This is a genomic window from Pseudomonas sp. CP4 (assembly GCF_047758505.1).
Lineage (GTDB): Bacteria > Pseudomonadota > Gammaproteobacteria > Pseudomonadales > Pseudomonadaceae > Aquipseudomonas > Aquipseudomonas fluorescens_AO.
On sequence record NZ_CP180489.1, the window covers coordinates 3909398 to 4823547 of the forward strand.

815 protein-coding genes, 16 tRNA genes, 6 rRNA genes, 1 other RNA gene, 15 pseudogenes and 1 riboswitch (2 of these 854 running past the window's edge) are annotated in these 914150 nt (G+C 59.7%); of the genes and pseudogenes, 485 read left to right on the forward strand and 368 right to left on the reverse strand.

The window, feature by feature from the left end:
• A protein-coding gene (folK, locus tag ACMYUN_RS17440) for a 2-amino-4-hydroxy-6-hydroxymethyldihydropteridine diphosphokinase (RefSeq protein ID WP_415761249.1) crosses the window boundary here: on the forward strand, nt 1-265 show its 3' portion. It extends 251 nt beyond the left edge of the window; 265 of the gene's 516 nt are visible here — the last part of the coding sequence; its start codon lies beyond the left edge, outside the window; it ends in the stop codon at nt 263-265.
• Nucleotides 266-355: 90 nt separating this feature from the next.
• Here the strand turns inward: folK (ACMYUN_RS17440) and ACMYUN_RS17445 are convergent, their stop codons facing one another.
• The 11 genes from ACMYUN_RS17445 to ACMYUN_RS17495 form a co-directional block, all read right to left on the reverse strand.
• The gene (locus ACMYUN_RS17445) at nt 356-1579 is read right to left on the reverse strand and encodes a multifunctional CCA addition/repair protein (RefSeq protein ID WP_415761250.1); all 1224 of its coding nucleotides are present in this window, start codon (nt 1577-1579) and stop codon (nt 356-358) included.
• Between the two features lie 63 nt (nt 1580-1642).
• Complete coding sequence (locus ACMYUN_RS17450) at nt 1643-3205, reverse strand: SpoVR family protein (protein ID WP_024014545.1); 1563 nt, start codon at nt 3203-3205, stop codon at nt 1643-1645.
• Nucleotides 3202-4473 carry a YeaH/YhbH family protein gene (locus ACMYUN_RS17455; protein ID WP_039757709.1) on the reverse strand — a complete coding sequence of 424 codons (1272 nt, stop codon included), beginning with the start codon at nt 4471-4473 and terminating at the stop codon, nt 3202-3204. The genes ACMYUN_RS17450 and ACMYUN_RS17455 overlap by 4 nt, the downstream gene beginning before the upstream one ends.
• 119 nt (nt 4474-4592) lie before the next feature.
• Complete coding sequence (locus tag ACMYUN_RS17460; RefSeq protein ID WP_039757710.1) at nt 4593-6515, reverse strand: PrkA family serine protein kinase; 1923 nt, start codon at nt 6513-6515, stop codon at nt 4593-4595.
• Between the two features lie 296 nt (nt 6516-6811).
• Nucleotides 6812-7141, reverse strand: a complete 330-nt coding sequence (gene glpE, locus ACMYUN_RS17465; RefSeq protein WP_016772893.1) for a thiosulfate sulfurtransferase GlpE — start codon at nt 7139-7141, stop codon at nt 6812-6814.
• Nucleotides 7142-7174: 33 nt separating this feature from the next.
• Nucleotides 7175-8056 (reverse strand): symmetrical bis(5'-nucleosyl)-tetraphosphatase, encoded by an 882-nt coding sequence (locus ACMYUN_RS17470; protein WP_415761251.1) that lies wholly within the window; start codon nt 8054-8056, stop codon nt 7175-7177.
• Nucleotides 8056-8436: a Co2+/Mg2+ efflux protein ApaG gene (gene apaG / locus ACMYUN_RS17475; protein ID WP_415761252.1), complete on the reverse strand. Its 381-nt coding sequence runs from the start codon at nt 8434-8436 to the stop codon at nt 8056-8058. Before apaG ends, ACMYUN_RS17470 begins: the two co-directional genes overlap by 1 nt.
• Nucleotides 8437-8549: 113 nt before the next feature.
• Nucleotides 8550-9368, reverse strand: coding sequence for a 16S rRNA (adenine(1518)-N(6)/adenine(1519)-N(6))-dimethyltransferase RsmA (gene rsmA, locus ACMYUN_RS17480; protein WP_415761253.1), 819 nt, complete (start codon nt 9366-9368; stop codon nt 8550-8552).
• Nucleotides 9365-10354 (reverse strand): 4-hydroxythreonine-4-phosphate dehydrogenase PdxA, encoded by a 990-nt coding sequence (gene pdxA / locus ACMYUN_RS17485; protein WP_310403634.1) that lies wholly within the window; start codon nt 10352-10354, stop codon nt 9365-9367. The genes rsmA and pdxA overlap by 4 nt, the downstream gene beginning before the upstream one ends.
• Nucleotides 10351-11673, reverse strand: coding sequence for a peptidylprolyl isomerase SurA (surA, locus tag ACMYUN_RS17490; RefSeq protein WP_200890450.1), 1323 nt, complete (start codon nt 11671-11673; stop codon nt 10351-10353). Before surA ends, pdxA begins: the two co-directional genes overlap by 4 nt.
• Entirely contained in the window at nt 11648-14449 is a 2802-nt protein-coding gene (locus tag ACMYUN_RS17495) for an LPS-assembly protein LptD (protein WP_415761255.1), read from the reverse strand. Before ACMYUN_RS17495 ends, surA begins: the two co-directional genes overlap by 26 nt.
• 130 nt (nt 14450-14579) lie before the next feature.
• On the opposite strand from ACMYUN_RS17495, the gene ACMYUN_RS17500 reads away from it, so the two are divergent.
• The 3 genes from ACMYUN_RS17500 to ACMYUN_RS17510 are packed head-to-tail and all read left to right on the forward strand — an operon-like array spanning nt 14580 to nt 17036.
• Nucleotides 14580-15599 (forward strand): aminoglycoside phosphotransferase family protein, encoded by a 1020-nt coding sequence (locus ACMYUN_RS17500; RefSeq protein WP_129997726.1) that lies wholly within the window; start codon nt 14580-14582, stop codon nt 15597-15599.
• Nucleotides 15596-16267: an N-acetylmuramate alpha-1-phosphate uridylyltransferase MurU gene (murU, locus tag ACMYUN_RS17505; protein WP_415761256.1), complete on the forward strand. Its 672-nt coding sequence runs from the start codon at nt 15596-15598 to the stop codon at nt 16265-16267. The genes ACMYUN_RS17500 and murU overlap by 4 nt, the downstream gene beginning before the upstream one ends.
• Nucleotide 16268: 1 nt before the next feature.
• Complete coding sequence (locus ACMYUN_RS17510; protein ID WP_039757727.1) at nt 16269-17036, forward strand: TerB family tellurite resistance protein; 768 nt, start codon at nt 16269-16271, stop codon at nt 17034-17036.
• A gap of 130 nt (nt 17037-17166) precedes the next feature.
• Here the strand turns inward: ACMYUN_RS17510 and ACMYUN_RS17515 are convergent, their stop codons facing one another.
• On the reverse strand, nt 17167-18153 hold the full coding sequence (locus ACMYUN_RS17515) for an alpha/beta hydrolase family protein (RefSeq protein WP_415761257.1): 987 nt from the start codon (nt 18151-18153) through the stop codon (nt 17167-17169).
• Nucleotides 18154-18226: 73 nt separating this feature from the next.
• On the opposite strand from ACMYUN_RS17515, the gene ACMYUN_RS17520 reads away from it, so the two are divergent.
• The 10 genes from ACMYUN_RS17520 (at nt 18227) to trpE (ending at nt 30788) form a co-directional block, all read left to right on the forward strand.
• Nucleotides 18227-20623, forward strand: a complete 2397-nt coding sequence (locus tag ACMYUN_RS17520; protein WP_415761258.1) for a PAS domain S-box protein — start codon at nt 18227-18229, stop codon at nt 20621-20623.
• 84 nt (nt 20624-20707) lie between these two features.
• Nucleotides 20708-21337 carry a response regulator transcription factor gene (locus tag ACMYUN_RS17525; protein ID WP_003228820.1) on the forward strand — a complete coding sequence of 210 codons (630 nt, stop codon included), beginning with the start codon at nt 20708-20710 and terminating at the stop codon, nt 21335-21337.
• 354 nt (nt 21338-21691) lie between these two features.
• On the forward strand, nt 21692-22816 hold the full coding sequence (locus tag ACMYUN_RS17530) for an ABC transporter ATP-binding protein (protein WP_039757731.1): 1125 nt from the start codon (nt 21692-21694) through the stop codon (nt 22814-22816).
• A gap of 48 nt (nt 22817-22864) precedes the next feature.
• Entirely contained in the window at nt 22865-23908 is a 1044-nt protein-coding gene (locus ACMYUN_RS17535; RefSeq protein WP_415761259.1) for an ABC transporter substrate-binding protein, read from the forward strand.
• A 277-nt stretch (nt 23909-24185) separates the two neighbouring features.
• A complete protein-coding gene (locus ACMYUN_RS17540) occupies nt 24186-25433 on the forward strand; it encodes an ABC transporter permease (protein WP_415761261.1) in 1248 nt (415 codons plus the stop codon).
• 12 nt (nt 25434-25445) lie between these two features.
• Complete coding sequence (locus tag ACMYUN_RS17545) at nt 25446-26270, forward strand: ABC transporter permease (RefSeq protein ID WP_016772909.1); 825 nt, start codon at nt 25446-25448, stop codon at nt 26268-26270.
• 213 nt (nt 26271-26483) lie between these two features.
• Nucleotides 26484-27632, forward strand: a complete 1149-nt coding sequence (locus tag ACMYUN_RS17550; RefSeq protein ID WP_039757733.1) for an iron-containing alcohol dehydrogenase — start codon at nt 26484-26486, stop codon at nt 27630-27632.
• A gap of 114 nt (nt 27633-27746) precedes the next feature.
• The gene (gene rpe, locus ACMYUN_RS17555) at nt 27747-28421 is read left to right on the forward strand and encodes a ribulose-phosphate 3-epimerase (protein ID WP_415761262.1); all 675 of its coding nucleotides are present in this window, start codon (nt 27747-27749) and stop codon (nt 28419-28421) included.
• Complete coding sequence (locus ACMYUN_RS17560; RefSeq protein ID WP_041476686.1) at nt 28418-29236, forward strand: phosphoglycolate phosphatase; 819 nt, start codon at nt 28418-28420, stop codon at nt 29234-29236. Before rpe ends, ACMYUN_RS17560 begins: the two co-directional genes overlap by 4 nt.
• A 70-nt stretch (nt 29237-29306) precedes the next feature.
• Complete coding sequence (gene trpE, locus ACMYUN_RS17565; protein ID WP_415761263.1) at nt 29307-30788, forward strand: anthranilate synthase component I; 1482 nt, start codon at nt 29307-29309, stop codon at nt 30786-30788.
• Nucleotides 30789-30961: 173 nt separating this feature from the next.
• On the opposite strand, the gene estP is transcribed toward trpE, so the two are convergent.
• Nucleotides 30962-32869, reverse strand: a complete 1908-nt coding sequence (gene estP, locus ACMYUN_RS17570; protein ID WP_415761264.1) for an esterase EstP — start codon at nt 32867-32869, stop codon at nt 30962-30964.
• A 407-nt stretch (nt 32870-33276) separates the two neighbouring features.
• Here estP and ACMYUN_RS17575 point away from each other — a divergent pair, with 407 nt between their 5' ends.
• The 4 genes from ACMYUN_RS17575 to ACMYUN_RS17590 all read left to right on the forward strand — a co-directional run bounded on the left by ACMYUN_RS17575 (nt 33277) and on the right by ACMYUN_RS17590 (nt 36600).
• The gene (locus tag ACMYUN_RS17575; protein WP_039757738.1) at nt 33277-33870 is read left to right on the forward strand and encodes an aminodeoxychorismate/anthranilate synthase component II; all 594 of its coding nucleotides are present in this window, start codon (nt 33277-33279) and stop codon (nt 33868-33870) included.
• Nucleotides 33871-33879: 9 nt separating this feature from the next.
• Complete coding sequence (gene trpD, locus ACMYUN_RS17580) at nt 33880-34929, forward strand: anthranilate phosphoribosyltransferase (RefSeq protein WP_039757740.1); 1050 nt, start codon at nt 33880-33882, stop codon at nt 34927-34929.
• On the forward strand, nt 34926-35762 hold the full coding sequence (trpC, locus tag ACMYUN_RS17585) for an indole-3-glycerol phosphate synthase TrpC (RefSeq protein ID WP_415761265.1): 837 nt from the start codon (nt 34926-34928) through the stop codon (nt 35760-35762). The genes trpD and trpC overlap by 4 nt, the downstream gene beginning before the upstream one ends.
• Nucleotides 35763-35898: 136 nt before the next feature.
• Nucleotides 35899-36600: a biotin/lipoate A/B protein ligase family protein gene (locus ACMYUN_RS17590; protein ID WP_129997720.1), complete on the forward strand. Its 702-nt coding sequence runs from the start codon at nt 35899-35901 to the stop codon at nt 36598-36600.
• A 9-nt stretch (nt 36601-36609) separates the two neighbouring features.
• Here the strand turns inward: ACMYUN_RS17590 and crp are convergent, their stop codons facing one another.
• Nucleotides 36610-37254 (reverse strand): cAMP-activated global transcriptional regulator CRP, encoded by a 645-nt coding sequence (gene crp, locus ACMYUN_RS17595; RefSeq protein WP_016772920.1) that lies wholly within the window; start codon nt 37252-37254, stop codon nt 36610-36612.
• Nucleotides 37255-37489: 235 nt separating this feature from the next.
• Here crp and ACMYUN_RS17600 point away from each other — a divergent pair, with 235 nt between their 5' ends.
• The gene (locus ACMYUN_RS17600) at nt 37490-37912 is read left to right on the forward strand and encodes an OsmC family protein (RefSeq protein ID WP_016772921.1); all 423 of its coding nucleotides are present in this window, start codon (nt 37490-37492) and stop codon (nt 37910-37912) included.
• Nucleotides 37913-38149: 237 nt separating this feature from the next.
• Nucleotides 38150-38944, forward strand: a complete 795-nt coding sequence (gene speD / locus ACMYUN_RS17605; protein ID WP_024014530.1) for an adenosylmethionine decarboxylase — start codon at nt 38150-38152, stop codon at nt 38942-38944.
• Between the two features lie 111 nt (nt 38945-39055).
• On the opposite strand, the gene coq7 is transcribed toward speD, so the two are convergent.
• The 6 genes from coq7 to hemJ all read right to left on the reverse strand — a co-directional run bounded on the left by coq7 (nt 39056) and on the right by hemJ (nt 43600).
• Nucleotides 39056-39703, reverse strand: a complete 648-nt coding sequence (gene coq7, locus ACMYUN_RS17610; RefSeq protein WP_039757746.1) for a 2-polyprenyl-3-methyl-6-methoxy-1,4-benzoquinone monooxygenase — start codon at nt 39701-39703, stop codon at nt 39056-39058.
• A 196-nt stretch (nt 39704-39899) separates the two neighbouring features.
• Nucleotides 39900-40238, reverse strand: coding sequence for a histidine triad nucleotide-binding protein (locus ACMYUN_RS17615; RefSeq protein WP_017128660.1), 339 nt, complete (start codon nt 40236-40238; stop codon nt 39900-39902).
• Nucleotides 40239-40294: 56 nt separating this feature from the next.
• Nucleotides 40295-41083, reverse strand: coding sequence for an SDR family NAD(P)-dependent oxidoreductase (locus ACMYUN_RS17620; protein WP_039757750.1), 789 nt, complete (start codon nt 41081-41083; stop codon nt 40295-40297).
• Nucleotides 41084-41144: 61 nt separating this feature from the next.
• Nucleotides 41145-42092, reverse strand: a complete 948-nt coding sequence (locus ACMYUN_RS17625; RefSeq protein WP_415761266.1) for a DUF805 domain-containing protein — start codon at nt 42090-42092, stop codon at nt 41145-41147.
• A 78-nt stretch (nt 42093-42170) separates the two neighbouring features.
• Nucleotides 42171-43139 (reverse strand): NAD(P)H-dependent flavin oxidoreductase, encoded by a 969-nt coding sequence (locus ACMYUN_RS17630; protein WP_415761267.1) that lies wholly within the window; start codon nt 43137-43139, stop codon nt 42171-42173.
• Between the two features lie 32 nt (nt 43140-43171).
• Nucleotides 43172-43600 (reverse strand): protoporphyrinogen oxidase HemJ, encoded by a 429-nt coding sequence (gene hemJ / locus ACMYUN_RS17635; RefSeq protein ID WP_415761268.1) that lies wholly within the window; start codon nt 43598-43600, stop codon nt 43172-43174.
• Between the two features lie 134 nt (nt 43601-43734).
• Here hemJ and argC point away from each other — a divergent pair, with 134 nt between their 5' ends.
• Both argC and erpA read left to right on the forward strand, forming a co-directional pair.
• The gene (gene argC, locus ACMYUN_RS17640; protein WP_039757758.1) at nt 43735-44769 is read left to right on the forward strand and encodes an N-acetyl-gamma-glutamyl-phosphate reductase; all 1035 of its coding nucleotides are present in this window, start codon (nt 43735-43737) and stop codon (nt 44767-44769) included.
• A gap of 168 nt (nt 44770-44937) precedes the next feature.
• The gene (gene erpA / locus ACMYUN_RS17645; RefSeq protein ID WP_007918905.1) at nt 44938-45288 is read left to right on the forward strand and encodes an iron-sulfur cluster insertion protein ErpA; all 351 of its coding nucleotides are present in this window, start codon (nt 44938-44940) and stop codon (nt 45286-45288) included.
• Nucleotides 45289-45357: 69 nt separating this feature from the next.
• On the opposite strand, the gene ACMYUN_RS17650 is transcribed toward erpA, so the two are convergent.
• Both ACMYUN_RS17650 and ACMYUN_RS17655 read right to left on the reverse strand, forming a co-directional pair.
• A complete protein-coding gene (locus tag ACMYUN_RS17650) occupies nt 45358-46449 on the reverse strand; it encodes an anhydro-N-acetylmuramic acid kinase (protein ID WP_415761269.1) in 1092 nt (363 codons plus the stop codon).
• A gap of 3 nt (nt 46450-46452) precedes the next feature.
• Nucleotides 46453-47877 carry a peptidoglycan DD-metalloendopeptidase family protein gene (locus ACMYUN_RS17655; protein WP_415761270.1) on the reverse strand — a complete coding sequence of 475 codons (1425 nt, stop codon included), beginning with the start codon at nt 47875-47877 and terminating at the stop codon, nt 46453-46455.
• Between the two features lie 212 nt (nt 47878-48089).
• Between ACMYUN_RS17655 and tyrS the strand changes: the two genes are divergently transcribed.
• The 56 genes from tyrS to bfr (ACMYUN_RS17935) all read left to right on the forward strand — a co-directional run bounded on the left by tyrS (nt 48090) and on the right by bfr (ACMYUN_RS17935) (nt 91766).
• Nucleotides 48090-49289 (forward strand): tyrosine--tRNA ligase, encoded by a 1200-nt coding sequence (gene tyrS, locus ACMYUN_RS17660; protein WP_415761271.1) that lies wholly within the window; start codon nt 48090-48092, stop codon nt 49287-49289.
• Between the two features lie 553 nt (nt 49290-49842).
• Nucleotides 49843-51379 (forward strand): 16S ribosomal RNA (locus ACMYUN_RS17665).
• 123 nt (nt 51380-51502) lie between these two features.
• A tRNA-Ile gene (locus ACMYUN_RS17670) sits at nt 51503-51579 on the forward strand.
• A 10-nt stretch (nt 51580-51589) separates the two neighbouring features.
• Nucleotides 51590-51665: transfer RNA gene (locus ACMYUN_RS17675), tRNA-Ala, on the forward strand.
• Between the two features lie 238 nt (nt 51666-51903).
• Nucleotides 51904-54797, forward strand: a 23S ribosomal RNA gene (locus ACMYUN_RS17680).
• 154 nt (nt 54798-54951) lie between these two features.
• Nucleotides 54952-55067, forward strand: a 5S ribosomal RNA gene (rrf, locus tag ACMYUN_RS17685).
• Together the 16S, 23S and 5S rRNA genes with 2 tRNA genes alongside form the textbook arrangement of a ribosomal RNA operon.
• Nucleotides 55068-55199: 132 nt before the next feature.
• Nucleotides 55200-56153 carry a bifunctional biotin--[acetyl-CoA-carboxylase] ligase/biotin operon repressor BirA gene (gene birA, locus ACMYUN_RS17690; protein WP_415761272.1) on the forward strand — a complete coding sequence of 318 codons (954 nt, stop codon included), beginning with the start codon at nt 55200-55202 and terminating at the stop codon, nt 56151-56153.
• On the forward strand, nt 56143-56895 hold the full coding sequence (locus ACMYUN_RS17695) for a pantothenate kinase (RefSeq protein ID WP_415761273.1): 753 nt from the start codon (nt 56143-56145) through the stop codon (nt 56893-56895). The genes birA and ACMYUN_RS17695 overlap by 11 nt, the downstream gene beginning before the upstream one ends.
• Nucleotides 56896-56902: 7 nt before the next feature.
• Nucleotides 56903-57334, forward strand: a complete 432-nt coding sequence (locus ACMYUN_RS17700; protein WP_039764221.1) for a hypothetical protein — start codon at nt 56903-56905, stop codon at nt 57332-57334.
• Nucleotides 57335-57476: 142 nt separating this feature from the next.
• Nucleotides 57477-57561: transfer RNA gene (locus ACMYUN_RS17705), tRNA-Tyr, on the forward strand.
• 25 nt (nt 57562-57586) lie between these two features.
• Nucleotides 57587-57660, forward strand: a tRNA-Gly gene (locus ACMYUN_RS17710).
• 27 nt (nt 57661-57687) lie between these two features.
• A tRNA-Thr gene (locus ACMYUN_RS17715) sits at nt 57688-57763 on the forward strand.
• Nucleotides 57764-57848: 85 nt separating this feature from the next.
• A complete protein-coding gene (gene tuf, locus ACMYUN_RS17720; protein WP_024014521.1) occupies nt 57849-59042 on the forward strand; it encodes an elongation factor Tu in 1194 nt (397 codons plus the stop codon).
• A gap of 53 nt (nt 59043-59095) precedes the next feature.
• A tRNA-Trp gene (locus ACMYUN_RS17725) sits at nt 59096-59171 on the forward strand.
• A 45-nt stretch (nt 59172-59216) separates the two neighbouring features.
• Nucleotides 59217-59585 carry a preprotein translocase subunit SecE gene (gene secE / locus ACMYUN_RS17730; protein WP_415761274.1) on the forward strand — a complete coding sequence of 123 codons (369 nt, stop codon included), beginning with the start codon at nt 59217-59219 and terminating at the stop codon, nt 59583-59585.
• Nucleotides 59586-59594: 9 nt separating this feature from the next.
• Nucleotides 59595-60128, forward strand: a complete 534-nt coding sequence (gene nusG / locus ACMYUN_RS17735; protein WP_007957598.1) for a transcription termination/antitermination protein NusG — start codon at nt 59595-59597, stop codon at nt 60126-60128.
• Nucleotides 60129-60246: 118 nt separating this feature from the next.
• Entirely contained in the window at nt 60247-60678 is a 432-nt protein-coding gene (rplK, locus tag ACMYUN_RS17740) for a 50S ribosomal protein L11 (protein WP_003176435.1), read from the forward strand.
• Nucleotides 60678-61373, forward strand: a complete 696-nt coding sequence (rplA, locus tag ACMYUN_RS17745) for a 50S ribosomal protein L1 (protein WP_024014523.1) — start codon at nt 60678-60680, stop codon at nt 61371-61373. The genes rplK and rplA overlap by 1 nt, the downstream gene beginning before the upstream one ends.
• A gap of 198 nt (nt 61374-61571) precedes the next feature.
• Nucleotides 61572-62072 carry a 50S ribosomal protein L10 gene (rplJ, locus tag ACMYUN_RS17750; protein ID WP_008081912.1) on the forward strand — a complete coding sequence of 167 codons (501 nt, stop codon included), beginning with the start codon at nt 61572-61574 and terminating at the stop codon, nt 62070-62072.
• A gap of 73 nt (nt 62073-62145) precedes the next feature.
• Nucleotides 62146-62511, forward strand: a complete 366-nt coding sequence (rplL, locus tag ACMYUN_RS17755; protein WP_007962228.1) for a 50S ribosomal protein L7/L12 — start codon at nt 62146-62148, stop codon at nt 62509-62511.
• Between the two features lie 221 nt (nt 62512-62732).
• A complete protein-coding gene (gene rpoB / locus ACMYUN_RS17760) occupies nt 62733-66806 on the forward strand; it encodes a DNA-directed RNA polymerase subunit beta (RefSeq protein WP_016772939.1) in 4074 nt (1357 codons plus the stop codon).
• Between the two features lie 64 nt (nt 66807-66870).
• The gene (gene rpoC, locus ACMYUN_RS17765; protein WP_016772940.1) at nt 66871-71070 is read left to right on the forward strand and encodes a DNA-directed RNA polymerase subunit beta'; all 4200 of its coding nucleotides are present in this window, start codon (nt 66871-66873) and stop codon (nt 71068-71070) included.
• A 216-nt stretch (nt 71071-71286) separates the two neighbouring features.
• Nucleotides 71287-71658, forward strand: coding sequence for a 30S ribosomal protein S12 (gene rpsL / locus ACMYUN_RS17770; protein ID WP_003186084.1), 372 nt, complete (start codon nt 71287-71289; stop codon nt 71656-71658).
• Nucleotides 71659-71765: 107 nt separating this feature from the next.
• Nucleotides 71766-72239, forward strand: a complete 474-nt coding sequence (rpsG, locus tag ACMYUN_RS17775; RefSeq protein ID WP_016772941.1) for a 30S ribosomal protein S7 — start codon at nt 71766-71768, stop codon at nt 72237-72239.
• A gap of 30 nt (nt 72240-72269) precedes the next feature.
• Nucleotides 72270-74375, forward strand: a complete 2106-nt coding sequence (gene fusA / locus ACMYUN_RS17780; protein WP_016772942.1) for an elongation factor G — start codon at nt 72270-72272, stop codon at nt 74373-74375.
• Nucleotides 74376-74406: 31 nt separating this feature from the next.
• Nucleotides 74407-75600: an elongation factor Tu gene (gene tuf, locus ACMYUN_RS17785; RefSeq protein WP_024014521.1), complete on the forward strand. Its 1194-nt coding sequence runs from the start codon at nt 74407-74409 to the stop codon at nt 75598-75600.
• A gap of 154 nt (nt 75601-75754) precedes the next feature.
• A complete protein-coding gene (gene rpsJ, locus ACMYUN_RS17790; RefSeq protein WP_003186070.1) occupies nt 75755-76066 on the forward strand; it encodes a 30S ribosomal protein S10 in 312 nt (103 codons plus the stop codon).
• An 80-nt stretch (nt 76067-76146) separates the two neighbouring features.
• Nucleotides 76147-76782: a 50S ribosomal protein L3 gene (gene rplC / locus ACMYUN_RS17795; protein WP_003228738.1), complete on the forward strand. Its 636-nt coding sequence runs from the start codon at nt 76147-76149 to the stop codon at nt 76780-76782.
• A gap of 12 nt (nt 76783-76794) precedes the next feature.
• A complete protein-coding gene (rplD, locus tag ACMYUN_RS17800) occupies nt 76795-77397 on the forward strand; it encodes a 50S ribosomal protein L4 (protein WP_003228735.1) in 603 nt (200 codons plus the stop codon).
• The gene (gene rplW, locus ACMYUN_RS17805; RefSeq protein ID WP_002555488.1) at nt 77394-77693 is read left to right on the forward strand and encodes a 50S ribosomal protein L23; all 300 of its coding nucleotides are present in this window, start codon (nt 77394-77396) and stop codon (nt 77691-77693) included. Before rplD ends, rplW begins: the two co-directional genes overlap by 4 nt.
• Nucleotides 77694-77707: 14 nt before the next feature.
• Nucleotides 77708-78532, forward strand: a complete 825-nt coding sequence (gene rplB, locus ACMYUN_RS17810; protein WP_016772943.1) for a 50S ribosomal protein L2 — start codon at nt 77708-77710, stop codon at nt 78530-78532.
• A 16-nt stretch (nt 78533-78548) separates the two neighbouring features.
• Nucleotides 78549-78824, forward strand: a complete 276-nt coding sequence (gene rpsS / locus ACMYUN_RS17815; RefSeq protein WP_011336172.1) for a 30S ribosomal protein S19 — start codon at nt 78549-78551, stop codon at nt 78822-78824.
• An 11-nt stretch (nt 78825-78835) separates the two neighbouring features.
• Complete coding sequence (gene rplV, locus ACMYUN_RS17820) at nt 78836-79168, forward strand: 50S ribosomal protein L22 (protein ID WP_003103908.1); 333 nt, start codon at nt 78836-78838, stop codon at nt 79166-79168.
• Nucleotides 79169-79181: 13 nt separating this feature from the next.
• On the forward strand, nt 79182-79868 hold the full coding sequence (gene rpsC, locus ACMYUN_RS17825) for a 30S ribosomal protein S3 (RefSeq protein ID WP_003176422.1): 687 nt from the start codon (nt 79182-79184) through the stop codon (nt 79866-79868).
• Between the two features lie 12 nt (nt 79869-79880).
• Nucleotides 79881-80294 (forward strand): 50S ribosomal protein L16, encoded by a 414-nt coding sequence (rplP, locus tag ACMYUN_RS17830; RefSeq protein ID WP_003228729.1) that lies wholly within the window; start codon nt 79881-79883, stop codon nt 80292-80294.
• Complete coding sequence (rpmC, locus tag ACMYUN_RS17835; RefSeq protein WP_002555481.1) at nt 80294-80485, forward strand: 50S ribosomal protein L29; 192 nt, start codon at nt 80294-80296, stop codon at nt 80483-80485. Before rplP ends, rpmC begins: the two co-directional genes overlap by 1 nt.
• 2 nt (nt 80486-80487) lie before the next feature.
• Entirely contained in the window at nt 80488-80754 is a 267-nt protein-coding gene (gene rpsQ / locus ACMYUN_RS17840; protein WP_003194644.1) for a 30S ribosomal protein S17, read from the forward strand.
• A 23-nt stretch (nt 80755-80777) separates the two neighbouring features.
• The gene (rplN, locus tag ACMYUN_RS17845) at nt 80778-81146 is read left to right on the forward strand and encodes a 50S ribosomal protein L14 (protein WP_002555479.1); all 369 of its coding nucleotides are present in this window, start codon (nt 80778-80780) and stop codon (nt 81144-81146) included.
• An 11-nt stretch (nt 81147-81157) separates the two neighbouring features.
• Nucleotides 81158-81472, forward strand: coding sequence for a 50S ribosomal protein L24 (gene rplX / locus ACMYUN_RS17850; protein ID WP_003186046.1), 315 nt, complete (start codon nt 81158-81160; stop codon nt 81470-81472).
• Between the two features lie 20 nt (nt 81473-81492).
• On the forward strand, nt 81493-82032 hold the full coding sequence (rplE, locus tag ACMYUN_RS17855; RefSeq protein ID WP_003210069.1) for a 50S ribosomal protein L5: 540 nt from the start codon (nt 81493-81495) through the stop codon (nt 82030-82032).
• 13 nt (nt 82033-82045) lie between these two features.
• Entirely contained in the window at nt 82046-82351 is a 306-nt protein-coding gene (gene rpsN / locus ACMYUN_RS17860; RefSeq protein ID WP_003186042.1) for a 30S ribosomal protein S14, read from the forward strand.
• A 208-nt stretch (nt 82352-82559) separates the two neighbouring features.
• Nucleotides 82560-82952, forward strand: a complete 393-nt coding sequence (rpsH, locus tag ACMYUN_RS17865; protein ID WP_016772944.1) for a 30S ribosomal protein S8 — start codon at nt 82560-82562, stop codon at nt 82950-82952.
• A 12-nt stretch (nt 82953-82964) separates the two neighbouring features.
• The gene (rplF, locus tag ACMYUN_RS17870; protein ID WP_007966176.1) at nt 82965-83498 is read left to right on the forward strand and encodes a 50S ribosomal protein L6; all 534 of its coding nucleotides are present in this window, start codon (nt 82965-82967) and stop codon (nt 83496-83498) included.
• Between the two features lie 10 nt (nt 83499-83508).
• Nucleotides 83509-83859 carry a 50S ribosomal protein L18 gene (gene rplR, locus ACMYUN_RS17875; protein WP_003186037.1) on the forward strand — a complete coding sequence of 117 codons (351 nt, stop codon included), beginning with the start codon at nt 83509-83511 and terminating at the stop codon, nt 83857-83859.
• Between the two features lie 3 nt (nt 83860-83862).
• Nucleotides 83863-84363 (forward strand): 30S ribosomal protein S5, encoded by a 501-nt coding sequence (gene rpsE, locus ACMYUN_RS17880; protein WP_007955637.1) that lies wholly within the window; start codon nt 83863-83865, stop codon nt 84361-84363.
• A gap of 2 nt (nt 84364-84365) precedes the next feature.
• On the forward strand, nt 84366-84542 hold the full coding sequence (gene rpmD, locus ACMYUN_RS17885) for a 50S ribosomal protein L30 (protein WP_003176408.1): 177 nt from the start codon (nt 84366-84368) through the stop codon (nt 84540-84542).
• A 3-nt stretch (nt 84543-84545) separates the two neighbouring features.
• Nucleotides 84546-84983, forward strand: a complete 438-nt coding sequence (gene rplO, locus ACMYUN_RS17890) for a 50S ribosomal protein L15 (protein ID WP_039761942.1) — start codon at nt 84546-84548, stop codon at nt 84981-84983.
• Nucleotides 84984-86312 (forward strand): preprotein translocase subunit SecY, encoded by a 1329-nt coding sequence (gene secY, locus ACMYUN_RS17895; protein WP_016772945.1) that lies wholly within the window; start codon nt 84984-84986, stop codon nt 86310-86312.
• A 27-nt stretch (nt 86313-86339) separates the two neighbouring features.
• The gene (gene rpmJ / locus ACMYUN_RS17900) at nt 86340-86456 is read left to right on the forward strand and encodes a 50S ribosomal protein L36 (protein WP_002555468.1); all 117 of its coding nucleotides are present in this window, start codon (nt 86340-86342) and stop codon (nt 86454-86456) included.
• Between the two features lie 130 nt (nt 86457-86586).
• Entirely contained in the window at nt 86587-86943 is a 357-nt protein-coding gene (gene rpsM, locus ACMYUN_RS17905; RefSeq protein WP_003186020.1) for a 30S ribosomal protein S13, read from the forward strand.
• 30 nt (nt 86944-86973) lie between these two features.
• Entirely contained in the window at nt 86974-87363 is a 390-nt protein-coding gene (gene rpsK / locus ACMYUN_RS17910) for a 30S ribosomal protein S11 (RefSeq protein WP_002555466.1), read from the forward strand.
• Nucleotides 87364-87381: 18 nt separating this feature from the next.
• Entirely contained in the window at nt 87382-88002 is a 621-nt protein-coding gene (gene rpsD, locus ACMYUN_RS17915) for a 30S ribosomal protein S4 (RefSeq protein ID WP_003176404.1), read from the forward strand.
• Between the two features lie 22 nt (nt 88003-88024).
• Nucleotides 88025-89026, forward strand: coding sequence for a DNA-directed RNA polymerase subunit alpha (locus tag ACMYUN_RS17920; protein WP_016772946.1), 1002 nt, complete (start codon nt 88025-88027; stop codon nt 89024-89026).
• A 42-nt stretch (nt 89027-89068) separates the two neighbouring features.
• Complete coding sequence (rplQ, locus tag ACMYUN_RS17925) at nt 89069-89455, forward strand: 50S ribosomal protein L17 (RefSeq protein WP_003176402.1); 387 nt, start codon at nt 89069-89071, stop codon at nt 89453-89455.
• A gap of 239 nt (nt 89456-89694) precedes the next feature.
• On the forward strand, nt 89695-91149 hold the full coding sequence (locus ACMYUN_RS17930; protein WP_415761276.1) for a catalase: 1455 nt from the start codon (nt 89695-89697) through the stop codon (nt 91147-91149).
• Between the two features lie 149 nt (nt 91150-91298).
• Complete coding sequence (bfr, locus tag ACMYUN_RS17935) at nt 91299-91766, forward strand: bacterioferritin (protein ID WP_039761939.1); 468 nt, start codon at nt 91299-91301, stop codon at nt 91764-91766.
• A 65-nt stretch (nt 91767-91831) separates the two neighbouring features.
• Here bfr (ACMYUN_RS17935) and uvrA read toward each other — a convergent pair whose 3' ends face one another.
• Entirely contained in the window at nt 91832-94666 is a 2835-nt protein-coding gene (gene uvrA, locus ACMYUN_RS17940) for an excinuclease ABC subunit UvrA (protein WP_415761277.1), read from the reverse strand.
• Between the two features lie 191 nt (nt 94667-94857).
• Here uvrA and ACMYUN_RS17945 point away from each other — a divergent pair, with 191 nt between their 5' ends.
• Together ACMYUN_RS17945 and ACMYUN_RS17950 are read left to right on the forward strand one after the other, a co-directional pair.
• Complete coding sequence (locus tag ACMYUN_RS17945; RefSeq protein ID WP_039761936.1) at nt 94858-96255, forward strand: MFS transporter; 1398 nt, start codon at nt 94858-94860, stop codon at nt 96253-96255.
• Between the two features lie 9 nt (nt 96256-96264).
• On the forward strand, nt 96265-96786 hold the full coding sequence (locus tag ACMYUN_RS17950; RefSeq protein WP_415761278.1) for a single-stranded DNA-binding protein: 522 nt from the start codon (nt 96265-96267) through the stop codon (nt 96784-96786).
• 193 nt (nt 96787-96979) lie between these two features.
• On the opposite strand, the gene ACMYUN_RS17955 is transcribed toward ACMYUN_RS17950, so the two are convergent.
• The 7 genes from ACMYUN_RS17955 to ACMYUN_RS17985 all read right to left on the reverse strand — a co-directional run bounded on the left by ACMYUN_RS17955 (nt 96980) and on the right by ACMYUN_RS17985 (nt 102230).
• Nucleotides 96980-98137 (reverse strand): glutathionylspermidine synthase family protein, encoded by a 1158-nt coding sequence (locus tag ACMYUN_RS17955; RefSeq protein WP_415761279.1) that lies wholly within the window; start codon nt 98135-98137, stop codon nt 96980-96982.
• Between the two features lies 1 nt (nt 98138).
• Nucleotides 98139-98840 carry a DUF1190 domain-containing protein gene (locus tag ACMYUN_RS17960; protein ID WP_415761280.1) on the reverse strand — a complete coding sequence of 234 codons (702 nt, stop codon included), beginning with the start codon at nt 98838-98840 and terminating at the stop codon, nt 98139-98141.
• An 18-nt stretch (nt 98841-98858) separates the two neighbouring features.
• Nucleotides 98859-99284 (reverse strand): DUF350 domain-containing protein, encoded by a 426-nt coding sequence (locus ACMYUN_RS17965; protein ID WP_016772952.1) that lies wholly within the window; start codon nt 99282-99284, stop codon nt 98859-98861.
• Between the two features lie 15 nt (nt 99285-99299).
• Nucleotides 99300-99950, reverse strand: a complete 651-nt coding sequence (locus ACMYUN_RS17970; protein WP_133339281.1) for a DUF2491 family protein — start codon at nt 99948-99950, stop codon at nt 99300-99302.
• Between the two features lie 197 nt (nt 99951-100147).
• Nucleotides 100148-100846, reverse strand: a complete 699-nt coding sequence (locus ACMYUN_RS17975; RefSeq protein ID WP_415761281.1) for a PspA/IM30 family protein — start codon at nt 100844-100846, stop codon at nt 100148-100150.
• Between the two features lie 17 nt (nt 100847-100863).
• Nucleotides 100864-101445, reverse strand: coding sequence for a YjfI family protein (locus ACMYUN_RS17980; RefSeq protein ID WP_225914461.1), 582 nt, complete (start codon nt 101443-101445; stop codon nt 100864-100866).
• A 230-nt stretch (nt 101446-101675) separates the two neighbouring features.
• Nucleotides 101676-102230, reverse strand: coding sequence for a cysteine hydrolase family protein (locus ACMYUN_RS17985; RefSeq protein WP_415761282.1), 555 nt, complete (start codon nt 102228-102230; stop codon nt 101676-101678).
• Nucleotides 102231-102331: 101 nt separating this feature from the next.
• On the opposite strand from ACMYUN_RS17985, the gene ACMYUN_RS17990 reads away from it, so the two are divergent.
• From ACMYUN_RS17990 to ACMYUN_RS18000, 3 genes are all read left to right on the forward strand, one after another.
• On the forward strand, nt 102332-103333 hold the full coding sequence (locus ACMYUN_RS17990; protein WP_415761283.1) for a GlxA family transcriptional regulator: 1002 nt from the start codon (nt 102332-102334) through the stop codon (nt 103331-103333).
• A 280-nt stretch (nt 103334-103613) separates the two neighbouring features.
• Nucleotides 103614-104723 carry a DUF3182 family protein gene (locus tag ACMYUN_RS17995; RefSeq protein ID WP_415761284.1) on the forward strand — a complete coding sequence of 370 codons (1110 nt, stop codon included), beginning with the start codon at nt 103614-103616 and terminating at the stop codon, nt 104721-104723.
• Nucleotides 104713-105471 (forward strand): alpha/beta hydrolase family protein, encoded by a 759-nt coding sequence (locus tag ACMYUN_RS18000; protein ID WP_039761927.1) that lies wholly within the window; start codon nt 104713-104715, stop codon nt 105469-105471. Before ACMYUN_RS17995 ends, ACMYUN_RS18000 begins: the two co-directional genes overlap by 11 nt.
• Nucleotides 105472-105582: 111 nt before the next feature.
• On the opposite strand, the gene ACMYUN_RS18005 is transcribed toward ACMYUN_RS18000, so the two are convergent.
• From ACMYUN_RS18005 to ACMYUN_RS18020, 4 genes are read right to left on the reverse strand one after another with little or no spacing between them, the layout of a single operon-like run.
• Nucleotides 105583-106569 carry a lysylphosphatidylglycerol synthase domain-containing protein gene (locus tag ACMYUN_RS18005; RefSeq protein ID WP_039761925.1) on the reverse strand — a complete coding sequence of 329 codons (987 nt, stop codon included), beginning with the start codon at nt 106567-106569 and terminating at the stop codon, nt 105583-105585.
• The gene (gene clsB, locus ACMYUN_RS18010; RefSeq protein WP_415761285.1) at nt 106566-107840 is read right to left on the reverse strand and encodes a cardiolipin synthase ClsB; all 1275 of its coding nucleotides are present in this window, start codon (nt 107838-107840) and stop codon (nt 106566-106568) included. Before clsB ends, ACMYUN_RS18005 begins: the two co-directional genes overlap by 4 nt.
• Nucleotides 107837-108634 (reverse strand): endonuclease/exonuclease/phosphatase family protein, encoded by a 798-nt coding sequence (locus ACMYUN_RS18015; protein ID WP_039761921.1) that lies wholly within the window; start codon nt 108632-108634, stop codon nt 107837-107839. The genes clsB and ACMYUN_RS18015 overlap by 4 nt, the downstream gene beginning before the upstream one ends.
• Entirely contained in the window at nt 108631-109557 is a 927-nt protein-coding gene (locus ACMYUN_RS18020; RefSeq protein ID WP_415761286.1) for a DUF72 domain-containing protein, read from the reverse strand. Before ACMYUN_RS18020 ends, ACMYUN_RS18015 begins: the two co-directional genes overlap by 4 nt.
• A gap of 291 nt (nt 109558-109848) precedes the next feature.
• Between ACMYUN_RS18020 and ACMYUN_RS18025 the strand changes: the two genes are divergently transcribed.
• Nucleotides 109849-111951 carry a mechanosensitive ion channel family protein gene (locus ACMYUN_RS18025; protein WP_415761287.1) on the forward strand — a complete coding sequence of 701 codons (2103 nt, stop codon included), beginning with the start codon at nt 109849-109851 and terminating at the stop codon, nt 111949-111951.
• Between the two features lie 124 nt (nt 111952-112075).
• Here ACMYUN_RS18025 and ACMYUN_RS18030 read toward each other — a convergent pair whose 3' ends face one another.
• The gene (locus ACMYUN_RS18030; RefSeq protein WP_415761288.1) at nt 112076-116362 is read right to left on the reverse strand and encodes a DEAD/DEAH box helicase; all 4287 of its coding nucleotides are present in this window, start codon (nt 116360-116362) and stop codon (nt 112076-112078) included.
• 302 nt (nt 116363-116664) lie between these two features.
• Between ACMYUN_RS18030 and ACMYUN_RS18035 the strand changes: the two genes are divergently transcribed.
• The gene (locus ACMYUN_RS18035) at nt 116665-117549 is read left to right on the forward strand and encodes a sugar nucleotide-binding protein (RefSeq protein WP_415761290.1); all 885 of its coding nucleotides are present in this window, start codon (nt 116665-116667) and stop codon (nt 117547-117549) included.
• Entirely contained in the window at nt 117542-118474 is a 933-nt protein-coding gene (locus ACMYUN_RS18040; protein WP_415761291.1) for an NAD-dependent epimerase/dehydratase family protein, read from the forward strand. Before ACMYUN_RS18035 ends, ACMYUN_RS18040 begins: the two co-directional genes overlap by 8 nt.
• A 183-nt stretch (nt 118475-118657) precedes the next feature.
• On the opposite strand, the gene ACMYUN_RS18045 is transcribed toward ACMYUN_RS18040, so the two are convergent.
• The 6 genes from ACMYUN_RS18045 to ACMYUN_RS18070 form a co-directional block, all read right to left on the reverse strand.
• The gene (locus tag ACMYUN_RS18045) at nt 118658-119356 is read right to left on the reverse strand and encodes an OmpW/AlkL family protein (RefSeq protein WP_415761293.1); all 699 of its coding nucleotides are present in this window, start codon (nt 119354-119356) and stop codon (nt 118658-118660) included.
• A 220-nt stretch (nt 119357-119576) separates the two neighbouring features.
• Entirely contained in the window at nt 119577-120095 is a 519-nt protein-coding gene (locus ACMYUN_RS18050; RefSeq protein ID WP_024014502.1) for a DUF3299 domain-containing protein, read from the reverse strand.
• An 11-nt stretch (nt 120096-120106) separates the two neighbouring features.
• Nucleotides 120107-121372: an ABC transporter permease gene (locus ACMYUN_RS18055; RefSeq protein WP_415761294.1), complete on the reverse strand. Its 1266-nt coding sequence runs from the start codon at nt 121370-121372 to the stop codon at nt 120107-120109.
• A 1-nt stretch (nt 121373) separates the two neighbouring features.
• Nucleotides 121374-122084 carry an ABC transporter ATP-binding protein gene (locus ACMYUN_RS18060; RefSeq protein WP_415761295.1) on the reverse strand — a complete coding sequence of 237 codons (711 nt, stop codon included), beginning with the start codon at nt 122082-122084 and terminating at the stop codon, nt 121374-121376.
• Between the two features lie 139 nt (nt 122085-122223).
• Nucleotides 122224-122814: a DUF2796 domain-containing protein gene (locus ACMYUN_RS18065; RefSeq protein ID WP_415761296.1), complete on the reverse strand. Its 591-nt coding sequence runs from the start codon at nt 122812-122814 to the stop codon at nt 122224-122226.
• A gap of 155 nt (nt 122815-122969) precedes the next feature.
• Nucleotides 122970-123536 (reverse strand): hypothetical protein, encoded by a 567-nt coding sequence (locus tag ACMYUN_RS18070; RefSeq protein WP_129999718.1) that lies wholly within the window; start codon nt 123534-123536, stop codon nt 122970-122972.
• A 128-nt stretch (nt 123537-123664) separates the two neighbouring features.
• Here ACMYUN_RS18070 and ACMYUN_RS18075 point away from each other — a divergent pair, with 128 nt between their 5' ends.
• Entirely contained in the window at nt 123665-124024 is a 360-nt protein-coding gene (locus tag ACMYUN_RS18075; RefSeq protein WP_415761297.1) for a hypothetical protein, read from the forward strand.
• Between the two features lie 112 nt (nt 124025-124136).
• Here ACMYUN_RS18075 and trxA read toward each other — a convergent pair whose 3' ends face one another.
• The 3 genes from trxA to ACMYUN_RS18090 all read right to left on the reverse strand — a co-directional run bounded on the left by trxA (nt 124137) and on the right by ACMYUN_RS18090 (nt 126311).
• On the reverse strand, nt 124137-125009 hold the full coding sequence (trxA, locus tag ACMYUN_RS18080) for a thioredoxin (RefSeq protein ID WP_129999719.1): 873 nt from the start codon (nt 125007-125009) through the stop codon (nt 124137-124139).
• A 187-nt stretch (nt 125010-125196) separates the two neighbouring features.
• A complete protein-coding gene (locus tag ACMYUN_RS18085) occupies nt 125197-125850 on the reverse strand; it encodes a class I SAM-dependent methyltransferase (RefSeq protein WP_415761298.1) in 654 nt (217 codons plus the stop codon).
• A complete protein-coding gene (locus ACMYUN_RS18090) occupies nt 125847-126311 on the reverse strand; it encodes a YbaY family lipoprotein (protein ID WP_039761899.1) in 465 nt (154 codons plus the stop codon). The genes ACMYUN_RS18085 and ACMYUN_RS18090 overlap by 4 nt, the downstream gene beginning before the upstream one ends.
• Before the next feature lie 128 nt (nt 126312-126439).
• Between ACMYUN_RS18090 and nrdR the strand changes: the two genes are divergently transcribed.
• The 12 genes from nrdR to ACMYUN_RS18150 all read left to right on the forward strand — a co-directional run bounded on the left by nrdR (nt 126440) and on the right by ACMYUN_RS18150 (nt 135254).
• Nucleotides 126440-126904, forward strand: a complete 465-nt coding sequence (gene nrdR, locus ACMYUN_RS18095; protein WP_007910946.1) for a transcriptional regulator NrdR — start codon at nt 126440-126442, stop codon at nt 126902-126904.
• Nucleotides 126901-128034, forward strand: a complete 1134-nt coding sequence (ribD, locus tag ACMYUN_RS18100; protein WP_415761300.1) for a bifunctional diaminohydroxyphosphoribosylaminopyrimidine deaminase/5-amino-6-(5-phosphoribosylamino)uracil reductase RibD — start codon at nt 126901-126903, stop codon at nt 128032-128034. The genes nrdR and ribD overlap by 4 nt, the downstream gene beginning before the upstream one ends.
• A 47-nt stretch (nt 128035-128081) precedes the next feature.
• On the forward strand, nt 128082-128744 hold the full coding sequence (locus ACMYUN_RS18105) for a riboflavin synthase (protein ID WP_039761896.1): 663 nt from the start codon (nt 128082-128084) through the stop codon (nt 128742-128744).
• Between the two features lie 21 nt (nt 128745-128765).
• Nucleotides 128766-129857, forward strand: a complete 1092-nt coding sequence (gene ribBA / locus ACMYUN_RS18110; protein ID WP_039761895.1) for a bifunctional 3,4-dihydroxy-2-butanone-4-phosphate synthase/GTP cyclohydrolase II — start codon at nt 128766-128768, stop codon at nt 129855-129857.
• A 90-nt stretch (nt 129858-129947) separates the two neighbouring features.
• Nucleotides 129948-130424, forward strand: a complete 477-nt coding sequence (ribE, locus tag ACMYUN_RS18115; RefSeq protein ID WP_258447870.1) for a 6,7-dimethyl-8-ribityllumazine synthase — start codon at nt 129948-129950, stop codon at nt 130422-130424.
• Entirely contained in the window at nt 130421-130921 is a 501-nt protein-coding gene (nusB, locus tag ACMYUN_RS18120; RefSeq protein WP_008053839.1) for a transcription antitermination factor NusB, read from the forward strand. The genes ribE and nusB overlap by 4 nt, the downstream gene beginning before the upstream one ends.
• 27 nt (nt 130922-130948) lie before the next feature.
• Nucleotides 130949-131914 carry a thiamine-phosphate kinase gene (thiL, locus tag ACMYUN_RS18125; protein ID WP_415761301.1) on the forward strand — a complete coding sequence of 322 codons (966 nt, stop codon included), beginning with the start codon at nt 130949-130951 and terminating at the stop codon, nt 131912-131914.
• The gene (locus ACMYUN_RS18130; RefSeq protein ID WP_039761886.1) at nt 131911-132414 is read left to right on the forward strand and encodes a phosphatidylglycerophosphatase A; all 504 of its coding nucleotides are present in this window, start codon (nt 131911-131913) and stop codon (nt 132412-132414) included. The genes thiL and ACMYUN_RS18130 overlap by 4 nt, the downstream gene beginning before the upstream one ends.
• Nucleotides 132415-132439: 25 nt before the next feature.
• A complete protein-coding gene (locus tag ACMYUN_RS18135; RefSeq protein ID WP_415761302.1) occupies nt 132440-133177 on the forward strand; it encodes a substrate-binding periplasmic protein in 738 nt (245 codons plus the stop codon).
• A 243-nt stretch (nt 133178-133420) separates the two neighbouring features.
• Nucleotides 133421-134038, forward strand: coding sequence for a GTP cyclohydrolase II (ribA, locus tag ACMYUN_RS18140; protein ID WP_024014485.1), 618 nt, complete (start codon nt 133421-133423; stop codon nt 134036-134038).
• Nucleotides 134035-134454 carry a hypothetical protein gene (locus tag ACMYUN_RS18145; RefSeq protein WP_039761883.1) on the forward strand — a complete coding sequence of 140 codons (420 nt, stop codon included), beginning with the start codon at nt 134035-134037 and terminating at the stop codon, nt 134452-134454. The genes ribA and ACMYUN_RS18145 overlap by 4 nt, the downstream gene beginning before the upstream one ends.
• Nucleotides 134454-135254 (forward strand): cobalamin-binding protein, encoded by an 801-nt coding sequence (locus tag ACMYUN_RS18150; protein WP_415761304.1) that lies wholly within the window; start codon nt 134454-134456, stop codon nt 135252-135254. The genes ACMYUN_RS18145 and ACMYUN_RS18150 overlap by 1 nt, the downstream gene beginning before the upstream one ends.
• 137 nt (nt 135255-135391) lie before the next feature.
• Here ACMYUN_RS18150 and ACMYUN_RS18155 read toward each other — a convergent pair whose 3' ends face one another.
• The 4 genes from ACMYUN_RS18155 to ACMYUN_RS18170 form a co-directional block, all read right to left on the reverse strand.
• A complete protein-coding gene (locus ACMYUN_RS18155) occupies nt 135392-137272 on the reverse strand; it encodes a TonB-dependent receptor domain-containing protein (RefSeq protein ID WP_415761305.1) in 1881 nt (626 codons plus the stop codon).
• A gap of 165 nt (nt 137273-137437) precedes the next feature.
• On the reverse strand, nt 137438-139336 hold the full coding sequence (gene dxs / locus ACMYUN_RS18160; protein WP_415761306.1) for a 1-deoxy-D-xylulose-5-phosphate synthase: 1899 nt from the start codon (nt 139334-139336) through the stop codon (nt 137438-137440).
• 91 nt (nt 139337-139427) lie between these two features.
• A complete protein-coding gene (gene ispA, locus ACMYUN_RS18165; RefSeq protein WP_039761874.1) occupies nt 139428-140315 on the reverse strand; it encodes a (2E,6E)-farnesyl diphosphate synthase in 888 nt (295 codons plus the stop codon).
• A complete protein-coding gene (locus ACMYUN_RS18170; protein WP_016772991.1) occupies nt 140312-140554 on the reverse strand; it encodes an exodeoxyribonuclease VII small subunit in 243 nt (80 codons plus the stop codon). The genes ispA and ACMYUN_RS18170 overlap by 4 nt, the downstream gene beginning before the upstream one ends.
• 498 nt (nt 140555-141052) lie before the next feature.
• Between ACMYUN_RS18170 and ACMYUN_RS18175 the strand changes: the two genes are divergently transcribed.
• The 6 genes from ACMYUN_RS18175 to ACMYUN_RS18200 are packed head-to-tail and all read left to right on the forward strand — an operon-like array spanning nt 141053 to nt 151235.
• Complete coding sequence (locus ACMYUN_RS18175; protein ID WP_095181922.1) at nt 141053-141844, forward strand: YfaP family protein; 792 nt, start codon at nt 141053-141055, stop codon at nt 141842-141844.
• 35 nt (nt 141845-141879) lie between these two features.
• Nucleotides 141880-143592, forward strand: coding sequence for a DUF2138 domain-containing protein (locus ACMYUN_RS18180; protein WP_415761307.1), 1713 nt, complete (start codon nt 141880-141882; stop codon nt 143590-143592).
• A complete protein-coding gene (locus ACMYUN_RS18185; protein ID WP_415763982.1) occupies nt 143577-144227 on the forward strand; it encodes a DUF1175 domain-containing protein in 651 nt (216 codons plus the stop codon). Before ACMYUN_RS18180 ends, ACMYUN_RS18185 begins: the two co-directional genes overlap by 16 nt.
• Nucleotides 144224-148798, forward strand: a complete 4575-nt coding sequence (locus tag ACMYUN_RS18190) for an alpha-2-macroglobulin family protein (protein ID WP_415761308.1) — start codon at nt 144224-144226, stop codon at nt 148796-148798. Before ACMYUN_RS18185 ends, ACMYUN_RS18190 begins: the two co-directional genes overlap by 4 nt.
• Nucleotide 148799: 1 nt before the next feature.
• Entirely contained in the window at nt 148800-150419 is a 1620-nt protein-coding gene (locus tag ACMYUN_RS18195) for a DUF2300 domain-containing protein (RefSeq protein ID WP_415761309.1), read from the forward strand.
• Between the two features lie 3 nt (nt 150420-150422).
• Nucleotides 150423-151235: a YfaP family protein gene (locus ACMYUN_RS18200; protein WP_415761310.1), complete on the forward strand. Its 813-nt coding sequence runs from the start codon at nt 150423-150425 to the stop codon at nt 151233-151235.
• Nucleotides 151236-151243: 8 nt separating this feature from the next.
• Here the strand turns inward: ACMYUN_RS18200 and ACMYUN_RS18205 are convergent, their stop codons facing one another.
• The 10 genes from ACMYUN_RS18205 to ACMYUN_RS18250 all read right to left on the reverse strand — a co-directional run bounded on the left by ACMYUN_RS18205 (nt 151244) and on the right by ACMYUN_RS18250 (nt 161488).
• Nucleotides 151244-151678, reverse strand: a complete 435-nt coding sequence (locus ACMYUN_RS18205) for a hypothetical protein (RefSeq protein ID WP_415761311.1) — start codon at nt 151676-151678, stop codon at nt 151244-151246.
• Nucleotides 151679-152086: 408 nt separating this feature from the next.
• A complete protein-coding gene (locus tag ACMYUN_RS18210) occupies nt 152087-152833 on the reverse strand; it encodes a S24 family peptidase (protein ID WP_415761312.1) in 747 nt (248 codons plus the stop codon).
• 320 nt (nt 152834-153153) lie between these two features.
• Nucleotides 153154-153681, reverse strand: coding sequence for an inorganic diphosphatase (gene ppa, locus ACMYUN_RS18215; RefSeq protein ID WP_003205933.1), 528 nt, complete (start codon nt 153679-153681; stop codon nt 153154-153156).
• Between the two features lie 112 nt (nt 153682-153793).
• A complete protein-coding gene (locus ACMYUN_RS18220; RefSeq protein WP_415761313.1) occupies nt 153794-154606 on the reverse strand; it encodes a zinc-dependent peptidase in 813 nt (270 codons plus the stop codon).
• 4 nt (nt 154607-154610) lie between these two features.
• Nucleotides 154611-155261, reverse strand: coding sequence for a DedA family protein (locus ACMYUN_RS18225; protein WP_016773001.1), 651 nt, complete (start codon nt 155259-155261; stop codon nt 154611-154613).
• Between the two features lie 228 nt (nt 155262-155489).
• Entirely contained in the window at nt 155490-155951 is a 462-nt protein-coding gene (locus ACMYUN_RS18230; protein ID WP_016773002.1) for a GNAT family N-acetyltransferase, read from the reverse strand.
• Between the two features lie 115 nt (nt 155952-156066).
• Nucleotides 156067-156891, reverse strand: coding sequence for an ethanolamine ammonia-lyase subunit EutC (gene eutC, locus ACMYUN_RS18235; protein WP_415761314.1), 825 nt, complete (start codon nt 156889-156891; stop codon nt 156067-156069).
• 5 nt (nt 156892-156896) lie between these two features.
• Nucleotides 156897-158291 (reverse strand): ethanolamine ammonia-lyase subunit EutB, encoded by a 1395-nt coding sequence (locus tag ACMYUN_RS18240; RefSeq protein ID WP_039761855.1) that lies wholly within the window; start codon nt 158289-158291, stop codon nt 156897-156899.
• A 52-nt stretch (nt 158292-158343) separates the two neighbouring features.
• The gene (gene eat / locus ACMYUN_RS18245) at nt 158344-159795 is read right to left on the reverse strand and encodes an ethanolamine permease (RefSeq protein WP_415761315.1); all 1452 of its coding nucleotides are present in this window, start codon (nt 159793-159795) and stop codon (nt 158344-158346) included.
• A gap of 172 nt (nt 159796-159967) precedes the next feature.
• Nucleotides 159968-161488 carry an aldehyde dehydrogenase family protein gene (locus ACMYUN_RS18250; RefSeq protein ID WP_122693043.1) on the reverse strand — a complete coding sequence of 507 codons (1521 nt, stop codon included), beginning with the start codon at nt 161486-161488 and terminating at the stop codon, nt 159968-159970.
• A gap of 302 nt (nt 161489-161790) precedes the next feature.
• On the opposite strand from ACMYUN_RS18250, the gene ACMYUN_RS18255 reads away from it, so the two are divergent.
• The 4 genes from ACMYUN_RS18255 (at nt 161791) to ACMYUN_RS18270 (ending at nt 166168) form a co-directional block, all read left to right on the forward strand.
• The gene (locus tag ACMYUN_RS18255) at nt 161791-163701 is read left to right on the forward strand and encodes a sigma-54-dependent Fis family transcriptional regulator (RefSeq protein WP_415761316.1); all 1911 of its coding nucleotides are present in this window, start codon (nt 161791-161793) and stop codon (nt 163699-163701) included.
• A 196-nt stretch (nt 163702-163897) separates the two neighbouring features.
• Nucleotides 163898-165247, forward strand: a complete 1350-nt coding sequence (gene mpl, locus ACMYUN_RS18260; protein ID WP_016773007.1) for a UDP-N-acetylmuramate:L-alanyl-gamma-D-glutamyl-meso-diaminopimelate ligase — start codon at nt 163898-163900, stop codon at nt 165245-165247.
• Complete coding sequence (gene ubiX, locus ACMYUN_RS18265) at nt 165244-165891, forward strand: flavin prenyltransferase UbiX (protein ID WP_024014462.1); 648 nt, start codon at nt 165244-165246, stop codon at nt 165889-165891. The genes mpl and ubiX overlap by 4 nt, the downstream gene beginning before the upstream one ends.
• Complete coding sequence (locus tag ACMYUN_RS18270; RefSeq protein ID WP_039761850.1) at nt 165884-166168, forward strand: YceK/YidQ family lipoprotein; 285 nt, start codon at nt 165884-165886, stop codon at nt 166166-166168. Before ubiX ends, ACMYUN_RS18270 begins: the two co-directional genes overlap by 8 nt.
• A 133-nt stretch (nt 166169-166301) precedes the next feature.
• On the opposite strand, the gene ACMYUN_RS18275 is transcribed toward ACMYUN_RS18270, so the two are convergent.
• The 3 genes from ACMYUN_RS18275 to ACMYUN_RS18285 form a co-directional block, all read right to left on the reverse strand.
• Nucleotides 166302-166943: an oxidoreductase gene (locus ACMYUN_RS18275; protein ID WP_016773010.1), complete on the reverse strand. Its 642-nt coding sequence runs from the start codon at nt 166941-166943 to the stop codon at nt 166302-166304.
• A 27-nt stretch (nt 166944-166970) separates the two neighbouring features.
• The gene (locus ACMYUN_RS18280) at nt 166971-168698 is read right to left on the reverse strand and encodes a C13 family peptidase (protein WP_415761317.1); all 1728 of its coding nucleotides are present in this window, start codon (nt 168696-168698) and stop codon (nt 166971-166973) included.
• A 102-nt stretch (nt 168699-168800) separates the two neighbouring features.
• Nucleotides 168801-169256: a MaoC family dehydratase gene (locus tag ACMYUN_RS18285; RefSeq protein ID WP_415761318.1), complete on the reverse strand. Its 456-nt coding sequence runs from the start codon at nt 169254-169256 to the stop codon at nt 168801-168803.
• A 191-nt stretch (nt 169257-169447) separates the two neighbouring features.
• Here ACMYUN_RS18285 and ACMYUN_RS18290 point away from each other — a divergent pair, with 191 nt between their 5' ends.
• From ACMYUN_RS18290 to ACMYUN_RS18310, 5 genes are all read left to right on the forward strand, one after another.
• A complete protein-coding gene (locus ACMYUN_RS18290; RefSeq protein WP_415761319.1) occupies nt 169448-169810 on the forward strand; it encodes a CidA/LrgA family protein in 363 nt (120 codons plus the stop codon).
• A complete protein-coding gene (locus tag ACMYUN_RS18295) occupies nt 169810-170526 on the forward strand; it encodes an LrgB family protein (protein ID WP_016773013.1) in 717 nt (238 codons plus the stop codon). The genes ACMYUN_RS18290 and ACMYUN_RS18295 overlap by 1 nt, the downstream gene beginning before the upstream one ends.
• A gap of 11 nt (nt 170527-170537) precedes the next feature.
• A complete protein-coding gene (locus tag ACMYUN_RS18300; protein ID WP_415761320.1) occupies nt 170538-171128 on the forward strand; it encodes an LON peptidase substrate-binding domain-containing protein in 591 nt (196 codons plus the stop codon).
• 110 nt (nt 171129-171238) lie between these two features.
• Nucleotides 171239-171469, forward strand: coding sequence for a hypothetical protein (locus ACMYUN_RS18305; protein ID WP_415761321.1), 231 nt, complete (start codon nt 171239-171241; stop codon nt 171467-171469).
• A gap of 68 nt (nt 171470-171537) precedes the next feature.
• Nucleotides 171538-172116, forward strand: coding sequence for a hypothetical protein (locus tag ACMYUN_RS18310; protein ID WP_415761322.1), 579 nt, complete (start codon nt 171538-171540; stop codon nt 172114-172116).
• Between the two features lie 45 nt (nt 172117-172161).
• On the opposite strand, the gene ACMYUN_RS18315 is transcribed toward ACMYUN_RS18310, so the two are convergent.
• From ACMYUN_RS18315 to ACMYUN_RS18335, 5 genes are all read right to left on the reverse strand, one after another.
• Complete coding sequence (locus ACMYUN_RS18315; protein WP_415761323.1) at nt 172162-174138, reverse strand: hypothetical protein; 1977 nt, start codon at nt 174136-174138, stop codon at nt 172162-172164.
• Nucleotides 174139-174245: 107 nt separating this feature from the next.
• Entirely contained in the window at nt 174246-177725 is a 3480-nt protein-coding gene (locus ACMYUN_RS18320) for a calcium-binding protein (RefSeq protein WP_415761324.1), read from the reverse strand.
• A 68-nt stretch (nt 177726-177793) separates the two neighbouring features.
• On the reverse strand, nt 177794-179659 hold the full coding sequence (locus tag ACMYUN_RS18325) for a hypothetical protein (protein ID WP_415761325.1): 1866 nt from the start codon (nt 179657-179659) through the stop codon (nt 177794-177796).
• Nucleotides 179660-180111: 452 nt separating this feature from the next.
• Entirely contained in the window at nt 180112-181428 is a 1317-nt protein-coding gene (locus tag ACMYUN_RS18330) for a bifunctional DedA family/phosphatase PAP2 family protein (RefSeq protein ID WP_415761326.1), read from the reverse strand.
• A gap of 126 nt (nt 181429-181554) precedes the next feature.
• Complete coding sequence (locus ACMYUN_RS18335; RefSeq protein WP_415761327.1) at nt 181555-182250, reverse strand: DNA-3-methyladenine glycosylase; 696 nt, start codon at nt 182248-182250, stop codon at nt 181555-181557.
• 177 nt (nt 182251-182427) lie between these two features.
• On the opposite strand from ACMYUN_RS18335, the gene ACMYUN_RS18340 reads away from it, so the two are divergent.
• From ACMYUN_RS18340 to ACMYUN_RS18400, 13 genes are all read left to right on the forward strand, one after another.
• The gene (locus ACMYUN_RS18340; RefSeq protein ID WP_415761328.1) at nt 182428-183699 is read left to right on the forward strand and encodes a glutamate-5-semialdehyde dehydrogenase; all 1272 of its coding nucleotides are present in this window, start codon (nt 182428-182430) and stop codon (nt 183697-183699) included.
• Nucleotides 183668-184390 carry a nicotinate-nucleotide adenylyltransferase gene (nadD, locus tag ACMYUN_RS18345; RefSeq protein WP_415761329.1) on the forward strand — a complete coding sequence of 241 codons (723 nt, stop codon included), beginning with the start codon at nt 183668-183670 and terminating at the stop codon, nt 184388-184390. The genes ACMYUN_RS18340 and nadD overlap by 32 nt, the downstream gene beginning before the upstream one ends.
• A 72-nt stretch (nt 184391-184462) precedes the next feature.
• A complete protein-coding gene (gene rsfS, locus ACMYUN_RS18350; protein WP_016773024.1) occupies nt 184463-184957 on the forward strand; it encodes a ribosome silencing factor in 495 nt (164 codons plus the stop codon).
• A 9-nt stretch (nt 184958-184966) separates the two neighbouring features.
• A complete protein-coding gene (gene rlmH, locus ACMYUN_RS18355; RefSeq protein WP_011063671.1) occupies nt 184967-185434 on the forward strand; it encodes a 23S rRNA (pseudouridine(1915)-N(3))-methyltransferase RlmH in 468 nt (155 codons plus the stop codon).
• A gap of 10 nt (nt 185435-185444) precedes the next feature.
• Entirely contained in the window at nt 185445-187340 is a 1896-nt protein-coding gene (gene mrdA, locus ACMYUN_RS18360) for a penicillin-binding protein 2 (RefSeq protein ID WP_415761331.1), read from the forward strand.
• A 31-nt stretch (nt 187341-187371) separates the two neighbouring features.
• Nucleotides 187372-188475: a rod shape-determining protein RodA gene (rodA, locus tag ACMYUN_RS18365; protein ID WP_051600793.1), complete on the forward strand. Its 1104-nt coding sequence runs from the start codon at nt 187372-187374 to the stop codon at nt 188473-188475.
• A gap of 17 nt (nt 188476-188492) precedes the next feature.
• Nucleotides 188493-189503 carry a lytic murein transglycosylase B gene (gene mltB / locus ACMYUN_RS18370; protein WP_039761819.1) on the forward strand — a complete coding sequence of 337 codons (1011 nt, stop codon included), beginning with the start codon at nt 188493-188495 and terminating at the stop codon, nt 189501-189503.
• Nucleotides 189503-190513 carry a septal ring lytic transglycosylase RlpA family protein gene (locus ACMYUN_RS18375; protein WP_129999747.1) on the forward strand — a complete coding sequence of 337 codons (1011 nt, stop codon included), beginning with the start codon at nt 189503-189505 and terminating at the stop codon, nt 190511-190513. Before mltB ends, ACMYUN_RS18375 begins: the two co-directional genes overlap by 1 nt.
• A gap of 187 nt (nt 190514-190700) precedes the next feature.
• Nucleotides 190701-191858: a D-alanyl-D-alanine carboxypeptidase family protein gene (locus ACMYUN_RS18380; RefSeq protein WP_016773028.1), complete on the forward strand. Its 1158-nt coding sequence runs from the start codon at nt 190701-190703 to the stop codon at nt 191856-191858.
• Between the two features lie 86 nt (nt 191859-191944).
• Nucleotides 191945-192220 (forward strand): DUF493 domain-containing protein, encoded by a 276-nt coding sequence (locus ACMYUN_RS18385; RefSeq protein ID WP_039761816.1) that lies wholly within the window; start codon nt 191945-191947, stop codon nt 192218-192220.
• A complete protein-coding gene (gene lipB / locus ACMYUN_RS18390; RefSeq protein ID WP_039761815.1) occupies nt 192220-192867 on the forward strand; it encodes a lipoyl(octanoyl) transferase LipB in 648 nt (215 codons plus the stop codon). Before ACMYUN_RS18385 ends, lipB begins: the two co-directional genes overlap by 1 nt.
• 25 nt (nt 192868-192892) lie before the next feature.
• Nucleotides 192893-193891 (forward strand): lipoyl synthase, encoded by a 999-nt coding sequence (lipA, locus tag ACMYUN_RS18395; RefSeq protein ID WP_160768663.1) that lies wholly within the window; start codon nt 192893-192895, stop codon nt 193889-193891.
• A gap of 132 nt (nt 193892-194023) precedes the next feature.
• Nucleotides 194024-194989, forward strand: coding sequence for a S66 peptidase family protein (locus ACMYUN_RS18400; RefSeq protein WP_415761333.1), 966 nt, complete (start codon nt 194024-194026; stop codon nt 194987-194989).
• Between the two features lie 103 nt (nt 194990-195092).
• Here ACMYUN_RS18400 and ACMYUN_RS18405 read toward each other — a convergent pair whose 3' ends face one another.
• The 5 genes from ACMYUN_RS18405 to leuS all read right to left on the reverse strand — a co-directional run bounded on the left by ACMYUN_RS18405 (nt 195093) and on the right by leuS (nt 201200).
• Nucleotides 195093-196415, reverse strand: coding sequence for a lytic murein transglycosylase (locus ACMYUN_RS18405; RefSeq protein ID WP_415761334.1), 1323 nt, complete (start codon nt 196413-196415; stop codon nt 195093-195095).
• A gap of 61 nt (nt 196416-196476) precedes the next feature.
• Entirely contained in the window at nt 196477-196641 is a 165-nt protein-coding gene (arfA, locus tag ACMYUN_RS18410; protein WP_016773035.1) for an alternative ribosome rescue factor ArfA, read from the reverse strand.
• Between the two features lie 181 nt (nt 196642-196822).
• The gene (holA, locus tag ACMYUN_RS18415; protein WP_415761335.1) at nt 196823-197860 is read right to left on the reverse strand and encodes a DNA polymerase III subunit delta; all 1038 of its coding nucleotides are present in this window, start codon (nt 197858-197860) and stop codon (nt 196823-196825) included.
• A 39-nt stretch (nt 197861-197899) separates the two neighbouring features.
• The gene (lptE, locus tag ACMYUN_RS18420) at nt 197900-198505 is read right to left on the reverse strand and encodes an LPS assembly lipoprotein LptE (protein WP_039761806.1); all 606 of its coding nucleotides are present in this window, start codon (nt 198503-198505) and stop codon (nt 197900-197902) included.
• Between the two features lie 88 nt (nt 198506-198593).
• On the reverse strand, nt 198594-201200 hold the full coding sequence (gene leuS, locus ACMYUN_RS18425; RefSeq protein WP_415761336.1) for a leucine--tRNA ligase: 2607 nt from the start codon (nt 201198-201200) through the stop codon (nt 198594-198596).
• A gap of 255 nt (nt 201201-201455) precedes the next feature.
• On the opposite strand from leuS, the gene ACMYUN_RS18430 reads away from it, so the two are divergent.
• Entirely contained in the window at nt 201456-201779 is a 324-nt protein-coding gene (locus tag ACMYUN_RS18430) for a hypothetical protein (protein WP_024014441.1), read from the forward strand.
• A gap of 104 nt (nt 201780-201883) precedes the next feature.
• The gene (locus tag ACMYUN_RS18435; RefSeq protein ID WP_415761337.1) at nt 201884-202645 is read left to right on the forward strand and encodes a YdcF family protein; all 762 of its coding nucleotides are present in this window, start codon (nt 201884-201886) and stop codon (nt 202643-202645) included.
• A gap of 117 nt (nt 202646-202762) precedes the next feature.
• On the opposite strand, the gene lnt is transcribed toward ACMYUN_RS18435, so the two are convergent.
• The 5 genes from lnt to miaB form a co-directional block, all read right to left on the reverse strand.
• Nucleotides 202763-204286: an apolipoprotein N-acyltransferase gene (gene lnt, locus ACMYUN_RS18440; RefSeq protein ID WP_415761338.1), complete on the reverse strand. Its 1524-nt coding sequence runs from the start codon at nt 204284-204286 to the stop codon at nt 202763-202765.
• Between the two features lie 17 nt (nt 204287-204303).
• Nucleotides 204304-205143, reverse strand: coding sequence for an HlyC/CorC family transporter (locus ACMYUN_RS18445; RefSeq protein ID WP_007909641.1), 840 nt, complete (start codon nt 205141-205143; stop codon nt 204304-204306).
• A gap of 5 nt (nt 205144-205148) precedes the next feature.
• Nucleotides 205149-205643, reverse strand: coding sequence for an rRNA maturation RNase YbeY (ybeY, locus tag ACMYUN_RS18450; RefSeq protein WP_039761795.1), 495 nt, complete (start codon nt 205641-205643; stop codon nt 205149-205151).
• Complete coding sequence (locus ACMYUN_RS18455; RefSeq protein ID WP_039761794.1) at nt 205636-206634, reverse strand: PhoH family protein; 999 nt, start codon at nt 206632-206634, stop codon at nt 205636-205638. Before ACMYUN_RS18455 ends, ybeY begins: the two co-directional genes overlap by 8 nt.
• A 215-nt stretch (nt 206635-206849) precedes the next feature.
• Entirely contained in the window at nt 206850-208178 is a 1329-nt protein-coding gene (miaB, locus tag ACMYUN_RS18460; protein WP_415761339.1) for a tRNA (N6-isopentenyl adenosine(37)-C2)-methylthiotransferase MiaB, read from the reverse strand.
• A gap of 132 nt (nt 208179-208310) precedes the next feature.
• Here miaB and ACMYUN_RS18465 point away from each other — a divergent pair, with 132 nt between their 5' ends.
• Nucleotides 208311-208640, forward strand: coding sequence for a DUF1820 family protein (locus ACMYUN_RS18465; protein WP_016773045.1), 330 nt, complete (start codon nt 208311-208313; stop codon nt 208638-208640).
• A gap of 191 nt (nt 208641-208831) precedes the next feature.
• Here ACMYUN_RS18465 and ACMYUN_RS18470 read toward each other — a convergent pair whose 3' ends face one another.
• From ACMYUN_RS18470 to ACMYUN_RS18485, 4 genes are all read right to left on the reverse strand, one after another.
• Nucleotides 208832-209386: a tetratricopeptide repeat protein gene (locus tag ACMYUN_RS18470; RefSeq protein WP_415761340.1), complete on the reverse strand. Its 555-nt coding sequence runs from the start codon at nt 209384-209386 to the stop codon at nt 208832-208834.
• A gap of 224 nt (nt 209387-209610) precedes the next feature.
• The gene (gene hemL, locus ACMYUN_RS18475) at nt 209611-210894 is read right to left on the reverse strand and encodes a glutamate-1-semialdehyde 2,1-aminomutase (protein ID WP_039761791.1); all 1284 of its coding nucleotides are present in this window, start codon (nt 210892-210894) and stop codon (nt 209611-209613) included.
• Nucleotides 210895-210909: 15 nt separating this feature from the next.
• Nucleotides 210910-211533, reverse strand: coding sequence for a thiamine phosphate synthase (gene thiE, locus ACMYUN_RS18480; RefSeq protein ID WP_415761341.1), 624 nt, complete (start codon nt 211531-211533; stop codon nt 210910-210912).
• A gap of 18 nt (nt 211534-211551) precedes the next feature.
• On the reverse strand, nt 211552-212349 hold the full coding sequence (locus ACMYUN_RS18485) for a hydroxymethylpyrimidine/phosphomethylpyrimidine kinase (protein ID WP_129999758.1): 798 nt from the start codon (nt 212347-212349) through the stop codon (nt 211552-211554).
• A gap of 346 nt (nt 212350-212695) precedes the next feature.
• On the opposite strand from ACMYUN_RS18485, the gene ACMYUN_RS18490 reads away from it, so the two are divergent.
• From ACMYUN_RS18490 to ACMYUN_RS18505, 4 genes are all read left to right on the forward strand, one after another.
• Nucleotides 212696-215047: a 7TM diverse intracellular signaling domain-containing protein gene (locus ACMYUN_RS18490; protein WP_415761342.1), complete on the forward strand. Its 2352-nt coding sequence runs from the start codon at nt 212696-212698 to the stop codon at nt 215045-215047.
• Nucleotides 215048-215142: 95 nt separating this feature from the next.
• On the forward strand, nt 215143-216792 hold the full coding sequence (locus ACMYUN_RS18495) for an acyl-CoA dehydrogenase family protein (protein WP_415761343.1): 1650 nt from the start codon (nt 215143-215145) through the stop codon (nt 216790-216792).
• A gap of 192 nt (nt 216793-216984) precedes the next feature.
• Entirely contained in the window at nt 216985-218484 is a 1500-nt protein-coding gene (amn, locus tag ACMYUN_RS18500) for an AMP nucleosidase (RefSeq protein ID WP_200890480.1), read from the forward strand.
• Between the two features lie 72 nt (nt 218485-218556).
• Nucleotides 218557-219192, forward strand: a complete 636-nt coding sequence (locus ACMYUN_RS18505) for a pseudouridine synthase (protein ID WP_039761782.1) — start codon at nt 218557-218559, stop codon at nt 219190-219192.
• On the opposite strand, the gene ACMYUN_RS18510 is transcribed toward ACMYUN_RS18505, so the two are convergent.
• The gene (locus ACMYUN_RS18510; protein WP_016773053.1) at nt 219187-219396 is read right to left on the reverse strand and encodes a DUF2788 domain-containing protein; all 210 of its coding nucleotides are present in this window, start codon (nt 219394-219396) and stop codon (nt 219187-219189) included. The genes ACMYUN_RS18505 and ACMYUN_RS18510 overlap by 6 nt on opposite strands.
• Nucleotides 219397-219566: 170 nt before the next feature.
• Nucleotides 219567-220046: an Lrp/AsnC family transcriptional regulator gene (locus ACMYUN_RS18515; protein WP_007909658.1), complete on the reverse strand. Its 480-nt coding sequence runs from the start codon at nt 220044-220046 to the stop codon at nt 219567-219569.
• Between the two features lie 451 nt (nt 220047-220497).
• Between ACMYUN_RS18515 and ACMYUN_RS18520 the strand changes: the two genes are divergently transcribed.
• Nucleotides 220498-221460: a DUF6515 family protein gene (locus tag ACMYUN_RS18520; protein WP_415761344.1), complete on the forward strand. Its 963-nt coding sequence runs from the start codon at nt 220498-220500 to the stop codon at nt 221458-221460.
• Between the two features lie 69 nt (nt 221461-221529).
• On the opposite strand, the gene ACMYUN_RS18525 is transcribed toward ACMYUN_RS18520, so the two are convergent.
• Nucleotides 221530-222438: a cation diffusion facilitator family transporter gene (locus ACMYUN_RS18525; protein ID WP_415761345.1), complete on the reverse strand. Its 909-nt coding sequence runs from the start codon at nt 222436-222438 to the stop codon at nt 221530-221532.
• 13 nt (nt 222439-222451) lie between these two features.
• Nucleotides 222452-222871: a hypothetical protein gene (locus ACMYUN_RS18530; RefSeq protein ID WP_016773056.1), complete on the reverse strand. Its 420-nt coding sequence runs from the start codon at nt 222869-222871 to the stop codon at nt 222452-222454.
• A 364-nt stretch (nt 222872-223235) separates the two neighbouring features.
• Here ACMYUN_RS18530 and hrpB point away from each other — a divergent pair, with 364 nt between their 5' ends.
• The 3 genes from hrpB (at nt 223236) to ACMYUN_RS18545 (ending at nt 226897) form a co-directional block, all read left to right on the forward strand.
• On the forward strand, nt 223236-225755 hold the full coding sequence (gene hrpB, locus ACMYUN_RS18535) for an ATP-dependent helicase HrpB (RefSeq protein WP_415761346.1): 2520 nt from the start codon (nt 223236-223238) through the stop codon (nt 225753-225755).
• 130 nt (nt 225756-225885) lie between these two features.
• Nucleotides 225886-226458 carry a hypothetical protein gene (locus tag ACMYUN_RS18540; RefSeq protein ID WP_415761347.1) on the forward strand — a complete coding sequence of 191 codons (573 nt, stop codon included), beginning with the start codon at nt 225886-225888 and terminating at the stop codon, nt 226456-226458.
• A 13-nt stretch (nt 226459-226471) separates the two neighbouring features.
• On the forward strand, nt 226472-226897 hold the full coding sequence (locus ACMYUN_RS18545; protein WP_415761348.1) for a hypothetical protein: 426 nt from the start codon (nt 226472-226474) through the stop codon (nt 226895-226897).
• A 12-nt stretch (nt 226898-226909) separates the two neighbouring features.
• On the opposite strand, the gene ACMYUN_RS18550 is transcribed toward ACMYUN_RS18545, so the two are convergent.
• Nucleotides 226910-227989, reverse strand: a complete 1080-nt coding sequence (locus tag ACMYUN_RS18550) for an endonuclease/exonuclease/phosphatase family protein (RefSeq protein WP_415761349.1) — start codon at nt 227987-227989, stop codon at nt 226910-226912.
• Nucleotides 227990-228064: 75 nt separating this feature from the next.
• Nucleotides 228065-228739 carry a YciC family protein gene (locus ACMYUN_RS18555; RefSeq protein ID WP_039761773.1) on the reverse strand — a complete coding sequence of 225 codons (675 nt, stop codon included), beginning with the start codon at nt 228737-228739 and terminating at the stop codon, nt 228065-228067.
• A gap of 177 nt (nt 228740-228916) precedes the next feature.
• On the opposite strand from ACMYUN_RS18555, the gene ACMYUN_RS18560 reads away from it, so the two are divergent.
• From ACMYUN_RS18560 to ACMYUN_RS18570, 3 genes are all read left to right on the forward strand, one after another.
• Entirely contained in the window at nt 228917-229678 is a 762-nt protein-coding gene (locus ACMYUN_RS18560; RefSeq protein WP_415761350.1) for a DUF2076 domain-containing protein, read from the forward strand.
• Nucleotides 229679-229911: 233 nt separating this feature from the next.
• The gene (locus tag ACMYUN_RS18565) at nt 229912-230391 is read left to right on the forward strand and encodes an NYN domain-containing protein (protein ID WP_056790604.1); all 480 of its coding nucleotides are present in this window, start codon (nt 229912-229914) and stop codon (nt 230389-230391) included.
• 35 nt (nt 230392-230426) lie between these two features.
• On the forward strand, nt 230427-231032 hold the full coding sequence (locus tag ACMYUN_RS18570; protein WP_129999770.1) for a PolC-type DNA polymerase III: 606 nt from the start codon (nt 230427-230429) through the stop codon (nt 231030-231032).
• A 43-nt stretch (nt 231033-231075) separates the two neighbouring features.
• Here ACMYUN_RS18570 and ACMYUN_RS18575 read toward each other — a convergent pair whose 3' ends face one another.
• Entirely contained in the window at nt 231076-232071 is a 996-nt protein-coding gene (locus ACMYUN_RS18575) for an IS110 family transposase (RefSeq protein ID WP_415761351.1), read from the reverse strand.
• A gap of 377 nt (nt 232072-232448) precedes the next feature.
• Entirely contained in the window at nt 232449-232901 is a 453-nt protein-coding gene (locus ACMYUN_RS18580) for an Lrp/AsnC family transcriptional regulator (RefSeq protein WP_129999771.1), read from the reverse strand.
• 163 nt (nt 232902-233064) lie between these two features.
• On the opposite strand from ACMYUN_RS18580, the gene yedA reads away from it, so the two are divergent.
• On the forward strand, nt 233065-234000 hold the full coding sequence (gene yedA / locus ACMYUN_RS18585) for a drug/metabolite exporter YedA (RefSeq protein ID WP_415761352.1): 936 nt from the start codon (nt 233065-233067) through the stop codon (nt 233998-234000).
• A gap of 51 nt (nt 234001-234051) precedes the next feature.
• Nucleotides 234052-235392, forward strand: coding sequence for a DEAD/DEAH box helicase (locus ACMYUN_RS18590; RefSeq protein WP_039761769.1), 1341 nt, complete (start codon nt 234052-234054; stop codon nt 235390-235392).
• A gap of 76 nt (nt 235393-235468) precedes the next feature.
• Here ACMYUN_RS18590 and ACMYUN_RS18595 read toward each other — a convergent pair whose 3' ends face one another.
• Both ACMYUN_RS18595 and ACMYUN_RS18600 read right to left on the reverse strand, forming a co-directional pair.
• Nucleotides 235469-236716 (reverse strand): TIGR03862 family flavoprotein, encoded by a 1248-nt coding sequence (locus ACMYUN_RS18595; protein ID WP_415761353.1) that lies wholly within the window; start codon nt 236714-236716, stop codon nt 235469-235471.
• Nucleotides 236717-237009: 293 nt separating this feature from the next.
• Nucleotides 237010-237930, reverse strand: a complete 921-nt coding sequence (locus ACMYUN_RS18600) for a histone deacetylase (RefSeq protein WP_039761766.1) — start codon at nt 237928-237930, stop codon at nt 237010-237012.
• Nucleotides 237931-238012: 82 nt separating this feature from the next.
• Here ACMYUN_RS18600 and ACMYUN_RS18605 point away from each other — a divergent pair, with 82 nt between their 5' ends.
• The 3 genes from ACMYUN_RS18605 (at nt 238013) to ACMYUN_RS18615 (ending at nt 240153) form a co-directional block, all read left to right on the forward strand.
• Entirely contained in the window at nt 238013-238582 is a 570-nt protein-coding gene (locus ACMYUN_RS18605; protein WP_129999773.1) for a GNAT family N-acetyltransferase, read from the forward strand.
• A 111-nt stretch (nt 238583-238693) separates the two neighbouring features.
• A complete protein-coding gene (gene tesB, locus ACMYUN_RS18610; protein ID WP_042610543.1) occupies nt 238694-239563 on the forward strand; it encodes an acyl-CoA thioesterase II in 870 nt (289 codons plus the stop codon).
• Nucleotides 239560-240153 (forward strand): HAD family hydrolase, encoded by a 594-nt coding sequence (locus ACMYUN_RS18615; protein WP_415761355.1) that lies wholly within the window; start codon nt 239560-239562, stop codon nt 240151-240153. Before tesB ends, ACMYUN_RS18615 begins: the two co-directional genes overlap by 4 nt.
• A 142-nt stretch (nt 240154-240295) precedes the next feature.
• On the opposite strand, the gene ACMYUN_RS18620 is transcribed toward ACMYUN_RS18615, so the two are convergent.
• Complete coding sequence (locus ACMYUN_RS18620) at nt 240296-241249, reverse strand: alpha/beta fold hydrolase (RefSeq protein ID WP_024014418.1); 954 nt, start codon at nt 241247-241249, stop codon at nt 240296-240298.
• Nucleotides 241250-242131: a neutral zinc metallopeptidase gene (locus tag ACMYUN_RS18625; protein WP_039761760.1), complete on the reverse strand. Its 882-nt coding sequence runs from the start codon at nt 242129-242131 to the stop codon at nt 241250-241252.
• A gap of 391 nt (nt 242132-242522) precedes the next feature.
• Between ACMYUN_RS18625 and ACMYUN_RS18630 the strand changes: the two genes are divergently transcribed.
• Nucleotides 242523-243401, forward strand: a complete 879-nt coding sequence (locus tag ACMYUN_RS18630) for a DMT family transporter (RefSeq protein ID WP_101160797.1) — start codon at nt 242523-242525, stop codon at nt 243399-243401.
• 142 nt (nt 243402-243543) lie between these two features.
• On the opposite strand, the gene ACMYUN_RS18635 is transcribed toward ACMYUN_RS18630, so the two are convergent.
• Nucleotides 243544-244881, reverse strand: coding sequence for an MFS transporter (locus ACMYUN_RS18635; RefSeq protein WP_415761356.1), 1338 nt, complete (start codon nt 244879-244881; stop codon nt 243544-243546).
• A 274-nt stretch (nt 244882-245155) separates the two neighbouring features.
• Between ACMYUN_RS18635 and quiC the strand changes: the two genes are divergently transcribed.
• Both quiC and ACMYUN_RS18645 read left to right on the forward strand, forming a co-directional pair.
• Nucleotides 245156-247057, forward strand: coding sequence for a 3-dehydroshikimate dehydratase QuiC (gene quiC, locus ACMYUN_RS18640; protein WP_415761357.1), 1902 nt, complete (start codon nt 245156-245158; stop codon nt 247055-247057).
• A 102-nt stretch (nt 247058-247159) separates the two neighbouring features.
• Nucleotides 247160-247837 (forward strand): TetR/AcrR family transcriptional regulator, encoded by a 678-nt coding sequence (locus tag ACMYUN_RS18645; protein ID WP_039761757.1) that lies wholly within the window; start codon nt 247160-247162, stop codon nt 247835-247837.
• A 118-nt stretch (nt 247838-247955) separates the two neighbouring features.
• Here the strand turns inward: ACMYUN_RS18645 and ACMYUN_RS18650 are convergent, their stop codons facing one another.
• The 4 genes from ACMYUN_RS18650 to ACMYUN_RS18665 all read right to left on the reverse strand — a co-directional run bounded on the left by ACMYUN_RS18650 (nt 247956) and on the right by ACMYUN_RS18665 (nt 251822).
• A complete protein-coding gene (locus ACMYUN_RS18650) occupies nt 247956-248810 on the reverse strand; it encodes a shikimate dehydrogenase (protein ID WP_415761358.1) in 855 nt (284 codons plus the stop codon).
• Nucleotides 248811-248815: 5 nt separating this feature from the next.
• Nucleotides 248816-249256: a type II 3-dehydroquinate dehydratase gene (aroQ, locus tag ACMYUN_RS18655; protein ID WP_415761359.1), complete on the reverse strand. Its 441-nt coding sequence runs from the start codon at nt 249254-249256 to the stop codon at nt 248816-248818.
• Nucleotides 249257-249450: 194 nt separating this feature from the next.
• Entirely contained in the window at nt 249451-250530 is a 1080-nt protein-coding gene (trmA, locus tag ACMYUN_RS18660; protein ID WP_415761360.1) for a tRNA (uridine(54)-C5)-methyltransferase TrmA, read from the reverse strand.
• Entirely contained in the window at nt 250527-251822 is a 1296-nt protein-coding gene (locus ACMYUN_RS18665) for an NCS2 family permease (RefSeq protein ID WP_039761753.1), read from the reverse strand. The genes trmA and ACMYUN_RS18665 overlap by 4 nt, the downstream gene beginning before the upstream one ends.
• 235 nt (nt 251823-252057) lie before the next feature.
• Between ACMYUN_RS18665 and ACMYUN_RS18670 the strand changes: the two genes are divergently transcribed.
• A complete protein-coding gene (locus ACMYUN_RS18670; RefSeq protein WP_415761361.1) occupies nt 252058-252489 on the forward strand; it encodes a DUF4879 domain-containing protein in 432 nt (143 codons plus the stop codon).
• A gap of 67 nt (nt 252490-252556) precedes the next feature.
• Entirely contained in the window at nt 252557-253108 is a 552-nt protein-coding gene (locus ACMYUN_RS18675) for a DJ-1 family glyoxalase III (protein WP_415761362.1), read from the forward strand.
• A 4-nt stretch (nt 253109-253112) separates the two neighbouring features.
• Here the strand turns inward: ACMYUN_RS18675 and ACMYUN_RS18680 are convergent, their stop codons facing one another.
• The 3 genes from ACMYUN_RS18680 to ACMYUN_RS18690 form a co-directional block, all read right to left on the reverse strand.
• A complete protein-coding gene (locus ACMYUN_RS18680; protein ID WP_016773085.1) occupies nt 253113-253400 on the reverse strand; it encodes a HigA family addiction module antitoxin in 288 nt (95 codons plus the stop codon).
• A gap of 14 nt (nt 253401-253414) precedes the next feature.
• Nucleotides 253415-253693 carry a type II toxin-antitoxin system RelE/ParE family toxin gene (locus ACMYUN_RS18685; RefSeq protein ID WP_038861219.1) on the reverse strand — a complete coding sequence of 93 codons (279 nt, stop codon included), beginning with the start codon at nt 253691-253693 and terminating at the stop codon, nt 253415-253417.
• A 100-nt stretch (nt 253694-253793) separates the two neighbouring features.
• Entirely contained in the window at nt 253794-255029 is a 1236-nt protein-coding gene (locus ACMYUN_RS18690) for an MFS transporter (protein WP_150742272.1), read from the reverse strand.
• 472 nt (nt 255030-255501) lie between these two features.
• On the opposite strand from ACMYUN_RS18690, the gene ACMYUN_RS18695 reads away from it, so the two are divergent.
• From ACMYUN_RS18695 to ACMYUN_RS18705, 3 genes are all read left to right on the forward strand, one after another.
• Complete coding sequence (locus tag ACMYUN_RS18695) at nt 255502-256947, forward strand: cytochrome ubiquinol oxidase subunit I (protein WP_039761747.1); 1446 nt, start codon at nt 255502-255504, stop codon at nt 256945-256947.
• Between the two features lie 3 nt (nt 256948-256950).
• Entirely contained in the window at nt 256951-257958 is a 1008-nt protein-coding gene (gene cydB, locus ACMYUN_RS18700; RefSeq protein ID WP_016773089.1) for a cytochrome d ubiquinol oxidase subunit II, read from the forward strand.
• Nucleotides 257959-258035: 77 nt separating this feature from the next.
• Complete coding sequence (locus ACMYUN_RS18705; protein ID WP_016773090.1) at nt 258036-258203, forward strand: DUF2474 domain-containing protein; 168 nt, start codon at nt 258036-258038, stop codon at nt 258201-258203.
• A gap of 72 nt (nt 258204-258275) precedes the next feature.
• Here ACMYUN_RS18705 and ACMYUN_RS18710 read toward each other — a convergent pair whose 3' ends face one another.
• Nucleotides 258276-259400 (reverse strand): methyltransferase, encoded by a 1125-nt coding sequence (locus ACMYUN_RS18710; protein ID WP_415761364.1) that lies wholly within the window; start codon nt 259398-259400, stop codon nt 258276-258278.
• Between the two features lie 174 nt (nt 259401-259574).
• Nucleotides 259575-260285, reverse strand: coding sequence for an autoinducer binding domain-containing protein (locus ACMYUN_RS18715; protein ID WP_415761365.1), 711 nt, complete (start codon nt 260283-260285; stop codon nt 259575-259577).
• A gap of 314 nt (nt 260286-260599) precedes the next feature.
• Here ACMYUN_RS18715 and ACMYUN_RS18720 point away from each other — a divergent pair, with 314 nt between their 5' ends.
• The gene (locus ACMYUN_RS18720; RefSeq protein ID WP_039761742.1) at nt 260600-261376 is read left to right on the forward strand and encodes a ferredoxin--NADP reductase; all 777 of its coding nucleotides are present in this window, start codon (nt 260600-260602) and stop codon (nt 261374-261376) included.
• Nucleotides 261377-261421: 45 nt separating this feature from the next.
• On the opposite strand, the gene mscL is transcribed toward ACMYUN_RS18720, so the two are convergent.
• Nucleotides 261422-261835 carry a large-conductance mechanosensitive channel protein MscL gene (mscL, locus tag ACMYUN_RS18725; RefSeq protein ID WP_024014404.1) on the reverse strand — a complete coding sequence of 138 codons (414 nt, stop codon included), beginning with the start codon at nt 261833-261835 and terminating at the stop codon, nt 261422-261424.
• A gap of 285 nt (nt 261836-262120) precedes the next feature.
• Between mscL and katB the strand changes: the two genes are divergently transcribed.
• Genes katB through radA form a run of 3 tightly spaced genes read left to right on the forward strand, consistent with a single transcriptional unit; the run spans nt 262121 to nt 265683 of the window.
• Nucleotides 262121-263662 carry a catalase KatB gene (katB, locus tag ACMYUN_RS18730; RefSeq protein WP_415761367.1) on the forward strand — a complete coding sequence of 514 codons (1542 nt, stop codon included), beginning with the start codon at nt 262121-262123 and terminating at the stop codon, nt 263660-263662.
• Between the two features lie 60 nt (nt 263663-263722).
• Nucleotides 263723-264268 carry an ankyrin repeat domain-containing protein gene (locus ACMYUN_RS18735; protein ID WP_122506661.1) on the forward strand — a complete coding sequence of 182 codons (546 nt, stop codon included), beginning with the start codon at nt 263723-263725 and terminating at the stop codon, nt 264266-264268.
• A gap of 47 nt (nt 264269-264315) precedes the next feature.
• Nucleotides 264316-265683, forward strand: coding sequence for a DNA repair protein RadA (gene radA, locus ACMYUN_RS18740; protein ID WP_003228407.1), 1368 nt, complete (start codon nt 264316-264318; stop codon nt 265681-265683).
• Between the two features lie 185 nt (nt 265684-265868).
• On the opposite strand, the gene ACMYUN_RS18745 is transcribed toward radA, so the two are convergent.
• A complete protein-coding gene (locus tag ACMYUN_RS18745) occupies nt 265869-266237 on the reverse strand; it encodes a PilZ domain-containing protein (RefSeq protein WP_039761738.1) in 369 nt (122 codons plus the stop codon).
• Nucleotides 266238-266396: 159 nt separating this feature from the next.
• Between ACMYUN_RS18745 and ACMYUN_RS18750 the strand changes: the two genes are divergently transcribed.
• The 3 genes from ACMYUN_RS18750 to yjiA all read left to right on the forward strand — a co-directional run bounded on the left by ACMYUN_RS18750 (nt 266397) and on the right by yjiA (nt 269800).
• Complete coding sequence (locus ACMYUN_RS18750) at nt 266397-268463, forward strand: carbon starvation CstA family protein (RefSeq protein WP_415761369.1); 2067 nt, start codon at nt 266397-266399, stop codon at nt 268461-268463.
• A gap of 15 nt (nt 268464-268478) precedes the next feature.
• Nucleotides 268479-268676, forward strand: coding sequence for a YbdD/YjiX family protein (locus ACMYUN_RS18755; protein WP_003228401.1), 198 nt, complete (start codon nt 268479-268481; stop codon nt 268674-268676).
• Nucleotides 268677-268828: 152 nt separating this feature from the next.
• Nucleotides 268829-269800, forward strand: coding sequence for a GTPase (yjiA, locus tag ACMYUN_RS18760; protein WP_095181860.1), 972 nt, complete (start codon nt 268829-268831; stop codon nt 269798-269800).
• A 123-nt stretch (nt 269801-269923) separates the two neighbouring features.
• On the opposite strand, the gene ACMYUN_RS18765 is transcribed toward yjiA, so the two are convergent.
• The 6 genes from ACMYUN_RS18765 to morA all read right to left on the reverse strand — a co-directional run bounded on the left by ACMYUN_RS18765 (nt 269924) and on the right by morA (nt 279005).
• Entirely contained in the window at nt 269924-270628 is a 705-nt protein-coding gene (locus ACMYUN_RS18765) for a GntR family transcriptional regulator (RefSeq protein ID WP_415761370.1), read from the reverse strand.
• Nucleotides 270629-270646: 18 nt separating this feature from the next.
• A complete protein-coding gene (locus ACMYUN_RS18770; RefSeq protein WP_415761372.1) occupies nt 270647-271351 on the reverse strand; it encodes a FadR/GntR family transcriptional regulator in 705 nt (234 codons plus the stop codon).
• Nucleotides 271352-271400: 49 nt separating this feature from the next.
• Entirely contained in the window at nt 271401-272714 is a 1314-nt protein-coding gene (locus ACMYUN_RS18775; RefSeq protein ID WP_310406968.1) for a C4-dicarboxylate transporter DctA, read from the reverse strand.
• A 238-nt stretch (nt 272715-272952) separates the two neighbouring features.
• Nucleotides 272953-273516, reverse strand: coding sequence for a hypothetical protein (locus ACMYUN_RS18780; protein WP_415761373.1), 564 nt, complete (start codon nt 273514-273516; stop codon nt 272953-272955).
• Nucleotides 273517-273740: 224 nt separating this feature from the next.
• On the reverse strand, nt 273741-274994 hold the full coding sequence (glyA, locus tag ACMYUN_RS18785) for a serine hydroxymethyltransferase (protein WP_415761375.1): 1254 nt from the start codon (nt 274992-274994) through the stop codon (nt 273741-273743).
• Between the two features lie 162 nt (nt 274995-275156).
• Nucleotides 275157-279005 carry a cyclic di-GMP receptor MorA gene (gene morA, locus ACMYUN_RS18790; RefSeq protein WP_415761376.1) on the reverse strand — a complete coding sequence of 1283 codons (3849 nt, stop codon included), beginning with the start codon at nt 279003-279005 and terminating at the stop codon, nt 275157-275159.
• Nucleotides 279006-279291: 286 nt separating this feature from the next.
• On the opposite strand from morA, the gene ettA reads away from it, so the two are divergent.
• Together ettA and gdhA are read left to right on the forward strand one after the other, a co-directional pair.
• Nucleotides 279292-280956 (forward strand): energy-dependent translational throttle protein EttA, encoded by a 1665-nt coding sequence (ettA, locus tag ACMYUN_RS18795; RefSeq protein ID WP_016773108.1) that lies wholly within the window; start codon nt 279292-279294, stop codon nt 280954-280956.
• Between the two features lie 356 nt (nt 280957-281312).
• A complete protein-coding gene (gene gdhA, locus ACMYUN_RS18800) occupies nt 281313-282650 on the forward strand; it encodes an NADP-specific glutamate dehydrogenase (protein WP_415761378.1) in 1338 nt (445 codons plus the stop codon).
• Here the strand turns inward: gdhA and ACMYUN_RS18805 are convergent.
• The 4 genes from ACMYUN_RS18805 to ACMYUN_RS18820 form a co-directional block, all read right to left on the reverse strand.
• Nucleotides 282647-283141: a GreA/GreB family elongation factor gene (locus ACMYUN_RS18805; RefSeq protein WP_415761379.1), complete on the reverse strand. Its 495-nt coding sequence runs from the start codon at nt 283139-283141 to the stop codon at nt 282647-282649. The genes gdhA and ACMYUN_RS18805 overlap by 4 nt on opposite strands.
• 70 nt (nt 283142-283211) lie before the next feature.
• On the reverse strand, nt 283212-283568 hold the full coding sequence (locus tag ACMYUN_RS18810) for a hypothetical protein (RefSeq protein WP_129999789.1): 357 nt from the start codon (nt 283566-283568) through the stop codon (nt 283212-283214).
• A 219-nt stretch (nt 283569-283787) separates the two neighbouring features.
• Complete coding sequence (locus ACMYUN_RS18815) at nt 283788-285641, reverse strand: DUF4105 domain-containing protein (RefSeq protein ID WP_415761380.1); 1854 nt, start codon at nt 285639-285641, stop codon at nt 283788-283790.
• Nucleotides 285642-285883: 242 nt separating this feature from the next.
• Nucleotides 285884-286372 (reverse strand): DUF3015 domain-containing protein, encoded by a 489-nt coding sequence (locus ACMYUN_RS18820; protein WP_016773112.1) that lies wholly within the window; start codon nt 286370-286372, stop codon nt 285884-285886.
• A 302-nt stretch (nt 286373-286674) separates the two neighbouring features.
• Here ACMYUN_RS18820 and ACMYUN_RS18825 point away from each other — a divergent pair, with 302 nt between their 5' ends.
• Nucleotides 286675-289113, forward strand: coding sequence for a Lon protease family protein (locus tag ACMYUN_RS18825; RefSeq protein ID WP_415761382.1), 2439 nt, complete (start codon nt 286675-286677; stop codon nt 289111-289113).
• Nucleotides 289114-289437: 324 nt separating this feature from the next.
• Complete coding sequence (locus ACMYUN_RS18830; RefSeq protein ID WP_016773114.1) at nt 289438-289758, forward strand: hypothetical protein; 321 nt, start codon at nt 289438-289440, stop codon at nt 289756-289758.
• Here the strand turns inward: ACMYUN_RS18830 and ACMYUN_RS18835 are convergent.
• A complete protein-coding gene (locus tag ACMYUN_RS18835) occupies nt 289755-291584 on the reverse strand; it encodes a hypothetical protein (RefSeq protein ID WP_415761383.1) in 1830 nt (609 codons plus the stop codon). The genes ACMYUN_RS18830 and ACMYUN_RS18835 overlap by 4 nt on opposite strands.
• Before the next feature lie 160 nt (nt 291585-291744).
• Between ACMYUN_RS18835 and ACMYUN_RS18840 the strand changes: the two genes are divergently transcribed.
• From ACMYUN_RS18840 to ACMYUN_RS18850, 3 genes are all read left to right on the forward strand, one after another.
• Nucleotides 291745-292233 carry a TIGR00645 family protein gene (locus ACMYUN_RS18840; RefSeq protein WP_016773116.1) on the forward strand — a complete coding sequence of 163 codons (489 nt, stop codon included), beginning with the start codon at nt 291745-291747 and terminating at the stop codon, nt 292231-292233.
• A gap of 131 nt (nt 292234-292364) precedes the next feature.
• The gene (locus tag ACMYUN_RS18845; RefSeq protein WP_415761385.1) at nt 292365-292670 is read left to right on the forward strand and encodes a DUF6482 family protein; all 306 of its coding nucleotides are present in this window, start codon (nt 292365-292367) and stop codon (nt 292668-292670) included.
• 119 nt (nt 292671-292789) lie between these two features.
• Nucleotides 292790-293407: an FKBP-type peptidyl-prolyl cis-trans isomerase gene (locus tag ACMYUN_RS18850; protein WP_016773117.1), complete on the forward strand. Its 618-nt coding sequence runs from the start codon at nt 292790-292792 to the stop codon at nt 293405-293407.
• Nucleotides 293408-293537: 130 nt separating this feature from the next.
• Here ACMYUN_RS18850 and ACMYUN_RS18855 read toward each other — a convergent pair whose 3' ends face one another.
• The 3 genes from ACMYUN_RS18855 to ACMYUN_RS18865 all read right to left on the reverse strand — a co-directional run bounded on the left by ACMYUN_RS18855 (nt 293538) and on the right by ACMYUN_RS18865 (nt 295469).
• Entirely contained in the window at nt 293538-293795 is a 258-nt protein-coding gene (locus tag ACMYUN_RS18855) for a hypothetical protein (protein ID WP_039761704.1), read from the reverse strand.
• A gap of 204 nt (nt 293796-293999) precedes the next feature.
• Complete coding sequence (locus tag ACMYUN_RS18860; protein ID WP_016773119.1) at nt 294000-294341, reverse strand: zinc ribbon domain-containing protein YjdM; 342 nt, start codon at nt 294339-294341, stop codon at nt 294000-294002.
• Between the two features lie 159 nt (nt 294342-294500).
• Nucleotides 294501-295469 (reverse strand): polyprenyl synthetase family protein, encoded by a 969-nt coding sequence (locus ACMYUN_RS18865; RefSeq protein ID WP_016773120.1) that lies wholly within the window; start codon nt 295467-295469, stop codon nt 294501-294503.
• 241 nt (nt 295470-295710) lie between these two features.
• Between ACMYUN_RS18865 and rplU the strand changes: the two genes are divergently transcribed.
• The 5 genes from rplU to ACMYUN_RS18890 all read left to right on the forward strand — a co-directional run bounded on the left by rplU (nt 295711) and on the right by ACMYUN_RS18890 (nt 299466).
• Nucleotides 295711-296022 (forward strand): 50S ribosomal protein L21, encoded by a 312-nt coding sequence (gene rplU / locus ACMYUN_RS18870; RefSeq protein WP_007924746.1) that lies wholly within the window; start codon nt 295711-295713, stop codon nt 296020-296022.
• A 35-nt stretch (nt 296023-296057) separates the two neighbouring features.
• Complete coding sequence (gene rpmA / locus ACMYUN_RS18875) at nt 296058-296315, forward strand: 50S ribosomal protein L27 (protein ID WP_016773121.1); 258 nt, start codon at nt 296058-296060, stop codon at nt 296313-296315.
• A 193-nt stretch (nt 296316-296508) separates the two neighbouring features.
• Complete coding sequence (gene cgtA, locus ACMYUN_RS18880; protein WP_016773122.1) at nt 296509-297732, forward strand: Obg family GTPase CgtA; 1224 nt, start codon at nt 296509-296511, stop codon at nt 297730-297732.
• Nucleotides 297733-297869: 137 nt separating this feature from the next.
• Entirely contained in the window at nt 297870-298988 is a 1119-nt protein-coding gene (gene proB / locus ACMYUN_RS18885; RefSeq protein ID WP_039761700.1) for a glutamate 5-kinase, read from the forward strand.
• 10 nt (nt 298989-298998) lie between these two features.
• Nucleotides 298999-299466, forward strand: coding sequence for a CreA family protein (locus ACMYUN_RS18890; RefSeq protein ID WP_039761698.1), 468 nt, complete (start codon nt 298999-299001; stop codon nt 299464-299466).
• 184 nt (nt 299467-299650) lie between these two features.
• On the opposite strand, the gene rpsT is transcribed toward ACMYUN_RS18890, so the two are convergent.
• A complete protein-coding gene (rpsT, locus tag ACMYUN_RS18895; RefSeq protein WP_003228351.1) occupies nt 299651-299923 on the reverse strand; it encodes a 30S ribosomal protein S20 in 273 nt (90 codons plus the stop codon).
• Nucleotides 299924-300175: 252 nt separating this feature from the next.
• On the opposite strand from rpsT, the gene murJ reads away from it, so the two are divergent.
• From murJ to ispH, 6 genes are all read left to right on the forward strand, one after another.
• Entirely contained in the window at nt 300176-301714 is a 1539-nt protein-coding gene (gene murJ / locus ACMYUN_RS18900) for a murein biosynthesis integral membrane protein MurJ (protein ID WP_129999797.1), read from the forward strand.
• Between the two features lie 129 nt (nt 301715-301843).
• A complete protein-coding gene (gene ribF, locus ACMYUN_RS18905; protein WP_016773125.1) occupies nt 301844-302782 on the forward strand; it encodes a bifunctional riboflavin kinase/FAD synthetase in 939 nt (312 codons plus the stop codon).
• Between the two features lie 13 nt (nt 302783-302795).
• A complete protein-coding gene (gene ileS / locus ACMYUN_RS18910) occupies nt 302796-305627 on the forward strand; it encodes an isoleucine--tRNA ligase (RefSeq protein WP_415761389.1) in 2832 nt (943 codons plus the stop codon).
• Nucleotides 305620-306132, forward strand: a complete 513-nt coding sequence (gene lspA / locus ACMYUN_RS18915) for a signal peptidase II (protein ID WP_415761390.1) — start codon at nt 305620-305622, stop codon at nt 306130-306132. Before ileS ends, lspA begins: the two co-directional genes overlap by 8 nt.
• Nucleotides 306125-306577: an FKBP-type peptidyl-prolyl cis-trans isomerase gene (fkpB, locus tag ACMYUN_RS18920; protein WP_016773128.1), complete on the forward strand. Its 453-nt coding sequence runs from the start codon at nt 306125-306127 to the stop codon at nt 306575-306577. The genes lspA and fkpB overlap by 8 nt, the downstream gene beginning before the upstream one ends.
• 206 nt (nt 306578-306783) lie before the next feature.
• A complete protein-coding gene (ispH, locus tag ACMYUN_RS18925; protein ID WP_016773129.1) occupies nt 306784-307728 on the forward strand; it encodes a 4-hydroxy-3-methylbut-2-enyl diphosphate reductase in 945 nt (314 codons plus the stop codon).
• Here ispH and ACMYUN_RS18930 read toward each other — a convergent pair.
• The gene (locus ACMYUN_RS18930; protein WP_073475505.1) at nt 307685-308254 is read right to left on the reverse strand and encodes a GspH/FimT family protein; all 570 of its coding nucleotides are present in this window, start codon (nt 308252-308254) and stop codon (nt 307685-307687) included. The genes ispH and ACMYUN_RS18930 overlap by 44 nt on opposite strands.
• A 130-nt stretch (nt 308255-308384) precedes the next feature.
• Here ACMYUN_RS18930 and ACMYUN_RS18935 point away from each other — a divergent pair, with 130 nt between their 5' ends.
• From ACMYUN_RS18935 to thiO, 7 genes are read left to right on the forward strand one after another with little or no spacing between them, the layout of a single operon-like run.
• Entirely contained in the window at nt 308385-308858 is a 474-nt protein-coding gene (locus ACMYUN_RS18935; RefSeq protein ID WP_039761684.1) for a GspH/FimT family pseudopilin, read from the forward strand.
• Nucleotides 308855-309304 (forward strand): type IV pilus modification protein PilV, encoded by a 450-nt coding sequence (pilV, locus tag ACMYUN_RS18940; protein WP_039761682.1) that lies wholly within the window; start codon nt 308855-308857, stop codon nt 309302-309304. Before ACMYUN_RS18935 ends, pilV begins: the two co-directional genes overlap by 4 nt.
• Nucleotides 309301-310014, forward strand: a complete 714-nt coding sequence (locus tag ACMYUN_RS18945; RefSeq protein WP_415761391.1) for a PilW family protein — start codon at nt 309301-309303, stop codon at nt 310012-310014. Before pilV ends, ACMYUN_RS18945 begins: the two co-directional genes overlap by 4 nt.
• Before the next feature lie 10 nt (nt 310015-310024).
• Nucleotides 310025-310504, forward strand: coding sequence for a PilX N-terminal domain-containing pilus assembly protein (locus tag ACMYUN_RS18950; protein WP_016773134.1), 480 nt, complete (start codon nt 310025-310027; stop codon nt 310502-310504).
• The gene (locus ACMYUN_RS18955; RefSeq protein ID WP_415761392.1) at nt 310491-313580 is read left to right on the forward strand and encodes a pilus assembly protein; all 3090 of its coding nucleotides are present in this window, start codon (nt 310491-310493) and stop codon (nt 313578-313580) included. The genes ACMYUN_RS18950 and ACMYUN_RS18955 overlap by 14 nt, the downstream gene beginning before the upstream one ends.
• Nucleotides 313581-313595: 15 nt before the next feature.
• Complete coding sequence (locus ACMYUN_RS18960) at nt 313596-313997, forward strand: type IV pilin protein (RefSeq protein WP_415761394.1); 402 nt, start codon at nt 313596-313598, stop codon at nt 313995-313997.
• Between the two features lie 57 nt (nt 313998-314054).
• Nucleotides 314055-315155 carry a glycine oxidase ThiO gene (gene thiO, locus ACMYUN_RS18965; protein ID WP_415761395.1) on the forward strand — a complete coding sequence of 367 codons (1101 nt, stop codon included), beginning with the start codon at nt 314055-314057 and terminating at the stop codon, nt 315153-315155.
• A 92-nt stretch (nt 315156-315247) separates the two neighbouring features.
• Here thiO and ACMYUN_RS18970 read toward each other — a convergent pair whose 3' ends face one another.
• The 4 genes from ACMYUN_RS18970 to ACMYUN_RS18985 form a co-directional block, all read right to left on the reverse strand.
• Entirely contained in the window at nt 315248-316594 is a 1347-nt protein-coding gene (locus tag ACMYUN_RS18970; protein ID WP_415761396.1) for a sigma-54-dependent transcriptional regulator, read from the reverse strand.
• Nucleotides 316591-318192, reverse strand: a complete 1602-nt coding sequence (locus tag ACMYUN_RS18975) for a sensor histidine kinase (RefSeq protein ID WP_415761397.1) — start codon at nt 318190-318192, stop codon at nt 316591-316593. Before ACMYUN_RS18975 ends, ACMYUN_RS18970 begins: the two co-directional genes overlap by 4 nt.
• Complete coding sequence (locus ACMYUN_RS18980) at nt 318161-318394, reverse strand: PP0621 family protein (protein ID WP_039761661.1); 234 nt, start codon at nt 318392-318394, stop codon at nt 318161-318163. The genes ACMYUN_RS18975 and ACMYUN_RS18980 overlap by 32 nt, the downstream gene beginning before the upstream one ends.
• A gap of 126 nt (nt 318395-318520) precedes the next feature.
• Complete coding sequence (locus ACMYUN_RS18985) at nt 318521-319537, reverse strand: outer membrane protein assembly factor BamD (RefSeq protein WP_016773139.1); 1017 nt, start codon at nt 319535-319537, stop codon at nt 318521-318523.
• A 151-nt stretch (nt 319538-319688) separates the two neighbouring features.
• Here ACMYUN_RS18985 and rluD point away from each other — a divergent pair, with 151 nt between their 5' ends.
• The 8 genes from rluD (at nt 319689) to ACMYUN_RS19025 (ending at nt 326567) form a co-directional block, all read left to right on the forward strand.
• Nucleotides 319689-320651, forward strand: a complete 963-nt coding sequence (rluD, locus tag ACMYUN_RS18990; RefSeq protein WP_016773140.1) for a 23S rRNA pseudouridine(1911/1915/1917) synthase RluD — start codon at nt 319689-319691, stop codon at nt 320649-320651.
• A complete protein-coding gene (gene pgeF, locus ACMYUN_RS18995) occupies nt 320648-321370 on the forward strand; it encodes a peptidoglycan editing factor PgeF (protein ID WP_415761399.1) in 723 nt (240 codons plus the stop codon). Before rluD ends, pgeF begins: the two co-directional genes overlap by 4 nt.
• A gap of 130 nt (nt 321371-321500) precedes the next feature.
• A complete protein-coding gene (clpB, locus tag ACMYUN_RS19000) occupies nt 321501-324065 on the forward strand; it encodes an ATP-dependent chaperone ClpB (protein WP_016773142.1) in 2565 nt (854 codons plus the stop codon).
• A 297-nt stretch (nt 324066-324362) separates the two neighbouring features.
• A tRNA-Asn gene (locus tag ACMYUN_RS19005) sits at nt 324363-324438 on the forward strand.
• Between the two features lie 9 nt (nt 324439-324447).
• A tRNA-Pro gene (locus tag ACMYUN_RS19010) sits at nt 324448-324524 on the forward strand.
• A gap of 5 nt (nt 324525-324529) precedes the next feature.
• Nucleotides 324530-324605: transfer RNA gene (locus tag ACMYUN_RS19015), tRNA-Lys, on the forward strand.
• 97 nt (nt 324606-324702) lie between these two features.
• Nucleotides 324703-324779: transfer RNA gene (locus ACMYUN_RS19020), tRNA-Pro, on the forward strand.
• Between the two features lie 162 nt (nt 324780-324941).
• On the forward strand, nt 324942-326567 hold the full coding sequence (locus tag ACMYUN_RS19025; RefSeq protein WP_039761656.1) for a methyl-accepting chemotaxis protein: 1626 nt from the start codon (nt 324942-324944) through the stop codon (nt 326565-326567).
• Between the two features lie 208 nt (nt 326568-326775).
• Here the strand turns inward: ACMYUN_RS19025 and ACMYUN_RS19030 are convergent, their stop codons facing one another.
• The 4 genes from ACMYUN_RS19030 to ACMYUN_RS19045 all read right to left on the reverse strand — a co-directional run bounded on the left by ACMYUN_RS19030 (nt 326776) and on the right by ACMYUN_RS19045 (nt 329512).
• A complete protein-coding gene (locus ACMYUN_RS19030; RefSeq protein WP_016773144.1) occupies nt 326776-328074 on the reverse strand; it encodes an NAD(P)/FAD-dependent oxidoreductase in 1299 nt (432 codons plus the stop codon).
• A 63-nt stretch (nt 328075-328137) separates the two neighbouring features.
• The gene (locus ACMYUN_RS19035) at nt 328138-328311 is read right to left on the reverse strand and encodes a DUF3094 domain-containing protein (protein ID WP_007909875.1); all 174 of its coding nucleotides are present in this window, start codon (nt 328309-328311) and stop codon (nt 328138-328140) included.
• A gap of 50 nt (nt 328312-328361) precedes the next feature.
• Entirely contained in the window at nt 328362-328889 is a 528-nt protein-coding gene (locus ACMYUN_RS19040) for an MOSC domain-containing protein (RefSeq protein ID WP_415761401.1), read from the reverse strand.
• Complete coding sequence (locus ACMYUN_RS19045; protein ID WP_007909887.1) at nt 328886-329512, reverse strand: DUF1780 domain-containing protein; 627 nt, start codon at nt 329510-329512, stop codon at nt 328886-328888. The genes ACMYUN_RS19040 and ACMYUN_RS19045 overlap by 4 nt, the downstream gene beginning before the upstream one ends.
• Before the next feature lie 117 nt (nt 329513-329629).
• Here ACMYUN_RS19045 and ACMYUN_RS19050 point away from each other — a divergent pair, with 117 nt between their 5' ends.
• On the forward strand, nt 329630-330319 hold the full coding sequence (locus ACMYUN_RS19050; protein ID WP_039761646.1) for an energy-coupling factor ABC transporter permease: 690 nt from the start codon (nt 329630-329632) through the stop codon (nt 330317-330319).
• 49 nt (nt 330320-330368) lie between these two features.
• Here the strand turns inward: ACMYUN_RS19050 and yacG are convergent, their stop codons facing one another.
• The 5 genes from yacG to pilB are packed head-to-tail and all read right to left on the reverse strand — an operon-like array spanning nt 330369 to nt 334980.
• Nucleotides 330369-330569, reverse strand: coding sequence for a DNA gyrase inhibitor YacG (gene yacG, locus ACMYUN_RS19055; protein ID WP_016773149.1), 201 nt, complete (start codon nt 330567-330569; stop codon nt 330369-330371).
• On the reverse strand, nt 330566-331189 hold the full coding sequence (gene coaE / locus ACMYUN_RS19060) for a dephospho-CoA kinase (RefSeq protein ID WP_415761402.1): 624 nt from the start codon (nt 331187-331189) through the stop codon (nt 330566-330568). Before coaE ends, yacG begins: the two co-directional genes overlap by 4 nt.
• Entirely contained in the window at nt 331186-332058 is an 873-nt protein-coding gene (locus ACMYUN_RS19065; protein ID WP_415761403.1) for a prepilin peptidase, read from the reverse strand. The genes coaE and ACMYUN_RS19065 overlap by 4 nt, the downstream gene beginning before the upstream one ends.
• A 1-nt stretch (nt 332059) precedes the next feature.
• The gene (locus ACMYUN_RS19070) at nt 332060-333277 is read right to left on the reverse strand and encodes a type II secretion system F family protein (RefSeq protein WP_415761404.1); all 1218 of its coding nucleotides are present in this window, start codon (nt 333275-333277) and stop codon (nt 332060-332062) included.
• Nucleotides 333278-333279: 2 nt separating this feature from the next.
• Nucleotides 333280-334980, reverse strand: coding sequence for a type IV-A pilus assembly ATPase PilB (pilB, locus tag ACMYUN_RS19075; RefSeq protein ID WP_415761406.1), 1701 nt, complete (start codon nt 334978-334980; stop codon nt 333280-333282).
• A 226-nt stretch (nt 334981-335206) separates the two neighbouring features.
• Between pilB and ACMYUN_RS19080 the strand changes: the two genes are divergently transcribed.
• Together ACMYUN_RS19080 and ACMYUN_RS19085 are read left to right on the forward strand one after the other, a co-directional pair.
• Entirely contained in the window at nt 335207-335644 is a 438-nt protein-coding gene (locus ACMYUN_RS19080) for a pilin (RefSeq protein ID WP_039761637.1), read from the forward strand.
• Nucleotides 335645-335942: 298 nt separating this feature from the next.
• Nucleotides 335943-336296, forward strand: coding sequence for a BON domain-containing protein (locus tag ACMYUN_RS19085; protein ID WP_039761635.1), 354 nt, complete (start codon nt 335943-335945; stop codon nt 336294-336296).
• A gap of 269 nt (nt 336297-336565) precedes the next feature.
• On the opposite strand, the gene ACMYUN_RS19090 is transcribed toward ACMYUN_RS19085, so the two are convergent.
• From ACMYUN_RS19090 to dksA, 14 genes are all read right to left on the reverse strand, one after another.
• Complete coding sequence (locus ACMYUN_RS19090; RefSeq protein WP_039761633.1) at nt 336566-336865, reverse strand: DUF2845 domain-containing protein; 300 nt, start codon at nt 336863-336865, stop codon at nt 336566-336568.
• On the reverse strand, nt 336862-339813 hold the full coding sequence (locus ACMYUN_RS19095; protein WP_415761408.1) for a DUF748 domain-containing protein: 2952 nt from the start codon (nt 339811-339813) through the stop codon (nt 336862-336864). The genes ACMYUN_RS19090 and ACMYUN_RS19095 overlap by 4 nt, the downstream gene beginning before the upstream one ends.
• Before the next feature lie 222 nt (nt 339814-340035).
• A complete protein-coding gene (locus tag ACMYUN_RS19100) occupies nt 340036-341052 on the reverse strand; it encodes a class I SAM-dependent rRNA methyltransferase (protein WP_415761409.1) in 1017 nt (338 codons plus the stop codon).
• Nucleotides 341053-341186: 134 nt separating this feature from the next.
• Complete coding sequence (gene acs, locus ACMYUN_RS19105) at nt 341187-343124, reverse strand: acetate--CoA ligase (RefSeq protein WP_415761411.1); 1938 nt, start codon at nt 343122-343124, stop codon at nt 341187-341189.
• A gap of 201 nt (nt 343125-343325) precedes the next feature.
• Nucleotides 343326-344990 (reverse strand): glucose-6-phosphate isomerase, encoded by a 1665-nt coding sequence (gene pgi / locus ACMYUN_RS19110; protein WP_415761412.1) that lies wholly within the window; start codon nt 344988-344990, stop codon nt 343326-343328.
• A gap of 359 nt (nt 344991-345349) precedes the next feature.
• Entirely contained in the window at nt 345350-346210 is an 861-nt protein-coding gene (gene panC, locus ACMYUN_RS19115) for a pantoate--beta-alanine ligase (protein WP_039761627.1), read from the reverse strand.
• Complete coding sequence (gene panB / locus ACMYUN_RS19120) at nt 346207-347007, reverse strand: 3-methyl-2-oxobutanoate hydroxymethyltransferase (protein WP_016773162.1); 801 nt, start codon at nt 347005-347007, stop codon at nt 346207-346209. The genes panC and panB overlap by 4 nt, the downstream gene beginning before the upstream one ends.
• A gap of 435 nt (nt 347008-347442) precedes the next feature.
• Entirely contained in the window at nt 347443-347928 is a 486-nt protein-coding gene (folK, locus tag ACMYUN_RS19125) for a 2-amino-4-hydroxy-6-hydroxymethyldihydropteridine diphosphokinase (RefSeq protein WP_415761413.1), read from the reverse strand.
• Between the two features lie 3 nt (nt 347929-347931).
• Nucleotides 347932-349332 (reverse strand): polynucleotide adenylyltransferase PcnB, encoded by a 1401-nt coding sequence (locus ACMYUN_RS19130; RefSeq protein WP_415761414.1) that lies wholly within the window; start codon nt 349330-349332, stop codon nt 347932-347934.
• A gap of 733 nt (nt 349333-350065) precedes the next feature.
• Nucleotides 350066-351502, reverse strand: coding sequence for a sigma-54-dependent transcriptional regulator (locus ACMYUN_RS19135; protein WP_039761623.1), 1437 nt, complete (start codon nt 351500-351502; stop codon nt 350066-350068).
• A gap of 22 nt (nt 351503-351524) precedes the next feature.
• The gene (locus ACMYUN_RS19140; RefSeq protein ID WP_161806084.1) at nt 351525-354479 is read right to left on the reverse strand and encodes a sensor histidine kinase; all 2955 of its coding nucleotides are present in this window, start codon (nt 354477-354479) and stop codon (nt 351525-351527) included.
• Nucleotides 354463-354639, reverse strand: coding sequence for a hypothetical protein (locus ACMYUN_RS19145; RefSeq protein WP_003176118.1), 177 nt, complete (start codon nt 354637-354639; stop codon nt 354463-354465). Before ACMYUN_RS19145 ends, ACMYUN_RS19140 begins: the two co-directional genes overlap by 17 nt.
• A 77-nt stretch (nt 354640-354716) precedes the next feature.
• Entirely contained in the window at nt 354717-355610 is an 894-nt protein-coding gene (gene gluQRS / locus ACMYUN_RS19150) for a tRNA glutamyl-Q(34) synthetase GluQRS (protein WP_415761416.1), read from the reverse strand.
• A gap of 127 nt (nt 355611-355737) precedes the next feature.
• Nucleotides 355738-356181 carry an RNA polymerase-binding protein DksA gene (gene dksA / locus ACMYUN_RS19155; RefSeq protein WP_016773167.1) on the reverse strand — a complete coding sequence of 148 codons (444 nt, stop codon included), beginning with the start codon at nt 356179-356181 and terminating at the stop codon, nt 355738-355740.
• Nucleotides 356182-356513: 332 nt separating this feature from the next.
• Here dksA and ACMYUN_RS19160 point away from each other — a divergent pair, with 332 nt between their 5' ends.
• Nucleotides 356514-357683, forward strand: a complete 1170-nt coding sequence (locus ACMYUN_RS19160; RefSeq protein WP_415761418.1) for a pyridoxal phosphate-dependent aminotransferase — start codon at nt 356514-356516, stop codon at nt 357681-357683.
• The gene (gene sfsA / locus ACMYUN_RS19165) at nt 357683-358396 is read left to right on the forward strand and encodes a DNA/RNA nuclease SfsA (RefSeq protein WP_415761419.1); all 714 of its coding nucleotides are present in this window, start codon (nt 357683-357685) and stop codon (nt 358394-358396) included. The genes ACMYUN_RS19160 and sfsA overlap by 1 nt, the downstream gene beginning before the upstream one ends.
• On the opposite strand, the gene ACMYUN_RS19170 is transcribed toward sfsA, so the two are convergent.
• The gene (locus tag ACMYUN_RS19170; RefSeq protein ID WP_415761420.1) at nt 358393-358710 is read right to left on the reverse strand and encodes a Rieske (2Fe-2S) protein; all 318 of its coding nucleotides are present in this window, start codon (nt 358708-358710) and stop codon (nt 358393-358395) included. The genes sfsA and ACMYUN_RS19170 overlap by 4 nt on opposite strands.
• Nucleotides 358711-358875: 165 nt before the next feature.
• Here ACMYUN_RS19170 and ACMYUN_RS19175 point away from each other — a divergent pair, with 165 nt between their 5' ends.
• From ACMYUN_RS19175 to ACMYUN_RS19190, 4 genes are read left to right on the forward strand one after another with little or no spacing between them, the layout of a single operon-like run.
• The gene (locus tag ACMYUN_RS19175; RefSeq protein ID WP_415761422.1) at nt 358876-359748 is read left to right on the forward strand and encodes a heme/hemin ABC transporter substrate-binding protein; all 873 of its coding nucleotides are present in this window, start codon (nt 358876-358878) and stop codon (nt 359746-359748) included.
• Between the two features lie 50 nt (nt 359749-359798).
• Nucleotides 359799-360782 (forward strand): FecCD family ABC transporter permease, encoded by a 984-nt coding sequence (locus tag ACMYUN_RS19180; RefSeq protein ID WP_164558310.1) that lies wholly within the window; start codon nt 359799-359801, stop codon nt 360780-360782.
• A complete protein-coding gene (locus tag ACMYUN_RS19185) occupies nt 360782-361549 on the forward strand; it encodes a heme ABC transporter ATP-binding protein (RefSeq protein ID WP_415761423.1) in 768 nt (255 codons plus the stop codon). The genes ACMYUN_RS19180 and ACMYUN_RS19185 overlap by 1 nt, the downstream gene beginning before the upstream one ends.
• A gap of 19 nt (nt 361550-361568) precedes the next feature.
• Nucleotides 361569-362417 carry a ChaN family lipoprotein gene (locus tag ACMYUN_RS19190; RefSeq protein WP_415761424.1) on the forward strand — a complete coding sequence of 283 codons (849 nt, stop codon included), beginning with the start codon at nt 361569-361571 and terminating at the stop codon, nt 362415-362417.
• Nucleotides 362418-362650: 233 nt separating this feature from the next.
• On the opposite strand, the gene ACMYUN_RS19195 is transcribed toward ACMYUN_RS19190, so the two are convergent.
• The 4 genes from ACMYUN_RS19195 to ACMYUN_RS19210 all read right to left on the reverse strand — a co-directional run bounded on the left by ACMYUN_RS19195 (nt 362651) and on the right by ACMYUN_RS19210 (nt 366013).
• Nucleotides 362651-363445: a Crp/Fnr family transcriptional regulator gene (locus ACMYUN_RS19195; protein ID WP_415761426.1), complete on the reverse strand. Its 795-nt coding sequence runs from the start codon at nt 363443-363445 to the stop codon at nt 362651-362653.
• Between the two features lie 15 nt (nt 363446-363460).
• Nucleotides 363461-363733 carry a TfoX/Sxy family protein gene (locus tag ACMYUN_RS19200; RefSeq protein WP_016773175.1) on the reverse strand — a complete coding sequence of 91 codons (273 nt, stop codon included), beginning with the start codon at nt 363731-363733 and terminating at the stop codon, nt 363461-363463.
• A 287-nt stretch (nt 363734-364020) separates the two neighbouring features.
• On the reverse strand, nt 364021-364365 hold the full coding sequence (locus tag ACMYUN_RS19205; protein WP_039761605.1) for a pentapeptide repeat-containing protein: 345 nt from the start codon (nt 364363-364365) through the stop codon (nt 364021-364023).
• 91 nt (nt 364366-364456) lie between these two features.
• A complete protein-coding gene (locus ACMYUN_RS19210; protein ID WP_415761427.1) occupies nt 364457-366013 on the reverse strand; it encodes an AAA family ATPase in 1557 nt (518 codons plus the stop codon).
• 116 nt (nt 366014-366129) lie between these two features.
• On the opposite strand from ACMYUN_RS19210, the gene mrcB reads away from it, so the two are divergent.
• The 3 genes from mrcB to ACMYUN_RS19225 are packed head-to-tail and all read left to right on the forward strand — an operon-like array spanning nt 366130 to nt 369555.
• Nucleotides 366130-368454, forward strand: coding sequence for a penicillin-binding protein 1B (gene mrcB, locus ACMYUN_RS19215; protein ID WP_310407033.1), 2325 nt, complete (start codon nt 366130-366132; stop codon nt 368452-368454).
• Between the two features lie 16 nt (nt 368455-368470).
• The gene (locus ACMYUN_RS19220; protein ID WP_415761430.1) at nt 368471-369220 is read left to right on the forward strand and encodes a tetratricopeptide repeat protein; all 750 of its coding nucleotides are present in this window, start codon (nt 368471-368473) and stop codon (nt 369218-369220) included.
• Nucleotides 369220-369555: a YqcC family protein gene (locus ACMYUN_RS19225; protein WP_039761596.1), complete on the forward strand. Its 336-nt coding sequence runs from the start codon at nt 369220-369222 to the stop codon at nt 369553-369555. Before ACMYUN_RS19220 ends, ACMYUN_RS19225 begins: the two co-directional genes overlap by 1 nt.
• Nucleotides 369556-369685: 130 nt before the next feature.
• Here the strand turns inward: ACMYUN_RS19225 and ACMYUN_RS19230 are convergent, their stop codons facing one another.
• Nucleotides 369686-370102, reverse strand: coding sequence for a DUF4124 domain-containing protein (locus tag ACMYUN_RS19230; protein ID WP_415761432.1), 417 nt, complete (start codon nt 370100-370102; stop codon nt 369686-369688).
• A gap of 398 nt (nt 370103-370500) precedes the next feature.
• On the opposite strand from ACMYUN_RS19230, the gene ACMYUN_RS19235 reads away from it, so the two are divergent.
• The 14 genes from ACMYUN_RS19235 (at nt 370501) to ACMYUN_RS19300 (ending at nt 385955) form a co-directional block, all read left to right on the forward strand.
• Complete coding sequence (locus ACMYUN_RS19235; RefSeq protein ID WP_415761434.1) at nt 370501-372225, forward strand: acetolactate synthase 3 large subunit; 1725 nt, start codon at nt 370501-370503, stop codon at nt 372223-372225.
• Between the two features lie 2 nt (nt 372226-372227).
• Nucleotides 372228-372719 carry an acetolactate synthase small subunit gene (ilvN, locus tag ACMYUN_RS19240; RefSeq protein WP_003176102.1) on the forward strand — a complete coding sequence of 164 codons (492 nt, stop codon included), beginning with the start codon at nt 372228-372230 and terminating at the stop codon, nt 372717-372719.
• Nucleotides 372720-372765: 46 nt separating this feature from the next.
• Entirely contained in the window at nt 372766-373782 is a 1017-nt protein-coding gene (ilvC, locus tag ACMYUN_RS19245; protein WP_003228216.1) for a ketol-acid reductoisomerase, read from the forward strand.
• A 148-nt stretch (nt 373783-373930) separates the two neighbouring features.
• Nucleotides 373931-374788, forward strand: a complete 858-nt coding sequence (gene pssA / locus ACMYUN_RS19250) for a CDP-diacylglycerol--serine O-phosphatidyltransferase (protein ID WP_016773182.1) — start codon at nt 373931-373933, stop codon at nt 374786-374788.
• Between the two features lie 63 nt (nt 374789-374851).
• Nucleotides 374852-375865 carry a protein-methionine-sulfoxide reductase catalytic subunit MsrP gene (msrP, locus tag ACMYUN_RS19255; RefSeq protein ID WP_415761437.1) on the forward strand — a complete coding sequence of 338 codons (1014 nt, stop codon included), beginning with the start codon at nt 374852-374854 and terminating at the stop codon, nt 375863-375865.
• The gene (gene msrQ, locus ACMYUN_RS19260) at nt 375865-376488 is read left to right on the forward strand and encodes a protein-methionine-sulfoxide reductase heme-binding subunit MsrQ (protein ID WP_415761438.1); all 624 of its coding nucleotides are present in this window, start codon (nt 375865-375867) and stop codon (nt 376486-376488) included. The genes msrP and msrQ overlap by 1 nt, the downstream gene beginning before the upstream one ends.
• Before the next feature lie 541 nt (nt 376489-377029).
• A 16S ribosomal RNA gene (locus ACMYUN_RS19265) occupies nt 377030-378566 on the forward strand.
• Between the two features lie 81 nt (nt 378567-378647).
• Nucleotides 378648-378724: transfer RNA gene (locus ACMYUN_RS19270), tRNA-Ile, on the forward strand.
• Nucleotides 378725-378754: 30 nt separating this feature from the next.
• Nucleotides 378755-378830: transfer RNA gene (locus ACMYUN_RS19275), tRNA-Ala, on the forward strand.
• A gap of 248 nt (nt 378831-379078) precedes the next feature.
• Nucleotides 379079-381972, forward strand: a 23S ribosomal RNA gene (locus ACMYUN_RS19280).
• A gap of 154 nt (nt 381973-382126) precedes the next feature.
• Nucleotides 382127-382242: ribosomal RNA gene (gene rrf / locus ACMYUN_RS19285) — 5S ribosomal RNA — on the forward strand.
• Between the two features lie 147 nt (nt 382243-382389).
• Nucleotides 382390-383049, forward strand: a complete 660-nt coding sequence (locus ACMYUN_RS19290) for a paraquat-inducible protein A (protein ID WP_039761234.1) — start codon at nt 382390-382392, stop codon at nt 383047-383049.
• Nucleotides 383036-383659: a paraquat-inducible protein A gene (locus tag ACMYUN_RS19295; RefSeq protein WP_039761236.1), complete on the forward strand. Its 624-nt coding sequence runs from the start codon at nt 383036-383038 to the stop codon at nt 383657-383659. The genes ACMYUN_RS19290 and ACMYUN_RS19295 overlap by 14 nt, the downstream gene beginning before the upstream one ends.
• Nucleotides 383652-385955: an intermembrane transport protein PqiB gene (locus ACMYUN_RS19300; protein WP_415761440.1), complete on the forward strand. Its 2304-nt coding sequence runs from the start codon at nt 383652-383654 to the stop codon at nt 385953-385955. The genes ACMYUN_RS19295 and ACMYUN_RS19300 overlap by 8 nt, the downstream gene beginning before the upstream one ends.
• Nucleotides 385956-386145: 190 nt before the next feature.
• Here the strand turns inward: ACMYUN_RS19300 and mksF are convergent, their stop codons facing one another.
• Genes mksF through mksB form a run of 3 tightly spaced genes read right to left on the reverse strand, consistent with a single transcriptional unit; the run spans nt 386146 to nt 390954 of the window.
• Entirely contained in the window at nt 386146-388986 is a 2841-nt protein-coding gene (gene mksF / locus ACMYUN_RS19305) for an Mks condensin complex protein MksF (RefSeq protein ID WP_415761441.1), read from the reverse strand.
• Complete coding sequence (mksE, locus tag ACMYUN_RS19310) at nt 388983-389684, reverse strand: Mks condensin complex protein MksE (RefSeq protein WP_415761443.1); 702 nt, start codon at nt 389682-389684, stop codon at nt 388983-388985. The genes mksF and mksE overlap by 4 nt, the downstream gene beginning before the upstream one ends.
• A complete protein-coding gene (gene mksB / locus ACMYUN_RS19315; protein ID WP_160768349.1) occupies nt 389674-390954 on the reverse strand; it encodes an Mks condensin complex protein MksB in 1281 nt (426 codons plus the stop codon). Before mksB ends, mksE begins: the two co-directional genes overlap by 11 nt.
• A 232-nt stretch (nt 390955-391186) precedes the next feature.
• Between mksB and ACMYUN_RS19320 the strand changes: the two genes are divergently transcribed.
• Together ACMYUN_RS19320 and rimI are read left to right on the forward strand one after the other, a co-directional pair.
• Nucleotides 391187-391933 (forward strand): energy transducer TonB, encoded by a 747-nt coding sequence (locus tag ACMYUN_RS19320; RefSeq protein ID WP_415763983.1) that lies wholly within the window; start codon nt 391187-391189, stop codon nt 391931-391933.
• A complete protein-coding gene (gene rimI, locus ACMYUN_RS19325) occupies nt 391926-392378 on the forward strand; it encodes a ribosomal protein S18-alanine N-acetyltransferase (protein WP_039761243.1) in 453 nt (150 codons plus the stop codon). Before ACMYUN_RS19320 ends, rimI begins: the two co-directional genes overlap by 8 nt.
• 25 nt (nt 392379-392403) lie before the next feature.
• On the opposite strand, the gene ACMYUN_RS19330 is transcribed toward rimI, so the two are convergent.
• Complete coding sequence (locus ACMYUN_RS19330) at nt 392404-393399, reverse strand: IS110 family transposase (RefSeq protein ID WP_310408833.1); 996 nt, start codon at nt 393397-393399, stop codon at nt 392404-392406.
• Between the two features lie 319 nt (nt 393400-393718).
• Nucleotides 393719-394123 carry a serine kinase/phosphatase gene (locus ACMYUN_RS19335; protein WP_415761446.1) on the reverse strand — a complete coding sequence of 135 codons (405 nt, stop codon included), beginning with the start codon at nt 394121-394123 and terminating at the stop codon, nt 393719-393721.
• Nucleotides 394124-394263: 140 nt separating this feature from the next.
• On the opposite strand from ACMYUN_RS19335, the gene can reads away from it, so the two are divergent.
• Nucleotides 394264-394908, forward strand: coding sequence for a carbonate dehydratase (gene can, locus ACMYUN_RS19340; protein WP_039761245.1), 645 nt, complete (start codon nt 394264-394266; stop codon nt 394906-394908).
• Between the two features lie 9 nt (nt 394909-394917).
• On the opposite strand, the gene ACMYUN_RS19345 is transcribed toward can, so the two are convergent.
• On the reverse strand, nt 394918-395442 hold the full coding sequence (locus ACMYUN_RS19345) for a lysine methyltransferase (RefSeq protein ID WP_415761448.1): 525 nt from the start codon (nt 395440-395442) through the stop codon (nt 394918-394920).
• Between the two features lie 175 nt (nt 395443-395617).
• Nucleotides 395618-396790, reverse strand: coding sequence for a hypothetical protein (locus tag ACMYUN_RS19350; protein ID WP_415761450.1), 1173 nt, complete (start codon nt 396788-396790; stop codon nt 395618-395620).
• A 217-nt stretch (nt 396791-397007) separates the two neighbouring features.
• On the opposite strand from ACMYUN_RS19350, the gene ACMYUN_RS19355 reads away from it, so the two are divergent.
• Together ACMYUN_RS19355 and ACMYUN_RS19360 are read left to right on the forward strand one after the other, a co-directional pair.
• Nucleotides 397008-397298 carry a nucleotidyltransferase family protein gene (locus ACMYUN_RS19355; protein WP_076564119.1) on the forward strand — a complete coding sequence of 97 codons (291 nt, stop codon included), beginning with the start codon at nt 397008-397010 and terminating at the stop codon, nt 397296-397298.
• On the forward strand, nt 397295-397639 hold the full coding sequence (locus ACMYUN_RS19360; protein ID WP_415761452.1) for a DUF86 domain-containing protein: 345 nt from the start codon (nt 397295-397297) through the stop codon (nt 397637-397639). Before ACMYUN_RS19355 ends, ACMYUN_RS19360 begins: the two co-directional genes overlap by 4 nt.
• Before the next feature lie 36 nt (nt 397640-397675).
• On the opposite strand, the gene ACMYUN_RS19365 is transcribed toward ACMYUN_RS19360, so the two are convergent.
• Nucleotides 397676-399094 carry a short-chain fatty acid transporter gene (locus ACMYUN_RS19365; RefSeq protein WP_016773194.1) on the reverse strand — a complete coding sequence of 473 codons (1419 nt, stop codon included), beginning with the start codon at nt 399092-399094 and terminating at the stop codon, nt 397676-397678.
• A 338-nt stretch (nt 399095-399432) separates the two neighbouring features.
• Here ACMYUN_RS19365 and ACMYUN_RS19370 point away from each other — a divergent pair, with 338 nt between their 5' ends.
• From ACMYUN_RS19370 to ACMYUN_RS19385, 4 genes and pseudogenes are all read left to right on the forward strand, one after another.
• Nucleotides 399433-400746 carry an MFS transporter gene (locus ACMYUN_RS19370; RefSeq protein WP_415761454.1) on the forward strand — a complete coding sequence of 438 codons (1314 nt, stop codon included), beginning with the start codon at nt 399433-399435 and terminating at the stop codon, nt 400744-400746.
• 203 nt (nt 400747-400949) lie between these two features.
• Nucleotides 400950-401588 (forward strand): annotated as a pseudogene (locus ACMYUN_RS19375) (PAS domain-containing protein); the annotation flags it as partial.
• Between the two features lie 150 nt (nt 401589-401738).
• Nucleotides 401739-402176 (forward strand): annotated as a pseudogene (locus ACMYUN_RS19380) (methyl-accepting chemotaxis protein); the annotation flags it as partial.
• A gap of 189 nt (nt 402177-402365) precedes the next feature.
• The gene (locus ACMYUN_RS19385; RefSeq protein WP_415761456.1) at nt 402366-402965 is read left to right on the forward strand and encodes a flavin reductase family protein; all 600 of its coding nucleotides are present in this window, start codon (nt 402366-402368) and stop codon (nt 402963-402965) included.
• Nucleotides 402966-403018: 53 nt separating this feature from the next.
• Here the strand turns inward: ACMYUN_RS19385 and ggt are convergent, their stop codons facing one another.
• Together ggt and ACMYUN_RS19395 are read right to left on the reverse strand one after the other, a co-directional pair.
• Nucleotides 403019-404851 carry a gamma-glutamyltransferase gene (gene ggt / locus ACMYUN_RS19390; protein WP_415761458.1) on the reverse strand — a complete coding sequence of 611 codons (1833 nt, stop codon included), beginning with the start codon at nt 404849-404851 and terminating at the stop codon, nt 403019-403021.
• A 190-nt stretch (nt 404852-405041) separates the two neighbouring features.
• Nucleotides 405042-405224 (reverse strand): hypothetical protein, encoded by a 183-nt coding sequence (locus ACMYUN_RS19395; RefSeq protein WP_415761460.1) that lies wholly within the window; start codon nt 405222-405224, stop codon nt 405042-405044.
• Between the two features lie 163 nt (nt 405225-405387).
• Between ACMYUN_RS19395 and ACMYUN_RS19400 the strand changes: the two are divergent.
• Nucleotides 405388-405725 (forward strand): annotated as a pseudogene (locus tag ACMYUN_RS19400) (DNA-binding protein).
• 185 nt (nt 405726-405910) lie between these two features.
• Here the strand turns inward: ACMYUN_RS19400 and ACMYUN_RS19405 are convergent.
• Nucleotides 405911-405987: transfer RNA gene (locus ACMYUN_RS19405), tRNA-Met, on the reverse strand.
• A 115-nt stretch (nt 405988-406102) separates the two neighbouring features.
• Entirely contained in the window at nt 406103-408160 is a 2058-nt protein-coding gene (locus ACMYUN_RS19410) for a methyl-accepting chemotaxis protein (RefSeq protein ID WP_415761462.1), read from the reverse strand.
• Between the two features lie 332 nt (nt 408161-408492).
• On the opposite strand from ACMYUN_RS19410, the gene ACMYUN_RS19415 reads away from it, so the two are divergent.
• Nucleotides 408493-409710: an MFS transporter gene (locus ACMYUN_RS19415; RefSeq protein WP_415761464.1), complete on the forward strand. Its 1218-nt coding sequence runs from the start codon at nt 408493-408495 to the stop codon at nt 409708-409710.
• Between the two features lie 182 nt (nt 409711-409892).
• On the opposite strand, the gene ychF is transcribed toward ACMYUN_RS19415, so the two are convergent.
• From ychF to ACMYUN_RS19455, 8 genes are all read right to left on the reverse strand, one after another.
• Complete coding sequence (ychF, locus tag ACMYUN_RS19420; protein ID WP_016773202.1) at nt 409893-410993, reverse strand: redox-regulated ATPase YchF; 1101 nt, start codon at nt 410991-410993, stop codon at nt 409893-409895.
• 22 nt (nt 410994-411015) lie between these two features.
• A complete protein-coding gene (gene pth / locus ACMYUN_RS19425) occupies nt 411016-411600 on the reverse strand; it encodes an aminoacyl-tRNA hydrolase (RefSeq protein WP_039761261.1) in 585 nt (194 codons plus the stop codon).
• A gap of 171 nt (nt 411601-411771) precedes the next feature.
• A complete protein-coding gene (locus ACMYUN_RS19430) occupies nt 411772-412374 on the reverse strand; it encodes a 50S ribosomal protein L25/general stress protein Ctc (protein ID WP_039761263.1) in 603 nt (200 codons plus the stop codon).
• A gap of 141 nt (nt 412375-412515) precedes the next feature.
• On the reverse strand, nt 412516-413457 hold the full coding sequence (locus ACMYUN_RS19435) for a ribose-phosphate pyrophosphokinase (protein ID WP_003171603.1): 942 nt from the start codon (nt 413455-413457) through the stop codon (nt 412516-412518).
• Nucleotides 413458-413502: 45 nt separating this feature from the next.
• Nucleotides 413503-413577 (reverse strand) — tRNA-Gln (locus tag ACMYUN_RS19440).
• 37 nt (nt 413578-413614) lie between these two features.
• Nucleotides 413615-414466, reverse strand: coding sequence for a 4-(cytidine 5'-diphospho)-2-C-methyl-D-erythritol kinase (gene ispE / locus ACMYUN_RS19445; protein WP_415761467.1), 852 nt, complete (start codon nt 414464-414466; stop codon nt 413615-413617).
• Between the two features lie 3 nt (nt 414467-414469).
• Complete coding sequence (lolB, locus tag ACMYUN_RS19450; RefSeq protein WP_042609700.1) at nt 414470-415087, reverse strand: lipoprotein insertase outer membrane protein LolB; 618 nt, start codon at nt 415085-415087, stop codon at nt 414470-414472.
• 3 nt (nt 415088-415090) lie between these two features.
• On the reverse strand, nt 415091-416815 hold the full coding sequence (locus tag ACMYUN_RS19455) for a tetratricopeptide repeat protein (RefSeq protein ID WP_039761275.1): 1725 nt from the start codon (nt 416813-416815) through the stop codon (nt 415091-415093).
• Nucleotides 416816-416997: 182 nt separating this feature from the next.
• Between ACMYUN_RS19455 and hemA the strand changes: the two genes are divergently transcribed.
• From hemA to ACMYUN_RS19485, 6 genes are all read left to right on the forward strand, one after another.
• On the forward strand, nt 416998-418284 hold the full coding sequence (gene hemA, locus ACMYUN_RS19460) for a glutamyl-tRNA reductase (RefSeq protein WP_016773209.1): 1287 nt from the start codon (nt 416998-417000) through the stop codon (nt 418282-418284).
• Nucleotides 418281-419363 carry a peptide chain release factor 1 gene (gene prfA, locus ACMYUN_RS19465; RefSeq protein ID WP_129997684.1) on the forward strand — a complete coding sequence of 361 codons (1083 nt, stop codon included), beginning with the start codon at nt 418281-418283 and terminating at the stop codon, nt 419361-419363. Before hemA ends, prfA begins: the two co-directional genes overlap by 4 nt.
• Nucleotides 419364-420194, forward strand: coding sequence for a peptide chain release factor N(5)-glutamine methyltransferase (gene prmC / locus ACMYUN_RS19470; protein ID WP_415761470.1), 831 nt, complete (start codon nt 419364-419366; stop codon nt 420192-420194). It abuts the gene before it with no gap.
• The gene (locus ACMYUN_RS19475) at nt 420188-420943 is read left to right on the forward strand and encodes a molybdopterin-synthase adenylyltransferase MoeB (RefSeq protein ID WP_039761279.1); all 756 of its coding nucleotides are present in this window, start codon (nt 420188-420190) and stop codon (nt 420941-420943) included. The genes prmC and ACMYUN_RS19475 overlap by 7 nt, the downstream gene beginning before the upstream one ends.
• Complete coding sequence (gene murI / locus ACMYUN_RS19480) at nt 420936-421727, forward strand: glutamate racemase (RefSeq protein WP_415761473.1); 792 nt, start codon at nt 420936-420938, stop codon at nt 421725-421727. Before ACMYUN_RS19475 ends, murI begins: the two co-directional genes overlap by 8 nt.
• Nucleotides 421728-421838: 111 nt before the next feature.
• Nucleotides 421839-422357 carry an acyloxyacyl hydrolase gene (locus ACMYUN_RS19485; protein WP_024014291.1) on the forward strand — a complete coding sequence of 173 codons (519 nt, stop codon included), beginning with the start codon at nt 421839-421841 and terminating at the stop codon, nt 422355-422357.
• Nucleotides 422358-422491: 134 nt separating this feature from the next.
• Here ACMYUN_RS19485 and ACMYUN_RS19490 read toward each other — a convergent pair whose 3' ends face one another.
• The 12 genes from ACMYUN_RS19490 to ACMYUN_RS19545 form a co-directional block, all read right to left on the reverse strand.
• Complete coding sequence (locus tag ACMYUN_RS19490; protein ID WP_039761282.1) at nt 422492-422797, reverse strand: YkgJ family cysteine cluster protein; 306 nt, start codon at nt 422795-422797, stop codon at nt 422492-422494.
• A gap of 52 nt (nt 422798-422849) precedes the next feature.
• Complete coding sequence (locus ACMYUN_RS19495) at nt 422850-423341, reverse strand: DUF2878 domain-containing protein (RefSeq protein WP_129997682.1); 492 nt, start codon at nt 423339-423341, stop codon at nt 422850-422852.
• Nucleotides 423334-424599 (reverse strand): class I SAM-dependent methyltransferase, encoded by a 1266-nt coding sequence (locus tag ACMYUN_RS19500; RefSeq protein ID WP_415761476.1) that lies wholly within the window; start codon nt 424597-424599, stop codon nt 423334-423336. The genes ACMYUN_RS19495 and ACMYUN_RS19500 overlap by 8 nt, the downstream gene beginning before the upstream one ends.
• Nucleotides 424586-425401 (reverse strand): DUF1365 domain-containing protein, encoded by an 816-nt coding sequence (locus tag ACMYUN_RS19505; protein WP_415761478.1) that lies wholly within the window; start codon nt 425399-425401, stop codon nt 424586-424588. The genes ACMYUN_RS19500 and ACMYUN_RS19505 overlap by 14 nt, the downstream gene beginning before the upstream one ends.
• Nucleotides 425398-426645, reverse strand: coding sequence for an NAD(P)/FAD-dependent oxidoreductase (locus ACMYUN_RS19510; protein ID WP_129997679.1), 1248 nt, complete (start codon nt 426643-426645; stop codon nt 425398-425400). Before ACMYUN_RS19510 ends, ACMYUN_RS19505 begins: the two co-directional genes overlap by 4 nt.
• Complete coding sequence (locus ACMYUN_RS19515; RefSeq protein WP_129997678.1) at nt 426642-427424, reverse strand: SDR family NAD(P)-dependent oxidoreductase; 783 nt, start codon at nt 427422-427424, stop codon at nt 426642-426644. The genes ACMYUN_RS19510 and ACMYUN_RS19515 overlap by 4 nt, the downstream gene beginning before the upstream one ends.
• On the reverse strand, nt 427421-427843 hold the full coding sequence (locus tag ACMYUN_RS19520) for a nuclear transport factor 2 family protein (protein WP_039761293.1): 423 nt from the start codon (nt 427841-427843) through the stop codon (nt 427421-427423). Before ACMYUN_RS19520 ends, ACMYUN_RS19515 begins: the two co-directional genes overlap by 4 nt.
• Nucleotides 427836-429281: a deoxyribodipyrimidine photo-lyase gene (gene phrB / locus ACMYUN_RS19525; RefSeq protein WP_415761481.1), complete on the reverse strand. Its 1446-nt coding sequence runs from the start codon at nt 429279-429281 to the stop codon at nt 427836-427838. Before phrB ends, ACMYUN_RS19520 begins: the two co-directional genes overlap by 8 nt.
• Before the next feature lie 16 nt (nt 429282-429297).
• Nucleotides 429298-430239, reverse strand: a complete 942-nt coding sequence (locus ACMYUN_RS19530; protein ID WP_415761483.1) for a MerR family transcriptional regulator — start codon at nt 430237-430239, stop codon at nt 429298-429300.
• Complete coding sequence (locus ACMYUN_RS19535; RefSeq protein WP_415761485.1) at nt 430239-431201, reverse strand: YbgA family protein; 963 nt, start codon at nt 431199-431201, stop codon at nt 430239-430241. The genes ACMYUN_RS19530 and ACMYUN_RS19535 overlap by 1 nt, the downstream gene beginning before the upstream one ends.
• A 198-nt stretch (nt 431202-431399) precedes the next feature.
• The gene (locus tag ACMYUN_RS19540) at nt 431400-431615 is read right to left on the reverse strand and encodes a TIGR02450 family Trp-rich protein (RefSeq protein WP_415761487.1); all 216 of its coding nucleotides are present in this window, start codon (nt 431613-431615) and stop codon (nt 431400-431402) included.
• Nucleotides 431612-432598, reverse strand: coding sequence for an NAD(P)/FAD-dependent oxidoreductase (locus tag ACMYUN_RS19545; protein ID WP_129997674.1), 987 nt, complete (start codon nt 432596-432598; stop codon nt 431612-431614). The genes ACMYUN_RS19540 and ACMYUN_RS19545 overlap by 4 nt, the downstream gene beginning before the upstream one ends.
• A 197-nt stretch (nt 432599-432795) precedes the next feature.
• On the opposite strand from ACMYUN_RS19545, the gene ACMYUN_RS19550 reads away from it, so the two are divergent.
• Complete coding sequence (locus ACMYUN_RS19550; protein ID WP_415761489.1) at nt 432796-433698, forward strand: TIGR01777 family oxidoreductase; 903 nt, start codon at nt 432796-432798, stop codon at nt 433696-433698.
• A 13-nt stretch (nt 433699-433711) separates the two neighbouring features.
• Entirely contained in the window at nt 433712-434737 is a 1026-nt protein-coding gene (hemH, locus tag ACMYUN_RS19555; RefSeq protein ID WP_123444168.1) for a ferrochelatase, read from the forward strand.
• 132 nt (nt 434738-434869) lie between these two features.
• Here hemH and ACMYUN_RS19560 read toward each other — a convergent pair whose 3' ends face one another.
• Together ACMYUN_RS19560 and upp are read right to left on the reverse strand one after the other, a co-directional pair.
• On the reverse strand, nt 434870-436144 hold the full coding sequence (locus ACMYUN_RS19560; RefSeq protein ID WP_016773229.1) for a uracil-xanthine permease family protein: 1275 nt from the start codon (nt 436142-436144) through the stop codon (nt 434870-434872).
• 2 nt (nt 436145-436146) lie between these two features.
• Nucleotides 436147-436785 (reverse strand): uracil phosphoribosyltransferase, encoded by a 639-nt coding sequence (upp, locus tag ACMYUN_RS19565; protein WP_024014279.1) that lies wholly within the window; start codon nt 436783-436785, stop codon nt 436147-436149.
• Nucleotides 436786-436950: 165 nt separating this feature from the next.
• Here upp and ACMYUN_RS19570 point away from each other — a divergent pair, with 165 nt between their 5' ends.
• The 3 genes from ACMYUN_RS19570 (at nt 436951) to ACMYUN_RS19580 (ending at nt 438522) form a co-directional block, all read left to right on the forward strand.
• Entirely contained in the window at nt 436951-437508 is a 558-nt protein-coding gene (locus ACMYUN_RS19570; protein WP_016773231.1) for a hypoxanthine-guanine phosphoribosyltransferase, read from the forward strand.
• 183 nt (nt 437509-437691) lie between these two features.
• Complete coding sequence (locus ACMYUN_RS19575; protein ID WP_415761493.1) at nt 437692-438171, forward strand: hypothetical protein; 480 nt, start codon at nt 437692-437694, stop codon at nt 438169-438171.
• Between the two features lie 63 nt (nt 438172-438234).
• Nucleotides 438235-438522, forward strand: a complete 288-nt coding sequence (locus tag ACMYUN_RS19580; RefSeq protein ID WP_129997669.1) for a PA4642 family protein — start codon at nt 438235-438237, stop codon at nt 438520-438522.
• A 60-nt stretch (nt 438523-438582) separates the two neighbouring features.
• Here the strand turns inward: ACMYUN_RS19580 and mqo are convergent, their stop codons facing one another.
• Complete coding sequence (mqo, locus tag ACMYUN_RS19585) at nt 438583-440091, reverse strand: malate dehydrogenase (quinone) (RefSeq protein ID WP_039761312.1); 1509 nt, start codon at nt 440089-440091, stop codon at nt 438583-438585.
• A gap of 703 nt (nt 440092-440794) precedes the next feature.
• Nucleotides 440795-441028 carry a hypothetical protein gene (locus ACMYUN_RS19590; RefSeq protein ID WP_415761495.1) on the reverse strand — a complete coding sequence of 78 codons (234 nt, stop codon included), beginning with the start codon at nt 441026-441028 and terminating at the stop codon, nt 440795-440797.
• A gap of 205 nt (nt 441029-441233) precedes the next feature.
• On the opposite strand from ACMYUN_RS19590, the gene ACMYUN_RS19595 reads away from it, so the two are divergent.
• Nucleotides 441234-441818 carry a YajG family lipoprotein gene (locus tag ACMYUN_RS19595; protein ID WP_039761315.1) on the forward strand — a complete coding sequence of 195 codons (585 nt, stop codon included), beginning with the start codon at nt 441234-441236 and terminating at the stop codon, nt 441816-441818.
• A gap of 190 nt (nt 441819-442008) precedes the next feature.
• Here ACMYUN_RS19595 and ACMYUN_RS19600 read toward each other — a convergent pair whose 3' ends face one another.
• Complete coding sequence (locus ACMYUN_RS19600) at nt 442009-442215, reverse strand: hypothetical protein (protein ID WP_415761497.1); 207 nt, start codon at nt 442213-442215, stop codon at nt 442009-442011.
• Nucleotides 442216-442408: 193 nt separating this feature from the next.
• Here ACMYUN_RS19600 and ACMYUN_RS19605 point away from each other — a divergent pair, with 193 nt between their 5' ends.
• Nucleotides 442409-442687 carry a hypothetical protein gene (locus ACMYUN_RS19605; RefSeq protein ID WP_101161925.1) on the forward strand — a complete coding sequence of 93 codons (279 nt, stop codon included), beginning with the start codon at nt 442409-442411 and terminating at the stop codon, nt 442685-442687.
• Nucleotides 442688-442819: 132 nt separating this feature from the next.
• On the opposite strand, the gene ACMYUN_RS19610 is transcribed toward ACMYUN_RS19605, so the two are convergent.
• Nucleotides 442820-443983 (reverse strand): 1-acyl-sn-glycerol-3-phosphate acyltransferase, encoded by a 1164-nt coding sequence (locus tag ACMYUN_RS19610; RefSeq protein ID WP_174823868.1) that lies wholly within the window; start codon nt 443981-443983, stop codon nt 442820-442822.
• A 141-nt stretch (nt 443984-444124) separates the two neighbouring features.
• Between ACMYUN_RS19610 and ACMYUN_RS19615 the strand changes: the two genes are divergently transcribed.
• The 3 genes from ACMYUN_RS19615 to ACMYUN_RS19625 are packed head-to-tail and all read left to right on the forward strand — an operon-like array spanning nt 444125 to nt 445236.
• Complete coding sequence (locus ACMYUN_RS19615; RefSeq protein WP_008045984.1) at nt 444125-444307, forward strand: CPXCG motif-containing cysteine-rich protein; 183 nt, start codon at nt 444125-444127, stop codon at nt 444305-444307.
• A gap of 9 nt (nt 444308-444316) precedes the next feature.
• A complete protein-coding gene (locus ACMYUN_RS19620; protein WP_039761322.1) occupies nt 444317-444577 on the forward strand; it encodes a putative signal transducing protein in 261 nt (86 codons plus the stop codon).
• A 35-nt stretch (nt 444578-444612) separates the two neighbouring features.
• Nucleotides 444613-445236: an SOS response-associated peptidase gene (locus tag ACMYUN_RS19625; RefSeq protein ID WP_039761324.1), complete on the forward strand. Its 624-nt coding sequence runs from the start codon at nt 444613-444615 to the stop codon at nt 445234-445236.
• Between the two features lie 99 nt (nt 445237-445335).
• Here the strand turns inward: ACMYUN_RS19625 and ACMYUN_RS19630 are convergent, their stop codons facing one another.
• Both ACMYUN_RS19630 and ACMYUN_RS19635 read right to left on the reverse strand, forming a co-directional pair.
• Nucleotides 445336-446178 (reverse strand): methyl-accepting chemotaxis protein, encoded by an 843-nt coding sequence (locus tag ACMYUN_RS19630; RefSeq protein ID WP_371918396.1) that lies wholly within the window; start codon nt 446176-446178, stop codon nt 445336-445338.
• Between the two features lie 60 nt (nt 446179-446238).
• Nucleotides 446239-447477 (reverse strand): annotated as a pseudogene (locus ACMYUN_RS19635) (methyl-accepting chemotaxis protein); the annotation flags it as partial.
• Nucleotides 447478-447726: 249 nt separating this feature from the next.
• Between ACMYUN_RS19635 and ACMYUN_RS19640 the strand changes: the two are divergent.
• Nucleotides 447727-448545 (forward strand): M48 family metallopeptidase, encoded by an 819-nt coding sequence (locus ACMYUN_RS19640; RefSeq protein ID WP_415761501.1) that lies wholly within the window; start codon nt 447727-447729, stop codon nt 448543-448545.
• Between the two features lie 75 nt (nt 448546-448620).
• Here ACMYUN_RS19640 and ACMYUN_RS19645 read toward each other — a convergent pair whose 3' ends face one another.
• The 3 genes from ACMYUN_RS19645 to ACMYUN_RS19655 form a co-directional block, all read right to left on the reverse strand.
• On the reverse strand, nt 448621-449205 hold the full coding sequence (locus tag ACMYUN_RS19645; RefSeq protein ID WP_016773243.1) for a TMEM165/GDT1 family protein: 585 nt from the start codon (nt 449203-449205) through the stop codon (nt 448621-448623).
• A gap of 89 nt (nt 449206-449294) precedes the next feature.
• A riboswitch (yybP-ykoY riboswitch) is annotated at nt 449295-449417 on the reverse strand.
• Between the two features lie 40 nt (nt 449418-449457).
• Entirely contained in the window at nt 449458-450456 is a 999-nt protein-coding gene (locus ACMYUN_RS19650) for a methyltransferase (protein ID WP_415761504.1), read from the reverse strand.
• A gap of 31 nt (nt 450457-450487) precedes the next feature.
• Complete coding sequence (locus tag ACMYUN_RS19655) at nt 450488-451453, reverse strand: 2-hydroxyacid dehydrogenase (RefSeq protein ID WP_415761505.1); 966 nt, start codon at nt 451451-451453, stop codon at nt 450488-450490.
• Nucleotides 451454-451694: 241 nt separating this feature from the next.
• On the opposite strand from ACMYUN_RS19655, the gene ACMYUN_RS19660 reads away from it, so the two are divergent.
• The 5 genes from ACMYUN_RS19660 to ACMYUN_RS19680 all read left to right on the forward strand — a co-directional run bounded on the left by ACMYUN_RS19660 (nt 451695) and on the right by ACMYUN_RS19680 (nt 460737).
• A complete protein-coding gene (locus tag ACMYUN_RS19660) occupies nt 451695-452324 on the forward strand; it encodes a LysE family translocator (RefSeq protein ID WP_129997663.1) in 630 nt (209 codons plus the stop codon).
• Between the two features lie 200 nt (nt 452325-452524).
• The gene (locus tag ACMYUN_RS19665) at nt 452525-454207 is read left to right on the forward strand and encodes a fatty acid--CoA ligase (protein WP_415761507.1); all 1683 of its coding nucleotides are present in this window, start codon (nt 452525-452527) and stop codon (nt 454205-454207) included.
• A gap of 337 nt (nt 454208-454544) precedes the next feature.
• On the forward strand, nt 454545-456434 hold the full coding sequence (locus ACMYUN_RS19670) for a DUF1302 domain-containing protein (protein WP_310406004.1): 1890 nt from the start codon (nt 454545-454547) through the stop codon (nt 456432-456434).
• 27 nt (nt 456435-456461) lie between these two features.
• Complete coding sequence (locus tag ACMYUN_RS19675) at nt 456462-457826, forward strand: DUF1329 domain-containing protein (protein ID WP_024014265.1); 1365 nt, start codon at nt 456462-456464, stop codon at nt 457824-457826.
• A 175-nt stretch (nt 457827-458001) separates the two neighbouring features.
• Nucleotides 458002-460737 (forward strand): LuxR C-terminal-related transcriptional regulator, encoded by a 2736-nt coding sequence (locus tag ACMYUN_RS19680; protein ID WP_415761510.1) that lies wholly within the window; start codon nt 458002-458004, stop codon nt 460735-460737.
• 103 nt (nt 460738-460840) lie between these two features.
• Here the strand turns inward: ACMYUN_RS19680 and ACMYUN_RS19685 are convergent, their stop codons facing one another.
• On the reverse strand, nt 460841-465256 hold the full coding sequence (locus tag ACMYUN_RS19685) for a M10 family metallopeptidase C-terminal domain-containing protein (RefSeq protein ID WP_415761512.1): 4416 nt from the start codon (nt 465254-465256) through the stop codon (nt 460841-460843).
• A gap of 199 nt (nt 465257-465455) precedes the next feature.
• Between ACMYUN_RS19685 and ACMYUN_RS19690 the strand changes: the two genes are divergently transcribed.
• Both ACMYUN_RS19690 and ACMYUN_RS19695 read left to right on the forward strand, forming a co-directional pair.
• Nucleotides 465456-466100, forward strand: a complete 645-nt coding sequence (locus ACMYUN_RS19690; protein ID WP_415761513.1) for an MBL fold metallo-hydrolase — start codon at nt 465456-465458, stop codon at nt 466098-466100.
• Nucleotides 466101-466219: 119 nt separating this feature from the next.
• Nucleotides 466220-466954 (forward strand): OmpA family protein, encoded by a 735-nt coding sequence (locus tag ACMYUN_RS19695; protein ID WP_041479972.1) that lies wholly within the window; start codon nt 466220-466222, stop codon nt 466952-466954.
• A gap of 255 nt (nt 466955-467209) precedes the next feature.
• Here ACMYUN_RS19695 and ACMYUN_RS19700 read toward each other — a convergent pair whose 3' ends face one another.
• Entirely contained in the window at nt 467210-467644 is a 435-nt protein-coding gene (locus ACMYUN_RS19700; protein ID WP_016773251.1) for a YhcB family protein, read from the reverse strand.
• Between the two features lie 144 nt (nt 467645-467788).
• Between ACMYUN_RS19700 and ACMYUN_RS19705 the strand changes: the two genes are divergently transcribed.
• The 3 genes from ACMYUN_RS19705 (at nt 467789) to zapE (ending at nt 470983) form a co-directional block, all read left to right on the forward strand.
• Complete coding sequence (locus ACMYUN_RS19705; RefSeq protein WP_415763984.1) at nt 467789-468418, forward strand: alpha/beta hydrolase; 630 nt, start codon at nt 467789-467791, stop codon at nt 468416-468418.
• Between the two features lie 24 nt (nt 468419-468442).
• Nucleotides 468443-469798 carry a tryptophan--tRNA ligase gene (locus ACMYUN_RS19710; protein WP_415761516.1) on the forward strand — a complete coding sequence of 452 codons (1356 nt, stop codon included), beginning with the start codon at nt 468443-468445 and terminating at the stop codon, nt 469796-469798.
• 90 nt (nt 469799-469888) lie between these two features.
• Nucleotides 469889-470983: a cell division protein ZapE gene (gene zapE, locus ACMYUN_RS19715; RefSeq protein WP_039761353.1), complete on the forward strand. Its 1095-nt coding sequence runs from the start codon at nt 469889-469891 to the stop codon at nt 470981-470983.
• A gap of 223 nt (nt 470984-471206) precedes the next feature.
• On the opposite strand, the gene ACMYUN_RS19720 is transcribed toward zapE, so the two are convergent.
• A complete protein-coding gene (locus tag ACMYUN_RS19720; protein ID WP_165368386.1) occupies nt 471207-472103 on the reverse strand; it encodes a GlxA family transcriptional regulator in 897 nt (298 codons plus the stop codon).
• Between the two features lie 250 nt (nt 472104-472353).
• Here ACMYUN_RS19720 and ACMYUN_RS19725 point away from each other — a divergent pair, with 250 nt between their 5' ends.
• The gene (locus ACMYUN_RS19725; RefSeq protein ID WP_129997655.1) at nt 472354-473490 is read left to right on the forward strand and encodes an acyl-CoA dehydrogenase family protein; all 1137 of its coding nucleotides are present in this window, start codon (nt 472354-472356) and stop codon (nt 473488-473490) included.
• A 157-nt stretch (nt 473491-473647) separates the two neighbouring features.
• Here ACMYUN_RS19725 and ACMYUN_RS19730 read toward each other — a convergent pair whose 3' ends face one another.
• Entirely contained in the window at nt 473648-474688 is a 1041-nt protein-coding gene (locus tag ACMYUN_RS19730) for an NADP(H)-dependent aldo-keto reductase (RefSeq protein ID WP_039761359.1), read from the reverse strand.
• 244 nt (nt 474689-474932) lie between these two features.
• On the opposite strand from ACMYUN_RS19730, the gene rplM reads away from it, so the two are divergent.
• The 7 genes from rplM to ACMYUN_RS19765 all read left to right on the forward strand — a co-directional run bounded on the left by rplM (nt 474933) and on the right by ACMYUN_RS19765 (nt 479821).
• Complete coding sequence (gene rplM, locus ACMYUN_RS19735; RefSeq protein WP_003228062.1) at nt 474933-475361, forward strand: 50S ribosomal protein L13; 429 nt, start codon at nt 474933-474935, stop codon at nt 475359-475361.
• Nucleotides 475362-475375: 14 nt separating this feature from the next.
• Nucleotides 475376-475768 carry a 30S ribosomal protein S9 gene (rpsI, locus tag ACMYUN_RS19740; protein WP_003228056.1) on the forward strand — a complete coding sequence of 131 codons (393 nt, stop codon included), beginning with the start codon at nt 475376-475378 and terminating at the stop codon, nt 475766-475768.
• A 272-nt stretch (nt 475769-476040) separates the two neighbouring features.
• Nucleotides 476041-476634 (forward strand): ubiquinol-cytochrome c reductase iron-sulfur subunit, encoded by a 594-nt coding sequence (gene petA / locus ACMYUN_RS19745; RefSeq protein ID WP_007917031.1) that lies wholly within the window; start codon nt 476041-476043, stop codon nt 476632-476634.
• Nucleotides 476634-477845, forward strand: coding sequence for a cytochrome b (locus tag ACMYUN_RS19750; RefSeq protein WP_039761369.1), 1212 nt, complete (start codon nt 476634-476636; stop codon nt 477843-477845). Before petA ends, ACMYUN_RS19750 begins: the two co-directional genes overlap by 1 nt.
• Nucleotides 477845-478627, forward strand: coding sequence for a cytochrome c1 (locus ACMYUN_RS19755; protein WP_415761520.1), 783 nt, complete (start codon nt 477845-477847; stop codon nt 478625-478627). Before ACMYUN_RS19750 ends, ACMYUN_RS19755 begins: the two co-directional genes overlap by 1 nt.
• Nucleotides 478628-478773: 146 nt before the next feature.
• The gene (locus ACMYUN_RS19760) at nt 478774-479391 is read left to right on the forward strand and encodes a glutathione S-transferase N-terminal domain-containing protein (protein ID WP_007961620.1); all 618 of its coding nucleotides are present in this window, start codon (nt 478774-478776) and stop codon (nt 479389-479391) included.
• A gap of 16 nt (nt 479392-479407) precedes the next feature.
• On the forward strand, nt 479408-479821 hold the full coding sequence (locus ACMYUN_RS19765; protein WP_016773263.1) for a ClpXP protease specificity-enhancing factor: 414 nt from the start codon (nt 479408-479410) through the stop codon (nt 479819-479821).
• A gap of 49 nt (nt 479822-479870) precedes the next feature.
• Here ACMYUN_RS19765 and ACMYUN_RS19770 read toward each other — a convergent pair whose 3' ends face one another.
• The 4 genes from ACMYUN_RS19770 to ACMYUN_RS19785 form a co-directional block, all read right to left on the reverse strand.
• A complete protein-coding gene (locus ACMYUN_RS19770; protein WP_024014250.1) occupies nt 479871-480449 on the reverse strand; it encodes a BON domain-containing protein in 579 nt (192 codons plus the stop codon).
• Nucleotides 480446-481039, reverse strand: coding sequence for a phosphoheptose isomerase (locus ACMYUN_RS19775; RefSeq protein WP_008082788.1), 594 nt, complete (start codon nt 481037-481039; stop codon nt 480446-480448). Before ACMYUN_RS19775 ends, ACMYUN_RS19770 begins: the two co-directional genes overlap by 4 nt.
• A gap of 101 nt (nt 481040-481140) precedes the next feature.
• Nucleotides 481141-481503 carry a YraN family protein gene (locus tag ACMYUN_RS19780; protein WP_415761523.1) on the reverse strand — a complete coding sequence of 121 codons (363 nt, stop codon included), beginning with the start codon at nt 481501-481503 and terminating at the stop codon, nt 481141-481143.
• The gene (locus ACMYUN_RS19785; RefSeq protein ID WP_122603712.1) at nt 481503-483314 is read right to left on the reverse strand and encodes a penicillin-binding protein activator; all 1812 of its coding nucleotides are present in this window, start codon (nt 483312-483314) and stop codon (nt 481503-481505) included. The genes ACMYUN_RS19780 and ACMYUN_RS19785 overlap by 1 nt, the downstream gene beginning before the upstream one ends.
• A 177-nt stretch (nt 483315-483491) precedes the next feature.
• On the opposite strand from ACMYUN_RS19785, the gene rsmI reads away from it, so the two are divergent.
• The 18 genes from rsmI (at nt 483492) to lpxC (ending at nt 503082) form a co-directional block, all read left to right on the forward strand.
• On the forward strand, nt 483492-484397 hold the full coding sequence (gene rsmI / locus ACMYUN_RS19790) for a 16S rRNA (cytidine(1402)-2'-O)-methyltransferase (RefSeq protein ID WP_016773267.1): 906 nt from the start codon (nt 483492-483494) through the stop codon (nt 484395-484397).
• Between the two features lie 73 nt (nt 484398-484470).
• Nucleotides 484471-484824, forward strand: an RNA gene (gene rnpB, locus ACMYUN_RS19795) — RNase P RNA component class A.
• A 402-nt stretch (nt 484825-485226) separates the two neighbouring features.
• Entirely contained in the window at nt 485227-485682 is a 456-nt protein-coding gene (gene mraZ, locus ACMYUN_RS19800; protein WP_007917012.1) for a division/cell wall cluster transcriptional repressor MraZ, read from the forward strand.
• Nucleotides 485679-486626, forward strand: coding sequence for a 16S rRNA (cytosine(1402)-N(4))-methyltransferase RsmH (gene rsmH, locus ACMYUN_RS19805; protein ID WP_415761525.1), 948 nt, complete (start codon nt 485679-485681; stop codon nt 486624-486626). Before mraZ ends, rsmH begins: the two co-directional genes overlap by 4 nt.
• Nucleotides 486623-486916 carry a cell division protein FtsL gene (gene ftsL / locus ACMYUN_RS19810; RefSeq protein WP_016773269.1) on the forward strand — a complete coding sequence of 98 codons (294 nt, stop codon included), beginning with the start codon at nt 486623-486625 and terminating at the stop codon, nt 486914-486916. The genes rsmH and ftsL overlap by 4 nt, the downstream gene beginning before the upstream one ends.
• The gene (locus tag ACMYUN_RS19815) at nt 486916-488655 is read left to right on the forward strand and encodes a peptidoglycan D,D-transpeptidase FtsI family protein (RefSeq protein ID WP_177433300.1); all 1740 of its coding nucleotides are present in this window, start codon (nt 486916-486918) and stop codon (nt 488653-488655) included. The genes ftsL and ACMYUN_RS19815 overlap by 1 nt, the downstream gene beginning before the upstream one ends.
• Nucleotides 488655-490118, forward strand: a complete 1464-nt coding sequence (locus ACMYUN_RS19820; RefSeq protein WP_039761379.1) for a UDP-N-acetylmuramoyl-L-alanyl-D-glutamate--2,6-diaminopimelate ligase — start codon at nt 488655-488657, stop codon at nt 490116-490118. Before ACMYUN_RS19815 ends, ACMYUN_RS19820 begins: the two co-directional genes overlap by 1 nt.
• A complete protein-coding gene (locus ACMYUN_RS19825; RefSeq protein ID WP_415761528.1) occupies nt 490111-491478 on the forward strand; it encodes a UDP-N-acetylmuramoyl-tripeptide--D-alanyl-D-alanine ligase in 1368 nt (455 codons plus the stop codon). The genes ACMYUN_RS19820 and ACMYUN_RS19825 overlap by 8 nt, the downstream gene beginning before the upstream one ends.
• Nucleotides 491478-492560 carry a phospho-N-acetylmuramoyl-pentapeptide-transferase gene (gene mraY, locus ACMYUN_RS19830; protein WP_016773275.1) on the forward strand — a complete coding sequence of 361 codons (1083 nt, stop codon included), beginning with the start codon at nt 491478-491480 and terminating at the stop codon, nt 492558-492560. Before ACMYUN_RS19825 ends, mraY begins: the two co-directional genes overlap by 1 nt.
• A 5-nt stretch (nt 492561-492565) precedes the next feature.
• Entirely contained in the window at nt 492566-493912 is a 1347-nt protein-coding gene (murD, locus tag ACMYUN_RS19835) for a UDP-N-acetylmuramoyl-L-alanine--D-glutamate ligase (RefSeq protein ID WP_415761529.1), read from the forward strand.
• Entirely contained in the window at nt 493909-495126 is a 1218-nt protein-coding gene (gene ftsW, locus ACMYUN_RS19840) for a putative lipid II flippase FtsW (protein WP_016773276.1), read from the forward strand. Before murD ends, ftsW begins: the two co-directional genes overlap by 4 nt.
• Complete coding sequence (murG, locus tag ACMYUN_RS19845) at nt 495116-496186, forward strand: undecaprenyldiphospho-muramoylpentapeptide beta-N-acetylglucosaminyltransferase (RefSeq protein ID WP_039761385.1); 1071 nt, start codon at nt 495116-495118, stop codon at nt 496184-496186. The genes ftsW and murG overlap by 11 nt, the downstream gene beginning before the upstream one ends.
• The gene (gene murC, locus ACMYUN_RS19850) at nt 496179-497639 is read left to right on the forward strand and encodes a UDP-N-acetylmuramate--L-alanine ligase (RefSeq protein WP_039761387.1); all 1461 of its coding nucleotides are present in this window, start codon (nt 496179-496181) and stop codon (nt 497637-497639) included. The genes murG and murC overlap by 8 nt, the downstream gene beginning before the upstream one ends.
• Nucleotides 497636-498610 carry a D-alanine--D-alanine ligase gene (locus ACMYUN_RS19855; protein WP_016773280.1) on the forward strand — a complete coding sequence of 325 codons (975 nt, stop codon included), beginning with the start codon at nt 497636-497638 and terminating at the stop codon, nt 498608-498610. The genes murC and ACMYUN_RS19855 overlap by 4 nt, the downstream gene beginning before the upstream one ends.
• 4 nt (nt 498611-498614) lie before the next feature.
• Entirely contained in the window at nt 498615-499481 is an 867-nt protein-coding gene (locus ACMYUN_RS19860; RefSeq protein WP_039761388.1) for a cell division protein FtsQ/DivIB, read from the forward strand.
• Nucleotides 499482-499496: 15 nt separating this feature from the next.
• Nucleotides 499497-500756: a cell division protein FtsA gene (gene ftsA / locus ACMYUN_RS19865; RefSeq protein ID WP_016773282.1), complete on the forward strand. Its 1260-nt coding sequence runs from the start codon at nt 499497-499499 to the stop codon at nt 500754-500756.
• 105 nt (nt 500757-500861) lie between these two features.
• On the forward strand, nt 500862-502058 hold the full coding sequence (gene ftsZ, locus ACMYUN_RS19870) for a cell division protein FtsZ (protein ID WP_016773283.1): 1197 nt from the start codon (nt 500862-500864) through the stop codon (nt 502056-502058).
• A 112-nt stretch (nt 502059-502170) separates the two neighbouring features.
• Nucleotides 502171-503082: a UDP-3-O-acyl-N-acetylglucosamine deacetylase gene (lpxC, locus tag ACMYUN_RS19875; protein ID WP_007916984.1), complete on the forward strand. Its 912-nt coding sequence runs from the start codon at nt 502171-502173 to the stop codon at nt 503080-503082.
• A 178-nt stretch (nt 503083-503260) separates the two neighbouring features.
• Here the strand turns inward: lpxC and ACMYUN_RS19880 are convergent, their stop codons facing one another.
• The 7 genes from ACMYUN_RS19880 to ACMYUN_RS19910 form a co-directional block, all read right to left on the reverse strand.
• Nucleotides 503261-504769, reverse strand: coding sequence for a sensor domain-containing diguanylate cyclase (locus ACMYUN_RS19880; RefSeq protein WP_415761532.1), 1509 nt, complete (start codon nt 504767-504769; stop codon nt 503261-503263).
• A gap of 185 nt (nt 504770-504954) precedes the next feature.
• Nucleotides 504955-506271 (reverse strand): OprD family porin, encoded by a 1317-nt coding sequence (locus ACMYUN_RS19885; RefSeq protein ID WP_415761534.1) that lies wholly within the window; start codon nt 506269-506271, stop codon nt 504955-504957.
• Between the two features lie 195 nt (nt 506272-506466).
• On the reverse strand, nt 506467-506688 hold the full coding sequence (locus tag ACMYUN_RS19890; protein WP_415761536.1) for a hypothetical protein: 222 nt from the start codon (nt 506686-506688) through the stop codon (nt 506467-506469).
• Between the two features lie 300 nt (nt 506689-506988).
• Entirely contained in the window at nt 506989-508353 is a 1365-nt protein-coding gene (locus ACMYUN_RS19895) for a heavy metal sensor histidine kinase (RefSeq protein ID WP_415761537.1), read from the reverse strand.
• A complete protein-coding gene (locus ACMYUN_RS19900; RefSeq protein ID WP_039761394.1) occupies nt 508343-509020 on the reverse strand; it encodes a heavy metal response regulator transcription factor in 678 nt (225 codons plus the stop codon). Before ACMYUN_RS19900 ends, ACMYUN_RS19895 begins: the two co-directional genes overlap by 11 nt.
• Nucleotides 509021-509027: 7 nt before the next feature.
• On the reverse strand, nt 509028-512141 hold the full coding sequence (locus tag ACMYUN_RS19905) for a multidrug efflux RND transporter permease subunit (RefSeq protein WP_415761540.1): 3114 nt from the start codon (nt 512139-512141) through the stop codon (nt 509028-509030).
• Nucleotides 512138-513298, reverse strand: coding sequence for an efflux RND transporter periplasmic adaptor subunit (locus tag ACMYUN_RS19910; RefSeq protein ID WP_415761541.1), 1161 nt, complete (start codon nt 513296-513298; stop codon nt 512138-512140). The genes ACMYUN_RS19905 and ACMYUN_RS19910 overlap by 4 nt, the downstream gene beginning before the upstream one ends.
• 296 nt (nt 513299-513594) lie before the next feature.
• On the opposite strand from ACMYUN_RS19910, the pseudogene ACMYUN_RS19915 reads away from it, so the two are divergent.
• Both ACMYUN_RS19915 and ACMYUN_RS19920 read left to right on the forward strand, forming a co-directional pair.
• A pseudogene (locus tag ACMYUN_RS19915) lies at nt 513595-513968 on the forward strand (hypothetical protein).
• A gap of 139 nt (nt 513969-514107) precedes the next feature.
• Nucleotides 514108-514347, forward strand: coding sequence for a hypothetical protein (locus ACMYUN_RS19920; protein WP_039761398.1), 240 nt, complete (start codon nt 514108-514110; stop codon nt 514345-514347).
• A 134-nt stretch (nt 514348-514481) separates the two neighbouring features.
• Here the strand turns inward: ACMYUN_RS19920 and ACMYUN_RS19925 are convergent, their stop codons facing one another.
• From ACMYUN_RS19925 to norR, 5 genes are all read right to left on the reverse strand, one after another.
• The gene (locus ACMYUN_RS19925) at nt 514482-515231 is read right to left on the reverse strand and encodes a YkgJ family cysteine cluster protein (RefSeq protein WP_415761543.1); all 750 of its coding nucleotides are present in this window, start codon (nt 515229-515231) and stop codon (nt 514482-514484) included.
• An 83-nt stretch (nt 515232-515314) separates the two neighbouring features.
• On the reverse strand, nt 515315-515641 hold the full coding sequence (locus ACMYUN_RS19930; RefSeq protein WP_415761544.1) for a hypothetical protein: 327 nt from the start codon (nt 515639-515641) through the stop codon (nt 515315-515317).
• 147 nt (nt 515642-515788) lie between these two features.
• Nucleotides 515789-516271, reverse strand: coding sequence for a GNAT family N-acetyltransferase (locus ACMYUN_RS19935; RefSeq protein ID WP_415761545.1), 483 nt, complete (start codon nt 516269-516271; stop codon nt 515789-515791).
• Nucleotides 516272-516274: 3 nt separating this feature from the next.
• On the reverse strand, nt 516275-517177 hold the full coding sequence (locus ACMYUN_RS19940; RefSeq protein WP_016773296.1) for a chemotaxis protein CheV: 903 nt from the start codon (nt 517175-517177) through the stop codon (nt 516275-516277).
• 96 nt (nt 517178-517273) lie between these two features.
• A complete protein-coding gene (gene norR / locus ACMYUN_RS19945) occupies nt 517274-518836 on the reverse strand; it encodes a nitric oxide reductase transcriptional regulator NorR (protein WP_415761546.1) in 1563 nt (520 codons plus the stop codon).
• A gap of 166 nt (nt 518837-519002) precedes the next feature.
• Here norR and hmpA point away from each other — a divergent pair, with 166 nt between their 5' ends.
• The 8 genes from hmpA to ACMYUN_RS19985 all read left to right on the forward strand — a co-directional run bounded on the left by hmpA (nt 519003) and on the right by ACMYUN_RS19985 (nt 527308).
• On the forward strand, nt 519003-520184 hold the full coding sequence (gene hmpA / locus ACMYUN_RS19950) for an NO-inducible flavohemoprotein (RefSeq protein WP_039761403.1): 1182 nt from the start codon (nt 519003-519005) through the stop codon (nt 520182-520184).
• A 222-nt stretch (nt 520185-520406) separates the two neighbouring features.
• Nucleotides 520407-520916, forward strand: coding sequence for a disulfide bond formation protein B (locus ACMYUN_RS19955; protein WP_039761404.1), 510 nt, complete (start codon nt 520407-520409; stop codon nt 520914-520916).
• An 828-nt stretch (nt 520917-521744) separates the two neighbouring features.
• Entirely contained in the window at nt 521745-522686 is a 942-nt protein-coding gene (gene cyoA / locus ACMYUN_RS19960) for a ubiquinol oxidase subunit II (protein WP_024014231.1), read from the forward strand.
• Nucleotides 522687-522689: 3 nt separating this feature from the next.
• Nucleotides 522690-524720 (forward strand): cytochrome o ubiquinol oxidase subunit I, encoded by a 2031-nt coding sequence (gene cyoB / locus ACMYUN_RS19965; RefSeq protein ID WP_039761405.1) that lies wholly within the window; start codon nt 522690-522692, stop codon nt 524718-524720.
• Between the two features lie 3 nt (nt 524721-524723).
• Nucleotides 524724-525347 (forward strand): cytochrome o ubiquinol oxidase subunit III, encoded by a 624-nt coding sequence (gene cyoC, locus ACMYUN_RS19970; protein ID WP_415761547.1) that lies wholly within the window; start codon nt 524724-524726, stop codon nt 525345-525347.
• Nucleotides 525347-525682 carry a cytochrome o ubiquinol oxidase subunit IV gene (gene cyoD / locus ACMYUN_RS19975; RefSeq protein WP_011335842.1) on the forward strand — a complete coding sequence of 112 codons (336 nt, stop codon included), beginning with the start codon at nt 525347-525349 and terminating at the stop codon, nt 525680-525682. The genes cyoC and cyoD overlap by 1 nt, the downstream gene beginning before the upstream one ends.
• A 10-nt stretch (nt 525683-525692) precedes the next feature.
• Entirely contained in the window at nt 525693-526580 is an 888-nt protein-coding gene (gene cyoE / locus ACMYUN_RS19980) for a heme o synthase (protein WP_016773305.1), read from the forward strand.
• Nucleotides 526581-526816: 236 nt separating this feature from the next.
• The gene (locus tag ACMYUN_RS19985; RefSeq protein ID WP_016773306.1) at nt 526817-527308 is read left to right on the forward strand and encodes a RidA family protein; all 492 of its coding nucleotides are present in this window, start codon (nt 526817-526819) and stop codon (nt 527306-527308) included.
• A 257-nt stretch (nt 527309-527565) separates the two neighbouring features.
• On the opposite strand, the gene ACMYUN_RS19990 is transcribed toward ACMYUN_RS19985, so the two are convergent.
• The 3 genes from ACMYUN_RS19990 to ACMYUN_RS20000 all read right to left on the reverse strand — a co-directional run bounded on the left by ACMYUN_RS19990 (nt 527566) and on the right by ACMYUN_RS20000 (nt 529764).
• Nucleotides 527566-528267, reverse strand: a complete 702-nt coding sequence (locus ACMYUN_RS19990; protein ID WP_016773307.1) for a hypothetical protein — start codon at nt 528265-528267, stop codon at nt 527566-527568.
• Nucleotides 528268-528400: 133 nt separating this feature from the next.
• Entirely contained in the window at nt 528401-528805 is a 405-nt protein-coding gene (locus tag ACMYUN_RS19995; RefSeq protein ID WP_415761548.1) for a GNAT family N-acetyltransferase, read from the reverse strand.
• A gap of 38 nt (nt 528806-528843) precedes the next feature.
• Nucleotides 528844-529764 (reverse strand): LysR family transcriptional regulator, encoded by a 921-nt coding sequence (locus ACMYUN_RS20000; RefSeq protein WP_415761549.1) that lies wholly within the window; start codon nt 529762-529764, stop codon nt 528844-528846.
• Nucleotides 529765-529866: 102 nt separating this feature from the next.
• On the opposite strand from ACMYUN_RS20000, the gene ACMYUN_RS20005 reads away from it, so the two are divergent.
• Nucleotides 529867-531048 carry an aspartate aminotransferase family protein gene (locus ACMYUN_RS20005; protein ID WP_415761551.1) on the forward strand — a complete coding sequence of 394 codons (1182 nt, stop codon included), beginning with the start codon at nt 529867-529869 and terminating at the stop codon, nt 531046-531048.
• Here the strand turns inward: ACMYUN_RS20005 and ACMYUN_RS20010 are convergent, their stop codons facing one another.
• The 4 genes from ACMYUN_RS20010 to ACMYUN_RS20025 all read right to left on the reverse strand — a co-directional run bounded on the left by ACMYUN_RS20010 (nt 531049) and on the right by ACMYUN_RS20025 (nt 534604).
• Entirely contained in the window at nt 531049-531240 is a 192-nt protein-coding gene (locus ACMYUN_RS20010) for a type II toxin-antitoxin system Phd/YefM family antitoxin (protein ID WP_129997634.1), read from the reverse strand.
• 169 nt (nt 531241-531409) lie between these two features.
• Nucleotides 531410-533329, reverse strand: coding sequence for an alkaline phosphatase D family protein (locus ACMYUN_RS20015; protein WP_415761552.1), 1920 nt, complete (start codon nt 533327-533329; stop codon nt 531410-531412).
• A gap of 71 nt (nt 533330-533400) precedes the next feature.
• Nucleotides 533401-534138: a hypothetical protein gene (locus ACMYUN_RS20020; RefSeq protein WP_415761553.1), complete on the reverse strand. Its 738-nt coding sequence runs from the start codon at nt 534136-534138 to the stop codon at nt 533401-533403.
• A gap of 100 nt (nt 534139-534238) precedes the next feature.
• Nucleotides 534239-534604 carry a hypothetical protein gene (locus ACMYUN_RS20025; protein WP_415761554.1) on the reverse strand — a complete coding sequence of 122 codons (366 nt, stop codon included), beginning with the start codon at nt 534602-534604 and terminating at the stop codon, nt 534239-534241.
• Between the two features lie 115 nt (nt 534605-534719).
• Between ACMYUN_RS20025 and ACMYUN_RS20030 the strand changes: the two genes are divergently transcribed.
• Both ACMYUN_RS20030 and ACMYUN_RS20035 read left to right on the forward strand, forming a co-directional pair.
• Complete coding sequence (locus ACMYUN_RS20030; RefSeq protein ID WP_415761555.1) at nt 534720-535469, forward strand: hypothetical protein; 750 nt, start codon at nt 534720-534722, stop codon at nt 535467-535469.
• Nucleotides 535470-535514: 45 nt separating this feature from the next.
• Nucleotides 535515-535883: a PH domain-containing protein gene (locus tag ACMYUN_RS20035; RefSeq protein WP_039761415.1), complete on the forward strand. Its 369-nt coding sequence runs from the start codon at nt 535515-535517 to the stop codon at nt 535881-535883.
• A gap of 18 nt (nt 535884-535901) precedes the next feature.
• Here ACMYUN_RS20035 and ACMYUN_RS20040 read toward each other — a convergent pair whose 3' ends face one another.
• Complete coding sequence (locus ACMYUN_RS20040) at nt 535902-536231, reverse strand: hypothetical protein (RefSeq protein WP_415761556.1); 330 nt, start codon at nt 536229-536231, stop codon at nt 535902-535904.
• A 221-nt stretch (nt 536232-536452) separates the two neighbouring features.
• On the opposite strand from ACMYUN_RS20040, the gene ACMYUN_RS20045 reads away from it, so the two are divergent.
• Nucleotides 536453-536671 (forward strand): DUF6429 family protein, encoded by a 219-nt coding sequence (locus tag ACMYUN_RS20045; protein WP_281876344.1) that lies wholly within the window; start codon nt 536453-536455, stop codon nt 536669-536671.
• A gap of 171 nt (nt 536672-536842) precedes the next feature.
• Nucleotides 536843-537199, forward strand: a complete 357-nt coding sequence (locus tag ACMYUN_RS20050) for a hypothetical protein (protein WP_415761557.1) — start codon at nt 536843-536845, stop codon at nt 537197-537199.
• 183 nt (nt 537200-537382) lie between these two features.
• On the opposite strand, the gene ACMYUN_RS20055 is transcribed toward ACMYUN_RS20050, so the two are convergent.
• Nucleotides 537383-537467: transfer RNA gene (locus ACMYUN_RS20055), tRNA-Leu, on the reverse strand.
• A 108-nt stretch (nt 537468-537575) separates the two neighbouring features.
• Here ACMYUN_RS20055 and queA point away from each other — a divergent pair.
• From queA to ACMYUN_RS20085, 6 genes are all read left to right on the forward strand, one after another.
• On the forward strand, nt 537576-538640 hold the full coding sequence (gene queA / locus ACMYUN_RS20060) for a tRNA preQ1(34) S-adenosylmethionine ribosyltransferase-isomerase QueA (protein WP_415761558.1): 1065 nt from the start codon (nt 537576-537578) through the stop codon (nt 538638-538640).
• A 14-nt stretch (nt 538641-538654) separates the two neighbouring features.
• Nucleotides 538655-539770: a tRNA guanosine(34) transglycosylase Tgt gene (tgt, locus tag ACMYUN_RS20065; RefSeq protein WP_160768392.1), complete on the forward strand. Its 1116-nt coding sequence runs from the start codon at nt 538655-538657 to the stop codon at nt 539768-539770.
• Between the two features lie 43 nt (nt 539771-539813).
• Nucleotides 539814-540152, forward strand: a complete 339-nt coding sequence (yajC, locus tag ACMYUN_RS20070) for a preprotein translocase subunit YajC (protein ID WP_016773317.1) — start codon at nt 539814-539816, stop codon at nt 540150-540152.
• A gap of 65 nt (nt 540153-540217) precedes the next feature.
• Entirely contained in the window at nt 540218-542086 is a 1869-nt protein-coding gene (secD, locus tag ACMYUN_RS20075; protein WP_016773318.1) for a protein translocase subunit SecD, read from the forward strand.
• Between the two features lie 9 nt (nt 542087-542095).
• Nucleotides 542096-543010, forward strand: a complete 915-nt coding sequence (gene secF / locus ACMYUN_RS20080; RefSeq protein WP_415761559.1) for a protein translocase subunit SecF — start codon at nt 542096-542098, stop codon at nt 543008-543010.
• Between the two features lie 121 nt (nt 543011-543131).
• Nucleotides 543132-543680 (forward strand): glycine zipper 2TM domain-containing protein, encoded by a 549-nt coding sequence (locus ACMYUN_RS20085; RefSeq protein ID WP_039761427.1) that lies wholly within the window; start codon nt 543132-543134, stop codon nt 543678-543680.
• Nucleotides 543681-543922: 242 nt separating this feature from the next.
• On the opposite strand, the gene suhB is transcribed toward ACMYUN_RS20085, so the two are convergent.
• Complete coding sequence (gene suhB, locus ACMYUN_RS20090; protein ID WP_415761560.1) at nt 543923-544741, reverse strand: inositol-phosphate phosphatase; 819 nt, start codon at nt 544739-544741, stop codon at nt 543923-543925.
• 145 nt (nt 544742-544886) lie between these two features.
• Between suhB and trmJ the strand changes: the two genes are divergently transcribed.
• The 21 genes from trmJ (at nt 544887) to ACMYUN_RS20195 (ending at nt 563707) form a co-directional block, all read left to right on the forward strand.
• Nucleotides 544887-545657, forward strand: a complete 771-nt coding sequence (gene trmJ, locus ACMYUN_RS20095) for a tRNA (cytosine(32)/uridine(32)-2'-O)-methyltransferase TrmJ (RefSeq protein ID WP_073473313.1) — start codon at nt 544887-544889, stop codon at nt 545655-545657.
• Nucleotides 545658-545660: 3 nt separating this feature from the next.
• Nucleotides 545661-546437 carry a serine O-acetyltransferase gene (gene cysE / locus ACMYUN_RS20100; protein WP_024014221.1) on the forward strand — a complete coding sequence of 259 codons (777 nt, stop codon included), beginning with the start codon at nt 545661-545663 and terminating at the stop codon, nt 546435-546437.
• Nucleotides 546438-546676: 239 nt separating this feature from the next.
• A complete protein-coding gene (gene iscR, locus ACMYUN_RS20105) occupies nt 546677-547168 on the forward strand; it encodes a Fe-S cluster assembly transcriptional regulator IscR (RefSeq protein ID WP_016773323.1) in 492 nt (163 codons plus the stop codon).
• A gap of 50 nt (nt 547169-547218) precedes the next feature.
• Entirely contained in the window at nt 547219-548433 is a 1215-nt protein-coding gene (locus ACMYUN_RS20110) for an IscS subfamily cysteine desulfurase (RefSeq protein WP_415761561.1), read from the forward strand.
• Nucleotides 548434-548533: 100 nt separating this feature from the next.
• Entirely contained in the window at nt 548534-548920 is a 387-nt protein-coding gene (iscU, locus tag ACMYUN_RS20115; protein WP_003227907.1) for a Fe-S cluster assembly scaffold IscU, read from the forward strand.
• A gap of 34 nt (nt 548921-548954) precedes the next feature.
• Nucleotides 548955-549278: an iron-sulfur cluster assembly protein IscA gene (iscA, locus tag ACMYUN_RS20120; protein ID WP_003227904.1), complete on the forward strand. Its 324-nt coding sequence runs from the start codon at nt 548955-548957 to the stop codon at nt 549276-549278.
• A gap of 8 nt (nt 549279-549286) precedes the next feature.
• The gene (gene hscB, locus ACMYUN_RS20125; protein WP_039761432.1) at nt 549287-549808 is read left to right on the forward strand and encodes a co-chaperone HscB; all 522 of its coding nucleotides are present in this window, start codon (nt 549287-549289) and stop codon (nt 549806-549808) included.
• 51 nt (nt 549809-549859) lie between these two features.
• Nucleotides 549860-551725 carry a Fe-S protein assembly chaperone HscA gene (hscA, locus tag ACMYUN_RS20130; RefSeq protein ID WP_415761562.1) on the forward strand — a complete coding sequence of 622 codons (1866 nt, stop codon included), beginning with the start codon at nt 549860-549862 and terminating at the stop codon, nt 551723-551725.
• A complete protein-coding gene (gene fdx / locus ACMYUN_RS20135; RefSeq protein WP_016773327.1) occupies nt 551725-552066 on the forward strand; it encodes an ISC system 2Fe-2S type ferredoxin in 342 nt (113 codons plus the stop codon). Before hscA ends, fdx begins: the two co-directional genes overlap by 1 nt.
• Before the next feature lie 14 nt (nt 552067-552080).
• Nucleotides 552081-552281: a Fe-S cluster assembly protein IscX gene (gene iscX, locus ACMYUN_RS20140; protein WP_016773328.1), complete on the forward strand. Its 201-nt coding sequence runs from the start codon at nt 552081-552083 to the stop codon at nt 552279-552281.
• A gap of 87 nt (nt 552282-552368) precedes the next feature.
• Nucleotides 552369-552794, forward strand: a complete 426-nt coding sequence (ndk, locus tag ACMYUN_RS20145; RefSeq protein WP_024014216.1) for a nucleoside-diphosphate kinase — start codon at nt 552369-552371, stop codon at nt 552792-552794.
• 28 nt (nt 552795-552822) lie between these two features.
• Nucleotides 552823-553971 (forward strand): 23S rRNA (adenine(2503)-C(2))-methyltransferase RlmN, encoded by a 1149-nt coding sequence (gene rlmN, locus ACMYUN_RS20150; RefSeq protein WP_024014215.1) that lies wholly within the window; start codon nt 552823-552825, stop codon nt 553969-553971.
• A 12-nt stretch (nt 553972-553983) separates the two neighbouring features.
• A complete protein-coding gene (gene pilW / locus ACMYUN_RS20155) occupies nt 553984-554742 on the forward strand; it encodes a type IV pilus biogenesis/stability protein PilW (RefSeq protein ID WP_016773330.1) in 759 nt (252 codons plus the stop codon).
• A complete protein-coding gene (locus ACMYUN_RS20160) occupies nt 554742-555761 on the forward strand; it encodes a helix-turn-helix domain-containing protein (protein WP_039761434.1) in 1020 nt (339 codons plus the stop codon). The genes pilW and ACMYUN_RS20160 overlap by 1 nt, the downstream gene beginning before the upstream one ends.
• Nucleotides 555762-555764: 3 nt before the next feature.
• Nucleotides 555765-556874, forward strand: a complete 1110-nt coding sequence (ispG, locus tag ACMYUN_RS20165; protein WP_016773332.1) for a flavodoxin-dependent (E)-4-hydroxy-3-methylbut-2-enyl-diphosphate synthase — start codon at nt 555765-555767, stop codon at nt 556872-556874.
• Between the two features lie 22 nt (nt 556875-556896).
• A complete protein-coding gene (gene hisS, locus ACMYUN_RS20170; protein ID WP_056790156.1) occupies nt 556897-558186 on the forward strand; it encodes a histidine--tRNA ligase in 1290 nt (429 codons plus the stop codon).
• 41 nt (nt 558187-558227) lie between these two features.
• The gene (locus tag ACMYUN_RS20175) at nt 558228-558869 is read left to right on the forward strand and encodes a tetratricopeptide repeat protein (RefSeq protein ID WP_016773334.1); all 642 of its coding nucleotides are present in this window, start codon (nt 558228-558230) and stop codon (nt 558867-558869) included.
• Nucleotides 558862-560013, forward strand: a complete 1152-nt coding sequence (gene bamB, locus ACMYUN_RS20180) for an outer membrane protein assembly factor BamB (RefSeq protein WP_039761439.1) — start codon at nt 558862-558864, stop codon at nt 560011-560013. Before ACMYUN_RS20175 ends, bamB begins: the two co-directional genes overlap by 8 nt.
• Before the next feature lie 135 nt (nt 560014-560148).
• Entirely contained in the window at nt 560149-561621 is a 1473-nt protein-coding gene (gene der / locus ACMYUN_RS20185; RefSeq protein WP_024014210.1) for a ribosome biogenesis GTPase Der, read from the forward strand.
• A 158-nt stretch (nt 561622-561779) separates the two neighbouring features.
• Nucleotides 561780-562928 (forward strand): pyridoxal phosphate-dependent aminotransferase, encoded by a 1149-nt coding sequence (locus ACMYUN_RS20190; protein ID WP_122699556.1) that lies wholly within the window; start codon nt 561780-561782, stop codon nt 562926-562928.
• A complete protein-coding gene (locus ACMYUN_RS20195; RefSeq protein ID WP_039761442.1) occupies nt 562916-563707 on the forward strand; it encodes an amidohydrolase in 792 nt (263 codons plus the stop codon). The genes ACMYUN_RS20190 and ACMYUN_RS20195 overlap by 13 nt, the downstream gene beginning before the upstream one ends.
• Nucleotides 563708-563886: 179 nt before the next feature.
• Here ACMYUN_RS20195 and leuA read toward each other — a convergent pair whose 3' ends face one another.
• From leuA to xseA, 3 genes are all read right to left on the reverse strand, one after another.
• Nucleotides 563887-565566 (reverse strand): 2-isopropylmalate synthase, encoded by a 1680-nt coding sequence (gene leuA / locus ACMYUN_RS20200; RefSeq protein WP_253495674.1) that lies wholly within the window; start codon nt 565564-565566, stop codon nt 563887-563889.
• Between the two features lie 478 nt (nt 565567-566044).
• A complete protein-coding gene (locus ACMYUN_RS20205) occupies nt 566045-566866 on the reverse strand; it encodes a peptidoglycan DD-metalloendopeptidase family protein (RefSeq protein ID WP_039761443.1) in 822 nt (273 codons plus the stop codon).
• A 3-nt stretch (nt 566867-566869) separates the two neighbouring features.
• On the reverse strand, nt 566870-568249 hold the full coding sequence (xseA, locus tag ACMYUN_RS20210) for an exodeoxyribonuclease VII large subunit (RefSeq protein WP_039761444.1): 1380 nt from the start codon (nt 568247-568249) through the stop codon (nt 566870-566872).
• Between the two features lie 221 nt (nt 568250-568470).
• Between xseA and ACMYUN_RS20215 the strand changes: the two genes are divergently transcribed.
• From ACMYUN_RS20215 to guaA, 4 genes are all read left to right on the forward strand, one after another.
• Nucleotides 568471-569238 carry a sulfite exporter TauE/SafE family protein gene (locus ACMYUN_RS20215; protein WP_415761564.1) on the forward strand — a complete coding sequence of 256 codons (768 nt, stop codon included), beginning with the start codon at nt 568471-568473 and terminating at the stop codon, nt 569236-569238.
• Nucleotides 569239-569422: 184 nt separating this feature from the next.
• The gene (locus ACMYUN_RS20220; protein ID WP_415761566.1) at nt 569423-569971 is read left to right on the forward strand and encodes a sugar ABC transporter ATPase; all 549 of its coding nucleotides are present in this window, start codon (nt 569423-569425) and stop codon (nt 569969-569971) included.
• Between the two features lie 105 nt (nt 569972-570076).
• The gene (gene guaB, locus ACMYUN_RS20225; protein WP_016773343.1) at nt 570077-571546 is read left to right on the forward strand and encodes an IMP dehydrogenase; all 1470 of its coding nucleotides are present in this window, start codon (nt 570077-570079) and stop codon (nt 571544-571546) included.
• A gap of 80 nt (nt 571547-571626) precedes the next feature.
• Entirely contained in the window at nt 571627-573204 is a 1578-nt protein-coding gene (gene guaA / locus ACMYUN_RS20230) for a glutamine-hydrolyzing GMP synthase (protein WP_016773344.1), read from the forward strand.
• Nucleotides 573205-573372: 168 nt separating this feature from the next.
• On the opposite strand, the gene ACMYUN_RS20235 is transcribed toward guaA, so the two are convergent.
• A complete protein-coding gene (locus tag ACMYUN_RS20235) occupies nt 573373-575583 on the reverse strand; it encodes a TerD family protein (RefSeq protein ID WP_415763985.1) in 2211 nt (736 codons plus the stop codon).
• 83 nt (nt 575584-575666) lie between these two features.
• Nucleotides 575667-576371 (reverse strand): trehalose operon repressor, encoded by a 705-nt coding sequence (treR, locus tag ACMYUN_RS20240; protein ID WP_415761567.1) that lies wholly within the window; start codon nt 576369-576371, stop codon nt 575667-575669.
• Nucleotides 576372-576606: 235 nt separating this feature from the next.
• On the opposite strand from treR, the gene treP reads away from it, so the two are divergent.
• The 7 genes from treP (at nt 576607) to tadA (ending at nt 585910) form a co-directional block, all read left to right on the forward strand.
• Complete coding sequence (gene treP, locus ACMYUN_RS20245; protein WP_415761568.1) at nt 576607-578049, forward strand: PTS system trehalose-specific EIIBC component; 1443 nt, start codon at nt 576607-576609, stop codon at nt 578047-578049.
• A gap of 21 nt (nt 578050-578070) precedes the next feature.
• The gene (gene treC, locus ACMYUN_RS20250) at nt 578071-579717 is read left to right on the forward strand and encodes an alpha,alpha-phosphotrehalase (protein ID WP_415761569.1); all 1647 of its coding nucleotides are present in this window, start codon (nt 578071-578073) and stop codon (nt 579715-579717) included.
• Between the two features lie 105 nt (nt 579718-579822).
• Nucleotides 579823-581046 carry a maltoporin gene (locus ACMYUN_RS20255; RefSeq protein WP_415761570.1) on the forward strand — a complete coding sequence of 408 codons (1224 nt, stop codon included), beginning with the start codon at nt 579823-579825 and terminating at the stop codon, nt 581044-581046.
• A 50-nt stretch (nt 581047-581096) separates the two neighbouring features.
• On the forward strand, nt 581097-583625 hold the full coding sequence (gene ptsP, locus ACMYUN_RS20260; RefSeq protein ID WP_415761571.1) for a phosphoenolpyruvate--protein phosphotransferase: 2529 nt from the start codon (nt 581097-581099) through the stop codon (nt 583623-583625).
• A 2-nt stretch (nt 583626-583627) separates the two neighbouring features.
• Nucleotides 583628-583918 (forward strand): PTS transporter subunit EIIB, encoded by a 291-nt coding sequence (locus ACMYUN_RS20265; RefSeq protein ID WP_415761572.1) that lies wholly within the window; start codon nt 583628-583630, stop codon nt 583916-583918.
• A 118-nt stretch (nt 583919-584036) separates the two neighbouring features.
• Nucleotides 584037-585413: a multicopper oxidase family protein gene (locus ACMYUN_RS20270; protein WP_415761573.1), complete on the forward strand. Its 1377-nt coding sequence runs from the start codon at nt 584037-584039 to the stop codon at nt 585411-585413.
• Nucleotides 585413-585910, forward strand: coding sequence for a tRNA adenosine(34) deaminase TadA (tadA, locus tag ACMYUN_RS20275; protein WP_415761574.1), 498 nt, complete (start codon nt 585413-585415; stop codon nt 585908-585910). The genes ACMYUN_RS20270 and tadA overlap by 1 nt, the downstream gene beginning before the upstream one ends.
• A 190-nt stretch (nt 585911-586100) precedes the next feature.
• On the opposite strand, the gene cmoB is transcribed toward tadA, so the two are convergent.
• The 9 genes from cmoB to ACMYUN_RS20320 form a co-directional block, all read right to left on the reverse strand.
• Entirely contained in the window at nt 586101-587057 is a 957-nt protein-coding gene (cmoB, locus tag ACMYUN_RS20280; protein WP_129997602.1) for a tRNA 5-methoxyuridine(34)/uridine 5-oxyacetic acid(34) synthase CmoB, read from the reverse strand.
• Entirely contained in the window at nt 587054-587797 is a 744-nt protein-coding gene (cmoA, locus tag ACMYUN_RS20285) for a carboxy-S-adenosyl-L-methionine synthase CmoA (protein ID WP_415761575.1), read from the reverse strand. Before cmoA ends, cmoB begins: the two co-directional genes overlap by 4 nt.
• Before the next feature lie 208 nt (nt 587798-588005).
• Nucleotides 588006-588398: a protease inhibitor I42 family protein gene (locus tag ACMYUN_RS20290; RefSeq protein ID WP_064364364.1), complete on the reverse strand. Its 393-nt coding sequence runs from the start codon at nt 588396-588398 to the stop codon at nt 588006-588008.
• Nucleotides 588399-588585: 187 nt separating this feature from the next.
• Nucleotides 588586-591000 (reverse strand): endopeptidase La, encoded by a 2415-nt coding sequence (gene lon / locus ACMYUN_RS20295; protein ID WP_415761576.1) that lies wholly within the window; start codon nt 590998-591000, stop codon nt 588586-588588.
• 254 nt (nt 591001-591254) lie between these two features.
• Entirely contained in the window at nt 591255-591629 is a 375-nt protein-coding gene (locus ACMYUN_RS20300; protein WP_129997600.1) for a DUF6124 family protein, read from the reverse strand.
• A 373-nt stretch (nt 591630-592002) separates the two neighbouring features.
• Complete coding sequence (locus ACMYUN_RS20305; RefSeq protein ID WP_129997599.1) at nt 592003-592380, reverse strand: hypothetical protein; 378 nt, start codon at nt 592378-592380, stop codon at nt 592003-592005.
• Nucleotides 592368-592823 (reverse strand): hypothetical protein, encoded by a 456-nt coding sequence (locus ACMYUN_RS20310; RefSeq protein ID WP_415761577.1) that lies wholly within the window; start codon nt 592821-592823, stop codon nt 592368-592370. The genes ACMYUN_RS20305 and ACMYUN_RS20310 overlap by 13 nt, the downstream gene beginning before the upstream one ends.
• Nucleotides 592824-593212: 389 nt before the next feature.
• Nucleotides 593213-595621 (reverse strand): glucose/quinate/shikimate family membrane-bound PQQ-dependent dehydrogenase, encoded by a 2409-nt coding sequence (locus tag ACMYUN_RS20315; RefSeq protein ID WP_415761578.1) that lies wholly within the window; start codon nt 595619-595621, stop codon nt 593213-593215.
• A 219-nt stretch (nt 595622-595840) separates the two neighbouring features.
• On the reverse strand, nt 595841-597202 hold the full coding sequence (locus ACMYUN_RS20320) for a carbohydrate porin (protein WP_415761579.1): 1362 nt from the start codon (nt 597200-597202) through the stop codon (nt 595841-595843).
• Between the two features lie 300 nt (nt 597203-597502).
• On the opposite strand from ACMYUN_RS20320, the gene ACMYUN_RS20325 reads away from it, so the two are divergent.
• Together ACMYUN_RS20325 and ACMYUN_RS20330 are read left to right on the forward strand one after the other, a co-directional pair.
• Nucleotides 597503-597733, forward strand: a complete 231-nt coding sequence (locus ACMYUN_RS20325; protein WP_016773359.1) for a VF530 family DNA-binding protein — start codon at nt 597503-597505, stop codon at nt 597731-597733.
• 1 nt (nt 597734) lies between these two features.
• Nucleotides 597735-598373: a Pr6Pr family membrane protein gene (locus ACMYUN_RS20330; RefSeq protein WP_415761580.1), complete on the forward strand. Its 639-nt coding sequence runs from the start codon at nt 597735-597737 to the stop codon at nt 598371-598373.
• Between the two features lie 120 nt (nt 598374-598493).
• Here ACMYUN_RS20330 and ACMYUN_RS20335 read toward each other — a convergent pair.
• Both ACMYUN_RS20335 and ACMYUN_RS20340 read right to left on the reverse strand, forming a co-directional pair.
• Nucleotides 598494-599278 (reverse strand): annotated as a pseudogene (locus ACMYUN_RS20335) (siderophore-interacting protein).
• Nucleotides 599275-599850, reverse strand: coding sequence for a PadR family transcriptional regulator (locus ACMYUN_RS20340; protein WP_415761581.1), 576 nt, complete (start codon nt 599848-599850; stop codon nt 599275-599277). The pseudogene ACMYUN_RS20335 and the gene ACMYUN_RS20340 overlap by 4 nt, the downstream one beginning before the upstream one ends.
• Before the next feature lie 499 nt (nt 599851-600349).
• Here ACMYUN_RS20340 and ACMYUN_RS20345 point away from each other — a divergent pair, with 499 nt between their 5' ends.
• From ACMYUN_RS20345 to ACMYUN_RS20370, 6 genes are all read left to right on the forward strand, one after another.
• Entirely contained in the window at nt 600350-600841 is a 492-nt protein-coding gene (locus ACMYUN_RS20345; RefSeq protein WP_039758453.1) for a CS1 type fimbrial major subunit, read from the forward strand.
• A gap of 112 nt (nt 600842-600953) precedes the next feature.
• The gene (locus tag ACMYUN_RS20350; RefSeq protein WP_415761582.1) at nt 600954-603476 is read left to right on the forward strand and encodes a CS1-pili formation C-terminal domain-containing protein; all 2523 of its coding nucleotides are present in this window, start codon (nt 600954-600956) and stop codon (nt 603474-603476) included.
• A gap of 4 nt (nt 603477-603480) precedes the next feature.
• Nucleotides 603481-604695, forward strand: coding sequence for a hypothetical protein (locus ACMYUN_RS20355; protein ID WP_415761583.1), 1215 nt, complete (start codon nt 603481-603483; stop codon nt 604693-604695).
• Nucleotides 604696-604739: 44 nt separating this feature from the next.
• Nucleotides 604740-605483: a molecular chaperone gene (locus ACMYUN_RS20360; RefSeq protein ID WP_415761584.1), complete on the forward strand. Its 744-nt coding sequence runs from the start codon at nt 604740-604742 to the stop codon at nt 605481-605483.
• Nucleotides 605484-605516: 33 nt separating this feature from the next.
• Nucleotides 605517-606011, forward strand: coding sequence for a CS1 type fimbrial major subunit (locus tag ACMYUN_RS20365; RefSeq protein WP_415761585.1), 495 nt, complete (start codon nt 605517-605519; stop codon nt 606009-606011).
• A gap of 5 nt (nt 606012-606016) precedes the next feature.
• A complete protein-coding gene (locus ACMYUN_RS20370) occupies nt 606017-607270 on the forward strand; it encodes a hypothetical protein (RefSeq protein WP_415761586.1) in 1254 nt (417 codons plus the stop codon).
• A 56-nt stretch (nt 607271-607326) separates the two neighbouring features.
• On the opposite strand, the gene ACMYUN_RS20375 is transcribed toward ACMYUN_RS20370, so the two are convergent.
• From ACMYUN_RS20375 to ACMYUN_RS20385, 3 genes are all read right to left on the reverse strand, one after another.
• Nucleotides 607327-612453: an NEL-type E3 ubiquitin ligase domain-containing protein gene (locus ACMYUN_RS20375; RefSeq protein ID WP_415761587.1), complete on the reverse strand. Its 5127-nt coding sequence runs from the start codon at nt 612451-612453 to the stop codon at nt 607327-607329.
• 191 nt (nt 612454-612644) lie between these two features.
• A complete protein-coding gene (locus ACMYUN_RS20380; RefSeq protein WP_415761589.1) occupies nt 612645-615782 on the reverse strand; it encodes a transglycosylase domain-containing protein in 3138 nt (1045 codons plus the stop codon).
• A gap of 1901 nt (nt 615783-617683) precedes the next feature.
• Nucleotides 617684-618142: an REP-associated tyrosine transposase gene (locus ACMYUN_RS20385; protein WP_129997588.1), complete on the reverse strand. Its 459-nt coding sequence runs from the start codon at nt 618140-618142 to the stop codon at nt 617684-617686.
• A 472-nt stretch (nt 618143-618614) separates the two neighbouring features.
• On the opposite strand from ACMYUN_RS20385, the gene ACMYUN_RS20390 reads away from it, so the two are divergent.
• Nucleotides 618615-620036 carry an amino acid permease gene (locus ACMYUN_RS20390; RefSeq protein ID WP_129997587.1) on the forward strand — a complete coding sequence of 474 codons (1422 nt, stop codon included), beginning with the start codon at nt 618615-618617 and terminating at the stop codon, nt 620034-620036.
• Nucleotides 620037-620113: 77 nt separating this feature from the next.
• Here ACMYUN_RS20390 and ACMYUN_RS20395 read toward each other — a convergent pair.
• A pseudogene (locus tag ACMYUN_RS20395) lies at nt 620114-621001 on the reverse strand (glutamate synthase-related protein); the annotation flags it as partial.
• Between the two features lie 41 nt (nt 621002-621042).
• On the opposite strand from ACMYUN_RS20395, the gene ACMYUN_RS20400 reads away from it, so the two are divergent.
• The 10 genes and pseudogenes from ACMYUN_RS20400 to ACMYUN_RS20445 all read left to right on the forward strand — a co-directional run bounded on the left by ACMYUN_RS20400 (nt 621043) and on the right by ACMYUN_RS20445 (nt 636262).
• Complete coding sequence (locus ACMYUN_RS20400; protein WP_415761590.1) at nt 621043-623070, forward strand: hypothetical protein; 2028 nt, start codon at nt 621043-621045, stop codon at nt 623068-623070.
• Between the two features lie 4 nt (nt 623071-623074).
• Entirely contained in the window at nt 623075-623833 is a 759-nt protein-coding gene (locus ACMYUN_RS20405) for a hypothetical protein (RefSeq protein ID WP_415761591.1), read from the forward strand.
• A 69-nt stretch (nt 623834-623902) separates the two neighbouring features.
• Nucleotides 623903-625144, forward strand: a complete 1242-nt coding sequence (locus ACMYUN_RS20410; protein ID WP_415761592.1) for a site-specific integrase — start codon at nt 623903-623905, stop codon at nt 625142-625144.
• Nucleotides 625141-626061 carry an AAA family ATPase gene (locus tag ACMYUN_RS20415; RefSeq protein ID WP_415761593.1) on the forward strand — a complete coding sequence of 307 codons (921 nt, stop codon included), beginning with the start codon at nt 625141-625143 and terminating at the stop codon, nt 626059-626061. Before ACMYUN_RS20410 ends, ACMYUN_RS20415 begins: the two co-directional genes overlap by 4 nt.
• Nucleotides 626062-626301: 240 nt before the next feature.
• The gene (locus tag ACMYUN_RS20420) at nt 626302-627303 is read left to right on the forward strand and encodes a tyrosine-type recombinase/integrase (RefSeq protein ID WP_415761594.1); all 1002 of its coding nucleotides are present in this window, start codon (nt 626302-626304) and stop codon (nt 627301-627303) included.
• 127 nt (nt 627304-627430) lie between these two features.
• Nucleotides 627431-628399, forward strand: a complete 969-nt coding sequence (locus ACMYUN_RS20425; protein WP_415761595.1) for a hypothetical protein — start codon at nt 627431-627433, stop codon at nt 628397-628399.
• A 558-nt stretch (nt 628400-628957) separates the two neighbouring features.
• Nucleotides 628958-631297, forward strand: a complete 2340-nt coding sequence (locus tag ACMYUN_RS20430) for a hypothetical protein (RefSeq protein WP_415761596.1) — start codon at nt 628958-628960, stop codon at nt 631295-631297.
• Between the two features lie 225 nt (nt 631298-631522).
• Complete coding sequence (locus tag ACMYUN_RS20435; RefSeq protein WP_415761597.1) at nt 631523-632431, forward strand: hypothetical protein; 909 nt, start codon at nt 631523-631525, stop codon at nt 632429-632431.
• Nucleotides 632432-632640: 209 nt separating this feature from the next.
• Nucleotides 632641-634595: pseudogene (locus tag ACMYUN_RS20440) on the forward strand (ATP-dependent nuclease).
• Nucleotides 634592-636262: pseudogene (locus ACMYUN_RS20445) on the forward strand (UvrD-helicase domain-containing protein). The pseudogenes ACMYUN_RS20440 and ACMYUN_RS20445 overlap by 4 nt, the downstream one beginning before the upstream one ends.
• A 154-nt stretch (nt 636263-636416) precedes the next feature.
• Here ACMYUN_RS20445 and ACMYUN_RS20450 read toward each other — a convergent pair.
• Nucleotides 636417-636872: a helix-turn-helix domain-containing protein gene (locus ACMYUN_RS20450; RefSeq protein ID WP_415761598.1), complete on the reverse strand. Its 456-nt coding sequence runs from the start codon at nt 636870-636872 to the stop codon at nt 636417-636419.
• Between the two features lie 117 nt (nt 636873-636989).
• Here ACMYUN_RS20450 and ACMYUN_RS20455 point away from each other — a divergent pair, with 117 nt between their 5' ends.
• The 4 genes from ACMYUN_RS20455 to ACMYUN_RS20470 all read left to right on the forward strand — a co-directional run bounded on the left by ACMYUN_RS20455 (nt 636990) and on the right by ACMYUN_RS20470 (nt 639228).
• Nucleotides 636990-637727 carry a metallophosphoesterase gene (locus tag ACMYUN_RS20455; protein ID WP_415761599.1) on the forward strand — a complete coding sequence of 246 codons (738 nt, stop codon included), beginning with the start codon at nt 636990-636992 and terminating at the stop codon, nt 637725-637727.
• 32 nt (nt 637728-637759) lie between these two features.
• Nucleotides 637760-638089 (forward strand): hypothetical protein, encoded by a 330-nt coding sequence (locus ACMYUN_RS20460; protein WP_415761600.1) that lies wholly within the window; start codon nt 637760-637762, stop codon nt 638087-638089.
• Nucleotides 638090-638138: 49 nt separating this feature from the next.
• Nucleotides 638139-638528: a DUF6957 family protein gene (locus ACMYUN_RS20465; RefSeq protein ID WP_415761601.1), complete on the forward strand. Its 390-nt coding sequence runs from the start codon at nt 638139-638141 to the stop codon at nt 638526-638528.
• 61 nt (nt 638529-638589) lie between these two features.
• The gene (locus tag ACMYUN_RS20470) at nt 638590-639228 is read left to right on the forward strand and encodes an HAD family hydrolase (protein ID WP_415761602.1); all 639 of its coding nucleotides are present in this window, start codon (nt 638590-638592) and stop codon (nt 639226-639228) included.
• Nucleotides 639229-639297: 69 nt separating this feature from the next.
• Here the strand turns inward: ACMYUN_RS20470 and ACMYUN_RS20475 are convergent, their stop codons facing one another.
• The 9 genes and pseudogenes from ACMYUN_RS20475 to ACMYUN_RS20515 all read right to left on the reverse strand — a co-directional run bounded on the left by ACMYUN_RS20475 (nt 639298) and on the right by ACMYUN_RS20515 (nt 646966).
• A complete protein-coding gene (locus tag ACMYUN_RS20475) occupies nt 639298-640464 on the reverse strand; it encodes a reverse transcriptase family protein (protein ID WP_415761603.1) in 1167 nt (388 codons plus the stop codon).
• Nucleotides 640465-640653: 189 nt separating this feature from the next.
• Nucleotides 640654-641955 carry a hypothetical protein gene (locus ACMYUN_RS20480; protein ID WP_415761604.1) on the reverse strand — a complete coding sequence of 434 codons (1302 nt, stop codon included), beginning with the start codon at nt 641953-641955 and terminating at the stop codon, nt 640654-640656.
• An 18-nt stretch (nt 641956-641973) separates the two neighbouring features.
• A complete protein-coding gene (locus ACMYUN_RS20485; RefSeq protein ID WP_415763986.1) occupies nt 641974-642906 on the reverse strand; it encodes an ImmA/IrrE family metallo-endopeptidase in 933 nt (310 codons plus the stop codon).
• Between the two features lie 135 nt (nt 642907-643041).
• Nucleotides 643042-643182 (reverse strand): annotated as a pseudogene (locus ACMYUN_RS20490) (helix-turn-helix transcriptional regulator); the annotation flags it as partial.
• A complete protein-coding gene (locus tag ACMYUN_RS20495) occupies nt 643179-643832 on the reverse strand; it encodes a hypothetical protein (RefSeq protein ID WP_415761605.1) in 654 nt (217 codons plus the stop codon). The pseudogene ACMYUN_RS20490 and the gene ACMYUN_RS20495, both read right to left, overlap by 4 nt.
• Nucleotides 643833-644213: 381 nt before the next feature.
• The gene (locus ACMYUN_RS20500) at nt 644214-645359 is read right to left on the reverse strand and encodes a hypothetical protein (protein ID WP_415761606.1); all 1146 of its coding nucleotides are present in this window, start codon (nt 645357-645359) and stop codon (nt 644214-644216) included.
• A 400-nt stretch (nt 645360-645759) separates the two neighbouring features.
• The gene (locus tag ACMYUN_RS20505) at nt 645760-646230 is read right to left on the reverse strand and encodes a GIY-YIG nuclease family protein (protein ID WP_415763987.1); all 471 of its coding nucleotides are present in this window, start codon (nt 646228-646230) and stop codon (nt 645760-645762) included.
• A 64-nt stretch (nt 646231-646294) separates the two neighbouring features.
• The gene (locus tag ACMYUN_RS20510; protein WP_415761607.1) at nt 646295-646456 is read right to left on the reverse strand and encodes a hypothetical protein; all 162 of its coding nucleotides are present in this window, start codon (nt 646454-646456) and stop codon (nt 646295-646297) included.
• 219 nt (nt 646457-646675) lie between these two features.
• Nucleotides 646676-646966, reverse strand: a complete 291-nt coding sequence (locus ACMYUN_RS20515; RefSeq protein WP_415761608.1) for a DUF2853 family protein — start codon at nt 646964-646966, stop codon at nt 646676-646678.
• 988 nt (nt 646967-647954) lie between these two features.
• Between ACMYUN_RS20515 and ACMYUN_RS20520 the strand changes: the two genes are divergently transcribed.
• From ACMYUN_RS20520 to ACMYUN_RS20530, 3 genes are all read left to right on the forward strand, one after another.
• Complete coding sequence (locus tag ACMYUN_RS20520) at nt 647955-648128, forward strand: hypothetical protein (RefSeq protein WP_173149720.1); 174 nt, start codon at nt 647955-647957, stop codon at nt 648126-648128.
• Nucleotides 648129-648158: 30 nt separating this feature from the next.
• Nucleotides 648159-650525 (forward strand): hypothetical protein, encoded by a 2367-nt coding sequence (locus ACMYUN_RS20525; protein ID WP_415761609.1) that lies wholly within the window; start codon nt 648159-648161, stop codon nt 650523-650525.
• 390 nt (nt 650526-650915) lie between these two features.
• A complete protein-coding gene (locus ACMYUN_RS20530) occupies nt 650916-651482 on the forward strand; it encodes a sce7726 family protein (protein ID WP_415761610.1) in 567 nt (188 codons plus the stop codon).
• Here ACMYUN_RS20530 and ACMYUN_RS20535 read toward each other — a convergent pair.
• Nucleotides 651479-652543: pseudogene (locus tag ACMYUN_RS20535) on the reverse strand (beta family protein). The gene ACMYUN_RS20530 and the pseudogene ACMYUN_RS20535 sit on opposite strands and share 4 nt — an antisense overlap.
• A gap of 691 nt (nt 652544-653234) precedes the next feature.
• Here ACMYUN_RS20535 and ACMYUN_RS20540 point away from each other — a divergent pair.
• Nucleotides 653235-654224 carry a hypothetical protein gene (locus ACMYUN_RS20540; RefSeq protein ID WP_415761611.1) on the forward strand — a complete coding sequence of 330 codons (990 nt, stop codon included), beginning with the start codon at nt 653235-653237 and terminating at the stop codon, nt 654222-654224.
• A gap of 459 nt (nt 654225-654683) precedes the next feature.
• The gene (locus ACMYUN_RS20545; protein WP_415761612.1) at nt 654684-655544 is read left to right on the forward strand and encodes a hypothetical protein; all 861 of its coding nucleotides are present in this window, start codon (nt 654684-654686) and stop codon (nt 655542-655544) included.
• Nucleotides 655545-655621: 77 nt separating this feature from the next.
• Here ACMYUN_RS20545 and ACMYUN_RS20550 read toward each other — a convergent pair whose 3' ends face one another.
• The 5 genes and pseudogenes from ACMYUN_RS20550 to ACMYUN_RS20570 form a co-directional block, all read right to left on the reverse strand.
• A complete protein-coding gene (locus tag ACMYUN_RS20550) occupies nt 655622-656527 on the reverse strand; it encodes a bacteriophage abortive infection AbiH family protein (RefSeq protein ID WP_415761613.1) in 906 nt (301 codons plus the stop codon).
• Nucleotides 656528-656564: 37 nt separating this feature from the next.
• Complete coding sequence (locus tag ACMYUN_RS20555) at nt 656565-657524, reverse strand: restriction endonuclease (protein WP_415761614.1); 960 nt, start codon at nt 657522-657524, stop codon at nt 656565-656567.
• Between the two features lie 254 nt (nt 657525-657778).
• A complete protein-coding gene (locus tag ACMYUN_RS20560; protein WP_415761615.1) occupies nt 657779-659221 on the reverse strand; it encodes a hypothetical protein in 1443 nt (480 codons plus the stop codon).
• 375 nt (nt 659222-659596) lie between these two features.
• A pseudogene (locus ACMYUN_RS20565) lies at nt 659597-660334 on the reverse strand (glutamate synthase-related protein); the annotation flags it as partial.
• A gap of 157 nt (nt 660335-660491) precedes the next feature.
• A complete protein-coding gene (locus ACMYUN_RS20570) occupies nt 660492-661292 on the reverse strand; it encodes a helix-turn-helix transcriptional regulator (protein ID WP_039758417.1) in 801 nt (266 codons plus the stop codon).
• Between the two features lie 125 nt (nt 661293-661417).
• Here ACMYUN_RS20570 and ACMYUN_RS20575 point away from each other — a divergent pair, with 125 nt between their 5' ends.
• From ACMYUN_RS20575 to ACMYUN_RS20595, 5 genes are all read left to right on the forward strand, one after another.
• On the forward strand, nt 661418-662242 hold the full coding sequence (locus ACMYUN_RS20575) for a carbon-nitrogen hydrolase family protein (protein WP_415761616.1): 825 nt from the start codon (nt 661418-661420) through the stop codon (nt 662240-662242).
• Between the two features lie 220 nt (nt 662243-662462).
• The gene (locus ACMYUN_RS20580; RefSeq protein ID WP_415761617.1) at nt 662463-663788 is read left to right on the forward strand and encodes an APC family permease; all 1326 of its coding nucleotides are present in this window, start codon (nt 662463-662465) and stop codon (nt 663786-663788) included.
• A gap of 68 nt (nt 663789-663856) precedes the next feature.
• Nucleotides 663857-664267 (forward strand): NUDIX hydrolase, encoded by a 411-nt coding sequence (locus ACMYUN_RS20585; RefSeq protein WP_415761618.1) that lies wholly within the window; start codon nt 663857-663859, stop codon nt 664265-664267.
• A 23-nt stretch (nt 664268-664290) separates the two neighbouring features.
• On the forward strand, nt 664291-664929 hold the full coding sequence (locus ACMYUN_RS20590; RefSeq protein ID WP_415761619.1) for a LysE family translocator: 639 nt from the start codon (nt 664291-664293) through the stop codon (nt 664927-664929).
• A gap of 1 nt (nt 664930) precedes the next feature.
• The gene (locus ACMYUN_RS20595) at nt 664931-665428 is read left to right on the forward strand and encodes a GNAT family N-acetyltransferase (RefSeq protein ID WP_415761620.1); all 498 of its coding nucleotides are present in this window, start codon (nt 664931-664933) and stop codon (nt 665426-665428) included.
• Between the two features lie 129 nt (nt 665429-665557).
• Here ACMYUN_RS20595 and metR read toward each other — a convergent pair whose 3' ends face one another.
• Nucleotides 665558-666475 carry a transcriptional regulator MetR gene (metR, locus tag ACMYUN_RS20600; protein ID WP_310406208.1) on the reverse strand — a complete coding sequence of 306 codons (918 nt, stop codon included), beginning with the start codon at nt 666473-666475 and terminating at the stop codon, nt 665558-665560.
• Nucleotides 666476-666691: 216 nt separating this feature from the next.
• Between metR and ACMYUN_RS20605 the strand changes: the two genes are divergently transcribed.
• The 3 genes from ACMYUN_RS20605 (at nt 666692) to ACMYUN_RS20615 (ending at nt 669432) form a co-directional block, all read left to right on the forward strand.
• Nucleotides 666692-667726 (forward strand): alpha/beta fold hydrolase, encoded by a 1035-nt coding sequence (locus tag ACMYUN_RS20605; RefSeq protein WP_415761621.1) that lies wholly within the window; start codon nt 666692-666694, stop codon nt 667724-667726.
• Nucleotides 667727-667831: 105 nt separating this feature from the next.
• On the forward strand, nt 667832-668527 hold the full coding sequence (locus ACMYUN_RS20610; RefSeq protein WP_039758400.1) for a hypothetical protein: 696 nt from the start codon (nt 667832-667834) through the stop codon (nt 668525-668527).
• Nucleotides 668524-669432, forward strand: coding sequence for a hypothetical protein (locus tag ACMYUN_RS20615; protein WP_415761622.1), 909 nt, complete (start codon nt 668524-668526; stop codon nt 669430-669432). The genes ACMYUN_RS20610 and ACMYUN_RS20615 overlap by 4 nt, the downstream gene beginning before the upstream one ends.
• An 18-nt stretch (nt 669433-669450) precedes the next feature.
• Here the strand turns inward: ACMYUN_RS20615 and ACMYUN_RS20620 are convergent, their stop codons facing one another.
• The 9 genes from ACMYUN_RS20620 to ACMYUN_RS20660 form a co-directional block, all read right to left on the reverse strand.
• Complete coding sequence (locus tag ACMYUN_RS20620) at nt 669451-669780, reverse strand: GlpM family protein (protein WP_415763988.1); 330 nt, start codon at nt 669778-669780, stop codon at nt 669451-669453.
• An 8-nt stretch (nt 669781-669788) separates the two neighbouring features.
• Nucleotides 669789-671114, reverse strand: a complete 1326-nt coding sequence (locus ACMYUN_RS20625; protein WP_042607381.1) for a sigma-54-dependent transcriptional regulator — start codon at nt 671112-671114, stop codon at nt 669789-669791.
• Nucleotides 671111-673012: a sensor histidine kinase gene (locus ACMYUN_RS20630; RefSeq protein ID WP_415761623.1), complete on the reverse strand. Its 1902-nt coding sequence runs from the start codon at nt 673010-673012 to the stop codon at nt 671111-671113. The genes ACMYUN_RS20625 and ACMYUN_RS20630 overlap by 4 nt, the downstream gene beginning before the upstream one ends.
• A gap of 160 nt (nt 673013-673172) precedes the next feature.
• Nucleotides 673173-673907 carry an amino acid ABC transporter ATP-binding protein gene (locus tag ACMYUN_RS20635; protein ID WP_007916729.1) on the reverse strand — a complete coding sequence of 245 codons (735 nt, stop codon included), beginning with the start codon at nt 673905-673907 and terminating at the stop codon, nt 673173-673175.
• A complete protein-coding gene (locus ACMYUN_RS20640) occupies nt 673904-674575 on the reverse strand; it encodes an amino acid ABC transporter permease (RefSeq protein WP_039758394.1) in 672 nt (223 codons plus the stop codon). Before ACMYUN_RS20640 ends, ACMYUN_RS20635 begins: the two co-directional genes overlap by 4 nt.
• A complete protein-coding gene (locus tag ACMYUN_RS20645) occupies nt 674575-675321 on the reverse strand; it encodes an amino acid ABC transporter permease (protein ID WP_039758393.1) in 747 nt (248 codons plus the stop codon). The genes ACMYUN_RS20640 and ACMYUN_RS20645 overlap by 1 nt, the downstream gene beginning before the upstream one ends.
• A 192-nt stretch (nt 675322-675513) precedes the next feature.
• Nucleotides 675514-676440, reverse strand: coding sequence for a glutamate/aspartate ABC transporter substrate-binding protein (locus ACMYUN_RS20650; RefSeq protein WP_039758392.1), 927 nt, complete (start codon nt 676438-676440; stop codon nt 675514-675516).
• 271 nt (nt 676441-676711) lie between these two features.
• A complete protein-coding gene (locus ACMYUN_RS20655; protein WP_415761624.1) occupies nt 676712-677122 on the reverse strand; it encodes a DUF4440 domain-containing protein in 411 nt (136 codons plus the stop codon).
• Nucleotides 677119-678471: an MFS transporter gene (locus ACMYUN_RS20660; protein WP_415761625.1), complete on the reverse strand. Its 1353-nt coding sequence runs from the start codon at nt 678469-678471 to the stop codon at nt 677119-677121. The genes ACMYUN_RS20655 and ACMYUN_RS20660 overlap by 4 nt, the downstream gene beginning before the upstream one ends.
• 105 nt (nt 678472-678576) lie before the next feature.
• Between ACMYUN_RS20660 and ACMYUN_RS20665 the strand changes: the two genes are divergently transcribed.
• Nucleotides 678577-679464 carry a LysR family transcriptional regulator gene (locus tag ACMYUN_RS20665; RefSeq protein WP_039758518.1) on the forward strand — a complete coding sequence of 296 codons (888 nt, stop codon included), beginning with the start codon at nt 678577-678579 and terminating at the stop codon, nt 679462-679464.
• Between the two features lie 77 nt (nt 679465-679541).
• Here the strand turns inward: ACMYUN_RS20665 and glpD are convergent, their stop codons facing one another.
• The 4 genes from glpD to ACMYUN_RS20685 form a co-directional block, all read right to left on the reverse strand.
• Nucleotides 679542-681077, reverse strand: coding sequence for a glycerol-3-phosphate dehydrogenase (gene glpD, locus ACMYUN_RS20670; RefSeq protein WP_415761626.1), 1536 nt, complete (start codon nt 681075-681077; stop codon nt 679542-679544).
• Nucleotides 681078-681389: 312 nt separating this feature from the next.
• Nucleotides 681390-682145: a DeoR/GlpR family transcriptional regulator gene (locus tag ACMYUN_RS20675; RefSeq protein WP_007953179.1), complete on the reverse strand. Its 756-nt coding sequence runs from the start codon at nt 682143-682145 to the stop codon at nt 681390-681392.
• Nucleotides 682146-682240: 95 nt separating this feature from the next.
• Entirely contained in the window at nt 682241-683743 is a 1503-nt protein-coding gene (glpK, locus tag ACMYUN_RS20680) for a glycerol kinase GlpK (RefSeq protein WP_024014162.1), read from the reverse strand.
• 77 nt (nt 683744-683820) lie between these two features.
• A complete protein-coding gene (locus ACMYUN_RS20685; RefSeq protein ID WP_016773396.1) occupies nt 683821-684672 on the reverse strand; it encodes an MIP/aquaporin family protein in 852 nt (283 codons plus the stop codon).
• Nucleotides 684673-685022: 350 nt separating this feature from the next.
• On the opposite strand from ACMYUN_RS20685, the gene ybaK reads away from it, so the two are divergent.
• Both ybaK and ACMYUN_RS20695 read left to right on the forward strand, forming a co-directional pair.
• Nucleotides 685023-685493: a Cys-tRNA(Pro) deacylase gene (ybaK, locus tag ACMYUN_RS20690; protein ID WP_415761627.1), complete on the forward strand. Its 471-nt coding sequence runs from the start codon at nt 685023-685025 to the stop codon at nt 685491-685493.
• 99 nt (nt 685494-685592) lie between these two features.
• Nucleotides 685593-686375 (forward strand): PhzF family phenazine biosynthesis protein, encoded by a 783-nt coding sequence (locus ACMYUN_RS20695; protein ID WP_415761628.1) that lies wholly within the window; start codon nt 685593-685595, stop codon nt 686373-686375.
• A gap of 112 nt (nt 686376-686487) precedes the next feature.
• Here the strand turns inward: ACMYUN_RS20695 and ACMYUN_RS20700 are convergent, their stop codons facing one another.
• Nucleotides 686488-687597 (reverse strand): ABC transporter ATP-binding protein, encoded by a 1110-nt coding sequence (locus ACMYUN_RS20700; RefSeq protein WP_415761629.1) that lies wholly within the window; start codon nt 687595-687597, stop codon nt 686488-686490.
• Nucleotides 687594-688514: an ornithine carbamoyltransferase gene (gene argF, locus ACMYUN_RS20705; RefSeq protein ID WP_039758373.1), complete on the reverse strand. Its 921-nt coding sequence runs from the start codon at nt 688512-688514 to the stop codon at nt 687594-687596. Before argF ends, ACMYUN_RS20700 begins: the two co-directional genes overlap by 4 nt.
• A 403-nt stretch (nt 688515-688917) precedes the next feature.
• Between argF and ACMYUN_RS20710 the strand changes: the two genes are divergently transcribed.
• From ACMYUN_RS20710 to grxD, 3 genes are all read left to right on the forward strand, one after another.
• Nucleotides 688918-689208, forward strand: a complete 291-nt coding sequence (locus tag ACMYUN_RS20710; protein ID WP_016773401.1) for a hypothetical protein — start codon at nt 688918-688920, stop codon at nt 689206-689208.
• A gap of 135 nt (nt 689209-689343) precedes the next feature.
• Nucleotides 689344-691449 carry a molybdopterin oxidoreductase family protein gene (locus ACMYUN_RS20715; protein WP_415761630.1) on the forward strand — a complete coding sequence of 702 codons (2106 nt, stop codon included), beginning with the start codon at nt 689344-689346 and terminating at the stop codon, nt 691447-691449.
• A 97-nt stretch (nt 691450-691546) separates the two neighbouring features.
• A complete protein-coding gene (grxD, locus tag ACMYUN_RS20720; RefSeq protein ID WP_016773402.1) occupies nt 691547-691888 on the forward strand; it encodes a Grx4 family monothiol glutaredoxin in 342 nt (113 codons plus the stop codon).
• Between the two features lie 290 nt (nt 691889-692178).
• On the opposite strand, the gene bfr (ACMYUN_RS20725) is transcribed toward grxD, so the two are convergent.
• Both bfr (ACMYUN_RS20725) and ACMYUN_RS20730 read right to left on the reverse strand, forming a co-directional pair.
• Complete coding sequence (bfr, locus tag ACMYUN_RS20725) at nt 692179-692652, reverse strand: bacterioferritin (RefSeq protein ID WP_039758367.1); 474 nt, start codon at nt 692650-692652, stop codon at nt 692179-692181.
• A 200-nt stretch (nt 692653-692852) separates the two neighbouring features.
• Nucleotides 692853-693071 carry a bacterioferritin-associated ferredoxin gene (locus tag ACMYUN_RS20730; RefSeq protein WP_003227725.1) on the reverse strand — a complete coding sequence of 73 codons (219 nt, stop codon included), beginning with the start codon at nt 693069-693071 and terminating at the stop codon, nt 692853-692855.
• A 312-nt stretch (nt 693072-693383) separates the two neighbouring features.
• Here ACMYUN_RS20730 and ACMYUN_RS20735 point away from each other — a divergent pair, with 312 nt between their 5' ends.
• Nucleotides 693384-693986 carry a peroxiredoxin gene (locus ACMYUN_RS20735; RefSeq protein ID WP_003227723.1) on the forward strand — a complete coding sequence of 201 codons (603 nt, stop codon included), beginning with the start codon at nt 693384-693386 and terminating at the stop codon, nt 693984-693986.
• Nucleotides 693987-694060: 74 nt separating this feature from the next.
• Here ACMYUN_RS20735 and rnt read toward each other — a convergent pair whose 3' ends face one another.
• Both rnt and pyrC read right to left on the reverse strand, forming a co-directional pair.
• A complete protein-coding gene (gene rnt, locus ACMYUN_RS20740) occupies nt 694061-694738 on the reverse strand; it encodes a ribonuclease T (RefSeq protein WP_090285860.1) in 678 nt (225 codons plus the stop codon).
• Entirely contained in the window at nt 694735-695781 is a 1047-nt protein-coding gene (gene pyrC / locus ACMYUN_RS20745; RefSeq protein WP_039758357.1) for a dihydroorotase, read from the reverse strand. Before pyrC ends, rnt begins: the two co-directional genes overlap by 4 nt.
• A gap of 160 nt (nt 695782-695941) precedes the next feature.
• Between pyrC and ACMYUN_RS20750 the strand changes: the two genes are divergently transcribed.
• A complete protein-coding gene (locus tag ACMYUN_RS20750) occupies nt 695942-696856 on the forward strand; it encodes a flagellar protein MotY (protein WP_415761631.1) in 915 nt (304 codons plus the stop codon).
• Between the two features lie 129 nt (nt 696857-696985).
• Nucleotides 696986-698203, forward strand: coding sequence for an argininosuccinate synthase (locus ACMYUN_RS20755; protein ID WP_415761632.1), 1218 nt, complete (start codon nt 696986-696988; stop codon nt 698201-698203).
• A gap of 118 nt (nt 698204-698321) precedes the next feature.
• On the opposite strand, the gene ACMYUN_RS20760 is transcribed toward ACMYUN_RS20755, so the two are convergent.
• On the reverse strand, nt 698322-699035 hold the full coding sequence (locus ACMYUN_RS20760) for a hypothetical protein (RefSeq protein WP_415761633.1): 714 nt from the start codon (nt 699033-699035) through the stop codon (nt 698322-698324).
• 429 nt (nt 699036-699464) lie between these two features.
• Between ACMYUN_RS20760 and ACMYUN_RS20765 the strand changes: the two genes are divergently transcribed.
• The gene (locus ACMYUN_RS20765; RefSeq protein WP_129997567.1) at nt 699465-700091 is read left to right on the forward strand and encodes a response regulator transcription factor; all 627 of its coding nucleotides are present in this window, start codon (nt 699465-699467) and stop codon (nt 700089-700091) included.
• An 88-nt stretch (nt 700092-700179) separates the two neighbouring features.
• Here the strand turns inward: ACMYUN_RS20765 and ACMYUN_RS20770 are convergent, their stop codons facing one another.
• The 8 genes from ACMYUN_RS20770 to metG all read right to left on the reverse strand — a co-directional run bounded on the left by ACMYUN_RS20770 (nt 700180) and on the right by metG (nt 706979).
• On the reverse strand, nt 700180-700359 hold the full coding sequence (locus ACMYUN_RS20770; protein WP_016773409.1) for a PA3496 family putative envelope integrity protein: 180 nt from the start codon (nt 700357-700359) through the stop codon (nt 700180-700182).
• A 107-nt stretch (nt 700360-700466) separates the two neighbouring features.
• Complete coding sequence (gene nth, locus ACMYUN_RS20775) at nt 700467-701105, reverse strand: endonuclease III (RefSeq protein WP_039758344.1); 639 nt, start codon at nt 701103-701105, stop codon at nt 700467-700469.
• Entirely contained in the window at nt 701102-701674 is a 573-nt protein-coding gene (locus tag ACMYUN_RS20780; protein ID WP_129997566.1) for an Rnf-Nqr domain containing protein, read from the reverse strand. Before ACMYUN_RS20780 ends, nth begins: the two co-directional genes overlap by 4 nt.
• Entirely contained in the window at nt 701671-702276 is a 606-nt protein-coding gene (locus tag ACMYUN_RS20785) for an RnfABCDGE type electron transport complex subunit G (RefSeq protein WP_415761634.1), read from the reverse strand. The genes ACMYUN_RS20780 and ACMYUN_RS20785 overlap by 4 nt, the downstream gene beginning before the upstream one ends.
• Nucleotides 702273-703256, reverse strand: a complete 984-nt coding sequence (locus ACMYUN_RS20790; protein ID WP_415761635.1) for an RnfABCDGE type electron transport complex subunit D — start codon at nt 703254-703256, stop codon at nt 702273-702275. The genes ACMYUN_RS20785 and ACMYUN_RS20790 overlap by 4 nt, the downstream gene beginning before the upstream one ends.
• Entirely contained in the window at nt 703243-704247 is a 1005-nt protein-coding gene (rsxB, locus tag ACMYUN_RS20795) for an electron transport complex subunit RsxB (protein WP_415761636.1), read from the reverse strand. The genes ACMYUN_RS20790 and rsxB overlap by 14 nt, the downstream gene beginning before the upstream one ends.
• Nucleotides 704244-704813, reverse strand: coding sequence for an Rnf-Nqr domain containing protein (locus tag ACMYUN_RS20800; protein ID WP_415761638.1), 570 nt, complete (start codon nt 704811-704813; stop codon nt 704244-704246). Before ACMYUN_RS20800 ends, rsxB begins: the two co-directional genes overlap by 4 nt.
• A gap of 114 nt (nt 704814-704927) precedes the next feature.
• On the reverse strand, nt 704928-706979 hold the full coding sequence (gene metG / locus ACMYUN_RS20805; RefSeq protein ID WP_415761639.1) for a methionine--tRNA ligase: 2052 nt from the start codon (nt 706977-706979) through the stop codon (nt 704928-704930).
• 152 nt (nt 706980-707131) lie between these two features.
• Between metG and apbC the strand changes: the two genes are divergently transcribed.
• A complete protein-coding gene (apbC, locus tag ACMYUN_RS20810; RefSeq protein ID WP_415761640.1) occupies nt 707132-708226 on the forward strand; it encodes an iron-sulfur cluster carrier protein ApbC in 1095 nt (364 codons plus the stop codon).
• Between the two features lie 131 nt (nt 708227-708357).
• Here the strand turns inward: apbC and ACMYUN_RS20815 are convergent, their stop codons facing one another.
• Entirely contained in the window at nt 708358-709116 is a 759-nt protein-coding gene (locus ACMYUN_RS20815) for an SDR family oxidoreductase (RefSeq protein ID WP_039758329.1), read from the reverse strand.
• A 164-nt stretch (nt 709117-709280) separates the two neighbouring features.
• On the opposite strand from ACMYUN_RS20815, the gene ACMYUN_RS20820 reads away from it, so the two are divergent.
• From ACMYUN_RS20820 to groL, 4 genes are all read left to right on the forward strand, one after another.
• Nucleotides 709281-710006 carry a HugZ family protein gene (locus ACMYUN_RS20820; RefSeq protein ID WP_415761641.1) on the forward strand — a complete coding sequence of 242 codons (726 nt, stop codon included), beginning with the start codon at nt 709281-709283 and terminating at the stop codon, nt 710004-710006.
• Nucleotides 710007-710077: 71 nt separating this feature from the next.
• A complete protein-coding gene (locus tag ACMYUN_RS20825; protein WP_415761642.1) occupies nt 710078-710554 on the forward strand; it encodes an FxsA family protein in 477 nt (158 codons plus the stop codon).
• A 258-nt stretch (nt 710555-710812) separates the two neighbouring features.
• Nucleotides 710813-711106 carry a co-chaperone GroES gene (locus ACMYUN_RS20830; protein WP_007916610.1) on the forward strand — a complete coding sequence of 98 codons (294 nt, stop codon included), beginning with the start codon at nt 710813-710815 and terminating at the stop codon, nt 711104-711106.
• A 50-nt stretch (nt 711107-711156) separates the two neighbouring features.
• Nucleotides 711157-712803, forward strand: a complete 1647-nt coding sequence (groL, locus tag ACMYUN_RS20835) for a chaperonin GroEL (RefSeq protein WP_064365078.1) — start codon at nt 711157-711159, stop codon at nt 712801-712803.
• Nucleotides 712804-713001: 198 nt separating this feature from the next.
• Here groL and ACMYUN_RS20840 read toward each other — a convergent pair whose 3' ends face one another.
• Nucleotides 713002-713745 (reverse strand): phosphatase PAP2 family protein, encoded by a 744-nt coding sequence (locus ACMYUN_RS20840; RefSeq protein ID WP_129997559.1) that lies wholly within the window; start codon nt 713743-713745, stop codon nt 713002-713004.
• A gap of 211 nt (nt 713746-713956) precedes the next feature.
• On the opposite strand from ACMYUN_RS20840, the gene colR reads away from it, so the two are divergent.
• From colR to ACMYUN_RS20865, 5 genes are all read left to right on the forward strand, one after another.
• Complete coding sequence (gene colR / locus ACMYUN_RS20845; protein ID WP_016773421.1) at nt 713957-714640, forward strand: two-component system response regulator ColR; 684 nt, start codon at nt 713957-713959, stop codon at nt 714638-714640.
• Nucleotides 714630-715913, forward strand: a complete 1284-nt coding sequence (locus tag ACMYUN_RS20850; protein WP_415761643.1) for a sensor histidine kinase — start codon at nt 714630-714632, stop codon at nt 715911-715913. Before colR ends, ACMYUN_RS20850 begins: the two co-directional genes overlap by 11 nt.
• Before the next feature lie 151 nt (nt 715914-716064).
• Nucleotides 716065-716733, forward strand: coding sequence for a class I SAM-dependent methyltransferase (locus ACMYUN_RS20855; protein WP_039758514.1), 669 nt, complete (start codon nt 716065-716067; stop codon nt 716731-716733).
• 3 nt (nt 716734-716736) lie between these two features.
• A complete protein-coding gene (locus ACMYUN_RS20860) occupies nt 716737-717453 on the forward strand; it encodes a lipopolysaccharide kinase InaA family protein (RefSeq protein WP_039758312.1) in 717 nt (238 codons plus the stop codon).
• Between the two features lie 2 nt (nt 717454-717455).
• Nucleotides 717456-717683, forward strand: coding sequence for a hypothetical protein (locus ACMYUN_RS20865; RefSeq protein WP_016773424.1), 228 nt, complete (start codon nt 717456-717458; stop codon nt 717681-717683).
• A 182-nt stretch (nt 717684-717865) separates the two neighbouring features.
• Here ACMYUN_RS20865 and ACMYUN_RS20870 read toward each other — a convergent pair whose 3' ends face one another.
• The 9 genes from ACMYUN_RS20870 to ACMYUN_RS20910 all read right to left on the reverse strand — a co-directional run bounded on the left by ACMYUN_RS20870 (nt 717866) and on the right by ACMYUN_RS20910 (nt 731582).
• Entirely contained in the window at nt 717866-720892 is a 3027-nt protein-coding gene (locus ACMYUN_RS20870; protein WP_415761644.1) for a multidrug efflux RND transporter permease subunit, read from the reverse strand.
• Nucleotides 720893-720905: 13 nt separating this feature from the next.
• Nucleotides 720906-722054 carry an efflux RND transporter periplasmic adaptor subunit gene (locus ACMYUN_RS20875; RefSeq protein ID WP_415761646.1) on the reverse strand — a complete coding sequence of 383 codons (1149 nt, stop codon included), beginning with the start codon at nt 722052-722054 and terminating at the stop codon, nt 720906-720908.
• Between the two features lie 268 nt (nt 722055-722322).
• Nucleotides 722323-723423 (reverse strand): DUF1513 domain-containing protein, encoded by a 1101-nt coding sequence (locus ACMYUN_RS20880; RefSeq protein ID WP_039758304.1) that lies wholly within the window; start codon nt 723421-723423, stop codon nt 722323-722325.
• Between the two features lie 14 nt (nt 723424-723437).
• Nucleotides 723438-724502 carry an imelysin family protein gene (locus ACMYUN_RS20885; protein WP_024014143.1) on the reverse strand — a complete coding sequence of 355 codons (1065 nt, stop codon included), beginning with the start codon at nt 724500-724502 and terminating at the stop codon, nt 723438-723440.
• Nucleotides 724503-724529: 27 nt separating this feature from the next.
• A complete protein-coding gene (locus ACMYUN_RS20890) occupies nt 724530-725957 on the reverse strand; it encodes a di-heme oxidoredictase family protein (RefSeq protein ID WP_415761648.1) in 1428 nt (475 codons plus the stop codon).
• 293 nt (nt 725958-726250) lie between these two features.
• Nucleotides 726251-727609, reverse strand: a complete 1359-nt coding sequence (locus ACMYUN_RS20895; protein ID WP_116659279.1) for an imelysin family protein — start codon at nt 727607-727609, stop codon at nt 726251-726253.
• Nucleotides 727610-727826: 217 nt separating this feature from the next.
• Nucleotides 727827-729878 carry a putative bifunctional diguanylate cyclase/phosphodiesterase gene (locus ACMYUN_RS20900; RefSeq protein WP_016773430.1) on the reverse strand — a complete coding sequence of 684 codons (2052 nt, stop codon included), beginning with the start codon at nt 729876-729878 and terminating at the stop codon, nt 727827-727829.
• 328 nt (nt 729879-730206) lie between these two features.
• The gene (locus tag ACMYUN_RS20905) at nt 730207-730803 is read right to left on the reverse strand and encodes a superoxide dismutase (protein WP_016773431.1); all 597 of its coding nucleotides are present in this window, start codon (nt 730801-730803) and stop codon (nt 730207-730209) included.
• 176 nt (nt 730804-730979) lie between these two features.
• Nucleotides 730980-731582, reverse strand: coding sequence for a LysE/ArgO family amino acid transporter (locus ACMYUN_RS20910; RefSeq protein WP_016773432.1), 603 nt, complete (start codon nt 731580-731582; stop codon nt 730980-730982).
• A 96-nt stretch (nt 731583-731678) separates the two neighbouring features.
• Between ACMYUN_RS20910 and ACMYUN_RS20915 the strand changes: the two genes are divergently transcribed.
• The 4 genes from ACMYUN_RS20915 (at nt 731679) to ACMYUN_RS20930 (ending at nt 735617) form a co-directional block, all read left to right on the forward strand.
• On the forward strand, nt 731679-732566 hold the full coding sequence (locus ACMYUN_RS20915; RefSeq protein ID WP_415761650.1) for a LysR family transcriptional regulator ArgP: 888 nt from the start codon (nt 731679-731681) through the stop codon (nt 732564-732566).
• A gap of 106 nt (nt 732567-732672) precedes the next feature.
• Nucleotides 732673-733665 (forward strand): NAD-dependent epimerase/dehydratase family protein, encoded by a 993-nt coding sequence (locus tag ACMYUN_RS20920; RefSeq protein WP_415761652.1) that lies wholly within the window; start codon nt 732673-732675, stop codon nt 733663-733665.
• A gap of 116 nt (nt 733666-733781) precedes the next feature.
• Nucleotides 733782-734639 carry an ATPase gene (locus ACMYUN_RS20925; RefSeq protein ID WP_415761654.1) on the forward strand — a complete coding sequence of 286 codons (858 nt, stop codon included), beginning with the start codon at nt 733782-733784 and terminating at the stop codon, nt 734637-734639.
• A 129-nt stretch (nt 734640-734768) separates the two neighbouring features.
• Entirely contained in the window at nt 734769-735617 is an 849-nt protein-coding gene (locus ACMYUN_RS20930; protein WP_415761655.1) for a cache domain-containing protein, read from the forward strand.
• Nucleotides 735618-735749: 132 nt separating this feature from the next.
• On the opposite strand, the gene ACMYUN_RS20935 is transcribed toward ACMYUN_RS20930, so the two are convergent.
• Both ACMYUN_RS20935 and pobA read right to left on the reverse strand, forming a co-directional pair.
• Nucleotides 735750-737267: an MDR family MFS transporter gene (locus tag ACMYUN_RS20935; RefSeq protein WP_415761656.1), complete on the reverse strand. Its 1518-nt coding sequence runs from the start codon at nt 737265-737267 to the stop codon at nt 735750-735752.
• 77 nt (nt 737268-737344) lie between these two features.
• Nucleotides 737345-738538 carry a 4-hydroxybenzoate 3-monooxygenase gene (gene pobA, locus ACMYUN_RS20940; RefSeq protein WP_415761657.1) on the reverse strand — a complete coding sequence of 398 codons (1194 nt, stop codon included), beginning with the start codon at nt 738536-738538 and terminating at the stop codon, nt 737345-737347.
• A 174-nt stretch (nt 738539-738712) separates the two neighbouring features.
• Here pobA and ACMYUN_RS20945 point away from each other — a divergent pair, with 174 nt between their 5' ends.
• Entirely contained in the window at nt 738713-739603 is an 891-nt protein-coding gene (locus ACMYUN_RS20945) for a helix-turn-helix domain-containing protein (protein WP_415761658.1), read from the forward strand.
• A gap of 131 nt (nt 739604-739734) precedes the next feature.
• Here ACMYUN_RS20945 and ACMYUN_RS20950 read toward each other — a convergent pair whose 3' ends face one another.
• Together ACMYUN_RS20950 and ACMYUN_RS20955 are read right to left on the reverse strand one after the other, a co-directional pair.
• Nucleotides 739735-739911 carry a hypothetical protein gene (locus ACMYUN_RS20950; RefSeq protein ID WP_016773438.1) on the reverse strand — a complete coding sequence of 59 codons (177 nt, stop codon included), beginning with the start codon at nt 739909-739911 and terminating at the stop codon, nt 739735-739737.
• A 112-nt stretch (nt 739912-740023) separates the two neighbouring features.
• Nucleotides 740024-740953, reverse strand: coding sequence for a LysR family transcriptional regulator (locus tag ACMYUN_RS20955; protein WP_415761659.1), 930 nt, complete (start codon nt 740951-740953; stop codon nt 740024-740026).
• 113 nt (nt 740954-741066) lie between these two features.
• On the opposite strand from ACMYUN_RS20955, the gene ACMYUN_RS20960 reads away from it, so the two are divergent.
• Both ACMYUN_RS20960 and ACMYUN_RS20965 read left to right on the forward strand, forming a co-directional pair.
• On the forward strand, nt 741067-741945 hold the full coding sequence (locus ACMYUN_RS20960) for an MBL fold metallo-hydrolase (protein ID WP_415761660.1): 879 nt from the start codon (nt 741067-741069) through the stop codon (nt 741943-741945).
• Nucleotides 741946-741990: 45 nt separating this feature from the next.
• The gene (locus ACMYUN_RS20965; RefSeq protein ID WP_415761661.1) at nt 741991-742605 is read left to right on the forward strand and encodes an NAD(P)-dependent oxidoreductase; all 615 of its coding nucleotides are present in this window, start codon (nt 741991-741993) and stop codon (nt 742603-742605) included.
• A 123-nt stretch (nt 742606-742728) separates the two neighbouring features.
• Here ACMYUN_RS20965 and ACMYUN_RS20970 read toward each other — a convergent pair whose 3' ends face one another.
• The gene (locus ACMYUN_RS20970) at nt 742729-743610 is read right to left on the reverse strand and encodes a LysR substrate-binding domain-containing protein (protein ID WP_310406308.1); all 882 of its coding nucleotides are present in this window, start codon (nt 743608-743610) and stop codon (nt 742729-742731) included.
• A gap of 225 nt (nt 743611-743835) precedes the next feature.
• Here ACMYUN_RS20970 and ACMYUN_RS20975 point away from each other — a divergent pair, with 225 nt between their 5' ends.
• Nucleotides 743836-745473: a 5-guanidino-2-oxopentanoate decarboxylase gene (locus tag ACMYUN_RS20975; protein ID WP_415761662.1), complete on the forward strand. Its 1638-nt coding sequence runs from the start codon at nt 743836-743838 to the stop codon at nt 745471-745473.
• The gene (locus ACMYUN_RS20980; RefSeq protein WP_415763989.1) at nt 745473-746921 is read left to right on the forward strand and encodes an aldehyde dehydrogenase family protein; all 1449 of its coding nucleotides are present in this window, start codon (nt 745473-745475) and stop codon (nt 746919-746921) included. The genes ACMYUN_RS20975 and ACMYUN_RS20980 overlap by 1 nt, the downstream gene beginning before the upstream one ends.
• A 124-nt stretch (nt 746922-747045) precedes the next feature.
• On the opposite strand, the gene ACMYUN_RS20985 is transcribed toward ACMYUN_RS20980, so the two are convergent.
• Nucleotides 747046-747975: an AraC family transcriptional regulator gene (locus tag ACMYUN_RS20985; RefSeq protein ID WP_042607330.1), complete on the reverse strand. Its 930-nt coding sequence runs from the start codon at nt 747973-747975 to the stop codon at nt 747046-747048.
• A 368-nt stretch (nt 747976-748343) separates the two neighbouring features.
• Here ACMYUN_RS20985 and ACMYUN_RS20990 point away from each other — a divergent pair, with 368 nt between their 5' ends.
• Both ACMYUN_RS20990 and ACMYUN_RS20995 read left to right on the forward strand, forming a co-directional pair.
• Nucleotides 748344-748697 carry a putative quinol monooxygenase gene (locus ACMYUN_RS20990; RefSeq protein WP_039758266.1) on the forward strand — a complete coding sequence of 118 codons (354 nt, stop codon included), beginning with the start codon at nt 748344-748346 and terminating at the stop codon, nt 748695-748697.
• A gap of 43 nt (nt 748698-748740) precedes the next feature.
• On the forward strand, nt 748741-748983 hold the full coding sequence (locus ACMYUN_RS20995; protein WP_039758265.1) for a hypothetical protein: 243 nt from the start codon (nt 748741-748743) through the stop codon (nt 748981-748983).
• Here the strand turns inward: ACMYUN_RS20995 and ACMYUN_RS21000 are convergent, their stop codons facing one another.
• On the reverse strand, nt 748984-749613 hold the full coding sequence (locus tag ACMYUN_RS21000; protein WP_415761663.1) for a flavin reductase family protein: 630 nt from the start codon (nt 749611-749613) through the stop codon (nt 748984-748986).
• Between the two features lie 275 nt (nt 749614-749888).
• Between ACMYUN_RS21000 and ACMYUN_RS21005 the strand changes: the two genes are divergently transcribed.
• Nucleotides 749889-750644 carry a membrane protein gene (locus tag ACMYUN_RS21005; protein WP_039758263.1) on the forward strand — a complete coding sequence of 252 codons (756 nt, stop codon included), beginning with the start codon at nt 749889-749891 and terminating at the stop codon, nt 750642-750644.
• Between the two features lie 149 nt (nt 750645-750793).
• Here the strand turns inward: ACMYUN_RS21005 and ACMYUN_RS21010 are convergent, their stop codons facing one another.
• From ACMYUN_RS21010 to ACMYUN_RS21040, 7 genes are all read right to left on the reverse strand, one after another.
• Entirely contained in the window at nt 750794-752113 is a 1320-nt protein-coding gene (locus tag ACMYUN_RS21010) for an MFS transporter (RefSeq protein WP_024014128.1), read from the reverse strand.
• A 368-nt stretch (nt 752114-752481) separates the two neighbouring features.
• Entirely contained in the window at nt 752482-753810 is a 1329-nt protein-coding gene (locus tag ACMYUN_RS21015; protein WP_415761665.1) for a sigma-54-dependent transcriptional regulator, read from the reverse strand.
• The gene (locus tag ACMYUN_RS21020) at nt 753810-755570 is read right to left on the reverse strand and encodes an ATP-binding protein (RefSeq protein WP_415761666.1); all 1761 of its coding nucleotides are present in this window, start codon (nt 755568-755570) and stop codon (nt 753810-753812) included. The genes ACMYUN_RS21015 and ACMYUN_RS21020 overlap by 1 nt, the downstream gene beginning before the upstream one ends.
• An 84-nt stretch (nt 755571-755654) precedes the next feature.
• Complete coding sequence (locus ACMYUN_RS21025; protein WP_415761667.1) at nt 755655-758351, reverse strand: RHS repeat domain-containing protein; 2697 nt, start codon at nt 758349-758351, stop codon at nt 755655-755657.
• A 69-nt stretch (nt 758352-758420) separates the two neighbouring features.
• Nucleotides 758421-761150: an RHS repeat domain-containing protein gene (locus tag ACMYUN_RS21030; RefSeq protein WP_415761668.1), complete on the reverse strand. Its 2730-nt coding sequence runs from the start codon at nt 761148-761150 to the stop codon at nt 758421-758423.
• Complete coding sequence (locus ACMYUN_RS21035; protein ID WP_415761669.1) at nt 761147-765619, reverse strand: SpvB/TcaC N-terminal domain-containing protein; 4473 nt, start codon at nt 765617-765619, stop codon at nt 761147-761149. Before ACMYUN_RS21035 ends, ACMYUN_RS21030 begins: the two co-directional genes overlap by 4 nt.
• 200 nt (nt 765620-765819) lie before the next feature.
• Nucleotides 765820-767343, reverse strand: coding sequence for a fumarate hydratase (locus ACMYUN_RS21040; RefSeq protein ID WP_007916251.1), 1524 nt, complete (start codon nt 767341-767343; stop codon nt 765820-765822).
• 436 nt (nt 767344-767779) lie between these two features.
• Between ACMYUN_RS21040 and ACMYUN_RS21045 the strand changes: the two genes are divergently transcribed.
• The 3 genes from ACMYUN_RS21045 to ACMYUN_RS21055 are packed head-to-tail and all read left to right on the forward strand — an operon-like array spanning nt 767780 to nt 770587.
• Nucleotides 767780-768886: a diguanylate cyclase domain-containing protein gene (locus tag ACMYUN_RS21045; protein ID WP_415761670.1), complete on the forward strand. Its 1107-nt coding sequence runs from the start codon at nt 767780-767782 to the stop codon at nt 768884-768886.
• Complete coding sequence (locus tag ACMYUN_RS21050) at nt 768879-769814, forward strand: iron-sulfur-binding ferredoxin reductase (protein WP_415761672.1); 936 nt, start codon at nt 768879-768881, stop codon at nt 769812-769814. Before ACMYUN_RS21045 ends, ACMYUN_RS21050 begins: the two co-directional genes overlap by 8 nt.
• Nucleotides 769815-769843: 29 nt before the next feature.
• Nucleotides 769844-770587, forward strand: coding sequence for an enoyl-CoA hydratase-related protein (locus ACMYUN_RS21055; protein ID WP_415761673.1), 744 nt, complete (start codon nt 769844-769846; stop codon nt 770585-770587).
• Between the two features lie 170 nt (nt 770588-770757).
• Here ACMYUN_RS21055 and pyk read toward each other — a convergent pair whose 3' ends face one another.
• On the reverse strand, nt 770758-772209 hold the full coding sequence (gene pyk, locus ACMYUN_RS21060) for a pyruvate kinase (RefSeq protein ID WP_415761674.1): 1452 nt from the start codon (nt 772207-772209) through the stop codon (nt 770758-770760).
• A 172-nt stretch (nt 772210-772381) separates the two neighbouring features.
• Between pyk and ACMYUN_RS21065 the strand changes: the two genes are divergently transcribed.
• From ACMYUN_RS21065 to ACMYUN_RS21100, 8 genes are all read left to right on the forward strand, one after another.
• Entirely contained in the window at nt 772382-772768 is a 387-nt protein-coding gene (locus tag ACMYUN_RS21065) for a tetratricopeptide repeat protein (protein WP_016773461.1), read from the forward strand.
• A gap of 229 nt (nt 772769-772997) precedes the next feature.
• A complete protein-coding gene (locus tag ACMYUN_RS21070) occupies nt 772998-773357 on the forward strand; it encodes a PilZ domain-containing protein (RefSeq protein WP_415761675.1) in 360 nt (119 codons plus the stop codon).
• 188 nt (nt 773358-773545) lie between these two features.
• Nucleotides 773546-776794: a hypothetical protein gene (locus ACMYUN_RS21075; RefSeq protein ID WP_415761676.1), complete on the forward strand. Its 3249-nt coding sequence runs from the start codon at nt 773546-773548 to the stop codon at nt 776792-776794.
• A gap of 140 nt (nt 776795-776934) precedes the next feature.
• Nucleotides 776935-780546 carry a Tc toxin subunit A gene (locus ACMYUN_RS21080; protein WP_415761677.1) on the forward strand — a complete coding sequence of 1204 codons (3612 nt, stop codon included), beginning with the start codon at nt 776935-776937 and terminating at the stop codon, nt 780544-780546.
• Between the two features lie 55 nt (nt 780547-780601).
• On the forward strand, nt 780602-784726 hold the full coding sequence (locus tag ACMYUN_RS21085) for a neuraminidase-like domain-containing protein (protein ID WP_415761678.1): 4125 nt from the start codon (nt 780602-780604) through the stop codon (nt 784724-784726).
• Nucleotides 784719-788444, forward strand: coding sequence for a hypothetical protein (locus ACMYUN_RS21090; RefSeq protein WP_415761679.1), 3726 nt, complete (start codon nt 784719-784721; stop codon nt 788442-788444). Before ACMYUN_RS21085 ends, ACMYUN_RS21090 begins: the two co-directional genes overlap by 8 nt.
• Nucleotides 788437-788709: a hypothetical protein gene (locus ACMYUN_RS21095; RefSeq protein WP_415761680.1), complete on the forward strand. Its 273-nt coding sequence runs from the start codon at nt 788437-788439 to the stop codon at nt 788707-788709. The genes ACMYUN_RS21090 and ACMYUN_RS21095 overlap by 8 nt, the downstream gene beginning before the upstream one ends.
• 298 nt (nt 788710-789007) lie before the next feature.
• Nucleotides 789008-789949 carry a hypothetical protein gene (locus tag ACMYUN_RS21100; RefSeq protein ID WP_415761681.1) on the forward strand — a complete coding sequence of 314 codons (942 nt, stop codon included), beginning with the start codon at nt 789008-789010 and terminating at the stop codon, nt 789947-789949.
• A gap of 48 nt (nt 789950-789997) precedes the next feature.
• Here the strand turns inward: ACMYUN_RS21100 and ACMYUN_RS21105 are convergent, their stop codons facing one another.
• Genes ACMYUN_RS21105 through ACMYUN_RS21130 form a run of 6 tightly spaced genes read right to left on the reverse strand, consistent with a single transcriptional unit; the run spans nt 789998 to nt 796699 of the window.
• Entirely contained in the window at nt 789998-791329 is a 1332-nt protein-coding gene (locus tag ACMYUN_RS21105; RefSeq protein ID WP_415761682.1) for a DUF58 domain-containing protein, read from the reverse strand.
• Nucleotides 791326-792327, reverse strand: coding sequence for an AAA family ATPase (locus ACMYUN_RS21110; protein WP_415761683.1), 1002 nt, complete (start codon nt 792325-792327; stop codon nt 791326-791328). The genes ACMYUN_RS21105 and ACMYUN_RS21110 overlap by 4 nt, the downstream gene beginning before the upstream one ends.
• On the reverse strand, nt 792324-793487 hold the full coding sequence (locus ACMYUN_RS21115; protein ID WP_415761684.1) for a DUF4350 domain-containing protein: 1164 nt from the start codon (nt 793485-793487) through the stop codon (nt 792324-792326). The genes ACMYUN_RS21110 and ACMYUN_RS21115 overlap by 4 nt, the downstream gene beginning before the upstream one ends.
• Nucleotides 793484-795022 carry a DUF4129 domain-containing protein gene (locus tag ACMYUN_RS21120; RefSeq protein ID WP_415761685.1) on the reverse strand — a complete coding sequence of 513 codons (1539 nt, stop codon included), beginning with the start codon at nt 795020-795022 and terminating at the stop codon, nt 793484-793486. The genes ACMYUN_RS21115 and ACMYUN_RS21120 overlap by 4 nt, the downstream gene beginning before the upstream one ends.
• Nucleotides 795009-795986 (reverse strand): stage II sporulation protein M, encoded by a 978-nt coding sequence (locus ACMYUN_RS21125; RefSeq protein ID WP_415761686.1) that lies wholly within the window; start codon nt 795984-795986, stop codon nt 795009-795011. The genes ACMYUN_RS21120 and ACMYUN_RS21125 overlap by 14 nt, the downstream gene beginning before the upstream one ends.
• Entirely contained in the window at nt 795983-796699 is a 717-nt protein-coding gene (locus ACMYUN_RS21130; protein ID WP_415761687.1) for an RDD family protein, read from the reverse strand. The genes ACMYUN_RS21125 and ACMYUN_RS21130 overlap by 4 nt, the downstream gene beginning before the upstream one ends.
• A gap of 335 nt (nt 796700-797034) precedes the next feature.
• On the opposite strand from ACMYUN_RS21130, the gene sbcB reads away from it, so the two are divergent.
• On the forward strand, nt 797035-798465 hold the full coding sequence (gene sbcB / locus ACMYUN_RS21135) for an exodeoxyribonuclease I (protein ID WP_415761688.1): 1431 nt from the start codon (nt 797035-797037) through the stop codon (nt 798463-798465).
• Nucleotides 798466-798562: 97 nt separating this feature from the next.
• On the opposite strand, the gene mvaT is transcribed toward sbcB, so the two are convergent.
• Nucleotides 798563-798940, reverse strand: a complete 378-nt coding sequence (gene mvaT, locus ACMYUN_RS21140) for a histone-like nucleoid-structuring protein MvaT (RefSeq protein WP_016773476.1) — start codon at nt 798938-798940, stop codon at nt 798563-798565.
• A 337-nt stretch (nt 798941-799277) separates the two neighbouring features.
• Between mvaT and purU the strand changes: the two genes are divergently transcribed.
• Nucleotides 799278-800126, forward strand: coding sequence for a formyltetrahydrofolate deformylase (gene purU / locus ACMYUN_RS21145; protein WP_016773477.1), 849 nt, complete (start codon nt 799278-799280; stop codon nt 800124-800126).
• A gap of 81 nt (nt 800127-800207) precedes the next feature.
• Nucleotides 800208-800384, forward strand: a complete 177-nt coding sequence (locus ACMYUN_RS21150) for a hypothetical protein (RefSeq protein ID WP_415761689.1) — start codon at nt 800208-800210, stop codon at nt 800382-800384.
• Between the two features lie 71 nt (nt 800385-800455).
• Here the strand turns inward: ACMYUN_RS21150 and ACMYUN_RS21155 are convergent, their stop codons facing one another.
• From ACMYUN_RS21155 to ACMYUN_RS21170, 4 genes are all read right to left on the reverse strand, one after another.
• Nucleotides 800456-801451, reverse strand: coding sequence for a lysylphosphatidylglycerol synthase transmembrane domain-containing protein (locus tag ACMYUN_RS21155; protein WP_310406344.1), 996 nt, complete (start codon nt 801449-801451; stop codon nt 800456-800458).
• The gene (locus ACMYUN_RS21160; protein WP_415761690.1) at nt 801448-802206 is read right to left on the reverse strand and encodes a DUF2334 domain-containing protein; all 759 of its coding nucleotides are present in this window, start codon (nt 802204-802206) and stop codon (nt 801448-801450) included. Before ACMYUN_RS21160 ends, ACMYUN_RS21155 begins: the two co-directional genes overlap by 4 nt.
• Before the next feature lie 4 nt (nt 802207-802210).
• Nucleotides 802211-803302, reverse strand: coding sequence for a glycosyltransferase family 4 protein (locus tag ACMYUN_RS21165; RefSeq protein WP_205884317.1), 1092 nt, complete (start codon nt 803300-803302; stop codon nt 802211-802213).
• Nucleotides 803303-803518: 216 nt separating this feature from the next.
• Nucleotides 803519-805408 carry a methyl-accepting chemotaxis protein gene (locus ACMYUN_RS21170; RefSeq protein ID WP_039758218.1) on the reverse strand — a complete coding sequence of 630 codons (1890 nt, stop codon included), beginning with the start codon at nt 805406-805408 and terminating at the stop codon, nt 803519-803521.
• 186 nt (nt 805409-805594) lie between these two features.
• Between ACMYUN_RS21170 and ACMYUN_RS21175 the strand changes: the two genes are divergently transcribed.
• Nucleotides 805595-807082, forward strand: a complete 1488-nt coding sequence (locus tag ACMYUN_RS21175; protein WP_415761691.1) for a helicase HerA-like domain-containing protein — start codon at nt 805595-805597, stop codon at nt 807080-807082.
• A gap of 133 nt (nt 807083-807215) precedes the next feature.
• Here the strand turns inward: ACMYUN_RS21175 and ACMYUN_RS21180 are convergent, their stop codons facing one another.
• A complete protein-coding gene (locus ACMYUN_RS21180; RefSeq protein ID WP_039758216.1) occupies nt 807216-807671 on the reverse strand; it encodes a DUF721 domain-containing protein in 456 nt (151 codons plus the stop codon).
• A gap of 314 nt (nt 807672-807985) precedes the next feature.
• On the opposite strand from ACMYUN_RS21180, the gene secA reads away from it, so the two are divergent.
• The 4 genes from secA to ACMYUN_RS21200 all read left to right on the forward strand — a co-directional run bounded on the left by secA (nt 807986) and on the right by ACMYUN_RS21200 (nt 813823).
• Nucleotides 807986-810727 (forward strand): preprotein translocase subunit SecA, encoded by a 2742-nt coding sequence (gene secA, locus ACMYUN_RS21185; RefSeq protein ID WP_415761692.1) that lies wholly within the window; start codon nt 807986-807988, stop codon nt 810725-810727.
• A 121-nt stretch (nt 810728-810848) separates the two neighbouring features.
• Entirely contained in the window at nt 810849-812066 is a 1218-nt protein-coding gene (argJ, locus tag ACMYUN_RS21190) for a bifunctional glutamate N-acetyltransferase/amino-acid acetyltransferase ArgJ (protein WP_041479803.1), read from the forward strand.
• Nucleotides 812067-812246: 180 nt separating this feature from the next.
• Complete coding sequence (locus tag ACMYUN_RS21195; RefSeq protein WP_039758210.1) at nt 812247-812879, forward strand: glutathione S-transferase family protein; 633 nt, start codon at nt 812247-812249, stop codon at nt 812877-812879.
• The gene (locus ACMYUN_RS21200) at nt 812876-813823 is read left to right on the forward strand and encodes a Nudix family hydrolase (RefSeq protein ID WP_415761693.1); all 948 of its coding nucleotides are present in this window, start codon (nt 812876-812878) and stop codon (nt 813821-813823) included. The genes ACMYUN_RS21195 and ACMYUN_RS21200 overlap by 4 nt, the downstream gene beginning before the upstream one ends.
• Nucleotides 813824-813936: 113 nt before the next feature.
• Here ACMYUN_RS21200 and ACMYUN_RS21205 read toward each other — a convergent pair whose 3' ends face one another.
• The 3 genes from ACMYUN_RS21205 to ACMYUN_RS21215 are packed head-to-tail and all read right to left on the reverse strand — an operon-like array spanning nt 813937 to nt 817524.
• Nucleotides 813937-814521, reverse strand: coding sequence for a cob(I)yrinic acid a,c-diamide adenosyltransferase (locus tag ACMYUN_RS21205; protein WP_186567653.1), 585 nt, complete (start codon nt 814519-814521; stop codon nt 813937-813939).
• A gap of 3 nt (nt 814522-814524) precedes the next feature.
• Nucleotides 814525-816561: a HAMP domain-containing sensor histidine kinase gene (locus tag ACMYUN_RS21210; protein ID WP_039758203.1), complete on the reverse strand. Its 2037-nt coding sequence runs from the start codon at nt 816559-816561 to the stop codon at nt 814525-814527.
• Nucleotides 816562-816606: 45 nt separating this feature from the next.
• Complete coding sequence (locus ACMYUN_RS21215; protein ID WP_039758201.1) at nt 816607-817524, reverse strand: putative 2-dehydropantoate 2-reductase; 918 nt, start codon at nt 817522-817524, stop codon at nt 816607-816609.
• A gap of 141 nt (nt 817525-817665) precedes the next feature.
• Between ACMYUN_RS21215 and ACMYUN_RS21220 the strand changes: the two genes are divergently transcribed.
• Both ACMYUN_RS21220 and ACMYUN_RS21225 read left to right on the forward strand, forming a co-directional pair.
• The gene (locus ACMYUN_RS21220) at nt 817666-818151 is read left to right on the forward strand and encodes a YajQ family cyclic di-GMP-binding protein (protein ID WP_016773491.1); all 486 of its coding nucleotides are present in this window, start codon (nt 817666-817668) and stop codon (nt 818149-818151) included.
• Nucleotides 818152-818310: 159 nt separating this feature from the next.
• A complete protein-coding gene (locus tag ACMYUN_RS21225; protein WP_415761694.1) occupies nt 818311-819153 on the forward strand; it encodes a mechanosensitive ion channel family protein in 843 nt (280 codons plus the stop codon).
• 108 nt (nt 819154-819261) lie between these two features.
• Here the strand turns inward: ACMYUN_RS21225 and ACMYUN_RS21230 are convergent, their stop codons facing one another.
• The gene (locus ACMYUN_RS21230; RefSeq protein WP_039758197.1) at nt 819262-820611 is read right to left on the reverse strand and encodes an OprD family porin; all 1350 of its coding nucleotides are present in this window, start codon (nt 820609-820611) and stop codon (nt 819262-819264) included.
• An 889-nt stretch (nt 820612-821500) separates the two neighbouring features.
• Here ACMYUN_RS21230 and ACMYUN_RS21235 point away from each other — a divergent pair.
• Together ACMYUN_RS21235 and ACMYUN_RS21240 are read left to right on the forward strand one after the other, a co-directional pair.
• Nucleotides 821501-821926, forward strand: coding sequence for an HIT domain-containing protein (locus tag ACMYUN_RS21235; RefSeq protein ID WP_125917131.1), 426 nt, complete (start codon nt 821501-821503; stop codon nt 821924-821926).
• Between the two features lie 3 nt (nt 821927-821929).
• Nucleotides 821930-822136 (forward strand): SlyX family protein, encoded by a 207-nt coding sequence (locus tag ACMYUN_RS21240; RefSeq protein WP_039758193.1) that lies wholly within the window; start codon nt 821930-821932, stop codon nt 822134-822136.
• Between the two features lie 64 nt (nt 822137-822200).
• On the opposite strand, the gene ACMYUN_RS21245 is transcribed toward ACMYUN_RS21240, so the two are convergent.
• Nucleotides 822201-822803: a cold-shock protein gene (locus ACMYUN_RS21245; RefSeq protein WP_039758192.1), complete on the reverse strand. Its 603-nt coding sequence runs from the start codon at nt 822801-822803 to the stop codon at nt 822201-822203.
• Nucleotides 822804-823114: 311 nt separating this feature from the next.
• On the opposite strand from ACMYUN_RS21245, the gene ACMYUN_RS21250 reads away from it, so the two are divergent.
• The 19 genes from ACMYUN_RS21250 (at nt 823115) to nadA (ending at nt 838169) form a co-directional block, all read left to right on the forward strand.
• Complete coding sequence (locus ACMYUN_RS21250; protein WP_016773497.1) at nt 823115-823585, forward strand: Dps family protein; 471 nt, start codon at nt 823115-823117, stop codon at nt 823583-823585.
• A 181-nt stretch (nt 823586-823766) separates the two neighbouring features.
• Entirely contained in the window at nt 823767-824105 is a 339-nt protein-coding gene (locus ACMYUN_RS21255) for a ribbon-helix-helix domain-containing protein (RefSeq protein ID WP_039758190.1), read from the forward strand.
• A 130-nt stretch (nt 824106-824235) separates the two neighbouring features.
• The gene (locus ACMYUN_RS21260) at nt 824236-824457 is read left to right on the forward strand and encodes an FmdB family zinc ribbon protein (RefSeq protein WP_016773499.1); all 222 of its coding nucleotides are present in this window, start codon (nt 824236-824238) and stop codon (nt 824455-824457) included.
• Between the two features lie 98 nt (nt 824458-824555).
• Nucleotides 824556-826331 (forward strand): aspartate--tRNA ligase, encoded by a 1776-nt coding sequence (aspS, locus tag ACMYUN_RS21265; protein ID WP_039758189.1) that lies wholly within the window; start codon nt 824556-824558, stop codon nt 826329-826331.
• Nucleotides 826332-826450: 119 nt separating this feature from the next.
• Nucleotides 826451-827197 carry a YebC/PmpR family DNA-binding transcriptional regulator gene (locus ACMYUN_RS21270; protein ID WP_024014089.1) on the forward strand — a complete coding sequence of 249 codons (747 nt, stop codon included), beginning with the start codon at nt 826451-826453 and terminating at the stop codon, nt 827195-827197.
• A gap of 155 nt (nt 827198-827352) precedes the next feature.
• The gene (gene ruvC, locus ACMYUN_RS21275; RefSeq protein ID WP_016773501.1) at nt 827353-827880 is read left to right on the forward strand and encodes a crossover junction endodeoxyribonuclease RuvC; all 528 of its coding nucleotides are present in this window, start codon (nt 827353-827355) and stop codon (nt 827878-827880) included.
• 114 nt (nt 827881-827994) lie between these two features.
• Nucleotides 827995-828603 (forward strand): Holliday junction branch migration protein RuvA, encoded by a 609-nt coding sequence (ruvA, locus tag ACMYUN_RS21280; protein ID WP_024014088.1) that lies wholly within the window; start codon nt 827995-827997, stop codon nt 828601-828603.
• Nucleotides 828604-829665 (forward strand): Holliday junction branch migration DNA helicase RuvB, encoded by a 1062-nt coding sequence (gene ruvB, locus ACMYUN_RS21285; protein WP_024014087.1) that lies wholly within the window; start codon nt 828604-828606, stop codon nt 829663-829665.
• Nucleotides 829666-829792: 127 nt separating this feature from the next.
• Complete coding sequence (gene ybgC / locus ACMYUN_RS21290) at nt 829793-830260, forward strand: tol-pal system-associated acyl-CoA thioesterase (RefSeq protein ID WP_129997507.1); 468 nt, start codon at nt 829793-829795, stop codon at nt 830258-830260.
• Complete coding sequence (gene tolQ / locus ACMYUN_RS21295) at nt 830250-830945, forward strand: protein TolQ (RefSeq protein WP_415761696.1); 696 nt, start codon at nt 830250-830252, stop codon at nt 830943-830945. Before ybgC ends, tolQ begins: the two co-directional genes overlap by 11 nt.
• Before the next feature lie 23 nt (nt 830946-830968).
• Nucleotides 830969-831421 (forward strand): protein TolR, encoded by a 453-nt coding sequence (gene tolR / locus ACMYUN_RS21300; RefSeq protein WP_160767866.1) that lies wholly within the window; start codon nt 830969-830971, stop codon nt 831419-831421.
• Nucleotides 831421-832497 carry a cell envelope integrity protein TolA gene (tolA, locus tag ACMYUN_RS21305; protein WP_039758184.1) on the forward strand — a complete coding sequence of 359 codons (1077 nt, stop codon included), beginning with the start codon at nt 831421-831423 and terminating at the stop codon, nt 832495-832497. The genes tolR and tolA overlap by 1 nt, the downstream gene beginning before the upstream one ends.
• Nucleotides 832498-832514: 17 nt before the next feature.
• Nucleotides 832515-833795, forward strand: a complete 1281-nt coding sequence (gene tolB, locus ACMYUN_RS21310; protein ID WP_415763990.1) for a Tol-Pal system beta propeller repeat protein TolB — start codon at nt 832515-832517, stop codon at nt 833793-833795.
• Between the two features lie 52 nt (nt 833796-833847).
• Entirely contained in the window at nt 833848-834345 is a 498-nt protein-coding gene (pal, locus tag ACMYUN_RS21315; protein WP_003178634.1) for a peptidoglycan-associated lipoprotein Pal, read from the forward strand.
• Nucleotides 834346-834351: 6 nt separating this feature from the next.
• Complete coding sequence (gene ybgF, locus ACMYUN_RS21320) at nt 834352-835191, forward strand: tol-pal system protein YbgF (RefSeq protein ID WP_039758178.1); 840 nt, start codon at nt 834352-834354, stop codon at nt 835189-835191.
• Nucleotides 835192-835358: 167 nt separating this feature from the next.
• Nucleotides 835359-836006, forward strand: coding sequence for a 7-carboxy-7-deazaguanine synthase QueE (gene queE, locus ACMYUN_RS21325; protein WP_016770671.1), 648 nt, complete (start codon nt 835359-835361; stop codon nt 836004-836006).
• Nucleotide 836007: 1 nt separating this feature from the next.
• Nucleotides 836008-836700: a 7-cyano-7-deazaguanine synthase QueC gene (gene queC / locus ACMYUN_RS21330; protein ID WP_415761698.1), complete on the forward strand. Its 693-nt coding sequence runs from the start codon at nt 836008-836010 to the stop codon at nt 836698-836700.
• Between the two features lie 62 nt (nt 836701-836762).
• Nucleotides 836763-836838, forward strand: a tRNA-Lys gene (locus ACMYUN_RS21335).
• Nucleotides 836839-837110: 272 nt separating this feature from the next.
• Entirely contained in the window at nt 837111-838169 is a 1059-nt protein-coding gene (gene nadA / locus ACMYUN_RS21340; protein ID WP_016773509.1) for a quinolinate synthase NadA, read from the forward strand.
• Between the two features lie 176 nt (nt 838170-838345).
• On the opposite strand, the gene ACMYUN_RS21345 is transcribed toward nadA, so the two are convergent.
• The 12 genes from ACMYUN_RS21345 to arcD (ACMYUN_RS21400) all read right to left on the reverse strand — a co-directional run bounded on the left by ACMYUN_RS21345 (nt 838346) and on the right by arcD (ACMYUN_RS21400) (nt 853006).
• Nucleotides 838346-838834 (reverse strand): RDD family protein, encoded by a 489-nt coding sequence (locus ACMYUN_RS21345; protein WP_415761699.1) that lies wholly within the window; start codon nt 838832-838834, stop codon nt 838346-838348.
• 97 nt (nt 838835-838931) lie between these two features.
• Nucleotides 838932-839144, reverse strand: coding sequence for a cold-shock protein (locus tag ACMYUN_RS21350; protein ID WP_003227496.1), 213 nt, complete (start codon nt 839142-839144; stop codon nt 838932-838934).
• A gap of 403 nt (nt 839145-839547) precedes the next feature.
• On the reverse strand, nt 839548-840672 hold the full coding sequence (gene gcvT / locus ACMYUN_RS21355) for a glycine cleavage system aminomethyltransferase GcvT (protein WP_415761700.1): 1125 nt from the start codon (nt 840670-840672) through the stop codon (nt 839548-839550).
• Nucleotides 840673-840723: 51 nt separating this feature from the next.
• Nucleotides 840724-842100, reverse strand: a complete 1377-nt coding sequence (locus tag ACMYUN_RS21360) for an L-serine ammonia-lyase (RefSeq protein WP_415761701.1) — start codon at nt 842098-842100, stop codon at nt 840724-840726.
• A gap of 177 nt (nt 842101-842277) precedes the next feature.
• Nucleotides 842278-845130 carry an aminomethyl-transferring glycine dehydrogenase gene (gene gcvP / locus ACMYUN_RS21365; protein ID WP_415761702.1) on the reverse strand — a complete coding sequence of 951 codons (2853 nt, stop codon included), beginning with the start codon at nt 845128-845130 and terminating at the stop codon, nt 842278-842280.
• Between the two features lie 11 nt (nt 845131-845141).
• Entirely contained in the window at nt 845142-845525 is a 384-nt protein-coding gene (gcvH, locus tag ACMYUN_RS21370; protein WP_039758162.1) for a glycine cleavage system protein GcvH, read from the reverse strand.
• A 450-nt stretch (nt 845526-845975) separates the two neighbouring features.
• Nucleotides 845976-847484 (reverse strand): sigma-54-dependent transcriptional regulator, encoded by a 1509-nt coding sequence (locus ACMYUN_RS21375; protein ID WP_415761703.1) that lies wholly within the window; start codon nt 847482-847484, stop codon nt 845976-845978.
• Nucleotides 847485-847691: 207 nt separating this feature from the next.
• Nucleotides 847692-848054 (reverse strand): DUF5064 family protein, encoded by a 363-nt coding sequence (locus ACMYUN_RS21380; protein WP_203419229.1) that lies wholly within the window; start codon nt 848052-848054, stop codon nt 847692-847694.
• Nucleotides 848055-848117: 63 nt separating this feature from the next.
• Nucleotides 848118-849047, reverse strand: a complete 930-nt coding sequence (gene arcC / locus ACMYUN_RS21385; RefSeq protein WP_415761704.1) for a carbamate kinase — start codon at nt 849045-849047, stop codon at nt 848118-848120.
• Between the two features lie 160 nt (nt 849048-849207).
• Nucleotides 849208-850218 carry an ornithine carbamoyltransferase gene (locus ACMYUN_RS21390; protein WP_310409746.1) on the reverse strand — a complete coding sequence of 337 codons (1011 nt, stop codon included), beginning with the start codon at nt 850216-850218 and terminating at the stop codon, nt 849208-849210.
• A gap of 69 nt (nt 850219-850287) precedes the next feature.
• Entirely contained in the window at nt 850288-851544 is a 1257-nt protein-coding gene (gene arcA, locus ACMYUN_RS21395) for an arginine deiminase (RefSeq protein ID WP_039758149.1), read from the reverse strand.
• 34 nt (nt 851545-851578) lie between these two features.
• Complete coding sequence (arcD, locus tag ACMYUN_RS21400) at nt 851579-853006, reverse strand: arginine-ornithine antiporter (RefSeq protein WP_129997500.1); 1428 nt, start codon at nt 853004-853006, stop codon at nt 851579-851581.
• A gap of 437 nt (nt 853007-853443) precedes the next feature.
• On the opposite strand from arcD (ACMYUN_RS21400), the gene arcD (ACMYUN_RS21405) reads away from it, so the two are divergent.
• Nucleotides 853444-854871: an arginine-ornithine antiporter gene (gene arcD / locus ACMYUN_RS21405; RefSeq protein ID WP_039758145.1), complete on the forward strand. Its 1428-nt coding sequence runs from the start codon at nt 853444-853446 to the stop codon at nt 854869-854871.
• A gap of 115 nt (nt 854872-854986) precedes the next feature.
• Here arcD (ACMYUN_RS21405) and ACMYUN_RS21410 read toward each other — a convergent pair whose 3' ends face one another.
• The 9 genes and pseudogenes from ACMYUN_RS21410 to gap all read right to left on the reverse strand — a co-directional run bounded on the left by ACMYUN_RS21410 (nt 854987) and on the right by gap (nt 865623).
• A complete protein-coding gene (locus ACMYUN_RS21410) occupies nt 854987-856333 on the reverse strand; it encodes a CoA transferase (RefSeq protein ID WP_415761705.1) in 1347 nt (448 codons plus the stop codon).
• 198 nt (nt 856334-856531) lie between these two features.
• On the reverse strand, nt 856532-857287 hold the full coding sequence (locus ACMYUN_RS21415; protein ID WP_371699605.1) for a methyl-accepting chemotaxis protein: 756 nt from the start codon (nt 857285-857287) through the stop codon (nt 856532-856534).
• A gap of 150 nt (nt 857288-857437) precedes the next feature.
• Nucleotides 857438-858670, reverse strand: a pseudogene (locus ACMYUN_RS21420) (chemotaxis protein); the annotation flags it as partial.
• A 169-nt stretch (nt 858671-858839) separates the two neighbouring features.
• Entirely contained in the window at nt 858840-859250 is a 411-nt protein-coding gene (locus tag ACMYUN_RS21425; RefSeq protein WP_415761707.1) for a YbaN family protein, read from the reverse strand.
• A 161-nt stretch (nt 859251-859411) separates the two neighbouring features.
• On the reverse strand, nt 859412-860008 hold the full coding sequence (locus tag ACMYUN_RS21430) for a biliverdin-producing heme oxygenase (protein WP_415761708.1): 597 nt from the start codon (nt 860006-860008) through the stop codon (nt 859412-859414).
• A 111-nt stretch (nt 860009-860119) separates the two neighbouring features.
• Entirely contained in the window at nt 860120-862705 is a 2586-nt protein-coding gene (locus ACMYUN_RS21435) for a TonB-dependent receptor (RefSeq protein ID WP_415761709.1), read from the reverse strand.
• A gap of 122 nt (nt 862706-862827) precedes the next feature.
• On the reverse strand, nt 862828-863793 hold the full coding sequence (locus ACMYUN_RS21440; RefSeq protein WP_039758132.1) for a FecR family protein: 966 nt from the start codon (nt 863791-863793) through the stop codon (nt 862828-862830).
• Between the two features lie 101 nt (nt 863794-863894).
• A complete protein-coding gene (locus ACMYUN_RS21445) occupies nt 863895-864422 on the reverse strand; it encodes an RNA polymerase sigma factor (RefSeq protein WP_016773525.1) in 528 nt (175 codons plus the stop codon).
• Nucleotides 864423-864621: 199 nt separating this feature from the next.
• Nucleotides 864622-865623: a type I glyceraldehyde-3-phosphate dehydrogenase gene (gene gap / locus ACMYUN_RS21450; RefSeq protein ID WP_024014065.1), complete on the reverse strand. Its 1002-nt coding sequence runs from the start codon at nt 865621-865623 to the stop codon at nt 864622-864624.
• A gap of 220 nt (nt 865624-865843) precedes the next feature.
• Here gap and edd point away from each other — a divergent pair, with 220 nt between their 5' ends.
• The 11 genes from edd (at nt 865844) to ACMYUN_RS21505 (ending at nt 879475) form a co-directional block, all read left to right on the forward strand.
• A complete protein-coding gene (gene edd / locus ACMYUN_RS21455; protein ID WP_016773527.1) occupies nt 865844-867670 on the forward strand; it encodes a phosphogluconate dehydratase in 1827 nt (608 codons plus the stop codon).
• Nucleotides 867667-868626 (forward strand): glucokinase, encoded by a 960-nt coding sequence (locus ACMYUN_RS21460; RefSeq protein ID WP_415761711.1) that lies wholly within the window; start codon nt 867667-867669, stop codon nt 868624-868626. The genes edd and ACMYUN_RS21460 overlap by 4 nt, the downstream gene beginning before the upstream one ends.
• Nucleotides 868627-868796: 170 nt before the next feature.
• The gene (locus ACMYUN_RS21465) at nt 868797-869528 is read left to right on the forward strand and encodes a response regulator (protein WP_039758123.1); all 732 of its coding nucleotides are present in this window, start codon (nt 868797-868799) and stop codon (nt 869526-869528) included.
• Nucleotides 869518-870987, forward strand: coding sequence for an ATP-binding protein (locus ACMYUN_RS21470; protein WP_415761712.1), 1470 nt, complete (start codon nt 869518-869520; stop codon nt 870985-870987). The genes ACMYUN_RS21465 and ACMYUN_RS21470 overlap by 11 nt, the downstream gene beginning before the upstream one ends.
• Before the next feature lie 232 nt (nt 870988-871219).
• Nucleotides 871220-872479 (forward strand): AGE family epimerase/isomerase, encoded by a 1260-nt coding sequence (locus tag ACMYUN_RS21475; RefSeq protein ID WP_415761713.1) that lies wholly within the window; start codon nt 871220-871222, stop codon nt 872477-872479.
• Between the two features lie 118 nt (nt 872480-872597).
• A complete protein-coding gene (locus tag ACMYUN_RS21480; RefSeq protein ID WP_024014061.1) occupies nt 872598-873899 on the forward strand; it encodes an ABC transporter substrate-binding protein in 1302 nt (433 codons plus the stop codon).
• A 119-nt stretch (nt 873900-874018) separates the two neighbouring features.
• Nucleotides 874019-874927: a carbohydrate ABC transporter permease gene (locus ACMYUN_RS21485; protein ID WP_042607263.1), complete on the forward strand. Its 909-nt coding sequence runs from the start codon at nt 874019-874021 to the stop codon at nt 874925-874927.
• Nucleotides 874920-875765, forward strand: a complete 846-nt coding sequence (locus ACMYUN_RS21490) for a carbohydrate ABC transporter permease (protein WP_039758116.1) — start codon at nt 874920-874922, stop codon at nt 875763-875765. Before ACMYUN_RS21485 ends, ACMYUN_RS21490 begins: the two co-directional genes overlap by 8 nt.
• A 2-nt stretch (nt 875766-875767) precedes the next feature.
• Nucleotides 875768-876928 carry an ABC transporter ATP-binding protein gene (locus ACMYUN_RS21495; RefSeq protein WP_400555936.1) on the forward strand — a complete coding sequence of 387 codons (1161 nt, stop codon included), beginning with the start codon at nt 875768-875770 and terminating at the stop codon, nt 876926-876928.
• Nucleotides 876929-877156: 228 nt separating this feature from the next.
• Nucleotides 877157-878506 (forward strand): carbohydrate porin, encoded by a 1350-nt coding sequence (locus ACMYUN_RS21500; RefSeq protein WP_039758111.1) that lies wholly within the window; start codon nt 877157-877159, stop codon nt 878504-878506.
• A 114-nt stretch (nt 878507-878620) separates the two neighbouring features.
• Nucleotides 878621-879475 (forward strand): D-hexose-6-phosphate mutarotase, encoded by an 855-nt coding sequence (locus ACMYUN_RS21505; protein WP_039758108.1) that lies wholly within the window; start codon nt 878621-878623, stop codon nt 879473-879475.
• Between the two features lie 41 nt (nt 879476-879516).
• On the opposite strand, the gene ACMYUN_RS21510 is transcribed toward ACMYUN_RS21505, so the two are convergent.
• The gene (locus tag ACMYUN_RS21510; RefSeq protein ID WP_169842436.1) at nt 879517-880377 is read right to left on the reverse strand and encodes a MurR/RpiR family transcriptional regulator; all 861 of its coding nucleotides are present in this window, start codon (nt 880375-880377) and stop codon (nt 879517-879519) included.
• 226 nt (nt 880378-880603) lie between these two features.
• Between ACMYUN_RS21510 and zwf the strand changes: the two genes are divergently transcribed.
• From zwf to ACMYUN_RS21530, 4 genes are all read left to right on the forward strand, one after another.
• Nucleotides 880604-882070 carry a glucose-6-phosphate dehydrogenase gene (zwf, locus tag ACMYUN_RS21515; protein WP_016773537.1) on the forward strand — a complete coding sequence of 489 codons (1467 nt, stop codon included), beginning with the start codon at nt 880604-880606 and terminating at the stop codon, nt 882068-882070.
• On the forward strand, nt 882057-882770 hold the full coding sequence (gene pgl / locus ACMYUN_RS21520) for a 6-phosphogluconolactonase (RefSeq protein ID WP_310405281.1): 714 nt from the start codon (nt 882057-882059) through the stop codon (nt 882768-882770). Before zwf ends, pgl begins: the two co-directional genes overlap by 14 nt.
• Before the next feature lie 17 nt (nt 882771-882787).
• Nucleotides 882788-883453: a bifunctional 4-hydroxy-2-oxoglutarate aldolase/2-dehydro-3-deoxy-phosphogluconate aldolase gene (locus ACMYUN_RS21525; RefSeq protein ID WP_016773539.1), complete on the forward strand. Its 666-nt coding sequence runs from the start codon at nt 882788-882790 to the stop codon at nt 883451-883453.
• Between the two features lie 170 nt (nt 883454-883623).
• Nucleotides 883624-884205: a hypothetical protein gene (locus ACMYUN_RS21530; protein ID WP_415761714.1), complete on the forward strand. Its 582-nt coding sequence runs from the start codon at nt 883624-883626 to the stop codon at nt 884203-884205.
• On the opposite strand, the gene ACMYUN_RS21535 is transcribed toward ACMYUN_RS21530, so the two are convergent.
• Nucleotides 884202-885383 (reverse strand): aminotransferase class V-fold PLP-dependent enzyme, encoded by a 1182-nt coding sequence (locus ACMYUN_RS21535; protein WP_415761715.1) that lies wholly within the window; start codon nt 885381-885383, stop codon nt 884202-884204. The genes ACMYUN_RS21530 and ACMYUN_RS21535 overlap by 4 nt on opposite strands.
• Nucleotides 885384-885413: 30 nt before the next feature.
• A complete protein-coding gene (locus tag ACMYUN_RS21540; protein ID WP_003227425.1) occupies nt 885414-885650 on the reverse strand; it encodes a DUF3820 family protein in 237 nt (78 codons plus the stop codon).
• A 206-nt stretch (nt 885651-885856) separates the two neighbouring features.
• On the opposite strand from ACMYUN_RS21540, the gene ACMYUN_RS21545 reads away from it, so the two are divergent.
• Together ACMYUN_RS21545 and ACMYUN_RS21550 are read left to right on the forward strand one after the other, a co-directional pair.
• Complete coding sequence (locus ACMYUN_RS21545; protein ID WP_016773542.1) at nt 885857-886324, forward strand: ferritin-like domain-containing protein; 468 nt, start codon at nt 885857-885859, stop codon at nt 886322-886324.
• A gap of 330 nt (nt 886325-886654) precedes the next feature.
• The gene (locus tag ACMYUN_RS21550; RefSeq protein WP_056786210.1) at nt 886655-887626 is read left to right on the forward strand and encodes an IS110 family transposase; all 972 of its coding nucleotides are present in this window, start codon (nt 886655-886657) and stop codon (nt 887624-887626) included.
• Between the two features lie 67 nt (nt 887627-887693).
• Here ACMYUN_RS21550 and ACMYUN_RS21555 read toward each other — a convergent pair whose 3' ends face one another.
• On the reverse strand, nt 887694-888164 hold the full coding sequence (locus ACMYUN_RS21555; RefSeq protein WP_003227420.1) for a MaoC family dehydratase: 471 nt from the start codon (nt 888162-888164) through the stop codon (nt 887694-887696).
• Between the two features lie 43 nt (nt 888165-888207).
• Nucleotides 888208-889152, reverse strand: a complete 945-nt coding sequence (locus ACMYUN_RS21560) for a lysophospholipase (protein ID WP_415761716.1) — start codon at nt 889150-889152, stop codon at nt 888208-888210.
• A 225-nt stretch (nt 889153-889377) separates the two neighbouring features.
• Between ACMYUN_RS21560 and fadD2 the strand changes: the two genes are divergently transcribed.
• Nucleotides 889378-891066, forward strand: a complete 1689-nt coding sequence (fadD2, locus tag ACMYUN_RS21565) for a long-chain-fatty-acid--CoA ligase FadD2 (protein WP_415761717.1) — start codon at nt 889378-889380, stop codon at nt 891064-891066.
• 348 nt (nt 891067-891414) lie between these two features.
• Nucleotides 891415-893112, forward strand: coding sequence for a long-chain-fatty-acid--CoA ligase FadD1 (gene fadD1, locus ACMYUN_RS21570; RefSeq protein ID WP_415761718.1), 1698 nt, complete (start codon nt 891415-891417; stop codon nt 893110-893112).
• 162 nt (nt 893113-893274) lie between these two features.
• On the opposite strand, the gene ACMYUN_RS21575 is transcribed toward fadD1, so the two are convergent.
• Entirely contained in the window at nt 893275-893652 is a 378-nt protein-coding gene (locus tag ACMYUN_RS21575; protein WP_016775519.1) for a hypothetical protein, read from the reverse strand.
• A gap of 194 nt (nt 893653-893846) precedes the next feature.
• Between ACMYUN_RS21575 and ACMYUN_RS21580 the strand changes: the two genes are divergently transcribed.
• The 3 genes from ACMYUN_RS21580 (at nt 893847) to def (ending at nt 895694) form a co-directional block, all read left to right on the forward strand.
• Nucleotides 893847-894038: a CsbD family protein gene (locus tag ACMYUN_RS21580; RefSeq protein WP_016775518.1), complete on the forward strand. Its 192-nt coding sequence runs from the start codon at nt 893847-893849 to the stop codon at nt 894036-894038.
• 163 nt (nt 894039-894201) lie between these two features.
• Nucleotides 894202-895158, forward strand: a complete 957-nt coding sequence (locus tag ACMYUN_RS21585; RefSeq protein ID WP_123443670.1) for a YihY/virulence factor BrkB family protein — start codon at nt 894202-894204, stop codon at nt 895156-895158.
• Entirely contained in the window at nt 895155-895694 is a 540-nt protein-coding gene (def, locus tag ACMYUN_RS21590; RefSeq protein ID WP_039758091.1) for a peptide deformylase, read from the forward strand. The genes ACMYUN_RS21585 and def overlap by 4 nt, the downstream gene beginning before the upstream one ends.
• Before the next feature lie 121 nt (nt 895695-895815).
• Here def and ACMYUN_RS21595 read toward each other — a convergent pair whose 3' ends face one another.
• Nucleotides 895816-896232 carry a GNAT family N-acetyltransferase gene (locus tag ACMYUN_RS21595; RefSeq protein WP_415761719.1) on the reverse strand — a complete coding sequence of 139 codons (417 nt, stop codon included), beginning with the start codon at nt 896230-896232 and terminating at the stop codon, nt 895816-895818.
• A 322-nt stretch (nt 896233-896554) separates the two neighbouring features.
• Between ACMYUN_RS21595 and ACMYUN_RS21600 the strand changes: the two genes are divergently transcribed.
• The 6 genes and pseudogenes from ACMYUN_RS21600 to ACMYUN_RS21625 form a co-directional block, all read left to right on the forward strand.
• Nucleotides 896555-897496, forward strand: a complete 942-nt coding sequence (locus ACMYUN_RS21600; protein ID WP_415761720.1) for a fatty acid desaturase — start codon at nt 896555-896557, stop codon at nt 897494-897496.
• Nucleotides 897497-897631: 135 nt separating this feature from the next.
• On the forward strand, nt 897632-898423 hold the full coding sequence (locus ACMYUN_RS21605) for a phosphate/phosphite/phosphonate ABC transporter substrate-binding protein (protein WP_415761721.1): 792 nt from the start codon (nt 897632-897634) through the stop codon (nt 898421-898423).
• A gap of 113 nt (nt 898424-898536) precedes the next feature.
• Nucleotides 898537-899064, forward strand: a complete 528-nt coding sequence (locus tag ACMYUN_RS21610; RefSeq protein WP_415761722.1) for a sigma-70 family RNA polymerase sigma factor — start codon at nt 898537-898539, stop codon at nt 899062-899064.
• On the forward strand, nt 899061-900074 hold the full coding sequence (locus ACMYUN_RS21615) for an ABC transporter substrate-binding protein (RefSeq protein ID WP_415761723.1): 1014 nt from the start codon (nt 899061-899063) through the stop codon (nt 900072-900074). The genes ACMYUN_RS21610 and ACMYUN_RS21615 overlap by 4 nt, the downstream gene beginning before the upstream one ends.
• 657 nt (nt 900075-900731) lie before the next feature.
• Nucleotides 900732-901355, forward strand: a pseudogene (locus tag ACMYUN_RS21620) (PAS domain-containing protein); the annotation flags it as partial.
• A gap of 165 nt (nt 901356-901520) precedes the next feature.
• Nucleotides 901521-901946: pseudogene (locus tag ACMYUN_RS21625) on the forward strand (methyl-accepting chemotaxis protein); the annotation flags it as partial.
• Nucleotides 901947-901999: 53 nt separating this feature from the next.
• Here ACMYUN_RS21625 and ACMYUN_RS21630 read toward each other — a convergent pair.
• The 3 genes from ACMYUN_RS21630 to ACMYUN_RS21640 form a co-directional block, all read right to left on the reverse strand.
• A complete protein-coding gene (locus ACMYUN_RS21630) occupies nt 902000-902374 on the reverse strand; it encodes a hypothetical protein (protein WP_415761724.1) in 375 nt (124 codons plus the stop codon).
• Between the two features lie 237 nt (nt 902375-902611).
• Complete coding sequence (locus ACMYUN_RS21635; RefSeq protein WP_415761725.1) at nt 902612-904036, reverse strand: MFS transporter; 1425 nt, start codon at nt 904034-904036, stop codon at nt 902612-902614.
• Nucleotides 904037-904161: 125 nt separating this feature from the next.
• Nucleotides 904162-904602, reverse strand: coding sequence for a PACE efflux transporter (locus ACMYUN_RS21640; RefSeq protein WP_129997476.1), 441 nt, complete (start codon nt 904600-904602; stop codon nt 904162-904164).
• 122 nt (nt 904603-904724) lie between these two features.
• On the opposite strand from ACMYUN_RS21640, the gene ACMYUN_RS21645 reads away from it, so the two are divergent.
• Nucleotides 904725-905597, forward strand: a complete 873-nt coding sequence (locus ACMYUN_RS21645; protein ID WP_415761726.1) for a LysR family transcriptional regulator — start codon at nt 904725-904727, stop codon at nt 905595-905597.
• Between the two features lie 139 nt (nt 905598-905736).
• Here ACMYUN_RS21645 and ACMYUN_RS21650 read toward each other — a convergent pair whose 3' ends face one another.
• Nucleotides 905737-906768 carry a LacI family DNA-binding transcriptional regulator gene (locus tag ACMYUN_RS21650; RefSeq protein ID WP_415761727.1) on the reverse strand — a complete coding sequence of 344 codons (1032 nt, stop codon included), beginning with the start codon at nt 906766-906768 and terminating at the stop codon, nt 905737-905739.
• A gap of 216 nt (nt 906769-906984) precedes the next feature.
• Between ACMYUN_RS21650 and ACMYUN_RS21655 the strand changes: the two genes are divergently transcribed.
• Both ACMYUN_RS21655 and ACMYUN_RS21660 read left to right on the forward strand, forming a co-directional pair.
• Nucleotides 906985-907518, forward strand: coding sequence for a gluconokinase (locus tag ACMYUN_RS21655; RefSeq protein WP_039758072.1), 534 nt, complete (start codon nt 906985-906987; stop codon nt 907516-907518).
• A gap of 82 nt (nt 907519-907600) precedes the next feature.
• Nucleotides 907601-908953 (forward strand): GntP family permease, encoded by a 1353-nt coding sequence (locus tag ACMYUN_RS21660; RefSeq protein ID WP_129997473.1) that lies wholly within the window; start codon nt 907601-907603, stop codon nt 908951-908953.
• Between the two features lie 180 nt (nt 908954-909133).
• On the opposite strand, the gene alaC is transcribed toward ACMYUN_RS21660, so the two are convergent.
• Nucleotides 909134-910351 carry an alanine transaminase gene (alaC, locus tag ACMYUN_RS21665; RefSeq protein WP_415761728.1) on the reverse strand — a complete coding sequence of 406 codons (1218 nt, stop codon included), beginning with the start codon at nt 910349-910351 and terminating at the stop codon, nt 909134-909136.
• 138 nt (nt 910352-910489) lie between these two features.
• Between alaC and ACMYUN_RS21670 the strand changes: the two genes are divergently transcribed.
• The 3 genes from ACMYUN_RS21670 (at nt 910490) to ACMYUN_RS21680 (ending at nt 912284) form a co-directional block, all read left to right on the forward strand.
• Nucleotides 910490-911152 carry a LysE family translocator gene (locus ACMYUN_RS21670; RefSeq protein WP_415761729.1) on the forward strand — a complete coding sequence of 221 codons (663 nt, stop codon included), beginning with the start codon at nt 910490-910492 and terminating at the stop codon, nt 911150-911152.
• Nucleotides 911153-911221: 69 nt separating this feature from the next.
• The gene (locus tag ACMYUN_RS21675; protein WP_415761730.1) at nt 911222-911707 is read left to right on the forward strand and encodes a GyrI-like domain-containing protein; all 486 of its coding nucleotides are present in this window, start codon (nt 911222-911224) and stop codon (nt 911705-911707) included.
• Nucleotides 911708-911795: 88 nt separating this feature from the next.
• Nucleotides 911796-912284 carry a GNAT family N-acetyltransferase gene (locus tag ACMYUN_RS21680; RefSeq protein WP_415761731.1) on the forward strand — a complete coding sequence of 163 codons (489 nt, stop codon included), beginning with the start codon at nt 911796-911798 and terminating at the stop codon, nt 912282-912284.
• 64 nt (nt 912285-912348) lie between these two features.
• On the opposite strand, the gene ACMYUN_RS21685 is transcribed toward ACMYUN_RS21680, so the two are convergent.
• Complete coding sequence (locus ACMYUN_RS21685; protein WP_415761733.1) at nt 912349-912834, reverse strand: GNAT family N-acetyltransferase; 486 nt, start codon at nt 912832-912834, stop codon at nt 912349-912351.
• Between the two features lie 142 nt (nt 912835-912976).
• On the opposite strand from ACMYUN_RS21685, the gene ACMYUN_RS21690 reads away from it, so the two are divergent.
• The 3 genes in view from ACMYUN_RS21690 to ACMYUN_RS21700 are tightly spaced (at most 40 nt apart) and all read left to right on the forward strand, a layout consistent with a single transcriptional unit that may run on beyond the window.
• On the forward strand, nt 912977-913402 hold the full coding sequence (locus ACMYUN_RS21690) for a YybH family protein (RefSeq protein WP_415761735.1): 426 nt from the start codon (nt 912977-912979) through the stop codon (nt 913400-913402).
• A 40-nt stretch (nt 913403-913442) separates the two neighbouring features.
• Nucleotides 913443-913787, forward strand: a complete 345-nt coding sequence (locus tag ACMYUN_RS21695) for a YciI family protein (RefSeq protein WP_039758054.1) — start codon at nt 913443-913445, stop codon at nt 913785-913787.
• On the forward strand, nt 913780-914150 hold the beginning of the coding sequence (locus ACMYUN_RS21700; protein WP_415761736.1) for an RNA polymerase sigma factor. 859 nt of this gene lie beyond the right edge of the window; only the first 371 of its 1230 coding nucleotides appear in the window; it begins with the start codon at nt 913780-913782; the stop codon falls past the right edge of the window. Before ACMYUN_RS21695 ends, ACMYUN_RS21700 begins: the two co-directional genes overlap by 8 nt.

A 914150-nucleotide genomic window follows, 5' to 3' on the forward strand; every position in this document is an offset into this window, starting at 1 on the left:
GGATCGCAAGGGTCTGCCGCTGGATATCGACGTGCTGCTGTATGGCGATCTGGTGGGTAACTTTGATGGATTGATTCTGCCGCGTGTGGAAATCCTGAAAAATGCTTTTGTACTGTGGCCGCTTTCGCTGATTGCGCCGCAGCGGGTTCACCCAGGGGTGGGCAAGAGCTTTGCGACGTTGTGGGCCGAGGCGCAGATTGATCAGGTGTTGGCGCCGGTTGCGTTCGAATGGAATGGGCAGCAATTGACTCCGTCGAATCTTTAAAGCAAAAGATCGAAGCCTTCGGCAGCTCCTACAGAGGAATTTGCGTTTTCCTGTAGAAGCTGCCGAAGGCTGCGATCTTTTGATCTTGCTTCAGGCGTTGTCTTTGTAGATTTTCAATGCTTTCAACCGTTCACGCTTCAGCGCTTCGCCCAATTCCGGCCCCTTGAATCCCTGCTCCAGCAAAGGCTGCACCGCCACCGCTCGCGCAGCTTGCGCCGCTCCGCGCAAATAATCCGCCTGTGGATAACTGCGCTGCTCCAGGCCCTTGCGGCCACGGGCGTCCATCTCGCACGCGACGATAAACTCTTCGAAGCGCTGCGGCCGGCGATAGATATCGAAGCTCTGCAATAACTCCAGCAGCGTCGAGGCTTTCAGCTCCAGCGCCCGGTGCCCATGGGTGTGATACTGCCCGACCAGCAGCGCCAGTTCCTGACAGTCCTTGGGGACCTTGAAGCGCTCGTTGACCGCTTTGATCAGCTTCAGCCCCGTGTGCTCATGGGCGATATGCCGGGGCCATTCTTCTTCCGGCGTCAGACCTTTGCCCAAGTCGTGCAGCAGGCAGGCCCAGCGCACCGTCAGCGGCTGCTTGTGCAGGGCCGATTGCTCCAGCACGCTCAAAGTGTGCAGGCCCGTGTCGATTTCCGGGTGATGAGTTTCCGGCTGCGGCACGCCGAACAAGGCGTCAACTTCCGGCATCAGTACTTTCAGCGCGCCACAGTCGCGCAATACCTGGATGAACACCTGTGGGTGATCTTCCATCAAGGCGCGGGAAATTTCCTTCCAGCTGCGCTCGGCAGTCAGCGCTTGCAGTTCGCCGGACTCACTGAGCTGCCGCATCAGGTCCATGGTTTCATCGGCGACCGTGAAGCCCAGCCCGGCATAGCGCGCGGCGAAACGGGCAACGCGCAGCACACGCAGTGGATCTTCGGCGAACGCCGGGGAAACATGGCGAAGGATTCGTGCTTCGAGGTCGCGTTGACCATGATACGGATCGGTCAGGTTGAGTTGATCGTCCTCGGCCATGGCATTGATCGTCAGGTCGCGGCGAATCAGGTCTTCTTCCAGCGTGACTTCCGGACTTGCATAGAAGGTGAAGCCACCGTAACCGCGACCGCTCTTGCGCTCGGTGCGGGCGAGGGCATACTCCTCGCCGGTTTTGGGGTGCAGAAACACGGGAAAATCTGCGCCGACCGGGCGAAACCCCTGGGCGAGCATTTCCTCCGTGGTAGCGCCCACCACGACCCGGTCGACATCTGTGACCGGCAACCCTAACAGGCGATCACGTACCGCGCCGCCAACCTTGTAAACCTGCATAAAAAACCTCCGTCAGTCCGACAGGATAACCCTTGCGTCAGACTTTCGGAGGCCGGAACCGGATCAAAGATGAATCACGGCCAGATCGAGCCGGCCGTAATCGCCCTCGCTGTGCTCACTGCGTGGCGGCACGTGATGGGTTTTCATGATCTGGTCGCCCTGCAGGGTTTCCAGATGAATGTCGAAGCCCCACAGCCTATGCAGATGCTTGAGCACTTCCTCGGTGGAGTCGCCCAACGGTTTGCGGTCGTGCTGCTGATGACGCAGGGTCAGCGAGCGATCGCCGCGCCGGTCAATGCTGTAGATCTGCACGTTCGGCTCACGATTGCCGAGGTTGTACTGCGCAGCCAGGGTTTCGCGGATGATTCGGTAGCCGCCCTCGTCATGAATGGCTGGCACCAGCAGGTCGTCCTTCTGGTCGTCATCGAGGATGCTGAACAGTTTCAGATCGCGGATGACCTTCGGCGACAGGTACTGCAGGATGAAGCTCTCGTCCTTGAAACTGCTCATGGCGAACTTGATGGTCGACAGCCAGTCGGAACCGGCGATGTCCGGGAACCAGCGACGGTCTTCTTCGGTGGGCTCTTCGCACATGCGCCGGATGTCGCGGTACATGGCGAAACCCAGCGCGTAGGGATTGATGCCGCTGTAGTACGGGCTGTCAAAGCCAGGCTGAAACACCACGCTGGTGTGCGAGGTAAGGAATTCCATCATGAAGCCGTCAGTGACCAGACCCTCGTCATACAGATCGTTCATCAGCGTGTAATGCCAGAACGTCGCCCAGCCTTCGTTCATCACCTGGGTCTGGCGCTGCGGATAGAAATACTGGGCGATCTTGCGCACGATTCGCACGATCTCGCGCTGCCAGGGTTCGAGCAACGGTGCGTGTTTTTCAATGAAATAAAGAATGTTTTCCTGCGGCTCGGCCGGGAAGCGGGCGTTGTCCTTGTCGCTGTATTTGTCAGCGCCCTTGGGGATGGTGCGCCACAGATCATTAATCTGTTTCTGCATGTGCTCTTCACGATCCTTCTGCCGCCGGCGCTCTTCTTCGGCGGAAATCGGATACGGGCGCTTGTAGCGGTCGACACCGTAATTCATCAGGGCGTGGCAGGAATCGAGCAGATCTTCCACTGCATCAATGCCGTGGCGCTCTTCGCACTGCATGATGTACTGCTTGGCAAACACCAGGTAATCGATGATCGAACTGGCGTCAGTCCAGGTGCGGAACAGGTAGTTGCCCTTGAAGAAGCTGTTGTGGCCATAGCAGGCATGAGCCACCACCAGAGCCTGCATGCAGATGGTGTTTTCTTCCATCAGATAGGCGATGCACGGATCCGAGTTGATCACGATCTCGTAGGCCAGGCCCATCTGACCACGACTATAGGATTTCTCGGTGCTGAGGAAGTGTTTGCCGTAGGACCAGTGGTGGTAACCCAGCGGCATGCCCACCGAGGCATAGGCGTCCATCATCTGCTCGGCGGTGATCACTTCGATCTGGTTGGGATAGGTATCCAGCGCATAGCGGGCCGCAATCCGGGCGATTTCGCGGTCGTAGGTCTGGATCAGCTCGAATGTCCATTCAGAGCCGGTGGAAATCGGCTGGCGTTTCTGCTCTTTGGCGGTCATGTCACTAACCTGCGCTGGAAGAGTTCACGGAAGACCGGATAGATATCTCCGGCCGAGACCAGTTGCTGCTGGGCAAATGTGTCAGAGAAGGCTTCGGCGATGCGTTCGTACTCGTACCACAAGGCCTGGTGTTCGCGCGGGGTAATCTCCACATAAGTGTAGTACTGCACAAACGGCATGATCTGGTTGATAAGGATGTCGCGGCAGATCGGCGAATCGTCGTTCCAGTTGTCGCCGTCAGAGGCTTGAGCGGCGTAGATGTTCCACTCGTTACTCGGATAGCGCTCGGCCATGATTTCCTGCATCAGCTTCAGAGCGCTGGAAACAATGGTGCCGCCGGTCTCACGAGAATAGAAAAACTCCTCTTCGTCCACTTCCCGGGCGCTGGTGTGGTGACGGATGAACACCACGTCGATCTTGTCGTAGTTACGCTTGAGGAACAGGTACAGCAGGATGAAAAAGCGCTTGGCGATGTCCTTGGTCGCCTGCGTCATCGAGCCGGAAACGTCCATGAGGCAGAACATCACCGCTTTGGAGCTGGGGTTCGGTTGCTTGACCAGCAGGTTGTATTTCAAGTCGAAGGTGTCGAGGAACGGCACGCGATGGATACGTGCGCTGAGTTTCTCTATTTCAGCTTCGAGTTCCTGGATATCGCCGAAGTTGTCCGGTTCTTCGCGTTTGAGCCGCGCCAGCTCTTCCTTGGCCTCGCGCAGTTTCGCGCGACTGCTGCCGGACAAGGCAATACGACGCGCATGTGCTGAGCGCAGGGTGCGGATGATATTGATGCGTGAGGGGTTACCTTCGTTGCTTATCCCCGCGCGTACGGTTTTGAACGTGTCGGTGCCGGTCAGGTTGCGTTTGACCAGGTTCGGCAGCTCCAGATCTTCGAACATGAATTCGAGGAACTCTTCCTGAGTGATCTGGAAGACGAACTCGTCCATGCCTTCGCCAGAATTACCGGCCTTGCCCGGACCTCGGCCACCGCCGCCTCCCGGTGGGCGGGCAATATGTTCACCGGCCGTGAACTCTTTGTTACCGGGATGCACCACAGTCTGTTTGCCGCCGCGTCCGTGATGAAGCACCGGTTCGTCGATGTCGCGACCGGGAATGCTGATCTGTTCACCATGCTCCATATCGGTGATGGAGCGCCGGCTGACTGCCTCTTCGACAGCCTTCTTGATGTGGTCACGGTAACGTCGCAGAAAACGCTGACGGTTCACCGTGCTCTTGTTCTTGCCATTGAGGCGTCGGTCGATCACATAGCTCATAAGGCCCCTCCGGGGAGCTTCAAGTTTTGAGCTGCAAGCTGCAAGTTGAAGCGATTGGGCCAGGATTCAGCCTCTGAGCGCTCTTTCTTGCAGCTTGTGGCTTATAGCTTGCAGCTGCCTCACTGCGACTTGCGGACCCGCAGGTACCATTCGGACAGCAGGCGTACCTGTTTATCGGTGTAGCCACGTTCAACCATTCGCGTAACGAAGTCGTTGTGTTTCTGCTGATCCTCCTTGCTGGCCTTGGCGTTGAAACTGATGACGGGCAGCAGGTCTTCGGTGTTGGAGAACATTTTCTTCTCGATGACCACCCGCAGTTTTTCGTAGCTGAGCCAGGTCGGGTTCTTGCCGTTGTTGTTGGCCCGGGCGCGCAGGACGAAGTTGACGATTTCGTTACGGAAATCCTTCGGATTGCTGATGCCGGCCGGTTTCTCGATTTTTTCCAGTTCTTCGTTCAGCGCCACGCGGTTGAGGATCTCGCCGGTTTCCGGATCGCGATACTCCTGATCCTGGATCCAGAAATCCGCGTACAGCACGTAGCGGTCGAAGATGTTCTGACCGTATTCGCTGTAGGATTCCAGATAAGCAGTCTGGATTTCCTTGCCGATGAACTCGATGTAGCGCGGCGCCAGGTATTCCTTCAGATAGCGCAGGTAGCGCTCGCGGGTTTCGGCCTGGAACTGTTCCTGTTCGATCTGCTGTTCCAGCACATAGAGCAGGTGCACCGGGTTGGCGGCGATTTCGTGCGGGTCGAAGTTGAACACTTTGGAGAGGATCTTGAAGGCGAAGCGGGTCGACAGGCCATTCATGCCTTCGTCGACACCGGCCGAGTCACGGTACTCCTGAATCGATTTGGCTTTCGGATCGGTGTCCTTGAGGTTTTCACCGTCGTACACGCGCATTTTCGAATAGATGTTGGAGTTTTCCGGCTCCTTGAGGCGCGACAGCACGGTGAACTGCGCGAGCATCTTCAATGTGTCCGGTGCGCAGTGCGCCTTGGACAGAGAACTGTTGAAAAGCAGTTTGTCGTAGATCTTCACTTCGTCGCTGACGCGCAGGCAGTACGGCACTTTGACGATGTAGATCCGGTCGATGAACGCCTCGTTGTTCTTGTTGTTGCGGAAGGTATGCCACTCCGATTCGTTGGAGTGAGCCAGCAGGATGCCGGTGAACGGAATCGCGCCGAGGCCTTCGGTACTGTTGTAGTTACCTTCCTGCGTAGCGGTCAGCAAAGGGTGCAGCACCTTGATCGGCGCCTTGAACATTTCGACGAATTCCATCAGGCCCTGGTTGGCCCGGCACAGCGCACCGGAGTAGCTGTAGGCGTCGGCGTCGTTCTGCGGGAATTCTTCAAGCTTGCGGATATCGACCTTGCCGACCAGCGCCGAGATGTCCTGGTTGTTCTCATCACCGGGTTCGGTCTTTGCCACGGCGATCTGATTGAGGATCGACGGGTACAGCTTGACCACGCGGAACTGGCTGATGTCGCCGCCGAATTCGGCCAGGCGCTTGGTCGCCCAGGGCGACATGATGGTGTTCAGGTAGCGCCGTGGAATGCCGAAATCTTCCTCGAGGATTGCGCCATCTTCGGTGGCGTTGAACAAACCCAGGGGCGATTCGAAAACCGGTGAGCCCTTGATGGCGTAGAAGGGCACCTTCTCCATCAATTGTTTCAGCTTCTCGGCTAGGGACGATTTACCGCCACCGACGGGGCCGAGCAGGTAGAGGATCTGTTTCTTCTCTTCCAGGCCCTGGGCCGCGTGGCGGAAATACGAGACGATCTGGTCGATGCATTCTTCCATCCCGTGGAAGTCTTCAAAGGCCGGATAGCGGCGGATCACCTTATTGGAAAAAATGCGCGACAGCCTCGAGTTGGTCGAAGTGTCGAGCAGTTCCGGTTCGCCGATAGCCATCAATAGACGCTCGGCGGCGGAAACGTAGGCGCTCCGGTCTTTCTTGCACAGCTCCAGGTACTCTTGCAGCGAGAGTTCTTCCTGGCGTGTGGACTCGAAGCGTTGTTGGAAGTGGCTAAAGATACTCATGACGTCACCTCGCTCGATACGTGGAGCCGACGCCGGATCACTCAGTCGATGCTGGCAGCAGTCGCTGTGGCAGCTGCTGTTTACCCCCCAGAATTCTTCCACGGTCGACAAACCGCGAAAGCTACTCCCGATGACCCGCGCGCCGGTGTACCGGCTCTCCCCTGTTTTGGATGGCCTGCGCTTAAGGATAGTTGGGAATTCGAGAGGTAAAGGCGAGATACGTAATTAGTTGTGGCAGACCGTTCGTCTGCCGCGCGCAGGCCCACGGCAGCCGGGGCCTGCGCCGCGCAAAAAAATTATTCGGCGGTGCCTTGCGCGGTTTCCGACGGATAAGTCGTACGCCACAGCTCAAAGCCGCCGTCCATGCTGTAAACGTCGGAGAAGCCCTGGCTGACCAGATAGGCGGCTGCGCCCTGGCTGGAATTGCCGTGGTAGCAGACCACCACGGTCGGTGCATCAAGGTCGGCACCTTGAATGAAAGCGTGCAGCGAATGGTTGTCGAGATGCTTCGAGCCGCTGATATGCAGCGCGGCGAAGGTCGCTGGATCGCGTACGTCGACTACGACTGCGCCCTGTTCACGCAGGGCCTGCGCCTGTTCTGGGGGGATTCGTTTGAATTCGCTCATGGCGGGTTCCTGTAGCTCAACTGAAAGTGCAGTCTAACGCGGTGCGCCGACTGGCGAAGATTCGGGGATAAGTGGCGCGACCGTGTGTGCAAGCCCGCCGTGTTCATCACATTTGCATGACAGACGTTCGCCGCTGTCGACGTTCATCAGTGTCAGGCTGCCGCCCCATACGCAGCCGGTGTCCAGCGCTGAAATGCCCGGCTCGTGGATGTTGCCTTCAAGCGCTGCCCAGTGGCCAAAAATGATGCGCAGGCCTTTGGTCTTGCGTTCTTTGTGCTGAAACCACGGTTTGTAGCCGGGCGGGGCGCTGTCGAGGCCTTCCTTGCTCTTGAGGTCAAGCTTGCCCTCGGCGGTGCAAAAGCGCATGCGCGTGAAGTAATTGGTGATCACCCGCAGGCGATCAATGCCTTTGAGGTCGTTGTCCCATTTTGTCGGCTCGTTGCCGTACATGCCGTCAAGGTAGGCCGGGAAGACGTTGTCGTCGCGCAGTGCGGTCTCGACTTCGGCGGCGCACTTAAGGGCACGGCGCAGCGACCATTGCGGCGGGATGCCGGCGTGGACCATGGCGACATCACGGATTTCGTCGTAGTGCATCAGCTTCTGCTGGCGCAGCCATTCCATCAGTTGCGGGCCATCGGGCGCCTCGATGATTTCGCGCAAGGTGTCGCTTTTCTTCAAACGCTCGATCTTTTTCGCGGCGGCCAGCAGATGCAAATCGTGATTGCCGAGGACACAGACCAGCGACTCGCGCATCTCATGGAGAAAACGCAGGGTTTCCAGCGACTGCGGGCCACGGTTCACCAGATCGCCAACCAGCCATAGCCGATCCAGCGCCGGGTCAAAGGCAACTTGCTTGAGCAGGCACTTGAGCGGCTCGAGGCAGCCTTGCAAGTCGCCGACGGCGTACGTCGTCATCAGTGCAGGGCTCCGGGTACAGCGAGGCGAAACGGTTTGATGACTGCATCGAAATGTTTACCGTCATCAGCGAGCATCTGATAGGTGCCCTGCATGGTGCCGACCTTGGTGGTCATCACCGTGCCGCTGGTATACGTGTGGCTCTTGCCTGCATCGATCAACGGTTGCTGGCCAACGACGCCTTCACCGCGTACTTCTTCGACATGGCCGTCACCATCGGTAATTACCCAGTTCCGGGCCAGAAGCTTGGCGGCAAGCTCGCCGTTGTTCTGCACGGTGATGGTGTAGGCGAAGGCGAAACGGTCGTGTTCGGGTTGCGATTGGTCTGCCAGATAGTGAGTGACGACGCTGACATCGACCTGATAACGGGAATCGGACATGCAAGAGGGCCTTAACGAAGCGGAACGCGGGGCGTAGCTGATGGGGAATCAGTCTAGGCAAGTATCGGGCAGTAAACCAGAGTGGTGTGCTGCCCGATAGCGTTCATCGCGGGTCAGTCGGAGGCGGGAGCTGCCGGGACCTGTATCGCGAGCTGGTCGGCCAGACGCACGAATGCGGCCAGATCCAGTTGCTCGGGACGCAGGCTGCCATCGACGCCAGCGGCTTCGATCTCGGCATTGCTGAGCAATTGCTTGAGGGTATTGCGCAAGGTTTTGCGGCGCTGGTTGAAAGCTTCGCGCACCACGCGCTCCAGCAGCTTGTGATCCTTGGCCGGGTGCGGCAGTACCGCGTGGGGCACGAGACGAACGATCGCCGAATCTACTTTCGGCGGCGGATTGAACGCGCCCGGTCCGACGTTGAACAGATGTTCTACACGGCAGTGATACTGAACCATGATCGACAGACGACCCCAATCACCGCCACCCGGGCCTGCGGCCAGACGCTCGACCACTTCTTTCTGCAACATGAAGTGCATGTCACGAATGATGCCGGCGTTGTTCAGCAGGTGAAAAATCAGCGGCGTGGAGATGTTGTAGGGCAGGTTGCCGACTACCCGCAGGCTGTTTGGCGCGGCGTTCAGCGAATTGAAGTCGAACTTCAGCGCATCGCCCTGATGCAGGTTGAAATTGCTCATGCCAGCAAACTGCTGATTGAGGATCGGAATCAGATCCTTGTCCAGTTCCACCACGTCGAGTTGCGCGCCAGAGCCAAGCAAACCTTGGGTCAGGGCACCCTGACCGGGGCCGATTTCCAGCAGGCGGTCGTCAGGCTTGGCGTGAATGGAGCGCAGAATGCGGTCGATAACGCCGGCATCGTGGAGGAAGTTCTGACCAAAGCGTTTGCGCGCCTTGTGTTGGTATTGCTCGTTCATAAACGGGTCTCGGCCATCTGGTAGGCGGTTTCCAGGGCGACTTGCAGGCTGCCGGTGTCGATCCTGCCGCTGCCGGCCAGATCCAGGGCGGTGCCATGGTCGACCGAAGTGCGGATGATCGGCAGGCCCAGCGTCACGTTGACGGCAGCGCCGAAGCCCTTGTACTTGAGCACGGGCAAGCCCTGGTCGTGATACATCGCCAGCACTGCGTCGCAGTGCTCCAGATATTTGGGGGTAAACAGAGTGTCGGCAGGCAGCGGGCCACGAAGGTCCATGCCCTCGCCGCGCAGGCGCTCTAATGTCGGTTCGATAATGTCTATTTCTTCATGGCCCAGGTGGCCACCTTCACCGGCGTGCGGGTTGAGGCCGCAGACCAGGATGCGTGGCCGGGCAATGCCGAATTTTTCTTGCAGATCGGTGTGCAGGATTCGCGTCACTCGCTCCAGCCGTTGCGGGGTGATCGCGTCGGCAATCTCCCGCAGAGGCAGATGCGTGGTGACCAGCGCCACGCGCAAACCGCGAGTGGCAAGCATCATCACTACTTGCGCGGTGTGCGTCAGATCAGCGAGGAACTCGGTGTGTCCGGAAAACGCGATGCCCGACTCGTTGATCACGCCTTTGTGCACCGGCGCGGTGATCATCCCGGCGAAGTCGCCGTTCAGGCAGCCATTGCCGGCACGGGTCAAGGTTTCGAGGACGAACGCCGCGTTGGCCTTGTCCAGTTCCCCTGCAACTACCGGTGCGCTGAGCGGAGTGTCCCAGACGTACAGGCTGTTGGTCGGCGCTGGAACATCTGGCCACTGCCCTGGCGCGACATCCAGCAGATTGACGACCAGCCCCAGTTGCGCGGCCCGCTCAAGGAGCAGGTCGCGGCTGGTAATGGCAATCAGGGGATGTGGCTGGGCTTGCGAGGCGAGCAGCAGGCACAGGTCGGGACCGATGCCGGCTGGTTCGCCGGGTGTCAGCGCGAAACGCTTGGGTTTCACTGCGCTGCCTGGTCTGCACCAGGGAGTTTTATTTCTACGTACGCTTCGTCACGGATCTGCCGCAGCCAGGTTTGCAGCTCTTCGTCGTATTTGCGGTTGCGCAGTACGGTCATGGCTTGCTGCTCACGGGCCTGTTCGGTGCTGTCGGTGGCGCGACGGCCGAGGACTTCCAGCACGTGCCAGCCGTATTGCGTCTGGAATGGCTTGGACAGCTGACCTTGTGGGGTCTTGGCCATCACCTCGCGGAATTCCGGCACGAGTACGTTCGGGTCGATCCAGTTCAGGTCGCCACCATTGAGCGCGGAACCCGGGTCTTCCGAGTAGTTCTTCGCCAGCTCGGCGAAGTCTTCGCCGGCAGTGATGCGGTCGTACAACGATTGCACCAGTGCCTTGGTCTTGGCCTCGTCGCGGATCGGGCTCGGCTTGACCAGGATGTGGCGCACATGAACCTCGTCGCGCATCTGCGCTTCGCCGCCACGTTTGCCCAGTAGCTTCAGAATGATGAAACCGCCCGGTGTACGTGCAGGTTGGGTGATGTCGCCGACGGCCATGCTGCTCAGTTCACGATCGAAAGGCGGTGGCAGTTGCGCGGCTTTACGCCAGCCCATGTCGCCGCCTTCCAGCGCATTGTCGCTGCCGGACTTGGCAACAGCCATCTGACCGAAGTCGGCGCCTTGCTTGAGCTGCTGGTAAACCTCCATGGCCTGACGCGCGGCGCTCTGAATAGCATCAGAGTTGGCGCTTTCCGGAGTCGGGATCAGGATGTTGGCCAGGTGCAGTTCTTCGGACAGCTGCATTTTGCCCAGGTCGGAGGCGAGGAAGTTTTTCACTTCCTGCTCGGAAACCTGAATACGTTCGGCCACACGACGCTGACGCACACGGCTGATGATCATCTCGCGCTTGATCTGATCACGGGCGTCGTCATAGTTCAGGCCATCGCGAGCGAGCGCAGCACGAAACTGCTCAACAGTCATGTTGTTGCGCTGAGCAATGGTGCCGACAGCTTGGTTCAGCTCTTCGTCAGTAATGCGGATGCCCGAACGTTCGCCGATCTGCAGTTGCAGGTTTTCTACGATCAAACGCTCGAGCACTTGCTGATCGAGCACGCCCGGAGGCGGCAGACCGCCACCGCGCTTGGCGATGGTCTGCTGAACTTCGTGAACGCGCTGGTCCAGTTGGCTCTGCATGACCACGTCGTTATCGACGATCGCCACCACTTTATCGATGGACTGTACGGCGGCGTTGGCTGCCGTACCCAGGAACAACGCGCCCAGCAGCACCGGGCGCAGACAATCAGAAAGCTTGGTCTTCACGTTCACGATAACCTTGAATGCCTTTGTCGAGGAAGCTCTCTACCTTGGCGCCAGTCAGGCCGCCGAGTCCCTTCAGAACAATTTGGAGGAAGACGCCATGGTCGCCTTTTTCGTTTTGCGGAGCTTCCTGGCTGAACTCGTCATAGGAAACCCAGTAACGGTTGATCAGGCGCAGTTTCCAGCAGCAGTTGTCGTATTCGAAACCACCGAAAGCTTCCAGCGTGCGATTACGGTTGTAGTCGTACTGCCAGCGGCTGATGGCATTCCACTGCGGAACGATCGGCCAGATGACCGAGAAGTCATGCTGCTGGATCTTGTAGTAGTCCTTCACGTAGCCAGGCTGCCCGGGAACGCCGTAGTCACCACCGCCCACCGACCACTGACCGGTGTTCTGGTCATAACGAATCTGATCGTTGCGATAGCGATAGCCGGCATTGATGACCTTGTTCGGGTTGTCGGCTGGCTGGTAGTGGAACATCGCACTGCCGGAGCGCGGGCTGCGGCTGTCCGGGTCCCAGTTGTAGTCGGCTGTGGCGCGCCAGTCGCGGTTCCAGCGGTATTCGTATTCAAGCGCGTATGGCGAGACACTGGATTTGGAATCTTCACGGGTTTTCGCATCGATGCCAGGCAACTGCACTTCGCGATTCTTGAAGTAATAAGCCTGGCCTACGCTGATTTTCTGACGCTCGAAACCGTTGTCTTCGATCCAGCGGCTGGTCACACCCAGTGACAGCTTGTTCTCGTCACCGACACGGTCGGCACCGGTAAAGCGGTTGTCACGGAACAGCGAGGAGTAGCTGAACGTCGTTTCGCTGGTATCGAACACCGGAATATCTTCCTGATCGACCTCAGGGACGTACAGGTAGAACAGGCGTGGTTCCAGAGTCTGGCGATAGTTCTTGCCGAAGTACGAAGTATTTCGGTCGAAGTAGAGGCCACTATCAATGCTGGCGATCGGTACGCCACGATTCTGGTTGCTGTCGAACTTGCCGTAGAGCTTCTGGTTTGCTGGCGACAGCGCATCGATCTGCGCTTTACCGGTGTTATCCAGATCAAGCTGATACTGCGTGTACTGGTACTTCAGCGATGGCTTGAGGAAGCCATACGTCCAGTTCATCGGCAGGCTGACGCCCGGCTTCAGATTCAAACGATCGCCGTTGGCGCGAGCCAGGCCAGTGATGTTGTTGTCCAGGCGCGACTCGGTTGTGATGCCGTCTTCCTGTACAAACGTGCCGCTACGCAGGTCGCGATCAAAGCGAACCAACTCGGTCTCGTAATCGAAATTCAGACCTTCCGGGTGATACGGCAGCTGACCATTGAAGGTGATCTGCGGCAGACGGCCATACGGTGTGATGTTCGAGACAGTAGCCAGTTGGTATTGCTGCGCGTTGAGGCGTGCGGTGTAGCTGTCGCCACGATAAGTGACCGAGCCCTGCTGGTTGACGAAATCGTCACTCTTGACGCCGATCTGGTCAGTTTGCAGGTCCTGGAAGTAATACGGATCGCTGATCTTGGTGTAGTCAACCTGGGTCAGCACGCGGGAGTCGAGACCGCCCTTGTGCTGCCAGTTGTACATGTAGCGAGTCTCGTTGTAGTCGGACTGGCGTTTGCGATCGTCGTTCTCGTCGTTGAGGTACGAGGCCCCGAACTGACCTTCACTCGACTTGGTCAGGTAACGGAATTCGCCTTCCACCAGCATGCCGCGCTTGCTCATGTAGCGCGGGTACAACGTGGCGTCGTAGTTCGGCGCCAGGTTGAAGTAGTACGGCGTGACCAGCATGAAGCCGGTGTCGCTGCCCGAGCCGATGGTCGGCGGCAGGAAGCCTGACTGGCGACGGTCGTCGATCGGGAAGTAGATGTACGGGGTGTACAGAATCGGGATGTCTTTGACGCGCAACGTCACGTTGGTTGCGGTACCGAAACCGGTCGCCGGGTTCAAGGTGATGTTGTTGCCCTTGAGCTGCCAGGCGTTGCTGTTCGGTTCGCACGTGGTGTACGTGCCGTCCTTCAAGCGGATGATCGCGTTTTCGGCACGCTTGGCATACAGCGCGTTACCGCGGATGCGCGATTTGTGCATCACGTATTCGGCGTTGTCGACCTTGGCTTCACCGGTGTCGAGCTGCACGTCGGCGTGGTCGCCGACGATCAGCGCACCGTTGTCGCGGATGCGCACGTTGCCGGCCAGTTCGCCACGGCTTTCGGCCTGATACAGGTTGGCCTCGTCGGCTTCGACCTGCATGCTGCCCTGACGCATGATCACGTCACCGGCAAGGCTGGCGACTTGAGTGTCCTGCTCGTAACGCGACGCTTTGGCACCGATGAAGGTCGGCGCGTCACTTTTATTCGTCTTGTCATTCATGCCAGGACGAATCGGTTCGATATAGGAACCAGAGCAGTAAGGACCGGTCTCGGCCAATTGCGCGGCAGTAAGCTTCTCGCGCGGAACCCAGTCGAGGTGACTGTAGTCTTCGCTACGGGATTTCAGGCCGCGGCCCTTGGACTCGGTGACCAGTGCGGTTTTCGCGCCGGTGTCGGCGTCGGAACCCTTGTCGGCCACAGTCTCGCCGGCGGCGCTGACGGCACTGCCGTCATGCACCGGACGCGGCGGCAATGCCGCTGCGGGCGACTTGGGCGCACAGTCCCAGCCACCCGTAGCCGAGACGGAGCAGTCATACTGCTCGGCGGCAACAACGAATTGACTGGCCAGAGGTTGCATAGCCAGCAGACTGCCGGTTACCAACAACGGAAATTTTTTACGAAACGCGGGGGATTTCAATGCCATCTTATTAGTCCGGGCTTCCTGCGTGCCATCTGCCCGCGGTGTGGGCCGCACGCCTCTCGATGGTCTGAAAAAGATGCTGGATAATAAAGCATGACCCGCTTGACGGCTAGCGCCGTCGGAGACCCTTGCAATGCCTGACCAAGATGTACGCTTGCAACACCTGAAAGTTTGGCTCGATGAGCAGTTGGCAAAGCTGTTTGCCGAACAGGGCTGGGGCACCGTGCCCCCGGCCACGTTGACTGCGGCCAGCAGCGACGCGAGTTTCCGCCGCTACTTCCGCTGGGAGGGCGATGGTCGCAGCTTCGTCGTGATGGACGCGCCGCCCCCCCAGGAAAACTGCAAACCGTTCGTGGATATCGCCTTTTTGCTGGCGAAATCCGGAATAAATGTGCCGAAAATTTATGCCGAGGACCTCGAGCGCGGTTTTCTTTTGCTCAATGACCTGGGCAACAAGACCTATCTCGACGTGATCGATGGCGAAAATGCCGACGCGTTATTCCACGATGCCCTGCAAGCGCTGTTGGCTTTTCAACAGTTGCCGATGGTTGCGCCGTTACCCAGTTACGACGTCGCCTTGTTGCGTCGCGAGCTGGAATTGTTTCCCGAGTGGTACGTCAAGCGCGAGCTGGGCATCGAGTTCGATGCGGCTCAGCAGCAACAATGGCAGCACATCAGTGAGCTGCTGATCGACAGCGCGCTCGCGCAGCCGAAAGTGCTGGTGCACCGCGACTACATGCCGCGCAACCTGATGCTCAGCGAGCCCAATCCCGGCGTGCTGGATTTCCAGGACGCGGTATACGGCCCGGTGACCTACGACGTGACTTGCCTGTTCAAGGACGCCTTCCTCAGTTGGCCTGAAGAACGCGTGCGCGGCTGGCTGGAAAGTTATTGGCAGCAAGCCTCGGCGCTGGACATCCCAGTGCAGCCCGACTTCGAAGACTTTCTGCGCGCCAGCGACCTGATGGGTGTGCAACGTCACCTGAAAGTCATCGGCATCTTCGCGCGCATCTGTCATCGCGACGGCAAGCCGCGTTATCTGGCGGACGTGCCGCGCTTCTTCGCTTATATAGAAGCAGTGATCGCGCGCCGCCCTGAACTGGCGGAGCTGCAAGCGCTGTTCAGCAGCTTGCGTGCTGGAGCGACGGCATGAAGGCAATGATTCTGGCCGCAGGCAAAGGCGAGCGCATGCGCCCGCTGACCCTGACCACGCCGAAACCGCTGGTGCGTGCCGCTGGCGTGCCGCTGATCGAGTATCACCTGCGTGCCCTCGCGGCCGCAGGTTTCAACGAAATCGTCATCAACCACGCCTGGCTCGGTCAGCAGATCGAGGATCATCTGGGTGACGGTTCGCGTTTCGGCCTGAGCATCCAGTACTCGCCGGAGGGCGAGCCGCTGGAAACCGGTGGCGGGATTTTCCGCGCGCTGCCGTTGCTCGGTGACGATGCGTTTCTGGTGGTCAACGGCGACATCTGGACCGATTACGACTTCAGCGTGCTGCACCAGCCGATCAATGGCCTGGCGCATCTGGTGCTGGCGGACAATCCGGCGCATCACCCGAACGGTGATTTCACCCTGATCGACGGCAAAGTGCAGGATGGCGAGCCTGATGCGCAGACCCTGACCTACAGCGGTATCGCCGTGCTGCATCCGCAGTTGTTCGACGGTTGCAGCGATGGCGCTTTCAAACTTGCGCCGCTGCTACGCAACGCCATGGCCAACGGTGAAGTAACGGGCGAGCGCCTGAAGGGGCATTGGGTCGATGTCGGTACCCACGAGCGCCTGGCCGAAGCCGAAGCCTTGATAGAAGCGAGTCGCTGAGATGCTGTGGCCAGGGACTCTGATTGGGGCCGGAGTGGGGTATGCGATTGCCAGCATTCCGGGGGCCATGCTTGGGGCGTTGTTGGGGCAGGCGCTGGATCGGCGCTTGCATTTGCAGAGCTGGGGACACTTACGTGAAAAGCTCGGCGGCCGGCCGATGCTGCGCAACGATGAGCTGCTGTTCGTGTTGCTCGGGCGTCTGGCCAAGAGTGACGGGCGCGTCACTGACGGGCATATCCAGCAGGCCCGCAATGAAATGCGTGCGCTGGAGATGAGCGAGCCGGCGACTCGACGGGCCATCGCGGCGTTCAATCGCGGCAAGTCCGGCAGCGATAATCTGCGCGGCTATCTGCGCCGGTTAAGTACTCAGCCCCATGCGGCCGAAGGCGTTTTGCGTGCCTGCTGGCGCATGGTCTGGGCCGATGGTCGCGCTGGTGTCAGCGAACGTGAGTTACTGGCGCAGTGGGGCAAATGGCTGGGCTGGACGCCGCAACAGGTGCAAGCGCTGGCCAGCGATTATGAACCGGGCAAGCGGCCGATCGTCAGTGCGGCGGTGAGCTATCAGGAGGCGATGAAATTGCTTGGGGTGTCGGCGAGCAGCGAGCCGGCACAGATCAAGCGCGCCTACCGGCGATTGCTTAGTCGCCATCACCCGGACAAGATCGCCGGCAGCGGCGCGACGCCGGCACAGGTGCGTGAGGCGACCGAGCGGACGCGGGAATTGCATAGCGCTTATACGTTGATTCGGGAGCGGCGGGATTTTCGCTAGGCATTGAAGATGTGACGCCTGCAATGGCCCCTTCGCGAGCAAGCTCGCTCCCACATTCGACCCGGGTCCCTCAGATAAAACACGGTTAGATGTGGGAGCGAGCTTGCTCGCGAATGGGGCGACTCGGTTATCAGTCAACAGCCTGAGGATTCAACCAGCCCCGCACCCGCCGAAACAATTGTTCCTGCTCAGCTTTCTTGTCCGGCAACACCTTCAGCGCCACCTGGCTGAACGCTGAGGTCTTCAGACGCTTGCTCGCTTGCATGCGCTCCAGCGCCGCGTTGCGATCCAGCGCTTTGTCCATATAAAAAATATCCACCGTCGGCAGCTTCAGCGTCGGCGTCAGTTCGGCGAGTGGCGGCAGGGCTTTGACCGGTGCTTGCGCGTCAACCATGACCAGTTTTTCCACCTGAGGCGTTTGTCGCTCGCTGAGAAAACGCGCCGCCCAGTAGGCGCCGGTGCCATGACCGAGCACGACAATGCTGCGCGCGCTTTGCTGTTCGGCGTGGGCAATCGCTGCGTCGATTCGCCCGAAAATGCGATCGGCATCAGCCTTGGCCTGTTCTTCGCTGGTCTCGGCGACCACCTGTTCGGCAACTTCCGCTTCACCACCAGCGGCTTGTTCGATCGGTTGCGCGGTGGTGGCGTCCTTGCTTGTGGTTTCCGGGGCTCTCGGCGCGGCGGCCGGTTCGATCACGCGCGGGGCGATAGCGTCGCCTTGCAGGTCCGGCAGGGTAATGCTCAGGCTGCTCCACTCGGCATCCGGCAATTTGCGTCGCAACGGGCCGACTGCCTGCGGCCAGTCAGCGGTTTCGCCGGCACCGGGAACGATGATCACCGCACCTTTGGGCTCGGCGCTGTTGGCCGGTTTCCACAGGGCGAGGAAGGTGTCGCTGCCAGCCTGCAGTTGTTGCTGCTCTTGCGCCGGCAGTTTACGTTGCAGTGCGGCGGCCTCTTCCTGACTACGCTCAAGCAGTGGCTGGCGCTCGGCCGGTTTTTCTTCGGCGGGTTTATCCGTGGCGGCAGGCGCCGGGTCGGCGGCTTCGACGGAAAACGCACAAGGCAGGATCAGCGACAGGCACAATGCTGGCAGTGCCAGGCGGTAGACAGAGGGCATCGGTTATTCCAGGCCAGAAAGTATCCCGGCAGCCTAATGGGTTGGTCAGAATTTGTCAGTGTATGAGACTTCAATGAAGCGATTTTGCTGCCTGTGGGTTATCGGCTGTTTGTGGTTTCCCTTGATGGGCTGGGCGGCGCCTGCGCCACCGGATCATGCCGCGCAATTGTCGCCAGAGCAGCAGCAATGGCTGGCGCAGCACAACGAATTGCGCGTCGGCCTGGTCTTGCAAGCACCCTACGCAACCTACGATCGGCGCTTGCAGCGATTGTCCGGGGCCAATGTCGAGTTGATGAAACTGCTGGCCAAAACCCTCGGCGTGGAACTGAGCTGGCGTAACTTTCAGGATATCGGGGCATTGGAAAGCGCTTTGCGCGAGGGCGAGATCGACATCGCTCCGGGCCTCAGCCAGACCCCGAGCGCGCTGCGCCTCTGGCAGTTTTCCGACCCGTACATGCGCGTGCCGCAACTGGTGGTCAGCGACGAGAAAAGCAGCGGCGCGGTCGATCTGGAAAAGCTCGACAGCCAGACCCGCGTCGCCGTGCGCATGCCGAGCAGCACCGCCGATTACCTGCGCAGCAACTATCCGCACTTGAATCTGCAAGGCGTACCGCTGGAGCGTCAGGCCTTGCAACTGCTGTTGAGTCAGCAAGCCTCCTACGCGGTGGTCGACGAAGCACAGTTGGGCCGGCTGTCGGTGGAGCCGGAATTTGCCGAACTGGTAGTGGTCGGCGATATCGGCCTGCCGCAACTGCTGCGCGTGGCCTCGCGGCGCGATTGGCCGGAACTGGCCGGCATCGTCCAGAGCGCCTTGCGCGCGATCCCGGCCAAGGATCTGGAACAATTGCACAACCAATGGCTACAGCCGAAATACCCGCGGCTGACCGAATCGCCGGGATTCTGGCAGAACCTCAGCCTGTTGTTTGCGGTGATGCTGCTCAGTTGCGCGGCGATCGTGGTCTGGCAGCGGCGCCAACAGCATAGCCTCGAACAACGCCTGCTCAGCGCCCGCGAAGACATTGCGTTGCGCGCGGCCAGTGAAGAGGCGCTGCGGCTGACACAGTTTTCCATCGACCAAAGCACCGTCGGCATTCTCTGGGTCAATTGGGACAGCCATGTGCGTTACGCCAACCGTGCGGCGGAAAACATGCTCGGCTATCCCTCGGGCGGGCTGATCGAACGGCCGCTGATCGATTTCGAGCCCGGCCTGCACATGGATCGCTGGCTCAATCTGTGGAAGCGTGCACGGGCCAGTGAAGAAGGGCCGCTGAGCTTCGAAACCAGCTGCCTGCGTGCCGATGGCAGCGTGTTGCCGGCTGACGTTTCCCTGAGCTTCCTGCGTTTTCGCGACAGTGAATATCTGGTGGTCTACCTCACCGATGTCACCGACCGTCGCCGTGCGCTCGCCGCGCTGCAGGAAAGCGAGGCGCGTTTGCAAGGCATCGCCGCCAACGTCCCGGGTCTGGTGTTCAGGCTGGAGCGGGCACCGGTCACTGGGCAGATCGACTTTGCCTACATCAGCGAAGGCAGCGAAAGTCTGGTCGGTTATGCGCCGGCAGCCATCGCCCATCGCGACATGGGCCTGCGCAGTCTGGTGCATCCCGACGACAAGGCCAGTTATCACCGCACCCAGGATCAGGCGCTGGACACCGACAGCGACTGGTCATGGCAGGGGCGCATCGTCACGCGCCAGGGCGAGCAGCGCTGGGCCGAGATCAAGGCGATCACCCGCCAACTGGAGGACGGCGCCTATGTGTGGGACGGCATCGTCTGGGACATCAGCGAAAGCAAACGCATCGAGCTGGAACTGGCGGCCTCGCGCGAGCAACTGCGTGAACTGTCGGCGCACCTGGAGAGCGTGCGCGAAGAAGAGAAGGCACGCATCGCCCGCGAAGTTCATGATGAGTTGGGACAAATGCTCACCGTGCTGAAACTGGAGACGTCGATGTGCGAACTGGCCTACGCGCAACTCGACCCGGGTCTCAACGAGCGGCTCAACAGCATGAAACGCCTGATCGCGCAGTTGTTTCAGCTGGTGCGCGATGTGGCGACGGCGTTGCGCCCGCCGATTCTCGATGCCGGGATTGCCTCGGCGATCGAGTGGCAGGCACGGCGCTTCGAGGCGCGCACGCAGATACCGTGTCTGGTGCAGGTGCCGGATAACCTGCCGGCGCTCAGCGACGCCAAGGCGGTGGGGCTGTTCCGGATTTTGCAGGAAGCGCTGACCAACGTGATGCGCCATGCTCAGGCGCATACGGTGGAATTGACGCTGGCGCTTGCGGGCGATGAATTGTGTCTGACCGTCAGCGATGATGGCGTAGGATTTGTCGCCGCCGAGGGTCGGCCGACGTCGTTTGGTCTGGTCGGCATGCGTGAGCGAGTGTTGATCATGGGCGGGCGGCTGGAGCTGGTGAGTGAGCCGGGGGAGGGCACCAGTCTGGTGGTGCGAGTGCCGGTGCGTGAGGTCTGAAAGTCTGTGGTGTTTGGGCTGACGCTATCGCGAGCAGGCTCACTCCTACAGGGATTGGTGTGTACCTGAAATCTGGAGAAGAACGTGATCCGTGTACTGGTAGCCGAAGACCACACCATCGTCCGTGAAGGCATCAAGCAATTGATCGGCCTGGCCAAGGATCTGCAAGTGGTGGGGGAGGCGAGCAATGGTGAGCAACTGCTGGAGACTCTGCGCAGCGTGCCTTGCGAGGTGGTGTTGCTGGACATCTCCATGCCCGGCGTCAATGGCCTGGAAGCGATCCCGCGTATCCGGGCGCTGAACAATCCGCCGGCGATTCTGGTGCTGTCGATGCACGACGAAGCGCAAATGGCCGCGCGAGCCTTGAAGGTCGGCGCGGCCGGGTATGCGACCAAGGACAGCGACCCGGCGCTGCTGCTCACGGCGATCCGCAAAGTCGCGGCGGGCGGGCGCTACATCGACCCGGAACTGGCCGATCGCATGGTCTTCGAAGTCGGCCTGACCGATACCCGGCCGCTGCATTCGCTGCTGTCGGAACGCGAATTCTCGGTGTTCGAGCGCCTGGCCCAAGGCGCCAACGTCAACGACATCGCCCAGCAATTGGCCTTGAGCAGCAAGACCATCAGCACGCACAAGGCGCGGCTGATGCAGAAGCTCAACATCACCTCGCTGGCCGAGCTGGTGAAATATGCGATGGAGCACAAACTCCTCTAAAAATCACCGCGGTCAAAACTGTGGGAGCGGGCTTGCTCGCGAAAGCGGTGTACCAGTCGCCGAATGAGTTGAATGACCCACCGCATTCGCGAGCAAGCCCGCTCCCACAAGGGATGTGCTTTGAGGCTGGCATCTTGGGCATATCTGTTAGCGACAAACGCTTTTGCCTGTTCTTGCCGCTTGCAGCTTGCCCCTTGCCGCTGCGTTTGCCCAAACGCGCCATCCTTGTAGGGCAATCCCTACCCCCAGCCTTCCATTACGCTTAAGCGATTCTCTCCTGCGCCCCGATTTGCGTGGCCGCCGCCAGCCACTAGGCTTGATGAACAAGCAGTCATCAACAACAAAGGTGTGGGTATGAGCCAGGTCGATACAAACGCAGGGACCGGTGATGTGCTGGTCAGCTTTCGTGGTGTGCAGAAGAGCTACGACGGCGAGAACCTGATCGTCAAAGACCTCAACCTGGACATTCGCAAAGGCGAATTCCTCACCCTGCTCGGGCCGTCCGGTTCGGGCAAGACCACCAGCCTGATGATGCTCGCCGGATTCGAGACGCCGACCGCCGGCGAGATTCTGCTGGCCGGGCGTTCGATCAACAACGTGCCGCCGCACAAGCGCGACATCGGCATGGTGTTCCAGAATTACGCGCTGTTCCCGCACATGACCGTTGCCGAAAACCTCGCTTTTCCGCTGTCCGTGCGTGGCCTGAACAAAAGCGACGTCAGCGAGCGGGTGAAGAAAGTCCTCAGCATGGTTCAGCTCGATGCCTTCGCCTCGCGTTATCCGGCGCAGCTGTCCGGTGGTCAGCAGCAGCGTGTGGCACTGGCACGCGCGCTGGTGTTCGAGCCGCAACTGGTGTTGATGGACGAGCCGCTCGGCGCACTCGACAAACAACTGCGTGAACACATGCAGATGGAGATCAAGCACCTGCACCAGCGCCTCGGCGTGACCGTCGTCTACGTGACTCACGACCAAGGCGAAGCGCTGACCATGTCCGATCGCGTTGCCGTGTTCCATCAGGGCGAGATCCAGCAGATCGCGCCGCCGCGCACGCTTTACGAAGAGCCGAAAAACACCTTTGTCGCCAACTTCATCGGCGAGAACAACCGTCTCAACGGCCGCCTGCTCAGCCAGAGCGGCGAGCGTTGCGTGGTCGAACTGGGCCGTGGCGAAAAGGTCGAGGCGCTGGCGGTCAACGTCGGCCAGACCGGCGAGCCAGTGACCCTGTCGATCCGTCCGGAGCGCGTCAGTCTCAACGGTTCGAGCGATCAATGCGTCAACCGCTTCTCAGGGAGGGTGGCGGAATTCATCTATCTGGGCGACCACGTCCGGGTGCGCCTGGAAGTCTGCGGCAAGACCGACTTCTTCGTGAAGCAACCGATTGCCGAGCTCGATCCCGCGCTCGCTGTCGGCGACGTGGTTCCGCTTGGCTGGCAGGTCGAGCACGTTCGCGCGCTTGATCCGCTTTTAGAGGCGCACTAAGCGCCCCGGCAATACCAACACCAACCCTGCACGTGGAGAGAACAATAAATGTTGAGATCCCTGAAGTTCACCGCCCTGACTCTGGGCCTGATGGGTGCGACCGGCGCAATGGCCGCCGGCCCGGACTTGACCGTGGTGTCGTTTGGCGGGGCGAACAAGGCGGCGCAAGTCAAAGCCTTCTATGCACCGTGGGAAGCGGCGGGTAATGGCAAGATCGTTGCCGGCGAATACAACGGCGAGATGGCCAAGGTCAAAGCCATGGTCGACACCAAGAGCGTGTCGTGGGATCTGGTCGAAGTTGAATCGCCAGAGCTGTCCCGTGGCTGCGACGAAGACATGTTCGAGCAGCTCGATCCTGCGCTGTTCGGCAAGACCGAAGACTACGTCAAAGGCGCCATTCAGCCGTGCGGCGTAGGTTTCTTCGTCTGGTCGACCGTGCTGGCTTACAACGCCGACAAGCTGAAAACCGCACCGACCAGTTGGGCGGATTTCTGGGACACGAAGAAATTCCCGGGCAAGCGCGGCCTGCGCAAAGGCGCCAAGTACACCCTCGAATTCGCCTTGATGGCCGACGGCGTGGCGCCGAAAGACGTCTACAAGGAGCTGGCGAGCAAGGGCGGTCAGGATCGCGCGTTCAAGAAACTCGACGAGCTGAAACCGAGCATCCAGTGGTGGGAAGCCGGCGCGCAACCGCCGCAATACCTCGCTTCCGGTGACGTGGTCATGAGTTCGGCCTACAACGGTCGCATCGCTGCGGTGCAGAAAGAATCCAACCTGAAAGTCGTGTGGAACGGCGGCATCTACGACTTCGACGCCTGGGCGATCCCGAAAGGCCTGGACGCCAAGCGCGCGGACGCGGCGAAGAAATTCATCGCCTTCTCCGTGCAGCCGCAGCAGCAGAAGACCTACTCGGAAAACATCGCCTACGGCCCGGCCAACACCCAGGCTGTGCCGCTGCTGGCCAAGGATGTCCTGAAGGACATGCCAACCACCCCGGAAAACATCGCCAACCAGGTGCAGATCGACGTCAGCTTCTGGGCTGACAACGGCGAGCAACTGGAGCAGCGCTTCAATTCCTGGGCGGCGAAATAACCACTGTTTTACCTGTATGGAGATGGCAAGGGCGCTTTTGTGGCGAGGGGATTTATCCCCGTTGGGTTGCGAAGCAGCCCCGAAGCCATACCCGCTCGGTGGGTCAGGTAAACCGCATTCTCAGGTTTTACGACTGCTGCGCAGCCGAACGGGGATAAATCCCCTCGCCACAAAGGTTCGCTGCCACAGGAGGACTCGCTCCCACAGGTAGCAGTGTTCCAACACAACAGAGGTGGTTCGCCACCTCTGTAACGATCAAAGATTTGCGGAGTACGTCATGGCCATCGCCGTTCCCCTGAACGAGGGCGCCAGCCCCACCTTGAAGCAGAAGCTCAAGCGCGCCGAGCGGGTCAACCGCTGGAAAGCCCAGGCGCTGATTGCGCCGCTGGTGCTGTTTCTGTTGCTGGTGTTTCTGGTGCCGATCGTGGCGCTGCTCTACAAAAGCGTCGGCAACCCGGAAGTGGTTGGCGGCATGCCGCGCACTGTCACCGCCATCGCCAGTTGGGACGGCCGTGGTCTGCCCGCCGAGCCGGTGTACAAGGCGGCCAGCGAAGACCTCGCCGAAGCCCGTAAAAACCAGACGCTGGGCGATCTGTCCAAGCGCTTGAATATGGAGTTGGCCGGCTACCGCAGCCTGCTGACCAAAACCGCCCGGGCGCTGCCGTTCGCCAACGAACCGGCTTCTTATAAGGAAGCGCTGGAAGCGCTCGACGAACGCTGGGGCGATCCGGCTTATTGGCAAGCGGTGAAACGCAACACCAGCAGCATCACTCCGTATTACCTGCTGGCGGCGGTCGATCACCGCATCGATGACCTCGGCGAACTGGCTCCGGCCACCCCGGATCAGGCGATCTACCTCGACATTTTCGCCCGCACCTTCTGGATGGGCCTGGTCATCACCGTGATCTGCCTGTTGCTCGCCTATCCATTGGCTTATCTGCTGGCGAATCTGCCTTCGCGCCAAAGCAACCTGCTGATGATCCTGGTGCTGCTGCCGTTCTGGACTTCGATTCTGGTGCGCGTCGCCGCGTGGATCGTGCTGCTGCAATCCGGCGGCCTGATCAACAGTGCGCTGCTGGCCATGGGCATCATCGATAAACCGCTGGAACTGGTGTTCAACCGCACCGGCGTTTACATCTCGATGGTGCACATCCTGCTGCCGTTCATGATTCTGCCGATCTACAGCGTGATGAAAGGCATCTCGCCGACCTACATGCGCGCGGCGATTTCCCTCGGTTGCCATCCGTTCGCCAGCTTCTGGCGGGTGTACTTCCCGCAGACCTATGCTGGTGTCGGCGCCGGCTGCCTGTTGGTGTTCATCCTCGCCATCGGCTACTACATCACCCCGGCGCTGCTCGGCAGCCCGAACGACCAAATGGTCAGCTACTTCGTCGCCTTCTACACCAACACCAGCATCAACTGGGGCATGGCCACCGCGCTCGGCGGGCTGCTGTTGCTGGCGACCGTGGTGCTTTATCTGATCTACAGCTGGCTGGTCGGCGCCAGTCGCCTGCGCCTGAGCTAAGGGGAATTTGCGATGCTGAGTCCTTACATGTCGCCCATCGAACGGGTGTGGTTCTACAGCCTGCGGATTCTCTGCGGCCTGATCCTGTTGTTTCTGATCCTGCCGGTGCTGGTGATTATTCCGCTGTCGTTCAACTCGGGGAGTTTTCTGGTCTATCCGCTGCAGGGTTTCTCGCTGCAGTGGTACCACGACTTCTTCGCCTCGGCGGAATGGATGCGCGCACTGAAAAACAGCATCATCGTCGCCCCGGCGGCAACGGTGCTGGCGATGATCTTCGGCACGCTGGCGGCGATCGGCCTGACCCGTGGCGACTTCCCCGGCAAGTCGCTGGTGATGGCGCTGGTGATCTCGCCGATGGTGGTGCCGGTGGTGATCATCGGCGTGGCGAGTTATCTGTTCTTCGCGCCGTTGGGACTGGGCAACAGCTTCTTTTCGCTGATTGTCGTGCACGCGGTGCTGGGCGTGCCGTTTGTGATCATCACGGTTTCGGCGACGTTGCAGGGTTTCAATCACAATCTGGTGCGTGCCGCTGCGAGTCTCGGGGCTTCACCGCTGACGGCGTTCCGCCGGGTGACCTTGCCGCTGATTGCGCCGGGGGTGATTTCCGGGGCGCTGTTTGCCTTTGCGACGTCGTTCGATGAAGTGGTCGTAACGCTGTTTCTTGCCGGGCCCGAGCAGGCGACATTGCCTCGGCAGATGTTCAGCGGCATTCGCGAGAACCTCAGCCCTACGATTGCCGCTGCGGCGACGTTGCTGATTGCTTTCTCCGTCATCCTGCTTCTGACCCTTGAATGGCTGCGCGGGCGTAGCGAGAAACTGCGTACCGCGCAGGTCTGACACCAGCCCCTCTGCCGGAACCGAATCGTCCTCTGCAGGAGCTGCCGAAGGCTGCGATCTTTTGATTTTGCTTTTAGATCAAGATCAAAAGATCGCAGCCTTCGGCAGCTCCTACAGTTTATCCGTTGGTCATTCATGACCTGAATAGCAGACAACCCCAAATCCCCAGCTAATCTTGTGCCCAGCTCCCACATCTATAAGAGGCTGCGCACCATGAGTCTGTCCCAGTTCAAAATCGCTCACAAACTGATCACCGGCGCCGCAGCCATCGAGCAACTGGCCGCCGAGCTCACGCGCCTTGATGTCGACAACCCGCTGATCGTCACCGACGCGGCGCTGGTCAAGTCCGGGACCGTCGAGCTGGCGCTGGTGCAACTCGGCGGGCGCGAGTACGAGATTTTCGACCGTGTGCTGCCCGATCCGGAAATCGCCATCGTCGAAGACTGCATGCGCGCCTATCGCGAGGGCGGGCATGACGGTTTGATCGGCCTTGGCGGAGGCAGCGCCATCGACATTGCCAAGAGTGTCGCCGCCTACGCCGGTTACCACGGCGCGCTGGAAGATCTGTTCGGCGTCGATCAGGTGCCGCGCAAAGGCCCGCCGCTGATTGCCATTCCGACCACCGCCGGCACTGGCTCTGAAGTCACCAACGTGGCGATCCTCTCGGACAAGGTCGCGCAGTTGAAGAAAGGCATCGTCAGCGACTATCTGCTGCCGGACGTGGCGCTGGTCAGTCCGCAAATGACCCTGACCTGTCCGCGCAGCGTCACCGCCGCCAGTGGTGTCGATGCACTGGTGCACGCCATTGAATCCTATCTGTCGGTGAATGCCTCGCCGATCACCGACTCCCTCGCCATTGGCGCGATCAAGTTGATCGCCAGCGCCTTGCCCAAGGCCTACGCCAACGGTGCCAACCTGCAAGCGCGCGAAGACATGGCCACCGCCAGCCTGATGGCCGGCATGGCGTTCGGCAATGCCGGCGTTGGTGCGGTGCATGCGCTGGCGTATCCGTTGGGCGGGCGCTTCAACATTGCCCACGGCGTCAGCAACGCCTTGCTGCTGCCCTATGTGATGACCTGGAACAAAATGGCCTGCGTCGAACGCATGCAGGATATTGCCGAAGCCATGGGCGTGAAGACCGCTCATCTGAGCGTCAGCGAAGCAGCGGACAAAGCCGTGCAGGCCATGACCGACCTGTGCGCGGCGGTGGAAATCCCTGCCGGGCTGCGCAGTTTCGGCGTGCCGGAGGAAGCGATCCCGGCGATGGCCGTGGAGGCCGCCGGCATCGAGCGGCTGATGCGCAACAATCCGCGCAAACTCAGCGCCGGCGATATCGAGAAGATCTACCGCGCGGCTTACTGAGGCGCGGTCGCTGAGGGCTCATGGCACAACCCAATCATCGCGGTCCCGGTGCGCGCGTGGAAACTTGAGGTATACAATGCGCGCCATCGTGATTTAGCTCAGCACAGGTGCGTCATGCAGCCCTTCGTAATTGCTCCGTCGATCCTCTCCGCCGACTTCGCCCGCCTCGGCGAGGAAGTGGACAACGTTCTCGCCGCCGGCGCCGACTTCGTCCACTTCGATGTCATGGACAACCACTACGTACCGAACCTGACGATCGGCCCGATGGTCTGCGCGGCGCTGCGCAAGTACGGCGTCACCGCGCCGATCGACGCGCACCTGATGGTCAGCCCGGTGGACCGCATCGTCGGCGACTTCATTGAAGCCGGCGCGACCTACATCACCTTCCACCCCGAAGCTACTTTGCACGTCGATCGCTCGCTGCAGCTGATCCGTGAAGGCGGCTGCAAGTCCGGCCTGGTGTTCAATCCGGCGACTCCGCTGGACGTGCTCAAGTACGTGATCGACAAGGTCGACATGGTCCTGCTGATGAGCGTCAACCCGGGCTTCGGCGGGCAGAAGTTCATTCCCGGCACCCTCGGCAAGCTGCGTGAAGCGCGCGCCATCATCGATGCCTCGGGCCGCGACATCCGTCTGGAAATCGACGGCGGCGTCAATGTCAACAATATCCGCGAAATCGCCGCTGCCGGCGCTGACACCTTCGTCGCCGGTTCGGCCATTTTCAACGCGCCGAACTATCAGGAAGTCATCGACAAGATGCGTTCCGAACTGGCACTGGCACGCCCATGAGCGGTTTTGAGCAGTTGTTCCCGGGGCAACTGCCACGGTTGGTGATGTTCGATCTGGATGGCACGCTGATCGATTCGGTTCCCGACCTGGCGGCGGCGGTGGACACCATGCTGCTCTCCCTCGGCCGTCCGCCGGCGGGCATCGAAGCAGTGCGCGAATGGGTCGGCAATGGCGCGCCGGTGCTGGTGCGTCGGGCCTTGGCCGGTGGCATCGATCATTCGGCTGTGGATGACGCTGAAGCCGAGCGCGCATTGGAGATTTTCATGGAGGCGTACGGCGCCAGCCATGAGCTGACCGTGGTCTATCCCGGTGTGCGCGACACGCTCAAGTGGCTGCACAAGCAAGGCGTGGCCATGGCGCTGATCACCAACAAGCCCGAGCGCTTCGTCGCGCCGCTGCTCGATCAGATGAAGATCGGTCGCTACTTCAAGTGGATCATCGGCGGCGATACCCTGCCGCAGAAGAAGCCTGACCCGGCAGCACTGTTTTTCGTGATGAAAATGGCCAATATTCCGGCCTCGCAATCGTTGTTCGTCGGCGACTCGCGCAGCGATGTGCAAGCGGCGAAAGCGGCGGGGGTCAAATGTGTGGCGCTCAGTTATGGCTACAACCATGGCCGGCCGATTGCCGAGGAATCGCCGGCGCTGGTGATCGACGATTTGCGCAAACTAATTCCCGGTTGCCTGGATCTGGCCGGTGGGATAACGTTGCCCGACGCTGTTCAACCCCCTTCTGGAAACGCCATCGTGGTGGTCACCCGCAAACTCTGGATGAAAGTCATCAAGGCCCTGGCCCGTTGGCGTTGGCGCGCCTGACTGATTCTGGCCGGCCCTGCCGGCGCGTTTGCATACCTGACTGATTGCACCTCACACCACGAGGCACCTTATGAATCGCGAAGAATTCCTGCGTCTGGCCGCTGACGGCTATAACCGCATCCCGCTGGCCTGCGAAACCCTGGCCGACTTCGACACGCCGCTGTCGATCTACCTGAAACTGGCCGACCAGCCCAACTCCTACCTGCTCGAATCGGTGCAGGGCGGCGAGAAATGGGGCCGTTACTCGATCATCGGCCTGCCGTGCCGCACTGTGCTGCGGGTGCACGACCATCACGTCAGCATCAGCGTGGATGGCGTCGAGACCGAGAGCCACGAGGTTGAAGACCCGCTGGCGTTCGTCGAAACCTTCAAGGCGCGCTTCAACGTGCCGACCATCGCCGGCCTGCCGCGCTTCAACGGTGGTCTGGTCGGCTACTTCGGTTACGACTGTGTACGTTATGTAGAGAAGCGTCTGGGCAAATGCCCGAACCCGGATCCGCTGGGCGTGCCGGACATTCTGCTGATGGTCTCCGACGCTGTCGTGGTATTCGACAATCTGGCCGGCAAGATGCACGCGATCGTCCTCGCCGACCCGGCGCAGGCCGATGCCTTCGAACAAGGCCAGGCGCGGTTGCAGGAACTGCTCGAGCAACTGCGTCAGCCGATCACCCCGCGTCGTGGCCTGGATTTCAGCAAACAGCAAGCGGCCGATCCGGTGTTTCGTTCCAGTTTCACTCAGGACGATTACGAAAAAGCCGTCGACACCATCAAGGAATACATCCTTGCCGGCGACTGCATGCAAGTGGTGCCGTCGCAGCGTATGTCGATCGACTTCAAGGCTGCGCCGATCGATCTGTACCGCGCGCTGCGGTGCTTCAACCCGACGCCGTACATGTACTTCTTTAACTTCGGCGATTTCCACGTCGTCGGCAGTTCGCCGGAAGTGCTGGTGCGTGTTGAAGACAATTTGATCACCGTGCGCCCGATCGCCGGCACTCGCCCACGCGGCGCCACCGAAGAAGCCGATGTGGCGCTGGAGCAGGATCTGCTCTCGGATGACAAGGAGATCGCCGAGCACTTGATGCTGATCGATCTGGGCCGCAACGATACCGGGCGAGTCTCGGAAATCGGTTCGGTGAAGCTCACCGAGAAAATGGTCATCGAGCGTTATTCCAATGTGATGCACATCGTCTCCAACGTCACCGGCCAGTTGAAAGAAGGACTGACCGCGATGGACGCACTGCGGGCGATTCTGCCAGCGGGCACCTTGTCGGGCGCGCCGAAGATTCGTGCGATGGAAATCATCGATGAACTGGAGCCGGTCAAGCGTGGCGTGTACGGCGGTGCGGTCGGTTACTTCGCCTGGAACGGCAACATGGACACCGCGATTGCCATTCGCACGGCGGTGATCAAGAACGGTGAATTGCACGTGCAGGCCGGCGGCGGCATCGTCGCCGACTCGGTGCCGGCGCTGGAATGGGAAGAAACCCTGAACAAACGCCGCGCGATGTTCCGCGCCGTGGCGTTGGCCGAGCAGACCCCGGACGCCTGATCCACGCAATTTCCCATGTGGGAGCAAGTCTGCTCGCGAAGATGGGATGTCAGTCACCGTTGATATTGACTGACCCAGCGCTTTCGCGAGCAGGCTCGCTCCCACATTGGGTTTTGTGTTGAGGCATAAAAAAAGCGGCGCCCTGTCAGGCGCCGCTTTTTTGCATCTACGACTCAGAAATCCAGCACGACCCCGACATTCACTCCCTGCTGCTTGAAGTCATCGTCCTTGCGGAACGTATAACCGCCACGCAGCGCCAGATCCGCCGTCAGCTTGTGACTGACACCGAGGCTCAAGCGGTTCAGGTGACTTGCCGGTGTGTAGCCTTCCAGGGTGAAGTCATTGGCCGGCAGGGTGTTGAGTGCGATGTTGACCTTCTGCACGTCATCTTCGTACTCACGCTCGTGGGCGTATTCGCCGTACACCTGGGTTTGCGCGGTGAAGTTGTACTTGCCCTGGATGCCCAGGCCCAGGCGTTTTGAATCGCGGCTCTGGTCATCGAAGGTCAGCGCGGTGGCGCGGTTGCTCTTTTCCGAGTAACCGTCGACATCGACACTGGCGTAATCGGCGCTGACAAACGGCGACAGGTGCCATTGGCTGCCCGGTTGCGCAATGTCATAGCCGAGACGCGTGCTGAACGCCCACAGGCTGCCGTCGGTATCGCCTTTCTCCGCGCCCTCGCTGGCGCCGAGGTCGAACTTGCGCTTGAGGTTGTCGTAGTCGAGTTTGCCGCCGGTCAGCGCCGCGTCGGCCCACCAGCGGTTCTGCTGGAACTGGGCAAACGCGGTGGCCATGTAGCTGTTGAGTTTGTAGTCGGAATCGTTGTGCCCGGCCTCGAGATTCTGTCGGTACAAACCGGCCGCTACGCCCACGCGCCAAGCCTCGTTCAGGCGATAGCTGCCGCCGACGTTGAGGTTGTAACCACTGCCATCGGCACTGGCGCCGCTGCTCTGGCTGTCGACATCCAGACGTTGTCCGCCGGCCGAGACAATCGCGCGCCATTGGCCGACCGCTTGCCAGTTCTCCCAGTCCGCCTGCCATTGGTTACGCAATTCATCCTGATGCGCACGCACAGTGCCGTGGGCCATTTCCGGCAACAGGCTCAGTTCCCACGGCGCTGCCAGTAGAGAGTAGGCGTAATCGGCGATGAGTTTCTGCCCGGATTCGGTCGGGTGCACGCCATCGTTGTAGATCAGCTTGGTCGGATCCGGCGTAGCACTGTTGATGCCGTAGCGGGGGTTTTCCGGGCAGTTATTGCCACTGAAGCAAGTCGCCGTGAGGTTCTGGTCGGTGGCCAGGCCAAAGCGCCCCGGGTCGGCGAAGACTTCCGAGAGCAGCACTGGAATATTCAGCGGAATGACTTCGGCATTGATGCCCTGCAGGCGCGTCACCAACTGGCTGTTGAACTGGTTGGCGAGGGTGCTGCTGAATGCTTGCAGCGGCGTGCCATTGAGGGCCGGGGTCAGGCCCACGTCGGGCAGCAGCCAGACCATCACGTATTTGGCGCCGGCGGTCTGCAGGGTTTGCACGCTGTCGGCCAGGCGATCGGCTGCGGCGTTGGCCTGGGGCAGGCTGAGAATGCGGCCCTGGAGGAAGTCGTTGCCGCCACCGGAAATGTAATACAGCGCATTCGGGTCGGCGCGCAGGCCGTTCGAAGGCAGGTAACCGGGCCGCGTACGTTCGCCAGTGGCCGACTGGGTAGTGATCGAGTCGAGAATCTGGTCGGTGCGATAACCGCCGACCGCCCAGTTGTTGCCGTCGGGCTGACCGTTTGCCGCGCGCACCGCAGAACTGGAGGAGGCTGTCTGGTCAGGCGAATAGCCCAGGCGGGCACCGAGCAGTTGCGTGGAATTCAACGAATAAACTTCGCCGCTGCCGTTCTGATACACCGGCCCGGTGCGGTTGGTGTAGCGCTCGGTGGAACCCGCGGGGCCGCCGGTGTCGGCGAAGGTCCCAGCATCGTTGAGGCTGTCGCCGAACACAATGAAACTGGAATAAGGATTGGGCGCCGCATTGGCCTGGGCGCACCCCAGTGCGAGCAAGCAACTGGCCAGCGGTACAAACAACGTCTGTCTGATCATGAGCAAGTCCGTTTATTTATTGTTGTAGGTGAACGAAACGACAGTACCAAAAACGTTCGGCATTTTGCCATCGGTCGCGAATCCTTCTGCCGTTTTATAACCCGCAGGCCCCGCCATATTGCACGGTCCGCCCAGCTAAGTTACTGTGCCGGAACGTATGAACGAGACCTTCCCCGTGTTGATCACCAGCAAACTCCTGGATCAAGTCATCAAGGCACACGCCCGCTGGCGTTGGCGCGCCTGAATCTTCTCTGCCGGCTCCGCCGGATCTGTATCGCTTTGCCTTCCTTGTCTGTTTGAAATGCCGCTGTGCTGGCGCTCTCTGCGCGTCCGACATCGCGCAGCGCCCTGCGGGCAAGTCATCTGAAGGCTGTCATCAAGTCAGAATTCAAGAGGTTCGAAACGCCATGTTGCTTATGATCGACAACTACGACTCCTTTACCTACAACGTTGTGCAATACCTCGGCGAGCTGGGTGCCGAGGTCAAAGTGGTGCGCAACGACGAACTGACCATCGCCGAAATCGAGGCGCTGAATCCCGAGCGCATCGTGGTTTCCCCCGGGCCGTGCACGCCTACCGAGGCAGGCATTTCCATCGACGCGATCAAGCACTTCGCCGGCAAATTGCCGATCCTCGGCGTTTGCCTCGGCCACCAGTCCATCGGCCAGGCCTTCGGCGGTGATGTGGTGCGTGCCCGCCAAGTCATGCACGGTAAGACTAGCCCGGTATTCCACGAGGACAAGGGCGTGTTCGCCGGCCTCAATCATCCACTCACCGTTACCCGTTACCACTCGCTGATCGTCAAGCACGACAGCCTGCCCGATTGCCTCGAGCTGACCGCATGGACCCAGCACGATGACGGCTCGGTCGACGAGATCATGGGCCTGCGTCACAAGACCCTGAACATCGAAGGCGTACAGTTCCATCCCGAATCGATCCTCACCGAGCAGGGTCATGAACTGTTTGCCAATTTCCTCAAACAAACCGGCGGCACGCGCTAAGGACTTCCCATGAATATCAAGACAGCCCTGAGCCGTATCGTCGAGCATCTCGACCTGAGCACCGAGGAAATGCGTGACGTAATGCGCGAGATCATGACCGGCCAGTGCACCGAAGCGCAGATTGGCGCGTTCATGATGGCCATGCGCATGAAGAGCGAGAGCATCGACGAAATTGTCGGCGCGGTGTCGGTGATGCGCGAGCTGGCCGATCAGGTCCAGCTGAAAACCCTCGATGGCGTGGTCGATGTGGTTGGTACCGGCGGTGACGGTGCGAACATCTTCAACGTCTCGACCGCGTCTTCCTTTGTTGTCGCGGCGGCCGGTTGCACCGTGGCCAAGCACGGCAACCGCGCAGTGTCCGGCAAGAGCGGCAGCGCCGATCTGCTGGAAGCTGCCGGCATTTACCTGAATCTGACTCCGGTACAGGTCGCGCGCTGCATCGACAACGTCGGCATCGGTTTCATGTTCGCCCAGACCCATCACAAAGCGATGAAGTACGCCGCCGGCCCGCGCCGCGAACTCGGCCTGCGCACGTTGTTCAACATGCTTGGCCCGCTTACGAATCCGGCCGGTGTGAAACATCAGGTCGTCGGCGTGTTCACCCAGACGCTATGCCGGCCACTGGCCGAAGTCTTGCAGCGGCTGGGCAGCAAGCACGTGCTGGTGGTGCATTCGAAGGACGGTCTGGATGAATTCAGCCTCGCCGCGCCGACCTTTGTCGCCGAGCTGAAGAACAACGAAATCACTGAGTATTGGGTCGAACCGGAAGACCTCGGCATGAAGAGCCAGAGCCTGCACGGCCTGTCGGTCGAAGGCCCGGAAGCTTCGCTGGCGCTGATCCGTGATGCCCTCGGCAAGCGCAAAACCGAAAACGGCCAGAAAGCTGCCGAGATGATTGTGCTCAATGCCGGTGCGGCGCTGTATGCCGCCGACCTGGCAAGCAGTCTGAAACAGGGTGTGGAGCTGGCGCACGACGCGCTGCACACCGGCCTCGCTCGAGAAAAGCTCGAGGAGCTGGGTGCCTTTACCGCGGTATTCAAAGTGGAGAATGAAGGATGAGTGTACCGACGGTTCTGGAAAACATTCTGGCGCGCAAGGTTGAGGAAGTCGCCGAGCGCAGCGCTTGGGTCAGCCTGAGCGAGCTGGAAAGTCTGGCCAAGGCGGCCGATGCACCCCGTGGTTTTGCCCAGGCATTGCTGGCGCAAGCGAAGAAGAAACAACCGGCGGTGATTGCTGAAATCAAAAAGGCCTCGCCGAGCAAAGGCGTGATCCGCGAAGACTTCGTGCCGGCCGACATCGCCAAGAGCTACGAGAAGGGCGGGGCGACCTGTCTGTCGGTGCTGACCGACATCGATTACTTCCAGGGCGCCGATGCCTATCTGCAACAGGCGCGCGCCGCCTGCAAATTGCCGGTGATCCGCAAGGACTTCATGATCGATCCGTACCAGATCGTTGAAGCCCGCGCGCTGGGCGCCGATTGCGTGCTGCTGATCGTCTCCGCGCTGGACGACGTGAAGATGGCCGAGCTGGCCGCGGTGGCCAAAGGCGTCGGTCTCGACGTCTTGGTGGAAGTGCACGACGGTGACGAACTTGAGCGCGCGTTGAAAACCCTCGACACGCCGCTGGTCGGGGTCAACAACCGCAACCTGCATACTTTTGATGTCAGCCTGGAAACCACCCTCGACCTGCTGCCGCGCATCCCGCGCGATCGCCTGGTGATCACCGAGAGCGGCATCCTCAATCGGGCCGACGTCGAGCTGATGGAAATCAGCGATGTGTACTCGTTCCTGGTCGGCGAAGCGTTCATGCGCGCGGAAAACCCTGGCGTTGAATTGCAGCGCTTGTTCTTTCCGGAGCGTGGTGTGCCGATCAGCGGGTCGACCCTCGACTGATATTCTTTCAGACCGAGTCGACCGTTTCGCGAGCGAGCTCGCTCCCACATTTGGAATGCATTTCCCTGTGGGAGCGAGCTTGCTCGCGAAGACGTCCTCATAACCTCTAAAGATTCCAGATCTTCCGGAGTTATCGATGTCGCTGCCAACCCCTCTGACCATCGAATCCGGCCTGCAAGCCGAACAGGACTTGCTGGCCTCGGTCTGCGCTGGCGACGCCGAATTTGGCCTGCTGTTCTGGCAACCCACCGACCGCGCCCTGGTCATGCCGCGCCGCCTCAACCGTCTCGCGCAATTCGACCACGCCTGCGAAGTCTCCGCTGCCGCTGGCTGGCCGGTGCTGTTGCGCGAGACCGGCGGCGAGCCCGTCCCGCAATCCGCTGCAACCATCAACATCGCCTTGGTGTATGCCCCGCCTCGCAGCGAAGGCGATCTGAACCGCATCGAAACCGGCTACCGCCGTCTGTGCGATCCGATCTGTCAGTTACTGGATGAGTTGGGTGGCACCTCGTCGGTGGGAGAAATCGACGGTGCGTTCTGCGATGGCCGCTTCAACGTCAATCTCGACGGCCGCAAGATGGTCGGCACCGCCCAGCGCTGGCGTCAGAGCCAGGGCGGACAACGTCCGGTGGGCCTGGTGCATGGGGCGATGCTGATGGAAGACGAACGCGAGTCAATGGTCGCCGCGGTCAATCGTTTCAATGAAGCCTGCGGCCTGGAGCAGCGGGTGAGGGCGCAAAGCCATATCGCCCTGCATGAAAAATTCAACGCGCCACAGGCGCTGGCGCGTCTCGATGAATTGTTTCGTTTGATGCTGGCGCAGATTTACAGCCCTTGATTCACGGGCTCAACGCGTGCCGAAGACCACCATGGTCTTGCCCTTCACGTCGACCAGATTGCGTTCTTCCAGATCCTTGAGCACGCGGCCGACCATCTCTCGCGAACAACCGACGATTCGACCGATTTCCTGACGGGTGACTTTGATCTGCATGCCGTCCGGGTGAGTCATGGCGTCCGGCTGTTTGCACAACTCCAACAGACAGCGGGCGACTCGACCGGTGACGTCGAAGAATGCGAGGTCACCGACTTTGCGCGTGGTATTGCGCAGGCGTTGTGCGATTTGTCCGCTGAGCGCGTAAAGAATGTCTGGATCCTGCTGCGACAGTTCGCGGAACTTGGCGTAACTGATTTCTGCGGTTTCACATTCGACCTTGGCCCGCACCCAGGCGCTGCGTTCCTGCTCCTGACCTGCCTGCTCGAACAGACCCAATTCGCCGAAGAAATCCCCGGCGTTGAGGTAGGCGATGATCATCTCGCGACCATCGTCGTCCTCGATGAGGATGGTCACCGAACCCTTGATGATGAAGTACAGCGTGTCCGAGCGATCGCCGGCGCAGATGATGTTGCTCTTGGCCGCGTGACGCCGGCGCTGGCAATGCATCAACAGCTTGTCGATGTTCTTGATTTTGGGTGTGGGGGTAATAGCAACCATGGTTGTATCCCGAAAAGACTGCACGGTGATGTTTGAGTTTTTATGAGGCGCTGAAGGCGGTCGCTACAGGGCTGACGAATGGGCACCAGCGAATTGGCGCCAGCTTACCAGACACTTCGTCGAAAATTCGAGAAATTACCTACAGCCAGAAAGCATCCGTCCTAGGACGTCGTTCCTGTCGGGACAAAGTGCTGTGCTAAGCTGGCGACCCTTTTTTTACAGTGGAGTCTGGGCGATGAAGGCACGCATCCAATGGGCTGGCGAAGCCATGTTCCTCGGCGAATCCGGCAGCGGTCATGTCGTGGTGATGGACGGCCCGCCGGACGCCGGTGGCCGTAACCTCGGGGTTCGTCCGATGGAAATGCTTTTGCTGGGTGTCGGCGGTTGCAGCAACTTCGACGTGGTCAGCATCTTGAAGAAGTCGCGTCAGGCCGTTGAAAGCTGCGAGGCTTTCCTCGACGCCGAGCGTGCGACTGAAGATCCCAAGGTCTTTACCAAGATCCACATGCATTTCGTGGTCAAGGGCCGCGGTCTGAAGGAAGCTCAGGTCAAGCGCGCCATCGAACTGTCGGCCGAGAAGTATTGCTCGGCGTCGATCATGCTCGGCGCGGCTGGCGTGGCGATTACCCACGACTATGAAATCGTTGAACTCGGCTGAACCGACATTCAACTATCATAAAAGCAGTGCAGACTCTGGCGATCCCCCGCTGACGTCTGCATAATGCGCCACTTTTTTCAGGGCAGTGATCGGTCAGCCGACGGGTCATCCGCCTGAACAGATAACCAAAATCGCCATCGCGAAGAGGTGTTAACCGTCCTACGCAGGTGCGTTGTTCGCACTTGACGGGCATGCTTGATCACGCGGCCGCGCCGCATACATAGAGAGTTTTTAACGGTGAAAAGCAAACTCAAGCTCCACGGGTTCAATAACCTGACAAAGACCTTGAGCTTCAACATCTATGACATCTGCTACGCGGAGACCCCGCAAGACCAGCAGGCTTACGTCGAGTACATCAATCAAGAGTACAACGCGAAACGCCTGACGCAGATTCTCACAGAAGTTGTCGAGATCATTGGTGCCAACATTCTGAACATCGCCAGTCAGGACTATGAACCCCAGGGCGCCAGCGTCACGATTCTGATTTCGGAAGAGCCGGTGACCCCGACTGACAGCCAGATCGAAGAATCGCCGGGCCCGTTGCCCGAAATCATTCTGGCCCACCTCGACAAGAGCCACATCACGGTGCACACCTATCCGGAAATCCATCCGGACGACGGTATTGCGACCTTCCGTGTGGATATCGACGTGTCGACCTGTGGTGTCATTTCACCGCTCAAAGCGCTCAACTTCCTCATTCACCAGTTCGATTCGGACATCGTGACCGTGGATTATCGTGTGCGCGGCTTCACCCGTGACGTTGAAGGCAACAAACACTTCATCGACCACGAGATCAACTCGATCCAGAACTACCTCTCCGAAGACACCCGCGACGCGTACCAGATGACCGACGTGAACGTGTACCAGGAAAACCTGTTCCACACCAAAATGCTGCTGAAGAACTTCGAACTGGACAACTACCTGTTCGGCGACGCGACCAGCAACCTCTCGCCCGAGCAACGTGCCCAGGTGACCGACCGTGTGAAACACGAAATGCTGGAAATCTTCTACGCGCGCAACATGCCGACCTAAGATTACCGGACACAAAAAAGGCGACCTCCTGGTCGCCTTTTTCATGCCTCACACAAAACCCCTGTGGGAGCGAGCCTGCTCGCGAAGAGGACATCAGCACCGACACAGATCTCAGATCCGATAAGTACTCTTGGTCATCACCTTCGCCAACAAACTCATGCCGAATTTCACCGGCGCCGGAAAACGAAACCCGCCCGCATCCAGGGCACTTTCCGCATGGTGTTCTTCATCGATACGCATCTGCTCGAGAATCGCCCGGGACTTCTCGTCTTCGGCCGGCAATTGCTCCAAATGTTCGTTCAAGTGCTTGCACACCTGATGCTCGGTCGCCGCAACGAAACCAAGACTAACCTTGTCACTGATCAGCCCGGCCACCGCGCCGATGCCGAACGACATGCCGTAAAACAGTGGATTCAGCACGCTGGTGTGGCTGCCCAGCTGATGGATGCGCTGCTCGCACCAGACCAGATGATCGACCTCTTCTTCAGCCGCGTGCTCCATGGCTTCGCGTACCTGCGGCAACTTGGCCGTCAGCGCCTGGCCCTGATACAGCGCCTGGGCGCAAACTTCACCGGTGTGGTTGATGCGCATCAGACCGGCGACATGGCGGGTGTCTTCATCGCTCATCTGCGTATCCGGCTGCAGAATCGCCGGCGACGGGCGGTACGGCTGGCCACTGAAGGGCAACAGCGTGCGCATCGCGGCATCGGCTTGCAGCAGCAGACGGTCTATGGGCGAGTAGTGACGTTGGGTAGTCATGCTGACCTCCGGGAAGAATCTCGGCGGCCAGTTTAACCGAATCGGCCGGCGAGGGTTTGCGCTGGGTCACTTGCTGGGCGGTCAGGCTTTTTTGTGGGAGCGAGCCTGCTCGCGAAAGCGGATTATCGGATACTGAAGTGTTGAATGTATCGGCGCCTTCGCGAGCAGGCTCGCTCCCACAGTTAGTTGTCGCCAATCAGCCCGGCGGCCAATTCATCTGGCGCTGCCCCAGCACGTGCATATGAATGTGATAGACAGTCTGCCCGCCAAGTTCATTGCAGTTCATCACCACGCGGAAGCCCTCTTCGCATCCCAGCTCCAGCGCCAGACGCTGGGCGGTGAACAGGATGTGCCCGGCCAGCGCCTTGTCGTCTTCGGTCAGGTCGTTGAGCGTGCGCACCGGTTTCTTCGGGATCACCAGAAAGTGCACCGGAGCCTGGGGGGCGATGTCGTGGAAGGCCAGAACCTGGTCGTCCTCGTAAATGATCTTCGCCGGGATTTCCCGGTTGATGATCTTGGTGAACAGAGTATCCACTGCTGCTTCTCCGTTGAGTTGGGCTGAAATGAGTGTACCGCTGCGAAGTTGTCTTGCTAGCGGGGGCAGTAAGCTTTATTGACCATGCCGACAATCGTCCGGTTAAGCCAGCGCGAACCCAGTCGCGGCAGGAACGCCAGCCAGCGGTTGCGTCGTCCCGGAATGATGATCGCGCGGTTTTTTTCCAATGCACGTACGGCATGCAGCGCCACTTCTTCCGGACTCATCAGCGAGTGGCTGCTTTCGATCTTCTCGCTAGTCATCTGCGCCGTACGGAAGAACGGTGTGCGCGTGGGCCCGGGGCACAGTACCGAGACTTTCACGCCGCTTTGTTTGAGCTCCACGCGCAAGGCTTCGGAAAAATGCAGCACATACGCTTTGCTGGCGTAGTACGTGCTCATCCACGGGCCGGGGCTGTACGCGGCCACCGAGGCGACGTTGAGAATCTGCCCGCCGCCCAGCAGCGCCATGCTGTTACCCAGCGCATGGCAGAGGCGGGTGAGGGCGAGGATATTGACCTCTATGAGGTCCTGCTCGGTCATCCAGTCTTGCGCGAGAAAGGGCCCGCAGGTGCCGATGCCGGCGCAATTGACCAGCAGATCGATCTGCCGGTCGCCTTCTTCCAACTCCAGCAAAAAGCCGGACAGGCGTAACGGTTCGCCGAGATCGCAGGCACGAAACAACACTTCGACATCGAAGCGCTGGGTCAGCTCGATGGCGATACTTTCCAGCTGATCACGCTGTCGTGCCACCAGAATCAGGCTGCGGCCGCGCCGGGCCAGTGCTTCGGCCATGGCCAGGCCGATGCCGCTGGAAGCGCCAGTGATCAGAGCGTAACGGGTCATGCAGTTCTCCATCGCAACAGCTCCGCGCCGGCGACGCGGTTGTCGCGGCGAAGAGCGCTGTTCATTCTTGCGCAGAGTCTACAGGGGCCTGCGCCGGTTCGGCTGCCTCGTCGGCGGAAATCGCTGGCGGTTCGACGACCTCAACTTCGTCGGTGATCACCGAGCCGCTGTCATAGCTGCTCTCCAGATTGCTTTCATATTCTTCCTGCACGGCCGAGAAACCGCCAAGCAGGCCTGCGGCAAAAATCAGTGCGAAGAATACGATCCACAACGAGCACAGCACTTTGACCGCCGTGCTGTTCGGCGGAGGTGGTGGGCCATAGCGGTTGGCGCCGGTATTGCCGGGAACAACCATGATCACCAGTGGGAAGAAGCTGCCCACGAACGGCACCAGATTCAACAGCCACAGCCAGCCCGACCAGCCGATATCGTGCAGGCGCTGAACGCTGAACAGAATGCTGACGATCATGAAGCCAATGAACAGGAATACCGCCAGGATCCCGCCGAGGATCAGGCCTGTGGTCGAGTCGCCACTGACCAGGCCCAAGGCAATCAAGGCGAACACACCGACGATGGGCAGGGTCACCAGGCTCAAGACCATGGTCCAGGCCAGAAAGCGCAAGCGACCGATACGGCCTTCGACGCTGAATGGCTTGAGCGTAGCAAACGCTGGCAGGCTTTCTCCGACGTTCGCCCGCGGTGGTGCGTAAGGCGAGTCCGGCTCAGCCACAGCTGCCGGGTTGTCGTGAACATCCGCCAGATTGAGCTCGATGGCAGTTTCCGCTTCTATCCGTGCGTCGATCCCGGTTTTGTTCAACGCTTGCAGATACGTCTGCGCATCGCTGTGGGACAGATCACGCTTGAGGGCGACGGCGCGGCCACTGAACAGGCGCTCGATGGCAGCCACATCGCTCTTGAACAGATCCGCCAGATTCAGTTTGGCGGTGGTGAGGTCGACGCCGGGTTGCAGCGCGCCGTCGAAGACGATCTTGTAACGGGGTTCGCTCATGGCCGAGGCATCCTTGTCGCGATTGGGTTTGCTGTATTCAGTTCAATGCCAGTCTGCCAGCGACTGGCCGGGGTATCTTCAGCGCGGCCAGCGTTGTGGCAGCTGTGCGGCGCGCGTTTGAGCTTGACGGTATTCAGCGTCCAGCCTTGCGATCAACTGATCGACGCTCGGCAGGTCGTCAATCTGTCCTACGCCCTGGCCTGCCGACCATACGGTCTTCCAGGCTTTGGCTTCATCGTTGATCGGCTTGAGCTTGTCGCCGAAATTCACCTCGCCTTTGCCTTGCAGGGCTGCCATGTCGAAACCGGCCGCCTCCAGACTCTGGCGCATGAAACTCGCCGGGACTCCCGACACCGCTGGAGTATGAATGATGTCGGCAGCCTTGGCTGTCAGCAGCATCTCTTTATAAGCGTCAGGCGCGTGACTTTCAGTGGTGCCGATAAATCGCGTGCCGAAGTAGGCCAAATCCGCGCCGAGCAACTGCGCGGCGAGAATCTCATGGCCGTGGTTCAAACATCCTGCAAGCAACAGGGTCTTGTCGAAAAACTCGCGGATCTCGGCAATCAGCGCAAACGGGCTCCAGGTGCCAGCATGCCCGCCGGCGCCGGCCGCGACGGCAATCAGCCCGTCGACACCCGCTTCAGCGGCTTTCTCGGCATGGCGCCGCGTGGTCACGTCGTGAAACACCAGACCGCCGTAGCTGTGCACCGCGTCGACCAGTTCCTTCACTGCGCCGAGGCTGGTGATAACAATCGGTACCTTGTGCTCGACGCAGATGTCCAGATCCGCCTGCAGTCGCGGGTTGCTGTGATGAACGATCAGGTTCACCGCATAAGGGGCCGGATTTTCCATCGTCGCCAGGCCCGCTTCGATCTGTTCCAGCCAAGCCTTGAACCCACTGCTTTCGCGTTGGTTCAGAGCCGGAAAACTGCCGACCACGCCGTTGCGGCAGCAGGCGAGCACCAGTTCCGGATTGGAGATCAGAAACATCGGCGCTGCTACTACGGGCAGACGCAGACGTTGTTCGAGCAGAGCGGGCAGCGACATTGTGAACCCCCAGGGATCTGTATCGATTGAAGTTAGAACGGCTTGACCACGACCAGAATTACGATAGCCAGCAATATCAGAACCGGCACTTCATTGAACCAGCGATAAAAGACATGGCTGCGGGTGTTTTCGCCACGGGCAAAGCGTTTTACCTGCGCGCCGCACATGTGGTGGTAGCCGATCAGCAACACGACCAGGGTCAGTTTGGCGTGGATCCAGCCGCCTTGGCTGAAAAGGCTTGGGTTGAGGTAGATCAGCCAGACACCGAAGATCAGCGTGGCGATCATCGCCGGGCCCATGATGCCGCGATACAGCTTGCGCTCCATGATGCTGAAGCGTTCCTGGCTGATCGTGTCTGCGCTTTGCGCGTGGTAAACGAAAAGGCGGGGCAAGTAGAACAGCCCGGCAAACCAGCAGACGATGCTGACAATGTGAAACGCTTTGAGCCATAGATAGAGCATTTTGGGTTATTCCCTCATTCACGGTAGCCAGATAGTAGAGGCTTGAGCGTCCGCGCGTCACCTTGGCGGTTGTCGCAGGCGCGCGCGGCCCCTATTATCGACGGCTTTCCAGTGGGTTCGTTGAGGGCAGGTTTATGGTCAAGGTCGGTATCGTCGGCGGCACGGGTTACACCGGTGTCGAACTGCTGCGTCTGTTGGCACAGCATCCGCAGGCAGAAGTGGTCGTCATCACTTCCCGATCCGAGGCCGGTCTGGCCGTGGCTGACATGTACCCGAACCTGCGTGGCCACTACGACGGCCTGGCGTTCAGCGTGCCGGACGTGAAAACCCTCGGCGCCTGCGATGTGGTGTTCTTCGCCACGCCACATGGTGTGGCACACGCCTTGGCAGGCGAGCTGCTGGCGGCGGGTACCAAGGTTATCGACCTGTCCGCCGACTTCCGTCTGCAAGATGCTGATGAGTGGGCCAAGTGGTACGGTCAGCCACACGGCGCCCCGGAATTGCTGGACGAAGCGGTCTATGGTCTGCCGGAAGTCAATCGCGAGCAAATCAGGAAAGCGCGCCTGATCGCGGTGCCGGGTTGCTATCCGACCGCAACGCAGTTGGGTTTCCTGCCATTGCTGGAAGCCGGTCTGGCCGACGCATCGCGTTTGATCGCCGACTGCAAATCCGGTGTCAGTGGTGCCGGGCGTGGTGCGGCTGTAGGTTCTTTGTACTCCGAGACGTCGGAAAGCATGAAGGCCTATGCGGTAAAAGGTCATCGTCACCTGCCGGAAATTCGCCAGGGCCTGCGTCGGGCGGCGGGCAAGGATGTCGGCCTGACCTTCGTCCCGCACCTGACGCCGATGATTCGCGGTATCCACTCCACGCTCTACGCGACAGTAGCGGATCGCTCGGTTGATCTGCAGGCACTGTTCGAAAAGCGCTATGCCAACGAACCGTTCGTCGATGTCATGCCAGCCGGCAGTCACCCGGAAACCCGTAGCGTGCGCGGCGCCAACGTCTGCCGCATCGCCGTGCATCGTCCACAGGATGGCGACCTCGTAGTCGTGCTCTCGGTGATCGACAATCTGGTCAAGGGCGCCTCGGGCCAAGCGGTGCAGAACATGAACATTCTGTTCGGACTGGATGAGCGCTTCGGCCTGTCCCATGCCGGCATGCTTCCTTAAAAGCAGCTACGAGCTTCAAGTCACAAGCGACAAGAGATCAGAGGCAAGCTTGAAGCTCACCGCTTGAAGCTTGCCGCTGCTCCTCTAATAGTTGACCAATTTTCTAGGACAAGCGGATAATGCGCGTCATCACGCATTATGGCGGCGTAACGCCGGGAGATAGTCAGCATGAGCGTCGAATCCTTCACCCCCACGGCTTTGCAATTCACTCAAGGTGCTGCGCACAAGGTGAAGAGCCTGGTCGATGAAGAGGGGAATGATCGCTTGAAGCTGCGCGTATTCGTTACGGGCGGCGGTTGTTCAGGGTTTCAATACGGTTTCACCTTCGATGAAGACGTGGCCGATGACGACACCATTGTCGAGCGCGAAGGCGTGAGCCTGGTGGTCGATCCGATGAGCTTCCAGTACCTGGCCGGTGCCGAGGTGGATTATCAGGAAGGTCTGGAAGGTTCGCGCTTCGTGATCAAAAACCCGAATGCCACAACGACTTGTGGTTGCGGGTCGTCGTTCTCGATCTGATCGCACTTCACTGCACACAACAAAACGCCGCAGAACCTTTCGGTTTTGCGGCGTTTTTGTATCTGAAGCTTATGCCGGGTAGATGGCGCCGAGTACGCGCAGGCCGCGAGCACCGGTGACGCTTGGCCGGTTAGCAGCGATGCCTTCGAGGCAGCAATGAGCCAGCCAGGCGAAGGCCATGGCTTCTACCCAGTCCGGATCCACGCCGTGAGTTGCGGTGCTGGCGACCTTTGTGTCCGGCAGTAGATCCGCCAGGCGTTTCATCAACGTGGCGTTATGCGCGCCGCCGCCACAGACCAGCAGTTCCATCGTGTCCGATTGAGCACTTTGCAGCGACTCGACGATGGTCAGCGCCGTCAATTCGAGCAGCGTGGCCTGAACGTCTTCGGCTGCGAAGGTTGGCAGGTTCGAAAGATGCTGTTCCAGCCATGGCAGATTGAAGACTTCCCGGCCGGTACTTTTCGGGCCTTTGGTGACGAAGAACGGGTCGCTTAGCAGTGCCGTGAGCAGGGCTGGTTCAACCTTGCCGGTCGCTGCCCATTTGCCGTCCCGGTCATAGTTTTCGCCGCGTTGCCGGTGAATCCAGGCGTCCATCAGAACATTCCCCGGGCCGCAGTCGAAACCGGCTACAGGTTTGCTTGGCTCAATCAGGCTGAGATTGCTGAATCCGCCGACATTCAAGACTGCCTGGTTTCCGCTACGCTCTTCAAACAACGCTTCGTGAAACGCTGGCACCAGAGGTGCACCTTGGCCTCCCGCCGCAACATCGCGGCTGCGGAAATCACTGACGACGGTAATACCGGTCAACTCAGTCAGCAGAGCTGGATTGCCGATCTGCACGGTAAAACCACGGGCCGGTTCATGGCGAATGGTCTGACCGTGGCTGCCAATAGCACGGATGGCATCGGGCTTGAGTTGTTGTTGTGCGAGGAGGGCGTGAGTACCTGACGCGGCAAGTTCAACCCAGTGTTGCTGGGCAATCGCCGAGCGGGCGATCTCGTCGGCGCCGCTGGCGCACAAGCCAAGCAGCTCGGCGCGCAGGGAGTCAGGCATTGGCAGGTAGTGGGTGGCGATCAGTTTGATCGCCGAGGTCTGCTCGATCAGGGCGATGTCCAGCCCGTCGAGACTGGTTCCGGACATCACACCGATATACAGGGCCATGACTTAGCGCTTGCTCGAAGCCAGCATCGTGGCCTTCTCTTGGTCCATGCGCGCCATCAGCGGCTGGCTTTGCGCAAGGAAGCGTGCGCGTTCGGACTTGGCGATCGGATCGGCCATCGGCAGCTTCTGGCCCAGCGGATCGACGTGAACGCCGTTGACCTGGAACTCATAGTGCAGATGCGGGCCGGTGGAGAGGCCGGTGGTACCGATGTAGCCAATGACTTGACCCTGCTTGACGGTGCCGCCGGTTTTCACGCCTTTGGCGAAGCCCTGCATATGGCCATAGAGCGTACGGTAAGTGTTGCCGTGCTGAATGATCACAGTGTTGCCGTAACCACCACGACGGCCGGCCAGCAATACTTTGCCGTCGCCGGCAGCCTTGATCGGCGTGCCCCGTGGCGCTGCATAGTCGACGCCTTTGTGGGCGCGAATCTTGTTGAGAATCGGGTGTTTGCGGCCCATGGAGAATTTCGAGCTGATGCGGGCGAAGTCAACCGGCGTACGGATGAAGGCCTTGCGCATGCTGTTGCCGTCAGCCGTGTAGTAGCTGCTGTTGCCTTGTTTGTTGGTGTAGCGAACGGCGGTGTAGGTCTTGCCGCGGTTGGTAAAGCGCGCGGACAGGATCGGGCCGGTGCCGACCGCTTTGCCGTTGATGACTTTCTGCTCGTAGATCACATCGAATTCGTCGCCCTGACGAATGTCCTGGGCGAAGTCGACGTCGTAGCCGAAGACGCTGGCCATATCCATGGTCAGGCTGTGAGAAAGGCCGGCACGCGCAGCCGACTGCGACAGTGAACTGTTGATCACGCCGTGAACGTACGCGGTGCGCACGGTTGGCTTGGCGGTAATGCGGTTGAAGGAGTAGCCCTTGTCGTTCTTGGTCAGGGTGATGGTTTCAACGTCGCTGACCTTGCTGTGCAGACTGGTCAACTGGCCTGCCGGATCCAGTTCGAATTCGAGTTTCTGGCCACGCTTGAGCTGGCTGAACTGTTTGGCTTGCTTGTCGCTTGCCAGTACTTCGTGCACGGAGGCTGCTGGGAGGCCGACTTTTTCAAACAGGGTAGACAGCGTATCGCCTTTGGAAACCACGACTTCGCGGTGACCAGGCTCTTTCGTTTTTTCAGCAGGTGCAACAGTTGCCGGCGCCGTTTCAGCGGTTTGCGCAGCGTTTTCGGCGCTGTTTTCGATTTGTGCGAACGGGGAAGCTGCGGGTTCGTTTGTGGCTTGAGCCGCATCAGCAGCGTCTTGATCTTGTGTCAGTTGTTCAGCAGGACTTTCCAGTTCAAGACTCAGAGTCGTCTTTTTGGCTTCAACATCGCTGGAGGGAAATACCAGCAGCGCCAGGCTGAGAAGGGCGGCGATTCCACTTGCGGCGAGCAGGTGGGTCTTCGGGTAAAGCGGGGGCGCTTTAGACGGTTCAGTGGTCATAGGTAATTTTTGACTTTGAAATAGATGAATTGGAAAAGATGAATGACATGATGAAGATGAAATAACTGTATAAAATATAACCAAATCATCGTTGAAGCAAGTCTGCAGACCTCGGGTCTGTGGATTGGTGTCCGTGCGCCGGGCAAAACTTGTAATTGGTGCGCGTTCTTGTATGGTTGGTTCCCTTTGAATCTGAGCCTTGCGGGTCTGTTATGAAGTCGGTTGAAGAGCAGCTAGCGCTGATTAAACGTGGTGCGGAAGAACTGTTGGTCGAGTCCGAGCTGGTCGAGAAGCTCAAGCGCGGCCAACCGCTGCGTATCAAGGCTGGTTTCGACCCTACCGCTCCGGACCTGCATCTGGGTCATACGGTGCTTATTAATAAGCTGCGTCAGTTTCAGGAGCTGGGGCATCAGGTGATCTTCCTTATAGGTGACTTCACCGGGATGATCGGTGATCCGAGTGGCAAGAGCGCCACGCGTCCGCCGCTGACACGTGAGCAGGTTCTCGAGAATGCCGAGACCTACAAGACTCAGGTTTTCAAGATTCTTGATCCGGCGAAAACCGAAGTTGCCTTCAACTCCACTTGGATGGACAAGATGGGGCCGGCGGATTTCATTCGTCTGACTTCGCAATACACCGTCGCTCGCATGCTCGAGCGTGATGACTTCGACAAGCGCTACACCACCAACCAGCCAATCGCTATTCACGAGTTCCTCTACCCGCTGGTTCAGGGTTATGACTCGGTCGCGCTGCGCGCGGATGTCGAGCTGGGCGGTACTGACCAGAAATTCAACCTGCTGATGGGGCGCGAGCTGCAGCGTGGTTATGGTCAGGAGGCTCAGTGCATTCTCACCATGCCGTTGCTGGAAGGTCTGGATGGTGTGAAGAAGATGTCCAAATCGCTGGGTAACTACGTCGGTATCCAGGAAGCGCCGGGCGTCATGTACAGCAAGCTGGTTTCCATTCCGGATGCGCTGATGTGGCGTTACTTCGAGTTGCTCAGCTTCCGCTCGATGGATGAGATCAACGCATTCCGGGCTGACGTTGAGGCTGGCGCGAACCCGCGTGATATCAAGATCAAGCTGGCTGAAGAAATCGTTGCGCGTTTCCATGGTGAAGAGGCAGCGGCAAATGCTCACCGTGGCGCTGGCAACCGCATGAAAGATGGCGAGCTTCCAGATGACTTGCCTGAGGTTGAGCTGGCTTCGGCTGAGGACATGCCAATCGCTGCCGTCCTTAATAAGGCTGGCCTGGTGAAGAACTCGGCGGCGGCGCGTGATCTGTTGGCGGCGGGTGGGGTGCGCGTTGATGGTGAAGTGGTTGATCGCTCCTTTATATATGTACTGGGCGCGACTCACGTTTGCCAGGCTGGCAAGAAGGCTTTTGCACGCATCACGCTGAAATCTCAATAAAGTTGGAATTAGGGCTTGACGGCGAATTTTAGAGGTCTATAATTCGCCCCACTTCCGGCGCAGTCGAAACGGAAAACTCCTTGAGATTCAAAGAGTTAGGCAGTTTTCGACAGTGGCTTGCTTCAGATCATCGAAGCCTGGAAGGAGTTGAAAGAGCATTGATTTGTAGCTCTTTTAACGGTTCGATCTTCTCGGTCGAAAGCGGAGAAAAAGAGGTGTTGACAGCAGCGATTAACGCTGTAGAATTCGCCTCCCGCTAACGAGAGATCGGAAGCGCAAGTGGTTGAAGTTGTTGAAGAATTCTTCGAAAACTTCTGAAAATAATCACTTGACAGCAAATGAGGCTGCTGTAGAATGCGCGCCTCGGTTGAGACGAAAGATCTTAACCAATAGCTCTTTAACAACTGAATCAAGCAATTCGTGTGGGTGCTTGTGCAGTCAGACTGATAGTCAACAAGATTATCAGCATCACAAGTTACTCCGCGAGAAATCAAAGATGTAACCAACGATTGCTGAGCCAAGTTTAGGGTTTCTTAAAAACCCAAAGATGTTTGAACTGAAGAGTTTGATCATGGCTCAGATTGAACGCTGGCGGCAGGCCTAACACATGCAAGTCGAGCGGATGAAAGGAGCTTGCTCCTGGATTCAGCGGCGGACGGGTGAGTAATGCCTAGGAATCTGCCTGGTAGTGGGGGACAACGTTTCGAAAGGAACGCTAATACCGCATACGTCCTACGGGAGAAAGCAGGGGACCTTCGGGCCTTGCGCTATCAGATGAGCCTAGGTCGGATTAGCTAGTTGGTGAGGTAATGGCTCACCAAGGCGACGATCCGTAACTGGTCTGAGAGGATGATCAGTCACACTGGAACTGAGACACGGTCCAGACTCCTACGGGAGGCAGCAGTGGGGAATATTGGACAATGGGCGAAAGCCTGATCCAGCCATGCCGCGTGTGTGAAGAAGGTCTTCGGATTGTAAAGCACTTTAAGTTGGGAGGAAGGGTTGTAGATTAATACTCTGCAATTTTGACGTTACCGACAGAATAAGCACCGGCTAACTCTGTGCCAGCAGCCGCGGTAATACAGAGGGTGCAAGCGTTAATCGGAATTACTGGGCGTAAAGCGCGCGTAGGTGGTTTGTTAAGTTGGATGTGAAATCCCCGGGCTCAACCTGGGAACTGCATCCAAAACTGGCAAGCTAGAGTATGGTAGAGGGTGGTGGAATTTCCTGTGTAGCGGTGAAATGCGTAGATATAGGAAGGAACACCAGTGGCGAAGGCGACCACCTGGACTGATACTGACACTGAGGTGCGAAAGCGTGGGGAGCAAACAGGATTAGATACCCTGGTAGTCCACGCCGTAAACGATGTCAACTAGCCGTTGGGAGCCTTGAGCTCTTAGTGGCGCAGCTAACGCATTAAGTTGACCGCCTGGGGAGTACGGCCGCAAGGTTAAAACTCAAATGAATTGACGGGGGCCCGCACAAGCGGTGGAGCATGTGGTTTAATTCGAAGCAACGCGAAGAACCTTACCAGGCCTTGACATCCAATGAACTTTCCAGAGATGGATTGGTGCCTTCGGGAACATTGAGACAGGTGCTGCATGGCTGTCGTCAGCTCGTGTCGTGAGATGTTGGGTTAAGTCCCGTAACGAGCGCAACCCTTGTCCTTAGTTACCAGCACGTTAAGGTGGGCACTCTAAGGAGACTGCCGGTGACAAACCGGAGGAAGGTGGGGATGACGTCAAGTCATCATGGCCCTTACGGCCTGGGCTACACACGTGCTACAATGGTCGGTACAAAGGGTTGCCAAGCCGCGAGGTGGAGCTAATCCCATAAAACCGATCGTAGTCCGGATCGCAGTCTGCAACTCGACTGCGTGAAGTCGGAATCGCTAGTAATCGCGAATCAGAATGTCGCGGTGAATACGTTCCCGGGCCTTGTACACACCGCCCGTCACACCATGGGAGTGGGTTGCACCAGAAGTAGCTAGTCTAACCTTCGGGAGGACGGTTACCACGGTGTGATTCATGACTGGGGTGAAGTCGTAACAAGGTAGCCGTAGGGGAACCTGCGGCTGGATCACCTCCTTAATCGACGACATCAGCTGCTGCATGAGCTCCCACACGAATTGCTTGATTCATTGAAGAAGACGATAGAAGCAGCTTTAAGCTCCAAGCTGATAGCTCTGAGCTAACAGTTACAAGCTCGAAATTGGGTCTGTAGCTCAGTTGGTTAGAGCGCACCCCTGATAAGGGTGAGGTCGGCAGTTCGAATCTGCCCAGACCCACCAATTTTGTTATGGGGCCATAGCTCAGCTGGGAGAGCGCCTGCCTTGCACGCAGGAGGTCAGCGGTTCGATCCCGCTTGGCTCCACCATAAACTGCTTCGAAGTTTGAGAGTTTAGAAATGAATATTCGCGTTGAATATTGATTTCTAGTCTTTTGATTAGATCGTTCTTTAAAAATTTGGGTATGTGATAGAAAGATAGACTGAACGTTACTTTCACTGGTAACGGATCAGGCTAAGGTAAAATTTGTGAGTTCTCTTAGTTGAGAAATTCGAATTTTCGGCGAATGTCGTCTTCACAGTATAACCAGATTGCTTGGGGTTATATGGTCAAGTGAAGAAGCGCATACGGTGGATGCCTTGGCAGTCAGAGGCGATGAAAGACGTGGTAGCCTGCGAAAAGCTTCGGGGAGTCGGCAAACAGACTTTGATCCGGAGATGTCTGAATGGGGGAACCCAGCCATCATAAGATGGTTATCTTGTACTGAATACATAGGTGCAAGAGGCGAACCAGGGGAACTGAAACATCTAAGTACCCTGAGGAAAAGAAATCAACCGAGATTCCCTTAGTAGTGGCGAGCGAACGGGGACTAGCCCTTAAGTGGCTTTGAGATTAGCGGAACGCTCTGGAAAGTGCGGCCATAGTGGGTGATAGCCCTGTACGCGAAAATCTCTTAGTCATGAAATCGAGTAGGACGGAGCACGAGAAACTTTGTCTGAATATGGGGGGACCATCCTCCAAGGCTAAATACTACTGACTGACCGATAGTGAACTAGTACCGTGAGGGAAAGGCGAAAAGAACCCCGGAGAGGGGAGTGAAATAGATCCTGAAACCGTATGCGTACAAGCAGTGGGAGCAGACTTTGTTCTGTGACTGCGTACCTTTTGTATAATGGGTCAGCGACTTATTTTCAGTGGCGAGCTTAACCGAATAGGGGAGGCGTAGCGAAAGCGAGTCTTAATAGGGCGTCTAGTCGCTGGGAATAGACCCGAAACCGGGCGATCTATCCATGGGCAGGTTGAAGGTTAGGTAACACTGACTGGAGGACCGAACCGACTACCGTTGAAAAGTTAGCGGATGACCTGTGGATCGGAGTGAAAGGCTAATCAAGCTCGGAGATAGCTGGTTCTCCTCGAAAGCTATTTAGGTAGCGCCTCATGTATCACTGTAGGGGGTAGAGCACTGTTTCGGCTAGGGGGTCATCCCGACTTACCAAACCGATGCAAACTCCGAATACCTACAAGTGCCGAGCATGGGAGACACACGGCGGGTGCTAACGTCCGTCGTGAAAAGGGAAACAACCCAGACCGTCAGCTAAGGTCCCAAAGTTATGGTTAAGTGGGAAACGATGTGGGAAGGCTTAGACAGCTAGGAGGTTGGCTTAGAAGCAGCCACCCTTTAAAGAAAGCGTAATAGCTCACTAGTCGAGTCGGCCTGCGCGGAAGATGTAACGGGGCTCAAACCATACACCGAAGCTACGGGTATCATCTTCGGATGATGCGGTAGAGGAGCGTTCTGTAAGCCTGTGAAGGTGAGTTGAGAAGCTTGCTGGAGGTATCAGAAGTGCGAATGCTGACATGAGTAACGACAATGGGTGTGAAAAACACCCACGCCGAAAGACCAAGGTTTCCTGCGCAACGTTAATCGACGCAGGGTTAGTCGGTCCCTAAGGCGAGGCTGAAAAGCGTAGTCGATGGAAAACAGGTTAATATTCCTGTACTTCTGGTTATTGCGATGGAGGGACGGAGAAGGCTAGGCCAGCTTGGCGTTGGTTGTCCAAGTTTAAGGTGGTAGGCTGAGATCTTAGGTAAATCCGGGATCTTAAGGCCGAGAGCTGATGACGAGTTACCCTTTGGGTGACGAAGTGGTTGATGCCATGCTTCCAAGAAAAGCTTCTAAGCTTCAGGTAACCAGGAACCGTACCCCAAACCGACACAGGTGGTTGGGTAGAGAATACCAAGGCGCTTGAGAGAACTCGGGTGAAGGAACTAGGCAAAATGGCACCGTAACTTCGGGAGAAGGTGCGCCGGTGAGGGTGAAGGACTTGCTCCGTAAGCTCATGCCGGTCGAAGATACCAGGCCGCTGCGACTGTTTATTAAAAACACAGCACTCTGCAAACACGAAAGTGGACGTATAGGGTGTGACGCCTGCCCGGTGCCGGAAGGTTAATTGATGGGGTTAGCTAACGCGAAGCTCTTGATCGAAGCCCCGGTAAACGGCGGCCGTAACTATAACGGTCCTAAGGTAGCGAAATTCCTTGTCGGGTAAGTTCCGACCTGCACGAATGGCGTAACGATGGCGGCGCTGTCTCCACCCGAGACTCAGTGAAATTGAAATCGCTGTGAAGATGCAGTGTATCCGCGGCTAGACGGAAAGACCCCGTGAACCTTTACTATAGCTTTGCACTGGACTTTGAATTTGCTTGTGTAGGATAGGTGGGAGGCTTTGAAGCGTGGACGCCAGTTCGCGTGGAGCCATCCTTGAAATACCACCCTGGCAACTTTGAGGTTCTAACTCAGGTCCGTTATCCGGATCGAGGACAGTGTATGGTGGGTAGTTTGACTGGGGCGGTCTCCTCCTAAAGAGTAACGGAGGAGTACGAAGGTGCGCTCAGACCGGTCGGAAATCGGTCGTAGAGTATAAAGGCAAAAGCGCGCTTGACTGCGAGACAGACACGTCGAGCAGGTACGAAAGTAGGTCTTAGTGATCCGGTGGTTCTGTATGGAAGGGCCATCGCTCAACGGATAAAAGGTACTCCGGGGATAACAGGCTGATACCGCCCAAGAGTTCATATCGACGGCGGTGTTTGGCACCTCGATGTCGGCTCATCACATCCTGGGGCTGAAGCCGGTCCCAAGGGTATGGCTGTTCGCCATTTAAAGTGGTACGCGAGCTGGGTTTAGAACGTCGTGAGACAGTTCGGTCCCTATCTGCCGTGGACGTTTGAGATTTGAGAGGGGCTGCTCCTAGTACGAGAGGACCGGAGTGGACGAACCTCTGGTGTTCCGGTTGTCACGCCAGTGGCATTGCCGGGTAGCTATGTTCGGGAAAGATAACCGCTGAAAGCATCTAAGCGGGAAACTTGCCTCAAGATGAGATCTCACTGGAACCTTGAGTTCCCTGAAGGGCCGTCGAAGACTACGACGTTGATAGGTTGGGTGTGTAAGCGCTGTGAGGCGTTGAGCTAACCAATACTAATTGCCCGTGAGGCTTGACCATATAACACCCAAGCAATTTGCTGACCTGAGAAGGCACCAGATTGCGGTGTGTGAAGACGAAACGAACCGAAAGTTCGAAGCGCACAAACACCTAGCTGTCACATACCCAATTTGCTGAAGCGAGACCATCTGGTCACGAGTCAGTACCCGAATTTCTTGACGACCATAGAGCGTTGGAACCACCTGATCCCATCCCGAACTCAGCAGTGAAACGATGCATCGCCGATGGTAGTGTGGGGTTTCCCCATGTGAGAGTAGGTCATCGTCAAGATTAAATTCCGAAACCCCAATTGCGAAAGCAGTTGGGGTTTTGTTTTGCCTTCGAGAAATGTGTCCGCTTGATTTCTATGCAACGGCTCGGGGCATGGCTATTATGCGGACCTCATTGTGAGGCGATACCTGCATGCTGACGTTGTTGAATCTACTGAAGGATGGACGATTCCATTCCGGACAGGACTTGGGCGTTGCCTTGGGAATTAGCCGAAGTGCTGTATGGAAGCAGCTACAACAGCTTGAAGCTGAACTTGGCCTGTCGATCCATAAAGTTCGCGGTCGCGGATATCAATTGTCGACGCCTCTGACGCTCCTTGATCCTCTTGAAATAACCAAGAAGATGCCTCAATGGCCGGTGCGTGTGTTCGACTCTGTTGACTCGACAAATGCCGAAGCTCTGCGCTCCATCAATGACGGTGCCCCCGCGCCGTTTTTGCTGCTCGCGGAGCGACAATTGGCAGGCCGTGGTCGTCGAGGTCGTAAGTGGGTAAGCCCATTTGCGGAAAACCTTTATTACAGCCTTGTGCTCCGTATCGAAGGCGGAATGCGCCAGCTTGAAGGGCTGAGCCTTGTTGTTGGCTTGGCCGTCATGCAGACCTTGCGAAGCTCGGGGGTGTCGAACGCCGGTTTGAAATGGCCCAATGATGTCTTGGTGGGAAACAAGAAGATTGCCGGGATCCTACTTGAGCTCGTCGGAGATCCGGCAGATGTCTGTCATGTTGTGCTGGGTATAGGAATCAATGTGAATATGCAGGTTGCACAAGAGGTCGACCAGCAGTGGACTTCCATAAGGCTTGAGTCTGGGCAGGCCTGTGATCGCAACGCTTTGGTGGTTGAGCTTAGCAATCAGCTGAACACCTATATCCGTAGGCACCAAACCCATGGATTCGCTGGTTTGCAAGCAGAATGGGCGGAAAATCATTTGTGGCAGGGTCGCACTGTTTCATTGATTGCGGGTAACAGTCATATCGAAGGGGTTGTGCTCGGCATCGATAATCAGGGCGGGTTGCGCTTGATGGTAGGCGGTGTTGAACAAGTCTTTAGTGGCGGAGAGCTCAGCCTGAGGTTGCGTGATGATTCTTGAGCTTGACTGCGGCAACAGTTTTATAAAGTGGCGCGTGCTCAATGGCTTGGCGAGCGAAGTGGTCTCGGAAGGGGTGGTAGATTCCGATCTGGCTTTGATTGAGAGCCTGCGCATCATAAATGCGCTGTCACTGCGCAACTGTCGTTTGGTCAGCGTTAGGACTGACGAAGAAACAGGCGCGTTAATCGATCTTATTGAGCGTGAATTCACTATACCTGTCGTATGTGCAAAATCCGCTCGTGAGGTGTCCGGCGTTCGTAACGGCTACGAGGATTATGAGCGTCTAGGGCTTGATCGCTGGCTAGCGATGCTTGGGGGTTTTCACCTGGCTGCCGGCGATGCTTGCTTGATTCTCGACTTTGGTACAGCGGTCACTGCTGATTTTGTTGCGGCTGACGGTGAGCATCTCGGTGGGTTCATCTGTCCTGGTTTGCCTTTGATGCGAAACCAGCTGCGCACTCATACTCGTAAAATTCGCTACGGGGATCAGGCGGCGGAGCGCGCCCTCTCCAGTCATGTGCCGGGGCGGACTACCGCAGAAGCGGTGGAGCGCGGGTGTTCGTTGATGTTGAGGGGCTTCGTGCTCACTCAATTAGAGCTGGCTCAAGCATATTGGGGTGAAAACTACCTCGTTTTCATTACGGGAGGGGATGCTGATCTGGTTGGTGGCGTCGTGCCTGATGCTCGGGTTGTACCCGATCTTGTTTTCGTCGGCTTGGCCATGGCGTGTCCCTTGTCCTGAGGTTTATATGCGTTGGTTGTTCCTGCTCCTCGTAGTTCTCAACGGTTTCTATTATGTCTGGCATCAGCAGGAGGCGCCCTTGCGAGCCAAAGACGTAACGCCTCTGAACCTGTATCGCGGTTCGCAGCAGGATATTCGTTTGCTTAGTGAAACAGCCGGTGATGGGCGCAGGATGGAGGGTGCTGCGCGTCAACAGTGTCTGTTCCTTGGTGGGTTTTCTGATGAGGATTCAATTGCCAAGTTGCAGCAGCGTCTGGGGACGATGAGGGTCAGTGTGCAATCCGTGCCGAAAGATGCTGCCGGAAGCGGTTACTGGCTGGCGGTTGCTCCGGACGGCCAGCGTTTGTTGGGCGATCAACAGTTGCAAAACCTTTCCAAGGAATTCAATGAGTTAAAACATAAAATAATGCTGTGTGAAGGGGTTGCACCCACTCAATAGTTTGCATAGAATGGCGCCCGCTCCACAGCGAACACCTTAAACGGAATTCGAAGTAGAGCGTGTCAACGCAGCTAACCTCAGGTTTTTAAATGAGAAAATGCTTGACAGGGGTTTGGCGTGATATAGAATGCCGGCCTGATTAGGAGGGGTTCCCGAGCGGCCAAAGGGATCAGACTGTAAATCTGACGTCTACGACTTCGAAGGTTCGAATCCTTCTCCCTCCACCAGATTTAAGCGTGAGCTGCAGGCTCCGCGGGTATAGTTTAGTGGTAGAACCTCAGCCTTCCAAGCTGATGATGCGGGTTCGATTCCCGCTACCCGCTCCAGGTTTGCAGGTTGTGCAAAAGGGTTTTGCTCTTGTAGCTCAGTTGGTAGAGCACACCCTTGGTAAGGGTGAGGTCAGCGGTTCAAATCCGCTCAAGAGCTCCATATAACAAGGCAGATATGAAAATATCTGCCTTTGTTTTAATGGTTGATATTGTTTGTCTAATTTCTTCTGTAGAGGGTGATATCGATGGCTAAGGAAAAATTTGATCGTTCCCTGCCCCACGTCAACGTTGGGACCATTGGTCACGTTGACCACGGTAAAACCACTCTGACTGCTGCTCTGACTCGCGTCTGCTCCGAAGTTTTCGGTTCGGCCGTCGTTGAGTTCGACAAGATCGACAGCGCACCAGAAGAAAAAGCTCGCGGTATCACCATCAACACCGCTCACGTTGAGTACAACTCGACTATTCGTCACTACGCTCACGTTGACTGCCCAGGTCACGCTGACTACGTGAAGAACATGATCACCGGTGCTGCCCAGATGGACGGCGCGATCCTGGTTTGCTCGGCCGCTGATGGTCCGATGCCGCAAACCCGTGAGCACATCCTGCTGTCCCGTCAGGTAGGCGTTCCGTACATCGTGGTTTTCCTGAACAAGGCTGACCTGGTAGACGACGCTGAGCTGCTGGAACTGGTTGAGATGGAAGTTCGTGACCTGCTGTCGACCTACGACTTCCCGGGCGACGACACTCCGATCATCATCGGTTCGGCTCGTATGGCGCTGGAAGGCAAAGACGACAACGAAATGGGCACCACTGCCGTTCGTAAACTGGTTGAAACTCTGGATACCTACATCCCAGAACCAGTTCGTATGATCGACAAGCCATTCCTGATGCCAATCGAAGACGTGTTCTCGATTTCGGGTCGCGGTACTGTTGTGACTGGTCGTATCGAGCGCGGTATCGTTCGCGTTCAGGACGCGCTGGAAATCGTTGGTCTGCGTGACACCACCACCACCACCTGCACCGGTGTTGAGATGTTCCGCAAACTGCTCGACGAAGGTCGTGCTGGCGAGAACTGCGGCGTTCTGCTGCGCGGTACCAAGCGTGACGACGTTGAGCGTGGCCAGGTTCTGGTCAAGCCGGGTTCGGTCAAGCCGCACACCAAGTTCACCGCAGAAGTTTACGTACTGAGCAAGGAAGAAGGCGGTCGTCACACTCCGTTCTTCAAAGGCTACCGTCCACAGTTCTACTTCCGTACTACTGACGTGACTGGTAACTGCGAGCTGCCAGAAGGCGTTGAAATGGTAATGCCAGGTGACAACATTCAGATGACTGTTACCCTGATCAAAACCATCGCGATGGAAGACGGTCTGCGTTTCGCTATCCGTGAAGGCGGTCGTACCGTCGGCGCTGGCGTCGTAGCCAAAATCATCGAATAAGCGGTTGTAATGTATTTTTCGGGCCGGCATAATGGTCGGCCTGATTTTGTTTTAGGTCAGTAGCTCAATTGGCAGAGCGACGGTCTCCAAAACCGTAGGTTGGGGGTTCGATTCCCTCCTGACCTGCCAGATTCACTTGGTGTGTCTGGCTTTCTTTTCACAGGATCTTCATAGATGACTCCTAAAGCTGAAGCTCAAGGCTCTCGCTTAGATCTGCTCAAGTGGCTTGTAGTAGTCGCTTTGGTAGTTGTTGGCGTTGTTGGCAATCAGTATTACGCTGCTTCGCCGATCCTGTACCGTGTACTCGCTTTGCTTGCCATTGCTGCTGTAGCTGCCTTTGTAGGCCTGCAGACTGCGAAGGGCAAGTCTTTCTTTGTACTGGTTAAGGAAGCTCGCACCGAGATTCGTAAAGTCGTGTGGCCAACTCGCCAAGAAACCACGCAGACCACGCTGATTGTCGTGGCTGTTGTTCTGGTTATGGCGTTGCTGTTGTGGGGTCTTGATTCCCTGCTCGGCTGGCTTGTTTCCTTGATTGTCGGCTAAGGGTGTCCCGTGGCTAAGCGTTGGTATGTTGTGCATGCTTACTCGGGTTACGAGAAGCATGTGATGCGCTCGCTGATCGAGCGCGTAAAGCTGGCTGGCATGGAAGATGGCTTCGGCGAGATTCTGGTTCCCACTGAAGAAGTGGTTGAAATGCGTAACGGCCAGAAGCGCAAAAGCGAGCGCAAGTTCTTCCCGGGCTATGTGCTGGTCCAGATGGATATGAACGAGGGTACCTGGCACTTGGTCAAGGATACTCCTCGAGTGATGGGTTTCATCGGCGGTACCGCTGACAAGCCTGCGCCAATTACCGATAAAGAGGCAGAAGCGATTCTGCGTCGCGTTGCTGACGGTAGCGACAAGCCGAAGCCGAAGACGTTGTTCGAGCCAGGCGAGACGGTACGTGTCAATGACGGTCCATTCGCTGATTTCAATGGCGTTGTGGAAGAAGTTAACTACGAAAAGAGCCGGATCCAAGTGGCAGTGCTCATTTTCGGTCGCTCTACTCCGGTGGAGCTCGAGTTCAGTCAGGTCGAGAAGGTCTAACTGGACAAGCAATCCCAACCCCGCAGCCTTAGGCTGTGGGGTTTTGTCGTCACTGGGATAAACGCGCAAGTAACCGGGGAGCCTTTCGAGGCGTTCGAACCCGTAATTGGAGTGCCTCATGGCCAAGAAGATTACCGCTTACATCAAGCTGCAAGTGAAGGCCGCTCAGGCTAACCCAAGTCCACCGGTTGGTCCTGCTCTGGGTCAGCACGGCGTGAACATCATGGAATTCTGCAAGGCTTTCAACGCCCGTACCCAGGGTCTTGAGCCAGGTCTGCCGACTCCAGTGATCATCACTGTCTACAGCGACCGTAGCTTCACTTTCGAAACCAAATCCACCCCTGCTTCGGTTCTGCTGAAGAAGGCGGCCGGTCTGACCAGCGGTTCCGCTCGTCCGAACACCGTTAAGGTTGGCACCGTTACCCGTGCTCAGCTGGAAGAAATCGCGAAAACCAAAAACGCGGATCTGACTGCAGCTGATATGGATGCAGCCGTGCGTACTATCGCCGGTTCTGCTCGTAGCATGGGCCTTAACGTGGAGGGTGTGTAATGGCTAAGCTGACCAAGCGTCAAAAGGCTATCGCCGGCAAAATCGAAGCAGGCAAGGCCTACAACATTGTAGACGCCGCTGCTTTGCTGGCCGAGCTGTCGACTGTCAAGTTCAGCGAGTCGTTCGACGTTGCTGTAAACCTGGGTGTAGACCCGCGTAAATCCGACCAGGTTGTTCGTAGCGCTACTGTGCTGCCACACGGCACTGGCAAGACCGTTCGCGTTGCTGTGTTCACCCAGGGTCCAGCTGCTGAGGCCGCTCTGGCTGCCGGCGCTGACCGTGTAGGTATGGACGACCTGGCTGCCGAAATGAAAGGCGGCGACCTGAACTATGACGTAGTGATCGCATCCCCGGATGCCATGCGCGTTGTAGGTCAGTTGGGTCAGATCCTCGGTCCACGTGGTCTGATGCCTAACCCGAAAGTCGGCACCGTGACTCCAGACGTAGCCAACGCGGTCAAGAACGCCAAGGCTGGTCAGGTTCGTTATCGCACCGACAAAAACGGCATCATCCACACTTCCGTTGGCAAGATCGGCTTCGACGCCGTCAAGCTGAAGGAAAACGTTGAGGCCCTGATCGCTGATCTGAAGCGTATCAAGCCAGCTTCCTCGAAAGGCATTTACGTCAAGCGCGTTACCCTGAGCACTACCATGGGCCCAGGTCTGGTTATCGATCAGAGCTCGCTCGACGCGTAAGACAAAGGTTGGCGCGGATTGCCGCGCCAATTGAAAGATTGGGGTCCCTGCCTGGCGGGGGCTATCCAAGACCGTAGGCGGCGCAAGCCTTAAACCTCAAGCCTACGCAGATGGTGCTCCCGGTTCCTTACCGAATCAGACACCAAAACGACATTCGGTTCCGATCGAATGAAACGGTAACAAGCAGGAGTTAAACCCGTGGCAATTAATCTCGAAGACAAGAAGGCCATCGTCGCTGAAGTCAACGAGGCTGCCAAAGTCGCTCTGTCCGCTGTCGTGGTTGATGCACGTGGCGTAACAGTAGGCGCAATGACCGGACTCCGTAAAGAGGCTCGTGAAGCTGGCGTTTACGTACGTGTTGTACGTAACACCCTGCTCAAGCGCGCCGTTGCTGACACTCAATACAGTGTCCTCAACGACGTGTTCACCGGCCCGACCCTGATTGCATTCTCGAACGAACATCCGGGCGCTGCTGCCCGTATCTTCAAAGAGTTTGCCAAGGGTCAGGACAAGTTCGAGATCAAGGCAGCTGCGTTCGAGGGCAAGTTCCTCGCAGCTAATCAGATCGACGTACTGGCAACTCTGCCGACCCGTGACGAAGCAATTTCCCAGCTGATGAGCGTGATTCAAGGCGCTACCAGCAAATTGGCTCGTACTCTGGCGGCAATTCGCGACCAGAAAGAAGCTGCCGCAGCCTAAGGCTCGTCACTTCTCGCGTTTTTTGTTTATTTCGATGGTCGCGTAGGCCGTCCCCCAATTCAGGAATTGAGTCATGTCTCTGACTAACGAACAAATCATCGAAGCAATCGGCCAGAAATCCGTAGTGGAAATCGTTGAGCTGATCAAAGCGATGGAAGAAACCTTCGGTGTTACCGCTGCTGCCGCTTCGGCTGGCCCAGCTGTAGCTGCTGCTGCTGTTGAAGAGCAAACCGAGTTCAACGTTGTTCTGCTGGAAGCTGGCGAGAAGAAGGTTAACGTGATCAAGGCAGTTCGTGAACTGACCGGTCTGGGCCTGAAAGAAGCCAAAGAGAAAGTAGACGGCGCTCCTCAGGTTGTAGCTGAAGGCGTTTCGAAAGAAGCGGCTGAAGACGCCAAGAAGAAGCTGGAAGAAGCAGGCGCTAAAGTCGAGCTGAAGTAAGCATCGACTTTGCTCCTCCAGCCCGAGCGTCAAGCGACAGGCTGATGGCTGGTGGCTCTTGCCACCGGCCTTTTTCCGTTATTGGCAGCCGACTGGGTCGGTGTCGATAAAGGCGCTGTAACCACCCGATGCGGTGGCGCAAACCATGGGGTTTGCACGATTTTCTGGCTGCTCCCGTCGGGAGGGGCCAAACAAGCAGGTGACCAAGCTGGGGAACGCTGATGGCTTACTCATATACTGAGAAAAAACGTATCCGCAAGGACTTTAGCAAGTTGCCGGACGTCATGGATGTGCCTTACCTCCTGGCCATCCAGCTGGATTCGTATCGTGAATTCTTGCAAGCGGGAGCGACTAAAGATCAGTTCCGCGACGTGGGCCTGCATGCGGCCTTCAAATCCGTTTTCCCGATCATCAGCTACTCCGGCAATGCTGCGCTGGAGTACGTCGGTTATCGCCTGGGCGAACCGGCATTTGATGTCAAAGAATGCGTATTGCGCGGTGTAACTTTCGCCGTACCTTTGCGGGTAAAAGTGCGCCTGATCATTTTCGACAAAGAATCGTCGAACAAAGCGATCAAGGACATCAAAGAGCAAGAAGTCTACATGGGTGAAATCCCCCTGATGACTGAGAACGGTACCTTCGTAATCAACGGTACCGAGCGTGTTATCGTTTCCCAGCTGCACCGTTCCCCGGGCGTGTTCTTCGACCACGACCGCGGCAAGACGCACAGCTCCGGCAAACTGCTGTACTCGGCTCGCATCATTCCTTACCGCGGTTCGTGGCTGGACTTCGAATTCGACCCGAAAGACTGCGTCTTCGTGCGTATCGACCGTCGTCGCAAGCTGCCGGCCTCGGTACTGCTGCGCGCGCTCGGTTACACCACCGAAGAAGTGCTGGACGCGTTCTACACCACCAACGTATTCCACCTGAGCGGCGAAACCCTCAGCCTGGAACTGGTGCCATCGCGCCTGCGTGGTGAAGTTGCGGTTCTGGACATCCAGGACGAGAAGGGCAAGGTCATTGTTGAGCAAGGCCGCCGTATTACCGCGCGCCACATCAACCAGATCGAAAAAGCCGGTATCAAGACGCTGGATGTGCCACTGGACTACGTCCTCGGCCGCACCACCGCCAAGGCTATCGTGCACCCGGCTACCGGCGAAATCCTGGCCGAATGCAACACCGAGCTGAACACTGAAGTCCTGGCAAAAATCGCCAAGGCTCAGGTCGTTCGCATCGAGACCCTGTACACCAACGACATCGACTGCGGTCCTTTCGTCTCCGACACGCTGAAGATCGACTCCACCAGCAACCAATTGGAAGCGCTGGTCGAGATCTATCGCATGATGCGTCCAGGCGAGCCGCCAACCAAAGACGCTGCCGAAACCCTGTTCAACAACCTGTTCTTCAGCCCTGAGCGTTATGACCTGTCTGCGGTCGGCCGGATGAAGTTCAACCGTCGTATCGGTCGTACCGAGATCGAAGGTTCGGGCGTGCTGTGCAAGGAAGACATCGTCGCGGTACTGAAGACTCTGGTCGACATCCGTAACGGTAAAGGCATCGTCGATGACATCGACCACCTGGGTAACCGTCGTGTTCGCTGCGTAGGCGAAATGGCCGAGAACCAGTTCCGCGTTGGCCTGGTACGTGTTGAGCGTGCGGTCAAAGAGCGTCTGTCGATGGCTGAAAGCGAAGGCCTGATGCCGCAAGACCTGATCAACGCCAAGCCAGTGGCTGCGGCGGTGAAAGAGTTCTTCGGTTCCAGCCAGCTGTCGCAGTTCATGGACCAGAACAACCCGCTGTCCGAGATCACCCACAAGCGTCGTGTCTCTGCACTCGGCCCTGGCGGTCTGACTCGTGAGCGCGCAGGCTTTGAAGTCCGTGACGTACACCCGACTCACTACGGTCGTGTCTGCCCGATTGAAACGCCGGAAGGTCCGAACATCGGTCTGATCAACTCCCTGGCTGCGTACGCTCGCACCAACCAGTACGGCTTCCTGGAAAGCCCGTACCGCGTGGTGAAAGAGGGTGTGGTCACCGACGAGATCGTGTTCCTGTCCGCTATTGAAGAAGCCGATCACGTGATCGCGCAGGCTTCGGCGACCATGAACGAGCAGAAAGTCCTGATCGACGAACTGGTTGCCGTACGTCACCTGAACGAATTCACCGTCAAGGCGCCGGAAGACGTCACCCTGATGGACGTTTCGCCGAAGCAGGTTGTATCGGTTGCAGCGTCGCTGATTCCGTTCCTCGAGCACGACGACGCCAACCGTGCGTTGATGGGTTCGAACATGCAGCGTCAGGCTGTACCGACTCTGCGCGCTGACAAGCCGCTGGTAGGTACCGGCATGGAGCGTAACGTAGCCCGTGACTCCGGCGTTTGCGTCGTGGCTCGTCGTGGTGGCGTGATCGATTCCGTCGATGCCAGCCGTATCGTGGTTCGTGTTGCCGATGACGAAGTGGAAACCGGTGAAGCCGGTGTCGACATCTACAACCTGACCAAGTACACCCGCTCGAACCAGAACACCTGCATCAACCAGCGTCCGCTGGTGCGTAAAGGCGATCGCGTTCAGCGTAGCGACATCATGGCCGACGGCCCGTCCACCGACATGGGTGAACTGGCATTGGGTCAGAACATGCGCATCGCGTTCATGGCATGGAACGGCTTCAACTTCGAAGACTCCATCTGCCTGTCCGAGCGTGTGGTTCAGGAAGACCGTTTCACCACGATCCACATTCAGGAACTGACCTGTGTGGCCCGTGACACCAAGCTTGGCCCAGAGGAAATCACTGCGGACATCCCGAACGTGGGTGAAGCTGCACTGAACAAACTGGACGAAGCCGGTATCGTTTACGTAGGTGCTGAAGTAGGCGCAGGCGACATCCTGGTTGGCAAGGTCACTCCGAAAGGCGAGACCCAACTGACTCCGGAAGAAAAACTGCTGCGTGCAATCTTCGGTGAAAAAGCCAGCGACGTTAAAGACACATCCCTGCGCGTGCCAACCGGCACCAAAGGTACGGTCATCGACGTACAGGTCTTCACCCGTGACGGCGTTGAGCGTGATGCGCGTGCACTGTCGATCGAGAAGTCTCAGCTGGACGAGATCCGCAAGGATCTGAACGAAGAGTTCCGCATCGTTGAGGGCGCGACTTTCGAACGTCTGCGTTCCGCACTGGTAGGCCACAAGGCCGAAGGCGGCGCCGGCCTGAAGAAAGGTCAGGACATCACCGACGAAGTCCTCGACGGTCTTGAGCACGGCCAGTGGTTCAAACTGCGCATGGCTGAAGATGCTCTGAACGAGCAGCTCGAGAAGGCTCAGGCCTACATCGTTGATCGTCGCCGTCTGCTGGACGACAAGTTCGAAGACAAGAAGCGCAAACTGCAGCAGGGCGATGACCTGGCTCCAGGCGTGCTGAAAATCGTCAAGGTTTACCTGGCAATCCGTCGCCGCATCCAGCCGGGCGACAAGATGGCCGGTCGTCACGGTAACAAGGGTGTGGTCTCTGTGATCATGCCGGTTGAAGACATGCCGCACGATGCCAATGGCACCCCGGTCGACGTGGTCCTCAACCCGCTGGGCGTACCTTCGCGTATGAACGTTGGTCAGATCCTCGAAACCCACCTGGGCCTCGCGGCCAAAGGTCTGGGCGAGAAGATCAACCGGATGGTCGAAGAGCAGCGTAAAGTCGCTGAACTGCGCACCTTCCTTGACGAGATCTACAACCAGATCGGCGGTCGTAACGAAGATCTGGACAGCTTCTCCGATCAGGAAATCCTCGATCTGGCGAACAACCTGCGTGGCGGCGTTCCAATGGCCACTCCAGTGTTCGACGGCGCCAAGGAAAGCGAAATCAAGGCCATGCTGAAATTGGCAGACCTGCCGGAAAGCGGCCAGATGCAGCTGACCGACGGCCGTACCGGCAACAAGTTCGAGCGTCCAGTTACCGTTGGCTACATGTACATGCTGAAGCTGAACCACTTGGTAGACGACAAGATGCACGCGCGTTCTACCGGTTCTTACAGCCTGGTTACCCAGCAGCCGCTGGGTGGTAAGGCGCAGTTCGGTGGTCAGCGTTTCGGGGAGATGGAGGTCTGGGCACTGGAAGCATACGGTGCTGCTTACACTCTGCAAGAAATGCTCACAGTGAAGTCGGACGATGTGAACGGCCGTACCAAGATGTACAAGAACATCGTGGATGGCGATCACCGTATGGAGCCGGGCATGCCCGAGTCCTTCAACGTGTTGATCAAGGAAATTCGTTCCCTCGGCATCGATATCGATCTGGAAACCGAATAACACGTGACGCGAATCGAGAGCGGGGCAGGATTGCCCGCTCTCTGCTCCGCCAGGAGGAAAGGCCTTGAAAGACCTACTGAATTTGCTGAAAAACCAGGGTCAAGTCGAAGAGTTCGACGCCATCCGTATCGGATTGGCCTCGCCGGAGATGATCCGTTCGTGGTCGTTCGGTGAAGTTAAAAAGCCGGAAACCATCAACTACCGTACGTTCAAACCTGAGCGTGACGGCCTGTTCTGCGCCAAGATCTTTGGCCCGGTAAAGGATTACGAGTGCCTGTGCGGTAAGTACAAGCGCTTGAAGCACCGTGGTGTGATCTGCGAGAAGTGCGGCGTTGAAGTTGCACTGGCCAAGGTTCGTCGTGAGCGCATGGCGCACATCGAACTGGCTTCGCCGGTTGCCCACATCTGGTTCCTGAAATCGCTGCCGTCGCGTATCGGCCTGCTGATGGACATGACCCTGCGTGATATCGAACGCGTTCTCTACTTCGAGAGCTATGTCGTTATCGATCCAGGCATGACCACCCTTGAAAAAGGTCAGCTGCTGAACGACGAGCAGTACTTCGAAGCGCTGGAAGAGTTCGGTGACGATTTCGACGCCCGCATGGGTGCCGAAGCTGTCCGTGAACTGCTGCACGCTATCGACCTTGAACACGAGATTGGCCGTCTGCGCGAAGAGATTCCGCAAACCAACTCGGAAACCAAGATCAAGAAGCTGTCCAAGCGTCTGAAGTTGATGGAAGCCTTCCAGGGTTCCGGCAACCTGCCAGAGTGGATGGTGCTGACCGTTCTGCCGGTTCTGCCGCCAGATCTGCGTCCACTGGTCCCGCTGGATGGCGGTCGTTTCGCGACCTCCGACCTCAACGATCTGTATCGTCGAGTGATCAACCGTAACAACCGTTTGAAGCGTCTGCTGGATCTGTCCGCTCCGGACATCATCGTGCGCAACGAAAAGCGTATGTTGCAGGAAGCGGTCGATGCACTGCTCGACAACGGTCGTCGTGGCCGCGCTATCACAGGTTCCAACAAGCGTCCTCTGAAATCCCTGGCTGACATGATCAAGGGTAAGCAAGGTCGTTTCCGTCAGAACTTGCTCGGTAAGCGTGTTGACTACTCCGGTCGTTCGGTAATTACCGTAGGCCCGACCCTGCGTCTGCACCAGTGCGGTCTGCCGAAGAAGATGGCTCTCGAGCTGTTCAAACCGTTCATTTTCGGCAAGCTGGAAATGCGCGGTCTGGCGACCACCATCAAAGCGGCCAAGAAAATGGTCGAGCGCGAGCTGCCAGAGGTTTGGGACGTTCTCGCTGAAGTGATTCGCGAACACCCGGTCCTGCTCAACCGTGCACCGACCCTGCACCGTCTGGGTATCCAGGCGTTTGAACCGGTACTGATCGAAGGTAAGGCTATCCAGCTGCACCCGCTGGTCTGCGCCGCGTACAACGCCGACTTCGACGGCGACCAAATGGCCGTGCACGTACCGCTGACGCTGGAAGCCCAGCTCGAAGCGCGTGCGTTGATGATGTCGACCAACAACATTCTGTCGCCAGCCAACGGTGAGCCGATCATCGTTCCGTCGCAGGACGTTGTATTGGGTCTGTACTACATGACCCGTGAAGCGATCAACGCCAAGGGCGAAGGTCGTGTATTCGCGGATCTGCAGGAAGTCGATCGTGTGTTCCGTGCCGGCGAAGCCGCACTGCACGCCAAGGTCAAGGTTCGTATCAACGAAACCGTCAACGACCGTGACGGCAACAGCGTGAGCGGTACTCGTATTGTCGACACCACTGTCGGCCGTGCGCTGCTGTTCCAGGTTGTGCCAAAAGGTCTGTCGTTCGACGTCGTCAACCTGCCGATGAAGAAAAAGGCGATCTCCAAGCTGATCAACCAGTGCTACCGCGTGGTTGGTCTGAAAGAGACCGTGATCTTCGCTGACCAGTTGATGTACACCGGTTTCGCTTACTCGACCATCTCCGGCGTTTCCATCGGTGTTAACGACTTCGTTATCCCGGATGAAAAAGCCCGCATCATCGGTGCAGCCACCGACGAAGTGAAAGAGATCGAGAGCCAGTACGCCTCCGGCCTGGTAACCCAGGGCGAGAAGTACAACAAAGTGATCGACCTCTGGTCGAAGGCGAACGACGAAGTTTCCAAGGCGATGATGGCCAACCTCTCGAAAGAGAAAGTCATCGACCGTCACGGCGACGAAGTTGATCAAGAGTCTTTCAACTCGATGTACATGATGGCCGACTCGGGTGCGCGGGGTTCCGCAGCACAGATTCGTCAGCTGGCCGGTATGCGTGGTCTGATGGCCAAGCCGGACGGTTCCATCATTGAAACGCCAATTACTGCGAACTTCCGTGAAGGTCTGAGCGTACTTCAGTACTTCATCTCGACTCACGGTGCTCGTAAAGGTCTGGCGGATACCGCGTTGAAAACCGCTAACTCCGGTTACCTGACTCGTCGTCTGGTAGATGTGGCGCAGGATCTCGTAGTAACCGAGATCGATTGCGGCACCGAACACGGTCTGCTGATGACTCCGCACATTGAAGGCGGCGACGTTGTAGAGCCGTTGGGTGAGCGCGTATTGGGTCGTGTCATTGCCCGTGACGTATTCAAGCCGGGTACCGAGGACGTTATCGTTCCTGCCGGCACTCTGGTTGATGAGAAGTGGGTCGAATTCATCGAGCTGAACAGCATCGACGAAGTGATCGTGCGTTCGCCGATCAGCTGCGAAACCCGCTACGGCATCTGCGCCAAGTGCTATGGCCGTGATCTGGCTCGTGGTCACCAGGTGAACATCGGTGAAGCGGTCGGCGTTATCGCTGCCCAGTCCATCGGTGAGCCGGGTACCCAGCTGACCATGCGTACGTTCCACATCGGTGGTGCGGCAAGCCGTACTTCCGCAGCTGACAGCGTTCAGGTGAAAAATGGCGGTACCGTCCGTCTGCACAACCTGAAGCACGTTGAGCGAGTGGATGGCCACCTGGTTGCTGTGTCCCGTTCCGGTGAGCTGGCAATCGCGGACGACTTCGGTCGTGAGCGCGAGCGTTACAAGCTGCCGTACGGTGCTGTGATTTCGGTTAAGGAAGGTGACAAGGTCGACGCTGGCGCAATCGTGGCCAAGTGGGATCCACACACTCACCCGATCGTTACCGAAATGAAAGGTACCGTGACCTACGTGGGCATGGAAGAAGGCATCACGATCAAGCGTCAGACTGACGAATTGACCGGTATGACCAACATTGAAGTACTCGATGCGAAAGATCGTCCAGCTGCCGGTAAGGAAATCCGCCCAGCAGTTAAGATGGTCGACGACAACGGCAAGGATCTGTTGCTGCCAGGCACTGACGTTATCGCTCAGTACTTCCTGCCAGCCAACGCCTTGGTCGGTGTGGCTGACGGTGCGAAGATTGCGATCGGTGATGTTATCGCTCGTATCCCGCAGGAAACTTCGAAGACCCGTGACATCACCGGTGGTCTGCCGCGTGTTGCCGACCTGTTCGAAGCCCGTCGTCCGAAAGAAGCGTCGATTCTGGCTGAAGTCAGCGGCACCATCGCGTTCGGTAAAGAGACCAAGGGCAAGCGCCGTCTGGTCATTACCCCGAACGACGGTAGCGATCCGTACGAGGAGCTGATTCCGAAGTGGCGTCACCTGAACGTCTTCGAAGGCGAGCAGGTAAACCGCGGCGAAGTTATCTCCGACGGTCCAAGCGATCCGCACGACATCCTGCGTCTGCTGGGTGTAAGCGCGCTGGCCAAGTACATCGTCAACGAGATCCAAGACGTTTATCGTCTGCAAGGCGTGAAGATCAACGACAAGCACATCGAGACCATCCTGCGTCAGATGCTGCGTAAAGTTGAGATCTCCGAGTCCGGCGATTCCAGCTTCATCAAGGGCGACCAGATGGAACTGACTCACGTTCTGGTAGAGAACGAGCGTCTGAGTGCGGAAGACAAGTTTGTCTCCAAGTTCACTCGCGTTCTGCTGGGTATCACCAAGGCGTCGCTGTCCACCGAATCGTTCATCTCGGCGGCTTCCTTCCAGGAAACCACCCGCGTACTGACCGAAGCGGCAGTCACCGGCAAGCGCGATTACCTGCGCGGCCTGAAAGAAAACGTAGTCGTGGGTCGTCTGATCCCGGCCGGTACCGGTCTTGCCTATCACAGCGAGCGCAAGCGTCGCCGTGATGCCGACAAGCCGTTGCGCGTAAGCGCCAGTGAAGTGGAAGCTGCACTGACCGAAGCGCTGAACTCGAGCGGTAACTGAGTTCTGCGATAAACGAGCGTGAGGCCCTGATCGCTCCGTTCGTCGAATCGAGACATTTAGTCGAGGTTCGATGGGTGGGGAGGTCGGGGCCTTGCCTTGACTGGAATCAAGATCCTCTTTAGACTCTTGATCCCCTAAATTTGGCGGGAATTCGTTCCTGCCATTTTGCTTTTCTTGCAAGACAATAGCGTCGCAAGACAACAGTGGAGCTAGTAGATGGCAACTATCAACCAGCTGGTACGTCAGCCGCGTAAGCGTATCGTCGAGAAATCCGACGTACCTGCGCTGCAGAACTGCCCGCAACGTCGTGGCGTGTGCACCCGTGTGTACACCACCACGCCGAAAAAACCTAACTCGGCACTGCGTAAAGTATGCCGTGTGCGTCTGACCAACGGTTTCGAGGTTTCCTCGTACATCGGTGGTGAAGGCCACAACCTGCAAGAGCACAGCGTGGTACTGATCCGCGGCGGTCGTGTAAAAGACTTGCCAGGTGTTCGTTACCACACCGTTCGCGGCTCCTTGGATACTTCCGGCGTTAAAGGCCGTAACCAGGGTCGTTCGAAGTACGGTACCAAGCGTCCGAAGTAATCGGCCGTTTTGCAGATTTTTATTTTATTGAGTCGATAAGAGTAAGGTCGGGCACGCATCCTCTGGATCTGTCCCGAGCTAACCTGAAGACCGCTTGAGGGCTTATCATGCCAAGACGTCGCGTAGCAGCAAAGCGTGAGATTCTGGACGATCCGAAATACGGAAGCCAGATCCTCGCCAAATTCATGAACCACGTTATGGAAAGCGGCAAGAAAGCCGTTGCCGAGCGTATCGTTTATGGTGCCCTGGAAACCGTTGCGGCCCGTAAGGCTGGCACCGATCCCCTGGAACTCTTCGAAAAAGCACTCGACGCCATCGCTCCGCTGGTCGAAGTGAAGTCGCGCCGCGTTGGTGGTGCTACTTACCAGGTTCCGGTCGAGGTTCGTCCTTCCCGTCGTAACGCTCTGGCAATGCGCTGGTTGGTAGACTTCGCCCGTAAGCGCGGCGAGAAGTCTATGGCTCTGCGTTTGGCTGGCGAACTGCTGGATGCTGCTGAAGGTAAAGGTGCTGCTGTTAAGAAGCGTGAAGACGTGCACCGTATGGCCGAAGCTAACAAAGCTTTCTCGCACTACCGCTTCTAATTTTAGCTTCACTAATTTTGCGAGGGCTTTATGGCTCGTACTACTCCGATTAGCCGCTACCGTAACATCGGTATCGTCGCTCACGTGGATGCTGGTAAAACCACCACCACCGAGCGCGTACTGTTTTACACCGGCAAAAGTCACAAAATGGGCGAGGTGCATGATGGCGCCGCGACCACAGACTGGATGGTTCAGGAGCAGGAGCGTGGTATTACCATTACTTCTGCTGCCATTACCGCCTTCTGGAAAGGTTCCGAGAAGCAGTACTCTCACGAGCACCGTTTCAACGTAATCGATACCCCGGGCCACGTTGACTTCACCATTGAAGTTGAACGTTCCCTGCGCGTACTCGACGGCGCTGTCGTTGTGTTCTGCGGTACTTCGGGTGTTGAGCCGCAGTCGGAAACCGTATGGCGTCAAGCCAACAAATACGGCGTTCCACGTCTTGTTTACGTAAACAAGATGGACCGTGCCGGCGCCAACTTCCTGCGCGTGATCGGTCAGATCAAGCAGCGTCTGGGTCACACTCCGGTGCCGATCCAGTTGGCCATCGGTTCCGAAGACAACTTCCAGGGTCAGATCGATCTGATCAACATGCAAGCTGTCTACTGGAACGACTCCGACAAAGGTATGGTCCCTGTTCGCAAGGACATTCCTGCCGAGCTCCAAGAGCTGGCTGAAGAGTGGCGCAACAATATGGTTGAAGCTGCTGCCGAAGCCAACGAAGAGCTGATGAACAAGTACCTGGAAGGCGAAGAGCTGTCGATCGAAGAGATCAAGGCTGCTTTGCGTCAGCGTACTATCGCCGGCGAAATCGTTCTGGCCGTTTGCGGTTCTTCGTTCAAGAACAAGGGCGTTCCCCTGGTTCTCGACGCCGTTATCGACTACCTGCCTGCTCCGACCGACATTCCTGCTATCAAGGGTTCCAACCCTGATAACGAGGAAGAAGAGATGGAGCGTCATGCAGACGACAATGAGCCTTTCGCGGCTCTGGCGTTCAAGATCGCTACCGACCCATTCGTGGGTACTCTGACCTTCGTCCGCGTTTACTCGGGCGTGTTGAACTCCGGCGACGGCGTGATCAACTCGGTCAAAGGCAAGAAAGAGCGCGTGGGTCGTATGGTGCAAATGCACGCAAACGCCCGTGAAGAGATCAAGGAAGTACGCGCTGGTGACATCGCGGCCCTGATCGGCATGAAGGACGTCACCACCGGTGAAACCCTCTGCAACGCTGACAAGCCAATCATCCTGGTTCGCATGGACTTCCCGGAGCCGGTTATTTCGGTTGCCGTAGAGCCTAAGACCAAGGATGACCAGGAAAAAATGGGTATCGCTCTGGGCAAGCTCGCTCAGGAAGACCCGTCTTTCCGCGTTAAAACTGATGAAGAGACTGGTCAGACGATCATCTCCGGCATGGGCGAGCTGCACCTGGACATCCTGGTTGACCGGATGCGCCGTGAGTTCAACGTCGAAGCCAACATCGGCAAGCCTCAGGTTTCGTATCGTGAGCGCATCACGAAGAACTGTGAAATCGAAGGCAAGTTCGTTCGTCAGTCCGGTGGTCGCGGCCAGTTCGGTCACTGCTGGATCCGTTTTGCTCCTGCTGACGAAGGTCAGGAAGGTCTGCAATTCGTGAACGAAGTTGTAGGTGGTGTGGTTCCTAAGGAATACATCCCGGCTATCCAGAAGGGTATCGAAGAGCAGATGAAGAACGGCGTTGTTGCCGGCTATCCGCTGATCGGCCTGAAGGCTACCGTGTTCGATGGTTCTTACCACGACGTCGACTCCAACGAGATGGCGTTCAAGGTGGCTGCTTCCATGGCGACCAAGCAACTGGCCCAGAAGGGTGGTGGTGAGTTGCTCGAGCCGATCATGGCGGTAGAGGTTGTTACGCCTGAAGACTATATGGGTGATGTGATGGGCGACCTTAACCGTCGTCGCGGCATGATCCAGGGTATGGAAGACACAGTGTCCGGCAAGGTTATCCGTGCCGAGGTTCCACTGGGTGAGATGTTCGGTTATGCGACCGACGTTCGTTCCATGTCCCAGGGTCGCGCAAGCTACTCTATGGAATTCAAAAAATACGATACGGCTCCGTCGCACATCGTCGAATCCGTAACCAAAAAACAAGGCTGATTCAGCCCCTTTAGGCTAGGAGTTAATTGTCGTGGCTAAAGAAAAATTTGATCGTTCCCTACCGCACGTCAACGTTGGCACCATTGGTCACGTTGACCACGGTAAAACCACTCTGACTGCTGCTCTGACTCGCGTCTGCTCCGAAGTTTTCGGTTCGGCCGTCGTTGAATTCGACAAGATCGACAGCGCACCAGAAGAAAAAGCTCGCGGTATCACCATCAACACCGCTCACGTTGAGTACAACTCGACTATTCGTCACTACGCTCACGTTGACTGCCCAGGTCACGCTGACTACGTGAAGAACATGATCACCGGTGCTGCTCAGATGGACGGCGCGATCCTGGTTTGCTCGGCCGCTGATGGTCCGATGCCGCAAACCCGTGAGCACATCCTGCTGTCCCGTCAGGTAGGCGTTCCGTACATCGTGGTTTTCCTGAACAAGGCTGACCTGGTAGACGACGCTGAGCTGCTGGAACTGGTTGAGATGGAAGTTCGTGACCTGCTGTCGACCTACGACTTCCCGGGCGACGACACTCCGATCATCATCGGTTCGGCTCGTATGGCGCTGGAAGGCAAAGACGACAACGAAATGGGCACCACTGCCGTTCGTAAACTGGTTGAAACTCTGGATACCTACATCCCAGAACCAGTTCGTATGATCGACAAGCCATTCCTGATGCCAATCGAAGACGTGTTCTCGATCTCGGGTCGCGGTACTGTTGTGACTGGTCGTATCGAGCGCGGTATCGTTCGCGTTCAGGACGCGCTGGAAATCGTTGGTCTGCGTGACACCACCACCACCACCTGCACCGGTGTTGAGATGTTCCGTAAACTGCTCGACGAAGGTCGTGCTGGCGAGAACTGCGGCGTTCTGCTGCGTGGTACCAAGCGTGACGACGTTGAGCGTGGCCAGGTTCTGGTCAAGCCAGGTTCGGTCAAGCCGCACACCAAGTTCACCGCAGAAGTTTACGTTCTGAGCAAGGAAGAAGGCGGCCGTCACACTCCGTTCTTCAAAGGCTACCGTCCACAGTTCTACTTCCGTACTACTGACGTGACTGGTAACTGCGAGCTGCCAGAAGGCGTTGAAATGGTAATGCCAGGTGACAACATTCAGATGACTGTTACCCTGATCAAAACCATCGCGATGGAAGATGGTCTGCGTTTCGCTATCCGTGAAGGCGGTCGTACCGTCGGCGCTGGCGTCGTAGCCAAAATCATCGAGTAAGACTTTTAAAGTCAGCTTGATGGATTGAAAAAGCCCCCGCTCAGCGGGGGCTTTTTTATTGGGTTGACACCTATCGGGGGCGTCTATAGAATTGCGCCTCCTTTTAACGGGCGTATTGCGCCCGGTGGGAATAGCAGCCGGAGTCTGAAATCCAATGCAAAATCAGCAAATCCGTATCAGGTTGAAGGCTTTTGACCATCGCCTGATCGACCAATCAACCCAGGAAATCGTGGAAACCGCGAAACGTACTGGTGCTCAAGTGCGTGGTCCAATTCCACTGCCTACCCGTAAAGAGCGGTTCACCGTTCTGGTTTCCCCGCACGTCAACAAAGACGCGCGTGACCAGTACGAGATCCGCACTCATAAGCGTGTTCTGGACATCGTCCAGCCAACGGATAAAACCGTTGATGCGCTGATGAAGCTTGATCTTGCGGCCGGTGTGGAAGTGCAGATCAGCCTCGGCTAAGACTCGGTCTTGGTCGTGTAACGCTCTGAAATGGGCGGCCATAGCGGGTGAAAGCCCCGTACACTCATGAGGTTTACAACATGACTATTGGTGTAGTCGGTCGTAAATGCGGTATGACCCGTATTTTCACCGAAGAAGGTGTCTCCATTCCGGTCACGGTCATTGAGATCGAGCCGAATCGCGTCACCCAGTTCAAAACTGAAGAGACCGATGGCTATCGTGCAGTGCAAGTCACTGTCGGCGAGCGTCGCGCTTCGCGTGTAACAGCAGCTCAGGCTGGCCACTTCGCTAAAGCGAACGTTGCCGCTGGTCGCACCACCATGGAATTCCGCCTTGAAGAAGGCGAGTACCAGGCAGGCGATCTGATCAACGCTGAAATCTTCGCCGCTGGTCAACTGGTTGATGTAACCGGTCAGTCCAAGGGTAAAGGCTTCCAGGGTACGATCAAGCGTTGGAATTTCCGCGGGCAAGATAACACCCACGGTAACTCCGTATCCCACCGCGTCCCAGGCTCTATCGGCCAGTGCCAGACTCCTGGTCGTGTATTCAAGGGCAAAAAAATGTCCGGTCATATGGGCGCTGAGCGCGTGACCGTGCAGTCCCTGGAAGTAGTGCGCGTGGACGCTGAACGCAATCTGTTGTTGGTCAAGGGTGCTGTTCCTGGCGCTACTGGCGGCAACCTGGTTGTACGTCCAGCAGCCAAGGCTCGCGGTTAAGGGGAAGCTGACATGCAATTAAATGTAAATGACGCTCAAGCGATCGAAGTTTCCGAACTGACATTTGGCGGCGAATTCAACGAGACGCTGGTTCACCAAGCAGTCGTGGCCTACATGGCCGGCGGCCGTCAAGGTAGCAAGCAGCAGAAGACCCGTTCCGACGTTCGTGGTGGCGGCAAGCGCCCATGGCGTCAGAAAGGTACTGGCCGTGCTCGTGCCGGTACTATCCGTAGCCCAATCTGGCGTGGCGGCGGTACCACTTTCGCAGCTCGTCCACAGGATCACTCCCAGAAGCTGAACAAGAAGATGTATCGCGCAGCAATGCGTTCCATCCTTGCTGAGCTGGTGCGTACTGATCGTCTGGTCGTGGTTCAGGATTTCGCTGTTGAAACTCCGAAAACCAAAGATCTGCTGGGCAAACTGAACAACATGAGCCTGACCGACGTTCTGATCGTGTCGGACGCTGTTGATCAGAACCTGTACCTGGCTGCTCGCAACCTGCCGCACGTAGATGTACGTGATGTGCAAGGTTCCGATCCAGTTAGTCTGATCGCATACGACAAGGTGTTGATCACCGTGTCGGCCGTGAAGAAATTCGAGGAGCTGCTGGGATGAACCAGGAACGCGTATTTAAAGTTCTGCTTGGCCCGCACGTTTCCGAGAAGGCTACGGTTCTGGCAGACAAGAAAGGCCAGTTCGTTTTCAAGGTTGCTACCGATGCAACCAAGCTGGAAATCAAGAAGGCCGTCGAAAGCCTGTTCAGCGTGAAAGTAGAGCGCGTCACTACCCTGAACGTTCTGGGTAAGAGCAAGCGCACTGCTCGCGGTCTGGGCAAGCGTAATGACTGGAAGAAGGCAGTTATCTCCCTTCAGCCAGGCCAAGATCTCGATTTCAGCAGCAGTGCTGAGTAAGGAAGGGGTGCATCATGGCAATCGTTAAATGCAAACCGACTTCCCCTGGCCGCCGTTTTGTGGTCAAGGTGGTCAACCAGGAGCTGCATAAAGGCGCTCCTCACGCACCGCTGCTCGAGAAAAAATCGAAGTCTGGTGGTCGTAACAACAATGGCCGTATTACCACTCGTCACATCGGTGGTGGTCATAAGCAGCATTACCGTATGGTCGATTTCCGTCGCAACGACAAAGATGGCATCGTCGCCACTGTCGAGCGTATCGAATACGATCCAAACCGTACTGCTCACATCGCACTGCTCTGCTACGCAGACGGCGAGCGCCGCTACATCATCGCCCCTAAAGGCGTGAGTGCTGGCGACCAGCTGATCGCAGGCGCTCTGGCTCCAATCAAGCCAGGCAACGCTCTGCAGCTGCGCAACATTCCAGTCGGTTCTACCGTACACGGCATCGAATTGAAGCCAGGTAAAGGTGCACAGATCGCTCGTTCCGCTGGGGCTTCGGCTCAGCTGATCGCTCGTGAAGGTGTCTACGTGACCCTGCGTCTGCGTTCCGGTGAAATGCGTAAAGTCCTGGCTGAATGCCGTGCGACCCTGGGTGAAGTCTCGAACTCCGAGCACAGCCTGCGTTCGCTGGGTAAAGCTGGTGCCAAACGCTGGCGTGGCGTTCGCCCAACCGTTCGTGGTGTTGCCATGAACCCGGTTGACCACCCACATGGTGGTGGTGAAGGTCGTACCTCTGGTGGTCGTCATCCGGTATCGCCATGGGGCTTCCCGACTAAGGGCGCGAAGACTCGTGGTAATAAGCGTACCGACAAAATGATCGTCCGTCGTCGCAAGTAAATAGAGGGATACGACAGTGCCACGTTCTCTGAAAAAAGGTCCTTTTATTGATCTTCACCTACTGAAGAAGATCGAAGTGGCGGCGGAAAAGAACGATCGCAAACCAATTAAAACCTGGTCGCGTCGTTCGATGATCCTGCCACAAATGGTCGGTCTGACCATCGCAGTACACAACGGTCGTCAGCACGTCCCAGTTCTCGTTAACGAAGACATGGTCGGCCACAAACTGGGCGAGTTCGCCGGTACCCGCAACTATCGCGGGCACGTGGCTGACAAGAAAGCCAAGCGTTAAGGGGTAAGGAAATGGAAGTAGCCGCTAAGTTGTCGGGCGCTCGAATCTCCGCCCAGAAAGCCCGCTTGGTCGCCGACCAGATCCGCGGGAAGAAGGTGGGCGAAGCGCTCAACCTGTTGGCTTTCAGCAGTAAGAAAGCCGCCGAGATCATGAAGAAAGTGCTGGAGTCGGCCGTAGCCAACGCCGAGCATAACGAAGGCGCAGACGTTGATGACCTGAAGGTCAGCACCGTTTTCGTCAACGAAGGGCGTTCGCTGAAGCGCATCATGCCACGTGCCAAAGGCCGTGCTGATCGCATCGTCAAGCGGTCTTGCCATATCACTGTCAAGGTTGCTGACAAGTAACGGAGTCGAAGAGATGGGTCAGAAAGTACATCCCATTGGCATTCGCCTGGGAATCGTCAAGGAGCACACCTCCGTCTGGTACGCAGACGGTCGGACTTATGCGGACTACTTGTTCGCAGATCTGAAAGTGCGTGAGTATCTCCAAGACAAACTAAAAAGCGCGTCCGTAAGCCGTATCGATATCCATCGTCCGGCCCAAACTGCACGCATCACCATCCACACCGCTCGTCCAGGTATCGTTATCGGGAAGAAAGGTGAAGATGTTGAGAAACTGCGTCAGGACCTGACCAAGCAAATGGGTGTGCCTGTGCACATCAATATCGAAGAGATCCGCAAGCCGGAGCTCGACGGTATGCTGGTTGCGCAGAGCGTAGCTCAGCAGCTGGAGCGTCGTGTAATGTTCCGTCGCGCTATGAAGCGCGCTGTACAGAACGCCATGCGCATTGGTGCCAAAGGCATCAAAATCCAAGTGAGCGGTCGTCTCGGCGGTGCTGAAATCGCACGTACTGAATGGTATCGCGAAGGTCGTGTGCCACTGCACACCCTGCGTGCCGACATCGACTATGCCAACTACGAAGCTCACACCACTTACGGTGTGATCGGTGTAAAGGTTTGGATCTTCAAAGGCGAAGTTATTGGTGGTCGCCAAGAAGAACTGAAACCACAAGCACCAGCGCCTCGTAAAAAAGCTGCTAAGTAAGGGGTACGCCAAATGTTGCAACCAAAGCGTACGAAGTTCCGCAAGCAGATGACCGGCCACAACCGTGGTCTGGCACTGCGCGGTAGCAAAGTCAGCTTCGGCGAGTTCGCGCTGAAGTCTGTTGCTCGTGGTCGTCTCACCGCTCGTCAGATCGAGTCAGCGCGTCGTGCTCTGACCCGTCACGTAAAACGTGGCGGCAAGATCTGGATCCGTGTATTCCCGGACAAGCCGATCTCCAAGAAACCTCTCGAGGTTCGTATGGGTAAAGGTAAGGGTAACGTGGAGTACTGGGTTGCCCAGATTCAGCCAGGCAAAGTCCTGTATGAAATCGAGGGTGTTTCTGAAGAGCTGGCGCGTGAGGCTTTCGCCCTGGCTGCTGCAAAGCTGCCGCTCGCCACCTCCTTTGTTAAACGGACGGTGATGTGATGAAAGCGAATGAACTTCGTGAAAAATCCGCACAGCAGCTGAACGAGCAACTGCTCGGCTTGCTGCGCGACCAGTTCAATCTGCGCATGCAGAAAGCAACTGGCCAGTTGGGGCAGTCTCATCTGCTCTCGCAAGTTAAGCGTGACATCGCTCGCGTGAAGACTGTGCTCAACCAGCAGGCAGGTAAGTGATCATGGCTGAAGCCGAAAAAACTGTCCGTACGCTGACTGGCCGTGTTGTCAGCGACAAGATGGACAAAACCATCACCGTTCTGATCGAGCGTCGCGTAAAGCACCCGATCTACGGTAAATACGTTAAGCGTTCGACTAAGCTGCACGCGCACGACGAAACCAATCAGTGCCACATCGGCGACAAAGTCACTATTCGTGAAACTCGTCCGATGGCCAAGACCAAGTCTTGGGCGCTGGTTGATGTTCTCGAACGCGCTGTGGAAGTCTAAGGGCTAGGGGTCGGAGAAATTATATGATTCAGACTCAATCCATGCTCGATGTGGCCGATAACAGCGGCGCTCGCCGTGTTATGTGCATCAAGGTGCTGGGTGGCTCCCATCGTCGTTACGCTGGTATCGGTGACATCATCAAAGTTACCGTGAAGGAAGCAATTCCTCGCGGTAAGGTGAAAAAAGGCCAAGTGATGACTGCTGTTGTAGTCCGCACTCGTCACGGCGTACGTCGTGCTGATGGCTCCATTATCCGCTTTGATGGCAACGCTGCTGTTCTTCTGAACAACAAGCAAGAGCCGATCGGCACCCGTATCTTTGGGCCAGTGACCCGTGAACTTCGTACTGAGAAGTTCATGAAGATCGTCTCGCTCGCCCCAGAAGTGCTGTAAGGAGATCCGACATGCAAAAGATTCGTCGTGACGACGAGATCATCGTGATCGCCGGCAAAGACAAAGGTAAGCGCGGTAAGGTGCTGAAGGTTCTTGCTGACAACCGTCTGGTTGTTGGTGGTCTGAACCTGGTCAAGCGTCATACCAAGCCTAACCCGATGTCGGGCGTACAGGGCGGTATCGTCGAGAAAGAAGCGCCACTGCACGCTTCCAACGTCGCCATCTTCAACGGCGAAACCAACAAGGCTGACCGCGTTGGTTTCAAAGTAGAAGACGGTAAGAAAATTCGTGTCTTCAAGTCGACCCAAAAAGCGGTTGATGCTTGAACACTGCTAGGTAGAAGACCATGGCACGACTAAAAGAGATTTACCGGAAGGAAATCGCTCCGAAACTTAAGGAAGAACTTAAGCTTTCGAACGTGATGGAAGTTCCGCGCGTTACCAAAATCACCCTGAACATGGGTCTGGGCGAAGCGATCGGCGACAAAAAAGTCATCGAGCACGCTGTTGCTGACCTGGAAAAGATCACCGGCCAGAAAGTCGTTGTGACCTACGCTCGTAAATCCATCGCTGGCTTCAAAGTCCGCGAAGGATGGCCGATCGGCGTCAAAGTGACCCTGCGCCGTGAGCGTATGTACGAGTTCCTGGATCGTCTGCTGTCGATCTCCCTGCCTCGGGTTCGCGACTTCCGCGGCCTGAATGCCAAGTCCTTCGATGGTCGTGGCAACTACAGCATGGGCGTGAAAGAGCAGATCATCTTCCCGGAAATCGACTACGACAAGATCGATGCTCTCCGCGGTCTGGACATTACCCTGACCACCACTGCCAAGAACGATGATGAAGGCCGCGCTCTGCTGCGTGCTTTCAAATTCCCGTTCCGCAACTGATTGGAGTAGGAAAATGGCCAAGAAGAGCATGAAGAACCGTGAGCTGAAGCGTCAGCTCACCGTTGCCAAGTACGCCACCAAGCGTGCAGCGCTGAAAGCTATCATCGTCGATCTGAACGCAAGTCCAGAAGCGCGTTGGGAAGCTACCGTAGCACTGCAGAAGCAACCACGTGACGCAAGCGCTTCGCGCATGCGTAACCGTTGCCGCCTGACTGGTCGTCCGCACGGCGTGTACCGCAAGTTCGGCCTCGGCCGTAACATGCTGCGTCAAGCTGCAATGCGTGGTGACGTGCCAGGTCTGGTTAAAGCCAGCTGGTAATAGTTGTCAAAGTCTCGATGTTCGGGTTCGCAAGAACCTGACCATCGGTGGCCTTGAATCTGAATCAAGCCCCTTTTGGGGCTTGATTCATTTCTGAGGTGTGTCTAGAATGACCGGCTCGCCTGAGCCCGTGTTTTTCTGCCCGGAAGTTCTCGGCGACAAGTAGTAGCCGCAAGGCTAATTTTTTTGTATTAGGAGCGTCTAGCCCATGAGTATGCAGGACCCGTTAGCGGACATGCTAACTCGAATCCGTAATGCCCAGATGGCTGAAAAGTCTGTCGTAAGCATGCCGTCTTCCACGTTGAAGGCAGCTGTAGCAAAAGTCCTGAAGGACGAAGGTTACATCGCGGATTTTCAGATCACCACCGACGCCAAGCCGTCGCTGTCCATCTCGCTGAAGTACTTCGAAGGCCGTCCGGTTATCGAAGAAGTGAAGCGCGTTAGTCGTCCAGGCCTGCGTCAGTACAAGTCCGTTGAAGATCTGCCGAAAGTTCGTGGCGGTCTTGGCGTGTCTATCGTCTCCACCAACAAAGGTGTGATGACGGATCGTGCTGCGCGCGCTGCCGGTGTCGGCGGCGAAGTTCTTTGCACTGTGTTCTAAGGGGGGATAAGCATGTCTCGCGTCGCTAAGAACCCCGTTAAGCTGCCAGCCGGTGTCGAAGTCAAATTCGCAGGCCAACAGCTTTCGGTGAAGGGTGCCAAGGGCACTCTTGAACTGAACATCCATTCGTCCGTTGAGATCGTTGAAGAAGCTGGTGAGCTGCGTTTCGCTGCTCGCAATGGCGATCAACAAACTCGCGCAATGGCCGGTACCACGCGTGCGTTGGTAAACAACATGGTCCAGGGCGTAAGCCAAGGCTTCGAGCGCAAGCTCCAGCTGGTCGGTGTTGGTTACAAAGCGCAAGCAAAAGGTCAGGTTCTGAACCTGGCTCTTGGCTTCTCGCACCCAGTGGATTACGAACTGCCGCAAGGCATCACCGCTGAGACTCCTAGCCAGACCGATATCCTGATCAAGGGCATCGACAAGCAGCTGGTAGGTCAAGTGGCCGCCGAGATCCGCGACTTCCGTCCACCAGAGCCGTACAAAGGCAAAGGTGTGCGCTACGCGGACGAAGTCGTCCGTCGTAAAGAAGCCAAGAAGAAGTAGGGCATAGCAAATGACCGACAAAAAAGTTACTCGACTGCGTCGCGCTCGCAAAGCACGCCTGAAAATGCACGAACTCGAAGTCGTGCGTCTCTGCGTGTTCCGCTCGTCGCAGCACATCTACGCCCAGGTCATCTCGGCCGACGGCAACAAGGTCCTGGCAAGTGCCTCGACTTTGGATAAAGAACTGCGTGATGGTGCCACTGGCAACATCGACGCGGCCACAAAGGTTGGCCAGCTGGTCGCTACGCGTGCTAAGGCCGCTGGCGTATCGCAAGTGGCTTTCGACCGCTCTGGCTTCAAGTACCACGGCCGCGTTAAAGCGCTGGCTGATGCTGCTCGTGAAGCTGGGCTGGAGTTCTAAGTTATGTCAAATAACGACCAAAAGCGCGACGAAGGCTACATCGAGAAGCTGGTTCAAGTTAACCGCGTAGCCAAAACCGTTAAAGGCGGCCGTATCTTCACTTTCACCGCGTTGACCGTGGTTGGTGATGGTAAAGGGCGTGTTGGCTTCGGCCGTGGCAAGTCACGTGAAGTGCCTGCTGCGATCCAGAAGGCAATGGAAGCTGCTCGCCGCAACATGATTCAAGTTGACCTGAACGGCACCACCCTGCAGTACGCAATGAAGTCCGCTCACGGCGCTTCGAAGGTGTACATGCAGCCTGCTTCTGAAGGTACCGGTATCATCGCTGGCGGCGCTATGCGTGCTGTCCTCGAAGTTGCTGGCGTTCAGAACGTTCTGGCCAAGTGCTACGGCTCGACTAACCCGGTAAACGTGGTTCACGCCACTTTCAAGGGTCTGAAGGCTATGCAGTCTCCTGAGTCCATCGCTGCCAAGCGTGGCCTGCGTGTTGAGGAGATCAAGTAATCATGGCTACCGTTAAAGTTACGCTGATCAAAAGCATGACCGGCCGCATCCCTAACCACAAACTGTGCGTTAAGGGTCTGGGTCTGCGTCGCATCGGTCACACTGTAGAAGTCCAGGATACTCCCGAGAATCGCGGGATGATCAACAAGGCTTACTACATGCTGCGTGTCGAGGGTTAATCGATGAAACTCAATGATCTGAGTCCAGCGCCGGGTTCCCGTCGCGAAAAGCATCGTCCGGGCCGTGGTATCGGTAGTGGTTTGGGCAAGACTGGTGGCCGTGGTCACAAAGGTCAGACCTCCCGCTCCGGTGGCACCATCGCTCCAGGCTTTGAAGGCGGTCAACAGCCGCTGCATCGTCGCCTGCCTAAGTTCGGTTTCGTTTCCCTGAAAGCCATGGATCGCGCAGAAGTGCGTTTGTCCGAGCTGGCCAAAGTGGAAGGCGACGTCGTTACTGTGCAGTCCCTGAAAGATGCCAACGTGATCAACGTCAACGTACAGCGTGTGAAAATCATGCTGTCCGGTGAAGTGACTCGCGCTGTCACTATCGGCAAGGGAATCGGCGCCACCAAAGGTGCGCGTGCGGCTATCGAAGCAGCTGGCGGCAAGTTCGAGGAATAAATGGCTAAGCAAGGTGCTCTCTCTGCGCTCGGCAAAGGCGGTATGTCTGAACTCTGGGCTCGTCTGCGTTTTCTGTTCCTGGCGATTATCGTCTACCGAATAGGCGCACACATCCCGGTTCCAGGTATCAACCCGGACCGACTCGCAGACCTGTTTCGACAGAATGAGGGGACCATTCTTAGCTTGTTCAACATGTTCTCCGGCGGCGCGCTGGAACGGATGAGCATCTTTGCACTGGGGATCATGCCGTACATTTCGGCATCGATCATCATGCAACTGATGACCGCCGTCAGCCCGCAACTGGAGCAGTTGAAGAAGGAAGGTGAAGCTGGCCGTCGCAAGATTAGCCAGTACACCCGCTACCTCACCGTCGCTCTCGCTCTGGTCCAGGCTATTGGCATGTCCATTGGTCTGGCCGGGCAGGGCGTCGCGTTCACTGGTGACTTTGGCTTCCATTTCGTCGCGGTAACCACATTTGTGGCTGGTGCGATGTTCATGATGTGGCTGGGTGAGCAGATTACTGAGCGTGGTGTTGGCAACGGTATCTCGATGTTGATTTTTTCGGGTATCGTCGCCGGTCTTCCGAGAGCAATCGGGCAGTCTTTCGAGTCTGCGCGTCAGGGTGATATCAACATCTTCGCCCTGGTTGCCATCGGTTTGCTGGCAGTAGCGATTATCGGTTTCGTGGTGTTCATTGAGCGTGGCCAGCGTCGTATCGCTGTTCACTACGCCAAGCGTCAGCAGGGCCGCAAGGTTTTTGCTGCGCAGACAAGCCACTTGCCGCTGAAGGTGAACATGGCCGGTGTTATTCCGGCTATTTTCGCGAGCAGCATCTTGCTGTTTCCGGCTTCGTTGGGTGCCTGGTTCGGTCAGTCTGAAGGTATGGGCTGGTTGCAGGACATCTCGCAGTCGATCGCTCCTGGTCAGCCGTTGAATATTCTGCTGTTTAGTGCAGGGATTATTTTCTTCTGCTTCTTCTATACGGCGTTGATGTTCAATCCGAAAGACGTAGCGGAAAACCTGAAGAAGTCCGGTGCCTTTATTCCGGGCATCCGTCCAGGTGAGCAGTCTGCGCGCTATATTGATGGCGTTCTGACCCGCTTGACCCTGTTCGGTGCTCTTTACATGACGGCCGTGTGCCTGTTGCCCCAATTCCTGGTGGTTGCAGCAAACGTTCCGTTCTACCTTGGCGGGACCTCGTTGCTGATCGTGGTCGTGGTTGTGATGGACTTCATGTCCCAAGTACAATCGCACCTCGTTTCGCACCAGTACGAATCCCTGATGAAGAAAGCCAACCTGAAGGGTTACGGCAGCGGCATGTTGCGCTGAGTACCCATAAGGTTCGAGGAGTTGGTGATGAAAGTTCGTGCATCGGTGAAAAAGCTGTGCCGTAACTGCAAGATTATTCGCCGCGAAGGTGTTGTTCGAGTAATTTGCAGCGCGGAACCGCGTCACAAACAGCGCCAAGGCTGAGTGTGATTGTGCTTCAAGCCCGGTAGCTAGTGCGCTACCGGGTTGATTATTTGTTATTACAGCGATATTATCTCGCGCCCTATTTCTTGGCTTCCGGGGCGTAGGTAGCTGTCAATTGGAGTCCCACTGAATGGCCCGTATTGCAGGCGTTAACATTCCAGATAACAAGCATACTGTTATCTCGCTGACCTACATCTATGGTGTTGGTCGCACTACTGCGCAGAAGATCTGTGCAGTGACTGGGGTAAACCCAGCAGCAAAGATCAAAGATCTGAGCGACGAGCAAATTGAACAGCTGCGTGGCGAAGTGGCGAAGTTCACCACTGAAGGTGACCTGCGTCGCGAAATCAACATGAAAATCAAGCGCTTGATGGACCTCGGTTGCTATCGCGGTCTGCGTCATCGTCGTGGTCTGCCAGTACGCGGTCAGCGTACCAAGACCAACGCGCGTACCCGTAAAGGTCCGCGTAAGCCGATCCGCAAGTAATCGCCCCAGCGAATCGACAGGAATTTAATCATGGCAAAACCTGCTGCTCGTCCTCGTAAAAAAGTTAAAAAGACAGTGGTTGATGGCATCGCCCACATCCATGCATCTTTTAACAACACCATCGTGACCATTACCGACCGTCAAGGTAACGCTCTTTCCTGGGCTACCTCCGGTGGTTCGGGTTTCCGCGGTTCCCGCAAGTCCACCCCGTTCGCTGCTCAAGTAGCTGCTGAGCGTGCTGGTCAAGCTGCGCTGGAATACGGCCTGAAAAACCTCGACGTCAACGTCAAGGGTCCAGGTCCAGGTCGTGAATCCGCAGTCCGCGCTTTGAACGGCTGTGGCTACAAGATCGCCAGCATCACCGACGTGACGCCAATCCCGCACAACGGGTGCCGTCCGCCGAAGAAGCGCCGCGTGTAATCCAGGAGATTGTAAAGAATGGCTCGTTACATTGGTCCAAAATGCAAACTCGCTCGTCGCGAAGGCACCGATCTCTTCCTGAAGAGCGGCGTGCGCGCGATCGAATCGAAGTGCAACATTGAAGCAGCACCTGGTATCCACGGCCAACGCCGCGGTCGCCAGTCCGACTACGGCACCCAACTGCGTGAAAAGCAGAAGGTCCGTCGTATCTACGGCGTTCTCGAGCGCCAGTTCAGCGGCTACTACAAAGAAGCTGCTGGCAAGAAAGGTGCAACCGGTGAAAACCTGCTGCAACTGCTCGAATGCCGTCTGGACAACGTTGTATACCGTATGGGCTTTGGTTCGACTCGTGCCGAATCCCGTCAACTGGTATCGCACAAGTCGATCAGCGTTAACGGTCAGACCGTAAACGTTCCGTCGTATCAGGTTCGTGCTGGTGACGTGGTTGCAGTTCGCGAGAAAGCAAAAAACCAACTTCGCATTGTCCAAGCTCTCGATCTGTGTGCCCAACGTGGCCGCGTAGAATGGGTAGAAGTAGACACTGAGAAGAAGTCGGGCGTTTTCAAGAACGTTCCTGCTCGCAGTGATCTGTCCGCCGACATCAACGAAAGCCTGATTGTCGAGCTCTACTCCAAGTAAGGGCTAGAAAATAGGTGCATCCATGCAGATTTCGGTAAATGAGTTCCTGACACCCCGCCACATTGATGTGCAGGTTGTCAGTCCAACCCGCGCCAAGATCACTCTCGAGCCTCTCGAGCGTGGTTTTGGCCACACCCTGGGCAACGCGCTGCGCCGCATCCTGTTGTCCTCAATGCCCGGCTGCGCAGTAGTCGAGGCCGAGATTGACGGTGTGCTCCACGAGTACAGCGCCATCGAAGGTGTACAGGAAGACGTAATTGAAATCCTGTTGAACCTTAAAGGTCTGGCCATCAAGCTGCACGGTCGTGACGAAGTTACGCTGACCTTGTCGAAGAAGGGTTCGGGGGTGGTTACCGCTGCCGATATTCAGCTGGATCATGATGTCGAGATCGTTAATCCCGATCACGTAATCGCTAACCTGGCGTCTAACGGCGCCCTGAACATGAAGCTCACCGTAGCTCGTGGTCGTGGTTATGAACCAGCCGACTCGCGTCAGAGCGATGAAGACGAAAGCCGCAGCATCGGTCGCTTGCAGCTCGACTCTTCGTTCAGCCCGGTTCGCCGTATCGCTTACGTGGTGGAAAACGCCCGTGTCGAGCAGCGTACCAACCTGGACAAGCTGGTTATTGATCTGGAAACCAACGGCACCCTGGATCCTGAAGAGGCTATCCGTCGCGCTGCAACCATCCTGCAACAGCAGCTGGCTGCGTTCGTCGACCTCAAAGGTGAAAGTGAGCCGCTGGTTGTCGAGCAGGAAGACGAGATCGATCCGATCCTGCTTCGCCCGGTTGACGATCTGGAACTGACTGTACGTTCGGCTAACTGCCTTAAGGCGGAAAACATCTACTACATCGGCGACCTGATTCAGCGTACCGAAGTAGAGCTGTTGAAGACTCCGAACCTTGGCAAGAAATCCTTGACTGAAATCAAGGACGTTCTGGCCTCCCGCGGTCTGTCCCTCGGCATGCGCCTCGACAACTGGCCGCCTGCAAGTCTTAAGAAGGACGACAAGGCGACTGCCTGATCGTCGTAATCACCGAACGTAGTGTTTGGTAAGGAATGAACCATGCGTCATCGTAAAAGTGGTCGTCACCTGAGCCGCACCAGCTCGCACCGCAAGGCCATGTTCCAAAACATGGCGGTGTCGCTGTTCGAGCACGAGCTGATCAAAACTACTCTGCCAAAAGCCAAAGAACTGCGCCGCGTAGCCGAGCCGCTGATCACTCTGGCCAAGACAGACAGCCTGGCTAACCGCCGTCTGGCTTTCGACCGTACTCGTTCGAAAGCTATCGTTGGTAAGCTCTTCAACGACCTGGGCAAGCGTTACGCTACCCGTGAGGGTGGCTACCTGCGCATCCTCAAGTGCGGTTTCCGCGCTGGCGACAACGCGCCTATGGCGTACGTCGAGTTGGTTGATCGTGCTACTGCTGGCGAAGCTGTATCCGCCGAGTAAGACGTCAGTCTGAAACAAAGAACCGGGCCTAGTGCCCGGTTTTTTGTGCCTGGAAGAAATGCGCCGTCCGTACAAGTTTCTGACATGGTTGAACTGCCACTATGTGCCGGGAAAACATAATTAGTAATTATCTATCGATGCCTGCAAGTTAATGAATTTGTAGCTGTAACGTCGATGATCAATACTTCCCGCCAAGCCCATTAGCCGGCAGTTCAAGACTGACAGAGGAAGAAGACCGCATGAGCCAGACCAAGACGCTTACAACCGCGAGTGGCGCGCCAGTTGCTGATAACCAGAATTCCCGCTCCGCTGGCCCACGCGGTCCGCTGCTGCTCGACGATTTCCATTTGATCGAAAAACTCGCACACTTCAACCGTGAAAACATTCCTGAACGCCGTGTCCACGCTAAAGGCTCGGGCGCTTACGGTACTTTCACCGTCACCCGTGACATCACTGAATACACAAGTGCAAAGTTGTTCGAATCGGTAGGCAAACAAACGCCAACCTTTCTGCGCTTTTCTACCGTAGGTGGCGAGCGTGGTTCGGCCGACACCGAGCGCGATCCGCGCGGTTTCGCCTTGAAGTTCTACACCGAGCAAGGCAACTGGGACATCGTCGGCAATAACACGCCAGTGTTCTTCATCCGCGATCCGCTGAAATTTCCTGACTTTATCCACACGCAAAAGCGTCTGCCGCAAAGCAACCTGAAAAGCGCGCAGATGATGTGGGATTTCTGGTCGCATTCGCCTGAAGCGCTGCACCAGGTCACCATTCTGTTTTCTGATCGTGGCATCCCTGACGGCTACCGCCACATGCACGGTTTCGGTAGTCATACCTACAGCCTGATCAACGCCAGAGGCCAGCGTCACTGGGTGAAGTGGCACTACAAGACTCAGCAAGGCATCAAGAATCTGGCGCCAGCCGAGGCCGCTCGTTTGGCCGGTACCGACCCGGACTACGCGCAGCGCGATCTGTTCGAGGCCATCGAGCGCGGTGAATTCCCGAAATGGCGCGTGTGCATTCAGATCATGACCGAAGCCCAGGCGGCGGCTCATTACGAGAATCCGTTCGACGTGACCAAGACCTGGTCGCAGAAAGAGTTCCCGCTGATCGAAGTTGGTGAGCTGGAGTTGAATCGCAACCCGTTGAACTACTTCGCTGAAGTTGAACAGGCTGCATTTGGCCCGAGCAACATGGTGCCAGGTGTCGGTCTGTCGCCAGACCGCATGCTGCAAGGCCGTGTATTCGCCTACGCTGACGCGCACCGCTACCGTGTGGGCACCAATCACCAGCAATTGCCGGTGAACGCTCCGCGCAGCCCGGTGAATACTTATCAGCGTGACGGCTCCATGGCTTTCGGCAGCAACGGCGGCGCGGCGCCGAACTATGAACCGAACAGCTACGTTGAATCGCCGAAACAAGCGCCACACTACGCTGAACCAGCGCTGGCCTTGAGCGGTGCCGCTGATCGTTATGATCACCGGGAAGACACCGACTACTACAGCCATGCCGGTGCCTTGTTCCGCTTGATGAGCGATGAGCAGAGGGCGTTGCTGGTCAGCAACATCGCTGGTGCCATGGCAGGTGTTTCCAGCGATGTCGTCGATCGCCAGCTGCAACATTTCTACAAAGCCGATCCGGCGTATGGAGAAGCAATCGCAAAGCTGCTTAACGTACAGCTTAACGAAGTCTAAACGAGAAGCAGAACCGCCCTCATTTGGGCGGTTTTTGCGTTATTTGGCCTGCTTTTCTCAGAATATCTTCGCTTTTATTGCGCTTCGTGAGTGACCTTCCGGTCATGTTGGTTCAAACTACAGACTTTCAGGAAGGGAGATGTAGGGCGATGCAAGGCCACCCAGATGTAATCGATTACCTCAATACGTTGCTGACCGGCGAACTGGCCGCGCGTGATCAATATTTCGTTCATTCGCGGATGTATGAGGACTGGGGGTTCACCAAGCTCTACGAGCGCATCAACCACGAGATGGAAGAAGAAGCCGGCCACGCCGATGCATTGATGCGGCGGATTCTGATGCTCGAAGGCACGCCGCGCATGCGTCCGGATGATCTGGATGTCGGCACCACGGTGCCTGCGATGCTCGAAGCCGATCTGCGCCTCGAATACAAAGTCCGCGCTGCGCTGTGCAAAGGCATCGAGCTTTGCGAGCAACACAAGGACTACGTCAGCCGTGAGATTCTGCGGGTTCAACTCAATGACACCGAAGAAGATCACACCTACTGGCTGGAAAAGCAGCTGGGCCTGATCAAACTGATCGGTCTCGAGAACTACCTGCAATCCCACGCGTCCTGATTGCAACGGCTATAAAAAAGCCCCTGTCACTTCAACGGTGACAGGGGCTTTTTCATGCCTGGCGGTCAGGCCCGATCGCGGATCAGCAGCGGCTTGAGATAATGGCCGGTGTGAGATTGCTTCATCTCGGCCACTTCTTCCGGCGTACCGGTGGCAATGATCTGCCCGCCTTTGGAACCGCCTTCAGGACCGAGGTCCACCAGCCAGTCAGCGGTCTTGATCACATCAAGGTTGTGCTCGATCACCACCACGGTATTGCCGTGGTCGCGCAGGCGATGCAGAACGTCGAGCAATTGCTGGATATCGGCGAAGTGCAGGCCGGTGGTCGGTTCGTCGAGGATGTACAGAGTCTTGCCGGTATCGCGTTTGGACAGTTCTCGCGACAACTTGACCCGCTGTGCTTCACCACCGGACAAGGTCGTCGCCGACTGCCCCAGCTTGATGTACGACAGGCCAACATCCATCAACGTCTGCAGCTTGCGCGCCAGTGCCGGCACCGCGTCGAAGAACTCCCGCGCTTCCTCGATGGTCATTTCGAGGGTTTCGTGGATGCTCTTGCCCTTGTATTTGATCTCAAGGGTTTCGCGGTTGTAGCGCTTGCTCTTGCACACATCACAGGGCACATAGATGTCCGGCAGGAAGTGCATTTCCACCTTGATAAGGCCATCGCCCTGGCACGCTTCGCAGCGACCGCCCTTGACGTTGAACGAGAAACGCCCCGGGCCGTAACCACGGGAGCGCGACTCGGGCACGCCGGCAAACAGTTCGCGGATCGGTGTGAACAGCCCGGTGTAGGTCGCCGGGTTGGAACGCGGCGTACGGCCGATCGGGCTCTGGTCGATGTCGACGACTTTGTCGAGATGTTCCAGACCTTTGATGCTGTCATGCGCGGCGGCTTCCAGCGTGGTCGCACCGTTGAGTGCCGTTGCGCTCAGCGGGAACAGCGTGTTGTTGATCAGTGTCGATTTGCCAGAACCGGAGACGCCAGTCACGCAGGTCAGCAGGCCGATCGGGATGTCCAGATCGACATTGCGCAAGTTGTTGCCACGCGCACCTTTAAGCGAGAGGTTGAGCTTCTTGTTGCGCGGCGTGCGTTTGGCCGGCACTTCGATCTTCACCCGGCCGGACAGGTATTTGCCGGTCAGCGAATCCGGGTGCGCCATGACTTCGTCCGGCGTGCCCTCGGCAACGATCTGCCCGCCGTGCACACCGGCGCCAGGGCCGATATCGACGACATAGTCAGCCAGACGAATCGCGTCTTCGTCGTGCTCGACCACGATCACCGTGTTGCCGATATCGCGCAAATGCTTGAGCGTGCCGAGCAGGCGGTCATTGTCGCGCTGATGCAGGCCAATGGACGGTTCGTCGAGGATATACAGAACGCCGACCAGGCCCGCGCCAATCTGGCTCGCGAGACGAATCCGTTGCGCCTCGCCACCGGACAAGGTGTCGGCGCTGCGATCCAGCGACAAATAGTCGAGGCCGACGTTGACCAGGAACTGCAGACGCTCGCGGATTTCCTTGAGGATCTTGTCGGCGATCTCGCCGCGGCGCCCGGTCATCTTCAGCGCGCCGAAATATTCGCAGGCATCGCCAATCGGCAGGTTGGTCACTGCCGGCAAGGTTTTCTCGCCAACCCAGACGTGCCGTGCTTCGCGGCGCAGACGCGTGCCACGGCAATCCGGGCAGGCCTGATGGCTGAGGAACTTGGCCAGCTCTTCGCGCACGCTCGCCGATTCGGTTTCGCGGTAACGGCGCTCCAGGTTCGGCACGATGCCCTCGAAAGGGTGCGAGCGTTTGACGATGTCGCCACGGTCGTTCAGGTATTTGAAATCGACATTCTGCGAGCCGCTGCCGTGCAGGATGAACTTCTGCTGCTCGGCGCTAAGGTTGTTGAATGGCTTGTCCAGACTGAACTTGTAGTGCGAGGCAAGTGAGCCGAGCATCTGGAAGTAATAAACGTTGCGCCGGTCCCAGCCGCGTATCGCGCCTTCGGCCAGTGTTAGCTCGCCATTGACCAGACGTTTGATATCAAAGAACTGCTTCACGCCCAGACCGTCGCAGGTCGGGCAGGCGCCGGCCGGGTTGTTGAAGGAAAACAGCTTGGGTTCCAGCTCGCTGATCGCGTGGCCGCAGATCGGGCAGGCGAAGCGTGCGGAGAAGATCATTTCTTCACCCGGCTCGTCGTCCATCGGTGCGACCAGGGCAATGCCGTCGGCGAGTTTCAGCGCGGTCTCGAAAGACTCGGCCAGACGTTGCTGCAGATCAGCGCGAACCTTGAAGCGGTCAACGATCACATCGATCGAATGCTTCTTCTGTTTATCCAGCTTCGGCAGCTCGTCGAGCTCGCAAATGCGTCCGTTGACCCGGGCGCGGATGAAACCTTGCGCACGCAATTCTTCGAATACCGACAGGTGTTCGCCTTTGCGTTCGCGGATCACCGGCGCCAGCAGCATGAGTTTGCTGCCTTCTGGCTGCGCCAGCACCAGATCGACCATCTGGCTGACGGTCTGCGCCTCCAGTGGAATGTCGTGATCCGGGCAACGCGGTGTACCGACGCGGGCATAGAGCAAGCGCAGGTAGTCGTAGATTTCGGTGATGGTGCCGACCGTGGAACGCGGGTTGTGCGAGGTCGACTTCTGTTCGATGGAGATCGCCGGCGACAGGCCTTCGATGGTGTCGACGTCGGGTTTTTCCATCATCGACAGGAACTGCCGGGCATAGGCCGACAGCGATTCGACATAGCGGCGCTGACCTTCGGCATACAGCGTGTCGAACGCCAGGGACGACTTGCCGGATCCGGACAGGCCGGTGATGACGATCAGTTTGTCCCGTGGCAGGGTCAGGTCGATGTTCTTCAGGTTGTGGGTACGGGCCCCACGTATCAGGATCTTGTCCAAAGTGGCCTCGCTCGGCGGGCGTCGAAAACGTAGGAGTATACGGGCAAATACTGGATGGATGCACACTATCAAACGAAGGGCGTTTTGCCGTTCATGAAGAGAGTTTCATCTATACGCGTCATAGCGTCGCGATATACCCCGTCTTCCGATGGGACTGGTAGAATCGCCGCCGGTTCACACGAGGTTTTTCCATGCACGATCCCCACAGCGAACGCATGAGTGGCAGCGAGACCCGCGCGGCGAGCGGTCTGGCCCTGGTGTTCGCCTTCCGTATGCTTGGCATGTTCATGGTGTTGCCGGTGCTGGCGACCTATGGCATGGATCTGGCGGGAGCGACCCCGGCCCTGATCGGGCTGGCGATTGGCGCTTACGGCCTGACCCAGGCAATTTTCCAGATTCCGTTCGGCATCATTTCTGACCGCATCGGCCGCCGGCCAGTGATTTACCTCGGCCTGATCGTCTTCGCTCTCGGCAGTGTTCTGGCTTCCCAGGCCGATTCGATCTGGGGCGTGATCGCCGGGCGGATCCTGCAGGGCGCCGGGGCGATTTCCGCAGCGGTGATGGCGCTGCTTTCCGACCTGACCCGCGAGCAGCATCGGACCAAAGCCATGGCGATGATCGGCATGACCATCGGCCTGTCGTTTGCCGTGGCCATGGTGGTCGGGCCGTTACTGACCAGCGCGTTCGGGCTGTCGGGGCTGTTCCTCGCCACCGGCGCCATGGCGCTGGTCGGTATCCTGATCATCATGTTCATGGTGCCGCAGTCCACCGGACCGTTGCAGCACCGGGAGTCCGGCGTCGCCCGGCAGGCACTGATGCCGACGCTCAAGCACCCGGATCTGCTGCGCCTCGATCTGGGCATCTTCGTCTTGCATGCCATGTTGATGTCGAGCTTCGTCGCCTTGCCCTTGGCACTGGTGGAAAAAGCCGGCTTGCCCAAGGAGCAGCACTGGTGGGTTTACCTGACCGCGCTGCTGATTTCGTTCTTCGCCATGATCCCTTTCATCATCTATGGCGAGAAGCGACGCAAAATGAAACGAGTTTTGCTCGGTGCCGTCATGACACTGATGCTGACTGAACTATTCTTCTGGCAGTTCGGCGACAGCCTGCGCACTCTGGTGATCGGCACGGTGGTGTTTTTTACCGCGTTCAATCTGCTCGAGGCCTCGTTGCCGTCGCTGATCAGCAAGGTTTCACCGGCAGGCGGCAAGGGCACGGCCATGGGCGTGTACTCCACCAGCCAGTTCCTCGGTTCGGCACTCGGCGGGATACTCGGCGGCTGGTTGTTCCAGCATGGCGGTCTGTCGGTTGTGTTCCTTGGATGCGCCGCGCTGGCTGCACTTTGGCTGGCCTTTGCTGTTACCATGCGCGAACCTCCCTACGTGACGAGCCTGCGCTTGCCGTTGTCGCCCGAAGCGATCCGCGAAGCGGGTCTGGTCGAGCGCCTCAAGGCCCTGGTAGGGGTAACAGATGCAGTGATAGTCGCGGAAGAGGCGGCTGTTTACATCAAACTGGACAAAGAATTAGTGGATCGCACCACCCTCGAACGCTTGGTCAACAACCCGGCCGGGGCTGCGTGCGACGCTTAGGAGAACGTTATGGCCCGTGGGGTTAACAAAGTCATATTGGTCGGCACTTGCGGCCAGGATCCCGAAGTTCGCTACCTGCCTAACGGTAACGCCGTGACCAACCTGAGTCTGGCCACCAGCGAACAATGGACCGACAAGCAGACCGGTCAGAAGGTCAAGAAGACCGAATGGCACCGTGTGTCGATGTTCGGCAAGGTTGCCGAGATCGCCGGTGAATACCTGCGCAAGGGTTCGCAGGTGTACATCGAAGGCAAGCTGCAGACCCGCGAGTGGGAAAAGGACGGCATCAAGCGTTACACCACTGAAATCGTGGTCGACATGCAAGGCACCATGCAATTGCTCGGCGGCCGTCCACAACAGGGCGACCAACAAGGTGGCGGCAACAACTACCAGCAGCAGGCGCCACGTCAGCAGGCTCCACGCCCGCAGCAGTCGGCTCCGCAGCAGCGTTCGGCTCCGCCAGCGCCACAGCAGGCCGCACCGCAACCGGCTCCGGATTTCGACAGCTTCGATGACGATATTCCGTTCTGATTCGCCGCTGTAACCGCTTTAAATGAAAAGGCCCGTCGCTTGAGCGACGGGCCTTTTTTGTTCAGGAAATTCCTGGCTATTCACAATCTCCTGTGGGAGCGAGCCTGCTCGCGAATGCGTCAGATCAGTCGATGCACCTGTAACTGACAGGACGCTTTCGCGAGCAGGCTCGCTCCCACAAGGTAACTTCGTCTTAATCCAGAATCAGATGCGGCAGGAAGCGGCTGGAGTCCTTGGTGATCAGGCTATTGTCCTCACGCACACCAATCCCTGCCGCGTCATCTCCAATCACCCACGAGCCAATCAGCGTGTAGCTGTCGCCAAACTTCGGCAGCGGTGCGAACTCCTGCAGGATGAATGGCGCATCGGTGTAGGGCCCGTCCTCTTTGACGATCAGCCCCTCCGCTGTTTGCAGTTCGATATTGGCGCCCTCGCGGGAAAAGTACGGCTTGCGCACCCAGCCCTTCGGCACCGCACTCTGCGGATTCGGATCAAGGTGCGCGGCGAGCAGATTCGGATGTCCCTTGTGCAATTCCCACAGCAGCGGCAGCGCACCTTTGTTCGACAGAATTGCCTTCCACGCCGGTTCGAAAAACTGTGTATCGCACTCGGCGATCGCCGCGCCGAACGGTTCGTGGAAGATGAATTCCCAGGCGTGCAGCTTGAACAGATGCGGGATCCAGCGATCTTGCAGATCGACGAAACGGCCCTCAGCCGTCAGGCCGATGTCTTCGATGTCGATGTGGCGTGATTCGATGCCGACCTTTTCCGCGATCAGCCGCAGGTAGTCGGTGGTGCCTTTGTCCTCGACCGAGTCCTTCATCGAGGCAAAGTAGAACGGCCGCTTCAACTGCAATTCGGCGAAGGCCCGATGCAGCTTGGTGTCGATGCTGTTGAACTGGTCGGCATGCCGGGGCAAGGTGCCGCGTTCGATGCATTGCTCCAGCCAGCCCCACTGAAACGCCGCCGCTTCATAGAGGCTGGTCGGTGTGTCGTAGTTGAGCTCCAACAGTTTCGCCGGCCCGCTCCCGCTGTAGGAAAAGTCCATACGACCGTACAGATGCGGATGACCTTCACGCCAAGAGGTGCGGATCATGTCGTAGTACGCCGCCGGGATACTCAGGCGATCAAGCAACTCCTCGCTGTTGACCACGCGATCAACCAGATCCATGCACATCTCGTGCAGTTCGGTGGTCGGGTCTTCCAGATCGTTTTCGATCTGCGCGAGGCTGAACTGGTAGTAGGCGCTTTCGTCCCAGTACGGTTCGTCGTCGATGGTGTGGAACAGGAAACCGAGGCTTTCGGCGGTGTGTTTCCAGTCGGGGCGCTCGGCGCAGTGGATCTTTTTCATGTCAGCTGCTCGAGCGTCCGGAACTGCTGCCCCAGCCACCCCAACCGCTGCGGGCGCTGGACTGGCTGCCGAAGCCGCCGCGCGACGTCGACGACGCAACGTTCACCGGTTTGCTCTTGCTGCTTTCGTAATCCGACTGGCTGCGCGAGGTTGTGTCAGCTCGGCGGTACTGTGTTGAGGTGTTGTACGGCTGGCGCGTTTCGCGATCACGGTAAACGCTGCGTTCGGCGTTGTTGCTCATGGCGTTGCCGATCAGCCAGCCGGTCAGCCAGCCATTGCCGCCGCCACCGGAGCCACCGGAATAATGCGAGCCGCCGTGGCTGGCACTGCTGCTGGTGGTGGTGTCCCCCGCCGGCATTTGCGAATTGGCGATGGCATCGAGATCCTGCGGCGTCTCGGCATTGCCCGGCACTTTGAAGCCGCCGAGTTTCGGCACAAAACGACCATCGGAATTTTTCTGACACCAGCCAGCGGCAAAGTCTGCGTCGCACTTGGCCTTGTCGGTGTAGGCCGGGGCGATGCGCCGATGTTCGTTCAGAGCGGCGACGTAGGCGCTGGAGCAGAGATCGGCGGCCACTTCGGCGTCGACACATTGTTCAACGCTCTGGAAATTGCGCGGCTGATCCAGCGCTGCTGCTTCACCGGAGATCGCCATCGCCACCGACGCGGCGAGGGACAACTGCACGTATTTGCTGCGTTTCATCGAGAGGCTTCCTGCCGGTCAGTGGGACGGGGTCATGCACGCGGCATTGAGCATGCCGACGCTGATCGCCACGGCGGCGACATAAATGCCGGCGGCGACTTCGCCGTTGGCGATGCGCTGGGAAGTGCCCTTGAGCACCAGCCCGGTAGCGACGAATGCCAGCAACTGCACAACGGCAGCGATGACAGCCCACAGCACGAAATCGAGCACGTTGACCGAGTAGGCGATCACGTTGCTCGCCGGAATGGCGAAACCGATGATCGCCCCGGACAGGGCAATGGCGGCGGCAGTGTTGCCGGCACGGATCAGTTCGAATTCCTTGTGCGCGGTAATGCGCGTGTAGACGAATTGAAACAGCATGAACAGCAACACGGCGCCGATCAGGTAGACGACAAAACCGACCAGCGCGGTTTTGTTCAGGGAAACGGCCAAGACTTCCAGCATGAAAAACTTCCTTTTTTAGATGGCGCTCAAATCAGTCGTGTACAGCGAGATGCCCAGCGAGGTGCTCAGGCTGACGGTGCCTTCTTCATCCTGTTCGACGGAGAACAGCAGCAGTTCGCGGCGATCGGTCAGGCCGGTGTCGCGGGCATACAGCATGGCGTGGTGCTTGATGGTGTAGGACTCGTCCGGGTTGACTACGTGTTCGGTCATCGGCACCAGTTCGGTCTGATGCAGTTCGGTGCCCCATTCACGGGTGTATTCGACACCGTCGTGGTTGTAGGTCGGCAGACCGATCAGGCTGTTCGGCCCGGCCAGACGCTGCAGTTCCACGTCACTGTTGACCGTTACATAGCTGAGGTAATTGAACAGGGTGACCGACTCGACCTGATCATCGCCGGTGACGTGGATCTGCACCCAGAAATCCTCGTCGTTCATGTAGTAGCGGTGCAGCTTGTTGGACTGGCCGAGATCGACCCAACCGGCGCTCCACACCGCTTGATCGAATGGCACCCGCACCGAAGTCGAGCCTTCCAGCAGCAATGCCAGGGTCGTGTCAAAGCGCACGCCTTTGCCTTGTGCCATGCCCAGTGGACCGCTGGCGCCGGTGCTCGTTGGCGCAGCGGTCTGCCAATTGCTGGTGCCGAGCAAGTCTTTAAACCATCCCATGGGTACGTTCCTTGAAGCGGGTGGAGGTGTTCGGGGTGAAAAAGTGGCGGTAGTGTAACGGGCGAAGCGGTGAACGACACGCCGCAAACCGTGTGGGAGCGAGCCTGCTCGCGAATGGGCCGTGTCAGTCACCATCAATTTTGACTGTCACGACGCTTTCGCGAGCAGGCTCGCTCCCACAAGTTACCGTTCAGTCATTACTGCGCGGACTTCTGCTTCAGCCGCTCAAGGATCGCGTTGGCGCTGCCTTCGTTCGGCGTGATGCCGGCGTCGCGCAGTTTGCGTTCCAGTTCGTTGCCGGTAGAGGCGTCGGCCAGTTCGTCTGCGGCGTTCAGTTCGGCAGCGCGTTGCTGCTGCTTGGCTTGCAGGCGGTTCAGGGTGCCGACCGCAGTTTCCAGTTTGCCGTTGGCGCCGCCGCTGGCAATCGAGGCGCTGACCTGGGCTTTCTGCACGCTGTCGCGGGCCTTGGCCATGTCCACTTGCTGGCGCAGGCTCTTGATTCGCGATTCGGCTTTGCTGATGTCTTTGCGCATGTTGTCGGCGTAGGCGCCGAATTCATCGCTGAGCTTCTTCTCGGCAGCGAGGTCGTTGGTCAGGGTCGAAATCGCTTCGGCCACTTCCAGCGCCAGGTCTTCACGGCCGGCATTCAACGCGGCAACGGCCTTGGCTTCGAGGTCCTTGATCTTGGCGTCGTACTCGCTGACGCGGTCGGCGGCGAGTTTGTGCTTGGCCATGATCGTCACCAGTTCGCGGCGGGCATTGGACAGCGCGGTGTCAGCGTCGCGGATTTCCTGATCGAGGATGCGCAGCGCCTGCTGGTCGGCGATGGCTTCGCCGACTTCATTGGCGCCGCCGCGCAGTGCGGTGAACAACTTGCTCCAGATGGACTGAGTCATTGGATATTCCCTGTTGATTACTTGAAGAAGTGTTCGAAGGCTTCGCTGGCACGCTGCACGTTGTCGACCAGGGTTTTCACCTCGGTGACCACGTTGGTCAGGCTCGAATCAGCACTGAGGGCGCCGAACATGTTGTAGACGGTCTGGCCGTTGGGCATCGACTCGATACCGATCGACGACAGCGGGAACATCTCGCGGCTGCGCAGCACGGCATCGTTGAACGCCTGGACATTGCTGATCGAATCGATGTCCACCAGCACGGTGTCGACGATGATTTGCTGGCCGGCCAGGGCGATGTGAATCGGCAGGCCGCCGAATTCGTTCATTTCCAGCTTGATGCTCGGCTCGGAGCTCTGGATCAGGGACAGCGAAATCTCTTGGGAAGCCACCTCGTCCAGCGCCTTGAGGGCATTGAAGAGGCTGTCGATGGTCCAGTTGTTGCCTGCGCTCATGTATTTCTCCGACATGAAAGAGCCAGCCAGAATCGGTTGGCGTAGCTGTTGCTCCATTTGCTTGAGCAAGCTTCGGTTTTCCGGAAGCACCCAAGTTTCGTGTTTCACATAACCGGCGGCGGCCAGGCCTGCGCGCATCTGCTTCATGTAGAAGCTCGACGGTTTTTTCGCCGACGTCTTGGCACGCTCACCCCTGGGGCTGGCTGCGGCAGTCGTCTGAGTGCGGCTTGTCATGGCTGTTTTCCGGTTATGAACGTCTCACGCGTGGGCCACACTACAACCAATGCAAAGAGCCATCAATGACTCACGCGTGAGATTTTCATGACAGACGCAAAAAGGCCCGCAACGTGGCGGGCCAGTGAGTTGTGCAGTTGTTGCTAGGCGTTGCTGCTCAGGAACTGGTCAGTCGATACCACGTTGGCATAGGCGAAACCCAGCGCCGCCATGAATGCTGCGTGCACCTGGGCGGCCGGCACCGTCAGGCCATTGAATTCCAGATCACGGCTGGCGCAGGCATCGTGAATCACTGTGACGCCGTAACCCATGTCCGCCGCCGCGCGGGTGATGCCATCGATGCACATATGGCTCATGCTGCCGGCCACCACCAGATCGGTAATGGCTTGTTCGTCGAGCACCGCTTTCAGTTCGGTCTCACGGAACGAGTTGACGAAGTGCTTGAGCACCACCGGCTCGTCGGCGCGGTTGAGCACTTTCGTATGCAGTTTCGCGCCCTCGGAGCCGGGAGTGAAAAACGGCGCATCGTCGGAGGTGAATTCATGCCGAATGTGTACCACCGGATCGCCCGCTTCGCGAAAGGCTGCGATCAGCTGAGCGGCGTTGTCGGCAGCGGCATCGGCGCCGACCAGCGGCCACTTGCCTTGGGGGAAGTAGTCGTTCTGGATATCGACTACGATGAGCGCTTGCTTGGCCATGGGATTGTCCTCGAGGCAGTGATTGGTTGTGGCCTCAGTATCGGCGCTGGCCGAGGATTCGGGGATTGGCCGCACCGACAATAGACGGGGGAAAACTGACAATGGCTGCACAAAAAGCCGCGACTGCTGAACTGGGCGTGCTGATTTACCCCGGCGCGCAACTGGCGGCCGTGCACGGTCTGACCGATCTGTTCGCCGTGGCCAACCGCATCGCCGCCGACTATCAGGCAGTGCAATTGCCGTTGCTGCGAGTCAGTCACTGGCAGGTCGAGGGCGAGCAGCTGCCGACGCGGGTTTTCGACAGTCATCCCGGTGCGGAAGACGCTTTGCTCGCCGTGCTGATTCCGCCGTCCCTCGGCGGGTTCGATGCGGCGCAGATGACTCCGAGCCTGACGCAATGGCTGCGCGATCAACATGCCCGCGGCGCAACCCTTGGTGGTGTGTGCGTAGGCTCGTTGATGCTCGCTGAAAGCGGCTTGCTCGATGGTCGCAGCGCCACCACCCACTGGACCTCGGCACAGGCTTTTGCCGAGCGTTACCCGAAGATCAAACTGAAGGCCGACACGCCGATTGTCGACGACGGCGACCTGATCACCACGGCCGGGCTGATGGCCTGGTCGGAACTGGGACTGCGCCTGGTCGATCGCTTGCTCGGCCCGAGCATCGCCACCGCGACCGCGCGTTTTCTGGTGATGGAACACAGCGACAGCGCCAGTGAATGCGGGAGCAATTTCGCGCCGATCCTCAGCCATGGCGACGCGGCGATTCTCAAGGTCCAGCACTGGCTGCAAAGCACCGGGGCGACGGATGTTTCGCTGAACGCGATGGCCGAGCGCGCGGGCCTTGAAGAACGCACTTTCCTGCGCCGATTCCGCGCCGCCACAGGCTTGAAACCGACCGAGTATTGCCAGCATCTGCGGGTTGGCAAGGCGCGAGAAATGCTCGAATTCACCCATGGCACGATCGATCACATCGCCTGGACGGTGGGCTATCAGGATCCGGGTGCGTTTCGTGCGATTTTCAAGAAGATTACCGGGCTGGGGCCGAGTGAGTACCGGGGGCGGTTTGGTGTGAACCCCGCTCCCAGAACGACGATGAACTAATGTGGGAGCGAGCCTGCTCGCGAAGGCGCTGGATCTACAGAATTGTAGTCGGCTGACACTACGCTTTCGCGAGCAGGCTCGCTCCCACAATGATCGCGGCGAGGATGAGAGATCGTGCAATTTGCCGGAATTTTGCGCGCCGTCGTGCAGTTTGAAACAGGCGTGATGCCAGCACTTCAGGGGCAAACACCCGATTACCGGGCGGTCCGTGGGCATCGTTGATTGGCCTGATCTCTGCACTTTCCCTGAGTGAACCCATCGACTGATAAAAGGGGAACGCATGACCCCGACACCCAGCAAGAAAATCGTCGTTGCTCATTCGGTGCGTACCGAGGCACCGCAACATGAAGTCGAGACCAACAAGGCCCTGGCGCGCTGGCTGGCGCAAATCCTGGGTTGCAAATTCGGCGGCAGTTACGATCCGGCCAAACATCAGGGCCGCGAGCTGTATCTGCTGCCAACGCAAACCATTGTTGGCGCTGCCCACGCTCAAGCGCTGGGAATCAAAGGCCCCGATGACTTGTGGGGCGGTTACGTCGAATACGATTTCATCTGCACCAAAGCCATCAGCCATGGCTTGCGCAGCCATCTGGCGCACGCGCCGCAAGGCTGGTCGCCGCTGTTTTCGGAGCGGGTGCGCAACGTCGTGCTCGACGGTCTCAGCGTATTCGCCCTGGAAGATGCGCGGCCCGCCGCCGAGCATCTGCTGTACGCCGGGCCGATTCGCCTGAAGCCGGTTCACGCTTGCGCCGGGCGCGGTCAGGAAGTGGTCAAAAGCCTCGACGCGTTCGATGAGATCCTCGCGCGGCCCGAGGCGCAAAGCCTGTTCAGCGACGGCGTAGTGCTGGAGCAGGACTTGAGCAACGTCGTCACCCACAGCGTCGGCCAGTCGTTCATCGGCGGCAAGGTGTTGAGCTACTGCGGCGAGCAGTACTTGACCGAGGACGGACAGGGCGAAGAGGTCTACGGCGGTTCGAATCTGCTGGTGGTGCAGGGCGGCTATGACCAATTGCTCGCGCTGGATCTGCCTGATGATGTGCGTCTGGCCATCGAACAGGCGCAGGTATTCGACAGCGCCGCCAACGAAGCCTACCCGCGCTTTTTCGCCTCGCGGCGCAATTACGATATCGCCCAAGGTCTCGACGCCAGCGGCAACCCGCGCAGCGGCGTGCTCGAACAATCCTGGCGCATGGGCGGCGCCAGCAGCGCTGAAGTGGCCGCGTTGCAAAGCTTCGTCAACGATCCACAGATGCGCGCCATCCGCGTGTCGTCGGTGGAAACCTATACCGATCAGGCGCTGCCGGCGGACGCCATCGAGGTCTATCGCGGCCCGGCGGAAAACAGCGCGTTTCTTCTCAAATACGTAACGGTCCAATCCTATGACGGCTAGAAGCGAAAGCATTCAAATCGACATCGATGACGAACAGATGAGCGGGACGTTTCTCAGTCCCAAATCGAAAGTCCCGGGGGTGTTGTTCGTTCACGGTTGGGGCGGCAGTCAGGAACGTGATCTGGAACGGGCCAAAGGCATCGCCGGCCTGGGTTGCGTTTGCCTGACCTTTGACCTGCGCGGGCACACTGGCGGCACCGGAATTCCGCTGACCCGCGTGACCCGTGAAGACAATCTGCGTGACTTGCTGGCGGCTTATGATCGCCTGTTGGCGCACCCGGCGCTGGATACCTCTGCGATCGCTGTGGTCGGCACCAGTTATGGCGGCTATCTGGCCTCGATCCTGACGTCATTGCGCCCGGTGCGCTGGCTGGCGCTGCGCGTGCCGGCGCTGTACCGCGACGAGCAATGGCACACGCCCAAGCGCGATCTGGATAAAGCCGATCTGCGTGACTACCGCAGCACGCTGGTACGCGCCGACAGCAATCGCGCCCTGCATGCCTGCTCGCAATTCACTGGCGACGTGCTGCTGGTGGAGTCGGAAACCGACGACTTCGTGCCGCACGCGACGATCATGAGTTACCGCGCCGCGTGTCAGCAGACTCACTCGTTGACGCACCGGATCATCGATGGCGCGGATCACGCCTTGAGTGATCCGGTGTCGCAGCAGGCCTATACCTCTATCCTGGTGGACTGGATTACCGAGATGGTGGTGGGGGAGCGGTTGAGCATTATCCAATCCAGATGATGTTTCGCATGTACCGGCCCCTTCGCGAGCAGGCTCGCTCCCACAGGTTGAGCGCATTTCAAATGTGGGAGCGAGCCTGCTCGCGAAAGGGCCATCAGCAGCAATGCATGGTCAGGAAGGTTTCTTCTCGATGCGCAACGCCTTGGCCTTGGCTTCCACCACCAGATACATCACCACCGTAATCAACAGCGGCAGCAGGAAATAAATCGCCCGATACGCCAGCAATCCCGCGACCAGACTGCCCCGCGATGCCTCATGTTGCAGCAACGCCACAAACACAGCTTCAAGCACACCCAGCCCCGCCGGAATATGCGTGATGACCCCGGCAATCGCGCTGATCAACAGCACGCCAAGCACCAGCGGATAATCCAGTTTGCTTGGCAGCAGAGTGAAGATTACCGCCGCCATCAGCGACCAGTTCAACGCGCCCAAGAGCAATTGCAGCACCGCCATGCGCAGCGACGGCAGGTTGATTTCCACGCCGCGTATCGACCACTCGCGACGTTTGGAAAACTGGCACGCCGCCAGATACCCGGCGCTGACCAACAGCAACAACACACCCACCAGTTGCAGCGCATCACTGCTCAGTTTCCAGCCTGGCGGCATACGCACCAGACCGCTGCTGAACACCACGCCGGCGATGGTCATGTAGCCGAACCAGTTGGTCGCCAGGCTCAGGCCAAGAATCTTGGCGATGTTGCCTTTGCTTACGCCGAGCCGCGAATACAGGCGATAACGCATGGCGATGCCGCCGACCCAGGCGCTGAGATTGAGGTTGAAGGCGTAACTGATGATGCCCACCGGCAGGATCTGCTTCCAGGTCAGATCTTGCCGAATGTAAGTGCGGCCGATCAGGTCGAAACTGGCGTACACCAGAAAGCTCAGCAGGGTCAGGCTGGCGGCGATGATCAGTGTGCGCACTTTGAAATCGGCGAGGGTCTCCAGCACCTCGGCCCATTCGATGCGGGTGGCGAACATCGTCAACAGGACGATCAACGCGAGGAAAAACAGGAGGGTCAGCGGACGTTTCCAGCGGCTCCATTTCGACGGCGCCGCTGGTGCCGAATGGTTATCGGAGTGCACTTCGGAATGACTCATGGACGCGCACCTCGAAAAGGCTTCAGACGCGGTTTATGCGCCGGCAGCCAACCGGCCATGGCCGGGAAGTGCCGCAGGAAGTGGAACACCAGAAAGCCCACGGTCATGTGCCAGATGCGCCCACGCGGCAACAGCTTGGCATCCATGGCTTTGCAGTGGTTCTGGCTGAGGTCTTCGAGACGCTCGTACAGGTGCTGATTGAACGCGCGATCGCGGATCAGCACGTTGGCTTCCAGATTCAACGACAGGCTCAGCGGGTCCAGATTGCTCGAGCCGACGGTGCTCCAGTCATCGTCGACCAGCGCGACCTTGCCGTGCAGCGGGCGCTGGCAGTATTCGTGAATCTGCACGCCGGCACGCAGCAGATAATCGTAGGTCATGCGCGCCGCCAGTTTCGCTACGAGCATGTCCGGCTGGCCCTGGAGGATCAGCCGCACCTCGACGCCACGGCGGGCGGCGTTGCGGATCTCGCGCAGCAAACGGTAGCCGGGGAAGAAATAGGCGTTGGCGATGATCACCCGGCGCTTGGCCTTGCGCAGCACCTGCAGATAGACGTCTTCGATATCGGTGTTGTGTTGATCGTTGTCACGGAACACCAGGCGTACCTGGCCATCGTGATCGGTGAAGGCCATTTCCTCCAGACGCTGGCGCCGGCGTTGCCACCAGAACCGCGCGCGTCCGGGGCGACCGCTTTGCAGCAGGGCGAAGTGGTGGATATCGGCGACCACCGGGCCCTGGATTTCCACCGAGTAATCCTGCTTGGCTTCAGGGCCGAAATCGGCCAGATGATCGCCGGAAAAATTGATCCCGCCAATGAACGCGATCAAGCCGTCGACCACCACGATCTTGCGGTGCAGACGGCGGAACCAGTTGGTGCGAATGCCCAGGTGCTTGGGCGCGGGATCGAAGATCTGCAGATGCACGCCGGCATCGCTCAAGGCCGACAGATAGCCGGTGCTCAGCTCGCCACAGCCGAAGCCGTCGAGGCTGACCGTGGTGCGCACGCCACGCTGGGCGGCTTCGATGAGGATCTGCTGCAACTCGGCGCCAACCTTGTCTTCGAAGACGATGAAGGTCTCCAGCAGGATCTCGCTCTTGGCCGCGCGCATCGCTTCGAAAACGCGCGGGAAATATTCCTCGCCGTTCTCCAGCAGCTCTACGCGGTTGTTGCTGTGCCATTGATACTCGACGTCAACGTGGCCGGGTTCGCGCACCGGCGGGTTCAGCGTGACCGGGTCGACGGCGGATTTCTCCAGTGGCGCACTGTTCATAGTTCAATCTCCACCGATAACGGTGCGTGGTCGGAAAGATGGGACCAGGGCCGGTTGGTCAATACTTTTGGCCGGCTGGCCTTGAGGTTGCGCACGTAGATGCGGTCGAGTCGCAGCGCTGGCAGCCGCGCGGGAAAACTGCGCGCCGGTTTGCCGTGGTGTTCAGCGAACACTTCACGCAGGCCACAGGGCTTGAGCTGCGCATCGGCACGCTGGCGCCAGTCATTGAAGTCGCCGGCGACGATCACCGGCGCATCGTCGGGCAGTTCGGCGAGGCGTTGCATCAGCAAATCCAGTTGCGCATTGCGATGGCTTTCGCGCAGGCCCAGATGCACGCAGATCGCGTGCACTTCGGTGCCGTCACCGGGCAGGCGCAGCACGCAATGCAGCAGGCCACGGTTTTCATGGCCGCTGATCGACACGTCGAGGTTGTCGTGGCGGATGATCTGGAATTTCGACAGCAGCGCATTGCCGTGGTCGCCCGCCGGGTACACCGCGTTGCGCCCGTAAGCGAACTGCGGCCAGAGGCTGTCGGCGAGGAACTCGTATTGCGGCATCGTCGGCCAGTTGTCGTAGCGTTTCGGATGCTGCTCGTGGGTGCCGTGCACTTCCTGCAGAAACACCACGTCGGCGGCGACGCTGCGCACCGCCTCACGCAGCTCCGGCAGAATGAAACGCCGGTTCAGCGCAGTGAAGCCTTTGTGGGTGTTGACCGTCAGTACGGTGAAGGTGCGCACCGATGGCGACACCACGGAGCCTTCGTCGGTGAAACCGACCGGTTCGGGAATGCTCATGACAGAACTCCTTCTGCGGCAACTTGCCCGGGAGTCGTGGCCAGGTCTTTATCGAGGTCGAAGCGCTGCAACAGGTTGCGTGCGTCGTAGGGCGCGCGGACTTTGATGTCGTTGTCGAAGTAGCAGAACACTTCGCGGGATTTGCGTGCGCGGGGTTTCAGGCGTGGCGCTATCAGGTGGGCGTCCTCTGGCTGTTTACCGTGATGCCAGGCGTCGATGCGCTCGGCCCAGCGCTTGAGCGCTTGCTCGGAATAACCGCTGGCGTAGAGCTCTTCGGCGCCGTGCAGGCGCAGGTAGACGAAGTCGCTGGTGAGGTCTTCGCGGTACGGCCATTTGCCGGCGGTGTCGGCGACCACCAGTGCCACGTTATGGCGCTTGAGCAGGCGTACGAACTCCGGGTCAATGAAACTTTCATGACGGATTTCCACTGCGTGGCGCAGCGGTTTTTTGCGCCAGACCTTGACGCTGGCGTGGCCGGGCAAATGGGAATCGTGCTGGCGGGCGAGGGCGGCTGCAGCCTCGGTATCGTGGGGCAGTTGCGCGAGAAACTGGTCGAAGCGCTCGGCGTCGAATTTGAAATTCGGCGGAAACTGCCAGAGGATCGGCCCGAGTTTTTCCTTCAGCTCCAGCACGCCCGAGGCAAAGAAATTCGCCAGCGGTTTTTCGATTTCGCGCAAACGGCGCACATGGGTGATGAAGCGCGGCGCCTTGACGCTGAACACGAAGTCATCGGGGGTTTCGGCGTACCACTGGGCGTAACGTTCAGGGCGTTGCAGGGCGTAGAACGATCCATTGATTTCGATGCTGTTGACTGCGCGGGAGGCGAACTGCAATTCGCGCTTCTGCGCCAGTCCCTTCGGGTAGAAATCCCCGCGCCACGGGGCGTAGCGCCAGCCTGAAATACCGATGTGAATCGTCGCCATCCCATCCTCCCGTAGAAAGTCCTCGTGTTGCCGATGTTCTGTGATGACTGCGGCGGGGGCGGGAAAGTTTCGGTGGTGTTACGGACGGTCGCGATTGGGAATTCCTTGCGACTCATTGTGGGAGCGAGCCTGCTCGCGAATACGGACTGTCGGTAAATGATCCGTTGACTGAGCCAGCGCTTTCGCGAGCAGGCTCGCTCCCACAGGGGCTGTGTGTGGCTCTGGTCGCTGAACTTGCCGCGCAATTACCGATCAGTTCCTTATCAGGGTCAGCCACGGGAGATCGGAGTTTTGCGCCATTTCAGGATCGCCATTGTGCTGGGAGCGCTGCTGTGCTTCAGCGTCAACATATCGCAAGCCGCCGCGCTGCCGGGCGTTCCAGCTCCCGCTGAGACGGCGGAAAAACCTGCCGAACCGGAGCCGCTGGTGCAGGGCGGTCTGCTCGGGGCGATCAGTACGAGCATTGACGATGTGCAAGAAAAACTCGATCTCAACGAACACTTGGTCGACGCCTGGCGTTTGCGCGCCGATCGCGCGGCGGATGAAGTCGACAGGCTGGTCAAGCAGCCATCGAACCGCTCGGGCTGGAGCGTGGCCGGGGATTTCCTCACGTTGTCGGGCGTCTGGCTGGGCAGTTTCGCCCTGCTGACGGTGCTCGGCAGTTTGCTGGCCAAGCGTCTGCGTGAGGGGCGCTGGCTGCGCACCCGCCAGCGCAGTCAGGATCTGCTCGGCTACGTGCTGCCGTTCACCGTGCCGGCGCTGATCTGCCTGCCGCTGACGCTGTATGTCAGCCATTTTCTGCAAGGTTCGGTGGGTCGGGCGCTGGCGTTGTGCCTGGCGTATGCCACCAGCAGCGGGATTTTTTCCACGTCGATGTTGCTGTGCGTGGTGGTGATGTTCAACGTCGGCCACAAGCGCACCGCCGCGCGAATCATCCGCGAATACTGCCCGCGCCCGCTGTTCCTGATCGGCTTTCTCGCCGCCCTCAGCGATGCCCTGACCAGCCCGCAGATCGCCCGGCAACTGGGCGGCAATATCACCAGCAGCATCGCCGTGTTCACCGGGCTGATCGCCTCGGTGATTTTCGGTTTGCTGGTGATTCGCCTGCGCCGGCCGGTGGCGCACCTGATCCGCAATCGCCCGTTGACCCAGCGTTTGAAACAACCGTCGCTGCAGGAGTCGCTGCGGATATTTTCCGGGCTGTGGTATTGGCCGATCGTGCTGATGGTGCTGGTCTCGGCGGTCAGCCTGATCGGCATCGGCGAGGACAATCAGAAAGCCCTGCGCTGCGCCTTGTTCACCACCGTGCTGCTGATCGCCACGGTGTTTCTCAGCACGGTGTTGCAGCACCTGTTCAAGTCGCGCAAGGCTGAGGCGATCCAGCGCAGCAGTGCCTACAAGGAACGCTTTCTCAGCCTGTTGCATGCGTTGCTGCGGATCGTCATGGCGATTGTGTTCATCGATATTCTCGGGCGGATCTGGGGCGTGTCGTTGCTCGATTTCGCCCAGAGCAGCACCGTCGGTCGAGCGATCAGCAATGCCTTGAGCAGCATCGGCCTGATCTTTTTGGTGACGTGGCTGCTGTGGGTGGTGCTCGACACGGCGATTCAGGAAGCGCTGAAGCCACCGGTCAGCAAACGCGGAGCACGCCAGCCGAGCACACGGGTGAAAACCATCCTGCCGCTGTTGCGCAACGCGATCAAAATCATCCTCGTGGTGATCTGCGCGATCACCACCATGGCCAATCTCGGCATCAACGTCGCGCCGCTATTGGCCGGTGCGGGGGTGGTCGGTCTGGCCATCGGCTTCGGTTCGCAGCAACTGGTGCAGGACGTGATTACAGGCCTGTTCATCATCATCGAAGACACCCTGTCGATCGGCGACTGGGTGGTGCTCGATTCCGGCCACGCCGGCACCGTGGAAGGCCTGACCATTCGCACCTTGCGCCTGCGTGACGGCAAGGGTTTTGTGCACTCGGTGCCGTTCGGCCAGATCAAGGCCGTGACCAACCAATCACGCCAGTTCGCCTTCGCATTTTTCTCGGTGCAGTTCACTTACGACACCGACGTCGACAAGGCCATCGAGCTGATCCGCGAGGCCGGCGATTCGATCCGCGAAGACCCGTTCCTCAAGTACAACCTGCAAGGGCCGCTGGATGTGTTCGGGGTGGACAAGATGGACCTCAACGGCGTGGTGTTGACGGCGCAATTTCGCACGGTGTCCGGTGGGCAATATGCGGTGAGCCGCGCGTTCAACCAGCGCTTGAAGAAGCTTGTGGATAACACCCCGAACGTGCATTTTGCGCAGACTTATCCACAGCAGGTGCTGTTGCCGAAGCGGCAGGAGGAGGGGGCGGTGGTTGCGGCGGATATGCCTCAGGAGTCGCGGACCTGATCTGAATTATGCGTGCATGTCCCGGCCTCATCGCGGGCAAGCCCGCTCCCACATTGGTTTTGTGTACAACGCAAAAAACCCTGTGGGAGCGGGCTTGCCCGCGATGAGGCCAGAACAGACACCCTCAATTGCGGATGAGTTTCCTGCCTATCTGCTCAACGACCACCTGATCCCATTCCCCCCAGATCTGCGGCTTGCCCGCAACCATCGCCGCCACCGGCACCCCATCGCGATACACCAGCCGATTGCTCGCCAGCGCCGGTACTTTCGCCCCCGGCAACAACGTCCCGGCCAGGTTCAATGGATCAACCCCGCAGACCGCCACCAGGCTGCCGTCCTGCGGGCGTCGGCGTACTTCGCGCAGCAAGGGAATGGCTTCGGGCAAGGCAAATTGCTCGCCAGCCAGACCACTGACAAACCGCCCGCCACGAATCTCGCCCCGCGCCTCCAGGCGATGAAAGGTGCGCAGCAATTCCCGCCAGCTCGGCAGCCAGTCCGCTTCGCGTTCCAGCAAGCGCCAGAACACCACGCCGTAGCGGCGCAGCAGGGTCATGGCGACATGTTCGAGCGTCTCGGCGGCGTCGGCTGACGAACCTCGGCGCAGCAATGCCCAGCGCCCGGCATCGTCCATACCTCCGATAAACGCGCCGCGCCCGCGACGACTGCTGCGCTGCTGGCGTTTGCTCGCCGGGGTGATCAGCGCGCGCAGGCCGGCGAAGCTGTCGGCGTTCACCAAACCTGCTGCGACCAGTTCCTGCAAGGCGATTTCCAGTTCGCTGCGCAGCAGGCGCGCTTCGTGTATCAGCTCATCAAAAAACAGCGCGCCTTGCTGACTCAGCGCCTCGAAGACTTTCTGTGTTTTCGGCGATAACTCGCTTACGGGCGTCTGTTCCGCCAATGCACTCCACAAACCCACCTGGCTGCGCGGCAGCAGCACAATCGGTGTACTGCGCAATGCCGAGCCGCTGACTTTCTGCCGCGCGCTGATGCGCGTCCACACCAGTTTGCCGTTGCGGCACAGGTCGTCCAGCCAGCTCGGCGAATAGTCCTTGAGGCGCGCCGGCAGGATGTCGCTGTCCCACGCCGAAGCTGCCGCCGGGTAGCCTTCGAACTGGCCGACAATCGCCGGCAACACCGCGCTGCCCTGACCTTGGGTGGCTGGCGTCAGATGCTGCCAGTCGAACAGAAAGCGCATGAAGTCCTGTAATGCCACCGGTTCGATTTCCCGGCGCAGGCGCTTGACCGTGTAGCGATGGATGCGCGCCAGCAGATGGCGTTCGCACCATTCTTCAATCGCGCTGTTCGGCGTGAACTGGCCGCGCAACACATAGCCTTCGCGTTCCAGTTGCGCGAGGGCCTGATTGACTTGCGCGGCTGGCAGAGCGAGCGGTTCGGCGATGGCGGGCAACGGGATCGGCCCAAAGGCGCCGAGGCGGGCGCGGATCACTTCGACCAACGCCTCATCGAATGCCCACGTGTCGTCGAATCCGGGCAGCGCGACTGCTGCGCTCGCCAACGTCGCCTGTGGATAAAGTGCTTGCAGACAACTCAGGCGTTCGCGGGCCAGCCATAACTGATGCTCGGCGTCGATCTGCAACAGGCAGGCGCGGCCGCTGGCCATCAGCGTTTGCAGCCAGTCCGGCCAGCCTGGGTTGGCACGCGCTTCGGCGTCGCTGATGCCGGCGAGGCTCATCAGCGCCTCGTGCATTTCATCCATGGAATCGGGCGACGGCCAGGCTTCTTCGCGCACTGCGGTGATCGCGTCGGCATCGAGCGCGCCGAGGTCATCGGTCGACTGCGGATCGCTCCAGCGTCGATTGATTACCGCTTGCGTGCGGCGTTCCTCAAGCGGCGCGTCGTCGAGAAACGTGTAGGGTCGGGCGCTGAGGATTTCTGCCGCCAGCGGCGACGGCGCCGGTAAATCCCGGGCTATCAGGCGCACCTCGCCACGCTCCATGCGCCGCAGCAGGGTCAGCCAGCCTTCGCTGTCCATGGCTTCGTGCAGGCAATCGTTGAGGGTCTGTTCTACCAACGGATGATCGGGGACTTCACGCTCGCCGGCGAGGTTTTCCAGGCAGGCGATCTGGTCGGGAAACACACTGGCGATGAGGTCTTCGCTTTTCATCCGTTGCAGTTGCGGAGCGACTTTGCGCCCGCCGGTGAAGCGCGGCAACGCCAGCGCCACCCCGGCATTCCAGCGCCAGCGCACGCCGAACAATGGCGCATCAAGCACCGCTTGAATGAGCGTGTGCTCAGCGCTGTGGCTGTGCAGGTAACGCCAGACTTCATCGAGCTCGAAACTGTGGCTGGTCGAGAGCGACAAGACGATCGCGTCTTCGCTGGCAGCGGCCTGCAACTCGAAGTTGAAGGTGCGGCAGAAACGCTTGCGCAGGGCCAGGCCCCAAGCGCGGTTGATGCGGCTGCCGAACGGCGTGTGAATGATCAGTTGGGTGCCGCCGGACTCGTCGAAAAACCGCTCCATCAACAGCGTGTCCTGCGAGGGCAGGGCGCCGAGGGTTTGCCGTGCGCGCGCCAGATATTCGACCAGTTGCTCGGCGCTGGCGAGGTTGAGGCCGAGTGTAGTGGTCAGCCAGTCGAGCGCCGGTTGCAGATTGCCGGGGCTGGCGCTGAGCAGCTCATCGAGTTGCGCTTGCAGGCGCGCGACGGCCGCCGACAGTTCATCACTGCGCCCCGGCGCTTCGCCGAGCCAGAACGGAATGGTCGGCGGCATGCCCTGCGCATCCTCGACGCGCACCTTGCCGCTCTCCACGCGCAGGATGCGATATGAGGTATTGCCGAGCTGGAACACGTCGCCAGCGATACTTTCCACGGCGAAATCTTCGTTGACGCTGCCGATGTTCAAACCCTGCGGTTCGAGCAGCACGCTGTAGTCGGCATTGTCCGGGATGGTGCCGCCGCTGGTCACGGCGGTCAGTTGCGCACCACGCCGGCCGCGCAAGGTGCGACTGACGGCGTCGCGGTGCAGGTAGGCGCTGCGAATGCCCTGGCGACCGTTGTAGCCTTCGGCGAGCATGCTCAGCAGGGCCTGATAGTGTTTTTCGTCGAGATCGCGATAGGGCCAGGCTTGGCGGAACATAGCCAGCAAGGCGTCCTCCGACCATTCCTGACAACTGACCTCGGCAATGATCTGCTGCGCCAGCACGTCCAGCGGCTTTTCCGGAATGTGCAGCGTATCGAGCTCGCCCCGGCGCACGCAGTCGAGCAGGGCGGCGCACTCGATCAGATCGTCGCGGGTAGTGGCGAACAAACGTCCCTTGGGCGTGCCGCCGACCTGGTGTCCGGAACGGCCAACCCTTTGCAGAAACGCGGCAATCGAACGCGGCGAACTGATCTGGCAGACCAGGTCGACTTCACCGATATCGATGCCCAGTTCCAGCGACGCGGTGGCGATCAGTACCTGCAACTCGCCGCGCTTGAGCCGTTGTTCGGCGTCGAGGCGAAGCTCTTTGGCGAGGCTGCCGTGGTGCGCCGCCACCGCCTGCTTGCCGAGGCGTTCGCTCAGATGGCGGCTGAGGCGCTCGGCAAGGCGTCGGGTGTTGACGAAAATCAGCGTGGTGCGGTGCTCGCGGGCGAGTTCGGCGAGGCGGTCATATACCAGTCCCCAGACATCAGTGGCCATCACCGCCGACAACGGCACCGGCGGCACTTCGATACCCAGGTCTCGCGGGCGGGCGTGGCCGATGTCGACGATTTCGCAGGGGCGATCGTGACCGACCAGAAACTGCGCCACGGCTTCCACCGGTTTTTGCGTGGCGGACAGGCCGATGCGGGTCAGCGGTTCGGTGCACAGCGCTTGCAGGCGTTCAAGGCTCAAGGACAGATGACTGCCGCGCTTGCCGGCGGCCATCGCGTGGATTTCGTCGATGATCACCGTGCGCGTGGTGCCGAGCATCCTGCGCCCGGATTCGGAGCCGAGCAGCACGTACAGCGATTCCGGGGTGGTGACCAGAATGTGCGGGGCGGTCTTGCGCATGGCGGCGCGGTCTTTCTGTGGGGTGTCGCCGGTGCGTACGGCGGTGGTGATGGTCAGCTCCGGCAGGCCCATTTCGCGCAACTGCGCCGTGATGCCAGCGAGCGGATTCTGCAGATTGATCTGAATGTCGTTGGACAGCGCTTTCAACGGCGAGACATAGACCACCAGGGTTTCGGCGGGCAAACCGTCAGGATGCTCCAGACCTCGGTGCACCAGCTCATCGAGCACGGCGAGGAACGCGGTCAGGGTTTTCCCCGAACCGGTGGGCGCGGCGATCAGCGTCGACCGGCGCTGGCGGATCAACGGCCACGCACGCGCCTGAGCGGCGGTGACCGCCGGGAAAGTCTTGTTGAACCAGGCGCTGACGGCGGGGTGAAAGCCGGCCAGCGCGCTGTTGGCAGGGAGGGGCAGATTCATGACGGAAGTTATGCGGGCGGGGGCGGGAAGATGCAAGTACCGCTGGGGATCTCAGAGACAGTCAGGCCCTTATCGTCGGCAAGCCAACTCCCACAGGATTCATGCCTGGCGCAAAACCTGTGGGAGCTGGCTTGCCAGCGATGAGGCCGGTTGCCTCAATACAAATCCCCGCATCTACACTTTACGGATGACGGTTGCGCACTAAACCCGCAAAATGCAACGATTCCGGCAATTATCGACGACGGTTCCACGAGATCCGTCGCCAAAGCCATCGTTCCAATCAGACTGGGCCTGCTGACTCTATGCGAATGCGCCTTATGTTACTGGGCGGCGGAAATGCCCTTGGGCAGGCGCTGATTCGCCTCGGTGCGGAAGAAGACATCGGTTTCCTCGCCCCCCGCCCGCCCGAAAACGGCTGGGATGCCGCGAGCCTCACCCAACTGCTCGACGACACCCGTCCCGATGCGTTGATCAACCTCGCCTACTATTTCGACTGGTTCCAGGCCGAGAGCGTCAGCGAAAGCCGCATGAGCGGCCAGGAACGCGCCATCGAGCGTCTGGCCGAACTGTGCCAGCACCACAACATTGTCCTCGTGCAGCCGTCGAGCTATCGCGTGTTCGACGGTTCACGTGCTACGGCCTACAGCGAAAAAGACGAACCGGTGCCGTTGGGCCTGCGCGGTCAGGCCTTGTGGCGCATCGAGCAAAGTGTGCGCGCGACCTGCCCGCAGCATGTGCTGCTGCGTTTCGGCTGGCTGCTCGATGACAGCGCGGACGGCACCCTCGGGCGCTTCCTCGCCCGTGCGGAAAAACCCGAAGAGTTGTTGCTGGCCGACGATCGTCGCGGCAACCCGACCCCGGTCGATGACGCCGCGCGAGTGATCATCTCCGTGCTCAAGCAACTCGACTGCGCCGCGCCGCTGTGGGGCACTTACCATTACGCCGGCCACGAAGCGACCACACCGCTGGCGCTGGGCCAGGCGATTCTCACCGAAGCACGCAGCCTGCATCCGCTAGCGATCGAAGCACCGACCGCGCAGGCCCACGCCGCGCGTCCGGACGCCGCCGAAGAACCGCAGCACGCGGTGCTGGCCTGCAAGAAAATTCTCCACACTTTCGGGATCAAGCCGCGCGCGTGGCGTGCCGCCCTCCCAGGCTTATTGGACAGGTTCTACCGACATGGCTGAAGGAACGGTTTTAATCACCGGCGGCGCCGGATTCATCGGCTCGCACCTGAGCGATGCCTTGCTCGCCAAGGGCTATGCGGTGCGTGTGCTCGACGACCTGTCGACCGGCAAGCGCAGCAACCTGCCGCTGGACAATCCCAAGGTTGAGCTGGTGGTCGGCGATGTCGCCGATGCCGCTTTGGTCGCCCGCGCCATGCAAGGTTGCAACGCTGTCGCGCATCTCGCGGCCGTGGCTTCGGTGCAGGCCTCGGTGGACGATCCGGTGAAAACCCACCAGAGCAATTTCATTGGCACCCTGAATGTCTGCGAAGCCATGCGCCTGGCCGGGGTCAAACGTGTGGTGTACGCCTCCAGCGCGGCGGTGTACGGCAACAATGGCGAGGGCGAGTCGATTGATGAAGACACGCCAAAAGCGCCGCTGACACCCTATGCCTCGGACAAACTGGCCGGTGAGCAGTACTTCGATTTCTACCGTCGCCAGCATGGCCTGGAACCGGCAATTTTTCGCTTCTTCAACATCTTCGGCCCACGCCAGGATCCGTCCTCGCCGTATTCCGGGGTGATCAGCATCTTCAGCGAGCGCGCCTCGAAGGGTTTGCCGATCACCGTGTTTGGCGATGGCGAGCAGACTCGCGATTTCCTCTATGTCGGTGATCTGGTCGATTTGCTGGTGCAGGCGCTGGAAAAGCCTGATGTACAGGAAGGCGCGGTCAATGTTGGCTGGAACCAGGCGATGAGCCTGAAGCAGATGCTCGAAGCATTGAAATCAGTGGTCGGTGAACTGCCGCCCGTGAGCTACAGGCCGGCGCGTTCAGGTGATATCCGCCATTCGCGAGCCGATAACCGACGCTTGCTGCAGCGCTTCGAAATGCCGCCGCAGACGCCGATGAGTGTGGGCTTGGCGCGCTTGCTCGGGCGCGGATGAAACAAGCTTTCGGACATGAAAAAGGCGCCCTTCATAAGGCGCCTTTTTCACGGCCGGAATATCGATATCCCTGTGGCGAGGGAATGTTATCCCCCGATCAACTGCGTACGGTCGTCGTCAGGTCTGAGCCTGCCCGTCACCAGGCCTCATTCACCACCACGTGAACGTTCGGTCAAAGTCAGCTTAGAACTTATAGCCCAGGCCGACCATGTAGATGAACGGATCGACATCCACATTCACCCGTGCACGGGTGCCCGGCGCGACGGCGTTGTTCTCGACGTTCGCGCGGGTGTCGATATCGATGTAGCGCACCTGGGCGTTGAGCATGATGTTGTCGGTGATCATGTAGTCCGCGCCGACCTGCCAGGCCAGACCCCAGGAGTTTTTCGCCTTGAAGTTGCTGAAGCCATTGGCGCTGGCTTCGCTGCCGACGTGTTCGTCGTAGATCCAGGTGTAGTTGATGCCGCCGCCGACGTAGGGCTGGAAAGCCGATTTCGAATCCAGCGGGTAGTAGACGACGCTGAGGGTCGGCGGCAGGTGTTTCAGGGTGCCGAGCTTGCCGTTGGCGGCGGGCAGCGCGGTGCCCTTGAGCTTGACGTCATGCTCGAACGGCGTGGCCGCCAGCAGTTCGAGGCCGACGTGATCGGTGAGCATGTAAGCGAAGTTGAGACCCAGTTGGGTGTCGCTGCTCATGGTCGCCTTGCCGCCCAGATTGGTGCCACTCAGCGGACCCTGATCGACCTTGACGCTGGAGCTGTCGGCCTTCGGGTTGACAGTGATCGCGCCAGCGCGCACAAGAATGTCACCGGCTTCGTGGGCGTGGGCGAGCGGGGCTGCGAGCGCGAGGGCAAACAGCGAGGCGCTGAGCAAGGACTTGTTCATGGGGGCTCCGAAAGGACATAAAAATTCGATGTCCTAGGGTACGAAGCCGTCTGATACGGTGTTTTGACTCAGCTCAATGAAACAGTGAAGGGGCGGGGTTTTGTGGAACCTTTGAGGGCCTATTCGCGAGCAGGCTCGCTCCCACCCTGGAATGTGATCACCTGTGGGAGCGAGCCTGCTCGCGAAGACGATAGACCAGCCAATACAAAACTACCGGGACTTACTCCGGCAGTTCATACGCATAAATCTTCTCCGCCTCCATCTGATACCCTGCATCGGCCAGCTCACTGCTGGAGGCTTTCACCTGCAACGGTCCTTCAACCCAGTACGGTTGATACAGCTCATCGAGCTTCACGCCCAGTTCGCTTTTGACATGGACGATCTGGTTCGACGGCGGTGGCGGTACGTGGATGCAGGCGCCGAAGTACGGCACCAGCAAGAAGTCGGTGGTGCGCCCCTCCTCGCTGACTTCCAGCGGCACGATGTAGCCCGGCAGGCGAATGTTCTGCCCGTCAAGGCTCTTCACTACCGGGGCATTGGGCATGTCCTGCTTCGCCGCCGGCGCGGACTCGGCGGAGAGTGCGTCGCCCATCTTCGACAGGTCATGCAGCGGGGTCATGTTGGGTACTTCCGGCGCGGCGTCCGGCGGGATCATTTCCGACCAGGTCAGGTCTTTCGGCGCTGCTGCCCACACGGGTAGAGCGACCAGCATCAGCAGCGCAAGCAGGGCGCGGGGCATGGTGAACATCCTCATAAACGGATCGACAGGCCATCGGCCAATGATTGGCGATACGCGCGCCAGGCCGGCACGCTGCCCATCAGCAGCGCGGCCGCCAGAATGCCACCGAGCAGCGTCCATTCATACTCGCTCGGCCATGCCAGTGGCAGGTACAAACCGTAATTGGCCTGCACGTACCCTTGCGCAGCGGCTATGCCGACGTACAGCAACGCCAGCCCGGCAATCACCCCGGTCAGCGCCAGGGCGAACGCTTCCAGCACCAGCAGGCTTGCGACGTGCCACGGCCGTGCGCCTACCGAGCGCAGAATCGCCATCTCGCGGCGGCGCTCGTTGAGGCTGGTGAGAATCGCCGTGAGCATGCCGATCAACCCGGTCAGCACAACGAAAAGCGAAACCACGAACAGCGCTTTTTCAGCGGTGCTCATCAGGCTCCACAATTCCTGCAACGCCACGCCCGGCAGGATCGCCAGCATCGGTTCGCCGCGGTATTCGTTGATCTCGCGCTGCAAGGCGAAGGTGGAAATCTTGCTGTTAAGGCCGAGCATGAACGCGGTGATCGCTTGCGGCGTAAGGTCCATGTTGCGCGCCTGATCGGCGCTGATCCGCCCGTTGCCGCGCGCCGGCACGCCGTTGTGCCAATCGATGTGAATCGCCTCCATACCGCCGAGGCTGATGTGCAACGTGCGGTCCACCGGGGTACCGGTGCGCTGGAGGATGCCGACCACGGTGAAGGGTTTGTCGTCGTGCTTGACCAGGCTGATCGCCGCCACGCCGTGGGCCAGTACCAGTTTGTCGCCGAGCTTGTAGTGCAGCGCTTCGGCGACTTCGGCGCCGAGCACCACTTCAAAAGGATCGGTCGCGAACGCGCGACCGTCGGCCAATGCCAAGTGCTGCTGGCGCCCGTATTGATAGTGCTCGAAGTAGGCTTCGGTGGTGCCCATTACGCGATAGCCGCGATGGGAGTCGCCGAGGGACATCGGGATTGCCCACTTCACTTTCGGGTTGCTGGCGAAATGTTCGAAGCTGTCCCAGCGGATGTTGTTGGTGGCGTTGCCGATGCGGAACACCGAATACAGCAGCAGGTTCACCGAGCCGGAGCGGGCACCGACGATCAGGTCAGTGCCGCTGATGGTGCTGGCGAAACTCGCCTTGGCTTCGGTGCGCACGCGCTCGACGGCGAGCAGTAGACACACCGACAGGGCAATGGCGAAAGCGGTGAGCAATGCGGTGAAACGGCGGTTGGCCAGGCTGGCCATGGCCAGACGAAACAGATACATCTCAGACCTCGGCGGACGTGGCGGCGCGATTGAGTTCGGCCAGGGACAGGTGACGGTCGAACAGCGGCGCCAGGCTCTGGTCGTGGCTGACGAACAACAGACTCGATCCGGCGTCGCGGCACTCGGCAAACAGCAGGCGAATGAAGTTCTCGCGGGCGTCGTAATCCAGTGCCGAGGTCGGTTCGTCGGCGATCACCAGTTCCGGTTGGCCGATCAACGCACGGGCGGCGGCGACCCGTTGTTGCTGGCCGATGGACAAGGAATCGGCGCGGCGACTGAGCAGGCTTTCGTCCTTCAGACCCAAGTGCGCGAGCAGGGTGGCGGCGGCCTGATCGACGCTGCCGTGGCGCTGTTTCGCTCGTTGCGCGCGCAGTTTCGAGAAGTGACACGGCAACTCAACGTTCTCGCGCACCGAGAGAAACGGCAGCAGGTTGAATTGCTGGAAAATGTAGCCGGTGTGATCGACACGGAAGGTGTCGCGGGCGCCAGCGGAGAGTTCGGTCAGCTCTTGGCCGAGGAGGCGAATGCTGCCGCGACCGGGCTTCTGCACTCCGCCGAGCAGGCCGAGCAGGGTGGTCTTGCCGCTGCCGCTGGGGCCTTTGAGAAACAGGGTTTCGCCGGCTTCCAGACGAAACGACGGAATGTCCAGCAGCGGCGGGTGACCGGGCCAGTTGAAGCCAAGGTCGGAAAGTTCGATGAGTGCTTGGGTCATGGCACCGATTTTCATGAAGTGAACACATAACCCTGTGGCAGCGAGCCTGCTCGCGAAAGCGCTGGGTCAGACACCCACATTTCAGCTGACACGCCGCCTTCGCGAGCAGGCTCGCTCCCACAGGGGATTTCGGTGGATCCTAGAATTTCAGTGCAGCCGATTTCGCCGTCACTTCGGTACCTTGCTGGCCGCTGGCGCTGATCAGTTGTACCTGAATCTTCTGCGTCGCCGGGAAGGTCTTGAAGATGTTCGCAAGATCCAGCGTGTTCAGCGCCCCCGGTGTGGCGCAGCTGAATTGGTAATGCGCATGGATTTCGCTGTGGTCGTGGTGATGCTCGTGACCGTCCTTGTCCGCTTCATCTTCGTCGTGATCATCGGCGTCCGGCTTGTCGCCGAACAGCGGGCTTTCCAGTTCCTGGCTGACCACCTTGCAACCGGCCGCAGCGGGCAGACTGAACAGGGCCAATGGTTTTTCCAGCTGCGCCCGAGCGGCAGCGACTTTGGCCTTGTCGGCGTCCGACGTGGCCGCGTGTTCAAAACCTACCAGATTCATCGCCGGGCTTTCCAGCTCCAGCTCCAGGGTTTGCCCGTCGAGCGCGGCGTTCAGCCGGCCCACACCATGCTCATGCGCACCGAGGCTGCCATGCTCATGATCGTGATCATGCTCATCAACCGCATGAGCGGCCAGCGGCAACAGGGCAAACGGCAAAGCAAGCAACAGACGACGCATGACGTACTCCGAGAAAAATGAAAAGTTTGTTATGTAATCTTATAACGAAAGTGCGCAGAGTGTGCCCGTGCGTTTGAGATTGCGCAAGACATGGCTAAGCACCGCCCGGGATGAGTTCGCGGGCGGTGCTGGGATTGGATGTCATGCTTGCAGAATCAGAAGCCTGCGCCGGGATAGTCGAACCAATAGTGTCCCGAAAGAACATCGTTGATCAGATTTGCGTCGAGCACGCTCGGGGCATCGCGACTGAAACGCTGTCGCCAAGCCGGAAGCCACCAGTAGTTGATGGCTGTTCCGCGCGGAAATACCACCAGAGTCAGCACCTCCTTATCCATTTTGCCCTGCGTGTAGAGTTGATGACTGCGATCCATCAGGGCCATGTACTGGTCGATTGGCAGTCTGAACATCAGTGCGATGGTGAAGATTTTTTCACTCTGACTGAACGCCGGACTCTGCAGTACCCGCAATGCTTCGCAAGTGTGTGAATTCGGTTGACTCGCTATGCTCTGGCCTTCGGGGGTTGAAAGTATGTCGAAACGATCATCCATGTCTCGCCAGTCGGTCCGGCTATTGCGCTCAAAGTAATCACGAATAACAAGGGTCAGTGGACCTCCAGTTTCCCCGTCAGCGGGACAAGCCGAAAGATCGGCAGGCAACCAGATGCGCCATGCCACGATGAGCAAAAACGGAATTATGAGGAAGAGCGAATAAGGGCGTTTCATTACATGGTGCTGTGAGAAAAAGAACACTGTAGATGAATGCCCGATAACCGCCACACTGGACGACTTTACTTGGCGTTGCACAAGTCCCATGGGAGCATGCAGGTCAGAAAAATGCAGGAGCGAACTTGATGTTGCGGATACGCGGAACGGTCGGCGAGTTGCCGGTGGATTTGACGGTGGAGCTGGATGACAGCGATTGGGCGAGGCTGGGTTCCGCGCTAAGCGGGCAGGCGCCGATTGCGCAGTCTGAGGCGGTTGCGCCGGCTCCGGCGGCGAAGCCAGTGAGTCAGGACGATGCGCTGTGGCAGGTGGCCAAAGACTTGTTGCGCAACGCCGGGCAACTTAGCGGGCCGGATCTGCTCGATCAGTTGGAGGCGCTCACCGGCAGTGCGGCGGCGGGCAAGCGTTTGCTCGTGCGTTTGCGCCACAGTGCCGATGTGAAAGTGGCGAGCGGCGGGGATACGCCGCTCTATAGCTGGATCGGGTGAACCGCTAAAGATCGCAGCCTTCGGCAGCTCCTACCGAATCAGCGTTCATCCACAAAAAACGCGGTGAACCCGATCCGATGTAGGAGCTGCGGCATCCTGCGATCTTTTGCTCTCAATAAAGCGCAGCAAACATCTTGCGGCGATACACCGTCACCAGCGGATGATCATTGCCCAGCAGTTCGAACACCTGCAGCAAGGTCTTGTGCGGCAGGCCTTCACCGTAGCTGCGGTTGCGGATGAACAGTTTGAGCAGGGCGTCCAGCGCCGCTTCGTATTGCTGGCGTGCCAGTTGCTGGATCGCCAGTTGATACACCGCTTCATCGTCCTGCGGATTTTGCGCCAGGCGGCTCTTCAGGTCGGCGGCGTCCGGCAGATCGCGGGCGAGGCCGAGGAACTGGATCTGCGCCTTGGCGCCAGCGAGTGCGGCTTTGTGTTCATCGCTCTTGACTGCGTCGAGCACGGTTTGCGCTTCGCCCAGCTCACCGCGTTCGGTCAGGCAGCGTGCATAGAGGATCAGCGCCTTGGCGTTGGTATTGTCTTCACTGAGCAGGGTCACCAGCACTGCTTCCGCCTCGGCGAAGTGACCGTCGTCGAACATCGCCTGAGCCTGTTCGAACGGGTCGGCGGCGGCCGGCGGCGGCATTTGCACATGCGGTTCCAGCAGCGCGCGCACGGCGGATTCCGGTTGTGCGCCAGCAAAGCCGTCGACCGGCTGACCGTCCTTGAACAGCACCACGGTCGGCAGGCTGCGAATGCCGAAGCGGGCGACGATGTCCTGCTCGATGTCGCAGTTGACCTTGGCCAGCAGCAACTCGCCCTGATAGCTCTCGGCAATGCCTTGCAACATCGGCATCAACGCCTTGCACGGCGCACACCATTCGGCCCAGAAATCCACCAGCACCGGTTTGTTGAAGGAGGCTTCGATCACCGACTGGTCGAAATCGGCAGTCGTGGCGTCGAAGATATACGGCGTTTGCTGACTCATGGGGGATCTCGTCGAAGAAGCTTGGAATGGGGCAACTATACGGCTTGGTGGGGGGTGGCCGGAAGCGGGGCGGGTTCGAGAGCTGTGTTGCATGGGCGGACGCCTTCGCGAGCAGGCTCGCTCCCACAGGGGATCTATGAACGACACAGATCCAGTGTGGGAGCGGGCTTGCCCGCGAAGCTTTTAGCTAGCGCCGCGCATGGTAGAGGCTGACATGTCTGAATTCCTCAGGCTCGGCCAGATCCGGCAAGGTCATCGCTTCGAGCATTTCAATTCGCTCATACAACGGATGACGAAAATCCCGCACCCGTGAATCCGCCACCAGCGCCTCGCGTCCGCGACTGAGAAACGCGTCGAGCAGCGGCAAGTTCGCCCGGTCGTACAACACGTCGGCAACCAGAATCAGATCGAAGCGATCGGCCTCGGCAAAGAAATCCGTCGAATAGCTCATCTGCGCATCGTTGAGCTCGGCGTTCGCCTTGCACGCGGCGATCGCCAGCGGATCGAGATCGCAGGCCACCACTTCCAGCGCTCCGGCCTTCACCGCCGCGATGCCGGCGATCCCGGAACCAGCACCGAAATCCAGCACGCGCTTGCCGCGCACCCAGTCGGGAAACTGCGCCAGATAACGCGCCACGGCCAAGCCGCTGGCCCAGCAAAAACTCCAATAGGGCGGTTCATGCAGGATGCGCTGGGTTTCTTCCTGGCTGAATTCGCGGGCCATGTTGTCGCCGTCGATCAACCACAGCTGCAAATCAGTGCCGGGCAACGCGCAGGCTTTCAGTCTGGCGTCGCCGAGCAATTCCCCCAAGGCCTGCTGCAGGTCGAGCGGTGCCTTCATGGCGCTTTGATGAATTGCAGCTGGCCCAACGCCTGAGTGGTTGGTTGCGTGATGGTTTGCGACGGCAGGTGCAGGATCAGCTGCCCGGACTGGCTGGCGCGACCGCGCAGCTCAACCCGTGCGCCGGCCGGAAATGCCTCGGGGTTGAAGCGCAGGTGAAACGGCAGGACCTGGTTGTTGCCGATCAGGCTGGAACTGGCGAGCAATTGTTGCGGGCGATCCTTTTCGTCGATCACCAGCAGCGCCAGTTCGACTTCGGCGCCGGCCGGCACGCCTTGCAGGGTGCCGCTCAGTTCGCGCTGATGCGCGGGCAGCGGGCCGAGTTCGGCGGCCTCTTTGGCTTTTTTCTGCGCCTGCTGCGGGGCGGGGCCCGGGGTTGGCGGTTGCGGCTTGGGTGCGTCGCTGCCACAGGCCACCAGCAGGCTGAAAAGACTGAGCAGAACGAGCGGACGTAACGGCATTGGAGGCTCCGGCAGAATGAATTCCATGGATCAGACGATCATGCCGTTCTGTATACCGCAAAGCCTATGGCTTGTCTTGCCACGGGGATGCGCTACCATGGCCCTCCCATTTTTTGTTGCCAGCCACCATGCACTGTCCCTTCTGCGGTGCCAACGACACCAAGGTCATCGACTCGCGTCTGGTCGCCGAGGGCGAACAGGTGCGCCGCCGGCGTGAATGCCTGGCCTGCGGCGAACGTTTCACGACGTTCGAGACGGCCGAACTGGTGTTGCCGCGCCTGATCAAAACCGACGGCAGCCGCCAACCGTTCGACGAAGAAAAACTCCGCGCCGGCATGCAACGCGCGCTGGAGAAACGTCCGGTCAGCGTCGAGCGCCTCGAATCCTCTCTGGTCCACATCAAGCACAAGCTGCGCGCCACCGGCGAACGCGAGGTCAAGTCCCTCGTGGTCGGCGAACTGGTGATGGCCGAGCTGCAAAAGCTTGATGAAGTCGCCTACATCCGCTTCGCTTCGGTGTACAAACGCTTCCAGGACCTCAATGAATTCCGCGAAGAGATCGACCGCCTCGCCCGCGAACCGGTGAAAGAATGACCACCGCCGCCGAGCAGGCGATCCTCGACGCGCATTTCATGGCCCGTGCGCTGGAACTGGCGCGCAAGGGCCACTACACCACCCATCCCAATCCACGAGTCGGTTGCGTGGTGGTGCATGACGGCCAGATTGTCGGCGAAGGCTGGCATGAGCGCGCCGGCGAACCCCATGCCGAAGTCCACGCCTTGCGTGCCGCCGGCGAGCAGGCCCGGGGCGCCACGGCGTACGTGACCCTCGAGCCTTGCAGCCATCACGGGCGCACGCCGCCGTGCGCCGACGCCTTGGTGACCGCTGGCGTTGCCCGGGTCGTGGCGGCGATGCGTGATCCCAATCCGCAGGTCGCCGGGCGCGGTTTGCAGCGTTTGGCTGACGCCGGTATCGCCACTGAAAGTGGTGTGCTGGAGGCTGAGGCACGCAAGCTCAATCAAGGTTTTCTGAAGCGCATGGAGCATGGCTTGCCATTCGTGCGGGTCAAGCTGGCCATGAGCCTCGACGGCCGCACAGCGATGGAAAGCGGCGAGAGCCAATGGATCACCGGCCCGGCGGCGCGTTCTGCGGTGCAGCGTATGCGCGCTGAGGCGGCGGTGGTACTGACTGGCGCCGACACGGTGCTGGCCGATGGTGCACGCTTGACCGTACGTCCTGACGAGTTGGGCTTGAACGCCGAGCAAACCGCGCTGGCCATGAGTCGCCCGCCACTGCGGGTGTTGATCGACGGCCGTCTGCGGGTGCCGCTGGATGCACCATTTTTCAAGGCCGGGCCGGCGCTGGTCGCCACCTGTGTCGCGGTCGAAGAGCAATACGCCAATGGCCCGGAATGCCTGATCGTGCCGGGTGACGACGGCCAGGTCGATCTGCATCAATTACTCATCGAACTGGCTCATCGTGGCACCAACGAGGTGCTGATCGAGGCAGGCCCGCGTCTGGCCGGAGCCTTTGCGCAACTGGGGCTGGTCGATGAATTCGTGATCTTCATTGCCGGCAAGTTTCTCGGCTCCACGGCGCGTCCGCTGCTCGACTGGCCGCTGGCGCAGATGAAAGATGCGCCGGAACTGAAAATCACTGAAATCCGCGCGGTGGGCGATGACTGGCGAGTCACTGCGATCCCTGTCCCTGCAGCCCGCGTATAATTCCCGGCCATCGCGTTAGCGCTGGCCTCGTTCTCAAGGAGAACCGCATGTTCACCGGCATCATCGAATCCATCGGCAGTATCCGCGCACTGACCCCAAAGGGTGGTGATGTGCGGGTTCACGTCGCAACCGGCAAGCTCGACCTGAGCGACGTCAAACTCGGCGACAGCATCGCGGTCAACGGCGTTTGCCTGACCGCCGTCGAATTGCCGGGCGACGGCTTTGCCGCCGACGTCAGCCGCGAAACCCTTGATTGCACCGCTATGAATGACCTGAAAAGCGGCAGCCCGGTCAATCTGGAAAAAGCCCTGACCCCGACCACTCGCCTCGGCGGGCATCTGGTCAGCGGTCATGTCGATGGTGTCGGCGAAGTGGTATCGCGCAGCGACAATGCCCGCGCCGTGGAATTTCGCATCCGTGCGCCGAAAGAGCTGGCCAAGTACATCGCCCACAAAGGCTCGATCACCGTCGACGGCACCAGCCTGACCGTGAACGAAGTCGATGGCGCCGAATTCATGCTGACGATCATTCCGCATACCCTCAGCGAAACCATCATGGCTGCGTACAAGCCGGGCCGCCGGGTGAATCTGGAAGTCGATCTGCTGGCGCGTTATCTGGAACGTCTGCTGCTGGGTGACAAGGCCGCCGAGAAGACTGCCGGCAGCACGATCACCGAAAGCTTTCTGGCCCAAAACGGCTACCTCAAATAATTCAAAAGAAGGGGGTGCCTTGTGGCGCTCAATAGCATCGAAGAACTGGTTGAAGACATCCGCCAAGGCAAGATGGTCATCCTCATGGATGACGAAGACCGCGAGAACGAAGGCGACCTGATCATGGCCGCCGAATGCTGCCAGGCCGAACACATCAACTTCATGGCCAAGCACGCCCGTGGCCTGATCTGCATGCCGATGAGCCGCGAGCGCTGCGAGCTGTTGAAGCTGCCGCTGATGGCGCCGCGCAACGGTTCCGGTTTCGGCACCAAGTTCACCGTCTCGATCGAAGCCGCCGAAGGCGTGACCACCGGCATCTCCGCCGCCGATCGCGCGCGCACTGTACAAGCGGCGGCTGCCAAGGACGCCAAGGCTGAAGACATCGTCAGCCCGGGCCACATTTTCCCGCTGATGGCCCAGGCCGGCGGTACGCTCGCTCGCGCCGGCCACACCGAAGCCGCTTGCGATCTGGCGCGCATGGCCGGTTTCGAGCCGAGCGGGGTGATCTGCGAAGTGATGAACGACGACGGCACCATGTCCCGTCGCGCTGAACTCGAAGCTTTTGCCGCTGAACACAACATCAAGATCGGCACCATCGCCGACCTGATTCACTACCGGATGATCCACGAACGTACCGTTCAGCGGATTGCCGAGCAGCCGCTGGACAGCGAACTGGGCCAATTCAACCTGGTGACCTATCGTGATTCGGTGGAAGGCGACGTGCACATGGCCCTGACGCTGGGCACTGTCTGCGCCGAAGAGCCGACTCTGGTCCGGGTACATAACATGGACCCGCTGCGCGACCTGCTGATGGTCAAGCAACCGGGCCGCTGGAGCCTGCGCGCCGCCATGGCTGCGGTCGCCGAGGCTGGCAGCGGTGTGGTGCTGCTGCTCGGGCACCCGCTCGACGGCGACGTGCTGCTGGCGCATATCCGTGAAACCGGTGAGCAGGCAGCGCCGAAAAAGCCGACCACCTACAGCATTGTCGGGGCCGGCTCGCAGATACTGCGTGACCTGGGCGTGCGCAAAATGCGCTTGATGTCGGCGCCGATGAAGTTCAATGCGATATCCGGTTTCGATCTGGAAGTTGTAGAATACGTGCCCTCCGAATAATGACCGGCTGTTTCCGGACTCCAATTCGCGGCAAATAATCACTGAGGGACGCGTAGCAGACGCGTCCCGGCTCTTTAAGAGAACTGACGAATGACCCTGAAGACCATCGAAGGTACCTTCATCGCCCCTAAAGGCCGCTACGCTCTGGTAGTGGGCCGTTTCAACAGCTTCGTGGTTGAAAGCCTGGTCAGCGGTGCCGTTGATGCCCTGGTTCGCCACGGCGTGAGCGAAAACGACATCACCATCATCCGCGCACCGGGCGCCTTCGAAATCCCGCTGGTTGCGCAGAAAGTTGCCCAGAAAGGCGAGTTCGCAGCCATCATCGCCCTCGGCGCGGTCATTCGTGGCGGTACTCCGCACTTCGAATACGTGGCTGGCGAGTGCACCAAAGGCCTGGCCCAAGTCTCCATGGAATTCGGCGTACCGGTCGCGTTCGGCGTGCTGACCGTGGACTCTATCGAGCAAGCCATCGAACGTTCCGGCACCAAGGCCGGTAACAAAGGTGCCGAAGCTGCCCTGTCCGCTCTGGAAATGGTCAGCCTGCTGGCGCAGTTGGAGGCCAAGTGATTAGCGACGAAAGCGATCGTTTCAACCCGCGCGATCCGAAACCTGCGGATGCCGGCAAGCCGTCGAAGAGCGTCAAGCGTCGCGAAGCCCGTCAGCTCGCGACTCAGGCGCTGTACCAGTGGCACATGGCCAAGCAATCGCTGAACGAGATCGAAGCGCAGTTTCGCGTTGATAACGATTTCACCGATGTCGACGGCGCCTACTTCCGTGAAATCCTTCACGGGGTTCCGCAGTTCAAGACCGAAATCGACACTGCCCTGACGCCTTGCCTGGACCTGACGATCGAAGAGCTGGACCCGGTTGAACTGGCGGTTCTGCGCCTGTCGACCTGGGAGCTGCTCAAGCGCGTCGACGTGCCGTACCGCGTTGTGATCAACGAAGGTATCGAACTGGCCAAAGTGTTCGGTTCGACCGACGGCCACAAGTTCGTCAACGGCGTGCTCGACAAGCTGGCCCCGCGCCTGCGTGAAGCTGAAGTGAAGGCGTTCAAGCGCTGATCGGCGCTTGAATACTTTTTCTCGGCCATGGGCGAGTTTGAGCTGATCCGCAATTTCTTCGCCGCCGTGCCTTGTGCGCAGGGCGGCGAAGGCGTTGCGCTGGGGATCGGCGACGACTGCGCCTTGCTGGCGGTTCCCGCTGGGGAACAGCTGGCGGTTTCTACCGATACGCTGGTGGCCGGTGTGCACTTCGCCGACCCCTGCGATCCGTTTCTGCTCGGTCAGCGCTCGCTGGCCGTCGCGGTCAGTGACCTGGCCGCCATGGGCGCCGCGCCCGTTGCCTTTACCCTTGCCTTGACCTTGCCGACGGTAACTGCCGATTGGCTGCAAGCCTATGCCCGTGGTTTGAACCGCATGGCGCAAAGCTGCGGCGTCGCGCTGGTCGGTGGCGACACCACGCGCGGGCCGTTGAGCCTGACGGTCACCGTGTTCGGCCGCGTACCCGCTGGCCAGGCGTTGACCCGCAGCGGCGCGCGACCGGGCGACCTGCTTTGTGTCGGCGGTGAATTGGGCAACGCCGCCGGGGCGCTGCCGCTGGTGCTGGGGCAACGCGACGCCGCGGCCGAAATCGCCCAGCCGCTGCTCGATCATTACTGGTCGCCGCAGCCGCAACTGGCCCTCGGTCAGGCCCTGCGCGGCAAGGCCACGGCGGCGCTGGACATCTCCGACGGCTTGCTCGCCGATTGCGGGCATATCGCGCTGGCGTCGAAGGTGCGACTTGAGATTGAACGCGAGCGTGTACCGTTGTCGGATGCTTTAGTCGCGTTTCTCGGTCAGCGCGGTGCCGAGCGTGCGGCATTGAGCGGTGGTGATGATTACGTACTGGCCTTCACCTTGCCGTCCGCCGGGTTGCCGGCACTGCTGGCCGACGGCTGGCCGATCCATGTGATCGGGCGCGTGGCGTCTGGCCAGGGCGTGGTACTGCTGGACCGCGACGGGCGCGACATCACTCCGCAGATTCGCGGCTACCAACATTTTCAGGAGACACCGTGACAGATCACCCGAAACAGGTCCCTGCCGAATTCGTGCCTCCTTCGGTCTGGCGCAATCCTTGGCATTTCCTCGCGTTCGGCTTCGGCTCCGGCACCCTGCCCAAGGCGCCGGGCACGTGGGGCTCGCTGGTGGCGCTGCCGTTCATTCCGTTGTGGCAGATGCTGCCCGACTGGGGCTACTGGCTGATGCTCGGCATCACCATGCTGTTCGGCTTCTGGCTGTGCGGCAAAGTCGCTGACGATTTGCGTGTGCACGACCACGAAGGCATTGTCTGGGATGAAATGGTCGGCATGTGGATCACCCTGTGGCTGGTGCCGGAAGGCTGGTACTGGTTGCTCGCGGGTTTTCTGGTGTTCCGTTTCTTCGATATTCTCAAGCCGTGGCCGATCCGCTGGATCGACAAGCATGTGCATGGCGGCGTCGGCATCATGCTCGACGACGTGCTGGCCGGTGTCTTCGCCTGGCTGGCAATGCAAGGGCTGGTATGGGTATTCGCCTGATTCGACTCACGTGAGGAAACACGCAATGCTGCGACGCGGGTTGGCGCTGCTGCTTCTGGCTCTGCTGGGCACGTTCGCCCAGGCGCAGGCCGCCGCGCCTGTGCCTGCGGCCATCCATCTGGCGAGCGAAGACTGGGAGGACTACACCGCCGCCGACGGCCATGGTCTGGCCTGGGACGTGTTGCGCAAAGTGTTCGAACCGGCCCGGGTCAAGCTGGATATCCGCACGGTGCCGTACACCCGTTCTATCGGCCTGGTGCAGTTGAAGGAAGTCGACGCATTGGTCGGCTCCTACCGCGACGAGGCCGAGCAGGTACTGTACCCGAAGTGGAATTTCGATTCCGATCACGTCTACGCGCTCGGCCTGGCCAGCAGCCCGCCGCCGACCCAGGCGACTTTGGGCAAATATCGTCTGGCCTGGGTCCGCGGCTACCGCTACGACAACTACCTGCCGAATATCAAACGTTTCAATCAGATCGAACGGCGCACCGGTATTTTGCTGATGCTCAAACAGGGGCGCGCGGACTATTACATCGACGCGCTGACCGAAATTCAGGCCGTCATGCGCGACGCAGCGGATCCAGCGCAGTACCGTTATTCGCATCTGGCCGAATTGCCGCTGTTTCTCGGTTTCGCCGATACCCCACAGGCTCGGGCGTTGATGGCGCTGTATGACCGGCGCATGGCCGAACTGGTGCAGAGCGGAGAGTTGAAGCCGATTTTCGAGAAGTGGCAGCAGCCGTATCCGTTCAACCAGAACTGAAGCCGACTCGACTCTCTTTAGGAGCTGCGGCACGCTGCGATCTTTTGATCTTGATATCAAGCCAGATCAAAAGATCGCAGCCTCGTTGCACTCGACAGCTCCTACAGGGAGCGGCGGTGCTGGCGGCAGTGTCATCAAACTTTTTGATGGTTATGCCCGATAATTCAGCCTAAGCGTCTACAGGAACCTGCTGTTACAATGCCGGCCTGCGAATTTTCAGTCTTCTAGATCAGGAGCACATCGGTGCCTGTCGTCTTCGTCGCCGCTTCCAAGCTGCCAACGCCTTTTGCGCAATTCACCATGCACGGCTTTCTCGATGAGAGCACCGGGCGTGAGCACGTCGTGCTCAGCCTCGGTGAAATTGCCGACGGCGCCCCGGTACTCGGTCGCCTGCATTCCGAATGCCTGACCGGTGATGCCTTGTTCAGCCAGCGCTGCGACTGCGGCTCGCAACTGGAAGCCGCGTTGCAGGCGATTGCCCGCGAAGGCCGTGGCGTGCTGCTGTACCTGCGTCAGGAAGGCCGCGGCATCGGTCTGCTGAACAAGATCCGCGCTTACGAGTTGCAAGACGGCGGCGCCGACACCGTGGAAGCCAACGAACGCCTGGGCTTCGCCGCCGATCAGCGCGACTACGCCATGTGCCTGCCGATGCTTGAGCATCTAGGCGTGAAATCCCTGCGCTTGATGACCAACAACCCGCGCAAGGTCAAAGCGCTGACCGACATGGGCATCGTCGTCGCCGAGCGCGTGCCGCTGCACACCGGGCACAATCCGCACAACAAACTCTACCTGGCGACCAAGGCCAGCAAGCTCGATCACATGATGGGCAACGAGCATCAGGGCGAGGTCGACCGCGCGTGACCCGTGGCCAGGTGCGGCGGCGGTTGGCGGTGGCCTGGTGGCAATACCTGGCGCTGGCCCTGTTGCCGCTGTTCGTGCTCAACGCGTTGTTTGGCGAAGGCCAAGGCCTGCTGCCAGTGCTGGCGATGCCCTTGTTCATCGCCGGCGTCGCCTCGATGTTTGTCAGCCTGAAGTATTTCTCACGTTACAAACATGCACTGATTGCCACGCAAAAAGCCCTCGATACCGCCGATGAGCCCGCTGCCTGGATCGCCCTTGCGGCGCGTCGGCGTGCGGCGTTGCTGGTGGCGTCTTTGCCGGCCTGGATTGGCGCACTGGCGGTGTTCATCGGCCTCGAAGCCGTGCCGTTGATGCTGCTGGCGCTGTCCACCGCCGTGCTGTTCTACCTCTACCGTATTCCGCGTCAACTCGGTTGATGCCTCGCCTGTGGCTGGCGCTTCTGCTGCTCGCCCTGAGCGGCCCGGTGCTGGCCGCATTGCGGGTGGTCAGCCTAGCCCCGTCGCTGTCTGAAATCGTCGTTGAGCTGGATTCCGCCGACCTGCTGGTCGGCGTGCTGGATGCCGGCGAGCGGCCGGCGGCGATTGCCGATGTTCCATCAGTGGGCCGCTATGGCCAGCTCGATATGGAGCGCTTGCTTAGCCTGAAACCGGATTTGTTGTTGCTCTGGCCCGGCAGTGTTGGCGCGGGGCAGCGTGATCAGCTCAAGCACCTGAACATTCCCACCTTCGTCGCCGAGCCGCACACCTTGACGCAACTCGCCGCGCAGATCGAAGCCATTGCCGAACAGCTCGGGCGTCCTGAACTTGGGGCGGAACGAGCGGCCGAATTGCGCAAGCAGCTGAATGACCTGCGCCAGCGTTATCGTCGTGATGAACCGCTGCGGGTGTTCTATCAGGTCTGGGACAAGCCGCTGTATACCGTCGGTGGCGGGCAGATCATCAGCGATGCGCTTGAGGTGTGCGGTGCGCGCAATGTGTTTGCCGACCTGAATCTGCCAGCGCCGCAGGTGAGTATCGAGGCAGTATTGCAGCGTGATCCCGAAGTGATTGTCGCCGGTGATCAGGCCCAGCTAGGGGCGTGGAAGGCCTGGCCGCAGGTGGCAGCAGTCAAGCAGGGGCGGTTGTTGCTGGCCACTGACAAAGGCCTTGAGCGACCGAGCGGGCAGATGATTAGCGCCACCGCCAAACTATGCCAATTGATCGCGCCGGATCGGTAGACCGCATCGCCTGTATTCGCGAGCAGGCTCGCTCCCACACTGGATTTGCGGTGGAAACAAAAGGTGTGGCCGCACTCAATCTACTGTGGGAGCGAGCCTGCTCGCGAAGAGGCCTGCCAACCAACACAAATGTTAGTTTAGAGTTCAGGAGTCCAGGTCACCCCAAACATCCACGCCCGGCCCTCCTCACGATAGCCATACTGCGCGCCGTCATAGCTGTAATTCGCCCGGCTGTAACCCTTGTCCAGCAGGTTATCCACCTTCAGATCCAGCTTGATCTCACGATTGAGCGCCCAACTGCTGCGCAGCCCGAGCGTGCCGTAGCCGCCCAGCGACTGGGTGTTGTTCAAGTCATCGTAACTGCCGCTGACCAATTGCCAACTGGCGCCGAGTCCCAAGCGATCGAATTGCCGATCCACATCCCAGCTGGCCGTGCGCCGCGCCCGTCGCGCCAAGGTATGCCCGGTATCGCGATCACGGGGATCGATGATTGCTACGCCAAGATTGCTCTGCCAGCCAAACAGCTCCTGCTTCAGTGCTGCTTCAAAGCCGTTGATGCGTGCTGACGCAACGTTCTCTGGGCGTGAGTTGCTGCCAAAGATGATCGCGTCTTCCAGGTCGGTGCGGTAAAACGAGGCTTCCACCCTCGCGCTGTCGCTCAACTGGCTGCGCCATTGCAGTTCGTAGCTTTTCGAAGTTTCCGGTTTCAGGTCGGGATTGCTGAAGTCCGGGTAGTACAGGTCGTTGAAGGTCGGCGCACGGAACCCTTCGCTGTAGCTCAGCAGCACGTCGTTGTCCGGGTTCAGCGGCAGGGTGAAGGTGCCGCTCCAGGTGTTCTGGCTGCCGAACTGCTGGTTGTCGTCGTGGCGCAGGCCGATCTCGGTAGAGAAGCTGTCGGCCTGGTAGCGATGCTGGATGAACGCGGCGCGATTCCAGCGGCTGTCCTCGTCAAACGCAGTGCTGCTGTTGACCCGGTCTTCATACCAGTCGCCGCCCAGAATCAGGCTGTTGCGCGCGTCCAGCGTCAGGTCGTTCTGCCAGTTCACCGAGTCGCGATAAGTGTTGAACACCGTGCGCTCGTCGCTGAGCTTGTCGAAGGTCTTTTCGCGGTTTTCGCTGTGGCCGAATTCGATGCGGGTTTTCAAGATTTCGTTGACCCGCGCATCGACATAACTGCTGAGGCTGCTGACATTGAAATCACTATAGGGCTGCTGTTGCACCGACTCGAACGTGTCCATATCGAAGCGGCCGAACGGGTTGTCGAATTCGCTCCGGCCACGGTTATCCAGCAGATTGGCGCCGATTTCGATGTCTTCGGTCAGCGCGTGGCTGAGGCTCAGGCTGAGGGATTTGCTGCGGTAGGCATCATGGTCGCGGTCGCTTGGATACGACTCGTGGGTACGGTCGATCCCGGCCGTTTCGTCGAGGCTGGCGCCGAGGTTGAAGCGGGTGTTCTCGTCGCCGCCGGACAAGCCGATGCTGCGTTCCCATGTCTGCTGACTGCCGAAGCCGAGGTGCAAGCGTGGCTGCAAGCCTTGCTCGGTGCCGCGTCGGGTGAAGATCTGGATCACCCCGCCAATCGCGTCGCTGCCGTAAATCACCGAGCGCGAACCGCGCAGCACTTCGATGCGCTCGATCTGCTCGATGTTCAGGTGCTGCAGGTTGCTGTCGCCGGAAGTCGAGTTGCCGATGCGCTGGCCATCGACCAGCACCAGACTCTGCGCCGATTGCGTGCCGCGAATGTAGATCCCCGGCAGACTGCCGCGCCCGCCGGTCTGCGCCACTTGCACGCCAGGCACGCGACGCAGCAGATCGGGCACGTCGCTGGGTTGCAGGCGATCAATGTCTTCGCGGGTGAACACGGTGTTGGCGGCGCTGCTGTCGTTGCGCGCTTCGACCTGACGATTGGCGCTGATCAGCGTGTCCGGCAGCTTCAGCGCCTGATCGCGTTCGAAGGTGTCGGCGAGGGCGCTGGCGGTTGGCAGCAGGAGGAAGGGCAGGGCGAGGCGGAGGTTCATCGGTGGTCCGTGAGAAATTGCAGATGTACACAAATTTTATGCTTCCACAAAACACTGTGGGAGCGGGCTTGCCCGCGAAGAGGCCGGTACATTCAACATCGAGGTTGAATGTGCCGACGCCTTCGCGGGCAAGCCCGCTCCCACAGGTATTGTGTGTTCAGCGAGTTAGCGGGCGAGCAATGCCAGGCGCTGGCGAATCGACGCTTCGATTCCGGCCTCATCGAGCCCGCATTCGGCGAGCATCTGCGCCGGTTTCGCATGCTCGACATAAATATCCGGCAAGCCCAGATGCAGCATCGACTTGAGGATGTTCTCGCGGGCGAGGAATTCGCTGACCGCGCCGCCAGCGCCGCCCATGATTGCGTTCTCTTCGATGGTCACCAGCAGCTCGTGGCTACCGGCGATCTCGCGCACCAGCGCTTCATCCAGCGGTTTGACGAACCGCATGTCGACCACGGTGGCGTTGAGTTTCTCGGCGACTTTCAAGGCTTCGCTCAGTTGCACGCCGAACACCAGCATGGCGACCTTGCTGCCCTGACGACGAACGATGCCCTTGCCGATTTCGATCGCTTCGAGATCTTTTTCGATGACTGCATTCGGCCCGCTGCCACGCGGGTAACGCACCGCCGCCGGGCCGTTGTAGAGGTGGCCGGTGGTGAGCATCTTGCGCAGTTCGTTTTCATCGCTCGGGGTCATGATGACCATCCCCGGGATGCAGCGCAGGTACGACAGGTCGTAGCTGCCAGCATGGGTCGGGCCGTCTTCGCCGACCAGACCGGCACGGTCGATGGCGAACAGCACGTCGAGGTTCTGCACCGCGACATCGTGCACCAACTGGTCGTAACCGCGTTGCAGGAACGTCGAGTAGATTGCCACCACCGGTTTCGCGCCTTCGCAGGCCATGCCGGCGGCGAACGTCACCGCGTGCTGCTCGGCAATCGCCACGTCGAAATAGCGCTCGGGGAAACGCTCGCTGAACGCCACCAGATCCGAGCCTTCCTTCATCGCCGGGGTGATCCCGACCAGACGCGCGTCAGCCGCGGCCATGTCGCACAGCCACTCGCCGAACACTGCCGAATACTTCGGCCCGCTGGCGACTTTCGGCGCAGCGGCCGGGGCGTCCAGAGGTTCGAGTTTGGTGATGGCGTGATAACCGATCGGGTCGACTTCCGCCGGGGCGAAGCCTTTGCCTTTCTTGGTGACGATGTGCAGGAACTGAGGGCCTTTGAGATCGCGCATGTTGCGCAGCGTGGCGATCAGGGTCGGTAGGTCGTGGCCGTCGATCGGGCCGATGTAGTTCCAGCCCAGTTCTTCGAACAGGGTGCCGGGGACCAGCATGCCCTTGGCATATTCTTCGGTGCGACGGGCGATTTCCCAGGCGCCGGGCAGGCGCGAAAGGACTTTCTTGCTGCCCTCGCGCATGCTCGCATAGGTGCGGCTGGACAGGATCTTCGCCAGATAATTCGACAACCCGCCGACGTTGCGAGAGATCGACATATCGTTGTCGTTGAGGATCACCAGCATGTTGGCGTTGACTTCCGGCGCATGGTTGAGCGCCTCGAAAGCCATGCCCGCGGTCAGCGCACCGTCGCCGATCACGGCGATGGCTTTGCGATCGCTATCCTGCAGGCGGGCGGCAATGGCCATGCCCAGCGCGGCACTGATCGAGGTGCTGGAGTGGCCGACGCCAAAGGTGTCGTACTCGCTCTCGGAGCGGCGCGGGAAGGCGGCAATGCCGTCCTTCTGACGCAGGCTGGCCATGCGCTCGCGGCGACCGGTGAGGATCTTGTGCGGATACGCCTGATGCCCGACGTCCCACAGCAGACGGTCGTCCGGGGTGTCAAAGACGTAATGCAACGCGATGGTCAGCTCGATCACGCCCAGGCCGGCACCGAAATGCCCACCGGTCTGGCCGACCGTGTAGAGCAATTCCAGGCGCAACTCATCGGCCAGGGTTTCCAGCTCGGCTTCGCCTAACCGGCGCAGGCCGTCCGGCGTGTTCGCACGGTCGAGCAGGGGCGTGGTCGGGCGCTTGCGGGGAATCTCATGAAACGTCGTGGGCATCAGGCGAATCGTTATAGGTATAAAAGATGCGGCAGTTTACCTGATGCATCGGCCCCTGCCCACGCGTTGGTCTTTTTTGGCCGATACGCCGTCAGTTGCGCCGCTCGACGATATACCGGGCCAGCTCGCGCAACGGCTCGGCGGCCGCGTCAAACGGTCGCAGCGCCTGCAGGGCCTGATCGCGCAGTTCCAGCGCATAAGCCTTGGCGGCGTCGAGACCGAGCAGGGCCGGGTAGGTCGGCTTGTCGCGGGCAATGTCGGCGCCCTGGCGTTTGCCGAGGGTGGCGGTATCGCTTTCCACGTCGAGGATGTCGTCCTGCACCTGAAAGGCCAGACCGATGGCCTGTGCATAAGTCTGCAGGGCCTGTAGCTGATCGGGTTGGGCGTGGCCGCTGGCCAGGGCGCCGAGCCTGACGCTGACTTCAATCAGCGCGCCGGTCTTGTGCCGGTGCATTTGTTCGAGAGCTGTTTGATCGAGCTTGACACCGACCGACCCGAGGTCGATGGCCTGGCCACCGACCATGCCGGCCGGGCCGGCTGCATGGGCCAGCGCCGTGACCATCTGCAGACGGATTTCGCTGCTGCAATCGCTCAGACGCGGGTCGAGCAGCGCGCTGAAGGCCAGGCTCTGCAAGCCGTCACCGGCGAGGATCGCGCAGGCTTCGTCGAATTTCTTGTGGGTCGTCGGCTGGCCGCGACGCAGATCGTCGTCGTCCATCGCTGGCAAATCGTCATGCACCAGCGAATAGGCGTGGATCAATTCGACCGCACACGCAGCGCCACTGGCCTGTTCAGCCTGGCCACCGAGGGCTTCGCACGCGGCGTACGCCAGCAATGGGCGCACGCGTTTGCCGCCGTTCATCACGCTGTAGCGCATCGCTTCGTAGAGCCGCGCCAGTTCCGGCAGCGGCGCGTTGAACAGCGTCTCCAGCGCCGCGTTGACCCGGGCCTGACTGCTCGCCGAATACGCCGCGATCATTCTGGCTCATCCGCGTCGAAGGGTTCCTCGGCGAGCTCGCCATCGCGCTCCAGCAGCACCTGCACTTTCTGCTCGGCCTGGGCCAGCGCCGCCTGGCAGTCACGGGTCAGACCGATGCCCTGCTCGAAAGCGGTCAGCGAGTCTTCCAGCGACAATTCACCGTTCTCCAGACGCTCGACCAGTGTTTGCAGGTCGGCGAGGGATTGTTCGAAATCCAGTGCAGCTTTTTTGCGGGCCATGGCGGCAATTTCCGGTAGACGTTAAACCGGCGCGACACTAGCAGATAGGGGGGGTATGGGCAAATGAGACGCCCCACCCAAAGCCGCGCACATGACCCCGTGGCGAGGGGATTTATCCCCGCTGGGTTGCGTAGCAACCCTAAAACCAGACAACCGATACTCTCAGGAAAATCGAAGTCGCCGGTTTTACGACTGCTGCGCAGCCGAGCTGGGATAAATCCCCTTGTCACAAAGTTAATGAGAAGTTTCGGGGCTGAGGCTTATTCGGCTCATTTTATGAGCCGAATAACTTCGCTATTCGGCTCACGCCCTCTCGAAAGCGCAATTCCTACAGCAATCACACATGTATCCGATTGTTAAAAAACTGCCGAATCGCTAATCTTCGCCGCTTCTACGGCCCCGACAGTTGGGGGGCACTCAGACGAAACGCAGTTCACCGCTGTGAAGTACCGAGGATCGGGTGCGAGGTTTCGTTCAAGGCATGGCAGGAGGCGTCACATGCGTTCATTTCTTTTGCTGCTGATCGGCTTCGCCTGCGCGCCTGTGCTGTGGGCCGCGCCGACTGCGCAATTGTCCGAGCCGGTCGGCGGCTGGCGTTATCACGGCTTGCTCGATCGTTCGGAAAATCCGCAGGTCGCCTACCCGACGCCGCCGATCGATCGCGGCATCCAGCGCAATCGCACGATGATCCAGGGCCAGCTCAAGGCTCTGGGGCACATGCGCCCGCCGCACAGCCTCGCCGTCAACGGCAATCCATTGAATCTGTACACCGATGATCAGGGGCGCTTCGCCCGGCCTTACGCGTTCGGCGCCGGCTCCAACAGCGTTGAAGTGATCAGCGCCGAAGGCCAGTCGCTCAAGCGCGTGCAATTTTATGAAGCAAATAATCTGCGCACGCCGGCGAAGATTCGTCTTGTCTTGGGATGGGACGACCCGAAAGCCGAACTGGATCTGCATATTGTCACCCCCGACGGCCAGCATGCCTTTTGGGCACGGCCGGCGCTGAGCAATGGCGGCGGCCTCGACCCGGATGGTGTCGACGGCCCCGGCCCGGAAATGTTCACCATGACCGCGCCGCTGCACGGCACGTATCTGGTCTACGTCAACTATTGGGGCAACTACGGCGATGGTGGCTATAACTTCGAGGAGACCAGCAATCAGAACGAGGTGATCACCTCGCAGATCACCCTGGTGCTCAACGAAAACACCGTCGACGAAAAACGCGAAACCTTCATCGTGCCCCTGCGGGCGATCGGTGATCTGTTGCTGGTCAAGACTTTCAACTATTAAGCATCCCGCCACGGATGAACTCGGATGTTGTGAACATGAGCGATAACACTGTGACTCCAACTGCCGCGACACCGGCGGCCAAACCTTCGCGGCGCTGGCCGCTGGTCGTGCTCGGCCTGTGCCTGGTGGCCGGTGTGGCGGGCGGTTTCGGCTGGCTGCTGCTCAAGCCCAAAGCGCCGCAGGCGACACTTGCCAGTGACAAGCTCGGCCTCGGCCGTCCGGACGCCTTGCTCGAAACCCGCTCGCTGAGTCAGTTGCCCAAGGACCTGCTGACGGTGCCGTTCCTCAAGGCCACGCTCACCGAGGATTTCGTTTTCTATTACGAAATCCACGCAGACCGACTTGGCCTGATCGGCAGCCTGCGCCGGATCATCTACGAGCATGACCTGAAGTTGCAGGACAGCCTGATCGAACAGCTTTTTGATCAACCGGCCGATGTTGCGCTGTGGCGTGGTGCGGATGGTCGCTTGAAGGATTTCCTGCTGGTGATGGATCGCGGCGGGTTGGCCAAGCTGCTCGAGCCATTGGCGAAAGTGGCGCTGGATGACACCCAGCTCAGCGTCTTCGGCAATCTCAAGGTCGGCAGCGACGAAGTGCCGCTGTATCAACTCAGCTACAACGCCAGCAAATCGCTGCTGTTCGCGTCGCGCGGTGACAAGCTGGTGGTGCTGTCCAATCCAGCCAAGTACTACGACCCCGAGAGCGGCGTCTCGGAAGAATCCGGCCGCGTCTCAGCGCAAGCGCTGGCGGCGTTGCTCAACGGTGAAAAACTCTTTCCGGAAGCGTTCGGCCTGCCAGCGAAGAGCCCGGAAACCAAACAGCGCCTGTCGGTCAATTCCAGCGTGCTCGCCATGGGCTATCAGCGCTTCATCCCGAATTTCGCCGGCCTGCGTTTCGACATGGACGACAAGGGCTGGCACAGCTATCTGGCCATGGATGAACTGGAAAACCAGCCGGACTTCGATTTCAAACCGGTCTGGCAGGCGATGCCGCTGGGGGCGAGCGCTTGCGTGACCCTGCCGGTGGCGGCCGAGCCGCAGAAACCGATATTGATGAAACTCGGTGCCGATGAAGCTGTTGCGCAAACGCTGACCGAACACGTCGCTGGCGCGGCCGGTCTGTGCTGGTACGCCGATTCGCGGCTGTACACGCCGTTGCTGGTTGCCAGTCTCAAAGACGAAGACAGCAGCAAGCTCGACGCTGATCTGGGCAAGTTGTTCGGTTCGATGGTCGGCGCGTTCGAAGCCAACGTCGCCGAAAACGTATTCCCGGTGATCGACAAGCAGGAAGGCCAAAGCCACGTCTGGCAGCGTCAGGTCAGTTCCAGTTTCGGCCCGTACGCGGCGAAGACCGCCGAGAACCCGGAGGCGATTTCCGGCAAGGCGTTCATGAAAGTCAGCCTTGCCCGTCACGGCTCGACGCTGCTGTTCTCCCTCGACGACAAACTCGTCGACAAAGCCCTCGGCACCCTCGACAAGCGCTTCCCGCCGATGGCCGATGTGCTGCCTAAAGACGTGCTGATGCCGATCTACTTCGGCCCGGACGCGATGGCGCAACTGATGCAGCGCGAAACCCTCGACAGCCTGCCGCAGGACATGGAACCGGTGTTTTATAACGCTGCGCAAACCTACCTGATGCCGAAACTGCGCACCCTTGGCGGTTACGGCAAATATGCCCTGACCCTGCCCGAAGGCAGCGAGCCGGACGGCCACTGGCAATGGCTGCCGCTGGAATGGAAGGCGCTGTGAACGCACTGATCCGCAGCCTCGGCCTGCTCGCGTTGCTGCTGAGCGCAGGCGCCCATGCGGTTGAGGCGCCAGCACTCGATCCGGCGCAATCACAAGTGTTTCGCGCCTGGTTTGTGCGTATTGCTCAAGAGCAATTGAGCCAGGGCCCTAGCCCGCGCTGGTATCAGCAGGACTGCGCGGGGCTGGTGCGCTTTGCCGCCAACGAAGCGCTGAAAGTCCATGACGACAAATGGCTGCGCAGCAATGGTCTGTCCAATCGCTATCTGCCGCCGGAACTGGCGCTGAGCGACGCGCAACGCAAACTCGCGCAACAGTGGCAGCAGGGCGGCGGCAAGGCCGGGCCGTACGTCAACGCGATCAAACTGATTCAATTCAACAGCCATCTGGTCGGCCGCGATATGTCGCAGGCGCGGCCCGGTGACCTGATGTTTTTCGATCAGGGCGACGACCAGCACCTGATGATCTGGATGGGCCGCTACATCGCCTATCACACCGGCACCACCACCCCCACTGACAATGGCATGCGTTCGGCAAGCCTGCAGCAACTCATGACATGGAAGGACACCCGATGGATACCCGACGCAGCCAACCCCAACTTCATCGGCGTCTATCGACTGAACTTTCTCTCCCAATGACCGGTGCCCGCATGTTGCGTATCTGTTCGCGAATTTCCTTGCTGTTGGCGTTGTTGCTACCGTTTACCTGCGTCAACGCCGAAGACTCGGTGGAACCGAGCAATTACACGCCGGTGGCCGGTGAGAGTTTCTTCCTGCTCGCCGACAGCAGTTTTGCCAGCGACGAGCCGGCGATGGTCCGCCTCGAAGCCCCGGGTCGTGACTACCGGCGTTTCCGCATGGAGCCGTACGGCGGCGCCGACATCCGCGTGTATCGCATCGACAAGCCGCTGGACTTTCTCAAGCGCCAGAAGAACCTGCACCGCGTCGTCAGTGACGGCCAGTTCAAGGGTGAAGGTTTGTCCAACACCCTCGCGTATCTGTGGGACAACTGGTATCGCAAATCCCGCCGGGTGATGCAGCGTGCGTTCTCTTACGAGTCGCGCAAGCAGGTCACCGAAGAAGTGCCGGAGCTGAAAATGGGCGAGGCCATGGCCGCGCCGACGCCGTACGACGCGCAGCCACAATTTGCCTTGATTCCGGGTTTGCCGGTGGTCAGCCAGTTTCGCTATCCGCTGTGGCAGGCCAAGCCGATTCAGCCACCGGCCGGGGTCAATCTGGCTGGGTCTTCGAGTGACTTTGTCAGCGTCGCACCGGGCAACGTGTACATCCCGTTGGGTAACCTGAAACCGGGGCTGTATCTGGTTGAAGCGCTGATCGGCAAGTACCGCGCGACCACCATGGTTTTCGTCTCCAACACCGTCGCGGTGAGCAAGATTGCCGGTGATGAGCTGCTGGTCTGGGCCGCACGCAAGCATGAAGGCAGCTCGGTGCCGAAGGTCAATGTGCTGTGGACCGATGGCCTCGGCGTGATGAGCAGCGGAGCTACCGATGCCGACGGTCTGCTGCGTCTGAAACACGTCAGCCCGGAGCGCTCGTTTGTCATCGGCGAGGACGAAGAAGGCGGCGTATTCGTCTCGGAGAACTTCTACTACGACAGTGAAATCTACGACACCAAACTCTATGCCTTCACCGACCGGCCGCTGTATCGCCCGGGCGATTGGGTGTCGCTGAAAATCGTCGGTCGCGAGTTCAAGAATGCCCGTGATTCGGTGCTGCCGGGCGCGGCGGATGTCGGTGTCAGCGTGCTTGATGCCACGGGGACCGAACTGCAAACCCTCGATCTGAAGCTTGATTCGAAAGCAGGAACCCAGGGCCGTTTCCAGTTACCGGATAACGCCGTGGCCGGTGGTTACGAAATCCGCTTCAACTACAAAGATCAGGCCTACAGCAGTGCTTTCCGTGTGGCTGAGTACATAAAGCCGCACTTCGAAATCTCGCTGAATCTGGCCAGGCAGGATTACCGCACCGGTGAGCCGGTGAAAGGCAGTCTGGTGTTGCTCTACCCGGACGGCAAACCGGTGGCCAACGCGAAATTGAGCCTGAGCCTGCGTGCCCAGCAACTGTCGATGGTCGACAACGAGCTGCAATACCTCGGGCAATTCCCGGTGGAGCTGACGAGCACCGAACTGACCACCGACAGCAAGGGCAACGCAACCCTCGACCTGCCAGCCGCCGACAAGCCAAGCCGCTACATGCTCACCGTATTCGCCAGCGACGGCGCGGCGTATCGGGTCAAGACCACCAAGGAAATCCTCATCGACCGTGGCGCGGCAAGTTTTCGCTTGAGCGCACCGCAGCGTTTCAGCGCGGTCGGCGACAAGGTTGCCTTCAGCTACGCCAACGAGGGTGGCACTGAACAAAGCAAAGCCGTGACGCCGAGCAGCTACGCCTGGGTGCGCCTGGAGGACCAGAGCACTGGCGAAGGCAAACTCGCCGCAACGGATAAAGGCTTCAGCCTCGCCTTCGAGCGCCCGGGCACCTACAACCTGACGCTGAAAGATCAACACGGTCGTGTTCTTGGTGCCACCGGCCATGCGGTCACCGGCGACGGTGTGAAAGCGGTGCCGGGTACCGTGGAAATCGTCCTCGACAGGCCTGAGTACAAGGCGGGCGAAGAAGCGCTGGCGCTGATCACCTTCCCCGAGCCGGTCAGCGATGCACTGCTGTCGCTGGAGCGCGACAAGGTAGAAGCGACCGCGCTGTTGGCCAAGGGCGGCGACTGGCTGAAGCTGGAAAAACTCAGCGACACCCAATACCGCGCGCGCATTGCGGTGAAGGATAACTTCGCGCCGAACCTGACCTTCTCCGTGCTCTACACCAAGGGCGGTCAGTACAGCTTCCAGAACGCCGGGATCAAAGTGGTCGCGCCGCAAATCGACGTGGCGATCAGCACCGATAAAGCTGTGTATCTGCCGGGCGACACGGTGACGGTCGACCTGACCACGCAGTTCGCCGGCAAAGCCGTTCCGGCGCATCTGACGGTCAGCGTGGTCGATGAAATGGTCTACGCGCTGCAACCCGAAGTCGCGCCGACCATCGACCAGTTCTTCTATCACCCACGGCGCAACAACGTGCGTACCAGTGCCAGCCTGTCGTTTATTAGTTACGACGTGGCGTTGCCGGGCAGCCCCGGCGCACCCGGTAAAGCCAATCGCAGCGAACGCGGCGTGAAAGTGCTCGAGCGTCCGCGCCGTGAAGACGTCGACACCGCTGCGTGGCAGCCGGAATTGTTGACCGGCGCCGACGGCAAAACCCGTTTCACCTTCAAAATGCCCGACTCGCTGACTCGCTGGCGCATCACCGCGCGGGCGATTGCCGATGACGGTCAGGTCGGGCAGAAGAAGCAGTTTGTCCGTTCGGAAAAACCGCTGTACCTGAAGTGGAGCGGGCCGAGCAAATTCCGCAAGGGCGATCAGCCGCAACTGGGGGTGTTTGCGTTCAGTCAGGCGGAGAAACCGGTCAAGGCGGAACTGGTGACTCACTATGCCGGTACCGAACAACGTCTGCCGGTGACCCTGAACAGCGGCATCAATTACCTGCCACTGCCGGCGTTCGCTTTGGCCTCTGGCGGGTGGACGGCGGAGCTGGTGCAGGACGGCAAAGTGGCCGATGCCCTGGCTGTGCGCTTGAGTGCCACCGGCGACGGCTGGCAGGTCACTCAGACGCAAAGCCTCGACGTGGCCAGCGGCGATACGCCGTTGAGTTTGCCGGCGGATGCCACGGATATTCGCCTGCGTCTGGATGACAGTCCGCAAGCGCTGTTCCGTTCCGCCCTCGACGATCTGCTCAGCTACCCGTACGGCGGCGTCGAGCAGACCGCCAGTCGCTTGTTGCCATTGAGCATCGCTTATCCATCGCTGGCGTCGAACCCGCAGATTCGCGATCGCTTGCGTCTGATCATGCAGAACAGTCGTCTGCGCCTGGTGCAAATGGCCGGGCCGTCGGCCAGCTTCACCTGGTGGGGCTATGAAGGCGAGCCGGATGCATTTCTCACCGCCTATGCCTATTACGCCGACTGGAACGCCAGCCGCGTACTCGAGCTGAACCTGCCGCCTGAGCACTGGCAGCGGGTACTCGAGGTGTACGCCAAGCAGGCACCGAACACGCCGTTGCTGCAGCGGGCGCTGATTCTGTCGTTCGCCAAACAGATGCAGTTGCCAGTGAACACGCTGCTCAGCGGTTTGATCGACGATTTGGTCAAGGCCGGTGAAGGCAGTGCCGAAACCTTGCTTGATGACGGCCAGGACAGTCTGGTGATGGGCGACCCGGTTTCGGCGCTCGGTCTGGCGGCGGCCCGGGTGCTTACTGCATCGTTGGCCACGCAGGCGAAAGTTGCTTTGCCGGAGGCGTTCAATCGGCAACTGGGCGTAGCGCAACAACGTCTGGCGACCAGTTCGCAGCCTTTTGTCGAAGCGCTGAACCTGTCGCTGCAACCGTTTGATCAGGCTCGCGCCACGGCATTGCTGCAACGCTTGCTGCCGCAGCAATCGACGCTGGAACGCGCACTGGCGCTAACCTGGCTGCAACGCAGCATCGCTCAGGCCTCGCCAACCATCGCGTTGATGCCGGGTGAGGGCTGGAAGAAAAACTACGGCGCCAGCGGCGAGATGTACTGGACATGGCAAGGCGCAACGCCGCTGCCGAATGTGCTGAGCGTGTCCGGCACGCAAGAGCGGCCGCTGCGTGCGGCGCTGAGCTTCCAGACTCAACAGCCGCAGGTCGATCCGATGGCCGTGACCATCACCCGGCGCCTGTCGCGTCTGGTGCCGGGCGACGAAGCGTTCACCTTCAAACTCGAGCCGGTCGGCACGAAGCCGCTGTCCAGCGACAGCCTGTACCTGGACGAGGTGATCCTCACCAGCAAGGCAGCGAAACCGCTGCGCTACGGCATGCTTGAAGTGCCGCTGCCACCGGGCGCGGATGTCGAGCGCACGACGTGGGGCATCAAGTTGCAGGGCAAGGACGGCACCGAACCGACCGCGCTGGAGAAGGCGCGTTTCGAGCCGGGTCAGTTGGCATACGCGGTGCCGGTCGACGCGCTGAGTGGCGAGTTGCGCCTGCGTCATCTGGTGCGCTTCTCGCAGAAGGGCCAGTTCAATCTGCCACCGGTACGCTTCAAGCAAGTGTATGCACCGCAGCATCAGGCCCAGGAGGCGAAAGCCGCCCTCGGTCAGGTCACGGTCAACTGACATGCGCCGGCCGCTGTTGTGGCTGCTGATGTGTGTGATGCCTGCGCTGGCGACAGCGCAGGACGAGCCATTGCGCGTGGCCTATCAGGGCGAGTTGTTGTCGTTGAGTCAGACGCAACTGATCAAGCGCGAACCGTTGCCAGCGTCGCTGGATGCGCCGCTGGGCAGTCTGTGGAAGTTGTTCGTCTACGCGTGGCTGGTGGATACCGGTGCACGGGAACCGGCTTATGAATGTCGCGGGCAGTCCAAAGAAGAAGTTTATTGTTGCTCGGCGGGCGGCAGGATCGAGCGGGATCAGGCGCTGGTGAAGTCCTGCGGTCTGTATTTCGAACCGACGCGGTTGGGCATCGCAGCGACGGATTGGCGAGCGTATTGGCAGGCGCGGCAGGCGCCGTCGTGGTTGCTGGATTTGCCAGCCGTGCAACCGGCAACAAGGGTTTCGGTTGCCGAGTTATTGAGCGTTCTGGCGTTGCTGCCAGCCCAGGATCAGATGCGTCGGGTGTTGCTCGATGTCGTACTGAACGCGGCGGACGGCAATGTCGTCGGCGAGTTGGGCGGGCGCCTGCGGGTGAAAACCTGGAGCTGGCTCGGCGACCTGGATGCACAATCGCGGCAAGGTGGATTCGCTGGCTGGACCGCCGACGGCGCGCCGATCTGGGCGGGTGGGCGCGGCACCAGTCAAATGGTTCTGCGTCATTACGCTCAGGCGCTGGCCAGCGTATTACCGACGGCTTGGCCAGCGGACGCAGGACGCTGTGTGGAAGTCGGGCTGTTCTCGAAATACCCGGTTTCGAAAGTTCTGGCCGGGGATCGTGTTGCCACGTCCGGGCCATTGCGCGGCGACTACCGCGTCGAGTTCGCCAACGGCAACGCGCTGGATATCCACAGCGACGGCGAACTGTTTCTGCTCGACGACAAACTCGTCGCAAGGCTTGATCGCGAAGAATATGTTGCCCGCGTCCTTGAGCGCGAAGCCAAACCGCAACCCGCCGAAGCCGCCAAAGCGCTGGCCGTAGCGATCCGCACCTATCTGCTGCAAAACGCCACGCGCAACGGCGATTGCCTGAGCATCGACGACAGCAGCAATCGCCAGCGCGTCGCCCCGCGTCCTGCTTCCGCCGAGTCGCGCAACATTGCGGCGTGGACGGCGGATCTGGTACTGGCCGGCAGCACCGTCACCTATCACTCCGACCAACCCGGTCCGGACAAACTCGCTTGGCAGCAAGCCGTCGAGCAAGCGAACGCCGGCCAGCGTTACGACGCGATTCTGCTGCACGCTTATCCGCGCGCCAGCCTCAGCCGCTGGGACAACCCGGTCGCCTCCTGCGAAGCATTGCCCGCCGCGCAAGACTGGCTGCAGAAACAGCGACGCGGCTGGCGTCCGAGGCTCGAAAGCGAAACCGGCTACAACGAAGTCAGCACGTTTGCCGTATGCAAACTGGCCTTCGGCCGGCCCTTCGTCGACCGCGAACGCCAGCGCATTTACGTGCGCGGCGTGCTGACCCTGCAGGATCGCCTCGACCTGACTCATGAATATCTGCACCTGGCCTTCGAAGCACACCCCCACGGCCAGGATGAAACCTACATCGAAGGGCTCGCCCGTCACCTTTTGCTGGAATAGACCATGACACTCCGTTATCCACAGGTCTTGCTGCTGCTCTGTGCCCTCAACGTGCTACCGCAAGCGTTCGCCGCCGAGGGCGTCAAACTCGACACTCCAATCGGCGGCTGGCGCAGCGGCGCGCCAGAAGGCGAGGGCGAGAGCTTTCGCCAGACCGTCAACTACCCGGCCTCGTCGGTCAACACACCGCTTGGTCAGGCCAATACCGCCAGAATCAGCGGTCAGATCAAAGCCGTGCCGAAGAACGACGAACCCGGACGCCTGATCGTCAACGGCGTCAGCATGCCGCTGAAAATCGACCCAACCGGCGGCTTCGATCGGCCGTTCTCCTTCCCCAACGGCAGCAACAGCGTCGAAGTGCGCAGCGCCGACGGCCAGCAACGCTACCGCACGCAGTTCCTCAACGCCCGCGGCGGCGCCACCCCGGCCAAATTGCGCGTCCTGCTGGCCTGGGACAGCGACGGCACCGACCTCGACCTGCACCTGATCACCCCCGACGGCGCCCACATCTGGTACGGCAACCGCAGCGCCGCCAACGGCGCCGCACTGGACGTCGACGTCACCACCGGCTACGGCCCGGAAATCGCCGCCATGCCCGCGCCGATCAAGGGGCAGTATCTGGTGTACGTGAATTATTACGGCGGCGGGTATCGCGGAGATGACGAAGGAGGGGATGAAGCGGTGCAGGCGCTGACCACGGCGCAGGTGACGGTGATTACTGAAGAAGGCACGCCGAGCGAGAAGATGGAGACGTTTGTAGTGCCGATGCGGACAGCGGGGGAGCTGACGTTGGTGAAGTCGTTCAGTTATCCGTGAATTCCCGGCTAATTTGGAAAAACGCCGCAAAGCGCGTTGCCCTGATAACCATGAACAATCGGCCCCAGCATCATGAACGGGCCGCAGGCGTAGAACGGCGACGGCACCGTTTGTTTTGAATAGAGCAAAACGATTTCATTTCCAAATTCGTCGCTGCCGAAGGACTGCTCGGAGTACGACGTACACACGGGCAATTTCAGCGGAACAGGAATGATCAACGCCCAAACCGTGACGCCACACCATTCTCGGGTAGGCGCTGATTGCACGGTTCGGGTAATCGCTGGCGTGAGCGAACGAGCACTTAGAGCTTTGTACTCGTCAGTTCTGAGTGTGGTTTTCTCAGGCAACGCCACGATGGCACCGACGCAGCCTGAGAGATAAAAACTTATCGCAGCGATCAGGATGACCGGTCCAAGCAGCGTGAAACGAGGGGCGAATCGCATGTTTTAACTTCCTTGTGAAGCGCTTCGGAATTGTAGTGCCCAGCTTGTTCGATTCCTTCCAAGCGAGAGGCGTATCCTTTTTGCAGGCATTAAAAAGCCGGCTTGTGGCCGGCTTCTCGGGGACTGGCTTGGTTTATTTTTGGTAAACCGCGCCAGCCTTCAAAACGTACATCCGGATCTTGCGTCCGGCTGTGGGACTTGGTCAGACGTTGGTCTGCCGCGTCGGGCGTCATCCGAGCCGCTGGGCGGGTCGATGCGCGAATGTGGGGCGCAGGATACTGAGTTTTGCTTTGGATTCCCAGCCTCAAGTGCGGTTTAGAGCGACTGAAGCGGTACAAAATCGGGATTTGTACCGATTGTCTGGGCCTCTTCGCGTGCAAGCCCGCTCCCACAGGTTCGAGTGAACTGTCATAGAAACGGCACCACCGGCCGGCGCTTGCCCAGTGTCGACCACCAGAACACCCAGCCAAGAATGTGAATCCGCTGCTCTTCGATCTGCGCCGGCCGGAAAACCTCGTCGGGGTATTCGGCGCTGTTGTGGCTGCGCATGCGCAGGCCGTTGCCGGGCATGCGGTGCAGGTATTTGATGCGCAGCATGCCGTCATGCTCTATGGCGTAGATTTCGCCGTCGACGACTTGGGTTAGGCCGCGGTCGATGGCGACGATAGAGCCGTCTTCGATGCGATCGGCCATGCTGTTGCCGATCATGTGCGCGCAGATGGCGTTGGCGTGCTGGATGTCGAGTTGATCGAGGTGGGCGCGGGGCAGGCGCAGGGATTGGTCGGGGTCGAGAATGACGTGGGTTTTGCCATCACCATTGGCGATCGGGGTTTCCTTGAAGAAGGCCAGATCGATGTCGCTGGGATTGATGACGGTGTAGACGCCGCAGATCGACTGGGCGTCGAACGTGTCGCCATTACTGGCGGGTGGGTGCAGGCGCGGGACCTCCTTGACGCCTTCACCGGTTTTCAGCCATTCACTATTGACCGACAACAGGCGTGAGACTTCTTCCATGCGATACGCCGGGACGCCCCGGGTGTACCAGTTATGAACGTTTTGGGCTTCCGTGCCCCAGAACCTTGCGAAATCCGTGGTGCTGATGTTCGCTGCTTCCAGGAGTGCCTTGAATCGTGGACCGCTAGTGTTCTTTCTCATAAACACGGAGTCTACGGCCGGACCAGAGCGGTTTGAATAAACCGGGCGTTCAAAAAAAGCCTGTATTTTGCGACGGGATGTAAGACGTGCTTGTGGGAAATTAAACAGATTAAAACTGCATGTAGGAATTTAAACGGTTTGTTTAGTCGGGCTTTTTCAAGAGGCCCTTACCCCAACCCTCTCCCGGAGGGAGAGGGGGCCGACCAGGGTGTATTTCGAGTTACATCGACCTGAACAACCGAGTCGATTATGCAGACGCCAATAACAAAAAACCCCGGAAGTCCGGGGTTTTTTTCAAGCGTCACGCGAAGCGCAATGGCTTAGCCCTTGTAGGCGGCAACCGACTTGGTGATCGCTTCGCGGGCAGCGTCTGCACCGGCCCAGCCTTCGATCTTGACCCACTTGCCTTTCTCGAGATCCTTGTAGTTCGCGAAGAAGTGCTCGATCTGCTGGATCAGCAGGGGTGGCAGGTCGGTATATTCCTTCACATCGACGTACAGCTGCGACAGCTTGTCGTGTGGCACTGCGATGACTTTGGCATCGCCGCCGCCGTCGTCGGTCATGTTCAGGATGCCGACCGGACGGGCGCGGATTACCGAGCCTGGCGCGACCGGGTAGGGGGTCACGACCAGCACGTCGAGGGGATCACCATCGTCAGCCAGGGTGTTCGGGATGTAACCGTAGTTGGCCGGGTAGAACATTGGGGTGGCCATGAAACGGTCAACGAACAGGCAATCGCTGTCTTTGTCGATTTCGTATTTGATCGGCGCGTGGTTGGCCGGGATCTCGATCGCGACGTAGATGTCGTTCGGCAGGTCTTTGCCAGCCGGAATCTTGCTGTAGCTCATTGGGCGTTGCCCCCGTAGTTGACCAAAAACACTTGGCCGGATTGACCAAAAAGTGGCGGCGATTATAGGCACATTCCTACGTCGACGCCACGTACCAGAAATCGTGCAGAGCTTAGTCGTGCGCCTGATAGACCGGGTCTGTGGCTTGAAGTTGCCGCAGTCTGCCCAACGGATCCTGCCGGTAGAAAAGCTGCAGTTGCAAGTAGACCTGTGGATAAGCCTCATGCAGCAGATCCGGGGCGCTGAAGAAGTATTCGCTGGTGACGGCGAAGAACTCCGCCGGGTTCTCGGCGGCGTAGGGATCGATGGCGGTTTCAGCGTCGGGATCGTGATCGAGCTGGCGGTTGAGGTCGTCGTAGGCGGCCTGCATCACTTCGGCCCAGTCGCTGACGCGCATGTCGGCGTGCAGTGGCGGCAGGCCGTTGGCGTCGCCGTTGAGCATGTCGAGCTTATGCGCCAATTCGTGGATCACCAGGTTGTAGCCTTCCCAGCCACCGCTGGCCTGTACGCCAGGCCAGGCGAGAATCACCGGCCCCTGCTGCCAGGCTTCACCGCTGTGTTCGCCATCCCACTCATGTTCGACGCCGCTGGCATCGCGATGGCGTTGCGGGCTGAGGAAGTCATCGGGGTATAGAACGATCTCGTGGAAGCCCTGATACCAGTTCAGATCGCCGAGATGCAGCAACGGCAACTGCGCCTGGGCGGCGAGCAGCAGGCGCTGTTCCTGATGCAGTTCGACGCCGGGCAGGGCGGTCAGGTGTTTGTCGTCGAGAAACAGCACACAGGCTTCGCGCAGCCACTGGTCTTCAGCCGCGCTGATGCCGTCGAGGAAGGAGAGTTGGTGGCGCACCCGTTGCCACAGGTCGTCGGCAATCGGGTGGCTGGCCAGGATGCGCCGGCGACGCCAGGCGCTCAGAGACCACATCGGATCAGTGCGATTGCACTTTGGTGCCGCCGAAACGGCTGCGCACCACGCCGATGATCATCGGCACCAGCGACAGCAGGATGATTGCCACCACCAGCAGAGAGAGGTTTTTCTTGATGAACGGCACGTTGCCGAAGAAATAACCCAGAGTGACCAGACCGCCGACCCAGAGGATGGTGCCGAGCACGCTGAAGCCGAAGAAACGCGGGTACGGCATCCGCGCCACACCGGCAACGAACGGCGCGAAGGTGCGGATGATCGGCAGGAAGCGCGCCATGGTCACGGTCTTGCCGCCGTGCTTGTCGTAGAAGTCGTGGGTTTTTTGCAGGTAATCGCGACGGAAGATTTTCGAGTTCGGGTTGCTGAACAGCTTCTCCCCGGCCGTGCGTCCGATCACGTAGTTGGTGCTGTCGCCCATGATCGCCGCCAGCATCAGCAGGCCGCCGAGCAACACCGGATCCATGCCGCCGCCGGCCGCCACCGCGCCCGCGATGAACAGCAGCGAGTCGCCGGGCAGGAACGGCATCACCACCAGACCGGTTTCACAGAAGATCACCAGAAACAGGATGGCGTAAATCCATGGCCCATAGTTGTTCACCAGCAAATCGAGGTACACGTCGAGATGCAGGATAAGGTCGAGCGGGTTGAAATCCATGGGGGCACCTGTATGACGGCCCGACTCGGCAGGCCTGTGCGGATGACTTCGTGTAAGCCTACAGCGGGGTGTAGTTTTTCTTACAAGCCGGAAAGATCGGGATTATACGGTCTGACCGCTGAAAAGCGCGCCGGTTTTGTAGCGGGGAGTGTCGCGAAGTGAGCAATTGTCAGGGAAGGGGCGGCCGTGGCGAGGGAGCGAACTCCCTCATCACCGAAGCCGTTGGAGTCAGAGCTCGTCGCTGATCGGCAGTACGTAGTTCTTGAACTCGGTGTCTTCCTTGAAGCCGATCGATTCGTAGGTTTTCTGCGCCACTTCGTTGTTCGCGCTGGTCGAGACGCGCATGCGCACGGCCTGGGTTTCCTTGGCCATTTTCTTCGCAGTGCGGATCAGGTTGTCGGCGACCAGTTGCCGGCGCGCGTCTTCAGCAACGTAGATATCGTTGAGAATCCACACGCGTTTGAGCGACAGCGACGAAAAGCTCGGATACAGCTGGCAGAAGCCCATGAGTTTCTTGTCGTCATCGTCGGCCAGGGCCAGATAGATCACCGACTCTTTGCGGCGCAGGCGTTTTTCGAGGAACGCGCGGGAGGAATCCGGGTAAGGCAGGGAGCCGTAGAACTCGCGATATTTGACGAACAAAGGAGTCAGCAAATCCAGATGTTCGAGGGTCGCTTGAATAATCCGCATGATAGGTCTCGTCTTCAAGTGGCTGTCTTCAACTGCTCTGACGGCGATGGGAAACCCGGGCGGCCGTGCGTCGATCCTGCCTGAAAGCAGCGCAGAAAGGCAATGCGGAAACGGTTCAGGCTGGCGGTGGATCGAGCAGGAAGTTGCCTTTCATGTCGACAGCGTCGTCGGCCTCCAATGTGTGCAACTGAGCTTCATCCTTCAGATTGACCCCCGACAGCTGCCGCCGACAGGCCTCGCGCATCAGATACAGCAAGCGATGCGCCGCCATGCCATAGCTCAAGCCTTCAAGCCGAACATTGGAAATGCAGTTGCGATACGCGTCGGTCAGGCCGACCTTTGGCGCATAGGTGAAATACAGCCCGAGGCTGTCCGGCGAACTCAGGCCCGGACGCTCGCCGATCAGCATCACCACCATCTTCGCCCCGAGCAACTGGCCGATCTCGTCACCGATGGCAACGCGACCCTGCTCGACCAGCACCACCGGCGCCACGGACCAGCCGTCGCCGCTCATCTGTTCTTCCAGGCGCGTCAGGAATGGCAGGGTGTGGCGGTGCACTGCCAGTGCCGACAGGCCATCGGCGACGACCATCACTAGGTCGACCCCGCCTGGGTGTTCGCTGGCATAGTCGTGCAAGGTCTGCGCCGACTCATCGCTGAGCTTGCGCCCCAGGTCCGGGCGTTGCAGATAGGTGTGTCGGTCCGGCGCGGCGCTTTGCAGCGCCAGGGTTTCGCGCCCGCGCTCGCTCAGTTGTGCGCTGATTTCGCTGTGATCGAAGGCCAGGTGCACGGCATCGCGGGCCTGGGCGTGGGCAAACTGAAAATCCAGCTGCGCCCGCGTCGGCAGACTGGTGCCGGTGCGGCCCAGGGCAATGCGTGCCGGCGTCAGGCGGCGCAGTTCCAGCCAGGGGTTTTGCGGATCGACCGGTGGTTTTTCCATAAGACTCATCCCAAATGCGCCAAGGCCTGGCGGAACGCCGGCGGCAGGTTGTTGCCGAAGCGAACCTTGCCGTCCGCCTGGGTGAAGATGCCCATGTTGGCCAGCCATTGCTCGAACTCCGGCGCCGGTTTCAGGCCCAGGGTCTGGCGGGCGTACAAGGCATCGTGAAACGAAGTGGTCTGGTAATTGAGCATGATGTCGTCCGAGCCGGGGATGCCCATGATGAAGTTGATGCCGGCAACGCCGAGCAACGTCAGCAGGGTGTCCATGTCGTCCTGATCGGCTTCGGCGTGGTTGGTGTAGCAGATGTCGCAGCCCATCGGCACGCCGAGCAACTTGCCGCAGAAGTGGTCTTCGAGGCCGGCGCGGATGATCTGTTTGCCGTTGTAGAGGTATTCCGGGCCGATAAATCCTACGACGGTGTTCACCAGGAACGGCTTGAAATGTCGCGCCACGGCGTAGGCCCTTGTCTCGCAGGTCTGTTGATCGACGCCGTGGTGGGCGTTGGCCGACAGCGCGCTGCCCTGACCGGTTTCGAAATACATCAGGTTCTGCCCGAGGGTGCCGCGCTTGAGGCTGAGCCCGGCGTCATAACCTTCCTGCAAGACGTTGAGGTTGATGCCGAAACTGGCATTGGCTGCCTCAGTGCCGGCAATCGACTGAAACACCAGATCCAGCGGCACGCCACGGTTGATCGCCTCGATCGAGGTGGTGACGTGAGTCAGCACACAGGCCTGGGTGGGAATGTCGTAGCGCTGGATGATCGCGTCGAGCATCTCCAGCATCGCGCAGATCGAAGCGATGCTGTCGGTGGCCGGGTTGACCCCGATCATTGCATCGCCGTTGCCGTAGAGCAGGCCGTCGAGAATACTCGCGGCAATGCCGGACGGCTCGTCAGTCGGATGGTTGGGTTGCAGGCGGGTCGACAGGCGCCCGCGTAAACCGAGGGTGCCGCGAAATTGGGTGACCACGCGGATTTTCTGCGCGACCAGCACCAGGTCCTGCACGCGCATGATCTTCGACACGGCGGCGACCATTTCCGGGGTCAGGCCGGGGGCGAGGGCGCGCAGGCTGGTTTCGTCCGCCGCATCACTGAGCAGCCAGTCGCGAAAGCCGCCAACGGTAAGGTGGCTGACCACGGCGAAGGCTTGTTTGTCGTGGGTGTCGATGATCAGCCGAGTCACTTCATCGGCTTCGTAGGGAATCAGCGCTTCTTGCAGGAAGTGGGTGAGCGGGATGTCCGCCAGGGCCATTTGCGCGGCTACCCGTTCGCCGTCGTTGAGCGCGGCGATCTCGGCGAGAAAATCCCCCGAGCGGGCGGGGCTGGCCTTGGCCATGACATCTTTGAGGCTGTCGAAGCGGTAAGTCTGCGCGCCGACCGTGTGAGCAAAACTGGCCATTCAGCGTTCTCCGTGACGGCGCAGAATGCGTCTGCGCCGTGGTTTTCGACAATCAGTGCAAGGCTTGTTCAGCTTTTTGAATCGCCGCGAATTCCTCTTCCGGCGTGCCTGCTACCAAGTGATGCCGACTGTAGAAAGCAAAGTAAGCAATTAACACTCCATAGATGATCGCGGCGCCGATCACCACCCGTGGATCGACGAGGAAGCCCGCCACCACGGCAATGCACGCCAATACCAGCGCCACACCCGAGGTGAAAATGCCGCCCGGCGTGCGGTACGGCCGGTCCATTTTGGGGCGACGGATGCGCAGGGTGATGTGCGCGGCCATCATCAGCACATAGGAAATGGTAGCCCCGAACACCGCGACCAGAATCAGCAGATCGCCTTGGCCAGTCAGCGATAGACCGAAGCCGATGATCCCGGGAATCACCAGGGCCAGCACCGGCGCCTTGCTCTTGTTGGTCTGCGACAGTTTGCGCGGCAGGTAACCGGCCCGCGACAGCGCGAAGATCTGCCGCGAGTAGGCGTAGATGATCGAGAAGAAGCTGGCGATCAGTCCGGCCAGACCGACGAGATTGACGAAGCTGCCCATCCACGTCGAGCCACCGTAGGCCTTGCTCAGTGCTTCGACCAGCGGGTTACCCGAAGTCAGCAGCGAATTCGCACCGGCGCCGCCGGGGCCGACGATCAGAATCAGCAGGGCGAACATCAGCAGCACCAGCATTGCCCCGATCAGGCCACGCGGCAGATCGCGCTTGGGGTTTTTGGTTTCTTCGGCGGCCAGCGGCACGCCTTCGACGGCGAGGAAAAACCAGATCGCATAGGGAATCGCCGCCCAGACGCCGACATAGCCGAACGGCAGAAACGCACTGGCGCCGACCGCAGTGGTCACCGGGATGTCGAGCAGGTTGGCGACGTCGAAGTGCGGCACCATCGCCACCAGAAACACCCCCAGCGCCAGCGCGGCGACAGCGGTAATGATGAACATCAGCTTGAGCGCTTCGCCGACGCCGAAAATGTGGATAGCGATGAAGATGATGTAGAACGCCAAATAGATCATCCACCCGCCAATGCCGAACAGCGACTCGCAATAGGCGCCGATGAACACCGCGATGGCAGCGGGGGCGATGGCGTATTCGATAAGGATTGCGGTACCGGTAAGAAACCCGCCCCACGGCCCGAACGCACTGCGGGCGAAACCGTAGCCGCCGCCAGCGGTGGGAATCATCGAGGACAATTCGGCCAGGGAAAAGCACATGCACAGGTACATCGTCGCCATCAGCAGCGTGGCGAGAAACATGCCGCCCCAGCCACCCTGGGCGAGGCCGAAGTTCCAGCCGGCGTAGTCGCCGGAAATCACATAAGCGACGCCGAGGCCGACCAGCAGGACCCAGCCGGCGGCGCCTTTTTTCAGTTCGCGTTGTTGGAAATAATCGGTGCCGACTTTTTCGAAGTCGACGGAGGAGCTGGTCGCCGGAGCTCCGGCCGGGGATTCGCTTGGCATAGGGTTCACCATTTTTATTGTTTTATTGGCCCGGCTACAGCCAGGAACCTGATCGTTCCCACGCTCTGCGTGGGAATGCAGCCCGGGACGCTCCGCGTCCCTTCGAAACCGAACGAGGAGCGTCCGTTGAGGCATTCCCACGCGGAGCGTGGGAACTATCAGCATCGCAGGATCAGAAGAATCCCAACGGATTGATGTCGTAGCTCACCAGCAGGTTCTTGGTCTGCTGATAATGGTCGAGCATCATTTTGTGGGTTTCACGGCCGACGCCGGACTTCTTGTAACCACCGAACGCGGCGTGCGCCGGATAGAGGTGGTAGCAGTTGGTCCACACCCGACCGGCCTTGATTGCGCGGCCCATGCGGTAGGCGCGGTTGATGTCGCGGGTCCACAGTCCGGCGCCGAGACCGAACTCGGTGTCGTTGGCAATCGCCAGGGCTTCGGCTTCGTCCTTGAAGGTGGTGATGCTCACCACCGGGCCGAAGATTTCTTCCTGGAACACGCGCATCTTGTTGGTGCCCTTGAGCAGGGTCGGCTGGATGTAATAACCGGTGGCCAGGCTGCCCTCGAGTTTTTCCACCTTGCCGCCGGTCAGCAACTCCGCGCCTTCGCCCTTGGCGATTTCCAGGTACGAGAGGATCTTGTCGAATTGCTGCTCGGATGCCTGGGCGCCGACCATGGTGTCGGTGTCCAGCGGGTCGCCACGTTTGATCTGGCTGACTTTCTTCATCACGGCCTGCATGAATTCGTCATAGATCGATTCCTGCACCAGCGCGCGGGAAGGGCAGGTGCACACTTCGCCCTGATTGAAGAACGCCAGCACCAGACCTTCGGCGGCCTTTTCGATGAAGCTCGGCTCGGCCTGCATGATGTCTTCGAAGAAGATGTTCGGCGACTTGCCGCCCAGTTCCACGGTCGATGGAATGATGTTTTCCGCTGCGCATTTCATGATGTGCGAGCCGACCGGGGTCGAGCCGGTGAAGGCAATCTTGGCGATGCGCTTGCTGGTTGCCAGTGCTTCGCCGGCTTCTTTGCCGAAGCCTTGCACGACGTTGAGCACGCCCGGGGGCAGCAGGTCGCCGATCAGCTCCATCAGCACGCAGATGCCCAGCGGGGTTTGCTCGGCAGGTTTGAGCACCACGCAGTTACCGGCGGCCAGCGCTGGCGCGAGTTTCCACGCGGCCATCAGCAGCGGGAAGTTCCACGGGATGATCTGGCCGACCACGCCCAGCGGTTCATGAATGTGGTAAGCCACGGTGTTGCCGTCGATTTCCGCAGCGCTGCCTTCCTGAGCGCGCAGGCAACCGGCGAAATAACGGAAATGGTCAGCGGCCAGGGGGATGTCGGCGTTGAGGGTTTCACGGATGGCTTTGCCGTTGTCCCAGGTTTCGGTGATCGCCAGCAGTTCGAGGTTTTCTTCGATGCGGTCGGCGATTTTCAGCAGGATCAGCGAGCGCGCCTGCACCGAAGTGGCGCCCCACGCATCGGCGGCGGCGTGGGCAGCGTCCAGCGCCTTGTCGACGTCTTCGGCGGTGGAGCGGGGGAATTCGGCAATTGGCTGGCCATTGACCGGCGAGGTGTTGGTGAAGTACTGACCTTTGACCGGTGCGACGAACTCGCCGCCGATGTAGTTACCGTACTTGCTCTTGAACGAGACTTTGGCGCCGTCAGTACCGGGGTGGGCGTAACGCATGATGATGTTCTCCTTGGCTTTGTACTTATTAGAGAAACGCGCAAGTGCGCTTGCTATAAGCGTAGAGCAAGGCTCGGGCCACTGCCGCGCAGGGCAGGCAAATCAAGGGCTTGGCCGGTTTGTCTCGGACGAATGGAGAGGCGCTGTGACGGATTCGGTACAACGCGGGTGACAATTTGTACCGCTTGCGACACAGCCTGTGACCGGGCGGTCTTGCCAGCATTGCATTGCCGGAGCCGCTGGAGGATGCTGGGCGTCACCTCATGCTTTGGGCCATCGCGCCCCGGGGAGAACAATAAGAAATGCACGACAACCATTTGAGTCGCCATGCCCGCCAGGTTCTCACCGTCACCCAGGGCAAACCGCACCTGCACGGCCCCGGCGCCGATCCATCGATCGCCCGTTCTTGGCTGCGTTGCCTTGAGGACTACCACCTCGATCCTTCCGTGACCATGGCGCCGACCGTGCTCGAGCATGGCCGGGTGCTGGAAAGCCGCGAACGTCTGCAGCAAGTGCTGCAAATAGCCGGCACGGAAATGAGCAGCCTGCATCAGCAACTCTCCGGCGCCGGCCACGCGGTGCTGCTGACCGACGCGCGTGGGGTGATCCTCAATTGCGTCACCGCGCCGGCGGAACGGAAGATTTTCGAGCGTGCCGGTCTCTGGCTCGGCGCCGACTGGAGCGAGGCCTGCGAAGGCACCAACGGCATCGGTACCTGCCTGGTCGAACGGCAGGCGCTGACCATTCACCAGGATGAACACTTTCGCGGTCGCCATACCGGGCTGACCTGCTCGGCCAGCCCGGTATTCGACCCGCACGGTGAATTGCTCGCGGTACTCGATGTGTCCTCGGCCCGTCCGGATGTTTCGCGACAGAGCCAGTTCCACACCATGGCGCTGGTCAATCTGTCGGCGAAGATGATCGAGAGCTGCTACTTCCTGCGCTGTTTCGACAATCAATGGTTGCTGCGTTTTCATCTGCAGGCCGAGTCCGTCGGCCTGTTCAGCGAAGGGTTGCTGGCGTTCGACGGCGAAGGGCGGATCAGTGCGGTGAATCAGAGTGCGCTGAACCTGCTCGGGCATATTCGCGGCGGTTTGCTCGGTAAACCGGTGGAAGCGTTTTTCGATTGTTCGCTGGATGACCTGCTCGGGCGGGCGAGTGCCAACGCCAGCGCCAGTTGGCCGCTGCGAACCCGTGATGGCCGGCATCTGTTTGCCGTGTTGCGCGGCGAATCGCGCAAGCCGACAGCCATCGTTCCAACGCCAATCGCTGCACCTGCGCCACGCCTGTCCGGCATCTGCCTCGGTGACGAAGCGTTGCAGGCGGAATTTCGCAAAGCCCTGCGCGTGTTCGAGCGCGACGTGCCGTTGTTGATCAACGGCGAAACCGGCTCGGGCAAGGAAGCGTTCGCCAAGGCTGTGCACCAAGCCAGCCAGCGCTCCGGTAACGCCTTCGTCGCGCTCAATTGCGCAGCCATTCCGGAAAGCCTGATCGAGAGCGAACTGTTCGGCTATCGCGGCGGCAGCTTCACCGGCGCGCGCAAGGACGGCATGCGCGGCAAGCTGCAACAGGCCGATGGCGGCACCTTGTTCCTCGACGAAATCGGCGACATGCCCTTGGCCTTGCAGACGCGCTTGCTGCGAGTGCTGGAAGATCGGCAAGTGGTGCCGATTGGCGGTGAACCGCAAGCGGTGGACGTGCGCATCATCAGTGCGACGCATCGCAATCTGCTCGAGCGGGTCGAGGACGGCAGTTTTCGCGAGGATCTGTATTACCGCTTGAACGGCCTGGAAGTGGCGCTGCCGGCGTTGCGTGAGCGCAGTGATAAATCGCAGCTACTGGATTTCCTGTTGGCCGAGGAGGCTGGCGGCGAAACGATTCTGATCGACGAACCGGCACGGCAGGCGCTGCTGGCGTTCAATTGGCCGGGTAATGTGCGGCAGATGCGCAATGTCCTGCGTACGCTGGCGGCGTTGTGTGATGGCGGGCGGGTCGGCGTTGAGGATTTGCCGGTGATGATTCGGCAGGCGCGGCCGGCGGTTGTGCCTGCGCAGACTGCCGCGCAGCCATTGGATGACGCCGAGCGCTTGGCATTGCTTGGCGCGCTGGAGCAGGCGCGGTGGCATATGAGTCGTACGGCAGAGCAACTGGGGGTCAGTCGCAATACGCTGTATAGAAAGCTTCGCAAACACGGTATTGCCCGCTCTGCCTGACCGACCTGATCGTTCCCACGCTCTGCGTGGTAACGCCCCCGGACGCTCCGCGTCCGCTTTGGGACGCAGAGCGTCCCGTGCTGCATTCCCACGCAGAGCGTGGGAACGATCAGGTCGAACAGGCCCACCCCTCAGCTAAAGAGTGCCATTTCCCCCTCCCTACGCTAACCTGCGGCCATGTTTTACGAGGTCGACTATGCACATTCATATTCTGGGTATCTGCGGGACTTTCATGGGCTCGATGGCCGTATTGGCCAAAGAGCTGGGCCATCACGTCACCGGCTCCGACGCCAACGTCTATCCGCCGATGAGCACGCAGCTCGAGGCCCAGGGCATTCAGCTGACGCAGGGCTATGACCCGGCGCAGCTCGATCCGGCGCCGGATCTGGTGGTGATCGGCAATGCCATGTCCCGTGGCAACCCGGCGGTGGAATATGTGCTGAACAAAGGCCTGCCGTACGTCTCCGGCCCGCAGTGGCTGGCTGACCATGTGCTGCAAGGTCGCTGGGTGCTGGCCGTGGCCGGTACGCACGGCAAGACCACCACCAGCAGCATGCTCGCCTGGGTGCTGGAACACGCCGGCATGAGCCCGGGTTTCCTCATCGGCGGCGTGCCGCAAAATTTCTCGGTATCGGCGCGCCTGGGCGGTACGCCGTTTTTTGTGATCGAGGCTGACGAATACGACAGCGCCTTTTTCGACAAACGCTCGAAGTTTGTCCATTACCGTCCGCGCACCGCCATCCTCAACAACCTTGAGTTCGATCATGCGGACATCTTCCCCGATCTGCCGGCCATCGAACGTCAGTTCCACCACTTGGTGCGGACCATCCCGAGCGAAGGGCTGGTCATCCACCCGACCACCGAGCCGGCCTTGCAACGGGTGATTGAAATGGGCTGCTGGACCCCGGTGCAAACCACCGGCGCCGGCGGTCAGTGGCAGGTCAAGCTGCTCAGCGAAGACGGTTCGGCGTTCGAAGTGATGTTCGAAGGCGTGTCGCAAGGCACCGTCGAGTGGGAATTGACCGGTCAACACAACGTCGCCAACGCCCTTGCCGCTCTGGCCGCAGCGCGTCACGTTGGCGTCGTGCCGTCGATGGGCATTGCTGGGTTGAGCGCGTTCAAGAACGTCAAACGGCGTATGGAGAAAGTCGCCGAAGTGCGCGGCATCACCATTTACGACGACTTTGCTCATCACCCGACCGCCATCGCTACCACCCTCGACGGCCTGCGCAAACGCATCGGCGACGCACCACTGATTGCGATCATCGAGCCGCGTTCCAATTCGATGAAGCTCGGCGCCCACCGTGACGGTCTGCCGGACAGCGTGGTCGATGCCGATCAGGTGATCTGGTATGCCCCGGCCAACCTCGGTTGGGACCTGGGCGCCACCGCAGCGTTATGCACCGTGCCCTCCATCGTCAGCGATTCCTTGGAAGGCATCATCGAACGCGTGAAGAGCCAGGCCCAACCCGGCACGCACGTGGTGATCATGAGCAACGGCGGCTTCGGCGGCCTGCACGGCAAACTCGCCGAGGCACTGCAATGAACACTTTTTCTCAGGCCGGCGGTCCGGAACGCATCACCCTGGCGATGACCGGCGCCTCCGGCGCGCAGTACGGCTTGCGCCTGCTCGATTGCCTGGTGCGCGAAGATCGCGAAGTGCACTTCCTGATCTCCAAGGCTGCGCAATTGGTCATGGCCACCGAGACTGACGTGTCGCTGCCGAACAAACCGCAGATGATGCAGGCGTTTCTCACTGAATACACCGGCGCCGCAGCCGGGCAGATTCGCGTGTACGGCAAGGAAGACTGGATGTCGCCGGTAGCCTCCGGCTCCGGCGCGCCGGCGGCCATGGTGGTAGTGCCGTGTTCGACCGGCACGCTGTCGGCGATTGCCACCGGCGCCTGCAATAACCTGATCGAACGCGCGGCGGACGTTACGCTGAAAGAGCGCCGTCAGTTGATACTGGTGCCGCGCGAGGCGCCGTATTCGAGCATTCATCTGGAGCACATGCTCAAGCTGTCGAATCTGGGCGTGACCATTCTGCCGGCCTCGCCGGGCTTCTATCACCAGCCTCAAACCATCGATGATCTGATCGACTTCGTTGTGGCGCGGATTCTCAATCTGCTCGGCATCCCGCAGGACATGCTGCCGCGCTGGGGCGAGCATCACCTGAGCAGCGATGAATAAGCTGCTGGTGCTTGTGCTGGCGCTGCAATTGGGCGGCTGCGCGACGGCGCGCACGCTGGATGCGGCGAAACCCGGCGCACCGGTGGTGTACGCCGGGACGCGGCTGGATTTGTATGCGTTGAACGGCGGATGTTGTGCAAAGGACAGGTTCGGTGCCGAGGCGCCGAGCTACCCGGGAGTGGACCTGCCGGCCAGTGCGCTGCTCGATACGTTGCTGTTGCCGTTGTCGTTGCTGACGGTGATTGGCGTGGGCTTTCAGGCGACTGGCGGATTGTAGGGGGCGGACAACCTCTGTGGCGAGGGGATTTATCCCCGCTGGGGTGCGAAGCGCCCCCCCCAAAAAAATTGTAAAAGCGACGACTGCTGCGCAGCCGAACGGGGATAAATCCCCTCACCACAAAGTCCCGGAGTTATTTGCCTAACTTGCGCAGCTCATCCGATTCAATCACCCGCACGCCATCCTGTTCTTCCAGCGCCAGCCGCCACATCGCTCGCGCCAACTGGCACGCTTCGATGCCGTGATATTTCCCCGGAATCAGCTTCGACAACGGCCCGGCCAGTTGCTCGACCAGACGCGGTTCGGTGCGTTCGCCGAGCAACAGCGAAGGTCGGCAAATGGTCAGCTGCGGCCAGTTCTGCGCGCGCAGGGCCTGTTCCATTTCGCCTTTGACGCGGTTGTAGAACACCGAGGAATTCGGATCGGCACCAATCGCACTGATCACGATCAGATGCCGCGCGCCCATCTCCCGCGCGCGTTTGGCAAACGCCACGACCATGTCCAGATCGACTGCGCGAAAGGCTTCTTCGGAACCGGCCTGCTTGATCGTCGTGCCGAGGCAGCAGTAGGCGATATCGACCCGGCCGCTGAGCTGCGGCAGAAACGCCTGCGGGTCGCCGACCGGGTTTTCCAGGTGCGGATGCTCGGCCAGCGGCCGGCGTGAAGGGGCGAGGACACGGGTAATCGTTGGCTCGTTGAGCAAACGGTCGAGCAGATGTTCACCGGTCAGTCCGGTGGCTCCGGCAAGCAATACGTGCTGAGGCGTCAAGTACATAGTGTCTCTCCCTTGATACTGTTCAGCTTAGTTGCCTTTTTTCGCCGCGTCGTTCAATGCGCTGCTTTGCAAAGCTTTGCGCGCCTGCTGTTTTCGCAGCATCTGCCAGTGCGACAGCACGGTTTTCGGCGCCCAGATCTGCGGCTCCGAGGCTTCAAAACCGTCGGCCAGTTCGCGCTCGGCGACGGTGGCCTTGGCCAGTTTGAATGCCTGCTCCAGATCATCAGTCTGGTTCAGCGCCTGGGCGAACAGCGCATCGCCGAAGTAGGTGAAGTTGGCTTCTTCCGAGCAACCGAACGACACCCGATCCGCGCGTGAGGCGGTCATGATCAGCGTGCGTTCGTCTTTCAGCGCCGGGATGAAACCGCCGGAATAGCACGAGGAAACCACGATGACCTTGTCGCGATGCTTCAGCGGCGCGAGCACGGCGGCGAGTTCATCGGCGGGCAGGTCTGCCAGTTCCATGCGCGGCTGATCGAGCACCAGTTCATGCTCGGCGGTGCCGTGGCTGGTTAGATAGATGAACAGCAGATCTTCCGGCCCGCTGCGTTCGGCAAGGGCTTGCGCGGCGCGGCGCAGGTTTTCCCGGGTGGCCATCGGCCGGTCGCCGAGATGATCGCGGTGATTGACCAAGCGGATCTGGCCGAAGGCGCCGAAGCGCGTATTGAGCATGTTGGCGACGTAATCGGATTCGCGCAGGAATACGCTTTGCTTGCCGTCGCCGCCAAGGGTCAGGGTGTACAACTCGACTGCCGGAGTCGAAGCGGGAATCGCCGCCAGTGCGTCGTCCAGCAACCGGCCTTGGGCCAGCAGACCAAGCTCTAGGGTGTCGGGGAGCAATTTGCCGTCGGCGTCGCGCACGCGTTGGCCGTTGATCCAGGTGCCACTGAGCACGCTGCCATCGGTCAGCACCAGCGTGCCGCGTCCTGAATAGCTGTCGTTGTCGAAGCCGCCGATGTAGAAGCTGCCATCGGCGAGGTTCAAGCGGCCCTGACCGGTGAAGCGCCAGTCATTGAATACACCGATGTAATGGCTGCCATCGGCACCGATCAATTCGCCCTTGCCAGTCAGCGCGCCTTCCTTGAACTGGCCGAGCCAGACGTCGCCGTCGGCGTTCTCGTAGCGGCCCTTGCCGTGCAGTTGATTGTTCTTGAAGCCGCCGACGTAGATATCACCGTCGGCGCTGGTGTAAGTGCCGTTGCCTTCCAGTTGGCCGTTGACGAAATGGCCCGTGAACGAATTGCCGCTGGCATCGCCGCGCTGGCCTTCGCCGTTGGGTTTGCCGTGGGCGAACTGGCCTTGATAGGAGCTGCCGTCGTCCATTTCCAGACGGCCGAGGCCGGAATACTGGTCAGCCTTGAACTCGCCGCGATAGGTCATGCCGTTTTCTTTCAGCGTGCCTTCGCCCTCGCGCCGGCCCTGCTTGAAACCACCGGTGTAGCTGCTGGCATTGGTGCTCAGGCTGCCCTGACCATCAAACAGACCTTGCTGGAACTGGCCGCGATAGACCTCGCCATTGCTGCCGTGCCATTCGCCTTGGCCGTGCCACTGACCCTTATCGAATTCCCCGGCGTACCAGCTGCCGTTGGGGTAATCGACGCGGCCCTGACCTTGCAGCAAGCCGTCGACCAGTTCCCCGCGATAGCGACCGCCATCGGGCAGGCGCGCATCCGGCGGCAACAGCGATTCGCCGTCGCCGCAAGCGGTAAGCATCAGGGTCAGGGCAAGGGGTGCAAGTCGAGCGATTGAGCGCATAGCGGGATCCGGGCAATTAGGCGACCGAGTATGCCGCAGCTATGCGTCGCATATATACAGACGTGACGCGAAACAGCGTGCGCTGCTTCGCATCCGGGATGATCAGACGAAGCAGAGCGACAGTGGCTCGGCGATGTAAGCCGGTTTGTCCGAGCCTTCTATCTCCAGTGTCGCGGTAGCCTTGAGCAACCACTGGCCGGGTTTTTTCTCGGTGACTTCGACCATGTCGACCTTCAGTCGGACTTTCGAGTTGACCTTGACCGGCTGGATGAAGCGCACGCTGTCCAGGCCATAGTTGACGACCATCTTCACGCCTTCGGGCAGCACGAGGATGTCTTCCATCAGTTTCGGCATCAGCGACAGCGACAGGAAACCATGGGCAATCGTGCTGCCAAACGGCGTTTCCGCAGCCTTGACCGGATCGACATGAATGAACTGAAAATCACCGGTGGCTTCGGCGAACAGGTTGATGCGCTCCTGATCGATGGTGAGCCATTCGGAACGTCCAAGTTCCTTGCCGACATAATCTTTGAGCTCTGCAACGGGAACATAGGGCATTGAGACTCTCCTTGGGTTCATCGGTTTTATAGTTTTTCAGGGCGGATTTGACCGGCCTGCGAACCACTGTAGATCATCATGGCGATTTGCTCAGGTCAACCGACCATGCTTTTGGCGAATGCCGGTCCATAGCGCCGGCATGCTTATAATGCCGAGCTCTGCTGGCTGAAAATGTAAGACGGAGATGTCGGATGTTGTTACGTGGCCTGACCCTGCTGGTGCTGTTCCAATTGCTCGGCACCGCGCTCAATCATTTGCTGTTGCCGATATTGCCGGGGCCGATCATCGGACTGCTGCTGATGCTGGTGTTCCTGATCATTCGCGGTGAAGTGGGCGAGCCGCTGAACCAGGCGGCGGGCAGCCTGCTGCGGTATCTGCCGTTGCTGCTGGTGCCGCCTGCGGTAGGCGTGATGGTGTATGCCACGGCGATTGCCGCCGATTTCTGGGCGATCGTCGGCGCGCTGGTGGTCTCGCTGATCGTGTCGATGGCCTTTGCCGGCGTGCTCATGCAACGGCTGGTCAAACGTCACGCGCCGCCGGCGGAGGAGTCCTGATGCTGTTCGACTGGCAAGGCGCGTGGGCGTCGGTGATTCATCATCCGCTGTTCGGCATTGGCATCACCCTCGGCGCCTATCAACTGGTGCTGGCGGCGTTCGAGAAAACCCGCTGGATCTTTCTGCAACCGGTGCTGGTCTCCATGTTGTTGGTGATCGGTGTGCTGGTCGGCTGCGGCCTGACTTACGCGGAGTACCGCAAGAGCACCGAGATCCTCAGCATTCTGCTGGGGCCGGCCACGGTGGCGCTGGCGGTGCCGCTCTACTTGAACCTGCGGCGCATCCGCCAATTGTTCTGGCCGATTTTTACTACGCTGGTGATAGGCGGGGTGGTCGCAACGGGCATGGGTGTGGCGCTGGGCTGGTGGTTCGGTGCCGATCACATGATCCTGATGACCATGGCGCCGAAATCGGTGACCTCGCCGATCGCCATGCTGGTCGCCGAGCAGATCGGTGGCGTGGCGGCGCTGGCCGCGGTGTTCGTGCTGATCACCGGGGTGATTGGCGCGATCTTCGGCCCGGCGCTGCTGACCCGCCTCGGCGTGCACAGCCCCGAAGCGCGCGGCATGGCGCTGGGCATGACCGCGCATGCGGTCGGCACGGCGGTGGCGATGCAGGAAAACGACGAGTGCGGCGCGTTCGCCGCGCTGGCAATGAGTCTGATGGGCGTGGCCACGGCGGTGTTCCTGCCGTTGGCGGTGTCGATGGTGGTGTAAGGAAAATGTCTATGAGTCTGCCGCTTTTCCCGCTGAACACGGTGCTGTTCCCCGGCTGCAACCTCGACTTGCAGATCTTCGAGGCGCGCTATCTCGACATGATCGGCCGTTGCATGAAGCAGGGCGTCGGTTTCGGTGTGGTGTGCATCCTTGAGGGCAGCGAAGTCGGTGTGGCACCAGAAGGTTTCGCAATGGTCGGCTGCGAGGCGCGGATCACCGATTTCCAGCAACAGGACAACGGCCTGCTCGGCATTCGCGTGCAAGGCGGACGGCGTTTCACGGTGTTGCGCACCGAAGTGCAGCGCGACCAGTTGATTCTGGCCGATGTCGAATGGCTCGACGACGAGCCCGAGCAACCGTTGCAGGAGGAGGATGCCGATCTGGTAGCGCTGCTCAAGGCACTGGCCGAGCACCCGATGGTCGAAGCGCTGGACATGGGCACCGAAGCCGGCGGGCAGCAATCGCTGGCCAATCAGCTTGCCTACCTGTTGCCTTTCGCTGAAGAAGACAAGATCGACCTGTTGCAACTCGATGATCCGCAGCAGCGGCTGGATGCGATTCAGGCGTTGCTTGATGAGTTGCAGGGGGAGTTGTTCGCCTAGTTTTACTTTGAATCAACTACTGCCACCTGCCAGCATTGTGTTGCTTTTGTCTTTGTCTTAATTTCGAGTTGCCCGCAGGACGCGGGTAATTCGATAACAAGGATGAAGTGATGACGTTATATGAAGATGAACGGGCGTTCTGGGACGATATTGCCGGCAAGTATATTTTGAAACACGCCGGCGCCGACCAGAACGTCAGTAAGCATATCGATGCTGCCACAACTTATGCCGACCGTATGGTCATCGCGCGACGTAAACGAAAGATAGAAAAAGTTCCGGTCAGCGATATTCCGCAGATGTCGGCTACTGCCAGCAAGACAGTAACCGCGAGCGCAGTTTAATTCATTCCCTTTTTTACTTTGCCTGCCGTTGCGGTTGAGCGGCGGAGCGTTTACAGGTGGGCGAGCCCATGTCTACAGCAATAATCAACAATGAAGAATTCACGGCAAATCTTTATCTGGATGGCCGGCCGTTAGTAATCAATCAGTACCGATTGCAAAAAATTGTGCGCGACCCGCGTATCACTCAACGCGAAAAGCTGGATGCAGAGGTCGGACTTGCGAGTCTGCGCCTCGCCAGCTTCATCACGCTGGCCGACCACGAAGATCACAAGCCGCTGCTATTCAGGTTCGTTTCTCAGAAGGATGGCTATGCGATCAGCGTGGTCCATTCTGGAAAGTTTGGAGGCGCACGGTTATTCATTGAAGACAAAACCCATAATTTGTTGGTGAGTACCGATGCGCCGCTCCAGCATTTCTCAATGAGCACGCTGGGCGCGACCAAAACCTCTCTCAGTCACATCGAGGCCGGGCCGGCCTATATTGAGTTGTGCAGTGAGCCGAAAAGCAAACCCATGTATCGAAATATCAGTGACGGCATGAGCACGTTTCTGGACGCCGACCCTAATCTCACGACGCACAACGCGTTCAATAACAAACCCGCTCAATTGGTGATCAAGGTGATCAAAGCCAGTCCTTCGGCTGCGTGACCAGAGGCGCCATTCACTCTGGAGTGAATGGCGCCGCGCCTTGTGTCAGGGCCTGTAATGTTCGGGGACTGGCCAGACGATGTCGTTGGCATCGGTGTCCGTGCCTTTGGGCAGTGTCAATACCACCCCGCCCGAGTGAGCGACGCCAGCGATGAGACCATCGTAGGGGGTCGATCGAGACCACACATCGAGGTCGGTGCCTTCCCAGGTCGACGTCTCGATAGCCACAGCATCCTCACCGGCTTGTCGGAACACATCCTCGACACGCGCCGCGAGACTGTGATCCGAATTCACCAGCCAGATCCGTTCTGCACTGATCCCACGGGTCGGCATGGAGATCCGGCCTTCCAGGCTGTCTCCATCAAAATCTCTGTTGATGAGGTAAAGATTTTCCACGCGAGGGACTACTTCGTTATTGCGAGTATCGATGATGTAGAGGAAGCCATTTATCTGTTTGCGCCGCAGCAACGGATAGTCGCGCGAGTTATCCATTTCAAACGATGTATCCGATTCTCCGTCGGTACTGTGCCGATGCCCGCTGGAGGAGTCACTGTCGGAAAAGTGCCCGGGATATCGATTGGCCTGACTGTTGTAATGCCGCGGGTTGGAATAGTAATCGAACCCCATGTAGTTCAAGGCGTCGGACAGAGCAAACGTCGCGCTGAACGCGCGTTTGCTGGTGGAATCCGAAGGGTTGCCGCGAAGTTTGACGAGCCGTTTGTCGCGGGCCAGTTCAAAAGGCGTGCGTAAATCGGCGCGAAACATGGCAGGGATGTCCGTGCGGTAAAGATAGTCATGCCTGTTGCGTTTATAACCGGCATGCGCCAGATAACCTTGCAGAAAATCATCTTCATAACGCTGATTGACTGGCGGTAAGTCGCCCTCATGGCCCTCGCCGTGATTGCGCAGTTTCAGCGTGAAAGGGCCGAGCTCCTCGGCGATATGCTCGAACCGTTTGGTGTCCAGTGCATTTCGGGAGAGATCTTTGTGCGTTTCGGCCCATTCCGGGAAGCCGTTTTCCATCTCCGGGCGCAAGCGTTTCTGCTGAGCGATGCTCAGGTTGTAAGTACGTAACAGTTCGGCGCATTCGCTGCGGGATTTCTGCGGGTGAGACCACTTCATGGAGTCCAGAAGAAACTTGTGGTCGTCCTCGGTATTTCTGCGCCTTGCCCAGGCCGGCGGACCGCCTCGGACCTCGGCCTCGGCACGAAAGGTGAGGATCTCTGCATCGCGCAGGTGGTAAACATCCCAGATTTCGGCATCGGTCCAGTGCGCCAGCTTCAGCGGCACTGAAGTGTCCCCGCGAGCTTCGCTCGGGTCGACTTTGATCATGCGACCGTATTTGCCCTGAAATGCGAAACCGACATTTGGCCGGGCAATCATTGGTTCCCGATTTGTCGTTTCCTTCCATTCATGTACCGCGTAATAGCCTTGCTCATCTGGTACGGGGGCGGAACGCGCCTTGGCCCACCCCAAGTCGTGCAGGGTGTAGCGATCCGGTGGGTACATCTCGATGGGCTTGTTCAAGCTCCACAAATCAGTGTCGGCGACTCGATAAAGCGGTGGGCCCGATGGCACTCGCTCGCTGGACAGTCTGGCCCGGTAGGCCTTGGTCAGGTCGTGGTAGGCAACCATCACCGTCAGCCCGGCGGCAGAACCGTCATCGTTGGCCATATCGGCGAACTGTCGCCCCTTGTAAGTCCTGAGACCTTGCGCATCGTGCCTCAAGTCGGCACTGACGCTTTGTACATAAGATTCAAGGGGCGATTTTGCTGGACCTCGCGGCGGCTTCTGCATATCAGGCATGCGGGTGACCGTGATGCCGGGCCGTAATGTCGCGTGGCTGGCGGCAGGAGCGATGGTTTCGATGCCCGCCAAAGCATTCGAGCCATCCTCTCGAATCCGGCCGGGCAGGCGCAGATCCAGATCGATCGGACGATCAGGGGAGGCCGGTCGCGCTGTCGAGCTGCCGGGCGTTTCGGTGGTTGGTGAAGGGCGCAAAGGCCCGGGTTTTTGGCGCATGAATAAACTCCTTCTTTATGAATCAGCCTGTCCGTCGGCTGAGGTGATCGAGTGCCAGCGCGGTGTTTGTCCGCGCTGGCACTGGGTTGCAGGCGCGCTGAGCGCACTCAGCTATCTGCCGGGATGTGCAAATCCTCTGGATTGATTCGCACCTGCGGGTTGTCAGTCAGTCCCCAATGCTGGCGCATCGAGTGATAAACCACGGTACTGACGGTGTCCTTGTATCCAATGTGGGTCACGTAAATCCGTGCCGCCAGTTCATTGCGCTGTCTGTGTTGTTCGATGTCGCTGTGCAGCGCCGCGACGCTGGCGTAGCGGCGAGCGTCGATGACGTACAACTGCAACACTTCGAACAGCAGCGAAACCTCATAGATATGGCCGGCCGAAGTCACCACACTCACCGATTCCACCGGCGTGTCCTCGTCAATGTCCGGCAGTTCGACGGTGACGCTAGCGATGCGCAGGCGATTGCCATCAAGGTGGATATCTTCGCGCTTCACCGTTTCGCTCAAGGCGCGAGTGAACAGATTCCACGTCGAGGCGTTAGCTGTTTTTGCAGCCGCAGCGGGTGTCGACAGGCGCACGATGCAGTTGCTGACCAGATGGATATCGTAAGTCGAGCTTTTGCCTTCCAGCAGATAAATCCCTGTGTGGGATCTGGACTCGATCACCACTTTGCAGGGGCGGTCGGTCAGCTCCGGCTTTTCGCTGACCACGGGGCGCGTGAACGGATACGTTCCGTTGCGCTGCTTCAGCCAGCTTCGGTTGCTGACCAGTCGTGTGCCGGGGGCCTTGGCGTCGGCTGCGTAATCCAGCTGCGGCAGTTGCAGGCGGTAGGAGACTTCGTCTCGCATGATCAGCACCAGATCTTGCGTCAGCAGCGGTGTGGTCACTTTCAGACTGTTGCGGCCGCCGTAACCGGTGGCGGCGGCGCTCGTCTTGATCACGCCTTTGAACGCAACCACTTTGGAGGGCAGTAGCAACGACAGGCAGATATCCTTGTAGGTCAGGTGCGTATTGCCCGATACACCCTGGCGAACTTCGACGTCATAGGTGATCACGACATCGACAATCTCGCTGGCCAGGTAATCGAGGTAGACACTCCCTTGCGTGGCAGTTTCGCTACGCTCGGCGGCAAACTCGACCCTGTGCGGCGTGCGTGACACAAAGTGTCGCGACGCTGCTTGCGCCTGCAAGGCCACCGTGCCGCTATTGACGATGGCAGGGGCCTGAGCGGGCTGACCGTTAACGGTGATGGCGACCTCGATATCCTGAATCAGCGCCTGGCCTGGCTGATTGGGCAGCAGAGCCAGCAGTTCATAATCATCCTGCGTGCGAAACAGCCACTGTGCATTCTTCAGGTGGCGCTGGCCGTCGATCGTCTGGTAGACGTTTCTCAGAGTCAGCACGTGTTCGGGATCACTGCCATCCTTGCCGCGCAACGAGGTGATCACCAGTGAAGTGTCGATGATTTGCCAGCGTTGAATGAGGGCTCGCGGCCAGCCGAACTCGACCCGGCTCGAGTGCTCGTCATTTTCGATGATCGTTGTGCGGGCGTTGGTATTGGCGATGTAATAACGGTCTTCACCGCTGCCACCATCCACCTCGCATTCGGTGCCGAAAATGGCAATGGTGTCGTTGCCGCCACCGACGCTGATGCGATCATAGCCATTGGCAGATATCTGGTTGGCCGCGTCGGTACCGGTAACGTGGCTGGTGCCCTTGCGCAGCGTCGAAGCGTTCTCGATCGAAGTCAGATGGGCGATTTCCAGCCCTTCGGCCGCCGGATCCAGACCGCGCAACGAGACCTTGCCGGTCTGCAGATTGATGTCATGGCCGACGTAGCGAGTGTCTCCGGTCGGGCGGCTGCCTTCGAACGCCACGGTGTCGGCGCCACCGCCGCCGTCCAGAATGTTGATGTGCGCGGGTTTGGCGGAGCGGTCGAGCTCCTGGTCCGAAATTTCTTGATAGAACGCATCGGTCTGGTCGCCACCGGTCAGGGCTTTGTGCCCTTCTCGGTAAGTGAACAGATTGGACTGCGCCTTGACGCCAGCGACCCGGTCGTTGCCATCACCCAGGCGCCAGAACACCCCTTTGCCTTCTCCGGCGCTGCCGCTGACCTTGCCTTTGAGATCTGCCGGCAAGCCATCGGCGGCATCGATCACATCGTCTGCGCCGACGATCACAGCCTGGCTGTCGCGTTTGAACGGTTCCTGGCCGGCGCTTTCATCCCACTGATAGCGCCACAGTTCGACCGATTGCAGTTCGGTGCGGAAGGCGCCGTTGACTACGTGTTCAATGGAGTTCTTATAGGCGCCTTCAAGCATGTCTCTGGCCGACAGCTCGAGGCGTTTTTCGTGATCGCTATAGCCTTTGGTCAGCTTGAAGCGATCCATCACTTGGTTATCCAGTTCCTGGCCGGTGAAGGCGAACCAGCCTGAGCGCAAGCGTTCCAGTGCGGTCAGTTCGATGTAGTCATCGATATCGTCCACGACCCGAGCGGCCTGATAAATCATCGAGCCGGCGATCAGCACAGCCGCCGCCGCGAGGCCGACCGGCCCGGCGACGCTGCCGAAACCGGCCAGTGCCGCGACGCCGAGCACCAGGCTGATGCCCGCTCCCGCTACGCTCAGGGCGCCGCTGACGTAATGATCCTGCGCGATTTTTCCCGACGAAGCGGCGGCAGCGTTGAACGCTTTGACCGCATCGATGATGTCGAACGGCAGGGTGATCGCGCTGGCGAACATACCGGCGCCCCGGCTCATGTATTTGCCCACCGAGGTCAGCGGGAAATATTTGAAAAGATTGCCGCCGTTGGTGAGCATCGCCTCGCCTGTCCTGGTCAAGCCGCGTTCGATGATCAGAGAGCCGAACTCGGCGGCAATGGAGCCACCCTGGAAGACCGCTTCGAGTTTTTCCCCTTTGCTGATCGCATCGATCATGGCCATGTAACCACTGTAGATGCCGAAGGCTTGCAGACCGACGCCGGCGCCGCTCATCAGGTAGCTTTTGCTTTTGTTGACCCAGCCGGGTGCGTTTTCAAAAGCGTCTACCTGATGAATGTCCAGCTTCTGCGCGGCTTTGCCCAACTGGTTGAGCCGGTCTACCGCACTGCCAGGGTCGATTGGTGCAGGGCTGACAAACATGGGGCCGGCGTCGACCGAGCGCTGGCAGGCAATTTCATAAAACAGCATCGCGGCCCTGCCGTTGTCAGCAACCTCAGCGGATCTCAAGTGGTTTTCAACGGCCGCTGATTCGAAATGCAGACCATCGAGAAACATCTGATCCGGGACTTTCAGATCGGCATTCGCCGGACCGATCGGTTGACCGTTGACCGCAGCACCCAGTCTTTGCAGCTCGACCCGACTGACTTTGACTTCCCCGATGGACAAGGGCCCGAAATGCTTGTCGAGCGATGCCAGCGTTTGTCGATGCCTGGCTTCAGCGCCCTTGCCGGCCGAGGGTGCAGGCATATGAGAGAGATTGGCTGTAGAGGGCGCATGGTCATTGGCCGAGGCATCAAGCGGCGTGACCTGAAGCAGGCGCACATTGGAAACATGCGCGGAAGGTAAGATGAGTTTCGACACGTCTTAATCCCTTAACGTTGTGTATGAACACCGGTTTCCTTACCGGTGGTGCGGGCAATCCCGGGGTTTCACGGCCAGACAATGTCATGACCAAATTCGTTTCTATTGCCGGACAGTCTGAGAATGGGCAGACCTGCTGCCTCGACATGGTCGATCAACGTGTCGTACTCGAAGTGGTTGGCATGCCCGGCGTGGGTGGCAGCTTCGATGCGTTCGGCACGGGCACCTGCCATGTCCTTGATGTCCGTTACTTTGGCGCCTTTGGTCTGGTCGGCGTTGAGCAACCAGATGCGCTCGGCGTCCAGTCCGCTGCGGGTAACTGAAATCAGCCCTTCAAAATCGTCGGAGGGAAACCAGGTAGGCGGCGTGTCGCGGGCGGTCGAATTGAACATCATGTTTTCTTCATGGGGTACGACCTCCAGATGGCGGGTGTCCAGGGCGTACAGGAACATGACCGTCTGCCGAGTGCGCTCGGATCGATAGCCGCGCTCGTGATCCCAGGCAATCGGCCGGTCGCCATCCGACCAGTCGGAGGAGGCGCTGCTGCTGGAATCGCTGGCGTCGCTCGCACCACTCTCCGAGCTGCTGTCACTGGCGTCGCGGCCGGGATATTTGTGGGTCTGGCTGTTGAATCGCAGGTATTCGGGATCAGGCGCGCTGGCATACGTCTGGCCTTCATTGAGGCTGAACGTCGCGCTGATGGGTTTGTGCGTGGTGGCGCCGGGTTCATGGTGGTAGCGCGGCAGCATGGTGCCGTCGTTGGCCAATTCGAAAGGTGTGCGTTCGTCACCACGAAACAGTGCCGGAATATCGGTGCGGTACAGACAGTTGTTCTTATTGCGCAGATAGCCGAGTTTTTTCAACAGTGCTTCACGCACCTCGAACGTCAGGCTGTTTTCAGGGTGATACCAATCGTGGCGGGCGTTGCGCTTGAGATTGAGTTGCTCGACGGCGTCCCTGGCAAATTGCTCGAGGCGTTGCGGGTTGTCGAGTTCGTCGAGCAGGCGCTTGTGCGCTTGCGCCCACGGCGGAATAGCCAATTGATTTTGCAGGTCCTGCTGTAATCGCGTCAGTTGGTGCGGCAGCAGGTTATAAGACTGTAGAAACGTTTCGCGCTCCTTCAAGGTCATGGCCGGGTGCAACCAGCGCAGGGTGTTGCGCAGCAAGTCGGTGACAGGGTTGCCGGTATTGGCCGCCTCGGCCCATTGCGGTGGGCGGCCGGTGGCCTGTGCTTCCGCCCGGAAGCGAGTGATGTCCTGGCCATGCAAGCCGTAGAGTTGCCAGATCTGTTGGTCAGTCCATTGTCGCAAGTGCGCAGGCTGCGCGCCGAACCCGCCCTGCGGTGCGTCGACTTGCATCAAATTGCCGAACTCATCGCGCAGCGCGAAACGGGTATCGGTGTCCTTCGTACCCGGCCGGGGTGTCATTTCGTGATACCCCTGAGAGTCCGGGGACCGCCACGAAGGGCGATAACGGCGTTGATCCAGCGGCACCGCTGCAGCAACCGGACGCGGGCGTTTGGCTGCAGATGCCTGGTCGGGTTGTTCGCTTGCGCTCACGGCCGGGCGTTTCGGCGCGACCTGTTCTGTCAGACGCCAGGTCGGGCTGTCGGCGTTTTTGTACAAGCGCGGGCCTGAGGGCAATCGCTCGGTCAGCAACTTGCTGCGCCAGGCTCCGGATTCATCCTGGCCGACGTGGGTCGTTTGCAATCGGCCGTCTACTTCTACGTCGGCAAATTTTCTGCCGACCACCCAGCGAAACCCGTCGGCATCGGCCGGCTTCATGCCGTGCAGAAAAGCCTCCGACAGCCAGTAGTTATTTACCCTGTCAGGTTGCAGCACAGCGGCGCCCGTTGTCGGCATGCGTGAGATTTCCACGGCCTGTATTGCCGACGACAGTCCGGGCACGTGAATATCCGCAGTACGGTTTGGCACTGCCAGATCGGTAAGAGTGGGAGGGCGAAAATAGTCGGAAACACCATCAAGCGGTAAGTTCTCGTTCCGGCGCGGTGCAGTATTGCTCGAATCAAATGGATGGGTAATCGTCGCAGTTGGCTTGCGAGGTATTTTGGGGCTCATTGAATGCTCTGAACTAGCGAAGTTTCATGAATTTAATTTCGATGTCAATTTGTAACTGGCTGAAGCAACATTGAAATTAATTGGCTAGTTCAATCTAACGCTTTTTAAATGATATGAAAGTCGATATTGGTGCGGTTTCAATTGTTTGTGTAACGTCAGTTTTATATTTGTTGCGGGCAGGGAATCATGCCGGTTTCAGTGTGGAAGTTTAACCGGGCAGGAGAAAGATCAAGTAGGCAACTAACGCCGCTCTTGTCGGAGTTTTCCGAAAGAGCGGCGCGAAACAAACAGTGCTTGCATGTCGATGTTCAGTAGGCGTAGCGCAACAGCGTATGAGGCAAATGACGCAGCACGAAGAAACCGAACAGCGCGATCATCGAAGGCAGGATCAGCCACCAGATCTTGAATGGCATCGGGTTGAGGGACGTCTGCCGTTGGCTCAACCACAGCATCCCGGCGCAGACGCAACTGGCGAGCATCGCGCCGGCGAGGATGTCGGTCGGCCAGTGCGCGCCGAGATAGACCCGCGACAAGGCAATCGCCAGTGCCGGGATGCAGGCAATCAACAGCCAGGTCAGGCGCATGCGCGGCGGCTGCCCACGGCCGGCGAGCACGCCCAGCGTCAGGAACAAGGCAAACGCGCCGGAGGCATGGCCGCTTGGCATGCTGAAAGTGGTCAAGGGATCACTGAGCACTTCCGGGCGCACTCGGGCGAAAAAGTATTTGGTTCCGGTGTTGGCCATGGCGGTGATCAGCATGGTGGCGCCGGCGAACACCGCCTGGCGCCACTGCTTGCACAGCAACAACAGCACGACGAGCAGGGCGCTGAACAGCAACATGTTGCGGAATTCGCCGATCAGGGTCAGCGTCACGGCGATTTCATCCAGCGCTGGCTGGCGATGTTCCTGCACCAGAGTCATCACGCCATTGTCGAGCGCGGTCAGGTAGGGATAGCCGATGAACAGACTGATCAGGATCAACAGACTCATGCTGCCGATCCAGATCGTCGCGCGACGATGGCGACGCACGCTGCTGTTGACGCTCAGGCCGACCATCACCGCGAGGCTGGCGGCGACGATCCCGGCCTCCAGCCAGAACCCTTCAGGCAATGGCAGGCGGAACGCTGCGCCCGTGGCCCAGCCCGGCAACAGATAAGCCAGGCTCCAGCCAGCGGCGGCGAGCAAGCTGACGGCGAAGAAACGCGGGAAGGGCATGTCGCACATCCCGGCGACCATCGGCAGCATCGGTCGCAGCGGGCCGATGAAGCGCCCGACCAATAGGCTGGCGATGCCGTAGCGCTGGAAGTACGACTCGGCGCGGGCCATCCATTCCGGGTGATGGCGTAGCCCGGGCAGGCGGCGTATGTTCTGGTGAAAATGGCGGCCGAGGAAATACGAAATCAGATCACCGAGGATGCCACCGAGAAAGCCCAGCAGCAGCGTTTCGCTCAAGGACAGCGCGCCGCTGCCGGCCAGTACCGCCACGGCAAACAACAGCACCGTGCCCGGCACGATCAGCCCGGCAATCGCCAGACATTCCACGCAGGCAACGATGAACACCGCTGCGGCCAGCCACTGTGGATTGGCGCCGAGCCATCCGGTGATGCTATCGAGCCATGGGCCCATACAGAAAAACTCCAGACTATTGATAATCCCGATGGGAGCGGCCGCAGGCTGCGATCTTTTGATCTTGTTTCTTTAAAGCAGAAGCAAAAGATCGCAGCCTGCGGCAGCTCCTACAGGAGTAAGCGTTTACAGAAGAATATAATCCCGGCCTTCGACCTGACCCCGTCGCAGCGGGTTCCGCGTGCACCATTGCGCATACGCGGCGTCAACGAAGCGGTACATCAAGTGTTCATCGCGACCCAGCGGGATGCCCAGCCGAATTGTTTGAATAATCTGCGAGGGCGCCGGTCCCGCGTCCTCGACCAGCAGCAATTCATGATCGAAACGCTTGGCGTCCCACATCGGTACTTTCAAACCGAGTGCCTTGCACAGCAAGGTCTGCCCGGCGCACAACTTCTGCGTCGAACGCGGCCGTCCCTGGGCATCGGGATTGTTCAGCAGCATTTGCGCCAGACTCGCCGGACCGCTGACTTCATCGACCCACGGATAGGCGGATTTGATCAGCACCGCATTGCCCGGACCTTGCGCGCTGAAATTCAGCGAATCACCGCCGCGGGCGTAGTACATATAGATGTGCCCGCCGTCCAGAAACAAAGCCTTACGCTTTTCTGTGTAACCGAGCGAGGCATGGCTGCCTTTTTCCGCGAAGTAATAGGCCTCGGTCTCGATAATTCGAGCGCTCAACCACAGGTCGCCGACGCGATGGCGGATGACTTTGCCGAGCAACGCCTGCGCCAGTACTTGGGCGTCGCGGTCGAAAAAGCTGTCCGGCAGGCCCACGGGCAGGCGCGCGGACTCGGGGCAAAGGGGCACGTTGGTCATGATGGGCAGGGTTTATCCAGGCTCAAGAGGCCTTGATGATAACAACGCTCAGCTTAATTACGTCTGAACGATGGCCAAACGCAGTTCATTTCGACCATCCGCCCGTCACCGCTGTTAGTCCCGGGACGCGACAGCTATAATCTGCCGCTTTCCTCTTTGCCAAGACCCCAGCAGACCATGACTGAGTCCGTTCTTGACTACATGACCCGATTGGGTCGCGCCGCCCGTAGCGCTTCCCGGGTCATCGGCCGTGCCAGCACCGCGCAGAAAAACCGCGCCCTGCAGGCCACCGCCAATGCCCTGGACGCGGCGCGCGCCGAGCTGGCCGCAGCCAATGAGCTGGATCTGGCTGCCGGTCGCGCCAGCGGTCTGGAGCCGGCGCTGCTGGAACGTCTGGAACTGACTCCGGCACGCATCGACGGCATGATCGTCGGCCTGCGTCAGGTTGCTGCACTGGCGGATCCGGTCGGCGCGATCCGCGACATGAGCTTCCGTCCGTCGGGCATTCAGGTCGGCAAGATGCGTGTACCGCTGGGCGTGATCGGAATCATCTACGAATCCCGGCCGAACGTGACCATCGATGCCGCCAGCCTGTGTCTGAAGTCGGGCAACGCGACCATTCTGCGCGGCGGCTCCGAGGCGATTCACTCCAACCGCGCGATTGCCGCGTGCATTCAGCGCGGTCTGGCCGAAGCCGAACTGCCCGCCGCCGTGGTGCAAGTGGTCGAAACCACCGACCGTGCCGCTGTCGGCGCGCTGATCAGCATGCCGGAATACGTCGACGTCATCGTGCCCCGTGGTGGCCGTGGCCTGATCGAGCGCATCAGCCGCGATGCCCGCGTGCCGGTGATCAAGCACCTGGACGGCATCTGCCACGTCTACGTCAGCGAACACGCCGACCTGGCCAAAGCCCAGCGCATTGCCTTCAACGCCAAGACTTACCGTTATGGTATCTGCGGCGCGATGGAAACCCTGCTGGTCGATCAGGCTGTCGCCAGGGATTTCCTGCCGTCGATGGCTACGCAGTTCCGCGAAAAAGGCGTCGAGCTGCGCGGTTGCGAACGCACCCGGGCGATCATCGAAGCGGTCGCGGCCAGCGAAGACGACTGGCACACCGAGTACCTGGCGCCGATTCTGTCGATCCGCGTGGTCGACGGTCTGGAGCAGGCGATCGAGCACATCAACCATTACGGCTCCCATCACACCGACTCGATCGTCAGCGAAAACCTCGCCGACACCCGCCGGTTCGTGGCGGAAGTCGACTCGGCCTCGGTGATGATCAACACCCCGACCTGCTTCGCCGATGGATTTGAATACGGATTGGGTGCCGAAATCGGCATTTCTACTGATAAGCTGCACGCCCGCGGCCCGGTAGGGCTTGAGGGGTTGACCTGCGAGAAGTACATCGTGGTCGGCGATGGCCAGTTGCGCGGCCAGGCGACGGTCTGACTTGACCGACTTCGACCTGACAGCGCCGCACACCGGCAGCGAGTCGCGCCCGCAGCGCATTGGCGTGCTGGGCGGTACGTTCGACCCGGTGCACATCGGTCATTTGCGTGGCGCGCTGGAAGTTGTCGAAGCGCTGGCGCTGGACGAGTTGCGCCTGATGCCGAACGCGCGCCCGCCACATCGCGAGACGCCGCAGGTGTCGGCGCTGGATCGGCTGGCGATGGTCGAGTGCGCGGTGGCCGGATTGCCGCCGCTGGTGGTGGACGCCCGCGAATTGCAGCGGGACAAGCCGTCCTGGACCATCGATACCCTGGAGTCGCTGCGCGCAGAGATGCCCGCCGAGACCCAGGTTTTTCTGCTTTTGGGCTGGGACGCATTTTGCGGCCTGCCCACTTGGCACCGCTGGGAAGAGTTGCTCCAGCATTGCCACATCCTGGTGCTACAGCGCCCGGACGCCGACAGCGAACCGCCGGATGCCTTGCGCAACCTGCTGGCAGCGCGTTCGGTGAGCGACCCGCTGGCCCTGAAAGGGCCGAGCGGACAGATTGCATTCGTCTGGCAGACACCGCTCGCGGTTTCCGCCACCCAGATCCGTCAACTGCTGGCCAGCGGTAAGTCGGTACGTTTCCTGGTGCCCGACGCGGTCCTGGCCTACATCGATGCGCACGGTCTGTACCGTGCGTCGAACTGAACAAGGCGTGCTTCACTGATACGAATCACCGTATCCCCAAGCCGCCGAATACATGAGCAAAACGAGTTTCATATGACTGATAAAGATCTACCGAAAGTAAAGCGCAAAGGCACGTTCAAGAGCGCGCCACTGCCGGAAGCCGTCAACACCAACGAGCCGCTCAAGGGCGACGAACTGGTCAAGATTGCCGTCGCTGCGCTGGAAGACGTCAAGGCCCAGGACATCCAGATCATCGATGTGCGCGACAAGCAGAGCATCACTGACTACATGATCATCGCCACCGGTACCTCCAATCGCCAGATCAACGCGATGCTCGACAAGGTCCGCGAGGAAGTGAAAAAGCAGGGCGCCAAGCCGCTGGGCGAAGAAGGCAAGGGCGACAGCGACTGGGTGCTGCTCGACCTCGATCTGGTGATCGTGCACATGATGACCGCCTCGGCGCGTCAGTTCTACGACCTGGAACGCCTGTGGGCCGGTGCCGAGCAAAGCCGTGCTGCCGATGCCAAGCACCACAGCCCGGAAAACACCCACGAGCATTTCACCAAGCTCAACAAAGACCAGTTCTAAGGGATTGCTGTGCGACTGCGCCTGATCGCCGTCGGTTCACGCATGCCCAAGTGGGTGGAAGAAGGCTGGCATGAATATGCCAAGCGTCTTCCGTCCGAGCTGGCGCTGGAACTGGTGGAAATTCCGCTCAATACCCGTGGCAAGAATGCCGACGTGGCCCGTTTCATCCGCCAGGAAGGCGAAGCCATGCTGGCCAAGGTCGGGCACAACGAGCGGATCGTCACGCTGGAAGTTCACGGCAAGCCCTGGAGCACCGAGCAACTGGCGGTCGAACTCGATCGCTGGCGCCTGGATTCGCGCACGGTCAACTTCATGGTCGGCGGCCCGGAAGGGCTGGCACCGGAAGTCTGTGCCCGCGCTGACCAGCGCTGGTCGTTGTCGCCGCTGACCTTGCCGCACCCGCTGGTGCGAATCCTGATCGGCGAACAGTTGTACCGTGCCTGGACCGTGTTGTCCGGCCACCCTTACCACAAGTAAGCCTGCCCTCATGTCTCAGCCGATCCGCATCAAGGACCACGAAAAGGACGCCCGTCTGGTGCGTAGCCGTGTCGTGTTCGGCGCGATCGTGATCGTGACGCTGATCTGTGTGCTGATCGCGCGTTTGTATTACCTGCAGGTGATCCAGTACGAGTACCACTCGACCCTGTCGGAAAACAACCGCGTCCACGTGCAGCCGATTCCGCCGACGCGCGGGCTGATTTTCGACCGCAACGGCGTGGTTGTGGCCGACAACCGGCCGAGCTTCAGCCTGAGCATGACCCGCGAGCGCTCCGGCGACTGGCAGCAGGTGCTCGACGTTATCGTCGAGGTGCTGGAGCTGACGCCCGAGGACCGGGTGATCTTCGAGAAACGCATGCGGCAGGGGCGTCGGCCGTTCGAGCCGGTGCCGATCCTGTTCGAGCTGACCGAAGAGCAGATCGCCCGCATCGCGGTGAACCAGTTCCGCCTGCCCGGGGTGGAAGTGGTCGCGCAACTGGTCCGGCATTACCCGCAGGGCGCGCACTTTGCGCACTCGGTGGGCTACATGGGGCGGATCAACGAGAAAGAGCTGAAGTCGCTGGATCCGGTCAACTACAGCGGCACCCACCACATCGGCAAGACCGGCATCGAGCGGTTCTACGAGCCGGAATTGCACGGTCAGGTCGGTTACGAGGAAGTCGAGACCAACGCCCGTGGCCGCGTATTGCGCGTGCTCAAACGCACCGATCCGATTCCCGGCAAGGACATCGTCCTGAGCCTCGACATCAAGTTGCAGGAAGCCGCCGAGGCCGCGCTGGGCGGGCGACGTGGTGCGGTGGTGGCGCTCGATCCGAAAACCGGCGAAGTGCTGGCGATGGTCAGTCAGCCAAGTTTCGACCCCAACCTGTTCGTCACCGGCATCAGCTTCAAGGCCTACGCCGAGTTGCGCGACTCCATCGACCGGCCGTTGTTCAACCGCGTGCTGCGCGGTCTGTACCCGCCGGGCTCGACGATCAAACCGGCGGTGGCGATTGCCGGTCTTGACGCCGGGGTGGTCACGGCGTCGAGCCGGGTGTTCGACCCGGGCTATTACATGCTGCCCAACTACGACCACAAATACCGCAACTGGAACCGTACCGGTGACGGCTTCGTCGACCTCGACACGGCGATCATGCGGTCCAACGACACCTACTTCTATGACCTGGCGCACAAGCTCGGCATCGATCGGCTGTCGACCTATATGAACAAGTTCGGTATCGGTCAGAAGGTCTCGCTGGACATGTTCGAAGAATCCCCCGGCCTGATGCCATCGCGCGAATGGAAGCGAGCAACGCGCAAACAGGCGTGGTTCCCCGGCGAAACCCTGATTCTCGGGATCGGCCAGGGCTACATGCAATCGACGCCACTGCAGCTGGCTCAGGCCACGGCGCTGGTGGCCAACAAAGGCATCTGGAACCGTCCGCACCTGGCCAAATCCCTCGACGGGGTGAAACCAGTGGATGAGAACCCGATGCCAAACATCGTCCTGCGCGACCCGTCCGACTGGAACAAGGTCAACCACGGCATGCAGCAGGTGATGCACGGTGCCCGGGGTACCGCGCGCAAAGCGGCGATCGGCGCGCAATACCGCATCGCCGGCAAGTCCGGTACCGCGCAGGTGGTGGCGATCAAGCAGGGCGAAAAATACGACCGCTCCAAGGTCCAGGAGCGCCATCGCGACCACGCCTTATTCGTCGGTTTCGCCCCGGCCGATGATCCGAAGATTGTCGTGTCGGTGATGGTCGAGAACGGTGAGTCCGGCTCCGGCGTGGCCGCGCCGGTCGTGCGCCAGGTCATGGACGCGTGGTTGCTCGACCAGGACGGCCATCTCAAAGCCGAGTACGCCAGCCCAATCACTGCGGAGGCCCCGGCCCGTGATGAATAATTTCGATCGCATGCTCTCCAGCGAGGATGTGATGCGTCGCCGCGCGACGTTGCTGCAAAGACTGCATATCGATGGCCCGCTGTTGATCCTGTTGCTGATCCTCGCCGCCGGCAGCCTGTTCGTGCTGTATTCGGCCAGCGGCAAGAGCTGGGATCTGCTCGGCAAGCAGGCCACATCGTTCGGTATCGGTCTGGTGGCGATGATCGTCATCGCCCAGTTCGAGCCGCGTTTCATGGCGCGTTGGGTACCGCTCGGTTACGTGATCGGCGTGGTCTTGCTGATCGTCGTCGACATCATGGGCCACAACGCCATGGGCGCCACGCGCTGGATCAACATCCCCGGGGTGATCCGCTTCCAGCCCTCGGAGTTCATGAAGATCCTGATGCCGGCGACCATCGCCTGGTATCTGTCCAAACGCACCTTGCCGCCGCAGCTCAAGCACGTCGGCATCAGCCTGATGCTGATTGGCGTGCCGTTCATTCTGATCGTGCGCCAGCCGGACCTGGGGACTTCGCTGCTGATTCTCGCCGGTGGCGCCTTTGTCCTGTTCATGGGCGGCCTGCGCTGGCGCTGGATTCTCAGCGTGCTGGCGGCGGCGGTGCCGGTATCGGTGGCGATGTGGTTTTTCGTCATGCACGACTACCAGAAACAGCGGGTCCTGACCTTTCTCGACCCGGAAAGTGATCCGCTGGGCACCGGCTGGAACATCATCCAGTCGAAAGCCGCGATCGGTTCCGGTGGCGTATTCGGCAAAGGCTGGTTGCTCGGTACCCAGTCGCACCTGGACTTTCTCCCGGAAAGCCACACCGACTTCATTATCGCCGTGCTTGGCGAAGAGTTCGGTCTGGTGGGAATTTGCGCACTGCTGCTGATCTATCTGTTGTTGATCGGTCGTGGGCTGGTGATCACTGCCCAGGCACAAACGCTGTTCGGCAAATTGCTCGCCGGTGCGTTGACCATGACTTTTTTTGTTTACGTTTTCGTCAACATCGGTATGGTCAGTGGCCTGTTGCCGGTCGTGGGGGTGCCGTTGCCGTTCATTAGCTACGGAGGAACTTCGCTGGTGACGCTGCTGTCAGCGTTTGGGGTTTTGATGTCGATCCATACCCATCGCAAGTGGATCGCACAGGTTTGAATAAGGTGAAGAGTGCAATGCAAGTAATGCGTGGCTGGGCGACTCGATGCGCGCCGCTGGTTGGCCTGGTGGGCCTGCTGGGAAGCGTGCAGGAAGCGCTGGCCGGCGACTATGAAGGCTCGCCCCAGGTGGCCGAATTCGTCGGCGAAATGACCCGCGACTACGGTTTCGCCGGTGAACAACTGATGGGTGTGTTCCGCGAGGCGCAACGCAAGCAGTCGATTCTCGACGCCATCTCCAAACCCGCCGAACGGGTCAAGCAGTGGAACGAATATCGACCGATGTTCATCACCGACGCGCGCATCGCCCGTGGTGTCGACTTCTGGCGTCAGCACGAGGCGACCCTGGCCCGTGCCGAGCAAGAATACGGCGTGCCGGCACAAGTCATCGTGTCGATCATCGGCGTCGAGACCTTTTTCGGACGTAATACCGGTAATTTCCGCGTGATCGATGCTTTATCAACCCTGGGCTTCGACTATCCTCCCCGTGCCGAATTTTTCCGCAAGGAACTGCGTGAGTTCCTCCTGCTGGCCCGTGAAGAGCAGGTCGATCCACTGACCCTCAAAGGCTCTTACGCCGGGGCAATGGGGCTGCCGCAATTCATGCCGAGCAGCTTTCGCGCCTACGCGGTGGACTTCGACGGTGACGGTCACATCAATATCTGGAACAACCCGGACGATGCCATTGGCAGCGTCGCCAGCTATTTCAAGCGCCATGGCTGGGTCGCCGGTGAGCCGGTGGTCAGCCGCGCCGATGTACGCGGCGAGCAGGCTGATGAAGGCCTGACCAGCGGTATCGAACCGGTGAAGACGGTTGCAGAGTTGCGGGCGCTGGGCTGGTCGAGTCATGATGCGCTGCGCGATGATATGCCGGTTACCGCATTTCGCCTCGAAGGCGACAACGGCCCTGAATACTGGATGGGCCTGCAGAATTTCTACGCGATCACGCGTTATAACCGCAGCGTGATGTACGCCATGGCCGTACATCAACTGTCTGAACAGCTGGTACAAGCACGGGGCGTCAAGTAATGCAGGCATTGCCTAACAATAAACCCCTGAAGCTGGTGGCTTTCGCTGCGTTGGCAGTCCTGGTTGCCAGTTGCACGACCAGCCGCACGCCGACGCAGAAATCCCCGTCCACCGCTGTCCGCGCCCAACCGGGCCTGGACATCAATCGCGCGCACAAAGACGGCGCGCCTTGGTGGGATGTCGATGTTTCGCGCATCCCCGATGCGACACCGACCCTGCACACCGGCCCGTACAAGGCCAACCCTTACACCGTGCTGGGCAAGACCTATTTCCCGTTGCAGGAATCCAAGACCTACGTGGCCTCAGGTACGGCGTCCTGGTACGGCACCAAGTTCCATGGCCAGAACACCGCCAACGGCGAAGTGTATGACCTGTACGGCATGAGCGCTGCGCACAAGACCTTGCCGCTGCCAAGCTACGTCCGGGTGACCAACCTGGACAACAACAAGACGGTGATCCTGCGCGTCAACGACCGTGGGCCGTTCTACTCCGATCGCATCATCGATTTGTCCTACGCGGCGGCGAAGAAACTCGGCTATGCCGAAACCGGCACCGCGCGGGTCAAGGTCGAAGGCATCGATCCGCAACAGTGGTGGGCAGCCAAGGGCCGTCCGGCGCCGCTGATGCTCAACGAGCCGCAAGTAGCGCAGAATAGCGCGCCAGCGATTACAGCGTCGGCCGGCACCGTCGAGCAATGGACACCGCCACCGCAGCAACACGCGGCGGCCGTGGTGCCGGTGCAGATCGATGCAAAAAAAAACGCTTCTGCACCAGCGTCTGGCCAGTATCTGCAGGTGGGCGCGTTCGCCAACCCGGACGCTGCCGAACTGCTGAGGTCGAAGCTCAGCGGGATGGTGAGCGCGCCGGTGTTCATCAGTTCGATCGTGCGCAATCAGCAGACCCTGCACCGGGTACGCCTGGGGCCGATCGGCTCGCCGGGTGAGATCGCCCAGGTGCAGAACAGTGTGCGTCTGGCCAATCTGGGTTCGCCCAGCGTGGTCAGCGAGTAATACGTAGACCTTGATTGACGGTTCACTTGCGGTATTCGGGGGGTGAACCAGGTTGTTGGCTCTTCGAAGAACAAAAGCCCGGCAAGGGTGACTGGAGTGAGCAACTGAACACGCGATGGCCCGTTAGAAGGCTGTCTGAATAAGTTTTGCCTTCGGGCAAGTTTCCATTAGCGATTTCGAGAGACGGATGAACATCACCACCTTTGCCAAACGCCTGTGTCTGCTAGTCCCGCTGCTCCTCTCGCCAGCCGCCTTCGCGGCCGAGATGATGCCGTCGCCACCACAACTGGCCGCCAAGGCCTATGTTCTGATGGACGCCAGCAGCGGCAACGTGCTGGTCGAAAACAACGGCGACCAGCGTCTGCCACCGGCCAGCCTGACCAAGCTGATGACCGCGTACATTGCGACCCTGGAAATCCGTCGCGGCCAGATCGGCGAGAACGACCCGGTGACCGTCAGCGAAAACGCCTGGCGCACCGGCGGTTCGCGGATGTTCATCAAGGTCGGCTCGCAGGTGACTGTCAGCGACCTGCTGCACGGCATCATCATCCAGTCCGGTAACGACGCCAGCGTCGCCCTGGCCGAGCACATCGCCGGCAGCGAAGACGCCTTCGCCGACCTGATGAACAAGACCGTCACCGAACTGGGCATGACCAATACCCATTTCATGAACCCGACCGGTCTGCCGAATCCTGAGCACTACTCGTCGGCGCACGACATGGCGATTCTGGCCCGTGCGATCATCCACGAAGACCCGGCTCACTATGCGATCTACTCGCAGAAAGAGTTCTTCTGGAATGGCATCAAGCAGCCTAACCGCAACCTGCTGCTGTGGCGCGACAAGACCGTTGACGGTCTGAAAACCGGCCACACCGACGAAGCCGGCTACTGCATGGTGTCCTCGGCGGTACGTGACGGCCAGCGCCTGATCGCCGTGGTGTTCGGCACCAACAGCGAAGTGGCCCGCGCCGCTGAAACCCAGAAGCTGCTGACCTACGGTTTCCGCTTCTTCGAAACCCAGACCTTCTATCAGAAGGGCACTGAGCTGGCGCAGGCGCCGGTATGGAAAGGCACCACCAGCCAGGTCAAGGCCGGCCTGGCGCAAGACCTGACCATGACTCTGCCAAAAGGCCAGTTGAAGAAGCTCGCTGCCAGCATGACCATGAACCCGCAACTGGTTGCGCCAATCGCCAAGGGCGACGTGATCGGTAAAGTCGAAGTCAAACTGGAAGACAAGGTGGTGCACAGCGCCGACCTGATCGCTCTGGATGGCGTCGAGGAGGGTGGTATCTTCCGCCGCATGTGGGATAGCATCCGTCTATTCTTCTACGGCTTGTTCAACTGATTCAGTGTTGACCTGCATGGCCCCGCCCCGATCCGGTGCGGGGCCATGTGCGTTACCACGGCTTGCACTCTAGAGGCCGTTACGCCATGACCGATACCGAAGTAAAGGCGCCAAAGATCGAATTCCCTGTCACGGACTATCCCGTCAAGGTGATCAGCGATACCGGTGTAGGCAACAAAGACAAGATCATCGACATCGTCAAGAAACACGCGACCATCAATGATGAGCGTATCGACGAACGTCAAAGCACCAACGGCAAATACACCACTATTCAGTTGCACATCGTCGCCACCGACCAGGATCAGCTGTACAACATCAACAGCGAACTGCGGGCGACCGGCTTCGTGCACATGGTGTTGTGATGCACGGCACGCTGGGCTTTCGCGAGCTGGGCCAGATGGCTTACGAGCCGGTCTGGCATGCCATGCAGCGCTTCACCAACGAACGCGGCAGCGATGCCGCCGACGAAATCTGGCTCGTCGAACACCCGCCGGTGTTCACTCAGGGCCAGGCCGGCAAGGCTGAACACCTGTTGCTGCCGGGAGATATTCCGGTGGTGCAGGTCGATCGTGGCGGCCAAGTGACTTATCATGGCCCCGGGCAGCTGGTGGCTTATCTGTTACTGGATGTACGCAAGCTGGGTTTCGGCGTGCGTGATCTGGTCAGCCGCATGGAAGCCTGCCTGATCGAACTGCTGGCCAGCTACGGCGTCACCGCCGCCGCCAAGCCAGATGCTCCCGGCGTGTACGTCGATGGAGCGAAAATCGCTTCTCTGGGTTTGCGCATTCGCCACGGTTGTTCCTTTCATGGCCTGGCCCTGAACGTGGATATGAACCTGGAACCGTTTCGACGGATTAATCCCTGCGGCTACGCCGGGCTGGCCATGACCCAGCTGAGCGATCACGCAGGATCGATTGAATTTGCCGAGGTAAGTGCCCGGCTGCGCGCGCAGCTCGTCAAACACCTCGACTATGCTGAGCAGACGACCCTCACGGGCGGAATCGACTGATATGACTACTGATGCAGTGCAAACCATGATCCCGACGCTCGACGTGACCGAGCGCCCGGCCCCGCGTCCCAAGGTTGAAGCCGGCGTCAAGCTGCGCGGCGCCGAGAAGGTTGCACGCATCCCGGTCAAGATCATCCCGACCACCGAACTGCCGAAAAAACCCGACTGGATCCGTGTGCGCATTCCGGTTTCGCCGGAAGTCGACCGCATCAAGAGCCTGCTGCGCAAGCACAAGCTGCACAGTGTCTGCGAAGAAGCGTCCTGCCCGAACCTCGGCGAATGCTTCTCCGGCGGCACCGCGACCTTCATGATCATGGGCGATATCTGCACCCGTCGCTGCCCGTTCTGCGACGTTGGCCACGGTCGTCCGAAGCCACTGGACGTCAACGAGCCGGAAAGCCTGGCGATCGCTATCGCCGACCTCAAGCTCAAATACGTGGTGATCACCTCGGTTGACCGTGACGACCTGCGTGACGGCGGTGCCCAGCACTTTGCCGACTGCATCCGCGAAATCCGCAAACTGTCGCCGAACGTGCAGCTCGAGACCTTGGTCCCGGACTACCGTGGCCGCATGGACATCGCCCTGGAAATCACCGCCGCCGAGCCGCCGGATGTGTTCAACCACAACCTGGAAACCGTGCCGCGCCTGTACAAGGCTGCGCGTCCGGGCTCGGACTACCAGTGGTCGCTGACCCTGTTGCAACGCTTCAAGCAGATGATGCCGCACATTCCGACCAAGTCCGGCCTGATGCTGGGTCTGGGCGAGACCGACGAGGAAGTCATCGAAGTCATGAAGCGCATGCGCGAACACGACATCGACATGCTGACCCTCGGTCAATACCTGCAACCGTCGCGCAGCCACTTGCCGGTGCAGCGCTTCGTCCATCCGGACACCTTCGCCTGGTTCGCCGAGGAAGGTTACAAGATGGGCTTCAAGAACGTTGCTTCGGGCCCGCTGGTACGTTCCTCGTACCATGCCGACGAGCAGGCGAAGCTGGTCAAGGCTGAGCTGCTGGGTTCCTGATTCAGGGCCGATGCAAAAATGCCCGCCGAGGACTGTCCTTCGGCGGGCATTTTTTTGCCTGAGACAAGGGGCTTTTGTTTGCCTCTTCAGCTGACTACTGTGTGTGCATGACTTTACCGCTGGAGCCCAAGGATGACCGTTCGACCGAGCCACACCCTGATTGCCCACCGACCCGTACCGGCGCTGCCCTCTGAGGGGACGATCGGCGTCATCGCGCCGGCCGGTCCCGGCGCCCTCGACACTGAAAAAGCGCTGCAATGGATGCGTGCGCGCGGCCATGGGCTGAAGGTGTATCCGGGTGTCTACGAGAAGGACGGCTATCTGGCCGGCAGCGACGACGTACGCCTGCACGATCTGCATGCGGCATTCGCTGATCCCGAGGTCGACGCGATCATATGCCTGCGCGGTGGCTACGGTACGCCGCGTCTGCTTGATCGCATCGACTACGATCTGCTCAGCCGCAACGCCAAACCCTTTATTGGCTACAGCGATATCACCGCGCTGCACCTGGCGATCAGTCGCTACGCCGGGTTTGTGACCTTCCACGGGCCGCTGCTCAATGCTGACCTGCTGGGCGACAAGGAGCCGCCGACCGTCACCTCGTTCTTCGCCATGCTGCGCGGGCAAATGAAGTCAGGGAGTGTGCTGAGCCATCCGGCGGCTTATCCGCTATCAACCGTCGAACCGGGTATTGCTCACGGACGTTTGCTTGGCGGCAATCTGGCGATGATCGCCGCGACCTTGGGTACGCCTTACGAAATTGATGTCGAAGGGGTGATCCTGTTTATCGAAGACATCAACGAGCCGCTGTATCGGATTGATCGGCTGCTGACCCAGATGCGCCTGGCCGGCAAGTTGGCCAGACTGCGCGGTGTGCTGGTCGGCGATATCGCCGGGGTGGATGTCGACGCGCTGAATCGCTTGCTCAAGCAAACCTTTGAGCCGTTGCGGATTCCGGTGTTGTCGGGTTGGCGCAGTGGTCATTGCGACCCGAACCTGACACTGCCGTTGGGCGCGCTGGTGCGCCTGGATGCGGGGAAACAGGAGTTGCTGCTGGAGCAGGATGTGGTGATCAAGGCTGAAACGGTTATTGCCTGACAGTCAGTCTTCGCGAGCAGGCTCGCTCCCACAGGTTTTGAGTCGAATTCACAATTGTGTTTCAACCAGAACCCCTGTGGGAGCGGGCTTGCCCGCGATGCTTTTATTGGTTGCGAAGGCTCTCGAGCAACTTATGCGTCGGGTAACCATCCGCCGGCCAGCCCAGCGCCTGCTGGGCACTGCGAATGGCCTTGCGCGTATTGGCGCCGATAATCCCGTCCGCCGTGCCGGCGTCATAATTACGCGCGCTCAATAGCGTCTGCAGTTCGATGCGCTCGGTGCGGCTCAGCGGCAGATCATCTTTCGGCCAGTCGCCATTGATCAGGCCCGCGCCTTCAAAGCGCTCGGACAGCAGACTCACCGCCAGCGCATACGACGACGAATTGTTGTACTTGAGAATCGCCCGGAAGTTGTCGAGGATCAGGAACGCCGGGCCACGATAACCGGCCGGCAGCAGCAGGGCAGCGGACAGTTGTTCGGAACCGGCTGGCACCTGCGCGCCGTTCGGCAGGTTCACACCCAGTTGCCGCCATTCGGCGACGCTTTTGCGAATCGTGCCATCGGCCAGCGTGTAGTTGAAACCGCTCGGCAATTGCACTTCAAAACCCCACGGCTGGCCACGTTGCCAGCCCGAGCTTTGCAGGTAATGCGCGGTCGAGGCCAGTGCATCGGCCGGGCTACCCCAGATGTCGCGGCGACCGTCACCGTCAAAATCCACGGCGTGGGTGTTGTAAGTGGTCGGAATGAACTGGGTCTGGCCCATCGCCCCGGCCCAGGAGCCGAGCATTTTCTCCGGGGTGATATCGCCTTGTTGCAGAATTTGCAGGGCGGCGATCAATTGCGCATGAGCAAAGCCCGGACGACGGCCTTCGTAGGCGAGGGTGGCCAGCGAGTTGATCACCGACTTGCTGCCCTGAAACTGGCCGAAGTTGCTTTCCATGCCCCACACCGACACCAGTGCCTGGCGATCAACGCCATAACGCTGCTCGATGCTTTGCAGAATATCGGCGTACTGATTGATCAGCGCCTGGCCCTTGCGTACGCGCAGTGGCGACAGCGCGCCATCGAGGTATTCCCACACCGGGCGGGAAAACTCCGGCTGACTGCGATCGGCACGGATCACGCTGGCGTCGAAGCTGATGTTGGCAAATGCCTGATCGAACAGCTCGGGACGAATCCCGGCGGCGAGGGCGTCCTTGCGGAAACCTGCCTGCCATTCGGCGAAGGTCTGGGTCGGTTGAATATCGAGCGGATCGGTGGACGGCACTACCGGCGGAATGATCGCTGGGGCCGTGGTGACCGGGGCAGCTTGAAGCGGTTGTGCATCGGCGGCGGTGGGTTTTTCCGCGCAGGCGACAAGCAGGATGAAGCTGGAGGCAGCGATCAATTGGCGCACGGGCCAACGACGGGAAAGACTTGGGGGCATGCACAGTTCCAGGGGAAACGAATCAGGTGCAGACCTTAACATGAGCGGGGGGTGGTGCGCTTCAGGCAGCCAGAAAGTAAAAAGCCTCCCGGTTGTCAGACCGGAAGGCTTCGCGGCGGTAGCTGCCTTTGCCCTTGGCTGGTCGTTCCTGGCGGCTGCGGAACAAGGGCTGGGCGACGATGGATTTGGCCTTGTTGGGGCCATGCTTTGCAGGCTTTTTGCTCATGAGGGTTCTCTCGGTGTGGTGGTTTTGCGCCGAGAATAATCTGCCGATGTGGCGCGTCTGTCCAGTAGCTCATGCGTAGGAATATTCTGGCGCTTTCGCGAGCAGGCTCGCTCCCACATTGGAACGCGGGCACCTGTGGGAGCGAGCCTGCTCGCGAATGGACGCTACGCGATCAAATGCCTTACTCGGCAGGCAATGACAGTCGCTGGCCTGACATCAATAAAGCCAGGCGGCTAAGGCTCATCCACGGCGAACCCGCCGCCTGGCCCTTGATCTGCGCATCGATACGCTGCGCTTCGAGCAGCAATTGCGCCCAGCGTTGCGCCGAGTAGCGTTGCAAAGCCTTGCTCATCAGCGGCTTGCGCTTGTCCCATACCGGCGGTTTCGATTGGCTGAAGCACTTGTCCAGTGGCGTGCCCTGGCTGTATTGCAGGGAGATGTTGGCCAGCTGGCGCAACTCCCGCGCCAGTGCCCAGAGGATCACGGGCGGCTCGACGCCTTCGCCGCGCAAACCCTCGAGCATGCGCAAGGCGTGGGCCGGTTCACCGTTGAGCACCGCGTCGGTCAGGCCGAACACGTCGAACCGCGCACTGTCGGCGACGGCGGCCTGCACGGTTTCGACGGTGATCTGCCCACCTTCGGCCATCAGTTTGAGCTTTTCGATTTCCTGCGCGGCGGCGAGCAGGTTGCCTTCGACACGCGCGGCAATCAATTCGACGGCGTCCTGACTGGCCGACAGACCGGCCTGAGACAGGCGCTGACGAATCCAGCTCGGCAGCTGATTGCCATCCACCGGCCAGATCTGCACGAACTGGGTTTGTTGGCCTTCGACCAGCGCCTTGCCCCACTTGGTTTTCTGCGCGCTGCCATCGAGCTTCGGCAAGCTGATCAGCAGCACGGTATCTTCAGCGGGGCGCGAGCAGTATTCGATCAGCGCGGCGGCGCCCTTGTCGCCAGGCTTACCGGACGGCAGGCGCAGTTCCAGCAGGCGTTTTTCGGCGAAGAGCGACATGCTCGCGCCGGCCTGCAACAACGTACCCCAATCGAAATTGGCGTCGGCGGCGAAGACCTGACGTTCGTCGAAACCTTGCTGGCGGGCAGCGGTGCGGATGGCGTCGGCGGCTTCCTGACACAGCAACGGGTCATCGCCGCTGATGATGTAGACCGGCGCGAGTGCACCTTGCAGGTGTTTGCCTAGTTGTGCGGGAGCGAGCTTCATAAGGAAGGGCGAGCGGGGCGCCTGGGCGCCCCGACCGTCTTACTGCTGCGGGATTTCGAGCGGCGACTGACGCGGAGTTTCCGCCTCGGCCTTCTGCGCCGCTTCCAGCGCATCGGCTTCAGCCTTGGCGCGGTCATTGGCGGTTTGCTGCAGTTGCTGCAACTGGCCCGGAGTCAGCTGCGACAGGCGCAGCATCATGCGCTGCACCAGCTCGCGGCGGATTTCATGACGGGCGTCATTGGCTTCCTGATCGGAGCCGACGAGGTTGTTGCCGTCGTGAATGAAGACTTTCTGCACTTCGAGCTTGTCGCTGACCAACGACAGGTTTTTCTCGCCGCGGATGTCATAGCTCAGCACGGTGCTGACCTGATACTCGCCTGTGCGACCGGCACCGGCATAGCTGAGAATTCGCTGGCTTTCCTGCTCGTCAGCCAGATACAACTTGTACGGCGCGCCGCTGTAAACCTTGACGCCGCTGGACTCCAGCGTCTGACGCAGCTGTGTCACGGTTTCGCCGTAAGCGTTACGCGCGCTCAGGTCGATTTCCTTGATCGACAGTTCGTTGGTGCCAGTACCACGCAACTGGAAACCGCAGGCGCTCAGCAGAACGGCGAGGCCCATCACCAGCAGATTGCGTTTGATCATTGTGTTGCTCCCCTTGAAACCAGGTGAGCCGACTCTGCGGCCCGAAAGGTTTTACTGGGTGCCAGGCGAGCCCGGCACCCGATCCAATTTAGCTGGCGACGATATTGACCAGTTTGCCCGGCACCACGATCACTTTGCGAATGGTCAGGCCGTCGACGAAACGCAGCACGTTTTCGTTGATGCGCGCGGCGGCTTCGATCTCTTCGCGAGTGGCGCTGGCCGGCATTTCGATCTGCCCGCGCAGCTTGCCGTTGACCTGAATCACCAGGGTCAGGTTGTCCTGCACCAGCGCACTTTCGTCCACAGCCGGCCAGCCCGCATCGATCACCGCATCGGCGTGACCCAACTGCTTCCACAGTTCATGGCTGATGTGCGGGGTGATCGGCGCCAGCAGCAGGGTCACCGCTTCCAGACCTTCGTGCAGCAATGCGCGGTCCTGTTCGGTGGCTTGCGCGGCTTTTTCCAGGACGTTCATCAGCGTCATCACCTGAGCGATGGCGGTGTTGAATTTGTGGTTCTGGCCGACGTCATGGCTGGCCTGTTTGATCGCCAGGTGAATCGCACGACGCACGGTTTTCTGCTCGTCGCTCAGAGCGGCGATATCCAGTTTGCCCGGCAAGCCTTGGGTGACGTGAGCCTGCGCCAGACGCCAGACGCGCTTGAGGAAACGGTGCGAACCTTCAACGCCGGAGTCGGACCACTCCGCGCTCATGTCAGGCGGCGAAGCGAACATCATGAACAGACGGCAGGTGTCGGCGCCGAACTGGTCGATCATCGACTGCGGGTCGACGCCGTTGTTCTTCGACTTGGCCATCTTCTCGGTGCCGCCGATTTCTACCGGCAGGCCGTCGGATTTCAGCTTGGCGCTGATGACCTTTGCTTTGCTGTCACGCTCAAGTTCCACGTCTGCCGGATTGAACCAGGTGTAGGCCCCATTGGCTTCGCGACGATAGTAAGTCTCGGCGATCACCATGCCCTGGGTCAGCAGGTTCTTGAACGGCTCGTTGGAGCTGACCAGACCTTCGTCACGCATCAGTTTGTGGAAGAAGCGCGCATAGAGCAGGTGCAGGATGGCGTGTTCGATACCTCCGATGTACTGATCCACCGGCAGCCAGTGATCGGCTGCGGTTTTCTCGACCAGGCCACCTTCAAAGTGCGGCGAGGCGTAACGCGCGTAGTACCACGACGATTCGACGAAGGTGTCCATGGTGTCGGTTTCACGCTTGGCCGGCGCGCCGCATTTCGGGCAGCTGCACTCGTAGAACTCGGGCATGCGCGCCAGCGGCGAACCGGCGCCGTCCGGCACCACGTCTTCCGGCAGGACGACCGGCAGTTGATCTTCCGGCACCGGCACATCGCCGCACGTGGCGCAATGGATGATCGGGATCGGGCAGCCCCAGTAGCGCTGGCGGCTGATGCCCCAGTCGCGCAGGCGGAACTGGGTACGCGAGGCGCCCAGTTGTTTCTTGATCAGGGCGACTTCCATGGCGTCGAACGCGCCGGCAAAGTCGAGGCCGTCGAACTCGCCGGAGTTGATCAGTGTACCGTGCTCGCCATAGGCGTCTTGCCACGGCGCCGGGTTGGTGTCACCGGAGCTGGTGCGCACCACCGATTTCACCGGCAGGTTGTACTTGTGGGCGAATTCGAAATCGCGCTCGTCGTGCGCCGGAACCGCCATGACCGCGCCGTCGCCGTAGTGCATCAGCACGTAGTTGGCGACCCACACCGGGAGCTTTTCGCCGGTCAGCGGGTGCTCGACGAACAGGCCGGTCGGCAGGCCTTTCTTTTCCTGGGTGGCGACATCGGCTTCAGCGACGCTGCCGCCCTTGCATTCAGCGATGAACGCTTGCAGCTCAGGGTTGTTCTGCGCGGCCAGGGTGGCCAGCGGGTGCTCGGCGGCGACGGCGACATAAGTCGCGCCCATCAGGGTGTCCGGACGAGTGGTGAAAACTTTCAGGGTGCCGGCTTCGCCGATCGAGTCGACGTTGTACGGGAACTGCACTTCCATGCCACGGGATTTGCCGATCCAGTTGCGCTGCATGGTCTTGACCTGTTCCGGCCAGCCAGTCAGTTCGTCGAGGCTTTCCAGCAGTTCATCCGCGTAAGCGGTGATCTTGAAGTAGTACATCGGGATTTCGCGCTTTTCGATCAGCGCGCCGGAGCGCCAGCCACGGCCATCAATGACTTGCTCGTTGGCCAGCACGGTCTGGTCGACCGGGTCCCAGTTCACGGTGCCGTTCTTGCGGTAGATGACGCCTTTTTCGAACAGGCGGGTGAACAGCCATTGTTCCCAGCGGTAGTAGTCCGGCTTGCAGGTGGTCACTTCGCGGGACCAGTCCACCGCGAGGCCGAGGCTGCGCAGTTGCGACTTCATGTAGGCGATGTTTTCGTAGGTCCACTTGGCGGGCGCTACGTTGTTTTTCATCGCGGCGTTTTCCGCGGGCATGCCGAACGCATCCCAGCCCATTGGCTGCAGAACGTTCTTGCCCTGCATGCGCTGGTAGCGCGAGATCACGTCGCCGATGGTGTAGTTGCGCACGTGGCCCATGTGCAGCTTGCCGCTGGGGTAAGGGAACATCGACAGGCAGTAGTAGGTTTCCTTGCCTGGTTGTTCACTGACTTCAAAGGACTTTTGCTCATCCCAGAACGACTGGGCGGCGGCTTCGATCTCACGGGGCTGATATTGTTCGTGCATGGCTACTTTTGTACTGGATAGGGGTGGCCTAATCCTCTTCGACGGCGGCATCCGGGATCGCCCGGGTGCGCTGGAAGTGGAATGACAGGAAGCGCCGTAGCATACATGACCGCGCTTGGCCGAGGGAAACCCTGATTACAGCTGATTGTCCGCGCGTTTGCGTGGCGAGGGCCGTTGGTCGCGGCGTGTAGCCGGTTCGTGCAGCGAAGCTAAGCTCTAACTGGGGAGTGAGTCTTATCTTCAATGAGGTGAGGGATGGTGGAGCAACGGAAAAAAAACGTAACGAAACCCGAGTTGTACGAAAGGTTGATCGATCGTCTGGGCATGGCGCTGGACGCCGTGAAAACCGCTGACCGGCTGCGCGACGAGCGCCCCCTGGAACTGGAATTGCGTGGCTTGAGCCCCGCCGAGTTCAAACTGGTCAAGGCCTATCTGGATCGCAGTGAACGTGAAACGCAGGGATGCCTGTCTCAAGCAGTGAAGCAGCTCGATGCGGCACATTCGGCCAAGGTCATCTGGCTCAAGGACAAGGCGCCGCGCAGAGACACCGGCAAGGTGCGTTCTGTGCAGGCCAAGTAAGCGCATGGCAGGTCATGAAACGGATCTTTTGCAACAGGATCCCGCCTATTGGTTGTAACTCGTAATTAACACTCTTAGGCTTCGGGCATCTTTGGAGATGCCCGATGCCCTTTCGCTATTTCATCAAACAACTTTTACTGCCGCCCGGCATTCTTTTGCTGCTGTTGCTGGCCGCCTGGTGGCTGCGCCGCTCCCGGCCGCGCCTGGCGGGCGTGTGTTTTGCCCTCGGTTTTGGCGGCCTGTGGTTGATGAGCCTGCCGGTGGTGGTGCAGTGGGGCGCGAAGGCATTGGAGCGCGAGCCACCGCTGGCCCGTCAGGAATGGGCAACCCTGGCGCAACGCGCCGATGCGATTGTGGTCTTGGGCTCGGGGCGTGAGCGCGGTGATCTGGCCTGGGGCGAAGATCAGCCGACCGGCGTCGGACTGGAGCGTCAGCGTTACGCCGCACGCCTGGCCAAGGCATCGGGCTTGCCGATCCTGACCAGCGGCGGTCTGCATTACGGTACGCCACCGACCGAGGCGAAATTGATGGCGGATTCGTTGCGTGATGATTTCGACGTAACGGTGCGCTGGCAAGAAGGCGCGAGCCGCACCACATGGGAGAACGCGAAGATGACGGCGGATATTCTCCTGCCGCAGGGGATCAAGCGGGTCGTCGTGGTGACGCAGGCGTGGCACATGCCGCGGGCGGTGTGGAGCTTTGAACAGGCGGGGTTTGAAGTGGTGCCGGCACCGGTGGGTTTCCTCGGTACCGATAACGCTCGCCCGTTTGGCGGCTGGTTGCCGGAATTCAAATCGATCTGGCAGAGCGGGCAGTTGCTCAATGAAGCGGTGGGGCAGGTGGGCTATTCGTTGTTTTACCGCTGAAGATCATTGTGGCGAGGGGATTTATCCCCGAATGGGGCGCGTAGCGGCCCCTCTCTTACCTTCAGAAGAGGGGACTGCTACGCACTCCAGCGGGGATAAATCCCCTCGCCACATTTCTCAGAGGGTCTTCGACATGCGGCTGGCCATCAACGCCCAGCCAAACAGCAGCAGGCACAATACGATCAGCGGCCACGAGCGCCACTGCAGATATGGCGTCAGGTCGTGCATCGGCACCACTTCGCCGTACAGCACACCTTGTTCGAACTGCGGAATCTGCTCGGTGATCTGTCCGAACGGGTTGATCAGGCCGGTAACGCCGTTGTTGGTCGCGCGGATCATCCAGCGTCCGGCTTCCAGTGCGCGCATCTGCGCCATTTGCAAATGTTGCAGCGGGCCGATCGAGGTGCCGAACCAGGTGTCGTTGCTGATCGTCAGCAGCAGATCGCTGCGTGCCGACAGGCCAGCAGCGAATTCCGGATAGACCACTTCGTAGCAGATAAAGGGTGCGATCTGGTAACCCTTGGCTTGCAAGAGCGCTTGATCCGACGGGCCGCGCGCGAAGTCTGACATCGGCAGGTCGAAGAACGCGATCAAACCGCGCAACACATCCTGCAACGGCACGTATTCGCCGAACGGCACCAGTTTTTGCTTCAGGTAAGTACCGTCGCCTTCGCCGACCACGGTGATGCCGTTGAAGAAGCGCCGCTCGTGATGCACGGTCTGACGAATCGGCACACCGGTGATCAACGCCGATTTACGCTCGGCGGCGAAGTTGCCCATCATCGTCAGGTAGCCCTCGGCGGACTCCTTCAACACCGGCACGGCGGTTTCCGGCCAGATCAGCAGATCGACCGGTTTGGAGCGGAAGCTCAGATCACGGTACAGCGCCAGTTGCGCGTTGAGCTCGGCCGGGTCCCATTTCATGCTTTGCGCGACGTTGCCCTGAATTGCGGCGACCGTCAGTGGTGCGCCGGACGGGCTGGTCCACGCGTGGCCTTTGAGGGCGATACCCGCCACCCAAGGGCCCAGCAGGAGTACCAGACCGGCCGCGATAAAGCCTTTGCGACGCGTCTGCAACAAGCGCCGCGCGTTGTAGATCAGCGCTGCGGTCAACGCTAGAACGAACGACACCAGCCACATGCCACCGACCGGCGCAAGCCCGGCCAGTAGCCCATCAAGCTGACTGTAACCGGAGTACAACCAAGGAAAGCCAGTGAGGAACCAGCCGCGAAACGCTTCCTGCCCGACCCATAACGCAGCGAATGCCAAGGCATCCGCCAGCGGTGCTTCGTTACGCCGCAACCAGCGCGCCCACAGCCAAGCGGGCAAGGCGAAGAACCAGGCAATCGCCGCGGTGAACAGCAGCATCAGGAACCCGGCGAGCAACACCGAAGCGCCGCCGAAATGGTGGATGCTGTAATAGATCCAGCTGGTGCCAGCGCCGAACAGGCCGAAGCCGAAGCACCAGCCACGGCCCAGCGCCTGACGCGGGCTCAGTTCGCGTAAACCGGCATAGAACAGACCGACCGCCAGCAACGCCAGCGGCCAGATGTTGAACGGGGCGAGAGCGAAGGTGGTGATTGCACCGGCCGCCACGGCCAGCAGGTTACCGGGCCAGCCGGGGCGGGTTGTCCAGCGCATTTCAGTCCTTAGATTTCTTACCGGGCGATTGGGGTCAGTCGCAGCAAATGAATCCGACGGCTGTCGGCATTCAGGATGCGGAAGCGATAGGCGCCGATTTCAGTGATTTCGTTGCGTTTTGGCAAGTGGCCGAACGCGCTCATCACCAGACCGCCGACAGTGTCGAATTCGTCGTCGGAAAATTCGCTGTCGAAGAACTCGTTGAAGTTCTCGATCGGCGTCAGCGCCTTGATCAGGAAATCACCGCTGGGCAGCGGCTTGATGTAGCTGTCTTCTTCGACGTCATGCTCGTCTTCGATATCGCCGACGATCTGTTCGAGGACGTCTTCGATGGTCACCAGACCGGCCACGCCGCCGTATTCGTCGATGACGATGGCCATGTGGTTGTGGTTGGCGCGGAATTCGCGCAGCAACACGTTCAGGCGCTTGGACTCCGGCACGAAGGTGGCCGGGCGCAGCAGGTCCTTGATGTTGAAGCTGTCGCCGTTCTCCTTGAGGATCAGCGGCAGCAGGTCCTTGGCCAGCAGCACGCCCATCACGTCGTCATGGCTTTCGCCGATCACCGGATAGCGCGAGTGGGCCGAGTCGACCACGGCAGGGAGGAATTCGCGGGGTGTCTGGGTCGCCTTGATGCTGATCATCTGCGAGCGCGGCACCATGATGTCGCGTACTTGCAGGTCAGCTACCTGGATGGCGCCTTCGACGATGGCCAGCGCTTCGCTGTCCAGCAGTTTGTTCTGATGTGCATCACGCAGCAGCTCGAGGAGCTCCTGACGGTTCTTCGGCTCGTGGGCAAAAGCCTGGGTCAGTTTACCCAGCCATGACTTCTGCCCGTTGCTCGATCGATCTTCGCTCATAGCGATTACTCTGAATCCTTTGTTGTAACGATGGGGGAATGTTCGGTTTCGTCGTCCGCGTACGGATCGGGATAGCCCAGTTCAGCAAGCAACTCGCGTTCCAGTGCTTCCATTTCCTCGGCTTCGTCGTCATCTATATGGTCGTAACCGAGCAGATGCAAGCAGCCGTGAATGACCAGATGAGCCCAGTGGGCCTTTAGTTCCTTGCCCTGCTCGGCGGCTTCGCGTTCGACCACGGCCGCGCAAATCACCAGATCGCCGAGCAGCGGGATATCGAGAAACTCATCAGGCACTTCCGCCGGGAACGACAACACATTGGTCGCGTAGTCCTTGTGGCGCCAGGTGTGATTGAGCTCGCGGCCTTCTTCCTCGTCGACCAGACGAATGGTCATTTCCGAGTCGGCGCTGCGCTGACGCAGGGCCAGCTCGCACCACTGGCGGAACTCGGCTTCACTCGGCGCGCTGGCCTCGGTGGCGATTTGCAGATCCAGCTCAAGCATCGCGCGAGGCTTCCTTCGCGGCTTCGGCACGGGTCTCGAAGCGCTCGTAGGCCTCGACAATCCGCTGCACCAACGGGTGGCGCACGACGTCTTTGGGCTGGAAGTGGGTGAAGCTGATGCCCGGCACGTCTTTCAATACTTCGATGACGTGATGCAGCCCGGACTTGGTGCCGCGCGGCAGGTCGACCTGGGTGATGTCGCCGGTGATCACGGCGGTAGAGCCGAAGCCGATCCGCGTGAGGAACATCTTCATCTGTTCGACGGTGGTGTTCTGGCTTTCGTCGAGAATGATGAAGCTGTTGTTCAGCGTGCGACCGCGCATGTAGGCCAGCGGCGCGACCTCGATCACTTGTTTCTCGATGAGTTTGGCGACGTATTCGAAACCGAGCATTTCGTACAGCGCGTCATACAGCGGGCGCAGGTACGGGTCGATCTTCTGCGACAGGTCGCCGGGCAGGAAGCCGAGTTTTTCACCCGCTTCGACCGCCGGACGCACCAGCAGGATGCGGCGGATCTGCTCACGTTCCAAGGCATCAACCGCACAAGCTACCGCCAGATAGGTTTTGCCGGTACCGGCCGGGCCGATGCCGAAGTTGATGTCGTTGCCGAGGATTTCCTTCACGTAGCGCTGCTGATTCAAGCCGCGCGGGCGAATCATGCCTTTCTTGGTGCGCAGGGCGACGGTCGGTTCGGCAGGGGCTGGATTGTCGAGATCGTCGCCGGCCGATTCCTGGATGAACAGGTGCACCAGATCGGGCGACAGCTCGGTACCCTTGGTTTCCCGGTACAGGCGGCGCAGCAGGTTTTCCGCGGACGTGGTGAGTTTTGGGTCGCCAATCAGCTCGAACTGGTTTCCGCGATTGCGGATCTCGATGGCCAGGCGCTGTTCGATCAAGCGCAGATGCTCGTCGAATTGCCCGCACAGATTGGCGAAGCGGCGAGCCTCAAAAGGCTCGAGGAGAAAACGATGTGGTTCGATAGGTGCGTTCAAGGTCGTATTTAGCCGCCCTGGGGCAATTAGGATGAAATCAAGGATAACGCCAGTGGCGTGGGTGCGAAAGCTCTTAAATATCTCAGCTTCAATCAGCATCCCTGTGGGAGCTGGCTTGCCAGCGATGGCGGTTCAGCAGGCGAATTGACTTTCCGACTGATGGCCCCATCGCTGGCAAGCCAGCTCCCACAGGTTCTCCAGTGCCGCTGATCTTTTTATTGGATCAGTGAGCCACGCAGTGAGTGCGGTTGCGCGGCGTCGATGTGCACATCGGCGAACTGGCCGATCAGCGTAGGATTGTCGCAGCGGAAGTTGACGATACGGTTATTCTCGGTGCGGCCCTGCAGTTCGCCCGGGTCTTTCTTTGAATAATCGGTCACCAGAATGCGCTGGATCGAGCCGACCATTTGTCGGCTGATTTCGAAACCCTGCTGATTCAAACGGTGTTGCAGCGCGTTCAGGCGTTCTTTCTTCAATTCCTCCGGGGTGTCGTCGGCCAGATCGGCAGCGGGCGTGCCCGGGCGCTGGCTGTAGACGAACGAATAGGAGAAATCAAAGCCGACATCGGCGATCAGCTTCATGGTCTGTTCGAAGTCTTTCTCGGTTTCGCCGGGGAAGCCGACGATGAAGTCCGAACTGATGCAGATCCCTGGTACGGCGGCGCGCAATTTGCGCAGCTTGGATTTGTACTCCAGCGCCGTGTGGTTGCGCTTCATCGCCGCGAGAATACGATCCGAGCCCGACTGCACCGGCAAGTGCAGGTGTTTGACCAGTTCCGGCACTTCGGCGTGGGCCTGGATCAGGCTGTCGGAGAACTCCAGCGGGTGCGACGTGGTGTAGCGAATCCGGTCGATGCCGTCGACGGCGGCGACCACACGAATCAGCTCGGCCAGATCGGCCAGACGACCGTCGTGGGTCTGGCCGCGATAGCCGTTGACGTTCTGCCCCAGCAGGGTGACTTCACGCACGCCGTGTTCGGCCAGGTGAATGATTTCCGCGATCACGTCATCGAACGGCCGGCTGACTTCTTCGCCGCGGGTGTACGGCACCACGCAGAACGTGCAGTACTTGCTGCAGCCTTCCATCACCGACACGTAGGCACTCGGGCCGTCGATACGCGGCTCGGGCAGATGGTCGAATTTTTCGATTTCCGGGAACGACACGTCGACCTGCGGCAGCTTGCTGCTGCGCGCGGCGTCGATCATCTCCGACAAACGGTGCAGGGTTTGCGGGCCGAACACCACATCGACGTACGGAGCGCGATCGCGGATTGCCGCGCCTTCCTGGCTAGCCACGCAACCGCCGACGGCGATGACCATGTCCGGATTGGCCAGTTTCAGTTCGCGCCAGCGGCCGAGCTGCGAATACACGCGGTCTTGCGCGCGCTCGCGGATCGAGCAGGTGTTGAGCAGAATCACGTCGGCGTCTTCCGCACGGGCGGTGACTTCCAGGGCCTGATGTTCGCCCAGCAGATCGACCATGCGCGAGCTGTCGTACTCGTTCATCTGGCAACCGTGGGTTTCGATGTAAAGCTTCTTGGCCATGGATTCGGGTCGTCACGTGATTCAAAGAACCGCGCATTATAGGGAACAAGCCGTCAGGTTCCTACCGCTGTGCGTCCGGTGGCTATGCTATAGTTCGCGCCCTCATTTTTACCCCGATGTTATCCGCCCGCCATGACCAAACGCGAAGCTCCAATCTACAAGGTGATTTTCCTCAACCAGGGCCAGGTGTTCGAAATGTACGCCAAGCAGATCTATCAGAGTGATCTGTGGGGTTTCCTGGAAGTTGAAGAATTCGTCTTTGGCGAGCGCACGCAAATGGTCGTAGATCCGAGCGAAGAAAAGCTCAAGGCGCAGTTCGAAGGCGTGGTACGCAGCTTTGTGCCGATGCATTCGATCGTGCGCATCGACGAGGTGGAACGTCTGGGCACACCGAAAATCAGCGAAGCCCGTGGTGCGGTCGGCAATGTCATGCCGTTTCCGATGCCGATGCCGGAAAAGTAACAGCGGATTCTGGATTGGAATGAGTTTGTGGTGAGGGGATTTATCCCCGCTGGGCTGCGAAGCGGCCCTAGACCCTACAATCAGGTTCTGTCTGACACATCTCGCTGAATGGATTTGCGTCTGCTTCGCAGCCGAACGGGGCGCTGCGACGTTTCGCTAAATCCCCTCGCCACAGGTCATCTCCACAGCGCTTATGGCAGTGGTGAAAACGGCGTACGCCCATCGGCGCTCTGCAGTTCCATCAGGTATTTGCGGAAAATCTGCCCCAGCACCTGGGTGGCGGTTTCGAGATCTTCGCGGGACATTTTTTCCGAGACTTCGTCGGCCGTGTCCAGCGCCTCTTCGGCACCGTTGACCGCTGCCATCTTCAGCACGATGTAGGCCTGGATATTGTTGGCCTGCACGCCTTCACCGTGGAAGAACATGCTGCCGAGCTTGAATTGCGCCTGGGCGTGGCCTTGCAGCGAGGCCTTTTCGAAATAGCTCAGGGCTTGATTGAGGTCGCGCGGCGCGTTCTTGCCGGCGTAGTAGAACTCACCCAACTCGTATTGCGCTTGCGCGTCCCCTTCGTCCGCCGCTTTCTGGCAGGCGGCCAATGCCTGCGTGACGTCTTGCGGCTGAGTATTGAGGGTGCAACGACCCATCGCCGGGATCAACAACGAGTTGCCGCCTGCTTGTGCATGCGCGAGCAGGGGCTGAAGGAGCAACAGGCAGCCCAATGCAAGGGTGCGGCCGGTGCGGTTCATGGGAATCGACTTACCTCTGAAGGGCACGCGGACCCGTCGAGGGATCCAATAAGCGCGCATTATGAAATAAGCGAGGCCAACCTTACAAAGTCTTTACTCGTTTTTCTGCTGCGTGGGGAATATATCGGCCGATTCAGGCAGGTTTTGCGCAGACACGTCGGAAAAACCGTGGCTATGTAGGTGAAAGCTGACGCTGGCTATAGCCAACGTCAGCGGTACGGCGATTATTTCAATGCGGCGAAGGCGCGCTCGGCAGCGTCCAGCGTCAGTTGCAACTCTGCTTCGCCATGGGCGATCGAGGTGAAACCGGCTTCGAACGCACTCGGCGCCAGGTACACGCCACCTTCCAGCATCAAGTGGAAGAAGCGCCCGAACAGTGCCGCGTCGCTGGCCATCACGTCGTCGAAGGTGACGATGTCGTCGGCGCCGCTGAAATACAGGCCGAACATGCCGCCGGCCTGAGTGGTCACGAACGGAATGCCGGCGGCATCGGCGCGCTGTTGCAGGCCGTCGAGCATGCGCGCGGTGTAGTCGGTCAGTTCGGCGTGGAAGCCCGGGCGGCTGATCAGACGCAGAGTCGTCAGGCCGGCGGCCATCGCCAGTGGATTACCCGACAGCGTACCGGCCTGATATACCGGACCCAGCGGGGCGATGCGCTGCATGATCTCGCGCTTGCCACCGAAGCAACCCACCGGCATGCCGCCGCCGATGATCTTGCCGAATGTGGTCAGGTCTGGCGTCACGCCGTAATGCGCCTGGGCACCGCCGAGGGCGACACGGAAACCGGTCATCACTTCATCGAAGATCAGCACCACACCATGTTTGTCGCACAGCGAGCGCAGGCCTTCGAGGAAGCCCGGCGCTGGCGGCACGCAGTTCATGTTGCCGGCGACCGGCTCGACGATGATGCACGCCACCTCTTCGCCCACTTCGGCGAGCATCGCTTCAACTGCGTCGATGTCGTTGAACGGCAGGGTCAGGGTGTGTTTGGCGAACGCTGCCGGCACGCCGGCCGAGCTCGGTACGCCCTGGGTCAATGCGCCGGAACCGGCCTTGACCAGCAGGCTGTCGGAGTGGCCGTGGTAGCAGCCTTCGAACTTGATGATGCTGTCGCGGCCGGTGAAACCACGGGCCAGACGAATCGCGCTCATGGTCGCTTCGGTGCCGGAGCTGACCATACGCACCATGTCCATCGACGGCACCAGCGAGCAGACCAGATCGGCCATCTCGGTTTCCATCGAGGTCGGCGCGCCGTAGGACAGGCCGTGTTGCAGCTGATTGCGCACCGCGTCGAGCACGTCCGGATGGCTGTGGCCGAGGATCATCGGCCCCCACGAACCCACATAATCGACATAACGCTTGTCGTCTTCGTCGGTGACGTAAGCGCCTTCGGCGTGTTTGAAGAACAGCGGGGTGCCGCCGACGCTCTTGAACGCGCGCACCGGCGAGTTTACGCCGCCGGGGATGTGTTTCTGAGCATTGGCAAACAGGGTTTCGGAACGAGACATGATCGGGCTCTCAAATCAGATTTTCAGAAGTTCGTTGAAGGCGCGGGCGCGGCGGGTCACTTCGGCGCTGCTCTCGGCGCCAAACAAACCGTGGATCACGGCGAGCAGATCGACACCGTGCTCGACCAGCGGCGCGGCGTTATCGAGGGTGATGCCGCCAATCGCGCAGACCGGGAGGTGCAGTGTGCGTTTGGCTTCGTCGAGCAAGTCGAGGCTGCAACTCGGTGCACCGGGTTTGGTGGTGGAATTGAAGAAGCGGCCGAAGGCGACGTAGCTCGCACCTTCTTTGGTGGCCTGTTCGGCCAGGGCGATCTGCCCGTGACAGGTGGAGCCTATGATCGCTTTCGAACCGAGCAGGGCGCGGGTCGGCGACAGCGGGCCGTCGGTCTGGCCCAAATGCACACCGACGTTGAGGCGCGCGGCCAGTTCGGCGTCATCGTTGATGATCAACTGCGTCTTGTAGCGCTCGCACAAGTTGCGCAGCGCTTCGGCCTCGCGCAGGCGGCGGGCCTCGTCGCTGCTCTTGTCGCGGTATTGCAGCAGGATGACGCCACCTTCCAGCGCCGCCTCCACGTAAGACAGAAACTTGCCGGCCAGCAACTGGCTGTCGGTGATGGCATACAGGCCACGTAGTTTCATCGGGCAGACCTCACGAGGTTACGAGCAGAAATCCAGCGGCAGGCGACGCGGCACGAACTGGCCTTTGCCCAGTTGTTCGGCATCGCGCAGCGTCCGCCAGGTGTAATCCAGCGCACTGCGCACGGCACTGGCCAGGTGTTCGCCCTGAGCGAGTCGCCCGGCCAAAGCGCTGGCCAGCGTACAGCCGGAGCCGTGATAGCTACCCGGCAGACGCTGGCAGATAAAGGTTTCGCGCAGGCCGTCGCGGCTGTACACGCGGTTGTGGATTTCAGTTTCGTCGCCGTGGCCGCCGGTGATCAGCAGATTTTTGATGAACGGCAGAAGTTTTTCCGCGCATTCGTCGGCCGTACCCTCGGGCAGTTCGGCAAGGATTCGCGCTTCGGGAAGATTCGGGGTAGCAATGATCGACAGCGGCAACAGACGCTCGCGCATCGCGTAGCCGACCTCGTCCTTGCCCAGGCGTCCGCCGCCGCCGGCACGCAGCACCGGGTCGCAGACCACCGGCAGATGCGGGTGCGCCGAGAGCAGTTCGACGACCGTGTCGACCATCTCCAGCGAGCCGAGCATGCCCAGTTTCACCGCCGCGACTTCGGAGTCGTTGAGCACGGCGTTGGCCTGGGCCAATACCCACTCACGGTCGAGGACGCGAAAGTCAGTGACGTTGACGGTGTCTTGCACGGTCAGGGCGGTGACGGCCGGAGCCGCATGGCAACCCTGCGCGAGCAAGGCTTCGATATCTGCCTGCAAGCCGGCGCCACCACTGGGGTCGTGGCCGGAGAGACAGAGGACAACGGGGCGGGAGCTGTAGATATTCATGGTGCGCGAGCTTACCACCAAAGCTGATTTTGGGGTGTGGGTGGCAGCGCAAGATCAAAAGATCGCAGCCTTCGGCAGCTCCTGCACCGGACCGCATTCCCCTGTAGGCGCTGCCGAAGGCTGCGATCTTTTGATCTTCCTGACCAATGCAACAGCTCTAGGCCGCTGCTTTGCCCTGGAACGCCCGTTCTAGAGCCGTTGTAGGAAAAATTTCCATGGTGCTCAATGGCCATCAACGGCTATGCTAGTCTGGATCCAAACAATCACAGGTAATACCGGTTTTACGTCTACTCAAAGGGAATGGGGGGCTTCCTGACACAACCGGACGAGCCACGCTGGGGCTTCAATGCGCTATTTGCTGATGTTGCTGTTCTGCTTGCCCCTCATGGCGAGCGCTGTCGAATTCGACGAATTCACCCAGAGCCTGCCGCTGGGCCGATCGCTGCAAGTGTTCGAAGACCCGAGCGGTCAGGCGACGATTGCCGACGTCCGCGCACAGGATGCCGCCGGCCATTTCAAAGCCCACGACAAGGCCACGCTCAATGCCGGTTACTCGCGTTCGGCGTTCTGGCTGAAGATCGATCTGCATTACCGCCCGAGCAACCCGGTCGCCCAGCGCACCTGGCTGCTGGAACTGGCGTATCCGCCGCTTGATCACCTCGATCTGTACTTGCCCGACGCCAGCGGCGACTACCGACTGGTGCGCCAGACCGGCGATGCTTTGCCGTTCGCCAGCCGCGAGATCCGCCAGAACAATTACCTGTTCGATCTGCCGTTCAAACCGAATCAGCAACAGACGTTGTACCTGCGCCTGGCCAGCGAAGGCTCGATCCAGGCGCCGGTGACGTTGTGGTCGAGCACCGCGTACCTCGAAGACCAACCGGTGCGCCTGTATGTGCTCGGCATCATTTATGGCGTGCTGCTGGGGATGCTGGTCTACAACCTGTTCATCTACCTGAGCGTGCGCGACACCAGTTACCTCTATTACATCTTCTACATTGGCTCATTCGGCCTCTATCAATTGTCGGTGAACGGCGCGGCGGTCGAGTATTTCTGGCCAGACAACCCGTGGTGGGCCAACGCCGCGACGCCGTTTTTCATCGGTTGCGCCGGGCTGTTCGGCAGCCAGTTCGCTCGCAGTTTCCTGCAGACCAAGACTCACAGCCCTTGGCTGGACCGTTTGCTGATCGGTCTGGTTGCCTTCAGTGCGCTGGTGATCGGTCTGTCGCTGATGACCAGTTACGCCCTGGCCCTGCGCCTGGCGACCACACTGGCGCTGACCTTCACTGTGGTGATCTTTGCCGCCGGGATTCTCGCCTGGTGGCGCGGCTTGCGGGTGGCGCGTTACTTCATCATCGCCTGGTCGGCATTTTTGCTCGGCGGCATCGTCAATACGCTGATGGTGTTGGGCCTGCTGCCCAACGTGTTCCTGACCATGTACGCCAGCCAGATCGGCTCGGCCATCGAGGTGGCTTTGCTGTCGCTGGCGCTGGCCGATCGCATCAACGCCATGCGCGAGCAGCAGGCGCAGACGCTGTACGACGCCGGGCAGAAACTCGAAGTGCTCAACCAGCAACTGGCCCACAGCAACAAGCTCAAGGACGAATTCCTCGCCACGCTGACCCACGAACTGCGCACGCCGATGAACGGCGTGATCGGTTCGCTGGAGCTGATGCAGACCGTCGACCTCGATCCCGAGCTTGAGCAATATCAACAGACCGCCGCCGGTTCTGCCCGCGACATGATGCGCATGGTCAATGGCATTCTCACACTCACCGAATTGCAGGCCGGCAAGCTCAAGGCGTCGCCGGGTACGTTCAGCCTGCGCGGCGTAGTCGAGGCATTGCGCGTGCAGTTCGAGGGGAATGCGACGAGCAAGTCGCTGGATTTCAAGGTCGAGGTCTTGCCGACCCTGCCGGATCGCTTGCTCGGCGACAGCGCGAAACTGGCGCAGTGCCTGGAATGCCTGCTGGACAATGCGATCAAGTTCACCCGCGTCGGCGGCCTGGCGCTACGCGTTACCGGGCGGCCGTCGACGGATAACCGCATGGCGCTGTCGTTTGCGGTGATCGACACCGGTATCGGTTTCACTGATCTGGGCGAGGCCACCCTGTATCAGCGTTTTTTCCAGCTCGACGGTTCGATGACTCGCGAATACGGCGGCCTGGGGGTGGGTCTGGCGATCTGTCGGCAACTGGTCGAATTGCTCGGCGGCAAACTCACCCACCGCTCCGAGCCCGGAAGCGGCAGCCGCTTCCAGCTCGATGTCGAATTCGAACTGCCGGTGATCGAAACACCTGCGGATCAGCCGAACCGCGATTGCACGCGTGCGCCGCAGGACTGCACGGTGCTGCTGGTGGACGACAACAGCGTCAACCAACTGGTGATGCGCGGCATGTTGCTCAAGCTCGGTTTCCGCGTGCGCAGCGCTGATAACGGCGCCGCTGCGCTGGACTGCCTGCAACGGGAAAGCTTCGATGCGGTGCTGATCGACTGCCAGTTGCCCAGCCACGAAGGCGCATCGCTGTGCTGCCAGATCCACGCGCTGCCGGGCTGCGCGCACCTGCCGGTGTTCATGCTGGCGCTGGGCGCGGATCGCGAGCAATGCGCGCCGGGCGCGGCGATCGACTATCTGCCCAAACCGGTGAAATTCGAGGATCTGCAAGCTGCATTGCAGCGCCGCGTGCTCAGCTGCTGATGGGGTAAAAGCGCCGCAAAAACGGCGCGTATGACACTTTGTTCAAAAAAGCACCAGTGCTTAACTGGTGCCATTGCTGAACACGGAGTGCCGTCATGAACCTGCATCAGTTCGCCGAAACCCACGAAGTCACCAATCAGCCGCCGTCGCTGGACGGCACCAACCTGTACCGCATCGACCTGCCGCTACAGGAGTGGTCGCGGCGTTTTGGCGCCGGTTGGGCCGAGTCGCGTATCGATGCCTACGGCGCACTGGCGGGCGGGCCTTTGATGGAGGCGGGGTTTCTCGCCAACCAGAACAAACCGGTATTTGCCAGCCATGATCGCTACGGTCACCGCATCGATCTGGTCGAATTTCACCCGGCTTACCACGAGCTCATGCGCAGCGCGATCGAGCATGGCCTGACCTCGCTGCCCTGGGCACACCCGCAGGACGGTGCCCATGTCGCCCGCGCTTCGATGACCTATCTGCATAGCCAGGCCGAAGCCGGCAGTGGTTGCCCGTTGACCATGACCTTTGCCAGCGTGCCGGCCCTGCGCTTGCAGCCGAACCTGGCCGAACAGTGGCTGCCGAAAGTCCTCGCCACCGAATACGATCCGCGCAATGTCGGCATGGCGCACAAGGCCGGCGTGACCATCGGCATGGCGATGACCGAGAAGCAGGGCGGCACCGATGTGCGCGCCAACACCACCAAGGCTTACCCAGTCGGCGCCAGCGGCCCGGGTCAGGCTTATGAGCTGGTCGGGCACAAGTGGTTCTGCTCGGCGCCAATGTGCGACGCCTTCCTCACATTGGCGCAAACCGACAAGGGCTTGAGCTGCTTCCTGCTGCCGCGCCATCGCCCGGACGACACGCGCAATCAGTTCTACATTCAGCGTCTGAAAAACAAACTCGGCAACCAGTCCAACGCCTCCAGCGAAGTGGAGTTTCGTGGCGCGCTGGCCTGGATGATCGGCGAAGAAGGGCGCGGCGTGCCGACCATTATCGAGATGGTGGCGATGACCCGTTTCGATTGCATGGTCGGTTCCAGCTCGCTGATGCGCCAGGCGCTGACCCAGGCCAGCCATCACTGCGCGCACCGCAAGGTTGGCGGCAAATTGCTCAGCGAGCAGCCGCTGATGCAAAACGTACTCGCCGATCTGGCCCTGGAAAGCGAGGCCGCGTTGGCCCTGAGTCTGCGCATGGGCAAGGCGCTGGATCATCTGGATGATCGCCACGAAGCGCAATTCGCGCGGCTGGTGACGGCGGTGGGCAAGTACTGGATCTGCAAACGCGCGCCAGGAATGATCAACGAAGCCGCTGAATGCATGGGCGGCGCCGGTTATGTCGAAGACAGCATCCTGCCACGCCTGTACCGCGAAGCGCCGGTGAACTCGACGTGGGAAGGTTCGGGGAATGTGCAATGTCTCGACGTGCTGCGCGCTCTTTCGAAGGAGCCAGGCGTGCTCGATGTGCTGTTCAGCGAATTGGGCGACGGCCATGGCGACAAACGTCTGGCCGCGCATATCCAGCAATTGCAGGCGCAGTTCAAGGACACCAGTGACATTCAGTATCGGGCGCGGCAGTTGACCGAAGACATTGCCCTTGGATTGCAGGCCAAACTCCTGTTGGAGGCGGGGAATTCAGCCGTCAGCGATGCTTTTATTGCCAGCCGTCTGAGCGGTGGAGGTCGCGTCTACGGCGCGTTGCCGCGTGGGCTGGACGTCGAAGCGATCGTCGCACGCTCGACCCCACAGCTTTTCTGACCGCAATTTTCCCGACACCACAAAACCCTGTGGGAGCTGGCTTGCCAGCGATGGCGGTCTGTCAGTCAACATCGATGTTGAATGTGACGGCCTCATCGCTGGCAAGCCAGCTCCCACAGGGATTCAAGTTACCTGAAAGATTTCGGTACACCCACAACGCCACTGTTCCCGTGCGTCCACGATGCAGGCAAGATGAAGCCCTGCAAGTCAGAACACAGGAAGCTGATCGTGACCGAAGCGTTTATTGTCGTTCAAACCGCCGAACAAGCCGTGGATCGTCTGGCCGAGCTGCATGAGCGGGCCACCACTGCGTTGAATTCCGCGCTCAAGCGTTACCTCAAGGACCGCGTCGAGCCCGACGCCGAACAGCGTGCCCTGTTTCGTTATCCCGAATTGCGTCTGACCTACCACTGCCAGGGTGAAGTGCCGCAGACCACCCGCGCTTACGCCAAGGTGCAGTTGCCGGGCACTTACAGCGTCACCGTCACCCACCCGGCGGCCTTTCGCAAATACCTGCTGGAACAGCTGACACCGTTGATGCATGACTTCACCGTGACCGTCGAAGTCGGCGTCAGCCAGCAGAACATTCCGTATCCGTACGTGGTCGAGCAGGGCGATGAACTGGCCGGCTCCGGTGTCACTGCGGCGGTGCTGGCGCGGGTGTTCCCGAGCACGGATCTGTCCGCCGCCACCGATGGCATTGCCGACGGCCTCTACGACTGGGAAAACACCGATCCGCTGCCGCTGGCCTTGTTCGACGCCGCGCGCGTGGACTTTTCGCTGCGCCGTCTGGTGCATTACACCGGCAGCGACTGGCGCCATGTGCAGCCGTGGATTCTGCTGACCAACTATCACCGCTACGTCGACCAGTTCATCGTTCATGGTCTTGAGCAGTTGCGCAACGATCCGCGTTTCGTGCGCATGGTCCTGCCGGGCAATGTGATCATCGAGAAGAGCATGGACCACGGCGAAGCTTCGGCAATTGCCGCCGGTGTGGTCTGGCACCGTTATCAGATGCCGGCCTATCACCTGATCGCCAGCGATGGCCACGGTGTGACGCTGGTGAATATCGGCGTCGGCCCGTCCAACGCCAAAAACATCACCGATCACCTGGCCGTGCTGCGCCCGCATTGCTGGCTGATGATCGGCCACTGCGGCGGCCTGCGTCAGTCGCAGACTATCGGCGACTACGTGCTGGCCCACGCCTACATGCGTCGCGACGGCATTCTTGATCGCGTGGTGCCGCCGAATATTCCGATCCCGGCACTGGCCGAAGTGCAGCTTGCTCTGCAGCAGGCAGCGGCGAATGTCACCGGCGAGAAGGGCGACGATCTGAAGAAGCGCCTGCGCACCGGCACGGTTCTGACCTACGACGACCGTAACTGGGAATTGCGCTGGGCTCAGGAACGGCCACTGATCAACCTGTCCCGCGCAGTGGCGGTGGACATGGAAAGCGGCACGATCGCCGCGCAAGGTTATCGCCTGCGGGTGCCCTACGGCACGTTGCTCTGTGTTTCGGACAAGCCGCTGCACAGCGAAATCAAACTGCCGGGCTCGGCCAATGCCTTCTATGAACGCGCAGTCAGCCAGCATTTGAAAATCGGCATCGAAGCGGTGGATCTGCTGCGCACCGAACTCAATTCGCTGCACTCGCGCAAACTGCGCAGCTTCGACGAGCCGCCGTTCCGGTAACGCTTAGTCGTGGTCATTTGGCGGTCGGGGCACTAGCATTGTCAGCCCTGATCGCTAAATGTTCTGTCTCTTATGTCCCGTCCCCCGCGTCCACCTTCCCGCCGCCCCGGCGCGAAGCCTCAGTCTTCTGCCCCGCGCCGTGTTGCCAAGGCACCACCGGCCGAGCCGAAACTGATCCTGTTCAACAAACCCTTCGATGTGCTGACGCAGTTCAGCGACGGTGAAGGGCGGGCGACGCTCAAGGATTACATCGATGTGCCGGGGATTTATCCGGCCGGACGTCTGGATCGCGACAGCGAAGGTTTGTTGCTGCTGACCAACGACGGCCAGTTGCAGGCGCGCATCGCCGATCCCAAACACAAGCTGGCGAAGACCTATTGGGTGCAGGTGGAAGGCGAGCCGACGGCCGAGCAGTTGCAGCGCCTGCGTGATGGTGTCGAGCTGAATGACGGCATGACCCTGCCCGCCGAAGCGCGACAACTGGCTGAGCCGCAATTGTGGCCGCGCAATCCACCGGTACGCTTTCGCGCGACCATACCCACTTCATGGCTGGAACTGGTGATTCGCGAAGGGCGTAACCGTCAGGTGCGGCGCATGACGGCGGCGGTCGGGTTGCCGACGTTGCGTCTGGTGCGGGTCAGGATTGGCGACTGGACCATTGAAGGGCTCGATCAGGGCCAGTGGCGGGAAGTACCGGCGCGCTTATAAGGCGCCGGATTCGATCAGGCCGATCACCACACTCTTGATGATGAACGCGGCCACGCCCAGGCCCAGCACGAAAAACAGGATGAACGAGCCGAACCGCCCGGCCTTGGATTTCTTCGCCAGATCCCAGACGATGAAACCCATGAAAATGATCAGGATGCTGACCAGACCGGTCATCATCCATTCTTCGAACAGTGCTGGATCCATTGGCGATCTCCGGCGCGGGCAGGGCTGAAAGGGCGGCGGCGAGTATACGCCATGGTCGGATGGCGAGGCATTGATCTGCGTCGCCTGTGCGGGCCCCTTCGCGAGCAGGCTCGCTCCCACAGATTGAAATGCATTCCCCTGTGGGAGCGAGCCTGCTCGCGAAAGCGATTTCAGCTACGCAAATGAGTCAGCGGCAGTTCGGTGCTGTTGAGCACCTGATTCAGCACGAAACTCGAGCGCACGCTGGTGACCCCCTCGATCCGGGTCAGATGCCCCAGCAGCAACTTCTGGTAGTGATCCATATCCGGCACCACCACTTTCAATTGGTAGTCGGCATCCACTCCGGTCACCAGGCTGCATTCCAGCACTTGCGGCAATGTGCGGATCGCCGCTTCGAAGTTTTCAAAGCGCTCGGGCGTGTGCCGGTCCATGCCGATCAGCACATACGCGGTCAGGCTCAAGCCAAGCATCTTGCGATCGAGCAGGGCAACCTGGCGCGAGATATAACCATCGTCTTCCAGCTGCTTGACCCGGCGCGAGCAAGGCGAGGGCGACAGACCGATGCGCTCGGCCAGTTCCTGGTTGGAAATACGGGCGTCGCGCTGCAATTCCGCCAAAATACTCAGGTCATACCGGTCGAGTTTGCTCATCAATCTGTCCTTGGTCGTAACTATTGCGGCGGATTATCTATCCAGGGTTAAAAATTGCGCAAGCAGTGTTTAATTGAGCAATTTTCGCAATCATCTGTCGCGCCCTCAGGCCTATTCTTATCACCAGAATCACTGCTCGGTAACACAGTCCACGCGGTTCGCCCAATCAGGCCCGCCGCGGCCGCCACCCCCACCGGGGATGTGCCGGCCCCCGAGCTGCACACTGTCCAGAAGACGGCGTGAGGTGAGCCGACGTCAAAAGCGTCGAGCCAGGACGAAGTATCTCCAGAAGGGAGGCCGACGGGTCTCCCTTTTTTCTTGCCTGCGATTTCATGTTGGCGCCTCAATAAATAAGTCGCGCGACTGATAACCTGTTGCAGAACCCGGTGGGGTAGTTCCGAGTCTCAGCAACAAGCCCTCCCAACGACAGGCTCCCGCAGTGAGGAAAAGCATGAATTCGCGCATCTGGCGTCTGGCCGGTGTTGGTTTGCTCTGTGTGGGTGTCAGTGCGCAAGCGCTGGCCGATGAGCCGCAGAACCGAGGGCCTGGCAACGGGCCGCAGAACGACGGGATCATTCGTGGCGACAATAGCCGTCAGTTCGAGCACAACGGCCAGCCGCATAACAATGACGGTCAATGGCAGAACCGTGATCACAACCGCCCGGCCTACAACCCCAACCCGGTTCGCCAACCGCCACCGCCGCCACAATTACCGGCCAACAGTCTGCCGATCCAGCCACGTCCCGACGCCGTGCGCCAGACCCAGGAGCCGCGTCAGGGTTACTACCGCGACGAGCGCCCGCAGAACGGTTACCACAATCAGCAATGGCAGACGCAGCCGCGTCCCGATGACAACCGCTGGCCGGGACGGCCGAACGGTCATGGCAATGGCTGGGGGCCGGGCCCGCAGTATCGTCCGGGCCATGTGATCGATCGCTTCCCGGATCGTGATTACCGCGTGCCGTATCGCGGTCAGGATTACTTCTACTCCGGCGGCTACTGGTATCGCCCGCAAGGCCCGCGCTACATCGTCGTGCAGCCACCGCGCGGGATTCGCATCCAGTATTTGCCGGATTACGCCAGTGAGGTATGGATCGGCGGCTCGCTGCTGTTCCTCGCCGCCGGCTCATATTACGCCTATCAAGAGGCGACGCAGGACTACGTGGTGGTCGAGCCGCCGCTGCAGCAACCGCCGCAACCGCAAGCTCAGGGCTATGACGTCGAAGCCTACCCGGCCAACGGCCAGTCGCCGCAGCAAGTGCAGCAGGACGGTTACCAGTGCTCTCAGTACGCCGTGCAGCAAAGCGGTTTCGACCCGCGCACCGCGACCTACCAACCGGCGCCCGAAGTGGTTGAGGCGTATCGCCAGGCGCAGGGCAACTGCCTGAGCAGTCGCGGTTATCAGGTCAGATAGGAGCAGCTGCAAGCTTTCAGCTACAAGCTACAAGCTACAAGCTACAAGCTACAAGCTACAAGCTACAAGCTACAAGCTTGAAGCTAGAGACTTTTCGCTTGTGGCTGCTTTTACAGGATCGGCGTGGACCAGTACCTCGGCTCTGGGATAAGCCTTGTGTATTGCCGCCGCTGCTTGATCGCTGATGCCATGGGCGACTGACAGGGTCAGTTCGCCCGGCAATTCCAGGTGCAATTGCACAAACCAGTGGTTGCCGGAGATCCGCGTGCGCAGGTCATGTGCACCGAGCACGCCGGGGACGCTGCAGGCCAGTTCGAGCATGTGCTGGCTGACATCGGTCGGCAGTTCCTCGTCCATCAGCACCGAAAAACTTTCCCGAGCGATCTGGATTGCGCTCCAGAAAATGTACGCGGCGATCCCCAGGCCGAACCACGCGTCCAGTTGCGCAAAACCCATTCCCGCCAATACCAGCGCGATGAGGATGCTGCCGTTGAGCAGCAGGTCCGAACGGTAATGCAACGAGTCGGCGCGTACCGCGTTGGAGCCGGTCTGCTTGATCACTCGATGCTGCAACATCAGCAGCGCCGCCGTCAGCAACAGCGAAAATACGATCACGCCGATGCTCAGCCACGGCGCGCCAAGCGGCTCCGGCGTATGCAAGCGTTGGTAGGCCTGAAACGCGATCAACACCGCGCTGCCACCGATGAACAACGCCTGCGCCATGCCCGCCAGCGATTCGGCTTTGCCGTGGCCATAACGGTGATCGTCATCCGCCGGGCGCAAGGCGTAGTGCACTGCCAGCAGATTGAGCATCGAGGTGACGCCGTCCAGCGCCGAGTCGGTGAGGCCGGCGAGCATGCTCACCGATCCACTGAGCCACCAGGCAATCGCCTTGGCGACGATCAGCGTGCAGGCGACGGCCACCGAGGCGCGGGTCGCCAGTCGCAGCAGGCGGGCGTGTTCGGGGCTGGAGGTCATTGAACGTCCTTATTCAAGCGGCGGGTTGCAGGCCGAACATCGCCAGTTGCTGAGTGCTGCCCTTGTGCTGGATCAAGCGTGGATCGTCGAGGGGAAAGTCTCTTCCCAGCTCGCTCTCAAGAATCGCCTGCAACTTGTGATTGTCGACCTGTCCATCCGGGCCGATGGCTTGCTTGAGCTTGGCCGGATCGATCTGCGCGGTGTGGCCCGGTTCGAAATAGATCGCGCCGGTGGCGAAGTCGACAGCAAACGCGATCAGTCCGGGAATGATGTAGAACAGCAGGCCGACGGCATCGAGCACGGCAATCGCCGGGTCGATCTTGCCGTCGATCTGGCCACGCCGGTCCGGGTAGAAAATCGAACCGCACGCCGACAGTTGCGTGAGCAGAGTGGCGACCAGAACACCGCCAATCAGGCGAGAGGGTAAGCGCATGGAAATGTCTCCTGAGTCATCAAATAACGAAGCTTCGTCTTGTGAAGTTAAGACCCTGACGAACGTCAGACAGTTCGTCGTTATACTCGCGGCGGGCAGGGCGTACCCACAGTAAATTGCGGCCTCGTCTCACCCCTACTGAAATACGTTGAGGATTGAAGTTGTTTTCTCCAGATCGACACCGCGTGAAGGCTGATGAATTCTATCGGGGTTCGGCCCTCCGGGCTAAAGCTGTGAACGCGCCATGCTGCGTTGCGGGACTTGGCAAGGAAACGACCCTTGCCCGCGTCCGGCGCCTTGCCTGGCACGCTCACAGCTTTAACGCGACTCGCAATTTACTGTGGGCACGCCCTGGGGAGCCAGCATGATTTCTTTGCCGATCGACGATGTTTTACCCGCCCTGCGTGAAGCCCTCGCGTCACGCCACGAAGCCGTGCTCGAAGCACCGCCCGGCGCCGGTAAAACCACCCGCGTGCCCTTGGCCTTGCTCAACGAAGCCTGGCTGGCCGGGCAGACCATCGTCATGCTCGAACCCCGACGTCTGGCTGCGCGGGCGGCGGCGGAGCGTTTGGCCAGCGAGCTCGGCGAGCAGGTCGGTGAAACCGTCGGCTATCGCATCCGCCTCGACAGCAAGGTTGGCCCGAAGACGCGTATCGAAGTGGTCACCGAAGGCATTCTCACCCGGCGCTTGCAGGACGACCCGGCGCTGGACGGCGTGGGTCTGCTGATCTTCGACGAATTTCATGAACGCAGTCTCGACGCCGATCTGGCGCTGGCGCTCAGTCTGAACGGTCGCGAGCTGTTTCGCGCTGAACAGCCGCTGAAGATTCTGCTGATGTCGGCCACCCTCGAAGGCGAGCGGTTGGCGGGGTTGCTTGATGACGCGCCGATCCTGCGCAGCGAAGGGCGCATGTATCCGGTGACGATGCGCTGGGGCCGGCCATTTCAGCCGGGCGAATACATCGACCAGCGCGTCACGCACACCGTACTCGAAGCGCTGCACGACGAAACCGGCAGCCTGTTGGTGTTCCTCCCGGGACAAGCGGAAATCCGCCGCGTGCACCAGCAATTGGCCGACGCCATCGGTGAGCGCAAAGACGTTCTGCTGTGCCCGTTGCACGGCGAACTTGACCTCAATGCGCAACGTGCAGCGATCGATCCGGCGCCCCCCGGTCAGCGCAAAGTGGTGCTGGCAACCAACATCGCCGAGACCAGCCTGACCATCAACGGCGTGCGCGTGGTCATCGATGCCGGATTGGCGCGGGTGCCGCGCTTCGACCCGGGCAGCGGCATGACCCGTCTCGACACCCAACGCATCTCCAAGGCCAGCGCCACCCAGCGTGCCGGCCGCGCCGGGCGATTGGAGCCGGGCGTGTGTTATCGCCTGTGGTCGCAGGATCAGCACGAACAACTGGCGGCTTATGGCAGCGCCGAAATTCTCTCGGCGGATCTGGCCAGCCTCGCTTTGCAACTCGGGCGCTGGGGCGTGACCCCGGGCGAACTGGTCTGGCTCGATATACCGCCGGCCGCCGCGTATGCCCAGGCGCAGGATTTACTGCAACGGCTCGGCGCCTTGCACGGCGACACGCTGACGGCCCACGGCCAGGCCATGGCCGAACTGCCGGCGCATCCGCGTATCGCGCACTTGTTGTTGCGCGGTCAGGCGCTGGGGCTGGCGGCGATGGCCTGCGATGTGGCGGCGCTGCTCGGCGAGCGCGATATCCTGCGCGACGCTGGCGCGGATCTGCACAGCCGATTGGTCCTGCTTTCAGGGGAAGAGCGCGCCGGTCGTGGCGCGCAGGGCGGGGTGCAACGCGCCCGGCAATTGGCCCGGCAGTATCGCGGCTACCTGCGCGGCAAGCCGAGTGAGCCGGTCAACGATCCCGAGCATCCGCGTTGGCTTGGCGCTCTGTTGGCGCTGGCCTACCCGGATCGCGTCGCCCAGCAACGGCGTGCCGGTGGTGCCGAATACCGTTTGGCCAACGGTCGCGCGGCGCTGTTCGCCGAGGCCGACAGCCTGATGAAGCACGAGTGGATCGTTATCGCCGACCTCGGCAGCCGTCAGGGCCAGCGCGAAGAACGCATTTATCTGGCGGCGGATTTCGATCCGGCGCTGTTCGATTCGGTGCTCGCCGAGCAAGTGCGCAGCGTCGATCAACTCGATTGGGATGAACGCGAAGGCGTGCTGCGCGCCGAGCGCCAGCGCAAGGTCGGCGAGCTGATTCTCAGCCGCGAACCGTTGACCGGTCTGGATGAAAACGCTCGCAGTCAGGCGCTGGTCAATCTGGTACGGCGCAAGGGCCTGGAGCTACTGCCGTGGACGCCGGAACTGCGCCAGTGGCAGGCGCGGGTGGGGCTGTTGCGTCAGCTCGATCTGGGCACTCAGGACGACAGCCAATGGCCGGATGTCAGCGACGCGGCATTGTTGAATATGCTGGAGGACTGGCTGATGCCGTATCTGGGCAAGGTCTCGCGGCTCAGCCATTTCGCCAACCTCGACCTTTCGAGCATCGTGCGCAATCTGCTGCCGTGGCCGCTGCCGCAGAAGCTCGACGAACTGGCGCCGCATCATTTGAGCGTGCCGTCGGGTTCATCGATTCGCCTGGATTACAGCGAACACCCACCGATACTCGCGGTGCGTTTGCAGGAGCTGTTTGGTCTGGCCGATACGCCACGGATCGCCGGCGGCCGGCAAGTGGTCAAGCTGCATCTGCTGTCGCCAGCGCGGCGGCCGGTGCAGGTCACGCAGGACCTGGCCAACTTCTGGCGCAGCACCTATGCCGAGGTGAAGAAGGATCTGAAGGGGCGTTATCCAAAACATTATTGGCCGGACGATCCCTTGGTGGCCGAAGCCACGGCGCGGGCAAAACCACGCGGCACCTGACCCGTAATGGCTGCGCGCCATTAGCCCATCCGTGCTAATTGCCCTTGGTTGTTCAGGCTCGCAGAATCGCCGCCTGAACAATAACAAGCCTTGTTGCCTGGCAACTTGTGCCCAAGGAACGGAACTGCCCATGACCTCTTTCTTCAAGCTCAAGAAGTTGATCTTCTTGTCGGCTGCGCTATTGGCCGCCTCCAATCCGGCCATGGCCGAAGAGCCCAACCCGATTGGCGACTGGTGGATTATCTACGGCAACGGCGTGCCCCAGAAAAACATCATGTACGTCGCCGATGCGACGTCGGTGGTGCCTTCGCAGAAAACCAAAGGCGCGACCATGGTCGCAGTGACCCTGGTGTATGAAGAACCCGGCAAACCGATGATCGACGTCTACAACCTCGAAGCCCAATGCTCTACGGGCAAGGTGCGTTTTATCAATGGCCAGTCCATCGAGCGTCTGGCCTACACCATGCGTCATCTGAAAGTTGCCAATCAATGGCAAGCCCCGAAAGAGTTCTGGGTCCAGCAAGCGCTGAAGTTTGCCTGCGCCCCTGACAGTCGCGCGAAAAACGACATGGCCGCCGTGGGCAAGATGGAATACCTGCAGATGATCGAGATGCTGCAGCAGATGTTCTTCAAACTCGCGCCGATCCAGCAAAAGAGCCAGATGATGGACAACATCGACAGCCTGCTCGAACTCAAGAAATAAGCCGAGGCATCCAATGACTTACACACGTTTATGGCTGGCAACCCTGCTGGCAGGATGGCTGTTGAGCGGCTGTTCCACTATCGCGCAAAGCCGCTGGGAAGGCCGTGATATGCAGGAAGCACTGGACCTGTTCGGCACGCCCGATTCGATGAAAAAAGAAATCGGCCCAAACGGCGAACCCTTGGCCGTGCTGACTTGGTACAAGTCCTCGAGCTGGACCACCACCGAAGCGGCTGGCACTTCGATGAACCATACTGGCAATGGCATGGTGTACACCGAGCATTACCAGCAGGTCGGGCACAGCTCAAACTGCAAGTTGCAGGCGAAGGTCAATCAGCAGAAGAAAATCGCCCAGTTTCTGATCGAAGACGGGCGAATCCTGCATGGCAAATGCACCAACGTTCGCTATGTTCCCGGCTACGTTCCGCCCGGCCTGTGAGGGCTACAGCGATTACGGCGCAGCGGGCAACAGGAACCGCGCAATCACCGGCAAGTGATCGGAGATGCGCAAGGTATCGTCCTGCCGCACCTGCGCTTGCACACGTTTGAGCTTGGGGCTGTAGAACAGATAATCGACGGTGCGATCCGGGCCATTGAGGCCGGGGTCGTTGGGGTAATGGGTCAGCCATTTGGCTCGATCGATACCGCCGGCCTCGTTGTTGGTCGGGATCATCGGGTACTTGTCCCACAGCAGATGCAGTTCGCTGTCGGCAGAGTAGGGCGTGCGGCGCTCGACCGGCAGGCGTCGATACTGGCCCAGCGGCAGCAGATTGAAATCGCCACCGATCAGCCACGGCAGGCCTTGGCTTTCATATTTGTCGAGGACTTTGGCCACGGCAGCCACTTGCGCCTGCACGTTGCCGTCGGCCTGGCTGGCGCGCTGCAAGTGGGTGTTGAACACGGTCAGTTGTCCGCCATCGCTGAGCGGCAGTTTGACGGCGAGCAAAGCGTCTTTGGGCTGGAACTGGCGGCTGATGAAGTTGCTCGGTGCGACGGGCAGTTGCAGGCGTTCGGCGTGTTCGATGCGATAGCGACTCAACGTGGCCAATTGGCGGCCGACGCTGCCGTAGATGTGGGGCTCGGGAACGAAATCGGCTTTCCAGTCGAAGGCGCTGGTGCTGCACGGGTAGAGGTCGGCGACGCGCTCCTGCAACAACTTGAGTTGATTCTGGTAATCGCTGGCCTTGGCGCCCTCGTCGAGCTCCTGCAACAGCACCACCTCCGGTTGTTCGTCACGAATCACCCGCGCTACTTCGTCGAGGCTGAACGCCATGTCTTCGGCGGTCGGCGCTTCATCGTCGCCTTCGGCCAGATCATTCCAGAATACGTAGCGCTTGCCGGCGAGGAACTGCACGTTCCAGGTCATGACTTTCAGCGCTTGCCCGGGCACCAGCGTTGGCGCGGTAGCGCCGCAACTGACCGGCAGGGTTTCGCGAGCGTCGGGGCGCCAGGTCAGGCTGAACAGCAGTACGCCGAACAGGACGACGGCGAGAATGATGAGGAGCAGGGTGTAGCGCAGCAGACGGGTCATGGCTCGGCTTATAGCGTTACAGAAAGTGGCCCCGAGCATACCTGACGGCAGCGGCGAAGCCCAAGCGCGGCGCGGTCAGACCGCTCCGTTACGTTTGTCAGGCAATTCGCTGATCAGCATGAACAGGCGGAACAGCACCACACTGGTGAACAGTTGCAGGAAGCTGTGAGCGCTGTCGATCAGCCCGGCGATCAGTGGATTCTGCGGCTCGGGATAGACCGCCAGCGTCGCGCCCTTGAGCAGCCACAGCGGCGTCATCACACAGAGAATGCACAGCAGAATGCGCCAGAAATGCCCACGGGTCAGGCGCAGGCTTTCCTTCATCGCCTGCAACGGGCCGAGGCCGCGCAGGACCAGCAGGTACTCGGCGAACGCGAGCATGACCATCAGCATCAGGCCCGGCAGGAAGTACAGCGACAGGCCGAGCAGAATCAGCAAGGTATTGAGCGCGGTGAGCACGGCGAAGCGCGGCCACAGGGTGGCGGCCATCGCCAACAGGTCGCGGTTGCGCGGCGCCTCGCCACGGCTGCGCGCATCGAGAAACAGTATCAGTGCGGCGGTGTACAGCGGATACACCAGCAGACCGACGATGATGCTGACGCCGGCAAAGGTGTCCGGCCCGGTGGCGTGATCGACTGCCTGCTGCAAGAAGGCTTCGACAATCACCAGCGGCAGGCACAGCTGCACGATGCTGCCCAGATGGCGTTTGAAAAAATACAAAGAGTCGCGCAGTACTTCGAGGGCATTCATCAGTCGGTATCGCAGGTCGAAAACAGTGGCTCACTTTAACCGATGCAACGCGGGGCGACACAAACGTAAACATTCGGTAAAGGCCATTGAAACGTTTTGTCACTGTCTCCATTACAGGAGAGCACCGCGCTCAGAGTGGGCACGGGCACGTTATTACCGGCAATCTACGAGGTCGCCATGAACAGCGAAGAGCAAACCCTGATCGATGGACTGTTTTCCCGGCTGCAACAGGCCGAAACGGAGGCAGCCCCGCGCGACGCCCAGGCTGAGGCGCGGATCAAGGAACACCTGACGCGCCAACCGGCGGCAGGCTATTTCATGACCCAGGCGATTCTGGTGCAAGAGGCCGCGCTGAAAAGCCTCGACGAGCAGAACAAGCAGCTGACCCAGCAAGTCCAGCGTCTGCAGGCCGAACTGCAATCGGCCAAGGCCCAAGGCGGCGCACCGGCATCCAGCGGTGGCGGCGGTTTCCTGTCGAGCATTTTTGGCGGCGGCAATTCGCGTCCGGCACCAAGCCAGAGCGCAACGCCGTCGTCCTCCGGCGGCTGGCGCGAACCAGCGCCGCAGCAGAGCTATCAGGCTCCGGGACCGCAACAGAGCTTCGGCGCCGCGCCGCCCAACTATGCGCAGCAGGCAGCCCCGGCGGCGGGCCCCAGCTTCCTCGGCGGCGCGCTGAAAACCGCCGCAGGCGTGGCCGGTGGTGTGATGCTCGCGCAGGGCATCAGCAGCCTGTTCCATCACAACCAAGCACCTGAAGAAATCGTCGAGATCATCAAGGAAGAACCGGCACAGGTCGCCGACCAAAGCAACAATGGCTTGGGCGTTGATCAGCGCGTGGCGGACAACGGTTTTTCTGGCAATGACCAGGGCGGTTTCAGCGACGCCGATTACAGCAGCGACAATTCGTCGTTTTTTGATGACGACGACTCCTTTGTCTGACATCGCCTCTGAAGGCTGACATAAACACTGTGGCGAGGGGATTTATCCCCGCTGGGCTGCGCAGCAGCCCAGCGGGGATAAATCCCCTCGCCACAACACCGTTTGTCAGGGACACCTCGGCGTCAGCCGGTGATTATTCGCTGAATCTTTCTCTTGGCTGGCATACTGAGCGCCTTTTTCGGGCTTGATCGCCTGACCCCGCTTCGTGCGCTTGCGCGCTCACAGGAACTCCGGTGAAAAAAATCGCAGTGTTCGCCGATGTGCAGAACCTCTACTACACCGTGCGTCAGGCCTATGGTTGCCACTTCAACTACGCCGCACTGTGGGCGGACATCAGCAAGAACGGGCAGATCGTCGAGGCCTACGCGTACGCAATCGACCGTGGCGACAGCAAGCAGCAGCAGTTTCAGCAGATCCTGCGCAACCTTGGTTTCACGGTGAAGCTCAAGCCCTACATCCAGCGCAGCGACGGCTCGGCCAAGGGCGACTGGGACGTGGGCATTACCCTGGACATCATGGACGCTGCCGACCATGTCGACGAAGTGGTGCTGGCCTCCGGTGACGGCGATTTCGACATGCTGCTCGAACGCATCATCAACAAGCACGGCGTGCAAGCAGTGGCCTACGGCGTCCCCGGCCTGACCGCAAACTCGCTGATCCGCGCCGCCAGCCGTTACGTGCCGATCGAAGGCGCGCTGTTGCTCAAGAGCTGAGCTGAACAATAGATTTGAACGGAGTACACCCCGGTTTGGAACGCATTGCAGTCATCGACTTTGAAACCACCGGCCTGTCGCCGAACAGCAGCTGCCGCGCCACGGAAATCGCCGTGGTCATGCTGGAAAACGGCCGCATCGTCGAGCGTTACCAGAGCCTGATGAACGCCGGGGTGCGCGTCCCGGCGTTCATCGAACAACTGACCGGAATCAGCAACGCCATGCTGCGCACCGCGCCGCCGGCCGAGCGGGTGATGGAGGAGGTCAACGAATTCGTCGGCTGCACGCCGTTGCTGGCGCACAACGCCTCGTTCGACCAGAAGTTCTGGGATTTCGAACTGGGCCGGATCAAACGCACACGCTTGCAGAATTTCGCCTGTTCGCTGCTGCTGTCGCGGCGCCTGATGCCGGCTGCGCCGAATCACAAGCTCGGCACGCTCACCACTTTCGCGCAGCTACCGCATACCGGCCAGGCTCACCGGGCCATGGCCGATGCCGAGATGGCGGCCAATCTGATGGCGCATCTGGCGCAAGAGTTGCGGGGCAAGCATGGGGTGCGCGAGTTGAATCACGACCTGCTGTGCAAATTGCAGAAAGTCCCCGCCGCCAAAGTGGGCGAGCATTTGCAGCGTTATCGCTGATGTCGGGCACCACACAGTAACCTTGTAGATACTCTGTTCACGGTCAAGCTTTTTGGACGTGTTTACCGCTAAAAAGCTTGGCCGTGTCGAAGTCTTCTCCGGCCTGCATGCAGGCCCATAGTCCGGTCAGGTATTTGCGCATGACTGCGACGATAGCTTGCATCTTCCTCTTTCCTCGGGCCACCAACGTTTCGTAAAACGCTTTCACGTTCGGGTCGCAACGTATGGCGGTCAGCGCAGGCATGTACATCGCTGAGCGCAAATAGGCATTGCCGCCCTTACTTATCCGGCCGGGTTTATCAATGCTGCTTCCTGATTGCGTGAGTCGGACATCGAGTCCGGCATGGCGGCTAACCTGCGCGGATTTAAGCGTCACCGGTAAGGTCGTCAGTTCAGCCAGCGCTGCAAATACTGAGATCTCACCCATGCTTGGAGCGGCAATCATGTGTCCAAACTGGGCGCTCAACATTGGGCAGTTGTCGATCAATGCCCGACCAGCGACACGGAAACGCTCGATTCGTTTGTCAAAGGCGTTGATGGCCTCTTCTTCATCCTCAATCAGCATCGGGAGTGTTGTTTGAGTAGCTTTTAGCGCATGCAGCTCGTTTTTGGCGCGGGTGCGGTGACCTGTCAAACGATTGATGTGGCGGCCGATAGCACGCAGCTCAAGCTGTATTGAAGTGGGCGGCGTCCACAACCTTGGGCTCATCCGTTCGCCGTATTCAGCTAATAATTGGGCATCGATTGCGTCCGTTTTGCTGTTTTTCAGCATCAGCTTTGCAAAGTTGTGAAAACTCTTCGGATTGATAACCGAGACTGGCAAACCCGCCGCAGCGAGCTCCATGGCCAAGTCCAGGTAGTAGATACCGGTGGCTTCCATCACCACAGATATCGGCTTGAGCTCAAGCAATTTGCCGACAGCAGCCTTGCGCCCCGCCGGCGTCTGGTCGATATTGCACTGACCTGCAAAGCGGCCGCCATTGCGCCAGCCCATCGCTGTAGTGCGAGATCCCACATCCAAACCGACGTGCATGTTCATGCTTTCAACTCCAAGAGAACTGAGTTAAAAATGCTTCCTGGTTCCCCTGACCTCGAACTTCATGCCACTGCAACCTTGTAATGCGAAGTCCGACTCGTCGGCTTCTCGATACTCTTCGTGGTGGGCAATGAGGCGGGGGGACCTCTCTACAGACAAGGTCAGGAGCAAGTCCTGCCTTAAGGAGCGATCGGTCTCCCCCAGAAACACATCTTCGTATGTCGCACCAGCGAGCTTAGATCTCATTCATGCTGGTGTCTGGGGAACATACAAGGAGTGAGCCTGCTCGCGATGACGGAGCATCAGTCGATGGAGATGTTAACTGCCACTCCGCCATCGCGAGCAGGCTCACTCCTACACTGGATCGGTGGTGATCCGAATTATTTACCGTTGCCTTCGATGTGTCCCAACGGCACACGCTTTTCGACTGCGCTTGAAAGCACAATCGACGTCTTGCTGAATCCGAACTTCGCCACCCGATCGATCAACTCTTCCAGCTCCGGCATCGAGGCCACCGCCGCTTGCATGATCACGCACGGGTCGCCGGTGACCCGATGGCATTCGGTGATCTGCGGGATTTTGATCAGTTCATCGTAGGCCTTCTGGTTGCCGTGCTGGTTCAGGCGCAGTTCGATCACGCACTGGATCGGCAGGCCGATTTTCGCCATATCGATTTTTGCTTGATAACCGGTGATCACCCCGGCCGCTTCCAGTTTGGCCACGCGCTCGGCGACGGCAGGGGCGGAGAGGTTAACCTTGCGCGCCAGATCAGCGTAAGACGCGCGGCCGTTGTCCAGAAGTGCGCCGAGCAGCATGCGGTCATATTTGTCCAAGGCGAACTCCTGAAATGGCCAGACTTTCGAAATCGCGGCTTAACCCGGCGATCTCCGTGTTTTCCAAAGTGTAGCGGCGCGAAAAACAGCTTTTGTAACTTATTTTTGCGCGGCAGCCTTTCTAGAATAACCCGTCCATAGAAATCTGACTGTCGAGCTGCCCATGCCTGCCTTGCGCCGTTTTTCGCTGCCGTTGATCGCTGCGTTTTTTGCGTTGTATGTGATTTGGGGATCGACCTATCTGGTGATTCGCATCGGCGTCGAATACTGGCCGCCGCTGTTGCTGGCCGGGGTGCGCTTCGTCATTGCCGGCAGCTTGATGTACGCCTGGCTGCGCTGGCGTGGTGCTCCGGCGCCGACCTGGGCGCAATGGAAAGCGGCGGGGCTGGTCGGCATTCTGCTGCTCAGTTTTGGTAATGGCGCTGTGAGCGTGGCGGAGCACACCGGCGTGGCGTCAGGTGTCGCTGCGCTGGCGGTGGCGACGGTGCCGCTGTTCACCTTGTTGTTCGGTTACTTCTGGGGCGCACGCAATACGCGGCTGGAATGGGCCGGTGTGGCGCTGGGGATCATTGGCATCGCCATGCTCAATATGGGTTCCAACCTGCAATCGAGCCCGCTCGGTGCGATGTTGCTGATTTTCGCGGCGGCGTGCTGGGCGTTCGGTTCGGTGTGGAGCAAATACCTGCCATTGCCGGCGGGGGCGATGGCCAGCGCGGTGGAAATGCTGGTTGGCGGCGTGGTCTTGCTGATCGGCAGTGCGCTGAGTGGCGAGCACCTGCAAGCCATGCCGCCGCTCGAAGGCTGGCTGGCGCTGGCCTATCTGATTTTCTTTGGCTCGATCATCGCCTTCAATTCCTACATGTATCTGCTCAAACACGTGCGCCCAGCGGCAGCGACCAGTTATGCCTACGTCAACCCGGCAGTGGCGGTGTTGCTCGGCGTGGTGTTTGTCGGCGAGACCATCGGCATCGAAGAAGCGCTGGCGATGCTGGTGATCATCAGCGCCGTGCTACTGATCAGCCTGCCGCAGTGGCGTCGACCGCCGCAGCTTCCGGTCGAAGAGGCGAAAGCCGTTCCGACGGAAGCGCGTACGAATTAGGGTAAACTGCGCGGCATTGCATCCCCGCGTCATTTTTCCTACGGTACTCCCATGACTTTCGCCTCCCTTGGCCTGATCGAACCCTTGCTGCGCTCCCTCGAGACGCTCGGCTACCAGACCCCGACGCCGGTGCAGGCGCAAGCCATTCCGGCGGTGCTGGCCGGTCGCGACCTGATGGCAGCGGCCCAGACCGGCACCGGTAAAACTGCCGGTTTCGCCTTGCCGCTGTTGCAGCTGCTGGCCATGGAAGGGCCGAAAGTCACCGCCAATTCGGCGCGTGCGCTGATTCTGGTACCGACCCGCGAGCTGGCCGAGCAGGTCCATGAAGCCGTGCGCCAGTACGCAGAAAACCTGCCATTGCGCACTTATGCGGTGTACGGCGGAGTCAGCATCAACCCGCAGATGATGAAGCTGCGCGGCGGCGTCGATGTGCTGGTCGCCACACCCGGTCGCTTGATCGACCTGTTCCGCCAGAACGCGCTGAAACTCAATCAGCTGCAAACGCTGGTGCTGGATGAAGCCGACCGTATGCTCGACCTGGGCTTCTCGGAAGAACTGGCGAACATTTACCGCATGCTGCCGAAAAAGCGCCAGACCCTGCTGTTCTCCGCGACCTTCTCCGATGACATCCGCCTGCTCGCCGGGCAGATGCTCAACGATCCTTTGAGCGTCGAAGTCAGCCCGCGCAACGTCGCTGCCAACACGGTCAAGCAGTGGATCGTCACCGTGGACAAAAAGCGCAAGGCCGAACTGTTCGTGCATTTGATGCGCAAGAACAAGTGGAAGCAGGTGCTGGTGTTCGCCAAGACCCGCAATGGCGTCGATGCGCTGGTGGAAAAACTTCAGGGCCTCGGTGTGAATGCTGACGGCATCCATGGCGACAAACCCCAGGCGACCCGCCAGCGCGCGCTGGACCGGTTCAAGCTCAGCGAAGTGCAGATTCTGGTGGCGACCGACGTCGCCGCTCGTGGTCTGGACATCGAAGACCTGCCGCTGGTGGTCAACTTCGACCTGCCGATCGTCGCCGAGGATTACATTCACCGCATCGGCCGCACTGGCCGCGCGGGTGCCACCGGTGAGGCAATTTCGCTGGTTTGTGCCGATGAAGTGAACATGCTCTCGGCAATCGAAATGCTCACGCGGCAGACCTTGAAGCGCCAGAACGAACCGGATTTCGAACCCGAGCACCGCGTGCCGGACACCGATGCCAGCGGTCAGGTGATCAAGAAGCCGAAGAAACCGAAAAAGCCGAAAGCCTCGGGTGGTGGCGGTGGTAAACGCAATCTGGGCAAGTGGGTCGACAGCGGCGAGACCTCGGCACCGGAGCCATCGATCAAACCGGTGCGCAAAGTGCCGGTGTTCAATACTGGACCGCGTAAGCGCAAGCCCTGAAAGCAGCTTCGAGCGTCCAGCTGCAAGCTGCAAGCTGCAAGTTAGAAGCGCTTTGCTTTGGCTTGCAGCTTGCGGCTCAGAACTGGCGGCTGCTTTTCAGCCACTGCACGATTCCCAGCCCTGCCGCGCGCCCGCTGGCGAAACACCCGGTCAGCAAGTAGCCGCCCGTCGGCGCTTCCCAGTCGAGCATCTCGCCGGCGCAAAACACCCCCGGCAACGCCTTGAGCATCAAGCGCTCATCCATCGCCTCGAACCTCACGCCTCCGGCGCTGCTGATCGCTTCGTCCAGCGGACGGGTTTTCACCAGGGTCAGCGGCAATGCCTTGATCGCTCGCGCCAAGCGAGCCGGATCAGCAAGCGTTTCGGCATCGGTTAGCTCACGCAACAACGCTGCTTTCACCCCGTCAATCCCGACCTGACTGTGCAGATGCTTGGCCATTGAGCGAGAGCCGCGCGGTTTGCTCAGCGCCGCCTGCAATTTATCCACAGGCCGGCCGGGTAGCAGGTCGATGTGGATAACCGCTGCGCCGTAGCGATTGATCGCCTCGCGTATCGGCGCCGATAGCGCATAGATCAGGCTGCCTTCAATGCCGGTCGCGGTGATCACGCATTCGCCCAGACGCGGGATATCGTCGTTCAGGCCGATGGCAATGTTTTTCACCGGCGCGCCGGCGAATTTGCTCACCATCAGCTCGCTCCAGGCCTGCACCTCGAAGCCGCAGTTGCTCGGCTGCAGCGGCGCCAGATCCACGCCGCGCTGCTCCAGCGGCAACATCCACGCGCCATCCGAGCCCAGGCGCGACCAACTGCCGCCGCCGAGTGCCAGCAGGGTGGCGTCGGGGTTTACGCTGATTTCGCCTTCTGGGCTGGCGATGCGCAATGCCCCATTTGCGTCCCAGCCGAGCCAGCGATGGCGGGTGTGGATAACCACGCCGCTGTCGCGCAGGCGCTTGAGCCAGGCGCGCAATAGTGGGGCGGCTTTCATGTCGGTGGGGAATACGCGGCCGGAACTGCCGATGAAGGTTTCGATGCCTAGACCGTGAATCCACTGGCGCAGCGCATCGGCATCGAACGCGCGCAGCAGCGGGGCGATGTGCGATGCGCGCTCAGCGTAGCGGGAGAGGAACGCCGGGTAGGCTTCGGAGTGGGTGATGTTCATGCCGCCGACACCGGCCAGGAGGAATTTGCGCCCGACCGAGGGCATGCCGTCATACACGTCGACGCGGATTCCGGCCTGGCTCAGCACTTCGGCGGCCATCAGGCCGGCGGGGCCACCGCCGATAATGGCGACGTGGGTGTTGGCGGGAGCGGAATTCTGGGTCATGGGCGTGCGCTGCGGTATGGCGGGACAAGGCGCGCATTCTAACAGCGCTGAACCCTGTGGGAGACCCCATGTGGGAGCGAGCCTGCTCGCGAACGCGGTCTGTCAGTCAATTAGATGTTGTGGGTGCTAAAGCTTTCGCGAGCAGGCTCGCTCCCACAGGGACGGCGGTGTATTTCGGCGCTGGTTAAAAAATAAACACTGCGCTGTACGCCACGCCTAGCATGGCCTGCAGTCCCTTTCGCTCAGGTTATCCACAGGCAGTTCCACAGCGATTGTGGGTAACGCAGCACGTTTCAGTGACAACCGTGTGAATCCCATACTCGTTGCGCGCTGTGATGGAGGATGCCGTGGCGGCGGGCGAGGGCGTGGCGGTCCTTGCTGTAGCCGCCGCCGATCACCCCGACCACCGGGATGTCGCGGCCCAGGCAATGGCGCATCACCCGTTCATCGCGCTCGGCTACGCCCTCGTCGGTCAGTTGCAGATAACCGAGGGCATCGTCCTTGTGCACATCAACGCCGGCGTCGTAGAGCACCAGATCCGGTTGATACAACGGCAACAGGTAGTTGAGCGTGTCATCGACCACCTGCAGATAATCGGCATCGCCCATGCCCTTGGGCAGTGGAATGTCCCAGTCACTTTCGGCTTTGCGCGCGGGAAAATTCTTTTCGCAGTGCAGGGAAACGGTAATCGCCTCCGGCGTGTCGTGCAGAATCCGCGCGGTGCCGTCGCCCTGATGCACGTCGCAATCGAAAATCAGCACGCGATTGACCCGGCCGCTCTGCAACAGGTACTGGCTGATGATCGCCAGGTCATTGAAGATGCAGAACCCGGCGGGGTAATCGTAGTGAGCGTGATGGGTGCCGCCGGCCAAGTGACAGGCCAGGCCATGCTCAAGGGCTTTCTCTGCCGCCAGGATCGAGCCGCCCACCGCGCGCACGGTGCGTCGCGCCAGCGCCTCGTTCCACGGCAGGCCGAGGCGCCGTTGGTCTTCGCGAGACAACTCGCCGCTCATGTAGCGTTCGATATAGCTGCGGTCATGGGCGAGGGCGAGGATGTCGTTAGGGCAGATCTGCGGGCGCAGCAGATCGGCGTCGCGGGTCAGGCCGCTGTCGACCAGGTGATCGCGCAGCAGCCGAAACTTGTCCATGGGAAAGCGGTGATCCGCGGGAAACTCGGGGCTGTAGTCTTCGTGATAGATCAACGGCAAGGGCATGGCTTGTTTCGCGCAGAACCAGGAAAAGAATGAACGATCCTACCAGCGATGTAGACTCAACGGCATGGAAATGGAGGGGACGATGGAGCCGATACTGGAGCTGCAAAGCGCGCGGTTGTTGATGCGTCAGTGGCAGGACGAGGATTTACCGGCATTCGCCGCGATGTGCGCCGATCCGCAGGTGATGCGCTACTTTCCGGCGCCGTTGACCCGGCTCGAAAGTGCCGCATTGATCGGCCGCGTGCGCGGGCATTTTGCCGAGCACGGCTTTGGCCTGTGGGCGCTGGAGCGCAAGGACACGGGCGAATTCATCGGTTTCACCGGGTTGGGCGTGGTCGGCTTCGATGCGCCGTTTACACCGGCGGTGGAAATCGGCTGGCGTCTGGCCAAGGAACACTGGGGCCTGGGCTACGCCAGTGAAGCGGCGTGGACAGCTCTGCGCGCAGGCTTCGATCGTTTGAAACTGGCGGAAATCGTCTCGTTTACCGCCGAGCAGAATGCGCAGTCGGAGAAAGTCATGCAGGCGATCGGCATGCATCACGATCCGCAGGATGATTTCGATCACCCCAGGCTTGCGCTCGATCACCCGTTGCGCCGCCATGTTCTGTATCGCATCAGCCGCGAACAATGGCTGCAAACCTTGCATGAATAAGCCGACACGGACGTTTACAATGGCCGCCATCGTATTTGGCCCGTGCCAGAACCTGAATCGTCCGCCGCAGCCAAGACTGCGCGGCCATTGCTTTGTGTGAGGAGAGTCTGAATGAGCCAAGTGCTGGAAGATCTGGTCGATCTGTTGACCCTGGAGCCGATCGAAGAAAACCTGTTCCGCGGCCGCAGCCAGGATCTGGGGTTCCGCCAGTTGTTCGGCGGTCAGGTGCTCGGCCAGTCGCTGTCGGCGGCCAGTCAGACGGTGGAAGAGGCGCGCCATGTGCACTCGCTGCACGGTTATTTTCTGCGCCCGGGCGATGCCAAGTTGCCGGTGGTCTATTCGGTTGATCGCGTGCGTGATGGCGGCAGCTTCAGCACCCGCCGCGTGACGGCAATCCAGAAGGGCCACCCGATTTTCACGTGCAGCGCTTCGTTCCAGTACGACGAACAAGGCTTCGAGCATCAGGGCCAGATGCCCGTGGTGGTCGGCCCGGAAAACCTGCCGTCCGAACTGGAACTGACCCAGCAGCGTGCGCACCTGATTCCCGAGCACATGCGGGAAAAACTGCTGTGCCCGAAACCGATCGAAGTACGCCCGGTCACCGAAAAGGACCCGTACAACCCGCAACCGGCCGATCCGGTGAAATATGTGTGGTTCCGTGCCGACGGCGCACTGGCTGACATTCCGGCACTGCACAAATACCTGCTGGCGTACGCCTCGGACTTCGGTCTGCTGACCACGTCGATGCTGCCCCACGGCAAGTCGGTCTGGCAGAAAGACATGCAGGTCGCCAGCCTCGATCACGCGCTTTGGTTCCACAATGATCTGCGCGCCGATGACTGGTTGCTCTACGCGATGGACAGCCCGTGGGCCGGCAACTCCCGTGGTTTTTCCCGTGGCAGCGTGTTCAACCGTGCCGGGCAACTGGTCGCTTCGGTGACGCAGGAAGGCCTGATCCGCCATCGCAAGGACTGGGCATGAGCCTGACCGAGGTTCGTCATTGGGTGTTCGACATGGACGGCACGCTGACCGTCGCCGTGCATGACTTTGCGGCGATTCGCGTGGCCTTGGCGATTCCTCCGGAGGACGACATCCTCACACATCTCGCGGCATTGCCAGCGGATGAAGCAGCGGCCAAGCATGCCTGGTTGCTGGAACATGAACGCGATCTGGCGTTGGGATCGACGCCGGCCGCCGGTGCGGTGGAACTGGTGCGTGACCTGCATGCGCGCGGTTACCGCCTGGGCATTCTCACGCGCAATGCGCGGGAACTGGCGCACGTGACGCTGGAGGCGATCGGTCTGGCCGACTGCTTCGCGGTCGAGGATGTGCTGGGCCGCGACGAAGCGCCGCCAAAGCCGCATCCCGGCGGTTTGCTGAAACTGGCCGAGGCCTGGCAAGTGGCGGCCAGTGACATGGTGATGGTGGGTGATTACCGTTTTGATCTGGATTGCGGCCGAGCGGCGGGGGCGCGGACGGTGTTGGTGAACCTGCCGGATAACCCGTGGCCGGAGTTGACCGATTGGCATGCGAAGGATTGTGTTGAGTTGCGGCGGATGCTGTTTGCCTGACATCTTCGTCGCCTGAGCCGGCCCCTTCGCGAGCAAGCTCGCTCCCACATTGGATCTTCAGTGCACACATATTTTGTGCATGTCGTAGAGCTATGTGGGAGCGAGCCTGCTCGCGAAGGGGCCGGTGGATTCAGCAAAAAACTTACTGATCAAACAAAGCCTTCTGCCCCTCCGCCGAAGTCAGCATTCCATCCCCGTCATGCCCAACCCCGGGCACTTCAATCAGCCGCTGATTGACCCCCTCAGGATGGCGACGCAGCAAATAACCGAAATACAGCTTCCCGCGCATCAACCGGTAAGCCCCTTGCGCCTCGGCCGCGCAGCTCTTGTCCAGCGCCGGATGTTCCGGGTCGACGTCCTGCTGCCCGAGCAGATAAATCACCTCGCGTTTGACGTAAGCACTCTCAACCTGCAACGGCGTTTGCCCACCGGCATACACCGGCATGTCCGCCAGCCCGTACTTCCAGCGATTGAAGCCCGGGCATTGCGCGTGGTCGAACGCCACTGGCCGCTGCTCGTTGAAGTACGCATAGGACGAAGGATTGGCCACCACATAGCGCAAGCGAATGCCGTTGGCCTTGAGCGCCGGCTGATCCTTGGCCAGCAAGGCGTAACGCTGCACCACCTGGCCCCCGCCGGAGTGACCGAAGATCACGATCTGCTTCACGTCCGGAAACTGTTTGCGATCGCTGACCCGCGCGACGATTTCATCCAGCGCCGCGTAGGAGCTCAGCGGATTCGGCCCGGTGGACAAGCCGCCGCCCATCCACTCGTTGCCCTGCCAGCGCAGTACCGTTGGCGGCAAGGAATACAGGGTGACGTCGCTTTCATTGAGAAACTGCGGAGCGATCACCAGCGTGTGCGCGGTCTGCCCGGCGAGTTCGGCGGCGCTTTCCGCGCTTTTGCGGTAGGTCTCGGCGTTGCGCAGGCGACCGTGAATGACGATCAGCACCCGCTCGATCTTCTCCGGTGCCGGGCCGATGCCCACCGCCATTTCCCCGGCCTTGAGTTGCAGGCGACCGGGGCTGATCGCATCGACGCCGGCCGCTTGCGCAGTGCCGGCGATGAACAGTAACGCCACAAGCCATTTATGCATTTACAAGGTTTTCGCCGCGAAGGTGTCGCACTGGCTTACCTGGCCTTGCGCGAATCCGGTTTTGAACCAGCGCACCCTTTGCGCTGACGTACCGTGGGTAAACGAGTCCGGCACCACACGGCCCTGACCCTGTTGCTGCAGGCGATCATCGCCGATGGCGTTGGCAGCGTTCAAGGCTTCCTCGATGTCGCCCGGTTCCAGCCAGTTCAGGCGTTTCTGCGCGTTATACGCCCAGACGCCGGCGAGACAGTCGGCCTGCAATTCCTGGCGAACCAGCAAGCCGCCGTCGCCCTCCATCTGCCGGCCTTGCTGACGCGCCGCCTGCATCTTCGCCGAGACGCCCAGCAGCGTCTGTACATGGTGGCCGACTTCGTGCGCAATCACATAAGCCTGAGCGAAATCGCCGGCGGCTTTGAAGCGCTGCGACATTTCCTGGAAGAAGGCCATGTCCAGATAGACCTTCTGGTCGGCCGGGCAGTAGAACGGGCCGGTGGCAGAAGTGGCCATGCCGCACGCCGAGTTTACCCGGTTGCTGAACAGCACCAGTGTCGGGTCTTTGTATTGGCGTCCGGCCTGCTGGAAGATCGGACCCCAGGTGTCTTCGGTGTCGCCGAGGATCGAACGGACAAATTCGGCCTGTTCATCATTGGCCGGCGGCGCCTGACGGGTCTGCGAGGTGGGCGCCGGTTGCTCCATCTGCCCGGTCAACTGGCCGAGGATCTGCATCGGGTCCTGGCCGGTGAGCCAGCCGATGCCGACGATCAGCACGATGGCGGTCAGGCTCAGGCCCTTGCCGCCACCGAAGCGCATGCCGCCACCGCCGGCATCATCACCCCGGGCGTCGACGACGTTGTCACTGCGTCGGCCTTTTTTCCATAGCATGTGGGAATCCTCTTTTATTGCCGGTGATGAATCTGCTGGTGATGAGTGTTGCCGCTGTGTGAGTGTGGCGCCAGTCCGGTCGTCCGTCCATGCGCACGCGCCCACATGGTGCGGGCCTGGTATTGACGGTCGAGCGGGCCGTGAATTCAATCCCGAGTGGAATTTCTTCCGTCGAATTCATGAACCCGCTGTTTCGACGGCAGTCTGTGATGTTGCACACTGGCCGGACGCCGAAGTGGCGGGAATCTTGCCTCAAGGTTTTGCCTGGCGGCGGTTTCCCGGCGAAGAAGAGTGCAACCTGTGCGGTTGCTGAAAGCTCTGCCGACTATGATTGCCACAACGATTGCCGCCAGCGCGAACGCTCGCCCGGATTTTTTTTCAGAGATTGCCAATGACCGTCAGCACCCCGCTCTCCGGTGTCAACCAGCCCTTCAAGGGGATCCTGCTGATTGTCGTGGCGACGTTCCTGTTTTCCAGCCACGACGCCTTGTCGAAATACCTCTCCGGTTTTTATCCGATCGTGATGGTGGTGTGGGCGCGCTATGTGGTGCACACCTTGTTGATGGCAGGGATTTTCCTGCCGCAGTCCGGCTTGCGTGTTCTGCGCACCAAGAAGCCGTTATGGCAGCTCGCCCGTGCCCTGTGTCTGCTCGGCACCAGCCTGTTTTTCACTACGGCGCTGCTGTATATCCCGCTGGCCGAAGCCACGGCGGTCAACTTTCTCGCGCCAGTGTTGGTGACCGCATTGTCGGTGCCGCTGCTCAAGGAACGGGTCACGCGCGGGCAGTGGATTGCGGTGATCTGCGGTTTCATCGGCGTGCTGATCATCGTCCACCCGGGCGGCGAGCTGTTCACCCCGGCGATCCTGCTGCCGTTCTGCTCGGCGCTGTTCTTCTGCTTCTACCAGCTGCTGACGCGCAAGCTTGCCGAAGTGGACAGCCCGACCACCAGCAACTTCTTTGCCGGCCTGTGCAATACCCTGGTGATGAGCGCGCTGGTGCCGTTCTTCTGGCAAGTGCCGACGTTGACTCACGCCGCGCTGATGCTGGCGCTGGGCAGTTGCGGGATGACGGCGCATCTGTTCCTGACCCAGGCCTTCCGCCACGCCGCCCCAGCCTTGCTGGCGCCGTTCGGCTATTGCCAGATCGTCTTTGCCGGGTTGTTGGGCTGGCTGCTGTTCAATCACACCCCGAGCGGGTTGACAGTGATTGGTATCGCGGTGATCTGTTGCAGCGGATTGGCGGCAGCGTGGCAACAGAGCCGGCGCTGATCAGCAAACGCCTTGGGCCTTTGGGAGAACCTGTGGGAGCGAGCTTGCTCGCGAAAGCGGTGTGCCCGTCAGCCTGTTAGTTGGCTGACTTGACGCCTTCGCGAGCGAGCTCGCTCCCACAGGGTTGACGTGTGTAGCGGGATTATTCGCTGACAGTCGGAATCTTGCGCGGTGCCATGAAGTACATCCACGTCAGTGCGAGGAAGTACATCGCCGGGATCAGCGTGAACAGCACCGTGTAGTTGTTGTTGGTGACGGTGAGGATGTGGCCGACGATCTGGGTCATGAACATCCCGCCGATCGCCGCGCACATGCCGCCGAAGCCGAATACCGTGCTCATCATGTGCTTGGGCGTGTAGTCCATCACCAGGCTCCAGATGTTCGCGGTCCAGGCCTGATGCGCGCCGATTGCCAGCGAGATCGCCGCCACCGCCACCCACAGGTTCGCCGAGCCGGCGGCCATGACCACGCCGATGATGCAGCAGGCAAACAGCAGCATCGACAGCAGCCGCGCCTTGATCGAGTTCATGCCGCGACCGATCAGGAACGAGGACAGAATCCCGCCGCCGACACTGCCGAAGTCAGCCGTCACGTAAATGATGATCAGCGGAATACCCATCTGCGTCACGTTGATGCCGAGGTTGTATTGCTGATTGAGAAACGGCGGCAGCCAGTACAGATAGAACCAGAACACCGGCGCGGTCAGCGAGTAGGCGAGGGCGAAGGCCCAGGTGCCGCGCATGCGCAGGATCTTGCTGAACGGCACGCGGGCCTGTTCCGGTTCGACTTGCTGCTGGATGTAATCGAGCTCCGACTGTTTCACCGTCGGGTGATCTTCCGGATTGAAATACTTCAAGCCCCAGAACAGCAGCCAGATGCCGCCGAGTGCCGCCATGCACAGGAACGCCGCTTGCCAGCCCCACACATGCAGGACCAGAGGCAGCAGCATCGGCGTGAACATCGCGCCGACGTTGGTGCCGGCGTTGAAAATGCCGGTAGCGACTGCACGTTCACCGGCCGGGAACCACAGGCGCGTGGTCTTCACGCAGGCCGGATAGTTGGCCGCTTCCGTCAGGCCGAGGATAAAGCGGCAGACCATGAAGCCGACCGCTGAGGTCGCCAGGCCATGGGCGCCGGTCGACAGGCTCCAGAGCAGCACGGCGCAGAAGAACACGCGCTTGACGCCGACCCGGTCGATCAAACGTCCCTGCAGGACAAACCCGATCGCGTAGCCGACCTGAAACCAGAAGTTGATGTTGGCGTAGTCCATCGCCGTCCAGCTCATTTCCTTGGCGAGGATCGGCTGCATGACGCCGAGGGCGGCGCGGTCGATGTAGTTGAGGGTGGTGGCAAAAAACACCAGCGCCAGCATGCCCCAGCGGGTCTTGCCGACGGCCATGGCGCCGCGGATCTTGTCGCCAATGCCACCCGTGGCAGTGCTCATGGCCGGAGCCATGCGGGAAGTCTGTGAAGGAATCATGTGTTCCACCCGTTTTTGGATTTGTTATTTGGTGTTCTTTTCTGTCGAACACCTTGCCCGGTGGTTAGTGGCCGGACTCGATGTGCAACCGATGTTGGGCAGTGAACAAAAAATCGTCAATTCGCCAAATCGCCTTAGTGTTCGATAATCGCACGCAAAACTAACCGGGTAGTACACTTTAAATTGCTGCGCGCAGGGATGCAGCCAATAATTTGCTCATCCTATAAAAGCGGCGCGGCTCACGCAGCCGCCGTCTCCAAACGGGAGTTGAAACATGCAGCGTTCCATTGCCACCGTTTCCTTGAGCGGCACCCTGCCGGAAAAACTCGAAGCCATTGCCGCCGCCGGGTTCGACGGAGTGGAGATTTTCGAAAACGATCTCCTGTACTACGACGGCAGTCCCCGGGAAATCAAACAGATGTGCGCCGATCTCGGCATCGCCATCACCCTGTTTCAGCCGTTCCGTGACTTCGAAGGCTGCCGCCGCGATCGCCTGGCGCGCAATCTCGAGCGCGCCGAGCGCAAATTCGATCTGATGCAGGAACTTGGCACCGACCTGGTGCTGGTCTGCAGCAACGCCTCGCCGGACAGTGTCGGCGATCAACAAATCCTCGTCGATGATTTGCGCCTGCTGGCCGAACGCGCCGGCGCCCGTGGCTTGCGCATCGGTTACGAAGCGCTGGCGTGGGGCCGCCACGTCAATACTTATCAACAGGTCTGGGACATCGTCCGTCAGGCTGATCACCCCAACCTCGGCGTGCTGCTCGACAGCTTTCACACCCTGTCGCTGAAGGGCGATCCGAGTGCGATCGCCGATATCCCCGGCGACAAGATCTTCTTCGTGCAAATGGCCGACGCGCCGATCCTGGCCATGGATGTGCTGGAGTGGAGCCGGCATTTCCGCTGTTTCCCGGGGCAGGGCGAATTCGATCTGCCGGGTTTCCTCGCGCCGATCATCAAGAGTGGCTATACCGGGCCGTTGTCGCTGGAAATCTTCAACGACGGCTTCCGCGCCGCGCCGCCACGGGCCAACGCCGCCGACGGTTTGCGCTCGCTGCTGTATCTGGAAGAGAAGACCCGTCAGCGTCTCGAGCAGGAAGCGACGCCGGTGGCCAACCGTGAAATTCTTTTCGAAACGCCGCCGGCCAGCGAATACAACGGTGTGGAATTTCTCGAGTTTGCCGTCGACGAAGCGCTGGGCGCGAAGCTCAGTCACTGGCTGCAACGCCTCGGTTTTGCCAAGGCTGGCCAGCATCGGTCCAAGAGTGTCAGCCTGCTGCGTCAGGGCGATATCAACCTTATCCTCAACTCCGAGCCGTATTCGTTCGCCCACAGCTTTTTCGAAGCCCACGGCCCGTCGCTGTGCGCCACGGCCGTGCGGGTCAAGGACAGCGCCAGTGCGCTGGCCCGCGCCGTCGCTTACAAGGGGCAGCCCTATCGCGGGCTGGTCGGGCCGAATGAACTGGAACTGGCGGCGGTGCGCGCACCGGACGGCAGCCTGATTTATCTGGTCGATGAAGACGCCGACGTTTACGGCACCGATTTCAATCTGTTGCCCGACGTGCAGACCGGCGGCGGCCTCAAGCGTATCGATCACATGGCCATGGCGTTGCCGGCGGACAGCCTCGACAGTTGGGTGCTGTTTTACAAAAGCCTGCTGGATTTCGAAGCCGACGATGAGGTGGTCTTGCCCGATCCGTACGGCCTGGTGAAGAGCCGCGCACTGCGCAGTCGCGACAGTTCGATCCGTTTGCCGCTGAACATTTCCGAGAACCGCAATACCGCCATTTCTCATGCGCTATCGAGTTATCGCGGCTCCGGTGTGCACCACATTGCCTTCGATTGTGACGACATCTTCGCCCAGGTCAGTCGCGCCAAAGGAGCCGGCGTGCCACTGCTCGACATCCCGCTGAACTATTACGACGACCTCGCGGCGCGCTTCGATTTCGACGATGAGTTTCTCAGCGAGCTGGCCTATTACAACGTCCTCTACGACCGTGATGCCCAGGGCGGCGAGTTGTTTCATGTTTACACCGAGCCGTTCGAGGGACGTTTCTTCTTCGAGATCATCCAGCGCAAGAACGGTTACGCCGGTTATGGCGCGGCCAACGTTGCCGTCAGGCTGGCGGCGATGGCTAAATCGCGCAGTGGCGCGGTGCGTCAGGCGAAGTTGTAGGGAATTCGTAAACGCGGGATCAAACACGGGCTGCGCGGCTTCCTTCACTGTCCCGCGCGGCCCATAATCGCCAGCTTGTGCAGTGATGGCCGTGAGCCCGCGATGACCATGAATTCAGAACTTTCCGCCGCTGCTGTCGAGTCCGACGCAGTGCCGCGCAAGAGTCGCAAGAACAACCCGGAAAAGACCCGCGAGAACATCCTGCAGGAGGCGATCGTCGAGTTCGTCCAGCAGGGCCTGTCCGGCGCCCGCGTCGACGCGATCGCCGAGCGCATTCACACCTCCAAGCGCATGATCTATTACTACTTCGGCAGCAAGGAGCAGTTGTATGTCGAGGTGCTGGAGAAACTTTACGGCGATATCCGCAGCACGGAAAACCGCCTGCATCTGGACGAATTGCCGCCCGAACTGGCGATCCGCCGACTGGTGGAATTCACCTTCGATCACCATGACCGCAACGTCGATTTCGTGCGCATCGTCAGCATCGAAAACATCCACAACGCCGAATACGTGAAGCGTTCCGATGCGATCAAGGCGCTGAACAACACGATCCTCGATACCTTGGGCGGGATTCTGCAACGGGGGGCGGACGAGGGTGTGTTCCGGCGTGGCATCGATGCGCTGGACGTGCACCTGCTGATCAGTTCGTTCTGCTTCTATCGCGTGTCGAACCGCCACACGCTGGGGGAAATCTTCCAGATCGACCTGCCGGATGAAACCATCAAACAGCGTCATCGCGAGATGATCTGCGAGTCGGTGTTGCGCTACCTGAAGGCCTGACTCGATGTCCCCTGTGGGAGCGAGCCTGCTCGCGAAAGCGGTGTGTCAGTCGCCATGTTCGTTGACTGACCCAACGCCTTCGCGAGCAGGCTCGCTCCCACAAGAGTTACCCTATTGTTCAGGCATTCATGCTCTGAAAATGCTCAAGCATGCGCTGCGCATCCGCCGCCACGCCGCTGAACAGTTCAAAGGCCTTTACCGCCTGAAACACCGCCATGTTGCCGCCATCCAGCGTGCGGCAACCCAAGGCACGGGCGTCGCGCAGCAGTTCGGTTTCCAGCGGGAAATACACGATCTCCGCGACCCACATTGCCTGGCGCAATAACCCGGCGGGCACCGGTGAACCCGGCAGCTTGGCCATGCCCATCGGCGTGGTGTTGACCAGACCCTCGGCCTGCGCCAGTGCCCCGGGCAAATCCAGTCCGGCCTGCGCGCGACCGGGGCCGAAATGTTGATTCAGGTTGTTCGCCAGGCTCTCGGCACGCTCGCGGTCGACATCAAAAATCGTCAATTGCCGTACGCCTTCACTGAGCAGCGCGTGGGCCACCGCCGCGCCAGCGCCACCGGCGCCCATCTGGACGACACGTTCACGGGCAGCGTCCGTCAGACCCCGGCGAAAACCCTCGGCGAAACCGAGACAATCGGTGTTGTGGCCGACGCGCTTGCCGTCCTTCAGCACCACGGTGTTTACCGCGCCGATGCCCCGGGCTTCCGGCGACAATTCGTCGAGCAGCGGGATGACGGCCTGTTTGCACGGGAAGGTGATGTTCAGCCCGGTGTAATTCATCCGCTCCGCCGCTTGCAGCAAGTCGGGCAGAGCCGTGCTGTCGAGACGCAATTGATCGAGGTCGATAAGCTGATACAGATAACGCAGGCCCTGCGCATCACCCTCGTGTTCGTGCAGTGCCGGCGTGCGCGAAGCCTGAATTCCCGCGCCGATCAGCCCGGCGAGTATCACTCTGGAACGTGACATGGCCTTCACCCCCGCAACCGCTGACTGAAATGCTCCAGCGCCAGGCGATAGCCATGGCTGCCGAACCCGCACATCACCGCCGTGGCAATGCCGGAAACAAACGAGTGATGACGGAACGGCTCGCGGGCATGCACGTTGGACAGGTGCACCTCGATCACCGGCAACTCACTGGCAACCAAGGCATCGCGAATCGCCACGGACGTATGCGTCCACGCCGCCGGATTGATCAAGATCCCGGCACAACGACCGCGCGCGGCGTGAATCCAGTCGAGCAGCTCGCCTTCATGATTGGTCTGGCGAAATTCTACGTTCAGGCCGAACTCGTCAGCCGCGCGACCACACAGCGCGGAAATATCCGCCAGGGTTTCATGACCATAAGTCGCCGGCTCACGCGTGCCGAGCAGGTTCAGGTTCGGGCCGTTAAGCACCAGAACGATAGGGGACATGGGGTAACTCCACTTATTGTTTTTGGCATCGGCCGAGAGGGTTCAGCCTGTGGAGGTAAAATGTACTAGATGGTTACATCGGTCAATTGGCGGGAAATGACCAAGGCGTTTTGTGTTCGGTGATCGCACGGATCAAAAGATTCCCACAAAAAAGCCGTCAATCACGACGGCTTTTCCGTATCAGCTACAGGCAATCAACGCCGGGTCAGCAGCACACCGGATTCCATGTGATGAGTCCACGGGAACTGGTCGAACAATGCGCACTTGGTAATGCGGTGGGTGTCATGCAACTGGGCGATGTTGGCCGCCAGGGTGTCCGGGTTGCAGGAGATGTAGAGGATGTTGTCGAAGCGCCGGGTCAGTTCGCAGGTGTCCGGGTCCATGCCGGCGCGCGGCGGATCGACGAAGACGCTGCCGAATTCGTAGCTCTTCAGATCGATGCCGTGCAGGCGACGGAACGGGCGCACTTCGTTGAGCGCTTCGGTCAGCTCCTCGGCGGACAAGCGCACCAGCGTGACGTTATCCACCGCGTTTTCGCTGAGATTGCTCAAGGCAGCGTTGACCGACGTCTTGCTGATTTCGGTGGCGAGCACTTTGCGCACGCGAGTCGCCAGCGGCAGGGTGAAGTTGCCGTTGCCGCAGTACAACTCGAGCAGATCGTCGCTGCGATCGCCCAAGGCTTCGTATGCCCAGTTGAGCATCTTCTGGTTCACCGTGCCGTTGGGCTGGGTGAACGCGCCTTCGGGCTGGCGATAGCTGAAGGTGCGGCCGCCGACTTCGAGTTTCTCGACGACATAGTCCTGACCGAGCACTTCGCGCTTGCCCTTGGAGCGGCCGATGATGCTCACGCCGAGATCGGCCGACAACTGAGTGGCTGCCGCGTGCCAGTGCTCGTCCAGCGGCCGGTGATAGCACAGGGTGATCATCGCGTCGCCGGCCAGCGTGGTCAGGAATTCGACCTGGAACAGCTTGTGGCTCAGCGCCGAACTGGCCTGCCACGCAGCCTTCAACTGCGGCATCAACTGGTTGATGCGCAGGCTGGCAATCGGGAATTGCTCGATGAGGATCGGCGTGCGCTTGTCGTCCTGAGAGAACATCGCGTAATGCCGTTCGCCGCCCTCGCGCCACAGGCGGAATTCGGCGCGCAGGCGGAAGTTCTGCAACGGCGAATCAAACACCGTCGGCGCGGGTGCATCGAACGGCGCCAGCAGATCACGCAAGCGCGTGACCTTGGCTTCGAGTTGTTCGGCGTAGGCTTGGGAATCGAAACTCATGCGTTGAACCAACCCAACTTGATCACAAACAGAATCGACAGAATCACCAGTGCCGGGTTCAGCTCACGGGCACGGCCGGACAGCAGCTTGATGGCGGTCCAGGCGATGAAGCCGAAGGCGATGCCGTTGGCGATCGAATAGGTGAACGGCATGGCCAGTGCGGTAACCACAACCGGCGCAGCCACGGTGATGTCGTCCCAGTCTATTTCCGCCAGGCCGGATGTCATCAGCACGGCGACGAACAGCAGCGCTGGCGCAGTGGCGAACGCCGGAACGCTGGCCGCCAGGGGCGAGAAGAACAGCGCCAGCAGGAACAGGATTGCCACGACGATGGCGGTCAGGCCCGTGCGGCCACCGGCACTGACGCCGGCTGCGGATTCGATGTAGCTGGTGGTGGTCGACGTGCCCAGCAGCGAGCCGGCCATGGCCGCCGTACTGTCGGCGATCAGCGCGCGACCCATTTTCGGCATGTGGCCGTCCTTGCCCATCAGGCCGGCGCGCTTGGCGACGCCGATCAGGGTCCCGGAGTTGTCGAACAGGTCGACGAACAGGAAAGCGAAAATCACGCTGACCAGACCGATGTCCAGTGCGCCTTTGATGTCCAGTTGCAGGAAGGTCGGCGCCAGCGACGGCGGCATCGACAGGATGCCGCCGAACTTGGTGACATTCAGCGCGATCGAGGCGATGGTCACAGCGAGAATGCCGATCAGCACCGCGCCGCGCACTTTCAGCGCTTCGAGGGCGACGATCACCGCGAAGCCGATTGTCGCAAGGATCGGTGCCGGTTTGGTCAGATCACCGAGGCCGACCATGGTCGCCGAATTGCCAACCACGATTTCCGCGTTGTGCAAGGCAATCAATGCCAGGAACAGGCCGATACCGGCGGCGATTGCCGAGCGCAGTGGCAGCGGGATGGCGTTGATGATCCATTCACGGATGCGGAAGATCGACAGCAGGAAAAACAGCACGGCGGAAATGAACACCGCACCCAGCGCCACTTGCCAGGTGTGGCCCATGTGCAGAACCACGGTGTAGGTAAAGAAGGCGTTCAGGCCCATGCCCGGAGCGAGGGCGATCGGGTAGTTGGCGATCAGGCCCATCACGGTCGAGCCGATGGCAGCCGCCAGACAGGTGGCGACGAAGATCGCGCCCTTGTCCATGCCGGTCTCGCCGAGGATGCTCGGGTTGACGAACAGAATGTAAGCCATGGCCAGGAAAGTCGTGACGCCCGCGAGAATTTCGGTGCGCACGTTGGTGTTGTGTGCCTTGAGTTGAAACAGCCTTTCCAGCATGTCTGCTCCCCGTGGCGCGCGTGGCGCCGTGAATGTATCGACCTCAACAGCAAAGCACAGACCGTCGCAAGCGCCTGGAAAATTGTCGTGGGCCGGAAAAAGCCGCGCATCATACCAGCCGCGTGAGGAATTTGGCGGATGTTGGTGTCGATCGTCGGCGAAGTTTTGCGCAGCCGATAACTGCGCCATACTGCGCGCTGATTTTTTGGAGTGGGCATGCATGGGCAACGGCGGGATGAAGATTTTCGGATGGATTGCAGCGCTAGTGGCGGCAGTCCCGGCTTTGGCAGCTTCTGCGCCGCCGTTGACCCAAGTGAAGGTGATCAAAGTGCAGTCGCCGTCGTGCGGCCTGGAAGATATCGCCGATAACCAGCCGCAAACCCAATGCGATCACAGCGGGCCGAATATCAAGGTCTACGTGCTGGAAGTCGGCTATGGCCAGAACCAGCCACACGTGACGCTGGATGGCTTCGAGGTCAACGGCACACGAGGCCCGGTGTGTGCCTTCGATAGTGGCAATCTCACCGAATGTACCCCAGGCAGCAAAACCGTCGGTTCTCTGTATACCTTCGATCTGGCCGGCAAACAGCAAGGCACCTTCAGCTTCAGCAACACCTCGATCAACGCTCCGCGCAACACGCTCTCGGCTCAGCTTTACATCAAGTAACGGCTGTCTGCGAACAGGCTGGGACAAAGCTGACTACGCTTTACAGACTACCCAGCGGAAAGCACCCATGACTTCCAGAGCCCTGATTGCCCTCGCCGAGGGCATCGATGATTTGCAAAGCGTGACCCTGATCGACGTACTGCGCCGCGCCGGCATCGAAGTGGTCGCCGCCAGCATCGAAGGCCGACGCATGCTGACCTGCGCTCGCGGCACCCGGTTGACTGCCGACGGCATGCTCGTCGATGTACTGGCACAGAGCTTCGACCTGATCGTCCTGCCGGGCGGCGACGTCGGTTCCCGGCATCTGGCGGTGCATCAGCCCTTGCAGCAGTTGCTCAAGGACCAAGCCAGCGCCGGCCGCCTGTTCGCTGCCATCGGCGAAGCCCCAGCCACCGCCCTTCAGGCATCAGGCGTGCTGCGCCAGCGACGCATGACCTGCCTGCCCGGCGCCAGCCACCAACTATCAGGCTGTACGTTTGTTGATCAACCGGTGGTGGTCGACGGCAACTGCATCACCGCCCAAGGCTCGGGCGCGGCACTGGAATTTGCCCTGACCCTGGTTGAGCAGCTTGGCGGCAAGGCGTTGCGGGCGAGGGTGGCGGGGGAGTTGATGGCCTGACGGGTCAGCCGTGGGCTGCGAGGGGTTCTATCATTGGTTGCTCACGGTGCTCCGCTTGCCAAAGATCGTAGTCGGTTTGGACGCCTAGCCAAACGCGCGCCTTGCCGATCCCTGCACGCTCAAGTCGTACTGCCAGATCCGGGCTGATTGGCGCGTGTCCGTGCAGTACGCGCGAAAGATGCGGGCGTGCAAAGCCAAGGTGCCGGGCCAATTCGCTCACGCTGATACCAAGCTCGGGCAAGACATCCAGCAGCAGGGTTTCACCGGGGTGTGGCGGGTTGTGCATGGGCATGAGCCTGCCTCCTGTCAGTGGTAGTCCAGATAATCGACCAATTCGATATCCGAACCGACAAAACGAAAGATCACTCGCCAGTTGCCTGAAACGCTGAGCGACCAGTATTCACTCAGCTCGCCTTTCAACGGATGCAGGCGCCAGCCCGGCAAGTCCAGATCGCCGGGAAGTGTCGCTCGATCCATGAACTGCAACATGCGCGACAGCCGTTTTGCATGGTCGGCACGAATTCCACGAGTCGTACCTGTTTCATAGAAGCCACGAAGGCCTTTGTGCTGAAAGGATTTGATCATGGCGGCGAGTGTAAGGCGATACATTACACTCAGTGCGGTAACTATGTACCGCACGTTGTCGCTTGATATGTGCTGAGCAGGTGCGTTTTTTCCAAAAACCTCAGACCTTCTCTTCCACCGGCACATGCATCCGATCCCGATTCGCCAACGTCGGAAACAGTTTGATCCACGTCCCCGTCACCACCAGCGTGCCGATCCCGCCCATGACCACCGCCGGCACGGTGCCGAACCAGTGGGCGGTGAGGCCGGACTCGAATTCGCCCAACTGGTTTGATGCGCCGATGAATAGCCCGTTGACTGCGCTGACCCGGCCGCGCATTTCGTCGGGGGTTTCCAGCTGTACGAACGAGGCGCGGATGACCATGCTGATCATGTCCGCCGCGCCGAGCACCACCAGCACCGCCAGCGAGAACCAGAACGAGGTCGACAGGCCGAAAGCGATGGTAGCGACGCCGAAGATGCCAACGGCGGTGAACATCACCCGGCCGACATTGCGTTCCACGGCAAACCGCGCCAGAAACAGCGACATCAGCAACGCACCCACCGCCGGCGCTGAGCGCAACAGGCCAAGACCCCACGGGCCGGTCAGCAGAATGTCCTTGGCGAACACCGGCAGCAGCGCCGTGGCGCCGCCCAGCAACACGGCAAACAGGTCCAGCGAGATCGCGCCGAGGATGTCCGGACGGCTGCGGATAAAGCGAATCCCCGCCAGCAGCGAGTCCAGCGTGGCTTTGCCTTTATTCAATGGCGTCTGGCGTGCTGGCAGGTTGAGCATCAGCGCGCAGGCGATCACATACAGCAGCACGGTCGGGCCGTAGACCCAGACGCTGCCGAACGCATAGAGCAAGCCGCCAAGTGCCGGGGCGACGATGGTCGCCGACTGTTGCGCTGATTGCGCGGCGGCAACTGCACGGGGGAAAAGTGCACTCGGAACGATGCTGGGCAGCAGCGCCTGGGTCGTTGGCATCTCGAACGAACGCGCCGCGCCGAGCAAAAAGGCGAGGATGAAAATCATCTCGCGAGTGACGTGATCGGTGGCACTGCCAATGGCCAGCGCCAAGGCGATCAGTGCCTGCAACGACTGACAGAGCGCGGCGACCTTGCGCCGATCGTAGCGATCAGCGACATGGCCGGTGTGCAGCATGAACAGCACGCGCGGAGCAAATTCCACCAGCCCGACCAGACCCAGATCCAGCACGTTGCCGGTCAGTTGATAGAGGTTCCAGCCAATCGCCACGGTGAGCATCTGAAACCCGCTGGCAGTGAATATCCGCGCCAGCCAGAAGGCCATGAACGGACGATGGTGACGTAACAGCAGGGGCTCTTGTATGGGCATCTGAAGGCAGGTCTTGGACGAGTGAACGGCGAGATTATCACCAGTCTGTAACAGGAAGTTGCTGCGAGAAACAATTCAGTTAGCCAGACATCGATCTCTCATGCTGACAATCAGCCCTGTGGTGAGGGGATTTATCCCCGTTGGGTCGCGCAGCGGCCCCAAAATCTCGAAACGACGACGACTGCTGCGCAGCCGGACGGGGATAAATCCCCTCGCCACAGGAGTGAGGCAACTTGCCACGCGGCAAACGACCACGCAGTTCATTGGCAAAAATGGGACTACTCTTTCAACGTTGCTTGATCCAGATCAAGACCGCATGCGGAACCGATCTGACGGCCAGTTGGCCAGACTCCCTACGTTGCGATGGTTGTAAAAAAAGAACGAATCCGAATTCGCCGCACTCCATATCCGTGGGGGCAGTGGTTGCAGGCCTCCGGGTCCGCTACCCGTACTACCTGACAGAGGAAGCCATATGTTCGGTTTAGAGGCTCTCGATCTCGCCCGAATTCAGTTCGCGTTCACCATCTCGTTCCACATTCTGTTCCCGGCCATCACCATCGGCCTGGCGAGTTACCTGGCGGTGCTCGAAGGCCTGTGGCTGAAAACCCGCAACGATACCTACCGTGACCTCTACCATTTCTGGTCGAAGATTTTTGCCGTCAACTTCGGCATGGGTGTGGTCTCCGGACTGGTCATGGCCTATCAGTTCGGCACCAACTGGAGTCGTTTCTCCGACTTCGCCGGCGCCGTCACCGGGCCGTTGCTGACTTATGAAGTGCTCACGGCGTTCTTCCTCGAGGCCGGTTTCCTCGGCGTCATGCTGTTCGGGTGGAACAAGGTCGGGCGCGGCCTGCACTTTTTCTCGACGGTGATGGTGGCGATCGGCACGCTGATTTCGACCTTCTGGATTCTCGCCTCCAACAGCTGGATGCAGACCCCGCAAGGTTTTGAAATCGTTAACGGCCAGGTGATTCCGACCGACTGGCTGGCCATTGTCTTCAACCCGTCATTCCCCTACCGCCTGATGCACATGGCGACTGCCGCATTCGTCGCGACGGCGTTTTTCGTCGGCTCTTCAGCGGCCTGGCACCTGCTGCGGGGCAGGGACAACCCGGCGATCCGCACCATGCTGTCGATGGCCATGTGGATGGCGTTGATCGTCGCGCCGATTCAAGCGGTGATCGGCGACTTCCACGGCCTCAATACGCTCAAGCATCAGCCGGCTAAAATCGCGGCGATCGAAGGCCACTGGGAAAACCATGGCGACGAAGCCACGCCGCTGATCCTGTTCGGCTGGCCGGACATGAAAGAAGAACGCACTAAGTTTGCCGTGGAGATTCCCTATCTCGGCAGCCTGATTCTCACGCACTCGCTGGACAAACAAGTGCCGGCGCTGAAGGAGTTTCCACCCGAAGACCGGCCGAATTCGACCATTGTGTTCTGGTCGTTCCGGATCATGGTCGGCCTCGGTTTCCTGATGATCTTCACCGGTCTGTGGAGCCTGTGGCTGCGCAAGCGTGACTCGCTGTACACCTCACGTCCGTTCCTGCATCTGGCCTTGTGGATGGGGCCGTCCGGGCTGATCGCGATTCTCGCCGGCTGGTTCACCACGGAAATCGGCCGTCAGCCGTGGGTGGTCTACGGCCTGATGCGCACTGCGGATGCTTCGTCCAACCACAGCTTCATGCAGATGAGCATCACCCTGATCATGTTCGTCGTGGTCTATTTCGCGCTGTTCGGCGCAGGTCTTGGCTACATGATGCGTCTGGTGCGCAAAGGGCCGAAGATCAGCGAAGGCAGCGACACGCCGGACGGTGGTCCAGGCAAGAAACGCACTCCGGCGCGTCCATTGTCCGCAGCCGACGATCCGGCCGAGGGCGAGCACGAAGACAACACTCGCTTGACCAAGGAGATTTGACTCATGGGTATTGATCTTCCGCTGATCTGGGCCGTGATCATCATCTTCGGCATCATGATGTACGTGGTCATGGACGGCTTCGACCTGGGCATCGGCATTCTCTTCCCGTTCGTGCCAGGCAAGACCGATCGCGACGTGATGATGAACACGGTCGCCCCTGTGTGGGACGGCAACGAGACCTGGCTGGTGCTGGGCGGCGCGGCGTTGTTCGGCGCATTCCCGCTGGCCTATTCGGTAGTGCTGTCGGCGCTGTACCTGCCGCTGATCTTCATGTTGATGGGCCTGATCTTCCGTGGCGTGGCTTTCGAGTTCCGCTTCAAGGCCAAGGATGAAAAACGGCATCTGTGGGACAAGGCATTCATCGGTGGTTCGATCGCGGCGACGTTCTTTCAGGGCGTGGCGCTCGGTGCGTTCATCGATGGTCTGCCGGTGGTCAATCGCCAGTTCGCCGGTGGTTCACTGGATTGGCTGACCCCGTTCACGCTGTTCTGCGGTGCGGCGCTGGTGGTGGCCTATGCCTTGCTCGGCTGTACTTGGCTGATCATGAAAACCGAAGGCAAGTTGCAGGAGCAGATGCATGACCTGGCGCGGCCGCTTGCGTTTGTTCTGTTGGCAGTGATCGGTATCGTTAGCCTGTGGACGCCACTGTCGCATCCGGAAATCGCCTCGCGCTGGTTCAGTATGCCGAACCTGTTCTGGTTCATGCCGGTGCCGATTCTGGTGCTGGTCACCTTGTACGGCCTGATCCGCGCGGTGGCACGCAATGCCAACTACACGCCGTTCCTGCTGACCCTGGTGCTGATCTTCCTCGGCTACAGCGGCCTGGGCATCAGCCTGTGGCCGAACATCGTGCCGCCGTCGATCTCGATCTGGGACGCCGCTGCGCCGCCGCAAAGTCAGGGCTTCATGCTGGTGGGCACGCTGTTCATCATCCCGTTCATCCTGGGTTACACCTTCTGGAGCTATTACGTGTTCCGCGGCAAGGTCACCCACGAAGACGGTTACCACTAAGCGAAACCCTGTGGGAGCGGGCTTGCCCGCGATGGCGTCGCCAGCGGCGCCATCAATTTTGAAGAGGTTTGAAGAAAATGACCGGCAAACATTCTCTGCACGACATTGAAGAAGCCGAAAAAAAGCCGCTGTGGCAGCGGCTCGGCTGGTTGGCCCTGATCTGGGTTGGCAGTGTCGGCGTGTTGTTCATCGCCGCCAGCCTGATGCGCATGTTCATGAATGCCGCAGGTTTGACCACTCACTGAGACATCCCGTCCCGGCGCCTTCGGATATGGACTCGCAACCCTCCTCACGGAGGGTTTTTTTATGCGCGAAATCTATTTGCGCGCCTTAAGGATGACGAATTTTGGCGTCGCCGCGACTTGCTCGACACCACGGAACAGGCGCGCCAGTTTGCTGTGATAGCCCAGATGCCGGTTGCCGACGATGTACAGCGCACCACCGACCACCAGCGCCTCGCGCGCCTGCTGGAACATGCGCCAGGCGAGGAAATCGCCGACCACCTGCTGCTGATGGAACGGTGGGTTGCACAGCACCACGTCCAGCGACTGTGGCGCCTGCCCGGCCAGACCATCGCCAGCGCGCACGATGACTTCGCGATCGCCCAATGCCGCGCGCCAGTTCTCGGCAGCCGATTGCACCGCCATCAACGATTCGTCGACCAGCGTGTAATGCGCATCCGGGTTCTGCAGGGCGCTGGCAATCGCCAGCACACCGTTGCCGCAACCGAGATCGGCGACCCGCGCGTTGCCAAGGTTCTTTGGCAGATGCGGGAGAAATGCGCGAGTGCCGATGTCCAGGCCTTCGCGGCAGAACACGTTGGCGTGGTTAAGCAGTTCGATCGCTGGTTCGTCGAGGCGATAGCGAGTCGGGTAGGGCGATGTGGCGAGCACTTTGGTTTCAGGCGTGGCGATCAGCAGTCGCGCCTTTTTTACCGCCAGCGATGCCTGCACCGGACCGACGTAGCGCTCCAGCAGATCGCCTGCGGCACGGGGCAGATGCTTGACCATGGCCGCCGCGATCACTTGCGCGCCGGGAGCGAGTTGCCCTTGCAGGCGGATCAACTGCTCTTCCAATAGCGCCAGGGTTTTGGGGACTCGGATCAGCACCCGATCAAACGGCCCGACCAAAGGCTCACTGGCCGGTATCGGGCGGATCGCGTCGAATGCCTGGCCATTGCGCAGCAGGTTCTTTTCCAGCCCGATAAAACCCAGGAACGAATCGCCGCTGCTGCTCACCTCGACCTTGCCCAGCAGACTGATCGCCAACGCCCCAAAGCTGTCATTGAGCACCAGCACGCGAGTGCTGCTTGCCGGTTGTTCGCTGGCGAGATAATTGAGCAGGTATTCGTCCGCCGCATCGAAGGCTTGCAGCGGTTCATTCTGCTGTTCGGGCTGGCGGATCAGGTCGAGTTGAGCGAAAGGCGTTTCGAGCAAAGGCATGGGGCGGGGACTCAGGATATTCGGCGGGTGTCCCGTTGCTGGCTGTCGTGCGACGGGATCCTACCGAGTGGACAGCGATGCAAGCAGGTTGCGTCATCACTCGGAGAGGCCGCAATGGTACGTTTTTTTGCGTGTAAATACATGCGGGATTGAGGCGCGTTACCCCTGGGTTATTCAGATGATTCCGGCACGGGCGGCCGCGATCACCGCAGAAATCTTGTTGCAGACGTTGAATTTCTCGATGACGTTTTGCACATGGTAGTTAACGGTGCGCTCGCTCAGGCTCAGGATCCGCGAAATATCGTGAGCGGTCTTGCCCACGGCGGACAATTTCATGATCTCCAACTCCCGAGACGATAGCCTGGGCCTGCTGGGCTTGGCCTGAACAGGAACGGTGCGGGCATACAGTTCGCTGAGGTGCCGGTTGGCGTAGAACAGATAACCATAATGCTCATACAGCTCGAGCGGGCTGATCGGGCAATGAGTACGCGCCAGGCTGATGATGCTGCACAAACCGCTGGCTTCGTCATGAAACGCTTGCGACCAGCCATGTTGCAGCCCGTTCTGTTTCAGCGCCTGCCACAGTTCGGGCGCGTCTGAAAACACGGTCTCCTCCCAAACGATCGGCAATATTGAGTGATTGCAGTGCGCTATTACCGGATCAATATTGCGGTAGTTCTGTTTTTTGTACTGGACGTTCCATTCTTTCGGATAGTTATTGATTTGCAAGGCGTTAAGATGCACTTCGCGATTCGGTGAGGTGACTGCGATTGCGCAGAAATTAAAGCCCAGGTTTTCGGCGAATCTCAGCAATATTGCGTAAGCTGATTCTATGCCCTTGGCAAATGTCAGTTGTTTCAATTGTGATTCCTTCCACGTTTCCATGAACTATCGCCTCCATAGCCTGATATCGGGGCGCCGAATGGATCCAAAAGATCCGGCACGAATCGAAGTGTAGGATCTTTCCTGCGAATCGCCTTACATTATTTCGAGATTGAAACTTTGATGTTTTTTATAAAGCGTTCTTAGCAATACATGCTGTTATATTTTAATTGGCATCTTAAAGTTATTGCTCTAGATCCAGGATTGACGAAAAGTCGAATGCGCGGTGCCGATCCTGTTAATACCATTACCAATGACAGGTGTTTGGCAGCGCGATTTTGCGGGACACTGAGGGTAATCGTTTCAAGGAGTGCCTCATGACTGCCAGCGCCGAGAAGTACACCAGCCAGACCTTGCTCGATGTGCAACCGTTGACCCCGAACCTGTTCACGCTGCGCACCAGCCGCGATCCCGGCTTTCGCTTTCGTGCCGGCCAGTTCGCCCGGCTGGGCGTGACCAAGGCCGATGGCAGCACGGTCTGGCGCGCCTATTCGATGGTGTCGTCGCCGTTCGACGAGTTTCTCGAGTTCTTTTCCATCGTTGTGCCGGGCGGTGAATTCACCAGTGAGTTGAGCCGACTCCAGGTCGGCGACACTTTGATGGTGGAGCGCCAGGCGTTCGGTTATCTGACGCTGGATCGCTTTGTCGACGGCCGGGACCTTTGGCTACTGTCCACCGGCACCGGGGTGGCGCCGTTTCTGTCGATCCTGCAGGACTTCGAAGTCTGGGAGAAATTCGAGCGGATCATTCTGGTTTACAGCGTGCGGGAGGCGCGGGAACTGGCCTATCAGGAGTTGATCGCCGGGTTGGCGCAACGTGACTATCTGAGCGAATACGCCCACAAGCTGCAATTCATCCCCACTGTGACCCGCCAAGCGCATCCCGGCGCGCTGCAGGGCCGGATCACCACGTTGATCGAAAATGGCGAACTGGAGCGAGCGGCGGGCGTTGAGCTCTCGCCAGAGCATTCGCGGGTGATGCTGTGCGGCAATCCGCAGATGATCGACGACACCCGCGCCTTGCTCAAGCAGCGCGACATGCGCCTGAGCCTGACGCGCAAGCCGGGGCAGGTCGCGGTAGAGAATTACTGGTAACGAAAACGGCACCCGCAGGTGCCGTTTCAATGTGAAGCAAATGCCTCAGGGCCGCTCGTTCTGCGCCTTGAGCAGGTCGCGGATTTCGCCCAGCAGTTGCTCTTCCTTGCTCGGGATCGGCGGCGCAGTGGGTGCTACGGCTTCTTCGCGCTTGAGGCGGTTGATGGCTTTGACGCCCATGAAGATCGCGAAAGCGACAATCACGAAATCCAGCACCGTCTGCAGGAATTTGCCGTAAGCCAACACCACGGCGGGCGCATCGCCCTGGGCGGCTTTGAGCGTGACGGCCAGATCACTGAAATCGACCCCACCGATCAACAGGCCGATCGGCGGCATGATCACGTCGCCGACAAACGACGAAACAATCTTGCCGAACGCTGCGCCAATGATGATACCGACGGCCATGTCGACCACATTGCCTTTGACCGCGAAGGCCTTGAACTCGCTAAGCACGCCCATAGTTATTTCCTTGTTACAGATGAGTTTGGTGTAGGCAGTGTAAATCAGCGAAACGCCTCCTGCGCGAAACACCTTCTTACAATGCCCGTTTTTATCGACACATCAATTGACGATTAGTTTGCAAAGTGCCAGCAATCGCGCGCGAAATACGCGCTAAAGCGCTGATTGCACAGCCAATTTCTTCAATCATGGTGTTACGTTCTTTCTATTTATGTTCCGCTGCACAGGCCTCTAGCCTTGGCGTGGCGCACCTGGATGCGCCCAATAAAACCAGAGGAACCTGATATGACATCCATTCCTGGACTGGGGGCTTTTCCCCATCGCCGCACCTTCGGTGTACTGACCGCCAGCCTGCTGACCTTTTCAGTCAATGCCGCTCCGCTGACCCGCGATAACGGCGCTGCGGTCGGTGACAATCAGAACTCGCAAACCGCTGGCGCCAGCGGCCCGGTACTGCTGCAGGATGTGCAACTGATCCAGAAGCTGCAGCGCTTCGATCGCGAACGCATCCCCGAGCGCGTGGTGCATGCACGCGGCACCGGCGCTCACGGCACGTTCACCGTGACCGATGACCTCAGTGACCTGAGCAAGGCCAAGGTATTCGCCGCCGGCCAGAGCACCCCAGTGTTCGTACGCTTTTCGGCGGTGGTGCACGGCAACCACTCCCCGGAAACCCTGCGCGATCCGCGCGGTTTCGCCACCAAGTTCTACACCGCTGACGGCAATTGGGATCTGGTCGGCAACAACTTCCCGACCTTTTTCATCCGCGATGCGATCAAGTTCCCGGACATGGTGCACGCCTTCAAGCCCGATCCGCGCACCAACCTGGACGACGATTCTCGCCGGTTCGATTTCTTCTCCCATGTACCGGAAGCGACCCGCACACTGACCGAGTTGTATTCCAACTACGGTACCCCGGCCAGTTATCGCGAAATGGATGGTAATGGCGTTCATGCCTACAAGCTGATCAATGCAAAAAATGAAGTTCACTATGTGAAGTTTCACTGGAAGAGCTTGCAGGGGATTAATAATCTGCGGCCGAAACAGGTTGGCAAAGTTCAGGGTCAGGATTACAGCCATATGACCAATGACTTGGTCAGCAATATCAATAAAGGCAACTTTCCGAAGTGGGACTTGTACGTGCAAGTTCTGAAGCCACAGGATTTGTCCAAGTTTGATTTCGATCCATTGGATGCAACCAAGATCTGGCCGGGTATTCCGGAGCGCAAAGTTGGACAGATGGTCTTGAACCGTAACCCGGCCAATGTCTTCCAGGAAACCGAACAAGTGGCCATGGCACCCGCCAACGTAGTTCCGGGTATCGAGCCTTCGGAAGATCGTTTGTTGCAGGGCCGAGTGTTCTCTTATGCCGATACGCAGATGTATCGCCTCGGTGCCAACGCATTGCAATTGCCGATCAACGCACCGAAAACCGCAGTGAACAATGGCAATCAGGATGGTGCGATGAATTTCGGCGCCAGCCAGTCCGGCGTCAACTACCAGCCAAGCCGTCTGCAACCGCGTGAAGAGACGCCATCGGCGCGTTACAGCCAATCGGCGCTGGCGGGCACCACCCAGCAGGCGAAGATTCAGCGTGAGCAGAACTTCAAGCAGGCCGGTGATCTGTATCGCTCGTACAGCAAGCAGGAACGCCGCGACCTGATCGACAGCTTCGGCGGCTCGCTGGCCACCACCGATGATGAGAGCAAGCACATCATCCTGTCCTTCCTGTACAAGGCCGACCCTGAGTACGGCAGCGGTGTGACCGAAGTGGCCAAGGGCGACCTCAGCCGTGTGAAAGCACTGGCGGCCAAACTGACCGACTGATAGCGATGCGGCGCACGCGAGGGTTTGTCTTGCCTCGCGTGCGTTCAAGGAGAGTGCTCGATGCGTATTTTTCTTTTATGCCTGGCCGGGTGCCTGTCGTTCAGCGCGTGGGCGGCACCGGTCGAGCAAAGCCCCGAGGCAATCAAGGCGCAGTTGCAGGATTACTACTTTGACGCCGCACGGCGTGGCGACGTGCCGATGCTCGAGACCTTTATCGACTCCGGCTATTCCCTCGATACCCGCGACAGCAAGGGTTACACCGCACTGATTCTGGCGGCTTATCACGGTCAGGTGCCGGCGGTTGAGCGACTGTTGGCAGCGGGCGCGGATGCCTGTGCTCAGGACCAGCGCGGCAACACGGCGCTGATGGGCGCGATTTTCAAAGGCGAGTTGCAGATCGCCCGGCGCCTGATGGCCACCGATTGCAGCCCCGACCAACGTAACGGCGCCGGGCAGACCGCGGCGATGTACGCCGGGCTGTTCAAGCGTCTGGAATTGCTTGATGCGTTGAAAGCCAAGGGCGCCGACCTCAATGCCGAGGATCCGCTGGGCAACAGTGCCGCGCGTCTGGCCAGCGGCGAAATCCGTACTGCCGCGCCGCGCTGATCGGCTATGGCTGCGTTATCATCGCGTCTTTTGTTCCGGGGGTTCTGATGGCCAAGGCCAAGCGCATGTACGGCTGCACCGAGTGCGGCGCAACCTTTCCCAAGTGGGCCGGGCAGTGCGGTGAGTGCGGTGCCTGGAACACCCTGACCGAAACCATGATCGAAAGCGGCGGCGCCACAGCTCCCACCGGGCGCACCGGTTGGGCTGGCCAGCAGGCACAGATCAAGACGCTCGCCGAAGTCAGCATCGAAGAGATTCCACGTTTTTCCACCGCGTCCGGTGAGCTCGACCGCGTGCTCGGCGGCGGGCTGGTCGATGGCTCGGTGGTGCTGATCGGCGGTGATCCGGGGATCGGCAAGTCGACAATCCTGCTCCAGACCCTGTGCAATCTGGCCAAAAGCATGCCGGCGCTGTACGTCACTGGTGAGGAATCCCAGCAGCAGGTGGCGATGCGCGCTCGCCGTCTCGGCCTGCCGCAGGATCAACTGCGGGTGATGACCGAAACCTGCATCGAAACCATCATCGCCACCGCCCGCCAGGAAAAGCCCAAGGTGATGGTGATCGACTCGATCCAGACCATCTTCACCGAACAACTGCAATCGGCGCCGGGCGGCGTATCCCAGGTGCGCGAGAGCGCGGCGTTGCTGGTGCGTTACGCCAAACAGAGCGGCACGGCGATCTTCCTCGTCGGCCACGTCACTAAAGAAGGTGCGCTGGCCGGTCCGCGTGTTCTGGAACACATGGTCGACACGGTGCTGTATTTCGAAGGTGAATCCGATGGTCGTCTGCGTCTGCTGCGGGCGGTGAAAAACCGTTTCGGCGCGGTCAACGAGTTGGGCGTGTTCGGCATGACCGACAAGGGCCTGAAAGAAGTCTCCAACCCATCGGCGATTTTTCTTACCCGTGCTCAGGAAGAAGTCCCGGGCAGTGTGGTCATGGCGACGTGGGAAGGCACCCGGCCGATGTTGGTGGAAGTGCAGGCGCTGGTCGATGACAGCCATCTGGCCAACCCGCGTCGGGTGACGTTGGGTCTGGATCAGAACCGATTGGCGATGTTGCTCGCGGTGTTGCACCGTCATGGTGGGATCCCGACCCACGATCAGGACGTGTTCCTCAACGTGGTCGGTGGCGTGAAGGTGCTGGAGACGGCGTCGGACCTGGCGTTGATGGCGGCGGTGATGTCGAGTTTGCGCAACCGGCCGTTACCGCATGATCTGTTGGTGTTCGGCGAAGTCGGCCTGTCCGGCGAAGTGCGCCCGGTGCCGAGCGGGCAGGAGCGGCTGAAAGAGGCGGCCAAGCACGGCTTCAAACGCGCGATTGTGCCCAAGGGCAACGCACCGAAGGAAGCGCCGGCGGGGTTGCAGATCATTGCCGTGACCCGTCTCGAACAGGCCCTCGACGCACTGTTTGAGTGAACGCCGAACCTCTGTGGTGAGGGGGGTTATCCCCGTTGGGCTGCGCAGCAGACCCGCTTTTCAGGGCCGCTGCGCGCCCCAACGGGGATAAATCCCCTCGCCACATAAATCCCCTCGCCACATAAGTCCCCTCACCACATAGATCCCCCTCACCACAGGGCATTCCAAATTGGGACTGGGGGGCCCTAGATCTCGATCAGCGCACCCAGTTCGCGCTCCAGCTCGGCCTCATCCGCCAGATTCAACTCGATCAAGCGGCGCAGGCGCTGGATCGATTCCAGGCTGATGTGCCGGCAGATGAACCCCAAGTGGCCGTTTTCCTCATGGGCCAGATGCACGTCCATCTCGATATCGACGTCTTCGCTCAGATGAATGTCGACGAAGAAGTCCTGGTCTTTATCCCCGAGCCACGGCTCCGGTCGCTCGATCAGCAGGCCCTTGAGCGACAGGTCGATCAGTTTGACCGGCCAGATGTACTCGCCCTGTTTCAGCTCGGTTCGGGCATCGAACGCAATACGTTTGAAACGACGTCGATTGGCGGGGTGCTCGCTCATGGCGCAATCCTCATGAAGGTTCGCTGACTATAGACCGCGAATGCGGGCGCCAGCCAATCGCTCAAGCGTCTAGACCTATGTCGGGGTATGGCCTTTGGCGCCGTAAGCGCTAAACTCGGGGTGGCTGTCTTTCTTGTCCACCCTGGCTGGAATAATAAAATGAAAAATAATAATAGCCTGCTGCGCCACTTACCCTGGCTCGTGCTGGCAATCGTAGGAGCGTGCGCCTTGGGCGTAGTGGCATTGCGCCGCGGCGAGGCGATCAACGCCTTGTGGATTGTGGTCGCTGCCGTGGCCATTTATCTGGTTGCGTACCGTTACTACAGTCTGTTCATCGCCAACAACGTGATGCAACTGGATCCGCGTCGGGCCACCCCCGCCGTGCTCAACAACGATGGTCTGGACTATGTGCCGACCAACAAACACATTCTTTTCGGTCACCACTTCGCGGCCATCGCTGGCGCGGGGCCGCTGGTCGGTCCGGTGCTGGCGGCGCAGATGGGGTATCTGCCCGGCACACTCTGGCTGATTGCCGGTGTGGTGCTGGCGGGCGCGGTGCAGGACTTCATGGTCCTGTTCATGTCGACCCGACGCAACGGCCGTTCCCTGGGCGATATGGTGCGTGAAGAGATGGGCCGGATTCCCGGGACCATCGCACTGTTCGGCTGCTTCCTGATCATGATCATCATCCTCGCGGTGCTGGCGCTGATCGTGGTCAAGGCCCTCGCTGAGAGCCCGTGGGGCATCTTCACCGTGATGGCGACCATCCCGATCGCGATGTTCATGGGCATCTACATGCGCTACATCCGCCCGGGTCGCATCGGCGAAATCTCCGTGGTCGGTGTGTTGCTGCTGCTCGGTTCGATCTGGCTGGGCGGGCAGATCGCTGCCGATCCGGTATGGGCCAAAGCCTTCACCTTCACCGGTGTGCAGATTACCTGGATGCTGGTCGGTTACGGCTTTGTCGCCGCTTCGCTGCCGGTGTGGCTGATCCTGGCACCGCGTGACTACCTGTCGACCTTCCTCAAGATCGGCACTATCGTCGCCCTGGCGATCGGCATCCTGATCACCATGCCGGAGCTGAAAATGCCGGCGTTGACCCAGTTCGTCGACGGCACCGGCCCGGTGTGGAAGGGTGGTCTGTTCCCGTTCCTGTTCATCACCATCGCCTGCGGCGCGGTATCGGGTTTCCACGCACTGATCTCGTCGGGCACCACGCCGAAGCTTTTGGATAACGAAACCAACGCCCGCTACATCGGTTACGGCGGCATGCTGATAGAATCGTTCGTGGCGATCATGGCCATGGTTGCCGCTTCGGTGATCGAGCCAGGCGTGTACTTCGCCATGAACAGCCCGGCCGCAGTCGTCGGCAGTGACGTCGCTTCGGTGGCGCAGGTTGTCACGAGCTGGGGCTTTGCGATTACGCCGGAAGCGCTGCAAGCGGTTGCCCATGACATCGGCGAAACCACCATCCTGGCTCGCGCCGGTGGTGCGCCGACGCTGGCGGTCGGTATTGCGCAGATCCTGCACAGTGTCCTGCCGGGTGAAAACACCATGGCGTTCTGGTACCACTTCGCGATCCTGTTCGAAGCGCTGTTCATCCTCACCGCTGTCGACGCCGGTACCCGTGCCGGGCGCTTCATGCTGCAGGATCTGCTCGGCTCCTTCGTACCGGCGCTGAAACGTACTGAGTCGTGGGGTGCCAACCTGATCGCCACCGCCGGTTGTGTGGCGATGTGGGGCTGGTTGCTGTATCAGGGCGTGATCGATCCACTGGGCGGCATCAACACCCTGTGGCCGTTGTTCGGTATCTCCAACCAGATGCTCGCCGGTATCGCGCTGATGCTCGGCACCGTGGTTCTGATCAAGATGAAGCGTCAGCGCTATATCTGGGTCACGCTGTTGCCGGCCACCTGGCTGTTGATCTGCACCACCACGGCTGGCTTCATCAAGCTGTTCGATGCCAACCCGGCGATCGGCTTCCTGTCCCTGGCCAAGAAGTACAGCGATGCGCTGGCCAACGGTCAGGTGCTGGCACCGGCAAAAAGCGTTGAGCAGATGCAGCACGTGATCTTCAACGCCTACACCAACGCCACACTCACCGCGCTGTTCCTGTTCGTGGTGTTCAGCATCCTGTTCTATGCGCTCAAGGTCGGCATCGCCGCCTGGGGCAAAAAAGAGCGTACGGATAAAGAATCGCCATTCCAGGCCCTGCCGGATGCGTAACCAGAGGATTGCAGCATGTTCAATGACCTGAGTCGCCTCGGTAAATACCTCGGTCAGGCCGCGCGCCTGATGGTCGGCATGCCCGACTACGACACCTACGTCGAGCATATGCAAACCAAACACCCGGACAAACCGGTGATGAGCTACGAGATGTTCTTTCGCGAACGTCAGGAGGCCCGTTACGGTGGCAAGGGTGGGCCGAAGTGCTGTTGAGCTGACAGCATCAGGTTGAGGTAATCCCCTGTGGGAGCGAGCCTGCTCGCGAATACGGAGTGTCAGTTGATGAATGATTTGACTGGCACACCGCTTTCGCGAGCAGGCTCGCTCCCACATTTGTTTTTGTGTTCTTTTCAGGAGATCGGGTTTTGTCTTCTCCCATTCCGGTAACGGTACTCAGCGGTTTCCTCGGCGCCGGCAAGACCACTTTGCTGCGTCATCTATTGAAAGCCGAGCACGGTCTGAAAATCGCCGTGATCGAGAACGAATTCAGCGACGCCGGCATCGACACCCAATTGCTGGGTGACGAGCCGGTGCAAGTCATGACTCTGGCCAACGGCTGCGTCTGTTGCACCATTCACACCGACTTGACCAAGGCGCTGTACTTGCTGCTCGAGCGCCTGGATAGCGGCGAGATTGCCTTCGACCGTCTGGTGATCGAGTGCACCGGTCTGGCCGATCCCGCGCCGGTGGCGCAGACGTTTTTCATCGACGAAGAGCTGCGCGAGCGTTACTTGCTCGACGGCATTATCACCCTGGTCGACGCTGCCCACGCCGATGTGCACCTGACTCAGACCATCGCCCAGGCGCAAATCGGTTTCGCTGATCGCTTGCTGGTGAGCAAGACTGATCTGGTCGATGAGCCGACGTTTACCGCGCTGAGCGAACGCCTCACCCGAATCAACCGCCGCGCGCCGATCCGCGTGGTCGAGCATGGCAACATCGATCTGGCCGAACTGTTGGATGTGCGTGGTTTCAACCTCAATGCTGATCTGGGCGGCGGTTTGAGCCTGCGTCCGGTGAGCAAGGCGCCGTCGATCGATCGCATCTCCAGTCTGGTGCTGCGCACCGATCAGGCGCTGGATATCGATCAACTCAGCGAATTCATGAACGAACTGCTGGAAGAGCACGGCAAGCAATTGCTGCGTTACAAAGGCGTGCTGAACATTGCCGGCGAAGACCGGCGGCTGGTGTTTCAGGGCGTGCTGAAACTCTATGGTTTCGACTGGGACACCGAATGGGCCGAGGGCGAGACGCGCGAGAGTGTAATCGTGTTTATTGCCGATGATTTGCCGGAAGAGAAGATTCGGGCGGGGTTTGCCAGGGTAGCTTCTGACTGATGATTTTTCGGTGTCAGCACTGACGCCATCGCGGGCAAGCCCGCTCCCACAGGTTTATTGGTGTACCCACAATCTGTGAGCGACAAATAACCCTGTGGGAGCGGGCTTGCCCGCGATGGCGATTTAACTCACAACACAATGTTGAAAGGTTGTGCCCAGCAGTGTCAGCTCAAGATGATCCAGATGCCGATTCATCAGCATCCCGGCCTTGGAAACATCACCTCGCTCCACAACCTCAACCAACGCCAAATGCTCCTGCCATGCGCAACAGCCCCGCGTCGAACACTGACTTCGCGCAATCGCCAGCGACGTCAACGGCACCAGGCTGCGCAGAAAATGCGCCAGCGGCAGATTTCCCGCCATCCGCGCCAACCTTAGATGAAACTCTCCCGACAAGCGAATCGCCGCCCCGCGCCGATCCTGCTCGACGGCGCGCTTCTCGCGCTCTACCAACGTGCGCAAGTATTTCAAATCGTCTGGCTGCGGACGCTGACACGCTAACCGCACCAAGGTGTTCTCGGCCAGCCGTCGCGCATGCAAGGTCTGCCGGATCAACTCCCGATCATGTGCGGCCACTCGCGGACGATGATTGGCGCGCAATACCACGATCTGCTCGTGGGACAACTGCGTCAGCACCCGTCGTACATCGGCGCGGCCGGCGCCGAACATCGCTTGCAGACTGTGCTCGGTAAACCGGCTGTCTTCATCGATACGCTGCTCGAGAATCGCTTCGAACAGTCGCGGATACAGATCTTCCGTCGGCGTGCCCAGGCGAGAGACGGGCAGGGCGGTCGATTGCGCGTGGGAGGCTGAAGCGAAACTGTTCATGGCCGTTCTCCTGGCAAATCAGGTGGGCAGGTTGTCGTCCGGGATGTTCAGCTCAACGCCCATGCGCTGGCCTTCGCGCAGAATGTGCCGGCGCATTTCGGCGCTGGCCTGGGCGCTGTTCTTGCTGCGGATCGCGCGGACCACAGCTTCGTTTTCTTCCAGGCGTTCGGCCAGATGCTCCGGGGAATTGCGCAACACTTCGGCACTTTGCTTGAGGGCATTGCTGGTCTGCTGCACCACGCTCTGGAAAATCGGGTTCGAGGTCAGGGTGAAGAGTTCTTCGTGGAAGGCGATGTAGGCGCTGACCCCGGCTTCACTGTCACCGGCCTCGAGGGCTTCGCGCATGTCCATCAGGGTCAGGCGCAACTGTCCGACTTCCTTGCTGCTGATCGATTGCGCGACCAGGCCAACGATGAACGGCTCGAGGGTGTAGCGCAGTTGCAGCACATCTTCGAGACTGGCGCCGGCCACCGCGCTGTCGTGGCTCTGAGTGTCGCTGAGTTGCGCGTCGAGTACGACCACGCCTTTGCCCGGCATGGAACGCACCAGACCGAGGGTTTCGAGGACGATCACCGCTTCGCGCAGGCTCGGCCGGCTGATGCCCAGTTGCTCGGCCAGTTCGCGCTGGCCCGGCAGCATGTCGCCGGAGCGCCACTGCCCTCGGGCCAACGCGGCGCGGAGTTTTTCCACCACTGAGTTGACGACGGTTGAAGTTGTAATCACGTACTGGCTCCCTGGGCCGTGCCTGCGCATTGGCAGGCACGGCACTCATTCAAAATTCTTTGGCCGCCGCCTGAGCGACGGTTTTTCGCGGTTGAAAGTTATAGCCCTGCTCGCCGTTGAGCACCTTGTTCGCGCGTTGTACGTCGATGTCCTTTTCCCAGCGGGCGATGGCCACGGTGGCGACGCAGTTGCCGATCAGATTGGTCAGCGCGCGGCCGATGCCCATGAACCAGTCCACGGCCAATACCAGCACCAGACCGACTACGGGAATCGCCGGGATCGCCGTCAGTGTCGCCGCGAGGATCACCAGCGCCGAACCGGGAATGCCATGGGCACCTTTGGAGGTAATCAGCGACACCAGCAGAATCGTCAGCAGATCGGTCATCGCCAGCGGTGTGCCGGTGGCATTGGCGATGAACACGATGGCCAGGGTCAGGTAGATCGAGAAACCGTCGAGGTTGAACGAGTACCCGGTCGGGATCACCAGGCCGACGGTCGAGCTGCCGATGCCGAGGTGTTCGAGCTTGCGCATGATCTGTGGCAGCACAGCGTCGGAGGAGGCGGTGCCCATGACAATCAGCAGTTCTTCACGCAGGTATTTGAGCAGCGGCCACATGCGCAGACCGGACGCGCGCATGACCAGGCCGAGAATCACACTGACAAAAGCAACGCAGGTCAGGTAGAACAAGCCGACCAGACTACCCAGGTGCTGCAGCGAATCGAGGCCGTATTTGCTGGTGGTGAAGGCGATGGCGCCGAACACGCCGATCGGCGCCAGCCGCACGATCATGCCCATGATGCGGAAGATCACATGGCTCAGTTCGTTGATCAGCCGCGAAATCCCGGAAGCGGCTTCGCCCACCAGATTCAGTGCACTGCCGAACAGCACCGAGAACAGCAGTACCTGCAGAATGTTGTTGTCGGCGAAGGCGCCGATCACCGAGGTCGGGATCAGATCCATCAGAAACTGCGTGGTGGTGTGCATGTGCTGGCCGCGCTCGGCGAGGTCGCCCATGTCTGCGCTGGAGAGCTGCTCCAGATGAATGTTCGCACCGCTGCCAATGCCGGTGCTGAAGGCGAACACCAGACCGATCACCAGAGCGATGGTGGTCAGCACTTCAAAGTAGATCACCGACTTGAGGCCGATGCGCCCGACCTTCTTCAGATCGCCCGCGCCGCTGATACCGCTGACGACCACGCAGAACACGATCAGGCCGATCAGCATCTTGATCAATTTGATGAAGCCATCGCCAAGCGGTTTGAGCTGGGCCGAGTATTCCGGAAGGGTCAGCCCGCAGACGATGCCGAGCATCAGTCCGAGAACCACTTGGAGGAAAATTGAACGCGAGCACCATCTGAGCATGGGAGGAATCCTGGGTCGGTGTCCTGGCTGCCGTACGCGTGGCGCAGCGGATTCAGGACTTAATTATTGTGGTCTTACCGGTATGTCCAGTGCAGGCGCAGTCTAGGCGCAGGTTTTCCAGGTTCGCAAGGAGAAATTTAGACAATTGGCATGACCGGTCTTACCAGTTGCCGGAAAGGCCCGGTCTTGAGCATTTGCGAAAAACGGTAAGGCTGTCTGTTGCCGGATGGGAAGTGGCTCACCTTTTGATGTCAGGTACATGTCTTTCGACAACGCTCAGGATGAAGGTGATTTTCGAGCGCTCTTCGGTTTTGCCCAGATAGACGTACGGCAAACTTCTGATTTTTATGCCGCCCAAGTAGTCGTGGCTTTCCAGTTTCAAACAAACGGGTGTGTGTTCGGCCTGTAAGTTGTCCCGGGTAATAGCGGTGCCATAACGGTCGAGGAGGACAAACTTGCTCGGGCTGTCAGTGTCTGGCTTAACGGCCTCGACAGTGTCCAGCCAGTGATTGCTGATCACCTGATTGAAATAGGGCCCCTGGTTTTTTACGGTGAGGATATAGCCGTCAGGGGTATGACCGAAGTGCAGCTTCAACGGCTTTATCCTGCCGCTCTGCTCGTTGATCCGGATGCCGAGCAAGTGGGATTGATCCCGTATTTGCGGACGTCCGGTATAAAAACCGCCGCTGAACAGACTGATGGTAGCCATCGCCGGTTTGCCGTACAGGTGTTCAAGAAAGCCGACTCTGTGGTCGAACATTCTCAATGTTGCAATGAAAGATTTTTCGATATTGCTCGTCATGACGAAACCCTTTTATCAAGTCGGGTTTCAGACTAAGCGGTTTTCATTTGTGGCGGTTTGCATCTGTGTTGCAAGAGTTTGGTTTGAAAAAAGGGATGAAAAGCCCTGCGGGACGGGATTAGCAGATTGCAGTTTTCTTCGGGTGGTATTGAGTTATCTGATGACTGGCCATAAAAAAACCGGCCAATGTTGGCCGGTTCTTTTATGCAGGTTAACGGGGCTTATCAAGCACCGTACACTGGCAGTTTCTTGCAGATGGTTTTGACTTTCTCACGAACGGCGTCGATTACCGCTTCGTTGTTCAGGTCAGCCAGGATGTCGCAGATCCAGCCGGCCAGCTCTTTGCACTCGGCCTCTTTGAAGCCACGGGTGGTTACAGCCGGAGTACCGAAGCGCAGGCCGGAAGTCACGAACGGCGAGCGTGGATCGTTAGGCACGGAGTTCTTGTTCACGGTGATGAACGCTTTGCCCAATGCGGCGTCGGCGTCTTTACCGGAGATGTCCTGCTTGATCAGCGACAGCAGGAACAGGTGGTTTTCAGTACCGCCCGAAACCACGTCAAAACCGCGCGCGATGAACACTTCGGCCATGGCCTTGGCGTTCTTCACCACTTGTTGCTGGTAAGCCTTGAATTCAGGCTGCAGCGCTTCCTTGAAGCAGATCGCCTTGGCCGCGATCACGTGCTCCAGCGGGCCACCCTGGGCGCCCGGGAATACTGCGGAATTGAGCTTCTTCTCGATCTCGGCGTTCGCTTTGGCCAGGATCAGACCGCCACGTGGACCGCGCAGGGTCTTGTGGGTGGTGGTGGTCACGACGTCGGCGAACGGCACCGGGTTCGGGTAGACGCCCGCGGCAACCAGACCGGCGACGTGAGCCATGTCGACGAACAGGTAAGCGCCGACCTTGTCGGCAATTTCGCGGAAGCGCGGGAAGTCGAGGATCTGCGAGTAGGCCGAGAAACCGGCAACGATCATTTTCGGCTTGTGCTCGACCGCCAGGCGCTCGACTTCGTCGTAGTCGATCAGGCCGTTGGCGTCGATGCCGTACTGGATGGCGTTGTACAGCTTGCCCGAGGAGGAAACACTGGCGCCGTGGGTCAGGTGACCGCCGTGGGCCAGGCTCATGCCCAGAATGGTGTCGCCAGCCGACAGCAGCGCCAGGTACACCGCAGCGTTGGCTTGCGAACCGGCGTGCGGCTGAACGTTGGCGTAATCGGCGCCGAACAGTTCCTTGGCGCGGTCGATGGCCAGTTGTTCAACCACGTCAACGTACTCGCAACCACCGTAGTAGCGCTTGCCCGGATAGCCTTCGGCGTACTTGTTGGTCAGGACCGAGCCTTGAGCTTCCATCACCGCTGGGCTGGTGTAGTTTTCCGAAGCGATCAGCTCAATGTGTTCTTCCTGACGCTGAGCTTCTTGCTCCATGGCGGCAAAAAGGTCGGCGTCGTACTTGGCAATAGTCAAATCACGGCTGAACATGGCGGTCCTCAAGGATCGGGGGCAGAAAAGGGGGGCATTCTAACTCAACCGCTTTTAGAAGGGCTATGAAACACAGTCAGGTTGTGGATAAGCGGGCTTCAAGCTGCAAGCTGCAGCTCCTCTTCATGTTCGACTGACCTGAGCCGCCCGAAGCGGCTCAGGTCAGTCGAACATGAAAAGCGCATCATTGCTGAACTGCGCCTCGAACCGTCCCGCCGGCATCGGCCGGCCGAACAGATATCCCTGCACTTCATCGCAACCGTGCTCACGCAGGAAGTCCAGTTGCTCGTGGGTTTCCACGCCCTCGGCGATCACCGCCAGATTCAGGCTGTGGGCCATGGCGATAATCGCGCGGGCGATCTGCGCGTCCTGTTCGCCGGACGGCAGGCCATCGACGAAGGTGCGGTCGATCTTCAGCACGTCGATCGGGAATTGTTTGAGGTAGTTCAGCGATGAATAACCGGTGCCGAAGTCGTCGACCGCGATACTCAGGCCGAGGTTTTTCAATCCGGCGAGAATCTGCATTGCCTCGCTGACTTCGCGCATCAGGATACTTTCGGTCAGCTCCAGTTCCAGACACGCCGGGGGCAGGCCGGTTTCGCGCAAGATCGTCGCGATTCGGGTGCCCAACTGGCCATCGGAAAACTGCCGTGCGGAGATGTTCACCGACACCTTCGGCACCCGCACCCGTTGCTGGTGCCAGGTTTTCAGCTGTCGACAGGCCTCGCTGATGACCCAGTCGCCAACATCCACCACCAGGCCGAGCTCTTCCAGCACCGGAATGAAATCCCCCGGCGGTACCAGTCCGCGACGGGGATGGCGCCAGCGCAGCAGTGCTTCGGCGCCGGTCAGACGTTTGCCGTCGCCGCTGAACTGCGGTTGGTAATACAGGACGAATTCGTTCTGCTCCAGCGCATGGCGCAAATCGCTTTCCAGCTCCAGACGCTCCAGCGCACTGGCGTTCATGTCGGCCTGATAGAACTGGAAGTTGTTCTTGCCGCGTTCCTTGGCGTGGTACATCGCCGTGTCGGCGTTCTTCATCAACTGGCTGAGTTCGTTGCCGTCCTGCGGGCTCAACGCGATGCCGATACTGGCGGTGACGAAGAACTCACGACCCTCGAGCACGAACGGCCGCACCAAGCTGGCGAGAATCTGCTCGGCGACATGAATCGCCCGGTTCAGCGCCAGTTCGCGGTTGGAGCGATGCTGCAGCAGCAAGGTGAATTCGTCGCCGCCCATGCGCGCCACGGTGTCGTCGTCATCGACGCAGGCCAGCAGGCGCGTGGCCATATCCTTGAGCATGCGGTCGCCGGCGGCGTGGCCCAAGGAATCGTTGATCGGTTTGAAACGGTCGAGGTCGAGGAACATCAGCACCACCCACGACTTCTGCCGTTCGGCCGCTTGCAGCGCGGTATGCAGCCGATCCTGGAACAGCGTGCGGTTCGGCAGGTGGGTGAGAGCGTCGTAATAGGCGAGGCGGTGGATGCGCTGCTCGCTGGCCTTGCGCTCGCTGATGTCGCTGAAGAAGCACACGTAACTGGCCAGATCGCCCTCGTCGTCGAGTACGGCAGTGATGCCGACCCACGCCGGGTAATGCTCGCCGTTGCGGCGCTTCATCCACACCTCGCCTTCCCAGGTGCTGTGCTCGTGCAACTGCTTGAGCACATAGCGCAGGTGGGCATCCTGCTGCTCGTCGACGGTGAGCATGTTTGGCAACTGGTCGAGGACTTCGAAGACGCTGTAGCCGCTGACCCGACTGAAGGCTTCGTTGGCCTGGACGATGTAGCCGGCCGGGTCGGTGATCAGGATTGCCGAAGTCGAGTGCTCGAATACCGTGGCGGCCATGCGCAAATCTTTTTCGGCACGGCGCTGTTGACTGATATCGCGGCCGACGCCGAGCACGCCTTCGAACGCGCCGTGTTCGTCCCACACCAGCACCAGGCGCAGCTCGATCGGAATCTTGCGGCCGTCGGCGCGCAGGCAATCGAAGAGGAACAACTGCGTTTGCACCTGATTGCGCAACAATGCCAGTTGCTCGGGCTTGTCCAGCGCTTTGCTGACGCGGTCCATCAGCGCGTAGATGCCGTTCAATTGCCCGGGGTTGGCGATGGTCGATTGCCAGCCGTTCTGGAAAATCCACTCGGCGTTGTAACCGAGCACGGCTTGCACCGAGGGGCTGACATAGTTCAGCGAGAGCTTGCTGTCAGTGGAGAAAATCACGTCGCTGATGCTTTCGGCGAGCATGCGGTAGCGCTGCTCGCTGTCACGCAGCGATTCGCTGGCCTCGATCTGTTCGGTGATGTCCTTGGCCACACCGATGATCCGCGTGACCTGATCGTGCTTGTCCCGCGCCAGCGCCTGTTCACGGATGTCGAAGCGCCGCCACTTGCCGTCGCGATGGCGGAAGCGCAACTGGCATTGCAACAACTGGCTGTAACCGGCGTGGCGCTGCAACTGCCGCGAACGATGGTAATAGTCGGCGTCTTCCGGGTGCAGGAGGATTTCCCAGAAGTACTCGCCCATCTGATGCAGTTCGGTGCGGTTGTAGCCCAGGGTCTGGCCGAGGTGGTGGTTGCTGAAAATCATCCGCTGGCTGATCACGTCCTGCACATACAGATGATCCGGAACGGTGCGCACCACGTCCGACCAGAAACCTTCACGCTCCAGCAGCGACAGCTCGATCAGCTTGCGGCTGGTGATGTCATTGATGCTGAGGATTACGGCTTTATAGTCGTGCTGCTCGCTCGGCAGGCGCAGGACCATCCACAAGTGCTGGTCGCGACCGTTGCTGTTGGGCAGTTTGATTTCCAGTTCCAGCTGCTTCTGCTGCTGCAGGACGGCGTCGAGAATCTGCTGACCGATCGCGCACTGCGGATGGCGCTGGCCGTCGATCAGCAGCTGCCAGGCATCGTCGCAGGAGTGCACATCGAGCAGTTGCAGGGCGACTTGATTGACCTCGGTGACGCGCATTTCCGCAAGCAACTGCTGGCGCTGCTGCGGCTGGTCGAGCCAGGCCTTGAGCTGGTCGCTGGTCTGGATCTGCGCCTTGTCAAACATCTGCTTGAGGCCGGAAAGGTCGAGTACGCACAAGGCCACGCCGGTGCCTTCGAAAATATCCTGATAGCGCCGCCGACCTTCATGCACTTGGCGCTGGCGCCGACGCATGTTCAGCAGCGCGATCACCGGCAACATCGAGAACGCCAGGCCGAGCAAACACTTGCCGATGAATGCCGGCAGCAATTCTTCCAGTACGCGCTGGCGGTCGAACAGCCCGCGCAGTTGCCAGTCGCTACTGCTCAGCGGCACGGTCAGCACGGTGTTGGCGACATCGTCGGGCGTTAACCCGCCAGCCTTGTTTGACGGCAGCCCGGCCTCGCGGCTGATGATCTGGTGGTTGAGGCGGTTTTCCACCAGCCACAGCGGGCGCAGGGCGGTGGCGTCCTGTTTGGTCAGCGAATCGAAGAAGGTCGGCGTCAAGCGCAACGCCCAGTAACCACGACTGCTGCCGCTGGCCTGATGCAGCAGCAGATGCACCACCGAGCCGTCATCGGCATTGCTGAAGTAGTGCGCCTGGGCGCGGCTGCGGCGCACCAGTTCGGACAGGTAATCGGCGTCGGAGCTGTCAGTGGCGCTGTCGCTGATGATCCGGCCGGAGGGCGAGAGCAGGGCCATGCTGCGCAGGTCGGGCAGCGAGCGTTGCAACTTGCGCAGGAGCATCTGCTGTTCGTCGGCGGTTTGCGGTTGTTCGACGATCGGTAGCAGGTTGAGGGCGATTTGCGCGTTCAGCGCCATGTTCAGGCTGACCTGGGCGGCAAGGTCGGCGGTGTAATCGATGGTGTACTGACGCTGATTCTTCTGGGTTTCGCGCAATTGATCGAGCAGTTGCCAGAACAGCAACGCGAGCAATAACAGCACGAGGGTGGCCAGCGCACCCTTTAATGTTCCGCGCAGGGGCGAGCCGGGCGCCGGTGGGGTGCTGCTCACAGAGGCTGGCGGAGTGACATTGGTCAAGCTGTGATCCTGCGATTTGGCTGGACTGGCGCGACGTGCACTATAAGCCGGACGCCCGAAGGGCGGCTAGCATGCCTTGACTCGTGGCTAAGTGCCAGCCCCTCTCGGCTGGACTGCCATCGGTCATTCAGGTAGCTTTGCCGGTTAGACGGGGGCGTTCCAGCCCCTACAATCAGACTTTTTCCAGCGCGCACGCATTGATCGTGATCAAGTGAACGACGCGCACAGTCTGGCCAGGCATCGCCTGCGCTCCAATCATTCATCTGTCACTGACCCAAGGTTCTCCATGGCTCAATACGTCTTCACCATGCATCGGCTGGGCAAAGTTGTTCCGCCGAAGCGGGAAATTCTCAAAAACATTTCGCTGTCCTTCTTCCCCGGCGCCAAGATCGGCGTGCTCGGCCTCAACGGTTCGGGTAAATCCACGCTGCTGAAAATCATGGCCGGCGTCGATACCGAGTTCGAAGGTGAAGCACGTCCGATGCCAGATTTGAACATCGGTTACCTGCCGCAAGAGCCGCAACTCGATCCTGCCAAGACCGTGCGTGAAGTGGTCGAGGAAGCGGTCAGCGTGATCAAGGATGCACAAGCGCGTCTGGACGAAGTCTACGCAGCCTACGCTGACCCGGACGCCGACTTCGATAAGCTCGCCGCTGAACAGGCCAAGCTCGAAGCGATCCTGCAGGCCAGCGACGGCCATAACCTCGAGCGCCAACTGGAAGTCGCCGCCGACGCGCTGCGTCTGCCGGCTTGGGACGCGAAAGTAGAACACCTGTCCGGTGGTGAAAAGCGCCGTGTCGCCCTGTGCCGTCTGCTGCTGTCCGCTCCGGACATGCTGCTGCTCGACGAACCGACCAACCACCTGGACGCCGATTCGGTGGCGTGGCTGGAGCATTTCCTCCACGATTTCCCGGGCACCGTGGTTGCGATCACGCACGACCGCTACTTCCTTGACAACGTCGCCGGCTGGATTCTGGAACTCGACCGCGGCGCGGGCATTCCTTACGAGGGCAATTATTCGGGCTGGCTCGAAGCCAAGTCCGATCGTCTGGCCCAGGAATCCAAGCAGCAGTCGGCTCATGAAAAAGCCATGAAAGAAGAACTGGAATGGGTGCGCAAAGGCGCCAAGGCCCGCCAGTCGAAATCCAAGGCACGTCTGCAACGCTTCGAAGAAATGCAATCGCAGGAATTCCAGAAGCGCAGCGAAACCAACGAGATCTACATCCCGGCCGGTCCACGCCTGGGCGACAAGGTCATCGAGTTCAAGAACGTCACCAAGGGCTACGGCGATCGCGTGCTGATCGACAACCTGTCGTTCTCCATGCCGAAGGGCGCCATCGTCGGCGTGATCGGCGGTAACGGTGCCGGTAAATCGACGCTGTTCCGCATGCTGATGGGCAAGGAAACACCGGATTCGGGCAGCATCGAAATCGGTGAAACCGTGCAGCTGGCCTGCGTCGACCAGAGCCGCGAAGACCTCGACGGCAGCAAGACCGTGTTCCAGCAGATTTCTGACGGTTCCGACCAGATCCGCATCGGCAACTACGAGATCCCGTCGCGCACCTACGTCGGTCGCTTCAACTTCAAGGGCGGCGACCAGCAGAAGTTCGTCAAGGATCTGTCCGGCGGTGAGCGCGGTCGTCTGCACCTGGCGCTGACCCTGAAGGAGGGCGGCAACGTCCTGCTGCTCGACGAACCGTCCAACGACCTCGACGTGGAAACCCTGCGTTCGCTGGAAGAAGCCCTGCTGGACTTCCCGGGCGCCGCCATTGTGATCTCCCACGATCGGTGGTTCCTTGACCGTGTCGCCACGCACATCCTGGCGTACGAAGACGACTCGCAAGCGGTGTTCTTCGAAGGCAACTACACCGAGTACGAAGCTGACCGCAAAAAGCGCCTCGGCGAAGCAGCGGCCCAGCCTCACCGGGTACGTCACAAGAAACTGGCCTGATGTCGGGTTGGTTACAGAAAGAGCGGAGCCTTCGGGCTCCGTTTTTTTTGCCCCGGTTTTTTTAGCGGGACCGAGGTGGATTCATCGCTGGCAAGCCAGCTCCCACAGGGATTGTGTGACGCCGCTAAAACTGTGGGAGCTGGCTTGCCAGCGATGGCGATGTAACTGCTGGTGCGTAATCTGAATCCGATCTCACCATTCAGGTGCAAAACTGGTCAAAAAACCGACCTGATTTATATCCTGTGCACCATTTAATTTCATAACTGCGACATTTTGCTCTGTTCCTGTGCGTAATTCGTTTGTTACAGTCCGGCCCAATCTCCTCCAACGACAATAAATTTGCCGAGACTTTGCCCATGATCGAATCCGTCGAATCCTTCCTTGCGCGCCTGAAGAAACGCGACCCCGACCAGCCCGAATTCCACCAGGCTGTCGAAGAAGTCCTGCGCAGTCTGTGGCCATTTCTTGAAGCCAATCCGCATTACCTGACTTCGGGGATTCTCGAGCGCATCTGCGAGCCGGAGCGTGCGCTGGTGTTTCGGGTGTCGTGGGTCGACGATCAGGGCAAGGTCCAGGTCAATCGCGGCTTCCGTATCCAGATGAACAGCGCCATCGGTCCGTACAAGGGCGGCTTGCGTTTTCATCCGTCGGTGAATCTCGGCGTGCTGAAATTCCTCGCCTTCGAGCAGACCTTCAAGAACTCGCTGACCTCGCTGCCCATGGGCGGCGGCAAGGGCGGTTCGGATTTCGATCCCAAGGGCAAGAGCGACGCCGAAGTCATGCGTTTCTGCCAGGCGTTCATGAGCGAGCTGTACCGCCACATTGGCGCCGACGTCGACGTGCCGGCCGGTGACATCGGCGTCGGTGCGCGGGAGATCGGTTTCCTCTTTGGCCAGTACAAGCGCCTGAGCAACCAGTTCACCAGCGTCCTAACCGGCAAGGGCATGACCTACGGCGGCAGCCTGATTCGCCCGGAAGCGACCGGTTTCGGCTGCGTGTACTTCGCCGAAGAAATGCTCAAGCGCCGTGGGCAGACCGTCGAAGGCAAGCGTGTGGCGATTTCCGGTTCTGGCAACGTTGCGCAATATGCGGCGCGCAAGGTCATGGATCTGGGCGGCAAAGTGATCTCGCTGTCCGACTCCGAAGGCACGCTGTATTGCGAAGCCGGTTTGAGCGAAGAACAGTGGCTGGCGCTGCTGGAGCTGAAGAACGTAAAACGCGGGCGCATCAGCGAACTGGCGAGCGCCCATGCTCTGGAATTCCGCGCCGGCCAACATCCGTGGTCGTTGGCGTGCGATATCGCATTGCCCTGCGCAACACAGAACGAACTCGACGCCGAAGCCGCGCGCACGCTGCTGCGCAACGGCTGCGTCTGCGTGGCTGAAGGCGCGAACATGCCGACCACGCTGGAGGCTGTGGATATCTTTATCGAGGCCGGCATTCTGTTCGCACCGGGCAAGGCGTCGAATGCGGGCGGTGTTGCCGTGAGTGGTCTGGAAATGTCGCAGAACGCCATGCGCCTGCTGTGGACGGCGGGCGAGGTCGACAGCAAGCTGCACGCGATCATGCAGTCGATCCACCACGCCTGCGTGCATTACGGCGAAGACAACGGTCAGGTCAATTACGTCAAGGGCGCGAACATCGCCGGCTTCGTCAAAGTCGCTGATGCGATGCTGGCGCAGGGCGTGGTTTAAGCCGATTCGATGCGGATCACTTCGATCAGTTGATCGCCGGCAGGCCGCTGCCAGAGCACTTCATCGTTGAGCCGGGCGCCGAGCAAGGCCCGGCCCAGCGGTGAGGCCCAGTTGATCAGGCCCTGACTGGCGTCGGCCTGATCCTCGCCGACCAGTTGCACGCGGTGTTCAGTGTCGTGTTCATCGGCAAAGGTTACCCAACTGCCGATCTGCACCTTGTCGGTGGAGGTCGCAGGGACTGCGACTTGGGCGCTGCTCAGACGTTGGGTGAAATAACGCAGATCCCGTTGCAGATCGGCCAGGCGCTGTTTGTCAGCCTGCTCGCCTTTGGCCGTTTGCTCGGCGTGCAGGCTCTGCAACTCGGTAACCTTCGCCTGCAACTGCGCCAGACCTTGCGGGGTGACGTAGTTGGGCTGCGTGCTGACCTGACGTTCGACCGGCTGATCGGCCTGCGCGGCGGCGTTGTCTTCGTTGACGAATGCGCGACTCATGAAGTCCTCCTGTTAAAGGATTTGGGCCATGATTACCGGCATTTGGTTTCAATGGATGTCTGCAGGCGACCTATTGCGAGCGATAAGCCCGCCCGGCGCCCTGGTCCTTCTGTTGCTGCCAGGCGCGCTCGCGCTCGTCCCAATGCTCGTTGCGATACTGTTCGCGATCCTTGTTTTCGAGCATCGCCTGACATTGGCGGAAGCCGTCGACCCAGCCGTCGGCGTATTGCTGGTCCTTGAGATAGCGCGGCACGTTCTTGCGAAACTCGCCGCTGATCGAGCCCGCCGCTTGCCGGCCGCTGACGCAACCGTCATCGAAACCGTCGGCGAAGGCCGGTGGATAACCCTTGGCGATCAAGTCTTCATGGGTGGTCTGGCAACCGCCCAGCGCCAATACAACGCCCAACAACCCCACGCACCGCCACATCGCACTCTCCCGCGCCGATACTCGGCTCATAAGGAAAGTCTAGAAGGGGATTCATGAGGCGGCTGTCGAAGGCCTGTGAAAAATCCATTGCACACCACAAAGCCCCTGTGGGAGCGAGCTTGCTCGCGAAGGCGTCCTGTCAGGCGATTCTAATATCGACTGACCCACCGCTTTCGCGAGCAAGCTCGCTCCCACATTGGTTCTGTGTTGTGTTCGAAGTCAGTAGTGATACCACTTCACTTCCAGCATCACTTCGGTCTCCGGCGTGGCGAGATGGCTGAATTCACGCTGTGCAGTCAGGCGCAAACCGAGGTTGCGCGACAGCTCCCACTGCTGATTCAGGCTCAGGCTGCGGCGCACTTCACCGTTGAAGAAGTAGTCGCCCTTGGCTTCCAGACTCAGGTTGCCCAGCGGGTTTTTCCACAGCACCCCGGTGTTGAAGCCACCGGCCGGGGAAACAAACTCGGCAAAGTCGTTGTTGTGCTCCACGCGCACCGTGCCCAGCGCGAAGCCGAGCACGTCTTCGCCCAATTGCCAGGTACCGCCGCCGCCGCCGTTGACATGGCTGACCAGTGTTTCGTCGTCATGCTTGCCCGGCACCCGCTCCAGGCCACCGGTGACTTGCCACGACAGCGGTTGCAGCAGCTCGTTGCGCGGAGTCAGCGAACGAATGGTCGCCAGATCCAGTTGCTGCAACTGCCAGTCATTGCCTTCGTACTGACGCAGCTTCAGTTGCAGGATCTCGATCTGTGCGCCGAGGGGAAAGCTCTCTGCGTTGTCGTTAAGGTCGTGATAGGCCATGCGCAAGCCGTATTCGCCAAATGCACGATCGCCGCGCGTACCGAGGCCGGCCTGCCAGGTGCGGGACTCGTGGCCATCTTCGGGCAGACCGGGTTGCGGTATTTCCAGCTCCGGCGCCGGGTTCTTGTTGATCGCCCGCAGCAGTTCGAAACTGCGCTGCGCCCGCTGTGGGTCGCGTTCCTGGCCATTGGCGCGGTAGCGCTCCAGACGATAGGCGGCATCGACGATCAACGCCTGACGCGCGCGGGGCAGCGCCTTGAACGTCGGCTCCTGCAAGACCTTCTGATCGGCGCTGACTTTCAGCACCCATTGCTGTTCATCATCGCTCAACGGCTCGGCGCGGCTGAGCAGTTCACGTTCGCGGGACGGGCGATACTCGATGTGCTCGACCAGCCCGGCCTCTTTCACCGCTTTGACGGTGTCGGTCGGGATTGCGGTGAGCGGGAATTGTTCGGTCAGGCGCAGGCTCGGCCGCGCCACTTGCAGCAGTTCCAGCAAGCGATACGAGCAATTTTCGTCGAAGAAGAAGTAGTCGAACTGGATCTGCTTGAGCTCCCACACATGTTCGACCATGCGTGCGGTTTCTTCCTGAGTCAGATTGAGCCTGTATTCCCACAGATCGCGGTTTTCCAGGCTGCGGTATTCCGAGAGTTTTTCCTGATACGGCACCAGCGCGAACAGCCCCGGGTAGCCGCCCATCAAGCCTTTCCAGGCGTACAGAATGCTGTTGTCCGAGCCTTCGATGTAGGCACCGAAATTGATCGCATAGCTGAGCAGCGAGGTCTTGTCGGCCTGCACATCCGCCTGATCGATGCGCAGCAAAGTGTGGCCGAACATCGACGAAGGACTGTTGAGATACGCCGCCGGGAAAATCATCACCGCGCTGTGCGGCGAGACATCCTTGAACCATTTCTTGTATTCGGCGCATTCGGGCGTTGGCAGGTCGGAGAGGGTGAGCTGCGCTTTCAGCCAGCGGGTACGCGCCGGATAAACGCACTGTGCGTGTTGCTCGCCGAGGCTGGCCGGGGCGTACAGCGCCTGCACCGTGGCGGCCAGTTCGCGGTCCGGATGTTCGTTGCCATCGGGGGCGAGAAAGAACTTCTTGTCGCTGACATAGCTGCGCCAGCCGCCGAGTTTGGCGGTTTCGTAATGACCGAGGGAAATCCAGAAGCGGTCGTTGGCCAGTTGCTGCAAACGTTGAGGATCGATGTGAGGCGCGGCGGACAGCGGGGCGCAGACACAGAGCGCCAGCCAGGCAAGGCGTTTGAGCATAGGTGGCAACTTAAGTCGAAAGAAAACAAATCCCGGATCGGGGGTAATCACACACCCTGTGGCGAGGGGATTTATCCCCGCTGGGCTTCGAAGCGGCCCCATAAGCTGTGTCACCAATGCATCGGATACATCGCATGCACAGGTTTTACGACTGCTTCGCAGCCGAACGGGGATAAATCCCCTCGCTACAGACTGTATTCAAAATAAAACCCGCTTCCCGAAGGAAGCGGGTGGGGTCGAGCTTAAGCCTGAGTTGCGTACTTGGCCAGACGTGGGTCCGATTTCAGTACTGCCAGGGTGTTGGTATGCACGTCTTCAGCGGTTACGTCAGCTTTGCTGAAGATCTGCTGGAAGTGCTCGTGGGTCACTTGCGCGAAGTGTGCGCGGTCTTCCGGTGCTACGCCCAGTACCACGGCATAGGTGGTCAGCGCTTCGCCGTTGCCTTTGGCCATGTCTTCGGACAGCTCGTTCATCATGCCATTCATGGCGAACCAGGATTTGCCGCCATAAGTCAGGGACGCGTTGGTCGAGCAGCCGTTGGTGCCGGAGGTCATACCGAAGGTAGCGTTACCGGAAGTGCCGTTGGTGGTGGAAGCAAGGAAGTGCGCCGGGGTGCCACGCTGACCTTCGAACAGCATGTTGCCCCAACCGCAATCCGGGCCGCCCGGGGCTTGCGCCATTGCGTTGATGGATACAGCGGTGAAGAGAGTACCGAGAAGAATCCGTTTCATAGCTTTGTTCTCTTTATGTGCATACCAATGGACAGGGTTCTGGCCTTTCGTACTCTGCCCGAGGACAGCGCCGAAAGTGTCAGTGGGCCGGTATTAGTTCCAGCCGCGCAGTTTGGAGTTTAGGCACGTTCCAGCGGTTCCGTGACTTTTTGCAAAATATTTGGAATAAACCTCTGATTTATCGGGACGCGTCGGCCGGCCGCGCGCTTGTCTATGCTTTGTCATGTGGCGCGCCTTGCCAGTGGGGCACGGGCAGCGCCAGAATGCCGCTACCTGCCCCGCCTGATTGTTAAGGAAGCCCGATGCCTGATCCTGTTGCTGCCAGCCTGCGTCTTGCGCCCGAAGCGCTGACTCGTCCGTTTTCCGCTGAACAGTTCAGCTTCACTACCACCAATGATCTGGAGCCCTTTCGCGGTGTGCTCGGCCAGGAACGCGCGGTCGAAGCCTTGCAGTTCGGTGTGGCCATGCCACGCCCCGGTTACAACGTGTTCGTCATGGGCGAGCCCGGCACCGGGCGTTTCTCGTTCGTCAAACGCTACCTGAAGGCCGAAGGCAAACGCCTGCAGACTCCGGCGGACTGGGTCTACGTCAACAACTTCGATGAGCCGCGCGAACCGCGCGCACTGGAGCTGCCATCGGGCACGGCGGCCTCGTTCATCGGCGACATCAACGGCTTGATCGACAACCTGCTGGCGACCTTCCCGGCAGTCTTCGAGCACCCGTCCTACCAGCAGAAAAAAAGCGCCATCGACCGCGCGTTCAATCAGCGCTACGACAAGGCGCTGGACATCATCGAGCGCCTGGCCCTGGAAAAAGACGTCGCCCTGTACCGCGACAGCAGCAACATCGCCTTCACCCCGATGCTCGACGGCAAGGCCCTGGACGAAGCCGAATTCGCCCAGTTGCCGGAAGCCGAGCGCGAGCGTTTTCACAATGACATTTCCGGCCTCGAAGAGCGCCTGAACGAAGAGCTCGCCAGCCTGCCGCAGTGGAAACGCGAGTCGAACAATCAACTGCGTTCGCTCAACGAGGAAACCATCACGTTGGCGTTGCAGCCATTGCTCGCGCCGCTGTCGGAAAAGTACGCAGAGAACGCTGCGGTCTGCGGTTACTTGCAGGCCATGCAGGTCTACCTGCTGAAAACCGTGGTCGAGCAACTGGTCGATGACAGCAAGACCGACGCCGTGGCGCGCAAACTGCTCGAAGAGCAATACGCACCGAGTCTGGTGGTCGGGCATCCGGCCAGCGGCGGTGCGCCAGTGGTGTTCGAGCCGCATCCGACCTACGAAAACCTGTTTGGCCGCATCGAGTACACCACCGATCAGGGCGCGCTCTATACGACCTATCGACAGTTGCGCCCGGGCGCGCTGCATCGCGCCAATGGCGGTTTCCTGATACTTGAAGCGGAAAAAATGCTCAGCGAGCCGTTCGTGTGGGACGCGCTGAAACGCGCCCTGCAATCGCGCAAGCTGAAAATGGAATCGCCGCTGGGCGAGATGGGCCGCTTCGCCACCGTGACCTTGAATCCGCAGCACATTCCGCTTCAGGTCAAAGTCATCATCATCGGCGCGCGGCAGCTGTATTACACGCTGCAGGACCTCGATCCGGACTTCCAGGAAATGTTCCGTGTACTGGTCGATTTCGACGAAGACATTCCGATGGTCGACGAAAGCCTCGAGCAATTCGCCCAGCTATTGAAAACCCGCACTTCGGAAGAAGGCATGGCGCCGTTGACCGCCGATGCGGTGGCGCGTCTGGCCACTTACAGTGCACGGCTGGCCGAACATCAGGGGCGCTTGTCGGCGCGCATTGGCGATCTGTTTCAACTGGTCAGCGAGGCGGATTTCATCCGTCATCTGGCCGGCGATGAAATGACCGATGCCGGGCACATCGAACGTGCGCTGAAAGCCAAGGCTACCCGCACCGGGCGGGTCTCGGCGCGGATTCTCGACGACATGCTCGCCGGGATCATCCTCATCGACACCGATGGCGCGGCAGTCGGCAAGTGCAACGGGCTGACGGTGCTGGAGGTCGGTGATTCGGCGTTCGGCGTGCCGGCGCGGATTTCCGCCACGGTGTACCCGGGTGGCAGCGGTATCGTCGACATCGAACGTGAGGTCAACCTTGGTCAGCCGATCCACTCCAAAGGCGTGATGATCCTCACCGGTTATCTGGGCAGCCGTTACGCGCAGGAATTCCCGCTGGCGATCTCGGCGAGCATTGCGCTGGAGCAGTCGTACGGTTACGTCGATGGCGACAGTGCGTCGCTGGGCGAGGCATGCACGCTGATTTCGGCGCTGTCGAAAACCCCGCTCAAGCAATGTTTTGCCATCACTGGTTCGATCAACCAGTTCGGCGAAGTGCAGGCGGTCGGTGGGGTCAACGAGAAGATCGAAGGTTTCTTCCGTCTCTGCGAAGCGCGTGGCCTGACCGGCGAACAAGGCGCGATCATTCCCCAGGCCAACGTCGCCACGCTGATGCTCGATGAGAAAGTCCTGGCCGCCGTGCGCGCCGGGCAGTTCCATGTATATGCGGTGCGTCAGGCCGATGAAGCGTTGAGCCTGCTGGCGGGCGAACCTGCCGGTGAGCCGGATGCCGACGGCGAATTCCCCGAAGGCAGCATCAATGCGCGAGTGGTCGAACGCCTGCGCGACATCGCCGAGATGGTCAGCGAAGAGGACTTGAAAGAGGCCGAAAAGGAACTGGCGCAGGAGGCTCTCGCCGAAGCCAAACCGGCCTGATCAGTTCACGCCAGACCCTGTGGGAGCGAGCCTGCTCGCGAAAGCGCTGTATCAGTCGACGAATGAGTTGGCTGATCCATCGTCTTCGCGAGCAGGCTCGCTCCCACAATTCTTTTCCAGATTGATCTCTGCGGGGATCTTCGGGGAATGTGCCACTACTCTGACGCCAAACTTCACACAATGACCATTCGGCGCCTTCTGGTTCCATTTGGCTTGCGCGGGACACTTTTCTTCTATTCTCAGGTCAAGGATATCGACAGTATCACTGGATCGAGCCAGTCCTCCCGTGGGGGCTGAATACCGGCTTTACCGAGGGTCGCCGCCATGTCGCGCAACCTCTGTCTCACCCGTCAATGCCTGGGTCTGGTGACCCGGATCGAATGCGCCGTCAAGCCGCTGGCCGGCGACAACGGCATGTGGACGCTGCTCTTCGCGGCCGGCATGGCCGGCGAACAACCTTCCGCGATCAAAGCCCAAGGCCCGTTCCACGGCCCGGTGGCGGCCGAGTCGATTCTCGACACGATTGTTGAAAGCCTGACCTTGCACGGCTACGAACTGGCCGATGATCCACAGATCTGGAGCCTGCACCTGCAAGCTCAGTTGCGGCAGATCAACGGCGGCCGGGGTCGCAGTCTCAACGGTTAAGGCGCCGTCTGGTCCGCCGGCGCCTTGTCGAGCTTGACCTCAAAGCCGTATTGCACGGTCGCGAGGTCGGTGCGCTGATAGGTTTCCACGCGAGTCGGGCGACCATAAAAGTAGTGCACGCCAAGCAGCGCCGGGCCTTCGGTGCTGGCGTCGTGGCTGACCGAAAGAATCTGCTTGAGGTAGTGGCCACTGTCGTCCTTGACGAAGAAACGCCATTCGTTGGCCGGGAAGGTTTTCAGGTCGACCACCAGCGTGTTGTCCTTGATCGCCAGGCCTTTGGGCAATGCCTGCGCGTCGTAGGATTGCTTGGCCACCGTGGCCAGGAACAACGGCATCGAACCTACGGCAATCGCCGGGGTTTCCGGAAACAGAGTCAGATCATAAGTAATCGTCGCATGCAGCGGATCGACCTGGTACGCCTCGGGCGGCAGTTCGATCGGCTCGTCGAGTTTGCCGCCGCGCTTTTCCGTGAAGAAAGTCACCGGGCTGACGCCGGGATTGAGTTCGTCGCCGAGCAGTTCGTCATTGAAGGTGCGGCGGTGGGAAAACTCGATCCGCGCCGCGCTCGGCTCTTCCACCGATTGATGAATGCGCACGCCGGCCTTCAATTGTTCCTCGGTCAGGTCCGCGCCTTTGAGCCAGTTGGCGGCGAGATCGTCATACACCACAACTGGCAGGTCCAGCGGCTGCACGGCTTTGGCCGTGGTGTGCGGATTGAAGGTGCGCACCGGGAGGTCCAGGGATTTGCGCGTCACCGTCGCCGAAGAGAAGTCGAGCACGCTGACCTCCAGGGTCTCGATCGGGCCGTGGAAATACACCTTGTTGTAGCGACGCGGGTGTTCTTTCTCGAAGGCTTGCTGGTCGTCGCTGAGCTGTTTTTCCAGGGCGTCGCTCCAGCTCATTTGCTTCTGTAGCTGAGCCAGTTGTTGCTGATAAAACTCCACCTGCTCCGGGCTTTCGTTGATCGAGCCGGCGCGCACCAGGTATTGGCCACTGGCGTCGCGGGCCTGAACGATCAGCGGATTGATCCGGGTTTCGGCGACTTCTGCGGCCAGCGGCAGGCTGTTGCTGACTTCGACCTCGGCATAGTTCTTTTCCAGTTTGAGCAGTTTGACGCTGAGGTTGTCGTTGCTGCGAGTCTGGCCGACGTCTTTCTGTGTCAGGTCGAAACTGTACAAGCGACGCGGCGCCATGACTTCGATCTGGCCTTGAAGGCTGACCGGTTGCGGCAGGCTTTTCTTCTCGACGTTGAGGCCATCGATAAACGGGTAGGTCACCGTCAGGTCATCGGGATTGGTCACGTTGGAACTGGACGGGCTGAGCTGAATGCCCGGATCGGTTTCCGACCACTCCGGCTGCCAGGCGATCACGCGTTTGTTGCTCAGCGTCACCGAATGCCATTCGATGCCGTGCGGAAACAGGAAACCGCCGGGAATGTTCAGGTTGAACGGGAATACCGGCTGCAGATCGGTGAGGTAATCGGAGCTGGCGTCCTTGTGCAGCACGAACAGGCCATTGATAAAGGTATCGACCAGCGCTTGCGGGGTAGGGTAGTGCTTGAGCACGGCGAGGGCGTCGGCGCCGTATTCGGTGTGCGGGGTGATGTCGTCGAGTTTGAGTCGGGCCCTTTCGAGCAACAGCAGCGAACCGCCGAGTTCGGTGATGGCGTCCTTGAGCTTCGGGTCGCTGATCGCGTCCAGTGACTGTTCGAAGGTGGCGGTCTTTTCGTCGAGGTTGGCGACGTGCTTTTCATCGCTCGGCGAGCAACCGCCGATGAGTAAAGCAATGCAGAATCCGGCAGTCGTCAAGGCTGATCGCACATCCATTTCCACGCGTCCTGTCCACTGTCATTGGGCTGTCAATGCTTTGGACACTAGCAGAAAAACTTTGTCACACACACGCAGGTGGCGGATTTTCCGGCGGTTTCTGGCTGTCACAGCGGGCTGTTATACTCGCCGCCATTTCCAGCCCCTTGTGTGAGAGTCAATGGAACGCTTTATCGAAAATGCAATGTACGCCACCCGCTGGCTGCTGGCGCCGATCTACATCGGCCTGTCCCTCGGTCTGCTGGCGCTGGCATTGAAGTTCTTCCAGGAAATCATCCATATCCTGCCCAACGTCTTCGCCATGGCTGAATCGGATCTGATTCTGGTGCTGCTGTCGCTGATCGACATGGCGCTGGTGGGTGGTCTGCTGGTGATGGTGATGATCTCCGGCTACGAGAACTTCGTCTCGCAACTGGACATCGACGAAGGCAAAGAGAAGCTCAGCTGGCTGGGCACCATGGACTCGTCGTCGCTGAAGATGAAAGTCGCGGCGTCGATCGTGGCGATCTCCTCGATCCACTTGCTGCGCATCTTCATGGACGCCAAGAACGTCGATCCCGAGCATCTGATGTGGTACGTGATCATTCACATGACGTTTGTGGTGTCGGCGTTTGCCATGGGTTACCTGGACAAGGTCACCAAGCACTGATCGACCGATCTATGCAAAAGAGCCGCCCGTCTGTTGCGAAACAGACGGGCGGTTTTGTTTGTGGCTTGTGCTTTCAAGCGCACCGGCCTATCCCTGTAACGGTGCGATTCGCCACGGTGTGAGGTGCTCCCATGAACCTGCAAGAGTTGAATGCGTTTGCCATCGCCGGCAAGGTCGATGAGTTGAATCTGATTTCCATGGAGGGCGGGATCTATTTGCTGGAAGCACGCATGCACGGCGCGGCTCATCCGCTGCATGGTCCGCTGGGGAAAACCCTGACTCTGCGCTCGGTCGAGCACGCGCGGGACGTGCTACACGCGTTTCCGGTGCTGCCGTTCAATCTGGTCCACACCTCGGTGCACGATGAAATGTGCGGGCTGGGCGGTGGCATCAATGAAAGCCTGAAAGTGCCGCTGGCCTGGCGTTCGGCCCTGTAGGCCCGGCCCCAACCCCGGGTATCTGTGCTAGTCTGCTCGCCCTTTTGGTTCCGGGCGCGCCGGGACGCGCTGTGCACGCACGGCAAGTCCTGTGGCCGCCCGCACAGCGGAGCAGTGTCATGTCCGAAGTAAATCTGTCCACCGACGAAACCCGCGTCAGCTACGGTATCGGCCGTCAACTCGGCGACCAGCTGCGCGACAACCCGCCACCGGGTGTCAGCCTGGACGCGATCCTGGCCGGTCTGACCGACGCTTTCGCCGGCAAGCCAAGCCGTGTTGGCCAGGAAGAGATGTCCGCCAGCTTCAAGGTTATCCGCGAGATCATGCAAGCCGAAGCCGCTGCCAAGGCTGAAGCCGCGGCTGGCGAAGGCCTGGCCTTCCTCGCCGAAAACGCCAAGCGTGACGGCATCACCACCCTGGCTTCCGGCCTGCAATTCGAAGTACTGACTCAGGGCGACGGCGCCAAGCCGACCCGTGAAGACCAGGTGCGTACGCACTACCACGGCACCCTGATCGACGGCACGGTGTTCGACAGCTCCTACGAGCGCGGCCAGCCTGCAGAATTCCCGGTTGGCGGCGTGATCGCTGGCTGGACCGAAGCCCTGCAACTGATGAATGCCGGCAGCAAATGGCGCCTGTACGTGCCGAGCGAACTGGCGTATGGCGCACAAGGCGTTGGCAGCATCCCGCCGCACAGCGTTCTGGTGTTCGACGTCGAGCTGCTCGACGTTCTGTAATACCGAGCCTGCTTGATGGCAGGCCAATGTAGGAATGAGCCTGCTCGCGAACGCGGTGTGTCAGTTGTTGATTGGCTATCTGACACACCGCTATCGCGAGCAGGCTCACTCCTACAGTTTTGACCGCGTTTCATATTTCGATCTTGTTGTGCAGCTCACTGGTCGGGCGCAACGCCCGGGCATAGCAGAACAGGAACAGATTGCGCACCAGCTCCTTGAGTACCAGCGGCTCGCTGGAATTGAGGCTGCTGACGTCCAGATCACCTTGATCCTGCAACTCATGCAAGGCTTCTTCTTCAAGTACCGCACAGACTTCGCCGGTTTCTCGATGGAGGATTCTGAGGTAAGGGTGTGGGCGATCCAGCCAGGCGTCGATCAAATAAGTCATGGGTCTCATCTCCTTGAAAGGTTTCAATGAGAATAATTCTTATTCATCAAATAGCAAGTGCCTATTGGCGGATCGTGGATTTTTCCGGGTAAAGGTTGTGTCAGGTCAAAATGGCTGGCTGATGGCCATGCGCGGATTCATTGAGCTGAAGCGGGGAAGGCAAAGCTCCATCCCACGGCTGGCGCGGGATGGCTGACGCAAGGCTCAGACTTTTCTGACGAACTCGGATTTGAGCTTCATCGGGCCGATGCCGTCGATCTTGCAGTCGATGTCGTGATCGCCATCGCACAGACGGATGTTCTTGACCTTGGTGCCGACCTTGACCACCAGCGATGTGCCCTTGACCTTCAGATCCTTGATCACGGTGATGGTGTCGCCGTCCTGCAGGACGTTGCCGACCGAATCTTTCTTCACGGCATCATCGGCCGCCACTTCGGCTTCGCCGCTGGCAGACCACTCGTGGGCGCACTCGGGGCAGACCAGTTGGGTGCCGTCTTCGTAGGTGTATTCGGAATTGCATTTCGGGCAGGGTGGCAGCGTGCTCACTAAGGTTCCTTGGGTATCAGGAGGACTAAAGGGCGCACATTGTATAGGGTTTTATCTTTTCAGACAGTCAAAAGCAAAAGATCGCAGCCTTCGGCAGCTCCTACGGTGATGTGCAGGAGCTGCCGAAGGCTGCGATCTTTTGATCTTGTTTCAGTAATATCAGTGTGTGCGCGCGACCGCGAACTCGCTCAGTTCCACCAGTGCATCGCGATATTCGCTGGCCGGCAGCGCCTCGAGGCACTTGATCGCGCGGGCTACGTAATCGCGGGCCAGTTGCGCGGTGTACTCCAGCGAGCCGGACGCTTCGACGGCGATGCGGATGCTTTCCAGGTCTTCGATCCCGCCTTTCTGGATCGCCTGACGCACCAGCGCTGCCTGTTCGGCGGTGCCTTCGCGCATGGTGTAGATCAACGGCAGGGTCGGCTTGCCTTCGGCCAGATCGTCACCGACGTTCTTGCCCAGGGTTTCCGCGTCGCCTTTATAGTCGAGCAGGTCATCAACCAGCTGGAACGCCACACCCAGGTGATCGCCGAAGGTGCGCAGGGCTTCGCTCTGCTCGGCGGTCGCGCCAGCCAGGGCGGCGGCGCTGTGGGTCGAGGCCTCGAAGAGCATCGCGGTCTTGCCGCGGATGACTTCCATGTAGGTTTCTTCGCTGGTGCTGGCGTCACGCACCTTGGACAGCTGCAACACTTCGCCTTCAGCGATGATGCGTGTGGCCTGGGAGAGAATCTTCATCACCGGCATCGAGCCCAGTTCGACCATCATTTCGAACGAGCGCGAGTACAGGAAGTCGCCGACCAGCACGCTCGGGGCATTGCCCCACATGGCGTTGGCGGTCGAGCGGCCACGACGCATGCCGGACATGTCGACGACGTCGTCATGCAGCAGGGTGGCGGTGTGCAGGAATTCGATGGTGGCGGCCAGCAGGCGCATGTCGTCGCCTTCGCGACCCAGAGCCTTGCCACACAGCAACACTAATAAAGGACGCAGGCGTTTGCCGCCGGCCGACGTGATGTAATCGCCGATTTTCGATACCAGCGGCACTCGAGACGTCAGCTGCTTCTTGATGATGCCGTCGACGGCGCTAAAATCGTCCGCCACCGCGCGGTAGAAAGCTTGGGGTTGCATCAGCGAGAGTCGCTCCAGAAGGGTTGCGCGGCATGCTAGGACCCCCGTCCAGACCTGTCAAGGCGCGATGGACGGCCACTTGCGCGAGGCAGATTGCTTGCGTACAATCGCGCACCCTGAACTTCCTGGGCAGCACCTGCCTTACGCAATTGCACTTGGGCCGTTCCAGCCCCATGCAGCCATGCCAGCCAATACCTCTTCTTATAAAGAGCTGGGTGAGCAGGATTATCGGAGAAATACCATGTACGCAGTAATCGTTACCGGCGGTAAGCAATACAAGGTCGCTGAAGGTGAATACCTGAAGATCGAAAAACTGGAAATCGCTACTGGCGAATCCGTGACTTTTGATCGCGTTCTGCTGGTCGCCAATGGCGACGACGTGAACATCGGCGCACCAGTTGTTGCTGGCGCAACCGTCAAGGCTGAAGTGATCTCCCAAGGTCGTCACGATAAAGTCCGCATCATCAAGTTCCGTCGTCGTAAGCACCACATGAAGCGTATGGGCCACCGCCAGTGGTTCACCGAGATCAAAATCACCGGTATTCAGGCTTAATTACAGCCTAATTCCTCACTAGGAGAATTGAACTCATGGCACACAAAAAAGCTGGTGGTAGTACCCGTAACGGTCGCGACTCAGAAGCCAAACGCCTTGGCGTGAAGATGTATGGCGGCCAGGTCATCAAGGCCGGCAACATCATCGTGCGTCAGCGCGGCACCCAATTCCACGCTGGCTACGGCGTTGGCATGGGCAAGGATCACACTCTCTTCGCTAAAATCGAAGGCGTGATCAAGTTCGAAGTAAAGGGCGCCTTCGGTCGTCGTTACGTGAGCGTAATCGCGGCTTAATCGCGAGATCGCTGGAGAAGCCCTGTCTTGCGACGGGGCTTTTTCGTTTGTGGGGTGAGTCTCTTGCAAAGCTGTTTGTATGGGCTGTCGGCGTGCGATGCAGGTCGTGTCTTGGGGTCGCTGCGCTCATTTTTGCAAGAGTCTTATGTCTTGATTGTTTTTCGGCTCGTCCGTACGGCGAGAGGCGTTGGTTATGAAGTTTGTTGATGAAGTATCGATTCGCGTAAAGGCCGGTGACGGTGGCAACGGTGCCATGAGTTTCCGCCGGGAAAAATTCATTGAAAACGGCGGCCCGAACGGCGGTGATGGCGGTGACGGCGGTTCTATCTACATGATGGCCGACGAAAACCTCAACACCCTGGTCGACTACCGTTACACCCGTCACTTCGATGCCGAGCGTGGCTCCAACGGCGGCAGCACCGACTGCACCGGCAAGAAGGGCGAAGACCTGATCCTGCGCGTGCCGGTCGGCACCACGGTGATCGATTCCGCCACTCAGGAAGTCATCGGCGACCTGACCAAGGCCGGTCAGAAGCTGATGGTCGTGCAGGGCGGCTGGCACGGTCTCGGCAACACCCGTTTCAAATCCAGTACCAACCGTGCACCGCGTCAGACCACGCCAGGCAAGCCGGGCGAGCAGCGCGACCTGAAGCTGGAAATGAAAGTGCTGGCCGACGTCGGTCTGCTGGGTTTGCCGAACGCCGGTAAAAGTACCTTTATCCGTTCGGTCTCGGCGGCCAAGCCGAAAGTCGCCGACTACCCGTTCACCACGCTGGTGCCGAACCTGGGTGTGGTCAGCGTCGATCGCTGGAAGAGCTTCGTCATTGCCGACATTCCGGGTCTGATCGAAGGCGCTTCCGACGGTGCCGGCCTGGGCATTCGCTTCCTCAAGCACCTGGCGCGTACGCGTCTGCTGCTGCACCTCGTCGACATGGCGCCACTGGATGATTCCAGTGCGCCGGACGCGGCTGAAGTGATCGTCAACGAGCTGATCAAGTTCAGCCCGTCGCTGGCCGAGCGTGATCGCTGGCTGGTGCTGAACAAGTGCGACCAGATTCTTGAGGAAGAGCACGATGCTCGCGTCAAGGAAATCGTCGATCGCCTGGAGTGGACTGGTCCGGTGTACGTGATCTCGGCCATCGCCAAGATCGGTACCGAGCGTCTGTGCCACGACATCATGCGCTACATGGAAGACCGTGCCGATCGCTTGGCTGCAGACCCTGCGTACAAGGAAGAGCTGGCCGATCTCGATCAGCGCATCGAAGACGAAGCCCGTGCGCAGTTGCAGGCGCTGGACGACAAGCGTGCCCTGCGCCGCAGTGGCGTGAAGTCGGTCCATGACATCGGCGACGATGACTGGGACGAAGAAGATGTGGATGACGAAGACGGTCCGGAAATCATTTACGTGCGTGACTGATCCGTTGCGATAAACTTGAACGCCGCTCAATCGAGCGGCGTTTTAGTATCCGGAAATCGATCGTTGGTCAGCAATCGCCACGATTAACGTCACGGGCAGTGCCAGGTCGCGCTGCCCTCAAGCTAAGGTTGAAGATGATGCGGAGCAAGGTGACAGGTGCGCAGCGTTGGGTCGTGAAGATCGGCAGCGCTTTGCTGACAGCTGACGGCAAAGGGCTGGATCGCGCGGCAATGAGTGTCTGGGTCGAGCAGATGGTGGCGCTGCATGAGGCGGGCGTCGAGCTGGTGCTGGTGTCCTCCGGGGCAGTGGCGGCCGGTATGAGTCGCTTGGGCTGGACCGCACGACCCAGTGCCATGCACGAGCTGCAGGCGGCCGCTGCGATCGGTCAGATGGGGCTGGTGCAGGCGTGGGAATCAAGCTTCGCCGAACATGGCCGGCACACCGCGCAGATTCTTCTGACCCACGACGACCTGTCCGACCGCAAGCGCTACCTCAACGCCCGCAGTACCTTGCGTGCGCTGGTCGAGCTGAAAGTCATTCCGGTGATCAACGAAAACGACACTGTGGTCACTGACGAAATCCGTTTCGGCGACAACGACACGCTGGCGGCGCTGGTGGCCAATCTGGTCGAGGCTGATCTGCTGGTGATTCTCACTGATCGCGACGGCATGTTTGACGCCGATCCGCGCAACAACCCCGATGCGCAGCTGATTTATGAAGCGCGCGCCGATGATCCGACGCTCGATGCGGTTGCAGGTGGTACCGGCGGTGCGCTGGGGCGCGGCGGCATGCAGACCAAGTTGCGTGCGGCGCGTCTTGCGGCGCGTTCCGGTGCGCACACGATCATCGTCGGCGGGCGGCTTGAGCGCGTGCTTGATCGTCTCAAGGCGGGCGAGCGCATCGGTACGCTGCTATCGCCGGAGCGCGGCATGCTCGCGGCGCGCAAGCAGTGGCTGGCCGGTCATCTGCAAACCCGTGGCACTCTGGTGCTGGATGAGGGAGCGGTGTCGGCGTTGTCCAAGGGCAACAAAAGTCTGCTGCCGGTGGGGGTGAAACTGGTTCAAGGCAGCTTCCGTCGTGGTGAGATGGTCGTCTGCGTAGCGCCGGATGGTCGGGAGATCGCTCGGGGCTTGGCCAATTACAGCGCCCTGGAGGCGCAAAAAATCATCGGTCAGTCGTCGGATGCGATTGTCGGTTTGCTCGGTTACATGGCAGAGCCGGAACTGGTTCACCGTGACAATCTGATTCTGGTCTAAGGAAAATTCGATGCGTGTAGCGAAAGGATTATTGGGTCTGCTGATGGCCATGCCATTGCTGGCCTCGGCCGAGGAAATCGGTCAGGTGTCGACCGTATTCAAGTTTGTCGGGCCGAATGACCGGATCGTGGTCGAGGCGTTCGACGATCCGAAAGTCGAAGGTGTGACCTGCTACCTGTCACGCGCCAAGACCGGTGGAGTGAAGGGTGGTCTCGGTCTGGCCGAGGATCGCGCAGAAGCGTCGATCGCTTGTCGCCAGGTCGGGCCGATCAAATTCAAGGGTGAGCTGAAGGATGGCGATGAGGTGTTCAAGGAGCGCACTTCGCTGGTGTTCAAGACCATGCAAGTGGTGCGTTTCCTCGACAAGAAGCGCAACACGCTGGTGTACCTGGTCTACAGCGATCGCTTGATCGAGGGCAGTCCGCAGAATGCGGTCACGGCCATCCCGATCCTGCCGTGGGTGCCGGTCCAGCAATAAGCCCCACCAATCCGAACTGTGGGAGCGAGCCTGCTCGCGAATTCGATCTGTCAGTTGATATTTGTATCGACTGACATGACCTCTTCGCGAGCAGGCCCACTCCTACATTTTTTTGCGTTGGATTCGTTAAATCACAGGCAATAAAAAACCGACCCTGAGGTCGGTTTTTTAATGACTACGTCGATTAAGCAGCTTCTTTCAGCGCTTTGACGTGGCCATTCAGGCGGCTCTTATGACGAGCAGCCTTGTTCTTGTGGATGATGCCTTTATCGGCCATACGGTCGATAACTGGCACAGCCAGAACGTATGCAGCTTGAGCTTTTTCAGCGTCTTTTGCGTCGATGGCCTTAACTACATTCTTGATGTAGGTACGAACCATGGAACGCAGGCTGGCGTTGTGGCTGCGACGCTTCTCAGCCTGTTTTGCACGTTTTTTGGCGGAAGGTGAGTTGGCCACCGTCGAGCTCCTCGAAAGACTTTTTAGGAAATAGCAAACAAAATAGGCCGCGAATCATGCCGATGAAGACTTGTCTTGTCAAGGGCACTTGAATCGTTCCGCTAAGTGGTAGGTATAAAGAGGCGGGATATTTATTTCCGGCGCTTGACCTGTAAACTCGCGAGCTTTGGCTCTGTGCTGTTGCGGCGCGGAGTATCGCACAAGTGGGCGCATTGTTCGCCTGCTGTTTATCGACAGGCACAAACTCTCTCAATGAATCTGCTCAAATCGTTGGCCGCCGTCAGCTCTATCACGATGCTTTCCCGGATTCTGGGTTTTGTTCGTGACACGCTGATCGCGCGGACATTCGGCGCCGGGATGGCCACGGATGCCTTCTTTATTGCGTTCAAACTGCCCAACCTGCTGCGGCGGATATTTGCCGAAGGGGCTTTCTCCCAGGCGTTCGTGCCGATCCTGGCCGAATATAAAAGCCAGCAGGGCGAGGAGGCGACGCGCACCTTTATTGCCTATGTATCGGGCCTGCTGACGCTGGTGCTGGCGATAGTGACGGCGCTGGGCATGATCGCCGCGCCCTGGGTGATCTGGGCCACGGCGCCCGGTTTTACCGATACCCCGGAGAAATTCCAGCTCACCTCCGATCTGTTGCGGGTGACCTTTCCTTATATATTGCTGATCTCGCTGTCGTCGCTGGCCGGCGCGATCCTCAATACCTGGAACCGCTTCTCGGTGCCGGCCTTCGTGCCGACTCTGCTCAACGTCAGCATGATCGTATTTTCGCTGTTCCTGACGCCGTACTTCGATCCACCGGTCATGGCCCTTGGTTGGGCGGTGCTGGTCGGCGGTCTGGCGCAGTTGCTGTATCAGCTACCGCACCTGAAAAAGATCGGCATGCTCGTGCTGCCACGCCTGAACCTGCGCGACAGCGGCGTGTGGCGGGTGATGAAGCAGATGCTGCCAGCGATTCTCGGCGTGTCGGTCAGTCAGATTTCGCTGATCATCAACACCATCTTCGCCTCGTTTCTGGTCGCAGGTTCGGTGTCGTGGATGTATTACGCCGACCGTTTGATGGAATTGCCTTCGGGTGTGCTGGGTGTGGCACTCGGGACGATTCTGCTACCCACGCTGGCCAAGACCTATGCCAGCAAGGATCGCCACGAATACTCGCGGATCCTCGATTGGGGGCTGCGCCTGTGCTTTGTGCTGGTGCTGCCGTGCGCGCTGGCGTTGGGGATTCTTGCCGAGCCGCTGACCGTTTCGTTGTTTCAGTACGGCCAGTTCAGTGGCTTCGATGCCGAGATGACCCAGCGTGCGCTGATTGCCTATTCGGTCGGGCTGCTCGGAATCATCGTGATCAAAGTGCTGGCTCCGGGCTTTTATGCGCAACAGAACATCCGTACACCGGTGAAAATCGCAATTTTCACCCTGGTCTGCACGCAGTTGTTTAACCTGGCGCTGATCGGCCCGCTGGCGCACGCCGGTCTGGCATTGGCGATCAGTGCCGGTGCTTGCCTGAACGCCGGGCTGCTGTTCTATCAACTGCGCAAGCAAAAGATGTATCAACCGCAGCCGGGCTGGGGCAAATTCGGCTTCAAGCTGGTCGTTGCAGTGACGGTGATGTCGGCGGTGTTATTGGCCGGCATGCATTTCATGCCCGCGTGGGATGAGGGCCATATGCTTGAGCGCTTCTTGCGCCTGGGCGCGCTGGTGATTGCTGGCGTGGTGGCGTATTTCGGTATGTTGTTGCTGTTGGGTTTCCGTCTGCGCGACTTCAATCGCAAGGCCTTGAGCTGAGGTTTCAGTCTTTATCGACGGGCATGGGCCGGCGGTTTTGTCGGCTCGTTCACTTTGCGTTACGGTGTTGCCTGTCGTCGGCCGTCGGGTGTGGTTATAATCGACCACTTTATGAGCAAGAAGCGCGTTATGCAGCTGGTTCGAGGCCTCCACAACTTGCGCCCCCAGCATCGGGGCTGCGTCGCCACTATTGGCAACTTTGACGGTGTTCACCGTGGTCACCAGGCTATCCTGGCCCGACTGCGTGAGCGTGCGCTTGAGTTGGGCGTACCCAGCTGCGTGGTGATTTTCGAGCCGCAGCCACGGGAGTTCTTTGCTCCCGACACCGCACCGGCACGTCTGGCGCGGTTGCGCGACAAGCTGCAATTGCTGGCCGCTGAAGGCGTTGACCGGGTCTTGTGTCTGGCTTTCAACCAGCGCCTGAGCAAGCTCAGCGCCAGTGAGTTCGTCGACACTATTTTGGTCGATGGCCTTGGCGTGCAGCATCTGGAGGTCGGTGACGATTTCCGTTTCGGTTGTGACCGCCTCGGCGATTTCGATTTTCTGATGCAGGCCGGGCAGGTTCACGGATTCACCGTCGAAGCTGCGCAAACCGTCGAGCTGGACGGCATTCGCGTCAGCAGCACGCAAGTGCGCAACGCTTTGGCTGCGGCCGATTTTGCCTTGGCCGAACGCTTGCTCGGGCGTCCGTACCGCATCGCCGGTCGCGTGCTGCATGGCCAGAAACTGGCCCGGCAACTGGGCACGCCCACTGCCAATATTCAACTCAAACGCCGTCGCGTGCCGTTCACCGGGGTGTATCTGGTGAACGTCGACATCGACGGCAAGACCTGGCCCGGCGTCGCCAATATCGGCGTGCGCCCTACGGTGCAAGGTGATGGCAAAGCCCACCTCGAAGTCCATCTTTTAGATTTTGCCGGCGATCTGTATGACCGGCGTTTGACGGTGGTTTTCCACCAAAAGCTGCGTGAAGAGCAGCGCTTCGCCTCTCTGGAGGCATTGAAAACGGCGATCAATGCGGATGTCGCCACCGCCCGTGCACTAGCCGCACCTAGCGCCCATCGCTAATGAAGAGCCTTAAATGACCGACTATAAAGCCACGCTAAACCTTCCGGACACCGCCTTCCCAATGAAGGCCGGCCTGCCACAGCGCGAACCGCAGATCCTGCAGCGCTGGGACAGTATTGGCCTGTACGGAAAGTTGCGCGAGATTGGCAAGGATCGTCCGAAGTTCGTCCTGCACGACGGCCCTCCGTACGCCAACGGCACGATCCACATCGGTCACGCACTGAACAAGATTCTCAAGGACATGATCATCCGCTCGAAAACCCTGTCGGGTTTCGACGCGCCGTACGTCCCGGGCTGGGACTGCCACGGCTTGCCGATCGAGCACAAGGTTGAAGTGACCCACGGCAAGAACCTCGGCGCGGATAAAACCCGCGAGCTGTGCCGTGCCTACGCCACCGAGCAGATCGAAGGGCAGAAGTCCGAGTTCATCCGTCTCGGTGTGCTGGGCGACTTCGCCAACCCGTACAAGACCATGGACTTCAAGAACGAGGCCGGTGAAATCCGTGCCCTCGCCGAAATCGTCAAGGGCGGTTTCGTCTTCAAGGGCTTGAAGCCCGTGAACTGGTGCTTCGATTGCGGTTCGGCGCTGGCTGAAGCGGAAGTCGAATACGAGAACAAGAAGTCGTCGACCATCGACGTTGCGTTCCCGATCGCTGATGAAGCCAAACTGGCTGCCGCGTTCGGTCTGGCTTCGCTGAGCAAACCTGCTGCGATCGTGATCTGGACCACCACCCCGTGGACCATCCCGGCCAACCAGGCGCTGAACGTGCACCCGGAATTCAACTACGCCCTGGTCGATATCGGCGACAAGCTGCTGGTGCTGGCTGAAGAGCTGGTCGAAGCCTGCCTGGCGCGCTACGGCGTGGAAGGTTCGGTCATCGCCACCACCACCGGTAAAGCACTTGAGCTGATCAACTTCCGTCACCCGTTCTACGATCGTCTGTCGCCGGTGTACCTGGCTGACTACGTAGAACTGGGCGCTGGCACCGGCGTGGTTCACTCCGCCCCGGCCTACGGCGTGGACGACTTCGTGACCTGCAAGAAATACGGCATGGTCAACGACGACATCCTCAACCCGGTGCAGAGCAACGGCGTATACGTGCCTTCGCTGGAATTCTTCGGCGGCCAGTTCATCTGGAAGGCCAACCCGGCCATCGTCGAAAAACTTACCGAAGTCGGTGCGCTGATGCACACCACCGTCATCGAACACAGCTACATGCACTGCTGGCGCCACAAGACCCCGCTGATCTACCGCGCCACTGCGCAGTGGTTCATCGGCATGGACAAGGAGCCAACCAGCGGCGACACCTTGCGCGTGCGCTCGCTCAAAGCCATCGAAGACACCAAGTTCGTTCCGGCCTGGGGCCAGGCGCGTCTGCACTCGATGATCGCCAATCGTCCGGACTGGTGCATCTCGCGTCAGCGCAACTGGGGCGTGCCGATCCCGTTCTTCCTCAACAAGGAAAGCGGCGAGCTGCACCCGCGTACCGTCGAGCTGATGGAAGAAGTCGCCAAACGCGTTGAAGTCGAAGGCATCGAAGCCTGGTTCAAACTCGACGCAGTCGAACTGCTGGGCGATGAAGCGCCGCAGTACGACAAGATCAGCGACACCCTCGACGTCTGGTTCGACTCGGGCACCACGCACTGGCACGTCCTGCGCGGTTCGCACCCGATGGGCCACGAAAGCGGTCCGCGTGCCGACCTCTACCTGGAAGGTTCCGACCAGCACCGTGGCTGGTTCCACTCATCCTTGCTCACCGGTTGCGCCATCGACAACCACGCGCCGTACCGCGAACTGCTGACTCACGGCTTCACCGTCGACGAGTCCGGCCGCAAGATGTCCAAGTCGCTGGGCAACGTGATCGCGCCGCAGAAGGTCAACGACACCCTGGGCGCCGACATCATGCGTCTGTGGGTCGCTTCGACCGACTACTCCGGCGAAATGGCCGTGTCCGAGCAGATCCTGCAGCGCAGCGCCGATGCCTACCGTCGTATCCGTAACACCGCGCGCTTCCTGCTTTCCAACCTGACCGGTTTCAACCCGGCCACCGACCTGCTGCCGGCCGAAGACATGCTGGCGCTGGATCGCTGGGCCGTGGATCGTACGCTGCTGCTGCAACGCGAGTTGCAAGAGCACTACGGCGAATACCGTTTCTGGAACGTGTACTCGAAGATCCACAACTTCTGCGTGCAGGAGCTGGGTGGTTTCTACCTCGACATCATCAAGGACCGCCAGTACACCACCGGCGCCGACAGCAAGGCCCGTCGCTCGTGCCAGACCGCGCTGTTCCACATCTCCGAGGCGCTGGTGCGCTGGATCGCGCCGATCCTCGCCTTCACTGCCGACGAGCTGTGGCAATACCTGCCGGGCGAGCGTAATGAGTCGGTCATGCTCAACACCTGGTACGAAGGGCTGACCGAGCTGCCGGAAGGCTTCGAGCTGGGTCGCGCCTACTGGGATCGCATCATGGAAGTGAAAGTCGCGGTCAACAAAGAGATGGAAATCCAGCGTGCGGCGAAAGCCGTCGGTGGCAACCTTCAGGCCGAAGTAACGCTGTTTGCCGAAGAGGCGCTGAGCGCCGATCTGGCCAAGCTGAGCAACGAGCTGCGCTTTGTCCTGATCACCTCGACTGCCAGCGTTGCGCCGTTCGTGCAGGCTCCCGCCGATGCAGTGGCCACCGAAGTCAGCGGGCTCAAACTGAAAATCGTCAAATCGGCGTTCCCGAAGTGCGCACGTTGCTGGCATTGCCGCGAAGACGTCGGCGTGAACCCGGAGCATCCGGAAATCTGCGGGCGTTGCGTCGACAACATCAGCGGCGCGGGCGAGGTTCGTCACTATGCCTGATGCCATTGGCCGTTTCGGACGGCTGAGCTGGCTGTGGTTGAGCTTGCTGGTTCTGGTCATTGACCAGGCAAGCAAGTTCTACTTCGAAGCCAGGCTCGAAATGTTCCAGCAGATCGTGATCATTCCCGATCTGTTCAGCTGGACCCTGGCCTACAACACTGGCGCTGCCTTCAGCTTCCTCGCCGACAGCTCCGGCTGGCAGCGCTGGCTGTTTGCCCTGATCGCCATTGTCGTCAGTGCGGTGCTGGTGGTCTGGCTCAAACGCCTGGGCCGCAACGACACCTGGCTGGCCGTCGCCCTGGCACTGGTGCTGGGTGGCGCGCTGGGCAACCTGTATGACCGCGTTGTCCTGGGCCATGTGATCGACTTCATCCTGGTGCACTGGCAGAACCGCTGGTATTTCCCGGCGTTCAACATTGCCGACAGCGCGATCACCGTTGGCGCGATCATGCTGGCACTGGACATGTTCAAATCGAAGAAAACCGAAGAGGCCGCTCATGACTGAACCGCTATCGACTGAGCAACGCATCGGCCAGAACACCGAAGTCACGCTGCACTTTGCCTTGCGCCTGGAAAACGGTGACACCGTCGACAGTACCTTCGACAAGGCCCCGGCGACCTTCAAGGTCGGCGACGGCAACCTGCTGCCGGGTTTCGAAGCCGCACTGTTCGGTTTCAAGGCCGGCGACAAGCGCACCCTGACCGTCGAGCCGGAAAACGCTTTCGGTCAGCCGAACCCGCAGAACGTGCAGACCATCCCGCGTTCGCAGTTCACCGACATGGAGTTGTCGCCGGGGCTGCTGGTGATCTTCAACGATGCGGCCAATACTGAATTGCCAGGCGTGGTGAAGGAATTCGACGACACGCAAGTGACCGTCGACTTCAACCACCCGCTGGCGGGCAAGACGCTGACCTTTGACGTGGAAATCATTTCCGTCAAAGCGATCTAAAAATGCAGGAGTGAGCCTCTGTGGCGAGGGGATTTATCCCCGCTGGGGAGCGAAGCGCTCCCAGACCAGTCAACGGATTCTGAGATAAGTCCGTTGATAGTCTACGACTGCTACGCAGCCGAGCGGGGATGAATCCCCTCGCCACAACAAGCAGGTCTCCACAGTCTGTTTTCCATTGTTTTCGCGCGCAAGACACGAGGCACAGCATGCAAATCAAACTCGCCAACCCCCGTGGCTTCTGCGCCGGTGTGGACCGGGCGATCGAAATCGTCAACCGCGCCTTGGAAGTCTTCGGGCCACCGATCTACGTGCGCCATGAAGTGGTGCACAACAAATTCGTCGTCGAAGACCTGCGCAGCCGTGGCGCGATATTCGTCGAAGAGCTCGATCAGGTGCCCGATGACGTCATCGTCATCTTCAGTGCCCACGGGGTTTCCCAAGCCGTACGCAACGAAGCCGCCGGTCGTGGCCTGAAAGTCTTCGATGCAACCTGCCCGCTGGTGACCAAGGTGCACATCGAAGTCGCCAAATACAGCCGCGACGGTCGCGAGTGCATCCTGATCGGCCACGCCGGTCACCCGGAAGTTGAAGGCACCATGGGCCAGTACGATGCCAGCAACGGCGGCGCGATCTACCTCGTCGAAGACGAAAAGGATGTGGCCGCATTGCAGGTCCGCGATCCGGAAAGACTCGCTTTCGTCACCCAGACAACCTTGTCGATGGACGACACCAGCCGCGTTATCGATGCCCTGCGCACGCGCTTCCCGGCCATCGGTGGCCCGCGCAAGGACGACATCTGCTACGCCACACAAAACCGCCAGGACGCCGTCAAGCAACTGGCCGACGAGTGCGACGTGGTGCTGGTGGTCGGCAGCCCGAACAGTTCCAACTCCAATCGTCTGCGTGAACTGGCTGAACGTATGGCGACTCCGGCGTACCTGATCGACGGTGCCGAGGACCTGCAACAGAGCTGGTTCGACGGCGTCGAGCGCATTGGCATTACCGCTGGCGCCTCGGCACCGGAAGTGCTGGTCCGGGGCGTGATCCAGCAATTGCAGGCCTGGGGCGCGACCGGTGCCGACGAGCTGGCTGGCCGTGAGGAGAACATCACGTTCTCGATGCCGAAAGAGCTGCGCGTCCGTTCGATCTGACGCTTCTGCGTTTGTCGCACAGCGCCTGTTCGGTCTCCTGACTGCTCAGGCGCACGCGACCGGTCGCCGCCAGCACGATCTGCCGCTGGCTGACCGGTTCGCGCGGCGAGCAGACGTGTATTGTCCCTGCCTGAAACCGCCTTCCCGGCATCAGCGGTTGCCCCAAATGACTGAACCGCACATAGCGGCTCACCCACCAGTTGCCGACAATCGGTACTTTCGCCTCACTGGCGCGTTCAACCAGCAGCGGATTGCTGCTGTCCTCCGGCCCCTTGCCGCTTCGATCCAGAATGATCCGCCAACCCTGACTCCAGTCACCGTCGATGCCATGGATCACCACGCTCTGATTGTGCGTGATGGCCAGTGTGCGAGCGTGGCGGATGCCTTCGAGCAGCGACTGCGCCGCGTGGTCGCGTTGAGTCGCCTGTTTGAGTGCGGCGAACGCCGGGCTGACCAGCAGCAGAACAATTGCGCCAATCGCCAGTCCCATAAGCAGTTCAATCAGGCTGAAACCGTGTTGCGGCATGAAAAATCCCTCCGTGGAATGGTATGAGCAGCGCAATCCGTGCGCCGCGCAGGGCAAATCAGTCGGCGCGTGCCGAGCGAATGTTCTAGCGTGTAAAAGCAGGTATAGCCGACGGCAACGGAGGGCATCGATGGATCTTCGTACAAAAGGTTTCACGCTGGTCGAGTTGCTGGTCGCCATCGCGGTGTTCCTGATACTGATCACGCTGGCGGTGCCGGCCTTTACCCGTACGATCCAGAGCAGCAAGGCGGATACCGAAGTCGGCGACTTGCAGCGGGCGATCAATTTCGCTCGCCTCGAGGCAATCAATCGCGGCGTGACCACGCGTCTGCGTCCGACCGCTGGCGGCAGTGTCTGGACCGGTGAGCTGGCGGTCTACGACAGTACTGGCAATCCGGCCAATGTGTTGCGGGTTGTTCCAGCGATGAGCAGTGGCGCAACTCTGACGCTACCCTCAGGAGTGACCGCACTGGATTTCAACAATCTTGGTGGTCTGGCGGCACCGTCGACGGCGGTGGCCATCGGTTACACGCTGGGCACGCAAAGCAGGACGCTGAACGTGTGTTTGAACGGACGCATTCAACTGGGTGGAAATTGCGGATGAGGGCAGGGAGCAAAAACGCACAGGAGGGCATGACGCTGATCGAAGTGCTGGTCGCGTTGCTGATTCTGACCGTCGGGCTGTTGGGCGCAGCGGCGGTGCAGCTCAATGCGCTGAAGTACACCGACAGTTCGCGGATGACCAGTCAGGCCAGTTTCATTGCCTATGACATGATGGATCGCATTCGCGCCAATTCTGGCGCCGACTACACCGTCACGCCGCCGACCTCGGGCAATCTCAATGTTGCTCGGGATCAGGATCTCTACGACTTCACCACCAATATCGCCAACTTTGGCGGCCCGACCGCGACGGGCAGCATCACCCTCAATCAGCGGGTCTACACCATCACGATCACCTGGAGCGATGCCCGCGCGGCCAACGCTGCCAGCGCTCAGCGCAGTTTCGTCCTGACCAGCCGTGCGGCGGTCGATCCGGTGGCGACGCCATGAGGCGCTCCAGCCGAGGTTTCGGCCTGATCGAATTGCTCATAGCTCTGGCTTTGGGGCTGATCGTCGTGCTCGGCGTGGTGCAGATTTTCATCGCCGCGAAAAACACCTACGTCAGTCAGAACAGCGCCGCAGCGATGCAGGAAGACGCGCGCTTCGTCCTCAGCAAAATGATTCAGGAAATCCGTATGGTCGGCATGTTCGGCTGCCTCGGCACCATCGTCGACTCCAGCTCAGCGGGGGATTTCAACGCCGCGCAGATCGCCCCGATCAGTTGGGATAACGCCAGCCTGAAACTGACCCTGGTCACTGCCGATGTCGGCAGCGGGGGAGGGACGCCAACCTGGACGGTGGTTTCCGATTGCCGTAACAGCGCGATCGCTTACAGTGGATTGCGCAGCCCGACCACGGGCCAGATCGCTTTCCCGATCCGGCGCCTGATCTACAGCTTCAGCAATAACCAGATCGTCATGGGCACAGGTAGCGGCAATCCGGCGCAGCAAGTGCTGGTGAACAACGTCAGCGCCTTCAACGTCACCTTTGGTATGGCCAGCTCGGCCACCGATGTGGCGGCCTCCACTTACAGCAGCAACCCCGGCGATCCAGCACGCATCCGCAGCGTGCGCCTGAGCCTGACCCTCACCGACCCGAACAATCGGGTACGCAATCAAACCTTCAACGTGGTTGCGGCATTGCGCAACCGCTTGCCATGAGGGCGCGTCGATGAGGATTTCCTTGCAGCAACGTCAGGCCCAGCGCGGCATGGTCTTGCTGGTCAGTCTGGTGTTTCTGCTGTTGCTCACATTGATCGGTTTGTCCTCGATGCAGAGCGCCAACCTGCAAGAGAAAATGGCCGGCAGCGTCAGCTTGCGCAATCAATCGTTTCAGGCGGCCGAAGCGGCATTGCGTGTCGGCGAAAGTGCAGTACAACTGGACAGCTATTCTTTGGCGGTGTGCAGCGGCACGAGCCAATGTCTGCCGCCGGCCGAATCGTCATCGGTCAGCTCGGCAGGTTTCAATTCGACCTCCGGGGTGACCTGGATCGCTGCCGGTAATGGCTTTTATGGCGTGCAGAACATCGGCACGACCCTGACGGCGGTGAACGTGCCGAGCAACACTTCGGCGACGTTGTATCGAGTCACTGCGGTCGGCATCGCCGGCAATTCGCGTAGCGTGGTGGAGAGTGTCTATGCGAAGTATTGAGCGCGGCCTGTCGCTGCTGATCGGCATGCTCCTGAGTTTCTATCTGGCGGCGCCGGCCTGGGCGTTCACGCCGTCCGATTCGCCATTGTTGAGCGCGGCTGCGGTGGCGCCAAACGTGATGCTGCTGATCGACGATTCAGGAAGCATGAACAGCATCATCTACGCCGCCGGATTTGACCCGAACGTCAACCGCACTCCAGCTAGGCAGTGCAATGCCTTCCTCGGATTGTGCACTGCGCTCAATGCCCCGCAGATAACCGGCGACACGGTATTTTTATCGAGCCTGCCAACCTCCGGTTGCTCGGGAGGCGCCTATGCGTTTTACAACAACAGTGTGGCGCCGTTGTGCCTGAAATTGCCCGATCCTGTAGGCAACGAGAACACTCGGTATTCCGCCGATTACATTTCCTACATCGTCAGCCTCGCCAACAGCAACGGCACCCGTGATTTCACAACTGGGGCGATCCCCAACGATTACCGGATGAACGTGGCGCGCAACGTTTCCACTGCGTTGGTGAGCAGCAACCGCACCTTGCGCATGGGCCTGTCGACATTCAATCCGGCCACCAGCAGCAACCCGGGCAACGGCGGTTTCATCGCTCGCTCGATCACCGATTTGTCACCCGTCGCGGGCAGCGTCACCCAGGCCCAGGCAGACACTAACTACAACGCGCTGATCTCATCGATCAACGGCTTGAACGCCGTGGCCAACACGCCATTGGCCGAGAGCTATTACGAAGTCACGCGCTACATGCGTGGCTTGGCGCCTTACTACAACGGCACACCGGCGACCTATACCAGTCCGATTCAATACCGCTGCCAGAAAAACTACGGCGTGGTGATTACCGATGGCTTGCCGACCTATGACCGTACCTTCCCGACCAACGACCCGCTGGGGGGCAGCCGCTTGCCGAACTGGGATGGCGTCAATAATGACGGTGACAATCTCAACGGTGATGGAGAAGGCGACACCCTTTATCTGGATGACATTGCCAAATTCGCCTTCGACATCGACATGCGCTCGACCGGCACCGACGCCGCCGGCAAGAGCTGGAACGCGGTGGATTTTCCGCGGCAGAACATGAATACCTACACCGTCGGTTTCGCTGCGGACAACGACATGTTGTCCGACGCCGCCAGTTATGGGCAGGGCAGGTATTACCAGGCGACCGACAGCTCCGGGCTCAATGCGGCGTTGTCGTCGGCATTGAGCGATATCACTTCCAAAGCCGGCTCCGGTGGCGCCGGTGCAGCCAGCAGCAGCACGTTGACCACTGGCAGCAGTTTCTACCAGACCACTTACGATCCCAAGGATTGGCGCGGCACGATCAGGTCGTTTGGCTTTACCTCGACCGGCACGGTAAATACCTCGGCGGCGCAATGGTCGACCGACACCACCATCGTGCCCTCCGCGACCGCGCCGACTTTCCAGTCATGGAACACCGTGAGCAATGCGCCGATAACCCTGGCATTCGGCAACTTTTCCCCGGCCCAGCAGACCACTCTGAATCAGGGCCTGCCTACCGGGATCAACGGTAATGATCTGGTGGAGTGGAGCAAAGGCACCAACAAGGCCGGGCTCAAAGTGCGCAGTGTGCTGCTCGGTGACATCATCAATTCGCCGCTGGTGCTTGCCTCGCCTGCAGACAAGACTGCGTCGGATCTGTCGGGCGATAGCAGTTACACCAACTACCTGACGACCAAGGCTGCGAACATGAATACCAGTCTGGTGGTGAACGCCAACGACGGCTTCGTCAATGTGATCAATTCGGCGAACGGCACGCGCCGTTATGCCTACATGCCTTCCAGCGTGCTGCCTTCCTTGCGGCTGATCGCGGATACGAACTACGTCAACGGCGTCAGCCACAAATTCCTGGTGGACGGTCAGGTCGGTGTGTTCGATGCGCAGGCCGGCACTGCGTGGAAAACTCTGGCCATTGGCGGGACGGGGGCAGGCGGCAAAACTTTCTATGGGCTGCAACTGTTCGATGCCTCGGCGGGTAACGTGATCAGAGCACTGTGGGAAATCAGTGCGCCGGTCACCGCCAACACGTCGAACGCGTTCAATGATCTGGGTTACGCCTACGCGCGTCCGGAAGTGGCACGCTTGGCCAATGGTCGCTGGGCGACATTCATCGCTAATGGTTACGGCAGCAATTCGGGGGTTGCGGCTTTGTATGTACTGGATGCAATGGATGGTTCGCTGATCAGGAAAATCGTCATCGATAGCACGGAAACCAGCAACGGTCTGTCATCGGTCGAACTCAGGGTCAACTCTTCGAACGTGGTACAGGCGGCGTACGGGGGAGACCTGAAAGGACGCATGTGGAAATTCGATTTGAGCGCGACGGCGCCGGAAAGCTGGGGCGTGGCGTTTGCCGGCAAGCCATTGTTCACCGCGCCGGGCGGGGCAACGCAGCCGATCACGGCGCAACCGCTGCTGGCGGATAACCCACAGGGCGGCAAACAGGTGTTTTTTGGCACCGGCAAGTTCAACGAGACCGCCGACAAGACCAACAAGGATCTGCAGGCGTTCTATTCAATCTGGGATGCAGAGGGTGGTGCCGGGCAGATCACCGTCAGCAGTTTGCAGTCGCAGGCGATCACCGGTTCGTTCTCCGGCAGCTCCGGGCAGTTCCTGACCACCAGCCAGAATGAAACGACGTATCCGGGAGAAAAAGGCTGGTACCTGCCGCTGGTGTATAACAACGTGCTGACCGGCGAGCGCGTGATCAATCAGGCCAGTATCGTGTTGGGGCGAGTTGTTTTTACCACTGCCAGCGTCGATACCACCGACCCGTGTTCGAGCTTTGGTACGGGCCGACTGGTCGAACTCGATGCGTTCAACGGTAAGATGCTCAACTACGCCGTGATCGACACCACCGGCGACCGTTTGGTCGACAGCAACGATACGATATCCAGCGGCGTGATTTTTACCGGCGGCATTCCGACCCTGAACTTCATCTCCGCTAACGGCGAGCGCAAGGGCACGACTGACACCAGCGGCGCGGTCACGGTCATTGTGGAAAAAGGTGGCGGCGGCAGCCGTCGTATCATGTGGCGACAAATCCAGTAAGCGAGAATTTGAGGCATGCGCAGATCCAGCCGAGGTTTTACCCTGATCGAGATCATGATCGTCATCGCGATTATCGGGATCATCCTCACCATCAGCATCCCCAGCTACAACGAATACGTGAAGAAGGGCCGTCGCGCCGAAGTGGTCTCGCTACTCTCGGAGCAGGCGCAGACTCTTGAACGCTTCTACACCCGCAACAATGTCTACACCGGCGTCACCGGACTGAGCGCGGGCAATGATTTCTACACCATCACCCCAACGCTGACCGACCAGACCTTTGTGCTGACGGCGATTCGTAAAACCGGTACGGCCATGGCCACCGACAAGTGCGGGGATTTCACCCTGACCAACACTGGGATGCGAAGCATGAACAACGCGACCACCGGAGTGACCGCCAAGGATTGCTGGGGCCGCTGACGCATTCTTTTTCGGGCGCCTTTTGCGCCCACTGTCTTTTTTACGGTTGGATCAAACATGACCAGGCAACAGCAAGTGGTGATTGTCGGTGGCGGAGTGATTGGCCTGCTCACCGCCTACAATCTCGCCTCCGAAGTGCGCAGCGTGGTGCTGCTGGATCGCTCGAATGTCGGCCAGGAGTCGTCCTGGGCTGGTGGCGGTATCGTTTCGCCGTTATACCCGTGGCGCTACAGCCCGGCGGTCACCGCACTGGCGCATTGGTCGCAGGATTTTTATCCACAGCTCGGCGAGCGTTTGTTTGCCGATACTGGCATCGATCCTGAAGTGCACACCACCGGCCTGTACTGGCTGGACCTGGACGATGAAGCCGACGCACTGGCCTGGGCCGAGCGGGAAAACCGGCCGCTGCGGGCTGTGGATATCTCGGCGGCGCATGACGCGGTGCCGGTGCTCGGCAGCGGTTTCAGCCGGGCGATCTACATGGCCGATGTCGCCAATGTGCGCAATCCACGGCTGGTCAAATCGCTGAAAGCCGCGTTGCTGGCGCTGCCCAATGTCGCGATTCATGAGCAATGCGAAGTTGGAGGCTTCGTCCGCGAGGGCGAGCGCGTGGTCGGCGTGCAGACTCCGACGGGCGTGATCAACGGCGACGATATTGTGCTGACGGCGGGAGCGTGGAGCGGTGATCTACTGAAGACGCTGAACCTGACGCTGCCGGTCGAGCCGGTCAAAGGCCAGATGATTCTCTACAAGTGCGCGGCTGAATTCCTGCCGAGCATGGTGCTGGCCAAGGGGCGTTATGCGATCCCGCGTCGCGACGGTCACATTCTGATCGGCAGCACGCTGGAGCATGAAGGCTACGACAAGGCCCCAACCGATGCAGCGCTGGAAAGCCTCAAGGCCTCCGCGATCGAATTGTTGCCGGCGCTGGCGGATGCCGAAGTGGTCGGGCACTGGGCCGGGCTGCGGCCGGGGTCGCCGGAAGGCATTCCGTTTATTGGCCGGGTGCCGGGGTTCGAGGGGTTGTGGCTGAACTGCGGGCATTACCGCAACGGGCTGGTGCTGGCGCCGGCGTCGTGTCAGTTGTTTGCTGACGTGATGCTGGGGCGGTCGCCGATTATTGATCCGGCGCCGTACGCGCCTGAGGGCCGGATTTAGTCAGAGGCTGGTAGACCGTCTTTGCGAGCAGGCTCGCTCTCACAGGAATACTCATTCCAAATGTGGGAGCGAGCCTGCTCGCGAAGGGGCCTTTAATCCAGGCCCAACTTCTTCAGCCGATAGCGCATCGACCGAAACGACAGACTCAACCGCTGCGCCGCCGCTGTGCGGTTCCAGCGGGTTTCCTCCAGCGCCTGCAAAATCAGTTTGCGCTCGACGCTCTCCAGATAATCCTCGAGATTGTCGATCTGCGTCAGATCGGCCAATGCGCCATCCGCCGAGCAATTGCCTTCGCTCAAGCGCAGATCCTGCGCTTCGATCGTGCGGTTTTCACACAAGGTGTGCGCGCGCTCGAGGACGTTCTCCAGTTCGCGCACGTTGCCGGGAAAGCGATAGTTCTTCAGCGCCTCCAGCGCCTGCGGATGCAGGCGCGCTTCGGGTTGTTCGGTGTCTTTGGCCAAGCGCTTGAGCACGTGCATGGCAAGCGCCTCGATGTCGTCGCGGCGTTCGCGCAGGGACGGCACGCGCAGTTCGATGACGTTGAGCCGGTAATACAGATCCTGGCGGAAGCGTTCGGCCGAAACTTCTGCTTCAAGGTCTTTGTGCGTGGCACAAAGGATACGCACGTCGACCACCGTTTCCTGCTGGCCGCCGACGCTGCGCACGGCTTTCTCCTGAATCGCCCGCAGCAGCTTGACCTGCATCGACAGTGGCAGGTCGGCGACCTCATCGAGAAACAACGTGCCGCCGTGTGCCGCTTGAAACAGCCCGGGCTTGTCTTCGACGGCTCCAGTGAAACTGCCTTTGCGGTGGCCGAAAAATTCGCTTTCCATCAGCTCTGATGGAATCGCCCCGCAGTTCACCGGCACAAACGGCTGGCTGGCGCGCGGACCTTGTTCGTGGATCAGACGGGCGACCAGTTCTTTGCCGCTGCCGGATTCACCGCTGATGTACACCGGTGCCTGGCTGCGCGCGAGTTTGTCGATCTGCTTGCGCAGGTTGGTCATCGGCTGCGAGTCGCCCAGCAGCCTTCGCTCGATCGCGGTGCTGAGCCCGCTCGCTGTCGGCATGCGCAGCGCCGAACTGACCAATTCACGCAATCGCGGCAGCTCCACCGGTTTGGTGAGGAAGTCGAACGCGCCGGCTTTCAGCGCATTGATTGCGGTTTCGAGGCTGCCATACGCGGTGATCATCGCCACCGGCAGGTGCGGATCGCGCTGCTGGATGTGCTGCACCAGTTCCAGCCCGGTGCCGTCGGGCAGGCGCATGTCGGTAAGGCACAGATCAAAGTGCTCGCGCTGCAACAGCGCCCGCGCCTCGCCCATATTGCGTGCGCTGAAGGTCTCGAGTTTCATCCGTCCCAGGGTGATTTCCAGGAGCTCGCGGATATCCGGTTCGTCGTCGACGATAAGAATTTTTTGCCGTGGGCTTGTATTCAACTTTGTTTCCGTCCGTGAGCAAAGGTGATGCGAAAGCAGCCGCCGCCTTGGCGTGATTTGAAGTCTAGGCGTGCCTGGTTGCTTTCGCACAGCTCACGGGACAGATAAAGGCCAAGACCGGTGCCTTGGCTGCTGGTGGTGAAGAACGGTTCAAAGAGGTGCGCCTGTTCATCGGCCGACACGCCGGGGCCGTTGTCCTGGACTTCGAGGACTGACAACTGGCTGTCGGGGTCGACGAACAGTGCCAGCCAGACGTCGGCCTGCTCGTGCAGTTGGGCACTGTGACGCCAGGCGTTGCGTATCAGATTGTCGAGAATCTGCCGCAGCTGGTTGGGGTCCATCAGCGTGGTGAAATCGCCGGAATTGATCCGCAGATGAATGTGCTGGCGCTCGTTGGCTTGCTCGCGGGTTTCGCCGACGAAGTTTTCCAGCCACGACTTGAGGTCCAGGCGTTGCGGTGCGCTTTGCTGGCGCCGGGACAGTTGCAGGACGTTTTCGATGACTCGGTTCATGCGCTGGGAGTGGTCTTGAATAATCTGCGTCAGACGCCGATCGGCGCTATCGAGTTCCTCGGACTCGGCCAGCAACTGCGCGGCGTGACTGATGGCGCCCAGCGGATTGCGAATTTCATGGGAGATGCCGGCGGTCAAACGCCCGAGCGCAGCGAGCTTGAGTTGCTGCGCCTGTTGGGTGATTTGCGCCAGGTCTTCGAGAAACACCAACGTCTGCTGGTTCGGACTCTGCTCAAGGGCGATGAAGCTGGGTTGCAGCTCAAGCCCATTGCCGGGGATTTTCAGGCTCTGCGGGCGCAAGGTCGGGTTGTTGCGCCACAGCTGCAGGCGATCGACTAGCGCGGGCGAATACTCGTCGATCAGATGTCCTTGCAGGTGGCTATGGGCGAGCAGGCTTTGTGCACTGTGATTGGCCAGTTGCACTCGGCGTTGTTCATCGAGCACCAGAATACCGGTGCGCATGCGTTGCAGGATCAACGCGTTGAGCGCCTCCAGGCTGACCACTTCGCTGGCGCGCCGTTCGGCCAGGGTCTCACTGACTTCCAGTCGGCGGATCAGCCCCTGCACCAGCAACGAGGCGGCAAAGCACAGTGCGCCGAGGGTGCCGGCTTGCAGGTAGGCGTTGGCGCTGAGGGGCTGGCTGAGACCCAGCAGAAAGCTCAGGCCGACAATGCCGATCGCCGCGATCGCGGCAATCAACAGGCCGATGCGCCTTCGCAGCAGCGTGTTGCTGATCGCCACCGAGACGACCAGCAAGTTGCCCAGCGCACTGGCCACGCCGCCGGCCGCGTAGAACAGGCCGCACAACAGCAGCACATCGACCAACGCCAAAGTGAACAGTTGCGCCGGGCGCCGTGTGTTTTCGAGGAACACCACCAGCAGCATGTTGATGATCAGGTACAGCCAGCTGCCGCCGCGCAGCAATTCGTCGTTGGCCGACGTCAGCAGGCGATTGTCCATGTTGCTGGAGATCAGCAGCACCAGGGTGATGCCAACACTCAAACGGTACAGATGATAAAGGCGCAGCAGACGCTGAGCCTGTTTTTGGTCGGTCTCAGCGACCACTGGCGCCCGGGCCTTGCTCAAGATGAGCCTGGCTGCAATACCACTGCTGTTGGTTGCCCAGCGCGCGGTCGCGTGGCAAATGCACGCCGCAGTGGGCGCAGCGCACCATCGGCGGCGCGTCCTGTTCGCGCGGCGAGCGGGTGGACGAGGCGGGGGCCTTGAATTTGCGCCAGAGCCAGATGGCGGCGAAGATCAGGGCAATCCAGAACAATAAACGAAGCATGATGAGCGGCTTTTCGACTGATGATCCGGCAGTTTAGCCAAGGACCCGATCAGCGCACAGCCAATTAAAGCGCGGCAATAAAAAAGGGAGATCCGCAGATCTCCCTTTTTCGTACCGCCGGTGTGATCAGTCGAACACGCCGAAGGTCATGTAGCTGAACCACGAGCGGTCGGTGTCGCTGGACTCCGGCTCTGGCTCTTCGATCACGTCGCCGTTTTCGTCCTTAGGCTTGAGCTCGTTCGGGATCGCATCTTTCGCGTCCTGGAACTGCTTCTGCACGTCCTGGTTGGCGCGGGTTTCGCCCGGCGGCAGCGGTGGACGCGATTCGATCAGGCCCAGAGTCGCCTTGCTCAGGAACGAACGGTTGTCGGCCTCGGCCACGCGTGGCACGAACTGGCCGTCCTGTAGGCTCGGGTGATCCGGGTAGTTGAGCTTGAGGGTTTCCAGGCTGGTGGCCGCCAGATCGTCGAGATGCAGACGCTGGTAAGCCTCGGTCATCACCGCCAGGCCGTCGCCGACCGATGGGGTTTCCTGAAAGTTCTCGACCACGTACTTGCCACGGTTGGCAGCGGCTACGTAAGCCTGACGGGTCAGGTAGTAGTCAGCGACGTGGATTTCGTAGGCCGCCAGCAGGTTGCGCAGGTAGATCATGCGCTGCTTGGCGTCCGGCGCGTAGCGGCTGTTCGGGTAGCGGCTGGTCAGCTGCGCGAACTCGTTGTACGAGTCACGGGCGGCGCCCGGGTCACGCTTGGTCATGTCCAGCGGCAGGAAGCGCGCCAGCAGGCCGACGTCCTGGTCGAACGAGGTCAGACCCTTGAGGTAGTACGCGTAATCCACGTTCGGATGCTGCGGATGCAAACGAATGAAACGCTCGGCGGCAGACTTGGCAGCTTCCGGCTCGGCGTTCTTGTAGTTGGCGTAGATCAACTCCAGCTGAGCCTGATCGGCGTAGCGACCGAACGGATAACGCGACTCCAGAGCCTTCAGCTTGGCTGTGGCGCTGGTGTAGCTGTTGTTGTCCAGATCAGTCTGAGCCTGCTGATACAGCTCGGCTTCGCTGAGGTTTTCGTCTACGACTTCCTTCGATGAGCAAGCAGCGGTCAATGCGAGGATGGCGATCAGCAGCAGGTGTTTCACTTGCATGGCGGCTTGCGTCCCTATGACGGCCGCTGTCTTGGGCGGGGCCGTCCTGTTATGATGAGCGCCCCGTTGAAAAGCCTCGGGGCAAAAGACGCCGTATTTAACCACAAGCGCGCAGCCGAAACCAAAGGCTGTGCCGACGCCCAGTCCGAGCATGTCCGATAAAATAGAACTTCGCGCAGAGGTGCCGTCCGAATTGGGCGGCCAACGCCTCGATCAAGTCGCCGCCCAACTCTTCGCTGAGCACTCACGCTCGCGCCTTTCCGCCTGGATCAAAGAAGGCCGCCTGACTGTGGACGGGGCGGTGATCCGTCCGCGCGACATTGTGCATGGCGGTGCCGTCCTTGAGCTGACTGCCGAGCAGGAAGCCCAGGGCGAGTGGATCGCCCAGGACATCGAGCTCGACATCGTCTATGAAGACGACGACATCCTGGTGATCAACAAGCCTGCGGGCCTGGTGGTGCACCCGGCTGCCGGTCACGCCGATGGCACTCTGCTCAACGCTTTGTTGCACCATGTGCCGGACATCATCAATGTCCCGCGCGCCGGTATCGTGCATCGTCTGGACAAGGACACCACTGGTTTGATGGTGGTGGCCAAGACCATTCAGGCGCAGACCAAACTGGTCGCGCAGTTGCAGAGCCGCAGCGTTAGCCGCATCTATGAGTGCATCGTGATCGGCGTGGTCACCGCCGGTGGCAAGATCAACGCACCGATCGGTCGTCACGGTCAGCAACGCCAGCGCATGGCGGTGATGGAAGGCGGCAAGCCTGCCGTCAGCCACTACCGCGTGCTCGAACGCTTCCGTTCGCACACCCACGTGCGGGTGAAATTGGAAACCGGTCGGACCCACCAGATCCGCGTGCACATGGCGCACATCAACTTCCCGTTGGTCGGCGATCCGGCGTATGGCGGGCGTTTCCGCATTCCGCCAGCGGCCAATCCGACCATGGTCGAGTCGCTCAAGCACTTCCCGCGTCAGGCCCTGCACGCGCGCTTCCTCGAACTCGATCACCCGACGAGCGGTGAGCGCATGAGCTGGGAATCGCCGCTGCCGGAAGATTTCGTCTGGCTGCTGACCCTGCTCAAGCAGGATCGCGAGGCCTTCGTCGGATGAACTGGCTGACGCCGGACTGGCCTGCGCCGGCCAGCGTCAGGGCCTGCGTCACCACACGTGAGGGTGGTGTCAGCGAGGCGCCGTTCGATAGCCTGAATCTGGGCGATCACGTCGATGATCGTCCGCAGGACGTCGCCGAGAACCGTCGACGCTTGACCGAATACTTCTCCATACAGCCTGCCTGGTTGCAGCAAGTGCACGGGGTCACCGTTGCGCATGCTGATCCGGGCGTCGTTGCGACTGCAGATGCCAGTTGGACCGCAACGCCGGGCATCGCCTGCGCGGCGATGACGGCGGATTGCTTGCCGGCGTTGTTCTGCAATCGTGCGGGCACCCGTGTAGCGGCGGCCCATGCCGGTTGGCGTGGTCTGGCGGCGGGTGTGCTTGAAGCCACGCTCGACAGCCTCAATGCTGCACCTGCAGACGTGCTGGTCTGGCTCGGTCCGGCGATTGGCCCGCAAGCCTTTGAAGTCGGCGCGGAAGTGCGCGAAGTCTTCGTCAAGCAGTTGCCGGAAGCGGCGACTGCCTTCGTGCCGAGCAGCAATGCCGGCAAGTTCATGGCTGACATCTATCAGCTGGCGCGCCTGCGTCTGGCTGAAAGCGGTGTTACCGCTGTTTATGGTGGCGGTTTTTGCACCGTGACCGATCCGCGCTTCTTCTCCTATCGCCGTGCGTCGCGCACTGGGCGCTTCGCCTCTCTCGTTTGGATCACCCGCTAGACTTGCCTGACCTGTATCAACTCTCCGACGCTTGAATCTTGCAGAATCGACCGCATCTATAGCGGTATCTGGCAGGTTTCTTTATTCAGGATGGTTTTTAGGTCCGGCCTGCTCAAAAGGAAGGTGACCCATGCGTATAGACCGTTTAACCAGCAAATTACAGTTGGCCCTGTCCGACGCCCAGTCGTTGGCGGTTGGCCACGATCATCCGGCCATCGAGCCGGCGCACTTGATGCAGGCCATGCTTGAACAGCAGGGCGGCTCGATCAAGCCGCTGCTGATGCAAGTAGGCTTCGACGTCAACAGCTTGCGTAAAGAGCTGACCAAAGAGCTCGATCAACTACCGAAAATCCAGAACCCGACCGGCGACGTCAACATGTCGCAGGATCTGGCGCGCCTGCTCAATCAGGCCGACCGTCTGGCTCAGCAGAAGGGTGACCAGTTCATCTCCAGCGAACTGGTGCTGCTAGCCGCGATGGACGAGAACAGCAAGCTCGGCAAGCTGCTGCTCGGCCAGGGCGTGAGCAAAAAAGCCCTGGAAAATGCGATCAACAACCTGCGTGGCGGCGAAGCGGTAAATGACGCCAACCACGAAGAGTCGCGGCAGGCGCTGGACAAGTACACCGTCGATCTGACCAAGCGCGCCGAAGACGGCAAGCTTGATCCGGTAATCGGCCGTGACGACGAAATCCGTCGCACCATTCAGGTTCTGCAGCGTCGCACCAAAAACAACCCGGTGCTGATCGGTGAGCCTGGCGTGGGTAAAACCGCGATCGCCGAAGGGCTGGCGCAGCGCATCATCAACGGCGAAGTGCCGGACGGCCTTAAAGGCAAGCGCCTGCTGTCGCTGGACATGGGTGCGTTGATTGCCGGCGCCAAGTATCGCGGCGAGTTCGAAGAGCGCCTGAAAGGCTTGCTCAACGAACTGTCGAAGCAGGAAGGGCAGATCATTCTGTTCATCGACGAACTGCACACCATGGTCGGCGCCGGTAAAGGCGAAGGCTCGATGGACGCCGGCAACATGCTCAAGCCAGCGCTGGCTCGCGGCGAGTTGCACTGCGTCGGCGCGACCACGCTCAACGAGTACCGCCAATATATTGAGAAGGATGCGGCGCTCGAGCGGCGTTTCCAGAAAGTCCTGGTGGACGAGCCGAGCGAGGAAGATACCATCGCAATCCTGCGGGGCCTTAAAGAGCGTTACGAGGTTCACCACAAGGTGGCGATCACCGACGGCGCGATCATTGCCGCGGCGAAACTCAGCCATCGCTACATCACGGATCGGCAGTTGCCGGACAAGGCCATCGACTTGATCGACGAGGCCGCCAGCCGTATCCGCATGGAAATCGACTCCAAGCCGGAAGTTCTCGATCGTCTGGAGCGGCGCCTGATTCAGTTGAAGGTGGAATCCCAGGCGCTGAAGAAAGAAAGCGACGACGCGGCGAAGAAACGCCTGGAAAAACTCCAGGAAGAAATCGAGCGTCACGAGCGTGAGTATTCCGATCTGGAAGAAATCTGGAACTCGGAAAAAGCCGAGGTGCAGGGTTCTGCGCAGATTCAGCAGAAGATCGAGCAATCGCGTCAGGAGTTGGAAGCCGCACGCCGCAAAGGCGACCTGAATCGCATGGCCGAGTTGCAGTACGGGGTGATCCCGGATCTGGAGCGCAGCCTGCAGATGGTCGACCAGCACGGCAAGAGCGAAAACCAGTTATTGCGCAGCAAGGTGACCGAGGAAGAGATTGCCGAAGTCGTGTCGAAGTGGACCGGTATCCCGGTGTCGAAAATGCTTGAAGGCGAGCGCGACAAGCTGATGAAGATGGAAAGCCTGTTGCACAAGCGGGTGATCGGTCAGGAAGAAGCGGTCGTGGCCGTGGCCAACGCCGTGCGGCGTTCTCGCGCCGGGTTGTCCGACCCGAATCGTCCGAGCGGCTCGTTCATGTTCCTCGGCCCGACCGGTGTCGGTAAAACCGAGCTGTGCAAGGCCTTGGCCGAGTTCCTCTTCGATACCGAAGAGGCGATGGTACGGATCGACATGTCCGAGTTCATGGAGAAACATTCCGTGGCTCGTCTGATCGGCGCGCCACCAGGCTACGTCGGTTATGAAGAGGGCGGTTATCTGACCGAAGCGGTGCGTCGCAAGCCGTACTCCGTGATCCTCATGGACGAAGTCGAGAAGGCGCACCCGGATGTGTTCAACATCCTGCTGCAAGTGCTTGAGGATGGCCGGCTGACCGACAGTCACGGGCGTACGGTGGACTTCCGCAACACGGTGATCGTGATGACGTCCAACCTGGGATCGATGCAGATCCAGGAACTGGTCGGTGATCGTGAAGCGCAGCGCGCTGCGGTGATGGACGCGCTGACGTCGCACTTCCGTCCGGAGTTCATCAACCGGGTCGACGAGGTGGTGATCTTCGAGCCGCTGGCGCGGGATCAGATCGCCGGGATTACCGAGATCCAGTTGGGTCGTCTGCGCAGTCGTCTGGCCGAGCGCGAGCTGAAGCTGGAGCTGAGCCCGGAAGCGATGGACAAGCTGATCGCGGTCGGTTACGACCCGGTGTATGGCGCACGTCCTCTGAAACGGGCGATCCAGCGCTGGATCGAAAACCCGCTGGCGCAGTTGATCCTGTCGGGTCATTTCATGCCTGGCGACACCGCCACCGGCAAGGTCGAGAACGACGAAATCGTTTTCGGCTAAGCCTTGGCGGCAATGAAACCGGGAAGGCCTCGCAATGCGAGGCCTTTTTTTCGCCAGGCTGTTGAACTCAAAGGAAAAGGCTTGTAAAGTGCGCCCCGCAGTCAGTCACCGGCAGCGTTTCAATCCACTGGGTTGGAATCTGAAATAAGTTGCAAATCATTAACTTGAAAGCAATTTAGGGGGTTGACAGAGGTGTTCTAGGTTGTAGAATAGCGCGCCTCAGACACACGAACGCAGCGATGCGAACGGGTGGCGAGATGCAACAAAGCTTCACCGTTTTAAATTGAAATATGTAGTTCCGTGATAGCTCAGTCGGTAGAGCAAATGACTGTTAATCATTGGGTCCCAGGTTCGAGTCCTGGTCACGGAGCCAATTTCAAACCGGGGTATAGCGCAGTCCGGTAGCGCGCCTGCTTTGGGAGCAGGATGTCAGGAGTTCGAATCCCCTTACCCCGACCATATTTGGGTCGTTAGCTCAGTTGGTAGAGCAGTTGGCTTTTAACCAATTGGTCGTAGGTTCGAATCCCACACGACCCACCATTTTTGAAACCAGTTTGCGCTGGGATCGAATCTTAAGATCAGAGGCCAAAAGCGCTGATCGAAGAAGGCGATCTTTGAAAGGTCGCCTTTTTTTTACCGGGGTATAGCGCAGTCCGGTAGCGCGCCTGCTTTGGGAGCAGGATGTCAGGAGTTCGAATCCCCTTACCCCGACCATATTGAAAATCCTCGTATCGAAAGATACGGGGATTTTTTTTGCCTGCCGAAAGCGGAATCGCTTCAAGTCGTCATACAACCTGCCGATAGCCCGCTAACACGAGGGGACTGCCAACGCTTCGCCCCTTGAACCTGGCCATTACAAGAATAAGGGCGTTCGTCATGTTGCTTCGTCAGTTGAATATTGCTCCCCGGGCTGCCCTGGGATTTGCCCTGATCGCGGTGTTGGTGGCCTTGCTCGGCGTGTTTGCGCTAGGGCAGATGTCGAGCATCCGCGACAGTGAGGTGGCGGTGGAGAACCGCTGGTTGCCGAGCATCCGTGGCGGCGACGAGATCCGTGAACTGATGCTGCGCATCCGCACTATCTCCCTGCGCATGGCGCTCGATCAGGATCCGGCCAACATCGCCACCTATCGCGGCCAGATGGACACCCGCGACAAGGAGTTGAGCGAGAAGATCGCCGCCTACGACAAACTGGTCGACACTGCCGAAGGCCAGCAGCTGTACGACCAGTTCAAGAAAACCTTCGCTGCGTACCGCACTGGCATTGCCCAGTCATTCACCCTCGCCGAGCAGGGCAAGCGTGACGAGCTGACCAAATTGCTGTTGGTCGATATGAAGACTGTGGTCGACGGCTCCGGCAAGCAACTCAACGATCTCGCCGATCTGTTCGCCCGCCAGGTCGCTGCCGAAAGCGAGAAGTCCGCCGCGCATTATGAAACCTCGCGCACCATCGTTACTCTTTTCATTGCCTTGGCAGCGCTGGCTACGGTGGCGCTGGCGATGTTGCTCACGCGCAGTATCGTGCGCCCCCTGAGCAGCGCTGTGGAGGCCGCTGAAAGTGTCGCCAAGGGCGATCTGACCCGACCGATCGAAACCCATGGCAATGACGAAGTCAGCCGCTTGCTCAAGGCCTTGGCGACGATGCAACAGAACCTGCGCGAGACCCTGCAAGGTATCAGCGGCTCAGCCACACAACTGGCCACTGCCGCTGACGAACTGAGCGCCGTCACCGTCGACAGCACCCAAGGCCTGCAAGAGCAGAACAACGAAATCGAGCAAGCCGCCACTGCGGTCAACCAGATGACCGCTGCGGTGGAGGAGGTCGCGCGCAACGCGGTGTCGACCTCCGATGCCACGCGCCAGTCCAGTCAGTCGGCGCAATTGGGCCAGGAGCGCGTCAGCGAAACCGCCAGCGCGATCAATGCGCTGGCCAGCGATGTGCAGAACACCGGTGAACTGGTGCAGTCGCTGGCCAATCAGTCGCAGGACATCGGCAAGGTTCTGGACGTGATTCGCGCCATCGCCGAGCAGACCAATCTGCTGGCGCTCAATGCTGCCATTGAAGCGGCACGTGCGGGTGAAAGCGGTCGCGGTTTTGCGGTAGTGGCCGATGAGGTACGCGCGCTGGCGTATCGCACCCAGCAATCGACGCAGGAAATCGAGCAGATGGTGCAAGGCATGCGCAGCGGTTCGAGCCAGGCGCTGGAGTCAATGCAGGCCAGCGCATCTCGTGCGGCGAGCACTTTGGTTCTGGCCGAGCGGGCGGGTGAGGCGCTGGTGACGATTACGGCGTCGGTGCACGAGATTCACGAGCGCAACCTGGTGATCGCCAGCGCTGCCGAGGAGCAGGCGCAGGTGGCGCGGGAAGTGGATCGCAATCTGGTGAACATTCGCGACCTGTCGGTGCGTTCCGCTGCCGGGGCCGATCAGACCAGCGCGTCGAGCCATGAATTGTCGCAGCTGGCCAATGCCCTGCAGGGCATGGTGCGACGCTTCCAGCTGTGATCGACAGCCAATAAAAAGCCCCGCGCGATGCGGGGCTTGGAATAAAGATCAAAGGTGGGAGCGAGCCTGCTCGCGAATGCGCCGGATCTTCGAGCAGCACGAAAACCTGTGGGAGCCGGGCTTGCCCGCGATAGCGGTGGGTCAGGCAACAGAAATATCAACTGACCCGGCGCCATCGCTGGCAAGCCAGCTCCCACAGATGTTGGCCTTAGTGCAGTTTCAGACGCGGTTCGGTGCCGCGGCCAATCTTGCTGCCCAACATCAGCATCGCCGTGCGAAACGGCCCGTACAGCGCCATCTGGTGCATGCGGTACAGCGACACATAGAACATCCGCGCCAGCCAGCCTTCGAGCATCACGCTGCCGGTCAGGTTACCCATCAAGTTACCCACAGCCGAAAAACGCGACAGCGAGATCAGCGAGCCGTAGTCGGTGTACTTGTACTCCGGCAGGGTCTTGCCTTCGATGCGCAGTTTCAGCGACTTGGCCAGCAACGAGGCTTGTTGATGCGCCGCTTGTGCCCGTGGCGGCACGTTGCGATCAGTGCCCGGTTGCGGACAGGCCGCGCAGTCACCGAAGGCAAAGATGTTTTCGTCGCGCGTGGTTTGCAGAGTCGGCAGCACTTGCAGCTGATTGATGCGGTTGGTCTCCAGACCGTCAATGTCCTTGAGGAAACCCGGTGCGCGGATGCCGGCAGCCCAGACTTTCAGGCTGGCCTTGATCTCGTTGCCATCGGCGGTGATCAGGCTGTCGGCAGTCACTTCGCTGACTGCTGCGTTGGTCATCACATTGACCCCGAGCTTCTCCAGGGTCTTGTGCACCGGCCCGCTGATGCGCTCCGGCAGGGCAGGCAGTACCCGTGGGCCGGCTTCGATCAGCGTGATGTGCATGTTTTCCGGTTTGATCCGGTCCAGGCCATAAGCCGCCAGTTCATGCGCCGCGTTGTGCAATTCTGCCGCCAACTCAACGCCTGTAGCGCCAGCGCCGACGATGGCCACGCTGATCTGCTCGACCACATCGGTCTGACCGGCGTGGGCGCGCAGATAATGATTGAGCAATTGCTGATGGAAGCGCTCGGCCTGTTTGCGCGTATCAAGGAACAGGCAATGCTGCGCCGCGCCCTGGGTGCCGAAATCGTTGGTGGTGCTGCCGACGCTGATCACCAGCGAGTCATAAGCCACTTCACGCGCCGGCACCAGCTCGACGCCGTTTTCGTCGTATGTTGCGGCCAACTGGATTTTCTTCTGCGCGCGATCAAGTCCGCTCATGCGCCCGAGCTGGAACTCGAAGTGGTTCCATTTCGCCTGGGCAACATAGTTGAGTTCGTCTTCAGAAGAGTTCAGGGAGCCGGCGGCCACTTCGTGCAGCAGCGGTTTCCAGATGTGGGTCAGGTTCGCGTCGACCAGCATCACGCTGGCCGTGCCGCGCTTGCCCAGGGTCTTACCCAGACGGGTAGCCAACTCCAGACCGCCGGCGCCGCCGCCGACAATGACAATACGATGGGACATAGGGATAACTCGCAAGGTTTTTAAAGGAAATCTTTGTCGTCACCCAAGCGAGCGCGATGCAGCTCATAGCGTCAGGTAACTGATAAATCGGCTCAACAGGCCCAGACCAATGGTCACTGCCAGCACCAGCACCAGGAGCATCCACGGCCGGAAAGGCCGGCGCTCGACACGGTGTTGGGACAGTTGCAGGTACTCTTCGACATGCTTTTGGTCTTCGGGGTTCAGGCGGCTGGTCATATTTGCCTCGTCAGGTAGACGTTACTGAATGAGCACAGGCTACAGCGGTTTCAGCCCGGGTTGAAGGCAGCGTAGCCGCTGTCCGGAACCGGTTCGACGCACACGCTATCGTCGAGGCGAATGATGCCGCTTTGTAACACCCGGGCGGTGATCCCGCCATGCCCGCGCACGGCCTGGAAAGTGCCCGGGCCAAGATTGTTCTGCAAGCGTGCGCAGGGCTGACACCAGCCAGTGGTTTCGAGTATCGCTTGCCCGATGCGAAAGCGCCGCCCCTTCAGGCTAAACAAATTGATTCCGCTTATAACGAGATTGCGCCGCAGATCTTCAGGCCGGATCGGCTGGTCATCGGGACGGCCCATCAATGCGTTGATTACCGCCAGGTGCTCCCACTGAATCAGCGTCACCTGTCGCGCATTGCGAATGCCCGGGCGGGCGTGGTCGCCGGTGAGCCCGGCTTCCAGCCGCGCCTCGACCGCGTCGAGCTCAAGCATCGGCCCACGGGATTCTGGACGCACGCCGATCCAGCGCACACGACCGGTTTGCGGAACCTCGGCGATCAGTTGCTGCAGCGGCGTCACAAGCTGATGCCCACGTCGAACACAATGCTGCGGCCGAGGTTGCTGCGCAGAAAGTCCGGTGCGTCGGGATGGGCGAACAGCACGCGGGCGAACGTCGGGCCGACCAGCGACAGCGAGCGCCAGCCCTGACGCAGATATTCGGTCGGTGGCGGGAAATGACTGTTGAGATCCAGCACTTCGCGCTTGAGGCTGGCGAAGGCGATGATGTCCAGCTCACCCAGATCCATGCCGCGTTCCTTGTAGTTGTGCGCCTTCTTGCGCAGGGTCGGCGCCAGACGCAGGAGAAATTCGTTGGCCGGGATGCGTTTGGGCTTGGCTTCGCGGCGCACCAGTTGGCTCAGGGAAAACGCGCTGCGCCGACGCTGCAATTCGTCGCGCCACTCGTCATTGAGACGGCGGCCTTCGTCGAGGACGAAAAAAACTTCGAAATTGGCATCGCGGAACAACACATCCGGCGGTTCACCCGCAGGGGCGAACTCATCGGCGCGGTAGGGGATGTTCAAACCTTGCAGCAGGCGCTGGCAGACCCAACGCTCACGCTCCCATTTGCGGGCATTGGACAGGAACGCATTGGCTTGCTCGGCCGCGATGGTCAGCAGGCGTAAATAATCTGAGTCATCCATAAGCCCAAGCTTAGCGTCCAAATGCGACAAGCAGAAAGCTTTGCATCGGCTGGTGCACATACATCGGCGGTGTAGACTGCGACAAAGCGGTAAGCCCATGGAGAAGGTGAGCGAATCATGATCGGTGCCGAACTGCTGTCCTCGGCAAGCCTGACGCTCGGCTGGCTGATTTATCTGCCGGTGCTGCTCTGGGCGATCATGCGTGCGCCATGGGTCGAGCTGTTCAGCGACAGTCGCCGGCAGCACTTGCTGTTCGGCACGGTGTTCGCGCTGTTTCTGCTGTGGCTGGTGCGCAGGGATTTCGATACCGGCGTGTCCTATCACTTCATCGGCATGACGGCGGTCACGTTGCTGCTCGATTGGCCGCTGGCGGTCGTCGGCGGGCTGGTTGCGCAGATTGGCCTGGTGCTTTTGGGGCGTCAGGATCTGGCTGCGGTGGGCGTCAATGGCGCGTTGCTGATTCTGCTGCCAGTGCTGATCACCGAGTGCGTGGCGATTCTGGTCGAGCGTGCGCAGCCACGAAATCCGTTCGTTTATATTTTCTGTTCCGGTTTCTTCGCCGCTGCGTTGTCCGGCCTGTTGTGCCTGATCCTCAGCCTGACGCTGCTGTGGTACGACGGCCTCTTCGCCATGCCGGAATGGCTGGAAGATTTCGTCGGCTACCTGTGGTTGCTGTTGTTTCCAGAGGCCTTTATCAACGGCATGGTTGTCAGTGCGTTGGTGGTGTTTTGCCCGGAATGGCTGGAGACCTTCAACCGCACCCGTTACCTTTCGGCGCCGTGGAAGGACGACGATCCGAAGTCTTGATCCACTCCGAACCGCCATCCTCGCGGGCATTACGCAACCTGATCAGCGATCAATGACGCGGATCGAAATCGCCGGAAAACAATTCGTCTTCGGCATCCGGTGCGACCGGAATCTTGTGCTCCTCCGACGCCCAGGCGCCGAGGTCGATCAGTTTGCAGCGGTCGGAGCAGAACGGACGGAATTTGTTTGCCGGGGTGAATTCGACAGGGGCGCCGCAGGTCGGGCATTCAACGGTTGGAATCTGGCTCATGCTTGGCCTCCGGATAAAGTCAGATAAAAGTGATGCAGACGCTCGGCCTCGCTGTGCAGCCAGGCGAGGTCGCGGTCATTGACGATAACGTCGTCGGCACGGCTCACGCGGTCTTCACGGCTCGATTGCGCCTTGAGGATCGCCTGCACCTGCGCTTCGCTGGTCTGGTCACGCTGCAAGGTGCGTTCGATCTGCAGTTGTTGCGGCGCATCGATGACCAGAATGCGCTGAGTCATCGCGTATTGCCCGGACTCGATCAGCAGCGGTGAAACCAGAATCGCGTAAGGCGATTTTGCCTGCGCCAGGTGATGAGCGATTTCCTCGCCGATCAACGGATGCAACAGCGCTTCGAGCCAACGTCGCTGTTCCGGGTCTTCAAAAATCAGTTTGCGCAGGGCGGCACGGTTCAGCGTGCCATCGGCCTGCAACACGCCAGAACCGAAGTGCTCGGCGATTTTCGCCAGCGCCGGACGCCCCGGTTCGACTACCCAGCGCGCCGCATGATCGGCATCCACCACATGCACACCGAGATCGATGAAGTGCTGCGCCGCTGCACTCTTGCCGCTGCCGATGCCGCCGGTCAGGCCGAGGATCCAGGGTTTTTCCACAGGGGTATTCATTTCAAACCGACAGACTGCCAATAGAAGTCGGTTATTTGACCACCCCAGAGCAAGGCAATCCAGCCGGCAATCGCCAGAAAGGGTCCGAAGGGGATCGGCGTCGAGGTTGCCTGGGCGCGCAGACGCAGCATGACGACGCCCAAAATCGCCCCAACCAACGATGACAACAAAATCGTCAACGGCAGAATCTGCCAGCCACCCCACGCGCCGAGCAAGGCCAGCAGCTTGAAATCACCATGACCGATGCCGTCCTTGCCGGTGAGCAGTTTGAACAGCCAGAACACCGACCACAGCGCCAGATAACCCGCGACCGCGCCCCACAAAGCATCGGGCAACGCCACGAACACGCCGAAGCTGTTGACGATCAGCCCCAGCCACAGCAGCGGCAGCACCAGTACATCGGGCAGCAGTTGATGTTCGCAGTCGATCAGACTCATCGCCAGCAAGCCCCACGTCAGCAAAATCAGCAAGCCCGCCGGCCAGCCGAAGCCTAGATGCCAGGCGATGAATGCCGAGAGCAGGCCGCAGGCCAGTTCGGTCAGCGGGTAACGTTTGCTGATCGGCGCCGCACAGGCCGAGCAGCGCCCGCGCAGGTACAGATAACTGAGCAGCGGAATGTTTTCCCACGGGCGGATCCGATGTCCGCAATGCGGGCACGCGGAGTGCGGCAGCATCAGGTTGTAGGTCGGCACGGGCGTTTCAGTGGGCAGGCCGAGCACATCATGGGCCTGCTGGCGCCAGTCGCGCTCGAGCATTTTCGGCAAGCGCCAGACCACAACATTGAGGAAGCTGCCGACCACCAGCCCGAGCAGCAGCGCGCTGACCACAAAGGCCAGCGGATACACGGCAAACAGTTCGTCGATAGGCATGTCAGATCGCTGAGCCGAGTTGGAAGATCGGCAGGTACATGGCCACCACCAGTCCACCGACGATGACCCCCAGCACCACCATGATGAACGGCTCCATCAGGCTGGTGAGGTTGTCGACCATGTTATCGACTTCCGCTTCATAAAAACCGGCGACCTTGTCGAGCATGTCATCCAGCGCGCCCGATTCCTCGCCGATGGCGGTCATCTGCACCGCCATGTTCGGAAACACACCGGTGCTGCGCATCGAGAAATTGAGCTGCATGCCGGTCGAGACGTCTTGCCGCACGCGCAGCACCGCGCGCTTGAACACCACGTTGCCGGTGGCACCGGCGACCGAATCCAGCGCCTCCACCAACGGCACCCCCGCCGCGAAAGTGGTCGACAGGGTGCGGGCGAATCGCGCGACGGCGGACTTGTACATCAAGGTGCCCACCAGCGGCAGCTTCAGCAGCCAGGCATCGCGACGGTCGCGCAGCGCCTGTGAAGTTTTCAATGCGTGGCGAAGGCCGAAAAAGGCTGCCACCAGCGCAAAAAGAATCGCCCACCACCACTGCTGCATGAACTCCGACAGGCTGATGATCATCAGGGTGAAGCCCGGTAATTCGGCGCCGAAGCCGGAAAACACCGACTGGAACTGCGGCACCACTTTGACCAGCAGAATGCCGGTCACCACCGCCGCCACCAGCACCACGGCGGTCGGATAGGTCATGGCTTTCTTGATCTTGGCCTTGAGCGCTTCGCTTTTTTCCTTATAAGTCGCGACCCGTTCGAGCAAAGTGTCGAGGGCGCCGGACTGTTCGCCGGCGTCGACCAGATTGCAGTACAACTCGTCGAAGTATTGCGGTTTCTTGCGCAGGGCGGTGGCGAAGCTGTTACCGGCGGCGACCTCCTGTTTGACCTCGTCGACCAGCTTGCGCATGGCCGGGTTTTCAAAACCTTCGCCGATGATGTCGAAGGACTGCAGAAGCGGCACACCTGCCTTCATCATCGTTGCCATCTGCCGGGTAAACAGGGCGATGTCCTGCGGTTTGATGCGTTTGCCAAAGCTCAGCAGGGACGCCGATTTCTTGCGCACCTTGCCCGGGTTGATCCCCTGTTTGCGCAGCTGCGCCTTGATCAGTGCGGGGTTCTGCCCGCTCAACTCGCCCGTGACCTTGCTGCCTTTGCGGTCCGTGCCTTCCCAGGCGTAAACGCTGACTTTCGCTGCCTTGACCGCCATGTTCAATCCTTGGTGACCCGGTTGATTTCCTCAAGGCTGGTGATGCCTTGCATGGCCTTGTGCAGCCCGGAAGTGCGCAGATCGGCGAAGCCGTCGCGACGCATCTGGATGTCGATTTCCAGCGAATTGCCTTCGGCCATGATCAGCCGTTGCAGGTCCGGTGTGTTCTTCACCACTTCATAAATCCCCACGCGTCCTTTGTAACCGCCATTGCAATGATCGCAACCGACCGGCTCGTAGATCGTGAAATGACCGATGCGTTCCTCGGGAAAGCCTTCCTTGAGCAAGGTTTCGTGCGGGATCTCCAGCGGCCGCTTGCAGTGCGCGCACAATTTGCGCGCCAGACGCTGGGCGATGATCAGGCTGACCGAGGTGGCGATGTTGAAACCGGGAATGCCCATGTTGTGCAGACGCGTGAGGGTTTCCGCCGCGCTGTTGGTGTGCAGGGTCGACAGCACTAGGTGGCCGGTCTGCGCGGCCTTGATCGCGATCTCGGCGGTTTCCAGGTCGCGGATCTCGCCGACCATGATCACATCCGGGTCCTGACGCAGAAACGAGCGCAGCGCCTGGGCAAAGTCCAGCCCCTGGCGGGGATTGACGTTGACCTGGTTGATACCTTCCATGTTGATTTCCACCGGGTCTTCGGCGGTGGAAATGTTGATGTCGACGGTGTTGAGGATGTTCAGCCCGGTGTACAGCGACACGGTTTTGCCGGAACCGGTGGGGCCGGTGACCAGAATCATTCCTTGCGGCTGTTTTAGCGCAGCGAGGTACAAGGCCTTTTGTTCGGCCTCGTAACCCAAGGCGTCGATGCCCATCTGCGCACTGGACGGGTCGAGAATCCGGATCACCACTTTTTCGCCCCACAGGGTCGGCAGGGTGTTGACGCGGAAATCGATGGATTTGCTTTTTGACAGGCGCATCTTGATCCGCCCGTCCTGCGGTTTGCGCCGTTCGGAAATATCCAGACTAGCCATCACCTTCAGGCGAGCGGCAATGCGCCCGGCCAACTGGATCGGCGGCTTGGCCACCTCGCGCAGCATGCCGTCGGTGCGCATGCGCACCCGATAGTTTTTTTCGTAGGGTTCGAAATGCAGGTCGGAGGAGCCGCTCTTGATCGCATCGAGCAGCATCTTGTGCACGAAGCGTACGACCGGGGCGTCGTCGGCATCGAGGCCGCCGATCACGTCCTGTTTGCTGTCATCGATGGACTCGACGTCGAGGCCGTCGAGATCGACATCGGCCATGTCTTCCAGACCCGAGGCGTGGCTGTCGAAGAACTTGTCGATGGCGTCGCTGAGCTTGTCGTCCTCGACCAGAATCGCTTCGGTGCTAAGGCCGGTGCTGAACTGGATGTCGCTGATCGCCTGCTGATTGCTCGGGTCGGATAGGCCTACGAACAGTTTGTTGCCGCGCCGCCACAGGGGCAGGGCGCAATGCTGGCGAACCAGTTTTTCGCTGACCAGCCCCTTGGGCTGGGTCTCCTTGTCGAGGCAGTTGAGATCCAGCAGGGCCATGCCGAAGTGTTCCGAAGCGATCTCGGCGATCTGTCGACTGTTGACCAGTTTGTTGTGCACCAGATAATTCACCAGCGACACGCGATTGCGCTGGGCCTGCGCCCAGGATTGCCGGGCGCTTGTTTCCGTTAGCAACTCGGCCTGGACCAATTGCTTGGCCAGACCGCTCAGAGCGATGTCATTCATGGGGATTCCGCACACTTGCCGTTCATGACTTATAGCCTAGTCAAGTCACAGCGCCAAACACGGCCGGTGCAGGTGACAAAAAGTGTCAGATAGTGCGGTTGCGGGTTGTAGGAAACGGCGCAGGAAATTGCGCGCGCCCAGCAGGCGGGGTCTGAAAGGCGTTGGCATGGGCTGTGCTGAGCCTTGTTCAGATCATGAGATTTCGACTCATGCATGGAGCGTGTCTATGAAAAAACAACAAGGTTTCACATTGATCGAGCTGCTGATCGTCGTGGCGATCATCGGCATTCTGGCGACTATCGCCTTGCCTCAGTATTCGAAGTATCAAGCGCGGTCGAAGGTGACGGCGGGGCTGGCGGAGATTAGTGCATTGAAAGTGCCGTTCGAGGACACGATTAATCAAGGCACAGCTCCAACTCTGGCCAACGTTGCTAATGGTGCGACTACTACTTCCAACTGTACGTTGGCAGTTACCGGTACAGCCGCGACTGGCGAAGGCACGCTTACCTGCACCCTGCTCAATGCACCAGGTCCGGTGTTAGGTAAAACCATTACGCTTTCTCGTTCCGGGGCGGCTACGGGGAATACCTCCGGTGTTTGGACGTGTGCGACGACGGTCAACGCTGATTATTCTCCGCGCGGTTGCACGGCCAGCGGTACGTAATCACAAAGGTGAATAACCAGAATGCCCCGCATTGCGGGGTATTTTTGTATCTGCGATCGCTTCACAAAAGCTCCAATAATTTCAGCAGCTTATGAACTTTCCAAAAAACCGCAACTTGCATGCGAAATTGCGTTGAGTCATGCATTTTGCATGAAAATGAAAATTAGCGTTTTTCATAACATGTTGTTTTTAAACGGTTTTATGCGGACGAAAAAGTTGGCACAGCGTTCGCAATATCTCTGGTAACCCTGCTGACAAGCGTTACAGCAGACTTCCAGTAAAAACAGGAGTTACTCGTATGAAGAAGTTCGCTATCACTGCCGCTGCTACCGCTCTGACCCTGACCATGGCTGGTGGCGCTTTCGCCCAGTCCGCTCAGGCTACCCAAGCGCCAATGGTTCTGGCTGCTGGTGAAGTTACCAAGGCTAAAGAAGCTACTTCCGACACCTGGATCACCACCAAAGTGAAAAGCGATCTGGTTACCGAAAAAGGTATTCCAGGCACCGACATCAAAGTCGAAACCAACAAAGGCGTAGTTTCCCTGTCTTCTGACGTAGCTGTTACCGAAGCTCAGAAAACCACCGCTGTGAACATCACCAAGAAAATCAAAGGCGTTAAAGCGGTATCCGCTGACGGCCTGAAAGCCGAGTAAGGCAAGACTTCTCGCCTGAACCGGGAGAAGACGCGACAGACGGGCCGAGTAATACGTCTGCCGCAACTTTAGAGTTCATGCGAACGGTCACACGGATGTGACCATTACAGGCCCCGGCACTTGTGTCGGGGCCTGTTCTATTTCAGGGATCACACAAAACAAATGTAGGAGTGAGCCTGCTCGCGATGGCGGTCTGTCAGTTGATTCATTGTTGACTGACAGACCGCCATCGCGAGCAGGCTCACTCCTACAGAGGGACGATATGTTGATCAGTTACCGCGTTTGCTGTTGATCTGCCGCAGGCGATTGCCTTCGAAGCGCAGATATTGGTACATGCCATTGTTCGGGCCGTAGGTCCATTCCTCGACCTGAAACTCCTCGCGGCGATTGGCACTGCGCTTGTAGCCAAGCACGTCACGGCTCACCGGCTCGCCACATTTTTGCAGCACCTCGCTTGCGCGGTCGCCAAGGCTGATCAACTGGCTGCCGCAGCGCAAGGTATCCGAGGCCGACGCGTGGCCAGCAGCGCACGTCAGCGCGAGCACGGCCAGCCAGTTACGCACGGTCATTCGGCATCCAGGTGCATTTGCGTGACCACGCGGCCATCGCTTTCGGCCTCGCCAAGGTTGGCATCGATGAAGTACACCCGGTCATCCTCAAGCTTGCCCTTGTCGACCAGATAATCCTTGATGGTGCTGGCGCGATCCTGGCCCAACTGGCGCAACAGCACATCGCTGCCGCTCCAGAACGCGATCACGCCCTGGCGCATTTTCGCCGTGCGTTCTTCCTTGCCCAGATCTTTCCATTCTGCCGGTGGCTGGGTCTTCAGGCGAGTGCGGTAGATGCCTTCGAGCAACGCGCCTTTCTCGCTCTCGGGCACTTGCAGCAGCGAGGCCTGGGCCGGGACTTTATCGCCACGGCGCTGGAGCATCTTGTAGTAGTTGTACTGATATTCGCGTTCCAGACGTTGCTCGGCCAGCAGTGGTCCATCGCTGCTCTTCGCGGCAGTGCCTTCGATTTCCAGGCGCAGCGCCGGACGTTCCTTGAGCGCTTGCGAGAGTTTTACCAGCGCCGCTTCGGCGTCTTTGTTCAAGTCGCTGGAACCCGGCGCGAAGGACACCGTGCCAAGGTCTTCGGAGCCACCGCCACTGACCAGCCCGCCGATCATTTTGAATGGCGCGGCGGCAGCTTTGACGATCAGGTTGCGCAGGGTTTGCCAAACGATCGGCATCACGCTGAACTGCGGATTGTTCAAGTCGCCGGTGACCGGCAATTCGATGGAGATCTTGCCGTCGACATCCTTGAGCAGGGCGATCGCCAGCTTTAGCGGCAGGCTGACTGCATCGGGGCTGTCGACTTTCTCGCCCAGTTGCAGTTGCTCGACGACGACTTTGTTCTCGGCTTTCAATTGTCCTTTGATGATCAGGTAGTGCAGGTCAAGGTTGAGCCGGCCCTTGCGGATGCGGTATCCGGCGAATTTGCCGGAGTAGGGCGTCAGGGTCGTCAGTTCGACGCGTTTGAAACTGGTGGCGATGTCGAGGCTGGCCATCGGATCGAACGGATTGACCGCGCCTTTGATAGTCACCGGCGCATAACGGTCGACTTTGCCTTTGATATCGACGCTGGCCGGCTTCGCCTGACGACTGTCGATGGTGCCGATCTGGCCGTTGAGCTGTTGCACGGCGGTGGCGAAGTTGGGTGTCAGACTGAAGTCGGCGAAGTTGGCCGAACCATCGTTGATCGCAATCGCGCCGATGTGAATGCCCAGCGGTTTGTCCTTGCCGGCCGGTTTGGCTGCGGTGCTTTTTGCACCGCTGTCGGCCGGTTGCGGGATCAGCAGGTCGTCGACGTTGGTAGTGCGATCGTCGTTGATCATGAAGCGCACATACGGCTGCAACAGGTTGACCTTGTCGATCGACAGGCTGTCGCCGTGCTGATAGTTGATGCCGTCGACCACGACTTGCTGCCATTTGAGGAAGTCGCGGGTCTTCAGCGTATCGAGGGTGTGCAGTTGATCGATCTGCGCGCGGCCGGTGACGCTGAGCGCCAGTGGCTCAGTGCTCTTCAGGTTGACCTTGAGGTCGCTGCCGAGCATGCCGCTGCGCAGTTCCAGGCGAATGAACGGGTTGATGTAGGACTGCGCGACACGCAGGTCGATGTCCTGGGTTTTGACGTTGAGCTGTGCGTTGACCGGGGCCAGGTTGACCGTACCGTCGGCGCTGATCTTGCCTTGCTTGCCCAGGCCGCTGTCGAGCTTGAGCTTGAAAGGCGAGCCGTTGAGGCTGTCGAAATCCTGCAGATCGACGTTCAGCGGAGTGATATCCAGCGCCACCGCCGGTTGCGCCGAGCGGTCGGCGAGATGGACCGTGTAGTTGCGCAGCTGCACATCTTTGACCAGCACCTGCCATGGCTTGCTCGGTGCGGTTGGCTCAGGTTTCGGCGAGTCGGCGGCAGCCGGTGCACCGACCGGTTCGGCAGCGGCTTTGGCCGCTGGTTTCGACGGTTGGCTGGCGAACAGTTTCTGCCAGTCCAACTGGCCGTCGGCTTCCAGCGCCGCCCAGGTTTCCAGCTTGTTGCTGCGGACCTTGCCGACCACCACTTGCTGCTTGGCCAGGTCCAGCGAGGTTTCGCTGACGTCGAGGCGTTCGAGCCTGGCCAGCGGACGTCCGTCTGGAGCCTTGATGGCGAACGGCGCAATGCTCACCGCGACGTTGTTGAGCAACAGTTCGGTCTGTTTCGACAGGTTGAGTTTGTAGTCGGTGCTGAGGCTGACAACGCCGTTTTCCAGCACCAGCGGCACTGCGTCGCGCACGTAAGGCCAGAAGGATTTCATCTGGCCATCGGTGACTTTCAGGGTGCCTTCGGAGGTAAAGGGAATCAGACTGAAATTGCCGGTCCAGTCGATCCGCCCGCCAGCGGGGCCGATCGCGACAAGGGTCATGTCGGCGCTGTCCTCGGGCAGGGTGCTGAGGTTTTTCAGCTCGAAACTGAGATCGTCGTAAAGAAATTCGATTGGCTCGCTAGGGCGTACATCCTCGAAATGCACCACGCCGCCAGCCAGTTTGATGTTGTCGATGCGCAGCGGGAATGGCTTGGCGTCGGGATCGGCGGGTGTCGGCTCGCTCGGCGGCACGTTGAACAGGCCCAGCAGGTTGAGCTTGCCGTCCTTGGCGAAGAGGATTTCGCTTTTGGGTTTGTCCAGTTCGATGTCGGACAGATGCAGCGCTTTGGTCCACAGGCTGTCGATTTGCAGGTTGGCATAGAGGCGATCGAAGCCGACCTGCTCCTTGCCCGGCTCGCCGATGACCAGGCCCCACAGGGTGACCTCAAGGCTGAAGGGGTTCAGTTCGATGCGTTGCAGATGCGCCGGCACCGTCGCGTAGTTGGCCAGTTGCTGGTTGGCCACGCGCAAGGCGATGCCCGGCAGGATCAGAAACCCCAGCAGGCTGTAGAGGGCCAGGGCTGTCAGCAGTGCGCCAATCGCGCGAATCAATCCTTTGGGCATGTGCGGCTTCATCTGTCTGAATCGGAGTGCCTTGGAGTATGGCACGCGATTCTGGTTCCGAAGTGCTTGATGTGGGACAGGATTGTTCAGAAATTTCTGTAGGAACAGATCTCCCTTGTGGGAGCGAGCCTGCTCGCGAATGCGGTGGTTCAGTGAAAAACAAGTCGACTGACACTGCGCTTTCGCGAGCAGGCTCGCTCCCACAGGGGAATGTAATCGCTCATGCCGGAGGGATCACAGCTGCAAGATCAGCGTCTTCAACGGTGGCTGCTGGTCCAGCGAAGGGAAGTCGGCGCCCGGGGGCATCACGCTCCATTCGCGTACCGGGCGGCCGGCTTTTTCGGCGCAGCGCAGCACTTGTTCGCGCCAGTCGTCCATGCTGACTTTCGCCAGGTTGTTGCAGCAGATCAGCACGCCGTCATCGGCGGTGGTCAGCAGCGCGGGTTTGAGCAGGCTCTGATAATCGCGCAGCAGATCGACGGTGCCGAATGCGCTTTTGGCCCAAGCCGGCGGATCGAGCAGGACCAGATCGTATTGGCGCTGTTCGAGGCGCTGATAGCTTGGCAGCTTCTGCCCGCGCCGCTGGCTGATGGGCAGGCCAGCGAGCTGACGGATCGCCGGAAAGTAATCGGACTGAATGAATTGCATCGGCGGCAGCTGCGGGTTGAGCAAACCATTCTCGCGACCGACCGCGAGATTGCCCTCGGCAAAATCGAGGTTGCACACCTCGCGCGCACCGCCCGCCGCTGCACTGAGGCCAACACCACAGGTGTAAGCGAACAGGTTGAGCACGCTTTTGCCTTGCGTGTGGTCCTTGACCCAGCCGCGCGTGTTGCGCAGGTCGAGGAACAGCAGCGGATCCTGCCCGGCATGGCGCCCGCGCACGCGATAGTTCAGGCCCCATTCATGCCCGACCAGATCCGCCAAAGCAGCGTCATTGGCCTTGTAGACGCTGTCCTCACGATCGATCCGCGAGTTGCCACGGGAGCGGTCGTTGTAGACCAGCAGGGTGTCGAAGCCCAGCGTCTGGTTGACCATGGCATGCAGTTGCAGCAGATCGTCGCGTTCGAGTGTCTGGTGAAAACTCTGCACCAGCAATTGCGGGCCGTAGCGGTCGATGGTCAGGCCGCCGGCGCCTTCCTGGCTGCCATGGAACAGCCGATAACAATCGGTGCCCTGGCTGTGCAGCACAGCGAGCAGGTCCTGGCGTTGATCGAGGGCGGCGCGCAGCGCCTGATTCAAGGAAGACATGCGGGCGCCTTGCTGAAAAAAACGCGAAGCTTAGCAGTCGCGGAGCTACAAGCGGCAAGTTTCTAGCTGCAAGCTAAAAGCGAAAAGCCGCGCGGACCGCTTTAGCTTGCGCTTGTAGCTAGAAACTGCAGCTCTCAAGTATTGAGCCGCTTGTCGACCAGATCCTGCACCACACTTGGATCAGCCAGCGTCGAAGTATCGCCCAGACTGTCGAGCTCATTGCAGGCAATCTTGCGCAGGATCCGCCGCATGATCTTGCCCGAGCGGGTTTTCGGCAGCGCCGGCGCCCACTGGATCAGGTCCGGTTTGGCGAAGCTGCCGATCTCCTTGCTGACATGCGCCAGCAGGTCTTTCTTCAGCTCTTCGTTGGCCTCGGTGCCGTTCATTGGCGTGACGAATGCGTAGATGCCCTGGCCTTTGACGTCGTGCGGATAACCGACCACGGCGGCCTCGGCGATGCTGTCATGCAGCACCAGCGCGCTTTCCACTTCGGCGGTGCCGATGCGGTGGCCGGAGACGTTGATCACGTCGTCGATGCGTCCGGTGATCCAGTAATCGCCGTCCTCGTCGCGGCGGGCGCCGTCGCCGGTGAAGTAATAGCCGGGGTAGGGTTTGAAGTAGGTGTCGATCATCCGCTGCGGATCGCCGTAGACGCTGCGGATCTGCGCCGGCCAGCTTGATTTGATCGCCAGCACGCCGCTGCCGGCGCCTTTGATTTCCTTGCCGACTTCGTCGAGCAACACCGGTTGCACGCCAAACATCGGTTGCGTCGCGCAGCCCGGTTTGATCCATTGTGCGCTGACCAGCGGGCTGAGCATGATGCCGCCGGTTTCGGTCTGCCACCAGGTGTCGACGATCGGGCAGCGCTGTTCACCGACGGCATTGAAATACCATTCCCACGCTTCCGGGTTGATCGGCTCACCGACGCTGCCGAGCAATCTGAGGCTGGCGCGCGACGTTTCCTTCAATGGTTCGGCGCCTTCGCGCATCAACGCGCGCAGGGCGGTGGGGGCGGTGTAGAAAATGTTGACCTTGTGCTTGTCGATAACCTGCCAGAAGCGCGAACTGCTCGGGTAGCTCGGCACGCCTTCGAACATCAGTGTGGTCGCACCGTTGGCCAGCGGCCCATAGACGATGTAACTGTGGCCGGTGACCCAGCCGACGTCGGCGGTGCACCAGAACACTTCGCCGTCGCGGTAGTCGAGCACGTACTTGAAGGTCATTGCTGCTTGCAGCAGGTAGCCGCCGGTGGTGTGCAGCACGCCTTTGGGTTTGCCGGTGCTGCCGGAGGTGTAGAGGATGAACAGCGGGTCTTCGGCGTCCATCGGTTCCGGCGGGCAATCGTCGTCGACTTCGCGTACGGCCTGGTGATACCAGAGGTCGCGGCCTTCGACCCAGTCGACCTGGCCCTGCGTACGCTCGACCACCACCACGGTGCTGACGTTCGGGCAACTTTGCAGGGCTTTGTCGACGTTGTTTTTCAGTGACACGAAGCGGCCGCCGCGCACGCCTTCATCGGCGGTTATCACGGTACGGCAGTCGGCGTCGAGAATTCGATCACGCAGGGAATCCGGGGAAAATCCGCCGAACACTACCGAGTGAATCGCGCCGATTCGCGCGCAGGCGAGCATGGCGTAGGCGGCTTCGGGGATCATCGGCATGTAGATGCACACCCGATCGCCTTTCTTCACGCCACGGCTTTTCAGCACGTTGGCCAGACGGCAGACGTGGTGATGGAGTTTGTTATAAGTGATCTGCGCCGATTCGGCTGGGTCGTCGCCCTCCCAGAGCAGGGCGGTCTGTTCGCCGCGTTGTTCAAGGTGGCGGTCGATGCAGTTGTAGCTGACGTTGAGCTTGCCGCCGGCAAACCAGACCGCTTCACCGGTTTTCAGGTCATAGCGCTGCACGGTCTGCCACGGCGTGCTCCAATCGAGGAAGCGCGTTGCCTGCTCGGCCCAGAAGGCACTGGGGTGTTCAATCGATTCGCGGTACAGGCGCCGATAGTCGTCCTGGCTCAACTGAGCGGCCTGGCGCACCGCATCGGCTTTGGGGAACGTGCTGATATCGAACATGACGGTTCCTTATTCTTGTGTTGCGACACGAATAAAGATGCGCCGAGCGCTGAACAGGTTCAAGTCATGTGCCAAAACAACTGTGGGAGCGAGCCTGCTCGCGAATACGGTGTCTCAGTCAACGAAGGTGTTGAATGAAGAACCGCTTTCACGAGCAGGCTCGCTCCCACAGGGGAACAGCGTTGTGCCCGGAGGCTTTGATCAGCCGCGATGACGCCCGCGGAAGTAGTTGATCAGGCCTTGAGTCGAGGCATCGTCAGCCACGGTCTCGTCGCTGCCGACCAGGCGGTTGTAGACGCCTTTGCCCAATTCCTTGCCCAGTTCCACACCCCACTGGTCGAAGGCGTTGATGCCCCAGACCACGCTTTGCACGAACACTTTGTGCTCATACATGGCAACCAGGGCGCCGAGGCGACGCGGGCTGATGCGTTCGACTACCAGAGTGTTGCTCGGACGATTGCCCGGGATCACCTTGTGCGGCGCCAGTTTGCGCACGTCGTCTTCGCCCATGCCTTTGTCGCGCAGTTCGGCTTCAGCTTCCGGCAGGGTCTTGCCGAGCATCAGCGCCTGGCTCTGCGACAGGCAGTTGGCGTACAGCCACTGGTGGTGGTCGGAGACCGGGTTGAAGCTGACGATCGGCACGATGAAGTCAGCCGGAATCAGCTGGGTGCCCTGGTGCAGCAACTGGTGGTAAGCGTGCTGACCGTTGCAGCCGACGCCGCCCCAGATCACCGGGCCGGTATCGGTCGACACCGAGGTGCCGTCCTGACGCACGCTCTTGCCGTTGGATTCCATGTCCAGCTGTTGCAAGTGCTTGGTGATGTTGCGCAGGTAGTGGTCGTACGGCAGGATCGCGTGGCTTTGCGCGCCCCAGAAGTTGCCGTACCAGACACCGAGCAGAGCCAGCAGCACCGGCATGTTCTGTTCGAATGGCGCGGTCTGGAAATGCTGGTCCATGGTGTAGGCACCAGACAGCAGTTCCTTGAAGTTGGACATGCCGATGGCCAGGGCGATCGGCAAACCGATCGCCGACCACAGCGAATAACGGCCGCCGACCCAATCCCACATCGGGAAGATGTTTTCTTCACGGATACCGAAGGCCACCGCAGCGGCGTTGTTGCTCGATACCGCGATGAAGTGGCGATACAGCTCGGCTTCCGAACCGCCCTGCGCCAGGTACCAGGCGCGTGCGGCCTGAGCATTCTTCAGGGTTTCGAGGGTGTTGAACGACTTCGACGAAACGATGAACAGCGTGGTCTCGGCGCGCAGTTTCTGCGTCAGCTCGTGGAATTCACTGCCGTCAATGTTCGCCAGGTAATGGCAACGCACGCCTTTCTGCGCATAGGACAGCAGCGCTTCGGACACCAGCTCCGGGCCGAGGAACGAACCACCGATGCCGATGTTGACCACGTCGGTGATCGGCTTCTCGGTGTAACCACGCCACAGTCCGTCGTGAATGCGGCCGACCAGATCGGTGATCTGGTTCAAGACCTTGTGCACTTCCGGCATCACGTTGACGCCGTTGACCGACAACTTGTCGCCGACCGGGCGGCGCAGGGCGGTGTGTAGTGCCGGGCGGCCTTCGGAAGCGTTGACGATTTCGCCGTCGAACAGCGCTTTGATCGCGCCCTTCAGATCGACTTCATTGGCCAGACCCACCAGTAGATTGCGGGTCTCGGCGTTGATCAAATTCTTCGAATAATCGAGAAACAGGCCGCAGCTGCTGAGGGTGAACTGATTGAAACGCTGCGGATCGGCGTTGAAGGCTTCGCGCATGCTGAAATCCTGCATGGCTTGGCGGTGATCTTTCAACGCTTGCCAGGCGGGCAGAGCGGTAACGTCGTTAGGAGTGCGGTAGTACGCCATCGCTGCGGTTTTCCTTTTTACTTGAACGGCCTTTTGAACACGGTGCAGATCAGCCATGCCCTTTTAGCGCATGGGATCAACTGCGTCGACACGATATCTGGACACAGGGCGAATACAGTAAACCTCGCGCTGCGTTCTGTCTTGACTTTGTCTGACCAGATCCCTGTACTTTTTTAACATCCGAACGGGGATTTGCCCGACAAACGGAGGTGCCCGGAAGAGTCTCGCCCAACCGGCATGCACCGAAAACACTTGTGGGAGCGAGCCTGCTCGCGAAGCCGTGGTGTCAGGCAACTTATAAGTCGCTGATACACCGTCTTCGCGAGCAGGCTCGCTCCCACAGGGACATTCGTTGCTGCTTAAATCGGGCTATCGAGATTCAGGTGCAGGTTGTCGATCAACCGCGTGGTGCCGAGGAACGCTGCCGCCAGAATCACCAGATCGCGGTCTTCCGCCGTCGCCGGACGCAAGGTCAGACCATGACGGATTTCCAGATAATCCGGACGCAGACCCGCCGCTTCCAGCACCTGCAACTGTGCAGCGATCAGCGCCGGGTAATCACGCTCACCTTGCTTGATCGCTTCGGCAATGCTGCTCAGCACGCGATACACCACTGGTGCCACGGCGCGCTGGTCTTCATTGAGGAAGCCGTTGCGCGACGACAACGCCAGGCCGTCCGCCGCACGCACGGTCGGCTCGCCGATGATCTGGATCGGCATGTTCAGGTCGTGCACCAGTGCGCGGATCACCGCCAGTTGCTGGTAATCCTTCTGGCCGAAGATCGCCAGATCCGGCTGGACCATGTTGAACAGCTTGCTGACCACCGTCGCCACACCTTCGAAGTGCCCCGGACGGCTCGCGCCACAGAGGCCTTCGGACAATTGCGGCACGCTGACCCGGGTTTGTCCGGCCATGCCGTCCGGGTACATCTCATCGACCGTCGGCGCGAACAGCAGGTCGCAACCGGCTTCGAGAAGTTTTTCCTGATCGGCGGCGAGGGTGCGCGGGTATTTGTCGAGGTCTTCGCCGGCGCCGAATTGCAGCGGATTGACGAAAATACTCGCGACGACGAAATCCACTCGCTGCGTAGCCTTGGTGATCAATGCGACGTGGCCGCTGTGCAGGTTGCCCATGGTCGGCACGAAGCCGATGCGCTTGCCTTCACTGCGCGCGCGGGCGACGGCGGCGCGTAGTTCGCGTACGGTTTTGACGGTGTTCATGCAGAGAATCCGTGTTCGATGCCGGGGAACGTGGTGGCTTTGACTTCGCTGACGTAAGCCTTCAGCGCGGACTGGATGCTGTCCTGACCCTGCATGAAGTTCTTGACGAATTTGGGGACGCGGCCGGTGATCGACAGGCCGAGCATGTCGTGCAATACCAACACCTGACCGTCGGTGGCGTTGCCGGCGCCGATGCCGATCACCGGAATGCCCACGGCCTGGCTGATTTCCGCCGCCAGTTCGCTCGGTACGCACTCGAGCAACAGCATGGCCGCACCGGCCTGCTCCAGCGCGATCGCATCGGCACGCATCTGCCGCGCCTGGTTCTCGTTGCGGCCCTGCACTTTATAGCCGCCGAGAATGTTCACTGCTTGCGGGGTCAGGCCCATGTGCGCACACACCGGCACACCGCGCTCGGCGAGCAAGCGGATCGACTCCGCCAGCCACAGTTGACCTTCGACCTTGACCATGTGCGCACCGGCCTGCATCAGCATGGCGCTGTTGGTCATGGTCTGTTCGAGGGTGGCATTGGCCATGAACGGCAGGTCGGCGAGGATCAGGGCATCACCATTGCCACGCTTGACGCTGGCGACGTGGTAGGCCATTTCCGCCGTGGTCACTGGCAGGGTGCTGTCATGACCCTGCAGAACCATACCGAGGGAGTCGCCGACCAGCAGCACTTCGACACCGGCCTCGTTGCAGGCGTGGGCGAAGGTCGCGTCATAGCAGGTCAGCATGGTGATCTTTTCACCTTTCTGCTTGAGGCTCTGGAGCGTGGTCAGGGTGATGGCTGGCATGTAAAAAATCCTCGTTCAGGCGCTCTGGAAACTGCTGCGAGTCACGCGCGTGATTCTTCATCTACTCAGGCGCACGGTCTTGTGTCGTGCTTTGAAAAGCCTGGATTGCGCCCGTTCATGCCGGGTTGGCGGCAGCGGGACGCCTATAGTCGTGATGAGCCAACCGGAAGTCAATTGCGTGTGTTACCGCATTGTTACGCGGGCGGTGTTACCGCCGTTACTGATGCGATTCAGCGGCGCTGCGGGCCTGATTCGGGGGATTTTTGTCTGACAAAAACTGGAGATGGGCAGGTGACCTGTGGCGAGGGGATTTATCCCCGTTGGGTCGCGGAGCGGCCCCATGTTGTATACAGCTTGGTCAGATTTGGGCCTGCTTCGCAGTCCAACGGGGATAAATCCCCTCGCCACATAACCAAATTTCACAGAAGATTTTTGTCAGGGCTGGGAGAGGCGCTCAAGACCGACGAACGGGCAAGCGGCCAGAAGGTCGGAGAGGGCGCGGCCATCGGTCAGCCGCAGGTCTTGCGGCGCCAGTTCAGCGAGGGGGTAGAGCACAAAGGCCCGCTCCTGAATCTGATAATGCGGGACTTTCAGCCGTGGCTCATCGATCAGGCGATCGCCGAACAGCAGAATATCCAGATCCAGCGTGCGTGGCCCCCAACGCTCCAGACGCTCGCGGCCCTGCTCATTCTCGATTGCCTGCAAGGCGTCGAGCAGCTCTAACGGTGCGAGCGCGCTGTCGAGGGCGACGACGGCGTTGGTGTAACGCGGCTGGCCCGGCAACAGCGAATCGCTTTGATAAAAGGCTGAGACGCCGGAAAGGGTGGTCTGCGGCAATTGCCCCAGCGCCGCAACGGCGCTGCGCAATTGTCCGGCCGGGTCAGCGAGGTTGCTGCCCAGACCGATGTAGATGCGCTCCATGACTTACTCGCCCGTCGCGCTCGAAGCGCCGGCGCGCTTGCGCTTGGAGCCGCCGCTGCGGCGACGTTTGCGTGGCGCGCCGCTGGCATCGTCACCCTTGCCGCTGAGGTTGCGGATCATGTCGCGGCGCTCGCTGTCGTTGGCGTCCTGATAATCGGTCCACCATTCGCCGAGGCCATCGGTCTCCTCGCCGGCGCTTTCACGCAGCAGCAGGAAATCGTAACCGGCACGGAAGCGCGGGTTGTCCAGCAGCAGATCGGCGCGTTTGCCGCTGCGCCGCGGCAGGCGTTCCTGCATGTCCCAGATTTCGCGGATCGGCATGGTGAAGCGCTTCGGAATCGCGATGCGCTGGCACTGTTCGGCGATCAGCTCGTGAGCGGCTTCCTGCATCGCCGGAATCGGCGGCATGCCACGTTCCTGCAGACGCAACACGCGGGCGGGCAGCGCAGGCCAGAGCAGGGCGGCAAAGAGGAACGCCGGGGTTACCGGTTTGTTCTGCTTGATGCGCAGGTCGGTATTGGTCAGTGCTTCGCTGATAAGCGTGTGGGTGTATTCCGGGTTGTATTCCAGCGCCTCGGCACTGGCCGGGAACAGCGGCGCGAACAGCTGCAGATCAACCAGCATTTCAAAGGTGATCGCGCCGTGGCCGGAGAGGAACAGCTTGAGCACTTCTTCGAACAGCCGCGCCGAGGGAATCTCGCGCAGCATCGGCGCCAGTTCGCGGATCGGCTGCACGGTGTGCTTCTCGATCCCGAAATTGAGCTTGGCGGCGAAACGCACGGCCCGCAGCATGCGCACCGGGTCTTCCTGGTAACGCTGCTTCGGGTCGCCGATCAGACGGATCAGGTGATTGCGGATGTCGTGCACGCCATTGGCGTAATCGAGGATGCGCTCGCTGACCGGATCGTAATACAGGGCGTTGATGGTGAAGTCGCGGCGTTGCGCGTCTTCTTCCAGGGTGCCATAGACGTTGTCGCGCAGAATGCGCCCGCTCTCGTTGCGCGAAGACTGGTTGCTGTCTTCCTCGTCTTCGTTGACCGGGTGATTGGCGCGGAAGGTCGCGACTTCAATGATTTCGCGACCGAAATGGATGTGCACCAGCTTGAAGCGGCGGCCGATGATTCGCGCATTGCGGAATTCGGCACGCACCTGCTCGGGGGTGGCGCTGGTGGCGACGTCGAAATCCTTGGGCGTGATGCCCAACAGCATGTCACGCACGCAACCGCCGACCAGATAAGCCTGGTAACCGGCACCTTGCAGGCGTTCGACAATATTCACCGCATAGCGGCTGAACTGCGTTTTCTGCAGCGAATGTTGGCCGCTGTTGAGCACTTCAGGGGTGCTGCGGATGTGTTGCGTACGACGCACGGGAGTTCGGAATGACTGGAACAGCTTCTTCAGCATGGGATGCACTGTTTGAAGGAATGTTCGGCCATACCAAAAGAATGACCGCATGATGGGCGCAGATTCTAGCATTTAGTCGGGGGATGGTGTAGGACGCAGCAGATATGAGCTGCAAGCCGCAAGCTGCAAGGGTCGAACGAGGGAAACAGGGGGGATTTCAGCGGGGGAGAAACTACAAGGGGAGCCGAAGCTCCCCAAGAAGTAGTTGCGTGCTCTTTTTATTATTGATTCGGGCTTCTTGTTTTTGTTGAGTGCCCTCGCCACGAAGTGTTTCCTTCGTGACCCTCCCAATCGGGAGCCAAGAGCAAACGGATTGCTTTGGTCGCTGAATTGCAGTGATCTCTCGATCCAACCAGTACAGGCTCTGTCTTAGGACAGTTTTTGTTGTTCTCGGCCTGGTCGTGGGGCAAGCCCCAAATACAACGCCTCTCCAAAAGAATCAGTTAGCTGCGCCTCTCGCCGTCTTGTTTTTATTGTGCGTGAGTCGATTCGTCTTATTTTTATTGTCTTGTGCATTGCTTGTTATTGTTCTTGTACCAAACATATAGCAGGGTGCGTGCCAACTTTTGCCAGGCCCAGCAAAACAAGGGGTTAGGTCGATATAGCCGTTTTGCAGGGGCGAAAAAAAGCCGGGGTTTCGTTACCGATAACCCCGGCTTCTGTTACGTGAATCGACTGCGGTAACAGTTTTTTCACATTGTCATGCGTTACCCGCGCACGCGGTGGGTAACGCTCAGCTCTCGCTGGCGACCCCGGTCTTGCGCCGTGGAATGCCCAGACGCTGGCGGCGTTCCCACAGACATTTACGGCTGACGCCGAGTTTGCGCGCCAGCTCGGTCTCGGTCATGTGGTCCTGGTGCTCGAGGACGAAGTGCTGGAAATAGTCTTCCAGCGAAAGGTCCTCGGTCGGCTCATGGCTGCTGTTGCTGGCGTTACCGCCGGTTTGCGGCGGCAGACCGATGAACTCGTCGTCTTCCAGATCGCTCAGCTCGATGTCGATGCCCAGCAGGTCGGCCGAAATCTCCGGGCTTTCGCTGAGAATCACCGCGCGCTCAACCGCGTTCTCCAGTTCACGGACGTTACCAGGCCAGGAATAGTGCCGGATCGCCTGTTCGGCATCGGCGGCGAATTTCAGGTCGGTGCGATTGATCCGCGCGCTCTGGCGAGCGAGGAAGGCATTGGCGATTTCGTTGACGTCGGCGCCACGCTCGCGCAGCGGCGGCAGCTTCAGGGCAATCACGTGCAGACGGTAATAAAGGTCTTCACGGAACTGGCCAATTTTCGCCAGGCTCTTCAGATCGCGGTGAGTTGCAGCGATCAGGCGCACGTCGACTTTCTGCGATTGCACAGAACCTACGCGGCGAATCTCGCCCTCCTGCAAGACCCGCAGCAAGCGAGCCTGGGCTTCGAGGGGCAGTTCGCCGATTTCATCGAGGAACAAGGTGCCGCCGTCCGCCGCTTCGACCAGACCGGCACGCCCGGCACTGGCCCCGGTGAACGCGCCTTTCTCGTGGCCGAACAGTTCGGACTCAATGAGGCTTTCCGGAATCGCCGCGCAGTTCACCGAGATCATCGGCGCCTTGGCGCGTTTCGATAGATTGTGCAGGGCGCGGGCCACCAGTTCTTTACCGGTACCGGACTCACCCTGAATCAACACGTTGGAGTCGGTTGGCGCGACCTTGCGGATCTTGCTGTACAGGTCCTGCATCGGTGGGCACGAACCGATGATGCCAATTTCACCATTGCTGTTATCCACAGCGGCTTTGCCGTTGCCAGCGGCAGGCTTGCTCGCCGTGGCTTCGCCGGCAGCCGGCGCCGACTGGCGATCGCGCAGAATCCGCGCAACCGCCTGGAGCATTTCATCGTGGTCGAACGGCTTGGCGATGTAATCGACCGCGCCCATTTTCATCGAGTCGACCGCCGAGCGCAGGCTGGCGTAACTGGTCATGATCAGCACCGGTGTGCCTTGCCCGAGCTTGATCAGCTCGGTGCCCGGAGCGCCCGGCAGGCGCAGGTCGCTGACGATCAGATCGAACGTAGGAATGGTGAAGCGTTCTTGTGCTTCCTGCACTGATCCGGCTTCGCTGACCTGGTACTGGTTGCGTTCCAGCAGGCGGCGCAAGGCGGAGCGGATAATGGTTTCGTCTTCGACGATCAAAATGTGCGGCATTGATTCGATACTCTCGACGGTCTCAGTTCACAGCGGACGTCGCTTCGACATGACGCGGTAAGGTCACCCGAATACGGGTGCCGCGTTGGCTTTGTACATCAGCCGGGCTGTCGATGGTGATTTGTCCATAATGCTCTTCAACGATGGAATAGACCAGTGCAAGGCCCAGACCGGTGCCTTCACCCGGGTCCTTGGTGGTGAAGAAAGGTTCGAACAATCGGTCCATGATGCTCGACGGAATGCCACTGCCTTCGTCTTCGACGATCAGATCGACCGTGTGTTCGCCGGCTTCGCTCTTGACCCGTACCGCACTGTGCGGCGGCGAGGCGTCGCGGGCGTTGGAGAGCAGATTGATCAGAACCTGGGCAAGCCGTTGCGGATCACCTTCGACCCAATGGTCGGGATCGCACAGGTTGTAGAACTGCACTTCGAAATTGCGCCGGTTCAGCGCCAGCAGGCCGATGGCGTCCTGCGCGACTTCGGCCAGACACACTGGTTCGTCGCTGTGCTGATGGCTGCCGGCATGGGCGAAGCTCATCAGCGACTGGACGATGCGCGAAACGCGTTTGGTCTGCTCGAGAATCTGCCCGCTGATTTCCGTCAATTCGCCGTCATCTTCGCGCTCCTCGCGCAGGTTCTGCGCCAGACAGGCGATGCCGGTGATCGGGTTGCCGATTTCGTGGGCCACACCTGCTGCGAGTCGGCCGATGCTGGCCAGCCGTTCGGAATGCACCAGTTTATCTTCGAGCATCTGCGTTTCGGTCAGATCCTCGACCAGTAACACCAGGCCACTGTTACCCGGGGCCAACGGCTCGTCGATTGCCGCTTTGTGCAGGTTCAGCCAGCGAGTCTGACCATCCAGCGCCAGGTGCTGTTTGTGCAAATGCTCGTCGGGCAGATTGATAAAACCTTGCAGCAATTCTTTCCACGGATTGGCGATGGTGCTCAGGCGCGAACCGACCACCCGTTGCGCGGCGATGCCGGTCAGCTCTTCCATGGCCTTGTTCCACATCAGGATCTCCTGATCCTTGGCCAGCGAGCAGACGCCCATCGGCAGTTCCTGCAAGGTCTGGCGGTGGTAGCGGCGCAGGGCGTCGAGCTCGGCGGCCAGGCCGGTGAGGCGCGAGTGGTAATCCTCGAGACGGCTTTCAATGAAGTGAATGTCTTCGGTGACGTAGTTTTCGCCGCCAGCCTTATAGGGCAGGAAGGTTTCCACCATATCCTGCGCAACGCTCGGGCCCATCAGGCCGGACAGGTTGGCCTCAATGCGGTCGCGCAACCGGCGCAAGGCATACGGCCGACGTTCATCGAAGGGCAGATACAAGTCGCGCAGCGCTTGCTCGACTTCTTTCTGCGCAGCCTTGGCACCCAGCGGCTTGGCCAACTGCGTGGCGAACTCCTGCGGCGAGGCGGCGTGCAGTTCGCGGCGTTGCGGGCGGCGCACGTTATCCACCGCACAGGCTTCGGCGGCGCTGGCTTCTTCCGGGCTGGCGTTGGTAAACAGCGAGATCAAAGTGAACATCAGGACGTTGGCCGCCAGCGAGGCGATGGCTGCCATGTGCCAACTGGTGTCGTCGAGCACGTAGATCATGTTCAACAGCGGGATATAGAAACCCTGCAGATTGCCGACCAGCGGCAGCAGCATGGTCACCACCCAGACCGTGATCCCCGCCAGCAGACCGGCAATGAAGCCACGGCGGTTGGCGGTCGGCCAGTACAGCACCGAGAGCACCCCGGGAAGAAATTGCAGGGTCGCAACAAACGCGACGATGCCGAGGTTGGCCAGATCCTGTTCGACGCCGAGCATCAGGTAGAAGCCGAAGCCGGCCATGATGATCGCCACGATCAGCGCTCGACGGGTCCATTTCAGCCAGCGGTAGATATTGCCCTCGGCCGGCGGCTGATAGAGCGGCAGCACCAGATGGTTCAGCGCCATGCCCGACAAGGCCAGGGTTGTAACGATGATCAGGCCACTGGCGGCCGACAGGCCACCGACGTAGGCGAGCAAGGCCAGCGGTTTGCTGTTGGCGGCAATGCCGATGCCAAGGGTGAAATATTCCGGGTCGGTGGTGGCGCCGAGTTTCAGACCGGCCCAGAGAATCAGCGGTACGGCAAGACTCATCAACAGCAGAAACAACGGCAGGCCCCAACTGGCGCTGACCAGCGAGCGCGGATTGAGGTTTTCGGTAAAGGTCATGTGATACATGTGCGGCATCACGATCGCCGAGGCAAAGAACACCAGCAGCAGCGTGCGCCACGGGCCTTCCTGTAGTGGCGTGTGCAGGGCGGCGAGGGCGGTCTGGTTTTGCAGCAACCACAGTTCGAGCTGTTGCGGGCCGTCGAATACGCCATACAGCGCGTACAGGCCAACGCCGCCGAGAGCGATCAGTTTGATGATCGATTCAAAGGCAATCGCGAACACCAGCCCTTCATGTTTCTCGCGCGTGGCGATGTGCCGGGAACCGAAGAAAATCGTGAACAGGATGATCAGCGCGCAGAACGCCAGCGCCACGCGACTCTGGACACGTTCGCCGGTGAGGATACCGATCGAGTCGGCCACGGCCTGAATCTGCAGGGCCAGCAACGGCAGCACGCCGATCAGCATGAAAATCGTGGTCAGCGCGCCGGCCCAGGTACTGCGAAAGCGGAAGGCAAACAGGTCGGCCAGCGACGACAGTTGATAGGTGCGGGTGATCTTCAGGATCGGATAAAGCAGCACCGGCGCCAGCAGAAACGCGCCGGATACGCCCAGATAACTCGACAGAAAGCCGTAACCGTACTGATAGGCCAGGCCCACCGTGCCGTAGAACGCCCAGGCACTGGCGTAAACCCCCAGCGACAGGGTGTAGGTCAACGGGTGGCGAATGATCGCGCGCGGGATCATGCCCCGTTCGCTGACCCAGGCAACGCCGAACAGCGCCGCCAGGTACGCGGCGCTGATCAGGATCATCTGGGTCAGGCTAAAGCTCATCGGCATCTTTTTGGCTCTGCAGGATGAAGGTCACGACAATCAGGATCAGCCAGAGCAGATAAGGGCGATACCAGGCGCCCGTCGCGTCGATCCACCAATCCATGATGGCGGGGGAGAACAGGTAGATCCCGACGACCAGAAGCAGGACCAAGCGATAGATGTACATCCCGGCCTCTCTTTTTTATGCGCGTGCCCGAAAACGTGCGGCGATGGTAACGGATGGGGGCGCGACTGCAAGTGTCGTCATTGCAGTTGCGCTTCAGGCAAGGTCAGTGTGCGCGGGATCCTGTCGGCATCCCAGTGCGCACAGCCCCAGGCCAGCAGTTCACGCGGCGAAGCGTGAGCCAGTTCGGTGCCGGGGTTCTGCCCCAGTGCGCGCAAGGCCCGCAGCAGCAATGGCGTGGCCTGATCGGCTTCAAGCGGCGGCGAGCGGTAGGACTTGCCGAGTTTGTTGCCGTCCGGCTGGGTGATCAGCGGCAGGTGCAGATAGCGCGGCTGTTTCAGGCCGAGCAGTTCTTGCAGGTACAGCTGACGCGGCGTCGAATCGAGCAGATCGGCGCCACGCACAATGTCGGTGATGCCTTGCCAGGCGTCATCGAGCACCACCGCGAGTTGATAGGCGTAGAGACCATCGCGCCGACGGATGACGAAGTCGCCGACATCGCGGCCCAGGTGCTGGCGGTATTCGCCCTGCACGCGATCAATAAAGTGGTATTCCAGCTCCGGCACGCGCAGGCGGATCGCGGCGTCGTGCTGATCATGCCCGGCATTGCGGCAAAACCCCGGATAAATCCCGTGATAGGGCTCCAGTTGTTTGCGCGAGCAGGTGCAGGCGTAGGCCAGACCATGGTTGAACAGGCTATCGAGCACTTCGGCATAAGCCGCATGTCGATCGCTCTGGCGGACCATTTCGCCGTCCCATTCGAAGCCGTAGCTTTCCAGCGCCTTGAGAATCGCCGCTTGCGCACCGGGCTCCTCGCGCGGCGGGTCGAGATCTTCCATGCGCACCAGCCAGCGTCCACCGACGGAGCGGGCATCAAGGTAGGACGCCAACGCAGCGACCAGCGAACCGAAGTGCAGGTGACCACTGGGCGTGGGGGCGAAGCGGCCGATGTAGGCGGGGGATTTGGCAGTCATGGAGGCGATAAAGGCTATTCAGAATTTGAGCAGGCTCGCTCCCACAGAGGCAGAAGCAGGTTCCGCGGGCAAAAGGCACAAACAAAAACGGAGCGTTCGCACGCTCCGTTTTTCGTTCAGGTCGAGATTACTTGCCGACCTGCTTTTCCTTGATTTCCGCCAGGGTCTTGCAGTCGATGCACAGATCCGCTGTCGGGCGGGCTTCGAGGCGCTTGACGCCGATCTCGATGCCGCAGGACTCGCACCAGCCGTACTCTTCGTCTTCGATCAGTTGCAGGGTCTTGTCGATTTTCTTGATCAGCTTGCGCTCGCGGTCGCGGGCGCGCAGTTCGAGGGCGAACTCTTCTTCCTGGCTGGCACGGTCGGCCGGGTCAGGGAAATTGGCCGCTTCGTCTTTCATGTGATCAACCGTGCGGTCGACTTCCTGCATCAAGTCCAGTTTCCACTTGTTCAGGATCTTGGTGAAGTGCGCGCGCATAGGAGCGCCCATGTACTCTTCACCCGCCTTCGAAACGTAAGGTTCGAAGCCGCTGATCGTGTCTTTCTGTTGTTGCTTTGCTTGGGTGGACATGAAATAGACCGCCTCTACTCTTGTAATCCATTGCGCAGGATTGCTCCATCACCGACACCTGCCGGCCCTGCGGCTGCAAGCGGGCGAACTTACCAGATCAAATCAGCCTGCGCTACTCCCGGATGTCGAGCCCCCGGCGGGTGGCGCTTGCAGATGTCTGACAAGCCGTGTCTGTGGGAATGGAGACCTGTTCAATCACTGATTTTAGTCAATCCTGGAGCGTACGTTCAGATCGTTACAGTCCAGCGTTCTTGAGGCTGTGACCTTCACGGGTTCTCGCTCGTTCCGGCAGACAGGTAGAATCGTCTCTTTTTTCCGTCGAAGGCATTCCAATGGGCCCCTACAGTGCGCGCAGTCGTGCGATCGAACCGTTCCATGTGATGGCGCTGCTGGCGCGGGCCAATGAATTGCAGGCCGAAGGCCACGACGTGATCCATCTGGAAATCGGCGAGCCGGACTTCACCACCGCCGAGCCGATCATTCGCGCCGGACAAGCTGCGTTGACTGCCGGCAAGACCCGTTACACCGCCGCCCGTGGCATTCCCGAACTGCGCGAGGCGATCGCCGGTTTCTACCATTCGCGTTACGGCCTGAATATCGACCCACGGCGGATTCTGATCACGCCGGGGGGCTCCGGCGCGCTGTTGCTGGCCAGTGCCCTGTTGGTCGATCCGGGTAAACACTGGCTGCTCGCCGACCCGGGCTACCCGTGCAATCGGCACTTTCTGCGCCTGGTCGAAGGCGCGGCGCAATTGGTGCCGGTCGGGCCGGAGGTGCGTTATCAACTGACCCCGGATCTGGTCGAGCGGCATTGGGATCACGACAGTGTCGGCGCCCTTGTCGCTTCGCCGGCCAACCCGACAGGCACTTTGCTGACGCGCGATGAACTGGCCGGGTTATCCACAGCGATCAAGGCCAGGCACGGACACTTGGTGGTGGATGAGATCTACCACGGCCTGACCTACGGCACTGATGCCGCCAGTGTGCTGGAAGTCGATGACAGCGCTTTTGTCCTCAACAGTTTCTCCAAGTATTTCGGCATGACCGGTTGGCGCCTGGGTTGGCTGGTGGCGCCAGACGCAGCGGTCAGCGAACTGGAAAAACTCGCGCAGAACCTCTACATCAGCGCGCCGAGCATGGCGCAGTACGCGGCGCTGGCCTGTTTCGAGCCGGCCACCATCGCGATTCTCGAAGAGCGCCGCGCCGAGTTCGCCCGCCGTCGTGACTTCCTCCTGCCAGCGCTGCGTGAACTCGGCTTCAACATCGCCGTTGAACCGGAGGGCGCATTTTATCTCTACGCCAATATCAGCCAATTCGGGGGGGATGCCTTCGCGTTCTGCCGGCATTTCCTCGAAACCGAGCACGTCGCCTTCACGCCGGGACTGGATTTCGGTCGTTATCAGGCCGGCCATCACGTGCGCTTCGCTTACACACAAAACCTCGCACGTTTGCAGGAAGCGGTGGAGCGTATCGCCCGCGGTTTGAAGAGCTGGCAAGGCTGATGCGCTTTTATCCTGCTCTGGAAGAAGCGCGGCTGATTCGCCGGTACAAGCGTTTTCTCGCCGATATCGAGACCGTTGGCGGCGAATTGCTGACCATTCACTGTCCCAACACCGGTTCGATGCTTAATTGCCAGGTCGAGGGCGGGCAGGTCTGGTTCAGTCGCTCCAATGACCCAAAACGCAAATTGCCCGGCACTTGGGAAATTGGCGAAACCCCGCAGGGCCGGCTGTTTTGCGTCAACACCGGGCGCGCCAATGGCTTGGTCGAAGAAGCGCTGCAGGCCGGCGTAATCACCGAGCTGGCTGGGTTTACCGCGTTAAAACGTGAAGTCGCGTACGGGCAGGAGAAAAGCCGCATCGACTTCCGCCTCGAATACCCCAGTGGCCCGGCGTATGTCGAAGTGAAAAGCGTCACGTTGGGCTTCGACGGTACGGCGGTGGCGGCGTTTCCCGATGCGGTGACCCAGCGCGGCGCCAAGCATCTGCGCGAGCTTGCGCATCTGGCGCGCGACGGTATTCGGGCGGTGCAGTTGTACTGCGTGAACCTCACCGGCATCGATGCCGTGCGCCCGGCGGAGGAGATTGATTGGGCTTATGCCGAGGCGCTGCGTGAAGCGGTCGCCTGCGGTGTTGAGGTGTTGGCATATGGCGTGCGCCTGGACCATGAAGAGATGGTCATCGACCGCCGACTCGATGTGCGGCTAAACGGTTAAACGTCGACCCACACGCCTTGTGTATCTTCGCGGCATTCAATGGCCGTGAGCGACTGCCCGGCGCAAGGTCCGGCAACACATTCGCCGTCCTCGATCAGAAACAGTGCGCCGTGGGTCGCGCACTGGATCAGACTGTTGCTCGGGTCGAGAAACTGGTCGGGCTGCCATTCGAGGCCGACGCCACGGTGCGGGCAGCGATTGAGATAGACATAAGCTTGTCCGCCGCGGCGCACGGCGAAGAGCTTTCTCCCATCTATTTCGAAACCGCGACTGCCGGCTTCGGCCAGATCGCCGCCGGCGCAGAGAAACTTCATGGCTATCCTCTAATGTCCGCTCGTGTCGGGATATGTCCGAGCTTGACGTTCAAATGCAAACAATTATCAAATGGCGGCCTTCTCCCACAGTGAGTCTGGCCGTTTGCCGAGGATACTTGGCTCGCTGCGCCGATGCCCGGGAAACCTTGTTCAAGGAAGCTGTGTATGCGCCTGAAAACCCGCGTTGTCGTGCTGTGCGCCGGCCTTTTGCTCTGCCATCAGGCGGCCGCAGCGGATTTACCGCAACGCTGGGTCAGCGCCGGCGGCGCGCTGTCGGAATGGGTCAGCGCACTGGGCGGCGAGTCAAAACTGGTTGGAGTCGACACCACCAGTCAGCATCCCCAATCGTTGCAGGCGCTGCCGAGTATTGGTTATCAGCGCAGTCTGTCGGCGGAAGGCATCTTGAGCCTGCGTCCGGACATTCTGATCGGCACCGAAGAAATGGGCCCGCCGCCGGTTCTGGCGCAAGTCAAAGCGGCCAAGGTCAAGGTCGAGTTGTTTTCAGCCCAGCCTGATCTGCCGACACTGGAAAAAAATGTCACTCATCTGGGCCAGTTGCTCGGCGCGCAAAGCCAGGCGGCGCAGTTGCTGCAGACTTATCAACAGCAACTCCAGGCGCAGAAAGCGCGCGTTGCCCAAGTGCAGACCACGCACAAAGCCCCCGGAGTGTTGCTGTTGCTCGGGCATGCGGGCGGCAAGCCGTTGATCGCCGGCAAGGACACTGCCGCCGATTGGCTGCTGCAACAGGCCGGCGGCCATAACCTAGCAACGCATACCGGCTACAAACCGTTTTCCATGGAATCTCTCGCCAGCCTCGATCCCGAGGTGCTGGTGTTCGCTGATCGTGCGCTAACCGGCGAAGCAGCAAAAGCGGCATTGTTCAAGGAAAACCCCATCCTCAATTCCAGCCGTGCGGCCAAGAGCGGGCGGGTGATGGAGCTGGATCCGACGCTGCTGGTTGGCGGTCTCGGGCCACGGTTGCCGGCTGCGCTGAAAACCCTGACTGACGGCTTCTACCCGGCCAAGGGTGGCCAATGACCACACTGGTCAAACCCCGTGGCTTGTTCATCGGCCTGACATTGCTGTGTCTGCTGGCGATCTGGCTGTCGCTGGCGCTGGGGCCGGTAAGCCTGCCGTTGTTCGATACCTTGCGCGCGGCGCTGCGTCTGATCGGCGTGCCGTTGGCGCCGCAAGGGTTGGAGCAGGCTGAGCTGATTCTCGGCCAGATCCGCCTGCCGCGAACCTTGCTCGGCTTGGCGGTCGGCGGCGTACTGGCGCTGTCCGGGGTGGCGATGCAAGGACTGTTTCGTAATCCGCTGGCCGATCCGGGACTGGTCGGCGTGTCCAGTGGCGCGGCACTTGGCGCGGCGATTGCGATTGTCGGCGGTTCGTTCTTTGGCGGCCTGCCGGAGTGGTTTGGGCCGTATCTGTTGTCGGTGTGTGCGTTTCTTGGCGGGCTCGGGGTGACGGCGCTGGTCTATCGGCTGGGCCGGCGCAACGGTCAGACCCATGTGGCGACCATGTTGTTGGCCGGTATCGCGCTGACGGCGCTGGCCAGTTCGGCGGTCGGTCTGTTCACATATCTGGCCGATGACGCCACGCTGCGCACCCTGACATTCTGGAACCTGGGCAGCCTCAACGGCGCCAGTTACGCGCGACTGTGGCCCTTGCTGATCATCACCATCGGCGTGGCGCTGTGGCTGCCGCGTCGTGCCAAGGCATTGAATGCCTTGTTGCTCGGTGAATCCGAGGCCGGTCATCTGGGCATCGATGTCGAACGACTCAAGCGCGAACTGGTGTTCTGCACCGCGCTGGGTGTCGGCGCGGCGGTGGCGGCGGCCGGCATGATCGGTTTTGTCGGGCTGGTGGTGCCGCATCTGGTGCGCCTGCTGGCCGGCCCCGATCACAAAGTGCTATTGCCAGCTTCGGTCTTGGCGGGTGCGAGCCTGTTGTTGCTCGCCGATCTGGTGGCGCGCCTGGCGCTGGCGCCGGCGGAGTTGCCGATCGGCATTGTCACCGCGTTCATCGGTGCGCCGTTCTTCCTTTATCTGCTGCTGCGAGGGCGTGCTTGATGTTGTCTGCACGCGATCTGCATGTCCGCCGTGGCCGCAAGACTGTGCTCAGCGGGGTCACGCTCGGGCTCGAACCCGGTGAAGTGCTTGGCGTGCTGGGACCGAACGGCGCCGGCAAAAGCACCTTGCTCGGCGCCTTGTGTGGAGAGTTACTCGCCAGTGACGGCAATGTCTCGCTCGATGGTCAGGCGTTAAGTCATTGGAGCGGAACGCAGCGGGCACAACGACTGGCGGTGCTACCGCAGGTGTCGACGCTGGATTTTGCCTTCGCCGTGGAAGAGGTCGTCGGCATGGGCCGTTTGCCGTACCAGACCGGGCGCGTGCGCGACGACGAGATTGTCGCGGCGGCGCTGGCCGCCGCCGACGCCGGGCACCTGAGTGGGCGCAGCTATCTGGCGTTGTCCGGTGGCGAGCGTCAGCGCGTGCATCTGGCGCGGGTGCTGGCGCAACTCTGGCCGGGCCAGGCCGGGCAAACCTTGTTGCTCGACGAACCGACATCGATGCTCGATCCGCTGCATCAGCACACCACCTTGCAGGCGGTTCGCGAGTTCGCCAATCGTGGCGCGGCGGTGCTGGTGATCCTGCATGATCTGAATCTGGCGGCGCGCTATTGTGATCGCGTGCTGTTGCTGGAGCAGGGGCGCCCTGTCGCGCTGGATACTCCGCAGCAAGTGCTGCGTCCGGATACGCTCAAAGCGGTGTTCGGCCTGGAGGTTTTGGTGCAACCGCACCCGGAGCGTGGGCATCCGCTGATCATCGCCCGCTGATCAATCATCGAGGTGTCGCATGCGTGGATTGTGGTTGTTGGCGCTGGTCTTGCTCGCGGGGTGTCAGCACGTGGCGGTTCCGCCAGTGGGCGGTGAAATCCGCGATCTGCGCAGCGGCGAGACGCTCACCGCGCAGCAACTTCTGGTGCGTCTCGCTGAACCGGAGCGTTTGATCATCGGTGAGCAGCACGACAATGCCGACCATCACGCGGCGCAATTGTGGCTGTTGCAGGCGCTCGGCGAGAAGCGAACGCAAGGCAGTCTGCTGCTGGAAATGCTCACGCCGAATCAACAAGCGAAAGTCGATGCGGCGCGCCAGGCGAAATACGCTGCGGCAGATCTGCCTGCGGCATTGGCCTGGCAAGAGGGCTGGGACTGGAATCTTTACGGGCCGATCGTGCGCTTCGCCCTGACGCAGCCCTATCCACTGCTGGCGGCCAATCTCGATGACAGCGAAATCCGCGCGTTCTACCGAAACCCACCGGCTCTCGTTGGTCCGCGCAGTAATGCGCTGGCGGTGAGAAATACATTGCTCGGACAAGTCAGTGAATCCCACTGCGGCTTGCTGCCCGAATCACAGATGCCAGCAATGCTGGCCATTCAGCAACAGCGTGATCAACGCATGGCCGAACGCATGCGGGCGGCACCGACGCCTGCGATCCTGCTGGCCGGTGCCTGGCATGCGCGCAAGGATGTTGGCGTGCCGCTGCATCTGCTGGATCTCGGTGCAGCGGAGGCACCGACCGTTTTGATGCTGGCCGAGCAGGGCGATGCGGTCACGGCGGCGATGGCCGATTACGTCTGGTACACGCCGGCCACGCCGAAGCCGGATTACTGCGAACAGATGCGCCAGCAATTCGCCAAATGACTTTTCCACAGGCAAAAAAAAGACCCGGTAAAAACCGGGTCAAATAACCGTGATTAGCCTGATGAGGAGATAATCTGAGAGTCCGAACCAAGGGCTTTTCAGAATATCGACTGATCTCGCGACCAGTTGTGATAATCATAGCGATTCTCATTACCGCGTCAACCGCTGATTTTGCAAATCTGTAATTTAGTTTTGCGAACGGTCGTGAGGCCCCGTGAGTAAAGGGCTTTGCGCTAGCTGCGATGCGCCGTCAATTGCGTGATCTGTCGATTCAACTGGCCAATGCGGCGAGCCATGCCCTCAATCAGGCTGTGGGCGATCTTCGGATTGCTGCGGGTCATGCTCAAAAATTGATCACCGGGAATCAATATCACTGTGCTCGGCTCTGACGTGACTACCGTGGCGTTGCGCGGCTCGCCGGTAAACAACGCCATGGCGCCGAAAATCTCGTCCCTCGGCACGTCGCCGACCTTGTGCCCGTCGACGAATGCCTCGGCGTGCCCATCGATGATCACGAACACATGATCCGCCGCATCGCCCTGTTGAATCAGCACGGCGCCGGCTTCAACGCGTTTGAAGCCGTTAGTGCTGCGAAACTCCCGGGGTTTCAACTCGGCCACGGCGTGGGCGAGCAGCGCCATTTGCCCAAGCAGATAGCTCAGCAACTGTTCCGCTCGATCAGGATCGGCGTACACGTGCTGCACAACCTCCGCGCGTCCGTAGGGCACCAGCCGCACAGTGCCCTCGCTGCGCAAGCGGCAGTCATTCCATTGCTCGCCACGTTGCAGGCCGAGCAGATCACCTTCCTGCCAGAAGAACAGCGCACGGCCCGCGATGCAGCCATGTACCACGCCCTCGCTCAGCAGAAACAACTGATCGCTCGGCACCTGTGCAAACAGATCGTCCGTTGCCTCCAGCTCGATGACCGGCGCGCATGGCGACAAATCCTCCAGCCACTGCCCGGGAAAATTCTGCAAGCGATTGATCAACGCGTCGGCGTGCGCCGATTGTTCCCCCAGTAAATACATGGCGTCAGCGCCTGTTCAGTTCTTGTGGCGCGCGGAAATGGCTTCGAGCTGTTTGTTCAAGGCGTCCTTGCGCTCGGCGGGGATGTCGTTCCAGTGCACGTCCATCAACGCGCCCTCGATCGCATACAACAACACCTTCGATGCGCGAAACCCCCGAGTACGCACGGCCCGGTAGGCATCCACCGCACCGAGGCGACGCAAGTCCGAGGCGCTGTGGATGCCCACGGCATGCAGCCACTGCGCCGACGTCTTGCCAAGATTTTTCAGGTGTTGCAGTTCATCATTCATCAAGCCTCCTTGCGACGGCCGAATGGTGCGTGGGCGAGCTTCTCAGCAGTGTAGCCATCAGTAGGAAAAGCGTGGTTGTTTGGTCGGATTCGACGCAAAAGCTTCTAAGAAAGGGGAGTGAAAGACCTGCGAACGCAGAGAGGAGGGGCGTAGCGCATACAACTGTAGGAGTGAGCCTGCTCGCGATAGCGGTATAACAGCCGACATCCATTTTGAATGTCAGTCAGCTATCGCGAGCAGGCTCACTCCTAGAAGGGGAGGGTGGTGTCAGGGGCTGACGATGATTCTCAACGGGTGCGATAGCGCAACCGAGTGCCGAAATTCATCGACATCAGGATCTCGTCGGCACTCAGCTCCGGCGGAAAGTACGCCCCGGAGATCTGCGCATGGGCCAGGCTGGCGCCTTCGAGCGAGGCCTTGCGGAAGTCGATGCCACGCAGATCGGCGGAGCGGAAGTACGCATCGCGGAAATCCACGCCGTCGGCGTTCAGTTCGCGCAGGTCGAGGCCACGGAAATCGCCGCCGACCATGTCGATCGGGCCATCCTGTGGGCGTTCCTTGTTGAAGCCTGCAACGTCGTCTTTGTGCAGCAGGGCGTAAAGCGGAGTGTCGAGCAGTTTTGGCTGGCTCATGTCAGATCACCTGTTGGTTTTATGACGCCAGTATAGTGCCACTATTTGACGGCCGTGAAGCGAGCGAGGGCTTCACGGCCGAAATAGTTTTTTACAGACCCGGCAGGCGCTGACGGATCTGCGCGACCACGGTGTCCAGCGTGCCGGATTCATTGGTCTGCACGCGTTTGCTGCGCAGGATTTCTTCCGGCGTCAGCGCTTCGCGATTGGCCTGTTGCGCTTCGATCACCGCAAGGGTGGCGTCGGACGGATCCTTCTGATCGGCCTGACGGATCGCCAGCCAGCTCTCGATCACTGCTTGTGGGGCGTTGCAGTCGAGGATCAGGAACGGCGTGCCGGTGGCTTCGGCAATCTTCGCCGCGTTGTCGCGCTGCTCGCGCTTGAGGTAAGTCGCGTCGATCACTACCGGGAATCCGGCGTGCAAAATCACCTCGGCGATTTCATGCAGGCGTGCGTAAGTCGCGGTATTGGCGTCGGCGCTGTAAATGCCGGCCTGCACGTCGTTGGCAACGGTCTGCTCACCGAACAGGCGCTTGCGCTCGACATCTGAACGCAGGCGAATCGCGCCCAGCGCCTCGACCAGACGCATGGCCACATGACTCTTGCCGACAGCGGAAACGCCGTGGGTGATGGCCATGAAACGCGAAGGAATGGTGCTGTAGCTTTCCGCCAGGTTGGCGTAGTTGCGGTACTGGCGCAGGGTGGTGGCGCGCTGCACCGCAGTCGCGTCCGCCGGCATGCTGAACAGCGCCACCTTGGCTCGCACCAGCGCGCGATAGGCTTTATAGAAGTTCAGCACTTCCAGGCCCTCATAGTCGCCGGTCAGTTCCAGGTATTGGCTGATGAGGCGACGCGCCAGCGATTTCAGGCCACGGTCTTCCAGGTCCATGGCGAGGAAACCGGTGTCGGCCCAAACGTCAGTGAAACGGAATGGCTCATTGAACTCGATGCAGTCGAAGATCACCACGTTGCCATCGATCACAGTGGCGTTGCCCAAGTGGATGTCGCCGTGGCATTCACGGGTGAAACCTTGCGCCTTGCGCTGGGCGAACAGCGGCTTGAGGCGTTCGAAGCTGCTTTCGGCCCAGGCTTTCAGGGCCTCGAGTTGCAGCAAATCGTTCTTGTCGCTGAGGAAGGGCAGGATCTGCTCGAAATTCTGCGCGACCGGCGCCATCACGCTGTCCGGCGTGCCAGCTTCGTGTTCGGCCGGGACTTTCGGGGCGTTGAGATGGAAATGGGCGATCTGCTCGGCCAGCGCATCGATGTGTTGCGTGGTCAGCTCGCCGTTGGCCTGCAGGGTGCTGAGCAAGCCGCTCTGGGGGAACTGGCGCATTTTCAGCACGTATTCCATAGCCGGGCCGTCGCCGCCCAGTTGCGGTGCTTCGATGCTGCCGGTGACCGGCAACACGTCCAGATACAAATCAGCAGTCAGGCGCTGGTTGAGGCGCAGCTCTTCGGCGCAGAAATGTGCACGTGCGTCGAGGCTGGTGAAGTCGAGGAAGCCGAAATTCACCGGCTTCTTCACTTTATAGGCAAAGGGACCGGTGAGAATCACCCACGAAATGTGGGTTTCGATGACCTGAAATCCTTCGACGGGATGCGGGTAGAGGGCCGGGTTTTGCAGGGCAGCGATCAGGGACTGGCTCACGGGCGATCCTTCAGAGACGGGGGAATTCGATGCGGCCATTATGGCTGCTTGCCCGCCTGACGCAAACCTCTGCGCGCGCCTGTTGAGGATCGATAAAGTGCGTATAATCCGCCGCCATGACTCGATCCCGATCCCCCCGTACCAAGAAAAAACCACCAGCCAAGGGCCTTAGTCCGTGGTTGAGCTGGGCCATTAAACTCAGCCTGGTCGGCCTTGTAGTGCTGGCCGGCTTCGCCGTTTACCTCGATGCCGTGGTGCAGGAGAAATTCTCCGGCAAGCGCTGGACAATCCCGGCCAAGGTGTACGCGCGCCCGCTTGAGCTGTTCGTCGGACAGAAGCTCAGCAAGGACGATTTCCTCACCGAACTCGATGCCCTCGGCTATCGCCGCGAAGCCGTGAGCAACGGCCCGGGCGCCGCAGCGGTTAGCGGCAACACGGTCGACCTCAACACTCGCGGCTTCCAGTTCTATGAAGGCCTGGAAAAACCGCAGCCAGTGCGTGTGCGTTTCTCCGGTGATTATGTTGCTGAGCTGTCCTCGACCAACGGTTCGAAACTGTCGGTTGTGCGCCTCGAGCCGCTGATGATCGGCGGCATTTACCCGAAAAATCTCGAAGACCGCATCCTGATCAAACTCGATCAGGTGCCGCCATACCTGCTCGAAACCCTGATCGCCGTTGAAGACCGCGACTTCTACAGCCACTGGGGCGTGTCGCCGAAATCGATCGCCCGCGCGGTGTGGATCAACACCTCCGGCGGCAAGATGACCCAGGGCGGCAGTACGCTGACCCAGCAGTTGGTGAAGAACTTCTACCTGACCAGCGAACGCAGCCTGACCCGCAAGCTCACCGAAGCGATGATGGCGTTGCTGCTCGAACTGCATTACGACAAGAAGGAAATCCTTGAGGCCTACCTCAACGAAGTCTTCGTCGGCCAGGACGGTCAGCGTGCGGTGCACGGTTTCGGTCTGGCCAGCCAGTTCTTCTTCGGCCAGCCGTTGTCCGAGCTGAAGTTACATCAGGTCGCGTTGCTGGTCGGCATGGTCAAGGGGCCGTCCTACTACAACCCGCGTCGCAACCCGGAGCGCGCGCTGGAGCGGCGTAATCTGGTCCTCGACGTGCTGGCGCAGCAAGGCGTGGCCACCGCCGAACAGGTCGAAGCGGCGAAGAAAATGCCACTCGGTGTGACGACTCGCGGCAAGCTCGCCGACAGCTCGTTCCCAGGCTTTATCGACCTGGTCAAACGTCAGTTGCGCGAAGACTACCGCGACGAAGACTTGACCGAAGAAGGTCTGCGCATCTTCACCAGTTTCGATCCGATTCTGCAGATGAAAGCCGAAGCCTCGGTCAACGACACGTTCAAACGTCTGGCCGGGCGCAAGGGCTCGGATGACGTCGAAGCGGCGATGGTCGTGACCAACCCGGAAACCGGCGAAGTCCAGGCAATGATCGGCAGCCGTCAGGCCAGCTACGCCGGGTTCAACCGTGCACTGGATGCGGTGCGCCCGATCGGCTCACTGATCAAACCGGCGGTGTACCTGACCGCGCTGGAGAAACCGAGCCAATACACGTTGACCAGTTGGCTGTCGGACGATCCATTGTCGGTCAAAGGCGCCAACGGTCAGGTGTGGAAGCCGCAGAACTACGATCGCCGCTCCCACGGTACGGTGTTCCTCTATCAGGGCCTGGCGCATTCCTACAACCTGTCGACCTCGCGTCTGGGCCTGGAAGTCGGCGTGCCGAACGTGCTCAAGACTCTCGGTCGCCTGGGCGTTACCCGTGAATTCCCGGCGTTCCCGTCAATGCTGCTGGGCGCCGGCGGCATGACGCCGATCGAAGTGGCGACCATGTACCAGACGCTGGCCAACGGTGGTTTCAATACGCCGATGCGCGGTATTCGCAGCGTGTTGACCGCCGAGGGCGAGCCGCTCAAGCGTTATCCGTTCCAGATCGAGCAGCGCTTCGATCCGGCCTCGATTTACCTGATCCAGAACGCCATGCAGCGGGTGATGCGTGAAGGTACCGGCAGTTCGGTTTATAACGTGCTGCCCAAGACCCTGACGCTGGCGGGCAAGACCGGTACCAGTAACGATTCGCGCGACAGTTGGTTTGCCGGCTTCAGCCAGGATCTGCTGGCAGTGGTCTGGCTCGGCCGCGACGACAATGGCAAGACGCCGTTCACTGGGGCCACCGGTGCGCTGCAGGTCTGGACCAGTTTCATGCGCAAGGCCGATCCGCTGCCGCTGGACATGCCGCAGCCGGACAACGTCGTGCAGGCCTGGGTCGATTCACGCACTGGCCAGGGTTCCGATGCCAACTGCCCCGGCGCTGTGCAGATGCCGTATATTCGCGGCAGCGAACCGCCACCCGGCGCCGCGTGTGCAAGCGAAACACCTGCCTCGCCGGAGTCGGTGATGGACTGGGTCAAGGGCTGGATGAATTAAGCAAAGAGGGTTTCAAGTGAACAAGTGGTTGATTCCAGCGGTGACCGCCGTGGCTTTGCTCAGCGGCTGCTCCACCGTACAGCGTGGTTCGATTCCGGTAGTGGATTCGGGTACGGCCGTGTCCAACAGCGAACGCATCGGCGCCAATGGCGGTTTCCGCCAGACCACGGTCAAGCGCCCGGCGGCTGGCCAGACTCAGGCGATTCCGCAAGGCGATACCGGCGTGGTGGTCATGGTGCCGGGCGGCGGTGCGGCGGTGTCGACACCGATCAGCTCTTCTCCGATCGTCCCGGGTCCGGCATCCGGCGGCATCACATCGGGGCCGTACAACCCATCGGCCGTTGAATCGGCACCGATCAATTCCGGCAGCTACAACATGCCTTCCACGCCGAGTGGCATCCCTTCGGCCAGCAGTGGCGGTGGCCTTTCGGCGGATGAGCAACTGGACGGTCCGGTACTCGCCTTGCTGACCACCGCGCAACAGCAACAGGCCGGTGGCGACCTCAACGGTGCTTCTTCCAGCCTGGAGCGGGCGCAACGTGTCGCCCCCCGTGAGCCACAAGTGCTTTACCGTTTGGCCCAAGTGCGCATGGCCCAGGGCGATGCGCCGCAAGCCGAGCAATTTGCCCGTCGCGCGTTGACCATGGCCAACGGTCGTCCGGATCTGCAAGCCAGTTTGTGGGAAATCATCGCTCAGGCCCGCGAGAAACAAGGCGACTCCGCCGGCGCCGCTCAGGCCCGTCAGAAGGCCAAGGTTTCCCTGTGATGGATGCGCGCTTCCCGAAAATCGCCGATCAGCTGTTGCTGATCGAGCGAGAACTGCGCACCCAGGGCTGGTGGGACGAGGTTGAGCCGTCGGCCGAAGCGCTGAGCAGTGTCGAGCCGTTTTCGGTCGACACGCTGGACTTCGAACAATGGCTGCAATGGATCTTCCTGCCGCGCATGAAGATGATCCTCGAACAGGATCTGCCGCTGCCGAACGCCTCGGGGATTCAGGAAATGGCGGAAATGGTCTTCGCCCAGCGTAATCTGGGCGGCAAGGATCGGCAGTTGCAGGTGCTGCTCAAAGAGTTTGACCTGCTGATCACCGCTTCGCGCTGAACTGGTTTTTGTAGGAGCTGCCGAAGGCTGCGATCTTTTGATTTTGCTGTTGAAGAGCAAGATCAAAAGATCGCAGCCTCGTTGCACTCGTCAGCTCCTACACAGCTCCTACACAGATACGGCAGCGAGCCTACGAACAGTTCTCGGCAATCTGCTTCTTCGCTTCGACGATGCGTTCCTGACGCTGTGTATCGTTGAGCCTGCGCAAATCCCCCTCGACCTCCTCACGCAAACGCGGATTGTTCTGCAGTTGCGCCAGGTTCGTGCGAGCCTGCTCGCAAAATGCCTTGAGCTGCGCCTGCTGCTCGGCGACCTGTTTCTTCACCTTGGCATCAATGGCTTTCTGATCGCCCAGTACGCCGCCGCCCGGCATCGGCGCAGCTTTCGGCGCGGGTGAGGAGGGCGTCTGTACGGTCGTCGACGGTTGGCCCTTCGGAGGCTGCGCATCGAAATGCGTGACGCCTTGGGCATCGACCCATTTGTAGATTTGAGCGGCCGAGCACCATGGGCTGAAGCCGATCAGTAATGTGAGGAGGAGCGTTCGCATGCTGATTCCTTGGCAAAAATGCGCAATTGACGCTAACAGAGTAGCGCTTTTCAGGTTTTTTCTTGCGTTCTCATGTGCTTACCCACAATTAACCTCACAGACGACTTGACTTGCAGAGGGCGAAACAGAAGAATCCAAAGTCCGCTGTAGAGGGACTGCCAGAAGCAGACCCACTCGGTAGATCATGAGGCGCACATCCGCGCCGACCTGTTACACCCGCAACGCGTTACCTCGCGCTGGGTGGGAAAGGCCCGCAACACTTGGGACGATCCCAATACTTGCTCAGTCAGTGCTGACGTAGTCGGCGACCACCGTCGCTCATGCTCTGCCGAGAAGTAAACCTATTAAGACCCGCCCCTTTTTGTGGACGGTATTCTGGCGTTTTAGAGGTGAACAACGTGGAGCTTTTATCTGGCGGTGAGATGCTCGTCCGCTTTTTGCGTGACGAAGGCGTCAAATATATCTACGGGTACCCGGGTGGTGCTCTCCTGCATGTTTACGATGCCCTGTTTAAAGAGCCGGAAGTGACCCACATCCTGGTTCGTCACGAACAAGCGGCTACCCATATGGCTGACGGCTACGCCCGTGCCACCGGTAAAGCCGGCGTGGTATTGGTGACTTCCGGTCCAGGCGCCACAAACGCCATCACCGGTATCGCCACCGCCTACATGGACTCGATTCCGATGGTGATCATTTCCGGTCAGGTGCCAAGCACCATGGTCGGCACCGACGCGTTTCAGGAAACCGACATGATCGGTATCTCCCGGCCGATCGTGAAGCACAGCTTCATGATCAAGCACGCTTCGGAAATCCCGGAAGTCATGAAGAAGGCTTTCTACCTCGCGCAATCCGGTCGTCCGGGCCCGGTCGTGGTCGATATCCCGAAAGACATGACCAATCCGGCCGAGAAGTTCGAATACGTTTTCCCGAAAAAAGCCAAGCTGCGCTCCTACAGCCCGGCCGTTCGCGGTCACTCCGGGCAGATCCGCAAAGCAGCGGAAATGCTGTTGGCAGCCAAGCGACCAGTGCTGTACTCCGGCGGCGGCGTCATCCTCGGCAACGGTTCTGCACAGCTGACCGAACTGGCGAAAATGCTCAACCTGCCAGTGACCAACACCTTGATGGGTCTGGGCGCTTTCCCAGGCACTGACCGTCAGTTCATCGGCATGCTCGGCATGCACGGTAGCTACACCGCGAACCTGGCGATGCACCATGCCGACGTGGTCCTCGCAGTGGGCGCACGCTTCGACGATCGGGTGATCAATGGGCCGGCGAAGTTCTGCCCAAACGCCAAGATCATCCACATCGACATCGACCCGGCGTCGATTTCCAAGACCATCAAGGCCGACGTACCAATCGTTGGTCCGGTCGAGAGCGTTCTGACCGAAATGGTCGCGATTCTCAAGGAAATCGGCGAGACCCCGAACAAGGAGTCCGTGGCCAGCTGGTGGAAGCAGGTCGATGAATGGCGCGGTGATCGCGGCCTGTTCCCTTACGAAAAGGGCGACGGCAGCAAAATCAAGCCGCAGACCGTGATCGAAACCCTCTGCGAAGTGACCAAGGGCGACGCCTTTGTGACCTCCGACGTCGGTCAGCACCAGATGTTTGCCGCGCAGTACTACACGTTCAACAAGCCGAACCGCTGGATCAACTCCGGTGGTCTGGGCACGATGGGCTTCGGTCTGCCAGCCGCGATGGGCATCAAACTGAGCTTCCCGGACGACGACGTTGCCTGCGTCACCGGCGAAGGCAGTATCCAGATGAACATCCAGGAGCTGTCGACCTGCCTGCAATACGGCTTGCCGGTGAAGATCGTCATCCTCAACAACGGTGTGCTGGGCATGGTTCGCCAGTGGCAGGACATGAGCTACGGCAGCCGTCACTCGCACTCCTACATGGAATCGCTGCCCGACTTCATCAAGCTGGCTGAAGCCTACGGCCACGTTGGCGTACGCATCACCGAATCGAAAGATTTGAAGTCGAAGATGGCAGAAGCGTTCGCCATGAAGGATCGCCTGGTGATCATCGACGTTGCGGTCGACACCAGCGAGCACGTCTATCCGATGCAGATCAAAGACGGCTCCATGCGCGATATGTGGCTGAGCAAGACGGAGCGTACTTAATCATGCGGCACATTATTTCCCTGCTTCTGGAAAACGAACCCGGCGCTCTGTCTCGCGTAGTCGGCCTGTTCTCGCAGCGCAACTACAACATCGAAAGCCTGACCGTGGCCCCGACCGAAGACCCGACCCTGTCGCGTCTGACGCTGACCACCGTGGGTCACGATGAAGTCATCGAGCAGATCACCAAAAACCTGAACAAGCTGATCGAAGTGGTCAAGCTGGTGGACCTGTCGGAAAGCGCTCACATCGAGCGTGAACTGATGCTGGTCAAGGTCAAGGCCACTGGCGCCCAGCGCGCCGAGATCAAACGCACCACCGATATCTACCGTGGACAGATCGTCGACGTCAGCGCCAGCGTGTATACCGTTCAATTGACCGGTACCAGCGACAAGCTCGACAGCTTCATTCAGTCCATTGGCACCGCATCGATTCTGGAAACCGTCCGCAGCGGCGTGACCGGCATTGCTCGCGGCGACAAAGTACTCAGCATCTAAACCAAATTAGCGCATGGCCTGAATGGCCGGATATAAGGGGAAATTCATGAAAGTTTTCTACGATAAAGACTGCGACCTGTCGATCATCCAGGGCAAGAAAGTTGCCATCATCGGTTACGGCTCGCAGGGCCACGCTCAAGCGTGCAACCTGAAAGATTCCGGTGTCGACGTAACTGTCGGTCTGCGTAAAGGTTCGGCCACCGTTGCCAAAGCCGAAGCTCACGGCCTGAAAGTGACCGACGTGGCCTCCGCCGTTGCCGCTGCCGATCTGGTCATGATCCTCACCCCGGACGAGTTCCAGTCCTCGCTGTACAAGAACGAAATCGAGCCGAACATCAAGAAAGGCGCCACTCTGGCCTTCTCCCACGGCTTCGCGATTCATTACAACCAGGTTGTTCCGCGTGCCGACCTCGACGTGATCATGATCGCGCCGAAAGCCCCGGGCCACACCGTACGTTCCGAATTCGTCAAAGGTGGCGGTATCCCTGACCTGATCGCGATCTACCAGGACGCCTCGGGCAACGCCAAAAACGTTGCACTGTCCTACGCCGCCGGCGTTGGTGGCGGTCGTACCGGCATCATCGAAACTACCTTCAAGGACGAGACCGAAACCGACCTGTTCGGCGAACAAGCCGTTCTGTGCGGCGGTACCGTTGAACTGGTGAAAGCCGGTTTCGAAACCCTGGTTGAAGCTGGCTATGCGCCGGAGATGGCCTACTTCGAGTGCCTGCACGAACTGAAGCTGATCGTTGACCTCATGTACGAAGGCGGTATCGCCAACATGAACTACTCGATCTCCAACAACGCCGAATACGGCGAGTACGTGACCGGCCCGGAAGTCATCAACGCCGAGTCCCGTCAGGCCATGCGCAACGCCCTGAAACGTATTCAGGACGGCGAATACGCCAAAATGTTCATCAGCGAAGGCGCAACCGGCTACCCTTCGATGACCGCCAAGCGTCGTAACAACGCCGCTCACGGTATCGAAATCATCGGCGAGCAACTGCGCTCCATGATGCCGTGGATCGGTGCCAACAAGATCGTCGACAAAGCCAAGAACTGAGTCGTCGTCCCTTGTACGAAAAACGCGGCCTCGGCCGCGTTTTTTCGTTTGGGCCGGTGCTTCTGGTATAAAGCTGCATCGTTTGTGGCCGAACTGTCGTCCTCAAGCCTCTGTCGAATTTTTTCCAAACCGTTGCAAGGTAATGTCCATGAGCGAACGTCCCGAAGAGCCGAACAAGGCTTCCGACGCCGAAAGCCTGCTGCCCATCGATGAGCACATCGAAGAAGGGCACGACGCTGAAGGTCGTAAAGTCCGGCATCGTGGTATCTATCTGCTGCCGAACCTGTTCACCACTGCCAACCTGTTCGCAGGCTTCTATTCCATCATCAACTCGATGAGCGCGCAGGCCGCCTTGAGCGCCGGCGACTCGGTTAATGCGAGCAAGTATTTCGCGTTCGCTGCGATCGCGATTTTCGTCGCGATGGTCCTCGACGGCCTCGATGGCCGCGTGGCGCGCATGACCAATACGCAAAGTGCCTTCGGCGCCGAGTACGACTCGCTGTCGGACATGGTCGCCTTCGGCGTCGCGCCGGCATTGCTGGCCTTCGGCTGGGCGCTGGGCGATATGGGCAAGGTCGGCTGGATGGTCGCCTTCATTTATGTCGCAGGTGCGGCGTTGCGTCTGGCGCGCTTCAACACCCAGGTCGGCACGGCGGACAAACGCTATTTCATTGGTCTGGCCAGCCCGGCGGCGGCAGGTGTGGTGGCCGGTATTGTCTGGGCGTTCAGCGATTACGGCATTCAGGGTTCGAAGATGTCCTTCCTGGTGGCCTTGATGGTGGCGGCGGCTGGCATGCTGATGGTCAGCAACATCAAGTACAACAGCTTCAAGGAGCTGGATCTCAAAGGGCGCGTGCCGTTCGTGGCGATCCTCGCGGTGGTGTTGGTATTCGCTGTCGTGTTCAGTGATCCGCCGCGCATTCTGCTGCTGGTATTCCTCGCCTATGCGGCGTCCGGTCCGGTGCAATATCTGTTGCGTCTTCGTCGTCACAAAAACGCCGAGTGATGTAATTTCGCGCATACTCCGCAGTCTATGGGTGCACCTGTCCTCCAAAGCTGCGGAGTTGTCATGTTGATCAAGATCCCCAAAGCATCCGACTGCCATGAGTCGGATGTCACGCCTGAAGCCATTTATCTCTCCCGCCGCCAATTGCTCGGTGCCACCGCTGCCGGTATTGCCATGAGCAGCTTGCCACGCTGGGCCAGTGCCGCCGATGCCCCGCGCTACTCTGATGTCGAATCCGGCAAGGCGCCGGCCTGGTTTGCCGAAAAGCTCCCTTCTACTCAATGGGGGGCGGTCAACGTCAAGGACGAGGCGATCACGCCTTATAAAGACGCCACGCACTACAACAACTTTTATGAGTTCGGTACCGGTAAGGGCGATCCGGCTTCGAATGCTGGCGACCTCAAAACCGAACCCTGGAGCGTAGTGATAGACGGGGAGGTGGGTAAACCGGGGCGTTATGCACTGGAGGACTTCATGAAGCCGTATCAACTGGAGGAACGTATCTATCGTCTGCGCTGCGTCGAGGCGTGGTCGATGGTCATTCCCTGGATCGGTTTCCCGATCTCGGCCTTGCTCAAACAGGTCGAGCCGACCTCCAAAGCCAAGTACATCCGCTTCGAAACCCTGCAGGATCCCAAGAGCATGCCCGGCCAGCGTTCCGGTTTTGCCTTGATCGACTGGCCGTATGTCGAAGGCTTGCGTCTCGATGAGGCGATGAATCCTTTGGCGATCCTGGCGGTGGGCATGTATGGCCGCGAACTGCCGAACCAGAACGGCGCGCCTTTGCGTCTGGTGGTGCCGTGGAAGTACGGCTTCAAAAGCGTGAAATCCATTGTGCGCATCAGTCTGGTGAGCGAGCAGCCGAAGACCACCTGGCAAAGCATTGCTGCCGATGAGTATGGCTTCTACGCGAATGTGAACCCGACGGTTGATCACCCGCGCTGGACGCAGGCGCGCGAGCGACGTCTGCCGAACAGTCTGTTCAAGCCGAATGTGCGCGATACGCACATGTTCAACGGCTACTCGGATGAAGTCGCTTCTTTATATGCAGGGCTCGATCTGCGGAAGAACTACTGATGCGCTATCCGTTCTGGCGAGTGGGCGTGTTCATTGCGGCAGCGATCTGGCCATTGCTGTGGTTCTATCAGGCGTTCGCTGATTTGCTTGGGCCTGATCCGGGCAAGGTATTGGTTGATCGTCTCGGGCTGGGGACGCTGGTGTTGCTGTTGATCACGCTGAGCATGACGCCGCTGCAAAAGCTGAGCGGCTGGGCCGGGTGGATTGCGGTCCGTCGGCAGTTGGGGCTTTGGTGTTTTGCCTATGTGACGCTGCATCTGTTCAGCTACATGGCATTTATCCTCGGATTCGACTGGTCTCAGCTGGGCGTTGAGCTACGCAAGCGGCCTTACATTATTGTCGGTGCGCTGGGCTTTCTCGGATTGCTGATACTGGCGGTGACGTCCAATCGTTATAGTCAGCGTCGTTTGGGGCCTCGCTGGAAGAAGCTGCATCGCCTGGTTTACCTGATTCTCGGACTGGGTTTGCTGCATATGCTGTGGATCGTGCGGGCTGATTTGGAAGAGTGGACGATTTATGCCTTTATAGGCGCTGTGCTTTTGCTGCTTCGTCTGCCGCCAGTGACGAGGCGAATCCCGCGGTTACTGGGTAAAAAGCAGAATCTGCAAGAAAAGCGAAATTAACGGTTGACGGCAGATTCCAGAGGTCTATAATTCGCCCCACTTCCGGCGCAGTCGAAACGGAAAACTCCTTGATATTCAAAGAGTTACGAAGTTTTCGACAGTGGCTTGCTTCAGATCATCGAAGCCTGGAAGGAGTTGAAAGAGCAGTGATGTGTAGCTCTTTTAACGGTTCGATCTTCTCGGTCGAAAGTGGAGAAAAAGAGGTGTTGACAGCAGCGATTAACGCTGTAGAATTCGCCTCCCGCTAACGAGAGATCGGAAGCGCAAGTGGTTGAAGTTGTTGAAGAATTCTTCGAAAACTTCTGAAAATAATCACTTGACAGCAAATGAGGCTGCTGTAGAATGCGCGCCTCGGTTGAGACGAAAGATCTTAGCCAACCGCTCTTTAACAACTGAATCAAGCAATTCGTGTGGGTGCTTGTGCAGTCAGACTGATAGTCAACAAGATTATCAGCATCACAAGTTACTCCGCGAGAAATCAAAGATGTAACCAACGATTGCTGAGCCAAGTTTAGGGTTTCTTAAAAACCCAAAGATGTTTGAACTGAAGAGTTTGATCATGGCTCAGATTGAACGCTGGCGGCAGGCCTAACACATGCAAGTCGAGCGGATGAAAGGAGCTTGCTCCTGGATTCAGCGGCGGACGGGTGAGTAATGCCTAGGAATCTGCCTGGTAGTGGGGGACAACGTTTCGAAAGGAACGCTAATACCGCATACGTCCTACGGGAGAAAGCAGGGGACCTTCGGGCCTTGCGCTATCAGATGAGCCTAGGTCGGATTAGCTAGTTGGTGAGGTAATGGCTCACCAAGGCGACGATCCGTAACTGGTCTGAGAGGATGATCAGTCACACTGGAACTGAGACACGGTCCAGACTCCTACGGGAGGCAGCAGTGGGGAATATTGGACAATGGGCGAAAGCCTGATCCAGCCATGCCGCGTGTGTGAAGAAGGTCTTCGGATTGTAAAGCACTTTAAGTTGGGAGGAAGGGTTGTAGATTAATACTCTGCAATTTTGACGTTACCGACAGAATAAGCACCGGCTAACTCTGTGCCAGCAGCCGCGGTAATACAGAGGGTGCAAGCGTTAATCGGAATTACTGGGCGTAAAGCGCGCGTAGGTGGTTTGTTAAGTTGGATGTGAAATCCCCGGGCTCAACCTGGGAACTGCATCCAAAACTGGCAAGCTAGAGTATGGTAGAGGGTGGTGGAATTTCCTGTGTAGCGGTGAAATGCGTAGATATAGGAAGGAACACCAGTGGCGAAGGCGACCACCTGGACTGATACTGACACTGAGGTGCGAAAGCGTGGGGAGCAAACAGGATTAGATACCCTGGTAGTCCACGCCGTAAACGATGTCAACTAGCCGTTGGGAGCCTTGAGCTCTTAGTGGCGCAGCTAACGCATTAAGTTGACCGCCTGGGGAGTACGGCCGCAAGGTTAAAACTCAAATGAATTGACGGGGGCCCGCACAAGCGGTGGAGCATGTGGTTTAATTCGAAGCAACGCGAAGAACCTTACCAGGCCTTGACATCCAATGAACTTTCCAGAGATGGATTGGTGCCTTCGGGAACATTGAGACAGGTGCTGCATGGCTGTCGTCAGCTCGTGTCGTGAGATGTTGGGTTAAGTCCCGTAACGAGCGCAACCCTTGTCCTTAGTTACCAGCACGTAATGGTGGGCACTCTAAGGAGACTGCCGGTGACAAACCGGAGGAAGGTGGGGATGACGTCAAGTCATCATGGCCCTTACGGCCTGGGCTACACACGTGCTACAATGGTCGGTACAAAGGGTTGCCAAGCCGCGAGGTGGAGCTAATCCCATAAAACCGATCGTAGTCCGGATCGCAGTCTGCAACTCGACTGCGTGAAGTCGGAATCGCTAGTAATCGCGAATCAGAATGTCGCGGTGAATACGTTCCCGGGCCTTGTACACACCGCCCGTCACACCATGGGAGTGGGTTGCACCAGAAGTAGCTAGTCTAACCTTCGGGAGGACGGTTACCACGGTGTGATTCATGACTGGGGTGAAGTCGTAACAAGGTAGCCGTAGGGGAACCTGCGGCTGGATCACCTCCTTAATCGACGACATCAGCTGCTGCATGAGCTCCCACACGAATTGCTTGATTCATTGAAGAAGACGATAGAAGCAGCCCGAAATTGGGTCTGTAGCTCAGTTGGTTAGAGCGCACCCCTGATAAGGGTGAGGTCGGCAGTTCGAATCTGCCCAGACCCACCAATTTTGTGTGGGAAACGCCTGTAGAAATACGGGGCCATAGCTCAGCTGGGAGAGCGCCTGCCTTGCACGCAGGAGGTCAGCGGTTCGATCCCGCTTGGCTCCACCACTACTGCTTCTGAAGTTTGAAAGCTTAGAAATGAGCATTCCACCGGTTCGGTGATGAATGTTGATTTCTAGTCTTTGGCTAGATCGTTCTTTAAAAATTTGGGTATGTGATAGAAAGATAGACTGAACGTTACTTTTCACTGGTAACGGATCAGGCTAAGGTAAAATTTGTGAGTTCTCTTAGTTGAGAAATTCGAATTTTCGGCGAATGTCGTCTTCACAGTATAACCAGATTGCTTGGGGTTATATGGTCAAGTGAAGAAGCGCATACGGTGGATGCCTTGGCAGTCAGAGGCGATGAAAGACGTGGTAGCCTGCGAAAAGCTTCGGGGAGTCGGCAAACAGACTTTGATCCGGAGATGTCTGAATGGGGGAACCCAGCCATCATAAGATGGTTATCTTGTACTGAATACATAGGTGCAAGAGGCGAACCAGGGGAACTGAAACATCTAAGTACCCTGAGGAAAAGAAATCAACCGAGATTCCCTTAGTAGTGGCGAGCGAACGGGGACTAGCCCTTAAGTGGCTTTGAGATTAGCGGAACGCTCTGGAAAGTGCGGCCATAGTGGGTGATAGCCCTGTACGCGAAAATCTCTTAGTCATGAAATCGAGTAGGACGGAGCACGAGAAACTTTGTCTGAATATGGGGGGACCATCCTCCAAGGCTAAATACTACTGACTGACCGATAGTGAACTAGTACCGTGAGGGAAAGGCGAAAAGAACCCCGGAGAGGGGAGTGAAATAGATCCTGAAACCGTATGCGTACAAGCAGTGGGAGCAGACTTTGTTCTGTGACTGCGTACCTTTTGTATAATGGGTCAGCGACTTATTTTCAGTGGCGAGCTTAACCGAATAGGGGAGGCGTAGCGAAAGCGAGTCTTAATAGGGCGTCTAGTCGCTGGGAATAGACCCGAAACCGGGCGATCTATCCATGGGCAGGTTGAAGGTTAGGTAACACTGACTGGAGGACCGAACCGACTACCGTTGAAAAGTTAGCGGATGACCTGTGGATCGGAGTGAAAGGCTAATCAAGCTCGGAGATAGCTGGTTCTCCTCGAAAGCTATTTAGGTAGCGCCTCATGTATCACTGTAGGGGGTAGAGCACTGTTTCGGCTAGGGGGTCATCCCGACTTACCAAACCGATGCAAACTCCGAATACCTACAAGTGCCGAGCATGGGAGACACACGGCGGGTGCTAACGTCCGTCGTGAAAAGGGAAACAACCCAGACCGTCAGCTAAGGTCCCAAAGTTATGGTTAAGTGGGAAACGATGTGGGAAGGCTTAGACAGCTAGGAGGTTGGCTTAGAAGCAGCCACCCTTTAAAGAAAGCGTAATAGCTCACTAGTCGAGTCGGCCTGCGCGGAAGATGTAACGGGGCTCAAACCATACACCGAAGCTACGGGTATCATCTTCGGATGATGCGGTAGAGGAGCGTTCTGTAAGCCTGTGAAGGTGAGTTGAGAAGCTTGCTGGAGGTATCAGAAGTGCGAATGCTGACATGAGTAACGACAATGGGTGTGAAAAACACCCACGCCGAAAGACCAAGGTTTCCTGCGCAACGTTAATCGACGCAGGGTTAGTCGGTCCCTAAGGCGAGGCTGAAAAGCGTAGTCGATGGAAAACAGGTTAATATTCCTGTACTTCTGGTTATTGCGATGGAGGGACGGAGAAGGCTAGGCCAGCTTGGCGTTGGTTGTCCAAGTTTAAGGTGGTAGGCTGAGATCTTAGGTAAATCCGGGATCTTAAGGCCGAGAGCTGATGACGAGTTACCCTTTGGGTGACGAAGTGGTTGATGCCATGCTTCCAAGAAAAGCTTCTAAGCTTCAGGTAACCAGGAACCGTACCCCAAACCGACACAGGTGGTTGGGTAGAGAATACCAAGGCGCTTGAGAGAACTCGGGTGAAGGAACTAGGCAAAATGGCACCGTAACTTCGGGAGAAGGTGCGCCGGTGAGGGTGAAGGACTTGCTCCGTAAGCTCATGCCGGTCGAAGATACCAGGCCGCTGCGACTGTTTATTAAAAACACAGCACTCTGCAAACACGAAAGTGGACGTATAGGGTGTGACGCCTGCCCGGTGCCGGAAGGTTAATTGATGGGGTTAGCTAACGCGAAGCTCTTGATCGAAGCCCCGGTAAACGGCGGCCGTAACTATAACGGTCCTAAGGTAGCGAAATTCCTTGTCGGGTAAGTTCCGACCTGCACGAATGGCGTAACGATGGCGGCGCTGTCTCCACCCGAGACTCAGTGAAATTGAAATCGCTGTGAAGATGCAGTGTATCCGCGGCTAGACGGAAAGACCCCGTGAACCTTTACTATAGCTTTGCACTGGACTTTGAATTTGCTTGTGTAGGATAGGTGGGAGGCTTTGAAGCGTGGACGCCAGTTCGCGTGGAGCCATCCTTGAAATACCACCCTGGCAACTTTGAGGTTCTAACTCAGGTCCGTTATCCGGATCGAGGACAGTGTATGGTGGGTAGTTTGACTGGGGCGGTCTCCTCCTAAAGAGTAACGGAGGAGTACGAAGGTGCGCTCAGACCGGTCGGAAATCGGTCGTAGAGTATAAAGGCAAAAGCGCGCTTGACTGCGAGACAGACACGTCGAGCAGGTACGAAAGTAGGTCTTAGTGATCCGGTGGTTCTGTATGGAAGGGCCATCGCTCAACGGATAAAAGGTACTCCGGGGATAACAGGCTGATACCGCCCAAGAGTTCATATCGACGGCGGTGTTTGGCACCTCGATGTCGGCTCATCACATCCTGGGGCTGAAGCCGGTCCCAAGGGTATGGCTGTTCGCCATTTAAAGTGGTACGCGAGCTGGGTTTAGAACGTCGTGAGACAGTTCGGTCCCTATCTGCCGTGGACGTTTGAGATTTGAGAGGGGCTGCTCCTAGTACGAGAGGACCGGAGTGGACGAACCTCTGGTGTTCCGGTTGTCACGCCAGTGGCATTGCCGGGTAGCTATGTTCGGGAAAGATAACCGCTGAAAGCATCTAAGCGGGAAACTTGCCTCAAGATGAGATCTCACTGGAACCTTGAGTTCCCTGAAGGGCCGTCGAAGACTACGACGTTGATAGGTTGGGTGTGTAAGCGCTGTGAGGCGTTGAGCTAACCAATACTAATTGCCCGTGAGGCTTGACCATATAACACCCAAGCAATTTGCTGACCTGAGAAGGCGCCAGATTGCGGTGTGTGAAGACGAAACGAACCGAAAGTTCGAAGCGCACAAACACCTAGCTGTCACATACCCAATTTTCTGAAACGAGGCCATCTGGTCACGAGTCAGTACCCGAATTTCTTGACGACCATAGAGCGTTGGAACCACCTGATCCCATCCCGAACTCAGCAGTGAAACGATGCATCGCCGATGGTAGTGTGGGGTTTCCCCATGTGAGAGTAGGTCATCGTCAAGATTAAATTCCGAAACCCCAATTGCGAAAGCAGTTGGGGTTTTGTTTTGCCTGCGAGAAAGTTTTCAGCGTTACGGCGAACAAAATTGCACAGTTATTTTCGAATCAGAACACTAGAATAGCCCCATCTTTATCGGAGCCAGAGCCTGTATGTCAGAATCGGTTGACGCCCCCGGGCTGTCAGATTTACCGCTGGAAGACTTGATAGCCTGCCACGAGTGCGACCTGCTGATGCGCAAGCCGACACTTGCCCATGGTGAGAAAGCGCTCTGCCCGCGTTGTGGTTATGAGTTATACGCCCACCGCCATAACGTGGTGCAGCGCAGCCTCGCCCTGGTGATCGCGGCGTTATTACTTTACGTACCGGCAAACTTTTTACCCATCATGCAACTCAATATCCTCGGGCAATCGTCGCAGGATACGGTCTGGAGTGGCGTGGTCGGCCTGTTCAACACCGATATGCAAGGAGTGTCGATTGTCGTCTTCCTTTGCAGCATGGCCATACCGTTACTCAAGTTGTTGTGCCAGCTGTTTGTGTTACTGACGATTCGTTTCGAAGTCGGCCGAAGCTACGGTTTGCTGCTCTATCGTATTTACCACCACCTCAGAGACTGGGGCATGCTCGAGGTCTACCTCATGGGCGTCCTCGTCGCGATCGTGAAGCTTGCGGACATGGCAGCCATCACCGTCGGCCTCGGGCTGGCATGTTTCATTGGCTTGTTGTTGGTACAAGTCTGGCTGGAGGTGGTGATGTCACCGCATCAGATCTGGCAGGCATTATCAGGAGAGGATGCCCATGCGGGCGATTGATGCGGGCATTCTGGTCTGCACCGAATGTCACGAGCTGAACAAGCAGGAAGCTGACGTCGACGAGCAGAACTGCACCCGTTGTGGCGCGCAGGTTCACGCTCGCCGCCCGAACAGCCTGACCCGTACCTGGGCGCTGTTGATCACGGCAGCAATTATCTACATTCCGGCGAATGTCTTGCCGATCATGACGGTCAGCTCTCTGGGTCAGGGTGATCCGAGCACCATCATGTCCGGGGTTATTCAACTGGTGCAGCACGGCATGATTCCGATCGCGGCCGTGGTGTTCATCGCCAGTATTCTGGTGCCGACCTTCAAACTGGTCGGCATCGCGCTGTTGCTGTTTTCTGTGCAGCGTCGGCAACCATTATCGGCCCGCCAGCGTATCTGGATGTACCGTTTCATCGAGTTCATTGGCCGTTGGTCGATGCTCGATATTTTTGTGATCGCCATTCTCGTGGCGGTCGTCAACTTCGGCCGGATAGCCAGTGTCGAAGCCAACCTGGGCGCCGTCGCCTTCGCCTCTGTGGTGATTCTGACGATGCTCGCGGCAGTTACTTTCGATCCCCGACTGATTTGGGATAACACGGAGTCGGACGACGACCATGACTGATTTGCCTGTAGCGAAAACCCGACCCGCTTCGAACTGGTCGGCCATTTGGGTGCTGCCTCTGATCGCGCTGATCATCGGCGGCTGGCTCGGCTGGCGTGCTTATTCCGAGACCGGTATAGAGATTCAGGTGCGCTTCGAAAGCGGCGAAGGCATCCAGGCCAACAAGACTGAAGTGGTCTACAAAGGCATGCCGGTCGGCAAGGTCAAAACGCTCAAGCTCGACGATGAAGGCAACTCCAAAGGCGTGATCGCCACCATCGAAATGAACAAGGACGTCGAGCAGTACCTGAAGACCAGCACACGGTTCTGGCTGGTCAAGCCGAGCGTGACCCTGGCCGGTATCACCGGTCTGGAGACATTGGTCTCGGGTAACTACGTTGCCATCAGTCCCGGTGAAGGCGAGCCGGTGCGCAAATTCAAGGCATTGGCCGAAGAGCCGCCGCTGTCCGACGCCAAGCCCGGTCTGCACCTGACCATCAAGGCCGATCGCCTCGGTTCTCTGAATCGTGGCAGCCCGGTGTTCTACAAGCAGATCAAAGTTGGCCAAGTCAAAAGCTATGTGCTTTCCGAGGATCAGAGCACTGTTGAGCTGAAAGTGTTCATCGAGCCGACCTACGCCAAACTGGTGCGCAAGCACACGCGTTTCTGGAACGCCAGCGGCATCAGCATCGACGCCAACCTGTCCGGCGTGAAAGTGCGCAGCGAATCCCTGGCCAGCATCGTCGCCGGTGGTATCGCGTTCGCGACGCCGGAGAATCGCAAGGACAGTCCGGCAACCGATCCGAGCCTCCCGTTCCGTCTCTATGAAGACTTTGACGCTGCCGCTGCCGGGATTCGCGTGAAGGTCAAGCTCAGCGATTTCGAAGGTCTGCAGGCGGGTCGCACGCCGGTGATGTACAAAGGTATTCAGGTCGGCAACCTGAAAGCGTTGAAGGTCGATCCTGACCTGAACAGCGCCACCGCCGAGCTGACCCTTGATCCGTTGGCCGAAGACTATCTGGTGGAGGGCACGCAGTTCTGGGTGGTCAAACCGTCGATTTCCCTTGCCGGTATTACCGGCCTGGAAGCGCTGGTAAAAGGTAACTATATCGCCGTGCGTCCGGGTGACAAAGGCGCCGCGCCAAAGCGGGAATTCGAAGCACGACCAAAAGCTCCGCCGCTGGACCTGCGATCGCCGGGCCTGCATCTGGTGCTGTTCACCGATTCGCTCGGCTCGATCGATGTCGGCAGCCCGATTCTGTACAAGCAGGTCAAGGTCGGTTCGGTGCAGAGCTACCAGTTCTCCCGAACCAAGAAGCAACTGGTCATCGGCGTACACATCGAGAAGGAATACGAAAACCTGGTCAACGCCTCGACGCGCTTCTGGAACGTCAGCGGCATTACCCTCACCGGTGGCTTGACCGGCGGCATTCAGGTGAAGAGTGAATCCCTGCAAACCCTGATGGCCGGCGGTATTGCATTCGAAACACCGCAAGCCAATGCGCCGTTGAAGAAACGCATCCCGCGCTTCCGTCTGTTCGCCGATCATGACGAGGCGAACAAGAAAGGTGCGGTAGTGACCATTAAAGTCGATCGCGCTGACGGTTTGAACAGCGGCACTCCGGTGCGTTTCAAGGGGCTAGATGTTGGCAAGATCGAGAGCGTGGATCTCACCGACGACATGCAGTCGGTGATCCTCACCGCACGCATCACCGAAGTGCCGGAGAAAATTGCGCGGGTCGGCAGTCAGTTCTGGGTGGTCAAGCCGGAGCTGGGCCTGATCAAGACGCAGAATCTGGAAACCCTGGTCACCGGCAAATACATCGAAGTCCAGCCAGCGGCGAAAAATCTCGGGCCGCAAAAAAACTTCGTTGCTTTGGCCGAGGCGCCGGAAGTCACCAAACAGGAAGCCGGTTTGAGTCTGGTGTTGAGCGCTGCACGTCGTGGTTCGCTGAAGCCCGGCGTACCAGTCACCTATCGTGAAATCACCGTCGGCAAGGTGACCGGTTATGAGTTGGGCCAGACCGCTGACCGTGTATTGGTGCACATCCTGATCGAGCCGAAGTATGCGCCATTGGTGCGCAGCGGCAGCCGCTTCTGGAACACCAGCGGTGTGGGCTTCGATTACGGTTTATTTAAAGGCGTGACGGTGCGAACCGAGTCGCTGGAGACGCTGATTCAAGGTGGTATTGCCTTCGCCACCCCGGACGGTGAACGCATGGGCAACCCGGCGCGGGCCGAGCAGACGTTCCCGTTGTTCGACAAGTTCGAGGATGAGTGGCTGACGTGGGCGCCGAAGATTCAGCTCGGTAAGTAACCTGAAGTTTATGGGGCGTCTATCAAGACGCCTTCGCGAGCAAGCTCGCTCCCACATTTTGTATGCGTTTCTATGTGGGAGCGAGCTTGCTCGCGAAGAGGCCCTCTGATTCAACCCAAATCCCAGGCGATAAAAAAGGGCCGCGATCCCAGCAGATCGCGGCCCTTTTTTTGCCTTCAGCTAAAGCCGATCAAACCGCATCCAGCTCCGGCTCATCCGCCTGCACATTCAGCGTGGCCTTGACCACATCGTGGCGGCGGATGTACTTCCAGTCCGCCTCATCGATGTAGATCCCGGCCGGGCCGCTGCCGCCTTCCAGGTCGATCGCGACACTGGCGCAGACCTGCGGCTTCACGCTCGCCAGAATCGGCACGAAGCCCAGTTGCAGACTGGTTTCAAGCAGCGCCGCCTGGTTCTTCTCGTCGATATCCGCCGCCTCGTCGAGGTAGTACGGTAGACGCACGCGACCGGCCAGATCGCGATCCATCAAATGCAGCAACAAGTACATGTTGGTCAGCGCCTTGATGGTCATGGTCGTACCGTTGGACGCCGCGCCGTCGATGTCGGTGTGGATGACCGGTTGGCCGTTGACCTTGGTGATCTCGAAGGCGAGTTCGAACAAGTCCTTGAGACCGAGCTGGTTGTGGTTGGCCGCCACCAGCCGTGCCAGATATTCCTTGGCCTCTTCGTTCTTGTTGTCCTGCTCGGCGCTCTGGCTGAGGTCAAACACCGACAGGGTTTCGCCTTCCTCATACTGCCCGGCGCTGTGGATGATCTGGTCGATGTGCTTGAGCGCTTCCTTGTTCGGCGCGAGGACGATGCGGAAGCTCTGCAGGTTGGAGACCTGACGCTTGTTGATCTCGCGGTTGAACAGCGCCAGTTGATGCTCGAGGCTGTCGTAGTCGCTGCGAATGTTACGCAGGGTGCGGGCGATGTCGGTGACCGCCGCGCGCCGCGCCTTGCCGAGGGTCAGGGCCTCATCGGTGCGGTGCGCGTAAGCGTTGATCAGCAGCGACAGACGCCGCTCCATGTCGTCTTCGCTGTCGAACTTGGCCACGCCTTTGAGACGCACCTGCGCATATAGCGCCTCGATCTGGCCATCGGCACGCAGCAGACCCTGCCAGCTGTCCTGATAGTCGTTGAGCAGCGGCAGCAGGTTGTCCATCGAATCGTCGACCGGATCCATGAACGGCGTACCGAACGGCAGATCCGCCGGCAGCAACTGACGACGGCGCAGCGCATCGTCGAGGGTGCGTTGCTTGGCTTCCATGTCGGCAATCTGCCGACCGACCAGTTGCAGCTTGGCCGACAGTTGCTGGACGCGCTCGGTGAACGCATCGCTGGAGCGCTTGAGTTCGTCCTGCGCGGCTTCCATCTGCGCCAGTTGCTCGAGCTTGTCGCCTTCTTCGGCGCTCAGCGTCTGGGTGCGACGGAAATCTTCCAGCGCCTTCTGTGCGTCCAGCACCTGCTGGTACAGCGCTTCGGTCTGGGTCTTGCTCGCGGCGCGGTCGGCGGCCACGGCTTGTTGGGTTTTCAGCTGCTTGAGTTCTTTTTCCAGACGTTCCTTCTGATCGCGCAACGCCGCGCGGTCAGCCAGCGCTTGCAGGGCCGGCGGCTCGATGTGCGAGATGTCGATCGACAGGCCCGGCACTTCGAAGCGCTCGCCTTTGAAGCCGTCAAGAATCAGCTCGACCGATTTGACCCACTCGCCGTTCTCGTCGAGGGTGATGCCGTGCTCGCCCAGCGGCAGGCTGAACAGCGCGCTATTGAACAGACGCATCAGGCGTTCGACGTCCTGTTGCGAGAACTCTTCGCGCAGGCGGGCGTAGCTGTTGTTGTCGGCATGATCGAGTTGCTGCTTCACCGACTTCAGGCGTTTTTCCAGATCGCGCAGACGCTCTTCGAGGTCTTCGGCGCTGAACTGACGCGACTGCGCCAAGGCACCGGCCAGTTCGTCGTGAGCGTCCTTGGCGGCGAGCAATTGTTGCTCGAGCACTTTGACGTCATCGACCAGGGCGAAACGGTTCTTCAATACCGACAGCTCACCGAGCCAGCGCTGAATGCCGGAAATTTCCCGCTCCAGACGCATCAGTTCCTGAGTGCCGCCGCGCTGATCGTTTTGCAGATCGTCCTGCTCGCGACGGTAGTGCTCGGCCTGGATGGTCAGCTCTTCCTGGCGCGCCGTGGCGTAGTCCGACCAGGTGCCGAGCAGGGAATCGAGTAGCGGCGACAGGCGATGCAGTTTGCCGCGCAGCACGTCGCGCTGTTTCACGCCGTTGGCCAAGGCTTCGACCAACGGGCCGGCGGCGACCAGCGAGTTGTAGTCCTGCTCCATGCGCCGCACGTCGCGGAAGGCTTCTTCGCACGCAGCGATGTAATCGACGCTGCCCGAACGCAGGCTGTGCTCGAAGGCATCGAGGAACAGCTGCTTGAGCTTGGCCGCGGTGATTTCGCGCATGTGCAGCAGGTTGATGAACAGCGCGCGGAAGGTCTTCAGGCTCTGCTCGCTGGTGGAGCGCAGCGGGATCAGCGTCAGGTCGAGCGGGATCGACGTGTGGCCGCCAACCAGCAAGCGGCGCAGTTCGTCCGGCTTGAGCTCGTAAGCCTTCAGGCCTTCTTTTTCGAGATTGCTGAACAGTTCTTTCTGGCGCAGGCAGGTGTCGTTTTTCTGGTAGTGGGCCAGATCGAGCTTGCCGGCGTAGGCGAAGAACTGGTGCCCGAAACCGCCCCCCGGGCCGCGACCGACCACGCCGATCACGTGCGGGCCGTGGGGCAGGTTGACTTCGACGAGGATGTAACTGGTATCGGAGGCGAAGTAGAAGCGCCGCGATTGTTCGAGGCTGTACTTGCCGAAACTCATGTCCGACATGCGCGCCAGAATCGGAAACTGCAAGGCGTTGATCGACGCCGATTTACCGAGGTTGTTCGCGCCATAGACCGACAGCGGTTCCTCCAGCGGGAACAGGCCAAGGCTGTAACCGGCGGTGTTCAAAAGGGCAAAGCGGCGGATGCCGTAGCGTTCCTGGCTCATGCATCGGACTCCTGTTCTTCGGCAATGGCGCGGGCCAGTGCGTCGTCTTCGCTTTCTTCTTCAAATTCGGAAAGATCGAGCGGATCGTCGGTTTCGAGGAATTTCGCTTCGGCTTCTTCGTCGATCAGCACCGGTGCCGGCAGCGGCAGTACGCTGTGCACGCTGGCTGCCAAGTCGCGGTCCTGCTGCACCGACAGGCACACGTCGAGGAAACGGTGCATTGGCGGCAGGAAGCGGTAGACACCGTTTTCTTCGCCGGCAAAACCGAGCTGAGTCATGCGGCGCATGATTTTTTCTTCGAGTTCTTCGACGGTCTGCACTTCGGCCTGAATGAACAGATCGCGGTACTTGTCCAGCAGCGACGGCAACTCTTCGCGGCCAAGGCTGCCGCCGTCGAGCACGGCAATCGGGTCGCGGCCCTGATCGGCCAGGTGCTCGACGAGGATGAAGGTGAACAGCGCCAGTCGCTGGGCGGTCTTGTTCACCGCTGCGGCGGCCATGTCCGGCACGAAATAGTAGAAGCCACGGGTGTCGCAGACCAGTTCAAAGCCCAGCGCCTTGAACAGCGTGCGGTACTGGTCTTGGAAATTCGACAGTTGTGCGTACAGCTCGGGATCACGGCGGCTGACGTGGTAACCCTTGAACAACTCGCGGAAGATCGGCGCCAGTTGCGACAGTTCGGAAAGATCAAGATGCATTTGGGATGCTCGCAGAATCCTCGGCGGCGGTATCGCTGGCCGAGAGCAGGGCGAAGGAGCGCAGGCTGACCTGGTGCTCGTGAGTGTGGTATTCGCGGCGTTCCAGACGCTCGCGCTTGAAGCGTTTTTCCCGCGACAGGCGCGAGAACCAGTAAAGCAATTCGTCGGTGGCGCCGTCCGGTTCCTGCTCCAGCAGCCAGGTCATCAGGTCCGGCATCGGCAACGATTCTTCGCAACGATCGACCATCTCGCGCACGGTGCGGGGGGCTCGTGGCGCGTCGCCCGCCTTCTGGGTTTTGTGCGCCTTGGGGAAGCGCGCCGGTTTCGGCTCGAAACGCGCCAGCGCGTAGACGTAGGCTTCGACCTGACTGGCGCTGCCCAGGAAGGTGCTTTGCGGACGGGTGAACAGTGGCATCGCCGCTTGCGGCACGGCGTCGATGCCTTTACGCCGGATCGCCGCCAATGCCAGTGCGGCGCCACGGGTCACGGCGTTGTGCCGACGCGCTTCTTCACGCAACGGCAGCAGCAGTTCGCGGGCATGGCGCAACGTGAGCTGGGCGCTGGTTTGCATTTCGAGAATGCGCGCGTGGGTGCGCAGGAGCATGTCGTCATCGACCAGATGGCCGAGGCGCTGCTGTTCGCTGAGCATTTTCAGCAGCACGGTTTCGACCTTGCGCACGCCTTGTTCGAAGGCGCCGTCGGCGTTGACCAGATCAATCATCGGCTCGACGTATTCGTCCCACGTCGCCAGCACTTCGGCGTAACGCTGACGCAATGGAATCTGCCGGTCGCTGGTCTTCGCCCGTTCGGCGACTGCCACCAAGGCCTGTTCATCGTTGTCGAGTTTTTTCAGTACGTCGCGCACGCGCATGTCGAGCAAACGCAGCTGGCGCGCCAGATCGTTGCCGTCGCGAACGTCGAAGGCGTCCTGGATGTAACCGGCCAGACGTTCGAGGTGACGCAGGTAGGCTTCGATTTCCAGGCACAGACCGAGGCGGTGTTCGCGGCGCAGATAGGCGAGGAAGTCGTGGATCTGCGCGTTGAGCTCGAAGCGGTTCGGGCTTTTCGCCACCGGAACCAGAATATCGAGGCGAATCCACACGTCGAGCAGGCTGGTGATGTCCTGCGGCGTGCTGTCGAGTTGTTGGGCGGCCAGTTGCGTGCGCAGTTCGTTGAGGCTCAGGGTGCCTTGGTCGAAGTGCTCGCACAGTGGCTCCAGAAGTGCCCAGTGTTCAGCGAGGGCGCGCAAGACGCGCTTGGGTTCGATCATCGGAATGGCCGGCTGGTTGGCGGTTAAAAGCGGCGATTGTACTGCATCACAGGCGTGGCGATTCACTCTCGGGACGGGCTGTCGCATTCTTTGCTCAAAGCGCAGTGGCGCAGGCTAGCGATCAACAGCAAGCGATCTTGTGCGAAGGGCGGTAGAATCAGCGCACTTTCCGTTATCCACAAGTGGCCGACCTTTGCTTATCGAGTCCCGCCGCCGCGCCTATTTGAACGCCATGCAGGTGGTCAACTGGCTGCCGCGCACCGAACTGCCTTTCGCCGCACCGTCGCGGCCCGAGCTGCTGGAGATGCCCGAGCCTGAGCTTGAGGTGCCGGTCGCTCCGGCACCCCAGGCCGAAGCACCGGCGCAGCCTGCCGTGCGTCAGGCCGAACGGCCGAAAGTCGAAGTGCCGCGCCCGTCGCTGGCCAGCACCCGCAACGGCGCCAAACCGGTGGAAGAAGTCGACGAGACGCCGGTGGTGGTCAAGCCTGCGCCAGTGCCGCCGCCGCGTTTCGCCCTGCAACTGCTGCGCGCCGGGCGCTGCCTGCTGCTGGTCGAGTTACCCACAGGCGAAGCGTTTCAAAGTCGCGATCCGGCCTACCTGCTGCTCAAGGACATGCTGCGCGCCGCTGGTCTGCCGGATGCGCCGCAAATCGTCGGCGAACCGGTGCGCTGGCCGTGGCTCAATCGCGGCACGCTGGATCAAGGCCCGGAAGCGGCGCGCGACTTCGTGCAGGGTTTTCTCTCGGTGCAGATGGAAGCGGCGCCCTGCGCCTGTCTGTGGCTGATCGGCCTGCCGGCGGTGAAATTTGCCGGGGAAGCGGACGCCGAAGCGTTCAATAGTGAATTGCAGATCGAAGGTCTGGGCCTGGCCTGGGCGATTCCCGGTCTGGAACTGTTAATGGAAGAGCCACAGCGCAAGGCCGCTGTGTGGCAAGCCATGCGTCGGCTGATGGCGCGCTGGAAACAATCCGATGAGTGAGGCTGTAACCTTTCGCCCGATGACCGAGGCGGATCTGGACGCTGTGTTGAAGATCGAATATGCCGCGTACAGCCATCCGTGGACCCGGGGCATCTTTCTCGATGGCTTGGGCAAATACCAGATCTGGCTGATGTTCGAAGGGCAGCAGCAGGTGGGCCACGGTGTGGTGCAGATCATTCTTGATGAGGCGCACCTGCTCAATATCACCGTCAAACCGGAAAACCAGGGGCGTGGGTTGGGCTTGACGTTGCTTGAGCATTTGATGTCGCGGGCGTATGCGGCCGAGGCTCGGGAATGCTTTCTCGAAGTGCGCGACAGCAACACGGCTGCGTTCAAGTTGTATGAGCGGTATGGCTTCAACGAGATTGGCCGGCGTCGCGATTATTATCCGGCGGTGGGTGGGCGTGAGGATGCGGTGGTGATGGCCTGTACCCTTGTTGACTGAGACCCTGTAGATACTCTGTTCACGGTCAAGCTTTTTGGACGTGTTTACCGCTAAAAAGCTTGGCCGTGTCGAAGTCTTCTCCGGCCTGCATGCAGGCCCATAGTCCGGTCAGGTATTTGCGCATGACTGCGACGATAGCTTGCATCTTCCTCTTTCCTCGGGCCACCAACGCTTCGTAAAACGCTTTCACGTTCGGGTCGCAACGTATGGCGGTCAGCGCAGGCATGTACATCGCTGAGCGCAAATAGGCATTGCCGCCCTTACTTATCCGGCCGGGTTTATCAATGCTGCTTCCTGATTGCGTGAGTCGGACATCGAGTCCGGCATGGCGGCTAACCTGCGCGGATTTAAGCGTCACCGGTAAGGTCGTCAGTTCAGCCAGCGCTGCAAATACTGAGATCTCACCCATGCCTGGAGCGGCAATCATGTGTCCAAACTGGGCGCTCAACATTGGGCAGTTGTCGATCAATGCCCGACCAGCGACACGGAAACGCTCGATTCGTTTGTCAAAGGCGTTGATGGCCTCTTCTTCATCCTCAATCAGCATCGGGAGTGTTGTTTGAGTAGCTTTTAGCGCATGCAGCTCGTTTTTGGCGCGGGTGCGGTGACCTGTCAAACGATTGATGTGGCGGCCGATAGCACGCAGCTCAAGCTGTATTGAAGTGGGCGGCGTCCACAACCTTGGGCTCATCCGTTCGCCGTATTCAGCTAATAATTGGGCATCGATTGCGTCCGTTTTGCTGTTTTTCAGCATCAGCTTTGCAAAGTTGTGAAAACTCTTCGGATTGATAACCGAGACTGGCAAACCCGCCGCAGCGAGCTCCATGGCCAAGTCCAGGTAGTAGATACCGGTGGCTTCCATCACCACAGATATCGGCTTGAGCTCAAGCAATTTGCCGACAGCAGCCTTGCGCCCCGCCGGCGTCTGGTCGATATTGCACTGACCTGCAAAGCGGCCGCCATTGCGCCAGCCCATCGCTGTAGTGCGAGATCCCACATCCAAACCGACGTGCATGTTCATGCTTTCAACTCCAAGAGAACTGAGTTAAAAATGCTTCCTGGTTCCCCTGACCTCGAACTTCATGCCACTGCAACCTTGTAATGCGAAGTCCGACTCGTCGGCTTCTCGATACTCTTCGTGGTGGGCAATGAGGCGGGGGGACCTCTCTACAGACAAGGTCAGGAGCAAGTCCTGCCTTAAGGAGCGATCGGTCTCCCCCAGAAACACATCTTCGTATGTCGCACCAGCGAGCTTAGATCTCATTCATGCTGGTGTCTGGGGAACATACAAGGAGCAGCCTTCGGCAGCTCCTACAGGGGGCGAACTTCAAATCAGCTGGTCAGCGCTTGCCATTCAGCGGATCCAGATCCGCCAGTTCCGCTTCATCCAGCCCGTCACCGCCGCCGATGTCGTTTTCACCGACCTCGCTCAAATCCCAATCCGCCGGATTGCCCTCGCCGAGTTCAGCGGCATCGCGCGCGCCGTCCTCGCGAATCAACGTTTCCGGGCTCAGGTCATCGTCGGTCGGCTGATGATCATCTACCGAAGCCCCGGTCATACCCGCCTCACGCACCCGCTCAGCCGGCATCAACTGGTCGCGTTCGCGTTCGGGCAGCTCATCACCGATTTTCGCACTGGGTTCTTCGTCGTCAAAATCCAGCTCGTGCACCGAGCCCATGCGGTCTTCGTTATCATCGATGGGTTCCGGTTGCACCGCATCATAAGGGCGTCGTGAATCAGTCATGGCAATTCCTCATAGTGTGGGCCTTACTGAGTGGACTCACCGGGCGCGCGAGAATTCCAACGGAAACACTTTGCGCTGGTGGCGTGACTTCGACGGGTGGTCGTCTATCAAACCTGCGCATCTTTCTTGAGGCCTTATCCATGCACGATCTACAAGACCTGATTGATAACAACGAGCGTTGGGCTGACGCGATCACCAAGGAAGACCCGGACTTCTTCGCCAAACTGGCGCGCCAGCAGACCCCGGAATATCTCTGGATCGGCTGCTCCGACGCACGCGTACCGGCCAACGAAATCGTCGGCATGCTGCCGGGCGATCTGTTCGTACACCGCAATGTCGCCAATGTCGTGCTGCACACAGACCTCAATTGCCTGTCGGTGATCCAGTACGCGGTTGATGTGCTCAAGGTCAAACACATCCTCGTCACCGGCCACTACGGCTGCGGCGGCGTGCGTGCTTCGATGCAGGATCGTCAGTTCGGCTTGATCGACGGCTGGCTGCGGTCGATCCGTGATCTGTACTACGAGAAACGCGAAGAGCTGGCCAAGCTGGCGACCGAAGAAGAGCAGGTCGACCGCATGTGCGAACTCAACGTGATCCAGCAAGTGGCCAACGTCGCGCACACCAGCATCATCCAGAACGCCTGGCATCGCGGACAGCCGCTGTCGATCCACGGCTGCATCTACGGCATCAAGGACGGCCGCTGGAAAAGTCTGAACACCACCATCAGCGGTTTCGAGCAATTGCCGCCGCAATATCGTCTGCGCCCGGTCGGCGCGCCGTAACCGTCGCTCTCAACCCCGCCCCGCGTGACGCCAGCGCTGTAAAAAGTGCTGGCCTTCAGGCGTGGGGTGCTCATCGTAACCGGTGATCCAGCCACGGCAGCGCGGCGAGCCGCAATCGCAGGCGAACTGGTGCAGCAGTTTGTCTTCGGTCGATGCGTAATCGATGCTCAGGCGCTCGCCGCTATGGATATCTTTCAAGGCCCACAGCCACAGTTCGCTCATGTCGAGAAAGGCATTCGGGTCGCAGGCGTGTTCCAGCACTCCGCAAAAGCGCGGATCGTAAACATGGATACCGGTTTGCAACTGACGGGTCTGTCGACCGCGGTAGGGCAGCAATTGCCCTGATACCCGACACATTCGGCTGATACGCAGAAATTCGCGGCGCGCGACCACTGCCGCGGCAACGCCTCGTTCGTTGTGGATGATCTGGAAGTCGTCGCAGGATGGAAAGCCCAGCCGCACGGGAAGTCCGGCGAAGGGATAGATGCCTTCGGTGTCGCGGGGCGGATGCCGGCCCATGGCTTGGTTGTTCATAACGATCCTTGTTGGTAAGTGTTGCCTCCGGGTTGTGCCCATGCCTCGCCTGCGGGACATGATTGGATCCAAGCGTCGCGTATTTGAAGCTACCGGTCTACTGTCAAACCTGACAGGCGCGATCACCGTTATCCCGCGTCAGCATTGGCTGACACGGGGGTTACTCCAGCAGTGCTTACAGCGCTGGTGCGGGCACGGCGGCCGCAGGCAAGGGCGCTTTCAACTGCTGCAGTTGTGTCTTTACCGGTGGCGTGGCGCACTTGGCAGCCGCTTCTTCGGCGCTGAGATCGCGGATCGAGGTGTAGAACAACTCGCAGGTTTTGACCTTTTGCGTCACCTGCCATGTTTGCGTGCAACTGTTCAGCGTGGTCTTGGCATCGCTGCCCGGTTTGCTGCCCATCGCCGCCTGCCAGCAGGCAGCACTCAAATCCTGGCCCATGACTTTCAGGCCCGCCGCGTCTGCCTTGGCCTGGGCATCGTCGCCGGTGTAGCTCTTCGGATCGGCGGCGTACCAGATATAGCTTGGATGATTCGAGCCGAGCACCGGCACATTCACCCCTTCGCTCGGACTGATGCTGGCCAGGCCCAAAACGCCAACCGTCGGTCCATATTGTTCCTTGATCCAGTTGCGCACTGGCGCCCCGAACGCAACCATCGGCAGCGTCGTGCCGCTGGCGGTCTGGCTGAACTGCCTGACCAGCGTGGTCTGGTAATCCTTGAAGTAGTCGTAGACGTCCTCCAGATCCCCGCCGGCATTGGATGGTGCGGCGATCGGCGCGATGTCGATGATGGTCTGGTAAGCCGGCGTCTGCCCGGTGGGGATGCCGTTATCGGTCAGCAAGGTTGCCCAGCGATCGGTGGTATTCGAGCGCAAATAGTCCTGCGCCTGCGTCAGCGGATAATCCGGGGGGAAGTGCAGTAGCTCGACAGTTTTGCGGTTTTCCAGCGCCATGCCCAGCGGCAGGAACAGATACCAGCTATAGGCCCATTTGCCATCGGCATTGAGCTTGCTGGCGCCGGCATAAGCCAGGTCGCCGGCGTCGAGCAACGCTGACAACGGTTTGTCGTAGCCGTCGGGGACACCGCTGATCTCGGCGTAGAGCTGATCGTTGTCGGTTTTCACCAGCACCTTGGCGTTGGCATAACCGTCGCGTTGCACGCTCTGGCTCAGGTAATGAGCGACGGTCTGCTCCAGCGTCCAGTTGCGGAAGCAGATCACGCTGCAGTTGTTGGGGTAGGCGAAGAGGCGGGTGACGCGCTCGGTGCTGCCCAGTTTCACGTCGACATCGGCGTGAGCGGCGGCGCTTAGCGTCAGTGCAGCGAGGGTAAGTCCTGCGAGTTTGAACATGCTCAGATCCTTTTCAGCGTGGGTTCCCCTCGATGTGGGGGCGCTTCATAGTGGATCAGTGGTGTTTGACAGAAAAGCGGTTGAGTGTGGATTCTTGTCTGAATGCGGTATTACCCAAGCAGCGCACATATTGTTACGGCTGTGCCAACAAGCACGCTGCCTGGTGCGCGTCCGCACTGCTAGACTGCAGCGACATCGAATTTTCCAAGGGTGAGTCATGAAGCCTTCTACTGCTCTCGACATGCAAAGGTCCGCCGTCCGCGAAGTCATCAGGCGCTTTCGTGTGGCCAACCCGCGTGTATTTGGTTCAGCATTGCTGGGGACGGATCTGGACGGTAGCGATCTCGATCTGCTGGTTGACCCGCTGCCCGGCACGACGCTTTTTGATCTGGGCGGACTTCAGGTTGAGCTTGAAGACCTGTTGGGTGTTGCGGTCGAGGTGCTGACCCCCGGCGACCTGCCAGTGAAATTTCGTCAGCAGGTGCTTGATCAGGCGCGACCCGTATGAACGAGAACCGGCGAGATGATTATCTTGAACATATTCGTCAGGCCGCGAGCGATGCGCTTATCTTCGTCGAGGGCCTGAACAAAGATGAATTCGCTGAAGATAAGAGAACGCAACAAGCGGTGATCATGAGCCTGATCATCATTGGAGAGGCAGCGACCAAGATCATGGATCGTTACCCTGAGTTCACTGTTGAAAACGCGCAGGTGCCGTGGCGCAGCATGCGTGGGATGCGTAATCGAATTGCTCACAGTTATTTCGGTATCAATCTGGACGTTGTCTGGGAAACCGTTCAGGTTGCGTTGCCTGCACTGTTGAAGTCCCTTCCGACCGCTCAAGGTTGAATACGCCTGTCCGCAGACAGGCGAATTAAAGTCTACCTACGGCATCACCGGCGGCGTATACGCCAATGTCGTCCCCAGCGCCCACAACAACAGCAGCACCAGTGGCGTGTGCACCAGCAGTTGCACGAACGAGAAACCGATCAGGTCCCGCGCCTTCAACCCGAGCACGCCCAGCAGCGGCAGCATATAGAACGGGTTGATCAGGTTCGGCAGAGCTTCGGCGGCGTTGTAGATCTGCACTGCCCAGCCGAGGTGGTATTGCAGGTCATTGGCGACTTGCATCACGTAGGGCGCTTCGATAATCCACTTGCCGCCGCCGGACGGTATGAAGAACCCGAGAATCGCCGAATACACACCCATCAGCAGCGCATAGGTGTCATGCGAGGCGATGCTGACAAAGAAAGTCGAGATGTGATGCGCGAGGGTTTGCGCATCGGCGCCTTTGACCGTGGTCATCAGCGCGGCGATCGAGCCGTACAGCGGAAACTGGATCAACACGCCAGTGGTGGTTGGCACCGCACGGGCCACCGCATCGAGGAAGCTGCGCGGGCGCCAGTGCAACAGCGCGCCGAGCATGATGAACAGGAAGTTGTAGGTGTTCAGGCCGGAAATCGCAGTGATCGCCGGTTTGGTCGAGAACTCGTGAAACAGCCATCCCGCCGCCAGCAGCACCAGCACGATGATCAGCAACGGGCTGTGTTCCAGCCATTCGCCGGGGCGAGTGCGCGGTTGCAGCGGTGGCAGATTGAACGCCGGGTCGATGCCACAGGCCTTGGCGTCGCGTGCCGAGTTCGGCCCCGGGGCGGTGGCGTAGGCGATGATGATCGAAATCACGATCAGTGCCAGCAGCATTACCCCGGACTGCCAGAGAAAAATGGTTTCGGTGAACGGGATCACGCCGGTGATCGACAGGATCGACGGCGGCAGGCTGCCGGGGTTGGCCTGCAACTGGGCGGCCGACGATGACAAGCCCAGCGCCCACACCGCGCCCAGACCTAGATACGCAGCGGCACCGGCGGCGCGGTAATCCATCTTCAGGTCGGTGCGGCGGGCGAGGGCGCGTACCAGCAGCCCGCCAAATACCAGCGACAGACCCCAATTGAGCAGCGATGCGACCATCGAGATCAACGCCACCCAAGCCACGGCGGAGCGGCCGTTCTTCGGGATGCGTGCCAGTTTGTCGATCAGCTTGACTGCGGGCGGAGAGCTAGCGACGACGTAGCCGCCGATCACCACGAAGGCCATCTGCATGGTGAACGGGATCAGGCTCCAGAAGCCGTCGCCGAAGGCCATCGCTGCAGCGGTGGGTTTGGCGCCCATGGCCAGAGTGGCCAGCGCAACGATGATCACGGCCAACGCGGCGAACACCCAGGAGTCGGGAAACCAGCGTTCGGCAAAACTGGAACAGCGCAGGGCAAAGCGCGCGGAGCGGCTATCTTCGATATCAACGGCCACGGGAAGTACCTCGGATTTTTTATGGTTATTTTGATCTCTGGCCACAATCTCAACATGGTCAGCGCCCCTTGTGGGAGCGAGCTTGCTCGCGAAGGCGTCAGGTCAGTCAACAGTGATGTTGAATATACCGGCCTCTTCGCGAGCAAGCTCGCTCCCACAGGGATTGATGGTGGTTTGTAAGCTGTGGCCCAGCAGACAGGCGCTAACAGTAAATCAAGCGCCGCCCTTTTGTTGAGCAGGTTTTCGCAAACCGAGACTATGGTCTGACGGGTTGTCGATCCGCGCATTTGCGTAGACCATGGGCGCCTTGGTTTTTGCCGATGCCTGAGTTCTTTGTCATGACTGCCAATTCTCCAGCCCGACCGGCGCCATTCAGCCGTGCCGACTACAAGACCCTCGGCCTTGCGGCGCTCGGCGGGGCGCTGGAAATCTACGATTTCATCATTTTCGTGTTCTTCGCGCTGACCCTGAGCCAGCTATTCTTCCCGCCGGAAATGCCCGAGTGGCTGCGCTTGCTGCAGAGTTTCGGCATCTTCGTCACCGGTTATCTGGCACGGCCGCTGGGCGGGATTCTGATGGCGCATTTCGCCGACCGTCTCGGGCGCAAAAAGGTGTTCAGCCTGAGCATCCTGATGATGGCGCTGCCGTGTCTGCTGATCGGGATCATGCCGACCTACGGGCAGATCGGCTATTTCGCGCCCTTGCTGTTGCTGGCGCTGCGCATCCTGCAAGGCGCTGCGGTGGGTGGTGAAGTGCCGAGTGCCTGGGTGTTCGTCGCCGAGCATGCGCCTGTCGGCCATCGCGGTTACGCCCTCGGATTTTTGCAGGCCGGCCTGACCTTCGGTTACTTGATCGGCGCACTCACGGCGACCTTCCTGGCGCAGGTTTTCACGCCCGCCGAAATTCTCGATTACGCCTGGCGCTATCCGTTTCTGCTCGGCGGCGTGTTCGGCGTAGTGGGCGTTTATCTGCGCCGCTGGCTCAGCGAAACCCCGGTGTTCATGGCCATGCAAGCGCAGCGCGAGGCGCGGGTCGAGCTGCCGTTGCGCACGGTGCTGCGTGAACATCGTCTGGCCATGCTGCCGGCCATGTTGCTCACCTGCGTACTCACCTCGGCAGTGGTGGTGTTCGTCGTCATCACCCCGACCATGATGCAGAAAACCTTCGGCATGACCGCCAGCCACACCTTCGGACTCAGTGCGCTGGGCATCGTCTTTCTCAACATTGGCTGCGTGATCGCCGGTCTGCTGGTCGATCGCATCGGCGCCTGGCGCACGGTCATGCTCTACAGCCTGTTGCTGCCGCTGGGCATTGGCGTTTTGTATGGCTGCCTGATCATGGGTGGGTATTGGATCGGCATGGCCTACGCGGTCGCCGGTCTGGCTTGTGGGGTAGTGGGGGCGGTGCCTTCGGTGATGGTCGGGCTTTTTCCGGCGCGGATTCGCGTGTCGGGCATTTCCTTCACCTACAACATTGCCTACGCCGCCTGGGCAAGTATCACACCGCTGTTGCTGATTGGTCTGATGCCGTGGAGCCCGTGGGTCTGCGTGATGTTCTGTGCAGTGATGGGCGCGGTGGGCATTCTGACAGCGGCGTATTTCGGTGCGCGCATGCCGCGCACCGGCCCGTGTCAGGCTGCCGGCGCGGCTTGAACCGACAGCGCCGGACTATTTTCGACTGACGGGTCTTGAGCCCGCTTCAGAAAAGCTGCGCAAGGCCGATGGCTAGGTTGTATCCGCTTACTACCTGCCATCGGTGCTTTCCCATGTTCAATAAACGCTTGAAGCAAGAGCTGGCCGCTCTCCGTGAAGAACTCTCCAGCCTTGTACAAGTGAAGGAAAGCCTGGAAAGCGAAATGCTCGCGCTGACCCTTGAGCCCGATGGGCGGATTCGTTCGGTCAACCAGAATTTTCTCGATGAAATGTTCTACAAGAGCCAGGACCTGGTCGGCCGGGCAATCGAAGACATCGTGCCGGCCCAGGTCAAATCCGACGAATTCCATCAGCGCTTCAAGAACTCGATGAGCCGTGGCGAGCACTTCGCCGGCGCCGTGCGCCTGTTACGCGGCAATGGCGACGAGGCGTGGCTGCGTTCCATCGTGCAACCGGTGCGCTCGTCCGATGGCCGGATCAGACACATTTCCTTCTACGCCAGCGACCTGACCCGCACCATCGAAGCCTCCCGCGAGCATGAGAACCTGATCGGCGCGCTGGTGCGCTCTACCGCCGTGATCGAGTTCGACCTCAACGGCAATGTGCTCAGCGCCAATGATCGCTTCCTCAACGGCATGGGTTACAGCCTGGCGCAGATCAAAGGAAAACATCACCGCACGTTCTGCGCCCCGGATGAGTACAACAGCGCCGAGTACCAAAACTTCTGGCGGCGCCTGAACAGCGGTGAATTTGTCGCTGGCCGCTTCAAGCGTATCGACAGCCATGGTCGTACGGTGTGGCTGGAAGCGTCCTACAACCCGGTGGTTGATGCCAACGACAAACTGTACAAAGTGGTGAAGTTCGCCACGGTGATCACCGATCAGGTCAACCGCGAGCAGGCGGTTGCCGATGCAGCGAGCATCGCTTACAGCACCTCGCAACAAACCGACAGCACCGCGCAACGGGGCACCACGGTGGTCACCGAAGCGGTGAACGTGATGCGTGATTTGTCGCGGCACATGCAAGCCGCTGGCGAAGGTATCGAGGCGCTCAACGAGCAGTCGCTGGTGATCGGCACCATCGTCAAAACCATCAGCGGCATTGCCGAACAGACCAACCTGCTGGCGCTCAACGCCGCCATCGAAGCCGCTCGCGCCGGCGAGCAGGGCCGTGGTTTTGCCGTGGTCGCGGACGAGGTCCGGCAGTTGGCCTCGCGCACCAGCCAGGCGACCGATGAAATCGTTGGCGTGGTACGGCAGAACCAGGAAATGGCCCGCAATGCCGTGGCGCTGATGACCGACGGCAAGCTTCAGGCTGAACAGGGCCTGGCGCTGGCGGCGGAGGCGGGCACGGTGATCGTCGAGATTCAGGACGGTGCGCAGAAAGTGGTGGATGCGGTGGGGCAGTTTGCCAATCAGCTGTCTCACTGACACCGCACTGATCGTTCCCACGCTCTGCGTGGGAATGCCGCCCGGGACGCTCCGCGTTCCTTCGCTGGCGTGGCGCAGAGCGTGGGAACGATCACCGAGGGGCAGCGCCGCATCTGCTCATTCCCACAGGTTCTGTGATTCTCCAGTGACAGCGCTACAATCGGCTCCTTTTCCTCCGGAGCAAATCCCATGAGCGCCTCCCACCGCCGTCCGGTGCCTCTGAACAAAGCCTACCGCCTGCTCAACCACGGCCCGACCGTTCTGGTCAGTGCCGCCCATGATGGCCAACGCAATATCATGGCCGCCGCCTGGGCCATGCCGCTGGATTTCGAGCCGCCGAAAGTCGCCGTCGTCCTCGACAAATCCACCTGGACCCGCCAGTTGCTCGAAGCCTCCGGCACTTTTGTGCTGAATGTGCCTTGCGTCAATCAGGCCGATATCGTGCAAACCGTCGGCAACACCTCCGGCCTGGAAATCACCCGCGCCCAGGGTCAGGACAAGTTTCAGGCGTACGGTCTGCAAACCTTCGCTGGCGAACAGGTTGAAGCGCCGCTGCTCGACGGCTGTGTCGCCTGGCTCGAATGCCGCCTGCTGCCGGAGCCGCGCAATCACGAGCAATACGACCTGTTCCTCGCCGAAGTCATCGCCGCCCAGGCCGACGAGCGAGTGTTCAGCGACGGCCGCTGGCATTTCGAAGGGCAGGATGGATTGCGCACGCTGCATCACGTTGCGGGCGGGCATTTTCTGACGATTGGGGATGGGGTGGATGGCAAGACGTTGGCGGTCTGATTTACTCCCGGGAGAAGGCCTGCTGCTCGGCAGGCCTTTTTCAATGCAGTGTTTCAGTCCCCCAACGCTTCTCCCTCACGCCGAGGATCGGCACCCCCCGCCAATTTCGCTTTGCCCTGCGCATCCTTCACCCGCACGATCGCCTGGGTACCGCTGGTCATGTCGATTTCGCTGACCGCGTGGCCCTTGTCCTTGAGTGCCTGGATCAGCGCCGGGCTGAACTGTCCCTGTTCCAGTTCGGTGGGGCCATTGCGGCTGCCGAAGTTGGGCAGGTTGATCGCACTTTGTGCGTCGAGGTTCCAGTCGAGCAGGCCGATGGTGGTTTTCGCCACGTATTCGATGATTTGCGAACCACCGGGGGAGCCGACCGTGGCGATGAGTTCGCCAGTGTTGCGATCAAAGATCAGTGTCGGCGCCATCGACGAGCGTGGGCGTTTGCCCGGTTCGACGCGGTTGGCAACTTTCTGCCCGTTCTCTTCGGGGATGAAGGAGAAGTCGGTCATCTGGTTGTTCAGCAGAAAACCCTGAACCATCAGGTGCGAGCCGAACGCGGCTTCGATGGTGGTGGTCATCGACACGGCGCCGCCGAGATCATCCACCGCGACCACTTGCGAGGTCGAGATGCGCAACGGCGAGCGGTCCGGTGCGTAGGCAATCTGCACGCCCGGCGGTGTGCCCGGTTTGGCGCTGCCCATGCTGCGCTCGCCGATCAGGCTGGCGCGGCTGGCCAGATAGCCAGGATCGAGCAGACCTTTGACCGGCACCGGGACGAAGTCGGTGTCGGCCACGTATTGCGCACGGTCGGCATAGGCCAGACGTTCAGCCTCGGCGATCAGATGCACCGCTTGCGGCGCCGGTTCGATGCCGGCCGGCCTGTTGGTGTTCACTGGTTTGAGCGGCGTCAGCGACAGGCGTGGGTCGCGAGTCTCCAGCGCCTGCAATGTGCCGAGAATCTGCGCCACGGCGATCCCGCCTGACGACGGTGGCGGCATGCCGCAGACCTGCCAACGCTTGTAGTCGGTACACAGCGGCGCGCGCTCCTTGGCCTGATAACGCTGCAAATCGTTCAGCGACAGGCTGCCTGGATTGGCGTGCTGTTGAACCCTGGCGACGATCTCTTCGGCGATCGGACCTTTGTACAGCGCATCGGCACCTTCGCTGGCGATGCGTTTGAACACGGCGGCCAACTTCGGGTTTTGCAGGCGCGTGCCGACGGCTTTGACGCTGCCATCGTCATTGAGGAAGTACGCGGCCATCTCTGGCGACTGGCGTATCAGAGGATCGGCAGTCAGCAGCGAATGCAGGCGCGGGGAAATCGCAAAGCCTTGCTCGGCCAGTTTGATCGCTCGCTCAAACAGCTTCGCCCATGGCAAGCGACCGTGTTGTCGATGCGCCAGCTCCAGGGCGCGCAATACCCCGGGCGTACCGACCGAGCGGCCGCCGATCTGCGCTTGCGTAAAGGCCATCGGTTTACCGTCAGCCTTCAGGAACAGCTTCTCGGTGGCCCCGGCCGGGGCCGTTTCGCGGCCGTCATAGGTGCGCACCTGCTTGCCATCCCACAACACAATCATCGCCCCGCCACCGATCCCGGAAGACTGCGGCTCAACCAGCGTCAACACCGCCTGCATCGCAATCGCAGCATCAATCGCCGAACCACCCTGACGCAACATCTCCCGCCCGGCTTCGGCCGCGAGTGGATTGGCAGCAGCGGCCATGTGTTTATTGGCGTGTCGGGCTTGCAGATCAGTGCGGTAACCGGAAGCGGCTTCCGGTGCCAGCGGCAACGAAGAAGAGGGCGGGGCGTTGCATGCGGTGAGGGTCAGAGCGCTGACAAGCAGTGTCAGGGCTGGCAGGCGAAAGCGCTTCAAGGGCTGGGCTGGAAACACGCGGGCTCTCCGTCCGTGGGGTAAAAGTCTTGGGGGACTTTATCGAGCGGGCCGGCGGGGTGCAAACTGCGTGAGGATTACAGCACTCCCGCTCAGCGGCCGCGCCAATCGATTGGCCGAAAACGATGCCCTTGTGGGAGCGAGCCTGCTCGCGAAAGCGGTAACTCGGATGGTGCGATCTTCTTGGTTCTTAGTCGGTGTGAAGCGTGCCGTCGGCCATTTTGCTCGGCAGCATTTCCAGCACGAACACGCTGGCCGGCCCGCCGGCGCCACGGATGGCCCAGTTCAGGCGCTGTTGCAAAAAAACGCCGCCGGCCAGACGTCCCAAAGCCAGGTGGGCACCTATCGCCGTCGCGACCGCCGGATTTCTCATACAGATTATTCAGGTCGACAGCCTACACGGCGTTGCCTGAGGATGGTTTCTGTACGGTTCCCAGGAGGGGCTTCACTTTTGCTGGGCGGTGGAACAAAACAAAGGCAGCAACACGACATCGACCAATCAAAAGAAATCTGGAAGGCCCTGAAGAGGTCGCTCAATGAAAAGCGTAAGCAATCACGAGGACAGTGTTCTCGAAATGCTGCGCACGAACGAGAATTTCGCTCTCGAATATCTCGTTGCAGCATTGGAAGAAATTGATGAAGAGGGCGGTGAGTCTGTGTTTCTCACCGCGGTGCGACGTGTGGTGGAAGCGAGAGGCGGTTTTGCCGCTGTCTCCAACGCAACCGGACTCAATAGAGGCAATCTTTACCGCCAATTTCAGCAGATGGAAACCCAGGCCTTTCTACGCTACCGAAGGTGCTGTCTGCTGTGGGGCTCGGTTTGTCGAAGGTGGTCGCTCACAGTCAGGATGATCAGGAACACACAGCAGCGTGATCCACCGTGGTAAGAAGCCCGGCTCGATGTCGGGCTTTCTGATTTTTTCCCTGCGGCATTTCTCTGATGGGGGAACGTGGAATTGATCCGCTGACATTAAGCGGTAGGTTGCGAGTGAAGCAGAGCGCAACTTTTCTCGAGGCATAAAAAAACGGCCTACCTTTCGGTAAGCCGTTTTTAGTACTTGGTGGCTACACAGGGACTTGAACCCCGGACCCCAGCATTATGAATGCTATGCTCTAACCAACTGAGCTATGTAGCCAAGTGGCGCGCATTATTCCCCTGAAATGGCAAAGCGTCAAGCGTAAATCGAAAATATTTCTTCCTGTTTTCAACCGCTTATCCTCCAGCCCCGAAAATTGGGGCCGGGGAGGGCGTCAGCGCAGTTGGAATCTGGCGGTATTTGCGCTCAGGGCCTCGCTGCCCTGGCTCAAGGTGTCCGCCGCGAGGTTAACCGCGCGTGCGCCTTCAAGCAAACGCACCGCCGCTTGATCGACCTGCTGGATATTGCCGCTGACTTCGTCGGCGGTGCTGGCCTGTTCTTCAACCGCCGTGGCGATTTGCGCCAGGGTGTCGGTGACACTCTGTACGGCGCTGGCGATTTCTCCCAGGCGTTCGCCGAGGCCGGTGACCGCTTCGGCATCCGATTGCGCCTGACCGCAGGCGGCTTCCATCAGGCTCACCGCTTCGTTGACCGTGGCGCGCAGACTGTCGACAGTGCCGGCGATCTGCGCCGTGGACGATTGCGTGCGTTGCGAGAGGCTGCGCACCTCGTCGGCGACCACGGCAAAGCCGCGACCCTGTTCGCCGGCGCGGGCGGCTTCGATGGCGGCGTTGAGCGCGAGCAGGTTGGTCTGCTCGGCGACGCCGCGAATCGTGTCCACGACCAGTTGAATTTGTTGGCCTTGCTCGCTGACCCGGCCGAGCGCGGCGGCAGTGTCGTTCAGGCGCTGATTGAGCTGCTGAATGCTGGCCGTGGTGCGTTGGCTGTCGCGGCTGCTGTCGGCGGCGATGCGTCGGGTTTGCTGGGCGCTGCCGGAAGCCTGTTCGCAACTCTGCGCGACGCCTTGCGAGGTCGCGGCCAATTGGGTGGCGGCAGCGGCGATCTGGCTGATCTGCAACTGCTGCGCCTCAACTTCACCGAGGGCGCCGCTGGAGTGTTGGTTGAGGCTGCGTACCGCGTTGCTCAACTGCGAGGTCTCGTGGTCGACGCCGAGCATGCTGCTGCGCAGTTGCACCACGGCGACGTTGAGCGCGGTGCTGATCGCTGCCAGCTCATCGCGCCCCACCACCGGCACTTGCAGGCTCAGGTTACCGTCGCGCAAGGCCTCAGCGAGCAAGGTGATGCCGCTGGCACTGCGGCGGATCGAGGCTTGCAGGCAGACGAACAGGTACAACGCGGCCAGCAGCAGGCAACCGAAGATTGCGGCGACAAGAATGAACTGGCGGATCGCCGAGCTGTAATACGCATCGAGCCGCTGATCCAGCGCGACCAGTGACTGCTGGCGCAGGGAAGCGAGGTCGGTGAGCAGCGCGTCGAGGCTGCGTTCGAAGTCCTCTGGCTTGAGGTTGATGCTGCCGCCAAACACACCGTCGTCGAGGACTTTCAGGCCGCTGTCGAGGTGTTTCAGGCTGTCGTGATACTGACCGGCCCAGGCTTGCAGCTCGACTGGCAGACGAGCCTCCAGCAGGCCGGCGGTTTTCACCAGTTGCTCGCGGGCGTCGCCGATGCGGCTGCGCAGGTCGCGCAACTGCAGGCGGCTCTGCAGGGTGAACTGCCCGGAGACCACCGAAGCCTGGCCGACTGCGGCGAGACGCCCGACCCGCTCGATCAGGTCAGGTGCGTGTTGCGTGGAAATCTGCGTCAGCAAGTAGGTTTCCAGCCACGGCGCTAGGGTCAGGCGATTGTCCATGACGATCTGCTCGCGCAAAGCTTGCAGCGCGCCCAGGGCATTGGTGAAGCGGTCATAACCGTCCGGCCACCAGCCGACACTGCTGAGGCTTTTCGAATCAAGGCCATTGAGTGCGGTTTGCAGCGCCTGAAAGCGCTCGAGGATTGCGCCGTCGGCGCCTTGCTGGTTCAGGGCATTGCCCAGCTCGGTGGTGGCTTGCAGCACCGCCGGTTGCACGCCATCGAAGGCAGCCATGGCGGCGAGGGTGGCCGGTGTCGGCTGACGATTGGTCTCGGTGGCGCGCCAGCGGGCGGCGCGGTCGCGTTGCGCGGCGAGCAGGTTGTCCAGCGCATCCAGCGCGAGCAATTGACGCACACCGGCACGTTCGCCGGAGATCAGATTGAGCTTCTCGCGATAGTCATGGCCGATCATCAACAGGCTGCCGGCCAGCGGCAGAATGAACAGCAGAAACAACAATTGGAATTTACCTGCGAAGCCAAACCGCCCCAGCAATTTGATCCCCGGTGAAAGGAAAGCCTGCATGCCTCATGACTCCTCTGGACACCACGCACCATTGGCGTGCATCGCGAACCTTTGGGCTGCGACCTGTGCCCTCTAAAAGGCCTCGAAAGTTCACCCATGCCCGCTCTGTAGGCCGGCTCTGTAGCGAAACTTCCCATTGTCGAGCGCCTTTGTAAGGCGATCGTGTTCAAGGGCAGAAGCAAGGCAAGATTCAGACCATGGCGTTGCGCTATCACCTTGCAGTCGACGACCAGTCAGTTAGTTAGCTGCCTAAGGGGATAGCGCGAGCGCACCGAAAAATGGCACATTGACGCACCTGCCTGCGGGCACTCATCTGCTGTCCGGAAATTTTCATGGCTATCAGCAACGTTCAGACCGCCGCTGCCTCGGCGACCGCTGCTCCGCAAAGCAGCCCCTTGGTGATGCGCATCATCGGCGCGGTGGCGCTGGCGCATTTGATCAACGACCTGATCCAGTCGGTGCTGCCGTCGATCTACCCGATGCTCAAAGCCAACTATGGCCTGACCTTCACCCAGGTCGGCCTGATCACCTTGACCTTCCAGTTGACCGCGTCGCTGTTGCAGCCGTGGGTCGGTTATTACACTGATCGCCACCCGAAACCGTGGCTGTTGCCGGCGGGCACGGTGTGTACCTTGATCGGCATTCTGATGATGTCGGTGGTCGGCAGCTTCCCGCTGATCCTGCTGGCGGCGGCGCTGATCGGCATTGGCTCGTCGACCTTTCACCCGGAAGCCTCGCGTGTGGCGCGGCTGGCCTCGGGCGGCCGCTTTGGTCTGGCGCAATCGACCTTTCAGGTGGGCGGCAATGCCGGCTCCGCGTTCGGCCCGTTGCTGGCGGCGGCGATCATCATTCCCTTCGGCCAGGGCAATGTGGCGTGGTTCGGTCTGTTCGCAGTGTTTGCGCTGTTTGTGCTGTACCGCATCAGCCGCTGGTACGCCAATCACCTCAACCTGTTCAAGCTCAAGGCCGGCCAGGCGGCGACGCACGGCTTGTCGAAGGGCAGGGTGACCAGTGCGCTGGTGGTGCTGGGGCTGCTGGTGTTCTCCAAGTATTTCTACATGGCCAGTTTTACCAGCTACTTCACCTTCTACCTGATCGAGAAATTCGACCTGTCGGTGGCCAGTTCGCAATTGCATCTGTTCCTTTTCCTGGGCGCAGTGGCGGCGGGGACGTTCTTCGGTGGACCGATTGGCGACAAGATCGGACGCAAGGCAGTGATCTGGTTTTCCATCCTCGGCGTCGCGCCGTTCACCTTGATCCTGCCGCATGTCGATCTGTTCTGGACCAGCATTCTCAGCGTGGTGATCGGCTTCATTCTCGCCTCGGCGTTCTCAGCGATCGTGGTGTACGCGCAGGAACTGGTGCCGGGTAATGTCGGGATGATTGCCGGGATTTTCTTCGGTCTGATGTTTGGTTTCGGCGGGATTGGCGCCGCGCTGCTCGGGCATCTGGCGGATGTGCACGGGATTGAGTACGTGTATTTCCTGTGCTCGTTCCTGCCGTTGTTTGGTGTGTTGGCGATCTTCCTGCCGCGTACTAAAAAGGCCTGATCAGACGAATCGAACTGTGGGAGCGAGCCTGCTCGCGAATGGGTGGGTCAGTTGACGAATGCTTAGCTGACACGCCGCATTCGCGAGCAGGCTCGCTCCCACAGGGAAATGTACTCAGTCACTGAATTTCAGGCACAAAAAAGCCGCGTATCAAACGCGGCTTTTTCTTGCCCGGCTGTTGCTTAGACGTTGAAACGGAAGTGCATCACGTCGCCGTCTTTGACGATGTAATCCTTGCCTTCCAGGCGCCATTTGCCGGCTTCTTTGGCGCCGGCTTCGCCCTTGTACTGGATGAAGTCGTTGTAGGCGATGACTTCGGCACGGATGAAGCCTTTTTCGAAGTCGGTGTGGATCACGCCAGCGGCCTGTGGTGCGGTGGCACCGACCTTGACGGTCCAGGCGCGGACTTCTTCGACACCGGCGGTGAAGTAGGTCTGCAGGTGCAGCATTTCGTAGCCGGCGCGGATCACGCGGTTCAGGCCAGGCTCTTCCAGGCCCAGAGCCTCAAGGAACATGTCCTTCTCTTCGCCGTCATCGAGCTCGGCGATTTCCGCTTCGATCTTGTTGCACACCGGAACGACCATGGCGCCTTCTTCTTCGGCGATGGCCTTGACCACGTCCAGGTGCGGGTTGTTCTCGAAACCGTCTTCGGCAACGTTGGCGATGTACATGACCGGTTTGGTGGTCAGCAGGTGGAAGCCCTTGATAACGGCTTTCTCATCCGCGCTCATGTTCTTCATCAGGCTGCGTGCCGGCTTGGCTTCGGTGAAGTGCGCGATCAATTGCTCGAGCAGTGCCTTCTGAACCACAGCGTCCTTGTCACCGCCCTTGGCGTTGCGCGCGACTTTCTGCAGTTGCTTCTCGCAGCTGTCGAGGTCGGCGAAGATCAGTTCCAGGTCGATGATTTCGATGTCGCGTTTCGGGTCGACGCTGTTGGAAACGTGAATCACGTTGTCGTCTTCGAAGCAGCGCACGACGTGAGCGATAGCGTCGGTTTCGCGGATGTTGGCCAGGAACTTGTTGCCCAGGCCTTCACCTTTCGAGGCGCCGGCGACGAGGCCAGCGATGTCGACGAATTCCATGGTGGTCGGCAGGATGCGCTTCGGATTGACGATGGCTGCCAGAGCTTCCAGGCGCGGATCCGGCATCGGCACGATGCCGCTGTTCGGCTCGATGGTGCAGAAGGGGAAGTTCTCGGCCGCGATACCGGATTTGGTCAGGGCGTTGAACAGGGTGGACTTGCCGACGTTAGGCAGGCCGACGATGCCGCAATTGAATCCCATGGTGTTTCCCCTCGGGTAAAAGTCAGGCCTTCTGGCTGTGCAGGTTTTTCATCGCGCGGTTCCATTCCCCGGCGAGGATATCCGGCAGCACGCCGAGGGCAAAGTCGATGCTGGCATCGAGTTTTTCCTGTTCGGCGCGTGGCGCACGACCCAGGACGAAATTTGAAACCATACTGGCAACGCCCGGATGGCCGATGCCAAGCCGCAGGCGGTAGAACGTATTCTGATTGCCCAGTTGCGCAATGATGTCGCGCAACCCGTTGTGACCGCCATGACCGCCGCCCTGCTTGAGCTTGGCAACGCCCGGAGGCAAGTCGAGTTCGTCATGCGCCACGAGGATTTCTTCAGGCTTGATGCGGAAGAAACCGGCGAGTGCCGCCACGGCTTGGCCGCTGCGGTTCATGTAGGTGGTGGGAATCAGCAGACGAACATCCTGACCCTGATGCGAGTAGCGCCCGGTCAGGCCGAAATATTTGCGATCGGCCACAAGAGTCACATTTTGTGCGTGGGCGATGCGCTCAACAAAAAGGGCCCCTGCGTTATGCCGGGTCTGTTCGTATTCAGCGCCTGGATTTCCCAGGCCAACGATCAGTTTGATGGCAGTCACGATAGGGGCCCTTCCTTGGAGTGGTGGATAACATCGCCGCGATCAGGGAAAGCGGCGAAAGTGGACGAAAAATGCTCATTTACCATGGATGTAAACTCCGCGTTCTCGCCCGCTTTCTCGCTACGTTCCAGTCCGCGATGTTACTTGCTCACTCCGGCATGACAGAGTGAATTACTCTGCTGCGCCTTCTTCGGTAGGTTCTGCAGCTACACGTGGAGCGTGGACGTTGGCAACAGCCTTGTCATCGCCGTGTGCCAGAGCAACGAACTCAACACCTTTAGGAGCTTTGAGGTCCGACAGGTGAATGATGGTGCCGATTTCTGCTTTCGACAGGTCGACTTCGATGAACTCAGGCAGATCTTTTGGCAGGCAGGAAACTTCGATCTCGGCAACAACGTGCGAAACTTCGCCGCCTTTCTTGACTGGAGCTTCTTCGCCAACAAAGTGCACAGGCACGATGGCGGTCAGTTTCTGGCCGGCAACAACGCGTACGAAGTCAGCGTGCATCACGTGGCCTTTGGCCGGGTGACGCTGCAGAGCCTTGATGATGACGTTCTGCTTGGTGCCACCAACGTTCAGCTCGATGATGTGGCTGTAAGCCGCTTCGTTTTCGAGCAGTTTGGCAACTTCTTTGGCCAGCATGCTGATGGATTCAGGGGCTTTGTCGCCACCGTAAACTACAGCTGGAACCAGGCTTGCGAGACGACGCAGGCGGCGGCTCGCACCTTTCCCCAGGTCGGAACGCACTTCAGCATTCAGAGTAAAATCGTTCATTTTGTATCTCCAAAATAGCCATGACCGAGTGGCGTTTGCGACCAGCGCCGAACACGGTATGGGCAAAAAAGCCCCGCCCCGACAGGAATGCCGGGGCGGGGCGCTTTTCGTCAACGAGACATTTCGTGAAGGGCAGGGCCCTTAACGGAACATCGCGCTGATCGATTCTTCATTGCTGATGCGGCGAACCGCTTCGGCAACAACCGGTGCGATATCCAGTTGACGGATACGTGCACAGGCTTGTGCTGCAGCGGACAGCGGGATGGTATTAGTGACCACCAGCTCGTCCAGCACGGAATTTTCGATATTCTCGATGGCCCGGCCCGACAGCACAGGGTGTGTGCAGTAGGCAAAGACCTTGGCTGCGCCATGCTCTTTCAGGGCCTTGGCCGCGTGGCACAGGGTGCCAGCGGTATCGACCATGTCATCGACGAGAATACAGGTACGCCCTTCGACATCACCAATGATATGCATCACTTCAGAGTGATTGGCTTTCTCACGGCGTTTGTCGATGATCCCGAGATCGACGCCCAGCGACTTGGCAACAGCCCGTGCACGCACGACGCCACCAATGTCCGGGGACACGATCATCAGGTTTTCGAAGCGCTGATCTTCAATGTCATCCACCAGAACCGGGGAGCCGTAGATGTTATCTACCGGAATATCGAAGAAGCCCTGAATCTGGTCAGCATGCAGATCAACCGTGAGAACACGGTCGATGCCGACTACGGTAAGCATGTCAGCGACGACTTTCGCGCTGATAGCCACACGTGCGGAACGCGGACGGCGATCCTGACGGGCATAACCAAAATAAGGAATAACAGCAGTGATACGAGTAGCCGAGGAGCGGCGGAAGGCATCAGCCATCACTACCAGTTCCATCAGGTTATCGTTGGTCGGAGCGCAAGTCGGCTGAATAATGAAGACGTCTTTACCGCGAACGTTTTCATTGATCTCGGCTGTGATTTCACCGTCGGAAAACTTGCCGACAGAGATGTCACCGAGAGGGATATGCAGCTGACGTACGACACGCCGAGCCAGATCGGGGTTGGCATTCCCCGTAAAGACCATCATCTTGGACACGCGCAGTACCTAGAGGCTGAGGGTAACCTGGATGAGTAGAGAAAATGGCAGGGGCGGCTGGATTCGAACCAACGCATGGCAGGATCAAAACCTGCTGCCTTACCGCTTGGCGACGCCCCTGTATCTGTTGCTTTCAAGTGCCGGGCACTTGATTCCTTTAGAGCAGACTTTGCAGCTTGCGATGCAACATCGAAACGTTGCTTCCTTTCGCTACAAACCCTGTAAGGGTCTCTGTCAGAAGGGCCGAGACTTTATCAGCTTCAGCTTTGCTTGGGAAGCCCCCAAACACACAACTTCCAGTTCCGGTGAGCTTTGCTTCGGTAAATTTACCTAACAAATCCAATGCGTTACGTACCTCTGGATAACGCCTTGCTACCACCGGCAAGCAGTCATTTCGACTGTTTCCCTCGGGAACGGGGCGCACTTTAATGGGCGGTGTGTTACGTGTCAACAAAGGATCGGAAAAAATTTCTGCCGTACTAACAGCGACTTGCGGCACGAGCACCAGATACCACGGTTCTTCGGGATCGACCGGGGTCAGTTTCTCACCGACGCCCTCGGCAAACGCCGCGTGGCCGCGGACGAAAACCGGCACATCGGCACCGAGTGACAAGCCCAGTGCGGCGAGGCGATCTTCATCCCAGCCCAGTTGCCAAAGATGATTGAGACCGAGCAGGGTCGTCGCCGCGTTCGAACTGCCGCCACCAATGCCGCCGCCCATGGGCAGGACTTTGTCGATCCAGATGTCGATGCCGAGCGCGCAGCCGGACTGTTGCTGCAACATCTTCGCTGCGCGCACGATCAGGTTGCTGCCGTGGGGCACGCCGGCGAACTCGGTGTGCAGTTGGATGGCGCCGTCATCGCGCACGGCGAAAGTGAGTTCATCGCCGTAATCGAGGAATTGAAACAGCGTCTGCAACTCGTGATAACCGTCTTCACGGCGACCGAGAATGTGCAGCATCAAGTTGAGTTTGGCCGGCGAGGGCAGGGTCAGGCGTGCAGCGGTCATGCGTTATTGCCCCAACTTGCGCGGTTGCCAGGTCTTGATCACCAGCGTCACGTCGAGGTCGGTGCCGTGCAGCTTGATGCGTTCGGGCAGCCAATAACCATTCTGTTCGGTGTAGGCGGTGTATTCGACTTTCCAGCCGTCCTGCTCAAGGCTGGCCAGACGACTGTCGGCGTCCAGGTTCAGACGACTTTTACTTTCCGGAGCTGGCAGGCCACGAACCCACCAGGCCAGATTCGACACCGGCAATTTCCAGCCGAGCTGTTCTTCGAGCAGCGCTTCAGGTGATTGCGATTCGTAGCGGCCCTGGTTGGCAACTTCCAGCGACACCTTGCCCGGACGCCCGGTCAGGCGTGCCGCGCCACGACCCAGCGGGCCGGACAGGCGAATGTCGTAATAGTCCTGCCGCTGCAGCCAGAACAACGTGCCGCTGCCGGAATCCTTCGGCGCGCGGATGCCGATCTTGCCGTCGATCTGCCAGCCATCGAGGCCGGTCAGTTGCTGTTTGTTAGCCGCCCACTGGGCCGGGCTGCCGTGGCCCTCGACCGACTCGCGAGTGCCGAACCCCGAGCAGCCGGCGAGCAGGGCGATGAAGCTGAAAACAATAACGTGGCGCAAAAACATGGGTTAAAGAGTCTCGGATCCGGTCAGGCGCTTGATGGTGCTGCGCAGAATGGTGCTGTCGGGTTGGTCCTTGAGGAACTTGCCCCACACTTGTTTGGCTTCGCGTTGATTGCCCTTGGCCCAGAGGACTTCGCCAAGGTGCGCGGCGACTTCGTGATCAGGAAAACGCTCGAGCGCCTGGCGCAAGTATTTCTCCGCATCATCCAGATTGCCCAAGCGGTAGTTCACCCAGCCAAGGCTGTCGAGAACTGCCGGGTCTTCCGGGTTGATCTGGTGCGCCTGCTCGATCAACGTTTTCGCTTCAGCGTAGCGGGTGGTGCGATCGGACAGGGTGTAGCCCAGCGCATTCAGCGCCATGGCATTGTCCGGATCGCGCTTGATGATCAGGCGCAGGTCTTTTTCCATCTGCGCCAGGTCATTGCGTTTTTCCGCGAGCATGGCCCGGGTGTAAAGCAGGTTGAGATCGTCCGGATATTTCTGCAGCGCTTGTTGCAGAACCTTCCAGGCCTTGTCGTCCTGTTTGTTGGCCGACAGGCTTTCCGATTCGATCAGATACAGCTGGATCGCGTAATCCGGTTGCTCGTCACGCTCGGCCGCCAGTTTGCTCTGCGCTTCGGCGGTCTTGCCGTTGCTCATCAGGATATCGGCCTGACGCAGCTGTGCCGGCAAATAGTCATTGCCCGGGCCGACCTGTGCGTACTCGATGAGTGCGCCTTGCGGGTCGTTGCGTTCTTCGGCAATCCGACCGAGGTTCAGGTGCGCCGAATCGACATGGCTTTCGCGAGCGATCAGGTCTTCCAGATAACCCTTGGCCTCATCCCACGCCTTGGCTTCCAGGCACACCAGCGCCAGCGAGTAACGCAGTTCATCGTCTTCCGGGTATTGCTGAACAAGGGTGGAGAACTCGGCCTTGGCGTCGTCCATGCGGTCCTGTTCGACCAGCATGCGCGCGTAGGTCAGGCGCAGGCGTTTGTCTTCCGGGTACTTCCTGATGTTTTTCTGCAACAGCGGCAGCGCTTCGTCGCCACGGTTGAGTAACTGAAGCAGGCGCGCGCGCAGCAGGATGGGAGCGATCTCGCCATCTTCCGGCGGATTGTCTTCAAGCAGAGTCAGCGCACCTTGATTGTCGCCGTCCTGCTGCAACAGCAGAGCCTTGCCGAAAATCAGCTGGTTGTTGTTCGGGTGACGCTGCAGCAAACGGTCGAAGCTTTTCATCAGACCGTTGCGGGTTTCCTGATCGGTGTCGGCGGCCGACAGCGCGAGGAAGTCGAAATGGGTGTCGCCCTTGCCCTGCAGGACTTTCTCCATGTAGACCATGGAGTCGTCGTAACGCCCGGCGCGGGCCAGTTGCACGGCGGCGGCGCGTTGCGCTTCGAGGTCGTCCGGAGCATTGCGGGCCCAGATCAGCGCGGTGTCGAGGGCCGGTTGATCGGCGCCCAGATACTCGGCGATGCGAAAAGCACGCTCGGAGACGCCCGGATCCTGGGTGTTGATCGCCTGGGTGACGTAATTGTCCAGAGCAATGTCGAAACGATTGCGCTGGCCGGCGAGTTCGGCGCTCAGCAGGCTGAACACGGTTTCCTCGCTGAACGAGCTGTAAACCTTGGGCTTTTCAGGCGCGGGCGTGGTGTCTTCGGCCGGCGGGGTGCCGTTCGGCGCAACGGGCGCCATGGTCTGGCAGCCGCTGAGGAAGACAAAAGCGAGGAGCAACGCGGAAGATCTATTCATATAGGAAGAGGACGACTAACCTGCGGTCGGATCATCATGACACAAGCCTTCGGCCAAACATAACCGAGACTCAATTGTGGCCATTATAGGGGCCGACAATTGGGACAATAGTCAGCGGTAGTTGTTCTGAATCTTTCGAAGTAGGACAATTGCCGGCTTCACGTCACCACCAGCGACCTTGAATGGCCTTCCTTGCACTCGGTATTAACCACAAGACTGCTTCAGTAGACGTCCGCGAGCGCGTGGCCTTTACCCCTGAGCAGCTGGTTGAGGCCTTGCAGCAGCTCTGCCGACTGACCGACAGCCGCGAAGCCGCGATCCTCTCCACCTGCAATCGCAGTGAGCTTTATATAGAACAGGATCAGCTCTCGGCGGACGTCGTGCTGCGCTGGCTGGCCGATTATCACCATTTGAGCCTCGATGAGCTGCGCGCCAGTGCCTATGTGCATGAAGACGATGCGGCTGTTCGTCACATGATGCGCGTCGCCTCCGGGCTCGACTCCCTGGTGCTGGGCGAACCGCAGATTCTCGGTCAGATGAAATCGGCCTACGCCGTAGCCCGTGAGGCCGGCACTATCGGGCCGTTGCTGGGGCGGCTGTTTCAGGCCACCTTCAATGCCGCGAAGCAGGTGCGTACCGATACTGCGATTGGCGAAAACCCGGTGTCGGTGGCGTTTGCCGCAGTGAGCCTGGCGAAACAGATTTTCAGCGATCTGCAACGCAGCCAGGCGCTGCTGATCGGTGCCGGCGAGACGATTACGCTGGTCGCGCGCCATTTGCATGAGCTGGGAGTCAAGCGCATCGTCGTCGCCAACCGCACGCTGGAGCGCGCCAGTCAGTTGGCCGAGCAATTCGGCGCTCACGCGGTGCTGCTCTCGGATATTCCGGCGGAGCTGGTGCGCAGCGATATCGTCATCAGTTCGACCGCCAGCCAGTTGCCGATTCTTGGCAAGGGCGCGGTGGAAAGTGCGCTGAAGCTGCGCAAGCACAAGCCGATCTTCATGGTCGACATTGCGGTACCGCGCGATATCGAGCCGGAAGTCGGCGAACTCGACGACGTTTACCTGTACAGCGTCGATGATCTCCACGAAGTGGTCGCCGAGAACCTCAAGAGCCGTCAGGGCGCTGCACAAGCGGCGGAGGAAATGGTCTCGGTCGGCGCCGACGATTTCATGGTGCGCCTGCGCGAACTGGCGGCGGTCGATGTGCTCAAGGCCTATCGTCAACAGAGTGAACGCCTGCGTGACGAAGAATTGCAGAAGGCCCTGCGTCTGCTGGCCAACGGTGGCAACGCCGAAGATGTGCTCGGGCAACTGGCCCGTGGCCTCACCAACAAACTCTTGCATGCGCCCAGCGTGCAGTTGAAAAAGCTGTCTGCCGAAGGCCGCCTCGATGCGCTGGCCATGGCCCAGGAACTCTTCGCCCTTGAGGGCTCACCGGATAGTTTTTCGGATAAAAAACCGCAATGAAAGCGTCACTGCTCAACAAGCTGGACATTCTCCAGGACCGTTTCGAGGAACTGACCGCGCTGCTCGGCGACGGCGAAGTCATTGCCGATCAGGCCAAATTCCGCGCCTATTCCAAGGAGTACGCCGAACTCGAGCCGGTAGTGGCCGCGTATAAAAAGCTGCTCGGCGTGCAAAGCGATCTCGAAGGCGCGCAGGCGCTGCTCAAGGACAACGACCCGGACATGCGCGAAATGGCCGTGGAAGAAGTCCGCGAAGCCAAGGAGTTGCTGGTCACGCTGGAATCCGACCTGCAGCGCATGCTGCTGCCGAAAGATCCGAATGACGGGCGCAACGTCTTCCTCGAAATTCGCGCCGGCACCGGTGGCGACGAGGCGGCGATTTTCTCTGGCGACCTGTTCCGCATGTACTCGCGCTATGCCGAGCGGCGTGGCTGGCGTGTCGAAATCCTCTCGGAAAACGAAGGCGAACATGGTGGCTATAAAGAAGTCATTGCGCGCATCGAAGGCGACAACGTTTACGGCAAACTGAAATTCGAGTCCGGCGCGCACCGTGTACAGCGTGTACCCGCCACCGAATCCCAGGGCCGTATCCACACTTCAGCCTGCACTGTCGCGGTATTGCCCGAGCCGGACGAGCGGGAGGCCATCGAGATCAACCCGGCGGATCTGCGCGTCGACACGTTCCGCTCCTCCGGCGCTGGTGGTCAGCACGTCAACACCACCGATTCGGCGATCCGCATCACCCATATCCCGACCGGCACCGTCGTTGAATGCCAGGAAGAACGTTCCCAGCACAAGAACCGTGCCCGGGCGATGGCGTGGTTGTCGGCCAAGCTCAATGATCAGCAAAACGCTGCGGCGGCCAACGCGATTGCCAGCGAGCGCAAGTTGCTGGTCGGTTCCGGCGATCGATCCGAGCGCATCCGCACCTACAACTACGCCCAAGGCCGGGTCACCGACCATCGCGTCAACCTGACCCTGTATTCGCTGGATGAAATTCTCGCCGGTGGCGTCGAAGCGGTGATCGAGCCATTGCTGGCCGAGTATCAGGCAGACCAACTCGCAGCGATAGGTGAATAAATGACCATCATCGCCAGCCTGTTGCGCGCTGCCGAGCTGCCGGACTCGCCCACTGCACGCCTGGACGCTGAACTGCTCCTCGCCGCCGCACTGGGCAAGTCGCGCAGCTTTCTGCACACCTGGCCCGAGCGCATCGTGCCGAGCGAGGCTGCGCTGACCTTTGCCGAATATTTGCAACGGCGGCGTAGCGGTGAACCGGTGGCCTACATTCTCGGCCAGCAGGGTTTCTGGAAACTCGATCTGGAAGTTGCGCCGCACACGCTGATCCCGCGCCCGGACACCGAGTTGCTGGTGGAGGCAGCCCTTGAGTTGCTGCCTGCAACCCCGGCCAAGGTCCTCGATCTCGGCACCGGCAGTGGCGCGATTGCGTTGGCTTTGGCCAGCGAACGCCCGGCGTGGGAAGTCACCGCCGTCGATCGAGTGCTCGAAGCCGTGGCCCTGGCCGAACGCAATCGCCAGCGTCTGCACTTGAACAACGCCACGGTGCTGAGCAGCCATTGGTTCAGCGCCCTTGAAGGCCAGCGCTTTCAGCTGATCATCAGCAACCCGCCGTACATTGCCGCCGCCGATCCGCATCTGGTCGAGGGCGATGTGCGTTTCGAACCGGCCAGTGCGCTGGTCGCCGGTGAAGATGGCCTCGACGATTTGCGCCTGATTGTTGCGCAGGCGCCGGATCATCTTGAAACCGGCGGCTGGCTGATGCTCGAACACGGCTATGATCAGGCCGAAGCCGTGCGTGATCTGCTGCTCACTCGTGGCTTTGAAGAAGTCCACAGCCGCACCGATCTGGGCGGCCATCAACGCATCAGTCTGGGGCGCCTGCCGTGCTGAATGATCAGGAATTGCTGCGCTACAGCCGGCAGATTCTGCTGCAACACATCGACATCGACGGGCAGCTGAAGCTCAAGGCCAGCCGCGTGCTGATCGTCGGCCTTGGCGGTCTCGGCGCGCCGGTGGCGTTGTATCTGGCGGCAGCGGGCGTCGGCGAGTTGCATCTGGCGGATTTCGACACGGTCGACCTGACCAACCTGCAACGACAGATCATTCACGACACCGACAGTGTCGGCATGTCCAAGGTCGACTCGGCGCTCAAGCGCCTGGGTGCGATCAATCCCGAAATTCAATTGATCGCCCATCGCCAGGCGCTGGACGAGGATTCTCTCGCCGCAGCGGTGGCGGCGGTGGATCTGGTGCTCGATTGCTCGGACAATTTCTCTACGCGTGAGGCGGTTAACGCCGCCTGTGTTGCCGAGCGCAAGCCATTGGTCAGCGGCGCGGCGATTCGTCTGGAAGGGCAGCTGTCGGTGTTCGACTCACGGCGTGCCGAGAGCCCTTGCTATCACTGCCTGTACGGACACGGCAGCGAAGCCGAGCTCACGTGCAGCGAAGCGGGTGTGGTCGGGCCGCTGGTCGGTCTGGTCGGCAGCTTGCAGGCGCTGGAGGCGTTGAAGGTGCTGGTCGGTTTTGGCGAGCCGCTGGTGGGGCGGCTGTTGCTGATCGACGCCTTGGGCTCGCGCTTCCGTGAACTGCGGGTCAAGCGCGATCCGGGCTGCAGCGTCTGTGGCGCCCGCCATGCGTGAAGCGCCAATCGGCGTGTTCGACTCCGGGGTCGGCGGCTTGTCGGTCCTCGGCGAGATCCAGCGTTTGCTGCCCAACGAATCGCTGCTTTACGTCGCCGATTGCGGGCACATTCCCTACGGCGAAAAGACCCCGGAATTCATCCGCCAGCGTTGCAGTGTGATGGCCGGGTTTTTCCGCGAGCAGGGCGCCAAGGCTCTGGTGCTGGCGTGTAATACCGCGACCGTGGCCGGTGTTGCCGACTTGCGTCGCGATTTTCCCGACTGGCCGATTGTCGGCATGGAACCGGCGGTCAAGCCGGCCGCAGCGGCGACCCGTAGCGGCGTGGTTGGCGTGCTGGCAACGACAGGTACGTTGCAGAGCGCCAAGTTTGCCGCTTTGCTCGATCGCTTCGCGGCTGACGTAAAAGTCATCACTCAGCCCTGCCCGGGGCTGGTCGAGCTGATTGAAAGTGGCGACCTGCACAGTCCCGAGTTGCGCACGTTATTGCAGGGTTACGTCACGCCTTTACTGGCTCATGGCTGCGATACGATCATCCTCGGATGCACCCATTATCCTTTTCTCAAGCCGTTGCTAAGGTCGATGATCGCCGACGATATCAGCCTGATCGATACCGGAGCTGCCGTGGCCCGACAGCTGCAACGGCTGCTGGTCGAGCGTCATCTGCTGTCACAGGGGCCGAGCGTGCCAGTGAAATTCTGGACCAGTGCTGATGCGCAATCCTTCAGAAAAATCCTACCTCTGCTGGGCCAAACTGCGTCGAATGTGCAAAACTTCGACTTGTAAAAAAAATGTGAAATAACTCGAAATACGCTGAACTTCTGACCACGCGCAGATTTCTATAGCGACAGCAGCAACTAAAAACCAAACGATCGTTCCGGAAAAGGAAGTTTCAAAGTGAAGCGACTATTCTGCTTGGCCGCGATTGCGGCCGCACTGATGGGGCAAAGCATTTCTGCACAAGCCGCTGGCGTTGAATTCGCCGTCGGCGGTACCAGCGATTCGACAATGACGTATCGCCTGGGCATGAATTTCGACTGGGACAAGAGCTGGCTGCAGAGCGACGTGGGTCGCCTGACCGGCTACTGGAGCGGCGCCTACACGTACTGGGAAGGTGACAAGACTTCCAGCAACAACAGCCTGTCGTTCTCGCCTGTATTCGTTTACGAGTTTGCCGGTCAGTCGGTCAAACCCTACGTTGAAGCGGGTATCGGCGCGGCGTTTTTCTCCAACACCGAATACGAAAGCAACAAACTGGGCGGCTCCTTCCAGTTCGAAGACCGCATCGGTTTCGGCCTGCGCTTCAATGGCGGCCACGAAGTCGGCATCCGCGCCACGCACTACTCCAACGCCGGCCTGTCCAGCGACAACGATGGTGTAGAAAGCTACGCGCTGCATTACACAATGCCGCTGTAATCCGCCGCTACGCGGAACCAACGTGGGAGCGAGCCTGCTCGCGAAAGCTGAGTGTCAGTCAATTCAAATGGTGGCTGACACACCGCTTCGCGAGCAGGCTCGCTCCCACAGTTGTTTCTGCGTTGTCAAAGAAATCAGCGGTAGGCTGTGGCAATACCCCGGCGTTCTTCGATGCACTCCGGCGCGCCCATTTCGAACTCGCGGCAGATCAGCGGGCGGCGTTCGTAGATCGTGCACATCATGCTGTCGCGATCCAGCGCGGCGCACCAGCCGTCGTCCAGACGCAGCATTACTTCACCGCCCCATTCATCGGTATCGATAAAGCGATCAGGCACGCCGGTGTCGGTGATCAGCATCACTTCGAGCTGGCAGCAGCATGCCGCGCAGGTCGAGCAGGTGACGGCCGGTTCTTCGACTTGTGTGAGGGGGATGGTTTTCATGGCGGCAGTGTAAGGCAGTGATCGCTGTGGGTGTGAAAGCGCTGACGGACGCTCACGGCACCAGACGCCGCGCCATCAAATGCAACAACGGAAACAGCCCTGCCCAGAGCAGCCCGATGACGATCAGCGTCGACACTTCGCCGTATGGAAATTGCACGCCGGCCAGTCGTCCGCCGCCGTAGTAAGACAACGCACCGCCCACCGCACCAAGTGCGCTGGCCAGCCACCATGGCCGTGCGCTCCAGGCCAGACAATGACGCAATGTGGTGGCGAGCAGCGCCCAGAGCAGCATCAGCCACAACGGAATCAACGGAGACGCATCCGCAAAGCGGAACACGCCGAGCTGACGCAAAACGCTGTCCACCGCCGTGCCGACAATCACCACGCACAAGATCAAACGGCCTTCCTCCGCCCAACTGCTGATCCAGCGCAGATGAATCACCAGCGTCGCCAGTGCAAGTAACAGCCACAAACTGTTGCCGCCGAGCACGCAGGCGAGCCAGCCGAGCTGAAACAAGAGGGCATTGGCGACACGCTCACGCATCGAAGCGCCCGAGCAGCGGCGCGGTCATTGCCGCCGGTTTCGCCAGCAACAGTTGTGCGGTGCCGATGGTGCGCTCCAAAAAACCGCCCTCGCAGTAGCACAGGTAGAACTCCCACAAACGCAGGAAATAATCGTCGTAGCCCAGTTCGCTCAGGCGGCCATGGGCGAGGCGAAAGTTCTCGTGCCACAGGCGCAATGTCTTGGCGTAATGCAGACCGAAATCTTCCATGTGCAGCAGGTTCATGTCGGTTTCGCGGCTGACCACATCGAGCATCTTGTGCACCGAGGGCAGGGCGCCGCCGGGGAAGATGTAGCGCTGGATAAAGTCGACGCTGCGCTTGGCCTGTTCATAACGTTGCTCGCGAATGGTGATCGCCTGGAGCAGCATCAGGCCGTTGCTTTTGAGCAACTGCGCGCATTGCTTGAAGTAGGTCGGCAGGAACCGATGGCCGACCGCTTCGATCATCTCGATCGACACCAGTTTGTCGTACTCGCCGCTGAGGTCGCGGTAATCCTTGAGCAGCAGGGTGATGCGGTCCTGCAAGCCCAATTGTTCGATGCGTTTGGCAGTGAACGCGAACTGCTCTTTCGACAGCGTCGTGGTGGTCACGCGGCAACCGTAATGCTGCGCCGCGTACAACGCCATGCTGCCCCAACCGGTGCCGATTTCCAGCAGGTGATCGCTGGGCTTGAGCGCGAGTTTCTGGCAGATGCGTTCGAGTTTGTTCAGTTGCGCCTGTTCCAGGGTGTCGCTCGGCGAAAGGAACTGGGCGGCGGAATACATCATGGTCGGGTCGAGAAACTGTTCGAACAATTCATTGCCGAGGTCGTAGTGCGCCGAAATATTCTTCTGCGAGCCTTTACGCGTGTTTCGATTGAGCCAGTGCAAGCCTTGCACGAACGGCCGGCCCAGACGCGCCAGGCCACCTTCCATGGCATCGAGTACATCGAGATTGCTGACGAACACGCGCACCACAGCCGTCAGGTCCGGCGAGCTCCAATAGCCGTGGATGAATGCTTCGCCGGCGCCGATCGAGCCGTTGCTGGCGACCATGCCCCACAGGGCTGGATCAAGCACGTGAACCTCACCGAGCAAGGCACTGCCCGGGGTGCCGAAAAGCATTTGTTCGCCATCCTCAACGACCATCAGTTGTCCGTGTTTGAGCTGCGCCAATTGGCGCAACACGCCGCGCCGCAGCAGCGTGCCGGTCAAACCGTTGGTGCTGAAGCGACTGAGCGGCAGGCTAGAGGATTTCATGGTGCGGCTCCTTCGGAGGCACGGTGGCGGTTTTAAAGCTGCCGTCGGCAGCCTGATGAGCGAAGATCGGCGCGCGCTTGAACAGCAGTCGCAGCGCTTGCCAATAAATCGCCAGAGCGGTTTTTGCGGTCATCCACGGGAAGCGCCGCAGGTAGCGATGCAGGCTGCGACGATCGAGCGGTTCGCGGCGCAGATTCAGCGTGGCGTCGAACAGTTTCTCGTTGCCCTGCCAATCGGCCATGTGCACGCCAAGGCTTTGCGCAGCGGGGCTGAAGCTCATGCGGTATTCGAGGTCGCGGGGCAGAAACGGCGAGACGTGAAACGCCTTGGCCACAGCGAAATGCTGATGGAAATCCACCAGGCTGGTCGGCACCTGCGCCGGCAGCACATAGTGATAACGCTCGCGCCACGGCGTGTTGGTCACTTCACAAACGATCGCCGCCAGTTGCCCGTCGGCTTCATGGCAATAGAAGAAACTCACGGGATTGAACGACAGCCCCCAACTGCGCGGCTGCGTCAGCAGGCACACCGCGCCTTGTGGCTCATGACCGATGGCTGCACCGACCTGCTGACGCACCGCGTCGATCAGGCGCATGCCCTTGCCGGTGAAGGCTTTCAGGTAATCGGTTTCGCGAAACGAGAACGGCGCGAAACGACTGCGCCCCGCCAGCGGCGACAAGGCCAGCACGGCGTCCTGTTCGCTCAGGTCGAGGTAGAGCAAACCGATGCGGTAGCGGAATTCGTGGCGGCGCGGCGAAAAACGTCGGTGGCCGATAACGCCGCTGTACAGAGCGCTGTTCACAGGGTTTCACCGAACGCGGCGGCGACGCGCAAGCCGCTGACCACGCCGTCTTCGTGAAAACCGTTGGCCCAGTAGGCGCCGCAATAATGCGTGTGCTGCTCGCCGTCGAGTTCGCCCCAACGGTTTTGCGCGGCCGCTGCGGCGAGGGTGTATTGCGGGTGGGCATAGGTATAGCGGGCCAGCACTTTATCGGGGCTGATGCCGGCAGTCTGGTTGAGGCTGACGCAGAACGTGGTGTCGCTTTCGATGCCCTGCAGGATGTTCATGTTGTAGGTGACCGCCGCGCGCGTATGGCCGGCGCCCCCGAGGCGATAATTCCAGCTGGCCCAGGCCAGTTTGCGCGTCGGCAGCAGGCGCGTGTCGGTGTGCAGCACGACATCGTTGTCGGCGTAGAGCAGGGCGCCGAGAATCGAGCGCTCGGCGTCGCTCGGGTTGGCCAGCAGGTTCAGCGCCTGATCGCTATGACAGGCGAACACCACTTTGTCGAAATGTTCGAGGCCGGCCGGGCTGTGGATAACTACGCCGTGCTCGTTGCGCTCGACGCGCTTGACTGGGCAGTTCAGGCGGATCCTGTCGCTGAACGAAGCGGTCAGCGGCGCCACATAGGCACTGGAACCGCCTTCAATGACCTGCCACTGCGGCCGATCACTGACCGACAACAGGCCATGATTTTTGAAAAAACGCAGGAAAAACTGCAGCGGGAAATTGAGCATTTCCGCCATCGGCATCGACCAGATCGCCGCGCCCATCGGCACGATGTAATGCAGGATGAAACGCTCGCCGTAGCCGCCAGCCTTGAGGTAATCATCGAGGGTGGTATCGGCGGCGATGCGCAGTTCGATCAGGTCGCGCTGCGCTTCTTTGTTGAAGCGCAGAATGTCGCGCAGCATGCCCCAGAACCCCGGCGACAACAGATTGCTGCGCTGGGCGAACAGACTGTTGAGGTTGTTGCCGTTGTACTCCACGCCAGTGTCGGGGTCGGTTACCGAAAAGCTCATTTCGGTCGGCTTGAACGCCACGCCAAGCTGGTTGAGCAAGCGGATGAAATTCGGGTAGGTCCAGTCGTTGAAGACGATGAAGCCGGTATCGATGGCGAACGATTGCCCGGCCACGCTCACCGGTACGGTGTGGGTATGGCCGCCGACCCAGTCACTCGCTTCGAACACGGTGATGTCGTGGCGGCGGTTCAGCAGGTAGGCGCAGGTGAGCCCGGCGATACCGCTGCCAATTACGGCGATTTTCATATCGGGTCCCGCTGCGGAGGGTTCTTGCGCACCATGCGTTTGCCGATCGCCAGTTGCGCGCGAGCGGGCAGCTTGGACAGCGGCCACAGCGCGGCCATGAACAGCCCCGGAAAGGCAATTTCCAGCGGCCGGTCCTTGAGTTTGGCGAAGATGTGCCGCGCCGCTTTATCCGCAGGCCAGCTCAGTGGCATCGGGAAATCGTTCCTCTCGGTCAGCGGCGTTTCGACAAAACCCGGGCTGATGATGGTGACTTCAATGCCTTCATCCGCCAGATCGATGCGCAGCGATTCGAACAGGTAACGCAGCCCGGCCTTCGATGCGCCATAGGCTTCGGCGCGAGGCAGCGGCAGGTAAGTCACCGAACTGGCCATGCCGACCAGATGCGGCGCCGTGCCTTTGCGCAGCAACGGCAGGGCGGCTTCGATGCAGTAGCTGCTGGCGAGCAGATTGGTGCGCACCACGTGCTCGATGATCGACGAATCGAACTGCCGCGCATCGACATATTCACAGGTGCCGGCGTTGAGAATCACGCTGTCCAGCGCCCCCCAGGCTTCGCTGATCTGCTCACCGATTTCGCGCACGGTCTGACTGTTGGTCAGATCGCCGGGCACCACCAGCACCTGGCCAGGATAGCGCTGGGACAAGACTTTCAGCGGCGCGGTCGAGCGCGAGCTGACCGCCAGATGCGCGCCGCTTTTCAGAATGTCCTCGCACAATGCTGCACCGATGCCACTGCTGGCGCCGGTCAACCAATACCGCCGTGGAGGTGTACGACTCATCCCATTCTCCTTTTCAGCCAGGCAATCACCCGGCCCAATATTGGCAAGTGTTCATAAAGCAGCGCCCCGGCATCGAAATAATCCCGATGGCGATAAACCTTGTCGCGCCAGAGCAGGTGCGAACAGCCACCGACCCTGATTTCCCGGCCCTTGGCCAGACGCGGATGGCGATAACTCATGACCCAGCGCAAGTAACCTTCACCGTCGCTGATCTGGTCGAAACCATGAAAATCGAAACGCAGATCGCTGACGTTGGCGTACAGCTCACTGAAGTAATCCTGCAGTTGTGCCAGGCCCTGAACTTCGTGCAGCGGATCGGTGAAATGAATGTCGTCGCTGTACAGCTCGCCCAAGCGATGCAGGTTGTCTTTGTTCAACCCGGAAAACTCGCGGGCGAAGCTGCGCAGGAAGTCACTCATCGCTGCCGCCGACAGGCTGGCGCGATGGCAGGTTCTTGAACGCGCTCAATGCACGCTCGCGTGAGGCGCTCAGATTGACGATCGGCGCCGGATAATCGGCCACGCCGAACAGCCCACCGGCGGCCGCCGGATTGTGTACTTCCTTCTTGTTGAGCCCGGCCAGTTCCGGCAACCAGTGCTTGATGAACACGCCTTCGGCATCGAATTTTTCCGACTGGCTCAACGGGTTGAAGATACGGAAGTACGGCGCCGAGTCGGTGCCGGTCGATGAGCTCCACTGCCAGCCACCGTTGTTGGCTGCCAGATCGCCGTCGATCAGGTGGCGCATGAAAAAGCGTTCGCCCTCGCGCCAGTCGATCAACAGATTTTTGGTCAGGAACATCGCCACGACCATACGCAGACGATTGTGCATCCAGCCGGTTTCCAGCAGTTGACGCATTGCCGCGTCGATGATCGGCAGTCCGGTACGTGCCTCCTGCCAGGCCTTGAGTTCTTCCGGCGCATTGCGCCAGGCCAGCGCCTCGGTTTCCGGGCGGAAGGCGCGATGGCGCGAGACGCGTGGGTAGCCAACCAGAATGTGTTTGTAGAACTCGCGCCACAGCAGCTCGTTGATCCACGTCACCGCGCCGACCTTGCCGCTTTCGAATTCGCCCTGATTGCTTTGCATCGCGGCGTGCAGGCACTGGCGTGGCGAGATCACCCCGGCGGCGAGGTAGGCCGACAACTGGCTGGTGCCGGGTTTGGCCGGGAAGTCGCGTTCGCTGCGGTAGTAGTCGATCTGCGCATCGGTGAAGGTGTCGAGCCGGCGTCGCGCCTCTTGCTCGCCGGCCGGCCATAAGGCGCGCAGGGATTCGCTCGGCGTGGCGAAGCCTTTGACCGCCTCCGGAATCGCATCGCTGGCAATATCCAGCGCGGCCTGTTTGCCCGGTGCTTTGACCAGCGCCGGCATCGAGCGATGCAGGCGTTCGTAGCAGACCTTGCGGAACTGACTGAACACCTGGAAGTAGGTGCCGGTCTTGGTCAGCACTGTGCCGGGTTTGAACAGCAACTGATCCAGATAGCTGTGGAACTCAATGCCCTCGGCTCGTAACGTTTCGGCCACGGCTTCATCGCGGCGGCTTTCGTGAACGCCGTATTCCTCGTTGACGTGCACCGCCTCGATCTTCAATTGCCGGCAGAGCTTGAGCAGTTCTGCTGGCGCCTGATCCCAATGCAGCGCGCTGCGAATCAACAGCGGGATGTTCAGCGCGCCGAGGCTTTGGCTCAGTTCGCGCAAATTGCGCAGCCAGAAATCCACTTTGCACGGCGCATCGTCGTGCTCCAGCCATTGCTGCGGACTCAACAGATACACCGCCACGGCCGGGCCGCGAGCTGCGGCGGCCGCTAGGGCAGTGTTGTCATGTTGGCGCAGGTCGCTGCGCAGCCAGATCAGTTGCATGTGATTAAACCCATCATCAAATCAATCCGCGTTCGAGCAGCGCCTGGTGTGCGGCAAGCGGATCTTCAGCCAGGAACAGATCGGCAATCTGGGCGGTGCGTGCGGACAACTCGCTGTGGTGGATGTGCACCGTGGGGCCAGCAATCAAGGTCGGGCAATTGACGTTCACCAACAGCTTGGGCAACTGCGCCAGTTGCATGGCTTTGCTTGAATACAACAGCACGCCACGGGCTTGCAGATGCTCGACGGTCAGCGCCAGTTCACCGGCCGGCAGCGGCCAGTCGAACACTTGCACCGGGCAATCGGCACTGCTGATCAGCCACGCGCACAGCCACAGATGCGGCTCCAATGGCAGGTCGGAATGATTGATCAACAGCAGCGGCGCCGAATGCAGTTGGCGGTTGTTATGGTAGATGCGTGCACCGAATTTGCTGCGCAACCAGGAAAAGAAAAACGTCCGCTCCATCTGTGCGCCGAACTGGCCCTGCCAGCGCTGTTCGAGCTCGGCCAGCAGCGGCATCAGCAATTGCTCGCACAAGGTCCGGGGCGGATAAAGGGCAATGGCCTGGTTGACGCTGTCATCCAGGGTCCGTTCATTGAGCGCGGTGACTGCCGACAGCAAGGTCTGACGCAGACGCTGCCAATCGTTCTCCACGGTTTCCGTAAAGGCCTGCGGCGCGTCGAGCAGCGGCTTGACCTGGCTGACCGCAACGCCACGGTTGAGCCAGGTGAGGATGGCCATGATCCGTTGCACATGTTCGGCGCTATACAGTCGATGGCCCTTGGGCGTGCGCTGCGGCACCACCAACCCGTAACGGCGTTCCCACGCACGCAGGGTAATGGCGTTGACGCCGGTCTGCCGCGCGACTTCGCGGATCGGCAACCAGCCTTCGTCGAGGGCTTTCTTGAAGTCGGCGCCGAGGTCTTCCTGGGCGCTGCTGTCGGTTTTATCGTTCATTAGATCGCGTTTCGCAGACTAAGGTTTTCCGGATGCGGCTGCAGGTAAACCTGCTGCGCGATGTACGGATCCGGATGGAGTCGAAAGTGGTGTTTGAGCAGCGTCAACGGCACCACCAGCGGCACAATGCCTTGGCGGTACTGGCCGATGACCTGCTGCATTTCCTGTTTGTCTTCGGCACTCAGCGATTGTTTCAAATATCCGCTGAGGTGCAGCAGCACGTTGCAATGGGTGCCGCGGGTGGCGCATTTCTTCAGCGCGGCCATCAGCTCGCTGAAGTAGCGCGGGCCGAGCTCGGCGGGATCGCTGTCAGCCATGTTGCCGAGCAATTTGCCCAGGGTTTTATATTGCAGCGGGTTGTGCGCCATCAGCAGGTATTTGTAGCGCGAATGAAAGTCGGTAAGGGCGCGGCGGCTCAGGCCCTCGGCGAGCACTTGCTGCCAGGCGCTGTAGGCCAATACACGGGTGATGAAGTTTTCCCGCAACACCGGATCATTGAGGCGCCCAGCTTCTTCCACCGGCAAGTCTGGATGTTGTGCGCAGAATGCCTGCGCATAGATGCCGCGTCCGCCACCATTCACTGGCGCGCCGTTGGCGTGATAGACCTTGACCCGCTCCAACCCGCAGGAGGGCGACTGCTGCATGAAGATGTAGCCGGATAGGTCCCGCAATTCGCCGGCCATTTTCTCGCCGTACTCGGCCAGCGGCCTGGTCACATTGATGGTCCGGTCGACGGTGCCGACTGCCTCGGGTTGCTCAGGATCGCCGATCAGGCGAATCGGCTCACGGGGAATGCCCATGCCGATCGCGACCTCCGGGCACAGCGGGACGAAGTCGAAATATTCGGCGAGGGTACGGCTGCACAGCCGCGATTCCTTGTGCCCACCGTTGTAGCGCACTTCTTCACCCAACAGGCAGGCGCTGATGGCGATCTTCGGCTTGGACAGGGAAGCAGTAGACATGAGCACCTCGAATCTATACCTGTACAGAGAGTTATCGCTGTACAACTTTTCCTCAGCATAGAACGATGGATGTACAAGTCAAATGTTTTGTATAAGATTTTTTGTAGGAGTGCGCCTGCTCGCGATGGCGGTGGGTCAGCCAAAACATTTTCTACCTGACATACCGCATCGCGAGCAGGCTCACTCCTACAGGGGAATTTATTTCCAGCCCAATAGCCAGTGTTCATTGTCCTGAAGCGTTCGCCAATCCAGTCGCTCGCTGCGCTGGGTCAGCACCGCCTGCAATTCAACCTCCAGCACCGTACCTTCCTCGTCGCGGATCAGTTCGGTGACCAGAAAATGTTTTTCGCGGTTTTGCGGGTGGGCTGCTGTCCATTTCGACAGCAGCAATTTGCGTGGATTGATGCGATTCATTGCAGGTGTTCATGCAAGCGACGTGCAGCCTCCTGACCGCTCAGCCAGGCCCCTTCGACACGACCCGAAAGGCACCAGTCGCCGCAGGCGTACAGACCCAGATCGACGTCCGCCAGTGTGGTCCATTCATGGCCAGTGGCGGGCCGGGCGTAGAGCCAGCGGTGGGCGAGGCTGAAGGTCGGCGCCGGCATGGCGCTGTGCAGCAGTTCGGCGAACGCGCCGTGCAGATGCTCGATCACCGCTTCCTTGGACAGGTCGATATGCTGCCGGCTCCAGGCGCTGGTTGCATGCAGCACCCACGTGTCGAGAGTGCTGTCGCGCCCGGGTTTGCTGCGGTTGCGCGCCAGCCAGTCGAGCGGGCTGTCCTGTACGAAGCAGCCTTCGATTGGCGTGTCCAGCGGGGTTTCGAAGGCAAGAGCGACGGCCCAGGTCGGCTCCATTTTCACCCCGGCAGCGACGCCGGCCAGTTTCGGCGCGGCGGCCAGCAACGCGGTGGCTTGCGGTGCCGGCGTGGCGATCACCACATGGCTGAAGGGGCCGTGAGTGCCGCCGTCGGCGTCTTGCAGATGCCAGTGTTCTTCGCCGCGATAGACCTCGGTGATGCGGCAGGCAAACTGCACATCCAGGCCATCGAGCAGACCACGGGTGATGGCGCTCATGCGCGGCGTGCCGACCCAGCGAGTCTGCTCGTCCGGCGACATGTTCAGTTGCCCGCCCTGGAAGGTGTACAGCTGCGGCGTCCACTCGGCGGCCCAGCCCTGACTCTGCCAGCGCTGTACCTCGGTGACGAAGCGTCGGTCGCGCGCGGTGAAGTATTGAGCGCCCATGTCCAGCGAGCCGGCGTCGCTGCGCTTGCTCGACATGCGCCCGCCGCTGCCGCGGCTTTTATCGAACAGTTGAACGGTATGCCCGGTCTCTGTCAGAGCCTGGGCGGCGGAGAGCCCGGCGATGCCGGTGCCGATGATTGCGATAGGTACAGTCATAGGGGCCTCGTTTACCTTTCTGTACAGACTACGCCGTCGATGAAACCTGTACAATTCTGTTTTTTGGTATAACTTCTAGCGTTCTCGTTCTGACAGCTTGGCCTATTGTTAAACCATAGAGCCTGCCCGATAGAAAAGATCCCTGCCTATAAAAATAGACTAGTGATCCGGGTTAAACGCCACGCGAGGAAGATGTCATGCACATATTGCTGACCGGCGGTACTGGTTTGATCGGACGTCAGCTCTGCCGGCACTGGCTGGAGCAGGGCCATCGCCTGACGGTGTGGAGTCGCCGCGCGGAAAAAGTCGCGCAGATCTGCGGCGCGCAGGTGCGCGGGATAGCCCGTCTGGAGGACCTCGGCGACGAGCCGCTGGATGCGATCGTCAATCTCGCCGGTGCGCCGATTGCCGACCGTCCCTGGACCCATCGACGCAAGGCGTTGCTGTGGAGCAGTCGCATCACCCTGACGGAAACGCTGCTGGTGTGGCTGGAAACTCGCGTGCAGAAACCGTCGCTGCTGATTTCCGGCTCGGCGATCGGTTGGTATGGCGACGGTGGCGAGCGCGAATTGACCGAAGAGTCGCCGCCCGGCATCGACGATTTCGCCAGTCAGTTGTGCATCGCCTGGGAAGAAACCGCTTTGCGTGCCGAGAACCTCGGCATTCGCGTGGTGCTGGTGCGAACCGGTCTGGTGCTGTCGGCCGAGGGCGGCTTTTTGTCGCGCCTGCTGCTGCCGTTCAAACTCGGGCTGGGCGGGCCGTTGGGCAATGGTCGGCAGTGGATGCCGTGGATTCACATCGACGATCAAATCGCCCTGATTGATTTTCTTCTGCACCGGAATCAGGCCAGCGGTCCTTATAATGCCTGCGCGCCGAAACCTGTGCGCAACCGCGAATTTGCCAAGACCCTGGGCAGTGTATTGCACCGCCCGGCGTTCATGCCGATGCCGACCCTGGCGCTGAAAGTCATGCTCGGCGAGCTGTCACTGTTATTGCTCGGCGGCCAGCGCGCGACGCCGGCACGCTTGCTGGAAGCGGGCTTCAGCTTCCGCTTTACGGATTTACGCGCGGCCCTGGATGACCTCTCCAGCCGCCTCTGAAATAGGACGTTGCATGACCGATCACGCTTTGCTTCTGGTCAACCTGGGCTCTCCGGCCTCCACCTCGGTGGCCGATGTGCGCAGCTACCTCAATCAATTTCTCATGGACCCCTACGTGATCGACCTGCCATGGCCGCTGCGGCGGTTGCTGGTGTCGCTGATCCTGATCAAGCGTCCCGAACAATCGGCACACGCCTATGCCTCGATCTGGTGGGAAGAGGGCTCGCCGCTGGTGGTGCTCAGCCGCCGCCTGCAGGAGCAGATGACCCGGACCTGGAAACACGGCCCGGTGGATCTGGCGATGCGTTATGGCGAGCCGTCGATCGAAACCTGTCTGCTGCGTCTGGTGAAGGCCGGGCACAAAAAGATCACGTTGGCGCCGCTGTATCCGCAGTTCGCCGACAGCACCACGACCACCGTGATCGAAGAAGCCCGGCGTGTGCTGCGCGAGAAGAAACTCGATGTGCAGCTGTCGATCCTGCAACCGTTCTACGATCAGCCGGAATACATCGAAGCACTGGCCGCCAGTGCGCGTCCGCACCTGCAGCAGGATTACGATCATCTGCTGCTGAGTTTTCACGGCTTGCCGGAGCGCCATCTGAGCAAACTCGACCCGACGGGCAATCACTGCCTCAAGGGCGCCGATTGCTGCCAGACCGCGTCGCCGGCGGTATTGGCGACCTGTTATCGCGCGCAGTGCTTCCGTACCGCCGCCGCCTTCGCCAAATCCATGGGCCTGCCGGACGGCAAATGGTCGGTGTCGTTTCAGTCGCGCCTGGGCCGGGCTAAATGGATCGAGCCGTACACCGAAGCGCGGCTGGATGAATTGGCCAAAAGCGGTGTGAAAAAGATTCTGGTGATGTGCCCGGCGTTCGTCGCTGACTGCATCGAGACCCTGGAAGAGATCGGCGATCGCGGCAAGGAACAGTTCCGCGAAGCGGGGGGCGAGGAGCTGGTGCTGGTGCCGTGCCTGAACGACGACCCGCAATGGGCCAAGGCGTTGGCGACCCTCTGCGAAAGAGCGCCGCTGGCCCTCTGAGCAAGCCCGCTCACACAGTGATCGTTCCCACGCTCTGCGTGGGAATGCAGCCCGTGACGCTCCGCGTCACTGGACGCGGAGCGTCCCTTGAGGCATCCCCACGCGGAGCGTGGGAACGATCATTGCGGGGGGTTAAATCAGCGGCTCATCCGCCTTCTTCTGCTTCCAGCCGTCATTGCCCGGCAGGATCAGGTTCAGCGCAATCGCTACCACCGCGCACAGCGCGATGCCTTTGAGGCCGAAGTCATCAGGGCCGGTGCCGGTGCCGACCAGCACACCGCCAATACCAAATACCAGCGTCACCGAGACGATGACCAAATTGCGCGCCTCGCCTAGGTCGATCTTGTGACGGATCAGAGTGTTCATACCCACCGCTGCAATCGAACCGAACAACAGGCACAGAATCCCGCCCATCACCGGCACCGGAATGCTCTGCAGCAGCGCGCCGAACTTGCCGATGAACGCCAGGGTGATGGCGAAGATCGCCGCCCAGGTCATGATTTTCGGGTTGTAGTTCTTGGTCAGCATTACCGCGCCGGTCACTTCGGCGTAAGTGGTGTTGGGCGGGCCGCCGAACAGGCCGGCGGCGGTAGTGGCGATGCCGTCACCGAGCAGGGTGCGATGCAGGCCCGGCTTCTTCAGGTAATCGCGACCGGTCACGCTACCCACGGCAATCACGCCGCCGATGTGTTCGATCGCCGGGGCCAGTGCCACCGGAACGATGAACAGAATCGCCTGCCAGTTGAACTCTGGCGCGGTGAAATGCGGCAGGGCGAACCAAGGCGCCGCAGCAATCTTCGCCGTGTCGACCACGCCGAAATAGAACGACATGGCAAAACCCACCAGCACGCCGGAAATAATCGGCACCAGACGGAAGATGCCCTTGCCGAATACCGCCACGATCAACGTGGTCAGCAGCGCCGGCATGGAAATCATCATTGCCGTTTGATAGTGGATCAGCTCGGTGCCGTCGCCGGCCTTGCCCATCGCCATGTTCGCGGCAATCGGCGCCATGGCCAGGCCGATGGAAATGATCACCGGACCGATCACCACCGGCGGCAGCAAACGGTCAATGAAACCGGTGCCTTTGATCTTCACGGCCAGGCCGAGGAAGGTGTAGACGAAACCGGCCGCCATCACTCCACCCATGGTCGCGGCGAGGCCGAACTGGCCCTTGGCGAGAATGATCGGCGTGATGAAGGCGAAGCTCGACGCCAGAAACACCGGCACCTGACGCCCGGTGACGATCTGGAACAGGATCGTCCCCAGACCGGCGGTAAACAGTGCCACGTTCGGGTCCAGGCCCGTGATCAGTGGCATCAGCACCAGGGCGCCGAAAGCCACGAACAGCATCTGCGCGCCGGACAGCACCGTGCGCCAGAGCGGATCGTTGAACTCTTGCTGCATGGTTACGCGTCCTTCTGCTTGGTGCCGAAGATCTTGTCACCGGCGTCGCCAAGCCCAGGAATGATGTAGCCGTGCTCGTTCAAGCGCTCATCGATGGACGCGGTATAGATGGTCACGTCCGGGTGCGCCTGTTCTACCGCAGCAATGCCTTCCGGCGCGGCGACCAGGACCATCGCGCGGATGTCGCGGCACCCGGCCTTTTTCAGCAGGTCGATGGTGGCAACCATGGAGCTGCCGGTGGCGAGCATCGGGTCGATGATCATCGCCAGGCGCTCATCGATTTCCGGTACCAGTTTTTCCAGATAGGTGTGCGCTTGCAGGGTTTCTTCGTTGCGGGCAACGCCCACAGCGGAGACCTTGGCGCCCGGGATCAGGCTGAGCACGCCTTCGAGCATGCCGATACCGGCACGCAGGATCGGCACGACGGTGATCTTCTTGCCGGCGATCTTCTCCACTGACACGGTGCCGCACCAACCGGCAATGTCGTAGGATTCGAGCGGCAGATCTTTTGTAGCTTCATAGGTCAACAGGGCGCCGACTTCCTGAGCGAGCTCGCGGAAATTCTTGGTGCTGATGTCAGCGCGGCGCATCAGGCCGAGTTTATGACGGATCAGCGGATGGCGGATCTCGAGGATGGGCATGGGAAAGGCTCCGGCGGCGGGCAAAAAAACCGGCCTAGATTAATCTATCCGAGGGTGATGTCCTATAGGACATTCTGTACGTTAGTCCATAAGAGCTTGATTCGACCTCGCGGGATGCGTACCTTTGCCCGCTTTTCCAATTCCGCCAACCCCTTGGAGAGCGCCATGTCCGCTGATCTCGAGCATATCCGTCAAATCATGCGAGAGGCTGACTGCCTGTACACCGAGTCTGAAGTCGAAGCGGCCATCGCCCGCGTCGGTGCACAAATCAACGAACAACTGGCTGACAGCAATCCGGTGGTGTTCTGCGTGATGAACGGCGGCCTGATCTTCTCCGGCAAATTGCTGACGCATCTGCAATTCCCCCTGGAAGCGTCCTACCTGCACGCGACCCGTTATCGCAACGAAACCAGCGGCGGCGACCTGTTCTGGAAAGCCAAGCCGGAAGTCTCGTTCATCGACCGCGACGTGCTGATCATCGACGACATCCTCGATGAAGGTCACACCCTGGGCGCGATCATCGACTTCTGCAAACACGCCGGCGCACGCAAGGTGCATACCGCCGTGCTGATCGACAAGGACCACGACCGCAAGGCACGTCCTGATCTGAAAGCCGATTTCGTCGGCCTGCCGTGCATTGACCGCTACATCTTCGGTTACGGCATGGACTACAAGGGTTACTGGCGCAACGCCAACGGGATTTACGCCGTTAAAGGCATGTAATCCCTAGCATCCCCCAATCCCTGTGGGAGCGGGCTTGCCCGCGATGGCGGAATGTCTGACACATTGATGTTGGATGTGCTGACGCTATCGCGGGCAAGCCACGCTCCCACAGGGATTTTTGTATGCTGATTCTATTTCGTACACCCATGCTAGAGTGCTCGGCCCCGCCTCCCGGAGCCTGTCATGCGCCTCTTGATTTGCAGTCTCGCCGCCCTGTTGCTGTCCCTCAGCCTGCCCCTGTCCGCCGCGCCGATGCACAGCCAGTTCCTGCCGCCGGACGATCTGACCCTGCGTGATGCTGAACCCGAGCAACAGCAACTGCTGCAGGTCGGTGAGTATTCGGTGGTGGTCGGTGCGCAGCGCCAGTCCAATCAACAGCCGATTCCGGTCACTTCATCCTTGTTGATCCGCCTCAAAGGCAAGTCGCTGAACAAAGGTGCGAGCATTTCTCAGGTGCTGGTGAGTTTCGACGGCGAAAGCAAAAGCCTGAAAAAACCGGCCTACGACGACAAGAGCAAAACCCTGACGCTGTTCTATCCACTGGCGCAATACCGCGTGGTGATGGATCTGCTGCGCAATGACAAGGTGTATGTGCAGTTCCTCAGTTATGCCAACGGCCATATCTGGGCCGATTTGCACACCGGGGCGATTCGTCCGCGTTGAGCCGGGCGGTCGGGCAGGGGTAAACTGCCCGTCCCGTGTCATGTCTGCGAGCTGGAGTCGGCAATGCGTAAAGATAAGAAACAAGTGATTGGTGACGAGATCGGCGATGAGCAGATCAAGCTGTTCCTCGATTTTGAGCCGGTCGACGCCACTTCGCCGTCGCTGCACAAACTGATCAAGGCTTATCGCGGTTTGCGTATCGATGACTTTGAACGCTTTCTGGGTTTCTTCGTCGAAGCCGGTTATGACGTCGATGGTAAGGATGAGCAGGGCAGGACTTTTGTTGAACTGATCAAGGATCAGCGTAACGCCGCTGAGTACATCGAATTGATCGAGAAGGCTCGCGGCTAGGATCAAAAGATCGCAGGCAAAAAAAACGCCCCGAACGGGGCGTTTTTTCATGCGGCGCGATCAAGCAAAGCTTGGCGTCTCGCTGCTTTCTTCAACCAGTTCCAGGGCGATGTTGTTCTGCGTGTTGATCTTGCGATACAGCGCAGCATCGGTTTCCAGAACCTTCTCGCGGGCCGGGAAGATTTCCGCCAGTTTGCTTGCCCACTCGCCCGACGCCTTGGCCGGGAAGCACTTCTCGATCAGCTCGAGCATGATCGAAACGGTTACCGACGCGCCTGGCGAAGCGCCTAGCAGCGCAGCAAGGGAGCCGTCTTTCGCCGCGACCAGTTCGGTACCGAACTGCAGGATTCCGCCCTTTTTCGGGTCCTTCTTGATGATCTGCACCCGTTGGCCGGCCACTTCCAGGCGCCAGTCTTCGGCTTTCGCCTGCGGGTAGAAACGGCGCAGGGATTCCAGGCGCTGTTCCATCGATTGCATCACTTCGCTGACCAGGTACTTGGTCAGGTCCATGTTGTTTTTCGCCACCGCCAGCATCGGCCCGATGTTGCCGGCGCGCACCGACATCGGCAGGTCCATGAAGGAACCGTGCTTGAGGAACTTGGTGGTGAAACCGGCGTACGGCCCGAACAGCAGGGATTTCTTGCCGTCGACGACGCGAGTGTCGAGGTGTGGCACCGACATCGGTGGCGAACCCACAGCGGCCTGGCTGTAGACCTTGGCCTGATGCTGCTTGACCACTTCCGGGTTATCGCAACGCAGCCACTGACCGCTGATCGGGAAGCCGCCGAAGCCTTTGCTTTCTTCGATGCCCGAAGCCTGCAGCAACGGCAGCGCCGCGCCACCGGCACCGAGGAAGACGAATTTGGCGTCGACTTCGCGCGTGTTGCCGTTGTTGACGTCCTTGATGCTGACGGTCCAGCCGGCGCCGTTACGCTTGAGGCCGGTCACGCGTTTGCAGTATTTGACCTGGGTGTCCGGGGCACTGCTCAGGTGCTTGAGCAACTGATTGGTCAGGGCGCCGAAGTTGACGTCGGTGCCGTTCATCACGCGGGTGGCGGCGAGGACTTCGTCGGGCGAGCGGCCCGGCATCATCAGCGGCATCCACTCGGCCATCTTGCCCTTGTCTTCGGTGTACTCCATGTCGGCAAATGCGTGGTGCCTGCTCAGGACATTGAAGCGTTCCTTGAGGAACGACACGCCGCTCTCGCCCTGAACGAAACTCAGGTGCGGCACCGGGCTGATGAAGGATTTGCTCGAGCCGAACGTGCCCTTTTTGGTCAGGTACGACCAGAACTGTTTGGACACCTCGAACTGGGTGTTGATGTGCACGGCTTTCTTGATGTCGACGCTGCCGTCGGCGGCCTGCGGCGTGTAGTTCAGCTCGCACAGGCCGGCGTGACCGGTACCGGCGTTGTTCCACGGATTGGAACTCTCGGCAGCACCGGAATCCATCAGCTCGACGACTTCCAGCTTGATCGCGGGGTCGAGCTCTTTGAGCAGTACGGCCAGGGTGGCACTCATGATGCCGGCCCCTACCAGAACTACGTCGACTGCTTCGTTATGCGCCATTTAACGCGTCTCCCAAATCTGCAGCACCAAATTGTCGGCATGGCTGCCAGGCGTTCCAGGGCAGGTCAGTGGGCCCGGGCTATCCGTGGTCAGGTTGGCCATGTCCGGATCTTCGCAATTTTTCGCAACTTCGACGGATGCGTGCGGCCTGGTTTCAAGCGTTCCATGAACGCATTTTCACGCAGGGCTGGCAATTCGACTTATGGTCGAGTCATCCGTTTTCGTGCAACCAAATCCGTAGCGGACAGGCTTCAGGCTCCGATGTTCGAGGTGTACCCGGTCCTGTGTCGTTGGGCTGTTTCAGACGCTAATGGTGCATGTTCAGACGCAAAACTATTCATTTGCTCGCCACACTCTTGTGAAGTTGTGAAAACCCGTTTTTTTCACGCTCTTTTGAAGACGTGAACCTCAAAAAGGGCTGCCTTGGCCTGGCACCTGCCCGCAAGGGCGAAACAACGCGGTGGCCGAGCGATTGACAGCTCTGCAGATTCGCGAAAAGCGGGTTTTTGCCGGAAGAACAGGCAAGCGCGCCAACTTCACTCGATCTGTGTGGGCGGCTCTCTGTGGGCGATTTTGATGTCGATGCATGCGCATTGACGCTGTTGCGGGGCCCGATCAGGAGACGTCCTTATAATCGGGGGGAGATTGTAGCGAAGAAATGCGCGCAGTTGCTCGTGTTTAATGACTTTTCTTAGGCATCCGGTCAGATGCTCAACTGCACCTGACCGCGTGCGCGCATTTGTCGCGGTACGACCCGGGCGCTGGCGGGCAGCGGCTGGTTCAACCAGGTCAGGCGGATTTCTTCGATTTCCACCCAGCCGTCGCCCATCGGTTGCCGGCTGCACTGCTTGAACGCCTGGCAATGGCCGTTGCGGTCGAGCAGGGCGAAGCTGCGATGCAGCGGGCGTGGGGCGAACAGCGAGATCAGATAACGCATGGCAGAGTTCCTTGAAAGAGGACTGCTCTGAAGCTTGTCGGCGAGCCATGACGCCAGGGTGTATGGACGGTGAAGAATGTGTGACAGGAACCGCTTTCGGCGGGGTTTGTCAGACATTTCAGTATTCACTGTGCGGCGCTGGTTACGCGCAGTGGCCCACCGCTATACTGCCGGCCTGTTTGTGCCTGATTCTGGAGAGAAGAGCATGTTGCAACGCCTGTTGTTCGGTTTGATCACTGTCGCCGGTTTGACCCTCGCCGGCTGCGCCCACAGCCCGCAACAACTGAATCCGGAGCCGAAGCTGACCACGCAACTGCCAGCGGTCGGTCGCGGGCAGCCGGTCATCGTGCGTGTGGTCGACGGTCGTCCGTCGCCAACCCTCGGCACCCGTGGCGGCCTGTACCCGGAAACCAGCGCCATCACCGTGCAGCGCGAGCAGATCCTGCCCAAGCTGCAGGCCCAGGCCGAAGCCGCCGTGCGCCTGCTCGGCTTCACCCCGACCACCAGCGCACCCAACGCGCCGCAACTGACCGTGACCCTCGCCGAGTTGAAATATCAGTCGCCGAAAGAAGGCATGTACGTGACTGAAGCCACCATCGGCGCGACCTTCCGTTCCGACGTGCAGAACGCCAACCGCCGTTACAGCGGCCGTTATGGCGCTTCGCTGGACCAGCGCTTCGGCATGGCGCCGAATCAGGAAACCAACACCAAACTGGTCAGCGATGTATTGAGTGACGCACTGACGCGTCTGTTCAAGGACCCGACTGTGGGTCAGGTGCTCGCTGAGTAAGTTTGCAGCGAATTTGAAAAAGCCCGGGATCAGCGATGAGCCCGGGCTTTTTTGTGGCCGCATGTTTTGAATACCGCAGAAACCTGTGGGAGCGAGCCTGCTCGCGAAAGCGCTGGCTCATTCGAAGCAATGTTGACTGACCCAATGCATTCGCGAGCAGGCTCGCTCCCACAGGGGGATCTGCGGTGCTTCAAGCAGCCTGGGAATAAAAATCGAGCACGCTCATGCCGGTCAACAAATCGGCCTCGGGCAAATCCGCATGCTGATGCCCGCCCAGCGCGCAATACACCAGCCAGTGCCGGTCCTGCACGTTGAAGGCGAGGCTGCCGACCAGGCTTTGCTGGTCGTCGTAAGGGGTGATGAGGTACAGGCGATCCTGGTTTTCCGCGTGCAGCATGTCGCATTCCATTCGGGTTTCGAGGCGCGCAGGGTGAAGCATCCACATGACGATGCCGTGACACAGGACAGCCATCGGTCGATTGTCAGGTTATTTGTCGCAAAGGCTGGGGCAGGGTGGGTCGGTTTGGGTAGAATCCGCGCCGCGGTCGTCGGTCTGGCGTCTGCCACACCGGTTAAGTTCGAGGTCTGTGATGTCGCTGCACTTGATGACGCTGTTTACCGCCCATCCCGCCAAATTGATCAATCTGCTGGCCTTGCTCCTGGCCTTTCCGGGCAGTTGGTTGCTGCACGCGACCCGCCGCCGTGAGCAGCGCGCGCAGGCCAGCCTGGCGGCACAGCGTCAGGCGCAGCCGAATGCCGAGCCGATCCTCGATTGGGCGACGTTGCGCATGAACCGGTTTTTCTATCGTTTTGGTTTTGCTTGCCTGGGGCTGGCCCTGCTCGTCTCCTGGATCAGCACCCGCTTTTAAAAGCAAAAGCAAACCCTGTGGTGAGAGGATTTATCCCCGTTGGAGTGCGCAGCGCTCCCAAGTTTTTACCTGAGAAAAACAGGGCCTGCTGCGCAGTCCAGCGGGGATAAATCCCCTCGCCACCGCTGTTGCCTACAGCGGCAACCCAGCCTTGACCCGATACTGATTGCGCACCGGCGTCGCATATTGCAGCACCAGGTACGGGCGATGCTCAGCGGGGCAGGCATCCAGTCTGCTTTGCCATTCATCCTGCGCCTTGGCCAGTTCGTCAGCCGGGAACACTTCGGCCGCCTTTGGCACATTCAGTTGCGGGTCGGCATCCGCCCATTGCGCGTACGCCAGGTAATGCACCGGGAACAACCGATAGCCGCCGAGAATCTGCTTGTCCATCTCGATCGCCAATTGCTTGGTGTCTTCAAACACCTCGGTAATCGGCGCGGCGAAGTTCACGTGCACCCGGCCTTTGTAGCCGGTGATGCCCTTGGCAATGCTCACGTCATCCTCGCCCGGCGCCTTGGCGTAGGTGCCGGTGGTAGCGCGGATGTACAGCTCGCGGGCCTTGGCCTGGTCGCACGGGTCGTATTCATAGCTGATCGACACCGGGGTGACGTTCAGCGAGCGGATCACTTCGCCGAACGGCTCGTCCTTGCGGCTCATATGGAACATCTTGAGGATCGCCGACTCGGTACGATCATCGCCATCCTTCGCCCGGCCTTCCGCCTGAGCAATCCAGATCGACGCGCAATCGTTGCGGATCGAGTGGTTGATGTATGCCGATAACAGCTGATACGCAGCCATTTTCTCGCGCCGGCCGGTGATCGAACGGTGGACGATGAAGCTCTTGTTCAAGCGCATCAGGTCACTGACAAACGGCTTTTGCAGCAGGTTGTCGCCAATCGCGATGCGCGGCGTCGGCAGGCCGGCATGGTACACGGCGTAGTTGACGAAGGCCGGGTCCATGACGATATCGCGGTGGTTGGCGATGAACAGGTAGGCGCTGCCGGACTTGAATTGCTCGACACCGGTATAGGTCACGCCGTCGGTGGCGCGCTCGATGGTGTGGTCGACGTAGAACTCGACTTTGTCCTGTAAGGTAGCCACGGAATTCACGTCGGCAAACTCACGACGCAGCCGATGGGCTATAAGAGGTTTGAGCATCCAGCCGAAGGCACCGGCAAAACGCGGGAAGCGGAAGTGGGTGAGGATATCTAGAAACGCCTTGTCGCCGAGCAGCCTTGCCAGTACCGCAGGTACTTCGCTGTCGTCGTAAGGTCGGATGGCATCGAATTCGCCCATCATGCTCTCTTGTTGGAAACGGCTAGGGTAAGTAAAGGGTTTGATCGAAAACCCGCGGGGCATGGTCTGAAAAGTAGTCAGACAAAAATAGCCCTGCAAATAGACCGGCGATTATACGCACAAGTCACTGGGGAGACCGCGATGCTGGAAAATGCAGTGTATGAATGTCCGTATTGCGGTGAGGAAGTCGAGACCACTCTGGATTTGTCCGGTGGGGATCAAACGTATATCGAAGACTGCCAGGTGTGCTGTCGTCCGATCACCTTTGTCCTGCAGGTGCACGAAGAAGAGTGGCATCTTGAAGTCTTCAGCGAAAACGAGTGAGGGCCGCGTATGCAGCGTATCTACGAGCCGGCAAGCCTGATGGAAGGCGAAATGCTCAAGGGCATGCTCGCCAATGAAGGGATCGAAGCGCACTTGATCGGCCGTGATCTGGTCGGCGGCACGGGCGAACTGCCGATTTTCGGACTGCTCGGGTTGTCGGTGGCTAACGATCAGGCCGAATACGCCCGCGAGCTGATCACCGCGTACAATGCCGCGCTGCCACTGCCCGGCGACGAACCGGAAAGCTTCCCCGGGACGCTGGTCTGTTAGGCTGACGTTGGTTTTATTCAGAGTTGTGTTGCCCCATGTGTGGACGTTATGCCCTGTTTCGCTGGAACCGCGATTTCGCGGCCCTGCCAGGTTTTCCCGCCGATCAGCAGGCGCAGTGGAACATTTCCCCCAATGATTCGGTGTTGATGCTGCGTGCCGATGAAGACGGCCAACGCACCTTGGCCCGTGCGCGCTGGGGCCTGACGCCGCCGTGGCTGACCGATCTGTCGAAAACCCCGGCCCATGCCCGCGCCGAAACCGTGGCCGAGCAACCGATGTTTCGTGAGGCGCTGCGTCTGCGTCGCTGCCTGCTGCCGGCCAACGGTTTTTACGAATGGCGCGGCACTCAGCGCAAACGGCCGTACTGGCTGACGCCGGGGGAGGGCTCGTCGTTGTTTTTCGCGGCGATCTGGGAAGCGTATCCGGTGCAGGAGCAGGTCTGGCTGAGCACGGCAGTGATCACTCAGTCTGCGGCGAGCCAGCGGCGGCCATTGATTCTTGATGAGGCGGGGCAGGCGGCATGGCTCGATCCCGAGACGCCGCTGCATGTCTTGCAGGGTTTGCTCGCCAGTGAGCCGGCAGCGCTGCGTGAGCGGGTGCTGGCGAATCTGGTGAATGATCCGAAGTTGAATGGGCCGGAGTGCCTCACCCCGGCTTGATGAGTGATCTGTGCCGGCATATTCGCGAGCAGGCTCGCTCCCACATGTGAATGCAATCCAACTGTGGGAGCGAGCCTGCTCGCGAAGAGGATCTAAAGATCAAACCTTGAACTGATTGATCAACCGCCGCTGCTGCTCGGCCAGTTTGGTCAGCCCGGCGCTCGCCGAACTCGATTCATCCGCACCGCCGGCCACTTCATTCGCCACCTGACCGATGTTGATCACATTGCGGTTGATGTCGTCGGCCACTGCGCTTTGCTCTTCCGCCGCGCTGGCAATCTGCGTGTTCATGTCGTTGATCACCGACACCGCCTGGGTAATGGTCTCCAGCGCTTCGGCCGCTTTCGCCGCGTGTTGCACGCTCTCATCGGTGCGGTTCTGGCTGTCTTCCATCACGCGCACCACGTCGCGGGTGCCTTGCTGCAATTGCTGGATCATCGTCTGAATTTCTTCAGTGGCCTTCTGGGTTTTCTGCGCCAGATTGCGCACTTCATCCGCAACCACGGCAAAACCGCGACCCTGCTCGCCGGCCCGTGCGGCCTCGATTGCGGCGTTCAGTGCCAGCAGGTTGGTCTGTTCGGCGATGCCACGAATGGCGGTAAGAATGGCGTTGATGTTTTCGCTGTCCTTGGCCAGCGTCTGCACCACGTCGACAGCCTTGCCGATTTCCACCGCCAGCACGCCAATTGAATTGGATGTGTCGCGGACGATTTGCATGCCTTGGCTGGCGGCCTGATCGGCGTGGCTTGCCGCTTGCGCCGCCTGGGTGGCGTTGCGTGCCACGTCCTGGGCGGTGGCTGTCATTTCCTGCACCGCAGTCGCTACCTGATCGATCTCGGCCATTTGTTTCTGCACGCCGATGTTGGTGCGGATGGCGATGTCAGCGGTGTGTTCCGAGGAATCGCTGACGCTCTGCACCGAGGTCACCACCTGGGTGATCATCGCCTGCAACTTGGCGAGGAAGGTGTTGAAGCCCTTGGCAATCGAGCCCAGTTCATCGCTGCGGTCACTGCTCAAACGCCGGGTCAGGTCGCCTTCGCCCTGAGCGATGTCATCGAGCATGGCGACCATTTGCTTGAGTGGCCGCGCGATGCCGTGGCCCACCAGCCAGATCACCAGCAGGCCGATGCCGGCGATGACCAGGCCGACCATGGCCATGCCGAAGGTGTCGGATTTGCGCTGGGCATCAAGATCGGCCTGGAGGTTTTGCAGATCGGCCATGACGGCGTTGAGCGGCAATTGCAGCATCAGCGTCCAGCGTGCGTCGGTCTGGCCGATGCCGAACGGCAGGTACAACTCGATGCGGCCCTTGGCCTGATTGACCGAATAAGTCACCTCGTCGCGCTTGAGATTGGCCAGGTTGCTGGTCTGTTCGGCGTCGAGGATGTCGCTGACTTTTTCGCCGAATTTGCTCGAATCCTTGGTGTAGGCAACGATCCCCCCATTGCCGCCGACCAGGGCCATTTCGCCGGCACCGCTGTAAAGCTTCTGGTTGGCGGCGAGGAGCATGTCCTGAATGAAGTTCACCGAGAGGTCGGCGCCGACGATGCCCTGAAACGCGCCGTTGACCATGATCGGTTCGATGAACGAGGCGAGCATGACGATCTTGTCGCCGACCTTGTACGGTGCCGGGTCGATCACACAAGGTCTCTTCGTCTCTTTCGAGCACAGGTAGTACTCGCTGGCGCGCACCCCGGTGGACAGGGTTTTCTGATCGTCGACATCGGCCAGTTTGTCCACGCCCAGGCTGCCGTCGGTATTGCGGAACCACCAGGGCAAAAAGCGCCCGTTGGCAGGATCGATACCGACCACAGAGCTGCCGACGTAAGCCGCGTCATTGTGGTCCAGCGCGTTTTTTTCCCAGCCGATGTAGGTGCCGAGAATCTTCGGGTTTTTTTCGACGTTTTCCTTGATCAGGCTGATCAGTTGCTCGCGGCTAACGCTCAGGCGCGGCTGGCCGTCCGCGCCGTTTGTGCCGAGCAGGGCGTTGACGCGCACCAGACCGCCGGCAATTAGCAGCGGCGCTTCGAGTTCGCGCTGGATCTGGCTGACCTGCGTCTGCGCCAGCGAAGTCAGGCGTTGTTCGATGACTTGCTCGAACTGCGCCTGGGTGCGCTGTTGCACCATCTCTTGAGTGCGAGCGCCGGAGAACAGCGCATACAGCACCAGCGCCGCGACCACGCTGAGAACGATGGCGCCGGCCAGGGCGGCGACGGAAAACTGGATCGACTTGAACTTCATGGGAGCTCCGCACGCAAGAGGACTATCTGCGAGGGATTTATCGGCGGGGTGTGCGGGGCCATGAGAGACGTTGGTCGGAATCGCCGCACGATGTCGCTGATGGATCGGTGCACGGCGGATTCAATGCGCGTTGAGGAATTTCCAGCCAGTCTTGCGGCCTTAGGTGAATGTGCGCGCAATGTGCTTTGTATCTGGCGCCAATACAATTAGCCGCCTAGGATACGCCTCAGGTTTTCAGGGAGCTTTTGAATGAACAAGACATTGGTTACAAGTGCACTGAGCGCAGCGCTGTTGCTGGCCGGTTGTCAGTCGGTCAACACCACCAGCGGCGGCGCTGTGGGCGTGGAGCGCAAGCAGTACATGTTCAGCATGCTGTCCTCGCAAGAGGTCGACCAGATGTACGCTCAGTCGTATCAGAAGACTGTCGGCGAGGCGTCGAGCAAGGGTGTGCTGGACAAGACCAGCTCGGAAGCCAAGCGCGTGCAGACCATCGCCAACCGCTTGATCGCCCAGGCCCCGACCTTCCGCCCGGACGCGGCGCAGTGGCAATGGGAAGTCAATCTGATCAAGAGCGATGAGCTCAACGCCAACTGCGGTCCCGGCGGCAAGATCATTTTCTATACCGGGCTGATCGACAGCCTGAAACTCACCGACGACGAAATCGCTGCGGTCATGGGCCATGAAATCGCCCACGCCCTGCGCGAGCACGGTCGTGAAGCGATGTCCAAGGCCTATGGTATGGAAATGGCCAAGCAGGGCGCCGGTGCCTTGTTCGGCTTGGGTCAGGACAGCCTGGCGCTGGCCGACACCGTGGCCAACTACGGCATGACCTTGCCCAACAGCCGCGCCAACGAAAACGAAGCCGACCTGATCGGCCTGGAACTGGCCGCCCGCGCTGGCTACAACCCGAACGCGGCGATCACTCTGTGGGACAAGATGAGCAAGGCTTCCGAAGGCGCGCCGCCGGAATTCATGAGCACTCACCCGGCATCCAGCAGCCGCATTGCTGCGTTGCAGGCAGCGATTCCGAAAGTGATGCCGCTCTACGAAAAAGCGCCGAAGTCCTGAATAGAGCAGTTACAAGCTTCAAGCGGCAAGCTACAAGTCAAAGCAGACTCGCTGGGCTTGCAGCTTGCAGCTGCTTCAAACCCAACCGCTGCTCTGCATCGCTTTATAAACCGCAACAATCGCCAGAATCATGAACGCCGAAGCCGCGAGGCGGCGGATCAGGGTCAGCGGCAGTTTCTCTGCGGCAAAATTGCCCGCCAGTACCACCGGCACGTTGGCAATCAGCATGCCGACGGTTGTGCCGATAATCACCAGCCACAGTTCCGGGTATTGCGCGGCGAGCATCACTGTGGCGATCTGCGTCTTGTCACCGATTTCCGCGAGGAAGAACGCGATGAGCGTGGTCAGGAACGGCCCGAACTTGCGCGCCGTGCTGGCTTCGTCGTCATCCATTTTGTCCGGGACCAGAGTCCACAGCGCCGTGGCGGCGAAGCTGGCGGCGAGAATCCAATGCAGGACGGCGTCGGAGAAAAAACTGCCGAACCAGGCACCTACCGCACCGGCTGCTGCGTGGTTGGCCAGGGTCGCGGCGACAATCCCGGCAATGATCGGCCAGGGTTTGCGAAAGCGAGCGGCGAGTATCAGCGCGAGCAGTTGCGTCTTGTCGCCGATTTCGGCCAAGGCAACGATTGCGGTGGGAACGAGTAACGAGTCCAGCATCAGGGATTTCCTAAGGGGCGGGTCGACACGGCTATGACACGTACAGCCTTCCCGCCCCGGGTAAGGTGTGCGTGTCATAGGTCTTGTCAAACCCTGCGATCCGTCTGGTGCGGACGCTTGGGTCGCATACGCCATGATCTGAGGATCAAGTATGTTGACGTATGCCGGACGAGCATGGCGCTCGTGGGAGACTACTCCCCTAGGACGGAGCGGATTCTGCCTAGGCAAATCCGATTGGGCAAGAACAAATTTTCAACCGCGCTTGGCCCGGTAAATCCGGAAGCCGTTGCCTTCGGCTTTGATCGCACACACGCCTAGGTGCTCCTCGATCAGCGGCTGATACTTGAGGAAGCTGTTCGCCACAAGGCGCAGTTCGCCACCGTTTTTCAGATGTTTCGCCGCTTTTCGCAGCAAATTCTCCGTAGCGAAATAATCGGTATGCACGCCGACATGGAAAGGCGGATTGCTCAGAATCGCGCTCAAACCCATCGGTGCGGCATCGATGCCATCGCCGGTCAGTACTTCCGCTTCCAGGCCGTTGGCAGCAAGGGTCAGGCGGCTGCTGGCGGCAGCGAATGCGTCGACATCGAGCAAGGTCACCTGGTTGTGCGGATAGCGACGTTTCACCGCAGCCCCGAGCACGCCGGCACCGCAACCGAAATCGAGCAGATGGCCGCTCGGCAGTTTGTCCAGATGCTCCAGCAGCAGGGCGCTGCCGCGATCCAGGCGACCGTGGCTGAACACGCCTGGTAGGCTGATGACTTTCATCGGTCCTTCGGCCAGCGGCAGTTCGTACGTATGCGCCAGGCTTTCCAGCGATTTCGCTTCAGGCGCATTGGCCACGGTGACTTGCCAGAGCTGACAGTGGCGAGCGCTGTCGAGTTTGCGCGGCTTGCCGAACGGGTTGAGCTGTTTCGACGCGCCTTCGATGCCGCTGCGTTTTTCCCCGACCAGAAACACCTCGCGCCCGGCCAGACGCGACGCCACGGCGTTGAGGATGTAATCGGTGAGGTCCTTGGACTTGGGCAGGAACACCACAGCGCTGTCGAACTCGCGCTCCGGGACATTCACGCCGAACTGGCTGCGGCCCTCGAAACGCGCGTCCAGTGCGGCTTGGTCGCCAGCGTGCCAGCACCAGCCGAACGCATTCGGCAGACGCCCGAGCAAATCATCGGCGGGCAGGCCGGCCAACAGCAGCGAACCCTGGAATAACTCGGCCTGACGAAGCAGTACTTCACTGCGCGGATCCATAACTGCTCCTTGAAAAAAGTGCCGCAGTTTATCAACTGACGACCCGCAGCGCCTCACCGCTGAAAAACGCTTCGGCGTTTTCGCTCAGTTGGGCGACGATACGCTGGCGCGCCTCGCGGCTGCCCCAGGCATTGTGCGGGGTGACGATCAGGCGCGGGATATCGGCCGCAAGTAGCGGATTGCCTTGGGTCGGTGGCTCGACACTCAACACATCGGTCGCCGCGCCGCCGAGGTGGCCGATACGCAGAGCGTCGGCCAACGCCTGCTCATCGATCAGGCCGCCGCGAGCGGTATTGACCACAAATGCGCCGGGCTTCATTGAGGCCAATTCGCGGGCACCGATGAAATGCCGGGTGTGCTCGTTGAGCGGGCAATGCAGGGTCAGCGCGTCGATCTGCGGCAGCAGTTCATTCAGCCGCAAACGATCCGGCCGCGCCGGGCGCCCGGGAATCTGCCCGAGCAACACGCGCATGCCGAACGCCTCGGCCAGTCGCGCCACGGCGCCACCGAGCTCGCCATGGCCGAGCAGGCCAAGGGTTTTGCCTTGCAGTTCGACGATCGGGTAATCGAGCAGGCAGAACTGCTTCGCCTGGTGCCAGCGGCCTTCGCCCACAGCTTTCTGATAGTCGGCCAGGCGCGTGGCGAGGTTGAGCAACAGCATGATCGTGTGTTGCGCCACCGACGGCGTGCCGTAAGCCTGGCAATTGCACACGGTGATGCCGTGGGCGCGGGCGGCAGTGAGGTCGACATTGTTGGTGCCGGTGGCGCTGATCAGGATCAGTTTCAGTTGCGGGTTGGCAGCCATCGCGGCCGCGTCGATCACGACTTTGTTGGTGATCGCCACACTGGCGCCGTGCAGGCGTTCGCTGACCTGTTCCGGCAAAGTCTGGGCGAACAGCTGCAAGTCGCTGAAGCATTCGCGCAACGGACCGAGGTCCAGATCGCCTAGATCCAGCGAAGGATGATCAAGGAATACCGCGCGGCGCGTGTTCGTCATCAACTGTACCTTTTGTGCTGTGAGCGGAGGGCGTACTCTGCCGAGCCTACCAGATGAAACAATTGGTTACTCAGCCCTGAAGTAGTGCCGTCTCGTGTGGGAGCGGGCTTGCTCGCGAAGGCGGTGTGTCAGTCAATGCAAAGGTTGAATGGGACACCGCATTCGCGAGCAAGCCCGCTCCCACAAAAGTTGCGTCTACAGCATGGCAACGATGTGATCGATCAATCCAAGAGGAGCCCCCATGTACTGGACCGAGTTCTTGACCGTTGCCCTGATCCACTTGCTCGCCGTCGCCAGTCCCGGCCCGGACTTTGCCGTGGTCGTGCGCGAGAGCGTGACCCATGGGCGTCGCGCCGGCACCTGGACCGCGCTGGGCGTGGGCACGGCGATTTTCCTGCATGTCGGCTATTCGTTGCTCGGCATCGGTCTGATCGTCTCGCAGTCGATTGTGCTGTTCAATGCGTTGAAGTGGGCGGCAGCTGCTTACTTGCTGTACATCGGCTTCAAGGCCTTGCGCGCGCAACCGGCGAAAACCGTCACCGATGACTTGCACAAGGAAGCCGGCGTGCGAACTGCGCGGGGTGCGTTCACCTCGGGCTTCGTCACCAACGGCCTGAACCCGAAAGCCACGCTGTTTTTCCTCTCGCTGTTCACCGTGGTGATCAACCCGCACACGCCGCTGGCCGTGCAGGCCGGTTATGGCGTGTACCTGGCGCTGGCAACGGCGATCTGGTTCTGCCTGGTGGCGATGCTGTTCAGCCAGCAACGCGTGCGCGCCGGCTTCGCCCGCATGGGCCACTGGTTCGACCGCACCATGGGCGCGGTGCTGATTGCTCTCGGCGTGAAAATCGCGTTCACCGAGATGCATTGAGAACTGGAACACATCAATCCCTGTGGGAGCGAGCCTGCTCGCACAGGTCGTGTTTTCTTCAACTTCGGCCCGAAATGCTGGCGCAAAGCTAGCATTTGTACGGCTCTGCAAATCATTCCTTTGGCTGATTTGACTGTCATGCAGGCGCACTAGAGTACGAATCTCTCCGCCAACACCGTGCAGTCAGAAAAGGGATTCTTATGTTGCAGACTCGGGTCATTCCGCCGGCCGATGGGGCCTACCAGTATCCATTGCTGATCAAACGGCTGCTGATGTCCGGCGCCCGTTACGAGAAAACCCGCGAAATCATCTACCGCGACCAGTTGCGCTACAGTTATCCGACCCTGATCGAACGCGTCGCGCGGCTGGCCAATGTGCTGACGACTGCCGGGGTCAAGGCCGGTGACACCGTGGCGGTGATGGACTGGGACAGCCACCGTTACCTGGAATGCATGTTCGCCATTCCGATGATCGGCGCGGTGATTCACACCATCAACGTGCGCCTGTCGCCCGAGCAGATCCTCTACACCATGAACCATGCCGAGGACCGCTTCGTGCTGGTCAACAGCGACTTCGTCGGTCTGTACCAGGCCATCGCGCCGCAGCTGACCACGGTCGAGAAAACCCTGCTGCTGACCGATCTCCCGGAGAAAACCGCAGAGCTGCCGAACCTTGTCGGCGAATACGAGCAACTGCTGGCCGCTGCGAGTGCGCAATACGATTTCCAGGACTTCGACGAAAACTCGGTGGCCACCACGTTCTACACCACCGGCACCACGGGCAATCCGAAAGGCGTGTATTTCACCCATCGGCAACTGGTGCTGCACACCATCGGCGTGGCGACGATCATGGGTTCGATCGACAGCGTGCGGCTGCTCGGCACCAACGATGTGTACATGCCGATCACACCGATGTTCCACGTCCACGCCTGGGGGTTGCCGTACGTGGCGACCATGCTCGGGCTCAAGCAGGTTTATCCGGGGCGCTACGACCCGGAGTATCTGGTGGAGTTGTGGCGCAAGGAGAAGGTCACCTTTTCCCATTGCGTGCCGACCATCCTGCAGATGCTGCTCAACGCCAAGGCCGCGCAGGGTGCCGACTTCGGCGGCTGGAAGATCGTCATCGGCGGCAGCGCACTCAATCGCAGCCTCTATGAAAACGCCAAGGCCCGTGGCATTCAGCTGACGGCCGCGTACGGCATGTCGGAAACCGGGCCGCTGGTGTCCTGCGCGCACCTCAACGACGAACTGATGGCCGGCAGCGAAGACGAGCGCACCACTTACCGGATCAAGGCCGGTGTGCCGGGGCCGTTGGTCGAAGCGGCGATTGTCGACGGCGAGGGCAACTTCCTTCCGGCCGACGGCGAAACCCAGGGCGAACTGGTGCTGCGCGCGCCGTGGCTGACCGAAGGTTATTTCAACGAACCGCAGAAGGGCGCCGAGCTCTGGGCCGGCGGCTGGCTGCACACCGGCGATGTCGCCACGCTCGACAGCATGGGCGTGATCGACATCCGTGATCGCATCAAGGACGTGATCAAGACCGGCGGCGAGTGGATCTCCTCCCTCGACCTTGAAGACCTCATCAGCCGTCACGCGGCGGTACGCGAAGTAGCAGTGGTGGGCATCGCCGATCCCCAGTGGGGCGAGCGCCCGTTTGCCTTGCTGGTGGTGCGCGAAGGGCAGGTGATTGGTGCACGCGAGCTCAAGGAACACCTCAAGCCGTTCGTCGAGCTGGGGCACCTGAGCAAGTGGGCGATTCCCAGTCAGATCGCCCTTGTTACCGAAATTCCCAAGACCAGTGTCGGCAAGCTCGACAAGAAGCGCATCCGCCTCGACATCACTGAATGGCAGGCCAACAACAGCACCTTCCTTTCGACACTTTGAGTGTCTGCTGGCGCGCCGAAACCGGCGCGCCAGACCCACCAAGCAAGCGCTTGGCTTGTGAAATCGAAAAAATCAGCCATCCTTGCCGTGCCGACGTGTGTCGGACTGGCGAAAGGACTGTTCCAGAGTGGTTGGCGGCTGCAAATCACACTTTAGAGGGATCAAGCACTACCACCCGCTGGCTATAGTCCGCTCAAGGACTTTTTGAAAACGGAGCACACGCACTGATCGGGGCGAGCAACTTTGGAACGATTTCGGGCAGCCCTGGCGCCCGGTCCTCCACAGCGTTTTTAAAAGTACTCACTGCCATAACAATAATGCACATGGAGTAGCGTCGATGACCTCAGTAAACCAGTTCTGGCGCCGGGCGAAACTGCCTCTGGCGGTCAGTCTTGCCTCCTCGCTCGCCGGGCCTGCATTCGGCGTCAGTTTCAACGTCGGTGAAATCGAAGGCCAGTTCGACTCGTCCCTGTCGATCGGCGCCAGTTGGTCTACTCAGAGCCCGAACAAGAACCTTATCGGCGTCAACAACGGCGGCCGTGGCCTGTCGCAGACTTCCGATGACGGTCACGCCAACTTCAAGAGCGGCGAGACCTTCTCGAAGATCTTCAAGGGTATCCATGACCTTGAATTGAAATACGGCGACACCGGCGTGTTCGTCCGTGGCAAGTACTGGTACGACTTCGAACTGAAGGACGAGAGCCGCCAGTTCAAGGACATCAGCGACAGCAACCGCAAAGAGGGCGCCAAGTCCTCCGGCGGACAGATCCTCGACGCCTTCGTCTACCACAACTACGCGATTGCCGATCAGCCAGGTTCCGTGCGTCTGGGCAAGCAGGTAGTGAGCTGGGGTGAAAGTACCTTCATCGGCGGCGGCATCAACTCGATCAACCCGATCGACGTCTCCGCGTTCCGTCGTCCGGGCGCCGAGATCAAGGAAGGCCTGATTCCGGTCAACATGTTCTACGTGTCCCAGAGCCTTACCGATAACCTCTCGGCCGAAGCGTTCTACCAACTGGAATGGGACCAGACCGTCGTCGACAACTGCGGCACCTTCTTCTCCCAGCCGGACATCGTAGCCGACGGTTGCGACAGCAATCTGCGCGTACTGAACAAGCGTTCGCAGATTCCGGCGATCGCTTTGGGGCCGTTGGCCGCCAACGGTGTCAACGTCGACGAAGAGGGCGTGCTGGTGCGCCGTGGGCCGGACCGTGACGCGCGCGACAGCGGTCAGTGGGGCGCGTCCCTCAAATACATGTTCGAGCCACTCGACACCGAGTTCGGCGCCTACTTCATGAACTATCACAGCCGTGCGCCGATCTTCAGCGCCACCGGTGCACCGCAATCGGTGTACAACACCGCCGCCGGTCTGCCAGGGCCGTTTGCCGCGCTCGCACCACTGCTGGTCGCGGGCAACTCGAACTACTTCATCGAATACCCGGAAGACATTCGTCTCTACGGTCTGAGCTTCTCCACCACCCTGCCTACCGGTACGGCGTGGAGCGGTGAGATCAGCTACCGTCCGAACGCGCCGGTACAACTGAATTCCACCGACATCCTGTTTGCCGGCGTACGCCCATTGGGCGGCGCGCTGACCAACGCTTCGCTGCTCACTGGCGTGCCAGGCCAGGACCTGCATGGTTACGAGCGCAAGGAAATCACCCAACTGCAAACGACCTTCACGCACTTCTTCGATCAGGTCATGGGCGCCAGCCGTCTGACCCTCGTCGGTGAAGTCGGCGCGACCTACGTCGGTGGCCTGGAAAGCCGTTCCGACAAGCGTTATGGCCGCGATCCGGTCTACGGCCCGGGCGAGTTGCCAGCCACCGGTGGGATCAATACCTGCGCCAACATCCTCAACAACAGCACCATCAACGGCGCCGGCCCGGGTTCGCCTCAGAACAACCGCAGCCGCAATTGCGACAACGATGGTTTTACCACTTCGATGTCGTGGGGCTACCGTGGCCGGGCAATCTGGGAATACAACGACGTGTTTGCCGGCGTGAACCTCAAGCCGAACGTGGCCTGGTCCCACGACGTCAGCGGTTACTCGCCAGGCCCTGGCGGCAACTTCGAGGAAGGTCGCAAAGCGGTCAGCCTGGGCGTCGATGCCGAATACCAGAACACCTACACCGCGAGCCTGGCCTACACCAATTTCTTCGACGGCAAGTACACCACCGTGGATGACCGCGACTTCGTGGCGCTCAGCTTCGGCGTGAACTTCTAAGCACTGCATTTCAGGACGAACGAATTTATGAAAATAACAAAGAGTCTGTTCCACGCCGGTGTTCTGGGCCTGTCGCTGCTGGCGACCAGCGTCATGGCGGCGGTGCCTGCTGCCGAAGCGGATAAGCTGGGCAAAAGCCTGACGCCGATGGGCGCAGAAATGGCCGGTAATGCCGACGGCTCGATCCCAGCCTGGAAACCACTGCCGAAAAACGCCGGCAGCGTCGACAGCAAGGGCTTCCTGTCCAACCCTTACGCCAGTGAGCAGCCGCTGTTCACCATCACCGCCAAGGATGTCGACAAGTACAAGGACAAGCTTGCCCCGGGCCAGTACGCGATGTTCAAGCGCTACCCGGAAACCTTCAAGATGCCGGTCTATCCGTCCCATCGCGGCGCCACCGTGCCGGATGACGTATTCGCCGCCATCAAGAAGAACGCCACCAGCACCAACCTGGTGTCCGGCGGCAACGGCCTGGAAAACTTCGATACCGCCGTGCCGTTCCCGATTCCTAAAACCGGCGTGGAAGTGATCTGGAACCACATCACCCGCTATCGCGGTGGCAGCGTGACCCGTCTGGTGACCCAGGCCACGCCGCAACCGAACGGCTCGTACAGCCTGGTGTACTTCCAGGACCAGTTTGTGTTCCGCGACAAGATGAAGGATTACGATCCGGCGAACCCGGGCAACATCCTGTTCTACTTCAAGCAGAAAGTGACCGCGCCGGCGCGTCTGGCCGGTGGGGTACTGCTGGTGCACGAGACGCTCGATCAGGTCAAGGAGCCGCGTTCGGCGTGGGTTTACAACGCCGGTCAGCGCCGTGTGCGCCGTGCACCGCAAGTGTCGTATGACGGCCCGGGTACTGCCGCCGACGGCCTGCGTACCTCGGACAACCTCGACATGTACAACGGTGCGCCGGATCGTTACGACTGGAAGCTCGAAGGCAAGAAAGAGATGTACATCGCCTCTGACAGCTACAAGCTCGACGATCCGAAACTGAAGTACTCGGACATCATCAAGGCCGGCCACATCAACCAGGACCTGGCTCGCTACGAGCTGCGCCGCGTCTGGCACGTGGTCGCGACCCTGAAGGAAGGCCAGCGCCACATCTACGCCAAGCGTGACTTCTACATCGACGAGGACACCTGGCAGGCAGCGGTCATCGACCACTACGACGGTCGTGGTCAACTGTGGCGCGTAGCCGAGGCGCATGCCGAGAACTACTACGACAAGCAAGTGCCGTGGTACGCCCTCGAAACTCTCTACGACCTGCAGTCCGGCCGCTATCTGGCACTGGGCATGAAGAACGAAGAGAAGCAGGCCTATGACTTCGGCTTCACCGCCACCACCAGCGACTTCACCCCGGCCGCTCTGCGTCAGGATGGTGTTCGCTAAACCTGGGTAAACCCGAGGCCGCATCCTCGTGAAAACGCCCCGACCGGTTCGGGGCGTTTTTGTGTCTGTAGCCTTTTTGTAGCCATTTGTAGCAGCGACCTTCATTACCTCTTCGTTTAAGGCTAGGCTGCGGACATCTGCAACGCCGCCAATCGCCTTCGAACAAGAGCCGGCCATGACTGATCTGTCCCCACTTCCGGGTCCCGCAAGCATCACCGTCGCAGCACTGGACGGGCGTTTTTTCCGCCCGCCGCTGCCTGATGGCTATGTCTTGCGGCCGCGTTTGTGCCAGCGTCTGCAGGCCGGGCTCGGTGGTCGGTTGCTGCTGGTCAGCGCCCCGGCCGGGTTCGGCAAGAGCTCGCTGGCCGTGGAGTTCTGTCAGAGCCTGCCGGCGCACTGGCAAAGTCTCTGGTTGGGCTTGAGTCCACGGGACAGCGATCCCGGACGTTTTCTTGAGCGCTTGCTTGAAGGTCTCCAAGACTATTTTCCAGCCTTGGGCGCCGGTGCTCTTGGCCTGCTGAAAATGCGTCAGCGTCATCAGCCGTTTGCTTTTGAAGAATGGCTTGACGGTCTGCTCGATGAGCTGGCGCTGCACCTCGATCCTGCCGCGCCGCTGCTGCTGGTCCTCGACGATTACCACCTCGCCCAAGGGCCGGTGGTGGATCGTTGCCTGCAATTTTTCCTCAATCATTTGCCCGATGGCTTGCTGGTGATGGTCACCAGCCGCCAGCGCCCGGACTGGCATCTGGCGCGTCTGCGCCTGTCGCGGCAGTTGCTCGAACTGCACGAACAGGATTTGCGCCTGACCCACGACGAAGCGCTGACCTTGCTCGATCGCCACAGCAGCTCACTGCGCGGCGAGGCACTGGAGAGCCTGATCCAGCGCAGTGAAGGCTGGGTTGCCGGCCTGCGCTTCTGGCTGCTGGCGGTGGCCGAGGCGGGCAACGATGCCGCGCTGCCGCAAGCACTGAACGGCGGGGAAGGGCTGATCCGCGATTATCTGCTCGAAGAAGTCATCGATTGCCTGCCGGCCGAAGTGCAATCGTTTCTCTACGAAACCGCTCCGCAGGAACGCTTTTGCAGCGAGCTGTGCGATGCGGTCCGCGAAGCCCATGACAGCGCCGAGATCCTGCGCTTTCTGCTCGCCCACCAAGTGTTTCTGGTGCCGCTGGACGAGCACGGCCACTGGTATCGCTATCACCATTTGTTCTCTGACTTGCTGCGCAGCCGGCCAATTGCCCGGGCGATGGTGCCCAACGCCACCCTGCATTTGCGCGCCTGCCGCTGGTTCAATGCGCAAGGCCTGCTCGACGAAGCGGTTGAGCAGGCCTTGCGTGCCGGGCATCTCGATGTTGCGGCGAATCTGGTACAGAACCTGTCCGAAGAGCAACTGCTCGCCGAACAGAACGTCGGCATGCTGCTGCGCTGGAAAATGGACTTGCCCGACAGCCTGCTGATTAGCACGCCACGGCTGATCGTGCTCTATAGCTGGGCGCTGGGGCTGGCCTGTCAGCTCGATGCCGCCGAAGAACTGGCCAGCCATTTGAGCCGCTTCCTGCCGGCACCTTCGGCCACTGCGCAGAAGTCGATGCTGGCGCAGTGGCTGGCGTTGAGCGGGATCATCGCTCGCGGGCGCGGCCATCGCGAACTGACCCTGCGCTATTGCGGCGAGGCGCTGGAGAGCCTGCCGGCCAAGCGTTACGGCCAGCGGCTGATGTGCCTGTCGACCTTGTCCAATCTGGCGATCGCCGACGGCGATCTGTGGCGCGCCCGCGGCCTGAATCGCGAATCCCTCGAGCTGGCGCAACGCGTCGGCAATCCATTATTCGAAGCACTGGCGCATTACGACAGGGCGCGGGTTCTGCAATCGCGGGGCGAGATTCTGCGTGCGCTGGATGAAGTGCATCAGGGGCTGGAGCGCTTGCGCGGTCTGTCGCCGCAACGCCTGTACGCCGTGCGCGCACGGTTGACGCTCTATGAAGGCTTTCTGCTGGCAATGCGTTTGCAGCCGCAGGCCGCACGCATGCGTCTGCTGGCCGGCATCGGCGAGGCGCGCGCCTGTCGCGACATCAGCGTGCTGATCGGTCACTGCGTGATCGCCCGCCTGGACGGCGCCTGTGGCGAGTTCGCCAAGGCCTTCGCCGAACTCGCCGAAGCCGAACGCCTGATGCACATCTGGGACGTGCCGCCGATCTACTATCTGGCGATGATCACGCTGGTCAAATGCGAACTGTGGCTGGCGCAGGGGCGCACCGATCTGGCCGAAGCCTGGTTGGCGCGACTGGGGCAAACCTACACCGGTGAACGCGCCGCGGCACCGCCGGAATTCCATCCGCAATTGCCGTTGCACGTCGAATTGCAGCAGGCACTGCTCGACATGATTCAAGGGCAGCCGATGCTTGCCGAAGGACGTTTGAACGTGTTGCATGAAAACGGCCAGCAGACCGGTCGGCAATTGCTCAGCGTGATGGCGTTGACGCAGAAGGTGGCGCTCTTGTTGTCGAGTGGACGCGAGCCCGAAGCACGCAAAACCTTGAATTTCGCGCTGGAAGCTGCTTCCGGCGGTGTCTTCCAACCCTTCGATGCGCTACTGAAAAACCATACCGACTGGTTGCGTGGGCAATTGCAGGCGCTTGCCTGCAACGCCGTCAGCCAGCAATTGCTCACACATGTCCCAACAGCCGCGCCGCGACCGAGCATAGAAAACTCAACTGCCGATCAGCTCAGCAGCCGTGAATTGGCGGTGCTGCGCCTGATTGCTCAGGGCTGTTCCAATCAGGAGATCAGCGAGCAATTGTTCATTTCCCTGCACACCGTGAAAACCCACGCCAGCCACATCAATAGCAAACTGGGCGTCGAGCGGCGTACCCAGGCAGTGGCGCGCGCCAAGGAACTGGGATTGCTCTATTGAGATCGCGCCATGACCCGGCAGAAAAACAAACGCCCCGAACCAGTCGGGGCGTTTGTTTTCAGTTCACCGGCCGGGGTTGCTGGCCTGGCAATTGAACAGGGCGTCAGGCCACCAGATCGTTGGCACTGAAGCTGTTCACACCCACCAGCTGGATTTCAAAGTCCGCGCCGGCATTGCCGCTGACATTGCCCGACAGTACGTGGTCGACGAAGCGCAGTTGCCCGGCACCGGTGAAGTCATTGGCACCGATGAAGGTGAAACCGTCCATGCCGCCTTGCAGCAGGTTCGCATCGAATTTCGTCAGGTCGATTTTGTCGCCCTGCAGGCTGCTGAAATCGGTGATCACGTCACGGCTGGCGCCCACGCCCATGTCGTTGACTGCGCGGAAGACGAAGGTGTCCGCTCCGTTACCTCCAATGAGCGTGTCTTTGCCCGCACCACCGTCCAGTACGTTGTTGCCATCGTTGCCGTAAAGGGTGTTGTTCAAGGCATTACCGGTAGCCTTGAGGTCTGCAGCACCTGCCAGAGCGAGGATTTCGACATTGTTGCCCAAGGTGTAGTCGACGTAGGAATAGACCATGTCGATTTCCGAGACTGAGGTACCTGTCTCGACCACCACATCCGCGATGTCGTTAACGATGTAAGTATCGTTACCGGCGCCGCCGATCATGGTATCTGCGCCCCAGCCACCATCGATGAAGTTGGCGTCGCTGTTGCCCGTCAGGGTGTTGTTCAGCACGTTGCCCGTCAGGTTGAACGCCCCTGCGCCGCTGATGATGAGATTTTCGACGTTTTGCAGATTGCTCTGGTTCAGACTGACGGTGCTGGTCTGCGCGGTGGCGCTGTACTCAATGACGATGGTGTCGTTACCCTCATTGGCATATTCCTGAATCAGCGCCAGTTCTCCCGCCTGATCGACGCCATAGCCGTCGTTGCCCTTGCCGCCGATCATGGTGTCGAGGCCTGCCCCCCCGACCAGTTGGTTGTTGCCGTCATTGCCGATCAATACGTTGTTCAGCGCGTTGCCGACGGCGTAGTTATTGGCAGTGCCAGTAAGCGTGAGGTTTTCTACGTTGGCGACAAGTGCGTAGCTGATCGAGGCGCGGACGGTGTCGATCTCGCTGGCCAGGGTACTGGTCTCGCTGACCACGTCACCGACGTTGTCGAGGATGTAAGTATCGTTGCCAGCGCCGCCCGTCATGAAGTCGGCACCCAGGCCACCGTCGAGTACGTTATTACCATCGTTGCCGTAAAGGGTGTTGTTCAAGGCATTACCGGTAGCCTTAAGATCTGCAGCACCTGCCAGAGCGAGGATTTCGACATTGTTGCCCAAGGTGTAGTCGACGTAGGAATAGACCATGTCGATTTCCGAGAGTGAGGTACCTGTCTCGACCACCACATCCGCGATGTCGTTAACGATGTAAGTATCGTTACCGGCGCCGCCGATCATGGTATCTGCGCCCCAGCCACCATCGATGAAGTTGGCGTCGCTGTTGCCCGTCAGGGTGTTGTTCAGCACGTTGCCCGTCAGGTTGAACGCCCCTGCGCCGCTGATGATGAGATTTTCGACGTTTTGCAGATTGCTCTGGTTCAGACTGACGGTGCTGGTCTGCGCGGTGGCGCTGTACTCAATGACGATGGTGTCGTTACCCTCATTGGCATATTCCTGAATCAGCGCCAGTTCTCCCGCCTGATCGACGCCATAGCCGTCGTTGCCCTTGCCGCCGATCATGGTGTCGAGGCCTGCCCCCCCGACCAGTTGGTTGTTGCCGTCATTGCCGATCAATACGTTGTTCAGCGCGTTGCCGACGGCGTAGTTATTGGCAGTGCCGGTGAGCGTGAGGTTTTCTACGTTGGCGACAAGTGCGTAGCTGATCGAGGCGCGGACGGTGTCGATCTCGCTGGCCAGGGTGCTGGTCTCGCTGACCACGTCACCGACGTTGTCGAGGATGTAAGTATCGTTGCCAGCGCCGCCAGCCATGAAGTCGGCGCCCAGGCCGCCGTCCAGTACGTTGTTGCCGCTGTTGCCGGTCAGAGTATTGTTCAGGGCATTGCCCGTCAGGTTGAACGCCCCTGCGCCGCTGATGATGAGGTTTTCGACGTTTTGCAGATTGCTCTGGTCCAGACTGACGGTGCTGGTCTGCGCGGTGGCGCTGTACTCAATGACGATGGTGTCGTTACCCTCATTGGCATATTCCTGAATCAGCGCCAGTTCTCCCGCCTGATCGATGCCATAGCCGTCGTTGCCCTTGCCGCCGATCATGGTGTCGAGGCCTGCCCCCCCGACCAGTTGGTTGTTGCCGTCATTGCCGATCAATACGTTGTTCAGCGCGTTGCCGACGGCGTAGTTATTGGCAGTGCCAGTAAGCGTGAGGTTTTCTACGTTGGCGACAAGTGCGTAGCTGATCGAGGCGCGGACGGTGTCGATCTCGCTGGCCAGGGTACTGGTCTCGCTGACCACGTCACCGACGTTGTCGAGGATGTAAGTATCGTTGCCAGCGCCGCCCGTCATGAAGTCGGCACCCAGGCCACCGTCGAGTACGTTATTACCATCGTTGCCGTAAAGGGTGTTGTTCAAGGCATTACCGGTAGCCTTGAGGTCTGCAGCACCTGCCAGAGCGAGGATTTCGACATTGTTGCCCAAGGTGTAGTCGACGTAGGAATAGACCATGTCGATTTCCGAGAGTGAGGTACCTGTCTCGACCACCACATCCGCGATATCGTTAACGATGTAAGTATCGTTACCGGCGCCGCCGATCATGGTATCTGCGCCCCAGCCACCATCGATGAAGTTGGCGTCGCTGTTGCCCGTCAGGGTGTTGTTCAGCACGTTGCCCGTCAGGTTGAACGCCCCTGCGCCGCTGATGATGAGATTTTCGACGTTTTGCAGATTGCTCTGGTTCAGACTGACGGTGCTGGTCTGCGCGGTGGCGCTGTACTCAATGACGATGGTGTCGTTACCCTCATTGGCATATTCCTGAATCAGCGCCAGTTCTCCCGCCTGATCGACGCCATAGCCGTCGTTGCCCTTGCCGCCGATCATGGTGTCGAGGCCTGCCCCCCCGACCAGTTGGTTGTTGCCGTCATTGCCGATCAATACGTTGTTCAGCGCGTTGCCGACGGCGTAGTTATTGGCAGTGCCGGTGAGCGTGAGGTTTTCTACGTTGGCGACAAGTGCGTAGCTGATCGAGGCGCGGACGGTGTCGATCTCGCTGGCCAGGGTGCTGGTCTCGCTGACCACGTCACCGACGTTGTCGAGGATGTAAGTATCGTTGCCAGCGCCGCCAGCCATGAAGTCGGCGCCCAGGCCGCCGTCCAGTACGTTGTTGCCATCGTTGCCGGACAGGGTGTTATTCAACGCGTTGCCGGTACCGCTGAGATTTGCGCTACCAACCAGATTCAATATCTCGACGTTATTGCCCAGGGTGTAGTCGACGTAGGAGTAGACCATGTCGATTTCCGAGAGCGAAGTACCGGTTTCGACGACCACGTCGCCGACGTTCTCGACGATATAAATGTCGTTGCCAGCACCACCCTCCATTCTGTCGGCACCCGCCATGCCATTGAGTTGATTGTCCAGCGCGTTGCCGATCAGCGTGTCATTGAAAACCGAACCGGTAGCGTTTTCTATCTTCGCGCCGTATGCAATCGCCAGACCTTGATTGAAGGCATTGCCGGCCTGGTCAGTAAAGGCCTGACCGATCGTGCTGTACTGTCCTTCGTTAAGGTTAAGGCTGACGGCTACCAATTGGTTGCTCGCATCGATCGTATCGACTCCGCCGGCATCCCAGATGGTTTCAAACACAGATTGTGTCGGCGCCCAGGAGTACACGTTGTTGCCAGTCATCCACTGGGTATTGGCGCCATACAGGCTCTGGATCGCCAAGATGTCGAGCACCATCGGAGTGGTCGGCAGGTACGAGTAATTGTTGTTATAGCTCATGACGGTCAACGCGACGTCATCCAGCGCCGGAGCGAGCGTGATGGCATTGTTGGCTGATGGTGCGAACGAATGCTTCAGGCCAATGGCATGACCGATTTCATGAACGAATGTCATGAAGTCATAAGTGCCCTTGTCCGGAAATGCTTCACTAGTGTTCGGTCCGATCCAGACATCGCCGCCATTAGGCTTTTCGGAAGGAGTGTAAGCCCAGGCTGCTGCATCGTTGTCCAGTAATGAGTAACCGCCGAAACGCAGGTCGCCCACGCTCGTCGAGGATTCACCGGTCAACTGAAAGGTGATATTCGCCACCGCGGCCCAACTATCCAGCGCGCCCATTACCGCCAATTTCTGTGTGTTTGTCAGCGCGTAGGCGGCCTTTGGTTCATTGTCAGCGCTGTAGTTCGGTGCGAAGACCGAGACACCAGGGACGATGAAACTGTAGGTAAGACTGGTCACTGCCGCAGGGGAGTACCACTTGGTGCTTTCCCATTTATAGCCGGAAATGAGGCTGTCAACAGGAGCTAGCCCTGTCAATGAAGCGGACCAGGTGTCGGTATAACCAGTAGGGCGTGGCATGAAGAATTCCTGAGGTAGGCTGCGGCCCTTCCCAAAATGTGGCCGCTACAAGGTTTGATTTTGCACGAAAAAAAACAGCTTTGACATTATATGGCCACTATTTTCCGATTGATGGCGTCAAAAAACTGTTCGGGCGATATGTATCGGCGTGTGACGTAGAATCTTGATGTCACCGCCATGCTTTAAGCTCAGGATTCCTATGACCGTTCCGAATTCAGCACTCATTCGCGAAACCTTCCCCGTCGGCCCTTTGCAGTGCAACTGCACGATCATCGGCGACCCGATCACGAAAAAAGCCATCGTCGTCGACCCGGGCGGCAACCCTGATCTGATCATGGCGCGCATCGATGCCCATGGCCTAAAAGTCGTCAGCATCATCCACACCCACGCGCATCTCGATCACTTTCTGGCTTCCGGGCAGATGAAAGAGAAAACCGGTGCGACCCTGCATCTGCACAAGGAAGATCAATTCCTCTGGGACAACCTGGAAATGCAATGCCAGATGTTCGGTGTGCCGTATACGCCCGTGCCTTCGCCGGATCGCTGGTTGAGCGATGATGAAGAACTGGCCTGCGGATGCGGTGTGGCATTGCACACGCCGGGGCATACACCCGGTTCCATGAGCTTCTGGTTTTCCGAGGCTAAGCTGTTGATAGCCGGCGACACGCTGTTTCGTCGCGGGGTAGGGCGTACGGATTTGTGGGGCGGCGATCAGGCGACCATCGTGCGTTCGATCAAGCAGCGGCTGTATACGCTGGACGAGGACGCGACGGTGGTCACCGGGCACGGGCCGGATACGCGCCTGGGTGATGAGATGCGCGAGAACCCGTTTGTGCGTGCCTGAATTTTTTGTCACGGGTGTGCGGTGGAATTTTTGCGCATTGTCATGATCCAACGCCGGCGCAGGTCCATTAGTTAAGCAGTGGCCGCTGCACCACAGAATGCAAAAACCAGGAGCTCTCCATGTTCACCACGCGTCGTTTGATTATTGTCGCTACTGCCGTGGCCGTGTTGTCCGGCTGCGCCTCGCCCAACCCGTATGACAATCAGGGTCAGGCCGACGGTGGCTCGCAAGGCATGAGCAAAACCGCCAAATACGGTGGCCTCGGTGCGCTCGCTGGCGCTCTCGCCGGTGCCGCCATCGGTCACGACAACCGTGGCAAGGGCGCCTTGATCGGCGCCGCCGTTGTCGGTGCTTCCGCAGCAGGCTACGGCTACTACGCCGACCAGCAGGAAAAGAAACTGCGCGCGAGCATGGCCAACACTGGCGTTGAAGTGCAGCGTCAGGGCGATCAGATCAAATTGATCATGCCGGGCAACATCACCTTCGCCACCGATTCGGCGAACATTGCCCCGAGTTTCTACCAGCCGCTGAACAACCTGGCCAACTCGCTGAAAGAGTTCAACCAGAACCAGATCGAAATCGTCGGCTACACCGACAGCACCGGCAGCCGCCAGCACAACATGGACCTGTCCCAACGTCGTGCGCAGAGCGTGGCGACCTACCTGACCTCGCAAGGCGTCAGCGGTGCCAACCTGTCGGCCCGTGGTGCCGGCCCGGATAACCCGATTGCCAGTAACGGTGACGTCAACGGCCGCGCGCAGAACCGCCGGGTCGAGGTCAACCTGAAAGCGATTCCGGGCCAGCAGTATGGTGGTCAGCAGCAACAGCCGGGTACGGTACAGCAGTATCCGTAAGCGATTGCCTGATTGAAGAAATGCCCGGTCCTGTGATCGGGCATTTTTTTGTGTCATCTGTGCCGGCCCTTTCGCGGGCAAGCCCGCTCCCACAGGTATTGGTGGTGTACCCAAAATCTGTGTTCCACACCTGACCCCTGTGGGAGCGGGCTTGCCCGCGAAGAGGCCAGTGTTGTCACCGCAAAATCAGCCGATACAAAAAAGCCCCCGGACAACAGCATTGTCCGGGGGCTTTTTGTTGGGCGCGAAACCCGATTACTTCTTCAGACCATAGTGCTCATCGAGCATGCCAGGGGAATTTGGCGATTTCGGCGCATAGTCACGTGGCGGTTCCTGATCACGCGGTGGCGTCAGGCGTTCACGGGGTGCCTGCGCGGCATCCGCATGCAGGGCGGCGATCAGGCGCTGGCGGGTCTGCTCATCCAGGGCCAGACGGTTGGCGCCCTCGGCGAGATGATCCTGCACTTCCTGATAGCTCTGAGTGAGCTTCTTGACCAGCATCGCGGTGCTGTTGAAGTGGGTGACCACTTCGTTTTGATAACTGTCGAAACGCTCCTGGATATCATCCAGTTGACGCTGCGTGCGGCTCGGTGCGGCGTTCGGCGCAACGCGCGCGATCAGGAATCCAATGGCGACACCCACAACCAGGGCAAGAGTCGGTAACAACCAAACTAAGAGCGAGTGTTCCACGAGTCCTTCCTCTATAAACGGCTTTGCTTTACGTTAACGGCTCGAACCTGCGCTGTATACCGCGATTCACTCGCAATAGATTGGCACAGACAATTTGCTAGACGAGTCGACCCGATTCGAGGTCACGGAGTTCCTCCCTTGCTGATGCGCGAAACCCCTGTAGTGATTGACGGCCCTGTCGGCCAAATTGAGGCTTTGTATCTGGATAACGAGCGGCCGCGTGGCATCGCGCTGATCTGCCATCCGAACCCGGTGCAGGGCGGCACCATGCTCAACAAGGTCGTCTCGACCCTGCAGCGCACCGCGCGCGACGCAGGCCTGATCACCTTGCGTTTCAACTATCGCGGCGTCGGCGCCAGCCAGGGCAAGCACGATATGGGCACCGGTGAAGTCGATGATGCCGAGGCAGCCGCCGCATGGCTGCGGGAAAAACACCCGGATCTGCCGCTGACCCTGTTCGGTTTCTCCTTCGGCGGATTTGTTGCAGCAAGTCTCGGCGGCCGTCTTGAAGCCCAGGGCGTGCAGCTTGAGCACTTGTTCTTGGTCGCCCCGGCGGTGATGCGTCTGGGTGAGCAGGATCAACTGCCGCAGCACGGCGGGTTGACCGTGATCCAGCCGGAAACCGATGAAGTCATCGATCCGCAACTGGTCTACCAGTGGTCGGAACAACTCCAGCGCCCCCATGAGCTGCTGAAAGTGGCAGAATGCGGACACTTTTTTCACGGCAAGCTGACCGATCTCAAGGATCTGCTGCTGCCGCGTCTCTCGAATTGATTGCAGTCTGACAAGCGATTACCCATGACCAACCGTACCCGCATTCTCACCGGCATCACCACCACCGGCACGCCGCACCTGGGCAACTACGCCGGCGCGATTCGCCCGGCAATCCTCGCCAGCCGCGACAGCCAGGCCGATTCGTTCTACTTCCTGGCCGACTACCACGCCCTGATCAAATGCGATGACCCGCTGCGCATCCAGCGCTCGCGTCTGGAAATCGCCGCGACCTGGCTGGCCGGTGGCCTCGATGTTGACCGCGTGACCTTCTACCGCCAGTCCGACATTCCGGAAATCCCCGAGCTGACCTGGCTGCTGACCTGCGTCGCCGCCAAGGGCCTGCTCAACCGCGCGCACGCCTACAAGGCGTCGGTGGACAAGAACGTTGAAGCCGGTGAAGACCCGGATGCCGGGATCACCATGGGCCTCTACAGCTACCCTGTGCTGATGGCGGCTGACATTCTGATGTTCAACGCGCACAAGGTGCCGGTCGGTCGCGATCAGATTCAGCACGTGGAAATGGCCCGTGATATCGGTCAGCGTTTCAACCATCTGTTCGGCCAGGGCAGAGAGTTCTTCACCATGCCCGAAGCGCTGATCGAAGAAAGCGTGGCGACATTGCCGGGCCTCGACGGTCGCAAGATGTCGAAGAGCTACGACAACACCATCCCGCTGTTCTCCAGCGCCAAGGAAATGAAAGACGCGATCGCGCGGATCGTCACCGATTCCAAGGCCCCGGGCGAAGCGAAGGATCCGGACAACTCGCACCTGTTCACTCTGTTCCAGGCCTTCGCCACCCGGGCGCAGGCTGACGAGTTCCGTAGCGAATTGCTTGGTGGTCTGGGCTGGGGCGAGGCGAAGAATCGCCTGTTCCAGTTGCTCGACAACGAGCTGGGCGAAGCACGCGAGAAGTATCACCATTTGATCGAACGTCCTGCGGATCTGGAAGACATTCTGCAGATCGGTGCGAAGAAGGCCCGCGCCGTGGCCACGCCGTTCCTCAACGAACTGCGCGAAGCCGTTGGCCTGCGTTCTTTTGTCAGTCAGGTTCAGGTCGCCGCGACCACCAAGAAGAAAGCTGCGAAAGCCGCGCGTTTCGTCAGCTTCCGCGAGGACGACGGCAGCTTCCGTTTCCGTCTGCTGGCGGCCGATGGCGAGCAATTGCTGCTGTCGCGCAACTTCGCCGACGGCAAAACCGCCGGGCAGGTGACCAAACAGTTGCAGTCCGGCGAGCCGCTGGACGTACGCACTGAAGAATTGAGCTTCAGCGTCTGGCTGGCCGGTGAGTGCATGGGCGACAGCCCGGCCTTCGCCGACGTTGCAGCGCGAGACGCCGCCATCGAGTCATTGCGCATCGCATTGACTCCAGCTCAGGACTGATCGGCGGCGCGACCCGACCAAGGGCCGATTGCCATTCCCACAGGCCGTCGCTACAGTGACGGCCCGTTTTTGTTGCCTTGCTAACGAATTATGACGCCCCTAGAACGATATCAAGCTGATCTGAAACGCCCGGACTTCTTCCATGACGCCGCGCAGGAAACTGCTGTGCGTCACCTGCAGCGTCTGTACGACGACTTGATCGCCGCTGACCAGAACAAGCCGGGTTTCCTCGGCAAGCTGTTTGGCAAAAAGGATCAGGCACCGGTCAAGGGCCTGTATTTCTGGGGCGGCGTCGGTCGCGGCAAGACTTACCTGGTCGACACCTTCTTCGAAGCGCTGCCGTTCAAGGAAAAGACTCGCACCCACTTCCACCGCTTCATGAAGCGCGTGCACGAGGAAATGAAAACCCTGGGCGGCGAGAAGAACCCGCTGACCATCATCGCCAAGCGCTTCGCGGCCGAGTCGCGAGTGATCTGCTTCGATGAATTCTTCGTCTCCGACATCACCGACGCGATGATCCTCGGCACGCTGATGGAAGAATTGTTCAAGAACGGCGTGACCTTGGTCGCGACGTCGAACATCGTTCCGGACGGCCTGTACAAGGATGGCCTGCAACGTGCGCGCTTCCTCCCGGCCATCGCCCTGATCAAACAGAATACCGAGATCGTCAACGTCGACAGCGGCGTCGATTATCGTCTGCGTCACCTCGAGCAAGCCGAGTTGTTCCACTATCCGCTCGACGAAGCTGCCCACGAAAGCCTGCGCAAGAGCTTCAAGGCACTGACGCCGGAGTGCACGGCGGCGGTGGAAAACGATGTGCTGATCATCGAGAACCGCGAAATCCGCGCTCTGCGCACCTGCGACGACGTGGCCTGGTTCGACTTCCGCGAACTGTGCGACGGCCCGCGCAGCCAGAACGATTACATCGAACTGGGCAAGATCTTCCACGCCGTGCTGCTCAGCGGCGTCGAGCAGATGAGTGTCACCACCGACGACATCGCGCGGCGCTTCATCAACATGGTCGACGAATTCTACGATCGCAACGTCAAACTGATCATTTCTGCCGAAGTCGAGCTGAAGGATCTGTACACCGGCGGACGCCTGACCTTCGAGTTCCAGCGCACGCTGAGCCGACTGCTGGAGATGCAATCTCACGAATTCCTGTCGCGGGCGCACAAGCCTTAATCGGAGTCTCGGCAACGAAAAAGGCCTGCGATTGCAGGCCTTTCTTATGCGCTGAAGTTCTTCCCTGTGGGAGCGAGCCTGCTCGCGAAAGCGCAGTAACTGATCGTTCCCACGCTCCGCGTGGGAATGCATCCCGTGACGCTCCGCGTCACTTGCGAGGCGGACGCAGAGCGTCCAGTGGCGGCATTCCCACGCAGAGCGTGGGAACGATCATCAGGCCGGGTTACGCAGCTTGCTGGAACTGCTGCCGATACTGGTTCGGCGACAGTTCGGTGTGCTGGCGAAACAGTCGCGCGAAGAAGCTCGCATCGTCGTAACCGACCTCATAACTGATGGTCTTGATGCTCTTGCGCGTGCCCGAAAGCAAACCCTTGGCCGTCTCGATGCGTAGGCGCTGCAAGTAGTGCAGCGGTTTGTCGCCGGTGGCGGTCTGGAAGCGACGCATGAAGTTGCGGATGCTCATGCCGTGCTCGCGGGCGACGTCTTCGAAGCGGAACTTGTCGGCGAAATGTTCTTCGAGCCAGTGCTGGATCTGCAGGATGATCACGTCCTGATGCAGCTTTTGCCCGCCGAAACCGATACGCCCCGGCGAATAGCTGCGTTGCACTTCGTAAAGGATGTCGCGGGCCACCGCTTGCGCTACGTTCGAGCCGCAGAAGCGTTCGATCAGATAGATATACAAGTCGCAGGCCGAGGTGGTGCCGCCAGCGCAATAGAGGTTATCGGCATCCGTCAGATGCTTGTCCTGATTCAGATAGACCTTGGGGAAGCGCTCGGCGAATGCGTTGAAGAAACGCCAGTAGGTGGTCGCTTCCTTGCCGTTAAGCAGCCCGGCTTCGGCGAGCCAGAACACCCCGGTGGCTTCGCCGCATAACACCGCGCCGCGCGCATGCTGTTCGCGCAGCCACGGCAGGATTTGCGGGTAACGGCTGCACAGCGTGTCGAAATCGTCCCAGAACGCGGGAAGGATGATTACGTCGGCGTTTTCCAGGCCGCCGTCGACCGGCATCATCACATCACTGAAGCTTTTCACCGGTTTGCCATCGGGGCTGACCAGACGCGTTTCGAACGCCGGCGTCAGGCCGTGGCCCAGTTGTTTGCCGTAACGCAGGCTGGCCACATGGAAAAAATCCTTGGCCTGCATGAGGGTGTAAGCGAAAACCCGGTCGATGGCCAGGATGCTGACGCGCCGCAAGGGCGGGGAGACGTGCTTAGACATAATTCAACTTTTGTTTTGTTTTTATAAGGGAAAGTGGTCACCAGACGGCTGGATCGTCTTATTTTTTGTCGGATGTGTCCAGTGTCCCGTAGCAGGAGTCGGGCTTAGTCTCTGAGAGCCGAATACCTCCAACAAAAAAGAAAGGTGCCGCATGATCCCCAGAACCCTGTTCAGCCCCGAGCACGAATTGTTCCGCGACAGCGTGCGAACGTTCCTCGAAAAAGAGGCCGTGCCGTATCACGCGCAGTGGGAGAAGCAGGGGCACATCGATCGCGCGCTGTGGAACAAGGCGGGGGAGGCGGGGATGCTGTGCTCGCACCTGCCGGAGGAGTACGGCGGGCTGGGCGCGGATTTTTTGTACAGCGCCGTGGTGATTGAGGAGGTCGGTCGTCTTGGCTTGACCGGCATCGGATTTTCGTTGCACTCGGACATCGTCGCGCCGTACATCCTGCATTACGGCAGCGAAGCGCTGAAGCACAAGTACCTGCCGAAACTGGTCTCGGGTGAAATGGTCACGGCAATTGCCATGACCGAGCCTGGCGCGGGTTCCGATCTGCAAGGGGTAAAAACCACGGCAGTGCTGGACGGTGACGAATATGTGATCAATGGCTCGAAAACCTTTATCACCAATGGCTTCCTGGCTGATCTGGTGGTCGTGGTGGCCAAGACCGACCCGAAGGCTGGCGCCAAAGGCACCAGCCTGTTTCTGGTGGAAGCGAACACTCCGGGCTTCGAGAAGGGCAAGCGCCTGGAGAAGGTCGGTATGAAAGCTCAGGACACTTCGGAGTTGTTCTTCCAGGACGTGCGCGTGCCGAAGGAAAATCTTCTCGGGCAGGCGGGTGCCGGGTTTGCCTATCTGATGCAGGAATTACCGCAAGAGCGTCTGACCGTGGCCATCGGCGGGCTGGCCTCGGCCGAGGCGGCGCTGCAATGGACGCTGGATTACACCCGTGATCGCAAGGCGTTCGGCAAGGCGATTGCCGACTTCCAGAACACCCGCTTCAAACTGGCCGAAATGGCCACCGAGATCCAGATCGGCCGGGTCTTCGTCGATCGCTGCCTGGAGTTGCATCTGCAGGGCAAACTCGATGTGCCGACGGCGGCGATGGCCAAATACTGGGGCACCGACCTGCAATGCAAAGTGCTCGACGAGTGCGTGCAGTTGCATGGCGGCTACGGCTTCATGTGGGAATACCCGGTGGCCCGGGCGTGGGCGGATGCGCGAGTGCAGCGGATCTATGCCGGCACCAATGAAATCATGAAGGAGATTATTGCGCGGTCGCTGTGATGATCGTTCCCACGCTCTGCGTGGGAATGCCGCCGGGGACGCTCCGAGTTCCGCTGTCAAGGTAATCCGACTGGCCCCTTCGCGAGCAGGCTCGCTCCCACAGGTACAGTATTCCACTGTGGGAGCGAGCCTGCTCGCGAAGCTTTTTGGCGGTCAGTTATGGCGCCGGATTCGGATGATCCTTGTGAATCGCCTCGATCCCGGCCAGCACTTCATCGGACAATTTCAGATCAAAACTGGCAATGTTGCTGTCCAGCTGCTCCAGCGTCGTTGCGCCGATGATGTTGCTGGTCACGAACGGTTGCTGGGTCACGAAGGCCAGGGCCATTTGCGCCGGATCCAGGCCATGTTCTCGGGCCAGGGCCACGTAACGGCTGCACGCCGCTTCCGATTGCGGGTTGAAGTAGCGGCTGAAGCGGCTGTAGAGGCTCAGGCGGCCTTTTGGTGGACGGGCGCCGCCCTCGTACTTGCCGGAGAGGAAGCCGAACGCCAGCGGCGAATAGGCGAGCAGGCCGCACTGTTCGCGAATGGCGATTTCCGCCAGGCCGACTTCGAAGCTGCGGTTGAGCAGGTTGTACGGGTTCTGGATCGACACCGCACGCGGCCAGCCACGGGCTTCGGCCAAAGCCAGAAAGCGCATGGTGCCCCACGGCGTCTCATTGGACAGGCCAATATGGCGGATCTTGCCAGCCTTCACCTGTTCGTCGAGAGCTTCGAGCGTGTCTTCGAGCGGAGTCAGGTTGGCTTCGATCTTGTGCTTGTAGCCCAGCTGTCCGAAAAAGTTGGTGCTGCGTTCCGGCCAGTGCAGTTGGTACAGGTCGATGTAATCGGTCTGCAGGCGCTTGAGGCTGCCGTCCAGTGCCTCGGTGATGTGCTGGCGGTTGTGCCGCAGGTTTTTATCGCGGATGTAGTCGATGGTATTGCCGGGGCCGGCGATCTTGCTGGCGAGGATCCAGTCGGCGCGATCGCCGCGGCTCTTGAAGTAATTGCCGATGTAGCGCTCGGTGGTGGCGTAGGTTTCGGCTTTTGGCGGCACCGGATACATTTCGGCGGTGTCGAGGAAATTGATCCCCGCTTCTTTGGCCCGCTCGATCTGGGCGAAGGCTTCAGCTTCAGTGTTTTGCTCGCCCCAGGTCATGGTGCCGAGGCAGATTGCACTCACGTTCAGGTCGGTACGGCCTAGCTGGCGATAGTCCATCGGGTGCTCCTTGGGCAAAACAATCATAAAAGCAGGTTGAAAAATTTTTCGCAATCTGCATAATTGCCGACCTCTTTCTGCAGTGGAAGTGATGCGCCGCCGCCGAAGAATCTTGCCGTTGAACGGACGCGCCGACCCGAGCCCCCGAAAGCGTCTGTATCCGGCTGCCTTTGACTTGTCAAAGTACGCACTATTCAGTAAGATCCGCCGTCTTATTTACAGGCGGCCCCTGAGGCTATAAAGAATGAAAACTTTTACTGCTAAACCGGAAACAGTAAAGCGCGACTGGTTTGTCGTCGACGCTGCTGGTCAGACCCTGGGTCGTCTGGCCACCGAAATCGCGAGCCGTCTGCGTGGCAAGCACAAGCCTGAGTACACTCCTCACGTTGACACCGGCGACTACATCGTCGTCATCAACGCCGAGCAGATCCGTGTTACCGGCGCTAAAACCACTGACAAAATGTACTACTCCCACTCCGGTTTCCCGGGCGGCATCAAGTCGATCAACTTTGAAAAGCTGATCGCCAAAGCCCCTGAGCGCGTGATCGAGACCGCGGTTAAAGGCATGCTGCCTAAAAACCCACTGGGTCGCGACATGTACCGTAAGCTGAAAGTCTATGCGGGCGCTGCACACCCTCATACTGCTCAGCAGCCCCAAGAACTGAAGATTTAACGGAATAGTTCATTATGTCGGCGACTCAAAATTACGGCACTGGCCGTCGCAAGACCGCAACCGCACGCGTTTTCCTGCGTCCGGGTACTGGTAACATCTCAATCAACAACCGTTCGCTGGATAACTTCTTCGGCCGCGAAACTGCCCGCATGGTAGTTCGTCAGCCGCTGGAGCTGACCGAGACTGTCGAGAAGTTCGACATCTACGTCACCGTGATCGGCGGTGGTGTAAGTGGTCAGGCTGGCGCAATCCGCCACGGCATCACTCGCGCTCTGATGGACTACGACGAAACCCTGCGTAGCGCTCTGCGCAAAGCTGGCTTCGTTACTCGCGACGCCCGTGAAGTTGAACGTAAGAAAGTTGGTCTGCGTAAAGCGCGTAAGCGTCCGCAGTACTCGAAGCGTTAATTCCGCTTCCGCGTTCAAAAAGAACGCCCGCCTCCTCACGGAAGCGGGCGTTTTTTTATGCCTGCGATTTATCAAAGAATTGCGTTGTGACAACTTGCCACAGCCGTAGACCCCCTATACTCCAAGGCTTAAGGGGCTGAGCCCTGGGGAATTAACCTTGTCAGAATTGGGGGTTTTCATTACCATTCGGGCAAAATTTTTATAAGTAACATTTGATTTATTTAGTAGACGCCTGATTTAACAGGCCAAAAAAGCTGATGGGAGAGGACTGAATGAGCAATGACGGCGTGAATGCAGGCCGGCGTCGCTTCCTGGTGGCAGCCACATCCGTGGTGGGTGCTGCAGGAGCGGTGGGGGCTGCGGTCCCGTTCGTGGGGTCATGGTTTCCCAGTGCCAAGGCGAAAGCTGCCGGTGCACCGGTGAAAGTGAATGTCAGCAAAATCGAGCCAGGCCAGCAGATGATTGCTGAATGGCGCGGCCAGCCGGTGTTCATTGTCCGCCGTACCGAGGAAATCCTGGGGAATCTCAAGAAGATCGAGGGTCAGCTCTCCGATCCGACCTCCAAAAACTCCACGCAACCCACTTATGTCGACCCGGAAGTCCGCTCGATCAAGCCGGAAATTCTGCTGCTGATCGGGATCTGTACGCACCTGGGTTGCTCACCGACTTTCCGTCCCGAAGTGGCACCTGCGGATCTGGGCAAAGACTGGGTAGGTGGCTATTTCTGCCCGTGCCACGGTTCCCACTACGATCTTGCTGGCCGCGTCTACAAGTCGCAACCTGCGCCTTTGAACCTGCCAGTTCCCCCGCATTCCTATGAGACCGATGACCTGATTGTCATTGGCGTCGATACGGAGAAAGCGTGATGAGCAAGTTCATGGATTGGGTTGATGCGCGCTTTCCCGCGACCAAAATGTGGGAAGACCATCTCAGCAAATATTACGCACCAAAAAACTTTAACTTCTTCTATTTCTTCGGCTCGCTGGCGCTGCTGGTGCTGGTCAACCAGATCGTCACCGGTGTCTGGCTGACGATGAGCTACACACCGTCGGCCGAAGAAGCCTTCGCCTCCGTCGAATACATCATGCGCGACGTCGAGTACGGTTCGATCCTGCGTCTGCTGCACTCGACTGGCGCTTCGGCGTTCTTCATCGTTGTCTATCTGCACATGTTCCGTGGGCTGCTCTACGGTTCGTACCAGAAACCGCGCGAGCTGGTCTGGGTGTTCGGCATGCTGATCTACCTGGCGCTGATGGCCGAAGCGTTCATGGGTTACCTGCTGCCGTGGGGCCAGATGTCTTATTGGGGTGCTCAGGTGATCATCTCGCTGTTCGGCGCGATTCCGCTGATCGGCGATGACCTGACCCAGTGGATTCGTGGTGACTACCTGATCTCCGGAATCACCCTGAACCGCTTCTTCGCCTTGCACGTTGTCGCGCTGCCAATCGTGATTCTTGGTCTGGTGGTGTTGCACATTCTGGCGCTGCACGAAGTCGGTTCTAACAACCCTGACGGCGTCGATATCAAGAAGCACAAAGACGAAAACGGCATCCCGCTGGATGGCATTGCGTTCCACCCGTATTACACGGTGAAGGACATTGTCGGCGTTGTGGTGTTCCTGTTCATATTCTGCTCGATTGTGTTCTTCTTCCCGGAAATGGGCGGCTACTTCCTCGAAAAACCGAACTTCGAGCAGGCGAACGCATTCAAGACACCTGAGCACATTGCGCCGGTCTGGTACTTCACACCGTTCTACGCGATCTTGCGCGCGATCCCGGACAAACTCTTGGGCGTTGTCGCCATGGGTGCGGCGATTGCGGTGCTGTTCGTGCTGCCGTGGCTGGATCGCAGTCCGGTGAAATCGATGCGCTATAAAGGCTGGCTGAGCAAAATCTGGCTGGTGGTGTTCTGCATTTCCTTCGTGATTCTCGGCATTCTCGGCGTCCTGGCGCCGACACCGGGGCGCACATTGCTGTCGCAGGTCTGCACCTTCCTCTATTTCGCCTACTTCATTCTGATGCCGTTCTACACCCGGCTCGAGAAGACCAAACCGGTTCCGGAAAGGGTGACTGGCTGATGAAAAAGTTATTTCTTGCTCTGATTTTTGCTGCGCTGCCTTCCTTGGTTTTTGCTGCTGAGGGTCATGGTCCGGAACTGGAAAGTGTCGATATCGATGTCTCCGACAAAGCCGCCCTGCAGGATGGTGCGCGGACTTTCGCCAACTATTGCATGGGCTGTCACAGCGCCAAGTTCCAGCGATACGAGCGCGTCGCCGATGACCTCGGCATCCCGCACGAGTTGATGCTGGAGAAGCTGGTGTTCACCGGTGCCAAGATCGGCGACCACATGAACATCGGCATGCAGCCGGCCGACGCCAAGACCTGGTTCGGCGCAGCGCCGCCGGACCTCACGCTGGTAGCGCGGGTACGCGGCACCGACTGGCTCTACGGTTATCTGAAGTCGTTCTATGAAGATAAAGCGCGTCCATGGGGTGTGAACAACAGGGTCTTCCCGAATGTCGGAATGCCCAACGTACTGGTTGGCCTGCAGGGTCGTCAGATCATAGATTGCAAGCAGGTGCCGATTGTTGAGGACGGCAAGAAACAATACGATCCGCTGACCGGCACGCCGCTGACTCATGAAGCGTGTGATCAGTTGGTCGTCGTGCCGAAGACCGGTGCTCTGAACGAAGAGCAGTTCGATGAGAAGGTCAAGAATCTGGTAACCTTCCTGGCTTACTCGGCTAACCCGGTTAAGCTGCAACATCAGCGCATCGGTACTTATGTCTTGCTGTACCTGGCGTTCTTCTTTGTGTTCGCCTACCTGCTCAAGCGTGAATACTGGAAAGACGTGCACTGATACGCTTCAAGCATTGCTGTTAATCGCGCGCGCCCAAGGGCGCCTCCGCTAAAGCAGGGTCTGCTCAGTCAGACCCTGCGGGAGGTGCCCTCTGGGCGCGCGCGTTTTTCCGGTTCCGACAAATTCAACAAGCGAGGAGGATCGCCATGGGCGTGACCAATCGGTTGGCCTGTTACTCCGACCCCGCCGACCACTATTCCCACCGAGTGCGCATCGTGCTTGCAGAGAAGGGTGTCAGCGCCGAAATCATTTACGTGGAAGCCGGCCGCCAGCCGCCTAAACTGATTGAGGTGAACCCTTACGGCAGTCTGCCGACGCTGGTCGATCGTGACCTGGCGTTGTGGGAGTCGACCGTGGTGATGGAGTATCTGGATGAGCGTTACCCGCACCCGCCGCTGATGCCGGTTTATCCGGTGGCGCGGGCCAACAGCCGTCTGCTGATCCACAGGATTCAGCGTGACTGGTGCGGGCTGGTGGATCTGATTCTGGATCCCAAGAGCAAAGAGGCTGCACGGGTCGTGGCGCGCAAGGAACTGCGCGAAAGCCTGACCGGCGTTTCGCCGCTGTTTGCCGACAAGCCGTTCTTCCTCAGTGAGGAACAAAGTCTGGTGGATTGCTGCCTATTACCCATACTCTGGCGTTTGCCGATTCTGGGTATTGAACTGCCGCGGCCGGCCAAGCCGCTGCTTGATTATATGGAGCGTCAGTTTGCGCGTGAGGCTTTCCAGGCGAGTCTGTCTGGTGTCGAACGCGATATGCGCTAAGGCTTAAGGAGCCGCTATGAACTCCAGTCGACCTTATCTGGTCCGCGCGCTCTACGAGTGGATTGTGGATAACGATTGCACCCCGCACATGCTGGTCAACTCTGAATACCCGGCAGTGCAGGTGCCACAGGGCTTCGCCAGTGACGGCCAGATCGTCCTGAACATCTCGCCGAGTGCGGTGCGTCATCTGCACATGGACAACGACGTGGTGACGTTCGAAGGCCGCTTCGGCGGTGTTCCGCACAGTCTCTACGTACCGATCAGCGCGATTCTGGGTATCTACGCCCGGGAGAATGGCCAGGGCATGGTGTTTGACCTCGAGTTGCCGATGGACGACGAGGAAGACATCGATCCGGATGACGACTCGCCGCCACCGGGCAGCGAGCCACCGCGTCCAAGTGGACGGCCGAGTTTGAAGGTTGTGAAATAAAAAAAAGGCGATCCGGATGGATCGCCTTTTTTGTGTCTGCCTTTTACGGTCAGTCGATGTATTCGAACAGCTTCACGATTTTCTGCACACCGGACACACCCTGAACCAGATTGGTTGCCTGAGTGGCTTCCTGTTTGGTCAGCAGGCCGAGCAGGTAGACGATGCCGTTCTCGGTCACGACTTTGATGCGCGAGCCAGGAATGCTGGCGTCGGTGAGCATCTGGGTCTTGATTTTGGTGGTCAGCCACGCGTCGTTCTGGCGCGCGAGCAGGGAGGACGGTTGCAGCACTTGCAGTTCGTTATGCACCTTCTTCACGCGCTGCACGTTGGCGGCGGCCTGTTCGGCTTTGGCCTTGAGGTCTTCGCGTGGCGTCTGGCCGGCGAGCAGGACCACGCCGTTGAAGCTGGTGATGACGATGTGCGAGTCGTTGTCCAAAGCCGGATCGGCCTTGGCGATGTTCACGCCTGCTTTGGTTTCGATCAGCGAGTCGTCGATCTTGCTGCCGAAGGTGCGTGTGCCGCGGTCGTCTTCGATCGGCGCTTCACGGCTGGCATTCACCACCGAGGTGCAGCCGCTGATGCCGAGGCACAGGGTCAAGGCCAGAAGGCCAAGGCGATTAGGGGTCATTCTTCACTCCCGAACAGTTGGCTGTCGATCAGATCGCATAGGCAATGGATCGCCAGCAAGTGGACTTCCTGAATACGTGCAGTGACGTTGGCCGGTACGCGAATCTCGACGTCCTCGGGCAACAGCAGCGACGCCATGCCGCCGCCATCGCGTCCGGTCAAAGCTACGACAATCATTTCGCGATCATGTGCGGCCTGGATCGCTTGAATAATGTTCGCCGAGTTGCCGCTGGTCGAAATCGCCAGCAACACATCGCCCGGCTGGCCGAGCGCGCGGATCTGTTTGGAGAACACTTCGTTGTAGCTGTAGTCGTTGGCGATCGAAGTGATCGTCGAAGTGTCGGTGGTCAGCGCAATCGCCGGCAGGCTTGGACGCTCGCGCTCGAAGCGGTTGAGCAGCTCCGAAGAAAAATGCTGGGCATCGCCGGCCGAACCACCGTTGCCGCACGAGAGCATTTTGCCTTCGTTGAGCAGGGCGTTGACCATGATCTGGCTGGCTTGCTCGATGTGCGGTGCAAGTACGTCCATCGCCTGTTGCTTGGTGTCGATACTGGCCTGGAAAAGCTGGCGAATTCGGGATTGCATGTCCATCTGTGTGACCTTAAGTGGCGCGGCTGTTCGGCACGTGAATGTGCAGCCGGCAAAGCAAAGAGCAAAATGTGTCGGACGAAAACGGGGCAGGGTGCAGGCGATCAACTGTCGAAAGCATTCTGCAACCAGTTCAGCTGATTCGGGTGGCTTTCGATTGCCACCACATCGAAGCGGCAGGGGGAATTGGCCCAACGCGACTCGCGCTGAAGAAAATACTGTGCTGCAAAGATCAGTTTCTGCTGCTTGCGCTCGTCGATACTGGCGAGCGCGCCACCCCATTGAGTGTTCTTTCTGTAGCGAACTTCAACGAATACTACTGTATCGCCATCAAGCATGACCAGATCAAGCTCGCCGCGTTTGCATAACCAGTTCTGCGCCAACAGGCGCAGACCTTGTTGTTGCAGATGTTCGAGCGCTTGGCGCTCGGCATCCTTGCCGCTTTGCGAGCGTGACCTGTCGGGCATCAGCGCGGGGTGTCCGGCAGACGCTGCACCTGGCCGCTGACGAACTGTGCCCACGGCAGCTGGCGCACAACGCGTTGGGTCTGGGTCATGCCGAGGCTGCCCGACTGGCCTTCGATGCGGCTGTCCGGCAGGGCCTTGAGTTGACCCAGGCGCGGTGCCAGGCGATAGGCATCGGCGCCCATGGCGTACAGGCGACCAAGGCTGCCATTGGCTTGCGGCCATTGCGCAGCCACTTGCTGGCGCAGCGGATCGCTGGTTTCCAGCAGCCATGGGGTTTCGCAGAAGCGAATGCCGTTCATGTCGTTGTACTGGTTGACGTCGCCGCTGGCGCTGTACACGTGGGAAGTCGCGTAGACCGGCACGTCACCGGCGTACTGGAAGTTCAGGGTCGGCTTGATCTGCTGTGCCTGTTGCGGCGTCGCGGCCAAGAAGATGAATTCGATGTCCTGACGACGCGAAGGCTGGGCGGCGACATTTGTGCCGGCAACATTCTGCAGGCTCTTGGCGCGGGCTTCGCTCTGGCGCAGCTGGAACATGTCGGCGATCTGCTGGGCCAGTTGCACCGGCTGATCGACACGTTCGGTGGCAACGATACTGCCGCCATTGGCTTGCCAGTCCTGGCTGAACGCGCGCAGGACGCGATCGCCCCATTCACCCTTCGGCACCATGATCGCGGCGCGATGCAGGCCGTCGGCACGGGCACGACGGGAGACTTCGCGAGCTTCGTCTTCAGCAGCGAGGCCGAACTGGAACAACTGTGCCGGGCCTTGTTCGCCTTCGCTGTAGTTCAGCGCGAGGGTGGTGATCGGCAGTTGCGGGCGAGTGCTCAGTTGCTTGACCAGCGGTTTTTCCAGTGGGCCGACAACCAGTTGCACACCGTCAGCCTGAGCCTTGCGATAGAACTCGTCCATCGAGGTCAGCTTGGAGCTGTCGTAGAACTCGATGGCAGGTGGGTTTTGGCCGGCCTGTTGCGCCTGATAATGCGCGGCCATGAAGCCTTCACGCAGCGCTTTGCCGACCGACGCCAGCTGGCCGTCCTGTGGCAGCAGCAGGGCGATTTTGCTCAGTGGCTGGCTGGCCAGTTCCTTGAGCTTGGTCAGTGGCAGCGGCAGGTTGACAGCCGCCGGGTGCTTTGGATTCTGCGCACGCCAGTTGTCGATCGCGGCTTGTTGCTGTTCCAGCGTGCCTGCGGTTTTCACCGCTTGCGCCAGTGCCATCCAGCCGCCGAGATCGTCGGTGTTGTTCGGTTGCAATTGATCGGTTGGCAGCGACGCGATCAGGGTCCAGATCGCTTCGTGGTTCTTGCTCGCCGCTTCGCCTTCGAGCATCGGTGCGATGAACACCCGCTCGCGGGCAGCGGCCAGGGTCTGGCCATCGGCTTCAAGGGCGCGGGCGTGAACGGTGCCGGTGCGTACTTGCTGCTCTTCTGGCATTTCCCCGAGCTTCTGGAAGCTTGGGTGGCTCAGGGCAGTCAGCGCAGCTTTCGGCTGATTGCGCGTCATGGCCAGTTCGGCGGACAGCGTGTTGGCGAAAATCTGCTGGCCTGGCTTGAGTTGCTCCACCGGCACTTGTTGCAGGATTTGCGCGGACTGGCCGGCATTGCCTTGGCGATAAGCCTGGTCCGCCGCGCTCAGGCGCAGCAGGGCGGCTTGTTCCGGGGTTTTAGCCTGGGCAGCCTGTTCGAGCAGTTGCTCGATGCTGGCGTCCGGAGTCCGTGGAAGTTCGCCAAGGCTGGAGGAAGGGGAGCTGGCACACGCGGCCAACAAGGCAGCGAGGCAGAGGGCAGTGAACAGCCGCAGGCAAGCGATCATGTAAGTGTTCCTGATACTCGATCAAATTAGCGTGGAATTGTACCCAAGCACTGGCCGGGGCGCGATGTTACTGGCGTGAATCGGTCAATTTAGCTGGAGTAAATGTTGCGGCAGCGCACAACCGGACGAAAAACCGCGCTCGGCCGGAGCGTATCGCAAGCCTCGTGACGCGCTACAATGGCCGCTTTTACCGATCACGAGGTGTGCGCTTTGACTGCTCCAGGTCCTTTGAATTCCGCTGCGGGCTCGCTTTATGTGGTGGCGACGCCCATCGGCAACCTGGACGACATCAGCGCCCGGGCCTTGAAAATCCTGCGTGAAGTGGCCCTGATTGCAGCGGAAGACACCCGGCATTCGGCGCGCCTGATGCAGCACTTCGGCATCGGTACGCCGCTGGCCGCATGTCACGAACACAACGAACGGGATGAGGGTAGCCGCTTTATTACCCGGTTGCTGGCGGGCGACAACGTCGCGCTGATCTCCGATGCCGGCACGCCGCTTATCTCCGATCCGGGTTATCACCTGGTGCGTCAGGCCCGTGCGGCCGGCATCAACGTGGTGCCGGTGCCGGGTGCCTGCGCTTTGATCGCGGCGCTGTCGGCGGCGGGATTGCCGTCCGACCGTTTTATCTTCGAAGGTTTCCTGCCGGCCAAGTCGGTCGGACGCAAGGCGCGTCTGGAAGCGGTTAAAGAAGAGCCGCGCACATTGATTTTCTATGAAGCGCCGCATCGCATTCTCGAATGCCTGCAGGATATGGAAGCGGTGTTTGGCGGCGAGCGTCAGGCTCTGCTGGCGCGGGAAATCACCAAAACCTTCGAAACCCTCAAAGGCCTGCCGCTCAGCGAACTGCGTGCGTTCGTCGAGTCCGACAGCAATCAGCAGCGCGGCGAGTGCGTGGTTCTGGTGGCCGGCTGGACGGCGCCGGAGTCGGAAGACGCGGTCAGCAGCGAAGCTATGCGCATCCTCGATTTGCTGCTTGAGGAAATGCCGCTCAAGCGCGCCGCGGCACTGGCAGCACAAATCACTGGCGAGCGCAAAAACGTGCTGTATCAGGTGGCGCTGGATAAACAGAAAGGCGTGTAAGCCGTCGCCCATGGCGCTCTGGAGGGTTTTAGCGCTTGTTCTTCCGGCGCTCTGCCGTTAACCTTCGCGGCGGAGAGTCGATCGGACAGTCGCTGCCCTCTATGAAAATTAGGGGGGGGAGGAAAGTCCGGGCTCCATAGGGCGAAGTGCCAGGTAATGCCTGGGAGGCGTGAGCCTACGGAAAGTGCCACAGAAAATAACCGCCTAAGCGCGCAAGCGCCGGTAAGGGTGAAAAGGTGCGGTAAGAGCGCACCGCACGTCTGGCAACAGTTCGTGGCTAGGTAAACCCCACTTGGAGCAAGACCAAATAGGGTCCCAAGGCGTGGCCCGCGCTGGGACCGGGTAGGTTGCTAAAGATGTCCAGTGATGGCCATCGTAGACGAATGACTGTTCAAGACAGAACCCGGCTTACAGATCGACTCTCCACCTTTTTCTTTCCCTGCTTGAAACAAAGAAGACGCGGCTGTGTAATATCAGCCGGCCTGGTCTGAAATTCCGGCAGCGGCAAACGCGGTAATAGCCTTTTCCCACCCTGCTTCAATCAACAGCCGAAGCGCCTTTGTAATACCGAAAAAATCTTACTCTTAACAAACTACTTTAACTTCCGAGCGCAGCGTTCAGTGCTGCATCAGGTTATTGGTCGAAACTTCACGTCAGATTCTCGTTGAGCCTCCTTTTACGTCGCTAAATCTCCGTTCTGTAAGGCTTTTCCTTTAATCCGCGCCTTGACGGTGTGGTGGGCGCATTCCTATAGTGTGCGCAAGTGGCGGAAAGTGGCATGAAGTGGGTTTTTTGAGCTCAAAACGATAAAAATTGGAGAAACGCTGACGTGTTTCGCGGAGCTAACGCTATCAGTCTCGATGCAAAGGGCCGTCTCGCCATGCCGAGCCGGTACCGTGACGAGCTCGATTCGCGTAGTTCCGGCCAATTGATCGTGACCATTGATGCCGTTGATCCATGCCTGTGTGTCTATCCGCTCGATGAGTGGGAAATTATTGAAACCAAGTTGCGCGCACTCCCTTCGCTTCGCGAAGAGAACCGTCGCCTGCAACGTTTATTGATTGGTAATGCCGTCGACCTCGAACTCGATGGCAGTGGTCGTTTTCTGGTTCCGCCGCGTTTGCGCGAATACGCCAAGCTCGATAAGCGCGCGATGCTGGTCGGCCAACTGAACAAGTTCCAATTGTGGGACGAGGATGCATGGAATGCGGTATCTGCCGCTGACCTTGCTGCTATTCAACAACCGGGCGCGATGCCTGATGAACTGCGTGATTTGATCCTGTGACTATTGATAGCGGCTTTAACCACATCACCGTACTGCTTGACGAAGCCGTCGAGGCTCTCGCCGTACGTCCTGATGGCTGCTATCTGGACGGCACGTTCGGGCGCGGCGGGCACAGCCGGTTGATCCTCAGCCAGCTCGGGCCGGACGGTCGACTCATCGGATTCGACAAGGATCCTCAAGCGATTGCCACCGGGCAAACGCTAGCGGCCGAAGACGGCCGCTTTGTCGTTGTGCAGCGCAGCTTTGCCGAGCTCGGTTCGGTGGTTGCCGAGCAGGGGCTGGTCGGCAAGGTCAGCGGCATTCTGCTCGACCTCGGCGTGTCGTCGCCGCAGCTCGATGACGCCGAGCGCGGCTTCAGTTTCCTCAATGACGGGCCGCTGGACATGCGCATGGACCCGTCCCGTGGTATCAGCGCTGCCGAATTCGTCAACACCGCGCCGGTGGAAGAAATCGCCCGGGTGTTCAAGGAATACGGCGAAGAGCGTTTCTCAGGGCGTATGGCCCGTGCCGTCGCCGAGCGCCGTGACATCAAGCCGTTCGAGCGCACCGCCGATCTGGCCGAAGTGCTGAAAGTCGCCAACCCGGCGTGGGAAAAGGGCAAGAACCCGGCCACCCGCGCATTTCAGGGTTTGCGCATTCACGTCAACAACGAACTCGGCGATCTTGAAGCCGGCCTCGACGCCGCGCTGGACGCGCTGGAAGTTGGCGGCCGTCTTGTGGTCATCAGCTTCCACTCGCTGGAAGACCGCATCGTCAAACTGTTCATGCGCAAACTGGTGAAAGGCGAGGCGGATAATCTGCCGCGCAATCTGCCGGTTCGCCACGTCGCCTTCGAACCGAAAATCAAAATCCACGGCAAAGCGCAGACGGCCTCCGACGCCGAACTCAAAGCCAACCCACGTTCCCGTAGCGCCGTCATGCGTGTCGCGGAGAAGTTGCGGTGAGCAAGCTTTTCGCCAAACCCCTGCCCGGCGGCAGCTTTCTGATGCTGTTGCTGTTTATCGGCGTGCTGTTTTCGGCCATTGCCGTGTCGTACAGCGCGCACTGGAACCGGCAATTGCTCAACACGCTTTATAACGAACTCAGCGTGCGCGACAAGGCGCAGGCCGAATGGGGCCGGCTGATTCTCGAGCAGAGCACCTGGACTGCGCACAGCCGCATCGAAGTGCTGGCCACCGAACAACTGAAGATGCACATCCCTGGCGCGGCTGACGTGAAAATGGTGGCGCCATGATGAAACTCGAAGGCGCACTGTTCCCATGGCGCTTCCGCTTGATGGTGGCGCTGCTTGGCCTGATGGTCGCGGCGATCTGCTGGCGCATCATCGACCTGCAAGTGGTCGACCGTGACTTCCTCAAAGGTCAGGGCGACGCGCGCAGCCTGCGGCACATTCCGATTCCGGCGCACCGTGGCCTGATCACCGACCGTAATGGCGAACCTCTGGCCGTCAGTACGCCAGTGACCACGTTGTGGGCCAACGCCAAGGAAATGCAGACGGCCAAAGAGAAGTGGCCAGCGCTCGCCGCCGCGTTGGGCCAGAACCCGAAAGCCCTGAGCGAACGCCTTGAAGCCCAGGCCAACAAAGAATTCATTTACCTGGTGCGCGGGCTGACCCCCGAGCAGGGTCAGGCTGTGCTCGATCTGAAAGTGCCGGGCGTTTATGGCATCGAAGAATTCCGCCGCTTCTACCCGGCCGGTGAAGTCACCGCGCACATGGTCGGCTTTACCGATATCGACGATCACGGTCGCGAAGGTGTCGAGCTGGCCTATGACGAATGGCTGGCCGGGGTGCCGGGCAAACGACAAGTCATCAAGGATCGCCGTGGCCGGCTGATCAAGGATGTTCAGGTTACCAAGAACGCCAAGGCCGGCAAGCCCTTGGCGTTGTCGATTGACCTGCGTCTGCAATACCTGGCCAACCGCGAGCTGCGCAACGCGATCATCGAGAACGGCGCGAAGGCCGGCAGTCTGGTGATCATGGACGTGAAGACCGGCGAAATTCTGGCCATGGTCAACCAGCCGACCTACAACCCGAACAACCGTCGCAACCTGCAACCGGCGATGATGCGCAACCGCGCGATGATCGACGTGTTCGAACCGGGTTCGACCATGAAAGCCATTTCCATGAGCGCTGCGATCGAAACCGGCCGCTGGAAACCGAGCGACACCGTCGAGGTGTACCCGGGCTCGTTGCAGATCGGCAAGTACACCATCAAAGACGTGTCGAAGACCGAAGGTCCGGTGCTCGATCTGACCGGCATCCTGATCAATTCCAGTAACGTCGGCATGAGTAAAGTCGCCTTCGATATCGGCGGCGAAACCATTTTCCGTCTCGCGCAGAAAGTCGGCCTCGGTCAGGACACCGGCCTGGGCTTCCCCGGCGAACGTGTCGGCAATCTGCCCAACTACCGCGAATGGCGCAAGGCTGAAACTGCAACCTTGTCTTACGGCTACGGTATTTCCGTGACCGCGATCCAGTTGGTGCATGCATTCTCGGCGCTGGCCAACAACGGTCGTCTCGCGCCGCTGACCCTGATCAAAACCGACAAGATGCCGCAGACCACTCAAGTGCTGCCGGAAGCCGTGGCGAAAACCATGCAGGGCATGTTGCAGCAAGTGATCGAAGCACCGCGCGGTGTGTTCCGTGCGCAGGTGCCGGCGTACCACGTGGGCGGCAAGTCGGGTACCGCGCGCAAAACTTCGGTCGGCACCAAGGGCTACGCAGAAAATTCCTACCGCTCGCTGTTCGCCGGCTTCGGCCCGATGAGCGATCCGCGTTACGCCATCGTTGTGGTGATCGATGAACCGACCAAGGCCGGTTACTTCGGTGGTCTGGTGTCGGCGCCAGTGTTCAGCCGTGTGATGTCCGGCACCCTGCGCCTGATGAACGTTACCCCGGACAACCTGCCGACCACCCAGCAGGCCAATGCCACCCCGGTCGTTCCGCTGAAAGCCAATGGAGGGCGCGGCTGATGTCATTAAGTCTGAACAAGATATTTCCCCACGCCGGCCACGATCTGTTGATCCGTGAACTGGCGCTGGACAGCCGCAACGTGCGCGCCGGCGATCTGTTTCTCGCCGTGCCCGGTGGCCGCTTCGATGGCCGTGCGCACATCGCCGATGCCTTGCAACGCGGCGCGGCTGCCGTGGCTTATGAAGTCGAAGGCGCCACCGTGCTGCCGATTACTGACGTGCCGCTGATTCCGGTCAAGGGTCTGGCGGCGCAGCTGTCGGACATTGCCGGACGTTTTTACGGTGAGCCGAGTCATCACTTGAACCTGATCGGCGTCACTGGCACCAATGGCAAGACCAGCGTGACCCAACTGGTCGCGCAGGCGCTGGATCTGCTCGGCCAGCATTGCGGCATCGTCGGCACCCTCGGTTCCGGTTTCTACGGCGCGCTGGAAAGCGGCCTGCACACCACGCCGAATCCGATTGCCGTGCAAGCGACGCTGGGCGACCTGAAAAAGGCCGGCGCGAAAGCCGTGGCCATGGAAGTGTCGTCTCATGGTCTGGATCAGGGGCGGGTGACAGCGCTGGCGTTCGACGTGGCGGTGATGACCAATCTGTCACGTGATCATCTGGATTATCACGGCACCATGCAGGCGTACGCGGAGGCCAAGGCCAAGCTGTTCGCCTGGAATGACCTGAAGTGCCGCGTGGTCAACCTCGACGACGATTTCGGCCGGCAATTGGCGGCGGAAAAACGCGAGTCGCGTTTGATCACCTACAGCCTGCTCGACAGCAGCGCTTACCTGTTTTGTCGCGAAGCGCAGTTCGACGACCACGGCGTGCGCGCCACGCTGGTCACGCCGCAGGGCGAGCATCACCTGCGCAGCACATTGCTCGGGCGTTTCAACCTGAGCAACGTGCTGGCCGCAGTCGGCGCCTTGCTTGGCCTGGATTACGCCCTCGACGAAATTCTCAAAGTGCTGCCCAAACTCGAAGGCCCGGCCGGGCGCATGCAGCGTTTGGGTGGCGGCACGCAGCCGCTGGTGGTGGTCGATTACGCCCACACGCCCGATGCGCTGGAAAAGGTTCTCACTGCGCTGCGCCCGCACGTCAAAGGTCAACTGCTGTGCCTGTTCGGCTGCGGCGGGGATCGCGATCGTGGCAAACGTCCGCTGATGGCCGAAGTGGTAGAGCGCCTCGCCGACCAAGTGTTGGTCACCGACGACAACCCGCGCACCGAAGATCCTGCGGTGATTTTCGACGACATCCGCGCCGGTTTCACCGCTGTGGATAAAGTCACTTTCGTCGCCGGTCGTGGCCAGGCCATCGCGCAACTGATCGCCGGTGCGACGGCTGACGACGTGATTGTGCTCGCCGGCAAAGGTCACGAGGACTATCAGGAAATCAACGGCGTGCGCCATGCGTTTTCCGATCTGGTCGAGGCCGATCATGCCCTGACCGCGTGGGAGGTGGCCCATGCTTAAGGCCCTGCCACTCAGCGAATTGATCAACGCGCTTGACGCCCGGCTGATCGGCGACGACGCCAGTTTCAATGGCGTGAGCATCGACAGCCGCGCGATCCAGCCAGGCCAGTTGTTCATCGCCCTGACCGGCCCGCGTTTCGACGGTCATGACTATCTGAACGACGTTGCCGGCAAAGGCGCTGTAGCGGCACTGGTCGAGCGCGAAGTCGCCGACAGCGCGCTGCCGCAATTGCTGGTCAAGGACACCCGTCAGGCGCTGGGCCAACTCGGCGCCTTGAACCGTGCTGCATTCACCCAGCCAGTGGCGGCGGTGACCGGTTCCAGCGGCAAGACCACGGTCAAGGAAATGCTTGCGAGCATCCTGCGCACCCGCGGCCCGGTGCTGGCAACCCGTGGCAATCTGAACAACGACCTCGGCGTACCGCTGACCCTGATCGAACTGGCGCCGGAACACACCTCGGCCGTGATCGAACTGGGCGCCTCGCGTCTTGGCGAAATCGCCTACACCGTCGGCCTGACCAAGCCGCACGTGGCGATCCTGAACAACGCTGGCACCGCTCACGTCGGTGAGTTCGGCGGCCCGGAAAAAATCGTCGAAGCCAAAGGCGAAATCATCGAAGGTCTGGCCGCCGATGGCATCGCCGTGCTCAACCTCGATGACAAGGCTTTCGGCATCTGGAAGACCCGTGCGACTGGCCGCCAAGTGCTGACCTTCGCCCTGAGCAACAGCGAAGCGAATTTTCACGCCAGTGATCTGGCCACTGATGCCCGCGGTTGCCCAGCGTTCAACCTGCACACGCCTGAGGGTAGCGAGCGCGTGCAACTGAACCTGCTTGGTACCCATAACGTCGCCAATGCCTTGGCTGCCGCCGCTGCTGCTCACGCCTTGGGCGTGTCGCTGTTCGGCATCGCCACCGGCCTCGGCGCGGTGCAACCGGTCAAGGGGCGCACCGTCGCGCAACTGGCGAAAAACGGCATGCGCGTGATCGATGACACCTACAACGCAAACCCCACCTCGATGTGCGCGGCCGTTGATATACTCGCCGGCTTTTCCGGCCGCACCGTCCTGGTGCTCGGAGATATCGGCGAGTTGGGCGACTGGGCGGAGCAGGGGCACCGCGACGTGGGCGAGTACGCCCGAGGCAAGGTTTCCGCGCTTTACGCGGTCGGGCCGAACATGGTCCACGCGGTAAACGCTTTCGGTGAGCAGGCGCAGCACTTCGGCACACAGGCCGAGCTGATCCAGGCCCTCGCCGCCGAGCAGGACACAAACACCACCATTTTGATCAAGGGTTCGCGCAGCGCAGCGATGGAAAACATCGTTGCGGCTCTGTGCGGGTCCAGTCTGGAGAAACATTAATGCTGCTGCTGCTAGCGGAGTATCTGCAACAGTTCTACAAAGGCTTCGCGGTCTTCCAGTACCTGACCCTGCGCGGGATTCTCGGTGTGCTGACCGCGCTGGTTTTGTCGCTGTGCTATGGCCCGTGGATGATCCGTACTCTGCAGAACCGTCAGATCGGCCAATCGGTACGTAACGACGGTCCGCAATCGCACCTGTCCAAATCCGGCACGCCGACCATGGGTGGCGCGCTGATTCTGTCTTCGATCGGCGTCAGCACTTTGCTCTGGGCGGACCTGAGCAATCGCTATGTCTGGGTGGTGCTGTTGGTGACGCTGCTGTTCGGTGCTATCGGCTGGGTCGACGATTACCGCAAAGTCATCGAGAAAAACTCCCGTGGCCTGCCGAGCCGCTGGAAGTATTTCTGGCAATCGGTGTTCGGCCTCGGCGCAGCGATCTTCCTTTATATGACTGCCGCCACGCCGGTGGAAACCACCCTGATCCTGCCGATGCTCAAGGACTACAGCATTCCGCTGGGTGCCGGGTTCATCGTATTGACCTACTTCGTGATTGTCGGTTCGAGCAACGCGGTCAACCTGACTGACGGCCTCGACGGCCTGGCGATCATGCCAACCGTGATGGTCGGCGGTGGCCTGGGGATTTTCTGCTACCTGTCGGGTAACGTGAAATTTGCCGAATACCTGCTGATTCCTTACGTGCCTGGCGCGGGCGAGCTGATTGTGTTCTGCGGCGCACTGATCGGTGCCGGCCTCGGCTTCCTCTGGTTCAACACCTATCCGGCGCAAGTGTTCATGGGCGACGTCGGTGCCCTGGCACTCGGCGCGGCACTGGGCACCATCGCCGTGATCGTCCGCCAGGAAATCGTCCTGTTCATCATGGGCGGCGTGTTCGTGATGGAAACCCTGTCAGTGGTCATTCAGGTTGCCTCCTTTAAGCTGACCGGTCGCCGCGTGTTCCGCATGGCGCCGATTCACCACCACTTTGAACTCAAGGGCTGGCCCGAGCCGCGCGTGATCGTCCGTTTCTGGATCATCACCGTGATTCTCGTCCTGGTCGGCCTTGCCACCCTGAAGCTGAGGTAGAACGAGTGTCTCTGATCGCTTCTGACCACTTCCGCATCGTTGTCGGCCTCGGCAAGAGCGGCATGTCCCTGGTTCGCTTCCTGGCGAACCGGGGCACGTCGTTTGCCGTCGCCGACACGCGGGACAATCCACCGGAACTGGCCACGCTCAAGCGTGACTATCCGCACGTGGAAGTGCGTTGTGGCGAGCTGGACGTCGAATTCCTCTGCCGTGCCGACGAGCTCTACGTGAGCCCCGGCCTGGCGCTGGCGACCCCGGCCCTGCAAGCCGCCGCGGCCCGTGGCGTGAAAATGTCCGGCGACATCGAGCTGTTCGCGCGTAACGCGCGGGCGCCGATTGTCGCGATCACCGGTTCCAACGCAAAAAGCACCGTCACCACGCTGGTTGGCGAAATGGCGGCTGCGGCTGGCAAACGCGTCGCTGTTGGCGGCAACCTCGGCACCCCGGCGCTGGATCTGCTCAGCGATGTCGTCGAGCTGTACGTGATGGAGCTGTCGAGTTTCCAGCTGGAAACCACCGACCAGCTCAACGCCGAAGTGGCCACCGTACTGAACATCAGCGAAGACCACATGGATCGCTACAGCGGTCTGCCGGCCTATCACCTGGCCAAGCACCGGATCTTCCGTGGCGCGAAGCAGTTTGTGGTCAACCGTCAGGACGCCCTCAGCCGTCCGTTGATCGGCGAAGGTCAGCCATGCTGGACCTTTGGCCTGAGCAAGCCGGATTTCAAGGCGTTCGGCATTCGCGAAGAAGATGGCGAGAAGTACCTGGCCTTCGAATTCCAGAACCTGATGCCGGTGCGTGATCTGAAGATTCGCGGCGCGCACAACCAGTCCAACGCGCTCGCCGCATTGGCCCTGGGTCACGCTGTGGGCCTGCCGTTCGACGCCATGCTCGCAGCGCTGCGCACGTTTGCCGGTCTCGAGCATCGCTGCCAGTGGGTGCGCGATCTCGATGGCGTGGCTTATTACAACGATTCCAAAGCCACCAACGTTGGCGCTGCTCTGGCCGCCATCGAAGGCCTCGGTGCGGACATCGACGGCAAGATCATTCTGATCGCCGGCGGTGACGGCAAAGGCGCCGAATTCAATGATTTGCGCGATCCGGTGGCGGCCAACTGCCGCGCCGTGGTCCTGATGGGCCGTGACTCCGACAACATCGGCGCAGCCATTGGCGATGCCGTACCGCTGATTCGCGCGAGCTCGCTGATCGACGCTGTTGCGCAATGCCGCGCCGCTGCCCAACCGGGCGATGTGGTGCTGCTGTCGCCGGCCTGCGCCAGTTTCGACATGTTCAAGAATTACGAAGACCGTGGTCACCAGTTCGTCCGCGCTGTGGAGGAACTGGCATGAACCTGAGAAACATCATCAAGCCGTACCCGTCGCCGCTGATCACCGGGCGTGGCATCGACCTCGATTTCCCGATGCTCGCCGGTTGCCTGGCGCTGCTGGGGCTTGGCCTGATCATGATCGCCTCGGCGTCCACCGAAGTGGCGGCGGCGCAGTCGGGCAGTCCGCTGTATTACATGATTCGCCACCTTATCTATGTGGTGCTGGGCCTGGGCGCGTGCATCGTCACCATGATGATCCCGATCGCCACCTGGCAGCGCCTCGGCTGGATGATGCTGATCGGTGCGTTCGGCCTGCTGGTGATGGTGATCATCCCCGGCATTGGCCGCGAAGTGAACGGTTCGATGCGCTGGATCGGTTTCAGCTTCTTCAACGTGCAGCCGTCGGAAATCGCCAAGGTGTTCGTGGTGATCTACCTCGCCGGTTATCTGGTGCGCCGGCAGAAAGAAGTGCGCGAGAGCTGGATGGGCTTTTTCAAGCCGTTCATCGTCCTGCTGCCGATGGCCGGTCTGTTGCTGATGGAACCGGACTTCGGTGCCACCGTAGTCATGATGGGCGCGGCGGCGGCGATGCTGTTCCTTGGCGGGGTCGGGCTGTTCCGTTTCTCGCTGATGGTGGTGCTGGCGGTCGGCGCGGTGGTTTTGCTGATTCAGATGCAGCCCTATCGAATGGCGCGTCTGACCAACTTCGCCGACCCGTGGGCCGACCAGTTCGGCGCCGGTTATCAGTTGTCGCAAGCCTTGATCGCGTTTGGTCGCGGCGAGTGGCTGGGCGTCGGCCTGGGCAACAGCGTGCAGAAACAGTTCTACCTGCCGGAAGCGCACACCGACTTCGTGTTCTCGGTACTCGCCGAAGAACTCGGTGCGGTCGGTTCGCTCTGCACCGTCGCGCTGTTCGTGTTCGTGTGTATTCGCGGCATGTACATCGGCCTGTGGGCGGAGAAGGCCAAGCAGTTCTTTGCCGCGTACGTGGCTTACGGCTTGTCGTTCCTGTGGATTGGTCAGTTCCTGATCAACATCGGCGTGAACGTAGGCCTGTTGCCAACCAAAGGTCTGACCTTGCCGTTCCTCAGTTACGGCGGCAGCTCGCTGGTGATCTGCTGCGCCTGTCTGGGGCTGTTGCTGCGCATCGAGTGGGAGAGTCGAACCCACCTGGGCAGCGAAGAGATGGAATTCCAGGAGAGCGACTTCGCCGAGGAGCCGACTCATGGGCGCTAACGTATTGATCATGGCCGGCGGTACCGGCGGCCACGTGTTCCCGGCGCTGGCCTGTGCCCGCGAGTTTCAGGCGCGCGGCTACACCGTGCACTGGCTCGGCACGCCACGCGGGATCGAAAACGAACTGGTCCCGGCGGCAGGGCTTGAACTGCATCGGATCAACGCCAGCGGACTGCGCGGCAAGGGCAAGCTGTCGCTGCTCAAGGCGCCGCTGATGCTGCTGAAATCGGTATGGCAGGCGCGGGCGATCATGCGCCGCCTGAAGCCGGTGTGCGTGGTCGGCTTCGGCGGTTATGTGACTGGCCCTGGTGGTCTCGCCGCGAAACTGGCCGGCGTGCCAGTGATCGTTCACGAGCAGAACGCGGTCGCCGGCACCGCCAATCGGTTGCTGGTGCCGTTCGCCGCCCGAGTGTGTGAAGCGTTCCCCGACACCTTTACTCTGTCGGACAGCCGCCGTACTACCGGTAATCCGGTGCGCAGCGAGCTGTTCCTCGACACATCGCGACCGGCGCTGACCGGGCGCAAAGCGCGTTTGCTGATCCTTGGCGGCAGCCTCGGCGCAGAACCGTTGAACAAATTGCTGCCTGAAGCCCTGGCCCAAGTCGCTGCCGATTTGCGCCCGGAAGTGTTTCATCAGGCCGGCAAAAATCACGATGAAGTGACTGCCGAGCGTTACCGCGCCGCGGGCGTGGACGCGCAGGTGCAGCCGTTCATCAAAGACATGGCCCAGGCCTATGGCTGGGCTGACCTGGTGGTGTGCCGCGCCGGCGCGCTGACCATCAGTGAGCTGGCGGCCGCCGGTCTGCCCTCGATGCTGGTGCCTTTGCCCCATGCGATCGACGATCACCAGACCCGCAACGCCGATTATTTGGCCCGCGAAGGCGCAGCCTTCCTGATGCCGCAAAGAACGACTGGTGCCGCGGATCTCGCCGCGCGCCTGACAGAGGTCTTGATGCAACCGCAACGACTCGAAGCAATGGCCCAAGCGGCCCGCCGACTGGCCAAACCCGATGCCACCCGTAGCGTGGTCGATACCTGTCTGGAGGTGGCCCATGGTTGAGAATCAGAAAGCCATGCCACAACCGGAAATGCGCCGCATCCGTCGCATCCACTTCGTCGGCATTGGCGGCGTGGGCATGTGCGGTATCGCTGAGGTGTTGTTGAACCTGGGCTATCAAGTCTCCGGTTCCGACCTGAAAGCCTCGCCGGTGACCGAACGCCTGGAATCGTTTGGCGCGCAGATCTTCATCGGTCACCGTGCCGAGAACGCCGCTACTGCCGACGTGCTGGTGGTGTCGAGCGCTGTGAACACGTCCAACCCGGAAGTGGCGACTGCCCTTGAGCGTCGTATTCCAGTAGTGCCGCGCGCAGAAATGCTCGCCGAACTGATGCGCTATCGCCACGGTATTGCCGTCGCCGGTACCCATGGCAAAACCACCACCACCAGCCTGATCGCTTCGGTGTTCGCGGCCGGTGGTCTGGACCCGACATTCGTGATCGGTGGTCGTCTGAATGCAGCGGGCACCAATGCCCAGCTCGGCACCAGCCGTTACCTGATCGCCGAAGCCGACGAAAGCGATGCGAGCTTCCTGCATCTGCAGCCGCTGGTGGCCGTGGTCACCAACATCGACGCCGACCACATGGCGACCTACGACGGTGACTTCAACAAACTGAAGAAAACCTTCGTCGAATTCCTGCACAACCTGCCGTTCTACGGGCTGGCGGTGATGTGCCTGGACGATCCGGTGGTGCGCGAAATCCTGCCGCTGGTGAAACGTCCGACCGTGACCTACGGCTTCAGCGAAGACGCCGACGTACGCGCAATCAATGTGCGCCAGCAGGGCATGCAGACCTTCTTCACCGTGCTGCGCCCGGATCGCGAGCCGCTGGACGTGTCGGTGAACATGCCCGGCAACCACAACGTGCTCAACTCGCTGGCGACCATCTGCATCGCCACCGACGAAGGCGTCAGCGATGAAGCCATCGTTCAGGGCCTGTCGGGCTTCCAGGGTGTTGGTCGGCGCTTCCAGGTCTACGGCGAACTGCCGGTAGATGGCGGCAACGTAATGCTGGTCGACGACTACGGTCACCACCCGACCGAAGTCGCTGCGGTGATCAAAGCCGTGCGCGGTGGCTGGCCGGAGCGTCGTCTGGTGATGGTCTACCAGCCGCACCGCTACAGCCGCACCCGTGATCTGTACGACGACTTCGTCAATGTACTGGCCGATGCCAACGTGCTGCTGCTGATGGAAGTCTATCCGGCCGGCGAAGAGCCGATCCCGGGCGCCGACAGCCGCAAGCTGTGCAACAGCATCCGCCAGCGCGGTCAGCTCGACCCGATCTACATCGAGCGGGGCGTTGATCTGGCACCGCTGGTCAAGCCGCTGCTGCGCGCCGGCGACATTCTGCTGTGCCAGGGCGCGGGTGATATCGGCGGTCTCGCGCCGAAGCTGTTGAAAAGTGAATTGTTCGCCGGCGCCGTGGCGGCGCCGGTCGAGGGGAAGTTGAAATGACTGCTGCCTACGCCAAGCTGTTCTCCACCATCGCGCCGAAAGACTTCGGCCGCGTCGCCGTGCTCTTCGGCGGCTTGAGTGCCGAGCGTGAGGTGTCGCTGAAATCCGGCAACGCTGTGCTCGAGGCGCTGCAAAGCGCTGGCGTCGACGCGTTCGGCATCGATGTGGGCGAAGATTTCCTGCAGCGTCTGCTCAGCGAAAAGATCGACCGTGCGTTCATCATTCTCCACGGTCGCGGCGGTGAAGACGGCAGCATGCAAGGCCTGCTCGAATGCGCGGGTATTCCGTACACCGGCAGCGGCATCCTCGCCTCGGCACTGGCGATGGACAAACTGCGCACCAAGCAGGTCTGGCACAGCCTCGGGATTCCGACGCCGCGTCACGCCGTGCTGTGCAGCGAAGCCGATTGTATTTCGGCAGCGACGGAACTGGGCTTGCCTTTGATCGTCAAACCGGCGCATGAAGGTTCAAGTATCGGGATGGCCAAAGTGAATTCTGCGTCCGAGTTGATCGACGCATGGAAAGCGGCCAGTACCTACGATTCGCAAGTGTTGGTCGAGCAATGGATTCAAGGTCCGGAGTTCACCATCGCCACCCTGCGTGACCAGGTGTTGCCTCCTATCGCCCTGGGTACACCGCACACATTTTACGACTACGACGCCAAGTACATCGCCAACGATACCCAGTACCGCATTCCGTGCGGCCTGGACGCGGCCAAGGAACAGGAACTCATGGAACTCACGGCCAAGGCCTGTGAGGCGCTGGGTATCGCCGGTTGGGGCAGGGCGGACGTGATGCAGGACGCCGACGGGCAGTTCTGGTTCCTCGAAGTCAATACCGCACCGGGCATGACCGATCACAGTCTTGTGCCGATGGCGGCGCGGGCTGCCGGTCTGGATTTCCAGCAACTGGTTCTGGCCATTCTGGCCGCCAGCGTCGAAGACGCAGGCGCAACAGAGGCGCGAGGTTAAGACCATGCAAGGCGCTCATCTCAGACATCAGCCACCCGCACCCGGCCGCAAGCCGGTGCCGCGGGGTGCCAGCCGAATGGTGGCGAAAGAGCCGATGTCCGCGCGCCTGCCGAAAGCCAATTTCAGCTTTCTGAAAAGCCTGTTCTGGCCGGTGCTGCTGGTGGCGCTGGGCTTTGGTACTTATGAAGGCGCGCAGCGTTTGCTGCCGTACGCTGACCGGCCGATCAGCAAGATCGCGGTGCAGGGCGACTTGAGCTACATCAGCCAGCAGGCGGTGCAGCAGCGGATCGCGCCGTTCGTGGCGTCGAGCTTCTTCACCATCGACCTGGCCGGTATGCGTACCGAGCTTGAGCAGATGCCCTGGATCGCCCACGCCGAAGTGCGGCGGGTATGGCCGGATCAGGTAGTGATCCGCCTCGAAGAGCAATTGCCGGTGGCGCGTTGGGGCGACGAGTCGTTGCTCAACAACCAGGGTCAGGCGTTTACGCCCAAGGAACTGGCGAACTACGAACACCTGCCACAGCTGTTCGGCCCACAACGGGCTCAGCAGCAGGTGATGCAGCAGTATCAGGTGCTGAGCCAGATGTTGCGCCCGCTGGGTTTTTCGATTGCACGCCTGGAATTGCGTGAACGCGGCAGCTGGTTCCTGACCACCGGTGCCGGCAGTTCCGGCCCCGGCATCGAGTTGCTGCTGGGACGCGGCAACCTGGTGGAAAAGATGCGCCGCTTCATCGCCATCTATGACAAGACGCTGAAAGAGCAGATTACGAACATTGCGCGCATCGATCTGCGCTACGCCAACGGCCTCGCTGTTGGCTGGCGGGAACCCGTAGCGCCGACGACAGCCCAACCCGCTGTTGCGAAGAATTAAGAAGAGGCAGGACCCATGGCAAACGTGCAAAGCGGCAAAATGATCGTCGGTCTCGATATCGGCACCTCCAAAGTGGTGGCGCTGGTAGGCGAGGTCGCGGACGACGGCCAGCTGGAAATCGTCGGGATCGGCACGCATCCGTCCCGCGGCCTGAAGAAGGGCGTGGTGGTCAACATCGAATCCACCGTGCAGTCGATCCAGCGCGCGATCGAAGAAGCCCAGCTCATGGCCGGCTGCCGCATTCACTCGGCTTTTGTCGGCGTGGCCGGCAATCACATCCGCAGCCTGAATTCCCACGGCATCGTCGCGATCCGTGATCGCGAAGTCAGCTCGGCCGACCTTGAGCGTGTGCTCGACGCCGCTCAGGCCGTGGCGATCCCGGCTGACCAGCGCGTGCTGCACACCCTGCCGCAGGATTACGTGATCGATAACCAGGAAGGCGTGCGCGAGCCGCTGGGCATGTCCGGCGTACGTCTGGAAGCCAAGGTTCACGTGGTCACCTGCGCCGTCAACGCTGCACAGAACATTGAAAAATGCGTGCGTCGCTGCGGTCTGGAAATCGACGACATCATCCTCGAGCAACTGGCCTCGGCCTACTCGGTGCTGACCGACGACGAGAAAGAGCTGGGCGTGTGCCTGGTCGACATCGGTGGTGGCACTACCGACATCGCTATCTTCACCGAAGGCGCGATCCGTCACACCGCGGTGATCCCGATTGCCGGTGATCAAGTGACCAACGACATCGCCATGGCGTTGCGCACTCCGACTCAGTACGCCGAAGAGATCAAGATCCGTTACGCCTGCGCCCTGGCCAAACTGGCCGGTGCCGGTGAAACCATCAAGGTGCCAAGCGTCGGCGATCGTCCACCGCGTGAACTGTCGCGTCAGGCCCTGGCCGAAGTGGTCGAGCCGCGTTACGACGAACTGTTCACCTTGATCCAGGCCGAGCTGCGTCGCAGCGGCTACGAAGACCTGATCCCGGCGGGCATCGTGCTCACCGGTGGTACGTCGAAAATGGAAGGCGCCACTGAACTGGCCGAAGAGATCTTCCACATGCCGGTGCGCCTCGGTGTGCCGCATGGCGTAAAAGGCCTGGATGACGTGGTGCGCAACCCGATTTATTCCACTGGCGTTGGTTTGTTGATGTACGGCCTGCAGAAGCAGTCCGACGGAGTTTCGTTCTCCGGCATCGGCAGCCGCGACAGCTACAGCAGCGAAGAGCCTCAGGCGCCGCTGCTGGACCGACTGAAAAAGTGGGTTCAGGGCAATTTTTAAAAAAGCAGCCTGGAGCGACAAGCTTCAAGCGGCAAGCAACTGCAGTAGATACACCGCTACAAACAGCAGTAGGCGAAAAAACTAGAGAATGTAAGGAGAGGGAAAATGTTCGAACTCGTAGACAACATCCCCGCAAGCCCGGTAATCAAAGTTATCGGTGTCGGCGGTGGCGGCGGCAACGCTGTCAATCACATGGTCAAGAGCAACATCGAAGGCGTTGAGTTCATCTGCGCCAACACCGATGCTCAAGCGCTGAAAAACATCGGCGCGCGGACCATCCTGCAACTGGGCACTGGCGTGACCAAAGGCCTGGGCGCCGGCGCTAACCCTGAGGTCGGCCGTCAAGCCGCTCTGGAAGACCGCGAGCGCATCGCTGAGGTGCTGGCCGGCACCAACATGGTGTTCATCACCACCGGCATGGGCGGCGGTACCGGTACCGGTGCAGCGCCGATCATTGCCGAAGTGGCCAAGGAAATGGGCATCCTGACCGTTGCGGTCGTGACCCGTCCGTTCCCGTTCGAAGGCCGCAAGCGTATGCAGATCGCCGACGAAGGCATCCGCATGCTTTCGGAAAGCGTCGACTCGCTGATCACCATTCCGAACGAAAAACTGCTGACCATCCTCGGCAAAGACGCAAGCCTCTTGTCGGCTTTCGCCAAGGCTGACGATGTACTGGCCGGTGCCGTTCGCGGTATCTCCGACATCATCAAGCGTCCAGGCATGATCAACGTCGACTTCGCCGACGTGCGTACCGTGATGAGCGAAATGGGCATGGCGATGATGGGCACTGGCTGCGCCAGCGGTCCGAACCGTGCACGTGAAGCCACCGAAGCGGCAATCCGCAACCCGCTGCTGGAAGACGTCAACCTGCAAGGCGCGCGCGGCATTCTGGTGAACATCACCGCCGGTCCTGACCTGTCCCTGGGTGAGTACTCCGACGTTGGTTCGATCATCGAAGCCTTTGCTTCCGAGCACGCGATGGTCAAGGTCGGTACCGTTATCGATCCGGACATGCGCGACGAGCTGCACGTAACCGTGGTTGCCACCGGTCTGGGCGCGAAAATCGAGAAGCCTGTGAAGGTTATCGACAACACCGTTCACACCTCGATGGCTTCGGCGCAGGTGCAACAACCAGCTCCGGCCCGTCAGGAGCAGCCAGCGGTGAACTACCGTGATCTGGACCGTCCGACCGTCATGCGCAATCAGGCTCAGGCCGGTGCTGCGGCTGCCGCGAAGATGAATCCGCAGGATGACCTGGACTACCTGGACATTCCGGCATTCCTGCGTCGTCAGGCCGATTGATGGAATGTATCAGGGCTATGAAGGTGATTGGTGTTCAGCAAAGGCATGGTCTGCTATCATCGCCAGCCTTTGTTGATACCAGTTCGCAATTTGCGCTGAAGCGGCCCAAGCCATGATTAAACAACGCACACTGAAAAATATTATCCGTGCCACAGGTGTAGGCCTGCACTCCGGTGAGAAGGTCTATCTGACCCTCAAGCCTGCGCCTGTCGACACTGGCATTGTGTTTTGTCGCGCTGACCTCGACCCTGTGGTGCAGATTCCTGCCCGCGCGGAAAACGTCGGTGAAACCACTATGTCGACGACGCTGATCAATGGCGACGTCAAAGTGGACACGGTAGAGCACTTGCTCTCGGCCATGGCTGGCCTGGGCATCGATAACGCCTACGTCGAGCTCTCCGCGTCCGAAGTCCCGATCATGGATGGCAGCGCTGGACCCTTCGTATTCCTGATTCAATCGGCTGGCCTGGAAGAGCAGGACGCCGCCAAGAAATTCATCCGCATCCTGCGTGAAGTGACAGTGGAAGACGGCGACAAGCGCGCCACTTTCGTCCCTTTCGAAGGCTTCAAGGTGAGCTTCGAGATCGATTTCGATCACCCGGTATTCCGGGACCGCACCCAGAGTGCAAGCGTGGATTTTTCCAGCACTTCGTTCGTAAAAGAAGTCAGCCGCGCCCGTACCTTTGGTTTCATGAGTGACATCGAGTACCTGCGCAAGCACAACCTCGCACTCGGCGGCAGCGTGGAAAACGCGATCGTGGTCGACGCTGATGGCGTGTTGAACGAAGACGGTCTTCGTTATGAAGACGAATTCGTCAAACACAAGATCCTCGATGCGATTGGCGACCTGTACCTGCTGGGCAACAGCCTGATTGGTGAGTTCAAAGGCTTCAAGTCCGGTCATGCACTGAACAACCAGCTGCTGCGCAAATTGATTGAGCAGACAGATGCGTGGGAAGTGGTGACGTTCGAAGACGCCAGCACCGCACCAATCTCTTACATGCGCCCTGTTGCGGCCGTGTAAGTAAAAAACCTCTCTAGTTTTTTGAAGGCCATCCTCGGATGGCCTTTTTTTATGCCTGTGGTTTCTCTAGTGTCTGATCAGGCGTCTTCGCGAGCAGGCTCGCTCCCACAGTTGGAATGCGCTCCCCTGTGGGAGCGAGCCTGCTCGCGAAGGCGGCGGCGCCATCACCCCGGAAACATCAAGCTGACACTACGACGCGATTACGCCCGCCTTCCTTGGCCTGATACAGCGCCTTGTCCGCCGCGAACAACAGCTGCTCCAGCGTCATCTCGCTCGCCGATGTCCACGTGGCAATGCCGATACTCACGGTCATCGCCCGCTCAGCGCCTTCGACCCAGGGCAAGTTTTCCACAGCCTGGCGAATCTGCTCGGCGATCTGCTGCGCTCCTGCGCTGTCGGTCTCGGCGAGGATCACCGAAAACTCTTCACCGCCATACCGCGCGACCAGATCCGCCGGACGCCGCACGTTCGCGGTGATTACCTTGGCCAGTTCACGCAAGACCTGATCCCCAGCCTGATGGCCATGCCGGTCATTGAAGGCTTTGAAGTGGTCAGCATCGATCATCATCACCGACAGCGGCTGGCCCGAGCGCTGGGCGCGGAACCATTCGTGGCGCAGGGTCTGATCAAGCATGCGCCGGTTGGCCACACCGGTCAGATCATCGGTTGCAGCCAGTTGCGCCAGTTCGCGTTCGGCGCGATGGCGCAAACGCAGTTCCCGGGCGAGCAGCCAAGTCAGCCACAACAGCCCCAGGCACAACACGCCGGTGGCGCCGCTGATCAGGATCGCCGTGCGCCGCCAGGTGCCAAACACCTCCTCGCTGGACAGCGCTACCATCACGGTCAACGGCAGGTTGCCCACCCGCGAATAGGTGTAGAGCCGGCGCTGGTCATCCATGCTTGAGGTACTGGTGAAACTGCCGCTGCCATCGCGGTCATTGAGAATGCGCACGACGTTGGGCCGATTGCCGAAGCTCTTGCCTACTGAATCGCTTTGCAGGTACGGCTTCTGCGCGAGCAGCACGCCATCGCTATTAATGATGTTCAATGTGCTGTCAGTGCCTATGTCGAGGCTCTTGAACAGGTCGTCGAAGTAGTCGAGTTTCAACGAAGCGACGGCAACGCCGAGGAATTCACCGGTCTGCGAGGAGATGCGCCGGCTGAAGCTGATGCGCCACTGATCGGCCTCTTCACAATCGCAGCGAGTCTTGAACGGTCGGCTGATGAACATGCCGATATCGCGGTTGAAGGCGTGGGCGAGAAAATAATCGCGGTCGGCGAAATTGCCCGGTTTCGGTTCAATGCGCGAGGAGTCGGCGATCACCTCGCCATGCTTGTCGAGCAGGAGGATGTCGCCCTTGAAGCGCGCGGTGGCAGAGCGATCGAACAGCGCCAGATGACGGATCTGCGGCGAGACATTCTGCAGGTCGTCACGCTGAGCGGCGGCGATCAGCCCTTGCAGCGTTAGGTCGTACAGCTCGACGGTGCGCAGCACGTCGGCGTCGATCAATTGCGCAATCGTGGTGGCGCGACGGGTGGCGGTCTCCTGCGCACTGGCGTACTCGCGGATCAGCAGGAAGGTGACGATGCACACCATCGCAATCACGGTCAGCAGACTGCCGAGGATCAGCAGACGCTCGGGGCGACCGGTCTGGCCTGTGATGGAGGGCGTGCGGCTGGCGATCATGATGGGGAGCCGGTTGGAGTGGTTTCATAAGCTTAGTTGGGCTGACGCCGGACGAACCTGTGGGAGCGAGCCCGCTCGCGAAAGCGGTGTGTCATTCAACACAGATGTTGACTGACAATCAGCTTTCGCGAGCAGGCTCGCTCCCACAGGGTAGATCACAGGATCTGAAAAACGCAGCGCCGATCTTAGAAGACGTCGACCGGGTAGTCGATGATCACGCGGTATTCATCTGTATCCGAATCAATCGCGCCGTAGCCGTTGCCGCCACGGTTGGTCGCCCATTGCAGGCGCACCGCCAGGTTCTTGGCCTGGCCGCTTTGCACGACGTACTGCAAATCGATGTCGCGTTCCCAATGCTTGGCGTTGCGGCCATCGGCGCTGTACCAGTTGGCATAGGCTGTGCTGTCCGGATCGGCTTTGGTCAGATCCACCGTGCCGCGTGAATAGGACAGCGCCGAAGTCAGGCCGGGGATGCCGACACCGGTGAAGTCGTAAGCGTATTTCAGCTTCCACGAGCGTTCGTTCGGGCCGTTGAAGTCCGAGTATTGCTGAGAGTTGTCCAGATAAACGCTGTCGCCCTGGCTGATGTAGTCGAACGGCGTATTGCCGTTGACCCGCTGGTACGCGGCGGTAACGCTGTGGCTGCCAATGCCGACGGTGAGATGCACGCTGTAAGCGTTGTTGTCGATGTCGCCGAGCAGCGCCTCGCCGGTGTCTTGCGTGTGATAGAAGTGCACGCCCGGGTTGAGGCTGACCAGATCGTTCAATTGCCAGGTGTAGTCGAGGTCATAGTAGTACTGGTTCCAGATGTCTTTCAGCTCAGAGGCATAAAGGCTGCTGGTCAGACCTTCAACACCGCTCCAGGCCACACCGGCCCAGTTCAGGTGTTGGCTGTCATCACCATCGGCCAGCGTGCCGTAGGACGTGCTGATTCGCGTGTGGCCACTTTGGTTATACGGCTTGGTGAAGCTGGCCTGGCCACCTTCGATCAGCCAGCCGTCGAAGCTGTGGTTGCTCAGGCTGATGCCACGAAAGGTCTGCGGCAGCATGCGCGTGTCGCCGCCGGCAATCACCGGGTTGGTGAGAAACAGATCACCGGCCTTCAGCTCGGTATCGAAGGCGCGCAGCTTCAACGCGCCACCCGCAGTGGAGAAGGAGCCCGGCGCTTTGCCGTCGCCATCGCTGATCGGCAGGATGCTCGAACCGTCGGTACCGCCACCACCGTCGAGTTTCAGGCCGAGCATGGCGTGAGCATCGACGCCGAAGCCGACCGTGCCTTCTGTATAGCCAGACTGGAACACTCCGAGAAAACCCTGGCCCCACTCGATATTGTCGTCCGCCTTCTGCAGGCGGTTGCGATTCATGTAGTAGTTGCGGGCGTTGAGATTGAGGCTCGAGCCTGCGACGAAGCCCTGTTGGGCTGACTCATCGGCGTGGACGGCGGGGGCAATACTTGCGGCAATTGCAATGAACAGCGGGGTGAGGCGGGCAGGGTAAAACACGTGCGGTGGAGCTCCTTGGGTCAGCGGGCCGCTCTGTTTCTTGAGCGACTTTGATGTTTCTTGTTGTTACAGACGCACCAGACAGCTTTCAGACCACAACGAAAAAAGGCCGCTGAACGGCAGCGGCCTGGAGTGACGACGGTTGAACGGGAAGAGCCAAACAACCGCGTCGAGGGAAACCTTTCGCGGTGCGACTCAGCTGTCTTTCTCGAGCGCTTGAGTCTGGGAATTGGCGGCCTGAGGGTACTGTGTCGCGTCTTGTGCCTTGGCCATCACTTCGGCCTGATGCTGATCGAATGCCTGCGCGCGAGCGATTTTTTGCGCAACGAACGTTTGCGATTCTTCAGCCATCGCCATCGGCGACAGGATCAATGTGGACAAAACGAATGCGCTGGCAATACCCATACTGTTGGACATCTTGAAAACCTTCTCGCTTGGCGAGTGCTGTTTGGTGCGGGCAAAGATAAGGTTGCCGCGCGTTGGGAAACAGCGTGATTTTCATAAATGACTGTTACAGCAAAAGCAAAGATCGGCACGGGTAACAACCCGGTCTGTGCGTGATGGTGGCCTGTGGCGAGGGGATTTATCCCCGTTGGGCTGCGAAGCGGCCCCAAGAATTCCAGCCTCAAAGATTCTTAGAGCTTGTGCACAGGAATTTGCGACTGCTGCGCAGCCGAGCGGGGATAAATCCCCTCGCCACAGGGCTTGGCGCAGCATTCAGACCGGAAGGTGAATGCCGAAGGTGTTCATGCCCCGATCACTGCGCACAAACACATCCCCGCCATGCATCAGCGCAATCGCCTTGACGATGGCCAGCCCCAGCCCGTGGTTATTGCCGCTGTTGCTGCGCGAGGCATCGACCCGATAAAACCGTTCGAACAACCTCGGCAGATGCTCACTGGCAATCGGCGTCCCGGGATTGGCCACGCCAATGCTCACCTGATGTTCTTCAACTTCGATGTGCACCTCGATCACTTGACCCGGTTCGGTGTGCTGCACCGCGTTGCTAAGTAAATTGATCAGCGCGCGACGCAGATGCGCGACCTCGATCTGCACCTGCGCATCGCCGCTGACCTGCACTTCAACCTGCGCGTCTTCAAGGATGAAATCCAGATAGTCCAGCGTCGTTGCCACCTCATCAGCCAATGACGTCGAGGTCAGTTTGGTTGCCTTGTTGCCCTGATCGGCGCTGGCCAGAAACAGCATGTCGTTGATGATCGAACGCAGCCGTTCCAGCTCTTCGAGATTGGATTGCAGCACTTCGAAATAGTGTTCGGCGGAGCGCCCGCGAGTCAGCGCGACCTGGGTCTGGCCGATCAGGTTGGTCAGCGGCGAGCGCAGTTCATGGGCGACGTCGGCGTTGAACGATTCCAGCCGCGAATAGGCCAGTTCGACCCGTTCCAGGGTCGAGTTGAACGACTCGACAAACTGTTCCAGTTCCGGCGGCAGCGGCGACAGGCGCAAGCGTCCGGCGCGCAGCGGTGGTGCCAGTCGCTGGGCTTCCTGCGACAGTTTGATCAACGGCTTCAGACCGATTCTTGCGACCCAATAGCCCAATGCCGAGGCCAGCAGCACGCCGAGAATCGCCAGACTGATCAGGGCGATGAGCAAGTGATGCTGGGTCTGATGCAGCGTCTCGGTGTCGATGCCGATCATGAAGCGCAGCGGCGGGCGCTGATCCTTGGCCGGGAACTGACTGACCAGCACTTTCAGCGGGTACGGTTGATCGGGCAGTTGCAGATCGTGCATGCCCAACGGGCCATTGATGGCGGCACGAATTTGCGGGGTGAGATTGCCGTACTCGTAACGCGGATCGCCGCTGCTGATCCAGAAGCTGATGCGCTTGTCTTCCTCGCCGAGCAGCTTGAGCTTGTTGTAGATCTTCACCCAATGCTCCGGCGTGCCGTAACGGCCTACGGTGGATTCGAGCACGCTGTAACGCGCATCCAGCTCGGCTTCGGGCAACAATCCCAGGCCCTTGTCGACCTGCTGATACAGCGCGCCGCCAATCAGCAGAAACACCAATAGCGCCACCAGCGTGAACATTCCGCTGAGTCGCAGGGCAATCGAGTTACTGGACACCACGGCTCTCCAGCACATAACCCATGCCGCGAATGGTGTGCAGCAGTTTTTCGTTGAATGGCCCGTCGAGCTTGGCGCGCAGGCGTTTGATCGCGACTTCGACGACGTTGGCGTCACTGTCGAAATTGATGTCCCAGACCATCTCGGCGATGGCGGTTTTCGAGAGAATTTCGCCCTGACGCCGGGCGAGGACGCTGAGCAGGGAAAACTCCTTCGCGGTCAGGTCCAGGCGTGTGCCGGCGCGGGTGGCCTTGCGGCTGATCAGATCGATCCACAGGTCGGCGATGGTCACCTGCACCGGTTCGTGGCCGCCGCTGCGGCGGGTCAGCGCTTGCAGACGGGCGACCAGTTCGAGGAAGGAAAACGGTTTGCCGAGGTAGTCATCGGCGCCGTCGCGCAGGCCTCTGATGCGGTCTTCGACGCGCTCGCGGGCGGTGAGCATGATCACCGGGGTCTGCTTGCGCGCACGTAATGCGCGCAGTACGCCGAAGCCATCGAGCCCCGGCAGCATGACGTCGAGGACGATCACCGCGTAGTCGCATTCCAGCGCCAGATGCAGACCTTCGACGCCGTCGCGGGCAAGGTCGACGGTGTAGCCCTGTTCGGTCAGGCCGCGGTGCAGATAATCCGCGGTTTTTTCTTCGTCTTCGATAATCAGAACGCGCATGACCGCCTCAGTCTGTGGTCGCCAGTGCCGTTGCGGGCGTTGGGGCTGGTGGGTGTGAGTGCCGGTGAAACAGCCGCTCGAGCCATAAGTATATGACCGGCGTGGTGAACAGCGTCAGCATCTGGCTGACCAGCAAACCGCCGACCACGGCAATGCCCAACGGCTGGCGCAGTTCGGCGCCGGTGCCGTAGCCGAGCATCAGCGGCAATGCGCCGAGCAGGGCGGCGAGGGTGGTCATGATGATCGGCCGGAACCGGGTGATGCACGCCTCGAAAATCGCTTCTTGCGCCGGCAGACCGCGCTGGCGCTGCGCCTCAAGGGCGAAGTCGATCATCAGGATGCCGTTCTTCTTGACGATGCCGATCAACAGCACCAGGCCGATCAACGCCATGATCGAAAAGTCCTGGCCGCAGATCCACAGCATGATCACCGCGCCGAGGCCTGCCGCTGGCAAGGTCGAGATGATCGTCAGCGGATGGACGAAGCTCTCATAAAGCACGCCGAGAATGATGTACACCGCCACCAGCGCCGCAAGAATCAGCCACGGCTGGCTGGCCAGCGAACTCTGGAACGCCTGCGCCGCTCCCTGGAAATTGCCGCTGATCGCGGTGGGCATGCCGATCTCGGCCTTGGCCTGATTGAGCAGAATCACCGCATCGCCCAGCGCCACGCCGGGGGCGAGATTGAACGACAGGTTGGCGGCGGGAAACATGCCGTCATGGGCAATCGACAGCGGGCCGATGGTTGGCGCGTCAAATCGGGCCAGGGCCGACAGCGGCACCATCTCGCCACTGAGCGGTGAGCGTAGGTAGAAATAGTTGAGGCTTTCGGCCTTGCCACGCTGTTTGGTGTTCAGCTCGAGAATCACGTTGTACTGGTTGACCTGGGTCTGGAATTCATTGATCTGCCGTTGGCCGAATGCATCGTACAGCGCCTCGTCGACATCGCTGGCGGTCAGGCCGAAACGCGCGGCGGCGCTGCGGTCGATGCTGATGTGGGTGATGCTGCCGCCCAGTTGCAGATCGTTGGAAATGTCGCGGAACGCCGGATTGCTGCGCAGTTTTTCGGTCAGGCGCTGGGTCCAGGTAGCGAGGGTCGCGCCGTCGTTGCTCTTGAGAACGTATTGGTATTGCGCACGGCTCGGCCCGGAGCTGAGGTTGATGTCTTGGCCTGCGCGCAGATACAGGACGATGCCGGGGACTTTCATCAGTTGCGGGCGGATGCGATCGATGAACTGGCTGGCGCTGACATCGCGATCGCCACGTTTTTTCAGAGCAATCCAGAAGCGCCCGTTGGCGATGGTCTGGTTGCTGCCGGACACCCCGACCGAGTGCGAGAACGCCTGCACCGCCGGATCGGCTGCAACGATTTCGGCCATCGCCAAGTGTTTTTTCACCATGTCGCCGTAGGAAATGTCCGCAGCGGCTTCGGTGGTGCCGAGGACAAACCCGGTGTCCTGTACCGGGAAGAAACCCTTGGGAATGAAAATGTACCCGGCGACCGCCAATGCCAGCGAAAGCCCGAACACACCGATCATCAGTTTCTGATGGTCGAGGGCGCGACGCAGGCCCTTTTCGTACCAGCCGAGCAAGCGCTCACTGAAACCGGGTTTAGCATTGGCGTGATGTACCGGCTTACGCATGAACAGCGCGGCAAGGGTTGGCGCCAGCGTCAGCGACACCACCACGGAAATCATGATCGTCGAAGTCGCGGTCAGGGCGAACTCCTTGAAAAGGCGCCCGACCACACCGCCCATGAACAGCAACGGAATGAATGCCGCCACCAGCGAGAAACTGATCGAAACGACGGTGAAACCAATCTCACCGGCCCCCTTGATCGCCGCCTCGCGCATATCGTCGCCGGCCTCGAGATGGCGATGGATGTTTTCAACCACCACGATCGCATCGTCCACGACGAAGCCGACCGCGACGACAATCGCCACCAGCGTCAGGTTGTTCAGGCTGAAGCCGAGCACGTACATCAGGGCAAAACTGGCGATCAGCGAGACGCCGAGCACCGCCGAGACAATCAGCGTCGCCGACAACTGGCGCAGGAACAGCGCCATCACCGCGACCACCAGCAAGATCGCGATGAGCAAGGTGATTTCGACTTCATGCAGTGAGGCGCGGATGGTCTGGGTGCGGTCAATCAGGGTTTTCACCTGTACCGAGGCCGGCAGCATCGCTTCGAGGCCGGGCAGGGCGGCCTGAATGCGGTCGACGGTTTCAACGATGTTGGCGCCGGGCTGGCGGAAAATCACCAGATTCACACCGGGGCGATCACCGGCCCACGCCTGCACGTAGGCATCTTCCGCACCGTTGACGACTTTGGCGACATCGCGCAGGTGAACCGGGGCGCCATCCTTGTAGGAAACAATGAGCTGGCTGTAGTCCTCGGGGTGGAACAACTGGTCGTTGGTCGACAGCGTGGAGATGCTCGATTCGCCGTACAGCGCACCTTTGGCCAGATTGAGGCTGGTTTGCTGGATCGCCAGCCGAATGTCGGCCAGCGTCAGGCCGATGGCCGCGAGTTTCTCCGCCGATGCTTGTACGCGAATCGCCGGGCGTTGCTGACCGGTGATGTTGATCTGGCCGACGCCGTCGATCTGGCTGATCTGCCGGGCCAGCAGGGTTTCCACCAGATCGCTGAGCTCGGTGCCGGGCATCTGCGTCGAGCTGACACTGAGGATCAGCACCGGGCTGTCGGCCGGGTTGACCTTCTTCCACGTTGGCAGCGTCGGCATGTTTTTGGGCAACTTGCCGGCGGCGGTGTTGATCGCCGCCTGTACTTCCTGGGCGGCGGTGTCGATGCTTTTATCGAGGGTAAATTGCAGGGTCAGCAGAGTTGAGCCCAGCGCGCTGCTGGAGGTCATCTGGGTCATGCCGGGGATGGCGCTGAATTGCACCTCCAGTGGCGTGGCCACTGAGGAAGCCATGGTGTCGGGGCTGGCGCCGGGCAACTGTGCCGAGACCTGGATCGTAGGAAATTCCGCTTCCGGCAGTGGCGCAATCGGCAAGCGCGGGAAGGCAATTGCGCCGACCAGTACCAGCGCGATGGTCAGCAAGATTGTCGCCACCGGGTGGTCGATGCACCAGGTCGAAATGCCCTTGTGCGAGCTCATGGCTTGGGCTCCGCCTGCACCACTTGCGGCGGTTCGCTCATGACTTGCACGCTCGATCCCGGTTTGAGCCGCGATTGGCCGTCGGTTACCAGCACGTCACCGGCGTTGACGCCTTTGATGATGTCCTGACCGCTGCCCTGATAAACCATCTGTACCGGCACTGCCTCGACCTTGTCGTCCTGCACGCGGTAAACGAAGTGTTGTTCGAGGCCACGCTGTACGACGGTGGGCGGAACCACCAGCGCATCTTTATCCACAGCCGTCTGGATTTTTACCGTCACCAGCAAACCCGGCCAGAGCTTCTGGCTGGCATTGGCGTACTCGGCCTTGGCGCGGATGGTGCCGGTGTTGGCGTTGATCTGATTGTCGATCAGGGTCAGATGACCTTCGCCGAGCAGATTGCCGGTTTCGCCGTCGGTGTCGGCACCGATGTACGCCTTGACCGGTGCGCGTTGCGGATCGCTTATGAGGCTTTGCAGGGTCGGCAGCAACTGCTGCGGCAGCGAGAACTCGACGGCAATCGGGTCGATCTGGGTAACGGTGAACAGGCCCTGGGTGTCGGTCATGCGCAGGAAATTGCCTTCATCGACCGTACGAATACCGACGCGCCCGGTGACCGGGGAGCGGATCTGCGTGTAGGACAGCTGCACCTGCGCGGCATCGATCGAGGCCTGATTGCCTTGCGCCGTGGCTTTGAGCTGATTGACCAAGGCCTGTTGCTGGTCGAAGGTCTGTTTCGACACGCCGTCGTCGACGCTGAGCAGTTTGTAGCGCTTGAGATTGACCAGCGCGACCTGCAACTGCGCCTGACTCTCGCCCAACTGCGCCCTGGCCTGGTCAAGGCTGGCGCGGATCGAGCGGTCGTCGATGGTGGCGAGCAGGTCGCCAGCTTTGACCAGTTGGCCTTCCTTGACCAAGATCTTCGTCAGGATCCCGTCGATCTGCGGGCGCACCACTACGCTGTGGAGCGAGAGTACGGAGCCGATGCCGCTGGTATAGCGCGGCACGTCTTTGGCGCTGACCGTCACCACCCGCACCGGAATGGCGGTCGGTGTAGCCAGTTTGGTCGGCGCCGGTTTCAACGCGAACCACAGGCCGGCGGCTGCCAGCAGAATCAGGAGAGTGGCCAGCAGGATTTTGTTTTTCTGGATGGACATGCGCGGCGCCGAAGTCTGGAGTTTGGGCAGATTGGCCAGTTATAAACCGGTCAGGCGGTCGGCAGGGTGACGGCTGGCTGTCAGGATTGTCAGTTTCCGACGTTAATTGCACTGGCTGCGATTGCCGTTGAGTTGATAAGTCCCTAAAAGGGACCTATCGTTCCCTTTTTGAGACTCTTTGGCGAGCCAAGTGGAAAACCTTCTTTAAGCGAAGCCCTGTTCACCGCCACCCAGCAAAAAGTGTTGGGATTGTTGTTCGGCAAGCCTGACCAGACGTTCTACGCCGTAGTGGTGTACTGAAAGCGGAGCCACCTGACCGCAAGGAGTGTGAAGGTCTGATGCGCTCGGCTTTGGACAGGCTCAAGGATGCGCACACTTGCACACTGTCGTTTTCCAGCCGGTTCGATTTGGCCTACAACGCCGCTCATGCGCTGGCGCTGACAGCTCTTCGCTTGAGTGGCTATCGATCGGACAAGCGCTATCTGGTATTCCAGTCCTGATCCATACCACTCAAAGCAGCAAGGTTCAGGTGCGATTGTTTGCGCTGTGCCATGAGCGGCGCAATCTCGCCGAATACGAAGGCTATATGGATGAAGATGACGCGCTTCTTGAGCAGTTGCTGGAGAGCACCTCGCAATTGTTGAGTGACGTTCAACACCGCATGAACTGAAATATCATCACGCAGTGACAGTGCCTGGCAGCCGTTCAGCGCATCCCGCAAATCTTCAGATGCCGAGCCAGGGCGCACAGGTATACTGCGCGCCTTTGCGGCTCACTGATCGGGCCGACTTTTTGTTCCCGGAGCTTTTATGACTTCCCCGACCCAACCGCCGGTAGACGACGCTGTGAGCGACGTCCCGGCTGAAGTGGCTGACACCAGCGAAACCAAGGCCGAGATCCCGGCGTTCAAGTTCCCGTTCAAACCGGGCGAGCTGGCTTCGGCGAAAGGCTCGAATCAGCCGTGGTACAAGAATGGCGCGAAGAATGGCCACACCAAAACCCCGGGCATGGCGCCGCCGGGCACGCGTCGGTCGATGGGCAAGCGCTGACATCGGAAAGTGATGGTGCTTGTGCTGGCCTCTTCGCGAGCAGGCTCGCTCCCCCATTGGATTTGTGTAGAACCCAAACCTGTGGGAGCGAGCCCGCTCGCGAAAGCGACATCCGCTACAGCACAAATATCAGATCAAGCCGCGCGCAATGAAATAAACGCATATGTCTGCGCCGGTTCCGTCACCACCTGCCCCCCGGCTGCCAGCACTTGCCCGGCGACATCATCGCCGGACAAATGAAACAGCCATTCACTGGTTCGCGCCGCCAGCGGTTGCGCGCTCACCTGGTCGATCACCGCTGCAAACGCATCCATGTTCGGCAAGTACGCTGTAAACCCGTCGCCCTTGAGCGCCGTGGTGCGTATCCCCAGCGTTGCGCAGATCACATCCTTGAGTCTGATGTCATCCCGATCCGCCTGACGCGAACGCTGGATCAGCTCAACCAGTTCCCGATCAACCAACTCACCCCCCACGATGAGCTCTGGCCCCTGTTCCCAGGACTCCGGCGGGCAATCCTTGGCAGCCGGATTGAGCGGGATGTGGGGATTGATTTCCGCCGGGTAAATCCGGCACACCAGCGGGCGGCGCTCGTAGATTCGGCAGCGCTGGTCGTCGTCAAGATTCCGGCAGGGGCCGACGTTGTACGCGGCAAAGGTGATCGCCACATGAGCATCGGCAGTGCCACTGCGCACTACCGCGGAACGGCGCTCGGCATGTTCGCGCTGCTGCGCCGGCAGGCCCAGACCATTGCCGAGAAAAGCCTCGACCAGCACGATTACCTGACCGCCATCCGCCGCCCACATACGGGCTTCGGCCAGCGTCAACGGGACATGATGGTCGGTGCAGCACTTGCCGCAACCTACGCAGGAAAACCTCGTATTCATTGAGCGATCTTTCTTCAATCAGGACGTGAGACGACGGCGGAAAACCATCGCACAGAACCGGATCGAAGCAAGGACTGCGCCACTCACTGGGATTTGGCGACCGGACGAATCGAATCCCACTCGGTGACGTACGCGGTTTTCGACTGTTTGTTGTACAGGCACAGCTCGCTGCCTTGTTGGCCTTTCATGTGTTTTTGCGGGTATTGGCCTTGCAGCAGAACGGCTGTGTAGCCGACGCGGTCATCGAATTGCGCGGGGTTGCCGACCGGTTTGACGTTTTTCAGACCGCTGGCCTTGGTGCAACTGGCGAGCACGGTCTTGTCGTAGGCGGCCCAGGCGTCGGGGCTGGAGGCGTGGGCCTGGGAGGCGAGGGCGGAGAGGGTGAGCAGGGCCAGGGTGATGGCTTTCATGGTTGGGGCATCCTTGGTTATGGCCAAGCTTGGAGTATGCCTGAAGGATGGAAGTTGCCTGTGCCGGCGCCATCGCGAGCAGGCTCACTCCTACCATTGAAATGCGTTCCAAAATGTAGGAGTGAGCCTGCTCGCGATAACGGAGGATCAGTCGGCGACCAACTCCCGCCGAACCAAGTCCATCCCGACACTCTCATACAACCGCCGAGCCCGCAGGTTGTCCTCCAGAACCCTTAAATCGACATACCCCTCGCGCCGCTGTTGAAAGACGCTGAAGGCATGCAGCAACAACGCCCGCGCAAGCCCCAGGCCCTGCATTCGCGGGTGCACCACCAGATTCTTGATATAGGCACTGGTCCAGCATTGCGCCACGCCGACCACGCCACCGGCATCGCAGGCAACGAAACACAACGAGGGATCGTATTCGGGATCGCTGACAAACCGCTGCTGCCATTCCTCGAGCGGCGGCACTCGACCGCCACCTTCCAGCTGTCCGAGCTGCATCAACTGATGCACTGCCGGCGCCAGTTCCTCGCGGTAGGCGGACCACTCAATCCCGGCAGGCCACTGCGCATCCGGCACCGCTTCACTCAAATCGCGGCGCAGCAGAAAGCAAAACGCTTCGGCCAAGACTCAGTGCCCGTTGGCCGCGACGTGCTTGGCGGCTTCGATCAGGCGTTGGGTCAGTTCCGGCGAGGAGAACTTGGTCAGCACCGCGTTGGCACCGGCCAGTCGGGCCTTTTCACTGTTCATCGCGCTGTCGAGGGAGGTGTGCAGCAAGACGTACAAGTGAGCGAAATCAGGGGTTTCGCGCAGCGTGCGGGTGAAGGCGTAGCCGTCCATCTCGGACATTTCGATGTCGGAGACGATCAGATTGATCTGCTGCGCCGTGCCCTGCAGGTCGAGCAGGCAGTCGATGGCTTCCTTGGCACTGCGCGCGGTGTGGCATTGCAGGCCGAGGTTGCGCAGGGTGTGCACCGACTGCTGCAGGGCAACCTGGCTGTCGTCGACCACCAGAATGCGCGCGTTGCCGAGCACTTCGGCGTCTTCCATGGTCAGGTCGGTCGGCGCCATTTCGATCTGCGCCGGGGCGATGCTGTGGATGACTTTTTCGATATCCAGCACCTGCACCAATGTGCCGTCCACCGAGGTCACGCCGGTGATGTAGGCGCGCGAGCCGCCGGAGCCGAACGGTGGCGGCTTGATGTCGGTGGTCAGGCAATGGACGATCTTGCTCACCGCCTGCACGTGCAGACCCTGCTTGGAACGGCTGACATCGGTAACGATCAGGCAGCCACCGTTAGGATCTTCCAGCGGCCGCTCGCCGATCGCGCGGCTGAGGTCGATCACCGACAGCGATGCACCGCGCAGCGAGGCGATGCCTTTGACGTGCGGGTGCGACTCCGGCAGCTTGGTCAGCGGCGGGCAGGGGATGATTTCACTGACTTTCAGCAGGTTGATCGCCATCAGCTTGCCGCTGCGCAAGGTAAACAGCAGAAGCGAAAGTGAATCTGCGCGGGCTTTGGTGGAGGACATAAGAACCTTCTGTGAATGGGCGAGAGTGGAAATCGCCAGAAACCTTTGATGCCGGGTTATCGGCGTGAATGGGGTGGGCTTTAGGCTATTGGCGCTTCAGCTTTTCATCCCCAGGCGCTTCGCCATCCGGCCAAGATTCGCTCGATCCACCCCCAACTCCCGCGCCGCACTCGCCCAGTTATTCTGATGACGCTCCAGCGCTGCGCTGATCAACCGCCGCTGAAACTCGTCGGTGGCGGTGCGCAAGTCACCACCGATCATCGGCATCACATTCGCCAAGTCTGCATTGGCAGGCGCAGCCACGTTATCCACAACCTCGCGGGGCAAATCCAGATCCGCCGCACTCAGGCTCAGAATCTTCGGCCGCACCTTGCAATTACCTAGCGCCTTCAGCGCACTGCGACCGATCAAATGCTCCAGCTCACGGACATTGCCCGGCCAGGTGTAAGCGAGCAGCGCCTCCTGTGCATCACTGTTCAAACGCAGGCTATTGAGGCCCATGCGCGAGCGGTTCTGCTCGAGAAAGAAGCCACTGAGCAGCAACACATCACGCCCACGATCGCGCAGCGCCGGCACCCGCAGCGGATACACGCTCAAACGGTGGTAGAAGTCGGCACGATAGCGACCGCTGCGCACTTCTTCGGCCAGATCGCGATTGGTCGCCGCAATCAGGCGCACATCGACCTGATGCTCCTTGTCCGAGCCCAGGCGCTGCAACTGCCCGCTCTGCAATACACGCAGCAACTTGGCCTGGACCGTCAGCGACAGCTCGCCGACTTCATCGAGGAACAGCGTGCCGCCATTGGCCAGTTCGAACTTGCCGCGACGGTCGCTGGTGGCGCCAGTGAAGGCGCCGCGCACGTGGCCGAACAGTTCGCTTTCCACCAGCGTGTCGGGCAGGGCGGCGCAGTTGAGGCTGATGATCGGTTTGTCGGCGCGCGGGGAGGCGGCGTGGATGGCCTGGGCCACCAGTTCTTTACCGACACCGGTTTCGCCGGTGATCAGTACGGTGAGATCGCTGCCGCCGACCAGATTGATTTCTTCCACCAGACGTTTATGCGCTTTGCTCTGGCCGATCATTTCGCGGTGCTGCTGGCCGCTGGCCTGGCGGTAAACCTCGGCGCGTTGATGTTCATCTTCGGCGCGGGTGGCCAGACGTTCGATGCGTTCGGCGGCGTTGACCGTGGCCGAGGCGAGGCTGGCGAAGGCTTGTAGGGCGTCAAGTTCGATCGGTTCAAAACGCTCGGGATCGAGCGCATCGAGGGTGATCAGGCCCCAGAGTTTTTCATCGACGAATAAAGGACAGCCGAGGCAGTCGTGTACTTCGAGGTGATCGTCGAGGCCATCGACCAAACCGTCATAGGGATCGGGCAGGTCGCTGTCGGCGGCGAAGCGCGTCGGCCCGGTGCCTGCGAGCAATATTTCAAAGCGCGGGTGTTCGCTGACTTTGAAGCGCCGGCCGAGGGTATCGGTACTCAAGCCATCCACCGCCAGCGGCACCAGTGACTCGCCGTCCAGACGCAACAACGCGGCGGCATCGCAGGGCAACAAGGCGCGCATGGCTTCGAGCAGGCGCCGGTAGCGCTCGCCTTCGGGCAGTTCGCGGGACAGGTCGGCAACCAGGGGCAGCAGAGCGGTAAGCAGGGATTTGGCGGTCATGGTTTTTTGTAGTCAAAGAGACAAGGTGTAGTCGAGATGACTATACGTTCATCTGTGTCGAAATGACTATGCAAATTTCAACCAGTTGAATTCAAAGGATTAATTAGTTGGCATGAAAGCTGATACCGCTAAGGCAATCTTTCAAGAAAGCGCAGGAGTCACCCTTATGCTTAGCGTCCAGGATCGTGCCATCGTCAAATCCACCGTGCCTCTGCTGGAAAGCGGCGGCGAGGCGTTGATCACGCATTTCTACCGCATGATGCTCTCCGAATACCCAGAAGTACGCCCGCTGTTCAATCAGGCGCACCAGGCGAGTGGCGATCAGCCCCGTGCCTTGGCCAACGGCGTGCTGATGTATGCCCGGCATATCGATCAGCTCGACCAGTTGGGTGACCTGGTGGCGAAGATCATCAATAAGCACGTTGCCCTGCAGATTCTGCCGGAGCATTACCCGATCGTCGGCACTTGCTTGCTGCGCGCCATTTCCGAAGTGCTCGGCGAAGAGATCGCCACGCCTGAGGTGATGAGTGCCTGGGGCGCTGCGTACGGGCAACTGGCCGACATCCTGATCGGCGCGGAAACCGCGATCTACGACCAGAAGGAACATGCCGTCGGCGGCTGGCGCGGTGCGCGGGAATTCATCGTCGCGGCGAAAGTGCAAGAGAGCGCGGAAATCACCTCGTTCTACTTCGAACCGGCAGACAAAGGGCCGATTCTTGCGGCCGAACCGGGTCAGTACATCGGCATGAAACTGATCCTCGACGGCGAAGAAATCCGCCGCAACTATTCGCTGTCGGCCCTGGCCAATAACGGCCAGTACCGCATCAGCGTCAAGCGTGAACCGAATGGTCGCGCGTCCAACTACCTGCATGATCAACTGCACGTCGGCTCGAGCATTCAGCTGTTCCCGCCGTCGGGCGAATTCACCCTGGCGGCCAGCGACAAGCCGCTGGTGCTGATCAGCGGCGGCGTCGGCATCACCCCGACGCTGGCGATGCTGGAAGCCGCGCTGGCGACCGAACGTCCGGTGCACTTTATCCACTGCGCGCGCAATGGCAGCGTCCATGCGTTCCGTGATTGGGTCGATGGGCTGGCGGCGCGTCATCCGCAACTCAAGCGCTTCTATTGCTACGCCGAAGAAGACGGCGTGAGCCCGGCGGCGGACAGGGTCGGTATGCTCAGCGAGGAATTGCTTGGCGAGTGGCTGCCGGCGCAGCGTGATGTCGATGCCTATTTCCTTGGCCCTAAAGGATTCATGGGCGCGATCAAGCGGCACCTGAAAGCCTTGGGCGTGCCGGAGAAACAGAGCCGCTACGAATTCTTCGGGCCGGCTGCTGCTCTGGAGTGATCTGAAACCGAGTTGTCTCGTTTGCGAGCAGGCTCGCTCCCACAGGATTTGCGCCCGACGCAGATCCATTGTGGGAGCGAGCCTGCTCGCGAATCTCCTGCGCGCCGCAAAGCCAGGTTGGTTAATCATTCCTTAACCGCTCTATCGTTTATTGCCCCGGTGTAGACTTGCGACAATTCCAGCCGCCGGCCGGCTGGACCATGGACTTACAAGGGAAAGGCAATGAGCGAGGAAACGATGCGGTTGGGACGTGAGCGGCGCTATCTGGTGCTGCTGGGGATCATCTGCCTGGCGTTGATCGGCGGCGCGTTGTACATGCAGGTCGTGTTGGGTGAGGCACCGTGCCCGCTCTGCATTCTGCAGCGCTATGCGTTGTTGCTGATTGCGCTGTTCGCCTTCATCGGCGCGGGCATGCGCAGCCGTCGCAGCATCACCGTGTTCGAGACGCTGGTGGTGATCTGTGCGCTGGCCGGGGTCGCGGTGGCCGGGCATCACGTCTATACGCAGTTCTATCCGGCGGTAAGTTGTGGCGTCGATGTGCTGCAGCCAATTGTCGATGATTTGCCGCTGGCAAAGATCTTCCCGCTGGGCTTCCAGGTTGACGGTTTCTGCTCGACGCCGTATCCGCCGATCCTCGGTCTGTCGCTGGCGCAATGGGCGCTGGTGGCGTTCGTGCTGGTGGTCATTCTGGTGCCGTTGCTGACTTCGCGTAATCGAAAAGCGCTGCGCTGAGTCAACTTCTCGGCAGAGCTGCCGATAAACAAAACGCCCCGATTTTCGCTGATGAAAATCGAGGCGTTTTGCATTTCAGGGTGTTTGTGAAAACACCGTGACGAACGGCAATGAAGTGTGCGGCAAGTGTGCGACATGTTGTCACACACGGGCTGTCGCAGAGGCTGGCGAAGCGGCAGATTGGTCGCCTGTTACATAAAAACATTGGCCAGTTTCAACGTTTTCGGGCTTCAGAACGGATGTGCCAGATCAGGCAATTTTAACAGGCGCCGGCATGTGGGCGAAGCCCTTGGAACATCGGGCTTTGCGCCGAACAGGCGCCTGTAGAGAGCCCGCGGAACTGTCTGATTTGAGGCGGTTACGCTTGCGGATTTTGCCGCTTTCATTGAGAAACGCTTTCGATAACTTGCGCAACTTTTGCAAAAATGGCGATGGATTGTTGCTCTGAGTGATAAAAATTATTTCGGGATAAGACATGGTGTATAGGGCGCTACCTATCTACAATCGCCCGCACTGAATTCCCGGCGCTGTTCAGCCTTTATCAAGGAACTGATCAGGAGGTCGGGTGTCGAGCGAGCCGTGAGGTTTTCAAAGACACCCTGGTGTCGGTGCCTTTCCAATTTTCCGCACCAAATGGAATTGGTCTGTAACAAGGCCTTTGACCACGAATTCGAATAAGAACTGAACGCTGTCCCAAGGTTTTGTCGAGCGTGTGACGCGCGACGGGCGGCCCTTATTCAATCCAAAGAAAATGCCAACCCTTGGCAGGGTGAAGTGTTGGCGATCAAAACCCAACTGCATTGCGCAAGCTGCTTTAGAGGTCGTGAGATGAGTAAAAACAGGTACCCCAGATTACTAGGCCTAGTGCCGCTGCTCGGCACGTTGTTGCTGGGAGGCTGCAACATGACCTTGCTCAATCCAACGGGCCAGGTCGGCCTGGAACAGCGCAACCTGATCATCACCGCCACGCTGCTGATGCTGTTGGTCGTCGTGCCGGTCATCGTCATGACCTTCCTGTTTGCCTGGAAGTACCGCGCTTCGAACAAAAACGCCGTCTACACGCCGAAGTGGTCGCACTCGACCAAGATCGAAGTGGCCGTATGGACCATCCCGGTGCTGATCATCATCGCCCTGGGTTACATCACTTACATCTCGACGCACGAGCTGGACCCGTATCGTCCGATCGAGTCTGACGTCAAGCCGGTGACCATCGAAGTCGTCGCGCTGGACTGGAAGTGGCTGTTCATCTATCCGGAACAAGGCATTGCCACGGTCAACAAGATCGTGTTCCCGGCGCACACGCCAATCAACTTCAAGATCACCTCCGACGCCGTGATGAACTCGTTCTTCATCCCGGGCCTGGGCGGCCAGATCTACGCGATGGCGGGCATGCAGACCAAGCTGCACCTGATCGCTGACCGCAACGCTGAAATGGACGGTATCTCCGCCAACTACAGCGGTGCCGGTTTCACCGGTATGAAATTCAAGGCTATCTCCACCACTCAGGAAGATTTCGACGCCTGGGTAAGTGAAGTCAAGAAGTCGCCTAAACAGCTTGATCAGGCTGAATACGCGGCCCTGGCCAAACCGAGCCAGAACAACCCAGTCGAACTCTACTCGTCGGTCACGCCGAACCAGTTCCAGATCATCGTCGACAAGTACGAAGGTATGAAGCCGGGCAAGCCGCTGAAGCACGAGAAGAAAGAGAAAGAAGTGGCGGCCACGGATATTGACGCGGGTTCGCATTCAGCTGCCGGGGCAGAGGAGTAAACGATGTTTGGTAAATTAAGTTGGGAAGCAGTCCCATTCCACGAGCCGATCGTGATGGTGACCATCGCCATGATCGCCCTCGGTGGTCTGGCGCTGTTCGCTGCGATCACTTACTTCAAGAAGTGGACGTACCTGTGGACCGAGTGGCTGACTTCGGTCGACCACAAGAAAATCGGCGTGATGTACATCATCGTCGCCATGGTCATGCTGCTGCGCGGCTTTGCCGACGCGATCATGATGCGTACCCAGCTGGCCATGGCCACCGAGGGTTCGCCTGGCTACCTGCCACCTGAACACTATGACCAGATCTTCACCGCTCACGGTGTGATCATGATCATCTTCATGGCGATGCCATTCTTCACCGGCCTGATGAACCTTGCAGTGCCGCTGCAGATCGGTGCGCGTGACGTTGCGTTCCCGTTCCTGAACTCCCTGAGCTTCTGGCTGCTGGTGTCCGGCGTTGTGCTGATCAACCTGTCGCTGGGTATCGGTGAATTCGCCAAGACCGGTTGGGTTGCGTATCCGCCGCTGTCGGGTCTGCAATACAGTCCTGGCGTGGGTATGGATTACTACATCTGGGCGCTACAGCTATCCGGATTGGGTACGACGTTAACCGGGGTCAACTTCCTCGCGACCGTACTGAAAATGCGTACCCCTGGCATGAAACTGATGGACATGCCGATCTTCACCTGGACCTGCACCTGGGCAAACGTTCTGATCGTGGCTTCGTTCCCGATCCTGACCGCTACCCTGGCACTGCTGACCCTTGACCGTTACATGGATTTCCACATTTTCACCAATGAACTTGGTGGCAATCCGATGATGTACGTCAACCTGTTCTGGGCGTGGGGCCACCCTGAGGTTTACATCCTGATCCTGCCGGCCTTCGGCATCTTCTCGGAAGTGATCTCGGCGTTCACCGGCAAGAAACTGTTCGGCCACCACTCGATGATCTACGCCTCGGGCGCGATCTCGGTACTGGGCTTCATGGTCTGGCTGCACCACTTCTTCACCATGGGTTCGGGTGCAAGCGTCAACGCCTTCTTCGGTCTGGCGACGATGCTGATTTCCATCCCGACGGGTGTGAAGCTGTTCAACTGGCTGTTCACCATTTACCAGGGCCGTCTGCGCTTCACCAGCCAGGTAATGTGGACGCTGGGCTTCATGGTGACCTTCGCCATCGGCGGCATGACCGGCGTACTGCTGGCCATCCCGGGTGCTGACTTCGTGCTGCACAACAGCCTGTTCGTGATCGCGCACTTCCACAACGTGATCATCGGCGGTGCGGTATTCGGTTACATCGCTGGCTTCGCGTTCTACTTCCCGAAAGCGTTCGGCTTCAAGCTGCACGAAGGCTGGGGTAAAGCAGCGTTCTGGTTCTGGATCTCGGGCTTCTTCGTCGCGTTCATGCCGCTCTATGCACTGGGCTTCATGGGCATGACCCGTCGTCTGAACGCCACCACCAACCCTGAGTGGGTACCGTACCTGTACGTTGCCATGTTCGGTGCGGTGATGATTGCTGCCGGTATCGCCTGCCAACTGATCCAGCTGTACGTCAGTGTGCGTGACCGCAACAAGCCAGAGAACGTTTGCGATCACGGTGACCCGTGGAATGCACACACCCTGGAATGGTCGACCTCGTCGCCACCACCGTTCTACAACTTCGCTGTGCTGCCTAAGGCTGACTGCATCGACCCGTTCACCGAAGCCAAGGAAAACGGTACTGCGTACCAGCGTCCGGCCAAGTACGAGCCGATCCACATGCCGAACAACACCGCCACTGGCGTGGTGATGGGCGCGCTGTTGACCGTCTTCGGTTTCGCGATGATCTGGCACATCTGGTGGCTGGCGATCGCGAGCCTGGTGGGCACCGTCGTTTACTTCGTGATCCACGCTGCACGTGACGACCAGGGCTATATGGTTCCGGTTGAAACGATCGAGCGTATCGAAGCCGAGCAGCACAAGCGTCTGGTCGCGGCAGGGAAAATCCCGGCCAATGCCACCCGTGTTGAAACCTCGTTGGAACAGGCTTAAACCATGTCGAACTTAGTGACCAATGTTGGACACGCCCATGGTGAACATGGGCACGATGACCATCACCACGACTCGGGCGAGATGACCGTATACGGTTTCTGGCTCTACCTGATGACCGACTGCATTCTGTTTGCGTCGATCTTCGCGGTGTACGCAGTACTGGTAAACAACGTTGCCGGTGGCCCGTCGGGCCACGACATCTTCGAACTGCCATACGTGCTGGGCGAAACCGCTCTGTTGCTGTTCAGTTCGATCACCTACGGCTTCGCCATGCTGGCGTTGTACAAGGGCAAGAAGCAGGCGGTCCTGGGCTGGTTGTTCATGACCTTCCTGCTCGGCGCGGGCTTCATCGCCATGGAGATCAACGAGTTCCACCTGCTGATCTCCGAGGGCTTCGGTCCTAGCCGTTCGGGCTTCCTGTCGGCGTTCTTCACCCTGGTCGGTACCCACGGTCTGCACGTTTCGGCCGGTCTGATCTGGATGGGCATCATGATGTATCAGGTCAACAAGCATGGCCTGACGTCGACCAACAAGACCCGTCTGAGCTGCCTGAGCCTGTTCTGGCACTTCCTGGACGTGGTCTGGATTTGCGTCTTCACCGTTGTTTACCTGATGGGGACTCTGTAATGGCTAATGCACACTCCCATGACAGCCACGATGCTGGCCACGGCAGCGTCAAGTCGTACGCCATCGGCTTCATCCTGTCGGTAATCCTGACCGTCATTCCGTTCGGTCTGGTGATGTACCCGACCCTGCCGAAGTCGACGACGCTGGCAATCGTTCTGCTGTTCGCAGTGATCCAGGTGATCGTTCACCTGTATTACTTCCTGCACCTGGACCGTTCCATTGCACAGCGTAACAACGTGATCGCATTCGTCTTTACGGCGATCGTGATCGTGCTGCTGGTTGGCCTGTCGCTGTGGATCATGTTCAGCATCCACACGTACATGATGGCGAAGTGAGGTAGACCCGATGTCGCTCAAGCACTTTATCCAAATCACCAAACCGGGGATCATTTTCGGTAACGTGCTTTCTGTGGCAGGCGGGTTCTTCCTGGCCTCGAAAGGGCATGTCGATCTGGCGGTGTTTCTGGCCGCCATGATCGGTACTTCCCTGGTCGTGGCCTCCGGTTGCGTGTTCAACAACTGCATCGACCGCGACATCGACCTGAAGATGGAACGCACCAAGAATCGTGTGCTGGTTCAGGGCCTCATCTCCCTGAAACTGGCCCTGGTTTACGCGACCATTCTGGGTGTTCTCGGCGTTGCCTTGTTGTACAAGGTGGCCAACCCGTTGGCTGCCTTGTTCGCGGTAATCGGCTTCATCATCTACGTCGGCTTCTACAGCCTGTACCTCAAGCGCAAGTCGGTTCACGGCACGCTGGTGGGCAGTCTGTCGGGCGCCATGCCGCCAGTGATTGGTTACGTTGCCGTGACCAACAGCTTCGACATGGCCGCACTGACCCTGCTGGTGATGTTCAGCCTGTGGCAGATGCCGCATTCCTACGCCATCGCGATTTTCCGTTTCAATGATTACCTGGCCGCCTCGATTCCGGTGCTGCCAGTGAAACGCGGCATTCAAGTGGCGAAGAAGCACATCCTGCTCTACATCCTGGCGTTCCTCGTGGCGACCTTGATGCTGACCTTCAGCGGCTACGCCGGCATGAGCTACCTCGCCGTCGCCGCCGCCATGGGCATGTACTGGCTGTACATGGCCTGGACCGGCTACAAGGCAGTCGATGACACCGTCTGGGCACGCAAGCTGTTCGTGTTCTCGATCTTCACCATCACTGCGTTGAGCGTCATGATGTCCCTGGACTTCAAGGTGCCGACAGAGCTGTTGCTGACGTACGCGCCGTAAGGTTTGCAAGCTTCAGGAAAAACCCCGCACGTTGAGAGATGTGCGGGGTTTTTTGTTGGCTGAAATATGCTCGTTCGGGGTGCTGCCATTCGCGAGCAGGCTCGCTCCCACAGTTTGCGGTTGCGGCCATTCGGTAAAAGACCTAGATTCGGATCCAACCCCGACAGTAGTAGCTCCAAGCCATCCTTCGGTGCTCGACTGTCTCAACCCGTGCATTGATCAAAAGGCTGGGCGCAATGACCGAACGGATGACCTGCGATGAGCGCTTTATCGCCCTGGCCGAAGAACTCAACTACGACATCTATGGCGAGAACACCGCCGGTGGCAATTACGCGCCGCTGATCCGTCATCACGACGAGCTCTACATCAGCGGCATGGTGCCGCGGGTCAATGGCAAGATTCTCTATCCCGGTCGCGTGGGGCTGGAATTGAACCTCAAGGATGCGCAAGCCGCCGCAAGCATCAGCGCCATGCGTTGCCTGGCGCTGATTGTCGATGCGGTGGGTTCGCTGGACAAGATCCGCGCGTTGTTGCGGGTCACGGTGTATGTGAAGTCGACGGCGGACTTTGTCGACCTGAGCGAAGTGGCCAACGGCGCTTCGGACGTGTTCAGCCATGTGCTGGGCGATGCTGGGCGGCATACGCGCACGACCATTGGCGTGTATCAGTTGCCGAAGAATGCGGCGATTGAAGTGGACATGATTGCGGCTTTGCATCCTTCGGCTTGAGGGGGGTTAGCGGTTCGCCCTCACCCTGACCCTCTCCCGGAGGGAAAGGGGACTGACTGAGGGGCTCTCAAGATATACGCCGACCTGAAATACCGGGCCGAACTCAGGTTTGAAAATCACACAAGTCGGCTCCCTCTCCCTCTGGAGAGGGCTGGGGTGAGGGGCGACGATTTTCGCCTCCTCACGAATCACAAGCCGGACAACAAAAAGCCCCGCCTGAATCTCAGTGCGGGGCTTTTTCGCAAGCGCTTGGCAGATTACTGCGCCGCGATGCTATACCCGTCAAACGCCGTCTGCTGCTGCAGGGCAGTGATGATGTTCTTGCGGTTCACCGCCTGTTCCGTGCCGGCGTTATCGACGAAGGTTTCGCTCTCCAGCTCGGCTTCATCGCCTTCACCCACGAAGGTGAAACCGAGGAATTCCAGTGCCTCACGATCAACGTTCAGACGTGAACGCGGGGTGCGCATCGGCAGGGTTACGCTGGCGCCGTCCTTGCTGATGGTGAAGATTTCCACTTCTTTCTTTTTGGCGGCCTTGCTCTTGCCGCCGCTCGGGTTGCTGATCGCCTGATGGGTCTGATTCAGCACTTTCAGCGCCAGACCGTAAACGATTTCCTGAAACGCCGGATCGTCCTTGAAGCTGGACAGAATGCGCCCGATCGAGAACTTGCTGCTCAGATCTTCCAGCGCGGCAATGTCGGCTGCCTCGGCGTCTTTCAGGCGCTTGAGTTCGCCCATCAGCTCGTACGCCTTGTCGTCATCAAAGCTGTCATGCGCCTGACGGATCGCCGCACGCAATTCGCGGATCTGGTCGCTCTCGCGGGTCGACTGGAACGCGTCGAGGACCATCTCGCTGATGATTTTGGCTTGAGGCAGGTGTTGTGAAAGATTGATGGAGTTTTCGTATTCCGCTTTGGACGACTGGGTGACTACGGATTCAGCGGTGTTGAAATCGGACATTGAAATTTCACTACTTTTTAACTTGAGTTGGGGCGAGAAAGCACGAGGTCTTTTTCAGGCCGACTAATTTAGGGGAGCGGGGCGGCGTTGTCACGGAGCAACGGTCTGGTGGTCGGGGTTTTTCCACTGCGCGCTATTCGCGGCGCTGACGTTCCATGGCAATGACTGAGGTCTGGAAGCCCAGGCCGGCGAAAAAAGCTTCAGCGCCTTCGCGTCCAGCGCGCAGCACCCAGGTGATGTCCGGGTTGTCACCTATGACGTACTCCACCAGTGCCCGCCCGATTCCTTTGCGCCGATGCTGATCATCGACCACCACCATAGACAGATAGCCGTTGGAGACCTCATCGGTAATTGCTCGAGCGAAACCGACAATTTGCTCGCCTAAGAGCGCAACAGCTACGCGCTGCGAATTGTGAATCAAGCGAGCAAAAGATTCGGCATCGCCAATGCGATGGCCCCAGCCATGCTGGCTGAGAAACAGCCTTGCCGGTTCTGTTTCGCCGGGATGCAAGTCGCGCACGGTAAGGCTGTCGTTCATGGGATGTTCAAGTCCTTATCAATTTCCATCGTGAATGATTACGGCCGGCCGACGTCAGGTTTCCCCCAAGTACGCATCGCAAACTCGACAAACCGTCTCAGCTTCGGCAACCGATAGCGATCCTGCGCATACAACAGATGCATCGGCCTGCTCGGCGGTTGGTAGTCCGTCATTACCCTGATCAGTTTGCCGTCGCGCAGATCCTGCTCCACCAGCGCGTCGGGCAGCATCATGATGCCCATGCCGTTGCGCGCCGCCTGGTGCAAACCGGCGGAGCTGTTGATCAGCATCGGCCCGCTGACGTCGACGAGGACTTCACCTTCCGGGCCGCTCAGACGCCAGCGTTTTTCCACCGATTGCCAGTCATCTCCAGCCGGGTAGGCGAAGGACAGGCAATCGTGTTGCTGCAAATCCTGTGGCGTCTGCGGCATGCCGCGCCGCGCGATGTAATCAGGGGAGGCGCAGACCGTCAGGGTGTAGTCGATCAGGGGGCGGGCGATCAGGTTGGATTGGTCGAAATTGCCCAGCCGAAACGCAACATCGAGGCCGTTCTCCAGCAGATCCGGGCGGCTGTTGGTCAGCACCACGTCGAGCTTCACTTGCGGATAGAGCAAGGAGTATTCGCTGAGGGCCGGGGTCAGTCGTTCGACGCCGAAGGTCAGCGGCGCAGTGATACGCAGCAAGCCGCGCGGCTCGTCCGACGCTTGTTCGGCAAGGCGTTCAGAGTCGGCCACCAGGCCAAGCACTTCCAGGCAGCGTTGATAATAGACGCTGCCGAATTCTGTGAGGCGCTGGCGGCGCGTGGTGCGTTGCAGCAATTGCACGCCGAGCCGTTGCTCCAGTGCACGCAGATGGTTGCCTACCATCGTCGTCGACATTTCGCACTTCGCAGCGGCGGCCGTCATGCTCCCGGTTTCCACCACTTTGACGTAGACGCCCATCGACTGAAACAAATCCATTATCAAGCTCGACTGTTAAATGATTGAAGTTTTTCCGGGTTTATCCAGCTCAGGTGGCTAACCATACTGCAAAAACACCGACCTGCAATGGAGTTTCACGTCATGACCGCCGCCCTGATGAACACCTACCAACCACTGGCCCTGAGTTTCATCAAGGGCCTGGGCACGCGCCTGTGGGATCAGGCGGGGCGCGAATATCTGGATGCCGTTGCCGGTGTGGCAGTGACCAACGTTGGCCACTCGCATCCGCGCATCGTCGCGGCGATCAGCGAGCAAGCGGGGCTGCTGCTGCACACCTCAAACCTGTACAGCATCGACTGGCAACTACAGCTGGCCAAACGGCTGACGGCGTTGTCGGGGATGGAGCGCGCGTTTTTCAACAACTCCGGCGCCGAAGCGAACGAGACGGCGCTAAAACTGGCGCGCCTGTACGGCTGGCGCAAAGGCATCGAGCAGCCGCTGGTGGTGGTCATGGCCAACGCGTTTCATGGCCGCACCCTCGGCACCTTGTCCGCCAGCGATGGCCCGGCGGTGCGCCTGGGCTTCAACGAACTGCCAGGGGACTTCGTCAAAGTGCCGTTCGGCGATCTCGCGGCTCTGGAGCAAATACAGCGCAAACACGGCGCGCGCATCGTGGCGATTCTGGTCGAACCGATCCAGGGCGAAAGCGGCGTACAAGTCGCACCGCCGGGTTATCTCAAGGCCCTGCGCGACCTGTGCAATCGCCACGCGTGGCTGCTGATGCTCGATGAAATCCAGACCGGCATCGGCCGCACCGGGCAGTGGTTCGCCTTTCAGCACGAAGGCATCGTGCCCGATGTCATGACCCTGGCCAAAGGCCTCGGCAATGGCGTGCCGATCGGCGCCTGCCTGGCCCGTGGCCGCGCGGCCGACCTGTTCACCCCGGGCAGCCACGGCAGTACCTTCGGCGGCAATCCACTGGCCTGCCGGGTCGGCTGCACGGTGCTGGACATCATCGAAGAACAAGGTTTGCTGGAGAATGCGCGGGTGCAGGGCGCACGGCTGCTGGAACGCTTGCGCGCTGAATTGGCAGACAACCCGAACGTGCTGGCAATCCGGGGGCAGGGCCTGATGATCGGCATCGAGCTGAAACAACCGGTGCGCGACCTGCCGCTGATCGCTGCGCGGGATCACGGCTTGTTGATCAACGTGACTCGTGGCAAGACCATCAGGTTGCTGCCGCCGTTGACGATTGATGAGCGCGAGGTGGGGATGATTGTCAGAGGGGTCGGGCGGACGTTGTCGTCAGCCCTATCTGCATAATCACTGCTGCGGAGTGTCTGGTAAGGACGGCGAATTGACTGTCCGCAAAAGTGACTCATAGTCAGTCAGACCTATCATCACAACCGGTTCGGCACCGCGCCTGGTAATCAGCAACGGTTCGCGATCATTGGTTGCTTGGTCCATCGACAAGGCCAGGTGAGCTGTGGTTTTGCTGAAGGTGATGGTTTGCATGATGTGGGCCTGCGAGAGGTTGGTACACAGCGAGGTCGACTGTGATTGCGCCCAGTATCACTTAAGCACTTCGGAGGCGTTTCCGAGAGGCTTGTAATCCTTATCTGCTGTAATTGTCAGCAGGTGGAGTGCCCGTTGCCGGGCCCTCCACCTATGCTCAGATCTGGTTTCAGTCTGGCCCATCTCCCAACTCCGGCGCCAGCATCCTCGTCTTCTCCGCCCCATTCGAGTTGTGCTGAACAATCTCGCTCGGCTGCCCCTGTTCATTGAAAAACACCTGTCCGATCCCCGCCGAATTCCACAGCCGCTCCCCGGCCTCGGCATGTTCCGGCGTGTACGGGACGATGCGCATCAGCCGGCGTTTGGTGAACCAGTTCAACGGCGAGCGCGGTGAGTAGAGCCAGCGGTTGAGGCGGTCGAACCATTCCAGCAGCGTTGGCGGGAATTCGTTCTTGATGCCGCTGCTGGTGATCTGCCAGATCCGTGGGCCGGCCTTGCGGTGGCGGATCAGGACTTCGTAGACGAAGGAATAATGCACATCGCCGGACAGCACCACGTAGTTCCCGGGCGTGCGCGAGTGTCGGAAAATGTTCAGGATCACCTGGGCTGCGCCGCGATGGGCCATCCAGTTTTCCGCGTCGACCAGTAGCGGGTAACCGCACCAACTGAACACCTTCTGCACGGTTTCAATCAGCTTCACGCCAAAGATCGGCGCCGGCGAAACGATGATTGCCGACGGGTGATCGAGCAGTTCCTGTTGCAGTTCGCTCAAGGCTTCCCAGTCGAGCAGGCCCGACGGTTGCTTGAGAGCCATCTCGCTACGCCAGCGCCGGGTGCGCGTGTCGATCACCACCAGTGCCGGAGTGCTCGGCAACACGAAATGCCACTGCTGAAAACGCAGTAACTGATCAATCAGATCATCCTGCACCGGCATGTCCAGATAGCCGTCATCACCGCTGGCACTCAGTTGCGCGGTCTGCTCCAGCATTCCTTTGAAAGCGTCCGGATTGTTGCCCCAGCCCTGGCACAACAGATAAGCAATCAGCGCGTTGCCAATGATGCGCTTGGAGAACGGATGGCCGTAGGCGGTTTCCTCCCACTGCGCAGAAAGATTCCAGTCATCGGTGATGTCGTGATCATCGAAAATCATCAGGCTCGGCAGATGCGCCAGCGCCCGCGCGACGTTGCCCAGGCCAGCCTTGAAGGCATCGATGCGCGTGTGCTCGAGGTTGTAGCGCTTGCGGCGTTCCGGGGTCAGCGTCGGAGCGCTCGGATTGATCTGCGACCACGGCGTCGGCGACCACACCAGCATGTACATCGCCATGACTTCGGCGAACGTCACCAAGTGATTGTCGGCACTGCTGCTGGTGAAAATCGGCTTACGCGCGCCACCGAAAAATCGCTCGCGCAAGGTCTCGTTGCTCTCCAGCGCCGGTAACAAATCCGCACGGTGGTAGTAACTGGCCGGGTGCTCATAGAGCTTGGCGCTGTCGCTGACCACGGCACCGTCAAGGTGCTCGTCGAACAGACCCAGACGCTCGATCAAGGCATGAATCGCCCGAAGCATCGGCCCGGCGACGTCGTCGGCATAGACCTGATCACCACTCATCATCAGCAGCGCCGGGCGCCGTAGCGCATCGGTTTCGTCGGCCAGCAATTGATCGACGCAGAGCAAACCATCGGTTGCCGGGTGATGCGGCTTGCGGCAGGAGCCGTGGAGCAATTGGTCGATCCGCGAACGCACGACGAGGTTCGCGCAGGTAGCGCCGGGGTAAAGCAGATGAGGCGCCCACTCAGCCATACCGATGGCGTCATCGATCATCAGGTCGTAATCGATAAACGTGTCGCAGGGCAGGGCGCTTTCAAGTTGGACGTCGATCAGATGCACGAACGCATGACGGCCTACGGCAATGACCGTGCATTTCTGCGCATCGAGCGGAATATCTCCTACACCTTGCAGGCGCAAAGTCAGCGCCAGTTCACGCGAGCCCACCAGCCACAGCACCACGCGCGTCGGCTCCAGCCGCCGCAGCAACGGGCCGGCCAGGACAGGAGGCAGCGAGATCAGGTTATCGGGTGTTGGAAACATTGAGGATAAAGTTCAAGGCGCACAGGCCGGCGATGATAGCGCAGCCGGCGCCTTGATCCCTTAAATCAGCCTTAAGAGTCGGCTTTTTGCAGTGTCAGCGCCAGCAAACGCCATTCCCCGGCCGTCGCATCAACCCGTGGCAGCTCTTGTACAGAACAATCGAAACGGTAGGTCACATCGTCGCCATTCATGTTGCGCGCGGTGACGCTGTTGCTGAAGCTGTAGATCTGATCCTTGTAGCGATGGCTGACCAGCGCTTTGCTGTCGGCAAAGCGCGCCGAAGCGGGATAACGCAGGGTGCTGGTCACAAACGGGCTGCACATGACATACGCGATCATCGATTTGTCGGCCTGTGCGTCGCCGCGCAACTTCTTGTTCAGCGCGGCCAGAGCCATGCGACCGTCATAGTCGCTTTGATCCAGCACCGTCTGTACCGGCATCGATTTCGGCGCCCGGCTGGCGTAATTCGGCAGCAGTGCGGAGTCAGCGGGAGAAGGCTTGTCGTCCGCCTCGATGGCAGCAAAAACCGGCGCATCTTTCAGCTCGGTGGCGGACGTGACTGCCTCGGCTTCAGGCAGTACAGAGGTCGACTCGACGACTGGCGTGTGTTGCGCCTGCGCCGCCTCGTGATCGAACGAAGAAGGAAACAGCGAAAACGTGATCGACAACATCACCAGCCCGACTATGAAGCCGCCCGCCGCGCCAACGATGTTGCCGTAGAAAATATTCCAGCTGCCGCGGTTCTTCACCACCCAGCGCCACATGAAACCCCAGACAGCGACGAACGCCAGAAAACGCAGAAACTCCATTTGGTCCTTTCCTTAACTTTCAACAATCCAAGCGCGGCGCGAGACGATCAGCAAGCGTCGACGATGCGCGGCAAGATAGCAAAATAGACGCGCCGTCCGGCTACGGTTGCGGAAAATAATTCGCCGCCAGAAACATCAACGTGATCATGCCGGCGGCGAAGCCACAAACCCCCGCGAGCAATTGACGCGCAACCGGATGCGCCGGCTGACGACGCTTGGCGATCCACAACCACACGCCCGCCAGAACGCCCGCGCTGGTCATGAACACCACCAGGCTGTTATGCAGTCCGGGCGCTGCCATCGTGGTGCCGAACAGCACGTCATAAAGCAGTGTGAAGACAATGCCAATCACCACAGCGCTGCCCGCTCCGGCAAGGTTCGCCAACCACAGATTCCATCGCCCGCGCTGGCGCACCACCCAGAACCACATTGCAGCCATGACTACCAAACACAACACAGCATCCATCGGATTTCTTTCCTTGCCACGAGACAGAGGCGACAACTTGTTCGCCTGTTGAGAGTGGACGGCACGATAGCAAAATAGTAGCGTCGCGCCATGCCTTCTCTGTAATGGACTACCCATGTTTTCCACAACCCGTTTGCTGCAACTGCTCGGCGCCCTCACCCTTGTCGCCGTCATCACCCCGACCTTCAGCTTCGCGCAAGAACACCCGCAAGCCAGCTGGAATTACTACCTCGCCAATTGCCAGCGGATGCAGGAGACAATCGCCGACGTCCAGAGCGGTCGCGTCTCCGCTGCCTATGCAGCCACGTCGGGCCTGCAAGACAGCCTCGCCTCCATGAACGAGCGCCGCCTTAACCTGCTACCGCAACACCTCGACTCCAGCGAGTACGCCCACTGCGAAAACGTCGCCGCCCACGCCGAGGCAACCCTGGCCCAAGGCAAAGCCGAGTTCGCCGCGCAAATGCAACGGGGTGTGGAGGAGGGCCGTATTGCGCACCAGAACTCCCCCGCCTACCAACGCGCCCGTTCCCTCGGCTACAGCGACGTCGGCGACATCTCCTTTCTGAAACTGCACGAAGACACCGACGGCGAAGCCCGCCTGAAAACCATGCTGATCACCGTCGACGAAATCTGCGGCCAATACTTCCGCGCCACGCAATACGTGAAGCCCTATGTGATCTACACGGTGCGACCGTCGGATGGCGGCTGCGGCGAAGTGAAGCGTGTTGCGATAGTTGGCGGCGGGCAAGCAGAGAAGGGCGACTACATTGATCCCAATGGTGAGTTTCAATACATGGGCTTGAAAAAACTGGCTGGCGCTGACGGCTTTCCAACGGATATTAGAGTGCTGAAGGCACGTCGCTGATTTAAAGAAATACCAGGATATTTTCTCAAGCAAGAGGATGGACACATGATCGACTTCAATAACAAAGGCTTCTTCAAACTCAAGCAGAACGATGAGTACGCCGAGCGCGTCACCGCGCTGCTACTGGAAGGCGAACAAGTCATCGATTCCTACAAAGCGATGCGTGACGGCGTGGTCTTCACCAACAAACGCATCATCGCCGTCAACGTCCAGGGCATCACCGGCAGCAAAAAGGATTTCACCTCACTGCCCTACAAAAACATCGTCGCCTACTCCGTGGAAACTTCGGGCACCTTCGATCTGGATTCGGAACTCGAGATCTACTTTTCGTCGCTGGGCAAAGTGAAATTCGAATTCACCGGCAAGACCTCGATGGTGGAAATTTCCAAGTACATCTCGAGCTATCTGCTGTAAGCATCGATTGCGCGGCACTCAAAGAATGTCGCGCAAATACAGCTTCAGCGCGAGCAGCGGCTGACCCAACTGCTCCAGCGACCGCGCCTGAGCCAACTCCGCCGACAACTTGCACAACTCCCGCCCCAACGGCTTCTCGACCCCGCCCAAAGCATTCAGCGCCAGGTTCAGGCATTCGTTCATCTTGAACTGAATGGCCTCGACATCGCCGCGTTTCACCAGTAACTCGAAAACATCTTTCTGGTAATCGCCCATGACCATGTCATCGCGCAGGATCGGGCTCAGGCCCTCTTCTTCGTAGGCGAGTTTGAGGGAGAAAAGGGCGACGGTTTCCAGTGAGGTTTCCATGGGGATGTCTGTCAGTGAAGTGGAGGGCTTGAAACCAATGCGCGAAACGCCAGAGGAGGTTTGACGTGCGGACGTGATTATACGGGCGGGGATCGCATGCGAGGCAACCAGCAATCGGGCATCTAAAACCTACAAGCTCGCGCAGCATTGACATCCACTTTGATACGACGCTTTGATTACAAACACTGAACATCAGCGGAGTGACCATCATGGAATACGACATGAAACTGATCGACGACGCCGTCCTTGCTCTCCTGGCAGCCTATAGCTCCGACGACGGCAATGCGTGGAAGGGCTATGACTTCGAAATCATGAACCGCTTGCACGCGCAGGGTTTGATCAGTAATCCGGTGAACAGGAACAAGTCGATATGGTTGACGAAGGAAGGGGTGGAGCGGGGGCGGGAGATTGCTGAGCGGATGTTTGGGGCTAAGGAATAGGTTGGGCAAGCGCCCGATTCTGGACTTGAGCTGTTGCTCGGCAAGATGACGTCAGTTTTGGCCATGACTCGCCATGGCGATATGCATACGATTGTCGTCGGTGCGGTTACAAGCAGATCTGCAGGCGAAACGGTAGCGAGTCACTGGATAAGGAGTCGGAGGATTTTTGCATTGGGACATCTTCTGAATGAACCACACCTGACTAGGGTCAGAGATGCCTTATCAGAGCCTTTCAATCATTTCCCCACTGATTACGACTACGTCGTTCGTCAGCTCAAGGGCGTTGATTCAGCGGTGCTCTACAAGATTTTTTATTCAGAAGTAGCACCAGCGTGTTTCACAAACATTGCTGCAGTTCTGCCCACTGTATGGACTGGATTTGACCCTGATTGGCTTAGATCCGAGATAGAGGAGAGGCTCGCGGCGCGACGGCGCAATTGGTTTCGCAGGCAGTACGACAGATTGTTGGTGCGTTGGTTGGAGTACAACTATGACTACATGTGGAAGGAGATAGCGTCCAGGCTATGAGGACGGTTTCACGCGGTTTGGTATTCCGCGATGGTGAAAGCCACCTTTTGTTTCACCTATGCGGTGATTCAGGTCGCTTCAAGCTCAATCGTCGGGCGGGGCTTTAGTGGTCGGCATTGCACCAACCACTTTCCACCAGACGAAAAAAAAGGCCCTGCTTTCGCAAGACCTTTTTCTCTGTGTTGGTGCCCCGAGGGAGACTCGAACTCCCACTCCTTTCGAAAACGGATTTTGAATCCGCCGCGTCTACCAATTCCGCCATCAGGGCTCAATGGCGGCGAAGTATAGAGAGGTGATTACCGTTGGTCAATCACGTTTCATGGTCAATTTTTGATATTTCCGCTAGACTTTCCGGCCCTGCTAGACGAACCCCATCATGCGCGTTGCTGACTTTACTTTCGAGCTTCCTGATTCGCTGATCGCCCGCCATCCGTTGGCCGAGCGTCGCGGTAGTCGCCTGCTGACCCTTGATGGGCCGAGCGGCGCTCTGGCCCACCGTCAATTCACTGATTTGCTTGAGCAATTGCGCCCGGGCGATTTGATGGTGTTCAACAATACCCGGGTGATTCCGGCGCGGCTGTTTGGGCAGAAAGCGTCCGGCGGCAAGCTGGAGATTCTCATCGAGCGCGTGCTTGATGCGCACCGCGTGCTGGCCCATGTGCGCTCCAGCAAGTCGCCGAAGCCGGGTTCGAAGATCCTTATCGACGGCGGTGGCGAAGCCGAGATGCTCGCGCGTCATGATGCGTTGTTCGAGCTGGGTTTTGCCGAGGAAGTCTTGCCGCTGCTCGATCGCGTCGGGCACATGCCGTTGCCTCCTTATATAGACCGCCCGGATGAAGGCTCCGATCGCGAGCGTTATCAGACCGTGTATGCCCAGCGTCTAGGTGCGGTCGCAGCGCCGACGGCGGGGCTGCATTTCGATGAGCCGCTGATGCAGGCGATTGCTGCCAAGGGCGTCGAGACTGCGTTCGTGACGTTGCACGTCGGCGCGGGGACGTTTCAGCCGGTGCGCGTCGAGAAGATCGAAGATCACCACATGCACAGCGAGTGGCTGGAAGTCGGCCAGGATGTGGTCGATGCGGTGGCGGCGTGCCGTGCGCGTGGCGGTCGGGTGATTGCGGTTGGCACCACCAGCGTGCGTTCGCTGGAGAGCGCGGCGCGCGATGGTGTGCTCAAGCCGTTCAGTGGCGACACCGACATTTTTATCTATCCGGGCCGGCCGTTTCATGTGGTCGATGCCCTGGTGACCAATTTCCATTTGCCGGAATCCACGCTGTTGATGCTGGTTTCCGCGTTTGCCGGTTATCCCGAAACCATGGCCGCCTACAAGGCCGCCGTGGAAAACGGCTACCGCTTTTTCAGTTACGGGGATGCGATGTTCATCACCCGCAACCCCGCTCCAACTGCCCCTGAACAGACAGGCCCAGAGGAAACAGAATGAGTCGCGAATGTCGAATGTCCTTTGAGTTGCTGGCCACCGATGGCAAGGCTCGTCGTGGTCGCCTGACCTTCCCCCGTGGCACCGTCGAGACCCCGGCGTTCATGCCGGTCGGCACCTACGGCACGGTCAAGGGCATGCTGCCGCGCGACATTGTCGCCACGGGCGCGGAAATCATTCTGGGCAACACCTTTCACCTGTGGCTGCGTCCCGGCACTCAGGTGATCAAGGAGCACGGCGACCTGCACGATTTCATGCAGTGGAAAGGCCCGATCCTCACCGACTCCGGCGGCTTCCAGGTGTTCAGCCTCGGCGCGATGCGCAAGATCAAGGAGGAGGGCGTGACCTTCGCTTCTCCGGTCGACGGCGCCAAAGTGTTCATGGGCCCGGAAGAGTCGATGCAGGTGCAGCGCGATCTCGGTTCCGACATTGTGATGATCTTCGACGAATGCACGCCGTATCCGGCTGACGAAGACGTCGCGCGCGTATCGATGGAATTGTCGTTGCGCTGGGCGCAGCGTTCGAAGAATGCACATGGTGACAACACCGCGGCGCTGTTCGGCATCGTCCAGGGCGGCATGCATGAAAACCTGCGCATGCGCTCGCTCGAGGGCCTCGACAAGATTGGCTTCGACGGCCTCGCCATCGGCGGTCTGTCGGTGGGCGAACCGAAGCACGAAATGATCAAGGTGCTGGATTATCTGCCGGGTCAGATGCCCGCTGACAAACCTCGTTACCTTATGGGCGTTGGCAAACCGGAAGATCTGGTTGAGGGTGTGCGCCGCGGGGTGGACATGTTCGATTGCGTGATGCCAACCCGTAATGCCCGCAATGGGCATCTGTTCATCGATACCGGTGTGCTGAAGATCCGTAACGCGTTCCATCGCCACGATGAATCGCCACTGGATCCGACCTGCGATTGCTATACCTGCCAGAACTTCTCGCGCGCTTATCTGCATCACCTGGACAAGTGCGGCGAAATGCTCGGCAGCATGCTCAATACCATCCATAACTTGCGCCATTATCAGGTGCTGATGGCTGGTTTGCGCGAGGCTATTCAACAGGGTACATTGGCCGCCTTTGTCGATGCCTTCTACGCCAAACGCGGACTTCCCGTCCCGCCTTTGGACTGAGTTTTCTGACCCCAAGATTCAACATTTGCAACTGGAGTGCTAAATGAGCTTTTTTATCTCTAACGCCATGGCTGACGCAGCTGCACCGGCTGCTGCAAGCCCAATGGGCGGCGGCTTCGAGTGGATTTTCCTGGTCGGCTTCCTGGTCATCTTCTACCTGATGATCTGGCGTCCACAGGCCAAGCGCGCCAAAGAGCAGAAGAACCTGCTGAGCAGCCTGCAGAAGGGCGACGAAGTCGTGACCACTGGCGGCATCGCCGGCAAGATCACCAAGGTTGCCGATGACTTCGTGGTTCTGGAAGTGTCCGACACCGTGGAAATGAAGTTCCAGAAAGGCGCCATCGCCGCCACGCTGCCAAAAGGCACGCTGAAAGCGATCTAAGAGCAACAACTTCTACTCAATCGACGGGGCGCGCAAGGCGCCCCGCGTTCATAACGGGCGGCGTGATGCTGAACAAATACCCTCTGTGGAAATACATTCTGATCCTGGCGGTGCTGGCGATCGGTCTGATTTATTCCGCTCCCAATCTTTACCCCGATGACCCGGCGATTCAGATCAGCGGCGCCAGCACGGCTCTGCAGGTCAATGACGCCGATCTGGCTCGCGTCAGCACAGCGCTGAAAGAGTCCGGCATCAACGTCAAGGCGGCTACGCTGACGGCGGGCGGCAAGGGCGGTCTGATCCGTCTGAGCAAGGCTGAAGATCAGCTGCCGGCCAAGGACGTTGTACGCAAGGCATTGGGTGATGACTACGTCGTCGCGCTGAACCTGGCACAGACCACTCCGCAGTGGCTGCGCAACCTCGGTGCGCACCCGATGAAGCTGGGTCTGGACTTGTCCGGTGGTGTGCACTTCCTGCTCGAAGTGGACATGGACAAAGCCCTCGATGCGCGCCTGAAAGTCTACGAAGGCGATGTCAAGAGCCTGCTGCGCAAAGAGAAGCTGCGCTATCGCAGCCTGCCGCAACTGGGCGGTGCCATTCAGTTGGGCTTCAGCGATGAAGATTCCCGCGAACAGGCCCGTGCGCTGATCCGCAAGAACTTCAACGATTTCGACATTGTTCCGGCCGACCTTAACGGTCAACCGGTGCTGCGTCTGGCGATGACCCCGGCCAAGCTGGCGGAAATCCGTGAATACTCCATCAAGCAGAACCTGACCACGGTACGTAACCGCGTCAACGAGCTGGGTGTTGCCGAACCGATCGTGCAGCGTCAGGGCGCCAACCGCATCGTGGTTGAGCTGCCGGGCGTGCAGGACACTGCCGAAGCCAAGCGTATTCTCGGCAAGACGGCCAACCTTGAGTTCCGTCTGGCCGCCGAGCCGGGCGCTTCGAAAGCCACTTCCGAATCGTTCGAATTCCGCGAAGGCAACCGTCCTCCTGCGCAGATCGAGCGTGGCCTGATCATCACCGGTGACCAGGTCACCGACGCCAAGGCCGGTTTCGGCGAACACGGCACGCCTGAAGTGAACATCCGTCTGGATGGTCACGGTGGCGAGCTGATGAGCCGCGCGACCCGTTCCAACGTCGGCCGCAGCATGGCGGTGATCTTCATCGAACAGCGTCCGGTCACCACTTACACCAAGCAAGTGGTTGATGGCGTCGAGAAAGACGTCGCGGTGCAGACGTTCAAGGAAGAGAAGAAGATCATCAGCCTGGCGACCATTCAGTCGCCGCTGGGTGCGCAATTCCGCATCACTGGCCTGAACGGTCAGGGCGAATCGTCCGAGCTGGCACTGCTGCTGCGTGCCGGTGGTCTGGCTGCACCGATGTACTTCGCTGAAGAGCGCACAATCGGTCCGAGCCTGGGTGCTGACAACATCACCAAAGGTATCGATGCTTCCCTATGGGGCATGCTGTTCGTATCGCTGTTCATCATCGCCATCTACCGCTTCTTCGGCGTCATCGCCACCGTCGCGCTGGCGGTGAACATGGTGCTGCTGCTGGCGTTGATGTCGTTGCTGGGCGCCACGCTGACCCTGCCGGGTATCGCCGGTATCGTGTTGACGATGGGTATGGCGGTCGACGCCAACGTACTGATCTTCTCGCGGATTCGTGAAGAGATCGCCGCTGGCATGACTGTGCAGCGGGCAATCAACGAAGGCTTCGGCCGGGCATTCACTGCGATTCTCGATGCCAACCTGACCACCTTGCTGGTCGGCGGCATTCTCTTCGCCATGGGCACCGGCCCGGTGAAGGGTTTCGCAGTGACGATGTCCCTCGGGATCTTTACCTCGATGTTCACGGCCATCATGGTGACCCGCGCAATGGTCAACCTGATATTTGGCGGACGTGACTTCAAGAAGTTGTGGATTTAAGGGGCTGCCATGTTACGTACAATCAACTTCATGGGCGTTCGCAACTTCGCGTTCGGCGTCACATTGCTGCTTACCGTCATTGCCTTGTTCAGTGTTGCCACCAAGGGCATGAACTGGGGCCTGGACTTCACCGGCGGTACGCTCATCGAGCTGACCTACGAGCGTCCGGCCGACGTCACCAAGGTGCGCGAGCAACTGGCGACTTCCGGTTATCACGAAGCTATCGTGCAGAACTTCGGCGCGACGACCGACCTGCTGGTGCGTATGCCGGGTGAAGATCCGCAGCTGGGCCATCAGGTTGCAGACGCATTGCAGAAAGTCGGCGGCGACAACCCGGCGACGGTCAAGCGTGTCGAGTTCGTCGGCCCGCAGGTCGGTGAAGAACTGCGCGACCAGGGCGGCCTCGGCATGCTGCTGGCGCTCGGCGGCATCCTGATCTACCTGGCGTTCCGCTTTCAGTGGAAGTTTGCGGTCGGCGCAATTGTCTCGCTGATCCACGACGTGATCGTGACCGTGGGGATCCTCTCGTACTTCCAGATCACCTTCGATCTGACAGTACTGGCGGCGGTGCTGGCCATTATCGGTTACTCGCTGAACGACACCATCGTGGTTTTCGACCGGGTGCGTGAGAACTTCCGCGTGCTGCGCAAGGCGACGCTGATCGAGAACATCAACATCTCGACCACTCAGACCCTGCTGCGCACCATGGCGACGTCGATCTCGACGTTGCTGGCGATCGCGGCGCTGCTGTTTTTCGGCGGCGACAACCTGTTCGGCTTCTCCATCGCACTGTTCATCGGTGTACTGGCGGGTACTTACTCGTCGATCTACATCGCCAACGTGGTGCTGATCTGGCTGAACCTGACCACCGAGGATCTGATTCCTCCGGCCAACACCGACAAGGAAGTCGACGACCGTCCATAACGGTTAGCGATTTCCCGGCTGTCAGCTGACAAAAGGTGCGAGTTGAACTCGCGCCTTTTTTTGTGCTCCAAGGCTGGGAGAAGCGCGGGCGTGTCCCGCATGTGATGGTCAGGAGGTTCATGTGAACAAGTCGTTGCTGGTTGGTGCGGTATTGGGTGCTGTCGGTGTCACAGCCGGGGGTGCTGTTGCCACCTACAGCCTGGTTAAAAGCGGCCCTGAGTATGCGCAAGTATTAGCCGTTGAGCCGGTCAAGACACAGATCAAGACTCCACGTGAAGTATGCAAGGATGTAACCGTGACCCGGCAGGCGCCGGTCAAGGATCAACACCAGATTCTCGGCACGGCGATCGGTGCCGTAGCCGGTGGTTTGTTGGGTAATCAGGTGGGCGGCGGTACCGGCAAGAAGATTGCCACTGTGGCCGGTGCAGTTGGCGGCGGTTATGCCGGTAACAAGGTTCAGGAAGGTATGCAGAACCGCGACACCTACACCACCACGCAAACCCGCTGCAACACGGTCAATGACATCAGCGACAAGGTCGTCGGTTACGACGTGCGTTACTCGCTCGATGGCAAGGAAGGCAAAGTGCGGATGGATCGCGATCCGGGCAACCAGATTCCGGTCGACAAGGAAGGCAAGCTGATCCTGTCGCAGAATGAGCCGGGTCAGTAAGGCTTTACCGTTTTGAAAAGAAGCACCCTGCGGGGTGCTTTTTTTATACCCGCGTTTCAGGGCTGCACGCGATACTCACCTGTGGGAGCGAGCCTGCTCGCGAATACGGTCCAACAGTTGATATTTCCTTTGCTGACACGCCCCATTCGCGAGCAGGCTCGCTCCCACAGGGAATTGTGCTGGTTGGAATTGCAGGCATAAAAAAAGCACCCCGGAGGGTGCTTTTTGGTTTCGCGTAAAGCTTAGCGCTTCAGCGAGGCCGGCAGGTGCGGCTGGATCGCCGTCAGCACTGCCTTGAAGCACTTGGTGTTGCCGGCAACGATGTGGCCTTTCTCAAGGAAATCGTGACCGCCGGTGAAGTCGCTCACCAGGCCGCCGGCTTCCTGAATCAGCAGGGCGCCTGCAGCCATGTCCCACTCGGACAGACCCGACTCCCAGAACGCATCGAAGCGACCGGCAGCCACGTAGGCCAGGTCCAGGCTCGCCGAACCGGCGCGGCGGATACCGGCAGTCTGGCCAACCAGGGCGCGGAACATGCCCAGGTAGTTGTCGAGGTTGTCCATCTGATCGTCACGGAACGGGAAGCCGGTGCCGAGCAGGGCGCCGTCGAGGCTGGTGCGACCGCTGACGCGCAGACGACGACCGTTCAGTTGAGCGCCGCGACCACGGCTGGCGGTGAATTCTTCCTGGCGAACCGGGTCCAGAACCACTGCGTGTTCCAGGCGGCCACGATATTTGCAGGCGATGCTCACTGCAAAATGCGGAATGCCACGGAGGAAGTTGGTGGTGCCGTCCAGCGGATCGATGATCCACAGGTACTCTTCGCCTTCGATGCCGGTGCCGGTGTGCAGGCCGGTTTCTTCACCCTGAATCGAGTGATTCGGGTAAGCCTTGCGCAGGGCATCGATGATTTTCTGTTCAGCGGCGCGATCAACCTCGGATACGTAATCCTTGGCGTCTTTTTCGTCGACCTTGATGGTATCCAGGCGCTCGATGGAGCGGAAGATCAGTTCACTGGCGCTGCGGGCGGCGCGCAGCGCGATATTCAGCATGGGCTGCATGGATGTGTCACCTAAGGTTGTTAAAGAAAGCCGCGCATTCTATCAGAACTTTTCTTCAGGTGAAGGACGCTGTTCGCTTTCATAGCTTAACGGTAGGCTGTTCTGTAAGATTTGCCCCCCTTTCCTGTGTCCGAGAGCGCCTCCCTTGCTGCAGAACATTCGTGTCGTCCTGGTCAACACCAGCCACCCCGGCAACATCGGCGGGGCCGCGCGCGCCATGAAAAACATGGGTCTGTCGCGACTGGTGCTGGTCGAACCGCGGGTCTTCCCGCACCACGAGGCCGATGCTCGCGCCTCCGGTGCCGGTGACATTCTTGAAAACGCGCAAGTCGTCGCCACGTTGGAAGATGCTTTGGTCGGTTGCAATCTGGTGCTCGGCACCAGCGCCCGCGATCGGCGCATTCCCTGGCCGCTGCTGGATCCGCGCGAATGCGGCAACAAGGTGGTCGAGGAAGCCGGGCAGGGCGCCGAGATTGCTTTGGTGTTCGGTCGTGAAGACTCCGGCCTGACCAATGAAGAGCTGCAGCGATGTCATTTTCACGTGCACATCCCTTCCGACCCGACGTTCAGTTCGCTGAACCTCGGGGCGGCGGTGCAGGTGTTGAGTTATGAAGTGCGCATGGCCTGGCTGGCCGCACAGGGTCAGCCGAGCAAAGTCGAGAAAGAGGAAGTGGCCTCGGTGAAAAGCGCCGAGCTGGCGACCATGGATGAGCTGGAGCGCTTTTATGAGCACCTGGAGCAGACGCTGGTTGCCATCGAATTCCTCGACCCGGAAAAACCACGGCACTTGATGGCGCGCCTGCGCCGGTTGTACGGACGCAGCTCGGTCAGCCGGGCGGAAATGAATATTTTGCGTGGCATTCTCACGGAAACCCAGAAAGCGGCCCGTGGCGAACTTCTAAAGCGGAAGGATTGAATGATGTTTGAGCGTTTGCGTGAAGATATCCAAAGCGTATTCCATCGAGACCCGGCGGCGCGTAACGCTTTTGAAGTCCTGACCTGCTACCCCGGCATGCATGCGATCTGGATTCATCGTCTGGCCGGCATGCTCTGGCGCAACGAACTGAAATGGCTGGCGCGGCTGGTGTCGAACTTCGGTCGCTGGCTGACCGGGATCGAGATTCATCCGGGTGCCAAGGTCGGTCGGCGTTTCTTCATCGACCACGGCATGGGCATCGTCATTGGTGAAACCGCCGAGATCGGCGACGACGTCACCATCTATCAAGGCGTGACCCTCGGCGGCACCAGCTGGAACAAAGGCAAGCGCCACCCGACTCTCGGAGACGGCGTTGTAGTCGGTGCCGGGGCCAAGGTTCTCGGTCCGTTCACGGTCGGTGCAGGCGCCAAAGTCGGCTCCAACGCTGTGGTCACCAAGGAAGTGCCACCGGGCGCCACTGTGGTGGGGATTCCGGGGCGGATCATCGTCAAGACCGATGAAGAGCAGGACGCCAAGCGCAAAGCCATGGCGGAAAAGATCGGCTTCGACGCTTACGGCGTCAGCGAAGACATGCCCGACCCGGTGGCTCGCGCCATTGGCCAGTTGCTCGATCATCTGCAAGCGGTGGATGGGCGTCTGGAAGGCATGTGCGGCGCGCTGAAGGATCTGGGCAGCAATTACTGTGCGAAAGATCTGCCTGAGCTGCGCGAAGAAGACTTCGCATGCGTCAAGGGCAAGGACGAATCGAAAGCCGGCTGAACCGCGGCGCTGCTTTTCGCGAGCAGGCTCGCTCCCACAGATGAATGCATTCCAATGTGGGAGCGAGCCTGCTCGCGAAGAACGATCACGCGGTTGCGCTGGCTGTCCGCAACCCGTCTTTGCTATAGTGCGCGCGCTCTTTTGCGGGTAAACCCGACTAAAGCACTAGGTCTTATAGTTGACTTAAATGCTCGGGAATTGCATACTCCCGCCCATTCCGAACTCCGTGGTAACTGTCCATGCGACTGACTACAAAAGGCCGATACGCCGTGACCGCCATGCTTGACCTGGCGTTGCACGCGCAGCACGGGCCGGTGTCTCTGGCCGATATCTCCGAGCGCCAAGGCATCTCCCTGTCCTACCTCGAACAGCTGTTCGCCAAGCTGCGCCGCAGCAACCTGGTTTCCAGCGTTCGCGGTCCGGGTGGTGGCTACCAGTTGTCCCGCGACATGCAGGGCATCCAGGTCGCCCAGGTGATCGATGCGGTGAACGAATCGGTCGATGCCACCAAGTGCCAGGGCCAGGGCGATTGCCATTCCGGTGATACCTGCCTGACCCATCATCTGTGGTGCGACTTGAGCCTGCAGATTCACGAATTTCTGAGCGGTATCAGCTTGGCCGACCTTGTGACTCGCCGTGAGGTACAAGAAGTGGCCCAGCGTCAGGACCAGCGCCGTTGCAGCAGCAAGGCGCCACGCCTGGACAAGATTGAAGCGTCCGCCGTCGAATGACAGCCGAAGAGCTACCCGCGGCACGCCAGCCCTGATTTAGGAGATAGTCCATGAAATTGCCGATTTACCTTGATTACTCTGCAACCACCCCGGTTGATCCGCGCGTTGCGCAGAAAATGAGTGAATGCCTGCTGGTCGACGGAAACTTCGGTAACCCGGCGTCCCGCTCCCACGTGTTCGGCTGGAAAGCTGAAGAGTCCGTCGAAAACGCTCGTCGTCAGGTGGCCGATCTGGTCAACGCCGACCCGCGCGAAATTGTCTGGACCTCCGGCGCGACCGAATCCGACAACCTGGCGATCAAGGGCGCGGCACATTTCTACGCCTCCAAAGGCAAGCACCTGATCACCAGCAAGATCGAACACAAGGCTGTCCTCGACACCATGCGCCAGCTGGAGCGTGAAGGCTTCGAAGTGACCTACCTCGAGCCGACCGAAGACGGTCTGATCACCCCGGCGATGATTGACGCGGCACTGCGCGAAGACACCATTCTGGTGTCGGTGATGCACGTGAACAACGAGATCGGCACCGTCAACGACATCGCCGCCATCGGCGAGATGCTGCGCGCCAAAGGTGTGCTGTTCCACGTTGACGCCGCTCAGTCCACTGGCAAGGTCGAAATCGATCTGCAGAAGCTGAAAGTCGACATGATGTCGTTCTCCGCCCACAAGACTTATGGGCCTAAAGGCATCGGCGCGCTGTACGTCAGCCGCAAGCCGCGTGTGCGCATCGAAGCGACCATGCACGGCGGCGGTCACGAGCGCGGCATGCGTTCCGGCACCTTGGCGACTCACCAGATTGTCGGCATGGGCGAAGCGTTCCGCGTAGCCAAAGAGGACATGGCTGCTGAAAACCTGCGCATCAAAGCCTTGAGCGATCGTTTCTACAAGCAGGTCGAGCATCTGGAAGAGCTGTACGTCAACGGCAGCCTGACCGCCCGCGTTCCGCACAACCTGAACCTGAGCTTCAACTACGTTGAAGGCGAGTCGCTGATCATGGCGCTCAAGGATCTGGCGGTATCGTCCGGTTCGGCCTGCACCTCGGCGTCGCTTGAGCCTTCGTACGTACTGCGCGCCCTGGGCCGCAACGACGAACTGGCACACAGCTCGATCCGCTTTACCTTCGGCCGTTTCACCACCGAAGAAGAAATCGACTACGCCGCGCAGAAAGTCTGCGAGGCCGTTACCAAGCTGCGCGCTCTGTCGCCGCTGTGGGACATGTACAAAGACGGCGTCGATATCTCGAAAATCGAGTGGGCGGCACACTAACTATAGAAGCCGCCGGATACAGATCCTGTAGCGACGCGGCGTTAACGCAGCGCAGTTGCAGGGTCTCAAGAGCGGCCCTGATGAGTGAGGATTGAGAATCATGGCTTACAGCGAAAAGGTCATCGACCACTACGAAAACCCGCGCAACGTCGGCAAGATGAACGCGGAAGATCCTGATGTCGGCACCGGCATGGTCGGCGCTCCGGCGTGCGGCGACGTGATGCGTCTGCAGATCAAGGTCAACGATCAGGGCGTTATCGAAGACGCCAAGTTCAAGACCTACGGTTGCGGTTCGGCAATCGCCTCCAGCTCCCTCGCTACCGAGTGGATGAAGGGCAAGACCCTGGACGAAGCCGAAACCATCAAGAACACTCAGCTGGCCGAAGAACTGGCTTTGCCGCCAGTGAAAATCCACTGCTCCGTGCTCGCCGAAGACGCTATCAAAGCGGCTGTTCGCGATTACAAGCAGAAGAAAGGCTTGATCTGAATTTCAAGATTCGGCGACGAGTAAGGAGTCAACGATGGCTATCAGCATGACAGAAGCGGCTGCTCGACACGTGCGGCGCTCCCTCGACGGGCGCGGCAAAGGTGAAGGGATTCGTCTGGGTGTTCGCACCACAGGCTGTTCCGGCCTTGCCTACGTGCTGGAGTTTGTCGACGAGGTAGTGGCGGAAGATCAGGTGTTCGAGAGTCACGGCGAAAAAGTGATCATCGACCCGAAAAGCCTGGCCTACCTGGACGGCACCGAGCTCGACTTCGTCAAGGAAGGGTTGAACGAAGGCTTCAAGTTCAACAACCCCAACGTGCGCGGTGAATGTGGCTGCGGCGAAAGCTTCAACATCTGAGGCTGGTCGTGGGTATTCCTTGTCATTTCGCTTTATTCGAGCTGCAACCGAGCTTCCGCCTGGATCTCGAGCAGTTGGCCACGCGCTACCGTGAGTTGGCGCGCGGCGTCCATCCTGACCGTTTTGCCGATGCATCCGAACGCGAACAGCGCTCGGCGCTCGAGCAATCGGCGCGGCTCAACGACGCCTACCAGACGCTCAAGAGTCCGGCCCAGCGCGCACGCTACCTGCTGAAAATCAGCGGGCATGAAGTGCCGATGGAGGTCACGGTCCACGATCCCGAGTTTCTTTTGCAGCAGATGCAATGGCGCGAAGAGCTCGAAGATCTGCAGGACAGTGCCGACCTCGACGGTGTTGCGGTGTTCAAGCGTCGCTTGAAAGCTGCTCAGGAAGAACTCAATGAGAGCTTCGCAGCCTGTTGGGATGATGCTGCGCAACGTGAACAGGCCGAACGCCTGATGCGGCGCATGCAGTTCCTCGACAAGCTCACCTACGAAGTGCGCCAGCTGGAAGAGCGCCTCGACGATTAACCCAGTGCTGCGCTGAATTGCACGCTGACAGACAGACAAGACCTGATCACCATGGCTCTACTGCAGATCGCCGAACCCGGCCAAAGTCCTCAACCGCACCAGCGTCGCCTGGCGGTGGGCATCGACTTGGGTACTACCAATTCGCTGGTCGCTGCGCTGCGCAGTGGTCTTTCCGAACCGCTGGCCGACGCCAACGGGCAGGTCATCCTGCCGTCCGCCGTGCGTTATCACGCCGACCGCGTTGAAGTCGGTGAGTCCGCCAAGCTGGCGGCATCCTCCGATCCTCTGAACACCGTGCTCTCGGTCAAGCGCTTGATGGGTCGTGGCCTGTCCGACGTCAAGCAATTGGGCGAACAGCTGCCGTACCGCTTCGTCGGCGGCGAATCACACATGCCGTTCATCGACACCGTGCAAGGCCCGAAAAGCCCGGTTGAAGTCTCCGCCGATATCCTCAAAGTCCTGCGTCAGCGTGCTGAGGCGACCTTGGGTGGCGAACTGGTTGGTGCGGTGATCACCGTTCCTGCCTACTTCGATGATGCGCAGCGTCAGGCCACCAAAGATGCGGCCAAGCTCGCCGGTCTGAACGTGTTGCGTCTGCTCAACGAGCCGACCGCTGCTGCTGTGGCGTATGGTCTGGATCAACACGCTGAAGGCCTGGTTGCGATTTATGACCTTGGTGGCGGTACTTTCGACATTTCGATTCTGCGTCTGACTGGCGGCGTTTTCGAGGTTCTGGCCACTGGCGGCGACAGCGCGCTGGGCGGCGATGACTTCGATCATGCGATTGCCGGCTGGATCATCGAGAACGCAGGCCTGTCCGCCGATCTCGATCCGGGCGCCCAACGCAATCTGCTGCAAACCGCCTGTGCGGCCAAAGAAGCTTTGACCGATGCGGCCAGTGTGGAAGTGGCTTACGGCGACTGGAAAGCACAATTGACCCGTGAAGCCTTCGATGCGCTGATCGAGCCAATGGTCGCGCGCAGTCTGAAAGCCTGCCGCCGCGCCGTTCGCGATTCCGGTATCGAACTGGAAGACGTCCACGCCGTGGTCATGGTCGGCGGTTCGACCCGCGTGCCACGTGTGCGTGAAGCCGTTGCCGAAGCCTTCGGTCGTCAGCCACTGACGGAAATCGACCCGGATCAAGTGGTGGCCATCGGGGCCGCGATCCAGGCCGATACCCTGGCTGGCAACAAGCGCGATGGCGGCGAATTGCTGCTGCTCGACGTGATTCCGTTGTCCTTGGGGCTGGAAACCATGGGCGGTCTGATGGAGAAGGTGATTCCGCGCAACACCACGATCCCCGTCGCCCGCGCCCAGGATTTCACCACCTATAAAGACGGCCAGTCGGCCATGGCCATCCACGTGTTGCAGGGCGAGCGCGAGCTGATCAGCGATTGCCGCTCTCTGGCGCGCTTCGAATTGCGCGGCATTCCGGCGATGGTGGCGGGTGCGGCGAAGATTCGCGTGACCTTCCAGGTCGACGCCGACGGTCTGCTCAGCGTGTCTGCCCGTGAATTGGGCTCGGGCGTTGAAGCGAGCATTCAGGTCAAGCCGTCCTACGGCCTGACCGACGGCGAAATCGCCAAAATGCTCAAAGACTCGTTCCAGCACGCCAATGACGACAAGGTCGCCCGCGTTCTGCGTGAGCAGCAAGTCGATGCCCAGCGCCTGCTCGAAGCGGTGCAGGGCGCGCTGGAGGCCGATGGCGAGCGCTTGCTCGACGCCGAAGAGCGCATGGTCATCGAACTGCAAATGCAGGAACTGGCCGAACTGATGAAAGGTACCGATGGTTACGCCATCGAGCAGCAGACCAAGCGTCTGTCGCAGGTGACCGATGCTTTTGCTGCCCGCCGCATGGACCTGACGGTGAAAGCCGCTCTGTCGGGGCGCAACCTGAATGAAATCGAGGATATCTGATGCCGCAGGTCATTTTTCTGCCCCACGAGAAGTTCTGCCCTGAAGGCATGGTGGTCGAGGCTGCGCCCGGCACATCGATTCTCGAACTGGCCCACGAACACCATATCGAGATGGAAAGCGCGTGCGGCGGCGTCTGCGCCTGCACTACTTGCCATTGCATCATCCGCGAGGGTTTCGACTCGCTGGAAGAGGCCGATGAGCTGGAAGAAGACTTCCTCGACCGTGCCTGGGGCCTTGAGGCGCAATCGCGTCTCGCTTGCCAGGCCATCGTCGGTGAGGAAGACCTCACCGTCGAGATTCCGAAATATTCGCTTAACCATGCGGCCGAAGCGCCGCACTGACTGGTAAGACTGTCATGAGCTACGGTTGGAATGATGTTCAACGCATTGCAGAAGAGCTGGCCGAGGCCCATGAGGGACTCGACCCGTATTCTGTAGGTTTTGTCCGTTTGCAGCAGATGATTCTTGAACTGCCGGACTTCGATGCGACTTCTGGCCGGGTCGGCGAGAAGGTGCTTGAAGCGGTTCAGGAGCTCTGGGCCGCAGAATTGGACTGATCGTCTCGCAGGTTAGGCAATACCCAAGAACCCGCGTATAATTCGCGGGTTTAATTTTTCGCAAATTACCGTTTCTGGAGTTACACCATGGCTGTTCAACGTACTTTCTCCATCATCAAGCCTGACGCCGTTGCTAAAAACGTGATCGGCAAGATCACCACTCGCTTCGAAGACGCTGGCCTGCGCGTTGTAGCTTCGAAACTGAAGCAACTGTCCAAAGCCGAAGCCGAAGGCTTCTACGCTGAGCACAGCGAGCGCGGTTTCTTCGGTGACCTGGTTGCTTTCATGACTTCCGGCCCGGTTGTCGTTCAGGTTCTGGAAGGCGAAAACGCTATCGCTCGCAACCGTGAGCTGATGGGCGCTACCAACCCTAAAGAAGCCGCTGCCGGCACCATCCGTGCTGACTTCGCTGAATCGATCGACGCCAACGCCGTTCACGGTTCGGACTCCGAAGCTGCTGCCGCTCGCGAAATCGCTTACTTCTTCGCAGCTACTGAAGTAACCACTCGCTAAGCATTGCTTGCAGAGTGAAGGTGAATCCATGACTACATCGACTGTTAAAACAAACCTGCTGGGTCTGACCCAGCCGGAAATGGAAAAATTCTTCGACTCAATCGGGGAGAAGCGTTTCCGTGCCGGTCAGGTAATGAAATGGATTCACCACTTTGGCGTCGATGATTTCGACGCCATGACGAACGTCAGCAAAGCCTTGCGCGACAAGCTCAAGGCCATTGCTGAAGTGCGTGGTCCGGAAGTGGTCAGCGAGGACATCTCCAGCGACGGCACCCGTAAATGGGTGGTGCGCGTGGCGTCCGGCAGCTGCGTCGAGACCGTGTACATTCCCCAGGGCAAACGCGGCACTCTGTGCGTTTCGTCCCAGGCAGGCTGTGCCCTGGACTGCAGTTTCTGCTCCACCGGCAAGCAAGGCTTCAACAGCAACCTCACCGCCGCCGAAGTCATCGGTCAGGTGTGGATTGCCAACAAATCTTTCGGCAGCGTCCCGGCCACCGTCGACCGCGCCATCACCAACGTGGTGATGATGGGCATGGGCGAGCCGTTGCTGAACTTCGATAACGTCGTCGCCGCCATGCATCTGATGATGGATGACCTCGGCTACGGGATCTCCAAGCGCCGCGTGACCCTGTCCACTTCGGGCGTGGTGCCGATGATCGATGAGCTGGCCAAGCACATCGACGTGTCCCTGGCGTTGTCCCTGCACGCACCGAACGACGCATTGCGTAACCAATTGGTGCCGATCAACAAGAAATATCCGCTTAAGATGCTGCTCGAGTCGTGCCAGCGCTACATGTCCGCCCTTGGCGAGAAACGTGTGCTGACCATCGAGTACACCTTGCTCAAGGACGTCAACGACAAGCTTGAGCACGCCGTGGAAATGATCGAGCTGCTTAAAGACATCCCGTGCAAGATCAACCTGATCCCCTTCAACCCATTCCCGCACTCCGGGTACGAGCGGCCGAGCAACAATGCCATCCGCCGCTTCCAGGATCAGTTGCATCAGGCCGGTTTCAACGTCACTGTGCGCACCACCCGTGGTGAAGACATCGACGCCGCATGTGGTCAATTGGTAGGGCAGGTGCTGGATCGCACCCGTCGCAGCGAACGTTATATCGCCGTGCGCGAGTTGAGCGCCGACAGCGATCTGGCACAGAACGCCGCGAACACTAACTAAGAGAGGATCTCTATGTCCCTGCGCTTTGCGCTGCTGTTGCTGTTGGCCAGCCTGTGCGCTGGTTGTGTCCTGTCGGGTGACTACAACCCGATGAAGACCAGCAAGGGCCGCGATGAAGCGCGGGCTGCCTACGTGCAGCTGGGTCTGGGCTATCTGCAGCAGGGCATGACCGAGCGCGCCAAGGTGCCCTTGAAGAAAGCGCTGGAGCTGGACGGTTCCGACCCCGACGCCAATGCCGCGCTCGGTCTGGTGTTTCAGGCTGAAATGGAGCCGGCACTGGCCGACGAGCATTTCCGCAAGGCCTTGTCCTCACGTCCCGCCGATGCACGCATCCTCAACAACTACGGCAGTTTTCTCTACGAAGAACAGCGCTATAAGGAAGCCTACGAGCGTTTTGAACAAGCGGCCGCCGATACCCTGTATCCTGAGCGTTCGCGGGTCTTCGAAAACCTCGGCATGACCGCCGCCAAGCTTGGCCAGCGCGATCTGGCACAGCAACAGCTGGAAAAAGCCCTGCGCCTGAACCGCCAACAACCGCGCGCATTGCTGGAAATGGCTGAGTTGTCCTTCGAAGACAGGCATTATGTGCCCGCGCGTGACTATTACGACCGTTTCAGCCAGCTGACCGAACAAAATGCACGTAGTCTATTGCTCGGCGTTCGGCTGGCAAAAGTGTTTGAAGATCGCGACAAGGCAGCCAGTTACGGTCTGCAATTAAAACGACTCTATCCCGGTACGCCGGAATATCAGCAATACCTGTCGGAGCAATGATGAAAGCGGCGCATCCCGAAGTTGTAGCAGCGAATCGCGTTAATCCCGGTGAGACCCTGCGCCAGGCCCGCGAAAGCAATGGCTGGTCGCTGGCCGAAGTGGCCCTCAAGCTCAACCTCACCGTGACATCCCTGAGCAATCTTGAAGCCGGCGCTTTCGACAAGCTGCCGGGGCATACCTTCGCTCGCGGTTACATTCGCGCCTATGCCAAATTGCTCGGTATGGACCAGACCGTTCTGGTTCAGCAGTTCGACCAGTCCACCGGCACCGACTCCCAGGGCAGCAACGTTCACGCCCTCGGTCGTATCGAAGAGCCGGTGCGCGTTTCCCACACCATTTTGCGTATCGTCAGCCTGTTGCTGCTGATCGCGGTCATCGGCGGCGGTTTCGTCTGGTGGCAGGATCAGACCTCCCAGCGCACCCGCGATCTGACCAGCCTCGCGCCGGAACACGTCGAAGTCGAAGGCGCTGACGGCACCACGCAGATCCACCCGATCGACGAGCCGGAAGATCAGGCTGTCGCCGAGAATCAGGCTGACAACTCGACATCGCTGGCCCTGCCGCAGTCGGAAACCAGCGCTGAATCCACCGGCGCCGAATCCGCTGCGCCAGCCACCGAGCCGGCCGCGCCAGCTGTTGCACCAAGCGCACCGGCCCACACCCCGGCGCCAGTGGTGGCGGCTCCGACCGCTCCCGCCCCGAATGTCCCTGCGACACCGGCCCCGACCGCGCCGGTTGCTCAAGCGCCAAGCGCTGAAGCAGCTGCTCCGGTTGCCGGCGAAGGCCAGGTGCAATTGCAGTTCACCGGCGATTGCTGGGCACAGGTGACCGATGGCCGTGGCAAAGTGATTTTCAGTGGTCTGAAGCATAAAGGCGACAGCGTGACCGTCTCCGGCAAGCCGCCGCTCAATGTGCGTCTGGGCGTTGCCCGCGCGGCACAGGTCAGCTACAACGGCCAACCGGTCGACATCGCTCCGTTCACCAGTGGCGAGACTGCTCGCCTGAAGTTGGGTCAATAAGTCATGCACGGCGAATCTCCAATCAAACGTCGCGAATCGCGCAAGATCTGGGTCGGCAACGTACCGGTGGGCGGCGATGCGCCGATCGCTGTGCAGAGCATGACCAACAGCGATACCAATGATGTCGCTGCGACCGTGGCGCAGATCAATCGTCTGGAAGCTGCCGGCGTCGACATCGTTCGCGTCTCGGTGCCGGACATGGACGCCGCCGAGGCGTTCGGCAAGATCAAGCAACTGGTCAAAGTGCCGTTGGTGGCTGACATCCACTTCGACTACAAAATCGCTTTGCGCGTGGCCGAACTGGGTGTGGACTGCCTGCGCATCAACCCGGGCAACATCGGTCGTGAAGACCGCGTGCGTGCTGTGGTTGATGCTGCCCGTGATCGCGGCATTCCGATCCGCATCGGCGTCAACGCCGGTTCCCTGGAAAAAGACCTGCAGAAGAAATACGGCGAGCCGACCCCGGCGGCGCTGGTCGAATCCGCGCTGCGCCACGTTGAACACCTCGAACGCCTGAATTTCCAGGACTTCAAGGTCAGCGTGAAGGCCTCCGATGTGTTCATGGCCGTCGAAGCCTACCGTTTGCTGGCAAAGGAAATCGTCCAGCCGCTGCACTTGGGTATCACCGAAGCTGGTGGTTTGCGTTCGGGCACGGTGAAATCCGCCGTGGGCCTAGGTATGCTGCTCGCCGAAGGGATTGGCGATACTATCCGGATCTCGCTGGCGGCCGACCCGGTCGAGGAAGTGAAGGTCGGTTACGACATTCTCAAGTCTTTGCATCTGCGTTCCCGTGGCATCAACTTCATCGCCTGCCCGAGCTGCTCGCGGCAGAACTTCGATGTGGTCAAGACCATGAACGAGCTGGAAGGGCGCCTTGAAGACCTGCTGGTGCCGCTGGATGTCGCGGTCATCGGTTGCGTGGTCAACGGCCCCGGCGAAGCCAAGGAAGCCCATATCGGCTTGACCGGCGGCACGCCCAACCTGATTTACATCGACGGCAAGCCGTCGCAGAAGCTGACGAATGACAATCTGGTGGACGAGCTGGAAAAGCTGATCCGCCAGAAAGCGGCCGAAAAGGTCGAAGCTGACGCTGCCGTTATCGCGCGCGGCTGATCGAACGAATTAAGGAAATTTTGTGAGCAAGTCTCTGCAAGCCATTCGTGGCATGAACGACATCCTGCCCGAACAGACGCCGCTGTGGCGTTATTTCGAAGGCACTGTGGCGCGTCTGCTGGATAACTACGGTTACAAGCAGATCCGCATGCCGATCGTCGAGTTCACCGAGCTGTTCAAGCGCTCGATCGGCGAAGTCACCGATATCGTCGAAAAAGAGATGTACACCTTCGAAGACCGCAACGGCGACTCGCTGACCCTGCGTCCGGAGGGCACTGCGGCGTGCGTGCGTGCTGTGCTCGAGCACGGCATCACCGGCGGCGGTCAGGTGCAGAAGCTCTGGTACATCGGCCCGATGTTCCGCCACGAGCGTCCGCAAAAAGGCCGCTATCGCCAGTTCCACCAGATCGGTCTGGAAGTGTTCAACCTCGACGGTCCGGACATCGACGCCGAGCTGATCATCATGACCTGGCGCCTGTGGGGCGAGCTGGGCATCCGTGATGCGGTCAAGCTCGAGCTCAACAGCCTCGGCACCAGCGAATCCCGTGGTCGCTATCGTGAAGCGCTGGTCGAGTACCTCTCGGCGCACCACGACAAGCTCGACGAAGACAGCCAGCGTCGTCTGAAAACCAACCCGCTGCGCGTGCTCGACACGAAAAATGCCGACACTCAGGCTGTGCTGGTCGATGCGCCGAAAATGGCCGATTACCTCGACGACGAGTCCCGTGCCCACTTCGAAGGCCTGAAGGCGCGTCTGGATGCCGTCGGCATTCCTTATGTGCTCAACCCGAAACTGGTGCGCGGCCTCGATTACTACAGCAAAACCGTTTTCGAATGGGTCACCGACAAGCTCGGCGCCCAGGGCACCGTGTGCGCGGGCGGCCGTTACGACGGTCTGGTCGAGCAGATGGGCGGCAAGCCAACCCCGGGCGTCGGTTTCGCCATGGGCATCGAGCGTCTGGTGTTGATGCTAGAAACCCTCGAGCAGATCCCGGAAGAGATTTCCCGTCAGGTCGACGTCTACCTCTGCGCCTTCGGTGAAGAGGCCGAGCTGGCCGGTCTGGCCCTGGCCGAACGGGTACGCGATGAACTTCCAAACCTGCGCCTGCAAGTCAATGCCGGCGCCGGCAGTTTCAAAAGCCAGTTCAAGAAGGCCGACAAGAGCGGTGCGCTGTACGCATTGATCCTCGGTGACGACGAAATGGCCCAGCAAGTGGTAGGTTTCAAACCCCTGCGTGGCCAGGGCGAACAACAAAGCATTGCCTGGGATGCGCTCGCCGCTCACCTGGCCACCTGCGTCGTGCAGGGTTGAAGCTGTCTTAACAGCCGATTTAGCGATTAAGGAGTATTGGGGTGTCGAGTACCGAAGACGAACAGTTGGCGGATTTGAAGGACTGGTGGACACGCAACGGCAAACCTCTGGTCACCGGCGGCCTGTTGGCGCTGGTCATCGTGTTCGGCTGGCAGGCTTATCACAAATACCAGAGCAACCAGTCGCAAGGCGCCTCGGTGCTCTATCAGCAATTGCTGGAAACCACCCTGACGCCTGACGGCAAGCCCGATGCCGCGCGCGTTGCGGATCTGGCCGGCAAGCTCAACAGCGAATACGGCGGTTCTGCCTACGCGCAATACGGCAGCCTGTTCGTCGCCAAAGTAGCGGTTGACAGCGGCAAGCTGGACGACGCGGCAACCGAACTCAAAGCCATTGTCGACAAGCCGGCCAACCCGGCGCTGGGCGAAATCGCCCGTCAGCGTCTGGCGCAGGTACTGGGCGCGCAGGACAAAGCCGAAGACGCCTTGAAACTGCTCGACGGCGATGCCGACAAAGCGTTCCTGGCCACTCGCGAAGAACTCAAGGGCGACCTGCTGGTGCGCTTGGGCCGTACCGATGACGCGAACAAGGCGTATCAAAAAGCCAAGGCGGCACTGTCGGATGAAGCGGCGGTCGGTGGCCTTCAAATCAAGCTCGACGACCTGGCCAAAGGGGATGCGTGACGTGATCCGTTGGAAGCATGCAGCATTGCTGGCTCTGGCCCTTCTGGCCGCGGGTTGCAGCAGCAACAGCAAGAAAGAATTGCCACCGGCCGAACTGACCGACTTCAAAGAAGAAGTGGTTCTGCACAAGCAGTGGAGCCGCTCGATCGGTGACGGTCAGGGCGAAACCTACAACATGCTGGTGCCGGCGATCGACGGTGACACCATCTACGCCGCCGATGTGACCGGCGTAGTGATGGCGCTGGATCGCAGCAATGGCGACGTCAAGTGGGACCAGGATCTGGAACTGCCTGTCTCCGGCGCCGTTGGCGTGGGTTACGGTCTGGTACTGATCGGTACCCTGCGTGGCGAAGTCGTCGCTCTGGACACCAGCAACGGTGAAGAGAAGTGGCGTGCCCGCGTCAACAGTGAAGTCCTCGCGCCACCGGCCAACAATGGCGACGTGGTAGTCGTGCAGACCCAGGACGATCGTCTGATCGGTCTGGACGCTGCCACCGGCAACCAGCGCTGGGTGTATGACAGCACCCCGGCGGTCCTGACCCTGCGCGGCACCAGTGCTCCGCTGGTGACCAACCGCCTGGCGGTGGCTGGCCTGTCGACCGGTAAAGTGGTCGCGCTGGACATCTCCAACGGCGTGCCGGTGTGGGAACAACGCATCGCCATTCCACAGGGTCGTTCGGAGCTGGAGCGCGTGGTCGACATCGACGGCGGTCTGCTGCTGTCCGGCGGCACGCTGTACGTCGCCAGCTATCAGGGTCGCGTGGCGGCACTGGACCTGGAAAGCGGTCGTCAACTGTGGCAGCGCGATGCGTCGAGCTATGCCGGTATCGCTCAGGGTTTCGGCAGCGTCTACGTGAGCCTGTCCTCGGGCACCGTTGAAGGCGTCGACGAGCGTTCCACCACCGCACTGTGGAGCAACGACTCGCTGGCTCGCCGTCAACTGTCGGCACCGGAAGTGTTCTCCAGCTACGTAGCTGTGGGTGACCTGGAAGGTTATCTGCATCTGCTGAGTCAGGTCGACGGTCGTTTCGTCGGCCGTGAGCGCATCGACAGCGACGGCCTGCGTGCCCGTCCGCTGGTGGTGGGCGACACGATTTATGTGTATGGCAACAGCGGCAAACTGGAAGCCCTGACCATCAAGTAACAACTATGCTTGGGGTTCATCCCCAAGCGGCCCTGCATCAGCAGGGTTTGCAGCGCCCCCGGGTGTTGCCCCGAGCACCAGCCGCTGCCTCGCAGCGGCTTTTGTATTTTCTGAAATAACGCAGTGGAGAGCCGCATGGTTCCCGTAATCGCCCTGGTGGGCCGACCGAACGTCGGCAAGTCCACCTTGTTCAACCGCCTGACCAGGACTCGTGACGCCATCGTCGGCGACCTGTCCGGTCTGACCCGTGATCGCCAGTACGGTGAGGCCAAGTGGCAAGGGCGTTCCTACATTCTGATCGACACCGGCGGTATCTCCGGTGACGAACATGGTATGGACGAAAAAATGGCCGAGCAGTCGCTGCTGGCCATCGAAGAAGCCGATGTGGTGCTGTTTCTGGTAGATGCCAAGGCCGGTTTTACCGCTGCCGACCAGATGATTGCCGAGCATTTGCGCAAACGTAACAAGCGTTCCCACGTGGTGGCCAACAAGGTCGACAACATCGACCCGGAAATGGCCCGCGCCGAATTTGCCCCGCTGGGCATGGGCCACGCGATCCCGATCGCCGGCGCCCACGGCCGTGGCATCACGCAATTGCTGGAAGCCGCCCTGAGCGAATTCCCGCGTGATGATGACGAGCCGGCTGAAGGCGAAGAGGAAGAAGTCGTTGCCGAAGGCGAGGAAGCCAAGCGCATTCCTGGCCCGAGCGAAAAAGACGGGATCAAGATCGCCATCATCGGTCGTCCGAACGTCGGCAAGTCGACCCTGGTCAACCGCATGCTTGGTGAAGACCGGGTCATCGTGTATGACCAGCCGGGCACTACCCGTGACAGCATCTACATTCCGTTCGAGCGCAATGAAGAGAAGTACACGCTGATCGACACCGCCGGTGTGCGCAAGCGCGGCAAGATCCACGAAGAAGTCGAAAAATTCTCCGTGGTCAAAACCCTGCAGGCGATCAAAGACGCCAACGTGGTGATCTTCGTCATGGACGCCCGCGAGGGTGTGGTCGACCACGACCTGAACCTGCTGGGCTTCGCGATCGAGTCCGGTCGTGCGCTGGTCATCGCGATCAACAAGTGGGACGGCATGACGCCGAGCGAGCGCGACTTCGTCAAAGTCGAGCTGCAACGCCGGCTGTTCTTCGTCGACTACGCCGACATCCACTTTATCTCGGCACTGCACGGCACGGGCGTGGGCAACCTCTACGCTTCGGTGCAGAACTCGTTCAAGTCCGCTGTGACCCGCTGGCCGACCAACCGCCTCACCCAGATTCTCGAAGATGCGGTGGGCGAGCACGCGCCGCCGATGGTCAACAACCGCCGGATCAAGCTGCGTTACGCGCACTTGGGTGGTGCGAACCCGCCGATCATCGTGATCCACGGTAACCAGATCGAGAAAGTGCCGAAGTCGTACGTGCGCTATCTGGAAAACACTTACCGTCGTGTACTGAAGCTGGTCGGTACACCGATCCGCATCGAGTTCAAGGGCGGCGAGAACCCGTACGAAGGCAACAAGAACACGCTGACCGACCGCCAGGTCAACAAGAAGCGTCGCTTGATGTCGCACAACAAGAAAGCCAGCAAGAAGCGCCGCGACAAGAAATAGAAGCAGCTGCGAGTTTCAAGCTGCAAGCTTCAAGTAAAAGCGGTAAAGCAGAGAGGGCTTCGTATGAAGCCCTTTTTTGTGGGCGGCGGATTTAGCTTGGCGCTTGAAACTTGCAGCTTGTCGCTTGAAACTTGCAGCTCACCTGCAAGGGGCTCCCGATGATCACCAGCAAGCTGCCGAATGTCGGCATCACTATTTTCACGCAGATGTCTCAGCTCGCGGCGCAGACCGGCGCGATCAACCTGTCCCAGGGTTTTCCGGATTTCGACGGCCCGCAGTCGTTGCGTGATGCGGTCGGGCGGCATATCGCCAGTGGCCACAACCAGTATTCGCCGATGACCGGTTTGCCGGCGTTGCGTCAGCAGATCGCGGCCAAGATCGCCCGCAGCTACGGCGTGACTGTCGATGCCGATCATGAAGTGACGGTAACGCCCGGCGCGACCCAAGCGATCTTCTGCGCGATTCAGGCAGTTATCCACAGCGGCGATGAAGTCATCGTCTTCGATCCGTGCTACGACAGCTACGCACCGGCGACGGAATTGGCGGGTGGTCGTTGCGTGCATGTGCAACTGAATCCGGACGATTTCTCCATTGATTTCGATCAGCTCGCTGCGGCCCTGAGCCCGCGCACGAAAATGATCGTCATCAACACCCCGCATAACCCCAGCGGCGCGTTGATCAGCCGCGCCGAACTCGATCAACTGGCGGCGTTGATCCGCGATCGCGACATCTATCTGATCAGCGACGAAGTCTACGAGCACCTGGTTTTCGACGGCGTCCCGCATGTCAGCGTGCTGGCCCATGAAGAGCTGTATCAGCGCGCGTTCGTGGTCAGTTCCTTCGGCAAGACGTACCACGTCACTGGCTGGAAAACCGGCTACGTCGTCGCCCCGCCAGCGCTGACGGCCGAATTGCGCAAGGTGCATCAGTACGTCAGTTTTTGTGGCGTCACGCCGCTGCAATACGCGCTGGCCGATTACATGGCTGAGCACCCGGAGCACGTTGAAGAATTGCCGGGTTTCTATCAGGCCAAGCGCGATCTGTTCTGCGATCTGCTCGCGCCGTCGCGCTTCAGTTTTACCCGGGTCACCGGCACCTATTTCCAGTTGGTCGATTATTCGCAGATCCGTCCGGATCTGAACGATGTTGAGATGGCCATGTGGATGACTCGCGAGCACGGTGTCGCGAGCATTCCGGTGTCGGTGTTTTACCAGCATCCACCGCAAGGCCAGCGCCTGATACGCCTGTGCTTTGCCAAACGCGAGGAGACGCTGCGTGAAGCGGCGGCGAAACTATGCGTGATCTGAGTGCATTGCCAGACCTGACCCTGGCGCTGATCCAGACCAGCCTGGCCTGGCACGACCGGCAGGCCAACCTTGAGCATTTCGAGCTGCTACTGGAGCAGGCCCGGGGCGCCGATCTGATCATCCTGCCGGAGATGTTCACCACCGGTTTTTCCATGGAATCGGAAACCCTCGCCGAAGCCGAAAACGGCCCGACCAGCAAATGGCTGCGGGCGCAGGCGGCGAAGTTTGATGCGGTCATCACGGGCAGCGTGATCATTCAGGCGGCTGACGGCAGCCATCGCAATCGCTTGCTCTGGGCACGGCCGGACGGCGAAGTGCTGCATTACGACAAGCGGCACCTGTTTCGCATGGCCGGCGAGCACAACCATTACACGCCCGGCGAGCGGCAGGTGCAGTTCGAGCTCAAGGGCTGGCGGATTCGTCCGCTGATCTGCTACGACCTGCGCTTCCCGGTGTGGAGCCGCGATGCGCAGGATACCGATCTGCTGCTGTACACCGCCAATTGGCCGGGCGCACGGCGTCTGCACTGGAACCGCCTGCTGCCGGCACGAGCGATTGAAAATCTCTGCTATGTGGCGGCGGTGAACCGGGTCGGCAGCGACGGCAAGGGCTTCGCCTATACCGGTGACAGTCAGGTGCTGGATTTCCAGGGCGAGACATTGCTGGCGGCGGGGGAGGCGGATGGCGTGTTCAAGGTGGTTCTGGAAGCTGCGCCGTTGGCGGCGTATCGAGAGCGCTTTCCGGCGAACCTGGATGCCGACACTTTCGAGTTCACCTAACGCAGCCGATCGTTCCCACGCTCTGCGTGGGAATGCAGCCCGTGACGCTCCGCGTCACTGGACGCGGAGCGTCCCTTGAGGCATTCCCACGCGGAGCATGGGAACGATCGCATCCTTTGATCTACAAAAAAAAGGCCCCGGAGCTCACACTCTGGGGCCTTTCGCATTTCAGCGGTCGATTACGCCGCTTTCGCCTCCGGCTGGCTCAGCGAGCGGTTCAGCGCGCTGAACAATGCCTTGAAGCTGGCGGTGGTGATGTTTTCATCGATACCCACGCCGTGCACCGCACGTTCACCGTTCACCCGCAATTCGATATAGGCCGCCGCTTTGGCATTGGTGCCCGCGCCGATCGCGTGTTCGTTGTAGTCCATGATCTCCACCGGAATCGGCAGGCCGGCGACCAGTGCTTCCAGCGCACCGTTGCCCTTGCCGCGCCAATGCAGGTTGGTTTCGCCCTGACCTTTGCTCGCCACTTCGACTTCGACGGCGCTGTTGCCGTTCTCTTCCTGCAAACGATGGCTGACCAGCGCGTAAGGAGTGTTGGCCTGCAGATATTCGCTGATCAACAGCGAGTGAATCTGCTTGGCGGTCATCTCCAGGCCCAGGCGATCGGTCTCACGCTGCACCACCTGGCTGAACTCGATCTGCATGCGCCGTGGCAGGCTGATGCCGTATTCCTGTTCCAGCAAGTAAGCGATGCCGCCCTTGCCCGACTGGCTATTGACGCGGATCACCGCCTCGTAGCTGCGACCGATGTCGGCCGGGTCGATCGGCAGGTACGGCACCTCCCACAAGGTGTCCGGTTTCTGCTGGGCGAAGCCCTTGCGGATTGCGTCCTGGTGCGAGCCGGAGAACGCGGTGTGCACCAGGTCGCCAACGTACGGATGACGCGGGTGCACCTGGATCTGGTTGCACTCTTCGACGACCTTGCGCACGCCGTCGATGTCGGAGAAATCCAGCTCAGGGTCGACGCCCTGGGTGTACATGTTCAGCGCGACAGTGACGAGGTCGACGTTACCGGTGCGTTCGCCGTTGCCGAACAGGCAGCCTTCGACGCGATCGGCGCCGGCCATCAGGCCCAGCTCTGTGGCCGCGACGCCGGTGCCACGGTCGTTGTGGGTGTGCAGGCTGATGATCACGCTGTCACGACGGTTGATGTTGCGGCCGAACCATTCGATCTGGTCGGCGTAAACGTTCGGCGTCGCGCATTCGACGGTGGCCGGCAGGTTGAGGATCATCTTGTGCTCAGGCGTCGGGTTCCACACCTCGATCACGGCGTCACAGACTTCCTTGGCGAATTCCAGCTCAGTGGCGCTGAAGGTTTCCGGCGAGTATTCGAAGGTCCACTCGGTTTCCGGCTGCAGTGCTGCGTACTTGACGAACAGCTTGGCCGCGTTGACCGCGATGGCCTTGATGCCGTCCTTGTCCTGGTTGAAGACGATGCGACGGAAAGAAGGCGAGGTGGCGTTGTACAGGTGAACGATGGCTTTCTTCGCCCCGCGCAGGGATTCGAAGGTGCGCTCGATCAGATCTTCACGGCCCTGGGTCAGCACCTGAATGGTGGTGTCGTCGGGGATGTGGCCTTCTTCGATCAGGGTACGCACGAAGTCGAAGTCGGTTTGCGACGCGGCAGGGAACGACGCTTCGATTTCCTTCACACCGACCTGCACCAGGGTTTTCCAGAAGCGCAGCTTCTTCGCCGCGTCCATTGGCTCGATCAGCGACTGGTTGCCGTCACGCAGGTCGGAGCTGCACCAGATCGGCGCGGCGTCGATGGTTTTCGACGGCCAGGTGCGATCCGGCAGGTTGATGACGGGAAACGCGCGGTATTTCGAAGACGGGTCTTTGAGCATGCTCATCGGGAAATTCCTTGTTGTCTGGGCCGAAAAGAGGCGGCCTGCCGGTTGAACGAATGTTCTTGGAAAAGCGTGGGACGAGGCGCAGCGATTCAGCCTGGCAGTCGTGCGCTGACGAGGCACAGGCTGCGGTGCTGGCGAAGCTGAATGAGGGTGTGAGAGGTTTTCATGGCTTCAACCCTAACCGCGAGGGGAAAGGATGGCAAGCAGTAGGAAAAAATTGAGAGGAATACCCGAAAGTCGCGATTTTGCGCGATTTTATTGCGCCTGATTCACTCGAGTATCGTTATTTTTGCGTGGGGCTTGGTAGGGGCGCAATCGAGCCGGCGGTGTGTCATGGGGCCTTGTGGTGTTGGTCAGGGCGCATTCGCGGGCAAGCCCGCTCCCACAGGTTATTCGGGTGTACATGAGATTTTTGTACGACACGGACACTGTGGGAGCGGGCTTGCCCGCGAATAGGCCAGCAGCCTCGACACAACGATTACGGTTGAAACGCACCAATGAATATCGCCGGATCCACCCGCGCGTCATTCAGGCTGACGTTCCAGTGCATATGCGGCCCGGTTGCCCGCCCTGTGGCGCCAACCTTGCCGACCACCGCGCCGCGCGCCAGTTGCTGGCCGTTCTTCACGTCGATCTTCGACATATGACAGAACATGCTGATAAAGCCCTGGCCATGATCGACGAACACGGTGTTGCCGTTGAAGAAGTAATTGCCGATCAGAATCACCTTGCCCGCCGCCGGGGTCTTTATCGGCGTGCCCGCGGGCACTGCGAAATCGAGACCGGCATGAGGATTACGCTCTTCGCCATTGAAGAAACGACGCACGCCGAACTTGCTCGACAGCGGCCCGTTGACCGGTTTGTCCAGCAGCAGATTGCTCGGCGTGTTCGGGCTGAAACTGCGGTAAGCCGCGATCTGTTCCGCCAGTTCACCCTCGATGCGCTTGAGGTTCTCGGCGTTCGGATTGACCTGCTGTTTGTTCTTCAGGGTGATGTGCTGTTCCGGATATTTCTTGCTGCCCACGGTGAAGGGCAGATTGCGCCCGCCACTGCTGATCTGCTGCGCGCCGGGCTTGACCGTCAGCGGCACGCCAACGATCGCCAGCCAGTTGTTCTGCTCTTTGACCACCAATACTGGTTTGCCTTGATAAGTGGCTTTCGGCGCCTGCGCGGCGGTGCCCAGATCCACCACGGCGACGCCGCCCGGCACCGGTTTGTTCAGCAGCCGGGTGATGTAACTGTCAGCGTGGGCGTTGAAGGTCAGGCAGAGCAACAGCAGCGGAGCGAGAAAGCGCGGCATGGATCAGTCCAGTAAAGAGAGGGTGACGGGCGTCAGGTGATTGTCCTCGACGCGCACTTGCAGTTCGCCTTCGCCGAGCTTGGCTTTCAGACGCTGGCCGGTGTGGGTCTGTGCAGCATTGCGAATCGCGTGGCCACGCTCGTCGAGCAGAATGCTGTAACCGCGACCGAGAGTCGCCAGCGGGCTGACCACGTGCAGGGTCTGCATCTGACTGTGCAATTGCTGCCGACGCTGTTTCAGACCATCGCGCATGGCCCGGGGCAGGCGTTCGGCAAGACTGTCGAGGCGCTGGCGAAGCATGGCCAGTTGGCGCCCCGGATGTTGCCCGGCGAGACGGGTTTCCAGACGGATCAGGCGTTCTCGACGCGTATTGAGGCTGCGTTCGAAGGCCCGGCGCATGCGCATGTCCAGATCATCCAGACGTTGCGCCTGCTGGCGAAGACGTTCGCCGGGATGGCGCAACCGTCGCGCCATGCCTTCCAGACGCAGGCGATCACGCATCAAGCGATCACGCATGCGCATCACCAGACGCCGATGCAGGCTTTCGACCTGACGGATCAGATGGCTGGAATCCGGGGCGAGCAGTTCGGCGGCGGCCGAGGGCGTGGGGGCGCGGACGTCGGCAACAAAGTCACTGATCGACACATCGGTTTCATGGCCGACGGCGCTGACGATCGGCGTTACGCAGGCATCGACTGCGCGGGCCACGGCTTCTTCGTTGAAGCACCAGAGGTCCTCCAGCGAGCCGCCGCCACGGGCGAGGATCAGCGCGTCGAAGCCGCGTGCATCGGCCATTTTCAGCGCGCGGACGATTTGCGCGGTGGCCTCGCGGCCCTGTACGGCAGTCGGAATCAGGGTCAGTTGCACCTGCGGGGCGCGGCGGCGAAACACGCTGATGATGTCGCGAATCACCGCGCCGGTCGGCGAGCTGATAATGCCGATGCGCTGCGGATGCGCGGGCAGCGGCACTTTGCGCTCGGCACTGAACAGGCCTTCGGCGCTGAGCTTTTCCTTCAGCGCATCGAAGGCCAGACGCAGCGCGCCGTCACCGGCCGGCTCCACGGTGTCGAGTATCAGCTGATAGTCGCCACGGCCTTCGAACAGCGAAACCTTGCCGCGCACCTTGACCGCCAGACCGTCCTTCAACGCTTGGCGCACGCGGGCGGCGTTCTGCCGGAACAATGCGCAACGCACCTGCGCGCCGCTGTCCTTGAGGGTGAAGTAGACGTGGCCGGACGCCGGGCGCGCGAGGTTGGAGATTTCGCCTTCGACCCAGATATTGCTGAACACGTCTTCCAGCAACACCCGCGCGCGGCCGTTGAGCTGGCTGACGGTCAGGACTTCACGGTCCAGGCCAAGTCTTGCAAAGGGATCTTTAATCATGGGGCGCAGTTTAAAGGCATTTGCCCGCCAATCACCATGACACCCACACAAAACCCTGTGGGAGCGAGCCTGCTCGCGAAAGCATTGTGTCAGCGGACAACAACGGGGGATGACACTCCGCCTTCGCGAGCAGGCTCGCTCCCACATGGGATCAATTTGATATCTGGTCCTGCCGCCCGCTACTGGCTACATTCAGCGCGGTCTTATAAAGGATGCGGACGATGAGCATGATGGAGCTGTTGGGGGCGTGGTCGTGGGGCGCAGGCGGTTGGGCGGTCATCGGGGTGGCCATCGCCTTGGCCTACATCGTCTTCGGCATCGCCGGTTTCGGCACGGCGCTGGTCGCGGGGCCGATTCTGATTCTGTTCATGCCACTGTCGAAGATCGTACCGCTGCTGGTGCTGCTGGATTTCGTCGCCGCGTTCGGCAATCTGCTGCCCTCGCGGCGCGACATCGCCAAGCCGGAATTGCTCAGGCTGCTGCCGTGCATGGCGATCGGCTGCACGTTGGGGGTGATCTTCCTGCTCAATCTGAAATCCGATCTGTTACTGCTTTTGATGGGGCTGTTTATCTGCGCCTATGCGGTTTACAGCCTGTGGGTCAAAGCGCGGCCGGCACAGTTGTCGGCGGCGTGGGCGGTGCCGATGGGGACGGTGGGCGGGTTGTTCGGCGCGTTGTTTGGCAGTGGCGGCTTTCTTTATGCGATCTATCTGAACAGCCGTCTGACCAAGGAAGCGGCGCGGGCCACGCAAAGTGCGTTGATCAGTTGCAGCACCGTGGTGCGCTTGAGCCTGTTTGTCATCGCCGGTGTATATGCCGAGCTACCCTTGTTGATGCTGGCGCTGTGTCTTTTGCCGGCGATGGCGCTGGGCTTGTGGATCGGCCGGCGGCTGACCATGAGGTTGTCGCGCGAGGCATTTGTGCGGCTGGTGACGTGGCTGGTGCTGGCCAGCGGGATCGCGTTGATCGTGCGCTATTTCAGCACTTGACCGGATTTCTTCAGGGATTAAGCTGCCGGCCGCACTGACGCCATCGCGGGCAAGCCCGCTCCCACAGGTTTCTCTGGTGTACACAACCTTTGTGATCGACCGAGATCCCTGTGGGAGCGGGCTTGCCCGCGAAGACGGCGGAGTGAGCACCGCAGAACTTCCATTTGACGTCGCAGGCTCCACCATGAACTCGCAAAGCATCATCGTCCCGAAAATCTCCACCCTTCCGGTGCACGAACCCCGGGCGCGGGCGATCGTGCGCTGGCTGGTGCGCAAGAACATCGTCGAAGAGCAATTGACCACTTGCGGGCGCACCGGCAATCGCATGGCTCACGCGATCGCTGACGGCGCGCGCGCGGTGGTGTTGCATCCCGAGGCGCTGCCGTTCGGCGAGCCGATCAACGGCCTGGAGATCGTCACCAAACGCTGCATCTACACCCCGGCCAAGGGCTTTCTCGAAGAAGCCGGTTGCGCGGAATGCCGCCGCGAAGTCGGCGAGGCGCTGTTTGAAAGCCTCGAAGACTGGTTTCCAGGGCGCACCGACAATTTCACCTGCCCGGAATGCGGGCATGAGGACGACATCAACGGCTTCCTGTTTTTGCGGGAATGCGCGTTTTCCAATCTCGGCTTCATTTTCAATAATTGGCTGGAGGCGGGGTTCAAGCAGAGCTTTATCGACGAGTTCGCCGATTGGCTCGATCAACCTGTCTCCTGGGTCAAGGTGGAGCTGTAGGGCCGGGCTTTCCCATCTATCAATTAGGCTGAGTTTTACATTGAACAGCAGGGGGTGTCTGACTATAATGGCGCGCTTCCATTTTCCCGCTCGGGAGCCCCCGCGATGCTGCGTATCAGCCAAGAAGCTCTGACATTCGACGACATTCTCCTAGTGCCCGGTTATTCCGAGGTGCTTCCCAACGAAGTCAGTCTCAAGACCCGTCTTACCCGTGGCATCGAACTGAATATTCCTCTGGTTTCTGCCGCCATGGACACCGTTACTGAAGCCCGTCTGGCGATTGCCATGGCTCAGGAAGGTGGCATCGGCATTATCCACAAGAACATGACCATCGAGCAGCAAGCTGCCGAAGTGCGCAAGGTCAAGAAGTTCGAAGCCGGTGTGGTCAAGGATCCCATCACCATCGAGGCCGATGCCACGGTACGTGATCTGTTCGAACTGACCCGTCTTCACAACATTTCCGGCGTTCCGGTACTGCACGATGGCGACCTGGTCGGCATCGTCACCTCCCGCGACGTACGTTTCGAAAACCGTCTGGAAGCCACTGTCCGCGAAGTGATGACGCCTAAAGAGCGTCTGGTCACGGTCAAGGAAGGCGCCGACAAGAACGACGTCCGTGAACTGCTGCACAAGCACCGCATCGAGCGCGTGCTGATCGTCGACGACAAATTCGCCCTCAAAGGCATGATGACCGTCAACGACATCGAAAAAGCCAAAGCCTACCCGCTGGCCAGCAAGGACGATCAAGGTCGTCTGCGCGTTGGCGCTGCGGTCGGCACCGGTAAAGACACCGGTGATCGCGTGACTGCACTGGTCAATGCCGGCGTGGACGTGGTGGTGGTCGACACCGCACACGGTCACTCCAAAGGCGTGATCGACCGCGTACGCTGGGTCAAGGAGAACTTCCCTGAAGTGCAGGTGATCGGCGGCAACATCGCCACCGGCGCTGCCGCCAAGGCGCTGGCCGAAGCGGGCGCCGATGCAGTCAAGGTCGGTATCGGCCCTGGCTCGATCTGCACCACCCGTATCGTCGCCGGTGTCGGCGTGCCGCAAATCAGCGCCATCGCCAACGTCGCCGCCGCCCTTGAAGGCACCGGCGTGCCGTTGATCGCCGACGGCGGTATCCGTTTCTCCGGTGACCTGTCCAAGGCCATCGTGGCCGGTGCGTCCTGCGTGATGATGGGCTCGATGTTCGCCGGTACCGAAGAAGCGCCGGGCGAGATCGAACTGTTCCAGGGCCGTTCGTACAAGGCTTATCGCGGTATGGGTTCGCTGGGCGCCATGTCCCAGGCCCAGGGCTCGTCCGACCGTTACTTCCAGGACTCCTCGGCAGGCGCCGAGAAACTGGTTCCGGAAGGCATCGAAGGCCGTGTGCCGTACAAAGGCACCCTGAGCGCGATCATTCACCAGTTGATGGGCGGCCTGCGCTCTTCGATGGGTTACACCGGCAGCGCCAACATCGAAGAAATGCGTACCAAGCCCGAGTTCGTGCGGATCACCGGTGCCGGCATGGCCGAGTCCCACGTTCACGACGTGCAGATCACCAAGGAAGCGCCGAACTACCGCGTAGGTTGAGGCTTCCAGCAAAACGTTAAATCACCGGGGCTGTTCATTCAGCCCCGAGTTGTTTCTGATTCACTACATGAGAATGAGTCATGGCCCTCGACATTCACGCTCACCGCATCCTGATCCTCGACTTCGGTTCGCAATACACCCAGCTGATTGCCCGCCGCGTGCGCGAGATCGGCGTGTACTGCGAACTGCACCCGTTCGACATGGACGAAGATGCGATCCGCGAATTCGCCCCTAAAGGCGTCATCCTCGCCGGCGGCCCCGAGTCCGTGCACGAAGCCAACAGCCCGCGCTGCCCGCAGGCGGTGTTCGATCTCGGCGTTCCGGTCTTCGGCATCTGCTACGGCATGCAGACCATGGCCGAGCAACTGGGCGGCAAGGTGGAAGGTTCCGAACTGCGTGAGTTCGGTTACGCCCGCGTTGACGTGGTCGGCAAGAGCCGCCTGCTCGACGGCATCGAAGACCACATCGATGCCGACGGCCTGTTCGGCCTCGACGTGTGGATGAGCCACGGTGACAAAGTCACCAAGATGCCGGAAGACTTCCACATCCTCGCCAGCACCCCAAGCTGCCCGATCGCCGGTATGTTCAACGACGACCGCGCTTACTACGGCGTGCAGTTCCACCCGGAAGTGACCCACACCAAACAGGGCGGTCGCATCCTGTCGCGCTTCGTGCTCGACATCTGCGGCTGTGAAGCACTGTGGACGCCGTCGAAGATCGCTGAAGACGCCATCGCCAACATCCGCGCCCAGGTCGGCACCGACAACGTGCTGCTGGGCCTGTCCGGTGGCGTTGACTCCTCGGTGGTTGCCGCACTGCTGCACAAAGCCATCGGCGATCAACTGACCTGCGTCTTCGTCGACAACGGTCTGCTGCGTCTGCACGAAGGCGAGCAAGTGATGGCCATGTTCGCCGAGAACATGGGCGTCAAGGTGATCCGCGCCAACGCTGAGGAGCAGTTCCTCAACAACCTGGCCGGCGAAGCCGACCCGGAGAAGAAGCGCAAGATCATCGGCCGCACCTTCATCGACGTGTTCGATGCCGAATCCTGCAAGCTGGACAACATCAAGTACCTCGCTCAGGGCACCATCTACCCGGACGTGATCGAGTCGGCTGGCGCGAAAAGCGGCAAGGCCCACGTGATCAAGTCGCACCACAACGTGGGCGGCCTGCCGGAAGAAATGAACCTGAAACTGGTCGAGCCACTGCGCGAACTGTTCAAGGACGAAGTCCGTCGCCTTGGCCTGGAGCTGGGCCTGCCGTACGACATGGTCTACCGTCACCCGTTCCCAGGCCCGGGCCTGGGCGTGCGCATCCTCGGTGAAGTGAAGAAGGAATACGCCGACCTGCTGCGTCGCGCCGACCACATCTTCATCGAAGAACTGCGCAAGGCCGACTGGTACCACAAGGTCAGCCAGGCGTTCGTGGTGTTCCAGCCAGTCAAATCGGTCGGCGTGGTCGGCGACGGTCGTCGTTACGCATGGGTGGTTGCCCTGCGTGCCGTAGAAACCATCGACTTCATGACCGCACGTTGGGCACATCTGCCTTACGAATTGCTGGAAACCGTCTCCGGCCGCATCATCAACGAAATCGAAGGCATCTCCCGCGTTACGTATGACGTGTCGAGCAAGCCGCCGGCGACGATTGAGTGGGAGTGATGGAGGAAGCCGGCTCGTCCGGCCTCCGCTAGGCGCCAGTTTCAAAAGCGCTTAGCCATGCTCTGGAAAAATGCCAGTCAGTTTTGCTGACTGGCATTTTTTATTGATAGCGCCGAAAACTTTCAGGCGCAGCTATGTGTTCAGAAGCCAGTAAGCCTGTCGCAGATCTCAAAGATATTCAGATCGAATCAGATCCGTGTCGAACGGCGTCAACCCTTGATCAGGCGCAAACACCGTCTGCGCCTGCTCCGCAGAGGCCACTCGTTCACCTCGTGCCCGCACATGCAAATCAAAAAGTGTGTGCAGTTCCGGCCGTGGTGTATGCACCAAGGCGCGCAGCATCAACGAAACCCCGCTGAGGTTGTTGTCGACGTTGTTCCAACGGGGCGATGAAGTCAGCCCCAGATCGGCCCAGATCATGCGTCGCTCCTGTAGGTCCATCACGAAGGGTAGACAGATACCGGTGTCTGAGGCGATATCGACGCGGTCGACTACGGTGCGCGGCTCGAATACTTCGCCAGATGCCGTGTCGGCGCGGGCCATCCAACCCGCAAAGCATTCCGGAAGGTCGCAATATGGCTGCCAGGTAAACGAGTTGAGGGACGTGACGACATAACGGATACCCTTCTCGGCAAGAACATCAAGGTCGAGGTCGATGAACTCGGAAGCGCCTTCAGGCGCGTCGACGATATCGCCGCTGTGGTAACCGCCATAGCCTTTGAGGTTGTAATAGGCGACTGCTTCCTTGAAGACGAAGTCGCTGTCGAAGAAGGCGGCGGACAGGTCGATGTCCGTGCGGTCACGGCCATTCTTCCACCATAGAAACAGGCGAATGAATCGCGTATCGGGCATTGGCAACCGACTGCCGCGTACCAGCGTGCGCAACGACTTCGCTGCGGCGCGCTGTGCCAGTGGCACTCGGTAGTCGCGCAATGCCGGATCGATGAAACAACGTCCCAGTGGTGGCAGCAACGTGAAACGCGCGATCAGGGCGTTCTCGCAAATCTGTGCGGCACGTGCCAATACCTGCGGTGCGATCGACTCTCGACGATCAGCAGTGCCGAAGACTTTCGCCAGCGCTCCTTTAGGTGTGAACGCCCGCAAGGGCAGGGGGCGCGGGGCATTTACCTGGGCCAGCAATTGCAGCAGCACAGGTGAGGACACTTGCGCCGCGACAGCCGCAAAGGCGTCGAGCACCGCGTCCGGTTCTGTGGCACGCCGTAACATCACGTCCAGACGGCGCGCGAATTCTCCGGGACGATCCTGCAGCACCGGCGTAAGCGCGGCGATCTGGCGTTGGGCAAGCATGGTTTCGACACGCGACCCGAACGAGGGCGGCGGATCGTTGCGTCGCGCTGCGGTGATGGCCGCGAATGCTCGCGGATACTTCTCAGCGTAATCGCCTGGATGCAGGACTTCGGCCAGGCGTTTCCAGCGTTCGGCCTGGCGCATCACATCTTCCGTAGCGTTGGGCGAGCGGTCGAGCAGGCGCAACAGCTTGCGACGCATCGAGCGTTTAATTTTGCCAAAGCGCGTCTGCGCTGTTGCCAGCGACACGTCTCCACCATGCAGTGCGATCGCCACACGCAGCACGTCCGTTGCCGTTTCGACATTTTGCTCAAGGAAGGCCTCGACCCGGGCATCGTCACCGATATGCAGGATCAGCGCGGCACCAACCAGCGCGCGAATCTCGCGGAACGGGATGGTCTCTGGCAGCAGGCGGAACACATCGCTTTTGTATGTTCGGATAAACCAGATGACATCCGCCGCTTCCTCTTCGGACAGCGAGGTGTGCGATGAGACCAGCGGCTCGAGCAACGCCTCGAACTCGCTGACACTTCCCGGTTCGATGACCCAATGAATGAAGTTGCCTTCAAGCATGGCTGGCCGAACCTGTTCGCTGGGTGGCAGGCGCCGAAGTGTGTGGTAGTGAATGACGGCGTTGAGATACAACTCAGCCTCTGTCGCTTCGAGGACTTGATTGGGAAAGTCAGGATAAAACGGTCGGTGATGTACATGAGCACCGCTGCGACGCCGCAGGACTCGAATGACTTCACGCAGCCAGTTCTTGAGTTCGACCGCAGAGAGCGTGCCGATTCGCTCGATCAGCGGCTCGGAGAGAACGCATCGAAACGCTGTAACTTCTTTGACAGCTGATGCGACCTGCGCGCGTGTGGCTCCGCCAGAGCCCGCAGGAACGTGCAGCTTTGTACGGCGCCGCAGGAACAGCTCCTGATTAATCATGATTTCTTCCTTGGTCGCCGTTTCCAGTGAGCTGAAGCTCACCTGTGCAATCGATACGAAAACGCCTGCAATAAGCAGGCGCGGTGTGGAGAGCGGAACCCCTAGTTCATGGAGGATAGAAGGAAGGTGTTCCATAGCCACGGCGGCATACTACCGGAGGTCATCGCGGCTTGTCAGCCAACCACATATTTTGAAACGGGCTCGCTTGCCAGCGGCTATTACCGCCGCGCCACATCCGAAAAATAGAACTTGTCCAGCGTATGCCGTGATTCGGTGTATTCGAACTGGCGGCCGTCCTGCAGGAAGGTCTGGTTGCTGACGACGATGACATGGCTCTGGCCGTCGAGGTCCAGGTGTTGTTGGTCGTCTTTGCTGGACGGCACGGCTTCGATGGTGCGCTGGGCGTAGGCGATCTGCAGCTGCAGGGTCTGTTCGATGTGGGCGTAGATCGAATGTTCGGCGATGTCTGCTGACAGGTCGGGGATCACGTCGCTGACGAAGTGGTTGATGTCGAGGATGACGCGTTTGCCGTCGATGCGCCGTACTCGCTTGATCCGCGTGATCGGGCTGCCGGGGTCGGCATTGATGTGTTCGAGCAGCGCACCTTCCAGCGGCACCTGACACATCTCGACCACTTCGGTGCTGACGTCGTTGCCCAGTCGCGGGTGGGTCTCCTGGAAGCTGACGATGCCGCCGAGCTGGAATTCGATCGGGTTGGTCGACAGCACGAACGCGCCTTTACCGTGAATCTTCTGAGCGAAACCGCGCTCCTGCAACTGGTCGATGGCCTTGCGCACCGTGCCACGGCTGGCCTGATAGGTGTCCATCAGTTCGGTTTCGGAAGGCAGCCGGGCGCCGCGCTCCAGGCGCTGGGTGGTGATGCTGGCAAGCAAATCGCTGTAGATCTGGTTGTATTTGCTCATGGCTGGACTCTGTGCCGACGGTGCTCAAAACCCCGAACCTTAAGGGCAGGGTAGGGGTTTGTCCATGCGGACGAAGGAAAACATCTTAAGTCAGAGTAGGAAGAATCCGCGTTTTTCTGACGTTCATCCACGGATGCAGACTCGTACAGACGAGTTGTTGCATTAACTCGTACAGACGAGTATTTTTCCTCTCGGCGTGCTGCCAATAACAACAATCCACGACGGAAGAACAAGCATGAGCCATGACTACCCGAACATCGCCCGAGAGCTGCTGGAAAGCCTCGGTGGCCGCGACAACATCGAGCAGGCGGCGCATTGCGTCACGCGTTTGCGCCTGGCGCTGAAGAACCCCGCGCTGGTGAATGTGGCCGCGCTCAATGGCGTCGATCTGGTCAAGGGTTCGTTCTTCACCGGCGGGTTGTATCAAGTGGTCATCGGCCCGGGTGATGTGGAAAAGGTTTATGCCGAACTGCGCCAGCAGACAGGTCTTGCGGCATCGACCATCGCCGACGTTAAACAGAAAAGCGCCGAGAAGATAAACGCCATGCAGCGGCTGGTGCGGGTGTTTTCCGATGTGTTCATGCCGATCCTGCCGGCGCTGATCATTGCCGGCCTGTTGATGGGCATCAACAACCTGCTCGGCGCCAAGGGCATGTTCATCGAGGGCCAGACCCTGCTCGATGCCTATCCCAACCTCGACGGGTTGTGGAGCCTGATCAACCTGATGGCCAACACCTCGTTCGTGTTCCTGCCGGCGCTGGTCGGCTGGTCGGCGGCCAAGCGCTTCGGCGGCAGCGAGATCCTCGGCATCGTCCTCGGTCTGATGCTGGTGCATCCGGACCTGCTCAATGCCTGGAATTACGGCAAGGCCGTCGCTGGGCTGGACGGGCAGCAGTTGCCGTACTTCGACATCCTCGGCCTGTTCCAGGTGGAAAAGGTCGGTTACCAAGGGCAGATTCTGCCGATCCTGCTGGCAGCCTATGTGATGAGCGTGATCGAAAAATGGCTGCGCACACGCGTGCCCAACGCGGTGCAGCTGCTGGTGGTGCCGATCACCACCATCGTTGTCACCGGCGTGCTGGCCCTGGCGATCATCGGCCCGGTGACCCGGCATATCGGCATCTACATCACCGAAGGACTGGTGATGCTGTTCGATCTGGCGCCGTTGGTTGGCGGTCTGATTTTCGGTTTGTTGTATGCGCCTCTGGTAATCACCGGCATGCACCACATGTTTCTTGCCGTAGACCTGCAACTGATCTCCAGCCAGGGCGGCACCTTCATCTGGCCGATGATCGTCATGTCCAATCTGGCGCAGGGCAGCGCGGCACTGGCGGTGTTCTGGATGACCCGTAATGCGCGGGACAAGAGCATGGCCTCGACCTCAGCGATTTCTGCGTATTTCGGCATCACCGAGCCGGCGATGTTCGGCGTCAACCTGCGCTACAAGTTTCCGTTTTACGCCGCGCTGGCCGGTTCGGCGCTTGGTTGCATGTTCCTCTCGCTGAACAAGATCCAGGCCTCGGCCATCGGCGTCGGTGGCTTGCCCGGTTTCATCTCGATCGTTCCGCAGTTCATCCCGATGTTCGTCATCGGGATGCTGATCGCCATGCTCGTGCCGTTTGCCCTGACCTGCGTGCTGAGCATGAAGATCGTCCGTCCGGGTTACCGGGTTGCCTGAAATCAATAAAGGAGTCGCGCCATGCAAGACTGGCAACGTTCGGTGATCTACCAGATCTACCCGAAGAGCTTTCACAGCCATGCCGGCAACGCCACCGGCGATCTGCTCGGCATCGTCGCCAAGCTCGATTACCTGCAATGGCTGGGAGTCGATTACCTGTGGATCACGCCGTTCCTGCGCTCGCCGCAGCGCGACAACGGCTACGACATCAGCGACTACTACGCGGTCGATCCGAGCTACGGCAGCATGGCCGACTGTGAACTGCTGATCGCCGAAGCGGGCAAACGCGGGATCAAGTTGATGCTCGACATCGTGGTCAACCACACCTCGATCGAGCATGCCTGGTTCCAGCAGGCGCGCAGCAGCCTCGACAATCCTTATCGCGACTTCTATATCTGGCGCGACCAGCCGAACAACTGGGAATCCAAGTTCGGCGGTTCGGCCTGGGAGTACGAAGCGCAGACCGGCCAGTACTATCTGCACCTGTTCGACCACACCCAGGCCGACCTCAATTGGGACAACCCCAAGGTCCGCGACGAAGTGTTCAAGATGATGCGTTTCTGGCGCGACAAGGGCGTCGGTGGCTTTCGTCTGGACGTGATCAACCTGATCTCGAAACCGGCGGACTTCCCCGAGGACGACAGCGATGGTCGGCGCTTCTACACCGACGGGCCGAACGTGCACACCTACTTGCAGGAAATGCACCGCGAGGTCTTTGAAGGGCATGAGCTGATCAACGTCGGGGAAATGTCTTCGACCCGCCTCGAACACTGCATTCGTTACTCCAATCCGCAGTCGAAAGAGCTGTCGATGACCTTCAACTTTCATCACCTGAAGGTCGATTACCCGAATCTGCAGAAATGGGTGCGCGCCGATTTCGATTTCCTCCAGCTCAAGCAGATTCTGTCCGACTGGCAGACCGGCATGCAGGCGGGTGGCGGCTGGAATGCGCTGTTCTGGTGCAACCACGATCAGCCACGCGTGGTCTCGCGGTTCGGCAATGACGGCGAATACCGCGAGCTGTCGGCGAAGATGCTCGGCACGGCGCTGCACTTTCTGCAGGGCACGCCCTTCGTCTATCAGGGCGAAGAATTGGGAATGACCAATCCGGGGTTCGAGAGCATCGAGCAGTACCGCGATGTCGAGACCCTGAACATCTTTCGCCTCAAGCGTGAAGCCGGCACCGGCGACCTCGACAACCTGGCGGCGATCATGCAGAAGTCCCGCGACAACGGGCGCACGCCGATGCACTGGCACGCGGGGCACAACGCCGGTTTCACCCGCGGCGAACCATGGATCGGTGTGCCGGCCAATGCTGCGCAGATCAACGTCGCGCATCAGCTGCACGACCCAGAGTCGGTGCTGCATCACTATCGCCGCCTGATCGTTTTGCGCCGCACTGAAGCGCTGATCTCTGACGGCGTCTATCGCCAGTTGCTACCGGAGCACCCACAAGTCTGGGCGTACCTGCGCGAGGGTGCGGGTGAGCGTTTGCTGGTGGTGAACAACTTCTATGGCACTGCCTGTGAGGTCGAGCTACCGGCACTGATCGACGAAACCCACGAACAGCGCTTGTTGATCAGCAACTACCCGGACTGTCCGCAACGCACACGGGTGCTGCACTTGCGACCTTACGAATCCTTCGTGCTGCACCTGACCGACCCCTGATTTTTTAACTGAATAACAACCTTTGAAAAAACACGCAGAACGCTGCGCGGGGGATTTGTGCGCGCTGAATTCCTGCAACCACACAATAAAAACAATGGGTGGCATATGAAAACAACCATGAATTACAGCTTGGCAGTCGCCGGATTTTGTCTGGCAATGCCTACATCTTCTCAGGCGCTGGAGTTTGGCGGCTATCTGCGCAGCGGTGTTGGTACTTCGGTCAACAGCGGCAGTCAGTCGTGTTTCCAGTTGCCCGGCGCACAGACCAAATATCGCCTCGGCAACGAGTGCGAGCAGTACGGTGAGCTCGAGCTGCGCCAGGATCTGTACACCCTCGACGACGGCTCGGTGTTGAGCGTCGATGGCATGGCGTCGTTGTACAACCGCTACGATCGCAGCCTGACGTTCAAAGAGGACAACGGCTCGATTCGCCTGCCACAGGCTTATGCGCAATGGTCGGCGATGCCCGCGCTTAACGGCGGCTCGCTATGGGCGGGTCGGCGTTACTACAAACGTAACGACATCCATATTTCCGATTTCTATTACTGGAACCAGAGCGCCACCGGGGCAGGCATTGAAGACGTGTTGCTCGGTGGCCTGAAATACAGCTACGCCTTTTCGCGCAAGGACAATCTTTACCAAAAAGATTACATCAACCGCCACGACTTCAACGTCGGCGGTTTCAACAGCAACCGCGGCGGTGAACTGGAGTTTGGCCTGAGCTACATCGACAAGCCCGGCAGCCGCGACGCGCACCGTGGCTGGGCGATCACTACTCAGCACGTGCAGCAGGCCTTTTTCGGCGGCAAGAACAAACTGGCGCTGCAATACGGCGAAGGGCCGGGCACCGGATTGGGCTATACCGGTAACGTCAGGCTCGATGACCGCAACAAGAGCTATCGCATCGTCGAATTCTTCGACTGGCAACTGACGCCACGTTTTGGCGGACAATTCCAGGCGGTGTATCAAAAGGATATTCGTCAGGGCGGCGCCGACCAGAACTGGTTGTCACTCGGTGTGCGCCCGGCCTATGCGCTGAGCGAGCAGTTCAAACTGGTGACCGAACTGGGTCACGATCAGGTCGAGGCGGCGGACGGCACGCGCAAGCTGAGCAAGTTCACCTTCGCGCCGACCTGGTCACCGAAAGGCCCGGAATTCTGGGCGCGGCCCGAAGTGCGACTGTATTACACCTATGCCAGCTGGAACCAGGCGGCCAAGCGTGCCGCCAACCTGTTGGCCAAAGGCTCGGCACTGTCCGACACAGGCGCCTTCGGCAATGCCCGGCACGGGGCCAATGTCGGGCTGCAGGTTGAATACTGGTGGAAATAAGCAAAGCGGCTGCGACCGCTCATTCAATCAATACAAGATCAGGTGATGTCATGGCCACACCCCAACAATTGCAGCTGCTGGCGCCTTTATCCGGCGTGCTGATGGCGCTGGACCAGGTGCCCGACCCGGTGTTTGCCGGGCGGATCATCGGCGACGGTTTGTGCATCGACCCGACCTCGTCAACGCTCTGCGCACCGTTGGCCGGCGTGGTCAGCGATGTGCAGGCCAGCGGGCACGCGCTCACCATCACCAGTGACGCGGGTGTTCAGGTGTTGATGCACATCGGCCTGGACACGGTGAATCTCGCTGGCGAAGGATTTACCCGCCGCGTTGAAGCCGGGCAGCGGGTCGAAGCGGGGCAGGCGCTGATCGACTTTGATGCTGACTACATTGCCCTGCATGCGCGCAGTTTGCTGACCTTGATGCTGGTGGTCAGTGGCGAGCCGTTCGATTCATTGGTCGGCTCAACCGGGTTGGTCGAGGTGGGCCAGCCAGTGCTGGACGTGCTGGTCGGCGCAGCCGTCGGCGAGCATCCAGCGCCGGTGCCGGGCGATGCGGTGTTCTCGCCGCCGATCAGCCTGCCCAATCCCAATGGTCTGCACGCGCGGCCGGCGGCAGTATTCGCCCAAGCGGCCAAGGCATTTTCAGCGACCATTCATCTGCACAAACTGCAAGCGCAAGCCAATGGCAAATCCCTGGTGGCGATCATGGCGTTGCAGACGGCCCATGGCGACAGCGTACAAGTCAGCGCCGAAGGTGAAGATGCCGAAGCAGCGGTCGCAGCGCTGAGCCGCTTGCTGAGCGAAGGCTGCGGCGAAGCGGTGACAGCGCCCGCACCGGTCGAAGCCGATGCAGCAGAAATGCCGAACATCCTGCGCGGTGTCTGCGCCTCGCCCGGTTCGGCGTTGGGGCAAGTCATGCAGATCGTCGAAGCATCGCTACTGGTCAACGAGTTCGGCGCCGCGCCGCCAATCGAACTGGAGGCCTTGAGCCAGGCCCTGATCGAAGCCGACATGGCCCTGCAACATCTGCGCGACACCGCCAGCGGCCAGGCGCAGGCGGAAATCTTCAAGGCGCATCAGGAACTGCTGGCCGACCCGAGCCTGCTGGATCAGGCCAGGGCGCTGATCGACGCGGGCAAAAGCGCGGCATTCGCCTGGAAGACCAGCACCGACGCAACGGCGGCGATGTTCCGCTCGCTGGGCAATGCCTTGTTGGCCGAACGCGCGGCGGATCTGGATGATGTCGGCCAGCGCGTGCTGAAGCTGATTCTCGGTGTGCACGAGCAAGCGCTGGAGTTGCCGGACGACACAATTCTCATCGCCGATCAGTTGACCCCTTCGCAGACCGCCGGGCTCGATACGCGCAAGGTGCTGGGGTTTGCCACCGTTGGCGGCGGCGCTACCAGCCATGTCGCGATCCTCGCGCGGGCCTGTGGCTTGCCTGCGATCTGTGGCATGCCGCTGCAAATGCTCGGGCTCGACAATGGCACGCGGGTCCTGCTCGATGCCGACAAAGGCGAACTGCAATTGCACCCTGACGCCGAGTCCATCGATCAATTGCGCACGCGGCATGAGCGCCAGCGCCAGCGTCATCAGCAGGAACTGGCGCAGGCCAGCGAGGCGGCTTGTACCCGTGACGGTCAGCACATCGAAGTCACCGCCAACGTTGCCTCGCAGGAAGAAACCGCCCAGGCCATGGAGCTTGGCGCGAGTGGCGTTGGACTGCTGCGTTCGGAGTTTCTCTACCTGGGTCGCCAGCAAGCGCCGAGCCACGATGAACAAGTGGCCACCTACAGCGCCATCGCCCGCACTATCGGGCCGGCACACAATCTCGTGGTGCGCACCCTCGATGTCGGCGGGGACAAGCCGCTGGCCTATGTGCCGATGGACAGCGAAACCAATCCCTTCCTCGGTTTGCGCGGTATTCGCCTGTGCCTTGAGCGCCCGCAATTGTTGCGTGAGCAATTTCGCGCCGTGCTGGCCTGCTCGGAGCTGACGCGTCTGCACATCATGTTGCCGATGGTCACAAATCTGGCCGAGCTGCGTCTGGCACGGCAGATCCTCGAACAGGAGGCGCGCATGCTGGGCCTGGCGCACCTGCCGAAACTGGGAATCATGATCGAAGTGCCGGCCGCCGCGCTGATGGCCGATGTGCTGGCGCCGCACGTGGATTTTTTCTCCATCGGCACCAACGACCTCACCCAATACACGCTCGCCATGGACCGCGATCATCCGCGTCTGGCCAGTCACGCGGACAGCTTTCACCCTTCGGTGCTGCGCCTGATCGCGATGACGGTGAAGGCTGCGCATGCCCACGGCAAATGGGTCGGCGTTTGCGGCGCCATGGCGTCTGAACGCCTTGCGGTGCCGTTGCTGCTGGGGCTGGGTGTGGATGAGCTGTCGGTGAGCGTGCCGTTGATTCCGGCGATCAAGTCGGCGGTGCGCGAAGTGAATCTGGCCGACTGTCGCATCATCGCCGAACAGGTCTCGAGCCTCGAAAGCGCCGCCGACGTGCGCGAAGCCTTGCAGCAGTTTCAAGGGGCGAAAGTCGATGCCTCGCCGGTTATGGAGAATTGAACATGTTCGACAAATTGCAGCAGGCATTCTGGAAGGCACTGACGCCGGATCTGGTCCCGGATGAAGTTAAAGTCGCCGCCGAACCGGTTGCCGGTTTGAGCGCCGAGACCATTGCCGCGCTGGGCGGTGTGGCTAACATCAAGTCGCAGCAGCCGGTGGCGCTGACCCGGGTGCGCGTGACGCTGCAGGACGAGGCGCGGGTCGACCATCAGGCGCTGAGTGCCGCCGGCGTGGCAGGTGTCATGCCCATTGGTGATGGCGTGCTGCACCTGATTACCGGGCTGCGCGCATAAGGCCGACAAGACGTGCGGCCGCAGGTCGCCCTTACTGTTTCTCAACTGCGGGTGTATCGTATTCGCCTTTTTGCGGGTCCCTCGGGGTCCGTCGCTGATACGTGAGGTAGTTGAGTTCATGTCCTTTACCCGTCGACAAATTCTCGGTGGCCTGGCCGGTCTTGTTGTCGTTGGCGTGGGCGCGGGAGGCGCATCGCGTTACTGGCTGGGCAAGATGGCCGACGCCGAGGCCGGCCACGACTATGAACTGATCGCCGCGCCGCTCGACGTCGAGCTGGTGCCGGGGAACAAGACCGAGGCCTGGGCGTTCGGCCCGTCGGCGCCGGGCACCGAGTTGCGCGTGCGTCAGGGCGAATGGTTGCGGGTGCGTTTCATCAATCACCTGCCCGTGGCGACCACCATTCACTGGCACGGTATCCGCCTGCCGCTGGAAATGGACGGCGTGCCCTACGTATCGCAACTGCCGGTGCTGCCGGGCGAATACTTCGACTACAAATTCCGCGTGCCGGACGCCGGCAGCTACTGGTATCACCCGCATGTCAGCAGCAGCGAAGAACTGGGTCGTGGGCTGGTCGGGCCGCTAATCATCGAAGAGCGCGAGCCCACCGGTTTCAAGTACGAGAAAACCCTTAGCCTGAAGAACTGGCATGTCGATGAGCAAGGCCAGTTCGTCGAGTTCAGTATCCCGCGCGAAGCGGCCCGTGGCGGTACCGCCGGGCGCCTGTCGACGATCAATGGCGTGCCGTTGCCGGTGATCGATCTGCCGGCCGGGCAGATCACTCGGGTGCGCTTGCTCAACCTCGACAACACCCTGACCTATCGCATCAACATTCCGGGCGTCGAAGCGAAGATCTACGCGCTGGACGGCAATCCGATCGAACCTCGGCCATTGGGCAAGGAATACTGGCTCGGCCCTGGCATGCGCATTTGCCTGGCGATCAAGGCGCCGGCGGCAGGTGAGGAGTTGTCGCTGCGCAACGGCCCGGTTCGTCTGGGCACGCTGCGTTCCGTCGCCAACACCGATGCGCCAACGGACTGGCCAAAAGCGCTGCCAGCCAACCCGGTGGCCGAGCCGGACCTGGCCAATGCGGAGAAACTCAACTTCAATTTCGAATGGGTCGGCTCGGTCTCGGTGAACACCGAAAACGGCAAACCGCCGAGCCTGTGGCAGATCAACGGCAAGGCTTGGGATATCACCGACAAGACCTGTGCTGACCGACCGATTGCCAGCCTGAAACTGGGTCAGAGCTATATTTTCGAATTGAAGAACATGACCCAGTACCAGCACCCGATCCACCTGCACGGCATGAGCTTCAAGGTGATCGCGTCGAACCGGCACAAGGTCGTGCCGTATTTCACCGACACCTATCTGCTGGGCAAGAACGAGCGTGCGCAAGTGGCGCTGGTGGCGGATAACCCGGGGGTGTGGATGTTCCACTGCCATGTCATCGACCATATGGAAACCGGCCTGATGGCCGCGATCGAGGTGAAGTGATGCGCCAGATCCGCCCGGCGGCGATCATCGACCGCAGCCGCGACCGCGACTTCATGCGCGAAGCTCTGATCCTCGCCGCACAGGGCGCCGCCCTCGGTGAAGTGCCGGTGGGCGCAGTGCTGGTGCACGATGGCGTGATCATCGGGCGCGGCTTCAATTGCCCGATCAGCACCAGCGACCCAAGTGCCCATGCGGAAATGGTCGCGATCCGCGCCGCGGCGCAGGCGGTGGATAACTATCGTCTGCCGGGCAGCACGCTGTACGTGACGCTGGAACCGTGCAGCATGTGCGCCGGGCTGATCGTGCATTCACGGGTGGCGCGAGTGGTCTATGGCGCGCTGGAGCCCAAGGCCGGGATTGTGCAGAGTCAGGGACAGTTTTTTACCCAGGGTTTTTTGAACCACCGGGTGTTGTATGAGGGGGGGGTGCTGGCTGAAGAATGTGGCGCAGTGCTGACCGAATTTTTCCGCGCCAGGCGCACAAAACCCGCTGAATAAATACCGCCCCATTGTAGAAGCGAACAGGTTCACTTGCTCAAAAGACGGCATTTCAACGGCAGAAATGCGCTTGCAATGTGGGAGCGGGCTTGCTCGCGAAGACGGCGATTCAGGCAACCATTTATCGTCTGACACACCGCCTTCGCGAGCAAGCCCGCTCCCACAGGGGGATCTGCGCTGTGAGATCGGGTTATTTCTTCGCGACAATCACCGCACGCATCGGCGCCGGCAGTCCCTCTACAGTTTTGCTGTGATCCTCGGGATCCAGAAAATCGCTCAGCGACTGATACTTCATCCACTCCGTCCCGCGTTGTTCTTCCACCGTCGTGGTACTGACATCCACACAACGAATATCGCTGAACCCGGCCCGCCGCAGCCACAATTCCAGCGCCGGCACCGACGGCAAAAACCACACGTTGCGCATCTGCGCATAGCGATCTTCCGGGACCAGCACCTGATGCTTGTCGCCTTCGACCACCAACGTTTCCAGCACCAGTTCGCCGCCCTTGACCAGGCAATCCTTCAGCGCTAGCAAATGCTCGATCGGCGAGCGGCGGTGATAGAACACGCCCATGGAAAACACCGTGTCGAAGCCTTCCAGATTCGGCGGCAGATCTTCAAACGGGAACGGCAGGTGCCAGGCATTCGGCTCGGACAAATAACGTTGCACAGCCTGGAACTGGCAGAAGAACAGCCAGTTCGGGTCAACGCCAATTACGCTGTTCGCACCGGCACCGAGCATGCGCCACATGTAGTAGCCATTGCCGCAGCCGACGTCGAGGATACGCTTGCCTTTGAGGTCCAAGTGCGGCGCCACGCGCGACCACTTCCAGTCCGAACGCCATTCGGTGTCGACATGCACACCGAACAGATCGAACGGCCCTTTGCGCCACGGCGACAGGCCCATTAAAGCGGTGCGCATCTGCGCGCGGGTTGCGTCGTCGCAATCGGTGTCGAGTTTCAAGCCATTGAGCAAATCGACTTCGCTTGGCTGGATCTTCGGCAAGGCGTCCAGCGCACTTTGCCAGCGTTCCAGATCGCCGTGGCCTTTCTCCATTTTCTTGTCGAGTTGCGCTTGCAGCGTGTTGGCCCAGTCGGCCAGCGGAGTACCGGCCAGACGGCGGGCGAGGGGGGACAGATCAATCATGGCAAGGCAATCAACGAGGCAAAGTTAAGACACTGGAACCACGGCACGACTTTCGAGAACCCGGCGGCCAGCAAGCGTTCGCGGTGTTCTTCGAGGCTGTCGGGCTTCATGACGTTTTCGATGGCGCTGCGCTTCTGGGCGATTTCCAGTTCGCTGTAGCCGTTGGCGCGTTTGAACGCCACGTGCAGATCGGTGAGCAGCGCATGTTCTTCGGCATCGTTGAAGCGCAGCTTCTCCGAGAGAATCAGCGCGCCGCCGGGCAACAGCGATTGGCGAATGCGCGAGAGCAACGCGGTGCGCTGATCCGGGGCGATGAATTGCAGGGTGAAGTTCAGCGCCACCACCGAGGCAGGCTGGAATTGCAGCGCGAGGATATCGCCTTCGATCACCTCGACCGGCAGCAATTCCTGAAACATCGAATCCTGACCATTGAGGTATTCGCGGCAACGCTCGACCATCGCTGCTGAGTTATCCACAGCGATCACTCGGCAACCGTCGGTGCGCACATGACGGCGCAGGGCTTGAGTGACTGCGCCGAGCGACGAACCGAGGTCATAAAGGACGCTGTTCGGCTGGGCGAATTGCGCGGCGAGCACGCCGAGGTTTTCGACGATGGTCGGGTAACCCGGCACCGAGCGCTTGATCATGTCCGGGAACACCCGCACCACGTCTTCGTTGAAGGCGAAGTCAGGCACCTGGGCCAAAGGCTGGGCGAATAGGCGATCGGGTTCTTTGCTCACGGCGGTTTCCGGCGGTGTCGATGGAAAAGGCCGGCATTTTAGCCAAAGTGGCGCGGGGATGCTTGGGTTGTCTGATAAAGCACAGTACGGGCGGATAAACTTCGCCGTCAGGGATATCGCTTTCGCGAGCAGGCTCGCTCCCACAGGGGATCGCGGTGTCCTGTGGGAGCGAGCCTGCTCGCGAAGAAGCCAGCGCGGTTTGCCGCAGTCAGTTCACGGAAATGGCGCAGTCAAAGGTTTCCACGGGCAGCACTTCCGGCGCCCAGGGTTGTTGCGAAGTCAGGCGCAAGCGCCCGGTGCCGGCTGCGAATGCCTGGAAGCGCCAGGTTGATACACCCGCTGCGCCGACCACGCCGGCATCTTCCGGATTGCTGTAGACCTCCGGGCTGAGCGCACGTAACACGCCGCCAGCGGAATCCTGAATCGCCCAGCGATAACCCGTGGTCGGGTTGCTCGGCAGGGTGATGATCAGGTTTTGTCCGGTCGTGAGCCGCACGGGGCATTCGCTTTGTTTTTCCACGGTCACGTTGTGTTTCGGTTGCGTGGCGCAGGCGGCCAGCAAGCAAAGGGCGAGGGGGAGAAACAGGCGAGTGGGGGACATAAGGTCAGCAGCTCCGGCGGTTACGACGAACGGCGAGCATAACTGAAGATGAGACAAAGTGTGACAGGCGGGTTTCGCGTTGACCCGACTGACGCCATCTCGAGCAGGCTCACTCCTACAGTGGAACGCATTCCAAATGGAGGAGTGAGCCTGCTCGCGATAGCGGTATATCAGGCGCTGAAAACTGTCAGAAGAGCACCTTCGCCACATCCGCAAACTTCTTGGCAAAGTGCACGGTTATCCCTTCCTTCAGATAATCCGGCAACTCCTCGAAGTTACCCCGGTTCGGCTCCGGCAGAATCAACTCGAAAATCTTCTGCCGGCGCGCTGCGATCACTTTCTCGCGCACGCCGCCGATCGGCAGTACATGCCCGGTCAGCGTCAGCTCACCCGTCATTGCCACGCCTTTTTTCGGCGGCTGATTGCGTGCCAGCGAGAGCAGCGCACTGGCCATGGTCACGCCGGCGCTTGGGCCGTCCTTCGGCGTCGCGCCTTCAGGCACATGCAGGTGGACGAAAGCTTCGTCGAAGAATTTCGCATCACCGCCGAACTGCTTGAGGTGCGAGCTGACGTAGCTGTAGGCGATCTCTGCCGATTCTTTCATCACATCGCCCAGTTGCCCGGTGAGTTTGAACCCACGGTTGAGCGTGTGAATCCGCGTGGCTTCGATCGGTAACGTGGCGCCGCCCATGCTGGTCCAGGCCAGACCGGTAATCACGCCGGTGCCGGACAAGACTTGCTCATTGCGGAACACCGGATGGCCCAGCGAGGCTTCGAGGTCTTTCGGCCCGAGTTTGATCACTGCTTTCGGATCGTCGATCAGCTTCATCACCGCTTTGCGCACCAGTTTGCCCATCTGCTTTTCCAGCTGGCGCACGCCGGCTTCACGGGCGTAACCGTCGATCAGGGCTTTGAGTGCGGTGTCGCTGATGCTCAGGCTGCCTTTCGACACGCCAGCCTTTTCCAGCAGTTTCGGCCACAGGTGCCGCTTGGCGATGGCGACTTTTTCTTCGGTGATGTAGCCGGACAGGCGAATCACTTCCATCCGGTCGAGTAACGGGCCGGGGATCGAGTCGAGGGTGTTGGCGGTGCAGACGAAGAGCACTTTCGACAAGTCCATGCGCAGGTCGAGGTAGTGGTCGAGGAATTCGACGTTCTGCTCAGGATCGAGGGTTTCCAGCAGCGCCGAGGCCGGGTCGCCCTGGTAGCTCTGGCCCATCTTGTCGATCTCGTCGAGCATGATCACCGGGTTCATCACCTCGACGTCTTTCAACGCTTGCACCAGTTTGCCCGGCTGCGCGCCGATGTAGGTGCGGCGGTGGCCCTTGATTTCGGCTTCATCGCGCATGCCGCCGAGGCTGAAGCGGTAGAACGGCCGCCCGAGGGATTCGGCGATGGATTTGCCAACGCTGGTTTTACCCACGCCCGGCGGGCCGACCAGCAACACAATCGAACCGCTGATCTCGCCTTTGTAGGCACCGACGGCGAGGAATTCGAGAATGCGATCCTTGATGTCATCAAGACCCGCGTGGTGCTTGTCGAGGACTTTGCGTGCGTGCTTGAGGTCGAGTTTGTCCTCGCCGTACACGCCCCACGGCACCGAAGTCGCCCAGTCCAGATAGTTACGTGTGACCGCGTATTCCGGCGAGCCGGTTTCAAGGATCGACAGTTTGTGGGTTTCTTCTTCGAGGCGTTTCTGCACCTGCGCCGGCAGGGTTTTGCCTTCGAGGCGCTGCTGGAACTGTTCGAGGTCAGCACTGCGGTCGTCCTTGGTCAGGCCAAGTTCTTGCTGGATGACCTTGAGTTGCTCCTTGAGGAAGAACTCACGCTGATGCTCGCCGATCTTGCGGTTAACTTCAGCGGAAATCTCCTTTTGCAGGCGCGCGACCTCGACTTCCTTGCGCAGCATCGGCAGGACTTTTTCCATGCGCTTGAGCATCGGCACGCAGTCGAGCACTTCCTGCAGCTCGGGGCCGGTGGCGGACGTCAGGGCGGCGGCGAAGTCGGTCAGCGGCGACGGATCGTTGGGGCTGAAGCGGTTGAGGTAGTTCTTCAGCTCCTCGCTGTACAGCGGGTTGAGCGGCAGCAGTTCCTTGATCGCATTGATCAGCGCCATGCCGTAGGCCTTGACCTCGTCGGTCGGCTCGGTGGGCTGGTGCGGGTATTCGACTTCGACCAGATACGGCGGGCGGTGATGCTTGAGCCAGGTCTTGATGCGCACACGGCTCAGGCCCTGGGCGACGAACTGCAGTTTGCCGTTTTCGCGGCTGGCGTGGTGAACCTTGACCAGCGTGCCGTATTCGGGGAGGGCGCCGGTGTCGAAGTGGCGCGGGTCTTCCTGGGGCGTATCCATGAAGAACAGGGCCAGGGAGTGGTGTTCGGATTTGCTGACCAGTTCGAGGGTTTCGGCCCACGGCTCTTCATTGACGATGACCGGCAAGACCTGGGCCGGGAAGAACGGGCGGTTGTGGATCGGGATGATGTAAACCTTGTCCGGCAGGTTTTGCCCAGGCAGCGCCAGACCGGTGCCGGAGGAGGTGTGTTCGATGTGGTCGGTTTCGTACTCGTCGTGGTTGTCCGGGCGATCTTGCTGGTCGGTCATGGGGCACCTGCGCAATGGGGTATGGGTCTTAGATGGGGCAGGGGTGGCGTGGTTTCAATGGGGCGGGTGTGTTTCTGCTTGTGTGTTCAGGGGGGGGACAGTTTTTTTGACCTTGGCGGCCTGAGAGCCGATCTGAATCTCGTGGATGCCACGATCCCGAATGTAAGAGCGAGCCTGCTCCGAATGCGGTGTGTCAGGCGACATTACTGCCGAATGTGCCGACGCCTTCGCGAGCAGGATCGCTCCCACCGGGTTCAGCTGTGTGCCGGGGATTGGGGGATTTCGTAATTGTCCAGGACTCGATTCACCGCCAGTTCGGCGAGCATGATCACTTGCTGGATCGCCAGGATGGTATGTCGCTGCGGGCTGTCGACGTATGCCGCGATGTCGCTGGCCATGACACTGGCCGAGGCCAGGGATTCGCAGGCGTGGGCGAGCAGGCTTTCGTTGTCCTGATCGGGCGTGACCTGGAACATGGTGCTGGGTTTGTGGGATTTGTCGGCGCTGGCGGGTGGCTTCAGGTAGTGGTCCAGCGCACGCTCGGCGGCGTGGTGGAGTTTTTTTGAGTCGGGGGATTGGTAGGGGGAAGTGCTTTCGGTTTCGGGGGGATTGGGTGTTGGTTTGAACATGGTGAAGCTCCGAATGAGAGATGGAGCTGTCTGCGTGATCGCCGCGACGCGATGCAAGGAGGCAGCTGTACGCAGGTTCGCGGACCGAGCCATTCGGAAACCCGGCATACCCGAAGGTATCCCGCGCACAGCCACCATCAAACCAAGCGGCTAACGCTTGGGCTGGCGATTATGCATCAAATCGAATGGACTGCCCGGGCCGCGACGCCCGGTCGCTGAATTGTCAGCGACCCTGCGAGCCTATCCAGCGCATTTCCGAAGCACAACCGACGCGACCTGTCGGAAAAAGCCTCGCATTCAGCAGCATCTGTAGGACGTGTGCGTATCCTACAGCCTCAATATGTTGCAACCCGTGGCAGACGTCCCTCCTCTTTCAATACGCTCCGCCCGAAGTGTTCCTCGTGCTTGAGGTGTATTGGCAACTGACGATCCTTGATTCGCTGTATCGATACACGGCGGCCAGTCTGGATTTTTTGCAAACATCCATCACCTGCTCAAATTGCTCGGCAGTTGCCTCGACGCGCCACTGTAGTGTTTCGCCTGTCTGACAATTGGATGCGCCAGGCGTGATGTTCATGGACTTCAATTTAATGAGTGCTGCACTACAGTCTTTTTCCTGCTCCGCGTTGTTGTCGGCCTGCGCAGGGATCCAGGCACTGAGTGCCAATATGGCCGCCAGCAGGGCGATACGCAGTTTCGAATAAAGGCTCACACAGAAGGTCCCCACAACCAGCGTTGTCAGAACGGCCACGTCAGTTCCTGAACCACAAAGAATCCATTACAGGTGAGTTCCCGCGTGTCATTCGTGTGCTTTGCTTTGCCTGAAAATTTGTAATCTTTGAGGTCGTATCGGTACACGGAGTCACTCATTTGGGTCACCGCGATACGTGAAGAAGTTGACGTATCAAATTCATAGGGACGTGGATCGATTCGGTCTATAACAATCGTTTCTGAATAGCGCAGAGGGGAAGGATCCAGCGGGTAGCGAAGCGTGATGGAGATGATCCGCGCGCCCGTCAAGCTGTCGTTGTGGCGGAAAGAAAAGTCGTATCCCCCTAACACGTTGAAAGAAATGGAGGTGCTTGAAGTGCTGTAGCTGGTCAAGTCCAGATAATGGCCGCTGATGGTGCCTTTGACATCCGTTTCAATAGAGCCGAACGCGAAAACGGCTTTGGCTACGTTTGGGTTTGCCATGAGAGCTGCCTCTGTATGATCCGAATAATGAAGAGGCAAGTCTGGGAAAAAGCTGGAAAGCTGTGAACTGTAATACCTGACAGTTTTTTATTCTTGTTGGCGATAAATATTCAGGCGCAGCGCATTTTCCAATCGCTACCGACCCGCCTGTCGGAAAGCTCCGGCGCATTAATCAGCGTCTGCAGGACGAACCTGTTCACGACCGAGAGCGAATGTGGGAGCGGGCTTGCTCGCGAAGTCGGTGTGTCAGAAACACAGGTGCCGGCTGGCACTCCGCCTTCGCGAGCAAGCCCGCTCCCACAGTTTTTTCATTGCCTGCCAAGTTGCGCTCACAAAAAAAGGCGATGTCCCTTACGGGACATCGCCTTTTCTTTACCGCTCGCTAACGCTTACTCAGACAGTTTGTACGCAATCACATAGTCACCTTGCTTGGTGCCCAGCGAGCCGTGACCGCCGGCGACGACGAGCACGTATTGCTTGCCGTCCTTGCCGGTGTACGTCATCGGTGTGGTTTGCGCGCCGGCTGGCAGGCGGCCTTCCCACAGTTGCTTGCCGTTTTTCACGTCATAGGCGCGCAGGTACTGGTCGAGGGTACCGCTCAGGAAGGCAACGCCACCTGCAGTGGTGAAGGTGCCGCCCAGGCTCGGTACGCCCATGCTCAATGGGATCGGAACCGGCGAGCTGTCGCGCACGGTGCCGTTTTTGTGCATCCAGATGGTTTTGCTGGTGGTCAGGTCGACCGCTGCGACATAACCCCACGCTGGCGCCTGGCATGGCAAGCCCATTGGCGACAGCAGCGCCTCGAGGATCACGCCGTATGGCGCGCCCTTGTTGGGCTGTACGCCTTCGGTTTCGCTCTTGCGACCCGGGCCGCCGGCAACTTCTGCAGCCGGTACCAGTTTCGAACGGAACGCCATGTAGCTCGGGTTGACGAAGGCGATCTGGCGCACCGGATCGACCGAGATGCCGCCCCAGTCGAACACGCCGAAGTTGCCTGGATACACGATCGAACCTTGCAGCGATGGCGGGGTGAACGGGCCGTCATAACGCAGGGATTTGAAGTCGATCCGGCAGAGCATCTGATCGAATGGCGTCACGCCCCACATGTCGCGTTCTTTGAGTGGCGGCGGCATGAAGTTGAGGTCGGATTTCGGTTGGGTTGGCGAAGTGTGGTCGCCTTCCACCGCGCCTTGTGGCACCGGGATTTCGTTGATCGGTACGATGGCCTTGCCGGTGCTGCGATCCAGCACGTAGATGCTGCCCTGCTTGGTCGACGCCAGTACCGCTGGCTTGACGCCGTCAGCGGTCTTGATGTCCATCACGGTCGGTTGACCGCCGACGTCCATATCCCACAGGTCATGGTGGGTGAACTGGAAGTTCCAGCGCACCTTACCGGTGGCGATGTCCAGCGCGGTCAGGCCAGCGGCGTGCAGTTCCGATTCAGGCGTACGCATGCCACCGAACTGGTCCGGGGTCTGGTTGCCCATCGGCAGGTAGAGCATGCCGAGTTTTTCATCGACGGCAAACATCGACCACATGTTCGGCGAGTTGCGCGTATAGGTCTTGCCTTCGGCGATCGGCGCGGTGTCGTCCGGGTTGCCGCTGTCCCAGTTCCACACCAGTTTGCCGGTGTGCACGTCGAACGCGCGGATCACGCCGCTAGGCTCGTCGGTGGAAACGTTGTCGGTGACGTGACCGCCAATCACCACCAGGTCCTTGGTGACCGCAGGTGGCGAAGTGGAGTAGTAGCCGCCGGCGTTGAAGCCGCCGATGTTGGCGCTCAGGTCGACCTGGCCTTTGTCGCCAAAGTCTTCGCACATTTTGCCGGTGTCGGCATTCAGGGCGATCAGACGGGTGTCGGCGGTTGGCAGGAAGATGCGACGCGGGCAGGCGCTGGCCGGGGCCGGGCTGGCCGAACCGGTCGGGCTCTGCTCGGAGGCATAGACCGCGTCGTCGTGATAGCTCACGCCACGGCAGGTCATGTGCGCCCAACCTTTGAAGTTGGCCGCGTTCTGCGTGCTCAGCTTCGGATCGAAGCGCCAGATTTCCTTACCGCTGTCCGGATCCAGCGCAATCACCTGGCTGTGCGGCGTGCACACATAGAGCATGCCGTTGACTTTCAGCGGGGTGTTTTCAGCGGTGGTTTCGCCCGGATCGTTCGGCCCCGGGATGTCGCCGGTGCGGTAGGTCCAGGCCGGTACGAGTTTGCTCACGTTGGCCGGGGTGATCTGCGCCAGTGGCGAGTAACGATCACCGTGGGCGCTGCGGCCGTAGGAGTTCCAGTCACCGTCGGGCATGGTCGGGGCGGTGTTGGTCATACCGTCGACGCTGTCGCGGTCCAGTTGGCCTTTGATTTCCCCAGGGTTGGTGAACTGACTGGCTACAGCGGTCAGGCCGGCCAGTACCACCGCTACGCTCAAGGCGCCGGTGCCCATTGGCGCCGGACCGTTGAGCAGCAGCGGGCGACGGAACCACGGCAGCAGCATCACCAGACCAAGGGCGAACAGCATCGCCAGACGCGGCACCAGTTGCCACCAGTCCAGACCGACTTCCCACAACGCCCATACGGTGCTGGCGAACAGCACGATGGCGTACAGGCCCAGCGCCGCACGACGGCGCATCAGCAGCAGGATGCCGGTCAATGCGATGCCGATACCGGCCAGCAGATAGTAAAGCGAGCCGCCGAGCATGCTCAGCTTGACTCCCCCGGCCAGCATGGCCAGGCCCATCAGTAGAAGCAGAATGCCGAGCAGGCCCGGTAGCAGACGGCCCCGACTCGAAGCACTTTCGGTGCTCATAGTGTGATTCTCCGTGACGTTTATGTAGTCCCGCGCTGTAGTCACTTTAGATGACGATTTGGCGCAGGCATGGTTCAGATAAAAACTTGTTCGGCTAACGAAATGCATTCCTGCAGGAGTGAGCCTGCTCGCGATAGCGCTGTTTCAGTCTCTGGAGATGTCGCCTGTAACACCGCTATCGCGAGCAGGCTCACTCCTCCATTGGATTTGTGTAGATCTCTAGAACGACGACTGGATCTTGATCCCGCCGATCAGGGCGTCGTCGACGTCGTTCACGCCACCGGGGTGGCGGATGTATTGCAGGTTCGGGCGCACGGTCAGCCAATTGGTCACGTGCACGCCGTAATACAGCTCGGCGCTGTACTCGGTGTCCTGCGGTGGCAGGAACGCCGGATTGTCGTAGTCGTAGACGGCGTTGGCGCGGTTAGTCATTTCGGCATTCTTGCGATAGGCCGGGTTGACGTGGACGCGGGCCAGGGCGAAACCGATGTCGTCCTTGGCGCGGGCATCGAACGGGCCTTTGTAGGTCAGGCCGGCCTGCACGTAGTTGTCGATGGCGTTGGTTTTCTTGTCGTGCATCGTCGCGTTGGCGAACAGGCTCAAACCCCGGCTGTTATCGCTGGCGACACTGGTGACCTGCTGCTGCAGGCCCAGCCATACGCCGTGCTTGCTCGACGCGCTGCGGTAGGCTTCGCCGCTCAGCGCTGCCGGCTGGTCATTGCGATCTTTATAAACGTCAGACGCTTTGGCGTTGCTGTAGTAATAACCGGCGCGGTATTCGCCCGGCAGGCCGTTGAGCTTCGGCGTCCACACCAGTTCGACCGGCAGGATCGCGCCCTGGGTGCCGCTGCCGCTGAGTTTGAAACCGTTGCCGCGATCGAGGTTCGACGGGTTTTGCTCATAGGCGCCGACCTGTGCGTACAGCTCCGGCGTCAGGTGATATTTGACCCGCAGCGCCCATTGGCTGACCGGCCAGTTGTACCAGATGCCGCCGACCCAGTTACCAACCTGCGAGCCACAGAACGCCAGGTTCTGAAAATCGCAGGGGAAGCTGTTGAAATCTTCGCCTTCGCCGAACCGGCCGACCTTGATGTCGAGTTTCTGATCGAAGAATTTCTGCTGATACCACATTTGCGTCAGGCGCGTAGTCTGGCCACGTCCCCAGACTTCCTGCGCCGAAGTGAAGCCGCCAACGCGCGGATCGTTGATGCGGTCATTGCTGATGTTGTTGCCGCTGCGTTTGGTAATGGTCAGTTGGAACTCGGCGTCGTTCCAGCCAAGGATCTTCTGCAGATCCAGATGGGTGCCGAGGCCGAACTGGTCGCTATAGCGCGCAGTGCGATCGTGGTCATAGCCGCCGTGCAGGTTGCTGCCCATTTCGCCGGTGTAATCGAGTTTGAAGTCGTAGCCTTTTTCCGCGAGTTCTGTGCGCATGCCGTTCCAGTCACCGAGCATGTACGGTGAATCACTGTCGAAGGCTGGAGCTGCCTGGACGCAGGTGGCAAGGCCAAGGGCGGTGCAGCCGCCGAAGGTGCGCAGGGCGAAGGTAGCGCTATCTCGGAAGGAGGAAAAATCAGCCATGAATAAAGTCTTTTTTGATGTTTTACGGGTGCAGGCCGAGCGCTTCAGATTGTCGCAGGCAGTGAAGCGTTTCAGCGGAAGGGCGGCAGGATAATGATCTGTAACAAATTGAGAAAGGGCTTTTGCAGACATGCAGCGTTTCGGATTCGGTAACAGTGCGGCAAACGGGCGCATTGTGAGCCGGGCCACAGCCTGCGATTTTCCCGGGTTGGCCTACATTTGCAGGAAGGCCTTCCACCCGCTCAGCCCCTCGGCTAAGGTGCGCGGCTTTACGCATTTCCACTTCGCCCAGAGGCCGGCATGAACGAACAATCCCCCGATCCGCTGCACGGCGTGACCCTCGAACAGATCCTCAATGCGCTGGTGACTCACTACGAGTGGTCGGGTCTGGCCGAGCGTATTGACATCCGTTGCTTCAAAAGCGATCCGAGCATCAAGTCGAGCCTGACCTTCCTGCGTAAAACCCCATGGGCGCGGGAAAAGGTCGAACGCCTTTACGTCAAGCTGATGCGCACCAAGCGACCGCTCTGAGATGGACAGCGCGAGGCGGCGACGCCTGATCACCGGCCTGGCCGTGTTGGGCTGGGCGGGGCTGGCAATTCAGCTGTACCTGATTCTCTTCGCACGATTGAGCATCGGCGCCAGCCTGTTGGGCGGGCTGGTGAGTTTCTTCAGTTACTTCACGATATTGACCAACACCCTGGTGGCGACGGTGCTGACCTGCGCGGTCACCGAGTGCGAATCCGCCGCGCGGCGCTGGTTCCTGCAACCCTGGGTCAGCAGTGGCATTGCGGTAAGCATCGCCGTGGTCGGTCTGGCCTACAGCATTTTGTTGCGGCACTTGTGGCATCCCGAAGGCTGGCAGTTTGTCGCCGATGAGTTGCTCCACGACGGCATGCCATTGCTGTTTCTTGGCTATTGGTGGCGCTGCGTTCCCAAAGGCACGTTGCGCCTGTGGCACCTGCCGCTATGGCTGATCTATCCGCTGGTGTATTTCATCTACGCTTTGCTGCGCGGGCATCTGCTTGGCGCGTATGCGTACCCGTTCATAGATGTCGCGGTGTTGGGTTATCCACAGGTGCTGGCGAATGCCGGGGGGATATTGGTGGGGTTTGTGTTGGTGGGGTTGCTGGTGATCGGCCTCGACCGCAGATTGTCCGCACGAAGTTGATATTCAATGTGGGAGCGAGCCTGCTCGCGAATGCGGTGTATCAGTTTGCATGGATGTTGACTGACACACCGCTTTCGCGAGCAAGCTCGCTCCCACACGGGAATTGTGGTCAGGAGAAAATCACTCCTCGTCAGAGCCCTCGGCGCGCCAGTATCCGGCCGCCTTGATGAACTGTTCATCGAGCCCATGCTCATCGATCAGCACCCGACGAATCTGCCGTGAGACCTTGGTCTCGGTCGCCACCCACGCGTACAGATTGCCCTTGGGCACTTGCAGCTGTTTGACCGTCGTCAGCAGGTTGTCCTTGCCGCCCTCGCGCAGTACCCAGATGACATTGAACTGCGCAGCGCTTTCCAGCACTTGCTGCTCGGCGCCGTTTTCCACTTCAATCACTACCAGCGCCTTGCGATTCGCCGCCAGGCCTTCGAGGCGGCGGGCGATGGCGGGGAGGGCGGTTTCGTCGCCGATCAGCAGGTAGCTGTCGAAGATGTCCGGCACGATCATCGACCCGCGCGGCCCGCGATGTGCAGAAATTGCCCCGGTTGCGCCTGTTCCGCCCAGGTCGAGGCAGGGCCATCGCCATGCAGGACGAAATCGATGTCCAGCTCCATTTTTTCCAGATCGTAGCGACGCGGCGTGTAGTCGCGCATCTCTGGCATCGGGCCGTTGTCCTTGCCGGCGCCGAGCTGCATTGTCTCCAGCGCTGCTGCCTGTTCGGCGTTCTGCGGGAACAGCAGTTTGACGTGATCGTCCGTGCCCAGGCTGATGAATCCGGCCAGTTCGGGCCCGCCGAGGGTGATGCGGCGCATGCGCGGGGTCAGGTCGGTGACGCGCAATACTTCAAGCTTGCGTCGTTTGATTTCATGCATGACGCGGTGAATGGTTTGAGTATCGACTGCAGTCATTCGGCTGTCTCCGGGGCAGGTTGAACGGCAGGGCCGTCGACGATGGCTTTGGCGGTGTCGTTGAGCAGGTCGCGCACGCGCAGGATTTCTTCGGCGCTCCAGCGACCGTGGTGCAGCTGCAAGGCATGGCGCAGGTTGTGCACCGCTTCGTGGATTTCCGCCGGGCGATCATGGCCGCGCAGTGAGCGCTTGCTGACGTCGATGCGCATGCGTACGCCATCAAGCGCTACGGCCTGCTCACTCAAAGACAGACGACCGGCGTCGGTCACGCTGTAACGTTTTTTGCCGGCCTCGGCATCGCCGGCGATCAGGTCGCTCTCTTCCAGAAAGGTCAAGGTCGGGTATATCACCCCGGGGCTCGGGCTGTAGGCGCCGTCGAACATGCCTTCGATCTGGCGGATCAGGTCGTAGCCGTGGCATGGCTGTTCGGCAATCAGCGCCAGCAACAGCAATTTCAGATCACCGGGGGCGAACACTCGAGGGCCGCGGCCGCCGCGTTCGCGACCCGGGCGCTTCTCGAAGCCGTCGCGGCCGTCGCCGTGCTCGCGGTGGGGGGAATGATGGTCTCTCATTTCGCTTCTCTCACGTCGTATTTAGATACAACTTAAGATATATCTTAACGGTGACGCAAGACGTTTTTTCCTCAAGCGCGTTTCGACGGACGAGCGGTCACCAGCACCCTTCGGGCGGAAAAAAATATATTTGGGTGATTGAACGATGCCGTGACCTCGAAGTTAAAGTTATCGCTCTAGTTGCTCTTGAGTATATATTCTAATATCTCCAAAGTTGCTGATCTAAAGCGGCAAAGTTGCTGTATGGTTTTTTCCGGATAACTGTATGTAAGGCGAAACTTACAGCGAATATCGCAAGTATCTGTTTTTTGTTCTTTTTTCTGGCGGGGTGCGGGGTGGTTTAACTACGCGTTTGTCGGAAGTTGCCTGCTTACATTCCAGAGGCAACAGTCGATGATGCCCATCGTTGAAAGTTCAAGTTGATCCGCTGCTGCTTAAGCAATGGGTTTATGAACTTTTAATGACATCCCTCTTATATAAAGCAAACAGGTACTGAACGATGTTCAAGAAATTCGCAATCGCTGCTCCCCTGGCTCTTCTGGCAATCACCTCCACCGGTGCCTTCGCTGCGGGCGAAGCGTCGCATTCCATCAGCCTCGTCGCTCACGTGCCGACCAATGGTTTCTACGTGGTGCCAACCGATCCTGACCTGGTCAACAAGGATCAGGACATGAGCTATCAGCCGACGACCGGCAAGATGGCCGAAGTCAACGGTTTCTTCGATGTGCGCAACAACAACGGTTCGGTACACGCCAGCCTGGAAAGTCTGCCAAAACTGGTCGCTGGCAGCACTTCGATCGACCTGCAAGTGATGCTCAACAACAAGGAACTGACCACCACTCCGCAAATGGTCGTCGGTGAAGCCGAGTCCGACGTCAACTATCGCGCACCGCTGAAAATCTCCGCCAAGGGCAGCAACTTCCAGCCGGGTGACTACACCGGTTCCGTGGCAATGATCTTTGACGCCGTGCCACCGATTGGCGGCAACTGATCAACTGATCAGCTCAATACGCTCGCTTTTCACGAGTGGCGTCAACCGCCGGGGCAGACAGTCATGTAGGCCCCGACGGACTTTCATTGTCAGTCAATCAGAGTACAAGTTCATGTTCCCGATGACACCCATCGCGGCTGCGCTTGCGCTGTTGTTGTGTGCCAGCACAGCCATGGCCGCCAGCGCCGCCGGTACGACGCCACGCAGTCTGCTGGCCCAGGCCAAAGGCTTGCCGGCGGATTTCGAGGAGCATTTCTTTGATGTGCCGCTGGCGGTGCGGGTCGAGGTCGACCAACAGCCGCTCGGCGAGGCCATGGTGGTGCTGTCGCGCGATGATCGCCTCACACTCCTCGAATTCACCGACACCAGCGAAAACCGCTTCGGTCCTGCGGAACGGGAAAAATGGGCGAGCTTTCTCAAGCCCGGCGTGCCTCTGGGCGCATGCACGGGATCTTGCCCGGATGGTTTTCTGGCGGTGCATTACAACCTGGAAAACTCATTGGTTTCGATCGCCACGCAAGATGCCGAACGCGATGTCGAGGCCAAACGTTATTACGAGCAACCGAGCGGTGGCAGCAGCGGCCTGATGGTGCGCAATCAGCTCAACCTCAACGGTGGTCAGGACCAGGACCTCGGCGGACGCTTCGGTCTGGAGGCCAGCGCCAGCCTCGGCAACTGGAGCCAGACGCTCAATCTGCAAATGGCCCGGCTCGGCGGCCCCGACGACAAGCTTTATCACGCGGTACATGAACTGCACACCCAGCGCGAACTGCAAGGCAGTTTCTTTCGCCTGGGCTATTTCACCCCCAATTCCGAAGGACTGACGCGCCAGCCGCGTACGTTCGGCACCAGCCCCGATACGGCGGTCGGCGTCATGTACGGCAGCTCCGACAGCCTGGCAATCAACAGTCCGATGCCCAGCGTTTACCCGATCTACGTCACCGCCAACCGGCAGGGTTCGGTGGAGATCTGGCGCGACGGTTTGCTGATCAATACGCAATCGGTACCGGCCGGCCTGCAGACCCTCGATACTCGCCCGCTACCTGGCGGCATCTATGAGGTGGAAGTGCGCCTGATCGAAGACGGCCAGATCACTTCGACGACTCAGGAGCTGGTGTACAAGCCCAACAACTGGCGCAACCTCGACGAACGCTGGCGCTACAACGTATTCGCCGGCGAGGAGAGCAAGCTACTGAGCAACTGGGACACGCAATCGAGCGGCAGTCCCACCGCCGGCGCGTCGGTGAACTACCTGCTGCACCCACGGGTGATTGTCGGTGCCTCGGCGCGGCAGATCCGCGAAAAACTGCAGTACGGCACCTCCATCGACTGGACGCTGGCCAATCACATCACGTTGTACGCCAACGTCTACAAGACTGAGGATTACGGCACCGGTCTCGATCTGCAGAGCCTCTATAACTACGGCGCCGGCAGTATCGTGGTCAGCCACAACCGCAGTTGGCTCGACACCACCAATACCTACGACACGTTGCCCGATGGCACGCGCATTCGGCCGCGCAACGTGTTTGTCGGGCAGACCAGTAACTCCTCGCTGGCACTCAACCATGGCCTGAGCAGCAAGAGTTCGGTGAACGCGCGGCTGTCGCACAGCGAAGGCAATGTCGAAGGCATGGGCGTGGATCTGGGCTGGACCCAGCGCACCGTGCTGTTGGGCAGCGATGCCAGTTGGCGGCTGTCGCTGTTTGATCGGCCGGGCAGTTTCAGCAGCGGCGATGCGCGCAATCGCGGTGTTGATCTGAGCATCAACCTGGCCCTTGGCGCACCTGGCCAGCAGCTCACCGGCAGCATTGGCTCGCGCACCGCCCGTGACGGCAAACGCGACAACAATGCCTCGCTCGGCTGGCGCAGGGACTTCAAGGACCACGTGCTGCAAAGCGTCTCGGTGACGGCGCTCACCGACACGTACGGCCTGGGCATGTCCAGCCTGACCAATTTCCGCACCGATGCGCTCAGCGGCGACGCGTTTGTCCAGCGTTCCTCCTACAACGGCAACTTCACGGGCGGGCTCAACCTCGACAGCACGCTGGTGGTCGGCGGCGAGAAAATGCTCCTGACCAGCCAGAGCGAAGTGCGCGGTGCCGGGATGATTGTCGACGTCGAGTCAGACATCGAGGACATCGTCCTGCGTGCCGACGACTACAGCGGCGGCGGTGCTGCGTTGAAGCCGGGGCGCAATTTCATTCCGATCACGGCGTATCAGAACAGCTCGGTGAGTTTCGATTTCGAAGGCAACGCCGTGCCGGCTGCCACCATTGAGCCGGCGCGCACCCGTTATCACTTGAACAAGGGTGGCGTTGAGTACCGCCAGATCCGCGTGATGAAAACCCTGACCGTGCTCGGCCGTCTGGTTGACGGTCGCGGCCAGCCGCTCAAGGGCCATCACGTGATCAACCACGCCAGCCGTGGCGTGACCGAAGTCGACGGGTTCTTCTCGATGGAAATGAACGCCGGCTCACCGACCCTGGAAGTACGTCAGGGCAATCAGTTGCTGTGTCAGTTCCGCCTCAACGAGGCCGACCATCGCAGCGAAAACGACGTGCTGATGATCGGGGATTTGCGTTGCACGCCGGATACGTTGGCCGATGTCACGTTCAATGAACAGAAGGCAGGGTGATCCGATGAAAAAGCGTGCTTATGGGCTTGGGCTCTGTTTGGCCCTGGCCATGCCGTCAGCGCAGGCGGCGAATCAAGAAATCCGGGCGTTGTTCCAGCCCGATCCGATGCAGCCAGGCAAGAACCTGTTCGTCAACACGACCCCCAACGGTGGCTATTGCGCGGCTTTTCCAGGACCGTGTGCCGACAAGAACATGTTCAGCATCGAGCTGCCGGTTCGTTACAAATCAAACCGCGCGATAAGGGCCGGGGACGACGTTGCAGTGCGTGCGCCTACCGGGTGGCGGCGGTTGACGGTGACGAATCAGGATACTCAGGAAACCGAAGTTGTAGAGCTGCGCATTACCGGCATTGGTTCCAATTTTTTCCTGAGCGATCCCGTCGACACGCTCACCGGTGTGGCTGCGCCCACCGGCCACGACATCCTCTGGACGTCTCAATCCGGTTGGCTGTATGCCCCACCGCCGTGCCAGGGCAGCGGCCTGGCGGGGTACACCCCGAGATCCTATCGCTTTTTCTGGCACACGCCTGTGGAGGGAGCGTGCACCAAGACCGCCGCATTCAACATCCCCTCAATGGACTACGACAAGATCGATTTTGCCTACGAGCTCAAAACGCCCAACCCATTAGGCATGTCGAGCGGTCTGTATACCGGGTCCATCGATTACACCATGGGTCCGGGCGGCGATTTCGATATGGGGGCCATGATGGACGCGGACGACAATGGATTGACCCTGAATTTCGTGCTCGACGTGCAGCACGTTCTGAAAGTCGATCTGCCTCCGGGTGGCAACAAGGTCATGCTGGAGCCTGAAGGCGGATGGCAGAGCTGGATCAATAGCGGCAGAAAGCCGACACAAATTTTCCGCGATCAGTTGTTCTACCTTTATGCCTCGACGCGGTTCAAGGTCAAGATGATGTGTGATCGCGTGGCATCGGGCGGTGACTGCAAATTGCACGGCCCTGATGGCGATTACGCCAGGGTCAGCGTTGCCATCACTTTACCCAATGGTATTACCGACATTAATGGTAACCCCGTCTCCCGCTATCCCTTGATGATTGATTATTGGAACACCTTTCAACCCGGTCTGTATGTCGACCGAAAAGCCGCGTCGCTGAATTTCATCATGTACAAATACGCCGTCGATCAACTGCTTACCCCTGGCAAGCACGGCACGTACAGCGGCGATATCACCATCATTTGGGACTCGGAAGTATGAATACTCGCGTCTGGCCATTATCAATTTCCAAGGAGTTGCACACGATGAACCGTGGTTTCCTGCTGGGCCTGCTCAGCGCGTTTTGCCTGACGGCGCAGGCCGGGCCACAGATCAATGTGGGCACGGTATACGACTACCTGGATGCCGATAAAAGTACCTACCTCAAACGGGTATTCAACAGCGGTGACGCCACGGCGTTCGTCAAGGTCAACGTGCTGGAGATCGTCTACGAGGCGGATGGAACGTCAAAGGAAATTGCCGTGGTCAATGCCGCCGATGGCGCCTCGCGCAATGGCCTGATGGCCAGCCCGGCGCGGCTGATCGTACCGGCGCAAGGCATGCAGGGCACGCGCCTGCTGTACATGGGCGAACGGGATCGCGAGCGCTATTTCCGCGTGCGGTTCGTGCCGGTCGTGCCGGAGCAGGAAGACAATTTCGTCGTCAGCAATGAAGAACGCGATGACTACAAAAAATCGCTCTCGGCGGGGGTCAACGTGATGACCGGGTTCGGCACGATCTTCTTCGTGCGCCCGAAAAATGCGCGTTTCGACACGGCGATCAATGAAACCGATACGCGCTATGAATTGCGCAACAACGGCAACACGGTGCTCATCATCGACGAATTCAAGAGCTGTTCGCTGAGCAAGGAAAGCGACTGCGGCGCGACCACCAAACACCATGTGCTGGCCGGCAAGACGTTCGCCTTCGACAAGGAGAAAGGCCGCGAATACCGCTTTTTCCTGATCGAGGGCGCCGACAGAAAAGCCCTGAAAGTCGCCAGCCGCTGACACGCTTTACCACTGACGCATCGGGTACCCGACATGATCAAGCAATGCATCGCCCTCGTGCTGCTGGCAGTTGCCGGCACCGAGGCCTGGGGCGCGCGGGAGGAGCACACTTTCGAAGTGTCGCTGACCATCCCCAGCCGACCTTTTTACGTCATCCCGGCGGAGCCGGACTGGATTCACCGGCCCCAGCGCCTGAATTGGGATTACCCCACGTCAATGCTGGGTAACGTGGAGAAAAACTTCGATGTGCGCCATGACAGCAGTGCGATCGAGGCCCGTTTGCTGCTCGATCCTTATCTGGAAAACGGCCGACCGGGAGAGATCATCGAACTGCGCGTGACCTTCAACGGCGTCGAGCTGAGTTCACATGCCATCCCGCGACAAGTGGTGTCCCGGGAAGAAGCCGCCGCCGGCAAACGTGTTGCGCTGAAGATCGAACCGATCGAACCGGCCGGAGGTTATCGACCCGGTGACTACTCCGGCAACGTGTTGCTGATGTTCAACGCCGGCACACCGAGTGCGGGATGACGGCCATGAACCTGAAATCGCGCATCCGTTTCGGGCTGAACAAGAGGCTCTGCTGGCTGGGTGTCTTGCTGGCATCGAGCGTCACGCCGGTTCACGCCGCCACTCAAGAGATTCGTGCCTTGTTCCAGCCGGACCCGGCCCAGCCCAACAAGAACGTGTTTATCAATAAGACACCCAACAGCGGTTATTGCGCGAATTATCCGGATCAGTGCGTTGAAAACGGCATGTTCAGCATTCAGTTGCCGATTCGTTTCGACTCGATTCGCCCGTTGAATCCATCGGATGTGGTAGCGATTCAGGTGCCCGGCAATTGGCGACAATTGATCGTCAGCAATCCTGAAACACAAGAAACCGAAACCATGGAAGTGCGCATCAGCGGTGTCGGATCAGAGTTCCATCTGAGCCATCCGGCAACCCAATTGACGGGGGAGAGCGACCTCCTCAAGGCTCACCAGCAACTCTGGATCAACAGAAGCTGGGTGTATGCGCCTTTACCTTGCCTGTACAGCGGCGTCGGTGCCTATGGTCCGTCCAGTTATCGGTTTTTCTGGAAAACGCCGATGGCGGCCTATTGCACCAAGTCCGCGGCCTATTACATCCCATCCATGTATTTCGATACGCTCGATATCGCCTATGAGTTGCGCACGCCCAACCCCTTGGGCATGTCGACAGGAATCTACACCGGCTCAATCACTTACAGCGTCATCAACCGTGGTGATTTCGACTTCGGCCCGATGATGCAGGCGAGCGACGGCAGCATCACTCTGGATTTTGTCCTCGACGTGCAACACACCCTCAAAGTCGATATTCCGCCCGGCGGCAACCATGTCTTGCTGGAACCTCAAGGTGGCTGGCAGGGCTGGCTGGAGAGCGGACGGCGGCCGACGCGGCTGTATCGCGACCAGACCTTCAATATCTCGGCTTCGTCGAAATTCACCATGAAACTCGAGTGCGAGCATGATCTTGGATTCGGCGATGGCTGCGCCATCATGAACCGCGAGACGGGCTATGCCGGCGCGGTCGACGTCAGCGTCAGCCTGCCCCACGGATTGACCGACAGCGCGGGACGCCCGGTGCGTAACGTGCCGTTGGGCCGCACGGCGACCGCACCCTTTCAGCCTGGCATTTACGTCGACCGCAAACCGGGCACGTTGCACTTCGAAGTGGCGGAGCAATACACCAACTGGCTCATCGATAACGCCGGTGACAAACCCTACAAGGGCAACATCACGGTGATCTGGGATTCCGAAGTGCATTAGGCCACAACCATCGGCCAGACCTCGAGCGGCGCTGGCCGAATCGCGTCAGAAAACAATCACAGGCCGGCTCTGGCCATCGCCTCACGCGTCAGGCGCCGGGACAGTTCGCGGCGTTTGTACGCGATGCCGTCGTACAACTCCAGATAGCGTTCCTCGCTCAGCGGTGCGTCGTCGAACAGGTCGCCGTCGGCCGGGATGCCCAGCGCTTCTGCCAGGGTCTGGATGCGGCGAGTCAGTGCGTGCATGTTCGTCCGTGCTGTCGGATTGGCCCACTCGGTCTTAGCGTCCTTTAGCTCACCGAGTTGCTCGCCCTGGTGATCGTACAGGCGATTATTTTCTGCGTATTGCTCCGGGTACGTTTTCAGTAAATGGTCTTCCCAGAAATTATCCGACCCCAGGCTGATCATTCCGTTGACCAGGCCATCGCCGGCTTCACCCTGGGTGATCGTGGCGTAGGCAGCGTCGAGTTTTTCATGCGTCACCCCCGAGCGCTTGCGGTACAGCATGTCGTCGGTTTGCCAGGGCAGTTGCAGGCGCTCAGCCAGACCGGTCTCGTAGGCCAGATGGACTTCAACTTCATCCGGCGCCGGGATGCTCGGGTCGCTCTTATTGAGCGCCTCCTGGGTCTTGTACTCGAACGCTGCTTCATCGCTGACGCGATTCAGGCGTGCCGCACCGCGCGCCAGACGCACGAGACGGTCTTCCAGCATTGTGGGTGAAGTCGACTCTGTGTAGGCCTTGGAGACCAGCACTTTCATGCCCAGCGAGTTGAATAATTGCGCGCCGAGATCGCCGCAATCTTCGGGGGAGACAATCTGCTTGAACAACGTTTCGCGCAGCTTCGAATCGACGGCAACGGCATCGACCATTTCCCAGACCCGCCGGGTCAGTCGCCGGCGACCTGCATCGGTGCGGTAGTCGGCACTCTCGCGCTGTTTGCGAATCACGCTGAAAAAACCGGCGGAATCGGGCTCTGCGATCAGGTCATACCAGGACTCCTTGCGCCAGGTGCTGAGCGCGCCTGACGGACCCATTCCCGTAGCGGGGGCGTCCTTGGGAAAACGGCTCCAGTAGCTGAGTTCGTCGTCCGCCGCGGGGGAATAATCCTGTACAAAAGACAGGCCGGTAGAGGTCCGGTACTCGCCTAAGCGCACCCGGTCTTCGTTGCTCAGCCGTGTCTGATCGAAGCGAGCCCGACTGAGCACAAAGGCCTGATCAGAGCCGGCTCTGACCGTCGGCAAGGTGTCGAGGGGCGCGCCACGCAAATCCAGCATCAGGCTGCGCGGGCGTGGTTTGGCCACTGAGTCGACAGTGAACAGACCTTCGGGCCAGGTCTGGATACGCGAATTGGCCAGGTGCAGGCGCGCCAAGTGATTCATCGCGCTGACATCGGGCGGCAGGTCCAGTGGGTTGCCGTTGAGGTTCAGGGTGCGCAGTCGGGTCAATCGGCCCAATTGCCGGTTGGCTTCGGCATTCAGCGTGATGCGGTTGTCGGCCAGATCCAGCTCCTCCAGGTTGGCCATCAGTCCGGTTACGGACGGCAGTTCGCGCAAATCGCATTGGCGAGCGCTCAGTTGGCGCAGGTTGGGGAAGTGGCTCAGCAGCACGCTGGGGTCCGGCGACAGGCGCGCCCGGTCGAGATTCAACGCCGTGATGCGATCGAAATACTTTTTCATCCCGGGGCGTTGGTACAGCGTTTGCCACCAGCGTTCCAGTTCCGGGCGGGCGATGGTCGAAGATAAATCCAGCGTGTAACCCTGGTCGGGATGCACGCTGCGTTCGCCGAAGATTTCACCCTGGCGATCAAAACATTCGATCAGGCGCTCCTCGATGTGCCGCCCGCCTTTTTGCATGAAATCCGCAGAAGCGCCGTAAATGGGTTCACCGTTGGCATCCACGCCGGCAGGGTAGCTTTCCCGCCAGCGCTGCAATTCGTTGTGCAACTGCGTTCGATCGTTTTCAAGGCTCGCGATGGCCTCGACCGGTTCGCCCTTGCGCTTGAGTGCCTCAACAAATGCGCTGACTTCCCGGGGGCTCATCTTCGGATAGAGGTCCTTGATCCTTTCTTCAGGTGTCGAGCGTCGAAAAAGGCGGGGCCAGCCGCGCACCAGTGTTTCGGTTTCGATGCTCACGGCCCGCTGAATCGGCGGTTCGGCCAATGCCGTGCGGCGGTTGGCGGGCGCTTGCGCCAGTTCCATCAACCACAGTTTGAACGGCCGGCCCTGGCCGCGCCTGTAGCCCACCGCAGACAGTGTTTCATCCGGCAAGGCGCGCAAAATCGCTTCGTAGAAATCGTCGGCGCCGTGCAGCTTGAGATTATTGGCGTCGAGCACTTCGTAACGGCCATGCTCGTCTCTGATCAAACGTCTGATGGTGGTCGCGTCATCCGGGCCGAGCTCACAACGCAACGGTCCTGCAGGGGTGCCGTCGCGCACTTCGATCCGCAGGTTGCCGAAGGCGTCCGTATGGTTGCGCAAAGCGCTCAGCGCCAGCCGTTCGGTCATCGGTGTGGGTGGGGTGTCGCGGTAGAAACCGTCATAGGCGCGGCTGGCCGAGGCTTCGAAATCGAGTTCGCGGGCCTGATGTTTCAGGCGCAGCGGCAAGCGATGCTCGTCGCCGATGCGCTGCAATTCAGCCGGGCTGGCATCGCTCAGCAGCTTTTCCGCCAAGGGCAGCGGCAACTCGGGAAAACGCTGCCTGATGATACGAACCTTGCGTGTTCGCGGTCGGTCGGCGGCCTGATAGAAGCGTCTGGCAATGTCATCGCGGCCGGACTCTACCGCCTCGGCGAGCAAGTCGCGAAGGGCCTGCGGACGGGCGATCGCCGGCACGTCGCGCTTGAGCAGCGCGCGCATTTCGCCCTCGTTGAGGAAATCATTCAGACGTTCGGGCAAGCGGCCGGCATTAAGATCCGCCTGGCTGATGGTCAGGGTATCGGCTTCGCCTGCGGAGGGATCGCCGTATTGGCGCGAGTAGCCTTCCACCTGCTCGTAAGTCACTTTGATCGCGCGCCGACCGGGCCAGCCCGGCAAGCTGGTAGCGATCGGTTCGAACCAGTCGGCGGGTGGTTTGAGCGGGCGCCCGGCGCGAATGTCCGCGCTGGCGAGGCCCACGTCCGCGCGGGCGGTGAAGCGCTTGAGCGAATCGGTCAGCAACGGCGGCGGTGCGCTGCTGCTGTCGTGCATGGCGCGCAGCTCATCGTGAGCGGTGCCGCTGCTGGCGCGGATCTGTTCCAGTTCGGTCGCGGAAAAACGCTCGACGCTGTGACCCAGGCGCGGCATCAAGGCGCTGTCGTGCCATTCGAGCGGGTTCTCCGCCTCGTGCCGCCAGGCGCCCTGTGCGTTGTGTTCGAGGATCGGTTTATACGCGTTGGCTCGCTGCGGATGCTTGATGCGGTGAACGTTTGCAGATTGATGACTGAGCGCTTTTTCGACGCTGTAGAGCTTGCTCTCCAGCGGCAGAACGGTTTGGCTGCCCAACTGATGCAGGCCATGCGGGTCGGGTTTCGAAGAAGCCGCCAGTTGCAGGTCGTTTTGCTCGTAGGGCGCAAGATCCGGGTGCCACAACGAGGCTTTGCCATCGGGCAGTTTCACCGGCTTCATAGCCTCGACTAGCGGTGACAGCTTGAGTTTGAAGGCACTGCCGATTTGCGCACCGGCGCCGAATGCCGCCAGCTGAATCACGCTGCTCACCACACCGATGATGTGTTCGGCTGCCTCGATTTGCTGGCCCTGTACCAGATCGACCACGCCTTCGACCACTTCCCGAGTCAGTTGATATGCGCTGTAGGCGAGCATCAGTTCGCCGAGACCGGGCACGAACGGTGTGGCAATCAGCAGCGCGACGTTGAAAATGTCCGAAACGATTTTCTTGAAGTTGTCCCACCACGCCCAACGCGCCTGGCTGTCGGTGTCAGCTGTGGACACGGCAATCTCCCGGCCGTCATTGAGAATCTTGTCGAGTTTGCGTAGATAAGCGTGTTGCCAGTAATCACCCTGCAGGCGGGTCTCAGCGAGCCGCAGATTCGGGCTTTCCACCGGGTCTTTGCGCCATGGCGGGCGTTGGTCGGTCGAGCTTTCAGGCGGGTGATACCTGACGACGAACAGGCGTTGTTCCAGCTCGGCAAAGAAATGTCCGCGCTGTTGCTGGTCGATGAATTGACTGAAGAACTGGCGATACGTCTGTCGCGTCGCAGGGCACAAGCGATCCTCGCGCAGCTGTCGGAGCAGTTCGCTGCCGAATGCCTTGAGCGAGTCGTATTGCTTCAGCGGATGATCCGGATCGTGTGGCACATAGGCGATCACGGGTCTTGCACCGGCAGCGTCGCTGGCACCGTGTGGCAACAGCATGATCCCGGTCATCGGCTGGTCGAGCAGCGACAGGTCGTACCAGCGAACCGGCCGCTGTGTGCCAGGGGACGAGAATTTGCTGGTGGCCAGGCGCAGCACCTTTTTGTGTGCATCGTCCTCGATGTCGCCCCTGATCAGCGCCATGTGCGCCGCGACGACAAGGGCGTCCTTCTGGCTTTGCAACACCTGGTAGCGCAGCAGACTTTCGGCCAGCGGCTGGGCTGGCAACAGCGTGCCTTCCAGATGCTTTTGGTACTGCGCACCCAGGTCCAGCTCGCGACACAGCGTCTGGAACTGTTGAATCGACATCTTGTGCCGGAGCGGCAAGACATCGAACAGACCACGCGCGTCAGGCTGGCTGATGTATTGCGAGTCGGGCCCGGCAATTTCCGTGCTGGCAAAGTTGTGCAGCGCGGCGTCCAGCAGCGATACCGTACGTGTGACGGCGCCAGCAGAAAGGTCAAGCGCATACCAGGGCGTGGCTGCCGGAATGTACAGGCGCAGCCAGGTGGTTTTGACATCCGGTTCGATCCCGTACACCGCTTTTATTTTTGCCTTGAGCAAGGGTTCGGCGAAGGTGTACAGGTCGATTTTCGCCAGCAGGTGATCAACCGCGTTCTGCGAGCCCCACGCCTTGAGATTGGCGGCGGCGAGCCGTTGCTGATCCTTGGCAGAGGCTGTCTGGTACCACGGCTCGATATTGAAAGGCGTGGCGGCCAGCGCTTCGGCGCGACTGACGGTTGCGGTCTTGAACGGAGTACTGACGGCGGATTTGATGAATTCGTAGTGGCGCCCTTGGTCTGGGTTGTCATCCGGCACGGGAGAGAGGGGCATGGCAATCATCCTTGATTGGTTGAGGAATGATCAGCCTACCCACGACGGGGCAAAACAAAAGTTCAAAGAACGGGAGGCAAACGGCGTTCCAGCGCCGTAACCCGACGAAAATTCGAATCGGAAAAATGCAGGGTTACCACCTGCGAAAGTAAAAAAACCTCACCCTGAAGCGTTTACCCCGACACGCTTTGTTACCTCAAGCTGCGCTGACCGTGCTCGACCAGCGCCACATCGCTGTTTTGCGCAGGGCGGCATTGCGAATCGCTGCCCGGTTGCAGATGCGGCGTGAGAATCGGCGCCATGCCCTTGAGCACCTGTGTGGGCAGGGCCGAGGTGAACTTGAAGTTTTCCGCCGAGCGCCCCGGAACGAACGCGGTCAGGGTGCCGAAATGGTGATCGCCGATGTAGAACACAAACGTCGCGGTGCGGTTGATCGACTTCGAACTGATGATCCGCCCACCGGAGCCAATCGCGGCAATGCGGTTGTCGCCGGTACCGGTTTTGCCACCCATCGCCAGCGGCGTGCCGTCGGGCAATTTGAAACTGCCGGACACACGTTTTGCGGTACCGGCATCGACCACCTGCGACAGCGCTTCGCGCATGGCTCGGGCCACCTCCACCGGCATTACCCGTTTGCCGACGTGCGGGTCGTTGACCAGTTTCGTTTCATAGGGTGTACCGGCGGCGAAATGCAGGCTGTCGATGCGCAGCGTCGGCATGCGCACGCCGTCGTTGAGGATGGTGCCGATCAGCTCGGCGAGGGCGGCGGGGCGATCCCCAGAGCTGCCGATGGCGGTGGCCAGCGACGGCACGAGGTGATCGAACGGGTAGCCGACTTTCTGCCAGCGCTGGTGAATGTCGAGGAAGGCTTCGATCTCGAGCATGGTGCGAATGCGACTGTCGCGCGCGCCTTTGTGCCGGCTCTTGAACAGCCAGCTGTAGACTTCCTGACGCTCGAAATGGCTGGCCTTGACGATCTCGCTGAAAGTCGCCTCCGGGTGATGCAGCAGGTAGCCCATCATCCACAAGTCCAGCGGATGCACCTTGGCGATGAAGCCTTGGTCAGGCAGATCGTAACTGCCGGGGCCGTAGGCATCGTAGAGGCGGATCAGGCGATCATCGGTAAGCTTCTCCTTGAGCTTGGCGCCTTTGAGGTGTGCGCGAACAAAGCTGTTGAAATCTTCCTGGCTGGCGTCGGGCAACAGATAACGGTGCACCGCCGCCATGCGAATCGGCGTCGGCCGGATGCTGTCGAGGAAAGTTTCCAGACGTGCCTGGGTGTCCTTGTTTTTGTACTTTTTCCAGAACTTGAGCAGGAACGAGGTGCCTTCGCGGTCGGCAAAACTGGCCAGGTATTCCTGACGGCGCGGGTCGCGATCATCCTTGAGCAACTCGGCATTGGGCCCTGAGTAGGTTGTGTAACGGACGATGTCACGCATCAGGCGAATGAACGGCAGGTTGATCGACTCGCGCAACGAATCGCGCAAAGTCGGCAGGCGCCCGTTGTCCTCTTTGCGGAAGTTATGGAAGGTGTGCAGACCGCCACCGGTAAAAAACGCTTCGCCGGGGCTCGCCGAATACTTGCGATCCAGCGCAGCGCCGAGCAGCTTGGACAGGTCGTGATCCTTGTTCTGGATCAGGTAATCGACGACCCACTGGCTGAGGCGGTCCTGTTCCGGCACTTCGACCTTCTTCAATTGCGCCACGCTCATCGCGCCGTACTTGTCGTGCAGCTCGGCGATGATCTGCAGGTAGGTGGTCAGCACGCGCATTTTTGCCGTGGAACCCAGTTCGAGTTTGCTGCCTTCGTTGATGTCGAACGGTTGATCGGTGCTGTCGGTCTGTACGCGCACCCGTGAGCCGTCCGGCGTCAGTTCGAACAGGGTGAAGCTGTAGCGCACTTGCGTGGTGCTGGTCGGCGTCAGCAGGCGTTCTCCAAGCAGGCCGATTTCGGCGGCGTAGGCCGGGTCGGCGAGTTTTTTCAGGTAGGCAGTGGCCTGGGTTTGCAGATCGCCCTGCAAGGTGCTGGTGGCCGACAGGTCGAGGCGATCGAGGTCGTACAGCGGCCGGTTGAGCATGCTCGCCAGGCGACTGCGGGCGACGCTGATGCCTTTGTTGGTTTCGATCGGCTGCATCGTTGGCTGAGTCTGCCAGTCGCGGTATGACACGGTGCTCGCCAGCGCGGCGTCAGCCAAGGCACTGTCGATCACGCCGTTCTGTTTGAGCAGACGCAGATGGCTGTCGGTGAGGTTGGCCAATTCGTCGCGACCCTTGGTCAGGTAATGCGAAGGGCGGCGCTGGGCGATCATCAGCGAGAGCATTTCACGCAGGGCCAGCCCCTTGGCGGCCATGGTTTGCGGGTCGGTTGCCGGGCTGTTCAACTGTTCGTTGGCCTTGTTGAAATCACTGCCGTACCAGACGCGCAAACCTTCGGCCATGCCGTGCACTTCGCCATGGCCGGGTACCGCCGAGAGCGGCACGCTGTTGAGGTAATCGCGAACGATGTTCTGCCGCGCGCCAAGCGTCTCCGGGCCGTCCTGATACGCGCGCACGCTGGCAGAAATCATCTGGCGGATCTTCTCCGCGCCGGACACGGTCAGGCCGTCGGGCGAATGGCGATACTTTTCCAGTTGCGTCGCCAGGGTGCTGCCACCGGCCGATTGCCCGGGCAGGTGCAGCAGCTTCGCCACTTGCGACCACGCGGCCATGCCGAAGCGCGGCCAGTCCACCGCCGGGTTGGCCAGCGGCTGTTTCGGGTCGAGAAGAAAACGGTTTTCGATGAACAGCAGACTGCTGACCACCACCGGCGGAATCGCTGCGAAGTCGGCATACAGTTGCTGCGGATAGTTGTACCGATACAGCGGCGCGCCTCGGCAATCGGTGATCGACAGCCCGGCCTGAATCTTTTCCGAATACGGCACGAACAGGCCTTTGTCGGTGTAACCGAGCAGGGCAGGGGAGAAGCGCGTCTGCTCGGTGATCACATAGTTGCGCTTGAGCAGGCGCGGCAGGAATTCGTCGAGTGAGCTGTAACCCAGACGCAGATCGAAAGGACCGTTGCCCGGATAGTGGATCGCTTCGCTGGGGCCGGGCTCGAGCCTGTAGGTCAGCGAGGCGGCGTACTGACTCAGCTCCCGCGCCTGAAAGCGCGAGGTGCGCATTTCCTTGGACGCGGCAAGTCCCACCACCACCGCGATGATCACCAGCAACAACCAGAAAGCCTTCCACCCGTGCCGGCTGCGGCGGGGTTTTTCAGGGACAGGCGCTTCATCCACACGTTCAGTCGGAACCACGGTTTTACTCGAATCGGTTTGCCACAAAGCACCCATAGTCGACTGATCCATTCACGCAGATTGATCGGACTTGTCTGAAGCTTAGACGGTGGTTGAAGCCGGTGAAAAAAATGTGAAGAGCGGAGCCTGCGCTTTATCTGAATAAAACTGGAACAAACACTGTGGCGAGGGGATTCATCCCCGTTGGGCTGCGAAGCGGCCCCAAAACCTGCCAGCACGGTTTCTACAGGCCCACCGCATGTGAGGAAGTGGCGACTGCTGCGCAGCCGAGCGGGGATAAATCCCCTCACCACAAAGAGACTGTTCACATCCCCATGATGTGTCTGTGCGAGCAATGGACTCCCTGTGGCTAGCAGATTTATCAGTCTTGCAGGGATTCCCTGTGGCGAGGGGATTCATCCCCGTTGGGCTGCAAAGCAGCCCCAAAACCTGCCTCCACGGTTACTACAGGCCCACCGCATGTGAGGAATCTGCGACTGCTGCGCAGCCGAGCGGGGATAAATCCCCTCACCACAAAGAGACTGTTCACATCCCCATGATGTGTCTGTGCGAGCAATGGACTCCCTGTGGCTAGCAGATTTATCAGTCTTGCAGGGATTCCCTGTGGCGATGGGATTCATCCCCGTTGGGCCGCAAAGCGGCACCAAAACCTGCCAACACGGTTTCTACAGGCACACCGCGTGTGAGGAAATTGCGCCTGCTGCGCAGCCGAGCGGGGATAAATCCCCTCGCCACAAGGATGCTGTTCACATCCCCATGATGTGTCTGTGCGAGCAATGGACTCCCTGTGGCTAGCAGATTTATCAGTCATGCAGGGATTCCCTGTGGCGAGGGGATTCATCCCCGTTGGGCTGCGAAGCGGCCCCAAAACCTGCCTCCACGGTTACTACAGGCACACCGCGTGTGAGCAAGTTGCGCCTGCTTCGCAGCCGAGCGGGTACTCCCTGTGGCGAGGGGATTCATCCCCGTTGGGCCGCGAAGCGGCCCCAAAACCTGCCAGCACGGTTTCTACAGGCCCACCGCGTGTGAACAAGTTGCGCCTGCTTTGCAGCCGAGCGGGGATAAATCCCCTCGCCACAAGGATGCTGTTCACATCCCCATGATGTGTCTGTGCGAGCAATGGACTCCCTGTGGCTAGCAGATTTATCAGTCTTGCAGGGATTCCCTGTGGCGAGGGGATTCATCCCCGTTGGGCTGCGAAGCAGCCCCAAAACCTGCCACCACGGTTTCTACAGGCACACCGCGTGTGAGGAAATTGCGCCTGCTGCGCAGTCGAGCGGGGATAAATCCCCTCGCCACAAGGATGCTGTTCACATCCCCATGATGTGTCTGTGCGAGCAATGGACTTCCTGTGGCTAGCAGATTTATCAGTCTTGCAGGGATTCCCTGTGGCGAGGGGATTCATCCCCGTTGGGCTGCGAAGCAGCCCCAAAACCTGCCTCCACGGTTACTACAGGCACACCGCGTGTGAGCAAGTTGCGACTGCTTCGCAGCCGAGCGGGTACTCCCTGTGGCGAGGGGATTCATCCCCGTTGGGCTGCAAAGCGGCCCCAAAACCTGCCACCACAGTTTCTACAGGCACACCGCATGTGAGCAAGTTGCGCCTGCTTCGCAGCCGAGCGGGGATAAATCCCCTCGCCACAAGGATGCTGTTCACATCCCCATGATGTGTCTGTGCGAGCAATGGACTCCCTGTGGCTAGCAGATTTATCAGTCTTGCAGGGACTCCCTGTGGCGAGGGGATTCATCCCCGTTGGGCCGCGAAGCAGCCCCAAAACCTGCCAACACGGTTTCTACAGGCACACCGCGTGTAAGGAAGTTGCGCCTGCTGCGCAGTCGAGCGGGGGATAAATCCCCTCGCCACAAAGAGGCTGTTCACATCCCGGGAGTTTGTCTGTGTGAGGAAGAAATCCACCTATTCCATAGCACTATTGCGCTCAGAGCCAGCAGGCATCCCAAAGCGGGTAGTCACCGAGGTTATCGACCAGCCCGGCTCGCAAGGGATTATTGATGATGTAGCGGGCGAAGGGCTCCAGGTCCTCGCCGTCACGGATCGCACGGTCGTGGTAGCCGGTTTGCCACAGCGGTCCGTGACGTCCGGTTTTTCTGTTAACCGCATGCGTACAGCGAGCCTTTACACCGCCAATGACTTCACCAAGTGAGCCGCGTTGCAATTGCATCAGCCAATGAAAGTGGTCAGGCATGACAACCCAGGCGATGGATTGCGCGACTCCTTGCTCATGAGCCCGGCGCAGTTCGGCAACCAGTAATCGGCCGGCCTGCCAATCTGCAAATACGGGCTGGCGTTCGTGGATGACTGAGGTGATGAAGTAGGCACGACCGTTTTCCGAGAAACGACCTTGGCGCAAACGGTGGGAATTGGGGCGGACTGGCATGTGAGCTTCCTTGCATGTGCTCCTGGCTTTTTCAAAGGTTAGTGGTTGGCCGTCCCGGTCGGCGCTGCAACTGTTGAGCGAAATTTCTGAATCCGTCGGGCGATTTATCCGTGATCAAGCGAGGCGAGACATCACACAGTGGATCAAATGCCCTAGGGCTGAAACATGACGCTGCACCATCGCTGTGCAATACTTCGCGGCTTTTTCAGTGGCGACTTTTCCTACGTAATGCAGGTAATGCCTCTCCGCGGAACCCACTATTGCCGAGAGTTGTCGCTGAATGTTGTGACTTTTAGAGTGAAAAATCCTGCCCTGAGCTTTTTATACTGCACGCCCCGCTGATCTTTCAGGCCCGCCCTGCGAGACGCGTCTGCCCACGAAGCCGACGCGGTTTCCTGCCCAGCCAAGGCCTATCGGCCGACGCTTCGAAACCCGGTGGTCATATCCAATAACAAGACGAGGTTGTACCCCTATGCCAGTTGGCAATCCTCAGCCGTACGGCGACACCGCTTCGGGCGGTCCGCTCAAACGTGAACTCGGCGAACGGCATATCCGCCTGATGGCGCTCGGTGCCTGTATCGGCGTCGGTCTGTTTCTCGGTTCGGCCAAAGCCATCGAAATGGCCGGCCCGGCGATCATGCTGTCTTACATTCTTGGCGGTCTGGCGATCCTGGTGATCATGCGCGCGCTCGGCGAAATGGCCGTGCATAACCCGGTGGCCGGCTCGTTCAGCCGCTACGCGCAGGATTACCTCGGGCCGCTGGCCGGCTTTCTCACCGGCTGGAACTACTGGTTCCTGTGGCTGGTGACGTGTGTCGCGGAAATCACTGCGGTGGCGGTCTACATGGGCATCTGGTTCCCGGATGTGCCGCGCTGGATCTGGGCCCTGGCGGCGCTGATCAGCATGGGCTCGATCAACCTGATCGCGGTGAAAGCCTTCGGCGAATTCGAATTCTGGTTCGCCCTGATCAAGATCGTCACCATCATCGCCATGGTCATTGGCGGCGTCGGCATCATCGCCTTCGGTTTCGGCAACGACGGCGTGGCACTGGGCATCTCCAACCTGTGGGCCCACGGCGGTTTCATGCCCAACGGCGTGACCGGTGTGCTGATGTCGCTGCAGATGGTCATGTTCGCCTACCTCGGCGTGGAAATGATCGGCCTGACCGCCGGTGAAGCGAAGAATCCGCAAAAGACCATTCCCGACGCGATCGGCTCGGTGTTCTGGCGGATCCTGCTGTTCTACGTCGGTGCGCTGTTCGTCATCCTGTCGATCTACCCGTGGAATGAAATCGGCACCCAGGGCAGCCCGTTCGTGATGACCTTCGAGCGTCTGGGCATCAAGACCGCGGCTGGCATCATCAACTTCGTGGTGATCACTGCGGCGCTGTCGTCATGCAATGGCGGCATCTTCAGCACCGGCCGCATGCTCTACAGCCTGGCGCAGAACGGCCAGGCCCCGGCCGGTTTCGCCAAGACCTCGAACAACGGCGTGCCGCGCCGCGCGTTGTTGCTGTCGATTGCGGTGTTGCTGTTGGGTGTAGTGCTCAACTATCTGGTGCCGGAAAAAGTCTTCGTCTGGGTCACCTCGATCGCGACCTTCGGTGCGATCTGGACCTGGGTGATGATCCTGCTGGCGCAACTGAAATTTCGCAAAGGCCTGAGCGCCAGCGAGCGGGCCGGCCTCAAGTACAAGATGTGGCTGTACCCGGTCAGTTCGTATTTCGCCCTGGCGTTTCTGGTGTTGGTGGTCGGCCTGATGGCGTACTTCCCCGACACCCGCGTGGCACTGTATGTCGGGCCGGCGTTTCTGGTATTGCTGACAGTGTTGTTTTACGTGTTCAAGTTGCAGCCGACGCAAGTGTCGCAAGGTTCGGTGCGTTCGGTTTCTTGAATCCTGACGCCTGAAAACCACAAAGCCCCGGTCGCAAGATCGGGGCTTTTTTGGTTCACGCGAGCTGATCGCCAGTCTTACGCCGCTACCACTTCCTGCGGCTCAAAACTGTCCGCCCGCGCCATCTGCCACATCCGCGAATAGAACTCGCCATTCACTTCGCCGGTAAGCAGTTCCCCCGGTTTCAGAAACACATGCAGCTGCGAGAACAGTTTGATCTCGGTTGCCGACATGCGCCGCACCAGATGCTTGGCCGACAGTTGCGAAGGATGATCAAGCCCGGCGGCAGCGAGCATTTCCGCCAGCGCTTTGAGCGTGCTGCGATGGAAGTTGTAGACGCGCTGGACCTTGTCCGGCACCACCAGAGCGCGCTGGCGCAGGGCGTCCTGGGTGGCGACGCCGGTCGGGCATTTGTTGGTGTGGCACGACTGTGACTGGATGCAGCCGATCGTGAACATGAAGCCGCGCGCCGAGTTGGCCCAGTCAGCACCAATGGGCAGTACGCTGGCGATGTCGAAGGCGCTGACAATCTTGCCGCTGGCGCCGAGTTTGATCTTGTCGCGCAGGTTGAGGCCGACCAGCGTGTTATGGACGAACAGCAGGCCCTCGCGCATCGGTACACCGATGTGGTCGGTGAACTCGACCGGCGCCGCGCCAGTGCCGCCTTCCTTGCCATCAACGACGATGAAGTCCGGAAGAATGCCGGTTTCCAGCATGGCCTTGGCGATCCCCATGAACTCCCACGGATGGCCGAGGCAGAATTTGAAGCCCACCGGTTTGCCACCGGACAGTTCGCGCAGTTGCTGGATGAACTGCATCATTTCGATCGGCGTGGAAAACGCACTGTGGCGCGACGGCGAAACGCAGTCCTCGCCCATCAGGATGCCACGGGTCTCTGCAATTTCTTTGGTGACCTTGTGCTTGGGCAAGATCCCGCCATGGCCGGGTTTGGCGCCCTGGCTCATAAACTTATGTACTATAGGTTTGTTGATCTAGGGAGTCACAGATGGGCCGCAAGCGTACACAGCTCAACGTTCAAGAAGTCATCAATGAGGAGAACGTTCTTCACTCCTTAGATCTGAAGGAAGAGGATGGTCTGTACCCGTTCTCCACAGTCTGGCGTTGGCGGCCCCAGGCAGGGAAGGGGAGTGGAGAGCTCGTATCTCTCACCATCGACTCCCTGAGTGCTTCACCACATGAACTAGTCATACTCGGGAATCATCATCGTGTTTTTTACTCCGAGCACAAGGACGAATTTCCCTGGGCGGTCAATGCCATGGGGCGTGGTTTGAAAACTGTATGCTTTGAAAGCCGGTGTTCCAAGGCTGAGGCTTCTTACAAGCGAAATGCCGTCGGGTTGTTCTTCGAGTTCTGTCGACGGAAGCAGGTACAGCTCAACGGCCCAGAAGATCTGAACTTCCTTCTCATGTGTGAGTGGAGAGCAGATATGCGTTCGGTGGACATGGACAGCCGGTATAAGGCAGCAATGTTCCGTCGCTGCAGCGTGGTCATTGAGCGAATCATGGGCACCCCCTTGATGCCCAACACTTTTGTCCTCCCGGTTTATACGTCGGATGCTCCTGAAGCATTGGCACCTTACAGCGATGCGGTGATGTATCAGTTAATCAGTGCTGTTACCTCTGACATAGAGGCATTGATGTACAACTCCAAAGAGTTTTCCCAGATCATGGAAGACTCTGACAGTAACTCGGTTTACGCTTTGTATGATGAATACTCTAGCCGGGTAATTGATGTGTACCGCAATGAGCTTTCATTTCGCACCAGCGACGTGAACCTCACATCGTTCACTTCTGCCCAATATCAATTAGATTTGCTGGAGTGGGACTGGGAGCCTGCTAATCAATCGGTGTTTGAAGAATCTTTTCCCTATGTTTGTCCGAATCCAAAGTTGCCCGGCACTTATAATTTGATGACCTTGGCTGAAAGGGAGGTTCCAAGTAGGGAGTCGTTGTTTCCATTTCTTGTTTTTCTCTTGATTTTCTCAGGGAAAAACCTAGAGGTGGTAATGACATGGAAACGGCGTTACATGGTCATGGGTTTCGCCGTATCTCCGCTCGACTGGAAAGATCCATTTGATCCGAATAAGTGCAGGCTGCGTGGATATAAAGGTCGTGGTAAAGGGCGCGGTGTAATTGAAACAGACGATACCTACGTTACTATTTCAGATGAGGGTATCTATCCTATTTTATCTTTCCTGCTGTGGTACACGGAGCCTTTGTCGGCGATGGCCAGTTCGAAGTCGGCTGACTCTCTTTGGTTGTACTTCCGTAACGACAAGGCTTGGGATTACCATCAGGAAGGCATCTTTAACTATGACGCGAAGAAATTCCTCAAACGCCATGAGATTTGGGATCTGAAGACAGATGTCTCTGGCGTTCTCACTAAAGAGCGTGTCAACCTTGACTCCCGTCGGTTCCGAAAGGTGTTTGCTGACAAGGAGCTGTTAAAGGCCATTGGTGAGTCCCGAAACCACCAGGAGCTTCACGCGACCCTGTCGAATGCTTTGAACCATAAGAGTTTTGATACCACATTGGGCAGCTACCTCGCCAAAGGTGCATCCCGAAGGATCACCGATATCGCGATCTTTACCCTTCAGCACAAGTACCTTGAGGAGGCTCGTAAATTCCGAGGAGTCATGCTGAGCGGATCTGAGCAATCGGCATCCACAGATGTGGCGGGTTTCTATGCGTCCTGCGCCGACCCGACCGAGCCAGATTTTGAAGGTGCCATGGTAGCGACTGGCTCAAGCTGCCATGAATACGACATGTGCATGGGATGTAGCCAGAGTCGGGTGTTCGAACAGCACCTGCCGAGGATTGCCACCCGGATCCTCCAGTACGAGTCACTGCGACCCACCATGAGCGGCGAGCGCTGGGAGACTGAGTACGGACGCAAGCATACCCGCGCTCACGACTTGCTAACGAAATGGTCAGACCAAGACGTTGTTGCTGAGGCCTGGGCATCTGCAAATAGCGGCGCTGTATTTCTGCCAGCAATAATCGTTCGAGGATAATTAGATGTCGACCAAAACTAACATCACGACCCGAGCCAATATTTCTAGCGGCGCCAATGCCAGCAGTAATCCTTCGGCCCACAGCGACGAGCATTTCGACTCAGCCTCGGTAGATTACTGGGAGCTGCTCAATGATGAGTTGGAACGGTTGAAAAACACGGCTGTAAGCCAAGCCAGTTTCTTCTGGCAGAATACTTGGGATTTTCGTAAGGAAGGCTTGGGGTATTTAATCAACTTTGAGTCGATAGTCGGTTCGTCAGTTCGTACTCATTTCCCCCTCATCATGGTGTTGAAACTGATCGCGTTCTGCCTGTTGGGTCGCCACGCCATCACAGAGCGCAGTCCACGTACCGTGTACAACATTTTCACGTCGGCGAAAGAGGTTGTGACTTGGCTTGGTGAGCAGGGTTGCTTGGTAGCTCAGCATGATGGCGGATATTTCAAACTGCCAAGAGAGCTGGCGCAGGATCAGTTTCAGGATGTCCTCAATGGAATCAGTTCTTCAGAATTCCATGACAACACCAAGTGGGACAAGGTGCGGTTGCTTTCCGAGTGGTGGAAGCTATCAAAAGGGGACGGTTTGCTGCCCTCATTCTTGAGGCTGGCTAGCGATCCATTCGATGGCAAGCGTCTGGCCGATTTCAAGGACTTTGAGCCTGATCAAGAGCTTGCTATGCCGGAAGACGTTTCTGGATGGCAAGCCATTCCCTTGGAATATGCTTTCCCGATAGCAACAGCCGCTTTGGACTATGTGGAAAAGTAATCTGCGCCACTAATACAGTTTCACCAGGTCATTTACGAAGGGATCATTCAACACAAATCTGGCAACGGCGTGACGAAGGGGCGTCTTGCGAAAACTTGCGCTGCACGCGGCAGTAGCTTTGAAGAGTTGAGCCATGGTTTGCCATTCAAATTTGAGTTTAGCCGATATGCTGCCCCGTCCTATCCCGATAAGTTCACCTACCGGCTCGACCGGAAAGATGCTGAGCGAAGTTTGTCTCACATAAAAAGGGCGGCGATCACCATCATTCTTTTCACCACTGGAATGAGAAGTTGGGAGATTCGAGATCTCAGGGTTGGGTGCTGTGTGCCCGATCTGACTATGGGCATTGAGGACTTCTACCGGCTGACAGTGACTGTCCGCAAAACGAGCAGGGAGTACGAGCAGGGGCAGGTCATTTCGATTCCGGTACCCAAAGCGACCTACCAGGCTGTTAGGGTTTTGGAAGCGCTCGGCACGCTCAAGCGTAGTGAGGATTACCTCCTTACGCCGCTCCAGTCGAATGAAAAATCTGATCATGTGAGTGGTCAACTCACCACTCAGAGCCTGGTCAATTACGTCAAAGCGTTTGCGCGTGATATCGGTGTCGACTATGAGCCGCACCCGCACCAGTTTCGCAAAACCATCGCCGGCTGGTTTGTCATGAACAGCCCTGTTCTGGGGCCCTTGCTGGTCATGCGGCTGTTTTCCCATCGCTCGATGAACATGACGGAAATGTACCTGCGAAACAATCCATTGATCGTTGAGGCGCGCCAAGAGGTCTTGGTCGAGCAGTCTCTGAAGATCGTGAATTCAATTGGGAGGTCGGCTCAAGATGGGAAGCTGGCGGGCGGGGCGGGCGAGCGCCTGAAGGCGGGGATTCAGCAAGACTCCATTTTCGAGGGGATCACAGGTGATGAGCTCGGCGCGACGATGGAAGAGTACCTGCGAGAACGTGCAATGCACGGCTCCATGCATTTTCTGCTCACACCATTGTCGATCTGCGCGTTCGACCCTAATGACGAGACCGAGAAGCCATGCGTCAATTTGATCCCAGCCATCCAGCTTGATGAGATAACGGCCAGTCCGCACCACGCTGGAGGCTTGCCGTTCGTAAGCAAATGCGTCGGGGCGAAATGTGACCATTGCCTTATCACGCAATCCGACTCTCATGCCTTGGAGCAATCGATGGGCTTCTATAAGTCGCTTATCGCCGGAGCCATCGACGAGGACTACGCCCAGAATCTGCATATCATGGCATCCGCGCGCGAGTTCGTTGAACTCTACACTCCCATCCTGGAGTTGGTGAAATGATGAATAACAGAGATCGTCTGGCAGAGGCTCGTGCTGCTTTCGAGCAGATGAAAATCGAGTTTCAGTCAACTGGCGCGAAAGTGACGATCTCTTCGATAGCTCAGCGAGCCAACATCGATAGAAAGTACCTGTACGGTAAAATCAACACTCCGGACAAAGAGACCATTAAACAGTGGGTGCAACTCGGCGAGGAAATCACCTCCTTCCGCAAGCTTCAGAAAAATCCTGGTCAGGAGACCGGCGAGGTTACGGTCGCAACCAAGCTACACAATGCGCTCATTGAAAATTACAGCTTGCTTGAGGATGTTAGGGATCTTAAGAACATCAAAGAGCGCCTACAGATGCTGTTGTCTGCTAGTCAGAAGAAGGTTGATGAACTGGAAAATCGCACGCGCAGGCTTGAGGCTAAGTATATACCGCCTCAAGGGGCGGCTCCTGTGATCGTCAACCTTCAGAGCAAGCCTCTGATAATCAGTCCCGATGCCGAGCGGCACGGGAACGATCAGCTCTCGCTGAAAAAAGCTTGGGTTCAAGCGCTCAACCATCTGCGGGAGGCTCTGACCAGTCCGGTGGACAAGACACTATTCATTACCATTGGTGCTCCTGCGAGCGGGAAATCTACCTGGTGCAGACGCTTCAGCGGCAGCCGTGGATTCACGATTTTGTTTGATGCGTGCAACCTCACGCAAAGTGATCGCTATGAGCTTCTGGATCTTGCTCGGCAGTATGAGAAGACCAAGGTGGTCGCGGTAGTTTTCTGTGCTGAGTTGAAAAAACTTGAATCCCGAAACAAGACACGGGAAGAGGTCAAACGGGTGCCAGTCACCAAGCTGCGTGCCATGCATAGGTCTGTCGAGCATCCATCACTTGTTGAAAGTGATGAATCATTCGACGAAATCATCATGCTACGCGGATGAGAGGTGCCAATGTACGTTGAATCTGTCACGCACACGGATGGGACGCCCATCCCACACATCAATGGTGTGCTGCACTATCCGTTGGCCCACTACCTCGTTCACCTGCGAAAGACGTCAATGGGACGAGGAGGGCGTCGAGAGCCCACAACGATAGTCAACAATTTCAAGCATCTGAAAATGTGGTTCGATTGCTGCGCGGACATGGGAGTGCGATTCGATGAGGCAACGTACGAAGTGCACATGGCTGCTTTCAAGAGGGCTTTGAAGGACAGTGGCGTGCTGCCTCAATCGATCAATGCCTACTACCGCTCGTGGCGAGTTTTCTATGACTGGTGTGAAGAAGCCACGATCGTCTGCATGATTGAGTTTCCGCCAAAAATCCAAGGGCCCTCAAACTACCATTCCAGTAAATCTATCGTTGCTCCATCCAGGCACACGGGCAGGGCTGACAAATCAGACCCAGGGTTGGAGCCAGAGGTGCATATCTTGGACTACAAGGATGTCGTTCTTAGCAATGATGAATACGCACGGCTGTCAGCTGCGTTGACTGAAATTGACCCAGTCTACGATCTCATCGCCTTCATGATGGTGACTACCGGGCTGCGTATCGGTGGGGTGGTTCAGGTGCCTTTAGGTAGCGATACAAGAAACCCCGGATGGCTCCGCTATCCCGAATTGAAAGCGACGGGCGTAACGTTCCAGAAGCTCACCTATGTGCCGAAAGGCAAAAAGCATTTGTTGAGGTGTTCAGTCCTCACCGAGTCCCTCAAGCGCCTACATACCGAATACATTGCTGGGCATCGCAAGGAGCGTCTCAAACTCTTCGCTCAACGGTTCCCTGGTAAGACTCCCCCTTTGTGGCTGACTGCCGTGGGTAAACCAGTCGAGTTTCACGACATATGGAACGCATTCAGGGATGCCTCCAGCGTAGTGGGGCGACGGATCACTCCCCATCACCTTCGCCATACCTATGCGACTTATGTGGTCTATCACTACTTCAAAGCCCACGGCTTGAAGCCCAATCTGGCGTACGGTCACGACATTCATGAAGCCCTGAGAATCCAGCTTGGCCATATGGACATCGAAGTCACCAAGCGATACATCCGCACCGTTATTCGAACCGAGGCTGATGCGTGGTTACCTGTTCTGACCCCTCACGTTAATCAGGTCGTACAGGAGAACACGCCTGCTCATGTACTCGCTTCGGTGGTCAAGTTCTTCGAGTCTAAACCGGCTCATTAGCCTCAATAATCGTGAGCGGTCGTCGTCGTTCATCACATTCGTCCCTGGGCCGACAGTCGACACCATTCCCCGATGCTATTCAGGTGTAAGCTGAAGCCACAGTACTTAACCATACGATTAAGGTTCTATGACTCGTTACCTCGACACAATTCCTGAGCCATGGTCTGTCGACGATATTCGATCTGCAATCATGCATAAGTTTACTGATGCTCGGCTTTCAATCGAGGAGACTGAAGGAGGACAGCTGTGGCAAGCAGTGAAGGAGCTGGATGATACGGTCTGGATCTTTCAGAGTAGTGCGGAAGATCTGTTCCAAATTATTAGTTTGTTTGCGCAGAAAATACAAGAGCCTGGCTTCTGGGATTTGACGAATAGGACGAATGCAGAGCATTTCACTAGAGAGGTGAAGAGAAAGCTCTTTTATACCACGACCTCTGTTATGGCTTTGGTTGAGGTCTCAAGAGTCTTTGAAAAGAAATATCCCGTAGCGGGCTTTACTGATAAGTTGGTTTCTTGTTTTTCAACACCCGGCTTACATAGATTCCTTCAAGATCTACGCAATTACAACTCTCACTGGCGGATTGCTGAGGCCAACTGGAGGATTGACTACGATTTTGAGAAAGGGAGTCGCGTCACTCGATTCGTAGTAACGCGCGATAATCTCCTTGCATGGGGTAGATGGACATCTGAGGCTAGGGCATTTATCGAAAGTTCAGGGAACTATATCGATGTTAGTGCTGCTTTAGCTGAGTACGCCAAGCAGGTGAAGGCTTTCTACGAGTGGCATAAAGGTGTAGTGCTAGTAAATTATGCTGAGACTTTGAAGCGCTATTTTGACTACAAGCGAACTCATGATGGTCTGAGTTTAAGGATGAGTTGGAATGCGATATTGGGTCACGTACCACAAGGTCTTAACCCATTTCAATACTTGGCGCGTTACTTGACGACAGGGCAGATTGAAAAAATAATGTCATTTGAACTTGGAAGCGAAGCCCAGATTCAAGCCTTGATTTCCACTTTGGACATGGACAGGTTTTGCGATGCTCAACTGATGGATAAAGTTAGGAAGTTGTTTCAGTCACCTGTGACGCTATAGAGTCAAGAATTATGCCCCTCAAAAAAAGCTATTAGTGGAGAGCGAGTGAGTGCGCGGGCTCGGCGCAGCGGACGAGTAGTCGGGTTACTTTTCAAACTATGCTCACCACAAGCTGGCCCTGACGCCAGGCAATCTCTCGCATCTCTCACCTAGATTATCAGCAGTTCACGAAAAGCAAAAAAAGCGTGGGAGCTATGGCTCCCGCCTGCTGAGAAGCGGATTCAATCGTGTAATTTTGTCGGCCACACACCCCTGACGCAGCAGTTTCAATTGCTTGAGCATTATTATCTTTGAAGACACCATTACTCGGGTCTGCCACGCCCTAGCCTGGTTATTAAATGGCAACGATGGGGCCAACCGGGGTGCGGAGTTACTAACGTCCCAGGCGTGCGCGCCGGGAGGCTGAGGCGATGGGATGTCGCACTCCGCCGGATGCCCCTTCCTCTTCGTCCCTGATGCTATCGTCACGGCGTCGGGATGAAGAACGCTTTTACAACAGGCGTCACAGCCCGTGGTTAAATTACTCTTTGACAAGCAGGCAGCAGAGGCGAGGGGCTGATGGGCAAGGATCACGAGGTAGAGGTGGGCAAGGTAGGCACGGACGCCATTAACAGCGACCCAAAGGTGGCGGCTCCGCCTGCGGATGCGAATGAGCAGGCCCAAGCTATCGTAGAGCACTGGCGCGGTGCTTGGAGCGATCTTAGTCGCACGGATGCCGTTGTCGCCCAAGGCCCGAGCTTTGTCCTGTGGCATTATGAAAAAAACGGTTTCGACAGCCCCGGTACTTTTTTCCCTGCCGAAGCGATTGACCAGAAAATCCCGCACGCCGGGATGCGCGGAGCGTTGCGGGAGTGTCTGGCTGAGACCGACCATGAAAGCGACCTGGTGGCCGTCATCGTTTTAAAAGGGGACGTTGGAGCTGCGATGTCGGTAATTCCAAAGACAGCTATCTGCAAGCCGCAGGCTTGGTTTGAAATGACCAAAATCCGGAAGTCGTCCGTTTCGGACAAAGTCTGGATTCCACTGCGTGCTGATTGGACGATGACGTCGGAGGGGGATTACGGCTATGAAGGCTATGTTGAAGAGTACTTCGGCGTTGGCTCGGTTATGTTCGACCTACTGCATCGTGATGAAGTATCCAAACTGAGTTGGGGCGACCTTGGTGGGAACACCTTTGCCGGCGGCGAAGAATCGCATCGTGTATGGCCGAAAGAGCACGCTCACGACATGTCACAGAGTCCAACTGCCATTGAGCAGCGGAAATCGCTCGCAAGCTTCCGTGTGCCATTCACAGACCTGAACGTGTCCCTAAGCACTCGCTCAGCTAAGTCAGCAGCTCCTCAACCAGTGGCCCCGGCGGAGCCTGCATTCGTAAAAACGTACTGCTGGGCGGGTGACTGGGCCAGTCATCACTCTGATGCCATAGGCACTGGATTGGTTATTGAGCAGAACTTCGATGGTGCGGCGCCGAATGAGTGGCATCTGCATCAGGATTTTGTCATCTCACTGGGCCTGCAGCGCGAAGGCGACGTTTGGTTGAGGCCAGTCGAGGGCTTCCTGGAGGTCGTGAGGCTTAAGCGTGACGAGCACGGTAAGCCTGTGCTTTTAGAGGCGCGCACTGAGCACCTCCGTGATTACTTGAAGGCCCGTGGCATGTACCTACAGCTCGCCAGCTTCCGAAGTCGCATTCAGACTGTATCGGATGCATCCCATATCGACTGGGCTTCGGCATTCGTGCAGGAGGAAAAGGATGGAAGGGAGTGGGAGGGGGTCAATTCTGAAATTCATGAAGGCGGCAAACCATATGGCTCCTCAACGGGAGTCTTCCATGTCTCGCGCACAGACGTCGACGCTGATGACGACGTGCCCAAGCTCGGTTTACCCGACGACGACTCTGTCGTGTCCAAATCCTGGTCGATCCAGCACGAGGGGAGAAAGCTCCATTCCCTGAGTGGTTCGCTTTGGGTGACCGAGGTTGTTGAGCCAGGGCGTATAAGCGAACGAGTTAAGGGTGAAGCGCCGCTGACCAAAGTGGACTTCGCTATAAATGGCTCCGGCGAGCGCGTTAGCGGTGACGAGCTTGCCTCCACTGGGGGCTGGCTGTGGTTCCGCCCGACCGTTACAGCTTTGCTCGGCAGCTACCGGGGCTCTAGCTTGCGGTGGTATACCCGGGACACCGGCGCCATTGGAATCTCAAGCGGGGATAGCGTCCATTTCGGTCTGAACTCTCTTGGGTTGATCAACGTATATGCCAAGGACATTGGCCAGCTTCCACCTTGGCAGCAGCGCGTATGGGCGGGTGCAAACGTAGTTCCTGACGGTGGGGTTTCGCAGGAGCTATTGGCATCGCAGGCCAAGGCTCTCCCTGCAGCGACGAAAGCGGCTGAGGCGCGGCTGCGTCCGGCCTACGACGAGATCAATGCCACGTTTGAGAAAGTCAGTGGAAAGCCGCTGTTCTCCCCACACCACGCGACTGATGACATTTTTAAGCGTGTTCACCGGTTCCGCTCCTTGGAGAAAACTGGAGTACTTGAGCTTGCCAAAGATCTAGCGAGGCTGACGGTTGAGTCTCTTGATGGGGATGCGTTGACCGCGATGGGGGCGCAATCTGGAAAGACGAATTCAGGGTCTATAAAGCATTTGGAAGCTGGCTTGATGAAGCGCGGAGCGACCTCGGATGAAGCGAGGGCGCTGACCAAGGTGTTGGTTGGAATCAAGGAACTGAGGCAGGCTGATGCGCATTTACCGTCTTCGGGGTTTGCCGAAGCGTTTGAGCTGGTCGGTGTTGATCAACAAGCTGATCCCGTGACGCAAGGGCGTCAAATGCTTGAGTCGCTGGTTGAGTCATTGGCTGGAATGATGCAGGTACTCGCTAATCTACCCCGTAGAGAAAAGTGATAGCACGGTCGACCGCGAAATGGAGGCGAACTACTGCCCCGTATTTCGGCTTCCTCAAGTGGAGGATGTGATTGGTTGTGAGAGCTCACTATGTAACAGGAACCGCCAGAGCAACCCGAAGCTTTAGCATGAGACACATGGCTCTGGGCCAACCGACTAGTCACTTCAGTTCTGCTGGCAGTATGCTACCTTGGACTTCTCTCTCGCATGGCAAGGACGATAGCAATGGTCACAGGCAAGTCGATCAACAGCGTCAACAGAATCATCGCGCACTCGCATGGCGCCCGTGAGATGCTGTTTGTAGTTGAACGCGACAAAGTCCATCAAGACGTTCAGGCGCGGCTGGCGATTGCTCACCTCAAAAAAGACGGTGATTCGATACTTCCTGCGGGGATCGGAAAAATCAGTGAGTTCAATGCTCGCGGCAAGGAGATCAAGCGGCGAGATCTCCCGCTTATCAAAAAATCAGTACCCCAATACCGAAGCTGGAAAGATTGGCATGGTCAAGAGCACAGCGGTGTGCAAATTCGAACCATGGATGTGTATCCCATCGACTTTGTTCGCCCGCCCATGGAGCACCTTTCTCTAAGCGTTATCGATGATAAGGAGTACATTGTGACGCGCCGGGTGAAAGCCGATGAGCCGCCTACGGCGCTTATTCACTTGGCGAACCTCATGCTTGAATTCTTCCAGGAATTTGACATCTTCGACGTTGAGCGTCAGCGCATCGCGAAGGTGCAGGCACGTCAGTTGCAGTGGGATTTGCTTCCCCCTGGTAAATACCCTTGGAAGAGCGCTGAGGCCATCGTAAAACCCTATCTGGCCGGTCTGCGGGCGTCTGAGCAGGGGGTGATCGAACACCGGATCAGGGAGATCACTCGGTTCGAGCCTGATTTCTTCGCGACGGGCCGAGGAGGCTACCAAGGTTACTTCGTCTTCGGCTTTTCCAAGCGCGGGATTTACCTCCTTGAGAGCTCACATTTGGACAACGCCACCTATAAGTTTGGTGAGGATTGGGAAGTCCTGTCGACCCTGACCAAGGACGAGATCATTAACGGTGATCACGACCATCAACGTTTTATCCACGATAAAGCCTGGGGGCGTAAGATCCGCCAGATGCTTTCCTACGCTTAGCGGCAAACGACCTTTTGTCACGTCCTACAAAGACCCGCCCCTAGCCGTAGTAATGGCCTCGGGGCCACTGGCTGCTGTATGTCCTATCGCGTCGGTAATTCTCACGCGATCTCGCCCGCAATGTTCGCGGTTGGACTAATTGAGCGTCTGGTTGAGATTGAAGCGTATCTCCTCCCGCACCGCTGACCTCACCTGGAAAGGATTCTACTTTGAAGCTTCAGTTCGTTCGCATCTGTGGTTTTCAGTCGTTTGGTGCCGAACCAGTCCCTATTGATTTGTCCGATCTCACATTTCTGATCGGGCCGAACGGCTCCGGCAAGACCGCGACTCTCCAAGCGCTTTGTCGCCTCTTTTCGTTTGACCCCAATCAACGGCGATTGCGTAAGTCGGATTTCTTCGTACCACACGATGAAATGGAAGCTCCAGATCAGCGAGCGCTTTGGATTGAGGTTGAGTTCATCTTCCCCGAGCTTAGTGACGACGAGAACGAACACCCGACGATTCCTAGTCATTTTGGGCATATGCGCCTTGATACCCCTGATGGTGTGCCCCGCGTGAGGTATCGTCTGGATGCAACGATTGGCATTGACGATGAAATCGAGCAAAGCCTGGTGTACGTCTTAGATGTTGATGAAGATGACGTTCCGGTCGACACCGCCCCGGTGCCCAGAGACGAGCGAAACTTCATTCAGGTTCACTACCTTCCAGCTCGCCGGGATCCGGCTGACCACATCGCCTATGGTGCAAACGCCTTGCTCGGGCGTTTGCTTCGAGCGGTGAACTGGACTGAGCAGCGCGAGACGATCCAGCAGCTCACTACGGATATTTCCCAGAGCCTGACTCAAAATGAATCGGTGCTCAGCCTCAGTGCCGGCTTGACCAAGACTTGGAAAGAGCTCCACAAGGGACAGTTTTCACGCAGCCTAGCGTCACATTCATGGCCAACGAAATTGAGTCGCTGCTGCGTCATCTTTCGGTGTCGTTCTCCCCTGGTCATGGCGAGCAGTTGGTCGATTTTTCAAGACTCAGCGATGGCCAAAAGTCGATGCTCTACCTCTCGCTGGTTTTGTCGTCCCAGGCTGTCGGGCGAGCGGTGCTGCACGGCAATGACGACTCCTTTGACGCTGAGAAACTTCGCCCTGCGGTGTTCACCATCGTTGCCCTGGAAGAGCCAAAGAACAGCTTGTCGCCTCATTATCTGGGGCGAATTGTGTCATCCCTCAAAGGGTTGGTCGGCGACTCCAAATACGCCGATTCCCAAGCTCTGATTGCGACACATGCGCCTTCGATGCTTCGCCGCGTAGAACCTTCAGCCATTAGATATCTGAGGTTGGACGAGTCGCGCTGCACCGTGGTGACGAAGATACTAATGCCATCCAATGAGAAGGGCGAGGCATACAAGTTTGTGAGGGAGCCAGTGCAGGCCTATCCAGAGGTCTATTTTTCTCGCCTGGTGATCTTGGGGGAGGGCGACAGTGAGGAAATAGTCCTGCCCCGGCTGCTCGCAGCAAAGAAGCTCGAAGTCGATGAGGCAGCTATTACCATTGCCCCGCTAGGTGGTCGTCATATCAACCACTTCTGGAGGCTGCTCAGTGGCCTCAAGATCCCTTACGTCACGCTCTTGGATTTGGATGTGGCGCGCTTCGGTGGGGGATGGGGACGCATCAAATACGTCGCGACAGAGATGAAAAAGCATCGCCCAGGCGATCTGTACCTGACTGACGATGAGCTCAAAAATCTACCTGCATGGAATGATCAGACCCATAAACTTCTGCAGATTGAGAAGGATCCGAAATACAAATCCTGCATAGCGAATTTGGAGCCGCTGGGCGTATTTTTTTCAGCGCCAATGGATCTGGATTTTTCCATGCTTAGGGCTTATCCCGCTGCGTACGGGGTAGCCCCTGAAGATCTAGTTGTTCCGAAACTGGGCCAAACCAAGTCCGTGCTGGGCGATAGTCATCACGATCGTTTCCAATACTCATTGATCGAGCGAAAGCACTTTGTCGCCTACCACAAGCGCTTCAAGCTCGATAGCAAGCCCAAGTCGCATATCGAAGCGCTTTCCAAACTTACTGACGATCAGTTGATAGCCAAGATGCCCGCATCTCTAAATCGTCTGGCAGACTTCGTCATCGCCAAGATCGAAGGGCTTTCGGAATGATCTCCCCGGAAGATTGGAAACCCTCCGAAGGCATTATTTTGGAGCCAAATGCGGAGGCAGCCGTCAGGGAGGTCAAACGGTGCGTGGCGCTGACTGCTGGCCCGGGCGCCGGTAAGTCTGAACTGCTTGCCCAGCGCGCTGACTTCCTGCTGACCACGGGGGCATGCCGTTATCCGAGGAGGATATTGGCCATTGCCTTCAAGGTGGATGCGAGCAATAACCTCAAAGAGCGGGTGTGGCGGCGATGCGGGCCCGACTACGCCAGCCGGTTCGACAGTTACACGTTCCATGGCTTCGCGAAGCGAATTATCGAACGATTTCGGCCTGTTCTCACCGGCGACGATGCGCTAGACGCGGGTTTTCGAGTGGTGCCCAAAGGGAAGGCACACCCTGTCCAGACCGAGTTCGGACTTCTGATCCCGTTGGCTCTGAAGATCCTCGACGTCTATCCTATGGCAGTGAATGCCATCAGGCAAACCTACAGTGATGTGTTTCTCGATGAATTTCAGGACTGCACAGACGAGCAGTACGCGCTGGTCAGCAAGATTTTTGGTGGTACGGCGCGCCGGATCACTGCGGTAGGGGATGTGAAACAGAAAATTATGGGCTGGGCCGGCGCGCTCGACGGCGTATTCGGAAAGTTTGAAGCGGATTTTGCAGCCAACCATCTAAACATCTACCGCAATTTTCGCTCGCAACCTCAGCTTCTCAGGCTGCAGAACGACCTCATCAAAGTGCTCGATCCCGGTTCTGAAATGCCCGCAGAGCTCTTGGGCGGTGAGGGCGGCGAGATCCTGCTGCAGTCTTTCAAGGACTGCACCGACTAGGCCTTCAGTCTTGCCGATCAGATCAACACCTGGATCAACGTCGAGGGTGTGGCGCCCTCCGAAATTGCGGTCTTGGTCAGGAGTTATCCTGAGGCCTACACCGTCCGGTTGACCTCTGCGCTTGATGGGCTTGGTATCGCCTGTCGCAACGAAAATCAGATGCAGGACATCACCACCGAGCCCATTGCCTTGGTCGTCGTGGACTTCCTGCTGTGCCTTTATGGTTCGCGGGAGCCGAAAGCCTGGACGCGGTTGTTGAGGCGGATCATTCCAGCCGATGACGACGACCATGGGGGCTCCGTGCGAAACGATTGGAACAGGTTCATCAAGGAAGCACGCAAGACTGCTGCCGAGGATCTTGCCGTAAAAAACTATGCCCAGAGGTGGACGCTACTAAAAGAGTTTCTGTCCATGGTGGGTGTGGGCCTGCTGACAGGGCTCTCTCATGACTACGAGTCCCGGGATCGTCTGAGGGGCATTATTACCGATGTCAAAAAGCACATCGATGAGGCTCTCGGCCAGGAGCCCGACTTGCTCAAGGCCCTTGCTCAACTGTCTGATGACCAGTCGATTCGGATTCTGACTGTCCACAAGAGCAAGGGACTAGAGTTCGATTCGGTCATTTTGCTTGGCGTTGAAGAAGAAGCCTATTGGGGCAAGGACACACATGAAGTTCGCTGCACGTTCTTCGTGGGAATCTCGCGTGCCAAGAGGCGCCTGGTTGTAACCACTGCTCAAACCAGAAAAAAACTTGCGGACATCAGCAATTGGCGTACCGGGCGTAGGCCACATGAGGAGTTTCTTGGCTACGTCGAAAAATGGCAAGTGGCTGCAGGGTGAGCCAATCGACCTGCGCATTAGTGAAGTTTGAACGTCCCATCCGACTGCATGCTCAAAGGAAGCTCGCTTTTGCCGTGAATTGGCAAATTGGCTACCAAGCTCAACAGATGACATCAGCTCTGACAATGCATTGGAGCCGGCATCAGGGGGCGAGCTAGTCCTTGAGCCAGTACTTATCCACGGTCGATCGGCTGACCCCCAGCTGGCGTACTACCACCATCTTCGCATGCCCCTCAGCCTGAAGCTTCCGGACAGCCTCCATGGTTTCATCCGCGCGCTTGCCGCGTACGCCCCTGACTGCCGAGTTTTGAAGGGCGCGACCAAGACGACCCAACTCAATGAGGCTTTCCGCCTGTGTATCCCAAGAAGCCTTGTATGCGTCCAGATCCAAACCCCGCAGACGAGCTTCAACTGCCAGCAGCACCTGACTGCTGGGAACCCCAATCAGTTCACAAAGGGAATACAGCTTGATTGCCGTTATGGCTTGTTGTCCCTGTTCAACTTTTGCCAAGTGAGGCCTGCTTAATACTTCGGCGCAGGCTTCGCGAGTCAGGCCTGCCTCGACCCGAAGTTCACGCAAAACCTGGCCTAATGTCGGCTGAAATCCCATCTCTTGGATGTACTCACAAAAGAAGAGAATGAAGCCACGCTTTGACGCCCAGCATCGTCAGCGTATACCATTCATTAAAATGGCGTTCCTAATGTACAATTGACGGTGAATTGACTCATGCGACTTCTAGTGATGTCGGATCTGCACGTCGAGTTCGAGCCCGTTGAGCTGCCTGATTCGTCGCTGTATGACGTCGCGATCCTCGCAGGGGACATCAACATCAAAGGTCGAAGCTCGAATTGGGCAGGCGAGCATTTTTCGAAGCCGACGATTCTGGTCGCCGGCAACCACGAGTTTTATAAATCGAGCTGGGACAAGACCCTCGCTCGGTTGAATTCGCCCAGTGCTCCGCACGTGCATTTCCTGGAGCAGCGCACACTGACTTTGAAAGGTGTTCGTTTTATAGGTTGTACCGGATGGGCGGATTTCGAAGGGACGGGCAATGCACCTTTGGCGATGCTGGAAGCCCGTGCGCTCATGAACGACTACAAAGTCATTCGGGTTGAGCCGCAGTACAGGACACTGGTGCCTCAGCAAACCCGACGAGTTGCCCAGCAGTCCCGTGAATGGCTGTGCAGAGAACTGGAGAGCTCGTTTGAAGGCAAGACCGTTGTGGTCACGCATTTTCCACCCCTGATGCACTTCGTCCCTGACTACGGCAAGCATCCACACTTGCGAGCCGCTTATGGCAACAATTGGCAAGAGTTCTTGGGTATGGGAATCGATCTGTGGGTTTTTGGGCATACGCACGTGCCAGTGGACGAAACAATTAATGGCATCAGGTTTTTGTCTAACCCCCGAGGTTATCCAGGTGAAGAAGTAGCTTTCGACAACCATTGCGTGGTCACGCTTTGAGTAGCTGGCACTCGCCGAGCAGAGGATTTTAAGTGTATTTTCCAGCCAAGCTGATGCAGGCCACGAAGGTCTCCTTTGACGGCCCGATCAGTGGTTATCTGCTTGATGCTCGCCCAGCAGGCGCCGGCTTCAAGGGGGCGATGTTCTTCGACATCCACCAGAGATCCGGCAATGGGGACACGTTCATTACAGATGACGTGGCGATGATGCAAGAGGAGCAAGGCTACTCAGTCGTAGTCACCGTCAGGGGGGAGCGGTATGTGATCGTGAGCTTCCTGTTGTTCATGGTCGAGGAAGTGGATGGGGGCGAGCAGATCGTAGTGCTTTCGATGACGCGCACCGCCTCCAGCGCTTCCTCATAAGGCTCCCAGTTCAGAGACGCTAACTTGCGATGAATGGAAAGGAAAATCCATGTCGGACTTTGATGTGCAGCAGATGATCGGCCCGAGTGCAGTGATGTCTGGCAGTAATTTCGGGCTCGAAGAAGCCATTCGAGTTACCCAGAAAAAATTCCCGGATCGTAGTTTTTGCGTTGTCAGCGAGTGGGTCTGGCTTGATCTGGATGCGCCTGACCTCGTCGTTGAGGAACTGGCCTTAGAGGGTAAAAAGCCAACCATGCTGCTGGTCTTCGATGTGCTTTTCGACAGTTCTACGAATTCCCAGTCTCATTGGTTTCGCTCGACGCCCATGATGGATTTCACTGAGGGCATGTTTTTCCAGACGCAGAACAAGCTGTATGTCCTGCTGGGGCATGGCCGGCGCAAGTCGATGTCCCTCTCGGCTGTCGTCAGACTTTTTTGAGCGATACAGGTAACAGTATGCCCAAGCCCAGCAGCATCGTAGCGGAAGAAGGTGGAGCGGTGTGATCAGCGGAGTCGTGTTCGATGCATTCGGCACCACCGTGCGCATCTGTCAACGGACGAACCCTTACCGTGAGTTGATTCGCGAAGGCCGACGCCAAGGTGTAGAGCTGAAACCCGACAGCGCTCACATGGCGATGACGATGAACCTCTCGCTTGACGAGCTGGCATCGGAATTGGGCGTCTCACTTACGGCTTCGAAACGAGATGAGCTGCACCGTAGGCTTGAGGCAGAGGTATCGTCGATCGAGCCTTATCCGGACGCCGTCGAGGCGATCTCATTCTTGAAAAAACACAAGATCAAGGCCGGGATTTGCTCGAACCTTGCCAGCGCCTATGGCCCTAAAGTCCGAGAAATCTTCCCGCAGATGGATGGGTACGCGTTCAGCTTTGAAGCGGGGGTTATGAAGCCCGACCCCAGTATTTACCGACTGATCTGCGACCAGATGAATGTTGAGCCCGGGCACTATTTCAGTGACAACCTAGGAAAAGTACTGATGATCGGTGACTCACAAAGCTGCGACCAAGACGGCCCGCGCGCGGTGGGTATCGCGGGCTGCTATCTGGATCGGACAGGTCGCGGGAAAATCCATGATCTGATGCAGTTCGCTGAGATGGTGATTGCCCACAATGGCCAGTAGCTCATTTGATCCTCTACGCGATTAGCCAGCACCTCTCCCGCTGGGCGCATTTCGATTTACAGAAATGAGTCAGTAAAGTACTGGCCAATCCAACGCCTCCAGTCTCTTACGGAGGTTCCTCCCGTACTCGGGCTCGATCTGGATGGCATATGCCGCCAATCCCATAAGGTGATTGCGCATGCCTGCGACTGCTGAAAACCCCCGGCGCTCAGCGTGTACCAATGGCCCGACATCAGCGCGTTCCAGATAGTACATGTGCATCCGCATTTTCATTTTAAACGCGCGGGTGAGCCTCGGCTTATCCTGATCAACCTGTAGCCCTAGAACGATTTTTCGGCTTCGCGGGGAGGCGATTGTCGTCTTCGCAATGTTGGGCATGAAGCCAAAGCGGCGCAGGATGGCGTACGCCTCGTTGACGGTGTTACGAGCTTTCTGTCGATCAAACCTGGGGTCTGAGGTGGAGAAGGTCAGATCATCCGCATAGCGGGTGTAAGTAAGCCCGAGTCGATCGGCCAGGGTGGTCATCAGCGTGTCAGCTTCTCTCATTACCAAGTTGGCGAGCATCGGACTTGTTGCGGCACCTTGGGGGAGATGGCCAATGTCACGCGATGCATATCCGGGAATTTTGGACTTGGACAAAGAGATCTTTCTGCGCCATTTAATCGCACGGTGCAGGCGACTGAAATTACCAGTGCGTGTGCATAGACGTGACAGCTCGAATGCTACGAGAGGCTGATAGCCCTGGCTGCGGAAAACGCGGTAGCAGTCGACTTCTGATACCGATTCAAAAAATCGTTGAACATCTACCTTGATCAGCCACCGGCTGGCGCAATGTGGCGCTGTCGCATCTACGAGCTTAGAGCCTGGGGCGAAGGCTGTGCTGGCAGCATTGGGTCTTGCCTTTGAGAGCACGTGCTGGGCGATCCACCGCTGTGCAGTTGCCAGGCTTGGGGGAGGAACACAGATGACACGGAAAGTAGTTGGTTTTCCGGGCCTGGCCCGCTTTCTTACGCGGAAAATTTTGTAAGAGTCGATATCGCGCGTGACGTAATCGCGAAGGTGCTTGTAAGGCACCTGGGTCAAGTGAGCGAGGTGGTTGAGCGTCAGTATCGGCGGAAGCGATGAGTGGACAGCCACCGTCCTGCGAGAAGCGGCGATCGCAGCTTCCATTACAGAAGCAGGAACATTGGCTGCGCCTGGAGCGCGGCGGTAGTGTTGAGGCGTCCAATCCTTCATCTACTTTGACACCCGGAGGGTGAGTGCTCGCGCCGCAGTTGGAAGGCCACACCACCAAACTGTGGCGTGAGCGCTTAACCGCAAGCAGGAGCTAGGACATAGAGCAGCAGTAGTCTGCGCCCAGTGACGAGCTGAGTATCCAACTCATCATGGCAGCAACATTCTAGGAATGTACGCCGAAGCTAGAATCTAGATTGGATGCCTCAACGAGGACGGATAGTACGGTGCTGGGTCTAGGTTGCCAACAGACATCGACGCTTCGGCGCTATGCTCCTGTTTTCTGGCATGTGTGAGCTGGCCGTATCCTTGGTCGGTAAGCCTGCGTTGCGAATCAATCCACCCGTATTGAGTGACTTTCCGGAGTAGATTCGTCACCTCATAAGCTTTCAGGCCAGTTCGATGGGCAAGCATCCTGTCGTTGAAGCGCTGAGGTTGTAGCAGGGCGCTCAACACCAAGAAGATCTGTGCGGTGTGTAATTCGGAGCTCAGAACAGCTCTGGATTTGGCCAGAGTTTTATCGCCAAGGTTGTCGAGGCGTGCACTGATCTTCTCTGCTGTCAAATCGATCCCGAACACGTCTTTACTAATGCCTGCAGAAACCCTGGCTGGGAACAAGGGCGTCCAAGTTTTTTTCTTGTCACGAGATGCCTTGTGGAACATCAGAGGGACGTTGTTTGGTGCACCGTGTGCAAATACAAGCAAAGCTCCACCGCTGCCATATCCAAGACTAGGCCCGCTCCAGGCCCAGGGAGCGTGACCAGGCTCTCCATCAGTTGGGTCGTAGGTGGTGCAGAGCATTTTCATTCGCTCCGCTTCTTTGCGTGGAAAGCTGGTGTCGATCGTGGGACAGGGGAGGACAATGTGGATTGCTGGTTTAGAGGGATGCCTTGCAACCCTGCGCTCGCCAGATTCGGTCGCAGAGTACGCCATGACGGCAAATTTCATCAATTTGCCTGACCACCAACTGCGGACAGATCTCACAAGCCAGGCAGCTTCAAGATAGCGAGATGCTCGATCGCCACTGCCAATCAAATCCGTCACCACCCAAAACGCGCGTGCGCGTTTCTTGCGTATCTGGTCGGGGCCAGGGTGGTTGAGAAATTTATCAGGATATTCTTGGCAGAGCTGAGAAATCATCTGTGCAACGATGCCTTCGCTGCCTACCGAAGGGTCATATGCCTTGGTAGGTTTGACCGCATCTGGCCCTTTTACACCGATGGCTCGCTTAACCTTACGTTCGGCTTCCTTGAACAACCGGTGCGGCTTACCAAGGCGATGTCTAAGCTCGCGCTCGGCATATAGAGCGATTTTTCCCTTAATAGACTCGCTTTCCCGAAGCAGCATGAGCCGCATTTGATCTAAGAAGTCATCTCTTGAGATGAAGGCAAACGCTTCCAGCAGCTTTTGGGCACGCGCCCGATCACCCAGCTGGAATTGCTGTAGCCAAGCTTTGGCCCGGCCATCCGTGGCTATGGCGGTTGGCTTGATCATTACGTGCCCCCCGTGAAATCACCTGCCGCGATTGAACGGAACCACAATCCCAATTTCTTCTGTTGCTCTTTTCACTGAAGCCGTAGGGCTGCTTGCACTCTTCAGCTTGGCAAAGTGCACCACTTCAGCATTGCCACTGAGGTAACGCAGCGGCAAGCCAGTGAGCATTTCGATGTCAGTATTTGACAAGCCGATATAGGCAGAGACGCCATTAACCGGCAAGACGCCAGAAGATGCCAGCAGTTCGATAGTGCGCCTGAGCAAGCGCGTCTGCTCAGGTGCGCGCCCTTCATCACCGGGCTCTGCTTTCACACCCCAACGAGCTGAGCGACGCTTGAACAAAAGGCCTTTTGCATCGTCATCAATCACGCCCAAAGCCCAGAGTCGCATGACCATTGCCGCCACAGAGACACCCCAGCGCTGCTTAAGCAGAAGGAGGCTATCCAGGGTGACCGGGCTTCTGACTTCTGCAGCAAACGTCTCTGCAGGGAGTAAGAAGGCCCCTGCGAAACGGTGCGCTTGGTCTTCCATCACCTTGTGGCGAACGGGGTCAGTCGACCGCTCCATTCCTTTGTGCAGGATCAGGTGGCCTAGCTCGTGAGCTAGGTCAAAGCGGCTGCGAAAACCGTTTTGCTTGTCAGAAGAAAGCAGCACAAGCGGGCGGTTCAGCACATGACTCCATGCCGACAGTCCTTCAATGGTTGCGATGCCTGTTTCTTCACGCACGAGGATGACGCCGGCCCCTTCAACCGCCATGGCCAAGTCGGGAACTGCACGCCGCCCAAGCCCCCAGAGTTCGCGGCACTCATCAGCTGCTTCCTCGATGTCGGAACTGGTGATCTGCTCGGGATCTGTGAACTTGCGCTTGGGCAGGTTCACCTCTGGGAAGTCCACGAACTCACTCAAGGCTAGCGCGATGTCCTGCGCCCATTCGAGGCGCGCTTCGAGCATGGTTCGGGCGTTGGCATGCGCCGAAGCATTGCTCCGGAACAGGGGGAGAGAGCACTTCTCAGGAATAGGTCGGGTGAACCACTCTGGGGCCACGTTTATGACCTGAGAGAGATTGGCCAGGGCATCAGCTTCCGGAGACTGCTGGCCGCTTTTCCACTTGCTCACTGTGGCGGGGGATACTCCCACCATGCTTGCCAGTGCTACTTGAGAAAGGCCGCGAGCCGCGAGCGCTTGTACAAGCCGCCCCGGCTCAAACCCTGTTATTCCACGACTCATTCTGTATCTTTTCCAGTTTCGGTTTGGTCTGTTTCGAGCAGACCGGTTTTGAGTTTCGGTACTGCCAAGTCGACCTGCTGAGGTGCTTGGTCATAGCGAGACAGGAACTTCTTGACCGGTTGGCGGAAAAGCCAGCCCTTCATCTCCGCATCCGGCACCGCAATATGAATTTCCAGCGGTGCTTCAGGCTGGTTAGTCAGAGAACCGCTGAAACACGCTACGAAAAAGAACGTGCCAGTGTTGATAGGTTCCGGAGTGAACAGCGACGGCTGAACCAGTTGAGTCATGGCCAGATTCGCTTCCGCGAGCTGCCGACGAATGGCGCCGCGACGGATGTTATTCCACAGTGTGGACGACATGTTCACGCGACCGAATTTGAAGATGCCAGCTTGACCAACAACGACGCCATTGCCTTTGAGAGGGGTATGGACAGCATCAGCGGCGCGCAGAGCCTCTTCGAACGATTCGTTCATGTGGAACGCGCGCATCTGACCAAGCGCATTCTTCCGATGCTTCTCGTCCATGTCTTTTGTAGCCAGATAGGCACGTAGGGCACCCACGTCAACGGCATCCTCGACACCCATGATCAGGTTTCGCGGGACATTTTGGATCAGCAGTTCGGGAATGGAGGCTTGGTTTTTTTGGATCATAGATGCGTGCTCTGGTTTCTAGTGGCGGGATTATGCCCTAAAAAAGTTTCGTGTAAATGGGTTTTGGTCAGGTATGTTTCTTATGGGCGGTTTTAGGGCCCATATGTATTTGATTGCGGCTATGGTGATGGCGAACGTTTCTGAACTCATTGGCCTAGGGAATGAGCCAAACAATTCCTACGCATTCCACTCGCATGCGGTTGGATGCGTGTGAAATTGAGGTCAAAGAGGAAGGAGGGCGGCACGAGACTCATCCATGCCGTTTTCGGCAGCGGCGATGGTAGAGCCCATGTCGCCAACCTTGGGTTTTCCTTGCATCCTCGTTGCATAACGGATAGCTAGGTACAGTCCAGATGACGACGGTAGGTGCTCAAGCGCAGATCACACTTTATACATCTGAATGTTGTCCCACCTTTTCTCTCCCTGTTTCTCGGGGACGCGTTTTGCGGTCTTGGTATCGGTCACCAGGCATGCAGCGGAACGTGAAGGCCACTGGTCGAGTTGCGTGTTGACCAACTTCGCTGGACACAAGATCAGGAAATCGCCCAGGCTGAGCAGCGGGAAGCCTCGAACCACGGGGCGATCCTTGTCAACGGTCACTTCACCCCAGTCCGAATCGAAACGCTCAACCGAGTAGGTATCGGTGATGAGAAAGGATGTGGTTGTTGTCTCTCTAACCCCCATCAAATAGGCAGTTCGATAGACCATGGCCGGGAACGTCCGAGGGGCCATGCTCAGCATAACGATCGTCAGGATCATCAGCACCGCTGAGGTGTTTCTCACTTTCGCCAACAGGTTGTCCCCAAATGCGAAGAAGACAACTGCTGGCGCCAGTGCCAGGCATGAGACCAAGATGGCCAGCGCGGTGAGCTTGAGTGTGCTGCCAATGTCGTCGGGCGTAGGATAGGTCGATAACACCAATTGTACGGGGAAAACTGCTGACAGCACCGTTGAAAACACCACCAGGAACAGCGGGACTAATGCGCCGTAGCGGGCTTGCCAGGTCATTGCCCGTTCAGGCTGCGACATATAGCCCGCAACATGGATTGCAACACTGAAGTCTTCCCTGCGCATCAGGATGATGAAGACCACGGTCTCAGCTAAGGCCGACGCCAGAACGGTGAGCAACGGGTGGATCTCCAAAACGATGGTGAGCATCTGCACCGTAACTCCAACTAGTAGCGGTATCGCAAGCATCCTGGCCATTTTGATTTGGGCATAGGGTTGCTTGTTAAAAAGCGTGGCTCCCGATGCGAAAATCGTTGAGTTCATGGTGAGCACGAGCATGTAGGCGACGAGCAGGAGCCCAACTAAAAGCATCCAGGGTATGAGAGCCGTTTTGGTGTCCAGCGCAGAAGGGAAAAGTCCAGACAGACCGATCGCATTGAGGTACGTAGCCAAGATGGCAAAGCCGAAGAGTGTGCCGGCGCCGCTGAGCATTAAACCGACGATGACCCAGTGGTCGACAATGCGTTTTAAATTTTTCTTAATGGCTCCATTGGGAATGGAGAACTGTGACGTCGTCATGCAGAACAGGGGCCTTAGTAGCAGTGGATAACGCGGAACAACTTCATCCTACGTTACAGGATGGACAGGGAAAGTAGAGCGGTTGACTGTCCGAGCTCACGCCACGGGACGATTACAATGACGCCTGACTGTGGGCTCTGAAACCCCCAGCATCTTTCAATGCTTGAATGGCAACGGTGAACCGGCTGCCGTTCGCAGTTGATGAAGCGAGAGTCGCCTGCTACCAGAGCGCTCATCACGGCTGTTTTTTTTGGAACCGAAGACGTCTTGTACATCCTTGCAGGTCGAGGAGGGCGCAAGCATGCGAGCGCACCTGCAATCCTGGCGCTCGGCGATCATCTCGGTGCTAGCCTGCTCGGGGTCGGGGAGTCGGTTCAAGAGGGTAGGAAGCGTACCCGAATCACTCTTCGTCATCACGCGACAGCTCGGAAAAATCCGTAAGCGTATCGCAGCTCATGCAGTAGTACATGGAGGAGGCCTCTTGGTATTGCATCCCGCAAAAGCAGCCACAGAAAGGGCAGCAGTCCTGGAACTCGAGTTCACCCCAAGCCCATACGCCCAGATACTCTGGCACGCCATGTCGATCGTGGCCTGCGATCTCGAACGCATCCGCGTTTTTCGCGATAAACCCGTTATCACCTTCAGTCATGAGGATGGGGAGGATTTCTCCTGGCTCGATCTGAAACCATTCCCCCACCTGCCGCCGAGTTGCGAAATCAAGGTGGAGCTGCCGTTCAAGAGCCGCATCATTGTCTGAGTGAATCCATCCCATAATCTCCAATGGATAGGGGCTACCCGTTTGTAGCTGCCCACGCCGCCGCGATATGTCGCTAGTACGTCCAATTTTTATGTGTGTGCAGTTGTTGGACATGACTTGACCAATGAAATAGACCGGCACGGCATGCTCTCGAATGAGGTGGTGGAGTGACAGAGGTTCAGACCGCGATCATGCTCTCCCTGATAGCAGAAGCCAGGGTCTCCAAGGCGTCCGCCAACCGCGAGTCCTCTCGGTAGTCACCGGAGTTTGGCTCATAGGCATCGCAATGACGCAGCAATGCTTCGGCGTCATTTCGGTTCAATTCGAGTTCGATCAACATGCCGATTCTTCCTTCTCAGATTTCGAGTCGCTCGGAAAGTGATACGGGTATCCGGCCCAGAATGGAGGTAAAACAAGCCGCATAATAACGAACATCTCAAGGAATGAAATGTGAGCTTTCGCTGCTCAGCCGGCTAGGGAAATTGCCATGGACGATCGGTTCGACATGATTCATCACCTACTTCGCGCAGGTCAAAATAACCTGCGCGAAGCAGGGCAATTAACTGATCGGTTGGCCCAGTTTTTTGGTCAGCAGCGCATAAAATTTCACTCGCGAACGAGGGTTCGCCAGCTCTTCACAGCTTTCCGACAGTGCGTCGATTGCCGCCTGCTTGGTGATCTTCCCAGCGTTCACCAGCGGCAGCAGCTTCTTGTTATAGACATTCTGCAGTTCGTTGTAGTCCCCACACTGGGCGCACGACACCAGCGCAGCATCATGCTTGCCGCCTGGGTTTTCGTCGGTGTACGAGTATTTGGCGTTGATTTCGCTGATCGTGGTTGGCTTTGTCATGGTCATTACTTCCTTAAAACCGGGCAATCTTGGATGAATTCCTTATCGCCGCCGGTAATATTGAGGTGATGGCGTTCTGCCGTAAATCAAGTCCGTAGCTGGTGATATCTTTCATTTGGCCGATAACCGGAATTACGACGCGCTGAACAGCTATCCGCTCTAAGGCCCTATGTGGATACGATACCTCGCAGTGCCATGAAGCCCTGCGCACGGCCTACGTTGCGATCACCCGTGCAAACAAGTCGTGGATCGTAAGGAGGAGAAACGAGAGTGATGGGGACGGCAAGCCGCTATATCGATGAGTCCGCTGATTTCTGGGAGGTGGATCAGGAGGAGTTGTTTCGCGTGGCCAATGCGCCTGCCAAGAAGAAACCTGGCACCAAGCCATGGCGGGGGCCACGATTCTGATCGTGTTGTTCGCACCTCAGTGCCGATAGCGGGCGAAGCATCATAGCCATCGCCGGCTGCCATCCCAGTCAGGTAGCAGGTAGAAGCCGCGTCCATTTTGAAGTTGATTGCAAACTGTACTTGAGGTCAAAGCTTTGAGAGGAGTCCACCTGCCGAATGGCGGAGTTGGTCACACCTCTTTGCCCTTGCGGTTCAGCATCGAGCCAGATCCCAAGCATGTGCACGCTTCAAGTTCAGGTGAATCGGGCCGACAAAGCTATAGATAGGTTCACCTGCTGGTGACGCTGGTCACACATGTGCTCACGCAGGCGGAAACGGAACATCAACGCAGTGTCGCAGTCGAAAAGACGCATGCGATATACGCTTCGATTTCGATATTTGTTTAACGCACCGTTCGTAAGGTTTGCTGCAAAATAGCTTTCGGGGCGCACGTTTCGGCTATAGAATGCCCGACCTTCGTTTTTGACGCTTGCGCGCGCTTTTGCGCCAATGCGTATGCATTTGGCTACGGTTCGACGGTTGTGCGCTTGTGTTTGCGCATGCTAATTTGAATCAACGTGCATTTTCAGCGAGAGAATCCATGAGCTTACAGGCACTGATTGACCTTTCACGCGTGCGCGATCTTAACCGCGACAGTAACGACCGGCTTGAGCAAGCTCGCCAGCGTCAGCGTGAATACGACCACAAAATTGAGAAGCAGGTTGCCAATAAGGCAGTCGGCCACGCGCTGCTTGCGAAGACCTGCAGCCTTTAACTTACTTTTTTTGTAAGGAAAAGCAGCCTGATGGCTGCTTTTTTTATGCCAATGAATCCTTTCCTGATTTCCAGCTTTGAGAAGCAAACCCTGAGCAATCTGGTGACGCAATGCTTCGGCTCAGATTTCCCTGACATCCTTCAAAAGCCCCAGGTCGACTACATCTTCAACTACCTGAAGGACATGGGCGCCGTCTCTGTGCTGCTTGAGCGCAACTACGTCGACAAGGATTATCTGGAAGACTTCTCTCACTACTATGTGAAGCGATTCGGGAACGCTGGGCACCAGTGCGCGCGGATGCATTTCTTCACCAGACCGGTGGATCACAAGCTTATCGACACCATCCTTGAGGCTGGGGAAGGTTCAGAAGAGCTGGCCCTTGAACTCAATGCGAGCTACCTGGGTTTCATGGTGATCAAGCCACTGCCCAAGACGTTCATTGGCAAGACCTGCTTGAAGGTCATGTCGGATGTAGATGCGCCGCCAGTTGCCGCTTCGACGGTCGAAGCGGATGCGGACAACGCGGCGGTTGAGAGCGCAGCGGTTGAGTCTGAGCCAGAGGTTCAGGAACCCGCTGTCGAGATTGGCCAGACCGGCCAGGTCGGAAAACGTAAATGCCGGTTGTCCCGTGAGTACAAGGTGGATCTGTTTGGCATCAAACTAAGCGTTTGGTCTATCGCTTTCCAGGAACAGGACAAGGTGGTATCGGCCTGTGCGTCGACGGCGATCTGGTCATCGCTGCACTCGCTGAAATGGCGGGACGTCAAAGCTATCCATTCCTGCAGCGAGATCACACTCAATGCGATCAACCACATCGACGGCTCTTCCAACAGCTTCCCCAACAAGGAATTGACCAACAAGCAGATCTTGCGCTGTCTTGATGTCGAAGGCCTTCGCCATCACTCCGAGGATCTGAAAAAGCAAAAGCTGTCTGAAGAAGACTTCCTTGCCACCGTAACTGGGCACATCGACAGCCATCTGCCTTTGCTCGTGATGGGCTCCGTTTCCAAGGTCACCGAGGAGGGGACGCTGGAAGACTACGATGCCGGTCATGCGGTATGCATCCTGGGCTACAAAGTGGATAGCGACAGCGTTGTTTACGTGCACGATGACCGATTAGGGCCGTATGCGCGGGCGAAGCTGGTGAAGCTCAACCGGTATGATCCCGATGCGAGTGCCGATAACTGGGCGCTCGGGCTGCAGCGGATGATCGAAGGCACCGATCAATGGATGGATCCTCACGAGCTGATCGTTCCAGAATTTCTTGCGATGCCTACTGACACCAAGGCCAGGCTGCCATTTTTCTACGCCCATTACACCGGCCAGAAAATCTCTACAGCGCTCGCAGACTTGGCCAGTTTTTTGTCCAACGCCGCTACTGAGCCAGAGGCTCAAGCGGAGGATCAAGCGCAGGCTCAGGCGGAGACTCACGTTGGGTCTCAGGCGCAGACTCAGGGGGTCGAGGAGCTCACCTACTCGGTGAAATTGCGTTCGATCTCCGAAATTCGGCAGGAAATAAGAAAGCGCGCTGCCCCAGCCGAGTATGTCGATCCTTCCACGGGTGAGTCTGTTGTGGTTGGCGCGGATGCTCTGGATGTCTGGACGCGAGCCAAAATCAAGTTCCTGACTTCCAGCTTCGCCCGGCTACACTGGGAAGTGCAGTTCTTCTACGGCAAGGTAAAAGCGTTTCGCGTCTTCATCGACGCTAGCGATATCCCGCAGGGTAATGCCGTTTCGGCCATCTACGTCGATAACATTGTCCTGAGCACACCGCTCTTGGAGATATTCGCAGTACACGGCTCATACATTGCCGAGCGCGCAGCGCCTGTTCATTTTTATCAGTCATTCCTCGCGACGCTGCGCGATCGTGAGGAAACGCTAGAGGATTACCTCGACACCACCTACGGCCCACTTCGAGCGCCGATAAAGCTGAAGGAACAAGAGTTTTTGGACGGTCAGATTTCCACCAACCCAACTCGGCAGGTGTTGCGTGATCCCCAGCGCAAGCGACTTGAAGCGCTTCACGAACGGTTCGGTGAGGAAGGGTTGATCTATCTGATCTGGGCAATCGGCCACGATGGGGCGCTGCTGATAGGTGAGGAGATCTACCTACCGGTCGAAGGTGTAGAAAAACCGTGCGGCCATCCGTGCATCACCAAGTTCAGGCCGGCACGAATTGCAGGTGAGCTCTGGAAGGTGGAGGGCGGCTGGGTGATTAACCCTATGTCCGGGCGCTACAGCGGGGATTACGAAAACGCGACCACGCTCATGGATAACTGTCTGGAAAAGTTCAGGCTGTTCTTCCCTAAAGACACTTTCGACATGGAGGAACTGCCTCCCAAATCGCGGCACCTCTCTACGGTTGCCTGGAATGCCGGGGTCAGGGTCAATCGTTAGCACTAACGATCGCAGGGAGTGCGCATTGTCGAATCAAGACGGCCATGTACCAGCCGCGATAGCGTACAGAGGTAAGGCTCTAGAATGGGGGCTGAGCTGGGCGCTGAGATGCAGCGGGTCAATCGGGACGGTCAAACGATCCATGTTCGACCTTCCTCCTGCGCAGCTACACGATCGTCCGCTCACCACGTGTAGGCCGGCGTCGTCTGCCTTACGAATCGACCATCGTTAGGGGCTGAGGTCGGCCAGGGATAAGCTGGTCAAGCCAGGGATGACCTAGCTCAGGTCTGGCTTTGCTTCATCGTCCTCACCCCTTGCCGGACAGATATCACGCTGGTGCGGCCCTGTGGTGATCGACGACTGGGCGCTTTTTAGCGTGAGAAGCCTCAATTGTCTGTCTATAATCCGCGCATGTTGAATCCAACCGAAATCCGCCCAATCCTCAAGCAGTGGGTCGCGAAAGCGATGTCCTATGAAGAGAGTGACGTCTTCATAGAGGAGCTGTGCTTCATCGATAAGGCTAGGCGCGCCGATCTCGTTCACGCGAATGGAAAGCTAAGCGCTTTCGAAATCAAGTCACATGCTGACACCCTGGCACGCTGGGAGGGCCAGCAGCAGGCCTACATGACTTGCTTTGATGAAGTCTGGCTATGCTGCCATTCAAAGCACTTGGTGAAGGCTCTTGAGTCATGTCTTCCGCATGTTGGCGTACTCGTCGTCGATGACTATTCCGGCATGGCGATGATTCGAAAGGCGAAGCCCAACAAGCTCCAGGATAAATTCCACCTCACGGGATTTTTGTGGCGTAGTGAGTTGGATTCACTCGCCAACCAGCATGGGGTGCCAACGAAAAGTCGCGACCTCATAAAAGAAGTGCGCCGCCAACTCAGCGACGCCCTTCCCATGGATGTGATTAGGTCACATGTATTGGTCAGCCTGAAACAACGTTATCGTTAGAGTAAGTCATCGGCATCGAGGTCATGGAAGCCGTCAGTATCTACGATGGACTGGATCATGGCGCAGATATGTTGATTGATCCTGTATCCATTCCATGTTCCGTTATTCCCGTAGCCGGATGATGTGGCGACAATTCTGCTGTACTCACGAGTGGCCCAGCAAAAGTCGTCGCCGTGGTAACCCGGCAAGCCTCTAATCTCTTGGGCGATTTCAATGTATCGAACAAATTCCTTATCCGAGCCTTTGCGTCGCTGCCACCATTCCGTTGGCGTGTAATAGCAAGCGAAAGGAAGCACAGGCATGCCTCGTATGTATTCCATTGAGGCGGTTGGGTTGGTGGCCGCATAATCCCCGTAGACAATATCTGACTCTATGCCAGTGGTGTCGACCCTTGCTTGCCATGCAACGTCATAGCAGGCGGAGGAACGGGAGGTATTTGAGGCCGGCTTATCGATAGGAAAGGAGGTGCTCATCAGAACCAGATTCCGTATCTGATAGCTGTTGAGTTGACGCAGGGATACATTGAAATCCGACCCTGAGGCAGTATTGGCCGGAGATGTGGCACCGAAGTCCTAAATCACCGTCGCGGTGTCCGGGCTTTCAAGAGCATCCAGGATCGATAGCAATCTATTCCACGAAGTCGCGGTGGGGGGTTCCGGACAGGTAACCCTGATGGCTATATGGGGGAAGTCGCCCTGGAGAGCGAGTGCACTTTGGATGACTGCTCGTTGGGGATCGTCATCAACCCAGGAAACCACCGGTATAACGTTCTCGTTGATGCCTGCCACATCTGAGAAGAAGCGACGTTTGTTCTCAAACGCGGCATGAGGATTGTGCAGGTCATTCGAAGTGATAAAGGCTTCAGCAACGTCCTTGGTCACTCTCGAAACGTCCAAGAAGAAAGGATGTTCCGTCCAGTTCGTCAGGAACGTTTGTAGGTGTCTGTCCTCGTCACCTCGCATGTCCAGCAATGGCACCACTACATCCCGCCTGACGTCTTCCAGGTTTATCAAAGCCTTAACGTCGTTCTGACCAACTCGTAAACAAGCCACGTATTGCATCTTGCGCTCCTTGCATGCTGTGAAGAACGGTTTCGCCGTAATGCTGATTGCATAGCGAGTAAAGTGCCCCGGCGATCAGTGAGCGTCGACATGCGGGTTGCTCACTGCCACTGGCCGACGTCATGCTTCCAGCGAGATGGCAGATGGAGATTGGTAAGATAGCACTTGGCTACTTAATAGTGGCACCTAGCGCCACTCCGCAGACCTCGCTTGGGTTGTGGACAGGGCGATTGCAGGATGCCCAACCTTCCCGTCTCCTTTCTTTGGCTTACCCCCTAGTCTCACATCCATAGGGCAAGCTTACCCTTCGATTTGCCGGTCAGCGTTGAGTGGTGCTTGCGGAATCAGATGTACGCCTCGTATAGCTCTGAGCTCCAGTCCTGCGGCTCGAAGGGCCAATTCAGTGGTTCTGTAAACGTCCCGCGTCTCGCTTCTTTCCTGGCAGTCTGCTCGATCGGCCTGATCTTCGCGGGTGGTCGTCAGCCGATTGAGTGTGCAAACGACTCCTTAGCTTCAAGCATCAATCTGCTGATTGCTTCGCTGCCGATCCAGTAGCAGATGCGGCGGAAAGGTTGAAATAGGTGCGTCAATGCTATATATCCAGCTCCGATGAGGGCACTTGGGTCACCCCGGCTGACGCTAGGTCATATCGTGTTTCCTCCCCACCGATTACAACTATGGGAAGCACACGATGTTTGAGATAGGAAGCCTGCCAGATTGGGACAATATTGCTGGTATTACGAGCGGCGTGCTCGCGCTAGGCGGAGCTCTGCTGGGAGTGATGAAATTCGTCAAGAGGGCTGGGGCCAAAGCCGGTGCTGAGGCGACGGCAGCACGTGAAGAGGCTGCGTCTCACTCGACTTCTGGTAATCAAAGCCCGGTAGTGACGAATAACACGGGCAACGTCAACGTCAGCTACAACACCACCTACCATAATCACGCGCCAGTAGAGTCGACGCCGCCTAAGTCTGAGCCAGAGTGTGACATTCCAGGGCGTTGGAATCGCCAGCGGGTGATTGAGCTGTGCATGCAGCATCTAAACGCGTCGGATTGGAATGGCTACGATCCTGACCTGGAATTGCCGCTGGAGCACAACGTCATTGATCAGTATTCCTTGCCTTACAGCAACCGTGGGGAAGGGATGGTTGTTTTGTTTTACACGAAGACGGAAGGGCATGATTACCACGCATGTGCCCCGCACGTGAGCATTTTCGAATTCGAGAAAGTTGCAAAAGGGTGGAACCTGATTACAGAAGACATCGCCGTCTTCCGGGGAGGCGCTTGCGGGGAGCCGCCTCAGGCTAGCGTTCAGCTCATCTCGGGTGAACGGTACGCCGTGATTTTCCGAGATGGGGATATGCACCAAGGTTGGTGTGTTGAAGCATCAACTATTCTTGCGAAGCTGGGCGACACCTTCACTCGCCTACTCTTCATGATAACGGCACAAAGCGATTCGGACGGTAACGGGTGGTCGAGCGAGCTCACCTTCAAAGACAATGGCGAGGCGTTGCGCGATCTTGAAGTCCGGCGCAAGCCCGATGAGGGCTCCACGAACTTTGTATTCCTTGATGGGCGGGAAGAGCTGAAGCACATGGTGGCCGACTACCACGATAACATCCGCCCGTACGACCTTTTCAAGTTTAACGGCATCTCCTACACATACTCCCCGGCCATCAATTAAAGGCCACACTCTTCTCCGGAAGGCGAGCGAGAGTGCCGGGCTTGTCTGCGATATCCTGAACAAAACGGGCTGTCGCCGCCCAGGCTGCATCGAAACTCTCCAGCGCACAATAGCGCACCCCCAAACCACGTGATCGCTTCTCGATATCTACGCAAAGGCCTAGTGTTGGTTTTTCGACGGTACGATGGCAACCATTGCGGCGCAACGACCGGCCAGCCTGGCCCCGGTTTGTTCCTGCACCAGATACCGCGTGTTCTGAAGTCCTCAGCTGTTGCTGAGTTGTGACGGGCTTATTGTAGCCTAACGCTATCTGCAAAGCGGGGTGACTCTGCCCGCGCTTGGCTTTGGCAGCTATAGCGGATTGCATAACCCTTGCGTTTTTTCCCGCCTTGGAACTCTTTGTTGGTGATCTGCGCGGGAACAGGCGAAGATTGGAGTTCATAAAAAAGGAGGTGCTAGGTGTCGCTCACAAACAAGGATGTAATCACGGCCTTCATTGAAGACTTCAAGTCGATGCATCGTGACGATCTGCAGCCCGATGTGGTTTGTGATTTTGACGGTGATCCAGCTCCACTGGCCCAGGTCGTAAAAATCGGCGACAAGCCAACCTTGCAGTTCTCCTATCGCTTCGCCGAAAGCACCGTGAACGATCACTGCGATTTGTTTTACTGCCTGATCATCGCTGGCCATGAGCTCGCTCATTGGGCGAATGCCCATACCAAGCATCGTGATAAGGACGATCTCGACAGCAAAGCCATCGAGATGTGGGCAGATTTCTTCGGCACCCGACTGGTGTTTACCGCTGTAGCGAGATGCGCAAACATCGCGGGCATCATCCAGCGTTTCTGGACGCCTGTCATGGATATTGAAGGTTCGGATGGCCTATTGCCGTCGTACGGAAGGGCTCTGCGTCAGGTTTATGATCGCGTCTTCGTGCCTGCCGGTGAATCGCTGGGATACCCATCGCCTGCTGAGCGTGTCCATATTTGTACCAGTGGAGTCGGTTCGTTTTTTCATCGAAATTTTGGAGTTTTGAACGAGGGAAGGAATCGCTTGGTAATGCAAAGAGTGCTCCTGGAACCGTTCAAAGATGTACTTAGCCAGTTCTCGGAAAGCGTCGATACCCAAGCATATGAAGACCTCGCGTCTCGCAATATAGAGATTCATCTTGGTCTTAAGCAGGGGCAGCCGCTGATTACTCCAGGTATTCGGCCAGAACTCAGCCACTTGGTCGGTACGCATTATCTGGAGCATAGTGAAAGCTTGGCACGCCGGGATGAGATGCGTGACCAGGTTCGTTCGTGGGGCGTTGATATTTAAACTTGGAAACGGTGGCTGTTGCAGCTGATGGGCTCTCATGCCTGAGCAAGCTCCCTCGAACGCCCACGCTGCCAATCCTACAGCTGATCCCATGTTTTGAAACCAATACGGTTGTTGTACAAGGCCAGTCTCGATACGTTTTCCTTGAGCTCTCTCTGGCCGTCGTCATAGGGTGGGAGAACAAATGTCCAATGAGTAGGGCGGTCAACAAACGTTTGGAGCAGGCTCGAAAAATAGGCGTCATCCACTTCTGACATTGAGTGCCCGAGCACAATCACCTTTTCGATATCACCAAGACTCTCGAAAAAGCCCGCATTTTCCCGAATGATTTTTTTGCTGGGCTTGAAGGTACTGCTGAAATAATCGTCTAGTGTCGAATATGCTTCTAGAAGTCGGTGGTCGGCTGATTCAGGATCAACGCCGTCGTGGAGTGATGGGCGATTTTCATCATCCCATGCGTGCCCCAAGACAATGTCCGAATCTGGATCTGATGCCTCACCATGGATGTGCAGAATGTTCTCTGGGGGCACGTTGTAGAGGTGGGTCAGGGTGCTGGTGTAATTGAAAGTAAGAAATTTTGCATCGATCTCAAGGTTTACAAGCATACCCAAAACCTCAGTTCTGTTTGGCGTCGGGATAGATCTGACCCAATCCGCGAACTGATGCCGCAACGTATGCGAGAGCCCCGTGGCTATCCGATCCACCTCCAGCTGGAAGTCATGGTGGCCGGAGTCGCTCCAGTCGTCAGACGAATACGAACCCAGAAAGCATTCCATGTCCGAGACGACGTTATCGGTGTCCAGGTCAGCAAGGGCCTTTTCTAGATTCGCCCAATTCCCTTCGGCTGGCACGTAGCTCTCCACCCAGTCGTACGTTTCATCATCAGCCTTCGCCAGATACTTTTTGAAATCTGAATAGCCGGTGGGCATGCCGTGGTGCAGGTCGAATCCATTGCCGATTATGTAGAGAGTCTTGGAATTCATGGAGGCCTCCTTGGCTTGTGGGCAGCATGCAGCGGGTTCAATTGAGAATCTTGAGGAATGGCTGCTTGTTGATGATCGCAGCCTGGGACTTTGTCTTCAAAAAGTCCACGAGATCACCTTGGCGCTGCAGGAGCATTACAATTTCCTCCAGCGAGCACAGGAGCATCGTTCTTTGATTCAGAAACTCGGCACATTGCGTTATGGCGGGCTGGGTAAATCCGCTACTGGAGATGAAGATTCCCGAAGCATCTGCACGGCCCATCACTCTCACCATGTGCGGTGCCAAGTCCTGCACACCCACAGGGTATTTCAGCCATTTCATTTCTACTACATGGATCCTGCCACCGAAACCGATCACTCCGTCGATCTGCTCCAGCACCGTGGAACCCTCCAGCGGCGTTCGAACAAAGTTTTCTCTGATCTGAATGCCATAAGCTCTAAACAGGTCATTGAGGACGCTTTCGAGGAGCTTCCCACGTTCCTTCGGTGTGTCGTCCATGGCGAACAACCCGAAGAGTCGGGATTTGATGTCATCGATTTCTTTGCGCCTTTTGGTGGCCTGGAGTTGCTCATCGCGATGGCGAGCTTGAACCTGTTCCCGCTCCGCATCTCGCTCATTTTTCATGCGGGTGAAGGCATCCTTCGCATTGACGGCTTCGCGAACGCTTGCTACCAACCCTTTGGCTTTAAGCCTCTCATTCTCCCAGCAGGTCTCGAAACTCTCGAACTGGGTAACCCGCTTGATGATTTCACGCCGGGCCTTGAGGCCACTGTCCTGGCGCCTGTTCAAACGGGTCAGGACGTCACGTGCAATGTCAAATTTGTTGATGGATTGAGAGGTTTTGGCGAGCGTGGAGCGGGCGTCACGCAGGTCAGCTTCATCTACGCCTGCACCTTCAAAAAACAGAATGACGTCTTTCTTGGATTTCACGAGGCGTGGGATAGTCTCAACCAAGAGATCGAAGATGTCGTGCGGGTAGTGGAAGTGGTCAGCCATGACAGATCTCGCATTCCTGATCCAACTGTGGGCTCCGCTGGGAGCCGCCTTCGGAGCATCATGATTCCTTCCAATTACAACGTAAATACCCCCTCTCAGGGTAAGCGACTGGGGAACTCATCTGCCAAAATTTGAGAGTACAAAGCCACCAGACGCACCCTGACCTGGCAGCAATGTGCCGAATTTGCATATTGCCTTTGTCGTCTGGGATTTATGCTTTGACCAAGTCTGCGGCGAATCCACCTTTACTAAAACTAAAGCGGCTCATTAACTCCAGCGACCCTCAACATCGGGCGAATCAGAAGCATCCGGATCAGTTGGTCGCCTGAAGAACCGTAGAGCAGGTCTTTGATCTTGAATGCATCTAGCCTTCCATTTATGTACTCATGATGCATATCCACCGCGACCTTGAGCATTATATTCTGAAGGATTTGGGAGGCTACTGGAGCTAACCCGTCATGTTGCGAGTCATCACCTTCGACAAACCTTCCGAGCATTTCAGGCATCGGAGGGAGCGTTTCGAACAGTCGGCTGTAGTGCGTAACGTTCCGGTGAATCAGGTTGAATACAGTTTGTCTGCGGGGTTCTAGGATCTTGAGGAAGTCCCTAATGCTTTGAAGGGGCAAGGCTTCAGCTGCCCTATGAATTTCTTCCAGGATTTGTACGACGGCTTTGTCGGCATGCACGAAGTAAATTTTCTCCTGTAGTTGTTCCAGCGCCTTTGCGGCGGATCCTGAGTGGATCATGGCGTGAAGTGAAACCCCTTTATCCAGAAGCAGTGGGCTTAAATCTGGCTCGGTTACTACAGTGGTAGAGTTGGCTGCTTTGTCCTTGGTCGGGTCGATAAACGTTCTAATATAGCTGTCTGTTTTTTCTTGTTGGTTTGGGGTTTGGTTTTCGTTTAGCGATACGGGCGTGACGGTTCCCAAATCGATCCCAAAGCTCAGGCAAGAGAAGAATGATATATAAGCGTAAGCCCGATAGGTGGTCTGACAAAACCCGACGGCAATTACATGGCCGAACTCGTAGGGGTTATCTCCAACTACTGACGAAGGCTCTCTCCCATCCCACCAGACCCTTTCAGGCCAGAGTTCTGGATTAGCCACCAAGTCGAGTTTCAACATATCCTTGAATGCATCAAGTCCAGCCTGGCGAGCTTGTGCTGGGAAGAAGTGGGCAAAGCTGGTGAGCGCGAGGTATCCCACTGACTGAAGAAAATCGACTCCTCCAAAGTCCAGATGTATCTTAGGTCTTTCTGATTGAATATGTTGCTGGACAGCACCAGAGCCCTCAATTTTAAATGTCCACTCAGCGCTTTGATTCTGGGCGATCCAGCGCTGAAGAGTCTCGCGATCCGTGGCCATCATCGGATACTTTCCATCTTCTCCCACTAGCTTGGGATCGAATGGGGGAGGCATGTCTAGTTCAATATCTGCTCCTAGCAGTTTGTACTTGGCCCCATCGCTTTCGAACATGAAGGGCTTCGGGCCGTCTTCGCGATCCGGGCGTACTTCTAAGGCCGCGTTCATCATCGCGAGTTGCCGTTGTAGCCGGGTTACCAACTTCCCTAAAAGCCTGTTGTGAACATCGCAGTAGATACGGCGATTCGTTATGCGACCTCCCAGGGCTGCTGGGAATATATGTTCTGCCGAGTCGGCCAACTCGCCACAGATGATGCAGGTTTTCGGTTTGCTCATTGTCGCCCCACAGCGATGCAGTATTTGCTCAATATCTCTGTGTCAGCCGAAACGCGCAAGGCGGGGCGTCCATCGCGAGCTCATTTGGGCTTCCATGGTGATCGTTTGCAACGATCGCTGGCGTGACGATGGGCGTCGTTTGAGGTGTTGGGATTGTTGATTCTGAAGCGCGAAATTGAGCAAGGTCGGAGGATTTAGCGTCGGAAGTGGTCGCAGGATGACGGAGCGGAGAGTCAACAATATGGATTTCGGAGCTAGCGGAGTGTTGACCTGGTGGGGCAGTGGGGAGAAGGTACAGAGGCCCTACGCTGTGCGGTTCTGGAAAGAAAAAAGCTTGAAGAAAAACAGATCAACGTATTGACAGTATAAGTTTAGGCTGATCTTGATTTCGATCATGCGCACTTGCGGGTTCTGTGCCTGTACGGCGAAGCGCTCCGGGTCGAAACGGCCGTCGCTGGTGCGGCAGCCGAAGTAGCCGCTGCCCAGTTCCCAGGTCAGGTCGCCGCCGTGCTCGCGGTGATACGGGCTGATGCTGCCTTCACCGGTGTCGTGGGCGAAGTTGCCAAGCTTGGCACCCTGATTCAAGGCGCGGATGGCATTGGCGCTGAGTGAGCCGAAGCTCATCGCCGAGATATTGAAGATCGACGCCGAGTACGGCTGCGTGCACTGCGGCCCGCCGACAGTGACACGGAAACCGTTCGGGTCGCTCAACGGCGCCGGGCGCATCGAGTGGCCGATGAATTCGAAGCCGGACTGGTAGACGTCGATCAGCGTGCCAAACGGTTTGTCGGCGGTTTCGTTTTTCGCGCGCGAGTACACCAGCGAACGCTGGGCGCGGGAGAAGGGCAGGGCATCACTGTCGGATTCGAGCAGGTACTGGCGAATCTCCGGGCGGATACCTTCGACCAGATAACGGATATTGCCCAGAATCGGATAATTGCGGCGCACTGCATGGCGCGTCTGCATCAGGTCAAACACGCCGAGCAGGCTCAGCACCGCGGTGACGGCGCTGATTGGCCACAGCCAGTCATGTTCGAGGAAGGGCAGGCTGGCGAGGGTGAAAATCACACAGACGGCAAAGAAGGCGTAGCGGCTCAGCAGCGACAGGCTCATACGGTTTCCTTGGTTCGGACTCAATTTTGTGCAACGGCACACATCCCTGTGGGAGCGAGCCGGCTCGCGAAAGCGACCTGTCAGTAGAAAAATTATTTTCTGACCCGACGCATTCGCGAGCAGGCTCGCTCCCACAAAAAGCGTGAATCACACTGTTTCAGGCGTTCTGCGCCTGTAGAAAAATCGAAAACAGCTCGGACTGGGATTTGATCCCCAGCTTGCTGTACATGTGTTTCTTATGGACTTTCACGGTTTCCACGGAGATTTCCAGCTTACGGGCGATTTCTTTGCTCGAACAACCGCTGAGCATCAAGCGCCCCACATCCAGTTCCCGGGCGGTCAGTTGTGCGCCTTTGAGCTGTTGCACCGACGCTTCCAGTTGCACCCGCCAGTCTGCCTGCGCAGGTGCGACGGCGAGGGCCACGGTTTCGTTGATTTCGTACGGCAGACGTTGGCGCAACAGGCCCAGCACCCATGGTTGAATCAAAGACAGCAAAGCGATCTGTTCGCCAGTGAAACGTTTTTCACTGCCCAGCGACAGGCACAGCGTGCGCTCGCCTTCGAGCTGGCAATTGAACTGGATTTCGTCGGCCACCACATTCAGACGAAAGTATCGCTGGTAATACTCGGTCAGCTCGAAATGCTCCGGCGCGACTTCAGAGAGGCGATACAGCCCGGTGCGCGACTGCTCGCGGCAGGCGATGTAGAACGGATCGAGCAGATACAGCCCGCGCAGATAATCCTGGAACAGCGGGTCCGGGCTGCCATCTTCGCCGGGGCATTCGGCGAACACTTGCGGGTGCTGATCGGCGCTGAACAGCAGCACCACCCAGCTATCGAACGCTACGTACTGCTCGAGCAAACGCAGCAGTTGCGCCCAGAAATTCGGCTTGTCGAGCGCGTCGATCAGTTGCCCGACGGCGCGGTGCCAAGTGATGTCATTCAACGAAAGTGTCATCGATCTACCCCTATCGGGTTACCCCGGCCGCGTGATTCCCTGGCCGGTTGCTTGCTGCGCATACTGGCCCACAGACAGGCACCGGGCAATCCTTCAAGGCCCGGCGCAGAGAACAAGGGATACCCATGAAAGTAGAACTCGCCCAATTGGCGGGCCGTGACAACGACACGGCTTACAACCTGGAACGCGCACTGGCGGCGATTGCTGCCTGCGCGGCCGACACGCAGATGATCGTGTTCCCGGAAACCCACCTGATGGGCTTCCCCAACGCCAAAACCGTGACCCAGGTCGCCGAACCGCTAGACGGCCCGACCGTCAGCACGGTGCTCGCTGCAGCGCGTGAGAAGAACATCGCCGTGGTGATCGGCATGGCCGAGAACGACAACGGCCGCTTCTACAACACGACGCTGCTGATTACCCCCGAAGGCATCGCTCTGAAGTACCGCAAGACCCATCTGTGGGCTTCGGATCGCGGCGTGTTCGAAGCCGGCGACCGCTACGCCACCTGCGTATGGAACGGCGTACGCGTCGGCCTATTGATCTGCTACGACATCGAGTTCCCGGAAACCGCCCGAGCCCTGGCGCAACTGGGCGTGGAGTTGCTCATCGTCACCAACGGCAATATGGACCCGTACGGCCCGACCCACCGCACCGCGATCATGGCTCGTGCCCAGGAAAACCAGGCGTTTGCGCTGATGGTCAATCGCGTTGACGCGGGGGATGACGGTCTGGTGTTTGCCGGTGGCAGTGCGTTGGTCGATCCGCTGGGTGCGCTGCTGTTCGAGGCTGGGCGCGAAGAAGAGCAGTTCAGGGTCGAGCTGGATTTCGCGCAACTGGAAATCGCGCGCAAGGATTATCGCTATCTGGATGATCAGCGTTTGAAGTTGCCGGGGGAGGTGGTGGAGCAGCAGGCTTGTGGATTGCGAGAGCTGCTGATTCCTGTGCGGTGATCCGAATGCTGTGCCGCTCGGGCTGACGCTTTCGCGAGCAGGCTCGCTCCCACAGGGGATTTGCTACGAGCAAAAAATCTGTGTTCACCACCGACACTGTGGGAGCGGGCTTGCCCGCGAAGAGGCCCGCTCAAACAACAAAAAACTACTAAGCCACACCCGAAATTTTCGCCGAACCCGGCTCTGCCATAAATCCAATAACATTCGGAGTAAGACGCCCATGGCTCGTTTGCAACGCACCCTTTCGCTAGGGTCGGTGGTGCTGTTCGGCATCGCCTACATGACGCCGATCATTGTCCTCGGCACTTTCGGCATCCTCGCCCAGTCCACCGCCGGCATGGTGCCTGCGGCCTACCTGGCGGCGCTGGTGGCAATGTTCTTCACCGCGATGAGTTACGGACGCATGGCCGCCGCTTTCCCGGTGGCGGGCTCGGCCTACAGCTACGTGCGCAAGGCAATCAGCCCGAAACTCGGTTTCATTGCCGGCTGGGCGGTGTTGCTCGATTACCTGTTTCTGCCAATGGCGATCTGGTTGATCGGCGCGGCTTATCTGGCCTCGGCGTTCCCGTCGATCCCGCAGTGGATCTGGGTGCTGGCGTTCATCGGCATCACCAGTGCGATCAACATCGTCGGGCTGAAACTGGCTAACGGTATCAACGCCTTGCTGATGCTGGTGCAGTTCCTCGTGTTGATCGCCTTCGTTGCGCTATGCGTGCACTACATCGGCGGCGATGCGAGTACGCCGCTGTGGTCGATCAAACCGTTCTTCAACGGCGACATGCAGATGCCGCTGATCATGAGCGGCGCCGCGATCGCCTGCTATTCCTTCCTCGGCTTTGACGCGGTCAGTACCCTGACCGAAGAGACCCGCGACCCGCGCCGCACCATTCCCCGGGCGATCATGCTGATCACTTTGATCGGCGGCCTGATCTTCGTCGGCGTCTCGCACTTTGTGCAGATCGCCCATCCGTCGTTCCAGTTCGACAGCGTCGATTCGGCTGCCTATGAAATCGCGCGCAACATTGGCGGCGATCTGTTCGTGTCGATCTTTCTCATCGGCCTGATCGTCGGTCAGTTCGCCTCGGGGCTGTCGGCCCAGGCCAGCGGTTCGCGCCTGCTGTTTGCCATGGGCCGCGACGGGGTTTTGCCGAAGTCGTTTTTCGGCACCTTGCACGTGCGCTTCGGCACGCCGGTCAACAGCATTCTCCTGTGCGCGGCGGTGGCCTTGCTGGCGCTGAAACTCGACGTCACCACCTCGACCTCGTTCATCAACTTCGGCGCGTTCCTGGCATTCAGCCTGGTTAACCTGTCGGTGATCTTTCACTACTGGATCGGCGGCGAGAAAAAAGGCCCGCGCGAGTTGCTGCTGTTTTTGCTCTGTCCGTTGATCGGTCTGATCGCCGACCTGTGGCTGATGGTCAGTCTTGATCATCTGGCGGTGTGGTTGGGACTGAGCTGGTTGGCGATTGGCGTGGTTTACCTTGCCGTGTTGACGGGCGGTTTCCGCCGTCAGCCGCCGGAACTGGATTTTCAGGAAGCGACCTGAGCCTCGCGGCTTGGCTTCCCTCTGACGGGCATGGGATCCTTGGCGCTTTTGCGCCAGGGGATTCCTTTATGTCGACCATTCATATCGCCGCCGCGCTGCTGCTCAACGCCCAAGGCCAGACCCTCCTGGTGCGCAAGCGCGGCACCACCGCCTTCATGCAACCGGGTGGCAAGATCGAAGCCCACGAATTGCCAGTGCACGCGTTGGCCCGAGAGCTGGAAGAAGAACTCGGGCTGGAGATCGACCCGGCGCAGGCGATTTTCCTCAACAGCTTCTCCGCCCCCGCCGCCAACGAACCAGGCTTCATCGTCCATGCGGAAATCTTTCAACTGACCATCGACACTGACGTCTGCCCGGCGGCGGAAATCGAAGAGGTCATCTGGGTCGATCCGGCCACTGATCCGGCGCTCGAGCTGGCGCCATTGACACGCGAGCACATCCTGCCGTTTTATCGCCGTTCACTGACTGCACTCGCCTGATCATTTCCGCAAAGGACTTTGCCATGATCCCGCTGCAAGACTTGCTGATATTCGCCGCCGCCGCACTGCTGATGGTGCTGACGCCGGGGCCGAACATGATCTACCTGATCTCGCGTTCGATCTGTCAGGGACGTCGCGCGGGGGTGACTTCGTTGCTTGGCGTGGTCGGCGGGTTCTTCGTGCATATGTTCGCGGCAGCGGCCGGTCTGACGGCGGTGTTTCTCGCCGTGCCGATGGCTTATGAAGTGTTGAAATGGGCCGGCACGTTGTACCTGCTGTGGCTGGCCTGGCAAGCGCTGAAACCCGGCGCACGTTCGCCGTTCGAAGCTCAGCAATTGCCGCCGGACTCGTCGCGCAAACTGATCACCATGGGCTTTCTCACCAGTGCGCTGAACCCGAAAATCGCCGTGTTCTATCTGTCGGTTTTTCCGCAATTCATCAGCCCGGAACATGGCTCGGTTTTCACCCAGAGCATCATTCTCGGCCTGACCCAGATCAGCGTCAGTTTCAGCGTCAATCTGTTGATCGCGCTGTTCGCCGCAGGCATTGCCTCGTGGTTTGTGCGCAACCCGACCTGGCTGGCGCTGCAGCGGTATTTCATGGGCCTGGTCCTCGGCAGCCTTGCCGTTCGGCTGATGCTCGAACAGCGGCGGACCGCCTGACATGTGGATCGAACGGCTGGATGCCAGCCATGCCCTGGCTTACCGCGAGCTGATGCTCGAAGCCTACGACCGGCATCCGCAGGCGTTCACCTCCAGCGTGCGCGAACGCGCGGTGATGCCGTTGAGCTGGTGGGAAGCGCGGCTGACCAGCAAGCTCGATGCGGTGTTGGGGGCATTCGAAGCCGGGACATTGGCCGGGATCGTCGGCGTGGCTTTCGAGCCGCGCGAGAAAGCGCGACACAAGGCGACGCTGTTCGGTATGTATGTCTCGGCGGATTTTCGTCGGCAGGGGCTGGGCTTTGATCTGGTGCAGGCGGCCTTGGTTGAAGCGCAAAAGCATCCTGCGCTGAGGCTTGTCCAGCTCACTGTCACCGCCGGCAACGACGCAGCATTTCAGCTGTATCAGCGTTGCGGCTTCATTCAGTACGGTCTCGAACCACTGGCCGTGCGGGTGGGCGAAGACTACTTCGACAAGATCCACATGTGGCGCCAGCTCTGACCCACCACGACAATCCTTGTGGGAGCGAGCCTGCTCGCGAAGGCGTCTGTCCAGCCGACATCATCGCTGAATCATCCACCGCTTTCGCGAGCAGGCTCGCTCCCACAGGGGGATCTCCTGCACAGGAGATCAGCGAACGGCGCTGACACCATCGAGGGTCGAGAACGAAGTGTCCTTCGCCGTCAGGAGGAAATCGCGCATGTACGGCGCATCGAGCATGTCGGTGCGAATTGCCGCATACAGCGTCGCGAACAAGCCTTTCTCCCCCAGCCGTTTGCCCTTCACATAGCCGCGCGAGCTGTATTCATGCAGCGCCCAGTGCGGCATGCCGCAGACGCCACGGCCGCTGGCGACCAACTGCATCATCATCACCGTCAGCTCGGAAGTGCGCACCTGCGCCGGTTCAATGTCCGCGGGCTCGAGAAAGCGGGTAAAAATGTCCAGGCGATCGCGCTCTACCGGGTAGGTGATCAGCGTTTCCGTCAACAAATCTTCAGGAACGATATACGGCTTGCTCGCCAGTGCATGCTGGTTGGCCACCGCGAGCATGGCTTCGTAAGTGAACAGCGGCACGTAAGTGATGCCGGCGATGTCCAGCGGATCGGAAGTCACCACCAGATCCAGATCGCCACGGGCCAGTGCTGGCAGCGGGGCGAAAGCGAAACCCGAAGCCAGGTCCAGCTCGACTTCCGGCCAGGCATCGCGGAACTGGTCAATGGTCGGCATCAACCACTGGAAGCAGCTGTGGCATTCGATCGCCATGTGCAGACGCCCGGCGGTGCCACCGGCCAGACGACCGATGTCCCGTTCAGCGGCGCGCAACAGCGGCAGGGTGGCGTCGGCCAGTTGCAGCAGACGCAGACCGGCGCTGGTGAAGCGCACCGGTTTGGTCTTGCGCACGAACAACTGCATGCCCATGCGCTCTTCCAGCTCTTTGAATTGGTGCGACAGTGCTGACTGCGTCAGATGCAAACGGTCGGCGGCGTCCACCAGGCTGTCGGCCTCGCGCAGGGCATGCAGGGTTTTCAGATGTCGGATTTCAAGCACCGGCGGGCTCCATGAAAAAAACTTGTGACGAATGCGTGGAAGTTGAGTTTGTCTCATGTGGTGCGCTTTGTCGATCTGTCGGTCCAGGTCGGGCAGGACAGTCCACAGCCGACCGCTCGGCACTCTTCATTAAACTGTCATCGAAGTGTGGCAGCGCGCTCGCACGAACTTCATCAGACTCGCGCTCTACTGGGGTGCTGCGTTTTGGTGTTTTTCATGTTCAAGAGATTGTTTTCAGTCGCGGCCGCGTTGGCCGCGCTTTTGTTCGGGGCCGGCTCGTGGGCAGTCGGGCGCTGTGACGTCAACGTGCCGACCGAGCACGCCGAGCTGGCGCAGGTCAGTCTTGCCTATCAGAGTATCGGCCGCGCGTCGGACCCGGCGCTGTTGCTGGTCATGGGCCTGGGTGGGCAGTTGATTCACTGGCCGGACGAAGTGGTGGTCGCGCTGTGCCAGCAGGGGTTCCGGGTGATCCGCTATGACAACCGCGACGTCGGCCTGTCGACCTGGCGGCAGGCGCCGGTCGAAGCCAATCTGACTTTCGAAGTGCTGCGTTACAAGCTCGGTCTGCCGGTTTCGGCACCGTACAGCCTGACTGACATGGCCGACGATGCGCTGGGTTTGATGACGGCGCTGAAGGTTGAGCAATTCCACGTGCTCGGCGCGAGCATGGGCGGGATGATCGCCCAGCACATGGCGGCGATGGCGCCGCAGCGGGTGGAAAGCCTGACGTTGATCATGACCACTTCCGGTGCTGAAGGCCTGCCGGCACCAAGTGCGGCCTTGGTGCAATTGCTCTCGCGCCGTGGCGCGCCGAACCGCGAAGTGGCGCTGGAGCAACAGGCCGATCTGCTCGCGGCACTAGGCAGCCCGGCGGTGACCGATGATCGTCAGGTCTTGCTGCAACAGGCGGCGGCGTCCTACGATCGCGCGTTCAACCCCGAAGGCGTCAAGCGCCAGATCATGGCGATCCTTGCCGAACCCAGTCGCGTGGCTTTGCTCAATCAACTGCGCGTACCGACGCTGGTGGTGCATGGCACGGCTGATCCGTTGTTGCCGGTGATGCACGGCGTACATCTGGCGGCGCACATTCAGGGCAGTCAGTTGAAACTGATTCCGGGACTGGCGCATCGCTTTCAGGAAGCGTTCAAGGAGCCGTTGCTGGCGGCGGTGCTCCCGTATTTGCAGGCGCATCGCGAGGACACTTCGCATTGGGCGCAGGTTGATCCAGCCGTGCGGAACAATTTGCTGTAAGAGCGCCAGCATCCTGTCGCCAAAAAAATATCAATGTGCCACTATTGTTTGCCGCGTTGTTGCCGATAAGGCGCAGGAACGTTTTCAGACATAGGGACTTGATCCATGATTTTTCGCGCTACACGTCAATGGGCCGCACTGGCCCTGCTCGCCGTACTGACCCTCACCGGCTGTGCCCATGTGCAACCGCCGGTGCCGCTGGACAAACAATTCTGGGACGCCAAAGAGCCGACCATCGGTGTAGCCATTACCGTCGTACCGTCGCCTGTGCTGGCACTGACCGGCAATCAGGGCATCCTCGATTACGCCATCAATGCCGGCGTCAACAGCAAGCTCAGCGCCAACGTCGAGACCTGGCAGGTACGTGACCTGGAAACCTTGCCCGACGCCATCGTCGCCAAATTGCAGGCCAAGGGCTACAAGGCCAAGCGCATCGATGAGAAGGTGGATCTGAAGACCTTCAAGGAAGTCGATTTCCGCGAGGGCTACATGACCAAGGACATGACGCCGATGAAGGTCGCCCACGGCATCGATCGCCTGTTGCTGGTGTCGATTTACGCCACCGGTGCCACGCGCAGCTACTACAGCATCGTGCCCACCAGCGTGCCGATGGCCCAGGTTGGCGGCCAGGGCATGGTGATCGATCTGTCGGACAACAAACTCCTGTGGTACCAGCCATTCGCCGCTGTGCAAGCCGCGCAGGGTGAATGGGACGAGCCGTCCTACACCAACCTGTCCAACGCGTTCTATCAAGCGATGGATAACAGCCGTCAGCAAATGATCGCCCCGTTCGCGCAATGAAACGTCTGGCGCTGACCATCGCGGCGATCTCGCTGCTGGCGTTGCCTGGCTGTGCGCAGAAACCGGCACCCGAGGCCGGTTTCAAAGATCAGGCCGCCATGAGCTATGTGCAGGCGCACGGGCTGAAGGTGGACGTGCAACTGCCGGCGGAGTTTGTCGGCGCCAGCACGGTGATCGACAGCAAGGCGGCGCTGAACGCGGCGAATTCCAGCCACACACTGGTCTCCAGCTCTGGCGCAGGCGCCGGGCTGGCGGGCGTGCTGGTGGCCAGCCTGATCAATACGCAGATGGGCTCCGGTACGTTGCAGCGCGATGCCGAAAAAGCGGCGCTGAACGAATCGCGGCCGCTGGCCGACCTGCTTGCCGGCGTGCCCTTGCAGGAGCGCTTGCAACAGCGCTTTCAGGCGGCGTCGCAGGTGTCCGGATTCAAGCAGGGGACAGGTGCGGTCACGGCACGGTTGCTGATCGAACCGAAGCTGATGCTGACGCCTGATCGCGGCAGTTTCGTGCTGGTCAATCAGGTGCAATTACAGGATATCGCCGGCTCGCCGCTTTACCGCATGCGCATCGAAGTGGCCAGTCAGCCGATTCGTCGCTGCGGCAAGCAATGCATTGATGACGGCGGCCTCGACCTGGCCCAGGTCACCGCTGTGCTGGATGAATGCATTGACGAATCCATCCGCGTGTTGAGCGCCGACCTGATGCAACCGACGCCACCGCCCGCCGCGCAGGAAACCCTGCGTTACGTGCTCGACGGCCAGCGCGTGGTCGAACGCGGTTATCAACTGGCGCAGAACGGCAGCTACTGGCGCTACCGCAATCTCTACGGTGCGGTGAAGTCAGTGCCGGTGCCGTTCGAGGATGCCTTGTCGTCCGCGCAACTGGCCAGAGTGTACGGTCGCTAGGACCTGATGCGCATGGGTTCAGGCCTGCAGCCGAACCCACACGCTGACCAGCACCGTCGCCGCCATCAACCACGCCACTGCCGCCACCGCCAGCGACGCTTCCAGACGCATGCGGTCGACCATCACGTACAACGTCGCCAGATACACGAAGTAAGGAATGATCGACCACATGCCGAACACGATTGTGGTCTTCAGGTCGTCGACCGAACGGCCCTTGCCAACGATGTAGTGCGCAATCAGGGCAAAGGTCGGAAACAGCGGCACCAAGCCGGCGATGTAATAGTTTCTGGTCTTCGACAATGCCGCGAGGATCAGCACCACTGCGGCGCCTATCGCGGCTTTGAGAATCAGATCCATCAGTGGCTCAGCCCGTACTTTTTGACTTTGTCGAACAGCGTGGTCTTGGCCATGCCCAGTTCCTGGCTGGCCTGGGTCAGGTTGCCGCCGCTGCGTTGCAAGGCGTCGACCAGCAAATTGCGCTCGAACGCTTCCACCGCTTCGGCAAACGCCAGACCTTGGCCGGCGCTGGCCCCCGACTTTTTGAAGGCCGGCAGGCCGAGGGCGAAGCGTTCGGCGACATTGCGCAGTTCGCGCACGTTGCCCGGCCAGTCGTGGCTCATCAGGTTCGACAGGGTCTGGTTATCCAGCTCCGGCAGTGCGCGATCAAAGCGCAGCGCCGACTGCTGGGTGAAGTGTTCGAACAGTTGCAGGATGTCTTCGCGGCGTTCGCGCAGCGGTGGCAATTCCAGGGTCACGACGTTGAGGCGGTAGTACAAGTCGCTGCGAAACTCGCCGGCCTTGCTCGCTTCGTCAAGGTCGGATTTGGTCGCCGCGATCACCCGGCAATCCACTGCCACGCTCTGGTTCGAGCCGAGTCGTTCGAGGGTGCGTTCCTGCAACACGCGCAGCAATTTGATCTGCAACGGCAGCGGCATGCTTTCCACTTCGTCGAGGAACAGCGTGCCGCCGTCGGCGTGTTCGATCTTGCCGATCCGCCGTTTGCCGGCGCCGGTGAAGGCGTTGGCTTCGTGGCCGAAGATTTCACTTTCAAACAGATTTTCCGGCAGGCCGCCGCAGTTCAGCGCGACGAACTGTTTGCTGTGGCGCCGACTGAAATCGTGCAGGCAACGGGCGACCAGTTCCTTGCCGGTGCCGGTCTCGCCTTCGATCAAGACGTTGGCCGACGTGTCGGCGACGTTGGCAATCAGTTCGCGCAGGTTCTGCATCGCCGGCGAGCGACCGATGATCCGCCCTTCAAGGGAATCGCGTTCAGCCAGTTGCCGACGCAACGATGACACTTCGCGGGCGAGGCTGCGTTGCTCCAGCGCACGCCGCGCGACGTCCACCAGACGCTCCGGCGAGAACGGTTTTTCCATGAAATCGTAGGCGCCTTTCTGCATCGCGCCGACGGCCATGGAGATATCGCCGTGGCCGGTGATCAGCACCACCGGCAGGCTGCGATCGCGCTGCTTGAGGCGGGTGAGCAATTCCAGGCCATCGATGCCCGGCAGGCGGATGTCGCTGATGACGATGCCGGCAAAGTTGTCGCCAACCTGCGCCAGCGCTTCTTCGGCACTGCCGACACCGATGCAGGGGATGTCTTCGAGAGTCAGCGCCTGTTGGCAGCCGAGCAGCACATGGGGGTCGTCTTCGACAATCAGCACACTGAGTTCAGGGTTCATATTGGCTCGGCAGAAAGAGGGCTTACCAACGGTAAACTGAGGACAAAAGTGGTGCCACCGCCGGCCGGGTGTTCGACACCCAGATGCCCGCCAGTGGCGGCGGCGAGGCTGGCGGACAGGGTCAGGCCCAGACCCAGGCCTTGCTCGCCGGGTTTGGTGGTGAAGAACGGTTCGAACAGATGCTTGCGCGCTTCGGCGTCAATGCCGTGGCCATTGTCGCGCACCCGCAAGCGATACTTGCCGTTGAATTCTTCACCCTCCAGCCACAGCTGCGGCTGCGGTTGCGCCTGCATGGCGTCGAGGGCGTTGCCGATCAGGTTGACGAGGATCTGTTCGAGACGGGTCTGATCGATCAGCAACTGCACATCGGCAAACTGCCGGTGAATCTGCAGCGCGGCGTTTTCCACGCGCGCGCCGAGCACTTGCAAGGCGGCGTCGACGGCTTTGCCGAGACTGGCCTGGCCCTTGTTATCGCCACGTCGGGCAAACGAACGCAGGCTGGCGGTGATCCGGCCCATGCGGTCGATCAGGTCGTTGATGGTCTTGAGGTTGGTGCTGGCGACGTCGAGCTGGCCGCGCTCGAGAAAACGCACGGTGTTGCCCGACAGCGTGCGCATGGCCGCCAGCGGCTGGTTCAATTCGTGGGCGATGCTGGTCGACATCTGGCCGATGGCGGCGAGTTTGCCGGCCTGTACCAGTTCGTCCTGGGCGCGGCGCAAGGTCTCCTCGGCCTGGCGGCGCTCGCGGATCTGACTCTTCAACCGTTCGTTGCTGGCGCGCAAATCGGCGGTGCGTTCGGTAATCCGACGCTCCAGTTGGCTGTTGGCTTCCTGCAACGCTTCGCGCGCGGCGAGGCGGGTGGCGAGGACTTTGCGCCGTTCATTCCAGGCGATCAGCAGGAAGGCGAACAGGGCAAACGCCACGGCCACCAGAATGCCTTGGTTGATCGCTTCGCGGCGCAGGTCCTGCAATGGTGTGAGCAGGGTGAAATTCCACGGCGTGTCGCTCAGGAGCCGGGTTTGCGCCAGATAACTGATGTCGTCTTCGTCGGGCTGCAATTCGCTGTTGGCCGGGAAGGTCAGTTTCTCCACGCCCTCGGCCAGGGTCTCACGGGCCAGCGGTTGCAGTTCGTTGAGCGGGAACCAGTAGTACTGCAGGCTGCGGGCAAGTTTTTCCTTGACCTCGTCGCTGAGCGGAATCACCGATTTCAGCCGCCTGGCCGGATCGCTGGAGAGAATGATGATGCCGTTCTCATCGCTGACGAACGCTTCCAGACGCGCCCGCTGCCAACGTTCTTCCATGGCTTCCAGACGCACTTTCACCACCGCGACACCGATGATCTTGCCGTGCTCTTCGAGGCCGTGGGCCAGGTAGTAACCGGGTTCGCCATTGGTGCTGCCGATGCCGTAAAAGCGTCCGGGCTGGCCGCGCACGGCGTCCTGGAAATAGGCGCGGAAGGACAGGTCTTCACCCAGATAACTGTCGACATCGCGCCAGTTGCTGGTGGCCATGACCCGCCCGGTGGTGTCCATTACGTAGATGGCCCGGCTGCGGCTGCGGCGGTTCAGGCCTTCAAGGTAATCGTTGACCGTCTGCCGGTGCTCCGGGGTCGGGTCGGCCAGCAGCTGCGGCACACTCGTTTCGAGTTCCAGCAGGCTGGGCAGGTAGGTGTATTTGCTGATTTCGCTTTCGACCGCGCGGGCGTGCAGTTCCAGCTGACGCTGGCCGTTCTCGCCGAGGCTGCGGATGCCGAAGTGTTCACTGGTCCAAAAGCCGATGAAACCCAGTCCGACCATCAGGGCGATGATCAGCGGCGGCAGGAACAGATGACGGATCAGACGGGGCTTCACGGCAAGTGATGGCTTTGCAGCGCGATAAAGAGTGGGGTCGCATTTCATCACAGATGCCTTGGGTCAACCACAACACAAATCTCAGGATCAGCATTGATCCAGTGTGGGAGCGGGCTTGCTCGCGAAAGCGGTGCATCAGTCGATGATGAGGTTGAAAGTGCCGGCCTCTTCGCGAGCAAGCCCGCTCCCACAGTTGGGGAGCGGTTTTTTAGTGCTGCAGGATTTTCTCGAGGAAGTGCTGCGCGCGTTCGGAGCGGGCGCTGATGTCGCCGAAGAATTCCTCTTTCGGGCAGTCTTCGATGATCTTGCCGGCGTCCATGAAGATCACCCGGTCTGCCACTTTGCGGGCGAAGCCCATTTCGTGGGTCACGCACATCATGGTCATGCCTTCGTGGGCGAGTTGCACCATCACGTCGAGCACTTCGTTGACCATTTCCGGGTCGAGCGCCGAGGTCGGTTCGTCGAACAGCATGACGATCGGGTCCATCGCCAGCGCACGGGCAATCGCCACACGCTGTTGCTGACCGCCGGACAATTGCCCCGGATGCTTGTGAGCGTGTGCCGAGAGGCCGACGCGCTCCAGCAGTTGCAGACCTTTTTTGGTCGCCTCTTCCTTGCTGCGGCCCAACACCTTGATCTGCGCGATGGTCAGGTTTTCGGTGATGGTCAGGTGCGGGAACAGTTCGAAGTGCTGGAACACCATGCCGACGCGCGAGCGCAGTTTCGGCAGGTTGGTCTTCGGGTCGGCAATCGAGGTGCCGTCGACGACGATGTCGCCTTTCTGGAACGGCTCCAGCGCGTTGACGCACTTGATCAGCGTCGACTTGCCCGAGCCCGACGGGCCGCAGACCACGATCACTTCGCCTTTCTTGACCTCGGTGCTGCAATCAGTCAGCACCTGGAAGTCCCCATACCACTTGTTGATGTTCTTGATAGAAATCATACGGCGAACCTTTTTTGCAGACGCTTGACCAGCAGCGAGGCGGAAAAGCTGATGATGAAGTAGACGACACCGGCGAAGATCAGGAACTCGTTGGAACGGCCGATAATGTCGCCGTTCGAGCGCGCGGAGTTGAGGAAGTCGACCAGGCCCACGGTGTAGACCAGCGAAGTGTCCTGGAACAGGATGATGCTCTGTTGCAGCAGCAACGGCGTCATCTTGCGGAACGCCTGGGGCAGGATGATCAGACGCATGGTCTGGCCGTAGGTCATGCCCATCGCTTGCGCGGCGGCCATCTGGCCTTTGGGAATCGACTGCACGCCGGCCCGGACGATTTCACAGAAATACGCCGCTTCGAACATCATGAAAGCCACGACGCACGAGGTGAATGCACCGATCGGCGTGTCTTCGCCGGTGATCCAGCGCAACACGAACGGCACCGCGAGGTAGAACCAGGTGATCACCAGCAGCAGCGGGATCGAACGGAAATAGTTGACGTACGCGCCGGCAATGTTCGACAGCAGTTTGCTTGACGACAGGCGCATCAGCGCCAGGATCGTGCCGAGCACGATGCCGCCGATCACGCCCATGACCATCAACTGCAAGGTCATGACCATGCCGTTCCACAGGCCCGGGATCGCGGGGATGATGCCGCTGAAATCGAAGTCCATTATTTACCCCCCACGGAGATCAGGCCGGGCACCGCGACTTTCTTCTCGACCATGCGCATCAGCAACATCAGGCTCATGTTCAGGGTGAAGTAGATCAGCGTGGCCAAGGTGAAGGCTTCAAACAGGTTGGCCGAGAACTCGGCGGTCTGTTTGGTTTGTGCCAGCAGTTCCATCAAGCCGATCAGGGACGCCACGGAGGAGTTCTTGAAGACGTTGAGGAATTCCGAGGTGAGCGGCGGAATGATGATCCGGTACGCCTGCGGCAGCAGCACGTTCCAGTAGATCTGCGGCAGCTTGAAACCCATCGCGCGGGCAGCGGATTCCTGGCCGCGTGGCAGCGCCTGGATACCGGTGCGCACCTGTTCGCAAACACGGGCAGCGGTGAACAGACCCAGGCACACGACGACGCTCAGGTATGCCGAGGTGGTCGGGTTGAGGTCTTGCTTGTACCAGTCCTGCAGGTTCTGCGGCAGCAGGTCGGGTACCAGGAAGTACCAGATGAAAAGCTGAACCAGCAGCGGCACGTTGCGAAACAGTTCCACGTAGCAGGTTGCGATGCCGGCTACGATGCGGTTTGGCACAGTGCGCATGACCCCCAGAATGGAGCCCAGCAGCAAAGCGATGATCCACGCCACGACAGCGATGCCGATGGTCCAGCCCAGGCCGGCGATGTACCAGTCGAGATAAGTCTCGCTGCCAACGCCAGTGGACTTGAAGAACACGCCCCAGTCCCAGTTGTAATTCATTAGGGTCTCCCCTCGAAATCGATCGATGTACAAGCACCCGCTTGGGGAAGTTCCTTTCCCGTCCGACGCGGAACGCCGGACACACGCGATCGGCTCGAAAACCGCCAGGTCGAGTGTTCCACAGCAAAGCCAGCAGGCAGTAACAGACGTCTGAGGGAGGTCGCTCCCTCAGACGATAAGGTTAGTCAGGAATCAGATTTTTACGTCAGGCGCCGGCTTGTCGCTTGGATTGGCGATCAGCTCCTTCACCTTGTCGCTCATCGGGAAGTTCAGGTTCAGGCCTTTTGGCGGGATCGGGCTTTCGAACCACTTGGCGTAGATCTTGTTGATCTCGCCCGACTTGTACAGGCCGACAATGGCGTCATCGACCGCCTTCTTGAACGGCGCGTCGCCTTTGCGAACCATGCAGGCATAGGCTTCGAAAGACTGCGGCGTGCCGGTGATGACCCAGTCAGTCGGCTTCTTGGCCTTGGCTTCTTCACCGGCCAGCAGGGCGTCGTCCATCATGAAGGCCACGGCGCGGCCGCTTTCGAGCATGTTGAAGGATTCGCCGTGGTCTTTGGCGGAGATAATGTTCATGCCCATCTGCTTGTCGGCGTTCATCGCTTTGATGATGCGCTCGGACGTGGTGCCGGCGGTGGTCACGACGTTCTTGCCTTTGAGGTCGGCGAAGTCGTTATAGGACGGCTTGCCTTCCTTGTCTTTCTTGACCAGCAGACGGGTGCCGATTTCGAAGATGTTGACGGTGAAGTCGACCTGCTGGGCGCGTTCGGTGTTGTTGGTGGTGGAACCACACTCGATATCCGCGGTGCCGTTCTGGATCAGCGGAATACGGGTTTGCGAGGTCACCAGGTTGTACTTGACCTGCAGGTCTGGCTTGTTCAGGTCTTTTTTCAGGGCTTCAACGATCGCCACCTGAATGTCGTGGGAATAGCCCACTGGTTTGCCAGAAGCATCTGCAATGTAGGAAAACGGAATTGAGCTGTCGCGGTGAGCGAGCGTGATGGTGCCCGAATCGTTGATTTTCTTCAGGGTGCCGGTGAGTTCGGCGGCGAAAACTGGCGTGCTGATCAGAGCGGCAGCAATGGCTGCGCCCAGGATATGGGGAACGATGCGCATCAAATTTTCCTCGACATTGTTTTTTTTATGGAGCCAGTTTGTCGGCCCTTTTGTGCTTCGAATGCCTGACGGCTCCTGAAGTGTTGGCTCAGCGGGCATTCGTCGAGAGAGTGTAGAGCATGAGTCGTGCCAGAGCAGGCGGCGATGGTTAACTAATTGATTTATAACGTTATTAAACTTTTGTGATGGTATTTTTGTGGACGGCTGATCCGGTTTACCGAATCGACCATAGAGTCTCGTTCGGAAAACCGAACGCGTTGTGAGGGCTATTTCAGGTTTCGCGACTCAAGGGCGTTTCGTGCAAATACAGCCACTTCACCCCATCTGTCTGTGTGCGCAGGATCGCCACCGACACGCGTTGATGTTCCGTGCCGTTCAACCGATGGGTTTCGACGTAGCTCAAGGCAAGTGTCTCGTTCTGCTGCCAGACCGTATGCAGATCGCTGATTTCAATCTCCAGTCCGGCCCTGGCGCCGACCGCCTCCCTGAACAGTTGCTCGACCTCGGAGCGATTCAAAGGAATCGCCGAAATGCCGATCATGCTGAAGTTGTCGGCGAATGCCTGCATTAACGGCTCGATGCTCGCGGCACCGTTGCCGTCGGCATTGTTGAATACCTGAAGGATCAGCTCGTGGACGTGGTGAACGCTGTGTTCGGCTTGGTCGATCGGGTCGTACGTCATGGACATTCCTTTTCGGGGTTCAGTTGATTCATCAGCAACAGCGGCAACAGGCCGACCAACGCTGCAATAGCGAAAGTTGCGTGATAGGCATGCGGAGGGCCGAATGGCTCGAGCAGTACATTGAAAATCATCAGAAATAGTGCGGCGCCGAGGCTGAAGGACACTTGGCGATTGATGTTCCAGATGACACTGGCCTTGTGTGTATCGCCACCAGCAAAGTCCATCAGTGAGGTGGTTTGCGCGGTATTCGCCCCGATACCGCCGCCGATGCCCATCAGGCTGTAGGCGCTGACGATGAGCCACAGATCACCTGGCACATCGACCAGCACCAGCGTGGCGATGCCGGCGCTGTGCAACAGCATGCCGAGGGTAAACAGGCGCTTGGCGCCGACCCGGTTGTAGACCCGGCCGCCAATAGTCATCGCGATGAATGCCCCGGTGGCGTAGAGGATCATGAACATTCCGGTCAGCCGGGCGCTGAAGTGCAGCGTGTTCTGCAGAAAGAAAATGCTCATCAGATTGACCCCGGTGAACACACCGGGAATCGCGTAATAAATGAAAATCGAGGTGCTGAGTTTTTTGCTTCTGAGCAAACTCAACTCGATGATTGCGTTGGTGCAACGGCGGTAGTGCAGCAGATAAAAGGCGACGAATATCAGGCCGGCCATGGGAAAACCCAGCGCTGCCAGCGGAGGATAATCGCCACCGTACAGCGACATGCCCATCAACAGGCTCGCGAGTGCTGCGCTGATTAGCAGCAGGCCTTTGATGTCCGGACGCTGAAGCTCGGCGGGTTTGCTTTCCCTGATCCATAACCAGGACAGCCCGGCGGCGATCAGCGAAAACGGGATGTTGCTGTAAAACACCCAACGCCACGAACTGCTGTCGACAATGAGCCCGCCGACGGTGGGTGAGATCGCTGGTGCGATCAGAGCGACGGCCATTATCAGCGTGGATATTTTCGCCCGTTGCTCGCCATGAAAAAGATTGAACGTCAGCGCCTGACCGACCGGGATCAACAAGCCGCCACCGATGCCCTGGACGAAGCGCCAGATCACCAGTTCATGGAAACTGTCGGCCTGGCCGCACAGACATACCGCTGCTGCGAACAGCAACATCGAGGCCGTAAGGATTTCCCGGCTGCCGAAGCGTGCGGCCAGCCAGGTGCTCACAGGAACGATCAGCGTAAGACCGAGAATGTAAGCATTGCCGACCCACGCCACCGCTGAGCTGCTGACGTGCAAGGTTGCCGACAGACTGGGCAGAGCCACGGCCGACATGAAAATGTTGATGCAGTCGATGAAGAAGCCGAGCAGAAACACCGACGCGACTTTGTAGCGGTAACTCATGCTGTTTCCCCTTTGTCGTCGAGCATAGGGACGATAGACTCCGCGCGTCGATGCAATGGGGCTGAACACAATGTTTGAAGGGATTGAACGGTGATTCAGGGCGCTCTGCACACTCACTTGAATCGGGTGCAGACGTTTCTGGCGATCGTCGAACTGGGTTCATTCACCAAGGCTGCGAACCATCTGAACCTCAGCCGGGCCATGGTCAGTCTGCACATCAAAGCCTTGGAAGCGGCGCTGTCGACGACTCTGTTGTTGCGCAACAGTCGTACTGTGGCTCTTACCGAGGCCGGGCAAAGCTTTTACAACGAATTCAAAGCCATCGTGGCCGATATCGACACAGCTTTTGACCGGGTCATGCACGGCACGAACCGCGTATCGGGAACGTTGCGGATCAGTTCCACCAGTGAATACGGCGAGCGATTCATCCTGCCGCTGATTCCGCTGTTCGCCGAGCGCTATCCGGACATCCGCCTGTGCTACGACTTCAACTCTTCGCTGAATGATCTGCTCGCCGAACGGTTGGATCTGGTGATTCGCCTGGGCAACCTGGCGGACTCGGCTTTCAAGAGCCGGAAGCTGGCGGACTATGAAATCGTACTGGTGGCCACTGAAGGATTTCTGGCCCGCTATCCGGTAAAAACACCGCTGGATCTCAGTGCTGCGCCGTGGATCGCCAACAGCAATTTGCTAACGCCGACGCAGTGGGTTTTACGCGATGGTGTGGGGGAGGCGGCCGAAATCAATGGCGCCGGTCATTTCCAGTCAAACTCCTCGACGGCGATTCGTGCTATGACCTTGTCGTCGATGGGCGTGTCGGTGCTGCCAGCGTGGATGATAGAGGCCGATATTGTCAGTGGGCGTCTAGTCCGCGTATTGCCTGGATACTCGCTGCCCTTGCAGCCGATCAGTCTGGTATTTCCTGATACGCCGCACCTGCCGCACAAATCCCGGGTGTTTATCGATTTCCTGCTTGCACATTTGGGGCGTTGAAATCAAAAGCCCCTCACTGGACGCAACAAAAAGCCCCTGAATCTCTCGATTCAGGGGCTTTCATTTGAACGTTGAGATCAAGCCGCCTCGATCTTCCGATTCAGCTCAACCTTGCCCAAGTACGTCGCGAGCTTCTGCTGCTCCTCCGCCGTGGTGAACAGGCCAAGCTTGGTGCGACGCCACAGAATATCGTGCGCCGTGGTCGCCCACTCTTCGCCGCACAGGTAGTCGACTTCGCGGGTGTAGAGCCCGCCGCCGATGTGCTCACCCATGTCGGCCAGGGATTCCACGCCTTCGAGCATGCGCCAGGTGCGGCTGCCGTAGGTGACGGCCCAGCGCCGGGCGATTTCAGTCGGCACGAAGTCGAATTTGTCGCGGATCCGCGCGCTTAGCGCCTCTGGCGTGGTCATGTCTTCACCGCCGGGCAGGGTAGCGGTGGCGGTCCAGCTCGGGCGCATCTGGGTGAAGAACGGCATCAACTGCGCCATCGCCGACTCGGCCAGCTTGCGGTAAGTGGTCAGCTTGCCGCCGAACACCGACAGCAGTGGGGCTTCTTCGGCGCTGCCCGACAGCGCCAGGGTGTAATCGCGGGTGACCGCAGACGGGTTGTCGGATTCGTCGTTGCACAGCGGCCGAACGCCCGAGTAGCTGTGAATAATGTCTTCACGGCTCAGCTGCTTCTTGAAATGCGCGTTGACCACTTTCAGCACGTAATCGGTTTCGTCTTCGGTGATCGCCACTTTCGCCGGGTCGCCGGTGTATTCGCGGTCGGTAGTGCCGATCAGCGTGAAGTGGTTCAGGTACGGAATAGTGAAAACGATGCGCTGATCTTCATTTTGCAGAATGTGCGCATGCTCGCCTTCGTACAGCTTCGGCACGATGATGTGGCTGCCCTGAATCAGGCGAATGCCATACGGCGATTCCATCTTCAGGTCGTCACGGATGAACTTGGCCACCCATGGGCCGGCGGCGTTCACCAGAGCTTTGGCAGTGATCGAAAACAGGCTGCCGTCGGCACGCTCCAGATGCAGATGCCACAGGCCTTTGGTGCGACGTGCGCTGACGCAACGCGTCTGGGTGTGCACATGCGCACCTTTTTCGCGGGCAGCCATGGCGTTCAGCACCACAAGGCGGGCGTCATCGACCCAGCAGTCGGAGTATTCGAAGCCTTTCTTGATTTCGCTTTTCAGCGCGCTGTCGGCACCGAACTTCAGGCTTTTCGAACCTGGCAGCTTCTCGCGCTTGCCGAGGTTGTCATACAGGAACAGGCCGGCACGAATCATCCACGCTGGACGCAGGTGCGGGCGGTGCGGCAGGACGAAACGCATCGGCTTGACGATGTGCGGCGCTTTCGCCAGCAGCACTTCGCGCTCGGCCAGCGCTTCGCGCACCAGACGGAATTCGTAATGCTCCAGATAGCGCAGGCCACCGTGGATCAGCTTGCTGCTGGCCGACGAGGTGTGGCTGGCCAGGTCATCTTTTTCGCAAAGGAACACCGAAAGACCGCGACCGGCGGCATCCGCTGCGATCCCCACGCCATTGATCCCGCCGCCAATCACGGCAACGTCATAGATCTCGGAGAGAGGGGGCGTACGCAAGGTAGAGGTGGACATCGGCTGGCCTCGGTTCTTTTGGTTTTATGTCTTGGAAATCGAACATTAATGTTCATTTGCGAAAATGGTAGCCCATAAACACGCGCGCAGCCAGTCGCCTTCGATTGAAAAAACTCATCGAAGGGCGAAGAAAGGAAAATTATCGAACATGATATGCGCGAGACGGCGCAGAAGAGGTGTTGTTGTGCAGATCGTTCCCACGCTCTGCGTGGGGATGCATCCATCGACGCTCCGCGTCGGCTTCTTGATGGGGGGACGCAGAGCGTCCCGGGCTGCATTCCCACGCGAGCGTGGGAACGACCAAGCGAGAGATTAAACGACTTCGAGGCGAATCTTGTGCTGGCTCAGCAACTGCGCCAGCGCCGGCACCGGTTGCTGATCAGTGACCAGGCAATCGATCAGGCTGATCGGCCCCAGTCGAATCATCGCGTTACGCCCGAACTTGCTTGAGTCCGCCGCCAGAATCACCTGCCGCGCGTTGGCAATGATCGCTTGGGAAACGCGAACTTCCTGATAATCGAAGTCGAGCAGGCTGCCGTCCTCATCAATCCCGCTGATCCCGACCAAGGCGAAATCGACCTTGAACTGATTGATGAAATCCACACTCGCCTGACCGACGACACCGCCGTCACGGCGCACGTTACCGCCGGTCAGCAGCACATCGAAATCATCCTTGGCGCTGAGCATCGAGGCGACGTGCAGGTTGTTGGTGATGATTTTCAAGTGGCTGTGATTGAGCAGGGCGCGAGCGATCGATTCGGTGGTGGTACCGATATTGATGAACAGCGAGGCGTGATCGGGGATCTGCGCGGCGATGGCTTCGCCGATGCGTTGCTTTTCGTCGCGCATCTGATCGGCGCGCATCGCATACGCGGTGTTTTCGACACTGGAATCGTAAGCGGCGCCGCCGTGGTAGCGACGCAGCAGATTGGCTTCCGCGAGCTGGTTGATGTCACGGCGGATGGTTTGCGGGGTGACAACGAACAGCGTGGCCATTTCCTCGATGCTCACATAGCCGCGTTCGCGGACCAGTTCGAGGATTTGCTGCTGACGGGGAGGCAGATTCATGGGGCTTCCTTTGGGCTGCCGTGCAAAATTTGCCCATGATGCCGCAGGAATCCGCTCCCGACCAGTTAGATGCCTATGTGTAACTCAAGGCTGGCTTATTCAGCGTCCTCACGTGCCCAGTCGCGGGTGCGGCTGACGGCTTTTTTCCAGCCTTTGTAGAGTTTCTCTTTCTCGGTTTCGTCAAGGCTCGGTTCGAACTCGCGCTCGATCACTGCTTTGCCGCGCAGTTCTTCCAGGCTGCCCCAGAAGCCGCAAGCCAGACCGGCCAGATAAGCCGCGCCCAGTGCGGTGGTTTCGCGCATTTGCGGGCGTTCGACCTGGGTGCCGAGGATGTCGGCCTGGAACTGCATGAGGAAGTTGTTCGCCACCGCACCGCCGTCCACGCGCAGGGCTTTGAGGCGTTCGCCGGAATCCTGTTGCATGGCGTCGAGTACGTCGCGGGTCTGGTAGGCGATCGACTCCAGCGCGGCGCGGATGATGTGATCGACGCGCACGCCGCGCGTCAGGCCGAACAGCGCGCCACGGGCATACGGGTCCCAGTACGGTGCGCCGAGGCCGGTGAACGCCGGCACCAGGTACACGCCATTGCTGTCCTTGACCTTGTTGGCGAAGTATTCGGTGTCGTGGGCGTCGTTGACGATTTTCAGTTCATCGCGCAGCCATTGCACGGTAGAGCCGCCGTTGAATACTGCACCTTCGAGTGCATAGGCAACTTCGCCGCGTGGGCCGCAAGCGATGGTGGTGAGCATGCCGTGCTGGGATTTCACCGCTTTGTCGCCGGTGTTCATCAGCAGGAAGCAACCGGTGCCGTAAGTGTTTTTCGCCTGGCCTGGCTCGACACACATCTGGCCGAACAGTGCTGCCTGCTGGTCGCCGGCGATACCGCCGATGGCGATGCCGCTCTTGGTGCGACCGTAGATTTCCGAGGAGGCTTTGACTTCCGGGAGCATCTCGCGCGGGATGTCGAGGATCTCCAGCATCTTCGAATCCCATTCCAGCGAATGGATATTGAAAAGCATGGTGCGCGAGGCGTTGGTGTAGTCGGTGACGTGCACCTTGCCGCCGGTGAATTTCCAGATCAGCCAGCTATCGACGGTGCCGAACAGCAGCTCGCCGTTGCGCGCACGCTCGCGGCTGCCTTCGACGTTGTCGAGAATCCACTTCAGCTTGGTGCCGGAGAAGTACGGGTCGGTGACCAGACCGGTGGTGTCGCGGATGTAGTCTTCGTGGCCATCGCGTTTGAGCTGCTGGCAGATCTCGGTGCTGCGGCGGCACTGCCAGACGATAGCGTTGTACACCGGCCGGCCGGTGGTCTTGTCCCAGACCACGGTGGTTTCACGCTGGTTGGTGATACCGATGGCGGCGACCTGGTCATGATGCAGGCCGGCCTGGGCCAGTGCCTCAACCATCACTGCGCTCTGGGTGGCGAAGATTTCCATCGGGTCGTGCTCGACCCAACCGGCCTGCGGGTAGTGCTGAACGAATTCGCGCTGCGCGGTGCAGACCACGTTCGCATCGCGGTCGAAAATGATCGCGCGGGAGCTGGTCGTACCCTGATCAAGGGCAATGATGTAGTTCTTGTTCTGAATGTCGGTCATGTCGATTGCCTTGGACGAAATAAGGGAGAGTGGGCCGTGGCGCCGGCTCGGATGGGCAGGAGCCGGCGCCGACTGTTTCAAGAAGTTCTTGGTTTGCCGTCAATGGCCGGTTCTGCATCCTTTGTAGCAGGTGTGGCGCCGGTCAGGTGACGGGCGATAAGCCCGCGATACCCGGCAGCGCCGAGGCAGGCACCGACAATCGGTGCAAAAATCGGAATCAGGAAATACGGAATATCTCGACCGCCAGTGAAGGAAATTTCACCCCAACCGGTAAAGAAAGTCATCAGTTTCGGACCGAAGTCACGCGCCGGGTTCATCGCGAAACCGGTCAGCGGACCCATCGCACTGCCGATCACGGCAATCAGCAGACCAATCAGCAGCGGCGCCATCGGGCCGCGTGGCAGGCCGTTGTTGTCATCGGTCAGGGCCATGATCACGCCCATCAGGATCGCGGTGATGATCATCTCGACCAGAAATGCCTGGGCCGTCGACAGCACCGGGTTCGGGTAGGTCGAGAACACCGACGCCAGTTCGAGGCTGGCAGCCGAGCCGCGAACCATCTGGTGGGTTTGTTCGTAATCGAAGAACAGATTGCTGTAGAGCGTGTAAACCAGCAACGCGCCGCAGAAGGCGCCGGCGATCTGCGAAAGGATGTAGAACGGCAATTTGCGCTTTTCGAAGTCAGCGAAGATTGCCAGAGCGATGCTTACGGCCGGGTTCAGGTGCGCGCCGGAAACCCCGGCGGTGAGGTAGATCGCCATGCTCACGCCGACGCCCCAGATGATGCTGATTTCCCACAGGCCGAAGCTGGCGCCCGCGACTTTGAGCGCGGCGACACAACCGGTGCCGAAGAAGATCAAAAGGGCAGTGCCCAGGAATTCGGCCATGCATTGGCCGGAAAGCGATGGTTGCGGTAAAGCAGCTGTCATTGAAAACCTCGGTTCTTTTTCTTGTGTAGCGCCTTGCCAACGGAGCAGGACGCGATCTTCACCGGGTCGGAATCCCCATTCGGTTCCCGGGTTACTGCTGGGTACTGCGCGGAGCATGATTCTTACATTATTCAGATTCGAAAAAATATAGACAAGAAACAAACCTGTCAAAGGTCGAAAGTGAACCGTCGGTCACAATAAAACTATTCGCCGTGTGAATGATCAGCGCGGCGATCAGCTTGAATACAGCGCAAAGCCACGGGATTTGCGGCTTGGAATAGAGCCTTTTGCCCAACGATGACCTAGAATCGGCCGCAGCTTTTTCAAAGATTGCCGAACCCGGAGCTGCCATGACCCCAGCGTTGGACTTGTTGAAAAAAGTTCGTGCCGAACATCGCGTGCACAGTTACGAACATGATCCGAAGGCCGCGTCCTACGGGCTGGAGGCAGCGGAGAAGCTTGGGCTTGAACCGGCGCAGGTGTTCAAAACCTTGCTGGCCGCCAGTGAAAAAGGCGAACTGCTGGTGGCCGTGGTGCCGGTCGTCGGAACGCTCGACCTCAAAGGGCTGGCCCATGCCGCCGGAGTGAAGAAAGCCGAAATGGCCGACCCGGCTGCCGCGCAACGTTCAACCGGTTACTTGTTGGGCGGCATCAGCCCGCTCGGGCAGAAGAAACGCCTGCGCACCTTCATCGACAATTCCGCTCAGGGGTTCGCCACTATTTATGTAAGTGCCGGGCGGCGAGGACTGGAAGTGGAATTGGCACCGGCGGTTCTGGCCGAGTACACCCAGGCGAAGTTTGCTGATATCGGCCGCGCGTAGTTTCAAAATCGGCTGTATGAAGAAAAAAATCAGATTCTGTCACTGGCACTGATCCGGCCCGCCAATGCATGCTCGGTTGACCAATTCAGGGAGAAAATCATGCAGCTTGCGTTTCATCAGGTCGACGCGTTCAGTGATCGGCCGTTTAGTGGCAATCCGGCGATGGTCTATCGGCTCGACAGCTGGCTGGCCGATGACTTGATGCAGAAAATCGCCGCCGAGCACAACCTGGCGGAAACCGCGTTTCTGGTGCGCGAAGGCCAGGCCTGGCATATCCGCTGGTTCACCCCGACCACTGAAGTGCCGCTGTGCGGGCATGCGACGTTGGCCAGCGCGTTCGTACTGTTCGAAATCCATAAGGAAAGTGCCGAGCGTATCGACTTCACCTGCAAGTCCGGGCCGCTGAGTGTCAGCCGTGAAGGCGACCGCTTGTGGCTGGATTTCCCGACCATTGTGCCGTCGGAAATCGGCGTGACGCTGGATGTCGAGCGGGCGCTCGGTGTCGAGGCGGTTGATGTACTCGGCTCCAACGAGCTGTTCGTGGTGCTGGATTCGGAACAGGCCGTACTCGACTGCAAACCCGACATGGCGGCGCTGGCGAAACTGCCGTGGCTGGGCGCGATTGTCACTGCGCGTGGCAATCAGCATGACTTCGTCTCGCGCTATTTCGCCCCGGCGATCGGCATCGATGAAGACCCGGTGACCGGTTCGACCCATTGCAGCCTGATTCCGTACTGGGCCAAGCGTCTGGGCAAATCGAACCTGACCGCGTGCCAGCGCTCGGCGCGGGGCGGGGAGTTGTTCTGTCGGTTGGAAGGGGAGCGAGTGAAGATTGGCGGCAATGCGACGCTGGTGGCCAGCGGTACCCTGTTTTTAGGCTGAGGCAATACCAACTGTGGGAGCGAGCCTGCTCGCGAAAGCGCTCTTTCAGTCAACATCTTCGGCGACTGAAACACCGCATTCGCGAGCAGGCTCGCTCCCACAATTTTGCGGATCAGAGGCTGGTGCTGAATCGACGGACGCCGTTTTCCACCGCCGGAATCTGTGCCGCAGTGCTCCCCGAAGCCTGGAACAGCACCAGGTGATCCGCCGCTACGCGAATCCCGACCTGCGCGCCGACCAGATGATCGGCATGGCTGGGGAAGATCGATTCCAGCTGCGCGCCAGTCGGCAGTTGCAGGCGATACAAGGTCGCCGCGCCGAGGAATGTCTTGCCGACAATCTGCGCCTGCAATGCGCTGTCCGGCGCGTAAACAATGTCATCCGGACGCAGCAGCACATCCACCGCACCGCCAATCGGCCAGGTGTAGGCGCGATTACCGCGCAGTTCACCCAACTCAGTCTGCACCGACTCCGGACTGACGAGCTGGCCGCGAATGAAGTAACCCTGACCGATGAAACTGGCGACATACGGCGTTGCCGGTTCGTGGTAGAGGTTGTAGGGCGTGTCCCACTGTTCCAGCCGACCTTCCTTGAACACGCCAACGTGATCGCTGACGGCGAAAGCTTCTTCCTGATCGTGGGTGACCAGAATTGCACTGGTGCCACGGGCCTTGAGGATGTCGCGCACCTCATGGCTGAGCTTGCGGCGCAGCTCGCCATCGAGGTTGGAGAACGGCTCGTCGAGCAACAGCAGTTGCGGCTCCGGCGCCAGGGCACGAGCGAGGGCGACGCGCTGTTGCTGACCACCGGACAACTCGTGGGGGAAGCGCTTGCCGAGGTTTTTCAGGTTGACCAGTTCCAGCAGTTCCTCGACCACGCGCGCCTTGTTCGGGTGCTTGCGGATGCCGAAGGCGATGTTGTCGGCCACGCTCATGTGCGGGAACAGCGCGTAGTCCTGGAACACCATGCCGATCCGGCGTTTCTCCGGCGCCAGGGTGAAACCGGCGCTGGAGAGGGTTTCGCCACCGAGGGTGATTTCGCCTTCATGCACCGGTTCGAAACCGGCGATGGCGCGCAGGGTGGTGGTCTTGCCGCAGCCCGACGAGCCGAGCAGGCAGCCGATGTCGCCGGCATTGAGGTGCAGATTGAGGTTCTGCACCACGCGTTGATCTTGATAGCCGCAAGCGAGGTTGCGCAGGTTCAGCAGTAATTCATGGCTCATGCGTGGTGATATGCCGGTTCGACGAGGAACTCGAGCAGGGCCTTCTGTGCGTGGAGACGGTTTTCTGCCTGATCCCAGGCGACGGAGCGCGGGTCATCGAGCAGGTCGAGACTGATTTCTTCGCCACGGTGCGCCGGCAGGCAGTGCATGAACAGCACGTCCTCGGCAGCGAGGTCGAGTAGGGCACGGTTGACCTGGAACGGCGCGAACAGCTTGAGGCGCTTGGCAGTTTCCTCTTCCTGGCCCATCGAAGTCCAGACGTCGGTGCTGACCAGATGCGCGCCACGCACGGCATCCTGCGGATCGCGGACGATGGTCACGCGATCGCCAGCTCTGGCGACAAACTCGGGATTCGGCTCGTAACCTTCCGGGCAGGCCACGCGCAGCTGGAAGTCGAACTGAATCGCCGCTTCTATATAGCTGTTGCACATGTTGTTGCCGTCGCCGATCCAGGCCACGGTCTTGCCCTGGATCGAGCCACGGTGTTCAAGAAAGGTCTGCATGTCGGCGAGCAACTGGCACGGGTGCAGATCATCGGACAGGCCGTTGATCACCGGCACGCGTGAGTTGGCGGCGAATTCGGTGAGGGTGCTGTGGGCGAAGGTGCGGATCATCACCGCATCGAGCATGCTCGACATGACGATGGCGCAGTCGCTGATCGGCTCGCCACGGCCCAGTTGGGTGTCGCGCGGGGACAGGAAGATCGCCTGGCCGCCGAGCTGGATCATGCCGGCCTCGAAAGAGATCCGGGTACGGGTCGAGGATTTCTCGAAGATCATCCCCAGCACGCGGTTTTTCAATGGCTCGAACAGTACGCCGCGGTTACGCAGGTCCTTGAGCTCAACGCCTCGACGGATCACGCTGACCAGCTCTTCGGGCGTGCAATCCATCAGGGAGAGAAAGTGCCTTGCGCTCATCATTGACTACCTTTTTGCTACAGACCGCAGATGCTCAAAGCCTTGTTTAACGGAACAACGGGCGAGACCTGCGGCGTAAGCCGCACGGGGCGACGAAATAGGGGGAGGCGCGATATTGACACTAAATGTCGCGTTACGCCAATAGGCTACGGTTTCTGCGGGATCGGACAGCGGACCGAATAATTCGATCGCGCCTGTTGAAGCCGAGTTGATTGCAGCAGCGAGAGTCTTTGTACACTGGCCCCGCCGCGCTTGGCAATGCGCCGCGACGGCATCAGTTCGGCTTGCTCGGGTTACGACCGCTGCGCCAAGGTTTCGCTTGGTCGGATGATCAGACTGAAACATTTGCTAAAGCAAAGTGCTGGGTTATAAATAAGTTTCGAGCGACGCAGGAAGCCTCCGCATGGAATCGAAAGAACAACTGTTAATGGAACTGCTGGGCCACACGGCTCGCTCCCTGACCCATCTCACCGCGTCAGTTACGTCGATGTCTTTCGAGTTGCTGCGCAGTGACGACGAAGTGGTCAAATCCGCCGGTCGACACATGATCGATCGCATGGCCACTATCAGCGCCGGGCTTGATGAGCATTGGCGTCTGATCGGCGAACTCACCGGCGTGCACGTCGCCCATGAGCAGATCGAAACCATCCAGGAAATCCAGCTGGCTGCGCCGCCGCAGTTGCCGCCGAATTGATGCGGGCGGTTTATCGGCTGTCCTGATAACCGTCGATTCACAAGACGAACGTCGCTGGCGCCGCCTCCGCGCACGGGCCATAGTTTTGTTCCCGCGGGCGTGATTGCCTGCCTCCGAACAAGATAGAGACTGGCCATGACCAAGACTCTTCACCACCGTGCATGCCACCTGTGCGAAGCCATTTGCGGCCTGACCATCGAAACCACGGAAACCGATGGCAACGTTGCGATCACTTCGATCAAGGGTGATGCCCTCGACACTTTCAGTCGTGGTCATATCTGCCCAAAAGCCGTGGCCCTGCAAGATATTCAGAACGATCCCGACCGCCTGCGCCAGCCAATGCGCCGCGTCGGTAGCGAATGGCTGCCGATCGAATGGGACGAGGCGTTCGCGCTGGTGGCCGAGAAACTGGCGACGATTCAGGAACGTCACGGGCAGAACGCCGTTGCGGTGTATCAGGGCAATCCGAGCGTGCACAACTACGGCCTGATGACCCACAGCAATTACTTCCTGGGGTTGCTGAAAACCCGCAATCGCTACTCGGCAACGTCGGTCGATCAACTGCCGCACCACCTCAGCAGCTATCTGATGTATGGCCACGGTTTGCTGCTGCCGATTCCGGACATTGATCACACCGATTTCATGCTGATCCTCGGTGGCAATCCGTTGGCGTCGAACGGCAGCATCATGACCGTGCCGGATGTCGAGAAGCGTCTGAAGGCGATTCAGGCGCGCGGCGGCAAAGTGGTGGTGGTCGATCCGCGCCGCAGCGAAACCGCAGCGATGGCCGATCAGCATGTGTTCGTTCGCCCCGGTGGCGATGCGGCGCTGTTGTTCGGCATGCTCAATACGCTGTTCAGCGAAGGCCTGACCCGCGACAGTCATTTGCCGGTCGATGGCCTGGATGAGGTGTGCAACGCCGTGGCATCGTTCAGTGCCGAAGCCATGAGCCCGTTGTGCGCGGTGCCGGCCGAGCAGATCCGCCAACTGGCGCGCGACTTCGCTGCTGCGCCGAGTGCGGTCTGCTACGGGCGCATGGGCGTTTCGACGCAGGCCTTCGGCACCCTCTGTCACTGGGTGGTGCAGTTGATCAATTTGGTCACCGGCAACCTCGACCGCGTCGGCGGTGCTTTGTGCACCGAACCCGCTGTGGATCTGGTGGCGTCGACCTCGGGCGGGCATTTCAACAAATGGCAGAGCCGGGTTTCCGGGCGTCCTGAATACGGCGGCGAGTTGCCGGTTTCGGCGCTCGCTGAAGAAGTGCTCACGGAGGGCGAGGGGCAGATCCGCGCGCTGATCACCGTGGCCGGCAACCCGGTGTTGTCGACACCCAACGGCCGGCAACTGGAACAGGCGCTGGACGGCCTCGACTTCATGCTCAGCATCGACCTGTACATCAACGAAACCACGCGTTATGCCGATCTGATCCTGCCGTCGACTTCGGCGCTGGAAAACGATCACTACGACACCACTTTCAATCTGTTCGCGGTGCGTAACGTGACCCGCTTCAATCGCGCGATCCTCGGCAAGCCCGAGGGGGCTTTGCATGATTGGGAGATCTTTGTCGGGCTAGCCAAAGCCTTCGCCGAGAAAACCGGCAAGGAGCTGAAACCGACGATGCCGCCCGCGAAGATGATCGACATGGGCCTGCGCATGGGCCGCTACGGCGATGCGTCCGAGCACAAGCTGTCGCTGGCGACCCTGCACGATCATCCCCACGGCATCGATCTGGGTGCGTTGAAACCGAACCTGCCGTCACGTCTGAAAACGCCGAATCAGCGTATCCAGGCCGCACCGCCGGAAATTCTCGCCGACCTCGCGCGCTTCGCCGCATTGCAGGCGCCGGCTGCTGATGAATTGTTGATGATCGGCCGTCGCCATGTACGCAGCAACAATTCGTGGATGCACAATTTTCATCGACTGGTGAAGGGCAAGCCGCGGCATCAGTTGCTGATGCACCCGGATGACCTGGCCAGCCGTGGTCTGGCCGACGGGCAACGGGTTCGCGTGAGCTCGCGGGTCGGGCAGATTGAAGTGGAAGTGCTCGCCAGCCTCGACATGATGAAAGGCGTGGTCAGCCTGCCCCACGGGTGGGGCCACGCGCGCCCGGGCGTGCAGATGGCGATTGCCAGCGGCCAGCCGGGGTCGAGCGCCAACGACCTGACCGACGAGTGCCAGCTCGACGAACTGTCGGGCAACGCGGCGTTGAATGGCGTGCCGGTGACGGTGGCGGCGGCTTGAGCGGGTCTGTCGGGGAGACCGAGCATGGCGCTCGGGATTCCGTTACAATGCGCCACCGTGCCGACCTCTGAGTCGGAAAGTTCAGCCGAGGTGCTCCATGGATATCATCGAAACGATTAAAGAGCAGATTGCCAACAACACCATTCTGCTTTACATGAAAGGCTCGCCGAATGCCCCGCAGTGCGGCTTCTCCGCAAAAGCTGCGCAGGCTGTGATGGCCTGTGGTGAAAAGTTCGCGTACGTGGACATCCTGCAGAACCCGGAAATTCGCGCCAACCTGCCGAAGTACGCCAACTGGCCGACTTTCCCGCAACTGTGGGTCGGCGGTGAACTGGTCGGCGGCAGCGACATCATGACCGAGATGGCTGCAGACGGTTCGCTGCAAAGCACCATCAAGGCGGCTGTCGAAGCGGCAGCGGCGAACAAGTCCGAAGCCTGATCAGGCTTTATGTGGGAGCGAGCTTGCTCGCGAGAGCAGTCTCTCAGTTTGCTGTGATGGTGACTGACACGACGTCTTCGCGAGCAAGCCCGCTCCCACATCGGTTTCATGCGACTTCTGCTTCTTCTGTAGGAGCTGTCGAGTGAAACGAGGCTGCGATCTTTTGATCTTCGGCCAACAAAAAGCCCCGCACCTCGAAAGAGGGCGGGGCTTTTTGTTGGTTATACGAGTTGACTGAGTATTAAGGCTGAAATCGATAAAGATCGCAGCCTCGTTTCACTCGACAGCTCCTACTCTTCGCCCATCTGCGATTGCAGATAGTTTTCCAGGCCGATCTTGTCGATCAGGCCGAGCTGGGTTTCCAGCCAGTCGATGTGTTCTTCTTCCGATTCGAGAATGTCTTCGAGCAGTTCACGGCTGCCAAAGTCGGCAACGGTCTCGCAATGAGCGATGGCGGCTTTCAGATCGGCATGGCCGGTCTTTTCGATGCGCAGGTCGCACTCGAGCATTTCGCGGGTGTGCTCGCCGATGTGCAGCTTGCCCAGGTCCTGCACATTCGGCAGGCCTTCAAGGAACAGGATGCGCTTGATCAGCTTGTCCGCGTGTTTCATCTCGTCGATGGATTCTTTGTATTCGTGCTTGCCGAGCTTGTTCAGACCCCAATCTTCGTACATGCGCGCATGCAGAAAGTACTGATTGATCGCGACCAGCTCATTGGCGAGGATCTTGTTGAGATGCTGGATGACTGTAATGTCGCCTTTCATGATCGGAGTCCTGCCCTGTATTAACTGTATATAAGGCGGAGTTTGAGCTTGGCAGTTATAAGTGTCAAACCTAAGTTATTGAATAATAAATGAAAATTAATCGGAATAAGAATGTTTGTGTTCCGCGTCTGGACGCTAAGCAATTGATTTTCAGGCATAAAAAAACCGGACGCGAAGTCCGGTTCTTTAAAATGGGGGCATCAAGCGGCAGTAAATTCTACCGGGTAGGGGATCGCGGCCTGGGCGGTTTGCAGCTTGGTCAGGGTTTCGCGAACCACTTCCTTGGCAAGGCAGGCGCATTTGCCGCACTGGCTGGCGACGCCGGTGGCCTGGCGAACTTCTTTATAGCTGCAGCAACCTTCATAGATCGCTTCGCGGATCTGTCCGTCGGTGACGCCAGTGCAGAGGCAAACATACATAAGTAAGAACCGTCGCTGGTTGTGACTCAATTGCGATGGATCTTAATGTTAACGAGAATGATTGTCAAAGTGCTTTCGGAACGCTTCGCAGCCAATTTCCCAGCGACTGACGAACGGTATTTTCCAAATGCTCGTCTGACCCCATGAATACGCAGTGGACAACCGAACAGGGAAAATCCGCTACGGACAGGCCAAACACGCAGTGTATGATGGTCCTCCCTTGCGAAGAGGGTTCGTGTCACAGGGCTGTCGCCTGAGGGTGACAGGCTGGCGCGGACCCTGAACTTCAAGTTTTTACACCAGGAGATATCAATGAGCGTACTCGTAGGCAAACAAGCCCCAGACTTCACCGTCCCGGCCGTACTCGGCAATGGCGAGATCGTTGACAGCTTCACCCTGTCCTCGGCCATCAAAGGCAAATACGGCCTGGTGTTCTTCTACCCGCTGGACTTCACCTTCGTCTGCCCGTCCGAGCTGATCGCTCTGGACAACCGCATGGCTGACTTCAAGGCACGCAACGTTGAAGTGATCGCTGTGTCGATCGACTCGCATTTCACCCACAACGCCTGGCGCAACACCCCGGTCAACAATGGCGGCATCGGCCAGGTGAAATACACCATGGCTGCCGACATGAAGCACGACATCGCCAAGGCATACGACGTTGAATCCGAAGGCGGCGTGGCGTTCCGTGGCGCGTTCCTGATCGACGACAAAGGCGTGGTTCGCTCGCAGATCATCAACGACCTGCCGCTGGGCCGTAACATGGAAGAGCTGATCCGTCTGGTCGACGCACTGCAATTCCACGAAGAGCATGGCGAAGTCTGCCCGGCCAACTGGAAGAAAGGCGACAAAGGCATGAACGCTTCGCCAGAAGGCGTTGCGGCTTACCTGACCGAGAACGCTGCAGCCCTGTAAGGCGCAACGTCGAGGTACAAAAAAACCGGCCCACGTGGCCGGTTTTTTCATGCGCAGGATTTGCTCGCCAAGGATCAGTCGTCGAAGTCTTCCCAGCCGCCCATCTGCTTCCAGCGATTGACGATGCCGCAGAACAGCTCAGCGGTCTTTTCGGTGTCGTAACGCGCCGAGTGCGCTTCACGACCGTCGAAATCGATGCCGGCGGCCTGACAGGCTTTCGCCAGCACGGTCTGACCGTACGCCAGACCGGCCAGCGTCGCGGTGTCGAAGCTGGAGAACGGGTGGAACGGGTTGCGCTTCATGTCCAGCCGCGCGACGGCTGCGTTGAGGAAACCCAGGTCGAAACTGCTGTTGTGCCCGACCAGAATCGCCCGTTTGCAGCCGTTGGCTTTCAGCGCCTTGCGGATGCCACGGAAGATGTCGGTCAGCGCGGTTTCTTCGCTGACGGCCATGCGCAGCGGGTGATCGAGCTTGATCCCGGTAAATTCCAGGGCTGCCGCTTCGACGTTGGCACCTTCAAATGGCTCGACGCGGAAGAAGTAGGTGTGATCCGGGTAGACGAAACCCTTTTCATCCATGGCGATGGTGGTCGCGGCAATCTCCAGCAAGGCATCGGTGGCTGCGTTGAAGCCACCGGTTTCTACGTCGACGACAACCGGCAGGTAGCCGCGAAAACGTGCTGCCATCGGATGCCGGGAACCGCCGCCGCCATTTTGACCGTCCAGTTCGTCGTCGAAATGCTCTTCACTCACGCGTGTTCCTCCAGCAGGCGCCAGCGCAGTTTTTCACCGGCGCGCAGCGGGATAACGGTCAGCTCGCCAAAGGGCAGGCTGGTCGGGGCGGTCCATTCTTCACGGACCAGGGTGATGCGATCGGTGTTAGCCGGCAGGCCGTAGAAACGCGGGCCATTGAGGCTGGCGAAGGCTTCGAGCTGGTCCAGCGCGTTACGCTGTTCGAACGCTTCGGCATACATCTCGATGGCGGCGTAAGCGGTGTAGCAACCGGCGCAACCGCAGGCGGCTTCCTTGGCGTGCTGGGCATGAGGCGCCGAGTCGGTGCCGAGGAAGAATTTGGCGCTGCCACTGGTAGCGGCATCGAGCAACGCTTCCTGATGGGTGTTGCGCTTGAGGATCGGCAGGCAATAGAAGTGCGGCCGAATCCCGCCGACCAGCATGTGGTTGCGGTTGTACAGCAGGTGATGCGCAGTGATGGTCGCGCCGACGTTGGCCGAAGCCTCGTTGACGAACTGCACGGCGTCGCCAGTGGTGATGTGTTCGAACACCACTTTCAGCGTCGGGAAACGCTCGACCACGCGACGCATGTGTTCATCGATGAAAATCTTTTCGCGGTCGAACACATCGACGTCGCCACGGGTAACTTCACCGTGGATCAACAGCGGCATGCCGACGTCGGCCATGGCCTCGAGCGCCGGAAAGATCTTGTCGATGCTGGTCACGCCGGAATCGGAGTTGGTGGTCGCGCCGGCCGGATACAGCTTGGCGGCGTAGACGAAACCGCTGGCCTTGGCCTGACGAATTTCTTCCGGTTGGGTGCGGTCGGTGAGGTACAGCACCATCAACGGCTCGAACTGACTGCCGGCCGGGCGGGCAGCGAGAATGCGCTGACGATAGCCGTCGGCTTCAGCGGCGTTGCGCACCGGCGGTACCAGGTTCGGCATGATGATCGCGCGCCCGAAGGTGCGGGCCACATCGGCAACGGTATTGGTCAACACGGCACCATCGCGAAGATGAATGTGCCAGTCGTCGGGACGCAGCAGGGTCAGGCGGTCGGACATGAGGGGATTCCAGGCGGGTCAAACTGAGGCGAATGCTACCGGAAAAGACTCTTGCAGGCACCCGCTATCAAGTTTTGCCACAAGCGTCCGATATCCCGAAGGTATGCCGTAAACATTGTGTGAATCGGTGTTTGTGTTTCACAAGCCAATGGAGCCTCCCGTGCGCCAGCGTTATTTAGCCCTGCTCAGTGTGTTTGCCAGCCTTCCCGCGATGGCGCTGACCTACCAGACCCGTCTGGAGAACATTGAGTGGACGGTCGCCGGCGACCAGTTCGAGTGCCGCCTGACGCAACCGATCACCGATTTCGGCTCGGGCGAGTTCGTGCGCAAGGCCGGAGAGCAGGCGATCTTTCGGCTGAACGCCTACAACGCCATGCTCGGCGGCGGTTCGGCGACCTTGCTCGCCGCCGCTGCACCATGGCAGCCGGGGCGTGGCGATATCAATCTGGGCTCTGTGCGGCTGGGCAGCGGCAATGTGTTGTTCAACAGCTCGCAATCGCAGGCTGGTGGATTGATGAGCGGTCTGCTGGACGGACGCAGCCCGGTAGTGCGCCGCGCGTCTGGCGATGGCCGGGTCTCGGAAGTGCGTCTGTTGCCGGTCAAGTTCAGCAAAGCGTTCAACGATTATCAAAGCTGTGTGGCGAAATTGCTGCCGCAAAATTTCGACCAGATCAAGCAATCGCAGATCGGCTTTCCCGGCGAGGGCGTTGAGCTGGACCCGGCCGCCAAGGCCAAGCTGCAAGTGATGCTCGAGTACATGAAGGCCGATCCGACGGTGAACCACATCGAACTCGATGGCCACTCCGACAATAGTGGCAATCGCCTGACCAACCGCGAACTGTCGCGGCGCCGGGCGCTGGCGGTGGTCGATTTCTTCAAGGCCAACGGCATCCAGGAGTCGCAGATCACCGTGCGTTTCCACGGCGAGCAGTATCCGATCGTGCCGAACACCAGCAAGGCCAATCGTGCGAAGAACCGGCGGGTCAACGTAAAACTGGCGCGCGTCGCACCGATTACCGCCCCGGCTCCGGCGCCGCAAGCGAGTACGCCGGCCACGGCCGCAGCGACTTCCTGACTCGCCGGTCATCGTCGCGCTCTCGACAGATTCTGTCGCTTTGTCGTCTTAAGCTGTCGCGCCTCTGTAAATTATCGCGTTTGAGCGGTAGACTCCCCGGCTTTCCGTAGAACCCCGTGGAGTGATGGCATGGCGGACGTAAACAAGGTCGTTCTGGCGTATTCCGGCGGCCTGGACACTTCGGTGATCCTCAAGTGGCTGCAGGATACTTATAACTGTGAAGTGGTGACCTTCACCGCCGATCTCGGTCAAGGCGAAGAGGTCGAACCGGCCCGCGCCAAGGCTCAGGCCATGGGCGTCAAAGAAATCTACATCGACGACCTGCGCGAAGAGTTCGTGCGTGATTTCGTGTTCCCGATGTTCCGCGCCAACACCGTTTACGAAGGCGAGTACCTGCTGGGTACTTCCATCGCCCGTCCGCTGATCGCCAAGCGTTTGATCGAAATCGCCAACGAAACCGGCGCCGACGCCATTTCCCATGGCGCCACCGGCAAGGGCAACGACCAGGTACGTTTCGAACTGGGCGCCTACGCGCTCAAGCCGGGCGTGAAAGTGATCGCCCCTTGGCGCGAGTGGGACCTGCTGTCCCGCGAGAAGCTGATGGACTACGCCGAGAAGCACGCGATCCCGATCGAGCGCCACGGCAAGAAAAAATCCCCGTACTCGATGGACGCCAACCTGCTGCACGTCTCCTATGAGGGCGGTGTGCTGGAAGACACCTGGACCGAGCACGAAGAAGACATGTGGCGCTGGACCGTCTCCCCGGAGAAGGCTCCCGACACCCCGCAATACCTGGAACTGACTTACCGCAACGGCGACATCGTCGCGGTGGACGGCGTCGAGATGACTCCGGCCACCGTTCTGGCGACGCTGAACAAGATCGGCGGCGAGCACGGTATCGGTCGTCTCGACATCGTCGAAAACCGTTATGTCGGCATGAAGTCCCGTGGCTGCTACGAGACCCCGGGCGGCACCATCATGCTGCGCGCTCACCGCGCCATCGAGTCGATCACTCTGGATCGCGAAGTCGCTCACCTCAAAGACGAGCTGATGCCCAAGTACGCCAGCCTGATCTACACCGGTTACTGGTGGAGCCCTGAGCGTCTGATGCTGCAACAGATGATCGACGCTTCGCAGGTCAACGTGAACGGTGTTGTGCGCCTGAAACTGTACAAGGGCAACGTCATCGTCACCGGCCGCAAGTCCGACGATTCGCTGTTCGACGCCAACATCGCCACTTTTGAAGAAGACGGCGGTGCTTACAACCAGGCGGACGCGGCGGGCTTCATCAAGCTCAACGCGCTGCGCATGCGGATTGCTGCCAACAAGGGTCGCAAGTTGTTCTGAGCGGTTCAGATCGACGCGCAATAAAAAAGGCGGCCTGTTCAGGGCCGCCTTTTTTTTCGGAATTTTTGTGTGGTTCATCAAGCCGTTTCTCTTGTCTGCCTGTTGGCGGGTCGTCCCGTCAGCTTGTTCGCCCCAGCAAGGTGACTGTCTGCGTGCACAGGTTGTAAACGACACACAGCGCTGTGCCTGAGCTTTTCTTCGCCTGTTTGAGCTGTTGCAGCGCGGTATGTGCCGGAGAGTCCGAAACATGATTCGACAGGAAAACCAGAACACGCGGTTTTTTTTTCCCACCGCTCCGGAGAGTTTCGAGAATCGCATCGAATTCTCTGGACGCGTCAACATCTCTGGCGTCGATAATGTTCAGTTCGCTTATCAGTGGTGACAGCTTGATGGTCTGGACCACCGGGCTGGCCTGGCTTGCCATGTCGAGCGGAGGGTCGGGCGCGTTATGGATCCTGCAGGGACGCTGAAATCCGCCCCCCGCAGTGTTGCTGGATACCACACAGCTGGTTATCTCGAAAGCGCACGGTTCATCGGTTTTACGCAACGGTACTTTTCGTTCGCTCTCGCGTTCCGGATGTCCAGTCGCCTTGAGGAAGCTTTTGTCTTTGCCGAAATCCGAGGGTGAGTAGAGGGAGCGGTGATTGAAGTTGAGCGTGATGAAAAAAAGAAATAACAAGTAAAAGGGAAAACTGATCAGAAACCACACATAGATTTCCCGATCCTTATTATCCAGAAACGGCAGCGAGACCGCCGCGGATGTTTCCGAAAGAATGGCAAATATGGCGATAACTGTCATTGGGTTGGTTATCTTGTTCTTTATCTTGAGCATGATTAAGTTCTATGTTGTGTGTTGGGTATTGACTGTTTCTATATATAGCAAAAGCGATCATTAAAGTTTCTGGGTGTTGTTTCAAGTTTTATAGACTGGCTGAGGGTGTGTCGAACTTGCGGTGCTGTCGCTTCGTAACGTCATATGTCTAATCGGCAATCAGCACGACAATTCGGGGGAAGATGGCATTACGTATGACTTCGGCGCGGCGTAGGACGCGTAGGCGTTTATCCGCAAAATCGATGCGGTCTTGAAGCAAGCAGTACGATTAGGCTGGGTATGGCGGGGTCTATTTGTGGGAATTATCCTCAATACCTGTAGGGAATGTCTCTCGATGCAAGTGCGTGTAAAAGTTGCTATGCGCTACAGCAAGTGACTGGGATATCGTGCGTGTTCTAAAAATTCGAACAGCGAAAACTGGACTTGCCCATGAATAAAGTGCTGATCGTGGATGACCATCCCGTCATTCGACTTGCGGTACGTATGCTGATGGAACGGCATGGCTACGAAGTCATTGCAGAAACGGATAATGGCGTTGATGCACTACAAATTGCTCGCGAACAAATGCCGGATCTTGTCATTCTGGATATCGGGATACCCAAACTCGACGGGCTGGAAGTTATTGCGCGCCTGACGTCCACCGCCATGCCGGTCAAAGTTCTGGTGCTGACCTCCCAGGCTCCCGGACATTTTTCCATGCGCTGCATGCAGTCAGGCGCTGCGGGATATGTATGCAAACAGCAAGATCTGACCGAATTGCTGAGTGCGATCAAGGCAGTTCTATCCGGCTACAGCTATTTCCCCAATCAGGCCCTGCATACCGTGCGAACCAGTCTGGGCAATGCGAGTGAAGCGGACATGGTCGATCGTCTGTCCGGGCGGGAAATGATGGTGTTGCAGCAGCTGGCGCGCGGCAAGACCAACAAGGAAATCGCTGATGGCATGTTCTTGAGCAACAAGACCGTGAGCACTTACAAGACTCGTCTGTTGCTGAAACTCAATGCGCGGTCTCTGGTTGATCTGATCGAGTTGGCGCAGCGCAATGGCCTGGTATGAACGATTCGACAACTGAGACCGTCATGGGCCGATCAAGCTTGGTTGTCGCAGAAAATGAAAAGCCTCCGCTTCGGGAGGCCTTCAGGTATCACAGATCAAAGTCGTAATCGGCCAATTGCCTTTGCAGTCGGCGCTCCTCAAGCAGGTTGTCGATTGTGCGACGCTTGCTGAGGTTGGTCTTCGCCACCTCAACCACCGGTTCGACCTCATCGGCCTCGACGGCAATAAAATCTTCTTCTACATCCAGTTGCTCTTTGTCGGTACTCATGAAGTCAACTCCCGGCTAAGACTGCCTTTGGCGCTCCTTATATCGACATTACTGCGGCGGGTAAAAAAGATTTTTTCAATCGATGGATACGAAAAACCGATGACGGCTCAATCGTCAGAAGTTTTATGTTTGTATTCGCACAGATCTTCAATGCGGCAGCTACCGCAGCGCGGTTTGCGCGCCAGGCAAACATAGCGGCCATGCAAAATCAGCCAGTGATGGGAGTCGAGCAGGAATTCTTTCGGTACAAACTTCATCAGTTTCATTTCAACTTCCACCACATTTTTCCCCGGCGCGATGCCGGTGCGATTGCTGACGCGAAAAATGTGCGTGTCGACGGCCATGGTCAATTGACGGAAAGCGGTATTGAGCACCACGTTCGCGGTCTTGCGTCCGACGCCGGGCAATGCTTCCAGCTCTTCCCGGGTCTGCGGAACTTCGCCGCCGTGGCGTTCAACCAGCAAACGGCAGGTTTCGATGACGTTTTTCGCCTTGCTGTTGTACAGGCCGATGGTCTTGATGTACTCGGACAGCCCTTCGACGCCCAGCGCATGAATCGCGGCGGGGGTGTTGGCGACGGGAAAGAGTCTGGCGGTGGCCTTGTTGACGCCGACATCGGTGGACTGCGCCGAAAGAATCACCGCAATCAGCAGCTCGAACGGCGAAGAGTAGGCCAGTTCGGTTTTCGGCTCGGGATTGTCTTCGTGCAGTCGGCGAAATATCTCAAGACGTTTTGCAGCATTCATGGGCGATGCGTTTCCTTGATGACAGAGTGACGGCGTGTCCACGCCTGATGTACGGCGAGAAGCAAACCCGATAAAACCAAAGCGCCGGGAACCAGCGTAAACAGATGCAATCCCTCGGGGAATAAAACCAGACCTGGCCAATGCGTCGATAATCCTCGGCCAAGGGTGCCATGGCCGATGATTTCGCGCAGACCGCCGATCACCAGCATGAGCGTACCGAACATCACGCAGCGTTTGAGGCACTTGGTCATCGGCGCGCGAAGGAAACCACTGCATTCGAGCGCTACGCATTGCAAGGCAATGAGCCCTATATAAACCTCCGAGGTCTGGCGCCACGGTAGAAACCAGCGTTGCGCCGAAAGATCCGCGCAACTGGTCAAGGTTGCTGCGACTACCAGGCTGGCCAGCAAAACGCTTGTGCTCGCCAAGTGATTGCGCAGCGACGCCATACACACGGCAAACAGGCCGATTACCACGCTGAGCATCAAGATCATGCCCAACGCAGCGTTCAATGTTTGGGTGGCGCCCAGTAGCGGCACCAGCATCAGTAAACTCACCGTGCGTTTCATGGGTCAGTCCTCAACAGCAGCGCCCGATGCTCATCGAAGTAACGCAGTGCGTCATGGATCGCGTTGATGGCGGCACGGGAGGTTATGGTCGCGCCAGCGATTTGATCAAACTGCCCCTGATCCTTTTTCAGCGCCCAACCGGCGTCTGTTGGTTCACTGACAGATTTACCCGTGAAATTCTGCAGCCAGGTACTCGGCCATTCACCGATGTGACCACCCAATCCCGGCGTTTCGCGCTGCTCAAGGGTTTTTACGCCCAGAAGTTTGCCATTTGCATCAATGGCAATCAGCAGTTCCAAAGTCCCCGCGTAACCTTCGCTGCGACTGCGCAACAGCACCGCCACGGTTTGCCCGGAGCGGGTCGCGCGGTAGCCGCCCGACAGCGTGCTATGGGGCCGTGCTGTGGCGGCGAGCGTCAGCGGTTGCTTCAGCGGCTGATTGTCGTAGTAATTGGCAGGAATCACATCGAGCACTTTGCGGCTGTCGAGCAAGTGCTGTTCGGCGGCAATTTGCAGTGCGCTGCTGCGCTGCAGCAGGTACGTCGCGCTGACGCCGCCGAGCGCCAGCAGCACAACCGCCATGACACTGGCTGAGCGGTTCACGCGTTCACCGCAGGCTGGCGGCTGGCGGCGAAGCGCTCCAGCGTCGGCACCAGCAGATTCATCAGCAACACCGCAAACGCGACGCCGTCCGGGTAACCACCCCAAGTGCGAATCAGATAGGTGAGCAAGCCGACGCCAATGCCGAACAACAGGCGGGCGAGGGCGCTTTTCGCGCCGGACACAGGTTCGGTCACGATAAAAAATGCACCGAGCATGGTCGCGCCGCTGAGCAGATGAAACAGCGGCGAACCATGGGAATCCGACCCCGATCCGTTCCAGCACAACAGGCTGATGACGAACAGGCTGGCGAGCATCCCCACCGGTGCGTGCCAGGAAAAGATCCGCCGCTGCAACAGCAGCAGGCCGCCGAGCAGAAACGCCAGATTCACCCATTCCACACCGCGCCCGCCGAAGCGGCCGAAGGCCGGGTTGCTGGCGAACAGCTCATCGATGGTCAGGCTTTTATTGATGCGCAGACTGTCCAGTGCCGTGGCCTGCGCCCAAGCGTCCGGTGCTGGAGCCGGGTTGAAAACCTGTTGCAATGCCGAGAGGAAATCGAGGCCATGACCGGGCCAATGCGTCATCACATGCGGAAACAGCACCATGCTCAGGACAAAGCCAAGCATCGCCGGGTTGAACGGGTTTTTGCCGACGCCGCCATACAGGTGCTTGCCGAATAACAAGCCTGAAACGGTCGCGGTGACCGTCAGCCACCAAGGGCAATAGGCCGGCAGCGCAACGGCCAGCAACATTGCACTGACCAGCGCGCTGCCATCACGCAGTGCCGTTTGTACCGATTGCCGACGCAGACGGGCGACGCTCGCTTCGACGAGCAAAGCACTGACAACCGCCAACAGCAAATTGATCAACACGCCCCAGCCATACAGCCAGAACAAAGCGAGCAGCCCCGGCAGCGCCGCGAGCAGCACGGTATTCATCGCCTGTTGCAGGCGATCGTCCGCTGCCTCAAGGGGTGGCATGGTCTTGCACCTGGCGCTCGGCGTCAGCCACGGCTTGCTCCAGTGTTGCGATCTGCTCCGGCGCAGCCTCTGCCGCCTGAGCCTTTTTCAGCTCGGCGCGGCGCATGGCCAGTTGAATCTTCGCCCGTTTCAGCTCTGCGTCGTTGCTCGGGGCAGGGGTGACGGGCATAACCGGTTGGCTGCTTTCCAGCTTTGCCAGCGCTTGCTCGGCGGCTTCGAATTGTTGCTGCAGGACGATCAGTTGCGACTGCTGCTCGAACGTCGGCGGATGGCCGAAAGCTTTCAGCGATTTATGCAACTGAGCCCGACTCATCGCCACATCGACCTTGGCCTTCTTCAGCGCCGCATCGGCGTTAGCGGCTTTTTGTGCGCGCACCCGCTCAAGTGCAGCCTGCACCGGGTCGGCGGTCGACACTTGCGGTTGTGCCGCACGCTGGGCTCGCGCCTCGCGTTCGGCCTGCTTTTGCTGTTCTTCGCGCAGCAAGCGCTGGTTGCGTCGCTCGAAACGCTGGCGCGCGTGGTCACGCTTTTCGGCGCGGGCACGCTGTTCTTCGAGATTGAATGCGAGACCACCAACCACTGGAATGGTGTCAGCAGGCAGCGGATGCATTTCAATGCAGTCGACCGGGCACGGCGCGACGCACAGATCACAACCGGTGCATTCGTCGATCAGCACGGTGTGCATCAGCTTTGCCGCGCCAACAATGGCATCAACCGGGCAGGCCTGGATGCACTTGGTGCAACCGATGCATTCGGCCTCGCGGATGAAGGCGACCTGCGGCGGTGCCGGGCCACGGCTGATGTCCAGTTCCAGCACCGGTATTTTCAACAGCTCGGCCAGGGCAGCGATGGTTTCCTCGCCGCCGGGCGGGCACTTGTTGATCGGCTCGCCGTCAACGATGCCTTGTGCATACGGTTTGCATCCGGGATGGCCGCACTTGCCGCACTGGGTCTGCGGCAGCAGGGCATCGATGCGTTGAAGCAGACTCATGTTTTGATCAATCCACTGAATCCGAGAAAAATCACTGCAATCAGTCCGGCGCTGATCAGATCGACCGGCAAGCCGCGAAAGGGCAGAGGAATATCGTTGTCGGCCGTGCGCTGGCGCAGATCGCAGAATACGCTCAGCACCAGCCAGAAGCCCAACCCTGCGCCAACGCTCAAGGCTGTCGCATGCAGCAGGCCTTGATCGTTTTGTGCGTTGATCAACGCCAGTCCGAGTACGCCGGCATTGCCGAGCAGCAGCGGCCACAATCCATCGAACGGCCAGTCTGGCAGCCCGCGCGCCAGCAGTTTCAGCAGCGGCGTGATCAGCAACACGCTCAGCGGCAAAAACACAAACACGCGCAGCGCTTCAAGCTGCAACGGCACCAGCAACCCATGCCAGATCGCCTGACCAATGACGCCAACAAGCACCATCAGGCACAGCGTCGCCAATCCCAGCGCATGCACTTGGCGTCGGCTACCCGCCAGCAGCGGAGCGACGCCCAGCGGCCAGTGCAACACGAAGTTGTTGAGCAGCGCAGCACTGATCAGCGTTAACACGAGTTCGGTCATGGTTCTGCCAGCGAAACGGGCGGGTGTCTCTCAAGGGTAGGCACTATCGGGCCAGATATGAAAAATCCCACCGCCATGCAGAGCACGTCGGTGGGATCGTTTTACGGCAACGTCTTACTTGATGCGCTGACCCGGCTTGGCGCCGCTGTCCGGGCTCAGCAGGTAAATCTCTTCACCGCCGGGACCGGCTGCCATCACCATGCCTTCGGAGATACCGAACTTCATTTTCCGTGGCTTGAGGTTGGCGATCATCATGGTCAGGCGACCGTCGAGCTTGGACGGGTCCGGATACGCGCTTTTGATCCCGGAGAACACGTTGCGTTGCTCGTCACCGATGTCGAGCGTCAGGCGCAGCAGCTTGTCCGCGCCTTCGACGTGTTCGGCCTTGACGATCAAGGCGACGCGCAGGTCGATGGCAGCAAAGGCGTCGAAGTCGATTTCCGGCGACAGCGGATCCTTCGCCAGTTCGCCGTTGCCCGCAGGGGCGGCGGCGCCAGTGTCGGTCTGGCTGGCGGTCAGGTCTTCTTTCGAGGCGTCGGTCATGGCTTGGACTTTTACCGGGTCGATGCGGGTCATCAACGGTTTGAATTCGTTCAACTGATGGTTGGCCAGCAACGTGGTGTGGTCATTCCAGGTCAGCGGCGCGACGTTGAGGAACGCCTCGGCATCGGCGGCCAGCAGCGGCAGCACCGGTTTGAGGAAGATCACCAACTGGCGGAACAGGTTGATGCCGGTGGCGCAGATCGCCTGGACTTCATCCTGCTTGCCTTCCTGCTTGTTCAACGACCACGGGGCCTTGTCGGCAATCCACGCGTTGGCGCGGTCAGCCAGGGCCATGGTTTCACGCATGGCGCGGGCGAAGTCGCGGGCTTCATAAGCGTCGGCAATGCTCGGCGCGGCGGCGAGGAAGGCCTCGGTCAGCTCCGGCGCGGCATTGTTGTCGACCAGCAGGCCGCCGTTACCCTTGTGGATAAATCCGGCGCAACGGCTGGCGATGTTGACCACTTTGCCGACCAGGTCAGAGTTGACCTTCTGTACGAAGTCTTCGAGGTTCAGGTCGAGGTCATCGACGCCACGGCCGAGCTTGGCCGCGTAGTAGTAGCGCAGGTATTCCGGCGACAGGTGATCGAGATAAGTGCGGGCCTTGATGAACGTGCCGCGCGACTTCGACATCTTCTGGCCGTTGACGGTCAGGTAGCCGTGCACGTTGATGCCGGTCGGCTTGCGGTAGCCGGCGCCTTCGAGCATGGCTGGCCAGAACAGCGCGTGGAAGTTGACGATGTCCTTGCCGATGAAGTGGTACAGCTCGGCAGTGGAGTCCTTGCCCCAGAACGCATCGAAATCCAGCTCCGGCGTGCGGTTGCAGAGGTTCTTGAAGCTGGCCATGTAGCCGATCGGCGCATCCAGCCACACGTAGAAGTACTTGCCCGGTTCGCCCGGAATCTCGAAGCCGAAGTACGGCGCATCGCGGGAGATGTCCCACTGCTGCAGGCCGGCGTCCAGCCATTCGGCGATCTTGTTGGCCACGGCGTCTTGCAGGGTGCCGCTGCGTGTCCAGGTCTGAAGCATGTCCTGGAAGTCCGGCAGCTTGAAGAAGAAGTGCTGGGAATCCTTGAGCACCGGAGTGGCGCCGGAGATCGCCGACTTCGGATCCTTCAGGTCAGTCGGGGCGTAGGTCGCGCCGCATTTTTCGCAGTTGTCGCCGTACTGGTCTTCGGTGCCGCATTTCGGGCAGGTGCCCTTGATGAAGCGGTCGGCCAGGAACATTTTCTTTTCCGGGTCGAAATACTGCGTGATCGAACGCTGGGCGATGTGCCCGGCGTCACGCAGCTTGAGGTAGATCTGGCTCGACAGCTCACGGTTTTCTTCGGCGTGAGTGGAGTGGAAGTTGTCGAAATCAACCAGGAAGTCGGCAAAGTCGGCGCTGTGTTCAGCCTGTACGTTGGCGATCAGTTGCTCTGGGGTGATGCCTTCCTTTTCCGCGCGCAGCATGATCGCCGAACCGTGGGCGTCGTCGGCGCAGACATAAATGCATTGGTTGCCGCGATGCTTCTGGAAGCGCACCCACATATCGGTCTGGATGTATTCCAGCATATGGCCAAGGTGGATCGAACCGTTGGCGTAGGGCAGGGCGCTGGTGACGAGGATCTTGCGTGGCTCGGACATGGGGCTTCGCTACTTGATGAAACGGAGGTCGGCCACTATAAAGCGCCGGGCAAGATATTTCACCCCTGCAAATCGTTGCCGGGCATGCCGTCCGGAGGACAGAAGGGGTACGATAGCCGCCATCTTTTCCAGTCTCGTTATCGGAGTTGCCCATGAGCGCCGTCACTCGCGCAGCGGTGGAAGCCGTCCTCAGCCAATACACCGACCCTTACCTGAACCAGGACCCGGTCAGCGCCGGTTGCGTGAAAAACATCGAGATCATCGGTGACCGCGTCAATGTGCAGCTGGAAATCGGCTACGCCGCCGGTCTGTTCAAGAGTGGTTGGGCGCAATTGCTGCAACTGGCCATCGAAAACCTCGACGGCGTGGTCATTGCCCGCGTCGAGGTCAACAGCGTGATCGCCGCACACAAGGCCCAGGCGCAGATTCCGGGGCTGGCCAACGTCAAGAACGTGGTTGCCGTAGCTTCAGGCAAGGGCGGCGTGGGCAAGTCGACCACCGCTGCCAACCTCGCGCTCGCACTGGCCCGCGAAGGCGCCAAAGTGGGGATTCTCGACGCCGATATCTACGGCCCGAGCCAGGGCATCATGTTCGGTATTCCCGAGCGCACCCGCCCAGAGGTCAAGGACCAGAAATGGTTTGTGCCGCTCAAGGCCCACGGTGTCGAAGTGATGTCGATGGCGTTCCTGACCGACGACAACACGCCGATGGTCTGGCGCGGGCCGATGGTCTCCGGCGCGCTGCTGCAACTGGTCACGCAAACCGCGTGGGGCGATCTGGATTATCTGGTCATCGACATGCCGCCAGGCACCGGCGACATCCAGCTGACCCTGGCACAGAAAGTCCCGGTGGCGGGCGCGGTGATCGTCACCACGCCACAGGACCTGGCGCTGCTCGACGCACGCAAAGGCGTGGAAATGTTCCGCAAGGTCAACATTCCGGTGCTGGGCGTGGTGGAAAACATGGCCGTGCACATCTGCTCGAACTGCGGGCATGCCGAGCATCTGTTCGGTGAGGGCGGTGGCGAGAAGCTTGCCACTCAATATGGCGTGGAACTGCTGGCATCGCTGCCGCTGTCGATGCTGATCCGCGAACAGGCCGATGGCGGCAAGCCGACCGTGATTGCCGAACCGGACAGCCAGATCGCCATGGTCTACCAGGAACTGGCCCGCCACGTCGGCGCTCGTATTGTGCTGCAGGAAGCGGCGACACCGGCGATGCCGAATATCACCATCAGCGACGATTGATCCATCAGCGGCGCTGAAAAACCTGTGGGAGCGAGCCTGCTCGCGAAAGCGGTAGATCAGACAACCAATGGGTTGAATGACACACCGCATTCGCGAGCAGGCTCGCTCCCACATTTGTTTCAGGGTGACAGTCAGATGCGCAAGCCGCCATCCATCTCCAGAATCCGTCCGGTGTAGTAGTCGTTCTCGAAGATATACGCCGCCGAATGGGCGATCTCCTCCGGCTTGCCCATGCGCTTGAGCGGTATCCCTGACGTCATTTTCTCCAGCGCTTCTGGTTTCATGCCCAAAGTCATCTCGGTTTCGATGAAGCCCGGCGCAATGCCCGCGACGCGAATGCCGTAACGCGCCAGTTCCTTCGCCCAGGTCACGGTTGCGGCTGCGACGCCAGCCTTGGCTGCGGAATAGTTGGTCTGGCCGACGTTGCCCGCGCGGGAGATCGACGAAATGTTGATGATCGCGCCGTTGTTCTTCAGCTCGACCATCTTCGCCGCCACCTCACGGGTGCAGAGGAACACGCCGGTCAGGTTGACGTCGATCACCGCCTGCCACTGGGCCAGGCTCATCTTGGTCATTTCGCCGTCCTTGACCTTCAGCAGCAGACCATCGCGCAGGATTCCGGCGTTGTTGATCAGGCCGTGGATGGCACCGAAGTCTTCGGCCACTTGCGCGACCATGTGCTCGACCTGTTCTTCATTGGCGACGTTGCACAGGTAGCTGCGGGCTTCGACGCCTTTGGCTTTACAGGCGGCCACGGCGTCGTCGAGTTTTTCCTGATTCAGATCAACCAGGGCCAGCTTGGCGCCCTTGCCGGCGAAATACTCGGCCATGGAACGGCCCAAACCCTGGCAACCGCCGGTGATAATGATTACTTTGTCGTTGAGTTGCATTCGCATGTCCCGCTGGCAGGTCTGAGTTGTTTTTGTTGTCGGCAACGCTCGATCGGCACCGGCCCGGGCCAGATTGCAGAGCAACATTTGCCCGGTGCGTGCCGGTTACTTTTCGCTGCGCGCCTGTCCGTTTTCTAGGCGGAACCCATTTAAGGAGTCACAAATTGAGCGTTGAAGTGGCGAAGAATGCCCTAGAATTGCTTCTCAAGGAATACCGTGGAGTGCTGTCGACCCACTCGAAATCGATGCCCGGTTTTCCGTTCGGCTCCGTGGTGCCGTATTGCCTGGACGCGCAGGGCCGGCCGCTGATCCTGATCAGCCGCATCGCCCAGCACACACATAACCTGCACAAAGATCCGAAGTGCTCGATGCTGGTGGGCGAGCGCGAGGCCGACGATGTGCAGGCGGTCGGGCGCCTGACGTATCTGGCCGAAGCGCAGAAGCTCGAAGACCCGGCAGCCATCGAGGCCGCCGCCGAGCGTTATTACCGCTACTTTCCGGATTCGCAGAATTATCACCAGGCCCACGATTTCGATTTCTGGGTGCTCAATCCGGTGCGCCATCGCTACATCGGCGGATTTGGCGCGATCCACTGGATCGACGATCTGACCCTGGCCAACCCGTTCGCCGGCAAGGCGGAAATCAACATGGTCGAGCACATGAACAGCGATCACGCCAAGGCCATCGCCCATTACGTCGAGCTCGCCGGCCTGCCCAACAGCGTGCCGGCGCAACTGGCCGGGATTGACAGCGAAGGCATGCACCTGCGCATCGGTCAGGCGGTCTATTGGCTTCCCTTTGCAGCGTCATGTAATACGCCGACACAAGTGCGCGAGGCCTTGGTTTCTCTGGCTCACGCCCAGTCCTGGCCGAAAAAAGCGCAAAGTTAAGCTTGAATTCACGCAAGGGCGACGTCATCTAATGCTTACTGCAAGGCATTTCTTGCGTTGAGGAAACTTTGATGCGCCCTTTTCTGTTGCTCTTTCTGCTGTTTCCAGTGCTGGAGCTGTTCGTATTCGTCAAAGTGGCAGGCTCTATCGGGTTCTTCCCGGCCCTGCTGCTGATCATTCTCGGCTCGATGTTCGGTGTGTTCGTCCTGCGCGTCGCCGGTCTGGCCACCGCATTGCGTGCCCGGGAAAGCCTGAACCGCGGCGAATTGCCCGCACAGACCATGCTCGAAGGCCTGATGCTGGCGCTGGCCGGAGGCCTGTTGATCATTCCCGGCTTCATCAGTGACGTGGTCGGTCTGGTGATGCTGTTGCCGATCACCCGTCGTCTGCTGGCGAACAAGATGCGCCAGCGCGCCGAAGACCAGGCGATGCGCCAGCGTGCCTTCGCCGACGACCTGCAACCCCGTGGCGGCCCGGCCCCGCGCGAACCGCTGGGTCGAGAGCCGAATGTGATCGAAGGCGAGTTCGAACATCGCGACAACAAGTAACACAGCATCGACACGGCACCTGCGGGTGCCGTGCTCGTTTATGGCGTTTTTTTACTGCGTGGCGATGAAAAATTTTTTCCGCCAGCCCTTGTAATCGGCTTGTGCGCCCCTATGTATCGGTCACCGAAAGGTTTCCGGTATTCAAACCGGACAGACTTGCGCGGTTCGCTCGACGGACCGCAACCGGCGCAGGCCGGATTCGTTAAACCCGCCGGGACTACACCGGCCGATGAAAACCACAATTAGGAGAGATCGACAATGAAGCTTCGTCCTCTGCATGACCGCGTCGTCATCCGTCGCAGCGAAGAAGAAAAGAAAACCGCTGGCGGTATCGTCCTGCCAGGTTCGGCTGCTGAAAAGGCCAACCACGGTGTGATTCTCGCTGTAGGCCCGGGCAAAGCTCTGGAAAACGGTGAAGTGCGTGCACTGTCCGTGAAGGAAGGCGACAAGGTTGTGTTCGGTCCTTACTCCGGCAGCAACACTGTGAAAGTCGATGGCGAAGACCTGCTGGTAATGAGCGAGAACGAAATTCTCGCGGTTATCGAAGGCTGATATCCCCGTTCATTTTCCCGTTACTACAAAGTATTTAAGGAATATCGATCATGGCTGCTAAAGAAGTTAAGTTCGGCGATGCCGCCCGCTCCAAGATGCTCAAAGGCGTCAACGTTCTGGCTGACGCGGTAAAAGCGACCCTGGGCCCGAAAGGCCGTAACGTGATCCTCGAGAAGAGCTTCGGCGCTCCGACCATCACCAAGGACGGCGTTTCCGTCGCCAAAGAAATCGAACTCGAAGATCGCTTCGAAAACATGGGCGCGCAGCTGGTCAAAGACGTTGCCTCCCGTGCCAACGATGACGCTGGTGACGGTACTACCACCGCTACCGTTCTGGCTCAGTCGATCGTCAACGAAGGCCTGAAAGCCGTCGCTGCCGGCATGAACCCGATGGACCTCAAGCGCGGCATCGACAAGGCGACCATCGCCATTGTCAAAGAGCTCAAAGCCCTGTCCAAGCCATGCGCTGATTTCAAAGCCATCGCTCAGGTCGGCACTATCTCGGCCAACTCCGACAACTCCATCGGCGACATCATTGCCGAAGCCATGGAAAAAGTCGGTAAAGAAGGCGTGATCACCGTTGAAGAAGGCTCGGGCCTGGAAAACGAACTGTCGGTTGTAGAAGGCATGCAGTTCGACCGTGGCTACCTGTCGCCATACTTCGTCAACAAGCCAGACACCATGGTTGCCGAGCTCGACGGCCCGCTGATCCTGCTGGTCGACAAGAAGATCTCGAACATCCGCGAAATGCTGCCAGTGCTGGAAGCCGTTGCCAAAGCCGGCCGCCCACTGCTGATCGTGGCCGAAGACGTTGAAGGCGAAGCCCTGGCGACTCTGGTGGTGAACAACATGCGTGGCATCGTCAAAGTCGCTGCCGTCAAGGCACCGGGCTTCGGCGACCGTCGCAAGGCCATGCTGCAGGACATCGCTGTTCTGACCGGCGGTACCGTTATCTCCGAAGAGATCGGTCTGAGCCTGGAAAGCACCACCCTGGAGCACCTGGGTAACGCCAAGCGCGTGACCCTGTCCAAGGAAAACACCATCATCGTTGACGGTGCTGGCGTACAGGCTGACATCGAAGGCCGTATCGCTCAGATCCGTGCCCAGGTTGCCGAAACTTCCTCGGACTACGACCGTGAAAAACTGCAAGAGCGTCTGGCCAAGCTGTCCGGCGGCGTTGCAGTGATCAAGGTTGGCGCTGGTTCCGAAGTTGAAATGAAAGAGAAGAAAGCCCGCGTTGAAGACGCCCTGCACGCAACCCGCGCAGCCGTTGAAGAAGGCGTGGTACCTGGCGGTGGCGTGGCGCTGATCCGTGCTCTGGAAGCACTGACCGAGCTGACCGGCGACAACGCTGACCAGAACGTCGGTATCGCTGTGCTGCGTCGCGCTGTTGAAGCGCCGCTGCGTCAGATCGCTGCCAACTCCGGTGACGAGCCAAGCGTAGTCGTCAACGAAGTGAAGAACGGCAAAGGTAACTTCGGTTACAACGCTGCTTCCGGCGAATACGGCGACATGATCGAAATGGGCATCCTGGACCCTACCAAGGTAACCCGTTCGGCTCTGCAAGCTGCAGCCTCCATCGGCGGTCTGATCCTGACCACCGAAGCAGCTGTTGCTGACGCACCGAAGAAAGAAGGTGCAGCTGGCGGCGGTATGCCAGACATGGGCGGCATGGGTGGCATGGGCGGCATGATGTAAGCCAGCCTTACCCCTGTAACGAAAAAACCCCGCCTGTGAAAGCAGGCGGGGTTTTTTATTGCCCGAATTTGGGCGGGCTACAGACCGAGGTGTGGCCATCGCTGGCAAGCCAGCTCCCACAGGAATCCAAGGTCAGGCACAGAGTGTCTGAACACTTTCAGTCCCTGTGGGAGCTGGCTTGCCAGCGATGGCGTTCGATCAAGCGCTGACGGGGCGTGCTTTGACAACCGTTGCAGCCTTGCTCGCCGGGCGATACAGCACCCAGTAATAAGCCCCCAGACAAATCAGCCAGCAGAAAATAGCCGTCCACACGTTGTGCGAAAAGAAGTGCGCGCCCTGCATCATGCGGCTGATCGAGAACACCGAGCCCAGCGCAAAGGCAAACACAAACGCCTGTCGTGCGAGTCGCGGACGACGGTCGCGCAACACGAAGAACAACGCAAACAGGGTAAACCCGGTCGCCGCATGGCCACCCGGCCAGCAACGTCCCGGCTTGTCAGTGGCGGGGCGATGCTCCATCAGTTTGCTGTAGGTCTCGTGGCCGCCGAATTGCTCCAGGCTCCACGGGCATTGCACGGCGGTGACGGCTTTGACTGGCGTAACAAACGAAGTCGCCAGCCCCAGCGACAGCACCAGACAGCCCAGTTCGCGCTTGAACGGTTTCAGCCGTTCGATGAAAAACGCACCGATGAAACCGAGAATGGCGAACACCGAAAAGCCGATGACCACCTGTTTCGCCCGGTCATGCAGGATGTCTTCAAGGAAATAGCTGTGGCGCCCGATGAAATCGCCGGCGACCGGGTCGTAGAACATTTGCGCCAGAACCATGTCCAGATCGGTCAGTTCCAGCAACAGCAGAATGATCGCCGCCACCGCTGGGATGCCCAGACACAGCCACCAGTTCAGTGGCCTCGAAGCGGGAAGGGCAGAGGTCGACACCATGGGCAGATTCCTTGGTCGATGAAAAGAAAGGGAGAGCGCAATCGCGCGGAGTCTGCGCGCGCAGGCGTCGGCGATTTGTTAACCGAAAGTGAAAAAATCGTCGCAGCGCGCACGGCGCAGATTTATCGAAAAACGCCCCTAGCCCTGAGCCACACTTGGCCGTAAGCTGCGCGGGCCAAGACGGCCGTTACCCCGTTCGGAGGAGATGTCCATGCGAATTCTGCTGGTCGAAGACAACCGTGACATCCTGGCCAATCTGGCCGATTACCTGGGCATGAAAGGCTATACCGTCGATTGCGCCCAGGATGGTCTGTCCGGTCTGCATCTGGCGGCGACCGAGCATTACGACCTGATCGTGCTCGACATCATGTTGCCTGGCATCGATGGCTACACCTTGTGCAAACGCCTGCGTGAAGACGCCCGGCGTGACACGCCGGTGATCATGCTCACCGCCCGTGATCAACTCGACGACCGCCTGCAGGGCTTCAAGTCCGGCGCCGACGATTACCTGATCAAACCGTTCGCTTTGTCCGAACTGGCCGCGCGCGTCGAAGCGGTCATGCGTCGTGCCCAGGGCGGCGGCCGCCGTGCGTTGCAGGTCGGCGACCTGAGTTACGACCTCGATACCCTGGAAGTCACCCGCGAAGGCAAGTTGCTCAAGCTCAACCCGGTGGGCCTCAAGCTGCTCGCGGTGTTGATGCAGAAGAGCCCGCACGTGCTGCGCCGGGAGATTCTCGAAGAAGCACTGTGGGGCGACGACTGCCCCGACAGCGACAGCCTGCGCAGCCATGTTCACCAGTTGCGCCAGGTGATCGACAAGCCATTCGCCAAGCCACTGCTGCATACCGTGCACGGTGTCGGTTATCGCTTGGCTGAGGGGCGAGATGGAGTTTAAGCAAAGTCTTTCCCAGCGGATCATCATCGCCTTTGCGCTGATGAGTGCGCTGGTGGCCGGCGCCTTCGCCATGGGCATCGTCGCCACGGTGCACCTGGTGGAGGAGAAGCTGATTTCCGCAGGGCTGGGCGGCGACCTGCAACGTTTGCTGTTGATGGACAACGTCTCCGACTGGAGCCATCGCCCCGAGCCTGACCAGCTGTTCTATTTCAGCGGTGGGCCGGGAGACTTCGAACTGCCCAAGGATCTGCGTCACCTCGATGCCGGTTTCCATGAAGTGTTTCGCGAGCAGCTGTCCTATCACGCCATGGTTGAAGTGGTAGATGGCCGGCGTTATGTCTTGCTGCAGGATCAAAGCGATTTCGAAGAGCGCGAGCGCGTGCTGTTTGCCGTGGTGCTGGTGGGTTTCGTGCTCAGCCTGGCGCTGGCGGTGTTTCTTGGCTGGGTGCTCGCGCGCAAAGTGATGGCGCCGGTGGTTCGCCTGGCCCGGCAGGTTCGCCATCGCGACCAGTTGCTCGGCTTGGCGCCACCCCTGGCGCCGGATTACGCGGCGGATGAAGTCGGTGAACTGGCGGTGGCATTCGACGCCACGCTGGGGCGTCTGCGTCAGGCGCTGACCCGCGAAAGGCTGTTCACCAGCGATGTCAGCCACGAGTTGCGCACGCCGCTGATGGTCTTGGCCAGTTCCTGCGAATTGCTGCTGGAAAACCCCGGGATCGATCAGCGTGGCCGCGCCCAGGTCCAGCGCATTGCCCGGGCCAGCGAAGAGATGCGCGAACTGGTGCAGACCTTCCTGATGCTGGCGCGCGCACAGAACGAAGAAGCCGGGGCGGCGCCGCAGCAGAACCTGACGCAAGTAGCCGACAGCCTGCTGTGCCTGTGGCGCGAACCGATCGAGCGCAAGGGCCTGACGCTGTTGTTCGAGACGGGTAACCCACCTGACACGCGTTTCAACGCGACCTTGCTGAACGCGGTGATGGGCAACTTGCTGCGCAATGCTCTGCATTACACCGAGCAGGGCTTCATTCGCCTGACCCTCACTGCCAACGGATTTGTCGTCGAGGATTCGGGGGTGGGTATTCCCGAGGAGAAACGCGAGGCGATGTTCGAGCCCTTTGTGCGCGGCAGCGAGAAACGTGGCGAGGGTCTCGGCCTCGGTTTATCGCTGGTGCAGCGCATCTGCGAAAACCAGGGCTGGACGGTCAGCCTGAGCACAATGGACCCCAATGGCTGCCGATTCGAGGTAGATCTTGGCGTGAATGCCAGTAAATAGTGGCTCGAGGCTACTCCCGCCCACCTGTCTAAATCCTGTATAACGTTGTAATACTTTGCCGATTTACCTGACAGAATTTTCACAATTGGATGACCTGACGCTGACACGTCGCTGCCTAAGGTGACGTCATCAGAACTCAGGAGTCCAGATGATGGCCGGCCCGATCAAGCTCGATTTTTCCGAAAAGTACGACGACCAACACGCACAACGCTACCTGCGCAAGCACCAGGAGAGCCTTGGCCGCCGCCTGTCGCACTGGCGCGACGAGCAATTGGGGCGCAAGGCCCTGGCGCTGGCGGGGGATCCCGGACTGGTGCTGGATCTGCCCTGCGGCGCAGGGCGTTTCTGGCCGATGCTCGCGGAAAAGCCCAATCGGGTAATCATCGGTGCGGACAACTCCGAGTCGATGATCAAGACCGCGCTGCAAGGCCAGCCGGCCGATGTGGTCAAGCGCGTACAACCGCTGCACACCTCGGCGTTCGATATTGCCTTGCCGGATAATGCGGTCGATAGCATCTTCTGCATGCGTCTGCTTCACCATATCGGTGAAGCCGAGCACCGTAAGGTGATCCTGCGCGAATTCGAGCGGGTCACCCGCGACAGCGTGATTGTTTCATTGTGGGTCGATGGCAACTTCAAGGCGTGGAAGCGCAAGCGCGCCGAGCTGGACCGGCCGAATCGTGATTACCAGAATCGCTTTCTGATTCCGGCGGCGACGATCGAAAAAGAATTTGAACAGGCGGGTTTCCGCATTCAGGAACAACTGGACTTTATACCGCTCTATGCGATGTGGCGGGTTTACGTATTACGCAAGAGGTAGAGGATGGCAGTGCAAGCAGCGGTTGGAGCGGATCTCGCTTCGCAAGATGGTTTCGATTATTACTGGGCCCAGCGTGGCGAATGGGTGGAAGAACCCAACGTGCGCCGCGGTGGTGAAAGCGGGGTACAGCGCATCGTCGGCCGTGACGGCCAGTTGCTGTACGCCAAGCGCCAGACCGGGCACATCTATCGCAGCTGGTTGCACCCGTTCGGTCGCCCGACCGTATTGCGTGAACTCGATGCGCTGACCGGCGTGAGCAAACTCGGTGTGCGGGTTCCGCAGATCGTCTTTTGCGGCGCGCAACCGGATCCGCAATACAAGTGGCGCGCACTGCTCGTCACCAAATCACTCGATGGCTTTCAGGAACTGGAGCACTGGCTGGCCGCTGCTGGTGGTCGCGATCAATGTGGCGATGTGGTTTACGAGCGCGTGCTCAAGGACCTCGCCGAAAACCTCGCGCGCATGCACAAGGGCCGCTGGCAGCACAGCTGCATTTACATCAAGCACGTTTTCGTGCGCGTGACCGGTGAAGGCGAAGCGGCGCAGGTTGAAGTGGCGTTGATCGATCTGGAGAAATGCCGCCAGCGCCTGACCGCCTATCGCGCTGCGCAGCATGACATGAAGCAACTGCGTCGCCATTCGTCGTTCCGCGATGCCGACTGGAAAAAACTCGTCTACTTTTATGAGACGGCGTTTGGCAGCGCTATCAAAGGTTTATAGCGATGAAACTCGAAATTGCACGAGGTTTGTTCCTGGTCGGGGCCTTGGCAGTTGCTTCACTGGCGGTGGCTGCCTGGGAGCAGCCGCGCATGCAGGTCATAGGGGCGTCCGGGAACGACGCTCATTGTTCGGTTCCACGGGTGGCGAAAGCCTCCGTGGCGACCCAGCCCGATCATGATTTGCTGTTGTTCATGTTCGGGCTGTCCCAGGGAATGAGGCCAGCCAGTTGACACGATTCAAGCCCAAATAAAAGGCCTCGCAGTTGCGAGGCCTTTTTTTGCACCCGGCTTTATCGGTTCACACCTTACCTGTGGGAGCGAGCTTGCTCGCGAAGGCGTCGTGTCATACAACATCTTTTCCAACTGACATACCGCTTTCGCGAGCAAGCTCGCTCCCACATTGGATCTCTTTATTACGTGGGATCCGGTTTCGCCAGAAAGGTGTAAACGCACGGCAGCACGAACAATGTAAACAACGTGCCAATCGACATCCCTGTGGCAATCACCAGGCCGATGTCAAAGCGGCTCACCGCTCCCGCGCCCGTCGCCAGAATCAGCGGCACCATGCCGAACACCATCGCCGCCGTGGTCATCAGCACCGGGCGCAAGCGAATTGCTGCCGCTTCCTCCACCGCTTCACGGGCGCTCAGGCCCTTGTCCTTGCGCAACTGGTTGGCGAACTCGACGATCAGGATGCCGTGCTTGCTGATCAGGCCGATCAGCGTCACCAGCCCGACCTGGGTGTAAATGTTCATGCTCGACCAGCCGAGAAACAACGGAATCAGCGCGCCGCAGATCGAAAGCGGCACCGTCACCAGAATCACCAGCGGATCGCGGAAGCTCTCGAACTGCGCGGCCAGCACCAGAAAGATGATCGCCAGCGCCAGGGCAAAAGTTACCCACAACGCGCTGCCTTCCTGCACGTACTGCCGCGAGGCACCGCCGTAGTCGAAGGCAAACCCGGCCGGGGCTTCTTCGCGGGCAATCTGCAGCACGGTGTCGATGGCTTCGCCCATGCTCACCAGCGGGAATCCGGAAATCTTCGCCGCATTGAGTTGCTGGAACTGATTGAGCTGTCGTGGTCGCGCGCGATCACTGACCTTGATCAGCGTCGACAGTGGCAGCAATTCGCCCTGAGTATTTTTCACGTAGTAGTTGTTCAGCCAGTCCGGGTTATCGCGGTAGGCCCGTTCGACCTGGGCGATCACCTTGTAGCTGCGGCCGTCGATGGTGAAGCGGTTGATTTCCGCCTCGCCGAGCAAGGTCGCCAGCGTGCCGCCAAGATCAAGCATCGAAACGCCCATCTGCGCAGCCTTGTCGCGGTCGATATCGACCACCACTTCCGGCTTGTCGAACGCCAGATCGAGATCGACAAAAGCGAATTTGCCCGACTCCATGGCGCGTTTCTCGATGCGCTCGGCGACTTGCAGCAGCAGCTCGTAATCATTGGCCGTATTGATCACGAATTCGAAGGGCAGACCTTCACCGGTACCGGGCAGGGAGGGCAGATTAAAACCGAAGATCTGCAAGCCCGGAATGCTCTCCAGCTTGCTCTGCACCTCGGGGAGGATTTCCATCTGCGTGCGGTCGCGCTCGTTCCATGGTTTGAGCAGGAAGCCGCCTATACCGGCCTGTACGCCGTTGTAGCCGTTGATCTGGAACGATGAGTAGTACTCCGGGAACTCTTTGAAGATGGTGATGAATTCGTCGGTGTAGGTGCTCAGGTAGTCGAGGTTGGTCGGCTGCGGCGCGCTGGCCATCATGAAAATGATGCCCTGATCCTCGTCCGGTGCCAGTTCCGACTTGGTGAACTTGAGAAACACCGGAATCAGGCACAGCACGATCACTGCAAACACCAGCACCACCGGCCGGGTATTGAGCGTGCCGTGCAACATGCTTTGATAACGGCGTTTGAGGCCTTCAAAGACTCGGTCGAGACGATGGGCCAGGCCGCTGGGATTCTCTTCGTGGCGCAGCAGAAACGCGCACATCATCGGCGACAAGGTCAGGGCAACGACGCCGGAAATCACCACCGCCCCGGCCAGGGTCAGCGCAAACTCCTTGAACAACGCCCCGGTCAGCCCGGTGAGAAAACCGATCGGTGCATACACCGCCGCCAAGGTGATGGTCATCGACACCACCGGCATGGCAATTTCCCGCGCGCCTTCCAGCGCGGCTTCGAACGGTGTCTTGCCTTCCTCGATGTGGCGGTGAATGTTCTCCACCACGACAATCGCATCGTCCACGACCAGTCCGATGGCGAGCACCATCGCCAGCAGGGTCAGCAGGTTCATCGAGTAACCCATCATCTGCATGAAGAACATCACGCCGATCATCGACAGCGGAATGGTCACCACCGGGATTACCACCGAACGCAGCGCGCCGAGGAACAGGAACACCACGACGATAACGATCAACACCGCTTCGAACAGGGTTTTCACCACCTCGTCGATCGAGGCCTGGATGAACAGCGTGGCGTCGTAGGCGATTTCGCTTTTCAGGTTCGGCGGCAGTTGCGCTTCCAGCTCGGGCATCAGCTTGCGCACTTCCCTGATCACGTCCAGCGGGTTGGCGCCGGGGGTGGCCTTGACGCCGATGTACACCGATGGCGTGCCGCCGAACGAGCTGATCGAGTTGTAGTTTTCCGCGCCCATTTCCACCCGCGCGACGTCGCGCAGCAGCACGCGGCTGTCACCGTCGACCTTGAGCGGAATCGCCGCGAAGGCCTCGGCGGATTTCAATTCGGTGTTGGCGTTGATGCTGGTGACGGTGTACTCGCCCTTTACTTCGCCAGCGGCGGAGAGGAAGTTGTACTGGCGCACCGCAGCGGTCACGTCGGCGGCGCTGAGGCCGAAGCCGGCGAGTTTCACCGGGTCGAGCCACAGGCGCATGGCGAACACCTGGTTGCCGAGGATCTCCGCTTCGGCCATGCCTGGCAGCGTCGCCAGTTTTGGCTGAATGACCCGCGACAGGTAGTCGGTGATCTGGGGGTTGCTCAGGTCCTTGCTGAAGAAGCTGATGTACATCAGCGCCGAAGCGTCGGCGGATTCCTTGCTCAGCACCGGGTCTTCGGCATCCTGCGGCAGCTTGTTCTTCACCTCGTTGGCCTTGGCCAACAGTTCGGTGAACAAGCGGTCGGTGTTGGCACCGATGCGCGCATAGATGGAAATCACCGAGAAGTTCTGCCGGCTGACCGAGGTCATGTAGTCGATGCCTTCGGCGCTGGCCAGACTCTGCTGCATCGGCTGAGTGATATAGCCCTGAATGGTTTCCGCGTTGGCCCCGGGGTACGCCGTGGTCACCGTGATCAGGGCGTTTTCCATTTGCGGGTACTGGCGCAGCGGCAGCTTGCTCCAGGCCTGGAAGCCCAGCAGCACTATCAGCAGGCTGACCACGGTGGCGAGCACCGGGCGGCGGATGAACGGGTCGGTAAAAGCCATGGGAATTCCTTGATCAGTCGGCGCGAGGCGGACTGTTCTGCTCGCCGAGGGTCTTGTCGTCGCTGATGGCGATGTGGGCACCGTTGTCCAGTTTGATCTGGCCCGCCGTCACCACTTGTTCGCCGCTCTGCACGCCCTTGTTGATCATCACCAGGCCATCGCGGCGCTCACCGGTCTCGACAAAACGACGTTCGGCGATCAGCAGCGGTTGGCCTTTATCATCCTTGGTGACGCTGCCGTCCTCGGCCTTCTTCTGCCCGACCACGTACACCGAGTTGCCGTACAGCGTGTAGGTGATCGCGCTTTCCGGCACCACGATGTGTTTCTGCGGATCGGGCAGCAGCACCTCAAGGCTGGCGAACATCCCCGGCAACAGCTTGCCGTCGGGGTTGGCCAGGGTGGCGCGGACAAGGATGTTGCGCGTGGTGCTTTCGACGATCGGGTTGATCGCGCTGATCTTGCCAGTAAAGTTCTGCCCCGGATACGCGGCGACGGTGAACTGCACGGGCTGGCCGATGGCGAGTTTCGGCACCGCTTGTTCCGGCACGAAGAAGTCGGCGTAGAGGCTGCTCAAGTCTTGCAACGTGGCGATTTTGCTACCGCTGGCGAGGTAGTCGCCGACGTCGACCTGGCGGATGCCGATGGTGCCGCTGAACGGCGCGAGGATGCGCTTTTTCGCCAACGACGCGTTGAGCTGATTGACCGTGGCCTTGTTCTTTTGCAGTACGGCGGAGAGGCGGTCGTACTCGCCTTTGGAGATCGCGCGGCTGTCGACCAGCTGCGCGCCACGGCCGAAATCAAGCTGCGCCAGGCCGAGATCGGCGCGGGCGGTTTCCAGCAGGGCGCTTTCCACGGCGCTGTCGAGTTGCAGCAATGGCTGGCCGGCCTTGACCTTCTGTCCGGATTCGAATTTGAGTTCAGTGACGGTGCCGGCAACTTCCAGACTCAGGTCGACGCCTTGCAGCGTCTTGAGCGAACCGACAGTGGGCAGGCGCATCTGCCATGGCTGTTCGCCGGCGGTGGCTACGGCGACGCTGATGGGTGGTTTCGGTTTGGAAAAGCCCTGGATCATCGAGTAGATCGAAAAGGCTTTGTATCCGCCCAGCACCAGGACGAGCAGCAAAACAACACCCAACATGATCAGCATGCGGCGACGCAGCATAAGTCCAGTTCCTTGGATAAATCATGAGACAGGCGGGCACATTACTCCGAGTCAGGTGGGGATTCCAACTGGCAGTTATTACAGGGTAGAACAGGAGGGCGATCGGAACACCAGTCCTGTGGCGAGGGGATTTATCCTCGTTGGGCTGCGAAGCGGCCCCCTGAATCCTTCAGTCATACCGCAATTGCAGTTTTAAGGGCGGCTGCGCCACCCAACGGGGATAAATCCCCTCGCCACAGGATGGGGGCCATCTCAAAAAAGGGGGGTATCAGGCCATCAAGTGCAGATGGTTGTCCCAGAGCCCCGCCGGCAATTCCAGCGGTTTGGCCAGCAACGGTTCCTGACGGCAATCGTAATAGCGGCAACGGCCCTGACCCGAGGTCACGACAAAGCCATCCTTCACCGCTCCGACGCCAGCGCAATCCGGCAAAGGCGCATCGAGGCGCAGTTCGCCGCTGTCCAGATCCCAGATAAAGAAACGATTGCCGCGCGGCGCCGTCAACGCGACCAGACGCAGATCGCTGTGCACCGCAACACTGGCGGTGTAGTGACCCATCGCCTGCAACTGATCTTCCGCTACCGGGAACGCCACGAACGCTTGCCCGGGGCGCTTGATCGCCAGCAGCTCCGAGCGCTCGTGGGACGGCCCCATGAATTGCTGGCCGGCGACGATGGTGCCGTCACTGGCGATGCCCAGGTGGCGCACGCTGTTCATCTGCTGGGCGAGGGTTTCCTTGCTCAGCAACGTGCCGTCGCGCTGCATCAATACCAGGCTCGGCTCCATGGCGTTGAGGTTCATGTCGACGCGGCTTTCCGCCTCGGTGCGAATCCCGCCGTTGGCCACCACCAGCGTCTCGCCGTCGGGCATCCACGACACCTGATGCGGGCCGAGGCCATGGGTGGAAATCTCGCCCGTGTGCACCAGCCGTTCGCCCTCGAACTTGTACACACCGAGCAGGCCACGGCCGGGATCGCTCGTGTCGTTCTCGGTCGCATACAGGTATTCGCCGTCCTTGTGCACCACGGCATGGCCGTAGAAGTGCCGGTTCGGCTGCGAGGTCACGGTCTGCAGCAGCTTGCCGTCGCGCAGGTCGATCAGGTAACTCTCGGTACCCGGACGCCGTGCAACGAACAACGCCAGCGGCTGCGTGGGGTGGTTGATGATGTCGTGACAACGCTGGCCGACGTGAGTGGCGAATAGCCGCGTACCGTCGAGCCGATAGCCGACGGCGTAATGCTTGCCGTCAGTATCGTCGCGCGCCGACAGCAGCAGCGGGCTCTGATCCTTGCGTTTGAACAGCGTCCAGCCGCCCAGCGACACTGCTCCCAGCAGTGCACTACCTAAAGTCAGAACCTGACGTCGCAGCATGGCACTCGCCCTCATCAGTCACCGTCGTTGGCATTGAAGCCCAGTTGGATGCCCAGCGCCTTGGCCAGTTCGCCTTCATGCAGGCGATGGACGACGTTGAGGCTGTCGTAGATATCGTTGAGTTGCTGGCGACCGGCGTCGTCTTCGAGCATTTCGCCCAGCGAGCGCTGGGTGCTGTCGAACAGTTTGAGCGAAGCGGCATAGGCGGCATCGATCTTGTCCGCCAAGGGTTTCTGCTCGGCCGGCAGCAGACCGCGCAGGCCTTTGTTGTCGACGCCTTCCCAGACGGTTTTCGCCGCCGCGAGGCTGGCTTCCAGCGCCGTCAGCGACGACTGGCTGCGCCATGCATCAGCCTGGAACGGCTGCGGCACGCCTTTGCTCTGACGGCCCATTGGCGTGCCGAGTTTTTTCTTCAGAGTATCCAGTGCCGTCACTTGGACGCGCAGCAGATCGGCGATCGCTTCGTGGGAATCGGCGTAGCGCTGGTTGGGGAACTTGCTCATTTGCGCGAGCATGCCGTCGGTGTTGTTCCAGCCCTGCAGGATTTCCTCGGCCAGTTGCTTCTGGCGTTCGCCGATGGCGATCAGCAGCGGGCAGTATTTGGCTTTTTGCGCATCGTTGGCGACGTCAGGCTTGGCGTCGAAGAGGATGTATTCGTAAGCCGACAGGCCCTGCACCACGACACTGGATTTGGCCAGGGCAGCGGCATCGATCTGCGGCTGGGCGACGACCAGTTGCTCGACCTGACGGCCAACCAGATTTTTCTTGTCCGGCCAGAATTGCACTTGCCACGAACGATTGCCCTCGGCCAGCGGACCGATCAGCAGTGGTTGCAGTTCGGCCCAGGCTTTCTGCGCGTGGAGAAAATCGGCACGGGCGGTTTCCAGGCTTTCCTTGCCCTGGCAGTAGGCGAGGGCGCTGACCGCCAGTTGCCGGTCGGCTTCGACCCAACGGGTGTAGGTCGGCAGGATCACCGATTTGGCGATCGCCGCCGAGGTGACCGCTTGCGGGTCCTGCGGCGAACAGGCGCCGAGGGCGAGCGCGGCAAGGCTGGTGAACAGTAACTTGGGACGGAACATGTCGGGCTCCCGATGTTTTTTCAGTATTTAAAGTGAGTTCAGAAACGCCAGCAACGCAGCGCGCTGCTCGGCATTGAAAGACAAAACCTGTTGCTGCGCCGCCGTCGCTTCGCCGCCATGCCAGAGCACCGCTTCGAGCAGGTTGCGTGCGCGGCCGTCGTGCAAAAACTGCGTGTGGCCACTGACCGCTTGCGTCAGGCCGATCCCCCACAGCGGCGGGGTGCGCCAGTCGCGGCCGGAGGCCTGGAATTCCGTGCGGTTGTCCGCCAGGCCTTCGCCCATGTCATGCAGCAGCAAGTCGCTGTACGGACGAATCACCTGATTGGCCAATTCCGGTTCGGCGGCATCGGCGGCGGTGGTGTATTTCGGTGTGTGGCACGACTGGCATCCAGCCTGGAAAAACAGATTCTTGCCGGCCAGCACCTGTGGTTCGTTGACGCCACGGCGCGCCGGCACTGCCAGGTTGCGGCTGTAGAACAGCACCAGACGCAGAATGTTGTCGCTGACTTCCGGCTCGCCGTCCGGGCCATTGCCGTTCGGCGCCTGTTTGCAGGCGGTTTGCGCCTCGGTGCAATCGTCGAACGGCCGCAGGCTGGTGGTCAGGCCCATGTCACCCGAGAACGCGTGAACATTCTGCTGATTGAGATTCGGTTGCCCGGCTTTCCAGCCGAACCGGCCGATGACGGTTTTCTGCAACTGGTCATCCCAGACACGGTTGGGCCGGCCATTGATGCCGTTGTTCTCTTTCGCCTGGGTGGTAGCGTTGGCGAGGATCGCTTCTTCAGGGATCGCTTCGAGCAAGCCCAAGCCAATCATCGGCGGCGCCACCCGCGCGGAAAACCGCGTGTCCGGGTGCATCGGGCCGTAGCCGAGTTGAGTGATCTGCAGGGTCGGTTTGCGTAACTCGACCTCGGTGCCGTCCTTGAACCGTACCGGCACCGGGGTGTAGTCGACGCGCACCTTGCCTTCCGGGGCGACGCCGGGCACGGCCATGTCCTGGAACTGCCCGCCATACACCGGCTCCGGCACCACGCCGAGCTGTTCGACGATTTTAGCGTAGGGCGGCGCATCGGGAATCGACAGGCGCACCAGCATCGACACCGCATTGCTCGCATCAGCTGCCGGCGGATGACCGCGACCGTCCTTGATGTGGCAGTTCTGGCAGGCGTTGGTATTGAACAACGGTCCGAGGCCGTCGCGCGCCGTGGTGGTCGAGGGCGCGATCACCCACGGGCTGCGAAAGAAGCTGTTGCCGACACTGAAATCCACGCGCCGCGAGGGCGGCAGGTTGGCCGATGGCAGGGAGAAGGCGTTCTGATCGCTCTTGCGCACAGTCGCCGCACCGCCCGAACGCGCTTCACCCGGCTCGGCCTTGGTGAAACGCGGGGCGTCATCGCAGGCACTCAGGCTCAGGGCCAGCAACAGTGCGGACAAGCGAAGCGGCAACGACGGCATCAGACATCCTGCAAACGGGCGAAAACAAAGGCGCAAAGTCTAACAGGGCGGGGGAGTTTGAATAAGAGGAATTATCGTTTGCTTGATTTGCGGCAGAGTTTCACTTGAGACCGTGCCGCCCCTATCGCTGGCAAGCCAGCTCCCACAGGTTTTTGCAGTGTTTGCAAAATCTGTGTACGCCACCGTTCCCTGTGGGAGCTGGCTTGCCAGCGATGGGGCCACCAGCATTAATACAAAAGGCAGAGATGAAAAAGGCGACCCGAGGGTCGCCTTTTTTGCAGCACACGCGGTGATCAGAACTCGTGATCGGCGTTGTCCGGGTTCAGGTCGCTGATGCCCAGTTTGCCCGCAGCGGCTTCGATCGAACCGGTCTGTTTGACCAGCGCGGCGATGGCGTCGCGAACCACCTGGTTGCCAGCGGTGTTGCCGGCGGCGATCAGTTGATCGTAGTGCTCACCCTTGTTGGCGTGATCGACCATGACCTGAATCTTCGCTTCGGTCGCGGCCAGATCGGCTTTCAGCGCGGTGTCGGCAGCCGGGTCGGCCTTGGCTACCAGCGACGACAGGCTGGCGCCGGTCAGCTTGGTGCCGTCAACACGGGTGTACTCGCCCAGGTAAACGTTACGCACGCCTTTGGCGTCGTAGAAGTGCGAGTAGTGGGTGTTGTCGCTGAAGCAATCCTGCTCGTCTTCAGGGGAGTTGGCCTCCAGGGAAACCTTCATGCGCTCGCCGGCCAGTTCACCCAGGGACAGGCTGCCCATGCCGAAGAGCATTTTACGCAGGCCGGTTTCGCCTGGCTCGGCTTCCAGGGTAGCGCGGTAGTTGTCGGCCACGTTCGGCTTCCAGTTGCCGACCATTTCTTCCAGATCGCTGACCAGCAGTTGAGTCACGGCTTTCAGGTAGGCACGACGACGCTCGTTGTGACCGCCGGTGGCGCCGGCGCCTTCCAGGTAGTCCGAGGCCGGACGGTTGCCAGCGCCCGGGCCGGTGCCGTTCAGATCCTGGCCCCAGAGCAGGAATTCGATCGCGTGGTAGCCGGTGGCGACGTTGGCCTCGGAACCGCCCAGCTCGTTGAGGCTGGCAAGTTTTTCCGGGGTGATCTCTTTCACGTCGACCTTGTCTTCGCCGACCTGCACTTCGGTGTTGGCGATGATGTTGGCGGTGGCGCCCGGGTTACCCAGTGCGTGCTCGTAGGATTTGTCGACGTAGTCAATCAGGCCTTCGTCCAGCGGCCAGGCGTTAACCTGACCTTCCCAGTCATCAATGATGGTGTTGCCAAAGCGGAACACTTCGCTCTGCAGGTATGGCACGCGTGCGGCGACCCAGGCAGCCTTGGCGGCTTTCAGGGTGTCGGCGTTCGGCTTGGCGAGGAACGCGTCGACGGCGGTTTGCAGGGTTTTCGCGGTGGATTCGGCATCGCTGTAAACGGCGAAGACCATGTCCGCATAGTGCGCGACCACAGCCTTGGCGGCGGCATCGTCAACTTTACCGGCAGCAGGCGCAGGTGCAGCGGCAGGCGCCGGGGCTGGAGCAGCGCTGCTGGACGCCGGAGTCATCTCGGAGGCTTTTTCTTTGTCCTTGCCTTCGCCGCAACCGGCGAGGGAAATAGCGATGGCCAGCAGACTGGCGGTAGCCAGAGGCATACGAATCATGGCGAACATCCTGCTTCGGTAGTTGAGTGGACTGGCGCCGGGGGCGCGCAAAACTGCGACATAATGCAAATCTTTCGCATTATGTGTAAAGGCGTGGCTGGAAATATTTCTTATTTGCGCGTCAGGATCCAAAGATCGCAGCCTCGTTTCACTGTAGGAGCTGACGAGTGCAACGAGGCTGCGATGTTTTGATCTTTGAGGCTGCGATGTTTTGAGCTTATAAAATAGCCGCGTTACTGCGCTGCGCCTGCTTGAGGTAAATCCCCAGCTCCCGCGCCGGCAGCGGTTTGCTGTAGTGGTAGCCCTGACCTTCGTGGCAACCCTCGGAAATGATGTAGGTTTCCTGCTCGGCGGTTTCCACGCCCTCGGCAATCACCTGCATGCCCAGGCTTTTGCCCAGTTGAATGATCGCGCGAACGATGGTCGCGTCGTCATCGTCATCGAGCAGGTCCTGAACGAAGCTCTTGTCGATCTTGATCTTGTCCAGCGGCAGGCTTTTCAGATAACTGAGGGATGAATAGCCGGTGCCGAAGTCGTCGATCGCAATCAGCGCACCGGAGCGGCGCAGGCTGAGCAGATGCTGGGCGGCGGTGGTGATGTCTTCCATCAGGCCGGTTTCGGTGACTTCCAGTTCCAGACTGCGCGGCGGCAAGCGGTACATCTGCAGCAGATTGTTGACCACCCGTGGCAGCTCGGCGTGGTGCAGTTGCACGGTGGACAGATTGACCGCCATGCGCAGATCGACGAAACCCTGATCGTGCCACTCGCGCAATTGCTTGCAGGCCTGATCGAGCACCCACTCACCGATGGCGATGATCGTGCCGTTCTGTTCGGCCAGCGGAATGAACAGGTCCGGCGGCACCAGACCGTGTTCCGGATGTTGCCAGCGAATCAGCGCTTCGACGCCGACCACGCGGTGATCGCGATAGCTGATCTGTGGTTGGTAGACCAGGTAGAACTGGTCGCGGATCAGCGCGTCACGCAGGTCTTTTTCCAGCTCGCGACGACGGCGCATCTCGCTGTCGACGCTGGCGATGTAGAACTGATAGCGATTGCGCGAGCGGGTCTTGGCCAGGGTCATGGTCTGCTCGGCTTTCTGCAACAGCTTCTCGGTACTGTCGCCGTCCTCCGGAAACAGGGTGATGCCGATGGTCGCGCGCAGGCGGATTTCCTGATCGTCGAGGGCGAAGGGCGCCTCCAGATCATCAAGAATGCTCTGCGCCAGTTCCGCGGCTTCGTAAGGCTGTTCAATGTCGGCCTGCACCAGGGCGAACTGGTCGCCGCCCAAGCGGGCGAGGGCGCCGAGGCGGCCGCTGTGGGCACGTAAACGATCGGCCAGGGCCAGCAGCAGTTGATCGCCGGTCTGGTAGCTGAATTGTTCGTTGATGCCTTTGAAATCATCCAGGCCGACGCACAACACGGCGACGCGGCGCTGCAACTTGCCTGCATCGACAAGAATCTTGTCCAGTTGCTGCTGCAATTGCTGGCGGTTCGGCAGCCCGGTGAGGAAGTCGTACTGCGCCATGCGCAGCAGGCTGTTTTCCGCTTCGTGGCGCAGATGGGTATTGCGTTCGATGGACTCGAGCAACTGGTTGGCGGTGTTGATCCACAGGCCCAGTTCGTTTTTTTCGTGGCCCTTGATCTGCGGGATCTTGTGCTCGCTGGGACGATCCGGATTGATCTCGGTGAGGTGCTCGATGATTCGCGACAGCGGCTTGGTCAGCAACCAGTGATAGACCAGATACAGCACCAGCCCCAACGCCAGCGCGCGCAGCACGCCGGAGATGAAAATGATCACCGAGCTGACGATGAAACCTTCGCCATAAGTGGCGGTGTCGAGGGTGATGCTCAGGTCGCCGTAGTATTCGCTGTAGGGCCCGCGACCGACCAGTTGCGTGGTGAAGGTGCGTTCCTGACCGAGAATCAGATCGGTCAGCCAACGGCTGTTGGAGTGCTGCAACTCGCGGGATTTCTGCGCCAGCATCGCTTCGTTGGGGTGGCCAATGGAGGCCTGGCGCACGGCGTCGTCCTGGAACAGCCCTTCGATCACCTGCATGCCCATTTCCCGATCCAGACTGTAGACAGCCTGGGTCGACGGATCGCGGAACATGTCGAGGATGCGCTCGGCATCGCCGGCAACCGCCTGACGGGTCTTGTAGGCATCGAAGACAATCTGCGCGCAGCTCAAGACTACGCCTACGATCAATGCCGACAGGAGCACGACCCGGAGCAACTTCACCGACAAGCTGTTCTTGAGTTCCAGCTTCAAAGAGGTATTCCTTGTTCCGTGCGGATAGCGTCAAGTTGCCATGAGTATTGGCAATCCCGGGTTGGCCGTCAAAGGGACAATCAGGCACGGGAAAATTCGCCGGTATCCTGGCCGCCATGTGGTCATTTGAGTAATAGCTCTGAATTACTGTGTCGGTTGCAGTCGCCCGCAACTTGAGCACCGGGTCAAAGATTTTTTCCTGTCTCTGATGGTAGTCGGCTGCAGGCCGGCGGCAAACGGCGCGAAGCTGCTTTTGCCGTGCGACAAACGCCATGCGCCGGGCATAAAAAAACCCGGCCGAAGCCGGGTTTCTGGACTGACGTGCAGCTTAAGCAGTGAAGGTCTTGCCTTCGAACTGCTCGGCCACGAACTTCCAGTTGACCAGGTTCCAGAACGCTTCAACGTACTTCGGACGCAGGTTGCGGTAGTCGATGTAGTAAGCGTGTTCCCAGACGTCGCAGGTCAGCAGCGGGGTGTCGCCGCTGGTCAGCGGGTTGCCGGCGCCGATGGTGCTGGCCAGGGCCAGGGAACCGTCAGCCTTTTTCACCAGCCAGCCCCAGCCGGAACCGAAGGTGCCGATCGAGGTTTTGCTGAACTCTTCCTTGAACTTGTCGAACGAACCGAACGCTGCGTTGATGGCATCTGCCAGTGCGCCGGTTGGCTGACCGCCGGCGTTTGGCGCCAGGCAGTTCCAGTAGAAGGTGTGGTTCCAGACCTGAGCGGCGTTGTTGAAGATGCCGCCCGAAGAAGTCTTGACGATTTCTTCCAGGGTCTTGCCTTCAAACTCGGTGCCTGGCACCAGGTTGTTCAGGTTCACGACGTAGGTGTTGTGGTGCTTGTCGTGGTGGAACTCCAGGGTTTCCTTGGAGATGTGCGGCTGCAGGGCATCGTGTGCGTAAGGCAGCGGCGGCAATTCGAAAGCCATGATGATTCTCCTAATCAGGTCTGTTGCGGTGAGCGCAAGGCCGATCACGGGCGGCCGGAAATGCACCGGCGAGTTTTTACTCTTTGCGGCGCAGGGTTCGGATCATAGCACCGGGGTCGCGCCTTAACCACGCAACAACTGTGTGGGATAGAGGTTCCAGAGCCTTTGGCAATTAATCACCCGGCGATGATCAGTTGTGCGGCGACCGCAAACATCATCAACGCCACGACCAGATCGAGAATGCGCCAGGTACTCGGGCGGGCCAGCCACGGCGCCAGCCACGCGGCGCCGAGGGCCAGGGTGAAAAACCACAGCAGCGAGGCACTCGCCGCGCCGACTACATAAGCGCCTGGCACTGATTGCTGCGCGCCCAGCGAGCCGATCAGCAAGACCGTATCGAGATAAACGTGGGGGTTGAGCAAGGTCACCGCCAGAGCGCTGAGCATCACTGCGCGCAGCGAGCGCACGGTCTGGTTCTCGCCTTGTTCAAGGCTCTGCTTCGAACAGGCCCGGCGCAGCGCCTGGCTGCCGTACCAGATCAGAAACGTCGCGCCGCCCCAACGGGCGATCGCCAACAGGGTCGGGTTCTGCGCCAGAATCGTCGCCAGGCCGAACACTCCGGCCGCGACCAGAATCGCGTCACACACCACGCACAATGCCGCCACCGGCAAATGGTGTTCACGGCGCAGGCTCTGGGCCAATACAAAAGCGTTCTGCGTGCCGATCGCCATGATCAGGCCGAACGCCACCAGCAGGCCGTTTACATAGCTTTGCCACATGGGAGATGTCCTTGAAAGAGAGTGCTTGCTGGCTATTCTCCGGTGTAAGGCTGTATAAGAAAAACCAATAGTGCTGATCGCCCATTAGGAAAACTGATGTTCGACTATAAATTGCTTTCCGCGCTGGCTGCTGTGGTCGAACAGGCCGGATTTGATCGCGCTGCACAGGCCCTTGGTCTGTCGCAGTCGGCGATCTCCCAACGCATCAAATTGCTCGAGGCGCGGGTCGGCCAACCCGTGCTGGTGCGTGAGACACCTCCAGCGCCGACGGAAATCGGCCGACGTTTGCTCAACCATGTGCAGCAGGTGCGTTTGCTCGAGCGCGACTTGCAGTCGGCGGTGCCAGCGCTGGATGAAGAAGGCCTGCCTGATCGCCTGCGCATCGCCCTTAACGCCGATAGCCTCGCCACGTGGTGGGCCGAGGCCGTCGGCGATTTCTGCGCCGAGCAGCATTTGTTGCTCGACCTGATCGTCGAAGACCAGACCGTCGGCCTCAAGCGCATGCGTGCCGGTGAAGTGGCCGCGTGCCTGTGCGCCAGCGAGCGCCCGGTGGCTGGCGCACGCAGCGTATTGCTCGGCGCCATGCGCTATCGCGCCTTGGCCAGCCCCGCATTCATCGCTCGGCATTTTCCCGATGGCGTGCGCGCCGAACAGTTGCCGCGCACCCCGGCGTTGGTGTTCGGCCCGGACGATTTCCTCCAGCATCGCTACCTGGCGCTGTTGGGCGTCGACGGCGCGTTTGAACATCACTTATGTCCGTCTTCTGAAGGCTTCATTCGCCTGACCGAAGCCGGCCTCGGCTGGGGCCTGGTGCCGGAACTGCAGGTGCGCGAGCAGTTGCAACGCGGCGAGCTGCGCGAATTGCTGCCAGATAAACCGATCGACGTGCCGCTGTACTGGCATCATTGGCGCAATGGCGGCCAGTTGCTCAATCTACTGACCGAACAACTGCTGCGCTCCTCAAAGCAATGGCTAGTGGCTTAGAGGCAGCTGCGAGCGTCAAGCTGCAAGCGGCAAGCAAGGCGTTTGCGCACCGTTTTTACTTGCAGCTGATGGCCTGTAGCTTGCAGCTGTATTCGTGGAGTTTTTGATGAAGATTTTGGTTACCGGCGCCAGCGGCTTTATTGGCGGGCGCTTTGCGCGTTTCGCTCTGGAGCAGGGCCTTGAAGTGCGGGTCAACGGTCGCCGGGCCGAGAGTGTCGAGCATCTGGTGCGCCGCGGTGCCGAGTTTGTGCCGGGCGATCTGACCGACGCCGATCTGGTGCACGATCTGTGCCGCGACGTCGAAGCGGTGGTGCATTGTGCTGGTGCGGTCGGCGTGTGGGGGCGTTATCAGGACTTTCATCAGGGCAACGTCGAAGTCACCGAAAACGTCGTCGAAGCCTGCCTCAAGCAGCGGGTGCGGCGGCTGGTGCATCTGTCGTCGCCGTCGATCTATTTCGATGGCCGCGACCATCTCGGTCTGACCGAAGAGCAAGTGCCCAAACGCTTCAAGCATCCCTACGCCGCGACCAAGTATCTGGCCGAGCAAAAGGTCTTCGGCGCTCAGGAATTCGGTCTGGAAACCATCGCCCTGCGCCCGCGTTTCGTCACCGGTGCCGGCGACATGAGCATCTTCCCGCGCCTGTTGAAGATGCAGCGCAAGGGTCGTCTGGCGATCATCGGCAACGGCTTGAACAAAGTCGATTTCACCAGCGTGCAGAACCTCAACGAAGCCTTGCTCAGCAGCCTGTTGGCACAAGGTTCGGCGCTGGGCAAGGCCTACAACATCAGCAACGGTGCGCCGGTGCCGTTGTGGGACGTGGTCAACTACGTGATGCGCCGGATGGACGTCGATCAGGTGCGTAGATACCGATCGTACGGTCTGGCCTACAGCGTCGCGGCGCTCAACGAGGGCGCGTGCAAGCTCTGGCCCGGACGTCCGGAGCCGACCCTGTCGCGCCTGGGCATGCAGGTCATGAAAAAAAATTTCACCCTCGACATCAGCCGCGCCCGGCATTATCTCGACTACGATCCGCAAGTCAGCGTGTGGGCTGCCCTCGATGAGTTCTGTGCGTGGTGGAAAGCTCAGGACATCCGTTGAAACGATTCGGCCGGGCGGCAATGAACCGCCTTGCGGGTTGAGGGTCAATGCCTGCGGCTGCGGCGGTTATACTTCGCAGCATTTAGCCATCACCGCGTTTGCCAAAGGTTGCCTCAATGTCCATGCGAAACGATGCCCACGACGACGATTTCGACAACGTGCCAAGCCTGCGCGCCGATCCGTTCGATGACGATGACATCGCGCCCAGCCCCCGCACCTCTGTGCATTCGCGCACGGCGCCAGTGGTCAAGGTCAAGGCCGCCAGCACCGGGCCGCTGTGGGCACTGGTTGGCGCGTTGTTTTTCGCCTTCATCGGTCTGGCCTGGTGGAGCTTCCAGCAGATTTCGTTGATGGAGCAGCAACTGGTCGCTACCCAGGAAAGCTTCGCGCGGATCAGCGAAGAAGCGGCGGGGCGTCTGCAGGATATTTCCGGCAAAGTTGTCGCCAGTCAGAGCAACGTCAGCAGCGACAGCGAAGCGCTGAAGCTGCAGATCAAACAACTCGAAGGCAAGCTGCTCGACCAGAGCAAGCAGCAGCAAGGCGTGGCCGGGCAGGCCAGCGAGCTGGACAAGCGGCTGGCGCAGATGACCGCGCAGACCACCGAACAACAGAACGCCAATACCCAATTGCAGGCGCAGGTCAAAGCCCTGAGTGCTGAACTGGCGACAATCAAAAGCACGCCGGCCGATACCAGCAAGGTCGATGCCCAGTTGAAAGCTTTCGATGCCCAGTTCAAAAGCCTCGGCGCCGATATCGCCGCGCTGAAGAAGCAGGGCAACCCGAGCGCGGCGATCGATCGTCTGGAGCAGGACATCGTCGTGCTGAAAAGTCAGCAGGACAACCGCCCGGCAGCGCCACAGGGTGGCGGCAATACTGCCGAGTTCGATGCGTTTCGCGCGCAGATGACCCGCAACCTCAATACCTTGCAGGCGCAGATCCAGAACCTGCAGCAACAGATCAATTCCCGCCCGTAGGCGCTGACCGAGGCTGGCGAGCATTGCTTGTCAGCCTCACGGCGCAATGTTCAGAAACGCTCTGAATATCTCTACATGACCGCAAGCCGTCTACGCTCTTGAAACACCAAAAAGAACGAGGGATGCGCTATGGGGTTTTTGCATAAAGTGGCCTGGCTCGGCCTGATCCTGTTGGCCGGCTTCGGCCAGGCCAGCGCCGCCAGCGCCGCCAAGGATGACAGCCAGGCCGCCATTGCCCTGCTGGAAAAAGCCTTGGCCTATTACCACGACAATGGCGACAAGGCGTTTGCCGCCTTCAGCCGCCAGGGTGAGTTCGTCGACAAGGATCGCTACGTGTTTGTCCTCGACACCAAAGGCGTCATGCTTGCCAGTGGCGGGCCGTCATCGGCGCTGATCGGCCGTGATGTCAGCGAGGTGCTCGGCCCGGATCTGCAGAAGGCGTTCAAGGATGCGCTGAAAGTGCCGGAAGGCAACGGCATCCAGCAGGCCGAATACCGCTGGCAGAACTGGGCCGACGGCAAGGTCGAGCGCAAGCATGTGTTCTATCAGCGTGTCGGCCAGCGCATTCTTGCCGTGGGTTACTACCTGCCACGGGCCTCGGCGGAGCAGGCCAAGGCCTTGCTCGACAAAGCCGCGACGGATCTGACCAAGGACGAGAAGGGCACGTTGGTAGCGATCAACTCGCTCAAGGGTGGATATCTGCAGGATGACCTGTATGTATTTGTGGTCGATCTGAACAATCAGCGGTATGTCGCCCACGGCACCAACCTGCGCTTGATCAACACTGATTTCGGCAAGGTCAAGGACCCGGAAGGCAAACCGGTGGGCGAGCCGATTCTGGCGCTGATCGGCAAGCAGGATGAAGGCGAATATGAATACCGCTGGAAAAACCCGGTGACCGGCAAGATCGAAGACAAGCATGCGTACCTGAAAAAGGTCGGGCATTTCCTCGTCGCGGTGGGTTACTACAGCCCTTGAGCGCGCGACGATCGTTCCCACGCTCCGCGTGGGAATGCAGCCCGGGACGCTCTGCGTCCCATCCAAGGCCGAACGCAGAGCGTCCGTTGAGGCATTCCCACGCAGAGCGTGGGAACGATCAGCGCAAAAGGCTTATTTCGCGCCGTGCTCCCGTCCGCGCAGCAGGTTGTTCGGCATGGCAATCGCCGCTGCCAGCCCCAGCAGCGATACCGCTGTGCTGACCCAGAGCAAATGGCGGAAGGTCACCAGCAGCTCCGCGCGCAAGGCGTTCTGCGCTTCACCGGGTGCTGCGTTCAGGCCATCGAGCAGGACGTTGCCCGAATGCCCCTCGCTGATCAGCGAGTTGCTCGCCAAGTGGGCGAAACTGGAATCGTGCAACAACGCCAGCAACAGCGCCGACATCAACGCCACGCCCACCGCGCCGCCCAGTGAGCGGAACAGATTCGTGGTGCTGGTGGCGACGCCGATGTCGCGTTGTTCCACCGAGTTTTGCGTGCCGACCAGCGAGGTCGGGAACTGCATGCCGCCAGCGATGCCGCTGAGCAACATGAACAAACCGCTGAGCAGCGTCGCTTGTGGTGGACTGAAGGCCATGCCGAGAATCGAAATCGGCATCAGGATCGCGCCGGTGAGAATCTGCGGTTTGTAGCGTCCGGTGATCGAGGTGCGACGGCCGGCGAAATAGGCGCCGATCGGCAAGCCCATGGCCAGAGGCAGCAAGTGCAACGCGGCGCTGTCGGCGCCCGCGCCGGTGACGCTTTGGAAGCGCAGCGGCATCAACACGATCAGCGAGATGGCCTGGAAACTGGTGAAGAAAATCGTGCACCAGCACAGCAGGGCATTGCGGTTGGCGAACAGGTGCATCGGCAACAATGGCTCGCGTGCCCGGCGCTCGTGCCAGACAAACAGCGCCAATACCACCACGGCGCAGGCGAACAGGCCAAGTACTTCGCTGCTGCGCCATGAATGGCCCTGGCCGACTGCAGTGATGCCGAGCAGCAACGCCGTGAGGCCGATGATCATCAGCACCGTGCCAAGGTAATCGATCACCGGTTTGCGCTGCGGAATCGGCAAGCCGCGCAGGTTGCGCCGTGCCACCCACCAGGCGCCAAGCCCCAGCGGCAGGTTGATCAGAAACACCCAGCGCCACGACAGGTATTCGGTCATGTAGCCGCCAACCACCGGGCCGGCGACGCTGGCCACCGCGTACATGCTGCTGAAGTAACCCTGATAGCGCCCGCGTTCACGTGGCGGGACGATGTCGCCGATGATCGCCTGGCTCACCGAGATCATGCCGCCGGCGCCGATGCCCTGAAGGATCCGTGCCAGCACCAGTTGTTCCATGCTTTGCGCCATCCCGCAGAACAGCGAGGCGAGGGTGAACAGGCCCATGCCGAACAGCATCAGTTTGCGTCGCCCGTACAGGTCGCCGAGCTTGCCGTAGATCGGCACCGCCACGGTCATCGCCACCATGTAACCGGAAATCACCCAGGCCAGCAGGCTGACATCCTTGAATTGCGCGGAGATCGCCGGCATCGACACGGCGACGATGGTCTGGTCCAGTGCACCGAGGAAGATCGCCATCATCAAGGCGACCAGCACGCTGCGAATGGCCGGTTTGGGCGTTTCAGGCTGATTGAGAGTGGTCACGGAAAACCTGCGGGCAGTGATGGACCCGCGCGGCCATCGCGCGCGGGTGGATGCTCGCAGTGTAAGTCGGTAGGAAGCTATTCGATAGCCTCGTACGGAAGCCCGACGTAATTTTCTGCAATGGTTTTTTGCCCGGCTTGCGAGCTGACGAAGTAGTCCAGTTCCGAGGCGCTGATGCGTTGGCTGAACTCATCGTGCTCGTCAAAGCGATGCAGCATCGACGTCATCCACCAGGAAAACCGTTCGGCTTTCCACACCCGGCGCAGGCAGATCTCCGAGTATTTTTCCAGCAGATCGGTGCGATCTTCGCGATAGACCTTGAGCAGGATATTGAATAGCGTGCTGACATCGCTGGCGGCCAGATTCAAGCCTTTGGCGCCAGTGGGCGGGACGATATGGGCGGCGTCGCCGACGAGAAACATGCGCCCGTACTGCATCGGCTCGACGACAAAACTGCGCAGCGGCGCGATGCTTTTTTCGATCGATGGGCCGGTCACCAGTTTTTCCGCTAGAGCAATCGGCAGGCGTTTTTTCAGCTCATCCCAGAAACGCTGGTCGCTCCAGTCATCGACGTTTTCATCCGCCGGCACTTGCAGGTAATAGCGAGTGCGCGTGGCCGAACGCATGCTGCACAAGGCGAAGCCGCGCTCGTGGCGGGCGTAGACCAGTTCGTCGTGGACCGGCGGCGTGTCGGCGAGAATGCCCAGCCAGCCGAACGGGTAGACCCGCTCGAAGATCTTCAGGCAATCGGCAGGAATCGACTGCCGGGCAACGCCATGGAAGCCATCGCAACCGGCGATGTAATCGCAATCGACGCGCCAGCTTTCACCGTCCTTTTCGAAGGTGACAAACGCTTCGTCGCTTTTCACGCCGTGGGGAAGGACATTGCTCGCTTGATAAATTGTTGGCGCGCCGGCCTCCCGACGAGCGGCCATCAGGTCGCGGGTGACTTCGGTCTGGCCGTAGACCATTACGGTTTTGCCGCCGGTCAGTGCGTGCAGGTCGATGTGCACCTGACGCCCATCCAGCGCCAGATCGAAGCCGCCATGAACTAGGCCTTCGGCGTCCATTCGCTGGCCGACGCCGGCCTGACGCAGCAGCTCTACCATGCCTTGTTCAAGCACGCCGGCGCGGATACGCCCGAGAATATAATCGGGCGTCTGGCGTTCGAGGATAAGCGTGTCGATGCCAGCGTTGTGCAGCAACTGGCCGAGGAGCAGTCCGGAAGGACCGGCGCCGATAATGGCGACTTGGGTTTTCAGGGTTTTCATTGTTTTTATGACTCGCAAGCTTCACGCAGCAATCGCCGTGAATGATTTTATGGATCGAGTGCTTGCATTTTTCCCTTGCGGGTCTGTCAATTGAAGGTGAAAACTGAGCCGATACCTGTACATTCTGCCAATCGGTGCGATTATCGCCCATAAACCCGAGGCCTGGATTGAAGTATGAACAAGCCTGCCCTGCCTTCGATTCCGGTGTTCAAGCTCTACGGTGAAAGCCTGGACTGGCCGACCCCGGACTTGCTGCACTGTGAAACCATTTCCTCGCGCAGTCGCGAACACCAATGGGAAATCAAACCTCACCGCCACGCGGATCTGTGCCAGCTGCTGTTCGTTTTCAAAGGTCAGGCAGAGCTTGAAATCGAAGGCCAGCGCACGCAGCTCGAGACCCCGGCGATTCAGGTGCTGCCACCGTTGTCGGTGCATGGCTTTCGATTTTCCGAGGATGTTGAAGGCTTCATCGTTACCCTGGCCACGCCACTGATCAATCATTTGCAGGCGCAGCTGGGCGGCTCGGTACACGCCTTGGCCCGCGCGGAAAACTACCCGGCCGGCAAGGATGGCGATTATCTGAACAGCCTGTTTTCAGCGTTGCAGGCCGAGTACAACGGCCATCAACCGGCGCGGGAAATGCTCATGCATTCGCTGGTCAGTGTGATCATGGTCTGGGTCAGCCGCCAGGCAATCGTCCGCCACAAGGCCAGCCAACGGCCGCAACGCCAGCGCGAATACCTCAACGGTTTCATTCAATTGGTGGAAGAGACTTACCGCCAGCACGTCAAGGTCGAGGACCTCGCCCATCGACTGGGCATCTCCGTGTCGCACCTCAACGGCACCTGCCGTGAACTGGCCGGACAACCGGCGTTGCAGATCATGCACGAGCGCCAATTGCTGGAAGCCAAGCGGCTGCTGACCTACACCAGCATGACGATTTATGAGATGTCGGAATTGTTGGGATTTTCCGATCCGACCAACTTCACGCGCCTGTTCCGTCGCCGCGTGGGAATTTCGCCAAAGGCATTCCGCGACCGCTTGAAGGCCGAGCAACAACCTTAAAAGCACCACCCAACACCTGTGGGGGCGAGCTTGCTCGCGAAGGCGGAGTGTCATCCAACAAACAGGCTGACTGACCCACCGCTTTCGCGAGCAAGCTCGCTCCCACAGGGTTGCATTCCAGCGCAGGTCTATCAGCGCAATGCGTTCAGCGTGGCATTGTGCGGAATACACCGCTCGTAGTTGCAGCTCGCATACTCGCGCGGAAGCTGGCGCAACTGCTCGACCCGCCAGGCAGCGGTGCCGTACAGCGCCAGCGTCGCGGCGCAGGTGATGAAAATGGCGGCGTATCTTTTTGTTTTGATGTTCATGGCGTGCGACCTCTGAACGTCTACCTTGCGGTATTACTTTGAGCATAGGTCAGGCAGGCGCAGCTGCAAGCTTTAAGCGGCAAGCGGCAAGCGGCAAGCTGTCACGACGCGGTCAGCTTGGCGCTTGTGGCTTGAAGCTCGCAGCTTCATCCCACGCGGGATTTTCGGGAAAGCGCTGCACCAGAAAGTCGAGCATGCTGCGCAGTGCCGCGGGCATGTGTTTGCGTGAGGCGTACACCGCGTAGATATTCATCTGGCGCGGTTCTGCGTGTGGCAGCAAACGCAGCAGTTCGCCGTTGTGAATATGCACGCCAGCCTGGTAGGTCGGCAGCATCGCCACGCCCGCGCCCGCCAGGGTTGCGCGCAGGAGCGTGCTGGCCTCGTTGGCGCTGATATTGCCCTGTACCGGCACCGATACCGGTTCGCCATCCTCCTCGAAATGCCACAGGCTCTTGCCGAAATAGGAATGGGTCAGGCAGTTGTGTCGGCTCAAATCCTCAACCGTCTGCGGCGCCGGATGCTCAAGCAGATAAGCCGGCGCTGCGCAGACCACCGAGCGACACACGGTCAGGCGTCGGGCGATCAGATTCGGATCTAGATCGTTGCTGGTGCGAATCGCCAGATCGATGCGTTCATCGACCAGATTCACCGTGCGGTCGAGCATCTGCAGATCGATACTCACGCCTGGGTAAAGCTTGACGTATGCCGCGACCGCATCGGCCAGTTGCGCCTGGCCAAACGAGGTGCTGACACTGATCCGCAGCAGTCCGCGCGGCGCGTCATGGGGTTCGCTGACGGCGGCCTGCATGTCCTGCGACAGCTCGATCATTTGCCGACAACGCGGGAGGATTTCACTGCCGGCGGCGGTCAGGCTCAGTTTGCGCGTGGTGCGGTGCATCAGCCGCGCGCCGACCCAGTCTTCCAGCTCCGCCAGATAGCGCGACACCACCGGCCGCGACAGGTCGAGGTGATCGGCCGCTGCCGACTGACTGCCCAAATCGACCACCGTGACAAATACCCGCATTGCTTGAAGCCGATCCATGATTTGCCCGCTTTCAGAAACAAACTATGTCCAAGCATCGCATTTTTTGTACTGAGTCTGGCAACTAAGCTCTGTTGCATCGCCAGACTGGCATTCGAAACTCGGAGCAACAAATGATCGGCTTCACCCCTTTCAAACGCGTTCTGCTCGCCGCAACATTTTTCGGCTTTGCCGCCCATGCATCCGCTGCCGAGCTGAGCCTCGATGTCTACAATCCGGGCACTCAGGCGATTTTCCCGGTCAGCTCGGTGCTGGTCAGCGGTGAGAAAGAAGCGATTCTGGTCGACGCGCAATTCGGCAAATCCCAGGCCGAGCAGGTGGTGGAGAAGATCCGCGCCAGCGGCAAGCAGTTGACCACCATCTACATCAGCCACGGCGACCCGGATTACTATTTTGGCCTCGACACCCTGACCCAAGCATTCCCGCAGGCGAAAGTGCTGGCTTCGCAGCCGACCGTCGATCACATCAAGCACACCGTCGACGGCAAACTGGCCTATTGGGGGCCGAAAATGGGCGCCGACGTTCCGGCGAAAACCATTGTCCCTGAAGTGCTCAAGGGCGACAGCCTGACCCTCGAAGGCAAGCAGTTGCGGGTGCTCGGCCTCGATGGCAAGCAGCCGGATCGCAGCTTCGTATGGATCCCGTCGCTCAAAGCAGTGGTCGGTGGCGTAGTGGTTGCCGAGAACATTCATGTGTGGATGGCCGACACCCAGACCGCGCAATCCCACGCCGATTGGCTGCACACTCTGCACACCATCGAAAGCCTGAAACCGCAAACCGTGGTGCCCGGCCATTACCTGGGCGACAGCAGCCGCTCGCTGGCCAGCGTGAAATTCACCGCTGATTACATCAAGGCCTTCGATGCCGAAACCGCCAAGGCCAAAGACTCCGATGCACTGATCGCGGCGATGAAAAAGCGCTACCCGCAACTCGGCGAAGAAAGTTCGCTGGAGCTCAGCGCAAAAGTCGCCAAGGGCGAGATGAAGTGGTAAGCCGAACCTGAACACGCAGCATTTTCAAGCCAACTGGAGAATGTCATGAGCAAGATCGCAATCATTGGTGCCACCGGCCGTGCCGGTAGCCAACTGCTGGAAGAAGCCCTGCGTCGCGGCCACAGCGTCACCGCCATCGCCCGCGATACCTCGAAGATCGGCAGCCGTGCCGGTGTCGTCAGCAAGAGTCTCGACGTACTGGATTCGGCGGCGCTACAAGCGGCGGTGGCCGGTCACGACGTGGTGATCAGCGCAGCGCATTTCGCCACCGTCCCGGCCTCGGCGATTGTCGGACCGGTGAAGCAGGCGGGCGTGAAGCGCTTGCTGGTGGTCGGCGGCGCCGGTTCGCTGTTGCTGCCGGACGATACGCGGGTGATCGACAGCGCCGGTTTCCCGGCTGAATACAAAGCCGAGGCGAGCGCAGGGGCGGCGTTTCTGGAAGCGCTGCGTCAAGAGCAGGAACTGGACTGGACTTTCCTGTCGCCGTCGGCGGAGTTTGTCGAGGGTGAACGCAGCGGCCAGTATCGCGTCGGCAAGGATCACCTGTTGGTCAGTGCCGAAGGGCGTAGCTGGATCACCTTTGCCGACTACGCGATTGCGCTGATCGACGAAGTGGAAACGCCGAAGCATTCGCGGCAGCGTTATACCGTCGGTTACTAAGGCCGGGCAAAGTTTCAATGTGGGAGCGAGCCTGCTCGCGAAGGCGGCATATCAGTCAACATTCATGCTCAATGAACGACCGCATTCGCGAGCAGGCTCGCTCCCACAGGTGAGTGCAGATTTTCAGCGAGACCAGGCCTGTTCGACCAACCAGTCCATCAGTTGCTGAAGAGGCGCGCAAGGTTCCGCGTCCTGCGGCACCACCACGTAATACGCCAACCCCGTCTTCACCTTCAACGCAAACGGCATCACCAGCCGTCCTGCGTTCAGATCATCGCCAATCAGCGACCAGTCTCCGATCGCCACGCCCGTGCCATGGGAGGCCATCGACATCGCCTGATCCAGCGTTTCGAAATGCTGGCCGCTGCTCAGGTTGCCCAGTTGCAAACCCGCCGCATCGAGCCATACCGACCAGTCCTGAATGTCGTGGGTCGGGTGCAACAACAGATGATTCTGCAAATCCTTGGGTGAATTCAGCGCCGGGGACCCTTTGAGCAATTGCGGCGAGCAGACCGGTGTCAGTTGCTCGTCGAACAGATGCAGCGCGCCTGGCGAATGGTCCGGCGGCGGGCCGTAGATCACCGCGGCATCGAATGGCTCGCGCTGAAAATCCACACCGTGTTGCAGCGAGGCCGTCAGTTTCACCGGCACGTCCGGGCGTTCCTTCTGCCATTGCAGCAGACGCGGCAGCAGCCAGCGCATCACGCAGCTCGGCGCCTTGAGTTGCAAGGTTTGCCGCGTCCGGCCGATCTGCTCGGTCGCCTCGCTGATCAGCCCGAAGACCTTCTCCACCTGCGGTAGCCATTCGCGTCCTTCGGCCGTCAGCGCCAGCCCTCGTGCCAAACGAATGAACAACGGATAGCCAAGCTGTTCTTCCAACCCGGCGATCTGCCGGCTCACCGCGCCCTGAGTGATGTGCAACTGCTCGGCGGCGCGAGTGAAATTGCAGCATTGCGCGGTGATCCAGAACGTATGCAGAGCGGGCAGGGGAGGCAGGCGTTTCATGGCGATCCGAGGTATGACGTGAGGACATGGCTAGTATGACTATTAATCGATTGTTGCCGCTAGGTGTGCGCCGTTCCAATGGCCCCATGTGCAGACCTTGTGGGAGCGGGCTTGCTCGCGAATGCGGTGGGTCAGTTATCTCGTCGCTGTTTGACACACCGCTTTCGCGAGCAAGCCCGCTCCCACAGGGGATCTGCGTTTCACCGAACAAAAAGGGCACTCAACATGGCAACGTGCGGCGAAGTACTGGTCAGGCTGTTGGAAAATTACGGGGTCGAGCAGGTGTTCGGCATTCCCGGTGTGCACACCGTTGAGCTGTACCGAGGCCTCGCCCGTTCGAGCATCAAGCACGTCACGCCTCGCCACGAACAGGGCGCCGGGTTCATGGCCGATGGCTACGCGCGCACCAGCGGCAAACCCGGTGTGTGCTTCATCATCACCGGCCCGGGCATGACCAATATCACCACGGCCATGGGCCAGGCTTACGCCGATTCGATTCCGATGCTGGTGATCTCCAGCGTGCAGTCGCGGAGTCAGTTGGGTGGTGGGCGCGGCAAGTTGCATGAGCTGCCGAACCAGAGCGCACTGGTCGGCGGCGTCGCAGCGTTCTCGCACACGCTGATGTCCGCTGCCGAACTGCCGGTGGTGCTTGCTCGCGCCTTCGCGCTGTTCCAGGCCGGGCGACCGCGTCCGGTGCACATCGAAATTCCGCTGGACGTACTGGTGGAAGAGGCCGATGAGTTGCTCGCCAGCGTGCCGGTGAATATCGACCGCGCCGGCGCCGCACCGGCTGCCGTGGCCCGCATGGGCGAACGGCTCGCCACCGCGCAACGTCCACTGATTCTCGCCGGCGGCGGTGCTATCGACGCGGCACCGGAGCTGACGCGAATCGCCGAATTGCTCGACGCTCCAGTGGCGCTGACCATCAACGCCAAAGGCATGCTGCCAACCAGCCATCCGCTGTTGATCGGTTCGACGCAAAGTCTGGTCGCCACCCGCGCACTGGTCGCTGAAGCTGACGTGGTGCTGGCGATTGGCACCGAGCTGGCCGAGACCGATTACGACGTCACTTTCGCCGGCGGCTTCGAGATTCCCGGCAAGCTGCTGCGCATCGACATCGATGCCGATCAGACCGTGCGCAACTATCCGCCGCATGTCGCACTGGTCGCTGATTCGCGCAACGCCGCGCAAGCCTTGCTCAGCACCCTGACGCAGAAACCGCTGGCCGAACGCCGCAATGATTGGGGCCAGGTACGGGCCGCGCGTTTGCGCAATGAACTGGCCGCGAGCTGGGACGCGCCGACGCTGGCGCAGACGCGTTTCCTTGAAACCGTACTGCACGAATTGCCCGAAGCGGTGTTCGTCGGCGATTCCACGCAACCGGTGTACACCGGCAACCTTACCTTCAACCCCGAGCGTCCACGTCGCTGGTTCAACGCATCCACCGGTTACGGCACCCTCGGCTATGCGTTGCCAGCGGCGATTGGTGCGTGGCTCGGCGGCCAACTCGATAACGGCGCGCGCCCGCCCGTGGTGTGCCTGATCGGCGACGGCGGCTTGCAGTTCACGCTGCCGGAACTGGCCAGCGCCGTCGAAGCGCGGGTGCCGGTGATCGTGCTGCTGTGGAATAACCAGGGTTACGAGGAGATCAAAAAGTACATGGTCAATCGCGCCATCGAACCGGTCGGCGTGGACATCTACACCCCGGACTTCGTCGCCGTGGCCAAGGGCCTCGGTTGCGCCGCGCAAGCCATCAGCAGCATCGACGATTTGCGCGCAGCGCTACGTAAAGCGACGGACCGGCAAGGCCCGACGCTGATTGAAATCGACCAGAACCAGTGGATGCAGGCGGTGGCCCAATGATCAGTTTTCCAACCACACTCGACGGGCTCTACATCAACGGTCAGTGGTCGGCGGGGGGCGAACATCTACGGGTGATCAACCCCGCTACCGAAGCGCTGCTGACCACCGTCAACGGCGGTGACGAACACGCCGTCGATCAAGCGATCAGCGCGGCGACCGAGGCGTTCAAACACTGGTCGAAAACCACCGGCGCCGAGCGCGCTGTGATCCTGCGCAACATCGCCAACGGCGTGCGCAACGGTCGTGATCACTTGATGAACCTGCAGTCGAGCAACAATGGCAAACCGCAGTTCGAAGCGGCCATCGATGTCGATGACGTGATCGCTACTTTCGACTATTACGCCGAGCTCGCCGAAGGCCTCGACGTCGGTCAGGACAGTAATGTGCCGCTGCCCAGCGAAGATTTCAGCGCACGCTTGCGACGTGAGCCGTGCGGCGTGGTCGGGCTGATCGTGCCGTGGAATTTCCCCATGGTCACCACCGCGTGGAAACTGGCGCCAGCGCTGGCCGCCGGTTGCTGCGTGGTGCTGAAACCTTCTGAGGTGACACCGCTGCCGGAGCTGGAACTGGCGGCGATCATCGCTGAATCCGGATTGCCCGACGGCGTGTTCAACCTGGTCTGCGGCACCGGTCTGGCGGTGGGCGCGCCGTTGTCGGCCGATCCGCGCATCGCCAAGATCTCCTTTACTGGCAGCAATGCGGTGGGCGTGCAGGTGATGCAACGCGCTGCCGAAACCGTCAAGGGTGTGAGCCTGGAGCTGGGTGGCAAATCGTCTTTGCTGGTGCTGGCGGATGCCGATCTGCAACTGGCGGTGGAACTGGCCTGTGGCGGCGCGTTCTTCAACGCCGGGCAGATGTGCTCGGCCACCAGTCGCGTGCTCGTCGCTGAGGAATTGATGGATGAGTTTCTCCAGCGTCTGCAAACACGCGCAGAGGCGATCCGAGTCGCTGATCCGTTTGATGCGGATGTGGAGATGGGCGCGCTGGTCAATCAGGCACAGTACCAGCGGGTGCTTGGGCATATCGATCGCGGCCTGAGTGCGGGGGCGCGTTTGCTCTGTGGCGGCAATCGTCCGGCGCATTTGCCGCGCGGTTATTTTCTGCAACCGACGGTGTTCACCGACGTACCGCTGGACAGCGCGTTATGGCGTGAAGAGATTTTCGGCCCGGTGGTGTGTGTTCGCAGTTTCGGCAGCGAGGCTGAAGCGATTGCCTTGGCCAATGACACGCAGTTCGGCCTGGTCGCGAGTGTGGTGACGCGCGATGCCACAGCGGCGGATCGCCTGGCCAATGCCTTGCAGGCGGGGCTGGTGTGGATCAATGCTCCGCAGGTGATTTTCCCGCAGGCAGCGTGGGGTGGTTACAAGCAGAGCAGTGTCGGTCGTGAGCTGGGGCCTTGGGGGTTGGCGGCGTTTTTGGAGATCAAGCATGTGATCCGCGCGGTCTGATCATAGATATGTAGCGCCTGGACTGACCCCTTCGCGAGCAGGCTCGCTCCCACATTGGAATGCATTTCCCTGTGGGAGCGAGCCTGCTCGCGAAAGCGCCATAAGCCCCACTTCAGATTCCGGATCAGACAGAAAGCCGCAGCCGCGCCAGATCCCGCAACGGCGGCGCGCCAAACAGGCGGCTGTACTCACGGCTGAATTGCGACGGACTTTCATACCCCACGCGATACCCCGCCGCCGAGGCTTCCAGCCCTTCGGTCAACATCAGCCGTCGCGCTTCTTGCAGGCGCAGTTGCTTCTGGTACTGCAACGGACTCATCGCCGTCATCGCCTTGAAACGATGATGCAGCGTCGACACGCTAAGGTTCACTTCCCGGGCCAGATCATCGATGCGCAGCGGCTGTTCGAAATTGCCGTTGAGCCATTTGATCGCCTGGCTGATGCGATGGCTCTGGCTGTTGGCAATCGCAATCTCATACAAACGATGACCCTGCGGGCTGCGCAGCAAGCGGTAGAGAATCTCCCGGCGAATCAGCGGCGCAAGCATGGCGATGTCTTTCGGCGCGTCGAGCAGCCGCGCCAGACGCAGCACCGCGTCGAGCATGGCGCTGTCGATTTTTTCCACGTACAGCCCACGTCCGGTCGGCCGTGTCGGTACGCCCATCGGGCCGGCGTCGGCGATCAGCGCGGTGATTTCGGTCGGATCAATGTCGAGGCGCACGGCGAGGATCGGTTCCTCTGGCGAGACGTTGACCACGCGCCCGCTGAGCGGCATCGAAACCGACACCACCAGATAATTCAGCGGGTCGTAATTGAAGAACTCGTCGGCCAGGCGCACCTCTTTTCGCCCCTGCGCCATGATGCACAGCGCCGGCTGCGCGAGCACCGGGGCGAAATCATGGGATTTGGTGTGGCGCGACATCACCAGCGAACCGATGGCGGTCTGGTAGCTGCCATCGTCGCTGGTGTTGCGGCGGATGATCGCCGCCAGCTCCGCACGCTGCTTTTCCATGTCGGCGCTGGGTTCGGCTTGAAAACGATCAAATGACGTCATGCAGGGCATCCTCGGCAAGTGAGGGGGGAATGCAGCAGAGCATATGTTTGTGCAAGCAACGGCGGTAGACACATTCTGCCAAATGCTTGCCTGATTCTGCACCGCGCCGTTCCCGAACGTCGCCGAGACGCCCGACCGTAGGAGCTGCCGAAGGCTGCGATCTTTTGATTTTTGTTTTTCAGATCAAAAGATCGCAGCCTTCGGCGGCTTCTACAGGGCAGCGGTGGCGCTGGGGTTTTGGCAAGTCTCGCAGGATTGTGCAACGCGAAGGCAGGAATCGACTAACGGCGCGGCGGCCCCGGCCCTTAATCTTTGCTCCAGTCGCAGCCCGTCCCCCGGCTGCCACGCGATTTCATGGAGGGTTGATCATGTCCAAGCAGATGCCTGTCAGTCATATGGCCTTCGTTCGCGCCCAGGCCGGGCGTTCAGCGGAACTCGGCGTGCGCCTGAGCGCATTGATCGAAGTCTCGCGCGCGGCGCCCGGTTGCCTGAGTTTCTCGTTGCAACAATCGCAGTGCGACGCCGACCTGTGGCTGGTCAGCGGTTACTGGAGCAGCCAGCAAATGATGACTGCGTATTTCAACAGTCCGTCGATGGAAGTCTTCGCCGAGCTGGTCCAGGACCTGGTGGTCAACAGCCTCGACTTCCACACTTTCAGGGACGTATCTGCCGCGCAGGCCCTCGGTCAATGTTCGGCGCCGATACACAAACTCGCCGGTTGAGGGTTTAATGTCCGGCTTATTTGATTGAGCCAGGATCCGCGACATGGCACGTAAAGAGTTTGAACGCTTCGAAGCAGTCTCCGCAGTCGTCCCCGTTGAGCTGGGCGGTAACAAGGGTTATTACGCGGCCATCGCGGTCAAGGCCCTGGTCGATGGCGGCGCACCACGCTTTCACAAATTGCTCGATGAGCAGGTGTTTCCCGGCGCCATCGCTGCCGATGAAGCGGCAATCAATGAGCTGGACAAGCTCAAGGGCGTCACTGATGACGCCGAGCTGATCTGGTAATTATTTCTGCGCCCCGGGGCGCCACATCTTGAACAGAGCCTCAGGCCCCAGCTGGAAATAATCCGCCGGACCGCCGCCGCGCAGAATCGGTTGTGCGGCGGCGGTGTCGTAGATGCCGTCCTTCAGCAGCCATTTGGCGATGTGCACCGCAACCACCTCACCGAGGATCAGCCAGCTCGGTACGGTTTCGCCATCGGCGCGTTGCAGCTGGATTATCTGCGTGACTTTGCACTCGAAGGACACCGGGCTTTCGGCGACCCGAGGTACAGAAATCACCTTTGATGCCACGGTGGTCAGCCCCGCCAGTTCAAACTCGTTGACCTCAGGCGCGACCATCGCGCAGCTCTGGTTCATCTGCTCGGCCAACGGGCGTGTGGCGAGGTTCCAGACGAATTCGCCGGTCTGTTCGATGTTGTTCAGACTGTCTTTGCGCCCGACGCTGGAAAAACCAATGATCGGCGGCACGTAGTTGAAGGCGTTGAAGAAACTGTACGGCGCGAGATTGAGCCGGCCTTCGGCATCCTGCGAGGAAATCCAGCCGATGGGCCGCGGGCCGACGATGGCGTTGAACGGATCGTGAGGCAGGCCATGGCCGTTGGCGGGTTCGTAGAAATGGATGTCATCGGACATGGGGAGCGGATTCCTGGGCTGCATTCGGATGCAGCCATAGTGCAAGGACACCGCGCATATTTCCAGCCGGACGCAAATCACCCCTGTAGAAACTGCCGAGGCTGCGATCTTTTGATTTTGACCATGAACGGGCAGCATTCATCAGTGATGAATGACCTTTTTTCCGGGTGACAATTTTTTCATCCTTCTCCGACCGCTTTTTCACCCGCGTAACGCCAGTCTGCACACGGCCAGAAAATCAATAACCGGCCGTCACAAACTGGAGCGTTCCCGCGATGAATAAATTGCCTCAAATCACCCTGGCCTTCTGGGTCATGAAAATCTGCGCGACAACCCTGGGGGAGACCGCAGGCGATTTGCTGTCGATGACCCTCAACGTCGGTTACGCGATGAGTTCGCTGATTCTGATCAGTGTGTTCGTGATGACGTTAATCACTCAGTTGATGGCCAGGACTTACAAACCGCTGCTGTACTGGCTGGTAATTCTGTCGACCAGCACCGCCGGCACGACGATGTCGGACTTCATGGATCGCACCCTCGGGCTGGGTTATGCCACCGGTTCGACGATCCTCATCGCGATTCTCCTGGCGATCTTTGTCGCGTGGCGTCTGAGCGGCGATTCGCTCAATGTCAGCAAGGTGCAAACGTTCCGTGGTGAGATGTTCTACTGGATGGCGATTCTGTTTTCCAACACTTTGGGTACCGCTCTGGGTGATTACCTGGCCGATGATTCGGGTCTGGGTTTTGCCGGCGGCGCGTTGCTGATCGGCTCGACGATTGCGGCGGTCGTGCTGCTCAAATACTTCACGAAGATTTCGCCAGTGCTGCTGTTCTGGGTGGCGTTTGTGCTGACCCGGCCCTTCGGCGCGACGTTGGGCGATTTGATGACCAAGCCCCACGAAAAGGGCGGGCTGGATTTCGGCACCATTGGCTCGTCGGCGGTGCTGGCGGGGATTCTGCTGGTGATGATCGTTGGCGCTTCGTATGCGCAGAAGCGCTTTGGCAAGCCGCAGGTTGCCGAGTTGACTTGATTCCGCGTCGCCCTCATTCGCGAGCAAGCTCGCTCCCACAGGGCAATGGGGTGCCCACAGAATATGTGAGCACCACCGACCATTGTGGGAGCGAGCTTGCTCGCGAAGGGGCCCTCACAGCCACCGTTGCAGTGGCTGAAAAAAACCGATCAGTCAGTCACGATCCGCGAATGCTTCTGGGTGTCTTTCATGGTGATGTACACCAGCAACGACACGGCAATGCACGCGGTGACGTACCAGTAGTAGCCGGTTTCCATGCCGATGCTCTTGAACCACAGTGCGATGTATTCGGCGGTGCCGCCGAAGATCGACACGGTCAGTGCGTACGGCAGGCCGACGCCCAGGGCGCGGATTTCGGTCGGGAACAGTTCGGCTTTTACTACCGCGTTGATCGAGGTGTAGCCGCTGACGATGATCAGCGCCGCCATGATCAGGAAGAACGCGCCCCACCAGGTCTGGATGGTGTGCAGGGTCATCAGGATCGGCACGGTGAAGATCGTACCGAGCACGCCAAACGCGATCAGGATCGGGCGCCGGCCGATCTTGTCCGACAGGCCACCGATGATCGGTTGCAGGCACATGAACAGGAACAGCGTGGCGGCGGAAATGGTGGTCGAGTCGGAGATGCTCATGCCGACCGTGTTCACCAGGTATTTCTGCATGTAGGTGGTGTACGTGTAGAACGCCAGGGTGCCGCCCATGGTCAGGCCGACCACGGTCAACAGCTCTTTCGGATGGCGCATCAAGGTGCGCATCGCGCTTTCCTTGGACTTCTCTTTCTTGGTGAATGACTCGGTTTCTTCCATGCCGCGACGCAGATACAGCGCCACCACTGCACACAGCGCGCCGATGGCGAACGGGATACGCCAGCCCCACGCGTACAGCTGTTCGGTGGTCAGCATGTTTTGCAGCACGATCAATACGCCGAGGGCGATGAGCTGGCCGGAGATCAGCGTTACGTACTGGAAGCTGGAGAAGAAGCCGCGACGTTCCTTGGTCGCCATCTCCGACAGATAAGTCGCCGAGGTGCCGTATTCGCCGCCAACCGACAGGCCTTGCAGCAGGCGGGCGAACACCAGCAGGATCGGCGCGCCGATGCCGATGGTTTCATAGTTCGGGCTCAGGGCGATCAGCAGCGAGCCGAAGCACATCAGGTACACCGAGGCCATCAGCGCTTTCTTGCGCCCGACCTTGTCGGCGTACATGCCCATCAGCCAGCCACCGATCGGGCGCATCAGGAAGCCCACGGCGAAGATCGCTGCGGTGTTCATCAGTTGCGCAGTGGTGGAACCGGCGGGGAAGAAGGTCTTGGCGAAGTACAGGGAGAAGGCGGCGTAGACATACCAGTCGTACCACTCGACCATGTTGCCGACAGAGCCGCTGAAGATCGATTTGATCCGGCTGGCGGTGGTTCTCGGTTTGGCCGGCACGGCAGCCGACCCAAGGGGCAGGGCGTTGGAGTTATCCATTGAAGGATCCTTCGTTTAATTGTTTTTGTGGAGCGCGTCGGAACGCAGCCTGCCAGGGCTATAGCAGGAGGTGTGCCAAGGGGCGGAGCGCCGGACTAGAGGGGGTGGCGGGGAGGAGTGAGCGGTTTTGTGCCGACTGATTGGGCTGCGTGAGCGGATTTCCGCTTATCGCGTGAAGATCAAAAGCCCCTCACCCTAGCCCTCTCTCAGAGGGAGAGGTGACTGACCGAGGTGTTCTTGTGGGTGTGATCGTTCCCACGCTCTGCGTGGGAATGCCTCAACGGACGCTCCGCGTTCGGCTTCGCAGGGGACGCAGAGCGTCCCGGGCTGCATTCCCACGCGGAGCGTGGGAACGATCAATCTCTGCCTCACTCCGCCAGAAACATCTCCCGACTCAACCCATGCCGCTGCATTTTTTCATTGAACGTGCGGCGCGGCAGTTGCAGTTCTTCGAGCACGGCTTTGACATCACCTTTGTGCCGGGTCAGCGCCGCGCGCAGGCATTGTGCTTCGAAGGCTTCCTGCTGCGCCGCCAGCGACTGGCCCGGATCAATCGCCGCCACCGGCTCATCCAGGCCCAACACCTGACGTTCGGCGACGTTGGCCAGTTCGCGCACATTGCCCGGCCAGTCATGGCTGAGCAGATGGCTTAATTGCGCGCCTGTCAGCGGTGGAAACGTTCGGCCCAAACGTTGCGCGGCGTTCTGGGCAAAGGTTTCGAACAGCAACGGAATGTCTTCCCGGCGATCGCGCAGCGGCGGCAGGCGCAGTTCGGCGACGTTCAGGCGATACGCCAAGTCTTCACGAAAGCGCCCGGCGCGGGCTTCGTCGAGCAGGTCCGGTTTGGTCGCCGCGACGATACGCAAGTCGACCCGTATGCTCTGGTTCGAACCCAGCCGTTCAAGCTTTTGCTCCTGCAAGACCCGCAGCAGTTTCACCTGCTGGGCCAGCGGCATGCTTTCAATCTCGTCGAGAAACAGCGTGCCGCCATCGGCGTATTCCAGCTTGCCGATGCGCTTGCCGGAAGCGCCGGTAAACGCACCGCTCTCATGGCCGAACAGCTCGGCCTCGAACAGTTGCTCCGGAATCGCCGCGCAGTTCAGCGCCACGAACGGTTTGCCGGCGCGCGGGCCGAAATCATGCAGGCAACGCGCGACCAGTTCCTTGCCGCTGCCGGTTTCGCCACGAATCAGCACGTTGACCGGCAACGTCGCCAGATCCAGCACCTGCCGACGCAACGTCTGCAAGCCTCGAGATACGCCCAGCAACGTCGCATCGAGCTTCGCGCGGTTGTCGGCCAGTTCGTGCAGGGCGCGGTTTTCCAGGACCAGGCGGCGTTTGTCCAGCGCCCGGCGCAGGCTGCCGAGCAGGGTTTCCGGGCTGAACGGTTTTTCCAGAAAGTCGTAGGCGCCGTCGCGCATGGCTTCGACCGCCATCGGCACGTCGCCATGGCCGGTGAGCAGAATCACCGGCAGATCGGCGTCGCGCTTTTGCACTTCGGCGAGCAGTTGCAAGCCGTCCATGCCGGGCATGCGCACGTCGCTGAGGATCACCCCGGCAAAATGTTCCGGGAGCGCGGCGAGGCATTCTTCGGCGCGGCTGAACAGCTGCACTTCGAACCCCGACAGGCTCAGCCACTGTTCGACGGCGTTGCGAATGCTGCTTTCGTCGTCGACCACCATTACCGAATTGAGCATCAGATGTGTGCCTCCAGATCGATTGGCAGGGTCAGGCTGAACACCGCGCCGTGGTCGCCATTCTCGGCGCTCAGGCGGCCGCCGGATTCATGCACGATGGCGAAGGATACTGCCAGCCCCAGGCCCAGACCATCGCCCACCGGTTTGGTGGTGAAGAACGGATCGAACACCTGACCCAGATGTTCCTCGGCAATGCCGCCGCCGTTGTCGCTGACGCTGAGCCGCCACAATTGCTCGTCCGCCTCGAGACGAATTTCCAGGCGCTTGCAGGCTTTGCCCTGCATCGCGTCCAGCGCATTGCGCAGCAGATTGATCAACACCTGTTCCAGACGAATCGCATCACCGCGCACCCACGCCGGACGCGCCAGGTGCAACACCAGACTGACCTGCTCGTCACGCAGGCGCGCATCGAGCAGTTGCAATGATTGGTCGACCACGGTCGCCAGATCCAGACGTTCGCGCAAACCGCTCGGACTCTTGCGCGCGAACGTCTTGAGATGGCCGGTGAGGGCGGCCATGCGCGTGAGCATGTCGTCTACCGGTTTCAGCGCTTTGTAGGCGTCATCGACGCGGCCATGTTCGAGCAGCAGGCGCAAGGTTGCCAGTTGCATGCGCTGGGCGGTCAGCGGTTGATTGATTTCGTGGGCCAGCGCGGCAGACATCTGCCCCAGCGCAGCGAGTTTGGCCGACTGCACCAGACCTTCCTGCGCGGTGCGCAAGTCGCGGGTGCGCTCCTCGACCAGACGCTCGAGTTCTTCGCGATTGCGCTGACGGACCTTGGCCAGCCGCCAGCGCTGATTGAGAAACAGCAACAGAAACACCAGCGCCAGCCACACACCGGCGGCGGCCAGCGCGGCATTGCGCAAATCTTCGAAGGCGACTTGCGGACGGCGCAGCAGGTGCAGGGTCCAGCCTTCGGTGGTCAGTGGTAGCGACTCCCAAAGATAGTCTGCAGTGCCGTCCGGGCCTTCGACCCGGCGCAAGTCGCTGTTGTCATCGAAGCGCCGTAACGGCAAATGGGTCAGCGGCACCAGTGATTGCTTGTCGTACTGACGGGTGGTTTTGATTTCGGCCAGATCGCTGGCGCCCAACGGTCGCAAGGCGCGATAACGCCAGCCCGGTTGATTGGCGATGAAGATGATCCCGCGCGCATCACTGACCAGCAGCGTATCGCTGCCCTGGCTCCATTCGCGTTCCAGCTCCGGGAATTCCAGTTTGACCACCATTGCACCGAGGAACTCGTCGTTGTCCCCGAGCACTGCGCTGGAAAGGAAATAACCGGGAATCCCACTGGTCACGCCTACCGCGTAAAAACGCCCGGTGCCTTGGGTGCGGGTCTGGCTGAAGTAAGGACGAAAACCGTAGTTGTGCCCGACGTAACTGCTGGGCAAGCGCCAGTTGCTGGCGGCCACGGCCAGACCGGTGCGATCGAGCAGTTCAAGGGTCGAGGACTGCGCCGCACCGTTGATCTTTTCCAGCTTCAGATTCAATGCCGCTTGCTGCGCAGTATCGACCGGCCCGGTCAGCGCCGAACGCAATTGCGGGTCCAGCGCCAGCACGGCGGGCAGCGCGCGATAGCGATCGATCAGGGTGTGCAATGAGTTGGCGTACAGCCCCAGTTGCTGATTGGCGCGGGCGGCGTCTTCTTCCAGCGCCTGACGCTCGGCATGGCGCATGGCGAGCGTCGCGGCCACGACTGTGCCGGCGATGATCAGCAGGGTGTACAACGACAGACGCAGGGTACGGGAAGTCGGCAACATGCTCGGTGCTGGGTCGGCAGAACGGGCGGGCACGATAGCATGGGCCGAGGTGGCCCGGCGTGCTGTACACGCCGGCCGTGTCTGCTAAACAGCTGTCTCCCGGACCTGACGTCGATGCACAAGGTTCGACCGCGGTTTGGCAACGGGCCTGGTTCTCGGTTCGGCAGCGATCGACTGTTCCAATTGTTGCAAGCGGTCGGTTACGCCGTCGGCTTCGCTGGGCTCTTCAACCAGCTGCTTTGCCGTTTCCAATGCCTGGTCGATCGCCTCGAACGGATCAATACCGCTCCTCACCAGCTTCATGATTTCCCGTTGTTTTTCGCCAGACAGCACGTCCAACTGGTTGTAGAACATGTCCTGAAGACGTTGCGGATAGCTGCTGAGGGTTTCGTTGAAGCGTTTGATACCGTTGAGCAGTGTGCTGGCGTCATCCGCCAGATCGCTCGCTCCATCCATCACCTTCTGCGCAAGGTCTGCTCCGGACTGCACGGCGTCGCTGATCGCTTGGGCGCCATCGTTCAGTTCTTCGGTATGCATGACTTCAGTGAGCTTCAGACCCTTTTTGAAAAAGTAATACCGCATGACCGGAATGGCGATGGCGCCTATCACGCCGCCCACGAGGCCCCCTATAAAACCGCCACCCAGTGCACCGACCGCCGCGCCAGCCGGCAAGCCGAGCAGACCACCGATAACGCCACCCACTGGCGTGCCGACCGTTGCGCCAAATCTGCCGCCTTTGTAAATCGATCTCAGCCCATAGCGGGAAAAAATGAATTTTCCAAATGTCAGGTTTTCACGCGCATCGTCGATCGCTGCGCCTTCAGGGATGAGTGCGTCGAACTTGGTGGCGAACTCATGCAGTTGACTGATCGAATCGCTGACGTTTTTCGTCATGCCTACCAGTCCGCGCAGGCTGTTTGCTATAGATTTCAAGTAGCCTGACGTGTCGACATAGAGCAGCGGATTGTTCGACACCATCGCATAGAGATTCAACCCATCCACATCCCCGGCCGGATCGGCGCTGACCCAGCGCTGCAACCACGGCGCGTAATAACGGGCGCCGTAGTAATACAGACCGCTGACATCCATCTCCTTGCCGGAGTAACGGATGAAGCGATACACGGTTTCCGATTCCGGCTTCATCCATGCTGTTTCGCCGAACGGGTAATAGCCCTCTGCGCTGGTGACGTCAGCCTTTTCATCAAGCTCCATCACGCAAGAGCCGAGATGGTCCTGGAGGGTGTAGCGCAGTTGGTTGTTGGCGACAGGTGGAGTCGTTACCCAATGCAGACAGCGCGCGTTGCCGAGGCTGATGATATGCAGTTCTTCGCCGTTGTCTCTGGTGCGGATTTCCAGGCCGGGCAGATAACGCACCTGATGGAAGTGATTGGCACCGGGAGCGAAGGTTTCGTGACGCTTGAACACCCGCACGCCTTGGCTGTATCGGTAGTGTTCAGCGTCGTTGGCGCTGTCTTTGCGCAGGACCAGATCGATATGTTCAAGCTCGTCGCGGCCGTTCCAGTGCAATGACGGACCGTGGTGCAGCCTGCGTTGATTGCCGTGCGGGTCGAACCAGGCGCCGAAGTCCGGCGGCTCGTCGCCTGTTTCCCAGCGCACGCCGCGGTTGCTTTTGTCGTCGATGCACAGCGTTCGGGTACGACTATTGCCGTCGCGCTGATGACGCAACTCGGTCAGGTTGCCGCCATCGTCATAGGTATACGTCTGGGTGTAGTTGAGGCGGTTTCGTTCGTCAGGCGGTTGCGGCAGGCCGGGGATGTCCGGGGGCAGGGCATCGTCATGGCCGGTGGCGCGGATCAACCGGTACAAGGAGTCGTAGCTGAATTCACGGTGCCCGTCGACCCGCTGATTGGCGAACCAGACGGGCTCGAAGGCGTGGTCTTCGATCCGGGTGATATTGCCGACGCGGTCGTAGAAATATTCCAGATCCTGCAACCTCGGCTGATCGGGTTTCTGACTTGTCCGTGTGCGCAGGCGACCATCTGCCGGGTCATACGTCCACTGGCTGAGCACTTCGTTACCGTCCAGCTGCGAGATGATCTGATCGTTGGCGTTGTACTGCACGTCCAGCAACACCTGCATGACTTTCGTCTTGACCTCCAGCTCCACTTGTTTGAGCTGCCCGGCAAGTCCGTAACGAGATGCTCTGCGGTGTCCGCCGGCATCGATCTGTTCCAGCACAGCGCCGAGTGGGCTGAACACCTGATGGCTGGTGAACGCTGCGTCATCATGAAAGGTCCGCTTTTCCACCAGCAGTTGCCCGGTGAGGGCATAACTGGTGATGTCCAGCGAACCTGAAGAATCTGTCTGTCGGATCAACTGCCCGCGCAGGTTGGAGTCTGGTTTAGCCGAGCCAGGGGCATAGGTGAAAGTATCGAGCTGACTATCGCCGTTTCCGGTGAGCTCTAGCTGCACCACGCGCAGTTGCTCGTCAAAGGTCGATTGCCAGCAGTGGCCGCGCTCGTCCCAGCGCTGCCGAGGCTCCCCGGCCAGTCCCGGCAGTACCAGGCGCCAGCCACTGTCGACACTGTCGATTTTCAACGGATCGCCGTTAAGCGAGTAGAGGGTGGTGAGATTGGGTTCAGATAAGCGCGGATCCCGTTTCGCGACCAGGCGTGCGGCAGCGTCATGAGTCTGGCAGGTGATCAGGCGTTCAACCTTTCCACTCGTCGTTGCACGCAGATAGTCAACCTGCCTGACAATCAACGTCCGAGGATCTCTGACCTGCACACTGGGGGTATGGAAATGCGTTGATCTGTTCATGGCCAATGTGCTCAGGATTTATCCAGCCGCAGAGCGAAGATAAACGTGCCAGAAAGTATGCAAACTTTTTTATGCCGCCTTTTGGCCGGTATATTGGCGATATCTGCCAAGCAGCTCGATACCGCGCCTTGCTTCAGCCATCCGTACGGCGATCTCCTTCTCGATCCGATTGCGACTGATTGCGTTGGAGTCCTGGGTTCCGACGCTACCTTTTGCAAGATCCAGGACAAAACCGAATGAGCCCGCTACACCTTGGTCATAAAATTCGTTGACGCCGATTTCGCTGAAAGCTGCATTGATGTCGCTCTGGTCCTGTTCAAGCATGTCGGTAATTGAAACCAGCGCTGTTTCGAGGTCATCAATTTCGATATCTCTCAAACCGGCCAGCGCTGTCGCTGTGTCCAGCCCTGAGTGAACAATGGCCATCATGTCGCTTGCAGCAGGTACCCCTGCAATTTGGCTGAGCGTTTTCTCAGTGGCTGTTTCGATCAGTTTGTTTTGTCCCTCGGAAGTCCTCGGATCATATGATCTGAGTGTTTTTTTCAAATATTTCAGGGGGGTAAAAAAGCCTGTAGTGGCGTTGCTGTGAATGCTGTTCGGGTTCAGTTTTCCGACAGCGGGCAGGACAGGAGTAGAAGCGGTGGTAAGTTCGCCAAATTTGTCCATTGCCGCGCCGGCGACTTTTGAGGCGATAATCCCACCGATTATTGTCCCGCCTATGGGCAGTATTGCCGTCCCGATTGCACTGCCTGCTTTTCCTGCTGCCGTGGTGGCAGCACCTTTACTGATGTTGAAGGTTGTGTTTATGGCCATGCGTTTGGAAATGTCGGCAGCGCTGAACATTCCGTTCAGTTGACGATTGAGCATTTGTAACTCCTTGCCCAAGTTGTCCAGGACTTTCGTGTAGGTCACGATGTCCTCCCTGACATCTTGCGGTATGTCTTTTTTATTACCGTCGTTATCGATGAACAGGATCGGATTGTTGCCGACGAAACCATACAGATTGAGTCCATCCACATCCCCCGCCGGATCTGCGCTGACCCAGCGTTGCAGCCACGGCGCGTAATAGCGGGCGCCGTAATAATACAAACCGCTGACATCCATTTCCTTGCCGGAGTAACGAATGAAGCGGTACTCGGTTTCCGATTCCGGCTTCATCCAGGCGGTTTCGCCGAACGGGTAATAGCCTTCTTCGCTGGTGACTGTCACGTCTTCATCCAGCTCCATCACGCACGAACCCAGATGATCTTGCAGGCTGTAGCGCAGTTGGTCATTAGTAGTGGGGGGCGTTGTTACCCAATGCAGGCAACGTGCATCGCCCGCGCTGACGATGTGCAGTTGTTCGCCATTGTCTTTGCTGCGAATTTCAAGGCCCGGCAGGTAGCGGACCTGATGGAAATGTCGCCTGTTTTGAGTAAACCACTCGTGACACTTGAAGACCCGCTGACCTTGGCTGTAGCGATAGTACTCGGCGTCGCTATCGCCGTTTTCGTGGGAAAGCAGGTTTACCCTTTGCAACTCGTCCCGGGCATTCCACTGCAACGCCGGCCCATGCTGGAGATTTCGCTGATTGCCGTGAAGGTCAAACAAGGCGTCGAAGTCCGGATCCGCATCACCCGGTTTCCAGCGCGCAGCACGATTGCTGTGGGAATCGACGAACATTTGCCGCGTATAGGTGTTGCCCTCACGTACATGGGTCAACTTGAGCAGGTTACCGCCGTTGTCGTAGCTGTAGGTCTGGCTGTAATTGAGGCGGTTTTTCGGATCGCTCGGAGCCGGCAAGCCAGGAATTTGCGAAGGCGGCGCATCGTCGTAGCCGGTGGCGCGAATCAGGCGGTACAGCGTGTCGTAGCCGAATTCGCGATGGCCGTCGACCCGCTGGTTGGCGAACCACGACGGCGTGAAGGCGTGATCCTCGATGCGGGTGACATTGCCGACACGGTCGTAGAAATATTCCAGGTCCTGCAGGCGGGACTTCTCCGGGGGCTGACTGGTCAGGGTACGCAAGCGTCCATCGGCGCGGTCGTAGGTCCAATGGCTGCGTACCCCGTTGCCGGCCACTTGCTCGATGATCTGGTCACTGGCGTTGTAGTGTGTGTCCAGCAATACCGGTTTGCGCACTTGGCCATCGATCCACAGATCCACCCGCCGCAGCTGTCCCGCAAGGCCATAGCAAAATTGTCGGCGATGTCCGCCGGCATCGATCTGCTCCAGCAGGGCGCCCAGCGGGCTGAATACCTGCCGGCTGGTGAATGCTGCGTCGTCATGAAATGTGCGGGTTTCGATCAATGACGGGCCGACGAGGGCATGGCTGGATATTCCCAGCGACCCTGAACTGTCGGTTTGCTCGATCAACTGGCCGCGCAGGTTGTGGCTGGCGCTGACCTCACCACCGGCATAGGTGAAGGTGTCGGTCTGGTCCTCACCGTTTCCAGTGACCTGCAATCTGACCACGCGCATTTGATTGTCGAAGGTCGATTGCCAGTGATGGCCGCGTGCGCCCCAACGCTGTCGTGGTTCACTGGCCAGCCCCGGCAATATCAGGCGCCATCCGCCATCAACGCTGTCGGTGAATAGCGCATCGCCGTTAAGCGTGTAGACGGTGGTGGCGTTGGCAACCGGCAATCGCGGATCGTGCTGCGGCACCAGACGCCCGGCCACATCGTGCTCCTGAGCGGTCACGATAGCGCTGGCTGCGCCATTTGCGGCCGAGCGCAAATAAGCGACCTGACGGATCGGCAAGCCTCGGCCGTCAATCACCGCCAGGGCCGGCGTGCGCCAATGCAACGAGGCGGTCATGCGCCTGACTCTCTCGAATGCACCACCTCTTCGGCAGTGTCGTTGAAGTCCTCGCTGATGGTGAACCAGGGATGGCAAGTCGTTCTGGCGAAGTCTTCTTTGGCGTTGATCAGTTTGATCAGACGCCCCAGCGCGTCATAAAACAGTTGGTCGAACAGTCCGAGTTTGCGCACTGATTGATTGACGTACCGGTGCGTATTGGCGAAGAACGGCCGGTACTGGCGTATCGGCAAACCCTTGTTGTTGTACTCGACGCGTTCGCTGATGCGCCAGCGCCTTTGCGCCATTTGCTCGCCCTCCTCGATAAGCAACTCACCGTTTTCGTCTACGGTGTAGGCCAGCCCCGGGTCAACCTCTTGCAGGGTTTGCAGAATACGACCGAAGCCGTCGACGCAGGTTTTGACAATCTGGACCTGCACGTCGGGGTCGTCGGGGTAGCGGTCAGCGCTGAGCATCACGGTGTGCACGGGCTCGCGATAAGCAGCATCGATAGCGTTGAGCAACAGTTGATCGTCGGGTGTCAGGTCTTTGCCTTCGGCCAGGCGCTGCCGTGCGCTGGCGCGTATGTGTCCGCCGGGCAACAGGTCGCCTTGCCTGATCGATCGGGTTTGAAGGGTGGAGGCGGGGATCCGGCCCATCCAGCTGAACAGGTTCTTGTGCAGGGTACTCGCTGCTTTTTGTACGGTTAAATATGGATTCTCGATGGCGTATTCCGCACTGGTGTCCGGTTTTGTCCAGCCGGTCAGCTCATGGAATCCGGCGTCTTTACCGTTTTCCGTGCCGTAGAAGCTGGTGACCAGCGGCTGACCTGACGGTTCGTAGATGACTTCTTCGATATTTTCATTGGCGTCAATGAGTCGCTTGGGTTTGAGTGCGTGGTAATCGAACTCCGCCACGCGAGTAATACAACCGTCAGGCAGCTCCATGCGAACGACCGTCAGGTAGTGTTGATCGTATTCGGCTTTGGTCACGCCATGGCTTTGCGTTTCGTTGAACTCAAGGACTTTGTAGAACGCCTGAAGGTTGCCATATCGCGCGAAGTTGAACCGCGCCGACCAGAGGTTTTTGTCTGCGTTGGGCATTGCCTCGAACATCGGCTGCATGTCTTTGTAGCCAATGTCCTCCAGGGCTTTAGTGATATCGAACTCCGGCACCATGCTGTAAGCGTCCAGCGCGGTCTTGTCCAGCAGCGCCAGCTCCAAAGAAAATCGCAAGGCTTCGAAACCGGCGACGCCGTCCTCCAGCTCCAGGCCTTCTATATCCACATAGCGCTGGACAGATTGCGACGTCAGGACCCGTTCGTTATTCCACTGTGTTGAATCCTGATGCGCTCGCAGCGTTTCGAAAGACACCTGAGCGGGGTTCAGCCCTGTGGGCAAGGTACCTTTGCGCAATTTCAGCGCATTGCTCCGTTCCTGATAAGGCAGGCCCAATCGCCACTGCTGCGGCCCGGTCAGGTTGATCAGGCGCGCACGGGTTTCACTGATGTAAAACCATTGCTGCGCGTCGTCATGGGCGTCGCACCACCATTGATTCAGGTGGTCCTCGGTGAAGGGTGGCGGACTGTCCGCCGTCAGCCGTCGCGCGTAGCTCACCGAGAGTGCATGGGTCACGGCAGCAAAAGCGTCCCAGCGCAGAGTCACATCGTGGCGGCATAGCGGGTCATTGATAAAACCATCGTACTGATAACTGATGGTTTCCACCTGCAGCGGCAGCAGAACGGCCGCGGCATATTGCCCCTGCGGCTGCACTTCGCGCACCAGATAGCGTGTCTCTTGAACCGAGTAAAGTTGGAGGTCGTCGGGTGGCCGGGCATCGGCCTGGTAGGCATAGGTTTCCGTACGGGCCACCGAGCCGACCAGTGCCTGGGCGATGCGATAGCGACTATAGGCATCCTCCGGGGTAATGGGTTCATCGATTTCACCTTTGGGGTGGTAACGACTGAACAGGGTTTCGCCCAGTGGGTAAGCGTCCACATCCGCGCTGAAGTAATCGTCGCGTGGGCGATTCATGTCTTGCCCGTTGTGAAACCAGATGCGGGTCTGCGCCGGCTCGCTGAAGCCAGGCTGTGCAGGCTCCGTGGCCCTTTCGCAGTCGAGTTGTTGCAAGTAGCCGAAACCGCGAAATTCGCGTTCCCTGCCGTCGTAAAATCCCTCTCGCCATTCAAATAACTGGGTCAACCGGACGTTGGTGATCTCATCGTGCTGCTCCTGCTTTTTCACCACGGCCAGCGGAAACGGCAAATGACACACCGGGGCGCGCCCCAGTGTCAGGACACGGGCCTTTTCATCCAGCCACTCCTGTGCCGAGCTGCGATAAGTCACGCTGGAGCAGCAGCCCATATTGTTATTGCTGCTGGTCAACAGATAAGGTTTGTTCGCAACGAAATCGTAGCGCCAGTGCCTCGGCTTCATATGCGGTACCGTCAGAATCAGGCTGGCGCAACCCAGCCCCTGCAGATCGGCAAAGCTGACCTGGCACAAACGGTCGTAACGCACCCCTTCCGGCCACGGCACGCTGACAGGAATTTGCTCCAGACCGTTGCCGCCACGGTTGAGATAGATCTCGAATGTGTCGGATTTCAGATAGATCAGCGCCGGCGCGCCAGAACCGTCGAGGTCGGCGAGGCGCACTCGCGAAGCGTCGAATTCTTCATAGGTGAAGGGCAGGGCGCTGATCTTGCGTCCTTTGCCGAATTTGCCGTGGCCGAAATTCGGCCAGCAGCGGACCTCGTCATGGCGGATACGGCACAGTTCCGGCATATCGCTGCCGAGCAGGTTGCCCAGCAACACCAGCTCTGTGGGCGAGTTGCTGAAGACCGGCAAACGGTCGTCATCATATTCATGGGGTATTTCCTGTGCGGCGGCGAAGCCTTTTTCCCGCAGGCTGGCATAGAGGCGCACGCGGTCGGGGCTGATGCTCGCCGCTGACATCAGCCCGTCCCCGCTGAAATCCCCCATGGTCAAAGACAGATCCTGGTGCTCTCTGGGAAACTTGTCGAACGCGCTGAACAGTTCGAATTGCCGCTGCGCATTCAGCGCATGAAACCCGCAGTAACCCAACCGTGCGATGATCAGGTCCAGACGCCCGTCACCGGTCAGGTCGAGCAGTTGCGCCACGGCGCGGTTTCGATTCGCGAGCGGAATTCTGTCCAGCAAGGTCCACGGGCCGTATCCGATCAGCTCGGTACCGGGCGCCGCGCGCAGCGGTTCACGGTAATACCAGGCGTTGTCGTAGCGGCAGAGACACCCCGGCACCCCTTCGCCATACAGATCGACGCATTGGTAAAACCCGCCGTCTTCGATGCCCGGTTGGTTCTGGTTTTCCAGCAGGGGCGCAGGCGTTTTGCTGATTTCGAAGGGGGCGTACTCGAACTCTACCGGCGGTGAATGCTCGACATTGCCTTCAGTATCGAAGGCCTGATAGTGCGCTGCGCTGATCTGGCTGTAAGCCCACTGTGCGATGTTCTGGATCGGCCGGTATTCCAGCAGCAATCGACGTGCGAGCTTCGCTTCTGTCGCCAGACCCTTAGGGAAATGATGAAACATCAGCACCTGCTGGCAAAGTCTGCGTGTGCCCAGTTCAAAACCCTGACCATAGGTTGAAAACCGGTCCTGTCGTACCCGCCACCGGGTTTCTTCATCGTAGGTCGGGATCTGCGTCAGTGAGTCGCTGCGCTCGCCATAATCGAACAGCAGTTGAAAATGCCACGCCAAATCCGTCGGCCTGTCGAAGTCCCAGCTGTAAAGGCGGTCGCTCGCCGTGGCATTGCCATGACACACCCGTCGCAGATAACGCTGGGCGCGGTAATCGTGAATCGCGTCCTGTTCGTCCGGCTGATCGTCTGCCTTGTATTCGTAGCAGATGTGTTCGCCATGCGCGTTCATGCTTTCGCACAGCAGCCAGCTGCTGACGCGCAAAGGGTCGGCGGGGTCGGCGCGGCGTGAAGCGGCGGTTTTGCCGTAGACATGCAATGTGCCATCGGCGCCGTGCACCAGCCAGAAGGGCGCTCCGCCGTCGGCCGGATGCCAGCATTCGCGCAGGGAAAAATCACTTTCGATCCGCGCCCGATAAGACACCACCGTATGCGCCGGAATGGGCCGGTCGCGGTAGGTCGTTTCGCTGCGTGACTTCAGGTTGCCATCGTCATCCAGCTCCGGCATCCATACTTCGCCGTCATGGCCGATGATTTCGTCGTGCTCGGTGTAGCGCGGTACGCCCTTGTTGGTACGTCGGCTGATCTGGCTCAGCCCGGCCAGATTCCAGCCAAGGCCAAACGGGCTGTTACCACTCTGGCTGCTGGATGACAGGAGCATGTGCGGGTCATAGCCACGGCCAGCGGTCGGGATCGGCAGTTCAACCCCGGCTGTGCCCGTCGGACCTACCGCGCTCCAGCTCTTGCCGATAGTCGCAATCGACGAGCTTTTGGCGATGGAGGGAGCGGTGATGCTCAGGTCTTGATCGGGCATGTCGATTCCATTCGCGGGAAGTGGGCGTTCATGGAATGACGCTAGCAAGAATGGTGGAAAAATGAACCTGTCAGATCTGACAGGTGCGCAAGATCATTTTCTGTGCATTGGCGGGTTGGTTATCGCGATCGGTATCAACCAAAAAAAAAACGGCCGGGCATCTTTGCAGATGCACCGGCCGTTTCGATGTGGCGAAAAACTTACTGCACTTCAACCGCCAGACTTTCGCTGATCTTCTGTTGCCAGATCGCCGGGCCGGTGATGTGTACGGATTCGCCTTTGCTGTCCACCGCGACGGTGACCGGCATGTCCTTGACCTCGAATTCGTAGATCGCTTCCATGCCCAGCTCGGCAAATGCGAGCACCTTGGACTTCTTGATCGCTTGCGCAACCAGGTAGGCGGCGCCGCCGACAGCCATCAGGTACACGGCTTTGTTGTCCTTGATCGCTTCGATCGCGGTCGGGCCGCGCTCGGATTTGCCGATCATGCCCAACAGACCGGTCTGCTCGAGGATCTGACGAGTGAATTTGTCCATCCGCGTTGCGGTGGTCGGGCCCGCCGGGCCAACCACTTCGTCACCGACCGGATCAACCGGGCCGACGTAGTAGATGAAGCGACCCTTGAGGTCGACTGGCAGGGTTTCACCCTTGTTGAGCATCTCGACCATGCGCTTGTGCGCAGCGTCGCGACCGGTGAGCATCTTGCCGTTAAGCAATACGGTTTCACCCGGCTTCCAGCTCTGCACGTCTTCCGGGGTCAGGGTGTCGAGGTTGACGCGACGTGCCGACGGGCCGGCTTCCCAGACGATTTCCGGGTAGGCGTCCAGCGGTGGCGCTTCCAGCGAGGCCGGGCCGGAACCGTCGAGCACGAAGTGCGCGTGACGGGTGGCGGCGCAGTTGGGGATCATGCACACCGGCAGGGAAGCGGCGTGGGTCGGGTAATCCATGATCTTCACGTCGAGCACGGTGGTCAGGCCACCGAGGCCCTGGGCGCCGATGCCCAACTGGTTGACCTTCTCGAACAGCTCCAGGCGCATTTCTTCGATGCGGTTCTGCGGGCCACGGGCCTTGAGCTCGTGGATGTCGATGGATTCCATCAACACTTCCTTGGCCATTACCGCAGCTTTCTCGGCGGTGCCGCCGATGCCGATGCCGAGCATCCCCGGCGGGCACCAGCCGGCGCCCATGGTCGGCACGGTCTTCAATACCCAGTCGACGATCGAGTCGGACGGGTTGAGCATGGCCATTTTCGACTTGTTCTCGGAACCGCCGCCCTTGGCCGCCACGTCCACTTCCACGGTGTTGCCCGGGACGATGGAGTAGTGAATCACGGCCGGGGTGTTGTCCTTGGTGTTCTTGCGCGCACCCGCCGGGTCGGCGAGGATCGAGGCACGCAGGACGTTTTCCGGCAGGTTGTAGGCGCGACGCACGCCTTCGTTGATCATGTCGTCCAGGCCCATGGTGGCGCCGTCCCAGCGCACGTCCATGCCGACACGGACGAACACGGTGACGATACCGGTGTCCTGGCAGATCGGACGGTGGCCGGTGGCGCACATGCGCGAGTTGATCAGGATCTGCGCCATCGAATCACGGGCCGCTGGCGATTCTTCGCGCAGGTAGGCTTCGTGCATCGCCTGGATGAAATCCACGGGGTGGTAATAGGAAATGAACTGCAGGGCGTCGGCAACGCTCTGAATCAGGTCATCTTGCTTGATCACGGTCATGAGTCGCGCTCCTCTAAAACACGATGGGGCAGCTACAAGCTTTTAGCTTCGAGCGGCAAGTTAAAGCATTACGCGGACAGCTTGAGCTTGCCGCTTCAGGCTTGCGGCTTGTAGCTGTCCCTTTGTGGCGCGACGCTAAAAAGGCGCGGCAGTATACCGCGGCTCGGTTGGGCGTACACGTGCCAGCAGTCATTCATTGCGCCAGCTGCAAGCTTCAAGCATTGAGCGGCAAGTCAAGGCAATACGCGGACAGCTTGAGCTTGCCGCTTGAAGCTCGCGACTTGTAGCTGCCCGTCTGGGCCAGGCGGGCCACACTTTTGACGTCATTTTCCCGGCCCGAAAATCGGTGGTCATTTAGCGACCGGGCCTCTAAAGTGGCATCCGGTCTGTAGAGTAGGACACTCGGTCAGCCTCCTATCGCACGGTGAGTCAACGATTGACCCATAACGCCATTCAACGCCTTTTGCTCAAACGCTTCGCCCTCGCTGCGGCCACCTACGGATTGGCTTTGCTGCTGCTGTGGCTGGCGTTTTTCACCGGGCATTATCAGCAATCGCTCAGTGGCGTGGCCATCGGCAGCGCCCTGGTGGTCATCAGCCAGGCGACCCTCTTCGGGCTGTTCTGGAGCGGGCGCAACCAGCGCTTCGCCGACCCCAGCCTGACCGAAGCGCAAGTGCTGATGGGCCTGGGCTGGCAGACGTGGCTGATCGCCCATGTCGACGAGGCACGCGGCGCTTTTCTGGTGTTCTACGTGCTGATCCTGTTGTTCGGTCTGTTCCATCTCACCCGACGCGTGTTCATCCGCTGTGCGCTGCTGGTGTTTTTCAGTTTCTGCGCCATTACCCTGTGGGACGCTTACCACTTCCGCTTGGCCGAACCTGCGCTCGCGGCGTTGCAGGTGTGCATTCTGGCGATGGTGCTGGCGTGGCTGGTGCTCTATGCACGCTTTGTCCAGGTTTCCCGACAACGTCAGCGCCAGCGCCGCTTTGCCTTGCAGGCGCATCAGGACACCCTGCGCGGGATGATGCGCCAGCTCGAAGATCTGGTGGCCACCGATGAGCTGACCGGGCTGTTCAATCGCCGACACTTCCTGCGCATTGCCTCGCGCGAGCTGAACGCGCTGGACAGCGACGTGATGCACGGCCTGGCGCTGATCGATCTGGACCACTTCAAACGCATCAACGACCTGCACGGCCACGCTGCCGGCGATCAGGTATTGCAAGCGTTTGCCGGGGTGGCGCAAGCGTGCCTGCGCGACGGTGACGTGCTGGCGCGTTATGGTGGCGAAGAATTCGTTGTGCTGGTGCCTGACTGTGACGCCGAACGCCTGACCGCGTGTTGCGAGCGTTTGCGCATCGCCTTCAGCGAGGTGGAATTGATGGGCCTGCAAGTGCGCAACCTGAGCCTGTCGGCGGGCATGACCCTGTTGGCCGTTGGCGATGATCTGGATGAGGCGTTGCAGCGTGCCGATCAGGCGCTGTACCGGGCCAAGCGCGACGGGCGCAATCGCTGTGCCGCCGCGTGGGAGAACGTCGATGCCTGAATTGCGGGTCGGTGATCGGCAGTGGACGGTCGCGGCGGGCAGCAACCTGCTCGATGCGCTCAACCACAACGGCGTCGCCGTGCCCTACAGCTGCCGCGCCGGCAGTTGCCATGCCTGTCTGGTGCAATGCGTTCAAGGCGCACCCACGGATAATCGTCCGGATGCGCTGAGCGCCGAGCAACGCCTGCAAGGCTGGCGGCTGGCCTGCCAATGTCAGGTGAATGAAGATCTGCAGGTGCACACCTTCGATCCCATTGCCGACGGTCGCCCGGCCGTCGTCGAGGCGCTGGACTGGCTCAGCGACAACGTTTTGCGTCTGCGTCTGGTCCCGCAGCGGCCACTGCGTTACAGCGCCGGCCAGCATCTGGTGTTGTGGATCGGCCATGTCGCCCGTCCGTATTCATTGGCAAGCCTGCCGCAAGAAGATCGCTTTCTCGAGTTTCACCTCGATTGCCGCCAGCCCGGCGAATTCATCGATGCCGCACGCAAGCTGCAGATCGGCGACGCGATCCGTCTCGGCGAACTGCGCGGCGGTGCCTTGCATTACGATGCGGACTGGCACGCCCGACCGCTCTGGCTGCTGGCCGCCGGCACCGGTTTAGGCCCGCTGTTCGGCGTGCTTCGTGAAGCCTTGCGCCAGGATCACCAAGGCGCCATCCGCGTCATTCACCTGGCCCATGACGAACGCGAGCACTATCTGGCCAAACCCCTTGCCGCACTGGCCGCGCAGCGGGAAAACCTCAGTGTCGAGCTGTGGACAGCGGCCGAGTCGGCCGCCGCTTTGGCGCAACTGCGCCTTGTTTCCCGGAAGACCCTGGCCTTAGTCTGCGGCTCGACGACCAGCGTCGACGCCTTCGCCAAGCGTCTGTACCTGGCCGGATTGCCGCGCAATCAACTGCTGGCCGACGTGTTTGTGAGCCGTGGTTGAGCGCTGATATCTCAGACGCGAGACACGCCATGACCGAAGCCATCCTGCTGGAACGCGAACGCGGTGTGCTGACCCTGCGCTTCAACCGCCCGGACAAGAAAAACGCCTTGACCCGGGCTATGTACAGCCGCCTCGCCGAAGCATTGAAACAGGTCGACAGCGACCCGCAAATCAATGCCGTGCTGATCACTGGCAGCGCCGAGTGCTTCACGGCAGGCAATGACATTGCCGATTTCATCGAGCAACCGCCGAGCGATCTCGACAGTCCGGTGTTTCACTTCATGCTCAATCTGCTCGAATGCCGCAAACCGGTGATCGCCGCCGTGGCCGGTGCCGCGGTGGGGATTGGCACGACACTGTTGCTGCATTGCGATCTGGTCTATGTCAGCCGCGATGCGCGCTTGCGTATGCCGTTCGTCAATCTTGGTTTATGCCCGGAGTTTGGCTCCAGTCTGATCCTGCCGCGTTTGCTTGGGCAGGCAAAAGCGGCAGAGTTGTTGTTGCTGGGTGAAAGCTTCAGCGGTGAACAGGCTGCGCAGTGGGGGATTGCCACCGAAGTGCTGGACAGTGGCGCGGCTGCGTTGAGCAAAGCAAGGGAAATGGCGCTGCGGTTTGATGAATTGCCGGCCAAGGCAGTGCAAATCAGCAAACACCTGATGCGAGCGCCGGATCGCGAGTTGTTGCGCAAGGTGATCGAGGAGGAGGGCGCGTTGTTCACCCAGCGCCTGCGTTCGCCGGAGGCAGTGGCGGCGTTGAGTGGGTTTTTTCGCTGAATCTTGAGACGCCTTCGCGAGCAGGCTCGCTCCCACAGGAGATTGCATTTCAAATGTGGGAGCGAGCCTGCTTGCGAAAGGGCCTTACCAGACAAATTATCTGTTGAATCTAAGCAAAAAAAGCCCCGCCATTCACCTGGCGGGGCTTTTGCGTTTCAGCTGCCGGTCACTCAGACCTGGGGGTCGCCGACATGCAGGATCTTCATGCCATTGGTGCCACCGGTGGTGTGGTAGCTGTCGCCCTTGGTCAGGATGACCCAGTCGCCTTTTTCCACGACGCCGCGCTTGGTCAGCTCATCGATAGCTTTCTGGCTGACTTCGTGCGGTTCCAGCGAGGCCGGGTCGAACGGGATGGTGTAGACGCCACGGAACATCGCCGCGCGGGCCTGGGCTTCGCGGTGCGGAGTGAACGCGTAGATCGGCACCGAGGAGCGGATACGCGACATGATCAGCGGGGTGAAGCCGCTTTCAGTCAGCGCGATGATCGCTTTGACGCCCGGGAAGTGGTTGGCGGTGTACATGGTCGCCAGCGCAATGCTCTCGTCGCAGCGGCTGAATTCCTTGCCGATACGGTGGCTGGAGGTCTTGCCAGTCGGGTGTTTCTCGGCGCCGACGCAGATGCGCGCCATGGCCTGTACGGCTTCCAGTGGGTACAGACCGGCGGCGGATTCGGCCGAGAGCATGACGGCGTCGGTGTAGTCGAGCACGGCGTTGGCCACGTCGGACACTTCGGCGCGCGTCGGCATCGGATTCTGGATCATCGACTCCATCATCTGCGTCGCGACGATCACGGCCTTGTTGTGGCGACGTGCGTGCAGAATGATTTTCTTCTGGATGCCCACCAGTTCGGCGTCGCCGATTTCCACACCGAGGTCGCCACGGGCCACCATCACCGCATCGGAGGCCTTGATCAGGCCGTCGAGGGTTTCGTCGTCGGCCACGGCTTCGGCGCGTTCGATCTTCGCCACCAGCCAGGCAGTGCCGCCGGCCTCGTCGCGCAGTTGACGGGCGTATTCCATGTCGGCGGCGTCACGCGGGAAGGACACCGCGAGGTAGTCGACTTCCATTTCGGCGGCGAGCTTGATGTCGGCCTTGTCTTTTTCGGTCAGGGCCGGCGCGGTCAGACCACCACCGCGACGGTTGATGCCTTTGTGGTCGGACAGCGGGCCGCCGATGGTCACGACGCAATGCAGTTCGGTGGCGGTGGCGGTTTCAACACGCATCACCACGCGGCCGTCGTCGAGCAGCAACTCGTCGCCTAGGCCGCAGTCCTTGACCAGATCCGGGTAGTCGATGCCGACCACCTGCTGGTTGCCTTCGGTCAACGGATGGCTGGTGGAGAAGGTGAACTTGTCACCGATCTTCAGCTCGATCTTCTTGTTGGCGAATTTGGCGATACGGATTTTAGGGCCTTGCAGGTCGCCGAGCAGGGCGACGAAGCGGCCGTGCTTGGCAGCGAGGTCACGCACCAGTTTCGCGCGAGCCTTGTGCTCGTCGGGGGTGCCGTGGGAGAAGTTCAGACGGGCAACGTCCAGACCAGCCAGAATCAACTGTTCGAGAACTTCCGGCGAGTTACTGGCCGGGCCAAGGGTAGCGACGATTTTGGTACGACGGACGGACATGCAAAGACTCCTGAGTTCAAGCGCAGGCAGAGGCTACTATGCTCGAAGGGTGTAGTCATTGTTCGAATGCACTACTTATCGTTTTCTTTATTGAACGCGGCAACTTTGCGCTCAGCGCGCCTGAAGATTTCCGACCAGGGGTCGATACAGAGCACAAGACAGGAGAACCCCCATGCGATTGTTGCCCATTGCCGCCCTTGCCCTCAGCGTCCTCGCCGCGACCGGTTGCACCCGTTGGTCGATGAACCATCATTTGAACAACGCCTACAGCGCCTATGAACGTGGCAATTGCGAGCAGGTCATGCTCGAGCTGTCCAAGGTCGAACGCGCCAGCCGCGCCCGCCCGTATGTGTGGCCGGAAGTGTCGATGATGCGTGGCCAGTGCCTGGAACGGCAGAAGCTGTACATCGACGCGGTGCAGACCTACCAGTTCATCATCGCCTCATACCCGAACAGCGAATACGCCTACCGCGCCCGCGCACGTCTGGAAACCCTGCAGAGCCTGGGCCATTACCCGACACGCAGCGCCGCTGCGGTGGTGCGGCCGACACGCTTCTGACGGCGTTGTCGTACAAAATCTGGCCCTCTGTACAAGCTCCGCTATAGTCAAGGAAACCGCTTGCGAGCCTTGTCTCGACGGCGGCGCAACACCTGCGACTGGCCGTGGTAAAGGTGACGGCGCTATGCGAGCGTCACACCGGAAGCGGGGAGAGCGGGCCTGCCGCACAGGTTCGTTCCGAAGCACAGGTGCGGCTCCTTGCGGAGCCCTGCATGGCGAACAGCACATCATGTTTACCGACCGCCGGATCGAACGGCACCAATTGCCGTATTACCTCAGAGTCTTCAACAGCGTCACCGACAAACCTGTCGGCTTTCTCGGCAATGTGTCGGCGGACGGGCTGATGCTGATCAGCCAGTTGCCGATGATGGTTGGGGTGGATTTCCAGTTACGTCTCAAAGTCCCCGCCCGCGATAGCAGCCAGCAAGTGATCGATTTCAGCGCCTGCTGCGTGTGGTGCCATGAAGACGCCACCCCGTTGCATTACGACGCCGGTTTCATCCTGCGCCGCGCGCCGGCGGAATTTGGCCAACTGGTGTTGGCGTTGCAGCGCTACTTCAGTTTTCAACCGCTGCCGGCATCGGCTTGATTAGATTCCCCTGAGTCCAGGTAGCCAGGTATCGAGCGTGCGCCCGCCGGTTGAATAATTGTTTCGCTATTGTCAGGACGTTTTTAATGCCAATAAGGTCTTGTTGACTGTCAGAATTGACAGTGGTCGCTCATTCCGCAGTCCCGTAGCTTCAGTGCAAGTTTGCCTACTTGCGCAGGAGCACTGAAATGGACGACGAGATTGGAAAATCCAAGAGCGGGAATGAGCAGGAGAGCGAGAATCAAGCTCACACCAACCGCTTAACGGCCAAATCTCTCGCTGATAAGGCTTCCTTCGCAGGTGTGGCCGAGGGGAAACAATATTCCGATGTATTCTGGACCAACACTGTCACCACTACCCTTCATCAGACTCACCCGCGCGTGCCTGGATTGACAACCGAACTGAAGTGTCAATACAGGTTTGAAAATGGGTGGATTTATGTAAGGACCTTAATGTACAAAATGACTACCCGATATGGTAACTGGTATCGCGCCAATATTGATTTGGCGCTCAAAGCGGGTGGATATCAACGCATAAACTCACCGGACAAGATGAACCAGGACACGCAGTGGCATAATTACGTAATTCACCTGAGCGTGCCACTTGGAGACTATGGTGTAGAAGTTTATCTGCAAATGCGTGTTGATTATGACGGAACTAATAACGATGTTAAGCCTGGGGAGGGCTGGAATCAAAAAATTATTCCCGCACCGCCACCTGTCATAACATCGCCGAAAACAGATGAACTGGTCAGTATGCCTTTCAATGTTGAGGGCGACGGTCATCTGCCTGGCGGTATTATCTATCTGTCAGGGTTGCGGGGTCCTTATTCAGTCGCGTTGGGCACCGCGATTGCGACAGGGGGCGGTAAATGGGCTGCGTTTATTACATTGCCCTCGGACATTACGTCTTTTTATGCGATCCAGCATATAGGTTCTGAGAGATCGATTCTCTCCAGTTCCGTCACGATTCGAACAGTGCACAGTGCAATAACCTCACCCTCGGCAAATGCCTTGGTGAATCACTCTCAGTTGGTGTTCAAGGGAACTCGTAACAAGGAATCCGAAATTTCGGTACAGGACGCGCGCAATAATAATGTTCCGTTGACCATTAGCGACAATTCCAACACGGACACCTGGGAGCTTCCCCTTAAGTCAGGGATATTCGTCCCCTCCGGTGTTTTTTTTGTCAGAGCAAAAAACGTATCGGCCGGTCACTCCAGCACTTACTCAAACGAAGTAGCCTTGAGGATGTTGGGTTTTCCCGCCATTGATTCCGAAGTTGTGCAAGACGCGGCTTTCGATCTTGAAGGCGATAATGGGTTGCCCGGCGCCAAGGTAGAAGTTTTTGAGGATCTGAGCAACTTCCGGTTAGGTACAAGTGAGGCGCTGACAGACACTCATTGGCTCGTCAAGTTGAAAGGCTTGCCACCGGGTCCGCTCTCTCTTGTCGTGAAACAAACGCTCCAAGGTCTCTCGTCCGGGGCATTCAAGGCCCACGCCTTTAGCATTCGTCCTCCTGCGCTGGAAATACCACACTACGAATTTCCAGCCGCACAGACAGTGCAGTTCTCCGGCGCCGGCCACTACAACCCGAAACTCGTGACGCGGATCCGGTTCATCGTCAAAAGTTTCCCTGGCACCACGCCACCGAACACGCCTCCCATCGTCAACGTGCAAAAAGATGGGTCCTGGGTCGTAACAGCAACAGGCTGGGGAGTGGGCAATTATTCAGTCGAGGTTGTGCAGCAGATCGCCGATAACGCCAGTGACTGGATCGACTCGCATGCTTGTCAATTTGAAGTCAGACACTCGCTGCCACAGGTCAGCGAAGTTACTCATACCCCTGCCTATCGTCCGGTGTTCAGCGGCAAGGGCTACCCAGGTGCGACTGTCCGGTTTACATATCCTGACGGCTCGGAATTTGCTCCTGATGCCGCTGTGCGGAATGAGCGGTGGTCCAGCGCTACTCCAAAGGAGCTGGGGCCGACGAAAGATCAGCGAATCTTCATATACCAATCCATTGGGGATGTAGATTCGCCTGCGCACCTCGAGTATGTGTTTTCCATCCCGCCTCAGGCGCCAGGCCTGAACGATCCACAAGAAAACGGCCAGTCGCCAATATTTACCGGCACCTGCTGGCAGGGGGCAAAGGTCCTCCTGGCCTTCAACGGCGAAGGCCGCTACGTGGCTGAAACAGACGGGAATAAATGGCGGTACGAAAAACCCGGTGGTTTTGCTCCTGGGAATTACACCATCAGCGTCACCCAGTTTGCTGCCGAACAGGAGTCGGGCCCGGTCAGAAAAGACTTCACCGTCAGACGGAACATGCTGAAACCGCAGATCGCCACACCGCTGGAAGGTGCCGTGGTTGCAGCGGATCTGATTGTGACCGGCGGCAACGGCATGGCCGGCGCCTCAATGCAATTGCGCGATGCGCAATATGGCAATGTACTGGGGCAACTGGACTTGACCGCAGATGGCCCCTGGTCGATCAGCCTGACCGATCTGCCGCGGCGTGGGTACAGCATTGATGCGCGGCAAACGCTGGAGGAGCAGAAATCCGAGCCCAGTGATCCGCGTTCCTTCACGGTAGCGCTACTCGCCCCGCAGATTACCGTTCCGAAGCAGGACGGCACGATGACGCGCGATGGCAGGATTGAGGGCACCGGTTGGCGCGGCGCCTGGGTTGAAATATGGGACGTGGATGCGAACGTGCAACTGGCTACCGATATCGAGGTCCAGCCTGATGGCTCCTGGTACTCGGAGTTGAAACAGTCGACGGGTCACCATCAACTGTGGGCCCGGCAATCGTTCGCGGGGACCCGGTCCGAAGAGAGCCCGATACGAAGCTACAGGGTTGTCCCGAATGCTCCCGCCATCGAGACCCCAACCGCCGACGATCATGTAGGAAGGCGAGTGTGGGTGTGCGGTTTTGGCATACCCGGCGACAAAGTACTGGCGACACTGGGCGATGCCCGGGGAGAGGCCGTGGTTGCGGACAATCGCACCTGGTCGATGCTGATGAACCTGAGTGTTGCAGGCGGCAATCACGCGTTGCAGGTGATTGCTTCATCCGCAGAGTTTCAATCTGAGCCGACCCTGCAGCAGCTGGCGGTGGGCACTTATCTGCCAGTCATCGAGGCGCCGCAACCGGGGCGCCAGGTTGATCGCAACCCTTGGTTCCGAGGACATGGTCGCCCTGGCGTCGGCCATCTGGTGAGCTGGTTCAATCCTGAGGTGGTCTGGCTCGAGCACGTTCCAGTGGACGGAGGGCAATGGCAGGGCCAGTCAGGACAATCGCTGCCGGCAGGTGGCACTTGGTACTGGTTTCACCAGACGCTCACTGATGACGAAGGAGAAACGGTATCAGAGCGCGTGCTGAGTTCTCGTTTCGAGGTTGACGCTGGAGACGCGCCAGCGAAACAGCGTCGGTAGAAGCCGATGAACGGTAGATAAACCTGTCAGTTCTGACAGGCGACAATCGGCAGCCATGAGCGCTTAATTGCAGTCAATCCGACGTCGCTCCGGACAATTGGCGAAGTGGTTCAGCGCCGTCATACCCAAGGATACCGATCATGGCAGATACGCTTCGTCCCGCTCAGCAATTGCTCGACCAGATATTCGGTGCGCCAGCGTTCGCTGACGATACCGGCCTGGCAAAGCTGCGTGCCGACCTCCAGGACAGCTCGATTTTCCCTCTGGTTAAACACAACGCCGAGGGCTTGATCAGCCGATATGGCCTAAGTCCCGTTGATGCGCAAAAAATCATCCGGCCACTGCGCTCTATGGCCACCTATATCTTGCGCCAGTACATCGAGCACACCCAGCGCGGGAGCCCCGAGGCGCCAGCCGAGCCTTTTAGTGGGCTGCTTTCCATTGTCGACGGTCCCAATCTGGAGCGTCTGTTTGCACCCAGGTTTGAACAGATGTGTCCTGTGGGTTCGCCCGAGGCTATTGATTCGCTGCAGGCGTATCTGGTGAACCTGTACCAGTTCGTTGATGAGATCGAGGTTGCAGGCGACCCCGCAATCAAGCCATTGCATGATCGGCGAGCTGACCTGAAGCGCCTGATGATCGACGAGCAGTCGACGCACCAGCGCGTGTCTTCGGTCGAAGTCAGTACATCGATCCTGCAGGCTTTCATCGACTCGTACATACCGATAGAGGATCAGCAGGAGGCAATGATTGCCGCGCGTTATCCCATTGGTCTGCCCTACTACAAGCCCTGGAGCACCATCGAAGAAGTGGTGCGTTCCCATGAGCTGTTGGCAGGTGATTTTGTGCGGGCTACCGATTTGCTGGCCCCGGGTTTCCTGCGTTCGGATGACTGGATCGCCGGATCCGGGGCGGCATGGGCCCTCGACACGGGCCTGGGGCCCTACCAGCGCGAGCTTCTGACAGAGCCTTTCATCCCGCTTGACGGTGGAACCTCTCCGCAATTTTATCTGGACAACTTCGGGGCCGAAGGCATAGATGTAGGCAACCTCAATCAGGTCAAGTTTTTTTGCGAACGGACAGAGCTCAACACGCCAGAGCTAACGTGTCTCTTGTCGGTAGGCGCTTTCGAGTCGGAGCGCTCGCCAAACATCAAGTACGACACCGTCGACGACGACAAATCCGAAAGCGGTCGCTACGGATCGGTTTATATCAATGGCGGGAAGCATCCCGGTATCGGCTTCGTCGCGAGTAGCAGCCAATACGCGCGAATCTACCTGGCACCCTACACCGCTCAGGGCCTGCACGGTTTCGACCGGATCAACCGCAAGTTACGCCTGGACAAGTGGTTTGAGATGCCCAGTGGCGAAGTGGATGACGTCGTGGCTGCCTTGATCAACGCCGAGCGTCGCGGCGCGGGAAACGAGAAGTGGGCGATTTCCGAAAACGTCGTTCATGGTCTGGGCCTGTTCCAGCGGTTGCGCAAGCATTACAACTGTTCTGCGGCGGATTTCGCCGTGTTCGTCGACCAATTGGCGATCTATGGTCGCGGCGAAGCACTCTCGCAGTTCGACCGGATCTTCAATAGTCAAGGAAGTCACAGGGCCCCTTTTATACTTGACGGGGAAGGCTTTGACTGGATGCCCGCGCCGGGTATTGTCGACCTGACGATCAGTCAATTGTGCAGTGCACTGGGTATCAGCCTTCAGACCTACGCCTATCTGGCTCTCGCCGTGGCCAGCGCCTATACGCCCGATCCAAAGTTGTCGCGCAGCAGGGCAGTCATTTCGAGCTTCTATCGACTGGTGGCACTGGCGCGAATGTTCGGGATCGCCCCCGTAGAAGCGATTTCGCTGTTGAGCCTGCTCGGAGGGAAAGCGTGGCTTGACGGTCTGGCGGGAGAACCGAGCATCGATCCCGCTGGGGAAGGTCCGGATGTCTTGCACCTGATCGAAGCCATGCACACCTGTGTCCAGTGGTGCCGTCAAAGCGATCTGCCGGTGCTTTGGATGTTGCAGCACGTCTCGCCTTTGTTGCCGGTGAGCCAAGCAACGGATCGCGACTTGCAGTTTTTTGGACAGGTTCGCGGCCTGCTGCCCGCAGCGCTATTTTCCGAGAGCGCCCTGATGATGGCGGGCGTGCCAGCTGCAAGGGTCGACAGCTGGGTGCAATTGCTGTCGATCGAGGCCGCAGGTCTGCAGCCCCTGATTGATGATGATGGTCTGCTGCTGGCCCCCTGGGGGACGGCCGAGCAATACCGCCTCTTTGTCCTGAACAAACTTCGCTGGGCGATCAGGACCGCTCTCGGCGACCTGCCCCCCGCAGAACTTGAAACGACACTCGCGATCATGCTGACAGTCTTCAATCAGGCCAGCGAGGCGCAGTCATCGATTGTCCAGGAAACCCTTGCCGTTTACGCCAATATTGAAGCCGAGAAAGTCCTGCCAACGCTCAATTGGGCTGGCGCGACGGTGGCCGGGTTATTGCGTCAGATAAAAGACCTGCCGATGACCGAAGCCGAACAGCCGCGTCGCGCACGCACTGAAAGTCCCCCTGAACTGCTTGGAGTTCTTGCCCAAGTGCGCCGCTTCAGTGAAATCGTCACACAGCTCGACTTGAGCGCGAATCTGCTGGAGGACTATCTGGCCTATGGAGCTCAGGCCTGGATCGGCCATCCGCCGGAAGATTTTTCGTTGTCCACACTTTACTACCTGACGGTGATGACCCAGGCGATCGCCATGAGCGAGCAGCCTGAGCAGGACTTGCTGGATTATTTTCAAGAGGTCAATGAGCTGCGTGAAGGTCTCAGCGGTGATGCACTGACGCTGGCGCAAAAGGCAGCGGAAATCAGGCTGGCGCTCTTTTTGGGCTGGAGTGTGCAAGACGTGCATGAATGTCTCCTGCACATAGTGCCGACGACCAAGGTGCTGAAAAATCTCGCTCAGCTGGACGTTCTGATGCGCTTGCGCAGGCTGTCTGCAGAGAGTGGTATGGATGCCAAGACCATTCTCCTGATCGGCAAGCTGCCGGAAGAAGACGTCGGCAATGCCTATGAAGCGGCTGCCGAGTTCGCCTGGCTCAGCGACGAACCGCTGGTTCCCGTTATTCCGCGGGCGGGCGATCTCGATCAACTGGTCAACGTGGTCTGGACATTGAGCCCTGCCACGGTCATCGCCAACAAACCCGGTGAAAAAGCCGTCTATACCGTTACTGTCACCGACGCCGATAACAAGCCGATCAGTGGCCTTCGCCTGAACTGGCAAACGACCCTGGGCGATATCGTCAGCAACGACACCAATCTACAGGGTGAACTCACCGCGACCTTCACGCCGGGGGCGTTGCCGGGCAGAGAAACACCGCTCTTCTGGCCTGCGCTGTTCAAGCCGAGACCCGCAGACCCCGTTGATATTGTCGTGGACCTGACCTCCATGACGCCTGAGAAGACATCACAGCTGCCGCCTGGCAGTGTCCGGATCGGCCAGACTGTCGCATTCAGCATTCAGTTGCTGGATGACTACGGCAATCCCGGCAAAAAACGCAAGGTTGAGTGGAGCTGGAGATTGCAAGCGCCCGGCAAAGGGGTCGCGATCATTGAACCGGATCATGGCGTTACCGATGAGCAAGGCCGCTCACAGGTAGTCGTCTCCAGTCATACCGGCGGCACGTTCGAAATCATCGTGAAAAGCACGGATAGCGGCAATACAGCCTATTTCGACTCCATCACGTTCGCAGATAACGAGCCGGCTTCCTGAGGGTATCGCTTTTTCACACATTTGAACTCAAGCCATATTCCAAGGAGAGAGGACGATGAACTCGCATGTCACTGGCACGTTGCTGGAGAAACACCGCTCGGCATTGATCGATTTTTGCATCGGCGCACTCGCGCGCAAATCCGGGCATGATTTCCTCAAGACAGAGGCGGATCTGTCGGAGTTGTTTCGCACCGACGTGCAGAACACCCTGGCCGTAGAAACCTCCTATGTGGCAGAGGCGACCAGTTGCGCTCAGCAGTTCATCGATGCGGCACTGCACAAACTTGAGCCAGGTTACCAAAATCACACCTTCAACCCCGAACTGCTTGAGCGTTGGAAGCTGGACAGAACCTATTCCGAATGGGCCGCAGCGCAATTGATCCAGACTCATCCTTCCAGCTATATCAACGCCTATGTGCGTCAACGCAAAACCAGCCTGTTCAGGGTTCTCGAAAACGATCTCAACCAGACCCGCCTCAGTGCCGATTCGGTTCTGATTGCGCTGCGCAACTATCTGCAAGCCTTCGAGCGGATCTGCAATCTTGATGTGATCAGTGGCTACATGGACGGCCTCGAGCCTGCCGACTCTGTTTATTGCTTCATCGGCAGAGAACGCGTCCCTCCGTACCAGTACTACGTACGCAAGGTTCGCGTCGAACTGCTCAAGAGCAGTCGCGCGGTCAATCCGGCGGCCTGGGATGAATGGCAAGCGGTCGATATTCCAGCGGTGAACGGTGTCCTGGACATGCGCCCGCTGATCTGGAACGGCCGGCTTTGCGTGGTCTGGGCACAGTGGCGTGACAAAGTCACCGGCAAAACCGCAGAAGACTTCATCCCCCACAAGCTGGACATCAACCTGGCGTTCATGACCGAGAACGGCCAGTGGTCGGCACCGCTGAGCCTGCACAGTTCAGAACACGCCAACCCAGTGACGAGACCCGACCCGGTCCGGCTGATCGCCACGGTCTCGACCGACCATCAACACCCCAAAGGCAAGCTGGGGGTGCTGCTGACGGGGACGGTGATGGAAGTACCAGTTGATGAGAATGGTGGCCGGGAAAAGGGCGAGCCAGAGCCCAAGCCATTCAACCACCTCGCTGTATTCGATGTACTGATGCGCCCTGTCACGGATTCAGGCGCCTGGCTGAAGTCTGCCCGGGACGACCGCTTCCTCACTGCCGAGACAGTTCAGCACCCACTCGGCAGTCAGGTCACCATCGTCAGCGAAGATGCTCCGGCCGGCAGCATGACGCCGTATCTGGATCTGAATGTCTTCGCGTTGCGAGTGGGTGATAACGATGTGCTGACCGTCGATGGTCTATGCCGCCCGACCCCACTGGATGGCAAGGACGTGGTGATGAGGCTGAAAATCCTCGGGAATCCGACGGCTGGTGATCCGCTGCCTGTCGAGACCGCGCAGAACACCGCAGGCAACTGGACAATGCCACTGGGAAAATTTACGCGGGCAAAAGGCTCATGGCCAAACCCCACGAGTTTCTCGCTGGGCACTGACACAGCGGGATACGGCACGAAAAAATTCCATCTGAGCATCGTCGACCTGACGGACTTCATCCCGCCAACCCTGTTGAAAAACACCGTCGACGCGGCGCAGTTTCTCGACCTCAACCTGGGCGGGGACTACGCCCTCAAGTATGTGCGGCTCAATTCCCTGTTCGGCCCCGAACTGGTGCAGCGCGCCAATATTTCTCCGGACGCGGTTCTGGATTGGCAAACGCAGCACCTGAAAGAACCGGGTCCTACAGGCTTTCCTGCATTCGAAGAACCCAACGGGCCTTTTGACGGTGCCAATGGACTGTTCTTCTGGGAACTGTTTTTCCACGCGGTACATCTCGTGGCAACACGACTGCGCGATGAGGATCGGTTCAGCGATGCGCAGCAATGGCTGCATTATCTGTTCGCTCCCCACGCTCCTGCCGACCCCGACACGGTGCCCAATCCCCGTCCAGCCTACTGGCGTTGCCGTCCGTTGACCGGTCCAGGAAGCTCTGGCGCCGAGAGCCTTGCGCCGCTGGATCCGGATGCCATCGCCTATTCCGAGCCGAAACATTACAGGCTTGTAGTATTCGTCGAATACGTGAAAAACCTGATGGCATGGGGAGACTGGTATTACCGCCAGTTGACTCGCGAAAGTCTTGCCGCTGCCCATCTGCGTTACGTACAGGCCGGTTTTTTTATGGGCAAGCCACCCTCGGGGAGTACCGTCAGCCGTTGGCAGGCGATCACGTTGGGGGCGTTGCTGGAAGAATGCAGCAAACGCCCGGATCTGGAAAAGTTTGAAAGCGAATTTCAGTTCAGTCTGGCCGATATTTCCGCCGGCTCCGATGTCGCACCACAGCTGGGCCTGTTGGCCTGCGGCCCTTTCAAAATTCCGATCAATCAGGTGTTGGTCGGTTGGATCGAGGCGCCGCGCAAGCGCCTGTTCAATCTGCAAAACAATCTGACCATTGACGGTCGTCCGCTGGACATACCGTTGTTCAGCCCGCCGGCTGATCCCAACCAGCTGCTGCGTGACCGGGCAGCCGGCAGCAATGGCAGACCGCGGTCGATGGGGCAGACACGGGTCATCGCTTTCTATTGGCGGGTAGCCTTCGAGCTCGCCTTGCGGGCGGTGGAAACCATGCAGCAGTTTGCCGCAGAGATACTCAACGTGCTGGAGCGCCGTGATCGCGCTGAACAAGAGGAACTGCAGCAAAGCCATCTCGTCGAGCTGGGCAATTACGCGCTGACTGTGCAAGAGCAGACCATTGCCCAGATGGAGGCGGTAGTCGTATCGCTTACCGAAAATCGGCAAAAAGCCGTCGAGCTTGCTCAAGCGTATGCGACACGCTACGAAGAAAACGTATCGGACGCCGAGTACGCAGTCATGTCCAACCTGCAACGCTCCAAGGAACTGGCGATGCAGTCTTCTGCGCTCAGAACGGCGGGCGGAGCGGTCGCAGCGCTGCCGAAGATTTTCGGCATGTCCAATGGGGGCGCGCTGCCTGAGCAATTACTGTTTGCCTCTGCCGACATATTCAATATTTTGTCGATCGGCGCGCAGGCGGATGCCGACAAACAAGGCACCAACGAAACCTATCGCCGGCGACGCAATGACTGGGCACTGCAACGTGATCAGGCACTGGCGGAGATACGCGCAATCGACGCGCAAATCGTAGCGCAGAATCATGCTGTGGCCGCTGCCCGGATCAACCTCGCACAGACGCTCAGGGCGAACGGTCAGGCGGTGACGATGTACAACTTCCTGAAAAAACGTGCGACCAATGCCGAGCTGTTCAACTGGATGCTCGGCCAGCTCAAGGCGTTGCACTATCAGGCCTACGATGCGGTGGTCAGCCTGTGCCTCAGCGCACAGGCGTCACTGAGCGCGGAAACGGGCAATTACGCAGTAACCCCGCCGCCCCAGGTGTTGCATGACCAATATCATGGACTGACCGCCGCCAATCATCTGCGCAATTACCTACTGCTGCTCGAGCGTGAGTATGTGCAGCGCACCGAGCTGAAGCTGCAATTTGTGAGGACCATCTCGTTGCGCTCGTTGTGTGATGACGTTAGTGACCGTCAACCCGGTATCGACAACTGGGCGCACGCGCTGAAGCAGCTATGCGATACCGGGTCACTGGAATTCAGACTCACGCAGTTGCTCTTCGATCGTGATTATCCGGGGCACTACTGCCGTCAGATCAGTTCGGTGGCGGTCACGCTGCCGGTCGTCGCCGGGCCATTCGAAAACACGCGAATGATTCTGACGCAGATCAGCAACATGACGGCCACCGAGGCGACGGTGCGATCGGTACAGTACCTTCTCGATCCGACGGCGGGTGTAGCGCCTGCCGATGTTGTGCATAACGTGCGCAGCGGTCAGCAGATCGCGATTTCGCTGGCCGTCGCTGATGACGGTACGTCCGCGGTGAAACCCGAGGAGGGCCTGCTGCGGCCTTTCCAGTTCACAGGCCTGATCGGCAGCTTCTCGTTGTATTGCCCCTGGTTTGACCGGGCTCGCCAGGCGGAACAGCTTGCCAGCCTGACTGACATCATTTTCGAGATCCACTACACAGCCAGAGCCGGCGACCCGACGTTTACCCAAAAAGTCATGGATCTGGTGATTGAAGCGGAAGAAAACGCCGAAGCAGCAGGCAAGGGAGGGCGCGGTCATGCCTGAAGCGATCATTCATGCACGCGAGAATCTGGTGAACGACGGCGAGTTTCTCCAGGGCTTGAAACAGTGGCAGAAGCAGGGGCGCGTCGATAAGGAGTCCGAGCCTTATCTGGGCAAGGATCAATCCTTTCTGGCTGCGCGTAACGAAGGCAAAGCGTGGCAGGACATCACCTTGCCCAGGTCATCGGCTGACAATGCGCGTTATGTCCTGAGTTTCCTTTGGGAAACCCGACACACGGAGCCGGGCTGGCTGTCGGTGTACAAAAATGGCGTCCGGGTCGAGCACTTCGAGCTCCCGTCCGGCAACGCCCGCGACCGCGAACAGGACCAGATCCGTCTCAACGCCGGGCTCCCGCTGGATTTGAAACCGAACCTTTTCCGTGAACCGCTGATGGCATCGTTTGTTGCGGGCGATGTTTTACGAATCGAGATAAGCAGTCCGAAAAACGCCCCTTCCTCACGGGAAAAAGTCTGCATCACCTGCATTGACCTGCAATTGGAACTTGAGGACCCGCAAGTGCAGAGCATCATCCTGGATGAACATGCCCGCGCGGCCGGCGCTCCGCTTTATCTGTGCCTGGGCTCCGAGTTCCTCAACGATCACCGGCTCCGGTTCCGCCTGGCGGATGATAGTCCGTGGCTCGGCACTCAGGCCGCACTGGCCATTGTGAACAATCCCATGGGAGCAGTCACTGCTGAGCCCCGCTGGGAAACCAACCAGCCACTGACCGATGGATGGGTCATCACCTGCCCGCTTCTGGACGATGCGCAAGACTATGTATTTACATTGAACCTGATCAATCAGTACACCGCCGAGCCCTATGCGATGCAGGTGTCTTTAGGACATCACCGTCTGGTGTTTCAGGAAACGCGAGAGGCTGCTTATTACCCGCTGCTCGGCGAAAGTGTTTCCCTGGGGGTGAAAGTGGTGTCGCCTTACACCGCTCGGGGCGTTGGCGGGCGAACTGTAAACTGGTCGATCGCCGGTGACGTCATTGGCGCCTGCGTTACCGATCAGCAGGGTTGGGCGTATATCGATTATTCGCCCACCCTCGAGCATGTGGGCGATGTGGTGATACAGGCTTCGGTTGAAAGTCTTTATGACATCACAGGGGTGGCCACGCAGGACTTTGCGGTCAAGGTTCTTGGTGAGAGCCCTTGGCAACACGTGGTGTGTTTCGAAAACGGTGATATGAGGGAATGGCCGGCGGACGGCTACCCGAATCGAGGATCGATGCATGTCCTTGATCTATCGATACCGGCCGGCAGCCCGTTGCGAGATTCTTCGATTGCGCTGCAGTGGTCCGGTGATCCTGCCATTGAACTGGGGGTGGTTGTCGAGCCGGCACTGGGTGAATGGCAAGAACCAGCGAGCAGCCTGCGGTGGTCGCTTGCTGCGCAAGACAAGGTCGATGGCCAGTTCGGTCTGTTTCTGGTGTGCTCCAAGTTACTGAAACCGTCACCGATAAAACGCATGTTCCTGGCACGCAACAAAGTCGAGATCGGCGACGTACGCGAACCCGACAAGACGCCAGTGCTGGATGAAAACGAAAGCGCACTGCTGCGTCTGCAGGTGATTCATCGCACCGACAGCGGCGATATAAACGGCGTCATCGGCGCGCAGGTCGAATGGAGCATGCCGGGGGGCCAAACCGTCCATACGACCTCAGGCAGCGACGGCTGGGCGGGGGCGTGGTGCAAGCCGTTGGAGGTGCAGGAAACCACCGTCAATGTCAGCGTCAGGGCGCATCCCCAAGCGCCATCCGTTCCTTGGTCATTCAAGGTCAATGCGATCGCGACCAGCCCCTGGAATAGCAGGGTGCAGATTTTGCTTGATGGTGTCGAGGTCGAGCGCAACACCCTTGGCCTGCTCTGCCATCGCGGGCAGCAACATGAGCTGCAGATTCTTCCGCTTACCGATGATTGGCTGGGTCGAAACGTCAGTCTGCACTGGCGCGACGCCGATCCTGGGATCGGAATGCAGATTTCCGAATTGGGCGTGCGCAAACCCCTCACCGAACAAGGCCTGAAATGGACGCTGAATGCCGCCGACAGTAACGTCAGTAGTCTTTTTCAATTAAAGCTGCACATCGAGGGCGGCGAGCCTGATCGTGAACTGACGGGACGGCTGTTCCAGCAGGATCTGAATCTGGAAATGAGCCTGATGCTCGACCAGATCCGCGCCGCGCTGGATGTACAGCCTTTATATCCATGTCTCGCAGCGGTGCACGACTTCAAGGTCCTGCCCCAGGGCTTGAGTCCACTCATCGGACTGGATATCGCGTTGGTATGGTCGGAGACCTCGGCAGAGGAACTGGACGCAAAAGTATTTCCAGCGTTGGACTCGACGCAGAAATTGACTGACGGTGGTTTCGTCTGGTCGCTGGATTTCTCCCGTAGCGCCCGGCCCGGGAAGTTCCAATTAACCGTGTCGCTGCCGCAACTGACCCTTTCGTCCGAGGGCAAACCCATGGAGCTGGCGCACAACAAGCTGCGAATTGCGCAATGGCACGAGACCACGGTGACTCCGGTGGTGGGTGAAGAACCGCTATGTTTGTGGGCACAAGTGATATCGGCATTCTCAGGGCTTGGCGTCGGACAAATTCCTGTGCAGTGGACGGGGCTCTACGAGCAGGTCGAGGCAACCGATGACGAGGGCTGGAGCGGTCATGCCCATGTGCCCGCACGCGCCGGCGAGCAGCAAATAACCGCAGCGATCATCAGCCCCTACAACGGTTCTTCTGAACAGCGCTCGATGAAGGTCAGGGCATTGGCCAGCGATCCCTGGAAGGGCCTCACGATCAGCGTTGACGGTGGAGAGCCAGCGCCCTTTGGTGAAAAAGTCCTGTTCGCACGTCGCTTGCTTGATTACCGGATCGAAGTGAATGCCGACGAGGGAAGTCAGTTATTCGAGCGCAATCTGAGCCTGGGTATTGCCGACAGAGGGCCATCTGCATTTGGCATCCGCGGTCTTGACTCCCTATTGGGTGTCCCGAAACCCTTCAGCGATTCCGGCCTTGTGTACGACTTCAGCGTTGGCGACGAGAACAACGGTAGCTTCGGTTTTTATTGCGCAGCCGAAGATCTGGCAAGTCTGTCGCCGATTCATGCCGTCTCGGTGGGCGAAGGCTCGCAAATGATGACCATCGCCGAGCGCTCACGAGTTCTTCGGACACTGTTCTGGGGTGACACCGTATCCGAGCAGATTACGCTGGTCTCGAATGACGGGAACAAGGCGATGCGCGGCAAAACAGTGGTCTGGAGCCATCCGGATTTCGGTGAGCGGATCACCACTACCAACTATCACGGGGTGGCGAGCATTGCTTTTGTGCCCACCACTACTGGCGCGTCGTCGTTGGCGGCGAGGGCGGGGGATGCGCTGTACTCGGAGTCGATTTCGTTGCCCTGTTTTCTGCATGAGCCACGCAAGATACAGGCGTTCAGCAGTCCCAAACCGAATGGCCAGGTGGGGGAGCTGGTTTCAGCCGTGGTCACAGTGGGATCAGCATTGACCGGAGAACCTTTGATCGGTGTCGAGGTGGAATGGGAATACCCCGACAGAGCGCTTGCGCCGACTGTGACGGACGCCGATGGAAAAGCATCGGTGCACTTCAGATTGCCCGGTGTGAGACGTGGGTGGTTGACAGCTTCCATAGCAGGCGGATCCGTCGGCTGGGAAGCTCAGGTTCTTGAATTTACCGTGGTGCCTGCAAATGTCTGATTTCAATGATTCAACTCTATCTTCTACCTGGTTACAAGAATTCATGCCATTCGTTAATGGGCAGCGAGTGAGTTGGGCGGATGTAAAGCTTGATCTGATCAGAGGAGAGTCCTGCACGCTGGCCCTCGATTATGAATACAGCTGGCTAATCGGCGACACAGACGCCCTTATCGCCTTGGAACATAAATCCGGCCCAGAACCTTCCCCGTGTTGCTCGGAGGGAAGGTCTATCCCTGTCATGGAGCAGAACATGATTTGCGGTTGAAGTTAGATTGTGGCCACTCCTTTTTAAGTTAATACGGATACCGATGAGAAAGTTGTTCTGGCGAGCAATAAATCCATTGTCATGGAGACTCGAAATCCTTATGACGGAAGCCTGGTTTGATTCTCAATGTCATGAAAATGACTGGTGTCTTTGTCGCTAATGAAAAAACCGTTTTTTATTAACAGCTGTGAGCTTCGATGCCATTCAGGTATTGCTTTTGAGTCGCCCGTTAAGTCTGCAACTCAGGGGTGGCCTGGTTGGCTGGCTTAGCAAAACAACGAGGTTAAAGGAGTGTCACATGTCCAACTCTACGATTAATTCTCAAACCTGGCTGCAGAATTTCAGACCCTCCTTGAATGGAGTACCTGTGAGATGGGAAGACCTGCGCCTGAATATGGCGGCAGGAAAGTCCTTTGAGCTGAAGCTGGACTTTGAATACAGCTACATGATCGGCGATCCAGATGCATTGCTAAAGTTGTGTTGTGAGCCGAATCAGGAGCAAGTTGGACTGATGTGTGATCCTCCCTTTGAAGAGTTGGTGGAGATGGCGGAAGGGCTGACTTCGTTGACGTGGCGCCTCTCGGCTACTCCGGAATCGACGGGGTCATTCGAATTGCATTATGAAATGCCCAAGTATGATGGGATGCCTTTTTCGCCGACTATTCCAGGGGCGGTGCTCAACTTTATGCAGGAACTGGAGATCAAGTTCGACGAGTTTTCGCTGAACTTGGGGGCAAGCGCTTATCCATGTCATGGTGCGGAGCATACATTCACTGTGCTGCCGAAACCGGGTAGTCGATTACTGAACAAGAACATCCAACTGATGATGACCGGTACAGGACTCGGGGTTACGGTTAAGCCTTCGTTGGGGAGCGGTCAGTCGTTGGAGCCGGAAGGGATCAAATGGATTCTGGATTGCCGAAGCACCAGCAATAATGGCGAATTTTTTTTGGGGTTAGCGGTAGACGATTGGGTTTCAGAGCCGTGCCAGATGTTCCTGGCGCATAATCTGGTAGAAGCAAAACATTGGCGTGTTGAGCATGCGCAATGGCCGGAGTGGACGCCATATTACGTTTCACATGTTCGTGCCACGTCCGTATATCTGAAAGCACCTGCGAGCCGGGTACAGGTGATCGTCAATGACGGCTCGGATTACGGGGTAACTAATTCGAACGGTGAGTACAACGAAAGGGAGGCTAAATTACGGATCTTTAACCGTTATAACAACACGACGGTTTGATTGGGATTCGTATCATCAGCCTCCTGTTTAATCATCAGAGGCTGATGGTTATATAAAATTTCCTGTTTTTTTCCAGGCCTGATAGAGATTGACCATTTCTGGACCCAACTCGTTAGGTCGAGCGAGCACGAATGCAGTCTCTTGCCTGTTCAAGTGCTCGTGCAGTTGCGCCAGCCCATTCAGATATTCCACCGTCCCGCAATAAGTCAGAGCATCCCCCAACCCCTGAACCGGCGTGTGTCGAACGCTGTCGAGTTTTTCCTCCGTCAAACTCACCACCAGCACTCGATGCTGCTGGCCCAGACGCTTGGCGGCGGTGAGCAAATCATCATCCTCATGCCGGAGATTGGTCACCAGCACCACCAGCGCCCGGCGCTTTTGTCGAGCCAGGATCCGGTTGGCCGCAGCCTGATAATCGGCAGGGCGTCGCGTAGGTTCGAGGTCATACACGGCGTTGATCAAGATGTTCAGCTGGCCGCTGCCTTTGACTGGTTTCACATGGCGCGGCTGATCACCGGCAAAGGTACTCAGCCCCACCGCATCCCCCTGTCGCAGCGCAACATAAGCGAGCAACAGACAGGCATTGAGCGCGTGGTCGAAGTGCGACAGTTCACCGTCCTGACTGCGCATCTGCCGGCCGCAATCGAGCAGAAAGATGATCTGTTGATCGCGTTCATCTTCGTACTCCCGGGCAATCGGCGTGCGTTGGCGCGCCGTGGCTTTCCAGTCGATCTGGCGCAGGCTGTCGCCTTCACGGAATTCGCGCAGTTGGTGAAATTCCAGGCCCTGACCGCGACGTTGCCGCTGGCGCACGCCGAGTTGGCTGAGCCAGTTGTCCACCGCCAACAGCTCACCACCGTAGAGCCGGGCGAAGTCGGGGTAGACGCGGGTCTGGTCGGCGACCTCGATCAGGCGTTTGCCTGACCATAAGCCCAAGGGACTCGGCAGGTTGACTTCGCACTGTTCAAAGCGGAAATGCCCGCGTCTGGTCGGGCGCAAACGGTAAGTGATCTGGCTGACATGGCCGGGTTGAAGTTCGACAGGCATCGGCAGATGTTCAAACGCTAGGCCGTCGGGTACGTGGTCGAAGAGATCAATAGTCAGTGGCGCGGCGAAGTCATGCGCAATGTCCAGTTGCACCTCTGCCCAACGCCCCAGTGCCAGGCTGCCGGGCATCTGCCGCTTGATGCGTGGCGAGGGCACTCGTCTGAGGCGCAGCGCGTCAATAACTGCCAAGGCCCACAGCGCCAGGAGCAAGCCCCAATTGATCGAAATCAGGCTGGACGGAATGTCGATCTGCAATGCTTGCAACGCGCCGAGCACAATGCTCACGCCCAGCAGCAGGCCCAGCCAGATCAGCAGCAGTCGCGAGGGTTTCACAGGCGCGGCGCCGGCACTTGGTCGAGCAATTGCGCAAGCACCTGATCGACCTGCAGGCCTTCGATGTCCAGCTCCGGCGCGATGCGCACGCGATGGCGCAGCACCGCCAGCGCGCAGGCTTTGATGTCATCCGGAATGACAAACTCGCCGCCGCGCAATAACGCCCGGGCACGGGCACAACGCACCAGTGCAATCGAGGCGCGTGGTCCGGCGCCGAGGGTCAGCCCCGGCCAGGTGCGCGTACTGCGCGCCAGGCGTACGGCATAGTCGAGGACCTGATCGTCCAGCGGCAAGTCACTCGCAATGCGTTGCAAGGCTTGCACGTCCTTGGCCTGCAACACCGTGCGCAGCGGTTGCACATCGAGCATGTCGGCGCGGGTCGAACGACAGACCTGACGGACCATGTTCAACTCCTGATCGGCGTCGGGATAATCCATGCGCACCTTGAGCATGAAGCGGTCGAGTTCGGCTTCCGGCAGTGGATAAGTGCCTTCCTGTTCGATCGGGTTCTGCGTCGCCAGCACCATGAACGGTTGCGCGATGGGCAGGGCGCGACCTTCGAGTGTCACCTGGCGTTCCTGCATGGCTTCGAGCAACGCTGCCTGGGTTTTCGCCGGGGCGCGGTTGATCTCATCGGCCAGCAACAGGTTGGTGAACAGCGGGCCTTTGCGCAGCTTGAACTGTTCGGTCTGCAGGTCGTACACGGCGTGACCGGTGACGTCGCTGGGCATCAAATCCGGGGTGAACTGGATGCGCGCGAACTCGCCGCCGAAGCATCGCGCCAGTGCCCGCACCAGCAAGGTCTTGCCCAGGCCGGGCACGCCTTCGAGCAGCACGTGGCCGCCGGCGATCAGTGCGGTCAGGACATCGTCGATCACCGCCTCCTGGCCGATCAAGGCCTTGTTCAATTCGTTGCGTACCGCCTGCGCCAACTGGCTGGCACGCTGGCGTTGCTGGGCGGCGTGCGTCGCGCTGCCGGGCTCGATCTGTTCAGTCATAACGCGTTCCTCAAGGTTTGCAGATGAGCGACCTGACGGCTGAATTCGGCGCTGGACAATCGCTGCTTCGGTCGTGGGCTCAGGGCCTGGCTGATGGCGCGGGTGGGTTGCCGGGTCAGGCGCGATAACGCCAGCCATTGCTCGGCCACATTCAATTGATCGAAACCGGGATGGCGGCGGCGGGCGCGGCGCAGGATGTCTTGTTGCAAGGCTTGCAGCAGCGCCTGCTGGCCGTTATGCCGCAAGAGGAAATCGGCGCTGGCGCGCAAATGTTCGAGCAACTGTCGGCGGCCCGCTGGCGCCGGCATTTGCACCGGGCCGTGACGCACGCCGGCCTGCCACAGCCACAGGCCGATCAAAGCGAGCAGGGCGACGATGGCCTGCGGGAAATAGTGCCAGAGCAACGACCACAAACCGTCGTGCGCCGTGTTGTAAATCAGCGTGACGTCGGTGTCGGCGCTCAGGTACCAAAGCAGCCAGGCGTTATCGTATTGGCCGATGGTCGGGGTTTTCCACAGCTCGGCATCGGTGACCACGGTGACTGTGCCGAGGCCGTACACCCGTTGCATCATGTGCGTGGCTTTGGCGCTGTTGGCCCAGGCTTGCGCGACATTGTTGGGGTCGTCGAGGTGGAAGTCGGTGTCGAACCCGGCGTAGGCCGGCGCATCTTCGTCTTCCAGGTACAGCTTGGTCAGTTTCGGGAAGCGGTCCTTTTCCACTGCTTCCGGAGGATCTTTCAGATCCTTGCTCAGCGATTGCTGCAGTTGCACCCGGTCGAGCAGCAGATCATTACTTTGCCGGGTTTGCGCATCCCACAGCGACTCGGCAACAAACACCAGCCGCCCGCCGGCGCGAGTCCAGTTCAGCACTTGATCGACTTCACGCGGCGTCATCCGCGCGCGCTCGCCAAACAAAAGCAAAGTGTGGCTATGCGGATCGATCTGCGGCAGCACCGCCAGGGTCTCGGCGTGATTGACCGAGAGGCCGCGCTCGCGCAGGAACATTTCCGCCGCCAAGTAAGGATTGGCTTGCGCGGCAGGCGAGGGGCCGTGATCAATGGTTTCCTGATACGGCTGGGCCTTGAGATAGAGGAACAGGCTCAAACCGCCAAGCAGCAGAAGCGCCAGCGCACCCGACAACCAGCCGATGCGCCGGTTCAATGCCCGGATCCTTTGCTGAACAATTCACGCCAGCCGTTGCACAGTTCTGCTTGCAGATGCGCGGCTGGAACCCGATGCCCGTAGGCCATGTTCTGCCAGTGAGCAGTGAGGTTGCGGCTGTAGGCGAGCAGGTCCGGGCGTTGTAATTGCTCAATGCGTTTGAGGATCTGGTTTTCCGTGTCGGCGGCTTTCAGCGTCAGGTCAAAATCATGCAACAGATGGCTCAGCAGGCCGCGATAGAGCAGGCCCAGCGCGGCGCGAGGTTCGCTCAGCCACAACTGTTCGGCGCTGGCGGCGATGTCATTCGGCAGGGTTTCACGGTTCAGATCAAGGCCGAAGACTTGTGACGGCGCCGCTGGTTTGCGGCGCGTTGGCAGGTTCGGGCGGCGGCTGACGAAAGCCCCGAGGAATTCGCGATAACGCCAGATAAGCCAGCCCAGCGCGGCTATCAGCGCGCCCCACAGCAGCACTTCAATCACGCCGGCGAGGGTATCGAGGTGCCGACCGTCGAGCCAGTCGAGCAGGGTTTTCAGCCACTGCGGTGCCTCACCCGGTTGCTGGTTCTCGGCGGGTTTTGCCGGGTCGTCGCCGAAGCGATAGCGGGTGACGCTTTCCTTGTTCTTGAACGGCGGTTGCTCAAGCAGCGACTGGATGCTGTCACGCGAGGCCTGACTGGTCAGCGGCTGATTGAGCAACCTTGGAGCATCCGGCGCATCGCTGGCCCATGCCGGTTGCAGATTCGGCAGCAGCAGACACGCCGCCAGCAACATCCCGAGCACGCCGTTGTTCAAGCGCTGGCGCAAACGGCGGAAAACCAGCTCGATATCCCAGGCTTCCAGTTGTGTGCGGCGGTTCAGGTACAGGCTGAAACCGCAGGCGACATACACCGGCTCCCAGAGCACCAGAATCAGCGCATAGAAAGCGTTGGTCAGATGTTCCAGCCAGCGCCAGTCCTGATCGGCGGCGAGCAGCAGTGACTGCCAGTCCCAATCGGTTTCGATCTGCTGCGGCAGCAACATATAGAACAGCAGCATCAAGCCGATCCACAGCGCGGTTTCCAGATGCACGCCAATAATCGTCAACCATTGCGCGGCGCCGCCGTTACGTTGCAGCAGCACCTGCAGCCGTTGTTGCCTGGCCTCGCCGTCGAGACCTTCGAGTTGCGTCACCGGCAGCACAAAGCTGCGGCTCAGGCTCAGCCGGCGCCAGGTCAGACTGGCCAGCAATTGCGGTTTGAGCAGGCGCGGCCATTCACGCAAGGCTTGCTTGAGTGTTGGCGTTTCGCCGAACAGCGCTTTGGAAAGGATGTACAACGGCAGGCGTTCATAGGCCGGTTTCAGCCACCAGAAAATCAACACCGCCAGCGATGGCGAATCCCACAGCAACAGGCTGAGCAGGGCGAACAGCGGCAGGGTGACGATCGCCCAACTGGTCATTAATAACCGGCGGTGCTGTTGGCTCATCAACACGCCCAGGTCCATGGCTTCCCAGGTCGTGCGCGGTCGAATCACCACACTGGCGTCACTCAGGCGCATGGCGGGTCCTTCCGGCAAACAGCAGATACACCGCAACGGCCAGCCACAGCGCGGCGCCGACGGCGTATTTGGTCAGCGGCGTGACGCTGGTTTTCGACGACCAGTAAGCCTCGATGAATGCAGCGATGAGCAAGAACAGCATGACCCCGCACACCAGCATTACACTTTTGCGCCCAGCCAGGCGCAGTGCCTCGCTGCGCGTCAGGCGCCCCGGTGCAATCAGCGCCCAGCCCAGCTTCAGGCCCGCTGCACCGGCGAGAGCGATGGCGGTCAGTTCGAATGCACCGTGAGCGATCACGAACGACCAGAAGGTCTGGCCAAAACCGATTTCGCTGAGGTGTCCGGCCACCGCGCCGATGATCATGCCGTTGTAGAGCAGGAAAAAACCGCTGCCCACGCCCATCAGCAAACCGCTGGCGAAGGTCTGAAAGGCAATGCCGATGTTGTGCATGACGTAATAGCCGAACATCACCCAGTCTTCGCTGGCTGCCCGTTCCGCGGAGCGGCCGAGGTGGCCGCCGACAGGGTCGTACATGCCTTGCATCTCGCGCACCTGTTCGGCCGGGATCAGGTTGTAGATCAGTTCCGGGAACAGGTAAACCAGCAGCGCGAAACCGATCAGGCTGCCGAAGAACAGCAGGCTGGCGACCGCGACGAAGCGCCACTCTTCACGCACCAGTCGCGGGAAGTCGGCGAGAATAAAACTGATGATTTGCGTACCCAGGCGACTGCGATGCCGATACAGCTGTTGATGACCGCGCAGCACTTGCTGCTGCAATGAGTCGATGAGAAAACTGCTGTAGCCGCGCGCCTGGGCCAGGGCCAGATGTTGGCAGAGGCGTCGATAGGCCTTGGGGAAAGCGGCCACTTGCGAAGTGTCCTTGCCGTGTTCGAGGTGTTCGAGCGCCACGGCGAAGCGCTCCCATTCAGCCTTGTGGCGGGTTTCGAACAGGCTCTGCTTCATGGCGTCGGCCCCAACAGACCGCGCGCAATGCCGTTGAGTTCGGATACCGCTTTGTGCGCAGAAATGTGCAGCGGCTGAGCCAGCAATGCCGCCAGCTCATTGACCCGGGCCGGCGACAGGTGCGCCTGACGTTCGGCGAAACCGAGCACCGCGCGTTGTTCGCTGAGCGTGAGCGCAAAGGGGCAGCGACGAGGTTCGGCGTCAGGCAATTGCGGACGGCTCAGCGGTCGCTCGCTGTAAACCACCAGCGTGCCGGCGGCAAGATCGCCGAGGCGTTTGAAGGTCGGGTGCTGCAGGCAACTGAGCGCACCAAGGAAATAGCCGAACGGCAGCAGATCGACGAAACGCAGCAGGTTGCGCAGCAACGAGGCCGACCAGCCGATCGGCGTGCCGTCGTCGTGCACGACGCGCAAGCCCATCCACTGTTTACCCGGCGAGCGGCCCTGACGCAGTACCTCGAACAGCACCATGTACCACCAACTGATGGCAAACAGCAGCAAAGAGCCGAGGCCCATGCCGAGCTGGCCGAGAAATGCCAGTGCGATAAACAGCACGCCCAGAATCAGGCCGCGGATCCCTAGATCGATGGCAAATGCCACGGCGCGCACCATCAACCCGGCAGGGCGCAACGGCAGATCGATGCCTTCCGGCGTTTCGACCTGATGCCGCGTATCCAGCGGTGCTTTCCTTGGCGGTGCTGTGGGTTCGAGCATGGGCTACCTGATGTTCGCCTGTCCGGGATGCAAGTGCGCCTGATGCTAGCAGCCTCTCGGGGGGAAACGACATCACTATGTATTGCACAGCGTGTAACCACTCCGTAGAGGCTGACGATACTGGCCCTTGTGGGAGCGAGCTTGCTCGCGAAGGCGCAGTGACAGGCAGCCTCAATGTTGAATGTGCTGGCCCCTTCGCGAGCAAGCTCGCTCCCACAGTTCGAGTACCTTTAAGCTGTAGGAAATTGGAAAAAATGCTGTTCGGAGGACAGGAGACTGGCTCCGGAGTCGGCTGAGCGCCTAGACTTCGCCGATCTTCTGTTCAGGATGCGCCCGTGACTTCAATCTTCTGGTACGACTACGAAACCACTGGCATCAATCCGCGCAACGACCGGCCGCTGCAAGTGGCCGGGATCCGCACCGACCATGCGCTCAACGAAATCGATGAGCCGGTCAACCTCTATTGCCAGCCCAGCGAAGACATCCTCCCGCATCCGGCGGCCTGTGCGATCACCGGCATCACCCCTGGCCAGCTCGCCGAGAAAGGCCTGAGCGAAGCCGATTTCATGACTCGCGTGCATGCGCAACTGGCCGCACGGGGTACCTGCGGCGCCGGTTACAACACCTTGCGTTTCGACGATGAGATGACCCGCTACAGCCTCTATCGCAACTTCTTCGACCCCTACGCCCGTGAATGGCAGGGTGGCAACAGTCGCTGGGATCTGATTGATGTGGTGCGCGCCGCTTACGCGTTGCGCCCGGAGGGTCTGGTCTGGCCGACCGATGACACGGGCCGGGTGTCCCTCAAGCTTGAACGCCTCACGGCGGCCAACAATATCGATCACGGGCATGCCCACGAGGCACTGTCGGATGTGCGCGCCACCATCGCCCTGGCGCGGCTGATTCGCGAGAAACAACCCAAACTCTACGAGTGGCTGTTCCAGCTGCGCAGCAAGCAAAAGGTCATGGATCAGATCCGCCTGTTGCAGCCAGTGGTGCATGTGTCCGGACGTTTCTCGGCGGCGCGCAGTTATGTCGGCGTGGTCCTGCCGCTGGCCTGGCACCCGAAGAACCGCAACGCCTTGATCGTCTGTGACTTGCATCTCGATCCGCAGGGGCTGCTGGAGCTCGACGCGCAAACGCTGCGCCAGCGCTTGTACACCCGCCGCGATGAGTTGGCCGAAGGTGAACTGCCGGTGCCGCTCAAGCTCATTCACATCAATCGTTGCCCGGTGGTAGCGCCGCTGAAGGTATTGCGCGCAGAAGATCAGCAACGCCTTGGGCTGGATATGGCGCTTTATGATGAACGGGTCATGCGACTAACTGACGCACAACAAGTCTGGAAAGATAAAATCGCAGCGATTTATACCAGCGAAGATTTCACTCCCAGCGAAGATCCCGAGCAACAGTTGTACGACGGATTTATCGGTGATCGTGATCGGCGTCTATGCGAACAAGTTCGAGCGGCTGATCCTGCGCAATTGGCGCAAGAGGCATGGCCTTTCGATGATGAACGTTTGCCTGAATTACTTTTTCGATATCGAGCACGCAACTTTCCAGACACCCTGGATGTGGCGGAACAAGAGCGCTGGAGATTGTTTTGTCAGCAGCGTCTTACGCAACCCGAGGCCGGCGCGCCGAATACCGTGCAGTCTTTTACAGAAGCGGCCGAGCAATGGTCGCTTAGTGCGACGCCCCTGCAGCGCGAGGTACTCAATGACTGGCAGAACTATGTCCAGGCATTACGCAAACGTTTGAATCTTTGAAATCGAACATACCCGGAATTAATTTGCGGGCATAAAAAAACGCCAGCTCAAGCTGGCGTTTTTTTGTTCGCGGATCGCTCGGCGAAAGCGTCGCGGCTTAGCCCAGCAGGGTCGCCCAGCCTTCAACCACGTCACCGCCCCACTTGGCTTTCCACTCTTTCAGAGTCTTGTGGTTGCCACCTTTGGTTTCGATGACTTCACCGTTGTGCGGGTTTTTGTATTGCTTAACTTTGCGTGCACGCTTGGTGCCGGTAGTTTTTACTGCGCCGCCACGTGGCGCCTTGGATTTGGCTTCCGGATCCAGCAGCGCGATGATGTCACGCAGCGACTTGGAGTATTCACCCATCAGCGTGCGCAGTTTGCCTTCGAATTCCAGTTCGGCTTGCAGTTTGTCGTCTTCGGACAGGTTCTTCAGACGGGCTTGCAGCTCTTTGATGGCTTCTTCGGTGGCGCGATATTCGTTGATCAAGGACATGAGTACTACCTTTTGTAGAATGCTGAATGACAGGGGACAGTGCCGCAATAATAGTCAGGCTGTTTCATCAAGTAAACATTTAGATCGGCTTTTTATTTAAATGAGTTACAGGAAATTAGCCGTCAATTGAATGTTCCGTTAAATAATGTGATGGAGTCAGCACAGATATTTACAGTTGTCTGACAAAAGCCTCGGCAAAGCGTCACGGCGTTGACGAAGATCACCGTCAGAAAGTCGTTTCGCCGGGCTTCGTCCCACCCGGCGCGCATGCGTACTGCAGTTTTCCTGCACAGTCGCTAGAATGGCGGCCTTTGTGAAGTTCTGGAGTTTCCCCCTCATGCGCACTTTTCGGCTGGTGATATCTTGCCCGGACCGCGTTGGCATCGTTGCCAAAGTCAGTAATTTTCTGGCCTCTCATAACGGCTGGATCACCGAAGCGAGCCACCACTCTGACAATCAAGTGGGCTGGTTCTTCATGCGTCACGAAATCCGTGCCGATTCGCTGCCGTTCGGTATCGAGGAGTTGCGCGAGAAGTTCGCACCGATCGCCGAAGAGTTCTCGATGGACTGGCGCATCACCGACACCGAGCAGAAAAAACGCGTGGTGCTGATGGCCAGCCGCGAATCCCACTGCCTGGCCGACCTGCTGCACCGCTGGCACAGCGACGAACTGGACTGCGAAATCTCCTGCGTAATTTCCAACCACGACGACCTGCGCAGCATGGTCGAATGGCATGGCATCCCGTACTACCACGTGCCGGTCAATCCGCAGGACAAGCAGCCGGCATTCGACGAAGTATCGCGTCTGGTGAAACAGCACGACGCTGAAGTAGTAGTGCTGGCGCGCTACATGCAGATCCTGCCGCCAGACATGTGCCGCGAATATGCGCACAAAGTCATCAACATTCACCACAGCTTCCTGCCTTCGTTTGTCGGCGCCAAACCGTATCACCAGGCGTCCCTGCGTGGCGTGAAGCTGATCGGTGCGACCTGCCATTACGTCACCGAAGAGCTGGACGCCGGCCCGATCATCGAGCAGGACGTGGTGCGTGTCAGCCACAGCGACAGCATCGAAGACATGGTGCGTTTCGGCCGTGATGTCGAGAAGATGGTGCTGGCCCGCGGCCTGCGGTATCACCTCGAAGACCGCGTGCTGGTGCACGGCAACAAGACTGTTGTGTTCTGATCGAGCACGCCACGCTTGAAAAACCAGGGGCCTGGGCGTTGAATCGCTCAGGCCCTTGTCATTTGCGCCCGAGGAACAGCCATGAGCGACCCACTGGACAAAGCTACTTCAATAGCGCCCGCCACTCTCGGTGAGGGTTGCCTGAGTCGTTACGACCCGGATGACATGAGCCCCGAGGACGGCACCGAGTTTCCCGGTGCCGCCGAGTTGTGGGAACAGGTGAAACCAGAGTCGGACGATGAAACCGGTAATGCCTGAAAAGATCGCAGCCTTCGGCAGCTCAGAGAGAGTCGCGTTTCAATGTAGGAGCTGCCGAAGGCTGCGATCTTTCAAGCTTGATGCACTTTCATCAGCTTCTTGAGCAACGGCTTGCCCAGCATCAACACGAACACCGGGCCACCAACCAGCAGATAGAAGTAATAAGTCACTACCCGCCAGATCAGAATCGCCGCCGCTGCGGTGGATTTGCCCACCATTGGCGTCAGCAGCGCTGCAGACGTCAATTCTGCGGCCCCCGCGCCACCGGGCAACAGGCTGAATTGACCGGCGCCCAGCGATAGCATCTGCACCAGAAAACTCCAGGCCCACTGCAAGTCGGCACCGAGCCCGCGTAGCGCCAGATACAGCACGCTATAGCGCAACAACCAGTGTACGCAGGTCAGGGCGAACACCTGGATCAGCGTCTGCCAGGGCAGTTTCAAGGTATCGGTAAACGCCGCGAGAAAGTGCAGCAATTTGCGCGCCCAGCGGCGACGCGTACGCGCCGTGACGTTCATACCTGCCAACAGCCGGCCGCTCAGACGAATCAACGCCCGGTGAAAGCGTGCAATCAACACGCAACTGACCAAGCCGCCGAACAGCGACACTGCGCTGACTGTCAGCAGCCACTCGAGCCGATCGCTTAAGTGCTGGAACAGCGCGTAAATCAGAATTGCGCTCAGCGCGCAGAGAAAGAACAGCAGATCGCTGAGCTGATCCATGGCAAATACCGCACTGCCTCGCGCCGGACGTACGCCGCAGCGCGCCAGCAAGGCCATGATCGTCAGCGGCCCGCCACTGCCGCCGGGCGTGGCGCAGTAAGCGAACTCGGCCGCCATCACCACACCGAGGCTTTTCAAGGGCGCGACCTTGTCACGCTGATCGCCGAGCAACAATCGCAGGCGCAGGGTATTGATCCCCCAGCACAGCAGAATCATGCCGAACATGATCAACAGCCAGTTCAGCGGAAAGCTGCGCAGGCGTGACCAGGTTTCCCCGCCGCCGAGCAGCACCGGAATCAGCACCGCCGCGAGCAGGCCGATCAGCAACAACAGGCTGCGCTTCATGCTGCGCGTTCCAGCTGACCGTGCTGGCGGGCAAGCCAGTCGATCTTGGTCAGGGGCACGCGTCCGTCTGCCAGCAGGCGTTGCAAGGTGTGTAGCCAGTAATCGCGCGAGAAACGGTGGCGCATGTCCACCGGATGCAGGCCCAGGCGAATCACCGGCGCCTCGCGCCAACGCTGTTCACGCTGGTCGCTGACGATTTTCGACAAGCCGCGACGCCAGGCACTGCGCGCACTCCATACCAGTCCCGGAGCATCTATGGCGCTGAAGTCGGGCAAGCGATAAAGATGCTGTGGATCGCTGGTGTAGCTGAGTGGCAATTCGCGCAAGGCTTGACGGGTGCCGTCGCTCATCAGCCAGGCCGGGGCAACGAAGCCATGCAATGGCCAGTCGTAACGCTGAAAGATTTCAAGGCCGGCGTGCAGGCGGGCCAGGGCGGTTTCGCGGGACAGGCGATAGAACTCGCCTTCATGGGTGTAGACCCGGCGCATGAACCAGTCGCGCGGGGTGTTCGTCATGGGTTCCTGGTCGTCGTGGTAATAACCGTGCAGCGCCAGTTCATCGCCCCGAGCGACCCGGGCATCGAGCACTCGGCGAAATGCCGGGTTGGCATCAAGCGCATCATGGCGATGGAAGTCCGGCACCACCAGCCACGTGATCGGCACATTGCCCAAGGCATCGACGGCGTCGACGAAGGGCTGGTAATCCGCCCACGTCGAGGGCGCCACGTCGTGCAATACCAGGCACACCGCTTTCATGTTCTCAACCATTGGCCACCCGTGGCAGCGTATGACCGAGCACCGCATGGTAGTGGCTGAGCAGGCTATCGACCACCGTGTCCCAGGCGTAATGGCGTTCGACATGCTGGCGCGCCTGGCGACCGAGGCGCTCACAGCCACGACTGAACAGTTCGCGCACGGCATTGGCCATGGCTTGCGGGTTATTCGGTGCACAAAGCAAGCCGCAGGAATCGTTAACGATCTCTTCAAACGCACCGGCCGCCACCGCCACCACCGGAATGCCACAGGCCATGGCTTCGAGGATGACCAGTCCGAAGGTTTCCTGGTCGCCGGCATGCAGCAGCGCATCGGCGCTGGCCATCAGTCGCGCGACTTTTGGCGCCGGGCAGAATTCGTCGATGACGCTGACGTTGTCCGGCACCGCAGCGGGCATCGACGAGCCGACCAACAGCAAGTGATAGCGCGGGCCGAGGCGCTGCATGCACTTGAGCAGCACCGGCAGGTTTTTCTCCTTGGAACCGCGCCCGGCGAAGATCAGCAAGCGAGTGTCTTCGGCAATCCCCAGCTCGGCACGCAGGCCGGGGTCTCGGGCGTCAGGATGAAAGGTATGCAGATCCACACCCAGCGGTTGCACATGGACATTGCGCACGCCGAGCCCGGTGAGCTTGTCAGCCATGACCTGACTCGGTGCGAGCACACGATCAAAATTGCCGTACAGACGAGTCACGTAAGCCTCGACATTCGGCGTGACCCAATGGCCCATGCGATTGCCCACCAGCAGCGGCAGATCGGAGTGATAAAAGCCGATCACCGGCACATCCAGCTGCCGCCGGGCATCCAGCGCCGCCCACGCGGTGAGGTAAGGGTCGCCGACTTCGATCAGATCCGGCTGCAAATCCTGCAGGACGTTTCGCCAAGGCGCCAGGCGCAGCGGGAAGCGATAGCCTTTGCCGAAGGGCAGGGCAGGTGCTGGAACCGTGTAAATGCCGTCATGTTCACCCAGCCGCGCGCCGGGGATCAGCAGGCTATGACGAATACCGCTGCGGTCGCCGAGGCGACGGTGTTTGGCATCCAGATAAGTACGCACGCCTCCGCTGGCCGGGGCGTAGAACATGGTGATGTCGGCGATATGCACGGTGAGCAACCCTCCGCTGTGTTGTTCTCCCTTGGTTGACCGTTATCCAGAATAGATGTTCGGTCGGGATTGCGCGGTGGGGTGTCAGTCGGGTTTTGTTGAAAGGTAGATATTCGCGAGCAGGCTCGCTCCCACAATGGAATGCATTTTCCCTGTGGGAGCGAGCCTGCTCGCGAAGTGGCCAGTCGCCGCAGCTTAAATCCTGAAGCTGCCCACCAGTTGCTTGAGGCGCGAAGCCTGCTGCTCCAGATCCGAGCACGCGCGCAAGGTCGCTTGCAGGTTCTCCACGCCTTCCTGGTTCAGCGTGTTGATCTCAGTAATATCGACATTGATCGACTCGACCACAGCAGTCTGCTCTTCAGTCGCGGTCGCCACCGACTGGTTCATCCCGTCGATCTCACCGATGCGCAGGGTCACGCTGTTCAGGCGTTCGCCGGCAAGGTTGGCGATCTCCACGCTGTCCTGACTGTGGCGCTGGCTGTCGCTCATGGTGCTCACCGATTCCCGAGCGCCGACCTGCAGCTCCTCGATCATGGTCTGCACCTGTTGCGCCGATTCCTGCGTGCGGTGCGCGAGGTTGCGCACTTCATCGGCCACCACGGCAAAACCACGACCGGCCTCACCGGCGCGTGCGGCTTCGATCGCGGCGTTCAGCGCCAACAAGTTGGTTTGCTGGGAAATGCTGGTGATCACTTCGAGAATCTGGCCGATGTTGACAGTCTTGCTGTTCAGCGACTCGATATTGGTGCTCGATGCGCTGAGCATGCTCGACAGTTGGTTCATCGCCTTGATGCTGCGCTCGACCACTTGCTGGCCGTCCTCGGCCAGACCCCGAGCGTCGCTGGCCTGGTTCGAGGCTTGCGCGGCGTTGCGGGCAATTTCCTGGGCGGCGGCGCCGAGCTGATTGATCGCGGCGGCAACGCTGCTGGTGCGCGAGGCTTGCTGGTCGGAGTTGTACATCGACGAGTTCGAAGCTGCGACCACGCGCAGGGCGACCTCGTTGACCTGGCCGGTAGCTGAGGACACTTCGCGGATCGAACCGTGAATGCGCTCGACGAAGCGGTTGAACGCGGTGCCGAGGATGCCGAATTCATCGTTATTGATGATGTTCAGGCGTTTGGTCAGATCGCCTTCGCCGTCAGCGATGTCTTCCATGGCGCGGGTCATCACGTGCAGCGGCTGGATCAGCAGGCGGATGAGCATACCGAGCAGGGCGATGATGATCGCCACGGCAATAACGGTCGCGATTACCGCTGAGGTGCGGAATTCGCTGAGCATCGCGTAGGCCTGGTCTTTATCGATCGACAGACCGATGTACCAGTTCACCGACGGCAGGCCTTTGATCGGGGCGAAAGTGACGATGCGGGTTTTGCCATCAACCGTCACTTCGCTGAAATCACTGCTGATGCGCGGGGTGTCCTGCGGGTAGGCTTCTTTGAGCGACTTCATCACCAGAGCCTTGTCCGGGTGGACGAGGATCTTGCCGTCGGCGCTGACCAGAAACACATAGCCCATGCCGTCGAAATCCCGCGCGGCGAGGGTATCGACCAGTGATTGCAGGCTCAGGTCGCCGCCGACCACGCCAACACTCTGCCCGGCCTTTTTCGACGCGGTGGCGATGGAAATGATCAACTGGCCGGTGGCCGCATCGATGTAGGGTTCGGTCAGGGTCGAGGTGCTGCTGCTTTCGGCACCTTTATACCAAGGGCGTACGCGCGGATCGAAACCGTCCGGCATTTTCACATCCGGGCGGATGGTGAAGTGGCCAGTGGCATCGCCCAGATAGGTGGCCATGAACGTCGAGGTCAGGCTTTTCTGTTCGAGCAGGCTGGCGACCGTGGCAGGTTCCGGATTGATGGCGATGTTCTGCGCGGCGTTTTCAATCAGCAGAATGCGCCCGCTGAGCCAGGTCTGGATATTGCCGGCGGTGACCTCGCCCATTTCATTGAGGTAATTGTTCAGGTCATCGCGGATCGCATTGCGCTGCAGCCAATCGTTGTACAGCGTGAACGAGGCGAAAGCGGCAATGACGATGAGGGCGGCGGCAAGCAAAATCTTATGGCTGAAGCGCAGGTTTTTGTTCATGGCTTGGGGTTCCGCTAAGGTCTTAATGTCCTGGGCGTGCTTTGATAGAGACGCGCACTATGGGCAAGGTTGAAAAACTGATATTTCCGGCTCTCCTTAGGGAAATGTCTGACCCTGTTTTCTGACGGGTCTGTCCAATTGATGTATCGGCCATGTGTCATCAAAGATTAACCATTGGGTGAGAAAATGCCTGACTCTTCGCAACTCGTTATCGGCGCTGATCCGGCCGCGCAACCCATCGCTCAGGCCATGCGCCTGGCCAACCGCCACGGGCTGATCGCCGGCGCCACCGGCACCGGTAAAACCGTGACATTGCAGCGTCTGGCCGAAGCGTTCAGCGACGCCGGTGTGGCGGTGTTCGCCGCCGACATCAAGGGCGACCTCTGCGGCCTCGGTGCTGCCGGCAACCCGCAGGGCAAAGTGGCCGAGCGCATTGCCGGCATGCCGTGGCTCGGTCACACCCCCCAGGCTTATCCCGTGACGCTGTGGGACATTCACGGTGAGTCCGGTCATCCGCTGCGCACCACGTTGAGCGAAATGGGCCCGCTGCTGATCGGCAGCCTGCTCGAGCTGACCGACAGCCAGCAGTCGGCGCTGTACGCGGCTTTCAAAGTGGCGGATCGCGAAGGTCTGCTCCTGCTGGATCTCAAGGATCTGAAAGCGCTGCTCAATCACCTCAAGGACAATCCGCAGTTGCTCGGCGAAGACGCGGCGCTGATGACCACCGGTTCCAGCCAGGCGCTGCTGCGCCGTTTGGCGACGCTGGAACAACAGGGCGCCGAAGCCCTGTTCGGCGAGCCGGCGCTGCAACTTGAGGATATTCTGCAACCGGGCGCTGACGGCCGTGGACGCATCCATCTGCTCGACGCCAGTCGGCTGGTGCACGAAGCGCCGAAGGTTTACGCAACGTTCCTGCTGTGGTTGCTGGCCGAGTTGTTCGAGCAACTGCCCGAGCGAGGCGATGCTGACAAACCGCTGCTGGCGCTGTTTTTCGACGAGGCGCACTTGCTGTTCGGCGACACGCCCAAGGCGTTGCAGGAACGGCTAGAACAAGTGGTGCGCCTGATCCGTTCCAAAGGTGTGGGCGTGTATTTCGTCACCCAGTCGCCAGCGGACCTGCCGGATGACGTGCTGGCGCAGTTGGGCTTGCGCATTCAACACGGTCTGCGTGCGTTCACCGCCAAAGAACAGAAATCCCTGCGCGCCGTGGCCGATGGTTTTCGCCCGAATCCGGCATTCGACAGCCTGTCGGTGTTGACTGAACTGGGGATCGGCGAGGCGCTGGTAGGAACGCTCACGGAGAAGGGCACGCCGGAAATGGTCCAGCGCGTGCTAGTGGCGCCGCCGCAATCGCGGATCGGCCCGCTGACTGCAACCGAGCGCACCGTGCTGATCGCCGGCTCGCCGTTCAAGGGCCGTTATGACAAGCCGATCGATCGCGAGTCGGCCTATGAGATTTTGATGGGACGCAAAGGGCTGGCGCCGGAGGCTGAAACACCAGCGGGCAAACCGGCGGCCGAAGAGCCGAGCCTCGCCGATCGGGCGGGAGAATTCCTCGGTACGGCAGCAGGGCAGGCGCTGAAATCAGCAATGCGCCAGGCGGCCAATAACCTTGGCAAGCAATTGGTGCGGGGGTTGATGGGGTCTCTGCTCGGAGGCAGCAAGCGCCGCTGATCCAGGAATTGCCGGAGATCAAACCTGTGGGAGCGAGCCTGCTCGCGAAAGCGGTGTGTCATTCAACATCAATGTCGGCTGACATGGCCTCTTCGCGAGCAGGCTCGCTCCCACATGGGAATCGTGTGCACAGTCAGGTCTTGCTTTTGGCATGCGCCGCCAGCCGCTCCAGCGCCGCGCGCAATCCCGGATCGCTGATCCCGTCAGCCGTTGATTGAATCGTCTCTGCCGCACTGCTCGACAAATCCATCGTGTGCCCGACCGCCCGATGCTGGACGATTGGCGGGCGCACGCTGAATTTGATCCGCGACAGGTTGGCGAACTCTTCGAACAATTGCAGTTGTCGTTGCAGGCGTTTCTGCTGATAGCGCAGTCGCGTCGCCCAATGGCCGTCAGTGACCACCAGCGACAGCTCGCCTTCGCGCCACTTGGCTACCCGGCAATGCTCGCGGGCGGCCGGTTGCAGCTGGCTTTCGAGCAGGCGCTGCAAATGCTCCAGACGCTGGGCATGGCCGAGGATGGCTTTCAGCGGTTTGGCTTCGCGGAGCAGAACGGCGGGGGCTCTGGCCGTGAGAGGGCGAAACGCCATGATCGAACACCTGAAGTAACAGAGGCGCCATGTTAGCAGAAAGCTGTGGAACCTCTGGCCCATTGCTTTTGTCCCTGCTTTGCTCATTGCTCATTAAATCAACGCCTGACTTCTTTCCCCGACGGGTTGAAGTTGAGCAAAACGCCCCTATTTTAAGTGAGCCCCGTCAAAGCGCAGTGCCAGCATCGTGGAACATCGCCACTTTCCTCACCACCGTTTCCGGGTAGAATGCTCGTTCGCATGCGGCCATGAGGGCTGCACGGGCGACTCACGGGGCCGCCCTCCATCCCTTTAGTGTGGAAGATCCTGCCGATATGTTTGCGCCTTTGTTAAAGAAACTTTTTGGAAGCAAGAACGAGCGTGAAGTCAAACGCATGCTCAAGACGGTGCAGCTCGTCAATGCCTTCGAAGAGCAAATGGTGGCCCTTTCGGACGATCAATTGCGCGCCAAGACCGCCGAGTTCAAGGCCCGTATCGCCAAAGGGGAAACCCTCGACAAGCTGTTGCCGGAAGCCTTCGCCGTAGCCCGCGAGGCCGGCAAGCGCGTGATGGGCATGCGCCACTTCGACGTGCAACTCGTCGGCGGCATGACCCTGCACGAAGGCAAGATTGCCGAAATGCGTACCGGTGAGGGCAAGACCCTCGTGGCCACCCTGGGTGTTTACCTCAACGCGTTGTCCGGCAAAGGCGTGCACGTTGTGACCGTGAACGACTACCTGGCCCGCCGCGACGCCAACTGGATGCGCCCGCTGTATGAATTCCTCGGCCTGACCGTCGGCGTCGTGACGCCGTTCCAGCCGCCGGAAGAGAAGCGTGCCGCCTACGCCGCCGACATCACCTACGGCACCAACAACGAATTCGGTTTCGACTACCTGCGCGACAACATGGCGTTCAGCATGGATGAAAAATTCCAGCGTGAACTCAACTTTGCCGTGATCGACGAAGTCGACTCCATCCTCATCGACGAAGCGCGTACCCCGCTGATCATTTCCGGTCAGGCCGAGGACAGCTCCAAGCTGTACACGGAGATCAACAAACTGATCCCGCAGCTGGAACTGCACGTCGAGGAAGTCGAAGGCCAGGTCACCAAGGCCGGCCACTACACCGTTGACGAAAAGACCCGTCAGGTCGAACTCAACGAAGCCGGTCACCAGTTCATCGAAGAAATGCTCACCCGCGTCGGCCTGCTGGCCGAAGGCGAGAGCCTGTACTCGGCGCACAACCTCGGCCTGCTGACCCACGTCTATGCCGGTCTGCGTGCGCACAAACTGTTCAACCGCAACATCGAATACATCGTTCAGGACGGCCAGGTCGTACTGGTCGACGAACACACCGGTCGTACCATGCCGGGTCGTCGCCTGTCCGAAGGCCTGCACCAGGCCATCGAAGCCAAGGAAGGTCTGAACATTCAGGCCGAGAGCCAGACCCTGGCCTCGACTACGTTCCAGAACTACTTCCGTCTGTACACCAAGCTGTCCGGCATGACCGGTACCGCCGACACCGAAGCGTTCGAATTCCACCAGATCTACGGTCTGGAAGTCATGGTCATCCCGCCGAACAAACCGTTGGCGCGTAAGGACTACAACGACCTGGTGTTCCTCACCGCCGAAGAGAAATACGCGGCGATCGTGGCCGACATCAAGGAAAGCATGGCGGCCGGTCGTCCGGTGCTGGTGGGTACCGCGACCATCGAGACCTCCGAGCACATGTCCGCATTGCTCGTCAAAGAAGGCATCGAACACAAGGTTCTCAACGCCAAGTTCCACGAAAAAGAAGCCGAAATCATCGCGCAGGCCGGTCGTCCGGGTGCGCTGACCATCGCCACCAACATGGCCGGTCGTGGTACCGACATCCTGTTGGGCGGCAACTGGGAAGTGGAAGTCGCTTCGCTGGAAAACCCGACCCCTGAGCAGATTGCACAGATCAAGGCCGACTGGCAGAAGCGTCACCAGCAAGTGCTGGAGTCCGGCGGCCTGCAGGTAATCGCTTCCGAGCGTCACGAGTCGCGTCGTATCGACAACCAGCTGCGTGGCCGTGCCGGCCGTCAGGGCGATGCCGGTTCGAGCCGCTTCTACCTGTCGCTGGAAGACAGCCTGATGCGCATCTTCGCTTCTGATCGGGTGAAGAACTTCATGAAAGCCCTGGGCATGCAGCCGGGCGAAGCGATCGAACACCGCATGGTGACCAACGCGATCGAGAAGGCGCAGCGCAAGGTTGAAGGCCGCAACTTCGACATCCGCAAGCAACTGCTCGAGTTCGACGACGTCAACAACGAACAGCGTAAAGTGATCTATCACATGCGTAACACGTTGCTGGCCGCCGACAACATCGGTGAGACCATCGCCGACTTCCGTCAGGACGTGCTCAACGCTACCGTCAGCGCACACATTCCGCCGCAATCGCTGCCAGAGCAGTGGGACGTCGCCGGTCTGGAAGCGTCGATCGAAAGCGATTTCGGCGTGAAATTGCCGATCCAGCAGTGGCTCGACGAAGACGATCACCTGTACGAAGAAACCCTGCGCGAGAAGCTCATGGCCGAGCTGATGGCGGCGTACAACGAGAAAGAAGACCAGGCCGGTGCCGAGGCGCTGCGCTCGTTCGAGAAGCAGATCGTCCTGCGCGTACTCGACGACTTGTGGAAAGACCACCTGTCGACCATGGATCACCTGCGTCACGGCATTCACCTGCGTGGCTATGCGCAGAAGAACCCGAAGCAGGAGTACAAGCGCGAATCCTTCACGCTGTTCTCCGAGCTGCTCGATTCGATCAAGCGCGATTCGATCCGCGTGCTCTCGCACGTTCAGGTACGCCGCGAAGATCCGGAAGCCGAGGAGCAACGCCTGCGTCAGGAAGCCGAAGCACTGGCGGCGCGCATGCAGTTCGAACACGCCGAAGCGCCTGGGCTGGATCAGCCGGAAGCGTTGGGTGAAGAGGTCGATGTGGCCCTCGCCACCGCCACTGCCCCGGTTCGCAACGAGCAGAAGCTGGGCCGCAACGAGCTGTGCTACTGCGGTTCGGGCAAGAAATACAAGCATTGCCACGGGCAGATCCAGTAAAACCCGTTTCAATCGCTGAACACCCGCGCCGCGACCGGCTCCTGCCGTCGCGGCGTTTTGCCATTTATCCCACCGTCCTTTCCCGTGGCGGTGCTGACATCATTGAGTAAGGAGCGCATTCATGGCTGTTGGTCTTGGTCCTTTGCCAACGTTGCACCCGGTTGCCGGTTTTGAACTCGGTATCGCCTCGGCCGGCATCAAGCGCCCGGGGCGCAAGGATGTGGTGGTGATGCGCTGTGCTGAAGGTTCGACCGTGGCTGGGGTGTTCACCCTGAACGCGTTCTGCGCCGCACCGGTGATCCTGGCGAAAAAGCGCGTGCACAATGCCGTGCGTTACTTGCTGACCAACACCGGCAACGCCAACGCCGGCACCGGCGAACCGGGCTTGGCCGCGGCCGAGCGCACCACCGCTAAGTTGGCCGAGCTGACCGGCGTCGATGCCAGCCAGATTCTGCCTTACTCCACTGGCGTGATCGGCGAGCCGCTGCCGGTCGAGAAGATCGAAGGCGCACTGCAAGCCGCGCTGGATGACCTGTCGGAGAACAACTGGGAAGCCGCCGCCACCGGGATCATGACCACCGACACCCTGCCGAAGGGCGCCAGCCGCCAGTTCGAGCATGACGGCGTGACCATCACTGTCACCGGCATCAGCAAAGGCGCCGGCATGATTCGGCCGAACATGGCGACCATGCTGGGTTACATCGCCACCGACGCCAAAGTCTCCCGCGAGGTGCTGCACAATCTGATGCTCGACGGCGCGAACAAGTCGTTTAACCGCATCACCATCGACGGCGACACTTCGACCAACGACTGTTGCATGCTGATCGCCACTGGCAAAGCCGCGTTGCCGGAAATCACCCGCGCTGAAGGCGAGCTGTTCGCCAAGTTGAAGCAGGCGGTGTTTGAAGTGTGCATGGACGTGGCCCAGGCCATCGTGCGCGACGGCGAAGGCGCGACCAAGTTTGTCACCGTCGAAGTGAATGGCGGCGGCAATCATCAGGAATGCCTGGACGTCGGCTACACCGTGGCCCATTCGCCGCTGATCAAGACCGCGCTGTTCGCCTCCGACCCGAACTGGGGCCGCATTTTGGCCGCCGTGGGCCGTGCCGGTGTGCCGGATCTGGACGTGAGCAAGATCGACGTGTTCCTCGGTGACGTGTGCATCGCCAGCCGTGGCGCCCGCGCCGCGACCTACACTGAAGCCCAGGGCTCGGCAGTGATGCAGCAGGAAGAAATCACCATTCGCATCGAACTGGGTCGCGGTGATTGCAGCGAAACCATCTGGACCACCGACCTGTCGCATGAGTACGTGAAGATCAACGCTGAATACCGTACTTGATTCAAGGTGTGGGAGTGGGCTGCCGGCCTCTTCGCGGGCAAGCCCGCTCCCACAGTGATTGCGGTCGTTCACAAATGCCGTGTCCACCACCAAAACCTGTGGGAGCGGGCTTGCCCGCGATGACGGACGACCAGACGCCAGACATTCTGGATTGTTTCCCTGACGAAAAGGCGCCACACCATGTCCCTGCACCTGATCATCGGCGACAAACTGCTTTCCTCCTGGTCCCTGCGTGCGGCACTGGCGCTGGACCTGACCGGCGCACCCTACAGCGAAGAGCTGATCAAGCTCGGCAAGCCCGACACCCGCGAGCGCCTGCTCAAGCATTCGCCTACCGGCAAGGTGCCGCTGCTGCAAACCACCCGTGGCACCATCGCCGATTCGCTGGCCATTGCTGAATACCTCGCTGAGCAGTTTCCGTCCGAGCAACTCTGGCCGAGCGATACCTTCGCCCGCGCCCAGGCCCGCTCGGCCTGCGCACAAATGCACAGCGGCTTCTTCGCCATGCGCAATCACATGCCGTTCAACCTGAGCCAGGACGCACCACTGAACCCGGTGCCGCCAGAGGTGAAGGTCGATATCGAACGCATGCTCGCGCTATGGGCTGAGTGTCGTGCGGCAGCCACGGAAGAGGGCCGATACCTGTTCGGTCGTGTCAGTCTCGCCGATGCCTTTTTCGCGCCGATCGCCGTGCGCCTGCGCACCTATCAGGTGAAGTTGCCGGCAGTCGACGAAGCTTATGTTGAAACCGTCTACCAATGGCCCGCCTTCAAGGCGTGGCAAAAGGCTGGACTGGAGGAATTGAACCCGTGAAACGCGTCCACGTCGCCGCTGCCGTCATTCGTGACGGCGCCGGCAAAATCCTCATCGCTCGCCGCGCTGACACTCAACACCAGGGCGGCTTGTGGGAATTTCCCGGTGGCAAGGTCGAGGCTGACGAGTCGGTCGAATCGGCACTCGCTCGCGAGCTGCACGAAGAGCTGGGCATCGTCGTTGCCGCTGCCCGTCCGCTGATCAAGGTTCGCCACAATTATCCGGACAAACAGGTGTTGCTGGATGTCTGGGAAGTCTCGGCGTTCAGCGGTGAACCCCACGGCGCTGAAGGCCAGCCTTTGGCTTGGGTCCCTGCCAGGGAGTTGATCAACTACGAGTTCCCGGCGGCCAATCAGCCGATCGTCGCGGCAGCGCGCTTGCCTGCCGAATACCTGATCACTCCGGAAGATCTCGAAGGCCCAGCACTGTTGCGCGGCATCCAGAAGGCGATCGCCGGCGGCATCAAATTGATCCAGCTGCGCGCACCCAACGGCTACGACCCGAAATACCGCGATCTGGCGGTGGATGCCGTGGGCCTGTGCGCGGGCAAGGCACAGTTGATAATCAAAGGGCCGTTCGAATGGCTTGGCGATTTCCCCTCGGCCGGTTGGCACATCACCGCTGCCCAGCTGCGTAAATACGCAGCGGCAGGACGTCCGTTGCCGGCCGAACGCTGGCTCGCGGCATCGTGCCATAACGCCGAAGAGCTGGCGCTGGCCGAGCAGATGGGCGTCGACTTCGTCACCCTGTCACCGGTGCAGCCGACGCTGACGCACCCGGATGCACAGCCGTTGGGGTGGGAGCAGGCACAGGCGTTGATTGACGGTTTCAGTAAACCGGTGTTTCTGCTCGGTGGGGTAGGGCCGGCGGAGCGCGAAAAGGCCTGGGGAGTTGGGGCTCAGGGTGTGGCGGGAATTCGGGCGTTCTGGCCGGATCCAGTGTAAGGGCTACCGACCTCTTCGCGAGCAGGCTCGCTCCCACAGTGGATTGCATTTCTCCAGTCAGAATGCAGTCAAATGTGGGAGCGAGCCTGCTCGCGAAGGCGCCCTGACAGGCGCTACTTACCTTCAGGTTTCGCAGCCGGCTGCCAGAGAATTTCCGCAACCCCCTGTCGCCGCGCAATCAACCGCGCCACAACAAACAGCAAATCCGACAACCGATTGATATACGCCAGGCCAACCCCGGCCAATGGCTCAACCGAGTTCAAATGCTGACAGCGGCGCTCGGCACCGCGCGCCAGACTGCGGCAGACATGCGCCTGGGCAATCAGCATCGAACCGCCCGGCAAGATGAAGTTCTCCAGCGGCCCCAGCTCTTCATTCCATACATCGATCGCCGCTTCCAGCCGCTCGATTTCAGCCTCGTTCAACGCCTGGTATTCCGGCATCGCCAGTTCACCGCCGAGGTCGAACAGGCGATGCTGACACGGCGCCAGCACGTCGATGATTTCATTCAGCCCCGGATGCACTGCGCGCTCGGCGAGCAAACCGGCTAGCAGCACGCCGACCTGACTGTTCAGCGTATCGACCTCGCCGATCGCCTCGATGCGCGGGTGATCCTTGGGGACGCGGCGGCCGTCACCGAGGCCGGTCTCGCCTTTGTCGCCGGTGCGGGTGTAGATCTTCGACAAGCGAAAGCCCATGGGTTACCTCGGTAATGAATTGGTTTCGGTGGTCAATGGCGCCGGTTGCGCCAGCGGCAAACGCAGGGTGAAGCAAGTGCCCTGGCCGGGCGCCGACTGCACTTCCATCTGGCCCTTGTGGTTGTTGGTGATGATGAAGTACGACACCGACAGACCAAGCCCCGTGCCCTGGCCGATTTCCTTGGTGGTGAAGAACGGCTCGAAGGTACGCTTGCGCACGCTCTCGCTCATACCGATGCCATTGTCTTCGACCTGAATCTCGGCCCATGGCGGATTGAGTCTTGTGCGCAAGATGATCCGGCCCGGCTCGCTGTCGTCTTCACGCTGGTGAATGGCCTGGGCGGCGTTCTTCAGCAGATTGAGCAACACCTGTTCCAGCTCGTTGGCGGTGCCCGGCACGGGCCCGAGGGCTGGGTCGAACTGGCGGATGATCGCCTGGCCCTTGAAGTCGAAACCGATGGCCAGATCGAAATCGTTGCCGGCGATTTCCACGGCTTGGTCGATCAGCGCCGGTAGATCGCACGGCGCCATTTGCCGGGTGCTGCGGCGGCTGAAGCTGAGCATGTGCGTGACGATTTTCGCCGCGCGGGCGCCGGCCTGTTGAATGCCGTCGAGCAATTGCGGGACTTCGCGGCCTTGCAGGTAGCGGTTCACCGTGTCCAGTTCGATGCCCAGTTGTTCGGCAGTCTCGATGTTCTTCGGCAGATCCGCCGACAGACGCCGACGAATGTTCTGCACGTTGTGCAGGATCGCGCCGAGCGGGTTGTTGATTTCATGGGCCATGCCGGCCGCAAGTCCACCGACCGAGAGCATCTTCTCCGACTGCACCATCATTTCTTCCAGCGACAGACGCTGGGTGATGTCGTCGATACGGATCACCACGCCACGCCCGGCCCCGCCCATCAGCGGATAAAACGTCAGCGCATAGTGTTTGGGTTCATCGTCCTTGAACCAGGTCACCCGGTCGACTTTGGCCACGGTGTGCTGCTCAACGGTAGCCTTGAGCTGCGGCAAGAACGGCTTGAGCGGCTCGAAGGCGAGGAAGATCGGCTGGTTCAGCGCCTCGTCCAAGCGGGTGCCGGAGAGCGCGCTGGCCTCCTGGTTCCACTGGGTGACGTAGAGTTGCTCGTCGAGGGCGATCAGCGCGGACGGCATCGAGTCGATGATGCTGTTGAGGTAGTTCTGGAAGCCGGTGAGCTTCTTCTCGATCTTGCTGCGCACCTGGACTTCCAGCTCCAGTTTGCGGTTGGTGTGACGGGTTTCCTCGGCCAGCCCCTGCGCCTGATCGTAGGCAGCCTGCGAGTCGTCGCGGGCGCGTTTGAGTTGCTGCTCGCGGGCTTCGATGCGCGAAAGCATGGTGTTGAACGCCTCGGCCAGACTGCCGATTTCGTCGTGATTGCCGCGCGCGGCGCGCAGGGCGTAGTTCTCTTCGCGGGTGACCTGCCGCGACAATTCCTCAAGTTGATGAATGGGGCGGGTAATCAGACGTTTGATCTGCCGGGCAATCACCAGCCACAACAACACACTGAAAATCAGGATGCCGAGGCTGGCGGTCAGGGTGCCGGTGTAGAACGCCATCGGCAGCTCGCTACTGGCGACCAGCAACAGATGTCCCGGCGCCGCACCGGGACGGGGCAGGGTGATCAGTTGATTGCTGCGAAACTCGGTAAGCTGCCAGGCTTCGACATGCCGATAGCGCTCCGGCAAGTGAAGTTTGTCGCCGCGCTGCACCTGCGCCAGACGTTCACCCTTGCCGTCGTACAGGGCAGCGGCGCGCAACGGTGAATAACTGTCGAGCTCCTTGAGCAGACGTTCGGCGCTGCGCGGTGATTCCAGCGCATCGCTGACCAGACTCGGATTGGCAATCAGTCGGCCAATGGTCTGCAGGGCCTGTGGCGCCATGCTTTCCTGGGAAATGTAATAGGCGGCGCTGATAAAGGTCAGGTTGGCGACCAGCAGAACCGTGGTCAACAACACCAGCAGGGCGGCCAGCAGTTTCTGGCCGACCGGCAGGTTTTCAAGGCGCTGGCGCAATGGCATCAGGTTTATCGCAGCAGGGGAACAAGTCGTCAGCCTAGCGGCTGCTCAGTCGCTGGGCAATCCACGCTTGTGCAGATGAGCGATCAGACGTTGCTGCAACTGGTGCAGATGCGGCAGATGCAACTGATGGCGCTCGGCGACTTTACATGCGTGGCCCAACAGATAGCTGATCTCGGTGCGGCGCTGGTTGGCGACGTCCTGATACATCGAGGAATAATTGGCGGCGGTGGCGTGGATCACTCGTTCGACTTCCACTTGCAGATTGTCCGCCGCAGCCGGCTGGCCGCAGCGTTCAAGCAGTTCCGTCAGTTCGGCGCAGAGTGTGGCGACTTCGCAGTGATGCTCGCTCAGCCCGCCGTTGCGGCAATCGTGGAGCACGGTCAGCGGATTGATCGCGCAGTTCAGCGCCAGTTTGCGCCACAGCCGAGTGAGGATGTCAGCGTTCCATTCATGGGGAATGTTCGCCGCTTGCAGATCGTCCAGCCAGACTGGCGCCAGCGGATTCGCGCCATCGCCCAGCCAGTTGAACCCGTGACCGGCGAACACCACGCGCCAATCGCCGTCACGGAACGCGCCCTCGGTGCTGGAGGCGCTGATGCAGCGCGCCTGTGGCACCCGCGCGGCGACGGCGTCCTGACTGCCAAGGCCGTTTTGCAGCAGGATCAGTTCGGCATCCGGAGCGAGACGTGAAGCGAGGCGGGCGACGGCCTCTTCGGCGTCATAGGCCTTGCACGCGACCAGCAATCGGCGAATGGGCTCGGGGCTGTCCGGGGTTTCGCCGGGAACTGCATAGGTGTGAGCTTGTCCGTTTTCTACCAGGGTTAATCCGCCCATTGCCTCGTAGCTTTGCAAGCGTGCCGCATCACGCAGGATCAGTCGCACAGGCAAGCCGGCGCGGGCCAGACGTGTTGCCCAGAGCGTGCCAAGGCTGCCGGCGCCAAGTACGTGCCAGGTGGTCGACATCAGTTTTTTGCTCGATTGCTTGCAGGCATGTGCGGCTCGCCGTATCGGTAGGAAAAGACCCGTTATAATGAGCCCGATTTTAACCGCAAGCCAAGCGCGCTCCATCCACATCGAGCGCGCCTTTTTTATTGGAGAGATTACATGCCGTCGTTCGACGTGGTATCCGAACTGGACAAACACGAACTCACCAACGCGGTCGAGAACGCCGTGAAGGAACTCGATCGTCGTTATGACCTGAAAGGCAAAGGCAGCTTCGAGTTCAAGGAAAAAGATTTGACCGTCAGCCTCACCGCCGAAGCCGCTTTCCAGCTCGAAGCGATGATCGAAATCCTCAAGCTCGCGCTGACCAAGCGCAAGATCGACGTACAGTGCCTCGAGGTCAAGGATGCGTACGCTTCCGGCAAGCTGATGAAGCAGGACGCCATCCTCAAGGAAGGCATCGACAAAGAGCTGGCGAAGAAGATCGTCGGCCACATCAAGGAAGCCAAGCTCAAGGTCCAGGCCGCCATTCAGGGCGAGCAGGTGCGTGTCACCGGCAAGAAGCGCGACGACCTGCAGGAAGCCATCGCGGCCCTGCGTGCCAAGGAATTCGGCATGCCGCTGCAGTTCAACAACTTCCGCGACTAAGCTTGGTCTGAAGGCTATGTGGGAGCGAGCCTGCTCGCGAATGCGGTGTTTCATTCAGCGAAGAGTTGACTGACACACCGCTTTCGCGAGCAGGCTCGCTCCCACAGTTGTTTTGTTGTTTTGAATACACCCGGGAAGCCGGAAATCAGGAGATGGAACATGGATTTGAATGCGGAAGTGGACCACTTGGTCAAGGCGTCCCAGGCGTGGATCCCGATGATCATGGAATACGGCAGCCGCGTACTGCTGGCAGTGATTACCCTGGCGATCGGCTGGTGGCTGATCAACAAGGTCACGCAAAAACTCGGCGGTCTGCTGGCGCTGCGCAATGCTGACCTGGCCTTGCAAGGCTTCATCAGCAGCCTGGCCAACATCATTCTCAAGGTACTGCTGATTGTCAGCGTCGCGTCGATGATCGGCGTCGAAACCACGTCCTTTGTCGCGGCCATCGGTGCTGCGGGTCTGGCAATCGGTCTGGCCTTGCAAGGCAGCCTGGCCAACTTCGCCGGCGGCGTGCTGATTTTGCTGTTCCGTCCGTTCCGTATCGGTGACTGGATCGAAGCCCAAGGCGTGGCGGGCACTGTCGACAGCATCCAGATCTTCCACACCGTGCTGCGCACCGGCGACAACAAGACCATCATCGTGCCAAACGGCAACCTGTCGAACGGCATCATTATCAACACCAACCGTCAGCCAACCCGCAAAGTGGTATTCGATGTGGGCGTGGATTACGAGGCGGATCTGCAGAAAGCTCGGCAGGTGCTGCTGGATCTGGCCAAGGATGCCCGCGTCATGCAGGATCCGGAACCGCAAGCGGTGATTTCGACGCTGGGTGACAGTTCGATCACGGTGTCCCTGCGCGTCTGGGTTAAAACCGCAGACTATTGGGATGTGATGTTCATGTTTAATGAACAGGCGCGTGATCGTTTGAAGGCTGCCGGGATTGATATTCCATTTCCGCAGCGAGTTATACGTGTAGTGCAGGAATCGGCGGCGCAATGATAGGTTGCTAGCTAAGTAATTATTAGCCGGTCTGTCAATACAGATGAAATAAAAAAGGCCCATCGGAAGATGGGCCTTTTTTCATGCTTTAAAACTAACCACTGACAATTACAAGATGTTCAGCGGGTACTCGGTGATCAGGCGGAACTCTTTGACATCGCCTTCACCTTCGTCGGCGTTGGCCACGTGCCAAGCTTGACGAATGCGGAAGGACAGGTCTTTCGCCGGGCCGCTTTGAACAACGTACTTGGCTTCAAAGTTGGTTTCGTGGTGTTTGCCATCTTCACCATACAGACCGGCATAAGCGCTGCCTGCTGGAGTATTGGTGCCATCAATGTCCCAACCTTTGACGTAACGAACCATGAAGCTCAGGCCAGGCACGCCGTACTCAGCCATTTTCAGGTCGTAACGGGCTTGAACGGATTTTTCGCCTGCACCGTTGAAGTCAGAGTACTGGATCGAGTTGGCCAGGAAGATCGAGTCGCCACCACGGTTGTTCTTGCCCACGCCGATGTAGTCGAACGGGGTGTCGCCGTTGACCTTCTGGAAGGCCAGGGTGAAGGTGTGCGCTTTGAGGAACGACAAAGCGGTTGCCAGCGAGAACGTGGTGTTGCTGATGTCGCCCGCTTCGGCACTACCGGTGTCGGTGGTGCGATAGATGTTGAAGTCGGTGTTCAGCGAAGTATCACCACCGAATGGAGTGGTGAGGTTCACGTTGGCGTAGTACTGGTTCCAGATGTCTTCCAGCTTCGCGCCGTACAGCGATGCACTGAGGTTGTCAGTGATCGAGTATTTGCCACCGAAGTAGTCGATGTTGTTCGCCTCAACACCGGCATAGGTAGCGTAGAGGCCGCCATCACGGGCGTTCTTGTCCTGGCTGGAGCCGGAGTAGAAGTGACCGGCTTCGAGATCCAGGTCTTTCACTTCGCTGCTCTGCAACTGGAAGCCAGTGGCAGTTTGCGGAAGGATGCGCGAACCGCCGACAGCAAACACTGGGGAAGTGCTTGGCTGCATGTCGCCGAATTTCAGTTCGGTCTTGGAAACGCGGAACTTGATGGAAGCGCCTGCCTTGCCCTGACTGTCGTTGACGTCACGAGCGTAGCCGTTGGCCTTGACGGTATCGCTACGGCTCATGTTGCCAGTACCGGAAGTACCGTCACCGCCATCCAGTTTCAAGGCCAGATAGCCGTAGGCATCAATACCTACACCCACGGTGCCCTGGGTATAACCGGAGGTGAAGTTGCCGAGGAAACCCTGGGTCCAGTCTTTCTGGTCGCGGCCACCATTCTTGTTGTCACGGTTGAAGTAGTAGTTCTTCAACGTTTCGGTGAGTTTCGCACCTTCAACAAAACCTTTGGCTTCTGCCTGGTCATCTACGAACGGGGCGGCCGTAGCCAACTGGGAACTGGCTGCTGCAGCAACTGCCAGTGCGATCATGCTCCACTTCATCACGCGCATCGTGATTTGCTCCTTTGGTTTTAGAAGAGTACTGCCGTCCCACCTGTTTTATTATCTGGGCGGCTCTTTCTTTTTGTGTCGGCGCAAACTTATATCACGCCGACAATGTTGGCGATACTTGCGAAACCAACCTTTCAGCTTCTTTACGGCGTTGTCGCAAAAGGAGCGCTGGATGTCGCAAATTCACAGTACCGATGCAGCCGGACTGACAACTTTATCGCTGTTTCCGGACCTCTTGGCATCGCTACAAAAGAGTCCCTGGCAAAACACTTGAATCTCCATCGGGCAACCCTGCCACTGTTTTTATTGGCTTCAGGCGACCACTGCCGCTGGCACGCCTATAGTCCATAACGTTATGAATGCAACAAGCGTGCACAAACCGCAAAAATGTCGCGGTTATTTTTCTGTAGCGCGCCCGCATATGTGAAAACCTTGTGAAAACGGGGCCTCGGGCTTGTTTTGTCACACGCTTGACGTGGTTTGCCCAATGGTGTTGCAACGCACCAAAGGTGCGCGAGACAGCAAAAAACGTTACCGGTTCACCCCGTACTGAGTATTTGGCGGATGCCCGACCCAGTGAGCGTAGACGGGTTGTGCAGTTTTGGTGCAAAAAAATCGACGGTGGGCCTGAGGGTAGTCTGTCCGTCAGAGAGTCGAGGCTCGCTAGATCAAGGAATTTCATGCGACTCTTCACGTCAAGGCTCATGTCATGGCCTAAGTTGGTGCGCGGCGCGGACAGATGTCTCATGTCGAAGCGGCTGGGGATTAACTGCCGGGGCAGCGTGAAGGCCGCTGCATTCGCAGGTATGCTGCCGTCCTGTCGCTTGGCGCGTCGCCTCTTTGGAGCCGCCGCTAAGCTGAGTCATAGGATCAGCCGGGAGTACGTACAGTGTTTGCTTTGGATTCACGACTTCAACAGGACACCCTGGTCATCGGTGACTTTCCGTTGTGCCGGCTGTTGCTGTCCAACGACAGCAATTACCCGTGGTTCATCCTGGTGCCTCGCCGCGAGGATATAAGCGAGTTGTTTCAGTTGGATGTCGCCGATCAGCAGCTGCTCTGGCAGGAAACCACCACGCTGGCCGAGTTGCTCAAGGATTCGTTCGACGCTGACAAGCTGAACGTCGCAACACTGGGTAACGTTGTCAGTCAACTGCACATGCATGTCATCGTGCGCAAACGCGATGATGCTGCGTGGCCGGCGCCGGTCTGGGGCAGGCATCCGGCCAAGCCGTACAGCGCGGAACAGGTAGCAGCCATTCGCGAGCGCTTGCGTCTGGTGCTGACTGAAGAATTCACCTTTGTGGAGGGCTGAGTCATGAGCCTTGAAGAGCGCGTAACCGATCTGGAAAGCCGTCTGGCCTTTCAGGATGACACCATTCAGGCATTGAACGATGTGCTGGTGGCCCAGCAGAAAGTCATCGAGCGCCTGCAATTGCAGATGGAAGCGCTGATCAAGCGTCACGAAGAAATGGTCGGGCAGTTCGGTGCCTTTGAAGAAGACGCGCCGCCGCCACATTACTGAGCCATTCGGCAGGCATAAAAAAACCGCGAGCAGCCAGGCTGTTCGCGGTTTTTTTTGCTTTGGATCAGCGACGCGGCAGGGCGGCGATCACGTCCTCGGCTTGCAGGCCTTTGTCGCGGTTCATCACCGAGAACTCGACGCGCTGGCCTTCGACCAGGACGCGATGGCCTTCGCCACGAATGGCGCGAAAGTGCACGAAAATATCGTCACCGGAATCCCGGGAGATAAAACCGAAACCCTTGGAAGTGTTGAACCACTTCACGGTGCCGGTATCGCGATTGCTCATGTCATAGGTAGTCGGCGCAGCGGCCGGTGACGATTTGTAGAAGCTGATGGCCAGGTGCAGCAGCACGGCAACCAGCGCAATGACCAGGCTGAACAATACGGCCGGCTGGCCAGCGATAACCGGCATCGGCGCGATCAGGGTCAAGGTTTGCAGGACGACGGTCAGTACCAGAAGGGCGCTGACCAGATTTTGCAGATGCTGGCGCGGGCCTTTGTTCCAGTAAGGAATCACTGGAGCGATGACCAGGTTCAGCAGGCCGAAAAAGGCCAGGTAAAGTGCATCGGGCTGTTGCAGGTAAGGAACGGCTTCGGCTTTCAGGCTGGGTATGAACGACAGCAGCAAGGCTGCTGCGCCCATTAGCAGGTGGACGATTTTCAACATTTTGATTGGCTCACGTTATGACGGCTCACAAGGAAGAGCTGAAGGCGCACGGTTCGCTTCAGGACAAAATAAGAGGCGGTGGACACGTACACGGCATCAGCCTATGCGCAACACCCCGGAAAATAGGGCATGGCGACACACTGCCTATTTAACAGCAAAGCCTGCGGCTACTCAAATCAGCCCGGCCAGCGGCAGAGAAGCGGTCGATTTGTCGCAGTCAGGTCACCGATTCATAGCTGCGAGCCGGCGCTTGCCTTGCTAAAGTGGGGGCGAACCTGCTGGATGAATTCACTCATTGTTAGGGGGTAAGCATGGCCATTGATATCGGTATCAGCGAAGAAGACCGCAAATCCATCGTCGAAGGGCTGTCGCGACTGCTGTCGGACACCTACGTGCTGTATCTGAAAACCCATAACTTTCACTGGAACGTCACCGGCCCGATGTTCCGCACGCTGCATTTGATGTTCGAGGAGCAGTACAACGAACTGGCGTTGGCCGTCGACTCAATCGCCGAGCGTATCCGTGCGTTGGGCTTCCCGGCACCGGGCGCCTACGCGACCTACGCGCGTCTTTCTTCTATTAAGGAAGAAGTCGGTGTGCCGAGCGCCGAAGACATGATCAAGCAGTTGGTCGAGGGCCAGGAAGCGGTGACCCGTACCGCACGCGGTATCTTCCCGCTGCTGGACAAGGTCAGCGACGAGCCGACCGCTGACCTGTTGACTCAGCGCATGCAGGTGCACGAAAAAACCGCGTGGATGCTGCGCGCGCTGCTCGAGGAGTGACCCGGCCGCTGCGGACGGCTTGAGGTCGTCCGCACGCTGTCCAGACTCTTACTATTGTCGTTGGCTTATCCTACGAGGCTGGTCAACAAGTCGTATGGCGATAACTTTGTCACTGGGTTTTTATGAAGGCGCAGGATGTTGCCTTATAAATCAGCAGTCATGGCAAAGGAGTGTCAACGCTATGGTAGAAGGAGACAGGCGAAGCGACAGGATGTCGGCTTCGCGGCACGTTATAAAAGTCGATCCGTTTGTCAGCGAGTTCGACATGAATCTGATCCGGCCGTTATCGCGATCGATTCGCCTCAACGGATTTGCGACCTGCCTGCGACTCGAGCAGGTCTACTGGAACATCCTCGGCGGCATGGCCGAGGCCAATCATTGTTCGATCAGCACACTGTTGTCCCATGTCGACCGTGAGGTGCATCTGCGTCACGGCGGGGTGAAGAATTTCAGTGCGCTGGTACGGGTGGTTTGTGTCATGAACGGGATCAAAGAACTCGCACCCGCCGTTTCGCGCTGAAACGGCGGTTGCAATGAGGTTGTGGGCTGTGCAGTGTTACGGCTGCACAGCCCGCATTTAATCGATATAATCCCGCGCTTTCGCCGCAAAGCCCTGCGCGCGGCAGCAATCTGATCGCCGAGACACCCCCATGCCAATGTACGATTACCAATGTGCTTCCTGTGGTCATCAGTTGGAAGCCATTCAGAAGATCAGCGACGCACCGTTGGTCGACTGCCCTGCCTGCCAGGCGCCCGAACTGAAGAAGCAGCTGTCCATGCCGGGTTTTCGCCTCAGCGGCAACGGTTGGTACGAGACCGATTTCAAGACCGGAGCCAAGAAGAATCTGGCCGGTGGCGACAAAGCTGACTAGGGTTCAAACCCTGAACGAACGACACGCGTGAGTGGCCGCCTTGCTTGAAGGCGACAGTTACTCCACCGAATTTCGAATTACGAGAAGCGAACCACACCATGATGCGCAGCCACTATTGCGGCCAACTGAACGAAAGCCTGGAAGGCCAGGAAATTACCCTTTGCGGATGGGTTCACCGTCGCCGCGATCACGGCGGGGTGATTTTCCTCGACATCCGTGATCGTGATGGTCTGGCCCAGGTGGTGTTCGATCCGGATCGTGCCGAGAGCTTCGCCGCCGCCGATCGCGTGCGCAGCGAATACGTTGTGAAAATCACCGGCAAGGTGCGTCTGCGTCCGGCCGGTGCGACCAACGCCAACATGGCCTCGGGCATGATCGAAGTGCTGGGTTATGAACTGGAAGTGCTGAACGAGTCGGAAACCCCGCCGTTCCCGCTCAACGAGTTCTCCGACGTCGGCGAAGAAACCCGCCTGCGCTATCGCTTCCTCGACCTGCGTCGTCCGGAGATGGCCGAGAAGCTGCGTCTGCGTTCGCGCATGACCACCAGCATCCGCCGCTTCCTCGACGAAAACGGTTTCCTCGATGTCGAAACTCCGATCCTGACCCGGGCCACCCCGGAAGGTGCGCGGGACTATCTGGTGCCGAGCCGTACCCACGCCGGTTCGTTCTTCGCCCTGCCGCAATCGCCGCAGCTGTTCAAGCAACTGCTGATGGTGGCCGGCTTCGACCGTTACTACCAGATCGCCAAATGCTTCCGTGACGAAGACCTGCGTGCCGACCGTCAGCCGGAATTCACCCAGATCGACATCGAGACCAGTTTCCTCGATGAAAAAGAGATCATGGGCCTGACCGAGCAGATGATCCGCAACCTGTTCAAGGAAGTGCTGAATCTGGAATTCGGCGAATTCCCGCACATGACTTTCGAAGAAGCCATGCGCCGCTACGGTTCGGACAAGCCGGACCTGCGTATTCCACTCGAACTGGTTGACGTTGCCGACCAGCTCAAAGAAGTTGAATTCAAGGTGTTCAGCGGCCCGGCCAACGATCCGAAGTGCCGCATCGCCGCACTGCGCGTTCCAGGCGGGGCGAGCATGCCGCGCAAGCAGATCGACGATTACACCAAGTTCGTCGGCATCTACGGTGCCAAGGGCCTGGCGTACATCAAGGTCAACGAGCGTGCTGCCGGTGTTGAAGGTCTGCAATCGCCGATCGTGAAGAACATTCCTGAAGACAAGCTCAACGTGATCCTCGATCGCGTTGGCGCAGTCGATGGCGATATCGTGTTCTTCGGTGCCGACAAGGCCAAGATCGTCAGCGAAGCCTTGGGCGCGCTGCGGATCAAGCTCGGTCACGACCTCAAGCTGCTGACCTGCGAGTGGGCCCCAATGTGGGTCGTTGACTTCCCGATGTTCGAAGAGAACGACGACGGTAGCTTCTCGGCGCTGCACCACCCGTTCACCGCACCGAAGTGCACCCCACAGGAACTCGAAGCCAACCCGGCCGGCGCACTGTCCCGTGCGTACGACATGGTGTTGAACGGCACCGAGCTGGGCGGCGGTTCGATCCGTATTCACCGCAAGGAAATGCAGCAAGCGGTATTCCGCCTGCTGGGCATCAACGAAGCGGAACAGGAAGAGAAGTTCGGCTTCCTGCTCGACGCGCTGAAGTACGGTGCACCGCCGCACGGTGGCCTGGCCTTCGGTCTGGACCGTCTGGTGATGCTGATGACCGGCGCCCAGTCGATCCGTGAAGTGATCGCCTTCCCGAAAACCCAGAGTGCTGCCGACGTGATGACGCAGGCTCCGGGCGTAGTGGATGCCAAGGCGTTGCGCGAGCTGCACATTCGCCTGCGCGAAACGCCAAAGGCTGAGTAAGACGGGCCTGAAGGCGCATCTTCGGATGCGCCTTTTTTCTTTCTCAGGTCGAATTTTTCAATTGCCGGCCGCTGCACCAGCAGGGCGGGCAAGGTTTCAAAGAGCATTCGGAGCAAGTTATGGCAGGTCATTCCAAGTGGGCAAACATCAAGCACCGCAAAGAACGTCAGGATGCCAAGAGGGGCAAGATCTTCACCAAGTGGATCCGTGAACTGACCGTTGCGGCCCGTCAGGGTGGCGGTGATCCGGGTTCCAACCCGCGTTTGCGCCTGGCCCTGGACAAGGCGTTGAGCGCGAACATGAGTCGCGACATCATCGACCGCGCCGTCGCGCGCGGTGCCGGTGCCACCGAAGCGGACAACGTTGAAGAGCTGACCTACGAGGGTTACGGCCCTGGCGGCGTCGCGGTCATGGTCGAGTGCATGACCGATAACCGCAACCGTACCGCCGCAGCCGTGCGTCATGCGTTCAGCAAGTGTGGCGGCAACCTCGGCACCGACGGTTCGGTGGCGTATCTGTTTGAGCGCAAGGGCCAGATCAGCTTCGCCCCGGGCGTCGATGAAGACGCACTGACCGAAGCGGCGCTGGAAGCGGATGCCGATGACGTGGTCACCCATGAAGACGGTTCGATCGACGTGTTTACCTCGTTCACCGGTTTCTATGCGGTGCGCAACGCGCTGGAAGCGGCCGGGTTCAAGGGCGATGATGCGGAAATCGTCATGCAGCCGACCACCAGCGCCGAGCTGGATCTGGAAGGGGCGGAGAAGGTCCTCAAGCTGATCGACATGCTTGAGGATCTGGATGACGTGCAGAACGTCTACTCCAACGCGGACATCCCGGAAGACGTCGCCGCTCAGCTTGGCTGATAAGCGACTAGTCTTCCCTGTGGGAGCGAGCCTGCTCGCGAAAGCGGTGTGTCATTCAGCACCTGTATCTGCTGACATACCGCCTTCGCGAGCAGGCTCGCTCCCACATTTGCTATTGGCTGTCAGGTAAATCGTTTTATGAATCTGCAGGCGTTATGACTTTAATTCTTGGTATCGACCCCGGTTCGCGCATCACCGGTTACGGGATCGTTCGCGATACCGGGCGCGGCGGCTGCATCTATGTGGCTTCGGGCTGCATTCGCACCGGGTCCGGCGAACTGCATGAGCGTCTGCAAATCGTCTATCGCGGCGTGCGCGAAATAATCAAGACCTACGGCCCGGTGACCATGGGCATCGAAAAGGTGTTCATGGCGAAAAACGCCGACTCGGCGCTGAAGCTCGGTCAGGCGCGCGGCGCGGCCATCGTCGCCGGCGCCGAAGAGTGTCTGGAAATCGCCGAATACACCGCTACTCAAGTCAAACAGGCCGTGGTCGGCACGGGCGCGGCCAATAAAGAGCAGGTGCAGATGATGGTCATGCACATGCTCAAATTGACCAGCAAGCCGCAAATCGACGCCTCCGACGCCCTCGCTATCGCCATTTGCCATGCGCATACACGCTCAAGCCTGCTGCCGCACGGTCTGGGAACCGCACGCAGTCGTGGCGGGCGCCTGCGTCTCTGATAGCATCAGCATCAATTTTCCTGAAAGTGGCTCTCTGGTGCCTGTGTTGCCGGCGCGCAAGCCACCTTCAATCGTCGCCAGCCCACGGCTGGCCAGCGCTCAAGGATTCAAAACGTGATTGGACGCTTGCGCGGCACCTTGGCTGAGAAACAGCCGCCGCACCTGATTCTCGATGTGAATGGCCTCGGCTATGAGGTGGAAGTGCCGATGACCACCCTTTATCGGTTGCCGTCGGTCGGTGAACCGCTGACCCTGCACACCCATTTGGTCGTACGCGAAGATGCGCAATTGCTCTATGGCTTTGCCGGCAAGCGTGAGCGAGACTTTTTTCGCGAACTGATTCGTCTCAACGGCGTAGGGCCGAAACTGGCGCTGGCATTGATGTCAAGCCTGGAAGTCGATGAACTGGTGCGCTGCGTACAGTCCCAGGACACCTCGGCGCTGACCAAGGTGCCGGGAGTCGGCAAGAAGACCGCCGAGCGCCTGCTGGTCGAATTGAAAGACCGCTTCAAGGCTTGGGAAACGTCGCCGGCGATGTTCGCGCTGGTGCCGAATCAGCCCGATGGGCCGGCGCCGGTCAACAGCGCCGAGACTGATGCGGTCAGTGCGCTGATCTCGCTGGGGTACAAGCCGCAGGAAGCGAGCAAGGCGATTTCCGCGATCAAAGACAAGAATCTGAGCAGCGAAGATCTGATCCGCCGCGCTCTGAAGGGAATGATTTAAGTGATTGAAGCTGATCGTCTGATCGCCGCCGCGCACAGCCCGCGCGAGCGCGAAGAAGTCCAGGATCGGGCCATCCGCCCGGTCAGCCTGGCCGATTACATTGGCCAGCCAACCGTGCGCGAGCAGATGGAACTGTTTATCCAGGCTGCCCGGGGCCGTAGCGAATCCCTTGATCACACTTTGATCTTCGGCCCGCCGGGGCTGGGCAAGACCACGCTGGCCAACATCATTGCCCAGGAAATGGGCGTGTCGATCAAGAGCACCTCCGGACCAGTGCTGGAACGTCCGGGTGATCTGGCCGCGTTGCTGACCAATCTCGAGCCGCACGACGTGCTGTTCATCGACGAAATTCATCGTCTGTCGCCGATCGTTGAAGAAGTGCTGTATCCGGCGATGGAAGATTTCCAGCTCGACATCATGATCGGCGAAGGGCCGGCGGCGCGTTCGATCAAACTTGATCTGCCGCCGTTCACCCTGGTCGGCGCCACCACCCGCGCCGGCATGCTGACCAACCCGTTGCGTGATCGCTTCGGTATCGTCCAGCGCCTGGAGTTCTACAGCACGGCGGATCTGGCAACAATCGTCAGCCGTTCAGCGGCCATTCTGGGTCTGCCGCTGGACCCGGAAGGTTCGTTCGAGATCGCCCGTCGCGCCCGTGGCACCCCGCGAATTGCCAACCGTCTGCTGCGCCGAGTACGCGACTTCGCCGAGGTCCGCGCCAAGGGTCATATCACCAAAGCGGTGGCGGATCTGGCGCTGAACCTGCTGGATGTCGACGAACACGGTTTCGATCACCAGGATCGGCGCCTGCTGCTGACCATGATCGAGAAGTTCGACGGCGGTCCGGTGGGGATCGACAGTCTGGCGGCGGCGATCAGTGAAGAGCGCCACACCATTGAAGACGTGCTCGAGCCGTATCTGATCCAGCAGGGCTATATCATGCGCACGCCACGGGGCAGGGTGGTGACGCGCCATGCCTATCTGCATTTCGGTTTGAATGTTCCGTCACGGATGGGCGAGATGCCCGTGGCAGACGAGTTTCTCGACGCCGTCGACGATTGATACACATTTGCTGGTGATTTATTCAGGGTTTGTACTGTCAGACGACGGTACTTTTGCGTTAAAGCTTTGAAACCACGAAAAACAGTTGTCTGGCCGGATTGGCAACCTGAGGAGTAAGCACTAGAGTATGCGCGCGCAAAACGGGCTTGAGCCGTTCGCACATCGTTGTCGCGTTTATTACGAGGACACCGATGCGGGCGGCATCGTGTATTACGTTAATTACCTCAAGTTTATGGAACGGGCTCGAACCGAGCGGCTGCGGGAACTGGGTTTTGCCCAATCTGCGCTTGCCGGAGAGGACCTGTTGTTCGTCGTGCATTCCAGCGAAGCGCGCTACCACGCGCCGGCGCGACTGGACGACGAACTGCTGGTAAGCGCTGATGTAACCGAATTGAACCGTGCCAGCCTGCGCTTCAAACAGCAGGTCAGGCGGGCCACGGATAATGTGCTGCTCTGCGAAGGGCAGTTTTTGGTGGCCTGCGTGCGCACCGACAGTTTGAAACCCCGGGCCCTTCCCGAAGACCTGCGTGCGGCCTTCGCCGACGCGGTCGGCCCGGGTACACACTCAAAGCAGGAGATAAAGCGTGGAAGCTAACGTCGTCGACCATTCCTCCATGTGGAGCCTGGTCAGCAATGCCAGCATCGTGGTGCAGTTGGTAATGTTGACCCTGGTGGCCGCATCGGTGACCTCATGGGTCATGATCTTTCAGCGCAGCAATTTGCTGCGTGCCGGTCGACGCGCCCTGGAGAGCTTCGAGGAGCGCTTCTGGTCGGGTATCGACCTGTCCAAACTGTACCGTCAGGCCGGCAGCAACCCTGATCCGGATTCGGGCGTGGAGCAGATCTTCCGTGCCGGTTTCAAGGAATTCTCCCGTCTGCGTCAGCAGCCAGGCGTCGATCCTGAAGCGGTGATGGAAGGTGTCGCTCGTGCCATGCGCGTGGCCATCTCCCGCGAAGAAGAGAAACTCGAGCAGAGCCTGCCGTTCCTCGCCACTGTTGGTTCGGTCAGTCCGTACATCGGCCTGTTCGGTACCGTGTGGGGGATCATGAACTCTTTCCGCGGTCTGGCCAGTGCTCAGCAGGCGACCCTCGCCACCGTAGCTCCGGGTATCGCCGAAGCGCTGATCGCCACGGCGATCGGCCTGTTCGCTGCGATCCCAGCGGTCATCGCTTACAACCGTTTTGCTGCGCGCAGCGAAACCTTGCTGGGCCGCTACTACACCTTCGCCGATGAATTCCAGGCGATCCTGCACCGCAAAGTGCACACCAGCGAAGAATAAGCAGGTATTTCCCGATGGCTTTAATCGCTCGAGCTCGCAAAAAGCGCAAGCCGGTCGCCGAGATGAACGTGGTGCCCTACATCGACGTGATGTTGGTGCTGCTGGTCATCTTCATGGTGACCGCGCCGATGCTCAATCAGGGCGTGAAAGTTGATCTGCCCAAGGTTTCCAGCGAAGCCTTGCCGCAGGACAACAACACCCAGGTCCTGACCATTTCGATCAAGGCTGACAAGACCTACTACTGGAACCTTGGCAGCGAAGTCGACACCGAGAAGCAACAGGACAGGGCCATGACCCTGCCGCAAATGACTGACGCGGTGACCAAGATCATTCGCGCCGGCACCGAGGGCGGCAAACGCACCCAGGTATTCATTCGCGGCGACAAGACTGTCGACTACGGCGCCGTCATGGGCGCCATGGGCGGGTTGCAGAAAGCCGGGGTCGGTAACGTTGGTCTGATTACCGAGGCCCCCTGATGCAGCAACAGCGAGAGCCGTCCGCCTCGGAAAGCTACTTCTGGCCTAGTGTCCTGGCAATTGTCCTGCACGTGCTGGTGTTCGGCATGCTGTTCGTCAGTTTTGCCTTCACGCCTGAACTGCCGCCGGCCAAGCCGATCGTCCAGGCGACTCTGTACCAATTGAAATCGAAAAGTCAGGCGACCACCCAGACCAATCAGAAGATTGCGGGTGAGGCGAAGAAATCCGCTGCGCGCCAGACCGAAGTCGAACAGATGGAACAGAAAAAGATCGAGCAGGAAGCGGTGAAGGCGGCGGAACAAAAGAAAGAGGAAGCGGCTCAAAAGGCCGAGGAAGCCAAGAAGGCCGACGAGTCGAAAAAAGCGGACGAAGCGAAAAAGGCGGATGAAGCCAAAAAAGCCGACGACGCGAAGAAAGCCGAAGCGAAAAAGGCCGAAGAGAAACAATTGGCTGATATAGCCAAGAAGAAGGCCGAAGACGAAGCGAAAAAGGCTGCCGAGGAAGAGGCGAAGAAAGCCGCTGCCGAAGAAGCCAAGAAGAAGATCGTCGAAGACGCGAAAAAGAAAGCCGCCGAAGACGCCAAGAAAAAAGCTGAAGCTGAAGAGGCGAAGAAGAAAGTCGCCGAAGACGCGAAGAAGAAAGCTGCTGCCGATGCTGCGAAAAAGAAAGCGCAGGAAGCGGCACGCAAATCTGCCGAAGACAAAAAGGCTCAGGCCCTGGCAGATCTGCTTTCCGACACGCCGCAGCGCCAGCAAGCCTTGGCCGATGAGCAGGGTGACGAAGTCGCCGGCAGTTTCGATGACCTGATTCGCGCTCGTGCAGCAGAAGGCTGGGCTCGTCCTCCTTCGGCACGCAAAGGCATGACGGTCGTGCTGCAGATCGGCATGTTGCCGGACGGTACGGTGACTTCGGTCAGCGTTGCCAAGTCCAGTGGTGATGGTCCGTTCGATGCTTCGGCAGTCGCGGCAGTGAAGAATATTGGACGTTTGACAGAAATGCAGGGAATGAAGCCGAGCGATTTCGCTCCGTATCGTTCATTCAAGATGACATTCACACCTGAGGATCTAGCCTTGTGAGAAACCTTCTTCGAGGAATGCTGGTCGTGATCTGCTGCATGGCAGGGATCGCGGTGGCAGATGAAAAGAACATTCTGGTCACCAGCGGCAGCGATCGGGCTACTCCGATCGCCGTCGTTCCGTTCGGTATGCAAGGCGGCGCGGTGCTGCCTGACGACATGGCGGAAATCATCGGTAACGATTTGCGCAACTCGGGCTATTACTCGCCGATTCCAAAAGCCAACATGATCAGCCAGCCAAGCCAGCCGAGCGAAATCATTTTCCGTGACTGGAAGGCAGTGGGTGCTCAGTACATGATGGTCGGCAGCATCGCGCCCGCGGGCGGTCGCTTGCAGGTGCAGTGGGCACTGTTCAACGTCGCCACCGAACAGAAAGTGGCTGACGGCAGTGTTTCCGGTACGACGGACCAGATTCGAGACATGGCGCACTTCATCTCTGATCAGTCTTTCCAAAAGCTGACCGGTATTGACGGTGCCTTCTCGACACGTTTGCTGTACGTAACGGCCGAGCGTTTCTCCGAGAAGAACACGCGCTACACCCTGCAGCGCTCCGACTATGACGGCGCCCGCGCAGTGACTCTGCTGCAATCGCGCGAGCCGATTCTATCGCCGCGTTTTGCACCGGATGGCAAGCGTATCGCATACGTGTCGTTCGAGCAGAAGCGCCCGCGCATCTTCATGCAGAACATCGACACCGGTCGCCGTGAGCAGATCACCAACTTCGAAGGCCTCAACGGCGCGCCAGCCTGGTCGCCGGATGGCAATCGCCTGGCGTTCGTGCTGTCGAAAGACGGTAACCCGGACATCTACGTGATGAACCTCGGTTCGCGTCAGATCAGCCGCGTAACCAATGGCCAGGGCATCAATACCGAACCGTTCTGGGGCAAGGATGGCTCGACCATCTATTTCACCTCGGACCGTGGCGGCAAGCCGCAAATCTATAAAACCAGCGTCAGTGGCGGTGGTGCCGAGCGTGTGACGTTCGTGGGCAACTACAACGCCAACCCGAAACTTTCGGCTGATGAAAAGACTTTGGTGATGATCCATCGTCAGGATGGCTTCACCAATTTCAAGGTGGCAGCTCAGGATCTGCAGCGGGGTAGTGTAAAGATCCTCACTGATAGCACTCTGGACGAGTCACCTACTGTTGCGCCCAACGGCACCATGGTAATCTACGCCACCCGCCAACAGGGCCGGGGAGTCTTGATGCTCGTGTCCATTAATGGGCGCGTGAGGCTCCCGCTTCCTACCGCTCAAGGCGAAGTCAGAGAACCGTCCTGGTCCCCTTACCTGAAGTGAGCGGGCGCTACACGTTTTACTTAACACACTGGGGTTCATTAGGAGTTTCACGATGGAAATGCTGAAGTTTGGTAAATTTGCTGCGCTGGCTCTGGCCATGGCTGTAGCTGTAGGTTGCTCGTCCAAAGGCGGCGACAACGCCGGTGAAGGCGCTGTTGATCCAAACGCTGGTTACGGCGCAAACACTGGTGCCGTTGACGGCTCCCTGAGCGAAGAAGCTGCTCTGCGCGCAATCACCACCTTCTACTTCGAATACGACAGCTCGGACCTGAAGCCAGAAGCCATGCGCGCTCTGGACGTTCACGCCAAAGACCTGAAAGCAAACGGCGCTCGCGTTGTTCTGGAAGGCAACACCGACGAACGTGGTACTCGTGAGTACAACATGGCACTGGGCGAGCGTCGTGCGAAAGCCGTTCAGCGCTACCTGGTACTGCAAGGTGTTTCCCCAGCTCAGCTGGAACTGGTTTCCTACGGCGAAGAGCGTCCAGTTGCTACCGGCAACGACGAGCAGTCCTGGGCCCAGAACCGTCGCGTCGAACTGCGTAAGTAATTCGATATGCGAACGTGCCGTCGTGCTGTAACTGTTCTGGCTCTCAGCCTCGCGCCGCTTGCGGCGTGGGCTGCGGTTCCTGTGGTCGATGACAACTCCGGTTATAACAATAGCGGGAGCAGTTATCCGCCTGCGGGTTACGGTACGAACGGCGCCTATGCCGGGGGAGCGGCTTCGGCCCCTGCCTCGGCACAAGGCATGCTGTTCAACCAATTGCAACAGATGCAGGATCAGATCTCGCGCCAGCAAGGCGTGATCGAAGAACTGCAGAATCAGGTTGCGCGCATGAAGCAGGAATCCCTGGAGCGATACCAGGATCTTGATCGGCGCATAGGATCCGGCGTTGCACCAGCCGCGACTCCCGAGAATTCTTCTGCCGGTAGCGACGCAAGTGCTGCTGCCGGTGCTGCCGCAGGCGCGGGTGCTGCTGCGGCCGCCCAAGCCCCTGCTGCGGGTAGCGAACCGGCTGATCCGGCCAAGGAAAAGCTGTATTACGATGCCGCTTTCGACCTGATCAAAGCCAAGGATTTCGACAAGGCCAGCCAGGCCTTCGCCGCTTTCCTGCGTAAATACCCGAACAGCCAGTACGCGGGCAACGCCCAGTACTGGTTGGGCGAAGTGAACCTGGCAAAGGGTGATCTGCAAGGTGCAGGTCAGGCCTTTGCCAAGGTTTCGCAACTGTATCCCAAGCACAACAAGGTGCCGGATTCGCTGTACAAGCTGGCTGACGTAGAACGCCGCCTCGGTCACACCGACAAGGTCAAAGGCATTCTGCAGCAGGTGGTGTCCCAATATCCGGGCACGTCCGCCGCGCAATTGGCCCAGCGTGATCTGCAGCGCATGTAAGCCGGTTCATTCGTGTTTTGAAGAAACCCGCGCTTGTCGCGGGTTTTTTCGTTAGAATTCACGCCCTTTTTCTGAAACACGCTTCTTGCGGTCTACGCGTTGGCGGGATTGCCTGAAGTGCCTGACGGAGGCGGACAGCCTGTTTAGCTGTTACGCCCGTGGCGACTATGCAAGACACATTGAGAATCACCGAAGTTTTCTACTCGTTGCAGGGTGAAACTCGGACTGCCGGGCTGCCCACGGTTTTCGTGCGCCTGACCGGTTGCCCGTTGCGTTGCCAGTACTGCGACAGCGCTTATGCGTTCAGCGGCGGCACTGTCCGCACCCTCGACGACATCCTTGAGCAAGTGGCTGGATATCGTCCGCGCTACGTTTGTGTCACCGGCGGTGAGCCATTGGCTCAGCCAAACGCCATTCCTTTGCTTGAGCGGTTGTGTGATGCCGGCTACGAGGTGTCGCTGGAAACCAGCGGCGCCCTTGACGTTTCGGCTGTCGATCCGCGTGTCAGTCGCGTCGTCGATCTGAAAACGCCGGGCTCGAAGGAGGCCCACCGCAACCGTTATGAGAACATCGAACTGCTGACCCGCAACGATCAGGTGAAGTTTGTCATCTGCTCGCGGGAAGACTATGACTGGGCGGTTTCCAAGCTGATCCAGTACGGTCTCGATCAGCGCGCCGGCGAAGTGCTGTTTTCGCCAAGTCACCACGATCTCAATGCCCGCGAGTTGGCAGATTGGGTGGTGGCGGACAATCTGCCGGTACGCCTGCAATTGCAGCTGCATAAATATCTTTGGAACGACGAGCCGGGGCGCTGAGATGACTGAACAACTGAACACTACCGAAAAACGTGCAGTCATCCTGCTGTCCGGCGGCCTCGACTCGGCCACCGTGGTGGCGATGGCTCGCGCCGAAGGCTACGCCTGCTACACCATGAGTTTCGATTACGGCCAGCGTTCGCATGCCGAATTGCACGCTGCCGCCCGCGTGGCTCGCGATCTGGGTGTGGTCGAGCACAAGGTCATCGGGCTGAACCTCAATGGCAAGGGCGGCTCGGCGCTGACCGACACCAGCATCGACATCCCGGAAGAGCTCGGTGAAGGCATTCCGGTGACTTACGTACCGGCGCGCAACACCGTGTTCCTGTCGCTGGCATTGGGTTGGGCCGAAGTGCTCGGCGCTCGCGACATCTTCATCGGCGTCAACGCGGTGGATTATTCCGGCTACCCGGACTGCCGTCCCGAGTTCATCGAATCGTTCGAGCGCATGGCCAACCTGGCCACCAAAGCGGGCGTGGAAGGCAATGGCTTCCGCATTCAGGCGCCACTGCAAAACCTCAGCAAGGCGCAGATCGTCCAGGCTGGGGTGAAGCTCGGCGTGGATTATGGCCTGACCGTTTCCTGCTATCAGGCCGATGATGACGGCCGCGCCTGCGGCAAATGCGACAGCTGCCGCCTGCGTGCAGAAGGCTTCGCGGCAGCTGGTGTGGACGATCCAACCCCTTATTTTTGATTTTTTCAAAAAAGGTGTTGAATAGTCCTTAAAAATCAGTATTATACGCGCCACCACACAGCGGGTCGTTAGCTCAGTTGGTAGAGCAGTTGGCTTTTAACCAATTGGTCGTAGGTTCGAATCCCACACGACCCACCATATTTGGCGGTTTAGAAAATCCGGAAGGCCCACGAAAGTGAGGATTTCCGGGTTTTTTTTTGCCTGCGATTCGGGCGTTCGATTTTTCAGCGCGGCCACACCTGACACAGGTCAGAATCATCTTTTGTATCAACGGGATATTCTGTAGCCTTGCGCAGCTTCAACGCTGTCCCGTGCCTGATGATACTCACTCTCCCGGCGGTACCCTCTAGCGGTCCGGAGCCGGGTGTATACTCGACTTTCGCGCGAATGCGCCTGCAGGTCTTGCGAACATGACGCAGATTTCCGAACGCCTTCTGGTTCAAGCCCACCTCGACGCCAAGCAGCCTAAACCGCTGACGGCAGAGGAGGAGGCTTATTACCGTTCCGCCATCGCTGCCGAGCTCAAGGCTCAGGACGCGGTGCTCGTGGCTCACTTCTATTGCGATCCGGTGATTCAGGCCCTGGCCGAAGAAACCGGCGGCTGTGTTTCCGACTCCCTGGAAATGGCCCGCTTCGGCAATGCTCACCCGGCCAAGACCGTGGTGGTCGCCGGCGTGAAATTCATGGGCGAGACGGCAAAAATTCTCAACCCGGAAAAACGCGTGCTGATGCCAACCCTGGAGGCGACCTGCTCGCTGGACCTGGGTTGCCCGGTCGACGAGTTCTCGGCGTTCTGCGATCAGCATCCGGAACGCACCGTGGTGGTTTACGCCAACACCTCCGCCGCCGTTAAGGCTCGGGCTGACTGGGTGGTGACATCGAGCTGTGCACTGGAAATTGTCGAAAGCCTGATGGATAACGGCGAGACGATCATCTGGGGTCCGGACAAGCACCTGGGCACTTACATTCAGCGCAAGACCGGTGCCGACATGCTGCTTTGGGACGGTGCCTGCATCGTTCATGAAGAGTTCAAGTCCAAGCAGCTCGAAGACATGAAAGCGTTGTACCCGGACGCGGCGATTCTGGTGCATCCCGAGTCGCCGACTTCGGTGATCGAGCTGGCGGACGCCGTCGGTTCCACCAGTCAGTTGATCGCCGCCGCGCAAAGCCTGCCGAACAAGACCCTGATCGTCGCCACCGACCGTGGCATCTTCTACAAGATGCAGCAGCTGTGCCCGGACAAGGTCTTCATCGAAGCGCCTACTGCCGGTAACGGCGCGGCTTGCCGCAGTTGCGCGCATTGCCCGTGGATGGCCATGAACACCCTTGAGCGCACCCTCAAGAGCTTGAAGGAAGGCACCAACGAGATCTTTGTCGATCCGGCGCTGATTCCCCAGGCGATTCGTCCGTTGAAGCGCATGCTGGACTTCACCCAGGCAGCGCGGATGAAGTTGGCCGGTAACGCCTGAGTACTCCCTTGTAGAAGTGAGCCCTGTGGTGAGGGGATTTATCCCCGTTGGGTGGCGAAGCCGCCCTAAATCAAACACCGCGGCATATCAGGGATACCGCGTGTGCTTCTTTACGACTGCTACGCAGCCGGACGGGGATAAATCCCCTCACCACAGGCCGGCTCTTGAGTATGGAATTATTTGCTCTTCTTCGGGATCCGCACCACGCGGGTATCCGAGTAGATGTCATGCCAGGTGCGTTTCTGCTTGTCGAACAGCGACCAGAAGAACCCCAGTCCGATACACAACCACGACGCGATCGACACCATAAAGCGCAGCAGCGCCTGCCACAGGCTGATGGCCGTGCCGTCGTTGTTCTGCACGCGAATGCCCCACACCTGCATACCGAGCGTCTGCCCACCGTGGGTCCAGAACTTGGCGAAGAAGCCGAACAACACCAGCAGCAGCACCGTGGAATAGAGCGGATCGCCATCGAGCTGGCCGGCATCGGTCATCGCCCGCAGACGTTGTTCGCCAATGATCGCGGCCTGAATCAACTTGTAAATAAATCCAGTGACGATCAGCAGGGCAGTACACAGCAGGAAGTCGTAGAACATCGCCGCCAGACGACGACCAAGAGCAGCGGGAGGAAAGTCCCCTTGCGGCGTGAGCAGGTGTTTCGGCATGGCAGCCTCTAGGCGTGAATGGAAGCGCCAGTTTACGGATTAGCGCGCACAAAAAAGCCCCTGATATCAATATCAGGGGCTTTTTCGTATCAGCAGATCAGGCTTCTGCTTGTACTTCGTCAGCCTGCATGCCTTTCTGGCCTTGCACAGCAACGAAAGTCACTTTCTGGCCTTCTTTCAGGCTTTTGAAGCCGTTACCCTGAATGGCGCGGAAATGTACGAACAGATCCGGACCGCTTTCTGGAGTGATAAAACCAAAACCTTTCTCGTCGTTAAACCACTTGACGGTACCGCTCTGACGTGTGGACATTTCTTATTTCCTTTGACGCATAAATTGATGACAGCCCCTTTCACATGAAAGAGTACTGGAGCTGGTTGCAAGGAGTAAGAAGACGTCGAGCGGGATGTAGCTAACTTGTAGGCTACTGCCCAGGTCACGATTCCAAGCTGACCCATGCAAACACAGTGGACAAACTCTACGCCAACTACGGGAGAAAAAACAAGCCCTGCGAAGGCCCCGGTTTTACTGCCCTTCATGGCAGTTCGTCAGTTAACTAGTTGTGTCTTAGACGATTGTCCGGCTCTATTTTCCGCAAACGTTATAAGCAACGTTCATATTCGAAACGAATGTTAAAAAACGCACTGTTTTATGGCGATTGCGTTACACATTAGTGCACGTATAACGCAATCGCGTTACTTATAGAAACAGTCGATCAGCCGCGATAGTAGCGTTGTGGAACAAATGGCATTTTGCTTACAAGCATTTGCACCTTTTTCCCACGGACGATGGCCCACACCGGAGTGTCGAGAGCAACGTAGGCGCTGTCGAGGTAACCCATCGCCAATGGTCCTCCCAAGGTCGGACCGAAGCCACCGCTGCAGACGCTACCGATGATCTCGCCGGTCTCGTTGACGATTTCTGCGCCTTCACGCACGGGGGTGCGTTCCTGGGGCAGCAGGCCGACGCGTTTGCGTGCGACACCTTTTTGTTGCTGCGCGAAGATCGGCTCTGCGCCCGGGAAACCGCCGGCCCGCGCGCCGTCAGCGCGGCGTGGCTTGGAGATCGCCCAGAGCAGGCTGGCTTCAATTGGTGTGGTCTCGGTGTTCATGTCATGGCCGTACAGGCACAGGCCGGCTTCCAGACGCAGCGAATCACGGGCGCCGAGGCCAATGGCCTGGACCTCTGGTTGGGCGAGCAGGGCGCGGGCGAGTTTTTCCGCTTCGGCGGCCGGGACGGAGATTTCGAAACCGTCTTCACCGGTGTAGCCCGAACGGCTGACAAAGCAGTCCACGCCCAGCAACGACACACGGTTGAACTGCATGAAAGTCATCTTCGCCACGTCCGGCGCAAGACGCGCCAGCACGGTGACGGCTGCCGGACCTTGCAGGGCGAGCAGGGCGCGCTCTTCGAACAGCGCCGTAATGGTGCACTGATCGCCGATGTGTTTTTGCAGATGCGCGAGATCCTGATCCTTGCACGCGGCGTTGACCACCAGGAACAGCTCGTCATTGCCCAGATTGGCGACCATCAGGTCATCGAGGATGCCGCCGCTTTCGTTGGTGAACATCGCATAACGCTGCATGCCCACCGGCAGGTCGATGATGTCCACCGGCACCAGGGCTTCCAGGGCTTTGGCCGCATTGGCACCGGTCAGGCGAATCTGGCCCATGTGGGAGACGTCGAACAGCCCCGCCTGTTCGCGGGTGTGCTGGTGTTCTTTCATCACGCCGAGCGGGTATTGCACGGGCATGTCGTAGCCGGCGAACGGCACCATGCGTGCGCCGAGTTCGAGGTGCAGTGCGTGCAGCGGGGTTTTCGAGAGTTGTTCGGTGGTCATGCGGGACTCCTTGATTCATACCAATCCTCTCCCGCAGGGAGAGGGGGCTAATTAGCATTCGATAATGTTGACCGCCAAACCGCCGCGAGCGGTTTCCTTGTATTTGCTTTTCATGTCGGCGCCGGTCTGGCGCATGGTGCGGATGACTTTGTCGAGGGAGACGAAATGCTGACCGTCGCCACGCATGGCCATGCGCACCGCGTTGATCGCTTTCACCGAGCCCATCGCGTTGCGCTCGATGCACGGCACCTGCACCAGGCCGCCAATCGGGTCGCAGGTCAGGCCGAGGTTATGTTCCATGCCGATTTCCGCAGCGTTCTCGACTTGCTGCACGCTGCCGCCAAGCACTTCGCACAAGGCGCCGGCCGCCATCGAACAGGCCACGCCGACTTCACCCTGACAACCGACTTCGGCGCCGGAGATCGAAGCGTTTTCCTTGTAGAGAATGCCGATTGCGGCAGCGGTCAGCAGAAAGCGCACGACGCCGTCGTCATTCGCCCCGGGGATAAAACGCATGTAGTAATGCAGCACCGCCGGAATGATGCCCGCCGCGCCATTGGTGGGCGCAGTAACCACGCGCCCGCCGTTGGCGTTTTCTTCGTTGACCGCCAGTGCATAAAGGTTGACCCAGTCGAGCACGGACAGCGGGTCACGCAATGCTGATTCCGGGTTTTTACACAGCTGCCGATGCAGCGCTGCGGCCCGACGTTTCACTTTCAGGCCACCGGGCAAAATACCTTCGTTGCGGCATCCTGCGGCGACGCAATCCTGCATGACCTGCCAGATCTTCAGCAGCCCGGCGCGAGTCTCTGCTTCCGGGCGCCAGGCGCTTTCGTTGGTCAGCATCACCTGGCTGATCGACAAACCGTAGGTGCTGCAATGGCCAAGCAAGTCCTTGGCACTTTTGAACGGGAAGGTCAGTGGCGTGGCATCTTCGACGATGCGGTCGGCACCGGCCGCATCCTCATCGACGACAAAACCACCGCCCACCGAGTAGTACTCACGGCTGCGAACCTGCAGCCCCGCCGCATCGAAGGCGCGAAAGATCATGCCGTTGGGGTGGTAGGCCAACGGTTTGCGAATCATGGCCAGATGCTCTTTCTCGTTGAAGGCGATGCTGTGCTCGCCCAGCAAATTCAGTCGGCCGTTGCCGCGAATCTCCTGCAGGCGCGCCGCGACAGTTTCAGTGTCGACGGTGTCCGGGTGCTCGCCTTCGAGGCCGAGCAACACGGCCTTGTCGCTGCCATGTCCCTTGCCGGTGGCGCCGAGCGAACCGTACAGCTCGACGCGCACGCCGGCAGTGGCGGTCAGCAGGTTTTCACGGCGCAAACCTTCGACGAACCGCGCCGCCGCCCGCATCGGGCCGACGGTGTGGGAGCTGGAGGGGCCGATGCCAATCTTGAACAGGTCGAACACGCTTAACGACATGGGGGCTCCTGCGGAGCAGTTGCTAGCTTCAAGCTGCAAGCTGCAAGTAAAAGCGGATCGGGTTTTTCCTTGCGGCTTCTATAAGGCCTCAGTGCATGCAGCAAGACACAAGCCGCAAGTTAAAAGCAGATCAGCCCTTACTTGCAGCTTGCAGCTAGAAACTTGCAGCTGCCGCTCTTAAGCGTAGCTTTCGATCGACGGGCAGGCGCACACCAGGTTGCGATCGCCGAAGACGTTGTCGACGCGTCCGACCGGCGGCCAGTATTTGCCTTCGATCAGCGACGCGACCGGGTACACGGCCTGCTCGCGGCTGTACGGGTGGGTCCATTCGCCAACCAGTTCCGCTGCGGTGTGCGGGGCGTTTTTCAGTGGGTTGTCTTCCTTGTCTAGGGTGCCGTTTTCCACTGCGCGGATTTCTTCGCGGATGCGGATCATCGCGTCGCAGAAGCGGTCCAGCTCTTCCTTGGATTCGCTTTCGGTCGGCTCGATCATCAACGTGCCAGCGACCGGGAACGACATGGTCGGCGCGTGGAAGCCGAAGTCGATCAGGCGTTTGGCGACGTCATCGACGCTGATGCCGCTGCTGTCTTTCAGCGGACGCAGGTCGAGGATGCATTCGTGCGCCACCAGACCATTGCTGCCCGAATACAGCACTGGGTAGTGCTCTTCGAGACGACGGGCGATGTAGTTGGCATTGAGGATCGCCAGTTGCGAAGCGCGCTTCAGACCGGCGCCACCCATCATGCGGATGTACATCCAGGTGATCGGCAGAATGCTCGCGCTGCCGAACGGTGCCGCGCAGACCGCGCCTTCCTTGCGTTCCATCTGGCCATGGCCCGGCAGGAACGGGGTCAGGTGCGATTTGACGCCAATCGGGCCGACGCCCGGGCCGCCACCGCCGTGCGGGATGCAGAAGGTTTTGTGCAGGTTCAGGTGCGAGACGTCGCCGCCGAACTTGCCCGGTGCGCAGAGGCCGACCATCGCATTCATGTTGGCGCCGTCGATATACACCTGGCCGCCGTTGTCGTGAATGATCGCGCAGATTTCGCGGATGCCTTCTTCGAACACACCGTGGGTCGACGGATAGGTGATCATCAGCGCCGCGAGGTGTTCGCGGTGCTCGATGGCTTTGGCGCGCAGATCTTCAATGTCGACGTTGCCACGGGCATCGCACGCCGTTACGACGACGCGCATGCCGGCCATTTGTGCCGTGGCCGGGTTGGTGCCGTGGGCCGACGACGGGATCAGGCAGATGTCGCGGCGCTCGTCGCCACGGCTCTGGTGGTAGGCGCGGATCGCCAGGAGACCTGCGTATTCACCTTGCGAACCGGCGTTCGGTTGCAGCGAGATCGCGTCGTAACCGGTGGCGGCGCAGAGCATTGCTTCCAGCTCATCGGTCAGTTGCTGGTAACCGGCGCTTTGTGCGGCCGGGGCGAACGGGTGCAGGGCACCGAATTCGGCCCAGGTCACCGGGATCATTTCGCTGGCGGCGTTGAGTTTCATGGTGCACGAGCCCAGCGGGATCATGGTGCGATCCAGCGCCAGGTCCTTGTCCGCCAGTTTGCGCAGGTAGCGCATCAGCTCGGTTTCCGAGTGATAACGGTTGAACACCGGGTGGCTGAGGATCGGCGACTGACGCAGCAGCGCAGCAGGGATGGTGCTCTGCACCGAGGCGGCCAGCGCAGCGAAATCCGGCAGGGTCTTGCCGTCGGCGAACAGGCCCCACAGGGTTTCGATATCAGCCCGAGTGGTGGTTTCGTCGACCGACAGGCCCAGACGTCCGGCGTCGATCACGCGCAGGTTGATCTGCTGGGCGTGCGCCTTATCGTGTAGCGCGGCAGTGTGTGCGCCGGTGGCGACGGTCAGGGTGTCGAAGAAACTGGTTTGCTCGACTTGCGCGCCCAGCGCGGTCAGGCCCTTGGCCAGGATCGCGGTCAGGTGATGCACGCGGTTGGCGATCTGGGTCAGGCCTTTCGGGCCGTGATAAACGGCGTACATGCTGGCGATGTTGGCCAGCAGCACTTGGGCGGTGCAGATGTTCGACGTGGCCTTCTCGCGGCGGATGTGTTGCTCGCGGGTCTGCATCGCCAGACGCAGGGCCGGCTTGCCGAAACGGTCAACCGAGACACCGACCAGACGACCCGGCATGTCGCGCTTGAACGCATCTTTGGTGGAGAAGTAAGCAGCGTGCGGGCCACCGAAACCCAGCGGCACGCCGAAGCGTTGTGCCGAACCGATGGCGACGTCAGCGCCGAACTCGCCCGGAGCGGTCAGCAGCGTCAGGGCCAGCAGATCAGCGGCCACCGCCACCAGAGCATTGGCGGCGTGGAAGCGCTCGGTCAGCTCGCGGTAGTCGAACACATCACCGTTGCTCGCCGGGTATTGCAGCAGCGCGCCGAAGAACGGCGTGACGTCAGTCAGTTCGCGCTCATCGCCCACGACCACGTCAATACCGAGCGGCTCGGCACGGGTGCGCAGCACGTCGAGGGTTTGCGGGTGGCTGTGGATCGAGGCGAAGAACTGGTGGCTGCCCTTGTTCTTGCTCAGGCGCTTGCAGAAGGTCATGGCTTCGGCAGCGGCGGTGGCTTCGTCGAGCAAGGAGGCGTTGGCGATCGGCAGGCCGGTGAGGTCGCTGATCATGGTCTGGAAGTTCAGTAGCGCTTCGAGACGGCCCTGGGAAATTTCTGGCTGGTACGGGGTGTAAGCGGTGTACCAGGCCGGGTTTTCCAGCAGGTTGCGCAGGATCGGCGACGGCGTGTGGCAGTTGTAGTAGCCCTGGCCGATGTAGGTCTTGAACAACTGATTCTTGCCGGCGATGGATTTGATCATCGCCAGAGTGTCGGCTTCGCTGAGGCCGTCGTCCATGCCCAGCACGCTGGTGCCCTTGATGCTTTCCGGGATGACCCTGGCGCTCAGCGCTTCGAGCGAGTCGAAGCCGAGGCTGTTGAGCATGGCTTGCTCGTCACCGGCGCGCGGGCCGATGTGACGGGCGATGAATTCGTTGGCGGTGCCGAGATTGATGGCGGTCATGGCTTAATTCCTCAGGCTTCGGCTTGGGCTTTGATCAGACGGTCGTAAGCATCCTGATCGAGCAGTTTGCCGACAGCGGCGGCGTCGCTTGGCTGAAAGCGGAAGAACCAGCCTTCGCCCAGCGGATCTTCGTTGACCAGCTCAGGAGCGTCTTGCAGTGCCGGGTTGACTTCCAGCACGTCGCCATCGAGCGGCATGTATACGCCGCTGGCGGCTTTTACCGATTCCACGGTGGCGGCTTCAGCGCCTTTTTCGTAAGCCTGCAGCTCAGGCAGTTGCACGAACACCACGTCGCCCAGGGCGTTCTGCGCGAATGCGGTGATGCCGACGGTGACACTGCCGTCGGCTTCGGTGCGCAGCCATTCGTGATCTTCAGTAAAACGCAACTCGCTCATGGAAACTCCTCAGGGGCCAGACTCGTCTGGCGGACGCGGTGGAAAGCTTGGGGCGGGGAAGCCCTTTATAGATGAGGAGGCGGGTAGCAAGAATGCGGCCAAGGTTGATTTATCTATATAAATCAATGGCTTGGAGTTTTTAGGTGGTTGTCGGTAGGTCGCGCCTGTAGCGAAATCGCTACAGCTTGGGGCGGGAAGAAAAGCTTAACGGGATCAAAGCGTTGCGCAGCGCTGGTCACAGGCGGGTGTATCGATATCGTTCCGCTGTAGCGCTTTCAGTACAGGTGGAGGTCGTTTTTGGACGGATTTCGAATCCGCCATAAATCCTGTGGGAGCGAGCCTGCTCGCGAAGACGTTGTGTCAAGCGCCAGCCACTTTGCTGATAGACCGCTTTCGCGAGCAGGCTCGCTCCCACATGGGTAATTTCCTGCAAAAGGGATGCGCGGTGAGTCAGGGTTTATTGGGAATGCCGTATTTGCGCAGACGATGGGCGATGGCTGTGTGCGAGGTTTGCAAGCGGCTCGCCAACTGTCGGGTTGAGGGGTAGCTGACGTAGAGCTTTTCCAGCAGTTCTCTCTCGAACGATTCGACCGCTTGTTCGAGGCTGTCGACGTCGCTGTCGGCCTGGCGCGCCATTGAAGTGCCGGCGATGTCGAGGTCGCCGATATCGACCAGGCTGCTCTCGCAAATCGCCGCCGCGCGGAAAATCACGTTCTGCAATTGCCGCACGTTGCCCGGCCAGCGATTGCCGAGCAGCGCCGGATAAGTCCCCGGCGCCAGACGACAGACCGGGCGCTGGATCTGCGCGCAGGCCTGCTGCATGAAGTAGCGCGCCAGCAGCAGAATGTCCTGACCGCGTTCACGCAGCGGCGGCACTTCGACGTTGAGCACGTTCAGGCGATAGAACAGGTCTTCGCGGAACAGGCCTTCGCTGACCATTTTCTCCAGATCGCGGTGGGTCGCGCTGAGGATGCGCACGTTGACCTTCACTTCACGATCACCACCGACGCGGCGGAAGCTGCCGTCATTGAGAAAACGCAGGAGTTTGGCCTGCAAGTACGGCGACATCTCGCCGATTTCATCGAGAAATACCGTGCCCTGGTTGGCCAGCTCCATCAGCCCCGGTTTACCGCCACGCGCCGCGCCGGTGAAAGCGCCGGGGGCGTAGCCGAACAGTTCGCTCTCGGCGAGGTTTTCCGGCAGCGCCGCGCAGTTGAGGGCGAGAAACGGAGCGCTGTGCCGTGCACTGATGGCATGGCAAGCGCGGGCGACGAGTTCTTTACCGGTCCCGGTTTCGCCTTGAATCAACAACGGTGCATCAAGGGCGGCGACCCGTTGCGCGCGGGCCTTGAGTGTGCGGATCGCCGGAGACTCGCCGAGCAGCGCGTCGAAGCCTTCGGCATGGTCGTGGTGCAGTGCCGAGAGTTGTTCGCCGATGCGATTTGGTTGATACAGGGTCAGCAGGGCGCCGGCGTCGGTGATCGGCGTGGCGTCGAGCAGCAGGGTCTGGCCGTTGACGGTGATCTCGCGCAGCGGCAGGCGAAAGCCGTTTTCCAGCAGCGTGTCGAGCAGACCGGGATCGTTGAACAGCGCCGAGACGCTTTCGCCGGCCGGTTCGCGACCGTACAACGCGATCAACGCCGGGTTGGCCAGCAGCACCTTGCCGGCGCTGTCGAGGGCCAGCACCGGGTCGGTCATCGCCGCGAGCAGAGCATCGAGCTGCAAGTGCCGGCGCTGGCCGGGGAGGATATCGACGACCGTCACCGCTATTACGCCGAGCACGCGAAACAGCGCATCCTTGAGTTCTTCGAGCACTTGCGGGCTAAGGGTCGGCGCGTCGATGTAAACGTTGGGCGGAATCATCTCCACCGCATCCAGATTGAGATTGCGCCCACCGAGGATAGCCAGGACTTCCTGGGTGATGCCGACGCGGTCGATGAAGCTGACGTGGATACGCATGGGGCGGTTCAGTGATCTGCAGGGCGGAGGGGGGCAAGTATGCCTTGGGGCGGGCTAATGATGAAATTTGCGGCGACTTTCGTCACAACATAATGCCCTGTGGGAGCGGGCTTGCTCGCAAGGCGGTGTGTCAGTCGATATTTTCGTTACTGATACACCGCCTTCGCGAGCAAGCCCGCTCCCACAGGAGGTTGTGGTGGATTCGGATTATTCGAAATGCTCGGGATTGACCGGATCCCCCGAATGCATATTCAACTTCTGTCGAATGTCTTCAAACATCAGGTCGTAATGCTTGTGCACCGAGCCGATCTGGCTGTGGGTCTTGGGGATGCCGTATTTCTCTGCGATTCGTGTGACATCACGGGCGAAGTTGTAGGCCTCTTCCTTGGGCAGGAAAAACACCTCCTTCACGTCCTTGCCCTGCATGCTGCCGTGCAGGGTGAACTGAATCCCTTTGCCTTTCTGCGGGTCGGTAAACACTTCATAGTCCAGATGCACGTTGTAATTGACGTCATCGTCGGTCAACGCGTGCCGCTCGATATGCAGATGACCGGGTTCGAATTGGGCCATTGAGCTACTCCTTTCAAGGCAGGGGCGCGGGGCAGGCATTGAGTCTGCCCCTGCGTTTTATTGTTATCGGTAACTGATCCCCGGCTTCGCCGTGCAGACCCGCGTACCGGCGGTGCCCTGGACGATGGCTTCGATATCGGCCAGCGAACCGATCACCGCAACCTTGCCAGTATGGCGCGCGAATTCGCAGGCTGCCTGCACCTTCGGCCCCATCGAGCCGGCGGCGAACCCGAGGCGCTCAAGTTCGTCCGGATGGGCTTCGGCGATGGCTTTCTGCGTCGGCTTGCCGTAGTCGATGAACGCCGCGTTGACATCGGTGGCGATCACCAGCAGGTCGGCTTCAAGTTGCTCGGCAAGCAGCGAAGAACACAGATCCTTGTCGATCACCGCCTCGATGCCCTTCAGGTTGCGCTGCTCGTCATACATGGTCGGGATGCCGCCGCCACCGGCGCAGATGACGATGCTGCCTTTGTCCAGCAGCCACTTGATCGGGCGGATTTCGAAGATGCGTTTCGGCCGTGGACTGGCGACGACGCGGCGGAATTTGTCGCCATCGGCTGCAATCGCCCAGCCTTTTTCGGCGGCGAGTTTTTCCGCTTCGGCTTTCTCGTACACCGGGCCGATCGGCTTGGTCGGGTTCTTGAAGGCCGGGTCGTTGGCGTCGACTTCGACCTGGGTGAGCAGGGTGGCGAACGGCACTTCGAAGTCGAGCAGGTTGCCCAGTTCTTGTTCGATGATGTAGCCGATCATGCCTTCGGTTTCAGCGCCGAGCACGTCCAGCGGGTAGGGGGTGACAGAGGTGTAGGCCGCCGCTTGCAGCGACAGCAGACCGACTTGCGGGCCATTGCCGTGGGCGATGACCAGTTGGTTGCCGGGATGGATCTTGGCGATTTGCTCGGTGGCGATGCGGATGTTGGCGCGCTGGTTGTCAGCGGTCATCGGCTCACCACGGCGGAGCAGGGCGTTACCGCCCAGGGCTACGACGATACGCATGGTGCATGTCCTTCTAGAAAACAGTGAGTTCGTGCAGGACGAATGCGATCCCTGTGGGAGCCGGGCTTGCCCGCGATGACGGTGTATCAGTCAGTGTTTATGTCGGCTGACACACCGCCATCGCTGGCAAGCCAGCTCCCACAGGGACCGGGTCGATCAGTTAGAGATCAGCCAGGGTCGAGACCAGAATCGCCTTGATGGTGTGCATACGGTTTTCCGCTTGCTCGAAGGCGATGCAGGCCGGCGACTCGAACACGTCGTCGGTCACTTCGATGCCGTTTTTCAGGTGCGGATACTGCTCGGCGATCTGTTTGCCGACCTTGGTGTCGCTGTTGTGGAACGCCGGCAGGCAGTGCATGAACTTGGTGCGCGGGTTGCCGGTGGCTTTCATCAGGTCGGCGTTGACCTGATACGGCAGCAGTTGCTGGATGCGCTCGGCCCAGGCTTCCACCGGTTCACCCATCGATACCCAGACGTCGGTGTGAATGAAGTCGACGCCTTTCACCGCCGCTTTCGGGTCTTCAGTGAGGGTGATGCGCGCACCGCTTTCTTCGCCGTATTTCTTGCAGCGCTCGACCAGATCATCATGCGGCCACAAGGCTTTCGGCGCGCAGATGCGCACGTCCATGCCGAGCTTGGCGCCGATCAGTAGCAGCGAGTTGCCCATGTTGTTGCGCGCATCGCCCAGGTAGGCGTAGCTGATTTCGTGGATCGGCTTGTCGGCGTGTTCACGCATGGTCAACACGTCGGCGATCATCTGGGTCGGGTGATATTCATCGGTCAAACCGTTGAACACCGGCACGCCGGCAAACTTCGCCAGCTCTTCGACGATTTCCTGTTTGAAGCCACGGTACTCGATGGCGTCGTACATGCGCCCCAGCACGCGGGCGGTGTCCTTCATGCTTTCCTTGTGGCCGATCTGCGAGGAGTTCGGGTCGATGTAGGTGACGTTGGCGCCCTGGTCATAGGCCGCCACTTCGAACGCGCAACGGGTACGGGTCGAAGTTTTCTCGAAAATCAGGGCGATGTTGTTGCCCTTCAGGTGCTGTTGCTCGGTGCCGGTGTATTTCGCGCGTTTCAGATCGCGGGACAGGTCGAGCAGGTAACGCAGCTCACGTGGGGTGTGGTGTTCAAGGCTGAGCAGGTTACGGTTATGAATGTTAAACGCCATGATGATTCTCCTTGGATTCGGTAATCGGCCCGGCCGCTACGGGATAAGTGCGGCCCGGGAGACGGTCGTTTAGTAATCGATCGGGTCGCGGATGATCGGGCAGGTCATGCAGTGGCCGCCGCCACGGCCGCGACCGAGTTCGCCGGCGCTGATGGTGATGACCTCCACGCCAGCCTTGCGCAGCAGGGTGTTGGTGTAGGTGTTGCGGTCGTAGCCGATGACCACCCCCGGTTCCATCGCCACCACGTTATTGCCGTCGTCCCATTGCTCGCGTTCGGCGGCGAAGCTGTTGCCGCCGGTTTCCACCACGCGAAGTTTCGGCAGGTTGAGCGCCGCAGCGACGGTGTCGAGGAAGCTGCCTTCTTCCCGGCGGATGTCGATGCCGCCCTGTTTGCTTTCGTCAGGGCGAAGGGTGAAGGCAACAATCTGGTTGACCACTTCCGGGAAGATCGTCACCAGGTCGCGGTCGCAGAAGCTGAACACGGTGTCCAGGTGCATTGCCGCGCGGGATTTGGGCAGGCCGGCGACGATGACTTTTTCCACCGCTTTGTTGTTGAACAGGTTCAGCGCCAGTTGGCCGATGGCCTGACGCGATGAACGCTCGCCCATGCCGATCAGCACCACGCCATTGCCGATCGGCATGACGTCGCCGCCCTCAAGGGTGGAGTTGCCGTGATCCTTGTCCGGGTCGCCGTACCAGATCTCGAAGTCGGCGTTGGTGAATTGCGGATGGAATTTGTAGATGGCGGTGGTCAGCAGGGTTTCCTGACGGCGCGCCGGCCAGTACATCGGGTTCAGCGTTACGCCACCGTAGATCCAGCAGGTGGTGTCACGGGTGAACTGGGTGTTGGGCAGCGGCGGCAGGATGAAGCTGGAGTGGCCGAGGAAGTCGCGGAACATCTGGATGGTCTTGCCACCGAAGCTGTCCGGCAGATCATCGGCCGAGACGCCGCCGATCAGGAATTCGGCGATGTGCCGTGGCTCGAGGCTTTTCAGCCAGGATTTCACTTCGCTGATCAGGCCCAGGCCCACCGAGTCGGCCGTCACCTTGCGTTCGAGGATCCAGTCCAGCGCTTCGGGGATGGCGACGATGTCGGTCAGCAGATTGTGCATTTCCAGCACGTCGATGCCGCGTTCGCGCATCTTGGTGACGAAGTCGAAGTGATCGCGCTTGGCCTGCGCCACCCACAGCACGTCGTCGAACAGCAGTTCATCGCAGTTGTTCGGGGTCAGCCGCTGATGGGCCAGACCTGGGGAGCAAACCATGACTTTACGCAGTTTCCCGGCTTCGGAGTGGACGCCGTACTTCACTTTTTCCGTGGTCATTTCTGTGTTCCTCCAGATGACAATCAATCAGGGGTTACAGCGTCAGGAAGCCATCGTAGAGACCGTAGGCCGCCACCACGGCGCCCACGACCACTGCGGCGAAAATCAGCTTCTCGACGTTGGTGAAAACCGGTTGTTTGAGTTCCAGCTTGGCCTTGGCGAACAGGATCGCGCCGGGCGCATAGAGCAGGGCCGACAGCAGCAGGTACTTGACCCCGCCGGCATACAACAACCACACCGCATAGATCAGGGCGATACCGCCGATGATCAGATCCTTGCGCCGCTCGGCGGCAAAGCCTTCGTAGCTCTCGCCGCGCACCGCCAGCAGCAGGGCATAGGCCGCCGACCACAGGTACGGCACCAGAATCATCGAGGTGGCGAGGTAGATCAGTGACAGATAAGTGCTGGCCGAAAACAGCGTGATGATGAGGAAGATCTGCACCATCGCGTTGGTCAGCCACAGGGCGTTGACCGGCACGTGGTTGGCGTTTTCCTTGCGCAGAAACTCCGGCATGGTGTGGTCTTTGGCGGCGGCGAACATGATCTCGGCACACAGCAGCACCCACGACAGCAGGGCGCCGAGCAGCGAAATGATCAAGCCGACGCTGATCAACACCGCGCCCCAGTGCCCGACCACGTGTTCAAGCACGGCGGCCATCGACGGGTTCTGCAGTTTCGCCAGTTCCGGTTGGGTCATGATGCCCAGCGACAGCACGTTGACCAGCACCAGAAACAGCAGCACGGTAATGAAGCCGATCACGGTGGCCTTGCCGACGTCCGAGCGTTTCTCGGCGCGGGCGGAGAAGATGCTTGCGCCTTCGATGCCGATGAACACCCAGACGGTGACCAGCATCATGTTGCGCACCTGATTCATCACGCTGCCCAGGTCGGGGTTTTTCACGCCCCAGATGTCGGCGGTGAAGATGTCCAGTCTGAACGCGAAGATCGCGATCAGCACGAACAGCAGCAGTGGCACGACCTTGGCGACGGTGGTCACCAGGTTGATGAACGCTGCTTCCTTGATCCCCCGCAGCACGAGGAAATGCACGCCCCACAGCAACAACGATGCGCCGATCACCGCCGCCGGCGTATTGCCTTCGCCGAAGATCGGGAAGAAGTAACCGAGGGTACTGAACAGCAGAACGAAGTAACCGACGTTGCCCAGCCAGGCGCTGATCCAGTAGCCCCAGGCCGAGGAGAAACCCATGTAGTCGCCGAATCCGGCCTTGGCGTAAGCGTAGACACCGCCATCCAGGTCAGGCTTGCGATTGGCGAGGGTCTGAAAGACGAAAGCGAGGGTGAGCATGCCGACCGCGGTGATGGCCCAGCCGATCAGCACGGCACCGACGTCGGCGCTGGCGGCCATGTTTTGAGGCAACGAAAATATCCCGCCGCCAATCATTGAACCGACTACCAGTGCAACCAGTGCACCGAGTCTTAGTTTTCCGGGCGCTTCAGACATTTGCATGACTCCATTGCAGGAAAGGAGAGCTCACAGCCTAGTACTGTTGTCTGTTCGAACAGCTGACTTAGATCAGTGCATGGTCACATTCCATTGTTAATGAATGACTTATCCACCCGTTGCGGGCATAAATCTGCGGTCTGAAAGGCCCGTGCCAGAGCCGTTTCGCTAACGCAATTGGGAATAGCTATTAATGCTTTCGAACTATGACGCTAGTTGCTTTTCCGCGTTTGGCAAATGTCCGTCATCTGTTTTCAGCACAGAATTGAATTATCAGGATCAGCGCACAAAACTGACTTAACGTGCTACGCGTTATCGTTATCAGCTATATATAAGAGTGCGCAGCCGGGCATTACCTGATAAACGTCATCTACTCTTAGCTTTTTAGTCAGCTGTTGTTACAAATAAACAACAGCGGCTTTTTCAAGGAGATCTGCATGTCGCAACCGACGCAAAAGCTGCGCCTTGGTGCGTTGATCGCGCTGGTAGTGGGGTCGATGATCGGCGGGGGGATTTTCTCTTTGCCGCAGAACATGGCGGCACGCGCCGATGCCGGGGCGATTCTGATCGGTTGGGGCATCACCGCGATCGGCATGCTGACCCTGGCCTTCGTCTTTCAGACCCTGGCCAACCGCAAACCGGAGCTGGACTCCGGCGTCTACGCGTACGCCAAGGCCGGGTTTGGCGATTACATGGGGTTCTCATCGGCCTGGGGTTACTGGATCAGTGCGTGGCTGGGCAACGTCGGCTATTTCGTCTTGCTGTTCAGCACACTCGGCTATTTCTTTCCGGTGTTCGGCCAGGGCAACACGCCAATCGCCATCGGCTGCGCCTCGGTGCTGTTGTGGGCGGTGCATTTTCTGGTGATGCGCGGAATCAAGGAGGCGGCGCTGATCAACCAGTTGACCACCGTGGCCAAGGTGGTGCCGCTTATCATGTTCATCGTCATCGCTGCGGTGGCGTTCAAGGCTGACATCTTTACCCGTGACATCTGGGGCCGCAGCAACCCCAACTTCGGCGGGGTGATGGATCAGGTGCGCAACATGATGCTGGTCACCGTGTTCGTGTTCATCGGCATCGAAGGCGCCAGCGTCTACTCCGCCCGCGCGGAGAAACGCAGCGATGTCGGCCGCGCCACGGTGATCGGTTTTCTCGGCGTGCTGGCGCTGCTGGTGCTGGTCAACGTGCTGTCGCTGGGGATCATGAGCCAGCCGGAACTGGCCAATCTGCAGAACCCTTCCCTGGCGGCGGTGCTGGAGCACATCGTCGGACCATGGGGCGCGTTGCTGATCAGTGTCGGGCTGGCGATTTCCCTGCTCGGTGCATTGTTGTCCTGGGCCTTGCTCTGCGCGGAGATCCTCTTCGCCACGGCCAAGGACAAGACCATGCCGGCGTTCCTCAAGAAGGAAAACAACAATCACGTGCCGGTCAATGCGCTGTGGTTGACCAACGCGATGATTCAGATTTTCCTGCTGATCACGCTGTTCTCGGCGGGCACGTATACCAGCCTGATTTACCTGGCCTCGTCGATGATTCTGGTGCCGTATTTGTGGTCGGCGGCCTACGCGGTGCTGCTCAGCGGGCGCGGCGAAACCTACGAACACGCCTCGGCCGAGCGCACCAAGGATCTGCTGATCGGCGGCATCGCACTGGTTTACGCGGTGTGGCTGTTGTATGCCGGTGGGGTGAAATATCTGCTGCTGTCGGCGCTGTTGTATGCCCCTGGGGTGATTCTGTTTGCCAAGGCCAAGCGTGAACAGGGGCAGCCGGTGTTTACCACGGTGGAGAAGGGGATTTTTGCCTGCGTGGTGATTGGCGCGGGGTTGGCGGCTTATGGGTTGTATAGCGGGGTGTTGAGTTTGTAGGCGGATTTGCTTTGGCAGGTCAGGCCCCTTCGCGAGCAAGCTCGCTCCCACATGGGTTTTGTGCACGACACAGCACCCTGTGGGAGCGAGCTTGCTCGCGAAGGCGGCCTTAAAATCACCACTGCGCCCGATGCGAACCCAGATCAGTTGCCGGCCAATCCCACCGCACCCCCGTCCCGCTGATCTGCACCGGCACGCGCAATCGCCGCGCCGGGCCCCATGCAGTCTGTTCAATCGCCGCATCCTGATCCAGCGCATCTTCGGCCCGCAGCGAATCAAGTATCCCCGGTCCATGCTCGACCAACAGCTTCGCCGTCCGCGCCAGCGACAACCGCGCCGAACCCCCGCGACCGTTGGCCAGACGCTCCGTCAGCAATCTGATCGCACTCGCCGCCAGCAGATACCCGGTGGCATGATCCAGCGCCTGCACCGGTAGCGGCGTCGGTTTATCGCTGTGCTTCCAGCGCTGTCCGGCCTCGGCGATGCCGCTGCTCATCTGCACCAGGCTGTCGAAGCCGCGGCGGTTCTGCCAGGGGCCGCTCCAGCCGTAGGCGTTGAGGCAGACGTCGATCAGCCCCGGTGCCAGTTGCCGACGGCGTTCACCACCAAAACCGAGATGTTCCAGCGCATCGGCGCGATAGCCATGCAAGAGAATGTCGGCGTCCTGCAGCAAACCTTCGAACACTGCGCGATCCGCTGGCACTTGCAGATCCAGCCGCGCGCAGCGTTTGCCCACGGTCATTTCCGGAACCACGCCGGGTTCGTTCCAGCTCGGTGGATCGATGCGCAGCACGTTGGCGCCCAGCCCGGCGAGAAAGCGGCTGGCGGTGGGGCCGGCGAGGACGCGGGTCAGATCCAGCACCTTGATTCCGGCCAGAGGTCGTGCGGCCGAGCCTTGCCACGCCAGGGTTTTGCCATCCGTTTGTTCTGTGAAATGCACCAGCGGTTCGGCATTCACCGCACGCCCTTGCGGGTGTTGCTGCCATTGCGCCCAACTGCGCATTTCGGCGGCGCAACCCTTGGCCTCGACCACCGCCTGTTCAAGATCCGTGCTGCCCCACTGCGCAACTTTCGCCGCCATCGCCGCGCGGTCGGCGCAGACCCCCAGCACGCGTTCGGCGGCGGCGCGGTGGTGCGGGGCGTTGGTGTGCAGACGGATCCAGCCATCCCGGGTCGCATAGTCGCCGGCGATCGCGTCCCATAAGGGCGGCACTTGCCAGCCGATCGGGCGCAGCGAGGTGGAGAACCAGAACGAGGCCAGACGTCGGTCGACTGCAACCGCAGGCAAGTGCCCGGTTTGCTGGTGAAGCAATTCGCTGAGCGCTTGCCCGGCAACGGCGATGCTGGCGCAGGCCAGATCGGTGACGGCGAACGCCGAGGGCAACGCGCCGTCACCGTGGAAGGGGATCGGCGTGCGCGGCAAGCCGAGTGCGGTTTGGATGGACGTGAGCAGATCAGTCATCGAAGGCCCTCCGGAACGAGAGGGGATGATAGTGCAAAAGAATCGCGGTTTTGGTGAAACCACAGGGTGAACACTTACCCCTGTGGGAGCTGGCTTGCCAGCGATAGCGGTGTGTCAGCCACAGAATGGTCAACTGACCTGCCGCCATCGCTGGCAAGCCAGCTCCCACAGGGATTTTTGTTGTTCCCGCTCTTGCGGCTAGACGCGGAACTGATCCATCAATTTCATCTGCTGGCTCGCCAGGCTGTTGAGCTGGCTGCTGATCGCTGCCGATTCCGTGGCCTGTTCGGTCAGGGTTTCGGTCACGGTGCGAATTGCCGAGACGTTGCGGTTGACCTCTTCGGCCACGGCGCTTTGCTCTTCGGCGGCGCTGGCGATCTGCAGGTTCATGTCGCTGATCACCGTCACCGCGTCGCTGATCTTGCCCAGTGCATCAACGGCCTGACGAATCTGCCCGGCGTTGTTGTGCGCCTGGGTCTGGCTTGAGTGCATGGTCGCGACCACGCCACGGGTGCCGGTCTGGATGCGCTCGATGACGATGCGGATTTCCTCCACCGAGTCCTGCGTGCGCTTGGCGAGGTTGCGCACCTCATCGGCAACCACGGCAAAACCGCGACCGCTTTCGCCGGCGCGGGCGGCTTCGATGGCGGCGTTGAGCGCCAGCAGGTTGGTCTGTTCGGCGATGCTGCGAATCACTTCCAGCACCGAACCGATCTGCTCGCTGTTGACCGCCAGCGCTTCGACTTCGGTCACCGCTTTGCTGACCTCATCGGCCAGTTGATTGATGTCGCGGGTGCTGCGCTCGATGATCGCCATGCCGTCCTTCGCCGACTGATCGGCACCCTTGGCCGCGTTGGCGGCGTTCGAGGCGCTGTTGGCGACGTCGTGGGCGGTGGCGCTCATTTCGTTGGACGCGGTGGCGACCTGATCGATTTCGCGGAACTGCACCTGCATGCCTTCGCTGGTCTGGCGGGCAATTTCCGAAGACTGGTCAGCCGTGCCGCGCGCTTCGGTGATGCTTTGTTTGATCTGCGCGATGGTCGGCTGCAGCTTGTCGAGGAAGCGGTTGAACCAGTTCACCAGTTCGCCCAGTTCGTCTTTCTTGCTGTAGTTCAGGCGCTGGGTCAGATCGCCTTCGCCGCTGGCGATGTTCTTCAGCATGTCGGCGACGCTGTTGATCGGACGGGTGACGCCGGAAGCGGTGAGCCAGATCAGCAGCAGGCCGACCAGACCGGCCACGCCCGCCACCAGCAGCGCAGTGATCACGCCGGTTTGTTGTGCGTCATCCAGTACCGCTTGCAGCTTTACCGAATCGGCCAGCAGCACATGCTCGGGCAGGTCAATGACCACGCCCCAGGCGCGCGAATTGCCGATCGGATCAACCGGGTAAACCGCGCGAATCAGGTCGCCCTGTTCGAGGATTTTCGCCGTACCGCTGCCGACCAGTTGCAATACATCTTGGCCGTCAGCGCCGAGGGCGTCGTTGATTTTTTTGCCGACCCGCGTTGCGTCAGCGCTGTCGGCCGCGAGCACGCCGCTGCCGGAAACGATCAGCATGTGCCCGGCGTTGTTGAACAGGCTGCGCTGCGAGTCGACGGCGGCGGCTTGCAGGGCGTCGAGCGCGATGTCGACACCGACCACACCGATCGCTTTGCCGTCGACCATCACGGGCACGGAAATGGTCGTCATGAGCATTTCCTTGCCACCGACGGTGTCGGCATACGGGTCGAGCAGGCAGGTGCGCTTGTTGTCGCGAGGGCAGGTGTACCAACTGTTGTACGGCGTGCCGCTGACGCTGAGAGTGGTTTTGGTCAGGTCATCTTCGACCATGATCGTATTCAGCGCGGCGCCGGCGGCACGGCTCCAGTACGAGGCGAAGCGCCCGGCTTCGTTGGATTGCCGCGCGGCGTCGTTGGCGAATTCGCTGTCCTTGCCGTCGAGGCCGTTGGGCTCGAAAGCCAGCCAGATGCCCAGCACTTTGTCGTTGCGCTCGAAGGCGGTCTTCAGACTCTGGTTCAACTCTTCACGCACGGCGCCGGCTTCGAGCGAACGCTTGGCCGCCATTGTCCGCAGATCCTTGATCTGGTCGGCGAGGGCGGTGACCACCAGCAGGCTTTCGCCAAAGGTTTTCTGCACCCGCACCGCTTGCTCGGCAGCCTTGGCCTGCAGCAGGTTTTGCACACTGGCGGTGAGCAACTGGTTGCTGGATTGACTGACCAGTGCGTCGTTCTGGTTGGTCTGGTAGATGTTCATGCTGACAATCAGCGCCACCACTCCGAGCAGGCACAGGCCGGAGAGCAGGACGATTTTCAGGCGAATGGACAGAGAGTCGAACATGAGGCGGTCTCGCGAATGGAAAGAAACAGGTGGCTGGGCCTGAGGCCCGGTTTGCCAAATCCATTCAGCGCCATTCAATCCTCATCGGCGTCGAGCGAGACGGCATGAGTCGCTTGCCGACGGACGGTCGCCGCTAAACGTTTGCGCAGGGGAAAGTGCTGAAAAGGCGTTAATTACAGGAATGTTTCGCGACTGTGGCGGGCATTTCCGGGCGCGACCATATCCACAGATTGCCCATGGCCATGCCGGCAATCGCCAGATAGATCGGCCAGCCGTGATCGAGCATCACCAGCATCAAAGTGGCGCACAGCAGCATGCTGACGGTGGCGCTGAGTTTGGCCTTGCGCGCGATGATCCTGCCGTTGCGCCAGTTACTGAGGAGCGGCCCGAACAGCCGGTGATTTTCTAGCCAGGCACTCAAGCGCGGCGAACTGCGGGTCGCGGCCCATGCGGCAAGGAGGATGAACTCGGTGGTCGGCAGACCGGGCACGACGATGGCGATCAGGCCAATGCCGAGGCTGACATAGGCCAACAGGCCGAACAGCAGACGGGCGAGTTTCGAGGTGGCGGGTGCGGGCATGGCTCAGCGGCGGCTTCAGAAGCGGAACGGGGATCTTACAGATTTGTGGTGAGCCCTGTGGGAGCGAGCCTGCTCGCGAAAGCGGTTGATCAGGCACATTGATGTTGAATGTGCTGCCGTCTTCGCGAGCAGGCTCGCTCCCACAAGCGATAAGAGTTGCTTCAGGCTACTTCGGCTTCGACGGTATAAGCCCGTTCCAGCAGCACGGTAAAGCGGTTGAACGCATCCAGTGCACCTTGCTCAACTTCAGCCTCTTCCGCTGCCGTGAACGGCAACGCATCCAGCGTGCGCACAAAGCTCTTCCAGCCTTCGGCCCGGCCACCTTGCGGCTCGGCCAAATGCCGGGCACCAAAGGTTTCGCTCAGATCGAGCGCCACCGCGCGCTTGATCAGGAATGCCGCGCCGAGCTTCGAACCCTCCGACACAAAGATCCAGCCCAGCGCCCGCGCCTTGCTCGGATTTTTCAGCGCGCCGGCCACCGGCGCGGGGACTTCGGTGTCGAGGTCGGCGAGGTCAGCCTTGGCGGCTTCGGCGCGGCAACGGGCCGGCAGATCCGGGACGATCGCGGTCAGCTCGGCATCGTTGTACAGCTCAACCAGTTCCGCCTGGAACAGGTATTGCGCAACGACGAAACGGGCGAAGCTGGCGCGGGTTTCGAACGGTGCGTGGGCCTTGACCAGCGCATCGAGCTTGCTGTGCGGCTCATGGGTGATCTGGTTCAGGCGTTGCGAACGCAGGGCTTTTTCCGAGGCAGTCATGGGGGTGTCCTTGATAAATGAGGCGCTTGATAACAAGACGTACGGGTGGGCGCCGGACAGTAAAAAAACCTCACTGCGCAGCGATAACGCGCGCAGTGAGGCCGGAGCGGATCAGATGTCCCAGATCAGATTGATCGCGAAGTTGCGTCCCGGCTGGGTCAGGCGATCGAGGTTGGCCGGTTGCGTCACCGAGGCTTCGCCGACGCTGTCGTATCCGCGCACGTCATCCCACAGCCAGTATTTCTTGTCGGTCAGGTTGTAGACGCCGCCGCTGACCGTGACGTCGTCGCTGACTTTGTAATAGCCGGCCAAATCGAGAATGCCAAAGCCCGGGGTCTTGAACTGGCTGCTCACGCCGTCCGGCGACTTGAAGTTGCTGTCGTCGACGCGATCCTTTTTCTTCACCACCGTCCAGCTCAGCAGGCCGCCATAGGTGTCCTGGTCGTAACCGAGACCGAAGACCCCGGTAAGTGGATTAACGCTGTTGATCGGTTCGCCGTTGTCGTTGTTGCGACCGTAGGCGTAGGCGATCGAACCCTGGGTATACAGACCTTGCGGCGCACCGAACGCATCCAGGTTCAAGCGTCCTTTGACCTCCGCGCCCTTGATCGTGGCGCGCTTGATGTTGTTGCTCTGGAACGTCAACTGATCGTCGCCCGGCTTGACCGCGTCCTCGTTGATGAAGTCGCGGTACTTGTTATAGAACACCGCGACGTCGAACGAGCCCTGCTCGAAATTGCCGCGCAGGCCGGTTTCGAAACCTTTGCTTTTTTCCGGCTCAAGGTCGGAGTTGGGCGCGACGGTGTAGCCGCTGGTGTTGTTCTCGAAACGCCCGTACAGCGCTTTCGCCGTCGGGGTGCGGAAGCCTTCGGCATATTGCCCGTACCAGGTGTAGTGTTCCGTCAGCGCATAGGTCAGGCCGAATTTCGGCGAGACTTTGTGCCAGGTCTTGTTCTTGTCGCTGACCGTGCCCTGGCCGTCGGCGTTCACGGTGTTGAGGAATTCCTCGGTAATGTGCGGCTTGAGCTGGGTGTAGTCGTAGCGCAGGCCCGGCAGGAAGGTCCAGTCGTTCCAGCTGATCTGATCCTGAGCGAACAGGCTGTAGGTGTTGATGGTTGGATCGGGGAAATCGCTGGCCTTGGCCAGCACGTCCGCCGCACTGGTCGCGCCAATCGCCGTGCAGCCGCGACCGACCGCCAGGCATGTGCCGTCGCCGCTGCGTGAACCGGTGACCTTCTGTTGCTTGATCGTGGTGCCGTAGGTCAGCAGATGATCGGTGTCACCGATGGCGAAGGCCTTGTCCAGTTGCGCGTCGAATACCCACTGTTTTTCCTCGTAGATCGTGTCGCGGGTACGCAGCACCTTACGAGTGATCGGGTAGTAGAACTCTTCGGTGCTTTGGTCGGTCTTGGCGATCTGGTGATTGAGGCTCCACTTGACGTTATCGGCCAGCAGGCTGTCGAGGGCGAACGAATGTTCGATGCCGAAACGCTCGCGGGTGATGGTGTCGTTACCGGTGCGCCACTGGTACATGCCGCCGGGCAGGATGCTGCTCGGAATGGTCGGCGCGCCGTTGAAATACGGGCCGCCGTAGGCACTTTTCTGGTCGGTGTCGCGATCGTCCTTGTACTTTTCGTAGGTCAGGCCCAGGCGCGAATCGTCGTTGTAGTTCCAGCCGAGCTTGGCCAGGACGTTGGTCGCGCGCACGTCTTCCGGGTTGGCGGCGGTGCGCGCAAGGCCGGTGCCGTTGTTGCCGCCGAAGGACTCGGTTTCGTGTCCGTCGCGCTGGCTGTAATGCAGCAAGCCGTCGAACTCACCGCTGCGGCCGGCGACGGTGGCGGATTTCAGCCAGCTGTCATCAGCGGAGCTGTAACCGCTTTTCAGGCGCGCGCCGACGTCCTTGCCCGGTTTGATGATGTCGTCGGCGTCCAGCGTGTAGTAACTGACCGCGCCACCAATGGCGTTGCTGCCGTACAGCACCGAGGCCGGCCCACGCAGGATTTCCACGCGTTTGACGATTTCCGGGTCGACGTAGTTGCGCTGGCTCTTGGCGTAGGGGCCGTTGAAGAAGCCGTTGGGGATTTCCACGCCATCGACCTGGGTCAGGATGCGGTCGCCGTCGATACCGCGAATGTTGTAGCCACTGATGCCGCCACGCTGGCCGGCACCGCCAACGGAAACGCCCGGTTCGTAGCGCACCAGATCCTTGATGGTGTTGACGTTGTTGCGGTCAAGCGCTTGGCGGTCCTGCACGCTGACCGTCGAGGGCACCCTGTTGACCGACTGTTCCTGGCGAGTGGCGCTGATGGTCACCTGATCGAGATTGAGCGTGCCGCTGCTGTTGCGTTTTTCCAGCACGACATTGTTGTTGCTCAGCTTGCGAAAGCTCAGGTTGGTCCCCACCAACAGGCGCTCGAGGGCTTTCTCCGGCGGCAGCGAACCGCGCACTCCCGGCGACGAAACGTTCTGCCCCAACTCGGCCGGCAGGCCGACCTGCCAACCGGTCACGGCGGTAAAGGCATTGAGTGCCGAAACCAGCGGTTGCTGGTTGATGGCGAACGAGTAATCGCCCATGTTGCGCGCCGGTTGCTCGGTGGCCGCCAGCAGCGGTGCGGTGCCAGCCATGAGGATGGCCGCCGTCAGCAGCGAGAGGACGCGGGAAGGGGAAGCAGTCTGGCGGGTAAGGCGTGAGGACATCGATAGCGCTCCGTGTCGCACGAATCTTTATAGGTGCTGATTGGCATGGTCAGATGCGAATCAATTGCATTGGCTATAACGAGACGTACTGTCGCTGGCTATCGAGTAAAAATAATTCTCATTCAGTTCAGGATCACCAGCGCAGGGAATTCCTGCAGGCGCGCCGAGGTGATGTGGGCGAGGGAGCGGACCACGTCCAGCGGCTGGTCGAGACGGTAATTGCCAGTGACGGCGACGTCGGCCAATTGCTCGTTGTTGTTGATAATCCAGCCCGGATAGTAGCGGCGCAGCTCGGCCAGCACCTGATTGAGCGGGCAGTTCTCGAACACCAGACGGCCTTCAACCCAGGCCAGGTCGGCATTGGCGTCGAGCTTGGCCGGGCGGTCGAAGCCGTTAGGGCCGATGCGAATGCTTTCCCCGGCACGCAGGCGCACACGGGCATCATTGTGGGTGGCGCGCAGATCGACATCGCCACGCTGCACGTTCACTTGTGCGACCCCGTCGAGGTAACGCACGGCAAATGCGGTGTCGTGCACGCTGGCCTGCACCGGGCCTGCGTCTATCTCCAGCGGCTGATTGCGCCCGCTGGCGATCTCGAAAAACGCCTCGCCCTGAAACAAACGGGCCACGCGCTGCTGATCATTGATAGTGCTGGAGAATGCCGAATTGGTGTTGAGCAGAACCTTCGAGCCGTCTTCCAGTTGCAAGCGCTGACGCTCGCCGACCACGGTGAGGTGATCCGCTTGAATGCGCATCGGCAGGTTGCTGAAACTGAACAGCCCGAGGATCAGCACCGCAGCGGTAGCCAGCGGTTTCCAGTGCGGGCGCAAGCGTTTGAGAAAAGTGATTTTTACCGGTTTTGCTGCCAGAGCCTCGGCGCACAGCGCGACTTGCGGGCCATCCCAGATCGCCTGGGCCTTGGCGAATGCCGCCGCATTCAAAGGATCCGCCGCCAGCCAGGCATGAAATTGCCGAGTCTGTTCCTCATCCGGGCTGCCGAGCACGATGAGCCAGTCCAGCGCCTGGTCCATTGCAGCTGCAGCGTCCCGCGCCGAATCGGGCGAAGGCGAGCGGTGGGTGTCCGTCACGGTGTTTCCTCAGGGCTTCTGGCGAAGCAGTTTCTAGCTTCAAGCTGCAAGCTGCAAGCCGGATGCAATACTGCTTTTTGTTTTTGCTTGTAGCTTGCAGCTCAAAACTTGCCGCTGCCGTTATGTCGTTCGGCAACGCCGATGCAGATCGACATGATCAGTTTCAGTTCCTTCTGCACGGTGCTCAGCGAAACATCAAGTTCATCAGCGATTTCCTGATAGCTGTGGCCGTGCAAACGGCTGAGGATGAAGATCTGCTGCTGACGCGGGCTGAGTTGGCTGAGGCTCACGTTCAAACGCTCCAGCAATTGTTCGGCGTGGGCGGCGTCTTCGGCGCTGCTGGCTGGCGCGGCGATGCTCTGCACCACATCTTGCGGCACGTCGTCGACCATGGTCCGCGCATGAATCTTGCGCGCACGCAAATGATCCAGCGCCAGATTGCGCGCGGTCTGGAAGACAAAGGGTTCAAGGTGATCGATGGCCCGTTCGCTCAACGCCCGGGTCACGCGCAGGTAGGTCTCCTGCAACAGGTCTTCAGCGGTGCTGTGATTGTTGACCATCCGTTCCAGCGTGCGCAGCAGGGAAGTGCGCTGGGCGAGGAAGACGTGGTTGAAGCGCGATTGACTCACGGGAGGACCTGATCCATTTCGAGCGAATGATAATGCTTATCATCCAGATGAATGGTCAAGCGTTGATTTCAATTTGAAATCAGAAACCCCTGTGGGAGCGAGCTTGCTCGCGAAGACGGAGTGTCAGGCGCTTGAATGTCGACTGAGGAACCGCTTTCGCGAGCAAGTTCGCTCCCACAGGGTTTGGGGCCGGCTGGGATTATTCGGCGTTACACAATGCCAGGCAGTTATCCAGCATGCGGTTGGAGAAGCCCCATTCGTTGTCGTACCAGGCCAGCACTTTCAGCAACTTGCCGCTGACCTTGGTGTGGTTGGCGTCGAAGATCGACGACAGCGGGTTGTGGTTGAAGTCGCTGGAAACCAGCGGCAAGGTGTTGTAACCGAGAATCTTCGAATGCTGGCTGGCCGCTTTCAGCAGGGCGTTGACTTCGTCGGCACTGGCTTCTTTCTTCAGTTGCACGGTGAGGTCGACCAGCGACACATTGATCACCGGTACGCGCACAGCCATGCCGGTCAGTTTGCCGGCCAGTTCCGGCAGCACCAGGCCTACCGCTTCGGCTGCGCCGGTCTTGCTCGGGATCATGTTCTGCGTGGCCGAGCGGGCACGGTACGGGTCGCTGTGATAGACGTCGGTGAGGTTCTGGTCGTTGGTGTAGGCGTGGATGGTGGTCATCAGGCCGCTTTCGATGCCCAACTCGCGATGCAGCACCTGCGCCACTGGCGCGAGGCAGTTGGTGGTGCACGAAGCGTTGGAAATGATCTGGTGCGACTGACGCAGAATGTCGTGGTTGACGCCATAAACCACAGTGGCGTCGGCGCCTTTGGCCGGGGCCGAGATGATCACCTTGCGGGCGCCGGCGCTGATATGCGCGGCGGCTTTGGCACGGTCGGTGAACAGACCGGTGCATTCGAACACTACGTCGATTTTTTCTGCGGCCCACGGCAGGTCGGCCGGGTTGCGAATGGCGCTGACTGCGATGCGGTCGCCATTGACCGTCAGGCTTTCGTTATCGTGCGCCACGTCGGCGTCGAAAGTGCCGTGGACGGTGTCGTATTTGAGCAGATGGGCATTGATCGAACTGTCACCCAGATCGTTGATCGCGACGATCTGCAGGTCTTGACGATAGCCTTGGGTATACAGTGCGCGCAGGACATTACGGCCGATGCGGCCGAAACCATTGATTGCAATTCGAAGAGTCATGGAACAGCGCCGCCGTCGTTTTGTTGTTGGAATTACAAGATTATTCGCATAAAAATAGAAAACAAGCCTTTTTAGTGGCAATATTTTGTTTTATCTACAACGAGTGACCTGAATCAACTGGTCCGAATGGTCAAAAAAGCCGTCTGTCATTCCAACAACAACGGCGTTTGATCAGCATAGACAATCAGGTCGCCACATCCGTTAGCCTGGAGTTCTACACATGCATCCCCGCGTTCTTGAGGTCACCGAACGGCTTATTGCCCGCAGCCGCGCCACGCGTCAGGCTTACCTTGCATTGATTCGCGGCGCCGCCACCGACGGCCCGATGCGCGGCAAGCTGCAATGCGCCAACTTCGCCCACGGCGTGGCCGGTTGCGGCACTGAAGACAAGCACAGCCTGCGGATGATGAACTCGGCAAACATCGCCATTGTGTCTTCGTATAACGACATGCTTTCGGCGCACCAGCCGTACGAAGTTTTCCCGCAACAGATCAAGAATGCCCTGCGCGAAATCGGCTCGGTCGGCCAGTTCGCCGGCGGCACTCCGGCCATGTGCGATGGCGTGACCCAGGGCGAGCCGGGCATGGAGCTCAGCCTGCCGAGCCGCGAAGTGATCGCCATGTCCACCGCCGTGGCGCTGTCGCACAACATGTTTGACGGCGCGCTGATGCTCGGCATCTGCGACAAGATCGTCCCGGGCCTGATGATGGGCTCCTTGCGCTTCGGTCATCTGCCAACGATCTTCGTCCCGGGCGGGCCGATGGTTTCGGGGATTTCCAACAAGGAAAAAGCCGACGTCCGCCAGAAGTACGCCGAAGGCAAGGCCACCCGCGAAGAGCTGCTGGAATCGGAGATGAAGTCCTACCACAGCCCAGGCACCTGCACGTTCTACGGCACCGCCAACACCAACCAGTTGCTGATGGAAGTCATGGGCCTGCACCTCCCGGGCGCGTCCTTCGTCAACCCGAACACACCGTTGCGTGACGCGCTGACCCGTGAAGCCGCGCATCAGGTCACGCGCCTGACCAAGCAGAACGGCAATTTCATGCCGATCGGCGAAATCGTCGACGAGAAGGCGCTGGTCAACTCCATCGTTGCCCTGCACGCCACTGGCGGTTCGACCAACCACACCCTGCACATGCCGGCCATCGCCATGGCCGCAGGCATCCAACTGACCTGGCAGGACATGGCCGACCTCTCCGAAGTCGTGCCGACCCTGAGCCACGTTTACCCGAACGGTAAAGCCGACATCAACCACTTCCAGGCCGCGGGCGGCATGTCGTTCCTGATCCGCGAACTGCTTGGCGCCGGCCTGCTGCACGAAGACGTCAACACCGTGCTCGGCCACGGCCTGAGCCAGTACACCAAAGAGCCGTTCCTCGATAACGGCGAGCTGGTCTGGCGCGAAGGGCCGACCGACAGCCTCGACGAAAACATCTTACGTCCGGTGTCCCGTGCGTTCTCGCAAGAGGGCGGCTTGCGGGTGATGGAAGGCAATCTCGGTCGCGGGGTGATGAAGGTTTCCGCCGTTGCGCTGGAGAACCAGATCGTCGAAGCACCGGCGATGGTCTTCCAGGATCAGCAGGACCTGGCGGACGCATTCAAGGCCGGTCTGCTGGAGAAGGATTTTGTCGCGGTGATGCGCTTCCAGGGCCCGCGTTCCAACGGCATGCCCGAGCTGCACAAGATGACGCCGTTCCTCGGCGTATTGCAGGATCGCGGCTTCAAAGTCGCGCTGGTGACCGACGGGCGCATGTCCGGCGCGTCGGGGAAAATCCCCGCAGCGATTCACGTCAGCCCGGAAGCTTATGTCGGTGGCGCTTTGGCGCGCGTGCAAGAGGGCGATATCATCCGCGTCGATGGCGTCAAAGGCACCTTGGAACTGAAGGTCGACGCCGCCGAATTTGCAGCGCGCGAACCTGCCAAGGGCCTGTTGGGCAACAACATTGGCAGCGGACGCGAGCTGTTTGGCTTCATGCGCATGGCCTTCAGCTCGGCGGAGCAGGGCGCCAGCGCCTTCACTTCTGCCCTGGAGACGCTTAATTGAAACTGGCTTTGGTCGGTGACATCGGAGGCACCAACGCGCGATTCGCGTTGTGGCAAAACCAGCAACTGCAATCGGTTCAGGTGCTGGCCACGGCCGACTTTGCCAGCCCGGAAAAGGCGATCGGCCTGTACCTGAGCGGGCTCGGCCTGGCACCGGGTTCGATCGGCTCGGTGTGCCTGTCGGTGGCAGGTCCGGTAAGCGGCGATGAATTCAAGTTCACCAACAATCACTGGCGGCTCAGCCGCAGCGCGTTCTGCAAGACCTTGCAGGTCGAGCAGTTGTTGCTGACCAATGATTTCTCGGCGATGGCGCTGGGCATGACCCGTTTGCAGCCGGACGAATTCCGCGTGGTCTGCGAAGGCACGCCGGAGCCGTTGCGCCCGGCGGTGGTGATCGGCCCGGGCACTGGCCTCGGTGTTGGCACTTTGCTCGATCTCGGCGAAGGGCGCTTTGCCGCGTTGCCGGGCGAGGGCGGCCACGTCGACCTGCCGCTGAGCAGCCCGCGGGAAACGCAGCTGTGGCAGCACATCTACAACGAGATCGGCCATGTCAGCGCCGAAACTGCGTTGAGTGGCGGCGGCCTGCCGCGCCTTTACCGGGCAATCTGCGCGGTGGATGGTCATGAGCCGAAGCTTGAGACGCCGGAAGCGATCACCGCCGCCGGCCTTGCCGGTGATCCGATTGCTTTGGAAGTGCTCGAGCAATTCTGCTGCTGGCTCGGTCGCGTCGCCGGCAACAACGTGCTCACCACCGGCGCGCGCGGCGGCGTGTTTATCGTTGGCGGGGTGATTCCTCGGTTCGCCGATTTCTTCCTCGAAAGCGGCTTTGCCCGCTGCTTCGCCGACAAGGGTTGCATGAGCGATTACTTCAAAGGCATCCCGGTCTGGCTGGTCACGGCGCCGTATTCCGGCCTTGTCGGCGCTGGCGTGGCCCTGGATCAAGCACTACCTGCATAGAGATCGTTCCCACGCTCCGCGTGGGAATGCAGCCCGTGACGCTCCGAGTCACTGGACGCGGAGCGTCCCTTGAGGCATTCCCACGCGGAGCGTGGGAACGATCGACAACAAAATTCGAGGCTTCATCAGGCATAATCCGCCCCAACTCCAACAACAAGGATGCCTTCGAAGTGAGCTCAGTCAACAAGTCGATATTGTTGGTCGATGACGACCAGGAAATACGCGAGTTGCTGGAAACCTACCTGACCCGCGCCGGGTTTCAGGTGCGGGCCACCGCCGATGGTGCCGGTTTTCGTCAGGCCCTCAACGAGGCGCCGAGCGATCTGGTGATCCTCGATGTCATGCTGCCCGACGAAGACGGTTTCAGCCTGTGCCGCTGGGTGCGCCAGCATCCGCGTCAGGCGCAGGTGCCGATCATCATGCTGACCGCCAGTTCCGACGAAGCCGACCGGGTGATCGGTCTGGAGCTTGGCGCCGATGACTATCTCGGCAAGCCGTTCAGCCCGCGCGAACTGCAAGCGCGGATCAAGGCCCTGCTGCGCCGGGCACAGTTCGCCCACGAACGCAGCGGCAGTGAAGTGTTGGCTTTCGACGACTGGCGCCTGGACACGGTCAGTCATCGGCTGTTCCACACCGACGGCGAGGAAGTGATTCTTTCCGGCGCCGATTTTGCTTTGCTGAAACTGTTCCTCGACCACCCGCAGCAAATCCTCGACCGCGACACCATCGGCAACGCCACCCGTGGCCGCGATCTGATGCCGCTCGATCGCATCGTCGACATGGCCGTCAGCCGTTTGCGCCAACGCCTGCGCGACACCGAGAAACCGCCACGGCTGATCCGCACCGTGCGCGGCAGCGGTTATCAGTTGGCAGCCAATGTGGTTGCCGGCAATGCTCACTGAGACGCTGCGCAAGTTCGCCAGCCGCGTGCCGGTGCCGCGCTCACTGCTCGGGCGAATGTTGCTGCTGACCCTGCTGGCGGTGCTGTTCGCGCAGACGCTGTCGAGCGTGATCTGGGTCTCGCAACTGCGCGCCACCCAGCTCGAAGGCCTGGTCACCAGTGCCCGCAGCCTGGCGCATTCGATGACCGCCAGCGTCAGCTATTTCCGTTCCTTGCCGGTGGCCTATCGGCCGCTGGTGCTCGATCAATTGCGCAGCATGGGCGGTACCCGATTTGTCGTGACGCTCAATGACAAGCCGCTGGGCATGGACGTGCTGCCGGTGACGCCGCGCAAGGCTGCGGTGATGCAAGCAGTGGACGAAGTGCTGCGCCAGTCCCTCGGTCATGACACGGACATTTCGGTGACCTTCGTCAGCCCCGAAGACCTGCGGATTTTCAACGCCGGGCTGAAACTTGATGAGCTGCCGCGCTCCTGGGCGCATTACGCGCTGACCCTGGAGCCGGTGAATCCGCCGGTGCTGGTCACGCAAATTCAGATGGCGCCGGGCGAGTGGCTGTACATCGCCTCGTTGCTGCCCGAGCCCTACACCAGTCTCGAAGAGCAAGGCCTGCCAGCGCAGCAGGTGTGGTTTATCGTCCTCACCAGCGGCTTTCTGTTGTTGTTCATCGGCCTGCTGGTGCACTGGCAGAGCCGGCCGCTCAAGCGCCTGGCGCGGGCGGCGCGGGATCTGTCGCTGGGCGCCGACGTCGAGCCGGTGGCGGAGGGTGGTGGCAGTGAAGTGGTCGAAGTCGGCCGCGCGTTCAACACCATGCGCGAACGCATCAGCCGCTATCTGACCGAACGCAGCCAGTTGTTCAGCGCGATTTCCCACGACCTGCGCACGCCGATCACGCGCCTGCGCTTGCGCGTCGAACTGCTCGAAGATGAACAGCTGCAAGCCAAGTTCGGCCGCGATCTGGATGAGCTGGAGCTGCTGGTCAAAGGCGCGCTGCAATGCGTCAAGGACACCGACATCCACGAGAACATCGAGCCGGTGGATCTCAATCATGTGCTCGATTGTCTGGTCGAGCCTTACCTGGCGCCGAACGGCAATGGCCGCGTCACTCAACATGGCCGCGCGCTGTCGGCGTACCCGGGCAAACCGCTGGCGCTCAAGCGCTGCATCGGCAACCTGATCGACAACGCCTTGAAATACGGGCAGAACGCGCATCTGCACATCGATGACGATGACAGCGCGTTTGTTCTGCACGTCGACGATGAAGGGCCGGGCGTACCGCAGCAGCGGTTGGAGCAAGTGTTCGAACCGCACTTCCGTTTGGCGGGGCAACAGCAGGGCTACGGACTGGGTCTGGGCATTGCGCGCAATATTGCCCACAGCCATGGCGGCGAGGTGACGCTGCAGAATCTGCGTGAGGGCGGGTTGCGGGTGACGTTGCAGTTGCCGCGCAGTGTTGATTAGTCAGACCGCGTTATCGTTCTTCGCGAGCAGGTCGAATCGTCGCACCGTCGCTCCCACAGTGACTGCATTCCACCTGCAGAAACATAGTTGAATGTGGGAGCGAGCCTGCTCGCGAAGCCGCATCAATCCAAATGTCACAGGCCCGTGACAAACCCCGTCCCCTTCGTTACAAGCCCGCCCCGGCCCGTTGTTTAGACTGCCCGCAGTCCTAACAACAAAAAAGGGTCACGCGATGGACACCTTTCACCCAGACTTCAGCAGTTGGCTGAACGCTCCTGCCCACCAGCAATGGCTCGCTGCCGAAGGCCTGCGTCTGCTGGATTTCGCCAAGGCGGCGAAGTTGCCCGAAGGTTTCGGCAACCTTGACGAGCGCGGCCGTTTGCCGGCGCACGCGCAAGCCGAAACCATGAACACCGCGCGCATGACCCACAGCTTCGCCATGGCCCACATTCAGGGCCTGCCGGGGTTTGCCGAACTGGTCGACCACGGTATCGCCGCGTTGCGCGGGCCATTGCGTGATGCGTTACACGGCGGCTGGTTTGCAGTTGCCGAACACCGCGACGACAACACCGGCAAGAACGCCTACCTGCACGCCTTCGTCGCGCTGGCCGCCAGCTCTGCCGTAGTCGCGCAACGGCCCGGTGCCCAGGCTTTGCTCGATGACGCGATCGACATCATCGACACTTATTTCTGGAGCGAAGAAGAGGGCGCCATGCGCGAATTCTTCAATCGCGACTGGAGCGAAGAGGAAGCCTATCGCGGCGCCAACAGCAACATGCACGCGACCGAAGCGTTCCTTGCGCTGGCTGATGTCACTGAAGACCCGCGCTGGCTGGTGCGCGCCCAGCGCATCGTCGAGCGAGTGATTCATGGTCACGCTGCGGCCAACGATTACATGGTCATCGAACACTTCGATCGCGACTGGCAACCGCTGCGCGAATACAACCACGACAACCCCGCTGACGGTTTCCGTCCTTACGGCACCACGCCGGGCCACGGTTTCGAATGGGCGCGCTTGCTCCTGCACCTTGAGGCCGCACGGGTGCAAGCCGGCATGCTCACGCCCGGCTGGCTGGCCGTGGATGCGCAAAAACTCTTCGAAAACAATTGCCGCCACGGATGGGATGTCGATGGCGCGCCGGGCATCGTCTACACCCTCGACTGGAATAACCAAGCCGTGGTTCGCCATCGCCTGCACTGGACGCATGCCGAAGCCAGCGCCGCCGCCAGCGCTTTGCTCAAGCGCACCGGCGACGCGCAATACGAAACCTGGTACCGACTGTTCTGGGAATTCTGCGAGACGAATTTCATCGACCGCTGCAACGGCAGCTGGCATCACGAACTCAATCCGCAGAATGTGCCGAGTGCCGATATCTGGCCGGGCAAGCCCGATCTGTATCACGCCTGGCAGGCTGTGCTGATTCCACGATTACCGCTGGCGCCAAGCATGGCCACGGCTTTGGCGCAGTTGTCGCGGCCTGTTCCTGTGTAACCATGTCGTGACATTTACGCGTCCCTTCGTTACCTGCGAAGCGAAACGCTCTGTTTAAACTCCGTGCAGCGCAAGCACCAGACTTGCAATGCATAACAACAAGAAAGGTACATTTCGAATGAATGCGATTTCTCGCCTCGCTACTGTCATTTCTGTCGCCTCCCTGTTCCCGCTCGCAATCCTGCCGCTCAGTGTCTCCGCTGCCGACTCCAAAGGTTCGGTCGAAGTCGTGCACTGGTGGACTTCCGGTGGCGAAAAAGCCGCTGTTGATGTGCTCAAGGCCCAAGTCGAAAAAGACGGTTTCACCTGGAAAGACGGCGCTGTCGCCGGGGGTGGCGGTGCGACTGCCATGACCGTACTGAAGAGCCGCGCCGTTGCCGGCAACCCGCCTGGCGTCGCGCAGATCAAAGGCCCGGACATCCAGGAATGGGCATCGACCGGTCTGCTCGACACCGACGTTTTGAAAGATGTCGCCAAGTCGGAAAAATGGGACAGCCTGCTCGACAAGAAAGTCTCCGACACCGTGAAGTACGACGGTGATTACGTGGCCGTGCCGGTGAACATTCACCGTGTGAACTGGCTGTGGATCAACCCGGAAGTCTTCAAGAAAGCCGGCATCACCAAGAATCCAACCACCCTCGAAGAGTTCTACGCCGCCGGCGACAAGCTGAAAGCCGCGGGCTTCATTCCGCTGGCCCACGGCGGTCAGCCTTGGCAGGACAGCACCGTGTTCGAAGCGGTGGTGCTCTCGGTCATGGGCGTGGACGGCTACAAGAAAGCCCTGGTCGACCTCGACAACAAAGCGCTGACCGGCCCGGAAATGGTCAAGGCGCTCACTGAGCTGAAGAAAGTCGCGACCTACATGGACGCGGACGGCAAAGGCCAGGACTGGAACCTCGAAGCGGCCAAGGTCATCAACGGCAAGGCCGGCATGCAGATCATGGGTGACTGGGCCAAGTCCGAATGGACCGCCGCCAAGAAAGTCGCCGGCAAGGATTACGAGTGCGTAGCGTTCCCGGGCACCGACAAGGCGTTCACCTACAACATCGACTCGCTGGCCGTGTTCAAGCAGAAGGACGCCGGCACGGCGGCCGGTCAGCAGGACATCGCCAAAGTCGTGCTGGGTGAGAACTTCCAGAAAGTCTTCAGCATCAACAAAGGCTCGATCCCGGTGCGCAACGACATGTTGAACAACATGGACAAGCTCGGCTTCGACTCCTGCGCACAGACCGCTGCCAAGGACTTCCTCGCGGACGCCAAGTCCGGCGGCCTGCAACCAAGCATGGCGCACAACATGGCGACCACGCTGGCCGTGCAAGGCGCGTTCTTTGACGTAGTCACCAACTACATCAACGACCCGAAAGCCGACCCGGCCGATGCGGCGAAGAAACTCGGCGCGGCGGTTCAGTCGGCCAAATAGGCGCCTTGACGGCGAGCTGCAAGCTTCAAGCTTCAAGCTGCAAGTTAAAGGCTTGCGCGCTGCTGGTCTTGTAGCTTGCAGCTTGCAGCTGTTCTTCTCTTTCTTTTCTGGATTTGCTCATGAGTTCTGTTGCTGTGTTCAGCAAGGCCTCGCCGTTCGATGCATTGCAACGCTGGCTGCCAAAACTGGTGCTGGCGCCGAGCATGTTCATCGTGCTGGTGGGCTTCTATGGCTACATCCTGTGGACGTTCATTCTGTCGTTCACCACCTCGACCTTCCTGCCCAACTACAAGTGGGCCGGCCTGGCGCAATACGCGCGGTTGTTCGACAACGATCGCTGGTGGGTGGCGAGCAAGAACCTCGCCGTGTTCGGCGGTATGTTCATCGGCATCACCCTGGTGATCGGCGTGTTGCTGGCGGTATTCCTCGACCAGCGCATCCGTCGCGAAGGCTTCATCCGCACCATTTATCTGTACCCGATGGCGCTCTCGATGATCGTCACCGGTACCGCGTGGAAATGGCTGCTCAACCCGGGCATGGGCCTGGACAAATTGTTGCGTGACTGGGGCTGGGAAGGCTTCCGTCTGGACTGGCTGATCGACCCCGATCGCGTGGTGTACTGCCTGGTGATCGCCGCTGTGTGGCAAGCCTCGGGCTTCATCATGGCGATGTTCCTCGCCGGCCTGCGTGGCGTCGATCAATCGATCATCCGCGCGGCGCAGATCGACGGCGCGAGCATGCCGCGCATCTACTGGAAAGTCGTGCTGCCAAGCCTGCGTCCGGTGTTCTTCAGTGCGGTGATGATCCTGGCGCACATCGCGATCAAGAGCTTCGACCTCGTTGCGGCAATGACCGCCGGCGGCCCGGGTTATTCCTCCGACCTGCCAGCGATGTTCATGTATTCCTTCACCTTCAGTCGCGGCCAGATGGGCATGGGCTCGGCCAGTGCGATTCTGATGCTCGGTGCGATCCTCGCGATCATCGTGCCTTACCTGTACTCCGAGCTGAGGACCAAGCGTAATGACTAGTCTCGCTGCCAAACCCGCCATCAGCTTGAGCCGCATCGCGATCTACGCGGTGCTGATCCTCGCGGTGTTCCTCTATCTGGTGCCGCTGGTGGTCATGTTGCTGACCAGCTTCAAGACCCCGGAAGACATCAGCACCGGCAACCTGTTGAGCTGGCCGACCGTGGTCAGCGGCATCGGCTGGGTCAAGGCCTGGGCCACGGTTGACGGCTACTTCTGGAACTCGATCAAAATCACCGTACCGGCGGTAATCATCTCCACCGCCATCGGTGCATTGAACGGTTATGTGCTGTCGATGTGGCGCTTCCGTGGTTCGCAGTTGTTCTTCGGTCTGCTGCTGTTCGGCTGCTTCCTGCCGTTCCAGACCGTGCTGCTGCCGGCCTCGTTCACCCTCGGCAAGATGGGCCTGGCAAGCACCACCACCGGCCTGGTGTTCGTGCACGTGGTCTACGGTCTGGCGTTCACCACGCTGTTCTTCCGCAACTACTATGTGAGCATTCCCGATGCGCTGGTCAAGGCTGCGCGTCTGGATGGCGCGGGGTTCTTCACGATTTTCCGCCGCATCATTCTGCCGATGTCGACGCCGATCATCATGGTCTGCCTGATCTGGCAGTTCACCCAGATCTGGAACGACTTTCTCTTCGGGGTGGTGTTCTCCAGCGGTGATTCGCAACCGATCACCGTGGCGCTCAATAACCTGGTCAACACCAGCACCGGCGCCAAGGAATACAACGTGGATATGGCAGCGGCGATGATCGCCGGCCTGCCGACCCTGCTGGTCTATGTGGTCGCAGGCAAGTATTTCGTGCGCGGGCTGACGGCCGGCGCGGTCAAGGGGTAATCATGGCTACGCTTGAACTTCGCAACGTAAACAAGACCTACGGGGCCGGCCTGCCGGACACCCTGAAGAACATCGAACTGTCGATCAAGGACGGTGAATTCCTGATCCTTGTCGGCCCGTCGGGCTGCGGTAAATCGACCTTGATGAACTGCATCGCCGGGCTGGAAACCATCACCGGCGGCGCGATCATGATCGGTGACCAGGACGTCAGCGGCATGAGCCCCAAGGATCGCGACATTGCCATGGTGTTCCAGTCCTACGCGCTGTATCCGACCATGAGCGTGCGCGAGAACATCGAGTTCGGCCTGAAGATCCGCAAGATGCCGCAGGCAGCGATCGACGAAGAAGTCGCCCGCGTGGCCAAGCTGTTGCAGATCGAACACCTGCTCAATCGCAAGCCGGGCCAGCTCTCCGGTGGTCAGCAACAGCGCGTGGCGATGGGCCGTGCTCTGGCGCGGCGGCCGAAGATCTACCTGTTCGACGAACCGCTGTCCAACCTCGACGCCAAGCTGCGCGTCGAGATGCGCACCGAAATGAAACTGATGCACCAGCGCCTGAAAACCACCACGGTCTACGTGACCCACGACCAGATCGAAGCGATGACCCTGGGCGATAAAGTCGCGGTGATGAAGGACGGCATCATTCAGCAGTTCGGTACGCCGAAAGACATCTATAACGATCCGGCGAACCTGTTCGTGGCGAGCTTCATCGGTTCGCCGCCGATGAACTTCATCCCCCTGCGTTTGCAGCGCAAGGACGGTCGTCTGCTGGCGCTGCTCGACAGCGGCCAGGCGCGTTGTGAATTGCCGATGAGCATGCAGGACGCCGGGCTTGAAGACCGCGAAGTGATCCTCGGCCTGCGCCCGGAGCAGATCTGTCTGGCGAACGGCGAGGGCAATGGTCTGCCGAGCATCCGCGCTGAAGTGCAGGTCACGGAACCGACCGGCCCGGACACGCTGGTATTCGTCAACCTGAATGACACCAAGGTCTGCTGCCGACTGGCGCCGGACGTGGCACCGCAGGTGGGCGAAAGCCTGACGCTGCAGTTCGATCCGTCGAAAGTGTTGTTGTTTGATGCCAACACCGGTGAGCGCCTCGGCACTGCCGGCCAACCGCAGACCGATGCGCGGTCTGCGAACGTCGCCCAGTTCAAGGGGCGCTGAGGAACAAATGTGGGAGCGAGCTTTTGTGGCGAGGGGATTTATCCCCGTTGGGTCGCGCAGCGGCCCCATAAAAGCGGGGTCTGCTACGCAGCCCATCGGGGATAAATCCCCTCGCCACAGGGTTCACTCCTATAAGGAGCACGCGGTGTCCGGCCTGTCGAGCACTGCACTTTATGTAAACCGCGTTAGATAAAAACAGTTAATAACAATAAAGACGAGGATGTAGGGATGAAAAAGAAACACGTCAATGCCCGGTTGATCTGCCAGGTTTCTGCGGCAGCTGCACTGGTGCTGGCCGGTAATGCGATGGCGGCGGATGCGTTCAGCTCCGACTCCAAGTGGATGACCGGCGACTGGGGCGGCGAGCGCACCAAGCTGATTGAGCAGGGTATCGACATCAAGGCCGACTACGTTGGCGAGATGGGCGCCAACCTGCACGGTGGTTATGACGACGACAAGACCGGCCGCTACAGCGACCAGTTTGGCCTCGGCGTGGCCCTCGATCTGCAGAAACTGTGGGGCTGGGACAACACGCAAGCGAAGATCCAGCTGACCAACCGTAACGGCTACAACATCTCCAACGACCGCGTTGGTGATCCACGTGCCGGCACCCTCAGCTCCTCGCAGGAAGTCTACGGCCGTGGCCATATGGTGCGTTTGACCCAGTTGTGGATCCAGCACCAGTTCTTCGACAACAAGCTCGACGTCAAGGCCGGTTATTTCGGCGAAGGCGAAGACTTCAACACCTTCCCGTGCGATTTCCAGAACCTCGCGTTCTGCGGTTCGCAAGTGGGTAACTGGGCAACCAACATCTGGTACAACTGGCCAGTCAGCCAGGCCGCGATCCGCGTGAAGTACAACATCAACGACGAGCTCTACGCGCAGATCGGTGCGTACAACCAGAACCCGTCGCAGCTGGAACACGGCAACGGCTTCAAGCTCAGCGGCAGTGGCACCAAGGGTACTGTTCTGCCGGTTGAATTGGTCTGGTCGCCGAAGGTCAACAGCCTGCCGGGCGAATACCGCGTCGGTTACTACAAGAGCACGGCCGATGCCGACGACGTTCGCGAAGACGTCAACGGTTTCGACGCGGCGACCACCGGTGACGCCTACAAATCGCACAACAGCAAAAGCGGTTACTGGTTCGTCGCGCAGCAGCAACTCACCAGCCACAACGGTGATGCGACTCGCGGTCTGAACATCGCCGCCAACGCGACCTTCCACGACAAGGACACCAACTTCATCGACAACTACCAGTCGGTGATGTTTGTCTACAAAGGCCCGTTCGATGCCCGTCCGAAAGATGACATCGGTATTGGCGCAGCGCGTATCCACGTCAACAAGGACGTCAAGCGCAACGCTGAACTGCTGAACGCCTCCAACGGTGTTTCCGACTACGACAACGCCGCGTTCTCGCCGATTCGTGAGACCGAATACAACTACGAACTCAACTACGGCTTCCACGTCACCAACTGGCTGACCGTGCGTCCCAACCTGCAATACATCACCCATCCGGGCGGTGTGGATGAAGTCGATAACGCTTTGGTCGCTGGCCTGAAAATTCAGTCAACGTTCTGACGCGTCTGCGATAAGCTCCTCTCTATGTGCGCATATTTGCGGACAGCCCAGGCTGTCCGCTTTTTTTTGGAGGGTCTGCGCACCCCATGAAAGTTGAATTCGGAATCGTGGCCAATGCATGAGCATCCGCTGCAACGCTTCTTCAAATCCCTGCGCGAGCGACCGGTGTTCGCCTGGGAGCGCTATCAGATGCGCGACGTGTTGGTGATCGATCATCCGCTGTGTCAGGCGGTCTTCAGTCGCCAGGGTGCGCAGTTGCTGCACTTTCAACCGCGTGGGCAGAAACCGTGGTTGTGGTGCGCAGCGAAGTGGCCGCATGTCGGCGCGATTCGTGGTGGCGTGCCGGTGTGCTGGCCTTGGTATGGCCGTCATCCAAGCGAAAATGCGTGGCCGTCGCACGGTTGGGCGCGATTGCTCGACTGGAAGTTGCTCGACAGCAGCAGCGCCGAAGACGGCGTGCGCCTGCACTGGCAATTGCAGCTGTGCGATTGGCAGGTCGACCTGCACGCGCATTTGGGCGAACGCATGGAATTACGCCTGAGTACCGAGCATCAAGACGACATGCCGTGCCAGTTGAGCCAGGCTTTGCACGCTTACTGGCGTATTGGCGATGTCGGCGAGATAGCGCTGTCTGGCCTCGAAGGTGCGCAGGGTTATGATCAGTTGAATCGTCAGGTTTGCCAGCAGGAAGGCGAGTTGCGCGTCGATGGTGGTTGTCAGCGAGTGTTCCAGCATGACGGCGAATTGCAGCTCAAGGATCACGCTTGGCAACGCGAGTTGTGCATCGATACTGGTGACAGCGGCGACACCGTCGTCTGGCATCCCGGCGCGCGGCCGTTGCTGGGGGTGAGCTGGGACGAGATTTCCGAATTTGTCTGCGTGGAAGCGGCGGCGGGTGGCACCGACAGTCTGCACCTGGCGCCGGGGGAGAAGGCGCATTTGAGTTTGCAGGCGTGGGCGGCGGCTTGATCGTTCCCACGCTCTGCGTGGGAACGATCAGCCGACAGAGATCAGTTGAACTCATCCCCAACCGGATACCGGCTGGCATTCAGGCTCTCTTTGATCTTGCGCAGATGCGGCTGGAAGTCCACGCCACGGCGCAGGGTCATTCCCGTTGCCAGCACATCCAGCACCGTCAACTGAATGATCCGCGAGGTCATCGGCATATAAATGTCGGTGTCTTCTGGCAACGGAATATTCAGGCTCAAGGTACTCGCCTTGGCCAGCGGCGAATTCTCCGCCGTCAGGCCCAGCACTGAAGCACCGTTCTCCCGAGCGATCCGTGCCACTTCCACCAGCTCGCGGGTGCGGCCGGTGTAGGAAATGATCACGAACAGCTCACCGGTGTGCGCCACCGAAGCAATCATCCGCTGCATCAGCACATCGGCATGCGCGGTGACCGCAAGGTTGAAGCGGAAGAACTTGTGCTGCGCATCGAGCGCCACCGGGGCTGAAGCGCCGAGGCCGAAGAAATGGATCTGCCGGGCCTGGATCAGCAGGTCGACGGCGCGGCTGATCAGGTTCGGGTCGAGTGCCTGACACGCGCTGTCCAGCGAGGCGATGGCGCTGCCGAAAATCTTCTGCGTGTAGGCCTCGGGATTGTCATCGGCTTCAACCGCACGGCTGACATACGCCGCGCCACTGGCCAGGCTCTGCGCCAATTGCAGCTTGAGCTCGGGGTAACCGCTGACACCGAACGAACGGCAGAAACGGTTGACCGTCGGCTCGCTCACCGAAGCGGCCTGGGCGAGGGCGGCGATGCTGAAGCGGGTGGCCTGCTGCGGGTTGAGCAGGATCACCTCGGCGACCTTACGTTCGGCCTTGTTCAGCTCTTCAAGGCGACTCTGGATCTGTTCCAGTAAATTTCGCACGCGGTCCATATGGAATTCCTGATTCACCGACGCAGAGTTGCGTCGGGCTATGCAAATTGGGCCTTTGATATGGCCCGTGACGGTGGCCTATCCTACTGATGCGTCCGGGCGACCACCACTCGGATTGAGTATTCTGCGAAAATGTTGTGGTTATTACTACATTTTCCCTTGAGTGATGCCTTGAAAAAAGGTATTTGTAGCTTAACTTGATAAAAGAACAAACATCATGCCTTCCATTACGGTTGAACCGTGCACCTTTGCCTTGTTCGGCGCGCTTGGCGATCTGGCCCTGCGCAAGCTGTTTCCTGCCCTGTATCACCTTGACGGTGCCGATCTGCTGCATGAGGACACGCGCATCATCGCGCTGGCCCGTGAGCCCGGCAGCGAGCAGCAGCACATGGCGTTCATCGCCGCCGAATTGCGCCGTTACGTCGGCAAAGAGCTGAACGAAACCGTGGCTGAGCGCTTTCTCGCGCGCCTGACCTATCTGCATGTCGATTTCCTCAAGGCTGAAGATTACGTGGCGCTGGCGGAACTGGCCGGCAGCAGTCAGCGCATGATCGCGTACTTCGCCACCCCGGCAGCGGTGTACGGCGCAATCTGCGAGAACCTGGAGAAAGTCGGTCTGGCCGAAAATACTCGAGTGGTGCTGGAAAAGCCGATCGGCTCTGACCTGGAGTCGTCGCGCAAGGTCAACGACGCCGTCGCGCAGTTTTTCCCGGAAGACCGCACCTACCGCATCGACCACTATCTGGGCAAAGAGACCGTTCAGAACCTGATCGCCCTGCGTTTCGCCAACAGCCTGTTCGAAACCCAGTGGAACCAGAACTACATTTCCCACGTGGAAATCACCGTCGCCGAGAAGGTCGGCATCGAAGGCCGTTGGGGCTATTTCGACAAGGCCGGCCAACTGCGCGACATGATCCAGAATCACCTGTTGCAGCTGCTCTGCCTGATTGCCATGGACCCGCCGGCCGACCTGTCCGCCGACAGCATCCGTGACGAAAAGGTAAAAGTGCTCAAGGCGCTGGCGCCGATCAGCCCGGAAGGCCTGACCACGCAAGTGGTGCGCGGCCAGTACATCGCCGGCCACAGCGAAGGCAAATCCGTTCCGGGTTACCTCGAAGAACCGAATTCCAACACCCAGAGCGACACCGAAACCTTCGTCGCCCTGCGTGCCGACATCCGCAACTGGCGCTGGGCCGGTGTGCCGTTCTACCTGCGTACCGGCAAGCGTATGCCGCAGAAGCTGTCGCAGATCGTCATCCACTTCAAGGAACCGTCGCACTACATCTTCGCCCCGGAGCAGCGCCTGCAGATCAGCAACAAACTGATCATCCGCCTGCAACCGGACGAAGGCATTTCCTTGCGCGTGATGACCAAGGAACAGGGCCTGGACAAGGGCATGCAACTGCGCAGCGGGCCGCTGCAACTGAATTTCTCCGACACCTGGCGTAGCGCGCGGATCCCCGATGCCTACGAGCGGTTGTTGCTGGAAGTGATGAACGGCAATCAGAACCTGTTTGTCCGTAAAGATGAAATCGAAGCCGCGTGGAAGTGGTGTGACCAGCTGATCGCCGGGTGGAAGAAATCCGGTGACGCGCCCAAGCCGTATGCGGCCGGGTCGTGGGGGCCGATGAGCTCCATTGCTTTGATCACGCGGGACGGGAGGTCGTGGTATGGCGATATCTGATGTGCAACTGCCGGCGGGCGTGACTGCCCGCGAATTCAACAGCCCGGTGCTGCTCGCCGAAGGCCTGGCGCTGAACGTTGCCAAGCAACTGAGCGACGCCATTGCGGCGCGCGGCAACGCGGTACTGGTGGTGTCCGGCGGGCGCAGCCCGGTAGCGTTTTTCCAGCACCTGGCCAAGCAGGAGCTGGACTGGTCGAAAGTCGTCGTGACCCTTGCCGACGAGCGCTGGGTGCCGGTCGAGCACGCCGACAGCAATGCCGGCCTGCTCAAGCAATACCTGCTTAAGGGCCCGGCAGCCAAGGCGCAATTTCTCAGTCTCTACAGCGCGGCAGCCAACGTTGAGCAGGCCGCCGAGCAGGCTGACCGTTTGCTCGCCGAGTTGCCGCCGATCGACGTACTGGTGCTGGGCATGGGCGATGACGGCCACACCGCGTCGCTGTTCCCCGACAGCCCGAACCTGACTGAGGCGTTGCAGGCCGACGGCACGCGCCGTTGCTGGCCGATGCTGGCGCCCAGCGTGCCGCGGCAGCGCCTGACCATGAGCCGCGCGCTGCTGGCCTCGGCTAAGCACAAGATCCTGTCGATTTCCGGTCAGTCGAAACTGACCACCCTGAATGCCGCGCTGGCATCCGACGACGTCGCGGCCATGCCGGTGCGCGCGTTTCTGCAACCTACGTTAGAGATTTACTGGTGCCCATGAGCCAAGGAACAGCCGCTATGACAACCCCATCCCCGACCGTTTCCATGGCGGACAAAGTTGCCCTGATCGACAGTCTCTGCGCCAAGGCGCGGATCCTGCCAGTGATCACCATCGCCCGTGAACAGGATGTGCTGCCGCTGGCCGACGCGCTCGCCGCCGGTGGCCTGACCGCGCTGGAAGTGACCCTGCGTTCGCAGTTCGGCCTCAAGGCGATTCAGATCCTGCGTGAACAGCGTCCGGAATTGATGACCGGTGCCGGCACCGTGCTCGATCGCAACATGCTCGCAGCGGCGGAAGCGGCAGGCTCGCAATTCATCGTCACCCCGGGCATCACCCGCGACCTGCTCGAAGCCAGCGTCGACAGCCCGATTCCGCTGTTGCCAGGCATCAGCAACGCCTCGGGGATCATGGAAGGCTATGGTCTGGGCTATCGCCGCTTCAAGCTGTTCCCGGCGGAAGTCAGCGGTGGCGTGGCGGCAATCAAGGCCCTTGGCGGCCCGTTCGGCGAAGTGAAATTCTGCCCGACTGGTGGCGTCGGCCCGGCCAATATCAAGAGCTACATGGCGCTGAAAAACGTCATGTGCGTGGGCGGTAGCTGGATGCTTGATCCGGAGTGGATCAAGAACGGCGACTGGGCCCGCATTCAGGAATGCACCGCCGAGGCCCTGGCGCTGCTGGACTGATTGTTACCTGACACTTCGTTGTGTGCTTTACGGCTTTATGGTGCGCTTGGTCGGCGCACCTTTTTTTTGCGCTGAAAAAAGTGCCTGTACACGCCGCGATACATAGTTACCGCACGCTGGCTTTATCACGGGGTTAACCTGCGTTCATCTTATGGAAGAGAGAACGCTTCATGGACGACCTTCAGTCTCTGACCCCTACGCCACAATTTCCTTATCAACCGAAGCCGCCATTCCCTGGTCGCGCCGATCGGCCTGCAGCCCAGCCCGAGGTGCGCAATATCAGTCAGGGTGTCGAAGGTCTGCCGCTGATCCTGCGTCTGTTGCTGGTCGATGCGATGACCAGCGAGCCGGTCATCGGCGCGCTGGTGCGCATCCAACAGCGTGTCGATGGCGACATCAGCCTGGGCGGCAGTCAATCGACCGACAGCCACGGCATCGTCCGTTTCACCAGTGTCTATCCGGATCAACCGGCGCCCGGCAGTTCTTGCCTGAACCTGAACGTATTCATTCCCGGCGACGAAGCAGGTGCGCAGTCTCACCATGAGGCCTGGGCCGGTACTTTGCACTTGCCCGGCCGCTGCGGCTGTGTAGCTCCCGCCAAAGACGCTTTGCGACTGATGTTGCAGCCAATTGCCGGCGGAGAACTCGAAGACGGTGCCTTCGCCTGCCAGACCCTCGGCATCGATACCTTCGCCGTGTCGTCGCAGCTGGGTCTTGAAGGCTACGAAAAAAACTCCGGTGTGCCGTTCTAGCGCAGCTGGTTCAATGCGTGGACCAACTGCTCCATCTCGCCCGCTGTGGTGGTCAGCCCCGGGGTGATGCGGATACAAGGCCCGCACGCGGCGCCGGTGCGCACCACGGTGAACAGGTTGAATTCGCTGAGCAAGCGTTCGGCCATGACTTGTTGATCGGCATGCCGGGTGAAACGCAGCGCGGTGATCGCGCAATACAGTTGCGGGTCCTCAGGCGTCAGCACCTCGATGCCCGGCAGGTGCCGCACGGCGCTGACCCACAGGTTGCGCAGGTAATTCAGGCGTGCGCTTTTGGCGGCCGCACCGCCGAGGGCGTCGTGTTCTTCGAACACCAGCGGCAAGGTCATCAGCGCCGGGATGTTCGGCGTGCTGTACGAGGTGCGCGCGCGAATGTCGGTGGCCGGATAATGCATCTCGCCCATGTCCGGATCGATGTCGGCCAGGCGCTGCGGGGCGATGTAAATGAAGCCAAGCGTCAGAGGCGCGCCGATCCACTTGTGCAGGTTGTAACCGGCGAACGCGATGCCCAAGGCTTGCAGATCGAATTCGATCTGGCCGAGGGCGTGGGCACCGTCGAGGATGATGTCGACGCCATGCTCTTTGGCCAATGCGGCGATGGCCTGCACCGGCATGACCAGACCGGTGCGATGGGTGACATGGGTCAGCGCCATCAGTTTGAGCTTCGGGTGGCGGGTGAAAGCTTCGCGGTAGCTTTCCAGCAGGCTGTCGAAACTGGCGGGATGGTGGTGGGTAATCTCGATGACCTCAACGCCACGGTGTTTCGCCAGCCAGCGCATGGCGCCTTTGACCGTGTCGTACTCGAGGTCGCAGATCAGCACCTGATCGCCCGGTTGCAGGCGATTGTAATTGCGGATCAGCGATTGCAGGCCGTCGGTGGCGTTGCGCGTCAGGGCTACGCTTTGCGCGCGCACTCCAATCAGCTCGGCCAGTTGCGCGCGGATCTCAAGGTTGTCGTGCTGTTCGAAGCGCTGGCGCGCATAAACCGAGTTGCTGGTATTGATCAGCTCAATGTTGCGCTGGTACTCCTCGATCACCGTGCGCGACATGCGTCCGAAGTAACCGTTCTCCAGATTGACCGGGCCGGGCTGAACATCGTATCGGTCGGCGAATGTCTGCCAGAAGGCTTCGTCACGGGCGCGGCGGGTGTTGTCAGGCATGGTCGGCAAGGCTCAAGAAAGGAGGGCGCGTCAGTGGCGCGGGGCGGGTTTGCCGTGTTTGGCGCGTAACGGCTCGAGCAGGTCGGACAGGCCGTTGTGGTCGATCTCCTGCATCAGCGCCAGCAGGCCACCGAGTTCGCCGTGGGGAAAGCCTTCACGGGCGAACCAGTTCAGATAGGGGCCAGGCAGGTCGGCAATGATCCGCCCTTTGTACTTGCCGAAAGGCATCTCGCGGGTGATCAGCAGTTCGAGTTTTTCCGGATTCATCAGCACGCTTCATTCATTCACATAACAGCCTGGAAAATACAGGCATTCTGCATGCAGGCCAAATGACAGATCATGCAAAAAACCAGCATACAGATGGTTCAATCTTTTATAACTTATTGAAATTAAAGGACTTATTGCTTGAAGCGAAGCTGGCACGCACGCTGCAATATTCCTTGCATCTTCAACCCATCGCAAGGAATTGAAAAATGACCGACATGAATAAAGAAGCCATCTCTGTACTCAACGACCTGATTGAAACCTGCAAGGACGGTCAGGAAGGGTTCAAGACTTGCGCCGAAGACATCAAGCACCCGGAACTGAAAACCTTGTTCGTACAGCGTTCCGCCGATTGCGCTACCGCAGCAGCCGAGCTGCAGGCCCAAGTGCGTTCGCTGGGCGGTGATCCGGAAACTTCGACCAGCGTTGCCGGTGATCTGCACCGTCGTTGGGTAGACGTGAAATCCATGTTCACCGGTAAAGACGAAGAGGCTGTGCTGAACGAAGCCGAGCGCGGTGAAGACCATGCGCTGAAGGCTTATCGTGAAGCGATCGAGAAGATCAACAAGCACAATCTGGTGGGCATCAAGGATCTGGTTGAGCGTCAGTACCACGGCGTACAACGCAACCACGACCAGGTGAAAGCCCTGCGTAACCAGGCTCGTGCGAACTCGTAAGAGTTAGCCGGCTGAAAAAAAAACGCCAGCATGTCTGGCGTTTTTTTATGCTCGTCTGGAAAGCAAAAGATCGCAGCCTGCGGCAGCTCCTTGTATCTCGACTAACGCTCCGTCAGGAGCGATAGTTCTCGACTGATCATCGAGGGAGGGACTTGGAAGCCGCGCAGCTCCTTAGGCTTTTTGCCTGTGACGTAGATCGTGCTCCAGCCCTCCACACTCACTCGTACAGTTCGCACGGTATCTTGGGCCCGCCTGCGGCGAGAGCCCGCATTCGCAAGGTTGGACAGAGTGACGTGATGATCGCAACAGGGAACAAGTGGAGAAACGATCATGTCCGGTTTCGTTGGCGTCGACATCGCAAAGAACACCTTTGATATCGCTACACACCAGCCCAACGGCAAGCACAAAACCAAGGCCAAGCTGGCCAACGATCCAAAGGGCTTTAAAGAGTTTGAGGCGTGGCTAGAAAAAAACGCCGAGCGTTCGGCCCTGATCGTGATGGAAGCCACGAGCGTTTACCACTTGGAACTCGCGGAGTTCGTTTACAACAAAGGCTTCCGGGTCTGCGTCGTGAACCCGGCTACGACCAAAGCGTACGCTGACAGCGAACTGCGCCGCATCAAGACTGATAAAAGTGATGCCAAACTGATCGCCGACTTTGCCCGGGAAAAAGATCAAAAACTTCACCCATGGGCGCCTGAGCCGCTGAAATACCGCCAGTTGAAAGCAATGGTGCGCCGCTTGGATGACCTTCAGGAAATGGAACAAATGGAGCTTAATCGTCTGGACGTTTCCGACGAAAAGGTCAAAGACTCGATCAACTCCGTTCTGCGCCATATTGAAAAAGAGATCGTAGAAACGCACAAGGCGATCAAAAAACACATCGATGACGACCCGGATATGCGTCAGATGCGGGATCTCATCGTCACCATCGACGGCATCGGACAAAAAACGCTTGAACGATTGCTGGCCGAACTGGGTGACTTGCGCAAATACAGTGATCCTCGCCAACTGGTCGCTGCTGCAGGGCTCAATCCAAAGCTGCAGGAATCAGGAAAGCTCAAAGGTCATACCCTGATCTCAAGAGTAGGGTCGGCACGGCTGCGTGCAGGCCTCTACATGCCTGGCATGGTGGCGCTGAAACACAATAAGGCGATCAAGGCGATGAAAGAACGCCTGGAGGCCAACGGCAAGGCCCCCAAGCAGATCATCTGCGCAGCAATGCGCAAGCTGCTGCACTTCGTTTACGGAGTGCTCAAGTCTGGACTGCCATATGACCCGAAACTTGCGCTTGCCCGGTGAGGCTCAAGACGGTATCTACAGGGATGCATTGCAAAGTAGGAGCTGCCGAAGGCTGCGATCTTTTCGATCAACCGATACTGATCGCCGGCAATGTCGGCAACGTCACCGTCTGCTGTTTGCGCGGCGCGAGAATTTCCGCCTCGCCATCCACTACCAACTCATCACGCTGATTGAATACGCGCGTGGCAATGCGCACGCGGAATTTCGGCAGTTTCTCCAGAATCTCCAGGCGCACGGTCAGCGTGTCGCCGATCTTCACTGGCTTCTGAAAGCTCATCTGCTGACCGATATAAATGGTGCCCGGCCCAGGCAGCTCGCAGGCAACGGCGGCGCTGATCAGCGCACCGCTGAACATACCGTGAGCAATGCGCTCCTTGAACATGCTGGCGGCGGCGAATTCGGCGTCCAGGTGCACCGGGTTGTGGTCGCCCGACATCGCAGCAAACAGCTGAATGTCGCGCTCTTCGACAGTCTTGCTGTAGCTGGCGGTCTGGCCGACTTCAAGGGCTTCGTAAGGGATGTTGGTAACCTGGGTCATCGGTTTCGTTTCCTGTGACGGATTTCAGTGAATCCACAAAAAATTATTCGCTGCGCTGTGGGCGCCGGCGGCTCAGGGCCTGGTCGATCCAGGCGAGCACATCGGCGGTCACTTCGTCGCGATTGCTTTCATTGAACAGTTCGTGCCGGGCCTGTGGGTAGATCGTCAGTTGAAGGTACTGGCTGCCGGCCCTGCGCAAGGCATTGGCCAGATCAGTCAGACGCTTGCCCTCGCTCACCGGATCACATTCGCCGCCGATTACCAGCAGCGGCAGGCCTGGATCGATCTGCGCGAGATTGGACGCTTTGCTGATTTGCTGCAAGCCGCCGAGCAGATCGATCCACAGCTGATTGGTGCAGCGAAAGCCGCACAACGGGTCGGCGGTGTACTTGTCGACCTCGACCGGATCGCGGCTCAGCCAGTCAAAACGGGTGCGCACCGGTTTCAATTTATTGTTGAACGAGCCGAACGACAGCCATTCGATCAATGCACTGCGGCCCTTGCCGCCCTGCCGCAGTTTTTCCAGCCGGGCAATTTGCCGGGCGGCGCGATACAGCGCAACTGGCTGGAAATTCGAACCGCTGAGAATCGCCCCGTGCAGACTGGCGCTGTGGTGCAGCAGATAGGCCTGGGCGATGTAGCTGCCCATGCTGTGGCCGAGCAGGATGATCGGCACGCCGGGATGTTGCTGGCCGATGTGCTGATTGAGGCTGGCCAGATCGCCAACCACCTTGCACCAGCCATCGTCATCGGCGAAATGGCCAAGGGTGCCGTTGTCGGCGGTGCGACCATGGCCGCGCAGATCCGGGGCGTAGACGCCATAGTCTTTGTCGCAAAACGTGTCGGCGAGGCGGGCGTATCGAGCGCTGTGTTCGGCCATGCCATGGGCGACGAGAATCACCGCTTTCAAAGGCGTGGCCGGCAGCCAGCGGTTGACGTACAGGCGGCTGCGGTCACTCGCGTCCAGCCAGAAGGTGTCGTGGGTCATGGCGATTCCTTTGCTCAGCATCGCCACAGTGTATAGCGCGTCTGATCAGCTCACGCCACGGCAGGAAGATTCACGGGATCAATGAGGGCTTGCCTCATATTTGCCTCAATGGCCATAGCTGCTAGTGTCCGTGAAGCTCCGCTTTGTGCTTTTCACCTTCCATGGACGAAGCAGAAACGACAGAAAGCGGCTCCCGGATCGGCTCAGGTAAAGAGGACAAGAACAATGCAACCTGATTTCTGGAATGACAAACGCCCGGCCGGCGTACCGCTGGACATCGACATGGGCGAGTTCAAGTCGGTCATTGAAGTGTTTGAGCGTTCCTGCAAGAAATTCGCTGACCGCCCGGCGTTCAGCAGCATGGGCATCACCCTGACCTACGCCGAACTCGAGCGCCAGAGCGCGGCGTTCGCCGGTTACCTGCAGGCCCATACCGATCTGGTGCCGGGGGATCGCATTGCGGTGCAGATGCCCAACGTTCTGCATTATCCGATTGCCGTGTTCGGCGCCCTGCGCGCCGGGCTGATCGTGGTCAACACCAACCCGCTGTACACGCCGCGGGAGATGCGCCACCAGTTCAAGGATTCCGGCGCGCGTGCGCTGGTCTACCTGAACCTGTTCGGGCAGAAAGTCCAGGAAGTGCTGCCCGACACCGACATTCAATACCTGATCGAAGCGAAGATGGGCGACCTGATGCCCACCGCCAAAGGCTGGCTGGTCAACACCGTGGTCAGCAAAGTGAAGAAACTGGTCCCCGAGTATTCGTTGCCTCAAGCGACCTCGTTCAAAAGCGCGCTGCGCATGGGCCGCGGCCTGGGTATCAAACCGCTGAACGTCGGCCTCGATGACATCGCCGTGCTGCAATACACCGGCGGCACCACTGGCCTGGCGAAGGGCGCGATGCTCACCCACGGCAATCTTGTCGCGAACATGCAGCAGGTGCGCGCCTGCCTGGCTCAACTCGGCCCGGACGGTCAGCCGCTGTTGCGCGAAGGCCAGGAGGTGATGATCGCGCCGCTGCCGCTGTACCACATCTATGCCTTCACCGCGAATTGCATGTGCATGATGGTCTCGGGCAACCACAACGTGTTGATCTCCAATCCGCGTGACATCGCCGGCTTCATCAAGGAACTGAAAAACTGGCGCTTCTCGGCACTGCTGGGTTTGAACACTTTGTTCGTCGCGTTGATGGACCATCCCGATTTCAAGACTCTGGACTTCTCCAGTCTGAAGCTGACCAACTCCGGCGGCACTGCGCTGGTCAAGGCCACCGCCGAGCGCTGGGAACAGATGACCGGTTGCCGCATCACCGAAGGCTACGGCCTGACCGAAACCTCGCCAGTGGCGTGCACCAATCCTTACGGCGACCAGTCGCGCCTGGGCACCGTCGGCCTGCCGGTACCAGGCACGCTGGTGAAAATCATCAACGATGACGGCGTCGAGCAGCCGCTGGGCGAGCGCGGCGAGCTGTGCATCAAAGGTCCGCAGATCATGAAGGGCTACTGGAACAAGCCCGAAGCCACCGCCGAAGTGCTGGATGCCGAGGGCTGGTTCAAGTCCGGCGATATCGCCGTGATCGACCCGGACGGTTTCGTGCGCATCGTCGATCGCAAGAAGGACATGATCATCGTCTCTGGCTTCAACGTGTACCCCAACGAAATCGAAGACGTGGTCATGGCCCACCCGAACGTCGCCAACTGCGCGGTGATCGGTGTGCCGGACGAGCGTTCGGGGGAGGCGGTGAAGCTGTTTGTCGTGGCGCGGGAAACCGGCGTCAGCCTGGAAGAGCTGAAGGCGTACTGCAAAGAGAATTTCACCGCCTACAAGGTGCCGAAGCACATCGTGTTGCGTGAGTCGTTGCCAATGACGCCGGTAGGGAAAATTCTGCGGCGCGAATTGCGGGATATCGCCTAGGCCTGAACCGCTGCGCTTGTGACATTCGCGAGCAGGCTCGCTCCCACAGGTATCGATGCTTTCTGTTGGGGGCGAGCCTGCTCGCGAATCTTTTGTGCCCGCTGAATTCGGGGGTTTTGGGGGGTTATAGGATTTTTGCTCTAAAATGACCGCTGGCAAGTCTTAAGTCATCAATATGACTGTAGGGCCCACGTTTGGCTCTGGTCGACCCTTGGCAAAGCTGCTACTCTCGGCGCGCTTTGTGACTTCTCGGCCTGTAAAACGCCGGATTCACCAATACAAAACACACACCAATAATAATCGCATCAAATGCGGTGAAGAATTCGCGTTGCTGAGGAGTGGGCTTCCATGATCGAAGACTTTTGGAAGGATAAGTACCCGGCTGGAATCGCAGCCGAGATCAATCCAGACGAGTATCCGAACATTCAGGCAGTGTTGAAGCAATCCTGCCAACGCTTCGCCAACAAACCGGCTTTCAGCAACCTGGGCAAGACAATCACCTACGGTGAGCTGTACGAGCTGTCCGGGGCCTTTGCCGCGTATTTGCAACAGCATACCGACTTGCAGCCCGGTGATCGAATCGCCGTGCAACTGCCTAACGTCCTGCAGTATCCGGTCGCGGTCTTCGGTGCCATTCGCGCCGGGCTGATTGTGGTCAACACCAACCCGCTGTACACCGCGCGGGAAATGGAACACCAATTCAACGACTCCGGCGCCAAAGCCCTGGTGTGCCTGGCGAACATGGCGCACCTGGCCGAAGCCGTGGTGCCGAAGACCGGGGTCAAGCACATCATCGTCACCGAAGTCGCCGACCTGCTGCCGCCGATCAAGCGCCTGCTGATCAACAGCGTCATCAAGTACGTGAAGAAAATGGTTCCGGCCTATCACTTGCCCAAGGCCATCAAGTTCAACGACGTCCTGAGCAAGGGCCACGGCCAGCCAGTGGCCGAAGCCAACCCGGACAGCGGCGATGTCGCCGTGCTGCAATACACCGGCGGCACCACCGGCGTGGCCAAGGGCGCGATGCTTACCCACCGCAACCTGGTCGCCAACATGCTGCAATGCAAGGCGCTGATGGGCTCCAACCTCAACGAAGGCTGCGAGATCCTGATCACGCCGCTGCCGCTGTATCACATCTATGCGTTCACCTTTCACTGCATGGCGATGATGCTGATCGGCAACCACAACATCCTGATCAGCAACCCGCGCGACCTGCCGGCGATGGTCAAGGAACTGTCGAAGTGGAAGTTCAGCGGTTTCGTCGGCCTGAACACGCTGTTCGTGGCGCTGTGCAATAACGAAGGTTTCCGCAAGCTGGATTTCTCCGCGCTGAAAGTCACCCTGTCCGGTGGCATGGCCCTGCAACTGGCAGCGGCGGAGCGCTGGAAAGCCGTGACCGGTTGCGCCATCTGCGAAGGTTACGGCATGACCGAAACCAGCCCGGTGGCGACGGTCAACCCGATCCAGCACATCCAGATCGGCACCATCGGCATTCCGGTGCCATCGACCCTGTGCAAAGTCATCGACGATGCCGGTGTCGAGCAGCCGCTGGGCGAAATCGGCGAGCTCTGCGTCAAGGGCCCGCAAGTGATGAAGGGCTACTGGCAGCGTCAGGAAGCCACCGATGAAATGCTCGACAGCGACGGCTGGCTGAAAACCGGTGACATCGCGCTGATCCAGCCGGACGGCTACATGCGCATCGTTGATCGCAAGAAAGACATGATTCTGGTGTCTGGCTTCAACGTTTATCCGAACGAGCTGGAAGACGTGCTGGCGACTTTGCCGGGCGTGTTGCAGTGCGCGGCGATTGGCGTGCCGGACGAGAAGTCGGGTGAGGCGATCAAGATTTTCATCGTTGCCAAACCGGGCGTGACCCTGACCAAAGAGCAGGTCATGGACCACATGCGCGCCAACGTCACCGGCTACAAAGTGCCGCGTTCGGTGGAGTTCCGCGATGCGCTGCCGACCACCAACGTCGGCAAGATCCTGCGCCGCGAATTGCGGGATGAAGAGCTGAAGAAGATCAAGGCCAAGAGCGCCGCTTAAACAAAAAGCCCCGCAGATGCGGGGCTTTTTGTTGGTGAACTGATCGTTCCCACGCTCCGCGTGGGAATGCCGTCCCGGACGCTCCGCGTCCAGCACTGCAGGGACGCAGAGCGTCCCGAGATGCATTCCCACGCAGAGCGTGGAAACGATCAAGTGCAAATCCTACTGACGAAACGGCGCAAAATTCACATTGGTCCCCGCCGGTCGCATGTCCTGCAGGTACGAATCCTTGTCCGCACTCAATTCCAGGCTCAGCGCCGCCTTGCGTTTGCCTTCGTTGCGAATCACCAGGCCTTCGAGCTTTTCGCGCAGGAACACCGTGGGCACTTTCAGGTGCAGCAACTCATCGGTGGCCGGGGTGTGCAGCAGCAAGTGAATCCACTCGTACTGACCGATGGCCAGACGCGACACCGGCAGGTCGAACCACCAGATGTTGCGGTTACGGTTCAGTTCGGCGAAGTGGCAGTTGTTGGTGCCGAGCACGGCGCCGCCCAGTTCCTGGTTGCGACGGGCGATGGCCTGGGTTTTATTGAGCTTCATGACATTCCTGCGAATCGGTGTGCCGGGCGCGACGCCCGTAGGCTGAGCATTCTCGGGGCTACGCCGGCAAACATAAAGCGCAACCTGCGTGCCACGACGAAATGCCGGGAAAATAAATGAAACTTGGCGCAAAGCGAACCGGTCAATCGTTACGTAATGACTTTTCTTCCCTTTATGCTTCACGGAGAAACACCATGAGTAGCACAGGCGATAAAGTAAAAGGCATGGCCAACGAAGCCGTCGGCAATATCAAGCAAGGCGTCGGCAAAGCTACTGACAACGACAAGATGCGTGCGGAAGGCAAGGTTCAAGAGAAAAAAGGCGAAGCCCAGCAAGCGGTCGGCAACGCCAAGGACGCTGTGAAAAAGGGCGTCGACAAGGCGTAAGCGAGCCTTGAACGAATCACACGAGCGGCCATCCAAGGATGGCCGTTTCTGTATCAGAACCCTGCGGTCATCCGCCAAAGGCTCGTCAAACAGGCTACCTTGAGGTAAATAACGGCCCCTGAGTCGCCACGACTTCAACCTTTTGCGGCGCAAGGAGACGCGAATGATATTTCCGGACATGAAAGGTCTGCCCCTGCACCGGGTGATGGTGCGCACGGTCACTGAGTTCGTCGATGACGAAATGTCGACCTACGCCTCGGCACTGGCCTACCAGATGCTGTTCTCGCTGTTTCCGTTCATTCTCTTCCTGATCGCCCTGATCGGTTTCCTGCACCTGCCGGACTTTTTCTCCTGGCTGCGCCTGCAATCCGAACTGGTCCTGCCGCCGCAGGCGCTGGAACAGGTCAACCCGGTGATCGACCAGTTACAGCAATCCAAGGGTGGCCTGCTGTCCATCGGTATCGTGATCGCCCTGTACACCGCATCCGCCGGCGTGCGCCTGATGATGAGCGCAATGAACGCCGCTTACGACGTGGTCGAAGGCCGGCCGATCTGGAAGCGTTTCCCCTTGTCGATCGTCTACACCGTCGGCATCGCCGGCATGCTGCTGATTGCCGCCGCGCTGATGGTGCTCGGGCCGCAGGTGATGGGCTGGATTGCCGCACAAGTGGGGCTGGAAGACTTCATCGTCACGGTGTGGACGATTGCGCGCTGGCCGGTGATCGTGATTCTGATGATGGTCGCGGTGGCGCTGATCTATTACGTGATGCCCGACGTCAAACAGGACTTCCGCTTCATCACGCCAGGTTCGGTGCTGGCGGTAGTGGTGTGGATCCTCGCCTCGTTGGGGTTTGCCTTCTACGTGAAAACCTTCGCCAACTACAATGCGATGTATGGCAGCATCGGGGCGATCATCGTGCTCTTGCTGTATTTCTATATCTCCGCCGCGGTGCTGTTGCTCGGCGCGGAAATGAATGCGGTGATCGAGCACATGTCCGCCGAAGGCAAGGACAAGGGCGAAAAAGCCCCTGGCGAGCCCGACGAATCCACCAAACAACACGTCTCGGGCCTGGGCCGCGATCATTCGCTCAAGCCGGACACTGATGAAGCGCGACCATGATTCGTGAAATTCTGAAAATGGGTGATGAGCGCCTGCTGCGCATCGCCCCGCCGGTACCGCCGGAAATGTTCAACAGCGCCGAGCTTTGGCAACTGATCGACGACATGTTCCAGACCATGGAAAGCGTCGGCGGCGTTGGCCTCGCGGCGCCGCAGATCGGCGTCGACCTGCAACTGGTGATCTTCGGCTTCGAACACAGCGAGCGTTACCCGGATGCTGAAGCAGTGCCGCAGACGATCCTGATCAACCCGCTGATCACGCCGTTGAATCCGTTGATGGAAGAGGGTTTCGAAGGCTGCCTGTCGGTGCCGGGCCTGCGCGGCGCGGTGGATCGCTATCAGCAGATTCGCTACGAAGGCTTCGATCCGAAGGGCGAGCCGATCGTGCGCGTGGCCTCGGGGTTTCATGCGCGAGTGGTGCAGCATGAATGCGATCACCTGATCGGTCGGCTGTATCCGTCGCGGATTACCGATTTCAGCAAGTTCGGCTTTACCGAAGTGCTGTTCCCGGACCTTGATCCCAACGCTGACGACTGATTGTCAGAACACCATCAATCCCTGTGGGAGCGAGCCTGCTCGCGAATGCGGAGTATCAGAACCAGATTCGGCGCTGACACACCGCATTCGCGAGCAGGCTCGCTCCTACAGGGGAATTGCGTCAGGCTGCAGGATTGAGCCCCATCGCAATCATCGGCTTGCTCCGCGCATACCGCCTCAACCGCTCGGCCATTGCCTGCGGCAACGCGGGGTCGAACCTGAAGCCGCGCCGCTCATAAAACCCGCGCAGATCCGGATGGCAGAACAGCCACACCGGCTCGTTCACCTGAGCAACCGCCGCGGCCATCAACTGCGCAGCGACGCCCTGCTCACGACACTGCGGATCGACAAACAACCCCGTCAGCCAATGTCCGCCCGATACCGGACGCAGGCACAGCGCCGCTACAATCTCGCCGCGCCTTGCGACCCACAGCTGCGCCTCGCGCACGGCTTTCATCGACGATTGGTGGCTGCGGTAGAACTTGTTCATCAGCGGCCACAACGATTCGTCGAGCTGGCTGTAGTGGATGTCGGACATGGTTCGGACTGTCGGTTCGAAAAGCGCCGATTATAAAAGAACGCGCGGCTCGGGATAGGTGTATACCTGATCTCACATCCCTGTGAGTGGAGTACCGATCATGTCCAAAGGTATGGATTCAAAGAAAGCCGCGAAGAAGAAACCGGCCAAGACTGCGATTGAAAAACGCGCCGAGAAGAAAGCCAGGAAAGTCGACATTTTCGGCCATTGATCAACCCTTCGGAAGCCCGTCCCTCGGGCTTCCACGCCATCAAGAAAATAATCTGCAAGATTCCACCGCCTCGTTGCACAGAAGGGGACGATTCCCGTTCCGAGCAACGCCATGGCTTTTTACTTCGATGCCGAGCATCGCCAGCAGATCGAGACCCTGCGCCAGCGCTTCACCGCCCGCAGCGAATGGCCGACCTGGCTGTTGCTGATCGGTGTGTACGCCGGCTGGTTCGCCATCCTCCTCAACAGCGCCTGGCTGGGACGCGGCTTGAGCACGTTGCTGCTGATTCCGCTGCTGGTGTTGTGGTTGTCGCTGCAGCATGAACTGCTCCACGGCCATCCGACCCGCTCAACCCTCGTCAATAAAATCCTCGGCTACGCGCCTTTTGCCGTGTGGTATCCGTACACGCTGTATCGCGACAGCCACTTGCGCCATCACCGTGACGACGATCTGACGGTGCCCGGTGTCGATCCGGAAAGTCGCTACCTGACCTCTGCGAACTGGCAGGGCGGTTCGATGTTCGAGCGCAGCCTGCACCAGCTGAACAAGACGTTGCTGGGCCGCTTTGTGATCGGTGCGCCACTGGCGTTGACGGCGTTAGCACTGGAAGAGCTGCAGCGCTTGAGAAACGCTGATCCACAAGCCTGGCGGATGTGGCTGACCCACGGTTGCGTCACTCTGCCGATGCTGGGTTTCGTTGCTCGCTTCAGCATTCTGCCGGTGTGGCATTACCTGTTCCTGATCAGCGTGCCGGCGCTGTCGATCGCGATGATTCGTTCGTTTCACGAGCATCGACCGCATGTACATCCCGAGCAGCGCACCGTGCTCAACGAAGCCGGCTGGCCATGGCGCTGGCTGTTTCTCAATTTGAATTTCCATCTGGTGCATCACGACTTGCCGGGGCTGGCGTGGTACGACTTGCCCAGGGTTTACCGGATGCACCGGGAACGCTGGATCGCGCGCAGCGGCGGGTTTGTCTTGCGCGGTTATGGGCAGTTTTGGCGGCGCAATGGCTTAAGAGCGATCGACAGCCCAGAGCATCCATTTCATTAATCCTGACACGCCACAAAACCCTGTGGGAGCGAGCCTGCTCGCGAAAGCGGTGTATCAGTCCAAAATGATTCTTAATGGGACAAAGCCTTCGCGAGCAGGCTCGCTCCCACAGGGTATTTCACTGGAAAAGCTTCGATGACCCAACACCACGCCGAACTACTGATGTACCCAGCTCCCGAGCCCGTCCGCGTGGCCAACGAGCAGTGGCTGGCGCGCATCGTTGAACACCTGGGCCACAGCCGTCTCGATGCGACAAACCTGACACTGCCCGAACTGTGGTTATCACCCGATCTGCTGCTCACCCAGACCTGCGGCTATCCGCTGATGACCGCGTTGCGTGGCCGGGTGCGCGTCATCGGCCGGCCGCGCTATGAACTGCCTGACGCCAGTGGCGGCGAGCATTGCAGCCTGATCCTTGGCCGCGCCGCTGACCCGCGCTACGCGCTTGGCGACTTTCGTCACAGCCGGGGCGTGATCAACAGCGAAGATTCCAACAGCGGCATGAACCTGTTGCGCCAGCGTCTGGCGCCCCTGCAGGAAAACGGCCGGTTTTTCGCCCGTGTCGGCATCAGTGGCGGTCACCGCGAGAGCCTGCGCTGGCTGCGCGAAAACCTCGCCGACTTGGCCGCGATCGATAGCGTCACATTTGCTTATATCGCCCGCCACGCGCCGGACGAAGTCTGCGATTTGCGCGTGGTTGCGCGCAGTGCGTTGAGTCCGACACTGCCGTTCATTACCGCTGCCGGAGCCAGCGACGCGCAGGTCGGACGGCTGCTCCAAGTGATGAATGACTCTTTGCATGAATTGCCTGGTGTTGTGCAAACCTTGGGTTTGGCTGACATTCAGCCGGCAACGGAAAGCGACTATGACGTGTTGCTCGATTACCAGCGAGACGCTGAAGCGCAAGGCTACGGTCTGCTGCGCTAATTCACTAATCGAATATAAAAATAAGATTTAAATATTATTAACGCATAAGGCGCCTTGCTACGATCGCGCCACCGGAACACCGGACATTCAGCGACCCTAGCCCAGGAGCCCTTATGTCCGGGACCGATCATGCCCATCGTGACACCGTGGAACGCCTGTTCCGTGCACACCATCGCTGGCTCTGCCATTACCTGCGTCGACACCTGCGTGACGTGTCCGGCGCTGAAGACATCGCCGGCGAAACCTTCGCCCGTTTGCTCGAAGCCCCGTCGCTGACGGCCATTCGCGAACCTCGCGCCCTGCTGACGACGATTGCGCAGCGTCTGCTCTATCAGCACTGGCGCCGTGCGGATCTGCAGCGTCGCCATCTCGAGCAGTCCGACCCTGACGTCGCCGCTTCGCCTGAAGACCTCGCACAGTTCTCGCAGTCCCTCGAACGCCTTGACCTCAGCTTGCATCGCTTGCCGAGCAAGGTTCGTTCGACCTTCCTGCTGGCGCGTATCGATGGCCTGACCTACCCGCAAATCGCTGCCGAACTGGGCATCTCGCAACGTTCAGTCAGCGTGTACATGGCGCGTTCCCAAGCGCTGTGCGATCGCCACAGCGCCAATCAATTCCTGGAAGAAAAGAGGTCCGCATGAGATCGATCAAAACCCTGCTCGGCCGCACGCTGCTGGCGCTTAGCCTGAGCGTCGGCGCTGTTTCTGCGGCGGAGAAAACCGCACCCATCCACTTCGGCGATATCACGTGGGAGAGCGGCAGCTTCATCACCGAAGTGCTTCGCCTGATCGTTGAAAAAGGCTACGGCTATCCGACCGATACGATGCCCGGTAGCACCGTCAGCCTGGAGGCGGCGTTGGCAAAAAACGATATTCAGGTGATCGGCGAAGAGTGGGCGGGGCGCAGTCCGGCGTGGGTCAAGGCTGCCGCCGAGGGCAAGGTATTCGGCCTCGGCGACACGGTCAAAGGTGCTACCGAAGGCTGGTGGGTGCCGGAATATGTGATCAAGGGTGACCCCGAGCGCGGGATCCAGGCGCTGGCGCCGGAGCTGAAATCGGTCGCCGACCTGCCGCGCTACAAGGATGTCTTCCGCGATCCGGAAGACCCGGGCCGTGGACGCTTTCTCAACAGCCCGACCGGCTGGACTTCGGAAATCGTCAACAGCCAGAAGCTCAAGGCATATGGCTTGACTGACAGCTTCGTCAACTTCCGCACCGGTTCTGGCGCGGCGCTGGATGCCGAGGTGGGGTCGTCGTTCAAACGCGGCAAACCGGTGCTGTTCTATTACTGGTCGCCGACGCCGCTGCTCGGGCGTTTCAAACTGGTGAAACTCGAAGAGCCGCCGTTTGACGCCGAGGCGTGGAAGACCCTGGCCGACGCCAATAATCCGAATCCGAAGGGCACGCGTTCGATGCCGGCGAGCCTAGCGATCGGCGTGTCGGCACCGTTCAAGGCGCAGTACCCGGAGTTGGTCGCGTTCTTTGAAAAAGTCGATCTGCCGATTGATCTGCTTAACCAGACATTGGCGGGGATGAGTGAGAAACGTCTGCGGCCGAGGGCGGTGGCCGAGGCGTTTTTGCGTGATCAGCCGCAGGTGTGGACGGTTTGGGTGCCGGGGGAGGTGGCGGCCAAGGTGAATGGGAGTTTGTAGTTCTTTTCTGATGTTTTTGCGGTGCTTCTCATGACGTCTTCGCGAGCAAGCCCGCTCCCACATTTGGAATGCGTTCGAGCCTGCTCGCGAAAGCGTCTGCCTTGGTCACCAATCTCTTCGCGCTGAACCGTTTCTTGTGCAAAAAATGCCAGATACTGGCCGACTAATGGCCTTGCGCCCGACGTCGGGCTGGCTATAGTTGCAGGTAACTAACCATGTCGACCGTCATGCCAAGCGCGCCGACGGCACAGGCTGGTCCGTGATTCATGCTGCCAGAGTGCGCAACCCAAGGCACCGACACTGAACCAACAAGGAGCGTCACCTAAATGGAAGTTCTTCTACGCGTTAGGGCTGGCCCGCATGCGGGCTATCAAGAAAAGGATGTCTTGATCAGAGCGTCGCTGCACGAACCCTCCGATTGATCATCATTTATCACCTGACAACTTCCTCCTGTGGAGGACGGCGTGTGCCTGTTCTGTGGAACGTAGTGATGGATCTTGCAAGACCTGAACTTTCATCAAATCAAAAGAACGCGCGGAAGGTGATACGACCATGTTCAACCTACATCACAAGGCTGACCTGCGGGAAATCGAGCGTTTCAGCTGTGCGCTGACCGAGGCCAACGCGAAAATCGAAGCGATCAGCCGCTCGATGGCGATGATCGAGTTCACTCCGGACGGCATCGTTCTCGACGCCAACGAGAACTTCTGCAAGACCATGGGCTACAGCGCCGAAGAAGTGCGCGGCAAACACCATCGGATTTTCTGTGAAGAAAGCTTTTATCGCAGCGAGGACTACGCGAAGTTGTGGCGCGACCTGGCTCGTGGTGAACCGCTCAGCGGCACTTTTCTGCGCCTGAACAAGAGCGGCCGGGAGATCTGGCTTGAAGCCAGTTACATGCCGGTGTTCGGGCCCGACAAACAGGTCAGAAGTGTGATCAAAGTCGCGGCGGACATCACCGCGCGCATCAACAAAGAACATGAAGAAGAAGCCATGCTGGCGGCGATCGGTCGTTCCATGGCGGTGATCGAGTTCACTCCCGAAGGCCATGTCATCCGCGCTAACGACAACTTCCTGCAGACCATGCAGTACGCGCACCCTGAAATTGTCGGCCAGCACCACAGCCTGTTCTGTCACCGCGCCGAAGCTGAATCCGCGCAATACAAGGCGTTCTGGGCTTCACTCAATCGCGGCGAATATCACTCGCACCGTTTCGAGCGCAAGAACAAGTCCGGGCAGATGGTTTATCTGGAGGCTTCGTATAACCCGCTGTTCGACGCCAAGGGCCGCTTGTACAAAGTGGTCAAGTTCGCCAGTGACATCACCAAACAGATGACCACCCTGCAAAACGCCGCGGAATCGGCCCACAGCACCTCGGTACAAAACGACGCATGCGCGCAGAAAGGCTCACAAGTGGTGCAGCAAACCGTGCAGATCATCCAGGACATTTCCCGCGATCTGAACGAAGCGGCGGTGAGCATCGATGCGGTAAGCAAACAGTCGGACATCATCGGCAGCATCGTCCAGACCATTCGCGGCATTGCCGATCAGACTAATTTGCTGGCGCTCAACGCAGCGATCGAAGCGGCGCGGGCCGGTGAACATGGACGCGGTTTCGCGGTGGTTGCCGATGAGGTGCGCAGCCTCGCCGCACGGACCAGTCAGGCGACGGTGGAAATCGTCGACGTGGTGCGCAAGAACCATGACCTGTCGCTGAGCGCGGTATCCAGCATGCAGTCGAGCCTGAGCCGAACCGGGCTCGGCGTAGAACTGGCGAACGAGGCGGGTGAGGTGATTCTGGAGATTCAGCAGGGCTCGCGGCATGTGGTGGATGCGATCAGCCAGTTCAATGAGACGTTGCAACTCAATTAAGAATAAAAAGGGTCGATTCACGACCCTTTTTTTCAAGACTGCCGAGATGCTTGTTAAAGAGGTTTTTTACCGTCGTAAGTGCCTTTCAGTTGGAAGTTCCGACCGTCTGTGTCAGTGAGAATTGCATCGATCTCACCTACCTGTTGGGACTGATACCCACTGACCGTAACCTTGACGGTTCCGGTTGCGCTGAAAGTTTTTCCTTCCGCAGAGACGTATTCCAGCTTTGTCCCAGTAGCAGGATCCAAATTAAGGTTATGGAATTTATCCTCTAACGCTTCGCCATAAAAAATGGTAACGCTTGGAGGGCGGCCTTTCGTTGATGCAGCAAAGGCACCCAGTTCCATAGTGACGAAATCTGTTGTCCAATTCTCTACTTCTGTCGAGTCGATAGAACGTATGACGGAAAGTTTGCCTGTCGTGCTCATGATGAACTCCTGTTCGACTGATGTGCAGGAATCGATTTCCTGCACAGGTGCAGTGAACAGTGCTTTACCTTGTTTCGATACTGTCAAACCTGACAGGTCAGCGCCCTGATCCGACGAGTGGTTAGAAGCCGCTATCGACCTTTGATGCCATGCCGCACAGGCAAAAGCTCAATCTTAAATCAGCTTTTGCAGCGGTCATCTGCTGGCGTCAGGCGGCATAGGATGACCGGTACCACCTCAACGATGAGCAATGTTTTCCAGCGCCAGATTTCGCGTGCGCGGACCAAAGCCACCGATTGTCAACATCACGATCAGCATGCTGCAAACAATGAAAGCCAACACGCCCGGCGTGCCGAAATTATCCAGGAACATGCCGATCAGCAGACTGCTGAACACGGTCGACAAGCGACTGAACGAATAGCAGAACCCGACCGCGCGGGCGCGGATGTTGGTGGGGAACAGTTCGCTCTGGTAGGAGTGATAACTGAAGCTCAGCCAGGCGTTGCAGAAGGTGATCATCACGCCGCAGAAAATCAGCCCGAACGCGCTGGTCTGCAGGGCGAACAGGGTGCCGAAGGTCATCGCGCCAAGGGCCGAACCGACAATCTGCCATTTGTTTTCGAAGCGGTTGGCGAACTTCACAAACAGCAACGGCCCGAGCGGGTAGGCGAGGGTGATGATGAAGGCGTACATCAGACTGTGGGTGACGCTCACGCCTTGGCCCGAAAGCAGCGCCGGCAACCAGTTGCCGAAACCGAAGAAGCCGATCGCCTGAAAGATATGGAAGACGATCAGCATCAATGCGCGACGCCGGTAGGGCGGCTGCCAGATATCAGCGAAACGGCCCTTGCCTTCGACATCGACCGGCACCGGTTCTGGCATATCGAGCGCTTTGCCGTGGTCCTTGGCGCAGCGCGCTTCGAGGTCATCGAGAATGCGGTTGGCCTCATCGAAGCGACCATGCTGCGCCAGCCAGCGCGGCGATTCCGGCAAGCGCTTGCGCAGCCACCAGATGAACAGCGCAAACACTGCGCTGGCCAAAACCACCCAACGCCAGCCGGACACGCCGAATGGCGCTTGCGGCACCAGCCACCATGACATCAAAGCCACCGCCGGCACCGAGAGAAACTGCACGAAAAACGCAAAGGCAAACGCCGAGCTGCGCATGCGTTTGGGCACCAGTTCCGAGAGATAAGCGTCGATGGTCACCAGCTCGATACCGAGGCCGATGCCGACCAGAAAACGCATACCGATGATGCCCAGCGCCGAAGTCTGAATGCCCATCAGCACTGTCGCCGCCGTGTACCAGATCAGCGCGAAGGTAAAGATCGCCCGGCGACCGAAACGATCCGCCAGCGGACTGAGCAGGCTGGCGCCGAGGAACAGGCCGAGGAACGTCGCCGAGGCAAACGCCGCCTGATCAGAGAAACCGAACACGCCTTGCTTGCCCGTGGCGAACAAGCCGTCGCGAATCAGCCCAGGACTGATGTAGGCGGTCTGGAACAGATCGTAGAGTTCGAAAAATCCGCCGATCGACAGCAGCGCCACCAAACGCCAGAGGGTGGCGACGGCGGGCAGCCGATCGATGCGGGCGGAAATTTCGGCGGCGCGTACCGGGTCGATGCCATCACCAGGCGCGGCGGCGGGAGCGTGAGCAGTCATAAGCTGATCCATTTTTTATTGATGGAAAAGCTTAGCCTGCTATCGGTGTTTGCGGATTGTGAATGTCGGTGGTTTAACAGGTTGAACCGCTAATTTCTCGCAATATCTGCTTACGAATTAGCGATTTATGCCGCAGCGGCAGAATCCGGCAGCGCCGAGTTCGGCAGGCCGAAGATCCGGTCGAACAGCCAGTTGAACATGAATGTGTAGCACGGGATGAAGACGATCAGGGCCAGATCAAGCAGGAATGCCTGCACCAGACTGATGTTCATCCACCAGGCGATCAGCGGAATCAGAAACACGATCAGCGTCAATTGAAAGCCGACCGCATGGGCGATGCGCCGTTTCACTGTGCGGGTGCGCGAGACCTGGCGACTTTCCCAGCGTTCGAACAGCGAGGTGTAGATGAAATTCCAGGTCACGGCGATGCTGGTGATGATCACCGCCAGCGGCCCGGTGCTGCCCGGCGATGTACCCGACAACAACGCCAGACCGAGGGCCGAGAAGGTCATGCCGATCACCTCGTAGAGCGACACGTAGACCAGTTTGCGTTTCACGCCTTGCATGCAGATTTGCCTCTTTCTTGCCGAATGTTGACCAGCAGGGCTGGCGAAGGCGGCGAAAGATAGCTTCAATAGGCCTGACAGAAAAAGTTGGTAGCTTTCAGTTTTGTTGATAGGTGGGGCATTTGAATTTCAGTAGCGACAGCATTGAGTTGTTTCTCGCGGTGATCGAACGCGGCTCGTTCTCCGCTGCCGCGCGGCAATTGGGCAAGGTGCCGTCGGCGGTGAGCATGGGCATCGCCAATCTTGAAGCGGAACTTGGTTACCCGTTGTTCGACCGTAGCCATCGCGAGCCGCAACCCACGGCGATCGCGCAGTCGCTGGTGCCGCACGCGCGACTGATCGCCGAGCAGCTCAAGCAGCTGCAAGTGCACGCGGTGGAGTTGTCGCTGGGGCTGGAAAGCCGATTGTCGGTCGGCGTGGTTGCGGACATTGATCGACGCCGCTTGCTGGCAGCGATCAAGGTGATTGCCGAGCGGCATCCGTTGCTCGACATCGAAGTGCTGACTGCGCCACAGGATGATGTGCTGGCGATGTTGCACAGTGGCCGGATCAGCGTGTGCCTGGCCTTCGCTGGCTTGAGCGTGAATGCGCTGGAGCGTTTTCAGTTCGTCGGCAGCGAACGCATGATCGCCACGCTGGCGGCGGACAGTCCGTTGCTGCAAGGGCGCGATGTGTTTCTCGAAGACCTGGTGCGCGTGCGCCAGATCATCGTCGCCAGCCGCGACTTGCCGATCAGCGAGACGCGGCCGTTGGTGGCTGAATCCTACTGGCGCACGGACAATCTTGAGACGGCAATGGAAATGGTCGAAGCGGGATTGGGCTGGGGTAATTTCCCGCTGTCGGTGGTGCAGCCGTGGCTCGAGGCCGGGCGCTTGAAACGGCTGAATTTTCGCAACATCGAAAATGGCCTGGTGCTGCCGGTGCACGCGGTGTGGCTCAAGAGCCAGCCCTTGCAGAAGGGCGCGCAGGCCCTGGTGGACCTGCTCAGCCATTGAACTGGGTAGAGATCCCCTGTGGGAGCGGGCCTGCTCGCGAAGGCGTCGTGTCAGCTGCATCTATGCTGACTGACCCACCGCTTTCGCGAGCAGGCTCGCTCCCACAAGGGTTGTGTTGCAACTCAGCATTTGTGAAGGGTCAGGTACTCTCGCGCACCTTCAGCTCAAACCCCATATCCTCAACCGGCCGCGCCACTTTGTTGCCCGCCATCAACGTCAGCATCTGCTCCGCCGCGCGTCGGCCGATCGCCTCACGCGGGGTGTTGATGCTGCTCAGGCGCGGGACCATGTGTTCGGACATCGGCAAATCATTGAAACCGAGGATCGCCACCTGCTCGGGAATTTTGATGCCGTTACGCAACGCTTCCAGCAGCGCGCCCTGGGCAAGGTCATCGTTACCAAAAAAGATCGCATCGACGTCCGGATGCGCCGCCAGCAACTGCAAAAACAACTCTCCGCCCAAGCCCACCGATGAAGCACGTGGCGTCAGCACTTCCAGATCCGGGTCGTAGCGGCCCGCCTTCTGCAATGCTTTGCGGAAGCCCTCTCCGCGCAACAAGGTGCGCTGATCCAGCTGCGCGCCAATGTAGGCCAAGCGCTTGCGCCCGCGAGATAGCAGGTGTTCGGCGGCAGTTTCACCCGCGCTCAATTGCGAAAAGCCCACGCAATTGACCCCGGCGGCGCTGTCCAGCTCCATCATGTACACGCAGGGAATGTTGCTGACTTCAATCATTCGTCGCGAACTTTCCGTGCGATCAAAACCGGTCAGCAGAAACCCGCGTGGCTGATAGGCCATGTAGTTGCGCAGGAGGTTTTCTTCTTCATCGCGCGAGTAGTGGAAATTGCCGATCAGTACTTCGAAGCCTTTGGGCGTCAGCACCCGATGAATGGCTTCCAGCGTGTCGATGAACAGCAGGTTGGACAACGACGGCACCAGCACGACAACCGAATGGCTCTGCGCCGAGGCCAGCGCGCGGGCGGCCGGGTTGACGACGTAGTTGAGTTCGAGCGCGGCTTTCTGCACTTTTTCCACCAGTTCGGTGGCCACTGTGCTCACCCCGCGCAGGGCGCGGGAGGCGGTGATCGGGCTGACGCCGGCCAGGCGGGCTACTTCATTGAGGGTCGGACGGCCGGTGGTGCGGGTATTTTTATCGTTCTTGGGGGAGGTCATCGGGCGGCTTGCCAAACAAAAATCAAGGCACTAAGGTAGCGCTGTCCTGATGCAGCTGCAAATGCGTGAGCGCGATCCTGCCTGATCTGCGCGCTTTGGCGTCGGGAACGAACCTGCTGCAACCCAAAAAAACGACAAGAAGGCGTCGGCAACTTCTGCCTGTGCACTAGAGTCATAGCTAGCAAAGGTAGCGCTGTCTGCGCGCTGAGGTGTTATATGAGTCATCCCATCACCGCCCTGGTCATCATGGGCGTTGCCGGTTGCGGCAAGACGTGCGTCAGCCAGGCCCTGTGCCATTTGAGCGGCGCCACTGCCATTGAAGGCGATACTTTTCATCCGGCCGCGAACATCGAAAAGATGAGCGCGGGGATCCCCCTGAACGACGAAGACCGCGCCGGGTGGCTCGACAGCCTGTGCGATGAACTGCGTCGCGTCGACGCCCAAGGCCAGCGCCCGGTGTTGACCTGCTCGGCCCTTAAACACAGTTACCGCGAACGCCTGCGCAGCGCCTTGCCGGGCCTCGGTTTCGTGTTTCTTGAACTGACCCCGGAAGTCGCCGCCGAGCGTGTATCGCACCGCCCGGGCCACTTCATGCCGGCGACATTGATCGAAAGCCAGTTCGCCACCCTCGAATCGCCCAAGGGCGAGCCGCTGACCCTGCCGCTCAATGCCTCGATTCACAGCGTCGAAGAGCTGGCCCTGCAGGCTCACGTCTGGTGGCAGGCCAACGGTCTGAAACAGGCGGTATGAGTATGTTGAAAAAGACAGCGCTGTCCTCCCGACTTCTGTTCAACCCGCTTTAATAACAACAACAATCCAGGAGACACCCCCCATGTTTGGCATGTCCCACGAGACGTTCCTGCTGCTCGATGCGGTGGTCACGGTAATCGGCCTGATTATCCTGATCACCAAATTCAAGATTCACCCGTTCATCGCCCTGACCATCGCCGCCGCCTTCCTCGGCCTGACTTCCGGCATGCCGATCAACACCATCATCAAGGCGTTCCAGGACGGCTTTGGTGGCGTGCTCGGTTTCGTCGGCATCATCCTCGCCCTGGGCACCATGCTCGGCAAGATGATGGCCGAATCCGGCGGCGCCGATCAGATCGCCCAGACGCTGATTCGCGCCTTCGGCAAGGACAAAGTCCAGTGGGCAATGATGTTCGCCGCGTTCCTGGTGGGCATTCCGCTGTTCTTCGAAATCGGCTTCGTGCTCCTGATTCCGCTGGTGTTCATCGTCGCCCGTCGTACCGGTGTGTCGATCATCAAGATCGGTATCCCGCTGCTCGCCGGCCTCTCTGCGGTGCACGGTCTGGTGCCGCCGCACCCGGGCCCGCTGCTGGCCATCGGCGTATTCGGCGCTGATATCGGCAAGACCATTCTCTACGGTCTGATCGTCGCACTGCCTACGGCAATCATCGCCGGTCCGATCTTCGGTACCTTCATTGCCAAGCACATTCCCGGTCACCCGAATCAGGAACTGGTCGATCAACTGGCCCGTGAAAACGATTCGGCCAACCTGCCGAGCTTCAGCATCACCCTGGTCACCGTGCTGCTGCCGGTGTTCCTGATGTTGCTGAAAACCTTTGCTGACGTGGCACTGCCGGACGGTCATTTCTTCCGTATCTGGATGGACATGATCGGTCACCCGATCTCCGCACTGCTGCTGGCGTTGCTGCTGTCGCTGTACACCTTCGGTTACAAGCAGGGCATCGGTTCGCAACAGATGCTCAAATGGCTCGACGCAAGCCTGGCGCCTACCGCTGCGATCATTCTGATCATCGGTGCCGGCGGCGGCTTCAAGCAGATGCTGGTGACCAGCGGAGTGGGTGACGTGATCGGCCACATGGCGGTCAGCGCGCAGATCTCGCCGATCCTGCTGGCCTGGCTGGTGGCGGCGGTGATCCGCATTGCAACCGGTTCGGCGACTGTGGCGACCATCACTGGCGCTGGCATTGTGGTGCCGGTTGTCGGGATGATTCCGGGCGTCAACCGTGAGCTGCTGGTGCTGGCCACCGGCGCCGGCTCGCTGATTCTGTCCCACGTCAACGACGCCGGTTTCTGGCTGGTCAAGCAGTACTTCAACATGACCGTGGCCGAAACCTTCAAGACCTGGACCGCGATGGAAACCATTCTGTCGGTAGTGGGCCTGGGCTTTATCCTGCTGTTGTCGCTGTTCGTTTAAACGGCGTTTTGCAGGCACAAAAAAACCGCAGCGATGCGGTTTTTTTGTGGGTGGAGATATCAAGCCTGAGCACAAAACCCTTGTGGGAGCGAGCTTGCTCGCGAAAGCGGTGGTTCAGTCAGTATTGATGTGGCTGACACGACGCCTTCGCGAGCAAGCTCGCTCCCACAGGGATTAGTGTCAGCCGCCAGTTTTTGCGACTAACCCATCCGCGCGGAACATCCCGCGAATCCCGCGCACGGCCTGGCGAATGCGATCCTGGTTTTCGATCAGGGCAAAGCGCACGTGATCGTCGCCGTACTCACCGAAACCCACACCCGGCGAGACGCAGACCTTGGCTTCGGCCAGCAGTTTCTTGGCAAACTCCAGCGAACCCAGATGCGCATAGGCCTGGGGAATCTTCGCCCAGACGTACATCGAGGCCTTTGGATTCTCGACCATCCAGCCCAGCTCATGCAGACCCTTCACCAGCACGTTACGACGCTGGCGATACTGCTCGGCGATGTCGCGCACGCACTGTTGATCGCCTTCCAGCGCGGCAATCGCCGCCACTTGCAGCGGCGTGAAAGTGCCGTAGTCGTGATAGCTCTTGATCCGCGCCAGGGCGCTGACCAGTTCCGGGTTGCCGACCATGAAACCGATGCGCCAGCCGGCCATGTTGTAGCTCTTGGACAGGGTGAAAAACTCCACCGCAATGTCCTTGGCCCCCGGCACCTGCATGATCGACGGGGCTTTCCAGCCGTCGTAAACGATGTCGGCGTAAGCCAGATCGTGCACCACCAGAACGTCGTACTGCTTGGCGAGGGCGATCACCCGTTCGAAGAAATCCAGCTCCACGCACTGCGCGGTCGGGTTCGACGGGAAGCCGAGGATCATCATTTTCGGCTTGGGGATCGAACCGCGAATCGCCCGCTCCAGCTCATCGAAGAAATCCACCCCCGGCACCAGCGGCACCGAACGCACTTGAGCGCCGGCAATCACCGCGCCGTAGATGTGGATCGGGTAGCTCGGGTTCGGCACCAGCACCGTGTCGCCCTGATCCAGGGTGGCCAGCATCAAATGCGCCAGGCCTTCCTTGGAACCGATGGTGACAATGGCTTCGCTTTCCGGGTCGATATCGACTTCGTAGCGCTGCTTGTACCAGTTGGAAATTGCCCGGCGCAGGCGCGGTATGCCTTTGGACGTCGAGTAACCGTGGGTGTCCTCACGTTGGGCGACCTGCACCAGTTTTTCGACAATGTGCGGCGGCGTGGCGCCGTCGGGATTGCCCATGCTCAGGTCGATGATGTCTTCACCACGGCGGCGAGCGGCCATTTTCAGCTCGGCGGTGATGTTGAAAACGTAAGGGGGGAGTCGATCTATGCGCGCAAAGCGGCGCGGCGAACCTTGTTCGGCCATTGTTGCCTCGGATAACGTAAGCGCCCGGAACCGTCCGAGCGACGCTGGTCACTGCGGTGACCTGTGGCGGAAGATAAGGGCAGTGATGGCATACTGTCCAGCGCGCTTGTAAACATTTTTTTCAAGGAAAATCGGTCAATGGAATTCACCAGCGGCTTCTTGCTGAGCCTTTCGCTGTGCCTGGATATCGGCGTGGCCAACATCGCGATGATCACCCTGGCCATGCAGCGCGGCTACTTTCAGGGCTTCGCACTGGGCCTGGGCACCTGCGTCGGCGATCTGATCTATGCGGTGCTGGCCTTGGCCGGCATGACCGTCCTGCTGCAGTACGAAACCGTGCGATGGGTGCTATGGATTGGCGGTTCGGCGCTGCTGATCTATTTCGCGGCGAAGATGATTTACTCGGCGATTCACCACGAAGCGCTGCTGGCGGAAACGGCGGAAGTGGGGCAGAACTCGCATCGCAAGGAATTCTTTCGCGGCATCTTCCTCGCCATGTCGTCGCCCAGTGCGATTCTGTGGTTTGCTGCGGTTGGCGGCACGTTGATTGCCCGGTCCGGTGGTGGCGGCCCGTTGAGTTCGGCGCTGTTTCTCGGCGGTTTCCTCTGCGCCGGGCTGGTGTGGTCGGCCGGTCTGTGCTTCGCGGCGAGCCATGGCGGCAAGCTGCTGGGCGACAAGCTTTTGCGCTACTCTTATCTGGCATCGGCGGCGATCTTCTGCTATTTCGCGGTGTACGTGATCGTTTCCGGCTACAACGAGTTTGTCGGCTCGGGCGCCGTCGAGCAGTTGCATTCGCTGTAAACGTGCGAAACGGGTCGGGCTTTCTATACTCCCAGCCGAACCCACTTTTCCGTTCTGAGGAGTCGCGTCATGGATGAACAGAAACGCGTCGAAATAGCCGAACCTCGCTTCGAACATGGGCAATTTCTGCTGATTGCCGGCTTCGGCGGGCGATTCACTCAGCAAACCACCGAAAACATTCCCGCGTTGTGGGAAAAACTGATCCCGCACTTGGGAAAAATCCCCGCGCAAGTCAACGAAGTGACCTACGGCGTTTGCTGCAACGCGGACGGCGAGGGCGGTTTCGAATACATCGCCGGCGTGCAGATCGACAAGCTCGATGAGCTGCCGGAAAAGTACCGCTGGGTTGAAATCCAGCCGCAGCAATATGCGGTGTTCGAGCACAAAGGGCCACTGACGCAACTCCCCGACACCTTCCAGTACATCTGGAACACCTGGCTGCCGCAGTCCGCTTACGAAGCGGCGGACGCCCCGGAATTCGAGCGCTACAGCGAGGATTACAACCCGAAACTCAATACCGGCACCCTGGAAATCTGGCTGCCGATCAAGGCGTGAGCGGCGTAACAATCGAGGCGGAGCATGTCCGCCCCGGTGGTTGTGCTTTATGCTGGCGGGCCTTGTTTCCATAGATTTTTGAGCTGCCATGAACACCGTGATCCGCAACGTCAGCGCTGCCGACCTGGACCGCTGCTACGCCATCGAAACCGTCGCCTACGAAGGCGACGAAGCCGCAACTCGCGAGAAGATCGCCACGCGCATCGCCACTTGGCCGGACGGCTTTATCGTCGCCGAGGTCGACGGCGTGGTCGCCGGTTTCATCAATTCCGGCGCGGCGTTCGACGTGCAGATGTCCGACGAGGCCTTCAAGGAACTGATCGGCCACGACCCGAAAGGCCCGAACGTGGTGATCATGTCGGTGGTGGTACACCCGGATTACCAAGGGCAGGGCCTGGCCAAGCGCCTGCTCGCCGAATTCATCGAGCGCATGCGCGGGATGCAGAAAGCGACGATTCACTTGATGTGCAAAGAGCAACACATTGCGCTGTATGCCGGGTTCGGTTTTGCCTACATCAAACCGTCCGAGTCCGACCACGGCGGCATGGCGTGGCACGAGATGATCCTGACCCTCTGAAGCCAACACCTATCGAAACTGCCTGATCGTTCCCACGCGGAGCGTGGGAACGATCAGGGGATACTCAGAAGAACAGGCCCATCCGCCGCTCGTACCCAATCCGGCCCTTGTACGCTTCGCCGCTGTCGACATAGCCATGTCTGGCATACAGCGCAATCGCCGCCTCATTGTCGGCGTCCACCGACAATTCCAGTCCCTTGATCTCCGGCCACGCCTCGCGCGCGACTGCGGGGAGCGCTTGCAGGCAAGCCTTGCCGTAGCCCTTGCCCTGCGCACGCCGATCGACCTGCAGCGCATGCAACGTGGCGCTGTGCTCGTCGGCCCAGGCGGGCAATACCGGCGGGCGCTTGAGCAGCAGAAATGCCACCGGCACGTCGTCCGCCAGCAGGGCGAAACCCTTGACGCCGGGGCCGGGTTTCGACAGCAGGGTGTGCAGGGCACCGTGGATATCACCGGAGAACTTGATCTGCTCGGGGTGGATTTCAATCGCCGCGACTTGCTCACGCTGCAAAGGGCTGAGGCTGTCGTACGGCACGAGTTGGGATGACAAGGGAATTTCCTTTTTCCTACAAGGAGTGAGCCTCGGATTCTAGCGAGATTGTCGTCAGCGAAATTTTTTTGTTTGCCTTGTCGATCCGCGCATTGGGCAAACGACTAAGGGTGTCTTCACAACAAAAACCACGGAGAACACCATGAGCGCACAAAGCGAAATCCAGACCCTGATCAACACCTACCGCGAAGCGGTAATGGCCAAGGACGTCGAGAAAGTCATGGCCCTGTACGCCGACGACATCGTCTCGTTCGATGCAATCAAGGCGCTGCAATTCAAAGGCAAAGCGGCCTACCGCGCGCACTGGGTCGAGTGCATGGAAATGTGCCCCGGCCCGCACGTTTTCGAGTTCCACGAAATCGCCATCGAGAGCGCCGACAACATCGCCTTCGCCCACTGGGTAGCCAATTGTGGCGGCACCAACGACAAGGGCGAAACCCAGAGCTGCTGGATGCGCGCCACCGCGTGCTATCGGCAGATCGGCGGGGCGTGGAAGATCGCGCACGAGCATTGGTCGGCACCGTTCGATCCGATGAGCGGCGCGACGCTGTTCGATGTGACTCCCTGATCTTCAGCCATAGTTGATCCGTTCGAATCAGGAGATCGCCATGAAATACCTATGCCTGGTCTACAGCGATGAACGTCTGCTGCACACCTCGCCGGACAGCCCGGAGGACGCCGAATGCTGGGCCTACGCCGAGTCGATTCAGGGCAGCGGGCGGATGATCGCTGCCGAAGCGCTGGAATCGGTGGAGACCGCCACCACGGTACGCATGCGCAACGGCAAGGTGTCGATCACCGACGGGCCTTTCGCTGAAACCAAGGAGCAACTGGCCGGTTTCTACCTGATCGATGCCAAGGATCTCAACGAAGCGATTCAGGTCGCCGGCAACATTCCGGCAGCCCGGGTTGGCAGCGTTGAGGTACGTCCGGTGCGGCAGTTGAATGTCTGACGTCAGGGCGCGGGTCGAGCAGGTCTACCGCGAGGATTCGCGGCGGATTCTGGCGACGCTGATCCGCCTGCTCGGTGATTTCGACCTCGCCGAAGAAGCCTTGCACGAGGCCTTCTTCGTCGCGGTCGAACGCTGGCAGCGCGATGGCGTGCCGGACAACCCGCGCACCTGGCTGGTCTCGACCGGACGCTTCAAAGCCATCGATGTGTTGCGTCGGCGCGCGCGGTTCAAGGCGTCGCAACCGTTTCTGCTGGCGCAACTCGATGAGCTGGAACAGGCTGACTGGAGCGGCGAAGACGTGGAAGACGATCGCTTGCGGCTGATCTTTACCTGCTGCCACCCGGCGCTGGCCGCAGATGCGCA

Bases quoted from the DNA above. Each gene is read 5' to 3' on its own strand.
- ACMYUN_RS17445 (WP_415761250.1), bottom strand. From the start codon at position 1,579: ATGCAGGTTTACAAGGTTGGCGGCGCGGTACGTGATCGCCTGTTAGGG.
- ACMYUN_RS17450 (WP_024014545.1), bottom strand. From the start codon at position 3,205: ATGACCGCCAAAGAGCAGAAACGCCAGCCGATTTCCACCGGCTCTGAA.
- ACMYUN_RS17455 (WP_039757709.1), bottom strand. From the start codon at position 4,473: ATGAGCTATGTGATCGACCGACGCCTCAATGGCAAGAACAAGAGCACG.
- ACMYUN_RS17460 (WP_039757710.1), bottom strand. From the start codon at position 6,515: ATGAGTATCTTTAGCCACTTCCAACAACGCTTCGAGTCCACACGCCAG.
- glpE (WP_016772893.1), bottom strand. From the start codon at position 7,141: ATGAGCGAATTCAAACGAATCCCCCCAGAACAGGCGCAGGCCCTGCGT.
- ACMYUN_RS17470 (WP_415761251.1), bottom strand. From the start codon at position 8,056: ATGACGACGTACGCCGTCGGCGACTTGCAAGGCTGCCTCGAGCCGCTC.
- apaG (WP_415761252.1), bottom strand. From the start codon at position 8,436: ATGTCCGATTCCCGTTATCAGGTCGATGTCAGCGTCGTCACTCACTAT.
- rsmA (WP_415761253.1), bottom strand. From the start codon at position 9,368: ATGAACGAGCAATACCAACACAAGGCGCGCAAACGCTTTGGTCAGAAC.
- ACMYUN_RS17495 (WP_415761255.1), bottom strand. From the start codon at position 14,449: ATGGCATTGAAATCCCCCGCGTTTCGTAAAAAATTTCCGTTGTTGGTA.
- ACMYUN_RS17500 (WP_129997726.1), top strand. From the start codon at position 14,580: ATGCCTGACCAAGATGTACGCTTGCAACACCTGAAAGTTTGGCTCGAT.
- murU (WP_415761256.1), top strand. From the start codon at position 15,596: ATGAAGGCAATGATTCTGGCCGCAGGCAAAGGCGAGCGCATGCGCCCG.
- ACMYUN_RS17510 (WP_039757727.1), top strand. From the start codon at position 16,269: ATGCTGTGGCCAGGGACTCTGATTGGGGCCGGAGTGGGGTATGCGATT.
- ACMYUN_RS17515 (WP_415761257.1), bottom strand. From the start codon at position 18,153: ATGCCCTCTGTCTACCGCCTGGCACTGCCAGCATTGTGCCTGTCGCTG.
- ACMYUN_RS17520 (WP_415761258.1), top strand. From the start codon at position 18,227: ATGAAGCGATTTTGCTGCCTGTGGGTTATCGGCTGTTTGTGGTTTCCC.
- ACMYUN_RS17530 (WP_039757731.1), top strand. From the start codon at position 21,692: ATGAGCCAGGTCGATACAAACGCAGGGACCGGTGATGTGCTGGTCAGC.
- ACMYUN_RS17535 (WP_415761259.1), top strand. From the start codon at position 22,865: ATGTTGAGATCCCTGAAGTTCACCGCCCTGACTCTGGGCCTGATGGGT.
- ACMYUN_RS17540 (WP_415761261.1), top strand. From the start codon at position 24,186: ATGGCCATCGCCGTTCCCCTGAACGAGGGCGCCAGCCCCACCTTGAAG.
- ACMYUN_RS17545 (WP_016772909.1), top strand. From the start codon at position 25,446: ATGCTGAGTCCTTACATGTCGCCCATCGAACGGGTGTGGTTCTACAGC.
- ACMYUN_RS17550 (WP_039757733.1), top strand. From the start codon at position 26,484: ATGAGTCTGTCCCAGTTCAAAATCGCTCACAAACTGATCACCGGCGCC.
- rpe (WP_415761262.1), top strand. From the start codon at position 27,747: ATGCAGCCCTTCGTAATTGCTCCGTCGATCCTCTCCGCCGACTTCGCC.
- ACMYUN_RS17560 (WP_041476686.1), top strand. From the start codon at position 28,418: ATGAGCGGTTTTGAGCAGTTGTTCCCGGGGCAACTGCCACGGTTGGTG.
- trpE (WP_415761263.1), top strand. From the start codon at position 29,307: ATGAATCGCGAAGAATTCCTGCGTCTGGCCGCTGACGGCTATAACCGC.
- estP (WP_415761264.1), bottom strand. From the start codon at position 32,869: ATGATCAGACAGACGTTGTTTGTACCGCTGGCCAGTTGCTTGCTCGCA.
- ACMYUN_RS17575 (WP_039757738.1), top strand. From the start codon at position 33,277: ATGTTGCTTATGATCGACAACTACGACTCCTTTACCTACAACGTTGTG.
- trpD (WP_039757740.1), top strand. From the start codon at position 33,880: ATGAATATCAAGACAGCCCTGAGCCGTATCGTCGAGCATCTCGACCTG.
- trpC (WP_415761265.1), top strand. From the start codon at position 34,926: ATGAGTGTACCGACGGTTCTGGAAAACATTCTGGCGCGCAAGGTTGAG.
- ACMYUN_RS17590 (WP_129997720.1), top strand. From the start codon at position 35,899: ATGTCGCTGCCAACCCCTCTGACCATCGAATCCGGCCTGCAAGCCGAA.
- crp (WP_016772920.1), bottom strand. From the start codon at position 37,254: ATGGTTGCTATTACCCCCACACCCAAAATCAAGAACATCGACAAGCTG.
- ACMYUN_RS17600 (WP_016772921.1), top strand. From the start codon at position 37,490: ATGAAGGCACGCATCCAATGGGCTGGCGAAGCCATGTTCCTCGGCGAA.
- coq7 (WP_039757746.1), bottom strand. From the start codon at position 39,703: ATGACTACCCAACGTCACTACTCGCCCATAGACCGTCTGCTGCTGCAA.
- ACMYUN_RS17620 (WP_039757750.1), bottom strand. From the start codon at position 41,083: ATGACCCGTTACGCTCTGATCACTGGCGCTTCCAGCGGCATCGGCCTG.
- ACMYUN_RS17625 (WP_415761266.1), bottom strand. From the start codon at position 42,092: ATGAGCGAACCCCGTTACAAGATCGTCTTCGACGGCGCGCTGCAACCC.
- ACMYUN_RS17630 (WP_415761267.1), bottom strand. From the start codon at position 43,139: ATGTCGCTGCCCGCTCTGCTCGAACAACGTCTGCGTCTGCCCGTAGTA.
- hemJ (WP_415761268.1), bottom strand. From the start codon at position 43,600: ATGCTCTATCTATGGCTCAAAGCGTTTCACATTGTCAGCATCGTCTGC.
- argC (WP_039757758.1), top strand. From the start codon at position 43,735: ATGGTCAAGGTCGGTATCGTCGGCGGCACGGGTTACACCGGTGTCGAA.
- erpA (WP_007918905.1), top strand. From the start codon at position 44,938: ATGAGCGTCGAATCCTTCACCCCCACGGCTTTGCAATTCACTCAAGGT.
- ACMYUN_RS17650 (WP_415761269.1), bottom strand. From the start codon at position 46,449: ATGGCCCTGTATATCGGTGTGATGTCCGGAACCAGTCTCGACGGGCTG.
- ACMYUN_RS17655 (WP_415761270.1), bottom strand. From the start codon at position 47,877: ATGACCACTGAACCGTCTAAAGCGCCCCCGCTTTACCCGAAGACCCAC.
- tyrS (WP_415761271.1), top strand. From the start codon at position 48,090: ATGAAGTCGGTTGAAGAGCAGCTAGCGCTGATTAAACGTGGTGCGGAA.
- birA (WP_415761272.1), top strand. From the start codon at position 55,200: ATGCTGACGTTGTTGAATCTACTGAAGGATGGACGATTCCATTCCGGA.
- ACMYUN_RS17695 (WP_415761273.1), top strand. From the start codon at position 56,143: ATGATTCTTGAGCTTGACTGCGGCAACAGTTTTATAAAGTGGCGCGTG.
- ACMYUN_RS17700 (WP_039764221.1), top strand. From the start codon at position 56,903: ATGCGTTGGTTGTTCCTGCTCCTCGTAGTTCTCAACGGTTTCTATTAT.
- tuf (WP_024014521.1), top strand. From the start codon at position 57,849: ATGGCTAAGGAAAAATTTGATCGTTCCCTGCCCCACGTCAACGTTGGG.
- secE (WP_415761274.1), top strand. From the start codon at position 59,217: ATGACTCCTAAAGCTGAAGCTCAAGGCTCTCGCTTAGATCTGCTCAAG.
- rplK (WP_003176435.1), top strand. From the start codon at position 60,247: ATGGCCAAGAAGATTACCGCTTACATCAAGCTGCAAGTGAAGGCCGCT.
- rplA (WP_024014523.1), top strand. From the start codon at position 60,678: ATGGCTAAGCTGACCAAGCGTCAAAAGGCTATCGCCGGCAAAATCGAA.
- rplL (WP_007962228.1), top strand. From the start codon at position 62,146: ATGTCTCTGACTAACGAACAAATCATCGAAGCAATCGGCCAGAAATCC.
- rpoB (WP_016772939.1), top strand. From the start codon at position 62,733: ATGGCTTACTCATATACTGAGAAAAAACGTATCCGCAAGGACTTTAGC.
- rpsL (WP_003186084.1), top strand. From the start codon at position 71,287: ATGGCAACTATCAACCAGCTGGTACGTCAGCCGCGTAAGCGTATCGTC.
- rpsG (WP_016772941.1), top strand. From the start codon at position 71,766: ATGCCAAGACGTCGCGTAGCAGCAAAGCGTGAGATTCTGGACGATCCG.
- fusA (WP_016772942.1), top strand. From the start codon at position 72,270: ATGGCTCGTACTACTCCGATTAGCCGCTACCGTAACATCGGTATCGTC.
- rpsJ (WP_003186070.1), top strand. From the start codon at position 75,755: ATGCAAAATCAGCAAATCCGTATCAGGTTGAAGGCTTTTGACCATCGC.
- rplC (WP_003228738.1), top strand. From the start codon at position 76,147: ATGACTATTGGTGTAGTCGGTCGTAAATGCGGTATGACCCGTATTTTC.
- rplD (WP_003228735.1), top strand. From the start codon at position 76,795: ATGCAATTAAATGTAAATGACGCTCAAGCGATCGAAGTTTCCGAACTG.
- rplW (WP_002555488.1), top strand. From the start codon at position 77,394: ATGAACCAGGAACGCGTATTTAAAGTTCTGCTTGGCCCGCACGTTTCC.
- rplB (WP_016772943.1), top strand. From the start codon at position 77,708: ATGGCAATCGTTAAATGCAAACCGACTTCCCCTGGCCGCCGTTTTGTG.
- rplV (WP_003103908.1), top strand. From the start codon at position 78,836: ATGGAAGTAGCCGCTAAGTTGTCGGGCGCTCGAATCTCCGCCCAGAAA.
- rpsC (WP_003176422.1), top strand. From the start codon at position 79,182: ATGGGTCAGAAAGTACATCCCATTGGCATTCGCCTGGGAATCGTCAAG.
- rplP (WP_003228729.1), top strand. From the start codon at position 79,881: ATGTTGCAACCAAAGCGTACGAAGTTCCGCAAGCAGATGACCGGCCAC.
- rpmC (WP_002555481.1), top strand. From the start codon at position 80,294: ATGAAAGCGAATGAACTTCGTGAAAAATCCGCACAGCAGCTGAACGAG.
- rpsQ (WP_003194644.1), top strand. From the start codon at position 80,488: ATGGCTGAAGCCGAAAAAACTGTCCGTACGCTGACTGGCCGTGTTGTC.
- rplN (WP_002555479.1), top strand. From the start codon at position 80,778: ATGATTCAGACTCAATCCATGCTCGATGTGGCCGATAACAGCGGCGCT.
- rplX (WP_003186046.1), top strand. From the start codon at position 81,158: ATGCAAAAGATTCGTCGTGACGACGAGATCATCGTGATCGCCGGCAAA.
- rplE (WP_003210069.1), top strand. From the start codon at position 81,493: ATGGCACGACTAAAAGAGATTTACCGGAAGGAAATCGCTCCGAAACTT.
- rpsN (WP_003186042.1), top strand. From the start codon at position 82,046: ATGGCCAAGAAGAGCATGAAGAACCGTGAGCTGAAGCGTCAGCTCACC.
- rpsH (WP_016772944.1), top strand. From the start codon at position 82,560: ATGAGTATGCAGGACCCGTTAGCGGACATGCTAACTCGAATCCGTAAT.
- rplF (WP_007966176.1), top strand. From the start codon at position 82,965: ATGTCTCGCGTCGCTAAGAACCCCGTTAAGCTGCCAGCCGGTGTCGAA.
- rplR (WP_003186037.1), top strand. From the start codon at position 83,509: ATGACCGACAAAAAAGTTACTCGACTGCGTCGCGCTCGCAAAGCACGC.
- rpsE (WP_007955637.1), top strand. From the start codon at position 83,863: ATGTCAAATAACGACCAAAAGCGCGACGAAGGCTACATCGAGAAGCTG.
- rpmD (WP_003176408.1), top strand. From the start codon at position 84,366: ATGGCTACCGTTAAAGTTACGCTGATCAAAAGCATGACCGGCCGCATC.
- rplO (WP_039761942.1), top strand. From the start codon at position 84,546: ATGAAACTCAATGATCTGAGTCCAGCGCCGGGTTCCCGTCGCGAAAAG.
- secY (WP_016772945.1), top strand. From the start codon at position 84,984: ATGGCTAAGCAAGGTGCTCTCTCTGCGCTCGGCAAAGGCGGTATGTCT.
- rpmJ (WP_002555468.1), top strand. From the start codon at position 86,340: ATGAAAGTTCGTGCATCGGTGAAAAAGCTGTGCCGTAACTGCAAGATT.
- rpsM (WP_003186020.1), top strand. From the start codon at position 86,587: ATGGCCCGTATTGCAGGCGTTAACATTCCAGATAACAAGCATACTGTT.
- rpsK (WP_002555466.1), top strand. From the start codon at position 86,974: ATGGCAAAACCTGCTGCTCGTCCTCGTAAAAAAGTTAAAAAGACAGTG.
- rpsD (WP_003176404.1), top strand. From the start codon at position 87,382: ATGGCTCGTTACATTGGTCCAAAATGCAAACTCGCTCGTCGCGAAGGC.
- ACMYUN_RS17920 (WP_016772946.1), top strand. From the start codon at position 88,025: ATGCAGATTTCGGTAAATGAGTTCCTGACACCCCGCCACATTGATGTG.
- rplQ (WP_003176402.1), top strand. From the start codon at position 89,069: ATGCGTCATCGTAAAAGTGGTCGTCACCTGAGCCGCACCAGCTCGCAC.
- ACMYUN_RS17930 (WP_415761276.1), top strand. From the start codon at position 89,695: ATGAGCCAGACCAAGACGCTTACAACCGCGAGTGGCGCGCCAGTTGCT.
- bfr (WP_039761939.1), top strand. From the start codon at position 91,299: ATGCAAGGCCACCCAGATGTAATCGATTACCTCAATACGTTGCTGACC.
- ACMYUN_RS17945 (WP_039761936.1), top strand. From the start codon at position 94,858: ATGCACGATCCCCACAGCGAACGCATGAGTGGCAGCGAGACCCGCGCG.
- ACMYUN_RS17950 (WP_415761278.1), top strand. From the start codon at position 96,265: ATGGCCCGTGGGGTTAACAAAGTCATATTGGTCGGCACTTGCGGCCAG.
- ACMYUN_RS17955 (WP_415761279.1), bottom strand. From the start codon at position 98,137: ATGAAAAAGATCCACTGCGCCGAGCGCCCCGACTGGAAACACACCGCC.
- ACMYUN_RS17960 (WP_415761280.1), bottom strand. From the start codon at position 98,840: ATGAAACGCAGCAAATACGTGCAGTTGTCCCTCGCCGCGTCGGTGGCG.
- ACMYUN_RS17965 (WP_016772952.1), bottom strand. From the start codon at position 99,284: ATGCTGGAAGTCTTGGCCGTTTCCCTGAACAAAACCGCGCTGGTCGGT.
- ACMYUN_RS17970 (WP_133339281.1), bottom strand. From the start codon at position 99,950: ATGGGATGGTTTAAAGACTTGCTCGGCACCAGCAATTGGCAGACCGCT.
- ACMYUN_RS17975 (WP_415761281.1), bottom strand. From the start codon at position 100,846: ATGACTCAGTCCATCTGGAGCAAGTTGTTCACCGCACTGCGCGGCGGC.
- ACMYUN_RS17980 (WP_225914461.1), bottom strand. From the start codon at position 101,445: ATGAAGCAGATGCGCGCAGGCCTGGCCGCCGCCGGTTATGTGAAACAC.
- ACMYUN_RS17985 (WP_415761282.1), bottom strand. From the start codon at position 102,230: ATGGCCAAGCAAGCGCTCATCGTAGTCGATATCCAGAACGACTACTTC.
- ACMYUN_RS17990 (WP_415761283.1), top strand. From the start codon at position 102,332: ATGGCTGCACAAAAAGCCGCGACTGCTGAACTGGGCGTGCTGATTTAC.
- ACMYUN_RS17995 (WP_415761284.1), top strand. From the start codon at position 103,614: ATGACCCCGACACCCAGCAAGAAAATCGTCGTTGCTCATTCGGTGCGT.
- ACMYUN_RS18000 (WP_039761927.1), top strand. From the start codon at position 104,713: ATGACGGCTAGAAGCGAAAGCATTCAAATCGACATCGATGACGAACAG.
- ACMYUN_RS18005 (WP_039761925.1), bottom strand. From the start codon at position 106,569: ATGAGTCATTCCGAAGTGCACTCCGATAACCATTCGGCACCAGCGGCG.
- clsB (WP_415761285.1), bottom strand. From the start codon at position 107,840: ATGAACAGTGCGCCACTGGAGAAATCCGCCGTCGACCCGGTCACGCTG.
- ACMYUN_RS18015 (WP_039761921.1), bottom strand. From the start codon at position 108,634: ATGAGCATTCCCGAACCGGTCGGTTTCACCGACGAAGGCTCCGTGGTG.
- ACMYUN_RS18020 (WP_415761286.1), bottom strand. From the start codon at position 109,557: ATGGCGACGATTCACATCGGTATTTCAGGCTGGCGCTACGCCCCGTGG.
- ACMYUN_RS18030 (WP_415761288.1), bottom strand. From the start codon at position 116,362: ATGAATCTGCCCCTCCCTGCCAACAGCGCGCTGGCCGGCTTTCACCCC.
- ACMYUN_RS18035 (WP_415761290.1), top strand. From the start codon at position 116,665: ATGCGAATGCGCCTTATGTTACTGGGCGGCGGAAATGCCCTTGGGCAG.
- ACMYUN_RS18040 (WP_415761291.1), top strand. From the start codon at position 117,542: ATGGCTGAAGGAACGGTTTTAATCACCGGCGGCGCCGGATTCATCGGC.
- ACMYUN_RS18045 (WP_415761293.1), bottom strand. From the start codon at position 119,356: ATGAACAAGTCCTTGCTCAGCGCCTCGCTGTTTGCCCTCGCGCTCGCA.
- ACMYUN_RS18050 (WP_024014502.1), bottom strand. From the start codon at position 120,095: ATGCCCCGCGCCCTGCTTGCGCTGCTGATGCTGGTCGCTCTACCCGTG.
- ACMYUN_RS18055 (WP_415761294.1), bottom strand. From the start codon at position 121,372: ATGTATCTGTTTCGTCTGGCCATGGCCAGCCTGGCCAACCGCCGTTTC.
- ACMYUN_RS18060 (WP_415761295.1), bottom strand. From the start codon at position 122,084: ATGACCCAAGCACTCATCGAACTTTCCGACCTTGGCTTCAACTGGCCC.
- ACMYUN_RS18065 (WP_415761296.1), bottom strand. From the start codon at position 122,814: ATGCGTCGTCTGTTGCTTGCTTTGCCGTTTGCCCTGTTGCCGCTGGCC.
- ACMYUN_RS18070 (WP_129999718.1), bottom strand. From the start codon at position 123,536: ATGAAACGCCCTTATTCGCTCTTCCTCATAATTCCGTTTTTGCTCATC.
- ACMYUN_RS18075 (WP_415761297.1), top strand. From the start codon at position 123,665: ATGTTGCGGATACGCGGAACGGTCGGCGAGTTGCCGGTGGATTTGACG.
- trxA (WP_129999719.1), bottom strand. From the start codon at position 125,009: ATGAGTCAGCAAACGCCGTATATCTTCGACGCCACGACTGCCGATTTC.
- ACMYUN_RS18085 (WP_415761298.1), bottom strand. From the start codon at position 125,850: ATGAAGGCACCGCTCGACCTGCAGCAGGCCTTGGGGGAATTGCTCGGC.
- ACMYUN_RS18090 (WP_039761899.1), bottom strand. From the start codon at position 126,311: ATGCCGTTACGTCCGCTCGTTCTGCTCAGTCTTTTCAGCCTGCTGGTG.
- nrdR (WP_007910946.1), top strand. From the start codon at position 126,440: ATGCACTGTCCCTTCTGCGGTGCCAACGACACCAAGGTCATCGACTCG.
- ribD (WP_415761300.1), top strand. From the start codon at position 126,901: ATGACCACCGCCGCCGAGCAGGCGATCCTCGACGCGCATTTCATGGCC.
- ACMYUN_RS18105 (WP_039761896.1), top strand. From the start codon at position 128,082: ATGTTCACCGGCATCATCGAATCCATCGGCAGTATCCGCGCACTGACC.
- ribE (WP_258447870.1), top strand. From the start codon at position 129,948: ATGACCCTGAAGACCATCGAAGGTACCTTCATCGCCCCTAAAGGCCGC.
- thiL (WP_415761301.1), top strand. From the start codon at position 130,949: ATGGGCGAGTTTGAGCTGATCCGCAATTTCTTCGCCGCCGTGCCTTGT.
- ACMYUN_RS18135 (WP_415761302.1), top strand. From the start codon at position 132,440: ATGCTGCGACGCGGGTTGGCGCTGCTGCTTCTGGCTCTGCTGGGCACG.
- ACMYUN_RS18150 (WP_415761304.1), top strand. From the start codon at position 134,454: ATGCCTCGCCTGTGGCTGGCGCTTCTGCTGCTCGCCCTGAGCGGCCCG.
- ACMYUN_RS18155 (WP_415761305.1), bottom strand. From the start codon at position 137,272: ATGAACCTCCGCCTCGCCCTGCCCTTCCTCCTGCTGCCAACCGCCAGC.
- dxs (WP_415761306.1), bottom strand. From the start codon at position 139,336: ATGCCCACGACGTTTCATGAGATTCCCCGCAAGCGCCCGACCACGCCC.
- ispA (WP_039761874.1), bottom strand. From the start codon at position 140,315: ATGATCGCGGCGTATTCGGCGAGCAGTCAGGCCCGGGTCAACGCGGCG.
- ACMYUN_RS18170 (WP_016772991.1), bottom strand. From the start codon at position 140,554: ATGGCCCGCAAAAAAGCTGCACTGGATTTCGAACAATCCCTCGCCGAC.
- ACMYUN_RS18175 (WP_095181922.1), top strand. From the start codon at position 141,053: ATGCGTTCATTTCTTTTGCTGCTGATCGGCTTCGCCTGCGCGCCTGTG.
- ACMYUN_RS18180 (WP_415761307.1), top strand. From the start codon at position 141,880: ATGAGCGATAACACTGTGACTCCAACTGCCGCGACACCGGCGGCCAAA.
- ACMYUN_RS18185 (WP_415763982.1), top strand. From the start codon at position 143,577: ATGGAAGGCGCTGTGAACGCACTGATCCGCAGCCTCGGCCTGCTCGCG.
- ACMYUN_RS18190 (WP_415761308.1), top strand. From the start codon at position 144,224: ATGACCGGTGCCCGCATGTTGCGTATCTGTTCGCGAATTTCCTTGCTG.
- ACMYUN_RS18195 (WP_415761309.1), top strand. From the start codon at position 148,800: ATGCGCCGGCCGCTGTTGTGGCTGCTGATGTGTGTGATGCCTGCGCTG.
- ACMYUN_RS18200 (WP_415761310.1), top strand. From the start codon at position 150,423: ATGACACTCCGTTATCCACAGGTCTTGCTGCTGCTCTGTGCCCTCAAC.
- ACMYUN_RS18205 (WP_415761311.1), bottom strand. From the start codon at position 151,678: ATGCGATTCGCCCCTCGTTTCACGCTGCTTGGACCGGTCATCCTGATC.
- ACMYUN_RS18210 (WP_415761312.1), bottom strand. From the start codon at position 152,833: ATGAGAAAGAACACTAGCGGTCCACGATTCAAGGCACTCCTGGAAGCA.
- ppa (WP_003205933.1), bottom strand. From the start codon at position 153,681: ATGAGCTACAGCAAGATTCCGGCTGGCAAAGACCTGCCGAACGACATC.
- ACMYUN_RS18220 (WP_415761313.1), bottom strand. From the start codon at position 154,606: ATGTGGTCTCTGAGCGCCTGGCGTCGCCGGCGCATCCTGGCCAGCCAC.
- ACMYUN_RS18225 (WP_016773001.1), bottom strand. From the start codon at position 155,261: ATGGATTTCAACCCGCTCGACCTTATCCTGCATCTCGACGTGTACCTC.
- ACMYUN_RS18230 (WP_016773002.1), bottom strand. From the start codon at position 155,951: ATGCGGATTATTCAAGCGACCCTCGAACATCTGGATTTGCTGACTCCT.
- eutC (WP_415761314.1), bottom strand. From the start codon at position 156,891: ATGGAAAAACCACCGGTCGATCCGCAAAACCCCTGGCTGGAACTGCGC.
- ACMYUN_RS18240 (WP_039761855.1), bottom strand. From the start codon at position 158,291: ATGGCCAGTTTTGCTCACACGGTCGGCGCGCAGACTTACCGCTTCGAC.
- eat (WP_415761315.1), bottom strand. From the start codon at position 159,795: ATGCCAAGCGAATCCCCGGCCGGAGCTCCGGCGACCAGCTCCTCCGTC.
- ACMYUN_RS18250 (WP_122693043.1), bottom strand. From the start codon at position 161,488: ATGCGTTACGCCCACCCCGGTACTGACGGCGCCAAAGTCTCGTTCAAG.
- ACMYUN_RS18255 (WP_415761316.1), top strand. From the start codon at position 161,791: ATGCACGACAACCATTTGAGTCGCCATGCCCGCCAGGTTCTCACCGTC.
- mpl (WP_016773007.1), top strand. From the start codon at position 163,898: ATGCACATTCATATTCTGGGTATCTGCGGGACTTTCATGGGCTCGATG.
- ubiX (WP_024014462.1), top strand. From the start codon at position 165,244: ATGAACACTTTTTCTCAGGCCGGCGGTCCGGAACGCATCACCCTGGCG.
- ACMYUN_RS18270 (WP_039761850.1), top strand. From the start codon at position 165,884: ATGAATAAGCTGCTGGTGCTTGTGCTGGCGCTGCAATTGGGCGGCTGC.
- ACMYUN_RS18275 (WP_016773010.1), bottom strand. From the start codon at position 166,943: ATGTACTTGACGCCTCAGCACGTATTGCTTGCCGGAGCCACCGGACTG.
- ACMYUN_RS18280 (WP_415761317.1), bottom strand. From the start codon at position 168,698: ATGCGCTCAATCGCTCGACTTGCACCCCTTGCCCTGACCCTGATGCTT.
- ACMYUN_RS18285 (WP_415761318.1), bottom strand. From the start codon at position 169,256: ATGCCCTATGTTCCCGTTGCAGAGCTCAAAGATTATGTCGGCAAGGAA.
- ACMYUN_RS18290 (WP_415761319.1), top strand. From the start codon at position 169,448: ATGTTGTTACGTGGCCTGACCCTGCTGGTGCTGTTCCAATTGCTCGGC.
- ACMYUN_RS18295 (WP_016773013.1), top strand. From the start codon at position 169,810: ATGCTGTTCGACTGGCAAGGCGCGTGGGCGTCGGTGATTCATCATCCG.
- ACMYUN_RS18300 (WP_415761320.1), top strand. From the start codon at position 170,538: ATGAGTCTGCCGCTTTTCCCGCTGAACACGGTGCTGTTCCCCGGCTGC.
- ACMYUN_RS18305 (WP_415761321.1), top strand. From the start codon at position 171,239: ATGACGTTATATGAAGATGAACGGGCGTTCTGGGACGATATTGCCGGC.
- ACMYUN_RS18310 (WP_415761322.1), top strand. From the start codon at position 171,538: ATGTCTACAGCAATAATCAACAATGAAGAATTCACGGCAAATCTTTAT.
- ACMYUN_RS18315 (WP_415761323.1), bottom strand. From the start codon at position 174,138: ATGCGCCAAAAACCCGGGCCTTTGCGCCCTTCACCAACCACCGAAACG.
- ACMYUN_RS18330 (WP_415761326.1), bottom strand. From the start codon at position 181,428: ATGGGCCCATGGCTCGATAGCATCACCGGATGGCTCGGCGCCAATCCA.
- ACMYUN_RS18335 (WP_415761327.1), bottom strand. From the start codon at position 182,250: ATGACCAACGTGCCCCTTTGCCCCGAGTCCGCGCGCCTGCCCGTGGGC.
- ACMYUN_RS18340 (WP_415761328.1), top strand. From the start codon at position 182,428: ATGACTGAGTCCGTTCTTGACTACATGACCCGATTGGGTCGCGCCGCC.
- nadD (WP_415761329.1), top strand. From the start codon at position 183,668: ATGGCCAGTTGCGCGGCCAGGCGACGGTCTGACTTGACCGACTTCGAC.
- rsfS (WP_016773024.1), top strand. From the start codon at position 184,463: ATGACTGATAAAGATCTACCGAAAGTAAAGCGCAAAGGCACGTTCAAG.
- mrdA (WP_415761331.1), top strand. From the start codon at position 185,445: ATGTCTCAGCCGATCCGCATCAAGGACCACGAAAAGGACGCCCGTCTG.
- rodA (WP_051600793.1), top strand. From the start codon at position 187,372: ATGCGTCGCCGCGCGACGTTGCTGCAAAGACTGCATATCGATGGCCCG.
- mltB (WP_039761819.1), top strand. From the start codon at position 188,493: ATGCAAGTAATGCGTGGCTGGGCGACTCGATGCGCGCCGCTGGTTGGC.
- ACMYUN_RS18375 (WP_129999747.1), top strand. From the start codon at position 189,503: ATGCAGGCATTGCCTAACAATAAACCCCTGAAGCTGGTGGCTTTCGCT.
- ACMYUN_RS18380 (WP_016773028.1), top strand. From the start codon at position 190,701: ATGAACATCACCACCTTTGCCAAACGCCTGTGTCTGCTAGTCCCGCTG.
- ACMYUN_RS18385 (WP_039761816.1), top strand. From the start codon at position 191,945: ATGACCGATACCGAAGTAAAGGCGCCAAAGATCGAATTCCCTGTCACG.
- lipB (WP_039761815.1), top strand. From the start codon at position 192,220: ATGCACGGCACGCTGGGCTTTCGCGAGCTGGGCCAGATGGCTTACGAG.
- lipA (WP_160768663.1), top strand. From the start codon at position 192,893: ATGATCCCGACGCTCGACGTGACCGAGCGCCCGGCCCCGCGTCCCAAG.
- ACMYUN_RS18400 (WP_415761333.1), top strand. From the start codon at position 194,024: ATGACCGTTCGACCGAGCCACACCCTGATTGCCCACCGACCCGTACCG.
- ACMYUN_RS18405 (WP_415761334.1), bottom strand. From the start codon at position 196,415: ATGCCCCCAAGTCTTTCCCGTCGTTGGCCCGTGCGCCAATTGATCGCT.
- arfA (WP_016773035.1), bottom strand. From the start codon at position 196,641: ATGAGCAAAAAGCCTGCAAAGCATGGCCCCAACAAGGCCAAATCCATC.
- holA (WP_415761335.1), bottom strand. From the start codon at position 197,860: ATGAAGCTCGCTCCCGCACAACTAGGCAAACACCTGCAAGGTGCACTC.
- lptE (WP_039761806.1), bottom strand. From the start codon at position 198,505: ATGATCAAACGCAATCTGCTGGTGATGGGCCTCGCCGTTCTGCTGAGC.
- leuS (WP_415761336.1), bottom strand. From the start codon at position 201,200: ATGCACGAACAATATCAGCCCCGTGAGATCGAAGCCGCCGCCCAGTCG.
- ACMYUN_RS18430 (WP_024014441.1), top strand. From the start codon at position 201,456: ATGGTGGAGCAACGGAAAAAAAACGTAACGAAACCCGAGTTGTACGAA.
- ACMYUN_RS18435 (WP_415761337.1), top strand. From the start codon at position 201,884: ATGCCCTTTCGCTATTTCATCAAACAACTTTTACTGCCGCCCGGCATT.
- lnt (WP_415761338.1), bottom strand. From the start codon at position 204,286: ATGCGCTGGACAACCCGCCCCGGCTGGCCCGGTAACCTGCTGGCCGTG.
- ACMYUN_RS18445 (WP_007909641.1), bottom strand. From the start codon at position 205,143: ATGAGCGAAGATCGATCGAGCAACGGGCAGAAGTCATGGCTGGGTAAA.
- ybeY (WP_039761795.1), bottom strand. From the start codon at position 205,643: ATGCTTGAGCTGGATCTGCAAATCGCCACCGAGGCCAGCGCGCCGAGT.
- miaB (WP_415761339.1), bottom strand. From the start codon at position 208,178: ATGGCCAAGAAGCTTTACATCGAAACCCACGGTTGCCAGATGAACGAG.
- ACMYUN_RS18465 (WP_016773045.1), top strand. From the start codon at position 208,311: ATGACCAAACGCGAAGCTCCAATCTACAAGGTGATTTTCCTCAACCAG.
- ACMYUN_RS18470 (WP_415761340.1), bottom strand. From the start codon at position 209,386: ATGAACCGCACCGGCCGCACCCTTGCATTGGGCTGCCTGTTGCTCCTT.
- hemL (WP_039761791.1), bottom strand. From the start codon at position 210,894: ATGTCTCGTTCCGAAACCCTGTTTGCCAATGCTCAGAAACACATCCCC.
- thiE (WP_415761341.1), bottom strand. From the start codon at position 211,533: ATGAAACTACGTGGCCTGTATGCCATCACCGACAGCCAGTTGCTGGCC.
- ACMYUN_RS18485 (WP_129999758.1), bottom strand. From the start codon at position 212,349: ATGAATATCTACAGCTCCCGCCCCGTTGTCCTCTGTCTCTCCGGCCAC.
- ACMYUN_RS18490 (WP_415761342.1), top strand. From the start codon at position 212,696: ATGCGCTATTTGCTGATGTTGCTGTTCTGCTTGCCCCTCATGGCGAGC.
- ACMYUN_RS18495 (WP_415761343.1), top strand. From the start codon at position 215,143: ATGAACCTGCATCAGTTCGCCGAAACCCACGAAGTCACCAATCAGCCG.
- amn (WP_200890480.1), top strand. From the start codon at position 216,985: ATGAAGCCCTGCAAGTCAGAACACAGGAAGCTGATCGTGACCGAAGCG.
- ACMYUN_RS18505 (WP_039761782.1), top strand. From the start codon at position 218,557: ATGTCCCGTCCCCCGCGTCCACCTTCCCGCCGCCCCGGCGCGAAGCCT.
- ACMYUN_RS18510 (WP_016773053.1), bottom strand. From the start codon at position 219,396: ATGGATCCAGCACTGTTCGAAGAATGGATGATGACCGGTCTGGTCAGC.
- ACMYUN_RS18515 (WP_007909658.1), bottom strand. From the start codon at position 220,046: ATGAGCAAACTCGACCGGTATGACCTGAGTATTTTGGCGGAATTGCAG.
- ACMYUN_RS18520 (WP_415761344.1), top strand. From the start codon at position 220,498: ATGAATTCGCGCATCTGGCGTCTGGCCGGTGTTGGTTTGCTCTGTGTG.
- ACMYUN_RS18525 (WP_415761345.1), bottom strand. From the start codon at position 222,438: ATGACCTCCAGCCCCGAACACGCCCGCCTGCTGCGACTGGCGACCCGC.
- ACMYUN_RS18530 (WP_016773056.1), bottom strand. From the start codon at position 222,871: ATGCGCTTACCCTCTCGCCTGATTGGCGGTGTTCTGGTCGCCACTCTG.
- hrpB (WP_415761346.1), top strand. From the start codon at position 223,236: ATGATTTCTTTGCCGATCGACGATGTTTTACCCGCCCTGCGTGAAGCC.
- ACMYUN_RS18540 (WP_415761347.1), top strand. From the start codon at position 225,886: ATGACCTCTTTCTTCAAGCTCAAGAAGTTGATCTTCTTGTCGGCTGCG.
- ACMYUN_RS18545 (WP_415761348.1), top strand. From the start codon at position 226,472: ATGACTTACACACGTTTATGGCTGGCAACCCTGCTGGCAGGATGGCTG.
- ACMYUN_RS18550 (WP_415761349.1), bottom strand. From the start codon at position 227,989: ATGACCCGTCTGCTGCGCTACACCCTGCTCCTCATCATTCTCGCCGTC.
- ACMYUN_RS18555 (WP_039761773.1), bottom strand. From the start codon at position 228,739: ATGAATGCCCTCGAAGTACTGCGCGACTCTTTGTATTTTTTCAAACGC.
- ACMYUN_RS18560 (WP_415761350.1), top strand. From the start codon at position 228,917: ATGAACAGCGAAGAGCAAACCCTGATCGATGGACTGTTTTCCCGGCTG.
- ACMYUN_RS18575 (WP_415761351.1), bottom strand. From the start codon at position 232,071: ATGAACATGCACGTCGGTTTGGATGTGGGATCTCGCACTACAGCGATG.
- yedA (WP_415761352.1), top strand. From the start codon at position 233,065: ATGCCTGCCTTGCGCCGTTTTTCGCTGCCGTTGATCGCTGCGTTTTTT.
- ACMYUN_RS18590 (WP_039761769.1), top strand. From the start codon at position 234,052: ATGACTTTCGCCTCCCTTGGCCTGATCGAACCCTTGCTGCGCTCCCTC.
- ACMYUN_RS18595 (WP_415761353.1), bottom strand. From the start codon at position 236,716: ATGACCCAGAATTCCGCTCCCGCCAACACCCACGTCGCCATTATCGGC.
- ACMYUN_RS18600 (WP_039761766.1), bottom strand. From the start codon at position 237,930: ATGCCCTTGCCGTTGATCTATCACGAAGACTACAGCCCCGAGTTTCCC.
- ACMYUN_RS18605 (WP_129999773.1), top strand. From the start codon at position 238,013: ATGGAGCCGATACTGGAGCTGCAAAGCGCGCGGTTGTTGATGCGTCAG.
- tesB (WP_042610543.1), top strand. From the start codon at position 238,694: ATGAGCCAAGTGCTGGAAGATCTGGTCGATCTGTTGACCCTGGAGCCG.
- ACMYUN_RS18615 (WP_415761355.1), top strand. From the start codon at position 239,560: ATGAGCCTGACCGAGGTTCGTCATTGGGTGTTCGACATGGACGGCACG.
- ACMYUN_RS18620 (WP_024014418.1), bottom strand. From the start codon at position 241,249: ATGCATAAATGGCTTGTGGCGTTACTGTTCATCGCCGGCACTGCGCAA.
- ACMYUN_RS18625 (WP_039761760.1), bottom strand. From the start codon at position 242,131: ATGCTATGGAAAAAAGGCCGACGCAGTGACAACGTCGTCGACGCCCGG.
- ACMYUN_RS18630 (WP_101160797.1), top strand. From the start codon at position 242,523: ATGACCGTCAGCACCCCGCTCTCCGGTGTCAACCAGCCCTTCAAGGGG.
- ACMYUN_RS18635 (WP_415761356.1), bottom strand. From the start codon at position 244,881: ATGATTCCTTCACAGACTTCCCGCATGGCTCCGGCCATGAGCACTGCC.
- quiC (WP_415761357.1), top strand. From the start codon at position 245,156: ATGCAGCGTTCCATTGCCACCGTTTCCTTGAGCGGCACCCTGCCGGAA.
- ACMYUN_RS18645 (WP_039761757.1), top strand. From the start codon at position 247,160: ATGACCATGAATTCAGAACTTTCCGCCGCTGCTGTCGAGTCCGACGCA.
- ACMYUN_RS18650 (WP_415761358.1), bottom strand. From the start codon at position 248,810: ATGTCACGTTCCAGAGTGATACTCGCCGGGCTGATCGGCGCGGGAATT.
- aroQ (WP_415761359.1), bottom strand. From the start codon at position 249,256: ATGTCCCCTATCGTTCTGGTGCTTAACGGCCCGAACCTGAACCTGCTC.
- trmA (WP_415761360.1), bottom strand. From the start codon at position 250,530: ATGAGTTTCGATTCCCAAGCCTACGCCGAACAACTCGAAGCCAAGGTC.
- ACMYUN_RS18665 (WP_039761753.1), bottom strand. From the start codon at position 251,822: ATGCTGGAAAGGCTGTTTCAACTCAAGGCACACAACACCAACGTGCGC.
- ACMYUN_RS18670 (WP_415761361.1), top strand. From the start codon at position 252,058: ATGAAGATTTTCGGATGGATTGCAGCGCTAGTGGCGGCAGTCCCGGCT.
- ACMYUN_RS18675 (WP_415761362.1), top strand. From the start codon at position 252,557: ATGACTTCCAGAGCCCTGATTGCCCTCGCCGAGGGCATCGATGATTTG.
- ACMYUN_RS18680 (WP_016773085.1), bottom strand. From the start codon at position 253,400: ATGCCCATGCACAACCCGCCACACCCCGGTGAAACCCTGCTGCTGGAT.
- ACMYUN_RS18685 (WP_038861219.1), bottom strand. From the start codon at position 253,693: ATGATCAAATCCTTTCAGCACAAAGGCCTTCGTGGCTTCTATGAAACA.
- ACMYUN_RS18690 (WP_150742272.1), bottom strand. From the start codon at position 255,029: ATGCCCATACAAGAGCCCCTGCTGTTACGTCACCATCGTCCGTTCATG.
- ACMYUN_RS18695 (WP_039761747.1), top strand. From the start codon at position 255,502: ATGTTCGGTTTAGAGGCTCTCGATCTCGCCCGAATTCAGTTCGCGTTC.
- cydB (WP_016773089.1), top strand. From the start codon at position 256,951: ATGGGTATTGATCTTCCGCTGATCTGGGCCGTGATCATCATCTTCGGC.
- ACMYUN_RS18705 (WP_016773090.1), top strand. From the start codon at position 258,036: ATGACCGGCAAACATTCTCTGCACGACATTGAAGAAGCCGAAAAAAAG.
- ACMYUN_RS18710 (WP_415761364.1), bottom strand. From the start codon at position 259,400: ATGCCTTTGCTCGAAACGCCTTTCGCTCAACTCGACCTGATCCGCCAG.
- ACMYUN_RS18715 (WP_415761365.1), bottom strand. From the start codon at position 260,285: ATGGAAACGTGGAAGGAATCACAATTGAAACAACTGACATTTGCCAAG.
- ACMYUN_RS18720 (WP_039761742.1), top strand. From the start codon at position 260,600: ATGACTGCCAGCGCCGAGAAGTACACCAGCCAGACCTTGCTCGATGTG.
- mscL (WP_024014404.1), bottom strand. From the start codon at position 261,835: ATGGGCGTGCTTAGCGAGTTCAAGGCCTTCGCGGTCAAAGGCAATGTG.
- katB (WP_415761367.1), top strand. From the start codon at position 262,121: ATGACATCCATTCCTGGACTGGGGGCTTTTCCCCATCGCCGCACCTTC.
- ACMYUN_RS18735 (WP_122506661.1), top strand. From the start codon at position 263,723: ATGCGTATTTTTCTTTTATGCCTGGCCGGGTGCCTGTCGTTCAGCGCG.
- radA (WP_003228407.1), top strand. From the start codon at position 264,316: ATGGCCAAGGCCAAGCGCATGTACGGCTGCACCGAGTGCGGCGCAACC.
- ACMYUN_RS18745 (WP_039761738.1), bottom strand. From the start codon at position 266,237: ATGAGCGAGCACCCCGCCAATCGACGTCGTTTCAAACGTATTGCGTTC.
- ACMYUN_RS18750 (WP_415761369.1), top strand. From the start codon at position 266,397: ATGAAAAATAATAATAGCCTGCTGCGCCACTTACCCTGGCTCGTGCTG.
- ACMYUN_RS18755 (WP_003228401.1), top strand. From the start codon at position 268,479: ATGTTCAATGACCTGAGTCGCCTCGGTAAATACCTCGGTCAGGCCGCG.
- ACMYUN_RS18765 (WP_415761370.1), bottom strand. From the start codon at position 270,628: ATGAACAGTTTCGCTTCAGCCTCCCACGCGCAATCGACCGCCCTGCCC.
- ACMYUN_RS18775 (WP_310406968.1), bottom strand. From the start codon at position 272,714: ATGCTCAGATGGTGCTCGCGTTCAATTTTCCTCCAAGTGGTTCTCGGA.
- ACMYUN_RS18780 (WP_415761373.1), bottom strand. From the start codon at position 273,516: ATGACGAGCAATATCGAAAAATCTTTCATTGCAACATTGAGAATGTTC.
- glyA (WP_415761375.1), bottom strand. From the start codon at position 274,994: ATGTTCAGCCGTGATTTGACTATTGCCAAGTACGACGCCGACCTTTTT.
- ettA (WP_016773108.1), top strand. From the start codon at position 279,292: ATGGCTCAATACGTCTTCACCATGCATCGGCTGGGCAAAGTTGTTCCG.
- gdhA (WP_415761378.1), top strand. From the start codon at position 281,313: ATGATCGAATCCGTCGAATCCTTCCTTGCGCGCCTGAAGAAACGCGAC.
- ACMYUN_RS18805 (WP_415761379.1), bottom strand. From the start codon at position 283,141: ATGAGTCGCGCATTCGTCAACGAAGACAACGCCGCCGCGCAGGCCGAT.
- ACMYUN_RS18810 (WP_129999789.1), bottom strand. From the start codon at position 283,568: ATGTGGCGGTGCGTGGGGTTGTTGGGCGTTGTATTGGCGCTGGGCGGT.
- ACMYUN_RS18815 (WP_415761380.1), bottom strand. From the start codon at position 285,641: ATGCTCAAACGCCTTGCCTGGCTGGCGCTCTGTGTCTGCGCCCCGCTG.
- ACMYUN_RS18820 (WP_016773112.1), bottom strand. From the start codon at position 286,372: ATGAAACGGATTCTTCTCGGTACTCTCTTCACCGCTGTATCCATCAAC.
- ACMYUN_RS18825 (WP_415761382.1), top strand. From the start codon at position 286,675: ATGCCTGATCCTGTTGCTGCCAGCCTGCGTCTTGCGCCCGAAGCGCTG.
- ACMYUN_RS18830 (WP_016773114.1), top strand. From the start codon at position 289,438: ATGTCGCGCAACCTCTGTCTCACCCGTCAATGCCTGGGTCTGGTGACC.
- ACMYUN_RS18835 (WP_415761383.1), bottom strand. From the start codon at position 291,584: ATGGATGTGCGATCAGCCTTGACGACTGCCGGATTCTGCATTGCTTTA.
- ACMYUN_RS18840 (WP_016773116.1), top strand. From the start codon at position 291,745: ATGGAACGCTTTATCGAAAATGCAATGTACGCCACCCGCTGGCTGCTG.
- ACMYUN_RS18845 (WP_415761385.1), top strand. From the start codon at position 292,365: ATGAACCTGCAAGAGTTGAATGCGTTTGCCATCGCCGGCAAGGTCGAT.
- ACMYUN_RS18850 (WP_016773117.1), top strand. From the start codon at position 292,790: ATGTCCGAAGTAAATCTGTCCACCGACGAAACCCGCGTCAGCTACGGT.
- ACMYUN_RS18855 (WP_039761704.1), bottom strand. From the start codon at position 293,795: ATGACTTATTTGATCGACGCCTGGCTGGATCGCCCACACCCTTACCTC.
- ACMYUN_RS18865 (WP_016773120.1), bottom strand. From the start codon at position 295,469: ATGCAACCCCAAGCTTTCTACCGCGCGGTGGCGGACGATTTTAGCGCC.
- rplU (WP_007924746.1), top strand. From the start codon at position 295,711: ATGTACGCAGTAATCGTTACCGGCGGTAAGCAATACAAGGTCGCTGAA.
- rpmA (WP_016773121.1), top strand. From the start codon at position 296,058: ATGGCACACAAAAAAGCTGGTGGTAGTACCCGTAACGGTCGCGACTCA.
- cgtA (WP_016773122.1), top strand. From the start codon at position 296,509: ATGAAGTTTGTTGATGAAGTATCGATTCGCGTAAAGGCCGGTGACGGT.
- proB (WP_039761700.1), top strand. From the start codon at position 297,870: ATGCGGAGCAAGGTGACAGGTGCGCAGCGTTGGGTCGTGAAGATCGGC.
- ACMYUN_RS18890 (WP_039761698.1), top strand. From the start codon at position 298,999: ATGCGTGTAGCGAAAGGATTATTGGGTCTGCTGATGGCCATGCCATTG.
- murJ (WP_129999797.1), top strand. From the start codon at position 300,176: ATGAATCTGCTCAAATCGTTGGCCGCCGTCAGCTCTATCACGATGCTT.
- ribF (WP_016773125.1), top strand. From the start codon at position 301,844: ATGCAGCTGGTTCGAGGCCTCCACAACTTGCGCCCCCAGCATCGGGGC.
- ileS (WP_415761389.1), top strand. From the start codon at position 302,796: ATGACCGACTATAAAGCCACGCTAAACCTTCCGGACACCGCCTTCCCA.
- lspA (WP_415761390.1), top strand. From the start codon at position 305,620: ATGCCTGATGCCATTGGCCGTTTCGGACGGCTGAGCTGGCTGTGGTTG.
- fkpB (WP_016773128.1), top strand. From the start codon at position 306,125: ATGACTGAACCGCTATCGACTGAGCAACGCATCGGCCAGAACACCGAA.
- ispH (WP_016773129.1), top strand. From the start codon at position 306,784: ATGCAAATCAAACTCGCCAACCCCCGTGGCTTCTGCGCCGGTGTGGAC.
- ACMYUN_RS18930 (WP_073475505.1), bottom strand. From the start codon at position 308,254: ATGCCGCAACACGGTTTCAGCCTGATTGAACTGCTTATGGGACTGGCG.
- ACMYUN_RS18935 (WP_039761684.1), top strand. From the start codon at position 308,385: ATGGATCTTCGTACAAAAGGTTTCACGCTGGTCGAGTTGCTGGTCGCC.
- pilV (WP_039761682.1), top strand. From the start codon at position 308,855: ATGAGGGCAGGGAGCAAAAACGCACAGGAGGGCATGACGCTGATCGAA.
- ACMYUN_RS18945 (WP_415761391.1), top strand. From the start codon at position 309,301: ATGAGGCGCTCCAGCCGAGGTTTCGGCCTGATCGAATTGCTCATAGCT.
- ACMYUN_RS18950 (WP_016773134.1), top strand. From the start codon at position 310,025: ATGAGGATTTCCTTGCAGCAACGTCAGGCCCAGCGCGGCATGGTCTTG.
- ACMYUN_RS18955 (WP_415761392.1), top strand. From the start codon at position 310,491: ATGCGAAGTATTGAGCGCGGCCTGTCGCTGCTGATCGGCATGCTCCTG.
- ACMYUN_RS18960 (WP_415761394.1), top strand. From the start codon at position 313,596: ATGCGCAGATCCAGCCGAGGTTTTACCCTGATCGAGATCATGATCGTC.
- thiO (WP_415761395.1), top strand. From the start codon at position 314,055: ATGACCAGGCAACAGCAAGTGGTGATTGTCGGTGGCGGAGTGATTGGC.
- ACMYUN_RS18980 (WP_039761661.1), bottom strand. From the start codon at position 318,394: ATGCTTCGTTTATTGTTCTGGATTGCCCTGATCTTCGCCGCCATCTGG.
- ACMYUN_RS18985 (WP_016773139.1), bottom strand. From the start codon at position 319,537: ATGCAAGTGAAACACCTGCTGCTGATCGCCATCCTCGCATTGACCGCT.
- rluD (WP_016773140.1), top strand. From the start codon at position 319,689: ATGTCCGATAAAATAGAACTTCGCGCAGAGGTGCCGTCCGAATTGGGC.
- pgeF (WP_415761399.1), top strand. From the start codon at position 320,648: ATGAACTGGCTGACGCCGGACTGGCCTGCGCCGGCCAGCGTCAGGGCC.
- clpB (WP_016773142.1), top strand. From the start codon at position 321,501: ATGCGTATAGACCGTTTAACCAGCAAATTACAGTTGGCCCTGTCCGAC.
- ACMYUN_RS19025 (WP_039761656.1), top strand. From the start codon at position 324,942: ATGTTGCTTCGTCAGTTGAATATTGCTCCCCGGGCTGCCCTGGGATTT.
- ACMYUN_RS19030 (WP_016773144.1), bottom strand. From the start codon at position 328,074: ATGTCCCATCGTATTGTCATTGTCGGCGGCGGCGCCGGCGGTCTGGAG.
- ACMYUN_RS19035 (WP_007909875.1), bottom strand. From the start codon at position 328,311: ATGACCAGCCGCCTGAACCCCGAAGACCAAAAGCATGTCGAAGAGTAC.
- ACMYUN_RS19045 (WP_007909887.1), bottom strand. From the start codon at position 329,512: ATGGATGACTCAGATTATTTACGCCTGCTGACCATCGCGGCCGAGCAA.
- ACMYUN_RS19050 (WP_039761646.1), top strand. From the start codon at position 329,630: ATGATCGGTGCCGAACTGCTGTCCTCGGCAAGCCTGACGCTCGGCTGG.
- yacG (WP_016773149.1), bottom strand. From the start codon at position 330,569: ATGAGCCAGATTCCAACCGTTGAATGCCCGACCTGCGGCGCCCCTGTC.
- coaE (WP_415761402.1), bottom strand. From the start codon at position 331,189: ATGAATACCCCTGTGGAAAAACCCTGGATCCTCGGCCTGACCGGCGGC.
- ACMYUN_RS19065 (WP_415761403.1), bottom strand. From the start codon at position 332,058: ATGCCTATCGACGAACTGTTTGCCGTGTATCCGCTGGCCTTTGTGGTC.
- ACMYUN_RS19070 (WP_415761404.1), bottom strand. From the start codon at position 333,277: ATGGCGGTCAAGGCAGCGAAAGTCAGCGTTTACGCCTGGGAAGGCACG.
- pilB (WP_415761406.1), bottom strand. From the start codon at position 334,980: ATGAATGACATCGCTCTGAGCGGTCTGGCCAAGCAATTGGTCCAGGCC.
- ACMYUN_RS19080 (WP_039761637.1), top strand. From the start codon at position 335,207: ATGAAAAAACAACAAGGTTTCACATTGATCGAGCTGCTGATCGTCGTG.
- ACMYUN_RS19085 (WP_039761635.1), top strand. From the start codon at position 335,943: ATGAAGAAGTTCGCTATCACTGCCGCTGCTACCGCTCTGACCCTGACC.
- ACMYUN_RS19090 (WP_039761633.1), bottom strand. From the start codon at position 336,865: ATGACCGTGCGTAACTGGCTGGCCGTGCTCGCGCTGACGTGCGCTGCT.
- ACMYUN_RS19095 (WP_415761408.1), bottom strand. From the start codon at position 339,813: ATGAAGCCGCACATGCCCAAAGGATTGATTCGCGCGATTGGCGCACTG.
- ACMYUN_RS19100 (WP_415761409.1), bottom strand. From the start codon at position 341,052: ATGTCTTCCTTGAATCAGGCGCTGCGCGCCGCCCTCGATCAACGCCAG.
- acs (WP_415761411.1), bottom strand. From the start codon at position 343,124: ATGTTCGATATCAGCACGTTCCCCAAAGCCGATGCGGTGCGCCAGGCC.
- pgi (WP_415761412.1), bottom strand. From the start codon at position 344,990: ATGGCGTACTACCGCACTCCTAACGACGTTACCGCTCTGCCCGCCTGG.
- panC (WP_039761627.1), bottom strand. From the start codon at position 346,210: ATGAACACCGTCAAAACCGTACGCGAACTACGCGCCGCCGTCGCCCGC.
- panB (WP_016773162.1), bottom strand. From the start codon at position 347,007: ATGCCAGCCATCACCCTGACCACGCTCCAGAGCCTCAAGCAGAAAGGT.
- folK (WP_415761413.1), bottom strand. From the start codon at position 347,928: ATGGAGCGCATCTACATCGGTCTGGGCAGCAACCTCGCTGACCCGGCC.
- ACMYUN_RS19130 (WP_415761414.1), bottom strand. From the start codon at position 349,332: ATGCTGAAGAAGCTGTTCCAGTCATTCCGAACTCCCGTGCGTCGTACG.
- ACMYUN_RS19135 (WP_039761623.1), bottom strand. From the start codon at position 351,502: ATGCCGCACATTTTGATCGTCGAAGACGAAACCATTATCCGCTCCGCC.
- ACMYUN_RS19140 (WP_161806084.1), bottom strand. From the start codon at position 354,479: ATGCCGATGAGCTTTAGCCTGACCCAGATGATCCTGATCAGCGCCGCG.
- ACMYUN_RS19145 (WP_003176118.1), bottom strand. From the start codon at position 354,639: ATGTACATCTATCGCTTGGTCCTGCTTCTGGTCGTCGGGATCTACCTG.
- gluQRS (WP_415761416.1), bottom strand. From the start codon at position 355,610: ATGACTGCCAAATCCCCCGCCTACATCGGCCGCTTCGCCCCCACGCCC.
- dksA (WP_016773167.1), bottom strand. From the start codon at position 356,181: ATGTCCACCCAAGCAAAGCAACAACAGAAAGACACGATCAGCGGCTTC.
- ACMYUN_RS19160 (WP_415761418.1), top strand. From the start codon at position 356,514: ATGGGCCCCTACAGTGCGCGCAGTCGTGCGATCGAACCGTTCCATGTG.
- sfsA (WP_415761419.1), top strand. From the start codon at position 357,683: ATGCGCTTTTATCCTGCTCTGGAAGAAGCGCGGCTGATTCGCCGGTAC.
- ACMYUN_RS19170 (WP_415761420.1), bottom strand. From the start codon at position 358,710: ATGAAGTTTCTCTGCGCCGGCGGCGATCTGGCCGAAGCCGGCAGTCGC.
- ACMYUN_RS19175 (WP_415761422.1), top strand. From the start codon at position 358,876: ATGCGCCTGAAAACCCGCGTTGTCGTGCTGTGCGCCGGCCTTTTGCTC.
- ACMYUN_RS19185 (WP_415761423.1), top strand. From the start codon at position 360,782: ATGTTGTCTGCACGCGATCTGCATGTCCGCCGTGGCCGCAAGACTGTG.
- ACMYUN_RS19190 (WP_415761424.1), top strand. From the start codon at position 361,569: ATGCGTGGATTGTGGTTGTTGGCGCTGGTCTTGCTCGCGGGGTGTCAG.
- ACMYUN_RS19195 (WP_415761426.1), bottom strand. From the start codon at position 363,445: ATGTATTTACTGGGGGAACAATCGGCGCACGCCGACGCGTTGATCAAT.
- ACMYUN_RS19200 (WP_016773175.1), bottom strand. From the start codon at position 363,733: ATGAATGATGAACTGCAACACCTGAAAAATCTTGGCAAGACGTCGGCG.
- ACMYUN_RS19205 (WP_039761605.1), bottom strand. From the start codon at position 364,365: ATGAGCCAGCCAAAACTGCTCGACACTCCGCTTTACGCCCTGCTGCAC.
- mrcB (WP_310407033.1), top strand. From the start codon at position 366,130: ATGACTCGATCCCGATCCCCCCGTACCAAGAAAAAACCACCAGCCAAG.
- ACMYUN_RS19225 (WP_039761596.1), top strand. From the start codon at position 369,220: ATGGATGCGCGCTTCCCGAAAATCGCCGATCAGCTGTTGCTGATCGAG.
- ACMYUN_RS19230 (WP_415761432.1), bottom strand. From the start codon at position 370,102: ATGCGAACGCTCCTCCTCACATTACTGATCGGCTTCAGCCCATGGTGC.
- ilvN (WP_003176102.1), top strand. From the start codon at position 372,228: ATGCGGCACATTATTTCCCTGCTTCTGGAAAACGAACCCGGCGCTCTG.
- ilvC (WP_003228216.1), top strand. From the start codon at position 372,766: ATGAAAGTTTTCTACGATAAAGACTGCGACCTGTCGATCATCCAGGGC.
- pssA (WP_016773182.1), top strand. From the start codon at position 373,931: ATGAGCGAACGTCCCGAAGAGCCGAACAAGGCTTCCGACGCCGAAAGC.
- msrP (WP_415761437.1), top strand. From the start codon at position 374,852: ATGTTGATCAAGATCCCCAAAGCATCCGACTGCCATGAGTCGGATGTC.
- msrQ (WP_415761438.1), top strand. From the start codon at position 375,865: ATGCGCTATCCGTTCTGGCGAGTGGGCGTGTTCATTGCGGCAGCGATC.
- ACMYUN_RS19290 (WP_039761234.1), top strand. From the start codon at position 382,390: ATGTCAGAATCGGTTGACGCCCCCGGGCTGTCAGATTTACCGCTGGAA.
- ACMYUN_RS19295 (WP_039761236.1), top strand. From the start codon at position 383,036: ATGCGGGCGATTGATGCGGGCATTCTGGTCTGCACCGAATGTCACGAG.
- ACMYUN_RS19300 (WP_415761440.1), top strand. From the start codon at position 383,652: ATGACTGATTTGCCTGTAGCGAAAACCCGACCCGCTTCGAACTGGTCG.
- mksF (WP_415761441.1), bottom strand. From the start codon at position 388,986: ATGAGCCAGGAACGCTACGGCATCCGCCGCTTTGCCCTTTTGAACACC.
- mksE (WP_415761443.1), bottom strand. From the start codon at position 389,684: ATGCATCTTGATCTTTCCGAACTGTCGCAACTGGCGCCGATCTTCCGC.
- mksB (WP_160768349.1), bottom strand. From the start codon at position 390,954: ATGATCGAACCCAAGCGCGTCTTGCGCGCCCTCGCTGAACACTGGGCA.
- ACMYUN_RS19320 (WP_415763983.1), top strand. From the start codon at position 391,187: ATGCAGGTGGTCAACTGGCTGCCGCGCACCGAACTGCCTTTCGCCGCA.
- rimI (WP_039761243.1), top strand. From the start codon at position 391,926: ATGAGTGAGGCTGTAACCTTTCGCCCGATGACCGAGGCGGATCTGGAC.
- ACMYUN_RS19330 (WP_310408833.1), bottom strand. From the start codon at position 393,399: ATGAACATGCACGTCGGTTTGGATGTGGGATCTCGCACTACAGCGATG.
- ACMYUN_RS19335 (WP_415761446.1), bottom strand. From the start codon at position 394,123: ATGACTGATTCACGACGCCCTTATGATGCGGTGCAACCGGAACCCATC.
- can (WP_039761245.1), top strand. From the start codon at position 394,264: ATGCACGATCTACAAGACCTGATTGATAACAACGAGCGTTGGGCTGAC.
- ACMYUN_RS19345 (WP_415761448.1), bottom strand. From the start codon at position 395,442: ATGAACAACCAAGCCATGGGCCGGCATCCGCCCCGCGACACCGAAGGC.
- ACMYUN_RS19350 (WP_415761450.1), bottom strand. From the start codon at position 396,790: ATGTTCAAACTCGCAGGACTTACCCTCGCTGCACTGACGCTAAGCGCC.
- ACMYUN_RS19355 (WP_076564119.1), top strand. From the start codon at position 397,008: ATGAAGCCTTCTACTGCTCTCGACATGCAAAGGTCCGCCGTCCGCGAA.
- ACMYUN_RS19360 (WP_415761452.1), top strand. From the start codon at position 397,295: ATGAACGAGAACCGGCGAGATGATTATCTTGAACATATTCGTCAGGCC.
- ACMYUN_RS19370 (WP_415761454.1), top strand. From the start codon at position 399,433: ATGACTGCCAATTCTCCAGCCCGACCGGCGCCATTCAGCCGTGCCGAC.
- ACMYUN_RS19385 (WP_415761456.1), top strand. From the start codon at position 402,366: ATGAGCGCCTCCCACCGCCGTCCGGTGCCTCTGAACAAAGCCTACCGC.
- ACMYUN_RS19395 (WP_415761460.1), bottom strand. From the start codon at position 405,224: ATGAGAAATCCGGCGGTCGCGACGGCGATAGGTGCCCACCTGGCTTTG.
- ACMYUN_RS19410 (WP_415761462.1), bottom strand. From the start codon at position 408,160: ATGCAGGCTTTCCTTTCACCGGGGATCAAATTGCTGGGGCGGTTTGGC.
- ACMYUN_RS19415 (WP_415761464.1), top strand. From the start codon at position 408,493: ATGGCTATCAGCAACGTTCAGACCGCCGCTGCCTCGGCGACCGCTGCT.
- ychF (WP_016773202.1), bottom strand. From the start codon at position 410,993: ATGGGATTCAATTGCGGCATCGTCGGCCTGCCTAACGTCGGCAAGTCC.
- ACMYUN_RS19430 (WP_039761263.1), bottom strand. From the start codon at position 412,374: ATGAACGATTTTACTCTGAATGCTGAAGTGCGTTCCGACCTGGGGAAA.
- ispE (WP_415761467.1), bottom strand. From the start codon at position 414,466: ATGACCGCTGCACGCCTGACCCTGCCCTCGCCGGCCAAACTCAACTTG.
- lolB (WP_042609700.1), bottom strand. From the start codon at position 415,087: ATGTTTTTGCGCCACGTTATTGTTTTCAGCTTCATCGCCCTGCTCGCC.
- ACMYUN_RS19455 (WP_039761275.1), bottom strand. From the start codon at position 416,815: ATGAATAGATCTTCCGCGTTGCTCCTCGCTTTTGTCTTCCTCAGCGGC.
- hemA (WP_016773209.1), top strand. From the start codon at position 416,998: ATGGCCTTCCTTGCACTCGGTATTAACCACAAGACTGCTTCAGTAGAC.
- prfA (WP_129997684.1), top strand. From the start codon at position 418,281: ATGAAAGCGTCACTGCTCAACAAGCTGGACATTCTCCAGGACCGTTTC.
- prmC (WP_415761470.1), top strand. From the start codon at position 419,364: ATGACCATCATCGCCAGCCTGTTGCGCGCTGCCGAGCTGCCGGACTCG.
- murI (WP_415761473.1), top strand. From the start codon at position 420,936: ATGCGTGAAGCGCCAATCGGCGTGTTCGACTCCGGGGTCGGCGGCTTG.
- ACMYUN_RS19490 (WP_039761282.1), bottom strand. From the start codon at position 422,797: ATGAAAACCATCCCCCTCACACAAGTCGAAGAACCGGCCGTCACCTGC.
- ACMYUN_RS19495 (WP_129997682.1), bottom strand. From the start codon at position 423,341: ATGCGTGAGCGTGTCGCCAATGCCCTCTTGTTTCAGCTCGGCTGGCTC.
- ACMYUN_RS19500 (WP_415761476.1), bottom strand. From the start codon at position 424,599: ATGAAATCCTCTAGCCTGCCGCTCAGTCGCTTCAGCACCAACGGTTTG.
- ACMYUN_RS19510 (WP_129997679.1), bottom strand. From the start codon at position 426,645: ATGAAAATCGCCGTAATTGGCAGCGGTATCGCCGGGCTCACCTGCGCC.
- ACMYUN_RS19515 (WP_129997678.1), bottom strand. From the start codon at position 427,424: ATGAGTCGTACACCTCCACGGCGGTATTGGTTGACCGGCGCCAGCAGT.
- ACMYUN_RS19520 (WP_039761293.1), bottom strand. From the start codon at position 427,843: ATGAGTGACTTCCTGCGCAGCTTCGCCCGCGAGTTTTCCGGGTTGAAC.
- phrB (WP_415761481.1), bottom strand. From the start codon at position 429,281: ATGCAACTGATCTGGCTGCGCAGCGACCTGCGCCAACATGACAACACT.
- ACMYUN_RS19530 (WP_415761483.1), bottom strand. From the start codon at position 430,239: ATGAACGATAAAACCGACAGCAGCGCCCAGGAAGACCTCGGCGCCGAC.
- ACMYUN_RS19535 (WP_415761485.1), bottom strand. From the start codon at position 431,201: ATGTCTACTGCTTCCCTGTCCAAGCCGAAGATCGCCATCAGCGCCTGC.
- ACMYUN_RS19540 (WP_415761487.1), bottom strand. From the start codon at position 431,615: ATGAATCGCATCAATCCACGCAAATTGCTGCTGTCGAAATGGACAGCA.
- ACMYUN_RS19545 (WP_129997674.1), bottom strand. From the start codon at position 432,598: ATGACTGTACCTATCGCAATCATCGGCACCGGCATCGCCGGGCTCTCC.
- ACMYUN_RS19550 (WP_415761489.1), top strand. From the start codon at position 432,796: ATGCACATATTGCTGACCGGCGGTACTGGTTTGATCGGACGTCAGCTC.
- hemH (WP_123444168.1), top strand. From the start codon at position 433,712: ATGACCGATCACGCTTTGCTTCTGGTCAACCTGGGCTCTCCGGCCTCC.
- ACMYUN_RS19560 (WP_016773229.1), bottom strand. From the start codon at position 436,144: ATGCAGCAAGAGTTCAACGATCCGCTCTGGCGCACGGTGCTGTCCGGC.
- upp (WP_024014279.1), bottom strand. From the start codon at position 436,785: ATGCCCATCCTCGAGATCCGCCATCCGCTGATCCGTCATAAACTCGGC.
- ACMYUN_RS19570 (WP_016773231.1), top strand. From the start codon at position 436,951: ATGTCCGCTGATCTCGAGCATATCCGTCAAATCATGCGAGAGGCTGAC.
- ACMYUN_RS19575 (WP_415761493.1), top strand. From the start codon at position 437,692: ATGCGCCTCTTGATTTGCAGTCTCGCCGCCCTGTTGCTGTCCCTCAGC.
- ACMYUN_RS19580 (WP_129997669.1), top strand. From the start codon at position 438,235: ATGCGTAAAGATAAGAAACAAGTGATTGGTGACGAGATCGGCGATGAG.
- mqo (WP_039761312.1), bottom strand. From the start codon at position 440,091: ATGGCGCATAACGAAGCAGTCGACGTAGTTCTGGTAGGGGCCGGCATC.
- ACMYUN_RS19590 (WP_415761495.1), bottom strand. From the start codon at position 441,028: ATGCGTTATCTGATCTCGCTGTTCGCCCCACGCCCGCTGCATCGCAGC.
- ACMYUN_RS19595 (WP_039761315.1), top strand. From the start codon at position 441,234: ATGTTGCAACGCCTGTTGTTCGGTTTGATCACTGTCGCCGGTTTGACC.
- ACMYUN_RS19600 (WP_415761497.1), bottom strand. From the start codon at position 442,215: ATGCTGCACGCGGAAAACCAGGATCGCCTGTACCTCATCACCCCTTAC.
- ACMYUN_RS19605 (WP_101161925.1), top strand. From the start codon at position 442,409: ATGTCGCTGCACTTGATGACGCTGTTTACCGCCCATCCCGCCAAATTG.
- ACMYUN_RS19610 (WP_174823868.1), bottom strand. From the start codon at position 443,983: ATGGGCGAATTCGATGCCATCCGACCTTACGACGACAGCGAAGTACCT.
- ACMYUN_RS19615 (WP_008045984.1), top strand. From the start codon at position 444,125: ATGCTGGAAAATGCAGTGTATGAATGTCCGTATTGCGGTGAGGAAGTC.
- ACMYUN_RS19620 (WP_039761322.1), top strand. From the start codon at position 444,317: ATGCAGCGTATCTACGAGCCGGCAAGCCTGATGGAAGGCGAAATGCTC.
- ACMYUN_RS19625 (WP_039761324.1), top strand. From the start codon at position 444,613: ATGTGTGGACGTTATGCCCTGTTTCGCTGGAACCGCGATTTCGCGGCC.
- ACMYUN_RS19630 (WP_371918396.1), bottom strand. From the start codon at position 446,178: ATGATCACCCAGGTGGTGACCTCGGTGCAGAGCGTCAGCGATTCCTCG.
- ACMYUN_RS19640 (WP_415761501.1), top strand. From the start codon at position 447,727: ATGAACAAGACATTGGTTACAAGTGCACTGAGCGCAGCGCTGTTGCTG.
- ACMYUN_RS19645 (WP_016773243.1), bottom strand. From the start codon at position 449,205: ATGCTGGACTCGTTACTCGTTCCCACCGCAATCGTTGCCTTGGCCGAA.
- ACMYUN_RS19650 (WP_415761504.1), bottom strand. From the start codon at position 450,456: ATGGATCCGCGCAGTGAAGTACTGCTTCGTCAGGCCGAGTTATTCCAG.
- ACMYUN_RS19655 (WP_415761505.1), bottom strand. From the start codon at position 451,453: ATGACGAACACGCGCCGCGCGGTATTCCTTGATCATCCTTCGCTGGAT.
- ACMYUN_RS19660 (WP_129997663.1), top strand. From the start codon at position 451,695: ATGTACTGGACCGAGTTCTTGACCGTTGCCCTGATCCACTTGCTCGCC.
- ACMYUN_RS19665 (WP_415761507.1), top strand. From the start codon at position 452,525: ATGTTGCAGACTCGGGTCATTCCGCCGGCCGATGGGGCCTACCAGTAT.
- ACMYUN_RS19670 (WP_310406004.1), top strand. From the start codon at position 454,545: ATGACCTCAGTAAACCAGTTCTGGCGCCGGGCGAAACTGCCTCTGGCG.
- ACMYUN_RS19675 (WP_024014265.1), top strand. From the start codon at position 456,462: ATGAAAATAACAAAGAGTCTGTTCCACGCCGGTGTTCTGGGCCTGTCG.
- ACMYUN_RS19680 (WP_415761510.1), top strand. From the start codon at position 458,002: ATGACTGATCTGTCCCCACTTCCGGGTCCCGCAAGCATCACCGTCGCA.
- ACMYUN_RS19685 (WP_415761512.1), bottom strand. From the start codon at position 465,256: ATGCCACGCCCTACTGGTTATACCGACACCTGGTCCGCTTCATTGACA.
- ACMYUN_RS19690 (WP_415761513.1), top strand. From the start codon at position 465,456: ATGACCGTTCCGAATTCAGCACTCATTCGCGAAACCTTCCCCGTCGGC.
- ACMYUN_RS19695 (WP_041479972.1), top strand. From the start codon at position 466,220: ATGTTCACCACGCGTCGTTTGATTATTGTCGCTACTGCCGTGGCCGTG.
- ACMYUN_RS19705 (WP_415763984.1), top strand. From the start codon at position 467,789: ATGCGCGAAACCCCTGTAGTGATTGACGGCCCTGTCGGCCAAATTGAG.
- ACMYUN_RS19710 (WP_415761516.1), top strand. From the start codon at position 468,443: ATGACCAACCGTACCCGCATTCTCACCGGCATCACCACCACCGGCACG.
- zapE (WP_039761353.1), top strand. From the start codon at position 469,889: ATGACGCCCCTAGAACGATATCAAGCTGATCTGAAACGCCCGGACTTC.
- ACMYUN_RS19725 (WP_129997655.1), top strand. From the start codon at position 472,354: ATGATCCCCAGAACCCTGTTCAGCCCCGAGCACGAATTGTTCCGCGAC.
- ACMYUN_RS19730 (WP_039761359.1), bottom strand. From the start codon at position 474,688: ATGGACTATCGCCAGCTAGGCCGTACCGACCTGAACGTGAGTGCAATC.
- rplM (WP_003228062.1), top strand. From the start codon at position 474,933: ATGAAAACTTTTACTGCTAAACCGGAAACAGTAAAGCGCGACTGGTTT.
- rpsI (WP_003228056.1), top strand. From the start codon at position 475,376: ATGTCGGCGACTCAAAATTACGGCACTGGCCGTCGCAAGACCGCAACC.
- petA (WP_007917031.1), top strand. From the start codon at position 476,041: ATGAGCAATGACGGCGTGAATGCAGGCCGGCGTCGCTTCCTGGTGGCA.
- ACMYUN_RS19750 (WP_039761369.1), top strand. From the start codon at position 476,634: ATGAGCAAGTTCATGGATTGGGTTGATGCGCGCTTTCCCGCGACCAAA.
- ACMYUN_RS19755 (WP_415761520.1), top strand. From the start codon at position 477,845: ATGAAAAAGTTATTTCTTGCTCTGATTTTTGCTGCGCTGCCTTCCTTG.
- ACMYUN_RS19760 (WP_007961620.1), top strand. From the start codon at position 478,774: ATGGGCGTGACCAATCGGTTGGCCTGTTACTCCGACCCCGCCGACCAC.
- ACMYUN_RS19765 (WP_016773263.1), top strand. From the start codon at position 479,408: ATGAACTCCAGTCGACCTTATCTGGTCCGCGCGCTCTACGAGTGGATT.
- ACMYUN_RS19770 (WP_024014250.1), bottom strand. From the start codon at position 480,449: ATGACCCCTAATCGCCTTGGCCTTCTGGCCTTGACCCTGTGCCTCGGC.
- ACMYUN_RS19775 (WP_008082788.1), bottom strand. From the start codon at position 481,039: ATGGACATGCAATCCCGAATTCGCCAGCTTTTCCAGGCCAGTATCGAC.
- ACMYUN_RS19780 (WP_415761523.1), bottom strand. From the start codon at position 481,503: ATGCCCGACAGGTCACGCTCGCAAAGCGGCAAGGATGCCGAGCGCCAA.
- ACMYUN_RS19785 (WP_122603712.1), bottom strand. From the start codon at position 483,314: ATGATCGCTTGCCTGCGGCTGTTCACTGCCCTCTGCCTCGCTGCCTTG.
- rsmI (WP_016773267.1), top strand. From the start codon at position 483,492: ATGGCCGCTTTTACCGATCACGAGGTGTGCGCTTTGACTGCTCCAGGT.
- ACMYUN_RS19815 (WP_177433300.1), top strand. From the start codon at position 486,916: ATGAAACTCGAAGGCGCACTGTTCCCATGGCGCTTCCGCTTGATGGTG.
- ACMYUN_RS19820 (WP_039761379.1), top strand. From the start codon at position 488,655: ATGTCATTAAGTCTGAACAAGATATTTCCCCACGCCGGCCACGATCTG.
- ACMYUN_RS19825 (WP_415761528.1), top strand. From the start codon at position 490,111: ATGCTTAAGGCCCTGCCACTCAGCGAATTGATCAACGCGCTTGACGCC.
- mraY (WP_016773275.1), top strand. From the start codon at position 491,478: ATGCTGCTGCTGCTAGCGGAGTATCTGCAACAGTTCTACAAAGGCTTC.
- ftsW (WP_016773276.1), top strand. From the start codon at position 493,909: ATGAACCTGAGAAACATCATCAAGCCGTACCCGTCGCCGCTGATCACC.
- murG (WP_039761385.1), top strand. From the start codon at position 495,116: ATGGGCGCTAACGTATTGATCATGGCCGGCGGTACCGGCGGCCACGTG.
- murC (WP_039761387.1), top strand. From the start codon at position 496,179: ATGGTTGAGAATCAGAAAGCCATGCCACAACCGGAAATGCGCCGCATC.
- ACMYUN_RS19855 (WP_016773280.1), top strand. From the start codon at position 497,636: ATGACTGCTGCCTACGCCAAGCTGTTCTCCACCATCGCGCCGAAAGAC.
- ACMYUN_RS19860 (WP_039761388.1), top strand. From the start codon at position 498,615: ATGCAAGGCGCTCATCTCAGACATCAGCCACCCGCACCCGGCCGCAAG.
- ftsA (WP_016773282.1), top strand. From the start codon at position 499,497: ATGGCAAACGTGCAAAGCGGCAAAATGATCGTCGGTCTCGATATCGGC.
- ftsZ (WP_016773283.1), top strand. From the start codon at position 500,862: ATGTTCGAACTCGTAGACAACATCCCCGCAAGCCCGGTAATCAAAGTT.
- lpxC (WP_007916984.1), top strand. From the start codon at position 502,171: ATGATTAAACAACGCACACTGAAAAATATTATCCGTGCCACAGGTGTA.
- ACMYUN_RS19880 (WP_415761532.1), bottom strand. From the start codon at position 504,769: ATGATCGCCAGCCGCACGCCCTCCATCACAGGCCAGACCGGTCGCCCC.
- ACMYUN_RS19890 (WP_415761536.1), bottom strand. From the start codon at position 506,688: ATGTCCAACAGTATGGGTATTGCCAGCGCATTCGTTTTGTCCACATTG.
- ACMYUN_RS19900 (WP_039761394.1), bottom strand. From the start codon at position 509,020: ATGCGCGTTCTGATTATCGAAGACGAAGAAAAAACCGCGGATTATCTG.
- ACMYUN_RS19905 (WP_415761540.1), bottom strand. From the start codon at position 512,141: ATGAGCTCGCACAAGGGCATTTCGACCTGGTGCATCGACCACCCGGTG.
- ACMYUN_RS19910 (WP_415761541.1), bottom strand. From the start codon at position 513,298: ATGTCCATCCAGAAAAACAAAATCCTGCTGGCCACTCTCCTGATTCTG.
- ACMYUN_RS19920 (WP_039761398.1), top strand. From the start codon at position 514,108: ATGACTTCCCCGACCCAACCGCCGGTAGACGACGCTGTGAGCGACGTC.
- ACMYUN_RS19925 (WP_415761543.1), bottom strand. From the start codon at position 515,231: ATGAATACGAGGTTTTCCTGCGTAGGTTGCGGCAAGTGCTGCACCGAC.
- ACMYUN_RS19930 (WP_415761544.1), bottom strand. From the start codon at position 515,641: ATGAAAGCCATCACCCTGGCCCTGCTCACCCTCTCCGCCCTCGCCTCC.
- ACMYUN_RS19940 (WP_016773296.1), bottom strand. From the start codon at position 517,177: ATGTCCTCCACCAAAGCCCGCGCAGATTCACTTTCGCTTCTGCTGTTT.
- norR (WP_415761546.1), bottom strand. From the start codon at position 518,836: ATGACCGCCAAATCCCTGCTTACCGCTCTGCTGCCCCTGGTTGCCGAC.
- hmpA (WP_039761403.1), top strand. From the start codon at position 519,003: ATGCTTAGCGTCCAGGATCGTGCCATCGTCAAATCCACCGTGCCTCTG.
- ACMYUN_RS19955 (WP_039761404.1), top strand. From the start codon at position 520,407: ATGAGCGAGGAAACGATGCGGTTGGGACGTGAGCGGCGCTATCTGGTG.
- cyoA (WP_024014231.1), top strand. From the start codon at position 521,745: ATGAGTAAAAACAGGTACCCCAGATTACTAGGCCTAGTGCCGCTGCTC.
- cyoB (WP_039761405.1), top strand. From the start codon at position 522,690: ATGTTTGGTAAATTAAGTTGGGAAGCAGTCCCATTCCACGAGCCGATC.
- cyoC (WP_415761547.1), top strand. From the start codon at position 524,724: ATGTCGAACTTAGTGACCAATGTTGGACACGCCCATGGTGAACATGGG.
- cyoD (WP_011335842.1), top strand. From the start codon at position 525,347: ATGGCTAATGCACACTCCCATGACAGCCACGATGCTGGCCACGGCAGC.
- cyoE (WP_016773305.1), top strand. From the start codon at position 525,693: ATGTCGCTCAAGCACTTTATCCAAATCACCAAACCGGGGATCATTTTC.
- ACMYUN_RS19985 (WP_016773306.1), top strand. From the start codon at position 526,817: ATGACCGAACGGATGACCTGCGATGAGCGCTTTATCGCCCTGGCCGAA.
- ACMYUN_RS19990 (WP_016773307.1), bottom strand. From the start codon at position 528,267: ATGTCCGATTTCAACACCGCTGAATCCGTAGTCACCCAGTCGTCCAAA.
- ACMYUN_RS19995 (WP_415761548.1), bottom strand. From the start codon at position 528,805: ATGAACGACAGCCTTACCGTGCGCGACTTGCATCCCGGCGAAACAGAA.
- ACMYUN_RS20000 (WP_415761549.1), bottom strand. From the start codon at position 529,764: ATGGATTTGTTTCAGTCGATGGGCGTCTACGTCAAAGTGGTGGAAACC.
- ACMYUN_RS20005 (WP_415761551.1), top strand. From the start codon at position 529,867: ATGACCGCCGCCCTGATGAACACCTACCAACCACTGGCCCTGAGTTTC.
- ACMYUN_RS20010 (WP_129997634.1), bottom strand. From the start codon at position 531,240: ATGCAAACCATCACCTTCAGCAAAACCACAGCTCACCTGGCCTTGTCG.
- ACMYUN_RS20015 (WP_415761552.1), bottom strand. From the start codon at position 533,329: ATGTTTCCAACACCCGATAACCTGATCTCGCTGCCTCCTGTCCTGGCC.
- ACMYUN_RS20020 (WP_415761553.1), bottom strand. From the start codon at position 534,138: ATGGAGTTTCTGCGTTTTCTGGCGTTCGTCGCTGTCTGGGGTTTCATG.
- ACMYUN_RS20025 (WP_415761554.1), bottom strand. From the start codon at position 534,604: ATGGATGCTGTGTTGTGTTTGGTAGTCATGGCTGCAATGTGGTTCTGG.
- ACMYUN_RS20030 (WP_415761555.1), top strand. From the start codon at position 534,720: ATGTTTTCCACAACCCGTTTGCTGCAACTGCTCGGCGCCCTCACCCTT.
- ACMYUN_RS20035 (WP_039761415.1), top strand. From the start codon at position 535,515: ATGATCGACTTCAATAACAAAGGCTTCTTCAAACTCAAGCAGAACGAT.
- ACMYUN_RS20040 (WP_415761556.1), bottom strand. From the start codon at position 536,231: ATGGAAACCTCACTGGAAACCGTCGCCCTTTTCTCCCTCAAACTCGCC.
- ACMYUN_RS20045 (WP_281876344.1), top strand. From the start codon at position 536,453: ATGAAACTGATCGACGACGCCGTCCTTGCTCTCCTGGCAGCCTATAGC.
- queA (WP_415761558.1), top strand. From the start codon at position 537,576: ATGCGCGTTGCTGACTTTACTTTCGAGCTTCCTGATTCGCTGATCGCC.
- tgt (WP_160768392.1), top strand. From the start codon at position 538,655: ATGTCCTTTGAGTTGCTGGCCACCGATGGCAAGGCTCGTCGTGGTCGC.
- yajC (WP_016773317.1), top strand. From the start codon at position 539,814: ATGAGCTTTTTTATCTCTAACGCCATGGCTGACGCAGCTGCACCGGCT.
- secD (WP_016773318.1), top strand. From the start codon at position 540,218: ATGCTGAACAAATACCCTCTGTGGAAATACATTCTGATCCTGGCGGTG.
- secF (WP_415761559.1), top strand. From the start codon at position 542,096: ATGTTACGTACAATCAACTTCATGGGCGTTCGCAACTTCGCGTTCGGC.
- suhB (WP_415761560.1), bottom strand. From the start codon at position 544,741: ATGCAGCCCATGCTGAATATCGCGCTGCGCGCCGCCCGCAGCGCCAGT.
- cysE (WP_024014221.1), top strand. From the start codon at position 545,661: ATGTTTGAGCGTTTGCGTGAAGATATCCAAAGCGTATTCCATCGAGAC.
- iscR (WP_016773323.1), top strand. From the start codon at position 546,677: ATGCGACTGACTACAAAAGGCCGATACGCCGTGACCGCCATGCTTGAC.
- ACMYUN_RS20110 (WP_415761561.1), top strand. From the start codon at position 547,219: ATGAAATTGCCGATTTACCTTGATTACTCTGCAACCACCCCGGTTGAT.
- iscU (WP_003227907.1), top strand. From the start codon at position 548,534: ATGGCTTACAGCGAAAAGGTCATCGACCACTACGAAAACCCGCGCAAC.
- iscA (WP_003227904.1), top strand. From the start codon at position 548,955: ATGGCTATCAGCATGACAGAAGCGGCTGCTCGACACGTGCGGCGCTCC.
- hscA (WP_415761562.1), top strand. From the start codon at position 549,860: ATGGCTCTACTGCAGATCGCCGAACCCGGCCAAAGTCCTCAACCGCAC.
- fdx (WP_016773327.1), top strand. From the start codon at position 551,725: ATGCCGCAGGTCATTTTTCTGCCCCACGAGAAGTTCTGCCCTGAAGGC.
- iscX (WP_016773328.1), top strand. From the start codon at position 552,081: ATGAGCTACGGTTGGAATGATGTTCAACGCATTGCAGAAGAGCTGGCC.
- ndk (WP_024014216.1), top strand. From the start codon at position 552,369: ATGGCTGTTCAACGTACTTTCTCCATCATCAAGCCTGACGCCGTTGCT.
- rlmN (WP_024014215.1), top strand. From the start codon at position 552,823: ATGACTACATCGACTGTTAAAACAAACCTGCTGGGTCTGACCCAGCCG.
- pilW (WP_016773330.1), top strand. From the start codon at position 553,984: ATGTCCCTGCGCTTTGCGCTGCTGTTGCTGTTGGCCAGCCTGTGCGCT.
- ACMYUN_RS20160 (WP_039761434.1), top strand. From the start codon at position 554,742: ATGAAAGCGGCGCATCCCGAAGTTGTAGCAGCGAATCGCGTTAATCCC.
- ispG (WP_016773332.1), top strand. From the start codon at position 555,765: ATGCACGGCGAATCTCCAATCAAACGTCGCGAATCGCGCAAGATCTGG.
- bamB (WP_039761439.1), top strand. From the start codon at position 558,862: ATGCGTGACGTGATCCGTTGGAAGCATGCAGCATTGCTGGCTCTGGCC.
- der (WP_024014210.1), top strand. From the start codon at position 560,149: ATGGTTCCCGTAATCGCCCTGGTGGGCCGACCGAACGTCGGCAAGTCC.
- ACMYUN_RS20190 (WP_122699556.1), top strand. From the start codon at position 561,780: ATGATCACCAGCAAGCTGCCGAATGTCGGCATCACTATTTTCACGCAG.
- ACMYUN_RS20195 (WP_039761442.1), top strand. From the start codon at position 562,916: ATGCGTGATCTGAGTGCATTGCCAGACCTGACCCTGGCGCTGATCCAG.
- leuA (WP_253495674.1), bottom strand. From the start codon at position 565,566: ATGAGCATGCTCAAAGACCCGTCTTCGAAATACCGCGCGTTTCCCGTC.
- ACMYUN_RS20205 (WP_039761443.1), bottom strand. From the start codon at position 566,866: ATGCCGCGCTTTCTCGCTCCGCTGCTGTTGCTCTGCCTGACCTTCAAC.
- xseA (WP_039761444.1), bottom strand. From the start codon at position 568,249: ATGATTAAAGATCCCTTTGCAAGACTTGGCCTGGACCGTGAAGTCCTG.
- ACMYUN_RS20215 (WP_415761564.1), top strand. From the start codon at position 568,471: ATGAGCATGATGGAGCTGTTGGGGGCGTGGTCGTGGGGCGCAGGCGGT.
- ACMYUN_RS20220 (WP_415761566.1), top strand. From the start codon at position 569,423: ATGAACTCGCAAAGCATCATCGTCCCGAAAATCTCCACCCTTCCGGTG.
- guaB (WP_016773343.1), top strand. From the start codon at position 570,077: ATGCTGCGTATCAGCCAAGAAGCTCTGACATTCGACGACATTCTCCTA.
- guaA (WP_016773344.1), top strand. From the start codon at position 571,627: ATGGCCCTCGACATTCACGCTCACCGCATCCTGATCCTCGACTTCGGT.
- ACMYUN_RS20235 (WP_415763985.1), bottom strand. From the start codon at position 575,583: ATGGAACACCTTCCTTCTATCCTCCATGAACTAGGGGTTCCGCTCTCC.
- treR (WP_415761567.1), bottom strand. From the start codon at position 576,371: ATGAGCAAATACAACCAGATCTACAGCGATTTGCTTGCCAGCATCACC.
- treP (WP_415761568.1), top strand. From the start codon at position 576,607: ATGAGCCATGACTACCCGAACATCGCCCGAGAGCTGCTGGAAAGCCTC.
- treC (WP_415761569.1), top strand. From the start codon at position 578,071: ATGCAAGACTGGCAACGTTCGGTGATCTACCAGATCTACCCGAAGAGC.
- ACMYUN_RS20255 (WP_415761570.1), top strand. From the start codon at position 579,823: ATGAAAACAACCATGAATTACAGCTTGGCAGTCGCCGGATTTTGTCTG.
- ptsP (WP_415761571.1), top strand. From the start codon at position 581,097: ATGGCCACACCCCAACAATTGCAGCTGCTGGCGCCTTTATCCGGCGTG.
- ACMYUN_RS20265 (WP_415761572.1), top strand. From the start codon at position 583,628: ATGTTCGACAAATTGCAGCAGGCATTCTGGAAGGCACTGACGCCGGAT.
- ACMYUN_RS20270 (WP_415761573.1), top strand. From the start codon at position 584,037: ATGTCCTTTACCCGTCGACAAATTCTCGGTGGCCTGGCCGGTCTTGTT.
- tadA (WP_415761574.1), top strand. From the start codon at position 585,413: ATGCGCCAGATCCGCCCGGCGGCGATCATCGACCGCAGCCGCGACCGC.
- cmoB (WP_129997602.1), bottom strand. From the start codon at position 587,057: ATGATTGATCTGTCCCCCCTCGCCCGCCGTCTGGCCGGTACTCCGCTG.
- ACMYUN_RS20290 (WP_064364364.1), bottom strand. From the start codon at position 588,398: ATGTCCCCCACTCGCCTGTTTCTCCCCCTCGCCCTTTGCTTGCTGGCC.
- lon (WP_415761576.1), bottom strand. From the start codon at position 591,000: ATGACCGACCAGCAAGATCGCCCGGACAACCACGACGAGTACGAAACC.
- ACMYUN_RS20300 (WP_129997600.1), bottom strand. From the start codon at position 591,629: ATGTTCAAACCAACACCCAATCCCCCCGAAACCGAAAGCACTTCCCCC.
- ACMYUN_RS20310 (WP_415761577.1), bottom strand. From the start codon at position 592,823: ATGGCAAACCCAAACGTAGCCAAAGCCGTTTTCGCGTTCGGCTCTATT.
- ACMYUN_RS20315 (WP_415761578.1), bottom strand. From the start codon at position 595,621: ATGAGCACCGAAAGTGCTTCGAGTCGGGGCCGTCTGCTACCGGGCCTG.
- ACMYUN_RS20320 (WP_415761579.1), bottom strand. From the start codon at position 597,202: ATGGCTGATTTTTCCTCCTTCCGAGATAGCGCTACCTTCGCCCTGCGC.
- ACMYUN_RS20325 (WP_016773359.1), top strand. From the start codon at position 597,503: ATGAACGAACAATCCCCCGATCCGCTGCACGGCGTGACCCTCGAACAG.
- ACMYUN_RS20330 (WP_415761580.1), top strand. From the start codon at position 597,735: ATGGACAGCGCGAGGCGGCGACGCCTGATCACCGGCCTGGCCGTGTTG.
- ACMYUN_RS20340 (WP_415761581.1), bottom strand. From the start codon at position 599,850: ATGAGAGACCATCATTCCCCCCACCGCGAGCACGGCGACGGCCGCGAC.
- ACMYUN_RS20345 (WP_039758453.1), top strand. From the start codon at position 600,350: ATGTTCAAGAAATTCGCAATCGCTGCTCCCCTGGCTCTTCTGGCAATC.
- ACMYUN_RS20350 (WP_415761582.1), top strand. From the start codon at position 600,954: ATGTTCCCGATGACACCCATCGCGGCTGCGCTTGCGCTGTTGTTGTGT.
- ACMYUN_RS20355 (WP_415761583.1), top strand. From the start codon at position 603,481: ATGAAAAAGCGTGCTTATGGGCTTGGGCTCTGTTTGGCCCTGGCCATG.
- ACMYUN_RS20360 (WP_415761584.1), top strand. From the start codon at position 604,740: ATGAACCGTGGTTTCCTGCTGGGCCTGCTCAGCGCGTTTTGCCTGACG.
- ACMYUN_RS20365 (WP_415761585.1), top strand. From the start codon at position 605,517: ATGATCAAGCAATGCATCGCCCTCGTGCTGCTGGCAGTTGCCGGCACC.
- ACMYUN_RS20370 (WP_415761586.1), top strand. From the start codon at position 606,017: ATGAACCTGAAATCGCGCATCCGTTTCGGGCTGAACAAGAGGCTCTGC.
- ACMYUN_RS20375 (WP_415761587.1), bottom strand. From the start codon at position 612,453: ATGCCCCTCTCTCCCGTGCCGGATGACAACCCAGACCAAGGGCGCCAC.
- ACMYUN_RS20380 (WP_415761589.1), bottom strand. From the start codon at position 615,782: ATGGGTGCTTTGTGGCAAACCGATTCGAGTAAAACCGTGGTTCCGACT.
- ACMYUN_RS20385 (WP_129997588.1), bottom strand. From the start codon at position 618,142: ATGCCAGTCCGCCCCAATTCCCACCGTTTGCGCCAAGGTCGTTTCTCG.
- ACMYUN_RS20390 (WP_129997587.1), top strand. From the start codon at position 618,615: ATGCCAGTTGGCAATCCTCAGCCGTACGGCGACACCGCTTCGGGCGGT.
- ACMYUN_RS20400 (WP_415761590.1), top strand. From the start codon at position 621,043: ATGGGCCGCAAGCGTACACAGCTCAACGTTCAAGAAGTCATCAATGAG.
- ACMYUN_RS20405 (WP_415761591.1), top strand. From the start codon at position 623,075: ATGTCGACCAAAACTAACATCACGACCCGAGCCAATATTTCTAGCGGC.
- ACMYUN_RS20415 (WP_415761593.1), top strand. From the start codon at position 625,141: ATGATGAATAACAGAGATCGTCTGGCAGAGGCTCGTGCTGCTTTCGAG.
- ACMYUN_RS20420 (WP_415761594.1), top strand. From the start codon at position 626,302: ATGGCTGCTTTCAAGAGGGCTTTGAAGGACAGTGGCGTGCTGCCTCAA.
- ACMYUN_RS20425 (WP_415761595.1), top strand. From the start codon at position 627,431: ATGACTCGTTACCTCGACACAATTCCTGAGCCATGGTCTGTCGACGAT.
- ACMYUN_RS20430 (WP_415761596.1), top strand. From the start codon at position 628,958: ATGGGCAAGGATCACGAGGTAGAGGTGGGCAAGGTAGGCACGGACGCC.
- ACMYUN_RS20435 (WP_415761597.1), top strand. From the start codon at position 631,523: ATGGTCACAGGCAAGTCGATCAACAGCGTCAACAGAATCATCGCGCAC.
- ACMYUN_RS20450 (WP_415761598.1), bottom strand. From the start codon at position 636,872: ATGGGATTTCAGCCGACATTAGGCCAGGTTTTGCGTGAACTTCGGGTC.
- ACMYUN_RS20455 (WP_415761599.1), top strand. From the start codon at position 636,990: ATGCGACTTCTAGTGATGTCGGATCTGCACGTCGAGTTCGAGCCCGTT.
- ACMYUN_RS20465 (WP_415761601.1), top strand. From the start codon at position 638,139: ATGTCGGACTTTGATGTGCAGCAGATGATCGGCCCGAGTGCAGTGATG.
- ACMYUN_RS20475 (WP_415761603.1), bottom strand. From the start codon at position 640,464: ATGAAGGATTGGACGCCTCAACACTACCGCCGCGCTCCAGGCGCAGCC.
- ACMYUN_RS20480 (WP_415761604.1), bottom strand. From the start codon at position 641,955: ATGATCAAGCCAACCGCCATAGCCACGGATGGCCGGGCCAAAGCTTGG.
- ACMYUN_RS20485 (WP_415763986.1), bottom strand. From the start codon at position 642,906: ATGCTCGAAGCGCGCCTCGAATGGGCGCAGGACATCGCGCTAGCCTTG.
- ACMYUN_RS20495 (WP_415761605.1), bottom strand. From the start codon at position 643,832: ATGATCCAAAAAAACCAAGCCTCCATTCCCGAACTGCTGATCCAAAAT.
- ACMYUN_RS20500 (WP_415761606.1), bottom strand. From the start codon at position 645,359: ATGACGACGTCACAGTTCTCCATTCCCAATGGAGCCATTAAGAAAAAT.
- ACMYUN_RS20505 (WP_415763987.1), bottom strand. From the start codon at position 646,230: ATGTCCAACAACTGCACACACATAAAAATTGGACGTACTAGCGACATA.
- ACMYUN_RS20510 (WP_415761607.1), bottom strand. From the start codon at position 646,456: ATGTTGATCGAACTCGAATTGAACCGAAATGACGCCGAAGCATTGCTG.
- ACMYUN_RS20515 (WP_415761608.1), bottom strand. From the start codon at position 646,966: ATGACAAAGCCAACCACGATCAGCGAAATCAACGCCAAATACTCGTAC.
- ACMYUN_RS20520 (WP_173149720.1), top strand. From the start codon at position 647,955: ATGAGCTTACAGGCACTGATTGACCTTTCACGCGTGCGCGATCTTAAC.
- ACMYUN_RS20525 (WP_415761609.1), top strand. From the start codon at position 648,159: ATGGCTGCTTTTTTTATGCCAATGAATCCTTTCCTGATTTCCAGCTTT.
- ACMYUN_RS20540 (WP_415761611.1), top strand. From the start codon at position 653,235: ATGTTTGAGATAGGAAGCCTGCCAGATTGGGACAATATTGCTGGTATT.
- ACMYUN_RS20550 (WP_415761613.1), bottom strand. From the start codon at position 656,527: ATGAATTCCAAGACTCTCTACATAATCGGCAATGGATTCGACCTGCAC.
- ACMYUN_RS20555 (WP_415761614.1), bottom strand. From the start codon at position 657,524: ATGGCTGACCACTTCCACTACCCGCACGACATCTTCGATCTCTTGGTT.
- ACMYUN_RS20560 (WP_415761615.1), bottom strand. From the start codon at position 659,221: ATGAGCAAACCGAAAACCTGCATCATCTGTGGCGAGTTGGCCGACTCG.
- ACMYUN_RS20570 (WP_039758417.1), bottom strand. From the start codon at position 661,292: ATGACACTTTCGTTGAATGACATCACTTGGCACCGCGCCGTCGGGCAA.
- ACMYUN_RS20575 (WP_415761616.1), top strand. From the start codon at position 661,418: ATGAAAGTAGAACTCGCCCAATTGGCGGGCCGTGACAACGACACGGCT.
- ACMYUN_RS20580 (WP_415761617.1), top strand. From the start codon at position 662,463: ATGGCTCGTTTGCAACGCACCCTTTCGCTAGGGTCGGTGGTGCTGTTC.
- ACMYUN_RS20585 (WP_415761618.1), top strand. From the start codon at position 663,857: ATGTCGACCATTCATATCGCCGCCGCGCTGCTGCTCAACGCCCAAGGC.
- ACMYUN_RS20590 (WP_415761619.1), top strand. From the start codon at position 664,291: ATGATCCCGCTGCAAGACTTGCTGATATTCGCCGCCGCCGCACTGCTG.
- ACMYUN_RS20595 (WP_415761620.1), top strand. From the start codon at position 664,931: ATGTGGATCGAACGGCTGGATGCCAGCCATGCCCTGGCTTACCGCGAG.
- ACMYUN_RS20605 (WP_415761621.1), top strand. From the start codon at position 666,692: ATGTTCAAGAGATTGTTTTCAGTCGCGGCCGCGTTGGCCGCGCTTTTG.
- ACMYUN_RS20610 (WP_039758400.1), top strand. From the start codon at position 667,832: ATGATTTTTCGCGCTACACGTCAATGGGCCGCACTGGCCCTGCTCGCC.
- ACMYUN_RS20615 (WP_415761622.1), top strand. From the start codon at position 668,524: ATGAAACGTCTGGCGCTGACCATCGCGGCGATCTCGCTGCTGGCGTTG.
- ACMYUN_RS20625 (WP_042607381.1), bottom strand. From the start codon at position 671,114: ATGAACCCTGAACTCAGTGTGCTGATTGTCGAAGACGACCCCCATGTG.
- ACMYUN_RS20630 (WP_415761623.1), bottom strand. From the start codon at position 673,012: ATGAAATGCGACCCCACTCTTTATCGCGCTGCAAAGCCATCACTTGCC.
- ACMYUN_RS20635 (WP_007916729.1), bottom strand. From the start codon at position 673,907: ATGATTTCTATCAAGAACATCAACAAGTGGTATGGGGACTTCCAGGTG.
- ACMYUN_RS20640 (WP_039758394.1), bottom strand. From the start codon at position 674,575: ATGGACTTCGATTTCAGCGGCATCATCCCCGCGATCCCGGGCCTGTGG.
- ACMYUN_RS20645 (WP_039758393.1), bottom strand. From the start codon at position 675,321: ATGAATTACAACTGGGACTGGGGCGTGTTCTTCAAGTCCACTGGCGTT.
- ACMYUN_RS20650 (WP_039758392.1), bottom strand. From the start codon at position 676,440: ATGCGCATCGTTCCCCATATCCTGGGCGCAGCCATTGCTGCCGCTCTG.
- ACMYUN_RS20655 (WP_415761624.1), bottom strand. From the start codon at position 677,122: ATGACGTACGACCCGATCGACCAAGCCGAACACAGCGTTCACCACGTC.
- ACMYUN_RS20660 (WP_415761625.1), bottom strand. From the start codon at position 678,471: ATGAGTTACCGCTACAAAGTCGCGTCGGTGTTTCTGCTCGGCTTCTTC.
- glpD (WP_415761626.1), bottom strand. From the start codon at position 681,077: ATGTCCACCTCTACCTTGCGTACGCCCCCTCTCTCCGAGATCTATGAC.
- ACMYUN_RS20675 (WP_007953179.1), bottom strand. From the start codon at position 682,145: ATGAATCTGCCTCCCCGTCAGCAGCAAATCCTCGAACTGGTCCGCGAA.
- glpK (WP_024014162.1), bottom strand. From the start codon at position 683,743: ATGACCGACATTCAGAACAAGAACTACATCATTGCCCTTGATCAGGGT.
- ACMYUN_RS20685 (WP_016773396.1), bottom strand. From the start codon at position 684,672: ATGACAGCTGCTTTACCGCAACCATCGCTTTCCGGCCAATGCATGGCC.
- ybaK (WP_415761627.1), top strand. From the start codon at position 685,023: ATGACCCCAGCGTTGGACTTGTTGAAAAAAGTTCGTGCCGAACATCGC.
- ACMYUN_RS20695 (WP_415761628.1), top strand. From the start codon at position 685,593: ATGCAGCTTGCGTTTCATCAGGTCGACGCGTTCAGTGATCGGCCGTTT.
- ACMYUN_RS20700 (WP_415761629.1), bottom strand. From the start codon at position 687,597: ATGAGCCATGAATTACTGCTGAACCTGCGCAACCTCGCTTGCGGCTAT.
- argF (WP_039758373.1), bottom strand. From the start codon at position 688,514: ATGAGCGCAAGGCACTTTCTCTCCCTGATGGATTGCACGCCCGAAGAG.
- ACMYUN_RS20710 (WP_016773401.1), top strand. From the start codon at position 688,918: ATGGAATCGAAAGAACAACTGTTAATGGAACTGCTGGGCCACACGGCT.
- ACMYUN_RS20715 (WP_415761630.1), top strand. From the start codon at position 689,344: ATGACCAAGACTCTTCACCACCGTGCATGCCACCTGTGCGAAGCCATT.
- grxD (WP_016773402.1), top strand. From the start codon at position 691,547: ATGGATATCATCGAAACGATTAAAGAGCAGATTGCCAACAACACCATT.
- bfr (WP_039758367.1), bottom strand. From the start codon at position 692,652: ATGAAAGGCGACATTACAGTCATCCAGCATCTCAACAAGATCCTCGCC.
- ACMYUN_RS20730 (WP_003227725.1), bottom strand. From the start codon at position 693,071: ATGTATGTTTGCCTCTGCACTGGCGTCACCGACGGACAGATCCGCGAA.
- ACMYUN_RS20735 (WP_003227723.1), top strand. From the start codon at position 693,384: ATGAGCGTACTCGTAGGCAAACAAGCCCCAGACTTCACCGTCCCGGCC.
- pyrC (WP_039758357.1), bottom strand. From the start codon at position 695,781: ATGTCCGACCGCCTGACCCTGCTGCGTCCCGACGACTGGCACATTCAT.
- ACMYUN_RS20755 (WP_415761632.1), top strand. From the start codon at position 696,986: ATGGCGGACGTAAACAAGGTCGTTCTGGCGTATTCCGGCGGCCTGGAC.
- ACMYUN_RS20760 (WP_415761633.1), bottom strand. From the start codon at position 699,035: ATGCTCAAGATAAAGAACAAGATAACCAACCCAATGACAGTTATCGCC.
- ACMYUN_RS20765 (WP_129997567.1), top strand. From the start codon at position 699,465: ATGAATAAAGTGCTGATCGTGGATGACCATCCCGTCATTCGACTTGCG.
- ACMYUN_RS20770 (WP_016773409.1), bottom strand. From the start codon at position 700,359: ATGAGTACCGACAAAGAGCAACTGGATGTAGAAGAAGATTTTATTGCC.
- nth (WP_039758344.1), bottom strand. From the start codon at position 701,105: ATGAATGCTGCAAAACGTCTTGAGATATTTCGCCGACTGCACGAAGAC.
- ACMYUN_RS20780 (WP_129997566.1), bottom strand. From the start codon at position 701,674: ATGAAACGCACGGTGAGTTTACTGATGCTGGTGCCGCTACTGGGCGCC.
- ACMYUN_RS20790 (WP_415761635.1), bottom strand. From the start codon at position 703,256: ATGCCACCCCTTGAGGCAGCGGACGATCGCCTGCAACAGGCGATGAAT.
- rsxB (WP_415761636.1), bottom strand. From the start codon at position 704,247: ATGAGTCTGCTTCAACGCATCGATGCCCTGCTGCCGCAGACCCAGTGC.
- ACMYUN_RS20800 (WP_415761638.1), bottom strand. From the start codon at position 704,813: ATGACCGAACTCGTGTTAACGCTGATCAGTGCTGCGCTGCTCAACAAC.
- metG (WP_415761639.1), bottom strand. From the start codon at position 706,979: ATGTCCGAGCCACGCAAGATCCTCGTCACCAGCGCCCTGCCCTACGCC.
- apbC (WP_415761640.1), top strand. From the start codon at position 707,132: ATGAGCGCCGTCACTCGCGCAGCGGTGGAAGCCGTCCTCAGCCAATAC.
- ACMYUN_RS20815 (WP_039758329.1), bottom strand. From the start codon at position 709,116: ATGCAACTCAACGACAAAGTAATCATTATCACCGGCGGTTGCCAGGGT.
- ACMYUN_RS20825 (WP_415761642.1), top strand. From the start codon at position 710,078: ATGCGCCCTTTTCTGTTGCTCTTTCTGCTGTTTCCAGTGCTGGAGCTG.
- ACMYUN_RS20830 (WP_007916610.1), top strand. From the start codon at position 710,813: ATGAAGCTTCGTCCTCTGCATGACCGCGTCGTCATCCGTCGCAGCGAA.
- groL (WP_064365078.1), top strand. From the start codon at position 711,157: ATGGCTGCTAAAGAAGTTAAGTTCGGCGATGCCGCCCGCTCCAAGATG.
- ACMYUN_RS20840 (WP_129997559.1), bottom strand. From the start codon at position 713,745: ATGGTGTCGACCTCTGCCCTTCCCGCTTCGAGGCCACTGAACTGGTGG.
- colR (WP_016773421.1), top strand. From the start codon at position 713,957: ATGCGAATTCTGCTGGTCGAAGACAACCGTGACATCCTGGCCAATCTG.
- ACMYUN_RS20850 (WP_415761643.1), top strand. From the start codon at position 714,630: ATGGAGTTTAAGCAAAGTCTTTCCCAGCGGATCATCATCGCCTTTGCG.
- ACMYUN_RS20855 (WP_039758514.1), top strand. From the start codon at position 716,065: ATGGCCGGCCCGATCAAGCTCGATTTTTCCGAAAAGTACGACGACCAA.
- ACMYUN_RS20860 (WP_039758312.1), top strand. From the start codon at position 716,737: ATGGCAGTGCAAGCAGCGGTTGGAGCGGATCTCGCTTCGCAAGATGGT.
- ACMYUN_RS20865 (WP_016773424.1), top strand. From the start codon at position 717,456: ATGAAACTCGAAATTGCACGAGGTTTGTTCCTGGTCGGGGCCTTGGCA.
- ACMYUN_RS20870 (WP_415761644.1), bottom strand. From the start codon at position 720,892: ATGGCTTTTACCGACCCGTTCATCCGCCGCCCGGTGCTCGCCACCGTG.
- ACMYUN_RS20875 (WP_415761646.1), bottom strand. From the start codon at position 722,054: ATGCTGCGTCGCCGCATGCTGATCATGTTGGGTGTTGTTTTGCTGCTC.
- ACMYUN_RS20880 (WP_039758304.1), bottom strand. From the start codon at position 723,423: ATGCTGCGACGTCAGGTTCTGACTTTAGGTAGTGCACTGCTGGGAGCA.
- ACMYUN_RS20885 (WP_024014143.1), bottom strand. From the start codon at position 724,502: ATGTTCCGTCCCAAGTTACTGTTCACCAGCCTTGCCGCGCTCGCCCTC.
- ACMYUN_RS20890 (WP_415761648.1), bottom strand. From the start codon at position 725,957: ATGCCGTCGTTGCCGCTTCGCTTGTCCGCACTGTTGCTGGCCCTGAGC.
- ACMYUN_RS20895 (WP_116659279.1), bottom strand. From the start codon at position 727,609: ATGATTCGTATGCCTCTGGCTACCGCCAGTCTGCTGGCCATCGCTATT.
- ACMYUN_RS20905 (WP_016773431.1), bottom strand. From the start codon at position 730,803: ATGGCTTTCGAATTGCCGCCGCTGCCTTACGCACACGATGCCCTGCAG.
- ACMYUN_RS20910 (WP_016773432.1), bottom strand. From the start codon at position 731,582: ATGTGGCAAAGCTATGTAAACGGCCTGCTGGTGGCGTTCGGCCTGATC.
- ACMYUN_RS20915 (WP_415761650.1), top strand. From the start codon at position 731,679: ATGTTCGACTATAAATTGCTTTCCGCGCTGGCTGCTGTGGTCGAACAG.
- ACMYUN_RS20920 (WP_415761652.1), top strand. From the start codon at position 732,673: ATGAAGATTTTGGTTACCGGCGCCAGCGGCTTTATTGGCGGGCGCTTT.
- ACMYUN_RS20925 (WP_415761654.1), top strand. From the start codon at position 733,782: ATGTCCATGCGAAACGATGCCCACGACGACGATTTCGACAACGTGCCA.
- ACMYUN_RS20930 (WP_415761655.1), top strand. From the start codon at position 734,769: ATGGGGTTTTTGCATAAAGTGGCCTGGCTCGGCCTGATCCTGTTGGCC.
- pobA (WP_415761657.1), bottom strand. From the start codon at position 738,538: ATGAAAACCCTGAAAACCCAAGTCGCCATTATCGGCGCCGGTCCTTCC.
- ACMYUN_RS20945 (WP_415761658.1), top strand. From the start codon at position 738,713: ATGAACAAGCCTGCCCTGCCTTCGATTCCGGTGTTCAAGCTCTACGGT.
- ACMYUN_RS20950 (WP_016773438.1), bottom strand. From the start codon at position 739,911: ATGAACATCAAAACAAAAAGATACGCCGCCATTTTCATCACCTGCGCC.
- ACMYUN_RS20955 (WP_415761659.1), bottom strand. From the start codon at position 740,953: ATGGATCGGCTTCAAGCAATGCGGGTATTTGTCACGGTGGTCGATTTG.
- ACMYUN_RS20960 (WP_415761660.1), top strand. From the start codon at position 741,067: ATGATCGGCTTCACCCCTTTCAAACGCGTTCTGCTCGCCGCAACATTT.
- ACMYUN_RS20965 (WP_415761661.1), top strand. From the start codon at position 741,991: ATGAGCAAGATCGCAATCATTGGTGCCACCGGCCGTGCCGGTAGCCAA.
- ACMYUN_RS20970 (WP_310406308.1), bottom strand. From the start codon at position 743,610: ATGAAACGCCTGCCTCCCCTGCCCGCTCTGCATACGTTCTGGATCACC.
- ACMYUN_RS20975 (WP_415761662.1), top strand. From the start codon at position 743,836: ATGGCAACGTGCGGCGAAGTACTGGTCAGGCTGTTGGAAAATTACGGG.
- ACMYUN_RS20985 (WP_042607330.1), bottom strand. From the start codon at position 747,975: ATGACGTCATTTGATCGTTTTCAAGCCGAACCCAGCGCCGACATGGAA.
- ACMYUN_RS20990 (WP_039758266.1), top strand. From the start codon at position 748,344: ATGTCCAAGCAGATGCCTGTCAGTCATATGGCCTTCGTTCGCGCCCAG.
- ACMYUN_RS20995 (WP_039758265.1), top strand. From the start codon at position 748,741: ATGGCACGTAAAGAGTTTGAACGCTTCGAAGCAGTCTCCGCAGTCGTC.
- ACMYUN_RS21000 (WP_415761663.1), bottom strand. From the start codon at position 749,613: ATGTCCGATGACATCCATTTCTACGAACCCGCCAACGGCCATGGCCTG.
- ACMYUN_RS21005 (WP_039758263.1), top strand. From the start codon at position 749,889: ATGAATAAATTGCCTCAAATCACCCTGGCCTTCTGGGTCATGAAAATC.
- ACMYUN_RS21010 (WP_024014128.1), bottom strand. From the start codon at position 752,113: ATGGATAACTCCAACGCCCTGCCCCTTGGGTCGGCTGCCGTGCCGGCC.
- ACMYUN_RS21015 (WP_415761665.1), bottom strand. From the start codon at position 753,810: ATGCTCAATTCGGTAATGGTGGTCGACGACGAAAGCAGCATTCGCAAC.
- ACMYUN_RS21020 (WP_415761666.1), bottom strand. From the start codon at position 755,570: ATGTTGCCGACTTCCCGTACCCTGCGTCTGTCGTTGTACACCCTGCTG.
- ACMYUN_RS21025 (WP_415761667.1), bottom strand. From the start codon at position 758,351: ATGAACAGATCAACGCATTTCCATACCCCCAGTGTGCAGGTCAGAGAT.
- ACMYUN_RS21030 (WP_415761668.1), bottom strand. From the start codon at position 761,150: ATGACCGCCTCGTTGCATTGGCGCACGCCGGCCCTGGCGGTGATTGAC.
- ACMYUN_RS21035 (WP_415761669.1), bottom strand. From the start codon at position 765,619: ATGCCCGATCAAGACCTGAGCATCACCGCTCCCTCCATCGCCAAAAGC.
- ACMYUN_RS21040 (WP_007916251.1), bottom strand. From the start codon at position 767,343: ATGACCGTGATCAAGCAAGATGACCTGATTCAGAGCGTTGCCGACGCC.
- ACMYUN_RS21050 (WP_415761672.1), top strand. From the start codon at position 768,879: ATGCCTGAATTGCGGGTCGGTGATCGGCAGTGGACGGTCGCGGCGGGC.
- ACMYUN_RS21055 (WP_415761673.1), top strand. From the start codon at position 769,844: ATGACCGAAGCCATCCTGCTGGAACGCGAACGCGGTGTGCTGACCCTG.
- pyk (WP_415761674.1), bottom strand. From the start codon at position 772,209: ATGTCCGTCCGTCGTACCAAAATCGTCGCTACCCTTGGCCCGGCCAGT.
- ACMYUN_RS21065 (WP_016773461.1), top strand. From the start codon at position 772,382: ATGCGATTGTTGCCCATTGCCGCCCTTGCCCTCAGCGTCCTCGCCGCG.
- ACMYUN_RS21070 (WP_415761675.1), top strand. From the start codon at position 772,998: ATGTTTACCGACCGCCGGATCGAACGGCACCAATTGCCGTATTACCTC.
- ACMYUN_RS21075 (WP_415761676.1), top strand. From the start codon at position 773,546: ATGGACGACGAGATTGGAAAATCCAAGAGCGGGAATGAGCAGGAGAGC.
- ACMYUN_RS21080 (WP_415761677.1), top strand. From the start codon at position 776,935: ATGGCAGATACGCTTCGTCCCGCTCAGCAATTGCTCGACCAGATATTC.
- ACMYUN_RS21085 (WP_415761678.1), top strand. From the start codon at position 780,602: ATGAACTCGCATGTCACTGGCACGTTGCTGGAGAAACACCGCTCGGCA.
- ACMYUN_RS21090 (WP_415761679.1), top strand. From the start codon at position 784,719: ATGCCTGAAGCGATCATTCATGCACGCGAGAATCTGGTGAACGACGGC.
- ACMYUN_RS21095 (WP_415761680.1), top strand. From the start codon at position 788,437: ATGTCTGATTTCAATGATTCAACTCTATCTTCTACCTGGTTACAAGAA.
- ACMYUN_RS21100 (WP_415761681.1), top strand. From the start codon at position 789,008: ATGTCCAACTCTACGATTAATTCTCAAACCTGGCTGCAGAATTTCAGA.
- ACMYUN_RS21110 (WP_415761683.1), bottom strand. From the start codon at position 792,327: ATGACTGAACAGATCGAGCCCGGCAGCGCGACGCACGCCGCCCAGCAA.
- ACMYUN_RS21120 (WP_415761685.1), bottom strand. From the start codon at position 795,022: ATGCGCCTGAGTGACGCCAGTGTGGTGATTCGACCGCGCACGACCTGG.
- ACMYUN_RS21125 (WP_415761686.1), bottom strand. From the start codon at position 795,986: ATGAAGCAGAGCCTGTTCGAAACCCGCCACAAGGCTGAATGGGAGCGC.
- ACMYUN_RS21130 (WP_415761687.1), bottom strand. From the start codon at position 796,699: ATGCTCGAACCCACAGCACCGCCAAGGAAAGCACCGCTGGATACGCGG.
- mvaT (WP_016773476.1), bottom strand. From the start codon at position 798,940: ATGTCCTTGATCAACGAATATCGCGCCACCGAAGAAGCCATCAAAGAG.
- purU (WP_016773477.1), top strand. From the start codon at position 799,278: ATGCGCACTTTTCGGCTGGTGATATCTTGCCCGGACCGCGTTGGCATC.
- ACMYUN_RS21150 (WP_415761689.1), top strand. From the start codon at position 800,208: ATGAGCGACCCACTGGACAAAGCTACTTCAATAGCGCCCGCCACTCTC.
- ACMYUN_RS21155 (WP_310406344.1), bottom strand. From the start codon at position 801,451: ATGAAGCGCAGCCTGTTGTTGCTGATCGGCCTGCTCGCGGCGGTGCTG.
- ACMYUN_RS21160 (WP_415761690.1), bottom strand. From the start codon at position 802,206: ATGAAAGCGGTGTGCCTGGTATTGCACGACGTGGCGCCCTCGACGTGG.
- ACMYUN_RS21165 (WP_205884317.1), bottom strand. From the start codon at position 803,302: ATGTTCTACGCCCCGGCCAGCGGAGGCGTGCGTACTTATCTGGATGCC.
- ACMYUN_RS21170 (WP_039758218.1), bottom strand. From the start codon at position 805,408: ATGAACAAAAACCTGCGCTTCAGCCATAAGATTTTGCTTGCCGCCGCC.
- ACMYUN_RS21175 (WP_415761691.1), top strand. From the start codon at position 805,595: ATGCCTGACTCTTCGCAACTCGTTATCGGCGCTGATCCGGCCGCGCAA.
- ACMYUN_RS21180 (WP_039758216.1), bottom strand. From the start codon at position 807,671: ATGGCGTTTCGCCCTCTCACGGCCAGAGCCCCCGCCGTTCTGCTCCGC.
- secA (WP_415761692.1), top strand. From the start codon at position 807,986: ATGTTTGCGCCTTTGTTAAAGAAACTTTTTGGAAGCAAGAACGAGCGT.
- argJ (WP_041479803.1), top strand. From the start codon at position 810,849: ATGGCTGTTGGTCTTGGTCCTTTGCCAACGTTGCACCCGGTTGCCGGT.
- ACMYUN_RS21195 (WP_039758210.1), top strand. From the start codon at position 812,247: ATGTCCCTGCACCTGATCATCGGCGACAAACTGCTTTCCTCCTGGTCC.
- ACMYUN_RS21205 (WP_186567653.1), bottom strand. From the start codon at position 814,521: ATGGGCTTTCGCTTGTCGAAGATCTACACCCGCACCGGCGACAAAGGC.
- ACMYUN_RS21210 (WP_039758203.1), bottom strand. From the start codon at position 816,561: ATGCCATTGCGCCAGCGCCTTGAAAACCTGCCGGTCGGCCAGAAACTG.
- ACMYUN_RS21215 (WP_039758201.1), bottom strand. From the start codon at position 817,524: ATGTCGACCACCTGGCACGTACTTGGCGCCGGCAGCCTTGGCACGCTC.
- ACMYUN_RS21220 (WP_016773491.1), top strand. From the start codon at position 817,666: ATGCCGTCGTTCGACGTGGTATCCGAACTGGACAAACACGAACTCACC.
- ACMYUN_RS21225 (WP_415761694.1), top strand. From the start codon at position 818,311: ATGGATTTGAATGCGGAAGTGGACCACTTGGTCAAGGCGTCCCAGGCG.
- ACMYUN_RS21230 (WP_039758197.1), bottom strand. From the start codon at position 820,611: ATGCGCGTGATGAAGTGGAGCATGATCGCACTGGCAGTTGCTGCAGCA.
- ACMYUN_RS21240 (WP_039758193.1), top strand. From the start codon at position 821,930: ATGAGCCTTGAAGAGCGCGTAACCGATCTGGAAAGCCGTCTGGCCTTT.
- ACMYUN_RS21245 (WP_039758192.1), bottom strand. From the start codon at position 822,803: ATGTTGAAAATCGTCCACCTGCTAATGGGCGCAGCAGCCTTGCTGCTG.
- ACMYUN_RS21250 (WP_016773497.1), top strand. From the start codon at position 823,115: ATGGCCATTGATATCGGTATCAGCGAAGAAGACCGCAAATCCATCGTC.
- ACMYUN_RS21255 (WP_039758190.1), top strand. From the start codon at position 823,767: ATGGTAGAAGGAGACAGGCGAAGCGACAGGATGTCGGCTTCGCGGCAC.
- ACMYUN_RS21260 (WP_016773499.1), top strand. From the start codon at position 824,236: ATGCCAATGTACGATTACCAATGTGCTTCCTGTGGTCATCAGTTGGAA.
- aspS (WP_039758189.1), top strand. From the start codon at position 824,556: ATGATGCGCAGCCACTATTGCGGCCAACTGAACGAAAGCCTGGAAGGC.
- ACMYUN_RS21270 (WP_024014089.1), top strand. From the start codon at position 826,451: ATGGCAGGTCATTCCAAGTGGGCAAACATCAAGCACCGCAAAGAACGT.
- ruvC (WP_016773501.1), top strand. From the start codon at position 827,353: ATGACTTTAATTCTTGGTATCGACCCCGGTTCGCGCATCACCGGTTAC.
- ybgC (WP_129997507.1), top strand. From the start codon at position 829,793: ATGCGCGCGCAAAACGGGCTTGAGCCGTTCGCACATCGTTGTCGCGTT.
- tolA (WP_039758184.1), top strand. From the start codon at position 831,421: ATGCAGCAACAGCGAGAGCCGTCCGCCTCGGAAAGCTACTTCTGGCCT.
- tolB (WP_415763990.1), top strand. From the start codon at position 832,515: ATGCTGGTCGTGATCTGCTGCATGGCAGGGATCGCGGTGGCAGATGAA.
- pal (WP_003178634.1), top strand. From the start codon at position 833,848: ATGGAAATGCTGAAGTTTGGTAAATTTGCTGCGCTGGCTCTGGCCATG.
- ybgF (WP_039758178.1), top strand. From the start codon at position 834,352: ATGCGAACGTGCCGTCGTGCTGTAACTGTTCTGGCTCTCAGCCTCGCG.
- queE (WP_016770671.1), top strand. From the start codon at position 835,359: ATGCAAGACACATTGAGAATCACCGAAGTTTTCTACTCGTTGCAGGGT.
- queC (WP_415761698.1), top strand. From the start codon at position 836,008: ATGACTGAACAACTGAACACTACCGAAAAACGTGCAGTCATCCTGCTG.
- nadA (WP_016773509.1), top strand. From the start codon at position 837,111: ATGACGCAGATTTCCGAACGCCTTCTGGTTCAAGCCCACCTCGACGCC.
- ACMYUN_RS21345 (WP_415761699.1), bottom strand. From the start codon at position 838,834: ATGCCGAAACACCTGCTCACGCCGCAAGGGGACTTTCCTCCCGCTGCT.
- ACMYUN_RS21350 (WP_003227496.1), bottom strand. From the start codon at position 839,144: ATGTCCACACGTCAGAGCGGTACCGTCAAGTGGTTTAACGACGAGAAA.
- gcvT (WP_415761700.1), bottom strand. From the start codon at position 840,672: ATGACCACCGAACAACTCTCGAAAACCCCGCTGCACGCACTGCACCTC.
- ACMYUN_RS21360 (WP_415761701.1), bottom strand. From the start codon at position 842,100: ATGTCGTTAAGCGTGTTCGACCTGTTCAAGATTGGCATCGGCCCCTCC.
- gcvP (WP_415761702.1), bottom strand. From the start codon at position 845,130: ATGACCGCCATCAATCTCGGCACCGCCAACGAATTCATCGCCCGTCAC.
- gcvH (WP_039758162.1), bottom strand. From the start codon at position 845,525: ATGAGCGAGTTGCGTTTTACTGAAGATCACGAATGGCTGCGCACCGAA.
- ACMYUN_RS21375 (WP_415761703.1), bottom strand. From the start codon at position 847,484: ATGCGTATCCACGTCAGCTTCATCGACCGCGTCGGCATCACCCAGGAA.
- ACMYUN_RS21380 (WP_203419229.1), bottom strand. From the start codon at position 848,054: ATGGCCCAATTCGAACCCGGTCATCTGCATATCGAGCGGCACGCGTTG.
- arcC (WP_415761704.1), bottom strand. From the start codon at position 849,047: ATGCGTATCGTCGTAGCCCTGGGCGGTAACGCCCTGCTCCGCCGTGGT.
- ACMYUN_RS21390 (WP_310409746.1), bottom strand. From the start codon at position 850,218: ATGGCGTTTAACATTCATAACCGTAACCTGCTCAGCCTTGAACACCAC.
- arcA (WP_039758149.1), bottom strand. From the start codon at position 851,544: ATGACCACGGAAAAAGTGAAGTACGGCGTCCACTCCGAAGCCGGGAAA.
- arcD (WP_129997500.1), bottom strand. From the start codon at position 853,006: ATGTCTGAAGCGCCCGGAAAACTAAGACTCGGTGCACTGGTTGCACTG.
- arcD (WP_039758145.1), top strand. From the start codon at position 853,444: ATGTCGCAACCGACGCAAAAGCTGCGCCTTGGTGCGTTGATCGCGCTG.
- ACMYUN_RS21410 (WP_415761705.1), bottom strand. From the start codon at position 856,333: ATGACTGATCTGCTCACGTCCATCCAAACCGCACTCGGCTTGCCGCGC.
- ACMYUN_RS21415 (WP_371699605.1), bottom strand. From the start codon at position 857,287: ATGCAGGTGCAGTTCCGCGAAATCGATCAGGTCGCCACCGCGTCCAAC.
- ACMYUN_RS21425 (WP_415761707.1), bottom strand. From the start codon at position 859,250: ATGCCCGCACCCGCCACCTCGAAACTCGCCCGTCTGCTGTTCGGCCTG.
- ACMYUN_RS21430 (WP_415761708.1), bottom strand. From the start codon at position 860,008: ATGACTGCCTCGGAAAAAGCCCTGCGTTCGCAACGCCTGAACCAGATC.
- ACMYUN_RS21435 (WP_415761709.1), bottom strand. From the start codon at position 862,705: ATGTCCTCACGCCTTACCCGCCAGACTGCTTCCCCTTCCCGCGTCCTC.
- gap (WP_024014065.1), bottom strand. From the start codon at position 865,623: ATGACTCTTCGAATTGCAATCAATGGTTTCGGCCGCATCGGCCGTAAT.
- edd (WP_016773527.1), top strand. From the start codon at position 865,844: ATGCATCCCCGCGTTCTTGAGGTCACCGAACGGCTTATTGCCCGCAGC.
- ACMYUN_RS21470 (WP_415761712.1), top strand. From the start codon at position 869,518: ATGCTCACTGAGACGCTGCGCAAGTTCGCCAGCCGCGTGCCGGTGCCG.
- ACMYUN_RS21475 (WP_415761713.1), top strand. From the start codon at position 871,220: ATGGACACCTTTCACCCAGACTTCAGCAGTTGGCTGAACGCTCCTGCC.
- ACMYUN_RS21480 (WP_024014061.1), top strand. From the start codon at position 872,598: ATGAATGCGATTTCTCGCCTCGCTACTGTCATTTCTGTCGCCTCCCTG.
- ACMYUN_RS21485 (WP_042607263.1), top strand. From the start codon at position 874,019: ATGAGTTCTGTTGCTGTGTTCAGCAAGGCCTCGCCGTTCGATGCATTG.
- ACMYUN_RS21490 (WP_039758116.1), top strand. From the start codon at position 874,920: ATGACTAGTCTCGCTGCCAAACCCGCCATCAGCTTGAGCCGCATCGCG.
- ACMYUN_RS21495 (WP_400555936.1), top strand. From the start codon at position 875,768: ATGGCTACGCTTGAACTTCGCAACGTAAACAAGACCTACGGGGCCGGC.
- ACMYUN_RS21500 (WP_039758111.1), top strand. From the start codon at position 877,157: ATGAAAAAGAAACACGTCAATGCCCGGTTGATCTGCCAGGTTTCTGCG.
- ACMYUN_RS21505 (WP_039758108.1), top strand. From the start codon at position 878,621: ATGCATGAGCATCCGCTGCAACGCTTCTTCAAATCCCTGCGCGAGCGA.
- zwf (WP_016773537.1), top strand. From the start codon at position 880,604: ATGCCTTCCATTACGGTTGAACCGTGCACCTTTGCCTTGTTCGGCGCG.
- pgl (WP_310405281.1), top strand. From the start codon at position 882,057: ATGGCGATATCTGATGTGCAACTGCCGGCGGGCGTGACTGCCCGCGAA.
- ACMYUN_RS21525 (WP_016773539.1), top strand. From the start codon at position 882,788: ATGACAACCCCATCCCCGACCGTTTCCATGGCGGACAAAGTTGCCCTG.
- ACMYUN_RS21530 (WP_415761714.1), top strand. From the start codon at position 883,624: ATGGACGACCTTCAGTCTCTGACCCCTACGCCACAATTTCCTTATCAA.
- ACMYUN_RS21535 (WP_415761715.1), bottom strand. From the start codon at position 885,383: ATGCCTGACAACACCCGCCGCGCCCGTGACGAAGCCTTCTGGCAGACA.
- ACMYUN_RS21540 (WP_003227425.1), bottom strand. From the start codon at position 885,650: ATGAATCCGGAAAAACTCGAACTGCTGATCACCCGCGAGATGCCTTTC.
- ACMYUN_RS21545 (WP_016773542.1), top strand. From the start codon at position 885,857: ATGACCGACATGAATAAAGAAGCCATCTCTGTACTCAACGACCTGATT.
- ACMYUN_RS21550 (WP_056786210.1), top strand. From the start codon at position 886,655: ATGTCCGGTTTCGTTGGCGTCGACATCGCAAAGAACACCTTTGATATC.
- ACMYUN_RS21555 (WP_003227420.1), bottom strand. From the start codon at position 888,164: ATGACCCAGGTTACCAACATCCCTTACGAAGCCCTTGAAGTCGGCCAG.
- ACMYUN_RS21560 (WP_415761716.1), bottom strand. From the start codon at position 889,152: ATGACCCACGACACCTTCTGGCTGGACGCGAGTGACCGCAGCCGCCTG.
- fadD2 (WP_415761717.1), top strand. From the start codon at position 889,378: ATGCAACCTGATTTCTGGAATGACAAACGCCCGGCCGGCGTACCGCTG.
- fadD1 (WP_415761718.1), top strand. From the start codon at position 891,415: ATGATCGAAGACTTTTGGAAGGATAAGTACCCGGCTGGAATCGCAGCC.
- ACMYUN_RS21575 (WP_016775519.1), bottom strand. From the start codon at position 893,652: ATGAAGCTCAATAAAACCCAGGCCATCGCCCGTCGCAACCAGGAACTG.
- ACMYUN_RS21580 (WP_016775518.1), top strand. From the start codon at position 893,847: ATGAGTAGCACAGGCGATAAAGTAAAAGGCATGGCCAACGAAGCCGTC.
- ACMYUN_RS21585 (WP_123443670.1), top strand. From the start codon at position 894,202: ATGATATTTCCGGACATGAAAGGTCTGCCCCTGCACCGGGTGATGGTG.
- def (WP_039758091.1), top strand. From the start codon at position 895,155: ATGATTCGTGAAATTCTGAAAATGGGTGATGAGCGCCTGCTGCGCATC.
- ACMYUN_RS21595 (WP_415761719.1), bottom strand. From the start codon at position 896,232: ATGTCCGACATCCACTACAGCCAGCTCGACGAATCGTTGTGGCCGCTG.
- ACMYUN_RS21600 (WP_415761720.1), top strand. From the start codon at position 896,555: ATGGCTTTTTACTTCGATGCCGAGCATCGCCAGCAGATCGAGACCCTG.
- ACMYUN_RS21605 (WP_415761721.1), top strand. From the start codon at position 897,632: ATGACCCAACACCACGCCGAACTACTGATGTACCCAGCTCCCGAGCCC.
- ACMYUN_RS21610 (WP_415761722.1), top strand. From the start codon at position 898,537: ATGTCCGGGACCGATCATGCCCATCGTGACACCGTGGAACGCCTGTTC.
- ACMYUN_RS21615 (WP_415761723.1), top strand. From the start codon at position 899,061: ATGAGATCGATCAAAACCCTGCTCGGCCGCACGCTGCTGGCGCTTAGC.
- ACMYUN_RS21630 (WP_415761724.1), bottom strand. From the start codon at position 902,374: ATGAGCACGACAGGCAAACTTTCCGTCATACGTTCTATCGACTCGACA.
- ACMYUN_RS21635 (WP_415761725.1), bottom strand. From the start codon at position 904,036: ATGACTGCTCACGCTCCCGCCGCCGCGCCTGGTGATGGCATCGACCCG.
- ACMYUN_RS21640 (WP_129997476.1), bottom strand. From the start codon at position 904,602: ATGCAAGGCGTGAAACGCAAACTGGTCTACGTGTCGCTCTACGAGGTG.
- ACMYUN_RS21650 (WP_415761727.1), bottom strand. From the start codon at position 906,768: ATGACCTCCCCCAAGAACGATAAAAATACCCGCACCACCGGCCGTCCG.
- ACMYUN_RS21655 (WP_039758072.1), top strand. From the start codon at position 906,985: ATGAGTCATCCCATCACCGCCCTGGTCATCATGGGCGTTGCCGGTTGC.
- ACMYUN_RS21660 (WP_129997473.1), top strand. From the start codon at position 907,601: ATGTTTGGCATGTCCCACGAGACGTTCCTGCTGCTCGATGCGGTGGTC.
- alaC (WP_415761728.1), bottom strand. From the start codon at position 910,351: ATGGCCGAACAAGGTTCGCCGCGCCGCTTTGCGCGCATAGATCGACTC.
- ACMYUN_RS21670 (WP_415761729.1), top strand. From the start codon at position 910,490: ATGGAATTCACCAGCGGCTTCTTGCTGAGCCTTTCGCTGTGCCTGGAT.
- ACMYUN_RS21675 (WP_415761730.1), top strand. From the start codon at position 911,222: ATGGATGAACAGAAACGCGTCGAAATAGCCGAACCTCGCTTCGAACAT.
- ACMYUN_RS21680 (WP_415761731.1), top strand. From the start codon at position 911,796: ATGAACACCGTGATCCGCAACGTCAGCGCTGCCGACCTGGACCGCTGC.
- ACMYUN_RS21690 (WP_415761735.1), top strand. From the start codon at position 912,977: ATGAGCGCACAAAGCGAAATCCAGACCCTGATCAACACCTACCGCGAA.
- ACMYUN_RS21695 (WP_039758054.1), top strand. From the start codon at position 913,443: ATGAAATACCTATGCCTGGTCTACAGCGATGAACGTCTGCTGCACACC.